Here is a 922,746-nt window from a genome sequence, read left to right as displayed (position 1 = left end):
ATCCCCATAACCTACAACATCTGCAACACCTTGCTCAGGCTCATCAGCCGGAGGATCAAACATTGCCAACCTCTTTTCCATCGCGTCCCACGGCTGTACACGATGGTATACACTTTGAGGTGAAGCATGGACCAGACGGATGGTGCGACCGCTCAGTTGAAAATGATGACTGAAGGGTAGGCCCGCCAAGTACGCCAATCGTTCCTCACCCAGCCGTTCTGCTTGCCACGTGAAATTTTCGTTGTCTTGGTTAACCGCAACCAGTTCATCCCAATTGCCACGGATGACAAGTTCGCACGTTGCTCTCACCTGATCCACAACCTTTACCGGTTCTGGCCCCTTGCCCACGAGGTCACCAAGACAAAAGATTCGCTCCACGCCACGACTTCGGATATCTTCTAACACTGCTTCCCAGGCAGTCATGTTGCCATGAATGTCGGATACAATCGCAATTCTTTCCATCTGGATAACCTCCATTCATGTTGAATCCTTTATGTTTTTATATTCATCTTATATTCTTTTATGTGGTTGATCCTTTAAGCTCAAACACCGTTAATTCTGGTCTGCACAGAAAACGAATGGGCAGTTGAGTCATGCCAAAACCACGATTCACATACACAGGCATCTGAGTCTGGGTGGTGTAATATACCCCCTGGACATCCGTGTAATACAATCCTTGAACATACTTGTGTGAACCTCGCGGAGTTGTCAGTGCCCCGATCCAGGGAAAACGTACCTGTCCACCATGGCTATGACCGGAAAGTTGTAATCCGAAACCATAGGGAGTGGCAATGTCGGCATAATCCGGTTCATGCATAAGTAACAATTTCCACACATCATGATCCAATCCCTTAATGGCTTGGGCAGGATCAGGCCTGCCAGTAAGTGCGTCATCCAGACCAGCTATGGCCAGACGTTCGCCCCCTTGTTCAATCACCACATGTTCGTTCCGTAACAAAGTGAATCCAGCTTCACGGAACATGGTTGTCACTTCATTCTGCTGTCCGCCCCGATAATCATGATTCCCCAAAACCGCAAATTTGCCATACTTCGCTTGCATGGAGGCGAGTACCGGAATACATTCACGCATCGGCTCTGCTTCCCTCTCGACGATGTCTCCGGTAAAACAAATCAAGTCCGGTTGCTGCTCCTCAATCGTTGCTGCCAGCTTCTTCAGCTCTTTCACCCCGGTATGAAAACCAAGATGGGCATCGCTGAACTGAACGACACGCAAGCCGTCAAATGCCTTTGGAAACTTCGGAAGTTTCAGCTCCACTTGCTTGATCTCCAGACGACGCGGCTCCCAAAGCCAGGCATAACCTCCTGTGAGCAAACTGGCACCCGCTGTCATCAAAACCATGCGCAATAAGAAACTTCGGCGAGAGGGATCATGATCCTTTTCTTCCCCAGGAAACACAGACTCTTCTGCACCTGGTGCTTTGTGCGAGCGCTGGGACGGCGAGTTGTTGCTGCCCTGACGCGGTGTCTCTGCCATATCTCCCCCTCCTTCTACGCTCTTAATCCATCCCCTTAGTATATCATATTCTGCATGGGTAGCCCGGTTCCTCTGCTTCATTACAAAAAGAAGCCGGGATCTCCGGCATGTTGCTGCACGGGATCACGACTTCTTCTAAGTTGCAGATTACCTTCTGCACATGTTATGACGAGATTATACACCCAACCAGCGTTTGAACATATGCTTGGTCGTTTGTTTGTTCATTTCGGCAATGGAGGTTGTCAGTGGAATGCCTTTTGGACAGGATTGCACGCAGTTCTGTGAGTTACCACAGCCCTCAATGCCTCCATCTTCCATCAACGCTTCCAGGCGATCGTCGGCGTTCATCTCCCCTGTTGGGTGAGCGTTAAACAGGCGCACTTGGGACAGTGCTGCTGGACCGATAAAGTCTGTTTTCTCATTGACGTTCGGGCATGCCTCCAGACATACACCACATGTCATACATTTGGACAGCTCATATGCCCACTGACGCTTCTTCTCAGGCATCCGTGGACCTGGACCGAGGTCATAGGTACCATCGATCGGAATCCATGCTTTTACGCGTTTCAGGGCGCTAAACATCCGGCTACGGTCGATGACCAGGTCACGCACCACCGGGAATGTCTTCATCGGTTCGATGCGAACGGGCTGTTCGAGCTTGTCGATCAGGGCTGCACATGCTTGACGTGGCTTGCCGTTGATGACCATGGAGCAGGCACCGCAGACTTCTTCGAGACAGTTGGAATCCCAGCACACGGGAGCAATGGATTTGCCATCTGTATTGACCGGGTTCCGCTGAATCTCCATCAGGGCGCTGATCACATTCATGTTGGGACGGTACGGAAGCTCAAATTCTTCGTTGTACGAAGATGACTCCGGGCTATCCTGACGGGTGATGATAAACTTGACGGTTTTGTTGGCTGTAGCTTGTTCCGCCATATCGTTGTCCCCTCCTCTGGTGACGATGATTGTATTGCTGATACGCAAAGTTACTCTTTTGGTGCACGGGTGGCGCTTCGTCAGTGGAATGACCCTCTGATCGCTGTTATCCCCGGATTTTTTTGATCAACCCTTCTCAGGGTTAAAATCCGGTGATAAAGGCGAGCGCTTCGCTTCTTCTGGGCATTTCCGCTTCCTCCGCTACGTCGTGCACTGGGTCACTTTGCTGGAAACTGCACTCCATTCATGCTGGATGGGCAGTATTAAAGTGCTGAAGCATCGCTAGGCGCTTGCTTCTTCTGGGCATTTCCCTAACGTTGATGGCAGTAACTTTGAAGAAGCTCTGCTTCTCCAAAGTTGTCCTGCCTCTCCGTTCAGGTGCTTAATATTTAACCTTATAAATAAATCCGTGATATTTAATCCTTGGAGTAGTCCCGGATACGTGGTGGGATCAAGGATACGTCTACTGGCTCGTACGAGATTTTCGGACCTTCTTTAGACCAGCTTGCGATAGTCGTTTTCAGGAACTCTTCGTCATTACGTTCCGTGAATTCCGGTTTGTAATGGGCGCCACGGCTTTCGTTACGCAGCAGTGCGCCGAGAGTCATTGCTTCTGCCAATTCAATCATGTTCCACAGTTGACGGGTAAACGCTGCACCCGGATTGTTCCAACCGGAGCTATCGTACATGTTGATTTTGCCATAACGCTCTTTCAATTCCTTGATCTTGCCAATCGTGGCTTCAAGCTTGTCGTTGTAGCGCACAACCGTCATGTTGGCTGTCATCCACTCGCCAAGCTCTTTATGAATGACATAGGCATTTTCCGTGCCCTGCATTTTCAAGATACCTTCGTATTTGTCGCTTTGTTGTTTGGTGTGTTTCTCGAATACGGAAGATGGGATATCAGCAGACGATTTTTTAAGTCCTTTGATATATTCAGCCGCTTTTGGTCCAGCCACCATACCACCATAGATCGCAGATACCAATGAGTTTGCACCCAGACGGTTCGCACCATGGTATTGATATTCACATTCACCAGCTGCGAACAGCCCCGGAATGTTAGTCATTTGGTTATAATCTACCCACATGCCGCCCATGGAATAATGGACTGCCGGGAAGATTTTCATTGGGATTTTACGCGGGTCATCGCCCATGAACTTCTCATAGATCTCAATGATTCCGCCGAGTTTAACATCCAGTTCCTTTGGATCTTTATGAGACAGGTCGAGATAAACCATGTTCTCGCCGTTCACACCCAGACCCATATCTACGCAGACGCTGAAGATTTCACGAGTCGCGATATCACGTGGAACCAAGTTTCCGTAAGAAGGATATTTTTCTTCAAGGAAGTACCAGGGTTTTCCGTCTTTGTACGTCCAGATCCGTCCACCTTCACCACGCGCGGATTCAGACATGAGACGCAGCTTGTCATCCCCTGGAATGGCTGTTGGGTGAATCTGAATGAACTCCCCGTTTGCGTAATTTACACCTTGCTGATACACCGCACTTGCCGCTGTACCTGTGTTAATTACAGAGTTGGTCGTTTTACCGAAGATGATCCCCGGACCACCACTCGCCAGAATAACCGCTTCTGCCGGGAAGGTCTGTACCTTCATCGTTTTCAGATCCTGAGCCACGATCCCGCGACATACGCCTTCATCATCCAAAACTGCCTGCAGGAACTCCCAGTTCTCATATTTCGTAACCAGGCCCGCTGCTTCCCAGCGACGTACCTGCTCGTCTAATGCATAGAGCAATTGTTGTCCTGTTGTTGCTCCGGCAAACGCCGTACGGTGATGCTTTGTTCCCCCAAAACGTCGGAAATCAAGCAAACCTTCCGGTGTCCGGTTGAACATGACACCCATACGGTCCATCAGGTGAATGATGCCAGGTGCTGCTTCGCACATCGCTTTAACAGGAGGTTGGTTCGCGAGGAAGTCACCGCCATATACCGTATCGTCAAAGTGTACCCATGGGGAGTCGCCCTCACCCTTGGTATTCACCGCTCCGTTAATGCCGCCTTGTGCGCATACAGAGTGGGATCGTTTAACAGGAACCAGTGAAAATAAATGAACATGGACTCCGGCTTCAGCCGATTTGATCGCCGCCATCAATCCTGCGAGACCGCCGCCCACAATAATTACATTCGATGATGCCATTGCTGTTCACTCCCTTATAAGTCAGCATTTATACACTAAATGCTTAAATTAAAACTGTTTTTACTGCGTCAATCATTGAAGTTGCTACCTGGAAATCAATGCTCCGGAAAGCAAATAGTGAAGCAATAAACATGATGGAAACAATTGCGAACAAGCTCATACATACGTAAGAGGATACACGCTGCGCACGCGGACCAACTGTAATTCCCCAGCTAACGAGGAACGACCATAGACCATTGGCAAAGTGATATGACGCCGCAACCACACTGATCATATATATCGCAAAGGTTATCGGATTCGTCACCGCATCATGTATGACGCCACCAATCTCTTCATGGGATACATTTCCAAGCGCAATCTGTACACGCGTTTCCCATACGTGCCAGATGACGAATACAAACGTAATGATACCGCTTATCCTCTGCAACGTGTAACGCCAGTTGCGCTCATTGCCAAAACGGCCCACGTTAGGCTTGGCCTGATAGGCAATATAAAGACCATAAACACCGTGATAGAACAACGGCAGCCAGATAAGTAACGCCTCGATCACAATAACAAGAGGCAAACCGTTCAGAAATGCAACGGCACCGTAAAAAGCTTCTTTGCCGCCTTCAACTGCTGTGAAGTTTGTCACCAAATGCTCGGCAAAGAACAGACTGAGCGGAATGACGCCAAGCAAGGAGTGCAGCTTTCTGGAGTAAAACCCTTTCATAAAATGTCGATCCCCTTTCGCTAAATACAACGTTTTCATAAATGTTTTCACTTATCATGACACGAATCCTTTTCCATGAAAAGGTTCGACAAATTGTTCCGTTTTCCCCAGGTGTGAACAACTTGTGTCACGATTCATGTTACTCCTTTTTTTCTTATAAGGGAATTGCAATATAATTATTAAATGTTATACCCTATAGGTATAAGCAGTGAAACATTGGGTTTACAGGCCATACAACATGGAAAACGATTAAGCAAGGGCAAGAATCACATTCATGGAAAAGAGGTTATTGTTCATGTTTGAGGAGTTAGATGCATTTGCAGCGGTCGTGGAGCAGTCCAGCCTGAACCGTGCATCCAAGTTACTGAACTTGTCCCAACCCGCACTCTCACGGAAAATTGCCAAATTGGAGGATGAACTCGGGGTTGCCCTGTTCCACCGCCGTGGCAAACGGCTGGAGTTAACCAGTGTGGGCCAGTTCGCCTATACCTACGCTGTAGAACAGAAGCAGCAGCAACAGAAGTTCCTCACCATGCTGGCCCAGTATAAAGACGAAGAACAAAGCACCATTACACTCGGAGCCAGTCTGACGACGCTTCAAACTACGTTACCACCTCTCGTCAATGCCTTTATGGAGAAACATCCAAATGCCGAACTGAAACTGTTGACGGGTAAAACACATGAGATTGTCTCGTTTGTGCGTGACAAAAAAGCCGATGTGGGCATTGTCGCCTCCTCCATCAGCGAAGTGGGGCTTAACTGTGTGCCGCTCTTTGACGATCACCTGGAGCTGGTTGTGCCGCTCACACACCCCTTGTCCGGTAAGGAAGCCGGGATGGAGCATTTGCAGGATCTGCCGATGATCACGTTCTCCAAAGGCACCTGGTACCGCAAATTAACGGACGACCTCTTCCAGCGCTGTGCCGTGATGCCGGATATTCGCATGGAGATTGATTCCTTTGAAGCGATCATCCGACTTCTGCCTTCTGCCAAAGCTGCTGCTCTATTGCCCAAGTCATATCTTCGTCCACAATTGCTCGCGGACAATGATCTTGTTTCTGTTCATTTGCCTCAATTACAGCAGACCCGCAGAACAACTTGCATGATTTATGGGGAAAAAGAGGACCTCAGCGAGACCTCCAGACAATGGGTCAAGGAGACAGCTGCACTCTTTACAGCAAAGGCGCCATTGCCCTCACGGAGGACTACGACGCCTTAGCTTTGATCTGATCAGCCAGGCTCTGACGCCTGGCTTCCATATTTAACTCATCTTAATTATCAGCTCTCTTGGCTGATAACCTCTTCTTCAAATCGGTCGATATCTGCATTATTACCAATAATGACCATGATATCCCCCATTTGAAGCGAATCCAGTGCCGTCGGAGCGATAATGACCCCGGCTTCTTTCTGTAACGCTACAATGCTGCAACCAAAACGTACGCGTGCATTCAGGGTTGAAAGTGTTTTGTTGTGCAGACAGGCGGGAACCTTCATCTCGACAATACTGTAATCATTGGATAATTCAATGTAATCCAGCAAGTTCGGGGTAACCAGCTGGTGGGCAACCCGAATGCCCATATCCCGCTCAGGATAAACGACACGATCAATCCCCAGTTTATCCAATGCTCGTCCGTGAAGGACGGATATGGCCTTGGCCACGACCGTCTTGACGCCCAGCTCTTTTAACAGAATCGCGGTGAGAATGCTCGTCTGAATATCATCTCCGATGGCTACGATACCACAATCAAAATTGCGAATACCCAGAGAGCGCAACACTTCCTCATCTGTGGCATCCGCTACAACGGCATGGGTGACCAATTCACTCATGTCTTCGACGACTTCTTCATTTTTATCGATTCCAAGCACCTCGTAGCCGAGTTCCATTAATTCCTGTGCCAGACTGGAGCCAAACCGCCCAAGCCCAATCACCGCAAACTGCTGTGTTTTCATTGTTCTTCACGAACCCCTTATCCAAATCAATTTCATAACTCACTAAAATAGATTTATCCAATAATCATTTTGCCTTCCGGATACCTGTATAACTCTTTACCCTTTTTCTGCCCAAGTGCATACGCTAATGTGATCGGTCCAAGCCTTCCTGCAAACATCGTAAAACAGATCAGGAGTTTGCCCAATGTAGTCAGCTTCAGCGTCAGTCCGAGCGATAATCCCACGGTTCCAAAGGCTGATGTCGTTTCAAATAAGATCATCATAAAACTGGCGTCTTCTGTGGTACTCAGTGCCATCGTTACAGCTATGATGAATAAAAGCGCCAGCAATGTAATGGTAAGCGCCTTGAAAATCCGTTCCTGTACAAGCCGGTAGCGGAAAAACACGATATCTTCACGTCCACGCATCATGGCGATGACCGCGCCAGCCATAATCATAAATGTCGTTGTTTTGATCCCGCCTCCGGTAGAGCCCGGTGAAGCACCAATAAACATCAGAATGATCATAAAGAACTGTGTTGCCTGTCTGAGTCCGGCAATATCTACCGTATTGGCTCCTGCTGTTCGCGGCGTAATGGACTGGAAGAATGAACCGAGAATTTTGCCACCCCAGTTCAGGCCACCCAGTGTCCGCGGATTGCTGAATTCAAATACGAAAATGACAAGTGCACCAAACACAATCAACAATCCAGTCGTTAACAGTACAACTTTGGAGTGCAAAGACAGCTTCCGCGTTTTGCGGTAATCCACCAGGTCTGACAACACCACAAAACCGATACCGCCAGAGACAATCAGGAACATCGCTGTAAAATTAACCAATGGGTCATACACATAACCGGTCAGACTGCGGAAATCGCCAAACATATCAAAGCCCGCATTGTTGAACATGGAGATCGCATGCCAATAGCCATAATAAATCGCCTGTCCGACTGGCATGTCGAACGACCAGCGGATGGCAAACAGTGTGCCACATATGCCTTCGATAATGAGTGAGTAGATCACAACTTTACGAATCAGCCGGACGATCCCCTCCATCGTGCTCTGGTTCATCGCTTCCTGTAGAATCAACCGCTCTCTAAGCGAAATCCGCCGTTTGAACGCAATGGCAACCAATGTGGACATTGTCATGAAGCCCAGTCCGCCAATCTGAATCAGAATCGCGATCACAACCTGACCCAGCACCGAGAAATGAGTCCCTGTATCGACCACAACCAAACCAGTGACACAAACAGCCGAAGTCGCTGTAAAGAGCGCATCAATAAATGCAAGACTGTCACCGTTACGGTTGGATGCCGGAAGCATTAACAACAGTGTGCCTACCAATATGATGCCAGCAAACCCTAACACAAGAATACGGGGTGGCGATAAACGCATCCATTGAACATTCAGTTTCACTTGAGTATCTTCCACCTATTCTAAAATGAAAATAACTCCACACCCGTGGAGCTTTCTTCATTTGAAATGCTGTTGCCAAACGTTAAACAAGTATGATTCAGATTAAAACGACATATATAATGAAGTTGGAATATATTCTATTCGTTCCCTTGTTGGGCAAAAGACATGCGAATCATTGCACATTTGCTTCAAAATTATAAGCGCTGCGACGTTTGTAGACAAAACGTTTTTTGTGTAAATAGCATCGAATTCAGCCAAAAAGGGAAGAACTCAGATATGGCGACGGATGGATCAGATTCTTTCGGTCCTTTTCATTCATTTTCAAGGATTTACACCTGTTTTCGTTGCATCATTGGCATTCGGTGCTTGGCCTGTGCTATGTTAACTTTAATATCCATATTAGTGCGTGTTCAAAAAGGGCGGTTTTCAGTATCAAGAAGATGGGATAAAGTTAGAAATGGAGTAGCGGAGCGTAGATAGAGCTACGTGAGCAACCGCAATGTTTCCGAAGGAAACATACTTCGTAAGCCTCTACTTATTTCGGCTGAATTCCATATTCGATGCTGATGATGCCGTTAGGCACCCTTCGTAATCAAAAGCGGACTTTTTGAACAACCTCTATTAAATAAGGAGGAACAACATTACATGAATCCCTTAGGGCAGCCTTTGCAACTCAAGGCTAACTTCAAGCGGCTGGGGTTGCTTGCGGCGATTGGCCTGATTCTATTTTTTGTATTTCAGATCTTTCCTGCTACCTCATCACAAACGACAGAAATTCCGTCCACGTCCTTCATAACCAAGGAGCAGGCGACGCAATCCGCACGATCATTCGCAGCTTCTGTGAATGACTATTCACTGCCAAATGATGATGAAAAAACTCTGGTAACCTACCAGACACATTCCGATATCTATGGGTATATGGCCAAAACCAAACAACTTGATACCTATAACCAGAAATGGGAAACAAGCTATCCTTACGATGTATTCCGCGTTCGTTTGCCTGATCAGGACAAAGGCGGATATCTTAATGTTGACGTACATATGAAAACAGGAAAAGTGGTCGGCTTCAAACGGGAACTGCCTTCTTCCCTCTATACCGCCATTGAGGCGGAGCAGGTTAGTGGACGAGTGACCACATCGCAAGTACTTGCTGAAGGCAATATATCTCTGGACGAGAAACAACAGCTCGCTGCTGGCGTTCTGACCGAATTCGGTTATGAAGTACCGGCACTTCAACTGGATACTCGCGATGGTGAAGCGGGACTGAAGTATGTGGACTCTGAAAAAGCCATTGGAGACTCCAAGCTTGAACTGAATTTTACCTTTGAAGAGGGTGCGGTACGCTCGTTCGATCCTGGCTTCTCGGTTCCTGAATCCCATACTGATTATGTGAAAGATCAAACGCGTCAAGCCAATTGGATGACTTATGGTGGCTATGCATTCCTGACCTTTGTACTGGGCGTGCTGGCAATCATCTATAGCATTCTGACCCGAGCACATACATCTTTCAAACGCGGAATCATTCTCTCACTGGTGTATTTCGCAGCTTCGGTAATTGGTACGCTGAACATGATTCCACTCTTTCAGGCACAAGGGCTCTCCAGCTTCATGTTAGCGTTCCTGATGTTAATGCAGACGGGTATTACACTGGTCATGAGTGCAACCATCTATCTGTCCCTTGTTGCCGGTGACGGCATGTGGCGTAAAATAGGTCTGAACCCGTGGCCTCGTGCCAAAGAACCGGGATACGGAAAATATGTACTTCACAGCATGTACGCTGGTTACCTGTGGGCATTCATTCTACTGGGTGTGCAATCCATCCTGTTCTTCATTCTGGAACGAAGCATCGGCACATGGTCAACGACGTCAGCAGATCAATCTACATTTAATATGACCTATGCCTGGCTCTTCCCAATCATGGCCTGGATGGCCGGTATTGGTGAAGAAACTGTTTATCGACTGTTTGGCATTCGCATGATGCAAAAGATTGTGCGTAACACGTTTATTGCCTGTCTGATCCCAACCATCATTTGGGCACTTGGACACACTTTGTATCCGATCTATCCAGTAATCACCCGTCCCATTGAGCTGATGGTGATTGGATTGCTGTTCAGTCTGATCATGCTGCGTCACGGCTTCATTGCCGTTGTATTCGCCCATGTGATCTTCGACAGCTTGTTGATGGGACTCAGCTTGGTCTTTATGGGCGATGCCCTGAATATGACTGCCGGACTCTTCTGGATTGTACTCCCGGCCATCGTTGGATATGTGGTCTACAAATTTAATCCAAAACAAAAAGAGAAGCCGTATGTTACGACTCCTCATCACGAAGTGCTGCAATAATCTGATTTGCCAGTTTGTCACCAATAGATAGAGGCCGGAAGTCTTCGACGCTGGCCTCTTTTATTTTGCGCAAAGAGCCAAAGTGTTTCAACAACAACTTACGCCGCTTCTCTCCGATCCCTGGAATGGCATCCAAACGTGATGTTACCATCGACTTGCCACGCTGTTCCCGGTGGAACGAGATCGCAAAACGGTGGACCTCTTCCTGTATCCGCTGCAACAGGTAGAATTCCTGACTATCCCGAGGCAGGGAGATGACTTCCGGTGGATTGCCGATCATCAACTGTGAAGTCTTATGCTTCGCATCCTTCACCAGTCCGCATACCGGAATAAACAGCCCCAGCTCATTTTCCAAAATATCAACCGCAGCCGAGATCTGTCCTTTACCACCATCGACCACAATCAGGTCAGGCTGGGGCAGATTTTCTTTTAATACCCGCTCGTAACGGCGACGGATGACTTCTCTCATCGTTTCATAATCATCCGGTCCTTCAACCGAACGGACCTTGTATTTCCGATATTCCTTCTTATCCGGTTTACCATCGGTAAATACGATCATGGCAGATACCGGGTTTGTACCCTGGATGTTCGAGTTATCAAACGCTTCAATACGGTGAAGCTGATCCAATCCAATAAAACGTCCCAGTCCTTCGGCAGCTTTGGATGTACGTTCTTCATTTCGCTCAATCAAACGGAACTTCTCTTCCAATGCCACACGTGCGTTATCCACGGCCATGGTGATCATCTGGCGTTTCAATCCACGTTGCGGGATGAGCACTTTGATCTCCAACCACTCTTGTAAAGCAGCGGCAACCTGAGTTGGGTCTTCCAGACCTGCTGGGAGCTTTTCAGTTGAATCAGTTGAGTCCATTGTTGGAGCATCCTCTTGCATACTGTCAGGTTGTTCACCCTCTGCCTCAGTGGAACCTCCGTAAGCTGCACGAGTCTCAGCAACCAGTGGCTGGGAAGCGTTACTGTGCTCCACTTGTCCCGCCTGCTCAAACTCTACCGTAACTGCGGCAGGTACCGATCCATCATCAACAGATACCATATCCAAACTGTCGTTATCCGTTGCAAGATCCTTGGGCATTTCCGGCAACAAAATTTCTTGTGGCAATGCCGGATTCTCGCTGTAATATTGCGTTACATAGGACATGAAGTCACTGTACGCCTCACCGTAAAACGGGAAGGTAGATACGTGACGTTCAATCATTTTACCCTGACGCATATATAGTATCTGGACACACATCCAGCCTTTATCAATGGCAAAACCAAATACATCACGGTCTCTGGCATCGGCCATCGTAATTTTCTGTTTTTCCATCATCGCATCGATGGCGATTACCTGGTCGCGCAGCTCCTTGGCACGTTCAAAATAAAGATCCTCCGCAGCCTCTTGCATCTTACGCTGCAAATCCTTCTTGATCTCTTCGTGACCACCGCTCAGAAATGAACCAATCTCTTGGGAAATCTGGTCATATTGCTCCTTCTCCACTTCCTTCACACAAGGGGCGAGACACTGTCCCATGTGATAGTACAGGCACACTTCTTTGGGCATTACACCACATTTGCGCAGTGGATACATGCGGTCGAGCAGTTTTTTCGTTTGATGTGCCGCATATGAGTTCGGATAAGGTCCGAAATATTTGGCTTTATCTTTCAGCACACGCCGGGTTACTTCCAACCGGGGGTGCTTTTCATTTGTAATTTTAAGATATGGGAATGTCTTGTCATCCTTGAGCAACACGTTATACCGCGGCATATGTTTCTTGATCAGGTTACACTCCAGAATGAGTGCTTCCATGTTACTTCCTGTCACGATATATTCAAAATCACGAATTTCAGACACCAGTCGCTGAGTCTTTCCGTTATGACTGCCGATAAAATAAGAGCGTACGCGGTTTTTCAGCACTTTAGCCTTACCTACATAGATAATGGTGCCTTCACTGTTCTTCATCAGGTAACATCCAGACATATCTGGCAACAAAGCGAGCTTGTGACGAATCTGCTCCAATGCCTTCTCCTGATCCTGCAAATCATTCATAAATTGATCCATAATTCGTTGAATCCTCCTTCCCGAAAAAGCTGAAATCCTCACCCTACAAATAATTCACACGAACACTACGATAACAGAACAACCTTCCAATCGCTGTTATCCCCAGATTTTTTTGATCCCCCTTTTTAAGGGGAAAATCCGGTGATAAAGGCGAGCGCTTTGCTTTTTCAGGTTTTTTCTGTTCTCTCCGCTATTGTGTGAGTAATTAGTCCAATACATATTAAAAGTGAAACTCGGATAAAACTTGCAATGGCTATGCTTCTACAGTTCATTTCTGTCTTCTTCGTTAAACATGTAAATTTCCAGTTTCATTTTATAAAAAATATATACTTTATATTGTCCTATATAAAGGTATTCGACGCAAAACGCCCCCGGCATGTAAACCGGAGGCGTATGTGTAAACCTGTAAATTATTGGTGTTTTGCGATAATTCCTTTGAGCGCATCTTTCGAGTTCAGACCAACCACTTTATCTACCGGTTGACCGTCTTTGAAGAAGATCAAAGTTGGAATGCTCATTACGCCAAAGCGGGAAGCAGATTCCGGATTTTCATCCACGTTAACTTTAGCAATTTTCACTGCATCGCCAACTTCTGTGGACAGCTCTTCCAGGATTGGAGCGAGCATTTTACAAGGACCACACCAAGGCGCCCAGAAATCAACAAGAACCGTTCCTTCGCCTTCTACTTCAGCGTTGAAGGATTGATCGGATACGTTAACAATAGCCATGAAATTGTCCTCCTTATATATACTTACGGTTTTATTTTAACCTGTAACGTCGTGAACGACACTTCCAGTATAACACAGGTACATCAAACTTGTGAATTGAACGCTGCAATGTTCATCTTCCCAACATCAAATCTTCACAATTACAGGATGTGGCATACCAACTTCAAAATCTTTACAAACGCTTTCTTTTCCAAGTATACTAAAATTACTCCGGGTTCAGCTCCCATACGGGCAAGCTGTATTCCCCATAAGGAGGCAATAACATGGATGCAAATGTGCGGATCAGCGACCCGCGTGAACATGTGAACGAGGAACCCCGCAACGATCTATTTGATCTGATCGCGGGTGTTGCGGGCATGGCCGGCCTGATGACAGTGATCTTTTTCGGTATGGTTATCTTCAAATTCCTCACCGAATAGGACACTCACAGGTCTCACGCAGGACCAGAAAAGCCCGGTTTTCGCGACAATGCGAAAGCCAGGCTTTTTTTGGGACTATTTATTGTATAAAAAGTATAATTTGTAGATCAGACCAAAAGACTAAACAATTAACGTTTACCGCGCTGATTCTCACCCCGAACGGAGATGACATCCACAAATGGACGAATTCGGTCCATGAGACGCTGGCCTTTATTCATTTCCTCGCCGTCCCGATTGGTGAAACTAAGATGTTTTTCAAGCCCATCCAGATTGTAATTGGACGTATAGAACGTAGGTTTACGATTCATCCGATAGTTCAAAATGGACCCCATCACATGATCTCGAACCCAGGGGTTCAGATTCTCTGCCCCGATATCATCAAAGATGAGCAGATCACAACTTTTCAAAATATCCGTCATTTCCTTCAGCTTCTGCCCTTCACTGATCATGGATTTCAGATCCTCCACAAAGTCAGGCATATAGATAATGACACCCGTGTGACCTGCAACAGCCAGTTCATGCAGCAGGTAACACATCAGAAACGTCTTGCCTGTCCCGAATGTTCCTTCCAGAAACAGTCCTTGCGGAGATAATCCATTCTCCTTGGTCTCCCTAATATAACGAAGCACCTGATTCACTGCCGGAGCACGCATCCGATCCTTGCCCATAATCTCAACGTCGTTGTACCCAGCACTGAGCGCTCGCTCGTCCACATAGAAACTGCGAATGCGTTGCTTAATGATATGTTCATTTTGCCGAGCGATATGTTTGGAACAAGGCGCTTTTATATCTATGATTTCGGGTTTACCGTTAAAATGTTCTACTTCCAGTTTGCAAAAGTGGCCCTGAAAATCGTTAGGACAGTTGTCGAGTCCCGGACAATTCGCACAGTTCTTAGAGTCTTTGGCGTACTGAAACAGCTTGCTCAGATCGGTCATGAGCTGTGCATCTTGCAGTTCAGGATGACCTGCGCGGAATTCGCGTACGTACGGATTTTCCATCAATTCCGCCGCAATCCGCCGCGATTGCTCACGAAAGGCAGGGTTCAGCTGCTGAAGCAGTCCTCCCAAGGATTCCATGGCTTCAAGCCCCCTTAATGTTTCAATATAGAATGAACAATTGAAGTGTACCCTGACCATCTTGATGGCATAGGAACTTTCGATCATTTGCAATTCTACTGTTCATTCTATAGAAAAACAACCAATAACTCAACAGATACATCTGGTAAATAGCGTAACCCTTTCACCACCGTACGTAATGCCTCGTTTAGAGCACACTTGCAGTCCTGTACCTTTTAGTTTGTGTTCAAAAGTCTGTTTTTCGGCTCTTTAAACAACTTTTATCAGCGGCGCAAGCCGACAGTAACGATCTCGCATGAACCTGTCTGTATGTTCCATTCCTTGCTGGCAAATGATAATATCAACGCCTCTTCTATGTTGTGGGAATGAAGCATTTCGCCCTCTTCCTCCAGGATGTTGCTTTTGTATGCCGTTTCGAATGGCTGTGGAATCACTTGTGATGTTGCAAGCTTCAACGTGGCAGAGTCGGTGGTCATATTGAACCAGCGGAGCATCACATCACCGGAATCCTCATTTACCTTGAGTGAAGAAAATGCTAAACCGTCTCCTTGCCATGCAAACGGTGTGTTGCTAGGTGTCAGATAACCCGGGTGTACTTCAGTCTGTGCCAGCGTCCAAGGAACCTGGAACTGATACGCCTCAATAAATGCACCTGACGCTGCACCATTGCCATCATGCGGAATGATCTCGATTTTAAACGTATGTTCACCAAGGCATTGTGCTTCAGGTGTCGGGAACAAACCCCAGTCTCCGAGTTCGCCCACCGCACGAAGCAGCGTTACGGCGATGGTGTTGCGCCCATCCTGAAGGACTTCATATTCATTCAGACCCAGATTGGCAACGACCAATCCGGCGTCCTTTTCACTCACATCCACAAAATTCTGTTGATGCTGTGTATTGCTTGGATTTTGCCACTCCGGTGCAGGCTTGTTATCACGCGTTGCAATTTCGAACATGGAATCCACATGATGAACAGCAGATACAAGATCCGTTGGGAAAAGAGCACGTACCCGATGATCCTTCGCCTGATTGTTGAAGGTTGTTTCCATTTGTACTCCTTTTCCATTACGACTAAGTGATATAACCGTGCGAATCTGGAGCGGAACCATTTTAGTTGAACGCTGGGCTTTGCGATGTGGATAATAAATCAGTTCCCGCTGTTCCTGATCGAGCATCTCATCTGCTGACTCTGGTATTTCCCAATGATGAATCACTTCGAACGAGGCCAAGTATGATGTATCCTCAAGAACCCGAATCTCGGCCTGAAGTGCTTGTGTTGTCAATGCAACTTCATTCTCTGGTTGCTTGAACATGTATTCATTACCGATATCACCCACATTTTCGTACACGCCAAGGTCCTTATAAGTCCGGCCTGTTCGTTTATCCGTGAGTGTGAATGAACCGTTGTCTGCAATCGTGACAATCATATGTTGATTTTCCATGCCACGTTCACCACGCAACAGCGTGGTCGTTTTCGACGGAGTACCACTCTTAGCATCATCCGCAAAGTTGACCAATGCATAGGTTTTCAGGCCAAATGCAGCTACATTCTCTGTTTCAAAACGAATACGAACGCCCCGACAGCTATACGGCTGGCGGAAACGGTCATCCGGCAGATCATAGCCGAATTGCAGACCCAGATCCTCCACCGTACATGGAATGTGGTTACCATCTTCATCTACAAGTATGCGGTCTGACAGTTCAACGGCTTTCATCTGTGCCGCCATCTCTTCCAATGTATATCCATCCCGGAAATACAACCGAGCCGCGTCCAGTTCCATCTGAACCACACCGCTGCGTTCCCAACCCGTTGTATTAAACACCACAACAGGTCGAGCCTGCTCGCCATAACGTGCAAATATGGAGGTATCCACGGCTGTGGCAATCTGGCTGGTGCTCTCCTCAATCAATGCCTCTGCTACATGACGGCTCTTATCAAACCGTGTCACCATCTCACGGTGCACCTCATCCACACTGCATCCACAGATGCTGTCATGCGGGTGATTTTGCATCAGCGTTTTCCAGGCATACGTCAGTTGATCATGTGGATAGGCGTGTCCAAGCAGATAGGCGTAGGATGCCAGGGGTTCAGTCACTTTTTCCAGCATGGTCTGGCCCAGTTGGTTCATCTGTTTCAGATACACACGAGCCGAGGCCGTGTTCACCAGAGTTCCCCAGCCATCGGTACGCTGGCTGCGCAGTTCGCCTTTGACCGTGGACAGTTCATGTTCAGACGATGCTCTCAAAGCTTCCAGATAATCTGGAAAATTCGAGTGAACAAACTCGATATCGGGATATAATTGTTCAGCCATGCGAATCGCTTCTGGCAGGTCTCGTTGAATCGGTTGGTGATCACATCCGTTCATGTACAACAACTCATTGGTCGATGCATATTTCTCGGCATCTGCAAGCTTGGTTTCCCAGAACTTGCGGGCAGATTCCTCGTCTACTGGAACTTCATTTCCGTTGGAGTACCAGTTGGCAAACAATACGCCGAGCACTTTCGATCCGTCTGGTCCTTCCCACATCAGCTCCGAGAAGCTTGATTCATATCCGGCATCCGAAACCGTATTATTAAATCCCGTAGGCTTCACACCACGTCCAAAGAACACATTATCAATGCCTGATTGCTGCATCAGCTGCGGGGTCTGTCCGACCAATCCAAATGTATCGGGAAAGTAACCAATTTTCGAAGGGGTGCCGTAACGTTTGGCATCCTTATGTCCAACCTGCATGTTGCGCACATTGGCTTCTCCACTTGTTAGAAACGCATCCTGTAAAATGTACCATGGTCCAATCACAATCCGTCCATTGCGGATATGTTTCTCCAGTCGTTCCTTCTGCTCCGGTCGAACCTGAAGATAATCTTCGATGATAATCGTTTGTCCATCTAAATAAAAGCTTTTGTAGTCCGATCCCTCATCAAGCTGATCCAACAGTGAATCGACGAGCTTAATAAGCCGCATATGATGCTTCTCATACGGCAAGTACCATTCCCGATCCCAGTGGGTATGCGAAATAATATGTGCTCTCTTCTTCTTGGTCATCGTGTGATCCCACCTCTTTCATCTTGTTGTACAATCTCAACCTCATCAGGGCGATACACCGCAGTCAGCTTTCCGGAAGCATCTGTCGCAAACAGCACCGAACGATTTTTCTCCAATTGGAACGAGTACGATACACCTGTACGTTGATCTCTCACATGAACTTCATGGTTCAAGGCAAACTCCGATACAAATACATACAGATTCCCTTTTGGAAAACTCAGCTTCCGGCCGTAGATCCCTGCGATATCTCCGCCAGATATCCATTCCAACTCCTGTTCGATGCCCGAAATCTCGGTTGCATAACGATACAATTCAGCAAGTGGCTCGTCCCGTCCATTTAACTCGAGCGGCAGTGGAGTCCAGATTAATTTCCCTTTGCCCAAAGGCAGAACGTGTACTTCATCTGGTGTAACATTATCCCTGTGAAGCAAAGTCTCCTTCGCCACCTCGGCGATACGACGCCGTCCATAGGTCACCCGGTGATTCACGCCATTAATATTCAGCAGTTCTTCCCGCTGCACGTTACCCAGACTGCGTTTGCCTACGATATGATCTGCCCGGTCAGTTGCCTTCCAGTATGCATCCAGCCCCAGTGGTCCAGTGATGAGCAGACTTGTACCTTCCTTCTCCGCAAACGTGAGCAATTGTTGAAGTGCATCGCTGTCCATATTGTGCGGACTCGGCACGATAATCAGTTTCGGTAGCTGCTGCTCCAGTGCTTCCAGATGATATTCGGATAACGCACGGAATGGTAGTTTCAGATCATAGGACATCACGCGAGTAAGCTTCGTTGTGGCATCATAGGCCAGGGCACGGTTGGAGAAGTCATTGGAATACGGGAACACCACTGCAATATCCTCCAGCTCACGGTCTTCAAAGAGATCACGAATGCCATGCATGAATCGGCCGAAATCATAAGATACACCCGCCCTCCGGTTTCTCCGTACCATCTGCACGCAAGGCTCCGATATGAGACTCATTGGCATTATCCATATAAAAGTTGGTGTTCCATATCCATTGCACCGCTCCTGCGCCGCCTGTCGAGAAAGCATAGGCGTACTTGCGTTCGAGAATGCCACGAAGCTCTTCTTCCGTACGTTTGGCTCGCCCATCCGGGGTTTCCACATACATGATGCCCGTCTCCTGGATGAGATTTGGCTTATGTGGCGTTTTAGCGAAAATGCCATCCCAGATCAGATCATCATTCAACCACCAGGAATGCACGGTTGTATAATCCACTTCTCGTTCATAGAAGAATGGCGAAGGACGCTGTGCACCAAGGGCTTCGTCCTGTCCCACAGTGACCAGATGATCCGGTACCAGATCCTTGATCGTACCTACAAGCTCTCTTGCCCAAACATTGTGCATTTCCATGGAGAAAAGACAGTAATCGAGCCAGCGTGTTCCTTTTTTGGCCTTGTGCATGTCCTGTACATCAAAGTTAATCTCTTCTGCCTCCGGGATCACCGCGGCTGCAAAATTGGGGAGCTGCTTCGGTGACATGTTCCATGCCTCCTGCAACGCTTCAATCGTCTGATGCCGCTGCTGAAGCCATTCGACAAAGGCTTGCTGTTCATATGAATCCCTCGCCGAGCGTGGACCAGCTGAGAAGATGCGCACCGGATCAAACATGGATGGCTCATTAATCAGATCCCAGTCCACATGTGTTGTATGCGTGTGACGACTGACGATACTGCGGATGAAACGTTTCTGTGCTTCGACACTCTGCGGGTCCAAATACGGATTCGTTCCTTCCCATGTCTCCGGTGTAAAGGAGAAGAAAGTGAACGTGACCTGCAAGCCGTGGCGCTTCGCCGTTAAAATAAATGCATCAATGGCACGAAGCACATCCTCTGTCATATGTCCGTCCACCTGCATCATGTTGCGATAGGCGGTCCAAATTCCCGTCCGAATCCAGTTGATTCCTGCTTTTGCCATCTGGGCCATGTCTCGATCCCAAACATCCGCATTCGGCAGAAACAGAAATTTCCGTGCCACATCGGAGGTCATGTAGGTCATGCCCACAACGGGCAGAGGACGTCCGTCTTTTACAAAATAGTCCCTGCTGCGGGTAATCACTTCCCCTTCTGCCAGCAATGCTGCATCTTGTCCCCAGAAGCCTTGACGCAAGGCCCGAACTTCCCCGTCAGGTGCCTGCGCGTGGCATACGATCCGATACAGCCCACTTTCAATGGAAACCGGGAGAAGTATACGTTCGAAACGCTGCTCACCGGAAAGTTCCATCTCCAGTTGATGGCTCCATACCTTCTCCGTCGTTCCACTTATGCGATCCTCATGCTCGACCGTTATGTCAAACGTCCACAGTTCGGACTCGGTAAGTCTATTGCCTGCACGCTGTAAAATCTGGCCTTGAAGTGTGAGTACAGCCCGTTCATCTGGCTCATACGAAGCATAATTCGTTTTCAGGGATAACTCAGTTACACCTTGCGCACAGAATTGCGCCCACTTCACAATCTCGTCAGCGCCATCCTGCGTCCAGAATGAGGTGGTCAGCGGCAGATGCACAAATATCCATCGTGAACCAACGAAAGTCCCGCGCGAGTTTTCCCACAGAACGACCGGAGCGGCGACACTGCGCCCGTCCTTACTCATGCCACGAAGTAATGGGTAAATCTGCGTACTCATCGGTCCTGATGAACCCATCTGGTGGGGCAGATCACTTGTTTTGGTTGTATGTGGAACCAGATTCCATGTATCTGCCTTCTCGAACAGCCCCTCTTTCCCAGTGAGAAGCGGGATCTGTTCGGATGAAGTGTACGATTGCACATTGGCAGAAGATACGTTCAGTGCCTCATGAATATAGAGTTCCTGATGATACGCGGTCTGCTCGGACTCTACGACCCATGCCCCATTCTCATATCGAATCGGACGTTTAAAGGGTGCGCCCCCCACACTGATCAGGCTTCCGCCTTGGTGCAGGTAAGCTGCAATCTCCGTCCAGGCGGACTTGGGAAAATAGGGTGCATGCAGATTGACCAGACATCCTTCACCTGCTGTAGTCTTCAAAGACTCTGCGAGTTCTTCGGCGTTTACAACGGTGATCTCTTTGACTGCTTTCCATGTATTCAGAGCCTGCTCAGTTGGAAAAGCACCTTCCATTGGAAACGCAGGATCAGCGAAGATAATCAGCTTTTTATCATTAGGTTGGATACTCATAACAGGCCATCCTTCATGGATTTATAGACCAACTGGGAGAACAAACTATTGGACCATGCAAACCATTTTCGTGTAAAAATCGTTGGATCATCAGCGTGGAAGCCTTCATGCATATAACCTGTATCCGCATCTGTCGCTTCGAGCATGCGAATAATCTCCAGTTTCTCCTCGGCAGACTGCGCAGTCAGACCTTGCATGGACAATCCCATATGCCAGATGTAATCTGGTGGTGTGTGCGGGCTACCGATTCCTTTGGCAACCTTGCCCTCATAATAGAACGGGTTCTCTTTGCTCAGAGCGAAGCGGCGGGTATTCTGGTAGATCGGATCATCCGCTGTGACGTAACCCAGATATGGAATGGACATGAGTCCCGGGGTACCCGCATCGTCCATGAGACAGTGGTTGCCATAACCGTCCGTCTCGTACGCATAGATCGGTCCAAATTCCGGATGACGATAAATACCGTACAACTGAATGCCGTGATCCACGTCCTGCTCCAGATCCCTCAATTCCTGCAAAAGTTCCATATCCCGGAACACCCACTCGGCAAACTCCTGCATTTGGCGCAGAGCTACCACCGCGAACATGTTGCCAGGGATATTGTAGTGGAAATCACACGCATCATCACTGGAACGGAAACCGGACCAGATCATACCCGTGTAATTGACTGGCATGCCCTTTCCGTGATTGCGCAGGGAATCTGTTGGGATACCGTTATTGCGTGTGAAGCGATATGGGGATTGTTCCATGTGATGCTGTTCGACTTTGAACAAATCCACGATTTTACGCATCGCTGCCTTGAAACTGGAATCGAAAATGTCAGTCAGCTCGGTTTCCTTCCAATATAAATAGGCCAGGCGCACAACGAAACATAATGAATCAATCTCAAATTTGCGTTCCCACACCCAAGGTGACATCTCGGTCTCGTCCGTAGTGTTCCAATGCCAGTCGTTAGCAGTCTCATTGAAGGCATTGGCATATGGATCGATGTGAACATACTGGATATGACGTTTGATCAGCCCGCCAATGATGCGTTGCAGGTCCTCGTCTTCTTTTGCAAACGGAATGTAATGTACCACCTGCTCCACGGAATCACGCAGCCAGGAAGCCGGAATATCTCCCGTGATAATAAAAGTCGTACCGTCCTCCATCAACTTGGTTGTTGTATCGATAGTGTTGGGGAAGCAGTTTTTGAATAATTGAAGCAGTTTTGGTCGGTGAGCCAGTTTCTGTTCTGCTTCTTCGAGCACGGCCTGAATGGATTGTGGCAAAGCAACAGGTGGCATGGGTATTTTGGGTAATCTGAACTGTTCCATGGATGAGTGCAACTCCTTAAACATATTGAATGGTGTAGCTATAAAAGATAAACCCATTAACTGTACACTGGGACACTACGATTGCAGTACCATCTTCCGATCGCTGTTATCCCCAGTTTTTTTGATTCCCTTCTCTAAAGGGAAAATCCGGTGATAAAGGCGAACGCTTCGCTTCTCCATCTGGTTCTGCACTCTCCGTTATGTGTACATGTTTAAGTTCATCTTATATAGCTCAGAAATATTTCAAAAAGGTTTACCGCAGTAGCACGGTTTGTATTTGGTAAGGGACGAAGGTCAATGTAATCTGACCATTCGTAATATCCAAAGACTCGCCCGGTTCTTCCAGGGCGTTGGAGTGATAGGCTTGCTCAAAGGCATGTGGCCATTGCAATGTGATGCGTTCGCGTTTGCCTGACGATTCATAGAAACGGAGGACGGTGCCTTGTCCATCCTCTGCCATTTTGACGGTATCCAGAATGACATGGTTGCTGTTGAAGTTAATCCAGGAGCCTGTTGCTGGACGTTCAGGTGCCGCATTTGCAGTTGCATCTGCAATTGGATCGACTCCAGTCCCTGTGCTTTGCTGTACTTCTTCCCTCTGCTCTATCTGCTGCTCTTGTTGTATCTGACCCTTTTGTTGTACTTGTTTCACTTGCTGTACCGTCACCTCATGATTCAGTTCGGCGGCCTGACGTACCGTGTGTGCAGTTCGCCAGTCACCGTCATGTGGATATAACGAATAGGTGAATTCATGTTCTCCCAGATCGGCTGTGCGATCAGGCCATTTTGGTGCACGAAGCAAGGACAAACGAATGGTACTTCCCTGCACGTCGTACCCGTACTTGCAATCATTGAGCAGGCTCACACCGTATCCATATTCGGATACATCCGCGAAGCGATGTCCACAGACTTCATACTGGGCTTGTTCCCAGCTTGTGTTGCGATGTGTTGGACGTTCCAGTGCGCCAAATGGAATTTCAAATGTGGCCTTGGAGGTTACCACATCAATCGGGAAGCCAACTTTCAGAAGTTTGTGATTTTCGTTCCAGTTCACCTGTGTCTGGAAGTCAATTCGTCGTGAGTCATGATAAAAGACAATATCCTGTGTGATTTCCGATTGATGTAGCTTCCAGCGGAAGCGCAGGACATCCTTTGTTGTACCCGCCAGCACCAGCTTTTTCTCCAACAGTTCCACTTCGCCAGCAATCTGCTCTTCATAACGACTGTCGATATCCCATGCATCCCAGAGCGTTGGACGATCGTGGAAGAAGTGAAGTTGATTGCCACGTTCACCCGGCTTCAGCATCTCACGCTCCGCGGTTTTATCCCACAGACGGGTGATCTCTCCACGTTCATTGAACTGCACATGATAAAAGGTGGTACCCCATGTATCATTAAAGGTTGGTTGTGCGGCAAGGGTGGTCATTTCCCGTACATTCGTTTCCCTTGTATTTTCCGGTACCAGCCAAATCGTCTTATATCCAAACGCCGGAATGTCTGTCACGAGAATAGACATGCTGCCATCCTCCCGATCCATCCGCAAGCGCTGGCCTTTTTCATCGATGCCGTAGCGATCCAAGCTATCCTGCACAACCAATTGAACAACTGCACTGCGTTTCCAGCCCAGGCTGTTGAATACAACATAGGCTAATGAACCTTCCGGTCCCTCTGTGTTGATACCCGTAGTCAATGCTGCAATGCCTTGATCCAGTCCGGTTCTGCCCAATTCAAATACCTGTACATATTCTTCATTCGAAGTGACGTAGGATTCCGTAATCGCCGATCCCGGTATAATATCGTGGAATTGATTCAGCAAAATCAGCTTCCAGCCGTCATGCAGTGCTGAACGCACTTCAGCTTCTGCATCCGCCTCCATATCTGGCAGAGCGAGTGTATTCCACAATTCAGCTTCTCGATATAGAACTTCCGCTTTCCGGTTGTTGCGCTTATTGCGCGCATGGGTCGTGTAGGTTCCCCGATGTAACTCCAGATACAGATCGCCATGCCACTTCGGAAGTACAGGTTGCTCCTTTTCAATTCCGGCAAAGAAAGCTCCAGCTGTGCTATAACGGCTCGCAGGCTGACCTACCATCAGGTCTGCGCGATCCACATACTCCAGCATCTCGCGTGTTACGCCACCGCCGCCATCTCCGTGTCCGTATAGAAGCATATGCTCCGGATGCGCTGCTTTCTCACGGTAGGACTGCCAGTGATCATGAATGTCCTTCGGCAACGTATGCTCGTTAACACCATGATTGAGGTAAGACAGAATGGGTGTTCCATCAATGCCCACCCAGTGGAAGAGATCATATGGAAACACATTTGTGTCATTCCATCCGAGCTTTGTTGTCATGAAATACTCCACATTGCCATGCTTCAAAATCTGCGGCAGGGAGGCACAGTACCCGAACGTATCCGGCAGCCATTCAATCTGTGATGTCTTGCCAAACTCCTCCATATAGAAACGCTGACCATATAACATCTGGCGAATCAGGGACTCCCCGCTTGGGATGTTCAGATCAGGCTCAACCCACATGCCGCCCACCAGCTCCCAGCGACCTTCTACAATCCGCTGCTTCACCCGCGCGTACAGCTCAGGGTCATGCTCTTTCAAAAATGCATATAACAAGGGTTGGCTCTGCGAATACACATAGTCAGGATATTCATTCATGAGTGCATCCACGGTGGAGAAGGTACGGCTAGTCTTACGTACGGTCTCGCGCACAGGCCACAGCCAGGCAATATCAATATGGGATTGTCCCACCATATGCTCCAGACCTTCCGCGTTTCCGCCAATCTCACGCACATGATGCTTCAGATTATTCTCAATCTGACGAATCCCCTCTCCCTGCTCAATCTCTTCTGCTGACATGCCTACAAATTGATCCATCGCACGATACACCAGTTCTAACAGGCGAACCCGCCGAAAGTCACTTTCCGGTAGCAACACAGCCGAATCACGCACAATAATGACGGTATACATCAGACTACGAACCGCTTCATTTGGTCTCACCAGCAGGCTCGTAATTGATGTGATCGGCGGCTGAATAACCGCCTGTTGATTCAAGGGGTCCACAGGTTCAGGTACCGGGTCAAACATCTCAATCTCAAGTTCCGGAGCGTTTCCGACTTTGGATGGATCAAGCGTGACGTAGGTATGATTGCGGTCAAGGCCCTGATAAGAGTGCCCATTTATCCGAAGCAAACCTTCTCCGCCTGTCTCAAATACAAGCCCATAAGGTGCTTGCTGCCATGTAGCAGGGATCTCCAAACGTGTTCTAAAAAAATAAGTCGTTCCCTGTTTGCTCGGAAAACGCTCAAAATCTTGCCCTTCGGGGTACTCACCATGATCCTCATACTGTCCTGGCACATTATAATAAGCGCGGGTAATGTCCCAGCTACGCAGCTGTAATTGCTCCAGCCACTGATGTTCGGACAACTCGCGAATAAATCGTCTGATACGTTCCAACGTCTTACGCCTCCCTTACGGTCAGTTCGGCCATTTGCGTATCGTTAACGCAGCTGCCGATATGGATATGGAATTGTCCCGGTTCAACGACAGGTTTCAAATCACGACCAATATACTGCAGTTGCTCGGCTCCGATTCGGAATTCCACGGTCTGTGTCTCTCCAGGCTCCAAGATAACTTTTGCAAACCCCTTCAGTTCCTTGGCGGGACGAGTCAGTGAGCTGACCACGTCGGATATATACATCTGCACAATCTCCGCACCTGCATAAGGGCCAGTGTTGGTCACATTCACCGATACCTTAACTGAATCATCAGTTGTCATGGACGAAGAACTCAGCTTCGGTTCGCTGTACTCATATGTGGTATAACTCAGTCCGTATCCAAATGCATAACGTGGCTCCAGATCCTCTTCGAGGTAACGCTTGCCTCGGGAACGTTTGCCGTTATAATAGATCGGTAATTGTCCGACATGCTTTGGAATGGAGATCGTCAATTTGCCTGACGGATTCACATCACCGAATAGAATATCTGCAATGGCACGACCGCCCTCTTGACCCGGATACCACGCCTCCAGAATTGCATCGGCATGTTCATCTACCCAAGGTTCAGTGATCGGACGACCATTAATGTAAACAACGACAAGCTTCTTGCCGAGCTTGTGAATTTCCTGAATGAGTTCCAGCTGTACTCCGGCAAGACCCAACGTCATCCGGTCGATCCCTTCGCCACACTCCATATCGTTCCATGAGTTATCCGAGACATTGGAAGCGCCTGTTTTCAGATCGATCGTTCCTTCTCCAAAGTCACGCGCACTGGAGCCACCAACCACCATAATGACTGTATCTGCCTGGCTGGCAACTTCAAGGGCACGCTCGAATCCTTCTTTCGAATCACCTTTGATCCGGCAGCCTGGTGCATATAACACCTGATCTGTACTGCTGTCACCAGTCAAAGGACCAACAAAACTCTTCTCCGTTTGCCCATCCACATGATTAGCAAGCTTACTGCGAATCCCATCCAGTACCGTCGCCACTTTCGACTTCGGTTGCGGAGATGTGTAATCGCCCAGTTGATTGTAAGCCTGATCCGCATTGGGACCAATGACGGCAATCCGGCCCATATTAGCTATCGATAGAGGTAGCGTGTCAGCCTCATTTTTGAGAAGCACAACCCCTTCCGCCGCCAACTGGCGTGCCAGCTGAACATGCGCTTCACTGCCAATTACTTCCGCTGCGCGATCGGCATCCACGTAAGGCTGTTCGAATAAGCCCAGTCTGAACTTCAACGCCAACACACGAGAGACAGCCTGATCCAGAACCTGCACATCAAGCTTACCTTCTGTCACCGCCTGCACCAGATATTGCCCAAACATCTCACCGGACATTTCCATATCGATGCCTGCCTCAATCGCCTGTACGGAAGCTTCCATTCCATCTGCCGCGACATCATGCCCACTTGCCAGCATGTTGATCGCACCACAATCCGTAATAACCAGACCGTCAAAGCCCCAATCCTTACGCAAAACATCTTCCAGCAATTCCGTATTCACGGTGCAAGGCGTGCCATCAATTTCGTTGTACGCTGGCATGATCGACGCCGCGCCAGCTTCCACCGCCTTGCGGAATGGATACAGATCCACTTCCAGCAGTTCACGCCAGCCCATATGTACAGGCCCTGCATTACGTCCACCTTCCGAGCTGCCATAACCAACAAAATGTTTCAGGGTTGCCGCTACTGTATCTCCACGGTCAAGACTTTCACCCTGCAGTCCTTCCACGGAAGCAACTGCCAGCTCTCCAATGAGAAACGGATCTTCACCGAAACATTCCTCGGTACGTCCCCAACGCGGATCACGCACAACATCCAGTACCGGAGAATAGGTGACCGCGCCACCTTGAGCACGTGTCTCCCTTGCTACTGCCTGGCACATCTCCCGGTACAGATCCACATTCCAGGTGCTCCCCAATAAAAGAGGAACTGGATAGACCGTTCCGTCAATGGCCATATGACCATGCGAGCACTCCTCCCCAATCAGAATGGGAATCCCCAGTCTGGAATGCTCTACCGCATAACGTTGAATCAGATTAACTGCCTCAGCGCCTTCTCTGGCAGATAGTCCATTTTCCAGCGTAACGCCAGTCCACGGATCTGCCCGAAGCGCACCGTAAAGGGAACCGATGCCCCCATTTTCCACTTGCTGTTTAAAGGATTCATTTAACGTGATGTTCCCTTGATCATTCGTATAGGTCTGCCAGCCAAATGGCTGCGTAAGTTGGCCTACCTTTTCTTCCGTAGTCATCAGGCTAAGCAGGTGTTGTACCCGTTCCTCTACGGATTTGCTTTGGTCCTTGTAAGTCATCATTCTGCATCTCTCCAATCCTATAACGTGATCCGGTTATTCTTTGACCGCGCCCACCGTCAGACCCTGTACAAAATAACGCTGGAAGAACGGATAAGCGAATATAATCGGCAACGTAGCAAGCACAACCATCGCCATTCGGGATGTATCCTGCGGAATGGACTGCATGGCTGCCAGACTCATTGAACTGTTAGCAGAGTTCTGCTGGATAAACTGGATGCTCGACTCAATCCGCATCAGCATGGATTGCAGCGGTACCAGATTCGGATTATCGATGTATAACAGCGCATTGAACCAATCATTCCAGTAACCGAGTGTACTGAACAACCCGATGGTTGCCAGTCCCGGCAAGGAGAGTGGAATCACGATTTTCATAAAGGTATAGAACTCACCGGCACCATCAATTTTCGCAGATTCAATGACTGCATCCGGCACACTGGTGGAGTAGAATGTACGCAGGATCATAATATAGAAGGCATTCATCGCCAGCGGCAGAATCAGTGCCCATAACGTATCTTTCAATCCAAGCAGCTGGGATACAACCATATAGGTTGGAATCATCCCGCCGTTGAACAACATGGTCAGAATCGCAAAGATGGAGAAAAATCTCCGATATCTGAAGCTCTTGCGGGAAATCGCATACGCATACAGCGACATGAGAATCAAACTGATAATGGTACCGAGTACCGTCACCAGAATGGTAACTCCATACGCACGCAGCAGCGTGTCCCCACTCTGCCAGACAAACTGATATGCCGCGAGACTCCATTCTGCCGGAATCAGACGATACCCATCACGGGCCAGTGCTTTCTCGTCTGTAAACGAGATAATAACTACAAATATAAAAGGAAATACACAGATCAGAGCGAATAGACCAGCGATGATGTTCATGATCACGTTCCAGCCGCTGGATACGTGGTGGAAGTCGCGTTTTTTAACAAGCCCTGCTTGAGCCATAGTGGTTCACTCCTTTCCCTTGTCCTAGAATAGGCTACTGTCTTTATCGATTTTGCGGACCACATAGTTGGAGATAATAACAAGCACAAAACCCACGACGGATTGATACAATCCGGCAGCCGTACTCATCCCAATCTCACCACTAGTTTTCAAACCACGATATACATACGTATCAATAACATTTGTCACGGAATAGAGCGTACCCGAATCCCTTGGCACCTGATAGAACAGTCCAAAGTCGGCATAGAAAATGCGGCCTACGGCCAGCAAAGTCATAATCGTGATGATGGGCGACAGCAACGGAATCGTAATGTTACGAATCTGCTGCCACTTGCTTGCTCCATCAATCATGGCTGCTTCATACAGCGATTTATCAATCCCCAGAATCGAAGCCAGATAGACAACGCTGCTATAACCGATGGTTTTCCATAACGCTACGAATACCAGAATATACGGCCAATATTTCGCCTCGGAGTACCACTGAATTGGTTCCATCCCAAACCAGCCGATAATCTGATTCAACATCCCGCGGTCCATGCTCAAGAAGCTGAATGCGAAGTAACCAACAATAACCCAGGATAGAAAATACGGCAGAAACATGCCGGTTTGATACAGTTTGGCGAGTCGTTTATTCACTAGTTCCGAGAGCAGGATTGCCAATGCCACAGCAAATACCAGTCCCAGGAAGATAATGGCGATGTTATAAAAGAGGGTGTTGCGTGTAATGAGCCATGCGTCACTTGTGCTGAACAGGAATTTGAAATTGTCCCAGCCAACCCATTCACTCTTCATCAGACTTGCCCAGAACCCTTCACGGCTGAACCGATATTCCTTAAAGGCAGCCACTGTACCCACAAGAGGCAAGTAGGAGAAGAAGAAGAACCAGATGGCGCCTGGCAGCACCATGAACAGCATGACCCGGTTTCTAATCAGGTTTTTCAAAAATGTAGTCATTGTGGAGTTCCTCCTTCAGGCTTGAATGAAAAAGGACCGGACGCGATAAGCAGCCGCCCGATCCTTACGATGTACTGTTACTTGTTTTCCGCTCTCCAGGCATCCAGCTGGCTTTGGGCTTCAGCCATTACTTTCTCCAGTCCGGCTTGATTGAACTTCTCAATCACTTGATCCAGATTGGCTGCCGGGTCCAGTGTACCTGTCATCAGTGCTGCCCAATACTGCTCTTTCACGTTCTGTACCGCCGTCAGTTCGGCAGATACATTGCTTGAATCAAAGTTAAAGCTGAGGATCGGGGAATTGGTACCTTCAGCGTTAAACTTCTTGAACTCATCCCATTTGTTGTCCGGGTCATTGCTGTTCAGATAGAGCAGCATGTTATTCCCAAGGGAGTATGAAGGCATATCGTAGTTTTTCGATTCAGGCAGATTTTCCATATGCGTGTCATCCACTTTTTTGTAGTGTGTGCCCTCGATACCGGAGTCCACCATATTACGCAGCACAGGATCTGTATTCAGCAGGTTCAGGAATTCCATCGCTTTCTCTGGATATTCCGAGTTAGCCGAGATGGCCATGATGGAACCTTGTACAGATGTATTCGTTATAATCGGTTCACTTGCAGGTGTTGAAACGACTTGATAACCGTAACTTGCAGACCATTGATTGTCCGCGAGTGGCTGAGTCTGTGCACGATCCAGGAACCAGTTGCCCGATGTTGTCAGGTCGTTCGTGGAACCTGTTGTTGCCGCTTCTGCCGATACATACCCAGCCTTGTAGTATTTGTGCATCGTAGTAAGTGCTTCTTTCATTTCAGGTGTTTCCAGTATGTTTACAAGCTTATAGTCTGTTGTATCCAACTTGATTGCCATTGGCAGATTCTGAATGACATAGTCATAAGGCACGTAAGGAACATAGTTTTTATCCATGGCAAAAGGTGTTACACTTGCCTCGTTTTCCTTGATCGTTTTCAGTAAAGGCTCCAGACTGTCTAACGTACGGACACCAGAGGTGTCCAGCTTGTATTTATCAACCAGCATTTGGTTAAAGCGCCATACCTCTTGTTGAGGCAGCTCTTTGTTGGCCGGAATTCCGTAATTGTGTCCATCTACCTTGGAACCGCTTAGGAATGCAGGATCGATGGTCTTGGTAAGATCCTGACCGTATTCAGCAAGCAGGTCATCCAGTTCAAGGAATGCACCTTTTCTGGCATTTTGTACATAATCAAATCCACCAGAAGAAGTGAACAGAATGTCCATTGGCTCACCGGATGCTACGTTAACCTGCATCTTCTGCGGGTAGTCACCCCAGTCAACCATCTTCATCGTTACCGTGGCATTAATTTTCTCTTTGGTATACTTGCTCACTTCTTCCATCACTTTATTGACGTCTTTCTGAGGGGTACCGATGGTATACCAGATCAACTCTACCGCGTCATCTCCAGCTCCCCCGGATTCTGAAGCATCTTTGCTTCCTCCACAGGCACTAAGAACAAGTGTAACGGCCATTAACAATGCAAGAACGAGTGAGAAGCGTTTTCTTTGTTTACTCATTTCTTTGATCCTCCCTTTTCGTGTTCCCTTAGGCTCTACTTACTAACTGCTTTAACCTTATCGAATAAAAGCATTTACAAAAAGAAGATAAACTTAAGTTTTCGAGGTACAAATTAAAGAGAAATTGTCCATGGGCATCTATTTTGAACCTATTTAAATAAATCGCTTACATGAAAGAGACATGCCGGGTAACGTATGCCATGATTTTCTACCATGCCATTCCTGTTCCCGATATGTCTCTTGGCTCTCTGTCCCATGGTTGGATCTACCCGTCACCGAATTAACCAAACACCTTGAAATCAGTCGGTGAAATCCCCACATATTTGCGGAACTGTTTATAGAAATACCCCGTCTCCCAATACCCCACATTTCGGGCGATCTCATGTACCTTCAGATTGGAATTGCGTAGTTGCTCCTTCGCACGTTCAATCCGGTATTTGTTGATATATTCGGCAAACGTCTCCCCGGTCTCCTTATGAAACAATTGTCCCAAATACACCGGATGCAGATGATAGTGGGCACCCAGCAGCTTCAGGGAAAGTTCTTCTGCGTAGTGTTTGTCGATATGCTGAAGCACTTGGTTCACAATTGGATTCTTCAGATCCTGCAATAGGGATTGGATCGTCTGCGCCGCAACTTGCTGAAGCGCCCGCACGAGTTCATCAAAAGTGCCACTGTCCAGGACAAGTTGAAGCCCTTGTTGGTATATGGCAGACTCATCCGAGTATTTGATGCTCTCCAGTTCCATTTTGAAGCGAATCACCACTTCCAATGCGGTATTCTGTAGCTCCCCAGGCGTAAGTCCATTGCGATGCTGTTCAAAATCCATACGAATCCGTTCCGCAAGTTGTTCTGTATTCCGGGACAGAATGAGTTTGGCATACTCCCTCCATTCAATGAAAAAGGTCGCGTTTGAATTTCCGCACCTTTCCAGCATGGCATGGTCGATGACTTTAAGGTCGGGATAAATCATCACATACTGGAGTGCTTTTTTGGCATCCGAATAACTGGTCGGCGCATGGTACAGTCCCTTCATCAATCTGCCTGCTCCAATGCGTGCCCCCGGATGGGTTACGGTTATCTCATCAGATAATGCCTGCAAGCCATCCATCAACTTCTGTTCCTCATCCTCGTTACCGTCGACATTGGCAACAATGACGAGATCACCATCGATGTCATGAAAGACATTCAGATGGGACTTGTCCTTCAGCATCTCCTCCACACGTTCAAACATGCCGAATGTTTGCCCTTTGTCTTTGTCACGCAATATAGCGACAGCAACGTCCGGTGCATCCAAAGAAAGGTTCATAAACTGGGCACGTTCTTCAAATTCGGTAGCTGCAATCTGTCCCGTAAGCCATCGATGAAGAATGTTATCTTTCAGAATCTGAATGCCATACGCATCATCGGCTTGAGGTGATACTGTATGATCCAGCTTGGATGCTGTGTTGCTCAGCGTGGATTCCAGTTCCTCCACATTAATCGGTTTAAGCAGATAATTTTCGATCCCCAGCTGCATGCCTTCCTTCAGATATTCGAACTCATTGAAACCACTGAGGATAATGACCTTAAGCTCAGGTTGCACTCGCCTTGCTTCCCGAATCAGATCGAGACCATTCATGAGTGGCATGGATATATCCGTAATCAGAATGTCCACAGGCTGAGAAGAGAGCGCTTGTAACGCTGCTTGCCCATTACCTGCATGGCTCACAATTTCCATTCCAAATGAAGACCAATCCACAATATCGTATAACCCTTCAATGATGAATGGCTCATCGTCCACAATAAACACCTTGTACATATTACACACCTGTCCCTTCTGTATGTGGATAACGCACCCTGATCCGTGTTCCTTCTCCGAGGGTACTCTCTATGGTGATACCGAACTCTGGCCCATACAGGAAGCGCAATCGACTATGGACACTGCGCAGCCCGAACATCTGACCAGACTCTTCAGGACGTTCCAGTTCTTCAAGGATTTCCGTCAGGCGTGCAGGATCAATACCTTTGCCATTATCTTTGACTTCCACCTGCACCACATTATCCGTCTCTTCCACAATAATCGATAATCGGTTATCCGAACGTTCCGTCTGAATGCCGTGCACGACATAATTCTCAATAATGGGTTGCAGCGAAAGTTTCACCACAGGGTGTTGATAATAAGCAGCATCGATCTGGATCGTATATATGAAAATATCCTTGTAGCGGATTCGGAATAACTCCAGATACAAGCGGCAAGCTTCCATCTCATCCTTCAGCGTATAATTCTTCTTCTGCTGTACCAGGCTCTTGAACAATACGGATAGGCTATAGATCATCTCGCCGACATCTCTCGCCCCTTGGGATATCGCCCTCATCCGAATCACTTCAAGCGTATTGTAGAGAAAATGAGGGTTGATGCGCGCCTGTAATGCGACCAGCTCGGTCTCCTTCTGTTTGATCTCGGCTTTGTAGACTCGTTCAATATACAGATTCAGCTCGTCGAGCATGTCGTTGAAGCTATGTGAGATCTGCCCCAGTTCATCATCACGTGGATCGTCGATGCGAGCCGTCAAATTGCCATATTTCACTTTTTGGGTGAAACGAATAATTCGACGGGTTCGTTTGGCAAAGTTAATAATGAAAAACGCCGGAACCAGCACGGCAAACAGAATACACACGATACTGATCGAGATGATGGTATTGCGAATGCCCGCATAGGTTTCAGCCATCTCTTCTACCGGAACGGTGCCAATGACCACATAACCCTGATCCGCGGAGACAAACTTGTTCACATACATGTTCTGCTCCTTTTTCATTGAATCCATATCCGTCTGATCAAACAGCGAATCGGCCACATTCACGTAGGGATACTTCTTCCCGTAATAATGATTGTTGGAGTCAAATAACACTGTCCCTTTCGCCGATAATACCACGATTTCTCCCTTGAGATTACTCTCGTAGTTATCCAGTGCATTTCCGATTCCCTCCGAGTCAAAGAAGACAAGAAATTGGCCCAGATTCCGAAGAGTCTGTGTATTGTTAATCGGTACGCGGATGGAGTAGAGCGCAGGGTCCCATTGATTAATCTCTTTGCGAATCCAGTAGTTGGGTGCACTGATATTGGGCGTTTCCATCGCCATCACGTCCGGAATATAGGAATGAGCCACATTGGCGTCCAGCTTGCGGAACTGCTTGTGTTGATTAAACGTAGACAGATCCTGCTGCTCGGCGCTATACAACATGAGTTGGTTAATCTGCGAATTGCGATCCATGATGTTCTGAAAATGTTTCAACACATCGGCCGAATAGTCATCCTGATTGGCGTAATATCCATTCGTCATGTGCTGAACATATTCAGCGTACGAATGATTCATCAGGTAAGTAATGTTGGCCGAGAGTGCCTCATTCTGATGCATATCCCTCACCATATTCTGTACCGACTCATACTGCTGATGAATGTACCGATCCACATGTTCCATCGCCGCTTTCTGGATCGCCAGTTCCCGGCGAATCGTGGAGTCGGACACCGACAGGAAGATGATATAAGACAGCGTAATGATCGTAACAATCGATATCATCGAGAAGATCAGGAGCATTTTCATAAACATATTATTTTTAAAGAAATTATTGTAAACGCTAACAATTTTCAAGTCGCATGTTCCCTCCGATGCTGTTTTCCTGACTATATAAGTTGAACTAAAGATTACTTACACTGACACTACGATGACAGAATAACCTTCCAATTGCTGTTATCCCCAGATTTTTCAATTCCCTTTTTCTAAGGGGAAAATCCGGTGATAAATGCGAACGCTTCGCTTTTTCAGGTTTTTTCTGTCCTCTTCGTTATCGTGTAAAAAATTAGTTCAACTTATATAGAATTATATCATTAGGCTTCTGACATTAACTTGTCACCTGCAACTTTTCTTTAGTTTATATCTGTGTTTCTTTAATTTCACCCTATTTAAAAACGCTTTCATCCACTATCGTTAACCATAAGTTTAGCTTTGTGTAAAAGAATACCTTACATTCATTCCACTTGAAGGAGGAACAGCATGACACGCAAACTCAAACCAAAAGGCCTCATTCCCAAGGTCACTGCCATGGTCCTGACTACGGCTCTGCTTGGACAAGTTGTTGCATCATCCGTTTATGCCGGAGATACGCTCACCTTACACCGGTGAAAGTGCCAAAGGGGTGAATCAGCCCTATCAACACGGGTACACCTCGGCCCAGATTCTGAACTGGACACCGGAAAGTGATATCCATGGTGACCTGCTTCGTGCCCATGTTCCCTTGCAGCCCCGTAATGAAGCGTTCGCTGCCACACAGGCTTATCCTGAGCTTAGTCCAGATACCCAGCTATTCACGATGAGCGGCGATTACGGCAATGCATTCTTCGATAGCACACCTTACACCAATGAATTCAGCCAGTACCTCTTCAATTATTGGCAGTATACAGACTACTACAGCTATTGGCATGGCATGGCTTCTGCCGGAGTACCGGAGGAGCTGTATGACCCAAGTAAGGAATGGACGGAGAAATACTTCGAGTTTGGCATTTTGAACATTCCGAATCCGGCCTATACCAACGCAGCCCACAAAAATGGCGTCAAATCCATTGCCAACATTTTTTTCTCGGACAATGACCGTGGGCCACAAACCTATAAACAAATGCTGATCCAGGATGAAAACGGTAATTTCCCTGTGGCCGAGAAACTGGCCGAGATGGCAGAATACTACAACTACGATGGATATTTCTTCAATCAGGAAGAAGTTGCCCGGGGTGTAGCCCCTGAGGATATCGCTTCCTACAAGAAATTCATGAAATATCTAAGAGATAAAGGCCTGTACGTTCAGTGGTATGATTCCACCATCAATACAACAGGCAAGATTCAATACCAGAACCAATTCAATGGGCTTAACAGCCCCTTTGTACAAGATTCCGTTCTCGGCAGAGTCTCGGATTCCATCTTCCTGAACTATGTGTGGAACCACAAGATGCTCCGCGATTCCCGTGATCATGCCCTTAGTCTGGGACTGGATCCATTGGAAACCGTATTTGCTGGTGTCGAAGGTGGACATGACAAATTCGGCCGCTGGAAGCAATCCTATGACCTGCGCCATAACCTGGATGAGAACGGTCAACCGATGAACAGCATCGCGACACTGGGTGCCGACTTCACCCACAACGCCCTGGATGAAGAGATGGGCGATGGCAGTACCAATCACCGAGCTGAGGATGAGTACCAGTGGATGACCTTTGTACGTGATCGTGCCTGGTGGTCTGGTCCAAATCAAGACCCGACAGATGCACGTCGTAATGCGTCTGCCGATCTGTCGGATGTGTATGCTTCCGGTGCGAATTGGGATGGGATTGCCGCTTATCTGACCGAGCGTTCCGTCATCAACGGCTCTAATTTTGCGACCAGCTTCAATACAGGTCATGGTCTGAAATATTATGAAGACGGCGCTGTCTCGAACGACAAGGAATGGTCCAATATCAACATTCAGGACATCCCTGTTACCTGGCAATGGTGGATGGATAGCGAAGGCGACAAGCTGAGTGTCGATTTTGATTATGGCCCATCTTATGAGAAAGGCGCAAGGTACAACTACGAATCCATTGGCGCATTCCAAGGCGGCAGCTCACTCGTGGTGAACGGTACACTGAACGCGGAGAACTTCCTGCGCCTGTACAAGACCGACCTGTCCGTCAACGGACAATCCAAACTGGAGCTGACGTATAACAAACCGTCCACCAGCGATGCTTCTTCCCTGCATGTTGGGCTGATCTTCGAAGATGATCCATCCAACGTAGTCAACGTACAGGTGCCTAATTCAGGCCAGCATACGGAAGGCTGGAAGACAGCTACATTGGATCTGAGTGCATATCAAGGCAAGACCATTGCCGCTATAGGATTATCCTTTGACCCGAATGGCAAAGCGATTGAGAATTACCAGATGAATATTGGCGAGATCCGCATTTCCGACGGTTCAGCGGCTGTACCGGATGCACCGACCGGGTTCCATCTTGTCAAAACACTGACCAACACCGACGAACTGGTTGTCGCCTGGGACATGAAAGAATATTCAGAGGTCAAGCAATACAATTTATATGAAAATGGCGCCTATGTTGGCGGCGTGTATGATTCCACTTTTTATATCAAATCGCTAAAACAGCCTTCTGGTGAACTGTCCATTCGTGCTGTTGGTGCAGATGGTACCGAAAGTGAAGCAACCGTCTTGCCTTATGATCTGAATGCATCCGTTCAGAATATTGATGTGAAATTCAAAAAGAATGGCGATGCTATTGTAAGCTGGAAAAACCCGAAAAAGGCAAAAGATACAGGCAAGAATAAAGATAAGAATACGGATAAGGATAAAAATAAAGACAAGGGTAACGGCAACGAGTCCATTCAGCTCACCCTAGAAACCGAATATACGAAAGAACCCTTCACCAAGTCGCTTCAGGTCAAAAAAGGAAAATCATCCGCCGTTCTGACGGAACTTCCGACCAATGGTGAACATTACGTGCTGAACATCGCCATTGGCGGGCAGAATCCGGTTACCCATACCGGACAACTCGCAGATCTTCAGATTACACCATACGCCAAGGATAAGGTTACGGTAAAAGATGGGAAATATACGCTTGCCCTGCCGGATCTGGAGGATTGGTACAAGATCTATGTATATGAAAATGGGGTAGCACGCGAGTTCGGCGTCACTTACGTTTCGCAGAAATTCCCGTATATCATTCGGGGAAGAACAAAGCTGAGTGAACTGACCTTCACACCAGCGTCCAGCAACAGCTCTTTGAAGCTGGTCATTGAGGATTATTCAGGCAATCAAGCCACGACAATTTTGAGGTAATATTACAAAGTATTTTTATGTACGCCAGCATAACAGTAATGAAAACATACAGCCCTTCATTTCCAAAAGGAAGATTGAAGGGCTGTATTTGTTGATTTCGTAATAAATATTCTACCCAACAGCTATTAACACAGCATTTTCCTTTAGTGTAGTCCTCCGGATAACATTGAGGATAGATAATTCCGTAACTGCTTTTTGTCTATTTTATCCACGGCCGTTCTGGGAAGAGTATCCACAATGAACAGTTGAGTCGGCCATTTGTACGGAGCAAGGTGTGGCTCACAGAACGCCCTCAATTGTGTCAGATCCAAACTGTCCCCGTCCCGTAACACGACGAAGGCGACGAGTTCCTCGCCTTCGTCGGGAAGAGGAGGTCCGATTACGGCCGCGTCGATTACCGCCTCATGGGTCACAATAACATGCTCCACTTCGGCACAGAACACATTGGAACCGCCCACAATAACCATATCCTTCAAGCGATCAAACACATAAAGGTAGCCTTCGTCATCCAGGCAACCGACATCCCCGGTTCGGATCCAGCCATCATGCATGATCTCGGCAGTAGCCTCCAACTGGCGCCAATACCCAAGCATGGTCTGTTCACCTCGAACAACGATTTCTCCAGCCTCGCCCGTAACTGTCTCACTTCCGTCCGTATTTAAGATCCGAACTTCGAAGGCCTGCTCACCCTGGGCAGCCAGGTCGGCGGGACGGCCTACGGATCGAAGGCGAAGAGGATCGCCCATATGCTGAGCAGGAAAAAGGCGGCTTATGGACATTCCACATTCCGCTTGTGAGTAGTTGTTAACAATTAAAGCTTCAGGGAATTGCGATACGACATCCTGAAGTGTATCCGGGGAAATAATGGACCCTCCGCAGCCAATAAGCGTTAGGCTCTTCAAGTTTCTACCCCCGTGGGATGCCTCACGGGTAAGATCACGAAGCAGTTGGCCTACTGTGCTGAGCTGCGTAATCTGATCACGTTCAACGGCGTCTATAATGCGTTGTACATCCGCCGGGTATTCGTCTAGGAATACAAGACAGCCTCCGGCAGCCATGGTCGCCCACAACTGGAACTGACCAACCAGATGGGATAGGTTGAGCACTAACACACGACGCCTGAGATCATGACCGAAGCCTGCAGAAGGCGTAAGTTGATTCCAAGCAGCCATACCTCGATGCGAATGCATTACCCCTTTTGGCCGACCGGTTGTCCCGCCCGTATAAATCAGGACTGCCGTATCGTCTACACTTGGTTTGAGATGGTCTTTTGGAGAGAACGCAGGTTCATGCTGTAAAAGAGTTGCGAGCGATATGGCATTCGGCCCTTCTTCGTCTATCGTGAATAGTTTTGGACAATACCCAAGAAGCTTTACCGTGGCGATAGCTGCGTTAGCATGTTGGTCATCATGAATAACCATATGCGGTTCTGCATCCTGTAATATGGCAGCGAGTTCAGGCACTGTTTGTAAAGGTGACGGCACGATTGGTATAGCTCCGATCCCAACTGCTGCATAAAACGCAACAACGAGCTGGGGATCTGGATCACCTAAAAGGGCAAACCGATCGCCTGCTCGGAGACCTTCAACATACAGAGCATGACTCAGTCTTTCAACTAGAGCGTTAAGCTCCCCATAACTCATCGTTTGCCCATGTCTCATTAACGCAGGTTCCTCAGGGTACAGACTTGCTGCAATTGGCAATCGTTCGGATAGAAGCAAGCAATTACCCCCAACTTTTAAATTTCCATTTTTTCCGTTAAGAAAACTATGGAATAAAAAGAGAGTAGCATATATCTGGAATAATAAGTAATCATTATCCCCTATTAAAATCATAAATTCTTCTGATATTACAGTTCTGCCAACAGACGATTCTTGCCGTTAACCTACTCGCTAGCTTAATTAGGTATCATGATTCTCGTCCTTAAAGGTACAAAAAAGGATCGTTATCATTTCTGCAACGATCCCTATTGTCAGTCCGCTAGTTGAAATCAGCAGCTGATCACTTTGATGCCCTGCGACAGTATTCCAATCATAGCGAGGAGCCCTGAGATGATTCGTTGTAAGCCTTGATTTTTATACGTGACGAATTGTTAATTGTGTTGTTAAATGTAAAAGGAGTGCAATTTCACAACAAGTTAAGTTAAGTTATTTTACTTTCTATAAAACTTAGATAAAACCTTTTCCAACAAAACTAAACTGCCCGTTACTTGAACAAAAGCAGCCGATCACTATGGTCGGCTGCTTCTTTGGTTTTATTGAACTATTGTTTCCCGTTAGAATCCCTATAAAACGATCGAAACCGAGGTAATATATCGAAGTAAGCTGCGAAGCCTTGCAGATTTGGAGCAAGCTAACCAAGAATACGTCTCGTTTATAACCACGAAAGTTTTCAAAAGAAATTAAACGACCGCTCGGAAACGGCCACAGCTTAAGGCGTCTTTTTTGTGTCTATTTGACGGAGTTATGACTAATATGGCGACTTCTTATGCGTGCATGTTCGGGTCCCCTGACATCCTCCTCTAAAAAAAACAAACCACTGACAGTTTTAGGCTGTCAGTGGTTGTTTAAATAAACTTACTTACTTGTCAATTAAATTGGTCATCTTCAGCATTCTTGCAATTAATGCCGTCACTTCCGCACGCTTCATCGGCGCTTTCGGGTTGAGATGAGTACCCTCGCCCTGAATGATACCTGCTTCGATTAGTTGCGCTACATCCGCTTTCGCCCAGTTGGCTACTTTTGCCCCATCTGGATATTGAGCCAAGGCAGAAGTATTACCAGCAGCCGCAGCGGGTTGAATCAGGCGATACGCACGGGCTACCATAGCGAAGCCTTGCTCTCTCGTAATTTGTTTGTCGCCGTAGAAGTAGCCATCGTCATAACCACGAACGATATCAAATTCATCTGCAATGGCGATAGCATTTTTATTCCAGACGGAAGCCGACACATCCGGGAAGTTAACCAGCGATGCTTCCTGACGCATCAGACCCAGACCGAGGACCACGATCTCCGCAAACTCGGAACGTGTTACACTGCGTTCCGGCGAGAACGTGTTATCCCCATTCCCCTTCAGATCCAGTCGTGCTGCGATGTTATTCACATCCGCTTGACCCCAATGGGTTCTCACGTCGGTGAAATCCTCCGGATTCCAGATCACTGAGTAAGTACCACTGCTACGCAGGTCATTAATTTGTGCATAATAACGATTATTGATCTTCGTTACAACGGTAGGCAGGTGATACACGCTGCCATCTTGATTCACTACAACGCCTGTCGTAATCCGGTTTGGATCGATGCCTTCCGGCAGAGCGATGTATTTGGCTGCATAGCCATTCAATTGACTGGATTCTACGGTCTTCCCGCCATGGCTAAACGTCAGGTTCAGATCAACCGGATTAACCAGCAGTTCATAACCTCCCGCAGTTGCTTTGTTCTTCGCAGATGCGATCAATCCTTCCGCAGAAGGCTTGATGTCGATGCGAACCCCGATATCTCTAAGCGCTGCATTGCCCAATTGACCAGCGACAGAATTCAGGTTCATTTTTCCGGCAGGTACCGGATAAATGGCCAGCGGGTTGCTGATTTTCAGGCTTGCTCCCTTATCGCCCAACTTCTTCAAGGTGTCCGCTGTCAATCCGTCAACCGTCAGATCTCCTTCATTTGGCGAGTGAACCGTCAGATCCTGGCCTGAACCTTCCGATACAGCTTCACCCAGCTTGTCCGGATCTACCTTAACTGAAGTTGTCGTACGGCCGTCTGAAGTTGAGGTTGTGCCTGTTGCAAACGGATTGTCTTTGCCATCGACAGTTATGTCAAGATTGCCCTTTGGAGCTTCAGGAGTACTTGGCGTTGTTGTTGGAGTTGTGCTTCCGCCACCCCCGCCTCCGTTGCTGCCATTATTTCCACTATTGAATGTACGGAAAATGTTCAGCGTATACAGGGTCTCCCTTCCGTTAACCGTAACCTTAACAACAATTGTGTTGGGGCCTTCATTCAAAGGCAAATGATCACTTGCTGTACCGCTAGTCGCGTCTGTCCAGGCACCATTATTGAGCGAGAACTCAATCTTGGCATTCGGATCCAGACCTGCAACGGAGTCCAGTGTTGGTTTGAAATATACGCTGTACGTTGCAGTAGTAGCAGTGTAATTATGCGTATTTTCGGAAAAAGTTGGAGACAATGGAATCGAAGTTCCATCTTGAGCGCTCAGCTCTAGACCGATGAGATGCGATTTTTGAGCAGACTCTACTACGAGCGTCTTGGATTCTTTGGCCACTTTACCATTTCTAACTGCCGTTACATCAACAGTATATGTTCCATCCGGCAATTCTGCCGACGGGGTAAAGCTCCAATTTCCATCTTTATCTGCTTCTACTTCTCTTCTTTCAAGCACATTTCCGTTCTCATCCTTCAATTCAACGGTGATTTTCGAATCTTGGTCTGCGACACCTTTGAGCTCAGGCTTGGATACGTTGACCAGACCACCACTCGGCTCGGTGATCAGCATGGGCTTAAGCTGCTCTTGCGCTATTTTTAATTGCTCAAGTGCTTTATTTACTTCTTCTTGTGTTTTGTTTTTGTTATCAAGCACTGCTTTGGCGTCTTCCAGCGCTTTTTTATATGCTGTCCATTCCGAAGCCTTATAATCTTCTTCGTTCAGTTGATTCCCTTCCTCAACGGCTTCTTTAAGATCGGTAATATTGACAATAGAAACGGTTTTCTCGGCGATGATTCCAAAATCCTCGTCACCCTCCATGCCGCCGTATTCAATGACATACCCTACAACATTGTTGCTCAAAGGGTAATCGTTCCATTGTCCTGCATTGGCGCCAGGCCCAAAAATATGCGCTACGTATTCCAGACCACTATAATCATTAGGCTCGCTGGCAGCCCAGTTGGCATACCCAATTTTCGTACCGCCTAGATAGCCTTGGTAGAATTTCAGACCATTCCCGTTGTCCTCCAGACCCTCCGGCCCGGTTACCCAGCGCCAGTCACCATTGACTTTAGCACCGCCGTTTTTGCGCTCGATATCTTGTGCACCAATCCAGCCTACACCCTCTGTCTTTTCTTTGACAAATGCATTCTCTTGAGCATCTGTGATCGTGACCAGATATCCTTCGCGTCCGAAATAGTCGTCGGCTGCAGCTTCATTTTTTGCATCAGTCCAGGAAATATTGCTTCCCTTATTGATATATTTATAAAAATGACCGTTGGCATCATAAGGAAGGGCATCACCCAAGGTAAACCTAACGGTTCTGGCTGACGTATTGTTGGAGGTTGTCGAAAATGCAACAGTTGACAATGTCTGCATATAAGCTTCAGCTGACGCAGTTCCTTTGAACGTTAATACACCATTTGCAGTATTATATGTTCCTGTAATTCCTGGGGTTGCGGTAAATGAAAGTTGATCCCCTGCTTGAAAATTTTCAAGCAGCACGGTGGCAGCGTCCAAATTGGTTGTATAAGCGGAATCTTGAATTACAATTCCAGGATCAATAACTGCTCCAGACGATTGCTGTCCATCCACAAAATCGTAACCGGATGTGCCGCCTGACGTGGTAATTAATGCCTGATCTGCATCAGCTGCGCTGACAGCCGTCGGAACCACCGGTAAACCACCTACGGTCAGAGCAGCTGCGAGGAATAACGCTCCATGCTTTTTCTTAAGAAACTTGTTGCTTTGTTTAAACACGTTCTTTTCCCCCAATCAATTTTTTAGACAAACTCTTTTCTTGTCACTTTTACATAAGAGCAAATGTTTGCCCTTTTTAAGCAACCTCCTTAGAAATCTAAGTATCGCTATGTGGTTGTCGGCAAATCCCACATTTCCTATAAATCATATTTTAACAATCGAATCTCTACAAAAACTGTACAAATCATATGGCCGGTTTGTAACTCTTGTTTACCAATCAAGCACTTGGGAATTTAAAAAGGGTGACCCCTTTAGAATACAGAGATCACCCTTTTGAAGCCATGTAGGTCTTTTTTTGAAATGTCCGTTATATAGTGAACAGTTCACCCGGGAAGGTCCTGCTTTTTGTTTGTGCAGTATTTGGTCAGATAAGGCCCCATCTGTTGTCGGAGAAATTAAACGGCGAATGGATATCCTTCAGCCACATATTGCCTTTAATAATTAGAACATATCGGCAATCACAAAATACACGGATCCAATGATCCAGTCCGTCATGCTGCCAGATGGTGCGTCACGATGTAGTACAGATACCATCCTCCGTCGGAAAATGGAAAACCAGCACAGCGAACAGGCCGGGAATTTGCGCAAGCAGCAAGAAAAAGGTATCGATCTCATTCAAGTCAACGATTTCAGTTATTACGATCAAATCTTGGATACAGCCGTCATGTTTGGGGATGAAGACTTGATAGCATAAATCTCAATGATGTCATCCCTTTTCAATTTAAAGATTATGCTTTTTTCTGTTTCAACAAATAGGTAGCCCTCATTTAGTTTCTTTAGAAACACCACGGAAGAATTCATCTTGATTATTAACTTTAAATACTACAGAACGTTGTTCTTTAACAGTCATCTCAATAAATTGTCTCTTATTCATCCTATTATGCAATGTGTTCCCCTCCCTTTTAGAGATAAAGTATTCTATATGAGGTATGTTGTTTCCTTTTGTCCTTAAACTAACCTGCCCGTTAGTTGAATCAGCATGATCTGACCGTTATAATTTTCACCGACTATCTGGATGCAAATCTTTTTGCGAATGTTACGCATAATACAACACCAATGTTTACAACATAGATGGGCCATCCAACTGACTCATTCAGAATAAGAGCTGAGAGTAACAAGCCAAAGAATGGCTGGAGAAGTTGCAACTGTCCAACTCCTACTATTCCCCCTTGCGCGAGGCCTCGATACCAAAATACAAAGCCAATATACATACTAAAAAGCGATACATATCCAAGACTTATATATGAAGAAACGTGGATATCTCCCCAAGATTGCGGCATATAGAAAAATGAGAGTATCAGCATGACTGGGAGCGATATGATTAATGCCCAGGAGATGACTTGCCAACCCCCTAAACTCCTAGAAAGACGTGCGCCTTCCGCATAACCATAACCACACACAATAATGGATGCCAGCATAAGTCCATCCCCTACTGGAGAAGAGGCTTCCCCGCCTAATAAGGCAAACCCTATTACCAAACAACTACCCAAAGCTGATAACACCCAAAAAATTGGCCGCGGATGTTCTCCCCCTCGTAATACTCCAAAAATAGCTGTGGAGAGAGGCAATAGACCGACATAGATAATGGCATGAGCGGATGTGACATATTGTAGAGCTAGTCCTGTCAGTAGTGGGAACCCCACTACCACACAAAGAGCTACAAGAATGAGTGGGAGTATGTCTCCTCGAGCAGGAACTTTTTGCTTGAATAAGAGAAGGCATATAGCAGCCAAAATTCCAGCAATTGCTGCACGAGAAACGGTGAGAAATAAAGGATCAAAATCCATAACGGCTAAACGTGTTGCCGGTAGAGAACCACTGAATATCAGTACACCTAAGAATCCATTGATCCATCCACTTGTTGTTTGTTTCATTCTATTCACCTCGAATTGACTTTTGTACGATATTTTGAATTATAATAGGTACAAAACAAGGTGTATATTAAGATAATCTATATCTGTAAGGGTACAGATTTTCAAACAAAGAGAGGTACAGATATGACAACAAAAAAGGATATTATTAAACAAGATATACGATCAAATATCGTCAATGGGTTAATAATACCTGGTCAGCGATTACCTTCTATTCGGAAACAGAGCGAAAAATATGAATGCAGCCTTAATACCATAATCAGTGTGTACCAAGAACTTGAAAGGGAATTCCTGATTTATTCACGACCTAAGAGTGGTTACTTTGTTGTCGCAAAGGAAGCGCTACTACCCTTAATAGATAAAAAGAGAATAGATTTCTCTGCTGCAGCACCTGACCCTACATCTGTACCTCAAATGAACCTTCGACAATGTTTAAACAAAGCCATGGAACTATTCGAAGCATCCATTTTTACTTATACCGATCCGCAGGGACTGCTTTCTCTTCGTCAAGAAATTGTGAGACTGTTTCAACAGCAACAAGTCTTTACTTCGGAACAGCATTTATTTGTATTTTCTGGAGCTCAACAAGCGCTTCATCTTCTGGCTGGGATGGCTTTCCCTAACGGGAAGGCAAACATTTTGGTTGAACAACCAACCTACTGGGGAATGCTCTCTGCATTAAAGGCACAAAACCAAACCGTAATCGGTATTGAAAGAACGCCTGAGGGAATTGATTGGGCAGCTTTGGAACGTCATTTTCAAAGCAATACGATCAAGTTTTTTTACACCATTCCACGTTTCCATAATCCTTTAGGTACATCATATACAGCCGAAGAGAAGCAGCGACTAGCGGAACTCGCGAAAGCTTATGACGTCTATATCGTGGAAGATGACTATCTTGCTGATTTGGAAACCAACACAAAAGAAGATCCCATTTGGTCGTATGGTTGTGCGAGTCATGTTATCTACCTTCGGAGTTTTTCCAAAGTCATGCTGCCTGGATTACGACTTGCTGCCGCAACAGTACCACATGCTTTAATTCCACTGCTTCGTTTGCACAAGCAAACGGCTGATCTAAGTACCTCTGTACTTTCTCAAGGTGTACTTGAGATTTATATCAAGTCTGGTATGTATGACCACCACGCCAAGCAAATGAGAGTACTATATAATCAACGAATGAATCAGTTAAGAGGTGCTGTACGAAGTTTACTCCCTCTAGAATCTCGCTATTCAATTGAATGTTCTGGAGGTGTGTTTGCGGCAATACATCTCTTGGACATCAATACAAGGGAATTAATTCAGCGATTAGCAAGTCGTGGAGTTGATCTTTTCTCGACAGAAGAACAATTCTTATCCCATTTCCCTAAAAAAAACCTTTTGCGCCTAAGTATCATGCGTACATCGGAACATGATATTGAAGAAGGTATTGGAATTATAGCCGAAGAATTAGAACATGCTAAACAACAAGCAAATAGTGCTCCTACACCGTTCATTTGGGTTTAAAACATTGGTACAATTCTGTTGGTGAAAATCTTTAATATTAAGGACTGAAGATCTTGAAAAATCTGTTACAAAGTCTGTATTTCTAGCGCAGAACAACTACCTTTGTCCGAGGGTGGAAACACGACTCCTATTCCATATGTATCCATTTACCGATATACACAAAAAGACATTATACTTCCTGAGACGACGAACCCATTTGTATTCCTCATTCTGAGCGGTACAATGCGGCTTCATTTTTCATCAGGGTTTAAAGAATACTCACCCGGACATTTTATGATTTCAGCTATTGATAGCCCATTAACCGGTCAAGCTTTGTCTGTATCTGAGGATTCACCGTTTCTTGCTATATCCATCAATTTTTTTATAGAGATGTCATTTCAGTCATGTTAGATATTGATGGAGACTTGCCTGAAAAGCTTTTTGAAGCCGAAAATATCACCGTTAACGACCTACAACAAAACAATATTAAACTGTTGAAGACGATTTCACGCCTCATGAAAATGATTGGAAGTATAGAGGAGTTATCTTTTATGTCCAAACATTTGAAACGAGAAATTATCTCTACCAATAGTTGGATCAAGCAAAATTACAAAACGACATTCACAGTTGACGAATTAGCGAATCAAATCAGCATGAGTTTATCAAGCTTTCACCAAAAATTTAAAATGGCCGTGGGAATGGGCCCATTACAATGTCAAAAAAAGCTTCGATTATTAGAGTCAAGATCACTCATGCTTGAGCATACAAACAAAATAAGAGCACCGAATAGTGCCCTTATTTACATAACGATTATTTAGATATACGCAATACAGCACGGAAATTCGTTTTAGCAGCCATCATCTTTTCAAACGCTTCGCGAGCTTGTTCCAAAGGTAATACCTCAATCATAGGCCGCACATTAGTTAGCAAACTAAACTTTACGGTTGCTTCCATTTCGTTTATATCTCTTTGCCAATACCTGTACAGCTTTCATTGTTTTCACCTATATTCCTCCTTATTTGTCTGTAATACTGAATTGGTCTGTTACAGTATCGCAAATAATACAAATAAGGACTTGCTTGTTTCTGCGAAAAAATTGCACGATCCTTTCTCATAAGTAACTAAACTTAGCTGCCCGTTAGCATTTTTGCAACGATCCCTATTGTCAGTCCGATAGTTGAAATCAGCACTGATCACTTTGATACCCTGCCGACTATAAGTCCTAGAGATATTAAGATTACATCTGTTTACAAACAGTATTCCAATCATAGAAAGGAGACCTGTATTGATTTTATACAATCAAAAGGAATTACTTATGTAACTTACAGCACTTACCCTAATTACAGTGTCTCAACCAATTTCTGAATCTTTGAGTGGGAAATTAAATATACAGGTCCCATTATTTCTATTTTGCCGTCCTTTACACGTATAGCGCTCTCCTGTTCTGCCGCATAAATATCAATCTCTTCAGACAAGGGGAAGATGTAGCCTTGAACAAACGTTGCGTAATCGTGTTGAGAATGAGATTCGTAGGCAAAATGATCAAAGCCAATACCATCATAAATAGTACTTGTTTCAACTTCATCAGTGTTATTCAAGCTTAACCATTTTGCAGCATGTTTAACGCACCGGCGCTGGCACCCATGATAACGGCATTGCTATTCTTAATAACATCCGATAATTCATATTCCGCCAAAAAATCGTTCTGCAAAACAGGATATCCACCACATAAAAAAATGACAGAAGCGTTCTGAATGAATCGCTGAGCATCTTCTTTCTGCATGCGGTAATCAATGAAATGATATTCATCAAAAATAATATTAGCCTGATTCAACCATGTCCATTCAGAAATATCATCAAAGTTAACTTGCTCATCTTTATAACCAGACGGATCAGCACTAATCATAACAAGCGATTTTCTGTCTTCGATATCCTTCTGCAAACAATGGACCAGCTTCTCAGGAAAAAAATGATTAAACCAACTGAAATAGTAGTGCGTTTTCAAACTTAATTACCTCCATAATGTATTATTTACATTCATCCATAGGATTCATAGACAACCTCTTTTTATATGCATTATACAAAATAACCCAATTTATTGATAGTACATTTACCATAGCTATAACCACGTTAAAAAAAGCCCGGTTCATCTCCCGGGCAACATACACTTTTGTATGGGTTACTTACTTATAAATTCTACCATCTTCTGATGTAATTCCTTCTCGGAACATTGAAAGATACCATTAAAATCCTGGGGGTTACGGATCAATTTGTTTAACTGGTCTATTCCATATTGTTGAACAACAAACTCTACGAATAGGAACGAAAACTGAAAACCCTTCATCGTTTCGAAATCCCAGGTATCATTATCTAATTGTTCGAACGTTGGGATCTCTAAATTGTGAATAGCTTCTTCTGTCGTACCTTCAATAAAGTCCTGAGTCATCCCCTTGGCTTCATATCCACCAATCCCTTGCCTTATCCATTTCGGAGCCTTCGGATTGATTTCACTTATAAGCCACATGGTGAACAAATGAACCGTACCTTTAAGAATCGATTGATAGGTATGCTCCGGTCCTGGATTTAATGGAGATACAATTTTAAGAATACTCCCTTCATAGGTACCCATGAACCAATTCGGAGCATCTGCTTCTCCGACCGCTTGGTGAAACGATGGCATATCAGGATATACTTCAATCGTTACTTTTCGCGTTGGATGATAATTGTACTTTAGCGAGATTCGTTCAATATGATCACTTAGTTCATTGAACAAATCATAGTGTACTTTATTGGGATGATTGTTCAATCCCTCACTTTCACCTTTATTAACAATTGAAATCAAGTCTTCAATAGACATGATCGTAACGCCTCCCCATTCTTTCATTTCCTGTTTAAGTTTTTCCAAAGCTCTGTAGAGTCTGTTCTTTACCGCACTTTCACGCATCCCTACGATCTTAGAAATTTCAAGCAATGTGCAGTCCACAAAAAAGCGTAATGCAATGATTTCTTGGTCGGTCTCATTTAACTTTTTCAGCGCAACTCCGATATCAATTCGAAAATCAACATATTTCGTAAATTCAAGGGAGATCGATTGTGATTCATATCCCGTAAAATCAAATGGCGTTTCTTTTTTACGCGATAACCTTCGATATTCGTTTTTCACTGTATTCTGAGCAATCTTGAATATCCACGTAAATAAATTTGATCTGCCTTGGAATCGGTGAAAATTCTCGACAGCTTTTAAAAACACCTGTTGAGTCAAATCATCTGCAACCATCGGATTCAATTTCAGCGAAAAGTACGTGCAAATCCTTTGACGATACAGCTCATAGATGCTTTCAAAGTTAGTGATACTTTCCTGTTTATCCGGATAAACAGGTTTTGTGTCATGAGCTCCTGACATGGTGAGAACCTCCTCTTGATTTACAATGAATTAGACACCAGAGAGAGTCAGAAAGCCACATAAAATAAAAAAATATGTATTCGTCCTTTTAGGCTTGTTATTTACAGGACTAATCAGCCTTTTTGAAATCATCTCTTTAATTTTATATCTTTACAAATGAATAATGATAAGCAAAGATTGGAGTAGTCTACAAGCCACTGCTTTCTGCAACACCTATAAGTTAACTAGTTCTCTGAAATATCACAACGATCTGGAGGGAATCACATCACGTATCCGCCTCCCAACTGAAGGAGTGATAATCATGAAATACACCAATGCTTTATTATCAAGCATCATTGTTTTAGGTAGCTTAGGCACGTTATCCACTGCACCAACTTCGTTTCATACTTCTGATAAAGTAGCACACATTAATGCTGAATCAACTTCTAACAACTTTTCGACGTATCAGAGTATAGCTAAGTTCAGGAAAACAATAGGCTCAGATAAAATTGTCTGGAAAGGTGACAACATCACTGTAACCGCGAACACCTTAAATCTAGATGCTGCTGCCGACTTTGACCACAACATCATTGACACTATCGCGGTTGCTCATGGTAAAGACAAACACATCCTACATACGGAAGACTTTGGAGTGAATTTGGTGGATATCACAAGTGTTGCTGAAGCTCCATCTAATGAATGGATTGCTATCCGAGCAGAAAAAAGTGCCGGTAGCAATCTTATTCTCGTGAACTGTAAAACAGGAAAGTACATCATTTTAAATGAACGTCTTGAAAAAACAGGTAAACACGATGTCGAAACCATTTCATCATATAATTGGTCACCAAAAGAAGACATCATTGCATTTGATTATGGAAATACGGAGAAGAGCATTTTAGCAATATACGATACAAAGAAAGACCGATTTGTTTATCTCCCTCGGGCAACCAACTATATTAGCACCGGTTTAATTTTGTGGCATAAGAGCGGAAGAAATATGGATTACATTAGCGAGTATCCTTCAGATCAATGGATTCTTTTCAGATACAATACCGAAAGCAAAAAAGTTAAACCTGTAAAAAAAAATGACTCGGAAAGAATCTCAGCAGTGGTTTAAATTAGATAAATAACATCATTATTTAACTCCCCTTCCTTTATCCCCTACCTACTGACAACAGTTCTCTTGTCCATATTTTGTAGTAAACCGATTTTCTTTACGACTTTTATGTCGTTTGTAGCGTTCATATTAGTGAACGGAAATTTATAGTAAATTTTGGTTTTCATAAAAGAAACAGGAGGTGATTGGTTTTTCCCCCGTTAGGAGTCTAGTACTACGCAAATTAAAACCGAGGTGTAAAATGAAGAAATCCATAATCCTGTTACTATTCAGTACGCTGCTACTCTTGCTAATTCCCCTGCACACCCATGCAGCTAAGAATCAAACTAAAATTATTTTAGATGGCCATGAGCTAGTTTTACCCCATGATATTGAAGTCGTTAATGTAAGAAACAATATTATGATTCCTATTCGGGTAGTCGCTGAGAATTTAAAATTCAACGTGAAATGGGATCAAAAAACACAAAATGTAAATATCGAACAAGCTTCCAATGCAATTTCCTTGACCGTTGGAAAGGATCAAGCTACAGTTCAGGACATCACCGTCAAACTTAATATCGCTCCACAAATGATCAAGAATACGGTTGTTGTTCCCCTACGTTTTGTTAGTGAAGAGATGGGTCTAAGAGTGGGCTGGAATAACAAAAACAAGATTGTTACGCTAACCAGCAATAATGTATCTCAACCAGCTTCACCTTCTCATGGAAATGATGCAGGCACTAACCTGGTTCATGATATAACGTATGCCAATAATCAACTCGTCGTCTCATTAGACCATGAAGTTGCTCCAGTCATATCTACACTAAAAAATCCCGAACGGATTATTTTGGATTTCCCATCCACCAACTTCGGAAATATGGGACAGGTCCCCTCTGGAGGATCCATGGGAAGATTGGATGTTGACGAATTCCCAAGTGTTACTGAGATACGTTATTCTCTTTTCAAAAATGAACCTCCTCAAGTTCGAATTGTAATCGAATTAAACAATATAAGTTCGGTGAATTACACACAACAGACAATCGCCGGCAAATTTATCCTTGATCTAAGTATGGCAAATGAACCTGCACCTGCCACTCCTGTGAACAGCGGCAAAAAAATAGTCGTTATTGATCCGGGACATGGAGGAAGTGATCCAGGTACAATAAGTTTTACCAAAAGGCAGGAGAAGCATTTTGCCCTTGCTTTAGGGCTAAAAGTGCAGGCTCTTTTAGAAAAGGAACCTGACATAGAACTAATGATGACTCGGGAAACGGACATCTATCCTACAAGACCGGAACGTGTCAAACTTGCCAACGATCTTAATGCAGATGTGTTTGTATCTATACACGGTAACAGTGTAACTGCTGCTCCTCAGATATCGGGAACTGAAACGTATTATTACCAACGTGAGAGTAGTAAAGCACTGGCGACTCTCATCCATAAAAATCTGATCCATGCCTTGGGATTTAATGATCGTGGCGTTAAGAACGGAAACTACCAGGTTATCCGAGAAACCACGATGTCTGCGGTTCTTCTAGAAATCGGATTCTTAAGCAACCAGATGGAGGAGGAGGCTATGATGTTAGAAAGCAATCAAGATAAAGCAGCACAGGCCATTGTTGACGGGATAAAAGAGTATTTGAAGCTATAGGACAGTGAATAATTCAAGAGGATGTGCTTCTATGAAAAAAAGAATCTATGTGGCTATCGCAATATGTGCAATAAGCATACTAGCGGTAGGCTGTGGCAGCAAACCTACTTCTTCTAGTCCAGTGCAGGGTTCCGATCCTGCTAATACGACACCAGCGCCAATAGCTAACCCAAGCGAAGAAAATGAAGAATCTCAAGAAATTGAGGTTTTTTACGCAGATGATCAATTATTACAAGTAGAGCAACGTAAGAAGGAGATTACATTCAAAGATGACTCCGAAAAATACAGTAAGACGTATGCAGCCCTTCAAAGTAGTGATCAAACCGAACTAATTCCATTGTGGAGTAATATTGAACTGCTTTCTGCTACTTTTGATCAAGGGAAATTAACGCTGGATGTGCATATTCCGGATGAAGCAAGATTGGGGTCTGGCGGGGAGCTTTTAGCGATCGATGCTTTGAAAGGAACCTTTTTTCAGTTTGATGAAGTAAACAGTATTGATTTGCTCGTTGATGGAGATGCAACTGACAGTTTAATGGGTCATGCAGAATTAGAACATCCACTAACCCGTGAATAGGTCCATCCGATGGAACATACAAAGCATGATTTAAAAATAAGAGCCATTCGCATCAATACTTTGCGAATGGCTCTTATTTTTTTGGTAAAAGTGGACTTGCACTTCTTTTTGGTCAGGGAGTTATGAAGTTCCTTTTTGTTTACTCGCCTGCATCTGTTGGGCAAATCTCATCATCTCTTCGAACTCTTCCTCAGATACGGCATCCCCATCGTTGCTTATGTCTTGTACAATCGGAATTTCGGGCTTAGCTTTGGTTCCTTTGCCGTATGTACGGGTACGGGTTCCAGCTGCACCAGCAGCCTGTTTACCTTTGACCTTGGCCTGATCACGAATATATTGCACAGCTTTCTCATATGAGTTCACCTGTTTGAGCAACATGTTGGAGGCAATGGCCTCAACGAAGTTACGGTTAATCCGCTGCTCTCCGCCAGATACAAGTAATGCCATCAGATAATGAATCAATACATTGATGACTTCACCAGGCAACTTGTAGCTCAGATCAATTTTCTCAAATATATCAATCAGATTGTCCGGTACTGCACCTGGGAAGAACGTCTGCAACAGCCGGGTATACGGCTCGTTACGCAACATCATATTGTATTGATGAATATCACACTTCGTCATAAATTGCGGGGGTACTTCGACGTAATATTCCATCTGTACCCCATGCTCAACAGGTGGTTCACCGGAGTCTTCTTTCCGCTCTGGCTCCTCCATATGCTGCCTCAGTGCCACGACCTTGGCTGCCTGTACAGTCTGTTGCTCATGGCGCTTCTTCGTCTGTCTGAACTGCATGCTCGCTTTATGCTGAAGATCATCCAGAATCAGCTGGCCCTGTGGAGTGAAGATATCATCTTCATCCAGCAGACGGCATACATCCTGCACACTAAGGTTGAACTTGTTCACCACATAATTCACAATGCCCAGTTGTTCATGATCAAAACGCAACTGTTCTACATGACGGCGATTGACCGACTCGCGCGGAAAACGCAAAATAATGTCGGCATAGTTCAAACTGTTTTCTTCCGCTGCATCGTTCGTGCCTGTCCGCTGAGCCGTAGTTGATACTTCCGACAAAGCCTGCTCCAACTCGTAATCAATCACATGGGTATTCAATTCAAATATATCGTAAAAGGGAACGGAAATATTCTCTTTGTTGGCTGCCGGATAAGGCGCGTCCCCATTTTCCACTGCCGAGAACCCGGAACGCAGGGAAAGGACGGCGAATTTGCCAATCTTGTCACGAAGCAGCAGTGTCAAATGCTGTGTCCGGAAAAACTCTGCCGGAGAGAGCGGCGGTTGCAGCTCATATTCGTAGATGTAATCATCATTTTCCGGTATATATAGCCGTGAAGTCTGAAGTAGCCCCACTGCCTCAAGCTTGGATGTCTGCTCTAACAAATATTTGCGCCCTTTCTCACTTGGCTCTAGCCCAAGTGTCATGAACAGCCTCCGTTGCTGTTCAAGCGGCGAATAACCGACCTGTTCACCGGGAAGATGCTGAAACAACAGCCGATACAAGCCAACCGCAAAAGCACCTACCATGGGCTGATATGCTCCTGTAAGCATACGGTCATCCAGGGCGCTAAGTCCAAACTCCCTGTATACGCAGTAGCGATGATGTTCAGTATAATGGTGCAGATTCTTCATGCGCATAGCCTGATCTCCTTCTCCCCAAAAGTATGTTTATCTATTCTATCATAAATGTCTGATCCTCAAATGTTCAAAAACAGGTAAAAAGATGGCCTGTTCTCGCTCCGTTTCGTCCTAGGTCGACATCATTCACGTTTTCGCCGAATTAAGCAAATTTCTAAAATAAAAATGTCGAGTGCCGCTAGAATACTATAAAAGCTGTAGCCGCAGAATACAAGGGAATATCTAAAGAGAAGGTTCTCCAGATGTATATGAAGTACAAGTGTACAATAAACCTTCTAATATAAATGAACAGCAAAAAAGCCTTCCCTTTGTATTCGTAAGCGTTTACGACAAAGACAAGACTTTTACGCGATTACAGTGGCATGTGTTACCTCGTTCCAACAATCTAAAACATTCTGTACCCACCCAAACGTAACTTCTGGATCGTCCAGCCACTGATTACCGCACCAGCCAGTCCAGCGATGCCCGTCATATAGTCCACAAGCTGGAAAGAACCCAGATGTGACATCAGAGACGACGAATGATCCCATAGAGAGTATACAACAACAGGCAGAATTACAATGATGAACAGATAGGAAGGAAACCAGGTTGTCTTCATCAGCATGTTCAGAATGAAACCGATACCAAACATCATAACGAAAAATAATACCATTAATACCAACACAGGTATAAATTGCATCGGGCGACACTCACCTCTTCTTTCACACTTTCGGGTTTCACTTCTGGATAGTAGTTAGTGTACCGCAAAAAATGTGGCGAAGCAACGAACTTTCTGGACAAATTTCCCTATATTTATACTCTGTTCATTTGCCCTTCTGCTTCATGTTGGGATACAATGTAAACGATAAAGCACTCACCCGTCCCTTATAGTGCGTGTTCAAAAAGACTGGTTTTCAGTGCGGACTTTTTGAACAACCTCTTATAGGGATTTGGAAATATACCTTGCAGGAGGAACACAACCAATGAACGAAGCCGCATCAACACTGGAGGGCTGGTATGCCCTGCATGATTTTCGCTCGATTAACTGGGCCGCCTGGAAAGCAGCAGATGATGAGGAACGTGCTGTAGCGCTGGACGAGCTGGAGGAATTCTGGAAGGAATGGAAAGAAGTCGAGAATTCATCCCAGGGAAGCACGGTCGTTTATACCGTAGTGGGACAAAAGGCTGACCTTTGCATGATGCACCTGCGTGAAACGCTGGAAGATCTGAAGGCTGTTGAAAACGCATTTAACAAAACGATGTTTGCCCAATACACAACGAAGTCGTATTCCTACGTTAGTGTAGTGGAACTGAGCAACTATCTTGGCAAAGAAGGCGAAGACCCGATGCAGAATCCGGAGATTATCGCCCGTCTGAAACCCGTTCTGCCACAACGACAATACATCTGCTTCTATCCGATGAACAAAAAACGTGAGCTGAATGACAACTGGTACATGCTGTCCATGGACGAGCGTCGCACCATGATGCGCAGTCACGGCATGATTGGTCGCAGCTATGCGGGTAAAGTGAAACAGATCATTACCGGCTCTGTCGGTTTCGACGATTGGGAATGGGGCGTTACGCTATTTGCGGATGATGCACTTCAGTTCAAAAAACTTGTCTATGAGATGCGTTTTGATGAAGTGAGTGCCCGTTATGGCGAATTCGGTTCGTTCTATGTGGGAAGCCTCTTGAACGAAGAAACGTTGGAAGACATGCTTAAGCTGTAAACATAATGCAAAGCACAATAAAGCACCGCGACATCTCCTGTAAAGGATATTGTCAGCGGTGCTTTATTGTGTATCAATATTCTACTACCTCAAGCTTGATTTAGATCTATATAGTTTGAACTATTTATTTATACAAAAACGGAAAGGACAGAAAAAACCTGAAAAAGCGAAGCTACAAGCTTTCTGAAAGAAAGCTACATCGGAAGCATAGGTTATTCTGTCATTGAAGTGGATGTGTAAACATCTTTAGTCCAACTTATATAAAGTCTTAATCTTCATCCTCCTCATCTACCGCTTTCAGCGATTCGAGGAATTCGGCAGTGGCCCGGTCACGGTCACGCCCCTTCTCTTTAAGCCGCTCAATCGCAGGCATAATGAGAATATCCACTTCTTTCTGCACAATGTAGGCCAGATCATATTGATCCTGTTCCTCGAGATAACCACCGACCTGCATCAGGGCGTTGTATCGATCCAGCTCTTCACGTGTTAAAAGTCCCCGGACCTGAACACTGCAATGTCTCATCCAAAAAACCGCCCTTTCTTCAGGACTAGCGGAATACCACCAATGATGAACAGATAACGCAGATCAACCAGCTTCTTCAACTGAGCCGCTTTCCAGCCCTTGTATTTCTTGCCGCCTACAACAGCAATGGCTTCACCTTTACCCAATGAAGCAACCGTACCCTTGCTCGTAAATACAAAAGGTTGTGGCTGTTTTTTGCGAATGGATGCCACGACGTTCTTGGCACAGTTCACGCCCTGCTGCATCGCAATCTGTGCTGTTGGCGGATATGGACGCCCTTCCTGGTTGAAGACCAGTGAATTGTCACCGATGACATAGACATGCTCATGTCCAGGCGCACGCAGATACTCATCTACCTTCACACGTCCCCGCATCACTTCAAGGCCTGCCTGTTCAAGCAGTGAGTTACCGCGAATACCGCCGGTCCATACGACTGTAGCCGCATCAAGCTTTTCACCCTCACCCACAATAACCCCGTCCGGGAGACATTGCTTGATCGGAACACCAATTTTGAAAGTAACGCCCTTCTTCTTGAGCACATTCATCGCATGCTCTACCAGTTCCGGATCAAATCCAGGCAAAGCTGAAGGCGCTGCCTCTACATTGTAGATGTGCACATGTTTTGGATTCACGTCGAACTCCTTGCACAGCTGTGGAATACGATCTGCAAGTTCAGCTACGAATTCAACACCACTGAAACCCGCTCCACCTACGACAAACCGAATACGATTTCGTTTGTTATCGTTTTTGTACATCGCAAATTGATATTCGATGTGTTCTCGAATCAGTCTGACCGAGTTAATGCTGCGGATAGTCATCGCGTGATCGAGCATGCCCGGAATACCGAAGGTCTCAGGCTCACCGCCTAGTCCAATAATCAGATAATCATAGGATAACGTGCCGTCCTCCAGAATAATCTTCCGATCCTGCAGACGAATCTCCTTCACGGAAGACTTGACCAGATCAATCTTGAACTCATCAATCAGCTTGGAAATGGGCACTCTTGCATGCTCAATGGTATCCGTGCCGGCTGCCGGCATATGTAGATGTGTAGTAATATAATGATAATCATGCCGGTTCACCAATGTGACGTCGGCCTCGTTATAGTTCAATTCCTTCTGCAGCCGCTGGGCTGTCAGAATCCCGCCATAGCCCGCGCCGAGGATGACGATTTTGGGAATACTGCTCATGTCTATACCCCTTCCGGTTTCACTTGCACCAGCCCGATCTTGGGTGAGATGCAAAATGCACATACTTACAAATATTGATGATGTCTTGCCCATTATGACAACAAATGTTAACTTCGCGAATTTATTTAAACGTTTGCATCAATTTCATAACTCACTAAAAATGGATTTTATGAAACTAGATATCGACGTATCGAACCGTTTTGATCTATATCTAGACTTGATTGAAGCAACTAAAGGTTTATGAAATTGATACGTTTGCACGCAAGTTATCGTTTCAAGTTGTGAAATTAACCACAAGATTCTACAAAACACGGGATCTGTCTTCATATTACATATTGACTCTAAATTAGACAAAAAAACACATAGTACAGGTCAAGGATATCTGTATTTCTAGTAAAGATCAAGGTTTTTTTTGTTATTTTTCATAACCTTTCATTTCCAATTTCATCCTATTCTCATCTGATCTTCATCAATTGTTCCCAGTTTCGTGACGCCGCTAACTTTGCAACCCTGAATACACCGTTTATAATAGGAAAGACAGTTCAGCACCCATGCCGGTTACGATACGTAGCCTGCACATTCTTTCTGTTAACTACCTATTAAAATATGAAAGGTGTTGTTGATTCTTGACTGCACAAAATTCCAGTCATGATATGACTGATTTACTTATTATCGGTGGAGGCCCTGCGGGTCTGTTCGCCGCGTTTTACGGTGGGATGCGTCAGGCATCCGTTACATTGGTTGAAAGTATGCCACAGCTTGGCGGACAGCTTGCCGCTCTTTACCCGGAGAAATACATCTATGATGTAGCCGGATTCCCGAAAGTAACGGCTCAGGAACTGGTGAATAACCTGGTTGAGCAAATGAGTCATTTTAACCCGAACATCCGCCTTGAAGAAAAGGTTGTATCGGTGGAGAAAAAGGATGAACAACATTTCGTCGTGAAGACGGATGAGAATGAATATCATGCCAAAGCCGTCATTATTACAGCTGGTGTAGGTGCATTCGAACCACGTCGCCTGGAGCTTGAAGGTGCTGCCAAGTTCGAGAAGAGCAACCTGCACTACTTCATCAGTGATCTGAATGCCTTCGCTGGCAAAAAGGTATTGATCAGTGGCGGCGGTGACTCCGCGGTAGACTGGGCACTCATGCTGGAGCCTATCGCTGAGCAAGTGACGCTGATCCATCGCCGGGACAAGTTCCGTGCGCATGAGCACAGTGTCGAAAACCTGATGAATTCCAAGGTGAATGTCGTTACACCGACCGAAATCACGGAACTTCATGGGGATGACACGATTACCAAAGTAACCCTTTCCCATGTGAAAACCAAAGAAACTCAGGAAATCGAAGTAGATGACGTGATCGTTAACTTCGGATTTGTCTCTTCTCTCGGACCAATTGCCGAGTGGGGTATCGAAATTGACAGTAACTCCATCGTTGTTGATTCCCGCATGGAAACATCTATTCCAGGAATCTTCGCTGCCGGAGATATCACAACATACCCAGGTAAACTGAAGCTGATCGCTGTCGGATTCGGCGAAGCTCCAACAGCCGTCAACAATGCAAAGGTATACTTCGATCCGGATGCCAAATTGTCCCCAGGACACAGCAGTAACATGAAACGCTAGTTTTGCTGAAATAACATATATTGATACAAAAAAGGGTATCTTACTCCTGAGTGAATCCATATCAGGAGGGATACCCTTGTCTTATATATGCCCGCTGTGTAACGGTCTGGTTGTACCGGAGCAGGCTTGCCCCCACTGCCTTCAGGGACTGTTAGAATGCGGCAAATTGGATGATTACACCGGACCATACAGCCCCTACGTATCCCACCCTTCCTCTGACACGGCAGACGAAGTCGAAAACGTTTGCAATCATGTGATGTACTGTCACCATTGTCAGACGAGCACGCCATGGCCTGTCTCACTATGGGACTTGTCCGGAAACCTGTAACATTGCCTGCAATGAGGATCTCTAGTGAAGAATGGCAGATACGTCGGTACCCAGTTTGCGCTTATGGATTTCTGCCAACAGCAGTGCGATGAAATCTCGTTCGAGATTCAACTCAATCGCTTTATGGTAGGAATCCAACAACATCTCATCGGATAACATAGCCATTTCCCGCCACAACCTTTCCTTTTTTTTCCTCAAAACTATCATATCAGAGATTCATATAGAGAACAAGCGTTCTTGTTATCCACAATCATATGTGGAAATCCTGTGCATAGTTTGTTGATAAATGGAAAAAGTATAGAGTAATCAACATGTATAGTGTGGACAATATTTATGCACAGGAAGTTTGTACTACTGTCAGAACGTTTATCAGCGTATTTTTTTTGGAATAAATTCATAGTTTCAAGACTTGTTGCGAGTAAATTACCCAGTAATGTAAAATTTCAAACGGTTTTCATAACGTTTTCTTCTATATATTATCGGTTTTTCTTGAATTTTCTTGAGTTTTCCCATTCATTTTCTATTGAGGTCTGGTATTCACTTCCAAAATCCAAATCTTGCCTGAATAATCCAGTCCATAATCAAATCCAAGCTGACCTACACCAGGGAACTGACTTTCCATAATGTACGTACATGTCAGTGTAAGTGAACGCATCTCCCGGCGTTTGTGCCGACCGGATATATGTGGCAGGGATAAACCAAGAGCTCGCCTTCCTGATAACATGGTGCCACCCTTGCTCAGATTTGTCACACAGAGTCCGGGACGAGCGAGTCGCCCTACTAAAGAGCGGAATACCCAGCCTCGTTCGGTTTTGACAACTTTGACTCTGTAATCAACAGGTCTCCCTTGAATCGTTGCCAGATGAATGCCTTGCTGGATCAAGTACCTGCGTCTAGCCTTTACACGCACCAGAGAGCGATACATCTGGCTGAAACTGGCGAAAGAACGGGTCGTTTTCATATGGGTGTATCGATAAGCCCCACCGCTCGCCGATACCCGAATGACACCGTAACCACCGCCTCCTACAATAGGTTTGACATACACCATTCCATAACGACTGAGCATTTGCAGCAGATTACCCGAGTTGAATGCCTTGGTCTGTGGGATATGGACAGCCGCTACCGGGTATTTCATCAGAGCCGCTGTCTTCCGCCATTTGCTTGCAAGTTGTCTCGACATGGGTTGATCTCCCTCCTTGAAACAATAGTCCTTCCTTATACATACTCAACAGAAGCCTTGCTTTCTTGGATGTCTGTCCACGGCAAAGGCCCCTTTTCCATGTAACCTGTCCCAGGGGTGATGGCGGAAACGGGAACAAGCGCCCGGTTTGCTTTTCAAACAAGTCAATCTGTCGTATGCTACTAAGGAATGGCTTGGAAGGGCTTAAATATGAGGATCTAAGGAGCGTTCAGAACAAATGGAAGCATTTTTCAAATCACTTTATGGCGTAGCCTATTTTGCAATGTCGATCGTTCTGGTAGCTGTTACGGTACTTCTCTTTGTCACAGGTATTCGACTGTTTATGCAAAAGCGTAATCGCGGCTTTGCCGTGAGTTGTCTTATATTTGCCTGTTTCATCGTCTTTATCATTGTTGTTATGCTAACTACGCCCTTCTCTGCCACACCGCCGGGTTCACCGGAAGCCATGGCTGCCCTTCTTCACTTCGGGTAGTTGAACCTCTGTAGAAGGAGATGCTTATGAAACATACTAATGAAACCTTAGGAATTATTGATATCGGCTCGAACTCCATTCGTCTGGTTATATATGAACTGGATCAGGACGCAGCCTATCGCATCATTCATGAAGACAAATACGCTGCTCGTCTGAGCAGCGTTGTTGAGCCAGATGGTACCATCCTTCGCCATTCTTTGGATAAAGCCATCACCATCTTGCGTCAATTCAAAGCGACCTGTGAAGCGTATCAGACCAAACTGATTCGCGCAGCAGCTACCGCAGCCATTCGTAATGCAAGCAATGTCCTGCAGATTATCGAATGGCTGGAGACAGAGACGGGGCTTACCATCGAATGTGTATCCGGAGATCGGGAGGCCTATTACGGTTTCCTTGGTGTTACTCAGTCCATTGATCTGGCAGACGGTTTCGTCGTAGATATTGGAGGCGGCAGCACAGAGATCACGGTCTTTCGGGATCGGAAGAGGTTACATAGCATCTCCCTCCCTATTGGTGCAGTGAATTCACATGCCCGTTACGGGGGCGAAGATCAGTGGACCGAGGCGAATGCAAATGCATTATGCAACGAAGTCATTGAGGCTCTCCGTGGACAGGATTGGATTCGTGAGCATCCCGGCCTGCCACTCATCGGACTTGGCGGCACAATGCGTACACTCGCCAAAGTGGAACAGAAGCGTACCCAGTATTCTTTGCCTGTCACCCATCATTATGAGATCAGTGAGGAAGCGATGGAGAACATCGCTCGCTCCTTGCCACATCTCACCTCGGCACAGCGCAAAAAGGTACCTGGGCTCGCCAAAGATCGCGCAGACATCATTGTGCCCGGTGTACTGATCCTGCGAACCGTCTTCAAGTTAATACAGGGAGATCGTTATGTGGTTAGTGGTGCGGGTCTACGAGACGGGTTATTGCGAGATTACATGGCTGGAGGTCAGCCGGTCGTTCCGGACGCGCTGAAGGACAGTATCCGCAACTTTATCCATTTTGGTCCGCCTATTCCAGAGAAACGTCTGCAACGGATTCATCAGGATACGGTTACCCTGTATACGGCATTACAAGGTACCCCTCCTGATCAAGCAGATGCCCGAATCCTGTATGCATCTTCCATGCTGCACATGGCAGGTAAGCAGATTAACTATTTCCGTTATACACAGCACTCGGCCTATTGGATCATGAATTCAAGTATCTATGGACTTTCTCATCGGGAGACCATTCTAAGTGCCAGTGCAGCTGATTATCATCCAAAAAAAAGAACGCCCCAGCTTCTGAATAAGCACCGGGACATTCTGAAAAACTCGGATGAGCGCCATGCTCATCGTATTGGCTCTCTGCTGCGCGTAGCGGAAGCCATCAATCGATCCGAAAGCATCGCTGCGATTGAAGCAACAAAAGAAAACGACTCGCTGCAGGTGCAATTCACCTGTACAGCTGAGCCGTTACTGGAACTTGATGGCCTGGAAGAGGCTGTCAAGGATCTGAAGGAAGCCTGGGGAGTTACGTTAACGCACTCCATTCAGCAGGCTTCCAAGGGATAATACCCATGGCCTCCGTCTGACTTCTCAGCGGGGGCTTTTCATTTTTTACAAATACATAATTGCCACCAGGCATAAGCTCTCTCGCTTTGACATTATCCATAAGGGACAGATTAAGAATATCGACCAGCATCTTCTTCAGCTCTGGATCAAATACGGGACACATCAGTTCAATTCTTCGATTCAGGTTACGTGTCATCCAGTCTGCACTGGAGATGAATACATCCGGGTTGCCGCTATTTTCAAAATAAAACAACCGTGAATGCTCCAGAAAACGATCCACAATGCTAATGACCCGAATATTTTCACTGAGCCCCTCTACTCCTGGACGCAGACAACATACACCACGCACAATCAGATCGATCTGCACGCCGGCTTGAGAAGCCTCGTACAATTCATCAATCATTTCCTGATGGGATAAGGAGTTGATCTTGGCAATGATTCTGGAAGGTTTCCCTTTCAGCGCGTGCTCCGTTTCTCTACGAATCAGTGCAAACAACTCATCCTTCATACCATCCGGAGCTACGCGGAACGCCTGCAATGCCTTCGGACCGGAGTATCCGGTAATCTCATTGAACAATTCGGATGCATCCTCCCCAATAATCGGATTAGAGGTGAACAGTCCCACGTCCGTATACACTTTGGCTGTACTCTCATTATAGTTACCGGTTCCTACATGGACATAACGTCTCAGCCCCTGCTGTTCCCTGCGTACGACAAGAATGATTTTGGCATGGGTCTTCAGTCCAACCAGTCCATATACTACGTGACATCCGGCCTTCTCCAGCTTACGGGCCCAAGCAATGTTGCGCTCTTCATCAAACCGGGCTTTCAGTTCCACCACCACCGTGACCTGCTTACCACTCTCAGCGGCAAGTGCAAGTGCCGGAATAAGGCGTGAATCGCCATTGACCCGATATAAAGTCATCTTGATGGCCAGAACTCTTGGATCTTCCGAAGCCTCCAATATAAAATCAGTGACTGGTTCAAACGATTCGTACGGATGATGCACCAGCACATCGCGTTTGCGCAGCAGCTCAAAATGACTTTCTCTTGGCAGAAACTCAAGTGGGTAGACTGGCTTCACCGGACTGTATTTCAGATGCGAGAAACTTTCCAGACTGTCCACGAATCCCGCCAGAAAACTCAGATCGAGTGGTCCATCAATTTCATATACCGGGTCCTGAATATCAAATTCATCCTGCAATTCCAATAAGGCATCCGGACGAAAATCCTTGCAGACTTCCAGTCGTACAGGAGCCCCGCGGCGTCTGCGTCGCAATTCTTTTTCAATAGCCTCAAGCAGATCTTCCGCTTCTTCTTCATTAATGAACAGATCCGCATTGCGGGTCACTCGGAATTCCTGTGCAGCAAGTGAGATATATCCGCTGAAGAGTGTATGGATATGATGTTTGATAAGGTCTTCAATCAGTATGAATGTTTTCTTTTTGCTATTCGCCCGAATGGGAGCCTGAACTACCCGCGGCAGATTGGAAGGCACCTGAACAATAGCCATAAACGGCTCTCCCTCTTGCTCCCCTTCCTTCTGTAGCATCACGGACAGATAGACAGACTTGTTGTGTACCAGTGGGAACGGGCGACTCTGGTCAATCGCCATCGGTGTGAGTACCGGAAAAATAATTTCATGAAAGTATTGGTCCATTGCGCGCTGCTGTGTCACATTAAGATCTGTATATTCCTGAATGTTCACGCCTTTCTTGGCGAGTAGACGAATGAGTTCACGATACGTTTTATACTGTTCGGCGACCATGGTCCCGGTTCGTTTGATCAATCTGCGGTACAATCCCGAAGGCGTGTATCCTGTAAAATCTTTTTGCGTGAATCCGGCCTTGATCTTCTCTTTTGTCTCTGCCACCCTTACACTGACGAACTCGTCCAGATTACTAGCGACAATGCCGAGAAATCTCATGCGTTCCAGCAGAGGCGTTGTTGGATCCTGGGCCTCCTGAAGTACGCGCCGATTAAATTCAACCCAACTCAAATCACGATTAACGTAGTTACCTGTTTTGACGTCTCTATGCATGTATGGCCTCCGAATGTGTTGCATATCTATTCTTGGTTAGAAGTTCTCATATAATTGTACTATTCGTAATCAACATCAAGCGTCAGCGCAGTGTAAACGCTACGTAAAATTTATGTAAATGATACCTCATGGCCGCAACTTTTTCCATCCCTTTACAAAGGTCAATAGACAGAGTAAAGTGAAGTACAGTGTGATTTGGTCCGGTTGCTTGTTCTCATTCCAAATATATTTGATTAAAGGAGTATATAATGAAATCCAACAAACCTAGAACGTTACAAAAAAATATAGAGTTTTTCACGGCTGCACTATCTCAATGTATGGTAAGCGCGTGGCAGGAAGATCCGGCTGGTGTCTATTGCGAGGTCGGTTGTGGCATTGTGGAGCGGATCAGTGAAGACAGTGTACGCATTCGAAACAATGACGGAACAAAGAGCCATTATGCACGAGATATCACGATGTTCCAGACTGAAAAATAATTTTGCTTAAATACGTAAAAAAGACTAGCTTTCCGAAACAAGGTGTTGTATACTCTTGCCACAAGGAAAGGAGGTGCGTCAACATTTCTAATGTCATGTTGAACGTGTCCCTTACCCGATCCACTAGCTCAAATTAAAAGAGTCTGGTGGAGGCGCGGGATACGGATCAATGTTTCAAAAAGCGCCACGGGTAGAAAAGCCGTCTTCGGACGGCTTTTTGTTTTCTCATTTTCTGTAGAGAGGTTGAGAAAACACCCAAAATATTGGAAATGGACCCTTTAGTAGAGCAAACCAGGATGGCTATAATTAGGATGCAACTCAACCTAAATCCGAGGAGGCATCTTGTAATGTTTAGAAATGTAAGGGGTTTCAAGACATCCATCATGTTGGCTTTTGTTTTGTTATTCACCTCCATCCTGTTGCCCGCAGGTCAGCATGCCAGCGCAGCACCAAGTTTCGCCAAAGGAGCCGACATCAGTTGGGTTCCCGGAATGGAAGCCCAAGGCTACAAATGGAAAGATAAAAACGGGGTACAGCGTGACATCATTGATATTTTGAAAAAAGACTATCAAATCAACTCCGTTCGCATTCGGGTATTCGTTAATCCTTCGAATGATTATGGGAACGGTTACATGAATAAGGATCGTGCGGCTGCACTCGCACAACGTGCCAAGAATGCTGGCATGAGTGTGATGCTTACCCTGCACTATAGCGATTCCTGGGCAGACCCTGGTCAACAGACCAAACCTGCTGCCTGGAAAAACTATACGTTCCAACAGCTCATGGATGCGGTATGGAACCACACTCGTGAAGTTATGACGGCGATGCAAAGCAAAGGCGTTACCCCTGACTGGGTACAGATCGGTAATGAAACAAGCAACGGCATGTTATGGGAAGATGGCAAAGCATCCACCAACATGAAAAACTATGCGTGGCTGGTGAACACAGGCCATAATGCAGTGAAGTCCCTGAGCAGCGGCACCAAAACCATTGTGCATCTGGCAGGTGGAGATGATAACGCCCTCTATGTATGGAACATTGGTGGTCTGATTAATAACGGAGCTAACTTTGACATGATTGCCATGTCCCTCTATCCTTCAGCTTCCGGCTGGAACACCGCTGTGACAAATACGGTAAACAACGCCAAGGATATGATCAACCGTTATGGCAAAGAGATCATCATCTCTGAAATTGGCATGGACAATAACCAGGCTGCAGCTGGAAAAAGTTTTGTTGCCGCGATGAAAAACCAAATCCGCAATTTGCCAAATGGCAAAGGTAAAGGTGTATTCTACTGGGAGCCTCAGGCTACACCAGGATACAACGGCGGCTACGGCAAAGGCGCATGGCAGTCTAATATGATGCCGACGGCTGTCATGGAAGGATTTATTGACTAGAACACGGAGAGGTTAGAAGATTGGATGGGAGCAGTGGTGGGCGTTCCGGTGGCGGATCGTTCTTATGATCGCTGTTATCCCCAGATTTTAATGAATTCCCTTATTAGGGGAAAATCCGGGGATAAAGGCGAACGCTCCGCTTCTTCAGAATCGATTCCGCCCCCTCCACTACGTTGCTGCTTCTGTGTGAGGCACTTCTAAAACCGTGTGTAGTCAAATGGGATTAAGTAGTAAGGTAAAACAAGGGCTGAAGGCGCTATTCCGGTGGGAGTGGCGCCTTTTTGTGATGAAGTGCATTAAGGATGCAGCGTGGTGGGCGTTCCGGGGGCGGATCAGGCACTTCTCAAGCGTGTCGCGATCAATCGAGGAGGGGTGCGCCACTCGGGCTGGAGACTGATGTTCTTTTGGCATACATATGAATATAATAAGTTTATTGAGATAACACATAGGATCAACTTCTTATTGGAGCGGGGGAAAATGGATGAGTTTTTTAAAAGGGATAGGTCAATTGGCTGGGGAAGTTACCGGAAAAGTATTGGGCGGTAGTGTGCGGGTTGTGGGTGAACTTGCAGGAAGTCCTTTTATCAAAGAAATCGGGAACGGCGTAGAGAAAGCCACGATCAATACAGGCAAAACCGTTGGACAACTGGCTAGCGGGACATATGATCTTGCCAGTGGTGCAATTCGAAAAGATGATACCGCCATAGACGCGGGGCTTGCCGATATTGGAGGTGCTGTAACCAATACTGCAAAAGGTGTAGCGATATCAGCCAAGTATGTATATAACAGCGGTAAAGATGTTGTTGTAGGCATGAAAGAGGAAGATAAGGACAGAGTCAAGCTGGGTGCCAAGAATCTTTTAGCAGCCGCTGCGGTAACAACACTCGCTGTCGGTGTCATTGATGCAGTTGATGGGGCTGAAGGTTTAGATACGTAGGATTTGGTTTAGATCACCAATAACACAACAACTGAAGAAATACAGCCTAGCAGGGCAATAAAAATATGGAGACAACTAAATGAGATTTTTTCAAGTAAAATCCGTTGTCTCTTCTGAATAAAACATGAGTAGATGAACACCGTTATCACAACGGGCAGATATAAATGAAGATCCGGACCATCCGTGCTTGGTAATAGTTTATTAATATATCCACCTAACGTCTCGTTGACCATCATGAACCCATATATACTACCGATTATTGCTGAAATAGAAAACTGAAATAGCGTCTGAACTACATCATTCTTTAAAAAGAACCAACCACGTTTACGGTACAGGTCACTAACCATAATATATCTGTCGCCTCCTCGTTTTTATATTACTCTTTTTGGTTATTACTCCTGTATTTTACCATAACGTTGATCAGCTGCCTTCTTAGTTTTTTCATTCCATCGTTTCCCCACAAACGAAAATTGCCCTGTCCACCTTATTGGCAGACAGAGCAATGATGGCGATACCAGAATACCTCTACGTTCCGTTGACCTTAGCAAGTCTCGTGGCACGCATCGATGCGGCAGCGTATACGATAAGCGCTGTCCAGATCAGCGCGAAACCAACGAGCAGAACTGGCGAGACCGTTTCCTTGAACACGAACACACTCAGGATCAGCATGATTGTCGGCCCGATATATTGCACAAAGCCGAGTGTGGACAACGACATTCGAGCAGCCGCCCTTGCAAAGAACAGCAGCGGCAGCGCCGTCACCACGCCGGCTAGAAGTAATTCGATGAACATGGGTGCAGGCAGCGTCCATGCCGTTGCTTTTCCTACTATGGCTAAGTAGATCCAGTAGCCCAGTGCGACGGGTAGAACTACAGCGGTCTCCGAAAATAAACCCACAGAAGCGTCTTGCTTAATCTTCTTCTTCGCCAGACCGTACAAGCCAAATGACACGGCCAGTGAGATCGCAACCCATGGGAAACGTCCGTAGTCGATAGCGATGATAAGCACCGCGACACCAGCAATGGCAATCGCGAGCCATTGTCCACGGTTTGGCTTTTCATGAAGGAAGACAACCGCCAGTAGCACATTCAGTAACGGGTTCAAATAATAGCCCAGACTTGTCTCAACAACATGACCATTGTTAACTGCCCAGATGAAGATAAGCCAATTAATAGCAATTAGCAGCCCACTCGCGGTAAGGGACAGCAGGGTCGAATGACTGGTCAGAATGCGCTTCATGTCACTCCAACGACGTTGGACGGCAACGAAAATCCCCATAAAGACAAATGACCAGACTACCCGGTGCGATAAAATCTCGCCTGCCGGTACATTTTCAAACAACTTCCAATACAGTGGGAGAACTCCCCACATGATATACGCAATGATCGCGTTGGTTAATCCATTATTCATAACTATATCCCCTCTTATTGCTCTGATATCTCAACGGATTATACGCCTCGATCCTCGTTTAAGTAAAGGGGGTAATAGGTCATACAGGAATCCATTCCTAGTTCAAATGACTTTTCTTTGAGCAAAATTCCCTGTTTAGCGCTACCAAACTATACTTTGCGCTTTTTCTTTTTTACTATCATAAAGAGGATAAAGATCGCCGCTAATACGAATATACCTACGATATACAAATCAATGTCTTGCTCAAACATAAACCACATTTTGTGTTCTACGTTCACTTGTTTTTTTGGTGGATATCCTTCCCCGAATAGTTCAGTTGCTTGATTAAGATTATTCATTTCGATAGTCAAACTGCACGGACTACTACTTAATTCGCCATCCACTTCGCTAAAGTATATTAAGTATTTGTTGCCTTCCTTGAAATCAAACCCCCAAGTATAGTTAGTTCCGATAATTAGTTGAGAGTCAACTTCAGTATTCCAACTCCTCTCAGCTTCCACTAAAATATATCTAATTTTCTCTTTTGTGCCCGTAAACCCCTTTTGCTTTAAGTCCACCTTTATTTGCTTTACTTCTCCATAAACAGCTCCCGTATTTCTTTCTAACTCTTCTTGGGGACTTGCCGATTCGGCACATGACAAAGCGTTAGCATGCTGTGCATTTGAGATAAAGAAAACGGTGGATATAAAAAATATTAACGCGAGTATACGAAGCTTCAGTTCTCCCACCTTCTTCTCATCATGTTAATTCGTACATCTTTATTGACCTGTTTAACAGGAAAAATGTTGCATTTTCCCTGGCAGTTAGGTGAATGAAAAAATGGAGCAACCAACTGATCGGACACAGTTGGTTGCTCCATTTGTCTTTATTAAGTTATTATTCAAGACTAATCTAAAAGAAATAAACTAAGATATTTTTCTTACAGCAAACCATAGCTCAACAAAATTCAGTCCTTCTTTAACTCCAGTAATTTCAAATTCCATTCCGTCGACCTGTTCATATCCTGTCGTAGGAAGCCATTCAGTAAAGAATCGTCTATATAAGGTTTCAATGGTTTCATCGAATTTATCCCATGTAAAGGGATCAGATGAAAAGATCGCCCACGTGTGTGCTGGTATCGTTATATTTGTGTAACCATCGGCTTTACTTGTCTCACCTTTAAATGCACACAACATGTATGGGAAAGTATCCTCCCCAGTTTTTTTGTAGCTACATACGGCATGCACTTTATGATAATTCGAATCCAAAGAGTTCGGTAGATTACCGGCAGTTGTAGCAAGTCTTTCAACCTCACCGTTTTCGTGGCTTTGTTTCCATAGTTCTGCCGGTGTTTCTGCACCATTTAATTGAAACACTTTCTCGATTCCAAATATTTCGAAAGATTCTTTTGTTTCGATACGATAGTTCATCGGCTCTTCCCCTTTAATTGAAATAAGGAAGGAAAGCCGAGGATAGGCTTTGAGGGCAATGCCTTCTTCACGAGCCATCGCTGGATTAACACCATGCAACGATTGAAAAGCTCTTGCGAATGATACCGGTGATTCATACCCATACTTTAAGGCAATATCTACAACTCTCCTATCACTATTCTGCAATTCAATTGCAGCCAGAGTTAGCCTTCTTCTTCGTATATATTCCGCAAGTGAAACGTTGGTAATGAACGAGAACATTCTCTGAAACTGATGTGAAGAACAATAAGCACACTGAGCAATTTCCTTCAATTCGATCTCACCAACTAAGTTCATTTCAATATAATCCAATGCCCGATTCATCCTCATAAGCCAATCCATGTCATCCCTCCTCTCAACAAAAGTATAGTTTCGTTAGGTTTTCGTATCGCAACTATTTGTGCGCAATTAAGTTTCGTATCCGTCGAAAGATATATGTTGAACATTTTGTCCGTTAGCTTTGACTTTTTAAGTACCGTATTTCTTTCTCCATTCTTCACTCCATTTTTGAAAACTTTTTCCCGTTACTTCTTCCAATGTTTTACCATCCAACGAATATGGTGCCCCATCCATTGCTGCATTTGGGAAGGATGTCCCTCCTATAACTTTGCCTTCGCAAAGTAATATTGAAACTTTGGATTTACTATCGTCAAACGTTCCCAGAGGATGGTTTGTTACTGTAAAGCTATATACCGATATTTCCATTCCGAAATACTGTTCGGGTTCTACTTTTTGAACCGCCCAGGTCTGTCTATATGGTATCGTTTCCGTTATCCCGTAGAGTAGTTTGTCTTTGTTTAGAGTGTATTTCTGAACTTGACCATCGTACGAAGAAATTTTATAACCTTTTGCCTTAACATATTCTGTGGCAGTCTTTTGATCACCTGTGATCGTGAGTTCATCTATACCCAACATCGTGACCTCGTTATTGCACCCAGCAATGATAAAAAAAACTAGCCCTAATACAATACGGATAGGTTTAAAATACATCAAGTTCTCCCCCCGCAACGTGAAGTAGTTTATTCATTTTTTTGACGATTAGTTTATTAAAATGGTTTCACTATTCTGCCGTTACATTAACAAAAAAGCTGCCGACCCTTTTGATCAACTGCCGAATGGTGTTCATTTCTTTAATGTTTCATGGTAGCGTCACATTAGATCTATTTTGGTTACCTTCACTTTCCTCCAACATGAAACACACCAATTACGGTTTCACCATCCTTGTCATACAGTGGAATATCCCACCCGTCTGGTGATCTGCTGTTCTGTATCGCAATAGCTTCTTCAGGTGTTTTTGGTTGCTCGCCATCCATATCTTTTTTCAGCAGATATCCTTCTGTACCATCCACACCAGTAGCCAAGATTAAATCAGGTTCGGTTTCTGGAGAAGTCGCATATGCGGCAGAACCATATGTCTGTCCATTCTTATTTTTCGGATAGAGAGAAGTGATGTGAATTTGATTCATCGCATTTTTAACGTTTGGATATTGGGATAACCCCGAACCACTCGATTCACTAATCATTAAAACCACAAAGATCAATAGTATAATTCCTTTAGAATACATCTTCACAACTGTTCACTCCCTTATACTTTTAGGCTCGCAGAACATCCGATTAAGAAAAGTAATCCTCCATATAAACATATTTACATCCCATATTTAGAATAATATAACATAGATTCAAAAGCATAGTTGGAAGTTGAACGATAATAATCTAACCTGTCTAACTTTATTGCAGAACCTCCCTCTTCGATAACATAAAAAAACGGACACCGATCTGTGAAGATCAGCGTCCGTTTGTATTTTCCATATTATCATTTAAAAGTGTTACTTCACTTCGCCAACAACGGTAAAACGCTCGTTTTTGTGTTGTGGGTTCTCAATCTCATCAACCAAAGCAATCGCATAGTCAGCATAGCTGATGTAGCTGTTGCCCTCGCTATTCACGAGAATAACATCGTTGCCTGCTTGATATTTGCCGGTGCGTACGCCTTCTGGATTAAAGAATCCAGCCGGGCTCAAGAATGTCCATTGAATACCTGAAGATGCTTGCAGATCCTGCAAGTTTTGGCCTTGGTTCGTTGCAGTTGCTTTGTATGCATCAGGGAATCCTGGGGATTCAAAGAGACGCAATGTCTTGGACTCGTCTGTGAACAGGCTTCCTGCTCCACCCACAACGATCAGACGAGTGTTTGGTGCATCTTTCAGGATGTTGATCAACGCTTGTCCTACTTCCACATGCAGGTTTTCTTTACCCGCCGGTGCACCAAATGCATTTACAACCACATCGAACGCTTTAACATCTTCAGCTGTAAGATCAAATACATCTTTCTCCAGCGTATCCAAGCTTTTATCTTCCAATTTGGATGCATTACGAACGATTGCCGTTACTTTATGCCCTCTGTCTGCCGCTTCTTTCAAAATTACACTTCCTGCTTTGCCTGTTGCACCAATGATTGCAATATTCATCATGATCTCTCCTTTAAATTATCGATATGGTTTATGTTTAAACTTTATATTGTAACTATAGTTGTTACAACTAAGTTTGTCAACCATGATACTTTCAGTACACGCAAAAAAGCCCCTGATATCATGCCCGTGCAAAACGGATACAATTCAGAGGCTATCTATTAAAGAGATTGCAAACTGCTTATTTCAAAACAGAATTGGGAAACCGCTGTACAACTCAGTTTCTTAACAATCCTTATCAGGCACACCCGCATCTTCCTTCGTACGGAAAGAAGATCCACAACCACAAGTGGCTACCGCGTTCGGATTATGGATGGTGAATCCACCCGTCATACCGGACTCTTCAAAATCAATTTCAAGTCCATTCAGATATTTCAGGTTTTCCTTCTCGACTACAACCTTCATGTTCTGAATATCCATATACAGGTCCTCATCGGACTCTTTATCATCAAAGCCCATGGCGTACGAAAATCCGGTGCAACCGCCCGGTGCTACGCCAAGACGCAGGAACATACCAGGTGTCTCTTGCTGTGCAAGCATCTCTTTCAATCTGTCAGCAGCCGTTTCGCTGATGTTAATCATGCCAGGTCACTCTCCTTTTTCATATAAAATCATGTTCAAAAAGGGCGCTTTTCAGTACCAAGAAGATGGGATGAAGATAGAAATGGAGTAGCGGAGCGTAGGCAAAACTACGTGAGCAACGGACATTTCGGCTGAATCCCATATTCGATGCTGAGATGCCGCTAGGCATCCTTCGTAATCAAAAGCGTACTTTTTGAACAACCTTTCATTAACTCTTCTTTAAATTATACTCCACCCCGTCAAGGGTCTCAAGTCATGTTTGCCTCTTTCCGCGTTCCCCCTGTACTCCTTTTTCTTCCCAGTGTATTGAACCCCCGGGACACGAGGTTTATAATGAATAGGTGGTCGCACTGAAATGTCGTTATTTTGTCATGACTTATTCAGACGATGGTCATAATTGGAGTTGTAATTTTTTTCACATTTCGAGACTGTAACACAGTCCCCAATGCATATATGAGTCAACAGACTCCATTTTTTGAAAAAATTTAGCTTTCATATGCAGCACACGCTGCACCGGGTAAATAAGAGTTAGTCCAACTAAGAAGGCGGCAGTTGACCGCATTTTTTCTATGTAGTTCTGTATGCAGATCCTACACACAACTCAAATCCGGTTAAGAACAGGAGGAAACAATATGTCTACATTGGTAACACCGTTCACAGACAAAAGAATGGCTGAAATCGTTGAGAAAGTGCAGAACGGCGTAAGGCTGAGCGTAGAAGACGGCGTATATCTGTATGAAACAGATGATCTGCTGACTTTGGGCCAGCTGGCCAATGAGGCCAACCTGCGGAAGAATGGTAAGAAAGTATATTTCATCGAGAACATGAGTCTTTACTTTACGAACGTATGCGAAGCCCACTGCGCTTTTTGTAATTTCCGCAAAGACCAGGGTGAAGAAGGCTCTTATACATTATCCGGTCAGGAAATGATCGATTATGTGGAACAGCATATTCATCCGGGCGTACGTGAGTTCCATATCGTAGGCGGACATAACAACCATGTTCCTTTTCAATATTATGTCGATTCCCTGCGTGCTTTAAACGAGAAATATCCGGATGTTACACTGAAAGCTTACACGGCAGCCGAGATTGATTTCTTCACACGGATTAGCGGACTCAGCATCAGAGAAGTTCTGCAAGAGCTGCAAAAAGCAGGTCTGAAAACATTGACTGGTGGCGGCGCTGAGATTCTGTCGGATGAATATCGCAAAAAAATGCGTGTAGACAAAGCCAACGTGGATCGTTATCTTGAGGTGCACCGTACAGCTCATGATCTCGGCATGCGTACACATACTACGATGTTGTATGGATCGATCGAATCCTATGAGGACCGCGTCAACCATATGGTGCAGATCCGTGAATTGCAAGACGAGACCAACGGATTTATGGTCTTCATCCCGCTTTCCATGCAGCCAAAAAGTAAAAACGCGAGCATTATGCGTCGTAACTCGGCTTATGAGGATCTCAAAACAATTGCGATCAGCCGTCTGATGCTGGATAACATCGATCATATCAAAGCATACTTCATTAACATCGGTCCACAGCTAGCTCAAGTTGCTCTTGGATTTGGTGCTTCGGATGCACACGGCACGATCGTTCGCGAACGGATTAGTCATGCGGCAGGTGCACTCACACCTGAAGGCCTTACACGTAAAGAGCTCATTTGGCTCATTAAAGGTGCAGGACGTATTCCGGTAGAACGTGATACGTTCTACAATGAAATTCAAGTATACGAATAGGACATAACTCCATCCACAACCAATATTGCACCAGCACCACTCCAAAACGCAGCTTTCATTATAGGGAGACGTTTGAATTCGAGTGGTGCAAACTGCTGAATAATATCTTCAATTTTCAACGTCTACTTTTTAATTATTCAAAACCAAACAAAAGGAGCAGCTATGTTATTGCATAGCTGCTCCACAGTTTACAGCCCCATTTCAGTGGGACTGATGCAGAAAGGAAGCCGAGTCATGAAAAATTTCGTCATTCTTGGAGGCGGCTATGGCGGCCTCACCATCATCAAGGAACTTCTGGAGGGTAAAATTCCATCCGATACACAAATTATTTTGGTGGACCGCAGCCCCTTTCAGGGATTAAAGACAGAATATTACGCACTCGCAGCAGGAACCGTATCTGATTATGACCTGCGTATCCAATTCCCAGTGAGCGATAAAGTCACTTACCGTTATGGAGAAGTTACTTCGATTGACCTGGAACAGCGTCAGATTGAATTTGAAGGTCAAGATCCACTCGTGTACGACAAGCTTGTTATTGGACTTGGTTGTACAGACCGTTTCCACAATACACCAGGCGCCGAAGACTACAGCTGTACCATTCAGAGCTTTAGCAAAACACGCGAGACCTACCTGCGCCTTAATGAAGTCAAAGCCTATGGTAATGTGCATATCGTAGGCGGGGGATTAAGTGGTGTCGAGATGGCAGCCGAACTTCGTGAGAGCAGACCGGATCTAAACATCAGCATTCTGGATCGTGGTGAACGTGTATTATCAGCCTTCCCGCAGCGTCTATCCGTGTATGTGCATGAATGGTTCAACGAACATCAGGTAGAGACACGCGGGCATATCGCCATTTCACGTGTTGAACCTAATGCCATCTATAACCGGGATGAACAGATTCTAACGGATGCTGTCGTGTGGACTGCAGGCATTCAGCCGGTAAAAGTGGTACAGGATCTGGACGTGACCAAAGACCCTCAAGGACGTGTCGTCCTGAATGAATACTACCAAATCCCGGAATATACCGATGTGTATGTCGTTGGTGACTGTGCCAGTGTACCATATGCACCTAGCGGTCAAGCTGCGGAAGTACAGGGTGAGCAGATCGCCCATATTCAGCATGCCCTCTGGAAAGGCGAAAAGCCCAATCCACATCCACTCAAGCTTCGTGGCACACTCGGTGCACTCGGCAAGAAGTCTGGGTTTGGGCTGATGGGCAAAACATCCATGATGGGACGTGTACCTCGTATTTTGAAAAGTGGTGTGCTCTGGATGTCCAAGCGCCATCTCGGTTAGTCGAGATCGAGATCGTCCCATGCATCGGCTTCGGCAACTTTGGCCAGAATGGCGTTATATAGGTCTTCCACTTTGTCCGTGATGACAACTTCGCCATTCACCAGTGCAAATGGAGTCATAGAACATTGGCCGCAGTTGGTGAGGCAGCCGTATTCAATCACGTCATAGTCTGGATTTTCTTCCAGTTGATCCATGACTTCATCTGTGCCAAAATGCATATTATTGGCACAAAATTCAATAATCGGTCTCATTTAAGTTCACCTGCTTTGTTTGACCATTTTAATTTGTGGCCATTTGTAATATAATATAGGAAGGAAAGGAGTTGAACAATATGAGCGAAAACGCACAAAGCACCATGTATGATGAGGTATCTGATGTGCTTGATAAACTTCGTCCGTTCCTGCAGCGCGATGGCGGTGACGTGGAACTGGTCGACGTGGAGGACGGCATCATTAAGCTGAAACTGGTCGGTGCCTGCGGCAGTTGCCCAAGCTCCACCATTACCTTAAAAGCCGGGATTGAACGTGCCCTTCTCGAAGAAGTTGAGGGTGTACAAGAAGTCGTACAAGTATTCTAATCAATCCTTCACGAAATAAACCTCAAGAGCCTTTCGCTTCGCATGAAGCGGAGGGCTCTTTTTTTGTGTGCATATGCAGAGAGTCCATGTTCACAGTCACCTTGACCCGTTTCCACGTACAATCCTTCAATTCACCTTTTAAGTATCCTCGCGCTGTATGGTTGGACGAATCGGATCAAGTCCTCCAGATACATCCATAATGTTACCCGTTATAAAATCAGAATGATCAAGGCACAGATACGTAATCACTCGTGCAATATCTTCACCGCTACCTGGTCGCCCTCTTGGCGTTTCCTCGTCGGTGATGCCTGCCATTTCATCAATCGTTTTCTCTTTGTTCGCACCACGAATGTCACCTGGACATACCATGTTAACCGTAATTCCATACGGAGCTTCTTCAACCGCGAGTGTCTTTGTAAAAGATACCAGACCCACCTTGGCAGCCGCATATACGGCGCGATGAGGCCAAGATCTCGCTTCTCCAGCATGACTGAAGCCAAAATGGATAATGCGCCCCCATTGCTTGCGTCTCATCTCTGGCAATACACGCTGATCCAGTAACATCGGTCCCAACAGATTTCCCTGCACAAGCATCTGGACCTCAGCTTCAGAATAATCCGCAAATAATCGTCGTTCACGGACAAATGGACCTGCGTTATTCACCAAAATATCAATGCTGCCCAGGTTGCCTTCCACCTGCTCAACCAATGAAGAGATATCTTCCACCTTGGATATATCAGCCTGGATGGCAATGCACCGCACACCCTTGGCTATAATCTGAGCCTTTAAAGCCTCAGCTTCTGTTCTGCTGTGTACATAGTTGAGGGCAATATGACACCCTTGATCTGCCAGACTGAGGGCCGTCATTTTACCAAGACCTTTGGCACTTCCCGTTATGAGGGCAACCTTTCCCTTCACGTTCATCCCCCTCTTCAAAGAGCAGTCACTATCCAGTATAAAAGATTTATCGTCCTCCTACAACTCGCTTATCCACAAGGGATTATCCACCTTAAATTCCAAATATATCTTGATTGAAATCAAACACCTATGGTACTGTCGAGGATATAACTCGAAAGGACTTCTACATGAATATGAAGAACAAAAGATGGATATCATTTCTTACGCTTTTAATGTTGAGTTTATTAACAGTTTCTAGTGCCATACAGGTATCAGCGGCAAGTGAGAGCGAGCAAGCGCCTGATGAGTACGATTGGATTACTGGACCAGCATCTGTCTCTCTGGACGGTAAGGCCACCCTGGAAGTCCCTGAAAGCCATTCCTATCTGGATAAGGCCAATACCCAACGCTCGATACTTAACAGTGACGGGAAGCCTAACGGGAATGAAATCGGCAGCCTAACCAGCAATAGTGAATTCGGCTCGTGGTATGTTGTGTTTGAATACGTGAAAACAGGTCATATCCATGATGACGATCAAAATTTGAGTGCCGAAGAACTGTTAAGCAGTTATATCCGAGGCACAGAAGAAGATAACAGAGAACTTGATCCTGAATACAGAACGTACATAACGGGGTGGGAAATCGAACCGGCATATGACAGTACCAAACATCAGTTAGTCTACTCCCTTGGTTTTAAGAATGCTGATCAGCAAGCCATGGTCAATTACAATGTAAAACTCCTGACACGCGAAGGGTACATCACAGCCATTCTGGTTACAGATACGGCTAACTTTCAACAGAGCCGCCAGGCATTCGAGGAAACTGTCCTTAATCGACTTAGCATCAATGCAGGATATACCTACGAGGAGTACAATGCTTCGACTGACAAAACATCCACTATAGGGCTCAACAGTCTTCTGATGGGCGGGATCGGGTATACGGCTTCCCAGAAATTCAGTGCTCTTCTTTTGCTCAAAAAAGGATGGGCCTTGATCCTGATTGTCGTCCTTGGGTTAATCGGTTGGATCAGATACAAGATCAAAAGCTCACACGGAGAAGAAGAAACACTCTCTCCCTCCGAGAGAACGTACCTGCAAGAAGCAGATGAGCAGCAGTATGCTGATCAGAATGAATTATCATACTACCGCCAATCCGGGCATCCATCCAACGCGGAGAAACAAGATAAGCCCTAACCCTTCCCTTATTAATCCCCACGTCAGCACAGATTAAGAAACATAAAATAAGCCGTATATCTCTTCAGAAGAGATATACGGCTTATTCTTAATAGCTTCACATCATATCATACATATCGTGAATTATTCAGTTGCAGGTTCAACTGCACCTTTATAACGTTCTTTGATGAATGCTTTTACTTCTTCGGAGTGCAAGGCAGCAGCCAGTTTCTGAATTGCATCTGCATCCTTGTTATCCTCACGGGAAACGAGGATGTTCGCGTATGGGTTACCTTGCAGATCTTCGATCAACAAAGCATCATTCGCTGGATTCAGGTTTGCTTCAAGCGCATAGTTAGCGTTGATGAATACCAGATCCGCTTCATCCAATTGACGAGGCATCATAGCTGCATCCAGCTCGATGATATCCAGGTTCTTCGGATTGGCTGTGATATCTTGAATCGTAGATGTAATATTTGTGTTGTCTTTCAGCGTAATGATACCTTCCTTCGCGAGCAACAACAGAGCACGTCCCCCATTGGATGGGTCATTTGGAATTGCTACTTTTGCGCCGTCAGCCAATTCATCCAAAGACTTAATCTTTTTGGAGTATCCACCAAAAGGTTCAACATGAACAGGTGTTACAGAAACGAGGTTGAATCCACGTTCTTTATTCTCTGTGTCCAGATAAGGTTGGTGCTGGAAGAAGTTTGCATCCAATTTTTTATCAGCAAGTTGCTGGTTGGGTTGTACATAGTCATTGAACGTAACGACTTGCAAACGAATACCTTGTGCTTCCAGTTCAGGCTTGATGCTTTCCAGAATCTCTGCATGTGGTGTAGGTGAAGCTCCAACTTTCAATTCAACCGTACGTGGTGCACCTGCTGAATTATCTGCGCCGCTATCAGCGTCCTTATTGTTTCCGCAAGCTGCGAGAACCGCAATTAACATAAGACTAAGTAGAGCAAAAGACCATTTTTTCATGTGTAAAACCCCTTCTCTAATCATTTTTTTCATGTGGCGTCCGCATGAATGCATATCCATCATGTTATCTATGTGTTATTTCCTGGTGAAAAATGTAACCAAGCGATCTCCAGCCATCTGGAGAATTTGCACGAGAATAATCATCGACACCACGGATATAATCATGATTTCATTTTGATAACGGAAATATCCGTAGTTAATAGCCAGTGTTCCCAGACCTCCACCACCAACCATGCCCGCCATCGCCGTATAGGAGACTAGCGTAACGATGGTGATCGTTATCCCAGCGAGCAGGCCAGGCAGTGCCTCAGGCAACAACACCCGTCTTACAATCTGTCCGGTCGATGCACCCATCGACTGTGCTGCTTCAATTACCCCCCGGTCAACTTCTCGCAACGTTGTCTCCACCAATCGAGCAAAATAAGGAGCTGCTGAAATAACCAAAGGAGGTATGACGCCAAGAACCCCCGTAGCTGTACCGACAAGTATACGAGTGAATGGAATAAGAGCAACAATCAATATGATAAATGGGACCGAGCGCAAAATATTAACAATCAGGGATAGTATAGTGTAGACTGTCCGTGACTTCATTGAAGCAGATCGGGCTGTCATGAACAGCAGAACTCCGAGCGGTAAACCCAAGATAACGGTGAACAGGCCTGATACACCCAAAATCTGCAGTGTCTCTATGGAAGCTTTACCAACCTCTTCCCAACGAACTGTTGAAAAATCCATCTAACGAAGCACCTCCACATCAAGTCCCTCAGCGGTCAATTCGGATATCGTCCGATCAATCGCATTGGAATCACCTTCGAACCGAACGGTCAGTTGTCCATACGGAACCTGTTTGATCGTAGAGATCGTTCCTTGCAGGATGGCAAAATCCACACCCGTCTTACGAACCGTTCTGGACAAAATCGCTTCATATGTTTTGTTCCCCAGAAAGGATATCTTCACAAGTTTCGAAGCAACACCTGCCTGCAATTCAATGCCTGCATTCGCCAGAGCGGTCTCTTCCAGAGCCAGTCCAGCTTCATGGTCACGCATCATGAAGTCTCGTGTAATCGCATGCTGCGGCTTCAGGAACACCTCGGTTACAGGTCCCTGTTCCACAATACCACCTTGATGAATGACAGCCACCTTGTCACAGATGTTCTGGATGACATGCATCTCATGTGTAATCAGCACAATGGTAAGGTTGTACTTTTCGTTAATGTCGAGCAATAACTTCAGAATTGAATTTGTCGTCTGTGGATCAAGTGCTGAAGTAGCCTCATCACAAAGAAGTACATTCGGATCACTCGCAAGTGCTCTCGCAATCCCCACACGTTGTTTCTGTCCACCTGATAATTGAGCTGGATATTTGTTGCTATGGTTCTCCAGACCAACGAGATTGAGCATTTCCTTCACTTTGCGATCAATGGCATCCTTGGGTGTATTCACAAGCTTTAGTGGAAAAGCCACATTATCATATACCGTTGCCGAAGATAACAGATTAAAGTGTTGAAAAATCATCCCGATCTTGCGTCTCTGTTGCTGCAGTTCGGTTTTGCTCAGTTCAGTCAGGTTGATCCCATCAACCCATACTTCACCCTCCGTAGGCCGTTCCAGCAAATTAATGCAGCGAATCAATGTACTTTTGCCCGCTCCAGAATGGCCAATCACGCCGTAGATTTCGCCCTTTTGGATGCTCAAATTCAGCTCGGATAACGCTGTTGTAGATTTTGCCCCTTTGCCGTACATTTTCGTTAAACCTTTTAATTCAATCAATCGCACTTGCCCCTTTCCAACCACCTACATGTATCTTTACCCGATCTAAAGGAAAACTCCCCTTAAAGTACAAAAAAAAGCCCTTTGCAGATACAAAGAGGGCTCTTCACGTGAAAGAATATACCTTCTCATCTGCCAAAATCGTGTCTTGCACCATTTTGTAGGAATTAGCACCTAACATCTATAACGAATGATACATGTATCATGTCGTTACAAATCGGTTGCCGGGCTTCATCGGGCCTGTCCCTCCGCCGCTCTCGATAAGAAATATGTTGTTGTAGGATTTTATAAGTTCATGTAGTTTATGCTTTATAATGTGAACGTAACTTCCGAAATATCAATTATATCCGCGTAACATTCGATTGAAATTCAGTATATTCCAAGTATTCCGATTTGTCAAAGGGAATTATTTCTTTTCCATATTCTGTTGATATAACGATAAGAGGCTGTTAATGTTTCACAGACCATATCCACGCCCTGACGCATTTCCTGCACATGCTGATTCAGATCCTCCAACTTTACTTTACCTTGCAAGGTCTGATGTAACTGCCACAGGTCATCGTGCATTTCTGAGTTCATGTAGTGAATTTCCATATTACGTCGTTTGCGCAGCTTGCTCATCGGCTCACGATAAGAGTCCTTGATCTGTATTAATTGCAACGCAAGATCATGATGCTCCCTCGCATAATCGAACTGCCTTAACACTGTAAAATAAGAAAAATGCGCTTTGGTATTTGAAGTATTCAACTGGAATATTTCATTTAATACCGTGCCCACCTTATCCAGGATGGCAAAGCAGCGGATAAAGCCATCTTTGTAGAAATACACATACCGTGCATACTCGGCTTTTTCAGTCGCCGTCATATCTTCCGTTGAGCCTGCAACGACCTTATTGCGAAAATGAGCAGCAGCGAAACAGCTTTGCTCCAGTTCATCCAGTGAGGAGATGAGTCCCTGAGTCCACACATACAGTTTCCGATAGTCATGCGTGGGATCATGGTCCACATGCATTTGTCGTTGAAATAACTCAAGCGTATGCGCCATTGCGTCCATCGCTGCCTTCAATTTACCTTCGTTTATACGTGGCTTTTCCCCCAACAACGTTCGCAGCATATCTAACCTCCTCTTTTCCAAATCAACAAGAATTCATCACCGTAAACGTAACACATCATCCATTCCGTGTAATTGCTGCTTGCCATAGGTTGCCCTGATCCCCCTGACATCAAACAAAGTCCACCTGTCCAATGATGTACATCAATGGATGGTGGACTTTCATATTTAGCCCAAGTACCTTTGGATAAAGAATGGATCTATATCTTAGAAACGATTAGCCGGGCGATGCAGCTTGTACACCAGGAAACTCATATACGTTAAAACTCCGAATAATATGGCGATATCCAGCATATGAGCGAGAGCTACAAACATGTATACTTCCGGACGGTTCATTGTCACCATCATGAAAATACCAATGACTACTTGCATCAGGATGAGAACAACGGATACCACGCCAAGGGTACGCATTTCCTTGTTGTCCGGATGATTACGGTAAGCGAAATGACCCAGAATTGCAATAACAATGACGAGCGACGCTGCTGCTGCACGGTGAGCAAAAGCAACCGCTACCCCACCCGAAAGCTCAGGAATAATCTGCCCGTTACAGAGCGGAAATCCGGAACATCCGCCGGCAGAATCCGTGTGGCTCACAAATGCACCCGTGTATACCACGAGATATGTGTATATGGTGGAGAACCAGACCAAATTCCTGAATTTTTTGCTAACCCGAGGGTATTTATTCAGGCGCTCCAATCCGCCATCTTTGGCCTCCTGCCTTATGCCCAGCGCCATCATTAGGGAACTGGCAAAAGCAATCAGTGCAAAGCCGAAATGAAGTGCCATGACTGCTGAAGATTGGGAGAAGACAACGGCAAAAGCCCCCATGATTCCCTGGACGATAACAAATACCAGAGTTAAGAAAGAAAACAATTGCAGGTCACGGCGTGACTTGCCGAACTGCAGAAAAGCAACAAACGAGGCAATGGACAACAATCCAGCCAGTGCGCTTACAGCGCGATGGGAATATTCAATAAGTGAAGCCACGGTATGTGCCGGAACGAGTTTTCCGTTACATAAAGGCCATTCTGTTCCGCAGCCAAGGCCTGATTCCGTTTTGGTTACGATGCCTCCACCAAAAGTGGCCAGAAACATGACAAGACAGGTTAATACGGTTAACCATTTAAACAAAGTTAAGTGTTTCAATTTTTTCTCACCCGCTGTTGGTTTAAGATGGCGAAGAATATTCTCCGCTTGTTTCGGTACTTTGACACTTATTTCACAACTAAATTCATTATACCGGATAAAATGTTCATTGACGTCGCGCTTTGTGACAAAATGTTAACGTCTGGTGAATTAATGACCCACAGGTCATTGGAGTTATGTAATTGAGGGATATGCCAGTTGAATTGGGTCTTAAACAGAATCCTGAACACACAAACGCCATTTCCCTATTTCAAGAGAAATGGCGTTTCATCTAGTATACCCTTTAACAACATGAACCTGTCATACATTTATATAAGTTCAATGAAACATTTACACAATAACGGAGAGGACAGAAATAGCCTGAAGAAGCGAAGCGTTCGCCTTTATCCCCGGATTTCCCCCTAATAAAAGGGATCAAAGAAATCTGGGGATAACAGCGATCAAAAGGTTATTCTGTCATCGGAGTGTCTGTGTGAATATTCATCATTTGAACTTGTATAACATCATTTATGGATCGTGTTGTACACCTCAACTGAGCGATCCAGGAACTGCTCAATCTCTTCTCTTGACTTGCGAAGCTTGTTCACATACCGTATGAGTTCGCGGCCATCTGAATACGCCACAAAGCTTGGAATGCCAAGAATATTCTGCTCTTCACTAACAGTTCCAACCTGATCCACGTCGACCTCAATCAAAGTCAGTTCACGTGCATATTTCTCTTCAACCTCAGGCATAAACGGATCGATGTATTTGCAGTCGCCACACCAGTCTGCCTTGAATACGGCAATCGTCAAACGTGGGGATTGGATAGCTACATCAAAAGCCGGTTTGGAAGTAATCTGTTCCATTCGGTTCATCTCCCTTTCTGTACCTTGTCTTACCCTAAGTGAAGCAAATTGGCGAGTGGAAGTCAAATAATCAGCGCATACTTAGAATAAACCACATGGTCTGTGAATTTAAACCCAGAACATCATGAAAGGATGTCACATCATGACTTCCACCAGAACCGATTCTTCCAGCGAACAGCATCACGGATCCCTTCTGCAGATTGTCCGTTCCATTCCGGGTGCTGCCCGTGAAATCTGGCGTGGCAAACAAGCGGCATGGCAAGCTTCAGCACAGCTTCGTCACCCATTGCGTGACATTGAGTGGGATACCGATACGGCAGCTGCCTTACAGTCTGAGGTGGAGCGTTTGTTACCTGCCAGCGGCAAATCTTTTGCACGCACGGACCAGGTTCAAAGCGCACTCGTCTGCGAAGAAGATTGCATCATTCTGGAAGAGATTAAGACACTGACCCAGGAGCATAATCGGAGTAATATCACCCGCACGGCAGCCTATCTGGAATGTTATGAGCAATATCCCGAACTGCATTGGGCACTGCTGGCCCATATGGTCTCTCGCAACGGCGGATATCACATGACAGATCTTCAAAGTGACTTAATGCATAATCTACAGAATCAAAGCGCTCGCGAGCATATGTATCGGCTGCTGGAGCGATGCAATGCACTCATTTTCCAAGATGCATATCCCCAGCTTTTGCTGTATATGAACAGTCGCCGGATCGGACGAAGCTGTTTCCATCTCTTATCGCACTTTCACGTATCGGCGTTTATGACGCCGTTTTGGGAACGCTTTTGGCTGGAACGGTGCAGTTCACTGCTTAGTGTGGCATTAATTATTAATGAGCAGAACTATATCGAGAGCCGGGTGGTGCAGCACCCTTATTTTCAAAAAGAAGTACTTTCCAAACCCGCATTCCATCTGCATAATCTGGCCGGTCTGAATCATATCGTCTTTCCTCTTGGACGGGGAGCAGGACTCGCAGGACGCGTCATTGAACATTTTGGCAAGTTGGATGAGCGAATTATGTTTGGCAAAGGCCTATATGCCTTGTTGTTTGGCGTGGAGCAAGTACACACACAAGTGTTGGAGTTCGCACGTTTGGTTCCCCATCGTGGCTCGCGCGCTGAATATTGGCCTGGCCTGTTTACCAATCATGAAGACGAGGCGGATGAACATACATTATACGCTCAGGCGTTACTGGATGAGGAATGGCTTCCAGAAGGGCAGCGATTATATAGTCCGGAGCTGCTCTCCGTATGGGGGGACACCCCTTATGAACCGATCACCAGACAGGACTGGCTTCAGACTCGGGATAGTCTCGGTTATCTGACGGCACCCCGCCGCCCATGGCTGTTTGAGATGAGTCACGAACACCGGTATGGCATGCTGAAAACAGCACTGGCTCATGATGCTAAAGCAATCACGCACTAATGCTAAAGATCATATAGAGCAGTCAAAGACGGATGATGTGGATACCCCGATATACCGCTAATCCTTGCTTACGGGGCTAATCTCGAGCTCATTCAATCAGCTCGCTTTATCTATACAAAAAGCCCTGTCCGCTTAACAGCAGACAGAGCTTTTATCCATGAGCTTATATCCTATTTTCACAAAATATTAATGCTTGAATAATGCACTTTGTATTTTTAACCTCTTTGCCCAGCTCCACGTTGAAGACGCATAAGTGGACGAAGAATTTTTTGCAGAATACGGGGGTAACTGCCCAGCTCGTCCTTGCGCAGTACACGCAGCACAACCATGAGAACCAGATACACCACCACCACAAGCACACCAACCACAAGGCAGGTAAACAAGAAGGATACACGCGCTGGCAGGAACAGTCCAAAGATCGTATTCCCAATCCAGTTCGTTGCAAATCCTACACCTGCTGCAAGCAACACTGTAATGATAAACCCTTTCCAACGATCTCCCATGATGGAGAAATCAACGATTTTGCGAAGGACCCGCAGATTCAGGTACGTGATGACCAGGAAACAAAGGGCCGTTGCAATAATAATGCCGTAAATGCCAAAGATCGGCGCAAGGATCAGACTTGCAATCAGTTTGATCACAACACCTGCTGCGACACTGATCATTGTAATCCGTGGTTTCCCTACCCCGAGTAAAATGGAGTTGGTGGTCATCATCGTAATCTGGAAAATGGTACCGAATGTTAACAAGGCAATGATCGGCGTTCCATCCAGATTGGTAAACAGCAATCCGTTGACCGAATACGCAGCTGCACAAAGTGCAATGACAATCGGCATACCTGTCAGAATTGAAATACGCAACGCAAGTGTAACCTGACTCTTCAGATGCGCTTCATCCTTGCGGGCAAATGCTGCCGATATGACAGGCACCAACGATTGACTCAAAGCGATAGCCAGAATCGGAGGAATACCCGCAATACTTTGGGCTTTCGCACCCAGAATCGCAAGTACACCAGTCGCTTCTTCGAGTCCGATCTGGCCACTAAGCAGTGGTACCACAAGGGATGAATCGATGAAGTTAATGGCTGGAACTGCAAGTGAGGACAACACAATTGGAATAGACAGCTTGAAGATATCACTGTAGATGCCTCGCATCGGTAACTGCTCTGCACGTTCGTAATTCAATTGGGCCGCGCGGTCGCTACGACGCAACTTCAAGGTGAAGTACAGCATGACACCAAAGGCACCCACACTTCCTAATACCCCACCAAATGAGGCACCCGCAGCAATTGTTTGGTCATCATAATTCCATTGCAGCATGACATAAGCCACGATAATGGCTGTACCTACACGGGCGAACTGTTCCACAATCTGTGAAATGCCACCCGCTGTCATGTTGCCGCGTCCTTGGAAATATCCACGCATCATCGCAATGGCCGGGAAGAGCAACAAGGCTGGAGCCAAGGCGCGAATGGCGCTGACCGATGCAGGTACTTTGGAGACATACGTGGCATAATAAGGTGCCGCGAACCATAATAAAGCAGACATGACTACCCCGGCAACAGCCGCAAAGATCAGGGCTGCACGGTAGATCTGTTGAGCTTCACCCGCGCGTCCGAGCGCATAGCGTTCCGATACCATTTTACTAAGTGTACTCGGTATGCCCGCCGTTGCTACAGTTAACAACATTAAATATACCGTATTGGAGATCGTAAACGATGCGTTACCGACATCTCCAAGGATATGCTCCAGCGGCACCCGTTGAACCAATCCGAGTACCCTCGCGATCAGCGCAGCTGCCGCCAGAATGAGCGTACCCCTAATGAATGTTTCTTTCTTAGACAAACCAATTCCCCTTCTTTCCTCCACACCGGACGTGCATCCCGTTGAAGCTAATCCTGAACGTTTAGGCGAATCTTACCACCCAGATAATAAAGAGAACAATCATGACGATTTGCAAAATAATTTTCATCACAGTACTCGTAAATAACCCCACGACCGAACCAAATCCAACTTTCGACGCTTTGGAAGGTGAAGACCCTCCGATCAGTTCCCCGATAAAAGCACCGATAAATGGTCCCAATACCAGTCCGAATGCCGGAATGACAAATGGGCCAATGATAACACCAATGGTACTCAGCGTGGTCGATAATTTGGAGCCACCGAACTTTTTCACACCCCATGCGCTGACGACATAATCAGCCACAAACAACACAACAACAATCAGAATCTGGATGATCCAGAACCACACACCAAACGGATCAAAGCTGAAGAACCAGCCGTAGACCAGAAACGCGAAGAAAATCGCTACAGCACCAGGCAGTATGGGATATACCGTTCCAGCCATCCCCACTGCAAACAGCAGCACAATTAAAATCCAGGCAATGGTTGCGAGCAAAGGTTTACTCCCCCTTCAAAATATGTTCACGGATCACTTCGACGATGCCGTCTTCATTGTTACTCGCTACGATCAGATCAGCCGCTTCCTTCACCTGCTCTTGCGCATTGCCCATTGCTACACCCAGACCCACGGCCTCAATGACAGCCAGATCATTCAGACTGTCTCCGACAGCAACAACTTCGGACATCTCGATACCCAGCAGTTTGCAGACTTCCGCTACACCACTAGCTTTGGATACGCCAGCAGGGTTGATCTCAATATTAACGGGTGAGGAATTTGTCATTTGCAGACCACCCATTTGTTGCAGTTCCATCATAATCTGGTGACGCACTTCATCCACTTCGGTATTAAAGCCGAATTTCAACCATTCCAGACCTTCAATATTGTCCGTCCAGCGATCACGGTTGAACAGCTCTTCCACGGAGTATGCCCAGTACCAGCTGTTATATTTCTCACCAATTTCCTGCATTTTGCGAATCAATGCCGGGTCCATCAGATGACGCATATGCAGATCATGCGGAGCTTTCCAGACCTCACTACCGTTAACGGTAACCATTGGTGTCTCCAGTCCAAGTTGAACCGCATAAGGCATCGCGTGGAATACGGCTCTTCCCGTTGAAAGGCACACATGTACACCCCGACGAATGGCAATCTGAATCCACTTGGCGGTCTCCTGTGTAATTTCATGATTATCGTTAAGCAATGTTCCATCCATATCCAATGCAAGCAATTTGTATTTCAGTTCACTCATACAGTAGTTCCTCCTAGGTTGTCTCTCTCTCCAAGTTGAACTCATGGATATCCATCAGGGGCATTACGCGGGCAGAAAACCTTTCGAGTGGTAGTATCTTTGTTTTAGAATTACCTTTTTCTTTAGTGTATTGAGATTATACGAGGTAACCGTTACGTGTACGGATCATCTTCCGATCGCTGTTGTCTCCGAATTCTCTAGATTCTCTCTTCTTAAAGGTTAGAAATTCGGAGACAGCGTATGCTTTCGAAGCAGCTTTCTTGCAGAAAGCTTTCAGGCGAATGCTATCGCTTCTTCAGATCGATTCCGCCCCCTTCACTACATCACCTTTGTATCTAAAGCTCATAACACCTAACATCAAGAAGTAAATTCATAAACAAATATCCCTTCTCTAGGTCCTTTCTGCCCTCTCCGTACCCAATGTATCTCCAGTTCAACTTAAAGGTTCTCTTTATCTATTTTAAACATTCTTTCACAACAAGATCGCCCGGCATCCGTAAAAACGGACGCTCCGGACGTCACAGCTAACGACATTTTACCACAGATCATCTGTATGCAACAAAATAACCCGCTCAGGATTACACTTCGAAGTTATTACATTTTATGTAATGTATAATTTCCTAAATAAAAAAACGATCCACCTCCTACAGGATGAACCGCTTTTAGCTTAACCTTTGTCACTCTGCCTGTTTTCCAGCCTAACCCGTAGCCAAGATTAAATATAATTATCCCCTGTCCGCTCCTCTGTCTGGTTTGGATACTGCAAACAAGGATTGGGACATCAAATTCATAGCTTGTTTATATACGTTATGGGCTGCCTTTACATCACCAAGGAACCCGCCCATATGCAGGTGGATTACACCGTGCAGCGATGCCCATATAGTACTGACAAGAGTTTCGGTCTCTTCCTGGTCCGAAATCTGTCCTTGCTTCTGGGCAGTGCTAATTAGAATCAGCAAGCGGTGTATGGCAGTCATCGTTCCCTGCATACTCTCTGCATCCGGCTTAAACTCGGCAAAAGCCCCTCCGAACATCAGCTTGTAGTAGCTGGTATAATTCTGCGCAAACTGCCAGAAGGCTTCCCCCAAATCCAGTAAATGATGCAAGAAGTCAGAGGACGGCGGCACTTCTTCCAAACACTTGGCGAGCAATTTGCAGCCCTCCAGATACAACTGCTGGGCCAGACCCTCTTTATTAACAAACAAACTGTAAATGATCTTGGTAGAGCAGCCCATCTTTTGCGATACTCTGCGTACAGTAACAGCCTCCGGCCCTTCTTCCTGCAAAAGGGCTGCTGCCGCATCAACCACAAGCTTACGGAGATTTTCCGTGTTTTGGAGGCGAGCTTGCTGATATGTTTTTAATGCCCGCCCCTTGGATGGTGAGGGCTTGTCTTCGTTACTGATAAGGATCACCTTCATTTAGTTATCACGTTTCTGACCGGAAACAAAGTTTCCGACTTCTAACAGGCATTCTAACCATTTGCAGAAAAGTTGTCAATGAAGTCATCCTGATAAAAAAATAATTTGACACAATTGTTTTCTTTTGGTTACTATGATTCTTATAAGAAACAGTGTTACCAAAAATGGTCTCATGCTCATTTTTTAAATTTTCATTATTTTTTTGGAGTTTAAGGTAACATTGTTTCTTTAAAAAAACGACGTATTATTTAATGCTCTTTGGGTGGAAGAATCGTAACCGTCGCGTGCAATTTCTATTTCTGTGCCAGGCTCGACGGAGATAACTCTCTCAACGTGAGTAGTACAGGGGGATAACGCCTCTGTCGGTACGAAGGACACACCGGAACATGTAGTGGCAGTTAACTGCACGCTATGAAAAACGACAACAGAAACATTATTAGGAGGATTAATATGTCAACAGAACAAAAACAACGCAAACGATCCACTGGTCAACAAATTCGTAGATGGAGCCTGACCCTGCTAGGGGTAATTGTGCTGGGAATCATTGTATTCCTGCTAATGCCCGCCCCGGTAGAACCCGCTGTTTGGTCTGCACCTACTGCTCCTTCTTTTGAGAAGGAGGGTCCCTGGAAAGAGAACAACAAACTTAGCTCCGCTGAATTGGTTACAGACCGCGCGAAGTTCCCGGAATTTATCACTTTTGATAAAGAAGGGCGACTGTATGCGGGTGACTCCGACGGCAAAATCTACAGAGTAACCTTTGACGCCGAGGACAAGGCACAGCCAGCAGAGGTATTCGCCGATACCCACGGAACACCTAACGGCCTGAAATTTGATGCTGCCGGAAATTTGATTGTGGCGGATATTCAGAAAGGGCTCCTGTCCATTGACCCGAACGGAAACATCGAAGTACTAACCACTGAAGTAGATGGGGGGCCGATCTACCTGGCGAACGAACTGGACATCGCGCAAGACGGATCGATTTATTTCTCCGATACCTCTAACTATGGCAAAGTCATGTTCAAAGAAATTGCCGAGAATAAACCGCATGGACGATTGTTGAAATATGATCCACTGACCAAGCAGACGACCGTTCTGCTTAAGGATTTATATTTTGCCAATGGGGTCGTACTGTCTGCCGAAGAAGACTTCGTGCTAGTCGCAGAATCGTATCATTATCAGTTGACCCGGTACTGGTTAAAAGGCCCCAAACAAGGCACCTCTGATATTTTTGCGGAGAATCTGGCTGGGTTTCCGGACAATATCACCCGTGACGCACAGGGACACTTCTGGGTAGGGGTATTCACAACCCGTCTGTCTTTTGCCGATTACATGCATAGTCACCCTTGGTTAGCAGCGACGATGTCCAAAGTTCCACAGTCCTTGTTAAATGGAGCCAGTGCCCCGGTGAAACACGGACTTGTTGCAGAATATGGACCAGAAGGAGAGCTTATTAGTAGTTGGCATGATCCGGAAGGAACATTGTATGGCATCACCACGGCCGAAAGCCAAGGGAAATATTTATATCTCGGAACCGCACCGGGAGGAAGCCAAGGGGTTCATCGGGTGCCTTTGAAACCGTAAGGATTGTTATATTCTTCTACCTCATTTCAACTTTAGGCATCCCAATAGCAGCTCACTCCAGCAGGAGGGGCTGCTATTGAATTTTTCTTCGTTTACAGTCCAATCAAAAAAACCGCCTGCAAAGCAGGCGGCTAACAATCTCTATGAATTAACGTGCCGCGAATTTGCGACGAGCGTATCGGAATATGATGCCGTGTTTCGGTGACAGCAGCAGTGCAAGAACAAATAAAATTCCAGCAACAGCTACCATGCAGCCCGCGATGGAAGCATCCAGGGCGTATGCCATGATGTAACCTCCAACCGAGGATGCTGCTCCGATCAGGACGGCATACAGAATCATTTTTCCCAGACGATCTGTGAGCAGATAAGCCGTCGCCGCAGGTACAATCAGCATACCCACCACGAGAATCGAACCAACACTTTCAAATGAAGCTACGGACGTCATCGAAACGAGTCCCATGAGCAGATAGTGGAACAGCACTACTGGAATGCCGCAAGCCGCAGCCAGCGCCGGATCGAAGGCACACAGCTTAAACTGTTTGTAAAACAGCCCAATGACGACAAGGATGACTAGCAAAGTAATACCCAGCATCCAGACCGCCCTCGGCCCGACATCCGTACCTCCAAGGGTTAGTGTATCCCACTGTACATAAGCGATCTCACCGAACAAAACACAGTCCAGATCCAGATCAATATGCTGGGCGTTCAGACTAATCAGAATGACACCTACTGCGAAGAGTGCAGTAAACACAATTCCGATTGAGGCATCAGACGAGAGTCCTCCCGCCTGCAAACTCTGTATGAAGAACACCGTCAGTAGTCCAAACACCGTTGCACCAAGTAGCATCCACAATGAATCCCTGGAACCGCTCCACAGGAAAGCAATCGCAATACCGGGGAGAACCGCATGGCTGATCGCATCACCGACCAGAGCCATTCGCCGCAGAATCAGAAAACAACCGAGGATGGCGCAGGCGGAAGATACCAATACGGCCGTCAAGATAATCCAAAACGTTGCCATTACACCTCCCTCCGTTCCTGCTGATTTCGCTGTACAGCGAGAGTGTGAAGTGTAGCTCGCTCTTCACGCATATATGCGGACTTCGCCTGAATACTACGCAACCGTCGAGCTAATAATCCACGACGCGGAGCAAGCAAGGCTGACCCGGCAAACAACACTGTAGCCGCAAGAACGGTTACAGGTCCTGTCGGCAGATTAGGTACAAGCGTACTGAAGATCGTGCCTGTTGCACCACTCAGTGCACCAAATATGCCTGCCAATACCACCATCAGTGCAAGTGAGTCGGTCCAGCAACGTGCCGCTGCTGCTGGGGTTACCAGCAAGGCCGCAACAAGCACGACACCAACGGCTTGTATTCCGGCCACCACCGCGATTACCGTCAAGAGCAGGATGAGCTGCTCTAACATGGCAACTGGCAGACCCATACCACGTGCAAATCCCGGGTCAAAACTCACCAGTTTGAATTCCTTGAACCAGGCAAGACAGGCAATCAGTAATACAAGACATACGCCACCCATAACATACACATCCGTCATGACCATGGATGCCGCCTGCCCAAACAAATATTTATCGAGTCCGCTTTGACTTCCGCTCGCCCCATGCTGGATGCGCGTCAGCATCACTACACCAATCCCGAAAAATACAGTCAGCACAATTCCCATCGCCGCATCCTGCTTGATTCGGGAGTAGCGTGTAATCCACGAGATTCCGAAGGTAGCGACAATACCGGCCACCAGAGCACCGAACAGGAATAAGCCTACAGACTTCGTTTCCGTCAACATAAATGCAATACAGATCCCAGGCAGAGCAGCATGAGCAAGTGTGTCTCCCATTAGGCTCTGTTTACGAAGAAAGGTGAAGGAGCCAATAATTCCACTACTGAATCCTAATAACAGACAGCCAAGCAATATCCAACGTGTATTGGGGTCAGATAAGATGGCAACGATCCAGTTCCACATGTACTACACCTGGCCTTTCTCCGTCCGGCTTCCGATCATCGCAATCCGGCCTCCGTACGTCTCTTGCAGTGTATCCGGTACAAATACTTCACTTGTTGGTCCACCTGCCACCAGTCGTCCATTGAGCAGCAGCACATGGTCGAAGTATTCCTCGACTGTCGCCAGATCATGGTGAACAACCAGTACCGTCTTGCCTTGTTTCTTCAACTGTTCCAAAAGCGAAATGATCGCTTTCTCTGTGGTGGCATCGACACCTGCAAATGGCTCATCCATGAAATACAGATCTGCGTCTTGCACGAGTGCCCGCGCCAGAAAGACACGTTGCTGCTGTCCACCGGACAGCTGACTGATCTGGCGGTACATGTAATCGCCCATGCCAACTTGCTCCAGGCAGTGTGCCGCCAGGTCCCGCTCCTTTTTCCCCGGACGACGGAACCAGCCCAGATGACCATACCGTCCCATCATCACCACATCAAGCGCATGCGTAGGGAAATCCCAGTCCACCGATTCCCGTTGTGGCACATAACCGATGCGGCGACGTTGTTCCCGGTACGATTGTCCGAAGATCCGTACCTCTCCATGCATCTTCGGTACCAGTCCCAGAACAGCTTTGATCAGTGTTGATTTCCCTGCGCCATTTGGGCCAAGAATACCGATGAGCTGTCCTTCCGGAATATCGAAGGATACGCTGCTAAGCACCGGCTTTTTGTGATACGCAACAGCCAGATCCCTCACACTAAGAGGAGCCGATGTTGGCTGCGTTCCCTGCAAGTGACTATTGTTCAGTTTCGTAGGAGTTTGTTCCAATAAAGTTGTATCTTCCATAATCCTGTAACTCCTCTCTTCATGGTCATTATTTCAGAGCTTCTACAATCGTCTCAACATTGTGGCGAATCATACCGATGTATGTGCCTTCTTCCGTTCCCTCAGCCCCCATGGCATCCGAGAACAGTTCTCCACCAATGCTGACCGTATGTCCTTTTTGAGCTGCTCCGGCAATGATGGCTTCCATCGCTTTTGCAGGCACACTCGATTCAACAAATACTGCTTTGATATGGTTATCTACGAGATAATCCCGCAGTTCGCTAACATCTTTTGCACCATATTCAGCTGCTGTACTGATCCCCTGAAGCCCCATCACTTTCATGCCATAAGCCTGACCGAAATATCCAAATGCATCATGCGCCGTAACCAATACCCGGCTTGCTTCCGGAATCTCCAGAATCTTCTCACGGACCTCGGCATCCAGTGCTTCGAGCTTCGCCAGATACGCCTCTGCCTGAGCTTTGTATTCTTCCGCATGGTCCGGGTCCGCCTCCACGAGCGTATCGCGTACGGCTTCTGCCGCATGCATCCAGTGGCTGACGTTAAACCAGACGTGTGGGTCATATTCGGTACCGCCTGTATCTTTGCCTGAGTGTAACTCCTCGACTGGAATAGTCTCTGTAACAGCAGTAACCAGCTTGCTTGAGGACATTTTCTCCAAAATGTCTGTCATTTTGCCTTCGAGATGCAGTCCATTATAGAAAATGACTTTTGCTTGTTCCAGTTTGCGAATATCACCTTGGGATGCCTTGTACAAATGGGGGTCAACTCCCGGGCCCATTAGCCCGGTAACATCAACATATGCCCCGCCTACCTCACGTGCTACGTCAGCGATCATTCCCGTTGTAGCGGTTACTTGTAGCTTGCCACCACTGCTCGTCTCTGCACCACTGGAACATGCCGTAAGTACAATAACCAGAACCAGAGCCGCTAGCGTAATGAACCCCCTCTGGATACTCCTCATTTTCACCATTAACAATTCAACCGTCCCCTTTCCCTCTCCTAAAATACTTGTCTACATCTAATTTTGTTGTACAAGGTATTAAGTTTTAATCAAGACTAATAATGTTTCCCTTGTGCAAATTTTATCCGAAGCCAAAAAAAAAGGCAAGGGCTTATTTCCCCTTGCCTGTCCAAATTCATATGTTGTTCACATCATTAACCTGTTAGATATGATGTTAAACGAGCTACACCTGCCGCATTTCTTATACATTACTGGTTGTCTTTTCCTTCGTCTTTCTTACCTTTCGGCGTTCCATCTAGACCATACACTTCATCGTATGCATCGAAAATTTTCCGTGCAATCGGCGAGGCACTGACTGACCCGAACCCACCTTCCGGTACAACGACAGCGACAGCAAGCTTCGGATTGTCCCGTGGTGCAAAGGCTATAAATACACCATTCTCTTTCTTGTTCGGTCCGGTCCCCTGCTCTGATGTTCCTGTTTTCCGAGCATAATCGTATGGGAAACCGTCAAATGAACTTACTTTGGTAACCATTCCTTTATGAACTTCATTCCAGTACGCATCGGCAAAATCAACTTCATTGAGCACCTTAGGTTTGATCTCTTTCACCACATTGCCGTCCGCATCACGGATTTCCTTCACCAGATGTGGTTCCATCCGCTTGCCCTTATTGGCAAGCATGGTCGTGTATTGGGCGAGTTGCATGGTGGTGTACTTGGCTTGTTGTCCAAATGAGGCAAACGCCAAACGTGTTAGAGCTGATTCGTCTTTATTTTTATATTCTAGCCTACCCAGAAATTCATTAGGCAGATCTACACCAGTGGACACACCCAAGCCAAATTCCTGCATGTGTTTGTGCCAGACATCGATGCCTTTCTCTGAGCCATAATTACGTAACAAACGTTTACCCACCATATCAATCATGAAGGCATTGGAGGATTTCTCAATCGCTCTTCTCGCCGTAATAGAACCATTATAAGCAGAATGCGAGTTCTTCACTTGTCGTCCGTCTTTCCCCAAAACCGCATATCCCTGATCGTGATAGGTCTCTCCTGGTGTAAATAATCCCTCTTTTAATCCAATAAGCACACTTAGCGGCTTGATTACTGATCCAAGAAGTACAACGGATTCCGCCCGACTAGGCTTGTCATCATTCGGTGGGAACGACTCGGTGGTTCCATTCCGGAACACATATTTGATTTTGTCATAATCCCAATCGTTCGGATCATAATCCGGCATACTCGCCATAGCCACCACATTCCCCGTATCCACTTCCATGGCTACTGCGTATCCGGTAATTGCCTTAGGGAGTCTTCGCAATTCGTCCGTTATTGCTTCTTGTGTGGCCATCTGAATTTCCTTGTTAATGGTGGAAACCAGACTGTAGCCTTTCTCCGGTGGTGTTTGTAACATCGTTCCATCTGGCAGATTACGTGCGTCAATATCAATGGACTGATATCCGCTTCGTCCACGGAGTTCTTCCTGGTATTGCAGCTCAAGCCCATCGAACCCAACCTTCTCTTCTTCATGATAGACAAGCCCTGGATCACGCTGGGTACTTGCCCCTTCACGGATGGCCTTATATTTGGCAATGGAATCTGGTGCACGTTTGAACTCTCTGGTGTAACCCACAACCTGAACCGCTACGCCATCCGGGTCATATTTTCTTATGTTTTCTTCCAGCACCATAACGCCCGGATAATCCGCTTTTTTCTCCATGAAAAAGGCAATTTCTTTGGTCGATAGATCCGACTTCACCAGCCGCGGCACATATCCAAACGTTTTCTGGTAATCCAGATCCAATCGTTTGATGATCTCTTCCGCATCCGGCTGCTCTTTGTCCCCTGGATTAAACTGCTTAAACACAGCCGCCAGATCATGAGCCAGTTCCTCTGCTTCCTGTCTACGTTCATCGTTCCGATAATCCTCATATAACAGCACATACAGGGACTGTACAGGTTCGGAATAAGCCAGCGCGACTTCCCCTGTCGCATCATAGATGGGACCACGAACAGGTGCGAGTGGAATGTCTTTGGTATTACGACTCGTTTCCATATACGTCAGTTCAGGACCTTCTACAAACTGCACAAAGGCCAACCTGAAAATAAGGATACTGAATATGACAAATGCCGCGAAAAAAAACAGATTCAGCCTTGCGGTGGAAGGCTTGTTGACGGGTGTATCTTCCTCAGTCATGGGTTTCTTCCTCAATCGGTTAAACATGTTTTAAGCCTCTCCCGTTCCTCTATAAAAATAAAATATGTAATCCGTATTGTGAACGTGTTCAATCCAATATTTAATCCTTTCTCATACAAGTCTACCAAAGGTTAGCTGTCACGTCTTTCAATTTTTGGTTACATTTTCGTAAACAGAAACGTTGCACTACCCCATCTACCGATTTCAATGTAAACACTGACATATCAACGTTGTCCCGTTCTCCAGATCGCGTTTACCCTTCCCTTATATAAACGTGATACAGCTCATATGGTTACATATTAATGCAACTAATTAGTTCACTCTTACGATCATTCTCCACGTAAAACAAAAAAGAGGACCCACGAAGGGTCCCCTCTGTAACCAATGCCTCACATCACTGTGTGCCTGATTCCGAATCTGAATCTTTATTTTTGTCTTTCTTCGGTACACCGTCGAGACCGAATTCCTCGTCATAGGCATCGAAGATCGCACGTGCAACCGGAGCCGCACTGCTCGAACCAAAGCCCCCTTCGGGAATAACCACAGCGACAGCAAGCTTTGGATTATTACGTGGAGCATAGGCGATAAATACCCCGTTATCAACGGGTTTTCCACCTACTACCTGTGTCGATGTTCCTGTTTTTCTGGCAAAGTCATAAGGGAATCCACTAAATGCCGAAACTTCGGTGGCCATGCCTCGTTGCACTTCATTCCAGTAGGCGTCGTTAAACTCTACCGTGCTGAGTACCTTCGGTTTTACCTTCTCGACCACATTGCCTTCCGAATCACGGAACTCCCTAACCAGTTGTGGCTCCATACGTTTACCTTTATTCGCCAGCATCGTCGTGTACTGAGCAAGCTGCATCGCTGTATATTTCCCTTGCTGACCAAAGGAGGCATACACCAGCTTGGTCAAAGAACTCTCGATACTGTCCGGACCATATTCTTTGCGCCCAAGATATTCATTAGGCAGGTCAACACCTGTGGAGATACCTAACCCAAATTTCTCCATGTATTCGTCCCACACGTCGACACCCTTTGCACCATACTTGGAATAAAGCTTTTTACCAATTTCGTCAATCATGAACACGTTCGAGGAATGACGAATCGCATCACGAGGATACATTGCACCATACACATGCCCTGATGAGTTCTGCACTCTGCGATTGTCTCCACCAAAGGTCGTTGAACCTCTATCCGAATATACGGTATTTGTAGTGAAGAAACCTTCTTTCAAACCGATCAATACACTGAGCGGTTTAATTGTGGAACCAAGCAATACAACAGATTCCGCCCGTTTACCTGAATCGTCTGGCGGGAATCCACGAATAGTACCATTTTGATAGATATATTTTATTTTATCGTAATCTTCCGTGCTTATACCGCCAGTTCTCCATACGTTAGTATCATAATCCGGCATACTGGCCGCAGAAACAATTTTCCCAGTATCCACTTCCATAGCAACCGCAAAGCCTGTTTTGGCGTTCGAGTGTAATTTACCCGACACTGGGTTCCGATGAAGCCAACTCAACTGATCCAGAATGGCCTGTTCTGTTTTCATCTGAACGTTCTTGTTAATGCTGGAAATCAGGTCGTAACCTTTCTGCGGCGGGGTAGAACCTGCTACACCTTCAGGCAAATTACGCAAATCAACATCAACGGATGTATATCCGCTTTTGCCGCGGAGAGCATCCTGATATTGCAGTTCCAGTCCATCAAAGCCTACAAATTCATTCTCCGTATACACCAGGCCCGGATCCGTTTGCGTTTTATTGGCCTCGTCCACCTCTTTGTATTTATCCAAGGACTTCGAACTTCTGAACTTCTTCAGATAACCGATGGTCTGAACCGCTACCGTATCCGGATCGTAGAATCGTACACTCTCCTCGACGATCTGAATACCTTTGAACTCATCCTTATGTTGCAGGAAATAAGCGACTTCTCCCTCGGACAGATCACTCTTGATCAGACGCGGCATAAAACCGTTCGCTTTGCGGGAGTTCAAGTCCATCTCTTCAATAATTTTCTCCACTGTAAGTGACTCTGAATCCTTCAGCTTGTACTGTTCAAATACATCATGCAACCGGGTTGCAATATCCTGCACTTCCCCTATGTTAGGATTTGGTTTCCCATCAACATCCCCATAGTTTTTATACAGCGTCAAGTATAGCGACTGAATGGGCTTGGAATAAGCCAGCTTCACTTCACCTGTGGAATCATAGATCGTGCCTCTCACAGGAGGAAGTGGTACATCCTTGGTAATGTTACTGGCTTCTTCCTGACTAAGCTCCGGCCCTTCCACGAATTGCAAAAAGGCCAAGCGTACAATAATAACGCTAAAAATAACAAAGGAAGCGAAGAAAAATACGTTCATTCGGTAACTGAAGCGCCGTTTGTCCGTAAGTTCATCCTTCTCATTGGAATGTTTTTTCATCCATCCTACCTCTTTCATGACTTGATGCATACCGCTCAAACTGATTCTTCACGGCATGATAACCTGGCAACGTCGTCATATTCCGGACCCTTGTCCGTTGTATTGCTAAGCTGATTGATCCTTTAGATGGGTGTCGGCAAAATTCGGAGGATTAAACCAGTCTCCACTGATCGCCCATGTCGGGTCAAGCGGAACCCAGCTCTCGGAATCACTCAAATACACCTCATTCCACGCATGCGGACCGTACCCTCCCTGGCCGTTATAACCAAGCCCTGTAACAACTTTGACTTCAAGTCCTTGTGAACGGGCCATTACGGCGTAAAGACGGGCATAATCAATACATACGCCTTTGCGTGTATCAAATGTATTCTGTGGATTCTGTTCATGCCATATGCCCTTTTGCTCATAGTCATCCACTTTACCATAGTCATACTGAATACGTGAACCTACCCAGTCGTATAGCGCTCTTGCTTTGGCTTCATCTGTCGATTGGCCTTTGACAATCTCAATCGCGGCTGATTCAATATCCGTCGGAATATTATGGTCAATGACTTCATATTTGCGTTGCAGGATGCCGCCCAATTCCTTCTGCACAGCCTGCGTAAATACGGGTAGCTTGTCCTTGATAAACGTGCCAGACAACGGTTCGATAACCGATTTGGCCCCTTGCATATAGATCGGAGATGCTTCCACATATCGGCTGAACATGCTCCCGGGGTAAAGACTGACAATCATGAACAAGACCGCAATGACAATCATACCGCGGACGGAGCCTATGATCGTGCCAATGAATGCACCCGTCAACCGACTAAACATACCTTTAGGCGCACTTTCCTCGGCTGACCCCTGCCTGCTGCTAAAAATAAATGAAGAGAGAAACCCGAGAATCAGTCGGATGAGTCCATAGCTTAATACAAATAACACAGCGAACCGCATTAGTGGAAAATCTGCAATCGCCGTAACCAACGTATAATACATCTGTTCCCACCGGTTCAACTCACGATTAGGCATGGCAGAAGCATACTCAGACAGCCACTGCTGTACATATGGTGCAAGCCACAATGTTAAACCGATCGACAACAGAATACCAATGACCGCCATAATGCCATCCATCAGGAACCCAAAGAGTCTGCCTGCTGAACGCGAAGCCCCTCTGGACCAACCCTGCAATAATGAAGCAGCCACAATCAGCAACAGCATAATCGTGATGCCATTCAATTCCTTCAGGCTGTCCAGCCAATTCTGCAGCACGTACCGATTCCCCCTTTACTACGATGCTGGTGCTGTTTTGTTCTCCTGTGCCTGTTCGACAAACGTACGTATAGTTTCATTGTCGAGTTTCCATTCGCCAAGTGAAATTCCGCGGAAGGTCACATCAACTTTATCCGATTGAGTTCTGCCCTTAATCTCCACATTGGGACTTGTGATGGTGAACGCTCCATCCTGTCCTTTGACGTATTTCGCTTTGGAAGCCTCTTTAAGCATCATGCTGGTTGCTTCCTTCTTCAATGTGTCCATCGTGCTGGATTGTACGTCTGTCACTGTCTGTTTGATCTGATCAATGGAGATGCCGCTGTATATCAGTAGAGCCGCAATAATGATGATGGCAATCGCCCATTTCAATACGGTTTTGACCACATTCAGAACAAAGAACAATATGATCAATGCAACCACGATCACCAGCCAGTTCTGCATCACAAACTCTTTGATTACTTCTATGTTCATGACTACACCTTCCGTATTAGAATTCATTCGTAACACTCCCGAATATTATACATGATTTCCGAAGCTGCTGTCAGCTAAGCCCTCTCCCTTAAAAATAAACGGTCTAAGTTCGTCCCGCCGGGCGTACAAGTAGTACCATGAGGTTCTGCCGGGCGAACGGGGAACACGTTCAAGACCTGTAGTTTGAACAAGCATCGCTTAACAAGGAGGGGCTTATGTGAAAACGGCCATCTGGCTATACCTGTTTTTGTTCCTTGCTGTATTTGATCTGCACGCCCAGTATCCCATTCTGACCCCTTTTGCCATCTCGCTGGGAGCCGCCCCTACCTTCATTGGCTGGATGATGGGCATCTATTCCTTAACGCATCTTCCTGGCAATCTGATTGCTGGAACACAAATCGATAAACATGGCAGTCGCCGCTACATTGTATTCAGTCTGCTCGGTGCAGGATTCATCCTGCTCCTGCAAGCCTATGTCCAGACACCATGGCAACTGCTGGCGCTGCGTTCCATCAGCGGGTTTGTGCTGGCCTTCCTGTCTCCTGCATGTCTCGCCCTGCTTGCACAGTTATCCAGCGATCCGGTGAAACAGGGGAAGTATATGTCAGGTCATGGGGTAGTACATACCCTCGCATCTGTGGTATCGCCAGCAGCCGGTGCGATCATTGTGGGTTCCATGGGATTCTCTGCTACATTCTCAGGATTGGGCTATCTGCTTATTCTCACAGGTGTCATTGCTTTTATGACCATGCCCCGCGGCATCATCAAGCAGCATGAGAAAGTAACGGTACCTGCCAAACCTGACGTTTTACCAGCAGATGCCACAAGTGCATTCCTGCCGGTGTCCTGGCGATACTTTGCCTTGCCTCTGGTGATTGCCTGTGCTCAAGGGATTCTCTTCTTCGAATTACCCCTGCGGGGAGGAGGACAATCGTCCATCATGTCTACCGGACTGCTGTTCTCTATAATCAGTATTGGGGCACTCTTCACACTCAGCATGTTATTCCTCAACCGGTATTCCCCCAAGCTGCGTCTGGTTGCGGGCGTGCTGTTAATGTCCTTGTGTTTTTTTGTGATGGCAGCCATTCCGCAGGTTCCGTTGTCCACCGTATTATTTGTACTTGGGATGTCCAAAGGCATCATCTTTCCAGCTATGGCAACCCTATTTATCCGTCTGAGCGGAGGAAGCAAGTTGGGCCGCATTTTCTCGCTGCAATCCATTGCCACCTCCATCGGCTCTTTCATCGGCCCCATCACAGCCGGGCAACTTCGTGTCGGGTTATCACCCTATTTCATCGCCTTTGTTTTATTAATGATTGGTATGCTACTGCTTCCATACTATACATCCAGACGCGAAGCCTCCCTCGCTGATCCAAAAAGTATATTGAATTAGGCCTGTATCAAGCTCTTCTTCCCTACCGTTATGATAGCAATTAGGCCAGTATTTTCATTAGCTTTGCATCATTCCCCCATTTACAGCTAAACTATATAAAATGGACTAACGTTTTACACACGAACGGAACGACCTAGGGGGCATAAGCGCTGTCTTCAAGATTTCAACTTTTTCTTAAATATCATCATTAGATATGCACGATCATTGGAAGTAGTGAAGGGGACGGAATCGATTTTGAAGAAGCGGTAGCGTTCGCCTTTGTCTCCATATTTCAACCTATAAAAAATAAAATCAATCAGAAATTTGGAGACAACAGCGATCGAAGGAACGATCCGTAACCGTAACGACCACTACTGATCAGAATTAATTCCTGATGTATGTGAAGAAGAATTTAGAAATCAGACGTGCTCCTGTCCGCGTGGTGAACAGTGTAAAGAAAGGAGTCCATTTTATATAATCAGTCGATTTTCGCTGCAACATTTCCCGGGGAATGTCGACATAAGCTCTCGAACAAGAGGTGAATATCATGCCTATTCATGTCATTGTGGAAGGTAAGAATGACCGAAGCAAACTGAAACGTTTGGTTGGACCCGAAATCAACATTCTATGTACGTTTGGAACACTTAATTCCCTCAAGTTGGAGACCCTGCGCAAGCAAGTCGGTTATGATGAAGTCTTTTTATTTATGGATAATGACAGTTCCGGCAAAAAAATTAGAGGTGTACTTCGGGATGCTTTCCCGGATGCAGTACAGATGTATACTAGACGAGGATATGCGGGTGTGGAAGGAACACCTGATGAGTATATCATTGCCCAACTGGAAAAGGCCGGGTTAGAGACATACATCCAATACCCTGAACATCCTTCCTTTTAAAATGAAATACCAAAAGGCTGCCTTTGGGTTGATATCCAACCTGAAGGCAGCCTTTTCAGTATGATGATCAGATGATTATTCCTTGATCAGATTACGAATATCCTCTGCAATGACAGCTGGCACAACGTCCTCTGTATTAAATGCGTTATATACCTTGCGCAGCTGGTTGTTCTCATCCACCAACCCGATCATGTTCATATGGGCAAAATCGTCCTTATTCTCTCCTTCGATCAGGATCTGGAATGAATCCCTGGCCAACTGTTTGGTTTTGTCCATATCCCCTCGCAAGAAGTACCATCCGGAATAATCCGCGTGGAAGCGGTCCGCAAACGTCTTAATCTTCTCTCTTGTATCGACTTTCGGGTCGAATGAAATGGAGACAAATGAGACATCTTTACCGAAGGTGTCGTCCTCTTTCAACAGATCCTGCACCTGGGATAATGTAAACGTCGTAATCGGGCAGACATCCGGACAACTGGTGAAATAAAAGTAGAACAATCGGACTTTCCCTTGAGTATCCTCCAGTGATACCGTACTGCCATCTACATTTTCCATGGAAAAGGATTGGATTTCACGAATCTCGGGTAATTTTTCCTTACTGGCAAATACGGTGCCCCACATCAGATACACAGCCATTATCAGTGCGAGCCCGAGCAGCATCCATGTCCATTTGTACTTTTTCAGCATCTTCCTCGTCCCTTCTATATCTTCTCTTATGAATACGCATACATATGTGAACCCAAAATCACGTTTGTTTCGCTTTATCCATACTACTGTGACATATGTATTCAAAGAAACCTACTTATTATGAGATTCTATATTATTGTAACGGTTAAAAGGAACAATGCCCATAAATTATTTTAGTGTTGTATATCATTCGAATAGTATCGTACGTTCTCTGGCGCTTTTTCTCACTGTATCCGATATAAAGTTTATCATAGGAACTGCCAAAATAGTTTGACAAACTACGTACATTTATTGGGTATGTCACAGGAAATTGTCATAACTTCGAAATTAGGGATGTTTTGCATCCTGACAGACGGATATTATACACTATATATGGGTATCACCTAGATAGAGAAGTAATATGCCTTAGAACGATACACCACACAAAGGAGACGTTTATGGATACCTCTACACATTTTGTCATGGGGATTGGTTTAGCCGGTCTGGCTTATGTCGACCCTGTTGTCGCGGCTAGTCCCATGCTTGCAGCTGCGGTAATGGTTGGCACGATCGCCGGTTCCCAGGCCCCTGACATCGATACTGCGTTACGTCTCAAAAGCAATTCGCTTTACATTCGGAATCATCGGGGCTTGTCACACTCTCTGCCATTTCTCCTGTTATGGGTTTTGCTCATCACCGGCGTCATTGCACTGATATTCCCTGGTGTCCCTATGGGTCACGTTGCCACCTGGACCGCTGTGGCCGTAGGCTTTCACGTATTCACCGATCTGTTTAACACCTATGGAACCCAAGCCGCCCGGCCTTTTACGGAACGCTGGATCGCCTGGAACATCATTCATATTTTTGATCCGTTTCTATTCACTACACATGTCATAGCTATCTTGTTATGGGCCTTTGATCTGATCGCCCCTGCGCCACTCTTCGTTACGTTGTATAGTTTGACCGGTTTATATTATATATGGCGAACGATTGCTCGTGCACAAGCAGTCAGAAAAGTTAGACGTCTCGACAACAGCCCAGAGCAGGCAAGATACATCGTCATTCCAACGATATCCTGGAACCGCTGGCATGTGGTTAAACGAGTTGAGGACGGCAGTTATGTGATCGGTAAAATGGATGGTTCTAATCTGGTATGGAGTCTGCACGCCTCGTCTTCTACTCATGCCGCCGTTGCTGCTTCACGCAAATCACCGGAAGTCAGCGCCTTCCTCTATTTCACCTCCTATGCGGTGGCAGAGGTAGAAGAACTGCCTGCCGGTTACAAGGTCCGCTGGGCAGATGTACGTTATCGACACCGAAAACAATATCCATTTGTCGCTGTAATTGTGATGGATCGGAATTTTGAGACGATTGATACTTATGTAGGCTGGTTAAGCGATGAGAAAATGGATAAAAAACTTTTATCTGCTCGCCCTTGACGAAGTGAGCATGGCAAGGCAAAATCAGACATAGGAACTGATACGCGAGAAAGCCCGGAGCGTTTCCGCTCCGGGCTTTCTGTTTATCCTGTTTTGTTGCTGTTGGTTAAGATAAATTATTTGCCAGACCCAGCCAGAGACTGCTCAGCGATTTGTACCAGACGTTTGGTGATATATCCACCCAAAGATCCTGTTTCACGGGAAGTGTAGTTACCATAGTAACCGTCTTGTGGGATAGTTACACCCAGTTCCTGTGCAGCCTCCATTTTCAATTGTTGCAGTGCTGCAGTCGCTTGAGGTACCACCAAGTTGTTTGAAGAACGAGATCCTTGAGCCATAATTTATAATCTCCTTTCAATCTGTGTCTGTAATGTATTGCAAGCTTGCAAGATTATTATGGCTCGTACGCTTCAGGTTATACGGAATTTTACTAAATTTGTAGATGGAGGTTTTTCCCAATGAGTAAAGGCTTATCCTTATGGTTCGCATTCTCTTCGATTATTTTGTTAACGGTTTCAGCAATTATGATCTCCTACTCCGGTTGGTTTGCTGCACTGATATTTGTCCTGTCCATTGCCAACATTGGCTGGGGATTCGTGATTCGTGCCACAAAAGAACGTCAGGAAGTTCGCTCGGCTGCTTCAGAGCCCACTTCTTGAGCAGGTCATTTGATAGTTCAATAATGAACGCACAAATAAAGAGGAGTCCTTCAATAGGGCTCCTCTTTATTCATGTTAACTATTCAATGCGTGAAATATGAAGATCTTGTTCAGCACTACTGTTTACGTCTCGGAACAAATCCCATACGTTCTTTCACTGCATCCAACGTTTGAGCAGCAACTTCTTCTGCACGGCGGGCTGACGTATCCAAGACTTCAGCCAATTCGCCAGACTCACGAATCTCATTATACCGTTGTTGCAGCGGTTCAATCACAGATACAACCACTTCAGCCAGTTCCTTTTTGAACGGACCGTACATCTTGCCTTCATAACGCTCAGCTACTTCTTTAAGCGTCATACCTGCACATTCAGCGTAGATACTCATCAGATTGCTAACTTCCGGTTTGTTTGCCGGATCATATACGACTTCACGTCCCGAATCTGTAGTGGCACGGCTGATTTTTTTGCGAATCACATCCGGCGGATCCAGCAGGGCAATATAGCTGCCAGCGTTAGGGTTACTTTTACTCATTTTCGAAGAGGCATCATCAAGTGACATTACCCGTGCACCTACCTGTGGGATATACGGATCTGGAATGGTGAAGTACTCCCCATAGCGGTGGTTAAAACGTCCTGCCAGATCACGTGTCAGCTCCAAATGCTGCTTCTGATCCTCACCTACCGGTACAAGGTCAGCATTGTATAACAAAATATCAGCCGCCATTAATGATGGATACACAAACAGTCCGGCACCAACGGAATCTTTACCGGATGATTTATCCTTAAATTGAGTCATACGCTCAAGCTCACCCATGGAGGTCAGCGTAGTCATCAACCAGCCCAGTTCCGCGTGCTGCGGTACATGGGATTGCAGAAATACGTTGGATTTCGACGGATCAATGCCTGCTGCAATAAACAGCGCAGCTACAGCTTCTGACTGTTCACGCAATGCTGCCGGCTCTTGAGCCACGGTGATGGCATGAAGATCAACCACCATAAAATGACACTGATAGTCATGCTGAAGTTTCACAAAATTTTTGATTGCACCAATATAATTACCTAATGTGAGCTTGCCGCTCGGTTGAATACCTGAAAGTACTGTTTTCATTACACATAACGCCTCCCTGATTGTATATAAAAAAAACTCCTGCCATTCTCTGCGAACGCAAAAAGGCCCCACATCCGCAAGGGACGTGAGACCGTGGTGCCACCCTTATTCGCTTTTCTTCCATTGCTCCTGACCCTGAATCAAGTCAAGCCGAAGAAATGCCTTCATTGTTCCGTAACGTGGATTATACGGCAGACTCTAGTGGGGCAAGCCTATCGTTGGCTACGCCTGTTCAAATCCACACTCAAGGGTCCATTCGGTAAAAAGCTCACACCGGTTTGCATCAACCACCGGCTTTCTGAAGAGAGTTCTCTTGGCCTACTTATCCCTGTCATCGATTTCATGTCATTCAATTCTAATAAATGCTTTCAGAGTTCCATCTTAATGCGCACAGGCGCGAATGTCAAAATGAGTTGAACTTTTTTACCCGAGACATCAAAATCTGTTATGATGGAATTGCTTATCCTGTTGCCTTCTTCACACGAAATAGCGCAGGAAATAGCTGGCATGTACACAACGACACGCCTGCAGCAGTAGCTTCAACACAACTGCTTGCAGACAGATTTCAAGTGGGAAAAGGAGCATCGATATGAAACAAGTGACCAAAGGCCAATGGAATGGTTACGACACGTATATCCTACATAGCCGTGAATTGGAAATCACCCTGCTGCCGCGTCTTGGAAATAATATCATTTCTATTCGCGATTTGGTGCAGGACAGAGATGTCGTCCGCCGTCCGGATGAAGACGATCTTGCCTTTTATTTGCAGAAGCCGTACCATTTTGGCGTTCCTCTCCTGATTCCACCAGGGCGCATTCATCGTGGACAATTCGAATATGAAGGTGTTCGTTACCAGTTCGATCAAAACACGGCGAATGACAACCATATTCACGGTCTCCACCGTACCCAATCCTGGTGTGTCAGTGACATTGAGGAAGATGAAGACGGCTGTGCAATTACGACTGAATTACTGACCGAAAATGAAGAGCATTGGATGGCTCAATTCCCGATTCCCCTGAAACTTGAGATGACGTTCAGTCTGCAAAACGCTGTATTTAGCCAGCGTCTGCGAGTCACCAATCTGAGCTCAACACCTGCTCCTTTTGGGATGGGATATCATACATGGTTTTTGTTAGACGGCAAACCTGCCGACTGGACACTGCAACTGCCTGTTTCCGGAATATACGGACAGAATGAAGAACAATTACCGACAGGTGAACTGGAATCCCTGGGTGAATGGTCTGCTCTTAACGAAGGCATCAATTTGCAGGGACGTAACTGGGATACCCTGTTGAAAGCTACCGAAGGTGAACCGGCTACGGCTTACTTACGCAGGCAAGATGGATATACATTGAAATATTCAGCAGATGAAACATTTTTCAAACATTGGGTTCTCTTTACCAAAGGTGAATCCGATCAGTTTTTGTGCATTGAACCGTACACTTGGCTCCCGGATGCACCTAATTTGGCTTTATCGGATGAACAAACCGGGTTGATTCGCTTGGAACCGGAACAGCCTGTTGAGTTATTTACACGTATTGAGGTTATACCTCCTACAGACTAAACGAGCTGATCATCCTCTATTTTGCTTTTACGCTTATCACCCTATATTTTGATATCCATATACAACTTGTCGACCCGCATTGGGTCGGCTTTTTTATGTGTCCTGTGCACTGATAGTTATCCATATTTTCCCTTACGCCATATCATGTATATTTCCTTATTCTCTAACCATACTAACATCACCAACCCATAAGGAGGTGACACATATGTACGGAAGTCAAAACCAAGGTAGCGGTAGCCGCTCCAACAACCTGGTCGTTCCCCAAGCAACTGCTGCATTGCAACAATTGAAAATGGAAGCTGCACAAGAGCTGGGTGTAACGATTCCACAAGATGGTTACTACGGTAACTATACTTCCCGTGAGACAGGTTCTCTGGGTGGATACATCACTAAACGTCTGGTACAAATCGCTGAGCAGCAATTATCGGGTCGTTCGTAAGCTCGTAATTTTTGCTTAAGTAGCGTTAAAAAAACAAAAGCGGCCTTCTTCGGAAGTGCCGCTTTCTCTTGTGCAATGAATTATGAGGTCGACTCCATACCTGAATCCTTGTTGTATGTATTGGTTCTAGGGTAACGAATCATAAGGCTGGCCATATTGTAATTGGATTCCATCGTTGCATCTACCAAAATCATACCTTGTCTTACTGTGAAGTCATACGCTATTTCTCCATGTGTCCAATTACGCTTGAATTTCAACGTTTCCAGAGCCATAGCTCGGAAAGAAGTTCTTTGGGTATCGTTTAATCCTCCATCCTCGATTTCCATCTGTCCATCGCGTCCGGTTATCGGATTATGTCGAATCCCAAATTTCCCAATTACGTTGTTTCGTATTTGCACAAAAACTACCCCTGAATCTAAACCTGATAATTCATGATCAAGCTCTTTGAATACCAAATCTAACTGTCGTGCTAATGAAAGCTGTTCAATTTTCATAATAACACTCCTCCTATAAGCTTATAGTCCTATATGACAAGGACTTACGACTCATTATATGACATCATATATGCTCATTCAACAAAGAATGATAAAATTGGGTAATTATGACTATAATTTGCGCAATTAATTGCCATTTCAATTCCTTAAACCGAGTTTTTTCACTTATTTGCGACAAAATATTCGAGAACTAAAAATCGGGATCTCGAACAAAAAAGCTGCAATCCCGTGTCTGTTAACACGGGATTGCAGCCATTTCATATATATTCATCCTATTTTTCAGTTGCTGTCATCTGCAGAAACTGCTCAATATCGGCAATAACCAAGTCCGCAGCATTTTGCCAGAATTCCGGTTGTGTCAGGTCTGTACCCAGATGTTTCTGAGCAAGTTCTTCGACTGTCATACGCCCTGTATCCCGTAACAAATCATCGTATTTATCTGCAAATGCTGTTCCTTCTTGCTGTGCTCTCGCATAGATTCCCGCACTGAACATGTACCCAAACGTGTATGGGAAGTTATAGAATGGCACACCTGTCAGATAGAAATGCAGTTTGGATGCCCAGAAATGCGGATGATCTGATGCAAGTGCACCACAGAACGCTTCCTGTTGCGCCTCCACCATTAATTTGGATAATTCATCCGCGTTGACCAGCCCTTTTTTGCGTTGTTCATAGAAACGATTCTCAAACAGGAACCGGGCATGGATGTTCATAAAGAAAGCCACACTTCGCTGTATCTTGTCTTCCAACAAAGCCAGCTTCTCTTGCTCATCTGTTGCCGCCTGCACCAGGGCATCTGCTACAATCAGTTCAGCAAACGTGGACGCTGTCTCAGCCACATTCATCGCATAACGTTGATTCAATGCAGGCAACTCTTCCATAATGTGTTGATGATATCCATGACCAAGTTCATGCGCAAGAGTCGACACATTAGATGGCGTCCCGGAGAAGGTCATGAAAATCCGGGTTGCTTTGCTAAGTGGCAAAGACGTACAGAATCCGCCTGGACGTTTGCCAGGACGGTCTTCTGCTTCGATCCAGCGTTTCTCAAAAGCCATCTCTGCAAACGAGGAAAGTTTAGGACTGAACTTGGCAAACTGTTCAACAATATTGATGGCTGCCTCATCGTAAGTGATTTTGCCACTCGATTTACCTACAGGTGCATCTACATCACTCCAGCTGAGCTTGTCTACCCCCAGCAGTTCTGCCTTGCGCTCCAGATATTGAACAAGCGCAGGTTTGGCACCGTTAATCACATCCCACATCGTATCCAGTGTCTGACGTGACATCCGGTTGATGGCCAGGGGTTCTTTGAGGATATCATCCCAGCCACGTTTCTCATATAACTTCAGACGGAATCCTGCGAGGTGGTTCAGTGTATCTGCACAGAAATCTTCGACATCGGTCCAAGCCTGCTCCCAGTTTGCGAATACCGTCTCACGTACATTCCGATCGCTATCGCTCAGCTTGTTGGCAGCCTGTCCTGCGGAGAGCATCACCGTTTCCCCATCTTGCTCAAATGGAATGTTCACCTTGCTGACAATCGTGTTGTAGAATTTGCCCCAACCATGGTAACCATCCACACCCAGATCCAGAGCAAGACCTTCCAGTTCCGGCGACAGCTTCTCACGTGCCAGCGTGCGACTCTCGTTCAGTACAAATGCCAGCGGCTGAATATCTTCCCGAGCAATCCAAGCGTCCCACACCGAATCTGATGTCTGACTGAGTGTATTATCGAACTTCGACTTACTGCCGTTCAACATCGCACCAAGGGAACTGATTGCCCCCTGAAGCTGCGTTGCCTTCTTGTCCTTCTGGTTTTGTGATGAGAGGCAAGATACAAACGCAGAACCTTCCGATATGCGGACATAGCAGCTTTGCAGCAGTTCCAAAATGGGATCAAATGCAGCCGTCTCTTTTAATGAAGTCGGTGCAGGTGTTTCGTTCAACAGATGTTGCAGTTTACGTACATCCTCTTCCAATTCAATCAGATACGCAGCGAATGTCTCGGAGGAAGAACCTCCACTAAAAATGGACTCCAGATCCCATACGGGGTGTAATGGCGTTTTCATTTAATAAGGCACCTCTCTCTATAAATTGGATGATTAGGATTGAATTAAAAACTGGTTTTCTGTGAGTCATATCTCTATACTAGAGAAATACTTATAGCAACTTTCAGGAGGTAAACGTATGAAACCTTTACAAGTATCGGCTGATACAGCCGTCAAATTAGCAGAATCCTTAGGTGTACCTTTGGAGCACCTGATGCACATGCCCCAACATATCCTGATGCAGAAGATTGCGGAACTCGCCAAACAAGAAGCCTCCAAACCTTCCGCACCAGAAGGCGAACAAGAATGATTCCGTTTGAGAACAGCTGGCCTTACGATATTGTGATGGGAGACATCTATGTACAGCAATGTCCCTACTGTCATGCAAGCAACGTGCTGCTCCCCCTCAAACCAAAAGAGCTTGTGCTCATTCGCGAAGGCAAAAAGAAACTACTGGTCTTTCCCTGTTGTAATACAAGTATGACCGTGATCGACAACGACAGTGACTATTTGTTATCCAGCCGTCCAGTCCGTAACTAATGTAAGATCAACTTAGAGGGGGCTGCGCTTCGCAGCCTCTTTGTCTGTTTCCAGCATCTCTTCTGGGAGTTCCAATTTACTTGAAATCATCTGCTCACGCAGCACGGCCCACTGTTCCCTTGAAGCACGAATCATGGCCGCATCTGTGATCCGCTTGTCATGAATGACCTTACTGAACCATTGCACTGCTTCATTAAACCGTCCTACCCTGCGGTTCAATTCCCCGAGCAAATACAACAGTTTAGCTTCATTGCCACCCGTTCCTTCACGTTCGAACACCTTCACATAGGCTTCAAGGCTAAATTCAAGAAAACGATGTTCCTGTGCATGGTCCTCCATATAACGATACAACCAAGCTATGTGATGCAACAGACCAGCGACGACACGATCTTTCTCCTGGATAACCTGTGCGCACAGCAAGGCAAGTTTGTACGTAGCCAGCGCCTGTTCCAGTGTTCGTGCTCCGCTATAATCACGTTTAACCCAGCGGTTACCGATCTGTTCCTTAAAAGCCTTGCGCTGAGCATCATTCAAATGCTCCGTTGCGTTCTCCGTGGAGGCAAACCCGCACTGCGGACAGATGCGAACCACATAAAAATCTGGATTCTCCAGTTTGTAGTACGCACAAAAATCCGAATCCGTCCGGTAGGGCCTTTTCAAACTCGGTCTTACCCGTGAGGTTTCATACTCGGTTTCGCAATAATGGCAGGTCACTTTCACCTTATACAGCGGCTCTAATTCCAATCTCTTCCATCCCTCTCCCGTACGCTTATAATCATATTCGGAACTACGGTGTATTCACAAAGTGATGTGCAGGCCCGGATAAACGCTGCAGGATAAACGAATGCAAGGGCTCCTCCACACCAATCTGTGTTAAGGCTTGATCCATACATGCAAGCCAAGCCTCAGCCCGTTCAACCGTCACTTCAAAATGCATATGACGGGCACGCATCATTGGATGTCCAAACGCCTCGGAAAACAGCCCTGGTCCTCCAAAAAACTGAGACAAAAACATATACTGCTTGTCGATGACCGGCTGAATATCTTCCGGGAAAAGCGGAGCCAGCTGCTCATTCTGCTGAACGATCGGATAGAAAGCCTCGACCAGTGCGCGAACACCTTTCTCACCACCAAGATTGTCATAAATACTCAAACTGGGATTCATTCATCTGATTCCCCTTTCTGATGTCGAATTTTGCCATATATTACACGTTCCATGAACATTGTGAAAACAGTAACAATATCCAGGCCCCAAAAGCCTTTATCTCCATTCTATCAAAAAAAACCAAAAAGTCCTATATAACATGAAATCATCAGGACATGTAACCTGCCATCTGTATATAGGACCTTATTCAAAACATAACAAAAAAAAGCGCCAACCGCATAGGTTGGCGCACTAGATATTCCATTAATAACTCCGCCAGTCCTCTTCCTCAGAGCGTACCAGCGAGGCACGTATCACATATACAAAAGCACAGACCAGGATTCCGGTGACAAGACTCATGATCATCACTCCATCCGAATTGAATTCCACCTTGGAGACAATTAGGTGACGTTCAGGCGTTTTTCTCATTTTAGCACACATCACTCAAAAACACAGCCACTTTTGCAAGCGCTTTCTACGCATAATTTTGTACTGTTTGTCCACTTTTTTTCATATATTGATGGCAATAACATCACAGACTTCCGCACATCGACCATTCCAAAAATAAAGGAGAAGAATTCATGGCTGCTTCACAACGACTCACCCATGTCCTGGTCACACTCGCTCTCCTGATCCTTTGTGTATTAATGGTCTTGTATCCAGCGGAAACCTGGCATGCAGGTGTACGCGGACTGTCCATCTGGTGGGACGTATTGTTTCCCTCCCTTTTTCCTTTTTTGGTGCTGTCCGAGCTGTTGCTCGGCTTTGGCATTGTTCATTTTCTAGGCACATTGCTGAATCCACTGATGCGTCCATTGTTTCGTGTTCCCGGAAGCGGTGGTTTTGTATTTGCCGTGAGCTGTGCATCCGGTTATCCTACAGGGGCGAAACTGACCGCCCAGTTATGGGAACAAAAGCTGGTTACCCGGGAAGAAGGAGAACGGCTTGTTGCCTTCACTACATCATCCGATCCGATCTTCATGATTGGAGCCGTATCGGTTGGGTTCTTCCATAATGTCGCCATTGCTCCAGTATTGGTTGCGAGCCATTACGCTGCAGCTTTTCTCGTGGGTATGCTCATGCGTTTTCACGGGGGTACAGCAAAAGGCTCACAGCCAGACATCTCTTCTGGATCTCCATCGGAGGAAATACCTAGAAACAGACTGGTCCGGGCCATCTATGCGATGCATGAAGCAAGAAAGGCTGACGGACGGGCATTTGGTGAACTGCTGCGCCAGGCAGTCTCCTCATCCCTTCGCCTTATTATTATCGTAGGAGGGCTGGTTGTATTCTTCTCGGTCATGATGGAGCTGCTTGTACAGACCGGTTGGCTTGGCGGATTATACGGGATAACCGAGCAATTGTTACGACATAGCGGACTGCCTCCATCTTTATCTCCTAGCTTGGTCGGTGGGCTGTTTGAAGTAACGCTGGGGAACAAAGAGGCTGGGAGTGCCGGGGCATCCATCCCACTCGTCTATAAAGTAGCAGCAGCAGCCTTTGTTCTCTCCTGGGGCGGATTATCCGTCCATGCACAGATTATGAGTGTTCTTAGCAACACACCCATGAGATACGGTCCATTTCTATTTGCCAGAGCGATTCATGCGCTAATCGCACCTGTTCTGGTCCTACTGTTGTGGACTCCCATGATGGGACACTCCTCTTCACCCGTTCTCATGGAGCCCGGTTTCATCCCATCGTTATCAACGTATACACCGGAATGGGGACTGATTTTCTTGTCAGGAATGATTGTTTTTGTAAGCCTCATCGTGTTGTTGTTATTCCTAGCGATATTAAGTTCCATTTTCAAGCCTAGACGACATGCCAAAAAATAAGTCAACGATTCATCTATATTTAACTGAATATGCGCCCAAACGTTGTGTTCTTCCGCGGAATTGATTATCATCGGTAGTATAATGACCACAAAGGAGCTTTCATCTTGAGATACTATGTTCAAGACCGCGGAGACCAGTTATCGATTGATCTCAGTCAGCAGTTTCATGCGCTGGCGAAGGAAGAAGGGTTCAAGCTGGATGCAGAATCGCCGGAGATTGTTATCTCCATCGGGGGCGATGGTACGATGCTGCAGGCATTTCACAATTTCATCGACCGTATTCCGGATATTGCTTTTGTTGGGGTTCATACAGGCCATCTCGGCTTTTACGCCGATTGGAAGAAGGAAGAATTACGGGAGTTAGTCAGGCTGATGAGTGGCAAAGGAGATCCGGAGCGTCTCAAACCACGCATTGTACAATACCCGCTATTGGAGCTTGAGATCCGGAAAAAGTCGGGGAATTCCTCTTACATCGCCCTTAATGAATTTACATTAAAAGGTGTAGACGGTACCGTCGTGGCCCAGGTCGATATTAACGATGTGACATTTGAGATGTTCCGTGGTGGGGATGGAATCTGTGTATCCACGCCATCAGGCAGCACGGCATACAACAAGGCCCTTGGCGGTGCCATGGTTCATCCAACCATCGAGGCCATTCAGATTGCGGAGATTGCATCGATTAATAACCGGGTCTATCGGACACTTGGTTCACCGGTTATTTTGCCCAAGCATCATCATTGTGATATTTTCTCCCGCAAGGATCAGCGGTTACTGATGACCATTGATCATGTGAATGTGATGGTGGAGGATCTGATCTCCGTCCGTTGTCAGGTATCCAGTCACAAGGTCAGTTTCGCACGTTTCCGCCCTTATCCATTCTGGAACCGGGTTCGCACGGCATTTCTTGACTAAAATAAACACACCAAAAAAGCGGTCCTTCTCAGGAACCGCTTTTTGCTTTGGCTTGAGGTTGATCTTTGCTCTTCTGAAGCACAAAGTACGCACAGCCAAAGTTACAATATTCATTGATATAATCCACCATACTGGCGATTGTGGAATCCTTCGTCGCTTTTGGATGGTTATCACGGTAAAAACCTTTTAACCTTAACTGGCTATAACCCCAGTCTCCGATAATATAATCATAACGCTCCAGCACTTCACTGTAACGATCACGGAAAACCTCTGGATTCCAGCCTTCTTTGTGGTTCTGGACGATTTCATAATTTTTGCCGCCGATCTGTACAATGACCGGTTCTTTGGGCTTTTCTTCAACTGACTCAACAACCGATTCCTGAACCGGCTCCTGGATCTGTTCCTGAAGTTGCTCCTGAATCTGTTCTGTGTTTTTTTCTTCTTCCAATCCGGTATCCTCCATCACGCGTGTGTTGCCGCCTGTTCAGCATGTTTGGTAGCCGATTTCACCTGTTCATGCGCATGGTAGGAGCTGCGTACCATCGGGCCAGATTCGACGTGGCTGAATCCACGTTTTAATCCTTCCTGTTTCAATGCAGCAAACTCCTCTGGCGGATAATACTTTTCAACATACAGATGTTTCTCCGATGGCTGCAAATATTGACCAATCGTCATAATATCACAGTTCACCGCACGAAGATCATCCATTGTTGATAAAATTTCATTATATTCCTCACCTACACCAAGCATAATGCTTGATTTCGTAGGGATGTTAGGTTGCATTTCTTTGGCACGAGCAAGCAATTCCAGTGAACGTTTATATTTCGCCTTGGCACGCACTTTGTCTGACAACCGCTCAACCGTCTCAATATTGTGATTCAGGATGTCCGGTTTGGCATCCATTACAATCTGCAAAGATTCCCGATCGCCCAGAAAGTCTGGAATGAGTACTTCAACGCTGCACAATGGCAACCGCCGCCGTACGGCCTTTACCGTCTCTGCAAAGATCGTAGCTCCCCCGTCTTTCAGATCGTCACGGGCTACACTTGTAATTACGCAATGTTGCAGATTCATCTGCTCTGCTGCTTCCGCCACACGTTCTGGTTCCTGCAAATCAAGCTCCGTTGGCAAGCCTGTATTCACCGCGCAAAAACGGCATGCCCTTGTGCAAATGTCGCCCAAAATCATAAAAGTGGCCGTTCGATTGGCCCAGCATTCATAAATATTCGGACACCGCGCTTCCTCACATACCGTATGCAGCGTTTTGGAACGCATCATCGTTTTCATTTCCTGATAGTTATCGCCGGTTGTCAATTTGATCCGAATCCAATCCGGCTTCGGTTCTTTAACACGTTTAGCCAATGCATAAACCTTCTTTCTACTGAAGTTAGGCTGTTGCTCGGAACATATTATACCATGAAAGCGCTGGAAAAACCCCCATTTGTCACATCTTGTGCATTCATGCCCGATATGGACAATTTGTATAATTCGATTCCCCCCAAGAGCTTACATGGATAAAATGAGAACTTTTGAAGAACGCTAACCTTTAGCTTGGTTCATCGGGTACCTTGTATTATTCTAATGGAAAGGGGCTGTTTCCCAGTGCAACAACGCTTGACCTTCAGGCACACGTACCGCTTTTGGATCAAAACATTACTTGCAGGTACTCTGCTTCTCCCATTCTTGCCTGTTGAAGTTTACAGTGAACCCGCCCAGGCCGCTCCCAAACCACAGGCTGCCGAGTTAAAACCCGCAGAAATTTTCGCTGCACGTCGCCATTTATATGAAACCATCGGTCAGATGACCCAGATTCCCTGGTACAGGCTTGCTGCCATTGATCAGTATGAACGAACGATTACTCGTGCACATCCAAAGGATCGCAAGCATCCGGAGCGGCTTACGGGTATCTTCATGACCCCTCCGGCCTGGAGAGGATGGCTAAATCCCGATGAGACGGATCAACATCCGGAATCCATTCTTTTTTTCAAAGGATATGGACGTGATGGCTCAGGAGACGGTATAGCGGATGCCAACAATGATCAGGATGTGCTGTACAGCATAGCTTCTGTTATTCAAGGTTACGGGAACAAGCAAGAGGACTTCAACATTGCCTTGTGGGAATATTATCACAACTCCCGTGCTGTGCAACGGATACAGCAATTCGCGAAGTTATATGAGCATTTTGACAATCTGGATCTATTCGGACATGCCTTTCCGGTCCCACTCGGAACCAACTACTCCTATCGCAGTACCTGGGGGACAAAAAGAAGCTGGGGCGGTTATCGCATTCATGAGGGAACGGATATCTTCGCTCCGCATGGCCTGCCTGTGCGCAGTACCTGTTACGGGGTCGTGGAAATCAAAGGCTGGAATCCGTTTGGCGGCTGGCGCATCGGAATTCGGGATTTGAACAACCATTATCATTATTACGCCCACCTCTCGGGTTTTGACAAAAGTGCACGCATCGGTGAAGTTGTGATCCCCGGTCAGGTCGTAGGTTGGGTTGGCAGTTCGGGTTACGGGAAACCTGGGACACAGGGCAAATTCCCTCCACATCTACACTATGGAATCTATCGGGACAGCGGACTGCACGAATGGTCGTTCGATCCTTATCCACAGCTGAAACATTGGGAACAGGATGAACGCAAACAAAAGAGCAAGAAAAGCAAGTGAGACGAGTATATGCACGATCAGCAAAGCGAAAAAGGGACCTCTTTAATAGAGGCCCCTTTCTTTGCTTTACAATTCAAATTTGTGTGTATCATGGGTGCGCGTCCTTATTGAGCTGCAATCCCCCATTCACATCAGGCAGATCATCCGGCTCAATTTCAAGTTCATTCCCTTGCAAATGGTCTGACGGCGTCTGTTGTTGGTTCTGGCTAGGGGGATTCGTAGTTACCCCATTACCGCTTGATACACCCGTATGGCCTGATGGCAGCGCAATAGCTGGGGCATTACTGCCGTTACTGCCCACTGGCTTGCCCTGATTATCGTAATAATACATTGGCACATCCCCGACAACCAGAAGGTAGGAAATCGGGATTTCCGTATCGACCGTTTCGGGCTCCATGTCGAATGGCACCACGACCGCCACCTCAGCAATGATGTGAATGTACACTTCCACCAAAATCATGTTAATACCCGCATTTTGCTGACGGGTATTCAGGTCCACTTTGACAGCGCCTTGTGGCTCAATACGAACCGGTATACTCGGGCCAAATGAAGCCAACACCGGACTGCCAAGTGCCTGCCCCAGCGGGATTTTTTCTTTTAACATGTGTACATTTTGCAGCGTGGATTGCACAATATTCATCGTACTTGCGGTGATTCGCATATGCTCATTGTAGTTCAGCATGAAACCGGACACTTTCCCGGCGGTATCCGTTTTCCAGTCAATCAGTCCTTCGTTGGTTTTGCCATCTGCAACCTGTGCTGTAATCGCCTTGTTGATCGCTTCAGTCGCTATCTGCTTCACTCTAATCTTGGCCAAGTGCATGATGGGGGGCTTCATCTTTTTATCCACATAAGCAAAGCCCTGCATCAAACAAAACGCGGTGACCAATAAAATGATCAACCACATTTTGCGTTTGCCACTTGGCGGCTTACGGCGTCTCCGGCTTCGCCATTTTCTTCTCATCATCGAAGTGTCCCTCCCCTACGGGATGAGCTATAGGCTATATGTTAACCTTATGCACCGTTGTCCCGAAAAAGAAGGACAGTACGTGGACACTCTATAGAAAGTAACAACAACATATTAAAGGGACAAGTACTCCTCATTGGCTAAACTAACCGGAAATTGGAAACTACATAAACAGAGATAAAAAAAACCTTTCGCCCGCAGATTACTGTGCAAGACGAAAGGCTTTATGTTCAGACCACCCAAAGATTCAGGCATGTCTATCCTTTTATTTTGGAACAGATTCCCAGTCTTTCAGGAAACGTTCAATCCCGCTGTCCGTCAGTGGGTGTTTCCAAAGTGTCGGCAGAAGCGAACCCGGAATGGTGGCAATATGCGCACCGGAAAGGGCTGCATCCTCTACATGTTTAATATTGCGAATGCTTGCTGCGATAATCTCGGAAGGCAGATCATACATGTCCAGAATAAGACGCAGATCACGAATCAATTTCATACCATCCACCGCAATATCATCCAAGCGACCAACGAATGGACTGATGTAGGTTGCACCGGCTTTCGCCGCCATCAGGCCCTGTGCTGCGGAGAAAATCAGCGTAACATTGGTTTTGATCCCTTTTTGCGTCAACTCATGACAAGCGTACAGCCCATCTTCAGTCATCGGCAATTTAATGACTACATTCGGTGCCCATTCTGCAATTTCATAAGCTTCCTTCAACATATCCTCGGCTTTGAGACCGATGACTTCAGCACTGACCGGGCCTTTAACAACGCCACAGATCTCCTGAATAACTTCTTTAAATACGCGACCTTCTTTGGCAATCAAAGACGGGTTAGTCGTGACTCCATCCACCAGACCCAGACGTTCGATCCGTTTGATTTCTTCCACATTCCCTGTATCCAAGAAAAATTTCATGATATGTTACCTCCACTTGATGAATTCGTAAACACGATATAAGTCATTACCCGATTCTCATCATATGTTAACAGTTATATATAAAATTAATTTTTCTCTACAGCGTGACCGCCAAATTCATTACGCAATGCTGCTACCACTTTACCTGTGAATGTGTCTGTCTCCAGGGAACGATAACGCATCAGCAAGGACAACGCGATAACCGGTGTAGCGGTTTGAAGGTCAAATGCCGTTTCTACTGTCCAGCGTCCCTCGCCGGAAGAGTGCATTACACCTTTAATCTCATCGAGGTTTGCATCTTTGGAGAAGGCACGTTCTGTCAGCTCCATCAACCAAGAGCGGATAACGGAACCGTTGTTCCATACGCGAGCCACTTGTTCGAAGTCGAAATCAAATCCACTTTTCTCCAATACGTCAAAACCTTCACCGATGGATGCCATCATACCGTACTCGATACCATTGTGAACCATTTTGAGGAAGTGACCGCTGCCCGCTTTACCAGCATACAGGTAGCCATTCTCCACGGAAGTATCTTTGAATGCCGGTTCAACGATTGCCCAAGCTTCCGGGTCTCCACCGATCATATAACATGCTCCATTACGAGCGCCTTCCATACCGCCAGATGTACCTGCATCCATGTAGTGAATGCCTTTAGTTTTCATCTCTTCGTAGCGACGGATGGATTCTTTGTAGTGGGAGTTACCCGCTTCAATAATGATGTCGCCTTTGGACAACAATGGGCTAACTTCAGCCAATACAGCGTCTACTACGTTGTGGGGAACCATGATCCACAATACACGTGGGGATTCGAGCGAAGCCACCATCTCTGCGTAAGAAGACACGCCTTCAGCGCCGTATTCTTTCATTTCATTTACTGCTTCAGCGTTCAGGTCAAAAGCAACCACTTCGTGTTTGTGATCAATCAGGTTTCTACCCAGGTTCAATCCCATTTTTCCTAATCCGACTAGTCCAAGTTTCATTTTAAAATCCTCCTGTTATGAACAATGTTTAAATTTCATTTTGTTGCAGAGCACCAGACTACATTCCCGTTTCGCAGCAACCGTTCCGGTTACGGCTCGTTCTTTCGATCGCTGTTGTATCCAAATTTCTTTTCATCAACCTTTAAATTGATGAAATTGGATACAAAGGCGAACGCTTTGCTTCTACAGAATCGATTCCGTCCCCTACAACGTCGCTACTTAGGCAAAAAACTCAGTGCGTCCGCTAATCTATATTCAAAAATTTTCACGGCCTTCCGGCCACATAACCGGAAGGACTTATGCAAAATTGGAACGGTATGATTAATAATAGTTACTTTGTTATATCAGCGATTTGCTTCCATCCAACTCGCTTCTGAGTACAAGCTCTAGGGGAATAAAACATTTCGTTCTATATCCTGTTGACTTGGGAAGGTTTGTTTGGATCTATGCAAATGATTATTTGTGAGCAGAACGGATTGTCCTGTTGTTTTTACTATTGTGTTCTTTTATGCTCACTCTTTCGTTTCACTTACCACCAACGGTAGCCGTCTGCTGCGGTCAGGCGATCTGCTGAATCTGGTCCTTGCGAACCTGCACTGTACGTATCCAGTGGCACGCTGCCTGCTTCGAATGCTTCCTGAATCGGTTGCACCCATTGCCATGCCAGCTCCACTTCGTTCCAGTGAGCAAAGAAGGTGGAATCTCCACGCATTGCATCAAAGATCAGATTCTCGTAAGCTTCAGGGATGTTACGTTTACCTGAGTTGAAGGTCATGTGCATTGGTTCCACTTCACCATGGTTCAATGGATTTTTCGCATTTAATTGAAGCGAGATGCTTTCTCCCGGACCAATTTCAATCGTCAACAGGTTAGGTTCGGTTGTATTTTCGGATTCATGACCGGTCTTCAGTGGAGCCTTGAACTCAACAACGATTCGAGTGGATTTCTCAGCCAGGCGTTTACCTGTACGGATATAAAATGGAACCTCACTCCAGAATGGATCATCGATCCAAAGTCTTGCGGCAACATAGGTCTCGTTCTGAGATCCGGCTGGAATGCCAGGCTCGTCCAAATATCCAACAACCGAGGAACCTTGCAATTCACCTGCTGCATATTGCGCACGAACAACTTCAGAAGCGATATTTCCTTTTGTCAACGGACGAAGTGCTTCAGCAATTTTTTGCTTTTTGAATTGAATTTCTTCGGGTGTGCAACGTTTTGGTAAATGCAAACCAATCATCATCAGCAACTGAAGCATATGGTTTTGGAACATGTCACGAAGGGCACCACTTTGGTCGTAATACGCGGCACGTTCTTCAACACCTACCGTCTCACTTGCCGTAATCTGTACATTGGCAATATAACGGTTAGACCACAACGCCTGAATCACCGGATTTGCGTAGGTGAGCGTCTCAATATTTTGTACCATCGGTTTGCCGAGGAAATGGTCAATGCGATAGATCTCTTCTTCCGCAAAGGTATTGCTCAGTTTTTCGTTCAGATCACGAGCCGATTGCAGGTCGTGTCCGAATGGTTTTTCGATAATCAGTTTTTTCCAGCCTTTAGTGTTACCCAAGCCACTTTCTTGAATGTTTAATGCGATTGGCTCAAAGAATTCTGGTGCCACCGACATGTAGAACATGCGGTTTTCGGGAATGTTGAGCTCTTGTTCTCGCTGTTGAACCAACTCCAACAGTTTGGTGTAATCTTCAAGCTTCGTATTATTTAAAGAACAATAACGGAAAGCTCCAATGAAATCACGAACTTGAGATGCTTCTTCCGGCGTCTGACGTGAGAATTCATGTAGTGACTTTTCAACATTCGCCTGGAAGTCCGTATCCGACAATTCACGTCGTCCCAATCCGATAACGGAGAAGGATTTCGGCATTTTCTGATCCATGTACAAGTTATATAATGCAGGGTAAATCTTGCGTTTGGCTAAATCGCCTGTTGCCCCGAACAGGACAAATGTCATTGCATCCATTGGAGTGCCTCCTGTGATCTGTGCAGTATAGTATATGATGTTGCAAAATGTTCAAATCCAAGCATGACAAAAGACGGAATAAGTGGGTGTGTTCCCCGCCTTGCCTCCGTTTATATAACGCGCCTGAATTCAACCATGGAACATTCCTTCTCTCCACAACCTGTGTTTAGGTTATAAATTGTAACCATTTGAATTAACGTTACCCATATTACACCTGTCGTCACAATTCGTCAATAATCGTGTCGAACCTGTGAACTCCAGTGTTTATAGGGTTTTTATTTGATGATAACGCTTTATGTGGTAACATTAAGAACAATTGGTATGTGACATTTTACACATATGGCCTGTGGACAAGTAGGTTACAATAAGTATACTAATGATATTACAGGCAATACTAAATCAAAGGAGTACAATCATGAGCGATGATGAGAATGCCAAGCAAATATGCACAAAAGTGGAACAATCTTATCAGATCATTGGCCGAAAATGGGTAGCCCTCATTATCCATGCGTTGATGGAGGAGCCCAAACGCTTCAGTGAGATTCACGCTTATATCCCTGACTTGAGCAAACGTGTGTTAAATGAGCGAATGAAGGAATTGGAGGAAGAAGGACTTGTGGTTCGCCATGTAGTCACGGAACGTCCAGTTCGAACTGAATATATGTTGTCACGAAAAGGAACGGAACTGGGGAGAGCGCTAAGCGCCGTGGAACGTTGGGCTGATAAGTGGTTGTAACAGCTTGAGGAATCCTTAATATTTATTTAGCTTAAAGGTTACCGATGTGCATCCCGGAGGTGGAGTATCCCATTTAGCAACTGGCTAGTGCAATCCGCATCCGGGATTTATTTACTTCAAACGGTAAATACTAATTGTATATAGAGACGTAATAACGCTATTTTTTATAATTCATAATAATGCTTATTGCTCCATTCAAATTGTTGTCATACTGCAGCAGGGTCGTCCCGGCAGATTTGCGATATAACTGGCTAAAATACGATCCATTTGGAAACCGGCGCGTACGCCAATATATTCCACTTAATGTGTTGTTGTCTCAAGGAGAAAATAGGCTTGCTGCAACCTTCAAGCTGTGACGTAGTCCGTTATGTTGCTATCTTTCTCTTGATGAGAATGCGGTAAGTATACGATTTAGACAGATGAACATCTGCACCATCTGCTCCTAAACTGATCTCATATTTGAAATGCTCTTCAATCCATTGCATCATCTTCTCCGAGTGTATCAGATGACGTGAATCCGCTAGCTGCGAAAGCGTTTCATCTACTCCCTCTTTTTATTGATCCAATCCATGACTATGGAGATTATTATCTTGAAGCGAGTGCGAGTTAAATGGATGGAAAAACCGAGTGTATTGATTTTTTATGGTGATGTAGGTGAAATGAACCTAGTACAAAAAAAGATGCCGATCTCACTGTGATGTGAGGGGGCATCTTTTTCACGTAAAATACTACGAATCCAACTTCCTCCCGAGTGTAATACTCGAATCCTCGAAGTTCTCCACCGTCGTCTTTTTTTCATAAAAGTGTACGGCATGTTGCATAATTCCTTCTCTTGTGTAAAATGGATCTTCCGCCCCTAGTGGAAAAACAACCTTTTCCCCCGTGCTTGCAGATTTGTAGATGCCTACAATTAGTTCAAGCGTATTCCGACCACTTTGGCCATCCACCAGAAGGGGAGATCCTGTCTCAATAGCATTTAACACATTCTCAACTTGCCCAGCGTGACCGACATGAGTAACATCCGGTAATTCATCAGCGAGCTTCTGAATCTGGTGTTCCAACTCTCGATTCGGTTCCGGAAACCCGTTATTCCTCGCGGTAGAAGCAACCACTTTCCAAGGTGCAGATACCCGGGCTTCTTTGCCCTGAAAAATTAACTGCTGCTCCTCTCCGTGATGTACGACGGAACTGGTAATCATGCCAAGCGCCCCTCCCTGAAAGCGAAGCATCGCCATGGATAGATCCTCAACTTCGGCATTATCATGTGCCGTATTTGACATCATGGCCTGCAATTCCACTGGAGGTCCCATCATCCAAAGCATCGCATCAATATGATGCACCGCATGATTAAGGGTACAACCTCCGCCTTCTTTTTCCCATGTCCCGCGCCACCACAGATCATAATAATTGTGGCCCCGCCACCAGAATGAATCAACCTGCACATGTACAATCGGTCCCATCCGTTTACTGTCCAGCACACCTTTTAGCTTCATCATCGGTGTCGTAAATCGATTCTGTGCTACTACAGATAGTAACTTGCCACTTTCTTGCGCTACTTTCAACATCAGATCCGCTTCCTTCAGGGAAGAAGCCATCGGTTTTTCAACCAACACATGTGCACCTGCTTGCATGAAATCACACGCAATTGGAGCATGCGTATAGGGCGGCGTACAGACGGATACCAGATCAGTATTTTGGGCAAGCAGCTCTGTGTAATCCGTAAAGGCTTGTGCACCTTCCAGTCCATATTCGTTAATTCGATTCTGTGCTTTTTCCACGTACATATCGACCACAGCAACAATCTGACATCGCTCTGGGAATGCCAAGTATGCTGAGATATGCGCTCCACTAATTGCACCTGCTCCGATAATCGCCACTCTTAACATCGTTACAACCTCCCTTGTTTCCTTCACAATACACAATAATAAAGCGCTTTTATGCGTTCATCTTGTGGTAAAATATAACTATCTTGCGCATGATAAGGGAGGTATTCATAATGTCCATCATCCTGGGAGAACAATTTAATCTGGCCTGTCGTCGTACATCCAACACTACGTTTCGCGAAGTGTTTCATGCTCATTCCCAGATGGAGATAACCTATATCCACGAAGGATACGGGCAGTTGATAACCGAAGGTCAGGTCTTCTCCCTTGAACCCGGTATGCTCATGATTTTTCGACCTTTTCAATTGCACCACGTCCAGATTCAGGTCTCCAGACAGCAGCCCTTCATCCGAACTGTACTCATGGTTGAGCTTGATCTACTGAAGACACATTGGTCGCAATTTATCATTACTCACCACTTCATACAGGATCTGCTGGGAGAGCAATCCCCCATTCAACCGATCCGACTTGTTGCTACTTCCCCACTCATTCAACGAATGGAACAATATGCCGATACATATCCGGGTCTGCCTCCCCACGAAGTAGAGGAGGATACACGCCTCTTTTTATTGGATCTGTTCGCACAACTTCGCTATCTGTGGCAAGACGGGCAGCAAAGCCACTCCCAAGATGTGCTCTCGACCAATGCTAACATTCTTCACCCTCATGCCGAAGCCATCATGCAGTGGATTGAACAGCATTACCAAGAGCCTTTTCGTTTGGAGCATATCGCAGATACTCTTCATCTATCTCCCTATCATCTATCTCATGTATTCAAAAAAGCGACTGGCACCACCATCATTGCTTATGCTCAAGCTACCCGCATTCGTCATGCCTGTGTGCTGCTCACTCGGTCCTCGCTCACCGTTCCCGAAATCGGTCATCGTGTTGGTATGACCAGCCCCTCTTACTTTTGCAAAGTATTCCGTAACGCCACAGGGTCCACACCGCATCAATATCGGCTGAAGGTGCAGGGGAGGAAGTAATTAGATCACAACATATAGAAAGAAGCGAAAGAATTCACCTTCGCCTCTTCTCCTCTTTTCAAAGTTCGCCCGACTCAACGCACATTGAGCTCCAATCGTTTCAAATAGGGAATTAGACGTCTCTCTAGCTGCCTCAAATCATCCTTTTGCTCCGCTGACAAGCGTTCCTCATGGATACTTCCATCCTGGTCCAGTATCATCGCTTCATACTTCTTCATTTGTTCATAGACAGACTTAAACTCACGATATTGTTCCTTGGTAAATGTCTTCTCAGCCCGTTCCAACTGTTCTGTCCAAAATTGCTGCTCGTCCATCAATTTTTTGGAAGACCCTACACTCACAGCTTCCAGCTTATCGAAAAACGGTTCCAGCTCAGTTACAAGAAGGTTATATCGTTCCTGTTCCACTGTACTCCACTGCTCTGGATGCATATTTCCTTGAGAATCGGCATGCTTCACGGCCATTTGCCCCATTTGCTTCAGCAAGTCCATATATTGAACAAATTCTTCTTCGCTGAAATGGGCCTTCGCCGTTTGCAGCTTTGCTTCCAACCTCATGTAATCCTCAGCTGTTCCCCCCATAGCTGTAATGTTTTCCTGTGAACCATATATTCCGTCTGCGAGATAGGTGTACCCTGCGTAAGCTCCGGTGGGAATAATGAGTACAGCAGCCAAGAGCCCCGTGACCAGCCATTTTTTTCGATTTCTTCTGATGTGAGAATCACTTCGAATACCATCCATCATTTTATGTTTAATTCTCGCAGGAACGGACCATTCTTTAGTCTCTTCCTGGTAGGCTGTCCGCAACTGTTCATCGAGTTTCATGCAAATCCTCCACCTTTCCCCGCAACCTTGGATTCAACTTCTCTTTTTGTCTCAACTTCGCCAGCGCCGCATGTATACGCGATTTCACGGTTCCAAGTGGAATCTCCAATATGCCAGCAATCTCCTCTTGCGTGTATTCATTCAAATAATGAAGTGTAACCACCTGCTGCAGCTTGTACGGCAAACGGTGCACCTGTTCCAGCAGAGGACGATTTGCCAGTTTGTTGACCAGATCAGTGGAAAAATCATATTCCATACCAACGTCAGATTTCTCGATCCGCTTGCCAAACCGAAACTGCATCAATCTTTTGCGTCGATAACTCTGAACCTGTCGCATTGTCACCCCCATCAACCAGGGACGAAAAGCACGCTCCGCATCATATCGCGCCAATGATCGATACGCCTGAATGTAAATCTCCTGTACTACATCCTCCGCGTCAGACTTGTCCTTGATGAGAAATCGCACAGTGTGATATATCCTCGTCACTGTTTTCTCATATAATTCTCCATATGCTTCTTCATGCCCCGCCCGTATTAACGTTACAAGTTTTATGTACTCATCTTGCTCACTCATTATCCATCCCCCTCCTCCTTACACTATATATTGGCATGCCAGCATCATATCGTTCGATTTATTTATTGAATGAGTAGGTATGGCTGAATCTGATACAAAAATGTCCTCTGGTGTTTATTATGATATAATATACCTAATTTTGATATAATTGGATGTTCTGCATCTGAGTTATAAGATCCCCTTTGGTCTTTTACTATTATCTATATCGATCGTCGGATTTGTAATCGCCAGAACAAACCTTGAGCTCTACGTCACGGTATATAAACTTATTGGGATCTTGGTTATCTTATCGTCTCTTTTTCTTTCGAAAGCGAATATAAGGGAGTAACTTAGCAGGGGTGGTCACTACTATAATGAAATTTTTCAGCAAATTGTACTCAGAATATCTCCTGATTCCACGACCTTTACGTTTGTTGTTTCTATGGGGATGGATTGTTTTGTTTTTTGTTGCCGGTGCCAAATTCAGATGGTTCTACTTCCTACAATAAACTGATTTCAAAGAAGTCTGATCCCCTGGGACATAAAAAAGAGCTGAGTCGTCATTATGACGTCTCGGCTCTTCTTTGATGCTCATCCTCTTCCTTGCAGATAAAGATATAGGTAATCAACTCGAGCTTGCTTATACGTTCCTTTTTGAGACAAACTTTATTTGATATTCAGAAATTCATATCACTTGATCACCGCTCCTGAATAGTTCTACCTGTTCAAGTCTTGCCATTAAGTTGGCAAGGCTTTTTTCTCTTGCACGTCGTTGTTTGGCTTTACTTATGTATTCTTTAGATTTTCTTCAGATTTATACTCATTAATTCCTTAGTTTTTTTCATTATGCTTGCAATATCAACAAGAGAGGAGGCAAAACAATGATCAGTAATACGATCTTAGAGCTGCTACATCAGTATGGATATCTGATTTTTTATTTTGCCTTCTCATTAGGGCCTTTCGGAATTCCAATTCCAAATGAAATCACGATTATCAGCGGTGCCATTTTGAGCCACACAGGAGTTATCAATTCATGGATCACATATTTCTGTATTTTATCAGGACTATTAACGGCCATTACCTTTGCCTATTTTGCAGGGAAGTTATTTGGAACCAAGATAAAACACAGATTTCAACATCATAAACACTTCGTCAAGGCTGAACTCATCCTGAATAAGAGTGGCAATTGGGCGATGTGCATCGGTTTGTTCATTCCAATCGTGCGGTATGTTCTCCCTTTGGTCATTGGGCTGAGCGGTGTCCAGTATAGAAAATTTGCTATTATCTCCTATTCCAGTGCTTTGTTATGGACCATAACGTATTTTACAGCGGGAATTTACTTCGGCGGCCCCATACTATCGACGCTTCATTTATTACATTTCTAACTGGTTTGGATAACATAACATCACATTATGGAGGAACCCCTATGAATTCCAATGAACCTGTTTTATTTTTGAAAAGCTTTCTGCAAAGCCCTAAACATGTCGGCAGTATCATACCCAGTTCCCGGTTTCTCGCCAGCAAAATGGTGAAGCAAGCCTCTTGGCTAGAGGCAAAAGCAGTCGCCGAGCTTGGATCGGGTACAGGTCCTATCACTCGTTATATTCATCAACAAGTACAGAATTCCACCAAAGTCCTATTGTTTGAGATGAACGAAACGATGAGGAATACTCTTAAGACGGCATACCCGGAGTTCTCTTGTTATCCAGACGCCGCTCGATTGGTAGAATCCATGAATCAAGAGGGCGTTCAGCAATTGGATTACATTTTTAGCGGGTTGCCCTTCTTCAACTTTGAGCCTGAATTAAGAAATGCGTTGGTAGACCAGATCCATAAGGCACTCAAACCTGGAGGGTTATTCATCGCCTTTCAATATTCACTTCAAATGAAAAAATTATTATCGGAGCACTTTATCATCGAAAAAATAGAATTAGTGCCTTTGAATATCCCACCTGCGTTCGTTTATGTCTGTCGCAAAAAGCAAACAACTTAAACATTCCTGGCTATCGTTTACACTGATGTTATCCTAATTTTTAAGGAGTGTTGAATCATGAGTACCATTCTTGTTGTTGATGATGAACCCGATATCCGTGATGTCATTCATGTCTATTTACGTAACGAAGGATATCAGGTCATTGAAGCAGCCAATGGTGAAGAAGCGCTAAATATTATCAATACAACATCGGTCCAACTCGTAATATTGGATGTCATGATGCCAATTATGGACGGCATAAAGGCCTGCTTCAAAATAAGAGAAGTATCAACCACTCCGATCATTATGTTATCCGCCAAGGAAGAAGACATTGATAAAATTACAGGCCTGACTACCGGGGCCGACGATTACATGGTCAAACCCTTTAATCCGTTAGAATTACTGGCTCGCGTTAAAGCTCAGTTACGACGTCAAACACTCATTGGCAAAGCTGAATTTGATTCACTTATCCTGATTAAAGACCTTGTCATTGATACGAGTAAACATTCTGTGAAGCTCAAAGATAATGACATTTCACTTACACCACTGGAGTTTTCCATTCTGGTGCTGCTTGCCAGCCATCCTGGACAAGTATTTAGCTCCGAGAAAATTTACGAAACCGTATGGAAAGAACCTTACGGGTATTCGGATAATACGGTGATGGTTCATATTCGTAACCTGCGAGAGAAATTGGAAGTAAATCCGCGCGAACCTCATTACATTAAAACGGTATGGGGAGTGGGATATAAAATTGATTAAACGATTACCACATTTTAAAAAAAAGATACAGATTAACATCCTATATCAAATGTTGATCAGTTTATTGATTTCGTTTGTTGGCTCTGTGGGTGTAAATAATATGTTGATCATAGCTGCCGCAAAAATTAGTGGAAGATTTAATTGGCCTTCGCTTCTCTACATTTTTCCTTACGTTTTAACACCAATCTTCATCGTAATTTTCACGTTAATTTTTTTGTTTTCCACACGAAAAATTGTGAGAGATCTCATTACATTAGAGAAAGAGCTTCATTTTATATCCGAAGGAAATCTGAATTACAGGGTGCCCGTTAATCGACAAGATGAACTTGGGCGAGTCGCTTCCAACATCAATCACATGACAGAACAGTTAAAGCAACAGATTGCTAAAGAACGTGAATTGGAGCAATCCAAGATGGACATGATCACTGGCATCTCACATGACCTACGTACACCGCTTACCAGCATAATTGGCTATATTGAGCTTCTCAAATCAGAATCATTTCAAGACAAAGCAGAGTATGACCGTTTCATCCAAAATACCTATAACAAAGCAACGCATTTGAAGAAGTTACTTGATGATTTATTTGAATATACGCGTCTTAACGCAGTGAACACCCAATTGGATTTGAAAAAGGTTGACCTATGTCAGCTATTGGATCAATTGTTGTTTGAATTCGAACCTTTAGCTCAGGAGAATGGGGTTCGTATTGAGAAAAAACTCGGCGATGCTCCAATCATGATCTCCCTGGATAGTGATAAAATTGCACGAGCCATCGACAATCTTCTCATGAATGCACTGAAGTATTCCTTTAAACCGGGTACAATTCATGTTCGAATGAGTGTGCGGCATAATCACGTTACCATTGAAGTAGAGAATAAAGGCATGCCCCTAACGATAGAACAAAAAAACAGACTGTTTGATCGCTTTTATAAGGTGGATTATTCGAGGAATAGCGAAGGTATTCAATCAGGATCTGGTCTGGGTCTTTCTATTGCGAGGAACATTGCGGAGTTACACCAGGGGACTTTAACACTACAACATACACTTAACGTATTTATCTTCCAACTAAACTTGCCTTCCAACATCAAGTGAACCATCAATGAATTCAACCATGGAGGATACCACAATGAAAACACCCGAACCCTTTCTTTTCCTGCAAGGATTTCTGAGGAATCCCAAACGAGTAGGCAGTGTCCTGCCCAGTTCCAAATTTCTAGCCCATAAAATCGTCCAGTCTGTACGATGGGATGAGGTTAGAACCATTGCTGAGCTGGGGCCAGGAACAGGTGCTGTCACACGTCTCATGAGAGCACATTTACCGAACTCGGCAACCGTGTTTTTATTTGAAAGAGACCCCAAAATGAGAAGTAATCTGAAGAGAACATATCCTGAATTCATGTTCCATTCGAATGCATCCTATCTGTTGAAAAGAATCAATCAAGAACATGTGCAACAGTTGGATAGTATCATTTGCGGACTACCCTTTTTTAATTTTTCCAGAGAAATGAGACAAAACATCCTGTCACAGATCCATACAGCGCTCCGACCTGGAGGCACATTAGTCTTGTACCAGTACTCACTTCATATGAGGAAACAATTAGCTGAGTTATTTGAGATGGAGAAAATTCAATTTGTGCCGTTCAGCTTTCCTCCTGTTTTTGTGTATGTTTGTCGTAAAAGACAAGATGAAGGAGACACTCTATAAATGTTTAATGTCCTGTCTTGTCCTGTGAGGATCTAATCATGCGAGTCATCATCTTACGCGGCAACAACCGCGGCATAAACGCGATGAATCGGTTTCGAGCACCAGGCATAATTAATGTCTTGCCACGCAAAAAGCCTCGATACCCTTCTTCAGCCACCTGTCCCGCTTCCATGATTGGGCCCTGCAACATCTTCGAGACACCCATACCCGAACGATCAACAAATCCAGTAGATGTCAGACCTGGACACAGTGCCGTTACCGTAACACCCGTTCCGCTTACTTCATTCTCCAAAGCCTCAGTGAACGATAGCACGTATGCCTTTGTTGCATAATATACCGACATCATCGGTCCAGGGAAAAAACCTACCAACGAAGCCACATTCATCACACCGCCGTGTCCACGTTGGATCATATCCGGCAAGAATAGCTTGGTCATGACGGTTAAAACCTTGATATTCACGTCAATCATATTAACTTCTTGTTCCATATCCGTTTCCATAAACGTCCCGAACAGACCGAAACCTGCATTGTTGACAAGATAGTCAACAACAATGCCCTTTTCCTTCAGCTCATTATAAATCTCCTGTGGTACCCCTGGTGCCGCTACATCTTTGGCAATAACCGTCGCCTGAATGCCATACTTTTTCTGATACTCCTGAGCTAGTTCCTGTATTTTACCCTCGCTTCGTGCTACCAGCACAATATGATGTCCACCTTTGGCAAACCGATCTGCTAACTCTTTACCAATCCCACCCGATACCCCTGTGATTAGAACTGTCTTTCTCATATCGTTACCTGCCTCTCTTTTCTATAAATATATTTCATCTGGAACACCCATATTAGAACGAACATTCTTTTAAAGTAAAAAAAATAAACTACTTTATTATAAGATCCATGGATAGCGTCGCTATACGAAGAAGTTTTTCCTTGGTCATCGAAGTCTTGGCCATCACCCTTAACCCAACGCCTACATTATGCAGATATTCCGCCAATACTTCGGCGTTGTACTCGGTTGTGAATTCACCTTCCTGCTGTCCCCACACCATAATGTCCTTGATTAGTTTCTCCGTATTTGCAAACATCTCCGTTGATCGGTTGTTCATGTCTTCATCGCGTGCCGCCAATTCTACCGTCGAATTAACAATGAAGCAGCCTGATGCTGGAGATGCTTCTCCATGAATTAAAGAAAGAAATATAAACTGAAGTGCTTCCGTTGCCGTTTGAGAACGCTTTACGCCTGCTGCAAGGGCGGAGCTGATTTTGTGATCATACAGATCTACTGACTTTAGAAATAAGGTGTGTTTGTCACCAAATGTGTCATACAAGCTTTTACGATGAATTCCCATATGATTAACCAGATCCGTCATCGACGTCTTCTCATAGCCTTGTTCCCAAAAAAGTCTCATCGCTTTATCCAGTACAACAGACTCTTCGAACTCTTTGCTTCTCGCCATTGCCTTCCCTCCTGTTCAGAAAACGAACATTGAATAACATGCTCTCGTTGGACCTTTAAAAGGTAAGAATGACTTTGCCCTGGGAGTGACCCGTTGATACTTTAATCAATGCCTTTTCAATGTCCTCAAACGTATACGTAGAATCGATCGAAGGTTTAATGTCTTCTTTTTCTACAAGAGCTGTGATTTCTTGCAATTGAATCCCACTGGAGTGTACAAATAAAAAACGGTATTCAGTATCAGTCTTACGTGCCATTGAATCCAAGCGTGCACCTACGAGACCAAACAATGCTCTTTTCCACAACGGGAATTGACTGTCCACTGCAAAGCGATAATTGGGTCCTGCCTTCAAAGAGACTAATTTCCCCTGTGGTTTCAAAATGCTCAGTTCAGCTTTGATCTCATCCGCACCCAAGGTATCAATGACATAATCGATATCGGACAGAATATCAGCATACTGCTCGGTCTTATAATCAATGAATTGATCTGCTCCAATGGATAAACTACGTTCTCTGCCCCTTTCACTGCCACTAGTGATAACCGTTAATCCCATGGACTTGGCAATCGGGATGGCCATTGCACCAAATCCACCGGTTCCGCCAGGAATAAACAACTTTTTATTCGGTTCAGCTCGGAGTACATCATGCAATGCTTGATAGGCGGTCAGGGCAGTAAGGGGTACCGCCGCAGCTTCGATAAAAGATAGATTTTCAGGCATAATGGATAAGGCATCCTCATGTACAGCTGCATATTCAGCAAAAGCACCAATTTTATTCAGTGGCAACCTGGTATACACCTTATCACCCACTTTAAAATTCAAAACATCATCACCAACGGCTTCAATGACACCCGATAGTTCATTCCCTAGAGTTAAAGGTAACTTATAGTCGGCAATCATTCGAACACTGCCATTCATATTCAAGATATCCAGTGGATTTACACCCGCAGCTTTCACTTTGACAAGGACCTCACGGCTCTGGATCTGAGGTATCTCAATATTATTAAGTTCCACTTGGATTTTTTTGGAGTATTTCTGTATTTGAACTGCTCTCATCATTTATCCTCTTCCTTTGCTTATTTTCTCTCCCAAGAATTGATTGATCAAGTATCCGTTGGCCCCATGAATCTCAACGCCATCCGCCCCTGCTTCGATCGCTGCGGCAGCTGCTTTTCGGAAATCGGAGATGGTCGTTTGAATATCCTCCTGACTCAATTCACGGGGAACGGGGATATCATGCATCCCTGTAGCCGTAAACATTTCTACACCCCGGTGCGATTGCTGATGGAGCAACCGGTTGACGATGATGCGGGGTATTGTCCGGATGTGACATGCGACCCGCATGCATTAATTGGATGTACACATATCCGCCAGCTTCATGCACCCTATCCGTTACCTTTTTCCATCCATTAATATGCTTGTCGGTATAAATGCCCGGTGACCATAAGTAACCCTGTCCATCGTCGGAAGGTTGTGTTCCTTCCGTAATCAGAAGTCCCATCGTTGCACGCTGAGCATAATAAAGTGCCGCCAACTCTCCAGGTGTACCATCTTCTTGTGCTCGACTGCGTGTCATAGGGGCCATCGCAAGTCGATGAGGCAATTCCATGTTGCCAACCTTTGTTTTACTCCATATCTTTTTCAATTGGATGTACTCCTCTTCTTATTTGAGATTTTGTAAATGTATCCTCTGGATTCTTGTGTATTAATTCAATTCTGAAATCACCGGGTAGATCGCACCTGTCAACTGAAAATCATAGTTCTGATCTACAATCCCTACAACCACTTCGTTGTGGTCATACAGATCGATCATGAAGCCTGCCATTTCTTTAGCAGTATGATATTTGGACATATTCGCTTTGTAATCAAATCCTTCAGCATCTATTGATTTTTGTACAAATTCTGTTTCCGTGATCGCTGGTGCAAGCACCTTCGCTTTTAGTTTTGCACCCTTCAGTTCCAGTTCTTTTGCAAGACCTTCTGTGAAGGCACTAACGTAGTATTTCGATGCAGAATAAGCTACACTGCCTACAGCAATGGCATATCCAAGTGCGGATGAGACGTTAATCAATTGAGTACCCTCGACATTCGCATAATCTCGCACATACAGTGTAGATAGAATGGTCAAGGATTCAATGTTTACACGCAGCATGGTCTCCACTTTATCCAAATTCTGATCAGCAATGAACGAGCCTTCTCCAAGCCCGGCATTATTAATCCAAGTCTCAATCTCATATTCTTTCAAATCGTTATACAGTTCGTAAGCCTCTGCGGTAACAGACAGGTCACTTGTGTGAACGATAACATTTACTTTAGGATCGATACCCTGAATAGTCGATTTAAGCTCTTCAAGCTTATCTAATCTTCTAGCTACCAAAATCAAGTGTTTGCTCCGTGCTGCAAATGCCAATGCCGTTTCATATCCAATCCCTGAACTTGCTCCCGTAATCACTGTGTATTTCATCTCATTCTCTCCCTCTTATTCTTTAGATTAGTGTAATTTCAGTTTCGAGAACGATCGTTCTTTATTATGCAAAAAAAACAGTTAGAACTAACTTGCTGTTAGCATATCATTTCTAGAACGAACAGTAAAGAATTATTTTATATGTAGCAAATGTGCTTGAAACATACTTAAATGAGAATAAAATCACGCTATATAAACCATTTTTATATCATAAGTTAAGAATTCCTATATCGTTTCATAAGTTCTTTCATTGAACAATCTAATGTCAAACCGCTGGCCACAAGTATAACCATCAGGGCAATCAGCATTAGGCGAACACGCCTTACCCCGGCCTCGTTTACGAAAGTGATGACTTCACATATTTTCCTTCCACCACTAAACATCAACCTTTCCTAGCTACGCTAATCTGAATTCGACATCATCCATGCCAGAAATTCTCCAAACGAATCGGATACCTTTTCAACCTCTTCAAATTCAGGCTCACATCCACGGACAATAGCCCCATTGTCGGTTGTTAAGTCAATGGCATAGAAGGAATATCCATCTTCCACAGACATTACAATCGGCAAGTGATGATCCCACCAAGCCGTTATCTCCGACTGCCAAATAGAATCGCTCTCTGCTGCCTCCAAACTAAGCATTTCAAATTCATTCCATTGGAATGCGGTCTCCGTGCTATTGTTGAACTCAGCCTCACAAATAAACCAAGTTTGCTCATCCGGTGCAACGCATTTTTCAACTACATTTAGAAATTCTAAATATTCATCTGGAAGTCCTTTATATCTTGAAGTAATGCCGCTGTTTAAATGTGACTGCGAACCGGATTTACTCATTATGTCCCAGCCCTTTTCCCCAGCCCAAGTCATAAATTCCCTAAAGTGAGTGTTTCCTTTTCCATTATTCATTTCCAAAATGAACACCTGCCCATCAGCTTAAGAAATAGAAACTATATCACCTATTCGGGATTTGAATGGAAAATCCCTGCTGTGGTGCTTCAAAGAGAAAGACAAAAAGACTGGAAAAATGGTTGGGAAAAGCGGCAACCAGGTTCCAGCCTTTGGTGGTTTGGGGAAAGTTAATTTTAGTTAGGGTCAGTTAATTTGAAATTGGACAGGAATTATTAGTTAGTTAAATATCCGCTGTCTCATCGCCTCAAACAGCAAAATCGTTGCCGCCATTGCCGCGTTAAGCGACTCTGCCTGTCCCTGCATCGGGATCGTAATTGCATCATCCACCAAACGTGCCGTAGCATCCGAGATGCCTTTGCCTTCGTTACCAATCACAAGCCATACCGACTGCGTAAAATCATAACTATAACATGAATGCTCTGCCTGCAAAGAAGTACTAACCAGCTTCACGCCCGCAGCCTTCGCTTCGGAAAGCACCGATTCCAACTGCCCCTCCACAATGGGCAAATGAAACAATGACCCCATCGTCGAGCGAATCGTCTTCGGGTTATATACATCAGCACTGCCCGCGCCAAGTACAACCCCAGCGGCCCCAGCGGCATCCGCACTACGGATGATTGTCCCCACATTACCCGGGTCTTGCACTCCGTCCAGCACCACAACAAGCCCCCGTGCTCCGGTAATTAGGCTTTCCAGTGGCTCACTGCCTTTACGCACAATCGCGAATACAGGCTGTGGCGTCATCGTATCCGTACATTTGGCGATAACCGCAGGAGATACACTAACCCACTCCACACGCTTTAGCGGATTCTCAAGCCCGGCCAGTTCGCTAGGTACGCCTTGCTCTCCGTCGTACACAATACAATCCAGATCCGCTCCAGCGCGCAATGCTTCCTGGACCAGATGAATGCCCTCAATGATATATTTATGTTGACGGGTACGATGCTTTTTCTCCAGCAACTGTGCCCATTCTTTTACACGTGTATTTTGCGGTGATACAATATCCATCTTTCCATCCTTCCCATCTGCATCCATCACTTCGGATACGCAAGCTCCATTTTCGTCAAATGATCCTTGTGACCTACAATGATCAGCACATCTCCAGCTTCGATCCGGTCCTCCGCGTACGGCGAGATGTTCATCGAATTCCCACTGCGGATCGCCATCACGTTACAACCAAAACGTGCACGGATGTTTAATTCCATCAGGTTTTTGCCGATCATTTGCTCGGAGGCTCTCATCTCCAAAATGCTGTAATCCTCAGATAACTCGATGTAATCCAGTATATTAGGCGAGGTCAGATGATGGGCTACGCGCAGTCCCATATCCCGCTCAGGATAGATGACTTTATCCGCCCCAATCTTCTGCAATACCTTACCATGAAGCTCATTTTGAGCTTTTACGATCAGAACGGGTACACCCATATCTTTCAATATCAGGGTTGTCAGAATGCTCGCCTGTATATCTTCACCAATCGCCACAACGACAACGTCGAAATTCCGTATGCCAAGCGCACGCAGCGCTTCTTCATCTGTTGAATCTGCCGATACCGCATGGGTCACCACATTGGACATTTCCTGAGTCCTCTGCTCGTCCGCATCAATTGCCAGCACGTCGAATCCCATACCGCTCAATGCATTGGCAACACTTGATCCGAACCGTCCCATGCCAATTACAGCATATTGTTTCTTGGCCATTAGAGTCTTAACCTCCCGCTGCACTTCAGCATGACGCATCATTAGGAATACCCATGCTAACGTAAATAATCCTTCGTAGTATACCACAAAGCCTGATAAACTTGAATGCGCTAGCGCTTCCCAGGGAACAGTATTAGAGCAGCCGAATATACGAGGAGGGAATTGCGATGCCCATTACATTAAGCCTGCGTGAAGCGATTGATTCATAAAGTTCATGACAAGAGTGATGATCAGCTCCGGGAGATGATTGAAGGTTCAGTAGATGGACCGGAAGCTGCTTTGCCTGGACTTGGCGCCATTTTCGAGATGATCTGGAAGAACACAGAACCTGCCAAGCAGGAAGAACTCATTCAAATCGCGCAGGAGCATCTGCACACCATTCCCGTTCAACCGCTTCGCTAATCGAAGCATTGGAGGGCAAGGTAACCATCAAACCGTTTGTTCTGTCTGCAAAAGAAAGCTTTCCCTTATTCGGCTGGATCATACCCGCCTCCAGGTAAGGTGTATAGCAATAGATCCCTCCGCCACAATTGGCGGAGGGATCTTATTTTTAACAAGCTCTATCTCATCACATGAACTTGTCGCGTTTAACTAACCTTTTAACAATTCCCACGAAATACTTCTGTCTTAACTTAAGGCGCAGTCTCCAGGAATTGAGCTGTTGGATTTTTATCCATAGCCGTTCTCATTGCGTACTCATTTTCGAAGAGCACCACATAATTCCCTTTTTTATCTTTTACAAGTGCAGAGTTAATCCGAAATTTGCTTGGGTCCAGATTCTCGTCCACGATCCAGCGAGCGAACTGATAAGGCATGCGCTGCAATTGCACGTCTACCCCATACTCGCCTTTCATCCGGTATTCAAATACCTCGAATTGAAGTTGACCAATTACGCCGAGAATCGTCTCGTCGAAACTTGCCGTCTGGAACACCTGAATGGTTCCTTCCTCCGTCAACTGGTCAATGCCTTTTTGGTACTGTTTATGTTTCAATGCATTTTTTACGGTAACTTTGGCGAAAATCTCTGGCGAGAACGTTGGCAACTCCTCAAAGACAACCTCGCTGCCTTGGCTCAGTGAATCGCCAATCCGGAAGATTCCCGGATCGAACAAACCGATAATATCACCGGCATATGCCTCTTCAACAATATCCCGGTCTTGTGCCAGGAATTGCTGTGGCTGTGACAACTTGATCTCTTTACCTACACGGGTATGCTTCACACTCATTCCACGTTGGAATTTGCCTGACACAATACGCAGGAACGCAATACGATCCCGGTGTGCCGGGTTCATGTTCGCTTGAATCTTGAACACATACCCACTGAATTTCTCATTCGTTGGCTGGATTTCTCCTGCCGTACTGCGACGTGGTTCAGGCTTCGGTGCCAGTTCCAGGAAGTTCTCCAGGAAGGTCTGCACACCAAAATTGTTAATCGCACTACCGAAGAAAATAGGCGTCAATTCGCCGCGTTGAACTTTCTCCATATCAAACGGATCTCCCGCAACGTCCAAAAGCTCCAGATCCTGAATTAACTGATCATGCAGATATTCTCCTGCCATCTCACGGATAATTGGATCTGTATAACCGTTTACTTTCTGAACTTTAATTATCGAGTGATCGTCCCCTTGGAACAACTCCACCTGATTTTTCATCCGGTCATATACACCGCATAGTTCGCGACCTGTACCAATAGGCCAGTTCAGTATCGGAACGGAACGAATACCCAGTACATTTTCAAGTTCTTCCATCAGGTCAAATGGACTTTTACCCTCACGGTCGAGTTTGTTGATAAACGTAAAGATTGGAATACCACGTTTCGCACAAACCTGGAACAACTTAATCGTCTGTGCCTCGACACCCTTCGCTACGTCAATCAACATCACCGCGCTGTCGGCAGCCGTCAGTGTACGATACGTATCTTCACTGAAATCCTGGTGACCCGGTGTATCCAGAATGTTAACGCGATGGTTCAGGTAATCAAATTGCATTACGGAAGAGGTAACCGAGATCCCCCGTTGTTTCTCAATTTCCATCCAGTCACTTGTTGCGTGTTTGCTGGCTTTCCGAGCTTTTACCGTTCCCGCAAGGCGAATTGCGCCCCCGAACAGCAACAGTTTCTCGGTTAATGTAGTTTTACCCGCATCCGGGTGAGAGATAATGGCAAACGTCCGGCGTTTGTCCACTTCCTGTTGAAGAATATCATTTGCAGCTTTGCTCATAGGTTTAATCCCTTTCGTCCGTTCATTCACGTTAATCCGGCATAGCCGGTCCATCATTCAATCTTTATGCAATCCGGCGAGGCCGGTTGATTGTACACTGGTCATTTTGCATTGAGGTATTCATACACTAGATTAATTTTACACATTTACAATGGAGTTCATCCTCCTCAAAATCTGTGCTTTCATCCATACCGTGAACTGCTTCTTAACCCAACTCTCCTATTGTACCATAATCTGTACCGAAAATAACCGATTACTACCGCAGATTCTTCTCTTTTCACTTGCAAAAAAAAGCACCCTTCTGCCATAATCATGGCATCCAGGCACTCCTCATTTATTTCATGTTATTGTGTTTTAGAAAATTAATGCATCCAGCGCGTATTGTCCGCCACCTGTCAGGGCTAGCGCTACACCAATCACCAGAATCGCGAGATTATATTCAAATCCGTTCTGTGTGGACCAGTATCCGTTTGCTCCATGGACTTTCACAATGGCAATGACCATCGTCAATGCAATCAGAATGCCACCTACCGGTGTAAGCAGACCCAGAGCCAGTAACAGACCGCCACCGAATTCCGCGAGTCCAGCCAGTAGAGCCACCAATGCACCTGGCTTCATGCCCATCGACTCAAACCAGCCGCCTGTACCCTTGATTCCGTAACCTCCGAACCAACCAAACAGCTTTTGAGCCCCGTGCGCCATGAACGACAATCCAATCACCAAACGAATCAACAACAACCCTACATCCAACATCATTTTCTTTTTCCTCCATTCAATATATACAAAATAGTATTCTCAGATTAAAGATATTATGCACATTTTTTTCATGATTCTCTGTGACGCAAACCCCTTCAACTGGTTTACATTTTATCTCATGAATGATAACTTATCCGAAACGTTTGCCCGAATGAAGTTTGTCATTTGCGTAACTCTTTAACTCATGTGTTGAGTATAAGTTACATACTTACTTTTTGTCAACAACTTAATTTAAATTACTTATTTCCTTATGATGGATACCTCCCTTTTACCCGCTAAAAAGCCTGGGGACACCGCAAAATTGCGAAGTCCCCAGGCTCAGTCATGTTGTTTATGTTGTTAGTTCCCTTAACTTAACCGTTCACTTGCCAGATCACGCTGTCCTCGTCCTGACCATTCACCGGCCACCAGTGGAATCCGTCCTGCTCCAGCAGCTTATCTGTCGCTTCTGGCCCCCATGTTCCAGCAGGGTACGTATGAAGTTCCCCCTGATTCTGTCCCCAGGCTGCTGCGATCCGATCCACAAAAGACCAGGCTGTTGCCACTTCATCCCAACGGGTAAAGTACGTAGAATCCCCCTCTGCTGCATCGTGCAGCAGACGTTCATACGCTTCAGGCGAGTTGATTCCAATCATGCAGCTCTGACAGAAATCCATCGCGAGCGGCTGAATCTCGGAATCCGATCCTGGTTTCTTGGCATTAATTTTGATATATATGCCTTCCATCGGATTCACCCGAATAACCAGCAGGTTCGGTTCGAGCTTATACTTTTTCCCAAGGTACACGTTGTTTGGCATCGACTTGAACTCAACTACGATCTCGGTCGTTTTTACCGGTAGACGCTTGCCAGTCCGAATGTAGAATGGCACCCCTGCCCAGCGGAAATTATCCACGAATACACGTGCTGCAAAATAAGTTTCCGTATTCGACTGCGGATCAACCTTGTCTTCCTGGCGGTAACCGGGAAGCTGCTTGCCACGGTACTCTCCTTCAGCATACTGCCCTCGCACAACGTTGTTGCTGACTTCTTCGTCTGAAGTGAATGCCCGCAATGAACGTAATACCTTCACCTTCTCATCCCGAATGTCTTCCGGGAATAGGCGACTTGGCGGTTCCATCGCAATCATCGTCAGCATCTGAAGCATATGGTTTTGCCCCATATCACGGAGTGCTCCGGAGTGATCATAATAACCGCCACGTTCTTCCACTCCTACCGTTTCACCAAGCGTAATCTGAACGTTGGCAATATGTTTGTTGTTCCAGAGCGGTTCAAAAAAAGCATTTCCGAAGCGGATCACTTCGATATTTTGCACCATTTCCTTACCCAGATAATGATCAATCCGATAGATTTCCTCTTCACGGAATACTTCACGAATCTGCTCATTCAGTTGTTCGGCCGATTGCAGATCATAACCAAATGGTTTTTCGATAACCAAACGGTTCCACCCCTGACTTTCCAACATACCACCGTCCCGCAAACTGTACGAGACACTGCCAAACAGCTCAGGTGCCAGTGCCAGATAGAACAGCCGATTCCCCGGCGTGTTAAACTTTGATTCCAGATGCTCCGTCTGCGCACGCAGCTCTTTGAATCCTTCCACATTATTGATATCCAGTGCTTTGTATTCAAAATGATCGACAAAAGCGTTCCACTCATCAGGTTCCCCCGCTGGATAACGGCAGAACTCTTTAATGGATTCATAGATGTCTTCCCGGAATTCTTCTGGGGACCTCGGACGACGTGCTACGCCAATAACCGCAAAGTCTTTGGCAAGCTTGCCTTCACGGTAAAGACTGTAGATAGCCGGAAACAACTTCCGGCGGGCCAAATCACCCGTTGCTCCAAAAATGAAAAATACTGCACCTGGTGTCTGTACTTCATCTTGCAATTGTTTTTCAACCATGGGCTCCTCTTTCTTCCGGGAAGATAACCTTCACGCTCTCCCCGAGCTATGTAATGGTGTTATATATGCACGACATACAACTGTCAATTACCAGCAAGTTCCTTCTTGGATGTGATGCCATTTTAGCATATCAACTGAATGGATGCACTATTTCAAACTCATTTTTCTGATAAAGATTCTCAACATTTGGTCCCAATTCATGAAAAATTCATTCCTTAATATTCAATCGTAATCACCGGAAATCCCACTGTAATTCGATTATCGACCTCGTCTCCAACCTGGTGAACTGCGAGTTGCATATTCAACATATGCGAGCCACTCTTGATCGACAGGGGCAGCTCAGCCGCCTCATAAGAGACACTTGCGCTGGCTACATCCGTATAACGTTCAACGGAGGCGATATCCACATTACCAGACAAGTGTTTCTCGATCAGTGCCAACTGCTGACTCGCATCACGTCTAATAGCAGTAGCTGCCGTACCTTGCACAGACATATTCCAGCTTGCCTTCATCCCTGAGTCTACAAGCAGTTGATCCACCTGTTCATGTACTGTCATTATTGCCTTCCGATCCGTGTGTGCATCCCCTGAAATTTGTACGATGGCGTAGTAGCCGTTGTCTTCTGTCTCAACGACATTGACCAACATACCTGCTTCTCCAGCAGCCTCATTGACAACCATCTCACTGCGATACACATCATGGCCCGTCTGGCGTGCCCGTACTGGTTGTTCCAGCCCCAAGTGACTAGCCAGTAATACGGCCTGCGCTTGTGCATCTCCCCGGCCTTCTCCTTGCCATTTGATAACTAGACGATCCACATTATCAATCACGCTGTCAGCCGTATCGATTAACTGTTCCAGTTGGGCTGCTTTGGGTTCGTTCTTCTCTGCGTATACCTGTGTTACACCGATAAGAATAATGATAGCCATTGCTAGCATACCTGCTGTCATCCAACGATTTAACATTTGAATCCCCCGTTCATTCTTGTATTCTATGAATCTATCAACAGCATGCCCCATTCCCACATTAGCCATACTTCTTCTGAACACAGCAAAAAAAGCCCCACCCGCCACTTGCATGGCAGATCAGAGCTTTCCATTCATACTTTTCTATATAAATTGAACTCTTATCTATAACTTCCGCACATTAAAAGTACGGTTCTTTTGCTTGATTATGATACATAATAATTTTGCTTACTCTGCAAGTCCGTTTTTATAAGCATAGATGGCGGCCTGTGTACGGTCGTCTACGCCCAATTTGGCCAGTAAATTGGTGACATGGAACTTGACTGTTTTGATACCGATGATCAGATCATCAGCGATGTCCTGATTCGATTTGCCTTTAGCCAGCAACCGGAGCACATCCATTTCACGGTCCGTCAATTCATCATGCAAAGGAGCTGCTGCCTGTGGCTGTCGGAATCGATTCATCATTTTGGAAGCCACCTGTGACTCCAGAACGGATTGCCCGCGAGCTGCTGCGCGAATCGCATCTGCCACTTCATTGGCTCTTGATGTTTTCAACAGATAACTGAATGCGCCTGCTTCAATGACAGGATACATTTTTTCATCATCCAGGTAACTGGTCAATACGATGACTTTGCACTCCGGATACATTTTAAGTACCTGACGAGTAGCCTCAATGCCATCCATGCCTTCCATAACCAGGTCCATCAGAACAACATCAGGCTTATACTCCTGTGCAAGCCGAATGCCTTCCTCTCCACTACCAGCTTCACCAACAACTTCAATTCCATCTTCGGTATCCAGTACCGCTGCAAGACCAATACGTACCATCTCATGATCATCCACGAGCAATACTTTGATCGACGTTTCCGTCTCCGTTTCGACTTCCGGTTCCATTGACATGTTCTTCCTCACTTTCATCGTTCATCAAAGGTATCGTAATCTCAATCCGCGTTCCCTTACCAGGCGCTGTTACAAATTGTATGGCTCCACCAATCTCCGTAACACGTTCACGCATGTTAGCCAGACCGTAGGAAGCCTGTTTGTTCTCATCCAGATCGAAGCCTTGCCCATCATCACGAATCAATACCCGGATCGCATCAGTACGTCGCTGGATCCGTATCTCCATTTTTTCCGCTTTTGCATGTCGTAACGTATTGGACATAGCCTCCTGAACGATTCGAAACAGATGATTCTCGATGCCTTTGATCAGTTCAATGTCTTCGTCCATTTCGAGCACAATGTCCATAGGTACTTTTGTTTTCAGTTCCATCACCAGATCACGCAGACCCTGTTCGAGATGTTTACCCTCCAGATAAACTGGCCGCAGATGTAACAGTAACGCACGCATCTCGGACTGAGCTACCGAAGCCATTTCCTCAATCAAAGCCACCTGCCGCTGAGCACGTTCAAAATCCTTCTCCATCTTCCGTCCAACGGCTGTTGCTGTCATGGATATCGCGAACAATTGCTGCGATACCGCATCATGCAGTTCCCGTGCCAAACGTTGCCGCTCTTCCACAATAGCCGTAATTCTGGATTGTTCAGCAAGCTGTGCATTATGAGTAGACAATCGCTGGAGCGAAGATACCTGATCTTCCCACTTTTTGCCGATTCGTCCGAGTTGCTCACTTAGACGACCCACATCATCATCGCCCAGATCAGGTACAGTGCGTGATAGAGAGCCCTTCTCCCACAGTAGAAGCGTTTCCCGCAGCAGTTCGAGCCGGCGTTTAACCCGGTAACTCTGATAGAACCCAAAGACCGCACCAATCCCAATGAGAAGTAGCAATAGAGCCAGACCCGATTGAATCAGATGCCGCCAGCCTGCAAACGGAGCAAGATAACCATATGTAAACAATACATACAAAATAACAGCGAGCACAATGAAAACCAGGAGGATCCCTTCACCCATACTTCGGGTTACCATGTCGGTATGTCGTTTTGTCTTCATCGGGGTCTCCTCCTTCTCTTCATCTATTTTACTACGGATTACTGATGCTTAGGTCGCCAACAATATAAGAAATGACAAATTTTGCTTTATGTTCACTGGATTCATATCCAGGCGTTCTCCATACTAATTTGTTCATCATGCCGCTATCTTGTTCTCCAAGAAGATTAATCCGGCCAAAAAGAACCGATGCTTCAATCTCCACACCATAATCTTCTGGTAGCGTAAGGCGAACATTACCCATAACTCCTTGCAGCAGCACAATCGTTTGTTTCTCCTCCGGAATCGAAAGAGATAGATCGGCGTTAACCTCACCTATGGCATGCCACAGACTCATACTACGTAACGTCCAGGATGATTGATCCCAGTAGTAACGAGCCATGAAATTCTGTTTCTTCATAACGCCTTCGTCCAGATGAATCTTTTTGTTTTTCGAATAAAAGTAAGCTAAAGAAGCAAGTACAATCAAAAATACAATCATTAAATTATCCAGCAATAACAGTGCCGCACCAATGCCAAGATACCGATGACCTTTGCGGGTATCCCCATTGCGGACTTGAAGCATTCCAACCGTTAACAGAATCAGTGCGGCAGCGGTCAGGAAGTTAATATTGTCATTCAATAACATCATTGTGCCAATAATCATAATGACAACTGCAAGCCATTTACTCTTTTGATTCATCCCCGCCGCACCTCCTCTGTAAGTTAATCTCTCTTTATTCAACGGAAAAGCCATATCAGGCACTGAAGTCCTGTATGGCTTAACTTTTGTTCTACCAACCGTACATTATACACGATTTATAGAATATCATATTGTCCACTAAGCGAACAGTTATTCTTTTGAAGTTCCGTTCGCTTCATTCTTGGAACCATTGCCCATTTTGTTTTTGAGGGCTTGTAATTGCTGATCCACTTTGAATTGTTTTTCCACATCTACAGGATTCGTGTACGTGGATGATGTGTTGCGATAAGGTGCACGAGCTACGTCAGCTTCAGCTTCCAGCTGCATGATTTTCTCTTCCATGCGGTGGAATCCAAGGGATGCGCCGCCACTTTCGATCGAATGCAAGCTGTTGATGGAAGACATTTGCTTTTTAGCTTTTGCCATTTGTGCACGGGATACAAGTTCATTACGTTTGTTACGCATTTTGTAGAACTCATCTTTCATATCATGCAACTGTTGCAACAGATCTTTTGCTTGTGCTTCGGACTGTGCATGCAGTTCGCTGTACTCCGTAATTTTTTGATCAAAGTAGATTTTCTCTTCCAGCAATTTGCGTGCTACTTCTTCCTGACCGTTGGCCAGAGCAGCTTCTGCTTGGGACTCACGTTGTACCGAAGTACGCTCTGCTTCATCCAAACGTTGTTTCATACGACGTTCATTCGCCATTTGTTTGGCAACTGTTACCTCTGCCTCATGAATCTCAGCCTCCATATCACGCAAGTACTGGTTCAACATTACAATCGGGTCCTCTACTTTATCCAACATATCATTTACCGATGCTTTCGTCATATCCTTAATCCGTTTAAATACTCCCATTTTACTTTTCTCCCTTCTCGTAACGAGATAATTTTTGGCGAAGCTCTTCAACTTCTTTTTTCAGTGCTTTTTTCTCGATATCTTTCATCATGGAGTCAAGTTCACTTTCTTGTGGTGCACCTGCTCCGTAGGCGTTGTTGTCATAAGAACGGGGACCAGATTGAGGTCTGCCGTTGAATCCAGGGCCGGGACCGAAGTTACCAGGACCTTGTTGGTTGTGATTATTTTGAAAAGGACCTCTTGGTGGCTGATGATCATAGTTGTTGTATCCTCTGCCAGGACCAGGGCCTGGGCCCGGACCGTAGCCATATGGATCATAAGGCGGATACGGTTCTTTTGGTACCACCAGTGCTGCAATAAAGTATATTAACAACGACGTGCCGCCAGTTACGAAGATACTGATAACAAAGATGATACGCAGCAGGGTGGAATCCATTCCGATGGTTTCGGAAATTCCGCCGCACAAGCCGGTTAACATCCGGTCACGTGTTGAGCGGTATAATTTGCTCATGTGCTTGCTCCTTTCGTTTACTTGTATCCTCTTACGTTGGAATCATAAGCATATGGATCAACGTGATTGGATTCCTTGGGTACCACCAATGCAGCGATGAAGTAGATCAACAATGATGTACCTCCCGTAGCGAAAATACTGATGAAGAAAATGATACGTAGCAGCGTGGTACTCAATCCGAGATTTTCAGAAATGCCGCCGATCAAACCTGTTAGCATTCGATTACGCGCCGAGCGGTATAATTTACTCATGTGACTACTCCTTTCTGTCATTGTTCAATTTCTGTCTTAAGCGTTCCAGTTCCTTATCCAGCGTAGAGGATGACATGCTGCCAGTCACTCCTGAACCATCTTGACTCATCCGCCGGATATCGCGGAGACTTTGTGCTTCATATTCGAGATCAGAGACTTGATCATCCAGTCGGTTAAACATACGGGGTACATTCTGACCGTTGTGATTGCCTCTCTGGTTCATACGTTGTTGTAACTGAATCGTCTGCATACGAGCGTAGTAATATTGGCGTTTGCTATATACATTCTGATATTCAACCTTCAGCTGGTCGATCTGTTCATCCAGCTCCTGTAATGCCGCATAACTTTGTGCATACAATTCATTGTACTGTTCCATTTTTTCCTCGTGGAGGATTTTCTCCTGCAAGGCCAGCTTAGCGAGATGTTCTTCCCCTGCTTTCAGAGCCATGGAAGCCTGTTCTTCCCGTTTGTTCACCATACCTGCTGCCTGATCGGCTTGTTGTTTCATTTGTCTGGTATGGCTTGCATATTGATGACGAAGTTTCTCGGCTTCACCGATGTCTTGGCGGGTCGAGACCAGGAACTGATCAATCAGTTTGACTGGGTCCTGACTTTGCTCCAAATGTTCGTTCAGATTGGCTACGGTAATATCCCGCATTCGACGAAATACACTCATTATGTTCTGTCCCTCCTTTTCATAATCGTGAAAGCTTAGTACCGACCACGACGACTGCGGTTATTGCTTAGCATTGAGATACCAAAGATGATTAACCCGATCGCGATGATCGGTCCGATCAACCATGCCAGTTTACCCATCAGTGAGATGATACCGATGATGAGAACAATCCAGCCAAGCATCACATTCCCTCGTTTAACTCCGTAGTATCCCAGTGCAATCATCAGGACCGGAATCAGATAACCCATTAAGTGTCCAAGAAGTGGAGTTAACTTTCCGAAGAGGAGTAGTGCACCCAGCGCAATCAATACAATCGCCCAGCCATTTCCCTTATTCAATCTCATAATTGTTGTTCACCGCCCTTTCCATTCGTTCGTTTTAATGTGTTGAGTCATTTGTTCGTTTGTTTCTTGTTTTTTTGTTTCCGTGTTTCTTGTTTAACCTTATGTCCTTATTCTAGGGGATTCCGCGACTTTTCAAAACAGACCGTGGACGGTTTTTCATCCTAGACTCAGGTCGGGGATCTAGTTGGACCTTTGACTGTCCCTATATAAGACCAACGTTCCACCTAAGCTGAATATCACTCCAGATACCTTCTAATACCCGTATTCAGGCTACCCTTTAGCCGATACCGACCTGTAGAGAGAATGATGTCCATGTCTCTATTTACGTTCACACTGCAATTTCGTTTCTCATGATTCCGTATTGGATAGTCAGTCCAAGCCGCTTCTCTAGCCTTTTCTGCAAGATCATCTATCAGCAATCCCTTATCTCTGCTCCTATACCCTCTCATAAAATTACTTATTTATCCAAATAAACAAAATTTAGATTGTTCTATATGTAAGCGTTTACTAAAATAGAAGGTGTTACTATTTCTAATGTCAGGGGTGGAACTGAAACTGTGCGACCAATCAGCTATCTCCATAAAATGATCATCTTCGGAATCCTGTTAAGCACCCTGCCCATTTTGTTAACGGGAATTGCCGCATTTATCTATTCATCGAACCAAACTGAGCTGCATCGTACACAGGCCAACAGACAGTTGCTGGAACAAATGCAATCCAACGTAGAGCACAAACTCGCTACAGTCAGTTATATGCTTGATCAGGCCGTTCGCTCTCCAGTAACCCTCCGTTCTCTGTCTGCTTCTTCTTCACTAGAAGGGAAAGGGCCTTTGCTTGCCGACAAGCTACAGAGTGAATTTAAGAATATGAGGTCATGGGAACCTTTGCTGGATATTACCCTGGTGAATCAATCACAGAATTGGCTTATTGATCATGCCGGATTATATCGTAATACGGATTTTCCACTGGCTCTTCCCATGAAGGAATTGATTTCCGATACGCTAACCTCTGGATGGCAGCTCTCCCCTTCATCGGTGTTCAGTAATGATGAGCGTTCACCCGGTACAGGCTGTATTTATCATATTGCCCCTTGCGAGGTCTATTCCGAATCTGAATACGTCTTCCGATGTTGCCCTGATTGCGGGAATCCCTGCATGTTCTTTGCAAAATACACTAGGAGAAGCCTCCTTAGGCAATGCTGCCTCAGGACTGATCATTTTGAATCGGGAACAACGTATCCTGGTCCATCCCGATCCTGTATACATTGGACAACCGTTATCTGCCATTGGTTTACAGGATCGGGATACGGAAGCCGACATAACCAAACTATCACCCATCACATTTTCAACAGGTTTTGAAAACCGAGAAGTTAAGATCGCCGATACACATTATTCCCTGACGTATAGCCCTTCTACCTTAAAAGGATGGACTTATGTTCTAATCTCACCTACCAATATTCTGACACAAGAATATATCGATATCGGATTACACACCTTGTATATCAGTATCTTCTTACTTTTACTTTCATTATTACTCGCCTGGCTCGGCTCCAAGCGAATGCATGTCCCGATTCGTAAACTTTTAACCCAACTTGGTGACAACCACCTGTCCAAAGAAGGAAACACATTAGCTCAGCAATCACCACCATTTTCTGATGAGTTCGAACAGATCAGAGCAGGGGTCTCACAACTATCTGCCTCTCGCTCCCAATTAGAGAACACGCTTAATATGCATCTGTTGCAGATTCGCACTCATTTTATGATGAATCTGTTCCAGGGCAAGATCCCTGTTCTTACTCTTTATGACACCCTGAATGAATATGGCTACACGCATCAGGTTCGGGGATGGCAACAAATTGCTGTTATTACATTACAGGCCGATCTCGTTAATCATACAAAATATAGTGCTAGTGATCGTGACCTCTTATTATTTGCTATTCAAAATATATTGGAGGAAACGGTTGTGCATAACCAACAATTGCTTCCCATTGTGCTGGAACATACGGTAGTCACGGTGATTGGCACCGTGGAACAGGATCATTTTATTTTTTCACAGCAACTATATGTATTAACAGACCAGTTACAACAACAGATTGATATGATTCTAGCTCTTCAAGTCAGTATAGGATTCAGCCAGCCGCACAGCTCTCTATATCACATCCCTCAAGCTTACACAGAAGCCATGGAGGCATTGAGGCATCGGATGAAGCTGGGAACAGGCATTATTTTTCAATATGAGAACATAGATCATTACGCTCCCACTTGGCCCATGACCTACCCGGAATCATTGGAATATTCATTGATCCAAGCTATTCAAAATGCGGACGAAGTCCAGGCCTCTGCTCTTCTGAAACAACTGCTTGAAGTGATCTTTGGTATGGAGGTTACACCCGAGGAGTATGAGGTGGCTCTTACGAGGCTACTCACACATATTTTGCAAATGACTCAGGAATCCGGCATACGACTCGGACAGATATCCCAAGGTCGTGGCTCGATGTTTCATGAACTTCATGGTTTGCAGTACGCTGCTGAAGTTGAGGAATGGTTTAATCATCAAGTCATCTTGCCCGTCATCCAGGTTTTTAAAGCAAGACAGTATGCCCAGTATCAGCATATATCAGAGAAGATGATTGCCATGATTCATCAAGATTATGATAAGGATCTGTCGCTTGAGGAATGTGCCATGAAGCTTCACTACAATGCAAACTACTTAAGTAGTGTTTTCCGCAAAGAGACAGGCTGTGCATTTAGTGAATATCTGACCAAGTACCGATTTAATATCGCTAAAAAATGGCTGGACGAAAGTGATCTAACCGTTAAAGATATCGCAGCACGACTGCGGTACAACAATCCGCAAAATTTCATCCGATCATTTCGTAAATGGGAAGGAATTACCCCCGGCCAGTACCGGGAGCTAAGCAAAAAGCAGACGTGTCGAACCGAAATTAGAAAAGGAGCACGATTGTAAGTCGTACTCCTTCGGCCAGCTTGGACAACTCCATATAGCTCCCCGAACAGGGTTCGGATCTGTGACTACTCGATTAACCGTCGCGTGCTTTACCGACAGAAATATCAGGGAATATGCTTCAGAGATCATTCTCTGAAAACGAGGTCTGTGTTTTGTTTTTCGTTGTCTCGAATATCTAAATAAACGAGGGCTGGTTCAAAGCGGTCGATGAATTAGTGGCTTCAAAAAAGAGGGAGCACATAACCTGCACCCTTCACTTACAACTTTACTTCTACAATCTTAACATCATATGTTTCAACCGTTCATCTTTTGGCACAGCGTTGTGATGCTTCCTAGTGTCATCTTAGACGTTAGACTACATTGTCCGTCTCAATTCCTGATTATCAGTACACGTGCCAAGCTTATGCGATTTATCGCTTATCCTTAGTGCGAACTGTTTTCATATTTGGCTGTTCAAGTTGGATTAGAATTTTACCAAACCTTGCTCCCCGTGAGAAGGTCACCGTGCTACCCTTGTACGTATCCCTAATGTACTTCTCAGCCAATCTGAGGGAATCTTCATCCGATGGTAACTCATACGTATTAAGCCATTCTGGCAGCTTCTCGATAATCTCTTCCACCGGTACTTCAAATGAGTTAACTTCTCTCGTAATAATCATCGTATAAGAATACCCCTTCAAATACAGCAACTGTTGGATATACCCCATATCACCGGCCTTGTATGAAGAAGTTACTCCCAGTACATCCTTAAGTTCATCCATTAGTGTGTGTTCATTCTGTCCCGCCATAGTACTTATATATACATACTTCCGGGCACAATTGATCGCCTGCTCAATCGTTTCCCAATCCGACATTGCCGGACACATGGATGCAAATGCAAAGTCATATTTCTTCTCCCAACCCTTATCCTTAATGGAGATTTCTTCATATCGTTCGTTTACGATTTCTATTTTGGATTCCAGAGCTGAAGGTATCGTCTCTTTCATAAGGGAGACAAGCAACTCAGAAGGCTCAACTGCGGTCACACTTGCCCCCTTTTCCGCAAAAGGAATGGTAAATATGCCTGAGGCGGCTCCAATGTCCAAAATAGATAACCCTGCAAACTCCATACCCTGGTTCTCGATCCAGCCCATGATGCGCTCAGAACGCTGCTTTCCTTCTTCAGTGAACGACTGTACATGATAATCCCTTGCCCACCGCTCAAAAGCTTCTTCTGTATTAAAGGAGGCGCTTTTTTTCTTATATTTTGAACTTCTCGGACGATTCTTCCATGCCTCATCCCATACAGAAAGATCAAATAACAGATCGGTATCCGATACATTTTTTCCATTAGTCACTCTACTTCACTCCTCCATATTAAAGACTTTACTTATCCACAATATACTTAATATAATCATACGTCAATCTTTATTAACGTCCATCTTTTCTTATTCTACATTTTCTTACTGCGCATAAATCGTTTCACATAAAATAAAAATAGCCCTACACATTGCATAAGCAACATGTAGGGCTATTCAATATACCGGCGAGAGGACTCGAACCTCCACGGTTTCCCACTCGATTTTGAGTCGAGCGCGTCTGCCATTCCGCCACGCCGGCATATGCTGGAGGCGCCACCCAGATTCGAACTGGGGATAAAGCTTTTGCAGAGCTGTGCCTTACCACTTGGCTATGGCGCCATATTTTGGAGCGGACGACGGGAATCGAACCCGCGACCCTCGCCTTGGCAAGGCGATGCTCTACCGCTGAGCCACGTCCGCATAATGGCTGGGGATATAGGATTTGAACCTATGCATGACGGAGTCAAAGTCCGTTGCCTTACCGCTTGGCTAATCCCCAATAAAAAATAAAAAAAACAAAGGGGCGATCGAGGGGAATTGAACCCCCGAATGCCGGATCCACAAACCGGTGCGTTAACCACTTCGCCACGATCGCCACAAAAGGTTAATTTCTAAAAAGTTAATTGGCAGGGGCAGCAGGAATTGAACCCACACCAACGGTTTTGGAGACCGTTGTTCTACCTTTAAACTATGCCCCTAAAAACTGGTGGAGGATGATGGATTCGAACCACCGAACCCGTACGGGAGCAGATTTACAGTCTGATGCGTTTGGCCACTTCGCTAATCCTCCAGGATTACATGGTGCCGGCGAGAGGACTTGAACCCCCAACCTACTGATTACAAGTCAGTTGCTCTACCAGTTGAGCTACACCGGCATATTAAATTGTTTTAAAAATGGTGGCTCGGGACGGAATCGAACCGCCGACACGAGGATTTTCAGTCCTCTGCTCTACCGACTGAGCTACCGAGCCATAATAAAGTCTAATCTTAATTCCTTACACTTTATATAGGGCATCAGTGCCATACAGCAGATGTAGTGAACAGTTTGCCTCATGTAAAGATTAAATGGCGGAACCGACGGGATTCGAACCCGCGATCTCCTGCGTGACAGGCAGGCATGTTAGGCCAACTACACCACGGTTCCAGATCACTTTCTCAAAGGAAAGTATAATTGCGGGGGCAGGATTTGAACCTGCGGCCTTCGGGTTATGAGCCCGACGAGCTACCGGGCTGCTCCACCCCGCGTCGTTATAAAGTTTATATGGTGGAGGCTGAGGGGATCGAACCCCCGACCCTCTGCTTGTAAGGCAGATGCTCTCCCAGCTGAGCTAAGCCTCCGAACAACACATTTATGATCATATCATAATCTTGTTGTAAAAATCAACTTCTTTTTTTGAAGTTAATATGACCCGTAGGGGATTCGAACCCCTGTTACCTCCGTGAAAGGGAGGTGTCTTAACCCCTTGACCAACGGGCCTTATTATTATGGCGGAGAGAGAGGGATTCGAACCCTCGAGACGCTTGTGACGCCTACACGATTTCCAATCGTGCTCCTTCGGCCAGCTCGGACACCTCTCCATATGGCTCCCCGAACAGGGCTCGAACCTGTGACAACTCGATTAACAGTCGAGTGCTCTACCAACTGAGCTATCAGGGAATATGCTTCAGAGATCGTTCTCTGAAAACTAGATTCGAAACGAAACATGCGAATTACAACTTGCTATTGGATAAGCCCTCGACCGATTAGTACTGGTCAGCTCCATGCATTGCTGCACTTCCACCCCCAGCCTATCTACCTCGTCGTCTTCAAGGGGTCTTACATACTGGGAAATCTCATCTTGAGGGGGGCTTCACGCTTAGATGCTTTCAGCGTTTATCCCGTCCGTACATAGCTACCCAGCGGTGCTCCTGGCGGAACAACTGGTACACCAGCGGTACGTCCATCCCGGTCCTCTCGTACTAAGGACAGCTCCTCTCAAATTTCCTACGCCCACGACAGATAGGGACCGAACTGTCTCACGACGTTCTGAACCCAGCTCGCGTACCGCTTTAATGGGCGAACAGCCCAACCCTTGGGACCTACTTCAGCCCCAGGATGCGATGAGCCGACATCGAGGTGCCAAACCTCCCCGTCGATGTGGACTCTTGGGGGAGATAAGCCTGTTATCCCCAGGGTAGCTTTTATCCGTTGAGCGATGGCCCTTCCATGCGGTACCACCGGATCACTAAGCCCGACTTTCGTCCCTGCTCGACTTGTAGGTCTCGCAGTCAAGCTCCCTTATGCCTTTGCACTCTTCGAATGATTTCCAACCATTCTGAGGGAACCTTTGGGCGCCTCCGTTACTCTTTAGGAGGCGACCGCCCCAGTCAAACTGCCCACCTGACACTGTCCCCGCACCGGATTACGGTACCAGGTTAGAACCTAGATACGATCAGGGTGGTATCCCAACGTTGCCTCCACGCAAGCTGGCGCTCACGTTTCAAAGGCTCCCACCTATCCTGTACAGATCGTACCCAAATTCAATATCAAGCTGCAGTAAAGCTCCATGGGGTCTTTCCGTCTTGTCGCGGGTAACCTGCATCTTCACAGGTATTAAAATTTCACCGGATCTCTCGTTGAGACAGCGCCCAAGTCGTTACGCCATTCGTGCGGGTCAGAATTTACCTGACAAGGAATTTCGCTACCTTAGGACCGTTATAGTTACGGCCGCCGTTTACTGGGGCTTCGGTTCACAGCTTCGGGATTGCTCCCTAACCACTCCCCTTAACCTTCCAGCACCGGGCAGGCGTCAGCCCGTATACTTCGCCTTACGGCTTCGCACAGACCTGTGTTTTTGCTAAACAGTCGCTTGGGCCTTTTCACTGCGGCCCCCTCGTGCTATTCACACTACCGGGGCACCCCTTCTCCCGAAGTTACGGGGTCATTTTGCCGAGTTCCTTAACGAGAGTTCTTCCGCGCGCCTTAGAATACTCTTCTCGCCTACCTGTGTCGGTTTGCGGTACGGGCACCATCACCTGGCTAGAGGCTTTTCTTGGCAGTGTGAGATCATGACCTTCGCTACTATAATTTTCGCTCCCCATCACAGCTCAGCCTTACGATGTGCGGATTTGCCTACACATCAGCCTTACTGCTTAGACGGACATCCATCAGTCCGCGTCACTACCCTACTGCGTCCCCCCATTGCTCATAACGGCTTACGGTGGTACAGGAATTTCGACCTGTTGTCCTTCGACTACGCCTTTCGGCCTCGCCTTAGGTCCCGACTTACCCTGAGCGGACGAGCCTTCCTCAGGAACCCTTAGGCTTTCGGCGGATCAGATTCTCACTGATCTTTTCGTTACTCATACCGGCATTCTCACTTGTATAATGTCCAGCGCTCCTTACGGTACACCTTCAACCCTTATACAACGCTCCCCTACCCCTGATGCAAAGCATCAAGCCATAGCTTCGGTGGTGTGTTTAGCCCCGTTACATTTTCGGCGCAGAGTCACTCGACCAGTGAGCTATTACGCACTCTTTCAATGGTGGCTGCTTCTAAGCCAACATCCTGGTTGTCTGTGCAACTCCACATCCTTTCCCACTTAACACACACTTGGGGACCTTAGCTGATGGTCTGGGCTGTTTCCCTTTTGACAATGGATCTTAGCACTCACTGTCTGACTCCCGGAAGTAAGTCTATGGCATTCGGAGTTTGACTGAGCTTGGTAACCCTTGCGGGCCCCGCACCCAATCAGTGCTCTACCTCCACGACTCTGTTTTCCGAGGCTAGCCCTAAAGCTATTTCGGGGAGAACCAGCTATCTCCGAGTTCGATTGGAATTTCTCCGCTACCCCCACCTCATCCCCGCATTTTTCAACATGCGTGGGTTCGGGCCTCCAGTGCGTGTTACCGCACCTTCACCCTGGACAGGGGTAGATCACCCGGTTTCGGGTCTACGTCCACGTACTATGTCGCCCTATTCAGACTCGCTTTCGCTGCGGCTCCGGCTCTTCACCTTAACCTTGCACGGGAACGTAACTCGCCGGTTCATTCTACAAAAGGCACGCCATCACCCCTAAAACGGGCTCTGACTTTTTGTAAGCACACGGTTTCAGGTTCTATTTCACTCCCCTTCCGGGGTGCTTTTCACCTTTCCCTCACGGTACTGCTTCACTATCGGTCGCTAGGAAGTATTTAGCCTTGGCAGATGGTCCTGCCGGATTCATACGGGGTTTCACGTGCCCCGCACTACTCGGGATCCGTCTCGGAGGGAACCAACTTTCAACTACAGGGCTTTTACCTTCTTTGGCGGGCCTTTCCAGACCTCTTCGCTTAACCGGTTCCTTTGTAACTCCATGTGAGACGTCCCACAACCCCAAAGAGCAAGCTCTCTGGTTTGGGCTTCTCCGCGTTCGCTCGCCGCTACTGACGGAATCACTATTGTTTTCTCTTCCTCAGGGTACTTAGATGTTTCAGTTCCCCTGGTATGCCTCTACATAACCTATGTATTCAGTTATGAGTAACTGGAAATTACCCCAGCTGGGTTTCCCCATTCGGACACCCCCGGATCAAAGCTTGCTTACAGCTCCCCGAGGCAGTTTCGTTGTTCGCCACGTCCTTCATCGGCTCCTAGCGCCTAGGCATCCTCCGTGTGCTCTTAGTAGCTTAACCATTTTGTTCCGGTTTCGGTCGCTCGCTTCCCTTGGTTTGGACTGCGTCCAAATCCAAAAGTCGCTCTCACCCGATACCATCACAAAAGCAATTTAACTACCTTTATACACTTGACTTGTTTGCACAAGTTCAGCTTAAAGGAATGTTCTAATTCGCGTTTGTTTCGTTTCGATATCTAGTTTTCAAAGAACAAGCTCCATGCAAAAGCAAGCTGTTTGAGAGTTTGAGCTCTCAAAACCGAACAACGAGTGAGTGTTTTGCAGCTAAGCTGCATATTTGAATGTTTCCGTTGCAGGAAACGATTCTCCATAGAAAGGAGGTGATCCAGCCGCACCTTCCGATACGGCTACCTTGTTACGACTTCACCCCAATCATCTATCCCACCTTCGGCGGCTGGCTCCTTGCGGTTACCCCACCGACTTCGGGTGTTATAAACTCTCGTGGTGTGACGGGCGGTGTGTACAAGACCCGGGAACGTATTCACCGCGGCATGCTGATCCGCGATTACTAGCAATTCCGACTTCATGCAGGCGAGTTGCAGCCTGCAATCCGAACTGAGACCGGCTTTGTTGGGATTGGCTCCATCTCGCGATTTCGCAGCCCGTTGTACCGGCCATTGTAGTACGTGTGTAGCCCAGGTCATAAGGGGCATGATGATTTGACGTCATCCCCACCTTCCTCCGGTTTGTCACCGGCAGTCTATCTAGAGTGCCCACCCGAAGTGCTGGCAACTAAATATAAGGGTTGCGCTCGTTGCGGGACTTAACCCAACATCTCACGACACGAGCTGACGACAACCATGCACCACCTGTCTCCTCTGTCCCGAAGGAAAGATACATCTCTGCATCGATCAGAGGGATGTCAAGACCTGGTAAGGTTCTTCGCGTTGCTTCGAATTAAACCACATACTCCACTGCTTGTGCGGGTCCCCGTCAATTCCTTTGAGTTTCAGTCTTGCGACCGTACTCCCCAGGCGGAGTGCTTAATGTGTTAACTTCGGCACCAAGGGTATCGAAACCCCTAACACCTAGCACTCATCGTTTACGGCGTGGACTACCAGGGTATCTAATCCTGTTTGCTCCCCACGCTTTCGCGCCTCAGCGTCAGTTACAGCCCAGAGAGTCGCCTTCGCCACTGGTGTTCCTCCACATATCTACGCATTTCACCGCTACACGTGGAATTCCACTCTCCTCTTCTGCACTCAAGTCACCCAGTTTCCAGTGCGATCCGGGGTTGAGCCCCGGGATTAAACACCAGACTTAAATGACCGCCTGCGCGCGCTTTACGCCCAATAATTCCGGACAACGCTTGCCCCCTACGTATTACCGCGGCTGCTGGCACGTAGTTAGCCGGGGCTTTCTTCTCAGGTACCGTCACCTTGAGAGCAGTTACTCTCCCAAGCGTTCTTCCCTGGCAACAGAGCTTTACGATCCGAAAACCTTCATCACTCACGCGGCATTGCTCCGTCAGGCTTTCGCCCATTGCGGAAGATTCCCTACTGCTGCCTCCCGTAGGAGTCTGGGCCGTGTCTCAGTCCCAGTGTGGCCGATCACCCTCTCAGGTCGGCTACGCATCGTCGCCTTGGTGAGCCGTTACCCCACCAACTAGCTAATGCGCCGCAGGCCCATCCCCAAGTGACAGATTGCTCCGTCTTTCCAGTTTCCTTCAGGCGAAGAAAACAACTATTCGGTATTAGCTACCGTTTCCGGTAGTTGTCCCAAACTTGAGGGCAGGTTGCCTACGTGTTACTCACCCGTCCGCCGCTAAGTATCAAGGAAGCAAGCTTCCTATCAACTCCGCTCGACTTGCATGTATTAGGCATGCCGCCAGCGTTCGTCCTGAGCCAGGATCAAACTCTCCAATAAAGTATTGAAAAGAGCGATAAGCTCATTTTGAATCTGACGAGATTAAATATCTCATTTTGTGCTCCAGTCGATCCAAGCCAAGGCTTGTTTCAAACTTTCGCGTTCATTCTGCAAGCAGAATGTTCACTCACTCGTTGTTCAGTTTTCAAAGATCAAACACGAATTTGTTTCACTTCTTTTTCGTCTCAACCAAGTTTCGGCGGCGACTTAAATAATGTAACACATTTCGTTTGTTTTCGTCAAGAACTTTTTTTGATTTCTTTTTTGGAAGCTTTAGTTCTTCACTTTTCCTCTGAAGAATTTATCGTTTGATTGACGATAATCTCGTTTGAGGAACGAAATATAATGTATCATATATCGTGAATGAGAGTCAACATCTTTTTATAAATTATTAAACAAACAAAAAAGGAAGGTTTCCCCTCCCTTATGTGATCAATATAGCGTCGGGCTTCGGGAGGAGGTTATGCCTCTATCCAATACCGAATCTCCCGGCCCTCTCCTCCGATCGATGGCCATCCTGCCGATTCTTTTACAATAGAACGAAAGACCAGCTTACGTATAACCAAAGGCAGATCTTCTCGAACAAATCTTAACTGCGGATGATGAACAAGTTCATTCATGCTCCACGGCTCCTTGCGACTTCTTAACACACGCAGCAGCAGTTCTGAGCATTCACTCATTTTGGACATTACGGAAAACTCACAGGCAAGCAGGACAAGCTCTACTCGCTGCTCTAGCGTCTCCGAGCTTACGGTAAGCTCTTGATATAGTTTCCATAAAGCGCGATCCAGATTCTGCACATGTGTCCAGACGGCATGATCCGGGTATATCCCCTGTTCAATCAATACAATTCTTGCCCAGTTCCCCAGAGCCTCTAATACATTGTAGTAGGCGTCAACAACATGACCTTCCTGAATATGACGTTTGGCCTCCACATACATTCTCAAGAAACTGGTGAATTCATGCAGCAGCTTCTGCTCACGCAATTCTGCCCCAAAGGTAGACAGTTCTTCTCGCAAATCACTTAAGGCGCTGTCCGCTTCCCAGATAATCTCACCTTCAATCAGACACTGGGTGAGATTATTATGATTCCCGGTAACTACACTACTCTTTAATTCATGACGGCTTGTATAGATCATCTGATAACGAAGATCACCATATCTGTAATGTCCCACTGCCGACTTCAATTGATCATCATTATGAACAACAAGTACTAATAATTCGAAATCTTGAATTAGGGAGCCGTGGAATCGCTCTCCCGGGTGGGAATAAGCGATAGCCCCAACTGCCCCTGTCTCTTCCGACTGTTCGGACAAAAAAGCAAGGTTCTTTAATTCCACGATTCCCTCCATACATTTCATGGCAGATAAGCGCCAAGTCAGTTATAATGTAATTCTACATCCAGACTGAAGTTTCCTTCTTTTCCAGATCCAATACTACTCATACGATAGGAGCATTTTTCATGATTTTTAAATCAGCAAAAATTAATGCTTTTCGCACTTGGGGATTACTACTGACCATGCTAGGTATGGGCCTAATGATACTGGGAACAGCCGGGATTGTTTTCTGGGGACATGCAGGCAAGGTATTCGCAGCTGTTGGGCTCGTCATCGGACTGATTGCCATGATGGCCAGTCTAGGAATTTATTTCTGGGCGGGTATGCTCTCCACCAGCGCAGTACAAGTCGACTGTCCGGAATGCGGGAAGTTAACCAAAATACTTGGCAAAACGGATCGGTGTATGTTCTGTCATACCATCCTCACCCTGGACCCTACTAAGGCCAACATGACCAGTCAACAACTGAAAGCGCCTTCTACAACAGTTCCCCCCACCGATGGTTAGCACGATATGATCTCCAACCGCTAAATGTCTTTTACCTTAATTTCATTGAAGAACAAAAAAAGGCCCGGTATGTTTACCGGACCTTTTTTGGACTTGGCTTATAAGTGAGCCCTTGCTAAAATATGAAGTTAAGTTATAAGTCCTACGACCAATAAAACGGTAGACTGTACGTAAGATGGTATCCAAGGAGAAACTTTGAACTTAGTGAAAATAAATTGGAGCAAGCAGACACTCTGAGTTCGAGTAAATTATTTCTGGTAACCAACCTGCTTTAATACCTCCCATGCAGAAGCATTAGCAAAACTTCGATTCCATGCTGCTACTCCGCCCAGCTTCAGCGAAGCAATCAAATCCACACGCGCCTGAAGGGACACGGCATCTTCGATCCATATTTTCTTGGTAGCTCCGTCTTCCTTATATTCCACATAGTTCTGTCCACTTGCCTGATCCAGTTCAGGTTTGAGTTTCTTCTCTTCGATCAGCTCCACAATGGCATTCATGCCCACCGCTTTGGAAGACACTTTAACCTCACCCTGATCATTCGTCTCTTCCGTCCATATCCGGGTATAGAGTGGAACCGCCATGATCAACTTGTTTGAAGGGACTTCATCCTCCTCAAGTATACGTCTCATGGAAGCCTCGGTCCAAGGCAGAGATGCTACCGAACCTGCCTTGGGACTGGCCGCCCAATGTTCATCATAAGCCATCACAATAACATAGTCTGCAAAAGAACCTAATGCACGGCGATCCAGAAAGGCAGACCACATCTCACTGTTCGATTTTGGTGTTACATCGATTGATAACATCAATCCATGTATACGAGCCATCGCCTTGATCTCGCGCACAAACTGCGTAATATTCGGCCCGTCATCTGTATACACGTTCTCAAAGTCGATGTTGATACCATCCAGTTGATACGTCTGTGCATACTCCAACATCTGCTCAATAATATGAGTGCGTGTCTCGTAAGAAGCTACAGCTTCTTTTGTAACGTCCGGATCAAAGCTGTTATCCATGAGTCCCCATACTTCCATACCCGAACGGTGAGCCCAGTTCACATAAGCTTGGTTTCCCTTGCTTTTCACAGTGCCCTGTCCATCCGTAATATGAAACCATGTAGGGCTGACCACATTCACACCAGGCATTTTACCGATAGAGCCCACATCAGGCTGACGATTGTACACGGCTTCCCAAACCAGATTTACCGGTTTATCCTGCCACTTCTTCTCTGCTGCAGTCAGCGTATATTTAGGCAAGTCCACCTTCTTTTTCTCGGTGAGGACAATATAATCATTATCTACATATCCGGCATAACCATTATCGAGTTGAACAAAACTCTGTTCATCCCCCGTCTGCCATACACGTACCCTTGCGTCCTTTTCCATATCGGCAATGATTGGTGAGGATTCTCCCCCACGTTTATACAACGGCACCGTTTTGTCCGCTTTGGATGATAATGTATCAATCTCTGCATACTGAATCATGTCTCCTCCACGCATCAGCAGCACAGCACCTGTTACTGAATCTTCCTGTACGGTTATGCCATATACTTCTTTCAAAGGTTTGAGCGGAATATAGGCTTCTCCGTCCTTAACATCCGGCTTAACCGTCATAGGATAATCCTTATGGTTAAGTTCCGCCTGTGTGCTATCTTCTTTCATATGAAGGACTCGCTGAGGAGAGGCAATAATGATATCTCCTGACTCTGGTTCATAACGTATGCCCGCATCAACTGCTTCTTGGAGCACCTTTACAGGCAACTTGAGTTGATCTCCTGTACCCAGAGCGTCTCCATCCATCAGTTGCCCATCTACAAAAATAGGCTGGCTTCTTCCTACCCAATCGGGGTCTTCATGGGTCTGGTTCAACCATACATTTGTTATAAGCCAGTAAGCCCCCCCGGCGATCAGACAAGCCCCGAGAAAACCAGGCCAAAACGAACGTCGCTTCTGACGTGTATATCTGCTTTTTCTACCCAAACGTCTACCTCCGTTAATTATGCTGATCATAAGGATGTGCGCATAAGTTGTTATAAAAATGAGTGTTTTACATAAATGCTAAAAAAAAACGTGAAGAATCCATACTGAATTCTGCACGTTAATATTGTAATTCAACTCTCTTAATCCCTGCAACTTTTGCAAACGCCATATACTTCCAATCGGTGACCGTGTACTTCGAATCCTGTACTAGACTCCGCTTGAAGCTCTACACTTTTGAGTGAAGGATAGCTGAAGTCTTCAATCTTGCCACATTGATCACAGATAACATGATAATGATCCGTCACATTGGCATCGAAGCGACTTGAATTATCTCCGTATGTCAATTCCCGGACCATGCCAGCTTCCAGAAACATCTTCAAATTATTATATACCGTTGCCACGCTCATACTGGGAAATTGGGGTTCAAGGGCTCGGTAAATTTCATCGGCTGTCGGATGCCCCATGGATTCCATCAGATAGTTCAATATGGCATGACGCTGGGGCGTAATACGGACACCGGTCGTTTTCAGATGCTCCAACGCATGTTGGACACGTGTTGCCATAAAACCCACCGCCTTACCTTTCATTCTCTGGTGAAGAGTAAGTTACTGTCTCCTAGCTCAGAGTTGATTCCCGGCCATGAAGAACGACAATCCATCTTTCATGCCGTGTAATCTTGCCAGTGTACATTTATTGTACGGCGATTACAAGTTTATTGTCAACGCGGCAGTCAAGGAACCTCTGTAGAATCCTCCTGGGAATTTGGTCCATCCTCGGTAGTCTGTTCCAGATTCTCAGCCGTATCTTCAGAATCAGGTTTAACTGTTTCAGGTGTAGATACAGCGGGGTTGCTCTGAATGGTGAGATCACTGTTGCCTTCAATTTTCACCCTGTACTCGCCCTCACCGAGCTGGCCTTCTATGGTTTTATTCTGTACTTTGAACGGCAGATCCGTACTTAGATCTCCATAACTACTGGAACCCGCAAGACTGTAGTCTCCACGATCTGGAAGTAATACGTTAATGGCTCCCACCGCACTGTACACATCCCAGTCCCCTCCGACTTTGGCAGATACGATGTTAATACTGCCATTAAGCGATTGGGCTTTGATTCCCAGATTGGCTCCATCCAGCGTAATATTGCCGTTGCGTGTCTCTGCGGTGAATTCACCAACGGAGTCCACAATACTGATACTTCCCACTTGTGTAGCAAGATCTACATCGCCGGAAATACCGCGAGCCTTCATGTCGCCACGGTTACTGTCCAGATCCACATTACCAATGGCATTGGCTACAATGACATCCCCGTTCAATGTTTTCCCTGAGATATCTCCAACAGCATTGGTAATCCGGATACGTCCGTTACCCGTTTCGGCCAGTATGGTACTAATGGCTTCCGGACGGTTTAATAATATGGCTCCATTGGAAGTTCGAATATCCAGATTAAAACGACGATCATCCGGGATCGTAATGGTAAGATTCATACGTGGCTGCGTTTTTTCATTGTCTCCATACGTCTTGCCTGTAGCTTTGATATAAATTACTTTTGTACCATCGGCCTCTACAAAAGAGGCTGCTGCAACGGCCTTTGCCTGTACTTCCGTCGTCTGATCTACCCAGATCACCGTCCGTACTTCAATCTCATCCGTATCTCCGCGTTGTACCGAGATATCTCCGTTGACACCTTCGACCACAAGATCCGACGTATCCATGCGAACAGGTACACGAATCGTGCCCTTATCCTCCATATATCCTGCCGCTTGACTGTAGTCCATGGATGCCGCTCCGAGATTTAGACTCACTCTATTCCATAAGTGCATGTAGTGATCCTGCTCGGTGACGATAAATACGGAAGCCGCCAAAATCAATGAGGTTAGAATGCCTTTGGCATCGGGTCTGAAACGTACTTTGATTTGCTCATCAGGATTGCTCGGGTTATCCGATTGCACCTTGTTTCTTCTGCGTGTCCACAGGAACAGCACAATATATTCAACACCTAAAACAACGAGCAAAAATGGCCACCAGTCCACCATCTCATATACGTAGTCAGTTCCCCACCGTTTATCCAAAATCAACAGCACACCGACCGCTATGATTAAGGCGGCAGCCGTATAGCGGCCAACCCGGACTTTACGGTTCATCACGTTCCCTCCTTGTATCGTTTCCACTACATTTTTTTCTTGTTCAACATCACCCAGAATTCACGACCAAACAGAAGCAAACCGCCTACGATCATGAGAACCGCAAATGAATATCCACCGTACATGGCGAGAATCTCTTGAAACCAACGTGGTTTGCGGAAAAACAGCACCATCAAAGACCCTCCCACAATCAGAAGTAATCCAAACGATATGCCTCTCTCCCAGACCATCATTGCATCTCGTGTAGAACGTTCATTAGTTATCGGCTTGTCCGAAGTTGCCTGGGTCACTGCTCTACGCCTGCGCATCATGACCCAATCTGCAGATTGCAACACATCATATACATTGTAAAAGTAAATAACCGGGATACACAAAGCCAGTAAGATGAGCAATGGCACATTGATCTGTATACCAATAGATGAGAAGTACAACACTGCTGACAGATCAAGCAAAACAAGCAGCATAAAGGTCAAACCTCTCATGTACAATCTCAGATAAATATGACCCAGACCAGGAATAATGGCACTCAGTAATCCCGCAATAAACTTGTGAGTCCGATTCCTGACCGGTTTGGCCTGGACTGTACGGGTCTTTTTGTTCGATTGACGTCTACGTTTCATAACATACTCCTCTCTTCTGATCTGACCTTCCGCTCTTCATGCATTTGGTTAGATAGTACCCTAAAGAGCAAGGAGAGTAACTGGAAGAAATATGGATATGACCAAAAACCCTCCGGCACTACTGGCCTGGGGAGGGTTGTAATTCATTTATTCAATCGACACCTTGGTAACGTGTTCCCATTGTCTTAACTTGGATACCAAGCCTACCGTTTGGAAATCATGCGGTACCTGGACATGTAATACAATCTCAATTTTACGTTCAACTGACACCATCTCTGCATAAGCCAGGTCTTGTTCATTCACGGTAATTTTACGAATTTTGATCTTCTCCTGCTCCATACATGAAGACAGTTGTTCAAGAAAACCGGGTTCTGACAAGGTATGAAGTGTAACAACATGCAGTTTGTTCCCTCGTAGATACCTTAGCTCTAATTTGTTAAAGACCCAGAGATTAAGCAATACCAGGACGGTGGATACGATAGAGGCAAAGAAAAATCCCGCACCTGCTGCGAGCCCAATGGCTGCAACAACCCAGATTGAAGCTGCTGTAGTCAGTCCGGTAATGGATTTTCCCGTGAAGAGAATTGTCCCTGCTCCCAGGAATCCGACACCAGTAATTACAGCAGTAGCCAGACGCGCTGGATCGATCCTTACATTTAATTCATTAGCAAAATCTTTAAAGCCATAAACAGACAACATCATAATCAGTGCGGAACCAAGACATACCAGGATATGGGTACGCAAACCGGCAGCATGATTGGACCGTTCCCGCTCCAGGCCTACGAGCCCTCCAAGCAGCATAGCCAGCAATAATCGTAATAAAATGTGCCACTCATCAATGAACCAGGGATCGCCCAAAGTCGGTATTCCTCCTCCAAGTTGTTAACGTTATTAAAGTTTATTCTTGTGAAAAGTCGTTAATTCCACTCCAGGTACAATCTGTGTGACTTCCACGGGCTTAAAACCAAATTTGGTGTACAGTTTCACAGCGGGTTGATTCAGCGTTCCTGTGGAGACGATGTAACGCGGAAGATCCGCATGCTGTTCCAACACATGCGTCATTAAAGATGCAGCGATTCCCTTGCGAAAGTGATCCGGGTGCACCATCATTCGTGTAATGGTCAGTGTGTTTTCCTCTTCCTCTGCTACAGCGACAGCCCCGATAAGTTCTCCGTCATCATGGACACCATAAAAGTGCTCACCGCAATCCCGAAGTGTCTCCATCGTATCCATCAAAGGAGGAATCTCCTGAAATCCGATGATTTCAGCTTCCAATTGATAGGCCACATGTTGAAGTCTCCATAACTGTCCCAACGTCTCCAGATCACTTAGTGACAATGATTGAATGTTCATATCCGTTCCCCCGTCTAAATTACTTTCGTCTATATTTCATAACAAAAAAAGGCTGTCACAGGGACGAGCCTCTTTCTGTCCGGCCTCACCGGAAGGATTAGCGGTTCAGTACATCTGTAAGCAGTTGGTTGGCGAGGGCGGGATTCGCCTTGCCTTTGCTTTCTTTCATAACCTGACCAACGAGGAAGCCAATAGCTTTCTGTTTACCAGCCTTATAATCTTCCACAGATTGAGGATTGTTCGCCACAACCTGCTCAACGATGGCAAGAATGGCGCCTTCATCACTAATCTGGACAAGACCCTTCTCTTCAACGATCTGCTGAGGAAGCTTACCGCTCTCGAGCATTTCCTTGAATACCGTTTTGGCGATTTTGCTGTTAATGGTGCCCTTCTCCAGCAGTCCGATCATCTCACCCAAACCTTGACCTGTTAGTGGAACCTGAGTCACCTCGAGGTTGCTCGTATTCAGGTAACCCAGCAAGTCGCCCATGATCCAGTTGGATACGGATTTGGCATCCTGAGTGAATTTCAGACTATCCTCAAAAAGATCAGCTATAGCCTTGGATGAAGTAATAACCTCTGCATCATAACTAGGCAACCCATAATCAGCCGTATAACGAGCCTTACGTTCATCCGGAAGCTCAGGTATGGTAGCCTTAATCCGCTCTTTCCAGTCTGCATCAATATGCAGCTTCACCAGATCCGGGTCCGGGAAATAACGGTAGTCATGCGCCTGTTCCTTGCCACGCATCGACAGTGTTTTTCCTTGAGCTTCGTCCCAGCGACGCGTCTCCTGAACCACTTCACCGCCATCATCCAGAATTTCAGCCTGACGATACTGTTCATATTCCAGACCACGCTGCACACCACGGAAGGAGTTCATGTTTTTCAGTTCGGCTCTCGTTCCCAGCTTCTCCTGTCCATGTGGGCGCAAACTGATGTTGGCGTCACAGCGCAGTGAACCTTCTTCCATCTTCACGTCCGACACATCACAGTACTGCATGATCGCACGCAATTTTTCGAGATACGCACGTGCCTCTTCCGGAGAAGAAATCTCAGGCTCGGATACAATCTCCACGAGTGGGGTACCGACACGGTTGAAGTCAACCAAAGACGCGTACCCACCATCGATATGCGTAAGCTTTCCTGCATCTTCTTCCAAGTGAAGACGCGTGATGCCGATTCGTTTCGTTTCACCATTCACTTCGATATCAATCCAGCCGTTCTCACCGATTGGTTGATCAAATTGCGAGATCTGATAGGCTTTTGGTGAGTCGGGGTAAAAGTAGTTTTTACGGTCAAACTTGCTGACATCAGCAATCGTACAATTCAGGGCCATCGCGGCCTTCATGGCGTAGTCTACCGCCTGACGATTCAGAACAGGCAGTACGCCCGGATGTCCGAGACAGACCGGGCAGGTATGCGTATTCGGCGGAGCTCCAAAAGCTGTGGAGCAGCCGCAGAAGATTTTGGAGTTGGTATGCAACTCCACGTGGACTTCAAGTCCAACGACCGTTTCATATTTAGATGCGGACATTTCTATATTCCTCCGTTCCGGGCAGTCTACAGCTGCGGACGCTGCTTGTGGAATTCTGTATTTTGTTCAAACGCATGCGCTACACGCAATACGGTTGTTTCATCAAAGGCTTTTCCGATAATCTGCAGGCCAACAGGCAATCCATCCGAGAATCCACATGGAATACTAACAGCAGGTACACCAGCCAGATTGACTGGAATAGTCAAAATATCATTCAGATACATCGTAAGTGGATCATCCACCTGTGAACCTAGTTTGAACGCCGTAGTTGGCGCAGTTGGTCCGATAATCACATCATATTTGGCAAATACATTGTCGAAATCCTGTTTGATCAAAGTACGTACCTTCTGTGCTTTAAGATAATAGGCATCATAGTAACCCGAGCTGAGTGCATACGTTCCGAGCATGATACGTCGTTTCACTTCCGGACCAAAGCCTTGACTGCGGGACTGATGATACAGATCCAGCAAGTTATCCGGATTGTCAGCACGTACGCCATAACGCACGCCATCAAATCTAGCCAAGTTGGAAGAAGCCTCTGAAGATGCCAGCAGGTAATACGTAGCCACCGCATATTCGGTATGCGGAAGGGATACTTCTTCCCATGTTGCCCCGAGTCCTTCAAGAACTTTCAATGCAGACAAAACCGTTTCTTTCACTTGTGGATCGACGCCTTCACCGATATATTCCTTCGGAACAGCAATGCGAAGCCCTTTGACATCACCTGTCAGTCCGCTCAAATAATCCGGTATCTCTACTTTTGCAGATGTCGAATCTTTGGCGTCATAACCAGCAATGGCTTGCAATACATAAGCAGAATCTTCAACATTTTTCGTCAAAGGTCCAATCTGATCCAGGGATGATGCAAATGCAACCAATCCAAAGCGGGAAACAAGTCCGTACGTTGGCTTCAATCCAACAACACCGCAATACGAAGCAGGTTGTCTGATGGAGCCACCTGTATCTGATCCAAGCGTGAAGTACGCTTCTCCCGCAGCCACAGCTGCTGCAGAACCACCACTGGAGCCTCCTGGAACACGATCAAGTGCCCATGGATTACGTACAGGGGAGAAACTTGAATTCTCATTGGAGCCGCCCATGGCGAATTCGTCCATGTTGAGTTTACCAATAGTTACGGTGTCCGCAGCTTTCAATTTCTCGACAACTGTCGCATCATACACCGGGTCGAAATTACGAAGAAACTGGCTACCACACGTCGTGCGCAGTCCGTTCGTAACGATGTTATCCTTAATACCTACAGGCAGACCAAAAAGCAAACCTTTCTCCTCGCCGCTAACCAGACGGTCATCCAATTGACGTGCACGAGCGCGTGCTTGTTCTTCATCCAGTGCCAAATATGCCTTAACTTTATCATCATGCGCGCCAATGTTCTGATACGCCTGATCCACCAGATCGCTGACCGACAGTTCTTTGGCATGCAGCTTGTTATGTAACTCAGGCAAAGATTGTTCAAATAAACTCACAGTTTTTGTCCTCCTTCCGGTTATCCGTTATTCCATTACAGCTGGCACTTTAAACTGTCCATCTTCTTCTTCCGGTGCATTGCGCATCACCTGTTCAATCGACAGGCTTTCTTTGGTCTCATCATCACGCATGACATTGCTTACGTGCAGAACGTGAGTGGTGGGTTCGATGTCTTCCGTATCCAGCTCATTCAGCTTTTCTGCATATTTTAAAATCGCGTTCAGCTGACCTGTCAGGGTCTGTTCTTCTTCAGCAGTCAAGTTGAGCCGGGCCAGCTTGGCCACATGCTGAACGTCATTATTCGAAATACTCATTAGCGGATGCCTCCTTCATTCATTCTGATTCCCGAAACGACCTGAAACGAATCGCTCGTTTAACGGGCTAAAGTCTCAAGATAACTTTTTTCATTATAGGTGAGATAGTTCGACAATTCAATGCAAATGACCTGACAGGCTTCCGGGAAGCTAAAAACAAACTGATAAAATAAAAAAGAGCCGGCATCAGCCGACTCTTAAAATTCTAAATCCATGCACGCAGATTAACCTGCTTTATAAAATCCGCCTGTGACATAACATCGTTCGCGGGTTCTTCTTCCTCTTCCACAACTTGAAAATCTCCATTCATCAGATGATGAAACAGTTTCTCATTGTGTGTCGCAAGGGCGTAATCTATCAACGCTTCTCGCTCGACCCGCTCAGCTTCCTGCTTCAGCAGAACCTCTTCCAGATCGATGTCGCCGGATGGAACAAAAAAGTTCCGGTTTACCTGCGGCACTCGAAGCACGTAATCGAACGCATTGTCCGGATTCCGGTCATAAGCGATGACGAAACCATATTCCCCTACAGGAAGATTCTGCTCAAACGAATCCGCGACGATGACAACCTTCTCTCCTAATCGCAGCATCGTCTAACCTCCTGGTAGTCTATCTTTTTATTATTTGTATAGTCTACTAGAAAAGAATAACGATGTCTAGGAATACTAGAATTAAACAACATATTTGTGCAAAATCTTTTTTCTCTGCATTAGTACGTGTCTAAAAAGAACGATATTCGGTACCGAGAAGATGGAATGAAGTTAGAAATGGAGTAACGGACTTTTTTAAACAACCTCTATTAAAACAATCATATTTTCTTGTTTTGTGTACCTGGCTTGCGTTGTGATCGAATCACGACGAACCAGTATATGATGAGCGGCGTGGGAAATCCCGTGATACCCCATAATCCCCATAACCAAGGGAAACGTCCACGTCTGCGTGCGTCCTGAAAGATCCATGTGCCCTGAACCAGGAGAAAAATGCCAAGCAATATAAGCCATAGTGGAGAAATTTCATCCAATGAATAATGCATTTTATTCATGACGAACCTCCTTCCGGCGCCGTCCGGCCCAGATCACAGCCAAAATCACCGCAACAGCTGTACCAAGAGCCTGGATACCTAAATATAGAGCTGGAGCAGATACGAACAATAATGTACCGAACACAATGGCAAGCAATCCAACCAACCAGAAACATATCATCTCAATCCAATTGGCTCGACGTCTAATCTGTCTCCGTTCCCTGACTTGGGCTTCAAGTGCACCCAAAGAAGGAATACTTGTCGGCTCAAATGCATCATCCAGCACTTTCATGTGTTGCTGCAAACGTTCTACAACTTCTTGTTCTTGTGCATCATCTGATCTGCTCATCCTTATTCCAGCTCCTTTCTTAACTGACGGAGACCATAAGCTGTGCGTGACTTCACCGTTCCCGCAGGAATACCCAGCATTTCCCCGATCTCTTCATACCCGTATCCATAATAATGCTTCAGTAGCACTGCAACACGATGTTCGGGTGTCAGTCTTGTCATCGCATCCATGACATCTGTCCATTCTTCATTCCGAGTCTCAAGCTGCCAGCGGAATCGACGTACAGCCTGATCCCGGATGAGAGCAAGCCAGTTCTGTTCTCTCTTCTTACGTCTTGTCTTATCGATATAGATCCGGGTCGCAATGGTGATCATCCATGATGAAAAGGCAGACGTGCCGTCATATCGATGGATATTTTCCATACAACGAATCATCGTATCCTGCACCGTCTCTTCTGCGAGGTTAGCGTCCATTGTCACTTTGACAAGATACTTATACACAAACGTGTAGTGACGTTGCAACAACGCTGCGAGTGCGCTATCGTCTCCCGATACTGCTCTGCGTACTTCTTCGAGTTCAGCTGCCTTTATCATGAAAATCACCTGCTTTCCGTTCAATCTGGAGTTAATACGACTGACTCTGCAAAAACGTTCAATGAAATTAAAAAAAATTAAAACCCGACAATTTCCCGGGCAATCAGACTTGATTCCGGTAATCTTGCAGCTTGTCGAACCACGGTTGGTTACGGGCTCCGTTTCTTAAAACACGGCTTGTCCATATATTCTGCTGAGACTTCATCATTTCATTGGCCACGCTAGGGTTATGTATTAAAGCTTGCTCAGTACCCGTTTCTCTTTTCCCACTTTCCAATATGCGACGGTTTTCTTCAATGATCGAATAATCGACACGCTGTCCCAACGGAATAACTCTTGGTTTCTCCACTTTGATATTCCCCACTCTCTCATGATCTACTATTTCTTAAATTCATCGTTCTAAACAATCTGTACTTGCTGCTAACTTGCTATTGGTATCAAACTGGCTTGTGATAAAGCGCATCTTGCATCTCTATGTAGCATAAAAAAGGCTAATTCTGTGTTAAAAAGGGGCTGAAAACAAAAAAAGAACGCAAACCGGGTATAGACCACAGTCTGCGTGCTTCGCGAGGTTGGGTGTTTCTTGGTAATGCTTTAGTTAGATGATGCCTTAACGCTTGTAACAACTAATTGCTATTCTAATGAAAAAGTTGTCACTTGTCCAGACTTTCTTCACATATCATGTCGGATTATCTTGCGGACACGTAAGGATTGTTCTGTTTCTCATAACCAATGGTCGTTTTGGGACCATGACCTGGATATACTTTAACCTCATCAGCAAAGGTGTAAAGCTTGTTCTGGATTGAATCAATCAGATCCCGTTCACGCCCTCCTGTCAGGTCCGTTCTGCCCACACCCATGCGGAACAGCACATCACCGGCAAACAGGTCGTTATCACAAAGCAAACTTACACTGCCTGGTGAATGTCCAGGTGTATGGAACACTTTAAACGTATGACCAATCAGATTCAGCTTCTGCCCTTCGTCCATGGCATATTCAGCAGGATCTGTCGAAAGCGGTGGTGTCGCCTGCGGCCAATTCAAAGATCCATTTAATTTCGGGGTGGTGAGCCAGTCACTCTCCAAGTCATGAAGATAAACGGGACATCCCTTCAATTTACGGATCTCATCTACCCCGCCCATATGATCAAAGTGAGCATGAGTGAGGAGAATGGCTTCAATTTCCAAGTCTTGGATCGCCTTAAGCAGCGGCCCTGGATTCATGCCTGGATCGATAATGACGGCTTTGCCCGGATCATCTCCTTGTAGAAGATACGCATTGGTCTGAAGCGGGCCTAGTGTAAACGTACGAATGTTAAGCATATCGGCTTAGTAACCCGAAATCAGTTCACGCAGCTCACGGATAATGGCCGCATGTGACTCCGTTCCTTCCCCATAACGTTTGCCTATCTCTTGACGTGCTACAGCCAAATTTTCTTGATAATCTGCTGCTTCACGATCTGGATTAAGGCGTTTGAATTCAATCATGACTTCCTGTACATGCTGCGGACGAGGTCCCCACTGACCTAACACATGACCACCTGTATCTGCAAAAATAACGACTGGCACGGAACGACCACCCATCGTCAGGAACTCATCCATCACTTCCGGATGGTTCTCCATGATCAGAACTTCTGTTGGGATTCCTGAAATTTCAAGCGCCTGGAACACAACCGGAATATTACGGACAACATCCCCGCACCAGTCAGCAGCCAGAATTAACACACGCAGATCATCGCGATGGTTCAGACTCTCAAAAAACTCACGATCCTCTTCGTTCGACCAAGTAAAGCTATCATAATTGGCTTGGAATTCACTTTGGTTCTTGGTCATACTCTCGATAAAATCCTTCGGTGGCAGACCTTTACCGAATTTGTGAGACAAGTTGGGTTTACCCATGACTAGACACTTCCTTTCTTTTTACGAGCATTCATCCATTTAATAAGTACATAAACGATCATAAGGGCGAGAGCGACAAGCAAAATAGGCATAACATATGGCGCCGCTTTCTCATCAATATGCTTCCATTGATCTCCAAGAATCATCCCTAAATATATAAACAATGCAGTCCAAGGTATAACAGCGAGTGTAGTAAGCAAGATGAATTTGCCTGTGTGCATTTTCGTGATGCCAGCCGGGATGGAGATTGCATGTCTTACCACCGGAACAAAACGCGCCGTGAAAATGACACCTGTACCATACTTGCGGAACCACTCCTCGGAATGGTCGATGTGTTTTTTCTGGATGAGTATGTATTTACCGTAGCGTTCAAGTACAGGTCTGCCGCCATAACGGCCAATCCAGTAAATAAATAACTGGGCAATCACACCGCCCACCGTACCAAAAATCATAGCACCGAAGAAGTTGATATTACCTTGTGAAACGAGAAAACCTCCATACGCCAGCACAATTTCGCTTGGGATAACTTCCAACATTAATCCAAGCATGATTCCAAAGTACCCAAGACTTTGAATCCAATCGAACAATTGGCCAACAAGGTTATGAATAAAGTCCATCTCAACCCTCTTTCTCCATCCTGATTGGCGGTGCCCGTCCGCACCATGGATGTTCGTCCCTATTTTATCACAGGGCTGTGGACGTTGCTACTTCACGAGGTTGGGATAGTGTCCCGTTCGCAGCAGTCCGCATATGGTATGGGGAGAGGAGCGTGAGAAGATGTCACACAAGTCAATACCCGGTTCTCCGCCGGTCAAACATACGCAATCCGGTCAAAACCTTCCTTCCGCTAGAGGAATTCGCAGAGCATGCAGCAAGGAATTGTACCGGACAGCCAAAAGGCTAAAAGTATATGTCTCTCCCGAACGGATGAAGCAGGCGGAAGAATATTATTACGGTAAGGTGATCACAAATCTGCTCTGGATTGGGGAAAATCGCGACAACCGCAAGAAATTATGTGAGTGGTGGAACACGGATGTCAGTGCAGAGATTGCCGCGATGTGGGAAGTAGATGTTGAACCATTAAAAGATGCGTTTCAGCACGCATTTGGCGGGTATCGTCTGTAGGAATGGAGGAATGAAAAGCTTCGTTCCAGGTGGAATTCAGGGTTGTCCTCTGGCTTGCGGTTGGAGCAGAGCATGGAGCCGACCACCACGGGAAGCATGAACATAAGCTGGGATTATGAACATAAACACCGAGTAATTTTTCATGCTCAAGCCCACGAGTGGTAACGAATCTGAGGTGTCTTATTCAAGGATTTGAAGCACTCTTAGAAATCTAAGGAATCTGAGACACGTTATATCGGAATTTTTGGACTTTTATAGGGTTTATGTTAGAGAATTTCCGGAAATAACGTGTCTGATGTTCCTTACAATTTAAAGGAGGAGGTAAAGGACAAATAAGACGCCCTGTGTTCCTTAGAAAATGGTATACCCATCCGCAAGGAGCACCAGCTTGGACCCCCAGACTTTTTAGACGCTGACATCCATCATCATATAGCTTGGGTAAACGTCAAGATCCATCAGTCATTCAAGGGCTCCGCTTGGTCAACTCTGGAGTAAACGGAGGAGAAAAAGCTGAAGCAAGCCTGCGCAGGTTCTCTCCATAGCCTGGAGCATGTTCTTCCAGTACAAAACGACGATCATTGCGAACGTTTCCTGCTTCCACTTCCTCAGCCAGCAGTTGATACCGTTCATACATCTGTACACCAGCGGCGGCAGTCTGTCGGGCTTGATCTCTATATCCTCCCTTCCATTCCCGCCGCGCTGCCTGCTCCATCCAATACAAAGCCGTGGATTGGCCAATGCCATCATACCGATTCAATGCGATCGCTTGTTCAAAATATTCTCCAGCCTGCTGTCCTTCGCCGAATTGGGCTGCCAATCGTCCCAGTTCGATGTAAATCTGAGGATGCATCGGGGAATGGGACAAGCTGTTCAAAAGGAGTGATTCTGCTTCTCGTCCCGGGAGGGATCGTGCAAGGGATATCACGATATCGGGTCGATTCGGATTCGATTGAAAAGCAGCCATAAGATGCACCTTCTGTGCTGGAGTGCCATCCAGTTCAGACATCGCCTGACGGTACTGCACTTCTGCTACGGCATATCGGGAGGTCAGCCAGACTGTTCCACCAATCCAGAAAAGGATGATCATCACTGTCGATACCCTTATTAGCCGAGCAGTTACTCGCTGAAGAATATGAAAGAAGGAACGCCACATCGGGACATATAATAAACGGGTGTGGATTGATAGAGATCGCAAGAAAAGAAATCTGGATCTGGATTTAGATCTCAATTTAGATCCCGATTTGGATCTGATGGGAGTGTATTTCACTGTTACGCCGGATCGCTGGACCCCCTCTGTTTCCGTCTTCAATGCAGTTGCCCAAGCACCAAGCCAGATGAAAAGCATCCAAAATAATGTAAAGCTCCAGTCAAAGTCCATCGCCCCATGCAGGCCAAAAACAAGCACGGATGGAAAGAGCTGCGGTGCAAAATGAAAGATGCTTCGCAGAGTGAGGAGAAACCACCCTGCGACAAGCACGATGCCGATCATGCCTGTGTCCAGGGCGAGATCGAGCAAGCCGTTGTGGACCTCGCCTCCGACATAAGGCGAGGATTGAATGGCGCGGAACATGTTGCGCCATGTGTCCCCCCCGTGGCCGAGCCATGCGGCCTCGGTCCACAGCTGGAGGGCGTCCCTCCACATCTGCAGGCGGGACACCCCAGTGCCGACACCCGCCGCGAGGCGATCGGCGGTGGAGGCCACGGCCATCAGTGCGGCGGCGGCTCCCGCCAGCACGATGGCCGTCAGGGCAGCGGCGCGCGGAGCCTTGGCGGCGCCGCTGTGCCATAGACGGCACAGCAGCAGCGTGCCGAGCAGCGCAGCTGCCCATGCCCCGGCCAGTGCCAGCAGGCCGGGCACGGGTGCAGGCGCCAGCTGGGCAGCAGCCAGCTGGCGGTACAGCCAGGCCGCGCACGCCAGTGGCGCGGCCGTGGCCAGCAGCAGCGGCAGGCGGGCACCGCGCCGCTGCAAAGCAAAGGCGGCGACCGCGGCGCAGCCGGTCGCCAGCCAAGCGCCGCGCGACTCGCTCAGCAGGAGCGCGGCTTGCGCGGGCATGAGCGGCAGCACTGCCGCGATGAGTCGGCCGGCCGGCACAGGCCGGGCTATGACTCGCGCGGCGGCTGTCAGCCGCTCCAATGCGTACATGCCAACAACGGCACCGTACGCATTAGGGTACTGCAATAATCCGCCGAGCCTTGCTCCGGCGGAACTGATCTCGGGGTCAGCAGTCCGCATCACCCCGAAGGGCAGCGGCAATATCCCGCACACGGCAAGGATGCCGCTTAGCACAAGCAAGCCGCCTGCCATCTGCCAACCGCAGGCTAACCAACGTGCACCATTCGTGCGCGCAGCCAGTATTGCGGTGAGCAGAGTAAACATCCCAAGCAGGCACCACCGCAGCATTTCATCCATGCTGCCCTGTTTACTCACCGAGCCTGCCCATGCATGTAGCCCAAAAAATGTCATCATCCCCAGCGGCCACAATACCCGCCACATCCCCGGAAATCGAAATATTTTCTCAACGATTCGTTCGATGTTCCTCTGACCCTGTACCCATGACACGGGTATTCGTTCACTCGCCTTCTGTGGACGAATACCGACAAAAAAAAGAAAAAACAGGATCAATATACTTCCTGCTGCGATCAGAATGACCGGATACAGATCAGCCGAATAGTACAGTCCCCGACTCAGACATCCTGCAAGCAGCAAGACAATGGAGAGTATGCCCAACCCAACAGTCCACCCAGATCCTGAATAACGTTTACACCTCAAACTTTGAGAAAAACTCCCTGACGCATCGGTCTGAATAGCTCCATTTGGATTATTTTTATCATCTTTTTTATACGTATCATCTTTGTTGTATGTATCTTCCCTATTATATGTACTGACTTTACTACCCTTACTGTCCACATTACATAAGTCCCTGTTATCTACATAATCTGTACCCTCTGCATGGCGAGACCCGTCAAACGCCTGTTCCATCACATTCACCGCATACCCTCGTCTATCCCTTACAGCTCCCTTATCCATTGTCCTATTCTTCATCCTTATCCACCCTCCTTCCACCGCTCCATATGCATAATCAGGACCACCCGTCCAACGGGTGGTTTGCTCTTGGGGTATAACCCCCTGTTGCCAAACTGCGCCTAAAGACGCTAGCCTGACAGCAGGGCTGTTCAGGCTCAGTGTTATTTGTCACTTTCACTTACCAGTTAAACTGGTCTTACTTCTTTTTGCTCCGATTACTGCTGAATGGATCTTCGTATTCTTTTACACTCAGCTTATCTAACGCTTGATCATGTGCTTCTTGCTCACGAATATACTTTCTTACCGTTGCTTCATTTAGACCCACTGTACTCACATAGTACCCTTCTGCCCAAAACTTTCGATTGCCGTATTTATACTTGAGCTGGGCATGCTTCTCGAAGATCATGAGCGAACTTTTTCCCTTTAGATATCCCATGAACGTTGAGACAGCTATTTTCGGTGGAATCGCTACCAACATGTGAACATGATCGGGCATCATATGACCTTCTATAATTTCTACTCCCTTGTACTTACATAGACGTCTAAAAATTTCGATTAAGTCTTTTCTCACTTGATTATAGATTTCTTTCCGTCTATACTTCGGGGTGAATACAATGTGGTATTTGCACATCCACTTTGTGTGAGCTAGGCTGTAGCTCTTGTTTGCCATTGAAGACCATTCCTTTCTTTGAGCCTGAACATCTCAATTTTATCGGAATGGTCTTGGTGGTCAAACCTCAGGTCCCTCCACCCGCATAGCGGGTGGTTTTTTGTTTCGCGCGTTACACGCACTCAACTGGCTAAAGCCATAAACAAAAAGACAGAAGATCCCGATAACGGGTCCTTCTGCCTGATATACATCTGACAGTTATGATGTTGCTTGCTACGAAGTATGTGCATTGAATATCATTTTACATCCAGGGACCCTAATTGCAGTATGTCCCTTGGTTGTCATTGGCACACTCAGCAAAGGTCGCAATTTGCGGAATCTTGAACGGTTTCTTTGCTCGATTTTGATCTCCCGCCGGCCTGCTTGCCATCGCCAGGGAGCAAATCGGCACAAGCCCGCTCCAAATATGGATCGGCATGAATGAAATCACGGAAAGCTGTGTATTCATTCCACATCTCCGTCACTTCGCCGGCCTGACCGCGAACAGCACGAATCAATATGTTTTTAGGCGTATTCTCCATATCGATGAATTCAAGCAATTGTGTCTTGTATCCCATCAGATCAAGCAACTTGGCACGAATCCCATCCGTAGCCAGTGCGGAAAAACGTTCCTTGAGGATGCCATGGGACAACAACGGATTCATCACGGAAGCCTCTACTTGATCAAACAGTTCATGCTGACAGCAAGGAACAGACAGAATCACAGAAGCCCCCCAACGAACTGCTTTCTCCAAAGCAGCATCGGTAGCTGTGTCACAGGCATGAAGCGTGACAACCATATCCACTTCATTCAATTCATCGTAGTCCGCGATGTCTCCAACCAGAAACTTCAGATCGCCATAATGCAATCGATTAGCCAGATCATTACAGTGTTCAATTACATCTGCCTTCAAGTCCAACCCAATAATCTTGAGTGAACGCCGTTGTTGTACAGACAGATAATGATATAACGCAAATGTCAGATAAGACTTCCCGCAACCAAAGTCAACGATGGTCAGTGGACGTCCTTCCGGCAGATGTGGAATGACATCCTGCACCATTTCGAGGAAACGGTTGATCTGTCTGAACTTGTCATATTTGCGGGCCAGCACACGACCTTCTTCGTTCATAATACCAAGTTCAACGAGGAACGATACGGGTACTCCCTCTTCCAATACATATTGTTTCTTGCGATTATGCGACAGATCCACCGCAGTTTTGGAAGCAGATTTGGTCAGGATGGATACTTTATATTTTTTGCTGATCAAAATTTGATAGTCTGCCTCGGTCGTACAGAGCAGCCCTTGACGAAACGTCTCTTCGCATAACAAAGTCATGCGCTCTGCCGCTTCAGCCGGAGTCAAATTCTCGTGCAGCACTTTGTTGTTATAATGGAATGCAAATTGATAATGCAGCTGATTCTTCAGTGTCACCGGCTTGACTTGCACTTTGGTATACGAGACATTGTCCCGTCTGCGCAGCTGGCTCCAGGTCGCTGTAATCAGCGAATTCTGTTCAAAGATGTCTTGTATAAGCTTTCGCAATGAATCCACGGGGTACATCTCACTTTCGGTTTGGTTTGGTCAACCGTTACCATACCACAATTCCGTTCCCTCTCCAAGTAAAGGCATGTAACAGGCCTTGATCCAATCCATATTTAGGAGCTCATCTCTTGACGACTTAGTTCAGCTAACCCCTCTTCAACTTCGTTACGTGGCAAACCGCCCTGCTCCAGCTGTTCATCCGTGAGGTGGCTCAACCTTTCGTAGAATGCCTGTACATCATCTCGGTAGCTCACCGGGAATTCATCACCAAGCTGGAGCAGTCTGTACCAACTGTTCTCTGCCTGGTCATAACGCCCTTGTTGTTCACGATACAGGGCAAGCTGTCTTTCGGTTCGAGCAGGGAGTTCATATTCTTTCGTAATCCCCAACACACCCTCAACCCGTTCCGGTGCGTCTAATAACTTGGGATTAGCGCCATGATTCAATGCATACAGGTAAAAATGAAGTGACCTCATCAATCGAATGACAGCCTCATCCTCTGCTTCCATTCTCTCCTGATCATCGATGCCTTCCACTTTGGCCTTCTCTTGATAAATGTAAGCCTCTTCTTCAATCAGCCTTGCGGCTTGCTGCAGATTGTCTACCTCAATCATTCCGCGAAAACGGAACATTTCAATAACATCCTCTGCTGGCAATGAGTTCAGTAGAGATAAGTTCAACCCAAACTGCCTGCGCATCAGCTCATCCAGTTCAGACAATGCCTCGGTGTGCTTACGTTGCTGTTTGAGCGTGAACACTTTGCCAATTGCTTCAGTCATTTCCTCCATCATGCGGAGCAGATAATCTTTTCTGAACATGCTGTATGCCCCCTCATCATTCGACCCTATACATTCAATCGCCCTAATATCGTTCCTTTATATTTATTTTAATTCATGCCATGACAAAAAGCCAAAAACAAGACACGCGTGTCTTTGCTCTGGCCATGAACACAATAAACCCCTGCCTATCCCAAAGGGACGTGGCAGGGGTTCGGTTGAAATGGAACTGGATACCCCTCCTCCACAAGAGGTTGAATCATCCAGAAACCAAACTATATTTTAATAAAATCAACATAAATCACTTCATCAATTACTTCGATAATCCAGCCATAAATTGTTTAATGACCTGAATTAACTCTTCAGGAGCTTCATACATGCTCATATGACCTGCACCCGCAATTACGGCTTGCACGATATGTGGCTTGTCACTTGTAAATGTACGTTCTGGCGGGATAACAGCATCCTTTTCTCCCGCAACCAGCAATACAGGTAAAGGTGTAGCCGATAACACATCGCGGCGATCCGGACGTTCTCGCATAGCAAGTGCAGCACCAACAGCACCTTGAGGAGCAGTCTGGTAACCAATTTCCTTCACACGTGTTACATGCTTAGATAGCGATTCCACATGTTCTGGTGCAAACAGTCCGGGAACCAGTCCATCTACAAAATTCACGATACCTTCGGTCTGAATGGTGGATACAGCACGAAGGCGTTTTTCCTTGGCTTCTTCACTGTCCGGATAGGCTGTCGAATGAATCAGACCAAATGCATTCAAACGCTCAGGGTGACGTTGCGCAATCGAGAGCGCAATGTATCCACCCATCGAGTGTCCCAAAAGGACCGCTTTTTCCACATTCAACTCATCCATCAACTGTAATACATCGTTGCCCATCTGTTCGATGGTATAACTTCCTACAGGTGCATCTGTTTTTCCGTGTCCACGCAGATCAGGTACGATACAGCGATAGCTGCGTGCCAGTTCAGGTACGACCTCATCCCAATACGATGAACTGCCACAGTATCCGTGGAGCAAAATGAGTGCTTCTCCCTTACCTTGTTCGGCATAACAAATCGTCGTTCCATCACACATCACTTTTTCCATATGAATCCCTCTCTCTGCGCGAATTAAATAATTCAGGTTGTATATTATTAAGCCTACATATCATGAATGAAACGTTTGTCTCCATTTCCATGCTTCAATTGCGGCGTCTGCAATCGTTCGGGACATCCCCATGACGAAGTGAAGCGAGGTCATCTGCAAAATGGAATAGGGCCTTGGTCCATTGGCATTAACCACAGCCGCTACACTGTATTGTCCAACAGGGGGTAGCTTGCCTCCGACCGATTGGGCCGGAATGAGTGGGTTATTCGAGAGATAGTATGTACCTACCGCATGCTTTGGACCCAGACATGCATCAATCGCTATGATGGCATGGTGTGCAGGAATAAGTGCCAATTTCTTTTCCAGCGTATCTGCATCACAAGGGGAAGACAGCGTGCCAATCACGTTCTCCATTCCGCTCTCTTGCAGTAAACTTCCTGTCAGTGGACCCAGAGCATCCCCGGTGGAACGATCCGTACCGATGCAGACAAACGTGATCTCAGCTGGAGAATGAAGTTGAACGATGTTTTTGAAAAATAAGACCAGATTCTCTGCAGGCACGCCTTTGCGGACTTCCCTTCCTTGATGACGAACCATTTCTCGCTTATAGGCTGCCAAGCTGTATTCCCTCCAGTACAATCAGGTTTCCGTTTAAATCCTGTTGTTGTATCCATCATTGTAACCGATGCTTGGTTTCCTCGCAAAAGCATTAGCCTGAGCGCTTCCAATCATGATACAATAACAAGAGTTTCCGATACGGAAGGGATGAACTTAACGATGGATTTAACACAAGCAACAGCAGCCAATATGGAATATATGATTGAAGCGATCAAAACCAAACTTCGTATGGCAAGCGGTGCCGCCATGCAAGCTTCTTCATTCCCACTTGAGAAATATGAAGATCTGTTTGACCTGTATGAAATGATTTTGAGCAAGGAACATCTCAGTATCTCTGAAGTGGAAGCTGTCGCTTCGGAACTGGGTAATCTTCGTAAATCTTAGCAAAGTGTTGCTTTTGATCATTTGCGACTTCTATGAAGTCCTATTCAAAAGCAAGCCTAAAAAGGACCTGTTTCCACATCACCGTGGGAACAGGTCCTTTTTCACATATTTATATTTCCAGACTATCTTTTAAGGAATACATCCCATCCTTAAGGCAGGTCAACCAAAACAAATTCGGCAGGTTCACTGTCTGTGCTCGTGATTTGCAGATCACAGCTTTTGCGAATTCGTGCGGCATCGCCCGGCTTGAGGTTGAAGTTACCATCCGAACAATGAATCTCTACATGCCCACTGATCAGGAAAAGATGTGTCCGTCGATCTTCGTGTTGCGGGTACATCAACTTTTTCCCGGACTCCAAATGGGAGAGGTAACAGGTTACATCCTGGGAAATAGGCAATGCGCCTTCGCTTCCCTCTCCCCCTTGCCCGGATACAATCGGACATAGACGATTCAAGTGCTCCTGCGGCTCTATTCTCCGATTCGTATAGGAAGGTTTCAGCATACGCTCCGATGGCAAAAACCACATCTGGAGGAAACGTACCGGTTCATCCGCTGACGGATTGGTCTCGGAGTGTTCCACTCCCGTCCCCGCACTCATCACCTGGACCGTACCCGGTTCAAGCAATTGTTCTGTTCCCATACTATCCGTATGTTTGAGTGTACCTGATATGACATAACTGACAAGTTCAAGATCATGATGTGGATGTTTCTTAAAGCCTTCTTGCGGCATCAGCGTGTTTTCATTATGAGCCAACAGACAGCCAAAATGGGCGTTGCTTGGATCATCATAATCCGCAAAGGAAAAGCTGAATTCACTGTGTATCCAACCTCGATCCGACGTGTGCCTTTCTTCCGATGTCACCACTTTAATCATGTTCATCCACCTCCAAGGGTTTAGAGCTGCCACATTACCGCGGCAGTCCATGCGTGTATATGAATTGTATAGATGAATACCAGTTGGTATGTCATCTTTACCCGGGGTCCGGCAACTCTAATCACGCCCCTTCTTAAGGTTATACGCTATCTTCAAGTGAGTGGAGAATGAACTCACTATCTGCATGACCTACAAGGGTACCCGCATCATTTCGGATGTCCGAAGGGAACACTTCAGCCAAGCGTGCAATGGTTCTCTCATTGGAATAACCAATCTGTCTTAGGATGGATTGGGTGATGAAAGCCCACTCTTCCTCGGAACCATCAAGCACCTTGAAGGTGATTCCCAGTCTTTCTTTTTTCAGACCAAAACCGAATACCCCCTTGAATCCACCCTTCGCTACAATGTTATCGTCTTCCAGCAGCACTGAATCTACACGCTCCGTGCCACCTACCATCAACGGATGTTCATTCATAGCTGATGTTATGGTCTCTACAGCTGTTCTTGTGGAAGGATCAGCGATAAGATCTGGACAAGCGAGCTTCAGATAAGCGTTCGACAATGCCGACAACGGCAAAGAAAATACCGGAAAGCCGCAGCCATCCGTCCCAAGCTCAATCTCTTTTTCTTCAATACCTGCCAGGTCGGCAAAAGTTTCAAGAATTTCTCGTTGCACCGGATGATCCGGTTCAGCGTAACTGCCCAGATCAACCTGCTTCATCTGACTGTACCCCAGAATTCCCAGATGTTTTCCGGAGCAGTTGTGCAAGATGCGCCGTTTCTCTCCTTGTCCACGTAACCATTGATTACGGCTTTCTTCATTAAGCGGATAGCTTGGTGCACAGATCAGGCATTCTTCTCCCAATCCAATTTTACCGGATAACTGCTCCAGCACCCGAATGTGTTCCGGTTCCGAACGATGCGAAGAGGACATAATGGCAATCTCCTGTGCTGATAGGCCATAGTGTCTGGCAATTCCTGCCCGAATACCTGGAATTGCTTGAAAAGGTTTGGCAGATGAGCGAGTGAACGCTCTAAAATGAGGGTCACCAGCCGAGTATACGATTCGGCCATACTCATCCGTAATACTTATGTGTCCGTAATGGGCGCATTCCATAACGCCTGCACGGTATTCTTTAATTAACAAGGCACTCTCCATGCGAGTTCTCTCCTTTGTGCTCCCGATTTCATCTCTGCTTTGCGTCACGACGCCGCATGGGATATCTTAAATAGTATAGTACAAAAGCGACGTTTTTACAGTTTTTTCGACAGGCGTTTCGGGTATAGCTTTATCATCTATGTTCATCTACTACAATAACTGAAGGAGAAACTCATTATGCCGCGCAAAACGTATTCACCAGCCTCATTCAGTTCAAAATCCGGTACGTTATTACGTCCACTTCTCAACTGGAGTCTGGCTGGTCTGGCCCTCAGCGCATCGGTTGTATTCATCCTGGCAGGTCTGGGTGCCTGGTTGGGTGCTGATGTTATTATTCGTCTGGATGATCAAATTCAGCAATTATTTTATCTGAATTCAGATTCACGTCTTCATCTATTCCCTTACACTGCATTCATAACCGCACTGGGTTCTTTCAAAATCTCTGCTGTGGCTGCAGGAGGTTTTGCTCTTCTTTTCTTCATTCAACGCAGTCCAAGGTTTGTTGTATATGGATATGCGCTCACGGGAAGTTTTGCCATGATGTGGATTCTGAACACGTTATTGAAGGAATTTTTCAGACGAAGCAGACCTGAACTGGATCATCTGTTGGTCGTTCACGGGTACAGCTTTCCCAGCGGACATGCCATGATCTCCATGGGCTTCTACGGCATGCTCTTTGTAATCTGGGCCATTGAACGACAGCGACATAACTCTTCCGGTGTGTGGCTTCCTGTTCTATGTGGTATTAGTTTTATTTTCTTGATTGGCCTCAGCCGGATCATGCTGGGCGTTCATTATCCTACGGATGTATTTACTGGATTAACTGCTGGATTGGCATGGATCTTCTGCATGGTTAAGGGCATTAAACAAAGCCGCTAAAGAATGAATTCCTCTGATTCCCAGTTCATTCATCCTCATCTTTATTGTTTCACAGGGTTGCACGGGGTTTATATACGAAGTAAGCAAACGCGAACAGACAACATCCTACATCAAGTTTAAAGGAGGCGGTTGTTATGTGGGGCATCATTATCAGCATTGTGATGGCTGTCATCATCGGTTTGATCGGAGATGCACTTGCCGGTCACAACATGCCTGGAGGCATAATCGGTGCAATGATTGCCGGATTTGCCGGAGCCTGGCTGGGAGCACTTTTGCTTGGTAACTGGGGACCAGTTATCGGTAACTTTGCCATCATCCCTGCCATCATTGGTACAGCGCTCTTTGTTTTCTTGCTGGGGCTTGTGTCCAGACTGCTAAGACAGACTGCCTGATTCGGGCAACAAGGTGTTCGTTGTTTCGTATTTGTTTCTTAAATTGAAGAAGGAGTGATTAGACATGAATAAAGCAGAAGAGCAATATCCTGTACAGACGGGTTCAACTTTCGCAAAAGGTATTTTCATCGGGGGGTTGCTGGGAGCAGCTGCAGCACTACTCTTTGCCCCTAAACCGGGACGTGAATTGCGTGGTGACCTTTCCGAGAAAGTGGGCATCGTTACTGACCGCACCAAAGAAGTGGCATCTGTTGTAAGTGACAAAGCCACTGAACTGGCTAAAACGGTCTCTTCCAAAACTTCCGACATTGCAAAAACGGTAAATCAAGGCCGCAATGATGTAATGGACTCTGTGAGAAAAGCGTCCGCAGATGTGGCTAACGAAGCATCCCGTGCATCTGATGAAGTGGCTGCCGCTTCGGTTGAAGCGAAGGAAGATGCACGTAAAGAACTTAACTCGACTAACCTGTAAGGCGATACAGATCGAGTGACTAATAGCCAGCTGCACTCCAGCTGGCTATTTTTTATCCAATGCGAGTTGAGGAGGACGAATAATATGAGCAAAGTTACAATCAACGGCAATACTCCAATTACGGGAGCAACACCGACACAGCAGTATGATACGAGTGAGCATCCTTTTGAATTACGTCATGAGGTAAAGCGATTGAACACCCGTTTGGACCAGATTGCGGACAGTCTGGAGAGAGCACAAATCAAGGATATTATTGAGAATTACAGCAGTCCCAAAAAGCGGATTATTACCAATTTTACAGCGGGCATGGCACGAGGTCTCGGTCTGACTGTGGGTACCTTTGTTGTTCTCGGTTTGCTGGCATTCATTCTCAGCCAATTCGTGAATATGCCGATTGTGGGCCAATATATCGCTGACTTGCTTGGTTATATTGAAGATTACAAAAACTAAGAGGACTAACCAACAGTAGGTTATCTCCTACGTTTTTCCGTTGCTCCTTTTTTCTCTGTCTCTTCAGCTGAAGGCTGTGAGGATTTCACTTTGAGCAGATCTCCTGTCCAGCCTTTCATCATCAGCCATACATACATGCTGATCATGCTTAAGATAATGACAACAAGGACTAGTACAACTCCCCATGATTTGTTGATAAAGGGCAGATTCTCAAAGTTCATCCCCCATATCGCACCAGCTGCCGTGGCAGGTATGAACACAGCAGTGACAATGGTCAACGTCTTCATGATCTCATTGCCACGTACACCGGAGATCGCATTATCAATGGAGATTAACGTATCGATCTCTTTCTCGTAGTGACTAAACAAACGTTCCATTCGCTCTACTCGATGTTGGAGCTGCTGGAAATATCGATTTTCATTTATTTCATCAAGGTAAGCCTCATGTGAAGCAGCCATCAGTTCCGAGTAAGGGATGAACAGATTACTCCAATACAATAATTCAAATCGAGCGGCGAGAATCTGGTCCATCAAGGTGCGTGCATTGCGAGATTCCATCTTCCGTTCCAGATCACGCAGGTTCTTCTCAAAATGATCCATTCCCACATGGTAGTAATGCAGTATAGCTCGAAAAAGTACAAACATCCCGTCCCTGGCCTCACTACATTGCTGTAACATATGGGCACGTTCATCCGTCTTCATAATACCTCGTGTATTGTCATCCATATTCAAGGTAACCAAGTTATTGCGATCGATATAGAAAAACATCTGATTATCTTTTCTTTTGTCATCTCTCTCATTCTTGATCGCATACAACAATGAACCAAATATGACTGGTTCTTTACCATTCACGAAACGGACGGACAAATAATTCGATTCGACTTCCGGAATCTTATAAAGCCAATACCGCATATTCGGAAACGCCTCTGTCAGCTCCTCCAAAGCATCGTTCATGCTATCGGTGTCAGGTGCAACCCAATCCCACCATTGCCAATGGTCCGAGTAAAATAACTTGTCACGGCGAGCTTCCAACTTGATTTGGTTCACAATCACTTTATCCACTCCTGCACTCATGTTCTTCATTACATACCCATCTTTTTGATCCCAAAAAGGACACGTATGCATTTCAGCGCAATGACGTGTCCTTCTTTATGCCGTACTCAACAACATTAGGGTTCCATTTTTCATAACATTGAAGCGTTAGACATGATCTGTTTCAATTTCTCTGTAGCTCGCTTCTGAATACGAGATACACTCATCTGTGAAACACCAAGCTTCTGGGCAATTGCCCGCTGAGATTGGCCATCCTGGAATGCTAGAATAAGTACCTGCTGCTCTTGTTCCTTCAATTGTCCCAATGCCTGTTGCAAGTCCATCCGTTTTTCGACCGAATCATAGTCATTAACATCTGCACTGATCAGTTCACCCAATGTTGCTGCACTGTCATCCTGAGATAAAGGAGAATCCAGTGATACATAGTGGTAACATTCCCGACCAGCCAGAACTTCAATCGTCTCTTCTGCAGTCAAATCAAGGTATTCAGCAATTTCGTTCACACCGGGTGAGCGCTCCAGCTTAACGGTTAACTCATCAATGGCATGTTGCACAAGGGCTCCCTTTTCCTTAATCCTCCGGGGCACCTGAATATACCAGGATTTGTCGCGCAAGTAGTTCTTCATATGACCGATCATGCTCTTCATGGCATAAGGTTCAAACGGAATACCTAGGTTGATATCGTATTGCTTAAGCAAACGAATCAAAGCCATCTGCCCGGTCTGATACAAGTCTTCGTATAGATCGGGGCGATTCCGAGCGATTTTACCTGCTGCCATCTTGACCATTGGTTCATACTTACGGATGAGAACTGTTGCAATTTCATTATCTTGGGTCTGCTGGTATTCCCAGATCAAACCTATAGCTTCAGACATGGACTCTGGGGGAGTCACTTTTTCATTCATACTTTCTCCTCACTTCTTGCAAGACGTTTTACGAGTACTACTTTCGTACCTTTGCCCGTCTCACTTTCCACACTGACATCGTCCATCAAGGCTTGCATCAGGTAGAACCCAAGTCCGCCAATCTGTGCTTCTGTCAGTTCTTTGTCGTGTAGACCGGCACGTGACACAGCAGGGTTCATGTTCTCGAAGCTGGCACCTTCGTCCTTGACAATAATGGACAATGTTTCGCCATCCACTTCGAATACAACTTCAACCATGCCGCCTTCGTGTGAGTAGGCATACAATACAGAGTTGTTACAGGCCTCGGATACAGCAACTTTCATATCCTCAATGTCTTCATAAGAAAATCCCATTTTGGATGCTACTCCATAGAGATTGAGTCTTACAATATCAACGTAATCAGCTGTCGCAGGTAAATTAAGGGTGACTCTTTGAACTTCTGCATTCATTCCTTTTTCGATCCTTTCCTATTGGGAATTCTTCTGTGTGACAAAGAATTTGGCGATGCCCGTCATGTCAAAAAGTTTCTGGATCTGCGCAGGAACTTCCTGTACTTCAAAGCGAGCTTCCATTCCATGTCTTGCCTTCAGAACAGATAACAGGATACCAATCCCTGTACTATCGATATACTTCAATTCTTTCATGTTGATCACAAGATCCTGTTCCTTGTTATCCACGAGCGGCTCCATCACCAAGCGGAAGTCAGGAGCAACCGACAAATCCAGTTCGCCAGTCAGATACACCGTGCATACACCGTCCTGTGTTTCAGTTCTTGCATTGAATTTTTCGTTTTTGTTTGTATTCATTAGACATCTCTCTCCTGATCAATGGTTTCCTTACCTAATAACCCAACTTCAGCACGAGTGAAACAGAAAGAAGTTTGGAAAATGTTTCAATTGGCCTGATTCATGGCTGAAGGGCCTGGGTCTAACATTTGTCTTTGTTTTTGAAACTGGGCTATTTTCTGTTTCACATTGCCCATTTTCACCGGTTTACTAATATAATCATCCATGCCTGCAGCAGTACAGCGTTGCTGAATACCTTCCATCACGTTAGCAGTCATAGCTATAATGACTGGCTGATCGGACTGGGACAGGCTCTCCCGAATCCGCCGTGTACATTCCAAACCGTCCATCACAGGCATCTGCAGATCCATGAACACATAGTCATAGGGATAACGGCTATTATTTACCATATCGAGTGCGCTCTGCCCATCCTCAGCAATATCTGAGAGCAACCCAAGTTTACCGAGCATAATCGCCATTAACTTCTGGTTAATCGGATGATCATCCACAATTAATACTGTCGGGTGTTTATTCTCATTCTTCACATCTGTCAGCTTCTCTTCCCCATTCATCTGGACCAGTTCAGTTTCTACATACCGTTTTGCCTGAATTGTAAATACAAACGTCGCTCCAAGTTGCTCTGTTGTATCCAGGTAGATCTGTCCACCCATCATTTCAACCAGAGTCTTGCATATTGCCAGTCCTAAGCCAGTTCCACCGTATTTACGTGTCATTGATGTATCCAGCTGGGAAAACGGCTGAAACAGGCGATCAACTTTGTCTGGAGCGATACCTATCCCGGTGTCTTTAACAGCAAACTCCAATGCCATTTGTCCGTCCTGTTCTTCCTTAACTGACACGATCAGATATACTCCACCTTGATCGGTAAATTTGATCGCATTTGCAATAAGATTCAAGAGAACCTGACGTAACCTTGCCATATCTCCATAAATTAAATCAGGGACAGAATCTTCCAGGAAATAATCCAGTTCCAGGTTCTTTTTCCCTGCTTCTGCAGCAAACAATCCCAACACTTCCCGAATACATGACACAATCTCAAAAGGATGCTCTTCAAGTTCCATTTTGCCTGATTCCATCTTGGTGAAGTCAAGAATGTCGTTGATGACCGTGACAAGTGCATCCGCGCTGCGACGAACGATGTCTGCATATTCCTTCTGATCTTCCTTCAGTTCCGTCTCCATTAGCAGATCCACCATGCCGATAACTCCATTCATCGGTGTACGAATCTCATGACTCATCATCGCCAGAAACTCGGTCTTTGCATTGGCTGCAATTTCTGCTTCTTCCTTGGCCTGAATGAGTTGTTGGTTCATCTTCTCCAGTTCCTGTGTCTTCTGGTGAAGAAGCATGGTCTGTGTCTTCAAACGTTTATTGGTGATAAACATCTCCACAAAGCCCTCGATTTTGGATTTCAAAATCTGAGGAATAAATGGTTTAACCATGTAATCAATGGCCCCGGCTGAATATCCGGCAAACAAGTGCTCCGCTTCTCTACTGTTCGCAGAGATGAAAATAATCGGCACATCCTTGGACTTGTCCCGTGCCTTAATTAACTTTGCTGTCTCAATTCCGTCCATTCCAGGCATCTGCACATCGAGAACGATAACCGCAAATTCGTCTTTTAGCAGACAACGGAGTGCCTCTTCTCCGGAAGTTGCCTTAACGAGTTTATATTGTTCCGATTCCAGAACTGCTTCAAGAGCAAGCAAGTTCTCAGGGCGGTCATCTACCAATAATATGTGGATTGGTTCATTGAGCCCCATGGCTAACCCTAACCCCCTATTTGATCTTCCGGTATATTTTTTCGGTCCGGTCTAACGGCTCATAGGTATCACTGAACTCTGTAAAATGTATCGATTCTTTCGACCCCAGAACCAGAATACCAAAGTGACTCAAGCTCTCATGAAACAGCCCATGCACATGGTTCCGCAGTTCATCATTAAAATAAATCATGACATTACGGCAAAAGATAACATTAAACTCGTTAAATGACCGATCTGTTGCCAGGTTGTGCTCGGCGAAAATGATGTTCTTCCTTAGAAAAGGATGAAATATCACCGAATTATATTTCGCTGTATAGTACTCGGAGAAGGCTCTGGTACCCCCTGCCTCCAAATAATTTGTAGTAAATAGTTTCATTTTCTCAATACCATATACGCCTTCTTTGGCTTGTTGCAAAGAGCGATCATTCATATCCGTTGCGTAGATCCTTGCCTTGTCATACAGTCCTTCCTCATGCAACATGATGGCCATGGAATAAACTTCCTCTCCCGTAGAACATCCCGCATGCCATATTCGGATATACGGGTAGGTTCTCAGGATAGGAATAATCTGTTCCCGAAACATTCGGAAAAGCGAAGGATCTCGAAACATTTCCGTTACAGGGATGGATAAGTTCTGTACAAAACGGTCAAACGCGGAACGGTCATGAAGCACACGCTCCTGCAAGCCGGATATGCTCTTAACACCTTCAGCATGTGCATGATGCCAGATTCTTCGTTTCAGGGATGGCAATGCATAGTTTCTAAAATCATATCCATATAAACGGTGCATGCCTTCCAACAGCAACTCAATCTCGATCAGCTCGCGTTCTTCATCTTGCGGCATACGGACCAAATCTGCCCCCGTCTCGGTAGGTTCCCACGGTGTCATAAGTTCTCTCCACTTCTTCATTTGTTACTTGCATATTCGTCGTATTGTCTTTCATTACCCAAACAATGAACATACGAATAATGAACTTACGAATACAGCCATACGCGCATTAAGGATAACAATTGATCTGTCTGGATTGGTTTTTTCACATAATCAGATGCTCCGGCCTCAATACATTTGCCGCGATCCTCTTTCATCGCTTTGGCCGTGAGCGCAATAATCGGCAACTTTTCAAACTGCGGGATCTGTCTGATTCGTGTCATTGCTTCATAACCGTCCATCTCTGGCATCATCATATCCATCAGTACCAAATCAATTTCCGGATTTTTGTCCAAAATCTCCAAAGCCTCTCGGCCGTTCTCCGCAAACGTTACATCCATACGATAACCTTCAAGGACACTTGAAAGGGCAAATACATTACGAATATCGTCATCTACAAGCAATATTTTCTTGCCTTCAAACAACGTTTCTTTGTTGTGTAATTTCTGTAAAATCCGACGCTTGTCTTCCGGCAAATTGGCTTCTACCCGATGCAGGAACAAAGTGGTCTCATCCAATAGACGTTCCGGTGACTTCACATCTTTGATAATGATGGATTCCGCATATTTGCGCAGCTTCATTTCTTCCTTGGAATCCAGTTCTTTGCCTGTATAAATTATAATCGGCAGATCGTTCAGATATTCATCATCGCGAATCTGGTCGAGCAACTCGAACCCGGTCATATCCGTTAACATCAGATCCAGTACCATGCAGTCATAACGCTGGCTGTGTAATTCATTCAAAGCCTCACTACCTGTCGATACAGCGGTGATTGCAACATCATCATGACCAATCAATTCAATAATGGCTTTACGCTGAATTTCATCATCTTCGACGATCAACAGTCGTTTTAATTGATTCTCAGTATATGATTTGATATGCGAGAATGCTTTATCCAGTGAATCCTTGCTCGAAGGTTTTTTCAGATACGCAATGGCGCCCATCATCAGACCTTGCTTCATATCATCAATGACTGAAATCACATGAACCGGAATATGACGTGTTGCCGAACTGCTCTTCAACTCGCCCAGAATGGTCCAACCATCCATCACCGGCAATTGAATATCCAGTATAATGGCATCCGGCAGATATTGACGTGCCATTTCAAGTCCTTTATCACCTTGAAGGGCAACAAGTGCTTTGAATCCTCTTCCTCTCGCCATATCCATCAAAATATGTGCAAAGTTCACATCGTCCTCAATGATGAGAAGGATTTTGTCACCTTCCATAAGATTCTCCCGATCATCTTCGATCTGCGTGACATCTGGAGTATGGGTAGGAGACAGATCTGTACCCACGCTACGCTCCGGATCAGGAGAGAGAATGGACTGATTACTTGAAAGCATGGTCCGTGCTTCGATGGACTGTTCATAAAGATCCTCTGAGGATACAGCTGCTTCTCTTGAAGCACCTTCTTCTGCCAAGGCTTCCTCTTCATGATTATCCGGCAGGTATAAGGTAAAGCAGCTACCTTCCCCTTCGGATGATTCCACCTGTATTGCGCCACCAAGCAAACGTGCCAATTCCCTGCTAATGGACAATCCCAGACCAGTTCCGCCGTATTTCCGACTTGTGGTCCCGTCTACTTGCTGGAATGCTTCAAAGATCAGATCCGTTTTATCCGATGGAATACCAATACCCGTATCTTTCACACTGAATCCGAGATATTCCTGATTGGTGTTCATATAACCCGGCAGCTCTTCCGGTTTCATCCGTCGTCCAATCAGACTAACCGAACCTCGATTGGTGAACTTAAATGCGTTCGACAACAAATTCCGTAAAATCTGTTTGACGCGATGACTGTCGGTGTACACCCATTCCGGTAGATCGCTGTCGAAATCGATATTCAAGTTCAGTTCCTTTTTATTCGCCATCGGTCCAAAGTTCTGCTGAACAAAGCTGGTCAGCTCTTCCATTCGAACTGTCTCATAATTGATATCCATCTTACCTGCGTCCACCTTGGACAGATCCAGAATCTCATCAATCATCTTCAGCAGATCCGCGCCTGACATGTAGATGGTTTGCGCATATTCCTGCTGTTTGTCAGTCAGATTTCCACCTTTGTTCTCCGACAATAACTGGGACAAAATGAGCAGACTGTTCAATGGTGTACGGAGTTCATGTGACATATTCGCTAAAAATTCGGACTTGTACTTGCTGGTCATCGACAGTTGTGTAGCTTGCTGTTCCAATTGTGTCTTCGTTTTCTCAATTTCGTCATTTTTCTCTTCAACTTCACGCACCTGCTCTTCAAGCGCCCGCGTCTTGGCAATGAGCTCCGTATTAAAATGTTCCAGTTCTTCCTGCTGACGCTGCAGCAATTCCTCAGATCGTTTAAGCGCCTCTGTCTGCTCCTCCAGATTCTCATTGGAACGGCGAAGTTCTTCTTGCTGTGTCTGCAATTCTTCCGATTGAACCTGCAGTTCCTCAGTCAGTGCCTGGGATTCGCGTAGCAGCTCCTCCACACGCAAACGACGTCGAACGTTGTTCAAAATAACGCCCAGGTTCATAATCAGTTGTGTGAACAACTGCTTGTGAAGTTCATTGAAACCTTCAAAGGAAGCCACTTCAACTACACCAATCAGTTCATCTTCAAACACGACAGGATAGATCATGATACCCGCAGCACGTGTTGAGCCTGATGCTGAACCAATATGCACATAATCTTCAGGCGTATTTTCCAGAATAATCGGTGTCATATCCAGCGCGGCTTGACCAATCAGGCCTTCACCGATGCGATACATTTCTTTACCAACGTCTTCGTTCTCTTCAAATGCGTATGCACCGTAACGTCTCAGTTCGTCGGGATGTTTCTCCTCATCGACCAGATAGACAACACCCAACTGAGCACCAAGCACAGGTGTGAACTCACTGATAAACATCTGTGAAATTTGGCGAATGGATCCAATTCCACGGAGCAACTCCGGAACTCTTGCAATATTCGAACTCATCCAGTTTTGATCCTGCTGAGCCTGTACATAAGCCCTCTCGATCTCCAGTTTTTCTTCCAGATCGCTAGATACATCCTTAAACACCGTCGCAATCTGACCGATCTCGTCCGTCGACTTGACCTGAATGCGCCGGATGGTCCGGTAACGGCCTTTACCAAAACTGTTAATCATCATAGATACGGTGTTCAGCCCCCGTGTAATGCTCGGTAGCACCCACATAATGACGCCCAGTGCAAGTAACAGCCCCGCAATCATAATACTTATCGTGATCTGCACTGCTCTTGTATACGCTGCGTTAGCGCTCTTGATCTCGGCATCAATCTCTTGGTCCTGGTACCGGGAAAGAGCATTCAAACTATCCACAGCTTCTTTTTGTACTGCGAGTCCTGTTGCATTGCGGTAGCTATTCGCATCTTCCACCCGGTTTTGGGACACCAGGCTAACCTGCCTGGTTGCATAGTTGTTATAAGCCTCCCATGCCGTGTTGACACGATCTACCAGCTGATGTTCAGGTGCACTGTCTGCCCTTTTTCTCACTTCCTCGAGGTTACGATCGCCACGCTCTTTCATCGCTTTCAAATCCCCATCTGCTGCCCCAATGGAGTTGGTTGGGTTTAATAACAAGTTAGCCAGCACTTTGGCAATGTCATTGACCTCTCCGCGAGCAGCTGAGGTGAACCTTACTTTGAGATAACGTTCTTGATACATCTGATCAATCTGCTTATTGCTACTGTTCAGGCGTTCATAACTCACAAAGGTGAGTACGATCAAAATAGCCATCAGAGCGGTAAAACCAATCAGCAGTTTATTCCTGATCTTCATTCATCCCCCGCCCCTTTATCTAAAGTAATCCAGACCAGACATTTATCATCATCCCGCTCCTGGGGAATTTCGTCGTCAAAAAACATGGCCTGCATGGCAGCTTCATTCCACTGATGTGAGCCAGTCAGTTTTTCGATCAGGAATTCATGTTGTTCCTCCTGCCCGCCCTGAACAGCTTCCAATAATCCATCCGTATAGAGTGCAATATGCCCGTCACCTTCGTAATGGATGGTTTGTGGTTCAATATCCATTTTGTCAAATAGCCCAACAGGACAGCAGACACTGTCAAACGTGGTGACACTGCCGTCGTTTCGGAAAAATAAAGCAGGTGGGTGTCCTGCGTTAACATAATCAATGCGCTTCATCCGTGTATCAACGACCAGATAAATTGCCGTGAAATAATACTGTACCAATTGTTTCTCCAGATGGAGCTGGTTAAAACGACGGTTCAACTCCTGAATGACCTTCTCTGGATCCACATAAGTGGTAACCGTATCTTTCAATACAGAAGCGATAAACATGGTAAACAGGGATGAAGATATCCCATGTCCCATCATGTCGAGTAGCAGTACTCCGTAACGGCCTTCCCCAAGGTGGTACCAAGAATACAGATCACCCGCAAGCTCAAAGGATGGTTTATAGATGGCATGCACTTGGAACAGCGGGTCCCTAATTGCCGGACTTAATACAGCATTTTGGACCATCGCTGCCAACTTGAGCTCATCCTGAATACGTTGATCACGCTCTTTATGCCAATCCTTCTCCTGTTTCAAACGAAGTGCGAGTCGAATTCTGGCCATCAGTTCGACTTTATTAATCGGTTTGGTCACATAGTCAGATGCACCTGCATCCAATGCTTCGGCAAGTTTCTTGGAATCTCCGATGGCAGTCACCATAATAATCGGTATATCCTTCAGATTCTCAAATTTCTGCACAATACTGCAGGCTTCGATACCGTCCATCTCGGGCATCATCATATCTAGCAAAATCAGGTCAATATCCGACGGTCTTGGACGAAGTTCGTTGCTTTCCTCCCCAATTCCCAACACTTCAAACATTTCCATGGCGGAACTCGCCGTTACAATGTCACGATAGTTTTCTTTTTTCAGAATTTCTCGAATGATAATGACATTCGTCGGATTGTCGTCAACAATAAGTATTCTCATTGATATCTCCTTATCTGTGGCGTCCGGGTTTGTCGATTCTTATTAGGTAAAAACGAACGTTGGTTATACAAATTTTGCATACAAAACGGCAGTAGACATAATAATTCCTAGTATAACTATAATCGTAAAACCATAAAAACTCTATCAGTAAATGGCACCATCACGGGTAATGTTCACCGCTTTTTCGCCCTGTTTTTGCAGCGGCCTGATCCCGCTTCCAAACTTGCAAAAACATAGATAAGGAATGGGGAAGGCCCCATTCCTTATCTATGTTTTTGATTAAGCATTTTACCTAAGTGATGCAGAAGCTTGTCCATGTTCAGCAAACTTCAACTTGCAAGTATATCGGGTTAATCTTTCTTTTTGGCAATAACGAGTACTTTACCTTTGTCGAGTTCACTCTCGTAGAAGTCCGCTTCGGCTTCGGTAAAGCCCATCGAAACAATTTTGGCCCGGAGTTCATCACCACGTGAGCGGAACAGATTCGCCAAGGAATCAAATACGCCTTCTTCCTTTATGCCAATTTCTTTGGCATCTGCTGTATCGGCAATTCGATCTGTACGATCCTTCTCATGGGCGAGAACAAAGATTTGATCAGCAAGGTATCCGGTAATCTGCAATTCTTTCACCGCTTCTACCGCCTGGACTCCGTTTTCTACCACTTTTGCATAAGCTTGCTCATTGGTTGAATTCATGGTTTCCACTCTCCTCTGATTTAATCTTCTGTATCCAGCTACTTAATATATAACCATACTATATGGGGTTGAAACGATTCGGTAATAACCAATCCTAGGAAACTGTGTCATCAAAAAGATCAATGCCTTCAATCTGCTGATAACCTGACTTCATATATACCTTCAGAGCCTGGTCTCCACGGAGAAACACTTCTCCGTCCTCTGCCACATAATAAGGTTTCCCTAGAGCAAGGTGGATCGCTTCAATATTCATCTCAATTCTCTTTCCGTTTAACATGATGTGATTCTCAGATGCATCGATATGCACATATTGAATGACACCCGTATCTTCACACAAACCAACCTTTACATCATGAAAGTGATATTCAGGACACCCCAGATAAGGATCTTCCTGCCTATGCCCCGGCTGGCCCTTCTTGGCCAACAAATCATCCATGGTGTCATCCAGAGAAATGCCATTCAGAGTCCGAAAATGCTGGAAAGTCTCGGATCGATCAACAGCCAGAGTTACCTCTGACGCCTTCTCTTCCATTGCCGTCCATTGCATATCGTGAGCAGCGGGTACCGCTGCCGGTTGAACGGAAAAGGGAGAAATTACGCTAAATATCACAAGCAGTAGTTTCATCATCATTCTCACCCTTTCATCAGGTTCATCACCGCTCTGAAGGCTTCTTCATGGGTTACAAAGCGGTCATGTTACTTGCGCATCCGTTGCCATACATTCGCTGCAACATCAATATACTTCATCCAGTTTTTCCCGCCCTTAGCTTCACCATTATATGTAGCTTCATAGGATTGCAGGGTACGATCCGTTGATGTAGCAGGCGGTGCAGTTACATGAACCGATTCAGCATGCTTTGTCTGTTCAGCGTTGTTACGTTTAGTCTGAAATTTCGCCATCAGCGTTGTGGAGACTTGTTTGGCTGCTGCCGTCACTTCATTCAACACTTCTCCCAGATTCTCAACAGATTCCATAACAGGATCAATTTTTTTCATTTTGTGCTGTACATCCACCGTAATATCATTGGCATGTCTTACCGTCTGCTTCACTTCATAACTAAGTTCATCAATGGTTTTCTGTACCTCCTGCAATGTCTGTGAGACATTGTCCAAAGAACCCTGAGCGGATTTCAAGGTACGAATTAAAAAGAAAACCAGTACTGCAAATGCCACTGCAATCAGGGCCACGCTAATTTGATAGATCATAGAAGAACCTCTCTTTCCTTATGTGCATCAGTTTGTTATTGCTATAGTTACCCGGCGATTTCCCGGACGAAACAATATTATATATCCCTTCATATATGCCTTCGCTTGGAAAAAAAACCAATGTTTCAAGCGGTTAGCACTCGGTTAAAGTTAGACTACACAAGGCGGTGAGGTGAACACAACTCACTGCACAATCAATTATACGAAAGGATGAATACTTATGTTGAAATGGTCTGTATTATTTCTAATTATTGCACTGGTAGCAGGTATTTTTGGATTCTTCGGTATTGTTGAAGCAGCTGCTTCAATCGCGAAAGTACTCTTCTTCATCTTTGTTGTACTGTTCGTAATCTCCCTGATTACGGGACGCAGCCGAATGCGATAACCTCAGGCTCTGATATGACTGAGTGTTACTAAACGAATACATACAAAAGCCGATCGTGCTACCAAGCCGATTGGCTTTTGTGCGTTCAGGCATAGTTCAACTTTTCTATACTATGTATTGCACTCCCTTCTGCTTTATTCCAATCCGCTCTCGTATGAATCCCAAAAAAACAGGACCTTTTTGAGATAGCCAACCCGGTTTTATCCCACTGAAGTATGATATTTACAGGCTTGCTGTATACCCACATATGAGCCAGTTGACACTGGAGAATGCAAGAAAATATTGTTATAATTTGTGATTCATAAGGGTGCTTGCTTGGTTACTTGTAATCAGGACAACATTTTACATACCTACCGAGGAGGAAAAACAAAATGAAAAAAATCGTAAGTTTTGCCGCTGCTTTAACGTTGATGGGTTCGATGGCTGCCGCTGCGGGTGCTGAGGAAGCGGTTACTGGAACGGTCACTCCAGAAACGGGAACTAACGCAACAACTACAACTGCTCCGGCTATTGAAGTGAACAAACCTGCTGTGAATACAGTAGAAGGTAAAGCTGAGACGGTAACCGGGGCAACCTACGGCACTGATGACAAAATGTTTGAAGAGCCACTCGTAAAACCAGGCGATGAAGTACTGGTACCTACAATGTTGCTGAACCTTCTGGAGCGCACTTGGTTCTATGATGCACCTAACGGTAAACCAATCGGTGCATTGAGCTCCCAAGTCATCGATACAACAGGTGAAGTGGTTGACGGATTCGACGGCGGCGAGTGGGTGCAAGTGTACACTTGGAAAGGCAAAGCGTGGATCCACGTTGCCATTAAGTAACATCGTATAATCGTTCTAATGATAAGTAAAGAGGACAGCACGCACAATCGCGGCTGTCCTCTTTTGATTTTCCAAGATGTTCACTCCCTGTTCAAGGGTTCCTTGTGACTTCTTCCGTCTTTGGTTCCACATGTACATGTACATGCATGATGTTATGCGATCGCTTCAACCGCTCTTCAACACGGTCACAGATCTGATGGCCTTCAATCAAGCTTAGGCCTCCGTCCACTTCAATGACTACATCCACAAGTACATGACTGCCATGCACACGTGCCTTCACATCCTTGATCATCTCAACACCGGGAACGCGTGCTACTGAGGATCTGAGATCCGTCAGTTCCTTCTGGTCAAATCCATCGGTAAGACGATGTGTAGAATCCCGGAAAATCTCCCAAGCCGTTTTGCAGATCAACAGACCTACAGCAATGGCAGCTACTTTATCCAGCCATGGAAGTCCAAACTGCGCACCTATAATTCCAATTGCAGCGCCTATGCTGACCCAGGCATCCGAACGATTATCTTTCGCCGCAGCCATCAGAGCCTGACTATTAATTTGTTTAGCCAGACGGTGATTGTAACGATACACGCCTAACATCACCACAGAACAGACTACAGCCACCGCTGCCGCCCACAGGTTTGGAGCAACAAAGGCTCCTTCATACCAGGAACGAACGGCTTCAACCAATACTTGCAGCCCAACCATAGCCATAATAAATGAAGCCACCAAGGCAGCAACCGTCTCCGCTCTAAAATGACCATAAGCATGATCCGAATCAGGTGGTTTCTGGGAGATTCGAAGCCCGATCAATACAGCAACGGATGCCACAATATCCGTAAGGTTATTAAAACCATCGGCCAGCAAGGCGCTGGAAGCAAATAAATATCCACAGATCAGCTTAAAGGCGGATAAGACGAGATAGGCTGCGATACTAACCCAAGCCCCTCGCTCCCCTTTTCGAATTTCTTCATAAGCGTTCAAACCGGGCGACACCCCTTTAACGTTTCGTATTACGGTTTTTCCATGTTAACAAATGCGGAGCGTGTGGGTCTACAGAAACAGTGTTGCCAGGCTGCATTGCTGTAGGCAAGCCGAAACAAAGTTGCTAGACGGCAGGGCTGTAGTTAATGAGAAAAAATGTTGGCCTGGGTAAAACCAAAGGTTTTGAGCATTTTATCAGGTTGCCCTTGTAGGGCTTTTGTAAAACGTATAAAATAGGTACATCCCGTCCAATCTGGACGGCTCACTGTAAGACCGGGAGGGAAATAACGATGAGCGAAAATAACGAACCGAAAAAGGTCAGTTTGCAGGATGCTATACGCCAAAAGCTGGCGCAAAAGAAAGAACAAGCAAATTCCGGTAACCAATCCAGCGCCTACTTTGAAGGCGGACCTAAAGCGATGAAGAGTCAAAACAACAAGAAGCCTAACAACCAGCGTCGCCGTACTGGTGGATCTTAGGTCTTAAAGCCGCAGAGAAACCCATTGAATTACAAAAAGAACCGCAAGCCCTCTTAACAGAGGCTTGCGGTTCTTTGGTGTTCCTATAATAATGTACCGCAGATGATGCTTGGTTTAAGCTTCTACCGGATACATTTTATTGCGCAGTTCTTTGATTTCATCACTTTCCAGATATTCGTCATAGCTCATTTGGCGATCAATGATGCCATTCGGCGTAATTTCGATAATCCGGTTAGCAATGGTTTGAATGAACTGATGGTCATGGGATGTGAACAGCATGGTGCCGTCAAAATCAATCATACCATTGTTCAGCGCTGTAATGGATTCGAGATCCAAGTGGTTCGTAGGCTCATCCAGAATCAATGCGTTAGCACCAGTCTGCATCATTTTCGCCAGCATACAGCGAACTTTCTCGCCCCCGGAGAGTACACTTGCCTTTTTCAAGGATTCCTCACCTGAGAACAACATACGTCCCAAGAATCCACGCAGATACGTTTCATCCTGATCTTTGGAATATTGACGGAGCCAATCCACAAGAGTCATGTCTACACCGTCAAAATATTTGGAGTTGTCTTTCGGGAAATAAGCTTGAGTTGTAGTTACACCCCAAGTATATTCGCCGCTATCCAATTCAGTTTCACCCATAAGAATATCAAACAAGAGTGACTTTGCATTTCCGTTCGGGCCAACAAATGCAATTTTATCCCCTTTGTTCACGACAAAGCTGATATCATTCAGCATTTTTACACCATCAATGGATTTGCTGACACGATCTACGGTCAACAATTGTTTACCGGCTTCACGCTCAGGTTTGAAGTTGATAAACGGATATTTACGGTTCGATGGACGAAGGTCATCCAGCGTGATTTTGTCGAGTTGTTTCTTCCGGGAAGTTGCCTGTTTCGATTTCGAGGCGTTCGCAGAGAAACGTTGAATAAAGGCTTGAAGCTCTTTAATCTTCTCTTCTTTTTTCTTGTTGGCATCACGTTGCAACGCAAGTGCCAATTGGCTGGATTCATACCAGAAGTCATAGTTACCTACGTACAACTGGATTTTACCAAAGTCGATATCCGCAATGTGCGTACATACTTTGTTCAGGAAGTGACGGTCATGGGATACCACAATAACAGTACCTTCATAGTCCATCAAGAAGTTCTCAAGCCATTGAATGGATTCGAGATCCAAGTGGTTGGTAGGCTCATCGAGCAACAGGTTGTTTGGACGACCAAACAATGCTTGTGCAAGCAAGACACGAACTTTTTCGTTACCACTTAGTTCATTCATTTTCTTATCGTGCATGTCACGGTCAATACCCAGACCGATCAGGAGTGCCGCTGCATCCGGCTCAGCATCCCAGCCATTCAACTCGGCAAATTCACCTTCAAGCTCACCTGCACGCAGGCCGTCTTCTTCTGTGAAGTCCGCTTTGGCATACAGCGTATCTTTTTCTTTCATAATGGCATAGAGACGACTATGACCCATAATTACCGTTTCGAGAACCGGATACTCATCATATTCAAAGTGGTTTTGCTTCAAAACGGCCATACGTTCGCCCGGGGTGATGTGCACCTCTCCCGAGTTTGATTCAATTTCACCGGACAAAATTTTCAAGAATGTTGATTTACCGGCTCCATTGGCGCCGATGAGGCCGTAACAGTTTCCTGGTGTGAATTTGATATTTACATCTTCAAAAAGTGCACGTTTTCCGTAGCGGAGCGTGATGCCGCTTGTACTGATCATTAAGCATACCATCCTTTATTGGTTAATCTGCATACTGCATGAATAGCAAGTTGCGTAAATCATGGATTCAATATCCCGATGCCTATTCTGGCACCATATTATAACACAAAAAAGCGGCAAATTCGAAAATTGGCCGCTTTTTACTTATTAAAGATTTGGTAAAAATACTGTTCATGCAGGCATACCCCTACATTAACATATTTGGCTCACTTTTGTTAGTCCCGTTTACCTTCCTCGTGGTGAATGCGGAGCGTCTCGCCATGACCAAGCACCCGAATCCGCTCTTTACCAATGCCTAGCCGTTCACGTTCGACTTCCAACCGATCCAGCGCTTCCTTGGGCGTATCATCCGCCAGCTTGAATGTGCCGTAATGCATTGGCACCATGAGCTGTGAACCGGATTCAACGAACCCCTGCAGCGCTTCTTCAGGTGTCACATGCTGAGAAGTCATGAACCACTCCGGATCGTAGGCACCTATAGGCATCAGGGTAACACCAATGTCAAAGCGTTCTCCAATCGTTTTGAAACCCTGGAAGTAACCTGTATCACCCACAAAATACAACACAGGCGGGCCACCAGATGCTTTGGATGTTTCGTTCTTCCCTGATTCCGTGGATGATTCATCCTGATTGTTCGTTGTTGCAGCACTTTCCGCTGCTGAAGTCGTTGCCTGATGATTCTGTTCCAACACATAACCGCCCCAGTGGGACGTATTGGTATCAAACAGCGTTCGGCGCGTCCAGTGCTGTGCAGGCACAAAAGTTATTTTGACTCCGCCAAGTGTCATATGATCCCACCATTTCATCTCCTGGCATCGATGGAATCCTTTGCGAATCATCTTGCGCTTGAGACCATCGGGTACGATCAGCAACGTCTTGGCTGTAATCAGCTTACGCAAGGAAGCCAGATGCAGATGATCATAGTGGGAATGGGATATCAGAATGACATCCAACGGTGGAATATCCTGAATCGGAATGCCGGGGGCACCGAGCCTTCGTTGAAATCCCATTTTTTCGGCCCACACCGGGTCAGTCACGATGTTCAATCCATAATATTGAATGAAAAACGTGGAGTGACCAATCCAGGTAATACTTGTGTCATCCCGGTTGGCATGCAGATAATCCAGTTCAGGCGGGTGTTTGGGCACGGTGTAGGAGTAGTCCTTCACTTTGCTCCGCCGTTGCTCCCTCCATTGCTTAAATTCCTTCAGCGTTTTGTCCGTACTTACATTATCGATATTGTTATAACGGATTTTCGGCATGAAAGGGCCCTCCTCCCTTCCTCATTTCTTAACAAGAGATTACCCCAAACGGGAATGGACGTACCAACCAATCAATCCTTTGGGTTCTTACATACGGCCAGATATACAAACAGAAAGACAATAGCAGCCGCAATGATCAGTGGAGGGGCGTACATAATGGTAAATGTCTCAAAAAAGCTCAATCCGGTTATACCGGGTATCCCCGTGACTCCCTCAGTAGATAGTGGATCCAGCAAGGAAGTCATGAGTAAGAACATGTTTGGGTGCATGAACAGACTCATCCTTTCTTTTTACCAGAATTACCGCGCACATAATTGGCATCAAACAGGAACAGCTTCATAATCAGCACAAGCGAAGGAATGAGCACGAGTAGCCCCAGACTAAACGCTGAAATGAGCGCAATCCCCATCGTACGATTTGTAAAGCTGTCGTAAATATTGATGTAAGGATACAGAATGTACGGAAGGTGGGATCGCCCATAACCATACCAGGCAAAGGCAAACTGAAGCATGACAGCGACAAAACACCAACCTAGATGTTTACTTTTCCACACCAGCGACACGGCAATGACAAAACAAATAAACGAAGCGATGAACATCCACGAAATATTCACCATCTGCTCAAAGTGTGCGGGATTCTGTTTGTTAATCTGCAGAAAAGCCAGAAAGCTTGCAAAAATGGTAGGCAAACTCCAGAGCAGTGCGTACTCTCGAAGCACCTCATATGCCGGCTCATCCCCCGCCCGTTTTGCATAATAAGATAGAAACATCGCCGAGATGTAGAGCACACTAACCAATGCAAGCAAAACAACCGACCAAGTATAGGGATTCGTCAAAAATTCACGCCAGCGAAAAAACACCTGATCGCCCACCTGCTCAATGATCCCGCCTTCGGATATCGCCAAAATGGTGGAAAATACAGCTGGAATCAGCAATCCCGTCGCCCCGTACAATGCCATATAGATCCGGCTGTTCTGCCCATGGTTGCCATAGGTATTGTAGGCGTAATACACGCCCCGGATCGCAAGCAGTACAATGGCCAGGGAACCCGGCACCAGCAAAGCTGTCCCGTAATAAAAGGCGCTGTCCGGATAAAATCCAACCAGTCCGACCACAAAAAAGATCAGGAACACATTCGTCACTTCCCACACGGGAGACAGATAGCGCTGAATGATGTTATGAATTTTGTTCTCGTGCCCAGTCAATATGCTATAGAAGCTGAAGAACCCGGCGCCAAAATCAATCGAAGCGACGATCAGGTAACCGAACAAAAATGTCCACAATATCGCGATGCCTGCAATTTCGAAACTCAATGCACGATCCCTCCTTCAAGCCCCAGAGACTCCAGTTCCTTCTCTGCTTCCTTGTTGCGAAACAGCTTGCTGAGTACCCGAATGCACGAGAAACACAGGATCAGATACAGCAAGATGAACAACACCAGCATCCATCCTACCGAAGTTGACGTCGTAGCCGCTTCCGCCACCTTCATATACCCACGTAAGATCCAAGGCTGTCTGCCAACTTCAGCGAACATCCACCCCAGCTCGATGGCAATCATGGCCAGAGGCCCCAGCAAGACAATGCCAAGCAGCAGCCATTTGGGATATGGCTTGCGCCCTGGTAACCACCGCCGCAGTACATATAACACAGGAATCATCAGGATGATCACTCCGGTTGTGACCTTAAGGTCGAACATATAGTGAATAGACAATGGTGGCCTCAGATCCGCAGGATACTCTTCGAGACCTTTCACTTCCGTATCTGGACGATTACCCGCCCAAAATGCTAAGGGCATACGGAATCTCAATCGCATATTTCACCTCATTGTTCTCATCCAAAATCCCCCCATAGACGAGTGGTGCCTCTTTCATCGTCTTGAAATGCCATTCTGCGGCAGCCAGCTTCTCCGGCTGATATTTCGCGAGAAATTTACCGGAGGAATCTCCGATCATGACGGTGCTAATCGCAAATACGAGTGCAGATACCGTCGTGAGTTTCAGTGCTTTTTTGTAATACACATGATCCCGTCCCCGAAGCAAACTGAAGGCGGCTATCCCCGCCAGAATACCTGCACTCAAGGTGTAGGATGAGGCGAGTACATGGGACACTTTGGTTGGCGTTGCTGGATTCAACATGGCAGCAATCGGATGAATGTCCTTCATAATGCCATTAATCAGGGTGAATCCCTGAGGCTGGTTCATGAAGGAGTTCACCGTTGTAATAAAAATCGCAGATGCGGATGAGCCGAGAGCTACCGGAATCAACAGCAGCATATGCGTATATTTCTTTTTGAAACGATCCCACGTATAGAGGTAAATTCCAAGAAATATCGCCTCTATAAAAAAGGCAAACGTCTCCATGAACAGCGGAAGGGCGATTGCCTGACCCGCTACCCGCATAAACATCGGCCACAGCAGGCTGAGCTGTAATCCGATCGAGGTGCCTGTAACGACGCCAACGGCAACGGTGATGACAAACCCTCGTGCCCACCGCCGTGCCAGCAAGGTGTAATGCATATCATTGGTTCGTAGTCCTCGCCACTCGGCCAAGGCAATCATAAGGGGAACACCTACACCGATAGAGGCAAAAATAATGTGCACAAACAAGGTAAGACCGGTTAGTATCCGGCTGAGCAAAACAGGGTCCAGGGATGACATGGTTACACTCCTCTTTCACATAATCGTTATGTACGACAGCAGTTACTCTTCTTGAACGTGTATCTCAATAACTCATAATTCGGATGATGCTTTTCACAACGGCATACAGCACAACCACAGCTGCAACCAGACAGACGATAATGAGTGTTTTCTCTTGTTTACGGAACATATACCTGCCGTCCTCCTTTTGCATGGGATGCAAATTATGGCTCTATAGACAGTTTGCAAAAGAAGTTGTTTTTTTATCCGGAAATTGAAAAACAAAAAAAGCCTTTCCCCTTATCATGCTCACGCGCTGAAGGGCAAAGGCTCTATTCGTAGGTCTCGTACATAATTATTAATCATAAAAAAGTGAAATACATCTCTTAATCCATCATTAAAATTACACCAGTACGTCCTGCTTGGGCAGTCGAACCTTGAACGTACTTCCTTTGTCCGGTGCAGATATAAAAGTCAGCGTACCCTTGTGATCCTCTACAATTTTACGGGAAATGTACAACCCAATTCCTGTTCCACCAATCTGCCGATGATCCGAATTATCGACCCGATAGAATTTGTTGAACAGCATGTCCTTCTCTTGCTCCGCAATACCTATTCCGTAATCACGCACATCAAGACATAACCATTCCTCTTCTTCCCATAACGTAACATCAATACGATCGGCTCCCGGCGAGTACTTAACTGCATTGCCCACCAGATTATGCAGAACCTGAACCATCCTGTTCTGGTCCGCATAAGCAAAAAAGTCTCCATTAAACGTATGCACGTAGATACGTTGGGCAGACTTCATATTCCACTGTTCGGCAACCCCTTCTACCAACTCAACCAGCGGTACATACGTCATGTGGTAAGTCATACCTTCGTTGTCGAGGCGCTGAATATCGAGTACATCATCGAGCAAACTGCTCAGCCGCTTGCCCTCCGAAGAGATGGTCTGCATGAATTCCCGCTGTTGAGCTGCCGGAAGGTCATACATCATCATTAATTCCACATATCCCATAATGGTGGCTACAGGCGTTCGAAGTTCATGTGATACCACACTGATCAGCTCATTTTTCATCCGATCCAGCCGTTCTTCTCCTGTCCGGTCACGGAACACCAGCAGAAACCCATGGTTTTTACCCGGGACATCCATCTGCTTCATGTACAAGGAAAATACACTTTTATCCACATTATTGAATATAAATTCGGTCTCGATAAACGCTGTTTCTCCATTCAGAAATGCTCTCGTCTGTTCCATCAGATTGAAGTTGTCCGTTAATACCATCGTATCAATCGCCTGCGCCAAATCTTCAATGGATCTGCCCATAAAATCACCCAAACCAAACATCTCTTCTATCCTTCGGTTGACGATGGTTATGGTCCCTGATCGATCAGACATCACGAGCCCTTCTCGTACAGATTCAATAAATTGCTCACTGATATCTCGCTGTTCCTGAATGGCTATCTTCTCATTGAACAACTCCGAGTTCAGCTTCTCCAGCGCAAGGGCATGACGTACACGATCTTCTTCTGCTCTGGTCCGCTCTGTAATATCCTTAATAAACAGGTTATATAATGTCTCATTTTTGCCCAACTGGATCTCAACAATTTTGTACTCGATCGGAAATACGGAACCATCCCGTCGGATACCTGAAATTTCTTCAACGATGGTGTATCTTTTACCTTCAACATATTCAAATCGCTCCAGCAAATTCTTGATCTCCTTGCAGCTGGCCCCTTGAAAAAGAGATGGTGCTTCCTTGTGCAGGATCACTTCTTCCCGACGCAATCCAAACATTCTTTCAGCCTCCGGATTAAACTCAACGATCAGCCCATTGGAGTCCACAGCGATAATCGCATCAATAGAAGATTCAATAATGGCACGTTTGACCTCTTCACTATTCTTGAGTTCCTTGGTACGCTCAATAACCCTGTCCTCAAGCGTTAACTTGTCGTGACGAATCTGTTCGAATTGTTCCAGCAGCACATCGGCCATTTTGCGCAAATTACCAATCAGGATCTGTACTTCGGTTACATGGCTGGTTGGCCACTCCATCTTCCCATTTCGAAACAGCAGTCTCGGAAGAGAGCCTGTCATCCTGGTCAGTCTTAAAAGCGGGCTAACAACCTTACTGCTGAGAGGAGCCGCTACGATCATGGAAGCCACGATGATGATGAACAGGGATTGCAGTGTGGTCAGATAAATGGATTCGATTCGGGGGTAATACTCGGACGAGTCGGTCACAATGAATACCCGATAAGGTGTTAACCTTGTCATTTCTGCTTCATAGATAAAAGAGGCTTGTTTCCAGTGATTCAATACATCGCTGTAATGGATATTTGCCGAACTTAACAGAAAGAGATTATCCCTTGATTTCAGAAGACGGAATCTGTCCATGTCCAGGTAATCGCCCGCCTGAAGTGTATTCAATCCAGAAGCGACGACCGTATCATTCCGATCCAGCAGAATCACATTCACACCCAGTAGATGATGATAACGCGCCATATTCTGATCCATATTCTCAGAGGTAACATACTCTTCATCAATATCCTGAACAACCGCAGTTGCTGCATATTTCATATCACGTAATATGGCATCATTCATTTGACCCAATTGTCTGCGGCTATCTGCGGATAACAGTACGAGAGAAACAAATACCACAAAGGCGACTACGTATTTAAACGCAATTCTTGTTAGTGGAATGGTTCCCGTCCGCTTTGATTTGTGTTCACCCGTGGTGATCCAAAAATCAACTACAATTCCCGCAATCAGCGCATTCACCATACCAATCACAGCAATATACATATACTCATACTTCAAATCGTCTATATCTAAACCCAACATAAAATGCCCGGCATAGATAACAGGAAGTAACATCACTACCCAAAAGACAGCATTAGCCTTGATTAGGCTGCCATTCTTCCAACGGATCTGCCAAACGAGCATCCAGATTAATTCCAAGAAGTGGGCAAGCATTACAGTTAGATTGTGCGGCACAAAGCCGACAAAGACAGTATTCAGCAGATGGATGACTGTAAGGGTGACAAATCCATAGATGGCCCCATGCAAACGAAGAGCAACGAGTGCTGCCGCGCTACCAATCATAAACTGTACACCATAGAATAAAGTAAACGGAAAAATAGTGCTTAGTGAGCCCAGAATGATCAGAATGCTGGTCCCAATCCAGGGTATTCTCAGCCTCAACACGACCCAATCTAGCATATGTCTTGCCTTTATACGATCCATAAGCAATTGCCCTCATGGATCATTTTTTCTTCTGTTTTCAACAACAACGTTGGTTCCCCCTATAAACTTAAGCGGATACAATATTACTTTTTTCCCCTTAACTCGTTCTGATCCATTATACTGTAATTAGTACTTGGTGTAGATTTGGGAAATTCTGATTGATCGGCAACCAAACTGCATTCATGCTAGAATATTGAAGTTCATTCAAAAAGCTTATTCTTTCTCTACATATACATCCTATATTTTGGGATAGAAACATTAAAAAATTTGCGGCATTTATTCGCAATTCACCTTGTTTTTTTAGCATTTTCTTAACATATTATTTTCACCAGGAGTGTGACCCTATGACTATCAAAGTACTTCTTATAGAAGATGAGAAAAATCTGGCCGACATGATTGCTTTCTTTCTTGAGGAGGAAGGATACATCACTGAACGGGTTCATCATGCCCGCGAGGCACTTCAACTGTTTCCACAATTCCAGCCGGATATTGTTGTTACGGATCTCATGCTTCCTGAAATGGATGGAAATGATCTCGTAGAAGCCTTTCGCCAGCACTCCACTGTGCCCATTCTGATGATCTCGGCAAGCACCATGCTGAATGATCGACTTCGCGCATTGCATAATGGTGCGGATGACTTTCTGTGCAAACCATTTAGTTTGAAAGAGTTGGATGCCCGGATTAAAGCACTGCTGCGAAGATCAATCATCTCCTATAAGGATAAACCGGTAAAAGAAGATAAGCAGGCAGAGGTTACTGGACATGTGAATGTGAATGAGTACAGAAGAACTCTGTTTGTGGATGGTGTTGAAATCGAGGTCACTCATATTGAGTTTGAGATTATGAAGGAATTGTACCGCAATCCGGGTAAAGTGTTCACCCGCAATGAGCTGATGGATCGGATCAAAGGCTCCGAACGCGCCTATCTGGATCGTACCATTGATGTTCATATCTCAAGTCTGCGTAAAAAAATTGAGCCTGATCCCAAGAACCCACGTTATATTAAGACGGTTTGGGGAACAGGCTATAAATATGTGATCTAATACGATCGTAACGATTAAAAAGTTAAACATCTTTGGCCATATCTCTCTTTTATCTCATGGATAAGATGGGTGGTATGGCTATTTCTGATTTATGGATAGACGAAGAATGAAACCAATTTTCCATATCCTTGATTAGTTGATTCGGGTCTTGCTCATTCCAAAGAATCATCTTCATCTCACCTGTACCTGTAATCTGTTGCAGGTGACGCTTCCGAATAAGGGATTTGAAATCCGTAATGACCAGTAACGGGAGTTGTGGCATAAAAGCCCGAATGGCATTTGCTGCTGACACCGCTTCTTCGGCAACCTGATAATCAACAATACAATAACGGGCATTTTCCCAACTTCCCCGATGTGTTTCTATCGCAGAACCAGATGCTGAGTCCTCAATCCAGTTCCTGAACAATTGAATAATATTCTCATATGCAATACGACGTTTTCCATCCGAGAGCACGGTAATGGGTTCCATAGGTATAACCTCCAGTTGATTCTTATCTTTATTGTGCCAATTTTCGTTTAAAAATGTTTGTGCGTGAACATGAAAGAAGTGTTAACAAATTTCGTACTTCTTCACATTAAGTGTTAGAAACGTCCACTTCACTTCTGGATGATTTCGCAGATTCCACACATTGATGTAAAATAGAGAAATACCCGTGTGATTTAATTTACGGGAAGTTAAAGATGAATCTGGTACTATAGGAGGTTACATTGATGAATATTGTTTCCATTGAACCAACACCGAGTCCAAATACGATGATGCTACATCTCGATGAACGTCTGGAGGACGGAATTCGCAAAACATATACACTGGACAACGAACGATCTGCTCCGGCGTTCATTCGCCAGATGCTTCATATTCCCGGTGTAAAGAGTGTGTTCCACACAACAGACTTTGTGGCACTTGATCGTAAAGGGAATGCCGACTGGTCCGTTATCTTGGGTGAAGTCCAAAATCGCCTTGGACAGCAAGGCATTGATCTGGACTGGATTGAATCCGAAGATGGTTCAGGCGAGCACTTCGGAGAAGCACAGGTATTTGTCCAATTCTTCCGAGGCGTACCGATGCAAATTAGGGTCAAGGCCGGGGTCAAGGAAGAACGAATCTCGTTGTCCGATCGCTTTGTCAAAGCCGTGACAGAAGTCGCCAGTGCAACAATGATCAAAGAACGCAAACTGAGTGATTACGGTGTTCGATATGGTGAATTGCCGGATATTGCACGTGAAGTTGAGCAGGAATTGGAAGCCGCTTACCCCCCGGAACGGCTGGAGCAGGTCATCAAACAGGCCATTGAACATGGTACCAAATCCGAAGAGTTCGTCGAGCGCCGCCGTGAATTGGATGGAGCCGAACTTGAAGAGGCTCTGCGAAACGAGGACTGGAACGTTCGCTATGCGGCATTTGACGGCATGGAGCCTACGGCAGAAAGACTGCCCCTCGTAGCCCATGCCCTGCATGACAACAAAATGCAGATTCGCCGCTTGGCTGTCGTATACCTGGGTGACATTCGTACACCGGAAGCGATGGAATTGCTGTATGAAGCGCTCCAGGACAGTTCTCCTGCGGTACGCCGGACTGCCGGGGATACCTTGTCGGATATCGGCGATCCTGCCGCTACTCCAGCCATGACAGCAACATTATCCGATAAAAGTAAACTTGTACGCTGGCGTGCAGCACGTTTTCTCTATGAGGTCGGAACTGAAGAAGCAGAACAAGCGTTGCGAGTTGCAGCCGATGATCCCGAATTTGAAGTCAGCCTGCAGGCCAAGATGGCTCTGGAGCGGATCGAATCGGGGGAACAGGCTGCTGGAACGGTATGGCAGCAGATGGCTGGCCGTAACAAAAAAGAGGAATAGTCGTCTCTCAGACCTCACATTCCAACAATTGTTATTGCACTGGAGAACCATGCGCGTTATACTGATTGTCTGTTTACTAAACAGGACACACGATGTTAAGTTGTGTTGTTCATAATTTCATAGACAATAGATACACCTCATCCATTGATGGTGAGGTAGAGGTCGCGGGTGCGATCAGTACGCTGATGGAGGCGCTAAGGAGCCGCTTATGAGATCAGCCGAAAGGTGTACCCGCCGAAGCTCGCTGGACGTTCCTTATACGGTCCGGTGAGCTGGGGCTGCTGTCGAAAGGCGCAGAACTGTCACGGAAGTACATTTCCTTTATATAAAGGTATGAATTCTTCTGTGTTGAGCTATCTTAATCATCTGGGACATGGTGCGGACATTGAAATATTAAAGACCGCAGGCTGATGCCTGTGGTCTTTTTGTTTTTATGAGTTCAAGATCGCAAACATCAGTATATCGAATGAAGGAGTGTTTCCATGCAAGACCGCAGTAACCAAACAACAACTGGACCTTCCCTGAAAAAAGGATTACGCGCACGCCATATGACGATGATCGCCCTCGGTGGCTCGATTGGTACCGGGCTGTTTCTCGCAAGTGGTACCGCCATCTCAACCGCAGGCCCTGGTGGAGCATTAATTGCCTATGTGGCCGTTGGCATCATGGTTTATTTCCTAATGACCAGCCTTGGTGAGCTTGCTACTTTTATGCCGGACTCCGGTTCATTTAATACGTATGCCGCACGTTTTGTCGATCCTGCTCTCGGGTTCGCCATGGGCTGGAACTTCTGGTACAACTGGGCGGTAACCATTGCAGCAGAGCTTGCTGCCGCTACAGTACTCATTAAATACTGGTTCCCCGACAGTTCGTCCATGTTATGGAGCTTATTGTTTCTCGTGCTGATCTTTTCCTTGAACGTGTTGTCTGTTAAAGGCTATGGTGAGTCCGAGTACTGGTTCGCCATTATCAAAGTCGCTACCGTGATCATCTTCCTAGCCGTTGGTGTGCTCATGATCTTTGGTATTATGGGCGGAGAAGCGGTTGGTTTCAGTAACTTCACCATCGGTGATGCGCCCATCCATGGCGGATTCTTCGCTGTGTTAGGCGTATTCATGGCTGCTGGATTCTCATTCCAAGGTACCGAGCTTATCGGGGTAGCCGCCGGTGAAAGTGAAAACCCGCGCGAAAATGTACCTCGTGCAATTCGTCAGGTATTTTGGCGCATTCTGATTTTTTACATTTTGGCGATTACCGTGATCAGTCTGATCATCCCGTATACGCATCCGAATCTGCTCAAAGGTGATCTGGAAAATATCGGTGTCAGCCCGTTCACACTGGTATTTGAGAAAGCTGGCCTCGCCATTGCAGCTTCCGTCATGAATGCCGTTATTTTAACCTCTGTACTCTCTGCCGGTAACTCAGGCATGTACGCTTCAAGTCGGGTTCTCTATGCCCTTGCCCGTGATGGTAAAGCCCCTCGTTTCCTGGGCAAGCTGAATAAAAAAGGCATTCCAATGAATGCACTTTTGCTTACAACAGCTGTTGGTATGTTGGCATTCCTTGCCTCCCTGTTCGGCGATGGGATTGTGTACACCTGGTTGTTGAATGCATCCGGGATGTGCGGATTTATCACTTGGCTGGGTATCGCTATCAGTCATTATCGCTTCCGTCGTGCATACGTTGCACAAGGCAGGGATCTGAGCGATCTGCCTTACCGTGCACGCTGGTTCCCGTTTGGGCCGATCTTTGCTTTTGTCCTGTGTATCATCGTGATCATTGGACAGAACTATCAGGCATTCACGGGTGATCAGATCGACTGGAGTGGAGCCATCGTTGCCTACTTGAGCGTACCCCTGTTCCTGGTGTTGTGGCTCGGTTACAAATGGATCAAAAAGACCAAAGTGGTGCCGCTGCAGGAATGTGATTTCACACCTACCGATTCACCAAGTGATAAGCACTAACGAGGTAATTTTTACACTTGACACTTCGATGACAGAATAACCTTCCGATCGCTGTTATCCCCAGATTTTTTGACTCACTTTTACAAAGGTGAAAATCTGGGGATAAAGGCGAACGCTTCGCTTCTTCACGCTATTTCTGTCCTCTACGTTCTCATGTAAATGGTTAGTTTAACTTATACAGCTGATACAATTTACTCCATATAATAAAACCTCCCCGGGGCGTTGCAGTCTTCCTACTGTAGTGAAACGGGGAGGTTTTGTTTTGGGTCGGCTTCCCCCCTGATCAATTCCTGTACGTCCTCTCATCCCTGTCCATATTTTGTATAGATCCGTAAGTAGAATAGAGAAAGGTATACTATTTTTCTTGGACAACGGGAGTTGATGTATAATGAAAAAATTCTCTATTCTGCTCGTTCTATTGGGCATCCTGATCATCAGCTTTCCTTTCCTGCGGGAAACGTATTATGACTGGCAGCAAACCCGTGTCATGAACGATCTGGAGCAATTGCAAAACGGCTTGTCTAAGCTTAATCACTCCTTCAAACAAGGCATACAGGATGCAGCTTCTGCCGAGCCGACTACTGACAATACAGGTTCAGTACAAGAGGCCTCCTCGGATACGTTGGGGGTACTATCGATTGGCAAGATTGATGTCCGCTTACCGATTCTGGAGGGTGCAACGGAGGACAATATGAAGGTAGCTGCAACCCATCTTGTCGAAACCACCAGTATCGGGAACAAAGGTAATGCTGCCATAGCCGCTCATCGCGCCCACAAAAAAGGACGGCTGTTCAATCGTCTGGGAGAACTCCAGATTGGTGATTCAATGGAAGTCACCCTGGCAGATCGAACGATTATCCAATACAAGGTAGATCAGATATCCGTTGTGGAGCCAACTGACTTATCTGTGCTGGAAGATCCCGGGCTTGGACAGGTCCTTACCTTGATTACCTGTGATCCACTCGTCAATCCAACACATCGCCTAATTGTAAGAGCTATTGCAGTGAAACCAAATGTTACGAGGACCTGATCCTTCCTAAATATCACCAAAAAATACCCTCTAGCATATTCACACGTCGACGCTAAGCCTTCGTAGTGATTGCTAGAGGGTATTTCTATCTACACACGATGAATCCTTAGATACTGCGTGTTTCGATCTAGCGTTGAAGCTGTTGTCTGCGGCGGAAGTACATGAATCCCGCGCTACCTAACGCCATCAGCATCATGCCCACAGCAGTGTAAGCCATTGTGCTCTCTTCACCTGTTTGTGGCAGCATTCCCTGAGATCCCGAATTTCCGTTTGGCTGTGATGCAGAATTTCCATTGCCCTGTGACCCATCTGTATCCGTTCCAGTAGGAGGTGCAAATGCACCATCCCCATCCGGTGCATCTGTATCCCCAACTGGAGGTGCAGTCGTCACCGTTGGAATCGCCTTATCGCCCTTGAGTTCTAGCTCTGCTGGGAACGTGTCTGCAAGAACAGCATTTTTCATAACCTTCTCGCCTTGGTTAAAATCTACGGTCCATATAATTTCATCCGAGTTGAAGTTATTTTTGTTTGCACTTCCCGATTTCTTCAACTTATCTACGGCTGTGTTGGCAAAATGCACATCAATGATGCCCTGCCCTACGGAACTAAAGTCTATCTGTTGTTAAAGGTAAAGATGATTGTCCCATCTGGATTCACCACATACTCCCCAACACCACCATCCAGATTACCCTTAAGCTGCGATCCGATGATGAATTTATCGGGCAAGTTAAAGGTGAAGGTAGAGCCATCGCTGTAGTTGTGCTTATCATCTGCAAGTCCCCATGTAAAGACTACAGCCACCTCATCCTGAATGCGTGGTCGAATATCCCCGATTTTATCTCCTTTGACTTCAATCGTGCCATTCCCGTTGTCTTCTGGTGCCTGATTGTACATCTGCACACTGGTAATCAATTGATCTGTAATTACCGGAGTGGCAGCAACGTCAACGTTGTTCACCTCTTCCGAACTTGCCAAAGTGTTGGCATACGCCGAAGATTAGAATAGCAAAGCGACATATACAAAAAATAGACAACACTAAAATCCTCGTTTTTGAACACAAAATTGAACGCAAAAAAGGATACTCCTCAAGCGGAGCATCCTATTCAAACGGTTGTTATAGTGTCCAGTTAATTTTGACGCGCAGATCCGTAGTACCTTCCATTTTGGACACATAATAAGATATCGATTTCATGCCAAGCTGGTACAAATCCTGCAAATCTTCAATCAGTCCAGCCTCCGTACCCTTGTACCTGAACGTGAGCGAGTTTCCGCCTTCCTTCAGTGTACTTTGAACCTTGGTCTTCAGCGCAGCATGGCCTTTGACGGCATCCTGTTCATCATACAGGGAATAGTCCAGAGCGTGGTACAGCTTCTGATATGCGGCTTTTTTGCTATCTCCGGCCTTCACCAGCTTTAATAAAGCTTCTCGATATGGGGCTGGCGCAGCGGGGTACTTGCTTTTGCCTGTCCAGATATGGTCACGTGCCATCTCATCATCACTCAGCAAATAATAGCTGTGGCTTACCTTACCTTTCCGGTCAGGGGTAGGATCATCCCAGGTGGTGTCCATGTGATACCACTTGCCGTCCAGGTTCACGATATTCCAGGCATGAAGCTGCCCGCCCGCTGTACCTTCCACAATCCGGTTATCGATACCTACTCGCTCCAACATCCGATAGGCCAACAGTGAATATCCCTGACATACGGTACTGCCTGTAACAAGCCCGTCGTAGGCCGTATATTTCTTGAGCGAAGTATCGTAGGAAAGGTTAAGCACAATCCAGTCATGGATGACCTTGACCTTCTCATGATCCGTCATGCCTGGTTTGATGATTTCTTTCAACACGTTTGTGACTTTACGATTCACATAATCGGTCTGCTCCTTGGTCTCCCGATAGGAGAGAGTCACATGGACCTCGGCGGACACATTGGAGCCTTTATAATTAAATGCATAACTTTTAACGGTATATTGGATATAGGGGTCACTCTTCATTGCCTCATCGATGGAGGTTTGTAATTGTTTTTTGAGGCCTTTCACATTGCCTTTGTATGTAAAAACAAGTTCCTCCGTTCGCTGTGACATTGCGGTAAGCAAGGTCTGGCGCAAATCTGTTGCCGTGGATATATCTGATGTCCCTGATGCAGCGTATAGTTGATCCAGATCAACCGTACGTGGTAACGCTACAGCAATCAGACAGCCTGCCAGCAGTATGGTGATAATTCGTTTCCCGTTCTTACCCATGAAAGGAACCCACCCTTCTTTGCAAAGTTCTCACGCCCTATTGTATCACAAAAGGCTCTGTCGTCATTCTTCTATATCATCAACTAAAGAATATTTACACTAACACTCCGATGTCAGAACAACTTTCCGATCGCTGTTATCCCCAGATTTTTTTGATCCTTTATTCAAAAGGAAAAATCCGGTGATAAAGGCGCACGCTTCGCTTCCTCAAGTTATTTCTGACCTCTCCGTTATCGTGTAAATGTTAGTTGAAATTATATAATTTTTGTAAAAATTAAATCAAAAGAGACCTTCTATGGAAGGTCCCTTTGATCTTCAGTTCAATCAATCACGATTACCCGTTATCTTCATCCTATGATTCGCTTGGGCATGATATGAGTGATTCCTCGTCTAATACAGGCGATTACCACTCATAAACGTATCTGTTTTACCTTGAAGCTTCGCCAGCCGTTCCAATACCTGTGACGCTTCAGCTACCGTCACTTTGCGTGCAGGCATGAACCGTCCTTCAATCGAAGGAAGCAATCCCAGCTTCAGACTCAGGGAAACCGCTCCCTTACTTGTAATGGCACTGGCATCCGCAATATTGGGAAGATCCGATGGCAACGTATAGAATCCGGCCAGCTTCTCATAACGTAAAATACGTACGAGCAGCACCGCCAATTCTTCACGGGTCATCTCTTCTTGCGGGTTCAGATTCTGTTCTGGGTCCGCTCCGGCAAGCCAGCGTTGATCGATTAATGCCCGAACTGCCTTATAATACGGGCTGTCAGGTGTCACATCAGCGTATAACTTGTCATCTCCGTCCCCACTGTAGTACAGATCCATATTTGGATTAATCGCTCTTGCCAGATAGTTAAACCAATCTCCTCGGGTGATCACACGATCCGGGAATACGCGTCCCTGCTCATCAGCAAGCAATACGCCATGCTGTGTCATATTGCGTAGAGCTGCTTCGGCCACATGACCCAAGATGTCCGTAGGTTCAGCCTTGGTTGCAGAGCTTGTGTCCCCGTATAAAAGCTTCCACTCTCCTGTGTTCGCATCCAGCGCTTCATAGTTGCCATAGATCGAATTCTCATCACGTGTAGGCATATAAGCAAGGTTCACCCCCGCTGGGATGACTTGACCACCGTTCGTACCATATCCGCCATAACGGGAATATGCTAGGATCAGCTTGAACTCCTCCAGATAGAGTGCCTTAGCCTCTTCATAACTGATGGCTGGCTTAACATCTGCCGGCAGTTGTTCAAGCGTTGCCGCAATACGCGTATAGAACTCGTTAATCGTCCCGTTGTTCAACACCTGTACTTGTGCCGTATCTTCCTTAACCGGAATTCCGTTCAGATAACGCTGGAACAAAAATGTGCGAGCATCATCCACCTCAATCACATTAGCCAGTCGGAACTGCTCCGTTGCGTCTGGAACTAGCGCAATTACCGTGTCCATCGCCAGTTTCTCAGCCTGCTTCCGGGTTAACAATTTGCCTGCCTCCACCTCAGCTGGCTTCTCCTGTTCTATCTCCGGTCCCATTCGTTGCATCATCGTATAACTGTAGATCTGCCCGGTAACTGCATCTACCTGTGCTGAGATATCCCGCATGAACATATAGGACATATTCGCACTTCGATCGCTCCAGCTCAGACTCCATACCTGACTGTTCGGACTTGAGTAATATCCCTTGCCTAACTGGCTATGTTCCAGCTTATAACCCTTGGGAATGTCAAAGTTCGTTGCGACCCGATTGGCGGCCTGCTGAACATTTAACCTCGTACCATTGGCCGGCACAAAAGGAGTTACATCACCTTTCAACTTCGTATCCTGCTGCAAAGAATCTTCATCCACAGCTTTACCTGTTAATGTATTAATCCGTTCCAACGTATTGGCTTCAATCGGAACGATACTGATATTTTTCGGTGTATATGCAAGGTAATACTGCTGACCCTGTTTGGAAGATAAACGATCTTTGGCGATATAAGCCAGTTCCACATCGAACTGTTCTTCAAACTGCTGTCTGGCCTTCTCTTCTGAAGCTGCCGGTTTCGATGAGGGATACTTGGCTTCGATAGTACCTCGTGAGTAACCTGTCACCAAACCACTTTCATCCACATTAATGTAGACTGTCTCTGCGTCAGATAACAATCCATCATGTTTTAACTGGTACCCGTATCGATACTCTGTTCTGCCAAACAATGACTCTTGTTCGATGGAAGAATACAGATCTCCAAGCGGAGCATATTCACTTTCCTTAAGACCTGGAATCGCTTGGTACAACAGTGCTACGGCCTTTTCTTCAGCTTGAGCTTTGGTTAGCTTCACATCTGATTGCGAGACATGTTTATCCAGGATATCCGACGGCAAATGTACACTTAACACTTCCCCTGTGCCTGCATGTACAGTTCCACTGAATCCCGACGTATGATTGCCTTGTGTAATCTGGAACCCGATCTCCCATGCCTTGTAGTCTGGCGGTGGATAGGAATTAGGTGAATCGAATCGTGCAGATGAGATCGTTGCTTTTTTTAACAATGGAAATAATTTCATTATATTTTCACTGGCTTGCCTGGATGAGATTTTTGCTCCCTCAGGCACGTCATTGCTCGTTGCGTCTAGTTGTTCATTTTCCCCCGTTGTCGCTTCGGTCAACTGTTCTGCTTGCGCGGCTGATGCACTGCCTGCAAAACCTGGTGTTTGCGAAGCAAGCAGCAGTGTTGCCATCGCTGCGGTTGTTGCTTTGGTTGCGAACATTTTCAAACGTAAATTAAACTTCCAATTCAAACTCAAATCTCGACCTCTCCCTTCAATTTCATACAAAGAAGCATAACAAATAACCTCGCATGAATATTGCCAGTCTATTCTATGATACCATAAGCTTCCTTTTTAATCGTCGTTTTCCGGGCAATTTAACAAATGTGAATTTCTGCATATTGCTAATAACAGCAAAAAAACGCCAACCACGTTGGCGTTTTCTCTGTTAGCCTGCACTCTTATGTAGGCTGATTCTACCTTTTTAACTACTCGCTATAGACGAATCGTTCGGCTTCGCCTGACCTTGAACATGGGTTTTCAAAAAGGGAATAACGGTATCCCAGAAGGCGGGATCTTCCTCGGAACAACTGTGTCCTCCGCTGTTGACCCATAGATGTTCAACAGGCGGATCAGCTTTGGACATAAAATATTCAAGCTCACTCGGGGGAATGAAATTATCTCCCTTGGAGTGCACCATCAGCATCGGCAGTTGCATCCCCCTGCGCCGTTCATTCAGCATCATCACCGGATCACGCTGACGATAGGATTTCAGAGATTCACCCAGTCGCCAGAACCAGATTCTCGGAATTAACTGGGCCAGTGGAAACAAGGGCAGACGCCGGCGTCTCAGCTCTGAACTGACGATTACCTCAAATTGCGAAGGCATCGAGTCCGTAATCACTGCTGATACAGGAATCCCCTCCGTCACTGCAAGAATCGTACCCAGTCCCCCCAAAGAATGTCCAAGTACTCCGATGGCATCCGCATCAATCTCTGGTCGTGCAGTCGTATACTGCAACGCCGCGAGCAGATCATCCCGGAACAGGTAGGCAGATGCAGCACGAACCGGATCACTGGCCCCATGACTACGCACATCATACATAAATAAGGCATATCCAGCTTCCCAGATCGGACGTGCGTAACGAAGAACACGGGAGCGATTGGAGCCCCAGCCATGTGCAATAATAACGAGCGGCCATGGCTTCGGAATGTCGGCTCTGGCCGGGATGAACCAGCCATGCACCCGACCTCCCCCACTGTCAAAGGTCACATCCTCAAATGGCATTGGGGGTGTGAGTGTGATTGGAATCTTTTTGGGCGTCTGGCTCTTCACCGCTGCCTTCCATAATCCACCTGCCGTTACTGCGGCCACGGCGAGCATGCCGCCTATCATTGTTTTAGCTTTCACAGGGCATCTCTCCTCTCCGAATTCTGGCATACATCCATCATAAAACAATAGAGTGAACGGCACGTTAAACGACATGGGTTTTTATGATAACGATTGATCCAACCACTAATTTAAAGGAACCATCATATATATACCCAAATATACATATCCCTCATCTGACGCTGGAATCTTAGGCTTCGGCTGCTTCCACAAATCTCCGTGCACATGCTGCAATCTGCTCATGGTCTCCTGCTACAAGGGCTTCTCGTGGTAAAAGTGCACTTCCCAGACCTACGGCAGCAGCACCTGCTGCATAGTAGTCAGCAATATTCTCCAGTGTGGCGCCGCCTGTTGCCAACAACGGGATATGGTTCAGCGGAGCTTTAATCTCCCGCAGATACGGTATGCCCAGGCTCGCCATCGGAAACAACTTCACAACTCGTGCTCCCGCTTCATGGGCAGCGACAATCTCCGTGGGTGTCATGGCTCCAGGCCAGATCTCGACACCATGTTCTACAGCATATTCAATGACAGACAGATCGACATTGGGAGACACCAGAAATTGTGCTCCTGCAGCGACTGCTTCCTTCGCCATCTGCACGTTCAGTACCGTACCCGCTCCAACAAAAGCCTTTCCTTCATGCCGCTCACGCCAGTCTGCAATAATATCATGTGCTCCAGGTGTGTTCAGCGTGACTTCCATCAGTCGAATTCCACCACTCGTCATGCCTTGTCCAGCTGTTACTGCCGCTTCACGGCTAATACCACGCACAATCGCGACCAGCCTCGACTCCAATAGAACATCTGTTAGATTCATATCCAGTTCCCCTTGCTTCATCAATTCGGCAGCCGTAGACAGGCAATCATGGTCACCGCTTTTCCGTTATTCATTATTGTAAAGCATATCCTCCCCTGGATGAAATACATTAATCCATTTAATGTCACCAACTTTATGATGTACTTTTATCACAATGCAAAAAACCTCTCCATGGAACATGGGCTGATTCACCCACTTAATTCCACGAAGGAGGCCGAATTTCGACTGAAAATGTTAAGCATTTTCCAATACGTTATCCTTCTCCAGATCTTTAAAGTAACGATCGTTATATAACATGCTCGGATGTGTTGGATGATAGGCGAGTGCGATATCATTATGTTCCCGGGCCTTGGCACGGTTACCCATCCGGTCATAACACACACATAGTTGCAGATGCGGCATCCAGGTCCAGGCTGCTTCATTCAGCACTACCATAGGATCATCAGGACGTACAGCACGAGTCGCCTGTTCATACCAGAACAAGGCCTTGCGATAATCTTCACGGTCGGCAAAATAACCACCCAATCGACAGCAAATCTCGGCTCTTGGCAAATCATAGGCAAATGATCGGAACAACGCCGTGACTTCCTGTTCCGGATGTTCAAGTGCAGCTTCACAATCCGCAATTTTCTGGCAAGCAGCGATCTGATCTTCCACCCAGCCCAGCCCGGTATCCAGAAACTTCTCATAGTACTTCACCGCATCCTCATGCTGTCCATGGTCTTTCAGCTCATTACCGAAATAGTACAAGTCACGCGGCCCGAATTCCTCTCCGGCCTGTTCCCTTTTGCGATAGATCCGCAGATTCCGATCGGTATACTCCTTATCTTTCTTGTGGGTAACCGCTATATCACTATGCAGCAGATTGCCCGCTACAGCGAGGTATTCGTGCACCGCGCCAATCCAGCGAAATTGCCGATCCCGACGCACCAGACGATTCCGGCGCAGGCTGTAGGCTACCTTGCCATCTGCTGTGAATGACAGATTGTAATCCATCGTGACACTATCAACATCCGGGTCCAGAGAACGTTTCAAGGCGATCAGTTTCGCCCGATCTTCCGGTTCAAACACATCGTCGGCATCCAGCCACAGAATATATTCACTCTTCGCCTGATCGAAAGCATAGTTGCGTGCTGCTGCAAAGTCATCCACCCATTCAAAATCAACAATACGATCCGTATATCTGGAAGCAATCTGACGGGTACGATCCGTTGAACCGGTATCGACGATCACAATCTCATCGGCAATGCCGTTGACCGAGTCCAGACATCTGGCGAGCGAAGCTTCTTCATTTTTCACAATCATACACAGGGTAATACTGATTGTCTCTTCGCCTCGTCTAGCCCTGCGATTAAAGGCAGATACCCCCGGCAGTTCGGACAATCGATAGATGTGGTACGCGGGGAGATGAGTATCAACGAACAAACGAAAACCCAGTGCCTGAGCACGGATGCAGAAATGGCGATCTTCGCCCCAGAAGGATACATTCGGAATCTGGTCATATGAAACTCCTGCTGCCAGAACATTTTTGCGAATAAGGGTACACGCCCCTAGCCCTCCAACTTCATAACAACCCGGAATCCGTAGCTGATTCAGAAAAGCAGTCGTTTGCGTGCCCTCGTCCTCCGCCTCGGTTCCGTCTACTGTTTTGCCACCGCGGCGATACAAGGCATACTCATCTTGCAGCCATACCTGTGGCATTTCCCTGGCATCCGGCTGCCAGCGGGTCCAAAAGATATTGGATACAATGTCTTTGCCACTCGATACAAGTTGCTCCAGCGTCCGCGGATGCAGCACCAAGTCAGAATCAATCAGGAAAACCGCATCGTAGTGATTGTCGCGTGCATATTGCAATATGCGATTTTTCAAACCAGCTACACGCCAAATCTGCTCATCCTGCCAATAGTGTCCTCCCTCATCCTTGGTGTACACCCCTTTGTTGTCAGAACTACCGCTGCCACGTTCATCTGCTTGAATAACCTTCCCTTCATGCTGAAGCACAAATTCACCCAATATATTCGATGCGGCTTCTTCCACGTTATCGTCAACAAACAGATAATCCGTCTTCACCGTTGTTCGTTCCAGTGCATGCAAAGAATCCAGAAATTCACGGAGCACCGGAGTTGTCTGGCGAACCGGGCTGGCGATCAGTATTCGCTCCTCTTTTTGATTCTCTTTCTCATGTGAATTCAGCTCTATTTGAGGTTGGGATTCTTCTTGCGATTTGCGTAACGGGTCTTTCTTCAACGTGCTCACCCCCCTCTCCTTATTCGAACCATGCCAACAGTCGTGGCTCTTGATCCAATATCGATTCGTACTGTTCTTTCCAACCGTATCTTGCTTCAGGGTCCAGTGCTTGATAGCGTTCATATTTGCGGATGCGGTCTTCTTCCCGCGCCCAACCATAGTGCTTCACCCGGGGAGCATGACATCCATAGGACCAATGCTGGATCGTTAACGGAAAACGACCGCAATGCTGGGGTGTCTCCTTCCATTCATAGCTCATCCCCGGGTGATAACGAATCAGAAATGGCCGATAATAGGCATGCGCCTGCCAGAACTCATCTTCCCGGTAATGCGTCTCACTCCACATATCAAACAATCTGAAGTAGATCGCATCTTCATTGCCACTGAGCAGCAGATCCCGTACCACCCCAAAGTCATTGGTTAGAATCTCATCCGCATCCAGATTCAAGATCCACTCCGGATCGGTCGCCACGGTCTCTTTCCATTGTTGTTTTCTCAGGCTTACCTCATCTGCAAAACGTGAAGCAGCGTTCTCCACTAATACGAGTGGAATACCGTCCAGAAGTTCCCTGCACAGCGCGACCGTTCCATCTGTACTTCCGTCATCAATGATTACCGCGCGATCAATCCAGGGACGATGTCTCTCCAGTGCCTGTCTGAGATAGCGATTCTCTTCATTACGAACGATCATCGACAAGGTAATATGTGGTCTTCCATGTTCCTCATGTCCATCCAAAGCTTCACCCCCATGCTCAAGCTTCTACCTATTAAAATGTCGGACACACAATGCCTGGACGAATCACAATCCTCTATTTCCAATCTATGCAAAGCCGGAATGCGGATATGCAGGCCAAATAAACCTTTCATGGGGTTAATCTTAATGAACGACAAAAAAGCACCCGCCTTCGCGGATGCTTTTAAATATAATCACAAGATTAATGTAGTGAAGTAAATGAATTAACGGTATTCAGCCAAACGATCATTGAGACTACGTGTCTGTCCATAGACTTCCTGGTACAGTGCAAACAGTCCATCATAGACGGCAACCGTTTCCGGTTTCGGCTCATAGGACTTCGCTGGACGAATAAACGCTGTTGCACATTCCTGCAAGGACGGGAACCAGCCACAACCATAGGCAGCCAGCATTGCTGCACCCATCGCAGGACCCTGTTCGCTCTCCAGCTTCACAATCGTGGCGTTAAAGACATCCGCCTGCATTTGCAACCAAGCTTCGTTCTTGGCACCGCCACCAATGGAAATGACTTCATTAACGGTTTTGCCTGCACCACGCAGAATATCAATGGACTCGCGCAACGAGAAGGTAATGCCCTCCATCACCGCACGTCCAAAGTGCTCCAGCTTGTGTCCTGCATCCATACCGATGAAGCTGCCACGGATATTCGCATCCGGATGAGGTGTACGCTCCCCAACGATATATGGTGTGAACAACAATCCGTTGCTGCCCGCCGGAACCTGATCAATGCCCTGCAAGAGCACATCAAACGATTTGTCCGCTGCAAACGTATCCTTGAACCAGGACAAGCTATATCCTGCGGCAAGCGTTACACCCATAATATAGAAGGCATCTTTCTCCCCGTGATTGAAAAAGTGTACTTTCCCTTCGAAGTCGAGATCTTTACGCTCTTCGTAGGAAAGCACAACCCCGGACGTTCCGATGCTGCACATCGTCTGTCCTTCACTCAAAATGCCTGCGCCAATGGCACCGCATGCATTGTCCGCACCACCTGCATATACTTTCGTCGCAGCTGCCAGACCCGTTTGATCCGCAATCTCAGGCAGCAACGTGCCTACTTCCTCAAACGATTCCACAAGACGTGGACAAAGGGAGATCGGCAGCTCGAATGCTTCTGCAATCTCGTTGCTCCACTGCTTGCCTGCAACGTCCAGCAGCAAAGTTCCCGCTGCATCGGAATAATCCATAGCGTAATCCCCGGTCAGGCGATAACGGACATAGTCTTTTGGCAACAGGAACAAGGATGCTTGCTGTAACAATTCAGGCTCGTTCTCCTGAACCCACAGAATTTTCGGCAAGGTAAAGCCTTCCAGTGCACGGTTCCGGGCAATGCTTAACAGCTTGCCATCCAGCACTTTTTCGATGCGACGGCACTGAGCCGTAGTACGTGTATCGTTCCACAGGATTGCGTTACGCAGCGGTTTACCTTCTACATCCACCAAGACCAGTCCGTGCATCTGACCGGAGAAGCTCAATCCCTCGATTTCCGAAGGCTGCACGCCAGACACTTCCAGCAACTTGCGCAAGGAAACAATGGTCTGCTCTACCCAATCTTCGGGATTTTGTTCGCTGTATCCAGCCTTGGGCTGGTACAACGGATATGCTTCGGATGCTTCAAATGCCACTTTTCCTTCACGATTGACCAACACGGTTTTAACCGCACTGGTTCCCAGATCGACACCAATTACGTAGCTCATAGGTTAACTCCTCTCGTTTGTAACAGGATTGTATAAATGAAACCCCTGATGCTCATGTGGTCACTTCGTGATCAGAAAACCCTCGGATCGCGTTACCCCCAGATTTCCTTTATACCCTTTTGCAAGGGAGAAATCCGGGGATAAATGCGACCGCTTCGCTTCCTCGGGTCCTTTCTGCTCACTTCGTTCTGCATGCACCATCTTAGACAAACATTTATATCAAAACAGTAAAAACATACTCGTTTTTATTAGCAGAAAGATTGATCCAATGACCTTGATTTGTCATTGGTTATAAATGAAACCTCGATGCTCATGTAGTCACTCCGTGATCAGAAAACCCTCGGATCGCCGTTACCCCCAGATTTCCTTTATACCCTTTGGCAAGGGAGAAATCCGGGGATAAATGCGACCGCTTTGCTTCCTCGGGTCCTTTCTGCTCACTTCGTTCTGCATGCACCATCTTAGACAAACATTTATATCAAAACATTAAAAACATACTCGCTTTTATTAGCAGAAACATTGATCCAATGACCTTGATTTGTCATTGGTTATAAATGAAACCTCGATGCTCATGTAGTCACTCCTTGATCAGAAAACCCTTGGATCGCCGTTACCCCCGGATTTCCTTTAATCCCTTTGGCAAGGGAGAAATCCGGGGATAAATGCGACCGCTTTGCTTCCTCGGGTCCTTTCTGCTCACTTCGTTCTGCATGTACCATCTTAGACAAACATTTATATCAAAAATTTAAAAACCGCGTTGTTTGTTTAACCAAAAAACCGCCCCCGTCTTCCCAAGGGAAAGTCGGGGACGGTCCGAATGTCATGCTTGTTCAGGCGTTCCATGGTACAAGCTAATCTTGTGCATAGGCTAGTTTGGACACGGATGTCCAACACATATGAGTTGAATAACCATCGGTGGTCGACGTGACCAACCCTGCCTAATCCACTATTAGTCAGCCAGAATGTACTGGTTGAGTTGTGCTCTCAGCAATTCCTGACGTCCGGATTGGTTTTTGCGTGGGCTTTCGTTGTTCAGTGCGTACTCAGCAAGGGAAGCAAGTGTTGCTTTACCTGCAACCACATCTGCGCCAATACCTTCGCTGAAGCTGCTGTAACGTTTTTCGATGAAGTCATCGAACACGCGATCTTCAATCAACTTCGCTGCTACTTTCAGACCTTTTGCATACGTGTCCATACCTGCGATGTGTGCCAGGAACAGATCGTCAGCTTCGAAGGAACCACGACGTACTTTTGCGTCAAAGTTCACACCGCCACGGCCGATACCGCCGTTTTTCAATACTTCATACATGGTCAACGTAGCATCGTACATATCAACCGGGAACTCATCCGTATCCCAACCGATCAACATATCGCCTTGGTTCGCATCGAGGGAACCGAGCATGCCGTTTGTACGAGCAACACGGATTTCGTGATCAAATGTATGACCAGCCAGTGTAGCATGGTTTGCTTCCAGGTTAAGTTTGAAGTGTTTGTCCAAACCGTATTTTTGCAAGAAAGCAATGGAAGTTGCTGCATCATAATCATATTGGTGTTTTGTTGGCTCTTTTGGTTTAGGCTCGATCAGGAATTGTGCATCAAAACCAATTTCCTTCGCGTAGTCTACAGCCATGTGGAACATACGAGCAATGTTGTCTTGCTCCAGTTGCATATCTGTGTTCAGCAATGTGTCGTAACCTTCACGACCGCCCCAGAAGACATAGTTTTCAGCTCCCAGACGTTTACCCACTTCCAGACCTTTTTTGATCTGTGCTGCAGCGTGAGCATACACGTCTGCGTTGCAAGTGGATGCTGCACCAAACATGAAGCGTGGGTTCGAGAACATGTTTGCCGTGTTCCAGAGCAGTTTTTTGCCGCTGGATTTCATATGATCTTCAATCAGATCAACAATGGTATCAATGTTGCTGTAGAACTCGCGCAGGTTGTTGCCTTCTGGTGCAATGTCCACATCGTGGAAACAGAAGAACGGGAGATTCATTTTTTCCAAAAATTCAAATGCCGCTTCCACGCGTACTTTCGCGAGGTCCAGACCCGAGTATTTATCCCACGAACGAACAGCTGTCTCCGCACCGAACGGATCACTGCCGCCTGCAGTTAATGTATGCCAGTAAGCCATACCGAAACGGAAATGTTCTTCCATCGATTTGCCGGCTACCACTTCTTCCGGATTATAATGTTTAAAAGCAAAAGGATTCTTGGAATCTTTACCTTCGAATGAAATTTTATTAACGGATTCAAAATAGGCCATGTGTAAAATGCCTCCTCAATAGTTTTAAGAAATCGTTTACACCGTTATCCTATCACATCGAATTTACTTTGTCTATTGGTTAAACAAAGTAAAAATAAAATTGTTTTTTACACGCTTGTTTACGCTATAATAGTCGAATAACTTGTTTCGGATGTGGGTCAGAACCCTTTTATCAGAAGAATAGGAGTGCCTTAACGATATGAAAATAACCGGAGACCAGATGCTGGTCAAAAAAATAAACAAGTCGATCGTGCTCGATACGATCCGGCGTCACGCTCCCCTCTCTCGGGCGCGGGTATCTGAGGTTACAGGACTGAACAAAGCGACGGTCTCCAACCTCGTTGCTGATCTGATCAGTGATGACCTGGTACAGGAGATTGGCCCTGGTGAATCCAGCGGCGGACGTAAACCACTCATGCTGCTGTTTCGAGGGACATCAGGCTATGCAGTCGGTCTGGAACTCAGTGTGACCCATTTGAAAGGCGTGCTTACAGATCTGGAAGGACACATCATTACAGAGTACGCAGTGACCTTGGAACATCATGACGTGTCCTCTGTACTGGAGCAATTGAAATTGGCGGCAAAACAGCTCATTGAAGCAGCTCCTCCTTCCCCTCACGGTGTAATTGGTATTGGCATCGGCGTGCCGGGCATGGTGGATGAGGCAGGAACGGTCCTGTTTGCACCCAACTTGGGGTGGGAGAAAGTAGCTCTGCGCTCGATGCTTGAAGAAGAATTTGAACTGCCTGTAACGATCGATAATGAAGCCAATGCTGGTGCCCATGGAGAGCTGAATTTTGGGGCAGGTATCGGTGTCCGTCACATGATCTACATCAGTGCAGGCGTGGGGATTGGTTCAGGCATCATGGTGGATGGTGAATTATACAAAGGTGCGTGGGGTTACGCAGGGGAAACAGGCCATATGTCCATTGAAGCAGAAGGTCTTCCCTGTTCCTGTGGTAATCGTGGTTGCTGGGAGTTATACGCATCGGAAAAAGCCTACGAGCACCCGGATCATCAGCTAAAATTACCTGCTCATACCACACGCGAGCTTATTCATCATGCGGAGCAAGGCCACGATGCTGTTCAAGAATTATACAATACGATTGGACGCAAACTGGGGATTGGCATTACCAATATCGTTAACAGTTTCAACCCGGAACGTATTATCATTGGCGGTCCGCTCTCTGAAGCAGGTCCCTGGATTGAAACAGCGTTAAAACAAGTTGTCGAGGAACGTACATTACCTTATCACCGTCGAAGTTTGCAGATTGAATGGGCAGCTCTGGGCAGCCGTTCCACCCGCGTTGGTGCCGCTTACTCTGCGATATCCCAGTTTTTAGGAAAAATTAGGGTGTCTGTCTAATAACAGATGAAAATTGACATCATTTCGCCCCATTTCCTCCCTTTTTGTTAAAGAAATCCAGATGTATAATGGGGTTATGTGATTTTTGTCATGGCTGTGTGAATCAAGCTGTGTTAATTCCGATAACGAAACGGAGTGAAAAAAAGCGTGACCTACGTGGATACTTCAGATATCTCGGCGCAAATGTTTGTCACCGTACTCCTGTTCTTGATTGTGCTTGCGCCCCTGTTCAGCCTTGGCATACTCCGATTGTTCCAGAGCAAAAAGAAGGCTGGTTTCATGTACATGCTGTCAGGAGTGCTGGTATATGTTGTGTTTCAGACTTTCATGAGCATTTTTTTCTAAATTATATGCTGCCTTATGCACAAAAAACCGTACCCTTCCGGGTACGGTTCTTTCTATATCCTAACGGCTCGCGAAAACCGGAATTGCATATGAATCGAAAATTTCTTTCAATACATGATGATTCAGGTAATTAGCCTGATTTAAGCGTCCAATGCTTTGGCAAATTGAGTTTTGTTCATACCCAGAATCCGGTGTTCACCAATTACTGTCAATGGCACGGCACGTACACCCATGTCCCATACTTGTTGTGCAAATTCATCGCTAGTTTCGATGTTGCGCTCTTCATAAGAGATACCTTTGTCAGCCAGGAATGTTTTTACAGATTTGCAGTTCGGGCAGTTCGTTGATGTATATACAATTACGTTTTCCATGTTTAATTCACCTCATATGGTTTTATATTAATCTATAGTTTGGTTGGAATCAGCTCATTCTATTACAGAACAACTGCGCTGTGCTCCAAGCTTTCAATGTATTTCTCTGTGTCCATGGCAGCCATACATCCGCTACCTGCAGCTGTAATCGCTTGTTTGTAACGTGTATCCTGAACGTCACCACATGCAAATACGCCTGGGATGTTTGTCTCGGATGTACCTGGTGTAGTCAGGATATATCCATGTTCGTCCGTAGTGATCTGTCCGCCAAGGAAACCAGTGTTTGGTGTATGACCGATAGCTACGAATACGCCGCTTGCCGGAATCACTTCTTCTTCACCTGTTTCGTTGTTCAACACTTTCAGTCCGGTTACGCCGTTGTCGCCAGCAAGTACTTCGAGTGGTGTACGGTTCAAAGCCATCTCTACTTTTTCGTTGCTGCGTGCACGATCCTGCATGATTTTGGAGCCACGCAGTTCTTCACGACGGTGTACCAGCGTTACTTTGGAACCGAAACGGGACAGGAAGCTTGCTTCCTCAAGAGCAGAGTCACCACCGCCGATAACGATGATTTCTTTGTTACGGAAGAAGAATCCATCACATGTTGCACATGTGCTGACACCGCGCCCTACATTTGTTTCTTCACCAGGAATACCCAGGTATTTAGCAGATGCGCCTGTAGACAGGATCAATGTTTCAGATACGAGTTCACCCATACCTTCAACTTGAATCTTGAATGGACGCTCGCTCATGTCGATGTTGTTCACCCAGCCTGTGCGGAATTCAGCACCGAAGCGCTCCGCTTGTTTACGCATGTTGTCCATTAGTTCAGGACCCATAATACCATCAGGGAAACCTGGGAAGTTCTCCACTTCAGTCGTTGTTGTTAGTTGGCCACCAGGTTGTGGTCCTTCAATAACAAGTGGGTTCAAGTTGGCACGTGCCAGATAGATTGCTGCTGTCAGCCCTGCAGGGCCTGTTCCAATAATAATTGATTTATACATGTATAGTTCCTCCCCCGGGTTCTGCAAAAAGGTTAGACCCTCCGGCATCAAAAGCTTAGGCTTTTGCATACACTAGAACGAAAAGCCTACATCATGTCCACAAGTCCTGCCTGTGAAATGACAATGGCCCTATGCAGAAACGGAATTCTAATTTATAATCATTCTAATCTGTTGTTCATTATGATCTCTTTTATGTACGGTGTCAATGCTCGGCAGCGATTATGAAGAAGTCTTCATCAGGAGGGAAAATGGAAGCATGAACGATGCACTCATTGGCAGTTTTATATCAGCCATGTCTACCGGCCTAGGGGCCGTACCAATTCTATTTATGCGCAAAATATCGCACCGTCTGCGTGATATCTTGCTGGCATACGCCGCAGGCATTATGACCTCGGCCTCGGTGTATAATCTCATTCCGGAAGCGCTTGGCCAATCGAATCTCTTTGTACTCGCATTTGGTATTATGCTTGGTAGCCTGGTTCTACTGGTGCTGGAGATGAAGATTCCACACGTCGATCTGGAGAATCCCGAGAAAATGCCTTTTAAAATTGAAACCAAAGCCTTCATGATTATTGCAGCCATCACCATGCATAACCTGCCAGAAGGGTTATCCGTAGGAGTTAGCTATGCAAGCTCGGATGAGAACCTGGGCAATCTCATTGCCTTTTCCATCGGATTGCAGAATGCACCGGAAGGATTCCTGGTAGCCCTCTTTCTTGTGAACCAGAACATTGGCCGCTTCAAAGCGCTGGGTATTGCTACATTGACCGGAGCGGTAGAGATTATTACAGCTATGATTGGTTACACATTAAGCAGTCTCGTAGCTGGTCTTGTGCCTTATGGTCTGGCCTTTGCAGCCGGTGCGATGATGTTCATTGTTTATAAGGAACTTATTCCCGAGAGTCACGGCGATGGCAATGCACGTGTGGCGACGATGTCCTTTTTGCTCGGGCTCATCACAATGATTGGTCTGACCGAGCTGTTTTAATTGAAGACTAAAGAACCCGAGCGAACAGTCCAAGACTGTCGACCGGGTTCTTCGTTTTGCCACAAATGAAGATTCCATGAAATTACTGGGACCGTCTGTCAGAGGCATTATGCCCTCTCCTGATCAGGATTGGATGAAACGAATCAATTCCGAATTGAATTTTTCCAATTCATCATAGAATGCACCATGACCGCTCTCTTCAAAAGCAATCAGTTGAGACGAAGCGATGCCTTGGTGCATCTGCTCGGCGAACTCAAACGGACAGATCTCATCTTTTTTCCCGTGCAAAATGGCTGTTGGCACCTGAATCGAACTCAGGTCACCTCGCAAGTCCTCATCCCGCAACGCAATTGCACTGCGAATGGTACCATAAGATGAAGCTTCCATGCCGAGAGCGTGGAACCAATCCATGAATGGCTGGCTGTGTTTCTTCGCGAAGAACATGCCGCCAAACGTCTCCAGCAACTTCGGACGATCTGCAAAGATCGGCTCAATGATCTGCTCGTTCAGCTGCTCTGGAGTCAATCCATACGGATAACCTTCACGCTGTGTGAACACAGGTGCTGCCGCAGATAACAAGGCCAGCTTGGAGACACCATGTCCCTTATGGCGAGCCATGTAATGTACTGCGATCGCTCCACCCATGGAGAACCCTGCGAGTACCGCTTCTTTCAACTCCAGATCATCAATAACGGCACGAACATCATCCGCCATGCGATCATAATCATATCCTGTGGAAGGCTTATCCGATAAGCCATATCCTCTAAAATCTATCGCAATGGCACGAATGCCATGGTTCGGCAGTACATTCAACTGATATTCAAACATTTTATAATTAACAGGCCAGCCGTTCAACCAGCCGCATACTACCAGCGAAACCAATTAACCATCTTCCTCTCAAATCTGATTACCGTAGCAGCCTAAGCCCATTCAGAATAACCAGAATTGTACTGCCTTCATGACCTACCACACCCAAAGGCAATGCGACGTCTTGGAGGAAGTTACCAGCAATTAAGGCCAGAATAACGGTGATGGCAAAAAACATATTTTGTTTCACCGTACGCTGAGCTCGACGAGCCTGCCCAATGACCCAAGCGATCTCTTCAATGTTATCGTTCATCAGTACCGCATCAGCGACCTCCAGTGCAGTTCCGCTGCCGGACAATCCCATCCCCATACCCACAGTAGCTGCTGCAAGTGCTGGTGCATCATTTACGCCATCCCCTACCATCAGCACAGGACCATACTGTTTGCGGAGCACTTGGACCTTCTTCACTTTATCTTCTGGCAGCAAGTCTGCATAGACCATGCTTACCCCCGTTTCACGCGCAATCACAGAAGCTGATCTGGCCCGATCTCCTGTTAACATCGCAACTTTTACACCCATGGCTTCCAGCTTTTTCACTGCAGCTGCTGCCTGTGGCCGTACGGTGTCCCGCATGGCGATCAGCCCAACTAATTCACCATCAGCCATAACAACGGATACGGTTTTCCCCTCCCCCTCAAGACGGGAGCATACATCGCCCCACTCAGAAGATACCTTCACATGGTTAACACCATGTTCATCTGGATCACCAACGTTGCTATCTTTCATCTCCTCTGACTGCATTGATCCCAGTACATCTGTTTTGCCAATGCTCCAGACCACACCATTTATAGTTCCTTCGATACCCCAGCCTGTTAGAGCCTGGACGTGCTCCGCTTCCTGAAGTGTAATGTTCTCCATGTTCGCCTGATCTACGATGGCACGAGCCAAAGGATGCATGGAGAGGTTCTCAATTGCCGCTACCGCAGCTAAGAGCTGGGCGCGATCTACATTTTCAGACGTAATAATATCAGTGACTTGTGGGTTGCCCATGGTTAATGTACCTGTTTTGTCAAAAGCCACAACCCGCGTGCGAGCCATATTCTCCATATGGGCACCACCCTTGAAGAGAATGCCACGGCGCGCACTGCTGGACATCGCGGACAACATGACAGGCATGATGGAAGACACCAACGCACAGGGTGAAGCAACAACCAGAAATACCATCGCTTTATAAAATGCCTCATTCCATGTCCAGCCAAGCAGCAGGGGAGTTCCTGCAATCACAAGTAAGGTCACCCCTACAACAATGCGCGCGTAAATCCCTTCAAACCGCTCCATAAAACGCTGGGAATCCGGCACTTCTGCCTGCGCTTCTTCCACCATTTTAATGATTTTGCCAAACAGTGACCCTTCAGCCGATTTTGTAACCTCTACGTATAAGGCACCCTCCCCGTTTACCGTACCTGCATAGACTTCATCCCCCGCAACTTTGTCCACAGGCAGGGATTCTCCGGTGATGGACGACTGATTGATAAAAGAACTCCCCCGGTACACGACACCATCTGCTGGGATGAGTTCTCCCGGTTTCACCAACAGCAGATCACCCGGCTGGAGATCATCAATAGCCACAAGGTTCATCTGTCCATCCTCAATACGCAGTGCTGTCTCCGGCTTCAGCGCGAGCAATGATGAGATATCCTTATGACTGCGCTCTGTCGCATAACTTTCCAACGCACCACTGAGTGCAAAAATAAAGATCAGCATCGCGCCTTCATTCCAGTAACCAATGGCTGCTGCCCCAAGGGATGCGGCAATCATCAGCAGGTTTACATCCAGATCGCGGTCCTTCACCAGTGTCTCGATGCCTTCCTTCGCTTTGGTCCAACCGCCAACGGCGTACGCCACAATGTAGAGCATGATGGATAAGGTACCAAAATACGGTGCAGTTCCCCAAGCAATCAGCATCAACAGCCCGCTGCCCAATGCTGATTGCATCTCTTTATTCTGCACCATGGCTCGAAAATCAGGCTTCTTGCCCCGATTGGGGCCGGGTGTTTGGGATGAGAGTTGTTCTGCTTGTTTCTGTCTGTGTAGAGGTTGATGTATCACTTGCATATGAATCACGATCCTTTCGAATGTTAGATTTGCGGATGAGAGGCTGCCCCTTTCCGCTCCCAGAAATGAAGTTGTATTGAGAATGAGAGCCATTGTTAATGCCCTAAAAATGACACATGCTGCTGCGGGAATCCCGCAGCAGCATGGTTTTGTGAATGATTTTACAATAATCTCGAATGAGAATGATAATCATTTTTGTGCTTATGCAATTATTTTTACCCAATACAACTTTTAATCAGTATATGCCTGTGATCCTCATTTGTAAATGGCCTTTTTTCAATGGTTACTCATAAATGCGTGTTCAAAAAGACAAAAGCCGCTGTCCCGGAGGACAACGGCTTTAACCATCTATTGATATTCATTTGACCTGTTTATGGCATATCGCTTAAGAGATTGTTTACACATCCACCCCATGCCATCTATGCGCCTACACTTGCTCCCTGACTTGCTTTGATGGCTTGCTCCAGATCATAGATAATGTCTTGAATGTTCTCTGTGCCAATAGACAGACGAATCAACTCCGGATTAACCCCTGCGGCAGTTTGTTCATCTTCGGTCAATTGCGCATGAGTCGTACTTGCCGGGTGAATGATCAGTGACTTGGAATCGCCCACGTTTGCAAGGTGAGAGAACAGTTTAACATTTTCAATCAATTTACGACCGGCGTCCGCACCACCTTTGATTCCAAAGGTCAGAATCGCACCCTGCCCTCTTGGCAGATACTTCTGTGCAAGCTCGTAAGAACCGTGACTCGGCAGGCCTGCATAACTTACCCAAGCCACATCCTCATGTTTCTCAAGGAATTCCGCAACCGCAAGGGCGTTGCTACTATGACGCTCTACGCGAAGATGTAATGTCTCCAGTCCTTGCAGCAACAACCATGAATTGAATGGAGAGATCGTCGCACCCAAGTCACGTAGAAGTTGTACACGAGCTTTGATAATATAAGCAATCGGTCCAACCGCTTCCGTATATACAACACCGTTATAACTGGAGTCCGGCTCCGTCAATCCAGGGAACTTGCCACTTGCTTTCCAGTCAAATTTTCCGCTATCCACGATAACGCCACCAATGGATGTACCATGACCCCCAATAAATTTCGTTGCAGAGTGAACAACAATATCTGCGCCATGTTCGATTGGACGAAGCAGGTACGGACTTGGGAACGTATTATCCACGATCAAAGGAATTCCATGTTCATGAGCGATGGCTGCTACCGCTTCAATATCAAGTACATTCCCCTTCGGATTACCGATCGTTTCGGCATACAATGCTTTCGTTTTCTCCGTAATCGCTGCCCGGAAATTCTCAGGATCACTGGAATCCACAAATTTGACGTCCAGACCCAGTTTCGGCAAAGTTGTCGAGAACAGATTGTATGTACCTCCATACAAACTCGCCGAAGACACGATCTCATCGCCTGCACCAGCAATATTCAGAAGTGAAAACGTAATGGCTGCCTGACCAGAAGCTGTAGCCAGCGCTCCAGCTCCGCCTTCCAACGCCGCAATCCGTTGCTCAAACACGTCGGTTGTTGGATTCATCAGACGGGTATAGATGTTGCCAAACTCTTTCAAACCAAACAAGTTAGCTGCATGCTCGGTGTCCTTGAATCCATAGGATGTTGTCTGATACAAGGGTACAGCTCGCGCGTTGGTGGTTGGATCAATCTCCTGGCCTGCATGAATTGCCAATGTTTCAAATGAAAGCTCACGTTCGTTTGACATAAATCTGAATCCTCCCTCGATATATACGTTCTTTAAGTTCCTGATGTCTTCGCATGGTGGCGTATGTTTTCCATATTCTCTCACAAGATGTCGCATTTGAAAAGACTTATTTCCGATTGTTCCGATAAGAAAAATTAAATATGTATACTATTTATTTCTGTACTAAAAAAACCTTTGCCCTCGCAAAGGTTTTTCAGCTACTTTGGCTTAGGTATGCAATACCGAAGCCAGGGTTTTGTTAGACCCGAACTGCACTCCATACTTCACGCAAATGTTTGGCCGCAGGTACAGCTTCCTCCGCAGTTACGCCTTCAAGTGAAATGTCGATATGTGGCTTATATGTTTTTAGCAATTCAAAAAATAATGGGTAATCCAGTATCCCTGCCCCAGGTACCGGATTAAACTTCTCTCCCTGTGCATCAAAGGCTACATCTTTGGCATGGATCACAATCATGCGCTGATACAGCGATTCCATCACCTCGCGCAAGAAAGCCCCTTGATCTGCAGCATGTGGTTGCTTGATCAGATTACACGGGTCGAACAGCATCCCCAGATTCGATGAAGGAATCTCTTCAAACAAACGTGTCATATGTTCATGGGTATGAAGAGTATGTGTCGACACAGGTTCAATCGCCGCATGCACGCCCCATTTCTCCGCTTCCTCAGCCAACTCCTCAACCGTTTCTTTCAGCACACTCCACGCCTTCTCTTCATATCCATCCGGATGCGTATCCTGATAGGTGTCCAAGCCGCCGGTCTCCGTTGCTACCATGCTGCAACCAAAATCCCGGGCATAACGAAGATGCTCCTTGAATCGATCAATGTCCGCACGCCTTGTTACCGGATCAGGGTCAATCGGATTAATATAACAGCCCAATACCGCAATCTTCACCCCGCGCTGTGCAAATTGATCTCCGATCTCATTTGCCAGTCCAGGGCTGAGCTTGCCATTCGATGAGTCCACATCTGATAATGCTTTGGCCAGCGCCAGCTGTACGGAATTAAATCCGTTATCCGCAATCGTCTGCGCAAGCTGTGCTGTAGGCTGTTTGCCAAATGTATGCGCCAGAATACCAAGTTTCATCTCACTGCCTCCTTATGCTAATCCGATGATCAAACGATTAACGTGCCATCCAGCCGCCATCGACATTCAGCACATGACCATTCAGATAATCCGAAGCGGCAGATGCCAGAAAGACAACCGGCCCTTTCAGATCTTCAGGTGTTCCCCAACGCCCAGCAGGAATACGGGCTGTAATATCCCGGTACCGATTCTCGTCCGCACGGATCTGGGTAGTATTATCGGTTTCCATATAACCAGGTGCGATACCGTTAATCTGAATTCCCTTCCCTGCCCATTCATTGGCGAGTGCTTTGGTTAAACCGGCAACGCCATGTTTACTGGCTGTATATCCTGGCACATTGATCCCACCTTGATAGGACAACATGGATGCAATATTAATGATTTTGCCACTTCCGCGTTCAATCATATGTCTGCCTGCCAATTGGCTTAGGAAAAATACAGTGTTCAAGTTCAGACCAATGACATCATGCCAGTCCTGCCCTGCATGATCAGCCGCAGGAGTGCGACGAATGATTCCGGCATTGTTGACAAGAATGTCAATTCTGCCCTGGAATCCAAGCGCCTGTTCGAACACAGCTGACAACTCATCTTCACGACTTAAATCCGCTTCAATCACATAGGCTTTGCGTCCGAGTGCTTCAATGGCACTTGCCGTTTTCGCAGGCTTGGAATACGAGACCAGCACCACATCAGCACCTGCTTCTGCCAAACCAATGGCCATCCCTTGTCCAAGTCCTCCTGAGGTACCTGTCACCAGTGCAACTTGTCCGCTTAAATCAAATGGGTTCATGAATGATTCCTCCGCATGGTTTTGATATGCAATTCTTAGAGCCGTCCGTTCTTTAATCCCATGAATAATGAATGAAGTTAACTTTGATAATCCACTGTGACACCGCTCTGCTCGTATAAGGCAGCCGTCTCTTCATCCAAACGCCTATCGCTGATAATGTAGTCCAGTTCCGAACACTGGGCGAAAGTTCGCAGTGCAAATTGTCCGAATTTATAATGATCCACAACGCCGTATACTTGCTGCGAGGCAGATATCATTGCTTTTTTTAAAGGAACCAGATCTCCCGTGTATATGGATAATCCAAATTCTGGATGAAGGGCTGTCGTGGATATAAAGGCTTTATGAATGTTAAGACTGGATATAAATGCAGCCGTGTCATCCCCCACGAGCATATTCCGTACACGAGCCCCGCCAGGCACAACCAGTCGCACTTGCTCCTTTTTGGTCAACTCCGCAATAATGAACAGGTCATTGGTCACCACCGTCAGCGGTTGATTATCGAGACGTTTGGCCATCTCCAGCGTGGTGCTGCCACCATCGAGGGCAACGATATCTCCAGGTCGAATGTAAGCAAGGGCACGTTCAGCAATCTCCGTCTTCTCCGGATGATGTTTCTCGGTAACTCCGCGGCTATTCAAGATGCCATACTGGTCATTCTGAGCCAGCATAGCACCACCATGGACACGTACGAGCAGTCCCATACTCTCCAACTTGTCGAGATCCTCTCGCACTGTTTTCCCAGTCACCTGCAGCAACTCACTCAGATCACTGACGGTTACTTCCTGGCGCTCCAGCAGAGCCTCCATAATTTTTTCATGTCTTTTCAATGGATTCATCACAATCAACTTCCTATACCATCTGAGTCAAATGAATGAGTTTTAGCGTCTACCCTGTCAATTTAACTCAGACATCTGTAATTTATTATTTCAGGTCTTTCATGGCTACGCCGTCCATATCTTCGAACGTCTGGTTCTCACCAGCCATCGCCCAGCAGAAGGTGTAATTGCTTGTACCCACACCACTGTGAATGGACCAGCTTGGGGAAATGATCGCCTGGCGATCACGTACAACCAGATGGCGTGTTTCGTTTGGCTCACCCATCATATGGAATACTACACCGTCTTCAGGCAAGTTCCAGTACAAGTATACTTCGGAACGGCGGTTATGGGTATGTGCAGGCATCGTGTTCCACATGTTACCCTTGTCGAGTTCGGTAATACCCATCACCAACTGACAACTTTGAATTCCACCTTCTCCTTGGTGAATGTAACGATAGATCGTACGCTCATTGGAAGTTTCGATGCTGCCCAGATGATTCGGCTGAGCTTGTTCTTGTGTTGCTTTTACTGTTGGATAGGTGTGGTGAGCCGGTGTGGATACAAAATAGAATTGGGCAGGTTGAGCCTTGTCACTGCTCGTGAACACAACTTCCTTCACACCTCTACCGATGTAGAGACATTCCTTTGCTCCAATCTCATAACCTTGTCCGTCCGCTGTCACTGTTCCGTGTCCACCTACATTAATGATACCGATTTCACGACGCTCCAGGAAAAAGTTCGTTCCGATATCCTTCAGGTTCACTTCAAGGGTAATGTCCTTGCTCTCAGGTACAGCCGTTCCCACAATATAACGATCCACATGAGAATATACCGTTACCAATTCATCGGTTGCAAACAGTTGCTCCATCAAAAATTCCTCACGCAGGCGAGATGTATCATACGTTTTCACTTCATTGGGATGTGCAGCATAACGATTTTCCATTATTAATCCATTCCTTTCGTCATTTAAATTAGTTGAGATTGAGTTTGATAATGTTCATATAAGTTCATTTTAGTTCATTATGTATCTTTTGTGTACCTTTATTTTCGAAAAGTAATTTATGTGATAATGAGATTAAGACTTTTTCCAAGTCTTATGTACTACTGTAATAAGAGAACCTTCCCCTCGATACCCGATTCAGCCGCTGCAATAGCCTGTTGTAAATTCGTTAGTTCATACGTCGCCCCAATGTTTGCCATGACAAGCTTCTCTGCTCTGACCAGCTCCATCACCTCATGAAATACCTGTTCCCAGCGTTCTTGCGAACAGCGTTCCACCCAATGCTTTAACCAGAAAAGTTTCACATGAACTTGTGTTCCCCGGGTTACTTCATGCCATAATGGTGTGATCCCCGAAAGCAATCCTACACTGATGACCGTACCATTTGGCTTAAGGCAACTGACCAACTGTTCCCCGTCTGTCCCTCCAATACAATCCACGGCTGCATCAGCACCGCACCCCTCTGTTAATTCTGCGATTCTATCCTGTAGCAACTCTTTCGTTGTATTGATAACAGAAACTGCTCCAAGACGATACAGTTCAGCAGTATGACGATCATCTCTCGTAAGCGCAAACAATTTAAATCCATAGATTTTTGAGATCTGTGCAAAGATTCGCCCGATTGCAGATCCCCCTGCATTCACAATCAGGGTATCACCATACGTAAGCTTAAGCACCTCTGTACAGATCAACCAAGCCGTAACCGGATTAATATAGAGCTGACTGGCTGATTGATCATCGATATCATTCGGCACAATAATCGTATGTCGCTCCAAGGTCTTCACGACGTCCTGCCAAGTATTCTCACCTTTTAGCGGCAAGACGCGGCGCCCCAACATTTGATTGGATACTTCCGGCCCTACTGCTTCTACTATCCCCACACCTTCAAACCCCGGAACAGCTGGTAATCGGGTACGATGCGGGTAAGCTCCTCGAACAGGAATAATATCAGAGGGATTAATAGGCCGAGCATACATCCTCACTGCTAATTCACCGGGGCCTGGGGGTATCACATCTTTTTCTTCCATACATAACACTTCACTTGGTTCGCCAAAACGATAATAACGGATTACCCTAGCTTTCAATGGTACATCTCCTAAAATAATTTTGCTAAAATAGCTTTAGCTAAAATATTGAATATATTGACAATAGTATCAATGGTAAATTATCTCATCAACGACTTATTATGATATTTACAACTTTTTTTCATAAAAATATGCGATAACTTCTGCTAAAAAAAAAAGAGCCCCACAACCTTGAATTCCAAGGTCGTGAAGCTCTTTCATCATTAAATTAATGTGCAACAGCATTGTTAAGCATGATCCAGATCGAACCAATCACGATGGTCATCATAATTAGTAATCCGAAAATAAGGGCCATCACATTCCAGCGTGGTTTCTCTGTTTCACGGATATGCATGAAGAAGAAGAGTTGAACCACAAACTGAAGTGCTGCTGTACCAAGAATCACAATGAGTGTTCCTGTTTTGCCCATCATGTCATTCAAAACCACCACAAGTGGAATGATTGTCAGTACGACGGACAGAATGAAGCCGATGACATAAGACTTCAGTGAGCCATGTTGTTCATGGCCGTGGGCATCATGTGAGTTGTGCTCTGCCATCTACATCACCCCCATGAGATAGACGATCGACAGGAGGAAGATCCATACGACGTCCAAGAAGTGCCAGTACAAGCTGATGACGTTGATCTTACCGCGAGTAACGTCGGTAATCCCACGTTTTTTCAGTTGGAACATGAGTCCGATCATCCAGATCAGACCAAGCGATACGTGAAGTCCGTGAGTACCCACGAGGGTGAAGAATGCACCAGAAGCTGCACTCGTCGTGTAACTAAAACCTTCGTGAACCATCTCAACAAACTCGTAAACCTCCAGGGCGATAAAGCTCGCACCCAGAACAGCTGTAACAATCAGCCAGTTAATCAATTGTTTCACTTTACCCTGATTCATTGCCAGAACGGCAAGTCCGCTCGTAAATGAACTCGTGAGCAAGATAAATGTCTCGGCGATAACGCCAGGCATTTTGATCAGTTCGGACAAAATCGGTCCGCCCGCCGAATTGTCACGCAACACAATGAAGGTTGCGAACAATACGGAGAACAAGATAACGTCGGAAATCAGGAAGAACCAGAATCCGAGAATTTTCATTTCCTGTGGATCATGGTGGCCATGGTCATGACCATGCGCATGATTCTCACCGTGCTTAGCGGCTGCTTGAGCCATCTATACCGACCCCCTTAACGACGCTTCGGTACGCTTAATTTCGTCGACCGGAATGTAATAATCCGTATCGTAAGAGAATGAACGGGCGATCATACAGATGCCTACGCCAGCAAGTCCGAGAATCGCCATCCACAGCCAACCGAATACGAACCCAAAGCCGGCTACAAACCAGAAGACAGACATGATGAACGGAATGGAAGAATTCTTCGGCATATGAATTGGCTCATATACAGGCTCAGGCGGATGAATGCCTTTCGCACGACGTTCTTTCTCTTCCCACCACTCATCGATATCATCTCCGCGCGGTGTAACAGCGAAGTTATATTCAGGAGCTGGTGAAGGAATCGACCACTCGAGCGTACGACCATCCCATGGATCGCCGGAAGCTTTAAGTGTTTTGTATTTGCGAATACCGTCTGCAATTTGTGCAACTTGGAACAAGAATCCGACACCCATCAGGAATGCCCCGATTGTGGATACGAAGTTCAGTTCCCACCAGCCAGTATCCCAGCCGTATGTGCTCAGACGACGTGTCATACCCATCAGACCGACAGCGTACTGCGGCATGAAGCAGACATAGAAACCAATATTCCAAGTCCAGAATGCCCATTTGCCCAGTTTCTCTTCGAGTTGGAAACCGAACATTTTAGGCCACCAGTAATATAAACCAGCGAAGTATCCGAAGACAACGCCACCGATCAATACTTGGTGGAAGTGGGCAATCAGGAAGTAACTGTTGTGGAACTGGAAGTCAGCAGGAGCAACGGATAACAGAACGCCTGTCATACCCCCGACAATAAAGCACGGGATAAAGGCAAGTGTCCACATCATCGGAGTCGCCATGCGAATCCTTCCTCGATACATGGTAAACAGCCAGTTAAATATCTTAACCCCTGTTGGAATGGCAATCAACATCGTAGTTACGGCGAAGAATGCATTCACGTCCGCTCCTGAACCCATCGTGAAGAAGTGATGCGCCCATGTGAAGAAGGACAGGAAGCTGATAATTAACATTGCAAATACCATTGACTTGTAACCAAACAGTTTTTTCCGAGAAAAGGTACTTACAATCTCGGAGAACACACCAAATGCCGGCAAGACGACAATGTATACCTCAGGGTGACCCCACATCCAGATCAAGTTGATATACATCATTGGGTTACCGCCCAGATCAAGTGTGAAGAAATGCGCCCCGGCAAACCTGTCGAGGAATAACAATGCAAGTGTCACGGTCAAGATCGGGAAAGCAAACAAGATAATGATACAAGTGGAGAATACCGACCATGTGAACATCGGCATTTTCATCCATCTCATGCCTGGCGCACGCATTTTAATGATGGTAACCAGGAAGTTGATACCGGTAGCCAGGGAACCGATACCCGATATCTGTATACCCCATATATAGAAGTTCTGTCCGACCCCCGGACTGTGTGACAGCTCCGATAGAGGTGGATAACTCAGCCACCCCGCATCCGGTGAACCACCGATAACGAAGGACAGGTTAAACAGCATTGCTCCCAGGAAGAATAACCAGAAGCTCAATGCATTCAGAAACGGGAAGGCAACGTCCCTTGCTCCGATCTGTAATGGCACGATAACGTTAAATAAACCAAACATAAATGGCATCGCCATGAACAGGATCATGATCGTGCCGTGAGTTGTAAAGACCTGATTATAATGTTCAGGATGTAAGAAATCCATGTTAGGCATAGCCAGCTGCAGACGCATCATCAATGCATCCACACCACCACGGAACAACATGATAATGGAAGCAATGATATACATAATACCGATCTTTTTATGATCGACGGTAGTTAACCAGTTACGCCAGAGCCAGCCCCATTTTTTGAAATAAGTCAGCACCGTTACGATAGTTATCATCGTAATACCGATGGCCACGTCTGCTCCATAGATCAGCGGGTCGCCGGTTACGAAAAACTCCGATGCAAACTCTTTAAGTCTCTCTAACATTGGGGGCCTCCTTTCGAATCTTTAGTTAGCACTCTTGTCCTCATCTTGATTGGACACATCGGTTGGACTTTGAATGGCTCCAGAAGCTTCACTTGAACTTCCATGCTTACTGTGAGCACTTTGACCATCTACAACATACTTGGTCACAATATTTTGGAACAATCCTTCTGGGAAGGCAGAATAATAAGCAACATTGCTTGTTCCTGGTTCAGCCAGTGCTTTGTAACCTTCTGTAGTCAACGCCTGAGAACTCTGTTTCACTTCAGCTACCCAATTGTCAAAATCTTCGTCCGATGTAGCATTCACATCAAAACGCATTTCTCCAAAATGCTCACCTGTGAAGTTAGCGCCTGAACCCCAGTACTTGCCTTCATGATCTGCCTGCAGATACAAGGTCATCGCCATACCCGACATCGTATAAATCTGTCCTCCAAGTTGCGGAATCCAGAATGAGTTCATCGGTGAATCCGCAGTGAGTTCAAATTTCACGGGCCGGTCTGCCGGAATATTCAGCGTGTTGACCGTTGCAATCCCTTGCTCAGGATACATAAACAACCATTTCCAGTCCAGTGAAGACACTTGGATGGTAATTGGTGCTTTCTCGTGAGCCAACGGCTTCGAAGGCTCCAGATCATACGTGTAACGAACAGTAACAATGGCAAGCAGTCCAATAATGATGATTGGAACCGTCCACCAGATTGCCTCCGCCTTCGTACTATGAGACCAGTTAGGTTCATAAGCAGCTTTGTTATCCGGCTTGTCGCGGTAACGCCATACGATTACGGCAGACAAAATGAGTACTGGCACAATAATGACAGCACACAAAATTGTCGAGATGACAATCAAATCTCTCTGCGAAGCGCCAATTGGCCCCTTCGGATCCAGAACAACGTACTGTCCGCCTGCCAGCATTGGCCAGACAATCAATGCAATTGTAACCAACGTCAGGACAACCGGAATGATAATCCGGATTAGCGACCTAGGTTTCTTGTTCATTTTGATCCCCTCTCCTTAAATTCGCTCATACTGAAAAATCAGTATACTACTCTCTTCCTACTAAAGATATCAGAAATGAACAACTTTTTTGTTCTTGTTAACAAATTTGTCGATTTTACACCTTAAATGTGTGAATTTTTTCTCACAAATCGCTTGCATGGTTGATATTTGCACATTGTAATCTTTACACTTCAAGTCACAAAATAAAACCCTTTGCAGTCCCGTTGAACAGTGTCAACGAATCCGCAAAGGGCTTTATTGACTGGATTCCGGGAACTTATCCAGTCTTATTATGAACGAATTAACGCAGGATTATAATCAATCGGCGCCTTCGTCTTCCCGGCGTGTATGAACAAGGCCAATTGCTTTGGCAATAACGTAAATAAACACACTACCTACAAGGAATCCAATACCAACCATCAAGCCAAGATTACGATCATTAAAGTCGTTCAGATTGATCAGACACATGACCACTCCCGTAATGAGTGCGACCCATGCCAGAACTGTCATCGTCAAGACGGCGCGCCGCATATTTTTGTCTTTGCGCTCCAATTGGCTGACCATTGCTGTCTTCGATGCCATAGTAAACACTTCCTTTTCCCTTTTTGTAAGTGCTTTCCTTATACCAATATACCACATCAGTATGATTTTTAGTCAACAAATGTTCAAATTTTATTCGCAATTTGGACACTTTATTTTGATTTCAACCGTTGACAAAACATTTTTCAATTCACTCATACTTCTTATAACCCAAAAAACGTCTCTTCATAACAGGAACTGCACTTGACCTTATGAAACCTTTATGAACTACTCATTTCCCACGGTAAAAATACAAAAAAAAAGACGGCACATTGGAATACTCCAATGTTACCGTCTTTTTCATCTTCATTAAGGGAACCATATATAATAGGACCTGCTTTTCCCTTAAACCTGCCACCTAAACTATTGGGGATTATGTTCGTTCCGTGTCTCCAACCAATTATTCTTGATGACGTTCTGATACCAGTAATAACTCTCCTTCGGTGTTCTCACGAGTGAACGATAGTCCACATGAACAAGACCAAAACGCATACGGTAGCCTTCTGCCCACTCGAAATTATCCATCAGTGACCATGCCATGTACCCTTTCAGGTTAATGCCGTCATTAATGATGCGGTGAATTTGAGCCAAATGCTGCTCATAATATGAAATCCTGCGATCATCGTTAATTTTTCCGTTCTCCAGGTCATCGTTGATGCAAGCACCATTCTCTGTGATATATACATCCACATTGCCGTATTTTTGCAAGTAATGCATAAATTCATACAAACCACGTGATTCCACGGGCCAGCCAATATCGGTTTTGGTGAGGCCCATATCAACTTCTTCCGATTGCAGAGCACCTGCCTCCGGATTGAAGCGATTAATCCCCATCGTGTAATAGTTAATGCCGAGCAGATCGATTGGTTGCGAGATAATCTCCATATCGCCTTCCTGAATGGGTACGGTAGCCCCCGCTTCTGCAAACCAATCCACCATAAACTGCGGATATGAACCTTTGTAGATTGGATCAAGGAACCAATCGGTATTAAGCGCAATCGATCGGTCACACGCAGCTTGGTCCTCAGGAGATTTGCTGTACGGCTCAGCCCAGCATACGTTTGGAGCAATACCGATCTGTCCGGTTGTACCCAAACGACGGAAGGATTGAACGGCTTTACCGTGAGCGACCAGCAATCCATGAGCAACATTGATTGACGTCTGCAGGTCTTTGTTTCCTGGCGCATGAATCCCGAGAAGGTTTGACAGGAACGCGATGCACCATGGTTCGTTGAATGTCAGCCAGAAGTTGATTTTGCCAGAGAATTCTTTGAAAATCACTTCGGCATATTTCACAAAAGCATCCACAGTTCTGCGGTTGCCCCAGCCTCCGTCATCCTCCAGCGTTTGCGGAAGATCCCAGTGATACAGTGTGAGGAACGGTTCAATTCCAGCCTCGATCAATGCATCCACGAAGCGGTGGTAAAAGTCCAGACCTTCCCGATTGATCTCCCCATCTCCGTCAGGAATAATACGCGGCCAGGCAATGGAGAACCGGTATGTATTAATCCCGAGTTTCTTCATCAGTTCGATGTCTTCCTCATACCGATGGTAACTATCACACGCGACATCTCCATTATCTCCGTTATATACTTTGCCAGGTGTGCGCGCAAACGTATCCCAGATGGATACCCCGCGTCCACCTTCCTGTGCCGCTCCTTCTATTTGATAGGAAGCTGTTGCTGTACCCCAGCGAAAATCTTGCGGAAATTTAAAAATGGTCATGGTTGGCTCCTCCGTCTCATGATGACACGCGGATCGTCTTTCCTGCGGTCATGGTTAAAATAATTACATAATCGCCCTGAGGCGTAAGCTCTGCCTTGGCTTGTTCGTTTCCTTCCAAATGCAGCGGATAAGCACTGCGAAGGGTCAGCGACTCATTTCGATCTGCCTTAATAACCGCTGACACAAGCTTGTTGTCCGTCCACGTTATTGCTACCGTGTAACCACCTCTTGCACGAAGCCCTTCAATACGACCTTGAGTCCAGAGTTCAGGCAGTGCAGGCAGTAAATGTAACTCGTTCAAGTGGCTCTGCAATAACATCTCCGCGATTCCAGCCGTGCCTCCAAAATTACCATCGATCTGGAAAGGTGGATGGTCATCAAACAGATTCGGATGTGTGGACCGGGCCAGCAACGTGCGCACAAACTGATGTGCCTGGCTGCTATCCAGCAGTCGTGCATACAGATTGATCAACCATGCACAGCTCCATCCTGTATGCCCGCCACCTTGTGAGATTCGACGTTCAAGCGATACCCGTGCTGCTTCTACCAATTCCGGTGTGTGCACTCGATTGATCTGCTCCCCTGGATACAGCCCATACAGATGGGAGACGTGACGATGCCCTGGTTCAGATTCAGCAAAATCTTTAAACCACTCCAGCAATTGTCCTTCGCTTCCAATTCGGAATGGATAGAGTTTCTCCAGAGCCTCACCCCACTCGCTCGCCAATGACTCATCTAGATTCAATTGCTTCGCGGCCTCAATACAGCGGCTGAACAGTTCACGAATTAACGTCATATCCATCGTTGAAGCCATGGATATACTGCGTGCCTCCCCAGCATCTGTGAGAAACTTGTTCTCTGGTGAAGTGGATGGAATCGTAACCAGATAACCATCGGGCCCTTCCACCAGCCAATCGAGACAGAACAAGGCAGCCTCTTTCATGATGGGATACGCACGTTCCTCAAGAAAACGCTGATCACTGGTAAATTGGTAATGCTCCCATAGATGCGAGGTCAACCAGATGCCGCCCATCGGCCAGAAAGCCCAGCTTGCATCTCCACCTGTCGGTGTAGAGGTTCTCCAGATATCCACGTTATGATGGGCAGTCCATCCACGGGCTCCATACAGAATCCGCGCCGTTCTGCGTCCTGTATCACTGAGATCGGTCAGCATATCAAACAGCGGCTCATGACATTCACTGAGATTGCAGACTTCTGCTGGCCAGTAATTCATTTCCGTGTTGATATTGATTGTGTAATCACTATGCCATGGCGGCTCTACCTGATGGTTCCATATTCCCTGCAGATTGGCAGGCTGGCTGCCCGGACGTGAACTACCCATTAACAGATATCTTCCATATTGAAAATACAGTGCCTCCAGTCCAGGGTCTTGTTGCCCTGCCTGATAAGCCTGCAACCGCTCATCTGTAGGTAATTCGGCGTTAGCCGATACCCCTAGATCAATAGAGACTCTGTTAAACAACGCGCTATGATCCTGAATATGTCGTTTACGAAGCGCTTCTGCGCCATGTGTGGTCGCTTTGGAGATCATCTCCTTGCATTCCTCTTCCAATACAAGATGATCCTTCACAGGCAAAACATCATAACTTTCAAAGGCCGTAGCTGCTGCCAGATAAAACACAACCTGATCAGCACCCTGAATATGTAACTTGCCTTCCAGATTGGAGACCTTCACCTGATCGCCAGATGCCGTAAACGCTACACGGACAGCATATGCCGTCCCCCGATCCTCTTCATAGAGGACGGATTCCGGGTGATCCCTGAAGTAATTGGACTCCACATGACTTGGGCACCGACTGAACATGGTTAGAGCATCTCCCGAAGTCTCAACGCGATAAGGATGGGGACTGTCTAGCGTAACACTTACACTCACAGCGCCCTTCTGATCAGCAGTCAATGTGCAGACCATTAGATCATCCGAAGCACTGGAATACACTTCACGTACGTATTGAGTTCCTTCCAATGAGTAGGTTGTGGTTGCAATACCCGATTCCAGATCAAGCTCCCGTTCAAATGCATCATATGAAAGATCATCCAAACCCTCATGTTGCAATAGAAAATGACCCATCGGCTGGTAGGCCTCTACATCACGACCAAGCATTTCACGGTTCAACAAATCCTCAGCTTCACCATACTGCCCAGACATGATCAACTCTCGCGTTTGTTTCAAATACCGCTGACTGCTGTATTGAATCGTATCCCGTGGAAACCCTGACCATAATGTATCTTCATTGAGCTGAATTCGTTCATCTGCTGCGCCACCGTACACCATGCCTCCAAGACGGCCGTTTCCGATGGGCAATGCTTCTTCCCAGCGTTTTGCCGGTTGTCGATACCATAGACGATTGATTTTAGTTTGGTTATTGTGTTGAGACATGATTAGCTCCTGTTCCTAAATCAGCTGTATATTTCTTATGACATAAAACGTTTTCGGTAAGTGCTTACAATAATAAAATTATATGTGATTTCAAAATTTGCGTCAATGCAAATCATCACATCATTCCACAAAAAAAGGCCCCATATAGGGCCCTTTCCTTGAGTAACCATGGATCACAGACAATCCATATTATTTTACATCTTTTCCTGTCCACAGAGAGACACGTTCTTTAACCCAAACCGTAAATTGTTTCTCCATTTCAACTGCACCCGCTTTGTCCAAATCAGCCAGTAAAGCATCATAGGTTGCATCAAAGTTTGCTGGTGTAGTCAGAACAGCTTCCGGAATCCGTTTACGGATGATATCCTGCGTTTTCTGGAAAGTTACTTCATAATCTGTACCGGAAGGTACGGACATGTTATACGCTGCGCCCCAATCCTTAACTGGCAGATCTTCTTCAGCCGGATAGAACTCTTTCCAAGTCGTGATACCGTAAGCTTTCAGCGTTTCTTTCTCTGCAGCCGTGTAACCAGCTACAATCTGTTCAGGGAAGTTGGTTGTGTAGTAGTTATCCGTTGAATCTTTTACACCATCACCGTATCTTGCACTAAATACGTTGTACATCCCAATTCCTGTTTCCTTACTGAAATTAGAGTTGTCATTCGTTTTGCGGTCCTGAACGTCATCTGGAATCACGCGTTTACCATCTTCTACGTTGTAATGTTCACCTTCGATACCCCAGTTTCTCAGAACTTGTCCTTCATCGGAAGCAAGCCAATCCATGAATTTGATGATACGTACTGGATCTTTGGCCGAAGTTGTAATCCCGATGCCATAACCGTCAAATCCGGCTGGTTGGAACGTGTGATCCACAATCTCATCGTTAAGTGATACAGAGAAGTGAGCGTATGTGGCATCATCCTTACCCGATGATTTTAGCGCGTTCTCCGCTTCTTGATAGTTCCACTCTTGGTCAATCAGACCGAGGACACGGCCACTGGCAATTTTGGACTTGTATTGGTCATCCTTTTGAACAAATGCATCTTTGTCCAGTAGGCCTTCATTGTACATTTTATTCAACCAGCGGAAATATTCTCTTTCCTCTGGACGTTTGTAGTGCAGTTTTGCTTCATACGTTTCAGGGTCAATGTAATATTCACCATCATCCGGTGCACCTGTTGCCTGGAAAGCTGGATTCGTTACCGTGATCATGATCTTCCAATCATCTGCATTTAATGTCAATGGAATAGTTGGTTGACCATCAATGGTTGGATGTTTTTCATAATAGGCTCTGAGTACATTCTCGTAATCCTCAAGTGTCTTCACTTCAGGGTATCCGAGCTCTTTCAATACTCTTTGCTGAATTTCAAATCCACCTGTAGCGTCAAACGTAACATTATCGACACCCATATTGGTAGGAATCGTATATATCGCCTGATCTTCCAAACTGTATTTCAAACGGTTCATCTGTTCTCCATAGATTTTTTTCAGATTGGGAGCATGCTCCTCAATCAGATCCGTGAGATCCAGCATCGCGCCTGCATCCACAAGCTTAGATAAGTTACCTTTAGGGTAGATCATATCAGGAAAGTCACCACTGGCAGCCATTAGCGCAATCTTCTGGTTACCACCATCGTTTACATCATACTCTGCTTCAATTGTAACGCCTGTTTGCTCCGTGATCTTTTTACCAACAGCATCTTGCATCTTATTCCAGGTTGGACTAGCATCCGCCCCGAAGAATGTGACTGTGATCGGTTCGGTTCCGCTGGACTCCGAAGTCTCTTTGGTTCCCGAATTTCCGCAGCCAGCTGTAACCAACATTGCACTTGCGAGCATCAACATTGCAAACGTCTTGGGTGTATTGCCTTTCATTTTGCCTCTCATTGTCTGGTTCCCCCTATTATTTATGAAGGTTTTATCTGTATAACAGGCTTTATGCCTGAGGATACCACTTTTTTTGAATGCGCTTTCGGTACCGTTCATTCCGATGTGTTTACTAAAGCTGACGTTTCGATTCTGCAAAAAGAAAGATTCTTCTTCTAACAGACGTAAAACGTTTTCGGAAATGGAATAAACCGCTTACTGAAAGTGCTTACATGATAGATTATAGGCTATCCAACACCTTACGTCAACAATAAAAAAAGCCCTTTCTCAAGGGCTTTTTTCTCTATGAAAATCAATAGCTTTCTTGCTTGGTTTTCAAGCTTATTTCACATCTTTTCCAGTCCAGAGAGCTACACGTTCCTTGATCCAAACCGTGTATTGTTTCTCCATCTCTACTGCACCCGCTTTATCAAGTTCAGCCAAGAGACCATCGTATACGCTGTCGAAGTTTTCTGGTTTGGCAAGGATAGCCTCTGGAATACGTTTACGTACGATATCCTGTGTTTTTTGGAACGTTACGTTGTAATCCGTGTCAGAAGGTACAGGCATGTTATATGCTGCGCCCCAATCTTTCAATTTCAGATCATCTTCGGAAGGGTAGAAATCTTTCCAAGTTGTAATTCCATAAGCTTTCAATGTCTCTTTCTCTGCTGCAGTGTATCCAGCCTGAATCTGCTCAGGGAAGTTTGTTGTGTAATAGTTATCCGTAGCATCTTTCACTCCATCACCGTATCTTGCACTGAAGATATTGTACATACCCACGCCAGATTCTTTCGTGAAGGCAGAGTTATCATTGGTTTTGCGATCTTGTACATCTGCTGGAATAGTGCGTTTGCCATTCTCGACTTGGTAGTGTTGGCCTTCAACACCCCAGTTTCTCAGAACCTGACCTTCATCAGATGCAAGCCAATCCATGAATTTGATGATACGTACCGGATCTTTGGCCGAAGTCGTGATTCCGATACCATAACCGTCAAATCCGGTTGGTTGGAACGTATGATCCACAATATCCTTATTCAGGGACACGGAGAAGTGGGCATATGTTTTATCGCCACCGTTAGACGATTTCAAAGCATTCTCGGCCTCACCGTAGTTCCACTCCTGGTCGATTAGACCAAGTACACGGCCACTGGCGATTTTGGACTTGTATTGGTCATCCTTTTGAACAAATGTATCTTTGTCCAGCAGTCCTTCATTGTACATTTTGTTCAACCAACGGAAATATTCTTTTTCTTCAGGACGTTTGTAGTGGAGAACCGCTTCATAGGTCTCAGGATTGATATAATACTCACCATCATCCGGTCCACCCGTAGCTTGGAACGCCGGGTTCGTTACCGTGATCATGATTTTCCAGTCATCTGCATTCAATGTTAACGGGATAGTCGGTTGACCATCAATCGTTGGATGTTTTTCATAATACGTTCTCAGTACGTTCTCATAGTCCTCAAGCGTTTTTACTTCAGGGTAGCCGAGTTCTTTCAATACTCTTTGTTGAATTTCGAATCCGCCCCTAGCGTCAAACTCAACGTGATCTACACCCATATTCGTCGGGATCGTGTAAATGGCTTGATCTTCCAAACTGTATTTCAGACGGTTCATCTGATCACCATAGATTTTTTTCAAGTTGGGAGCATGCTCCTCAATCAGATCGGTCAGGTCCAGCATCGCGCCTGCATCCACAAGCTTCGACAAGTTGCCTTTAGGATAGATAATATCAGGGTAATCACCACTGGCAGCCATCAAAGGAATCTTTTGGTCGCCACCATTATTCACATCATACTCAGCTTCAATTGTAACTCCCGTTGCCTTGGTAATCTCTTGACCGACAGCATCCTTCATGTTATTCCAGTTTGGACTCGCGTCTGCACCAAAGAATGTAAAGGTTACTGGACTGGTTGTGTCTCCGGAATCAACCGGCTTTTCTGAAGCGTTACTTCCTCCTCCATTGCTGCTGCATCCTGCTGTAATTGCAAGAGCACTGGCTAACAGAAGCATTGCGAATGTTTTTGGTGTTTTGCCCTTCATGTGTAATCCCCCTTATGGATATAATGAAGCTGTATATTTGTATAACAGGCTGACCTGCACATACCGTGACCAGATGAAACAAATGTAATTTTCTTGTTTTTATAACATTAGAAGCGTTTTCTTAAAATAAAAAATGTTCTTCTCTTACCTTTTTCCTCTTCATTCCCGCAAGTATTTACTTTGAGAATCAGGTATCTGTCACGTGATGCACAAGAAAATGTAAGTGCTTTCATACTTGAATAATAATCGCTCCTATATCCCTTGTCAATAGTGAATTTATAAAATTGAAAACGTTTTTTAGAAAACGTTTTAGATAAAAAAAGAACCCAGATATTCTGGGTTCTTTTTCGTTTTAGATTTGAATTGCTAATCATTTATTTAGCCTCTTCACCGCTCCACAATTGAACACGGTTTTGAACGAGTTCTGTATATTGTTTCTCCATATCCTCTGCTCCTGCTTGGTTCACTTCTGCAATCATGCCGTCATAGATCGCATCAAACTGTTCAGGAGTACTCAGAATGGCTTCCGGGATACGTTTCCGGATGATATCCTGTGTTTTCTTGAAGATAACGTTGTAGTTGGAGTCACCTGGTGTTGGCAGATTGTATGCTGCTCCCCATGGTTTGATTGGGAACTCGTCTTCACTCGGGAACAGATCTTTCCACGTCGTAGCACCGTAAGCTTTGAGTGTTTCTTTCTCTGCATCGGAATATGCTGCCACGATCTGTTCAGGGAAATTCGTAGTGTAGTAGTTATCCGTTGAATCCTTCACACCGTCTCCATAGTGACCAGACATATTGGTGTACAGTCCAATACCCGTTTCTTTCTGGAATACGGCTGCATTATTGGTTTTCTGATCCAGAATGTCGGCAGGAATGACACGTTTGCCGTCCTTCACTTCGTACTGTTTGCCCTCAATTCCCCAGTTCATCAGCACTTGCCCTTCTTCAGAAGCCAGATAATCGAAGAATTTGATCGTACGAACCGGGTCAGGATTCGATGTTGTAATCCCTACACCCCAACCGGATACAAAACCAGGGTCTTGGTAGGCATGATCCTTGATATCCTCGGACAGGGTTACCGGGAAGTGTGAATACGTTGCTTCATCCTTGCCCGCAGATTTCAGTGCATTTTCTGCATCGGAATAACCCCAATCCTGGTCAATGACACCCAGAACACGTCCACTTGCAATTTTGGATTTGTATTGGTCTGTTTTCTGGATGAAGCTGTCCTGATCAAGCAGTCCCTCATTGTACATATGGTTCAACCAGCGGAAGTACTCTTTTTCCTCTGGACGTTTGTAATGCAGACTTGCTTCATATGTCTCTGGATCGATGTAGTATTCACCGTCATCCGGAGCTCCTGTTGCCTGGAAGGCAGGGTTCGTTACGGTAATCATGATTCTCCAATCATCCGCGTCCAGTGTTAACGGGATCGTTGGCTGACCATCAATTGTTGGGTGTTTCTCTTTGTACGCCTTCAATACATTCTCGTAATCCTCAAGTGTACGCACTTCCGGGTATCCGAGTTCTTTCAGTACACGGTGCTGAATGCCAAATCCACCACCTGCATCAAAGTATTTTTGGTCTACCGCATAATACGTTGGCAGCACATAAATAGCCTGATCCTCATTACTGTATTTCAACCGGTCCATGTAATTACCATACAGCTTCTTCAGATTGGGAGCATATTGGTCGATCAGATCTGTCAGATCGAGCATTGCTCCGGCATCCACCAGTTTGCTGAGTTCTCCTTTGGGGGAGACGATATCCGGATAGTCTCCACTCGCCGCCATTAAGGATATTTTATCCTGACCACCACTAACGGCAAATTCACCGTTAAGGGTTATCCCTGTTTTTTCCGTAAGGACTTTACCTACTTCATCCTTCATGCCATTCCAGTTCGGACTGGGGTCAACGCTGAAGAATTCAAAAGTAAGTGGAGTTGTCTCTGCGCTTGTATCCTTGAACGACGTATCACTGCCGCTTCCTCCACCGCAACCTGCGAGTAAAGACATTGCAAGCACTGGTGCCAGTGCAATCTTCATTTTGGAACTTGCCATAATGGTAATCCTCCCTGTTTCATATGTCTGTTTGTCCGGGACTTTTTTGTCCCTGTCTATAGCTTCATGAATACCACACCGCAGCCCTATACGGTGAAGCGCAGACCAAATGGCTGCGCTTCGGGTATCCTGATGCTTCATTTGTAGATGTACGGCCGCTCTATTTGGCAGCCTGTACCCAATTGTTTAACCTTTTACTGCGCCCAGTGTCATACCACCAACAAAGTACTTCTGAAGGAATGGATATACAATGAGGATTGGAACCGTTACAACGATTGTAATCGCCATTTTGATCGATTCCGGTGAAATCTGTGTCATTTGCTGCGCCATATCATTGGCATTTCGTCCAGCACCTGAGCCCTGCTGTGTACTTTGCAATACTTTCATCAGCTCATATTGGAGCGTGGTCAAATGTGCCTTTGAACCATTATACAGGTACGTATCGAACCACGCATTCCATTGACCTACAGCCAGGAACAATGCGATGGTAGCAAGCACTGGTTTACACAGTGGCAAGATGATTCTGTAATAGATTGTAAAGTCATTCGCTCCGTCCAGCTTCGCGGATTCCTGCAATGAGTATGGCAGGCCATCAATGAATGAACGGATGATGAACACGTTAAATGCACTGATCATGCCAGGCAATACATATACCCAGAATGTACCGATCAGGTTCAAGTCACGCATCAGAATGTACACCGGAATCAGACCACCGGAGAAATACATCGTGAGCGCGAGCGTTGTGGAAACAAATTTTCTAAGTCCAAAATCAGGTCTGCTCAGTGTAAAGGCGATCATGGATGAACTGATCAATCCGAGCACGGTACCTACAAGTGTACGCAGAATGGAGATCTGCAAACCTTGTAACAATCCATCATATTGGAAAATCGTTTTGTAGTTCTGTAAAGTGAATTCGCGAGGCCACAAGTAAATTCCGCCACGTACTGTATCTGTCGAGTTATTGAGTGAGATGGCTAGTACGTTAAGGAATGGATAAAGTGTTACAACCAGCACCATGGTCATCGCGAGGATGTTGAATATATCGAACAGTTTATCGCCCCGAGTAGCATTGAATGCTTTGTTCGCCATAATGTCGTCCCCTCCCTACATGATGCTTTCTTTAGTGAATTTTTTGAACAAGCCGTTCGCAGTAAACAGAAGGATGATACTGACAACGGAGTTGAATATACCTATGGCTGTACCATACGAGAATCGTCCCATATTCAAACCATAATTGAGCGCGTATAGATCAAGTACTTCCGAGTAGTCTGTGACCAGACTGTTGCCAAGCAAGAACTGCTTCTCGAAACCGATACTGATAAGATGTCCAATTGACATGATGAAAAGTACGGAAATCGTGGTCCGTATGCCAGGCAGCGTAATATGCCACATCTGTCTCCAGCGGTTGGCTCCATCTACACGGGAAGCTTCATACAGCTCATTGTCGATACCTGTAATCGCCGCCAGATAGATGATGGCATTCCAACCGGTTTCCTTCCACATATCTGAAGCGGTTACAATGTACCAGAACAAGTTCCCCTTCGCCATGAATTGGATCGGCTGGTCGATAATGTTCAGCCCTACCAATAGATCATTGATAATCCCTCCATCGGTGGAGAGCATCTTCGTAATGATCCCGGCTACAACAACCCAGGATACAAAGTGAGGCAGATATGATACCGTTTGCACGGCACGTTTGAAGAACATGCCTCTCATTTCATTCAGGAGAATAGCGAAGAATATCGGTACGATAAAACCGACAACCAGTCCCATCAAGCTCATTGCAAGCGTATTACGAAGTACCAGATAGAAACGATCATCACTGAACAGCTCTACAAAGTGTTTAAAACCAACCCACTCTTGATCACCAAACGATCTGGCAGGTTTATAATTTTGGAAAGCCATCGTCCATCCCCATAGTGGCAGATAGTTAAATACGAAAACCCAAGCTACGAATGGCAATGACATGAGATAGAGATATTTCTGCTGTTTCATTCTGTCCCAAATTCCGTTCCGCCGATTCTTTAAAGGCGGTTTGGGGTCACTGCTTCTGTTCGCGGAAGCGGATTTTTTTGTTAGCGTTTCCATCTCCGTTCCCCCTCCTCTGTTTTATAAAATAATCATACTCGATAGAGCGTTTTCAAAATACCATCTGGATTTTAGAGAAAATCATATAAAAATTAGATATAGGCATATATAATCAGACATTAATTCGTTAAAATCAGTGATAAATTCAACCTTTAGATGCATTAAAAGCAATATAAAGGTAAATAATATCTAAAGTGGTAAATATCGAAAACGTTTTATGGTAATCGTTTACTTCAATTACATGGCATACAAAAAGGACCCTTTCGGGTCCCTCTGATTACAATGTAAACTGAATGGTTTGCAGTTTAACGATCCTGAGTAATTGCGCTACTGATATGGAGGTTGCTGGACGGAATTGATCTCCATTCAGATACGCAAGTATCTCCTGAAATAAGTAGGCGGCTTCCGGACGCTTCATTAAAGCCAGATTGGCAAACGGAAGTGAGGATATCAAAATCTTGCCCTTCCCTACTTTTGCCTCAAAGGCATACGCGAGTCGTTTGGCCCGATGGAAATGGTCCACCACTTCGATCAGCGGCTCCACCCCGGGCAACGTATCCAAACATATCGCTGGTGTTCCGTTCACCAAGTGATACCAATGCCAGTCCGAAGCCCCATCATGCGGGAAGGAGCCTAGTAGTGCTAGCCGATCTCTCAGATACATGCCCATCGTTGCACCAGGCTGCGTAGCAAACATCAGGTAATTCCAGAATACAGGCAGATACTTGGTCTCCACTGAATCATATAACCCTTCTGCGGTTGGCTGTAGCCAAACACTCCCCCCGTTGACCACATAATCAACGACATTGGGTGTTAACGACTGAACGATAACCAAGTCAATCTCCCGATTTTTCAACAACTGAAATCCATCGATTCGATCTACGCAATCATCATGCGCTTCACCCAGGAATGGCTTCATCTCTGCCACGGTATTCCAGAACCGATTCGAACCCGGATGAGACTGATAAAAAGGAAACGACCAGCCATGCCATACATTCGCTACAGTTCTGTCCAAATCGCCTGATATCAGCTCCGCTTCGATCCGAAAAGCTGCTGCCCCTTCATGAGGAGCGGTAGCGACGATGCTTCCCAGTGACATGACAGACCCACATTGGATATCTCCGGTCTTCCACGCCCCTTCAGTAAGTATCACATCATCGCTTATTAACCTCCACTGAATGACCGCGTCCTCAAGCGGCTCCTTACCGTAGTGAGAGATGCGTACATCGACATGAATGGGTTCTCCGGCGTAAAATGTACGCTCCTTGCAGCTTAACAACAGCACCACATCTGCGTTGAAACGCATGAATTCTTCTGGTGTTGTAATGCCTTTGTCATCCCAAAATATATCCAGAATGCCCGTCGTAGCATGTCCCTGCCCTGGAAAATCGCGAATGTCCAGAAGCTGTACGCCCGCAGCGTCCGGTGTTCGCCGAATCCGCTCCATGGCTTCTTTTAAGGAACGTACCAGATGGGTACCACTGACCTGTTGAAAATGCTCCAGGTCCTCCATCATGCCTTTGTTTGTTAACGATTCTTCGATCGGTTGTAACCAGCTAGGACGCAATACGCCAGTATACTTGGCTCGCTCTTGGGGACGCACATACATCGTGTATTGTGCATGTTCGTGCCCAATGACGGGATGCTCCGCAAGCCGGGTGACTGCATGATAATCCAGCGTGGTATCCGGTACAGCAGAATATGCGGATTCCAACGGGGGATGCCAGTTCAAAGACTGAATATAATAATCACCTTCCCGCCCTAGCGCCGGAAGCTGTCCAAAACCTGTATTGTCCGTATATAACCGGGTAGGGTCCATATCCCTTGCCCTCGATACCCATGCATTAAGTTCAGGATGGCCATTCGGACCAATAAGCTCATTCCCCATGGAGAACATGACGAATGAAGGATGTCTATGCAGCGACTGAAGCAACCCATCCAGTTCTTGTGTCAGATAGGACAATACTTCAGCTGGCGCAGACTGATCCGATTGCTCAAAGAAACGAGACCAATGGGGAAGTTCTGCCTGTACCAGCATGCCCGCTTCATCAGCAGCATCCCAGAAAGGCTCCGGCGCGCTCCACCCATGCAGTCGGACATGATTGAAGCCATACGATCTGGCGACTCGAAACTGCTGAAGATAGTGCTCCTTGTCCCATACGGGATAACCCGTCAGTGGAAAAATACAGCAATCGACGTACCCGCGCAGATACACCGGTGTTCCATTCAACTCAAGCTGCTTCCCGTTTGCTGCAAAGGAGCGTACACCAAATGATTGCTCCAGCCGATCCAGTTCCTGTTCACCGTCATGCAGACGGATCACAGCCTTGTATAATTCAGGGGATTCATCCGACCATCTTGCAATAGACTTCTCTGTTCCAAGTTCCAATCGCCACTGTTCTATTAAAGCGTTGCTTTCAGTTAAACCTGCTGAGCTTATATCCACATGTGCTAGAACACTCAGATTTACATTACAACTATATCGATCAAGCCATGTGCCGTCCGGATGCTGGATATCCACATGTAATTGCATCGATCTAACTGATTCATTTGCGGGAGCGCTTACAGTACAATCAACCAGAATGGTTCCGTTTTCAGCATCTGGTTGAATACGTAACGTCTGTAATCGGCATGGGGGCAGACAGTCCAGATAAACACCACCCGTGATTCCACCCCAGGCTGTGGCCGTATGCAATGAATGAATATGGCTACCCGCCAGCGGAAGTTTCATCGTATTATCCACGCGGATCTCCACACGATTCACTTCTCCCTGCTTCACCAGAGAGGTAACATCCCACTTCTGTTGATTCACCAGACTATCCTGCTGCCCGGCATACTGTCCATTGATCCAGAGATTCGTTGTCCATCGGACACCTTCCAATCTGAATACATAGTGGCATCCGGGATCGTCTGATGGAACATGAACATCCTGAGCATACCAGGCTGAGCCTTCATATTCGCGTACCTTGGTCCAGGTATCGAGCCTTTCGTATTCAGGCTCATCTCCGTATCCTTGCTCTTCCCATGAACCGGGAATCTGAATGGTCTCCCATGATGTATTTTCACACTGTGAAGGCGGTGATATCTCTTGTTCAACGAGTTTATCGGACTCCAGATCCAAACAAAACTGCCATGTTCCATTTAAGTTCAATGTATGACGTACAGCGCCTATATCAGACAATTTCATATCGTATAGCCATCCCTTCATCTGGATTCTTGTAAATCCAGTCTAAAATGTAAAGCATTCCGTGACCATTGCTTATCATGGGAAGTGCATGGACAATATGATGAATCTGGAAATTTCTCAGGAATACCGAAAACGTTTTACACAATAGGCAAGGGCAAGGCCCAGCACTCCAACTTATTCCTCGTTTATATCCGTAGCCGTTCCTTTAATTGATGATTGGGTTCTAGCCTGTTTGTAAGCGGAAGGGGATTCCCCTACATATTTCTTGAACTTACCGTGGAAATAGTCCACATTTGCATACCCCACTCTCGCCGCAACCTGATGGACCTTTAGTCCTTCGTCCAGCAATTCCTTGGCCTTTTCCATACGAACCTTGTCCAGAAATGCATTGAAATATTCTCCAGTATGATTCTTGAACAACTTACCCAAGTAACTGCTGTTATAGTTAAATACCTCAGCAAGTACCTCCAGCTTGAGATTTTCGCCAGGGTTACGTTGGATAAATTCAATCATCTGTTTCAATACAGTATCCTTGCTCCCCCCACCCATACGTTGAATAAGCCTATTAAAATGTTCTGCTGCTATGACTTTGAGATCAGACATCGTAAATTGATGATAGACTTCATTAATCAAAACCGAATGTTCCTGCATAATGGAGTGCATATGTTGATTCGTGGCTGCAAGCTTGTTGAACGCTAGGGAGAACACCTGTGAGAAGGCAGTTTTGATCGCTTGCTCTGTTCGGTGATATGGAACCAATCGCTCTTCCATCTCACCCAGTACTCGCATAACTGACTCACTGCTACGGATGTCTAACGCATAATACAGCTTGTCCGCGAGTTCGTCCTCAACTGGTTCATGTGTTCCGTCCACAGCTTCAGCTCCCGGCTTAACAACGCCTTTGCCTTCGCTATCTTCAGTCCAAAGAATGATGCGTTTCTCCGTGAACAAGAAGCGTTCACCGAGTGTACGATTCGCCTGCGTGTATGACCGCGCAATTTCAGAAGTGGAATGTACGGGTTCACCTGCAGCACCATACATGTGGACCTCCCATTCTCCCAGAAGTCCTTCCAGCTCATCATAAAGAATGCGTGCAGATGACTCGGATGTGATTGTTTCCTTGCTTAACAACCCCAGACCGGAATGGAACGAGAATACGATGCCTCGGTCTTTCTGGTCAAATGCTTCAATCAGTTTGCGTTTCATAACACTTCCCCGTTGCAGATCGGGGGCCGCATGCATCTCAAGCAGCACGATCTGATAGTGAGGCCAGTGCAGACCCAGGCTGTCTTCTTCCATACTGCCTGCACCCTCCAGACTGTCAAAGAGTAAAGCCTCGATCTGGTGCTCCAGATAGACAGTATCTTCACCAGCTTGACGTGCCATTGTCTCCCGTTCACGGGTCAGGATCGTAGCAATCCGCTCCAGTTCACTAATAATCTCATCTTCATCCACCGGTTTGAGCAGATAACCATCTACACCAAAACTGATGGCTTTCTTGGCATAATCAAAATCTGCATAACCGCTCAATATCAAAAAGTGCGAATCCGGATGATTCCGGCGCACTTCTTCAATCACATCCAGCCCGGTCATACCGGGCATGCGAATATCAATAATCGTCAGGTCAGGCTCCAAATCCTCAAACCGGGAGATGGCCTCACGCCCGCTGGCAGCTGTAGCGATGACCTGGAATCCGTATTTTTCCCAATCAATAATGGTTGTCAGTCCCTCACGTATGCTCGGTTCGTCATCCACCAAAAACACTTTATACATGTTGGTCCCCTCCTGCTGGCAAAGTGAAAGAAACCTCTGTTCCTTCCCCATATACACTCTTAATCTGTAATCCATATGGCTCCCCGTACGTCAATGTTAAGCGTTGATGTACATTACGCATGCCGATCCGGCTCTTCTCCTGTTCCTCGGGTCCACAGATAAACTGCATCACCTCAGCCAGTCGTTCTGGCGTTATGCCTGCACCATTGTCATCCACACGAATCCGCACAATGTTCTCTACTAAACGAATACTTATATGAACACGGACTGTACCCTCTTTGTTCTCCAGACCATGGACAATCGCATTCTCAACCAAGGGTTGAATAATGAGAGGCGGAATGTACATCTTCTCCACCTCGGGATCGATATGAATCTGGAATGCAAGGCGGTCGCCGTAACGGAATTTTTGAATTTCCAAATAGGAACGTACCATTTCAAGTTCAGCCCGGAAGGTTGTTTTTCCACTGCCAATCTCCAGACTCTTGCGCATCAGCTTGCCCAGTAGTCTGACGATGTTGGCAATCTCTGCTTCTCCCTTAATATGCGCTTTCATCCGAATGGACTCCAGTGCATTAAACAAGAAATGTGGATTGATCTGGCTCGCCATCATTTTCAGTTTAATCTCTTTTTGGGCGATTTCCAATTGATTGTTCTGTTCTGTCGCTTCTACCACCTGCGTCATGAGTTCATTGATACTTTTCACCATATAGTTGAACTGTCGTGATAGTTGTCCAATCTCATCGTTTCCATCAATCCGCGAAGTCACGTTCAGGTCACCTAATGCCAGCTTGTTGAGATGTTTACTCAGCCGGAGCAATCGGTTCGAAGTGAGGAACGAGATGATATATACAAATAATAGGGCAATGACCAGCACCAGTATAATAAAAATCATGCCGATCAAGCTGACAGTGTTGGCGTCCTTGACTATATTTTTGGTGGCAAAAACCGAAATCACCTTCAGGCTGTTCATACTCGATCCAGGGCCCAACTCATCAATAACAATATTAGATGGTTCCCCCCGGAAATCACCCTCTATGGTGCCTTTTGCCTGATTCTGCAGATCGACACCAAAATCAAGCTCATCCAGCGTTTTACCTACGAGCTCGGTATTCTTGGCTGCAACCACATAACCCTGCTCGTCCGTAATCATCGTCTCAAACTGTTCCTGACGCAACAATCCATTCAGCTCATCCTGATTGATCACAATCATCAACACGCCCTCTGTCCGATACTCGGCAAAAGGTACTTTGCGCACCAGGCTGAGCTTGTGTACAGGATTATCTTCCTTGTCCGGAATGTAGAACCACCCGATGCTGGTTGTTTTCAGTGCCTGTTGGTACCAATAACTCTCTTCAGTCTGCTTGTCTACCGGGATGAATTCGAGGTTGTTTATCAATGTTGGGTTAGTTGAGTAAAAACGAATGCCTGCTATCTCACGGTACAAACGCCTGTACTCCTGAAAGTCTTTGTATGCAAGATACGCTGAGGTTAACTCCACAACGCTCTTGTACCGCTTATTCACGATCTCCTTGAGATCCGCATTAAACATTAAAAGATTGGATATATCGGTTGGTACACGTAACATGGTTGCCGTCTGGCTCTTGATCTTGTCCACATTGATGATCGTCTGTCCTATTGCATTGTCCAGGGCTTGCTGGCGAAAATAACTGGTCACAGCAAGACCAACAATCAGGACCGGAATCATGACAACCAGTACATAGGAAATGAGCAATTTATGCTTTAATTTGAGATTATTGGTGGTTCGTATCAGCCTTTTAAACATGTCTGCACCTTCCGTCATCTGTATAAGCGCTTACATATAAACAGCAGGATCAGGATGTACTGTCCTCAGAATTAATCATACCACATAACCGCCAGAATTCGGATTGTCATTGCAATGGGTACTATATTGCCAGGCAACAAGCCAGCCTAACCTCTAACAAAAGAGGCCGCCACTAACATGGCGACCGGGCTTACGGAATTATTTTCTACTGACAGAAGTTTAGTGACTCCTAGATGGGCGAAATCCCTGTTGATGGGTTAGAAAAGCCAAAAAAGGCACTCCCACGATTGGAAGTGCCTCTCAGTATAGAATCTGCTCGTGTGTTATTAAGGACGAGGTGTACTTACCCCATTGAGGATCAGTTTAGGATGAATATCGGCGTTCAGCGAAGCGGAAACTGCACAATATTTTTCCTCAGCCATCTGGATGGCTTTCCAGATGCGATAATCCGGGATATCCCCATCGACTTTGAAGATCAGATCAATGGATGTGAACCCTTTAGGCATCTCTTCACTGCGTGTGCCTTGCGCTTCAATCTCAATCGACTCAATTTTGTCCAGGAAAGCATCCAGAATCATTGTAATATCGATTCCCATACAGCCCCCGAGACCAGCCAGTAACAATTCCATCGGGGTTGCACCCTTGCTGTCACCTCCATAAGCAGCAGTGGCATCCATGCCAACAGCGTAGCCAGAGGGTCCTTCGGAAGTAAACGCGCGTTTGCCTTTCCATACGGTTGTTACATTCATGATGTTATCCTTCTTTCTCACAATAGTTTAAGTTCAAGCGAAAAAGGTTTGCACTTGCCACTCCGATGACAGAATAACCTTCCGATCGCTGTTATCCCCAGATTTTTTTGATTCCCTTCTTCAAGGGAAAAATCAGGGGATAAAGGCGCACGCTCCGCTTCTTCAGGTTTCTTCTGTCCTCTCCGTTCTTGTGCAAAAAATTTAGTTGAACTGATATCGTTAACGACCTTAAATACCCGCTCAGGGTACGTTCGTTCTTCCGATCGCTGTTATCTTCATCAAAATTCAGTTATCTGCTGCAAGAAACGACGTGTCCGTTCCTGGGTCGGATGTTCAAAAAAAGCTTGTGGACTTGCCTCTTCCACAATTGATCCATCCGCCATAAAGACGATTTTGTTCGCCACATTACGGGCAAACTTCAATTCATGTGTCACGACCAGCATCGTCATGCCTTCCTCTGCCAGCTCCTTCATGACGGAAAGCACCTCTCCGACCAGCTCAGGATCAAGGGCAGAAGTGGGTTCATCAAACAGCATCACTTCCGGCTCCATTGCAAGTGCACGTGCAATGGCTACCCGCTGCTGTTGTCCACCAGACAATCGGGATGGATACGCATCCTGCTTATCCGACAAGCCGACCCGATCCAGAAGAATCCGGCCGCGTTCAGCCGCTTCGTCACGCTTGATTTTTTTTACCGTAACGAGACCTTCCATCACATTACCCAGCACTGTCTTGTGCGGATACAGATTGAATTGCTGGAATACCATGCCGGTCTGGCGACGAATCTCCAGTACCCGGGCACGCTGGACTCGCAGCGGATCTGCACTGTTAACCACAATGCCGTTCACTTCAATCTGTCCTCCAGACAACTCTTCCAGCCCATTCAGACAGCGCAGCAAGGTACTTTTGCCTGAACCACTTGGGCCGAGCAATACAACAATATCTTTGGCATCGACATGAAGATCGATGTTCGTAAGTACTTCATTTTTCTGAAAACGTTTGGTAAGTCCGGTTGTTGTAATCATCGGTTCTCTCCTCCCATCAGTAAGCCCGAGCCAGCCGGCGCTCCACTTGTTCCAGAATGGCCGAGAAGCCGATACTCATAATCCAGTAGATCACACCGATGGCCAGATAAAAAGGCATATTCAATGCATATTGTGATACCAGTAGCTGTGCTGAACGCAACAACTCGGTAACACCGATGGCCGCCACAAGTGATGTTTCCTTCAGCATGCCAATGAAGGTGTTCCCCATCGGCGGAATCGCAATGCGCACAGCCTGCGGGAAGATAATCCGTCTCATCGCTTGAGCCGGAGTCATTCCCGTTGCGTATGCAGCTTCTGTCTGTCCTTTTGGTACAGCCTGAATGGCTCCACGGAAGGTCTCTGAGAGAAACGCACCTGCATTCAGACTCAGTCCCAGACAGGCAGCCGTGAGTGATCCCAAGGTCACTCCATAATCGACCAATCCGTAATAAATAACGAATAATTGCACCAGCAGCGGGGTTCCCCGCATGATGGATACATAAAACCTTGCGATCAACCTAAGCCACATCGGTCCCTTCAGACGAGCAATCGCAACAAGCACCCCGATGATGAACGCAAAAAACATGGAGATCACAGTTACATACAGCGTATAGTAAGCCCCCTTCAGAAAGAAGGGGATATTCTCAAATACCAGTTCCATGGGTCAAATCTTCCCTTCGCCTTGCAGGTTCATTATTGCGCAGGCTCTTCACCAAACCATTTTTTGAAAATGGTATTGTACGTGCCATCATCTTTCATGCCTTTGAGAGCATCATTCAGTGCTGCTACGAGTTCCGGATTGTCTTTGCGAACAGCAATACCTGCCTGGTCACTCTTAATAGCTTCACCTACAGCTTTGATATTAAAGCCATTGGCATCCACAATCGGTTTCAGAGCATACATATTGTTAATTGTTGCGTCAATCCGCCCAGCATTCAGATCTTTGAGTGAAGAGATGACATCGTCATAGGTTTTAATCGTGAAGTCTCCCACTTTTGGCAACACTTCATTACGCAGATATGATTCATCATTTGTACCCAGACCTACGCCAATCGTCTTCCCTTTGAAGTCTTCCAGCTTGGTAATATCGTTATTGTCTTCTTTTACAATAATTTTAACTTGGTTCGTAATATACGGTTCACTGAAATCCAGTACTTTCTTACGATCATCGGTAATCGTCATTTGGCTGATAATGGCATCAAGCTTCTTCGCTTGCAGACTTGGTGTCAGACCGGAGAACTCTTGGGATACAAATTCAACCTCTACACCCAGACGCTTCGCAACTTCACGTGCGATATCGGCATCGTAGCCGTCCATTTCTTTCTTATCGTTCAGGAAGTTGTACGGTGCGTATGTGCCCATCATGCCCACTTTGATAACGCCAGCAGACTTGATCTGCTCCAATTCATTGCTTGCCTGTGCACCATTTGTGCTTCCACCATCTGTTGCTTTACTTCCACAAGCACTAAGTACCAGCACGGTCATCAGCAGAATTGCTGTCAAAGACCAGCCTTTACGAGTTTTCGATCCATATGTTTTGTTCATTACGTTAACTTCCTCTCAGTCGTGTATTAATCTGGGTGTACATTTGGTTACTTTATTGTGACTAAACCGCAGTTGTACCCATTATTCCCTGCTATTTGTTTAATCATGTGAATCTTATGTGCCTAACAGTCCGTAAAACTCAAAGCTTGCTGCCTCAGCTGCCAGCGATGAAGCTGTCATGGCTGAGAATTTGCTGTGCAACTCATCGGAACCGAACAACCAGCGTGATATCATGCCTTCAATCATGCTTACCAATAACGCTGCTCGAAGAGGTACATCCATGCCCTTAGGCAACATGCCGAGTTCAATGGCTCGTTCCATATTGTGACGAAACGCAGTTTCGACAGCATTACGTGTCTCCTCAACCAGGCGTTGTACGGATTCTTCTGTCACGATGCCTTTGAGCAACAGTTCCATAAAATAGCGATTCTGCGCGGCAAACAAGAACAAGTCAGTGAACAGCCTTTCCGATGCTTTCACCATATCTTCTACCGATCCTGCATCCTTGCGGTACCCTTGTCCGATCGCCTCAAGCAACTCCTCCTTGCCCGTTAAGACAATCTCCGAAGCAATGGCTTCTTTACTCTTGAAGTGCCAGTAGAACGTCCCTTGCGCCACACCAGCCTCGCGGACGATATCGGAAATTTTCGTCTGATGGTAACCTTGGGTTGCAAAACGCTCCATCGCTATGCGTATTATTTGGTCCCGGCGTTCTTCACCGGGTTCCAAACCGTTAATTTTGGTCATTCATGTAACCCTCCCGATTGATCAGTCAGTCAGTTAAGTTATATCCTATGGGATAACTAGGTTTTTGTCAATATAGTTTTAAACAAATGGTTACAAGCATAAGTTGAAGTTGAGTGCATTTGTGATCATAATAGGTGATAGCCTTGTTCAAATGAACAGGCATGGTCAAGCAGGACAGCCTGTGCTGTCACCTGCATTTCAAGGAGGAAGAGAATTGGACATTATATCATCCATTATTATGGGCATCATCGAAGGTTTGACTGAGTTTTTGCCCGTGTCCTCTACTGGACACATGATTCTGACTGCCCACTTGCTGGGTTTATCGGAGGACAACGAGTCAGTCAAAACGTTTGAGGTGGTTGTTCAACTCGGGGCTGTACTTGCTGTTGTTGTACTGTATTGGAACAAATTCATTGATATGTTCCGCTTCACCGGAGGGAGCAGACCTTACTCCCGTCGCCTCAATCTGGGACATATCTTCCTGGCGATGGTTCCTGCCGTAGTCATCGGACTTGTATTCCGCGACTGGATCAAAGCACATTTGTTTGGTCCGGAAACAGTGCTGTACAGTCTCGTTATAGGTGGTATATTGATGATCGTGGCCGAACGCTGGAGCCGGAAGAGTGGACGGATTACTACCCATGATGTCGATGATATTTCCTACAAACAGGCATTCGCGGTGGGTATATTTCAGATCTTGGCATTGTGGCCAGGCTTCTCCCGTTCCGGGTCAACGATCTCAGGCGGTCTCTTTGCAGGGGTAAGCCGTGTAGCCGCTGCGGAGTTCACATTCCTCGTGTCTGTGCCAATTATGATTGGTGCTACGGGATATGACCTGTACAAAAGTATCGATCACCTGAACGGCAGTGATTTCCCAATCTTTGCGATTGGATTCATCGCTGCTTTCATCGTCGCCATGCTTGCGATCAAGACGTTCCTGTCCATTTTGAAAAAATTGAGCCTGACCGTCTTTGCTGTGTATCGCTTTGTCTTGGCAGCCGTGTTCTTTATTATTTTGATGTAAGCATTACAATTCAAGTAATTAGACAGGCAAAATCAATGGCGGCCTCACGTTCCCTTGGGAAGCGAGGCCGCCATATTTTATATTCTGAACTATGTTTCTGTTGCTTCACGATTCTGTTGCTGCTCCAAAGACAGGAATATCCGTAATTAGAAGAAGCCTGATTCTTCATTACTTCCTTCTTTAGTGGGTTGGATCATTGGTGATGCCGACTAGGTTTATTATGTATCATGGACAACCATATTTATGTTCACTTCTGAAAGGCAGCCTGTCTAATACCACTCTTTTACTTGAAAGTTCCGGTGTTTCTTTCGATTCTTTAATCTCTCACGCAGATTATATCTATTCTCCTTTTGTTCCTGCAGCAATTGCTTCACCCCGATCATCAACAATCGGTACCTTCGGTCATCATTGTGACTTAATTGGTGCATTTCTTCAAAAATTTCATTCTTCATACGGATCTTGTTCACTCCAAATATTCAGTTTGTTCTCACAGTATACATGGGAGCACTGAACAAATTCTAAACAAGCGTTGTTTCTCAACTTCAGTTATTCAAATGCACATCATGCAGACTGGAATGAAACAGAAAAACCCCTTCCGTCGCAGGACAAGAAGAGGTCTCTTTAGCTAGGTTAATTAAATAAACTGCTGATGCCTTCGTACACTTAAACTTTGGATTCAAGCGTCTCCAGATACTCGGAGATCTGAGCAGGTGTTTTAGCCCATTTGCTATGCAGATGTGCGATTTTCTTGCCGTTCTGGAAGACGAGCAGGCTTGGAATACCGCGTACACCATTCTCTTCAGCAAATGGCTGGAACTTTTCTGCATCCAGGGCATAGAAGGTTTTGTCCGCATGTTGGTCGATAACATCCCCGATAAAACGATCCAGGTTTTTGCAATCCGGACACCAGGTTGTATCAAATTTAATGACGGTAAAACCATCAGAGTTGATTGTATCCAAATATTGCTGTTCACTTTGAATTCTTTCCATATGTCTTCTCTCCCTTATATGTTCCTTTTTTGGCTGATCTTCATTGTACCTCGTATGGTTACAATTGAAAATAGGCTTAATAGAGTTAACGATGCTGCTTGTACAGATTAGCGGGACTGAGTTCTCGTATTTCCTGAATTTCAGCAGCGGTGAGTTCAGGCGAATTCGAAGCAGCAATATTGTGCAGTAACTGTTCTTTTGAACTGGCACCAGGGACAACTGCTGCTACGGCAGGATGGGATAACGCGTAGCGAATAGCTGTCTGAGCCATACTGCGTTGGTCTGTAACAAGACGACTTAGCCCTTGCCGAATGGTATATAGTTGCTCTGGCGTATAGTCCAGATAACCTTTGTCTGCCTTGGCAGATCCGGAATCGGCAAGCACTCCGCTAGCTACGGGCCCACGGGCAATTACGCTGATCCCCTTTTGTTCCAATAAAGGCAGCACTTCTTCTTCCGCTCTGCGGTCAGCAATGCTGTACTGGTTCATCACACTGACGATGGATGCCCTCTTTACATACTCCCGAATGACATTGGGACGAATGGAGGAAATTCCGTAATATCGGATAAGTCCTTCCTTCTTTAGTTCCTCAAACGCTTCGATCGTCTCTTCGATGGGGTCGTCCAAGGTCCCGCCATGCAGTTGATACAGATCGATGTAATCGGTCTGCAACCGCTTCAGACTTTCATGTACAGCCTGCTTAATGTAGGCTTTGGACGGGTCCCATGACCAGCCCTCTTTACCCGGCATACGACGATTACCTACTTTGGTCGCCACAATGACTTGGTCCCGACGCCCCTTAATAGCTTGTCCTACAATCTCTTCATTACGCCCTGCGTCGTACAGATCGGCAGTATCCAGCAGATTGACACCGTGATCCAGAGCCTCATGAATCAGGCCCATAGCGTGCTCCGTTTCAGTTCCAAGTGACATACATCCCAGCCCAATCTCAGACACCATCAGTTCGGATGTACCCAGACGATTTTTCTTCATATGTGCATCTCCCTCCATACGTTCTGCAAGTATCCATTGTATCATTCTTGCTGGCAAAAATCGCATTACACACAAAAGCAAGGGATTGCTTTTGATTGCACAAAAAAACCTGGAACGATTCCATCTCCAGGTTTCTTATGATCGCATTTGAATTCAAGCGATAAACGAGCTATCGCAATCTATTTCACTTCCACGCGTGGTCTGGCTTTACTTGTTCCGTTGGACGAATTGGAGCTTTTCATCATACCCGAGACCGTGCTAAACAGCTTATCTCTTGCTTGTTTGTTCCTCATCAGATAAGTCACACCTGCGCCGATAGCCGTCATGAGTATTCCTCTTCTTTTAGACATGTGCTTCTCCTCCTTCAGGATAAATGTACATCGTGTCTTGTTTGACAATTACCCTGTGGGAGCAAAACGAAACGAAGTGCAGGCTTGATCGCAGAAAAAAAGATGACCTCCGAATTAAAATTCAGCGGTCATCTTTCACTTGCTCTTTTGAGGCATAAACGCTCACACCCGTTAATCAGATGGCGTTGCCACATGGGTCATTTCTTCATGTTTGTAGGTCGAACCATCGGCGGTCAAATAAAAGTGTCCGATGGGATGCAGATCTTCATCCAATTCGTAGACAAGCGGAATGCCTGTCGGGATATTGAGCGCCATCACGTCTGCTTCGGACAATTGGTCCAGATGCATGACGAGTGAACGGAGCGTGTTACCATGCGCAGAGATCAGCACTCTTTTGCCAGCAGACACCATCGGTTTAATCTCCGCATTCCAGTACTCCAGTACACGCTTCGATGTATCCATCAGATTCTCCGTAAAAGGGATGGTGCATCCGAGCCGTTTGTACTTGTCCAGATCCTGCACATATCGGTCATCGGTTTCGTCCAGTGCCGGGGGAGATACGTTCACGGATCGTCTCCATTCCTTTACTTGGTCTTCCCCATACTTCAGAGCAGTCTGCTGTTTGTTCAGTCCTTGCAGCGCACCATAATGGCGTTCATTCAGCTTCCAAGTCTTCGTAATGGGAATCCACATGAGGTCCATTTCATCCAGCGCAATATCGAGTGTTCGGATAGAACGTTTCAGCACGGATGCATAGGCGTAATCAAAATCAAATCCCTGTTCCTTCATGATCTTCCCTGCTTTACGAGCTTCTGCGTAACCATCCGTCGTCAGATCCACATCTGTCCATCCGGTAAAACGATTCTCTACATTCCACATGCTCTGTCCATGGCGAATCAAAACAACTCTGTACATAAACTTGAACCCTCCTTCCATGGAAACATTACCCGCAAGTCAAACTAATTAGCACAGTGAAACGTTCATCACATTAATAATATGGTGCCATCATCAGGTATACTACAACACCTGTAGAACTTACATACAGCCAGATTGGCATAGTCCAACGTGCAATTTTGCGGTGTTTTTTCAATTGATTCGTCCAACCCCATACCAGTGTGAACAACGCCAATGGAACAATGAGGGCTGCCAGTATACTATGGGTAATCAGAATGAAGAAATAGATGGAACGAATGATGCCCTCGCCGCCGTATTTGGACGTCTCTGGTGAGAGGTAATGAAACGTCAGATAGGTCACGAGGAATAAAAGTGTTGTTGAGAATGCAGCAAGAATAAATCGTTTGTGCAGCTTCACATTCCGCTTGATAATAGCAATAAGCGCTGCAAGCAGGAAGATGAAGGTAAAGCTGTTAAACACGGCATTAAACCGCGGCAACACCGTAATATCAAAGGTTACATCACCTTTGTAACCAATGGATGGTGCGAAGAACAATAATAAAATAATGACATTAGCGAGAATGGAAATCGTGATAATGATGCCTGCGAAATTTTTATTGCTCGTCGGGGATGGAATGTTCGGTTCCCCTTTGTTATTTTTGCCCAATGCAAAATCCTCCTCATATCCTAACTTCTATGTTCTATATCATTATATCTCGGCAATTCCGGGCTGTTAAGTGACAACACTCTGAACAAAAACCGTTGCACTTCCCTATAAAATGCCCCTTTGCGGCTATTTTCAATCAAATCCACACCAGCCCCCATTTACCCAAGTCTTTATTTGTGGTATAATTAATGCAATTAATCACATACGCGTTGAAACTGGAGGAGCCTGTCACCAAGGGCCCCTCTTTGTCTTTTTTAGGCACAGAACGGCACTTTTCCTAATGCCTTTCTGTGTCTTTTTGTTTTTTGAAGCTGAGAATGGATAGCCCTTGGGCTGGTAATCCTATAAAACGCAACTGCTGGAGAGGAGCACACTTATGGAATTTGTTTTGGTTCTTGCACTTATTTTGATCTTCACCAAACTTGCGGGTGATTTGTCCGTTAGACTCGGTCAACCTTCTGTTTTAGGGAAACTGATCGTTGGTGTCATCCTCGGACCTGCGCTGCTTGGTTGGGTTCAACAGAGTGATTTCGTCCATTATATGGCCGAGATCGGGGTACTGCTTCTGATGTTTATTGCCGGACTTGAAACTGATCTGGAACAATTGAAGAAAAACTGGAAAGCAGCGTTTGCTGTTGCTGTAGGTGGTATCATTTTACCCTTCATTGGAGGTTATGGTTCTGCCATTGCTTTCGGTATGACACAGACACACGCATTGTTCTTTGGACTGTTATTCTGTGCAACGTCTGTCAGCATTTCGGTTCAAACACTAAAAGACATGGATCAACTCAGCTCTCGTGAGGGGACAACAATCCTTGGTGCAGCTGTCGTCGATGATGTTCTGGTTGTAGTCATTCTTGCCGTTATGATGAGCTTGCTCGGTACAGGCGGTGGAGACACTTCGATCTCTCTGCTCATTGGTAAGAAGTTATTATTCTTTGTTATCATTATCGCTGCCAGCTGGTTCCTTGTTCCACGCATCATGAAGTGGATGGCACCATTGAAGGTAACGGAAACCGTTATTACTGCCGGGCTGATCATTTGTTTCGGATTTTCCTACTTTGCTGAGTGGATGGGTGTTGCAGGTATTATTGGTGCTTTTGCAGCAGGTATTGCTATCTCTCAAACCAACTTCAAACATGAAGTTGAAACCAAACTTGAACCAATCGCCTACGGAATTTTTGTTCCGGTGTTCTTTGTCAGTATCGGCTTAAATGTCACCTTTGACGGTGTGGGTTCACAGATTTGGTTTATTGTTGTCATCAGTATAATCGCCATATTAACCAAACTTCTTGGTGGGGGAGCCGGTGCACGTCTTACCGGATTTGATCGTACGTCATCCTTGGCCATTGGCTCAGGAATGATCTCTAGAGGAGAGGTTGCACTCATTATCGCTTCAACGGGCCTTGCTTCCGGTTTACTTGATCCGGAATACTTTACGAGCGTAGTAATCATGGTCATAATCACTACGCTTGTTACGCCACCTCTGCTCAAAATTACCTTTGCACGCAAAAAGGGTGAAAAGCAAGTCGAAAGAGGAATTGAAGAATCACATTTAAGCGGGTAACTGTAAAAGAATATCTACGTTTAGCTTACCTGATGGCTTTGTGAAATATTTTTAGTTTGGGAGATATTGGCTATATCTTCTTTAGAAGATTCAATACGGTCGTGAAGCACACGCCGCTTTGATCCATTCTTCCCCTTCAACATGAAGGTTAGAGATGGTCAGAGCGGCTTTTTTTTGTATTTTTACAAGTCATACGTATTCGTTACTCACTCAAGTTCGCTATATCGTAGAAAACAAAAAAAGACCACCTTACACTCAAGAGGTCTTCCATCTTTACCCGTTGTTACAACAGGCTGTCCCATTTTAAGTTAACACACCAACATAAAAACCAATTGAGATAAAGACAACACACCAGACGAATGCACCAATGCCCGATACAACTACGTATCTGCCAATTGCCATGCGGCTCATCCCTGAGAAACAACACATCAGATGACGAATGCCCGGAATGAAGTAACCGAGGATGATTGACCAGTATCCATATTTCAGAAACCACGACTCCACCCTGCTAAATCGTTTGGCATTCACGCCAATCCACTTGCCATACTTATCGAACAGCGGCCTGCCTGCCTTCTTGCCAATCATGTAGCTAAGCAGCCCTCCGGTAAATGCGCCACCGAAACTGACGGCGATGGATACGGAGTAATTCAATACCGAGATGGAGGCGAGATAACCGACAAAGGTCATCATCACCTCATCCGGAATCGGCATGCCAATAACGCCAAGAGCCAGTAGTCCGTATATTGCGAAATAACCATATTGACCAATAAATTCTTTTGCAAATTCCATACTGACTCGCTCCTTATTTCGGTTCCACAATATCCTTCTCATGTGAGGCTAGCACTTGTTTTAGAGACGGGAATCGGATTTGGCTCACCATGAGACCGGATAATACAATAATGACAAGATAAGCTACACCATGTGTGAAATAAGGACTCCAGAGCGCGAAAAAGGACATCAGACCTCCGGCAAATGTAATCGGCATCCCGACAAAACCACTGCTTGCTGTCTTCTGACAGTTATAACGGGCCAGACGCAAAGCACCACAAACCGGAAACAATGCAGTCAGGGCCATCCCCAGCACACTCACTTCAAGCATGGAATTCAGGTACAGAATCAGCACGGGTGCTGTTCCGAATGAAACTACATCCGCAAGCGAGTCCAGGGATTTGCCGAACTCACCCTCACAATGCAATTTACGAGCCGCAAATCCGTCAAACAGATCAAAGAACATCGCTACCCATATCATCATCACAGCCAGGGCAAATTCACCATGAATAGCCATAATGACTGCCAGCATGCCTGAACTCAGATTCCCCAAGGTTAAAATCGATGGTAAAGACTTCATAAGAGTTGACTCCCTTTCGTACTAGGCTTTAGGAAAAATAATATAAAAACGGACTCCATCCGGTGTATTCTCCACTCCATAACTGCACCCATGCAGATCAAGAATCTGCTTCGCAATGGCCAGACCGAGCCCGGTCCCCCCCATTTTACGATTACGTGAGCGTTCTACCCGATAGAACCTCTCCCATATATACTGCCGCTCAGCTTCAGCAATGTGCTCGCCCTTGTTTTCAATGGAAATATGGACAAAACCTTCACGCCTGCTGATCTCAATAGTTATATCGGTATGTGGTATTGCATGACGTATAGCATTCATCATGATATTGAAAATAACTTGCTCCAGCTTGCTTCGGTCACCCTCCACCGTCTGTTCTGTTGTGGATACAAGCACCACATCCAATCCTTTGTCCTTCAGTTGCGGACCCAGACGGCCGGCGATATCTTCAATCATGTCAGCCAGTGCAACAGCATCCGTATTCAATTGAACTGCTGAGGATTCCAGTCGCACCAGATCCAGCATCTCTTCAACCATCGTTTCCATTTTGATCGCCTCATCGGCAATGATCTCAATGTAACGTTCCCGTTTGCTCTCACTCACGCCATCCTTCAGCCCTTCAGAATATCCCTTAATAATGCTGATTGGTGTCTTAAGTTCATGTGATGCATCGGCAAAAAACTTGCGCTGACGCTGTTCAATCTCCTGCTTCATTTCCATATCTGTACGCATCTGCGTGTTGGCCTGCCTCAGCTCTTCCAGTGTCTGACCCAAGGTTCCCGATAAGGCATTGAGGCTGTTAGACAGACTGCCGATTTCATCATTACGCCGGATGGGTGATTTCACCGTGAAATCCAGCGTAGACATTTTCTTGGCGACATGGTTCAAGGCCAAGAGCGGCTTCGTTACAATTCGGGACAGGAGTAACGCCAGCAACAGAATCAATATAAATGCCCCTATGCCAAAATACGCATAGAACAAACGTGTTGCCTCATTCGCTTCCCTCATCTCCTGTAGAGAGGTGAGCGAGAAGATTAGTTGTTGCTCGGGTCCGGAACGATGCACTGGAGCAATGGTGATGACATTGCGAACACCGCTCCAGCTATCCATCCATTCTTCATTGAGCATTTTGCCATTCGCCAAGGCCAGTTGGTCTTCGGTGGACAACGGGAACCGGCTATCCAGTGCTTGCACCAGCAGTCCCTGCCTCTGACTCCACGTTGCCAGATTGGGAAGAACTACCTCGGTCAATACACCTGACCATTCCTTTACCGGTTCAATTGATTCCTGAAAGCTTTCAGTTCCCCATGCGGCAGAAGTGGCATCCTGGATTTTGAATGGATAGACCATGGATTCGCTGGCCGGACCTTTCACCGTCAGTACTTGCCCATATTTCAGATGGGATGTAATCCAGCCAGCATTCTCACTATTGATAAACAAGGACAAGGACACTTTCACGTGACTTCCATCCTCTTGAAGCAACGTAATGTGGAACGGGTCATTAACCAATCTTCCGGTATTCGTCAGAATGACCAGATGTGATTGATTCTGACGCATGAACTTCCCGGTCTCCTTAGCCAGCTGTAAATCACTCCAATGTCCATTGGAATATTGCTGTTCGAACTTGGACAGCTTTTTCTTCATACTGCTGACCTTTTGATGCTGATAGAAGTCGGGGAACCAGAACAACTGGGCAAAAACCGTCGTCCCATATAGAAGTACCAGACATCCTGCCATGACCAGGAAAAGCTTCATTGTTACGCCATTTCTTCTCATGCTTCTGCCTCGAAACGATATCCAGTGCCAATCACCGTCCGGATACACTTGGCTTCATCACCCAATTTGCTACGCAACTTCTTGATGTGAGTATCCACAACACGTGAGTCCCCTTCAAAATCAAATCCCCAGATCCGATTCAAAATGGCATCCCGGGACAACACAATGCCTGCATTACGTACCAAATAAAGCAACAGATCATATTCTTTTGGTGCAAGTTCCACTTCAATTCCGTCCTTCTCCAAGCGCCTAGCCCATGGATCAAGGGTTACCTCTCCGAAACGAATCACACCCTGCTCTCGTCCAAATGCACCTTCAACACGCTTCATTAATGTCTCTGCACGTGCAACCAGCACACGTGGGCTAAACGGCTTGGTAACGTAATCGTCTACGCCCAGCTGAAATCCATGAATTTTATCGTCATCCTCGGACCGTGCAGTCAGCATGATAATAGGTACGGTGGATTGGGATCGAATATGCCCACATAACGTCCATCCATCCATTTCAGGCATCAAAACATCCAGAATAACCAAATCCACCTCATGCAGAGCCAACAGTTCCAGTGCCTGTACTCCATGTTCTGCTTCTATGACGTTCCATTGTTCTTTTATGAAATAATCGGCCACAATCTCACGAATGCGGCTTTCATCTTCCACCAGAAGCACTGTTCTGATCATGGCCGACTCTCCTTTTTAGATTTCTGATGATAACATACCTATTCCATGTGTCGTTCATGTGTCCATACATGTTTTGGAATGCTCCCATGATATATACGATTAATATAAGCCAAAAGTTACTAATTTTTATAAAAATTCGCATAAAAAAAGAAGCCATCAACGAGCAAGCTCCTGCTCATTGACAGCTACTTGAATGAAATCGAAGTGTGTTATCCAGAATTGATGCGCTACTGCGCGCTCCCTAGCAACACTTAGCGTTGTTGCTCCAGACGGTGTGCCACATGCAGTGTCGGGCCAACAAAACGGTTCAGCGGGAATCCGCCAGCAATCGCTTTGGTCACGAAGGCTTTACCTTCACGAACAGCCTCTTTCACTGAAAGACCACGAGCCAATCCTGCGGTAATCGCCGCAGACGTTGTGCAGCCCGCACCATGCGTATATCCGGAGCCGACAACATCGGCTTCAAACCATTCGTAGTTGGTTCCATCATAGAGTAGATCCATTGCTTTACCCGGGCTAATGACACCTCTGTCCTTGATCAGAACATGTTTCGAGCCATGGGCATGAATTGCTGCTGCCGCTGCTTCCATCTGTTCCTTGGAACGAATCGGTCCACTCTTCGCCAGTTGGGATGCTTCGAACAGATTAGGTGTAACCAGATCAGCACCTGGCAACAGGAATTCGATCATCGCTTCCGTATTTTCCGGTTGCAGTACTTCGTCTGTACCTTTGCAGACCATTACCGGATCGATAACGATCTGTGGCAGACCGCTGCGGCGAATATGTTTTGCTACCAGTTCAATAATATCTACAGAACCGAGCATACCTGTCTTCATGGCATCAAAACCGATACCGTCCAGAACAGTGCGAAGCTGTGCTTCAACTACATTTAATTCAACAGGAAAGACCTGGTGATCCCATGTTTCGGGCTCCATTGCCACAACCGTAGTCAGTACGGTCATGCCATACACACCCAGCTCCTGAAAAGTTTTCAAATCAGCTTGAATACCTGCTCCGCCGCTCGTGTCCGAACCAGCTATTGTTAATGTTTTTGGAATCGTCATGGTAGTTGCATTCTCCTTCGTGTCTCAGTTGACATTATCCTATCCCTTGTACGAGCGGATGTCAATGGCATCTGAAGCCATACAGAGCATGGTTTTCCGAATGATTCAGTTCACATCTTTTGTCTCCAGACGAACCATGGACATCGAAGCAATCCATATCCCTATTGCTCCAAGGGTCAGAGGGATAATAATAAGTGAATGAATGGAAACTTCCGACCCGTTGAATCCGGAGCAGACAATCAAAACCAACAAAATGGACGAGACCATTGTAGTTGTAACAGAATGCTTACGCATACCGAAGAATAGGGGAATGAGTGCCATACACGCAGCCGATAAAGAACTCATACTGTACTTCACCAGAAGTCCCAATATATCCTGATTTGTCAATGATCCGGGAATGAAGGAGTAGAAATGATTAACAATCAACAGCAGTGAACCCATCAACAGGTCGGTAACCATAATCATCACAAATGTAAAACCAAACACGATAATCAATTTGGCAGCAATGATTTTATGACGCTGGATGGGATAGGTGAACATGACGTTCATCGTTTTATTTCTATACTCACTGATCACCAGCTTAGATAATAAAGCTCCTGCAAATATGATAAAGGTCGCTCTCACAAAAGTATCGATAATCATAAAGGCGGTCTGGTAATCGGCATAGGCATAATCTTCTGCTCCTACATCCACGAATCCAATCATGATCAGGAAAAGAAGAATGGCTATGCTGGCAATACCTGCACCTGCAAAATTACGTGCAAAACGGTGCTTCCGCATCTCAAGTCTGATTAGTTTAAGCAACGTCTTCATCCCCTTTCACAAGCTTCATGAAGTGTTCTTCCAGGGAATGAGCCCGTTTGGATATCGATTCAATCTCAATGCCGTGTTGAATCAGCTTGGTGTTCAGTTCCGATGGAATGATTCCCAGATCATAGATGCGTAACGTTTGGTCATCAACCAGTTTATAATTACTCAAACCAAGCTGGTGTTCAATGACATAGGTCGCTTTGCGGATATCCATCGCCTGTAACTCAATGTACTCATTTTGACTTCCACGAATGCTCTCCATTGATACTTCTTCCACCAAACGACCGCCGCGAATGACACCAACTGTGTCCGCAATCTGCTCTATCTCGCCAAGAATGTGACTGGAGACCAACAGGGTAATGCGATACTCATTACTAAGGCGCTTGAACAAATCTCGCATCTCCCGGATCCCTACAGGGTCCAATCCGTTGATCGGTTCATCCAGAATGAGCAGTTCTGGTGTGGTTATAAGTGCACGAGCCAGTCCCAGCCTCTGCTTCATGCCCAAGGAGAAGTCTTTGACCGGTTTCTTGCCCGTATCCTTCAGCCCTACCATTTCCATCGTGTTGTCGATGATCTTTTTGTTGTAGAATCCCATGTATTCACAGTGAAGTTCCAGATTCTCGCGAGCAGACAGCCTATCGTAGAAAAAAGGATATTCAATAATGCTGCCCATTCGCTTCAGCACTTCATAGGAGGTCGGCGTAAGCTTCTCCCCAAACAGTTCAATCTCCCCTGTGGTTGGTTTGACGAGATTGGTGAGCATCTTCATGATGGTTGTTTTACCAGCACCATTCGGACCGAGGAATCCATAGATCTCACCTTGCTTAATATTCATATTGACGTTGGATACAACCTCCACCCCTTCATATACTTTGGTCACATCTATTGTTCGTGCGATATAATTCATCGTCCTTGTTCTCCTTTACGTCCCCTGTCCGGGTTCCTATATCTATATTGTAAAGAGAAAAGTCTTCTTTTTTATTAATCAAATCTTACAAAAACCTTAAGTCTGACCGGACACGCCAAACTCAGGGTCTACCAAGCCTTTAGGGTAACCGAGAATACAGTCCGTTGATGTGGCACACTATGCAAGTGAATACTTCCACCCATCCGCACAACTAGCCGTTTCGTAATGGTCAGACCCAGGCCGCTGCCTTGATAGAGTCGATTGCGGGAATCCTCCAGTGTATACATTCGTTCAAACACACGACTATGCTCGCTCTCAGGAATCCCTTTTCCCTGGTCCCAGATCTGTAGCGTCACAGGTGCACCGATCGAATGATCCAGTGAAAGCCCCAGTACCTTACCCTCTGCCCCGTATTTCATTCCATTGGTAATGAGATTATCCAGCACACGGTCCAATGCTTCTTCATTCGCTTGCACGAAGATATCACCATCAGGTATCTCTAGCTCCACGTGCAACCCCAGATTCGTCAACATTTCATAAAAGGAAAGCATCTTCAACCGGCATAATTCGCTGATATTCACTCGACTAAGCACTAGCTCCGTGTCTCCAGATTCCAGCTTTGCCAGATCAAAAAAGGAATGGATCAAACGCAGCACTTCCTGCGCCTTATCTTGTATTTTCTCTGTCATAATCTTCCGTTCCTGATCGGTCAATGATGGGCTGTGCAGTAAGGTCTCACTATAACCCAGCACCACCGTGAGTGGCGTTTTCAGATCATGTGAAATGTTGGAGAGCATATTACGCATCTCCTTCTCCTGATTCGCATAACCGGCCTTAGCGCGGTGGGCATAGTCAAGCAGCTGGTTCATGTCTTTCAGAAGCTGACTGACTTGGTCATCACTATTGAATACGAGTAAACGCTCAAAGGTGCCTTGATCCAAAATAGCGGATATTTTCTGATGAATATAGGACAGGTGTTGGTTTCTTTTCCGGAATTTCAACCACAATACAATGAAGGCAATGGCCAGAATAGCTGTTGTACTGGCAAAAATCAGTGTCATCCCTGCTCCGCCTCCAGCTTATATCCGATGCCCCAGAGTGTCTTGATATACTGGGGAGCCGAAGGATCTGCCTCCAGTTTCTCACGCAGACGACGCATATGTACGTTAATGATATTTTCGTCTCCATAATAATGATCGTTCCAGACGGAAGCGTAAATCTGAGCCTTGGTGAACACTTTGCCAGGATGGGTAACCAACAGCTTCAGAATTCCAAATTCCTTGGATGTCAGCTTGACGGGTGTACCTTCTCGCTCCACCTCGTACGTCTCCATGTCAACCACCAGTCCTCCGATGTGAATACGTTGATCTTTAGCCACTTCAGCCACGGGCGGAGTCGTATAATTGGCGCGGCGAATCGCAGCTTTGATGCGGGCAGTCAGTTCGATTAACGAGAACGGTTTGCTCAAGTAATCATCTGCACCGAACCCCAGACCTAACGCTTTGTCCACCTCCCCATCCTTCGCAGACAGAATGAGCACAGGTACCAGACTGACTGCCCGAATGGTTTGCAGCACATCCATCCCACTTTTGCGGGGCAGCATCAGATCCAGAATAACCAGATCATACCCGGGTTGTGACTGGCTGAACTGACGTTCTGCCTCTAAGCCGTCATATGCATACGTGACGTCGTAGCCCTCTTTTTCCAGATAAGGTCCGACCATTTCACTAATTGAACGATCATCTTCAACAAGCAACAAGCGGTGACTAGACACGAGTTCCCCTCCAACATGAACATTTTTTCTTTTATTACCTCACAGTTTGTTTGAATTGGCAATGACATACGAAAAAACCTGACAGGATCACCACTTTGGTATAAAGTGTGTTTCCGGCCAGGTCTATGAGTGTCTGTAGATAAATGCTGGTGCTTCTATTCTCTATATCCGTTCTCACTGTGGATCCAGCACAGTCCAATGGTTCCTGCACCTGCATGAATACTCACCACAGGGATAAACGGCATGATTTCGGTCTTTAATCTAGGCAGCAGAGCTGCAATCTGTTTTTTGATTGTAACGGCTTCTTCCTGATTGTTCGCATGCATAATGCACACATGTTTTACTTTCTCCATATCCAGCTTGAGCATATCCAGCATACGCTCTTTTGTCCGCTTGAATGTGCGAATCTTCTCATTCACAACCACTTTGCCCTCTTCAAATCGAAGCAGCAGATGGATCTTGAGCAGTTGACTGATGATCAGCTGTGTGCCGGACACCCGTCCACTGCGATGAAGATGCTGAAGACTGGCCGGTATGAGGTAAAAGGACATGTTATCAATCATCTGTTCAATATTTACTTTGATCTCGGCAGCTGAACATCCCTGCTTCTGCCATTCCAGTCCTTGCATAATCATCTCACGGTGAGGATAGGCACCTGCCTTTGAATCAATTGCGGTCACCGTCACTCCTGCAATCTCTGCAGCCTGCATGGACGTATGCAGCGTTCCGCTAAGCTCTGTAGAGCAATGAATCGTAATAATCTCATCGTACTTGTCTTTGAGCGACTCATACAGTTCAATGAATTCGCCAATGGGTGGCTGCGAACTGCTCGCACGTGAAGCCTCCGCAAGTTTCTCATAGAACATTTCAGATGTAATGTCATCGGTTTCCCGATAACATTCCTCTCCAAATACGATGCGCAGCGGTACGATGTAGATATGATTTTGCTCCGCAAAAACGGGATCCAGTGTACTGGTACTATCGGTGACCCATGCAATTTTCTTCATGACATCCTTCTCTCTTGCCGGATTGTTCGTTCTGTATCCTCAATCGTCAGTCACAAGCCCGGCGGTTTATTTAAAATTTGAATATTTCACATTGTAAACGTTTGCGATACTACCTCTCAATTATAAATGAACGGACAGACCGTTGTCTTGTGGCGCAATCATGAACAGCCCTGTTAATACCATTATTAGCTAAAAAAATGTCTTGCCTGTGAAGGAATAAATTGGTATGCTGTTGTCCTTCTCTCTTTTTCGCCTTGACTGAAGTGAACGGAAACGCCGTTCAATCCACTTATCGGAGGTGTCACATGCTTTATTTCACTCTGGCTTCCAAAGCCTACTCCCGGAATCTGCAATACCGCGGGGCACACATGGTACATAACTTGGCAAGCGCCATGTTTGGTTACATGTATGCCTGCCTCTGGATCGGCATCGGGGCCGACCATAATCTCGGAGAATACGGGACACAGGGGATGATCAGTTACATTGCGTTCACGCAATCCTCACTCTGGATCTCGGGTTTTCTCACGAATGGATTGGGTATTCCCTTATCCGTCAGGACAGGGCAGATCGCACTGGATCTGATGAGGCCTGTTCATCTGTTCACCCACCTGATGGCACGCGAATGGGGGCAGATTGCCTACCAGTTCGTGTACAAAAGTATTCCGATCTACCTGCTCTTCTCCATTGTCTTTTCCCTACATTGGCCCTCAGACGTTTCAACACTATTCTATGCCGCACTTGGTCTTACCGGCGCCGCATACTTGTCCATCTGCATGAACTACATTATTGGTGCCACGTCGATGTGGACCACGGAGTCCTCTTGGCTTCACTGGGGCAATCACGCGATGATGAATCTGCTGGCTGGTTTTTTCATTCCGCTGGAATGGCTACCGGACTGGCTTGAACAACTTGCCTGGATATCACCCTACCCTTTCCTGCTCTATGTACCTACCCGAATCTATCTTGGTTTCGAAGATGGCTCCTTGTTATGGGGAACCTTGCTTTGGTGTGTCTTCATGACGTTGATCTGTCTTGCGATTACCCAAGTGTTACGTCGTAAAGTGGAGGTACAAGGCGGATGAAGCGAACTTCCTGGTTCAATTTATATAAAATGCTGATTCGAACAAGCATCCGCAGCCGGATGCAATACAGGTTCAATTTCATCATGGCGTCCGTACTGGCCGCTTTAATTCAGATCTCCGAGTTTCTGATGGTTGCTCTGGTGCTGCACAAATTCGGAGCAATTAAAGGCTGGTCCCTCCATGAGATCGGTTATCTCTTCGCCATCATGACGTTATCCAAAACACTGTATCGGACATTCGGAAACGAAGTTCATCATCTGGAAAAATATCTGGTTAATGGTGAGCTTGATCAACTGTTAACACGTCCCATGCCTGTATTGCTGGCACTGCTGCCGCAAAACTTCCGCATCATGGCTGGGGAAGTCCTGCAAGGCGGGTTCATTCTCTGCTGGTCATTGGCAGGTATGATGCATAGCGGACAGATTGGCTGGATCGCCATTCCCTTCTCCCTGCTCATTATCCTGACGGGCGCAGTCATTCTCTTTTCCATCGGACTTGCTACCGCCACACTTGGATTCTGGACCACACGTATCGAGGAATTACAGACGATCACTGAGGATGCAGCACGAACGGCTGCCCAATATCCGCTAACGTTATATCCCAAATGGATGTCTGGCATTCTATTAACGGTGATTCCGGTAGGATTCGTCAACTACATTCCGTCACTTTACCTGCTACGGGGTGAAGGAGGAGCGTGGATTCTTGTTGCTGTTGCTGCGGTTGCCGTACTGAGCTTGGCTGCAAGTCTGCGTTTCTGGCAATTCGGCATGACCAAATATCAAAGTACAGGTAGCTAAGGAGGCGTAACGAATCATGAACATGATCACAGCACGGCATCTGCAAAAGGAATTCAAAACTCCTGTTATTCGCGAAGGACGTTTCTCAGGTCTACGTACGTTATTTTCACGTGAATATGTGTCCAAGGAAGCGGTACGCGATATCAGTTTTGATATCGGCCCAGGTGAGTTTGTGGGTTACATCGGTCCGAACGGGGCTGGCAAGTCTACCACGATCAAAATGCTGACAGGTATCCTGCACCCAACCTCGGGTGAGGTAAGGCTTGACGGTATGAACCCGCATCAGGACAGGCGCAGGACCGTTGGTCGACTGGGCGTTGTGTTTGGACAGCGCAGTCAGCTCTGGTGGGATCTGCCCGTGAAAGATTCATATGATATTCTGGCCGAGATGTACGGCGTCCGTGCCGAGGATAAAAAGAAACGGCTGTCCCAGTTCGCCGAGCTTCTGGACCTTGAATCGTTCTGGGCCACGCCTGTCCGGAAGCTCTCGCTTGGACAACGCATGCGTGCGGATCTCGCAGCTTCCATGCTGCATGATCCCGAGCTGCTTTTTCTCGATGAACCAACGATCGGACTGGATGTGAACGCAAAGCGGAATATTCGTCAATTTCTACGTACACTAAATGAAACGTTTGGCAAAACGATTTTACTGACCACACATGACATGGACGACATTGAGCAGTTATGCAGCCGGGTCATGGTGATTAACCATGGTCAACTGACATATGACGGCACGATCTCGTCACTTCGCGAAACCATCGGACTACCTACGCTGATTCGGGTAACGTTCCGAGGAGCGTTTCACATCCCGGATGTTGTGTCGTCCGCGATACATATTACAGGAGTGGAAGGGCAGATTGTCACCGTCGAAGTGAACCGGAAGGAATGGAGCACAATGGACATTCTGAAACAGTTGGAGCACTGGGGTGAGATTGAAGATGTAGAGATGAAAGAACCCGATTTCGAAGATATCATTCATCGGGTGTATTAGTCGGCCCATTTTGTGAGGAAATAGGATGAAGACCTGTTCTTACGCCGTTACATGAAAGAGGGACATGGCGTACTGTAATAACGGAGGTGAAGCGTCATGCTTGTGACCAAACATGTCCTTCTAACATCCAGCGTACACGCTACTCCCTACTTCATCGTACATGGCATGATGCCGGGACCCGTGATGTTCATTACATCCGGGGTTCACGGGAATGAAACGGCGAGTATGGCCGCTGCGCAAAAACTCGCAGATGATATTGCGACAGGTCGTCACGTCATTCAGCGAGGGCTGTTAATTATCGTGCCACGCGTGAACCAGCAAGCCTACGCAAAGAAAATCAGAGGCAAGCCCGATTTGAATCGTACGTTTCCACGCCGTATGTCAGGCAAGGCCAAGCATCCGCTCGCTGCGGCAGTTTTTCAGCTGGCGCGTGAACATCGGGCCGACTGGTGGCTCGATCTGCATGAAGCCAACGGCCTGTCTCAACTGAGTTCACGAGTGCTTGGACAGACGTTGATCACCAATCCCGGCAGTCGGACGATTCCAGCTTGCAGAAGAGTTATCGAACGGATGAATCGGTCAATTGCCATTCGTGATCGTCATTTTAACCTCAAGCAGCATGAATTGCCGGGATCTGCCCGTACAGCGGCTTCAAGACTATTACAAGCCCGTTCCGTCACGGTGGAGACCTGTTGGAGTCTGAAACGCTCAACCCGTATCAAGTATCAGACGGAGATTGTGCACCATTTTCTGCGTGAAGCGGGTATGTCATGATCAAGACCATTAAGATAGAACTAAAAGAAACCTCGAACAGAGAACGCCCGAAGTACATCCTCAGGTGCTCTCTGTTCGAGGTGTTTTTTTATCTCTGCATCATGGCTTCCAGTATTTTATTACCCATAGGGTCCAGCGGCATGAGTGGATAAAGGTCTTTTTTAGTTATAAACTTGAATATCGCATCCAGATACTCATCCACAATGGAGGCTGACCCAAAACAATAATTGGACAATAATACGATGCCTATACCCTGTTCCTTATTTATAGCCAAATAACTGGAGAAACCAAATGTGCTACCATTATGCCAGAGTATATTCTGATCCGAGATGTTATCACTAAACCAGGCGTAATGATGGGTCGAATCTCCAATCATTACAGGCATGTGACTTCGTTGCATTGCAGAGGCTGGCGGATGATCTTCATTCAGATTGGCCTGTACAAATAAACACATATCGTGAAGAGATGACTTGATCGCCCCTGCCCCTTCATGTACCCCAGTATCCCAATGAGGCATGTTTTTCCCCGTTGACGTATGTCCATCCACAAATCTGCCATTCTGTTCTGCATTCAGCATAACTGCTGTCTCCGTCATGTTTAATGTACCTGTGATATATTTTTTCAGCAGATCGTCATATGTATTGCCTGAGACTTTACATAGGATATAACCCAGTAAGCCCACGCCGGTATTGGAGTACTCAAATGAACCCATCTGATCCGTAAAGTCAGCATCCGATAAAAAAGTAAGTAAATCATCCTCCGTATAATTTGAATACGGATTGTATCGATTTTTCTTCGAGGACAGGTTTGTGGCAACTCCGGGTAATCCAGAGGTATGCGTCGCAAGACTTTTTAAGGTAACCTTATTCAAATAATCGTTTTTGCCGTTGTGTATGTACTTGCCAACAGTGTCATCCGTGGAAAGCTGCTGTTGACGCTCCAATTCTAGTAGAAGGATCGATGTAAAAAGTTTGGTTACAGAGCCGATTTCGAACAACCTATGTTCAGGAGCAGCCACGCTCTTCTTTTTGGGATTGCCCAATGAATGATATTCGATATCTTCCTTCGTAATAACGCCAATCTCAAGATGCAGATGTTTCTTTCCTTTGATGTAATCGGATACAAAACCTTGTAAATCCCTCATGGAAAATGTTACTCCTTTTGTGGTGTGAGTTTCATTATTGAAATTATTGAAATCACGTTAACCACCATTATGTATTGGCAAACTACACTATGTATTCGTTCTAAATCTCCGATTCCCTGCTCGATAGTCCACGAGTGTTTTCTCCTAAACAGGAAAAGAGCCGCGATTACGGCTCTTTCTTTTGCACCCTGAACGATTGAATATAATTGTCGATATCGTCCTCCGGTGTATGCAACAGTCGTGCCAGATGAATCTGCATCTGTTCCAGATGGTCAATATGTGTCTGAATGTCAGCGATGCGTTCGCGTACAAGGGTTTTTAACGTATCCTTTTCCATGTCTTCCTGGCTGAGCAGTTGCAGGGTCTCTTGTATCTCCTTTAAGGAGTAACCCAGCAACTGGGCATCCTTAATGAACTTAATTTTGACAAGATAATCCTCGGTATACACCCGATATCCGTTGGAGGAACGACGGGGAGCAGGCAGAATCCCACTATCCTCGTAGTAACGGAGAGTTGCCATACTCACACCGGTACGCTTGGCCAACATTCCTCTTGTCATGGTTTCCATGCCTACTCCTCCACCCCTTCTGCGAATTTATTGTGTTTGTTTGTTGCGTATCTTGGTATACGTGGCATCATAAGTAACCTCAGAAAACTGAGATGCAGGGCCTTTCAATAACGGCTGCTCCTCTCCTTTGAGATAACGGTCAAAGAATGCGAGCGCATAGGATCTAGTTATATCCACATTATGTTCTGGCGTCATACCTCTGGCAAATAGTTTCGGTGAAATTAATGAAATATCCGTAAAGCTTTGATGGAAGAAATTCTCCACCGTCAGATAATAGGTATCATTAAGACTATTTGACATCACCCGATCCAAATCAGGCTCAAACTCAGAGTAGAACACGTTATCTTTGGATGTAGCATTCGGATCGAAGCTTTTAGCCGTTTCACCAGACATGATGTACATAAAAGGTTGTTTTAATGACGTCTTGGAAACGCTGCCCCAGAAGCCGCCTTCCAAACTGAGTCCTGCACGTAAACGTTCATCCTGTGCGAGTGCTTCGGCTGTTGTAGCCCCGCCATAAGAGTGCCCCATAATGCCTGTATGATTCAGGTCAAGCCTGCCCTCCAGCACCTGATTGGGATCATTCCGGTTCCACTGTTCAAGCGTGTCGAGTACAAAACGTGCATCTGTTGCACGAATGCCTACCCCCTCCACATTATATTGATACAGTTCTTCTGACGTTGCAAATTCAGGCCCGGCTTCATAAGACACTTTACGCCCATCGGGGAAGGTAACGCGAGCTGAGGTATACGGATGATCCATACCTACAACAATATAGCCATGGCTGACCAGCTCCTCGACAGCAGTCATGCTCTGGAAACGGGCAGAACGGACACCGGGAGAGAACAGCACCACCGGATAAGAAGGGCTTGCTTCTGATATGGCTGCGCCTTTAACCACATGTGTCGGAATGGTATCAAGGTAGCTGAACACCTTGGGCGCGATACCAAATACCAGACTGATGGCTTCTCCAAGTTCAGACGGGTAAGACTCAGGAGTTATCCCCTTGGCATCCTCCGGGTTCACTGGATACCATACGTTAATCATCAGTTCCCGTTTGTCCCCGCTTTCGGGTGTAAACGTCTCTTCACGGGTTTCATCCACCAATTGTTGCGAAAATGTACCGATCGCAAACTGCCCCGTAGGATCAGGAATCGTAAATGCCGGAAAATACCAAGTGAGTAGTCCTGAGCCAGCGCCAGAGACCAGCGCCAGCATCGCAACCAGCGTGAGTTGAAGCCAAGAACGCCATTTCGGTTTCTGCTTCTCTGCAAAATGCCCAGTGACTCTGTTACGATACTCTTTCACTAACTTAATGATTAATACGATGAAGATTATGCCTGCAACAAGATACGTTGGCAGCAGCAGCATGCGAAACGAATCTAATATACCGTGAAGCAGCAATGCTAATATCAAGGCAGCCGACATCCCTGCCGCAAGTTTCCGACGCTTTGAGTACATAGGTATACACAACGCTGCGCCAATCGTTACAAGTACCAGTATCCATTCCATTAGTTTCATCATTCATCCTCCAAACATGGTTGATGAAACAAGAATAAACCTTGAAGTATACTTCAAGGTCAAGGCTGAATTTCAGAAACAATTTATCGAGGAATTCGTATATCCCATTTGCTAAGTTCGGTCAACGTACACGTTCCGGACGAAAAAGCCTTAATACCTGTTGAGTTCGGCCCAGGATATATCCGCCCTGTCATTACCTGCTCTCCCTGCTGAATGAACACCTCAACGGAGCTGACATCCATAAAAATATGAAGTTCAAGTTTCCCGTCAAGCAGTTCCACTGTCACAGCTCGTTCTCCGCCCGGCCCTTGTCCCGCCCGCTCGCGATTTAAGCATAAACGACGCTGCTCTACATCATAGGAAATCACGGTTTCTTCATCTTCACCCGTGCGCAGCTTTAACCCCAAGTGTCGTGCCTGTTCCGCTTCGAATACAGCATACAATTCGTAACGGTCCCCGCTGACTCCAAGATCAAAATCATGTTCATCACCATTTAAATGTATACCATACTGCTCGGTGCCTTCCGACCTGTACTCTATAAGTTCGGGAAGCGGCTGGAATATCAATCGGTCTCCCCTACGAATTAGCTGTCTCGGCAAAGTCATCGCTCCAGCCCAGGCATGGGACTGTTGTGTCGGAATTTCCGTTTCCCACGTATCCATCCAGGCCACCATGATTCGTCGCCCCTGTGCATCCTCCATCGTCTGAGGTGCGTAAAAGTCGAAGCCGCAATCCAGCGGAACGTACTGCTCGTACTTCAGTACACCTTGGTCTTCATCCAGCGTTCCCATCATATAAACCGTCGAATGCAAGTTGCGATAGTCATCTCCCTGAGCAGGCATACGCTGCGGAGACATGATCAGCACATCTCGGCCATCCAGTGTGAACAGATCGGGACATTCCCAATTGTCGCCAAGCGTCCCGTCACTCTGGGCCATAATGTTAACATAACTCCAATCCTGCAAGTCCGTTGAACGGTATAACAGAATGACACCTTTGCCCGCAGCATCATTCGATCCAAGGACACAATAGTACACACCGTTTCGTTCAAACACTTTTGGATCACGGAAGTCCTTGGGACTGGTATGCGCTGGGATTTGATCCAGTCGAATGACCGGATTCATCGCGCTTTTGACAAAATCAATTCCATTGTCCGAGACAGCGATATTCTGTGTCTGCAAGTAATCGTTATCCTTGTCGGGTCCAGTCACGACATGCCCCGTGTACATCAGCACCAACTTGCCATCCTGCACGATTGCACTTCCGGAGAAACAGCCTCCACTGTCGTAGCTCTGATCGGGTGCCAGTGCAACAGGCAGATAAGACCACGTAACCAAATCACGGCTCACCGCATGTCCCCAGTGCATCGGCCCCCATACCGGCTCGTAGGGATAATGCTGATAGAACATATGGTACATCCCACCGAAGTATATGAAGCCGTTGGGATCATTCATCCAGCCCACCTCGGGCATCAAATGATAGGCCATTCGATAGGTTGGATCAACCTGATGTCGATGCTCCTTGATATATGTGTTGGCCCGGGCGAGTGTATAACTCTCCTTCGTTTGAGCCGAAGAACTCGTCAGTCCAAGGTCTGTCTCTTGCCTTGTGTCTATTTCCTGTTTCTCGTATCGTTCCTGATTCATATGCCCTTCAACTCCTGTCTCTCTCTATATCACCCAACTGAACTTATTTGATAGCCCCTTGCATGACCCCCTGAATAATGTACTTCTGCGCAAACAGATAAACGATCAGTACAGGCAGTAGTGTCAGCACCAGACCAGCCATCAATGGACCGTAATCCACGGTGTATGTCCCATAAAAATAAAACGTGGACAACGGCAGCGTACGCTGCTCGGATGAAGTCAACACCAGGGAAGGCAGCAGAAAATCATTCCATATCCACAATACATTCAGCACGCTAATTGTCACGGTTGTTGGCAGTAACACCGGCAGTACAATGCGAAAAAAGGTTTGCACTCTGCCGCAGCCATCCATTAGAGCCGCTTCTTCAAGCTCCAGAGGAATACTTTTGATAAAGCCATGATAGATAAATACGGCGAGCGGACTGCCAAAGCCAATATACATGTAGATCAGCGACCACTTGTTATCCAGCAGGCTGAGCGAGCCGTAATATTTTAACCAGCGGAATCATAATAGCCTGAAACGGAATAATCATCGCAGCTACCATCAGGAAAAAGAGATACTGATTCACCTTGCTATTGTGACGAACAAAGTAATGGGCTGTCATCGCCGCAAAAAGAGCAATCAGTAATACACCTGCAATGGTTATGAGCAACGAATTGCTGAAGGCGGATACATATCCCATTTTGTCAAACGCATTGACATAATTATCGAATTGAAAGGAGCTTGGTAACCCTAGCGGATCGGAAGTAATTGCCTGGTTAGCCTTGAACGAATTGACGATGAGAAGCACAAACGGAAATACAAACAAAATCATTACAACGATTAATGCACTAAACTTTATCCAGTTGAGAATGCGCGATTGTCCAGCCATCATGCCTCGACCTCCAGTTTTTTGCTGAAATAAACCTGGAGCAGTGTAATGGCGGCTACAAGGATAAACAGCACAAAGGCTTCTGCCTGCCCCAATCCGTAGTCACGAGCAAGAAAGGCCTGCTCATAGACATGCATGGATACCATCTCGGTGCTCTTGAAGGGCCCGCCACTGGTCAGGGAGACGTTCAGATCATACACCATGAAACCCCGTTGCAGTGACAAAAAGATGCAGACAATAAACGAAGGAACCATCAGTGGCAATACAATGCGCGCTAGCATTTTGCGATTACTTGCCCCATCTATGCTGGCTGCTTCCATAACATCCTTCGGCACATTCATCAGTCCTGCAATGTAGATAACCATCATATAGCCGGCATACTGCCAAACGGTCACCACAATGAGTGCCCAGAACGCTTTGTCCGGGTCAGCCAGCCAGGAGGTGGAAAACAGAGTGAGGTTCATTTTTTGTCCTGCAAAGACGAGTACCTGATTAAAAATAAACTGCCAGATGAAACCAAGCACGATTCCACCCACCAGATTCGGCAGGAAAAATCCGGCCCGAAACCAGCCCTGCGCCTTCATTCCCCGGGTTACAGCGTAAGCGAGCAGGAAAGCAACCGCATTGGTGAGCACAACGGTAATAAATACGTACTCCAGCGTCATCCCGAATGATTTCCAGAACACGGTGTCCTTGAACACACCAATATAATTATCCCAGCCAACAAAGTTTTGATCGATGGCAATGCCATCCCAGTTCGTAAACGTCAAATAAATACCATACAGAAATGGAATAATCATCACTGTAGCAAACGCAAATAATGTCGGGCCAGTAAAGATCAGGCGGGTTCGCAGACGTGTCCATAATCCTTTTTCGGTCAGCATTGTCAACCTCCACTCTATCCAAATAATTAGCCTAACGGTTATGCCGGAAACAAGTCGAACAGACCTCGTGTGGAAGCTGTACATTCATCATCTCCGGCGTACCGCAAGTCTCTCTCTATGTGCTGCTCAGGGCTAAAATTAATTCCTTTATTTCACGTTGCTCCAGTATGCCTGAATTTCGCTGGCAAGTCCGGCACGGTCAATGACGTCAGCCAAGTATTTCTGCATGGATGCACCCAGTTTGGACCAGTGATCCGCAGGAAGTGTACTCATTGATTCCTCGATTTTTCCTGCCTTGATGTATTCACTAATGGACTTGCCAAGCGGATTGGTTGGCTCCAGTGTGATGTTGCTGAATGCCGGAATAATACTGGCTTGATTCACCAGGAAATCCTGACCTTTTTCGTTATAAACAATCCACTCCAAAAATTTCTTCGCAGCTTCCTGCTGCGCTGGTGTGCTCTTTTCCTTATCCAGCAATATTCGTTTGGATACGGCAGCAGAGATTTGCGTATTACCGAAATCATCCGCATTATTGCTTACAGGTACCGGCAGGAAGCCGTATTTTCCATCTGCTGTATCAAAGCTTGAAATTTGCGGCCATGCCCAGTTGCCCTGGAACCAGATGCCAACCTCACCCTTGCCAAGCACCTCAGGTCCACGCTCATAAGTTCCGGACAGGGGAGAAGCCTTGTCAATATTGTAGGTTTTCATCAGATCAAATGTATCTAACAAGCCATTAAACACGGCGTTGGAAGCAAGGTCCACTTGACCTGCCTTCAGATCAGTAATGAATTGATCCACCTTCGCACGGTCCGGCGACTGCCCACCATATGCAAGCCCCAGATAATGCGCACCAAGTGACCAATCCATCGGAGATACAATCAAAGGTGATTTTCCAGTAGCAGCGATCTTTTGGAACAGCTCATCAAGCTGTGCAGTGGTCTGTACAGACTTTGGATCGAATGTCCCACCTACCGCCTGATCCAAAACATTCTGGTTATAGATGAATCCATATCCTTCAATAGAGAACGGGAAGGCATAATTTTTGCCATCAAACGTTGTAGCCGCTGTGCTATTCTCCACAGCGTCCTTCATCCAAGACTCGGATGTGAGATCCAGAACACGATCCTTGAATTTCTCGACATCCCCTGTATCCAGCATCATCATCGTTGTAGGGCTGCCGGAAGCATACAAAGCAGACGCTTTTTCAAACGGAGACTGTCCACTGCCTACAGGTACAATTTCAAGTGTGATATTTGGATTTTCGGCATGGAAGTCTTTAGCCGCTTGCTCCAGCTGATTGTTAATTTCCGACTTGGAATTGAGCATCGTGATTTTGACACTCTCACTGCTGCTCCCCTCTGAGGAGGAGTTGGACTCCGTCGCTGCTTTAGTTCCACATGCCGACAATACAAGCATCATAATCAAAGACAATACCGATAATTTCATCATCCATCTCTGTTCTCTTTTCATCTTGTTATGGCCCCCGATCAGTAGTTTAAAAGGAAACGCTTACAAATCGAATTATAATGTCAAAGGTTTGACATGTCAATCGTTTGACATACCATTTAAAAAAAAATATTGTGCCTTGTTTTTTTCGTGGCAAAAGGACAAACAGGAAAAAACGACCTGTATCAGGTCGTCTCTCTCTCCACTAAGGTAACTGGCAAAATATGCTCCATTCCGATCTTCTCTTCCGCGAGCTGGCGCCGAATCAGATCAATCGCCAGCTTAGCCATGGCCTCCACCGGCTGCCTGATCGTTGTTATGCCAGGCACCGTATACGCTGCCGCACGACTGTCATCATAACCTACAATAGCGATATCGTCAGGTACCTTGCGCCCACCTAACATGATCTGCTTCAGCGCATGCACCGCCATCAGATCACTCGTTACAAAGAGCCCATCCACCTCCGGGTGTTGTGCAAGCAGCTTATCCACCAATTCCGTATACTGATGCTGATCAAACACATTCAGATCGGTTTCATGAATCATGACCGGCTTGACTCCATGAGCCTGCAATGTATCAACGAAACCTGTCGTCCGGCGATTGGACAGCATTTGCAATTCCAAATTACCGCAGATATGTGCCAGATTCCGTCTGTTCTTCGAGAGCAGCAATTCAGCAGCCATAACCCCTCCCTGATAGTTATCAGATGAGATAAAAGGGATGTCTTCACCGATCTTACGATCAAAGGTCACGATTGGGGAATGCAAATTCATATACTCATCGACTTCAAGTGTATGACTTCCCATAATAATGCCATCCACGCGATTACCCTTGAGCATTTCCACATATTCACGCTCTTTGGAAGGGTCCATGTGGGAATTGCATAACATAATTTTAAATCCATTCTGGTATGCATGGTACTCAACATAGTTAGCCAGTTCTCCAAAAAACGGATGGGATACATCGGGAATAATCAAGCCTATAACATTGGATTGTTTACGCAGAAGAGAACGGGCAATTTCGTTGGGTCGATAGTTCAGTTCGTCCATGGTTTGATACACTTTGTCCCGAGTCTTCTGACTGATATATCCCCGGTTGTTTAATACACGCGAGACGGTAGTTACAGAAACTCCTGCCCTGAGTGCAACATCATGAATTGTTGCCATAACAGCCTCTTTTCCTACAACATTCTTCATACAGATATTATTATAAACCTATTGCTAACCCTGAACCAATCCGCGGTATCTGCCCGCTCTTTCATTCCGCTACAATTCTCGCTCTCGGCATGCTATGCATAGCTCCGTGCGTAACATGGACCTGTACCACATACGTGCCTGGTTCTTCAAAGGTATGCTGGATTTCATATAGCCCTTCCTCTGTCTCATTGGCAGTAATAGCCCCCTGATTCTCCAGTTCGTCCGCTGTCATCATACCTTTTTCCGGAGATACAGAAGGTGGATCATCAAGCTCATTCCAGACCTGAAATTGCACGTGGTCGGCATGGCTTAACGGTGTATCTCCCTGTGTAAGCTTCACCTGCAACTGTATTGGTTTATGAAGAGAAGCCTTCTCTGGAACGACAAGTTTCACTTTGATCATCTCTGGCATCTCACCCGATTGTGACTGTTCCTCATAAGAGCATCCCACTGTCAGGAGGACCAGAACAATGAAGGGCATGAACCAACGAGCTTGTCCACTCATCACCATCTGTCCTTTCTTATAAAGAAGATTTTGGTGTTTTGCCGATACCCCACAGCATTACGATGATGATAATAAAGGCAATCAGTGCGAGTAGTGGAATGGTGATGAAACCAAACCAGTTCAAATAGTCGGTATAACACGGAACCTTGCCACAAGCTACGGCATTACCTGTAGCCGAAAAAATACGCTGGATTGTTACATGATATAACGAAATGCCACCACCCACAAAACTAAGTGGGAGTACGTATTTCGTGATGCCCACGTCATCCTTAAAGTAGGCAATGCCCAGCAAGATGGTTAGTGGATACATGAATATACGCTGGTACCAGCATAGATCACACGGAAGATATCCCTTGATCTCACTGAAATAGAGACTCCCCCCTGTTGCAATAACGGAAACGGCCCAAGCCACAAATAACCGGGTATCCACATTTCTCGCTGGACGCTCCGATTTTGATGATGTACTCATTCCTCTGTCCCCCTCTTCATTTTGCTTATACCAAATGATCATACATCATTCTAGACTCCATCGGCTATTCCAGCTGTTATGTAGGTCATTACTCGATGATTATACCAAATATTTGAACTTTTGGGTTCATTCATGGTCACATTGAATATGTCCATCCTGCTCCATACCTTTGGTCCTTGCGTACGTATTGCCCCAGTCGCACATCGTGTTCAAGACCGGAACGAAGGATCTTCCGAGATCAGTTAAACTATATTCTACTTTTGGCGGGACTTCCTTGAATATTTCCCTATGAACGAGGCCATCACTCTCCAACTGTTTCAATTGGTCTGTTAAGACCTTTTGTGTGATTCCAGGTATCAGTTCATAGAATTCCTTGGTTCGCACCGATTGTTGGCTCAGAAAAAAAAGGATAAGACACTTCCACTTCCCCCCAGCGATATCCATGAAAATATTTATTCCGGTATTATATTTAACCAATGTGCCGTCCCTCCTCAATAGATACTTTAAAGTGGCTATACCACCTTTTTGTGCGTTATTTTCGTATTTGTTATTGCCTACTATAATTCAAGGGAGCTCTAAATAACAACGATGGAGATGATTTTGTGAGTGTACAAACCATTTTGGAAAAACGACGTTCCGTTCGTCATTTTGATTCAAATTATACGATAAGCCCAGTGATTCTGACATCGCTTATTGAATCTGCAAGCAAGTCACCGAATGGGAATAATATTCAAGCCACCCGGTACCTAATTATTGATGATCCCGACTTGCGGAGCACATTGCTGCCTATAGCTTTTAATCAACAACAGGTGATGGATGCTTCAGCATTGATAGTCATGTTGGGGGATTATCAGGCATTTGAGCAAGATAACATCATCAACATTCACGAAGAAGGCTTTCAGTCGGGCTATTTTGATGCATCACTCCGAGATTATCTGGCGAATGCGGCAATACAATACTATGCAAATAAATCGGATGAAGAGCTCAAGGTGGAGTTAACCCGAGATGTAAGCCTAGCATCGATGTCATTCATTCTACTCGCTAATGAGGCTGGTTTCGAAACCATCACGATGTCAGGTTATGATTCCGCTCAATTAAAAGCCAGCCTGAATATTTCCGATAGATACTTGGATGTCATGCTGATCGCAGTTGGCAAAGGTATTAAAAATGGACATCAAACGGTACGTCATCCTGTGCATAAAATTATGTATCGCAATACAATAACTTCCTTAGGATAACAAAAAGAAGCTGCCGTATGGGGCAGCTTCTTTTTAATTCATTCGTATTAAACTCTTCTTATTACATGGATTTGGTCAACGTAATGGAACCATCTTTTTGTGCCCATTTCACGTCCCAGTTCAGAAGTTCAGCAATGAAACGCAGAGGTACTTGCGTACGTCCATCTTTGTTTACAAATACCGTTGCACCCACGTTTTTCTTCACGCCGTTCACTTCCATAACGTTGTTGTTCACCCAGAATTCAAGGGTATCATCGCCAGCCATTACCGTTACTTGTTGTGCTTTTTTGTCCCATTTCACTTTTGCGCCAATACCTTCACTCAAGAAACGCAATGGAATGTAGGTTGTGTTTTTCCAAAGTACTGGTGTGGTGTCCATGTTGGTTGTTTTATTGTTAATTTTCAGCATTTTGCTGTTCAGTTGCATCCATACTGTTGTCATTTCTGGTGCAGGTGTTGCTGGCTCTTGGAATTTGTCGTTAAATTGAGTCACAATTGCGTTACCCAAGGCTTGACCTACACCAAACATCACTTTGAAGCCTTCACGATTCGTTGTGTAAGAAGCACCATAATTACCTGCTGCATATTGATTCAATACGTTTTGCACTTGATTTTCATGTGTTGTCAGTGCTTGTTGTCCTGCTGCTTTTGGCAGATTGCCAGCTGTTGCGGAATCCAGGAATGTAGCGAATTCTGTTGTAAATCCGTCAATTCGTTTCTCAACTGCTGCACGAGCCGCAGCATCGTTGTTTTTCACGGCTTTTACATAGTCGCTTTGCGCATTAACGTGATTGGTTACCCAAATTTTCTCGAAAGCATTGGCACCATCGTTACCGTAAACGGAAGCAATCGCTGCTTTGAAGTCAGCTGTGTTTCCAGCTTCAGCTGTAATCAGTGCGTTGGAAGCGGATGTACGACCATCATATTCCTCTTGCATTTGCAGAGCCGAAAGCGCAAAGTGCTCAGAAGCCAAGTGGTTGAGTGCAGATCTCAGATCAGCTGCTTTTGTATCCGCTTTGGTATTTTCAAATTTCTCAGGCATTTGTGTAGTTATTGCTGTGGAAAGCGCCTTACTTACGTCGAACATTTCTTTGAAACCTTCACGATAAGCCTTGTATGCATCAGCGTAATCTCCAGCTACATACTCATCAAATACTTTTTGCACGAGATCTTCATGTACTTTCAGCGCCTGTTTGGCTGCTGCTTTTGGCAATTTGCCTTCGGTAGCTGTGCTCAGGAACGTGGAGAACTCATCCACAAAACCGTTGATGTTGGCCTGTGCTTGTTTGATCCCAGCCTGGTTGCCCATTTTGGTTGCTTTCACCAGATCATCTGTGTATTTGTTATGAGCGCGGAAGATGCGTTCGAATTCTTTGGCACCTGCCTCACCATATAGGGAAGCAATCGCTGGTTGCATATCCAGTGCATTCTGGTCGAGTGCTTTGTAGGCTGCATCTGCATCTTTTGCTCCGTCATATGCTTTTGCCATTGCAGTTACTGCGAGTGCAAAGTGCTCGGACAGCAGGTGGTCCAGGTTTGCTCTCAAGTCAGCCGCAGGTGTATTTACGGATGCTTTCATCATTGTCATTGGTGTCTGTGGGGCGGAAGTTGCTCCAGCGATTCCCGGCATCAACAGTGTCAAGCTAAGTACAGGTGCGATAAACTTCTTCATTTTCATTTTCATTACGTGTTCACTCCTCGATTATGTTTTGTGTATAATTTCTTTCCTTGTCGTCGTCTTCATAGGGTGTAACGCAGGGTTCTCTAATCTGGATCACTCTGTGGGCAAAAAAAATTACAGCCTTCAGTGAAGAAAGCTGCAAATGCCTGATGTATCAAGGTTTTTTTGAATTAAAAAAATATAAAATTATATTGATCTTTCCGATCCAAGACTACATACATACTGTAAGACAGATACTTCATTTACCTTATTTTCTCAACTAAAGCTTACATCAAAGGTTATCCTGAAGTACAATAAGGACATATCATATTATTCGCGAAGGAGGTCCATTCATGACCTGGTTGCCTTATGTTTTAATTGTAGGTATCGCCTTGTTTGGAGGTATTGCTACCATGATTATCGGAAATTCCAAAGCCAATCAGACCAGCAACCCCGAATATGACCGCCGCACAAAGCAAAACCTCAGTAAACTTTCCTATGTATATGTTGGTGCGATTGTACTTGGTTTTGGCGGACTAGTCCTCTATCTCTTCAATTAAAGTTATTCAATTCGGCACGTTCGAACACGCCTAGCAGCTTCCGTTTTCATTCAACATTCTCCTGTATATACACACATGTTTACAAGTTGGAGATAATTCAGAATTATTCTGGATATGTTCGGGGTTTAATATAAAGCCATAAGGGACAGCGAGCCCATTAAACAAAACCAAACCCCAACTTGAAGGAGAGATATATGATGAAAAAAAACATGAAGAAATCCGTAGCAACGATGATGGTACTGGGCATGGCATTAACAGGAGCGACTGGCGTATTTGCCGGAACGCAGCTGGAGAAGATCTCGGCATACCTTAACCATGGAATCAGCTTCAATGTTGAAGGCGCGGCTTACTCACCAACCGATGGCAATGGCAAAAAACTGGCTCCAATTACCTATAACAACTCTACTTATCTGCCTGTACGTGCGCTTGCCGATGCCCTGCATGTACCTGTATCCTATGACAGCAAAAAAGGACAGGTCATTATTGGCCAAGCAACAACCAATCCATCAGCCCTGACGAATGTAACGTATAGCGCTGCACAAAAAGCGGCAATTCAAAAAGCTTTTGCACAATTCGATGGGTTCGAGACAGCTTATGCCCCTCAGCAGATGATCGCAGGTGACACGTTTAAAAGTATAGGTGCAGGTGGCGACGGCGTCAGCTTTGTTTTCAACCATATGAAAGTGGATGTATCTCCAAGAGATTATTCGGACGGTTATATGAGCAAAGACGTTAAACTGTCCAATGGCGTTATCGCCAAGTGGTACACACCCGATCAAACGGGCATGCTCACCTTCCAACTGGATGATCGCTACGTTACCCTTAGCTCCCCGGATCATAAGCTGAGCCAAACTCAGTTGCAACAAGTCGCTGTCTCTGTTCAAAAGGCAACTGGCAGCAACGATCAAGGGACCACTGCATTCGCTGATGTGAACTATAGCAAACAACAATTGGATAACATGCGTAAGGCATTTGCGAAGTTTGACGGATTCACCACTGCTTATGCCCCACAACATATGGTTGCTGGAGATACGTTCAAAAGCGTAGGTGCAGGCGGTGATGGTGTAAACTTTGTTTTCAATCGTATGAATGTAACGGTATCCCCTAAAGACTACTCGTTCAGCTATGATGGCAAAACGGTAAAACTGCCTAATGGCGTATCAGCCAAATGGTATACACCAGACCAAACGGATATGCTCACGTTCAAGCTGGATGATCGTTATGTAACCATCAGCTCACCGAATAACCAATTGACTCACACTCAACTGGAGCAAATGGCGGTATCCGTACAAAAAGTGAAATAAACAAAAATAAACACACATCATTTCGGTCCCGCTCTATGAGCTGGGGCTGATTTGGTGTGTGTTACGTATGCTCAAGCTCTGCTGCAAAGACCTCTTCCTGTTCGTCTGTCCCTATCCTGCAATTAACTCTCTGCCTTGTTCATGACTTGGCGAAGCCAGTAATACCGATGCAAGTCCATGATAAAGTGAAACACGACAAAAGCCAGCATAATGTATATACACATTAGCACAACAGCCACAGTCTGCTGTGTAACAAAGGCCAGTGAAATATTGGCCAGAAGATATGCTCCGCCCGTAATCATCGTTAATGTGGCAACAGGTACATCCGTGCTCTTATCCCCTTTTTTACGCTGAGGGGGGTGCTGCAGCTTACGCAAACGAAACTTCACGTACTGGAACAAGGCAAAACCATATACGGCAAATGATCCAATGGCGTACCAAGGTGTCGACAGACCAAGTGTCCCGTAGGCAAACTTCTGTATAATCACCATAAATCCCACAGAACAAACGATGCCAAATACGCCTCGGAACAATACATAATTTAGTTGGAGTCTGCGTGGGGCAGCAATCAGGGCAATCGCCCATATATTCATAAAGGCTAGCGGTGGCACGAGAATATACGCATACAGCGATTGGAACGGGACACTGAACACGGGAATAAGCAGAAATACGTTAAGAAAAAACAGGACAAGTATGCCTGCACTCAGCCGAATACCATCTACCGCATAGATAACATAAGGTGAATCATCATACGGTTTTGAACGTTTATTGTTCGCCATTATAGATCTTCCTTGATAGATACGTTTCGTCATGACTACAATGCCAGTTCAGCCAAACGAACAACCCTGCGATAGACCATCGCATCCATCAAATCCTCCCAATCGAGTTCACTGGCATTAACGTCTCGATAATAGACCGCAGCAGCAGGCAAGAAACCAACAAGCGGTCCTGTACCACCACATATCAGGCTACCGCCGTCTCCGCCTTTGGGCATCACATCCCCAGCCGAATCACGTGTAAGCTCAACCTTGTAGGGATCACCGGCAAATTGCACCCCGAAAAAATTCGGCAGTTCAAGATCATACGCACGATCAGTTTCTTTAACCCGTGAAGAGTCCGGTTCTAGCGAAGCATCCACAATCTCATCTACGTCTTCCGGAATTCCAAAGTGCTTCAATTTCATCGTATAGTCGAAGCTATCTCCCCAGGGAAATAATGTGCGACAACCGCCGCCATAGATGTACTCCCATTCGTCTTCGGTCAGCAAACCAAAACCCGCCGCAGCTTCCTCCCTCACAACGTCTTCCAACTCTATTCCTTCGTTGAACCACAGGATTCGGACTTCATTTTCACTGTGGCGAATCAGACGAAATTGTTGATGCAATTCATATTCACGTATTTCCGATTGCTTAAACTGCTCCAGTGCTGACGGGAAATCAGGATTTTCCTGTGCAAATGCTTCCTCCTCGGACACTTCAATCCAGCCAAGCGAGATCAGTTCGCATTCAACAAGCATCGGCGCAATAGTAACTTCTCTCACAGGTGACATTTGACTCGCCAGAAACGAATCCACGTCCTCCACACCATACTCACTGACCGTTTCATGCAGGTCGGCTGACGTCTCTTCGTTCATACCATGCTGCCAACGTTCCCAGCCGAGTGTTACCTGATCCCCAGGCACAAACACAAATCTCAGCCCCTCCTCCGTAAATACACCTGTCTCCATCCGCTGACCGAATCGTTCAAATGTCTCGAGACCCTCATATACCATACCAACTGGTAACTGACGAACAAGCTTATGCATCCATGCCTCTTTGTCCTGAGTATTCAACGCCTGCCACATGTCTCGTCTCAATGTTTCCATAACTCCCCCCACCTTCCCTTATACACTTTCACTTCTCTAAAATGCTTTACTGGCTGGCACAGCACAATCTCACTTGTCTTGTTTACATTTTTATTTCCCTGCGGCCTGCAACAGTTCCAGCAATAATTCCTTCCGTCTTCCCTCCGCTTTGCGAGCGAGCGTTGAGAGCTTCTCCACCTTGCCAAAGATCGGATAGAGTACACGTTCCGCTTCATAATACTCAAGTTCTTGAATCTGTCTAACCAACAGTTCGAGTATTTCCTCATTCTCCAGCTCGGGCTGAATCTTGAGCTTCAGACTATCGGTCGAACGACGCAAGCCGGTGACTAACGCAGGTATGGATTGAGCCGTTACACCCTGTTTTTCCACAAATGCCGCAATGAACTTATCCTGAATTAACTGATGCTCATCATCCACTTCACCCATGTAATATTCAACCAGCGGGAAATACCGCTCATCCACGAGCCCCAGCCCAAAGGTTGCATAACTGCCTGGCATACAGCTTTTCTCTCCCTCGGTATCCTCATAAAACTCGAACTCCTGGATAGCCTCACGCGCATACTCTTCCAGAAGTGGATGCAACTCCGGGTACTCCAGTGCATTGGCAAAGAATCGGTGCGTATCCGACTTCGCGAGTCCCTTGATCGGCAAATACTGTTTTACGCTGGACTTGAGCTTGATCTTATAACTTTTCGGAAAGCCCTGTTTCAATAAATGAGTGATAAAGGTAAGTGCCTGTTGATAGGCACCCGGCACTTCCTTACGAATGTGAATGGTCATCAGAGCAAATACATCATTTGCTTTGCATTCTACTTCTTCCGTTTTCACATGTATATCGTCCTTCGCATACGTTCCGCTACCTTCTGTCATCATACGTACCGCACGTTTGCTACCAAGCTGCTTCGCGAGTTCCAGAAAAATCACACCTTTGGGTTTGCTATAACTCGGCTCAAAACGTAGAATCATGACCGCCGCGTATAACAGCAGATCGATTGGTTGAGTCCCGGATGTTTGCTGCTCCCCATGCTCGTCCAAATGTTGACCTGTCTGTGTTTCAATATTCGATTGAAGCGTTACTCCGGGCTTAAGTGAATATTCATTGGTACGATAAGGCGAAGACTGTACATCATAATACTGTGGCAAAAACTGATTCTCCGCCCATGACGTCACTGCACGAGTAATCTCACCACGATGTTCCGCAAGTGCATCCGGACGACCCTGATTCAACTCTTGAATCCGGTCATACTGCCTGATGGTCCATGCTACATCCAACTCCAGGAACAGCTTTGGATCGAGCAGATGACTCGTCAAAAAAAAGGATTCCAATGGCTTCGTTGGATATGTACTGTTCTCCAGCTTCTTGTCTACATAGGTATGAATACGCTCAAGGAGCAGCTGTCTTTTCTCTTCGTTTATCCATTCAAATAAAGTCAGTTGCAACTTGCCTTCGGTTGTTGGGAATTTCCCGCGGAAGGTAAAGCAGTAGTCAATCAAAGGGGAATTTGCCAGCTTGTCCAATCTTCCCTGCACTACCTCTGCAAGCTTAGGCCCAATCTCGTTCCGTACCTGTTCCTCGGTAAAGGCTCCTGCCTGCTTTGATTTCACATCATCATCCAAACCCAGATCCAGGCTGTCTACCGTGGTCCGTCCAGGTTTGTAATCCAGTACAATATCATTAAAAATACCCATTTGCAGTGTAGTTCGCTTCACAACACTTTCCAAGTCATCCCGTTTTTCCTGTTCATCAAACCATTCATGAATCGTCGTCATCATCTCTTCCATCGCCTGGTCATAAAGTGTGCTCATCTAATCTCCTGCCTTCCCATGCATCTTATGTGTTCATCAACCACACTTGAACCGACTTGAACCTCTATGAATCCCGGTCAATCCGGGACATCTATGTTATAAATACGTATTGATGTTCGTATATTACCTATTATTTTACTCTCTCAAGTACAATCGGAACAATAAGGCTTACGCACGGTTGTTCGCTAGTAAGAGAGATCTACGGATTCCTTTTTTTTCATATCTATGTATGCTTTCGGCATGCCCTCGCTATCGTCATCCCCACGTTGTATAATCATTGTATTCCTTTTCAGGAGGTCCGACTAAATGAGCTACAGCAAATACTTCCCCTTGGAAAACTATTTGAATCAAGTTTCAATCACCCTTACATATGCAGAGCTTGAGGAGATTCTCGGATTTACGTTACCCCCTACAGCGTATAATCGCGAACAATGGTGGGTGAATAATTCCATGAATCATACACAGGCACTATCCTGGTTAAATGCCGGATGGAAGGTGGAGAATGTGATTTTAGGAAAACAAGTAACTTTTGTGCGCTGCGAGTCATAATCGATCATGTATGATATAGATTGAACTAAAGGTTATTCACACTTACCACTCCAATGACAGAACAACCTTCCGATCACTGTTATCCCCAGATTTTTTTTCATTCACTCTTACAAAGGTAACAATCTATGGATAAAGGCGAGACTATGCTTCCGATGCAGCTTTCTTTCAGAAAGCTTTTAGCTTCGCTTCTTCAGGTTATTTCTGCCCTCTCCGTTCTCGTGTAAATGTTTAGTTCAATTTATATGGATTATTGGTATCCATTTCAAGCTCTATTTTTCTTATCCTTGTTGTTTTTATAATATGGAAGATGCCTACTAAAAAAGCAGGGTAGACTGATGAATTCATCAGTTCTCCCCTGCTTTGTAAATTAATTTACTGTCTTATACCACTCGTTCACTTCGGCGGTAATATCATCCCCGCCCATGGACTTCCACTTCGTCACAAACGCATCAAATTCCTCAATGCCCACCTGACCATAGATGATCTTGCTGAACGTATCCTTCTCCAGTTTGTCGATTGCGTCCTTCTTCATTTTCATCGTCTCGGTCGGTGCCCCGGTGAACTTGTTCTTGATCGCATTATCTTTATTCGCAACGACCACCTCAGCGGCTACAAACACTTCCGGTTTGTTGGCAATTTTCGTATTTTTCTCAAAAGGAGTTTCCGGTTCCTTGCCCTTCGCAAGTTCCGCCAGTGTATCCATCATCAGATTCGGAATTCGGGCACCATCATACGTAATTGTATATTTGAGTGGTGATACGCCGTCCTTCACTTCGGCTTCACCAACAACTTTGCCATCCACGATGTCATAGTCATATCCTTGCGCGAAGCCATGTTCGAACTCGCTGCCCACTTCCGGATTAGCAAAGTTGTCGAACAGATAATTCTGATATGTGAAGAAAATCTCCGGGTTCGCCATGTCTTTGTTAATCAGCACCACCCCATTGCTTGCACCAGAACCATGTTGGTGGCTCTCACCTGTTGGTCCTGTAGGTAAGGCAATGGCCTTGTACGTGGCACCATCCACATTTTTCTTCACATCATCAATCGGCCAGTTTGGCATCCAGTGTGGTCCCACGATAATGCCTGCTTTACCTGCGGTGAACAGTTCTGCTGCCTTGATCTCGTCATAGACACCCGCTTCTTTGGGCAGGTAACCTTTGGACAACCAATCTTTCATCGTTGCAAGACCTTCCTTCACGCCTGGCTGAATGGAGCCATATTGCAGTGTTCCGTCCCCGGCATCATTCCACTGTCCAGGCATCGTGTTGTACATGCCGAAGATCCAGCCGGATTCCGTCATCCAGGTATTGAGCGCATTTTTCATGCCCACCGTCAGACCATACGTATCTTTCTTGCCGTTCCCATCCGGGTCCTGATTTGTAAAAGCATCCATGACCGTAACCAGCTCATCCATGGTTTTTGGTTCTTCCAGTCCCAGCTTCTTCAGCCAGTCTTCCCGAATGAACATGACCGAATCGCCGTTGTACGCATAATCGAAGATCGGAATCCCATAACGCTCGCCCTCATACATGTACGGATACCATTCCTCCGGCGCCGATTCAGATGCCTGTTTCCATGTGTCCGAAGCATACTTGTCAAACAGCTCGCCTGCATTCGCAAATTTGCCGGACTCAATTAATTCCCGGACCAGATTGTAGTCCCCCCGAATGGAGACAATATCAGGCAGTTCTTCGTTAGCAGACAGAGACAAGCGTAATTTCGTATAAAATGCATCATTGGTCACCGATACAGCCCATGGCGTGGTCAGATCGATGCCAAGTCGTTCCTTGGCCCATTTCGTATGCACATTGTTCTGTGCCGTTTCCCCATTCTTGAACTTCGTGTCATCATTCCAGGCCCGCAAATAACTCATCTGTACCGCCGGTTCATATTTCCCGTCTTGCAGAGCAAGTGGTGCAGCGGCTTCCTTCGCCGGTTCTTCCTTGGCCCCCGAACTACATGCCGTTACGGCAACCATCGTGATCGCGAGCAATGCCGTCATCATTTTTCTATACATGAACTAACCCCTCCTCAGGTAACTTGGATACCCTTATGTGCCAAATGCACCTTACATGAAAAGGATAGTGCAGCCGGGGAGGCAAACATATATCACAATTTCAATGTTCATATCGATTTGTTAACCGTTCCGAAAATCCTGCGGGGTCAGTCCATAATGTTTGCGGAACACCTGAATGAAATAAGGCGTGTTATTGTACCCCACTTCCTGACCGACTTCATAGATCTTCATCGCCGTATGTTTCAGCAAATGAACTGCACGTTCCATTCTGGAACGGATAATGTAATCACTAATGCCTTCCCCTGTGGATTGTTTATACATTTTCGACAGATATACCGGGTGCAGATGCACCTCTCCGGCAATGACCTGCAACGATAAATCCTCCCCCAAATGATGGTCAATCCATTGCTGCACCTGCCTGATCAGCGTTGATCCGGCACCCTGTCCCGCATCGCTTGTGCTCTCTTCCCACTGCTGCATCACACTTCTGGTCCACGTTTCCAGACTACGCAGCGAGATGCCATAACCATCCTTGAGCAGCTGCTGGTACTGCTCGCCAAGCACTTCGGCTAACTGTCTTCCTTCCCGGTGAGCCATATATGAGAATGCCGCCGCCAAATAATGAAAAGCCACATACACATGTTCCGGAAACACACTGTTCGAAAGTTCGGCAAAGATCTGATCAATCTTACGGTGTGCATCCTCCATGCGTCCGGCTTCCAGTAACGTCGTCAGACCCGGCGGTTCATACAGCGCCGCAAGTGACTTTAACGTGGCCCCATTGGTTCCCGCTGCCGCATTCAGATGTAGTCCTTTGCCTGCATCGGCTTGCTTGCGAAGCGCACTGACGGCTTGATGATATAGCTGAGGCACCTGATCTGGGAAACGCCCCATACGACTAACGGATAGGGAAATGGTCGCGTTCAGATACTGCCTCACACTGTGGATCAACCGTTCTCCAAGTCGGCCCATTAACATTTCAGGTTCGGCCTGAGTTTGTTTGGGACTGGCCATGAAAACCAGATCATCATAGGCGTCATCCGTATGGCAGAGATGATAGGTACTGCCGTAGATCTCTTCCACCACATTTGAGATGGCGTACTTCATCAGTCGAAATGCTCTATGTGTGGGTTGATGGTCATCATAACGAATGAGCAGCAGTTGCATTTTATCCTGTGGGCGGAACCCGATCTCCAATTGCTCCAACTTGCCTTCGAGTTCAGCATCCGCAAATTTATGCCCTAACAGCACATCCTTCATGAGCTCCGCCCGCTTCTCGGGCAGATGCTCTCTTACCGAATACATGGCCCGCTGGTGCAGCAACTGTTTCTCTCCCTCCAGCCGAATCTGCACAGCGGCCTGCTGCACGGATTCGATCAGTTCCTCATCCCGAACCGGTTTGAGCAGATAACTGACTGTCCCATGTTTGAGCGCCTGCTTCGCATAATCGAAGGAAGCATGCCCCGATAAAATAATACATTTGGTCTGTTCCCACTTTTGCCGGATGTGACTGACCAGATCCAGACCGGACAGACCCGGCATGCGGATATCCGTGATAATAATATGGACCTGGTGTGTTGCCATATGTTCCAGGGCTTCTTTGACTGAATAGGCCTTGAATACCTGGCCAATCCCGTGTTCTCTCCACGGTATCGAGACAGCAATCGACTCTACTGCGGAATGTTCATCATCCACGACCATCAGATTCATCATACATTTGTTCCTCCTCAAACCATCGAATTTCTACACTAAGTCCACCATAAGGAATCGCTCCAAAATGAAGCCCGGACGACAGCCCATATCGCGTAACGAGACGCTGGTGCACATTCCACGTCCCCGTTCCAATCTCTTCGCCCATCGGTTCATTGATCTCCCGTTCCAATTCCGCAATCTCTTCCGCTGTTAGCGTGACACCGTCATTGTCAACAAACAGGCTATATCTTGTATATTTGCGACCCTCTATATGTTCGGGTACCGCCATCCCCGTTACGACGACATGCCCACTGCCTTCCATCGGCTCAATGCCGTGGATCACCGCATTCTCTACGATTGGTTGAATGAGCAGTCGCGGAATGTGAAGCTGCATCAGTTGCTGAGGTACGGCGATCTCGTAGGTCAACCGATTGGTCCGCATCTGTTGAATGGACAGATAATGGTCCAGCAGCCGAATCTCTTCTTCCACTGTTGTCATGTCATTCTCGCCCCGCGTAATGTAGCGATAGTAGTCTCCCAGACTTAGCGACATGGCAATAACCGCTTCACGGTTGCCAAGCTGGGTCATATTTTTGATATAAAACAGGCAGTTATACAGGAAATGCGGGTTGATCTGTGATTGCAGATGCTTCAATGTCGCTTCCCGTGAGCGAATACGTTCCTCGTATACCTTCTCGATCAGTTCCTGAATCTGCTCCGCCATATGGTTGAAACTCTGGGTCAGGTACGCGAATTCATCACGGGAGTGATCGACCGGAATCCGAGTGGACAACTGGCCTTTGCGAATCTGTTGCAACCCTCTCATCAAACGATGGATTGGCACCTGGACTTTTCGATACAAAAGCAGTGCAGCCCCGATACTGAGCACGAGCAGCAACAGAATTGATGTAATAAACATATTTCGGCTCTTGTCCATCGGGGTTAACAAATCATCCAACACCACCGGGTTCACGTATACTGCTTGCAGTTGTTTGGAGTGCACGTAACTGACCAGATACTGTTTGTCGCCCACCTCCAGCTGATGATTACCTTCCCTCTCCGGTCCGTTAAAGGGGATATCTCGCATAATCGCTTCGACCAGTTCGGGGTCCGCCGTACGGTTCAGCAACGGATCATTGCCCGGTACGAGCAAGAAAGGATCTCCGCCCTGCGTTTCTTTGAAATCATCCAGCATGGCAACCACGTTCATCGGGTCAAAATTAATCTCCATTACCGTTCGCACACCTGTGTTCACCGGTTTTTCATTCCATTCGTAGTTATCCGTGAAAAAGTAGGTGAAGATTCCCTGCTCCAGCTGCCAGTGGCCAGGTTGCGGAAACGTCAACATCTTTTCATCGTAGACCGTCCGGCTGGACATGGTGGACAACACAAGTTCCGCTTGTGGCAGCACAATGGTAATATCGTTCTTCCAACGGCTGGTGGACTGGTACAATGATAATTTGTCGAGAATATCCAGATAGATGCTGTTTTTCTCATATTGGCTGGTGGAGTCCGTCATGTAACGGTAGTGCAGGATACTCGGATCTCGCAGCAATGTCAGGCCATACAGAGAGAGCTGCTCGATATTTTTATCCACCTGGGAACTGAAATAATTAAACTGGTTCAGACTCGACTGTTGTTTCTCTTCAACGACCATGTCCACATTTGCCTGGTTCGCATACGTATAGAGCAGCAGAATGGGTACGAGCAGGCAGATTAAGAGAATGACCGTTTTCGCAAATACTGTGAATTTCATCGTTTCACCCTGTCCCTGAATTTGAAGTCGTTCTACACCGAAGTCCTATTTTATATTGAAAACCCTTACATTTCTATATGATTTTATATTCGCCCGCTTTCCTGCAACTTGTAATTCTCTGTTTCCATCAACAAGTTAATATTTCAACATCCGCATTGAAATGTTGTTCTATAGTCCACCCTTTTCCGTTGCTATAATTCAGTTGCTCCACTCTGCGCAGAGGCTTACTCGCCTCATCATGCCGGAGCTGGACGAGATAAAGGAGGGACCCTGATGGCTATGGAACAACCGTTAACAACCAATACGCCGGTGCGAAAAATGACACCCCATCCACGCAAACGTACCCGCTGGAATTTCAAACGTACATGGCCGCTGCATCTGATGCTGCTGCCTGCTGTACTGCTCACTTTACTGTTCGCCTATGTGCCTATGGGCGGCATTATTATTGCTTTTCAAGACTTCAAACCGTGGCTGGGGTTCACTGGCTCCAAATGGGTGGGCTGGGACAACTTCCGGTTCATGTTCGAATATCCCGACAGCGTTCAGGTCATCTGGAACACGGTGCTAATTGCTTCGATGAAAATTGTGGCCGGACTTGTGGCCCCCGTGGTGTTCGCCATTTTGCTAAACGAGGTTCGGAACTCTACGTTCAAACGTTTCTCACAGACCTTGGTGTACCTGCCCCATTTCCTGTCCTGGGTTGTACTAGGCGGCATTCTGCTCGATATGTTATCACCGGAAGGTGGGCTGGTAAACCAGGTGTTAGCGGCGGCTGGCGTTGAACCGATCTTCTTTCTGGGAGATGGCGACTGGTTCCGTGTAACGGTAGTTGTCAGTGATGTGTGGAAGGAGTTTGGATTCGGAACGATTGTATTTCTGGCAGCACTTGCGGGCATTAACCCGGCACTGTACGAGGCTTCGGAGGTAGATGGAGCAACACGGCTCAGACAGACATTACACATTACCCTGCCTGCGCTTGTACCGATGATTATCGTGGTAGGTACGTTATCGCTGGGCAATATCCTGAATGCAGGCTTTGACCAGATCTTTAACCTGTACAATCCGCTGGTATATGAGAAAGGCGATATTATCGATACCTTTGTCTACCGGATGGGAATTCTGAATGGCAAAATGAGCTTTGCGACCGCTGTTGGACTATTCAAATCATTTGTCGCGATGTTCCTGGTCATCTCTGCGTACCGGATGGCGTACAAAATCGCCAATTATCGTATTTTCTAAAAGGGTTAGCATAATGCATTAAGGAGGAATCAAGGTGTATCACAAAACAACCGGGTACCGTATATTCAATGGTTTCAACCTGATATTCATCGCGGCCGTCTCCATCCTGTGCATCCTGCCGCTGGTCCATATTCTGGCGGTTTCCTTCAGTGGTAAGGCGGCAGCATCCGCCAATCTGGTGACACTTTGGCCGATTGATTTTACGGTGGACGCCTATACCAAAACATTTGGTAACAGTAACTTTCTCAGTGCACTCTGGATTTCAGTCCAGCGTACGGTTCTGGGCACACTGCTCAGTATGACACTTGTCTTCCTGACGGCTTATCCATTATCCAAGGAAAGTCTGCACTTCAAGGGACGTTCATTATATGCGTGGTTTTTCATCTTCACGATGCTGTTCAGCGGGGGATTAATTCCGTCTTATATCTTGATCCAGAAGCTTGGACTGATTAATACGATGTGGGCTCTCATTTTGCCGGGGGCGGTGGCTGTCTGGAACCTGATTCTCATGATGAACTTTTTCCGCAACGTACCGAAAGAGCTGGAAGAAGCTGCATTCATTGATGGGGCCAATCATATCACAACTCTGTTCAAAATTTATCTGCCTGTATCCATGCCCGCTATTGCGACGATTTCTTTATTCACGATGGTAGGTCAGTGGAATTCCTGGTTCGACGGGCTAATCTATATGAATGATGCTTCCAAATATCCACTCGCCACGTTAATGCAGACCATAATCGTACAGCAGGATTTCTCCAACATGAACGTGGACGCGACGCAGCTCCAGAACATGTCTCAACGTACGGTGAACGCGGCTCAGATCTTTATTGGCGCTCTGCCGATTCTGCTCGTATATCCATTCTTGCAACGTTTCTTCGTAAAGGGAATTGTGCTCGGGGCGGTAAAAGAGTAAGGCAAACACACGGAATCCCGTTATGGGATTCTTTTTCCTTCTATAAGTGCATTCTATAGCTCATGATTTCAGTTGTTTTGAAATTTTTCTGCCGCGAATAGCGTTGTTATATTCATTAATCAATTCATCCAGCACCATGGATTGGCGAATAACCTCCGGATGCCATAGTTCCGCATATTGATCAGCAATCTGGTAGAGCCTTTGCCGTGCATGTTCGATACATTCCTGAATGGTTTCCGGATTATGTACCATACTCCCGCCCCCTGTTATCCTTGAATATCATCATCCAAAAAAGACCATCTAATATAATATTCGGAACAATAGGGGGTTTGGATTACCCCAAAATTAAAATTTTGGTTATTTTTTCTTGTAAAATTTATTTTTAGCATGGATCACATGAGTTGATGTGCAAATATGTTCAATACAAATAAACCGAATCGGCTGTAGCCTGTCCGGTTTATTAGCGTTTATATCTTTTCCAGAACAACTTCACATGCCGAGATGAATATGAGCAGACTCAACAGCTTACTTACGCTAATCCTTATATTCCGTAAAGAAAACGTCCTCAAGAACGGCCTTGGCCTTCTTCAGATCACGGGAATTCAGCGTATGAAGCATCCCCATAATTTCATTCATTTCCTCGTTAATGGTCACTGCTTCCGCATTCTCATTATCATTATCGTTTGAAGCTTCATCGGGATATGGTCCCCCTTCACTAGTAACCATGGATGGACTGTCTTTTTCCGAATGGAACCAGGAGGTATGCGCGGTGTCACGGAGAGCATGCACTAAGAACTGCAATTCATCTTCGGTATATCGTTGCAAAAAACGATTTGCCCCTAGATCAATTTGTTGATGCATGGCTTGATGCAAACGATAAATACCTTGACCAAGTTCTGTCATGCGAAACAATACTTCTTTTTTATTATCCGGAAGGTATTCAGGCAGAATGATATTTTTCTGCACCAGCCTTTTGGTGATTTTGGAAACTGTGCCTTTGGAAAAGCCGAATTGCTTTGAGATGGTTATACCATTTACAGGTTCAAGTGTTCCGATCGCATCCAGCACATGCAGCATGGTAACCGTCATTTCTTGGACTAACTCTTGAACTTCCGAATTAGGGCTGTTCTTAAGCAGCCATTCCTTCTCTTCGTCATCTTCCGCTTGGAATTTAATCTGTATGTCTCTCACAGCTTCCAGCACTTCATTGATCAAGTGCTCTTTATTGTGATTGTTTGATGGCTTGATCATCCTTTTTCCCCCAACACTAATGAACTTCATCCCAGTATATCAAGGAAAGGTCCGCAATTAAAGTTTCCAAGGAAACAATGTTGACAAAAGAACAGAATTTAAACTAATATTGTTGCAATGAAACTTATTGTTTCTTAGAAACAATAAGTTTGTGAGCGTCATAGTCCGTTAGTCATGAGAATCAAAAATTATTTTAGACCCAATTTAGAGAGGAACATTACAAATGACAGATATACGATTCAAGCCATCGCAAGAGAAGGGACAACCGGGTATGAGTCCATTAAGGGAGAATTACGATATCGACGTATTGGTTGCAGGTGCTGGTCCGACAGGATCTACATTAGCAGCAGATCTGTTGCGCCGCGGCCTTCGTGTACGGCTCGTTGACAAGGCTCCTCACGCCTTTAAGGGCTCTCGTGCCAAGGGAGTACAGCCGCGAACCCAGGAGTTGTTGGAGGACCTTGACGTGCTGAGTGATGCTCTTACAGAGGGAAGTTCCTACCCTCTCGCGGGTATTCATCTCGGGCCGATCATCGTGCCATGGCGCATGCAACAACGGAATAAACCAACACCAGATGTACCCTATCCGAATATTCTTCTGCTGGCTCAGCACCGCACGGATGCCATCCTGCACCGCTTGCTCGAACGTCTGGGACTGAATATTGAATTTAACAACGCGGTGGATTCTTTTGAACAGGATGCCGATGGGGTGACAGTAACGCTCTCTTCAGGGGAGAAGATTCGCAGCAGATATCTGGTGGGGGCAGACGGTGGTTCCAGCACCGTTCGTAAAGGTGTTGGGATTCAATTTGTCGGAGAGACCCACGAATCGGATCGGATGCTTATTATTGACGGTACAATCGATGGTTTGTCCCGCAGTCGTTGGCATATGTGGCCACGCACACAAGGTAAATTTGTCGGAGCATGTCCATTGCCACACTCCCAACAGTTCCAAGTCATGATCAGGTTGGGAGCAGACGAGAATCCAGACTTGAATGAGGCTGTACTGGCCGCTCAGTTCCACAAGCTTACTGGTTTCCGCCTCTACGACATTACCTGGAGTTCCGTATTCCGTCCCAACGTGCGACTGGCTGAGCACTATCGGTCAGATCGTGTCTTCCTTGCAGGCGATGCCGCCCACGTCCATACCCCAGCCGGTGCACAAGGACTCAATACCGGTGTACAAGACGCTTACAACCTCGGCTGGAAAATAGGTCAGGTTATTGCCGGCGCACCTGATCGCCTGCTTGACAGTTACGAAGCGGAACGTCAACCCATAGCCGCACGCGTTCTTGGAAAATCCAGCGAGTTGTACGCCAAGCTAGATAATAAACGTCTCGCCAGTCTCAAACGTGGTGACGAAGAACGACAGCTCTCGCTATCGTATCATGGTGGACCACTTAGCTCTCAGAATGCATCAGCGACCAAGTCGCTTCAGGTCGGAGATCGAGCGCCCGATGCTCCATGCATCGGCCCAGGCGGTGTAAGACGACTATTTGAGATCCTTCGTGGACCGCAATTCACATTGCTTGCCTTTGGAGCCAATGCCTCTAATATTCTCCCAGAGCTGATCTGGCCAACCAGCGGTGCCAAATTACACAGATACATCGTTAGTCTCGGCAATGAAGCCGAACAGAATGTTATCAACGATACCACTCAAAAACTGACCGAAATCTATGGCATCAGCGATGATACGCTAGTACTGATTCGACCCGATGGTTACATCGGCAGCATCATCAAGGGCGACTGGCAGGCGGAATTTGAGAATGCGGTCAGCATGGTTACCCCACCACGTTAAGTGAGAAATATTTAAACTGCGCTTTAAGCATCAAATGCAGACTCCGGGCCGGGGTGCCACATCAGAGGAACTGCATGCTCCATTCATCTTAATCCAACATCCTTAAAACGATTTCCTATCGTCTCTGGAAAGGCACGTTTAATGGCATCAATGGCACGTTGTTCCGTAGCCCCTGCCTTCCGGATAAGCTCAATTACCCTTTGCACACAGTCTGGTTCTCTCGAATCCCAAGAGATGGAGTCATCTATCACCTCAACGATCATTGTATACAGGTTTGCGAGTAGCTCATACTCGTTTATTACCTGATCCATTTGAATAGACAGATGCTTAAGCCCTGCAACATAAGAGGCAATGTCCAGTCTTGATCTGGCATAATAGCGCAGTACAGTTACCGCTTGTTCTGTGTCATATGTTCCAGACTGCAAAGTAGCAGCCATAACCGTATACGCAGCCGCTCCACAGGCATAATCCTGGGACGGCAGCATATAGTCATGGGTTTCCCATTTGTACACGGCCTGGATTAACGATTCCTTGCAGACTTCCCATTGATCTATCGGTGCACAAGCTTCCAGCACCTGATAGTACCAGTAGGGTGTACTGTTTCTCCCTAACGAATCATAGGGCAGACGAATGACTTCATTCCCATTACTTTTACAGATGAACAGCACCCGTTCCACATCATCATAGCCAATAACAATGACAAATTGATCGTGCCAGAGAATTGCACCTATGCCTCGGTCAATGGAAGCTTTAATATCCAGCAGAGCCTGCTTCTGATAGAGCGGAAAAGTCGGTTCAAATGAAAATCCACCATGTTGTCCCGTTGTCACACCAATGAAGTCAGCTGCGACAAAGTTCTCTGCCATCCAGTTGTAAGCCGAAATTGATTCTGACGTCAGACGCCGATCCACCACTAATCGGAATGCACTTGCTGTCATACCTGCAATCATGTGGTGTGGGAAAACCGTCCACTGTTTATGTAATAAAATGCGCAACAACGCATCTGTATACGCGCTTACACCGCTCCATGATCTACATTCATCAGCAGAATTCACAGCTTGCGAGGATCGAATCCAGTCCTGCAATACTACTTTTGTCGCCATCATCCTTCACTCCCTTCCTCTCTCATCCTATCGTGCGGAATGTGCTCCCCACCGTGGTATAGTGGACCTTTTACGGTCAGGATACTTCCTGGATATCACTCGAAAATAATCAATAGCCTGCTCTTCCAATGCTTTCGCCTTCACTAGTACCTGTGCTAGATCTTCTGTGGTGTCTGGTCGCAAGACACGTCTATTCTCGTGCTGAACCATATATCCTTTCATTTGGTCAATTAACGTCCCAAGCTGTTCATAACATGTACAAGCCTGGTCCAGTTCGTTCCATATCCCTCGAACATCCTGCAAATACATTCTTATTTCGGTTCGCGAATGGCAGAAGGATTCCAAGATATAACCTGCACCGGATTCATCGAAATCCCCACTCCGCAGGGCCTGCAACCACACATCATATGCCTTTTTACCTGAAGCAATATTCTGATCAGGTAACAGACGATAGGGAAGATCCCAATCCTCAATCGCCAGTCTCAGGGATTCCAGCAGCATCTGCTGTTCAGGGATGCGGACCTGATCACCAAACACCTGACAATACCAAAATCCGGTAAAGTTTAAGCCAAAATTGTCATACAACAAAATCTGCGGTTCCTTGCTCCATCCGTCCTGCACATAAAAGATGCGGTCACTGTCATCATATCCATGAATAACACCGAACTCAGGAATCCAGTAAATCACACCAGTTCCTTCATCAATACTCCGTCTCACCCAATTCACTGCATCCTGCTGGTAATAACCAAACGTGGAATGACGTGTACGTCCCCCATCCCAGATCGTGAATATCCCCAAGTTATCAACTCCGGGACGATGCGCTTCCCCCCATTGTCCATACGCTGTAACCGACATGGGAAGTAGTCTGCGATGCACCGACAGCTTGAAAGCCATGCCCGTATATCCGGCAAGTACAACCTTGGAACCTTGAAACTGGCCTGTATGGGTTAGTATCGCATGCAGACTATCCACGTACGATTTGGACTCCCGCTTCATAATGAGGTTATTTAACACGACTTCAGCCAAAGAAAAAGCTCCTCTCCATGGTGGTTTTCCTGATGTATTTACGAGAAACAGCAGCTTGCTGTGCATCTGCTCGTTTGTTGCCTGTTTACAGACTCAATCTATGTTCCAAGCCTGTGGATCAACCCTTCTGCTCTTTGCTGAAGCTTGCGTCTAAGCCACCCAGGAGACAAAAGTTCTTCCCATTCGCTAATAAACAAATGCTGCAAGAAAGCGTCCGTGTCATAAAATTCAATCGAATAAATCTGATCGTGCCTAGCCTGGATACGATACCCTTGCCAGAGGTCCATTTGCTGCAATTCCTTCAAGCGAATCTCAGCTACAAACGGTTTACGCACAGGCAGTGGTTCTTCCCATCCACCTAGGAGGGCATCTGACCTGTACTCAAATCTTTCATCCGATATCGATACATGAACAATGCCCTCCAGTCGAATGGCCACTTGCTGCACAGGATCTGCTTCATAACCTACCACGTAATCGGCATTGAACTGGGATATCATCTTTAATGGACACAAGGAAAATTGTCGTTCTCCCTCATGATCCCTGTAATGAATATGTACTCTACGCAAGTCGCTCACAGCATGGGATATTAATTCAAAGAATTGCAGTTGCTTCGGTTGCGCCGAAAACACTGGAAGCTCACCACTCCCCATCTGTTGTTCCTCCAACGTAAAACGCTCCAGTAAATGCGCTACACGTTTCACCGCGTCCGATTGATCATAATCATAATGCCGGTAACGATGTGCCAAATATTTCAGCACACGCTGCTCTTCTTCTGTCATATATAAATGGGGCAATCGAAAGGTCTGATCCTCGTAACAATAGCCCCGATATTTCGCCATATATACCAAGGGGGCGCGCAGGGAGTTTGCCATATATTCAATATCACGCTGAGCCTGACGACGAGAAATCTCAAATTCACGAGCAAGCCAGCTGCTGTTAGGAAAACGTCCACCCCGAATCTGTTCGTCAAACCAGTGAATCCGATGCATATTACTCATCTTCCCGCCCCCGATCTCTTCCGGTCCTAATTCACTTATTATATCAAAAGACATGGCCTGTTCCGAAGAACAGGCCTGATATGTCAGACGTGTGCCATATCCACTCTGGATTGCACAGCTTTGAAGCATTTCTTGCATACCTTCAAACTTGTACCGTCTGTTTTCGTTCGCGTATACAACAATTTAATTCGGGTACTGCTGCATACCGGGCATGTTCCCCGGCCCCTGGAAGGAAGACTCCACAAGATGCGTCCTCTTTTGGTTTTTGCCAATGGTAGTGAACCTCTTTTCGATATGGTTTGTGTGTTCACCGTTATTATAGAGGGCATGGTACGACACAGAATGTCGCAGCAGTATTAGAGGTGTTTCAGAAAATAAAAATGTCCCCTCTTCGACCTGAAGAAAGGACAACATTTAGGAAGGATCTGTGCTCGACTGAGATGCGGCCTGCAATAACGGTTGCAGGAGTCCTGGAAAGCGCGTTTCCAGATCATCGGACCGCAGAGTGAGAAAATGCTGGGTGCCTTGCACTCTGACCCGAATAACTCCGGCTTCCCGCAGGGTTCGAATGTGGTGCGACCTCGTTGACTTCACAACAGGTGCATGAAAATGACTGCACGGCTGTTCCCCGCTTCTCGCTGCTTCCACAACAATCCCAAGACGGGTCGGGTCGCTTAACGCATACAATACGGAGGAAAGTTCAATATCTGACACCTGTGGATGATGTAAAATTTTCATACTGTAGTCCCCTTTTCTCAGACTATCCATTGTATTTTAACACACATCCATGATATATTTCTAATGTTCGATACCAATCGAACTTTAATGATTTCGTTATGTAACCCCTGCTGTCAGGCACGGGATTGACATCATACTACATTTTGCAAATGTTACACACCGTTTCTGAAATGTTGCGAAATACACATCACTTTAGGAGGTTTTTATGAACAACACCGCAACCGCATCATCAGGGGAACGGACCGGAATACAAGAAGGATTAATTGTAAGCTTGCTTGGCTTCACCGTTGTACTCGTTGTTATGAATACAATGATGTTTAATCTGGCCCTGCCCAAAATTGCAGCCGAATTTATGCTTACATCCGTCGCTTCTTCCTGGATTGTTACAGGATATTCCATTGTATTTGCCATCTCCTCGATTACGTTCTCACGTCTATCGGATTTCATACCCATTCGTACATTATTCACGACCGGGCTTACGTTACTTGGTGCAGCATCTGTTCTCGGGTTCTTTAGTAACCACTTCATCATTTTGCTTATTGCACGTCTGATTCAGGCTGCGGGGGCTGCTTCTGTTCCTGGACTTGCCATTGTGCTGATTACCCGTTACATTCCAAATGATCGCCGGGGTAAATCGATGGCTGTCATCATGTCCGCCAGTTCACTGGGGCTTGGACTTGGTCCCGTCATCGGCGGAAGTATTACACAATTTCTGGGATGGCATGATCTGTTTATCGTTACGGGATTAACGTTATTCTTGATTCCTGTATTCTTCAAACTGCTTCCGCGGGAAACACCGCAAAAAGGTTCATTTGACCTGCTGGGTGCCGTGCTTCTCGCCATCGGTACTACAGGTGTGCTGTTATTCCTGACTTCCCGTCAGTGGTACACGCTTGTTATCGGTGCTGCGGCACTGCTTCTGTTCTGGCTCCGAATTCGGCGCGCGGCAGATCCATTTGTTCAACCTGCTTTGTTCAAAGACAAAAAATATATGATGCTCAGCTCGCTGGGGATTGTATCGTACATCAATAACTTCTCGACGTTGTTCCTGTTACCTCAAATTTTGGCGCATCTATATGGACTGACCCCTGCTCAATCCGGGCTCGTCATCTTCCCGGGTGCAGTCGTGTCCATGCTGCTGTCCAACCGGATCGGCCGTATGATTGACCGACATGGCAATACGTTGCTGCTGAAGTTTGCACCATGGTTGCTACTGGCCGCTGCCGGATTGTTCGCCTTATTTGCAGACAATAACATCTACGCCATTATGGCTGTCTATGTCCTGCTCAGCGTTGGCTTCTCTTCCCTAACCACCAGCGTCTCCAATGAATTGTCTGGCAATCTGACCATGGATCAGGTGGGCGCAGGTATGGGACTGTTCCAACTTAGTCAGTTCTTCAGTGGTGCCTTCAGCGTTGCTGTTACTGGCGTAGCATTAACGGCGATGCAAAACATGCCGCTATCCTCAGCGTACACCAATATTTTCTGGGGCATGACTGTGGTCGCAGTCGCATCGGTTATTTTCTCTCAGGTGTATCTAAGAATGCAGTCACGGAAAGTCACGAAAACAAGTAACCGGATCTAACATTATATTTAACCAAAAGAAGTCAGGAAGGGACCCTCGGGTTCTGAACCTGGCTTTTTTCTATCCCATTTTTCTGTGCATGTGTCAGCTGCCCTATCCCACTAACACAAAACAGCCCCAAGGACGCGTTCATCACGCTCCTCGGGGCTATTATTTTACGGTTGATCAACTTCTATATTCTTCTACACTGATTATACTATTCAAACAGGTCCAAACGAAGACGTTTCAGACTTGTATGTTTGATGTACCACTGGCCGTCGATTTTGACAAAAGTCTCGTGGTAGTGCCCAAATCCGTGGAAGGATTTGTTCTCATTGCCCTCCGGGAACGTGACCCAATCTTCCATTGGGGAGATGACCTTTGCTTCGTTCTCAGATACAAATTCAACTTCGGCGCTATGAACATGATGCACGGATACGGCAACATCCACCAGATCACGGAATACTTGTACGATCGTATCACGGCCTGTTAATACCGGAATTGGATTGCCCTCTGTGCTGAAATCGGCCACTGCATCCGGAGCAAACACATCGCCCAAAGTATCCCACTGCTTCGTATCAATATAGCGGCAATAACGCGCCTTGGTGTTCCTAATGTTTTCAAGCGCGAGCAATTGTTCCAGTCCTGTGATCGTTGATTGGCTCATGTGTTGTCCCTCCATAGATGTAAAATGTGATGTAAGATTAGGATCATGTATGTATGCATACTATACCTTCCTTATTGTACCATTCGGGTTCTAGTAGGTACAACGATACAAAAAAATCTTTCCTTACCTCTCGCGAGGTTGGGGAAAGATCACTTCTAGTGCAAGTTACAGGGAATGTGCACCCTTCATCTGGGAAGCCAGTTCTGACATTTTTTTATTGTTCAAAAAACTTTCCATCTCTTCTTCCGCCTGCACCATCACCTGCTGGATCAAGCAGCCTGCGTTATGATTCTGGGAACATTCGAACAGGGACGCCTGACCTTCAATCGCATGAATGATCTCCAAGAAGGAAGGATCCGGATTTTTACGACTAAGCCGGTAGCCACCATTGGCGCCAGAAGTCGATTCGATCATGCCCGCCTTAACCAATTTCGTCAATATTTTGGACAGATAGGTTGGTGATACCTTCTGCAATTCTGCAAGTTGGTGGACACTAACCAGCTGTTCGGGGGCAGTACTTACAAGATGAAGCATGGTATGCAAAGCATAATTTGTTGCTTTTGAATATTTCATGAGGGCACCTCATTATACACGGATTTAATTTATCCATAATAGACTTGATTGAGCTCTCTGTCAAACCACTACACTTCAAGCGCTGGCAACATCGAGAGGATACGGGTTAATTGTGATACAATCCGCGGTAATCCGTAGGTGTCATCCCCTCATGGGCCATGAACTGGCGATTAAAATAACTGGCATTGGGATACCCCGCTTCCTCCGCGATTTGTCCAATGTTGGCCGTAGGCCGTTCGAGTAACCATTGCTTCGCCATCTGTAGTCGTGAACGAGTGATAAACTCCATAGGTGTCATCTCTACAGCACTCTTGAACATTTTGCAAAAGTAATACGAACTCACACCTGCGAGATCCGCCCAATCCTGTAACAGGAAAGGTTGACAGGCCTCTTGTTGCATCTGTGGAAGAAGTGCAAGAACCCGACTCTCCGCCTTACTTGTGGTACGTGTGCTCTTTAAAGGTACTGCATGCTGCACGAACTCGGCGAGTACGGCATAGGTCAGTGTGGATAGTTGAGCCGGACGCAGCATTGTGTTCTGTTCCGCTTCAGTGAGCAAGGCCAGATGAGCCTCTTCCCAAGAGCTGCGTTGCCGCAGTGTCCACAATAGATTGCGGTGTAACCCCCGCTCGATCATATAATCATGCAGACGTTCACCGTAAAAATGAACCCATCGTACATCCCATGGATCATCTTCACTACTATAATAATGCTGCCGCTGCTGCGGGAAATAGAGAAACGCCTGACCTGTGCGAAGCTCATGCACCACTCCGTCCACTTCCACATATCCCTTGCCCGAAGCGACGTAGTGAATATTAAAGTTGTTCAGTGCGCCAGCCTCACGCAACACGGAATGCTGGACGTGGTCCATATAATGTCCAACGGACTCGGGATAACAAAAATATGGAATATCCTGCAGGGTAAGCAATACGGTTTGTCTCATCATAGCCGGTTCTCCTTGATCAACAATATTGTGTTAACTAACCTCAATATATTATCATTTTAATTCATTGGTCTATTCTTTATAATCACAATATACATTCATACACAGGAGGATACAACACATGAATTCAGTTCAAAAATTGCGTTGGGGCATTCTTGGTAGCGCTAGCATTGCTGTGGAATCCGTCATTCCAGGCCTGCAGCAATCCGAGTTGAATGAAGTAATCGCGATTGCCAGTCGAGACGAAGATAAAGCCAAACAGACGGCCGAACAACTTGGGATCGACAAGGCTTATGGCAGTTATGAAGCTTTGCTCGCTGATGATTCCATTGATGCCGTATATATCCCACTGCCGAATCATCTGCATCGGGAATGGACGATCCGGGCTGCTGAAGCAGGCAAACATATTTTATGCGAAAAACCACTGGCTCTGACAGAACAGGAAGCTCAGGAGATGGTTCAAGCTTGTGCAGATGCAGGTGTGCATCTCGCGGAAGCATTCATGTACCGTCATCATCCACGTTATGAGCAGATCAGGGATATCATCGCCAGCGGTGAGATCGGTGAGATCCGTGGTATGCACAGCACATTTTCATTTAATAACTCCAATGCATCCGGCAATGTCCGCTTTCGGAAGGAGTGGGGTGGAGGTGCACTGTATGATATCGGATGTTATTCCATCAGCGTAGCACGTCTGCTACTTGGTCAGGAACCAAGTGCAGTTACCGTTATTGGCATGTTCTCCCCACAGCATGATCAAGTGGATATGATGGCTTCCGGACTGCTGGAATTCGACAATCACGTTGGCGTAACGTTTGACAGCAGCATGTGGGCAGCATTCCGCAACACGCTGGAGGTATTGGGATCCGACGGGATTATTGAAGTCCCTTCGGCATTTATCAGCGGACAGGACCGCAGTTCCAACTTCTATGTAACGGCTGGTGGTGAACGCAGAGAGATTGAAGTCCCGCAAGTGAACCACTACTCTCTACAGGGAGATGATATGGCACGTGCTGTACTTCAGGGCAAGGATCTGCGCTTCGCCCCTTCCGATGCGGTAGCTAATATGAAAGTACTGGAAGCTTGCCTTCGTTCAGCGGAAGAACGTACACGAATTACACTATAATTGAGAGGATGAACTGACTTATGGAATATATCGAAATTGCTGGTGCAGGTAAACGTGTCTCCAGATTGATTAAAGGAACCGATTATTTCGTGCATAATGCCTACGATAAAGCAGCTACGAACATGGATGCTTTTCTGTCGATTGGCGGTAACACTGTAGATACAGCACATATCTATTGTGGTGGACAGAGTGAAGAAGTCCTTGGTCGTTACATGAAGGAACGTGGTAACCGCGACCAGATCGTCATTCTCACCAAAGGCGCGCATCATGACCAGAATGGACCACGTGTGAACGCTGATGCCATCCGCAGTGACTTGATGGAAAGTCTGGAGCGTCTTCAGACAGATCACGTAGAGATGTATGCCTTGCACCGGGATGATCCCAATACCCCTGTCAGTGTCATTCTTGAAGCACTGAACGAACATATTGAATCCGGTAAAATCGGCGCAATTGGCGCCTCCAACTGGACTTGGCAGCGGCTCGAGGAAGCCAATGCGTACGCTGCGGCAAATGGCCTGAAAGGCTTCACCTTCAGTAGTCCAAATCTCAGTCTCGCCAAAGCAAACGAACCGTTCTGGGAAGGCTGTGTGTCAGCAGATGCAGAGACGCTGGCATGGCATGAACAAACCAAACTACCATTGCTATCCTGGTCCTCCCAAGCGCGTGGTTTCTTCACTGGAAGATTCACACCTGAAGTTCGGGATAACGAAGATTTGGTGCGTGTATTCTACAGTGATGACAACTGGGAACGGTTGCATCGGGCTGAACAATTGGCTAATTCGAAGAAAACATCACCCATTCAGATTGCACTCGCTTATGTATTGAATCAAACGTTCCCAACCTGTGCCCTGATCGGTGCCCAGAATCAGGCGGAGCTGCTGTCCTGTGACGAAGGTTCCCGCATCACGCTGACTCCTGCTGAAATAACATGGCTGGATCTGGGCAGTGATGTACCGGCTGGCATCTAAAGAAAGTTAATCATTCTATCATTAATTTTAATGACTCTAAGGGGCTGATATTACGCGATAGCGAAAAATATCAGCCTTTTCTGTTGTGTAAAAGCGATCCACTATTGTAAACCCTATTGCACAATTACCGTATCCCTGTTCACTTTCTCCCACTTGTCTGGGAACAAATAAAGAAGGACTTACCCCAGAACACTTCTCTGAAGATAAGTCCCTTATATCATAGATTAAGCCATATAGAATGTTAGAAATTGCACTATCCTTCGTATGGATTACAGTTTAACGATCTGACCTGTTTTCTCGGATTCGAATGCTGCCAAGATCACTTGCAGGGAACGCAAGCCCTCTTCTCCAGAAATCGCTGGAGGTGTTTGGGTTACAATCGACTCTACAAATGCGTCAATTACACCACTCGGCACTTGTTTCTCGTTGGTAGCCATGGCACCAACTTTGTACGTCTCAACTGTACCATTGGTCAGTTCAACAATAACTTCATCGCCTTCCACTGTTCCGATCTTCATAACACCATTCTCGCACCACAGAACTGTACTGTTGTCTCCAGCTCTGTATTGTGTCCAGCTTGCTACTAGCGTTCCGATCGCTCCGCTCTTCATACGCAGCAAACAAGTTGCGTTATCATCAACTTTAGTACCTTCCTTGTGCAGTGTGCTGATGAAACCAGCCACTTCAGATACTTCATCATTCAGCAGATAACGGATGAAGTCGGATTTGTGCACGCCCAGGTCGCCCATTGCGCCCATAATCGCTTCTTCTTTACGGAAGAACCAGCTTTCAGCTCCGTCCACACTCCAGCCTTCCGGACCCGGGTGACCAAATGATGTACGGAAATTAAGGACTTTACCGAGTTTGCCGGAGTCGAGAATTTCTTTTGCTTTTACGTGAGGAGGCATCAAACGCTGGTTGTGTCCAACCATCAAATACACGCCATTTTTCTTGGCAGCTTCGATCATTTGCTCGCCTTCTTCAGTGGATACTGCCATTGGTTTCTCAACCAACACATGCTTGCCTGCATTTGCAGCAGCAATCGCCATTGGCGCATGCAGATAGTTTGGTGTACACACACTAACGGCATCCACCGTTTCGTTTGCAAGCAATTCTTCGTAACTGGAATACGCTTTACCGCCGTAAGTCTCGGCCATCTTCTCCGCACGCTCCACAATCGGATCGGCAAAAGCGACAAGTTCTACGTTCTCATTGGCAGCGTACTCTGGAATATGTCTGCGCTCGGCAATGGCTCCACAGCCGAATACAGCAACTTTAATTTTACTCATGTACATAAGTCTCCTTTGACAAATAGATTAGCATTTTTCATGGTTCGATGGTCCATTAGAATTGATTCAGGTAGTTTTCTTTCAACCAGTTGTAGCTGTTGGATACGCTCTCAAGCGGAGGGTTCTGACATACGTCTTGTTCCACGATCAGCCATTCCACGCCTGCATTCGTAGCGCCTTCAATAACAGCTGGCAGGTCAACCGAACCTTGTCCCAATTCCAGTGTTTTCATCTGGCCCTGTTCGTCTTTGCTGAAGTCCTTCAGATGAAGCAGCGGCAAGCGACCCGCATATTTATTAATATACTCGATCGGATTTTGTCCCGCAAATTGTACCCAACATACGTCCATTTCCACTTTTACCGCTTCAGGTGATGTTTGAGCGAACATGGCATCAAAGGCATTGGTATCGCCAACCTGGCCGTGGAATTCAAAGTCATGATTATGGTAACCGAAGATCAATCCTTGTTTCGCTGCTTCAGCTCCATATTGTTGTAACTCAGCGAATAGCTTGGTCCAACCTTCTGCATTCTCAGGACGATCTTCTGGCATCAGGTAAGGGCAAATGATATATTGTGCACCAATTGTTTTCAGGTAATCGATTTGTTTTTGCAAGTCTTCGCGCATCGCATGTAGTGAAACGTGGCTGCTGAATCCTTTCAGTCCAAGTTCATCTAGTAGCGCTTTCATTTCCTCAGCTGGAATATCGCCATATCCGGCAAACTCCACACCTTCATATCCAAGGGCCGCTACCTTACGCAACGTACCACGAAAATCTGCTGCAGTTTCATCACGGAGTGTAAACAATTGCAAACCAATATTAAGTTTTTTCATGTAGGATACACCTCTGTTCTCAAATTTGCTTTCATTGCTCTATCTGGTATCATCCTAACGCAAAACAGGCTAGAATGAACATATACAATATAGTCAGAACATGAACTATCTGATCAAATTTTATTTCCATCATTTTGCATCAATTGAATGTAGCCCATTTCAACTGAAGATATTACACTGGCACTCCGATGACAGAACAACCTTCCGATCGCTGTTATCCCCAGATTTTTTTGATTTCCTTTTCAAAAGGATAAAATCCGGAGATAAAGGCGAGTTTATGCTTCCGATGCAGCTTTCTTTCAGAAAGCTTTTAACTTCGTTTCTTCAGGTTCTTTCTGTCCTCTCCGTTTTCGTGTAAATGTTAAGTTAAACTTATGATGTAAAAGGATGTACATATTGGGGGATTTTATTTGGATACGTTAGAGACATCTGTACTGATCTGTGACTACTCATACCACTATAAGGCGTTCACACATAATATGAAGGGCGAGTTGCAAACCTATCTGTTCCGTCTGCAGACTGAAGGCTCGTGCAAGGTGTATGTACAGGATGAAGAATTCAGGATGACGAGCGGGGACTTGCTGCTCTTAAAGCCTGGTGACGACTATCATCTCGTTGTAGATGAACCACATAAGGAAGGACGCTTGTCTAGTGGAGACTATTATCTGTTCTGCGAGGGCAGCTGGATCGAGAACTGGTGGAAACGGCAGCATCGATCAACCGTGAGCCGAATTGGACTTGATGATAAACTCATCAGCCTGTGGAGAAATATGTTACTTGAGAAACGTCGTGGACCTCTTGAGGAAAATGCGGAGCTAAAGGATGCGTTACTGCGCGGATTATGTCTGTATATCGACCGGGCAATTAAAGAGAATATTCAGACCGATCGGGCAGTTTCCTCTGCGCTGAAGTTAAAACGTTTTATTGAGGAGCATGCCACGGTTACGTTCAAGCTTGATGAAGCGGCTCGTTATGCGGGCCTCAGCCTGTCACGTGCCGTCCGTTTATTTAAGGAGCACTACAATCAGACCATGATTCAATATGCGATTGAGATCCGTCTGAATGCGGCGCTGGAACGAATGAAATACAGTGAAATGACACTGGAACATATTGCCGAATCCTGTGGTTTTGCGAGCTACTCCTATTTCCACCGGGTATTCCGGGCGCACTTCGGTGTGTCTCCAGCGGAGTATCTCAAATCCAGACAGCATGAGCCTATCGATGATCTGGAGCATGTATGATGTTCAGTATCAGAAACCCATGACCTTAAGAGGTTCATGGGTTATTTTGATACATTGAACTGTGACCAACTCTCAGTACGACTGGAAGTCAGAACGTTTTTTATATGAATGAAATTCACTTCAATATTTTTTCATGTGACTCCCACAGAACAAGACTGTACAATTATAAAGACTGTCATCTTACCCATTCATACATACCCATTAAATTCACATCTATCATAATGGAGCGATACATATGCTAACCCACCAGCGCAAAGTCCTCATCATCGAGGATGAATCAGATATTTCGCGCATTCTGCGAGATTATTTAACCAAAAATCAATATGAAGCCGCCGTGGCAGCCACTGGACAAGATGGACTTCAGATCATGGAGCTTATTCAACCAGATTACATTATTCTGGACATTATGCTTCCGGACATGGACGGGATCGAGGTCTGTCGAGAGATCAGAAGGCGCAACAATATCCCCATCCTTATTCTAAGTGCCAGAGGCAGTGATACCGATAAGGTACTTGGACTTGGCTTTGGAGCAGACGACTATATGACCAAGCCCTTCTCGCTGAGCGAACTGTTAGCACGGATTAATGCCCACTTCAGGCGTTATGACAGCATGACATCCGTTGGAGACAGAACAGATCTACTGCATCTTGGAAACCTGGTGATTGATAAAAAAGCCTATAAAGTTACATTGAACGGATCGGAAGTTTCTCTGTCAGCCAAGGAATTCGAATTACTTCATTATCTGGCAAGCCATAAGAATCAGGTATTCTCCAAAGCCCAGTTGCTCGACGCCATCTGGGGATATGCAACCTACGGCGATGAAAATACCGTAACGGTATACATTCGCAGACTGCGTGAAAAAATTGAGGCAGATGCCTCGCATCCGACCGTTCTGAAGACGGTATGGGGTGTCGGTTACAAATTCAATTACGAGTAAGTGAGATTGGAGGCACCCACATGTCATTGAACAGCTGGTCCAAACGCTGGTTGTTAACAACACTTGGGCTTCTCATTATTATCGTTTTAAGTATCCTTGCACTGTCGATGATGCTGTTACAAGATCGAAATTCAGGCGAATCCAATCTGTCCCTGAATCAGGTTCGACTCAAGGTCAATCCGATCTTACTCGCTTTGGAGCAAAATCATCAGCATCTTAATGAACAAAATATTCGTGAAATCATACGTTCCACCGCCAGAGAGACCGGGGTTCTACTTACCTATCTAAACTTGGATGGAAAAGTCATTCTGTCCTCCGACCCCACCTCTAAAGGGACGCAAGTTAATCTGCGTTCAGCTCTCCATTATGATCTGCATCATGCCACGCAGGCCGCAGACGGTAACGATACGCTTGATATTGCGTTTCCCGTGATGGACGGACCGATGGGAAGTCAGATCGGCAATGCCATCTTTTCCATCCCCCAAGCGATGGTTACGGTTCAGCAACCGATGACTTTTGCGGTTATATTGCTTAGCGCACTCATGCTCCTGTCACTGGTTCTGAGCTTATTTCTATTCTGGATGAAACGAAAACTGGACAAACACCTGCTCTCTCCCATCCATCAATTGAAGCAACATGCGGAATCCATGCTTAAAGGCAATTATGAAGAAAAAATCCAGTACAACCGGAACGATGAATTGCTCGAAGTATATGCCATGTTTGATCTAATGCGCACGGAGATTAAACATATGAGCGAGCAGCGTATTCAGCAGGAACAAGCACAAAAAGAACTCATCACCAATATATCTCATGATATTAAAACACCAATTACCACGATAAAAGCATACATAGAAGCTATTGAGGAAGGACTATGCAACGATCAGGAGACGCTGATGGAATATATGGGAGTCATGCGGACCCATACGGATAAAACGGCACGCCTTGTGGAGGATCTGCTGGTTCATGCACTTCAGGAATTGGGGCAAATTTCGGTGGAAACCCGTGAAATGTACAGTGGGCCTATACTGGAGACGATGTTGAAACCTATCGAACATGTTGTCCTAACAAAGGGGCTTATCTATAAAGGACCCAACTACATCCCCAATGTGTTAATCGCTATCGACCCCACTCGAATTGAACAGGTGATCTCCAATCTTGCCGCCAATGCCCTCAAGCATACAGCTCCAGGAGACACGATACGTATAGATATGGAACTGGAATCCGGGCATTTGAATGTGACCATCGCCGATTCGGGTCAGGGAATACGTGTACAGGACATGCCGTTTGTTTTCCAGCGTTACTTCAGAGGCCAGGCGAGCCATGCAGAACAACGTGTACAGGAAGGTACAGGGTTGGGCCTTTCCATCTGCCAAAGCATTATTGAAGCACATGGAGGCCATATTTCCTTTACTAGTAAAGAAGGACAAGGTACTACCTTCCGGTTCTATCTGCCGATCTGCTGAGCCCACACTCCACAGCTATTGTGCGGAGCAGCCTTCCATTTCCGAATTAACCCAGGTGGCTGTAATACTTTATTCATAATTTGATAAGGCTTCCTCAACATCCCTCCTCTAGAATGAATCCTATACTGCACTTGGGAGTGATTCGACTTGTCCAAAAAAGTGATTATCCGTGCACAGAATCTGTGCAAAACGTACAACAGCGGAAGTGAACAATATCATGCCATCCGTAATGTTGATCTCGACATCTATGAAGGAGAATTCACGGTCATCATGGGTAACTCTGGCTCTGGCAAATCAACCCTCCTATACCTGCTAAGCGGACTGGATCAGATCACAGCAGGTGAGGTCTATTTTCGTGACCAGCGGATTGACGCTTACAGTGAACAGGAAATGTCCAACTTCCGCACCCGCCGGATCGGTTATATCTATCAGAGCATCAATCTGGTCCCGGACCTTTCCATCAAAGAAAACATTGCTTTACCGGGATATATTGCAGGAAACAAAAAGAAGGACATCCTATCCCGCGTTGCTGAGCTGATGAATGCCATGGATATTGATGGACAACGTAACCGTCTCCCCTCCCAAACTTCCGGAGGACAGCAGCAACGAGCTGCGATTGCACGGGCTTTGATCAACTCGCCGGATATCATTTTTGCGGATGAACCGACCGGAAGCTTAAATATGGAACATGGCACAGCTGTTCTCGATATCCTTACAGATATCCATCGAAAAGGACAGTCGGTAGTTATGGTTACGCATGATATTAAGGCTGCCTGTCGGGCAGATCGCCTGATCTATATTCAAGACGGCAAGATTGGCGGAATCCTTGAATTCGATACCTATGACGAACATCAAATTCAAGATCGTGAAGCGATTATCTTCGCTTTGGTTACGGGGAAGGAATAACGATGGTGGTCATGTTTAAACTTAGCTTGTCGTATCTGGGTAGGAACAAAATACAAAATGCGTTGATTGCGCTGCTCCTGCTACTCTCGACACTTCTTGTATCTACAGCTATTGTCATTCTGGCGAACACAGGCAATCAGTTTTATGAAATGCATACCCGAACCCATGGATCTCATCAGATCCTGACGTTTGAAAAAGGACTGAATGACCCTGACGCTGTGCACAACTGGTGGGCTTCTCAGGATGGAGTTCAGGTGTCCCCTTTGCTAACGTATCGTACATTGTCAGGCATCATTTTGAATGAAACTCACATCCCTAACATCTACCTGTACATGTTTAATACGCCTCCGCCGCCATGGGGTGTGGATGAACTAATTTTCTCAAGCGGGGCGCCCGACACAGTTCCCGAACAAGGCTCCGTCTGGATTCCAACGTCCATGGCAAATGCTTATCATATTTCCGTAGGTGATACCATTGGCTTCAAAACCGGCTCAAGTACACTCGAATTGAATGTATCGGGCATTGTCATCGATGTACCATATGGGGCACCCTTCTCCAATACAGCACGGGTCTGGATGAACCCTACCGATTATCAACATGATCTCGCTACACTTGCTGGCAACGAGAATCGTATGATGGGCATCCATTTTAACGATTACAGCATGAATTCGGTGTATTGGGAGCGATACAATCGTGAGACAGGTATTCCGTTTCTGGAATCCAAAATGGAGTTCGAGGCTATTGCCTCTTTCTATCTGATCATCAATCAGGTTATTGGATTTATCATGATATTCATGGGTGTTGTCATGCTCTCTATTGCCCTGATGACCATCGGGTTTACGATTGCGGATGCCATCCTGGCCAATTACAGAACGATAGGAATCCTCAAATCACTAGGTCTGACTTCCCGAAAAACGATAGGCACCTATGTTATTCAATATGCATTGTTATCCATCGTAGCCATTATCCCAGGACTTGCACTCAGTATGTGGATATCCAAATGGATCATTAATATTTCTGTATCCTCTCTTCGAGTGGGGAATCAGAACATTCCAATCCAAGGATTGGATGCGGCCATACTGGCCGGCGTACTACTATTTACTCTAGTGATTCTGTTCACTGTGTTATATGCCAAAAAGGCACGCAGCATACAGCCCGTGCAGGCTATTCGTTATGGTATGTCGGAGACAGATCACAGCCGGATGGCTGGCAAAATGAATTCGCCATTGGCGCACTGGATCGGGTTCACACGTCTGCCTGTGACCGCCGTGCTTGGATTCCGACATGTGTTCAAAAACACCAAAAGCTCTGTTCTAACAATCCTGCTGACTACCATGGCTTCCTCCGTACTTGTTCTGGGTTATGTTCTGCTGACCAGTATAAACGGAATTGAACAGACCGCAGCTAAATGGGGGTATGACAATGCCAATATCGCAGCAGTCGTAGTGAACAAAAGTAACTTCCCCAAGGCTGAACTAAAGCACGTGTTAGCGCAGGATTCGAGGATCAGCAATGTAGGCTGGCAAGGGAACACAACGGGTGTAATTAGCCCGGAGTCTTTGGCAGCAGTAGAGGGCCAACCCATCAGTCTCAACTTGAGTGTACTGGACGGGAGTTATCAGGAACTTGGATTCGAAACGTTAAAAGGGGTTAACCCACAACATGCGAATGAAATTGCCATTGGTGTAAGTGTAGCCAAAACATCAAATAAAGATCTCGGTGATCTTATCGATATCTATATTGAAGGAGAAAAGCGTACATTCCTCATTACAGGCATCTATCAGGCGATCGCCAACATGTCTGTTTCAGGCAGAATCACCATTGATGCCATGAGAAGTGTGAACCCCGGTTATAGTGAATTTGATGTTATATTCATCAATGTGAACGATATGGCACAAGCGGGTAAGGTTGCCTCGGAATTAAATGAGCAATTTAAAGATTTTGCTTCGGTAGTTACTCAGAAGACATTGCTTGATTCGGTTTACGCAGAAGCCGCTAATATCCTGATCTATCCGATGAGTCTAATTGGATTACTGTTTGTCATTGTGACGTTCATCATTATTTTCAGTACCTGTAGAATCAATATTCGTAAAGAAAGCAGAACGTACGGGATATACAAATCACTGGGAATGACATCTCGCCAAATCCGGTTGTCGCTCACCATGGGAATGTTCATACTGTCCTCCATGGGAGCCATACTGGGTATTTTCGTCGGCGTATATCTGCTGCCTCTTCTACTCGAAATGGTCCTTTCCGGTTATGGTATCGTACAACTTCCACTGATCCTGCATTGGGGTGGAATGGTACTGTTCACCTGTCTAAGCATCATTGCAGCCAGTCTTGGCTCATGGTTCTCTTCGCGAATCATTCGGGAAGCATCGCCACGTATGCTGGTTATCGAATAATGCAATAAGGATGCCTTAACACAATAAAACAAGCCCTTCCATACCTCTATAGGATGTGGAAGGGCTTGTTTTATTGATATGAACTATTTCCGCCACTTCTTCGCAAGTTCGCCAATCTGATGTGGCGTAGTTCGGCAGCAGCCGCCAATAATTTTCGCCCCCGCAGCAACCCACTGCTCCGAAGCATCACGCATGCTGCCACAGGTACCCTGTCCACTCCACGTCTTCGTTGCTGCATCGTATACTTCTCCCGAGTTCGGATACACAATAACAGGTTTATCACTGGTACGGCTCAAAATACCCACTGCTTCCGTCACCACTTCCATCGGAGCACAGTTCAGGCCAATCGCCGCAATCTGCGGCTCGGAGCCAAACGTCTGTGCACATACCTCAAGCGATGTGCCCTCGCTGATGCTTGTCCCGTCTTTTAAAGAAAAAGATAACCAGGCATACGCATGAGGAAACTCCTTAAGTACATCAACCAGCACCTGTGCTTCCTGCAAGGAAGGAATCGTCTCAAACGCCAGAATATCAGCACCCGCATCAATCAGCGCCGACATACGTGGACGGTGAAATGCGGCAAGCGTCTCATCCGACACGCCGTAATGACCCACATACTCTGAACCATCTGCCAGATAGGCGCCGTACGGACCAACGGACCCGGCAATAATTGGACGTGGACGAAGACAGTCTCCTTCGCCATCCCCTGTACGATCTGTTATATGCCCCTCATTCTCCACCGTCTCTTCACGTACCGAAGAAGCTTCTACAAGCTGACCTGTCGAGCTTTCTCTCCCTACTAAACCACCCTGCACTTCTGCCCATACATCATCTCTCGCCTTTGCAGCCAGTTCCACCGTCCTGCGGATCAGCTCCAGTGCTGCCTGTTCACCAATCCCTCTCTTGCGGAAGCCATCCACCGTCGCCTGATAACTGGATGTAATCGCACAGTCGGCTCCTGCTCGAAAATAATCTGCATGGACCTGAACAATAACATCCGGATTCTCAAGCAACACACGAGCAGACCATAGTGGATCATCGAGATCACATCCATGCTGTTCGAGTTCCGTTGCCAGCGCTCCATCCAGAATCATGACCGGATGTTCACGCAGGATCTCTTCTATGGGGTTAGTCTGTTGTGCTTGCGTCATGTACTTGTCCTCTTTTCTTATTCACACGTTCTGTCAGATAATAAGCTGCGTAACACAATGCGATAAATGGAACCCCACAATACAGCGCAATTCGCTGTGTAGGATCAAACGCAATACCTATGCATGAAGCCAGGCATAATATAAATGAAATAATCGGTACCACCGGATACAGTGGTGTGCGGTACACCAGATCTTTGACCGCATGGCCTTCTCGGATATATTGTCTGCGGAACATGTACTGGGAAGCGCTGATGCTCATCCATACCGCAACAACAGCCAGACCCGAAATGGAAACCAGTGTTATATACACGGTACCTGGCGCAATGATACTGGACAGCAGGGCCAGCGCACCACCAACCATACTGATCAGAAGTGCATTCAATGGCACCCCGTGTTTGGTCAATTTGGCAAACCACGGTGAGATCGTTCGTTTATCAGCCAGAGACCAGAGCATCCGTGAAGATGCATATAGGCCTGAATTGGCAGCAGAGAGAATCGCCGTCAGAATAACAAAATTCATAATGTCTGCTGCATAGGGTACACCCACCCGCTCCATTACCGCTACAAACGGACTTTCCAGTACACTGGCATCCGACATGGGCAGCAAGGCCGACAAGATAATAATCGTTCCGATGAAGAAAATAACCAGGCGCCACAGTGTCGTATGAATAGCCTTCGGTATCGTCTTTTCCGGATTCTCCGTCTCACCGGCGGCAATACCGATTAACTCGGTGCCTGAGAAGGCAAAGTTTACAGCAAGCATGGTCATCAATATCGCTGTAGCCCCATGAGGGAACCACCCGGATGCGGTAATATTCGATAGAAATGGAGCCGGTTCAGAATCCGCCATGGGAATGAACCCAAACATGGCTGCTCCACCGATAATAATGAAGATTACGATAGTCACTACTTTTACAGATGAGAACCAGAACTCGGATTCCGCAAATAATTTCACCGTTAATGCATTAAACAGAAAGATCATCAGTGCAAAGAGCGCACTCCATATCCATACGTTCACCGATGGGAACCAGCGCTGCATCAGCAGTCCGGCGGCTGTGAATTCGGAGCCAAGCGCAACAGTCCAGGTTAACCAGTATAACCAAGCCACCGTGTAGCCTGTTGCCGGTCCGATATATTTGGCTGCATAACTATGAAATGCTCCCGTCTCTGGCATATGAACAGACAGTTCACCAAGACAGAGCATCACCAGATATACAACGATAGCTCCGATCAGATAGGACAGAATGGTTCCCAGTGGTCCCGCCTGCTGAATGGTGTAACCTGAGCTGAGGAATAATCCCGTTCCAATGACTCCTCCGAGAGAGAGCATGACCACATGCCGTGCCTGCATTTTCCGCTGAAAATGCCCTTTGTCGTTGTTGTTCTCCATACCCGCTGCTCCCCTACTTCTTCATCCAGAAAAAACAAAAAAGACCCACTCTGCCTAAAGAGTGCGCCGTTACTGACAAATAAAAACAAACGCTCCTATCTATCAGGCTTTCACCCGCTGGAATTAGCACAGTATCCTTCAGATCTGTTGCTGAGGTTTCTAAGGGCCAGTCCCTCCACCTCTCTGGATAAGAAAATGATTTTTTACTAATATAGCGATCTATCATGAATGTGTCAACATTTAAATCATAAATGATAAAACACATCGCTATTCGGTGGAAGATCCCGGATTGGTAATGGTAATCTTCACATCGTACGTGATTGGCACGGTGCTAAAAATTTTATCCCAATCGTCTTTAACTTTTTTCCATGTTTTGGGTTCTTTGATACGCAAGCTATCCCGAAAATCCGCAACATCCACTTTGTAGGTATGCTGCAGCTTGTATAACACCTGGCGAATCTGTTGTTCGGCCAGATCTGAGAATTCTTTTTCTAGTTCTCTAAGATAATCCCCTTTTTCCTCTCTTTCGGGAGAAATCCAATCTTCCATCAACCAGCCTTCGGAATCGACCTTTACATGGAATGAAATGTCATTACCAACCACCTTGGGAATTATTGTTGTTTTCTTCTTCTTCATTTCGTATACAACGGTGAATCCCGCTTTGTTGTAAGTCTTCAAGACGCCTCCTTTTTCTTTAGGCTTGATCCACGATAAACCTTCCAGATCCGTTTGACTCAGTTCTCCAATAAACTTAGTTGTTTTCCCATCGAATATGCTGCCACCTGAGAACTTGCCCTCTCCATTGGAGTACAGTACATTCTGGAGCAAGAAACTGGAACCAGATTGCATTTGGGCATCTAATTTGGAGAGTAAAACAGGGTCCAGGATTTTGTTGGACAAGTACGAATTACCGGTAATACCTGTTAGATAAAATGCTGGAATCCGGGAGGGATCATCTGAAGTCAGGACATCCAAGGCACGATGATGACTTATCAGTACCAGACAATTTGGACGAATATCGTTATCCCGAAGTACAAAGTCCAGTAGCTGGACCAGACTATACTTTTTGGCAATATCCTTGGAGACAACGATAACCTTCAGATGATGTCCGATAAGTGGACGATCTCGCCTTAGTGCAAACTGACGAAAGATTTGCAGCAAGGAATCTCCAGTAAGCTGTTCATTGGAGTAGGAAGTCTTTCCAGAAGCAGGTGAACCAGATTGTCCGCTCTGTTTACTGTTGGAACTGCCCGGGGCAATCTGCACCGTAGCCGTTAAATAATTTTTCTTTGGATACGTTCCTCCCTGAGCAGCGATGTCCTTCTCAAATTCTGTTTCTTTAGCGATATCGATCCCGAGACCAACATAGACACTTAGTTCCTCGATCTCCCTACTGCTCCAGCATCCGGATATTACCAGAAGGATGGACAAAGCAAGGGCTACACGTAAAAGCATAAAAAAACGAATCATGCATGTTTGCCTCCCTTTTTGCGTATCAGACTTATTATCAGCAGCAACAGAGGTAAAGTGGCAAATAAAAGCACGGATGAGTTGCCCAACATATCACCAAGTTTGAAGGTTTCGTCCACAGTTTTCGGCATCAATGCCGTTAGATATATCAACGGCAGAAGGGCGTACATAATGACCTTGATCTTCTTCGCACGAAATAAATCCCGAATACCCACCGAAGCGCAATAGTGTGTGATCGTGAAACTCGAGAAGATCTGCATAATCCAGATGACCAATAGCAGGGATTCGAACCGTTCAAAGATCAAACCTTGAATCTCGAAGCTTCTTACGAGATCCAGCGTGGGCCAAGTACGTGTTTTGATTCCGTCAAGTGACAGACTGCCTACAACCATCACAACGGTAATCAGATAAATCAAAGTCGATATGATGATGCCCCAGCTCATGGCAACATTGCTCTTTTTGGGGTTTTTCATATAAGCAGTCATGACAAACATGACTTCGTACCCCGTGTAAGACAGCAGCGAAGGTTTCAACCCTTTGAGGACTGGCATGATACCCTCTCCGAGTACCGGTCTCAGATTGCCAATCTCAAATAACTGATTACTAAGCAAAATTTCAATCACAAATATAATCAGTGTAATCGGCAAAATGATCTCAAATACGCGCACAATGACAGCAAGTCCGCCAGAGATCAAATATATCCCAATCCACATAAACACCATCACGATAGCCCATTTTGGTGTGCGCTCGAGCAAGTACATTCCTGTCACATCAGCCATGACCCTAATTTCGAATGCGGCAATCACCATAAAATATATAATCATGGCGAATCCCAATATGTAAGCAATCCAGCTCCCCGTAATCTCACGAGTGAACTGGAACACTGTTTTCTCCGGAAATCTGCGACACAGGGTAACCAGAATAATTCCGACACCCGTGATAATCAGTCCAGACAGAATGATGGAGATCCAGACATCCGGCGTTCCGACAGCTTTACTCGTCGTTCGAGGGAGTGTTAGGATCCCAGCGCCAAGCATGTAATTAACAATAACTACGACGGCCTGCCTTGTACTAATATTTCCTTCGGAACCGTTCACTTCATCTCACCTCATACCTCGTGATTTATTTCATTTATTTTTTCGGTCTTTATCTATTGGACTAGACATCTCGGGACGCTTCCTCATCATATTTAGCGGAGCACGGATAATAAAATCCTTCCATTCCCCAAAATGATAAGGTACAGCCGGTGCAACATAAGACACGCCAAAGCTCGAGAGTCTCGCGAGATGGGTACATATGAGGAGAAAGAACATAACCACGCCGAACAATCCGAGCACAGCCGCGCTAAACATGGCAGCAAATCGCAGAATTCGCAGTGTTATGCCTGCACTATAGACGGGTATTGTAAAGGAGGATATGGCGGTAACCGCAACAACGATGACCAGGAATTGGCTTATAATTCCTGCCTGTACGGCCGCCTGGCCGATAATCAGACCTCCAACAATACCCAGCGAGGGTGCAATTGGCTTAGGTAAACGAATGCCAGCCTCCCTCAATATCTCGATCGACAGTTCCATGATCAGTACTTCGATGATTGAAGGAAACGGCACTCCCGTCCGTGTTTCAATAATCGTAAGTACCAGCTTGGTTGGGATAAGTCCCGGATGAAAAGAGATAAACGAAATATATAGCGCAGGTGCCAGCAGTGCCAGCATGGCAGCCATAAAGCGCAGCATTCGCAGGAATGTTCCAGGAATCCAGCGTTCATAGTAATCCTCGGGAGATTGGAGCAACATGCTAAAAGTCACTGGCACAATTAAGACAAATGGCGTCCCATCCAATAAAATAGCCACTCGGCCTTCCAGAAGGGCACCCATTACCCGGTCAGGTCTTTCTGTATTCAGTACCTGCTGAAAAGGACTCAGCGTATTATCTTCGATGAGTTGTTCCACATAACCTGATTCCAACATCGAATCCATATCCATCTCTTCAATTCGCTTGCATACTTCAGCCACGAGATTTGGATCGGCAATATCCTGAATATAGGCTATCGCCAAATCTTTTTTGATCCGTGAACCCACTTCATACTTCTTAATAAACAGGCTCTGATCACTTCCATAACGACGCAAAATGCCTGTATTATCGCTTAATTGCTCTGTAAAACCAATACGAGGTCCACGGAGCAATCCCTCTGACAACGGTTCATTTACACCACGTGTTTTGATCTTATGAGCTCCAATTAATAGAGCTCCCGGCAATCCATCGACCAACAGTGCATTCTTGCCAAAAAGCACGCCAACTGAGACCTTTTGAAGGGACTGGGTCTCCTCAATCAGACTGACAGGTAGTAGCTGATCTTGCAGGTAGGCCGACAGTAAATGTGCATTATCCGGATGGAGGAAACCCTCCCGCTTAAGCTCTGGAACACCCTCCAACATTAATGGTGTAATCAGGTGATCATCGATTAAATCTTGATCTACCAGGCCTTCGGTATATATGACGGCTGCCCGTGTATTCGTTCCCCTAATCGTAAATTCCCGAATATGCACGTCAGCATTTTGACCAAAGCTTTCTCTTACACTGGTCAGATCCGTATTGTACTTGCCGGTTAATTTAATATTGGCATATTGGCCTGTTTCGGTCCCTTCACCCTGCCCTTTGGCTGCTGGCGAGATATCCTTCGAGGATACGGACGATTGCTTCGAACGAGAGAAGCTTCCGCGCTTAATGGCAGCATTGATCCAGCGCGTGCTCAAGGTAATACCAATTGGAATGATGAAGACCAAGAATGCCTGGATCCATATGGACCAATCCGGCACGTAGGATACAATTGTTGACCACATGTTCCCACCCCAACATTTCTCTGCATGACAAAGCTGCAGGTATTCCCAAGTATTGTGTCCCCGTTTGATCACAATAATTCCCGTTTTTTTGTGTAAAGAACAGCAAAAAAAAAGCGGTTCCTGTATTAGGAACCACTATTTGCTCTATAATTATACGATTCTGGTCACATGCTCCGCTTTGGCATCCAACAAGTGAGCTGAAGCAGCAATTGCTGTAAAATCATTCAGAGCGATCTCAATCTGCTTCTGGCTCTGCTCCACATATTCTTCTACTTTTTTGGTACCGCCTGTGATATTACCAATCTCCTTTGTTATTCCGGTAACGCTATCACGAATCTCATTAATCGAACTCTCCACCATTGCGGATAGTTTCTTAACTTCCTTGGCCACGATATCGAATCCTCGTCCAAATTCTCCTGCATGTGCAGCCTCAATGGCAGCATTCAACGCGAGCAGTTGCGTCTGAGACGAAATCTCGCGTATCGTTCGTACCACGCCCTGAATCGATCCGGCTTGTTCCTGCAAATGAGTCAACGTTGCACGGTTAGTAGCCGACACCTCTGAGATATAGGAGATACTGGACATCAATTCCTGACTGCGTTTAATACCTACATCTGCCTGCCCATTTAGTTGATGAGACATCGTTTTCAGCTCATTCACTACGACCGAAATGTTGTTCTGACGGTTGGTAATGTTGGTGGCGATTTTGGAGACACCCAGTATCTTCTGATTCGTCTCATCGTACACCGGCATATATGTCGCCTCAAGCCATACGGAATTCCCCTTTGCATCCTTGCGTTCAACCTTGTCCTGGAAGCTGACACCATTAAATATGCTATTCCAAAAAGCATCATAGTCCGGGGTATTCGCAAAATGACCGAAGCAAAGTTGCTGATGCTTCATGCCGTACATCTCATCTACCGTATATCCCATCGTCTGGGCAAAGACTTCATTCACGTAGGTTACCCGGCGATCCAGATCAAATCGAATGATAGCAAGACTTTTCTCCATCGCCTTGATGACCATTGCATCGGTGACAACATCTTTCTTTTCCATATCTAATATAGACACTTGATAACCCCCACAGTTCATTCCATAATAGACAGCCTTTAACTAGCAAAAAACGATCATAACAACATATGTAATCATCAGGTTCTAGATGGCTCTACTATTGATACCCAATTTGCAGCATTTTGGATCATCTGTTGTCATTTATTTTTTCAAAGAAAATCTGCTCCACCTCATCCGCTGACAAATGGCTTGCTGTAGTAGTATCCCTGCACTTTATTGCAATCCTGTTCAGTCAAAATATATAGTTGTTCCTTCCTTTATCCGTTGAACTTGCCTGTACACAGCGACATCCGTACCCATCTGATTTACACGAAAAGAGGTCCAATATAACCATCGAGCTGTCTCACTTATCCTGATGGTTGTGCAAACGACCTTGTATAGAAACCGATAAAAGAAGAGCGCATGATATCCATGGCTCTTCTTTCTTTGATGTTTTTAAGTTAGTTACAGTTTTACATACCGAGTGCTTAACCGGGGGCCTGAACTCATTTTAAAAATCATGCACAGTTACACATAGCTGAATCGCAATGCCAAATGGGTCCCGTACAATGCCATAACCTGGGCTGAATTCATTTTGTTCATACGGTACCAGTACCTTCACACCCTCATGTTGCATCAGAGAATGATACAGTTGATCGATTGTATCTTTATCCTTGGATTGAATACATAGTGAAGTGCTGTTCCCCAGCTGCCATGCTCTCTCCGTGTCCATTGCTTCTTCCGCAATCATGACTTTGTTAACCCCAATCTCCAGCACCGAATGTGTAATATACTCATCTTGACCGGCAGGGTACTCAAAACCCGGGTTCATCTCCTTCATCTCTTTATAACTTTTCTTGAATATCACCTTGGCGCCCAGAAACTCCTCATAAAAAGCAATGGCTGCCGCCGCATCCCCGTTCATCGACAAAAATGGTATCACTTCAAAATTCATTACATTGCCTCCTTGTTCCTATTGGATTACACTTATCACTATAACAACGAAAGGTGCCAATCCATGGCACCATTAAGAGGGTTTGATATGAAAAAATCAGAACGTATGAACCAGATGCTGCGCTTCATTAATCAAAAGCAACAGTTCACCCTGCAAGATCTCATGCAGGAGTTCCAGATTTCCAAACGAACCGCTTTAAGAGATATCGCCTCATTGGAAGAGTTAGGTGCGCCCATCTATGTCGAATATGGACGCTACGGCGGATATCGACTGCTGCAACAGATGCAGCTGCCTCCCATTTCGTTTAATACGGGTGAGCTTCATGCCCTTTATTTTGCGATGCAGGCTCTCCGCAGCTTCTCCAGCTTACCCTTTCAAGTCTCTTTCCGTACCATTCATGAGAAATTTATGAGCGCGTTATCCGACAAGCAACGACAGGATATTGAGAACATCCAACACCGGGTTTCCTTCCGACATACGGAGCAGATCCGCGATAGTGCACATTTGGAATTTCTGTTGATGGCTGCTGTACAGAATATAGTGATTCAGATTACGTACGCTAATCAACGTAGATCCTCTGATCAAAGGCAATCTTCTGCAAACACCAATATCCGCACTATTCAACCCATCGCGCTCTATGCCAGGAAAGGCTATTGGTATTGCCAGGCCTATGATCTGCATAAACAAGCGTATCGTGTATTCCGCTGCGACCGTATCACTTCAGCCGAAACAACGGAGATTGAACCTTTAACTCATGTAAAGGAACTCTATTCACAGGATGCCCAGTCTCTATGGAAACCATCGGAACAAGCAATTCCATTCAAATGCCTGATTGATGAAGCCGGGATGGAGCTATTCCAGCAAGAACATTTCCCATCTATGCAGATCATCGAGAAGATGGGATACATGTATCTTGTCGGTTCGTATGAACCTCACGAGCTTGATTTCATAGTGAGATATCTTGCGGGCTATGGTAAATCGATTAAGATTATAGAGCCCGTCATCTTAAAGAAAGCATTAAGGCAGTACTATCTGGACTTGTTGGATCATGTATAAAGATCATATTTCTATATCCAGTTTACTTCACATGCCTTTTAGCTCTGCTCCTGGCTAACTTTTAACCTTTTTTTATTGCCAATAGCCAATTGAACGATAATCTGCAACACGATGATGATAGCCAAGCCATAAAATGCTTGCACGAAGCTGCCTGTTAGATCGCGGAGCCAACCAATCGCCAGCGGCCCAAGTGCTCCCAGAATGTAGCCACCAGATTGAGTCATCGCCGACCAGCTGCTAGCTTCCTGAGCATTGTTTGTCTCATCAATTGGCAACATGAGTGCAATCGGGAACAGTCCGCCTGCACCAATACCGAGCGGAATTGCCGCGAGCCACGGACTGACAGAGAGATTCAGCATCAGGACACCTGTTAACTCCAACATCGCACATCCAACAAGCCAGAAGACACGTCTTTGGTACCGGTGTACAAGCATGGGAATGAATAACGTTGAGGGCAGTGATATCAATGTAAATAACGTTTGGATGTTGCCAGCAGTCTCTTGGCTATATCCATGGCTTTGAATGGCTGGCGCAAGCCAGGCGGTTAATGAATAGAAGATCGCGGCCATCAGTCCGAAGAACAGTGTCAGCACCCATGCACGCCTGTTCTTCACCGGAAGTGGTGCATGAATGACAGCCGAGGTTTGTCCGGATTGTCGCTCTGTACGCGCAGACCAAGCTAATTTTAACCAGATCGGCAATGCAATGGCAGCGAGTAATGCCCATGTAGCCAAAGAACCTCTCCAAGATCCCCCCAACGTATGCTGAAGCGGAACCGATAATCCCACACTAATGCTGGCCCCCATCACCATTGCTGTAGAGTAGATGCCGACCATGGCTGCCACTCGGTTCGGGAAATACTGTTTAATGAAGCTGGACAACAGCGGCCCTGCCAATGCAATCCCTACACCTGACAGAAAAGAAGTGAACATCATCAACGGAGTTGCGCCTACGAACAATCGTAATCCCGTACCTATCCCAATAAGGATTAAAGCCAGCACAATGGCACCTTCGTTCCCCCACCTTCTACTTAGTCTTACAGAGAATGGAGCGAATATGCCCATACATAATACCGGTAGTGTAGTTAACAGACTGGCGGTCATGCCGCTCAAACCCAGATCATTCTGTATGGTACTCATCAGAGGTGAAATGGAAGTAATCGGTGGTCTTAAGTTCAGTGAAGCCAGAATAAGCGCCAATACAATATAAAAAAATTTCATTATGGATCACCTCATGGTAGTAGTATCGTTGCCTTCACCAAAGATCCCATTTGTTAATGACAAGATCTTCGGGTGGTGCACGAATTAAGTATAGGATCATTAGAATGATTGAACAATACTATTATTTCTATTAAAATGATTACTAAAACCAATGATTAGAGGTGAACTCATGGAGATTCGTCAAATGGAAAACTTTATTACAGTGTGCGAGGAGCTTCATTTTACGCGGGCAGCTGAGAAACTTGGCATATCTCAACCTACGTTGAGTCAACAGATACGTGGATTGGAGGATGAACTTGGTGTTCCTTTGTTTGACCGTGTCGGCAAAAAAATTGTGATGACCCAGGCAGGCACTCTGTTTCTGGAGCACTGTGTACAGATGATCCGGCATTTACAAAATACCCAAGATGCGTTGGCTGAATTTCGGAATGATCAGCGGGGACGATTGGTTATTGGTGTTCTTCCATCCGATTTGGATTACCGTATCACTCCGCTGCTCGTTGATTTTCATGCCCGATTTCCCAAGGTGCAATTGAAGGTTATCTCTTCGATCTATGTCGTAAATCAAGTGTTGGAAAATGAAGTCGACATCGGCATCGAGATCACGTCTGCCCCTGATAGGCGGCTTGTGCGCATTCCTTTGTGCAGTGAAGAATATGTACTCGTCGTTTCCGAGAATCATGATTGGGCTGAACGAAGCACAATTGAAATTCAAGAGCTACGTGATATCCAAACGGTGATGTTCCCCGAAGGATTTACGGGCAGAGAATTGGTCGATGGCTATTGCCGTAAATATGGATTCACCTTAAATACCATCATGGAGACCAGTTCTGCAACCTCCATCATTAGCCTGGTCAAAGCCAACGTCGGAGGAACACTGCTGCCTTATCCTCTGATCAAAGCCATGAATGAGCCTACGCTACGTTGCATCCGAATTACAGATGATCCGCCATACCGGCACTTTGAGATCATCCATCGGTCCGACCGTTACCTAACGCAATCGGCCAAGGCATTTATTGAGAAAACAATCGAGTATTTCAATCAAAGGTGAGATTAAAAGGAGGATTTTGAAATGAAAGTAAGAGAAGTTGGTTTGTTGACACATCAGGTCGAGGCCATAAAAGAGTTTTACGGTACACTACTGGAACTGGATCTTGTGGAGGATAATGCAACATGTGTTACATTCCGTGCGGGGAACTCGGTCCTATCTTTCAAGAAGGCGCCAGAACAAGAGAAACCCTACTATCATGTAGCATTTACGATTCCAACGAATAAACTTGCTGATGCGAAAAGGTGGGCTCAAGACCGTAACATTTCATTGCTCTCCAAAGATGGACAAGATGAATTTTATTTCCCCTACTGGGATGCAACAGCCTTCTATTTCTATGATCCAAGCGGCAACTTAATGGAATTTATCGCTCACCATTCACTCGATAATGCAGTTGATGAAGCTTTCGAAGCGAAGCATCTGTTATGCATTAGTGAAATCGGTCTGCCCGTCGATGATGTTCCTGAGATGATGAACATATTGAATGGGCATTATCGACTTGAACCATTTGCCGGAGACGGAAAACAATTCTCCCCCACGGGTGATGCAGAAGGCATGTTTATTGTCATTGATAAACAGAAGCCCTGGTTCCCAGACGGGCGTATGCCCGGTGTATTTGCTACGGAGGTGAAGGTGGAAACTGGGCAGCCCGGTAATCTTCATTTACAGGACGATATGTACTCGATTGAATCGATATGATGTAAGAACGTACTGAATGAAAACCTCAAGAGGGACTTCCGGCTTAATACTTACCAAAACCATCCTCACACGTGATATCCGATTTAAGAATTTCGTACAGATTTTGTTTGGAATTCTCTAATTTATTTTGTGTTTCTTCAATTTCTGATATTTTCGCTTGGATAATGCTTGCTTGATCATCACTTGAAAACCCATGTTTAGAGATCATAGATTGGATCTCATGGATCGTAAAACCAACAGCTAAACATTGTTTGACCACTTCCAGATGCTGAATAATGCTCTGCGCATATATTCGATAGTTATTATGATCTCTCAGCATATGTTCATCCGGGATAATACCTATTTTCTCGTAGTAACGAATCGTGGATATCGGAAGGTTTACATGGTTCGCTACTTCACTAATCTTCATATGGATTTCCCCCGTTTCTTCTTCTTGCTATAAAGTATACTTTATAGTTTACAATCCTCATAGTGAGACAGATGGAGATATAACCTATACCCACTCTCACCAATATAGATATGAGGAGAGAAATCGATATGAATACAATTACCGGCCAATTCAACAAAACAAATGATTTTGATACCATCGTCTTGGAGCGCCATTCCGTTAAAGTCTACGACCCTGAAGTGAAAATCAGTCGCGAGGAGATGACCGAAATACTGGCGAAAGCTTCACGTGCCCCTTCGGCCATTAACATGCAACCTTGGCGTTTTCTTGTTATCGACAGTGCTGAAGGCAAAGAGAAACTTGCACCACTGGCCTCTTTTAACCAGACACAGGCACTAACGTCTTCCGCTGTCATTGCCGTATTTTACGATGCTAACAACGTTGAATACATGGAAGAGATCTTCAGAAAATCAGTGGAACTTGGATACATGCCACAAGACATCATGGATACGCAGATGCAGCAGGTACAACCTTTTTATGCGAACATAAATCCATCCGAACTGCGTGATATGAACCTCATTGATTCAGGCCTCATATCCATGCAACTCATGCTCGTTGCCCGTGCTCATGGCTATGATACGAACCCTATGGCTGGTTATGACAAAGGTCAGATCGCCGAAGCGTTCGGCCTGGATAAAGAACGGTTCCAGCCCGTGATGTTGATCTCCATAGGTAAAGCAGCCAAAGATGGCTATCCTTCCTATCGTCTCCCGGTTGAAACGATTACAACTTGGGCATAATCAACAGCTACTCTCAAGAATAAAATGACTATGGATGATGCTATTCTTGAGTATTAGAGACATAATGAAGTAATATCTCTTGTATTAAATAGTTAAGTGAATATAACAACTATAAGTAAATACTAAGTCTGAAAAATAGATGAAAATCACTGTGCATCCCATAATACCAGAGTACTCATCCTATATCAGTTAAAGGCTTTCATTATAATAGCCTCATACTGATTTGGACATAGGAACATTAATTATACGTTCATAAACAAAGGGTCCTGATGACAACTGTCATCAGAACCCTTTGTTACATAACTTAAATACTTTTGTCAGGTGATAAAAAAGTCATGAAACCACCACAAATTTTCATTACCACTTCCTCAATATACCGAATGTCGCATATAACGTGCTTAAATGATCCATTTTCACCCAAGCCGGGTAAGGGATTAGAAAATAATATCAATGGCTTCTAGCATATCTTGCTCCTGTTCGGATTGCCCGTTCAGGGAAATATCCTTGAGCAGCACCGAAGGCTGTTCGCCAATTTGGGTGATGATCACGAGCAGGTCCTGAGCGAAATTGTCGATCAGATTGCGCGTAAACAACTTGGTGGCATATTCAAACTGCCCATTCATACCCTCATCCAGCAACGAAATGATCAAGGTAAGATCAAATTGGGAAACCGTATGCGTTTCCGGATAAGATTCGATCTGGATATCCCCGAAGCTTTGAACGTTATCTTCCTTCGTTTCCACTGCAAACATGACATCAAATACAGGATTGCGGCTTTGATCGCGCGGCACCTGCAGCTTTTTCACAAGTTCTTCAAACGGATAATCCTGGTGGTCGTAGGCCCCCAGCATCGTTTCTTTGACTTCGTTCAAGTAAACAAGGAACGTCTTCTCCCCGGATGGATAATGGCGGATCGCCAACGTGTTGACAAACATTCCGATGAGTGGCTCCAGGTCGGCATGTGTGCGGCCTGAAACCGGTGTGCCTACAATGAAGTCTTCTTGTCCCGAGTACTTGCTGAGCAGGATGGAATAGGCCGCCGATAACACCATATATAGGGTAGCACCGTTCTCATCGGCAATACGCTGCAAGCTGTCGGTCATCTGCTTGTCGATACTGAAAGGCAGCACATCTCCCTCAAAGCTGCGAGCGGCGGGTCTGACAAAGTCCGTAGGCAGCTCAAGCGTTGGCAGTTCACCTTCCAGCATGTCCAGCCAGTAAGCTTCCTGACTTTTCAGCCGTTCTTTTACAGGTTCGGACTGCTGCCAAGCGGCGAATTCCTTGTATTGAATCCGAAGCGGTTCCAGCGTCTCACCGTTATACAGGCGCAGCAGCTCTTCGATGAAGATACCCATCGACATGCCATCCGTGACGATATGATGAATGTCCAGCATAAGCAGATGACGTTCCGCTTCCCATTCAACTAAGCCCACACGCAGCAGCGGCGGCCGCTCCAAATCAAAGACACGTACAAAGGCATCTGCAATGCTTTTTGTTTCACTTTCCGGCGCTTTTGTATACTCGACGGAAAACTCCAAGTCCGAATAAACCCGTTGTACCGGTTCACCGTCGACCATCTCGAAGCCAGTTCGCAAAACTTCGTGACGAGCAATTAATCCTTGGAGCGCCGCCTCGAATTGATTCCGCTCCAAGCGCCCGACGAGAACCGTCATGCCGGACATGTTGTAGCTAAGCTCGGCACCTTCCATCTGCTGCTGGATGTACAGCCGTTTTTGCACAGAGGAAAGCGGATAATACTCCATTTTATCCAGAACCGGAATGGAGAGGAATTCCTGCTGCTCCAATCGGCTAATCACTTCAGCCATCGCTTCAATAGTCGAGTACCGGAATACATCGCGCAGTGGCAGGTCCACGTGCAGCTCCTTGTGCACCTTGCTGACCAGCGTTGTCGCCCGCAGCGAGTGACCGCCGAGGTCGAAGAAGTTGTCTGTCACACCTATCGTAACTGACCCAAGCACGTCCTGCCAGATGGAGACCAGTTTCGTCTCCAGATCGGTGCGCGGCCCCACGTATTCGCGCCCTGCACTTGCTCCCTCTTCCGGCGCCGGCAGCGCTTTCCGGTCGATTTTCCCGTTTGGTGTCAGAGGTAAATGCTCCAACTCCACAAAGTACGACGGGATCATGTAACCCGGCAGCTCGCTGGAGATCGCTCGTTTCAGGTCGGCCGCCGTCAGTTCGATATCCGTTGTGTAGTACGCGCACAGCGCCTTTTGCCCGTTCGCATCACTTCGAACCAGCACCACCGCTTCGCGTATACCTACCACCCGCAGCAGCTGCGATTCAATCTCACCCGTTTCGATCCGGTAGCCCCGGATTTTCGCTTGATTGTCGATCCGGCCGATGAAATCCACGTTGCCGTCCTCCATCCACCGCGCCAAATCTCCTGTGCGGTACAGCCGCTCGCCCGCGGTGAAAGGGCTGTCTACAAACTTCTCTTCCGTCAGCTCTGGACGGTTCAAGTACCCGCGCGCCACACCCACTCCGCCGATAACCAATTCGCCCAGCACGCCGACTGGAACAGGATTCAGATGTGCATCCACGATATAGAACTTCGCATTCAGCCACGCTTTGCCGATTGGCACATGGCCAGTCTGCGGCAGTTTCGCCAACTCCTCGTCATAGAAACTGGAGTCAATTGCCGCTTCCGTCACACCGTAGGCGTTAATAATGCGGAACGATGAGCCAAACCGTTCCTGCAAGGTCCGGTAATCTGCCACACTGCAGCTGTCCGAGCTTGTGATCAACAGCTCCATCCCGCTCAACTCCAGCCCTTGCTCATGCACGTATTCCATAAACGGTACGATCAGCGCCGGCGTTGATTCAAAGATCGTCACTTGCTCCCGCTCTATCCAGTAGTGCAGACGAGACGGATCGATCCGGTCGTCTTTCGGTACAATGACCATGCTGCCTCCGTTGTACAATGTCCGCGCGATATCGCCCACGAACACGTCAAACGAGAAGCTGGCGAGCTGCAACAGCCTTACCGGAAACTGATCCAACCGGTATTCCCGTCGGTAGCCCGCTGCCGTGTTCACCAGGCTGCGGTGCTCAATCATCACACCCTTGGGCTTGCCCGTCGTTCCGGACGTGTAGATCACATACGCCAAATCCTCTGGGCGGGCTTCATGGAAGCTGTCCATACCTACAACATCAACATTATTTGGATGGCTCTCGCCACCACCGTTCACAGCCCCCGTTAGCTTGCCGTTGACTTGATCGGGAGCACTGCTGGAGCCTTGGCCGAAGTCCATTGGCGCATTGCTTCGTTCCTTGTTGTACGACGTTTCATCGTCGAGGTACAGCACCGTCGCCAGTACCAGTTCCTCTTCGCCGAGCCAGGCTTCGGCACGCTCTCGCAGCAGCGTTTGTGTCAGAAGCACCTTTGCTCCGCTGTCTTCCAGCATAAACCGCACGCGGTCGGCCGGATAATCCGGGTCAAGCGGTACATACGCCCCTCCCGCTTTCCAGACGGCCAGCACGGCTACCAGCAGGTCCACCGAACGCTCGGCGAGAATGCCCACAATCTCCTCCCGGCCGACTCCACTTGCGCGCAGCGTGGCTGACAGGCGATTCGCCCTCTCGTTCAACTCCGCATACGTCATCCGATCGTTCTCGTATACGATGGCTTCCGCTTCTGGTGTGTATTCCGCCTGTTCCTCGAACAGGCGATGTAACGCTGCCACAGGAGCCGCTTCCGGCTGCCCCGGGTTAAACGCGCCGACAATTTCTTCTTTTTCCGCCGCCGTTAAAATATCCAACTCGGAAATCGTCGCTGACGGGTTGCAGAGAATGGATTCAAGCAACTGCAAGTAGTGGGCAGCCAACTTCTCCACCGTTTCCGTTTTATATAGAGCCGTGGCGTATTCAAACAGATATTCCAAGCCGTCCTCAATCTCCGTAACGTCCAAGCTGAGATCGAATTTGGAAACAATTTCTTCGCTGGCATACGTCGACAAATGCAGTCCCGGAAGCTGGATTTCGACATTTTCTGTATTCTGCAAAGCAAACATCGTATCAAACAGTGGATGACGGCGTAAATCGCGAGCCACGTTTACCTTATCCACCAGTTCCTCAAACGGATAATTCTGATGTTCAAAAGCACCCAGTGTTGTCTCCTTGATTTCCTTCAAGTAGTCAAGGAACGTCTTACTGGCAGCCGGGTAACTGCGAATGGCCAATGTATTAACGAACATCCCGATCAGCGGTTGAACGTCGCTGTGATTTCTGCCCGCAATCGGCGTACCTACCACCACGTCTTCCTGACCTGAATATTTATGCAGAAGCACGTTATACGCCGCAAGCAGAACCATGTAAAGCGTTGCGCCGTTCTCAGCTGCAAGCCGTTTCAGACCTTCGCTTTTCTCAATATTCATAAACAATTGCAGCGTACGGCCCTCGTAGCTCTGCATAGCCGGGCGCGGATAGTCCGTTGGCATTTCGAGAACTGGCAGTTCTCCGCGGAACATGTCGTGCCAGTAGGCTTCCTGCTTGGCTAGCTGAGCTTTCTGGTTGTCCGATTGCTGCCATACTGCATAATCTTTGTACTGAATGCGGAGTGGCTTGAGCATCCCCCCGCTGTACAAGTGCACAAACTCTTCGATCAGTACGTCCATTGAAACGCCGTCCGATACGATATGATGTGTATCAAACATCAGAATGTGTCGGTCCGGCGCCAGTTCGGCAATGCCCACCCGCAGAAGTGGCGGCTTTGCCAGATCAAACGCACGAACGAATTGGCGCACCGTTTCTTCCGCCTGCTCCCCGCTGATCTGCACATATTCCACCTGGAAGGTGACTTCTTCGTAAATTCGCTGAACCGCTTCGCCTTCAACCATCTCAAAGCCGGTACGCAGCGTTTCATGACGAGCTACAAGCCCGCGGAATGCTTCTTCAAACCGCTGCCGGTCGAGCTGCCCTTCGAGTAACATAGCTCCCGGTATGTTGTAGCTCAGCTCGCCTCCTTCCAGCTGGTTCAAGATGTAGAGACGTTTCTGAGCAGAAGAGAGCGGATAGTACTCGCTAGGTTCCGCAGCCGGAATAGCCGTAAACGAGCCGACCTCTAACCGCTCCATAGCCACAGCCATTTCCTCAACTGTCGAGTAGCGGAATACGTCGCGAAGCGGGAATTCAATGCCCAGCTCCTTATGCATTTTGCTGACAAGTGTTGTCGCCCGCAGGGAGTGTCCACCGAGATCGAAGAAGTTGTCCGTTACGCCTACCGCCTTCTCCCGAGCAAGCACTTCCTGCCAAATGGCGGCCAGTTTTCCCTCCAGTTCGGTGCGGGGCGCCACGTATTCGCGGCCTCCGCCTGCTCCCCCTTCCGGCGCTGGCAGCGCCTTCCGGTCAATTTTCCCATTCGGCGTTAGAGGCAATTGCTCCAGTTCGACGAAATACGACGGAATCATGTATGCCGGTAGCTCGCTGGAGATCGCCCGTTTCAAATCTGCCGCCGTCAAGCCTTTTTCCAATGTATAATAAGCGCACAACGCTTTCTGCCCCTCTTGATCTTCCCTGACAACAACGACCGTTTCCTTCACGCCATCTACACTCAGCAGCTTTGCTTCGACTTCGCCCGTCTCGATCCGGTAACCCCGGATTTTCGCCTGGTTATCGATCCGGCCGATGAAGTCCACGTTTCCGTCCTCCATCCACCGCGCCAAGTCTCCCGTGCGATACAACCGCTCACCTACGATAAACGGACTATCTACAAACTTCTCTTCCGTCAGCTCTGGACGGTTCAAGTACCCGCGCGCCACACCCACTCCGCCGATAACCAATTCGCCCAGCACGCCGACTGGAACAGGATTCAGATGTGCATCCACGATGTAAAACTTCGCATTTAACCACGCTTTTCCAATCGGCACATGGCCTGTCTGCGGCAGTTTCGCCAACTCCTCATCATAGAAACTGGAGTCAATTGCCGCTTCCGTCACACCGTAGGCGTTAATAATGCGGAACGATGGGCCAAACCGTTCCTGCAAGGTACGGTAATCCGCCACACTGCAACTGTCCGAGCTTGTAACCAACAGCTCCATACCGCTTAACTCCAGCCCGTTCTCATGCACGTATTCCATAAACGGCACGATCAACGCCGGCGTTGATTCAAAGATCGTCACTTGCTCCCGCTCCATCCAGTAGTGCAGACGAGACGGATCGATCCGGTCGTCTTTCGGTACAATGACCATGCTGCCTCCGTTGTACAACGTTCGCGCGATATCGCCCACGAACACGTCAAACGAGAAGCTGGCGAGCTGCAACAGCCTTACCGGGAACTGATCCAACCGGTATTCCCGTCGGTAGCCCGCTGCCGTGTTCACCAGGCTGCGGTGCTCGATCATCACGCCTTTTGGCTTGCCCGTCGTTCCCGACGTGTAGATGACGTACGCCAGATCCTCCGGACGGGCTTCATGGAAGCTGCCCATACCGACAACATCATTTGGGTGACTCTCATTACGGTCGTTCACAGCACCCGTCAGCTCGCCGGAGACCAGACCTGAAACCATGCTGGAGCCCATCGGGGCATTTACCCGATCTTCGCTGTATGACGTTTCGTCGTCGAGATACAGCACCGTCTCCAGTGCCAATTCCTCTTCGCTGAGCCAGGATTCGGCACGCTCTCGCAGCAGCGTTTGTGTCAGCAGCACCTTCGCTCCGCTGTCTTCCAGCATGAACCGCACACGGTCCGCCGGATATTCCGGGTCAAGCGGTACATACGCCCCTCCCGCTTTCCAGACGGCCATCACGGCCACCAGCAAATCAACCGAACGCTCGGCGAGAATGCCAACGATGGTCTCCCGGCCAATGCCGCTTCCGCGCAGCGTAGCCGCCAAGCGATTCGCCCGCTCGTTCAGCTCCGCGTACGTCAGCCGATCGTTCTCGTATACGACGGCTTCCGCTGCCGGTGTGCGCTCCACCTGTTGCTCGAACAGGCGATGGAAGGCGGCCACAGGAGCCACTTCCGGCTGCACCGGATTAAACGCGCCGACAATTTCTTCTTTTTCCGCCGCCGTCAAAAGCTCTAACTCATGTACACAAACATTCGGATTAGCCGCAACCTGCTCCAATGCACGGGCAAAATGACCGTGGATCTGCCTGATGTCATGCTCTCTGAATGTCAGTGCATTGTACGTAAACCGCAGCAAAATATGCTCTTCCGGAATGACGGTAATGTCCAGGTCGTAGTTCGTTTGTTCCGGCGATTGGATATTAGCGATTTTCAGCGCTTCTTGTCCTCCGCCGACAACCTGCTCAATCTGTTCTTCCATCGGATAATTTTCAAAGACCATAATATGGTTGATCAAGTCACGCTTTTGCTCGCTCAGCGACTGAATTTCGAACAGCGGGAACGTTTCGTAAGCTCCTGATGCCAGCGCTTGATCCTGGGTTTTTCTCAAAATATCGGCTACCGTCTCCTCGGCTTTACCTTGAATACGGACCGGGATCGTATTAATAAACAGACCAATCATGCTTTCAATGCCCGGAATTTCCGCCGGACGGCCGGATACAACGGAACCGAATACAACATCCTCGCTGTTGTTGTATATCTGTAAGACCAGTCCCCATACAGTCTGCATAAATGTGTTGAGTGTCACCTGCTGCTGGCGTGCCACACGCTCAATCTGCCCAGTCAGTCCTTTGCTGAGTTCCACATCGATTTCAGCCATTTCAAAAGCATGCTGTTTCAGCTGCGTTCTCTCCTGCGGCAGCTTGGTCTGTTGATCGTAACCCGCCAAATACTCAGACCAGTAACCCGAAGCTTTCGCTGCATCTTGAGCTTCCAGCCATTCGATATATCGGGAGTACGAGGTAACCAGAGGGAGCTCTGGCTCTCGCTTCTCCTGAAACGCAAAGTAAGTGTCGAACACTTCCTTGATCATGAAGGACATGCACCAGCCATCCATCAAAATGTGATGATGACTCCAAATCACATGGTAAGACTCGTCGCCTGTGCGCAAAACGGTCACACGCATAAGAGAGTCTTGGGCCAAATCAAACTTGTTCGCTTTATCCGCGCTGACAAAATCGGCTATCGTCTTCTCCGGGTGTTCATCTCTTACCGAACGAATATCTTCGAAATACACTTCACAATTCCGCTCACGGAATACCACTTGAATCGGCTCGTCTCTCCAGCCGGTAATAAAGTTGGTACGCAGCGCCTCATTCCGCTGCACCAGCGTATCCAACCCTCGGGTGAAGGCTTCCACATTCAGACTTCCATACAGATCGAAGGTCACCTGTTCGAAGTAAGCTTCCGAATCGGCATCCAGCAAGCTGTGGAACAACATCCCTTTTTGCAGCGGAGTCAGGGTGTATACATTCTCCAGTTCGCCGAGTGCCGCCGTATGTTCGGACAGCCGCTCCAGTTCCTCCACCGTCACATCTTGAAGCAGTACATCACTAGGCGTAAGCTCCGGCCGCTCTTTCGATACGCAATGGCTGATGACTTCACGCAAACTCGATTGAAGCAGGGTGCCCAAACGCTCAACCGTTTCCCGTTGATACTGGGTTTCCCCATAACGGATCGTGAGTTCCAACACGCCTTCCGACACCATACCATTGATATCTAGGACATAATCCATCACAGCATTTGGGCTTGAATCGGAGCCCGGGCTGAACGGAGACGGCTGGGAGCTACTGCTTTCGTAATCCTGGTCGAACTGGCCCAAATAGTTAAAACTGATCTCCGGCTCCAAAACGAAGCGTTCTCCGTCACGCGGCGCCGACAAATAACGCTGGATGCCGTAGCCGATTCCTTTGTTCGGAATGCGGCGCAAGTTTTCTTTCACCTGTTTCACCTGATGACCGAGTGCCTGAGCATGACCTAGCTCCAGAACAACAGGGAATTGGCTTGTAAACCAGCCTACCGTGCGCGTAATGTCCACATCTGGCAAAAGTTCTTCCCGGCCGTGGCCTTCGAGATTCACCAGCACGCGTTCCTGACCGCTCCAAGCTTGTACTGAGAGGCCCAGCGCAGCAAGCAGCAAATCGTTCATTTCCGTATGGTAAGCACGATGAGCCTGCTTCAGCAACTGTTCGGTTTCGTCCGCTGTCCATCGAACGGTTACGAGCCCGCTGTCCTTCAGTTTGGATCTGCCTTGATCAAAATCTTTTGGAAGCGGCTCATAGGCCAATTGCTCGATAAACTGCCAATACGCTCTCTCGCTTTCCATCGCCGGCCCGTTCGCATAATCAGCGAGCTGTTTCGCCCACGTTTGGAATGAATCCGTTTTGAGCGACAGACGGATCGGCTGCCCTTGCAGCGCCTGCTCATAGGCGGCAGCAAAATCCTCAAGCAGAATCCGCCAGGATACGCCGTCTACGACCAAGTGATGGATTGCGATGAGCAGATGGTCGCCGTCGTCGCAGCGGAACAAGCCAAGTTTCACCAGCGGACCGTTTTCCAGATCAATGCTCGCTTGAATGTCATTTGCCTTAGCCTCTACCGCTTTTTTCACGTCGCGGGCTCCCTTGAAATCGACAACCTCCAGATCGAACAGCACTTCGCTCTCCCCGGCGCCGCGGTTCCATGCGGTATAACCATTCTCGGTTTGACGATAAACCGTACGAAGAGCATCGTGATGCACGATAAGCTGACGCACCGCTTGGCGTAAAGCTTTTTCATCAAAGCCATGCTTGGAGAACTGCATGAATGCCTGATTGCTATGATGCACATCGGCCGGATTTTGTTCAAAGAACCAGCGCTGAATCGGGGTCAGGATAACCTCTCCCGTCACTTCGGCCTGGCTTGCCGTTCTCTCCGCTGTTTGCAACCGCAAACTAAGGGCGGAAATCGTCGGGTAATGGAATAAATCTTTCATGACCAGCTTGTACCCCGACTGCAATAGACGAGAAGATACCTGTAAAGCTTTAATTGAATCCCCACCAAGCGTAAAGAAATTATCCATGGTGCCCACCTGATCCACGCCCAGCACCGACTGCCAGACCGATGCAAGTGCTTGCTCGGCAGGAGTACGAGGCGCCGTGTATGCAGCCTCGGCACGAATGCTTCCTTCTGGCACAGGCAACGCTTTACGGTCGATCTTGCCGTTCGGTGTAAGCGGCAATTGTTCGAGAAGCATGATGCGCGATGGCACCATATGAGAAGGCAGTACGGCGTCCAGATGGACCACAAGCCCTTCCAGATCGAAGCTGGAATCCACTACGACATACCCGCACAAATATTTCTGTCCCCGCTCGTCCGTCCGGTCGATGACAAGCGCTTGACGCACCTCGGCAACATTTTTCATGGCCGCTTCAATCTCACCAAGCTCAATCCGGTAACCGCGAATTTTCACCTGATTGTCGATTCGGCCGATGAAATCTACGTTTCCGTCCGGCATCCAGCGTGCCAGATCACCCGTCCGGTACAACCGCTCCCCAGCGGTGAACGGGCTGTCTACGAATTTCTCCGCCGTTAAATCCGGGCGATTCAAGTAACCGCGGGCCACACCCACTCCACCGATAACCAGCTCGCCGAGCACCCCGATCGGCACCGGCCTCAGATTTGTATCCACGATGTAGAACTTGGCGTTCAGCCACGCTTTCCCGATTGGCACGCTACCCGTTTTCGGCAACTTCTCCAGCGGCTCGTCATAGAAGCTGGAGTCAATCGCTGCTTCCGTTACGCCGTAGCTGTTAATAATACGGAACTGCGAGCCAAAGCGCTCCTGCAAGGTGCGGTAATCCGCTACACTGCAGGCATCCGAGCTTGTGATCAGCAGCTGCATCGAGCTGAGGTCCAGACCCTCGGTATACACATGCTCCATGAACGGCACAACCAGCGCAGGAGTTGATTCGAACACTGTCACGGCGTAGTCGCGAATCCAGCCATAGAGGCGGGTTGGATCAATCCGGTCTTCCTTCGGCACGATGACCATAGTTCCACCGTTGTACAGCGTCCGTGCAATGTCACCAACGAACACGTCAAACGAGAAACTGGCAAGTTGCAGCAGCCGGATCGGGAACTGATCCAGATGATAGTCCCGCCGGTAGCCCGCCGCCGTGTTCACCAAGCTGCCGTGTTCCACTGCCACGCCCTTCGGACGGCCCGTCGTACCGGAGGTGTAGATGACATAAGCCAGATCGCCCGGCTTGTTTACATTTGCCGGATTTGATGCGAGATCCGCCGCTTGTACGTTCTGCTCAGCTTCTGCCGTGACGGACGTTTCGGCTGCAGCCGTTGCCTCTTGCGCCAAAGCCTCCGCCTCCGCGCCCGCTTCACCCAAAGCTTGTACGCCTACAGCCGTTTCCGCCGCTCCGAGGCTGTACGCCGCGGCGTCATCAAGTGCAAGCACCGTTTGCAGCGTTAAAGCTCCGTTGCAGCGCCAAGTTTCCGCCTGCTCCAACAGGCAGGTCTGGGTAAGTAGCACCGACGCCCCGCTATCCGCGAGCATATATTCTATCCGCTCCGCTGGATAGTCGGGGTCAAGCGGTACATAAGCACCGCCAGCTTTCCATACGGCGAGCACCCCGATCAACAGCTCGGCTGAACGGCCGGCCAGAATGCCGACCACCTGTTCCGGCTTCACCCCACGTGCTCGCAGTACATACGCCAGACGATTCGCTTTGGCATTCAGCTCCGCATATGTCAGCTTGCTGTCTTCGTATACAACCGCTAGCGCTCCCGGAGCGCGTTTCGCCTGCTCCTCGAACAGCTCGTGGAACGTTCTCTCTCTCCATGACTCATCCGCTTCCAGACCTGTACCCTCTGCGGCGGGTTGCTTCACAAGAGCCGAAGACGACACGTCAAACCCGACCAATAAATTATCCTTTTCGCTGTCCGTCAATATATCCAAATCCAAAATCCGCGCACCCGGCTGAGCCAGGATCGACGCCAAAAGCTGCTCGTAATGACCCGCCAGCCGTACCATCGTGTCCTGTCTAAACAACGAGGTAGCGTACTCGATCTTGCAAACCAACTCGTTACCCTCTTCCACGATATCCAAGCTAAGATCAAACTTTGCCGTCTTTTCCTCGATGTCAAACAGTGACCATTGCAAGCCTTCAAGAATTAAATCCAGGCTTTCGTGCTTTTGCAAAGAAAACATGGTGTCAAACAGCGGATTCCGGCTTAAATCCCGGCTCACCTGAAGAGCTTCTACCAGTTCCTCAAACGGATAATCCTGGTGCTCGTAGGCTCCAAGTGTCGTTTCCTTCACTTCCTGCAAGTAATCCATGAACGTCCGCTCTGCCGTCGGACCCAAGCGAAGGGCCAGCGTATTGACAAACATGCCGATAATCGGCTGCAAGTCGGCGTGAGAACGAGCGGCAATCGGAGTGCCGACTACTATATCTTCCTGTCCCACGTATTTATGAAGCAATACGGAGTACGCAGCCAGCAGAAGCATGTACAACGTTGCCCCCGAATCGCTGGCAAGCTGTTTGAGAGCTTCGCCTTTCTCCGCATCTAGCGTAAACGTGAGCGTTTGACCGTCAAACTGCTGAACGGCTGGACGGGAGTAGTCAAGAGGCAGCTCAAGAACCGGAAGCTCGGAGCTGAATACCCCGCGCCAGTATTCCTCCTGTCGTTTGATGCGTTGACGCTGTTCCTCGGATTGCTGCCAAACGGCGTAATCCTTGTATTGAATCCGCAGCTCCGGCAGCTCTTCCCCATTGTATAGCCGCACGAATTCACGCAGCAGCACATCCATGGAAAGGCCGTCGGAAGCAATGTGATGCATATCCAGCGCGAGCAGGAATTTTTCTTTCTCCAATTCAATCAACAGGGCGCGCAGCAAAGGCGGCTGGGTCAAGTCAAAAGGCTGAATGAAGCCTTCAAGAATGGCTGCAACCTGATTTTCGCTTGCTTGAATCTTCTCGACCTTGAGAGCGACGAGCGGATGAATACGCTGAATCGGCTCCCCATTTACGATTTCAAAACCGGTGCGCAGCATATCGTGCCGGGCCATCAAAGTAGTCAGCACATCTTCTACTTTGGCCTCGTTCAAAGCCCCTTCCAATTGCAAGGCGCTTGGAAGGTTATAATTCAGCTCCAAGCTATCCAGCTGATGCAGGACGTACAGCCTTTTTTGTGCAGAGGAAACCGGATAGAACGCTCTCTCTTCCGCTTTTGGAATCGAGCTGTGCTCTGATTCTTCCAAGCTGGCAATAGCCCCAGCCATCGATTCTACCGTCATATAGCGGAACACATCGCGTAGCGGAAGTTCAACGTTCATTTCCTTCCGAATCTTGCTGACAAGGTTTGTTGCCCGCAAGGAATGTCCTCCGAGCTCGAAGAAATTGTCCAGAATTCCAATGCCGGAGTAACCCAGCACTTCCTCCCAGATTTTCACAAGCTGGGACTCCGTAAAGTTACGAGGGGCTACGTATTCGACACCCGTTTGCAGGCCGCCTTGCGGCTCCGGCAGTGCTTTGCGGTCCACTTTGCCGTTGGACGTCAGCGGCATGCGTTCCAGCTGCACGAAGTACGACGGGATCATATATCCCGGCATTCCCTGGGCCAGCGAGGTTCTCATTTCGCTAACCGTCAGCGTCCGGTCCGCCACAAAGTAGGCAACAAGCGCCTTCTCGCCCCCACTGTCCTGACGGGCGAGCACCACCGCTTCTTCCACACCCTCCACGTTCAGAAGCTGCGTCTCAATTTCGTCCAGCTCGATCCGGTACCCGCGGATTTTGACCTGATGATCGATCCGGCCGAGGTATTCAATGTTGCCGTCCGGCAGCCAGGCCGCCAAGTCGCCTGAGCGATACAGTTTTTCCCCCTCCGCAAACGGGGAATCAACGAACTTTTCCGCCGTCAAATCCGGGCGATTCAGGTATCCCCTCGCCAGGCCCTCTCCGGCTACGTACATTTCGCCTGCTACGCCGATCGGAACAGGACGACGGTTTTCATCCAGGACGTACACGCTCAGCGTCGGGATCGGCTTGCCGATATTACTCTTCGCCGCCTCCATCTCGATCCATGTAATTTCCTTATACGTCACGTGAACCGTCGTTTCGGTAATACCGTACATATTGATCAGCTTTGTCTCCGGGTACTTTGTCTTGAAACCCTTGAGCAACAGCGGGCTGAGCGCTTCGCCGCCGAAGATGACGTTGCGAATCCGCAGATCGTACGGATGGTCCGCTAAAACCTCACGCAGCAGTTGATAGAAATATGTTGGCGTCTGGTTCAAAATCGTGACCCGTTCGCGGCTCAACAGTGCCAGGAACTCGGCCGGATTTTTCGCCGTAAGCGGCGGTACGATAACCAGCCTTCCTCCATTCAGAAGTGCTCCGTACATCTCCCAGACGGAGAAATCGAAGCAGAACGAGTGGAATAACGTCCACGTGTCGGACGGCCCAAAGTCAAACAGGTTCTTGTCGTTGAACAAAAGGCGCACGACGTTTTTATGCTCAATCAACGTGCCTTTGGGTTTGCCAGTCGTTCCCGATGTGTAGATGACATAAGCCAAGTTACCCGGCCCGGAAATCGGCTCTAGATTCGAAGCGTCCAGCTCACCAGCGGAGTCCGCCCCTTTGTTGCCCCAAACGAAATCGTCCAATTCAAGGCGCGTTCCTGCGAAGTTGGTCTTCTCATGCAAGTGCTTCTGAATCAGCAATAACGGTGCGCCCGAATCTTCGATCATGAAGCGGATGCGCTCCTCCGGGTAGTCGGGATCGACAGGCACGTAGGCTCCACCCGCTTTGAGAATCGCCAGAATGCCGACGACCATATCAAGCGAACGTTCGGCCAGAATCGCTACCAACTGATCCCCTTCGACTCCTGTCTCCCGCAGCTTACGTGCAAGGCGGTTGGATCGCTCGTTCAGTTCGCGGTAAGTCAATTGCCACTCATTCATGACGGCGGCCACGTTATCCGGGTAAAGCTTCGCCTGCTCTTCGAACAAGCCATGAATCGTCTGCTGCGGGTAGTCTGCCTCCGAATCATTGAAACCGCACACCAGTTCACGGATTTCCTGCTCCGTTAGCATTTCCAGCGAAGCAATATCCCCTTCCGGCGCTGTTGCGATAGTTTCGAGCAGCTTGTCATAATGTCTGGCGAACCGCTCCGCGGTCTCCTGTTTATACAAAGCCGTAGCGTATTCCAACCGGCATTCGAGCTGACCATCCAGCTCCGAAATATCCAGAGAGCAGCTCGAACTTGGACGTTCGATTTTCCAACGGATAAAACGATTGCTCCAGCCCCTCGATGACAATTTGCTCATTCTCCGTATTTTGCAGAGAGAAGAACGTATCAAAGAGCGGATTCCGGCCGGTCGCGCGCGGAATGTGAAGACTTTCCACCAAATCTTCGAACAAATAATTTTGGTGTTCAAAAGCCCCGAGCGTGATGTCCTTGATTTCTTCCAGATACGAAAGGTACGGCTTGGAACGCTCCGGACGGCTACGAATAGCCAGCGTGTTGATAAACATCCCTACGATCGGCTGCACTTCTTCCTGCGTTCTTCCGGCAATCGGCGTTCCCACGATCAGATCTTCCTGACCCGAATATTTATGCATAAGGATGGAGTAAGCAGAGAACAGCACCATGTACAGGGTCGTACCCGTCCGTGCGGCCAGTTCTTTCAGCTTCTCCTTCCTCTCTTTCCCAATATCAAACTTCACGGTCCGGCCATCAAAACTTTGCACTGCAGGCCGCGGGAAGTCCGTTGGCAGTTCTAATACAGGCAGCTCGCCCGACAGCTGTTCCAGCCAGTACTCCTTCTGCGGCTGGATCAACTGCCCGTAGGCTTCGGAATGCTGCCAAACGGCATAATCTTTGTATTGAATATGCAACGGAGCCAGCTCCTCACCCCGATACAGGCGGCTGAACTCGTCGAAAAGCAATGCTGTCGAGATACCATCCGAGACGATATGGTGCATATCGAACAGCAGAATGTGGCGATCCTTGGCGACTTCGATCAGACCAATGCGAAGAAGTGGCGGCTTGGTCAGATCAAACGGGTGATAGTATGCTTCGACCACTTGGTCCACTTCTCGCTCGCTCACCTGGAAATAATCTACAGCAAACTCCACCTCGTCATAGATGTGCTGAACAAGCTCGCCTTGAACCTGCTCAATCCCGGTACGCAGCGTCTCATGGCGCTGAATCAGCATCTGGAACGCATACTCTACGCGCGTGCGGTCCAGCTTGCCTTCGAGAAGAAGCGCCGCCGACATATTGTAGCTACGCTCGGCCGCGTCAAGCTGGCGCAGGACGTACAGACGCTTTTGCTCGGATGAAACCGGATAATACTCGGCCTCTGCCGCCTTTGTAATCTCATACGTCTCCTGCTGCTTTAAACCGCTGATTCTTTGGGCGAGCTGTTCGATCGTGGTGTAGCGGAAAACGTCCCGCAGCGGAACCTCGACTTGCAGCTCTTTTCGAATCTTGGAAACAAGCGCGGAGGCCCGCAAGGAATGACCACCCAGGTCAAAGAAATCGTCATGGACTCCTACTCGCGCAATACCCAGCACCTGCTGCCAAATAAGAGCAAGTCTTGTTTCCAGTGTTGTGCGAGGAGCCATATACTCACGGCCCGCTTCTACCTCTCCGGTCGGTTCAGGCAGCGCTTTACGGTCAATCTTGCCGTTCGGTGTGAGCGGAAGCTGATCAAGAGACACCAGCCGGGCCGGAACCATATGTGCCGGCAGCTCTTGCTTCAATTGGGACAGCAGATCACTCAGCTGCAGGGAAGCATCCCCTGCCACGTAGCCGCACAGATACTTTTGCCCCTGCTCATCCGTACGGTCGGTCACCACAGCCTGCTTGACGTCCGGAAGACGCAGCAGGGCCGTTTCAATTTCGCCGAGTTCGATCCGGAACCCGCGAATTTTCACCTGATAGTCGATCCGGCCAATGAAGTCAACGTTGCCGTCTTCCAGCCAGCGGGCCAAATCTCCTGTCCGATACAGACGTTCGCCAGACACAAACGGGCTGTCTGCAAACTTATCGGCGGTCAGGTCCGGACGGTTCCAATACCCGCGCGCTACCCCGGCGCCGCCGATGACAAGTTCACCCGGGACCCCTATAGGAACCGGCTTTAACGCAGCATCGACAATGTAAAACCGGGCGTTCAGCCAAGCTTTGCCGATCGGCACATGACCCGACGATGGCAGCTTGTCCAGCGGCTCATCGTAAAAGCTGCTGTCAATCGCCGCTTCGGTAACGCCATAGCTGTTGATGATGCGGAATTGTCCGCTGAATCTTTCCTGCAGCAATCGGTAATCGGTGACACTGCAAGCATCCGAGCTGGTAATCAGCAATTGCATGGAGCTGACGTCCAGCCCTTCTTCATAAATATGCTGCATGAACGGTAGGATGAGCGCAGGTGTCGATTCAAATACCGTAATGTTTTGCTGCCGAATCCAGCCGTATAAGCGGTTCGGATCAATCCGGTCATCCTTTGGCACAATTACCATCGTTCCTCCGTTATATAGCGTCCGCGCGATGTCTCCAACGAACACGTCAAACGAGAAGCTTGCCAGTTGCAGCAGACGCACCGGGAACTGATCCAACCGGTATTCACGGCGGTACGCATCCGCCGTATTCATGAGACTACCATGCTCAATCATGACGCCTTTTGGGCGTCCCGTCGTACCCGAAGTGTAAATCACATAAGCCAAGTCTTGTGGAGCACTGTCAGCAGATTCAAATTCCATGGCTGAGGTATCCCCGTTATACATCTGCTCATCGTCCATCGCATAGACAGCTTGAAGCTTCAGCCGGTCATCGGCCAACCAACCTCCGGCCCCCTCCAACAGATGACGCTGCGTAAGCAGCACCGATGCTTCGCTATCGCTGAGCATGTACTCAATCCGCTCCGCCGGATAATCGGGGTCCAGCGGTACATAAGCTCCGCCGGCTTTCCATACGGCGAGCACACCGACCAGCAGTTCCACCGAGCGCTCCGCCCAGATCCCCGTAATCGTCTCCCTTCCCACGCCCTGTTCACGAAGGAGCGAAGCCAGCCGCTCGGCGCGTTTGTTCAATTCGCCGTAGGTCAGCTTTTTGTCCATGTAAACAACTGCCGGGTGATCCGGAATGTCTCGGGCAAACTTTTCGACATACCGGTGAAACGCTATTCCCTCGCTCAGTGCTGCCACCGGCGGGTTAAACACGTCCAGAATTCGGCGTCTCTCCTCATCGCCCAGTAGAGAAATCTCGCGTACCCGCAGTTCGGGAGTCTCAAGAAACTGGTCCAAAACGGTTACATACTGTTCCATAATGCGATCAATCTCGGTCGTCTCGAACAGGCCGGTACGATAGGAAGCATGGAGAATGACATGACCTTCATTCAGCATATGGTCGAAGCGCAGCAGTAAATCGTCCATCTCGTGCCTAGCAAAGTGAGCCTCCAGACGTACCTTGATTTCTTCGTACTCCACGATTTTCAAAGGCAGATATTCTAGAGACGTGCGGAACAGCTCCGAAAGATCGTTGCGGCCGTGTTGTTCGCGTAAATCCTGGATCAATTGGTTATAAGGATATTTCTGATGCCGCAGATCCGCAGTATTTTCCTTGGAAACCGTTTGGATCAAGGAAAGCACGGACCCATTTGGATTCAGACTAATCCGCGTAGCCACGGTGCTGACGAACATACCAATCGTTTCTTTTTCCTTCTTGCTAGTGCGATTGGCAAAAACCGTTCCAACCGGCACATCGGTGCTGTCGGTCAGCTTGTACAATAAGACGTACATGGCGGACAAAAATAACGTATATAAACTGACCTGATATTGTTCGCTAAAAGCCAGAATACGGTCATACCGGGAACCATCCAAAGTGATGGAACGTTTATTCGATTCGCTGCCAATCGAGAATGGCGGAACCGATTTGATGCCACTCGTTTCAGGCAAAGTGTTGTACTTGGTCAGCCAGTATTCCTTGCCTTTTTGATAACGCTGCGATTGCTCATATTCATGCTCAGTTGAAATATAATCCAGATAGGAAGGGGCCTGACAACTGTTGAAGATACCTTTGCGCAGTTCCAGGTATTTTTCCATCACCGCATGCAGCAAAGCAGTGACGGACAAGCCATCGGCAATGATATGATTTACAGTCAAATTAAGCCATACTTGGCCGTTCGCAAAATGGATCATCGTAAATTGGTAGAGGTGTTCGTCGAACACGCTGGCCGGTTTTTCGGTTACTTCTTTCACCCAAGCATAGAATTGTTCCGTCGTGCCTATTTCGAGGTGGCTTATCCTGGTTTGGACATTCTCCGGCTCTTCGAACCACTGCGTTGGATTTTGCAAATCCCCGCTAATGCGGATTCGGAAAGCGTCATAGGTTTTGACAATCTCTGCCGCCGCTTGCTCCAGCAGCTTGGTGTCGATCTCGCCCGTAATCTGGTAGGTCGCGGAAAGCATCGTGATGGATGTGCCCGGATTCATAATTTCCATGAACCATATCCGGCGCTGGGCTTGCGTTAATCCATATTGCTTGTTCGTATTCTCTCTCACATCGACACACTCCCGTATTAGAGATTGTTTGTAGATAGGCTTTATACCTGGATATCAGCAGGAAGCCGCCCGCCGTAAAGCGGGTCTATCCGTACAGCCGTGCGTAATAACCTCCGAGCGCCAGCAGGTCCTGATGGCGGCCCCGTTCCACGACCGTTCCTTGATTCATGACCGTAATCAAATCCGCATTTTCCACAGTGCTGAGACGGTGGGCAATCAGAATGGTGGTCCGCCCCTTCATCAATACGTTCAGGGCTTGCTGTACCCAGTGCTGGGATTCGTTATCCAATGCAGAAGTCGCTTCGTCCAGCAGCAGAATTGGGGCGTTTTTGAGAATCGCCCGGGCGATCGCAATTCGCTGCCTTTGTCCGCCTGACAACGACGCTCCTCTCTCTCCCACAGGCGTTTTATACTGTTCTGGAAGTTCCTGAATGAAATGGTGAGCGTACGCCGCTTTGGCCGCTTCAACCACTTCTTCATCCGTTGCATCCGGGTTGCCGTAGCGGATATTTTCCTCAATCGTGCCGGTAAACAAAAACGGCTCCTGCGGAACGTATGCAATCAGCCTGCGGATTTCTTCCAGCGTGTAATGGCCGAAAGGTTTGCCCTGGAGCAGGATATCTCCGCTGTCCACAGGATAAAAGCCGAGCAGCAGCTTGATCAGTGTACTTTTGCCGCTGCCGCTGGCTCCTACGATCGCAGCGACCTGACCAGGAAACACTTGCATGGACATATCAACAAGTACCTTTTTATCCGACTGATAGGAAAATTCCACATCGCGAAACTCCACCGCAGCCTCCGATACAAGCTCGCTACGAGAAGATCCCAGACGCTCCGGTTCCTCTTCCTCGCTTAGTACCTCTTGAATCCGGTGAGCGCCCGCGAGCGAATTTTGGGTCATCGACAGAACCATCCCCAAGTTCAACAAAGCGTGCGTCAGATTCACTTGCAAAACTGCCAGAGCGGCGACACTTCCCATTCCCATCAATCCGTAGGCATAAAGAAGACTGCCGATGACGATGATGCCGCAGAACGTGACGTAGCTGATAAAATGGTTCACCGCAGCCTGCATACCGTTCTTTTTCGCCGTTTGCCGAAGCGTTTGCGTCATTTGTTCGTTCAACGCCTCGTACTGGCCGTAAATCGTGCGGATGCGGAACAGCTTCACAATTTGAATGCCGCCCATAAAATCTTTGAATTTTTCGGTCATTTTACCGAGCGTTTGCAAGCCTTGTTCGGACAAAGCGCGGATATCCCGTGCAAATTTCAAGCTGACCAGAGAGGACAGCAGCAGAATGACGAAGGATACGCCAGCAAACCGCCAATCGATCACCACCATGGAGACAATGGAGCCGATGCAAAAGACAACTTGAAGCAGCAAAACGAAGTAAACCTGCGAGAAAGTAAACTCAACGGTCGTTACGTCGTTATTCACCCGCGACAGCAAGTCCCCATGGTGCGTCTGCTCCAGGAATCTCGGCCGCACCCGGCACAGCTTGTCATAAAGACGTTTGCGGATATTCAGCACAGTCAGCTCGACACTCCGCTGGTATAAGTAAATGAACCAGGGAGAAATTATATTTTCCAGGAATAAGGCCGCGCCCAAAATAATAAAGGCTTCCACCATCAGGGACGTATCTCGGGACACGGCGAAATCAACCAAGTTATGTACGACCAAGCTGAAGGCGATCAGAAACAATGTCTGGGTGAGCGCCGTTACAGCAAGGCCAATCGCGTACTGGGTTTTGCGCTTGCGGTTCATAAACGTCAGCAAGTAGCCGAGTTCTTTCACTTGCGATAGCCTTCCGCCCTTTTTCATGTGTACGACACCTCCCTGCGTTCGGCAGACTCGGTAAATTCCTGGTAGTACGACTGGGCGTACAGTCCCTTCCTCTCGAGCAATTGTTCATGAGTGCCCTTTTCGACAATATTTCCTTGTTCCATAACCCAGATTTCATCGGCGTTTTGTACCGTAGAAAGCCGGTGGGCAATAACCATGGTCGTTCTCTGCTTCATCAATACGCCCAGCGCTTCCTGAACCGCGCTTTCCGACTCCGGATCAAGAGCCGATGTGGGCTCGTCCAGCAGCAGAACTGGAGCATCTTTCAGAAAAGCCCGGGCCATTGCAATGCGCTGGCGTTGCCCACCGGACAAAAAGCCGCCGCGCTCTCCGACATACGTCTGGTAGCCACCCTCAAGCTGCATAATGAAAGAATGAGCCTGAGCGGCTTTGGCGGCTTCGATAATCTCGTCCATCGACGCTTCTTCCCGCCCATAGCCGATATTTTCGGCGATTGTACCGCTAAACAAATATGAATCCTGGGTTACCACGGAAAAATGCGACCGAAGCTGCTCCGGATCTGCACCGTGGATCAGGCTTCCAAACACGCGGATCTCGCCCTGATCCTCCGGAAGTGGATAAAAGCCGCATACCAGCTTAAACACCGTGCTCTTCCCTCCGCCGCTCGCTCCGACAAGCGCAATCGTCTTGCCTTCCGGCACCGAGAAACTAACATTCCGCAGAATCGGGGAACTCTCTTCATACCCGAAGGTTACGTTCTGAAAATGGATGGGGGCGGCGCTTGCTTTTGGAAGCAAACGGCCATTTTCCGTTTCGGTCGGCTGCTCGACGATTTCGGAGATCCTTCTCAGGGCACCAGTCATTTCGAACGTGCGCGTGATGAGTTCGGGAATATGCTCCAGCGGCTCCAGACATAGATTAAGCAAGTACAGGAACGCAATCAGTTCTCCCGCGCCTAACTGCCCGTTGTAGATCAAATAGCTACCGTAACTGACGGCGAAAATGATCGGGCTGATCATCAGCGTAGAAAGCAGCGGGTTAACCCAGGCTTCCCGCTTTTTCACGGCCAGCTTTTTTTGAGCCGTCAATTGCAGCATCACTTGGTAGGAGCGAGATAACATACCAGATAGCAGATAGCTTTTTACAATAGGCATCCCTCCAAGCGTATCCTGGAGGTTGACGTTCATTCGGCCCATGTTCGCCTGAGCTTCCTCCGTCAACTGTTCCAACTGCTTGCCGATCCATTGGGAAACCAGCAGTGCTACGGGAAATAACAGCAGGCTGTACAGCATCAGCTCCCATTGGAGATACATCAAATAAGCGAAACAGCCGATAAACAATAACGGATGATAAAACCACTGGGCGAGGTCCCGAATCATAAATTGCTGGATGAGCTGCAGATCGTTGTTGATCCGCGACAATACGTCGCCGGAGTGCTGCTTTTCCAAATAGGGGACCGGAAGTTTACCGATATGACGCATGACATGGTTGCGGATATCCTGCACCGCAGAGGCGCTGCTTCGCTCCACACCGAAGCTCATGAAAAACTTCGCCGGCACACCGATCAAGATGACCACAAAGACCGTGTACACGATTTGCAGAACGATTGGCCCCGCCCCATTCTCGGCTTGTGTGGTCAGCTGCTCGACCAAACGTCCCGTCCATATCTCAATAACCGCGGCGGCAATTGCGGACAGGATACCGACGATCATCCAGCCTTTGTGACGGCTTACATAGGACATCAGCCAGCGGAACGCTTCCCAGGTGGCATAAGCGGTTCGGCGCTTGGAAGGCGCCGCTGTGCCTTGTTCTTGAACAGAATTCTGCCGGTCAGCTCCCATGCAGGACCCCGGCCTCCGCTTTGATCTGCCGCTCGATTTGCACTAAGATGTCACGGATGACAACGGCCGTTTCGTCCACGCGCGCGAGTTCCAGTAACTCCTCGTGTGCGCCCTCCAGCCGATAATCGGCGTAAGCTTGCGTCGTTGCCCTCTGCCAGGACGGCAACTGGTGCTCCAGGCGGAACGCTTTGCTGTCCTTCGCAATCAGTTCGTAAATCCGGGAAGTTATCGTGCCTGAATTAATAAGCTGCGCTTCGTACGTCAAGGTGGCTTTAATCTTCCGATGAACACGCTCCCGCACGAGCGGATTGCTCATTAATTCCTTCTCTTCTTCGTCGAAATCCGCAAACATTTCTTCAAGCTCTTTCTCAGTCGTTTCATAAGGCGTGAGTGTGTCCTTAATCCATGAGTCCACCATGAGCACGTCCGTTACGGAATACCCTCTTCTTTCCATCGTTTTGGCTACCTCAAACGTCAGGTTGCCTCCGAAGCAGTAGCCCAGCAGCACGTAAGGTCCTTCAGGCTGGATGCGAACAATCTCATCCACATAACGGTTCAGCATGGCCTCGTAATCGATGACATCGTCGATAAAATCAATGCCGTAAAGCACGAATCGGCCGTCTAGCCTGCTTGCAAGCTCTCGGTAACCAATGCCGAAGCCGCTGCCTGGAGGGAAGCAGAACACGTTTAGATCCCCTGTTTTATTCAGCTTAATGAAGGAGTCTCCCCCTTTATAGAGACCCAGATCCTCCTCTCCAAAAGCCATCGCTTCAACGGTTACACTATGGAATTGGCGATTCAGCGGTATCTCGATGCCCGTTTCATCGTAAACGGCTTGAACAAGCCTCATCAGACTTAAGGAATTGCCGCCCAGCTCAAAAAAATTATCCTTTACGCCGACCTGTGGAATGCCAAGTGTATCCTGCCAGACACGGGCGATCTTCATCTCGAGCAGCGTTCTCGGCGCAACATATTTCGCTCCTCTGGCCGCAGCTTCCTCCGGCACTGGCAGCGCTTTGCGGTCGATTTTTCCGTTCGCGGTCAGCGGCATCTGCGAAAGCTGCACAAGATGCGCAGGAATCATATACCCCGGAAGCTGCTTGGCGAGCTGCTCCTTGAGTTCATTCGCCGCCAGCTTTGTTTCCGCGACGTAATAAGCAACAAGTTGCTTATGGCCGTTCGCGTCGTCCCGGGCGAGTACAACCGCTTCTTCCACACCCCGGGCGTTCAGAAGCTGCGTCTCGATTTCGTCCAGCTCGATCCGGTACCCGCGAATTTTGACCTGATGGTCGATTCGGCCCAGGTATTCGATGTTGCCGTCCGGCAACCAGGCCGCCAAGTCGCCTGAGCGGTACAGTTTCTCCCCCTCCGCAAACGGGGAATCAACGAACTTCTCCGCCGTCAGATCCGGATGGTTCAGGTATCCTCTCGCCAGCCCTTCCCCGGCTACGTACATTTCGCCCGCTACGCCAATCGGCACTGGGCGACGGTTTTCATCCAGGACGTACACCCTCAACGTTGGGATCGGCTTGCCGATATTGCTCTTCGCCGCCTCCATTTCGACCCACGTTATTTCCTTATACGTCACGTGAACCGTCGTTTCGGTAATGCCGTACATATTGATCAGCTTTATCTCCGGGTACTTCGTCTTGAAACCCTTGAGCAAAAGTGGACTGAGCGCTTCGCCGCCAAAAATGACGTTGCGAATCCGCAGATCATATGGATGATCCGCCAAGACCTTACGCAGCAGCTGATAGAAGTACGTTGGCGTCTGGTTCAAAATCGTGACCTGTTCGCGGCCTAGCAGTGCCAGGAAATCGGTCGGATTTTTCGCCGTGAGCGGCGGTACGATAACCAGCTTTCCTCCATACAGCAGTGCTCCGTACATTTCCCAGACGGAGAAATCGAAGCAGAACGAGTGGAACAGCGTCCACGTGTCGAACCGTCCGAAGTCGAACAAGTTCTTGTCGTTGAACAGGAGGCGCACAACGTTTTTATGCTCGATCAACGTGCCTTTTGGTTTGCCGGTCGTTCCCGACGTGTAGATGACATATGCCAGGTTCTCCGGCCCGGAAATTGGCTCCAGATTCGAAGCGTCCAGCGCACCTTCCGAGTCCGCCCCGCTGTCGCCCCAAACGAAATCATCTATTTCAAGGCGCGTTCCTGCGAAGTCGGTCTTCTCATGCAGATGCTTTTGAATCAGCAATAACGGTGCACCCGAATCCTCGATCATGAAGCGGATGCGCTCCTCCGGGTAGTCGGGATCGACAGGCACGTAGGCTCCGCCCGCTTTGAGAATCGCCAGTATGCCGACAACCATATCGAGTGAGCGTTCGGCCAGAATCGCTACCAGCTGGTCCGCTTCAACTCCCGTCTCCCTCAGCTTGCGCGCAAGATGGTTGGATCGCTCGTTCAGCTCGCGGTAGGTCAGCTGCCGTTCGTTCATGACAACGGCCACGTTGTCCGGGTAAAGCTCCGCCTGTTCTTCAAACAAACCGTGAATCGTTTTCCCCCGCTCAAACCCGGTTTCGGTATCATTAAATCGATTCAGCAACGCCTCCCTCTCGTCCGGGGAAAGCACATCGGCTTGTCCAAGCTCCAGATCCGGCTGAAATACAAGCATGGACAGAAGCCGAACAAGGTGGTCGGCCGCCTGTTCCACAAATGCCCGCTCGTATCGATTCCCGTCAAAGCTTATTTCCAGCCCGATAGAGTCGTTTTGGCGGTCGAATCGAAAAACCGTATCGGCCGCCACCCGGTTACCCAGCGGTTCAGGATGAATCGGGACGAAGGATGCGACGGTGTTGACGACTGGGACTCCTTCCCCTGTATAGTCCAGATGGAGCGGCTCCACCATTTTTCGAAAAGGCAGATGCTGATGCTCCAGCGCCTCTCCGATGGAAGCTTTGATACCCCCGAGCAGCGTTTTCAGCGTAGTCTGGCTGCTTATGAACGTTTTGATCACCAGGATGTCATGCGGCGGCTGAGTCACGTCCGGGTCCCCGCTATAAGAAGGCATGCCGACCAGTACTTGATCCTGCCCGGTATATTTGAACAGCAGGCTTTTTACTCCTGCCAAAACAATCATGTACAAAGCCAGATCCGAACCATTGGCGAGGCGAATAATTCTCTCCGAGAGCTCACTCGGCAGGGTACGGTGAAGCAAGGCCGGCTCTGCCGCAGCTTCGCCACCCGCAGATAATTTGGAGGATTGACTGTAGGGAAGAAAGCTCAGGCTGTCATCGTTGTCAAACTTGCTGCTCCAGTATCGTTCTTCCTTTTCAAATAAAGATTTCATTCGTACCTCCCCTAAAAATGAAGTGACCGCATGCCCCGGCGCAGATCCGAAAAAACTTGCTTTCGACCTGCGCGTTTACGGGCTTGATTTACGGACGTGCAAGTTGTTCGCCGTCTTCCATGGGATGCGCACCACTTTCGCTTGACAGCGGAGGCGCGCTTGTAATATTAGAAAGCGAATTCGATCGTATCGACGGCACTCTTTGCGCCTGCCGCCGGTTTATGACATTCAATCCGACTTAGCTCAAGTTGTGGATTTTCCACAATTTGAGAAAGCACCCGCAGGTAATCCTCAGTTAAGGTGCGGATCATCGTTTCTTTGAACAGCTTGGTAGCGTAGAAAAAGCCCCCGCTCAGCGCCCCTTCGTTTTCATACATAAACAGGGTCAGATCAAACTTCGCTTCCTCCAAATGGTCAAGCTCGTAATTCTTCAGACTGACCCCTTCCAGTTCGGCGTCTCGTTCTTCAATATTTTGCAAGTCGAAAACGGCATCGAACAGTGGGAAGCGGCCCGGCTCCCGCTTCACATTCAAACGCTCCACGAGCTCTTCGAATGGATAATCCTGATTCTCAAAAGCTCCCAGAGCCGTTTCCTTGACTTCTTCCAGGTAGGACAGGAACGTTTTGTTGCCCGACGGGCGATTGCGGAGCGCCAGTGTATTAACAAACATGCCGATGACCGGCTCCAAATCAGCGTTAGTTCTTCCCGCCACCGGGGTGCCCACAATTAAGTCTTCCTGCCCGCTGTACTTGGACAGCAGCACAGTATATGCCGCAAGCAGTACCATGTACAGCGTGCTTTCACGCTCGGCCGCCAATTCACGCAGCCTCGCAGAGAGAGAAGCTTCGACGTCGAAATCCAGATGCGCGCCTTCGTAGTTGCGAACTGTAGAACGTTCGTAGTCCATCGGCAGATCCCCCGTCGGCAGATCGCCTTCGAAGGTTTGCAGCCAGTACGCTTCCTGCCGCGCGATCCGCTCTCGGTGAACCTCCGACTGCTGCCAAACGGCATAATCCTTATATTGAATGCGTAGTGGCGGCAGTTCTTCCCCGGCGTATAAACTCGAGAACTCATCCATTACAATCGCCATCGATACACCGTCCGACACAATATGGTGCATATCGAAAAGGAGAATATACCGGTTCGGCTCCAGTTCGATGACTCCGGCGCGCAGCAGCGGCGGCTTGCCGAGATCAAACGGACAAACGAAGTTGCGGACGATCTGCTCGATTTGAGCTGCATCCTCTGTATTCGCTTGATGATGCTCAATAGCAAAATCGACCTGCGGGTAAATCCGCTGAACCGCTTCGCCCTTCACCATTTCAAAACCGGTGCGCAGCGATTCATGCCTTGTTATCAGTTTCCGCAATGCGGCTTCCAAGCGGTCTAAATCAAACTTGCCTTCCACCTGCATCAGTTCCGGCATGTTGTAAAGCTGATCCGCTCCATCCAGCGTATGCTGAATAAACAGCCGTTTCTGCGCGGAGGACAGGGGGTAGTACTCTCTCTCTTCCGCTTGAGGAATAGCCTCATGCTCCCGCCGTTCCATCCGGGCGATTACATCGGCCATCGCCGCAATCGTCGAGTGATGGAATACGTCGCGCAGCGGGAGGTTGACGTTTAGTTCCTTAAATACCTTGCCCGCTAGTGTCGTCGCTCGCAGGGAATGGCCGCCGATGTCGAAGAAGTTGTCGTAAACGCCAATCTCCTTCGTAAGCCCCAGCACCTCCTGCCAAATCACCGCCAGCTTCATTTCCAGCTCATTGCGCGGTGCGACATACTCCGTTCCACTTCCCGCTTCCCCTTCCGGCGCTGGCAGCGCCTTCCGGTCTATTTTCCCGTTCGGCGTCAGAGGCAGGCGTTCCAGCTCCACGAAGTACGACGGGATCATGTAACCTGGCAGCTCCTGCGCCAGCGCACTGCGCAGATCGTTCACTAACAGCTCCGCGCCGGTATCCGGCGTGTAGTATGCGCACAGCGCCTTTTGCCCGTTCGCATCACTTCGAACCAGCACCACCGCTTCGCGCAAGCCTTCCACCCGCAGCAGCTGCGACTCAATCTCACCCGTCTCGATCCGGTAACCCCGGATTTTTGCCTGGTTGTCGATCCGGCCGATGAAATCCACGTTGCCGTCCTCCATCCACCGCGCCAAATCTCCCGTGCGATACAGTCGCTCACCCGCAGTGAAAGGGCTGTCTACAAACTTCTCTTCCGTCAGCTCTGGGCGGTTCAAGTACCCACGTGCTACCCCAACGCCGCCGATGACCAGCTCGCCCAGCACCCCGACCGGCACCGGGTTCAAGTGCGCATCCACAATGTAGAATTTCGCATTTAGCCACGTTTTGCCAATCGGCACATGGCCTGTCTGCGGCAGCTTCGCCAACTCCTCATCATAGAAACTGGAGTCGATCGCCGCTTCCGTCACGCCGTAGGCGTTGATGATGCGGAACAACGAGCCGAACCGTTCCTGTAAGGTTCGGTAATCCGCCACACTGCAACTGTCCGAGCTTGTAATCAACAGCTCCATACCGCTTAACTCCAGCCCCTGCTCATGCACATGCTCCATGAACGGCACGATCAGTGCTGGTGTTGATTCAAAGATTGACACTTGCTCCCGCTCTATCCAGTAGTGCAGACGAGACGGATCGATCCGGTCGTCCTTCGGTACAATGACCATGGTCCCTCCGTTATACAACGTGCGTGCGATATCACCCACGAACACGTCAAACGAGAAGCTGGCGAGCTGCAACAGTCTTACCGGGAACTGATCCAATCGGTATTCCCGTCGGTAACCCGCTGCCGTGTTCACCAGACTGCGATGCTCGATCATTACACCCTTTGGCTTGCCCGTCGTTCCCGACGTATAGATCACGTAGGCCAAATCCTCTAGACGAGCTTCATGGAAGCTGCCCATACCGACAACATCAACATCATTTGGATGACTCTCGCCACCACCGTTCACAGCCCCCGTTAGCTTGCCGTTGACTGGATTGGGAGCACTGCTGGAGCCTTGGCCGAAGTCCATTGGTGCATTCGCTCGGTCTTCGCTGTATGACGTTTCGTCATCGAGATACAGCACCGTCTCCAGTGCCAGTTCCTCTTCGCCGAGCCAGGCTTCGGCACGCTCTCGCAGCGGCGTTTGTGTCAACAGCACCTTCGCTCCGCTGTCTTCCAGCATGAACCGCACGCGGTCCGCCGGATAATCCGGGTCAAGCGGTATATATGCCCCGCCCGCTTTCCAGACGGCCAGCACGGCCACCAGCAAATCGACCGAACGCTCGGCGAGAATGCCAACGATTGACTCCCGGCCGATGCCACTTGTGCGCAGTGTAGCCGCCAAGCGGTTAGCTCGCTCGTTCAGCTCCACATACGTTAGGCGGTTATTTTCATACACGACGGCTTCCGCTTCCGGCGTGTGTTCCACCTGTTCCTCGAACAGTCGGTGGAACGCCGCCACAGGAGCCTCTTCCGGCTGCGCCGGGTTAAACGCGCAGACAATTTCTTCTTTTTCTGCTGCCGTCAGCAAATTCAGCTCGGCAATCTTCGCATCTGGACGGTTTACAATTGTCACGAGCAACTGCTCGTAATGTTTTGCCAACCGTTCAATCGTCTCCCTTTTATAAAGAGCCGTCGCATATTCGAAGCTGTAATCCAACCCGCCGTTCTCCTCGCCCACATCCAAGCTGATATCAAACTTCGCAGTATCCAGTACGCTCGGATAAGGAATCAGGCGAAGCCCTTCCAGCTCAAATTGCTCATTCTCCGTATTTTGCATCGTAAACATCGTGTCGAAGAGTGGATTACGGCTTAAATCACGGGTGACTTGCACCTTGTCCACCAATTGTTCAAACGGATAGTTTTGATGCTCAAAGGCGTGCAGAGTTGTTTCTTTGACTTCGTTCAGGTATGACAGGAATGTTTTCTCCGAAGCCGGAAAACTACGGATCGCCAACGTGTTTAGGAAAATCCCGATCAACGGCTGCACATCTCCATGATTCCTTCCGGCAATCGGCGTTCCAACGATCACGTCTGTCTGACCTGAATATTTGTGCAAAAGCACGTTATACGCCGCAAGCAGAACCATAAACAATGTCGTGCCCGTTTCCGAAGCCAGCTGTTTCAGGCCGTCGGTTTTTGAAGCGTCGAAGAAAAACTCCAGCGTTTGACCTTCATAGCTCTGTACAGCCGGACGTGGATAGTCAGTCGGCATTTCCAGCACCGGAAGCTCGCCCTGGAACATGTCCAGCCAATACGCCCCCTGATGCTGAAGCCGTTCCTGCTGCTCCTGCGAATGCTGCCAAACGGTGTAGTCTTTGTACTGAATGCGCAGCGGCTCCAATTGCTCTCCACCATACAAACGCACGAATTCTTCAACAAAGATTTCCATCGAAACGCCGTCAGAAATAATATGATGCATGTCGTACATCAGAATATGGCGTTCCGGAGCCAGCTCAACAAGGCCTACTCTCAACAGCGGTGGCTTAGCCAAGTCAAACGGACGGACGAAACCGTGAACCACCGCTTCGACCTCTTGCTCATCAGCTTGATAGAACTCCACCGCAAAATTCACATCCTGGTAAACCCGCTGTGATGCTTCGCCATCCAGCATTTCAAACCCGGTGCGCAACATTTCATGCCGCGCCACGAGCTTACGGAACGTTTCTTCGAACCTTGTCCGGTCCAAAGCACCCTCCAGCAGCATCGCTTCCGGCATGTTGTAGCTAAGCTCCGCACCTTCCAGCTGATTCAAGATAAAGAGACGTTTTTGAGCAAAAGATTGCGGGTACACCTCTCGGTCATCCGCCACCGAAATAGCAACGAATGTCTGCTCATCCAGCCGGGAAATGGCCGCCGCCATGCTCTCAATCGTGGAATGCCGGAACACGTCTCGCAGCGGCAGATCCACGTTCAACTCTTTATGAATCTTGCTGACCAACGTTGTCGCGCGCAAGGAGTGGCCACCGATGTCGAAGAAGTTGTCGTGAACACCAATCTCCTTCGTAAGCCCAAGCACTTCCTGCCAAATAACCACCATCTTCATTTCCAGCTCATTGCGCGGTGCGACGTACTGCGTTCCACTTCCCGCTTCTCCTTCCGGCGCTGGCAGCGCCTTCCGGTCTATTTTCCCGTTCGGTGTCAGAGGCAGACGCTCCAGCTGTACGAAGTACGACGGGATCATGTAACCTGGCAGCTCCTGCGCCAGCGCACTGCGCAGATCGTTCACTAACAGCTCCGCGCCGGTCTCCGGCGTATAATACGCACACAACGCCTTCTGCCCGTTCGCATCACTTCGAACCAGCACCACCGCTTCGCGCACACCTTTCACCCGCAGCAGTTGCGACTCGATCTCACCCGTCTCGATCCGGTAGCCCCGAATTTTCGCCTGGTTGTCGATTCGGCCGATGAAGTCCACGTTGCCGTCTCCCATCCACCGCGCCAAGTCTCCTGTGCGGTACAGCCGCTCGCCCGCGACAAACGGACTATCTACGAACTTCTCTTCCGTCAGCTCCGGACGGTTCAAGTACCCACGTGCTACGCCAACGCCGCCGATGACCAGCTCGCCCAGCACCCCGACCGGCACCGGGTTCAGGTGCGCATCCACAATGTAGAATTTCGCATTCAGCCACGCTTTGCCAATCGGCACATGACCTGTCTGCGGCAGCTTCGCCAACTCCTCGTCATAGAAACTGGAGTCAATTGCCGCTTCCGTCACGCCGTAGGCGTTGATGATGCGGAACAACGAGCCGAACCGTTCCTGTAAGGTTCGGTAATCCGCCACACTGCAGCTGTCCGAGCTTGTGATCAACAGCTCCATACCGCTTAACTCCAGCCCCTGCTCATGCACATGCTCCATGAACGGCACGATCAGTGCCGGTGTTGATTCAAAGATCGTCACTTGCTCCCGCTCTATCCAGTAGTGCAGACGAGACGGATCAATCCGGTCGTCCTTCGGTACAATGACCATGGTGCCTCCGTTATACAACGTACGTGCGATATCACCCACGAACACGTCAAACGAGAAGCTGGCGAGTTGCAACAGCCTTACCGGGAACTGATCCAACCGGTATTCCCGCCGGTAGCCCGCCGCAGTGTTCACCAGGCTGCGGTGCTCAATCATTACACCCTTTGGCTTGCCCGTCGTTCCCGACGTATAGATCACGTACGCCAAGTCCTCCGGACAGGCTTCATAGCAGCTGTCCATGCCCACAACCTTCGAATGGCTCTCATCTCCATCGTTCACAGCACCCGACAGTTCGCCGGAGACTTTACCGGAAACCATGCTGGAGCCAAGCGGTGCATTCTCCCGGTCTTCGCTGTATGACGTTTCGTCGTCGAGGTATAGTACCTTCGCCAGTGCCAGTTCCTCTTCGCTGAACCAGGCTTCAGCACGCTCTCGCAGCGGCGTTTGTGTCAGCAGCACCTTCGCTCGGCTGTCTTCAAGCATGAACCGCACGCGGTCTGCCGGATAATCCGGGTCGAGGGGTACATACGCCCCGCCCGCTTTCCAGACGGCCAGCACGGCCACCAGCAGGTCCACCGAACGCTCGGCGAGAATGCCAACAATCTCCTCCCGGCCGATTCCACTTGCGCGCAGAGTTGCCGCCAATCGATTGGCCCGCTCGTTCAGCTCCGCATACGTCAGCCGATCGTTTTCGTACACGACAGCTTCTGCTTCCGGTGTGCGTTCCGCCTGTTCCTCGAACAGTCGGTGGAACGCGGCCACAGGAGCCACTTCCGATTGCGCCGGGTGAAACGCGCCGAGAATTTTCTCTTTTTCATCTTCCGTCAACATGTTCAGCTCAGCGATCTTTGCATTCGGATGGCTTACAATCGCCGCAAGCAAATGTCCAAAATGAATCGACAGCCGCCGGATCGTGCTTTCTTTATAAAGAGCCGTTGCGAATTCAAAGTTGCACTCCAGTCCGCCATTTTCTTCCGTAACATCCACACTCAGGTCGAACTTGGCCATACCATATTCGCTAGGGTACGGGGACAATTTTAGCCCTTCCAGCTCAAACTCTGACTCCTCCAGGTTTTGCAGGGAGAACATCGTGTCAAACAGCGGGTTGCGACTCAAATCCCGGCTAACCTGCACTTTATCGACGAGTTCTTCGAACGGATAATTCTGATGCTCGTAAGCGCCTAAGGTCGTTTCTTTCACTTCTTCCAAATACGACAGGAAGGTCTTCTCCGAAGCCGGATAATTGCGGATCGCCAGCGTGTTGACGAACATTCCGATCAAAGGCTGCATGTCGCCGTGCGTTCTGCCTGCAATCGACGTTCCAACGATCAAATCATCCTGACCTGTGTATTTATGCAAAAGCACGGTATATGCGGCAAGCAACACCATATATAGCGTCGTTCCTCTTTGAGCGGCCAGCTGTTTCAAACCTTCGTTCGTTGCCTCGTCCACAAAGGACGTCAGCGTATGTCCCTCATAGCTCTGTACAGCAGGACGCGGATAGTCTGTCGGCATTTCCAGAACCGGCAACTCGCCCCGGTAACGGTCCAGCCAGTAAGCTTCCTCGCGTTTCAATTGCACTTTTTGCTCGTCCGATTGCTGCCATACCGCATAGTCCTTGTACTGAATGTGCAAAGGCTCTAATGACTCACTGCCATACAGACGAACGAGTTCCTCAACGAACACGTCCATCGAAACCCCGTCGGAGATGATATGGTGCATGTCAAACATCAGTAAATAACGTCCGTTTGCCAGCTCTACGAGCTCGGCACGCAGCAACGGTGGCTTCGCCAAGTCGAAAGGCCGGATAAATGCCTGCACGACTGCAGGCGCTTCTTCCTCGTTCGCATGACGGCACTCGACGGCAAAATTAACGCTCTCATAAATACGTTGTACCGCTTCGCCTTGTACGATCTCAAATCCGGTTCGCAGCGTTTCATGTCGTTTGATAAGTCCGCAGAAAGCTTGCTCCAGCAAGCTATGGTCAATCGATCCTTCGAGCAGCAGCACACCCGGCATGTTGTAGCTCTGATCGGCTCCTTCCAGCTGATTTAGGATAAACAGCCGCTTCTGAGCTGAGGAAAGTGGATAATACACTCTTTCATCTGCCAGCGGAATCGACGAGAACAACTGCTCTTCAATCCGGGAGAGGGCGAGAGCCATCTCTTCGATCGTTGAGTAGCGGAATACGTCGCGCAGAGGCAACTCGACGTTCAACTCCTGATGAACCTTGCTCACCAATGTCGTTGCCCGCAGGGAATGACCGCCCAAGTCAAAGAAGTTGTCATGAACCCCGATGTGCTCCAATCCAAGCACGCTTTTCCATATTTCAGCCAAGCTGGCTTCCAACGGAGTCCGAGGCGGAGTATGTCCTTCACCCGGTTGCAAGCTCTCCTCAGGTGCCGGGAGGGAGCGGCGGTCAACCTTGCCGTTGGTTGTCAGTGGAAGCCGTTCCAACTGGATCAGGTACGCCGGGATCATATAGGCAGGAAGTTCCTGGGAAAGAACGCTCTTCAACTCGGCCGCCGGAAGCTCACGGTCCGCTTCATAATAGGCGCAAAGTTGCTTCTCGCCGGAGGCGTTTTCCCGTGCGAATACCGTCGTTTTCCGAATTCCCTCCACTTTCTGAAGCTGAGCTTCGATCTCGCCCAACTCAATACGGAAGCCGCGGATTTTCACTTGGTCATCCGTACGCCCCACGTATTCAATCGTGCCGTCCGGTAGCCATTTCGCCAAATCCCCTGTCCGGTACATGCGCTCTCCCGGCACAAACGGATGGTCCACAAATTTCTCCGCCGTCAGCTCCGGTCGGTTATTGTAGCCCCGTACCAATCCTTCTCCGCCGACGCAAAGCTCCCCGGCCACGCCGATCGGCAGAAGTTTATTCTGGCTGTCGACGATATACACCGTCGTATTGCTGATCGGCCGTCCGATGGGTACGGTAACCGCGGACTCATCGACAAAGTCGACTGGAAGGTACGTGGTATAAACCGTGCTTTCCGATGGGCCGTACAGGTGGTTGAGCCTGCCCGGTCCGATATGAGCGAGCGCTTTACGCACATGGCCGACCGACACGCGCTCTCCTCCGAACAAAATCGCCCGGACATCCCGTAGGCAGTCGACGTTCACATCCACAAGGACGTTGAAGAAAGCCGTCGTAATCAGCATGACCGAAATTCGCTCGCGCTGGATGAGATCCGCCAGCTGGCCGATCTCCAGCAAAGTCTCGTGGGGAACCAGCACCAGCCGTGCCCCGTTGGTCAAAGCGCCGAAAATATCAAAAATCGCTCCGTCGAACGAATAGCTCGAAAGCTGGAGGACATGATCCCGCTCAGTGATGTCGATATAATTCGTATTTCGCACGATCCGCACGATATTGCGGTGTGAAACAAGGTTGCCTTTGGGCTTGCCCGTCGTGCCTGACGTATAGATGATGCAAGCCAGATCTGTCGCTTCGTTGCTCGGATTTAGATTTGTGCGGTCCTCGTGATAGAAGGACTCGTCATCCAGTAAAATCACGGAGTAAGAACCCGCCAGGCGCTCGCGCAATCGACTTTGCGTCAGCATGACCTGCGCACCCGAATCCTCGATCAAGAAACGGATACGCTCCTCGGGATATTCCGGGTCAATCGGTACGTAAGCGGAACCGGCTTTGTGTGCCGCCAGCATTCCCACCACCATTTCGATGGAACGCTCAGCCATAATGGCGACCAGACGGTCTTTGGATATCCCGTGGCTACGCAAGGTACGAGCAAGGCGGTTAACGCGTTCGTTCAGCTCGCGGTAGGTCAGCTCTTGCCCATTCAAGGAGATGGCAGCTGCATCCGGGATGCGCTCCGCCTGCTCTTCGAACAATTGAATGAGCGTTTTCCCGCGCGGAAATTCCGTTTTGGTGTCGTTAAAACGTCCGAGAAGGTCAGCCTTTTCCGCCTCCGTCACAAGTTCCAGCTCTCCCACGGTAATTTCCGGGTTATCCGCCACCTGCTCCAGCAAATGAACGAGATGCCCCTTGAGCCGCTCAATACTATCTTTATCAAACACTTCGGCGTTAAAGTCGAACCGAATTTCAATCTCGTCTCCCGGCACCACGGTGACGTTGAAGTTATAGTTTGTCTGCTCCTCCATCTGAACATCGGCAATCGTCAGGTCGCCGTGCTGCTGGTCCCCCGCCTGCTCCATCTGCTCATCCACCGGATAGTTCTCAAAAGCGATGATATGGTTGATCAGGTTCTGCTTTTGCACGCTGCGGGCCTGAATTTCATACAGCGGATAGTAATCATAACGCCCGGACTCCAGCGCCCGCTCTTGAAGCTTCGCCATCAGGTCGGCGAACACGGTGTCCGCTTCACTCGTGACCCGGACCGGCACCGTATTGATGAACAGCCCGATCATGGACTCAATACCCGGGATTTCCGCCGGTCTTCCGGCCACGACGCTGCCGAATACGGCATCGTTTGTTCCGTTATATTTTTGCAGCATCACGCCCCAAATAGCTTGCAGCAGTGTATTGACCGTAACCAGGCGCTGTTTCGCCACCCGGTCCATCCGCTCGCTCAAGTCCTTGCCCAGCTCGGCGGTGACGTGATCAGCCGTAAATCTGCCGTTGGGCGCCAGTTCCTTTTGTCCGGGGAGTACGGTTTGCCCTTCATAACCTGCCAGGAATGCCATCCAATAGGCTGATGCCGCCTGATCGTCCTGTTTCTCCAACCATTCGATATAGGCGCCATAATCCGATCCCTTATCTCCCGCTGACTGCTCGCCGGATGCCAAGGCCGAGTATGCGTCAAACAACTCCTGCGTCAGCTGAGCCAGGCACCAGCCGTCCATCAAGATATGTTGAAAACTCCACAGTACATGATAGCTTTGCTCTTCGGTACGCAGGATCGTGAACCGAACGAGCGCGTCATGTTCCATGTCGAAGCCGCGAAGCTTGTCCTCCTCGGCCTTTTTATCCAAGTAAGCTTGTTTCTCGTCCGCCTGCAAATGAAGCAGCTCTTCATATTCAAAACCGACCGGCTTGTCGCGGTATATGATTTGCAGCGGCTCGCCCGCCGGTACTTTCACAAAATTCGCCCGCAGCACCAGATGACGTTTCGCAAGTTCCATCCAACTCCTCTCAAAAAGCTGGACGTCGAGTGCTCCCCGCATCGTAAACCGCGTCTGTTCAAAATAAGCTGCCGTTTGCCGGTCAAGCGCGCTGTGGAACCACATACCCTTCTGCATCGGCGTAAGTGAGTAAATATTTTCGATTTCCCCGAGATGGCCCGAGCGCTGGGCGATGTGCTCCAATTCTGCAATGGTCAAGCCTTTGAATTGCACGTCGCTCGGCGTCAATTCAATGTTTTCTTTGCCTGCACAGTGGATAATGAGGTCTCGGAGACTTTGCTCAAGCCGCTGAGCGAGGGCTTCCATCGTTTTCTTGCGATACTGCTTCCGGCTGTAGCTCAGATCGAGCGATAAAGCGCCGTCCAGCACCATACCGTTGATATCCAGCACAAAGCTGCGGGCCTGCCGGTCGCTAGCCGGGCTGCCGCTGGAATAAGAAGATATGCCGATCTCGTCCTGGTTGACATCATCGTCGAACTGGCCGAGGTAGTTAAAATTAATTTCCGGCTCTGCGCCCCAAACCAAGCCATCCTCCGATTTCGAGAGATAGCGGCATATGCCGTACCCTAGCCCCTTGTTCGGAATACGGCGCAAGTTTTCCTTGACCTGTTTAATCTGATATGCCAAATTTCGGTCGGTTTCCGGCTCCAGGACGACTGGAAACTTGGTCGTAAACCAGCCAACTGTACGCGTGATGTCGATATCCGTTCCGATCGATTCACGTCCGTGTCCTTCGAGATTGATCCGCACCCGTTCGTGCCCCGTCCATTTGCGTAAGGCTATTCCGAGCGCCGTTACCAAAATATCATTCATTTCGGTGTTGTAGGCACGGTGAACCCGCTTCAGTAGCAGCTCCGTTTCTTCGGGAGTCAAACGGACAAACAGCGATTCGCTGTCCTGCTGCGTCGTAACGTCCGGCTCCATATCCTTCGGCACGGCCAGAACCTCCATTTGTTCCACGGCCTGCCAATAGGCCCGTTCCTTTGCCATCTCCGGGCTTTGCGCGTAAGTAACCAGCTGCTCGGACCAAGTGCGGTACGCATCTGTTTTCGCCGGGAAACGAATTTCCTCGCTTTTGCCAGTCTGCTCGTAACCTAGAGCGAAATCCTCCATCAAAATGCGCCAAGACACGCCGTCTACCACGGCATGATGAATCGCGAGCAGCAAATGATCACCGTCCTCGCACTGGAACAGTCCCGCCTTCATGAGGGGACCTTTCTCCAAATCGATGCCCGCTTGAATGTCCGTTGCCTTCGCTTCCACAGCCTGCGTGGGATTCTCCGCATCCTTAAAGTCGAACACGTCCAGCGTGAACAGCCCACCATCCTGAATCGCTCGGGTTAACGCACTAAACCCTTGTTCCGTCTTGCAGAACACCATTCGCAAGGCGTCATGATGCTCGGCCAGCTTTTGCAGCACCTTATACACTGTCTCTTCGTTGAACCGTTCCTTCCGATAAAACATCACCGACTGGTTGAAATGATGCGGGTCCGCAAAGGAACTCTCGAAAAACCAATGCTGAATCGGCGTCAACGCCGTTTCACCCGTTATTTCGCCTTGATCGATGGTACGTCTGATCGGTTTCACATGCAGGCTGAGCTGTGAAATCGTCGGATATTTGAACAAATCCCGGATTTCCAGCTTGTACCCGGCTTGATGAAGCCGCGAAGATACTTGAATGGACTTGATCGAGTCTCCGCCCAGCTCAAAGAAATGATCCGTTACCCCAACACGATCGGCGTTCAACACCGCCTGCCACACATCAGCAAGCGTTCGCTCAGCTTCATTGCGGGGAGCTACGTACACGCCGCCGGTCAGTGCGTTTCCTTCCGGGGCAGGCAAAGCCTTACGATCGATTTTATCGTTCGGCGTGAGCGGCATCCGCTGAAGCTGAACAAAATGCGCCGGAATCATGTAATTCGGCAATTTTTGCGCCAGCGCGCTTCTCAACTCGCCGAGCGTAAGAGGGAGACTCGCGACCAGGTAAGCGCACAGTTCTTGCCCACTTTTGCCTTCCCGCGCGATTACAATCGTCTCCTGCACGGAGTCGATCTTCAGAAGTTGCTCTTCAATCTCACCGACCTCGATTCGGAATCCACGGATTTTCACCTGATGGTCGATCCGGCCCAAGTACTCCATATTTCCGTCCGGCAGCCAGCGGGCGAGATCTCCTGTCCGGTAAAGGCGTTCTCCCGGCGCAAACGGATGTTCCACAAACTTCTCTGCCGTCAGCTCCGGTTGGTTCAGGTAACCTCTCGCAAGCCCCACGCCTGCCACGCACAGCTCGCCGTCCACTCCCGGAGGCACAAGTTGCAGGTGGGCATCCAAAATAAAAATTTGATGATTAGCCAGCGGGCGCCCAATCGGAATGACTCTGCGTTCCGGCTGTTGCTCATCCGCATCCCAAAGCGTCGTAACAATCGAAGCTTCGGTAGGGCCGTAAGCATTGAAATAATGGACCTTCGCTTTCCACTGCTGCACGAATTCGGCCGATACCGCCGAACCTCCCGTTACAAGCTTTGTTAAGCTGGGAAGACGATCCGGGTTCAAATGAGCGCTATACGTCGGAGGCAGAATCGCCGCCGTAATCGCATGCTCGTTCATATAACTCTCGAACAGACGAGTGTCGAGAATTGTCTCGGCCGTCGGGATGTACAAAGCCGCGCCAAAATAGAGTGCTTTGAACACTTCCCAGCAGGATGCGTCGAAGGACAAGCTCGCAAATTGAACGATCCGGTCTTGCTCCGTGATGCCCAGCCTGTCTGCGAACATCAGCTTCAAGCTGACCAAACCACGATGCTCCAGCATGACCCCTTTGGGTTTCCCCGTTGTACCTGACGTATAAATGACATAAGCAAGATCGTTTGGACCACTGGCCGCCTCCAGGTTCGAGCCATCGTCGCTATAGGCTTGTTTATCATCTAGCGCCAATACGGTCCCTTCGAACGGGACTTGCTGTAACAGCTCTCTTTGAGTCAGCAGCAGCTGCGCGTTCGAGTTCTCCAGAATGTAGCGGATACGTTCTTCCGGGTACTCCGGGTCGATCGGCACGTAGGCACCGCCAGCTTTCAGAACCGCCAGAATGCCAATGACCGTCTCCAGCGATCTCCTGACCATCAAGCCTACCAACTGATTGGGCAGCAAACCGACCGATCGTAGCGTACGCGCCAGCTGGTTCGCCCGTTCGTTCAGCTCTGCATATGAAAGCCGCTGCCCCTCAAAGACAACCGCCGTCGCCTCGGGCACACGCTTCGCTTGCTCCTCCACAAGCTGATGAATCGTCTGATCACGAGGATAGTCCTTCTCGGTATCGTTAAAGCTTTGCAGTAATTGAAATTTTTCGTCCTCCGACAGCATGTCCACTCGCACGATGTTCAGCTCCAGCTCATGAAGCCCCACGGACAGCAGGCGATTCAGATGGCCGACGACCCGATTCATGAACTCGGAGTCATATAAGTGCTCGTTATATGACAGCGCTAGCTGTATCGTCCCGCCGGCTAAACTGAATTCAAACGAACAGTCTGTGACCACGTTTTGCCCAATTTCGTCTAGATGCAGCTCCTTAAGGGATACTAGCGTATGGACGAAGGGTATCCCTTCTGCATATTGCAGATCCAGCTTCTCCGTCATTTTCAAGAACGGAATATGTTGATGCTGAATCGCTTCCGGCAAGGAAGTCCTCAGTTCGCTCAGAAGCGTTTTAAAAGTTGCCCCCACCGAAAGCGAGTTTTTCAAAATGACCGTATGATTAACGGATCGACGCGTCTCCCCCTTTTTCGGCACAACCGGCATGCCGACCAGAATGTCTGAAGCTCCTGTATATTTATGCAAGAGTGTCTGAACACCGGCGAGCAAAATCATATAAGCAGCTAGCGGAGCACCCTTGCTCATTTGAAGGACGCGCTGCGCCGCTTCCTCCGAAAGCGAACCGCCAACGGTTTTCACATTGGGCACCAGGGAGTTTGGAGCTTTGCTGTAAGGCAGCCGCGTCAAGGTATAATCGTCACTACCGAATTTTTCGTTCCAAAACAACGTTTCTTTTTCAAAAGCCATCTGGATCGTTCCCCTCTCTTCATCGGTAAAAGCAATCCGGCAGAGCATATGCCGGAGCAACGCTCCCCTCCTTTTCAAACATCTGACACAACATCAATGGCTTGCGCAATGTCACCGCTTCAATTGCCCGGTTGATCGCATACGGCAATCCTCTGCCTACCAGCTGTCCCGCTCGGCTCCCATGCGTAAAGGACAACAACAAGCATCGTTCTACGCAAGAGATGCGGTTACTTCGGACTCCTCTGCTTCAATAAGATTGCTGCGGACGAGCCACCCGAAGACGGGATTTGGTTTAACATGGGATTCGGAATTGGATTTGGGGATAGACGACAAGGAATGTTCCTCCTGTCGATGTAAGGCTTGCCGCAGGGTTCTCTAGCCGCCCAGCAGGAAGTCGGCCGTACCTCCTGATTTGGCACCCGAGCTGCCTTTGACGAAGCCTATGTTTAAGGGGTATTGATACACTCTATGTACGATTTGCTTATTCCCCCACAGCCCTGGTGTGGATAAGTAAAGATTCGACTGCGGGGTAGTGAGCTTTTCCTGACGATTAAATTGAACGAGGGTACTGCATGAGACTCAAGGAATGCTCCGTATGGCACGAACGGTACTGCCCTTGGATTGCCGGAGAATTCCTCCATGCTGATTGACGTTACCGCAGGTAGCATGAGGAGAAAGCGCTACCTTTAACATCAAGTCCGCACGCCCTCCGGAAGGCACTTTCATGCCTCTTGCCGGGGGCGGCCCATCGGCTTGGCCAAGCTTAGGTCGTTACTAACAAATCCTTGGTCTCCTGAGAGATCACCTGCTGCATACTGGACTTGATAATGGCGCAGCCGGCGGTCAGATGCTCCATCGAGACGGTCAGCGGAGGCATGATCTTCAGTACACAGTCTCCTCTGCCGGCTCTTTCAATGATGAGCCCGTTCTCGAAGCTGATATCCGTCACCCGCTTCGCCCCGGCTTCATCCATGAACCCCGAGACGTCAATGCCCCAGATCAGGCCGAGTCCGCGGATGGCGATGGACGGATGCAGAGGCTTGATTTCTTGATCAAGGAACGAGCGCACAAACTCTTCCTTCTGTTTCACCTGAGCTTCCAGTTCGGTTCTGTCCCGGTACTCGAGAGCAGCCTTCGCGGCCACAAAAGCCAGCTGGTTGCCGCGGAAGGTGCCGTTGTGCTCGCCCGGCGTCCATATATCCAGTTCGGGCTTCAGCAGCAGCAGGGACATTGGCAGGCCGTACCCGCTGATCGACTTCGACAGGGTAATGAGATCCGGCTCGATCCCCGCACGTTCGAAGGAGAAGAATTCGCCTGTCCGGCCGCACCCTACTTGAATCTCGTCTGTAATGAGCAGAATATCGTGCCTGCGGCAAAGTTGCTGCAACTCGCGTAGCCACTGCGCGTCGACAACGTGAATTCCGCCCTCAGCTTGTACCGTTTCAAGCAGGATCGCGGCCGGCTTGTCGATTCCGGAGTGCGAATCAGTCAGGATATTCTCGATATAGCCGAGCGTATCCATTTCTGCGAAAGCCCCGCTTGGGTGCGGCATGAACGTAACTCCGTCCAGAGGAAGCCCCGCCCCTTCTCTCATGGACTTGGAGCTTGTCGCCGACAGACTGCCGAGCGACATGCCGTGGAAGCCACCCATGAATGCGAATATTCCACTTCTCTTCTTCGCCTTGCGTGCGAGCTTCAGGGCCGCTTCCACCGCATTCGTCCCTGTTGGACCGCAGAATTGAAGCTTGTAATTCAGCTTCTTCGGCTCCAAGATCCGCTCAGAGAAGCTCTGAATGAATTCACGCTTGGCCATTGTATACATATCCAGACCGTGCATAATCCGGTCGGAGGTCAAGTAATCGAGAACCCGGTCTTTAATATAATCGTTGTTATGGCCGTAATTGAGCGCCCCGGCACCTGCAAAGAAATCAATATATGCTCTTCCGTCCTCAGAATATAAAAGGTCTCCCTTGGCCCGGTCGAATACCACCGGAAAGCTTCTGCAGTAAGATCTTACGTTGGATTCCAGCTTTTCAAAAATGCTCACTCACTTCATCCTCCATCGGAATTGGGATAAGGTTGGCTCCATCTTTCTGAACCTTCCTTTCTGAACCTTCTGACGTCATGGAGCAACATATTCTAGGCTGTCATTTTCCACAATTGTTGGTCCCCGCATGCCGGCTTGTTGGTTAGCCAGTATACTGGTCTCTCGCACACAGCTTGGATGGGTATAAAAAACCCTACAATTCCATTTATTAGAATAATAGGGAATAAGACCTAGGTTGAATTATATCAAAATTTACAAGAATGTATAGTGATTTTTTTGTTAAATATAGTCATTATATTGTTAAATTTGGTTCATGAAACATAATGTGTTAACATTTTTCGTTAAAAAGAGTGAATGGAGAAGAAGCATTAGGAATGATTTGACATCAATCGAGGAATTCAACGAGTGTTGACATTCAGCCATTCAACAGGTAAATTTGGTATATATTCCCTTTAAATATTCTTTACCGGTGTTCCGATTCCTTGCACTTTGTAATAACTTAACATGATTACCTGACCATTTCTGAAAGCCTGGCTGGAAACTGGCCACAGTGTCCGCACGGATGGCAGCCGACATAGTTTTGTATCACGCCTTCTTCTCTGCGTCTCTGTTAGAGTAAAGGGTAAATATATTCTGCTCCTCATCATTAAACCGTACGGGAGGTTTTCCCCTATTACCTTTCAGATGTCTTCACTCATTTACATGAAGATTACACTAGCGTTCTGAATCCAAGTTGAACGGACAATGATTTCACTTCGCGCAATAAGCTCCTTCATCGTGCGCATTGTTGCTGCTTGGCATACCATTTTGTGAGTCGCAGAAGGATGTACCAGTCACGTTTAATCACCTTCCTTTATTGTTCAAATGATCTCATATCCCCGATCTGCATCCTTCTTGAGGATATATTGGCACTTACGAGTTGCGATTGTTAATGACTCTCTTTAAGAAGTTGATTACATTCGTGCACGAAGAATATTTCAAATGTGAGAATCAAAAAAAGTTACTCTTCCTAAGTTACTCTATAATCTGGGTGGATTTTCGTTAATGAATGACCGCAATTTACAATGCACAAACACAAATAAGATGGTTCTAATATTCAGAACCACCCTCCTGAAACATCAAAAAAGTCCTGATGACTTAGAGTCATCAGGACCATTATTTTGTTCATACTTTATTAGTTTACTGAATCTATTGATCAACCCGTTGTCCATGGCATCAGACAACAGTTCGTATAGTTCCATGCTTTTGTTAATGGTTCTACACTTATTTATCATTGGACAATAAACTAATTTTTATAGAATACCTTACTCAACCGTTACACTTTTCGCCAGGTTACGTGGTTTATCCACATCATGACCCAGTGCCAGGGAAGCATAGTATGCCAGCAATTGCAGCGCAACTACAGACAAAGCAGGGCTAAGCAGTGGCAGCGTCTTAGGAATCGCAAACGCTTGGTCTACGGATTTCAGCAATGGTGCTACGTGCTCTTCGTACGTAATTGCCAATACATCTGCGCCACGTGCTTTTACTTCCTTAATGTTGCTCACTGTTTTCTCAAGTACGTTCTCCTGCGTTGCCAGGGCAATAACAGGGATACCGTCTTCGATCAAGGCAAGCGTACCATGTTTCAACTCACCCGCAGCATACGCCTCAGAGTGAATATAAGAGATCTCTTTCAGTTTCAACGATCCTTCTTGAGCTACTGCATAGTCAAGACCACGACCGATGAAGAAGAGATGTTCATGTTTGGAGATTTGCTCTGCATATCCTTTGATTGCTTCCGCTTGCTCCAACATGGATTCCACTTGTTCAGGCAATGCTTGCATCGCTGCCAGCGTGTGTGCAATCTCTTCTGCAGATTGAGTACCACGAACTTGTGCAAGGTACAGACCAAGCAAGTTGAAAGCAATCAACTGCGAAGTATACGCTTTGGTAGAAGCTACTGCAATTTCAGGACCTGCCAATGTTGCGATAACATCATCTGCATCACGTGCAATGGAGCTGCCCACTACGTTTGTGATTGCCAGTACATGTGCACCATTGGATTGTGCTTCACGCAATGCAGCAAGCGTATCGGCAGTTTCACCGGATTGGCTCACTACGATTACAAGTGTATCTTTGTGCACAATTGGGGAACGGTAACGGTACTCGGAAGCCACATCTGTTTCAACCGGAATACGTACCAATTGCTCAATCACTGTACGTCCAACCAGACCTGCATGGTACGCTGTACCACATGCAATAATTTGAACGTTACGGATATTTTTAATTTGTTCTTCAGTCATTTTCAACTCAGGAAGTTGAACTTTTTTGCCTTCATTATCGATGCGACCCAGCATAGTATCACGATATGCTTTTGGTTGCTCATGAATTTCTTTCAGCATGAAGTGCTCGAATCCGCCTTTTTCTGCGGTTACAGCATCCCAATCGACACGAATCATTTCCCGAGAAATAAAGTTGCCTTCAATCGTCATCAATTCGACAGCATCATGTGTCAATACAGCCATTTCACCATCATTCAGAATGTACACGTTACGTGTATGTTCCAGAATTGCAGGGATGTCGGAACCAATGAAGTTCTCGCCTTCACCAATACCAATAATCAATGGGCTTGCTTGACGCACAGCTACGAGTTTCTCAGGCTCATGCTCTGTCAATACACCCAGTGCAAATGCGCCACGCAACAACGTGATCACTTTTTGTACTGTTTTGACGATATCACCATTGTATTCACGTGCGATCAGGTGAGAGATAACCTCAGTATCTGTCTCGGAAGTGAACGTGTGACCTTGAGCCATCAATTCGTCCTTCAGATCCAGGTAGTTCTCAATAATACCGTTATGCACAACAGAGAACTTCTGGCTTCCATCCGTGTGTGGATGAGAGTTCTCATCCGATGGTTTACCATGAGTTGCCCAACGTGTGTGTCCGATTCCGGCATTACCTACCAGTGGTGCACCATCCAGCTTGGCTTCAAGATTCGCAAGACGACCAAGAGCTTTCGTGATTTGCAGACCTTCCGGTGTAAATACCGCGATACCTGCAGAATCATAACCACGATACTCAAGTTTCTTCAATCCTTCGACCAATACCGATTGAGTGTTCTTATTACCAATATATCCAACAATACCGCACATAGTTTATTTCCTCCGTTTGTATATGAATACTGTGTCACGAAGAGAAACAGGCAGAGGCGGCATATCGGAAAAATGAGTGATTGCCTAGCGTTTCATGAATACTTGGTACTTATTCAATTATCAATGATCAGAGCGACCTCGTGTCGCCCCGCTGTCATCATAAGCTGTTATGAATGCAATCATGAATGTACATCATTTTCCCGTCCGCGTACTGTTTACGCTCTTCACGCACATTCATTTGAATTTTAGTTTAACTCTTGCACCTGCACCGGCGCGTTGTGTGGACAGTCACCTATCCATTTTCCGCAATCCGGTTTACGGCTCTGGTGCTTCACCGGGAGGTCCCCGCCGAACAATCCGAACACCTCCACCTCGTCAGCTTGATTGCCGTTGATCTTAATCAGCCGTTCTTCAACCTAGAAGAAATCCTGATCAACATCATCCCGCGCAACTCCAAGCTCTGGCGCTTGTGTAACTGTAACCTTACGTTCCTCACTTTCTGTGTCTGAATGACGACTCCACTCATTATATGCACGTCAGGTCCATTTTGCAATGGAGCAAAGTACCTGTGACAATTTTAGCATATTTACCTACAATCCCGACCGGATAAACGGACCTATGGTCTCATCAGGCCGGGACGCAGGAATATCCATGCATAAGTCCTAAATCTTGTTATATTAAGCCTCGTTCCACACAACAATTCCCTTAAAAAAACCGTATGCAGAAGGTATCTCTTACATCTTCCAGTCCTATACCAGTTCTTTTTGCACTACATCTGCGATTTGAGACACAAATTGTTCAAGTTCGTCTTTATCTGGTCCTTCCGCCATAACACGGATCAGAGATTCAGTACCTGAAGCACGAACGAGTACACGTCCATTATCGCCGAGTTGCTGTTCTACTGTAGCGATAGCTTGCTCGATTGCAGCATTGCCCTCGTATTTGCTCTTATCTTCAACACGCACATTCACCAATACTTGTGGGTACTGGGTCATTAGCGCTTTGAGCTCACTCAGTTTTTTACCGGAAGCCTTGAGCGTATCCACGAGTTGAATCGCAGTCAGCATACCATCTCCCGTTGTATTGTAATCCAGAAAAATAACATGGCCAGATTGCTCTCCACCCAAGTTGTAACCGCCGCGACGCATTTCCTCCATCACATAACGGTCACCTACTGCAGTTTTAGCTGTTTTCAGTGCAAGTTTCTCCGTTGCTTTGTAGAATCCGATGTTACTCATAACAGTTGATACAACAGTACTGTCCTTCAACTTCCCTGCACGATTCATAGCATCACCGCAGATACACAGAATGAAGTCTCCATCCACCTCAGCGCCTGTCTCATCAATAGCAATCAGACGATCTGCATCCCCGTCAAAAGCAAGACCCAGATCTGCTTTATGTTTGAGTACTTCTTGTTTCAGGTTCTCTGGATGAGTTGATCCACATTGCTCATTAATATTCAGGCCGTTAGGCTCAGCGCCAATGGCAATGACTTCTGCACCTAGCTCACTGAACAATTTAGGTGCCAGTTCATAAGCTGCTCCGTTTGCACAGTCCAAAACAATTTTAAGTCCAGAGAACGACTCATTTACAGTCGTTTTCAGGAAGTCGAGGTAACGATAACGAGACTCTTCATCTGTCGTTACAGTACCCAACCCGCCACCAACTGGCCGTGGCAATTGATCTGTCTCCGCATCCATCAGTTCTTCAATCCGGTTCTCTGTTTCATCAGACAGCTTGAAGCCATCTCCACCAAAAAACTTGATTCCGTTATCTTCAACCGGATTGTGGGAAGCCGAGATCATCACGCCCGCGTCAGCTTTCAACAAACGTGCAATATACGCCACTCCCGGAGTGGATACAACGCCCAGACGGATCACATCAGCGCCAATGGACAACAGACCTGCAACCAGTGCGGATTCCAACATCAATCCCGAGATACGAGTATCCATGCCGATAACCACTTTTGGTCTTTCCACACCACCTGCAAGCACGTAACCACCACAACGTCCAATGCTGTAAGCCAGCTCTGCCGTTAACTCTTTATTGGCAACCCCTCTTACACCGTCTGTACCAAAATATTTCCCCATGATTTAACTCCTTCTATTCGCATCATATACGAGCACTATTATTATTTTTTGAGAATTTTAAAATTAGAACGTTTACGGATTCGCGCCACTTTTACTGCCAGTACCGCTGTTATTATTATTTAAATTACCTCGACTGCTTGTGCTCTCCTGTTGGCCCTGATCCTGAGTATCCGTATTCGATTCCGTTTCTTCTTCATCAGGAACAGGCTCCGTTTCCCCGTTTTCGACCTCGGCTGGTGAAGGGTCAGGTGCTACCGTTCCCTCGTCAGTCGGATCTTCGCTAGGAGTAGTTGTGGTGTCTTCAGCCTTTTCACTAATTTTGACCGTCGCACTCAATGCAGTGGATGATTCATCCAGTTTGGCATAACGGGGCAGGTCGGCTTCAAGCTTGATCTCATGCGTTCCGACCGCAAGTCCAGTGAGATCCCCGGTCAACGTGAGATCATCACTACTTAGACCCTCAAGCATACTAGCTGAGCCTGTGAGTGTGAGGTTCAGACCTCTGCTTTTAGGCGTAACCAGCGTCCCTTCCAGTCCATTCCCCGCACCGGTAAGTGTGATGGGGACGTTCGGAAAGACTTTGGTTGTCTCCTCTGCCTCGTCAAATGGTGATATGGCTACCTTGATCTGAATCGAACTAGGCTCGATTTTCTCAAAACCGGAAGGCGGCGTCAAGTCCACGTTAACTGTCGATGTACCCGACTGATCAAACTGTGTAAGATCAAGGGTTACTTGGTCGTAGGACTGTATACCCGCAAGCGCATCCTCTGATCCATAAACCGAGACTTCTTTCACGCTTGGCTCTACCGTGGAGAGTACCAGGCCTTCCGGAAGCTGTCCCGAATATTTGATTCTTAAGGGTACAGATGTATAGGGCTGATTGACCGGAACTCGGACTTCAACCGTTTGAGGTGTTATAATCGCATTTTCAAGGACCTTACCTTCAGCATCGTATGCTTGAAGTTTCACTTTTTTCTGTATGACATCTTCCTTGGCATCTTTCACGCTCACACTGCCCTGGACCTTCGCTACGGCCTCGAGTTGCCCTTCGGGCAGAGTTACCTTAACCGGCGTCGAAGGTTCAATTACGGGCGTTCCAGCGCTGTATCCGGCGGATGGCTCCCCTTCGGGTACAATATTCACATTGAAGGATTTGGTGCCCAATTTTTCTACATTCACCGTAACCATGGAAGGTTCCATGCTGACTACTTCTACCCCGGAAGGCAAATCAGGTACAAGTGGCAGTGTATTGGACCCATCTTTCACCTGACTCAGATCGACCAGTACCTTGTAATCATCATTCGTAAAAATCGATGTTAACATCGAGCGCTGTCCTTTGATCTCCAGCCGGACCTCATCCGTACTTAATGAAGTAAGCACATAGCTGTTGCTGTCTAATCCATAAGGTTGAACAGGCACCGTACGTTCCACAACCTTGTTGGTTGTCCCTGTTGTAATCGTAGGGGTGGTTGGTACTTCATCCAGATGAATCATGAACCAGAGCAGCAGGCTCACCGCAAGCGCAAGTATTTTGGCAAAGTTATTATTGTTAAACCACTTATCCATTGTTACGTCCTCCCTTCCGTTTCCAGAAGGTTGTCCAGCCATTCTTTTTCAGATTGGATGTAGGGCGCAACTCCTCATACAGTTTGGCAATCAGCGATTCTTCCTTAATATCACGAACGACCTGTCCATTCATTGCCAGTGACACTTGTCCTGTCTCCTCGGAGACAACCAAACAGATCGCATCTGCAACTTCGGTAATCCCGATTGCTGCACGGTGACGTGTTCCCAATTCCTTACTGATAAAAGGATTCTCTGATAATGGCAAATAACAAGCTGCTGCCGAAATCTGTTTTCCCTGTATAATAACGGCTCCATCATGAAGCGGTGTATTTGGAATAAAGATGTTAATCATCAGCTCCGAGCTGACCAGAGAGTGCATCTTAATGCCCGATTCCGTGTAATCGTTCAGACCCGTTTCACGTTCAAATACGACCAAAGCGCCAATTTTACGCCGTGACAAATAATTAACTGACTTAATAATCTCACCAATTAACACGGTTAATTCTTCATCACTCGCTGCCGCTGAACGTCCAAACAGCTTACCGCGTCCCAATTGCTCCAGGCCACGACGCAGTTCAGGCTGAAAGATAATGAACACCGCAACAACACCAAACGTAAACATCTGGTTCATTAACCATTTGAGCGTATACAGGTTTAGCCACGTACTTAATGCCCAGATCAGCACAAGGAACAGAATCCCTTTCAGGAGCTGAACCGCACGTGTCCCCCGCACAAGCAAAATCAGTTTGTACATAATATAGGTAACAATCAATATATCGATAACGTCCTTAATGGACTCTGTCCACGTTAAGTCAGCAAAATAATTCATAAGCCAGCCCCCGCTATCCCCATTGATGAGTAAACCCTGATCTCATATTAACCCATTAGGATTTTATATAATCCTTTGTCTCCGCGTTTCTGCATCATTCGATTTGTGCAAAATGCGTATCTATATGTAGTAGTATGTTCTCTTTAGTATCTAGGTTATAACGTTAACGTTCAGGTTGCAAGTTACGGCAGTCTCAAACTGCACATAAACATCACATTTACCATGAATTACAAAGTTTGCGTATAAAAAAAGAGTACCCCATGCAATCTGGAGGTACCCTGCTTGGTATATACCATTGAAGATTTTACCCTGTTCTAGCGATAAGCCACTTCATTTACCATATTGGTTATTTTGTACCAGAACCAGTCCAGCGCCTGATCAATACTTTTCACCTGACCTGAAATATGCGCTGTTGAAGCCTGAAACAGTTGTCCGTCGATAACCGTCAGATTGCCGTTCACATCACCATATACTTGTGCAGTTCCATTTTCTATCGTAAGATCGCCAGCAATTGACTTACCTTCAGGAACAATAACCGTGTTACCCTGAATCACGATCTGGTCCAGATTATTTCCCTTAACAACCATTTCGTTATTCTGATTCCAGAAATTCAAGGCGCTAAAGAGCATCACGACCAAAAAGAAGGCTGCCGCCGTCAGCGCGGGATGTCCTTTGACCCATTTGAGCCATGCTTGCTGTCTCTTGGGCTGGGGCAGAGCATTCATAATTCGATTGGTCAGCTCATCAGAGGCAGACGGTGAATAGTGTTTCATGGCAAAGAGTAACATTTCCGTCTGTTCCAACTCTTTAAAGCGCATGCGACAATCCGGACAGATCACAAGGTGACTTTTCAGTTCAACCTTCTGGGCCGGGGACAACGACTCATCCAAACATTCATGCATTAAAGAGACGGCCGAGTTGCAATCCATATGAGAGCCAATCCTTTCTTAAATCACTTAGTCCATGTGCCATTAAAAAGCACGCATAAGACTTGCATACATTACATACGCATCCGTTTCGGATATGTTTCAAATAATTTCGCCCATATTTAAAGGCGTTTAACATTTATAACTTATACTCCAATTTTTTACGTAGAAAATCACGGCCCCGATGAACGCGTGTCTTGATCGTTGTTACGGGCATACCTGTCACGTCACTGATTTCCTGTAGGGACAAGTCCTGTAAATATCTCAGAATCATAACGGACTTATACTTGGCTGGCAAACTGTCAATGGCCTCACGAATGAGTGTCTGCGTTTCTGACAGGAGTGCTTCACTCTCCGGTGTACGATCATCACTCGGGAGCATCGCATAACCATCAGATCCTTCCTGGTCATTCAGTTCAGCATCCAAAGAGTATGAAGGTTTCTTTCTGCGCAGTCGGTCAATACACAGATTCGTAGCGATCCGGTAGATCCAGGTTGAGAACTTCTGGTTCGGATCGTACTTCTCCATATTACGAAACACACGCAAAAACGTCTCCTGCACAACGTCTTCAGCTTCATGACGATTGTTCAGCATCCGGTATGCCAAATGAAATAGCTTGTCCTTATATAGTTCAACGATTTCTGCGAAGGCTCTCTGGTCGCCCTTGAGCACCAGTTTCACAAGCCTGTTCTCCAAATTGTCCACCCTTATTCCCCCAGACATGCTGATGGGTCTTCCGTCTTCTGATACCCGTCCACACTTGTAATTCACCAATCAAATCGTAAATCAACTTTGGTCAAAAATCAAGACTGTATGACAAATATCCGCCAAAAACAGTAAAAACGGGAACTCCCGCAGGAGTCCCGTTTCATCTCTCACTCCGTAGAGCAGAGAATGGAGCTATTATTCAACAACGTAATGGGTACTTTGTTACATATAATCATTCATATGCATCAATTCAATAATCAACCTGTATTACGCAGCCCTGCAGCGATGCCATTGATTGTCAGCAGCACTTCTCTGAGCAGTTCCGTATCATCCTCACCACGTTCACGCATATCTCTAAGCTCGCTCAAAAGTTGAACTTGCATGTAGGATAACGGATCCACATAAGGGTTACGAAGACGAATGGATTCTTGAATAACCGGTACATCATCCAGAATTTCAGCTTCTCCGGTAATTTTCAGAATCAGCTCTTTTGTGAGCTTGAATTCGGCTTCGATCTGACCGTATATGCGATCACGGGCTTCCTTGTTTGAAGTCATTGCTGAATATTCTTTGGCAATTACTAGGTCCGCCTTAGCAACGGCCATCTGAACCGTATCAATCAGCGTGCGGAAGAATGGGAAGCTTGCATACATTTCTTTTAGGACAACCAGATTTTCCTCTTTATCCTGATAGAAACTTTGTAGCCCTGTTCCTGCCGCATACCATGCCGGAAGCAGATAACGACTTTGCGTCCATGCAAATACCCAAGGAATTGCTCTCAGATCTTCGAACTTGTCGCTACCTTTCCGCTTGGACGGACGTGAACCAATATTCAGTTCACCCACCTCTGGAAGCGGTGTGGATTCCTTGAAGAAGGTAAAGAAGTCCGGATCACGGAAAATCAGATCCTGATATTTCGTCAGGGATACTTCCGAAATCTCTTTGATGATGCTGTCCCAATGACGCTCGGATTCTGATTCTTGCGGCTCAAGACCATTCAGTGCTGCTGTAATCAAAGCAGAAGTTGCCTGCTCCAGACTGCGGTATGCGATCCCTTGAAGGGAATAACGAGAAGAAATAACCTCTCCCTGCTCTGTAATCTTGATGCCTCCGCCAATGGTATGTGGTGGTTGAGCAAGAATACTGCGATTGAGTGGCATGCCGCCACGTCCAAGAGCTCCGCCACGTCCATGGAAGAACTTCAGCTTAACGCCATGTTCATTACCTACAGCCGTGATCGCATTCATTGCTACACGCAGTTCCCAGTTGGCTGTAACCACTCCGCCATCCTTGTTACTGTCGGAATAACCTAGCATGATTTCATGCAGTTCATTCCGTCCTTTTACGCTTGCGCGGTATACAGAAAGGTTGAACAGCTTCTGCATAATGTCCGAAGCCGCATGAAGATCATCAATCGTTTCAAACAGCGGTACCGCTTGAAGTGTAGCTACAACCTCACCATTGTTTCCTTTGGTGAATAACCCTACTTCCTTGGCAAATACCATAACCTCCAGCAAGTCACTTGCGCCCTGCGTCATACTGATCAGGTAACTTGTGATACAGCCGGTCCCAAATTCGTTCTGGGCACGCTTAATGGTACGGAAGACATCCAGACACTCTTTGGTTCCCTCCGTGTATTGGTGATAAGGAGAAGTAAGAGGACGCGGATCATCCAGCAAACGAGCAAGCAGATCGATTTTACCGTCTTCAGTTAGACGCGCATAATCTTCTACAATGTTCATTTTCGCCAAAATCTCCGACATCGCATTTTCATGTTCCTGACTGTGCTGACGCACATCCAATGCTGCGGTATGGAAACCAAACAACTCGACTTGACGAATCATTTTGCGAATAGTTGTATCCGCTACGTAATCGGCAAAATGATGGCGCAGACTTCGATCAATAATCATCAGATCATCAATCAAATCCTGAGCGCTATGATAACGGTCAGCCTGACCTAATTTGTTCTCATCCAGTACATTGTTCAACTTGGCAATCATATAGGCCAATTTGATGCGATATGGCTCTTTTTCATTCCGCCACATATCCACTTTTTTCAACGTTACACAACTACGGTCCTGCTCAATAGACTGCACCAGCTCATCCGATACGTGGATGATGTTCGTGCTGAAGCTGAGATGGCCCATAAGTTCAATCATAATCCGTTGGTATTCACGCAAAGCGAGCTTGCGTTGCATCAACAACGTCTGCCATGTTACATCTGAAGTTACCGAAGGATTTCCATCCCGGTCTCCACCGATCCAGGAACCGAACCGCAAATACGTCGGCACATGCCAGTCATGGTCAGGATAAAATTTGTTCAGGCAGCGTTCCAGCTCCTGATATACATCCGGAAGTACGTGGAACAACGTTTCATGAAAGTAATACATCCCGTTCCGCACTTCATCGAGTACAGTCGGTTTGCGGTCGCGAAGTTCATCTGTCTGCCAAAGTGTAATAACCTCATTCAGCAGTTTCTCACGCAACTGTTCACGTTCACGCAACGTCAGCGTAGGATTATCAAGTAGCATGACATCTTCGGATATCCGTTTATGGATGTCCAGAATAACCCGGCGCATGGCTTCGGTTGGGTGAGCTGTCATAACGAGTTCCAACGACAAATCGTCGAGAATCTCTTCCACCTCTGTATGAGACAGTCCACGTTCCTTAAGATCCTGTACTGCTTTCTCAATCGATCCTGGCTGCACAGCGTCCCCTGCAGAACGTTCATAATCCCGTTTACGCCGGATCCGATGGTTTTGTTCAGCAATATTAACTAATTGAAAATAAATAGCGAAAGCCCGAATAACCTGGTGACGATTGTCCGAGTCTAATTCCTGGATCATCGTTTTGAACTCTGCATAGAGTTCTGGCAGAAATTCTGCACGCAACGATTTGCTCGTTTCCCGAATCTTCTCAACGATATCTAGAAGCTCCGTGCCGCCTTGATGGACAAGAACTTCTCCGAGTATATTGCCCAGGAACCGCACGTCTCGCCGAAGCAGGTTGTTGGATTGGCTTTTGCTGGCGGTTACCATAGTTTCAGTCATGCTTATCCTCCCATCTGATCGTTCCATTCGTACACGTAAATTTGACACCTTCATAACATCATACAATAAAATGGTACGAAAATCTTTATTTTTCTACTAGAAAAAATGGGGATTATCCCCGATTTACAGCACAAAAACACGCTTTTTTATTCATTTTCTTGTTCTGCTTCAATTAATGGTCATATGCTGTCGCATGATACCTTTTTCACGTACTTTAGATAAATCAAATGTCTCATACCTATGCTTAAAAATTTATAAATATACAGTTACTTTAGATATGATTCCATGGTACCTGATCGTAAGGTTAAACCGCATAATTTCATTATTTGAGAACAGATGATATACAAAGAAACATGACCGGCAAAGCAAGCTTTTGTATACTTTACCACAGTGACGCAATAAATTAAAGATGTAATTATAAATTTCTTCCCACTACAAGTCTGCTTATTAGGGGAGGTTCTTATGTATGTTCCTAACCTACTGTAAACGTAGGGATATCTTAACAGTTCATTTCTACATAATGTCCTTAGCTTTTTGGGCAGATTAATCTATAGCTCTTACTAAAAAGGAGGAATCCAAATGATGAAGAAAGGTACAACAATTATTGCTTCCGTGCTTCTGGTGGCCGCGATGGCTGGCCCTGCTGCTGCTGATGGTCAAATGTCCAAAGGAATGGATACCAACACTAACGGATCACGTGTCCGGTCTTATCAGGACACCAACTACATGGATCGCACAAACACCAACCTGAACATGGATGGAAACTACCGCAACAATGGTGACTATCGTACCAACAGTGTTCGTGCAAACGCCACAACAACCGACCGTGACAACGGCATGGATTGGGGCTGGCTCGGTTTGCTGGGATTGCTTGGATTAGCTGGCATGCGTAGAAGAGTGACGGATCACAACGAGCGTTAAATTGTACTCACGTCACGTTACAATAGCTGCTACGTCTTAGAAGCAGCTCATCCACAGAGATAAACAGAAGAGCCAAGACCTCCCAATTTGGATTGCAAAGGGTCTTGGCTCTTTTTTAATTAAACCTGTACTGTACCTTACATAAAATATTATATAAAATAACTGCTAATTATTACGTTAATAAAAATAAAAAAGCCTCTGCATCTGCAAAGGCTCTTTCATTATATCCTGTAAGCGGGTGATGGGAATCGAACCCACGCTATTAGCTTGGAAGGCTAAAGTTCTACCATTGAACTACACCCGCATAAACAAAAATCGGGATGACACGATTTGAACATGCGACCCCCTGGTCCCAAACCAGGTGCTCTACCAAGCTGAGCTACATCCCGATACTAAAAAAAATAATGGCGCGCCCTGAGAGATTCGAACTCCCGGCCTTTTGATTCGTAGTCAAACGCTCTATCCAGCTGAGCTAAGGGCGCAAAATATTGGAGCGGAAGACGGGAATCGAACCCGCGACCCTCGCCTTGGCAAGGCGATGCTCTACCGCTGAGCCACTTCCGCAAATAAAGGATGCGCGTGGAGGGACTTGAACCCCCACGTCAAAGACGCTAGATCCTAAGTCTAGTGCGTCTGCCAATTCCGCCACACGCGCATATGATGGTGAGTCATGAAGGGCTCGAACCTTCGACACCCTGATTAAAAGTCAGGTGCTCTACCAACTGAGCTAATGACTCATACTAAAATGGCTGGGGATATAGGATTTGAACCTATGCATGACGGAGTCAAAGTCCGTTGCCTTACCGCTTGGCTAATCCCCAATAAAAATATGGTGGAGGCTGAGGGGATCGAACCCCCGACCCTCTGCTTGTAAGGCAGATGCTCTCCCAGCTGAGCTAAGCCTCCAACTATATGACCCGTAGGGGATTCGAACCCCTGTTACCTCCGTGAAAGGGAGGTGTCTTAACCCCTTGACCAACGGGCCCCATTTCCAAAGCTCTCAACCGGGATCGAACCGGTGACCTCATCCTTACCATGGATGCACTCTACCTACTGAGCTATGAGAGCAAATGGCTCCCCGAACAGGGCTCGAACCTGTGACAACTCGATTAACAGTCGAGTGCTCTACCAACTGAGCTATCAGGGAATAATATGCATTTGCATGGCAAATGCAATTCATCGTACAACGTCCACATGCAGAGCCTGTTTTCTATGTATGATGAAAGAGTTCGCTTGGCGGCGTCCTACTCTCCCAGGACCCTGCGGTCCAAGTACCATCGGCGCTAGAGGGCTTAACGGTCGTGTTCGGGATGGGTACGTGTGGAACCCCTCCGCCATCGCCACCAAACGCGTAGCTTACATTTCAGAGTGTTGTTCTCTGAAAACTAGATTCGAAACGAAACATGCGAATTACAACTTGCTATTGGATAAGCCCTCGACCGATTAGTACTGGTCAGCTCCATGCATTGCTGCACTTCCACCCCCAGCCTATCTACCTCGTCGTCTTCAAGGGGTCTTACATACTGGGAAATCTCATCTTGAGGGGGGCTTCACGCTTAGATGCTTTCAGCGTTTATCCCGTCCGTACATAGCTACCCAGCGGTGCTCCTGGCGGAACAACTGGTACACCAGCGGTACGTCCATCCCGGTCCTCTCGTACTAAGGACAGCTCCTCTCAAATTTCCTACGCCCACGACAGATAGGGACCGAACTGTCTCACGACGTTCTGAACCCAGCTCGCGTACCGCTTTAATGGGCGAACAGCCCAACCCTTGGGACCTACTTCAGCCCCAGGATGCGATGAGCCGACATCGAGGTGCCAAACCTCCCCGTCGATGTGGACTCTTGGGGGAGATAAGCCTGTTATCCCCAGGGTAGCTTTTATCCGTTGAGCGATGGCCCTTCCATGCGGTACCACCGGATCACTAAGCCCGACTTTCGTCCCTGCTCGACTTGTAGGTCTCGCAGTCAAGCTCCCTTATGCCTTTGCACTCTTCGAATGATTTCCAACCATTCTGAGGGAACCTTTGGGCGCCTCCGTTACTCTTTAGGAGGCGACCGCCCCAGTCAAACTGCCCACCTGACACTGTCCCCGCACCGGATTACGGTACCAGGTTAGAACCTAGATACGATCAGGGTGGTATCCCAACGTTGCCTCCACGCAAGCTGGCGCTCACGTTTCAAAGGCTCCCACCTATCCTGTACAGATCGTACCCAAATTCAATATCAAGCTGCAGTAAAGCTCCATGGGGTCTTTCCGTCTTGTCGCGGGTAACCTGCATCTTCACAGGTATTAAAATTTCACCGGATCTCTCGTTGAGACAGCGCCCAAGTCGTTACGCCATTCGTGCGGGTCAGAATTTACCTGACAAGGAATTTCGCTACCTTAGGACCGTTATAGTTACGGCCGCCGTTTACTGGGGCTTCGGTTCACAGCTTCGGGATTGCTCCCTAACCACTCCCCTTAACCTTCCAGCACCGGGCAGGCGTCAGCCCGTATACTTCGCCTTACGGCTTCGCACAGACCTGTGTTTTTGCTAAACAGTCGCTTGGGCCTTTTCACTGCGGCCCCCTCGTGCTATTCACACTACCGGGGCACCCCTTCTCCCGAAGTTACGGGGTCATTTTGCCGAGTTCCTTAACGAGAGTTCTTCCGCGCGCCTTAGAATACTCTTCTCGCCTACCTGTGTCGGTTTGCGGTACGGGCACCTTCACCTGGCTAGAGGCTTTTCTTGGCAGTGTGAGATCATGACCTTCGCTACTCTAATTTTCGCTCCCCATCACAGCTCAGCCTTACAATGTGCGGATTTGCCTACACATCAGCCTCACTGCTTAGACGGACATCCATCAGTCCGCGTCACTACCCTACTGCGTCCCCCCATTGCTCATAACGGCTTACGGTGGTACAGGAATTTCGACCTGTTGTCCTTCGACTACGCCTTTCGGCCTCGCCTTAGGTCCCGACTTACCCTGAGCGGACGAGCCTTCCTCAGGAACCCTTAGGCTTTCGGCGGATCAGATTCTCACTGATCTTTTCGTTACTCATACCGGCATTCTCACTTGTATAATGTCCAGCGCTCCTTACGGTACACCTTCAACCCTTATACAACGCTCCCCTACCCCTGATGCAAAGCATCAAGCCATAGCTTCGGTGGTGTGTTTAGCCCCGTTACATTTTCGGCGCAGAGTCACTCGACCAGTGAGCTATTACGCACTCTTTCAATGGTGGCTGCTTCTAAGCCAACATCCTGGTTGTCTGTGCAACTCCACATCCTTTCCCACTTAACACACACTTGGGGACCTTAGCTGATGGTCTGGGCTGTTTCCCTTTTGACAATGGATCTTAGCACTCACTGTCTGACTCCCGGAAGTAAGTCTATGGCATTCGGAGTTTGACTGAGCTTGGTAACCCTTGCGGGCCCCGCACCCAATCAGTGCTCTACCTCCACGACTCTGTTTTCCGAGGCTAGCCCTAAAGCTATTTCGGGGAGAACCAGCTATCTCCGAGTTCGATTGGAATTTCTCCGCTACCCCCACCTCATCCCCGCATTTTTCAACATGCGTGGGTTCGGGCCTCCAGTGCGTGTTACCGCACCTTCACCCTGGACAGGGGTAGATCACCCAGTTTCGGGTCTACGTCCACGTACTATGTCGCCCTATTCAGACTCGCTTTCGCTGCGGCTCCGGCTCTTCACCTTAACCTTGCACGGGAACGTAACTCGCCGGTTCATTCTACAAAAGGCACGCCATCACCCCTAAAACGGGCTCTGACTTTTTGTAAGCACACGGTTTCAGGTTCTATTTCACTCCCCTTCCGGGGTGCTTTTCACCTTTCCCTCACGGTACTGCTTCACTATCGGTCGCTAGGAAGTATTTAGCCTTGGCAGATGGTCCTGCCGGATTCATACGGGGTTTCACGTGCCCCGCACTACTCGGGATCCGTCTCGGAGGGAACAGACTTTCAACTACAGGGCTTTTACCTTCTTTGGCGGGCCTTTCCAGACCTCTTCGCTTAACCGGTTCCTTTGTAACTCCATGTGAGACGTCCCACAACCCCAAAGAGCAAGCTCTCTGGTTTGGGCTTCTCCGCGTTCGCTCGCCGCTACTGACGGAATCACTATTGTTTTCTCTTCCTCAGGGTACTTAGATGTTTCAGTTCCCCTGGTATGCCTCTACACAACCTATGTATTCAGTTGTGAGTAACTGGAAATTACCCCAGCTGGGTTTCCCCATTCGGACACCCCCGGATCAAAGCTTGCTTACAGCTCCCCGAGGCAGTTTCGTTGTTCGCCACGTCCTTCATCGGCTCCTAGCGCCTAGGCATCCTCCGTGTGCTCTTAGTAGCTTAACCATTGCGCTCGTGTTCGAGCTGTCGCTCCGCTTGGTTTGGACTACGTCCAAATCCAAAAGTCGCTCCATCTCGATCACTCGCTCCAGCAATCTACCGTTTTTATTGAAACTTGTTTAACACAAGTTCAGCTAAAAAGGAATGTTCTAATTCGCGTTTGTTTCGTTTCGATATCTAGTTTTCAAAGAACAAACTTGTAAAACATTTTTTTGGTGGAGCCAAGCGGGATCGAACCGCTGACCTCCTGCTTGCAAGGCAGGCGCTCTCCCAGCTGAGCTATGGCCCCATATAAAGTTTAAAGGTATAGATGGTGGGCCCTGGTGGACTCGAACCACCGGCCTCACCCTTATCAGAGGTGCGCTCTAACCAACTGAGCTAAGGGCCCACATTATATATACTATTTGAACCCAAAATGGGTTACGCTTGGCGGCGTTCTACTCTCCCAGGACCCTGCGGTCCAAGTACCATTGACGCTGAAGGGCTTAACGGTCGTGTTCGGGATGGGAACGTGTGGAACCCCTTCGCTATCGCCACCAAACGTTTGAGAGTTTGAGCTCTCAAAACTGAGCAACGAGTGAGTTGCTTGTGCTCTTCATTTCATCCACACCGAAGTGATAGACCAAAATGAATCGCTGTCGCAGGTTCTAAGAACCTGCTTATTTGAATGTTTCCGTTGCAGGAAACGATTCTCCATAGAAAGGAGGTGATCCAGCCGCACCTTCCGATACGGCTACCTTGTTACGACTTCACCCCAATCATCTATCCCACCTTCGGCGGCTGGCTCCTTGCGGTTACCCCACCGACTTCGGGTGTTATAAACTCTCGTGGTGTGACGGGCGGTGTGTACAAGACCCGGGAACGTATTCACCGCGGCATGCTGATCCGCGATTACTAGCAATTCCGACTTCATGCAGGCGAGTTGCAGCCTGCAATCCGAACTGAGACCGGCTTTGTTGGGATTGGCTCCATCTCGCGATTTCGCAGCCCGTTGTACCGGCCATTGTAGTACGTGTGTAGCCCAGGTCATAAGGGGCATGATGATTTGACGTCATCCCCACCTTCCTCCGGTTTGTCACCGGCAGTCTATCTAGAGTGCCCACCCGAAGTGCTGGCAACTAAATATAAGGGTTGCGCTCGTTGCGGGACTTAACCCAACATCTCACGACACGAGCTGACGACAACCATGCACCACCTGTCTCCTCTGTCCCGAAGGAAAGGTACATCTCTGTACCGGTCAGAGGGATGTCAAGACCTGGTAAGGTTCTTCGCGTTGCTTCGAATTAAACCACATACTCCACTGCTTGTGCGGGTCCCCGTCAATTCCTTTGAGTTTCAGTCTTGCGACCGTACTCCCCAGGCGGAGTGCTTAATGTGTTAACTTCGGCACCAAGGGTATCGAAACCCCTAACACCTAGCACTCATCGTTTACGGCGTGGACTACCAGGGTATCTAATCCTGTTTGCTCCCCACGCTTTCGCGCCTCAGCGTCAGTTACAGCCCAGAGAGTCGCCTTCGCCACTGGTGTTCCTCCACATATCTACGCATTTCACCGCTACACGTGGAATTCCACTCTCCTCTTCTGCACTCAAGTCACCCAGTTTCCAGTGCGATCCGGGGTTGAGCCCCGGGATTAAACACCAGACTTAAATGACCGCCTGCGCGCGCTTTACGCCCAATAATTCCGGACAACGCTTGCCCCCTACGTATTACCGCGGCTGCTGGCACGTAGTTAGCCGGGGCTTTCTTCTCAGGTACCGTCACCTTGAGAGCAGTTACTCTCCCAAGCGTTCTTCCCTGGCAACAGAGCTTTACGATCCGAAAACCTTCATCACTCACGCGGCATTGCTCCGTCAGGCTTTCGCCCATTGCGGAAGATTCCCTACTGCTGCCTCCCGTAGGAGTCTGGGCCGTGTCTCAGTCCCAGTGTGGCCGATCACCCTCTCAGGTCGGCTACGCATCGTCGCCTTGGTGAGCCGTTACCCCACCAACTAGCTAATGCGCCGCAGGCCCATCCCCAAGTGACAGATTGCTCCGTCTTTCCAGTTTCCTTCAGGCGAAGAAAACAACTATTCGGTATTAGCTACCGTTTCCGGTAGTTGTCCCAAACTTGAGGGCAGGTTGCCTACGTGTTACTCACCCGTCCGCCGCTAAGTATCAAGGAAGCAAGCTTCCTATCAACTCCGCTCGACTTGCATGTATTAGGCATGCCGCCAGCGTTCGTCCTGAGCCAGGATCAAACTCTCCAATAAAGTATTGAAAAGAGCGATAAGCTCATTTTGAATCTGACGAGATTAAAATCTCATTTGTGCTCCAGTCGATTCAAGCCAAGGCTTGTCTCAAACTTTTGCATTCATTCTGCAAGCAGAATGTTTACTCACTCGTTGTTCAGTTTTCAAAGATCAAACATTCAATTTAGTGCTGTTTTTCATGTTGTCGTCGTTTGAGCGGCGACTTTTATAATATATCATGTTGAAGTTCTCTTTGCAAGCATTATTTTTTCGATTATTTTCAATCGCTTTATTTTCATGCTTGTTTCGGTGAACCGCTCCTAAAAAAGGAACGAAAATTAATTTACCATATGAAATTAGAAAGGTCAACCCTTTTTCGACAAAAAGTATGAACCCTTAACAATTTCACATTCTCATGTTTCAGAGGTACAGCACTCGCTATTAAGAGCCGCACCTCACTTCCACTACTGTAAATCGAATATATGACCAGCTTCAGCATTATGGCTTCGACTTTTTCAGCTTCCCACCTCTTGCATACTTGGACAACTCTTTTGGCGGGGCAAAGCGTGCATACATGCGGAACACAGTCTTATATCGGCTCGCGATAGCATATTTGATCTCTTGGTCAAGACGATTATCACTCAGATCGAACAGCATTTCATCTAATTCTTTACGCAGCACATAGTCTAGTTCCTTGCATTCCTTCTCGTTAAACAACATACCCAGCATTAGAGTTCTCCTTTTTGTGCATAGCCTCTTTATCACACTTACACAAGTTTCATGCATCACCCCGTGCATTCGCTTTTGTGGGTGCTGCTGGAACCCGTTTTATTGTTATGGTCAACTTTCTGAAAATTTATGAATGCCAACCAGCACAAAATTTTATCCTCTCACCAGAGTATACGTAAGTGTGCTTTCGATGATTGCTGCAACAAGAAGCAAGATGACAACCCAGAAGGATGCCGTTAACGTCCTATTCATGAATGCTCTCCACCGGGTACCCATCGTATTTCGCTTGTCACTTCCAAGTTGCGTAAGGCTTTTGATAACCAAACCACCAAATTTCAGTCCGAAGGCGCAAGCAATGATAATGACCGGAATCTCAATAATGCCATGCGGAAGTAAACCCTTAACCACAATATCATAGAAGCTTGCTCCATAATTCATCGTGGTGTGCACCACAAATCCAAGGACCATCCCATTGATCAGCAGGAAGATGAGAGGCAGAATTCCGAAGAATATACCGGCATAGATGACAAGTACACTTTTGATGGCATTATTGAAAAAGATAAACAGGAAGAAGTTCCATTGCACATTGCCCCCCTGCTCCAGCCGTTCACTGACTTCACGTAATCCTCCGATTTGGTTCAATAATAGTTCTTCCAGTGGCCCTGTACTCACCCATCCTGCCCCTATACCAACAGCAAATAAAACTACGGACCAGATTAATGCACTGCGGATGGAACCAAGATCTCTAAGAAATGTACTGAATTTTAACATAATAACCTCCTGTAGAATCTAAAATGATGGACAAACAAGGTTTCGTTACGAATAACTGGGGAGTACGAGCATACATTGGAGAGTAAACAAGCATTTCTTATGGGAGAGGGGCGCTTATTGAAATGAACTCGTTCTATGTATTTAGCGGCAAAAAGATTAAACGGTACCTGATTGTCCTCGTTGCTGCCATCTTTGCGATCGGTATTATTTATCTGGAGAGTGGCAATGTCTCCGTATTCTCGGAGGAAGCACCATCAGCCGTCTACAGCGTTCCAACCGAGAAGAAGGTAATTGCACTTACCTTTGACATTAGCTGGGGAGATAAACGGACAGAGCCGATTCTGAAAGTTCTTCAGGAGAATAAAGTGCAGAAGGCAACCTTTTTCCTTTCCTCCCCCTGGAGCAAGACACACCCCGAAATTGTTACTGCCATCAAAGAGGCAGGATATGAAATTGGCAGCCATGGTCACAGACATGAAAACTACAGCAGCCTGACCGAAGAAGAAATACGCAAAGAAATTTCGACAGCTCATAGCATTTTAACCGATTTAACGGGAAAAGAACCGAAATTAATACGTCTGCCCAACGGGGACTTTGACAAGCGTGTGCTTCAGGTAGCCAATAGTCTGAATTATCAGGTTGTGCAGTGGGATACCGACTCCTTGGATTGGAAAAACCCGGGTGTACAGACGATTGTTGATCGCGTAGTAAGCAAGGCACATCCAGGGGACATCGTACTGCTGCATGCAAGCGATTCTTCTAAACAAACGCATGAGGCACTCCCTGTCATTATCGACAAATTAAAAAACCAGGGCTATGAATTCGTAACCGTGTCTGAGTTGCTTAACCATTCCAGTGTAGAAGGTAAGGAAGTTCGTGATCAAGCCAGCGGTCAATAATTGGTAGATTGCTTGGGCTACAGCTCAAATACGAGTGTAAAAGTTGAAAAGAGCTAACCAGGTTAGCTCTTTTTGGTATGTTTTTTTATGCAAAATGAATTCTATGCTCGGCTTTCTTTCAACTGTTCTGCCTTTCCACTTACACTCCGGTTCGTAGATACATCCACCAGCCTGTGCAATATCAGCATTTGGTATGCATTACATAAGAGCAAGGGAACCACAATAAATATGGTTGCAGCATTCACATCAATACGTAATACGCCGATCGTCTCCACTATGGTGACCGCAATCATGAAAAAGAGTGTGGGTACAAGCGCGGAGATATGAGTTAGCTTTACTTTAACGTAAGCGGTAACAATTGCAGCTGCCAAAATAATGATACCTAACACAATATCCGATATGCGCTCCCGGTCTCCCCCAACAAACAGACGTAAAAACATCACGTCAAGCAGGGCTAACACCGTTAGTACAATCTGCACGATCTGCCAACCGCGCTTTGGAAATACACCTTTACCCATATAATTCAATATCAGATATGCAAAGAAACCCATTTGTGAATACACGCTGATCATAACCCCTGATCCAAATAGGATCAAAAGATACAGAAGAAAATCATTCAATCCATTTGTTTTCTCCCCGTTCACCAGCATCATAATCAATCCTGTACCCAATGCTCCCGCGGCCCCAATAAGCAAGGCTGTCCAAAACAGGAAAAACCATCTACGTAAATTCAAAAGTTTTCCACCCCCGAGTGTTTATTTTACCAACCTTCTCAGCAAAAAACCATCATTGCTCAACATATTTCCCCCTTTCCCATCACATACTACATCCAGTATCTAATCAAGGAGGGATTGTACACATGAAACGGCCTTTGTGGCAGCTATGCTGTGTCGTACTGGGGCTATCCGTCATGCTTGCCGGCTGCGGTTCAGATCAGAGTTCTTCGCCTCCTCAGGGCAGTTATAAAGAGATGAAAACAATGGTTGTAGATATTTTGAAAAGTGACGAAGGCAAGAAAGCGGTGGAGGAAGCTCTTACAGGTCAAAGCTCATCCAGCGGAAGCAGCGGTTCTGAAGAAGGCGGCGGTTCGGGTGGCGCTTCGGGATCCATTGGTATGAAAATGTTAATGCCTGTGCAATCTTCGGAACAAATACGTATTGCAGTAAAAGATACCATTACAGCTCCCGAATACAAAAAGGAATTCGAAAAGATCATGACCGATCCGCAGTTTGCGGGTGAATTTGCCAAAGTGATCAACGCACAAAGTAAACAACTTCATATGCAATTGATTAAAGATCCCACATATCAAAAGTCTGTTGAAGACATCATGAAGTCACCTGAGGTATCCAAGATGTTCATGGATATGACGAAGACTCCGGATTATCGTAAACAAACGATGACTGTCATGCAAGAAGTGATGCAAAACCCGTTGTTCCGCATGGAAGTACTCACTTTGCTCAAGAAGGTAGTACAGGACGAATTGCAACCGAAAGTGGAAAGTGGCGGAAAACAAGGGGAAGAGCAAGGCGGACAGCAAGACGGTCAGGGCGAAGGTGGTAGTGATGGCGGAGATGGTGGAAGTGGAGATTCTGGCGGCGGTGGAGGTTCATAAACAGTAGATGTTGGTATATTACAGAAACTGAAAAGCCTGCATCCGAATGGACGCAGGCTTTATTTGTATTTATAACACTCATACCATTAGAATTTGGATTCAATGGAGCGGGCAACTTCATCGTAGATAGCCCCTATACGGGAATCTGCTTTGTAAACCGAAGGTGAGAAATCAGGCTCGGAAGGATGATTATCCGGCGTGCCTAATGGAATCTGGGCAAGCAAGCTTGTATGCAGACTTTCCGCAAGTCTTCCCCCGCCTCCACGACCAAAGACATAATCCTTCTCTCCGCAACTGCCACATTCATAGTAAGCCATATTCTCAACCACACCAAGTAACTCATGATCGGTCTGAATGGCCATCGCACCCGCACGTGCTGCGACAAAAGCTGCTGTTGCATGCGGAGTGGTAACGATGATTTCCTTGCTCTGTGGCAACATCTGATGCACATCCAAAGCAACATCTCCCGTACCTGGCGGCAAATCCAGTAATATATAATCCAATTCGCCCCACTGGACATCCGTAAAGAATTGACGCAGCATCCGACCTAGCATGGGTCCACGCCAGATTACCGGATTATTCTCCCGAATAAAGAAGCCCATCGACATGACTTTGACGCCAAAACGTTCAACCGGTTGAATAACGCCATCTTCAACGACCGGATATTCTTCAATCCCCATCATGTCGGGTACACTGAAACCATAGATATCCGCATCAATCAAGCCCACTTTCTTGCCTTGACGTGCCAATGCTGCAGCGAGATTAACGGTTACCGTTGATTTACCAACGCCACCTTTACCACTGGCCACAGCAATAAAACGAACACCCGACTCTGGACTTAACAACTCATGTCCATCTAAACCCGCTGCGTGACCTTTTACGAGCACTTCGTCCCGATCTGGCTCATCATCGGGTTGTCCCATATTCAGGCTCTCACGATCATGCTCAGAAGCTGCACGCACACGAATATGTACATCCTTCAGTCCGTGCTGGGACAACAGATTACGCGCTGCATCACTCAAGGCTGTTGTATCCTCAGGTCGATTTTCCAGTGTCACTATGGTCAGAGCCACATGATTTTCTTTCACCATAATATCTCGAACCCATTCCAGTTCGGTCAGACTTACTCCCAATTGCGGTTCTTGTAATGGCTGTAATAGTTCAAGTATCTGTTCTTTTGATAACATCAGACAGCACCTCAGCTTTATCTATTGGCATGTAATTAGGTATGCTGATCCAATTATATCATTACCTTTCTTGTTCTGACTAACTTTTAGGCCGTTCTCCTGAAGAATATCTGAGAATTCCATTATAGATTGAAGCAGCTACCTTGCGCTGATAAGCTTCGTCGGCAAGCATACGTGCCTCTTCCGGATGAGAAAGGAAACCCACTTCTACCAGCGCTGAAGGGATCTTCAGAGCCTGTAACAGATAAACCGTATTCACCGTTTTGGCGATTCGATCTGTATTCTCCAGATTACGAACCATCTCTTGTTGAAGCAGATTAGCCAAACCTTCGTTATCCGGATGGTTAGTTGTATAGAAAACCTGAGCTCCACTCCATCGGTTGGAAGGGACACTGTTCATGTGAATGCTAATAAAGAGATCTGCTTGCTTATCCTCTATCCGCCGTACTCTTTGTTTCAGATCTTCTGTCTTGCGTTTGGAGTACCCCTTGGTGTCCGATTCCGCCAAATCAGTGTCTATTTCTCGTGTCATCACCACTAAGGCCCCTGCCTGTTGCAAATAATCTCTCACATACAGGGCGATAGACAGATTGATATCTTTTTCAATAACCCCCTGTTTACTTACCGCTCCTCCATCTGGACCTCCGTGTCCTGCATCAATGGCAATGACTTTACCCGCCATCGGCAAACTCCAATAACCTGAAGTCTTAGCGGACGGCAGTTCATAGGACATTACCGCCACTAACATGGCCAGCAGACAGAGACTCAGCATGACCCTTTTGATTGTTTTTAGCCTAACCCAGACTACAAAGTGTTTCCCCATATTTTTACGCATAAAAAAACCACCTCGTCCCTATAAATGACTCTAATCATCTATATGGGACAAGATGGACAAATATACCGCTAGGACCGGACTTGCTCCGCCATTCCTTCAATCAGCACCTCAGCTACCTCAGGACGTGTAAATTCAGGTGGAGGGCACTGGCCTTCACGGAGCAACCCGCGTACTTTGGTGCCGGAAAGCGCCATATGATGTTCTTTATCATGTGGGCAAGTTTTGCTGGATGCCATGTTTCCACATTTGGTACAGAAGAAACTATGTTCGAAGAACAACGGAGTGATCCCCAGTTCCTCTGCTGTAAAGTTAGTAAAGATCTCCTGTGCTTCATATGTTCCATAATAATCACCAACACCCGCATGGTCACGACCAACAATAAAGTGGGTACACCCGTAATTTTTGCGAACCATCGCATGAAAAATAGCTTCACGTGGACCGGCATACCGCATGGCTGCGGGGAACACACCAAGAAACGCACGATCAGCCGGGTAATAGTTCTCCAGTAATACCAAATAACTCTTCATCCGAACATCTGCGGGAACATCGTCCGACTTCGTCTCTCCAACAAGCGGATTCAGGAAGAGTGCGTCTACAATCTCCATAGCGCTCTTCTGAATGTATTCATGAGCCCGATGGACCGGATTACGTGTTTGAAAACCAACTACGGTCTTCCAACCCTTCTCCTGAAAGATTTTCCGGGTATCGGCAGGATCATAATAGAATTCTTCGAATTTCGAAGGTTTTGGACGGTTCAACACTTGGATTGGACCTCCTACGTATGTTGCAGGACGCTCCAACAGTTTTTTAACACCCGGATGCTCGGGATCATCTGTTTTGAATACACGCCGGGCTTCTTCACCCTGATCCACCTGGTATATACTTTGGACTTCGAGCAATCCATATGTGACTCCATCTTGATCACCAACAAGTTTCACACGTTCACCAATCTGGAGGGATGCGGCTTGTTTATCATCAACAGCAAGTGTAATCGGTATACTCCAGACTGTTCCATCAGCAAGACGCATGCGAGACACCACCGAAAGGTAATCTTCCTCATTCAAGAAACCTTGAAGTGGTGAGAAAGCACCTACACCAATCAGATCCAAATCTGATATCGTCCAGGTATTAATAAGCAAAGAGGATAAGTTTTTACTGTCTTGCAACAACTGCTCCCGTTCTTCTCCTTGTACGATACGCTGAACCAGCGTACCTCCATGAGGCAGAATCGATGTCATCTTGTCAGCTCCTTGTATATCTATTATTTATGAAGACCACATTCCGTTTTATCATTACCAGACCAGCGTCCAGCACGAGGGTCCTCACCAGGCATAACCTGACGTGTGCAATGCTCACAACCAATACTTGGGTAGTTCTGATCATGAAGAGGGTTATATACAACGTTATTGTCACGAATATATTGCCATACATCCTCAGTCGTCCAGTGCGCAATCGGATTAAACTTCATCAGGCCAAATTTGGAATCATATTCAACCTTCTTTGAGTTTGCACGAGTTGGTGCTTGATCTCTACGGATACCTGTAATCCATGCATCATACTGAGAAAGAATACGTGTTAACGGTTCGACTTTGCGAATGTTACAGCACCCATTGGGATCAGACTTCCACAACTCTTCACCGTGTTGAGCTGCCTGCTCTTCCGGAGTAATCTTAGGTGACACGCGTACAAATTCAAGGTTGTAGTTCTCCTGCATCTTATCACGTGTTTCGTATGTTTCTTTAAAGTGAAAATCTGTATCCAGATAAAAAATATCTGTGGATGGGCTAATCTTCTGCAACATATCTACAAGTACAACATCTTCTGCACCAAAGCTACATGCAAAAGTGATATTTGGGAATGTTTCAATAGCGTAACGAATAATATCCTCCGGACTAGCATGTTCCAGTTCCTCTGCCTTCGTCCGTGCCAATTCTTCTTTCTCCAACAAGTTCATCTGTGAATTTCCCCCATTCTGCATTTCAATACTCCCTAAAGCCGACTAATCAAATATGAATTATGTTTAGTATAAATCTTTCATTGGGGATGTCAATGCCTGCCATATGGTAAAATAAATCAGTTTTTGACCATTTTTAATCGTCGCTCTCACACAATATTTTCGTTCAATTTATCCATTTCTCTGTTAACGAGATAAAAACAATGCTATTGGCTCAGGTCATTAAGCAGGTATAAGTACATCTCTTGGCCTGTGAAACCTTTGCTGCTGCTGGGTTTGGATAGTTCATGTCGCAAAGAGCAACATCAAAAATTCACTGGGCGATTGAAGATGAAGGACGAAAAGCAGAAGTTTTAAGGGGAGTCGCGTTGCGACATTTAACGGTTGATATGTAAGGGACTTTTATCGTTTCCATAAGAAATACTGATAAGGTTTGCACTAAAGAATTAGTGCAAAAACAATAAGCCGAGGCATTCGAGAAATCAGGAGTGAGTTCTAACAGATGATTTTATAAGGAGTTGTTATAAAATTTGTGGTGAGCGATGGGTAAGAGCATAAGAACAAATCCAATGAGCTAAAACGATTGGAGAGGTTCAGTAAGATGAGATGTATTAACGTACATATTATAGGACTGTACTGAGGGACATTATGAGGGCTTAAAAAAGGCAGTAATAGTCATGAATATATAAAAAAGCCTTTGACCGAGGCCAAAGGCTTTTAATATTAACGTTTGGAGAACTGAGGTGCGCGACGAGCCGCTTTAAGACCGTATTTTTTACGCTCTTTCATACGTGGGTCACGAGTCAGGAATCCTGCTTTTTTAAGGGATGCACGGTATTCCGGATCTGCTTTGAGCAGAGCGCGGGAGATACCATGACGGATTGCGCCGGCTTGACCAGAGATTCCGCCACCATGAGCAATAACAAGAACGTCATAGTTGTTGAGCGTTTCTGTCAAGTTCAGTGGTTGTTTTACGATCAGTTTGAGTGTTTCCAAACCGAAGTATTCATTAATATCACGTTTATTGATGACAATGCGTCCTTCACCCGGTACAAGGCGAACACGTGCTACCGAATGTTTACGACGACCTGTCCCATAGTATTGTACTTGTGCCATGAAACTGTCCTCCTTTTAATTAACCGCGAAGTTCGTAAACTTCTGGTTTTTGTGCTGCATGTGGATGCTCAGTGCCTCTGTACGCTTTAAGTCTCAACTTCATTTTCTCGCCCATGCGAGTTTTAGGAAGCATACCGCGAACAGCCAATTCCAACATACGCTCAGGTTTGTTTTTAACCATCTCTTCAGCTGTAGTTACTTTCAAACCACCTGGGTGCATGGAGTGACGGTAGTATTTTTTACCTTGCATTTTCTTACCAGTCAATACGATTTTCTCAGCATTGATGATAACAACGAAATCGCCAGTGTCCACATGTGGAGTGAATTGTGGCTTGTGTTTGCCGCGAATCAAAGCTGCTGCTTCGCTCGCCAAACGTCCGAGGGTTTTGCCTTCAGCATCAATGATGTGCCATTGGCGCTCAACTTCGTTAGGCTTCGCCATGTACGTAGTACGCATGAAAAGTTCCTCCTTAAAATGTTCAAAATCATCATTTTCATTTATCTTCGTTCGTTAAATTATAACTTTAGGTGTTGATGGATTGTAAATTTGATGTGAACCTCTTAATTGGGGCTGTGGGAAAGCCATTAAGAAAACACAACTTTTATATTACATGATAGGCGGTTAAATCGCAAGTGTTAATTAAGCTTTTCACTCACCAAATTCAATCTTTTTTGTATTCAAGATCCCAGAGCATTAAACCGCAGCTAACTGCAGTAGGTCCTGCAGCAGATCGATTACATGCAGCAATCATATTTGGTACATCAGAGGCTTTCCGTTTGCCCTCTCCGATCTCCAGCAGTGTCCCTACAATGATACGAACCATATGCTGCAAAAAGCCGTTACCACTCACATAAATGTGAATGACACCCTGATCGCGCGGATGGTCTCTGCACATTGATCGGTCCACTTCCATCCATGCTTCGTATACCGAACGGACATGATTCTCTTTCTGAGACTTGCGTGAAGCAAAAGAGGTAAAATCATACGTCCCTATGAAATGTCGTAAGCCCTCCTGCATTGCCATAATATCAAGCTTCGCATGATGATGATACTGCAGTCTTCTGTTGAATACATCCGGAAATTGATTCGCATTGACTGTATAACGATACGTTTTCTTTTTCGCTGCATAGCGAGAATGAAAATCAGCCGAAACTTCAATCGCATCAATAACGACAATATCGGATGGCAGTCTGGAGTTGAGCGCAATACACCAACGTTCAATCGGGATCTGGGACTCCGTAGGAAAATTGAAGATCTGTCTGCGAGCGTGAACACCTGCATCTGTTCGGCCTGAACCTGTAATTTTAACCTTCTCACCGGTTAAAGCACGAATCGCATCTTCAAGATAATCCTGAATGGTATTCCCACCCGGCTGTACTTGGAAGCCGTAATAGGCAGTGCCATCATAAGTTAACGTCATACATAAGTTCCGCATTAATACCACACCTTTGTTCCATACTATACATATCCCTATCCCGAACAGCAAAAGAAGCCCCTTACGGAGCTTCTATTACAGCACGAATTCCGAAATGAAGAGAAAAAAAGGGTTAATCCAGAATCGTTGATTCTGTCCCCTTTCCTCATCTCATCTGTTTTACGCGCGGTCTACCAGTTCCAAGTAAACCATTGGCGCTGCGTCACCACGACGAGGTCCCAGTTTCAAGATACGAGTGTATCCACCTGGACGCTCAGCGTAACGACCGGACAATTCGCTAAACAGTTTTTGGATTGCATCTTGCTCACCATCGATAGTTTCGCGGCGAACATAAGCTGCCACTTGGCGACGGGCATGAAGATCTCCCTTTTTCGCTTTAGTGATCAGTTTTTCAGCAATAGAGCGAACCTCTTTTGCTTTCGCTTCAGTTGTCTGAATGCGTTCGTATAAGAACAGGTCGGTTACCAGGTCACGGAACAAAGCTTTACGTGCGCTGGAATTACGGCCCAACTTTTGGTATGCCATTGTTTTCCCTCCTTCACTTCAAGCACTCGGCTGTCTATTCTTCTGTACGGAGTCCCAAACCAAGTTCCTCAAGCTTCTCTTGAACTTCTTCCAAAGACTTGCGTCCGAGGTTACGGACTTTCATCATGTCTTCTTCCGTTTTCGTAGTCAGCTCTTGCACGGTATTAATACCGGCACGTTTGAGGCAGTTGTAGGAACGAACAGAGAGATCCAGCTCTTCGATCGTCATTTCGAGTACTTTTTCTTTTTTGTCTTCTTCTTTTTCGACCATGATTTCTGCATCTTTCGCTTCGTCTGTAAGACCCACGAAGAGCATCAAATGCTCAGTCAAAATTTTAGCGCCGAGGCTTACAGCCTCTTCAGGACGAATACTTCCATCAGTCCAAACTTCCAACGTGAGCTTGTCATAGTTGGTCACTTGACCGACACGCGTATTTTCCACAGCGTAGTTAACGCGACTGATCGGGGTGAAGATGGAATCGACTGGGATGACGCCGATCGGCTGGTCATCGCGTTTATTCCGATCTGCCTGGACGTAGCCGCGACCGCGATTGGCAAAAATACGCATGTGAAGTCTCGAACCTGGTCCGAGCGTAGCAATGTGCAAATCCGGGTTAAGGATTTCCACATCGGAGTCAGCACGGATATCTCCAGCCGTAATTGCTCCTTCGCCTTCAGCATCAATCTCGAGCACTTTCTCCTCATCCGAATGAATCTTAAGCGACAAAGCTTTCAGGTTAAGAATAACCTCCGTTACATCTTCCATTACGCCAGGAACTGTAGCAAATTCATGCAGAACGCCATCGATTTGAACCGAAGACACTGCCGCACCCGGCAGTGACGAGAGCAAGATTCGGCGAAGCGAGTTTCCAAGCGTCGTACCGTATCCGCGCTCAAGCGGTTCTACTACGAATTTCCCATAGGTGCCATCATCGTTGACGTCTACCGTCTCAATTTTCGGCTTTTCGATTTCAATCACTGCAATACCCCTCCTTCAAAACGTCGGTCCTCTATGAAACATTTACCTTCTCTTGCGAAAACATGTAGTAGTATGCCTAAACAACCATTATTAGCAGATTGTGCCGGAAATATACCACACGCAGGGGCAAATCTCATTAGACACGACGACGTTTTGGAGGACGGCATCCGTTATGCGGGACTGGAGTTACGTCTTTGATCAGGTTAACTTCAAGACCAGCAGCTTGCAAAGAGCGGATCGCTGCTTCACGGCCTGCGCCTGGTCCTTTAACCATAACCTCAACGGCTTTCATCCCATGTTCCATTGCAGCTTTGGCAGCAGTCTCAGCAGCCATTTGTGCAGCAAACGGAGTCGATTTACGGGAACCTCTGAATCCGAGGCCGCCGGAGCTTGCCCACGAAATTGCATTTCCGTGAGGATCCGTAATAGTAACGATAGTGTTATTGAAAGTGGAACGGATATGCGCCACGCCAGATTCAATATTCTTACGGTCACGACGTTTAGTACGTACGACTTTTTTCGGTTTAGCCATTTTCTCTTATCCCCCCTTATTATTTCTTCTTGTTCGCTACTGTACGACGAGGACCTTTACGAGTACGAGCATTCGTTTTCGTACGTTGTCCACGAACAGGCAGACCACGACGATGACGAACTCCACGGTAACAACCGATCTCCGTCAAACGTTTAATATTCAAAGAGATTTCTCGACGCAGGTCACCTTCTACTTTGACCTCTTTATCGATACTTTCACGCAATTTGCTGACTTCATCTTCCGTCAAATCACGAACACGAGTGTCCGGATTGATGCCTGTTGTGCTCAGAATTTTCTGGGAAGTCGTTTTACCGATTCCGAAAATATAAGTCAAGGCGATCTCAACGCGCTTATCACGTGGCAAATCCACACCAGCTATACGTGCCATTTTACGCTACACCCCCTTCTTTAACCTTGTTTTTGTTTGTGTTTCGGATTTTCACAGATAACCATAACATTCCCTTTGCGGCGAATGACTTTGCATTTTTCGCAAATCGGCTTGACCGAAGGTCTTACCTTCATGTGAATTACCTCCTCAAAGTTTTGCTAAGCAAAACCCTCTTCGTAAGCATTGACCTTGTTCTACTATTGTAAAACCGGCTTCGAAGCTTTCGCAAGTTTTGCCGGGCAAAACCCGCTACATAAGCTTCACAGTTCATTGCAACTGTCTACTACTATTTACGGTAAGTTATGCGACCTTTTGTTAAATCATAAGGCGACAACTGAACAACTACTTTGTCTCCAGTCAGGATACGGATAAAGTGCATCCGCAGTTTTCCGGAAACGTGAGCGAGAATTTGATGACCGTTCTCAAGCTCAACCTTGAATGTTGCATTCGGTAGCGGTTCGAGAACCGTACCTTCCACTTCAATGACATCTTCCTTAGCCATTAGTCAGTCTCCTTTCTCTTCAGCTTGAATGTTGGTGGATTCCAGAAATGAATGAACCGCGTAACGGAGCTTTCCATTTGTCACCCGACCACTCTCGTTTAAACTGTTCACAACCTCGCTGCTAATCATGGGCTGGAGTTCAAGATGAAGAAGATTCTTCTTCTTTGGTTGATCAAACTTACGTTTGTCTCCATCCGCAATATATACGAACTTACTGTCCGCTATAGCAACAATTACTGCGGCTTGGTCCGCATTGCGGCCTTTACGGATCTTCACAAGTTGACCGAGCTGCGGATTAGACTGACTGTTCATGCCTCATCACCTACGCATTCAGTTTCGTGAAAATTTCCATACCATCTGGTGTAACTGCTACGGTGTGTTCAAAGTGGGCACATAACTTGCCATCAACCGTGACGACAGTCCAGTTATCTTCCAACGTTTTCACATACCGTCTACCTACGTTAACCATCGGCTCTATGGCCAGCACCATGCCCGCTTTAAGCCGTGGCCCCCGATCGGGAAGACCATAGTTCGGAATCTGTGGTTCTTCGTGCAGATCTGCTCCTATGCCGTGACCGACATATTCACGAACTACGGAGAACCCTTCATCTTCAATATATTTCTGAATCGCATGAGATATTGTAAACAAGCGAACGTCCGGTTTTACCAGCGCCAGACCTGCGTATAACGAAGCCTCGGTAACGTCCAGAAGACGACGGGCTTCTTCGGAAATACGGCCGACCGGATAAGTCCAGGCGGAATCTCCATGATACCCCTGGTACTGCGCGCCAATGTCAAACGTAACGATATCGCCCTCGTTCAACTTGCGTTTGCCGGGAAATCCATGTACCAACTCTTCATTGACTGAAGCGCACACACTGGCAGGGAAACCGTTATAACCTTTGAAAGACGGCACAGCTCCTTGACTGCGGATATATTGATCGGCCATATGGTCAAGTTCTCCAGTCGTAATACCGGGAGCGATATGCTCTGCCAAGAGACGATGCGTTTCCGCAACAATTCTCCCTGCTTCCCTCATCAAGCCCAGTTCCGTTTCGGACTTACCAATGATCATCAATTAACCTCTCAGTAAGGACACGATTTCTTGAGAAACTTGATCGATATCCTGTTCTCCGTTCATTTGACGAAGAAGACCTTTAGTCTCATAGAACGTGAGGAGTGGTGCTGTTTTGTTGATATACTCGTCCAGTCGTGTACCTACACTCTCTTCATTATCATCAGAGCGTTGATACAACTCACCAGCGCATTTATCACAAATACCTTCCTGCTTAGGCGGATTGAATACCACATGATAAGTGGAACCACAGTTTTTACAAATTCGACGCCCCGTCAAACGAGCCAGCAATTTGTTGCGATCCACTTTCAGGTTGATTACATGATCGAGACCTGAGTTCAATCGATCCAGAATGCCATCGAGCGCTTCTGCTTGCGAAAGGGTTCTTGGAAATCCGTCCAAGAGGAAACCTTCTCTGCAGTCAGGCTGCTGCAAACGTTCTTCAACGATGCCAATGGTTACATCATCTGGTACAAGCAATCCTTGATCCATATATTCCTTGGCTTTCATGCCAATGGGAGTTCCCTGTTTGATCGCGAGACGAAATGCATCGCCTGTTGAAATATGGGGAATACCGAACTCTTTCACGATGACGTCTGCTTGCGTTCCTTTTCCTGCCCCCGGAGGGCCCATGAATAGGATGTTCACGTTATGTCACTCCCTCCAAGACTACCCTACATCAACAAACAGCACAATAGGTGCCGGCAAGTAAATCTTCACTCAACCGGTACCTATTGCCTATTTATTGATAAAACCTTTGTAGTGGCGTTTGATCAATTGGCTTTCGATTTGCTTCATCGTATCCAGCGCAACACCGATAACGATCAGGAGGGATGTTCCTCCAATTTGCGCAGATTGAGGCAAACCAGAAAGTGCCCCTAAGAATACAGGCAGAACGGAAATGACTGCCAAGAAGATGGCTCCGGCCATTGTCAAACGAGTCATGACACGGGTCAGATATTTCTCGGTTGCTTTACCCGGGCGAATGCCTGGGATGTAACCGCCGTTCTTTTTCATATTATCAGCCATCTGCTGTGGATTCATCTGTACGAAAGTATAGAAGAATGTGAAACCGAAGATCATCACGACATACAGCAGCATACCCAGAGGTTTGTGTGTAGTCAGGTTCTGTCCGATCCACTGTGCCCAGAGGCGATCTGCCCAGAAGTTGGCGATGATCGTTGGGAACATCAACAGCGATGATGCAAAGATGACAGGGATAACACCTGCTGCATTAATTTTCAGCGGGATATGTGTATTCTGTCCACCGTACATTTTGTTACCTACGACACGTTTAGCGTACTGTACCGGAATTTTCCGAATCGCCTGCTGAATGTAAATGACCCCTATGATGATCAACACAATAACAATTGCGATGATAACACCTTTAAGAATATTCATAAACAGTTGGTCAGGTTGAATGAAGTCAGATTCGATCGTTTGTTTGATAATGTTAGGCACCGTAGATAGGATACCCGCAAAGATCAAGATCGAAATCCCGTTTCCTATGCCCTTCTCGGTGATCTGCTCACCAAGCCACATCAGGAATGAAGTACCAGCCGTAAGTACAATCGCGATCAAGATATAATCTGCAAATGTAGCGTTAGGCACCATCTCTGTATTGTACAAGCGGTTGAATCCGATCGACGTACCAAACGCTTGAATCAATGCCAGCCCGATGGTTAAATAACGGGTCAACTGTGCAGATTTCTTCTTACCTTGTTCACCTTGCTTTGCCCACTCCGCTAATTTAGGAATAACGTCCATGGAAAGCAACTGTACTATGATAGACGCAGTGATGTAAGGCACGATCCCGAGCGCAAATATCGAGAACTGGAAGAGCGCTCCACCCGAGAACGTATTGAGAAGTCCAAAAACTTCTTTACCCGCAGAATTTGTCGCTTCGAACACATCTTTGTTAACTCCCGGCACGGGGACAAAGGAGCCGATGCGGTAAATGATCAGTACAAAAAGGGTAAATAATACCCTTTTGCGCAGATCTTCAACCCGCCAGATATTCTTTAGGGTCTTGAACATTAAATCACCTCAGTTGTACCGCCGGCAGCTTCAATTTTCTCAATAGCAGATTGAGAAAACTTGTTAGCTTTAACAGTCAGCTTCACAGTGACATCACCGTTACCCAGGATTTTGATTCCGGATTTAGCGTTTTTAACTACGCCATTCGTCATCAAGAATTCTGGAGTTACTTCAGTACCCGCAGCAAAACTGTTCAGGTCTTCAGTATTCACAACTGCATATTCTTTGCGAGTTGGGTTTACAAAACCACGTTTTGGCAAGCGACGATACAATGGATTTTGTCCACCTTCGAAGCCTGGACGAACTCCACCGCCAGAACGAGAATTTTGTCCTTTGTGACCGCGACCTGATGTTTTACCTGTACCACTACTTGGACCGCGACCAAGACGTTTACGTTCTTTGCGGGATCCAGGAGATGGTGAAAGCTCATGTAACTTCATCGTTCGTTGCACCTCCTTAAAGATTTGTGGGATTAACCCGTTATTAAGCTTCTACTTCTTTAACAGCAACCAAGTGGCTTACTTTGTTAATCATACCACGAATGGCAGGATTATCGTTTTGTACCACTTTGCTATTGATTTTGCGCAAACCCAATGTTTTCACAGTTGTTCTTTGCGTCTCCGGACGTCCGATCAAGCTGCGGACGAGGGTAATTTCTAATTTAGCCATGAGAATTCCCTCCTTAACCCAGAAGCTCTTCGACGGATTTTCCGCGCAGTTTAGCCACGTCTTCAGCACGCTTCAAACGGGACAAACCTTCCAAAGTCGCATTGACCATGTTCATGGAATTCGAAGAACCCAGAGATTTTGTCAAAATGTCACCTACACCAGCAAGTTCGAGAACCGCACGTACAGGACCACCAGCGATAACACCAGTACCTTCAGATGCTGGTTTCAACAGCACGCGTCCTGCGCCGAACTTACCTGTTACCAAGTGAGGAATCGATGTTCCTACGAGTGGAACGTGTACAAGGTTTTTCTTAGCGTCTTCAATACCTTTGCGAATTGCATCAGGTACTTCGCCCGCTTTACCGATACCAGCTCCAACCCAGCCGTTGCCGTCGCCGACTACAACCAGTGCGCTAAAGCTGAAACGGCGTCCGCCTTTTACTACTTTAGCTACGCGATTAATATTTACAACTCTTTCAGTCAGTTCCAAAGTATTCGGATCTACACGCAAGTCGTTAACCTCCTTTTGAAAAATATCTTAAAACTCAAGTCCTGCTTCACGAGCCGCTTCAGCCAATGCTGCGATACGACCATGGTACAGATAACCGCTACGATCAAATACGATGTTGGAAACACCTTTATCTTTAGCACGTTTAGCAACGAGTTCGCCAACTTTACGAGCTGATTCAACGGATGCACCATTTTTGATGTCAGTGCTCAATTCTTTGTCTACAGTAGACGCAGAAGCGATTGTTACACCAGCAACATCATCGATGATTTGAGCATACATATGTTTACCAGAACGGAATACGTTCAAACGAGGACGTGCTGCCGTTCCTTGGATTTTCTTACGAACACGAAGGTGTCTTTTCAGACGAGCCTTATTTTTATCTGGTTTCGTAATCATCTCAAAGATTCACTCCTTTCAGGTTACCTCGCTGGCTTCAAAGCAGAAGCCACGGGGTATATTAGAAACACACGAAGCAAGCAAGCCGAAAGCCGCGCAAAGGCGGTAAGAGAAATCTTATTTCTTCTTACCGGCTTTACCTTCCTTACGGATGATACGCTCGCCTTCATATTTAATACCTTTACCTTTGTACGGCTCAGGTTCACGTACGGAACGGATTTTAGCAGCGTAAGCACCTACACGCTCTTTGTCAATTCCGCGAACGATGATTTTTGTATTCGAAGGTACTTCGAATTCAATTCCCGCTTCCGGTGTAATTTCAACCGGGTGAGAGTAACCAACGTTTAGAACGATTTTATCTCCGGATTTGCTTGCACGATATCCGACCCCAACCAATTCCAGAGATTTCGCGAATCCTTCAGTAACGCCGCTCACCATATTGTTTACAACGCTACGCGTTGTGCCGTGCAAAGAACGGTGAGTTTTGTTATCGGAAGGACGCACAACTGTGATTTCGTTATTTTCAACTGTAACCTTCATGTCTTTATGAAGCTCACGAGTCAAAGTTCCTTTTGGTCCTTTTACCGTAATAACGGTGTTGTCCAGGGTGATGTCTACACCACTTGGTACTGTGATTGGTTTGCGACCAATACGAGACATATGTTGCACCTCCTATCTTGTGACGTTATATTACCAAACGTAGCAAACGACTTCTCCGCCGGATTTCGATTGACGAGCTTCTTTGTCCGTCATGATACCTTTAGATGTCGAGATGATCGCGATTCCCAGGCCACCAAGTACACGAGGTACTTCGTTGCTTTTCGTGTAAACACGAAGACCAGGTTTACTGATTCTTTTCAGACCAGTGATAACGCGCTCGTTATTTTGACCGTATTTCAGGAAAACACGGATAATCCCTTGTTTGTTATCATCGATAACTTCAGCGTCACGGATGAAACCTTCACGCTTCAGGATATCGGCGATTTGTTTTTTCATTGTCGAAGCAGGCATTTCTACCGTTTCGTGACGAACAGTGTTCGCGTTACGAATACGAGTAAGCATATCTGCAATTGGATCAGACATAGTCATTGTGAGTTAACCTCCTTCCCGTTCAGGACTTTTTACCAGCTTGCTTTTTTCACGCCAGGGATCTGGCCTTTATAAGCTAATTCACGGAAACAAATTCTGCAAATTTTGAACTTTTGCAGGACCGAATGTGGACGTCCGCAACGCTCACAGCGTGTATATGCACGTACTTTAAACTTAGGTGTACGTTGTTGTTTAACTTTCATCGAAGTTTTTGCCACTTAGCCTGACACCTCCTAAATAATTTCGGAGAAAAGGGAGTCTTTCCAGACACCCGGAAACGTTATGCCAACATTACTTAACGAAAGGCATTCCCATTTGCGTGAGCAATTCGCGGGACTCTTCGTCTGTTTTCGCCGTTGTTACGATGACAATATCCATACCGCGGACTTTATCAACTTTATCATACTCGATCTCTGGGAAGATCAGTTGTTCTTTCAGACCCAGTGTGTAGTTACCACGTCCGTCGAAAGCTTTGCTCGATACACCGCGGAAGTCGCGGACACGAGGAAGCGTAACGTTGAACAGTTTATCGAGGAAGAAGTACATACGCTCGCCGCGCAATGTTACTTTAACACCGATAGGCATATTCTCACGCAGTTTGAATCCTGCGATAGATTTTTTAGCACGAGTGATTACAGGTTTTTGACCTGCGATCAGTTGTAAATCGCTTACTGCGGAATCCAACACTTTGGAGTTTTGGACAGCGTCGCCCACACCCATGTTGATAACGATTTTCTCGATTTTCGGCACTTGCATTACCGTTGTATAGTTAAACTTCTGCATCAAAGCAGGAGCGATTTCTTGCAGGTAACGTTCTTTCATTCTTGATGCCATGAATCATAGCCCTCCTTTCTCATTCGGTTCAATTAGTCGATAATTTCTCCGGAACGTTTAGCAACGCGCACTTTCTTTCCGTTATCCAAAACTTTGTAACCTACACGGGTTACTTTTCCGCTCTTCGGATCGATGTGCATTACGTTGGAAACGTGAATCGGAGCTTCCTTCTCGATAATGCCGCCTTGCGGATTTTGCTGGTTAGGCTTCTGGTGTTTTTTCACCATGTTAACACCTTCCACAAGGACGCGGTTCTCACGAGGATAAGCAGCGATGACACGGCCTTTTTTACCTTTGTCTTTACCGCTGATCACCATAACCGTATCTTCCTTCTTAACGTGAAGTTTGTTGTTATGGGATTCCAGAACTTTTTTCACTCTTGGCATTTCGTACACCTCCTGTTTCTAACATCACGAGATTAAGCTTTAGATAACTTCTGGAGCCAAGGAAACGATTTTCATGAAGTCTTTATCGCGAAGTTCGCGAGCAACTGGTCCGAAAATACGTGTTCCACGTGGGCTTCTGTCGTCTTTTACAACAACCGCTGCATTTTCATCAAAACCGATGTAGGAACCGTCTTTACGACGTACAGAACGTTTCGTACGAACGACAACCGCTCTAACTACATCACCTTTTTTGACAACGCCGCCTGGTGTTGCTTGTTTAACAGAACAAACGATCAGATCACCGATTTGAGCTGTACGACGTCCCGTACCGCCGAGTACGCGGATACACATCAGTTCCTTCGCACCGGAGTTGTCAGCCACAGTCAAACGTGTAAATGGTTGAATCATTTAGTATTCCTCCTTTCAGCAGTGCTGCTGAGCATTAGATGATAACCGCTTTTTCTACGATTTCAGTAAGTCTCCAGCGTTTATCTTTCGAAAGCGGACGAGTCTCCATGATTTTCACCGTGTCACCGATTTTCGCAGTGTTTTCTTCGTCATGTGCTTTGAATTTTTTAGTAACCTTAATGCGTTTATGGTACAAGTTGTGTTTTTTGTAAGTTTCTACAGCAACAACAATTGTTTTGTCCATTTTATCGCTGACCACTTTACCAGTTTGCACTTTACGTGCGTTACGTTCTTCGCTCATTGTTGGCCTCCTTCCTGATTACGGACGGATTGTCCATCCTATCCCTAATTAACCGATTCCCAATTCTCTCTCACGGATAATGGTTTTAGCACGAGCTATTTCTTTCCGCACATCACGGATGCGAGTCGGGTTATCCAGCTGACCGGTAGCTAATTGAAAGCGGAGGTTAAAGAGTTCTTCTTTAAATCCGGCAATCTTTTGCTCGATTTCAGCAGAGGTTAGGTTGCGAAATTCACTAGCTTTCATTTGCTTCACCACCCAATTCTTCACGTTTCACGAACTTCGTTTTGATTGGCAGTTTGTGAGCGGCAAGACGCATTGCTTCGCGTGCAATTTCCTCCGGTACACCAGCAAGTTCAAACATGATCTTACCTGGTTTCACTACTGCAACCCATTTTTCTACGTTACCTTTACCGCTACCCATCCGAACCTCGAGAGGCTTTTGAGTGATTGGTTTGTCTGGGAAAATTTTGATCCAAACTTTACCACCACGTTTGATGTAACGAGTCATCGCAATACGAGCCGCTTCGATCTGACGGTTCGTAATCCAAGCCGGTTCCGTAGCTTGCAGACCGTATTCGCCAAAGTTCAGAGTCGTTCCGCCTTTAGCTTGGCCTTTCATATGTCCACGTTGTTGCTTACGGTGTTTTACACGTTTTGGTACCAACATGATTAGTTGCCTCCTTCCTTAGCAGCTTGTTTCTTAGCCGTAGGAAGAACCTCTCCACGATAGATCCATACTTTTACGCCGATACGTCCGTAAGTAGTATGAGCCTCTGCTGTACCATAGTCAATGTCAGCACGCAGTGTGTGCAGTGGAACAGTTCCTTCGCTGTAGCCTTCAGAACGTGCGATCTCAGCACCGCCAAGACGTCCGCCTACTTGAGTTTTGATACCTTTAGCACCGGAGCGCATAGTTCTTTGAATTGCTTGTTTCAGAGCACGACGGAAAGAAACACGACGTTCCAATTGTTGTGCAATGCTTTCAGCTACAAGAACAGCGTCCAAGTCTTGGTTCTTAATTTCAGAAATGTTGATGTGTACTTTTTTACCGCCAGCAATTTTCGTAATTTGGTTACGAAGATTTTCAACTTCCGAACCACCCTTACCAATAACCATACCTGGTTTAGCAGTGTGAATCGTTACGTTTACGCGGTTAGCCGCTCTCTCAATTTCTACACGAGATAAAGCGGAGTCTTTCAATTTATTTTTCAGGAATTCACGAATTCTCACGTCTTCCATCAAAAGATCACCGAAGTCTTTGCCTGCATACCACTTAGATTCCCAGTCACGGATAATTCCGACACGGAGTCCGACTGGATTTACCTTTTGGCCCACACATTTCCCCTCCTTCTACTTCTCAGATACCACCAAAGTAATGTGGCTAGTACGTTTGTTAATACGACTTGCACGTCCCATTGCACGAGGGCGGAAACGTTTCATTGTCGGTCCTTGGTTCACGTAAGCTTGCGAGATAACCAAGTTGTTAACATCCAAAGAATAGTTATGTTCCGCATTCGCAATAGCGGAGTTAAGCAACTTCTCAACGATTGGAGAAGCGGATTTCGGAGTGTGACGGAGAATGGCAACCGCCTCACCTACTTGCTTGCCGCGAATCAAGTCAACAACGAGTTGAACTTTACGAGGAGCAATCCGGATAAACTTAGCATGTGCTTTTGCTTCCATTGTGTAACCTCCTCTCAAACATTAAAGATGTTCATTTATCTTCTTGTTTTCTTATCATCATCAGTATGGCCTTTGTACGTACGGGTTGGAGCGAACTCACCCAGTTTGTGTCCGACCATGTCCTCAGTTACATACACTGGCACGTGTTTACGACCATCGTAAACGCCAAATGTGTGTCCGATGAATTGTGGGAAAATTGTAGAACGACGGGACCAGGTTTTGATTACGTTCTTCTTACCTGAAGCTTCCATCTCTTCTACCTTTTTGAGCATGTAGCCATCAATAAATGGCCCTTTTTTCAAACTGCGACCCATGTGGAGATCCTCCCTTCAAACGTAGCTATTATGCATCCGCAGATGCCTCACGAAGTTATGCACAATGTGTATTACTTCGTGCGGCGGCGAATGATGTATTTATCAGAAGCTTTATTTTTCTTACGCGTTTTGTAACCAAGAGTAGGTTTACCCCATGGTGACATTGGCGATTTACGTCCGATTGGAGCACGACCTTCACCACCACCGTGTGGGTGATCGTTAGGGTTCATTACTACACCACGAACCTCAGGACGTTTACCCAACCAACGGCTACGACCGGCTTTACCGATTTTGATGAGCTCGTGGTCTTGGTTACCAACAGATCCGATTGTCGCGCGGCAAACTTTCAAAATACGACGAACTTCTCCGGAAGAGAGACGAACGGAAACGTATTTTTCTTCTTTACCAAGCAATTGAGCTTCTGTACCAGCAGCACGAACCAATTGTCCGCCTTTACCTGGTTTCAACTCGATGTTGTGGATAACGGTACCTACTGGAATGTTTTCGAGTGGCAGTGCGTTACCGATTTTGATATCTGATTCAGGTCCGGAGAATACTTGATCTCCAACTTTCAAACCTTTAGGAGCGATGATATAACGTTTTTCACCATCAGCATAGTGAATCAGAGCGATGTTGGATGTACGGTTCGGGTCATACTCAATCGTAGCAACGCGGCCCGGTATTCCATCTTTAGTACGTTTGAAGTCAATGATACGGTATTTACGTTTGTGTCCACCACCATGGTGACGAACTGTAATTTTACCTTGGTTGTTGCGGCCTGCTTGTTTGCTCAACGGGGCCAACAACGATTTCTCCGGCTGATTTGTGGTGATTTCCTCAAATGTAGAAACGGACATGTTCCGTCTTGCCGGGGATGTTGGTTTATACTTTTTGATTGGCACTGGGTTTCCCTCCTTACTTCAAAAATTCAATTATACAGTTTCAAAGAACTCAAGCGTTTTGCTGTCTTTTGTCAGCGTTACAAACGCTTTTTTCCATTCGCTAGTATATCCGGAATAACGTCCGTACCGTTTCGGCTTAGCTGGAACACGAAGCGTGTTCACGTTTTTCACTTTTACATTGAAAATAGCTTCTACTGCCTTTTTGATCTCGGTTTTGTTTGCACGGATATCGACTTCAAATACATATTTCAAGTCGTTCATCATGTCAGCAGTACGTTCCGTAATAATCGGACGTTTTACAATATCACGAGGATCCTTCATTACGCGAGCACCTCCTCTACCTTCTGAACTGCTTCTTTCGTAATGATCAATTTGTCGTGCGAAAGCACGTCAAGAACATTAATGCCGTCAGCAGCTACGAATTTCACGCCTGGAATATTCCGTGCGGAAAGAGCTACATTATCATCATAGCTAGGAGCTACGATCAAAGCTTTACGTCCCACTTTGAGGTTACTCAAGATGGCTGCGAATTCTTTAGTTTTAGGTGTGCTCAATGTGAGAGCGTCCAAAACGATAATGTCATTGTCAAGCACTTTGGATGAAAGGGCTGATTTGATCGCCAAGCGGCGAACTTTCTTAGGCAGTTTGTACGCATAGCTCCGTGGTGTTGGACCAAATACGATACCGCCGCCTTTCCATTGTGGTGAACGAATTGAACCTTGACGAGCGCGACCTGTACCTTTTTGTTTCCAAGGCTTACGTCCACCGCCACGTACTTCAGAACGTCCTTTTACTTTGTGGGTACCTTGACGAAGGGAAGCGCGTTGCATAAGAACTGCATCGTACAGAACGTGTTGGTTCGGCTCAATTCCGAAAACCGCATCGTTCAATTCAACTTCGCCTACCTGGCTACCATCTACATTGTAAACTGATACTTTTGGCATTTTGTGTTCCTCCTTTCTTCAGTGGTTATTTTTTCACCGTTTCTTTAACTTTAATGAGACTGTTTTTCGGTCCAGGAATGGAACCTTTCACGAGCAACACGTTACGCTCAGCGTCCACTTTAACTACTTCAAGACGTTGGATTGTAACAGTATCATGTCCCATGTGTCCTGGCAGGCGTTTGCCTTTAGGAACGCGGTTAGCTTGGATCGAACCCATTGAACCAGGGCCACGGTGGTAACGCGAACCGTGTGACATAGGTCCAGTGCTTTGTCCCCAACGTTTGATAACGCCGGCAAAACCTTTACCTTTAGATACACCCGTTACGTCAACGAATTCGCCTTCAGCGAAAATGTCAGCTTTCAGTTCTTGGCCAACTTCATATTCTGCGATGTTGATACCGCGAACTTCACGAACGTAGCGCTTAGGGGCAGTGTTCGCTTTTTTAGCGTGACCTGCTTCTGGCTTGTTAGCATTTTTCTCTTTCTTATCGGAGTAACCGATTTGAATTGCTTCGTAGCCATCGTTCTCAATGTCTTTCTTTTGCAAAACAACACAAGGGCCTGCTTCGATAACCGTTACTGGAACTACGTTACCTTCAGGAGTAAATACTTGAGTCATTCCGAGTTTTTTTCCTAAGATTGCTTTCATGTTGACACCTCTTTTCCTCTATACATGGTCTTTGTTGTAGCTATATTACAATTTAATTTCGATATCTACACCGGACGGCAGATCCAAGCGCATCAAGGCATCCACAGTTTGTGGAGTCGGGTTAACGATGTCGATCAAACGTTTATGTGTACGTTGTTCGAATTGTTCCCGAGAATCCTTGTACTTGTGCACCGCACGAAGAATAGTAATGATTTGTTTTTCAGTAGGAAGCGGAATCGGACCGGATACACCAGCACCCGAACGTTTTGCTGTTTCAACAATTTTCTCCGCGGATTGATCAAGAATTCTGTGGTCGTAAGCTTTCAAACGAATACGAATTTTTTGCTTTGCCATTTTAGTCCCTCCTTCTATCGCCCAATTTTTTATCGGACATACTCCGTGAAAATTTTCTAGCCACTCTCCCATGGCAAAGGGGCCGGGTGTGCCAGTAACCTCTCACATCATCGCAACGTCACAGAACAACATTCATTATTATATAGAAAAGATAGGCGTATTGCAAGCATATTTAAGAAAAACATTTAAACTTATCTTTTCTGATGAAATGACTTCGTTTATTGCAGTGTTATTCTTCAATATCCAGGCTGCCTTGCCAATCCTTCTAAACTCGTAAATGATGTTCATTTCGTATGACGCAGGTTCCGAAACTTTAAACATAATAAAAGAGTTCTCTATCCGATGTCGGATAAAGAACTCTTCCGAAGCTTCGTTACAATACAATGTTACTCGTTCCAGTACACTGTTGCATATGCTTTATTCAGCGTTAAGCCGAATTATTTTTGGATAGATGCTACGGAACCGGCACCTACTGTACGTCCGCCTTCACGAATGGAGAATTTAGTTCCTTCTTCAATCGCGATTGGGGAGATCAGGGAAACAGTAACAGTGATGTTATCACCAGGCATTACCATTTCAGTACCTTCAGGCAAGTTGATGATGCCTGTTACGTCAGTTGTACGGAAGTAGAACTGTGGACGGTAACCAGTGAAGAATGGTTTGTGACGTCCGCCCTCTTCTTTAGTCAGAACGTAGATTTGAGCTGTGAATTCTGTGTGAGGCTTAACAGAACCCGGTTTAGCCAAAACTTGGCCACGCTCGATGTTGTTACGGTCAACACCACGAAGAAGTGCTCCGATGTTGTCACCAGCTTGAGCGGAATCCAGCAATTTGCGGAACATCTCAACGCCTGTTACAACAGATTTTTTAGTTTCTTCAGTGATACCAACGATTTCGATCTCTTCGCCGACTTTAACAGTACCACGCTCTACACGGCCAGTAGCAACAGTACCACGACCAGTGATGGAGAATACGTCCTCGACAGGCATCAAGAAAGGCTTGTCAGTTTGACGCTCAGGCAGTGGGATGTAAGTGTCGATCTCTTTGAACATCTCAACGATTTTTTGAGCCCATTCGCCATCTGGGTTTGCCAGTGCTTCACGAGCGGATCCACGAGTGATTGGAGTATCGTCACCTGGGAACTCATATTCGTTAAGAAGGTCGCGAACTTCCATCTCAACCAATTCCAACAACTCTTCGTCTTCAACCATGTCACATTTGTTCAAGAATACAACAATGTAAGGTACGCCTACTTGACGGGAGAGCAAGATGTGCTCACGAGTTTGTGGCATTGGACCGTCAGCTGCGGATACTACCAAGATAGCTCCGTCCATTTGTGCCGCGCCAGTGATCATGTTTTTAACATAGTCGGCGTGACCTGGGCAGTCTACGTGAGCGTAGTGACGAGTGTCAGTTTCGTACTCAACGTGTGCTGTGGAGATAGTGATACCGCGCTCGCGCTCTTCTGGCGCTTTGTCGATTTGGTCGAATGCTACAGCAGCACCACCGTAAGTTTTGGACAATACAGTTGTGATTGCAGCAGTCAGAGTTGTTTTACCGTGATCGACGTGACCGATAGTACCGATGTTAACGTGGGGTTTATTACGTTCGTATTTAGCCTTTGCCATTTGAACGTGGCCTCCTTAAAATTATAATTTTATGTTTTCACTGAATGAAGTGCTCCGAATTGAATTCTTATGCACTTGCATCCAGTGTGAGAAAACTACTCGGTGCCTTTTGTTTTGGCAACGATTTCTTCAGCGATGCTCTTAGGAACTTCTTCATAGTGAGAGAGTTCCATGGAGAATACGCCGCGTCCTTGAGTACCGGAACGAAGAGTTGTAGAGTAACCAAACATTTCAGACAGAGGTACCTTAGCACGGATGATTTGAGCTCCACTACGGGAATCCATACCTTCGATGCGGCCACGACGGGAGTTCAACATACCCATTACGTCACCCATGTACTCTTCTGGAACAGTTACTTCTACTTTCATGATAGGCTCAAGCAGAACTGGTTTACACTTGTCTTTAGCCGCTTTAAGCGCCATAGATCCGGCAATTTTAAATGCCATCTCATTGGAATCGACATCATGGTAAGATCCGTCTACGATTGTAGCCTTAACGTCAACAAGCGGGAAGCCTGCAATAACGCCGTTTTTCATTTGCTCTTCAATCCCTGACAGTGCAGGTTGAATGTATTCTCTTGGTACGGAACCACCGACAACCTTACTTTCGAACTGGCTGCCTGTACCCGGCTCGAGAGGTTCGAATTCAACCCATACGTGACCGTATTGACCACGACCACCGGATTGACGTACGAATTTACCTTCAACGCGCGCTGGAGCACGGAATGTTTCACGGTAAGCTACTTGTGGTTTACCCACAGTAGTTTCAACCTTGAACTCACGACGCATACGGTCGATGATGATATCAAGGTGAAGCTCACCCATACCTGCCAAGATTGTTTGACCTGTTTCTTCGTCAGTATGAGCACGAAGAGTTGGATCCTCTTCAGTCAACTTACCGAGAGCAACACCCATTTTATCTTGGTCAGCTTTGGTTTTAGGTTCAACGGCGATTTCGATAACCGGATCAGGGAAGTTCATTGACTCCAGGATAACCGGATTTTTCTCATCACATAGTGTATCACCTGTACCCGTATCTTTCAAACCTACGGCAGCTGCAATATCACCGGAGTAAACTTCAGTGATCTCTTGACGGCTGTTCGCATGCATTTGAAGGATACGACCGATACGCTCACGTTTGTTTTTAGTGGCATTCAATACATATGAACCGGATTGAAGAACACCGGAGTATACGCGGAAGAATGTCAATTTACCTACGTAAGGGTCAGTCATGATTTTGAATGCCAATGCGGAGAATGGCTCTTCATCAGAGGACTTACGAACTGCTTCAGTTCCATCTTCAAGATGACCAGTAATTGATGGTACATCTGTTGGAGCTGGCAAGTAGTCGATAACAGCATCCAACATCAGTTGAACACCTTTGTTACGGTATGAGGATCCACAGATAACTGGGAAGATCTTAACATCTACAACACCTTTACGGAGTACGGATTTGATCTCATCAATTGTGATCTCTTCGCCTTCCAGGTATTTCATTGTCAAATCTTCGTCCAGTTCAGCAACGCGCTCAATCAACTCGTTGCGAAGTTCTTCAACTTGATCTGCAAATTCTGCAGGAATGTCGGTTTCTTCGATATCTTGACCAAGATCATCTTTGTACATATGAGCTCTTTGTGCAACGATATCGATGATACCTTTGAAATCATTTTCAGCGCCGATTGGAAGTTGAATCGCAACAGCGTTCGCTTGAAGGCGATCACGCATGTCAGATACAACGTTCAGGAAGTCAGCACCGATGATATCCATTTTGTTTACATATGCGATACGAGGTACGCCGTACTTGTCAGCCTGTCTCCATACGGTTTCGGACTGAGGCTCAACGCCTTCTTTCGCACTGAATACACCAACTGCTCCGTCCAATACACGAAGGGAACGTTCAACTTCAACAGTGAAGTCAACGTGTCCCGGGGTATCAATAATATTAACGCGGTGGCCTTTCCAAGCAGCGGTAGTCGCAGCGGAAGTAATCGTAATTCCGCGCTCCTGTTCCTGTTCCATCCAGTCCATAGTCGCAGCGCCTTCGTGTACTTCACCGATTTTGTGCGTACGTCCTGTGTAGAACAAGATCCGCTCAGTTGTCGTGGTTTTACCCGCATCAATATGAGCCATGATCCCGATATTACGTGTATTTTTCAAGGAGAACTCTCTAGCCATGAAATGGGTCTCCCTTCAAAATTGAAGTTTTTTATTGTGAACTGAATCCTACCAACGGTAGTGAGCAAACGCTTTGTTCGCTTCAGCCATTTTGTGCGTATCTTCACGTTTTTTAACGGAAGCGCCTGTGTTGTTGGAAGCGTCGATGATCTCAGCCGCCAAACGCTCTTCCATTGTTTTCTCACCGCGGTTGCGGGAGTAGTTCACGAGCCAACGTAGTCCCAGAGCAGTACGTCTCTCTGGTTTTACCTCGATTGGTACTTGGTAGTTGGCACCGCCGACACGGCGAGCTTTAACTTCCAGGACTGGCATGATATTCTTGATTGCTGCTTCAAATACTTCCATCGGGTCATTACCCGTACGTTCTTGAATCAACTTGAACGCATTATACAGAATGCTTTGAGCAACACCGCGTTTTCCGTCGAGCATGATGCGATTGATCAAACGAGTAACCAACTTGCTGTTGTATACCGGATCTGGCAACACGTCTCTTTTCGTAACTGGACCTTTGCGTGGCATGGATATCCCCCTTTCTTTCTTGTTCAGCAGACCCTGTACCTTCCAGACCTAAGCCAGAAGGCTTTCAGGTTCTCTGCTTATAATGGTTTAGGCTTTTTTAGCTTTTGGACGTTTTGCACCGTATTTCGAACGAGCTTGCATACGGTTGTTTACGCCTGCAGTATCGAGAGCTCCACGAACGATGTGATAACGAACTCCTGCAAGGTCTTTAACTTTACCTCCGCGGATCAATACCACACTGTGCTCTTGAAGGTTATGTCCGATTCCCGGGATATAAGCAGTTACCTCGAGACGGTTCGTCAAACGAACACGAGCATACTTACGAAGTGCAGAGTTTGGTTTACGTGGAGTCATTGTACCTACACGAGTGCAGACACCACGTTTTTGTGGGGCACTGATGTTAGTAGATTCACGTTTCAAAGCGTTGAATCCTTTTTGCAAAGCTGGAGATTTTGACTTCTCAACTTTTGCTTGACGTCCTTTACGAACCAGTTGATTAATAGTTGGCATGTGATTGCCACCCCCTTCCTCAAATATTCATGTTTCTTTATAAACCTCTTTTCGCTAAGTCCACAGACCCAGGCGGTTCATAAAAAGACAAATGAAAAGTTTTTGCCTTAGAGAATCCCTAAAAGTTCTCGGACAAAAACGTTCCTTACACTATCATTTTACGACAGCAGCCATAGCTGCTCCCACTCCAATCCCGCAAGCTTTGCCGAGATTTTTCATTGTATCCACTTTCGTGTACTTCACATTGTGTTGTTCACACAAAGCAATGATTTTGGAAGTGAGCTGCGGATCACTATCTTCTGCGACATAGACTTCAGAAGCCATACCTGTCTGCACCATCCGCATGGTCTGTTTGGTACCTATTTTGACATGAGCATCTTGCAAGGCTTTTTCATTAGACATTGTGCATTCCTCCGAATAGAACCATGTACAATCAGCTGCCCACGCACCTTTGATATATTAGCATCTAGCGCAAGCATTGTCAATGCTAATCCTAAAACATTTTTTAAAAGTTTACGCACATCAGGATTCGTCCGCCTGCATTATACAAGCGTCCGCCCCCTGACGTACAAAACTTTCATTCCCCTCTAAATGAGGAGGGATCTATTTAATCAACCGAAACTGGCTCAAGTTCTTCTACTGAAGATTGGCCATCTTCTGGCTCAGCAAATTTGATGCTGCGGTAACGGTGCATACCTGTACCTGCAGGAATCAATTTACCGATGATTACATTTTCCTTCAGACCGAGCAACTGATCGACTTTACCTTTGATCGCTGCATCTGTCAGTACACGTGTAGTTTCTTGGAACGAAGCCGCCGAGAGGAAGGAGTCTGTTTCCAGGGATGCTTTCGTAATACCAAGCAGGATTGGTTTAGCAACCGCTGGCTCTTTATCACTAAGAATCGCAATTTTGTTAGCTCTTTCGTACTCATGCGTATCTACGAACGATCCTGGCAACAGCGTTGTATCACCTGCATCTACGATGCGGATTTTACGCAGCATTTGACGGATCATAACTTCAACGTGCTTGTCATTGATTTCTACGCCTTGGTTACGGTATACGCGCTGTACTTCCTGCAAAATGTAGTTTTGTACGCCACGTACGCCTTTAATGCGCAGCATTTCTTTCGGATCGATGGAACCGTCTGTCAACTCGTCACCCGCTTCAATTTCCATGCCTTCGCTTACGCGCACACGGGAACCGTAGGTAACAGAGTATACTTTGGACTCCGCTTCACCTTGAATTTCGATTTCACGACGATCTTTCGCTTCGCGAATCTCTTTAACCACACCATCAATCTCACTGATCGTTGCTTGACCCTTAGGATTACGAGCTTCAAACAACTCTTGGATACGCGGCAAACCTTGCGTAATATCGTCTCCGGCTACACCGCCGGTGTGGAACGTACGCATTGTAAGCTGTGTTCCTGGCTCACCAATGGATTGTGCTGCAATAATACCAACTGCTTCACCAATCTCCACGTGTTTACCTGTCGCAAGGTTACGACCATAACACTTCTTGCAGACACCGTGACTTGCACGGCAGCTGAGTACGGAGCGGATTTGCAATTTGGTGATTCCCGCTTTGATGATCGCTTCTGCTTTATCGGAGTCAATCAATTCATTGCGACCTGCAATGATTTCTTTTGTTTCCGGATGACGAACTGTCTCGAAGCAGTATCTGCCTTCAATACGGTCGTAGAGATCTTCGATAACCTCTTTACCATCCTGGATACGACTTACCGTAAAGCCTTTATCTGTACCACAATCATCATCACGCACGATTACGTCTTGGGCTACGTCTACGAGACGACGAGTCAGGTAACCTGAATCGGCTGTACGCAGGGCTGTATCCGCCAAACCTTTACGCGCTCCGTGAGTGGAGATAAAGTACTCGAGTACCGTCAGACCTTCACGGAAGTTCGATTTGATTGGGAGTTCGATAATTCGACCGGATGGGTTGGCCATCAGACCACGCATACCGCCCAATTGGGTGATTTGCGATTTGTTACCCCGTGCTTTGGAGTCTACCATCATCATGATCGAGTTGTAACGATCCATGGACTTCATCAGAATCTCAGTGATGTCATCTTTGGATTTTGACCAGATATCAATGATACGGTCATAGCGCTCTTCATTCGTAATCAGACCACGACGGTATTGATTCGTAACGATTTGTGCTTTTTCCTCAGACTGTCTAAGAATTTCAAACTTCTCAGGCGGAACGATAACATCAGATACCGCAACCGTAATACCGGCACGTGTAGAGTATGTGAATCCAAGTTGTTTGATTTTATCCAAAATAACGGCTGTTTCCGTTGTGTGATAAATTTCAAAACAACGTGCAATGATGGAGCCGAGGTATTCTTTACCGACACCGCCAGCCAGAGGAGCATTCATAATAGCTTCTCTGAGATCAGCACCTTTTTCATATACAAATGAGTGATCTGCAGTACCTTGGTATAGGTTAGCACGAGTCGCATCATTGATATAAGGGAAGCTTGCCGGGAAAATTTCATTGAAGATAATTTTACCGATAGTTGTCAGCAACATTCCTTCTTGCTGTTCTTCCGTGAAGCTTGTTTTACCAAGCGCCTTAACCGGAATAGCTACACGCGCATGCAGACCAGCAGTACCACGTTGGTATGCTGATACAGCTTCGTTAACTGTACGCAAGATCATACCTGTTCCCTTTTCTTCCTTGTTGTCCATAGTGAGGTAATAAGAACCAAGCACCATATCCTGGGAAGGAGTAACAACCGGTTTACCGTCTTTCGGGTTCAAAATGTTACCAGATGCAAGCATCAGGATGCGTGCTTCCGCTTGAGCTTCAGCTGACAACGGAACGTGCACGGCCATTTGGTCACCGTCAAAGTCGGCATTGTATGCCGTACATACGAGCGGGTGAAGACGAATTGCTTTACCTTCAACGAGAATCGGCTCAAATGCTTGAATACCGAGTCTGTGAAGCGTAGGGGCACGGTTCAACAGAACCGGATGCTCCTTGATTACTTCTTCAAGAACATCCCATACTTCAGGACTTACACGCTCAACTTTACGTTTCGCGCTCTTGATGTTGTGGGCAAGCCCTTTATTTACAAGCTCTTTCATAACAAAAGGCTTGAACAATTCAAGTGCCATATCTTTTGGCAGACCACACTGATACATTTTCAGGTAAGGTCCAACAACGATAACGGAACGACCAGAATAGTCAACCCGTTTACCGAGCAAGTTCTGACGGAAACGTCCTTGTTTACCTTTCAGCATGTGGCTGAGAGATTTCAATGGACGGTTACCAGGACCCGTTACCGGGCGTCCACGACGACCATTATCGATCAATGCGTCAACAGCTTCCTGCAACATCCGTTTTTCATTTTGCACGATAATATCTGGCGCGCCCAGATCAAGCAGACGTTTCAGACGGTTGTTCCGGTTGATTACACGGCGATACAAGTCATTCAGGTCAGACGTTGCAAAACGTCCACCATCCAACTGTACCATTGGACGAAGTTCCGGTGGGATAACAGGAAGCACATCCATGATCATCCACTCTGGTTTGTTGCCGGAGTTACGGAATGCTTCGATAACTTCCAGACGTTTGATTGCACGATTACGACGTTGTCCTTGCGCAGTCCGGAGCTCTTCTTTCAGGAACTCGAGCTCTTTGTCTATGTCAAGGTCTTGAAGCAATTTTTTAACCGCTTCTGCGCCCATGCCAGCCTGGAAACCATAGCCGTATTTTTCACGGTAGCTGCGGTATTCCTTCTCGGACAACAGCTGTTTTTTCTCCAGTGGAGTTTCTCCTGGATCAGTTACAACATATGATGCAAAATAAATAATCTCTTCAAGAGATCTTGGAGACATATCCAGAGCAAGACCCATACGGCTCGGAATACCTTTGAAGTACCAGATATGCGATACCGGAGCAGCGAGCTCAATATGGCCCATCCGTTCGCGGCGTACTTTCGCACGTGTTACTTCAACGCCACAACGATCACAGACAACGCCTTTATAACGGACGCGTTTGTATTTACCGCAATGACATTCCCAGTCTTTTGTAGGGCCAAAAATCTTTTCGCAGAACAGCCCTTCTTTTTCCGGTTTCAACGTACGATAGTTGATCGTTTCCGGTTTTTTCACTTCTCCGCGGGACCAAGAACGAATTTTCTCTGGGGAAGCAAGCCCGATCTTCATGTATTCGAAATTGTTGACGTCCAACAAGGAGCAACCCTCCTTAACCAATTCCTGTATTCTAGGTTACGCCCACTCCGGCCGAAGCCGGAGCAAGACGCGAGCCTGATGAAAAACGCCGGTCATCATGCGCTCGAAGCGGTTTATTCCGCTCCGACCTCTGTACCCTCAAGGTTGAGGCTGAGCTTATCGCTCGCAGCGTCATCTTCATCGTCCATTTCTCTCATTTCAATCTCTTGCTCATCTTCGCTCAAAATCTTAACGTCCATACCCAAGCTTTGCAGCTCTTTGATCAATACTTTAAATGATTCAGGAACGCCTGGTTCCGGAACATTCTCACCTTTGACGATGGATTCATACGTTTTAACCCGACCAACAACATCATCGGATTTAACAGTCAAGATTTCTTGCAGTGTATAAGCTGCACCGTAAGCCTCAAGCGCCCATACTTCCATCTCCCCGAAACGCTGTCCACCAAATTGGGCTTTACCACCCAATGGCTGTTGCGTAACAAGTGAGTAAGGACCCGTGGAACGGGCATGGATTTTATCATCAACCATATGTGCCAATTTGATCATGTGCATGACACCTACGGTAACTTCACGTTCAAACTCTTCACCTGTACGACCATCATACAGGACAGTTTTACCATTACGTTGCATACCTGCTTCTTCCATCGTATCGAAGACGTCATACTCCTTCGCTCCGTCGAATACAGGAGTTGCTACGTGAATACCCAGTTGCATCGCGGCCATACCCAAGTGAACCTCGAGCACTTGACCGATGTTCATCCGGGAAGGTACGCCCAGTGGGTTAAGAACGATCTGAACCGGTGTACCGTCTGGCAGGAAAGGCATATCTTCTTCCGGCAAGATGCGGGCCACGACCCCTTTGTTACCGTGACGTCCGGCCATTTTATCACCCTCGGAAATTTTCCGTTTTTGAGCGATATATACACGAACGAGCTGGTTAACACCTGGAGGCAGCTCATCACCGTTTTCACGGGTAAATACTTTCACGTCTACTACGATACCGTCAGTACCATGTGGTACACGCAAGGAAGTATCACGTACTTCACGTGCTTTCTCACCAAAGATCGCATGCAAGAGACGTTCTTCTGCTGTCAGCTCTGTTACACCCTTAGGTGTTACTTTACCAACCAGAATGTCGCCAGCACTAATCTCAGCACCGATGCGGATAATACCGCGCTCATCCAAGTTACGCAACGCTTCTTCCCCAACGTTAGGGATGTCACGTGTGATCTCTTCAGGTCCGAGCTTGGTATCACGCGCTTCTGACTCATACTCCTCGATATGGATGGATGTGTATACATCTTCCTTAACGAGTTTTTCACTGAGCAAGATCGCATCCTCGTAGTTGTAACCTTCCCAAGTCATGAAGGCAACAACAACGTTACGTCCCAGAGCCAATTCACCCATTTCCGTTGAAGGACCATCAGCGAGGATATCGCCAGCTTTGACAGCAGCACCTCTTTTGACAATCGGACGCTGGTTAATGCATGTTCCTTGGTTCGAACGCATAAATTTGTGTAATTTATATTTAACGATATCGCCTTTAACTTCCTGACCGTCCACTTCTTCAACACGCCGGAGCCAAATTTCGTTCGCAGAAGAACGTTCAATAATTCCGTCATAATCGGAGACAATACATACACCAGAGTCTTTTGCAGCTTTGTGCTCCATACCTGTTCCTACAAGTGGTGCTTTAGGAATCAAGAGTGGAACTGCCTGCCGCTGCATGTTGGATCCCATGAGTGCACGGTTGGAGTCATCGTTCTCAAGGAACGGGATAAGCGCTGTAGCGACGGATACAACCTGTTTAGGAGATACGTCCATGTAGTCAACTCGCTCACTCGGCATCGTAAGGATGTTATCCGACTGTTTGTTGTAACGTACAATGATCGCTTCTTCTTCAAAAGTACCGTCTTCGTTCAACTTCGCATTCGCTTGCGCGATGACATAGTTGTCCTCTTCGTCCGCTGTCAGGTAATCAATTTGCTCAGTTACAATACCTGTCTTCGGATCAACCCAACGATATGGAGCTTCAATGAAGCCATATTCATTCACACGGGCGAACGTAGACAAGGAGTTGATCAAACCGATGTTTGGTCCCTCTGGAGTCTCGATTGGACACATACGGCCATAGTGGGATGGATGGACGTCACGCACTTCCATACCTGCGCGCTCACGCGTCAAACCACCGGGTCCGAGTGCGGACAAACGACGTTTATGTGTCAACTCACCCAGCGGGTTCGTTTGATCCATAAACTGTGACAACTGAGAGCTACCAAAGAACTCTTTAATCGATGCAATAACAGGACGTATGTTAATCAAAGCCTGTGGTGTAATTACGTTAGCATCCTGAATGGACATTCTCTCACGAACTACACGCTCCATACGGGACAAACCGATACGGAACTGGTTCTGCAGAAGTTCACCCACCGAACGCAAACGACGGTTACCCAGATGATCGATATCATCCGTGCTACCAATTCCCTGCAGAAGGTTAAGGAAATAACTGATGGACGAAATGATATCCGCCGGTGTCACGTTTTTAACGGACTTGTCAATGTTTGCATTGGCAATCAGTTTGACCACTTTACCATCTTCAGTTGGTGAGAACACATCAATCGTTTGCATAGGGATATCATTGGCATCCAAAACGCCGTTACCCACGTGATACGTGCGGAATCCAACGCTCTTCTCCAGATACGGCATGATTTCATCCAACAAACGACGATCAACCATTTGACCTGCTTCAGCAATGATTTCACCTGTCTCAGCGTCAACAAGTGACTCAGCCAAGCGCTGGTTAAACAAACGGTTTTTGATGTGAAGTTTTTTATTCATTTTGTAACGACCTACATTAGCCAGGTCATAACGTTTTGGATCAAAGAAACGTGCTACGAGCAAGCTTTTCGCATTATCCAGCGTTGGAGGCTCGCCCGGACGAAGACGCTCATAGATCTCAATGAGTGCTTTCTCCGTAGAATCCGTGTTGTCTTTGTCCAGTGTGTTGCGGATATATTCGTCATTACCGAGCAGATCCAGAATCTCAGCATCTGTGCCAAAACCAAGTGAACGCAGGAGAACCGTAACCGGTATTTTACGTGTACGGTCGATCCGGACGTAAACAACATCCTTCGCGTCCATCTCCAGTTCCAACCAAGCGCCGCGGTTAGGAATAACTGTAGCGGTATACGTTTTTTTGGCGTTTTTATCTACTTTGGTACTGAAGTAAACGCTAGGAGAGCGAACCAACTGGCTGACAATAACCCGTTCCGCACCATTAATAATAAATGTGCCCGTGTTGGTCATCAGCGGGAAATCTCCCATGAATACTTCCTGCTCTTTGACTTCGCCGGTTTCCTTATTAATGAGCCGGACTTTGACCCGAAGCGGTGCTGCATAAGTAACGTCACGCTCTTTCGCGTCGTCTACTGTATACTTCGGTTCACCGAGACTGTAATCGATAAATTCCAAAATCAAGTTACCTGTAAAATCCTGGATCGGCGAGATATCCTGGAACATTTCGCGCAACCCTTCCTCCAAAAACCAATCATAGGATTTTTGTTGGATTTCAATCAGGTTTGGAACTTCGAGTATCTCGTTAATTCGTGCATAACTGCGCCGAGTGCGTCGACCATATTGAACAAGATGTCCTGCCAACTTAAACTCACCCCTCAATGTCTACTCACTTTAAAAATTTCGTTGCGAACCTCTGTTTGTAACCTTATAATGGTACACATACAGAGCAAAGCAATGCATCCACAAATAAAGAAAAGCCCTTACTCGAAATGTCGTTCGAAAAAAGAGCAACTTTGATCGGCGGATGTCTTTCCAAATCATTCTTATCCCCAGTTTGCCCAAAATGTACATATTATACGCCAAAGGTAGGCATAATAAGCCCGTTCGGCGTAAAAAAAGGTTGACATTTTTAGTTAGCTAAAGCCAAGTAGGGCATCTTAATACTGACATTTTACAATAATACCACGGCCTGAATTTCAAGTCAATAGTCCTATTGCAAAAAAAATGATCCCCTGCTTACTTTACAAACTCGGATTCAGCTTTTAGTAGATACCTCTTCCGATTTCATCGCTTTGAAAATCCGATAGCCTTTATCCTTCGTCACTTCTTCCACTCTTCCAAACAAAGATTCCAATTTTGCTTTCGCTGACGGGGCCCCTTGTTTCTTCTGAATGACAATCCACAACGAACCGCCTACCTTCAGATGGCGATGTGCCTGTTCGAAAATAGTATGAACCGTCTCTTTCCCAGCCCGTATAGGCGGATTGGTTAGGATAACGTCAAAATCTTGCTTTTTTACTTCAGCCAGTAGATTACTTTGTAATACCGTAACATTGTTAATTCCGTTCGCTTTTGCATTCTCCCTGGAAAGTTCAACGGCTCTCTCGTTGATATCGATCATGGTGACATGCCCATCCGGTACAAGCTTGGCTGCTGTAAGACCCATTGGCCCGTATCCACAGCCCACATCGAGAACATGAGCCCCTGATGGCAACTCTATCGCATCAATCAATACTCTGCTGCCATAATCGATTCCGTTTTTGGAAAACACACCGGCGTCCGTCACGAATCGCAGACTGAATCCGCGAAGAACCGCTTCAGTTGCTCTGCGATCATGCGCTACTTGCGGTTTGTCCGAATAATAATGATTGGACATGCCCTCACTCACTTTCCATTTACAATTACAGCAACAAACCCCTTGATATAAGTCAAGGGGTTTGTTGTTTTGTTCATCTAGCTTATAAAAGCTAAATTATTTAACTTCGATTGTAGCGCCAGCTTCTTCAAGCTTAGCTTTAACCGCTTCTGCTTCTTCTTTAGCAACTTTTTCTTTCAATGCTTTTGGAGCGTTGTCAACCAGTTCTTTTGCTTCTTTCAGGCCAAGACCTGTGATTTCGCGAACTGCTTTGATAACGTTGATTTTGGAAGCACCAGCGTTAGTCAAGATTACGTCGAACTCGGATTGCTCAGCTTCAGCAGAAGCTACTGCACCTGCAGCAGCTACTGGAGCTGCAGCAGTTACGCCGAATTCTTCTTCGATTGCTTTAACAAGATCGTTCAATTCCAGTACAGTCATGCCTTTGATTGCTTCCAAGATTTGCTCTTTACTCATGAGTGAACCTCCATATATAATATTATTTTTTTTAATTCATTTGCCGCCTAAGCAGCATTCAGATCAAGTTGCTTACGCGCCTTGTTCTTCTTTTTCTGCAACTGCTTTAACCGCAAGCGCGAAGTTGCGCACTGGCGCTTGAAGCACGCTGAGGAGCATGGAGAGGAGTCCATCGCGGGATGGCAGTTCTGCCAATGCCTTAACTTCTTCTACTCCGATTACGCGACCTTCTACGACTGCACCTTTCAATTCCAGTGCATCGTTCTTTTTCGCGAAGTCGTTCAGAATTTTAGCTGGAGCCACAACGTCATCTACGCTGAATGCAATTGCAGTAGGACCTGTAAGAACACTATCGAGTTCTGTCAGTTCTGCTGCTGCAGCTGCACGGCGAAGCAACGAGTTTTTCAGCACTTGGAATTCGATCCCTGCTTCACGAAGTTGCTTACGCAACTCAGTTACTTGGGCAACGTTCAATCCGCGATAGTCAACAACAACAGTTGTAACGCTCTCGCGCAATTTTGCTGTTACTGCATCAACGGACTCTTGTTTTGCTTGAATCACTTTTGCGTTTGCCAATCTGTACACCTCCTGATCAAATTTATCCCATTAAGAAAAGCCTCCGTAGAATCACGAAGGCTTGATATATACTCATCATCGATTTGCATCGTTCTAAGTTCTATAATCACACCTCGGCAGGAAATTAAGCCAAATGGCACCTACTGTCTACGGCAAGCATATTCAAATGTCAACGGTCAGTCACTCGGACTCACAACTTTTATATCTTATCAAAAACAGGACAAGCCTGTCAAGAGATATTATCTAAAAGCTGCTGCGTTCACGCGTGCGCCAGGGCCCATCGTGGAAGAAAGACTAACATTCTTCAGATAAACACCTTTTGCTGCCGCTGGTTTAGCACGATTCAGAGCTTCCATGAGAGCTTTGAAGTTCTCATTAAGTTGCTCAGAAGAGAAAGAAGCTTTACCAATCGGTGCATGAATTTGACCTGCACGATCCAGACGATATTCGATTTTACCGGCTTTAATTTCTTGAACAGCCTTAGTTACATCGAAAGTTACCGTTCCGGCTTTAGGGTTAGGCATCAGACCTTTACCGCCGAGCAGTCGGCCCAATTTACCTACTTCACTCATCATATCTGGTGTCGCTACGCAGACGTCGAATTCGAACCAGCCTTGTTGGATTTTGTTGATCATGTCTGCATCACCAACATAGTCCGCGCCAGCCGCTTCCGCTTCTTTCGCTTTGTCACCTTTTGCAAATACCAATACGCGTTGTGTTTTACCTGTGCCGTGTGGCAAGACAACAACACCACGTACAGCCTGGTCTTGCTTACGAGGGTCTACACCCAAACGAACTGCTGCTTCGATTGTTTCATCGAATTTTGCAGTAGCTGCCTTTTTCACAAGCTCTACAGCTTCTGAAGGCTCGTAAGTTGCTTCGCTGTCAATCAGCTTAGCAGCTTCCAGGTATTTTTTACCGTGTTTAGCCATGTTTTATTCCTCCTTTGTGGTGTTAGCGGATATACCTCCCACATCAACCGGTCGCGAATCGACCGGTTTTACGAAGCCATGTTTCTTATGAAAATTAGTCTTCGATGGTGATACCCATGCTGCGGGCAGTACCTTCGACCATACGCATAGCGGACTCAACGTCTGCTGCATTCAGGTCAGGCATTTTTGTTTCTGCGATTTGACGTACCGCATCACGTTTAACAGTAGCAACTTTTTTCTTGTTCGGTTCGCCGGATCCTTTTTCAACTTTAGCTGCCACTTTCAACAGAACTGCTGCTGGTGGAGTTTTAGTGATGAAAGTAAAGGAACGGTCCTCGAATACAGAAATTTCAACTGGAATAATCAATCCCGCTTGATCAGCTGTACGAGCGTTGAATTCTTTACAGAATGCCATGATGTTGACACCTGCTTGACCCAAAGCCGGACCTACTGGTGGTGCTGGGTTTGCTTTACCTGCTGGAATCTGCAGTTTTACCATTTTAATAACTTTTTTCGCCATGATTGACACCTCCTTGCAAAATAGTGGTTAACGGGTTTTTTTCAACCCTCCCACAAGAAACTTGAAGAGACTATATCTTCTCCACTTGCGTGTATTCCAACTCAAGCGGCGTTTCCCGTCCAAACATGTTCACGTGCACTTTCAACTTGCTTTTGTCTACCAAAATTTCTTCCACGGAGCCTACGAAATTCGCAAAAGGGCCGACTTTAATACGTACGGATTCCTTAATATCGAACTCAATTTTCGGCTTAGGTTCAACCATACCCATGTGCTTCAGAATTTGTTCCACTTCTTCAGGCAACAATGCAGTTGGTTTGGACCCAGAACCTGTCGAACCGACAAATCCTGTAACACCTGGTGTGTTGCGAACAACATACCAAGAATCATCCGTCTGTACCATTTCCACCAAGACATAACCAGGGTAAACTTTACGCATAACGGTTTTTTTCTTACCGTCCTTGTTTACCACTTCTTCTTCCATAGGAACAAGAACGCGGAATATCTTGTCTTCCATGCCCATAGACTCTACGCGTTTTTCCAAATTGGCTTTGACCTTGTTCTCATACCCTGAATAGGTATGAACGACGTACCATCTTTTTTCCATATCAAGCCACCGGAACCCTTCTTAAATAATCGCTTCGATCACAAAGGAGATGCCAATGTCAATGACCCAAAAAAACAGCGTCATAACCACAACAGTACCAAGTACGATCAATGTGTAGTTGGTCAGCTCTTTACGATTAGGCCAGCGAACTTTTTTAAGTTCAGCCCAGCTTTCTGAGAAAAAGGAAATCAGAGATTTGAAACTTCGTTTCACGCCGACACCTCCAAAAACTATCTGGTTTCGCGATGAGAAGTCTGCTCGTTACAAAACTTGCAAAATTTCTTCATCTCCATGCGGTCGGGGTGATTACGCTTGTTTTTTGTCGTAGTGTAATTTCTTTGTTTGCAGTTTGTACAAGCCAAAGTAATAATTACCCGCATGATGTACACCTCCCGAAGACTTCCACATTCAAGCAGAGTCTCTAAATTGATCCTGAAAAAAAGCCATAAATTTAGGCCTACCTAAAACACTTTATCACAAGGGTATAACCATGTCAATGAAAGAATAGCCTTTCATTCATTGGGTATTACTTCCGTACAACGTACATTCGTTTCTCATCTCTGTTTTTCTCTTCTCCTGCATGGACCGAGCGATTACTAGTATGAACATTCTTAGATTTTATAAACTTGAGACACTAAAAAAAGACTCAAACACCGAGCCTTTTCCGTCAACGACAACATGTGTTTAATTATCTCGAACTTCCAGGTACTTTTCAAGTTTGCGCTTGACGCGCTGAAGTGCATTATCAATGGACTTCACATGTCTGTCCAAATCTACTGCAATCTCTTGATAAGATCTCCCGTCCAGATACAACATCAATACTTTACGTTCCAGATCACTCAGAATCTCGGACATTTTATCTTCCAGGCCCACAAACTCTTCCTGATTGATGATAAGTTCTTCCGGATCACTGACCTGGGTTCCACAAATCACATCGAGTAACGTACGATCAGACTCTTCGTCATAAATAGGCTTGTCCAGAGATACATAAGAATTAAGCGGAATATGCTTCTGACGTGTTGCTGTCTTAATCGCCGTGATGATCTGTCTTGTAATACACAGTTCGGCAAAAGCCTTGAACGAAGCCAGCTTGTCCCCTTTGAAATCTCGAATGGATTTGTAGAGGCCAATCATTCCTTCTTGAATAATATCTTCCCGGTCTGCCCCAATCAGAAAATAAGATCTTGCCTTGGCGCGTACAAAGTTACGATATTTGTTAATTAGAAACTCTAACGCTTCGCTTTCGCCTTCACGGAAAGCTTCGACAATGTCTTCGTCACTTTGGTAATCATACTTGGATAACATGATATCTTTGAGGTCGACACTCACAGACAATCCCTCCGGCTGCAACGCAAGGTACCCCGTTACTCTACTCTATGAAATATAGGATCAGTATATATGATGGTACCTCACACCGTCAACCACGCTCTGCCTAAAAAAGAACATCAATAACATAAATGTCAAGAGTTTCAATATTCTAAATTTTGTAAAAACGTGCTGTTATTCCCGGCGCCATCGCTCAAACTCTTTCAATACATCGGGACTTAACTTACCCCCGAGTGTGTTACGCGTGGTCTTCGCCTGATCTTCTTCCAGTCGTTTTTTTAATTCTTTTTCGTTCTGCTCAACTTCAATTAGCAACTCCCTCGCAGATACACGTAGCGCTCCCTGTCCAAATATAACATGTTGCTCTACCATATCGCTCGTAGCCACATAAATTTGGCGTCTTCGCATGCTTAGTTCCCGAACGAGTCTCTCAATGCATTCGTCTGCCGTCTCTTTTTCCTTTGTAAAATAGATCTGCACTTTGCTCTGAGTAAAGGATTTACCGAGTCCAGGCACGAGGTAGGCGTCAAACACAACAATGACTCGCCGGCCGGAGAAAGCCTGGTAATCTGCAAGACGAAAGAGAAGCCTGTTGCGCGCCTCTTCCAGCCCACTTTCCGCCAGTTTGGTTAATTCCGGCCAGTCACCAATCATGTTGTACCCGTCTACAAGAAGCACATCACGGGAATCAGCCATACCTTCTATTCCTGCGCTTGACGCGAGCGGAGCACTTCATACATGACGACCCCAGCTGCCACGGAAGCATTCAGGGAATTAATCTGACCTTGCATTGGTAATTTGATCAGCACATCGCATTTCTCACGAATAAGTCGTCCCATTCCCTTGTTCTCATTTCCGATTACCAATGCCACAGGGCCAGTAAAGACTCCATTACCAAAGACACCTTCATGAGCCGTGACATCTGTCCCTACAACCCATACACCTTCCTCTTTGAGGCGATCGATGGTCTGGCCAAGATTACTTACACGAGCCACTGGCACGTACTCCACAGCGCCTGCTGATGTTTTGGATACGGTCACGGTTACCGCTGCCGAACGACGTTTGGGTACAATGACGCCATGCGCACCCGTGCAATCTGCTGTCCGCAAAATTGACCCCAGGTTATGAGGATCTTCAATCTCATCCAGCAGAATCAGGAAAGGATGCTCATTCTTCGCTTTTGCTGCGGCAAGAATGTCTTCTACCTCCACATAAGCGTAAGGTGCCGCTTGAGCAACTACCCCCTGATGCTGAATGCCTGGTACCGTTTGATCCAGCTTACGCTTGTCCACGTGTTGAATGACAATACCTAGTTTTTTAGCCTCCGAGATAATAGGTTGAGTCAGATGTTTCTGTGCTGTATCGGCAATCCATATTTTATTAATGGTCCGGCCTGAACGCAGCGCCTCCGTCACGGAGTGTTTACCGGCGATCCATTCTTCTTCCATCGTTGTTCGATCCTCTCTGTAATGCGTTGTTTTGTTGAAATTTCTATTTTTTTGTCGGCGATGGCGATTGTTGTTCCGCGTGCTCAATGCCATGCCCGATCAGTTCAATCATGCGATCATGATGACCACTGCTATAGAGGTAACCAATGAGACATTCAAAAGCAGTGGCATGTCTGTACTCCAACACATCTGCATTTTTGGGTACACTACCCGACTTGGCATTCCGCCCTTGCCGGACGATATCCCGTTCTTCCTCTGTCAGTTCAGCCTCAATCGTTGTAAGTATGCGGCTCTGCGCCTTCGCTGATACCAACCCGGTTGCACTACGGTGCAAATGATTGGGACGCATGTTGGCCTTCGACAACAGATATTGACGAACAGCTACCTCATATACCGCATCACCAATATAGGCCAGTGCAATAGGTGGAATCAACCTCGCAGGTCTGGAAGGAGGATACGGGAACCATCCTCCCTCTGTGACCTGCTCCTGTTGTTTTGGTGTATTTGGATGTCCTTCGCTCATTTGCGCCGCCATCTCATGCCCTGCGCCGTATCTTCAAGCAGAATGCCACGTGCAGACAATTCATCGCGAATTTCATCCGCTCTTGCCCAGTTTTTCGACTTGCGCGCTTCTACACGCTCCTCAATCAGACGTTCTACTTCCTCATCCAGAAGTTCTGGCTCTGCGTCAGTATAAATGCGCAGTACAGCATTCAATTCACTGAACAACTCGAGGAGTGCGCGAATGTCTGCCGCATTAACTACTTCTTGCTGCAACAGTTGGTTGGCTTCCCCTGCCCACTCAAACATCGCAGTAATCGCATCAGGAGTATTGAAATCATCCTGCATCTTCTCGTGATACTGCTGACGAATTTGGTCGAGTCTTGCCGCAAACTCTGCTGTGATATCCTGATCAACAGTTACTGCATTTAGACGATGGTTCAGGTTACCTACCGCATTCGCAATCCGGTCCACACTGTTCTGTGCCTGCTCCATCGTATCATCCGTGAAGTTCAATGGGTTGCGATAGTGGGTAGACAACATGAAATAACGAATCGCTTCGCGTTTATATTGATTCCGCAAGTCTTTAACAAGAACACCATTACCGAGTGATTTTGACATCTTCTCGTTATCAATTCGGATGAATCCATTATGCATCCAGTAGTTCGCAAGTGGTTTACCTGTTAATACCTCGGATTGGGCGCATTCGCACTCATGGTGCGGGAACTGCAAATCCTGTCCACCCCCGTGAATGTCCAGTGTATCCCCAAGGTACTCCCGAGCCATGGCGGAGCATTCAATATGCCAGCCTGGTCGACCATCGCCCCAAGGACTGGACCAATAGATCTCACCTGGTTTGGCAGCCTTCCAGAGCACAAAATCTTCGGGATGCTCTTTGCGCTCGTCTACACCCACACGGATTCCGAACTGCAGCTCCTGCAGGTTTTGTTTTGAAAGTTTGCCATATTCGCTGAATTTGCCTGTACGATAATAGACGTCACCGCCATTTTCATACGCAAATCCTTTTTCAACGAGCTCACGGATAAAATCAATAATCAGCGGCATGTTTTCCGTTACTCTCGGATTGCTGCTTGCCTTGGGAATACCCAATCCCTCAAGGTCTTCATAATAGGCAGCAATAAATTTCTCAGCCACGTGAGGAACGTCTGTTCCAAGTTGTTCTGCTTTGCGAATCAGCTTATCGTCCACATCCGTGAAGTTCACCACATAGTTCACATCATGTCCTGTCTGTTCCAGGTATCCACGAACTGTGTCGAAAAAGATAACCGGGCGTGCATTCCCGATATGAATGTAGTCATATACCGTTGGTCCGCAAACATACATTTTCACTTTCCCTGGCTCTTGGGGAACAAATTCCTCTTTGGTACGACTCATCGTATTATAAATCTGAAGCGTCATGGTCACTTATCCTTTCATCCTATACTGCCTTTATTTATTGTATCACGTATCACGCACAGTCTCATTTTCACGGGCATTCTGCAGTGTACGTACTTCTTTCTGCAATCGTTCGAGTTCTTTTTGCATGCTGCGCAAGGAGTCGACGACCGGATCGGGCAGTTGTTGACTGAGGCGATCTACCCGTCGGCCATCCTGTTTAACAATTCTTCCCGGTATACCTACCACGGTACTATTGGAAGGAACCTCCTTAAGCACAACGGAGTTCGCACCAATGTTACATTGATCCCCCACGCTAAATGAACCTAGCACCTTGGCTCCGGATGAGATAACCACATTATTACCAATGGTCGGATGTCTCTTTCCTTTTTCTTTCCCTGTTCCGCCCAGGGTAACCCCCTGATAGATAACGACATCATCGCCAATCTCACATGTTTCTCCAATAACAACGCCCATTCCGTGGTCAATAAACAACCGATTTCCGATCGTAGCTCCAGGATGTATCTCGATTCCTGTCATAAAACGGCTAACCTGCGAAATGAACCGGGCAACCGAGAACCATCTTCGCTTGTATAAAAAATGAGCGATCCGGTGTGCCCATATCGCATGCAGCCCTGAGTAGGTGAATACCACCTCAAACCAACCTCGGGCCGCCGGATCGTTTTCAAACACCGCCTGGATATCTGATCTGATCTTCTTGAACATGCTCGTTCCCCTCTTGTTCAGGTTCCCGTCCTCCGGCTTACCGGACGGCGCGTTCCTTGGTAGTGTACTGCACACTCGCCTAAATCAGGACCACCCGTCCAACGGGTGGTTTGCTCTTGGGGTATAACCCCCTGTTGCCAAACTGCGCCTAAAGACGCTAGCCTGACAGCAGGGCTGTTCAGGCTCAGTGTTATTTGTCACTTTCACTTACCAGTTAAACTGGTCTTACTTCTTTTTGCTCCGATTACTGCTGAATGGATCTTCGTATTCTTTTACACTCAGCTTATCTAACGCTTGATCATGTGCTTCTTGCTCACGAATATACTTTCTTACCGTTGCTTCATTTAGACCCACTGTACTCACATAGTACCCTTCTGCCCAAAACTTTCGATTGCCGTATTTATACTTGAGCTGGGCATGCTTCTCGAAGATCATGAGCGAACTTTTTCCCTTTAGATATCCCATGAACGTTGAGACAGCTATTTTCGGTGGAATCGCTACCAACATGTGAACATGATCGGGCATCATATGACCTTCTATAATTTCTACTCCCTTGTACTTACATAGACGTCTAAAAATTTCGATTAAGTCTTTTCTCACTTGATTATAGATTTCTTTCCGTCTATACTTCGGGGTGAATACAATGTGGTATTTGCACATCCACTTTGTGTGAGCTAGGCTGTAGCTCTTGTTTGCCATTGAAGACCATTCCTTTCTTTGAGCCTGAACATCTCAATTTTATCGGAATGGTCTTGGTGGTCAAACCTCAGGTCCCTCCACCCGCATAGCGGGTGGTTTTTTGTTTCGCGCGTTACACGCACTCAACTGGCTAAAGCCATAAACAAAAAAACGCCCCTGCAGCATTTAGCTGCAGAGGCGTTTATCGCGGTCCCACTCTGCTCGGTCCATTCTTAAATAGAATGAGCCCTCAAGCGGTTTGGTAACGGAAACCAATCGTCACAACCTATCCTAACGTTTTCCCTTGTCATGATCGACAAAGGCGGGGCTGGATTCGGCTGTGCAGCTCACGGGCGCATTTCGACTGATGGACAGTGGATGGTTCACAGCCACCGCATCCAAAGAAATCTCTCTTTGCTGCGGGACCATCCTCTCTGAATCTGTCCGGGTCAGTCTACTCCTCCCGATCTTTGCTGTTCTATTAGATAAATCATATCAATTATTCGTTGTGTTGTTATTATAGCGAAAAGGCCTCAGACTGACAACAGCCTCCTACGTAATCCATACTTCATAGGATTGCGTTCAGATTCCAAATAAACGGAATGTCCTCGACTAAGATTATTTTACTTGTGCAAGCAAACGTTCGATCACCGTATCCCGACCCAGAAGTACGATCGTTTGGTTCAGATCCCGTCCATGCGTCTGTCCAGTCAAGGCTACACGAATTGGCATAAAGAGCTGTTTGCCCTTAAAGCCGGTTTCTTTCTGTACTTCCTTGATCAATGCAGCCATTTTGCTTGGTGTGAACTCTTCACTTGCCTGCACTTTATCCGCAAATGCCTTCAGCACGGTTGGTACTTGCTCTTCAGCGAGAACTGCGGCACCTTCAGTTTCCAGCTCAATCTCCGAACGGAAGAACACTTCCGACAATTCTACGATATCGGATGCGGCATTCATCTGTTCCTGATAGAGATGTACGAGGGTATGCGCCCACTCTTTTTGCTCAGCGGATAGATCCCCAGGAAGACGTCCTGCTTTTTGCAGATGCGGAATGGCCATTTCGGCAATCCGTTCCGGGTCAGCATGTTTGATATAGTGGTTGTTCAAGTGAGCCAGCTTGTGGGTATCAAATACCGCCGGGCTCTTGGACAGACGTTTCGTATCAAAAATGGAGATCAGTTGCTCTTGCGAGAAGATCTCTTCTTCCCCTTCCGGCGACCAGCCAAGCAGGGAAATGAAGTTAAACATCGCTTCAGGCAAATAGCCGAGCTGATCATACTGCTCAATAAACTGAATAACGGATTCATCCCGTTTACTCAGCTTCTTGTGATTTTCATTCACGATCAGCGTCATATGGCCGAATTGCGGCGGCTCCCAGCCGAGCGCTTCATAGATCATCAATTGACGCGGCGTGTTCGAGATGTGATCTTCCCCGCGCAAGACGTGGGAGATCTTCATCAAGTGATCATCCACAGCAACGGCATAGTTGTATGTGGGAATGCCGTCTTTTTTCACAATGACGAAGTCACCGGATTCCTTGCTGTTGAACGAGATTGTGCCCTTAACCATATCATCAAACGTATATGTGCGCTCTTCCGGCACACGGAAACGAATACTCGCTACGCGGCCTTCCGCTTCAAACGCACTAATTTGCTCTGGAGTCAGGTCACGGTGTTTGCCAGAATAACGCGGTGTTTCTCCACGTGCTGACTGTTCCTCGCGCTCTTGCTCCAATTCTTCTTCCGTGCAGAAGCAACGGTAAGCCAGACCTTTATCCAGCAATTCCTGCGTATATTTACGATAGAGGTCCAGACGTTCCGTTTGACGGTATGGTCCGTATTCTCCGCCCACGTCAATACTTTCGTCCCACTCAATTCCGAGCCATTTCAGGTATTTCAGTTGGCTTTCTTCACCACCGGCAATATTCCGTTTTACGTCTGTATCTTCAATACGAATAATGAATTTACCGTTATTATGTTTGGCATATAGATAGTTAAACAACGCCGTACGGGCATTCCCGATATGCAGATGTCCCGTTGGGCTCGGCGCGTAACGCACACGAATTTCCGTGCTCATATGATCCCCTCCGTCACTAATTGATTGATGATATCACACACGTACAAGGCAAACAACGGATTGAGCGGCAATGCCCTCTCCCCGTCCCGGGAACCCCAGTTGCTCTGTCGTTGTTGCTTTCACGTTCACTTGCGTTACATCCGCTTCCAGTGCCTTGGCAATAACCTCAGCCATCTGTGGGATGTAAGGAGCCATCTTTGGCTTCTGGGCAATAATCGTTGAATCGATATTCCCGAGCTTATACCCGCGATCCTTAACAAGCTGCCATACATGCTCCAGCAATTTCAGGCTGTCGGCATCTTTGAATTCCGGATCGGTATCCGGGAAGTGCTTGCCAATATCCCCAAGTGCCAGCGCACCCAAAATGGCATCACTAATCGCGTGCAACAGCACGTCTGCGTCCGAGTGACCCAGCAGTCCTTTTTCATAAGGAATCGTTACTCCGCCAATAATACACGGGCGTCCCTCTACCAGCTGATGTACATCAAATCCCTGTCCTACACGTATCATCGCTTCTTCTCTCCCCCCAGCAAAAACGCAGCGTATTGCAAATCTTCCGGCGTTGTTAATTTGATATTGGTATAATTGCCTTCCACAACCTTGACCGACATTCCCTGACGTTCAGCCAGCATGGCATCATCTGTTCCCAGAAATCCGTCCTGCTCGGCTGATTCGTAGGCGGAGAGCAGGGAAGAAAGACGAAAAGCCTGCGGGGTTTGAATGCTCCACAGACTGCTGCGGTCTGGCGTCGCCGTAACGACTCCTTCCGCATTCACTTGTTTAATCGTATCCTTCACGGGAACCGCCAGTACAGCTGCTCCACCACCAGATGTGGCAGCCGCCATGCATCCCTTGATCTGCTCATGGTTCACAAAAGGACGTACCCCGTCGTGAACGAGAACCCAATCCGTCCCAAGTGCCTCAAGGCCTTTATGGACAGAATGTTGTCTCTCTTTCCCTCCGGGGATAACACGGACACGTGAATCCAGTTGGTATTCTTTTACCCAATCCTGGCAGCGTTCAACATCTGCGGCTCCTGTGACCAGCACCATCTCGCGGATCTCGTCCAGCGCAGCAAATACCTCAAGCGTATGTATGAAAACGGGCTTGTCCTGCAGCAACAGAAACTGTTTGCTCTCGGTCGTCCCCATCCGGGTTCCGCGACCTGCTGCCACAATGACAACGCCCCACCCTTTATCCATGCCGCAATCCCTGCCTTGTCTGTCAGTTTATCGTCCAAAGATATACAATATCATTCAACGATACACTACCCATCATACCGCTTTATTGGGCTTTTTCCAACAGTTTCGGCTTGGCAAAAATCATTCGTCCCGCTGAAGTCTGTAACACACTGGTCACCAGTACTTCCATCATCATGCCGATATACTCGCGTCCGCCCTCCACAACGATCATTGTGCCATCATCCAGATAGGCTACACCTTGACCATGCTCCTTGCCATCTTTGATGATCTGCACCATGATCTCCTCACCTGGCAGAACAACCGGCTTAACCGCATTGGCGAGATCATTAATGTTCAACACAGATACACCCTGGAGTTCGCACACTTTGTTCAGGTTAAAGTCATTGGTGACCACTTTGCCCTGAAGCACTTTAGCCAGTTTAACCAGTTTGCTGTCCACCTCGGAGATTTCCTCGAAATCCCCCTCGTAGATTAGGACTTTTACATCAAGTTCCTTCTGGATTTTGTTCAAAATATCCAGTCCACGCCGTCCTCTGTTCCGCTTGAGCAGATCCGATGAATCAGCAATATGCTGTAACTCCTCCAGAACAAATTCCGGAATTACGATCGTGCCTTCAATAAATCCGGTTTTGCATATATCAGCAATACGCCCATCGATAATAACACTGGTATCCAAAATTTTATGTTCTTCCATCCGTCTATCCTCGTCCACCTCGGGATGACCCCATCGTCCAGACATCCAGAAGGCCCCCAGATCGTCTTTCTTCGCCATGGCAAGGGCATAACCGGAATAAGCACTAATCACCGTCAGCGCCACTTGCAGCACTTCTCCTGCCGTCCCCATCCATCTCACAACAGGGTAGAGCAACAAGGCCACCAGCAACCCAGCAACGGTACCTGCGGCACCTGCAGCCAATTCGTTCATAGGTACTTTTGCCAATGAATTGATCCCACTATGCAGCCTGTCTGCCATCAATGTTCCACCAATATTACATACAGCCATAAACATTACAGCTCCCAGCAGCGTCGATATACCAGCTCCCAGTAATCCTGCGGACTGAATCCACTCCGCCATCCATGGGACCGATTTTCCTGCCAGATGATATGCCGTGTAGCCGAACCATGCACCGCACAATCCTGTAAAAGTTAAAATGCCTTTTTTCCACATTAGTCCCTGCACCTCCTTCAATGTATCTTGATCTTTATATCCAGTATGATCCAATTCCTGAATTGCTAATCCCATCCGGAAGAACTTTTTGGAAATGTTGCAATCGTCAGTTGAAAGTAGGTAAATTATTGGCATATAATGAATTCAATTCATATCCCGAGGTGAGTGGCAAAATGAGTACGCTAAGTTTACAGGCTTTCCAGGATCAAGTTTCTGAACTGTTGCTGCGTCATCGCAGCCTGATTGATGTACTGTCCAAAACGGGACAAGCCGGAGCGTCTGTTAACCGTGCCGTGTCCAAAGCCATTACCGAATGCGGCTGCATCGAGCTGCACGCCACCAAGCAGAAATATGCCCCGGAGAGCGATATCGCTCAAACCAAGGGCCTTCTGGAAACGCATGTGGAAGGTGAGTTGTGTGAGAACTGCAGAGAGGTCATCAGCTCTGAGCTAGGGCGGAACCTGTTCTACATGTCGGCTCTCTGCAATCTGCTGGACATTAACATGGAAGAGGTCGTAAATCACGAATCACAGAAGTGTTCAACGTTAGGGATGTTTAATCTGTCGTAAGAAGATATGTATGTCGTTCGCAAGGGTTTCTTTTACTGTAAATAGATCTGAATAAACAAAAAGCACGCATTCTCCAGTTCAGGAGAGTACGTGCTTTCTTTGTATAGTGTCTGTCCCCGAGGCGACTTAACGATCGGAAGGACGGGAAGATTTCTCATCCTTGCGCTTTTTCGCCCGACTACGCGAGGCCGCTGTTCGCACATTATGCTTCATTCCATACAAGGCGTATAACACCAGCGGAATAAAGATCAATTTGGATAACTGCTCCGGGAAAATAACGGCTACAGCTATGGCAAATAACACAACCCACGGTGCAATCCAAATTGCCTTGCGTGGCAAACCGACCTTTTTGAAATTGGGATATTTAAGCGAACTCACCATCAGATACGATAACAGCAATGTAGCAATCATCATGCTAACCGGGCCAATATCCTTATTGAACAAGGACAGTGTAGCCAGTACCCCGCCGGCTGCCGGAATCGGCAGACCTGTGAAGTATCCGGGAATACCCGGACGAACGTTAAACCGTGCAAGACGAATGGCTCCACAGATTGGAAAAGCCGCTGTTGCGATCCAGGCGAGGATGGGCATTGAATCTTGAAACGACACCATAAATATGATCAGGGCTGGTGCTGCACCAAAGGAAACCATGTCAGACAAGGAATCCAGTTCCTTGCCGAATTCACTTTGGGCATTAAGTGCCCGTGCCACTCGGCCATCCAGACCATCCAGCAGCATCGCTACAATGACCATAATGGCAGCCAAACTGTAATTTCCATCAATCGCAAGCAAAATTGCCATCATTCCAAGAAACAGATTACCCAGGGTAAAGAGATTCGGAATGAATCTGGTTAGCATCGTTGTTTCACCTCATCCATTTCAAGCCTTTATATAGGCAAACCCTTACATCTGTCTGTCGATAAACATCTGCTCCTGCAAACGTTTGAGGCCTTCCTTAATGGTCCGGGCACGAACTTCACCAATACCGTCCACTTCGTCCAGTTCTTCAATTGTAGCCATAATAACATGAGGCAATTGTTCGAATTGATCCACCAGGTTATGGATAATGACATTGGGCAGGCGGGGGATCTTATTTAATACCCGGAATCCACGAGGTGCAACCGAATCCTCAGAAGTAGCGGCTGATGAAGGATAGCCGAGAAGACGGACAATATGATGTGCATCCAGCAACTCATCGTCCGACAATCTTTTCAGTCCCACGATAATTTCACGGATTTTGTCATCACTGTCGTCACGGGCATAGTCCTTATACAATAACCAGGCTTCTTCTTCCGTTGTACCCACGAGTTCTTCCATTTGCATGGAAATGAGTCGTCCCTCATTCCCAAGTTCATGAATGTATCGTTTGATTTCCGTTTTGATCCGCATCACCATTTCGGTACGCTGAATCACATTGACCACTTCAGGAATCGTCACCAATTCCTCAAACTCAGAGGCACTCAGATTCGTAAGGGACTGTGTTAATACAGCTTTGTATTTCTCCAGGGTTTGAATCGCTTGATTCGCTTTGGTCAAAATAACCCCGATTTCCTTGAGGGAATAACGAAGTGTTCCCTGATACAAGGTAATGATATTCCGGCGCTGTGATATGGATACGACCAATTTACCCGTTTGCTTTGCTACACGCTCTGCCGTCCGGTGACGAATCCCCGTCTCTGATGAAGAGATCGAAGAGTCCGGGATTAACTGGGTATTGGCGTAAAGAATACGCTTCAAATCCTCGCTAAGAATAATGGCTCCATCCATCTTGGCGAGTTCGTACAGGTAGTTCGGGGAGAAATCACAGTTAATCGAGAATCCCCCGTCCACCACTTCCATTACTTCAGGGCTGTATCCTACAACAAGCAGTGCGCCCGTCTTGGCGCGCAGCACATTTTCCAGACCTTCGCGGAAAGGTGTACCTGGTGCGATCAGCCTTAACAACTCATTCATATTATCCAGTTGGCTCGAATCTTTCATCTTGTTATGCCCCCTAATCTAAAGCAACCGCTAGTGCATCTGCCACGGTATTCACACCGATCAGTTGTATCCCGCGAGGATGTTTCCAGCCCTTTAAGCTTTTTTCCGGTAAAATGACTCGTTTGAAGCCCAGCTTCGCGGCTTCCTTCACTCGTTGTTCGGCCCGTGATACGGCTCGAACCTCACCTGTCAGACCAATCTCGCCAAAGACGACGTCATCCGGCTTGGTCGGTACATCCCTCAAACTGGATGCAATGCTGACAGCAACCGCCAAATCTACAGCGGGCTCATCCAACCGTACTCCACCAGCCACGTTCAGATACGCATCCTGGGTCTGTAAAAACATGCCCATCCGTTTCTCCAGCACTGCAATGATCAGATTTAATCGATGCAGATCTACCCCTGTTGCCATACGGCGGGGAGAAGGGAAATGGGTAGTGGAGATCAACGCCTGTAATTCCACGAGCAGAGGACGCGTCCCCTCCATACTGGCAACTACTGTTGAACCTGCTACACCCAGTGGACGTTCTGACAAAAAGAGTTCGGACGGATTGCCCACCTCACGAAGTCCATCCTCGCCCATTTCAAAAATGCCAATCTCATTGGTGGAACCAAAACGGTTCTTCACCGCACGCAGCAGGCGATACGTATGATGCCGTTCTCCTTCAAAATAAAGCACGCAATCCACCATATGTTCTAACATACGTGGACCGGCAATGGCACCTTCTTTGGTAACATGCCCCACAAGAACCGTTGCAATGCCTCTGCCTTTGGCAATTCGCATGAACCTTGACGTACATTCCCTTACCTGTGCTACACTACCCGGCGCACTGGTAACTTCGGGAAGATACACCGTCTGAATGGAGTCGATGACAAGAAAATGCGGCTGGATCTGATCCACCGCTTCCTCTACACGTTCCATATTGGTTTCACACAGTACATACAACTCGGCAGAGAGTGCCCCGAGGCGGTCTGCCCGCAATTTGGTTTGCTTGACTGATTCCTCACCGGAAACATATAACACACGCAAACCCGAATGCGTTAAAGCATGAGACGTCTGCAACATCAACGTTGATTTACCAATACCCGGATCTCCACCCACCAGAACGAGCGAACCCGGAACGATTCCACCACCCAATACCCGGTTCAACTCTCCGATTCCAGTCTGTACACGCGGTTCCTGACCGCTATCTATATCTATGATAGGAAGCGGTTTATCTTTACTGTCAAACAGAGGAGAATTTCTCCCTTGTGTTTTGACCACCGTCTCTGTTTCTTCCACCATTGAATTCCATGACTGACAACCCGGACACTTACCGTACCACTTGGGGGCTTCATAGCCGCATTCCGTACATTGAAACTTGGTTTTAACTTTGGCCACTTCAGCACTCCTATAATTTAGTTTTATAACAGCATTTTGCATTATTCGACGAATTTCACCCAAACTCCCTGACGTGCAGGGTTACTAAAAGTTTACCATTGTTTGAGATTTTTCGTAAAGGATTATCGCAAACTTTACACATGTTCCTGACATAATCATGTCCGTCTTCTGTCCAAAGTGCAAAAAATCCTCCCCGGCCGAAGCCGAGAAGGATTAAGGATTATTACAAACTGAAGTTTAACTCCAGTGCTTGCTACATATTATTTAGTTTCGATTTCCTCGTTAGAAGGAACAATCACGTCTTTTTTAGTTACAGACAGCGCACCGTTCTCTTCGTCAATGAGTAATGAATCGCCTTTGGTTACGTTACCTGTAAGCAACTCTTCAGACAATTTGTCCTCGATATGCTTCTGTATTGCCCGACGAAGCGGACGCGCACCGTAAGCTGGATCAAAGCCGGCTTTGGCAAGGAAGTCCTTGGCATTGTCGGTGAGTTCGAAGTCAACTTCGTATTCACGCAGCCGTTTGCGAAGTTCCTCACTCATGAGGGTAACAATCTCTGCAATGTGTTTCTGTTCCAGAGAGTGGAATACGATAATTTCATCAATCCGGTTAAGGAACTCTGGACGGAAGCTTTTCTTCAGCTCATCCATAACTTTACCCTTCATGTTATCATAATCCGCGCCTGCATCCACAACCGCTGTGAAACCAAGTGTAGAGTTACGTTTGATCGCTTCGGCACCCACGTTGGATGTCAGGATAATCAGCGTATTCCGGAAGTCAACAACGCGACCTTTGGAATCCGTCAGACGACCATCTTCAAGCACTTGCAGCAAGATATTGAATACTTCTGGATGTGCTTTCTCGATCTCATCAAGCAGGACTACGGAGTATGGTTTGCGACGAACTTTCTCTGTCAGCTGACCACCTTCTTCGTATCCAACATATCCTGGAGGCGCTCCGACGAGTCGGGAAGTCGAATGTTTCTCACCATACTCGGACATATCAATCCGGATTACTGCATTTTCATCACCAAACATTGCTTCAGCCAGAGCACGAGCAAGTTCTGTTTTACCTACCCCAGTAGGACCGAGGAAGATGAATGAACCCATCGGACGTTTTGGATCTTTCAATCCAGCACGAGCACGACGAACCGCACGACTGACCGATTTCACAGCCTCATCCTGGCCAATGACACGTTCATGCAAAATCGATTCCAGATTCATCAGGCGTTGTGTCTCTTCTTCTTTCAGCTTGTTCACCGGAATTCCTGTCCAGTTGGCTACCACTTGTGCGATATCCTCAGGTGTTACTTCGGAATCCGTGCGACCTTGTTTTTCTTTCCATTGATTCTTCGTTACATCCAGCTCTTCACGGATTTTTTGTTCCGTATCACGAAGCGCTGCGGCTTTTTCGAACTCCTGACTTTGAACTGCTGCGTCTTTTTCCTTACGGATATCTTCCAGACGGCTTTCCAGTTGTTTCAGGTTTGGTGGGATCGTGTAAGAGTTCAATCTTACTTTGGAGCCCGCTTCATCAATCAGGTCAATCGCTTTGTCTGGCAAAAAACGGTCTGTAATGTAACGGTCAGACAGTTTAACCGCCTGCACAATCGCTTCGTCCGTAATTTTCACACGGTGATGCGCCTCATAACGGTCACGCAAGCCGTGCAAGATTTGAATCGCTTCTTCCGGAGAAGGCTGATCTACAGTAATCGGTTGGAAACGACGCTCAAGCGCTGCATCCTTCTCGATGTATTTGCGATATTCATCCAGTGTTGTCGCACCGATACATTGCAATTCTCCACGGGCCAAAGCCGGTTTCAAAATGTTAGAAGCATCGATGGCACCTTCAGCTCCGCCTGCACCAATCAAGGTATGCAATTCGTCGATAAACAGGACAATGTTACCTGCTTGGCGAATCTCATCCATGATTTTTTTCAGACGATCTTCGAACTCACCACGATATTTGGTTCCAGCGACTACTGAACCCATATCCAAGGTCATTACACGTTTGTCGCGCAATGTTTCCGGAATCTCATTTGCAATGATTTTTTGTGCAAGGCCTTCAGCAATCGCTGTTTTACCTACACCTGGCTCACCGATCAATACCGGGTTGTTCTTGGTACGACGGCTGAGCACCTGAATGACACGCTCAATTTCTTTGCTACGTCCAATAACCGGGTCCAGGTTGTTCTCTCTGGCATAAGCCGTGAGGTCACGTGCCAGACTATCCAGCGTTGGTGTGCTTACATTGGCAGGTGTTCCATTATGACTGGATACAGCTTCACTGCTGCCAAGCAATTGCAGCACTTGTTGACGTGCTTTGTTCAGGCTAATTCCCAGGTTATTGAGCACACGTGCTGCAACACCCTCGCCTTCACGAATCAATCCGAGCAGGATATGCTCTGTGCCTACATAGGTGTGGCCCAATTTACGAGCTTCATCCATAGACAGTTCAATTACTTTTTTCGCACGTGGCGTATATGCAATGTTGGTAGGTTGCTCTTGGCCACGGCCAATCAGCGTTTCTACTTCATCCTGAATTTTTTCCAATCCGAGTCCCAGGCCGATCAGTGCTTTGGCTGCGATGCCTTCGCCTTCACGAATGAGGCCGAGCAAAATATGCTCAGTACCGATGTTATTATGACCGAGACGGACAGCTTCTTCCTGCGCGAGTGCGAGCACCTTTTGGGCCCGTTCCGTAAATCTTCCAAACATCATATCTCCTGCACCTCCATGGTTTTGGATAAAACGAGGGTCATTTAATGAAATAACCTTCGTATTCTTCATATCATTTTTGTTTGCAGCCGTGCTGCGAATAAAGTCATTCGGCATTTGTACATGCCTTATTATATAAAAGCCGCAATGCGGCATGAAACCATAATTCAATACAATATCAGGCTAAACTAGGACTGCTTCGCTGCATTGATCGTATCACGAATCAACTGAGCACGGTATATGTCACGCTCATCTGTACGCATATCTTCCCCGAATGTTTTCTGCAAAAATCCCGGCTGTGTCATCACATTCAACTCATTCATTACCGTAATGGACAGTCCATCCAACAAGCCGAGATCCACGCCAAGGCGTACATCCGATAAGCGCTGTGCAGCTTCCTTGGAATCAACAATAGCTGCATGAGACAATATGCCGTAAGAACGCATGACACGATCCGTAATCCGAAGTCTGGAGTCGGTAATTAACCGTTCTCTGGCTGTACGCTCATGACCTATCATCTGTAATACAACACCATGCAGGTTCTCGATGACTTCCTGTTCGGTCTGTCCCAAAGTAATCTGGTTCGAGATCTGGAACAGGTTCCCCATCGCCTCGCTACCTTCACCGTATATTCCTCTTACCGTCAATCCCACTTGGGAAACTGCGGTTAGAATACGGCCTATCTGTTGCGTCATCACCAGGGCAGGCAAGTGCATCATAACCGATGCTCTGACACCTGTACCTACATTGGTAGGACAGCTGGTTAAGTATCCTCTGCGATCATCAAAAGCATAATCCACATGCGCTTCAAAAGCATCATCTATTGCGGAAGCTTTCTCCCAGGCTTCTTTCACCTGGAACCCCGGATAGAGGCACTGGATACGAAGATGATCCTCTTCGTTAATCATAATACTGACCGACTCATCCTCACTGAGAATAACCGCACCATTCCTGGATTCATTCGCAAGACTTGGACTGATGAGATGTTTCTCCACCAGCACCCGTTTGTCGAGTTCGTCAATATCGATCAGATCCAAAGTATGAAAATCCCCAAAGGCATGAACGTCATCGTATTGAAGTACTTCGCTCAGCTTATTCAGCACCTCTTCCGATTGCTCATTGGAAGCCAGCATCGGAAACGGAACATGCTGAAGGTTGCGTGCAATCCGGACACGGCTGCTAATGACAATTTCGGAATCAGCCGCATCACTGCGCATCCAGTCGCTGAGCGCCTTCTCTGTAAAGCGCAGATTAGGCATTACGCATCCCTCCTACTCATGACAAACTTTACTCCTGAGCTATCCCTTTTTCAAGTCCTCTGATCTGGTCACGGATCTGAGCCGCCTCTTCAAATTCCTCTTGCGCGATGCTCTCCTGGAGCTCACGCTTCAGATCAGCGATTTGCCGTTTCACCTTGATGCGACCACCAGCTCGTGCAGGCACTTTGCCTACATGGGACGTATTACCATGAACCCGCTTGAACAAAGGATCCAGTCGGCTGTCAAAATATTTATAACATGAACTGCAGCCGAACCGGCCTATCTTACTAAATTGTGCGTACGTCATACCACACTCTTCACATTGAAGTGCTTTTGCAGGTGGTGTTCCTGCCGATCCACTTTTGCTGGCTGGATCAAAATCAAGCAATCCGGACAACAAGTTGTGAATGGAAAACCCACCTGCTGTTCCAGGGATCATTTCCCCTTTTTCACGGGCACATGACTCACAAATATGGAATTCCGTCTTCTCTCCATTTACGATCTTCGTAAAATGAAGTGTCGCCGGACGTTTATTGCATTCTTGGCACAACATATTGATGTACCTCCTTTGACCCCGATAGTTTTCATTTACCGAGCAAAGATATTAACATCGCCTTCAACATTCTGGCACGAATTTGATCCCGGTAAGGAAGTTTGACTAATATAACCTCTCTAGATACAGCAGCTCGCATCAACCCGGCTTCCCGCTTGCTCAAGAAGCGCGCTTCTTCCAATTGATAGATCAGACCTTCGGCAGCTGTCTGCCCGATCTCTTCACCAATACTATGGTGCAAATGATTATGCAGAGCTGATTGGGCCGGTAATTCAATGCGCTGTATGCGAACATAACCACCACCGCCGCGTTTACTCTCTACCAGGTATCCCTTCTCGAGTGTAAAACGTGTGCTGATGACATAATTGATCTGGGAAGGTACACATGAGAATTGATCTGCCAGATCATTACGCTGAATTTCAACCATTCCTTCGGGACTTTCATGCAAAATACTCTTCAGATATCGTTCGATAATATCAGAGATATTACGCATCCAATCATCCTCCACTGTCTGAAACGTTAAGTCAATAAGGACCCACACGCCCCCACAGAGTACACCTTCTCTACCCATTTAACCAATCAGGAAAACAACGAATCTTGCTTCCACAGGTATCAACAGGAGAGCGAAGGAAGCACGAAGGTCCTTTAATATTCCCTTGATCCTCCGATGAAATGAATCCCGTATATTGGCGATCATGCATCAGATTGTTGAAAGAAAGCTACTTAAGTATTAAACCTTTAGTTGACTTTGACTTTCTTTGACTTTATAACCATTATAGCATATTTTGTGGTTTTGCCAAGTGGGGTCACTATTCATTTTTTACGATTTTACACGAAATATTCCCCAGACACAAAAAAACCTCCCCAAAATTGCTGGAGAAGTCCATTTGTCTTTCGATCACGCCGTATTTCTATATAAGCTAATCAAGTTAAATGGAGCAGTGGCAATAGTCATCAGAAGAAATCGAGCAAATAGGTTTCCCGTTCAGGAATCGCTTGTTCCAAAGCCTTGATTGCTGCTTCTGGTCCGTGAATTCTTCCGATCCGTGCCATTTCCGTTGGTCTGCGATACCCCATCAGCACTGCGGTAAGGGATTGAATATCCACCTTAATGGTCTGATCATCAGTAATTGGCTCCGATGTTTTCCATATGGACGCCGTTCCGTTCATTGCCACATTTAATTGCCATACCCCTTCATTCCATGGAGCGTGGGCATCTTCTACCTGAAGTACAATCTGCACCGGTGAGTCCTGGCTTGCAAATGGATACTGGGATATAAACTGCTCTACACTAACGATACGCGCCATAAAATAAGGTACAATCTCCTGTTGAATCCGTGGATTATCCAATTGGAAAGCAAGCGTATCACTGGCAGGCGCCTGCAACGTAACTTCCTGGATCATGGAATCATGATTAGCAATGAAGGTCCACAGCCCTTGCCTAGCCTCTTCATTCAGATAAATGATCTCTTTAATGGTAAACTTATTTTCCTTAACCTCATATAAAAGATAACCTTGTGCTGCATCAGCTTCATCGTAATATACAGCCTTCTGGCTGCTTCCATTAACAAGAACTGAATTCTCCCACCTTGCATCATCCCGAACCAGAGTTCCGTTATAGCGCTCAGCATAAGCACTGTATACTTCCTTTAATATGCTGAGGCCCGGATCCCCACGCCGAATTGTTCCAGGTGTCGCTTTTTTCAGAGGCAAATGAGCTGTAGGTACTTTATAACGTTTAAATTCAACATACGTCTCCCATCCATACTTTCGATAGAAACCAAAAGAGAATGGATGCAAGAATGATATACTTTGTTTGTTACGATTCATTTCTTCCAACGCATGCTTCAGTAGACCCGCTACCCAGCCTTTGCGTCTATACTCTGGCCAGGTGGCTACACCCGCAATACCGCCCATCTCGAACGCTCTGCCATGAATATAGGTTTGAAAAGGAATGATGTGAAGTTTGGCTCCTAGCTGCCCGTCCTCATATACACCCCATATATCTTGTGACGAAAACTGACTCCGCCGCTTTTCTTTTTGTTCATCATTCATTACCATCTGAAAAGCATATTCGGAGAGTGCCATCGCTGGTTCAAAATCATCTACCGTCAATTTCTGAATTTCCATGTCGTCCTACACCCCATTCACTAGAGTTATTATCAATCCAAATCATGGCCTGATATGTGATATATGTACCCCTTAGAGTGTGTCAGAGGATTCTTACAAAGTCAAATAAGAGATGCTTTCGCATCCCCTTAAATAAACAAATAAAAACCACCACCGAATAACATCGGCAGTGGTTCTTCGCTTGGCGGCGTCCTACTCTCCCAGGACCCTGCGGTCCAAGTACCATCGGCGCTAGAGGGCTTAACGGTCGTGTTCGGGATGGGTACGTGTGGAACCCCTCCGCCATCGCCACCAAACGCGTAGCTTACATTTCAGAGTGTTGTTCTCTGAAAACTAGATTCGAAACGAAACATGCGAATTACAACTTGCTATTGGATAAGCCCTCGACCGATTAGTACTGGTCAGCTCCATGCATTGCTGCACTTCCACCCCCAGCCTATCTACCTCGTCGTCTTCAAGGGGTCTTACATACTGGGAAATCTCATCTTGAGGGGGGCTTCACGCTTAGATGCTTTCAGCGTTTATCCCGTCCGTACATAGCTACCCAGCGGTGCTCCTGGCGGAACAACTGGTACACCAGCGGTACGTCCATCCCGGTCCTCTCGTACTAAGGACAGCTCCTCTCAAATTTCCTACGCCCACGACAGATAGGGACCGAACTGTCTCACGACGTTCTGAACCCAGCTCGCGTACCGCTTTAATGGGCGAACAGCCCAACCCTTGGGACCTACTTCAGCCCCAGGATGCGATGAGCCGACATCGAGGTGCCAAACCTCCCCGTCGATGTGGACTCTTGGGGGAGATAAGCCTGTTATCCCCAGGGTAGCTTTTATCCGTTGAGCGATGGCCCTTCCATGCGGTACCACCGGATCACTAAGCCCGACTTTCGTCCCTGCTCGACTTGTAGGTCTCGCAGTCAAGCTCCCTTATGCCTTTGCACTCTTCGAATGATTTCCAACCATTCTGAGGGAACCTTTGGGCGCCTCCGTTACTCTTTAGGAGGCGACCGCCCCAGTCAAACTGCCCACCTGACACTGTCCCCGCACCGGATTACGGTACCAGGTTAGAACCTAGATACGATCAGGGTGGTATCCCAACGTTGCCTCCACGCAAGCTGGCGCTCACGTTTCAAAGGCTCCCACCTATCCTGTACAGATCGTACCCAAATTCAATATCAAGCTGCAGTAAAGCTCCATGGGGTCTTTCCGTCTTGTCGCGGGTAACCTGCATCTTCACAGGTATTAAAATTTCACCGGATCTCTCGTTGAGACAGCGCCCAAGTCGTTACGCCATTCGTGCGGGTCAGAATTTACCTGACAAGGAATTTCGCTACCTTAGGACCGTTATAGTTACGGCCGCCGTTTACTGGGGCTTCGGTTCACAGCTTCGGGATTGCTCCCTAACCACTCCCCTTAACCTTCCAGCACCGGGCAGGCGTCAGCCCGTATACTTCGCCTTACGGCTTCGCACAGACCTGTGTTTTTGCTAAACAGTCGCTTGGGCCTTTTCACTGCGGCCCCCTCGTGCTATTCACACTACCGGGGCACCCCTTCTCCCGAAGTTACGGGGTCATTTTGCCGAGTTCCTTAACGAGAGTTCTTCCGCGCGCCTTAGAATACTCTTCTCGCCTACCTGTGTCGGTTTGCGGTACGGGCACCTTCACCTGGCTAGAGGCTTTTCTTGGCAGTGTGAGATCATGACCTTCGCTACTATAATTTTCGCTCCCCATCACAGCTCAGCCTTACAATGTGCGGATTTGCCTACACATCAGCCTTACTGCTTAGACGGACATCCATCAGTCCGCGTCACTACCCTACTGCGTCCCCCCATTGCTCATAACGGCTTACGGTGGTACAGGAATTTCGACCTGTTGTCCTTCGACTACGCCTTTCGGCCTCGCCTTAGGTCCCGACTTACCCTGAGCGGACGAGCCTTCCTCAGGAACCCTTAGGCTTTCGGCGGATCAGATTCTCACTGATCTTTTCGTTACTCATACCGGCATTCTCACTTGTATAATGTCCAGCGCTCCTTACGGTACACCTTCAACCCTTATACAACGCTCCCCTACCCCTGATGCAAAGCATCAAGCCATAGCTTCGGTGGTGTGTTTAGCCCCGTTACATTTTCGGCGCAGAGTCACTCGACCAGTGAGCTATTACGCACTCTTTCAATGGTGGCTGCTTCTAAGCCAACATCCTGGTTGTCTGTGCAACTCCACATCCTTTCCCACTTAACACACACTTGGGGACCTTAGCTGATGGTCTGGGCTGTTTCCCTTTTGACAATGGATCTTAGCACTCACTGTCTGACTCCCGGAAGTAAGTCTATGGCATTCGGAGTTTGACTGAGCTTGGTAACCCTTGCGGGCCCCGCACCCAATCAGTGCTCTACCTCCACGACTCTGTTTTCCGAGGCTAGCCCTAAAGCTATTTCGGGGAGAACCAGCTATCTCCGAGTTCGATTGGAATTTCTCCGCTACCCCCACCTCATCCCCGCATTTTTCAACATGCGTGGGTTCGGGCCTCCAGTGCGTGTTACCGCACCTTCACCCTGGACAGGGGTAGATCACCCGGTTTCGGGTCTACGTCCACGTACTATGTCGCCCTATTCAGACTCGCTTTCGCTGCGGCTCCGGCTCTTCACCTTAACCTTGCACGGGAACGTAACTCGCCGGTTCATTCTACAAAAGGCACGCCATCACCCCTAAAACGGGCTCTGACTTTTTGTAAGCACACGGTTTCAGGTTCTATTTCACTCCCCTTCCGGGGTGCTTTTCACCTTTCCCTCACGGTACTGCTTCACTATCGGTCGCTAGGAAGTATTTAGCCTTGGCAGATGGTCCTGCCGGATTCATACGGGGTTTCACGTGCCCCGCACTACTCGGGATCCGTCTCGGAGGGAACAGACTTTCAATTACAGGGCTTTTACCTTCTTTGGCGGGCCTTTCCAGACCTCTTCGCTTAACCGGTTCCTTTGTAACTCCATGTGAGACGTCCCACAACCCCAAAGAGCAAGCTCTCTGGTTTGGGCTTCTCCGCGTTCGCTCGCCGCTACTGACGGAATCACTATTGTTTTCTCTTCCTCAGGGTACTTAGATGTTTCAGTTCCCCTGGTATGCCTCTACATAACCTATGTATTCAGTTATGAGTAACTGGAAATTACCCCAGCTGGGTTTCCCCATTCGGACACCCCCGGATCAAAGCTTGCTTACAGCTCCCCGAGGCAGTTTCGTTGTTCGCCACGTCCTTCATCGGCTCCTAGCGCCTAGGCATCCTCCGTGTGCTCTTAGTAGCTTAACCATTTTGTTCCGGTTTCGGTCGCTCGCTTCCCTTGGTTTGGACTGCGTCCAAATCCAAAAGTCGCTCTCACCCGATACCATCACAAAAGCAATTTAACTACCTTTATACACTTGACTTGTTTAACACAAGTTCAGCTAAAAAGGAATGTTCTAATTCGCGTTTGTTTCGTTTCGATATCTAGTTTTCAAAGAACAAGCCAAATAGATGAAATTGTTTGGTGGAGCCAAGCGGGATCGAACCGCTGACCTCCTGCTTGCAAGGCAGGCGCTCTCCCAGCTGAGCTATGGCCCCTCAAATTCCATCAAAACTGAACAAATGGATAAGTAACTGTGTTGCTGTTGCAGGTTCTAAGAACCTGCTTATTTGAATGTTTCCGCTACGGGAAACGATTCTCCATAGAAAGGAGGTGATCCAGCCGCACCTTCCGATACGGCTACCTTGTTACGACTTCACCCCAATCATCTATCCCACCTTCGGCGGCTGGCTCCTTGCGGTTACCCCACCGACTTCGGGTGTTATAAACTCTCGTGGTGTGACGGGCGGTGTGTACAAGACCCGGGAACGTATTCACCGCGGCATGCTGATCCGCGATTACTAGCAATTCCGACTTCATGCAGGCGAGTTGCAGCCTGCAATCCGAACTGAGACCGGCTTTGTTGGGATTGGCTCCATCTCGCGATTTCGCAGCCCGTTGTACCGGCCATTGTAGTACGTGTGTAGCCCAGGTCATAAGGGGCATGATGATTTGACGTCATCCCCACCTTCCTCCGGTTTGTCACCGGCAGTCTATCTAGAGTGCCCACCCGAAGTGCTGGCAACTAAATATAAGGGTTGCGCTCGTTGCGGGACTTAACCCAACATCTCACGACACGAGCTGACGACAACCATGCACCACCTGTCTCCTCTGTCCCGAAGGAAAGATACATCTCTGCATCGATCAGAGGGATGTCAAGACCTGGTAAGGTTCTTCGCGTTGCTTCGAATTAAACCACATACTCCACTGCTTGTGCGGGTCCCCGTCAATTCCTTTGAGTTTCAGTCTTGCGACCGTACTCCCCAGGCGGAGTGCTTAATGTGTTAACTTCGGCACCAAGGGTATCGAAACCCCTAACACCTAGCACTCATCGTTTACGGCGTGGACTACCAGGGTATCTAATCCTGTTTGCTCCCCACGCTTTCGCGCCTCAGCGTCAGTTACAGCCCAGAGAGTCGCCTTCGCCACTGGTGTTCCTCCACATATCTACGCATTTCACCGCTACACGTGGAATTCCACTCTCCTCTTCTGCACTCAAGTCACCCAGTTTCCAGTGCGATCCGGGGTTGAGCCCCGGGATTAAACACCAGACTTAAATGACCGCCTGCGCGCGCTTTACGCCCAATAATTCCGGACAACGCTTGCCCCCTACGTATTACCGCGGCTGCTGGCACGTAGTTAGCCGGGGCTTTCTTCTCAGGTACCGTCACCTTGAGAGCAGTTACTCTCCCAAGCGTTCTTCCCTGGCAACAGAGCTTTACGATCCGAAAACCTTCATCACTCACGCGGCATTGCTCCGTCAGGCTTTCGCCCATTGCGGAAGATTCCCTACTGCTGCCTCCCGTAGGAGTCTGGGCCGTGTCTCAGTCCCAGTGTGGCCGATCACCCTCTCAGGTCGGCTACGCATCGTCGCCTTGGTGAGCCGTTACCCCACCAACTAGCTAATGCGCCGCAGGCCCATCCCCAAGTGACAGATTGCTCCGTCTTTCCAGTTTCCTTCAGGCGAAGAAAACAATTATTCGGTATTAGCTACCGTTTCCGGTAGTTGTCCCAAACTTGAGGGTAGGTTGCCTACGTGTTACTCACCCGTCCGCCGCTAAGTATCAAGGAAGCAAGCTTCCTATCAACTCCGCTCGACTTGCATGTATTAGGCATGCCGCCAGCGTTCGTCCTGAGCCAGGATCAAACTCTCCAATAAAGTATTGAAAAGAGCGATAAGCTCATTTTGAATCTGACGATTCATTGTGAATCAAAAGTTACTATCCATTTGTTCAGTTTTCAAGGAACTTGTATGTCCGTTTATGTTGACGTTTGTCAACCGGACAGGAATCTTATCGTATCATGTTAACTAACTTACTGTCAACACTTTTTTTTCGTCACCTTTCAAATGATTATGACAATCATTCGTTTGAAGCGACAAGAAATAATATATCACGTAGTGATTTATTTAGCAAGCATTTTTAATCAACCTTCTAATATCATGATATCTTCATCTACGGTGTCTTGTCTCCAACCTGTATTCGACAGATTAGCACATTCTCTGAACCCAAGATGGGATAACGATCCCCGCCCTTCTGTTCGTTTGAAGAAAGTGATCCAAAAACTCTATAATAAGGTATATAGGATATAGAGATAAGGTTAAGCAGTCAAGTGTACTACTTTCATAAGTAGCCTATTAACAATCGTATATTCATCTCGCATTGCACCTTTACTCAGATCACGTACTCCATTCACAGCTAGCTATTACATATCAAAGTTCTGAATAAACTCATTACTAACCTAATATGGGGTGATCGCGCTTGAAAGAATGGTTAAAGAATGTACGCAAAGGTTACGGCAAGAAACTGGTTTCCATCCACGCTTGGAATGCCTGGATCGTTGTGATCCTTGCAATCTCAGGGCTTATGCTGGTTGGCGGCTTTTGGCGCGAGATTCTCGGAATTGGACGTGTCTGGTTAAAATGGCTACATATCATCGTTGGGCTAGCTATGCTGGCACCCGTAGTATATTACTTGATTTTGGCCGGAAAGCACTGGAAACAGCTTCGAAATAGGCCTTGGCAAAGGGTGAACACCATCTTAGTTCTTGCGCTGCTGGTAGGCTGGCTCCTCTCGGGTATTGTATTATGGCAGTTCAAGCTAGCTGGACCTCGATGGTCGAATGCTGCACTTTTGATCCATGACCTGCTGACTTGGGTGGGCCTACCTTATATTATCTATCACTCCATCACTCGGACCAAATGGTTAAAGGACCCTGCACGTCGTGCGGTTAAAAACTACTACAACTTCAACACGAACTCAAAATACAGCTGATCCATCTGATTCAATATCGGATGAAAAAGAAACTCCGGCTGCTATATCTTCTTCCCAGTTTGATCGCAGTTCCGAGAGAGATCCCCTCAAATCAGAGCAGCGACCTCAACCGTTGTATACACGACGAGCTTTCATCCGTTCTGCTGTGGGGGTTGGTCTCGCCGTGACTCTTGGTCCTACTTTTATATCCTGGGTAGGACGAAATCTCAAGATCGATAATAGTATTGATAGCATGCTGGAGAACGATCCTAACCGTATGGTTCCTCTGCCACAACCGCTATCTGCCTCTTCTCCTCCCATTGGAGGCGGAGCTGACGGTCATTTCCGCGTATATACGGTTACGCCTATACCGTCCTTCTCCAATGCTAACTGGTCTTTTCGAATTGATGGGTTGGTTGAACGGGCACAGGTATGGAACTGGGAACAATTCGTGAAGCTCGCTCGTACCGTACAGGTTAGTGATTTCCACTGTGTAACGGGCTGGTCTGTATATAAAAATACCTGGGAAGGCATTTCTCTTGCACAGCTTTTGAAACAAGCCGGGGTCAAACCGGAAGCTCATAGTGTGAAGTTTTATTCCGGTGATGGTGTATACACAGATGCGATTACGATGGATCAAGCACAAATGGAAGATATTATGGTCGCTGTCATGCATGATGGCAAACCCATCCCGGCTGATCTTGGCGGTCCGGTACGGCTCGTCATTCCTCAGATGTATGCCTATAAATCAGTAAAATGGTTAAATCGCATTGAACTCATCGACAGCGAACATATTGGTTACTGGGAAGAGCGAGGATATGATAAGGATGCATGGCTTACAGGGGCATCTCAGCGCATCCCTAACAATTTAAGTGGATCATGATCAGATAAGATTGATGAGCGTTCATTCGTTGTATCAAATAATTCAATAAACAGCAAAAGCCCCCGATCACATATTCGTGTCTTCGGGGGCTTTCTTATATGAACTCTTTTGTTAATTCATCCTCTAACCCTGTGGGTTCAAAAGACGTACAAGTTCGTCCTCATCCTCAATCGTTGGAATACCGAGATCATGGGCTTTGGTTAGTTTACTTCCTGCCTTCTCTCCGGCAATAACCAGATCTGTCTTTTTCGACACACTGCCAGTCACCTTCGCTCCGAGCGCTTCCAGTCTTTGCGTCGCCTCTTCCCGCGTCAATTGGTGCAGCGTTCCGGTCAAGACGACCGTTTTACCACTGAAGAAGGAATCTTCCACAACAGCAACGGCTGGCGCCTCAGGTGCCTGAGCTTTCACGCCCAAGTTAAGCATTTTCTCAATCGCAGCCTGTGTAAACGGATCTGCAAAAAAGTTTACGATGCTCTCAGCCACGATACCACCCACGTCGGGTAGTTCAACCAGTTCTTCCACGGTTGCATTCATAATGGCGTGCAGATCTCGATAATGATCAGCCAGCATGCGCGTTGTCGATTTACCTGTGTTCGGAATACCCAGTGAGTATAAGAAGGAAGCCAAGTCTCTATCTTTACTAAGCTCAAGCGCAGCGATAAGGTTGTTCGCTTTCTTTTCCCCAAACCGCTCCAGCTTCACCAGATCATCAAACTGTAACGTATACAGGTCAGCAGGCTCGCGTACGTTCAATTCATCATACAACTGAATCGCCGTTTTCTCACTGAACGTCTCGATGTCCATGGCATCACGGGAAGCAAAATGAGAAATACGTGCCACCGTTTGCGGTTTACACGCAAGTCTATTGTTGCAGAACAGATGCGCTCCGCGTTGCTCCAGTGGGAATCCGCATGCCGGACACTGCTCAGGGAAGACGATCTCCTCTCCATCACTCTCCTCCGTCACTTTACCCAGAATCTCAGGAATAACGTCGTTGGAGCGACGGATAAAGACCCGTGTGCCCAGAGCAAACTTCAGATTTTTGCGCTCAATGTCGCCAACATTGTTCAGAGTACAGTTCTGTACCGTTACCCCGGCAAGTTCAACCGGTTCTACGCGTGCCAGCGGAGTTACTTTGCCAGTACGGCCCACATTCCATACCACAGCGTTAAGAACCGTCGTGGTCTCTTCAGCCTCGAATTTATATGCCACCGCCCAGCGAGGGAATTTATCGGTATAACCCAATACCTCGCGGGTGCGCATGTCCGTAATTTTAATAACAGCTCCATCGATCAGATAGTCCAATTGACCCCGGTTCTCCTGAATCGCAGCCAATTGTTCCATCACATCATCAAACTCGTGGAAATAAGTAATCGATGGATTCACCTTGAAACGGTTCTCACGCAAGAAGTCCATCATCTGCTGATGATTGGCAAACTGAATGTCATCCGAATAACCCACGTTATAAAAATAAGCATTCAACCGACGCTCAGCCGTCGCTTTTGGATTCAGGTTGCGGAGCGCTCCTGCTGCAGCATTACGCGCATTCTTGAGTGGCTCTGCCGCCGTCTCATTATATCGGTCCAAGACAGACAGATTCATGATACCTTCACCCTGTACTTCAATCGTACCACTGGTGTAAGGAATTTTGAGCGGAACGGATCGGATCGTTCTTACCTGTGCCAAAATACCTTCACCTACGGTACCGTTACCACGCGTAGAGGCTTGTACCAACTCACCGTTGGTGTAGGTCAGGTTCAACGTCAATCCGTCAAACTTCAACTCAATGACATAACCTGGTTCCGGTAAAGGCGTATCGGGATTTTTGCTGTTATAGTCATTAATCAGTTTCAGTACACGGGTATTCCAGCTCCGAAGCTGCTCAATATTCTGCGCTTTGTCCAGACTCCATAATGAGGATAAATGGCGATGTGGGGTAAACCCCTTGAGCAGTTCGCCACCCACACGCTGTGTTGGAGAATCCGGCAGAACCATGCCGCTTTCCTGTTCCAGCGTAACCAGTTCATCGTACAGAAGATCATACTCCTTATCGCTGATCTGTGGCTGATCCATCGTGTAGTACTGATAATTATGCTGGTTCAGCTCGGTAACGAGTTGCTCCATCCGGTGCATCGGGTCCATACAGGGCCATCCCTCCGTTAATTTGATCTATATATGTAGAACGAACACTCCTACTGCACTTGAACGACGATAACAGAATAACTTTCCGATCGATGTTATCCCCGGATTTCTTTTAATCCATTTTAAAAGGTGGAAATCCGGGGATAAAGGCGAACGCTATGCTTCTTCAAGTTATTTCTGCTCTCTCCGTTATCGTGTGGATGTTAGATTGAACTTATATAGATTTCTATTCATATCAATCTGGTTTAGAAATCCCGTGAAAAAAACGAGAGAAAAAGCAATTTTCCTTATGGAAGTTATTTCTGTTCTCTCTGTTATCGTGCAAAAGGAGGTTTCGTTCTTATTCTACTTTCGTAATAGGGGCAAAGCCGGCAAGCAAACGTTTAACACCCACCGGAGCCGGGAAGGCAATCTGCAGTTCGGTATCATTCCCTGTCCCTTTGACCGCAACAATGGTGCCTGTCCCCCATTTGCCATGCTGCACTTTATCGCCTGCCTTGAACCCTGCTTCACCATTAGAAGCTACCGGCTTGGAAGCAGATGATGGCGTAGAGTATGTTGGGCGAGAGGTACTCGTAGTCACACGTGAAGTCGGCGTGGATGAGGTAGCAGATGAACCACTCTTGCTTTGGTGATCAAAGAGCTTGGTGCCACCACCGAAGTTACTTCCTCCACTGGAACCTAGTCCACGTCCACCATATGAGCCGCCTCCGCTACTGCCACGACGGTAACGATCACGAGCCATGGAGGTGTCTTCCTTCAGCTCATCCGGAATTTCGTCCAGGAAGCGGGAAGGTGGATTCGCTGTGGTACGTCCAAACAAGGTACGCATCTGGGCACACGACAGGAAGAGTTGCTCTTCCGCACGAGTAATTCCCACATAAGCAAGTCGGCGTTCTTCCTCCAACTCTTCATTATCCATAAAGGCACGGCTATGCGGGAAGACCCCCTCCTCCATACCCACGATAAAGACAACCGGGAACTCCAGACCTTTGGCACTATGCATAGTCATCAGGGTAACAGCGTCGCTCTGATCCTCTTCATCATCGTTCATGCTGTCGATATCAGCAATCAATGCAAGATCGGTGAGGAACGACACGAGCGTTTTGTCTTCATTATTTTTCTCAAATTCCATCGTTACAGACAGGAACTCATCAATGTTCTCGAGCCGTGCACGAGATTCGAGTGTATTTTCATTTTGCATCTCAAGACGGTATTGGCTCATCTCAAGAATCTTCTCGGTCAGTTCAGTTACAGACAGATATTCTACCATCTGATGCAACGCAGCGATCATGTCATAGAACTCCACCAGCGCATTACGCGTACGCCCAGCAAAACCAAGATCATCCACGACCTGAAGTACTCGGAAAATGGAAATACCACGCTCTCCTGCCGCAGCCGCCAGCTTCGCAACTGTTGTATCCCCGATGCTACGCTTCGGTACATTAATGATCCGGGTAAGGCTGATATCATCGTCGGGGTTGGATAACAGGCGCAGATACGCCAGAATGTCCTTGATTTCTTTACGATCATAGAACTTGATGCCGCCGACAATCTGATACGGAATATCAGACTTGATCAGAATTTCCTCTATAACCCGGGACTGGGCATTGGTACGGTATAAAATCGCATGGTTCTGATAGGATTTGCCGTTCTTCACATTTTTACTAATCTCGGAGGTAACAAAATACCCCTCATCATGCTCGGAATCCGCACGGTACACCTTGATCTTCGAACCACCCTCTTTGTCCGTCCACAGTTTCTTCGGTTTACGCCCTGTATTCAGGCCGATCACTTCATTCGCTGCATTCAGGATATTGGAAGTAGAACGATAGTTCTGTTCCAGCAAAATCGTATTTGCTTCAGGGTAATCTTTCTCAAAGTTCAGGATATTACTGATATCTGCCCCGCGCCAGCGATAGATCGACTGGTCACTATCCCCTACAACGCAGATGCGGTGGTGGCTGTCAGCGAGCATGCGGCACAGCATGTACTGCGCACGGTTCGTATCCTGATATTCATCCACGTGAATGTACTGGAATTTCTTTTGATAAAAGTCGAGGACTTCCGGCACTTCCTTGAACAGTTGAATGGTCTGCATAATGAGATCGTCGAAATCAAGCGAGTTGTTGGCTCTTAACCGTTTCTGGTACATCTTATATATCTTCGCTACAATACCCTCGAAATAGTCTCCTGCCTGCTTCTCATATTGCTCCGGACTGATCAGTTCATTCTTGGCCGTGCTCATCATCGATTGAACTGCTTTGGGCTCGAATTTCTTGGTATCAATATTCTGATCTTTCATACAGCTGCGAATTACAGATAATTGGTCCGATGAGTCCAAAATACTGAAGTTGGAAGTAAAACCGATACGTTCAATATCTCGGCGCAAAATACGCACACACATGGAGTGGAATGTGGATACCCAAATGTCACGGCCCTGGGAGCCACCTACGAGTTGGGAAACCCGGTCTTGCATCTCACGGGCGGCTTTGTTCGTAAATGTAATCGCTAAAATGCCCCACGGGGGTGCTTTCCGTGTTGCAATGAGGTAGGCAATCCGGTGTGTCAGCACCCGGGTCTTGCCTGAGCCCGCTCCGGCCATAATCAGCAGCGGGCCATCCGTCGCCTCGACGGCTTGCCGTTGAGGGGTGTTAAGCCGTGCAACGGCATCATGTATATTTACAGGTTGCATGCATGCATGCTCCTTTCATTGGTTGGTCGGTATAAGTGAGCTATCGGTTACACTTGGACTTCGATTGCAGCAGCATCTTCCGATCGTCCTTATCCCCAGATTTTTTGATCCCTTTATCAAAGGGAAAATCCGGTGATAAATACGAACACTTCGTTTCTTCAGATTGCTTCTGCACTCTCCGTTTTTGTGTAAACATAGTTCCTGTATACAAATTGTTGGTAAGAGGTAAAAATCGGTAATAAAGGCGAACGCTCCGTTTCTCGAAATTAATTCGATCCTATTCGTACTTGTGTAAACAACATTACGCTCATATAACTTCTTTAATTAGTAAGGGCAAAGTTCTATTTTAACAGATCATAAGGGGAAAATGGGGGAATGGTAAACTAAACCGATTAAATGGTTCCTTTTACAGCCAGCACCGTCTCAAGTGCCTTATTCAAATCGCTGTACACAATGTTGCCTACCACGATGGTATCTGCAACCTGGGCAGCTTGCGTGGCTTTCTCCAGATCATCAATTCCGCCGCCGTAGATGAGGTGTGCCCGCTCCATTTGTCTGTGTGTCTCACCAACAAGCTCCATATCTCCGAACATTCCGCTGTACTCCATGTATACAATGGGAAGATTGAGCAGACGCTCCGCAGCCTGGGCATATGCCACCGCAGCTCCTGTCGTCAGATCCGTATCTGCCCCAGTCAACCGCGCTACCGTGGAGTTTGCATTAAGCACAATATAACCCTCGGCAATCAGCAGATCCCAAGGGATAAGATAACCGTAACGCTCTATGGCTTGCTGGTGGTGCCCTATCATCCATTTGCTGTCCGTTGCATTCAGGACCATTGGGATCAGATATCCATCAAAGCCGGGAACAACAGCCTCCAGATCGGATACTTCAAGCACACATGGCAACTCATAACGACGCACACGGGACATCAGGTCTACCGTGTTATCATAGGTAATTCCGGAAGATCCACCGACGATAATTGCATCGGTCCCCGACATGCAGACCAGATCGAGTTTTTCGTCTGTAATCTCCCGGTCCGGGTCAAGCTTAAACACATGTCTCCACTGCTTAATCATGTCTATCAACGAACATTCCTCCAGAGGTTCTTCTGCATCCTAGAAAGCTTGTAAACTAAGTCTAAGTCAGCAGACAGTGAGTGTCAATGTTCGTATAAAAAGGGGAACAGAAAATCACAGACATTTAGAGGTCCTGGTTAGGGAAAAGCCTGTGGTTTGGATTTTGTAATAATTATAATTACGACATTTTACGGTTTCCAGGCAAACCGTGTATTCATCTCATCCAGCTCCTGCTCCGTCAGCACGTCCGAGTACACCCCGTACACGCCCCACTTCTCATAGTTAGCCACCTGTTCAGTGTCGTTGATGGTATGCACATAGGTAACTGAGCCTGCACTATTCAGCTTGGCGACGAAGTTCTGGTTTACTTTATATTCCGGCATAGTCACGGCATCAATATCATTCTTTTGCACAAAATCAACAACCTGAGCTTCTGTATCCTGTGTTGCATATAACGTATAGATAATGGAAGGGAATGCATAGACTTCTTTCACCGTATCAAGCATCGGTTCGTTATAGATCTGTACCACCACCCGATCCAGCACGAAGGGATCATGTTCTTTGGCTGCACCCACGAGGGATCTTAACACCTGCTGTATATCTTCATCCTTCTGTTCCTTAGTGTCGGTTACGATATACATATCCGGGTATTTAGCCAGCACATCTATAATGCCATCGGCATCCATAGGTTGATACATGCCCAAGATTGGCGTATCCATGAATTCATCATGTGTCAGCGCCCCAGCCTGTTTATCCTCCGGAAGCTCTTCGTCTTGTCCTAGCATTTTGCTCATATTAGCAGTCCATTCATGTCTAGCTACGGCTTTGCGATCCGAGGTCAGCATAAAGTCGATCTCAAATACACGTGTGCCTTTCTCGTAATTGGCAATCATCGCTTCATAGGCGTTGGTATATGGTTGATCACGAATGCTCCCCATGGCATGGGCTATTAATCTATAAGCGGTAAATCCGTCCCGTTGTTCTTCACTCTGGCTTTCATAGGCAAAAAAGAGTGTACCTACGGTAACGATTAATAATGTTAAAACCGCGGCAATGCGTTTCATATAGCATTCACATCCTCAGTACCTTTTTGATAGCTAACTACCCGAATTGAGGATGTGCAAAACAAAATAGCCGCCCGGAGGCGGCTGTTAAATGGTGGGATGAAAGATTGTAAATCAATACCGTTAGGTAATCCTAATATGCATTCTTGAGACCATTTCGAATGGTTTCCCATATGATTTTGATATCGAATAATAAAGACCAGTTTTCAATATAAAAGATATCTTGTTCAATTCGATCCTCGATTGAGGTATCTCCTCGTAATCCCTTGCTCTGTGCCAATCCTGTGATTCCTGGGCGGACATGGTGTTTGATCATATATTTCGGTATTTCATCTCGGAATTGATTCACGTAGTAAGGACGTTCTGGCCTTGGGCCAACTACACTCATATGACCAAGCAAAACGTTGAAAAATTGAGGTAACTCATCCAGGCTTGTGCGTCGAATAAAAGTACCAAAAGCGGTTCGACGAGGATCATTTTGGGTAGACCAACCGGTATCTACCACACCCTCAGGAATGACTTTCATCGAGCGGAATTTGAACATCATAAAGTTGCGTCGGTTAAGTCCTACTCGCTCTTGTTTGAAGATGACGGGCCCAGAAGAAGTAAGTCGTACTCCTACCGCGACAACGAGCATTACCGGAGAAGTTAAGAGGATCGCAGTGAGAGAGAAAAGAATATCGAAAGTTCTCTTCATCAATCGGTTCACCGCAATATCCAGTGGAATGTCGCGAACGTTAATCATCGGCATACCCGCAAAGTTATCGAAATGCGGCCGTGCCGGCAAGTAATCAAAGAAATCAGGAATGATTAGTGTCCGAACTCCTGCCTTCTCACACACATTGATAATATGTGAATACTTATCGTGAGCATCCAGAGGTAATGCCAGAATGACTTCATCAACAAGATGCGTAGACAAGAACTCTTCCAGTTCGTCTATTCGGCCGAGAATAGGTTTGTATCTTTTCTGTTCACTCTGATCCCAGTGACGGTAATCATCTAGGAATCCAGTCACTTCATATCCAAGTTCAGGATAATTTCTTAGGTTGTCATAGAAACGCTTGCCCAGTGATCCAGCACCAAGGATGAGCACAAACTGACGGTTGAAGCCTTTTTTACGCAATCGTTTCAGTTGTAGTTTCACTATATAACGATAGAAGAGTGTGAATGCTACATTGCCAATCATATACATGGCGAGATATGCACGAGAGATGTTTACTTCCTTGAAAAAGAACATCAGGCTCAGCAGCATGAAGAAGGCTATGCCATGAGATTGGAGAATTTTCCAAAGTTCGTCTACAAACCGTTTTTTCCGCTTGCCTATATAAAGAGAGGACATCAGTCCTGTGATGATGGCAAGAACTGCGTAAACCAAGCTCCACATCATATATTTCTCTATAGGTAGTGGATTTTGATTCGTTAACAGGTCACTCTCAAATTTCAGCCACCAGGCCAACAAAAATGAAAGCTGGATTACGCCAAAATCAGTCGCAATATACAATTGGGTTAGAAATCGTTGATTACGTCGAATCATGGGTTCACCTCGGAAGATGCTTCATTCTCCGCTCTCATGCGGGTTGCAGTCTGCCCTTGTCGAGAAGGAAGGGACAATTTGCTGCGTAGTAAAGATAGCGTGAACTTGAGTGAAATCCCCATCCACACAGCCTTATTCGTGAGTAGATTGTACTTCTTCGCGTAGTGCTTGCGGTGGAACACCCACATCGCTCTATGAAACTCATACGTTATTTTCAAAGGTTTACGACGAGCACTGCCGCCCTTGTAGTGCACAATATATGTACGCGGATAATAAAAAATGCCCCATCCCGCTTCTTTGATGCGATAACACCAATCAATATCTTCTCCATACATAAAGAACGTCTCATCCAACCCGCCCACCTGGTCAATTGTCTCTCGACGTACAAGCATGAATGCACCGACTAGACAGTCTACGGGATATTCATCATCAGGACTAAGATGTCCCAGTTGGTATTGATTGAATTTTGGCCGATCCGGGAAAAGACGAGAAATACCGAATGCATAATAAAATGAAGCCGATGGTGTAGGAAATCCACGCTTGCAAGCCTTATCCAAGGAGCCATCCGGGAGAATGACTTTGCAGCCAGAAGCACCCATCTCTGGATGACGGTCCATGAAATAGATCATGGTGTGGAGCGTATCCAGCTGAACGACCGTGTCCGAATTGAGGAGCAGGATGTAGCGTCCTTTGGCAATTTTCATGCCTTGGTTGCTGGCAACGGCGAAGCCTGTATTGTCATTATTGGAAATTAATCGGACCTGTGGGTATGCCTCACGGATTGCCTCTACTGAGCCATCATGCGAGGCGTTGTCCACGACGATGACCTCGTAGCTGTATGAGGTACTGGAGGCATAGACAGAGTCCAGACAGTCCAGTGTAAGTTGACGGGTGTTGTAGTTGACGATGACGATACTAGCGTCGACCATTTGAGATGTTTCTGTTGATTGTAAACCAACCGAATGAACGGCTTCTGATACTTGGCTCATTTGTAAAACTCCTGACTTGTAGTGCGTTATATAATAAATCGATCTTGTGAATAAAATTTTTTATGATGATAAACTCAGTACTCGCAAGGCTATTACCCACTTAACGTGAGTATAGCATATTTTGAATAAAGGAAGCAGAAAGCAATACATACATTTATTAAAGTTTGCCTGCAATAATAACCAATTTCAGAACAATATTATCCAGAAAAGACTGTCTGTAAAAAGGTGTCTTAAACGCGTACCAAGTTCTATCAATAACATTTTTTTCTAAGCAGTGAAGCAAGTTTCTTATTTCTTCAATTTGTGCATGGGTTAGGGAATCTTTATACATATCAAGAAATAATTTGGCCTGTTTGCTTAAAACATAATGGTTGTTCCCGTTCACAAATCGATTCACACGCTTGCGCCATTTCTGAACCCATCCATCACGCCCCCCACCAAGTACATTACCTTCATGCTGCCGATACTGTATACTGGGTTGCTCATCAAAAATCACTTCCCCGAAAGTAGTGACGTACAGAAAAATCCACCAATCGTGCATAATCACTTCACTTAATTCAGAAGGGAGGTTGCTTCTAACTTGATTAAATGTAATATCATTCATAACCATCGTGCACCCGACACACGAATTTTCCACTAATGCATTGTGTAGTTCAAGTGACTTTTGGGGAACCTTGGGCCATACACCAAGAGCATTTAAGTGCTGATCTACCATCTGAGTTGAAGAACAATAGAGCAAAGGAATTGCTGTGCTCCTGGTCTGAAGCAATGTAACTGCTTGAATAAGCTTATCTTGTTCCCATACATCATCCTGATCACAAAAAGCATAGTAGTCAAACGTAGGTGGAGAAAATCTCATTAACTCGAAGAAACTACGAATAACCCCTAGATTGTCCTCTGAACGAAAATGAATCCGATCCGGATATGCTTCAACATATGGTCTCAACTTCTCTATTGTATTGTCTGTAGATCCGTCGTCTCTTATATAGATTTGAGTCTCCACATTTATTTGGGCCATCAGGCTATCCATCTGTTCATTGATATAGCGCTCACCATTGTAGGTGGACATCATAATTAATACCTTGGGTTGTTTCACATCGCACCTCATTATCAGATAACGTTAGACATTTCTCCTGTAGAGATTACTCTATTATAAACGAAATCTCCCGCTCATAAGTTACTGGGCGGGAGGTTTAAATTACTCAATTTTGCTCTATGTGTATTTCTTTCAAAAAATCGCGTAGTCCTTCACGCCAAGGTCTAAGATCATTAAAACCATTGGTACGGATCGATAGATGCTCCATCACCGAGTTTCGCGGGCGCGGGGCAGGACGAGGAAACTGCTCTGTACCACAAGGATAAACTTCAGCTTGAATGTGGAAACCAGATAATAACTGAGCCTCCTCAAAAATTGCTTGAGTGAATTCGTACCATGTACATGCCCCACTGTTGGAAGCGTGGTAGACGCCGTATTTTTCAGTACTCATTAAATCATGCAAGAAGTAGGCCAGATCAACCGTATACGTGGGTGATCCCTTTTGGTCGTGTACGACTTGAAGCTTTGGCTTCTCCTGACCAAGTTTCAATATAGTTTTCACAAAATTATTCCCATACACACCATACACCCACGAAGTGCGGACAATATACCATCGGGAAGATAAAGATTGCACCAACAGTTCTCCCGCACGCTTGGACTTACCGTAGACGCTCTGGGGATTCGTGTTATCATATTCTTGGTAAGGCGCATCGGAGGTACCGTCGAATACATAATCCGTACTGATATAAATGAGCTTTGCTCCAATTTGCTCAGCAGCTACAGCAATATTTCGGGTTCCTGTGGCGTTGACTAGGTAGGCTCCATCTACATCCGTCTCAGCGGCATCCACCGCAGTATAAGCAGCACAATGGATGACCACCTCTGGATGATAAGTCGATATAACATCGTTGCTTTGAAGCTGATCTGTAATATCCAATTGTTCGCGATCACAAGCCAGAACGTCATGCCCCTCTTTTTCCAAAAGAAGCACCATATCACGTCCCAATTGTCCGTTGGCTCCAGTCACAAGCACCTTCATGCCTTGGCGTCTCCCAAACGAGAACCGTATTGCTTCGCATAGTAATCCTGATAGGCACCAGACTGAATACGCGTCCACCATTCCTTATTATCGAGGTACCACTGGATGGTTTCTTTAATTCCCGTCTCGAAGTTATATTTAGGCTTCCAGCCGAGTTCATTCATCGTTTTGGTCGGGTCAATACCATATCTGCGATCATGTCCAAGACGGTCTTGTACGTATTGGATCAGCGATTCGGGTTTACCGAGCTGCTCCAAGATCGTTTCGACAATGTGTACATTGGTTCTCTCGTTATTGCCACCAATATTGTACACCTCACCATTGCGTCCCTGGTGAATAACCAGATCAATCGCACTGCAATGATCCTCTACATATAGCCAATCCCGAATGTTCAGCCCGTCTCCATATACAGGCAGAGCTTCATCATTCAACGCACGCGAGATCATGAGTGGAATGAGTTTTTCCGGGAACTGAAACGGACCATAGTTGTTGGAACAGCGTGTAATATTCACAGGAAGACCAAAGGTTTCGTGATAAGCGCGTACCAATAAATCTCCTCCAGCCTTGGAGGCAGAGTAAGGGCTATTCGGCTGAAGTGGGGTCTCTTCCGTAAACAATCCTGTAGGTCCGAGAGAGCCGTACACTTCATCTGTTGAAACTTGAACAAACTTAGTAATATTGTGCTTTTTGGCAACATCCAGTAATACCTGAGTACCGTTGACGTTCGTTTTCACAAACACATCCGGTTCCAGGATACTTCGATCCACATGAGATTCGGCTGCAAAGTTAACTACCACATCCACACCCTGACCGATCAGGCGGTCCATTTCCTTGGCGTCAGTGATATCTGCTTTAACAAAGGTATGCTGCTTGTTGCCTTCAAGTGATTTCAAGTTCTCTAAATTGCCAGCATATGTGAGTGCATCTACATTGATAATCTCATAGTCCGGATACTGCTCAAGCATATATATGACAAAGTTACTTCCAATAAATCCGGCACCGCCGGTAACGAGCAATTTCATGTGATCGAAACCTCCCAATTACTTCACTTCGAAATCGAAGTTAATCTCCGCATCTTGAAGCAAAGGATGCTTCTGGTCTTTCTCTGACAAAATCGGATTAGATGTAGGCCAATCAATTCCAAGTGCCGGGTCACTCCATAATATGCCTCGATCGTTCTCCGGGGAATAGTATTCGTCTACTTTGTACAAGACTTGGGTGTTTGAAACCAACGTACAGAAACCATGAGCGAATCCTTTGGGTACCAGCAACTGACGGTGATTATGCTCGCTAAGGATGAAACCCTCCCATTGCCCAAACGTTGGTGAGCCTTGGCGAATGTCCACGATGACGTCGTAGATTGCACCAGCAATAACACGGATTAACTTGGTCTGTGCTTTCGGATTAAGTTGATAGTGCAGGCCACGAAGTACGCCAGGCTGTGCGGATAGAGATTGATTATCTTGTATGAACTGATGGTTGAGTCCATGCTGCTTCATAAGCTGGTCGTTGTAGCTTTCCATAAAAAAACCCCGGTGATCTCCGTGAACCACCGGTTCGAGCAGAACAGCCTCCTGTAACTTTGAGGAAGTCACTTTCATCACTGAGCTCCCCTTTATTATAGTTTTAATTTTCCAAACTCTTCTCCAAAAACAATTTCTTGAGAAAGCTCGCTTGCTCTGGCAAGTGAAGCATGAGTCCCTGCATCTGTCCACCAGCCTTGCAATATATCAAAAGTCAGTTGCTCATTTTGAATATATGCATTGTTCACATCTGTTATTTCAAGTTCTCCTCGTGCCGATGGTCTCAATGTTTTAATAATATCAAATACCTGACTATCAAACATATATATGCCAGTTACTGCATAGTTGCTTTTAGGCTGTTGCGGCTTCTCGTCGATAGATATAATACGTGTACCTTCGATCTCGGGAACTCCAAAACGTTGAGGATCGGACACTTTTTGAATTAGTATTTTGGCTCCTGTATCTTGAATTCGGAAATTCTCAACATAGGGGGCAATATCATCAGAAAATACGTTATCCCCCAAAATAACTACCATTTGATCGTCACCTACAAAATGTTCAGCAAGATCAAGAGCTTGTGCGATCCCACCCGCCTCGTCCTGCACCTTATATGTAAAAGTGACACCCATGTCACTTCCACTTCCAAGTAAGTTGACTACATCTCCCATGTGATCCTTACCTGTAACGATTAAAATATCTTGAATATTTGCTTGCTTAAGCTTATGTACCGAATGAAAAATCATAGGATACTTGCCAACAGGCAATAGATGCTTATTCGTAACTTTAGTCAGCGGATAAAGACGGGAACCAGTTCCTCCTGCCAAGATAATGCCTTTCATTATATGACCCCCTGTCATTTTTCGAATGCTATAACTATTACGCCTATTATAACAATAATAGCACCGATCCATTTTGTTAGTGATACGGATTCATGGAACATTAATGAGGCTAAAAGTAGCCCCAGTACATAAGCTAAACTTTGAATCGGATACGCTATAGATAATGGCAGCCTTGATAAAACTACAAACCATATCAAAGTAGCAATTACGTATAAGATTAAACCTACTATAATTGTAGGTGAAAACAATGCTCTCCAGGCATTGTTAATAGTTACTCCCCCCATTTTATCTAAACCCAACTTAAAAAAAGCTTGGCCACTAACCAGCATTACTATATTTAGCAAAAGCAACGAATAACTAAATATTGTATCTATTTTCATTATTCACAAACCTTTCTTAAATCAAAGATTCCTATCTCTCAATTTCTCAAAGTCATTTTTTAAAATTCCAAGTTCTTGTGATAACTCTTTAATTTTTGTAGTTGATTTAGAAACTTCCAAGGTTAAAGAGAACATAATTATTATAATTCCTAATAAAGTTAGCAAAAACAAAGCATTAACAGGTAATTCAATACCCATCATTTCGGCTAAGAATACAACCGATTTAGGGAAGATAGATAAAATCAAAACAACGACCGAGGTCAATAGCCATAATATGGAGTATTTTAGCTCGAGTTTATATCTTTTTATTAAATTTATTACAAGAAAAAGAGAAATAATAGCTCCTACAAATAAAATAATTTGCAATTTAAACGAGATCATAGTTTAGTTTCCCCTATACCGTTTCTCGGCGCAATTTGTCAATCATTATGGCCATAGAAACTTTTAGCATATAGTACATAGATTTAAATGGAGTAATGGAAGAAGTTCCACTCCCTCTACTTTTCATAACAACTGGAATTTCTTCTATTACATACATGTTCCTTTTTAAGTACATAATAGACTCAGGTTCTGGATAATCTACGGGATATCGTTTGGAAAAAATCTCGATTACTCTTTTGTTACAAGCTCTGAATCCTGACGTAGGGTCAGTTATAAGTTGGCCTGTCAGAGTAAATAGAAGCTTAGAAAAATAATTTATTCCGACTCTCCTTAGAAAAGTAGATTGAAATCCCTCTTTTTTAATATATCTCGACCCAATAACTAAATCTACATTTCTTTCTATTATAGGCTGTAACAATTTTTCAATATACTCTGGTCTATGCTGACCGTCTCCATCGACTTGAATAGCGATATCATAATCATTATTATGTGCAAACTTATAACCAGTTTGCACTGCTCCTCCTATTCCCAAGTTACAAGGTAGATTAATGATATCCACCCTTAGTTCACTGCACATTAATTGTGTTTTGTCTGAGGAGCAATCATTAACAACTAATATATCAAGATTTTCAATTCCAATTTTTTTAATGTTATTTATTAACTCTACTATATTATCCTGTTCATTATAAGCTGGTATAACAAGTAATATTTTCAAAAAAAATACACATCCTATCGTTTTTCTTATACCATAATTATAATTTTATAGCTTAATGTTTCTTATCAATTAACTAATTAATTTAACACCTGCAATTGATAAACTTGATCGTGGATGATGATTACATCATCCACGGAAACACCTTGTTTTATCAGGCAACATCTTGGGTTGCCCCTTACGCGTAACACTCACCCATAAACCCCAAGTTCGTTTACTAAGACAGAACTGTCTCATCCTATTGCCAACCAGCATTTCAACGGCAATCGCGATCAGGCTGACTGGGAAGCGAAGTAACATATTCATGAAATTAATAAAGGTCATTCTTATGGGAAGAGCCCTCTCAATTCAAACGTTAATTAACACGATAGATAGACCATGGGTCGATTTCATCCTTATAAAGTAAAGTAATTTCACCATCTTCTATAATAGATCTGGGTATAGGCACCATAGTGAATATATATTTAATATTCAATTCTTTTACAGTTTTTATAGGGATATATATAATGCGATTTGTTCCATCAACTTTTTCGCTTTTTTCGCGATCAAAAATTGCGAATTCTAATTTCCCGTCGGTAAGACGCATGTCAATATGTGCAAACTGGTTCCACAAATTTACAAATTGATGATCTTTGTCTATTATATTCATCATTGTCCAGTCTGGATAATAATAAGTCCCCGTAGTACGTGCGACGCCTTGAGCTGTAACCAAATTGGAAATCGTCGGACTACCACTGACCATCCATCGCCCTTCATCTCGACTATTAATCTCACGTATTTTATTCATTGTAGTCTTTTCAAACATTGAATCCAAACCATGAGTAACAGGATTTACCATGAGGGTCGAAAATAAAGATAAAATTATAAACAAAGAGGAAAATTTTCTAATTTCCCTTTTTCCACCTTTTAGTAATAAAAAACCCATGTAAGACATCAATATTACTATGAGTATCATTAAGAATGTTCCTACTTTAAAAGATTTAAAGTAATTAAATATGTTTTCACTATTACTCAAAACGCATACAGTAATAAACCCAATTAATCCACTGATAATTCCAGCTAATTTTTGAAAAGGAGCATTTACTGCTTTAATCTCTAACGAAGGTAGCAAAGATATTATTAGTAGTGTTATTCCGAATCCATAAGCATACGTAATTCTTACAGGGTAAGTATAACTAAGTAAAGTCAATTTATTTAATACAGTGTTTTGTGGTAGCCAAGCTACTAATATTAATAGTGTACATGCACACATCAACAAAATCTGCAAAAGAAACTCACTACGTTTCTTAGAAAGAATTACTAAGCACAATAAAAAAACAAAAGGAATAAAAGTATAAAATTGGCTTATCTCACTCGCATTTAAAAAGTCAGGATGCTTTATAATTGCCATAAATGTATTGACGAATTGATATAGGTCATAATCCCAGGGCAATTTAATCCATGGCCTACTTGAGCCCGGATATATTGTATTAGTTATAGTATTAATAGCAGGTTTTGAATTCAAATAAAAATGATAAAGTATTAAAAAGAATGGTAAAGAAGCTACAACATAGTGAAGTATTCTTTTAATAGAAAAAGGTTTTTCATTTCTATTCTTTACTAGTAAATAAATAAATATGGCCAGAAAAACATAACCTAAGGGGACTTGAGTTGCAGGATACATAGTAAGTATATAAATAAGACCAAAGAATCCAACACCCAATATTGTAATAACTTTAAGATACCATTTTTTAGAGTTCAAGTACTGATGGAATAAGACTAATGCAAACTGACCACTCATTAACATTAACATTAACGCTTGCGAGAGCCACCATTGAACTGGTGAACCAAAAGTTATGACTACAGCTGCCATTAAAGCATAGCGATATCTTTTAGATAAAAGAAGCCCCATTTCAAAAGATGCCATGAACAAAAGTACAAGGCGAGAAAACCAATAAAAAGAAAAAGCATAATCCATAGGCAGAAATAGAAAACCCCATAAATCTGGTCGCGCTACTATAACAACATCTTTAACTGGAGAAAATGCAGAAATAACCATATCATTTCCATCGAAATTTAAATTCCCATTAAAGTACTTAAGTTTATCATTTCCCATTACTTGTGCAAAATAATAAGGTTTTTCAGTGGCCCATTCGTCTCCACGTATACCTTGAGGAATTCCCAAAATAGTACTTTCCTCATAGTTTAGAAGTGTTACTAACAAGCATCCCATCATAAAAACCTATGGAGGATCCTGTAAACTTCCCACATACAATGAGTACAAGGAACAATAACGCTATTAAATAACGATATTTAATAGCTCTACGTATTCCTAAATAAATAACAAAACCGATAACAAAGAAAAAAATAAAGAAGAAATAAATCCGTTCTATAGAAAAATGATTTGTGTATTCAAAATATCTATTTACTGTATTCCAATTAAAAAATCCGGCTAAATTACTTAAGGTATTCAAAATAAGACGATCAAAAATTATAGAAAGTGCTAATGCATATAATACAACTAAAATGAAACCAAAAAAATTAAGTTTTTTAGTCGAACTTGTTCTAATTATTTTCATACTTTCAATCGATGTAATTTTGCAAAACCTAAGAACCCTATAACTTATTAAAACTACTTTTTTAAAAAAGACTACAATTAATGATAATAGAATAAAGAATATTTCTTTTATGATTAAATCAATTCTAAAAAAAGTAGTTCCATTATCTAAAAGGCTTCTGGTAGATATAAATCCATCTTCCCCATTTGTTTTTACAATAAAACTCTGATTTTGGACAAATAAATCTCCTATATCATTTTTCTCGGTGAATGTTTGTATTATTTCACTATTTGAAACATTAGTTTTATAAAATAAAGAAGTTTCAATAGTTAAATTTGAAATTTCAAACACTCCTGGGTTAAGACCGAAATCAATCCTCAATTTATTCAATCTATTAGATGGAATTGTAAAACTTACTTTCTGAGGCTGATCTTTCAAAAGGATTATTGAGGATGTCGCATGAGCATCGTCAAAAGGATAATTTTCTGTAAGATTATCATAGTAAGCATTTAAGTCTGCATCCACAGTTTTACTAGTTATTTGCATTTGAATTGTAGGTTTAAATAACACAAATAAAGCAACATTACATATCAAAAATAATAGTATAAAAAATATAACACGATTAATTTTTATCATTTTCCACTCCCGTATATTCTCTCAATTCAAATTCAGATTATTTATGCACAAATAACTTACTTTTAACTTTTCGCATAAAAGATTTGAATCCTTGTTTTCGAATGACATCCTTTGATTTACTAAAGTACCCACTGAGTTGATTCAGTAAAGAAGGTTTTAGTTTACTCATAAAATAACGGTTACTTAGTACAAAAGGATTTTCCACACTAAACATTAAGTCATAATCCTTCCGATACAACGTTCTAATATTGTTGTCCACTCGCTCACCCGATGTATAGTTACCGTACGACCAGGACAGCTTGGATAAATTATTTTTATTATTTTCATCGTGAATTTCCGCATATTCTGCATACAGCTTTTTAAAAATATGATCCCCTTCAGGCAGCCAATCTCGCATGCATTTTTCTGCCGATTCTCCATAGCCGGAATAATGAATAAAGCGAAGTTGATCATTTTTCACGAATACCTGACCATTCTGTTCACTCATCTCACAGTTCAATAAAGACCAAGGGGCGAAATCATATCCACGGTGTTTAAATACTTCGACATCAAAAAAACAAGGCGCAAGATCGATCCACTTCTGATCAGTAAAAATCCCTCTGCCAATATCGTCATAACAGAACAAATACAGCCGTTCGGCCCACCAATCGATAAATTTCTGCGCTTCTGAACTTCGGTTCACACCCAGAAAGCCCAAGTTATAAACACCATGGGCAGTACTGGACAATTCCATATCTATATTTCCCGGTTCCAACAAATGTGGACACAGTACGATTGGACGCGTATCCAGCAAAGAACGAAGTTCTACTAGATCACTGTAAACATAAATATCCGGATCCAGATAAATAAACTTCTGCTCTTCCGGATAAGCACGATATAAATATCTGAAAAATTGTCCTTTTACCGAGGTTGAAGCTTCTACAATACTATGTTTGAATATAAAACGGTCAAAATTACCTTCCCATGCATCTTTTGAGAGCACAATCTCATCGAAATATTCATACTCCAACTGCAATGGAATTTCTCGTTCAGTCAGACAAATTACAAATTTCGCATCCGGAATTTTATCTTTCACAGATTTAGCCAATGTTCTTGCTTTATGTGCATAATTCGCACATATGGAAGTGAATATTATCATAGTATCCCCTTTATTTCATAATGAATTTTTTGATAATTGTTTTTAACAGAGGAATCTTTTTGATTTTATCCAAAATTAAGATACTCTCCTGTAGCGCTTTATTTATGAAAATTTGCTCAATCAAAGCTTCTCTCAATACATAAGCATATTTGTCTTTATACTTCTCATAAAGTTTAGGATGATGTGAATAAATATCCCGATATGTCCTTTGAACAGAATCACTATTAATCATAAATTCGGTTGTCCGTGAAGTAGGCTTGATCCGGTAATGAAACAACACTTCCGGGATCTGATAAATTTCTCGATCCAGTTCCAAGATCGACAACCAAAAATCATAATCTTCCATACCATGATGCATATCGGTATGAAATCCCCCTACCTTCTCCCAATCTTCTTTTAAAAACATAGCAGTCACAAATACTATATTGTCCAGTAGCATTTTATCGAGTGAATAGTTTGGCAGTTCCCATCTGCCGCTCTTCTCACCAAATAGGTTAGCATAACAATAAACTATACCAATTGATTCATTATTTTCTAAAATGCTTACAGATTTTTCTACATAACTAGGCTCAATTATATCATCTGAATCCAGCGGCAAAATGTACTTTCCTTCCGCCTGTTGAATACCAAAGTTTCTCGCACCTGATGGACGAAGTCTAGGCGTCTTCAGCAACTTTATACGGTCGGACTGCTCAACAAGTCGATCTAGTTTTTTTAAAGTGTTGAGGTCATCCGAACCGTCGTCAATAACAATTATTTCTATATTTTGGTATGTTTGCTTGTTAACAGAGTCAATAGCTTCCTCAATATACGCTCCGTCGTTATAACAAGGCATAATTATACTAACTTTTTCCACCCTTTTTCCCCCTATGAACACTTCCAAACAATAGCACTTTTAAAGCAGTTTTAAAACGGTGATTTCTTGCCTGCTCATGAATATTAGTTAATTCTCCTTGTGCATGATGGAAATGCGCTGTAGCTTCAATCAGTTCACTTGCCACTTTGTTCAGTTTCGTCTGGCTTTCATTGACCAGCTGTTGAGTATAATCCAATTCACCCGTCAATTCCTCTATCCGTGTTTCACTCTCTATGGTAAGCTCCCGGCTATGGGTTAACTGCTGCTGAGTATTGTTCAACTCCTGCCGAGCATAAACTAACTCATTATTTATGTCAGCCAATTGTTTATCATTAACCTGAACCTTCTGCTCCAGTTCGAAATATGCTTCCGTCCAGTCTATAATCTTACATGCAAATCGTATTTTTACAAAGGTCGCCTCCGTAAAATCTCCTCGAATAATAAATTGTGGATCATAGGTGAGAAAACGATGCCCCATCTCATCCGTATAACCCAGAGCATTAACTGGTGCAATATCATAAACAGTTCCGTCTGTATCTATATTACTTATCTGAATGTGGCATGGTTGTCCTTCAAGCGGATCCCAACGAAGCACATTCGACTGTGACAAATGCTCTTCCACAAATGTTACTTCGAACCCTTCTGCCACATAAATTGCTGTTTTACGTTCATAGTATTCTTCACTAAATCCACTGCCAAGATCGTAAAATAATGTACTATCCAGTTTGCTTTCATTTATCAGCTCTTCAGCGATTTTGTCCAGACTTACAGGCAATGTTGCCTGGGCAAGATGTGACAAATCTTGAATGCCTACATAATTTTGGGCAAAGTTAAGTTCCCACTCCATAAAACAGTTTTCTGTATGTTCATTAATACCAAGAAGTTTTTGTATAACATCATCTGGAAAAAACGACTGGACTGCATGGTTATTTACAAATTGTTTTAACATTCTCCATAAAGGGAATTGCATCGGAATCATACACTCTTTGAAATGCCATTCATAATCAATAACACTATATTGCTCTTCTTGGACAAAAATATTGGAAGCAACCAAATCCACATTTGTATTGTATGCCCAGTGGAGCGGCTGCTGCGGCTGTGTGAAGCCAAATATTTTGTGAAACTCCGCCGTTGTCGACTGTATTTCCGACTTAATGCCAAATAGCATTTTACGTTTAAACTTGTCAAACTGTTTATAAAAACTTGCAGGACCTTCGTTATGGAGTGAATTCAGCAAGTTTTTTTCTAATGTATATTCTGTAATATAAGGAAAAAAGACACTTTCCTCTTCCTCATACGAATGAATGTTACGTATATCTGGCTGACAATTGTATTCATTTTGATTGTATTCCAACATATGCTGCAAATGCGCTTTTCCTTCTTCATACAATGCCTTTTTATGCACCCTGCTTTGTTTAGAATCAACGCCAGTAAATATAGCGAACTTCTTTGACCTATTGCTGCTAATCTTCACATAACTTAGATTGGTCTCAGGTAGCGCGGGGTGGGACGCAATTTCCACCAAAAAGGAATTGGATAATCGATCCATTAATTGCATATTCATAAAGGATTGATAGACCGAGGATTCATCAAAAAGCTTTAATCTTGGCATATCCATAGGATGATTCAAAACGGCAGGTTTCATCATGTTAATGGTTGTATCTGTGAATATTTCAAACGGAAATTTATAATCCGGATATGGATAATAAAATTTTAAAGCATGCAATCCAGTACTGCTTAACAGATCGGTCAGTTCCCCTTTAGAAAAGGTCTTAACTTTTTCTCCGGCAGTGTAATTGTTCAATCCAGAAAAAAACTTGCCCGTATGGTCTTCCTTATATCCTGAAAAATACTTAAGTCCCAGCCGATTCTCAATCGCCAACAGCATCCTACCGTTCGGATTCAAATGGTTGGATGCGTTGCGTAAAAAAGCCTGATAAGGGTCAGCGCTATCAAACATAAAAGCTGCATATTCTAGCACTCCATTAACTACTACATAATCAAATTTTAAATTTTTCGGAATTTTCTGAAAATCAGAAACCAAAATTTCCAGATTATCATAATGGCGATGGCGCTCAAAGTTAATCTCTGCTCTTCTTTTGGTCAACTCGACTGATACGACACGTTTTGCACGCTCACATAATAGCCCAGTTAACGCACCACACCCTGCACCAATCTCCAGAATGGTGCTTCCTACCTCAAAAGGAAACCAGTTTAAAATATTATGTCTAAGTGGGGATAAATGATATACAATTGGCCATCTCTTGTCACTATACCAGTTATAACTTGATTGTTTAGCGTATTCTAATAATTCATTTTCAATGTCTCCATCAGAATACATTTCATCAGCACTAGAGTCATAATAACTCAGATTCAAAATTGCCAATTTCAATACCTCCAGACATTATGTCTAAAAAGATTCTTTTTTTTAATGCGACCTCTTTCGTAATAATGAGGCTTCCCTTGGCGGACCAATATCAAAATGAACTCGCATATCGTTCAATTCGTCATCGACGAGTTTGAAAGATACTATCGAAGAATAGGAATCGATTTGTGTTAAGAATATCCTTTCATCAATAAATGAAAAGTAATACGGAACGCCTTTTTGCCCTAATTTTTCCTGTAATTGTTCATAACCGCCGGCAACCAGCTTGTCCAAATCCTTGATTCGGATAAGTTTAGGTGCAATTTCACCGACGCTGTTCTGATATACAGTGATATAATAATAAGAACCGATTTTAACGATATCATTCATCCCGATCAGTTCTGAAGGAACATCATACTGCTCCAGCACATTAAAGGACAGATCCTCAATCTTTGCAGCAATGATCTTGGCTGGACCTGAAACGAAATAAAGTTTATTATTTATCAGGTTAATGGCTCTAACGTAAGAGCTACCTAAATAGTCTAACTCTACTACTTTTTCTACTTTAACTTCGTCGCCTCCATTTTTTAGAACAAATACTTGCTGAGAAGAGGAGGAGATACCATAGAATAGGTTATTATGACTATCGTATACCAGTTTATGCGGCTGACGCCCAATATCACCAATGCTTTGTTTACGAACAAATTGCCCATTCTCTCTACGGTACACGATAATTGCGTCATTTTCAGTATCTTCCACCAGATACACTTTACCATCACTGACGATGGATTGCGGATTGCGCAAATTGTTTGCAAGCACCTTCCAGTTTTCAACGGGGGCATCCAAATTCTCATTGTATAACACACGGTGATGCCAACAATCTACGATAAAATACGTATCATGATATTTTTGAATAAATGTGGGGGAATACAGTGTGCTTTTGTATTCCATCAAATCTACAGCACGTTTGGTTTCATCTTCCTCCCAACCTTCTCGCATATAGCTGTTATAAGCGCCGCACACTTCCTCAGTAGTCCCGATCATTTTGATTTTGCCGCGATCAAGCCAAACAACGCGAGAACACATTTCACGAATTTGTTCAATACTATGAGAAACAAGAATAACCGTAGCTCCTCCATTAATAAGCTGATGCATCCTTTGCGAACTTTTCTTTTGAAAATGTGCATCCCCTACCGACAAAATCTCATCCACAATCAATATATCCGGTTGAACTAGAGTTGCTATAGAAAAAGCCAATCGCATCGTCATGCCAGAAGAAAAATTACGTACTGGAACATCCATAAATTCATCCAATTCAGAGAATTTTACGATATCATCATATTTTTCGGTCAAATACTGTTTGGAATAGCCCAGTACTGCACCGTTCAAAAAAACATTCTCACGAGCTGTCAAATCTATATCAAATCCAGCACCCAGCTCCAGCATAGGTGCTATATTTCCTTGCACCTTAACAGAGCCTTCACTCGGAGTCAAAATACCTGAAATAATTTTCAATAGCGTACTTTTCCCGGCACCATTGCCTCCTATCAATCCGATAACTTCTCCTTGTTTAATGGAAAAGTTCACGTTGCTTAAGGCTTCAAATTCTTTATATACAATCTTTCCAGACAGTTTCTTGACGATGAATTCCTTTAAACTGTTAATTTGATCATTAGCCCTGCGAAACCTCATTGAGACATTATTTAGTTCAATCAAATTGATCCTACTCCTTACAGATTTAAAATAAATTTATTTTGAGTTCGGTTAAAGGTAAATGCACCAATTATCAGTGAAATTAGCGCAAATAATGCACAATAGAGCCATGCTTTTGGATCAGGAAAGCCTCCTTGAAGTATAATGAAGCGGATAAACCTAATAAAATGATACATTGGATTAAACTTCAGTACTGTCATCATGAAAGATGGCAGAATGTTTTCTGGGTAAAAGATAGGGGTCATGTAAGTCCAAATCGTCAAAACAATACCGTACAAAAATTGTGTGTCTCTAAAGAAAACCATTATTGAAGATAAGAACAAGGATACCCCTAGTATGAAAATAAACATGCAAACAATTGCATATAGCATAGCAATATGAGCAAAATTAATACTCATCCCAGTTACTATAATAACGATATATAGAGCCAACAAGGACAACAGAAAGTTAACCCCGGTAGACAATACGCGGGAAAGTGGGTAAATATATTTAGGAATATATACTTTATTAATTAATGAAGCATTCTGAATAATACATGTCATAGATTGATTAGTTGCTTCAGACATATAATTAAACATAATAATTCCACTTAACAAATACACAGCATAATTGGGAATATCAAAGCGAAACAAAGTAGAAAACACCAAGTATTGCACTACCATAATAAGCAAGGGATTTAACAAACTCCAAAAAATGCCCAGAATGCTTCTTCTGTACTTGGTCTTAAAATCTCTCACTACAAGCTGCGAAAGTAGGAAACCATACTTCTGGTATAGATTTATTACTTTAGTAATCATGAACTTACCCCACTATCATTTAATTTAAAAGTATATAAATTCACTTAGGATTTTAGTAGTACCCTAGAATGGATACAACTCCAAGTATATAGGTAATTTTTTTGTATAAATTCATCGGTATACTTAATAGCTTAAAGTTTAATGATGGAAATTGTCCCAACTCATCTCACTATGCTAAAATAATGTCGTATCTACAAGCAAAGGAGACTCATATCTTGTCGAATCCAGTATACGGGAAACAAAAGAAGACGTCGAGCAAAGCAGGTGGTGGCTCAACTTCACCACTATTATGGACCCTAACCATAGGACTCATTTTATTTTTACTCTGGTCCTCTTTCCAAGTTGCGTTATTTAACGGACAAACACTTCAATTTGAAGAACCCATTTATTGGGCCGTTGCCATTACAACCCTCTTGTTTGTGGCGTGGGTTGCTGTCTACTTCAAACAGATGAAGTTAGAAACTCAGCAAGATTGGCTTAAGATCGCGGTGATATTGCTGCCACTTACCTATGTCCTGTCACTCATCAGTGCAGCATCTGAATATTTGGCAGTCAACATGATCCTTATCCAGTGCATTTACGCCATGATCTTTGTAATGGCTATGTACCTGCTGCAAAACAACAAAATCAATCATATCATACAATCCTCCTTGATAGGAATTGCATATGTTATTGTTGGATTTGGTTTTTTGAATTGGCTGGGGGCATTCAGTTTCGCGGGTAAGCTTGTGGGGTGGTTTTCGGCCGGTGTCGTGAATGGAGTTTATAACCAAGCGATTTGGAATGATTCCAACGGTCCACGGCTTGCATCGGTGTTTCAGTATCCCAATACATACGCCGCATTCCTGATGGCATTTCTGTTTATTTCCATTTTCAGCATGATCCGTTCCAAAAGAGTATACACACAGCTACTGCATGGATTTATGCTTGTGCCGATCATCCTGTCACTGTTGCTGACGCTCTCCCGGACGGGACTTGTCATGCTGCCCATTGTATTTGTCATCCTGTTATTGCTATTGAAACCCGCCAAGCAAATTCTATGGTTCATCTATAGTGGAGTTGCAGCGATAGGTACACTGATTGTTCTGAATCCCATAAATACAGCTGGGCTTGAATTGCAAAAGCAATTTTCAGGTTCTCTTGCAGCCAAGGGTTGGATGGTTCTGGTTGCAGCATCTATCGTTGTCGCACTGTTATGTTGGGTTATCCAGCGCTGGGTTGCGCCTCGCCTTGAAGGCAAACTTCAGTCCTGGTCCGCTCGAAAAGGATCAAGTTTGTGGATTCCATTAGGTTCTGTTGTTCTTACCGTCATTGTTGCCGTGCTTCTGCTCGGAACGAGTGTACGAAACATTTTGCCGGATAGCATCAGCACACGGCTTGAAAATATCAATTTCCAACAGCACAGTGTGCTGGAGCGGATTACATTTTATAAAGATGCTACAAAGTTATTTGCAGACTACCCAGTCATTGGTGCGGGCGGTGGCGCTTGGACCGCCTTGTATGAGAAGTACCAGAACAATCCTTATATTAGCGCCCAGGCTCACAACTTCTTCATGCAATATCTGGTTGAGGTCGGGATCATAGGCTTTGTTGTTTTTATGGCATTTATTCTCTTTGTATTCTATCAATATGTGCGTGCTTATATAAAACGGAGTGAGGAAGAACGCGAATCACATTTTGTGTACTTCATTCTATCGATGTCCATTCTGGTATTGAGCCTTCTCGATTTCAATATGAGTTATGTCTTTATTGGAATCTTGGTATTCCTTGGACTCGGCGGTATGGCTGCTGCCATGGACCCCAAGCCGATGCGTCGATTGAAGATGAGCGACTCCACCGCACGCGGAATTTACAGTTCGATTTCGGGAGTAGCTGTAATCGTTCTGCTCATTATGTCTATTCGTTACCTGCAAGCGAATCAATATGCCTATGAGGCTAAAGAAGTAGCTCAAACGAGCCAAGACTTCCAGATGATCAAAGCTCCACTGGAGAAAGATCTTTCAATTCGTAGCACACATTCAGATTCATTACTAATGCTGGCTTCCCTGTATCAGCAAGGCTACGAGCAAACAAAAGATGATCAGTTCTATGCGGCCTCTGCACAGTTACTCCAGCGTGGTCTTGAAGCAGAACCATTCAACAAAAGTATGGTTAAGCAACTCATAAGTCTAGACGAATTGAAGGGTGAGTTTGACCAAGCGTATGCACTCCAAAAAAAATATGCCGCCAATTATGTCTGGGATATGGCTTGGTATGAGACACTGATCGGTCGTTCATTCGATCTTGGGTACCAAGCAATTGGTCAAGGTGATACTTCTAAGAAAGAATCTTACTTCAATTCAGGTCTGGATGCTTACCAGCACGTTGTTGATGGAGTAGAACATCTAAAGACTCTTCCTGAAGGACAGCTTCAAGGACAGCCTTTCGAGCTCACTCCAACAATGATTCTGAATGCAGGAAAAATGAAATATATGTTAAACGATTCAGCTGGAGCTGCTTCTATCCTTAAGGGTGGGATTGCAGAGGATCTGACCGATGCTACCAACCGTGAAATTGCTCGTTGGTACCTTGCCGCTATAACTAAGGATGGGCAACAAGATCAAGCTATATATGATAAGCTTATCACTGTCGCACCTAACGAAGCAGACGAGATAAAGCAGATAGCAGAACTGAATTTCTAATAACAAAATCAAAATGCACTAGTGGCCCTCTATAATTCCACACAAAAAAGGTTTGCCTTCATCAAAGGGCAAACCTTTTTTGTGATCTAATTCGTTAGGGATATGTTTAGTTTGATGCTGTTATCTTCTTTAAATACGCCAACAAATCATCACGTAGATCCGGGCGTTGCAATGCGTAGTGAATCGATGTCTCAATAAATCCCAACTTCTCGCCAACATCATGGCGCAGTCCGTCAAAATGATATGCGAGAATCTGCCGCTGTTCATTCAATCGGGACAAGGCATCCGTGAGCTGGATTTCTCCCCCGACACCAGCAGATTGTTGACCTAGTATCTCAAAAATATCCGGTGTAAGAATATAACGTCCCATAATAGCAAGGTTAGAGGGGGAATCTTCGGTCTTTGGTTTCTCAATTAGGCGGCGGGCACGAAAGACACGATCATCGGTAGGGGTAAGCAACTCTCCGTCCACAATCCCGTAGCGGGATACCTCGCTCCAATCGACAGGTTGTACACCAACGATTGGAGACTGCAGTTCATCGTAGACATCGATCATCTGCTTCAGGCAGGGATGTTCCGCTTCTACAATATCGTCCCCTAACAGGACGGCAAAAGGCTCGTTGCCGATAAACTTGCGGGCACACCAGATGGCGTGACCAAGTCCCTTCGGTTCCTTTTGACGGATATAATGGATATCTGCCATCTCGGAGGGTTTGCGTACTTCGTTAAGCAAGTCCCACTTCTGTTTGTCCGCCAGATTCTGCTCCAGCTCAAAAGAATAATCGAAGTGATCTTCAATGGCCCGCTTCCCTTTACCTGTCACAATAATGATATCTTCAATGCCTGAAGCTACGGCTTCTTCAATAATGTACTGGATCGTTGGCTTGTCCACGATGGGCAGCATTTCCTTAGGCATCGCCTTGGTGGCAGGCAAAAACCGGGTACCCAGCCCTGCAGCTGGAATAATCGCTTTGCGAATACGCATACGAACCCACTCCTTTTGCTAGAAACATATTTTCATATATTTAATGATTCTTATTGCTACGATGCTTGGACTCCATTATACCATCAACAATTCGCGGATATCCTGTTCGGATAAGGTCGTCGACCCGCCATCTCCCGGTTCGATCACTTCGGCAATCAAATCCTTCTTCCGCTGCTGGAGTTCCAAAATCTTCTCTTCGATCGTACCTTCGGTAACTAAGCGGATGACTTGCACCACTTGTTTCTGTCCCATACGATGGGCACGGCCAATCGCCTGTTCTTCCACCGCGGGATTCCACCATAGATCATATAATATAACGGTATCTGCCCCCGTTAAATTTAGTCCGGTCCCGCCAGCTTTCAGGGAGATTAAGAACAGTTCAGCTTCACCTTCGTTAAATCTGTGGCACATCTCGACCCGGCTCTGTGCAGGGGTCTGACCATCGAGGTAAAACAGGTTTCTTCCCTTTGCCGCAAGGGTCTGACGAATCAGGTTCAACATGCTCGCAAATTGGGAGAAGATGAGAATTCGTTTGCCTGCAGCCAAACAATCCTCGACCGTTTCAAGCAACTGTTCCATTTTCCCGGAATCGCCTTGATATCCTTCGACAAAGAGGGCCGGATGACAACACAACTGACGCAAACGGGTGATGCCAGCCAGAATTTTGATACGGTTCTTCTGGAATCCGTTATCCTCCATGTCCTTCGATGCTTCATCCTGAAGCTGGGAAAGGTATGCGGCGTACAGTTTCTTCTGTTCAACCGTAAGCTCTGACCGCTGTACCGTTTCAATTCGATCAGGCAATTCTTCCAGCACATCCTTCTTCAGGCGGCGCAGAATAAACGGACGCACCATCCGCGAGATCCGTTCCGGAGAAAGGTCACGGAATCTTCTGTAACTTGGAAACAGCCCAGGGAATACGGCTTCAAAAATGGACCACAATTCATCCAGCGAGTTCTCTACAGGCGTTCCTGTGAGTGCAAAACGACGCGGGGCCTGAATTTGTTTCACTGCCTGCGCGGTCTGGGAGGAAGCATTCTTGATTGCCTGAGCCTCATCCAGAATGAGCGTATGGAAGGTTCGGCCCAGGTAGGTGTCCAGATCCCGGCGTAACAGAGGATAAGACGTCACAATCACATCTGCCTCATCCATGCCTGAAAGCATGCTGGCTCGTTCTTCTTTCTGACCGGCAGCGATCAGGACTTTCAGATGCGGGGCGAACCGCGCAAACTCATTAGCCCAGTTATAGGTTAGCGAGGCAGGCGCCACGACAAGTACCGGAGGATGAATGACCCTCGTTCGGATCGTCAGTCCATCCTGCTGCAGCGTGGACCATAGGCCGTCCGTATTCTCTGAGGCCATCTTATCCAATGGGAGACCCGTTTCGGGGTCGATGCCGGCAGTAGCCTCCGTTGTACCGCCCCATAATGATCCGCTCTCCCGGTAGTTATCACCGCCCGTATGGTCGTACTCAGGTTTCTCTTGAAGCACTGCTGTGATATAGGCGATACTTTGCAACGTTTTGCCAAGTCCCATATCATCCGCCAGAATGCCGCCAAAACGATAATAAGCGAGAGTACGCAGCCACTGGTATCCGCTGTTCTGATAATCCCGCAGGATGGGGGTCAATGCTTTTGGTAATGCAAAATCCATCCGTTCAGGATCTCGGAGATCGTCGAGGAAACGTTTCAGAGAACCTCCCCACTTCACATGACCGGAGACTTCATCCCTGCTCGGTAACTGTAACGCCCGAACAGCTGGCAGCCGGATATGGCTGCTCTTGATGTCATCTGCTCCAAGTCCCAGTGAATCGGCCATATGAGCGAAACTGTCTGCACCTTCATTTTCAAGTGAGAGAAAGACACCGCTCTTGAGACGGAAATATGGTTTCTTTTCCACAATGCGGCGCATGAGTTCCTGAAGTTCCTGTTCGTCCACACCTTCCATCTCGAATGAAATCTCCAGCCAGTCCAAACCCCTTCCCAAATCTGCTCGTACTTTCGGCGGTGTGGGATAGGATTGCACCATCGCCTTCACAGCGTTGGGCATGTAGATGTCTACCTGTTTCTCAAGCTCAGGCAACAGATGATACATGACATCATAGATCGCATCTTCCCGTTCACTCGCCCAGACACTACCATCTCTTTCGAGAAAGGATCGATCGAGCCGTTCAATCAGATTCCGCTCCTTGTACCGATCACGCACCAAAATAACCTTTTTCTCTTCTTCATCTATCAAGTACTCTGCCAGCGGATTAATAACCATGACCTCATAGTCGAATTCCAGACGCGCTGTAATACGTTCACGATAGAAGTCGATGTACAACTTCGGTGAAAGTTCCGGTTCCGCGATCTGTTCACGTACCTGTGAATCGATGGACAGATGGCCGAGCGTACGCAATTCTGGCACGACATGCTGTACAAACTCATCCACCTGCTGGGTCGAAATATCAATGCTTTCCTTGATCCCATACGATGTGAGCGCCCCACTCAAGTCCTCCAGACTTCGCATCTGCATCGGCTCCAACATGTGCAACTGCCCTTCCACCACAGCGGCATCATAAGCAGGAAGAAGAATCAGCTCACGCAGTCCCGAAATTTCAAGCTGATATCCTTCATTCGCTCCCTGGGCAATCCGGTAAAATAAAGGAAGTACCCCCTCACCCAGTGTGAGTGGTCCATTGGCGAATCCCGTGCCCTCCATCCGGCTGTCAGCCTGTAGCAGCAATTCCAGCAATGGCTTCCATACGAGCGGAGCAATCAATATATCCCGTCCATCCGAAGCTCCCAGATAACCGGAGATGGATTGGCGATAGGCCTCCTCACTCTGTCTCATTCGAATAAGCATCGAGAGAATAGCCTGATCCTGCGGAGTGAAAACATGCATTAATGGATCATAGTGGAACAGCTTGGTAAATGACATTGGCTCGCCCTTTTCGATGCAGTTGAGAAATTGCTTCACTTTCTGCACCACATACAGACGTTTGTTACCCACTTTCAATTCAAGAGCGAGTTTCCCACCACCCTTGTGAACCTGTGTCAGCTTGCATATAAACTGAACCTGTAACTCCTCCCGAAGAGAGGATCGGCTAACAGGGGCAGTGTATTTTCGGTCATTTCCATGCAGCGGTCTCCGATCCTTGGCAAACATGGACAGAATCTGATCCGCAGTACGATATGAAGGTTTATCTGCCGAGCGGCCCCAACCCGAAGCTGAGCTTGGGCGACCTGCCTGGGCAAAGTGAACGGGTAGATGTTCTGGTGCATCATTGAAGTGCTCTGGTTGTGAAGGAGACTGTGGTCGCTCCCACATGCTCTCTTCGACCAGCGTTCCGACCCTTGACTTGGAACCTGTGCTAGAACTGGGATTGGTTCCTTGGCCTGTAGAAGACGGAGAGGGCTTCCCCAAAGCAATAGCTGCATTACGCTCCTGCTGCTCACCCCATTCGTGAATAGCCAACAGGACGGCAGCCACATGTTTGCAATGGTCATAATGTCTACCGTCACCCGGACAACTGCAGCCTGCCACGATCTCTCCCGCTCCATCCACATCCACCGTCACCTGGTAGCGCTCCGTTCCACGTACCTGTGCTTCATAATGAAGCTGATCCTCACTGACCACCAGATTGGTCACCCGGCCAGACTGGTTATAATCTTCTCCACGCTTGAATGCCGTGACTCCGCACAGCAATTTGATATCCATGATTGTGAATGGCGCCACGCTTCTTCGCCTCCTGTGCCCATGATGTAAAAAAACCCCAAGAGCTCCTTAAAGCAGAGTTTGGGGTTGCTGTTTATTTCACCAATTGACCACGTGTAACGCCCAGTTGGTTCGTTGCCTTTAGAGTTTTCCACACTTGTGTACCACTGATCTCGCCGCGCAGTGCACGGTTGTACAGATCAATAACCTCGCGTACCTGCTCCGGTGTCTCTTCCAGGAATTCCACACGGTAACGGGATACACCCAGATCCATAAAGTTCGTCAGATACTCGGCACCTGACTGCTCCACTGCATTGTATACCGTATTACGACAGCCTTCATCCACACGTACCGGGTGAGACATACCGATCCGGTCTTGCAATGATGCACGCTGTTCCTCACAAGGACGTCCACAGTTCGTAAAGTCTGTTCCTTCACTCATGAACGTACAGTATACACAGTGCTCGGTGTGGAACATCGGCAGATGCTGATGGATAACCACTTCCGTCTGACTTGTACGGGAGTGGCCCAGCAAATCAACCATTTGTTGAATGTTCAGGTCATAGGATGGCGTAATCCAGTCACAGCCTGCTTCCAGGAACAATTCAACTGCTTTGTGATTGGCGATATTCAATGAGAAGTCGCCGATCAGTTCAGGGTGCTTCGCATCCGGGTTTTCCATCCGGTGGCGCAGGTAGAAGTACAGTGCACCTGTATTACGTACCAATACCGCATCTGGCTTCAGACGCAGGATGTTGTTATGATATCCGTTCTCCCCAGGCATGTGAATACGCGGCGTTGCCAGCGCGATCTTGCGACCAGCGGCATGCACGGCTTCCACGGCTGCCGGGAACTGTTTGATAAACTCGAAGTCGGCATAGATCATGCCGATACCCGCTGCAATCGCTGCCTCCACTTGTGGCAGACTGCGGCAGAGCGCGGTCAGCTCTGCTTGACCGCGAGCGACTGGCGATGCCGGTTTAACCGAATCACCGTACACATCTACCGCCCGTTTCACGTAGACGGGTGGTTTAGGACGCTCGCCCGCAAGTTGTTCTACTGCCTGACGGCGAATGTTATTCAACTCGCGCATCGGGATGATGACGTCACAGTGCAGGTTGACGTCCATTCCTTCCAACTGGAACACGGTGCCTCCCAGACGTCCGAACTGCTCTTCGAGCAATTCATGCGTCATTGGACGCTTCTGGGCGATGTCCAGTTCCATCTCAGAATCAATGCGGACGGTTGTGCCTTTCTGCACGTCAGTCCACCACGTGCTAAGCGGCTGCCCCGGGCTACCGATGACCTTCACCTTCACCGGGAATACACGGTACGGCTTCTCGGTTTCGAAGCTTTGACGCAGACGTTTGTCCAGCGCCGGGTCATTCGTTTTCCACACTTTGTCGCCAACTTTCACGCGTCGCAGATCCACATCACTGCGGCCTGGCACGACATCAACGATCCAACCCTCTTCGGCTTCGCCTTCGAGTTTTACGCCTTTGCGACGTACATCGTATACACGTCCGCCCTCTTCCTTCTGAGTCGGGTCTCCGGCGTCAAATACAATTCCGTCTCCACGTTTCACGGGTGCATCCAGCTTCAGGACCACACCATCGCGCAACACTTGATCCACACGACCAAGGTAGACACCACGGCTTTTCGGGAATGTTCCATCCACTAGTTCTTTGTTGTTTGTACCGCACAGGAAACCATGCGTGAAGCCACGAGAGAAGCTTTGCTGCAATTCGCGAACTTCTTCCTTGCTTGGCGGTGTGTTATCTCCATCAAAATAACGGTCAATCGCTTTACGATATTTGCTTACTACGTTTGCTACGTATTCCGGCGTTTTGAGACGTCCTTCAATTTTGAAAGAAGTCACTCCTGCTTCGATCAGTTCCGGCATCAGATCAATCGCTGCCAGATCCTTCGGAGACAACAGATAGGCTACATCACCCATCGGCTTGTGCACTCCATCCACCATCAGGTCATATGGAAGACGACAAGCTTGTGCGCACTCCCCGCGGTTCGCCGAACGTCCTCCCCACATTTCGGAAGTCAGACATTGCCCCGAGTAGGATACACACAACGCACCGTGAACAAATACTTCCATTGGAAGCTTCGCCTGCTCCCCGATCTTCTGGATTTGCTTCAGGTTGTTCTCCCGTCCCAGAACGACACGTTCCATATCAAACGGCTTCGTAAACTCGACCGCTTCCGGTGACGTAATTGTCATCTGTGTTGAACCGTGAATCGGGAAATCCGGCGAGATCTCGCGGATCATCTTCACCAAACCCAAATCCTGAACAATTACAGCATCCACACCTGCATCGACACATGCATCAATCAGTTCTTTGGCATCCGTCAATTCATTTTCAAAAATCAATATATTAAAGGTCAAAAAACCTTTTACGCCATAACTGTGCAAAAACGCCATAATCTCCGGCAGCTCGTCCATGCGGAAATTGTTTGCCCGTGCCCGTGCATTAAACTTTTCGACTCCGAAGAAAATTGCATCTGCGCCATTGGCTACCGCCGAACGCATACAATCCCAGTCACCAGCAGGTGCCAGAAGTTCAACGTCTTCTCTTCGTATTGTTGCTGTTTTCATGTAGATCCTCCCCATAACCGGCTATCCGCCGGATTTCATCCCTATATCCTTAAGCGCCTGAACATACCAAGCTTAAAACTGCACCTTATCGGGTACACCTACATTGTCACGGTATTACAATATCTATCTATTATGTCTGTATTGCCTGAACTCCAAGCTTACAGTCATTTATATTCATCAGATCAGCAGTCATAACTCCTGAACTAGTATAGTGTACCACTTCTGCACCGACTCTTCTACGTTTTCCTGAAAAAACCGTTTACCATTTTCATTTCCATTAAGATTTACACTAGACACTTCGATTGCAGTACCATCTTCCGATCGCTCGATAAAGCGTAGCCTATGCTTCCGATGCAGCTTTCCTTCAGAAAGCTTGTAGCTTCGCTTCTTCAGATCGGTTCTGCACTCTTCGTACCAGTGGTAAATATTTAATTTATCTTATACAGAAAACAAACAAGCCGGAAGGTCGTCTGACCCTCCGGCTTAACTACAATTTTATTTAATAAAAGTAAATGAGTTCACTGCTTTTTCCAAAGCAGCCGCCTGAACTTCTGTCTTGTTGGCATCATTCAGACCACTTGTGATCGTATAGGTTGTTCCGTCCTTTTCAAACACGATCTGGCGACCCGCATATGGCACGCCTTTGTCCAGTTCATGATACGTAAAGGAAAATGCAGGCACACCCGCAAACGTTAGCTCCTCACTGCCAAGCAACTTGAAGTTCTTACGGGTTTTGGTGGCTTCGGCATAAGCTTCTCTCAGTTGACTGACCGTCATCTCGATCGACTTGTCTTCGCTCGCCGCAATGGAGAATTCTCCGCCCGTGAAGGTGTACACCACAGGTGAATATTCGAATCGATCACTGTAAGGTGTCCAGTAACGCGGAATATCTACACTATAATGATAACGTTTGGACGTACGTGTAAGTGTCTTCGTTTTGTCTGTCAAATAAGGATCTTCATCCAGCTGACCGAAATTATCGGCAACCGTATCAAAATCAATCTCCACACTTTTCATGATCCGTTCAAACCATGCCCGATCTGCAACCTGCTCCTCAGGGAACGTATACTCTGCATAATACCGATACCCATTCTTCTGCAAAAGAACATCGAACTCGGTCTGCCAGCCCCCGCCAAAGTTATAACGGAATTCATTCACCTCGGCAGTCTCTCCCGAGATATCCATCGTATATGAGCCAATTGGCTCGTAACTCTCTGGTGTAAATGTCTCGCGCATCCACTTATCCAGTTGGCCGCTCCAGTCTTTTACCGTTGTACCTGCCTTCGCCGAAGTGACACGCCATTGCAGATATGCACCATCCTTGGCTTCATAGATCATCTGATTGTTGTCGATCGACCAGCCGGCAGGAATCTTTAATTCAATACCATAGTCATCATTCCACGCGGAGCGCATGCCATTATCTACGGTGGACAGATCCTTGATCGTTCGATCCGCTTCCGCATAGGTTGGCTGGAATGAATTGAGCAGCGCTACACGTTTGCCCAGATCTTTATAATTCAGGGCTTCGTAATCCGCGAGGTACACATCATATTGACGACCTTCGCTCAGATACTGACGCATCTCCCATAACATGCCGTCTACATCTTTCACGATAATCCGTGCATAAGGCGTTTTGCCTTTCGACACCGCTTCACGATCCAGCACCGTATCTCCCGATTGTTTGGCCTCCTGGACGAGTTGCTGCAACAAATCATCTGCATCCAGAGCCACATCCTGATCGCTGACATACACTTCAAGATAATAACTGTTGTCGGCAGCGCCAAAAGTCATCATGCGCTCCTGCTCACCGGTCTGGAAAACCATAAGGTCTGCCGGGTAGTTAATGGACCAACCGTAAAAACTGTTGCCAATTCTGGTTTTGCCTTCATCCGGATGAATGCCATCCTCGTCATCCACCGAATCATCGGTTTGCAACAGACGAATGACTATTTCTCCGGAGCTGGTTGGAGCTAGCGTCGCTCCGATACCGGCAGCAACCGGACGAAGTGGAACCATAAGTACGCCATTCACCATCTTGGGAGCAACACCCATCTCATGTTTCACACCATCCACCCAGGCAATTGAACTGCCAATCGTTAGGGTGACCGTGTGCGGACCTTCCTTGATTTTGACGACATCATTTTTCTCCAGCCGGATTTCACTGCCAAATGCTTTCTTGAACACACCTACAGGCACCATTGTTACACCCTTGAACTTGTAAGGTTTGGCTATCGCCTGCTTATCGCCGTTAATATAAGCGCTCGTGCTGCCCGCTTTGAGCTGTAGTTCACTTGTCGTCAAATCAGATGCCCATACAGGTAATGCCGCGCCAATGGTCAGCATCCCGGTTAATACACCTGTGCTTAGCACACGTATCCATGACTTTTTCATTCCGTTCTTTCGTCCTCTCTCCATCCAGGCTGATCGCCGGGCTTTATTGTTCTTCATCTGCGAGGAACGCTTCATCTTCCTCGTCTACGATGTCTGCGCGATCAGCAAGCACCAACGTGCGGGTGACGATATCGCCATCCGATTGCATCAACAGCTTTACCTTTTGCCCAGGCAGATACTTTTTGAGCAACTCATTGATATCCACTACTGAAGAGACACGTTTGCCCGCGACACTGTAAAGGACATCGCCCTCTTTGATTTTGGCTTTCATTGCTTCAGGAGACAGTACGCCCGTAATCGTTAAGGGATCATCTGTAGGCAGGCCCACAATCGCAGACCAGCTTTCTTCCAGCTGTAGTCCCAGACTTGCACGTTTTATTTTGCCATATTGAAAAAACTGATCGATGATATATTGAACGGTATCCACTGGAATCGAAAATCCCAAACTCTCTACGCCTACCGCAGAGAATTTCATCGAGTTGATACCAACCACTTCACCCTTCAGGTTGACCAGCGGTCCTCCGCTATTTCCTGGGTTAATGGCCGTGTCGGTCTGAATCAACCGATAGGTCGCCTCAACACCACGATTCAAGCCGCTAATTACCCCTACCGTTGCCGAGTTGCGCAAAGAAAAGGAAATCGGCGTACCCAAGGCAATCACCGTTTCTCCAACAGTGGTTTGTGAAGCTTTGACAAAGCTCGCTGGTTTGAGTGATTTGGCATTGATTTTGATTAGAGCCAGATCACTTAGTGCATCACTGTATGTTTTCGTAATTTTGTATGTATTGCCATCCGTCGTTACGACAACCGGATTCGTTAATCCGTCGACCACATGTGCATTCGTTACGATCCATCCGTTGGACCGGATAATGACACCTGTACCATGTGCAAGATTATAACGGTCGTCTGATGTTGCACCGTCCTGCACTTCGGTAGATTTCCCAATAATGCCTACGACCGAAGGAGATACCTTTTCGATCACTTTGGGAATGGCTTCACTTCCCTTGTACGTGTACGTTCCGGATTTGGCATCATATTGTCCACTTCCACCAACTGCCTTGAGCAGATCCTTGGTGTTCACATAGACTTGACCGTCTACCACTTTCGCTTGCATCGCCGCTTTGGATTCAGCTGCACCGGCCGTTGCCGCTACACTAATCGAGAGTACAGCAGCCATCAGTATGGCTATCCCCTTTTTACCCAACACGCTCATATTCTCACCTGACCCTCTCTATACATCCTTCTTGCGCGACTCGACATCGGATTCATCGCTGAATCTATTCTCTCTTTCTCTCATCTGCAATTCCGGTATCCCTCAATGTATCATACAGAATCTGGATATACAATTGTTTTAAGTCCTATTTTAGTAGAGAAGGTAGAATCTTGTTCAATCGTTTCAGTATAAATGAAAAAAACACCCTCCATGTCTCTCTGGAGAGTGTTCGTCTGTACCTCTTTTGGCTTAAATTCCATTCACTTCCATGGCATTCCTACTGAGCAAACCAACCCGTTATCATCGCATAGTCTGTCATCAGAAATACCAGTAGGCTGACTACTGCAAATCCGATCGCAAACAGATTCTTCTTCGGTGCCCGAAGAAGCCGAACAACTCCGATGAAAATCAGGATCGTAAATAAGATGACAAAAATATCAAATGCATTAAAATTCGATGTACTCGCCGTGGCAGCTTCTGCAAACAGCATGGATAGACAGACCTCCTTACCATAGTTGAACAGCTAACGCATACCCTAATATCTTCCTCTATGTTATCTGTACCCTGCTTGTAATGCAAGCCCTATCATCCATAAAAATGAAAAAAAGCCAATTTGGCTGAATATTCCTGTAATGCTCGTCATCATGCATATGTAAACACTTTCACGAAATAACCTTAGTCCGACGGAAACACTGTGCATAATTCATAATGAAAAGCCCTTCTTCTCGGAAGCAGAGCACATCAGATCGTAATCCAACGTCTCAACCTTTTCGAAAAGAAGGGCCACTACTGCCACTTCATATTGATATAACTACTGGTTAGAGGGCCTTAGTCTACTAATTGTAGTGCCTTGCTCCGCTCGGTATCCCGCTCCAGAACCGGCTTCAAGTACTTGCCGGTATAGGAAGCTTCCACTTTGATGATATCCTCAGGTGTTCCAGTTGCAACAATGGTTCCTCCACCGCTACCACCTTCCGGACCCAGGTCAACAACATAGTCTGCCGTTTTGATCACATCCAGGTTATGCTCAATCACCAACACCGATTCCCCGGAATCAACCAGACGGTGCAATACGTTCAGCAAACGGTCGATATCATCGACATGCAAACCCGTAGTCGGCTCATCGAGGATGTAGATGGTTTTCCCCGTACTGCGGCGATACAGCTCGGAAGCAAGCTTCACACGCTGGGCTTCACCACCAGACAATGTGGTTGCAGGTTGTCCCAGATTGATATAACCCAGACCCACATCCATCAGCGTCTGCATTTTACGATGGATTTTCGGAATGTTCTCGAAGAATTGGGTTGCATCTTCAACCGTCATTTCCAGCACATCGGAAATATTTCTGTTTTTATATTTCACTTCAAGCGTTTCCCGGTTGTATCGTTTGCCTTTGCAGACTTCACAAGGGACATAAACGTCCGGTAAGAAGTGCATCTCGATTTTGATAATGCCGTCTCCACGGCAGGCTTCACAACGTCCACCTTTGATATTAAAGCTGAACCGGCCTTTCTTGTATCCACGTACTTTGGCTTCGTTCGTCTGAGCAAACAGATCCCGGATATCATCAAAGACTCCTGTATACGTAGCAGGGTTGGAACGTGGTGTCCGTCCGATCGGTGATTGGTCAATATCGATAACTTTATCGATATGCTCCAAACCACGAATCTCTTTATGTTGACCCGGACGAACCCGAGCACGGTTCAGATCACGAGCCAGCGTTTTGTAGAGGATCTCATTAATCAATGTGGATTTACCTGATCCGGACACGCCCGTTACCGCAGTAAATACGCCCACTGGAATCTTCACGTTCAGATTCTTCAGGTTATTTTCTTTGGCTCCACGTACTTCCAACCAACGGTCTCCCACACTTCTACGTTCTGTACGAATCGGAATGAACTTGCGTCCACTCAGATATTGACCGGTTAAGGAGTTCTCATCGTTCATGATCTCTTCCGGTGTACCCTGTGACATGATGGTACCTCCGTGGATACCTGCACCTGGGCCAATATCAATAATATAGTCGGCAGCCATCATCGTATCTTCATCATGTTCAACCACGATCAAGGTGTTACCAATGTCTCGCATATGCGCAAGTGTTGAGATCAGACGGTCATTATCCCGTTGATGCAAGCCAATACTTGGCTCATCGAGAATATACAGCACACCCATCAGGCTGGAACCAATCTGTGTGGCCAGTCTGATCCGCTGGGCTTCCCCACCAGACAATGTTCCGGCAGCACGACTCAGTGTAAGGTAATCCAGACCAACATTCACCAAGAAGCCGAGACGGCTGTTGATTTCTTTCAAAATCAGTTTGGCAATCGTCTGCTCCTTCTCCGTCAATTCCAATGTATCGAAGAATCGGCCAGCTTCACCAATGGACAAACTAGTCACATAGGCCATGTTGTGATCATTAATCGTAACCGCAAGACTCTCGCGTTTCAGACGCTGACCTTTACATGTACCACAAGGCTTCGCACTCATGTAACCTTCAATAAATTCACGGATACCTTCAGATGCTGTGTCACGATAACGACGCTCCAGGTTATTCACGATACCTTCAAAGGTAACCAGTGCTTCCTTCCGTTGTCCAAAATCATTCTCATAGCGGAAACGGATTTTCTCCGTACCTGTACCCTGCAACAACTTGTTCATCTGCTCAGCTGGCAGATCTTCGACAGGTACATTTTGCGGAATGTTGAAGTGTTCACATACTGACTTCAGGAACTGCGGATAATAGGTAGATGTGCCACCTGTCCAAGCATCAAAAGCTCCATCTTCGATGGTCTTAGTCCGATCCGGTACGAGCAGATCAGGGTCGACGATCATTTTGACACCTAACCCATCACAATCCGGGCAAGCGCCAAAAGGACTGTTAAATGAGAACATCCGTGGTGCAAGCTCTTCAATACTGAATCCACACACCGGGCAGGCAAAGTTGGAACTGAATCGCAGCTCTTCTTCACCCATAATGTCCACCAGGAGTTGTCCACCGGACAAATTAAGTGCTGTTTCAATAGAGTCGGCCAGACGCGCCTGTACATCATCCTTAACAACGATCCGGTCAACAACGACTTCAATCGTATGCTTTTTATTTTTCTCCAATTGAATATCTTCTGACAGGTCACGAAGTTCCCCGTTCACCCGTACACGGACAAAGCCCTGCTTGGACACATCAGCAAACACACTCTTGTGCTCACCCTTACGACCCGAGATAATGGGTGCCAAAATCTGCAACCGGGTACGCTCTGGATATTGCATAATGCGGTCAACCATTTGTTCCACAGTCTGGGAACTGATCTCCACGCCATGGTCCGGACAATGTGGATGGCCCACACGTGCAAATAACAGACGCAGATAATCATAGATTTCGGTCACGGTTCCTACTGTGGAACGCGGGTTACGGCTTGTTGTTTTCTGATCTATTGAAATCGCAGGAGATAATCCTTCGATGGAATCCACATCCGGTTTCTCCATCTGTCCCAGAAACTGCCGTGCGTAAGCTGACAATGATTCTACATAACGCCGCTGTCCTTCGGCATAGATCGTGTCAAAAGCCAGCGAGGACTTGCCTGAGCCACTCAGACCGGTCAATACAACAAAGCGGTCACGCGGGATGGTAATGTCGATATTTTTCAGGTTATGCGCTCGTGCGCCTTTAATGACAATGTTATCGCTCGCCAATAGTATTCATCCTCTCAAATTTACTAATCCAAACCTTTTAAAGGCTTTTCGATCCCTCCCAAACCCTCCCTTCCAAGGGAGGGCCCCAGAGGGCGCAGCCCTCTGGACACCCGAAACAAGCGGTGCAACGGTGAGGGGTCGGGTCTTGCTATGTGAAGGGTGGTCGTGTGCCCGCGGCTCCGTATAAAGTTCCGGCTCATTGCCGGAACCTTATACGGCCGCTCTACTGCGAGATGACGCTCTCGGCTTCGCCTTGGTCGCGACAAGGTCGCCATTGCCTTCGGCTCGGCTCCAAGGTCAACATCGGGACGCTCTCGGCTTCGCCTTGATCGCGTCAGGTCGCCATTGCCTTTGGCTCGGCTCCAAGGTCAACACCGGGGACGCTCTCAGCTTCGCCTTGGTCGCGACAAGGTCGCCATTGCCTTCGGCTCGGCTCCAAGTTCAACACCGGGACGCTCTCGGCTCCGCCTTGATCGCGTCAGGTCGCCATTGCCTTTGGCTCGGCTCCAAGTTCAACACCGGGACGCTCTCAGCTTCGCCTTGGTCGCGACAGGTCGCCATTGCCTTTGGCTCGGCTCCAAGGTCAACACCAGGGCGCTCTCGGCTTCGCATTGATCGCGTCAGGTCGCCATTGCCTTTGGCTCGGCTCCGAGGTCAACACCATGGCGTTCTCGACTCCCAGAGGGACACGACTCCCGATTGCTTTCCTATAAACCTTTTAACCAATTTCAACATTTCTATCAGTATAGACCTGATTTCAAGATTTCAACATCTCTTATTATCGGTAGATATCAACGATTTCCTTACTCAACAAGAGAACGGCCAATTGGCCGTTCTCTTGTTACAGATCCATCTTTATTGGAGCATATGAATAAGCTGTATCTTATTCAGCGCGAAGTTCCAGCAACGCATCGCGAAGCTCGGCAGCACGCTCAAACTGCAGGTTTTTGGCTGCATCTTTCATCTCTACCTCTAGGCGCTGAATAAGCGCCTGGCGATCTTTCTTCGACATCTTCTCGGCTGCGCCTGTGAGATAGTCTTTCTTGGATTCGGCAACTTTGGTTGCCTCAATCACATCACGCACTTTTTTGCGAATGGTCTGTGGTGTAATTCCATGCTTCTCGTTGTACTCGATCTGAATTGCACGGCGACGCTCGGTTTCCTTTATCGCCTTATCCATTGAATCGGTCACTTTGTCACCATATAGAATAACGCGACCCTCGCTGTTCCGTGCTGCACGACCAATCGTTTGGATCAGTGAGCGTTCGGAACGCAGGAATCCTTCCTTATCAGCATCCAATATAGCGACGAGGGAAACTTCGGGCAGATCGAGACCTTCCCGGAGCAAGTTGATTCCGATCAGGACATGGAAAACGCCCAACCTTAAATCACGTAAAATCGCCATCCGTTCCAATGTTTTGATCTCGGAGTGCAGATAACGAACCTTGATTCCAACTTCCTTCAGATAATCCGTCAGGTCCTCGGACATCTTCTTCGTTAATGTTGTAATCAACACACGCTCATCTTTGGCAATCCGGTCATTAATCTCACCGATCAAGTCATCAATCTGCCCCTTGGTTGGACGCAGTTCAATGATTGGATCAAGCAATCCGGTTGGACGGATAATCTGTTGCACCATCGTATCGGTATGCTCGATCTCATACGGGCCTGGTGTTGCTGATACATAAATAATCTGATCCATCTTGCCTTCAAACTCTTCGAATTTGAGCGGACGATTATCCAGCGCTGACGGTAGACGGAAACCATGTTCAACCAATACCGTCTTCCGCGCTTGGTCACCATTATACATCGCACGGATCTGTGGCAGAGTCACGTGAGACTCATCAACCACGATCAACATGTCATCCGGGAAGTAATCCATAAGTGTATATGGGGTATCGCCGCGTTCGCGAAAAGTCAGTGGACCGGAATAGTTCTCAATCCCCGAACAGAATCCAACTTCCTTCATCATCTCGATATCATACCGTGTGCGCTGTTCTAGTCGCTGAGCCTCCAGCAGTTTCCCCTGTTCACGCAACACTTCAAGACGCTCCTCCAGTTCACGCTCAATGTTCACCAGCGCAACCTTCATCGTCTCTTCTTGCGTTACAAAGTGAGACGCCGGGAAGATGGCAATATGTTCACGTTCGCCAATCAATTCTCCGGTTAAAACATCAATCTCCGTAATTTTCTCGATCTCATCACCGAACAATTCAACCCGAATTGCATGTTCACCCTTGGAGGCAGGGAAAATCTCAACAACATCCCCACGAACACGGAACGTACCCCGCACAAAGTTAATATCGTTCCGCTGATACTGGATCTCTACCAGACGGGACAAAATCTGATTCCGCGGTTTCTCCATGCCTACCCGAAGTGACAGCAACATGCTTGAATACGAGTGGGGTGAACCCAAACCATAAATGCAGGAAACACTCGCTACAATGATGACGTCCCTGCGCTCAAACAACGAACTTGTCGCTGCGTGCCGCAGTTTGTCGATCTCTTCATTAATACTTGAATCCTTCTCGATATACGTATCGGAGGACGGGATATATGCTTCTGGCTGAAAATAATCGTAATAACTAACGAAATACTCAACCATGTTATTAGGAAAAAAATCTTTGAACTCACTTGCAAGCTGCGCTGCCAACGTTTTGTTGTGTGCAATAATCAACGTCGGACGTTGCAGTTGGGCTATCGTCTGGGCTATCGTAAACGTCTTACCCGTACCCGTTGCACCCAGCAGTGTCTGGTACCTCTTCCCCTCCTGAACACCCTTCACCAATTCTTTAATGGCTGCAGGCTGATCACCTTGGGGAGAAAACTCTGACTCGATTTCGAACGTTTTGTCGCTCATTATAATATCGCTCATTGCCGTATCTCACCCTATCGTCTAAAATAATAGTCACTATATATTGTCGAAGTTCCCCGAATTTTCATATGGGAAAACTTATAGTAATAGGAATATTTGTTCCCGTTTAATTATACCTCGTTCGTTTTAGTGATGCAAACGTGAAATGAAGATAGGAGTGGGTTAATTTATGGATATTGCGACACTTATCGGTATTATTGCCGGAATTGCCGCAGTCATTAGCGGTTTTTTGTGGGAAGGCGGCCAATTGTCTGGTCTCCTGCAAAAAACGGCTGCTTTAATTGTATTCGGTGGAACGATTGCTGCTGTGGTTGCCAGTTTCCCGGCGCATCGCCTTCGTACGATTCCAGCTGCCCTGCGTATGGCTTTTGGACGTAACAATAATGATTCAGGCTTGTGGGTTGAAGAACTGGTGGAGATGTCTTCAATCGCGCGCCGCTCAGGTGTACTTGCATTGGAACGCAAGGTTATGGATCATCCGCATCCATTTTTGCAAGATGGTATTCAGATGGTTGTTGATGGTACCGATCAGGATGTGGTTCGCCAGATCCTGGAGATGGAGATCGACTCGATTGAACAAAAACATGAGGGCTACGCCAAAATATTCGAATCTGCTGGTGGTTACGCCCCAACCATGGGGATCATCGGAACCGTGATGGGACTTATTCAGGTCCTTGGCAGTTTGACCGATCCAACCGGACTCGGACCTGCCATTGCTGTTGCCTTTACCGCAACCCTGTATGGGGTCGCCAGTGCCAATCTTATCTTTTTGCCCATTGCCTCCAAGATCAAATCCAGAGGTGCCGATGAAGTGCAGACCATGGAAATGCTTCTCGAAGGTGTACTTGCCATTCAGAACGGTGAGAATCCCCAGCTTGTACGCAAAAGACTGGAGTCCTTCACCCTTACGCATCGTCAGCATATACGCCCCCTAGCAAAGGAGGGATTGGATGAGTCGGCGCAGTAAACGGCGCGGAAAACGTGAAACAATCGATCATCGGGATCGCTGGATGATTACTTATGCCGATCTCATAACGCTGCTTTTGATCTTTTTTGTCATCATGTACGCCATGAGCAATCTGGATTCCGGTAAATATGATGTCGTTACTCAATCGTTACAAAATACATTCAATGCGTCCGACTCTGTCCTTGAGCTTGGTGAGGGACTCGGTGAGAAACCCGGACAGACGATTACAGAGACTCCACCATCCGGAATTCAAGGTGAAGATTCTTCAAAAGGTGAAGGAAACCCTTCCGACTCCGGGACTGTAACACCAGATGATGATGACAAGCCCCTCACAGAACGGGAAGAACAGTTCAGATCGCAGGAGCAGGAATTGCAAAATCTGTTCAATGTGATTACCCAATATATCGAGGATAATAAACTGGAAAATCAGATTTTTGTTGCGGACAAGCCACAGGGCCTATCCATTACACTTAGTGACCGCTTCCTGTTTGACCAGGGACAGGCCGCTCTAAAGGACGGTGCAGCGCCGACGCTCAGTAAACTTGCTAGCCTGTTCCGTGATCTAAATACCGTTGTCAGCATTGAGGGTCATACCGATAACATTCCTGTGGGAGCAAACTCCGCCTATACCGATAACTGGCAGCTTTCCGGGGAACGCGCACTGTCTGTATTACGATTTTTTCTGGATACAGAGAAGCTTAACCCGGACGGCTTCCAGTATGCCGGATATGCAGATACTCGCCCAACGGGTGACAACACCACAGCGGCCGGAAGACAAAAGAACCGTAGGGTTGAAATAACTGTCCTGCGTCAACTCCAACCTTAATCATCAATATCTCACATAATGCATCATTACTTATGCAAAGAAAGCACGCTCTAACTGAATTCAATTCAGCAGAGCGTACTTTTTTTATGTCGTATAACCTTATGCCTCTACTCCTGGCTGGCTAGGACGTAGAATCGCAGAGCCTACAGTCAGCAAAATGGCAGCCATGCCAAACAAAATCAATAGCGGCAATGTGATATCCGACAATGTACCGCCAGCAGAGATCGTTTCCACCGCCTGAATCGCCCATTTCTGTGGAACAAAGTTGGCGAGCTTTTGCATATAATCCGGCATCAACGAGATCGGCCAGAAACAACCACCTATCATGCAAGTTGGCATAATGACAAGTGAATTCAGCATGTTGGCATTTTTGGGATTACGGATTAATCCTGCCACGGTACTTACGATTCCCATGGAGACCAGCATGAATGCCGCCAATATCATGAAATGAATGCCAAAAGGAATACCGGCATCATAATGCAGCAGCCATCTGCTGACTCCCAGAACCATCACAATCTGAATCATACCAATGACAAAGCTACCCAGGAAATTACCAAGCGCAATCTCATATGCACGGACGGGTGCCGTATATACTCTGGCCATCGTACGTTTCCTGCGATCTTCCATGATCACAGCCACTGCACTGGTCAGCAGCCCCATCATAAACATGATTGTAAATCCAGTCACATTGTTCAGGCCTGGCTTGGGATAGATCTGCAGAGCGGTGACTTCACCAGCAACCTGATGCTTTCCTATCTCCTGTAAAAGCTCTTCAAACGGCTTCCGTGTGCTCTCTAGTATGTCAGTCTCACTTGAGACAGGACCTGCCGCCACCTTAACAGCTGAAGCAGATTGTTGCAATCCGCTCGTCAAACCTTCAACTGCTGCTCGTAGGGTATAGGAACTTTCACTAATACGCAGTTCCACCAATTGAATTTCGGTTGGCTTTCCTTGTAACAGATCCTCCGTATAATGTGCCGGAATGATGATGCCAGAACTTCCTTTTTGCTGAGCGATAGCTTCCTTCACTTCTGCCTGGTTGTTCATCGGCTTGAGCAGATACTCCTCTTTGCCAGCAAGTTCATGAATCATCCATGTCCCTGCCACCCCTCCATCCTCATTGACATAGGGAATAACAGTACGTGCACTCTGCTCGCTTCCAAAAAGAGCAACCGCTCCTGTAACCACCAGGCAAGGCAGAAGCAGAAACGTAATGAAGCCCATTTTACGGCCAAGTGTACGTCTAATCATCAACCAGGCGATGTGTAGACTATTCATATCGATATCCTGCCTTTCTATAGATCAATCCTGAGATGAACAGTAATACAGCGCATACCACGCCTAACATCAGAATGCTATATACAATCTCTCGTACAGGTGCATCCAGCATCATTCTCAGAAAACTTTGGAGCGCCCAGTGGTTGACCGTAAATTCGCTAATCCGTTGTACAAAATCAATCGGAATGGGCGTGAACCCACCGCTAATGAATGTCATTGTAACGATGATACCTTGGATGGTTGCGCTGGCTGATGCCGAGCTTTTGCATACCAATGCCACGATCACACCAAGGGTCATGGATGCCAATGTGATACATAGACAAGTGAGCACAATATACCAAGGATGCGTTCCCCAATCTACACCGTAGAACCAATACGTCATAAGTATAATCGTTGTTGCTTGCAAAAAAGCGAGCAGACTATTACCTGCTATTTTGCCAGCGAAAATAACTCCATTACCTATCGGCGCTGCCTGAAGGCGGATCAACGTTCGGTTATCCCGCTCTCCAAAAAGGCTGGTACTGGTTGTCATACCCGAGTACAACATGAACATTGCCAGCATGGATGCTGCATAGTATTGGGAGGCACTGTAGGCCGTGCCTGTTTTTCCGGGATTGATAACAGTAATGGAAGTGGAACTCACCGCACTAGACTCCGAATAAGAAGCCATGGCAGCTATCACTTCCGGACCTAACACTTTGGTAATTGCCATCTGTCGGTTCCATTCATCCGTAAAACGTGTGAACAAGGTTTCACCCAAGATATTGAGCTTGCTGTCCTTTCCACGTATCCACTGTAACCTGGCCTCTTTCCCCATCATCACGTTTTGCTCAAAATCCGAAGGAATCATTACAGCAAAGTCCAGCTTGCCGGTACGCAGCGAATGAACGGCCTCTTCTTCAGTCGTAAAGTTCTGCACCTTGACCATCTCAGCCACTTCCGGGGATTCAACGAATGTATCCAGCGCTTGATTAACCGTACTTGATCCTCCGCCCGAATCAGTGCTCAAATGGATGATTCCCACACGTACAGTATCCGGAATAACATCCTCCGCCGTACCCATCGTACTGGAAAGGGCCGTGCCCAATATGAAAATAAGTAACAACGGCAGAATGAACAGGTTTAACACTACAGATCGAATCTTAAGAATACGCCTTAATTCAAAGATGCAAATATGCCATATATTCATCTCTTGTTCCCCCTAGTCCCGAAGCGTACGCCCGGTCAGATTGAGGAACAACGTTTCCAGATCCGGCTCTTCGACCTTGAGCGACTGAATGGATACTTCATGTTTGCTGCAAATGAAGAGCAGATCCTGGAGATCCTGCTGTGCCGAAGGCAGCGTAATGGTCAGTGTATTCTCTGAAACGTCTACCATCCGCACGCGGGGGTGAAGTTTCAGTTCTTCCACGACGTCGGGACCGATACCGGAAGTGGAGAGCACTACTTTTTCCTCCGATGCTACCCGTTCTCTCAGCTCTGCTTCAGTCCCACAGGCAATAATTCGCCCCTGATCCATAATCGCAACCCGGTGACTAATCGCAGCCACTTCCTCCATGTAATGACTTGTATATATGATCGTTGAACCCATCTTGTTGAGTGTCCGTACCGATTCAAGAATATGATTCCGAGATTGCGGATCAATGCCAACTGTCGGTTCATCCATGATAATTAAATCCGGGCGATGTGTAATCGCACATGCGATGTTTAACCTGCGCTTCATACCGCCAGAGAAGGTCGAGGGGGCATCCTTTGCTTTATCCTGCAACCCTACAAATTCAAGAGACTCCTGCACTCTTTCCTTAAGCAATTTTCCACGCAGTCCATACAGTCTGGCAAAAAAGGTCACATTCTCCGCAGCAGACATGGTTTCGTATAAAGCCAGATCCTGCGGAACGAGTCCGATCTTGCGCTTTACTTCAAGCGGGCGCTCCTTGACCGATATACCATCTAATCTGATTTCACCCTGATCCATATTCAGGAGCCCTGCAATCATGCTGATGGTGGTACTTTTTCCTGCTCCATTGGGACCAAGCAATCCAAAAATTTCGCCTTTGCCAACACTAAGGTTCAAATGATCCACGGACAGCTTGCTGCCGTATCGTTTTACTACATGATCCACTTCAAGTATACCCATCCCTTTTACGCCCCTCTTCCGTTTCGGCTTCCGCCGCTGGATTTCATAATTTTATTGTAACGGATCGCAATCTGTCGCGAAGGTACGAAAAGTCATGAATCGAAGGTGACTTAAGTCATCTCCTGATTCGAATGCTGCTTATGGTATAATCAAGGGCGCATTACCGAGAGATTTTCTACTCCACTTTTTATATAAAGGATGTCACTTACATATGCCGATGCGGTTTCTGCAATATGGATTAATTATCGTTCCAGCAGTACTGTACATGTTGATGTTGCCCTTGGAAAACGAAGCCGTCTACACCCTGCATATCATCATCGCGCTTGGACTCTCCGTTTGGAAAGATTTCAACCGTTCAAGTACACAGCAATGGCTGTTGCTTCTGGCCGAAATACTCTGGAGCTGCTGGCTGATTGCTTCGTATGGACCGTTTCTGCTATTCCTCTCTTTATCCGTGCTCTACGTGTATATATACAGACTGGAGGGAAGTCGGAGATGGTTGATGTTTGCAATTCAGCTTGTCGCTAACAATGTCGCTTTGCATTGGCATTATGCTGTCCCACAGGCATCACAGCTAGGGTTATCCACACTAAATGCAACCGCCACTACATTACTCTCCACAGAGACAATTGCGATGGTTCTTGGCAACCTGCTTCTGCTCATCACAGCGGCTCTGTCCTGGCAGGGATCAAGAACGGCGAACAGCCGCGGACAACTGGAACAAGTCTATGACGAACTTCGCAGCAAACATTACGAGCTACAAGAAGCGCGTGCGCAGCTCCTGTTATTTACAAAGCAACTTGAAGGAGCGGCTCAGGCAGAGGAACGTACCCGTATCTCAAGACAGCTTCATGACGATATCGGGCATCGACTGATTCGCACCAAAATGATGGCGGAAGCCGCCCTGGTGACCCTTCCCCTGAATATGGAACAAGGAACGGAAATGGTGAGACAGATTCGCGATCAATTGGCCGATAGTATGGATGATATGCGCAGCACACTGCACAAACTGCAACCTAATTCCTATGTATCCGAAGCTTACGCCCTGGATCGTCTCCTAGAGGAAGTGGGTAGAGATACTGGCGTGAAGACAAATTATGAAGTTCATGGCCCATCCCATGTGCTGTATCCCAGCATACAAATCGTTCTGTTCAAAAATGCCAAAGAAGCCTTGACCAATGCCCTGCGACACGGAAATGCTTCTTCGATCACTGTGGAGTTGGTATTCGGGGATCAGGAAGTCTGTATGAGTGTAAGTAATGATGGCAAAATCAATCCCCATTCTTCCAAGCGAAATGGCATAGGACAGGAAGGCATGCTTCTGCGCACACAAATGGTGGGAGGAGTCCTGGAGATTCAATCTGCTTATCCGTATACAGTGATTACACGCATTCCATTAACGAACCAGATGGATATACTCTGAAAAAAGGAAGTGAATGTTCTCATGTCCGAACGTAATGATGTGAACAACAAGAATGATTCAGGCCAGCTCTCACTTATCCGGCTGATTCTCGCAGACGATGATTACTTCATTCGTGAGAGCCTGAAAGTGCTGCTCGGACTGGACTCCGGCATTCGCGTTACAGGTACAGCCTCAAATGGACAGGAAGCGTTGGAATTGCTTGAAGCAGGGACGCCTGCGGACGTGGTTTTAATGGATATTCGGATGCCGGAATGTGATGGAGTTGAAGGTACCAAACGCATCAAGTCACGTTTTCCTGAAATCCAGGTGCTCATGCTGACTACGTTTGACGACGATGAGTATATTATTCAGGCATTACAGGATGGAGCAAGCGGTTATTTGCTCAAAAATGTTCCACCCGAGCGGATCATTCAAGGCATCAAGACCGTACATAACGGCGATATGTTAATTCATCCGGATATAGCCCGCAAATTGGCAGGCCTTCTTCGTCCTGCTGCGATTCCCCTGACACAGAACCCAATCGAAGCCTATGGACTGACACGTATGGAGCTGGCGGTTGCCGAGGCCATATCGGAGGGTTTATCCAATAAGGAAATTGCCGCCAAATTGTTCCTCAGTGAAGGCACGGTCAAAAACTACGTCACAGATATTCTCGGCAAGCTGAGCTTGCGTGATCGGACTCAAATCGCCATCTTTATGTTAAAACAATAACAAAAAAGGTATTTCCCTTGCCTGTGACGGCGTTAGGAAATACCTTTTTCATTGCTTGATTTATGGAACATACTTCATCATGTATGCTTAGTTACATCTCAATAGACCCTTTGTCACTGGTAACTGGGGCTGGCGGTAACGCCAATGGAGCTTCGTCCCTTTGTGGTTTTTTCAGACGGGCAAACAATTTGAGATTAATGACATGGAACAGCGTCAGTGGACGTAACCGAATCGCCCAAACCTCGTGATTGTCCGGTGCCATAATGACCCCAAGCTGATGATGCTCCCCTTCATAGATCGCTCGTTGCATGAACTTGCTTTCTCCCTGATGATTGCGAACCTCAAGTTTGCAAAAAGCCGGGTTCATCCGCAGAGCACGATGTAACTCTTCCGGCGAATGAACCAACTTACCATTCACCTTGTACAATGTCTCTCCTGCTTCAATCCCCAAATCTGCAGCAGGGCTCTCCGGAATAACAGCCAATACCTTCAGCCCATGCTGCGGATGGACAAATACCGGACTCCGGTTTTGCTCTTCAAACGCGCTGTACCATACCAGAAATTCATGTCCAATAAAAGCGATCAGCGCAGCAACCACCATGAGTGGAGACCACCATGCAGCAAGCAAACTGAACACGAGCAAAGTTGCCCCGTATATCATCAACCGCTTTGATGAGATCTGCACCTTTTGTCCCGGAAGCATACTCTGCGTTATCTCACCAAATCCGAGCATAATCGGCAATGCAACCAGCATATAACTATGACCTGCATTCATCAGTGGATTCCAAGCCAGTTCCGCGCCACTGCCTGTGACAGGGACAAGAATCAGTAGAGGAATGGCCCAGAACTGTTGCAGTTGATATCCACCAACCAGTTTCCCGCGTTTTCCCTCGAAGAGAAGTGGTGATGCCATCGATACCCCCTGCATGCGTACCAACAGGGCTTCACCCATATGTAGAAGCGCCGCCAGGACAAGCAGTGCAGGCATATCCAGGGTACGTAGTGCCTCCGTGATACTGCCCATCCAACCCGATGGCTGCCAGCCTGAAGCCAGATTTAAACCAAATTGCAGCACACCCAGTAACCCGGCTGCATAAGCAAAACACAGATACCGGATGCGGAACAAAGATAGAACTAGCGTTGCAGCCCATATGCATATCAGACTTCCCAGTGTAAGATGTGCACCGAGGAATAGGGACACAATCGAGACGATGGTACCAATGAGTATGCCTCCGAGCACGGCACGAATCGTCTGTGTTATCGAGCTTTGCAAACGAACATGAAACAATTTACGCTCCTGCAGTAACTGACGATGATAGATCAGCGCAATCAGGATCACCGCAATATAATAAAACGGCTGAATAAACAACTGCAACAAAGCTTCCCCTAATGTAGTTAACCACGGCCATACCCATTCCATTGTGGTCGGTCACCCCTCTCTTTCAGCCGGTTCAGAAAAAAAGAAGGCTGAGAATCAGCCTTCTTTATGGCTTCGACACAGCGGACGAAATATCCTTTGAGACATTTTCGATCGCGCGTTTCAGCTGTGCATCATATTGAGGATTGGCAATACGTTCAATCAGAGCCGCTTCCAGTGATTCAGCGGTTTTCTCATCAATCTGGCCTGTGGCCTGAATGCCTTTTTGCTTCTGGAATGCCTTGACCGCTTCTTCCGTCTTCTGGTCGTAGTATCCATCCACACGATCCGGTTTGAAATCGAGTCCTCTCAGCATCGTCTGCGCACTTTTCACATCCGTGCTATTGCTGTCATATTTCAGTGGTAACTTCTCTTTGTTAATCGGTGCCACCGAGAAATAATCCGGCTGGTCTACCGCAATATCCGGTTTGATTCCTTTTTCATGAATCCAGTCTCCGTTCGGAGTGAGCCACTTGGCAATGGTGATCTTCAGCAAGCTGCCGTCACCCATCTGCTTGTCATAACTCGTCTGTACGGTTCCTTTACCAAAGGAGTTTTCACCAATCAACTTCGCACCTGCTGACTGTTGTAATGCACCGGCCAAAATCTCCGACGCACTCGCACTGCCTTTGTTCATCAGGACTGTGACTGGATAAGCTTTGGCTGATCCATTGGACTTGCTTTGTTCCTTTTTGCCGTTCTTGTCTTCGACTTGCACAATAACCTTGCCTTTAGGAACAAACTGTTCAGCAATATCAATAACGACTTGCAATACACCGCCTGGGTCATTCCGTACGTCGATGACCAGACCTTTCATGTTCTGCTTCTCAAGCTTCGCCAACTCTTCCTTGAAGCGATCGCCTGTATTCAAAGAGAATTGAGTAATGGCAATGACGCCAATTCCGCCATCCTCCATGTGAGCATATACGGTCTCCAGATCAATGTCATCCCGTACAATAACAAACTCAATCAGTTCGGAAGATCCGGCACGTTTGACCTGTACCTTCGCTTCACTGCCCTTGGGACCTCTGATTTTGTTAACAGCCTTGTTCAGTTCCAACCCTTGCAGGGATTCGCCGTTGACTGACATAATCATGTCCTTCGCACGAATACCCGCTTTTTCGGCAGGTGATCCTTTGATCGGGGAAACAACAACAACGTTTCCATCCTGTGAGGATACCTCTGCGCCAATACCGGTAAATGAACCTTCGATCGACTCTTCAAACTGAGCAGCCGTTTCCTGCCCCATATAGTTGGAGTACGGATCACCAAGCGATTCCATCATGCCGTTGATCGCACCGTCAATCAATTTGGTCTGATCCACGTCTTTATAATAGTTGCTTGAGATCAAATCCATCGCAGTTTCAATCTTTTTCAAATCGTTCTTCTGCTGTGTATTGCCGGTTACACTAGCCAGCAAACCTTCGCCAGCTGTGGTTTGGTTTGCTATTCCCGGGTAAGTCATTAGTACCAGGGTTAGCAAACTACCACCCAGGAGACCCACAATGACAAGCAGTAGCGCCGATCTTTTCTTCATCATCCGTTTGTCACCGCCTTTAGTTTTGAAGCGTGTCCGATTCCATTGTTGCCAGAATCCATTCCCTGAACATGCCAGCTTATTATATGTCTAGCTTGTACGGAATATGTTTTTTCCATTCGAACGATGGAGCAATAATTACAAATAGTTCATCGGATTTACAGCGGTACCGTTATCTCTCACTTCAAAGTGCAAGTGAGGTCCAGTAGAGTTCCCTGTGTTTCCTGACTCAGCAATGGTATCACCTTTGCTCACGGTGTCCCCCTTGCTGACTTTGAATCCACCTTCGCGCAAGTGACCATATAACGTCCATAGTCCGCCACCATGGTCCACAATAACCGTATAGCCATAACCGCTATACCATTCAGCCATAATTACGATCCCGCCAGAAGCAGCATAAACAGAGGTTCCCACAGGAACAGCGAAATCAACACCATTATGCATCTTACCTACTACACCCGTAATTGGATGGGTACGGGGACCGAATGGAGAAGAAATACGTCCGCCAGATACCGGTCTTGAGAAAATACCATTCCCCGATGAATACGTGACCTCACTGCTGCTATCCGAGCTGACTCTGGTTGGCGTCTTGGCTGCAGCTTTCGCCCGAGCGGCGGCTGCGGCTTTTGCTTTGGCTGCGGCTGCAGCCTGTTGTTCACGCAATTTATTTTTCTCTTGAAGAAGTGCCGAACGTTTGCTGGCAATCTGCATCAATACATCTTCCTGCTCTTGTGTCAGCTCTTCTGATTCTTCAATCTTAGCATCATATGAAGCGAGAAGCACTTGCTTTTCCGCTTCTTTTTCATTCAATTGGGACTTGCGCTGTTTCTTCTGTGCATACAGGCTCTTGGCTTCCGCATATTGCACATCCAATTCTGCCTTTTTGTCCACGACCAGTTGCTTGTCCGCTTTGTGCTCATCCAGCAGATGCTGATCCTGATCCACAATCGTTTTGAGTGAATCCGCACGGGTCAGGAAGTCAGTGAAGCTAGTAGAGGACAACAATACATCCAGATAGGATACAGCACCGTCCGTATACATCAGGCGCACGCGTGACTCCAACAATTTTTCCCTTGCAACAATGCGTTCTTCTGCCGCTTGCAGATCTTTTTTCGTTGTACGGAGATCTTCCTCCGTGTTCTCGATCTGCAAGGATACACTCGCCAGTTCATCACTAACGACATTGATCTGTTCCATGACAACCTTCAGATAAGCGTTGGTTTTGTTCTTGTAATGCTGTGCTTCCTTTTTGTTGGAAGCCGCTTTTTTTTGCTCCTGCTTGGCAGAAGCCGCCTTGCTCTCCAGTTGCTGAATCTGTTGGTCAATATCGCTGATGCTACTCTTGGCATATCCGTCAGAAGGTTGAAGCGTCAAACTGGCCAATAACGTAAAGGCCAGCAGCGAAGCGGTTTTTTTCAAAATGATGATCCCCCATCCTATGATTTCACAAGAAAGCAACCTGCACAGGTGGTGAACAGCATGTTCTTTGCTTTCTTCAATCTTAAAAGACTCCGTCTTTCCTACATATCGTCAAACAGCGTCCATTAATGAACCTGCTTTACCATTCTTTTCGACATATTCTGCAATTCGATCGTTGAAAACAAAATTAAACGTTGAGTGATTTCCGAATGGAAAGTGTACTTCCCAAAATACCTACCAGCACACCGAGTCCAATCAACAGTGTTCCAAACAGCAACCAGATTTCGCCGAGCGGAATCAAGTTAAGCATCTGCATGAAGACATCCTGACCAATCGTCTTCATCAACTGGCTGTATCCAACAAACAGCACACCAACCGTAATGACCGAGCCAATAAATCCAATGAGTGCACCTTCAATAAAGAAAGGCCAGCGAATAAAGGTATTGGTTGCGCCAACCAGCTTCATAATTCCGATCTCCCGGCGACGTGCCAGAATCGTTACGCGAATCGTATTAGAGATCAGGAACATGGACATGAGACCCAGTCCCCCGACAAAAATAAATCCGATGTTACGAACAAGTTTCGTGAATTTAAACAACACTTCCACCGTTTCCTTGCCGTAGTTCACTTTCATGATCGGCTTCTCCGGGTGTTTTTCGTTCAAAGCTTCGATTTTTTGCGCCACAAAAGTGACGGTTTCCGGTTCAATGACCTCAACTTCAATGGTCTCCGGCAGTGGGTTGTTGTCCACATCGAAACCGCTAAGCACGTTATCTGCACTCTCTCCAAGACGCTCACGGAACTCCTTGAGTCCTTCTTCCTTGGAAACAAAACGAATCTCACTTACTTCAGGCATCGCGCTGATTTCTTGCTCCAGTGTGTTACGCAGGTTCTCGTCCACATTCAGTTCGAGGAACGTGCTGATCTCCACCTGGCTATCAACCTGATTCGCCATGGAGTTCACATTGAGCACCAGCAACATAAACACACCAAGAATCAGCAGCGACACAATAATGGACATGATGGAGGCCACAGACATCCAGCCGTTGCGGAATACGTTTTTGAATCCCTCCCGCAGATGGCGCAAGAGAGTACTAAAATTCATAACCGTATTCCCCTCTCATCTGATCCCGTACAATCTGTCCACGTTCAATGGCGATTACCCGTTTACGCATCGTGTTTACGATATCTTTGTTGTGGGTCGCCATAACAATGGTTGTCCCCCGGAAATTAATCTCATCCAGCAGTTGCATAATCCCCCATGACGTCTCCGGATCGAGGTTCCCTGTAGGCTCGTCCGCGATAATAACCGACGGGTTATTGACGATAGCCCGTGCAATGGCAATACGTTGCTGTTCTCCACCCGAGAGCTGTGAAGGTTCGCGATTTGCCTTACTCCGCAGTCCCACCAAGTCGAGCACTTCCATCACCCGTTTTTTGATATGACGCTTCGGCGCTTCAATAACTTCCATCGCAAATGCCACATTCTCAAATGCTGTCATTCGTGGCAGCAGACGAAAATCCTGGAACACAACGCCGATGTTACGACGTACATAAGGAATCTTTCTTGGCTTCAACTTACCAATATTAAATCCGTTAATGGATATTTGTCCTTTGGTCGGAACTTCTTCTCTGTACATCAATTTCATAAATGTCGATTTACCTGCGCCGGACGGACCGACGATATAGACAAATTCATTGCGGTCGATCTTCACCGACACCCCTTGTAATGCGTGGGTCCCATTGGCGTAGGTCTTCCACACGTCCTGCATTTCTATCACATCATCACTTCCTGCTCGCATAGTTAGCCATTATCATTTCGACACAATCCCGGCATTTCCTTTAAAAAGACCTGAATTTCATCAGGGAAAAATCCACTTCGTTCCTGTTTCAATGGTGAAGCATGGATTCATATGAAGTTTATTGTAACAAATTTGTTACCTATTGAGTACCCGAAAGTTTTCCTGCATTGGATCATATATATAGAAAGTGTTACAAAGTCGGGAACAACAGAAGTATAAAGGAGCGTACGGTTATGAAAAAAATACATTTAACGGTCATTGTTCTATTCTCTATCCTCTTGATCGGCTCCGCGTCTTATGGATTGCTGTATATGTATGTGAATCAACCTGCCCTGCCCAAAGATGTTCATGTTGGCGGCATGCTGTTGGAGGGGAAGAATCGCAAGAACGTATTGCATGAATTGCATGAACAGATCCAAAAGCTGGAGGACTGGCCTGTCACCTTTGAAGTGACTGAACCCAACCCCCAGACGATGTCGTATACCGCAGCTCAGGTGGGGGTGAGCTACAACGTTAACAGCTTGAAAACCGCGATACAGCAGCTGGAGGAAGGTAACCTGTGGGAACGCGCTTATGCACGTTATCATTTTCCGAAAGAGTTCTCTCTCGATATGAGTTACGACTTACAACCACTTCACGAACATCTCAGCCCTGCCTGGGAAAAAGAAACCTTCGGTACACCCGCCAACGCTGTTCGACGCATTACCGCAAGTGACAAAGTGCAGTATATCCCGGAAAAGGGTGTCCGCCGTATTGATTGGGATACACTCGCAAATCTCATTCAGACGAAGTTGCACAGGGACCTCAGTGTACTGAGCCCGGATGAGAAACCCACCCCATTGCTAATTCAGGTACCACTGTATACGCTGAAGCCTGAAGTAACCCTTGATTCGCTACGCCAGGAAGGCATTGACCGAAAGATCATCCAGTTCTCCACGGGTCTGGGCAATAGTAGTGAAGGCCGGATACATAATGTCAGCGCAGCGGCGGAAGCGATTAACGGCATGATTTTACCACCGGATGCCACATTCGATTATGAGAAGGTCGTCCGTAAAGCTGAAAAGGAGTATGGGTTTCGTGAAGCTCCGGTCATTGTCAATGGAAGACTAACCCCCGGAATTGGCGGGGGGATCTGCCAAGTATCTAGTACAGTGTATAACGCAGCGCTATTGACGGGTCTTGATATTATTGAGCGTCGCAACCACTCCCTACCGGTCAAGTATTTACCGAAAGGACTGGATGCCACCTTTGCCTCTGGAGCCATCAACTTTCGTTTCAAGAACAATACTGGAAAATCCTTACTCATTCATGCAGAGGTAAAGAACCACCAATTGATGGTGAAATTTTTCGGCACATTCCCGGAGAATGTCAGCTATGCACTTGAATCTCGCACCATTGAAACATTAAGTGTTCCGGTAAAATATGTATCCAGTACGGTACTGCCTGATGGTGCACAGCAGGTGCTGCAAGACGGACAGCCTGGATATATTGTGGAGACGGTAAGAACCAAGAGGCTGGACGGCAAAGTGGTCGAATCCAAAACGATTACACGGGACACGTACAAAGCTCAAAATCGTCTAATTGCCCGCTCCGGTCATAGCAGCCTGCCCGATCCACAAGAACCTTCTGTGGTTGAGGACGGGATCAGCGATACGAAACAGCCTTAATTTTTTTCAAAGCAACCGACAACTTACAGATCACGGAATGGCACAAAAAAGGTCCTTCCGTAATTCATGGATAAGCATAAGCTGATCACACGAAAACAAAAAGACACACTTCACGTCCCTTTTGAGGATAGGCGAGAAGTGTGTCTCTACATTTTCAAGATAAGTTATTCGAGTTTTACCAAGCTAAGATTAGCTTTACTACTGTAACTTACGGTTTACTGCATAACGGCTTAGTGACCGCCAGTGTATTCGCCTTGCTCTTCGCCTACAACCATCTTCTCTTTTCCCATGAAGAAGGAAGCGACCAACGCGAGTGCAGCCGGAATCACAGCCCAGGCAAATAACTGCACGATGGAAGAAGACAGGGCATGTGTGATGCTATCCAGCACCTGAGGCGGAATCGCCTGTCTGAGTTCTGGTGAGAGCAACGCATGTGGATCGGTCAGATCCACTCCCTGAGGCACGCCACCCGCTGAAGCACCGCCTGCTTCCGCAGCTGAACCAGCGAGAGCATCGTTCATTTTACGCGTAAATACCTGGCTCTGTACGATACCAAAGATCGTAATGCCCATCGTCATGCCGAGGGACCGCAAAAAGTTAAGTGTGGAACTCGCCGCACCGCGTCTTTGCGGTTCAAACGCATTCATGGCTGCATTGCTAAGTACGGAGAACGAAGCACCGACACCCAGACCAACCATCACCATGTAGATACGTATCGTCCAAAGGGATGAATTCTCATCCAACGTAGTCAGCAATCCAAGTCCAATGACAAGTAAGGCCAACGTAGGGATCATGATATTGCGATACTTGATTTTGGTCATCAACACCCCGCCCAGGGACGCCGTCACAACGGACCCAAGCATCATGGGCAGTAGCACAAGACCGGAGTTGGTCGCTTTGCCACCAAGTACCCCCTGTATGAAGATCGGAATGTACACGGATGCTGTAATGAACGCTGCACCACTGAACATCCCAATAACGTTACTGGACCAGTAGACCCGGTTGCGGAACATGCCGAAGGAGATGATTGGTTCTTTGGCTTTTGTTTCTGCAAAAAGGAAAAGTAGCGCTAGTGCTACAAATCCGGCAAACAAGCCAAGAATCTGCCACGAACCCCAGGCAAACGTTTTGCCGCCCAGTTCCAGACCAAAGATCAAACACACTACAGCGCCGATCAGCGTTACTGCACCCAGCCAGTCGATCTGTTGGGATTGATGCTGATGAGACTCTTTGTAGAAGAATGCAATAAACACAAATGCAATCAAGCCGAGTGGCAGGTTGATATAGAATACCCATTCCCATGTCGCATACTGAGTAATATAAGCACCAAGCAGTGGTCCAAAGACGCTGGACAGACCGAAGACCGCTCCAAACAATCCACCCAATTTACCACGAGATTCTGGTGCTACGACATCAAACATGATCGTAAAGGCAATCGGCACCAAGGCACCCGCACCAATACCCTGAATCGCTCTGTACATCGTCAATTCCACAATAGACGTTGCCGTTCCGCACAGCGCTGATCCAAGCATAAACACAATAATACCAAATACAAAAAACTTCTTCCGTCCATACATATCGGATAACTTACCAAAGATCGGCATCCCTGCCATCTCAGCCACCATGTACGCGGAGGTAACCCAGACGAACTTGTCGAGCCCACCCAGCTTCCCGACAATGTCCCCCATAGCTGTTGCCACGATGGTGTTATCCATTGAAGCCATTAGTATGCTGAGCAGTAACCCTGCCAGCACCAATCCAATACTGTTTTTACGTGCAACCATTGTACTCAATCTCTCCATTCACGCTCTATTCATATGACTGCATTAGTATATCCGAAAAGAAGTTTTCGTTAATCAGTCCAAGGACCGATTGCTTTGCAGCAAAACTTCCGATTGCGGATGAATTTGCAGAGATGAACGGTATTCCACTGTACCGACCCGGCAGCCAGGACCGATTTTTATTTTATCGCCACGTACAATCTCGGCCTCGGTATTTTCTAATTCAATATTGTCACCTTCGATAATCTGTGCCTTGAGAATTGATTTATTCCCCGTAAACAAGTCATTTAACCTGCCACTCTTCACCGAGATGATGGAACCGCCCATTTCCTTGACCTCGGATGGACCCATGATTTTGAGTGTCATGTGTTCAGCGCTGAGCATCCCGGCTATTGTCAACCGTCCGTTCAGCTTGATATTTTCCGCCTGACAATCCCCTGACAGATGAAGCTCACCGACCACTTTGATATGCTCAGCTTTGGCATGCATGCCAGGTGCCTGGATTCCATCCTCAACATCGTTGCTGGCCTCTCGCTCTGTCAGAGTAAGGGTTCCCGTAATTTTAATATCTGTGGATTCAAGCGATCCGTATATGACCGATGTACCCGTACATTTGAATCGATCACAAGATAAATTGTCGTTGAAGGATGCGTCCCCTACGACCTTGACCTTGCCGTACACGCCCCCAGCAGAACTGCCGTCACCAACGATACTGATATCCACTTTTTTGTCCAAAGAACGCCCAGGATTGTTATTCATGTCGATCCCATCCCTTTCTCTCCATATCCAAAATTTAAATTCGCTGACTGCTGCCCACCTTGGCATCCTGATCTACCTCAAGTTCACCTGAATACTCGACCAGCCTGATGTTACAGCCGCGACCGATAAAAATGTTACTCCCCCGAACAATATCAGCTTCGGTATCTTCCAGCACAATCTCATCGCCCTCAATTAAGGATGTCTTAAATGATGGAGTCCCGCCCAGGCCAATACTTTTCCAGAACCCGTTTTGTTGCTCCTTGCGACGAATATCAATACGCTCTCCGCCAATCTCTTTAGCCGAAGAAGAGGTATGAAGCCTGATCTCCACTGTTCCCGCATTCAGGAAGCCGCTGATCTTGATATTTCCCTGTACGTTCAGGGACTCACATTGCACATCACCTTCAATATCGATCACACCGCCAATATCAATTCGTTCCCCATCCACTCTTCCACGTACGGTACACTTTCCGTTCACTTCAAGCTCAGGGCTATGGAGATCTCCGTTAATTGTAGTTAAGCCATCCACCCGAACACGAGAACTGGTCAAAGGCCCATTCAACGTGCACATGCCGTTAATCGTTGCACTCTCGGAGCTTAAAGCGCCGTGCATCTTCAATGTTCCATTCACTTCCATAGAGGTGCAGTCCAGGTTACCGTTCACCTTAGCCATGCCATCAATAGATACACGGTGAAAATTCCCGCCTGCCGTTTGACTTATGCCCGCCACATTCAGATCATTCCGCTTATTCCGCTCTTCCATAGATGATCCTCTCCTTATCCCAATTTGAGTTTTAATTCTTCCATAAATGTTCCCATCGGCTGCCTAAGAACCACTTTCACACCATTGTCAAAATAAAACTCCGTTCCTGCTGTTACCAGCATGAATGAAGGAACACCCATCTTACGAATAAGCACGAGTTCGCTGGGTTTGCCTGTAAAACGATAATAATGTTCGGACATCACTTCGATCAGCAACGCACCCTCTTGCCGAGTAATATCTCCGCTCATTAACAGCTTATCAAGGACGTAGAGCATCATGATCTGCTCCAAAGCATATAGCGGTTGTTCCCGACCTGCTTCTTTCAACAGATCCAGCGAGATTTGTGAAACAATGTTTCGCTCTAACAGTTGTTGTGCAGACATCTCTACTTCACCCAACGTAGGTGAGAACACGTCTGCCAGCTCATCCAGCGATAATCCGTCTTTCATATTGAGAATCTTGTCAATGCGCAGTAAAATCTGTTGTTTTGGAAAAAAGGTCTCTTGTCCGGTGTAGGACGACTTTCGAATAAACCATTCTTCCGGAATGAGATTTTTCCGCTTCCAGCGGTATAACTGGCCATATGAGATTCCTGTCAGGTCCAACAATTCTTTCTTGGAGATCAAATCATCCGTCATATATGGTCCCCCTTTATATTGAAATCAGTGTAACATAACATTGTTACGTTGTAAACAACGTCGTGACAATGTTGATTTTCCCTCTATGCCACTCACCCGTCTTAGCCTGATGTTACCTTACAATTTAGAGATACTCCTGCATGATTTCTTAAAGTGCATCTTGTTATTGCATTGCACGCGCAATGCGTATAACCTGTTAAATATGGACACTTAAAAGCTATTAGGGAGCAATCCCGGCTCATCCTCTCAAGTCAAAAACACTTGGTTAACGAACTTATGAAAGGGGTTTCTTATACTCATGGCACTTATTAAATGTGATTTTTACTCCGATACGCTTGGGCTGAGTACCAGCATGCATGTCATTCTCCCGCAACAAACCCACAATCAGATCGGTATGGAGAACGTGACAGGCAAAGGTCTTCACCCAACCCTGTACCTGTTACACGGTCTATCGGATGATGATTCCATCTGGCTGCGCCGCACATCAATTGAACGTTATGTAGCAAATCTGGGAATCGCCGTTGTTATGCCGCAGGTACATCGCAGCTTCTATACAGATATGGTCGAAGGCGGAAAATACTGGACGTTTATCAGCGAAGAACTGCCCTCACTTGCTCGTTCTTTCTTCCCTCTGTCACCAAAGCGTGAGGATAACTTCGTTGCTGGATTATCCATGGGTGGTTATGGCGCGTTTAAGCTGGCCCTTCGTAAACCAGAGCAATATGCGGCAGCTGCCAGTTTGTCTGGAGCACTCGATATGTCTGCACATATGGATAGAAATGCATCCTCAGCATTGCAACAGGCTGAGTTACAACGGATTTTTGGACCACAGGTGGCAGGCACTGAGAATGATCTGATTCATCTTTTAAAAGAGAGCCAACCTCAGCGGCCTCTGCTCTACCAATGCTGCGGAACGGAAGATTTTTTGTATGAGGATAATCAAACCTTCCGTCAAGCCTGTGAACAGACGGACTTCGAACTGACATACCAGGAAGGGCCTGGTGAACATGAATGGGGCTACTGGGATACCAAGATCCAGGATGTATTGAAATGGTTGCCTTTGCCCAAGCGCGATTAGTGGAGAATTGCAATGGAGCTACCACGAGTAACTAAACTGGTACTCCGATAGTAGAACAACCTACCTTCCGTTCGCGGTTGAGTTCAATATATCTAGAGCATATCGCTGTAAAACACAAAAAAGCAGGCCGTTGAGAACAAAGTTCTCTGGCCTGCTTCTTTATTGTACTGTCGTATCTGTACAAATACCTATAGTAACCGTGGTATTAACCGCGGTTCTTAATCCATTGCTCGGTAATTTCCAGTACCTTCTCACTGCGTCCGATGGCTTCGGCGACTTGACCCGAAGCTGTTCCGCCGTAAACATTACGAGCGTTCACAACAGCTTCTGGTTGCAGTACGTCATAGATGCGTTCATCGAACAGCGGTGAGAATTGACGGAATTCATCAATCGTCAGATCCAGCAAATACTTACTGTTCTGGATGCAGTACAGCACTGTTTTACCAATGACTTCATGCGCCTGACGGAAAGGCAAGCCTTCGCCTACAAGGAAATCGGCAATATCAGTAGCGTTCGAGAAATCCTGGTTGACCGCTTGACGCATACGATCCTTGTTCACGGTCATTGTCGCGATCATTGGAGCGAACAGTTGCAGTGCACCCTCCAACGTTGCTACCGTGTCGAACATGCCTTCTTTGTCTTCCTGCATGTCTTTGTTGTATGCCAGCGGAAGAGATTTTAGTACCGTCAGCAAACCGATCAGGTTGCCGTACACACGTCCTGTTTTACCACGAACCAGTTCAGGAACGTCCGGGTTTTTCTTCTGAGGCATAATGCTACTGCCTGTGCAGAACGCATCGTCCAGTTCAACAAAACCAAACTCCGTGCTGCTCCACAGTACCAACTCTTCGCTCAAACGGGACAAGTGAGTCATGATGAGGGAAGCTGCTGCCAGGAACTCAACAATAAAGTCACGGTCGCTTACTGCGTCCAGACTGTTCTCGTACACGCCATCAAAGCCCAGTTGTTCCGCGACAAAATGACGGTCAATCGGGAATGTTGTGCCCGCGAGCGCACCTGCACCTAGTGGCAGGATATTAATGCGTTTGTAGCTGTCCATCAGACGCTCCGCATCCCGTTGGAACATGGAGACATACGCCATCAGATGATGGGCGAACAGAATCGGCTGTGCCCGTTGAAGATGCGTATAACCCGGTACGATGGTATCGAGGTTATCTTTCGCTTGTCCAATCAGTGCTTCCTGCAAGGAGTGCAGCATACCTACAAAGCCAACCACGCGCTCACGCAGATACAAGTGCATATCCGTTGCAACCTGGTCGTTCCGGCTACGGCCTGTATGTAATTTACCGCCTACAGGGCCAATCGTTTCGATCAGGTTTTTCTCAATGTTCATGTGGATGTCTTCGTCCGATACGGAGAATTCCACTTCACCCGCACGAATTTTGTGCAGAACAGTGATCAATCCTTCTTTGATGGTCTCTACATCTTCCGCCGGAAGAATACCACATTTGCCCAGCATCGTCACATGGGCCAGACTGCCCTGAATATCTTCCTCAGCCAAAGCTTTGTCAAAATTGATCGATGCCGTATATTCCTCAACCAAATGATTGGTTTGTTTTGTAAAACGTCCTCCCCACAGCTTGCTCACAGTGAGTACTCCCCTTTCGCTCATGGACAAAGCCGCTCCTGCCAGATGTGCAAGAACGGCCTGCCTTGTCATTTATATTGGTGTAGCTTTATTGTGCAGGTTGAAATTAGTTTTTGTTTTGCTCCACGCCGGAGTTTACTTTCAAACGCAGTGCATTCAGGCGGATAAAGCCTGTTGCATCGCCTTGATCGTAGGCTTGCGTTGGATCAGCTTCCATCGTTGCAATGTCCGGATTGTAGAGGCTGACAGGACTTTTCACGCCTGCGCCGATGATGTTGCCTTTGTACAGTTTCACACGAACGGTACCTGTAACGTTCTTCTGGCTTTCAGTCACCAGCGCTTGCAGCGCCAGACGTTCCGGTGCGAACCAGAAACCGTTGTAAACGAGTGTGCTGTAACGTGTGATCAGGCTATCACGCAGGTTCATCACTTCACGGTCCATCGTGATGGATTCCATTTTGCGATGTGCGGTGAACAAGATTGTTCCACCCGGTGTTTCGTACACGCCACGGCTCTTCATACCAACAAAACGGTTCTCAACCATATCTACACGGCCAATACCATGTTTGCCACCCAGCTCGTTCAGTTGCTCCATCACTTGCAGTGGGCTCAGACGCTCACCGTTCAGCGCAACACAGTCACCTTGTTCGAATTCCAGTTCCACATATTCCGCTTGATCTGGTGCATCCTCAGGCGCACTGCTCAGCAGGAACATGTCTTTGTTCTCGTCCGCGCTTGGATCGAACCAAGGATCTTCAAGCACACCGCTCTCATAGCTGATATGCAGCAAGTTACGGTCTGTCGAATACGGTTTAGCCGCAGATGCGGTTACCGGAATGCCATGTTTCTCAGCGTAAGCGATCATCTCGGCACGTCCCGGGAATTGGTTACGGAATTCTTCCAGACGCCAAGGTGCAATTACGTTAATGTCTGGTGTCAATGCAGCCGCGTTCAGCTCAAAACGAACTTGGTCATTTCCTTTACCTGTAGCGCCGTGAGCGATGGCTGTAGCACCTTCTGCACGAGCGATATCCACCATACGTTTAGCGATCAGTGGACGAGCGATACTTGTACCAAGCAGGTATTGTCCTTCATAGAGGGCCCCAGCCTGGAACATCGGATAGATGAAATCTTTTGCGAACTCATCGCGCAGATCGTCAATGTATACTTTGGAAGCGCCTGTTGCCAGTGCTTTTTCCTCCAAGCCATCCAATTCATCCTTTTGTCCGATATCCGCAGTGAATGCAATAATCTCTGCATCATACGTTTCTTTCAACCATTTCAAAATTACAGATGTGTCCAACCCGCCTGAATACGCGAGTACAATTTTTTCCTTAGCCATGTGTGATGGTCCTCCCCAAGATCAGTTAAGTTAAACAGAGCCTTCATACACTGAACCCTACGAGCTTCTTATTTAATTAACTTTTTAAAGTACATTATAGATGAATCTATCATCGCGAAATCTGCGCCTAAAATCAACCCATAAAGGTAAACAGCATCTATTCGCTCATTAACGCAGCCATTAATGCCTTCTGTGCATGCAAGCGATTCTCCGCCTGATCAAAGATCAGGGAGTTTGGCCCGTCAATTACACCGGCACTCACTTCTTCGCCGCGGTGTGCTGGCAGACAATGCAAGAACATGTAGTCCGGCTTCGCGCCTTTCATCAGTTCCTCGTCCACTTGATATGCCGCAAATGCCTGCTCACGAATCTTCTGCTCTTCCTCAAAGCCCATGCTCGCCCATACATCCGTATACACGATATCTGCATCTTTCGCAGCTTCCTGTGCACTGTACGTTACAGTTACTTCAGAACCGCTCTCCTGTGCGATAATGCGCGCCTGCTCCACAACTGCGCTATCCGGCTCATAGCCTTCTGGCGTTGCTACAGCAACATGCATACCCATCTTCGCTGCACCGAGCATCAGGGAGTGCGCCATATTGTTGCCATCTCCGATGTAGGCCATTTTCAGACCTGCGAGCTTGCCTTTGTGCTCCAGCACCGTTTGGAAGTCTGCCAGTACCTGACAAGGATGCGCTGCATCGCTCAGGCCGTTAATGACTGGAACATCGGCATGCTCTGCCAGTTCAGTTACATTATGGTGTCCAAAGGTACGGATCATGATGCCGTCCAGATAGCGGGACAATACTTTGGCTGTATCATGTGTTGTTTCCCCGCGACCCAGCTGGGATATCATTTTTGCTCAGAAAAAGTGCGTGTCCACCCAATTGAAACATGCCCACTTCAAAGGATACACGCGTACGTGTGGATGATTTTTCAAAAATAAGTCCGATCGTTTTGCCTTTCAACGGTTGAAAAGGTACACCGCTTTTTTGCTTGCCTTTAATCTCAATCGCGAGATCAAGCAGATAACGAATCTCCTCGGCCGTATAGTCCGTGAATTCGATAAAATCCCGGCCTCTCAGATCAATCTTCTGAATCTTTTCCGTCTGTTGTGCTGTCATCTATAATGTCCTCCTTATTTCCGGTTCCCTGCACCCGCATGGGCAGAAGAGAGAGCAACGTTGACACTTTGTCTGGGTGCTTCTCAAGTTGTTTAATCATTTCCATCTTCTGCAAGTTCACCACGCGGCTACAGGGATTCATCATCTCGTTCTGCTTCGAGGCCAGTAGTGGCCCCGAGACAGAAAGGTTCTCATTTTTATGTTAGACTTTCGCCGCTACGTGCTCTTCGATCAATGTGGCTACCAAGGATACCGCCTCGTCGATCTCTTCTTTGCTCACATACAGGTTCGGAAGCAAACGAATCACATTCGGTCCTGCAGAGACAAACAAGATACCTCGTTTTTGTCCAGCAAGCACAATATCACCTATCGGCTCAGCGCATTCAATACCGACGAGCAATCCCATGCCACGTACTTCCTTCACAAAGGAATTGCCGGCCAAACGATTCCGCAGGGAGCTCATCAGGTATTCGCCCATCTCCGCTGCACGCTCTGGCAAGCGATCTTCAAGCATCGTTTCAATTGTTGCGATTACAACGGATGAAGCGAGCGGTGTTCCGCCAAAGGTCGTCGCATGGCTTCCTGGCGTGAAAGCATCCCGCAAGAAACCTTTACCCAACATCGCGCCAACAGGGAAACCACTACCGATACCTTTGGCAACCGTGAACACGTCTGGCTCAATGCCATAATGTTCGTGTGCAAACAGTTTCCCCGTACGTCCCATTCCTGTTTGTACTTCATCAACTATCAACAGCAACCCATGCTCGTCACACATTTTCCGTACATGTTTGACGAATTCCGGTTCAACCGGATATACACCACCTTCGGCCTGAACCATTTCCAGCATAATAGCTGCTGTGTTGGGTCCAATTGCCGCTTCAAGTGCAGGGATATCATGCAAAGGTACGGTTACAAATCCGGCTGGCAATGGCAAAAATCCTTCTTTCACCTTATCCTGTCCGGTTGCTGTCAGTGTAGCGAGTGTCCGTCCATGGAAGGACTGGGCAAATGTGATCACTTCATACCGATCTGTACCCTTCACCTTCTGGTGATAACGACGGGCTACTTTAATAGCCGCTTCGTTCGCTTCGGCACCACTGTTACAGAAGAACACTGCATCAGCGCATGTATTGGCTGTCAGCAATGCTGCTGCTTTCTCCTGGCCCGGAATCTGGAACAGGTTGGACACATGCCACAACTCATCAATCTGAGCTTTCAGCTTGGCTCCAACTTTCTCCGGTGCATGGCCCAGGCTAGTTACAGCGAGGCCGCACATGAAATCGAGATAGCGGTTGCCCTGATCATCCCACAACCAGCTGCCTTTACCTTTAACCAGACTGATTGGATAACGTGCATACGTTTGGAAAAGCGAGCTTTCCGTCTGTACCGCTGCACCTGTTGCTGTTGCGCCCGCTACCGCTGTGCCAGAACCTGGCTGTTCGTTGCCTTTTGCCATGACCATATCACTCCTATTGGTTGGTGCAACGGCAATCATATAAGAGCCCTGACTTACACTAGACCACTCCGATTGCAGAACCATCTTTTGAACGCCTGCATATCCACTTCGATGACAGAACAACCTTCCGATCGCTGTTATCCCCGGATTTTTTTGATTAATTGTTTAAAGGTCGAAATCCGGGGATAAAGGCGCACGCTTCGCTTCTTCAGGTTATTTCTGTCCTCTACGTTATGCATTTTTATTCTTCAGTTTGGTTCTGCACCCTACGTTATTGTGTGTGTAATATTAGATTTCTTATATAAAAAAGCCGTGCACATATTTTTTATTTACTATCAGATCATGAAGACCCTAGCGCACTGAGAATAATTATTGCATACGGATAATTTTTGTTCCGATGATTTCTCCGCCGAGCACTCGGCTCAGGATCTGTGGTTCGCTTCCGTCTACGATGATGACCTCACGTACTTGGCCATGGATACATGCGATTGCTGCACGCACTTTGGGAATCATGCCGCCATAGATTTCTCCGGTTTGGATCATATCCTCGATCTCCTGTACAGATACGGATGGCAGTACTTTTTTCTCGCCGCCTACGTTCTTCATGATGCCAGGAACGTCGGTCACGACAATCATCCGACTTACGCCAAGATGAGACGCCACAGCACCCGCAGCTGTATCTGCGTTGATGTTGTAGCGTTGTCCAGTGGCATCCACACCAACTGGCGCGATAACCGGCATGTAACCCATGTTCACGATGCCTTGGATAATCTCTGCGTTCACACCCGTGACATCGCCTACCCAGCCGATCTCTGCGTGATTTGTAACAGGTTTAGCCTGGATCAAGCCACCATCCACGCCAGACAAGCCTAGTGCACGACCGCCCACACGTTGAATCAGACGCACGATCTGTTTGTTGATACTGCCCGCAAGCACCATCTCCACTACATCCAGCACAGGTTCAGTTGTTTTGCGCAGGCCATTAACGAATTCGGTTTCGATACCAAGCTTCGCCAGGTTATCCGAGATGGCAGGACCTCCACCATGCACGATTACCGGCTGCGTGCCCTGAGATTGCAAATCACGCAGATCCGCAAAGAAAGACTCTGGCAATGCCGCCAGTGTGCTGCCTCCACATTTCATGACAAACATCTGTTTCTCTGTGCTCGCTTCCGTTGCGGTACTCTTGTTTGGCATTGTTGAATTCATGAGGGCAAGCTCCTTTCGTTCAAATATTCTAAAAGGCTTAACACTTAATTGATGCGATATTCGTTGGCTGACCGTTCCGAATCCGGATCGTTCTTTTGATCGCTGTTGTCTCCAGGTTTTTTGATTCCCTTTATAAAGGGGAAACCCGGAGACAAAGGCGAACGCTTCGCTTCTACAGAATCGATTCCGTCTTCTCCACTGCCTTCGCCAGTTATCTCAAAGACCAAATAAAGTTCAATCCTTATAGATTTTCTATATATTTACGAAACAGCTTCTCATAGGGAAGCTGTTAGCTTCAATAGAATAAATGCTAAGGCGTATTACGTTCGGTATGCGGCGTTAATTCGGACGTAGTCATACGTCAGGTCACAGCCCCAGGCTATAGCCGTTCCTTCGCCGTGGTGCAGATCCACCACAATGCGAACTGTATCGGTCTGCAAATAGGCCAGTGCCACTTCTTCGTCAAACACGACTGGGCGTGACTGCGCAAGTACCGAGATATCTCCCAAACGAATATCCACCGTATCCGGGTTAACCGGTTGTCCTGCACGCCCCACGGCTGCAATAATCCGTCCCCAGTTGGCGTCCGCGCCAAACATGGCGGATTTCACCAGACTGGACCCGATGACCGTTTTGGCAATCGCTTGCGCAGATTCATCACTTACGGCACCTGTAACTTCTACCTCAACCAGTTTGGTTGCTCCTTCGCCATCGCGAGCAATTGCTTTGGCCAGCACTTGGCATACGTAGGTGAAGCCGGCTGCAAAAGCGTCCCAATCCGGGTGCTCCATCGTCAGCTCTTCATTACCTGCATATCCACTGGACATAGCTACCAGCATGTCGTTTGTACTTGTATCCCCATCAACTGTAATCATGTTAAATGTATGATTGGTTGCCTGGCGCAGCAGGCGCTGCAACGCTTCTGCACCAATGACCGCGTCAGAGGTCATGAAAGCGAGCATTGTCGCCATATTTGGATGAATCATACCCGAGCCTTTGGCGGCTCCCGCAATCGTAACCGTCTTGCCGTTAACCAGAACGGAGACGCAAGCTTCCTTTTTCACCAAATCCGTTGTCAGAATCGCTTGTGAAAATTGTTCCGCCTCATTAGACTCCTTGCCCATATGCGCTGGAAGTCCGGTGATGCCTGAATGTACAGCATCCATTTTGAGCAATTCCCCAATGACACCTGTGGATGCCACAGCCACGTCCTCTTCCGCTACACCCAACTCACGAGCAGCAGCCGAACGCATCGCATAAGCATCTTCTTCCCCTTGTTGCCCTGTACATGCATTGGCATTACCACTGTTAACGATAACAGCCTGAAGGCGTCCATTACTCAAGCTTTCGCGCGTTACTTTAAGTGGTGCGGCCTGAAACACGTTCGTTGTGTACACAGCAGCAGCTGTAGCTGGTACATCACATCGAATCGCTCCGATGTCATTCCGAGATGTCTTTTTCAATCCGCAGTGAAGTCCACCAGCAGTGAATCCCCCAGGGGTTACAATTGTTCCGTTCTCAATCACGGTAAAAGTATGTTGCTCCACATTCGTTCCCATATCATATCCCCCGTATGCGTTCAGCTATATGCTGATGATCGCCTGCTTAACCTGATCCGTTCTCCCTAAGTTCACTCCAAGAAAGCACTCTACACCGAATGTTCCAGTGCTCTTCTTGAATTCCATCTCTTATGGATATACCGGTGTCATGTTCAGCCCGAGGTTCTCCTCCCATCCCATCATCAGGTTCATATTTTGAATCGCTTGCCCGGAAGCACCCTTCACCAGGTTGTCGATGACCGAAATAATCGTCAAACGCCCTGTGCGAGGATCCACCGCAAATCCGATGTCACAATAGTTGGATCCGTACACTTCTTTGGTAGAAGGCCAGATACCCGGTTCACGTACACGTACAAAAGGTCTGTTCTCATAATACTTGCGATACAAATCCACGATCTCCCGGTCACTGTGTTCCCCAACGAGTTTTGCATACATCGTACTCATGATTCCACGTGTCATTGGCACCAGATGTGTTGTGAAGGTAACCGTAACAGGCGTTCCCGTTATACTGCCAAGCACTTGTTCGATCTCGGGAATATGTTGATGTTTATTCAGTTTATAGGCTTTTAAATTCTCATTCATCTCTGCATAATGGTTTGTCAGACTTGTTCCGCGTCCTGCTCCAGATACGCCTGATTTGGCATCAATTATAATAGTAGAAGGATCAATCCAGCCTGCCTCTACTGCAGGGATCAGTCCAAGAAGTGTAGCTGTTGGATAACAGCCCGGGTTCGATATAAAATTCTGTCCCTTCACTTCTTCGCCATACACCTCAGCCATGCCATATACTGCCTGTTCCAGCAAATCAGCTGGAGGCGCCGGATGTTTATACCACTCTTCGTACACCGTTCCATCCTTGAGTCTGAAATCGCCAGACAGGTCAATGACCTTAAGCCCTGCTGCCAGCAGGCTTGGTACGAGCTTTGCACTTACGCCGGACGGGGTCGCTGTGAATACCAGATCCGCACGACTCGCAATTTCAGCCGGATCTACACCGTCGAGTGGCCTGTGAATCACGTCCGTCAAATGCGGAAATCCATCTGCGATGGACTCACCACTGCTCGATGATGAGATCACCGATGTGATTTCTACCAGCGGATGGTTCTGGAAAAAACGAATCAGCTCCACCCCGCCGTAGCCGGTGGAACCGACGATTGCTACTTTTAATTTGTTATTCACTCTCGCTCCCCCAATCTCGATGTATGCGCTACTTGTGCTATGTCCTTGCCTGAAGGATACTTGAACACAGCAATTCCGTCGCTTATATGCATATTTGTGTATTATTATACGACTCTGGTTATATAAATACAACACTCTATCATCAATTTCACATGGATTTCCATCCAATCCGAACATATCTTTTTTGACATCCGGGACGAATAGGTATACATCTGTTAAAATACGTATTAGTAGGAAACATTACAATCAGGGTCTCATTCATAACTAACCTGCTAATCAAGGACATATGAATAGATTCATGATGGTCATTTTGAGACGTGGGGGACTATAGTGCATATCGAATCCATTTTACTTATTGTACTCCTGGGCCTGAATATTATTTTTGCGGCAGCAGTCGTTTTCTTCGAACGGAAGGATGCCAGCGCTTCCTGGGCTTGGCTGCTCGTCTTGAACTTTATTCCGGTGTTTGGGTTTGTACTTTATCTTTTAACCGGTCAGAATCTGACCCGATACCGGCTTTTCCAGTGGAAAGAACGTAAGAAGCTTGGGCTAGAGGAACGTATTGAAGCCCAGCTCACGCAGTTGCACGATAACCGCACCCCTTTCCGCAACCAAGCAACCGAGAGTAGCCAGGACATGATCTATATGAATCTGAAGCAGAACGGTGCTCTGTTAACGGAGGATAATGCGGTTGAGATCATTACGGACGGAACAGACAAGTTCCAACGGCTCTTGGATGACATCGAAGCGGCTCAGGATCACGTGCATGTACAATACTACATTTATAGAGGCGACCGTCTAGGCAAAAGAATTCGGGATGCACTTATCCGCAAAGCGCGAGAAGGCATCAAAGTTCGTTTGCTGTATGACGCGCTCGGATCACGGCGGGTATCCAAACGCTTTTTCAAAGAATTGCGCGAAGCAGGCGGTTTGGTTGAAGTCTTTTTCCCATCCAAATTCAGTCTGATCAACTTGCGTATGAACTACCGGAACCACCGGAAGATTGTCATCATCGATGGTAACCTTGGGTACACGGGCGGGTTTAATGTCGGAGATGAGTATCTCGGCTTGAACTCGAAATTCGGTTACTGGCGTGACACACATCTGCGTATTCAAGGGAACGCCGTCCATGCGCTGCAGACCCGTTTTCTCCTAGATTGGAATGAAGCGTCCAAGCAACACGATACACCTTACGTTCCGGCGCATTTCCCTCATATCGAGGGCACAGGAAAGATTGCCATGCAGATTGTCTCCAGTGGACCGGATGCAGAGACTGAACATATTAAGAACAGTTATCTCAAGATGATTAATGGGGCCAAACATTCGATTCTGATTCAAACGCCTTATTTTATCCCGGATGCCAGTGTATTCGAAGCGATTCGTCTGGCGTGTCTGTCTGGTATTGATGTACGCATTATGATCCCCAATAAACCCGACCATGCTTTCGTATATTGGGCTACGTTATCTTATATTGGTGAGTTGCTGAAGGTTGGCGCCAAAGTATTTATATATGATAATGGCTTCATTCATGCCAAAACACTTATCATTGACAGTTTGGTTGCATCCGTGGGAACCGCCAATATTGACTACCGCAGTTTCCGGTTGAACTTTGAGGTTAATGCTTTTATGTATGATGAAACGATTGCGACAGCACTTGTACAAACCTTTGAGCACGACCTGCATGTATCGCGGGAAATGACGCTCGATGAATACCAAAAACGCAGTCTAATCATTCGCTTCAAAGAAGCCATTTCCCGTCTGTTGTCTCCGATTCTGTAGTGAGATTACTCCGATGACAGAATCGCCTTCCGAAGTAACTTTCTTCAGAAAGATTTTAGCGAACGAATCGCTTCTTCAGGCTATTTCTGTCCTCTCCGTGATCGTGTTTAGTTGAAATTATAGTAATAGTAAAAAAACAGGCACATCCTCTCCCGTCATTTCGGAGAAGGATGTGCCTGTTTTTTTCTTGTCTTGAACTTCCAAACTCATGAGCCCACACGGCTCACTAGCTAGTTTTCACACCCGTTCACACATGTTCTCCCCGCTTAAAACCTTCGCCGAGCACTTCGTGTGCGTTACTGATAATGACAAAAGCCCCGGGGTCCACGGAGCGGATCAACGTTTTGAGTCTCGGCACCTCATTTTGCCCAACCACTACCATCAGTACGGTTCGTTGATCATCGGTGTAACCGCCTTTGGCTTCCAGCTTCGTTAATCCGCGATCCAGATCATCCAGAATCACTTTGCTAATCGCTTCAGTCTGGTTGGAGATAATATATGCCACCTTGGAGAAGCCTAGCCCCATCTCAACGGCATCGATCACTTTACCAGTAACATACAACCCAATTAGTGCATAGAGGGACTGTTCCAATGACAATACAAAAGCAGCCATAATAATAACAGTGGCATCCATAATTACGACACACAGAGAATAACTCAGTCCGCTGTATTTTTGTACGATTCTGGCAAGAATGCTCATGCCACCTGTTGATCCTCTACCACGATATACAATGCCGATCCCTAGACCAACGCCTATTCCACCATACAGTGAACCAAGTAACGGATTCGTTGTTGGGATGGCCCAATCCTTTGTGAGATAGACTAAGAGCGGCAGGACAATACTGCCCAGGACTGAACGAATACCATACTGCTTACCAATAAGCAGAAAACCCGCGATTAGAAGTGGGATGTTAATCGCCCATTGGGTATATGCCGGCTCCCAATTAAGCCATTCCTTGCCCAGGATCGATAACCCGGATACCCCACCTGAAGCGATCTGATTCGGTAATAAAAATAAATTAAAGGCCACTGCAATTAAAAACGAACCTAAAATGATAGATACCGTGTCCACGACGTTTCTCCATGGACCATTGAGTGGAATGAGGCTAGTTATCCTCTTTTTGCGATTATTGTGAAGTTGTGATCGTTGTTGCATGTTCTCGTGCTCTCCTTTGTTGTGACTGATCAGTTGTTTGTTCATGTTCTCTATATCTTATAAAATGATTCAAAAAAAAGCTCCTGTATACACCAGCATACGCCTACACGTATGGGTCCATACAGGAACTTATATTAATCCGTTTCTACTTTAATCTGGCTGCGCAAATAACCATCGATGAATGCATCGAGGTCGCCGTCCATTACTGCCCCTGTATTTCCAGTCTCTACGCTTGTACGGTGATCCTTTACCATACTATAGGGATGGAACACATAGGAGCGAATCTGGCTACCCCATGAAATATCCGACTGATCTCCTCGGATTTCATCCAGCTGTTGTTTTTGCTCTTCAATTTTACGCTCATACAATTTCGAACGAAGCATCGTCATCGCTCGCTCACGGTTCTTGATCTGTGAACGTTCATTCTGACACGTTACAACTACACCTGTCGGAAGGTGAGTAATCCGTACGGCAGAGTCGGTGGTATTGATATGCTGTCCACCCGCGCCACTTGCCCGGTACGTATCGATCTTGAGATCCTCTGTCCGAATATCCAATTCAATCGTGTCATCAATCTCCGGTACCACATCACAGGATACGAAGGACGTATGTCTACGGCCCGATGAGTCAAAAGGAGAGATTCGCACCAGTCGGTGTACACCCTTCTCGGCTTTCAGATAACCATAAGCGTTATGTCCCTTAATCGACAACGTTACACTCTTGATCCCAGCCTCATCACCTGGCAGATAATCCAATACCTCAACCTTGAAGCCACGCTTCTCGGACCAACGTGTGTACATCCGGAGCAGCATCTGTCCCCAATCCTGGGACTCGGTACCACCCGCACCCGGGTGAAGCTCCAGAATCGCATTCATCTTGTCGTATGGTTGATTCAGGAGAAGCTGAAGTTCAAACTCTGCGACTTTATTCACGATTGCTGTAATACTGTTACCAATCTCGGTAGCGAGGTCTTCGTCGCCTTCTTCATCCGCCAGCTCTATCATCATCACTGCGTCATCATAATCCTGCTGAAGTTTGGTGTATTGATCCACAGATCCCTTCACTGCGTTTAGCTCAGCGATTACGGACTGTGCCTTGTCACTATCGTCCCAGAAATCCGGGGCAGACATCTTCACTTCGAAGTTGCCAATCATCTCTTGCTTCAGATCTAAGTCAAAGAGACCCCCTAAGGTTTGTTAGTTTCTTGCCTATTTCACGCAGGTCATGCTTCACGTTTGGATCGATCATGTGCAATTCCTCTTTTCATTAAGATAAGCTCCCCGCATCCAGGGCATTCCTCCAGATCAAGTAAGTGATGCGCCACCCTGGTGTTGAGACTACTGTTATATCAGTATATCTCTTCCCGTGATCATGGTCATATTATTATAACTATGCACCATTAACCGGTTTTGCATCCTTCACTTCATCCTATGGAATGCCCGGCTGCAAGGAGCCGTTCATGTCATGCTATATAAGTTGACCTAGTTAATGTTACACCTGTCACTCCGATTACAGTAGCATCTTACGATCGCCTACTCTTGACCGTGGCAGTGTTTGAACTTCTTGCCACTACCGCATGGACATGGATCGTTACGTCCGATTTGGTCAGAAACCTTTACTGGACGTTTCTCAGCAGGTTCACCACTTGTCGAGATCTGACTTTCCTCAACAACCGCTTGACGCTCCTGATTGCTCTCGATCTGTGCTCTCATCACATAAGTTGCTACTTCTTCTTGAATCGAAGCAATCATCTGATGGAACATCTCGAAGCCTTCAAACTGGTACTCACGCAGGGGATCTGTACCACCGTAAGCACGAAGGTGGATACCTTGACGCAATTGATCCATCGCATCAATATGATCCATCCACTTGCTGTCTACTGCACGGAGCACAACCACTTTCTCGAACTCACGAACCATCTCTTCGCCAATTCGCTCTTCACGTGCATTGTACTTGTTCTGAACTTTCTCAAACAGGTACTCGATAATCTCTTCTGCTTCCTTGCCCCACAGATCATCTTTCGTTACCGAATTGTCATCCAGCAATTTGCTGTTCATGTAATCGGCAACTTCCTGCAGCTCCCAGTTCTCCGGAATATCGTCACTGCAATGTGCTTCAACGATACGTTCAATGGAAGGTTTGATCATATCCATAACGATCTGTTTGATATTCTCGGATTCCAGTACCTCACGGCGCTGTTTATATATAATTTCACGTTGTTGGTTCATCACATCATCATACTGGAGAACGACTTTACGCACGTCAAAGTTATTACCTTCAACACGTTTCTGCGCCGATTCTACTGCACGGGTAATCATCCGGCTCTCAATCGGTTGGTCTTCTTCAAAACCAAGGCGCTCCATCATGTTCAGTACATTGTCTGCACCGAAACGTCTCATCAATTCATCACCCAGTGACAGGTAGAATTGTGTTGAACCCGGGTCACCTTGACGTCCCGCACGACCACGCAGCTGATTATCAATCCGCCGTGATTCGTGACGCTCTGTACCGATGATATGAAGGCCGCCTACTTCAGCAACACCTTCACCCAAGATAATATCCGTACCCCGTCCAGCCATGTTGGTTGCAATTGTCACTGCACCCGCTTGGCCGGCTCCTGAGATGATCTCTGCTTCTTCCGCATGGTACTTGGCGTTCAGTACCTGGTGTTTTACACCACGGCGTTTGAGCATGTCAGACAGGCGCTCCGAGTTCTCGATGGATACTGTACCTACCAGAACCGGCTGGTTCTTGCTGTGGCGTGCCACGATCTCTTCTACAACGGCATTGAACTTGCCATCGATGCTCTTATACACGACATCTGCCATGTCATCCCGCTTGTTTGGACGGTTGGTTGGAATCTGCAGTACTTCGAGACCGTAGATTTTTTTGAACTCTTCTTCCTCGGTTTTCGCTGTACCCGTCATACCCGCAAGTTTACGGTACATCCGGAAATAGTTCTGGAAGGTAATCGTAGCAAGCGTCATGCTCTCGTTTTGTACTTCAATGCCTTCTTTGGCTTCAATCGCCTGGTGCAATCCATCACTGTAACGACGTCCAGACATCAGACGACCTGTGAATTCATCGACGATCATAACTTCCTCATCACTGACCACATAATCCACGTCACGACGCATGATTACATTAGCTTTCAAACCCTGTACGATGTGATGGTTGAGAGTTACATTGGCATGATCATACAAGTTTTCGATACCAAATGCTTTCTCTGCTTTTGCCACGCCCGCCTCAGTCAACGCTACGGATTTCACCTTGATGTCTACCGTAAAGTCTTCTTCCGGCACCAGACGTTTCACAAAGCGATCTGCTGAATAGTACATATCCGTCGACTTCTGAGCTTGTCCGGAGATAATGAGTGGCGTACGCGCCTCATCGACCAAGATGGAGTCTACTTCATCAATGATACAGAAGAACAATGGACGTTGTACCATTTGCTCTTTATACAGCACCATGTTGTCACGCAGATAGTCAAAACCAAACTCATTGTTCGTTCCGTACGTAATATCACATGCATACGCATGTTGTTTCAAAGCATGGTCCATACCGCTCAGGTTAACCCCTACCGTCATGCCCATGAATTCATAGATTTGTCCCATTTCCTGGCTATCCCGCTGTGCCAAATAGTCATTGACCGTGACCACGTGTACACCTTTGGACATCAACGCGTTCAGATATACCGGAAGTGTTCCTACCAGCGTTTTACCTTCACCCGTTTTCATCTCGGAAATACGGCCTTCATGCAGAGCGATACCGCCCAGCATCTGTACATCGTAGTGACGTTTGCCCAGTACACGGCGTGATGCCTCACGTACGGTTGCAAATGCCTCTGGAAGAAGCTCATCTGTTGTTTCTCCCTTTTCAATACGAGCACGGTATTCGTCCGTTTTACCTTTCAGTTGTTCATCAGACAACGCCTGAAATTGTGGTTCCAGTTTATTGATCACATCGACCGTCTTCATCAGACGTTTAACATCACGTTCGTTCATGTCGCCGAAGATCTTTTTGACAAGTCCTAGCATGGTATACCCCTTTCGCGCAAAACAGAATAGACCCCCTTGTTGCCGCCACGCGACACCATCGGATGGATGTTGTATCCACTTACCCGGGGGTGACAAACAATATAAAAAGTAATATGGATGAATCAACTCCAGGCTTGCCAAGGGTTCCTCATGAAGCTGATTCGGTGTTCAAACGGATTCGGTTATTAAAAACTAGCCGAAGCCCGAGCCTTGCGAATCATGTTCATGGTGCTGTGCCTGTCATTGATTATGATTAGCGATCATTCGTTGACAATTCTCCATCAGGACAATGATTCTCTTTGCATAAATTGTAACAGTTTGTAAGGGCCGCCGCAACACGCCACGGCACACTTCTTTGAACTTCTGAGACATATCAAATGGAGTTGAAGTGCAAAAAATCATAGTCGTTAGCGGAAGCGTTCGATTGTCATGTTTCGTTTTGCAGGATAGACGGCCCTGTCAACGAATTTTGATGGTAAATTTGGTTATAAATTCAATATAAAGTTCTAGAATGCATGTGGTACGAATGTTTTCGTACCGTCCTAATCTGGCGGATAAACTGTACAGTTTATGATTCTTCTTACTATCTATTAGACGCAGCTACATAGGGAATAGTTTCACCATTTTATTTCCAAAGGTCATTTCCCAGCCCCTCTACGCACAAAAGAGCCCCATCCCCTAAGGGATGGAAGCTCTTGTTAAGTCTAATCCAGGAAACTACAGTTCCTATCTTCATTATTATTAGATATTATACCCAAATCCGATCCAATGATCCTGTACGTTAAGATTAACCTTGTTCAATCAATCCGTACTTACCATCGTTCCGTTTGTAAACAACGCTAACTTCTTCACTGTCAATGTTGGAGAATACGAAGAAGTTGTGACCAACCATGTTCATTTGGAGGATTGCCTCTTCCACGTCCATTGGTTTCAACATAAAGCGTTTCGTCCGTACAACTTCCAGATCATCTTCATCCGTGTCCGCATCCAGTTCAGCTGTAGCTACAGTGCCTGTTGGATCTTCAACGAAGAGTGTTTTCAGGCTGCCTTCCTGGCGGAACTTACGGTTAATTTTTGTTTTATGTTTGCGGATCTGACGTTCCAGCTTGTCTACCACGGAGTCAATGGATGCGTACATATCGTCGCTCTCATCCTCAGCGCGGAGCACAATGCCTTTCAAAGGAATCGTCACTTCCACCGTATGCAAGCCTCTCGTCGTGCTCAATGTAACAGCACCGTCAGAGTTAAGGGGTGCATCGAAATACTTCTCGAGTCTACTCAACTTTTTGTCGACATAATCCTTCAAAGCATCAGTAACCTCGATTTGTTGACCTCGAATACTTAAATTCATAGGGCACTCCTCCTTTTTCCTTTGCCACTTCATTATAACACGAATGTAAGCGCCATGTAAAAACTCCCGGTGACCGAATAATGACATCTGTTCAAGCCACATCTGCCAACGTAGGCATAACGCCATATTTCGCGATATTCCATCATATTCAGCCATAATCGCAAATTTACATGCTATGTCTTATTAGGCGCTTGATGATGTATTTAACCGTTTTTGATCCTGCTCAATCTATTATGTAAAATGAACTTCAATCTATCTCTTGAATCTATTAAATTTAATAGAATAATGTTCCTCGGATGATTCTCAAAATCTCTAATCTATTGAAACAAAAAAAGACCCCGGAACGTACCGGAGTCTGATGCTAGCGATAATTCAATTTGGTAACCATCTAACCATATATGTAGGTCGGATTGTCCGGATGATTATAATTTGATTACGTTAGCTGCTTGCGGTCCACGCGCGCCTTCGACGATGTCGAATTCTACGGATTGACCTTCTTCCAAAGTTTTGAATCCTTCGGATTGAATTGCGGAGAAATGTACGAATACGTCGCCGCCGTCTTCAGTTTCAATGAAACCGTAACCTTTTTCTGCGTTGAACCATTTTACTTTACCTTGCATGCACTAACATTCCCTTCGTCATCAAATGAAGTGAAGCTTTCGGCCTTAACCTCTGCCCACAATTCAGATAATACCATCCAAAGTTATCCATTGTCAATTGGAAAAGTAAATGTTTTCTTGGAATTTTTTGTAGATTAATTGGGGATTGTGTTGAAAGGTGGGATAACTTGAATATATCAGGTAATTGGAGGGTTGGTAAGTCTATTTTTTATGTATTAATAATAGAAACTCGGATGAGAGTTTACTATTCAGATAACGAGTGAATAACAAAATATACGAAAGTTAAACATTTTATAATTTTACTATTATAGTTAATTAGTATAAGGGGTTATTTTAGGATAAGCAGAAAATTGACCTGTACTAAAAAGTAGTAGATCACTAAAAACATGGCACTGTTTGCTTAAATCTATTAACTCATATTTATATGAACAATCAAATTATTTATTAAAACAATCTTCATTTTCATAGATAAGACGAGTTAACAGACTACGTTTAAAATAAAACAGAGCAAATCTTAGGTGATCTGCCCTGTTCTTTATATGTTATTTTCTTCTATCCATAAGCATACTATCCGGCGCATAGGTTGTCTCATATACATTTCGCTGCATTTTTGCTTGATTACGCTTATGCAACCAATCTTGAGCCTCAACCCGAAGTGCGTTCATACGATTAAGTAAAGTTTTATCATAGGCCAAAATCCGATGAACTTCCCCTTTTTGTTTCACATCCAGAGGACAATTCTCACTCTCTTTAATTATAGCATCCACAATATGTTGGCGATCTTCTATGAAGGACTCCAGTTCCTCATATGAGATCTCCTCAATCCGTTCAATGACTTCCTGAGTCATTATAGACAATTGCTCAATAAGCTTATCCATGAGCACTTTCAGTCTGAGCAGAGGCAAGTTTAGAAGCCTGCACCCAAGTTTCCCGCAAATCCGTCAAATATCCAATGGCCTCTTCTGCTTTTTCTGGACTTTTACGAATATTAGCCTCGATTAGAAGATAGTTCGTGTACTCATATAGAGCGAACAAGTTTTTGGATACATCGAATGACTGGTCCAGCGTAGACATAAGTTCACTAATAATCGTCTGAGCTTTACCCAGATTCAAATTCGCCTTTTCAATATCCTGGTTATTCAGGCCCTCAAGTCCAACTTTTACAAATCGGATTGCCCCATCATACAGCATAATTACCAGTTGAGCTGGCGTTGATGTCTGAACGGAAGATTGACGATATTTTTCATAAGGAGATTTAATCAATTAGGTCACCCTCTATTATAAAATTTCTCTTAGCTAGTGGTAGAGAATAGACTGGACGACTGTGAACTGAGTTTGTTCATTGCTGTTTCCATCGCAGTGAACTGTTTATAATAACGAGTCTCTGTGTTTTCCAAAATGGTAAGCATATTCGTAATTCGACTATTGTACTCTTTGAGTTTTCTACCCATAGCACTTTCTTCTTTGTAACTGACTGTGAGATCAGCTGAGAATTTACTGGTTCCGACACGTGTAACGAGGCTATCCAACGAACCTGATATTTTGTCTGCCAACTTGTCAAAAATACCATTATTCGCCTCACTACCTGTCCCCTGGAACAGATCAACTGCTTTTTGAGGATTCTCAGTCAACGCTTTTTTCAAGACGACTTCATCCAGAACAATTTTGCCTCCTGAGTTGTAGGATCCCATTGTAATCCCCATCTCAGACAAAGCGACGACTTGACCCGATATAATTCCTCTCATGTTAGAAAGCGCTGATCTTAAAATGTCATCATTTTTCAATAGACCACTCTTAGCTTTGTCAGTCCAGTTGGTAATATCCGTATCTTTCATCGCTGTCTTTTGTTCGTCGGTCAACGGTTTGAAGTCACGATATTTGTTCTCGTCTAACTTGGTATTTAACAACGTTATTAACGAGTTATAGTCCTCTACGAAGCTTTTAATGGTTTGCAAAGCAGTTTCAGTATCACTCGATGTCGTAATGCTAACAGGTATGTCCTTAGAAGGGTCTGCCGGATCTGCTGTCGTCTTCTGAAGAGTTAACTGCACACCGTTAATGGTAACAGTATTGCTCTTGTCCGTATAATCTCTGCCGTTAACACTGAATTTGGCATCTTGAGCATTTGTTGTTTTGTACTTGTCCGGCCCATCATTAACTGGGTTATATTTCTGATTAAAAAGCTCAAGTAAACTGTCATCATCCGTTGCTACAAGATCTGCTTTACCGTCTGTACCACTCGTTTTAGAGTTGATAATTAATTTACCACTTATCTCATCATACTTGGCAGTAACGTTAGCTTTGGCATTACCATTAATCGTAGCGACCATCGTAGCGATGGATGTAGATCCGGTAAATAATGACTTACCATTACTATCGGTAAAACTCACACCGTTAATCGTGAATTTAAATTCTTCAGCATTGAGCGCAGTTCGATCTGCCTCTGTGAGTGTAGCTGGATCTTTTCCTTCTTTCATAATCTGCAAATCAGCTAACGTCTTGGTGCTGGCTACAGGTACATCAAGACCGAAGGTTTCAACTGTTTTCTTGGTTGCTAATTGCGTAATACTGACTTTCATATCGATCCCGTTGGCAGTAGCTGAAGCTTCTGCTTTAAGGGCATCTGTGTTCCCGCTCACTACAGCTTTTTGTGTATTTAATGCTGCACTTTTACCATACTTATCAATGAGTTTATTTGTACGAAAGTCCACGAGCTTACTATTAATTTCTCTATAGCTGTCTCGTTTCCATTCTAGGATTTGCTTTTCCTGATTTAGTTTATCCAGCGGAATTCGTTTCGCAACCATCATACTTTTAACCATGCTATCGACGTCCATACCGGAGAAGCCGTTAATACGTGTAACCATTCAATCCCTCCTATAATTATATTTTCTCGTCTACCAATATACCTGCGATTTCCATCATCTTGGCAACCAAGTCCAACGTTTTCTCTGGTGGAATCTCACGAATAAGTTCCCCAGTATCTTTATTCATCACTTTGACCATAATGTCATGGGTCTTCTCATGGACACTGATCTCCAGCGTAGTCTCAGGGCCTTGCAAAGATTGCACTGCACGTTCAATCGTTTTAATCAATTGCTCATCTGCAACCGAAATTTTAGCACCTTGGCTTTCTTTCGTGCTCAGATCTTTATAATTCTTAATAGCTGACGCTGAAGATATTGATTCACTTGCACTTTGAACAGGAGCTACTTCTGGTCGGGGCTGTCCGTTAGCTGCGCCGGATGCCGAGAAGGAAAACTGTACATTCATGTGCTCTATCCTCCAAGAACGCTTGATTTATTATATATATCGGTCATTGGTCTTCGTTATTTTAGGGAATTCCTAGCAAAACAAAAAAAAGCCCCGGAGTAATCCGGAGCTTTCGGTATTGAAGTGAACCTTAACGAAGCAATTGCAGAACGCCTTGTGGTTGTTGGTTAGCTTGAGCCAACATTGCTTGTGCAGCTTGTGCAAGGATGTTGTTCTTCGTTTGTTCCATCATTTCTTTAGCCATGTCTACGTCACGTACACGGGACTCAGCTGCAGTCAGGTTCTCGGAAGATGTGTTCAAGTTGTTGATTGTGTGTTCCAGACGGTTCTGAACCGCACCCAATTTAGCGCGCTCGCTAGAAACGGAGCTGATTGCTTTATCCAAAGAAGTGATTGCGTTAGAAGCACCAGCTGTAGTAGAGATGTCTACACCAGCTACGCCCAGAGCAGCGGAACGCATGTCATTTACACCGAAAGTGATGCTTTGACCTTTGTTAGCACCGATTTGGAAAGTAACGCCACCATTGCCGGAAGCATCGGTTTGTGCTTGAGTCAGACCCAAATCTTTAACCGTAGTTTTGCCCGCAAGATCTTCAAGGTTAATGGAACCACTTTCGCTAACAATTTCAAGACGTCCGTCTGCCAAAGCATTAACTTTTACGTCCTTGATATAACCAAAGTCACCATCAGCTGTCGCACCAGATGCAGTGTTAGCTTTAGCAATTGCGGCGTTGATAGCTGTTTCCAATTTAGTTGCAACGGAATCCATGGTATCTCCATTAGCTACAACACCCATTTGTCCTTGAAGTTTAGTGTCACCAATAGTAAAGTTGAATGGATCATTGGCTGTAATAGCCGTACCGTTATAATTGCTAGTCCCTGCAGCTGCTGTACCACCAGCTGCTACCTTAGCGAACACCCCTGCACCAGCAACGTTTTCAACAGTTGAAGCAGTTCCTGTAGAACCACTTTCAATTGTAACAAGACCAGCAGCTTGATATCCTTTTACATGTGCTACATTTTTACCAGAAGCATCAATTGCTTCATTGATTTTGCTTACAATTAAGTCAACTGCTTTTTGTCTAGAAGCAGGATCGGCAGTTACACCAGTTAAGACACTCTTTTCATCTGCACTAAGGTTCTGCCAGTTTACATCAATTTCAGTTCCATCGATGTTCAACGTTTCTTTTACAAAGTCAGCAGTATCTGGTTTGTTAGCAACTACATCAATAGCTGCTGTGCCAGCAATTTTACCCGCAGACAACTTAGCAACAGAAGTTCCTGTAGTAGAATCCAGACCTACAGAAGCACCTGAAGTTTTCAAAGCGCCGTTCAACAATTTCTTCGTATTGAACTCAGTAGTATCACCGATACGGTCGATTTCTGATTTCAATTGGGAAACTTCGCTTTGCAATGCTTTACGATCTTCTTCAGTGTTCGTACCGTTAGCGGATTGAACGGAAAGTTCACGTACACGTTGCAGGATGCTGTGAGTTTCGCTCAATGCGCCCTCAGCTGTTTGGATCAAAGAGATACCATCTTGAGCATTTTTGGAAGCCATATCCAAACCGCGGATTTGACCGCGCATTTTTTCGGAGATTGCCAAGCCTGCAGCATCGTCACCAGCACGGTTGATACGAAGACCAGAAGACAATTTCTCGATGTTTTTGCTAGTTGCAGCAGAGTTAGTGGACAGTTGGCGGTGAGTGTTCAACGCCGTAATATTATGGTTGATAATCATTTGATATTTCCTCCCTGAAGATAAATTAGTTCCACATCCTTGTGGTAAACGCCGCGACATTAAGGTCGGCCGCCCTGCCGAAGCAGCGTCTAAATTATATATCGACGGAAGGTGAGCAACTGTTTATAGCAAATTGGAATATTTTTAATCTTTTTTGATATCTGTATTTCGCAGACGTTCCATAAAGGCTTCAATATTGGCTGCCAGCGGCGTGGCAGACTCCCGATTAGCCTCTTGGATCGAAGCATAGATCTCCTGCCGGAATATATCAATATGCTTGGGTGCGGAGATTCCAATACGTACGGTATCTCCCTCTACGGCGAGCACAGTCACCTCAATCTGATCCTGAATGATAATGGACTCGCCTTTTTTACGTGATAATACCAGCATTTACACTCCACCTTTCACTGATTTGGCATCGTCTTCTGCCCAGATTAGATGACGTGTATCGTAAGAAGATTGATGGAGCACGACTTGCTTACCTAAATGTTGCTCGGGGTTAAGAACTACGGGTGCAAGCAGGTTCATTGTTGATTTATTCGCCTGTGAATGAATGGTTACCATAGAGTACACGGACACTTGCTCTGCAATCTCCAATTCTTCCTTATCTAGCTCTCCCAATTCAAAACTATAATCTGGTACGAAAGTAAACGGACTTACCAAGAGGAATGCCAGTCCCGGCTCTCTTGTAGATTGCAAATAACTGAAAGGTGTATCTTCCCAAGGAACCAAAGCAAACTCAGTTTCTTCTTCAAATCCGGGTAAACCTTTAGGAAATTGATATACATCTTCTGTTTTAACCTCTAATGATCCCCACATGCTTGTCTGAATATGAATAATAAACGCCTCCCTGGCGAAAGTTTTATGCAAAAAGAGCCATAGATGTCTACGATCAAGACCGTCTATAGCTCTACTTTATAATAACTAGAATCCTATATCTATGGCAGGTGGCGTGTACTGAATCGATGCATACTGCTTCACATAGACATCAAGCTTGCCCCGATTATACTCAATCTCCGGTCTATTCACAATGACATTCATTTCCGAGACAGCTGGAGTAAAGTTGATATCCGGCGCCTGAGTATAGACACGAGTCTCTACATTCCCAGAAGAAGCGGGTGTCCGCGTTTCCGGAAACGGCCTCCCCTGCCAGTCTGAGCCAATAATATTCGCAATGGTATTTCCAGGCTTATGAATTGCGGCCAATTCATTACCCTGCTGAACTCGTTCAGCCATATTCTGCAGAAATATCTGTTGAATGCCTGAATAGATCCGTGCATTCATATCAATCATATTGCCGCCCGTGTAAGCAGAGAATGCCTTGCTCTGATCTACACTCAATCTCATCGGATGACTCTCCACCGTTAGCTTGGCAGGTCTCGTGTTCAACTGTACCTCAGCTTTGGGTTGACGAATGGAGAACTGTCCTGGATCTGCATCAATACTTAATAGAGTCGGCGTTGTCCTAATCTGAAGAACGGGAAGAGTACTCAAACGTTAACTCCTCCTTTTTATCTTAAGAAGTCCACCAAAGATGGAGAGATAATTTTGGCACCGGCAGACAAGGAAGCGTTATAGATGTTTTCCTGGATTTTGGATTGCATCGCCAGTTCGGCATAATCCGCATCCTCGACTTTGGATTGCAGATCTGTCAGGTTAATGCCGAGATCATCCAAACGTCCCATCATCAGATCCACCCGGTTCGTTTTGGCACCAATCTCAGAACGGATCGCAAGCATCTTGTCCGTACGGCTATCAATATGATCCAACTGATTGGATAGCTCTTTTTGATTTCCCTCTGTGAGAGCTTTCATGATGTTGTTCACGATGTTAAACAAGTTATCTTCTTCCGTCTCTGTGCCAAACACTTCATTACCACTCACATTAATAGGCAATTGAACACTTTCACCTACAATGAAGTTAATCTTCCCTTTATCCGTCACAACAGAAGTAGCATTCGTTGTATCTAGAGTACCGTCTGGATTAGACGGGAAATCATACGGTTTGATGTCATATGTCTCGCCATTAAAAATATATTTTCCGTTAAGCTTACTGTTTGAGATATCAATCAGCTGTTCTTTCAACTGTTTGACCTCTTCATTAATACTGTCCAGCGCGGACTGCGGATTCGTCCCTGTCGAAGCTTGTACCGTCAACTCGCGCAGACGCTGTACGGCATTACCCGCCTGATTCATAACCGTATCATTAAACTCAAGCCAGGATATAGCACTGTCTACGTTTTTCTGATACTGATCATTCGATGAAAGTTCTGCACGATAACGAAGGGAGTATGTGATCCCTACCGGATCATCCGAAGGTTTGTTAATTTTACGGCCTGTTGCCAGTTGGGTCTGGGTATTGTTCATCTGCTGTGCATTCCGGTTCAAGTTCAAAAGCAACTGTGAACTAAGCATGTTATTCGTTATTCTCATGGTCTGTTATGTCACTCCCTTCTATTATCTGCCTACTGTTCCAGTAGAGTTGATCAACTTATCAAGTAATTCATCATATGTGGTCATAAATCGAGCAGAAGCGTTATAGGCATGCTGGAACTTGATCATATTGGACATCTCTTCATCCAAAGATACGCCACTCACGGATTGGCGACGAGTATCCACTTGCTCTACCAGGAACTCCGAGTTGGATGTCTGACGAGCCGCTTCCTGAGATTGTACCCCCAGTTGTCCCACAATGGCACTGAATTGCGCACCGATTGTTGCATTACGTAAACCATCTGCTGATTTCATCGGTGTATCTTTCAGATTCGCAAGCAAGATGGCAAGTGTATTATTACCTTTGATTACAGTCTCTGTACCAGAAGCATCCGATGTACGAAGCGAAGTCGCAATCTTATTCGGATCAGCCAGGATCTCGGCATTCAACGAAATATTGCCAGCTGTGATGGCTGTTCCACCACCGGCTGCTGTAAAGAAGGGAACGCCTGGCGAATTGGTTCCGTCCATACTATATCCAAGTTGGTGCAATCCATTAAGCCCTTTTACTGTAACTTTCAAATCTGTAGCGAGTGTGCGTGCTGCACCCGTGTATGTAACACCATCCAGTACAGTGTTATCTGGTAAAACAGAACCCGCAGGAAGAGTTATCTCGATATCTCCATTAGCAAGGGTATTAGCCAAGTCGTCCATTTGTTTCCGGTAATCACTTACCAAGGTATCTCTGGACTTAATCATACCATGAACTTCACCATTGGTGAGTGTACCAGCAGTATATGCATCATTCAGAAAAGCAGGATCTACCGCGACTTGTACTGCCCCGCCTGTAACGAGTGCCTGTCCATTCATCTGGATAGCATATCCTTGCGGGGAATCCGTTACGGTAACATTCATGATTTTAGACAGCTTGTCCGTCATTAAATCCCTTTGGTCACGTAAATCGTTGGCATTGTCGCCAAGAGACTCAATTTTCACGATTGCACTATTGAGGTTTGCAATGTTACCCAGGTAACCCTGGATCTCATTACTTTTCACTGCAATGTTACTATCCAAATCCTGACTAAGCGCATCCAATTGGTGGCTAATCTGATTCATCGCATCCGTAAGAGCGAGTGTAGTTTCCTTGACAATCCGGCGTGCCGTAACGTCCTCAGGGTTTTTACTCAGATCTGACCATGATTTGTAGAAGTTATCCATAACCGTCCGAAATCCGGTGTCAGAAGGTTCGTTGACAATAGCTTCAAGTTTCTCAAGTGTATCTCGTTGAATGGACCAACTCCCGAAGTTGGTGTTTTCATTGCGATATTGGTCATCCAAGAATTTCTCGCGCACACGGGTAATGGAGTCGAACTCTACCCCTGTACCAAGCTGTCCTGGTGTTGTGCTATGCAGAAATGCAAATGGCTCCATTGGAATGGATGCCTGCATGTTTACCTTTTGACGTGAATAGCCTTCCGTGTTGGCATTGGCTACGTTATGGCCTGTTGTGCTAAGAGCTGTCGTCTGTGTGAACAAACTGCGTTTAGCCGTTTCGATTGAATGAAATGTAGATGTCACCTGGTTTCCCCCTAATTAATCAGGCACGCGTGTCAAACAGACCGATTCGCCCTGGATTACCGTTCTTATCAGCAGGATGCTGATATGTGGCATCCTGTTCTGGCCGAGAAGCAAAGATGTCCATGGAAAGATCAATAAACATCAACGATTGCTCGATCAGCATTTGGTTCAGTTGATTAATTTCTTTTAACTCCTGCAGTGTTCCCGCCAGCTTCTTCTGGACTTCGAGCAATCGCTGTTTGTCAGCCGGATCAAAAATCAGTTTGGAGATCTCTGTAATGTTCAGGTTCAGCATGGACTTGATGCCTCGCTCCTGTAGCAGTTCGTGAACTGCACTCTGCCGCTCGATCTCCAATGGCTCCTGTTGTTTCATGAAACGAGATTCTTTGTTGAGGAGGGCAATGAGTTCATCCACATCGTTTTTGACAATGACCTGTCTCTTGACCTCACTGAGTGCCAGCATATCACGGTGACTTTGTTCCATTTGCTGTAAAACTGCAATCAATCTGTCCAGTGCTGCCATTACGTAATCACCTATTCCTTATCAAAAGACTTAAAATACGGCAGTAGCTTGTCAGCAAGCTTACTACTGTCTACCTGATACGTTCCCGAACTCACCTGTTCTTTCAGTTCCTGTATCCGTTGTATGCGTCCTGCATCCTGTGTACGACTTTGTTCCTCAAGCATCTTCATCGCCTCCGGAGAAATGGATACTTCGTCCTTACGGCGGCTCTTCTTGGCATCAGCCTGCTGATTGGATTCAACGTTCCTTTGATATGAATTGATGGCGCCAATTCTACTCGGTTCATTGATTTTCATTTAACTTACACTTCCTTCCAAATAAGGTTTTTAACGACGATATACGTTTTTCTTACTTTATCTTTATGTTATCAAAATGATTAGGATAATAAAAAAAACCGATAATCTTTAATAAGTTTATCGGTACGTTTCAAAACATTTGTTATAGCAAGATCTGTATTTAAGACCTCGTTCCTATGAATTGCGCAGTTTGTCGACAGCATTGTAGGTTCGTCCGCCTATATTGCCGTTATCCTTCTGACCTACTTCACGAGCTGCCCCTGCCAAGTCTTTCGTCAAACGATGACGACAAGAGTCACACATATGACCATCACGAATCAATGTTCCGCATACTTCACAAGGATACATCATATTCGGGGCGTTTTCGATGGAAATCCGTCCCTCTCGGATGAACTTGGTAATGGTTTTGATCGAAACTTCTGTTGCATCCGATAGTTCCTGTATGTTGGTGCCCTTGTTTTCACGCAAATAATCTACACAGATCTGATATTCCTGTTCCATTTCCTTAATACAGTTCGAGCATACATCTCGAAAATTCAACGCATATAATTTACCACAGCGAGGACAATTACCTAGATTCATCGCTAAAACGCCCCTCTCAAACTTCCATTTCCGAATAGATAATAACTATACATTACCTTATTTTCTCTGATGAAGCCATAGTCTATTTACAAAACAAAAAGGGGGAACAGGATGCACATATATGCAACCCCGTTCCCCATTATACATCACTAATTCAATGTTCTAATACTTAGTACAGAAGACCATACACTTGTGTTCTGATCATTGAATGCCCGAATGCGATATTTATGCAAACTGGACGGTAACAGTTCAGGATGAATAAACGTTGCATCACTGACAGTTGCCACAACTTGCCCATCAGCTTCAATTTCGTAAGACGAAGCTCCCACAACCGCGTCCCACGTCAGAATAACGTTGGTTCTGTCCGAAGTTCCCTTCAGCACAGGTGTGGTCATTTGAGTCATTCCCGTTATAACCTCACTCCACGCTCCCGTACCGGAAGCATTTTTGGCACGAATACGGAATGTATGCTCTGTATTCGGCGCAAGTCCACTTTTCGTATAAGCAACTCCACTCACGGCGACCACTGTACCATCAACTTCAAGATCGTATCCGGTAGCTCCGGTAACAGCACTCCATCTCAGCGCGATAGCCGCTGTTGTTGCAGAGTTAATACTTAAACCTGAGACACTGGCAGGTAACGTAGTTTGCGACACTATTGCTGTCCATGCACTCACATTAGTGTCGGTCAGGGCACGAATACGGTACTTATGAATCGTGCCACCAAGCACTCCATTGTGGACATACAAGAGATCACTCACCGTAGCAACTACTATGCCATCGGCCTCAATCTCATATTTTGTTGCACCAATAACTTCATTCCAAGTCAGCGTAACAGCCGTTTCTTCAGGTACAGCTTTCAGCGTTGTGGGTACATTTAATTGGGTCGAAGCAGTTACGATCTCACTCCAGCTGCCAATGCCGGCAGCATTTTTTGCACGAATGCGGAAGGTATGCTCTGTATTTGCCAGAAGACCACTTTTCGTATAAGCAGCTCCACTCACAGAAATCACAACACCATCAATTTCCAAATCATAAGCGGTAGCGCCTGTAACTGGGCTCCACTTCATTGAGATAGCAACAGGTGTAGCGGTATTTAACATGAGCCCGTTGACTGCAGCAGGGATGGTACTTTGGGTCAGTACTGCCGTCCATGCACTTGTGTTGGTACCCGTCATCGCACGAATGCGATACTTATGTGCCGTTCCTGGCGCCTGTCCTGTGTGACTATATCCTGGCTCTTCCACCGTTGCCACTTCTACTCCATCTGCTTCAATCTCATACTTGGTCGCATCCGCAATAGCTACCCATGTCAGGTTAATTGCAGTTTCTTCCGATGATGCTTTTAGTACAGGTGTGTTTAGGAGTGTCGTTCCATTGATGAGTTCACTCCATGCCCCTACACCAGCTGCATTTTTCGAACGAATACGGAAGGTATGGTCTGTGTTCGCTGCAAGACCACTCTTCGTATAGGCTACTCCTGTTACGGGGACAACCGTTCCATCGATTTCCAGATCGTATCCCGTTGCACCCGTTACTGCTGTCCATTTCAATGCAATGGCTACATTCGTAGCCGAGCTAACAGTTAATCCTGTAACTGTAGCAGGGATAGTGCTTTGCGTCAGGATTGCTGTCCACGCACTCGTATTGGTATCCGTCAACGCACGAACGCGATACTTGTGCGCCGTTCCTGGCAGCAATGATGTATGGCTGTAGTTAAGTTCTTCTAACGTTGCCACTACTGCTCCGTCCGCTTCAATCTCATACTTCGTTGCGTCTGCTACTTCAGCCCACGTGAGGTTGACTTTAGTTTCTTCCGATGCTGCTTTTAGAACCGGTGTATTTAGAAGTGTATTACCATTGATGAGTTCGCTCCACACTCCTACACCAGCGGCATTCTTCGAACGAATACGGAAGGTATGATCTGTGTTGGCTGCAAGACCACTCTTCGTATAGGCTACTCCCGTTACGGGGACAACCGTTCCATCGATCTCTAGATCATATCCCGTTGCACCCGTTACTGCTGTCCATTTCAATGCAATGGCTACGTTCGTCGCAGAGCTAATATTCAACCCTGTAACCGAAGCCGGTATTGTACTTTGCGTCAACATCGTTGTCCATGCACTCGTATTGATATCCGTAAGAGCACGAATTCGATACTTATGCGCAGTCCCTGGTAACAGATCAACATGTTCATACGCTGGATCACTAATTGTTGCAATTACTGCACCATCGGCTTCAATCTCATAGGTAGTAGCGTCTGCAACAGCTGCCCAAGTTAGGTTAATTGCCGTTTCTTCTGATGTTGCTTTTAATACGGGTGTATTCAATAATGTTGTTCCACTAATCAGATCGCTCCAGGCACCTACTCCTGCGGCGTTCTTCGAACGGATACGGAAGGTATGGTCTGTGTTTGCTGCAAGACCGCTCTTCGTATAGGCCACTCCCGTTACTGGGACAACGATACCGTCGATTTCCAGGTCATACCCCGTCGCTCCAGTTACTGCTGTCCATTTCAAGGCAATCGCCACGTTCGTCGCAGAGCTAATATTCAACCCTGTAACCGAAGCCGGTATTGTGTTTTGCGTCAGAATTGCTGTCCATGCACTTGTATTGGTCTCGGCTAACGTACGAATGCGATATTTATGGGCTGTTCCTGGAAGCAGTGTTGTATGGGTGAAGCTAGGTTCCCCTACTGTTGCTACTACTGCTCCATCGGCTTCAATTTCATACTTCGTTGCATCAGTAATGGCTGCCCATGTCAAATTGATTGCAGTTTCTTCTGATGTTGCTTTTAATACCGGTGTATTTAGAAGTGTTGTTCCACTGATCAACTCACTCCATGCCCCTACACCTGCGGCGTTCTTCGAACGGATTCGGAAGGTATGATCTGTGTTGGCTGCAAGACCACTCTTTGTATAAGCTACTCCCGTTACTGGGACAACGGTACCGTCGATCTCCAAATCATATCCTGTCGCCCCTGTCACTGCTGCCCATTTCAGACCAATAGCTGCATTAGTGACCGAGTTTATAGTGAGATTCGAAACAGGACCAGGGAGTGTGCTTTGGGACAAGATCGCAGTCCATGCACTTGTATTGGTATCATTCAAAGCTCGTACACGATATTTATGAAGTGTCCCTGGTAATAGATCAGTGTGTGTATAAGCCGGATCTACAACAATTCCTACGTTAACTCCATCAGCTTCAACCTCATAAGAGGTAGCCCCCTCAATTGCAGGCCATACCAAAATCATCTCTTCTTGCGATGAAATTGCTTTAAGAACAGGTGTACTTAAAAGTGTCGAAACAGTTAGCATATCAGTCCACTTACCTACGCCGCCTGCATTTTTAGATCTCAATCGAAATGTGTGCTCGGTATTGGGCGTAAGAGCCGTCTTGCTGTATGTTGTACCAGAGACCGGAACGACGACCCCATCAACCTCCAGGTCATATCCACTAGAACCTTTAATTGCAGTCCAACTTAAAGAGATTTTATTGAATGTATTTTCTGTAATTTTCAAACCACTTGCTGAGTCTGGCACAACAAGTTGCGTAACCGTTCTGCTCCAGTTGCTCTCATTATCTGAAGATACTGCTTTTAATGCATAGGTATGACTGGAGTTTGCCTCCAAATCAACGTGTTCGTAATTTGTTACATTACCTAGATCAATCGGGGCTTCACCATCAATCTGGAGTTGATAACCATCGGCATGATTAATTGCAGCCCACTCTATTATATTTTTCCCTTGCTCAGAGCTCGTGGAGATAACAGGTTCGTTAAGCAGTGTTTTGATATTAAAGACACTACTCCATTCACTTTTTCCTATAGAATTTATAGCACGTATTTTGTAAGAGTAATTTTTGTTAGGAATGAGTACGGCATCATCCAAGCTCGTACCATAATAAGGCCCCATTAAAATACCATCACGCTCAATTTCATATTGTACAGCTTCCTGTGCATGATCCCAGCGAATATGAGTCGTGTTTTCACTGGAGTTACCCGTTATATTCGAAGGCACAGATGGTACGTTATTAATCGGTAACGGATTTACCTCCTGCTTGGTAAAAGAAGCGGGTTCAGCTTTACGTGTATAGTACGGATTAAGTTCAGAGTAAAAATCTACAACTTCTCCCGTATCTGCGTTTACAACCAAACTCAACTGTCTGACATCATAATCATATACATCAATCGGCGTCAGTTGACCTAGCACATTATAGTGTGTGATCTCCCATTGTCCGACTTGGTTATAGGGTTGTCTGTACGTCATCTCAGTAGCAATTTCACGCACTTTGCTCAGATCAATTAGAAAAGCATTATCGATCTGTCCGGCATATTTGGATGTAAACGATCCAAAGCTTATGTTGGTAATATCACTTGTGAAACCCAGGATAGACTGCATTCTGGTGAACGAATATCCTGTTGATGAAATATTGTAGGATCTCGCCCAACTCAGTTTAACTGATTTTTGGTTCACCTCTAATTGGCCGTTATTGTTGGTCATTACATATTGATAATCATTGCTTGATGAGACTATCCCGCTTCCTACCGCTGCATGTGCCCGGTTTCCCCCGTACACGCCAAACTGTCCGAATACCAGCATGAATACTAGTAGACGGACAGTCCATAAGTAAAATCCGTTTTTTCTTTTTCCTGCGACCACTTTTGTTCTCCCCTTCAAAAGATATGTTGTGCCACTCCCTATGCTGTCACCTGTGGTGAACGGCAAAACTATCTATTCTGCGCGAGAAAATCAATTCCTCTTTTTTACATGTAAAAAATTTCTTATTGCGCTTTCATTTATAATTTCATCAAACAACTATATTTCAAATGGTATAAATAGTGTAGAGACACGTATTAACATACCTAGGATTAATAAAAGAACATATTTTCCTGTCTCTGTCTACTATTAATCAAAAGCACAGATCACCCACCTAAAGTGGCCGTAGAATACTGGGCAGTCATTCATTAATTTGGAGGTGCTGCTTAGGATCTCGCCAGTGTCAGTGTGTAAATCTCGACCGGAATTTCCATGGAGAAGCCAGCATTCAAGATGGCCTGTCCACAAGCGTCCAAGGTGCTCCCTGTTGTGTATATATCATCGATTAGAAGGATCTGTATGGGCTTCGCTTGTGACATGCCCTTTTGTGTTGGCAGATAAGATTCTCTGTATAGCTCTTTAACTAGATGCATGCCATCCGGGTTGATGGAGAAGGCATTCTTCATCGTTTCGATACGCTCACCGCGTGATTTGAAGCTTTGTTTGGTGGTGTTGATCTGGCGCTGCAACAGATCAACGATGGGCAGGCGGCAAGCGGTGGCAAGCCCAGCAGCCAGCCGCTCCGCCTGATTGAAGCCGCGCTCGGCCAGGCGCTCGCTGCTCACGGGAACATAGGTGACCGCGGCAGGCCGCCATTGCGGCTTCGTTTGTTGAGCAGGCGTGGCTAGATGAGCCACGGGGGCTGGGGGTTCTTTTGCCAAAGCAGAATTCTGTTCCTCGCTCATCGCTTGAAAGGCTTGAATCAACAGCGCGGTTAAGAGCGGCGCGTATCGTTCATGGCCTCTGAATTTGTACATGCCAATCCATTCTTTCATAAGAGCGTTGTATTGTACGGCGCTGCGGTTGAGGATAAAAGAACGGTTTTGCTTATGTGGACGAGCACAGTCCGGGCATCCGACACCCCGACCACAACGCAGACAGCGGATGGAACGAATCCATGGAATCTGCTTCACACAACGTGGGCATATACCTGGATAGAGCGAGGAAAGGATCGCCCGAGTGCCGCATGTCAGACAAGTCGCTCCCGGTGGGGCGAGCAGATGATGAAGGCGTTCAGTAAGGTGTTGCGCGTGATCGGCGATGTTGCTGAGCCAGTTAAACATAATCGTGTAAACCTCCAATCTGGTCTGGAGAATCTAATGGTATGTACGGAAATATACGCTGTGTGTACTTTGAAATATGGATGCTAATTCATATATTTAGGCAGATGAAAATTATGTCTGGGATGGCGGATGTAGGTAGCCTTTGCGACGAGCGATGGTGTTCATTCTCCGAATCTGTGCAACGGCCTTCACCTGTGAACGTGTCCGACGAGATGATGCAAAAACCACTCTTCCCGCCGGGTCATCCATCGAACGCCCTGCTCTACCTGCCATCTGAACCAGTGAAGCTTCATCAAAGAGACCATTGTCTGCATCCAATATAAAAACATCGCTGCGCGGAATGGTCACGCCACGCTCCAGAATTGTGGTGGTTACGAGCAGACGAATTGTGCGTTCACGAAAAGCTGTAACTTTGCTAGCCCGATCGGGGTCCTGAGATGAAGTTCCTTCGATATGGATTCCGGGAAAAGTATGACGCATCAGATTCAAAAACGCCTCAATCTGGGCAATGCGTGTCACAAACACAAATACCTGGGCGTCACGCTTCAATGAAATTTGGATGTTAGTTTTCAAAGCAGAAGGAAGATTTCGTTTCCTAATACATTCAGCAACGGTAACCATCTTGATCAATCTTGGCACAGGCAAAGGATGACGGTGGAAACGTACTGGCACTTTGGCATGAGTGAGTTTTCCCTGCGCTGCTTCCCTCTGTAGCCGAGCTGGTGGTGTAGCAGACAAATAGACGAAATTGCCATCCGGTTTACATGAAGATGCAGCCGCGTGAGCGAGCATGGGATCGTTGTGATACGGAAAAGCATCTAGTTCATCAATGATGACGAGATTGAATCCCTGGTAAAAACGCATCAGTTGATGTGTGGTCGCGAGCGTCAGTTGAGCGTCTTTCCAACGTTCGTCACTGCCTCCGTAAAGGGTAGCGAGCGAGGTGTCCGGAAAGGCTTTGGCCAGACGCGGAGCAAGTTCCAGTACCACATCCCTGCGCGGCGTAGCGACCAGCGCTCGTCCACCGCGATCCAATGTATGTTGGAGCAAGGGGAAAATCATCTCGGTCTTGCCGGCACCGGTCACGGCCCACAGCAAGAACCGCCCCGGCCCAACCCCTGCGGGTGGCCGGGCCAAAAACGCAAGCGCCGCGGCTGCTGCCGCGCTCTGCGCTACGCTAAGCCCCCACCGGGCGAGCCCGCCGCCGGTGGGGGTCAAGGCCGTGCCACGCGGTGCTTCGCCGCGTCGTGGCACGCCCCCTTGCGCTGCACTGCGTAGCAGCAGCGCACAGGCACGGCTGCGCCCCAGCGCGAGGCAAGCCTCGCAGTAGGCGCACGCCGCCAGGCCGCAGGCAGCGCAGGGCACGCGCTGCCTGGCTTCGCTGCCACAGCGGTGGCAGCGGGGCGCGCTCCGCGCGCGTCCAAGCCACGCGTGCCGACGGCGCGTGGCAGGCCCTTGGAGGGCGGCGGTGATACTCAGCCGCCCGTGCAAGCACGCGAGCTGCGCAGCCGCGCGCCACTCCTCAGGCGGCTGGGCGGTATCCGCCAGCAACGCCTCCACCTCGGCCGCCAGCAATTGGCGGCCGCTGATCCGCTCAGCCAGCAGGGCTGCGTCCCGCTCCAGCTGAGCCCACTGCCCGGCGGGATACGGCTCGGGCATCCCGCCTACCAAAGCACCACGCACAGCGGCACTCTTCGCTTTGCCCGCTATGCCTTTTCTGGCCTCTGTTTCCCCCGAGGCCAGTTCATACACATCCAGCTTCCGCGCAAGATAACTCTGCCATTCGCGCTCCCCCCACTGATCCATGCCCCGCTCCATCTCAAAATGTTCAACCAACCAGGATGCCTGACTTAACGGCATCCCCGTGTCTAACAGCAACCAGCGCAGCACAGGTCTCCCACTTCCTCCTTCGAGCCACCAGGTCACATCCACTCGAATGTCAAGTGAAAACACCATGCTCCACCCTTCCCCTACACGGCACGCATATAAGGCAACCTTCATTTACTCTCCTCCCCCAACGTAATTTTTCCGAAAGCAAAAAAAGCACATGCCAACCCGGCTGTTCGCCGGAGCATGTGCTTCATGTCCATATTCCATCTTCTTATGATCAATCTACTTATTACTATACCAATTGAGTCTTTACATCACAAGGTTACTCACTCACACCAATTCTTCTAATAACCAGAATCTTTCTTTCAAATTGCGAAACTTTTTCCAATCTCTATCGTCTATACTTTTAAATTAAGAGTTCTGACTTCGAAAAGCTTATTTCTGTGATCAAGAACTCTTCATATCCAGGCAATAACCATAGATTGCATAAAAACCCATTTTTAATTTAAAAGCAGACTTGGCTACAATTACAAAAAAAGACTACAGCTTCTGCTGTAATCTTTTCTCTGTAGATCTGTGAAATGTTAATCCCATTTCCGTTCACATGATGATTTATTGCTTTGACTCACGCAAATCAATCAGTCGAAAAGTGTGATCGGTCTGTGCTACCCTTTCAATATCAGCAGGGACAGCAGGCAGATAAGATGTCTCCATTCCTTGCCTTTGCATAAGCTTTTCAATAATCGTAATCGTTTCCGCTTCTGTACGATCAGCAACAACGGTTAATCTGAAGCTCTTACCACGGTATAACAATTCCCGGCAAAGTTCTCTGACAATGCCTTCGATCCGCCCTGCCTGATTGGAAGGGATGAGCAGGATCTGCTCGAAACCTTCAGATTCCGGACGGGAAAGATGGCGCTGGTGCATGGCATGAACGGCCATTGCCGCCAGGAAGTATATGAGCAGAATCATAGTCAGATGAGCAACCATGGCAACTGCACCTCCTCGGAAGGTCATGCTCACCCATGGCGAACATCCCTGTATACAACAAGTATATGCTGTACTTCCTGAAGGGTTACACTTGCATTTCCTATCACTCATATTCCACGCTGATCGACACCGGACGAAGAAAGACAGGCCAGGTCATTCATTCACGCCTAAGCTTGAACATATGTTCCGCACAACCTTACACTTTGCTCATTTGCAGTGATAAAGTCCATTAACCCGCAGACCAATCCAACATTCTGGAAAGGGCGCGAGTGAACACCAATCTATACTTCGTCTAGGTTGAATCAACCAATGGACTAACTTACCGTAAGAATACTGCTTTACGAAAAACATAAGGTATTAGAGCGTAACCCAACCATATTTGATCGAATTGATAACAGCTTGCGTACGGTCGTCCACTTCCATCTTCTGCAGAATACTGCTGACATGGTTTTTTACTGTTTTTTCACTGATGAACAGGAATTCACCAATCATTTTGTTGCTCTTACCTTCTGCCATCAAACGCAATACTTCAGCCTCACGACGTGTGAGCGGGTTATTGTCGCCAGCGACAAATTTAACGCCTGCTTCCTTCGAAGCTCCTTCACTCATTGCCCCTGTTTCATTAAGATACGTCATACGACGCAGCTGCATGATCAGTTTGCCCGTTACTTTCGGATGAATGAACGCATGTCCTTCATGCACGGAACGAATCGCATTGATCAGAGACTCGGCCTCCATATCCTTCAGCAAGTATCCGTTAGCCCCTTTACGAAGCGTCTCAAATACATAACTTTCATCATCATGAATGGACAAGATAATCACTTTTACATCAGGGAACAGTTCACGCAATTTCTCCGTTGCTTCAACCCCATTTTCGATCGGCATGTTAATATCCATCAATACGATATCAGGTTTATCCTGATTGCAGAATTCGAGCACTTGAATACCATCGCCACATTCGCCGATGACCTCAATGTCGTCCTCCATATTTAAAATGCGTTTCAGTCCCTCACGGAACAGCTGATGATCATCAGCCAAAAGAACTTTAATTTGTGCTCTACCCGTATCACGGTTTTCCATCATCCTACTACTCCTTTCCCTTATCCACGTTTGTCGGGATATGAATTACTATTTTGGTTCCTTGATTTTCTCCGGATTCAATCTCTATTCTTCCTTCTAACAGTTCAACCCGTTCTCTCATCCCAATCAGACCGAAGTGGGTATGATCCTTGCTTTTCTTTGCAAGAAGCTCCGGTTTGAACCCAAGCCCATTGTCCTGAACGACAATCTTGACGAGCTGAGCCTGATATGTAATTTCCACTACAACATATGTGGGATAAGCATGCTTTGCAGCATTCGACAGACCTTCCTGCACGAGACGATAGATCGCTGCCTCCATCGCGGAAGATAAACGGTGTTCTTTACCTCTTGTTTCAAAAAGCGACCGGATTTTCGTTTTTACCTCAAAATCCTGCACGTACTTCCGAAGCGTTGGAATCAGTCCCAGATCATCCAGTGCCATAGGACGCAGATTGAAAATAACTTTTCTCATTTCTTCAAGACTGGAACGAACCTGGCCTTTCAAATCTACTATTTCGGCCTGGACCATCTTAAAATCCTGCTTAATGAGCATTCTTTCTACAATTTCCGTCCTAAGCACTAGATTGGCGAGCATCTGCGCAGGCCCGTCATGAATCTCACGAGCAATACGTTTCCGCTCTTCTTCCTGGGCCAAAATTATTTTCAAACCAATCATTTGTCGATTTTTGGCAGATTCGATGATCCGGGTCACTTGACCCAGTTCACCTGACAGGTACTCGAGTACAACACCCATCTGCGAACCGATGGTCTCGGCACGCTCCACAGAAGCTTCCACATTTTTGGCACGCTTCTGCAGATCATCCCGACGGGCCTTCAGATACATTTCCTTCTCCCGATAAATCATCAGGTCCAGCTGCAGCTGTGTTGCTTTCTCATACGCCTGCTTGATATCATGCTCGGAATAACGGACAAAGTCACGACTAACCTCCGTCAGCCGGATCCGGGAACGGCGGTAGTTCAGCTCCAATTGATCTACTTTCTCGATCGTTTCCGCCGTCTCCTTCAACACCGACTTTAATTCCTCGTTGAGTGTTTTCAGCTCATCGCGAGTCGAGTCCATAATTTCGAACATTTGATATTTGCTGTTTTCCATGACTTGTATGGCGTTTTTAATGACGCGGTCTATGGCATCGGCTTGTAAATCCACGTTTGTTCGACTCCATTTCTATCGTTTCCGGTATATATCATACCATATCACGATGAGATGGTAACGGTCTTCGTTTTCTGTTCCCATTTTACAGTCAAACCAAGTTGCTCGGAAACGAGTCTAAGAGGGACTAAAGTCCTACCACCCGTTACGTATGGTGCAACAGTTGCGCTCTGTCTTTTACCATTCAGAATGAATTCTTTCTGCCCTACAACCAGATCAATCAGCTTGCCCCCACGTAATACCGTGATCCGCTGATTTTTGCTATCCCAGCTTGCCTGACCACCAAAAGCGTCCAAAACATGTTTGATTGGCACATACGTTGTACCATTTTTCAGGACCGGTGCTGCATCAATTGCTATTTTCGTTCCATTCACCGTCATCGACTTCTGTCCAAGTACAAGAGAGGCTGTACCCGTAGGCAATCCGACTTCACTGGATTTGGAAGGCATCGTGAATGCGATGTTGTCAAAGGCAACCGTACCTGATTTCGCACGCTCATCCTGACCTTCTTCCACGTTCACCACATAGACCCGCTTCAGCTTCGCCGGATAGGCGATGTTCAGGCCATTCAGGTCCACGCTCAGCTTCTTCCACCCGTTCCAGTCAATCGCCTTGGCGAGATCGGCATATACCGTTTTGCCATTGGCATCCGTGAATTCGGCACGCAGCCAGTTCAGGCTCTTATCTCCCATAACATCCATCGACATTGATGTAGCTGCAGCTGATACCTCTCTGCCGGTAGAGCCGTTCAGTTGTGCATAAGCGTACATTTTGCCTGTTCCAGCAGTCATATCATAACCGAGTTGCAGTACATTGGAGCCGGCTTTCTCACCCGTTCCTGCTGTAACGGTTGCCGTACCCGTTACACCCGCTGCGTTCGTCGTGAAGTTGATCGGATAATTCACATTTTCGAAGTTCTCCCAGATCGTTTCGCTTGCAGAAGCCGAGAGTACTACGACTGTGCTGTACCCATCATAACGACCAATCGCATATCCCACTTGTGCACCAGAATTGACGGAAGATACCGTTAATTGGTCAGCCGTAACTTTACCTTTGAACCCGATAAATTCCCATGTCAGCGAGTCTGCCGGAACCGTTACACTTTGTCCATTCTTCGTCGTTGCCGTCACCGGAATCGATATCGTTGTGCCCGCTTTGAGCGAACCAAGACCCGATCCTGCTGTCAGAGAAGACAATTCACTTCCACCCAGTACCGATACTTTAATGGACGATGAAGCTCCATTGCTCGTAGCTGTCAGGGTGGCTGTACCCGGCTTCACGCCTTTGATCGTTCCGTTGCTGACACTCACGATACTGTTGTTGCTGGACTTCCAGGACATGCTGATATCGCCTGTTGCGATCGGGTTGTAGTAGGTGTCGTATCCTTTGGCTGTGTACTTGCCCTCTTGTCCCACCAGCAACGTTTGGCTGCCACTCACGGCAAAGCCCTTCAGTTTACCTGCAGGGGCCGTAGAGAACACCCCCAGCGTGTTTACAACCTGACGTTGCTCAGTGCCGTACTCTGTGTTGAACGTCAGACCAGCGGTTTGCTCCCCCAACGGACGTGTTACCATGGTTGTGGAGCCGCCTCCGTCCAGGTTCATGCCTTTCCATACACCCACACTGGTCATAAAGGATTGCAGTTCCGTCAGCGACATCCCGCTGCTGTTACTGTTTTTCTCCGCTGCAATGATGTAGACATACCGACCATCCTGGGAGTATCCTACTGCCGTTCTTGCACGAATGCCACCGATGCCGGAAGATGCGATATCACGGGAAAAGGATGCTGCCTTTCCACCGTTTACCAAAATGGTGTGACCGCCAATCATCATCTCCAGGTTACTTGGATCGACCGATTGCCCGGTTGTTTTAGCTTTCAGTTTGTAATCCGCATCCAAGGTTTGCCCAACAGATAGATGGCTCATGATCCATGTCGCCGCTGTTCCATGCGCACGCAAAATGTACCCATCCTTCGGTACCGTCATGTTTAACGCTTTTTTATCCGAGATTTGGGTAATTACTCCGTTCTGCACGAGAACCTCTGTCGGCGTTGTGGAAGGGTCATTCGGACGTTTGGCGGAGGTCCATACAGGTGTATAAATATACATCGAGTTGGCATGACTATACTTCACCGCGCCCGACTCTACTGTATAATCCTCTTTATTTATCCCACGCAAAGCAAAGGTTGAACCATCCTGTGCCTTCACAGTTCCGTCAAAGGAATACTCATCGATCATCGGCTTGCCATCCTTGGTCACCGTGAGGGCATACATGCCCGACAGTTCGGAAGGTGTGGAGACCAGTACGCCATCGGAGACCTGTCCACCAATTGGTGCGAGCTCGCCGGATACATTGAAGTAATCGCCATTCACAGCAGCTACTGCACCATTTTCCTTAGCCATGGCACCCGTGCTCTGTTTACTGTTCAGATTACCGCCCTTGCCTGTCATCACATCCAGCTTCACATACGGGTTCTGCAGATCCACCTGAATTACATCCGCCAGTACGTTGACCTTGGAACCGGAACGTGTTGTTGTATATCTGTATTTCATGAGCTTCGCACCCGAAGTCAGAATTTCTTCACTCAACTTGCTTGTATTCGTAGATGCCGCTGCGGCCACCGATTGCCATGAAGTGCCTGACCACATCTGCCCGCCTGCGCTCATCACCGGTGCTATCCAGATCACACCCGCCAGCGTCACAATCGCCCATTTCTTCACCTTACTGCCCTTAACGTCTTCCAGCTGTTTCCCATGTTTCCCCAGCATGTCTGAAACGTCTCTCCCATCTTGTATATCAATCTTAGACATCACGAACACTGCCAAGTAGGCAGCAGATAGCGAGATCTCTAGTATACTCTTCTATTAATAGACTGCTTTTTGTGGAAAAAGTTACGCCCCCAGCCAAGATTGAGGTATATATTGGTTAATCAATTCCATACGTTTCTGCTATGTAGTTAAACTAATCAAAAAATAGACTTCGTCTGTGCACGAGTCAGCACAACAGAAGTCCATTTATGATTCATATATTTCCTTCCCAAGGATTGGATGAAGAATCTTGATAAACGAATGATAATTCTCGAATTCGTTCATATAATACTTTTTTGATTATCTTAGTAATGTTCAAAAAAGTCACCCTTTCTATATATAACCACCTCTTTTTTGTCCTTTTTCTAATTAGAAGGATCTATTAAGAGAGAGCTTGTTAGATTTGTACACATCTCAATAAAAAGAACACCTCAAGAAATGAGCTTCCTTGAAGTGTCCCTATTAATTTATAGATATCCTAATTTGTCCAAAACCCGTTTCAACATCACTGCTGCCTGAGCGCGAGTCGCGTTCCCTTGGGGTTCGAATGTTCTGGCTGTCATGCCTTGAATGATTCCCTCCTGCACCGCTTTGGCGACAGAATCTTTGGACTGGATTTTGTTGTTGTCCTTGAACTTGGATAGAGTGGTAGCAGCCGAAGATTGAAGAGAGACTGTTTTCCCACCGTAGTTCATCGCACGAACCATCATGAGCGCCATCTGCTCACGCGTAATAGGGCGATCCGGCTTAAACGTACCATCGGTATTTCCCGTAATGATTCCCGCTTCAGCCGCAGCCCCGATATAGGCACTTGTCACACTACCGCTACGAACATCCTGGAAACGACTTGCTGCGGTTGGTTCTCCATTCAGTCCTAGACCTCTAGCGACCAATTCAGCAAATTCCGCACGTGAAATGTTCTCATTTGGTCGGTAGAAGGAACCACCCGGTGTGCTAATAATCCATTTGGCTGAGAGTTCTTTAATGACCTCACTAGCCCAGTGTGACGCCGTATCCGGATAACTAACGATGTTGTTAACAGGGACTACCGACTGATTGCCATTCAGCTGTCCTCGAACAACTACACCACCTGTCGTATTTTTAAAGGAACTAGGTACATTCGATAACCTAAACGTAACTGGATCGATATACGTAAATCCGGATGTTACACTTGGGGTATTGGCAGCCAATTGCATGGCCAGTTGGCTTTTGACATTCTGATCTACACGTTGATCGCTTGTTCCATTACCGGCATACAAATATACGTCCGTATAGTTGCCAAGCTTCTGCGCTCCTGCACCTGCAATCAAACCTTCCATCGTCCCCGATGAAGACACAGGTACCGTCTCTAACTGAACGTATAAGGATGGAACTGCTGCTCCTGTTATTGTACTTGTGTTTGGCGTTCCTACACTTCGACTCATAGCTGCCAAATCTAAATTAGACAGTGGCACCGTCCAAAGACGATCTCCATACTTCACACCAATGGTACCGGTGCGATAACTTGCAGCAATCTGAGTCAGTGCATTTAATGGGAGTCCAACATACGCAGCCGCTTCACTATCCGGAATCTCGAATACCACCGGCTGATTCAATTTCCCCACCGTCGAAGCATATTCAAAGGACTGGATCAATTTGTTTGTATCCACGTTGAATTGACGAGTCGGGCGGTTAAAATGTGACATCGCAGATACAGCAGATGCCGTAGTATTATTCATCACAAGCAATGATTGACCGTAGCTTGATTCATCCAATTCCGACAACCAGGAAGGAAGGCTTCCCGACTGATTATTGTTCGAACTATTATTCGTCTGTTGCAACGTAAGTGGACCAAATGCTGTTATCGTGACATTCGACGCATCCCGTAACGGCACTGCCCCAGGAACATAACTCACCGTTCCCGTCTGAGTAGCTGTCGATGTTACTGCTGAAGTATCCACTTTCAACGTCACCACAGAGCCAGAAGCTGAAGCAGACAATACAGTCGTGGTTGAATTACCAATCACTACACTGAACTGAGATGCTGTTAGTGCAGCCTGGGACTGTATTGAATCACGGAAATTAATCTGAACCGTGTCTCCTTGAAGCGTAGCCGACAGGATTTTCCCATTTCCATATGTGTATGTTACTGGAGTCAGATTGAGATATCCTGCTGGGTTATTGTTCAAATCCGTTAATCGCAATGCTCCGGGTACATATGATAGCGATATATTTTGTGTATCCTTCACGGCTGAAGCCAGTGTTAACGTGACCAGATCATTTTCGATCTCGGAATCATTAACGAAGACTGGCTTGCCATCGACCAGAACTGAATATTGGCTGTTGAGCGGTTTATTCGTCGTGCTTAGTGGTTCATTGTAACGCATCCATAACTTGTTACCACTCACCTCAGCACTCTTTAACTCAGGTGGTTTGGTATCAATTGAATTGCGGACATAGAAGCCGCTGAATCCAGCAAGAGCCTGTCCACGTGTATCTTTTACAGGCCATGAACCTGGCGTGTATGCGACTCGCACGACTTCACCATCCGTAACGGATCGACTGAGATTCAACGTCACAACCGAGCTATTGTTAACCGAGATGCTATTAATGCCTACAGCCGACTGATCCGCAGTTACACTGAATTGTCTTGCTGCATCACTTGAAGTGATATATACCGTCTCAGGGTAGTACAACGTAATTGTACTGTAATACACGTTACCTTCTCGCGGCTTGGACATGACAGAATCTAAACCGTTCTCCACATCTCTTGCGCCAAAAGCAGCCGCAGCATTGGAAGATTGATCTGTAAGACGATTGCCTGTAGTACCGGGTGCATATGCGATCCGCACAACCTGTCCTACCGCTACACCTGTATCCAAGACAACATACACACTGTCACCCGAAATATAAGTGGAGCTGACATTCCTCTTTTCCCCATTTACAGTTACAGCATAAGTACTACTCAGCGAATTAGTGCTGTACAGCCACTCATCATAAGTCAGGCGAATGGTGTTATTGCTATGCATCTTAGCATTCTTCAACACAGGTGCAGTTGTATCTGCACTTAATGTTTTAAATGCCCATGATGTAGACCCATTAAGACCTGTAAATGTATTTCCTGCTTTATCACGAAACGTATTGGCTGGAATGTCTACCACATAATTTGTGTTGCTATCCAATGCGTTCGTAGGTGTAATCAGCAATTGTCTATTGTTTGCACTATTAATGACTGTCTTGGATGCAACCGTTGCTCCATTTGATTTTTTGAGCGTTACATTCTGAATGTAATTCGGATCAAGTTCTTTGTTGAACGTAACTGTTAAATTTCCCGTTAAGGGTGCATTGGTAGTACCGTTTGCGGGAGATACAGTAGATACCATGAGGGACGTCGGATCGGATATGATATTGAATCCCCAAACATTCCCACTAATTGCACTGATATCATTCTCATTGCTATCTCGCAAATAACCTTCTGGCATTACGATGTAATATGTAGTGTTGTTGTTCCAGTTATTCGTGGGAACGATCGTAATCGTATTGGTTCCAAAACCTGTAATTCGAGGTGCTCCTGCGTTTACTGGAATCTGCTCAAATACTGTACCACCAACTCTTCCCTGATAAATAATGAGATTCCCTCTACCTGCGGTTACCGGCTTATCGAACGTCATCACTACCTTAGTTGAAAGGGATACCATTGCTGCATTATCAGGAACTCTACTCACAAGGGAAGTTGAGCCTAGCCCCAGCGTACTGAAAGTCCACTCTTTGTTAGTCAGTCCCGGAAATGGAGTATTGTCCGCGTAAACAAATGATTTATTATCTATCTCTACGTAGTATGTTGCTCCCGGTAGATCTTTGCCCAGTGTAATTGTCACTCGTAGGCCAGTAGCTGGTACAGGTGTGCTGTCTCCCGCATCCGGTGTCGTAGGATCTGTAATCGGTGGTGTGGGATCAATCACAACTTGGTCACTGGATACCAGCACCGAACCCATCGTTGTATTATCATCCAAACGCTTAATCAAGATTGAACTTTGTGTACCAGGTGCCTTCTGAACAGGTTTATCAAAATCAATAACGAATGGTACTGAACTATCCACATTCGTTCCTTTCACAGCAGGAACAGTATTCGTTATTCCATTTGCACTTAATGCGTGTGCCGCATATGCTTCCCGCTCAACTCCACTCCAACCCGTAAGCCAGCCTTGAGCCGTTAGCATGACGATCAAGAGTCCAAGTATGCCTTTTCTGGCGATTCTCTTCAATTTCACTGATCTTCCCCCTTATCTGAATTTCTTCTCTTGTCTGATGTACAGACCTCATTATGTATTTCGGTTAGAGAAGGGATTTCATTTAGTTAATTGGGGATATATTCCATAATTTTCATTTTGTCTATGACAAGCAATGTAATAAGAATAAGCGTCGTGATTTCAGGAAAAGGGATAGGTGCGGGAACAATCGCTGAAAAAGATAATCAAGGCAGTGATATCGATAGAAGCACAAAAAAACCCTTAATTCCTTATCGGAACCAAGGGCCTCATTGGATGATCCACATAAAGTTAGCTAATTACAGACCTGCTTGAGTTTTCAAAAGGTCTACTTTGTCCACTTGTTCCCAAGGCACATCCAGGTCTGTACGGCCGAAGTGGCCGTATGCTGCTGTTTGTTTGTAGATTGGGCGACGCAGATCCAGCATACGGATGATGCCAGCCGGACGAAGATCGAAGTTGTTGCGCACAAGCTCAACCAATTTCTCTTCGCTGACTTTGCCAGTTCCGTATGTATCCACGTTGATCGATACCGGGTTGGCTACACCAATTGCGTAAGCGAGCTGGATTTCAACCTTGTCTGCAAGACCTGCAGCTACAAGGTTTTTAGCTACGTATCGAGCCGCATATGCTGCGGAGCGGTCTACTTTAGTTGGATCTTTACCAGAGAACGCACCACCACCATGACGTGCATAACCGCCGTAGGTATCTACGATGATTTTACGTCCAGTAAGGCCTGCATCTCCCTGAGGTCCGCCAATAACGAAACGTCCTGTTGGGTTGATGAAATATTTAGTCTGCTCATCCAGCAATTCAGCTGGAACAACAGGCAAGATGACATGTTCTTTGATGTCTTTTTGGATCTGTTCCAATGTAGTCTCTTCAGCGTGCTGAGTAGACACAACGATGGTATCCACACGTACCGGCTTGTCACCGTCGTATTCAATCGTTACTTGCGTTTTACCATCTGGACGAAGATATTCCAATGTACCATTCTTACGCACTTCCGCCAGACGGCGTGCGATACGGTGGGACAATGCGATTGGCAATGGCATAAGTTCCGGTGTCTCGTTCGTTGCAAAACCGAACATCAGACCTTGGTCACCTGCACCAATGTTTTCCGTTTCACGAGCGACTTGTTCCGGGTCACGGTTCTCAAGCGCTGCGTTAACACCTTGGGCAATATCAGCGGACTGCTCATTCAGAGAAGTCAGAACTGCACAAGTGTTATAATCAAAACCGAACTTGGCACGTGTGTAGCCAATATCCTTAATTGTATTACGAACGATGGACGGAATGTCCACGTATTCAGAAGCTGAACTGATTTCACCGATGACAAGCACTAAGCCTGTGGCTACGGAAACTTCGCAAGCTACGCGAGCATTGGGATCGTTCGCCAGGAACGCGTCCAATACGGCGTCTGAGATCTGATCGCAGATTTTATCCGGATGTCCTTCGGTTACAGACTCCGATGTAAATAGATGCCGGCCTTTAACAGACATGAAGTTTCAACCTCCCATAACTAGTAGTATGGCGATTGCCCGAACAAAACATGACAGCGATTCGTTCACTGTACCCTCGAAGCTTTCCAAAATGGAATAAGGACGCAGGGTCCGCAGTACCGAAGATAAGGATTTTTCAGGTAATTGCCTCAAACGAAAATCAACCTTTCCCTAGTGGAAAAGGTTGCATACCTCAAGTGCCATCTTAACGTATTTGTCAAGACGTGTCAAACGAAATGGGGTAAGGAAAATGCCCTATAAGTGCTGCTCTGCCTGGCGAATTAGCCTTTTGGTGATCTCTCCACCAACCGATCCATTCTCGCGGGAAGTTAGATGTCCCCACCCTTTATATTGCCCATATGAGTGGTCACTCACTTCACCCAGTTCAGATCCAAATTCTGTATCCGCACCAGCCAAACCTCTGCCACCATAACCCACATTGAGACCAAACTCTGCAGCAATCTCATACTTCATCTGATCCAGCATTTGACGACTTTCGGGTACCACTTTGCGATTGCTTCTAGCCATAGTTCCTGCACCTCCATTAATTGATTGTCAACAGTTATAGAGTGAGCAGGAACAAGGCTCGCTAGCCGTATTAATGTTTGTTAGAACTGGGTAATCTGAGCAAATGAAATGCATCATCAATGTATAATTCCTTTAACAGCTACAAATCTTATTTCAGAGTATATCCACCACGAACCATTACGGTTAAGCTGTATTTGTTTCCTTCCAATACCGTGATCCCCCGTCCATCCCTTGGAAAAGAGAGCAGGTGATTGGTCGGCGCTGCCTGTCCATTCGTCAGGTCAATTCCGTCCGTCAGATCAGCTACACCATTCGTACCTTCACTGACGATCACAGCTTTGCCGCTACGTACAATTAACTCCGCGCCAGACTTGCCGATCAGCTGTTGACCCGGCTTCACGGTTACGATCTCAACGGCCTCAGAAGCGCCTGAGACCAGTGGAGGAAGTGACGTGTCTCCACCTGTGCTACCTGAGTTCCCGGTTCCTGTAGAGCCTGTATTGTTACCATTTCCTGCATTACTGTCTGTTCCCGTATTGGTATTACCTCCTCCAGTCGGGATCTTACCACCCAAAGCCTGTTGGATCTGCTGATCTACATAACTCTTGGTCACGACTGGATCATCCGCTGTACCTGGTTGGCTGGTGCCTGCTCCAATGGCTGTATTGCTGTATACCGACCCAACCCACACGCCAACACCAATGGCGAACGCAGCGAGGGATACTTTCATATATGGTTTCATGTGAATCATTTTCCTCCTCTGGTAATCTATTAACTTTAACTATAGAGAAAAAATAGGGATGCGACAAGCAAAACCTCGTTTCCATGACGGTGGAAACGAGGTATGTGACTAATTATAGTGCTGCCTGTTCTTGATCAAAACCCATCCGTCGGGAACGTAGGGAACTCCGGTTCTTCTTTTGGAAGCTTAGAAATGTCGTATCCATAATTTTGCTCTGCAAGACGGATACGTTGTCCTTGAAATTGATCATATACTGTCAAACGATAAGAACCACCACGCAACTTCTCGAAGAAGCTGTCTTCTACGCTCCAGCTCAGTGTCTGGTTGGTTCCTACTTTCAGATCGGTTCCCAAGGTCAGCTCTTTTTCATATGATTTACCTGCTTGATCGGTCAGCGTGAGGATTAATTTGTGTTCGTTCTCACCCGTCTCGATCTCTTCATTGCGAGTCAAGCTATAGTTCATCTCTACTTGTACAGACGTACTGCCTGCAAGATATGCCCGTACACTATTGGCAGTCCAAGAGTAAGGATAGAGATCAATATTGGTCAGAGAGCCTTGAACACTGATAGAGGTTGGCGGCACTTCGAATGCCAAAGCATTTACATAAGCACTCGCTTCTCCTTCACCGGTAACAAACTTGCTATCTGCAATGCCTTCACCCACAATCAGGCGCAGGTCTGAGAACGTAACAGACTTTGGAATCTTAGCCCAGAACGTGACAATTGACTTCTGACCCGGACCAGGCAAACGCTCTGCTTGCTTCGCAGTTGCTCTATAATACTGGCCATCCGCTGTTTTGAAGTAACCTACCAGTTTGCCAAGCCCACTCTGACGAAGTGATTTGTTCGTCATCTCAAATTCGGTATATACGATGTCTGACGACGTACCCGGATAACGAATCGTTCTCCGCACACCCATTTCGGTCTCTTTATCAGCTGTGCCCGAAGTGTATGTCTTGCCACTTCCGACATAAGATAACGGTGGAATTAATCCAGATGTATTTAACGTGATCCATTCATTCGTTTCTTCTTCACTAACTTTCTCATTCAAACTAAGTTCCAGACGAGATATACGTAATTCAGAAGGAATCTTGGTCAACAGATAAGCCTCGGTTGTCATGCCCGCTCCAAGTAGCTTGCCACTTTGTGTGTAGATTAGCTTCTTGTCTCCTTCAATCTCAGCAGAATCAATCATAAACATCGCTTCAAGCTCTGGAAGTTGAACTGTTTTGTTACCTGCATTACGAATGGTTACTTTTGCAGCAATGATATCACTATCGAGCCATGGCAACCGCTGTAACGATCCAAAAGACACACCAAATGTACCTTTGTTATTTTTAATAACCGTTTCGGTCGTCAATCCATCTCCACTGGATACCGATTCAGGAATCGCATAGACACCTACAGGATAGGAGAAGACAAAGTCATTCGTTGGAGAAGACGTTGTGGATTCTGTGCCTTCACTTTTTTCTACCGGACTCATTACATACAACTTGATTTTGCTCGTATCACCATCACCCTGAAGAGTTGCACTGAGCTTAATTGTCTTGATATCACCCGGGTTCAACTTCAATGTATCCAATGCTTTGGTTTCAATCGGATAGGCTGTTCCGTCTGTATTCCGTACTTCGAAGGTATACGTCGGCACCTTAATGGCTTTCTTGCCTTCATTCTTGAGCTTCATTTGAAGGTTAAGACTATACTCACCATCATCGATTCGGACTTTAGCGGATTCAAGCAACGTGGACAGGCGTTGTCCTTCAACAGAAATGATATTCGGTTGATTGGCAGCGACTTCTACATTCGTTTTGCTCGCTTCAGGCAATTGTAACGCAGCAACAGGGAGAACACTCTTCTCTTCCCCCTGTTCCTCTACAAGCAACAACTCAGACTTTTGCAGCTTCACTGATGTAGGAAGAGATGCCATCAGACTGAGGGCCTTATTAGCTTGAGCCTGGATGTTGACATTTGTACTGTCCTTATCCGGAGTTAACGGATAGTTCGTACCACTTGGCGTACGCAAGATCCATTTGATATTCGGATTTTCAAGTAACTTATAACTGATATTGTTTAAATTCACGCCAATTTTCACATACTGATTCTTATCTTCACCTGGAAACACTTTAATCCCAGATACTTTTACCTTCACCGCAGAGTCGCTTAGACGAACTGTCTTTGGTTTGCCTATAGGTGTGGTAATGCTATAGGATGCGGGCACGTTAAACTTACCCAGCGTGCGTTCATAGTTAGCTTGACTGAAATCCCATTTCACAATAAGGAAGTTCAGATCACTCAGTTTCACCTCGCGACCTACTTTCATGACATAGGTCAACTCAACCGTTGATCCAGGCGCGACCGTTTTCTTTTCCTGATCCTTTGCAATCAGTTTAGGTGAGAACGATGTTCCACCCTTGGTTTTCACTTTGCTCCAGTAATCGAGCATCATCATTGGAGTGCTGTCATTGTTTTTATAGGACAACGTATATGTAACCACATTGCCATCGTCCTGAGACAGGATATTAACATCTGTTAATCTTACGGAACTTCGTGCAGTCACTTTAACAGGTGACAGATTACCAAGTGTATGTACAACCTGTTTCGTAGTTGTAGTCGTTTTCTTCGATGTACTGCTATTTGAACTGGTGGCAGACGTTTTATTAGTTGTGCTCGCTGCCATGGCAATGCCAGCTGTTGAACTGATCAACATTGCACTCGCGAGCAAACTCACAAACATTTTCTTTTGATCCAATTCCAAACCTCCCATAAGTTGCTTGTTACTTTATATTATAAACGTTTAAGAACGGGAGAAAGTTACGATGTTGTTGTGTATCAACAATTTAAAAGTTCTCTAAATTTTAAATAAAATCGAGTAGGAGGACTCTCATTAATTGAGTAGCCTATCTCTCACACCTCGTACGTAGCATTCGGCATACGGCGGTTCAACCATTTGAGCGCAATCGACAGTACCTCAAGCGGGTGTTTTTCCTACTGTTAGACTATTTCCGACTTAACCGCCAAGTTATTACCCCTGCCGGGCGAAAAAAAAACAGCCTTGCATCTATAAAGATGCAAGGCTGTTTTAGTAAGATATAAATTACAGCTCTTTACCGAATGAGAACTCATCCAATGCATTGCCGTGTTCGTCGTTAATAGCTTTTGCTGCTTTGTTTTTAGCACCGTCAAATTTGACAGTTGCTACTTTTCCATCTGTATTACCAACTACATTCGCAGTAACAGTGATTGTTCTCTTATCTGTAGCGTCGATAGTAGCACCTGTAACTGTTGCAGTCACACCGCTACCTGCATCAACGCTGAACAATCCTTGGATGTAAGCAGGACCGTAGTTGCCATCTGTTGCAAGAGCCTCAGATGCGTATACAGTAAATGTAACAGTGTTACCCGTTTTAACGATAGATTTCAAAGTTACCGTTGGAGTAATACCGTCGAGTACATTTGCAGTGAACGCTTGAAGTTTGTTACCGAAGCTATCTTGAGTGCTAGGGTTAGTAGCTTTCAAAGTATAACCGTCAACATCATTAGAGATTGTGTTGTCAGCAAACTTCAGAATTACAGTTTTGTTAGAATCAGCCATTGTGTAGCTTGTAGGGCGAATTCCGTTCAGGTCGAAATCTCCCAAGTTAACATTCGACAACGCTGTGTTGAATTTAACTTTAACTTCGTTACGGCTTGTAGCATATACATCGTTAGTTGTCGCAAGTACTTCGGAAGAACCAACGTTAGATCCTACAGTGTAGTTACCACTGTTGAAGTATTTACCTTCGGAATCTTTAATGTAGCTCGCGGATACTTTAACGCCTTTAGTCCAGTCAATGTTAGAATTATTTGTAACAGCGATTCTAACAGTGTTTGTTGAAATCAATGTGATGTCATTGTTTTCTTTAGCAATTTGTTGAGCTGTTCCAGTAACAACACCGTTAGCATCAACGTTCACTGCCATATATTTAGCTGCATCCAGAGCGTTACCGTCACCGGAAGTAGCCAAAGTTTTGTTGAATTGAACATACACGTAACGAACACCGTTAGTCACATCGGACCACACACGTGTAACACTACCGTTTTGGGCTGTGTTAGCGTTCAATGTTGCAGTGTAAGGCAACAATACATTTCCGATATAAGCAGTATCAATAACACCAGATACAGTCAAAGTATAAGTTGCATCAGATTTCAAGCTGCTTCCCAGGTTAACTTTAACAGTTTTGTTGTTATCAGTATAAACTGGTTTGATTACTGGGTAACCTTTGGAAGTCAAACCAGAATCAGTTACGACTTTACCTTCTGCATTTTTCAGTACATAGTTTTCTGCATTTTCTGCAGAATCTACTTTCAACGATTTGCTGAATTGGATTTCAGCAATATAGTTGCCGTTTTCCATTTTGAACTTAGTATCTACAACTGTTGGACGAACTGTATCCAGTGTTGGAGTTACTTTCGCATCAACGGAAGCAGAGTTATTGCTGTAGTCGGATACTGCAGTCAGGTAAACTGTGTTTTCCGATACATTCAACGGATTGTTGAATTTCAATGTAACTTTGTTGTCGTTGATCTCAATGGATTGAGCGTTGTTGCCTGTAGTGTTAGCATAAGCACTTGCAACGCTTTTCACTGTTTCGTCGAACTCAACAGTTACTTCTTTCAGGTCGTTGGATTTAACACCAACTACTTTAGGAGCAGCTGTATCTTCAGTTGCTGTGAATTTGCTTTCCACTGGAACGATGGACAGACCAGAGTAGTCCTGTACGCCGCTCACACGCAATGTGTGCTCACCAGCAGTCAGATCTGTAGTTACAATTGCAGTGTTAGGATAAACGTATTTTACAGAAGCTGCAATTACGTTGTTATCTACACGGAAAGAAGTTGCGTTTACAGATTCTGGTTTAACTGGCTCGCTGAATACTACTTTGAAAGCTTTTGTTCCCAAAGCTTTAACTTCTTTTACTTCTGGAACTGCAACATCAAGTGGAGTAAACTCTACTTTTTGTGTAAATGTTTTAGTTGCATCAGCATTTTTAACGTTGTTGATTTGAAGACTAGTGGATCTTTGGTTAGTCAAAGAAGTGTTACCTTCAGATACCAACAAAGTTACAGTAGTTTTGTCATCAGACAATGTAGCGCTTTTGAAAGTCAATCCGCTAACAACATAGTTATTAGTGCTTTCAGCAGAGTTTGGATCTACAGTACCATCAAACTTAACAGTGATTTCTTTCAAGTTTGTAGCAGATACGGAAGATACCGCTTGAGCTACTGTAGTTACATAAGTAACTTTTTCAGTGAACTCTTTATCTTTGTAAGTAAATTTCACTTCAGTTTCTTTGTTAGCTTCGAGAGCTTTATCCAAAGTTACTTTTACTGTTTCGCCGTCGCTGATTTTGAACTCAACAACTTTACCAGCTTCAGTTACTGTGTAAGAAGATACTTTCAAGCTTTGAGCTTGATCGATTGCGAAAGCTGCACCTACCAACAATTCGCGGGAAGCGTTAGCTGTGAAGTTAGTGTTTGCATCAACCAAACCAGCGTTGATTGCTGCTTGAACATAACCTTTAGCCCAAGCTGGAGCAGTGTTGTTTGTTTCAGTTGGGATTTCAAGATCCAATGCACGAGTCAGGATTGTAGCCATCTCGGACACAGTCACTTTACCGTTGAAGTCGAAAATTTTCTTCTCAACGTTTTTACCTTCCATGATACCCGCAGCAGTTACTGCTTCGATGTAAGGTACAGCCCAGTTTTTAGCTGTGTAGTTTTTGTCAGTGTAAGAAAGAGTTCCAGTGATCTCTTTCAGACCCAGCAATTTAGTGATAACCTTTGCAAACTCAGCGCGAGTCATGTCTTTGTCAAGACCTGCTGTACCATCCGGATAACCGTTGAAGATACCTTTTGCTTTCAATGCATCAAACTGTTGTTGCGGGGAAACTGCTGTGTCACCGAATGCTACAGATGCAAACATTGAGAATGCCATTGCTGTAGACAATGCTACGGATAAAATTTTCTTCATAACCTTTTTTTCTCCTCCTTGGGCGTTCATAACATTTGAATTTTCTTTAATAGGGTCGCTCGTATTCCTCATATATTGTTGCACCCCCTTTCCAGAGTTGTGAGCAAGTTAATATAAATGATGTCTGTGAGCATATCACAGAAACTTGTAAACTAGTTTGTAAAGCAGAATCACACGTAAATAGAGTAGTTTCCTAATCCTACCTTACGTATTATACAATGGGTCTCTCGTGGCGTAAAGCAATTTTTTCTAAAAAATAGACAAGATTCTTCACGAGGTCATTCTTGGTAACAGGCCCAATGTTTTCGACTCTACACTTTAAACGCAGTAGATTTCAAAAAGTTGCGGATTACACAAAAAAAGTTTTGATTTTTTTTATGTATAGGTACAGTGCGGGTATTGAAGCCATTCAAAACCTTTTCAAACCGTTGATACAGCAATGGATCTGGAATTGTGATCTCTGGTTTGTCTGTGCTACCAACGTTTATTTATACCCGCAACTTAAACCTATGAAGCGACAAAATTCACAAAATAAAAAGCACCCCTACTGGGATGCTTTTGGTGCAATTCTGGAAATATAAGTTATTTAATCTTCATCGCGAGTTCAATAATTTGAGCACGCATATTTGGATCACTATTCAATCTCAGATACATATCGTCAATTGGTTGTCTGTTCTCACGGTACGTTTTCTCATGCTTCATCGTTGTGTGAGACCATTCAATCAACTCATTCTCAGCCAGCACCAGACTGTTATACGCATCATGGAAGCCCGTGGACTGTACAAGTCCTTCCATCACTTCCTGAGAGATCTCCTCAGTCTTACGTGTATCTTCCAACTTTTTCTCCAGAATGACTGCCTGCTTCTCAAACTGTGTCTTTGCCTTCATGTAGCCCAGCTGGGCTTTCGAATAAATCGGTTTCATTAGCTAACTTCACCCTCTAGATCATTGTGTATTTACCGTTATTGTATCTTATACTCTAGCAAATTACAAAAATAGTTATTGGTAAAAACAGTTTCCTTCTATTATAAAAGTATTCTATGTCCATTCGTTGATGATCATAAAAAGAACCTGCCCCTTTAGAGTAAGGGACAGGTCCTTCCTAAATTGCATTAATGTATCAAATGAATTAACTCAAGGTTTTAGGGAATAATCCTGTGCTCTTTTTGAGCAATTCCACAGCAATCTTCGCTGCTTCTGCGCGAGTCATGTTCCCTTTTGGATTGAATTGGTATTGTGGTTTGGTTGATCCTGCTACAGTCACAGGACTACCATCCATGATCTTAGCCTTTGTTACAGCTTGTACAGCCGGACGAGCATAATACTCAATTGAAGATGAATCCAGGAACGACTTGCCTAGGGCTGAAGACAACTTGCTATCATTGGCTGCAAGCTTCGCGTTCATCGCACGCGCAATCATAACGGCTGCATCTTCTCTGGATATTGGCAATTGCGGCTGGAAGAATCCATCGCTACGTCCCGTTATAATCCCTACACGCGCTGCTGTCTCAATGGCTTCATAACTCCAGATCTCAGCTCCAGTACCTTTTCCTACATCACTGAATGTTTGCTGCGTCGGAGTAGTAATTGGAATATCCATACCTTTAACCAACAGTGTTGCGAACTCCCCACGTGTTACTCGATCATCTGCACCAAACGAATTACTCTTCAATGGCTTCATCAGACCTTTGGCATACATGGCATTAAGGTAGTTTCTTGCCCATGGATGGTTCGTAATATCCGCGTAACTTCTGCTTTGTTTCATTACTTTATAATATCCGAACTCATCAAATGGCACTGTGATCGTATGTTTCTTCGTATCTACTTTACCACCAATCGGCACCCAGGTACCCGCCTGCGTTTTGTCCGAAAGACGGAATACGGTGATTGTTGAACCCACATCATCTACAATTGACGGATCGTAGTTCAAGATTAATGATCCACGATTGGATGGAGTAAGGATACGTTCAGCGGCAAACGTAGTGAAAATTCCGTCCATGCTGTATGGTGTGACTCCGTCTGTAGCTGACTTATAACTGCTATCATTTCGATTACCTTGTTCTCCAATACCTCCACTGATCCAATAAATATCGGAAATCAACGCAAAGTCACTTGTATCCAATGCAGATGAGAAATTACCCGAAACGGACAGTGGAATTTCAATCTTCGGCTTATATTCGCCTCCAACTTCAGTATCATAACCGTAATCATTTATCTTTTCTACAATTCCTTTTCTCGGTTCTGCAATTCCAAACAACACTTTGTTAGTTGGATAGAATTTTGTAATACCTATTGAATTTTGGGATTGCAAAACTGTTCCTTTCGGGAAAGAAAGCTGTAGATTCTTATTAAAAGCTGTATATTTGTTAGCTACTTTAGGAGCCATATACTGTGAATTCGTTGTCACTGCACTAGTGTAGTACACAGATACTGTATCACTAATTGTCCCACCAGCACGAGTGATCTCAATCTTGATTTTATTATCCTTATCAGGCTTCAATCCCACATAATCAAGCACAAAACGATTATTGTAATCCGTACGCTTCTCAGCAGGTTCCTTTCCAATCAGAACTTGAGTTGCACCCTCTGCTTCGATATCAAAACGTACATAGTTCTTGTTAACAACAATCTGATCACCCACCGTTGGCTGAGGAGCCAAAATTCGGTATGGAGCAGGCTCACGTACAACCTCAATTCGTTGTGTAGAACGAGCGCCTGTACTATTGATCAACTCAAGCGTATACACTTGTGTTCCTGGCGCATCGAACTTCAACCCACGAATCCGTCCGATGAATGAATCTTCATTACCGGCAAAGTCAGAGCCAGTGATATCTCCAACTGTTGCACCGTTATCTGTACTTTCCAAAACCTCTGTATTATTAACAGTTTTACTGAAAATCACTTTTGAACCGAAACTCAAGTTGATATTTTGCGCTCCACTCCCTCGGAACACGAGGTCGAACTCTTTCTCACTTGTTACATACTTGCCGTCTTTAAGAATAAAGTCAGGAGTCACCGCAAAAATTCTACTTAATTTCTCTTCCGTGTAGTTCGCGACTGTTTTATTATCAAATAATTCTCTACTTGTAGGGATACGTGTTGGCATAAAAGAAGCAATGGTTGAGTTGTACGAATCCACTACATTAATTTTCAGAACCGATGTTATCGTTTTAGGTCTTCCACCCGCATCGTCAACAATGGCGCGAATATCAATGGTGTTCTCTCCATAATAGATTGGACCATTTTTCTTAATTGGCAAACTAAATTTGAACTTCTGTGTTTTCGGGAATGCAATGACCGGAACCTTTGTAGATCCTGCAGGGACTACCAAATCTGTAGCATTCACTAAACTTTCTACCGTTGTTGCTATCAACTGACCATTAACAAGCATTTCTGCCTTCAAGTCATTTAGGTCTTTGAAACCTAGCAGCTCACCTTCTACGTTCAGGTATTGTTCTCCTTTGGATGAATCAAACGTATACGTTTCTCCTGTCTGGATACTTCCTACGTAGATTGAGCTAATCGTCGCATAGGTAACCTCAACTACCTTAGCCAGATCTGGTTCAGGATTATCACTGAATGAGAAACGAAGTTGCTGTTTACCACTTGCAAGGCTGGTAATCTCATATATCTGCTCGTTATCCTTTAGACCTGTTGCACCAAGATATTGTTTTAGTTCAACCGGTTTAAGTCCTGATGGTAAGTAAACACCTTTAAGTGTTGGAACTGGTACCTTGTCAAGAGAGCTTCCTGACTCTACCAGGATATATAATTTATCATCTTGCAATGTTGCGCCATTAAGTGGTCTCTTAGAGTCAACTGCTCCTCCCTTATAGTTAGGCAGGTAATATAGGTTCGTAATATCTTGTGCACCTGATGAATACACGTAACTAGCTGTATATTCCGCACTGAACGCACCTTGGGCTATTTTCACTACAAGTGTCTGATCCTTGGCAGCCTTCGTACTGTCAGTGCTACTAGGAGTTAGATCAAACTCCTCAGTGGATGTAAAGCTTACCATTCGATACTTGACAGATTTTCCATCTGGGCCTGTGATCAACTTTTCATCTTGGGCCTGTACTATAATACTGTAACTTTTACCTTGGACGGTTACAGTACCCTCATCTGCGAATTTGCCACTACCCTCCACATAAGGAACCAGGATCTGACCAGCTAATGTCCCTTTTGTTTTATCTGGGTCCGTGAAAGTTGCCAAATCCGTTTTACTCACTACAGATTTAGTCTCATTTCCAATCGTTACTTTGAGATCTACGAAAGGTTTTGTTTTATCAAAATAATAAACAACACGTTCCGTTTCAATCCCATTAGGCTGACCTTCAATGTTGAACTTCAGAATATTTTTACCGGGTAATAGCTTTATTTGAGATGCAAAGAAACTACCATCCGTTGTTACAGGGGGGTCCATTGGTTCTCCACCATTGACTGAAATGGAGACCTGAGTTGCATTCTTAACTGTACCCTGGAAATCTACACGCTCTGTATCCACAACGGTCTCGGTACCTTCATTTAGGTTATACGCTACACCGCCACCTGGGATGGTACGGTCTGTATAAAGTATGAAGTTTTCAATATATGGAGCAGGATCATACATTACATAGAATGAATCAGAACTTTCTACAGAACTATTTCCTTGTGTTCCAATAAACGTAATTCTGTTGAATCCTGAAAATAAGCCTACGTTACTAGCGGTAAAACGGTTACTGCCACTATTCGTGATAGCTGTAGTTACAGTACGTGTTTCATCCGGAACCCATGTACGCAAGTTTCCTTCTTCAACAAGCTTTAACTGCTCAACTTTCACTTTTAGACTCGAACCGTTAACCATTGAAAATGTGCCCGTAATATCAAGGGACGAAGTAGGGCTTTTATACACAAGTTCCCTTGTCAGAAAGTTGGAGTTATCCTTGCCTGGAGTAGAATCATAGACAAGCGAAAGTCTTGAGCTTTCTCGGATTGTTCTATCAGATGGCGTAAAATACGTTGAAAATGCATCTGCAGCCGAAGCAACGGACCCACCGAATAGACCTTGTGGGAACAATGAGAACACCATGGTGACCAACATGATCCAGACCAACGGCCGTTTCTTTTGTTGCATTAAATATCATCTCTCCTCTTTTTAAGTCAGTTACCTTTATATATCGGCAAAAGGTTCCAATTATTTAGTAAAAATCTCAAAATAAACAAAAAACCTTATCCACAAGGGATAAGGTTGGGTCTGGAATAATATTCAAGAATAGCTGTAACCATTACATTTATCTATTTATGATTTCGAACGAGTCTCTGGATTCAACTTGACGCGCATGCGCATCAGGAAGTTAATAACCGGTCTTCTCGTTTTGCTAACAAGTCCGATGACTTCTGCTCCCACCTGGAGGAAGAACATCATAATACAGATGACCACAAATGTTACCCAGTTGGCTTCGAACATAGCAGCGGACGATTGGATAATCGCCAGAACTCCGAAGAACGCGGCAATTCCATAGATGATCAGTACCGTCTGACGGTGACTGAATCCAAGTTCACGCAAGCAGTGATGCAGGTGACCTTTATCCGGTGCGAAAATCGGTTTCCGTTGTACCGCACGACGGATAATCGCGAAGAAGGTATCCGAGAGCGGCACACCGATAATGATCAGCGGGGTAATGAAGGACACGATAGCAATTTGTTTGAATCCGAGCATAGACAGCATCGCCAGAGAGAAACCAAGGAATAGTGATCCGGTATCCCCCATGAAGATCTTAGCCGGGTGGAAGTTGAAGAACAGGAATCCGATGATACTACCCAGCAACACAAGGCACATCAAGGCGATCATCATGTTACCCATCAGGAAGGACATCACGGCAATGGTACCAATTGCAATACCAGATACACCGGCAGCCAGACCATCCAGACCATCTATCAGATTAATCGCATTGGTTACACCAACAATCCATAAGATCGTCAGCGGAATGGATACCCAAGCTTCGAGTGAAGAATAGGAATCCTGAAAAGGAATGTTAACGAAATCTACCCGGATATTAAATCCGAATACAACGACAGAAGCAGCAACGATCTGACCAAGCAACTTCACTTTGGCCGACAGTTCAAACCGATCATCGAGTGCTCCAATCAGCACGATAATTGTTCCACCAATCAGAAACGCACTGACAAAACTCATGTCCCGAGTTGTGAACCATGCCGATACAAAAGGAAGCAATGCAGCAACTGTAATAATAAAGGCCAGAAATATCCCTAGACCACCAAGACGTGGCATGATCCGTGTGTGAACTTTACGTGCATTCGGCGTATCCATTGCGCCAATGCGGACTGCGAACTTTTTGACAAGTGGTGTCAGGGCAAGAGCCAGTCCCATTGACACGATAAATCCAATGATAAAGATCGCTACCATTTGAACATTCGACCCCCAATTATAATACCTGTACGAAATTATAAATCCCCTGATCTCTTTTTATATATAAAAAAATTATTTGTTAGTCACTTTAGATGAAAAATTTTGTTACACGATAACGGAGAGTGCAAGGAAAACCTAGAGAAGTGTAACGTTCGCATTTATCACCGGATTTCATCCTTTGAAAAAGGATAAAAGGAAATCTGGGGATAAGGGCGATCGACAGGTTGCCTTGCAATCGTAGTGCCAAGTGTAACGCTTCTGTTTTCATGGAGTGGCACACATGTAATCCGGAATGAATTATACGCTCATCACACCCGAAAAGCCATCCTCAATTTCTAGCAAAAACACGCATTTATCTCGCAATTACCTGTTTTTAACGGACTTTCGTCACGTTTTCTTTGTCACGCATCACCTTAACAGCGAATTTCGGAAGCGCAAGCATCCGGCCTGCCCGGCTTGGTTCACGCAATAAGCGATAAAACCACTCCAGTCTTAACTTTTGAAACAGCATAGGCGCACGTTTGGTTTTGCCCGAAATCACATCAAAGCTGCCACCAACGCCCATGGTTACGGGAACCTGTAATGCATCTTTGTGCTTGTGAATCCACGGTTCTTGGGTGTCGGCCCCACGTGCTACAAACAACAGATCAGGTGCCGCTTCCCGAATGGAAGCGATGACCTGTTCATCCTCAGCCGGACCAAAATAACCGTCGCGATAACCCACAATTCGAATCGCCGGATACTGCTGTTGTAACCGAACTGCCGTTTCTTGAATCACCTCAGGGGTCGAACCAAGCAGATACACGCCCCATCGATAGTTTTCTCCAACACGCAGCAATTCATGTAAAAGCTCAAATCCCGGCACTCGCTCAGCTACAGGATCTCCACAATAGTTTGCAGCCCATACAACACCTGTTCCATCAGGAACAATCAATTCCGCAGCTTGCATGACTTCCATGATTGCGGGATTTTCCAATGCAGCCATGACCATAATTGGATTGGCTGTAATGACTTGATGTGGTTGCTTGGACAGCACAGCTTCCTGGAGAACCTTTACCGTTTCTTTCATCGTCAGTTTGGAAAAAGGAATGCCGTAGATCGAAACGGTAGGTATTGATCCGGTCTGACTCATCTTTATCTCATCCTTTGCGGCCTAAATAGTTAATAATCTGCTGTGCAGGCACTCTAGCTTCCTGCTTCAGTTCGGTGATGCCTTCTTCATGTTCCTTCAACCACTGTGAACGTTGATCCAGCAATCCAACAACAGTCTTGGCGAGTTTGTCGCCATCGAGTGAGCTCGTATCCCCTGCTGGTTCACTATCCAGACGAAGCAGGAATTGATCGATTTTCGGATCATACGAAATACCCACCGGAGGCACATATTGCGAAGCTGCATAGATCAGACTGTGCAGACGCATACCGATGACGAGATCACAGTTGCTGACTTCCTCCAGCATAAGCTGAGGGTCGGTCAGGTCCTGTGTGATGCTAATCTCACTCCCTTTGCTGGTCACATCACCGAGCATTTCCATAAGGAATCGTGATGCCTGTTCATCAACCGGCAAATGAAATGGCAGAAAACGCAAGTGCACCGCTCTTTTGGAGCACAGCTTTTTCAATCCTGCTGCAATAGCCGTAAGTTCCTTCCGGTCTGACTCCCAAAAACGTACCGATACGCCGATCACAGGAAGCTTGGTATGTCCTCCAGTTGAAGGTTCCACTCGATTAGCTTGAGTAGCAGCATTTGCTGAGACAGCCCCCGCCCCACTCTTAACTTTTGTTTCAGGTAATGGCAAGCCCATTACTGGGTCGGGTACAACATGGATCTGATTCCACTGCAGCCCGAGCCCACGCAGATAGTCCGCAGATTGTTCATCCCTAACGGACACATAGGTGCAAGCTTTAAAGACTGATTTGATCATCGGATTGAAAATTTTACGATTCACAGGACCAATCCCCTGTGCATAGATAAACGTTGGTTTTTTCAGCCACTGGGCCAGCTTGATTACACCTAGATAATAAGGAATGGATTTCAGTCCAGTTGCATCCTGCAATAGACTTCCTCCACCACTGATTAACCCGTCGCTCTCCTTGAGTGCTTCACGGACTTCCTTCAATTTCATACGATGCACGGAGCGCACACCGTACATGGCGGTTGTCGACTCGGGATCACCCGAGAGAACAATAGGTTCAATGGTTATGTTCGACCTTTGGCTTTCCTCTTCCAGCGCTGTCAAAATCGACTTCAGCACCGCTTCGTCTCCGCTGTTGCGGAATCCGTAATACCCCGAGATGACTAACTTTTGAGAAGTGGTGACCATTTTTTCCAACATCCTTCCGCTACTTGCCACACACCCACAGCAATGATACCGAAGATTAAGCCAAGTCCCAATCCCATCACTCCACGAATTAGTGACAATACAGCCGGCGTATGGATATGCGCAAACGTATCCACCATGGACAACTGTCCAATCGCTGCAATAATGAGTACAAAGATGACTTTACGATATTTTAAAGCGGCGAACACGCCAACGATAAACAGCGGGTGTCCCAGCATAAATTCTTTGAATCTCGGCCGCACACCGAACGTATCTTCCAACGTGGTACGAAGGAACATCTCGAATGGTGTTACTGAACCCGAGTTGCCTGTACGGCTCAAGTAATAGTACCCAACAACGGCAGCAACAAGCGCCAAAACAACCATTAACACATTAATTGGCATACGAAGCATTTCTTTAATTTTCTTAATAGAGAACGAACCCGAGCCACGATAAAACACAATATATATCGCTACCAGTGCCATAGGTGCAAAGTGCAACAGACTCACGCCGCGGAACTGGTTAATCACCAGACTGTACGTAATACTGTTAAGCAATGCGATGACAAAAGGTACCGCCAGGAATGACAGAATCGAAGTTCTTACATATAACACTAACGTTTGCTTCAAACGGCGACCCGCTGATGCGTCTGGTTGACGCTGTTGCTGATAGTTCACTGTACGAACAGCCAGCACCATCGCTATGGTCGGCGCAGCTATCGCCACAAGCAAGGCAATTCCTTGCTCCAGCAGTGTTGGTTTCAAAAGGAACAATCCGGCACTGCCCACCAGAGCAACTACAAATGTGATCAATGTCAGTAGTGGGATAAAATAAGAAACCATAAGTGCAATCATGGCAATTGCACCAACGAGAGCAACCAGCTTGGCATAACGCTGAATCGAAGAATCCTTAACTGTGAATGCTTCAGCTTGTCCAAGTTCAAATCCATGCTTCGCCATGCGTTCTACCGCATGACCCGGTTCACCCAGGCTGTTGATCAGATTCTCAATTGGATCTGTAATCATGGCCTTGGCTGTATTCCGGCTTGGCGATGCATTCATATAGAGCATACGAATGTTGCGATCCTTGGTTGCCAGAACAAAACGGTCAGCAATGACATCGACGTCCAAGTTGGCATCACCGTCACTAAGCGAGTACAGACGCGTAACGTTGTAATCCGTTTTATACGCAAGAGTCTGGAATCCAGACTGTGGTTTCTTCAAATTCTCGATGGCTGCAAGACCAATATTGTGCTTGTTCAGCAACTGTGCGAACTGGTCGAGACTTTTCATCTCTTCATTATCATTGTACCCTTTCACAGCATCACCATCAAACAAGATACGCTTCACGCCATTCTCTTCGAAGAAAGTAAGCAAGCGCTCCATCGATTCCTGGCTGTAAGGCACACTGTCTGAAATCCGTGGCAAAATGTAGAAACCTTTATCACGCAGCATCTTCACGGCTACCGGATCAGGCTGCAATGGTTGCATGTTGGCATTCTCCGGAGGAGTCTGCAATATTAAGCCGCTACGACCTTCATATTCCCATGGAACCACTGGGATCTGCCGATCAGCGAACGTTTGTTCAATAATAGGGGTGTACGTCTGTGCGTTTTCCTCCGATGTAAATAACACATACGTGTAATTTGCATTAGAAGGAATCACATCTTTAGTCAGGTTTGCGAGATCCTGGCCGTTATACACCATTAGTCGGCGTGTCTTTCTCAACTCGTCCAATGTACTTTCGAACACAGCCATAGTCGTTACGCCTGCGTCTTTCAGACGAGTCAATTGTTCATTCATGAAATCTTGCGGATGTGCCTGATAAGCGGAAATATCCAGCAGACCCCGATAGTTGAAGACAAGCTCCACCTTTTTGGCAGAAGATTCTGTCTGCACCCGATCACTGATTACAGGGATGGACGCAACCAGACCGATAATAACGACGAGCCACAACCACTTCCGAGAAGCGTTATTCCAATAAAGCCATTTTTGACGCACTACATGTACCTCCTCAAGTGTTGGAACCAAATGCACGTTCAGCTCAAGTAATTCGTTCATTTAACATTCATACAATAGGTTACAAACAGCTTGTGTCAACAAGCCTTCTTATATGCTAGATCCATCTATACTATTATTTCAAAGAAAAACCCCTCCGCCAACCAACCTTACGGTGCGGAGAGGCCTTCTCATGTTCTTGCTCATTGTTGCATTCGTATTATTGTGCATCTACACGCGACATTACGTTGGTCACCAGACGCTTGATCCGGCTTTCTGCATCTTCCAAACTCTCTCCACGAACGGCGAAGTATACTTTGATCTTCGGTTCTGTTCCTGAAGGACGCAAGCAGAACCATGAACCGTCTGCCAAAATAAACTTCAGTACGTTCTCCTTCGGAAGACCGTCCAGACCAAGGGAGTAGTCCAGTACATCTTGTACAGCAATTCCCGCTACTTCTTGTGGCGGATTGGAACGCCAGTCCGTCATTTTGGCTTGAATCTGAGCTACGCCGTCTTTGCCTTTCAGCGTACGGGACTCCAGCTTCTCCAAGAAGTATCCGAATTGGTTGTACAGCTCTTGCAAGACATCATACAGCGTTTTGCCTTGACTCTTATAATACGCAGCTGCTTCAGCAATCAGCATCGAGGCAAGGACAGCATCCTTGTCACGGGCATAGTTACCCGAAAGGTAGCCATAACTCTCTTCATATCCGAACAAGAATGTATGACTGCCTGTTGTTTCGAACTGATTCATTTTTTCACCGATATATTTGAAGCCCGTCAGTGTGTTCATCACTTCTGCACCGTAATGTTCAGCAATGACAGCACCCATCTCACTTGTTACGATCGTTTTGACAACTGCACCGTTACTTGGCAATGTTCCTGTCTCTTGGAGGCGACTGAGCAGGTAATGTACCATAATGGCACCAGACTGGTTTCCAGACAAGACGAAATATTTGCCATCGTTGTCTTTCACGACAGCACCCATACGGTCTGCATCTGGATCTGTTCCAATCAGAATGTCGGCGCCCACGGATTCCCCCAACTTCATTGCAAGCGTAAACGCTTCGCGTTCTTCCGGGTTAGGGGATTTCACGGTAGAGAACTCAGCATCCGGCTGTTCTTGTTCAGCCACAATGTGCACTTGCTCGAATCCGATCTGCTCCAGTACGCGACGTACAGGGATGTTGCCTGTTCCGTGCAGCGGTGTGTAAACGATTTTGAAATCACGACCTATGCCAGATTGGATCAGTTCGCGGCTCAGACTGCGGCTTGCTACGGTATCCACAAACGCTTGATCTTGGTCTTCATCCAACCAGATCAGGAGCCCCTGCGCTTCTGCTTCTTCTTGCGTCAGCTTCTTCACGTCAGCAAGGGAAGGTACTTCCTGGATGTACTGAATGACTTTTTCCGCTTCAGCCGGTACCAATTGACCGCCCTCATGATTGTAGACTTTGTATCCGTTGTATTCCGGTGGGTTATGACTCGCTGTTACAACGATTCCGCCAGTTGCCTTCTGATGACGCACCGCGAATGACAACTCAGGAGTTGAACGCAGGGATGGGAACAGCTTGGCTACAATGCCGTTTCCAGCCAGTACAAGCGCAGCATCCAGTGTGAATTCAGGTGAGAAATGACGGGAATCATGAGCAATGACAACAGAAGGTTTGCCTTCTTGATCCCCATGTTGCTCAAGCAAATAACGCGCAAATCCTTGCGTTGCCCGACCTACGGTGTAACGGTTCATCCGGTTGCTTCCCGCACCAATGACCCCGCGCAATCCCCCTGTACCGAACTCCAGGTTTCTGTATAAACGTTCCTCCAGCTCTTTCGGCTGATCCTGCAAGTCACGAAGCTCCTGTTTCGTTACTTCATCAATCGAAGCATCCTCCAACCATTGCTGCAACGTCTCTGCTGCTGCTGTGCTTAACTGTTCCATTCCGATAAACCCCTTCCGTCTATATAAATTCAGGTGTGCTGAGTTACTTCAGCATCTTGCATCATTCGGTCCGTCTACTTCCCTGCATGATGTAGATGCTCACGTAAGTAATCAGCTTGGGTCAGACAGTGCAAACATAATCTCGCCTTCAGCGACCACTTTGTCGTTCACTCGGGCAGTTGCTTTACCTTTACCAATAGAACCCTTCAGACGTGTAATCTCCACTTCCAGAATCAACGTATCTCCGGGCACAACTTGTCCACGGAATCGGAAGTTGTCCAGTCCCGCCAAAAAGCCGATCTTGCCTTTATTCGCTTCCAGGTTCAACATTGCCGCTGCACCAACCTGTGCCAATGCTTCGGTGATCAAAACACCCGGCATTACCGGATACTCAGGGAAATGACCGATAAAGAATGGTTCATTAATCGTTACATTTTTCAAACCAACAGCACGTTTGCCATCTTCCATCTCCAAAATTCTGTCCACCAACAGGAACGGCGGACGATGCGGGATAATTTCTTGAATCTGTTTGATATCGAGCACAGTGTAATCTCCTCTCAGGATGTTTATATGAGCGTTCTTCATCATGGGTTTTTCATGTGCGCATAGGTGACCGTTACGGTTACGGATCGTTCTTTCGATCGCTGTTGTTTCCTAATGTTTCTGAATTATTTTCAGATGGATAACATTAGGAAACAGCTTATGCTTTCGAAGCAGCTTTCTTTACAGAAAGCTTTTTAGGCGAGCGCTTCGCTTCTTTCGAACGATTCCGTTCCCTCCACTTACTTCGTGCTGCAAGGTCAACCCTCACATGACAAAGTCGAAGCTCATATAAATGGGTTTTAATTTTAAATTTTGTATGGAAAGCATATTTTCGGTTAACACTAGTTATATCCTTCATGACTGCAGTAGTGAAGGTTAAGATAAGGGGTCTCTCTTCGCGATGACGAATGTCTTTCGCAGGGGAGGCCTCTTTTGTGACGTCAAACGTCATCCATCATTATACTGTTTTCAACGTCAAAAAGAAAACTCCTGCCTGCGCAGGAGTTTTCGCTTAACTCGTTACATTATGGAGCGAACACCAGATTATATACATGTTCCCATGTACTCCATTGCCATACGGAACCGATATCCTGTTTGCCCAGTACCACATATCCAGCTACCATTCCGCCAGCAAGGGCAAGAACAAGCAGGACCGGAACCAGGAACCATCTTGCGATGCGCCATCCACTCTTCTTCTTCTTGACTTCCTTTTTCTCTGGCTTACTGTTCTGCTGCTGTGTTTCTGTCATCACATTCACCTTTTACGCTCTCATATTGTTGGCAAGACCCAACATGGAATCACTTGAAGTTAGCGCCTTCGCCGCCAGCTGATATGTCCGCTGTCCTTGCATAAGCAAAGACATCTCCTGTGCCATATCCACATTGGATTGCTCCAGATATCCTGGACGGATCAAGGCAGCTGCTTGACGTGTAGCTGCATTCGCGCCAAATACATCATCCTCGGTTAATCCCGCATCCAAGCCAAAGAGGTTATCCGCATATTGTACCAGACCTTCAGGGCGTTCAATGTCTACCACTTGCAGTTGTGCCCCAATGGTTGCGTTCGCCTCATTACCGCGTCGGATTAACAGGTTGCCATTTTCATCAAAAGCAACTTTGCTATTGTTCGGTGCCGTAATACGGTTTCCTAGACGATCCAGGGCAAAGTGACCTTCGCCGTTAACCATGACCATCATATCTGGTGAATTCGGAGTAGGCTTCGGTCTTGTATCGGGCACAAAATGAAATGCACCCTGACGTGTCCACATTTTTTCCCCATTCGCTTCAACCGCAAACATGGCATTTCCCTCAATGGCCAAATCGGTCGGAAGGCCAGTCTCGTTCAAGGTGCCTTGAGACATATCCTTCGTCACATCCGCCAAACGAGCACCAAACCCAAGATTATACCCCATTGGTGTGGAACGTCCGTCGAGTTTGTACTTGTCGTGTTGTTGTTGCACCCGTGTGAGCACATCCTCGAAAGCCGCTTGCTTACTCTTATAGCCTGCCGTATTCACGTTGGCAATATTATCGGCAATGACATCCAGACGTTGCTGTATGGCAGTCATGGAAACTTTGGCACTAATCATGGAATTATTCATCAGTGGTTTACCCTCCCGCTGCGCGGTTATATTTAAACGTCGGCGTTATACACGCCCGACTTCATTGACGGCTTTATCCAGACTGCGGTCGTAGAATTGTACGATCTTCTGGTTTGCTTCATACGCACGGAATGCTGCGTTCATATCAACCGTTGCCTGTGAGGCATCGACATTCGAGCCTTCCAGGTAACCCTGACGGATCTGCACATTATCACCGGCAGCCATCATCCGTGACGTTGCCCCGTTTGCATCGCTGAGACTGAAATTGCCATTACCTTGACGAACCAGTTGATTCGGCTGGTCAATGACACTAATGCCGAGAGTAACCCCTGTTGGTGCACCCGTTGCTGCATCCACGAGACGACCTTGCTCATCCACTTTAAATTGCTCTACGGAACCTGTCAACACTATAGGTTGTCCATTATTATCCAACACTTGTGAACCTGTTGAACTCAGCAATTGTCCGGTTCCTGTAATCTCGAAGTGACCATCGCGTGTATATCCGGTGTTACCTTCTGCATCCTGAACTGTAAAATACGCCTGAGGCTGGTAAGTCACCGTGCCGTCGGCCCGTACAAATTTGCCTGATGCGTCAAACGGGACAGGTTGTCCAGTCTGTGGATCATTGACCGTCATATTGGATGAAATGGAAAAATCATTTTTCTGCCCAGTCTCCATAATGGTCCCCTGCAAATTCATGGACAAACTCTCTTCCGCGAACACCCCCGTGTTCAGCTTGCCCAGCCGCTTTGTCGGGAGATTTGCATCTCCGCCTACCAAGGTAATGAGCATTTCCGGGAAGGAACGGCTTACGCTGTTGACCTGTTTGTATCCCGTGGTGTTCATATTTACGATATTCTGTGTTGCTGTGTCATGGCGGCGTTGTTGCGTAATCATTCCCGCAGTAGCGGTGTACAGACCTCTTAACATGTATTAACCCCTCTCCTCAAGCGCTTGCACTGCATCGCAGGTTGGCTGCTTGTCCGTTCTGCTTTCCGAGCATGGCGAACCTTTGCTTTTTATATCGGCAGATTAGAACTTTTTCTTAACCACCTGATCCAAATTATTAAGCATAATACCTGTCCCCTTCACGACACAGTGCATTGGATCTTCCGCAACCCATACCGGTACATGCAATTCATTGGACAAAAGCTCGTCCAGTCCGTTCAGCAATGCACCTCCGCCAGTCAATACAACACCACGGTCGATAATGTCCGCTGACAATTCAGGCGGTGTACGTTCCAATACTGACTTCGCTGCTACGATGATAGATTGCACAGAATCCCAGAGTGCTTCCTGTACTTCTTTTCCCGATACCGTTACGGTAACTGGCAGACCGGATACCATATCGCGTCCGCGAATATCCATCTCCGTTTGGCCTCCATCCGGATGCACGGAACCAATCGCAATTTTGAGATCTTCAGCGGTCCGTTCTCCGATCATGAGCTTGTACTTGGCTTTGATAAACTTGATAATGGCTTCGTCGAACTTGTCCCCTGCGACTTTAATAGAAGAGGCGGTGACCACGTCGCCCATAGACAGGACTGCAACGTCAGTCGTACCGCCGCCGATATCCACGACCATATTGCCGCTCGGCTGAAAAATATCCATTCCCGCACCGATCGCTGCCGCTTTCGGCTCTTCTTCCAGAAACACTTCTTTGGCACCGCTGCGTTCTGCCGCCTCACGGATGGCCTTCTGCTCCACGGAAGTTATGTTCGTTGGTGCACAAATCAAAATTCGAGGGTGGCTGTACCAGCTTCTTGCACCCACACGATTAATGAAATGTCTGAGCATCGCTTCTGTAATCTCGAAGTCCGCAATAACGCCGTCACGCAGCGGTCTAATGGCAACAATGTTACCTGGAGTACGCCCCACCATACGACGCGCTTCTTCCCCAACAGCAAGGACACGCTTCGTATCTCTTTCAATGGTCACGACGGAAGGTTCATCGAGGACAACCCCACTTCCTTTCACGTGAATAAGCACGTTGGCCGTGCCAAGATCAATACCGATATCCTTGCTAAACATAAAAGAGCCCCCAAAGTGATATTATTTGGTCAGCGTATCCTGTGAAAAAGAGTCCCTTATCACGTCACCGCTCGTTCGACAAAGTGCAACATATATATGTAAAAATCGGGCTGATAAGATGTCATAATTCGATCCTGTACCAGCTTTTAACATATCATACTTCAGGGGAGGGATTCAATGCATGTGTGAGCTTTTTGGCCTACGTCTTTGTGAAGATGCTTACGATTTGGCGGAAGCCAACACCTCACGTTTCTTGCCACTCGTTTTTTTGTATTTAATTTTGGTCGCTTCACCGCCCCGCAAATGGCGGATGGACTTGTGATACTCCAAAATGTGTTTCACCTGGTCAGCAAGATCAGGGTTGATTTCCGGCAGACGCTCCGTCAGATCCTTATGCACAGTACTCTTTGACACGCCGAATTCTTTGGCTATGGTACGGACCGTATTCCTCGTCTCAACAATGCAGCGACCAATTTTGATGGTCCGTTCCTTGATGTAATCGTGCACGCTCCCGCCTCCCTACTGTGTGGATAGTTTGGTACATTATATGAGGAGCATGCCTATATATTCGCGGTTTAGAGGTCTGACAAGCTTCGAAGGTCCCATTATTTTCTGAAAAGCACAAAAAGAGCAGAGGTTCAACCCTCTGCCCATCATGTTGCTGCGGTAAAATTCATTTATTTTTCCGGAAGATATCCTTGCGGGTTAACCGGCTGTCCGTCTTCGTACACTTCAAAGTGAAGGTGATTGCCAAGCGTTTTGCCCAATTCATTGACGCCAGCGGATGCAATCGCATCTCCCTGTTTTACTTCGTCGTCCTGTTTCACTTTGACGTCTGCCAAGCTTTGGTATACCGTCTTCAGGTTATCGCTGTGTGTGATTTCCACAACCTGACCTGTGAGCGGATTTTGCTCAACCCGGGTAACTTTACCGGCAAGCGCTGCTTTGACTTCAAACGTTTTATTATCCCCACGTGCCAGATCCACACCCGTGTTCGGGATGAATGTATCATTGTACTGCACCATTGCCGCTTCATGTTCCTCGGTTGAAGCTTCGCTATCATAGAAAGGTTTTACTACCGAAATTTCGGACGGTACCGCTACCGGCCATACAAAATTCTCCGACTTTGCAACAACTTCCACACTTTCTTCTTCTCCGCCTACCGCTGTTCCTTCTGTACCCGCCGATGCGCCTGTTTCTACTACCCCGCTAGCAGGGTCCGAGTTCAGCGTTTTGTCGCCTGTGCCCTGATAGACCCACACTAAGGTTAGTATAATGCCTGCTGCTGCGATGTAGGCTGCCGGGAAGACCCAGCGTTTGGACATTGCTCTTTTCCATGAAGAGGGCTGACTAGCCGGTACTCCTTGAGTTGTTTTAGGAGTTTCTTCTTGGATTGTTTTTTTGTTTTGTTCATTCATGTTAATCACCTCAGTAACAAGTGTTACCGGGTGCAACTCTTTTATACACGCGCGACTCTAATTATTTTCAAGGAGGTTTCAGAGAGTGCTATATATGTTGGGGATGAGTGTTGGTACGTGCGCCGCTTCGGGGCCAGAAAACCTTTCGACCGCTGGTTACTACCAGATTTCTTCTATCACCTTCTTCAAAGGTGAAATCCGGTAGTAAAGGCGGACGCTTTGCTTTTACAGGTCTTTTCTGTCCCCTGCGCTCTGCATACGCTAGCACTCTCCGCATATATAGCCGAGTCTCGAAAGCTCCGGAATGGGTGGTTGGTAGAGAAACCGAAAATGATATAGGATGTGACTGAGAAACCACGCGTCTGAGATTCGTTAGCGTATCCGTTCGAATTTATTTGCCATTCCTGTTCATCTCGCCTACTTCGATGCAAGCATCTTGGATGCCTGTCCGAATGAAATGCCGGTATAGTAGTGTTTGAGAATCTGGGTGGCCGTGTGTCCCTCCTGCGCCATGCCGTTTGCTCCCCATTGGCTCATGCCAACCCCATGCCCGTACCCGTACGTTGTAATCTGGACCTCGTCACCTGTGGTCTTCCAACTGAATTGGCTGGATCTTAATCCAAGCAGCTTGCGAACTTCAGGACCATTGAATGTTTCACCTGCGATCTGCATTTCCTTAATTCGATGCCCTTTGGTTGTAGACAATACTTCCATCCACGATCCATCCTTCTGAGCAGTAACCGTAATGGCATCCAGATTCAATTTCTGCAGAATCTCGCTACGTTTCATCGTAACGGTCTGTTTGAAGCCCGGAGCCAGACTTTTATCCCATGGACTGTCCACACTTTGCAGATACGGCACAGCGTTCCCCCATACATCCTCGGCATTCTCGGTATACCCATTACTTGTGGAAAAAAAGGATGCGGTGATTGCTTTACCCTGATATGTCATCACCGTATCTCGACTTTCGCGGACAGCCTGTTGCAGCTTCTCCCATTCCTTCGCCTTCCCTAGACGCGTCCAATCCGCCTTCACCTGGTCTGGCGGAATAAACACCTGATGGCTGACCGTATCCGTCACATCCGCCGCACCTGATGGAACACCGCTTGTATCACTCGCAGCTAACCTACGCACGATAAATGTACGAGCTGCTATTGCCTGCGCCTTTAACGCCTCCAGTCTGAATTCCGCCGGCATCTCTGCTGCCACTACCCCTGTAACATAGTCTTCCAATGGCAGATTCATCGTTGTCCCTGTTGCAGACAGGTATACGCGTACTTTGGGTTCAGGGTAGGTAACAGGGACTGCTGGCGTAGGAGCTGGGGTTCGTGTAATGTTGGCATCTGCTCGAACAGGGGTTGACTTAACCGATTCGCTCTCCCGCGGCCATACCAGAATTACCGGAATCAGCAACGCCATTGCCAATAAGGTAGATACAGCGGCAGCAGGTTGCCATCGTGTCGAGTTGCGTCCCCATCGGGGCTTTCGTCCAAATGTCCGCATTCGGCGACGCTTCACTCGGCGGAACTGGTCCAGCTCAATAACAGGTATATGAATATGCTCGGTTGTCTTCCGGTTCAGTTCATCTGTCGACACCCGTCCTGGATTGGATAATCTTGCAGGCTGTGATGGAACAGTCCTCAGGTTCGATGGGGCAGGCTTGTCTTTTTCCACTCCAGAAACGGTATTTCCCTCCGGCTCTTGCATACCTGGACGAGGGACAAGGGGTACCTTTACCTGTACACGAGCTTCTTTCATTCGAATATAACCCTCCGTTATCTATGGCCGGTCATGTGCCGGTCGTGTTGTTCAAATCCATAGTTTAGGTTATGAGCTGGCTTGATCTGATAGAACCTGATTTAAGAGAAACGAGACCCTTTTTGTTCTGTTCAATTTCCTATTTTCTTTTGCTATGTACATCTTAGAAACGTTGATCTGTCGCTGAATACCGGTGTTTAGCTGGACCCGACACCCTATATAAAGTACGCTCTTTCATCTGGTTCAAGATGGATACAGAATACGATGTTATGCTATACAAGTTAGGACCAGCTATTAATAGAATCAGGTATCAAATATCTCGTTGTCTTCTTAAAAGTAAACACAAAAAAAGCCAAGCCAGATGGCTTAGCTTTATCATTTTTTACAATATACGTTCCATCGCATTCATAATCCACACAACCGTGTGACTCATAATAGGGGGACCATATTTTTTCTATTCAATCCAGTGTTAAGCCAAAGTTGGTTGTACCTTAAACATCGGTACTTCTTTCTCCACTTTTTCACTAGGTGCTTTGGTTGCTTCCAGCTTAGGCTCATCAACCGAGATCCGATAGATGTCAGCGCCAAGTCCGTTAAGCTTCTCAGCGAGATGTACATAGCCACGGTCGATGTGATGAACACCTCCCACTTCCGTTGTACCTTCAGCAACAAGACCTGCAATAATGAGTGCGGCACCCGCACGCAAATCGGTAGCCGTTACTTTGGCACCCTTCAGTTTGGCATTACCTGTGATGATGGACGAACGTCCTTCAACTTTGATCTCCGCATTCATCAATTGGAACTCATCCACATGCATGAATCGGTTTTCAAAAACAGTCTCTGTCACGACACTTGTTCCTTCAGATGCGAGCAAGAGTGCCATCATCTGGGATTGCATATCTGTCGGGAATCCTGGGTATGGTAATGTTTTCACATCCACAGCCTTAAGAGGACGATCTGCGATTACACGCACGCCATTCTCATCCGGTTGGATTGTAACACCCATCTCTTCAAGCTTCGCAATAACGGAGCCTAAATGATCAGAGATTGCACCTTCAATGTACACGTCACCACCAGAAATTGCAGCAGCAGCCATATACGTACCAGCTTCTACCCGATCCGGAATAACGGTGTGTGTAACACCTGTCAGTTTCTCCACACCTTCAATGCGGATCACTCCAGTACCAGCACCACGTACGATGGCACCCATTCCATTCAGGAAGTTGGCAAGATCCACAATCTCAGGTTCTTTCGCCGCGTTCTCCAGAACAGTTACACCTTCGGCTAATGTTGCAGCCATCATAATATTTTGAGTGGCACCTACGGAAGCCACATCCAGATAAATTTTCGCGCCACGCAACCGTCCTTGGCTACGAGCTTCGATATAACCTTGGCCCAAGCTGATCTCTGCGCCCATGGCTTCAAAACCTTTCAAATGCTGATCAATAGGCCGTGTACCGATGGCACATCCACCAGGAAGTGAGATTCTTGTATGACCCATTCGAGTCAACAAAGGCCCCATGACCAGGAAAGACGCCCGCATTTTACTTACCCATTCATACGGGGCTTCACAGGAAGTAAGTTTCTCCGCATTTACGGTAATCACTTCGTCCCGGTATGTAACTCCCGCTCCCAGCGATTCCAACACCTTGTTAATCGTCATCACATCGTCTAGAGGAGGCGCGTCAATAATAACGCTTTGTCCTTCTTCCCCTAAGAGAGAGGCAGCGATGATCGGAAGAACAGAATTTTTAGCGCCGCTAACTTTGACACTTCCGGTCAACCTTTTGCCACCGCGGACGATAAATTTGCTCATCATGGTTCCCTCCGCGCTTTTATTCCCTTTTCTTCATTCCGGAATACGTAAGCCCCACTATGCTAGAAAGGACTGTTGCTGTGTGTGGAATTTCGACATATTCTGGCATGTTGCCACAGATGTCTGTTCAGAAAAGAATTGGTTTTTATAATCCATATCAATGATACCATGTGCCGTGCATCTTGCTATTCAGCATGTAAAATGATTGTCTTACAAGCCAGCAGAGCATCAGAACAGACAGAGTGGGATGGTTATTAGCCGGCATGAACCGGATATCCCGTTTATAACTACAAAATAAGTGAACAATTGTGAATTCCCTAACTTCCATCATAACATTGTTGAATTGTACGATACAAGCATTTTTACATAAAACATCTCAAATTCATCCAATTTTACGTCACATTTTTTTCTTAATTTCTTTACCGACAACTCATACTCTAATTGTTAACACAATTAATCGATGTTATTCGACAATGAGCAGCTTGAAGAACCTAACAGATGATTAACCAACCATCTCAACATTAAAACAAATTACGCAACATTTGAGTCCAGGACAAGTAGTCAATGACAAAGCCAGCAACGGCATGCCCCAAAATGATGGCGAGCAACAAATGCAACAGTCTTCCCTGAGCACCTCGTGGTTGCCTGATGATTAAATCCAGTTTGAGATTTGTCAAAGCCCACCAAGACAACGCTATACATAACAGGGAGACGATGATTGAGACCAAGCCGTTGGTGCTTAACGCCTGGTTCACCTGATTCGTCAGATCAGTATCCATATATTCTTTACCTCCACATTTGTTGCAGCGATCAGCATATCATATGCCCGGCACCCATAACTTGTTAGTATACTGGAATGTCCTAAGCACAACATACTGAGCGTACTGTCAGATTTACTCCTGCTAGGCAGGAATCTCCTGATGCCCAATCACCGAGCAGCAACAATGCGGCTGTGACTATGGAATCTACTACGCAGCTTCCTGCTTCTGCTGACTCTATGGAATATAGGCTCTTTCATCATACATTGTCAATTACATTGATTTCCACTTCTCAAATATTTTAATTTTAAAATGCCGGGATTTTGTGACTAAAACGACATAAAAGAGCGCTATTTCGATATCGATTCTGTCATTTCCTCGGAAATAATTTAAATTTATTCATGAAAAAAAAATGGTTCTCTTAGTGGTAAATGCGCCCACTACTTTAGTCCTACATTCTATTCAAACCCTCATAATCGGTGAATATTTTGCTTAAAATACTTCTGTTTACTGGAGGGATTTGATGGAATGTGGTCAGCCATTTTGATATGTTCGATAAAACAATTCTATCAAACAAACTCAAAAAAGCCCGGCAGACTAAGCCGCCGGGCTTCCAAGAATCGTTTATTTGCCGAACACATTAATCCGGTTAACCGCTTTTTGCAGCGCAATCTCTGCACGACGGTGATCAAAGTGGTCCTGATTGCTTTGGCTTGCAAGCCGACGTTCTGCCCGCTCTTTCGCCGCACGCGCACGATCCACATCAATGTTTTCCGGGAATTCAGCACTCTCTGCGAGTACAACAACCTTATCTTTACGTACTTCAATAAACCCGCCACCGATAGCAACTCGTTTATTTTCTTTTCCGTTATGGATATAGATCGGTGCAATCTGCAAAGGTGTAACCATAGGAATATGACCTGGCAGAATGCCCAGTTCCCCTTCAATACCACGAGCCGTAATGCTATTCACCTGTTCTGAATAGACCAAACGCTCAGGTGTTACGATTTCCAACAAAAAGGTGCTCAATTCCATCCCTCCTGAAATATCCGAAGGATAGCCCGCTTCATAAGGACAATCCTGGATTCAGACTAAACCAGTGTTTTGGCTTTCTCCACTGCCTCTTCAATTGTACCAACAAAGAGGAAAGCTGCTTCCGGAAGATCATCATACTTACCTTCGAGAATCTCTTTAAAGCTGCGCACCGTTTCTTTAACTGGAACGTATTTACCCGGAATACCGTTAAATGCTTCAGCAACGTGGAAAGGCTGGGACAAGAAACGTTGGATTTTACGAGCACGGTATACAAGCGCTCTGTCTTCTTCACTCAACTCGTCCATACCCAGGATTGCAATGATATCTTGCAATTCATTGTAACGTGCCAAGATACGTTTAACGCCTTGAGCTACGCTATAGTGTTCTTCACCTACAACTTCAGGGGACAAGATCCGGGAGCTGGAAGCCAGTGGATCTACCGCAGGGTAGATACCCATCTCGGAAATTTTACGCTCCAAGTTCGTCGTTGCATCCAAGTGAGCAAACGTCGTTGCAGGAGCCGGGTCAGTGTAGTCATCCGCAGGCACGTAGATGGCCTGGATGGATGTTACAGAACCTTTTTTCGTTGATGTGATACGTTCTTGCAGTTGACCCATTTCTGTTGCCAGTGTAGGTTGGTAACCTACCGCAGAAGGCATACGTCCAAGCAAGGCAGATACTTCTGAACCCGCTTGGGTGAAACGGAAGATATTATCGATAAAGAGCAACACGTCACGGCCTTCTTCATCACGGAAGTATTCCGCCATCGTCAGACCTGTGAGGGCTACACGAAGACGTGCGCCTGGAGGCTCGTTCATTTGTCCGAAGACCATTGCTGTTTTGTTGATAACGCCGGAATCACTCATCTCGTGATACAAGTCATTACCTTCACGTGTACGCTCACCAACACCCGCAAATACGGAGATACCACCGTGCTCTTGTGCGATGTTGTTGATCAATTCCTGAATGGTTACCGTCTTACCTACACCGGCACCACCGAAGAGACCGATTTTACCACCTTTAGCGTAAGGAGCGAGCAAGTCGATAACTTTGATTCCTGTCTCCAGCATCTCTGCTTGGGTAGTCAGTTCATCAAATGCAGGTGCTGAACGGTGAATCGGGTTCTTGTGCTCAGCAGCCACGGCACCGCCAGTATCAATTGCTTCGCCGAGTACGTTAAATACACGACCCAGTGTTGCTTCTCCGACGGGTACAGAGATTGGTGCTCCTGTATCTAAAGCTTCCATACCACGAACAAGTCCATCCGTGGAGGACATCGCAATACAACGTACTCGGTTGTCACCCAGATGTTTCGAAGCTTCGAGTGTAAGGTTTACACTTACGCCGCTCTCACTTACTGTAGTGATCGTAATGGCATTGAGGATTTCCGGCAGACCGCCGCGATCAAACTCGACGTCAACAACCGGACCCATGATGCTCACAACGCGTCCTTTGTTCATCTTAACGTTCCCCTCCTACAAGCCTGCTACTTTTGCAAAAATAATGAACCGTTCGTTTATCTTTGCTCTGCAAGCCTTCATTAATAAAAAAACGGTTAGCCTTGTGCTGCGTTGGCACCTGCCACAATTTCCGTAATCTCCTGCGTAATCGCCGCTTGACGGGCACGGTTGTATGTCAATGACAAGTCGTTAATGAGTTTGGATGCATTTTTGGTTGCATTACCCATTGCCGTCATTTTCGCACCGAGCTCACTTGCCTTACCGTTCAGAAGTGCACCATAGATCAGCGTTTCCGCGTAACGCGGAAGCAGAACCTCCAGTACAGCCTCAGCAGACGGCTCGTATTCGTAGCTTGCCGTTGGTCCTTCCGCAGCAGTTACCTCAGGTGTTTCCATCGGAAGAAGTTTTTCTACCGTAGGAATCTGGGTCAACGCATTCACAAAGCGGTTATAACAAATGTACAATTCATCAAATTCAGCCAGTTCAAACCCATGAACAGCTTCGTGTGCGATGGATTTGATATCTGCAAATGAAGGCGAATCCGACAGATCCGTTGTTGTGGATGCCATCGCCATTTCACGACGTCTGAAGTAATCGCGTCCTTTACGTCCAATGACGAACAATTCGTAGTCATCCTGGGAGTTGTGGCGCTCTTTGAGCGTCTGGTTAACCTGACGCAAAACGTTCGCATTGTATCCACCTGCAAGACCACGGTCCGATGTAATGATCAGGTAAGCCGTCTTTTTGACCGGACGGCTCTCCAGCATCGGATGCTGTATACCTTGCGTGCTTGATGCAATACTAGCTACAACTTCTTTCAGCTTCTCCGAATAAGGACGGGCTGCTTCCGCTTTTTCCTGCGCTTTACGCAGTTTTGCAGCAGCTACCATCTCCATTGCTTTGGTGATCTGCTTGGTGCTTTGTACGCTTTTAATTTGCCGCTTAATTTCGCGCATGCCTTTTGCCATGATTTCACCACCTCAAAACTTTGACGGAGTCAAAGTTACTTCGTAAGCATCACCACTAGTTTTGACAAAGTCAAAACTACATCGTAAGCATCATCTTTTTTGACAGAGTCAAAGTATCACATGCAGACATGCGGAATCGGTTAGACAACTCCGCACCTGCAATCATTTATTTAGACAGAGACAGCAAAGCTCTTTCTGAACTTCTCAATTGCACCTTTCAGTGCATTTTCGTTGTCTGCAGTCAATTCTTTAGTATCACGGATGGATGCAAGAATCTCCGGATGGCTGCTCTCCATGAACGCGAGGAACTCACGCTCGAAACGAGTAACATCACCTGTTGGAATCTCATCCAGGAATCCTTTAACCGCAGTGTACAAGCTGACAACCTGTTGTTCTACAGGCAGAGGCTGGTTAACACCTTGCTTCAGGATTTCCATCATACGCGCACCACGATTCAGGCGGGCCTGAGTCGCTTTATCCAGATCGGAACCAAACTGGGAGAACGCTTGAAGCTCACGATATTGAGCGAGGTCGAGACGCAGGGAACCTGCAACCTTTTTCATCGCTTTGATCTGAGCAGAACCACCGACACGGGATACGGAAATACCTACGTTGATCGCCGGGCGTTGTCCGGCATTGAACAAGTCAGCTTCCAGGAAGATCTGTCCGTCCGTGATGGAGATTACGTTCGTTGGGATGTATGCAGATACGTCGGAAGCTTGTGTTTCAATAAACGGCAGTGCGGTTAAAGAACCACCACCAAGTTCATCATTCAGCTTCGCAGCACGCTCCAGCAAACGGGAGTGCAGGTAGAAGACGTCACCCGGATAAGCCTCACGGCCCGGTGGACGACGAAGCAACAAGGAAAGCTCACGATATGCAGAGGCTTGTTTGGTCAAGTCATCATAGATAACCAGAACGTGCTCGCCTTTGTACATGAAGTACTCACCCATCGAACAACCGGAATACGGTGCGATGTACAAGAGTGGTGATGGATCGGAAGCTGCTGCAGTTACAACGATTGTGTACTCCATTGCGCCTTTACGACGAAGAGTTTCCACAACTTGAGCAACCGTAGACTGTTTCTGACCAATAGCCACATAGATACACTTCATGCCGCTACCTTTTTGGTTCAGGATCGCATCAATCGCGATGGATGTTTTACCTGTTTGACGGTCACCGATGATCAACTCACGTTGTCCGCGACCGATTGGAACCATTGCATCAATGGCTTTGATCCCTGTTTGCATCGGCTCATGAACCGATTTACGATCCATTACGCCTGGTGCTTTACCTTCAACCGGACGGAATTCCGTTGTAGCGATTGGCCCTTTGCCATCTACAGGAATACCGAGCGGGTTCACAACGCGTCCAATCAATGCTTCGCCTACAGGCACTTGCATGATTTGACCAGTACGTTTCACTTGGTCACCTTCACGAATATCGTAGTAAGGTCCCAGGATAACGACACCGACATTGCTTTCTTCAACGTTCATGGCGAGTCCCATAACACCGCTTGGGAATTCAACCAACTCGTTGGACATGACGTTCTCAAGTCCATAAACACGAGCGATACCATCACCAACCTCGATTACCGTTCCGACTTCGACTACATCGATATCGGTCTTGTATTGTTCGATTTGGCTCTTAATTAATGTACTGATTTCTTCTGGTTTGATACTCAAGTGTCCTCACCCCAATCTACTGTACTCGTCTGTTAAAAGACTGCTCAAGACGTTCGAGCTTGCCAGCCAAGCTGCCGTCATAGATCGTATCGCCAATGGCGACTTTCAATCCGCCCAGCAGAGTCGGATCAACAATGTTCTCGATACGAATCTTTTTATTCACACGGCCACCGAATTCACGGGCTACCGCTTCTTTTTCTTCATCATTCAACGCATAAGTCGAGTAAACACGTGCATCAGCGATGCCCAGCGACTCACCTTGGATCTTCCGATAATCATTCAGCAAGTCTCCCAGCAATTCAACGCGTCCGCGCTCAATCAACAACAAGACTGTACGAAGGACTGAATCGGATACCTTGCCATCAAGGCTTGAGTGAATCACGTTCTGCTTGGCTTCATCAGAAATGTTAGGGGATACGATAAATTTCTCGATATCTGCATCTCCGGTCAATGCAATGACTACTGCCACCAGTTCCTGTTCAACCTCAAGCACCTGCTGTTGCTGAAGTGCAACTTCGAACAATGCTTTCGCATAACGCTTGGCAACAATCGTATCGCGGCTCATTGTCGGCCTCCTACCTCATTGAGGTATTGGTTCACAAGCTCTTCTTGTGCAGGACCGTTCTCAACTTCTTTTTTGATCAACTTGGATGCAATCTGAACGGAAGCTGTACCCAGTTCGCTGCGAAGTGCTGCGACTGCTTTGTTCTTCTCGCTCTCGATTTCGCGTACTGCATCATCTTTCAGACGATTAGCTTCAGCTTTTGCATCAGCCAAAATCGATTCAGCTTGTTTGCCACCTGTTTGTTTGGACTGTTCAATGATGTCGTAAGCATCTTGACGTGCTTGCTCAAGAGCTTGTTTTTGTTCCTCCACATAGGCAATGGCCTGTTCCCGAGTCTGTGCAGCCTCATTCATCTGCGTCATCACGAGTTCACGACGTTTTTCCATAATGGAGAACAAAGGCCCGAAGGCATAACGGCTAAGCAGCCAATATAAAATTGCAAATGCAACAATCGCAAGAAGCGTATTTTCCCATATGAAACTCAATCTGTTCACTCCTTCCTGGAGGTATCCTTGAAACGTCATCCGTTAGAACGGACATTACCTAAAAAGAAGGCGCGGATGGCTATGGCCTTCCCCGCCAAACCTTTAAAATTTAATTAAGCCATACCGTAGAACATGAACGCGAGTACCACACCGATGATCGGCAATACCTCGATCAAACCTACACCGATAAACATTGTTGTTTGAAGAGTGGATTTTGCTTCCGGTTGACGGGCAATACCTTCCACCGTTTTGCTGATTACCATACCGTTACCAATACCTGCGCCAAACGCGCCCAGTCCTGCAACAATTGCTGCTGCGATTAATGCCATTGCTCCCATTTGTATATCCTCCTTAAAATGATAAATCGAATTTTTTATTGTTCAGCCTGGTGAAGAAATCTTCGTAGGGCTTGAAACTTAATGCTCGTCGTGCGTCTCGATGCTCTGTGAAATGTACACCATCATCAAGATAACAAACACAAATGCCTGGATCGCGCCGATAAAGATACTGAAGCCTTGCCACACCATTAGTAGCGGAATCGCTGCAATAGCACCAAACACTTTAAATGTGGTCAGTTTCAGGATCGTTGCGATCAGTACCTCACCCGCGAAGATATTCGCGAATAGACGCATACCGTGTGTCAACAGCTTGGATGCCGTCTCAATCAAGTTGATTGGCAAGAACAAAGCGAATGGTTTCAGGTAATGCTGGAGATATCCTTTCGTGTTGCGGAACAATCCCAGTCCATGAGATACAAGGAACGCTACGAGAGCAAGTCCCATCGTTACAGACAAGTCGGCTGTTGGTGATTTCCACCAAGCCAATTCAACGTGTGGGTGTGCTTCAGGGTCCTTGGCATGTGCTTCTTCAAACGCCTCCACCGCTGTAACAATCGGCTTACCGAATACCTGTGCCTGATTAACATCTGTTACCTCAGATACAGCCACGAGCGGAAGGCCGAGCATGTTCCCTACAAAAATGAACATAATCATGGAAAGAGCGAGAGAGATAAAATGTTTACCTTTCTTCATATCCATTGTACTGGAAATCAGATTGCGGACGAATTCTACTGCCCACTCCATAAAATTTTGCAGCTTGCCGGGATTTTCAACGGATAATCTCCGTGTTGCCAGTACAGCAAAAATAAAAACAATTGCACCTGTAACTACCAGCATCAACAGAACCGATAGATCCAATCGAAATCCGCCAAGCATAATAATTGGAGCTTCATGCATATTTTTCTCACCCCTTTCTCGACTTGAAAGCTGCAGCCCTTAACATCATTCTGCTCTGCGGGAATGGACAATCCCTATAATCAGTAAGGAAAATTGTGCAATGACGAGACCGCCTGCAACCGCATATGTATTGAAGTACTGCGGAAAGCGCATCGATATGAATATACCGAGCACAGCGAGTGCCGCCCTTGTCAAAAATCCCAGGTTCACACGCTTCAAGTTACCTTCTGCCGCATCATCAGACATTTTCCTTACTTTGTAGCCCAAGTAAAATGCATTGATCCAGCTAATTCCTGTACCCAGGGCTAGTCCCAAAGCAATTGTCTCCACACGTGGCATAAAGGCCGCTGCGAGAAAACAAATCATAAGAAAGTACATGATGAAAACAGTCATCGATCTGCGGTATCTGGTTAGTTCACTCATCACTTTCCCCCATGAATTTTTTCGCGATAAAGTAGATGCTTACACCGCCTGCCGCAAGAAAAAAGAGAACGCTTACGGCGATCCATATTCCGTTACCTCCGATGGTCTTGTCCAACCAGGAGCCAGCGTAATATCCGGCAACAGCGAGAATGGCAATCTCGATCCCAAAAGCTGTCACGAGCCCCATCGCTTTCCATACATTATCGTCATGGTTACGGGATGAATTTGGTTTGTTCGAATCGGCCATTTTCCACGCCACCCTTGCAATCCCAGTTAATTTTACTGAATGATGAGAGCCTTTGTCAATTGAATGATTTTAGCGTTTTAAAGGGGAAAACGACGGGAATACAGACCCTCAAAGCCCATAAACCCGCGTAAACCGTACAGTTTAACTGTATGCTATGCCCTTTATAAATCCGTCAGAAAAAATGTATTATTTTTTGAATTTTCTGTGAAATGATTCCGGACGCTCACTATTTACACCAAAATGGTGCAAAATCGCATTGACAATTCTTTCCGAAGCATGTCCATCACCGTATGGATTGGCAGCCTGACTCATGCTTGCATACAGGGTTTTGTCTGTAAGCAGAGCTTTGGTCCGTTCATACACACGTTCCTCTTCAGTACCTACCAATTCCAGCGTTCCGGCTTCAATACCTTCCGGGCGTTCTGTTGTATCGCGCAATACGAGCACAGGCACACCATACGAAGGCGCTTCTTCCTGCAAACCGCCGGAATCGGTCAAAATCAAGTGAGTGTGCGGGTAAAAGTTATGCAAATCCACCACGTCTAGTGGATCAATTAATTGAATACGGGGATGATTCCCCAAAATCGCGTGAGCCGGCTCCTTCACAGCAGGACTTGGATGCACCGGGTACACGATGGCAATATCTTCGAATTCGTCGGCAATCCGTTTGACGGCCTGGAAAATGTTGCGGTGAGGCTCGCCCTGAGATTCACGGCGATGAGCTGTCATCAGCACAAGGCGTTTGCCTTGGGCCCAATCAAGTACCGGGTGTGTGTAGTCCTCCCGTACTGTATATTGAAACACATCTGTTACCGTGTTGCCTGTGACGTACGTACTAGACTCTGATTTATTTTCTTTGGCAAGATTGGAAGAAGACCAATCCGTAGGCGCAAAGTGTAGATCCGCCAGTACTCCCGTCAGCTGACGATTCATCTCTTCCGGATATGGAGACAACTTGTTCCACGTCCGCAGCCCCGCTTCCACATGCCCTACCTGAATCTGTTGCAGGAATGCTGCATAGCTCGCTACAAAGGTAGTTAATGTATCCCCGTGAACCAGTACAATATCCGGCTTAGCTTCAGCTAACACCGGCTCCAGACCGCCGAGCACACGAATTGTAATTTCATTCAATGTCTGACGGTCCTTCATCACATCCAGATCATAATCGGGATGAATGTCGAAAACTTCAAGTACCTGATCCAACATCTGGCGATGCTGCGCAGTTACGCAAACAATAGATTCAATAGACTCAGGGTGTTTCTGCAATTCCAAAATAAGCGGAGCCATCTTGATGGCTTCCGGACGCACCCCGAAGATCGTCATGACTTTAATTTTGTTGGACATTCGAGCAAAGCCCCTTTTCTATAAGTTCCGATTACAAGCATGCGATATGCTTATTTAGTGCCGTATAGACGGTCTCCTGCATCTCCAAGCCCTGGAACGATATAACCATGATCATCCAGACGGTCGTCCAATGCTGCTACATAGATGTCCACATCGGGATGTGCATCTTGCACAGCTTTTACGCCTTCCGGTGCTGCAACCAGGTTCATCATTTTGATTTGGGTACAACCACGTTTTTTGAGCACGTCAATAGCTGCAATTGCCGAACCACCAGTTGCCAGCATCGGATCAATTACAATCAATTGACGCTCTGTTACGTCTGTAGGCAGTTTGGTGTAGTATTCTACCGGTTGCAGTGTTTCCGGGTCACGGAACAGACCAACATGTCCAACTTTTGCCGCTGGCAACAATTTCACAACGCCATCCAGCATTCCGAGTCCTGCGCGCAGAATTGGCACCAGTCCGAGCATACGTCCAGAGATGACTTTACCTTGTGTTGCAGCTACAGGTGTCTGTACATCAATCGTTTCCAGTTCAACATCTCTTGTAATCTCATAAGCCATCAACGTTGCTACTTCATCCACCAATTCACGAAAATCTTTCGTATTCGTACGCATGTCGCGTATAAACGTCAGTTTGTGTTGAATCAAAGGGTGATCACATATTACTAATTTTCCCATCTAATTTGTCCCTCCGGTAAGTTCTTCATGTTAAGCATTTCCAAATATACCTAGCCACCATTCATGGGCTCGATAAATCCTGTATATTATATCATCACCAACAACGAATTACACCATCAAAGGGCACCCAATCATTACAGAATACCGAATCCTATAAAAAACAGGACCGGAAAATGATCCATCCGGTCCTGTTTTGCTCATGCTGTTATGTCGTTGAGATAAGGAAAATGATAAATACAATTGCACTCCGCCACCAGAATGCTCCTTCGATCGCTGTTATTCCCGAATTTTATGAATCACCTTATAAAGGTGTAAATTCGGGAATAAATGCGAACGCTTCGCTTCTACGGCCTCATTCTGTCTGCTTCGTTATTTTGTATTCCATTTTAGAGAAACTCAAATACAAACAGCACGAGCAAAGTTTTTTAGTAATCTTAGTATTTAAGGTCGGTATAGAGCGGGAATTGGTCTGTCAGTGCAGTCACTTCTGCACGAGCTTCATCCAGCTTCGCCGTATCTTTTGGATTTTTCAGTGTTTTGGCAATGATCTTACCAATAGCAACCATCGCTTCTTCGTTCATGCCACGGGAAGTTGCAGCAGGTGTACCAATTCGAATACCACTCGTTACAAACGGGCTTGTAGGGTCGAATGGAATGGCATTTTTGTTCACGGTAATACCGATGGAATCGAGCACATGCTCAGCTTCCTTACCTGTGATGTTTACACTCCGTGTGTCGATCAGCATCAAGTGGTTATCTGTACCACCGGATACGATGTTCAATCCTTCAGCGATCAGTGTTTCAGCCAGAACCTGTGCGTTTTTCACGACGTTCTGTGCATATGTTTTGAACTCTGGTTGCAAAGCTTCTCCAAATGCTACCGCTTTGGAAGCAATTACGTGCATCAAAGGACCACCTTGGGAACCCGGGAATACCGCTTTATCAATAGCTGCTGCCCATGCTTTGCGGCACAGAATCATACCACCACGAGGTCCACGCAGCGTTTTGTGTGTAGTTGTTGTTACGAAATGCGCATGTGGAACCGGGTTTGGATGCAAACCAGCAGCAACCAGTCCTGCGATGTGAGCCATGTCTACCATGAACAAAGCGCCTATATCATTGGCGATGGAAGCGAGCTTTTCAAAATCAATGGTACGCGGATATGCACTTGCACCTGCAACGATCAGACGAGGGCGGTGTTTGAAAGCCGCTTTCCGTACTTCATCATAATCAATCAGGAATGTATCTTCCTGTACGCCGTATGCTACAAAGTTGTACAGCAAACCGGATGCGTTAACCGGGCTACCGTGTGTGAGGTGTCCACCATGGGCAAGGTTCATACCGAGTACAGTATCACCAGGTTTCAACGCTGCAAGATATACTGCCATGTTCGCTTGTGCACCGGAGTGAGGTTGAACATTCACGTGTTCTGCTCCGAACAATTCTTTTGCACGATCACGCGCGATGTCTTCAACGATGTCCACATGCTCACAACCGCCATAGTAACGTTTACCTGGATATCCTTCAGCGTACTTGTTGGTCAGAACAGATCCCATTGCTTCGATTACTGCTTCACTTACGATGTTCTCGGATGCAATCAGTTCGATGTTGTTCTGTTGACGTTTCAGTTCAAGATTCATCGCTTCCAGTACTGCCGGGTCATTCTTGCGCAATTGTTCCATGATTAAATTCCTCCCAGTTTATAAGTGAAGTTATAAAGTGAAACTAATGTTTACACGAAAACAGCGAGTGCAACACCAATCTGAAGAAACGAAGTGGTCGCCCAAAAGCTTTCTTTAGAAAGCTACTCCGGAAGCATAGGCTATCACCGGATTTCCCCTTTAAATAGGGAATTAAAAAATCTGGGGATAACAGCGATCGGAAGATGGTGATGCAATCAAAGTCAGGAGTGTAACCCAATTAGTCTCGCTTTATATGTTAGTCACAAAATGTCGAATCTGGTTGTTCTTCCATACGATACACCGCGCGTTCGCCGCCAATCAACTTCGGACGGGTCAACGCTGTGGTTACACGAGCATCTCCAACATAGCGAAGCGCTGTACGATAGGGTACGGCTACATGCCGGAGATGCATCCCAATCATCGTCTCCCCAATGTCCAGGCCCGCATGGGCCTGCACATGTTCAGCCAGGCATGGATCGGTCAGCGAACGATATGCTGCGGATGCCATTGAACCTCCAGCCTTGGGCACGGGTACTGCACCAACCTCGGTCAATCCAAGTCGAGTAAGCACAGAACGTTCCATTACCAGCGCACGGTTCAGATGCTCACAACATTGGAATACCGTGTCAAAACCGAATTCCTCCTGCACCTCGCGTATACCCGCAAGAAGCTGCTGCGCCACTTCAATGGCACCACTCGTACCAATCCGAGCCCCTGCGACTTCACTTGTGCTTGTACCGATCACAACGATCTGTCCAGGTCCAAGCTGTCCGGCAAGCGCCAGTTCATGCAGAATAGACGCGGTCTGTTCCTGCAATCCGGGTTGTTCCGAATCTAACTCTATAGTCATCCTATCATCGCCTCCCGATAAAATCATGCCCGCTGTCTCTTGGCTGTCCTTCGTATTCTTGCACGGCATCTCAGGTACTATTATAGCGAATAATCAGATGAAAGACGAAAAAAAGAGCAGTCTGCGGGTAACGCAGAATTGCTCTTTTGCCCAGGCGACCGGCCGTTTGTTCCGGTGCTCCATCGTGGTTATGCCCACTTCGTCGCCAGTTACACCGGATCCCTGTTTTCCCCTTCATCATAAAACAACCCGCGTCTAAAATCAACGGTTAATTTACATCATGTGTCCTATTTCTATAACCTGCCCCGCAGGATCAGAATTATCCCAGCTTATCCAAAAGCCGGTCCAATGCCGTCCGAATCTCGGCTGCAGCTATATTGTAATCATCACGACTTCCCCCAAACGGATCGGAGATGTCGAAACTTGGAATTCGTTGTCTAATCTCAATGGCTCGCTCACGCTCCGATGCCAAGATCTCTTGCCCAAGGGCACGTTTCATCTCAAGTGTTGCAAACAGGCTGTCCAACTCCTGAACATCACTTAATACCTGTTCATCATCCTCCACATATTCTTTCAATGTATAGGTTTTGTGGACTGAGTCGGGAAAAACCTGCATGACATGCTGCTTATGACTCCGCGTTAATGTAAGAACCAGATCGGCCCAACCTACCAGGTTAGAGCTAAGCTGTGTGGAATGAGGTGGACCTTCAACATTATGATCTCTCAAAACCGCTTCAGCATGACGGGAGATCGGCATCCCCGACGTTGCTGCCACACCTGCGGAGCGAACCTCTACCTGAATGCCGCGCTCCGATGCCAGTTTTCGCAAAAGCCCCTCTGCCATGGGGCTGCGGCACGTATTTCCTGTACATACGAATAAAATATGTTTCATTGTGTTAGCCTCCCCATTTTACATATGATGCGAATGATATGATATCTCAAGTTTTATTCTAAAATATAAACAAAAGTCCAAACGCAAGCAAGATTGCGCCACCAATAGCTTCGCCGTAATCCCCGAGATTCTGGCTCACCCGACGGCCTAATAGCAGACCCATAACCGACATCACCCCGCCACAAACGCCGAAAGCAAGTACGGTTAAGATCAGATCACTGCTAAACATCCCTAAGGAAACGCCAACGGAGAACGAATCCACACTTACGCTGAGGGAGAACAAAACAACGCCGAGCAGGGAACGGTGGTCCACCAGCTTTGTATCGCCTTCACGGAATGCATTCAGAATCATATGAGCACCCAGCAAAACAAGCAATCCACCTGCCGCATACGTCGTAATGTCACCGAGCAGGGAGCTGACGTATTTGCCCATATACATGCCGATGAGCGGCATGATGATATGAAATAGCGCCGTTACAATACTGATTCGCAATACATCCCGCAGCCGAATGCCCTTCATGCCAATTCCGATTCCGAGTGAGAACGCATCGAGGCCAAGCGCAACAGCCATGATCAAAATGGTTACCAACTGCCCTACATGGGCAGACACATCCCACATCCCCATACCCCCAAGTCACGTAAAGGTTCTTGTACACGATATGCGGACAAGGACCTAAACATGACCGATGAAAGGCAAACGGCGACGGATCTCTGGTCAGATGCTGGCTTTATCGAATCTTGATTTTGTTTTGGAAAAAGTTAAGCAACTCTCCTGACTGTGTGATCAGGAAAGGTTAAGAGGGTTGCTGGTTGCCAACTTGGATGAGTTGGTTACCCGCGGCCTTGAGCAGCCGATTCATGACGGCTGCTCCCAGCCCTTCGCGTGAGCAGGCTTCAGCCACAATATATGTGGCGCCTTGCTCATCGCAGCTGCGCAGCGCAGCGTATAGCCGGCGCGCTGCTTCTTCCAGCTCGCTGGCGTCTCCCAGCGAGAACACGGCATCGGCGCGGTACTGCTCCGCGTGCTCGGCGAACGCCAGCACCGCGGTGCGCTCTCCGCGCTGCGCCGCCTCTGCGAGGGCGGCGCTGATCCAGGCCGCCACCGCTGCGGGCGGCCCCTCTACCACGCACAGCGCCCCTGCGGGTGCGTAGTGCGTGTACTTCATGCCCGGCGAGCGTGGCGCCGGGCTACCCACGCCATCGGCCCCCTCCGCGAGTAGCGCAGGGTCCGTGGCGACACGGGCGGCAACGGCGGACAGTTGTTCCGCCGTAATGCCGCCAGGGCGCAGGATGGTGACGGTACCGTCGTCACCGACCTGCACAACCGTGGACTCGACGCCCACCCCGGTGGGGCCGCCGTCCACAATGCCGCCGATGCGGCCATCCAGATCCTCGCGCACATGAGACGCGAGTGTCGGGCTTGGCCGCCCGGAGCGGTTGGCGCTTGGCGCAGCCACAGGGCATGCCGCCGCCGCGATCAACTGCAAGGCCACCGGATGGTCCGGCATGCGCACGGCCACCGTGTCCAGACCGGCGGTGACACGCGGGGACACCGCCCCCGGCCTAACCGGCAGCACCAGCGTCAGTGGTCCCGGCCAGAAGGCCGCCATCAGCGCTTCCGCTGTTTCGTTCACTTCCGTGACCAGAGCATCCAACTGGTCACGGTGCGCGATATGCACAATCAGTGGATTGTCGGAAGGTCGGCCTTTGGCGACAAATACAGCCTCCACAGCTGCTGTGCTACGCGCATCGGCACCCAGGCCATAGACCGTCTCGGTCGGAAAGGCCACCGTCTGACCTTGACGAATGCAGGCTGCGGCAGCCTGCAAGTCGGCGAGCGCCTGTTGATCGGCGCTCCCCTTTTTCACATCCAACAATTCAATATTACCCATTCCATGAGCATTTTCAGCGCTCACCAAGACGCGTACATCCCACATCTCGGTCACCAGTCCTCCCGGAGCTTTCGTATCACGGTCTTCTCTACCATCCCTCATCTCAGAGGTGTGTTGCAATGGTTCGTTTTCTCTGCTCATATATCATCATTCCTAAACTTCAAGTAGGTTAGTTCATATCCATATTCAATATAAGTAATTATAACATACCTGTCCCGCCTCGGATGCCCCTCACCTTCACTCCACGCATGAGTCTCACTATAACCTCGCCACCAATTCATATCAAAAGGGCATCTCCCATAATCGAAGTCGCCCTTTACCATAGTATAAATTCGTTGTTATGCGAACAATCCAGTTACCCAACTCCACAGTTTCACAGCCATATCCCACAGAAAGAATCTCGCCTCCGGTGTATCTCCCTGTACAGATGCCTCGGCATCTCCTGGTTCAGCAGCTGCGGCCGATACCGTTGAAGGTTTCGCCAGTGCATCCCCAGTCCCTGCATCAATGAAGCACAGCGGCGGGAACAACACACACCACCAGTTCTGACCCTTGCCTTCCCCCAGCGTGATCCGAACCGCTTCATAATCTCCGGCAGGATACACAGTGCCACCATATAGTTTGGTCGGGAACGGAACAGAACCCAGCTCCACCTGATACTCATAATTTAAACCGCGACTGGCCAACTCTTCTCCTACTCTATTCTCAATCTCGGACAAATGCTCACGAATAACCTTGCGCGCCTCATCCAGACTTTGCGGATTCTCCAGCTCGGCTACCCACTCGCCCATCTGAGCAACGACAGCATCCCGAATCTCACGTTTTACCAATTGATCTCCCGGTGCATCCGAGTTTGCTAGAATACGCAAGCGAATCGATTGTTCAGGAATCGCTGTGGCCGCCACAGCTGCATCCGTTTTCTGACCTTCCCACATCATGATAATCATCATAAGACATACAATAATAAGTCCAATTTGCTTTACAGTTCTTCTGCTCATTCCGTTCTCCCCCTCGGCTCTCTGATCACGTTGCCTGCAACTCTCTCATGTCTATCAGTATGCCCGGTAGAGACGGAAGTAAACCTAGCATTTGCAATAAATCTACTAAATCGATTCTATGATATACATTCGCTCACCAGCCATATTAAAAAGGCTGATCTACACCTGGTTACAGGGCAAATCAACCTCTTTATTCCTACGAACAGTCACGTTATACGTCTCACTACTTTACTTTTCACCTACACCGACTCAACAGTTACACAGCACTTTTCTCTTTCTTGAGCATATTCCATAAACGTTCCGACAACCGAGGTTGCTGCTCCCCCATCAGAAGTTCATCCTCCTCTTCTTGCCCGTACAACTTAATGCTCATGACCACCCCAATACAAGCCATATTAATGAGCAGAGAGGTGCCACCGTAACTGATGAACGGTAACGTAATGCCTGTGAGTGGCATCAGTCCGAGGAACGCCCCTACGTTCTCAAACACCTGATACAACAACATTCCGATAATACCTACAATGACGACGGGACCAGCGCGATCTCTGCATGCCAAAGCAATCAGCACCATACGTTGAATCAGAATAAAGTACAACAGAATCAGTAGGGATGCACCAACAAAGCCAAACTCCTCTGCGATCACAACAAAAATGGAATCAGAATACGTGTAGGGGACTCGTCCACTTTGAACGGATGTTCCTTGCAAGTAACCTTTGCCGATGATGCCCCCTGAACCAATGGCTAAACCTGCATTTTTCGTATGCCAGGAAGCTTTGGAGGTAGCCTTTTCCGGTACAAGCCAGGGATCAATTCGCTCTGCCCAATGCTCACGTTTTATCTTTTCAAGAAAAGTAAATACTTCATCATGGTAGAAGGTATAGGCTTTGACAAAACCAAAAGACGCCACTCCCACAATCGCCAGTGCAATCAATGCGTGCTTCAGCCTCATATTACCGATCCAGAATACCGCAGCCAGAATTACCACATACCCCAGCGCATTTCCCAAATCATTCTGAGCCATAACAAGGGCAAACGGAATAAACGCCCAGCAGCCAATCGGCACAATATCTCTCCAAAATTTCAACGTGCCTCGTTGTCTCTTCACGATCAAATGGGCGAGAAACAGAATCAGAATCATCTTGAACAGCTCTGCCGGTTGAAAAGAAAAGTTCTCGCCCAGCTTCAGCCAGCCGTTAGCATTATTGATCGAACTGCCCAGGACATTCGCAAGGATCAATAGTATGATCCCCAAGCCATACAAATAAAACGCATATTTCACGTATAACTTGTAATTCACAAGCCCGATCATAAGCACCGCAATGAACCCGGCCACATAGAAATAAATCGTTTTGACATGATGATTCGCCAGTTTGGCATCTGTCTGCGTTCCGCTATAGATCGCAAATACACTAATAATCATGAGCAACAGCATTACAAAAAGAATCACACCGTCCATCTTTTTCAGCATTCTCAACATGACGCCGTCCATCCCCCTGAAATCTAGCATTCTATGATTTCCAATTGTACTCAATATTACCATTGTATATAATTGGATAATAAAATGGAAATCTGGATGCTTCAGGGTGACAATCAAACCATTCAATGGCCTGACTCACACTCTAAAAACAATAAAAACCCCAAAACATCCACCCCAATGTGACTTGGGCTGATCTGTTCCAGGGTTCTATAGTTATCTAGCTTATATACATAAATCTGACGTGTTAGTTCACGGTTTGATTCGAGAACTTATTGCTCCTGCTGGGATGGCTTGCGTCTTAACAATTTCATCACCAAATCGGTAATACTCGGTTGTTCCGCAGAGCCAAGAATATCCTCGTTCTCTTCCGTGTGGACCTTAATACTCATCACAAGACCCATGCTGATCATGTTGATCATAATGGAGGTACCACCCGAACTGATAAACGGCAGCGTAATCCCTGTCAACGGCATCAGACCAATGAATGGACCAATATTAACAAAGATCTGGTAGAGCAGCATCGCTATAATCCCAACAATGAGATAAGGCCCCGCTCGATCCTTACACTCCAGTGCAATCAGCACCAGCCTGTGAATCAGGATAAAGTACAGGAGAAGCAGTACCGAGGCACCGATGAAACCAAATTCCTCCCCAATCTGCACAAAGATGGAGTCAGCATAGGCCAGCGGCACCCGATTCGACTGAATCGTTGTGCCTTCCATATAACCTTTGCCCGTAATCCCGCCAGAACCAATCGCAAGCTTTGCATTATACGTCTGCCAGAGTACATCTCTTGAGGTCAGCTCTGGTACAAGCCAGGGGTCAAAACGATCCGCCCAGTGCGAACGTCCAATGTCATTCAGGAATTTAACAATCTCATCATGATAATGAATATATGCCTGTGTACCACCGATAAAGGTAGCCACAGCAATAATAAAACCAATGAGGGCATGCGTAAATTTAATGTTGCCGATCCATAATAGACCCACAAGAATGACAACATAACTCAACGCATTTCCCAAGTCATTTTGAAGCAATACGAGTAGTAACGGCGGCAGAACACAGAGTGAAATCGGAATAACATCACGTCCAAAATAGAGCGGACGATTCTTCTTTCGGGCCAAAAAGGCTGATAAAAACACAATCAGGCATAGCTTGAACAACTCAGCAGGCTGCAAGCTGACCCCGAAGATGGACAGCCAGCCTTTTGCCCCGTAGTACTCTTTACCAAAGAACATTACGAAAATGAGCAGCAGCATACCCACGCCATAGATATATAAATAATTTTTGATTATGAATTTATAGTTGATCATCGACATCCCAAAAAAGACTACGAATCCCAAAATATAAAAGATCACTGCACTTTTCGGGAGTCCCTCCAGCTTTGGACGACCAAACGTTGTACTGTAAATCGACAAAATACTGATACCCATCAGAATAACGAGTATAAAGACAATAGAATAGTCTATCTTTTTAAATTTGTGCAGCATGTAATTATGTTCCCCCAAGCATTCAGAAATCTTCGGTATATCTCATTGTAGAGGATTTCACGGCAAAAAGAAAACCCGCGGAACCTTACATTTTCGTCACCTGTTCCGAAGTACGAACACCCAGGACATGCCGCTCGATTCCGGCAAGGTCCGGTACAATGATTATTTCCGGCCAATGTCCTGCCGATTCAAGCAGAGCTGCGATGTCGAGAGCCTGCCCCTGGCCCAGCTCAAAACCAATGATCTGCGGCGGTGCAGGCAGCAGCGCCAACTGCTCCAGCATGACACGGTACGGTGCAAGCCCGTCCGGACCGCCGTCCAGTGCCATGCGCGGCTCATGATCGCGCACCTCTTGCTGTAACCCGGCGATATCCGCCGCCGGGATGTATGGCGGGTTGGACACCAGGATGTCCACCCGTGCCCCGGCGAACGGGGCCAGCAGATCGCCTTCACGGAAGTCGATCTGTACCCCGTTCGCGGCCGCGTTACGCGCGGCCACTTGCAGGGCAGCCGCCGAGAGATCTCCGGCGCCGACCTGCCAGCGCGGGCGCAGTGAAGCCATCGTCACCGCGATGGCACCACTGCCCGTGCCAATATCGACGGCGAGCGGAGCGCCGCCAGGAAACACGCGGTCGGCTTCGCGCAGCACAGCCTCGACCAACAGCTCGGTCTCCGGCCGGGGAATCAGCACGGCCGGCGTGACCTCGAACGGCAGCCCATAGAATTCCTGGCTGCCGATAATGTATTGCGCCGGCTCACCCGCAGCCTTGCGCGTGACGGCGTCCTCCCAGCGGCTGCGATGCTCGCTGGGAAAAGGCTCCGGCTGCATCATGTAATACGCGGCGCCATAAACGCCGAGTATATGTTCCAGCAGCAACCGGGCATTGTTTTGCGGCTCGTACACGCCGCACTTCTCCAAAAAAGAGGAAGCCTCCACGAAGGCTTCCCGACAGCTCTGTTCCGGCGTCATGACAAACTGCGCGCGGGTCACAGATTATTCTCCTCTATCCATCAACTCGGTCTGCTGGGCAATCGTCAGTGCAGACAAGATATCTTCAATCTCCCCGTTCATGATCTGATCCAGCTTGTGCATCGTCAGACCGATACGGTGATCCGTCACACGGCTTTGCGGGAAGTTGTACGTACGAATACGCTCACTGCGGTCGCCAGTTCCCACTTTACTTTTCCGCTCAACAGAGATCTTCGCTTCCTCTTCCATACGTTTCATATCGAAGATACGTGTACGCAGAACCTGCAACGCTTTTTCCTTGTTGGAGTTCTGTGATTTCCCATCCTGACATGTCGCCACAATTCCCGTTGGAACGTGCGTTACCCGTACTGCAGATTTCGTGGTATTAACCGATTGTCCACCGGCACCACTGGAACAGAACGTATCAACACGGATGTCTTTATCATGAATTTCAATATCGAAATCTTCGGCTTCAGGCATAACCGCAACCGTTGAAGTTGACGTATGAATACGTCCGCCGGATTCAGTTGTTGGAATACGCTGCACACGGTGTGCGCCGCTTTCGTATTTCATTTTGCTGTATGCGCCACGTCCGTTGATCAGGAAAACAACCTCTTTGAATCCACCAAGATCATTTGTGTTAACGTCCATCAGCTCTACACGCCAGCCTTGTGCATCTGCATAACGTGTGTACATCCGATACAGATCTGCTGCAAACAACGCTGCCTCATCTCCACCAGCTGCTCCGCGAATCTCAACAATAACGTTTTTGTCGTCATTCGGATCTTTTGGCAGCATGAGTACACGAATCAATTCGTCCAGTTCCTTCTGGCGAGTGCTCAGTTCGTCAATTTCCATTTTGACCATTTCACGCATCTCATCATCCAGTTTCTCACCCTGCATTTCCTTCGCAGCTTCGAGATCCTGACTTACCTGTTTATATTCATTGTACGCTTCATAAGTCGGTTGCAGATCGGATTGTTCTTTGGAGTATTCCCGCAACTTTTTGTTGTCACTTGCCACATCCGGGTCACACAAAAGCTCGCTCAACTTGTCATAACGGTCGGCTAACGCCTGTAATTTATCCAACATGTATAGTCACCTCACGCATTATTTTGTCCAAGCACATCACATTTTCAATAATTATTTCAATTCAACATTAATTACATCTATAATCTATATTTCACAACGCACAGGATTCTCAATGAATCCCCTGACCGCAGCATGTATTCACATTCATGTATGATCGACGTATAACATCGCTACAACGTCATCAAATCCTTTACTTTTAAAGTGATATCAAGAAATCGTGTACCCTGTATGAAACCCGCTTCAGCTCATCTGTTACAGCGCGGATTTTAACGTGGTATACGACTCTTAATTATAGCATATTCTTATGGTTCTGAATAGTAACTGTTCCGCATGCGGATGAACTAATTTTTGTATTGCAAAATACAAAATGAAATTGTTGTTCGATGTTGTTCCGAAATGTAAAATAAACAAAAGCCACGATGCGCTAACATCGTGACTTCTCTAACAAAGGCCGGTGGGCGACCACGGCGAATTTCAATCAAACGAATGAAAAACCACCGGATTGCAAGGCGACCAACCTAATCCCGGTGGTTTTTCTTGTTCCGCGCTACTTTCCACGCACTGCATAAGGCTATTAACCCCACTGCAAAACTCTAAGTCAAAGACCCCACGAACTTCACGAGAAAGTCGCAGGGTCATTTTATTAGTCTACATAAATAAACGTGTAACAACCTATACGTTGAAACGGAAGTGCATAACGTCGCCGTCATTTACAACGTACTCTTTACCTTCAAGACGAAGTTGTCCGCGCTCTTTGGCACCGTTCATGGAACCCGCTGCAACCAGATCCTCGTAGGAAACCACCTCTGCACGGATGAATCCGCGCTCGAAGTCCGTGTGAATGACACCCGCTGCGCCTGGCGCTTTGGTGCCTTTACGGATCGTCCACGCACGAACTTCCTGTACACCCGCTGTGAAGTATGTGTACAGACCGAGCAATTTGTAAGCCGCTTTGATCAACAGGTTCAGACCGGAATCCTCGATACCGAGTTCTTCCAGGAACATTTGTTTATCTTCGCCTTCCAGCTCAGAAATTTCTTCTTCAACCTTCGCGCTGATTGGCACTACTTCTGCGTTTTCAGCAGCTGCGAATTCTCTTACTTTTTGCACGTAAGCATTGTTCGCCACGTCGCCAATTTCGTCCTCAGCTACATTGGCTGCGTACAGAACAGGCTTCAGGGTAAGCAAGTGCAGATCGCGTATGATTAGAAGCTCGTCATCCGTAAGTTCCATGCTGCGTGCCGGCTTGTCATCGTACAGAACAGCCTTCACTCTCTCCAACACTTCTACTTCTTGAGAGGCAGTCTTGTTGCCGCCCTTCATGTTTTTCTTGGAGCGATCGATTTTCTTCTCAACACTCTCGATATCGGCCAGGATCAGCTCCAGATTGATTGTCTGGATGTCGCTTACCGGGTCGATTTTGCCATCGACGTGTGTAATGTTCTCATCTACAAAGCAACGTACCACGTGTACAATCGCGTCTACTTCACGGATGTGGGCAAGGAACTTGTTACCAAGACCTTCGCCTTTGCTCGCACCGCGAACCAGACCCGCGATATCTACAAACTCAAACGCCGTTGGTACTGTTTTCTTAGGTACAACGAGTTCTGTCAGTTTGTCCAAACGCTCATCGGGTACTTCAACGATACCCACGTTAGGGTCAATTGTACAGAACGGATAGTTTGCCGATTCGGCACCTGCTTGTGTAATTGCATTAAACAATGTAGATTTACCAACGTTAGGCAAACCCACGATTCCAGCTTTCAAAGCCATGTATATGACAACTCCTCATTGATTACTTGTTCGGTATGGATAATCCTATACATTATATATGACAAACCTCAAGGCATCAAGGAACTTCGCCAATTCGACCAGAGTCCCATCCGCTTCCCCAAATCCCCGGTTACTGCGGATAATTCGTTTTGCATAGATGATAACTTTTAGCCTAGATTATCCGCTTTTAGGTTTACCCTTTGATTTCCTTGTACATGGTCAGATCCGTTATCTCATATCCCATCTTGCGATACAGGCTGCTCGCCCGCACATTATGTCCAAACACATGCAGGCCAATGCGATCCACGCCAAGACTCAAGGCCGTCTGTTCAAGCGCCTCCATCGTCTCTGTTCCATACCCTTTACCGCGGTGTACTTCTTCAACCACAATGTCTAGTAAAAATGCATCTTTGCCACGACGATTATCCGTAATATTAAACCAGACATACCCCACATTACCGTCTACAGGGTGCACCAGATTGTAGAGATACGCTCCAGGCGTGTTCAAGCCCTCAGGCAGATAACGTTCATAAGATTCCTCCGCCAGTTGCTGCGCCTCTTCCTCCGCCCAAGTGCCCGCTTCTACTTTTTCCTGTGCAAAGTCTTTAATCGATCGAATGCGAAAACTCGCATAATCTTCCTGATTCATTGGAGAAAGTTTCAACTTTTTCCCCTCCTTATTTCGAGTGATCAACATTATGTAGTATCCCTGTGCAGTCCTTTTTGCACTGCTAGTATCTTATTGTATCCTGTTCTCCCGCTTGGCGCATGAAGTAATTCTGACGATTTGAACTTCAATTTTCATATGTATCCATTTTATCTATAAAAAACTTTCGATCTCTTACCATCGTTTATACCTCATAGGAAAGGAGTGCATTATATTGTACACACATCGCCGATTCTCCAAAAAGAAAATCATTATCTTGTCCGCCATCGTACTCGTCATAGGCATCATCGCCTTTAAGAGCTTTCTGAATGCAGTCGATCCCTTTCGCCACTTAAGGATCACAATCCATAATCAGTCCGACTATAACCTCACCATTATTCAGGCTAGCCTGGTCCAAGGCGACAACTCGTTAAACAACAATGAGAGTGGCTCCACCTACGTATTCGATAAGGATATTCCCAGCGGAGCAAACGTGAAATTCGCCCCGCAGCTGAAACTTTCCGGGGAGGGGGTCGTCTCCTTGGCGTTCACGGACAGTCGCGGAAAAACCTACAACAAAACGGTTTGCGGTTATACGGAATACTTGTCCGGCAATTCCTACATCACTGTAACCAATGAGAATATCACCGTGAAAGATGAATGTATGTAATCTTTCGGCAACACAATCATATAAGTAATTGGAACATCCTCATTACATACTAAAAGCATAGAGGAGGAAATTACATTGTCATTAAACATAATTTTAGGCGCAGGCTTAGCCTTCTCTTTATTACTTTCTGCACATCCAGCTAGTGCTGTTGGATTAGAGGATAGAGTCAAAGATGCTTTTACTAACCCTCCAATCACTGTGGAGAACTCTAATGATCCGATTGTTACTCCATTGGACATACAACTTATAAGACCATTCAATTACAGTAGTTACAATGCATATGAAAAATCATTCGCATTGGATTCTGACAATGGAGAGACTTCTAATCTTTGGATTAACAACACTAGTACGGATACTATTTATGTCAAGATTACTTTGGGCAATCTTTCTCCAATTGATATTCCAATCAAAAAAGGGACTCAAAAAACAACAAGAATAGGTGTTATAGGCACAACAAACGTCAAAGTTTATATCTATAGTTCAACAGGTCATAAAATGGATATGAATATAAGTGCCCGACAATTTTAATATAATAAATAGTGTAGAGGATATTTCTTAATGAAGTATCCTCTACACTATTTTTGTTGCAGATTATATAGGAAGCAATATGAGTAGACTCAAAATATATAATTAAATAACTCCAATGAAGTTTATATCATTTTCATTTTAACCCTGCGCCTAACGCCGCTCCACCAGACGTGACGTCAATTTCAAATCCTCAATCCGCCCTGAGCCAATGCCAAACATCACGGTACGCAGCTCGAATTCAACCTGTTCCAACCGCTCATTCAGCGCATCATCGGAAGCTACTGCCGATTCGAGCAGAGATCGACCGAAGCCGGCGAGATCCGCACCGAGTGCGAGGGCTTTGGCCGCATCCACGCCAGTGTACAGTCCACCGCTGCCAATCAGGGCCCCCGCTGGATTCAGCCCTCGTACTTCCTGAATACACTCCGCTGTCGGAATGCCCCAGTCGGCAAAAGCTTCCGCAGCTGCCCGACGTACAGGGTTATTGTTGCGGTACTTCTCTACCTGTACCCAGCTTGTACCACCTGCCCCGGCTACATCAATAAACGCGACACCCGCTTCATATAGGCGTTGAGCCGTCACGCCATCAATCCCAAAACCTACTTCTTTAACGCCAACAGGCACGTCTAACTCACGACACAAGTTCTCAATCCGCTGAAATAATCCGCTGAAGTTGGTATTGCCTTCCGGCTGAAAAACTTCCTGCAACGTGTTCAGATGAAGCACGAGCATGTCCGCTCCTGCAATATCTACGGCACGCTGGAAGTCGGCCGTGGTGAACCCATAGTTCAGCTGCACCGCACCCAGGTTGGCAATGACCGGAATGTCCGGTGCCCAGCGACGGACATCGAAGGTACTCGCGAGTTCCGGCTGTTCCACGGCAGCCCGGATCGAACCTACGCCGAGCGCCCAGCCTCTGGCGTTTGCTACTCGGGCGAGACGTTCATTGATGGCGCCTGTTGTTTTGCTTCCACCCGTCATCGAACTGATGAGCAAGGGTGTGCGTACTTTTTTGCCAATAAACGAAGTCTCCAGATGCACCTCTTCAAAATCCAGTTCCGGCAGTGGGTGATGACGAAACGCATACCGCTCCATACCGCTGGTTACCCCTTCTCCTGCCACATTCTCCTCAAGACAGAGGCGCACGTGTTCCAGCTTCCGTTCTCCCGTAGCCACTTCGGGAAGCAGCCGTTCGCCGGCTCGCTCTTGTTCATTCATGATGAGACCTCCTATGTGAGAATCGTGCGGATCGACAGGATAACCTGCCTGTTCCTAGCTTCTATGTATATAAGTCTTTTGTAAAAAAGACAAAACATTTATTAAATAAGCATTACAGCTCAACTCTATCCAGTATAACGTTCCAAACCATCTATTGAAAGGATGCCCCGACACCACATGTCTCACTTAAATCTCGGAGCACCACTATCTTTTATGCCAACTTATCTCAAAATTTCCGATGCCAACTGCTCACCAACAAGCTGCCCGGATAACGTCACAATCGGGGTTCCACCGCCTGGATGCGTTGTTCCGCCCACATACCAGAGTCCTTGTATATCTTTGCTTCGGTTACCCGGTCGCATGAAGGTCTGCTTCACGGAGTTGGATGAAATGCCGTAGATCGAGCCTTGATGCGCCAAAGTATCCCGTTCAATATCTCGCGGCGTATATCGGATCAGCACATCGGATTGGTTCAACCCGGTGATTCCCCGTCCTGCCAACTGTTCCAGCACAAACGCTCCGTAACGTTCCGTCTGCTGATCCCAATTCCATGAATCCGACAAGTAGGGGGCATTGACCAGAATGAACAGGTTACTGGCTCCCGCCGGAGCCATGCCCGCTTCCGAATAACCGGAATAACAGATGTAGATTGTGGGATCGTCTGGCATTTTACGGTCGCGGAAAATATGGTCGAACTCCGGTTCATACCGTTCCGGGAAGAAAACCGTATGATGCAACAGTGCATCATATTGCCTTCGAACACCTGCCAGCGTCACAAATCCCGAAATGGAGGGCTCATATTTCCGTATGCGGGCATCGCTCATCTCTTTCCGATGTTCCGGTGCGAGCAGCAGTCGATTCACGCTAAGCACATCGCCATTGGCAACCACCTGATCGGCTTCCCGGAAGCCTTGATCCGTATCCACGCCTGCCACTTTACCATTTCGAACAACAATCTGCCGGACCTCTGTACCGGTAATGATCTGCACACCTTTTTCCCGTGCCAGACGAGTCATTCCTTCGATCAGTTGATAGGTTCCGCCTTTGATCCCGTAGATGCCGACTTCTGCTTCCACATGACCCATCATGGCAAAGATAGAAGGCGATTGATACGGCGATGATCCCACATAGGTTGCGTACCGTCCGAACATAGCCAGCGTATGTGGATGCTGGAAATACGAACGCAACAGCTTATCCAGCTTCACCGTTGGCCGCACGCGGAGCAGGCTGCGCAGCATTTGGAGATTGTATTTGTCAGAAGGAGACAGCAGCAACTTACCGAGAAAATGACAATTGGCTTCCGCATATAGCGCAGCAGACTCATCCATAAATGCATCATAACGAGCCGCATCCTCCGGACTGTACGCTGCGATCTGCTCCTTCATCCACCCGCGATTACCTGACAAATCTACCACTGTGCCATCTGCGAATATATTACGCGTGCGCGGCTCTAACTCATATAACTGTACGTAATCTTCCATTGCTACTCCCGCATGGTCGAAGACTGAACGAAAGGTGGATGGCATCGTGATTGTGCTCGGTCCCCGGTCAAAATGATACCCGTCCCGCTCAATCTGTTGCAGCTTGCCACCTACGTGTTGCTGCCGTTCCAGAATGGTCACCTGCACACCTTGTGAAGCCAGTCGTATCGCACACGACAGACCTCCGAATCCTGCACCGATTATAATGACGTTACCTCTCAACTGTACCGCCTACCTTTCCATACATACCCCTTGCCGGAGCGGCCTGCCTGCCAAGAAGCGAGTCCGATGGCAATGACACAGGCCATGCTGACCGGTTGCAAAAGGGCAAGCCACCACGGTTGTCCGCCAGCATGATCTGCAACTCTTTTCACAGCCATACCTAATAATGTTCCAATCAATCCATACAGAATGGACATCGAACTGCCCATAAGGAGTCCAATAATCAAGCCCAGCGGAGGCACAATATACATCAGTGTATACATCAACATCGTGCCAAGCAGCAGTACGTCTTTACGCCCCATACCTTCGTACATGTTTTTCTTGTATCCATTCCATACTTCTGCACCGTTCTGATACATGCGGGTATTTGTTACGTCATGCACATCTGTCAGCATCACCGGATGACCTGCACGCTTGACCGCTTTGGCAAGACTCATGTCATCCACCAGATGCGCCTGAATGGCAGCATGACCGCCGGATGCTTCGTAACTGGAGCGGTGAATCAGCAAAAAAGCCCCCGTAGCGGCCACAAACATCGGACTGGATGATCTGCGTATCATGAAAATGGGCAGGTGACTGGTGATGGTGAAGACCATCATGGGTACAACAAGTTTTTCCATCCACGTCTTTGTCACCTGATAAGGAAATCCGGTTACCAGACCCCCACTCTGCTCACACCCTGCCGCAAGAGTCTGTCGAATCGCACTTGGTTCCAGACGCACATCCGCATCCACGAACATAAACCATTCTCCCTTGGCCTCCTGAACCAGCCTGTGACACGCATGGGATTTCCCCATCCAGCCTTCGGGAAGATCGACGCCATGCAGCAGGCGCACACGTGCATCACGATCCGCAATCCCTTGTACCATGGCCGCTGTCTCATCTTCAGAACGATCATCCAGCACCAATACTTCCATCCGGAATCCCGACGTATCACTCGCAAGCACACTTTCCAGACATCCTTCAATATGTAGTCTTTCATTTCTGGCTGGAATCAGTACCGATACCAGCAGGTCTGATGGCTGTATTCGGTCTGCTCGAAATGAACGCACTTTGGGCAGACAGGAGACGTTCCATAGAGCGAACAGCAACTGTATGCCTAATATGCAGGTAAGCACAATCCAGAAGATTTCAGATGCATTCATGCTAACGGTTCCCCCGCTTTCGTGCCGCATTGTATTTTTCACTTGTCGAACGTACATGACGAATCAGCGGAAGCGCATCTGGCAAACTTCCCTGTCCCAACCGTACAAGCTCTGATCTATGATCGTCTAACTGCTGTTCCAGCACATCGCCGAGTCTGGCGGCAATCTCTTCACTCTTGAACGCCTTCCAGTCTTCCATCACAGCCGGGCCCGCCTGCATCGAAATTTCCGGTAAATCATGCTGGACCATCCCGTGGCACAAGGTTACCGGCACGGCGATAGCATTCGGAGAGCGACGAAGCAGCAATCCGATGCCAGGACGGAACCGAATCGGTCTGGCCTCCTGATGCAGAATTTCTCCTTGTGGAAAAACCCAGACCCTTTTACCCGAATCCAGCAGTTCACCGGTGTACTGTAGAGAGGTCCGAATACCGGACGCACTCTCCTTATTGATCGAATACGCACCCAATTTACGAAAAAAGGCATATTGCTGAAGCTGTTGCTCCTCCATCATCACATAATGATCACCCCGCGATGTCTGCCTGGCCGCATGATAGAGCAGCAGACCATCCCACCAGGAACTGTGGTTCATGAAGTAGATCACCGGACGAGTCGGATCAATCGGGGAGTTGTCCCTGATGTCCACCTGCGGGTCCAGTGACCCTGTGAGCGTGAAGGAGCGGAAGCGCCGACGCAGCAGATAATAATGATTGTATAAGGCAAAAATATGATTAAACGGTTTTGATTTTACGGCGCGAATCATAGAGCCAGCTCCCTTCGGCAAGAAGCACACCAGCAATGGCGATGATAAAGCTGCCCGTAATTCCTTCCTTGAGGGCAAGCAGGCCGAACAGAAGAATAAACAGCTGATACAACCATTTCGCACGCAGCAATGAGCTACAGTCATTAGGCATGGCCGGAAGGAAGAGGGACAGGAATGCGCCCATGATAAACCAGCTTATGTAATTGGTCCACGGGACACCGTAGAACCCCCCTGGAGCCTGCCATTCCCAGAATCCTCTCGCATGCGCAACAGGGTCGAGTACCAGGTCGAGTACAATCGCCCAGAACCCGGTCTTCACTGCCCGAAGCAATCTGCCAGTCCAGGTTGAACCGCCGCCACTTAACAGCGCCGAGTTACCCACCACTGCGATCCAGGCGAAACCCAGCGTAACCGGTACACTGAACAGATGAATCCCGAAGAAGTCTGAGTAAGCATACTCACCAAAGGGCCAATGCGTATGCACTCCTACCCACTCTACGCCCATACCTCCAAGCCAGATGATCACAGAGGATATCCAAAGTCCGGGTTTCAGCCAGATGACTGACTGGTCGGACAGGCCTGTCCGATTACGCCCTTGACAGATCAGATCCAGCACATACAATGCGTAGAAGATTAGAAATAAACCATTTGAAAAAGATAATACGTCAGGCACGCCGATCGTTAACATCAAGGTTGCTCCAATGACATACCACGCCCAGTAAAGCCACTGGATCATCAGGATACCGCCGTTCGGGAGGCTTGATAGGCCAGCATCGGGTAACGTTTCGCAATCGCACCCAGCATCTCCAGTTTCAATTCATCGCTAACATATGCCCGTTTGGTATATACGCCATAATCGTTGCGTTCAACGGCGTGTAGAATGGTGGAGTAAAAGGCTGTTGCCAGCTCGATGGAAAACGCACTTTCCGTTGGGTACGTATCCAGACGATCCATGCCAATACGGAACCAGTTCAATGCTGCAGCTTTTAATTCATGAACAATGGCAATAAAGCGTTCGTCCACGATTCCGTCTTCAAAGTCCTGCTCGGTGTAACCATGCTTCTCCATGATCTCCAGCGGAACATACCGGCGCACTCTGGCCCGATCTTCACCAACATCACGAATAATATTAACGATCTGCATCCCTTTACCCAAAGCAATCCCGTTCACGGCTACTTCTGCGCCGTTATCATCCCGCAATACAGGCAACAACATCTCGCCTACGGTCCCGGCCACCAGATAACAATAATGCTCCAGTTCCTGCATCGTTGCATAATGCGTTACGTTAAGATCTGTGAGCTGCCCTTCCATCTGACGGAAAAATGGGCCCTTATCCAGATGAGGAAAACTGCTGAACAACCATCTCAGTGCTGGCCAGATAAAGTGTCCTTCCGCGTCGTCTAGTCGATCAAACAAATCATGGATCTCGTGAATCGTATATGGCGAATATTCCGGCTCGTCTACACTGTCATCAATCATGCGGCAGAAGGCATAAATGACATATATCGCTTCCCGACGTGGACTTGGCAGCCCTCTAAAGGCCTGATAAAAAGAGGAAGAACCCTTTTGCATCAACTCTTCACACCTGCTCAAAATCGCTTCATTCATGTTCCCATCTCCTTCATGAGTTGATTGACGGCCATACGTGCACTCTGCATTACAATCGGCACTCCGCCACCTGGATGTACAGATGCTCCTGCGGCATATAATCCCTTTATATTAGGGAATGGTTTGGGTTGCGGTCGGTATACACCGGACTGGAACAATACAGGTGCTATACCGAAGCTTCCGCCACCATAGAGACCGTCTCGCTCTGCGTCAGCGGGTGTACGCACCTTTTTCCACTTGATCGCTGCACGAAGTCCCGGGAATCCACGTTGCTCCGCTTCTTCCAGTACACGTTCTGCCAATGCTTCGCTCTCTTGATCCCAGTCGACACCTTCGGCATCAGGCACCGGAATGAGGAAATATAATACACTCTGTCCTTGAGGTGCTGCAGTTTCATCCAATGCGACCGGATTAAATACGTAAAATGAGGACTTTGCCGGAATGCGTCGCTGATTGAACACTTCCTGCAAACTGCCTTCAAGACTCGGTGGCAGGAAGAACTGGTGCGTCGTTGTATCTTCCCAGGTTTTGTCCACGCCAACGTAGAGCAATACACATCCGGAAGATGGGCGATACGGTTTTCTTTTCCGCGGAGCCTTAGGCAACTGACCAAGCAATCCCGAGAGATGGGGAAAATCACCATTATAGATAACTGCATCCACATGTTCTGCGCCTTCTGCCGTTTCTATACCTTCACATACACCATTTTCAATCGTGAGGCCTGTAACTTCCGCATTCAGCACAACACGTCCACCACGTGAGATCAGTTCCTGTTCCAGAATGGCCGGCAATGCTGCATACCCGCCCTTCACCATCCAGATCCCATATTCATGCTCTGCATAGGGAAGCAGGGAGTAGATGCCTGGCGTCCCAAATGGTGATCCACCGATGTATAGACTTTGTAGCGAGTAAGCGTCTAGCAATTCCTCATGCTGAAAATAATCACCTACCGCTTTCCGGACACTTTTGTGTGCACGCAATCTGCCCATGAGTGACATGAGAGATGGTGTGAAGAAATCCCTTTTGCGCGGAAAGGCCCGTTCCAGAAACGCTGCCCGTCCTGCAGGAAATAACGTGTCCATGTCTTTCATGAATCGTGTGAATCCCCGGCTCTCTCCCGGGAACAAACGTTCAATCTCAGCCGTCTGCTCCTCACGTGACGTCATCTTGGTCATGACACGACCACTGTGATAGTGCACTCTGTATAGCGGATCACAGCGAAGCAACTCAATCTTCGAACGATCTACGCCTGCTTCCTCCAGTATGCCAAGTAACATCTCCGGCAGAAGCACGATGGTCGGCCCCTGATCGATCCGGTACTCTCCTTCCTGCTCATATCCAATGCGTCCGCCAACGCGGGAACCCCGTTCATACACGGTGACATCCCATCCCTGACGGTTCAACAACAACGCAGAAGTAAGTCCGCCAATTCCTGCCCCTACAATGGCGGCCCGCTTCATGAATGCCCTCCGGCTTCTGCAGTCTTCACATAAGAGGATGGTTTCAAGCGCGTGCGAGCGTCCTCTTCCTGGATCAGTCTGACACTGATCCGTGCCGATTCGAAGATCGTGGGCAACCCGCTACCCGGATGTGTTCCGCCGCCTACCAGCCATACACTTTTCAACTCTTCAAACTGGTTATGAGGACGCAGGTACATCATCTGACCCAAATTATGTGCCATATTAAACGTTGCTCCCCGATACACATCCAGTTCAGTCTCCCAATCGAGTGGAGTGAACAGCATACATTCTTCAATACGGCTGCGTATGTCTGCCAGCTCAGGAATGCCTTCCATGCGTTTCATCATGGCCTCTTGCACATTCTCCCGTTCTGCCTCCCAATCAATGTCTGCGGTAAGGTTAGGCGTAGGCATAAGAACATATAAAGCAGATTTCCCTTCCGGTGCCAGCGTCGAATCAAGTCTGGAAGGGTTATGAATATATAGAGATGGATCGGCTGATAACATTTTGTGCTTTGTAATCTCATCAACGTTCAACCGGTAGTCCTCGGGAAAATAGATCGAGTGATGCGGCAGGTCCACCTCACCATCCACACCCAGATACAGCATTGCTGTAGAGCAGGAATACTTTTTGCGTTTCATTTTCTCCGGGGTATATTTCTTAAGCACGCCTGGTTCGAAAAGATGATTCACCGCATGTGCAAAGTCGGCGTTCACCACCACATGGTCCGCATCGATGCGTTCACCGTTCTCAAGCAACACACCTTCTGCACGACCATTGCGAACGATGACCTGTTTCACCGGGGTGGAAGTATGTATTCGTCCTCCGTATTCTTCCACGACATCAGCCATGGCTTGGAAGATCCGATTCACGCCGCCAATGGGGTGGAACAATCCGTAGTGATGCTCAATAAACGATAAGATGGTAAAGGTACCCGGACAATCCCAGGCAGACATGCCAAGATATTTGGATTGGAATGTAAATGCCCAGCGTAGACGCTCATCTGTAAAATAGCGGGACAAGATTCCATAGACTGTATTGTGGACATCAAGCTTGGGTAGAGCTGTTACCGCATCCTTGCGTAAATAGTCAGTCAGCTTGCCAAAAGGACGACGGAGCAAAGGCATGACTTTGCCAAACTTCACTTCTTCTTCTTGCATGAACCGAAGGTAATTGTCTTCATTGCCCGGAAACAATTCCTTAATCTGTGCAGCTGTATCTTCCCGATTACGAGAAGGCGTGAACACCTTATCACCAAAGTTCAGTGCGTACAGTGGGGTTAACTCTTTCATATGCACATAATCGGATAACTTACGTCCCACCACGTCGAACATCTCTTCAATCAGCTGAGGCATCATCAAAAATGTAGCACCCCGGTCGAATAGATATTCACCCAGTTCCAATCTGGCAGAACGCCCCCCGATGACTGGCTGTTTCTCATACACATCTACCTCGTACCCCTGACCGGACAATAACATCGCTGCTGCAAGTCCACCCGGACCTGCGCCAATAACAGCTGCACGTTTGCGTTGTTGATTCGGTATCATGCCACTCACCTTTCTATGTAGGGAATTCCTATAGTTCTCTAGCCCCTAATCTATTATTAAACCGCCCAAGAACACTTTAAGCGGTAACTAGCAAAAACATTATACAAATATAATACAAATATTATACGACCTTGTAAACCAAAAAATGACCCGTCGGTCAAAACACGAGGATACTCCATTTATAAACACAAAAAACACCCCTTGATCACTTTCGTCAAAGGATGTCCTGTATTCACTAACCTATTCATATCATTTGAGATTATGTTTAGTTATTTGCCTGTCCAAACCTCGCACCAGTTGGTCGATTTGCGAGATATTCACGTTCTATCCATGATTGCCAATCCGCTGAATCCTCTGGCATAATCCATTGCGGGTAACGAGCATGTTCTGCACGCTCATAGCCCTTTCCACCAAGTACAAAGCGAATATGTGGAAACTCGTTTTTAATTCGCTCTATAAGCTGATCACACCGTTCAAGAAGCCCTGGACTTGTGATCGAAAGGCAGACCAACTTGATCTTTTGCTCCCGAATAATCGGGAAGATGCCTTCTTCTGGCGTGTTCGCACCGAGATACAGTACTTCCGCTCCATTTTTACGCATAAAAAGAGAGAACAGCAGCAATCCAACCTGATGGTGCTCCCCCTCCGGACACAACGCCAGAACTTTGGGCAGATGCGGATAGATCGGGAACAGATGGAAAAACTGATAAAACCGCTGTGAAATCAGCTGTGTCATAAAGTGTTCCTGCGCTACCGAAGCCCTGCCTTGCTCCCATGCATCTCCAACCCGAACCAGAATGGGCACCAACACATGATAGAACATCGAGTCATACCCATACATGGTGAAACCAAAATCAATCAAACCATTGGCACGTTCACCCTGAAAGTTGTAGAGCGAGTCATAGATCTGATCTGCCATGCGTGCGTAGGCTTCTTCCATCGTAGGCACCGGAGCCATGATCGGCGTGGGCACAGCCTCGGGCGGATTTAATTTGTTTACTTTCAACATCCGTACCGCTTCCGAAATATTGGTCTGATGTAGCTCAACCTGTTCTTTTAACCAGCGCAGATCCGCAACATTCTCTTCGGTATACATTCGATAACCCGATTCCGTCCGCTCAGGGGTGACCGCACTGTACCGATTCTCCCAAGCCCGGAGCGTTACCGTCGGGATACCGAGCATGGCTGCGACTTGTTTGATGGAATACACCTTATTACCCACTTTCTTTCCTAAATGTCCAGATTTCAAAGGTTATATCATTGGTTCCCCGTCCTTGTCAGGCATATGAAAACCCTGACATTCTACAAAAATAATACACTCATTATACACAACGCTCAGACACCTGTCGATTGCATAATGCCAATTTTGCCATATGCATTTTACCGCTACATCAGTTATTCTACCGGGTTTTCCTGCGTCAACATTATCATCCGTGTGGTAATAGAAGTCAGCAAGTACAGAAGGGGGAGTCCACCGTTGGTCTCATTACGCCGCCATACATCAGACCGCAAGTCTTCACGCGGCAAATTTCCATACATACGAACAGGACTTGTCCTATTGGTCCTATGGCTCATCGCAGTCATGCTCTATCAGACCTACAAACCATTACCACCGGGTATTTCCTACGAAAGTCCGGAGTATCGTGTGGATCAAGTCGATTTCCTTCATGACCTCACATATCCTTCCTCCGATGGACAGATGCAGCACGAACAGCAGATTTTCCAGCGCATGATGCAGATTGTGCAGGAAGCAGAGCAGTTTGTCCTGGTGGATATGTTCCTGTTCAATAATTATCAGCACAAGGGACAGAACTTTCCTCCCGTGAGTACTGAATTCACCGAAGCGCTGGTCGCCAAAAAAAATCAGCATCCTGATATGGACATCTGGTTTATTACAGATGAAGTAAATACCAACTATAACTCAGCACCCAATCCGTTGCTGGAACAAATGAAACAAGCAGGCATTCATGTGGTCATCACGGATCTGGACCCTTTGCGTGATTCAACTCCAGTATACTCTGCGGTCTGGCGGACCTTCTTCCAATGGTTCGGCCAATCTGGAGATGGCTGGATCAAAAACCTTATGGCCACGGATGGTCCGGATGTAACGGTCCGTTCCTATCTCAAGCTGCTCAATGTGAAAGCAAATCATCGCAAAGTTGTCGTTAGTGAGAAGACGGCGATTGTCTCTTCTGGCAATATTCATGATGCGAGTGCCTACCACTCGAACATTGCATTTGAAGTAACAGGTCCAATCATTGGCGATATTCTTCAGTCAGAGCAAGCTATTCTCGACATCTCAGGTGGAGGCCAGGTTCCTGCCTACACAGCTCCTTCCCCGGATTCAAACACGGGAGATTTGCGAATACGCTATTTAACTGAAGGCAAAGTGAATGACGCTGTACTCCATGAGATCAATCAGGCTGGCAAAGGTGACACCTTATGGATGGGCATGTTCTATGTGGCCTCTCCGAAAGTATTGGAAGCCCTGCTGGAAGCCGCAAAACGAGGAACCGAGATCCGGCTTGTACTTGATCCAAATGAAAATGCCTTTGGTCAGGAAAAGATCGGTATTCCGAACCGTCCTGTCGCTGCTGAATTGCATGATAAATCCGACGGTAAAATTCAGATCCGCTGGTATAACACCACCAAGGAGCAATACCACACCAAGATGATCTATATTGCCAAAGCAACCGGTGATCATATTGTCCTCGGGGGTTCAACCAACTTCACACCTCGAAACCTGAATGACTACAATCTGGAGAATGATCTATGGGTTGCTGCTCCTCCAGACAATAAGTTCACGCTTGATATCGCGAATTATTTCGAGCGTATTTGGAATAATAATGATGCCGAATTCACGTTAGACCTGGATGAGTTCCAGGAGAAGACTACGTTTTTGAAAGGTATCCTATATAAGCTGCAACTGATTCTGGGTTTTACAACCTTTTGATTAAAAACCACATTCATACCTAGTTATGTCCGTCTGTACTCTACTGTGCAGACGGATATTTTCATCTTGACAGGCGATGTGAAGTGTGAAAATATAATTACCTAACGACCGTTAGGAAGGTGATTGAATGACTGCACAATCCATTCGGGATGCAGCCCTGTTCCATTTTGCCAGAGATGGCTATGAGGGAGCTTCTCTGAGAGCTATTGCTGATGAAGTCGGGATTAAAAAACCGTCCATATATGCGCATTTTAGCTGCAAGGATGACTTGTTTTTACACACACTTGCCTTTGCTTTTCACGAGGTAAAACGGCACACACTGGAATATTTCCGCGATCATGCGGATCTGCCATTGGAGCAGAGGCTGAAAGGCTTGCTGATCTGGTTCGAACAAGAATACAACGCCCATGCTTCGGCTCGTTTGATGCTGCGTAATTGTTTTTACCCACCCCTTTCTCTGTATGGCGAAGTGATGGATCAGGTGTATCCGTTTATCGATGGCATGGAACGAGCACTGACTCGTCTGCTGCAAAGGGCAATGCGTAATGGAGATATACCGCCCCTTCCCGCGGAACAAGCCGCCATTGCATTTATGACGTTCCTCGACGGTATTACCGTGGAGATTATCTATGGAAGTTCCCGTCGGTACAAGAGACGGTTGGAAGCATCCTGGCCTGTCTTTTGGCATGGCATTCATCATTTGAACGAAGAGGCACAAAGCGTTGTGCCGGAAGGAGATTTAACAACATGAACCGCAACTGGTTATATGTATTTATCGGTGGAATTATTGAGATTGTCTGGGTAAGCGGGCTGAAACATGCCTCGAATGCCTGGGAGTGGACTTTGACGGGGATTGCCATCGTGATCAGTTTTGGACTGATCATTGCCGCTTCCAAAAGGCTGCCTGTGGGTACGGTATATGCCGTCTTTACGGGAATTGGTACGGCGGGCACCGTCCTTACGGAGATGGTACTGTTCGGTGAGCCGTTCCGCTTGGCCAAAGTATTGCTCATCGGGCTGCTGCTCTGCGGCGTAATCGGACTGAAGCTGGTTACGGATCAGCAAGAAGCCAAAGGAGGTGCAGTATAATGGCTTGGATGGCAATTGTAGGTGCAGGGATATGTGAAATTTTCGGCGTAATCGGTATTAATGGTGCTTCCACCAAGAAAGGATGGCCATACATTGTACTTATGCTGGTGTCGTTTGTGTTCAGCTTCTCGTTGTTGTCCTACGCCATGACGTCCATTCCCATGGGCACAGCGTATGCCGTGTGGACGGGGATCGGGACGGTCGGCAGTACGTTAACAGGCATGTTCCTGTTCGGTGAACGGAAAGAAGCGAAGCGTATCCTGTTTATCGCAATGATTTTGGTTGCAGCCGTTGGTCTGAAACTGATCACATAACGGAACGAAATGAAGTTACACTTTATATCTCCGGTGATAGCATATGCTTCCGAAGAAGCTTTCTTACAGAAAGCTTTAAGGCGAACACTTCGTTTCTTCAAGTCGGTTCTGCAATCTCCGTTATCGTGTAATTCTTAGCTTCCATTATGATATCTATTAAATTCTGTAATATAAAAAAGACGACTTCGATCAGGAAGTCGTCTTTTTTGGGATATGATATAAATAGGGAACCTCTTTATACTCTGCCACGTAAGAAAGGATGTCGTAATCATGAGAAAATTATTGGCACGCATGGGCTCTTATACAGGGTATACCCTTCTGATCGGGATGGCCATCTTCTATCTCATCGCTCTAGTCGCCATTATTATACTCGCCTTGTACGCCTTCACTGGAGGAGCCTAACTTAAACGTTCTTGATAGCAACACCCAATCGTACATACAGGCTACACTTTGTTACATGTTGTTCTTTTTCCCTTTGATCATCCTCTTTCCTCAATATTAGTTTTCCAATTTACTCCCATTTGAATTCCTTCAACCAGATCGTTTATACTTGGTTTGACCTTAAAGTCAATTCAAGAACTCACAAGTTCCCTGATGAGGTGAATGTATCGTTAATGAACCCTATACATGAAATGAATGAGAAGAAAAAACTCATCATTACTACAGCACTCAAGTTATTCTCATCCAAAGGCAGTGCTGCAACATCCATGCAAGAGATTGCCGAACTATGCGGGATGTCCAAAGGCAGCCTTTATATCATGTTCAAATCCAAAGAGGAATTAGAAGCCAGTACGCTGGAGTACTGCATGTACACGCTTATGGACGAGATGACGCAGATTGAGCATGAAACCAGCCTCTCCTCGCGAGAACGCCTGCACAAGCAGATCGAAACACTGCTCATTCATGTAGCCGAATTCAAGGAATTTTTGCGGGTACAGATGCGCAGCATGATGATGGATGATGAGCAACATCGCAAGGAACAATGCAATCCGTTGCAAAGAGACTTGGAGATCCGTACCTTACATTGGTTTAAAGATAAGTTGGAAGAGCAGTATGGACGGGAGATTGAACCTTATACGATTGATCTTATTTTGTTGACACACGGACTGTTCCTCTCCTATGTCAAAATCTGGTTTACAGAGATGCCATCTCTCACTGTTAATAAAATGGCAACAAACTTGCTGCAAATGATGGATTATGCCGCACATGGATTCCTTAACCAGCGACCTGAGCCTTTGATTCCTTTGGAGGAATGGCCTGCCTGGATTACCGAGGCCCATCCAGATTCCACGGTGATGCGACATCCTATCCATATCATCAAACAAATGCAGGATATCGCTGCCTCCGATTTGCCACCAGGGCAACCGAAGAATGATGCACTTGAAACCATTGCCATTCTCAGGCAGGAGATGATGGAATTCACGCCGCGGCGTGCCATTATTCTGGGCATGATGCACAATCTGGAGAACGTAACTGCCATTCAACCCTTGCATTCCGAGCTTCAGCATATTTTGGATGCCATGTATAGCCGGTTCATCCCTGCTGACTCGTCACACACATAAACAGGAGAAACAGAGAGGAGAAGAAACCATCGTATGAAAGGTATTATTAATTTTTCACTGAACAACAAGTTTGCGATCTGGATTCTGACGATTATCATCTCTTTCGCAGGTTTGTACAGCGGATTGACGATGAAACAAGAGACAATCCCGAACATCAACGTACCGTTTCTGAATGTCACTGCCATTGATCCGGGGGCTGCACCGGAGGGAATTGTTGAGGATGTCACGAAGCCGCTGGAAGTAAAACTACGTAATGTAGATGGCGTGAAGACGGTGACCTCCACTTCCATGGAGAACGCAGCATCTATTACACTCGAATTTGATTATGGAACTGATCTGACCAACGCAACTGCAACCGTTCGTGAGGCACTGAATGAAGTTCAATTGCCTGACAGCGTGCAGAAGCCGACCATTTCCAAATTCAGCATTAACTCTTTCCCGGTTGTATCTCTGAGCCTGTCTGACAAGGACGGCGGTGACCTGGAACAATTGACACGACTGGTTGAATCGGATATTCAGCCTGCACTCGAAGATATTGACGGTGTAGCTCAGGTTCAGGTTTCCGGTCAATATGTGAAAGAAGTTCAATTGAAGTTTGACCAAGCTAAAATGGCCGAGCTGGGCCTAACTGAAGATACGGTAAACGGCATCGTTCAAGGTTCATCCATTCGTGTGCCCCTTGGACTGTTTGAACTGGATAAATCCCAGAAAGCCGTTGTCGTAGATGGCAACATCATCGACATCGATGATCTAAAAAACCTTGCCATTCCAGTCGTACCTGGCGGTGCTGGGGCTTCCACAGGCAATGGTGCAAGCGCAGCCCCACAAGGCACTGGAGCACCAACTGGTGAAGCTAGCCAAGGTACCGCTCCTGGCTCTGCACAAGGAACGGACCCGGCTGCAGGGCAAGCTGCTGGCGGTAATGCTAGTGTAGGTAGCCCATCAGGCGCTGCCAACGCGCCTGGCATTCCAACTGTAAAACTAAGTGAAATAGCCAAGATCGACGTCATCGGTCAAGCGGAATCCATTTCCCGGACAGACGGCAAGGAATCGATCGGTATTTCCGTTGTAAAATCCAATGACGCCAACACGGTTGATGTCGTGAATGCAGTCAAAGACAAAGCTGAAGAGTTGCAGAAGCAGTTCAAAAACGCTGATCTGACTGTACTGCTTGACCAAGGTAAACCGATCCAGGACTCGGTGAACACGATGCTGGGCAAAGCCGTTTTTGGTGCTTTGTTTGCTATCCTGATCATCTTGCTGTTCCTGCGTAATATTCGTTCAACCATTATCTCCATAATCTCGATCCCGCTCTCCTTGCTCATGGCATTGACTGCGCTCAATATAATGGATATTACCTTGAACATGATGACACTGGGTGCCATGACGGTTGCCATCGGACGGGTTGTCGATGACTCCATCGTTGTTATCGAGAACATCTACCGCAGATTAACACTCAAAGGTGAGAAACTGAAAGGCCGTGAACTGGTTCGCGAAGCAACGCGCGAGATGTTTGTGCCAATCCTTTCTTCCACAATCGTAACGATTGCGGTATTCCTGCCACTGGCATTGGTAAGCGGTATGGTGGGCGAGCTGTTCCTGCCATTTGCATTGACCATGGTATTTGCCTTGCTGGCATCCCTGATCGTTGCCATTACCATCGTGCCGATGCTTGCGCATTCCCTTTTCCGTAAAGGGCTGAAGAACAAGCAGAATCACGAAGAAAAACCAGGCAAGATGGCGGAAGGTTACAAACGCCTGCTGAACTGGACACTATCACACAAACTCATCACGGTCAGTATTGCAGTGATCCTGCTGGTCGGCAGTTTGTTCCTGTACCCGTTCATCGGTGCAAGCTTCTTGCCAGAACAACAGGATAAATATGTGACTATTACGTACAGCCCGCAAACCGGAGCTTTGCGTGAAGATGTAGAAAAAGAAGCACTTGTTGCCGAGAAGTGGTTGCTGAAACAACCGGGTCTGGAGAAAATGCAATATTCCATCGGCGGAAGCAATCCACTGAGCAGTATGGGTGGCGGTAGCTCAAACTCGGCTCTCTTCTATATTGAATATAACGAAGATACAAAAGACTTTACAAAAGTGAAGGAACAACTAGTAGAAGGTCTGAAAAAAGAAGTTACCGTAGGAACCTGGAATGAGCTCGACATGTCCGGCGGTCTGGGTGGTAGTGGCCTGAGCCTATCCATCTATGGCGATAATGTAGAGCAACTCAAACCTGTATCGGACGAAATTCTGAAACTGGTTGAAGCGGATACGGATAATTTTGAAAAAGCAGATACCACACTCGCTGACACTTACGGGCAGTATACGCTCGTGGCAGATCAGGAGAAACTAAGTTCCTTGGGCCTGACTGCAGGCCAACTGGCCATGGCATTGAGCCCGGCACGGGAACGTCCTGTGCTCACGGAAGTCGATATTGATAACAAAACGTATAAAGTATATGTAGAGACAGACGATAAAACATTCAGCAGCATTAATGAGATTGAGGATGAGACCGTCACTTCACCGCTTGGCATCGAAGTACCGATTAAAGATGTTGCCAAAGTGGAAGAAGGCACATCCCCGAACTCTATCATGCAAATTGACGGTAAGGTGGTTGTACAAGTTACAGCCAACATCCTGGCTTCGGATGTAACGAAAGCTTCGAGTAACTTACAGGCTGAGATCGACAAGTTGGATCTGCCTGATGGCGTTGAAGTGAAGTTCGGCGGTACAACCGAACAGATTAATGATACCTTTACTCAGCTTGGTCTCGCCATGCTGGCAGCCATCGCCATTGTATACTTCGTGCTTGTTGTAACATTCGGCGGCGGTTTGGCACCATTCGCCATCCTGTTCTCCCTGCCATTTACGGTGATTGGTATTATGGTAGGTCTGTTCATCGCTGGTGGTACACTTGACGTCTCCGCCATGATGGGTGGATTGATGCTCATCGGGATCGTGGTCACCAACGCCATCGTGTTGATTGACCGTGTTATTCACAAGGAAAAAGAGGGTATGCCTACCCGTGAAGCCTTGCTGGAAGCCGGTGCAACTCGTCTGCGTCCAATTCTGATGACCGCTCTCGCAACCATCGGTGCCCTGTTGCCACTGGTTACGGGTCTCGAAGAGAGTGCGGGTATCATCTCCAAAGGATTGGGAATTACCGTAATCGGCGGTCTGATCAGTTCCACGCTGCTCACGCTGGTTATCGTACCGATTGTGTATGAGTTCCTGATGAAATTTAAAAAGAAAAGAATCGAAGATTAAGAAGTAGAGAGTCGTTCTCATGTAACGGTTCGAGTCGAACTTAAATACAGACTATAATATTTAGCTTCTCGCCCCTTAGCGCATATTGGAATGGTTATAAATTCCGATATAAAGCTAAGGGGCTTTTTTATGTAAATTCACACGAGACATTGACTGACATAGAAATGCTTCATTTTAATCAAAATCACAAAAAATACAGACCCATTTGTCATTTGAAACAAATGAACGTTAGATTTCAGCCCATCGGCTGTAAATAGAATTATAATATGGATTAATTATGTAAGTTGACGGATTCCAGACTCCAGATAGATCACATGTTATTGGGGAAGGACGGTGGTTGTGTGGGGGAGACAACGCTTCATATTCAAGTCAGAGACATGTTAAAACGTCCCGTGTTTCGCAAGGCGGAAGTTCTGGCAAGTGATCGTGCGCTGGAGCGGTATGTTCGCTGGGTTCATATCATGGAAGTCCCTGAGGTAGGGGACTTACTCAATGGCGGGGAATTGGTGCTGACGACAGGCATTGGCTGGCAGGAAGGTGAGCAGCAAGGCCTGTCTTTTTTGCGTCAGTTAATTGCACGTGGGGCTGCCGGACTCTGTATGGAACTGGGGGATCATACCAAGTCGCAGCTCGGTGCCATGAAGGAAATAGCAGTTGCCGCGGATTTCCCGCTGATCTGGTTCCACGAACAAGTCCGTTATATTGATATTACGCAAGACCTGCATTTCACTCTGATTCGTAGTCATCAGCGGATGATTGCGGAACTCGATAGTCTTACCACCTCCTTTAACCAACTTCTTCTGAATGGAGATGGCGTACAACCTCTGCTTCGATTATTGTCACGAACAACCGGATGTGCCGTGGCATTATATCCTCTCGAAGGGGAAGCGAGTAGCGTTCCCTATTGCTCTCCAGAGCAGCTGGAGACTCGTCGGCAGGATTGGTTTTTGCAGCGGGGACATTCGATGGGAGAAGATATTCCGAATATAATGCGGCTGTCAGATAACACATTGCATGCACTCAGCATGCCTGTTCAGGCGTTAGACTACACCTTTGCCGACCTTGTGCTGATGCATCAAAAGCTGACGGATCAAGATTCAAGCATACCGATCAAACCATCGGATGAATTCGTCATTCAGGCACTGGAACGATGCGCGGCCGCGATTGCCCAGGACTGGATGCGAACCAAATACATGGAAGAGAAACGCCGCTACAAAGAAGATATGTGGGTCATTGACTGGCTTAACGGACATCACTCCACGAAGGAAATCCATGAATATGTATCCACCGTTAATCCCCTTCTCGCAACAAGCAAAGCCACGATTATCTTATTTGACAGCAACCCCGCATACACAGACAGCCTCAAACTTCAGAAATTATTGATCCAACGCAACATCGTTGCCCGTTCCGTGTTCGCTCGGGAGAATTTCACCCTCTACAGCACCGTTCTGAATCACCAGATCATTCTTATCATTCTCGACCCACTACCTGGATCTCAGCGCAAAAGCAGTCTCTGGCGCTGCATCGAACAGCTGCAGCAGCACGAGCAGGAACAAACCCACTGCCTCTTCTCAGGCCTGATCGGTATTGGTCATAACTGCACAGACCTCTCCCGTCTCAAAGATAGTCTGGAATCCGCAAAGGAGACACTGCGAATTCAGAAGGACATCGGCGAGATGCAGCAGCCCTTTTACAGTAATCTTCATTGTTACCGCATCATCGCCAGTATGAAGCAAAGCGGCAATCTGGATGATTTCATTGAAGAATATCTGGGGCCGCTCATCCGTTACGATGTAGAGAAAGGAGGTCAGTTGCTGCGCACGCTCAAACAATATTTGGTCCTGTGCTGCTCTAAGCAAGAGACGGCCACCGCTCTATATATCGTCAGACAGACGCTGTATCACCGTTTGGACAAAATCGAAGCACTTTTGGGAGAAGACTACATCCTCCCCGAGAAAAGGGTCGCGATCGAACTTGCCATCTACGCCTATGAGTACGTTCATGGGCCAATCGCATGAAGAACTCCAGCATCGTCTAAGCTCCCCGCTGCTCCTGAAGCTGGCGAATCAAAATGTGACTGAACCACTTCCGTCCAGACGCCGTGCCCACGTATTGCTCTTGTTTCTCTTCGGGAAGATCCGGGTGCCCCCATATGACGTGAGCACCCTCCAGATGTTCCCGTACCGCATAGATCCGATAACCCTGTGCAACCATTCGCTCTATGGCGATCCTCTCGGCCTCAAACACATCATGATCCGACATCAACTTCCCCCTCCATTCACTGCCGTCACAGGCTGTTTCATCGGTATAGGTGCGCTTGCATCATACTTGTTGCGCTTCACATATTGGCCTGCCCCTGCTGTTCCGGCATACTGCCGATCTCGAATGACATACTCCCCGCGGCACAACACCGTCACCGGACAACCCTGTACCTGCATACCTTCAAATGCACTGTAATCCACATTCATATGATGCGTATCTGCCGAGATCACCCTATTTACAGATGGGTCAAAAATAACGATATCCGCATCTGTCCCTACAGCCAGAGTCCCTTTCTGCGGAAATAATCCAAACAATTTGCTCGCTCTTGTTGAACATAGATCGACCCACTGATTGAGCGTAATCCGCCCCTTGACTACACCTTCCGAATACAGAATACTGAGGCGATCTTCGATGACAGGCCCGCCGTTCGGAATTTTGCTAAAATCATCCTTGCCCAGGTCCTTCTGCCCTTTGAAATTAAACGAACAATGATCAGAGCCAATCGTCTGTAGCTGACCACTTTTCAATGCGTTCCACAGTACTTCCTGATGAGCCGCTTCCCGCAGCGGTGGTGACCAGACGTACTTTGCACCCTCGAAGTCCGGCTGATCCATGATCGACTGATCCAACGTCAAATACTGAGGACAGGTCTCCCCCCAGATTCGATAGCCCATTTCACGTATACGCGCGATCTGCTCCACAGCCTCCGCACAGGTCACATGCACCACATACAGCTGTGAATCCGCTAGTGCAGCCAGACGTGCAGCCCGACCTGTCGCTTCTCCCTCCAGCATGGATGGGCGAGTCAGCGCATGATGAATTGGCTCCGTGCGCCCATCGGCGAGCGCCTGTCGAACCAGCAGGTCAATAACATCTCCGTTCTCGGCATGAACCATGACGAGTGCGCCGTACTCTTTTGCCTTTTGCAGCGTCTGGAATAGAATCCCGTCATCGGCCTGAAACTGGTTTTTATATGCCATGAACACCTTGAAGGATGACACCCCCTCTTCTTCAATGATCTGCGGTAACTCTTCCAGCACCTGATCGTTCATCTCCCCGATCATGAGATGGAAACCGTAGTCGATGGCGGCTTTACCCTCGGCTTTGGCGTGCCACTCTTGGAGGGATTCGATTAATGGACGGCCTTTTTGTGTCAGGCAGAAATCAATAATCGTCGTTGTACCGCCAAAAGCTGCCGCTGTTGTTCCCGTCGCAAAATCATCCGCCGTTACCGTTCCACCGAAGGGCATATCCAGATGCGTATGCGGGTCGATCCCGCCCGGAATGACGTAACAGCCCGCTGCATCCACAACCTCCGTTCGTTCGTCAGGCACCAGTCCGATGCCAATCTGTGTGATTTCACCCTTTTCGATCAAAATATCTGCTTCAAAAGTATCTGACGCTGTGACCAACACACCATTACGAATCAATTTGCGGGTATTCATGATATCGCCTCCTTGGTTGATTGATCTCTAACGGATTGCAGCATGGCAATCGCAGACTGACGTTCATTCCAGGTTACAGGTTCCTGCTCAGGTACAAGCTCAACCATCTCAATCGCCCCATCCACCGGGCAAACGATCGAACACAGATTGCAGCCGACACAATCCTCCTCCACCACTTCCAGATAGGAGCCGGACGGGTCAGTCAACATATCAATACACTGATGCGAGGTGTCCTCACAAGCAATATGGCATTTGTTGCAATTGATGCAGATATCGCGGTTGATGCGGGCGACCACTTTGTAGTTCAGATCAAGATTGCCCCAATCCGAGTAACGTGGAACCGTCTGACCGACCAACTCTGCGACACTGCTCAGACCCTTTTCATCCAGATAATCGTTCAGCCCATCAATCATGTCCTCCACAATACGGAATCCATGATGCATCGCTGCGGTACATACCTGAACCCCTGTAGCGCCCATGAGCAGAAACTCTGCAGTATCCCGCCAGTCCGAGATGCCACCAATACCCGAGATCGGCACGCCCACCTCCGGATTACGTGCGCACTCGGCAACCATGTTCAGTGCAATTGGCTTCACGGCTGGGCCACAGTATCCGCCATGTGCTCCTTTGCCGCCCACATGGGGCACGGTATTCCACGAATCCAGATCCACACCTGCCAGGGAGTTAATGGTATTGATCAGAGAGATCGCATCCGCGCCGCCTCGTACAGCTGCCCGGGCGGTCGCCGTAATATCCGTGATATTCGGCGTGAGCTTTACGATAACGGGTGTGGTCGCCACTTCCTTCACCCACATCGTCTGTAGTTCAACCAAGTCAGGCTGCTGACCGGAGGCAGCTCCCATGCCACGCTCAGCCATGCCATGCGGGCAGCCAAAATTCAGCTCCAGACCGTCAACGCCAACGGCTTCCACCTTTTTGACAATCTCATGCCACTTCTCCCGTGTGGGTTCCACCATCAGTGAAGCGACAACCGCACGATCCGGGAAGCGCTTCTTGGTCTCGGCAATCTCCCGCAGATTCACTTCCAGCGGGCGATCGGATATCAATTCAATATTGTTAAACCCCGCCACCCGCTGTCCACCGAAATGAACCGCCGCAAAACGCGAGGATGTATTGATAATGGGCTCACCCAGTGTCTTCCACACCGCGCCGCCCCAGCCCGCTTCGAACGCACGCTGAACCTGATACCCCGTATTGGTCGGTGGTGCAGAAGCCAACCAGAATGGATTGGGTGATCGAATACCTGCCAGATTAATGGATAAGTCAGCCATAACGATCCCTCCTTGGTGTTGTTTGAACTTTTTAGTTACACTGGACACTCCGATGACAGAACAACCTTCCGATCGCTGTTATCCCCAGATTTTTTTAATTCCTTTTATAAAGGGAAAATCCGGGGATAAAGGCGAACACTCTGTTTCTTCAGGTTCTTTCTGTCCTCTCCGTTTCGTGTAAATGTTTAGTTCAATTTTTATCGTTGTACTGGATATTGGGTCGTGCTCAGGATTTCTGCGTAGTAATGGTGTTTCTGGATAGTACGCACCTAAATTCTAACGAACCGCACACCTCTTATTCGACTCATATGAGGTAAATTCAAAATCTAACGAATCGTAGAAAGCTTATATTACTGTAGTAGCTCATTTCGGCTTCATTTCAACAGGCGTTCGTCAACATAAGACGTGTGAGATTCGTTAGATTTTTCAATCCTCCATAATTGCCACGATAAGATGTGTCGGGTTCGTTAGCGGGTCAGGGACACGAGAATTCGATGCACAACAGAAATCTTGCTCAGATCTACATCATCACTCTTACAGTCCTTGCGCCCTCCCATCCGCATTCTTTCCTTGTACCCTTTCATTGCACACTTTCCGTGCTCTTTACTTTCCCTTGCAGCAATTACTGCTCACGCCGTCTCTTCCACCTGTCCAGGTAACACCTTCATAACTGCGGCGGCGGCCAGCTTACCCTGCTGTGCAGCCGAGACAACCATCGCCTCACCCTGGCCCTGACCAAAAATGACATCTCCTGCCGCATAAATCTGAGGATGCGAGGTATGGTACGTATGCGGTTCGATCTCAACGACGCCCCAGTGGTGACGCAGTCCAAATGCTTCGATTAATGGTAATAAACGATGCTGCCCAATCGCCCGGATGACCGTATCACATTCGATCATGAACTCCGATCCTTCCACAGGCACAGGCAAAGCACGCCCACCGCCAGGCGGGGTAATTAGCTCCATTTTCACACATTCCACAGCTTGAACCCGACCGTTCTCGTCTCCAATAATACGCTGCGGCATCGTAAACCATCGGAACTCCACACCCTCCTGCTTGGCAAACGTATATTCAAACGCATACGCCGTCATCTGGCTTTCCCCGCGCCGATATAACATCTGCACTCGCTCGGCACCAAGACGTACCGAACAGGTCGCTGCATCTACCGCCGTATTGCCCGCGCCAATAACGGCAACCTTCAGACCATTCAGCGCGGGTGGAACACCCTGCTTGGTAGACTCCACCAGTTCAATCGCATCATAGACACCTTCCAGTGTCTCCCCTTCAATGTCCAGCATAGGTACTGAACCCATGCCACAGGCCAGAATGACCGCTTCATGCTGCTCCAGCAACTGCGAAGCAGGGATATCCACACCGATACGCACCCCATAACGAATCTGTACACCAAGTGCCTCCACCTGCTCCACTTCCCATAGCGCAACCGATTCGGGCAAACGGAAGGATACGATGCCGTACGTGTTCAGCCCGCCGCCTTTGGGTTTGGCTTCATAGATTGTCACCTCATACCCTGCACGCCCCAGTTCACGCGCCGCCGATAATCCCGCAGGCCCGGCTCCTACAACAGCAACATTCCTCCCATTGGCAGGTGCTGCCTGGAATAACGGCTCATTCTTCGCCCGCGCCCAGTCGGTGGCATAACGCTGCAAGTCACCAATCCGAATCGGCTTCGACGATTCGTTCAGGACACATGCGCCTTCACACAGTTCCTCTGTGGGACAGACACGTGCGCAGCTAGCTCCAACCGGATTCGCATCCATGATGGTGCGGGCCGATCCTTTCAGGTGCCCTGTTGATATTTTGCTAATAAAAGAAGGGATATTAATGTCGGTCGGACAGGCCTTGATACAAGGTGCATCGTAACAGTACAGACAGCGGTTTGACTCCTCCATCGCTTCCTTACCTGTCATGGCGGGTTTCATCTCGGCAAAACGACTCTCCCACCCATAATCGGATAACGTTGTTCCTGAGCTGTTCATCAAGGTCATGCACCTCCTGAAGTTTGATCCGCGCAGCTTCCGGCTGCTTTTACAGACTAACGAGATGTTCGTACGTTTCCGGTCTGCGATCCCGGTAGAACTGCCATACATTACGCACCTCACGAATCATCTCCGTATCCATCTCGCCAATAACGACCTCATCCTGATCCCGACTGCCGATCGCTACCATTCTGCCTCGCGGGTCAACCAAGTACGACTGTCCATAAAATTCACCCATATTCCATGGCGCTTCCACGCCAACCCGGTTGATGGCTGCAACATAATAGCCGTTAGCTACCGCGTGAGCAGGCTGTTCCAGTTTCCACAGATATTCCGATGTACCCGCAACCGTAGCGGACGGATTGAACACAATCTCTGCCCCCGCCAGCCCTAGCAGTCGTGCGCCTTCCGGAAAATGACGATCATAACAGATGTACACGCCAACTCTGGCGTAGGCCGTATCAAAAACCGGAAACCCGAGGTTGCCTGGTTTGAAATAATACTTTTCCCAGAACCCATTTGTACCCTCACCTGCTTCCACATGCGGGATATGATGTTTGCGATATTTGCCCAGATATGAACCATCTGCATCAATGACAGCTGCCGTATTGTAATACGAAGCAATGCCCTCCACCTCGTACACAGGTAAAATAATCACCACCGCAAGCTCCTTCGCCAGTTCCTGAAAACGTCTGGTCGTTGGCCCTTCCGGCACCGGTTCAGCGGATGCATACCATTTTGGATTCTGCTCTGTGCAAAAGTACGGTCCATAGAATACTTCCTGCAATCCGATGATCTTGGCCCCTCGTGCAGCAGCTTCACGGACCAGCGCAATGTGCTTCTGAACAGCAGCTTCTTTGTGCACCTCAACGGGAGCCGAACCTTCAATCTCATGAGAAGCCTGGATTAATCCGATGCTGATTTTGCTCATATCGTCACAACGCCTCCTCAGGTAAAATGGTTGGTTGGTTCACTCCACCGCACATCCTTCGAATGGTTCGATACAGCACTTCCGTGCCGAGTCCAATATCCTCCGGAGAGGAATATTCGCTGGGATGATGACTGATGCCGTCCTTGCTGCGGACAAAGATCATGCCATAATCACACACACGCGAAAGGGCCAACGCATCATGGAACGGACCACTCATCAGTTCTGGCAAAGTAACCCCGACCTCTTCCGCAGATGAACGAATCACCGATTGGATTGACTCTGCACAATACCTTGGCTCACTGTTCGTATCCTCGGTCAGCGAATACGTTAGACCATATCGGGAACTCACGTCATCCAAAATGTTCATCAATCGGGCTTCCAGCCGGTTCCTGCGTTCCATCTCCATGTCTCGTAAATCAACCGTGAAGCTGACTTCCTCCGGGATGATATTACGCGAATCCGGAAACACTCTCAGACTACCCACGGTACCTACGGTTGGAGCTTCCGGGTCTTCTCTCACCATATCGTCAAAAGCCGCAATGACTCTGGCGCTGCCTGCCAAAGCATCATGCCGCATCCCCATCGGAACAGAACCAGCATGACCCGCCATTCCTTTCATCGTCACCGTAAGCCACAGCGGGCCCGAGATGCCCGTCACCAGACCTACTGGTGCATTCAACGCTTCCAGCACCGGCCCCTGCTCAATGTGCAGCTCCAGATAACTGCCTATGGAACCTGGTGGGTAGATCGCTTCTTCAAAATCCGAAGGAGAACAGCCGAAGGCTTCCAACGCCTCCCGGCGGGTCACTCCGTTTTTATCCTGCCGCTCCAGTTCGCCTTCTTCCAACTGACCAGTTATACCACGTGAGCCGAACAGGCCTTTGTTAAAACGGGAACCCTCTTCATCGCAAAAAGCAATCACCTCAATCGGCATACGGGGCTGAATGCCATTTTCGATCAGGCATTGCACGGCTTCGAGTGCGCCGAGCACACCAATCGCACCATCATATCGACCGCCGTAAGGCTGAGAGTCGATATGGGAACCAATCATAAGGATCGGCAGCGTCTGATCCGCACCTTCCAGACGACCAATCAGATTGCCGAAGGGATCAAGTCGCGTCGTCAAACCGGCATTTTCCATCCAGAGACGAACCTGTATGATGCCGTCCATATCCTCCGGGGTCAGGGCAAGTCGGCAGACACCCGTCTCCGCGATTCGGCCAATCTGTGACAACTGCTCAATTCGCTCATTCAGCCGAAGCTGATTAATGACTTTGCCTGTTGTGGTCTGCATCCTACCTCGCCTCCTTGTGTTATCCATCTATGGCAACTAACCTGCGTCCAGACTACGCAGCGCAACGAGCAAACTTCCAGCGATCAGATCCAGCTCTTCCTCGGTGGTAACAAACGGCGGAGAGATCGTCAAAATGTTTGCAAACCCCGGCACGGTATCGCCGTTCTTGCCAATCAGAATGCCATCCCTTTTACAACTGGCGAGTACCTTCATTACTTTGTCCGCCTCCGCAGGTGAACCGTCTGCTTCAATCAATTCAATGCCACAGGCGAATCCGAATGAACGGATATCCCCCACAATGGATAGCTCCAGCAGTGGCTCCAGCTTCTCACGAAGCAGGTATCCCAGTTCTTCCGCCCGGCTGACCAGATTCTCTCGTTCCAGAATCTCCAGATTCGCCAGTGCCACCCGGCAGGATACCGGATTCCCGCCAAAGGTATTCACATGGCGAAAATGGGCATGCGGTCCGGGTTCCCGGAACGTCTCATACAGATCGGCTCGCACCGCCGTTGCCGATAGCGGCGAATAGGCACTGGTCATGCCTTTTGCCATCGTCACAATATCTGGTTGTACACCATAGTTCTGATGACCAAACTTCTGCCCGGAGCGGCCAAAACCGCAGATTACCTCATCTACAATGAGCAGCACGCCATAACGCTGACAGATCTCTTGCACAGTGCGCATATAATCCGGTGGGGGTACAATCATGCCGCCCCCTGTGATTACCGGCTCCATAATTACTGCCGCAACCGTCTCTGGACCTTCCCAACGAATCACCTCTTCATAGATGGTTGCACATTCGAGTCCGCATCCATCCTTGTTTCGTCCAAACGGACATCGGTAACAATATGGTGGTGGAACATGAGAGAAACCTACGCCGAGCGGCTCGTATTTGATCTTGCGGGCGGCTTGCCCGGTGGCGCCCAGTGCGCCCATGGAGTTGCCGTGATACGCACGGTGACGGGAGATGAATTTGTGCCGAGTAGGCTCACCATTCTGATGGTGGTATTGACGGGCTATTTTGAAAGCCACCTCATTTGCATCTGAACCTGAGTTGGAGAAGAATATTCGATACTCCCCTTCCAGCCATTCATTCAGCTTCTCCGCCAGCAAAATCGCCGGTTCGTGACTCTGCGTCATCGGTACATAAGCGAGTGCTTTCATCTGTTCGTAGGCACTTCTTGCAATCTCCTCACGGCCATGCCCTACATTCACACACCATAGTCCCGACATCGCATCCAGATAACGCGTACCATCCTGATCGGTAATCCAACTGCCCTCCCCGCTTACCGCAATCATCGGATGATCGTTATGAGGCGAGATGTGATGCCACACGTATTTGCGATCTTTCTCCAGCCATTCTTCCTTCGTACCGCCAAGCGGCTGAGGCTGCTGATCCACAGAACTCATTCGTCATCCTCCTCCACACGCTTATTTCACCGCTTCTTCATAGATGCTTTTCTCCAGCGCTTCATCCAGGTTGGCGGCTTTTTTGATCAGGCCATAGTTCAGTGCAATATCCGCAGTTCGGGTAAATGACTCATCCACAAAGCTACCGACTTGCTGTTCCGTAAATCCTTCCGGGCGAATCAGCTTTGCAATCTCTTCCAGCATCGTGACCTGATGGTCGCGGGTGGTGCTGCCATCCGTCACATTACTCATCACGATATCCACTGTCTCATTTTGATTGTCGATGGCATAATTCCAGCCTTTCAGAATGGCACGGGTTACTTTGATCGCAAGCTCACGGTTGTTGTCTACCCAATCTTTCTTGGCAATCAGCGTATCCTCCAGCATGCCAACACCGGCATCTTCAATGTTGAACACATCCAGATCGGATTCTTTCATTCCACTTTCCATTACCACGTGATATTCGTTATAGATCGTCGCCGTAGCCACATCCACCTGATCATTGAAAAACTGATCCATTGTGAACCCTTGCTTCACCAGTTCAATGTCTTTCTTCGGGTCGAGTCCATTCTTCTCCATGAACGCGAGCACCTGAAACTGCTGACTGCCAAACCAGGTACTTACCTTCTTGCCTTTCATCTGAGCAGGATCGGTAATGCCCAAGGACTTCTTGGCAATCAAACGATAGCTACTCTTCTGTGAGATCTGGGCGAGTGAGACGAGCGGCAGACCGTTATCCCGGCTGACCAGCAGACTGTCCACTCCGGTGATCCCTACATCGGCAGCGCCATTGACCACCTGCTGCTCAATCACGATATCCGGCCCACCCGGAATAATCTCGGCATCAATGCCTTCATCTGTGAAAAAACCTTTTTCCTTCGCTGCATAGATCCCGGCAAACTGCGCCTGCGGCACCCATTTCAGCTGAATTTTCACTTTGGTTAAGGGTTGATCTGCTTCTCCCGTCCCTCCTGAACTCGCAGCAACAGGTTCAGCCGCCGGCTCGGACTTCGTAGAACACGCGCCCAGCATCGTAACAACCAACAGGACCAATACCAGCAAACCCGGCTTCAACGTTTTGTACATGTACAGAACAACCCCCTGTTTATATACGATTTTTCTATCAGGTATTACGATCTATCATCAATGCCCTGTTAAACGTTATTGATCTGTGCGTGCACGGTTCCACGGAATGAGTCGTTTTTCTGCCAGGACAACTGCTTCATACAGCACAATACCGAGCGCGGCTGCGATGACAATGCAGGACCAGGCCAAGGGCATGTTCGCCAATCGAATCTGATCCGAGAGCAAGTATCCGAGCCCTTGTGAGGCAATGAAAAACTCACCCACAATGGCTCCGATAATACTGGTCGACATGTTGATCTTCAGACCGGCGAAGAGGGAAGGCATGGCGTGAGGCAGTCTCAGCTTCCAAAAAAACTGCATCCTGCTCGCAGCAAGGCCACTCAGCAGATCACTGTACTGCGGTTGAATGGAAGTCAGTCCTTTGAACAGGCTGACGGCCATGGCGGCCATCGTAATCACCGTGACAACAGCAATACGGGACCAGATCCCATCACCAAACCAATTGTTCATAATTGGGGCAAGAGCCACGATCGGAACAGCATTAAGTGCAGACAGAACCGTAACCGCCGCCCTGCCGCTTGTTGGAAAGAACGATGCACCTGCCGCTGCCAGAGCACCCAACAATGAACCGAGCAAAAAGCCTCCCAGCATTTCGGTTCCGCTGTACATCGCATATCGAAAGAGCATATTGGCATTTTCCTGAATGGATGCCGCAATCGCCGAAGGCACAGGCAGTTGGTAGCTTTCCAGCGAGAATATCCAATGAAACAACCTGAGCTGCCAGAGGGCGAGAAATAACACACCCGCACCCCAAGGAAGCATGTTCAGTACAATTGAGCGCCCGCGAACGCCAGAGCCTAATCTGGTCTTTCTGGCTTGTCCCTGTTGTCCATGAATTTCCGAACCTGGAACAGTCGTCATCTGTGAACCCGTGAGGTTCGTAGCCGCGCCAGTTACAGCAGCAATCGCCACACCTTCATCACGCTTCCGTTGCAAAACTCTACCTTCACTCATGTGGCATCACCTCCTTTGGTCCTGAATTCAGGCTGCCAGGGGGTTAGCCAACGTTCAGCCAGACTGATGGCCAGATACGAGATCAGGCCAATGCCAATGCTAAGCATGATGGTGGCCCAGAACATGCCAACTTGGGCATGGCCGTAATATAACGAACTGACCATCAGGACGCCGAGTCCGTCGGGAGCTCCCATCAATTCCACAACGATGGAGGAGGTCACCGCGAGCGGAGCAGCTATTTTCATACCAGAAAATAGTCCCGGCAGTGCTGAGGGCAGCAGGCATTTGATATATCGTGCAGTCAGTGAAGCTCCACAGGAACGCATCAGTTCCAGGTGCTCTGGTGCTGCACTTTTCAATCCTTTTAACGTATGGATGATGATCGGGAAGAAAGTGACATACGCCGCCATAACAATTCGGGCCCACTCCGCGTTGTGGATGATGCCGTACACGATTGGTGCGAGACCAATAACCGGAACCATCTGTGAGGAGACAACATATGGCGATAACGTGCGCTCCAGCCAGACAGCCGCGCTCATGAGCAGTGCCAAACCCAGACCCAGCAACGTTCCCCCTGCAAAACCAATGGCTGCATTGCCAAACGTGACAGCCCCCTGCTCTGCGAGCGTACCCGAATACCGAAACAAGGCTGCAAGGACTTCGTGCAGATAAGGAAGGCGAGAAGCCGCCTGCTGGGGTGACAAGAACAGTTGGAGTATCCAGGCGATTCCTTCCCACAGCACCAATATGGCCATAACCCAGATGACGACCCAGGATCGATATCCCGGTTTAAAGAACCGCGGAGACATGAGATTCATCACGCTCCTCGTAGAAGCAGTTGCGAATGGTCATGATCATGTGGTAGAAGGCTTCCGTTTCTCTCAGTTCACTATGACGTTCAGAAGGCAGATTGACGGAATGAATGGAATGTACTTGCCCCGGATGTGCCGAGAGCACGATGATCCGGTCGGACAGAAATACGGCTTCGGGGATGCTGTGTGTGACAAAGAGGAAGGTCTTGCCTGTTGAGCGCTTGATCTCAAGCAACTCCAATTGAAGTTTTTCTTTGGTGAATTCGTCCAAGGCCGAAAAGGGTTCATCCATGAGCAGCAATGGTGGATCAAGTGCAAGTGCACGTGCAATGGATACACGTTGCTGCATCCCGCCACTGAGCTGCCATGGATAATGGTCTGCGAAGCGGGTTAACCCTACCATTTCAAGCAGTTCACCGCTAATGCGGCGGCACTCCTTCCGGCGGGTACCGAGCAGCTCCAAGGGCAATTCCACATTGTGACGAACGGTGCGCCAATCGAACAGGGCTGGTGTCTGGAAAACGATGCCGAACTGTCGCTGTAGACGAGCACGCTCAGGTTCCTGACCTGCAATGCGTACGGTGCCTGAGGTGGGCTGAAGCAGATCACCTACCAGCCGGAGCAAGGTCGACTTGCCACAGCCGGAAGGGCCCAGCAGAGAGACAAACTCATTGGAATGGATCTGGAATGTAACATCCGACAAGGCAGTCACTTGTTGTGTACCCGTACCAAAAACAACGGACACATGATCTACATCAATATGGCAGGCTTCGGGGACTGTGGCTGAGGATATGGAGGACATGGGCATTCTCCTTTGTGGGAAGTTGTTTTCATTGCACACCAAGGCTGAATGGGAGGTTTATATACACAAACGTAACAGGTTTTGCTTGTTAGATAATACTATATCGCTTTGGGCGGGGATTACATTATACAGTGTGTTTTGAGTATGGGCCTGTTCATGTTACACAATGTAAAATGAGACGGATTCTCAGATACATACATGTGAGTTTTCCTCGTAGATAGCTAACATTCATTTCACCTAACAACAAGCGCACGATCATTTGTATTTATTGATTAAATATTCGGAAAATATGACATATCCCCTCGTATTCTTGTTCGTTTTCTTGTATAAAGATTGAATAGACAGGTTGGATTCCTTTGTCACATATCACTTTGAAAACCACATATATATAGGTCTATCCAAAGATCAGTAGAACGAAGCTTTCAAATCCAGAAATCGGGGTGGTCATGATGTTTGATTGGCTGGGATGGAGAAAAGGATTGCCGCTCTGGCGATCGTATCGGTTGAACGCACATATGAAGGAAGATGTGGAACAGATTTTTGAGGGGATTGCCGAAACGAGACGACAGCTTATGATGGACTGGGCAGATGAACAATGGAATCACCTGGACCGTTTGCTCCAACAGATACAGTCGGTCCAATTACAGGATGTATTACAAGGTTCACAGCAACGAAGCAAACTAGATACATGGTTTCAATCCAGTTATATTCGAGCCATAGACAGTACGGAGCTATTCATGTTGAACGAACAGAATCAGGTGGTATTCTCTACATATAAGAAACATATTGGACAGATCTATGAAGATTACGAAGCTTTAATTGGACCAGGATTGAAATACTCCAGAGCAGATCGTCATGGCAAAAAATGCTTGTATGGTCCATATTCTGATCCACTGACGTTGGATATTGGTCCACGCTCGTCCGCTTTTCACGATGATGTCACCTTGCTGTTTATCTCCCCAATCCTGCAGGAAGGTCGATATGTCGGTTCATTATGCAGCCGTGTACCCGGGGATGTACTCGGTGACCTGATCCAACGAGAATCAGGTCATATCTATCCCGATTCTGGTGACAATTACCTCTTTATGGCTGAGTCGATATTACGGCCTCATCTGCAACCTGGCACCGCCTTATCCCGAAGCCGCTTTGAAGACCGTACCTTTACGCATGGGGAAAACCTCAAAGATGGTGTCACCACCGAATGGGGTATCGTTTCCGTCAAGGAGCATACCGAACTGGAACTCATGTTCACTGATCCATCGACCGGAGAACTACACCCTGGAGTAGCAAACACCATTCAGAATGGTTCCAATCTGTTCGTAGCCTTCCCCGGCTACTCGGATTACCGCCATATTTCTGTGATCGGCAAAGGCATCACCTTCCAGCTGCCACACTGTCCTGATCGCTGGGGCATGATGTGTGAAGGGGATCTGGAGGAAGTGTATCGGATACGAAGCATCGGCTGGCGCCAGTTCAAGCAGCACAGTCTCTTCACGCTTTTGTCAGGCGTTGCAGGAGCAGCTCTTGTCTATGCCTTCACTGGAAGTGGTTGGAGCGCCGCAGCAATAGCAGCTTTTAATGTGTTATTTGGATTCTTCACTGCATTACAGCTGCATCGTAGCCAATATCGGCGGGTTCATGAAGACTTGCGTCGCATCAGCCGATTTATTCGAATTAACGCGGAAGGCAGGGGTGATCTGACCCAGCGTCTGGACACGTCTGCTTTTGCCCAAGATGAATCAGGTGAACTGGCGAAGTGGATCAACAACATGATTGATTCTCTGGAAGGCATTATGCTGAAGGTACAACTTGCTACGGTAGACGTTATGGATAATCAGTATCAGATGCGAACTTCAACAGAGACAACCCAAGGCACGACTGAGCGTGTGAACTACAAGCTTGGTTCGATGATTCAGGCCATTCGCACCCAACTGGAAGATCTCGATCAGGCCAAGATTGCTGCCGATCACATGCGCATAACATTGCAACAACTGGAGACCTCTGCAACCGAACAGATCAGCGTGGCTCAGCAAGAAGTGGAACGAATCGGCGACAAAATGACCCAAATCTCAGGAGCGGTATCCGATACCAACCGTACCATCCTGTCCTTCATGGATACCATGAAAGAGATTTACCGTGCACTGGCTGTCATTGATGAAATTTCAGCTCAGACCAATCTGCTGGCTCTGAATGCTACCATTGAAGCTGCACGTGTGGGCGAACATGGCCAAGGTTTCTCGGTTGTGGCAGGGGAGATTCGCAAGCTGGCCGAGTTATCCCGCTCTTCTACAGAAAATATTCATCAGATTCTGGACCGAATCTCAACTGCAGCAGGAGCTGCGTCCCAATTAATCACAGAGGGTGATCAGGTACTGGCTGAAGGAACGACACTGGTTCAGGCCGCTTCGCAACTTCTGCAAAATGCTACCGCTGAAGAACCTGAGCGCACACAAGTCGTGGATCAAGTGGTCATGCTGATGGAGAATATTGCTGCGATCAGCCATCAAAATCGGGCGACTTCTGCTGAGGTAGAAGCAGAGATGTTGGAGCTGATCCGTGATATGTTGCAGGTTCAGCATTCTTCGCATAACGTGGAAGCCATTACGGTCTTTCTGCAACAACTCGTGGGACAATTCCATCTGAACCACCCCGCCAAAAATGCTATCATCTGACGTCATCGTTGACGCGGATTGGAGAAATAGCTAAAATTTGATGCAACTGTTCCTTTTGAAATTGTCGTATCATTTATAATAGAAGATTTCCAATCTGAACCGATGAAAGGGTGGTCTGCATGGAACTGCTTCAGGATTCATTTGGCCGGATACATGACTACATCCGTATTTCTGTTACGGACCGCTGTAATTTACGCTGTGTGTACTGCATGCCTGCAGAGGGCATGGAGTTTGCTCCACATGATGAGATTATGAGCTACGAAGAGATCGCACAGGTGCTGAAGGTGCTTGCTCCGATGGGCATGCGTAAAGTTCGGCTCACCGGGGGCGAACCGCTGGTGCGTAAGGATCTGCACAAGCTCGTCAGCATGATCTCGGCGATTGACGGTATTGACGATATTGCACTGACGACCAACGCTCTTCTACTGGACAAACAAGCTCAGGCATTGAAAGACGCTGGATTGAACCGGATTAACATCAGTCTGGATTCCCTGCGCGCTGATCGCTTCTCCATGATTACCCGCGGCGGAGATGTGAACAAGGTACTGAAAGGCATTGAAGCTGCAACAGCTGCTGGGCTTGCTCCGATCAAGCTAAATGTTGTGCTGATGAAGGGTATCAACGATGATGAGATCAAGGATTTTATTGCAATGACGATGGATCAACCTCTTCATGTGCGTTTTATTGAATATATGCCGATTGGACACGCTTCGGATTCATGGCGCAAATCTTATTTGCCGCTGGAAGCCGTGACAGATGTATGTGCTGAGGCAGGTTGGGCGGTTGAAAATACAGCAGGCCCAGCGGGCAATGGCCCATCACGTAATATGAAAATTGCGGGCTCCGAAGGCACATTTGGATTGATTCATCCCGTGAGCGATCACTTCTGTGACAATTGCAACCGACTTCGGCTGACCGCTGACGGACATATCAAAGCCTGCCTCTACTGGTCAGATGAGTATAATGTTCGCCGCTTCGTGGATGATCCGGATGCCATGGCGGCGCTTTTCCTCAAAGCGCTGGGCACGAAACCCAAGAATCACGAGATGGCCCTGGCTCTGGAACAAAAAATGCAATCGCACACGCCGACGGTACGGCGCATGTCCCAGATTGGCGGATAACACGTTATATTACGATGACGTGTGTATAGCTCAAATGTATATCCATAACGTCACGACCTCTGCATAACCGACGCTCTTATACAAAAGCAGACCAGAACTCAAAGTTCTCGTCTGCTTTTTCGTCGTGTTTTCATAGATTGATGAGTTTTTTTATTTTAACAAGATGGGCCCGCTACATCACGGTCCATCTATGAATAGATGAGCTTCCACAGCATCATAACCGCCAGCACAACCATGACCACAGCGGACAACCGATTAAACACCAGACTGATGCGTCCAGTTCGATCCGTTCTGCCAATCACCCTGCCCGCGCCTGCAAGTCCCAAGAACCATACCCAAGATACTGCCGCGGCTGTCAGGGCAAAATACATGCGCTCCACCCCTTCATACTGAAGTGAACTGGTGCCAATCACGGCAACCGTGTCCAGCAGAGCATGGGGATTGAGTAAAGATACTGATGCGGCGAACGCAATCTGTCGACCAGCTGACATGACCGTCTGCGAACCTTCCACAGATTCGGACGACCTCCAGATACTCCAAGCCATATACAGCAAAAACAAACTTCCTGCGCCATACAACACATTCGCCAGTACTGGCCATTGCAGCAAAATGAGCGACACCCCTCCAACAGCTGCCCCGATCAACAACGTATCACTGACCCCTGCCGTTATTACAGCAGGCAGGGCATGTACATAACGCCTCTGGCTCATGCCTTGGTTAAAAATAAATACATTCTGCACACCCAGTGGCAAGATCAGGCCAAACGCCAGAACCACTGCATGAATAACAACCTCCATTGTTCTTCCCCCTTATCTCTGTCCTCCATATTAGGGCAGATGATAACTGACGTAACCAACCACTTGGATGGCATTAGACCCAACCAAATGATATAGTGTTCGTTACAAAGAAAAACGGAGGTGATTCTGCCAGTTATGGAACGTTCTGATTCTCGGCTAAACATCGGGTGGAAACCCACCCCCTCTCTCGACCTGCCCCTCTACCGTCAGATTGAAGCCTATATTCGGCAGAAAATCACAACGGGAGAATGGTCAGCAGGATATCGCCTCCCCTCACAGCGAATATGGGCTGAGTCCATGGGGGTGAACCGCAGTACATTGGTCACTGCCTTGGATAACCTGGCCGCCGCTGGTCTGATTGAAGGCAGACATGGCGGGGGAACCTATATCTCTGGCTCTGGCTGGCATGGTATGGCTCACGGAGCCCTGCCCAACTGGAACGAAGCCATTGAAGAAGGCTGGTATTATCCCAACTTGCCCGAGATCCAGCAGATTAATCAGGCTGAATTCCGGCCTGGCATCATACGTCTTGGTACAGGGGAGCTTGCCCCGGAACTGATGCCTCAGGATGCTTTTAACGATATTCTGTACTCCCTGTCCCAGCGTTCTCGTACACTCAACTACCTGGAACCTCAGGGAAGCCTGGAGCTTCGTGAGGCTTTATCCGCCCATTTGCAGACGACTGGCATTCAGGCCTCTCCAGATTCCATACTGATCGTATCCGGCTCACTTCAGGCGCTACACTTGATTTCGGTCGGACTGCTCCCTCGCGGCTCAGCAGTTCTGCTGGAAAAACCGTTGTATCTCTATTCCATTCACGCCTTTCAGTCGGCAGGTTTGAAAATGAGTGGTATCCCGATGGATGACGAAGGATTGCATATTGCACGTCTGGAGGACGCGGCGCAGCATGTCAAAGATCATGACCACATCTCGCTTCTCTACACGATCCCGAGCTTTCATAATCCCACCGGCTCTGTGATGAGTGATCACCGCCGGGAAGAACTGATGACCACCGTTCGAACACTAGGCATCTCCATACTGGAGGATGCCGCCTATAGTGATCTTTGGCTGGAAACTCCTCCTCCGCCATCGCTGAAGGCGCGTGACCAGGAAGGACGGGTGCTGCATATGGGTACCCTATCAAAGGCAGTTAGCCCCGGTCTGCGCCTCGGATGGCTAGTTGGGCCAGAGCCGGTCATTCGCCGTCTCGCAGATATCAAGATGCAGACTGATTATGGTACCAGTTCGCTTGCCCAAGAAGCCGCTGCCCTGTGGTTCGCCGAAGGACATCATGCAGGACATATGGAACGCCTTCGCCCTGAACTACGCAGACGCAGAGACTTCATGCTGGATCTGTTACGACATCACTTTCATGGCATTGCGGAATGGGAAATACCCGCTGGTGGGTTTTACATCTGGCTGCAATTCACTGTCTCCCCTCTCTCTATTCGCCAATTGTTCCATACCTGTCTGGAGCAAAATGTACTTATCCACCCGGGCTATCTGTATGACAGGCTGGACGCGAGTCACATTCGGCTGTCTTACGCTTATGCTTCCCCCGATGAGATGGAACATGGGTTAAAATGCCTCGCAGAGGCCGTCCACAGACTTATAGACTCTGGCTCCTGACTTAGAAGAATGCTGTTTCCTGATTTCACAACCAATAAATAGCCTTGACCTGGAAGGACCATGTCCTTCAGATCAAGGCTATTTGCGTAAGTTTCCTAAGTGTGTTCGAATACCAAAAGCGCGTAGCTACCGGTGAAGTTACGGGATTCACTCGAATGTTTTACCCCTTTACAGCACCCTCAGCAATTCCCTCCATGATGAACTTCTGGAAGAACGCATAGATCAGAATAACCGGAATCGCAGTCAGTACCAGGGAGGACAGAATTAACGGCCATTCCTTGTTGTATTCCCCAAACAGCATGTTTGTGGACAGAATAAGCGTATAACGATTCACATCGGTCAGCATAAGCAGTGGCAACAAGAAGTCATTCCAGATCCACAGGAAGTCCAGAATCGCGATGGTGACTGTGATCGGAAGCAAGAGTGGAAAGATAATCTGGAAGAACGTCTGGAACTCATTACATCCGTCAATCTGAGCCGACTCCTCCAATTCACGCGGAATGGACTTCACAAACCCGTGATAGAGGAAGATCGCCATGTTCACACCAAGCCCGATATAGATCAGGGCCAATCCGTACGTGCTTCCCTGTACGCCCATGCCTTTGGCTACCCGTGTCAGCGGAATCATGATCGAGTGGAACGGTACCAGCATGGAAGCAACAAACAGGAAGAAGATCAGGTTGCTCAAAAGGCCTGAGGTACGTGACAACTTGTATCCCGCAAGTGAGGCACAGAAGACAATTCCCCCGATCCCCAGAAAGGATACAATGGCCGAGTTCATCGAACTGCCCAACAGATTGATTTTGTTAAACGCGTCCGAATAATTCTCCCAGTGAAGCGTTGTCGGCAGCGCGATAAAAGATTGGAACATCTCACCCTGCGTTTTGAAAGAGTTCACCACCGCCATGTAGATCGGCAGCATGGCGACGAGAGAGCCCAGAATCAGCAGCAGTCGAATCAGATAACTGTTCAGTCGTTGCATCCTCATGCTTCCACCTCTTTCTTCTTCATGACGGTGATCTGGATGAGTGTAAAGATGAGTACGATGATGAACAGCACAACCGATTTGGCACTCGCATAGCCGTATCTGAAGTTATTGGAGAACGCTTCTTCATAGATGTTCATCGTGATAACCTGCGTGGCCCGGCCCGGTCCACCACCAGTCAGTCCATACACCACTTCAAACACTTTGAATGCTCCGTTCAATGTCAGGAAGAAACAGATGGTCACGGCATGAGTAATCATCGGCAACACCACATTGCGCAGTACCTGGAATGCGTTGGCTCCATCAATAACAGCCGCTTCCTTGAGGCTTTTCGGCACACCCTGGAGAGCAGCCAGATAGATGATCATCATATACCCTACTCCGTTCCAGAGCGATACCATCAGAATGGAGTAAAATGAAAACTTCGGATCACCCAACCATTGCTGGTCGAGGAACGAAAAAGCCAGTTTCTCTGCGAGCTGTGGTAGCACCTGAGAGAAGATGAAGGTCCACATGAAAGCACTGATGATTGTACTGATCATGTTAGGCATGAAGAACAGCGTCCGGAAAAGCCCTTTGCTGCGCGTCCGTGACTCAATGAACACGGCGAGCAGCAAAGCAATTCCATTTTGCAGAATCAGCATAAATATTACATATTTCATCGTGAACCACAGGGAGTTCAGAAAGTCGGGATCTTCTTTGAACAATTCCACAAAGTTGCCCAGACCGATAAAGCTGTAATCCCGATTGAGTCCGTTCCAATCCGTCAGACTATAGAACAGGCCACTAAACGTGGGATACAGCAGGAAAATCGCATAGATGACAAAGGCAGGCGCAGTGAACGCGAGCAGTGACAGATACTTCTTGAACACATTCGTAGCCATAGGTTCTCCCCCTTTTCACTCGAAGCGGATAATCGATTGTAAACGGGGGAACGAAGAACGTTCTGCCAGCCGTTTCATCTGCTTGGAGATTGCGACGAAATAAATACCACTAATTTGCTGGCAAAACCCCACCCAAAACCGTGGAGATTTTGCCAACAAAAGCGGGTACTACATGCCTCGCAGCTCCTTACTTGTTGACTTTGTTGTAGGATTTCCATGCCTTGTCGAGCGCATCGATAACCTGCTGTTGATTTAATTGCCCAGAGTAGTAGCCTTGCAACGCTTTGCCTGACTCGTCTTTCACCGCTTGAGGGAGGGATGGGTCCTCATAAGCTTTACCTTCACTCACATATTTCTGGGCATCGTCTACCCACGGGAAGCTCTTGAAGTCATGGATCTTGGCAACCGGATTGAATTTGAGTGCTTCATAGAATGCACTTGAATCCTTGTCATCGAGAATGTAGTTCACGAAGTCGAGTGCAACCTCCTTGTTCTTGCTAGATGACGATACCGCCAGTGAAGTGGACGTGCTCAGATTGATTTTGGTATCATCCGGATTATCATTGATCGGCATTGGTGCTACACCAAAGTTCAAGTCCGGGTTGGACTTCAGAATGGTTTCGGCAAACCATGGTCCCTGAATCCACATCGCGGCGCTTCCTGAAGCGAAGGCTGCTGAACCATCATCTCCGCCCACTTCCAGCGCTTTGTCCGTTCCATTGGCATTGACCAGATCGAAGATATCAAACAATGCTTTCATATCGGAGAAGGAGCCCTGATCCTGATTCATCTTCTCCACGAAGTCTTTATGCTCAGACTGAGTTAATGCACCCACGGTAAGTGGCAGGAATAATTGCGGAATCCATGCTTCTTTGTAGGACAGTTCAAACGGTGTAATGTTGGCTGCTTTGAGTTTCTCCACGACCGCTTTCATTTCCGTTAACGTCGTTGGCACTTCCAGCCCTTGCTCTTTGAAAATATCTTTATTGTACAAATAGCCCCATGATACTGTTTCCAGTGGAACAGCTACGACTTTGCCCTCCGCATCCGTTATGGAAGGTTTAACCGAATCCAGTAGCTTATCGACAAAAGGTTGGCCCGACAGGTCTTCCAGATAACCAGCTTTGCTGAATGGTGGAATTTCATTGACTGCATGCAGGGCGAACACATCCGGTGCATCATTGGAGGCGAGTCGTGTCTTCAGTATCTGAGGGGCATTGTCCGCTGGCGGCATCTCCAGTTGCACGTTCACCTCAATGTTTTTCTCTGCTTTCTCCTTGGCTTTGAACTGTTCTATATATTTATCGTAATGTTCTTTCAGCCGAGGTTGTGCAACGAATACTTTGAGTGATACCGTGCTGCCTGATGCCAATTCCTCCTGCCCATTGTCCGTTCCTGCATTGGAACCGCAACCTGCGAGCAGAACACTGACCAGTACCGCACTTGCTACGCTTTTCCATACTTTCATCTCTTATGACCTCCCGGTGTGTGACTGGTTTGTCTTTCATAGGCTCATTATATATCAGAGAATGAAAGCGCTTCATTGGACAAAATTAGACTTGTGTATTGGATTATTTTAAACCTTAATCCAGCCCAAAGGACATTCTTGAACAGCTCATTCCGTGCCACTGCCTGAATTGCCTGGCATACGTGCTAGTCCCTTACGCATCTCCCCCGGTGATACTCCGAAATGTTTCTTGAAAACACGATAGAAGTAGGACACATCTTCATAACCCGCCATCTCGGCAACATGTTTGAACGGAATCTGTTCATCCATCACCCATTCTTTCGCTCTCGTCATACGTAATTGGACAACATAGTCGGTCACATTCACCTCGTACTCTTTCTTGAATACCTTGCTGAGATATTCCTTGCTGACAAAAAAGATCTGGGCGAGCTGCTCCAGGGTAATCATCTCCATACAGTGCAGCTCCATATATTGCTTCACTTCCTCCAGGTTCAGCTTGTTCTTGAATTTACGCTGCGCAATCAGCTGCTCCAAAGCCTGGTAGTATGGAGTCGAAATCCATGCGATCGTGAATTCAATGGAAGCCAGTGCAGCCGTAGGAGGTAGTGCCGTTGCTTCGGGCCGCTCGTACAAGCCATTGGAGACGCACAGTTCATCCAGCAAAGCCTGTAATTCATGAGCCACCCTTCCAAGCTGCCGAGGTTTGTTAATCTCGCATCGTTCCAGCTTCTGTTGCAATTGCTGGAACCACTCCCGCAGACTCTGAACGTTCAGGTCATTAAACCGCAAGCGAGCCTGCTGCTGAAACAGGGAGAACTCACCTGCGAACGAAGATGGGTACGATTCCCATGATTCAGGCGCAGATTCAACCTTTTCCAACTCCTTTGCACATTTAGCAAGTACACCATTCAGTTCATCCGGATTCACCGGTTTGAGCAGATAATCTGCAGCCCGATGGCGGATCGCATGTTTTGCATAATTGAAGTCGTCATATCCGCTCACCACGATCACCTTGATCTGTGGGTACTGTCCGCTCAGCGTCTGTAACAGTTCCACACCGTCTGTACCGGGCATGCGCATGTCCGTAATGATAATGTGAGGCTGATGCTGCTTGACCAGTTGTATGGCCTGCTCACCATCCTCTGCCTCACCTGCAACGATCATACCGAGTTCATTCCAATCTCCGAGGTTGCGTAAAATATCCCGGTTCCACGGTTCATCGTCCACCAGCAGCACTCTGTACAGTTCCTTGTTCACAAGGCTTCGCCTCCTGTATTGCAGGGGATTCGTACCGTAACGCTTGTCCCCTGTCCGTATTCACTTTCTATGCTCATCCCATATTCAGGTCCAAAATGCATTACCATTCGTGAGGCCGCATTGACCAGTCCAATACTTGTACCTGAATTCCACACCCGATCAGCCTGCCGGGTAAGCCGCTCCAGTCTGGACTGCATCTCCGTTAGTTTCTCAGCATCCATACCCACGCCGTTATCACGAATTCGAATCGTTACATCTGTAGGTTCACAGACGACCTCAATGCCCAGTTTCCACTCACCCTGCTTCTTCTCCAGACCATGTAAAAATGCGTTCTCCACAATCGGTTGCAGAGACAACTTGGGAATATAACACGCCCGAAGTTCCCCAGTGATCTCCAGGGTATATTCAAGCCTGCCGGCAAAACGCTGCTTCTGAATCAGCATATAATGCTCCAGCTGGTCCAGTTCAGCCTGTAGAGGGACAAGTCCATCCGGCGCTCGCACAATATAACGAAACATCTCGCTCAAGGCTCGAATGACCTTGTAACTGTCTGCCGGTTTTTGCGAGTAGACCATGCCGCCAATCATCTGCAGTGTGTTTTGCAGGAAATGCGGATGGATCTGGGATTGCAGTGCTTTGAGCTCCGCCGTCTGTTTCTCCAGATTCATCAGGTAGTTGTCGCGAATGTGTTCCCGGATACGGCTTGACATGCCATGCAGATTTTTCTCCAACAGACCAATCTCATCCACCCGGCCGCTTCGTACCACTTCTCTGTCCTTAATCAATTGAATACCCTTCATGGAATTGGCCAGTCGGACGATGGGCTTTGATGTGCGCCAGGCCACGAGCGCAGCTATTCCCACAGAAATGACGGTTGCCAGGCCACCTACAACCAGTCCGTATTTCATCGTTTCCAAGGCACTCTCGTTAATCACATGGGCAGGTACAATCTTGATCACACGCAGTCCTGACGGTTCGATGGAATGATAGAATACGTATTCCTTGGCTGTACGGATGAAACCGGAACTTTCTTTGCTGCCTGCCAATCTCTCCAATGCTTCAGCGGACGGCTGGATGTCTTGATTCGGCTGATAGACCGGGCTGCCCGCACTGTCCGCGATGTATACTGCATAATCCCCCCTGCTATCCAACAGCTCCAAGGTCTGATTGAACTCAGCCCACTTGACCTCCAGACTGATGGCGCCGATCTGTGCCTGATCCTCGAAGCGATTCATGCTGCGGGTCATGTGAAACTTTTGCGAATCGTCCGGATCATTGATAATTGTAAAATCTTTATGTTGTGCAAAAAGCTCATGATACCCTTCCGGTATTTCCGATACCGCTTTGATGCGGGAATCCATGGAGTTGAAGGTGAACAGGGTGTCCAGTTCCTTCAGATACAGTTCAACGCCAAATACATAATTGCCAGCGGAATAATATACACTGTTCAGCATATTGAACATGGCCTTCTGTTCGTCAAATCGGCTGGCTGCCGGCGCTTCCTGGTTTAACGCCAGATACTGATGCAATTCGTCACTGATCTGAATCGAATAGATAATATTGTTCATGCGAGCGAACTGTTCACCCAGATAGATGGAGGCCCAGTTCATATTGGCGCGGTTGGTCTCCATAATCTCCTCTTCCATGGAAGAGCGGGTATTCTCGGCTGCCATAGCGGTCATGGCAATGACGGGCAGAACGGCCAGCAGCGTCATGGTAAGAATCAATTTATTGCGAATGCTGCGTTTGAAAGGATCTATCAGCTTCCGATAACATTCGGTAAACACAGCGCATCCACTCCTGAGCTAAAATAGACAAACGCCCCAGCATGGAAGCCGAGGGCGCTTTGGTCTTTATATTCGTTTGGAAATGTTAATTTCAAATTATATACCTATATCTATTATTTCCTATTATTGTTCGATAATCCGTACGCCCCATGGCTCCAGTTCGATCTTCTCTCCCGCAGCAATCGGGGTTCCTGCCAGAAGTTCAGTCCCTTCTCCATAAGCATTCACGAAGGATGTTGCCTCATCCGCATAATTGAAATAGTAGCGAATCGTGTTCCCCTGATCGTTCACACCCGTCTTCACAATGATAGGAAAAGCCAGTTCCTGATCAGCTCCCCAAACTCCTGCTTCTTTCATAACACGCTCCAACACCTTACGGATCACCGCAGAACTGGTATAACAGCCGACATAGGTTGCTTTGCCTTTTCCATAGGCATTCTGGGTAATTGCCGCATATTCACCCCAATGTGGATGATCATACCAAGCGAGTACTTCAGCGGTTGTCGGTGTAATCAGTTCCATCCAGGTGTGAATCTGGTTCTGCTCCTGACCAACCTCGAATGGATCGTCCCGCAGCGAGACATGTTTTGGCTCTACAAAAAGGTTATAGCTGATCCCGCATGCCTCACTGATCAGGCCGGGCTGGCGGGTAGAGCGTACCTTGATATGCTCATTTGCAAATCCGCTTTTGAACGAGTAGACGATATGTCCGCCATCCTGTACGAATTGATTCAATTTTTCCAGCAATGCATCCGAAGCAGCATACAGAGCAGGTACAACGAGCACGTCATACTCCGCATAACTCTCAACCGATGGGTCGATGAGGTCACAGCCAATGTTCATTTTATACAATTCATCGTACATCCAGCGCACCACGTCATTGTAGTTCTTGTCGCTGGTGAAGTTAAAACCAAACCACTTGATGGACGTCAGGGCCTCATTGCTGAACAGCACCGCCACCCGATTTTTTTTCTTCAGATTAACAAGCTTAGGACTCAGTCTTGCAAAATCCCTGCCAATGGTCTTCGCTTCGTTGTACACCGGATTCGGTTCGAAATCATGACTGAGCAATCCTTTCCAATACGTCTCAAACGAATTATGCAACGAATGCCAGTGCCAGTAGGCCACCATGTTCGCTCCTGATGCCAGATGACTGAATGCCTGCAAACGCAGTTGTCCGGGATAGGGAACCCAATGCCAGAACGCCTGCGCTTCGGTCTCCAGCACCAGATAGTTCGATTGTTTGGTGGAACGCGCCACATCCCCGCCGAATGAAATTTCAATGCCGGTCAGATCATCCTGGGAAGGATGGTAGATGTCCACACTGGTGATATCAAAAGGTTTCGATGCGGCAAAATGGTCCACATCCCCTTGAATGCCGTAGGAATACCCACGCCAATCGAAGTCAAAGTTCTGGGTAACAAACTGTCCTTCCTGTTTGTATTCATTCACGATCCCCACTTGCCAAGCCAAAAAGTTGGTTACCAGCTGCCGCTGGAACTTGGCAAATTCAGCACCAAGACTGCCGTTAATCGTTCCTACCACAGACGGGAAGTCTTCCCAGCTATTGATCCGATTACTCCAGTAGTCGAGGCCAAATTCCTTGTTAAGCTCATCCAGGGAGCTGAACTTGTTCCGCATATATTTGACGAATTGCAGTTGGACATTATCTCCGGCTGTATTGTAATGCTTCGTCTCGTTATCTGTCTGATAACCGATGACCGCCGGATGTGTGCTTACCCGAGAGATCAGCTTGCGGATGATCCGCTCGGCATAAAATAGATAGGTTGGATGGGTAATGTCCATGATCTGTCTTGCGCCATATTTGCCAGGTCCCTGTGAGGTAGTAGCCAGCACGTCCGGATGCTCCTTGACCATCCACGTTGGAACAGCATACGTTGGTGTTCCTACGATAACCTGAATCCCCGCCTCATGCATGGCATCCAGCACACGGTCTACGGAAGAGAAGTCAAATACACCATTCTGCGGTTCATGGGTGCTCCAGGTTGATTCTGCAATGCGGACCACGTTGATCCCTGCATCCTTCATCATCTGAATGTCCTTGTCCAATCTTTCGTAAGGCATATATTCATCATAGTAAGCTACGCCATATAATAATTTCTCCATGATTTAATCTCCTTTTTAGGTGGAAAATATAATGATCTTGACGTGTGCAAGAGTTGACATATTCCAATCCATAATGGTAGCGTTTACATTATTATCGGTTGAAGAACTTCGATTGTTCAGCAACCACTTCAAACGCTGATGTGTTCCATGGATTATCCATGCTTGCGTTAAACTGATTATAATGAAGTATACTACGGGTGCCGATTGTACAAGGCAAGTTGTTTTTACCCTTTTCCGAGGTGAATATGATGGATATCCGATCACAGCTCCGAGAAATGCCTCACCATACGCTGGCCAACTGGCTACCTATTATCGACTGTAACATCAAATTCTATGGTGCGCACAGCCAACAAGTACCCTATGGATGGGCGATGCCGGAGGAATCACATCCAGGCTTTGAGATTATGTTGATCATCGAAGGTACGCAGGAGAGTGTGATTCATGGTTATACCTATACCGTGGAGGAAGGTTCCATTCTTCTCATTCCTCCCGGGTTCAAACATACGAATCAATGTGTATCCACAGAAGGCATGACTTATTTTAGCGCTCACTTTAATGTGGATGATCCAGTCTTCACCCTGAAGCTGATGTCACAGCATAGCCAAATCTACGCAACAGGTACGGCTGATAATAGGAAAATGCGCGTTGTGCTGGAGAGTTGGATAGGGATGATTAACGTATCTGAAGCCTACACGTCCACTGATAAAATGATCATGCAGGCACGCATGTTTGAACTGTTCGCCCTGTTGTCCCAAGCCGCTGACAATGAACCGGAGTCCACCACTTCCGTTGCTGTTTCACATGCACCAGCTCCAACAGCCATGCATTATGCGGGAGCTATAGCGGAGGCAATCAAGCAGGCATTCCATGCCCAGCTTCGAACCAAGGAAAGCAGTGTATCCACGGTCAAAGTAGAGCAGATTATATCCTCGTTTGGCATCAGCCCGGGATATGGTCTACAGGTCTTTCGCAAGGTGTACGGGCGATCGCCCAGGGCTTACCTGTCCAGTTTGAAGTTGCAGGAGGCCAAAGTGCTGATCGAACAGCCAGAGCTGTCGCTCGGGGAAATTGCGTGGAAGCTCGGCTACACCCATCTGTCCCATTTCAGCAGACAATTCAAACGTTGGACAGGCCAAAGCCCGCTTCAATATCGCAATCATCATGCAGATGCATCAGGTGATCCTGTATCTTACAGATCGGAATCGAGTCCAGAATCTTGATTACGGATACGCTCGTACTCTTCCGGCGTGTTCATATTACTCATTTGCATTGCTACTTGATGAACGCCCACTCTCTCAAGCTCTTCCGTTTCGACATAGAGGCAACCGATCTCTTCAAGCCATCGCATAACTCGAAGATGATCCTGGTTCAGACGCTGCTCCAGATCAGGGAGCACTCGTTTGTGGTAAGCCCCTGCAAGAGGGTGGACATGTCCATCCACGCGTGGAACGATAGCAGCATAAGAGTTATGTGATTCGACCAGTTTTTTTATTCCATCAAAGAAAGACGTTTGCAGGAGCGGCATATCGCAGGCGCATACCAGATTCCAGTCTGTATCGGAAGCTTCCAGCGCCGCGTGAAGACCGGCGAGTGGCCCCTTCCCCGGATAGTGATCCTGAACGCAGTCGTAGCCCATTGCACCGTAGGTTGTCACATTGGGTCCGGCAGCCACGATGATACGGGATACGGCGGATCTCATGGCCTTCGTGACATGTTGCAGTACAAGGGAACCGTTTAGTTCCAGCATGGCCTTGTTGGTCCCCATACGGCTGGATAAACCTCCTGCCAATATGATGCCTGTCCATTCCCTCGTGTTCATGTTGTTATCCTCCTTCAGATCACGATATGTGTTTGACTGCATCAATTTCAAAACGTTCGCTATGCATTGAATCCCCTTTCAACAAATGATACATTGAACAATATGCATTTGAAAGGAATGGCTTAATTGGACAGACCTGCACCTTCAAGAGGCAATCCCTCATTGGTTTCTCTGAAACTATATAACTTTTTCATATATGGAGCCATCTCGGTCTTCGCCGGATTCCTGCAGCTTTACCTGCAAGAGATTGGCATGACCAAACTGGAGATTGGCAGTCTCATGGCGATTGGACCCTTTGTATCCTTGTTTGCTAACCCGTTCTGGGGTTTCTGGAGCGATAAATCTCGCAACATTCGCATCATTCTGATGATTATGATGGGAGGCACATTTGTGCTCGCCCAGGGTGTGTTCTATGCGCCCACTTATACATGGATCTATGTAGCCATGATTTTCTTTTATTTTTTTCAAAGTCCATTATTTGCTCAAACCAATAGCCTGATTCTCGGATATATCGATGGTACAAACCAAAAATTTGGGTCATTCCGGCTCTGGGGTTCACTCGGTTGGGCGCTGACTGCTGTCGCTGCCGGACCGCTCATTGACCGTTTTGGCATCGGCAGTGTATCCATTATATTTGCATGCATGATTGCCACAGCCTTTGTATTATCCGTATTTCTACCCAGACAACCAATCGCTTCGGATACACCCGTGGTTACTTTTCGGCGGTTTGGCAAAGTCATGTTCAATCCGTATTTTATGGCATTTATCGGCCTGGGTGTACTCGTATCAGTGCCTAATGCGATGAACAGTACTTTTATGTCACTATATATTGTAGAAATGGGTGGCGACAAACAAATGGTTGGCTGGGCCATCTTCACCTCATCCATTCTCGAAGTCGGCGTATTCCTGCTGCTCGACCGCTTGCTCAAACGCAAAATGAGCATGCTCCTGGCATCTCTCATTCTGATCAGTGTGCTGTTTGCACTGCGCTGGCAGCTCATGGCACTGGCTAACAACCCGCTGGAGATTGTATTCATTCAGTTGATGCATTCCATTACGTTCGGTGGGTACTTCTATGTGGGTACGCAGCTGACTATGCTGTTTATCCCAAGACCTTATCGTTCTTCCGGTCAAGCGGTCTACACGATGGCCTGGGGCGGTCTCTCCGGCGTGATTGCCGGTCTGTTCGGCGGCTGGTTGTTCCAGAGCTTCGGTGCGGAAATCATGTATAGCATTGGTGTATTCTTCTCGCTCATTGGCGCTGTTGGATTTGGCATCATGTGGTTATCGAATCGACGTAACGGCTATCAGCCAGTTGTATTGACGGAGATGGGTAATATGGATGAGGACAGATAATCATTTGTTTGAAAAGTTGAAAAATTTCCCGCTGGAGCACTACGATGACAGAACAATCTTTCGATCGCTGTTATCACCGGATTTTTTTGATTCCCTTTTCAAAGGGTAAAATCCGGGGATAAAGGCGAACGCTTCGCTTCTCTAGCTTTGTTCTGTCCTCTTCGTTGGAGTGTAAATAAAACGTTCAAACATTCAAAACAAAAGATTAAGCATAGGTGGAGTAAAGAGAAAGGCGTCTTCAGGGGTTGTTGCCCTGGAGACGCCTTTTACATTTATAAATTTAAGTCTACAAGTTAGGCTTATATCTCTAACTTGTAGCATTGATCCTGCGCCTTGACTTTACCTTACGCCTTCGGCAGTTGGAATGAGCTTTTCAGGGATACGACCCGGTTAAATACCGGACGTCCTGGCTCGGAATGTTTCGGATCTACACTGAAGTAACCGTGACGGAAGAATTGGAATTTATCCTGAGCGTTCGCTTCCTTCATCTCTTGCTCCACATACCCATTAACAATCTCAAGAGAGTTCGGGTTCAGTTGATCCAGGAACGTTTTCTCCGGTTGCTCTTCCACAACCTCAGTTTCAGCTCCAGCTACTGCCACTTCGATCTCTGCTTCCGGTGCTTCATCCAGGATCAACGGCTCATACAGACGGAATTCAGCAGGTACCGCTTGAGTCGCTTCTACCCAGTGGATTGTTCCTTTGACTTTACGGCCAGTGAAGCCACTGCCGCTCTTTGTCTCCACATCATAGGTACAATGAATCTCAGTCACATTGCCTTCTGCATCTTTGATCACATCGTTACATTTGATGAAGTATGCATGTTTCAGACGAACTTCGTTGCCAGGGAACAAACGGAAATATTTGTTCGGCGGATTCTCCATGAAATCGTCTTGTTCAATATAAATCTCACGGGAGAACGGAATTTGGCGATTACCCATCTCCGGGTTCTCCACATTGTTCTCTGCTTCAAGCCATTCCACTTGTCCTTCAGGATAGTTGGTGATGACCACTTTGAGTGGGTGCAGGACAGCCATCGTGCGTGGAGCTTTCAGTTTCAAATCTTCACGTACAAAGTGCTCCAGCGTTTGCAGGTCGATAACTCCATAGTTTTTGGAAATGCCTGTCTCATATACAAAATCACGAATAGCTTCCGGTGTATAACCCCGGCGGCGCAGACCCGAGATCGTTGGCATGCGCGGATCATCCCATCCATCCACATGTCCTTCATCTACAAGCAGTTTCAGCTTCCGCTTGCTTGTTACCATCTGGGACAGATTCAGGCGACCAAATTCATATTGATGCGGTTTGTTCTCCATCTCACACTCGGCAATAACCCAATCGTAGAATGGACGTTGATCCTCAAACTCCAAGGAACAGAGGGAATGCGTTACACCTTCAATCGCATCTTCAAGCGGGTGAGCAAAGGCGTACATCGGATAGATACACCATTTGTCGCCCGTGTTATGATGGTGTGCATGTGAAATCCGGTAGATCACCGGATCGCGAAGGTTGATATTCGGTGCAGACATATCGATCTTGGCACGCAGCACTTTCTCTCCGTTCTTGAATTCGCCTGCACGCATACGTGTGAACAGGTCGAGGTTCTCTTCCACCGAACGATCACGGTACGGGCTGTTCTTACCCGGCTCCGTCAGCGTTCCGCGCATTGCACGGATTTCGTCGGCGCTTTGGTCGTCGATGTAAGCTTTACCTTTTTTAATTAACAAGATCGCACGGTTGTACATCTCATCAAAATAATCCGAGGCAAAACGTTTCTCGTTCCACTCGTATCCGAGCCATTTCACGTCTTCCTGAATGGATTGAACGTACTCTACATCTTCCTTGACCGGATTCGTGTCATCAAAGCGCAGATTCGTTTTGCCGCCAAATTCGCCGCCCAGCGTAAAGTTAATCCAGATCGCCTTGGCATGGCCGATATGCAGATAACCGTTCGGTTCCGGAGGAAAACGGGTAATAACTTCCTGGACTTTCCCAGACCGGAGATCTTCGGTAATAATATTTTTGATAAAGTTAGGTGGGGTTGTACGATTGTCCACAGGTATCAAACCTTTCATGAATTGATTGGAACTTTCAGTAATTGCAACGCGTTTCATTTAAATATACCTTTAACGGGGGAGGAGTTCAATAAAGAAGGCACCAAAGTCAGGTACAGCCGTGCATAAATAGGCCCAAAACCATTTTGACGGGTTCGCTCGAATCATGTAGCATGATAGTAAAATCAAATTAAAGGGAGGGTTTCCCATTCCATTGAACTCGCTTAAACTGACCAAAGAACAGCAGGATGAAGCCATTCGCACCATTCAGTCGTATTTCGAAGAGGAACGTGGCGAAGAACTCGGCGATCTGGCCGCTTGGGGTGTCCTCGACCTGTTCATGACACAGCTGGCTCCCTACATATATAATCAGGCACTCCGTGACGCGCGCACAACGGTTAATCAACGCATGGCCTCAATGGAAGAAGACCTGTTTGCACTGGAGCAAAAGTTACCCAAGACTTCCCGTTAATCCACTACAAAATAAACCCATACTATACAAAGAAAGAAGGTTGCATTCATGTTTACCTATTCATTGGATGAATATACCGAACTTCGGCCACTGGCCATGGAACATACCAAACCGCTGTTTGAACTGACGGATCGCTCGCGGGATCAACTGAGACATTGGTTGCCGTGGGTGGATCATGTGACAGAAGTGGAACACACCTCAAACTTCATTACTAACGCATTAAAACAAGGTGCTGAAAATGGCGGCTTCACCGCAGGCGTGTGGTTAAAAGGCGATCTCGCAGGCGTCATCGGATTCCACGAAATTAACTGGACTAACCGCTCGGTAAGCATAGGATATTGGCTTGGCAAAGGTTTTGAGGGTCAGGGCTTGATGACAAGTGCTTGTCGCGTTCTGGTTGATTATGCACTAGTCACACTGGATCTAAATCGCGTCGAGATTCGCTCGGCAACAAACAACAAACGGAGTCGCGCCATCCCTGAAAGACTCGGATTTGTTCTCGAAGGTGTCATTCGTCAGGCAGAAAAGCTGCCTAAAGGTTACGTTAATCATGCAGTGTACGGCATGCTTCAGCATGAATGGGAACTCTTGCGCTAATTCGCCTACATAATGAATCGGAGTGATCTCTCCCAACATATCGGAATAAAATAAATACCCTCTATCTCCACGGAATGTGGTGACAGAGGGTATTTTATTGTATTCATGACTTTTATAGGGCTCGGACCATGCCACCATCCACGATCAATGAGGTTCCGGTAATATACGTATTGGCCCCGGATAACAGGAAGACCACCGCTTTGGCAAACTCCTCCGGTTGACCGTAACGTCCTAGTGGAATCTCTTTACGGAATTGGTCAGATACCTCTTCCTCACTAATTCCGTTCTGCTCTGCCCGTGCTGCATCCAGCTCACGAATGCGGTCTGTTGCAATACGCCCCGGCGCTACCGTGTTGATCAAAATTCCGTATGGAGCCAGCTCTTGAGACAAGGTCTTCGCCAATCCAAACACGCCGGTACGGAACGTATTGGACAACACCAGACCCGGAATGGGCTGTTTCACCGAAGTTGAAGCGATATTGACAATGTGTCCTCCGCGTTCTTTCATATAAGGAAGTGCACCACGAATCAGCCTTACATAGCTGAGCACATTTAATTCAAATGCCCGTTCCCAATCTTCATCCGTCAGTGATTCAAATGAACCCGATGGCGGGCCACCCGAATTGTTCACCAGAATATCAATCTGCCCAAACAGCTCCGCTGTCTTGTGAATTAGAGCCTCAATATCTTCCTTGCGTGTTACATCGGTTGCACAATACTCCACACGTCCGCCACCACCAAGCGCCAGAAGCTCCTGCTTCACTGCTGCGAGCTTTTCTTCGCTCCGGCTGGCGAGCATGACGTCAGCACCTTCTGCTGCCAATTGAGCGGCTACCGCTTTGCCCAGCCCTCGACTGGAAGCCAGCACCAGTGCTTTTTTACCTTGAAGTCCCATGTCCATCGTTGTTCCTCCTCCTCAGCTACGTTTCTATTTGGTCTGGATAAAATAACCCATAAGAATATCGTCCACATACTTGCCGCCGATATAAAACTCGGATACCAACCTGCCTTCCGTCACAAATCCACACTGTGTATAAAACGTAATCGCTCTCGGATTGCTGGAGAGCACACGCAGCCTGAGCTTACGAACGCCTTGTTGGGCCGCATGCTGCTTGATGGCATCCATCAATGCTGTAGCAATGCCACAACGCCGATCATGAGGGTGAACTGCAATATGAATTTCGTAGACATGACGGTTGACCGGCATACCTGTGGCTGGCTGAAAGCCAACATAACCACATACCCGCTCTCCCTGCACTGCAATCAATTGACTGCCTGGCGGGCAATGCTGCAGATAGTGCTGTCTGGAACGCCAATGCATCGGTGCAGGAGAGGTGTATTTGTCCCATACCAGGGCATCCAACTCCATTAGCTGGGCCGCATCTTTAATCTCGGATGGACGAATCGTAAATGTATGGCTGGTAAGCATAATGATTCAACCTTTCGTGCTATAGTCGACAACGCTGTACGTTACAACGTCGGGAAAGTTAAGAGAGTTAAGAACGTTGAGAAACTTAGGAATAGGAAGACATTGTTCGTTTACTTCACTATTTAAGTTTTTTGTTCTATATATTGTAGCATAGCCTCAGCTTTGACTAAAATTCCGCTCGATATTGAACCTTTTAGCAAAATGAAATAATCACTTAACCTTGCCCTAACGTCATAGTTTATACTGGTTCGATAAGGAGGGGATGCATGATGAATATCAAAGAGGCAGCAAGCAGGCTTGGTATATCGGCGAGAGCCATTCGTTTTTATGAAGAAAAAGGGTTAATTCTACCCGCCAAACAGTCCAGTAACGGGTATCGTACATACACTGAGAATGATATCTGGCGGCTTCAGACCATTGCTGCGCTACGTGAGATTGGCATGTCGCTACAGGATATTACACATGCGCTCGGAGAGATTGATCAGGGAAACCAGCAGCGGCTGGAAGAATACCTTGAGCTGCAACAGGCCGTCATGTATGCCCAGTGGATTGAGTTGAAACGTATGATGGATACAACCCAGCGTATGATTGACCTGAATCGTCAGGACGGACCGCTGGATGTCAGCCATCTGCACGACCTTGCGGACAGTGCGCGGCGTCTGCGTGAAGCACGGCAGAACTGGCATGATCGGTGGAATTATGACACCCAGGCAGCCATCCATGATCAGCGAGTGCAGGCAGAAGGCAGAGTCAGTACTGAACATTCCAATTCAGAGGGCAGGCATCATTCGGCCAATGCCTCGCCTATAAGCGATGAGAATGAAGTTTCACATCCACACCAGGATACAGATCATTCCACGCCGAGCGACTCCAATGATACGGTACAGTCTTCCTTTTATCTGTATCACAACTATGACGAAGCGCTCGAACAGACAGCTCATTGGATCTCTCCCGCTCTTGGTGAGAAAGGACTCGATATTGGTACAGGCACAGGTAATCTGGCTGGGAAACTGCTACAACACGGCGCAGACATGACTGCAATCGACCAATCCCGGGAGATGCTGCGCAGATGCCGCACCAAATATCCCGAGATGCATGTGAAACTTGGTAATTTTCTGGCGCTGCCTTTTACCGATCATTCCTTCGACTTTGTTGTATCCAGCTTTGCTTTCCATCATCTGAGTCCAGACCAGCAACTACTGGCCTTACAGGAGATGCAGCGGGTATTAACCTCGCGCGGACGTATCGGTCTAACGGATCTGATGTTTGTTGATGCGACTCACCGTGAAAACTGTATTCGCCAGGCTGAAACGACAGGACACGAGGAACAGCTGCGTGCCTTGCGCGAGCGTCACTTCCCTCTGCTGGATGAGCTATGTCGCTGGCTGGAAAAACAGGGCTACGTCACAAAACATGTACGGCATAATGAGCTGTTACATACGTTGCTGGCGGTTCCGCTGCGGTGAGCAATCATGAGTATATGCCAAAAAGGCCATCCCGCCTTGAATAAAGGAGGATGACCTTGGTGTACATCATGTTATGAAATTACATATAAATATCAACAACCGTACGCTCAGTTGCACTGCGTGCTTGTCTGAACTCATCCAGCGAGATGCTTACACCGCCCTGACGGTAACGGTTCGCTGTACGCTCGGTACGAATGTCCTTGCCGTTCACCGTTACACGGCTCACAGCACCTTCGTTCAAGTGATAGATAAACGTCACCGGCTCACCCGCATACTCGAATTCGAATTGCATGCCGTTCAGCTCAGCTGGCAATACCGGGTCAATGACCAGATCGCCGCCCTCTTGACGAATGCCAAGCGCATTGGAGATCAGCTGGTTCATGTAGATTCCAGGGCCGCTGGAGTAGATTCTCCATCCGCCTTTCACTTGTACAGTCCCTTTACGAAGCTGGTCAAAATGCTCCTGAGCCTCGTAACGTGTATTAAACTTGCCGTCTGAACTACTGAAGTACGAGTTTGCTTGGCGAATCTCCGCGTTAGGTACCACCTCACCGATACCAACCGGGTTGATCATCGCGAGACCATTCCACACCTGATCTGTCTTGCCCAGCTTCGCCATCGCTTCTACGTAACGGATATGGGCGTGTACATATTGCAAACCAATCTCACGTCCAAAGTTGGATGCTTGCTCTGCACGTTTGAAGTGTGTGCTTACACCGCCAGCATATTGAGCCGGACGATTCATCAGACGTACGCCATCCGGGCACAGGAACTGTTCACGGATCAATGCGTAATGTGATTCTGCTTGCTCCGCATTCAGCAATTCACCGATCATGCTGCGCGTCATTGGCAACAGGCGATATTGAATGCCTGTCTCTGTGTCCGTTGGATGAAGCATCAGCTTCGCTTGGTTGGCTTCTTCCATGTACACAAAGCCTGGAATCACGTCTGTGCCCAGCATGTAACGGTTAAAGTCCTCACGAATGCCTTGAGCCAGCACGTCAAGCTCCTGTGCAAAGTCTGCATCCTTGAATTTCAGCGCTTGCGAGAGCACATTCACGGACTGATACGTCAATGCCACCGTCCAACTGCTCACCATGTATTGCTTCAGCTGTGCATTGGCTGGTTGGAGCGTATCATCCCAGTCGCCATCTCCGTAGGAAGACAGGAACGTATCGTGCAGGAAGTGCGAACGGATATATTCGATCTCTTTTTTCGCGTGATCCAGTACCGTTGCCGTCTCTTCCGTGAACCCGAAGCTATGCTTGACGGTATAAGGTACTTTCTCATCCAGAATCGCATAATCGCGAGTCGCTGTCAGGTAATCCGCCAGCACTTTCAGCGGCCATACGATGATGTCGCCATGACTCTCTTCCTGTTGAATTGCAAAGTATTTATCAAACATGAACCATTGCGGCCAGTTGCCATCATCTTCATATTGGTGGGTATAAACCATTTTGATGATATCGCGAACTTGCTCATATTTTTGCGTTGCCATAAAGTACTCCACCGGACCTTGGCACACATCCCGTGTACCCCAAGCCGCGCCGCCATACTGCTCCAAACCGTGAGGCACAGAGTAGTGAACCAGCATGTTGTGGGTGTACCACCAAGCCAGCGCATTTACTTTGAACAGATCCTCTGCACTCTGACCTTCGCCACGGGACAAACGGAATCCGTTCATCACACCTGCGAAGAACTCGCGATATAACTGCACTTCCTCTTCAAACGTCAGACTTGAACCTGCTACCACTCCGCTGTCCGCTTGACCTTCCAATACCCCTTGTACCTTCAGCGTCCATTCAGCACTTGCTTCCAGACTAAGCGTTACCATAGATGCGGAACCACTGCGGATACCACTTGCCAGCAACGTTTCGTCCCCTACATTCACAGCTGCTCCATCCACGGACATGCGGTATTGCAGATCCGGATATGTTCCTGCACTAATCGCTTGTGGATCGGCCTTGAAGATCAATGTATCGCCATCCTGCGTCATATGCAGTGGATACTCGTATTCATTCACATTCATCGTAATCTGGTTTGTTACCAAGTAACGGTATGCTGTGCCACTTGTGGAGCGTACGTTCATGCTCACTTCGGTGGTGTGTGCCCCTGTATAGTTCGTCACGATGATCGTATCGGATGCCGTTTTGTAGATCCAACGTACATAGTTGAAGCCAATTTCGAACAGGGAAGGCATCGTCAGCAGGCGATATTGTCCGTCCATTTCCACATAGATGCGTTGTCCCGCCGTTTTCGGCACGTTTAATGCATTGCGGGCATTACTGATCATTTTATTAAAATTGGTATTACCAATAACGAGCTGTGAGTTGAAAATACCGTACATATACGATGTCGTCGTAATAACCTGTGCTCCAAGTTGCACGTTGCCACCACTCATCAGAATGTGACCGTGCGGACGCTCTACGAGCAATTCTTTTGCTTTCAGAACGATATGCTCATAGCTGCCTGTGAAGAAGGATAACAGTTTCTCACCACTGTGTTCTTCCTGATGACGATCAGGGAACAGATCATGAATCTCATCTTGTGTCAGATCGAGTGTAACCAGCGGTTCACCCAGGAAGGAGGACAGTTTCACCTGTTCCAACGTATCGCCATTCTCCACAGTCAGAGCCTGTACTTCATTCCATGCTGCGGTAACTTCATCTCCGAATTCCAGTGCAGAGATTCCTTCGGCATGATTAGGCTTCGCCAGTCCATAGAAGACCACCTGAGCTTCTCCGTTCAGATTCAACATCTCAGATTGCAATGCCGTGTAGGCAAATTCATACTGATAGGTCTCATTTGCCAACGTTGGGCGATTCAGGCTCTCTGGTTGATTGGTTTCCTTGTACGACAAACCGAAGAATTGGAATCCGTCTGTGGAATAACCAACTGCTTTGGTCAGGGAACCTTGTTGCATATATGGAAATGCGCCGCCCTGAGGCTGGTTTTGACGGGAACAAACGACATAACCTTTCGCTTCATCTTCAAACACCGTATGGTCAATGTATTGTGACAGATAAGCTTCATTACTGCGTACCGCACCTGGATCAGCAAGACCTACATCCTGTCCGTACACCACGTCTACGTTATGTTGTTGTCCTGTGAGCTTCACATCCCAGAACCAGACACCTTGCGTTGTAGCCGTAAATACAACCTGGTAGCCAATGCCCTGTTCACTGCTTTCGAGCTGGACTGTACCCTCCCAGATCAACTGGTTGCTGGACTGTGCTTTGCTTGTAATCACCTTGCTGTTCGAACGTACACCGAGCAACGGGAACGAGCTGATTTTCTCTCCCTCATGCACACGCAGGTACAGGTTGTTCAAAGATCCATCAATCTGGTTGCTGAGCAACTGGTTCAACATCGTTGTACCGGATGTAGCTTGGTACAGGTCTCCACTGTTCAAAAAAGTAAAGGATAACTCTCCGGCACTTAACCGGATCGGTTCATTAATCATCGTTGTCATAAGGTTCACTCCTTGAATTAGTTAAAATCGAAACGTTTCGATGAATCTGAAAAAGAATAGGGGCCTCTTCAAACCGGCTTTTTACAGCCCGTCCGGACGATAACCCCATCATTAAACTTTTACTTCAGCATGCGGGCAGTTCTTTGTTGTTCAGATTCGGTCTAAACTGAACGTACAGAGCTGCGCTCGATCATATTAATCGTTAACGTATATGAAGAGTCAACCGCTTCGCCATTGAGCATCTGGAATAACAGATGTCCGGCGAGCGACCCGGCTTCATGCTTCGGCTGGCGTATCGTTGTCAGCGGTGGATGCACATATTCGGACAACTGAATATCGTCAAAACCGATCACGGAAATGTCATTCGGCACCGATACACCGCGCTCTTCCAATGCCTTCAGGCCGCCAATCGCCATCTCATCGTTACCGTAAAATACCGCTGAGGGAAGCTCGCCCTGCATGATCATCATCTTGGTTGCACTGTATCCGCCCTCACGCACAAAGTTACCGTTCAGTCGCCATTTGGACTTTTCTTCAAGTCCCGCTTCCCGCATCGCTCGCAGATACCCTTGGTAACGGAGCGCGTTGTCATACGAGTTGGATGGGCCACTGATATAAGCAATCTTCTGATGTCCTGCCTGAATCAGGTGGCGGGTTGCAAGGTAACCGCCCTGCTCTCCATCCACCAGCACGTTGACCAAATGGTCACTCGACAGCTGACGATCCATCACAATGATCGGAAAACGATGACCGGCAGATTCTACCAGAATATCATCATGAATGTTATGCGCCAGGATGATGGCTCCATCTACTCTTTTTTCACGCAAAAATCGTACTGCCGTTGAATCCCGTCCACCCATGGAGCTGCACGCAATCAGGTCATACCCATTCGCGAGGGCTACATCCTGTACACTACGGATCAACTCCGAGTAATATGGGCCCGACAGATCGGTCAGGATCAAAGCGATCGTGTTTGTCCGGCTCCGTTTCAGGTCCATGGCAAAGCCGTTCTTGCGGTAATTCAGTTCTCGTGCTGCCTCAAGCACTTTAGCCTTGGTCTTGGCACTAACCTTGCTATCCCCGCTCAGCGCATAGGAAGCAGTCGAGAGTGCTACACCTGCGAGCTTTGCCACATCCTTAATCGTTGCCATTCCACGTTCGCTCCTTCTAAACTAGAACAAATTCTAAGGTTATCTACATTTTATACGGTACATGGTCTTAACAACCACTACATCCTATACAATCGTTCATTAATCATTTTACATAGCAATGGTATAGCTATCAATCGAAACGTTTCGAGGTATTCTCAAAAAAAATCCTTGTCTCCATCCTTAGGGTACCACTGTTAATGTTCCTCATTCCAATGTATACAAATAATGATGGTTATGACGCGTCTTTCAATCTGGCGTCCTATGAACCGTTATTGCCTAACACAATGAAACGGGTAGCAAACGTCAGATTGAAACGTTTCGACATTTTCATTATAGTCGGTGTTGATAGCGATTTCAACCACTTTATCCATTTTCCACAGAAAAATATAAAATGCTCAATCTGTCCATCCCCGTCACTTCGTTTATAGTATATACTGCATAATAGTTCAGATTCGAGAATTCCGCCAGTATACGAAGGGCATAAGAGGAATGATGCCCTTGCTACCTATGTAAGGAGACGGTTATTTAATGCATACATCCAAACCAACTTATCCTAAAAAATCGCTGTCGCACCCAGTTCCCTTGCAGAAAGTTCAGTCCATCCCTGATGTCCTGTTCAAGCTGCGCCATCTGGTGCAGATTCACGACCGCGAGGCATTCTCCCGCATAGATGAGATGTGGAGCACTCTTCATGTGCTATATGTCATTACTGCTGGCCAGGCCAGGCTGATCAGTGCAGAGGGTAAACTGACATTAAATGCAGGCTGTGCAGTCGTTCGACAAGCTGGAAGCCTGCTTCAGCACGAGAACAAGCGCGGCTCCCTGTCGCCAGTACAGGGCATTGCTATTGCTTTTGATTCCACTGAAAATGAACAGCTTTTCTGGCCTTTCGGGATACCAGCTCCCATTGCGAGTCGTACTCTCACCGATAGGGCAGTAGAGCTGGTTCAAGCAAGTTCGAAAGGCCATGATTTCAGTCCATTCAGGCCACATATGCTTTTCTATGACTTACTGGATATTTTGCGGGATCATGTGGCTCATTCTGCTCATGAAGATCACTCCTGGCTCGATGCCGTGCTCAGACATATCCATCAGATGTATACCCATCCGTTAACCCGAGAACAATTGGCACGGGATGCAAATGTGAGTCCTGAGCATTTTTCACGGGAGTTCAAGAAACACACAGGTCTTACGTTTGTTGAATATGTGACTCGTCTCAGAATCAGGATGGCTCAGGAGCATCTGTTGTTCGCGAACCCTACGCTACAGGAGATTGCACAACTGACAGGCTACAGGGACACCTTTTATCTGAGCCGCAAATTCAAACAGATGGTTGGATCAGCACCAACACACTACCGGAAAATGCCCAAAAAGATTGTATCTTTGACTTACAACTATACGGCCTCACTTCTGGCACTGGGCCACACTCCCCACATGGGCGCCGTAGCCAGCTGGATGGAAGAAAAACGTGGTGAACCTGGTCATGAACAATTTGAGCAACATTCCGAATATGAGCTGGTTAAACATCCAGAGCTGATTGCGAATGCTCATCCTGATGTCATTATCGGTTATGCACCACATCCCGCTTCTGATGAACTACGTCTGATCGCACCGACCATTCTGATGCCCTTTGAGGAACTTGATTGGCAGGAGCAGCTTCTTCATCTCGGCCGAATTACTGGGCTTGAGTCCAATGCACAAGCGTTGTTAGATAAATATCATCAACTTGAGCAAGAAGCCAATCATACGTTGGACCAACAGATAGAAGGAACACGAGGGTCCGCCGTTTGCATGTTTATGATTGGAGAAGACGGGGCTTATATCTACGGTCATGGCTGGGGCAGAGCTTCTCATGTGCTGTATCAATCACTCGGCTTCACTCCACCGTCACGGATGGAACAGGATGGACAGTTACTTACGGGGTACGTTCATGTTCCGTTGTCCGAGATTCACTTATATGCAGCAGATCACATGTTTGTTGCCTACCCTGAGGAACCTGCCGAACGAGAAATGCTGGATAACCTGCTGAATCAGGAATCTTGGGGCACTCTCTCCGCCGTTCGTGAAGGACGTGTATACGAGATTGATGCCGACATGTTCTATGGATTCGATCCCTTGTCTGTTATGGAGCAGTTGCAGCATATCATGCGTCACCTCACATCATAATTGTCCATGCAGTATTGATCATAGTTGTCCATGTACAAATATCACGTCTTCCTCTATGTTATTAATGAGAATAATAATCATTATTGATTAAACACAGGGGGAACAAGAATATGTTTGCTGCAAAAAAACGCTTTTCCGGCTTGCTGCTTATGCTCGCCATCATTATGATCCTGGCTGCTTGCAGCAGCGGAACAGGCTCGACTGCCACTGAACAGACATCGGCAGCGGGAACTGAAACGACAACAGGCTCTACCGAGACTAACACAGACACGTCGTCCGGTTCGGATAATTCAAATGCTACGCGAATCTACAAGTCATTAAGCGGGGATGTTGAAATTCCGGCTGAACCGAAACGGATCGTTACCGATATGTACGTAAGTGATCTGCTTGCACTGGGTGTGAAACCCGTTGGGGCTGTTCAATATTATTTGGAGAACCCGTTCTATGCCGAGCAGGTGGCGGGCATAGAGAGTATTGGTGATCGGGCGGCGGTATCCATGGAGAAGGTTGTTGCCTTGAACCCGGATCTGATCATTACCTACTCTGATCAAGCCGAAGAGATTGAAAGTTATAAAAAAATCGCACCTACCGTGGTCATCCCGTATGGTACATTCACCAATGTGCATGACGAAATCCGGGGATTCGGAGAACTGATGAACAAATCCGAAGCAGCCGAAGCTTGGCTGAAAACGTACGATGAACGGATTGAAGCTGCTCGCGCTAAGGTGAAAACCGTCATTAAACCGGAGGAAACCTTCTCCATCCTTGAAGTATCCGACAAAAGTTATTATGGATATGGAGACAATTTTGGTCGAGGCGGACAAGCGGTCTACAGTGCTTTGCAACTTGCCCCACTCGAAATCACCAAAAAGGAACTGATGGGTGATACCCAATGGAAAGAGATTTCGCGTGAAGTTGTTGGTGATTATGCAGGGGATCATATCTTCTTAACCGTTGGAGAGAACAATAAAAATTACCAAGGCGACTCCATCTGGCAATCCCTGCCGGCTGTGAAAAACAATCAGGTGTACGAATTGCTGGAAGACCGTTACTGGTACTTCGACCCGATTGCGATTCAAGGTCAGGCTGAGGAATTCGCCGATATGATCGTAGAACGTGCCGAGCAAAACCGCAAATAACATAAGCATGAATTCAGGTGTCCGGACAGGCTGATCAGCCTGCTCGGGCATTTGTGTCATATCGAGGAGGACTTACATATGCTTCGCCGTTTCATGTCTTATTATCGCCCTTACAAAAGGCTCTTTATATTGGACTTTTCCTGTGCCATCGCCGCCGCGCTGCTGGAGCTGGCCTTTCCACTCGCCGTTAACCGGGTTGTCGATCAACTGCTTCCGGCTGGCAATTGGTCCATGATCTTAGCGGCATGTGTCGGACTACTCGGTATCTACCTGCTCAGTTCCTTTTTCCATTATGCAGTCACCTATTGGGGCCACAAGCTTGGTATTAACATCGAATCCGATATGCGGCGTGAACTGTTCCAGCGTGTACAGAAGCAGTCCTTCCGCTTCTTCGATAACAATAAGACCGGGCATCTGGTCTCCCGCATGACCAACGATCTGATGGATATTGGTGAGATCGCGCATCACGGACCCGAGGATCTGTTCATTGCCCTCATGACACTGGCCGGAGCTTTTGGTATTATGCTGGGGATCAACTGGCAGCTCGCTGTGATGACGTTTATCATCGTTCCGCTGATGATCTACCTGTCACTGTATTTCAGTCGCAAAATGTCCAAGGCGTTCAAGCGCATGTTTGCGGATATCGCCGATTATAATGCACGGGTTGAGAACAATGTGAGCGGCATCCGTGTGGTACAAGCTTTTGCCAATGAAAAACACGAAGTAGGACGTTTCGTTGAGAACAACGAACGTTTCCGGCTTACAAAACTAATCACCTACCGTATTATGGCCTGGAACTCTTCACTCAGTTTTATCCTGATGAAATTTGTATCGCTGTTTGTATTGGTGTGCGGAACCTGGTTTGTTATTCAAGGCAGTATGACTTACGGAGAATTCATCGCTTTTGTGATGTTATCCAATGTATTCCTCGGACCGATCGAGAAGATTAACTCCGTCATCGAGACGTACCCCAAAGGCATCGCCGGATTCAGACGTTACCTGGAGCTTCTTGAAGCTGTACCGGATGTAGAAGATACACCACAGGCTAAACCCATTCCGGATGTGAAAGGCGATATTGCCTTCCATAACGTTACCTTTTCTTATGGAGAACACAAACCTACGCTGTCTCAGGTCAATCTGGATATTCAGGCAGGCCAGACGGTTGCTCTGGTTGGACCTTCGGGCGGAGGTAAAACGACGTTATGCAGTCTGATCCCACGTTTCTACGATGTCGATGCGGGACATATCTCCATCGATGGCATTCTGGTGAAGGATATGACGCTGGAATCACTGCGCTCCCATATCGGGATTGTACAGCAGGATATTTTCCTGTTTGACGGAACGATTCGTGAAAATATTGCATACGGCAAACTGAATGCTTCCGATGAAGAAATCTGGCAAGCCATTCGCCGGGCCCAATTGGAAGAGCTGGTACAGTCCCAGCCAGATGGACTCGATACCATGATCGGTGAACGTGGCGTGAAGTTGTCCGGCGGACAGAAGCAACGTCTATCCATCGCAAGAATGATCCTGAAAAATCCGCCTATTCTCATTTTGGATGAAGCCACTTCCGCACTCGATACCGAGACGGAAGCTGCTATTCAGCTGGCCTTATCCGAGCTGGCACAGGGACGTACAACATTGGTGATCGCCCATCGACTGGCGACCATCAGACACGCCGATCGCATCGTGGTCGTGGAGAACGGCACCGTCGCTGAACAAGGAAGTCATGAAGAACTGCTCGCGCGTAAAGGCTCGTACAGCCGACTGCATCAAGCCCAGTTTGGGTAAGGTAAGACTCAAAAACTATAAGTTCAATATATAAGTTGTACAAATAAGTCACTACAACAGCAAAACAACCTTCCTTCTGTACTAGAGGGAAGGTTGTTCTTGTATTTACTACTCGTTATAACTGCCCACCCAGTATTCCGTTCGCCCGTTCACGGAAATCCTTCGCCGCCTGCTCAGGCGTAATTTTGCCAAACAACAGCAGATCATACAACTCACGCAGCACCGCAGTGACCTCGGGTGCACCTACAGGATCAGGTGGGTCCATCTGGCTGCTGTGATCGGCAACCCAATCAATATAGTCAAACACCTGCGCCAGCTCTGGTTCAACCACCAGCTTCATCCGCTCTTTGACACTGGATGAGACAGGCACACCCCGCTCCCCTTTGAGCAGCAGATTGGCATCCAAATCATTCACAAAAAAGTTGATAAACTTGGCAGCTTCTTCCTTATGTCTGGAATTGCCCGCCATGGAGAAAAACATACCTGGCTTCAAAAACAATCCATCCTGGCTGTTTGGCCCAGGCATCGGGGATATGGTTAAGGGTTTGCCATAACGCTGAGTGGTACTGATAAATTGGTTGGAATACCCCCAGCTAAACAAAGCCTCTCCCAGATAAAACGGGTCGTTATCAGGCTGGCCAATATCTGATGTCCAGATATCCGGTGCAAAAATAAGCTTCTTCTCTGCGAGCTGCTGCATCCTGCCAAAGTACTCAATAAACAGCCCATCATCCTCATAACCCAACCTCTTGCCATCCTCCGCGTACAGCTTGGAACCATACTGTCTCAAGTAATACGCGAAAAACTGTTCCGGCGTGAAATAGGTTCCCAGATAGATGCCTTTCCCGAGCAATTGCTCGCCCATCCGGTCAAAATCCGCCCATGTCCACGTATCCGTTGGCAATTCAATATCATTGGCCTTTAACACTTCCGGATCATAGATGCTGAGCATGGCGTTAACCCCCAAACTGAGACCATAGGTTTTTCCATTCAGGCTACCACTCTCCAGCTGTTCCTTCTCAATATCTGTCGTGTCAATCAGTCCGCTCTGCATGTACGGCGTCATATCCTCCAACAGTTGCAACGAACTGTACTGGGACAGATAGGAGATGTCCATCTGGATAATGTCGGGCAACGCATTGCCTGCTGCATGAGGGGCAAGTTTTCTCCAGTATTCATTGAAACTGCTATATTCGTATTCAATGTTCACATGTGGATTCAACTTCTCATACAGGTCGATAACGGCTATCGTTGCATTGTTGCGAAACTCCCCACCCCACCAAGCGATTCGCAGCGTTATCGGCTCTTCTTCCACAATCATGCCTGGCCTTTGATCCAACTGGTTCACGCAGCCAGGAAGAGTCAGCATAAGGCAGAGCGTGCCTATCATTCGCATCCATCTTCCCATAGCTTCTCCTCCTTACCTGGTGATGGGGGTGGCAGCAGCACCGTTACTCTCGTTCCACTCCCCGGCTTGCTCTCCAGCAGAACATCATATTCTTCGCCGAAAGCCAGACGTACCCGCTCCCTGATATTCAGCAGACCAATACCTGTGCCTCTGGTTTTCACTTCACCGCGCAGCACCTGTTCCACATATTCGGGTTCCATGCCGGGACCGTGATCCTCCACGATCAGGGCCAGCTTGCCACCTGATATCTCTGCATACACTCGAATCAGACATGATCCAACCTGTGGTTCCAAACCGTATTGAATGGCATTCTCCAGTAGTGGCTGTAGGGTCAACTTGGGAATGGCACAACCCAGGTAAGAAGCAGGCACATCCATACGGAAATCCAGCCGCTGCCGGAAACGGTAGGTCTGAATGGTGATGTAATGATTGACGATCTCCAGTTCTTCGGCAATGGTAATGATATTTTGCTTGAAGCTGATGGAGGAACGCAGCAAATAACCAAGTGACAGCACCATACTGGAGATTTGCTCCTGCCTGTTCTTTTTGGCGAGCCAATGGATCGAGTCCAGCGCATTATACAGAAAGTGAGGATTGATCTGCGCCTGTAGCGCCTTGAACTCCGTTTCTTTAATGACCAGCTGGCTTGCATAATTTTCTTTGATCAATGTATTAATATGTGTAATCATCAGTCGGTACGTACGTTGTAACAATCCCAGTTCATCCATGTGCTGGTGCGTTGGAATGGACAGATTGGCATCCATATTCTCCAGATCCCCATACTGAACCTCCTTCATCTGACTGATGAGCTGCCTGATCGGCCTTGTCAGACTTCGTGCGAACACCATACCAAGCGCGAGAACAACCAGAATGGCGATAAGATAAACGACGATCAGTATATTTTTCAACCATATAATACGTTCAAAAATTTCATCATAAGAGGCCATATTATAATACACCCAGCCGGTGTATGCGGATTTCTTCTGGGAAAGAAATATTTCCCTCCCATCCAGATTTTTGATCTCATATCCCCCACTGCCTGGAAGTGGATTCAGCCCCTCGGACACCGCTTCTGGAAGCTGGCGATAAGGATACACCACATCACTGCCTGCTTTTAAAATAATGTCACTGTCCTGGCTATCGATGCCCGCATACTCCTCAACGAGTCGCTCGATATTAATACGCAGAAACAGTATGCCTACTGGTTCCAGGGTCATCGGTTCATAGGCTCGCACTTGACGCACCATAACCAGCATCGGGTCATCGTCATCCGGGTATAGCCAGCGCACTGCACCATTGGCCTGCTCCGCAGCCGCAATCATCCGATCATATTTTTCCTGAGATACGGTTAGCGTTTCACCATATTTATTCACTCTTCCCCTGGAATCAATCAGATGAACGGACTGCACATAACGTGCAGCCCCACTAATATGCTCCCATAGCCGATCCGTGATCTTCTTTCGTTCAATAAAACTCGAATATGCGCTATCGTCATCCAGCAACGACTTCAAGGCTCTTTGAATCTGCGTATCGGAGATCATGTTTAATGATAACGCTTCCAACTTCTGAAGTTCAACATCCACTGTAGACGAAGAAAGGTTCAGAAGACGAGACGACTTATCAAACAGCTGTTTGTCATACACCGAATACGTGTAGTACAAGGACCCAAACGCCAAGATGATGATAAACGCCATCATGAACATAATCATCAGAAACATTTTCATTTTGATGCTGAGTTTGCGGTAGGCTGTCATGACCAAAGCGCTCCTTTGAACCACGTGATACTACTAGGTATATCACATGCAGGAAGGTTTTCCCAAAGTTTTAGCGCTCGATTTCTCACGTATTATTTGGACTGATATCGGTCATAGGCCGCCTGATGAACCTCAATCGCCCGGTCAATGCCCATGCTCTTGATTGTTTCGGCCATCGTGTCAAATTCGGTGATCGGCTTCTGTCCGCTAATGATGGCAGTCATCGTCTCATTTAAATACGTATTCACCTGGCTCATGATGGACGTACTTGTAGTTACCTCATCTGTTGACAAACGAATTGGGGGAATCGTTAATGCTGAGCTTGCTTTCATCCATTCCGCATTTGCCGCACGCTGTCCATCGTCAAATAATAATGCATCCAGATAACGGCTATCCTGATTGATTGGACCGTCCATAATGGATAAGGCATAGGAGGCCAGTGCCTGGTCATACGTCAGACCGTTCGGATTATTAATGATGGTATCTGTGAATTTGACACCTTCCCCATCACGAACGTAGCTGTCATTTTCGATACCAAAGTTGAACAAATCACTACCCTCTTCGCTATAGTTGTAGTCCATCCACTGTACAATATATTTCAGTTTTTCTTCGTCTGCGGAAGCTGTAATGGCCTCACCATAACTTAGTACCTTATTCTCCAGATTGAAGGTAGCATAAGAAGTGCCATCCGGAGATACAGGCCACGGTACCCCAGTTACATTAAAGTTCGGATCGGTATCTCTCATCAGATTGAAGTATTTCCCCATACCACTGAACACACCACCCTGATATGCGCCTGCCAGATTGCTGGTAACCTTATAGTCGAATGCTTTACCGTCATTGGTCATGATCTCGGGATCAATCAGCCCTTCCTTGTACCACTTGGCCATGGTCTCCAAGAAATCACGGTAGCCCGGCTGAATCGGTCCGAATTCCACCTTGTCCCCATTCATCTGGAAGCCACCAATTACACCAAAGGCCGCGGCAAAATCATGGAGCTTAGTCAGGTTACCCGGTCCCCAGTTTCCAGTGAATGGCAGCTCATCTGGCTTGCCGTTGCCGTTGGGGTCCTGTTCCTTGAATGCCTTAAGCACCTTATACCACTCATCGATGTTGGTAGGTACCTTAAGGTTCAATGCATCAAGCCAGTCCTGGCGCATAATTAAACCGGAAGTGGCATTCAGCTTCAATGCATCCAACTTCAGCAGCGGGAACATATAGATCGTGCCATCGTCGAGTGCAATCTGTTTCTTCACATCCGGATCGGATTCAATAATCCGCTTTAAGTTCGGTGCATAACTGTCGATCAATTCATTCAGCCGGATGATGCGACCGTCTTTGATCATTTTTTCCGGTCCGCCAACGGCATCCGCCCAGTTATAATAGATGACGTCCGGAAGCTCCTTTGTGGAGATCAGCAGATTGAACTGGTCACGCTGTTGTCCAAGCGGAGGATGTGTGAACTTCACTTGGATACCCGTCAACTTCTCCTTTTCCTTATAAGCTGCCATATCGCCAAAATTGTTCAAGGAAGCCGTCAATTTGGCATCATTGGCGCGCCAGTAGTCAATGGTAAAAGGCTCACTTGTAATCGGTAGCGGAATCTCGGTCAACGCCTGAACCGCAGGTTCTGTTCCTTCTGCTGGCTCTGCGTTACCTGGTTCATTATCACCCGTACAGCCCGCCAGTAAAGACATGGTAAGTAGCGATGACAACAAGATGGACCCCATTCTTTTTTTCACGTAATTCGCCTCCATAGGATACATTTTTTATTGTTTCACAGCACCGATTAGAGCGCCCTGAACAAAATAACGTTGGATGAACGGATATACCAGCATAATAGGCAGCGTGGAGATAATAATGGTTGCATATTTGATGTTCTCCCCAATGGCAAAGCCGGTATCAGCGCCAGCGCCCATGGCCTCCGTACTGCTGCTGATGAGAATATCACGCATAATAATCTGGATCGGATACAACTCCTGACTGCGTAGATAGAGCATCGGTCCGACATAATCATTCCAATGGTCAACCGCATAATACAGCATCATGACCGCTAGGATTGGCTTTGACAAAGGCAGTACAATTCGGAACAAAATCAGAAAGTCATTGGCGCCATCAAGCTTTGCCGATTCAATCAGACTGATCGGAATGCCCTCAAAGTTTGTTTTCATAATGAGGAAATAGAATGTGCTGATGGCACCCGGAATAATAAGCGCAAAACGGGTATCCACCATCCCCAGATTTTGAATCAGCAGAAAAGTTGGGATCATGCCCCCGCCGAAAAACATCGTGAACGTAATCAACTTCATCAACGTTTTTCTGCCCATCAGATCACCGCGTGACAGCCCATATGCAGCCAGTGAAGTCATGAGCAGATTGATGGCGGTACCCACCACAACATAGAACAAGGTGTTCATGTAGCCCGTATAGATGCGAGTATCCTGAAATACCGACTTGTACGCTCCCAGCTGAAAACCTTCAGGAATGAGCATCAGTGAACGGGAACGCAGCATCTGATCCGGGTCGCTGATTGAAGAATTGAACACGTACAGCATCGGGTAAAAGCATAAAACCATGATCACCAAGAGCAGCAGTGTATTAAATACATCAAAAAGTCGTTCCCCTATAGACTGTTTCATCGCTTCACCTTCCGATTACCATAGACTGGTTGAGTTAAGCTTTCTGCTGATCGCATTTGCGATAATGAGCAGCGCGAAATTAATGACGCCGTTAAATAGTCCAATGGCGGTTGAATACGTATAGTTCCCCTCCAAAATACCGGATCGATAGACAAAGGTGGATATGACATCCGATGTCTCATAGGTCGGTGCCGTTTGCATCAGCAATATTTTCTGAAAATCCGCGTTCATGACTGCCCCCATGCGCAGAATTAACATGATTACAATCGTTGGCATAATGCCCGGCAGTGTAATATGTAACAGCTGTCTCCAGCGGCCTGCGCCGTCAATTTTGGAAGCCTCATACAACTGAGGATCAATACCACTTAGTGCTGCCAAAAAGATAATCGAGGCCCAGCCTGCTCCCTGCCATATGTTGGACAGGATGTACATCGGACGGAACATATCTTTTTCCGCCAAAAACATAATTGGCTGCAGATCAAAAAAGTCACGAATGACGTTAAATAACCCACCGTCCAGAGATGAGAACGTTTTCAACATTCCAACCACGACGACAACCGAGATGAAATGCGGCATATAACTAATGGTCTGTACTGCGCCTCTGAACCACTTCTTCCGGACTTCATTCAGCAGCAGTGCTAGTAGAATCGGAGCCGGGAAACCAAACACAATACTGTAAAAACTCAAAATCAGTGTGTTCTTAATCAGTCGCCAGAAATAATAACTTTCAAAAAACATGGTGAAGTTGTCAAATCCAACCCATTCGCCTGCCAAGATTCCTTTGATTGGGTTGTAGGATTCCTGAAATGCCATCAGTAGCCCGTACATTGGCCCATAGCTGAAAATCAGATAGTAGGCTACCACAGGAACGAGCATCAGATAAACGTATCTGTTGCGGACAAGTTCCTTTTTCACCGAACTCCATTTGCCAGCTGGCTTCAAACGCCCAGGTTCAATCCCCCGGCTTCGATTCAGCTCCATCCACTCAACCTCCACTCCCGATGTTCATTCACTAACATGACACTTCTAATGATAGAATCGAGCGCCTTTTCTTCCCATGCTCATTTCCGATAAATGGATGTTCAAAACCGAGTTCCGTCCGACAAAAAAAGACCCTGCTGCCGATGGATGGCGTACAGGGCCCGATCACAGATTAGATGTAGATCGGATATACAGGTAAGCTATGCAGAAGCCGGTAGCAACGCTGTTCTAGGGTACTTTTTTATACTCGGAAGGGGAGAATCCCGTGTATTTCTTGAACATTTTGCTGAAATACGGCCAGTTGGCACCAAAGCCTGTCTGTTCGGCAAGCGAGGATACAGTGCAGTTCCCGTCCTGATCCAGAAGCTCCAACGCTTTACGGATGCGGTAGCTTAACACATAGTTCGTAAATTTCTCACCAGTTTCTTTTTTGAACATTTTGCCGATGTAGTCTGGATTCATATATATTTCCCCAGCGATGGACTGGAGTGTCAGTGTCTCGTCCCTGTAGCGTTTCTCTACCAACTGTTTCACACTACCTACCATCTGCGATTGTCTGGAGCGATATTGTTCATAGCGGCGCAGGGTGATTTCCTTGCCGACAGCAAGCAGAAACTGTTGAAAAGAATGCAGGGTGCTGGATTCAATCATGCCTGGCAACTGGTCCATATACCTTTTCATCTCGGCAGAGCCACTGAGTCGAATCATCTCCATAAACATCTGAATAAGATAGGACTTTGTTTGGGATATATCGTATCGCAAGCTGGCAAGCATCTGAAACATCCGGTTCAGCTCTGATCCAACTTCCTGCCAGTGTCCCGCCTTGATTGCAGTAACCATCCGCTCCGGATCGTATTCGAATTCAGGAAGAATGCGCTCTCCGGGAGAGTAAATATCCCGCTCCATAATGAGACTGCCCTCACCGAGGTAAAAGCGGTAATTGAGATACACTAGCGTCTGCATGTACAAATGGCGTGCCTGCGAAAGGTCTCCTGGCTCGCTCAGTGCAATCGTGAGATCGTCATGATAATATCGGGTAAATGTGGCGCGAATCTCATCGATATTATGGAACAACTGCGTTTCAGACAACTTGTCCTCCATAATTAGTAACACATGCCTTCCAACCGTGGCACTTAAGATGGGATTGTGAAAAATATCCTCGGCAATGTTCTTGACCGCGAACAAGTGCAAATACTCATGATCCCCCTCGATCTCTACCAGCAGCAACCGCACACGTTGATCCTGAAACTGTACATCGAATAATTCCTCGAAATACTTCCATTCCTTGACCCCGTATGTTCTGTTCGTGACCAGCTCTTTCAGAAAATATTCCTTGGCATGTGGCAGTACACGCTCCAGATTATATTGGATCGACTGCACAAAACGCTCCTGATCGGTTAACTCCCTCTTCTCACTGACCAGTTCACTAATAGCCTGTACGAGATGCTCTTCACTGCAGGGCTTGAGCAAGTAGTGCTTCACCCCATACTGCATGGCGGTCTTCGCATATTCAAACTCCGTAAAACCCGTGAGCATGATAAACGAGATATGCTGATACTTCTCTGCCACAGCTTCAACCAGCTGCAACCCATCCATTCCCGGCATGCGGATGTCCGAGATGATGATATCCGGGCGTTGCCGCTCAATTGAAGCAAGCGCTTCCAATCCATCTTGAGCAATGCCGATCAGTTCTGTTCCTAATCGGGACCAGTTCACCACACTGGAGATCCCGTCCGAGATCATAAATTCATCATCAACCAGCAAAACCTTGTACATCGTATGCATCCTCCTGCCTTTAACCAGTTCCATTCTATTATATGGGCATTATGCACAAATAGAGGGGAGGACATTGAATGACATGGAATTGCACCCTAACAAGTCTGATTTCTGAACATTTGTATCACGTGTGAAGTTATTGGCTACCGGATCATGGTTTATGCTGGCCCTTTGTTCAAACCAAACAACCTTCACCCTGCCACAAGGTGAAGGTTTGCCGTTGCTATGCAAATGCGGGCTATATAGGTGACCATACATGCCCGGATCGATTTATTTTTTTACCGCGTGAATAAAATGTATCGTTTCAAATGCCCTTAGATGATCGATTCGATCCTGGAAAAACTGTTCCTGAATCGCCTCCGGAGTCAGATGCTCATAGATAAGCAACCCCGCTTCATCAAGCAAGGCCTCTATCTCCGTGTATGCGTACCCGGATTGCATCGGCTCACCACCCATTGCAGCCAATTTAACCATATTTTCAACCCGATTAAACATTCCTTTTTCCTCAAAAAGGTGCTCATCTGCATAATCCAGAACTATAGAGCTTCCGATTGGCAGGTTTGCAAACACATGACGAATCACGTTAAACAGATCATTTTTGGGCAAATAATACGAAACACCCAAGAGGCTAGCCAACGTCTTCCGTTTCTTCAACCATTCAAGAGTCAAGTTGTCATTCGAAAGCTCACGCGTAAAATCCATGGGTACAAAGTGAAGATTGTCCGGAATAGTCAGCTTGGCCTGATTCAGCCGCTCCTTCTTGAAGTGCTGTGTAGCCGGATAATCCACTTCAATGATATCCAGCGTGTTCTCCAATTCCGGATGCCTCAAAGCAAACGTATCCATCCCGGCGCCAAGAATGACTACCTGCTTCAATCCCAACGCAACTTCATGCAAAAGTACATGCTCACAGTAAGCGGCCCGAGCCAGAGTTATTGGAGATAACTGTACCTGGGTAATCCATTTTAGAACCTCTTCCGGGTCGTCCTTGAGCTGTTTAGCCATATCCGGGTTGAAAAAATGAATGCCTCTAACCATGTTATTGCTGATATCTGAAAACTCTTGAGGAGAGATCAGCAATCTCGCCATAAAATCATCAAAAATGAGGGGTGTGTCATGTTGGCTGTGATAGGCTCGGCCAAAAGTCGAAATCAATGATGTGATACTGGATTCATTTTGCTTCATACTTATTCCTCCCGTACAAACAAAAATAAGATTCCCCTGGCCAGGAGAATCTTATTATATACGGAATATTTTTATATGTAAATTATAGCATAAATATATTTTTTTGTCAACTATAATTTACGAATGAGCAGACAGATTACAGTGGATTTACCGTCCACTTCAACTCGTTCTTCCTTCCGCATCCTATCCAACACGATGAGATCTGTTAGGCGTCCATCCCATACTCCTTCACTTCACGATTACGGTTCAACACTGCGTGCAGCACAAAACCAAGTACCGCAATCGCCGCTGTGCCTGTTGCCAGCCACGCTACAGGAATAAGTCCCTGTTTGTCATACATGACCCCCATCGCATATGGCCCGATAACCCGTCCAACTGCACCGATTCCACCCGATATCCCGATGTAAAAAGGTGCCGCCCTGCCAGCATGCTCCGAGATAAACGCAGGTGTTGCAGGGGAGATTAACATCTCCCCAAACGTGGCCAGTACCATTGCTAGCACCATGCCCGGATAGCTGTACATGGTAATCATGACGATATAGGCCATGCCATAGAACACGGCACTCGCTGTCATCTGGGCCGTAGAGGTACGGGCCATGGTCCGTTTTACCCAACTGGTGAAAGGTTGGCCTACAAAGATCAGCACCCCGTTCAGGGTCCAGAGCAGACCGTACATTCTTTTTTCCATACCCTCAGAAATGATATACGGGGACACGCCTGTGTTCCAGATGGAATTGCCGAATAACAGGAACAGCACGCCCAAGCTCATAAACAGATATAATCGGGTATTGCCCAGCAGTGCCCAGACGCCCGGACCATCGGGAACGGTTTTGCGTTTCGTCAGATGTACCTCCCCCTGATCCGGTTCAACGCGGGACAGATAATACCAGAAGAACATCGCAAATCCGGCTGAGGTTACCCCGTTCAACACAAAGCTGAGGTGATAGGAAAAGTCAGCCAGAAAACCACTCAGCGCCGTTCCAATCGCCACCCCGATATTGTTCGCTACATAGATGATATTGAATAATTCACCGCGTCGCTCCGCAAACCGGAAGCCAATAAAGGCTTGAATCGCTGGCAGCGACAATGAACTGAACAAGCCAATCCAGCCCATGGCACATATAAATACGACCCAGTACGCGCTAATCCAGGGCAGCGCAAACAAACCTAACGCATTCAGCGCCAGTGAGCCAATAATCAGCTTCTTCACACCCACCCGATGGTACAACGAACCTCCAAGCAATTGTCCAAAGATGCCACCCAAGGATTGAATCAGGATTACAAAACCCGCGTTAGCCATCGTCCGTCCTAGCTCATCAAACACATACATGGTGGTCAGCGGCCACATCAGTGCACTGCCTGTTGCGTTAACCAGACTTGCCAGCAAAAATATTCTCACTTCTTTTGGATAGTTATCCAGCCATCTCATCATCGTTAATTCATTCTCCTTAGTACCTCTGCACAAACAAATAGCCATAAAAAATAAACCTTTGCCCTGACGGCATAACCATAACCAGCCAGAGCGAAGGCCTTTGGAAGTGTTACATCTATTGCACTTTAATCCTGCTCAAATTCTAGCCTTTGTTCATCTTACCTCAAAAAAATCATGCTGCAAGCACACTCATTGACGCTTCACTTCAACAGTGGCCGAGAAGAAGGTGGCCCCGTTCCCCATGTCCGACAAGCGATTGGAAGTGAGTGAATTCGCTCGCTGCTTCTTGCCTTCACCATCCCACCATAAGCCTTGACTGATGACGGTTCCTGGCAACATGGCCTCACTCACCTTGGCGGTAAGTTCGATGCGCCCACGATCATTCCATACGACCAGCGCATCTCCATCCTCAACGTTTCTGCGGGTAGCGTCCTCAGGGTGTATCTGCAATAGAGGCATCTTTTCCAAACGCTGATGTTTGGCTGAATTGCCAAAGGTGGAGTTCAGAAAATTATGGTTTGGCGGCGACAGGAACATCAATGGATACGTATCGGCAGGTCCAGCCGGATTCTCCCCATCATATCCTTCAACCAGAGCACTATAGGTAGGGAGCGGCGGAAGCCCTCTCTGTTCCATTGTCTCCGAATACAATTCGATTTTGCCTGAAGGCGTGGGCAACTGATCCAGAAATACAGCATGTGTCGTCATATCCAGCTTCACGAATCGGTGTTCCTTCAGTCCCTCCAACGTGACTCCATTCATGTAGGGGTTGCCTGTGCCCTGAAGTGCGTCCTCAATCATCTGTTCTGGCGTTTCTCCGAAGATTGCAGGATCGTACCCCATAGCCTGCCCAAGCAGTGAGAACAGTTCCACATTGCTCTTGCTCTCCCCAATCGGTGCAATTACCGGCTCTTGCAGATGAACGTACTGATGCCAATAAGAGGTGTACAGGTCCGTCGCTTCAAATGAAGATGTGGCTGGCAATACGATATCTGCATATTTTGCCGTATCCGTTATGAACAGATCATGCACAACCGTAAATAAATCTTCCCGTGCAAAACCTCGCTCCACCCGCTCGGTATCCGGTGCCACCACCAGTGGATTGCTGCAGTAAACCATCATTGCCCGGATTGGCTGCTCTGCTTCCAGCAACGCTTCACCAATCCGGTTCATGTTCACCACTCGCGGCTCCGGATTCTGCCGCAGCTCCGGACGTTCGAGCGCGTCGCTATTCGTGCTCGCGTAGCTGTTGGTGCGAACGGCACCGCCGCCTTGCTTCAGCCATTGCCCTGTAATGGCAGGCAGACATGCAACGCTACGCACGTTCATGCCCCCATTATCATGGTGCTGGAGGCCATTGCCGATGTGAATATGGGCTGCCTGTGCGTTGCCGTATAGTTCGGCCAGCTGCACAATCGTCTCCTCCGGCACGCCCGTAATACGTGCAACGCGGTCAGGGGTGTAACTGCGGACATGATCACGCAGTGCCTCATGACCCACCGTATACTTTTGCATAAACGCTTCATCCGTTAGTCCCCGTTCGAACAACACATGCATCAAGCCCAACGCCAGTGCGCTATCCGTGCCCGGGTACAGCGGAATAAACCAGTCACCCCACTGTGCGGTACGATTGCGATGAACGTCGATTACGACGATCTTGGCGCCTTTCTTGCGGGCTTTCTCCGCCAGAACGACTTGGTGCATATTTGTACTGACGATATTGCCGCCCCACACCAGGATGAGATCCGCATGCTCCGTATCTTCCGGCACAGTTCCCCGGTTGGCGCCCATCGTATATTTCCAGCCGGTATTTCCAGCGGAGTTACAGATCGTCTGCTCCAGTACACTCGCACCAAGCGCATTGAAGAAACGCCGATCCATACCGTCTACGCCGAGAATGCCCATGTTACCGTAAAAGCTGTAGGGCAGGATGCTCTCCGGGCCGTAGGTTTCGGACAATGCAGTGAATTTGGTCGTAATCTCCCTAATTGCTTCATCCCAACTGATTCGTTCGAACTTGCCTTCACCTTTGGCTCCTACACGTTTCATCGGATATTGTAGACGCTCGGGGTGATACACCCGCTCAGTCATATTTCTAACTTTATTACAGATGGCACCCTTGGTTATGGGATGATCCGGATTGCCTGCCACCTTCACAATTTTGCCGTTCTCTTTATGTAATAACAGACCACAAGTATCCGGACAGTCGAGCGGGCACACCGCCGCAAATATACCATTCTCCTGATCGATCATCGTAAGGCTCCCCTCTTTAAAAGCTATCCCTATATCATATCTTCTTCGAGGTTATCGCGTAAAGAGAACAGTATGTTTTTGCTTCATTACCGCCGCTATAGCGACTTCAAAATATTTTCAAAAAAATGTTTTGCCAATTGATTCAACTTCAGAATACAGGGGTAAATTAAAAATAAGGCATTAGGCTAGTGTTTCCCCACTTCCTCCTCATGCCATATCATGGACCACTCCCGAAATTCGCCATGAACAGGTTTCGTTCCCCCGAACCTTGTCATGGCGAATTTATTTTGCGTTGAATTCCAACAAGGTCCCCATACATAAAAACGATCCCGCCCTGCTCTATCACAGCATATTCGCCATGAACCGAGCAAGACAGAATCGTATTTACTTCTACATGAATATTTCATTACACGTGTATGCATGCCTCGCTATGCCTGCTTGCTCCACATCGCTCTGGCCTCCGTCTCCACAGCTTCGATCAACGTTGCTGCCTCCGGTTTCACTTTCGGCTCAGCTTGGCGCAGGTACACCACCCAGTAGGCTGCAGCTACAAACAGAGCACCTCCAGTCAGATTGCCGAGCCACACTGGAATGAAATTTATCACATATTGGCCCCACGAATAATGCCCTTCGAAGATTGCCGCCGGGATGAGGAACATATTGGCCACAACGTGCTGGAATCCAATAGCTACAAATGCCATCGTTGGAAACCAAATGCCCAGTACCTTGCCACTCATCGTATCGGATGCATAAGATAACCACACGGCCAGTGCCACCAGCCAGTTACAGCCGATGCCAGAGATGAAAGCTTGCAGGAAGCCGTCATGCAGCTTATGCCCAGCCATATCCACCACTTTCGCCAGATATACACCCTCTCCGGTCAGACCCAGCACATGTCCAAACGCGTACGCGACAAACAAAGCTCCAACAAAATTACCAATCGTCACTAAGGATAGATTTTTCAACATGCTACCCACGGATAATTTTCGTGCAATCGTAGCAAGCGGAACTGCCATCATGTTACCTGTCAGCAGCTCTCCACCACCGATGAGTACCAAGATTAATCCAACCGGGAACACTGCTGCACCAATCAGATTAACCAGACTTCCCCACTCTGCCGGCGCGGATGCAATCACCCGGATATCCAGTAGAAAACCCAGCGCAATAAAAGCCCCTGCCAGAAAACTAAGCACCAATACAGAAGACACCGGATATTGAGCCTTCTTCATGCCTGTTTGCGCCGTATATTGTGCAACCTCAAGAGGTGTTTTTGCTGCCATATCATTCATCCTCTCCTTCATTGTTCATCGTTTGGAAAAACGACCTGAATTTCATTGTTTATGCGTTGAATACCATATCTCAATTGTATCTTGGTACTGCGTGAAACTTTGTGTAAATTATCACAATGTTGTTTAAAAAGATACTTTAAGACCGTCTTGGAATAGTTAAGTCAGCAAGCGTATAGTAAGGCCTTTTGTAGCTAAAAAATCACAAAAAGACTGACGATATACTCGCCAGTCTTCTTTTTCCTTTATAATCGCCCGCCTTGTTTCATAATCTTGGCAGTTATTGTACACCTCATATTTACGGATAAACATGACTTATCTTCGTATGGCGTTTATCATGCTCGCTGTTCAACCATCTATTCTGCTTCCTTACACCATTGCTGGTGCTTTTACTTCTATTGGAGGCAATGCTTGCAGACCCGCCGTGTTCAGGAAGTTCCATGGTTTGTTATAATGTGGCTGGAAGAAAAAGTCGATGAAGGCCAGCTCATCTACGGTCATGTTGTTTTGGATGCAGACCGAGATCGTATTAATCGATTGGGTCAGATCAACCTGAGACATCACCTGTGCTCCGACGATCCGACGAGTAGCCTGCTCATATACTACTTTGAGCAACAGTTTCTCAGCCGTTGGCATAAACTCCGGACGGTAGCTGTCTTCCAGTACGACAGATTCAACAATCAGACCTTCATCAGCAGCAGACATTTCCGTCATCCCGGTACCCGCGATATTTTGCTCATATATTTTGATACCCGATGTTCCTTGCGTACCCATATACGGTGTAGTAGGACGAACCAGGTTACGGGCTACGAGTGTACCCATCCGCACCGCGTTGGTTGCCAGTGGAATGTAAGATGCTTTGCCTGTTGGGTTGTAATGAATAGCACAGCTGTCACCCGCAGCAAAGACGTCTTTTTGACTCGTTTGCATGTATTTATCCACGATGATTGCGCCGTTTGGCAGCATATCCACTTGGCCTTTGAGCAGTTCGGTATTTGGACGGAAACCAATGCACAGAATAACCAGATCGGTTTCAAACTCTCCTTTGGACGTAATCACCTTAGTCACTTTGCCATTTTCACCAGTAAACTTCTGTACCGTTTGACCAAGAGCCAGCTTGATGCCGCGTCCAGTCAACGTATCTTCGATCGCATCCGTGAATTCAGGGTCCAAATATTTGTTCAAAATCCGGTCCACACTGTCGATTAGAGTAACTTCCTTGCCATTCATTTGGAAAGCTTCCACCAGCTCTACGCCGATATATCCTGCACCTACAACAGTAACACGTTTGGCATCTTTGGCTTTTTCAATAATTGTGTTGGAATGATTGTAGTTTTTACAAAGTAAGATGTTATCCATCTCGATGCCTTCAAGCTTTGGAACGACAGGCCATGACCCGGTTGTCACGATCAGTTTGTCAAACGTATCTTCAAATTCTTCCCCGGTTTGCAGGTTTTTAGCCTGAAGGGTATGACCCTTGGCATCGACTGCTGTAACTTCATGAAGCATCTTGGTCTCAACACCAAGCTCTGCCAGTTGATTAGGCGAAGAATAGAACAAACCGTCAGGGTCTTTCACAACCCCACCTACGTAGAGCGCAATGCCACAAGATAGGAAGGAGATATTGTCATTGCGCTCATACACGGTGATGGTAGCATCCGGGTACAATTTGGCGGTATTTACGATGGCTGCGGTCCCTGCGTGTGTACATCCGATAACTGCGATTTTCATTAAAAGTTCCTCCTCGAAATATATAGATGAGTTTGAATATAATGTTATTGTGGTTGTGAAATATTTCACTTCTTATTCGAAACTGTTTATGTGATTTATTTCACTTTATACACTCATTATAATGTGATCTTTTTCACATTTCAATAGGTTGTGCAAAAAAAGTTTGTCGAAGAGGTCATTTCCCAGTATTTAAGCCTTTCTTCCCTTCATTGTATTGATTTCATTGTCCCCGGATTTGGGTGGGTTTATGCTATGTAATGGCTTCCGTAATCCCTGTATCGACGCATAAAGTTAGAGGTGTCTATGGAGCCAACTCCTACCTGTGAAGAGAATATAGCCACGTATTTAAAATAATCAAAGAAGCCTATCCTTGCAGATACAAGGACAGGCTTCTCAAAAGTTCATGTATTAACCGAGCAATTTCTCGATATCTGCAATCATTGTCTCCGGAGATTCTTTCGGTTCAACACGACCTACCACTTCACCTTCACGGTTAACAAGGAACTTGGTGAAGTTCCATTGGATGTCGCTTGTTTCGCCTACGCCAGGTTGTTGCTCCTTCAGGTATTGGAACAGGGGATGAGTGTCCTCACCATTCACATCTACCTTGGCAAACACCGGGAAATTCACACCATAGTTAATCTGGCAAAATGATTCCGCTTCCTCACTTGTACCTGGCTCCTGCCCTCCAAACTGGTTACAAGGGAAACCCAGTACAACCAAGCCTTGATCGCGATAACGATCATAAAGCTTTTGCAATTCACCGTATTGCGGGGTCAGCCCACACTTGCTGGCTGTATTGGCAATGACCAATACCTTACCTTGATACAGATCCAGTGAGACTTCCTGGTTCGCGGTGGTTACCGCCTGATATGAATATACGGACATGACTGATTCCTCCCATGACATATGTTGGTTTGGGCTGTTGCGAGCACGTTGGCATAACCAATGAACTCACAGCCTGTCCTATTATTATAGACCTGATCCAATGCGATTACCAAATCCCGGGTCTATACGTTCCCTTTGCTCCCATGCGTTGCAAATTCCCCATGAATGCAAAAGAGCCGCCTGCGATAGCGCACAGCGGCTTCATTCTATAATGTAAGGACCACATATGGCCCAATTTATTAACTTCCTGTCGCTTGAACACGTGGTTCTGTCCGTCCTCCAGCATGAACCATCGCACTGGTCATGACCATCTGCTCTGGCGTCTTCGATTGCTGGCGTTCGCCTGCAAGAGCGTAAGGCAAGCAGAGCGGTACACCGGAACGCGGATCAATCACGATATCTGCTTCAATGTTGAATACTTCACGAAGCACATCCGAGTTCATGACTTCCACAGGTGAACCATGAGCAATGGCTTTACCTTTTTTGATACCAATCATGTGATGTGCGTAGCGGGAAGCATGATTCAAGTCATGCACAACCATAACAATGGTACGGTTGGCTGTGGCATTCAGTTGCTCCAGTAATTGCAATACTTCGAGCTGGTGAGCCATATCGAGGAACGTAGTCGGCTCGTCCAGGAAAAGGATATCTGTTTCTTGTGCAAGTGCCATGGCAATCCAGGCACGTTGACGCTGTCCACCGGACAGTTGATCAATCGGACGATCATGGAATTCAGTCATGGCTGTCACTTCTATAGCCCATTCAATCATACGTTTGTCTTCCGCACGCATGGAGCCAAATCCTTTTTGATAAGGAAAGCGACCATACGATACCAGTTCAGTAACGGTAAGACCTTCAGGGGCTGTTGGATTCTGTGGCAAAATCGCAAGCTGCTTGGCAACTTCACGCGTGGACTGTTTATGGATGGACTTCCCGTCGAGCAATACATTACCTGCTTTTGGAGCCATAATACGTGCCATCGTTTTCAGGATGGTTGACTTCCCTGAACCATTGGCTCCAACAAGTGCTGTAATTTTTCCTTGGGGAATCTGAATATTCAGATCCTCTACAATTAGTCTTTCCTCATAAGCGATATCCAGCTTGGTCGTCTCCAGACGAAACATGCGATCATCCCTCTCTCATTTATCCCGGTTATTTAATCCGGCTATGACAACAAAAACGAAATTGTAATTCTGTGTATTTCCGACGCAAATATCTTCTACACTAAAGATACTGATAATCATTATCATTTGTCAACATAAAAAACCAAATTTTCTTCTCTTTTCGTGCTTTATTTGGTCTTTCTGTAGCAGAAATCCCGCTCTTTTCCCAAGTACACATGAGATCTTTTCTCATTCATTCCGCGCACTTTATCACTTCTGACTGTCTTTCAAACTCTTGAATCGCAAATTTTGTGTCTGAATTGTGAATGTGTGAGTTTTTTTATGTGTTTGCTATATCCGCCATATCAAATAAAAAAAGATGACCTTGAAATTCAAGTTCAAGGTCATCTACATACGCTCGTTTAATAAGGTATGAAGTCAGCATTTTTCCTTATTGGATCAAAAGACACTTAATGAATCTATGCAACACGCTCAAATAATATGATTTACAGCTTCGGCTGTGGCATCAATTGGATCACTGTCATATTGCCCTGCGTACTCTTCACACTGACAATGCTCTCGGCATCCATATTCGCTGGAAGATCGATCTGCAATCCATACGGATAGAGACGATCTACCTCTCCAATAGACATCTGTGAAGAAGTGGTCGCATCCGCATCCTTTTCATTGGACACTGATGTGTCAGGCGATGTGGAACCAGTAGCTTGATCGGCATCCTTACCTTGATCCGTGTCTCCACTCGCAGCATTAGACGATGCATTCGTCCCTGTATCCGTTGTTGCATCAGTAGTAGAATCTGAAGTGGCATCACCCGATGTTGCTGAATCTGCCTGCTGATCGCCAACCACCGTCTGCTCTGTGTTCCCCGCGTTTCCCGCTGATGAACCATCCGTGCTTCCTTCGGAAGTACTTCCTGAACCACCATCGGAGGTATCTTGGGTATCAGGCTCTTCATTCCGATTAAAGCTCTCCCACTTGTCTGTAGTATCCAACTCCTGAGTACTATCATCCTTCATCGTCAATTGAAGTTTGCCTTGCTCAAACTCAGTGCTTCCCGTATCATTTCTGAAACGGATCACCAGTTGAGCAGGTGATTGCGTACCCTCTTGTTCACTCGCAGGAATGATATAAGCAATCTGCTCCGCGAGCTGCACCTCAGGTTCAGCCGGTATGACAGGCTCCTGGGTAGATGGAGGGGATGCCGCTGGCGGCTCTACAGAATCTTTCATCCATGCATATGTACCGCCCGCAATACCAAGAACCAGGATCAAGAGGATTAATCCGAATAGATTTTTCCTTTTACCTGTTAGCATCCGCACCAGTGGAGAGGACAATTCCGTCTTCGCACGGTCATAGACCGGCTTCAGTGTCTTGCTGGCTCTCGCATAATACGGTTTGAAAGCCGACTTCGACTTAAAAGCTTCACGGTCATGGGCTTTGAAATACGCCACGATCGCATCCGCATATCCTTTATGCACATTGGAACCCCGGACAAACATCCGATGATCTCCTGACCATTCGAAGAATGGATACAGTCCTTCAGCACGACTTGCATTGGTGCGGATGAATTCAATCAGGCCAGGATAATCCAACCGATTGCTGCCGCTTCCTCCCCGATAAAAAGCCATCGGCAAAGCTTCATATGCTGCGATCCCCGGATGAGCCTGCAGCTCTCCGGCAAGCCAGCGACGCGTCCAGCGTTGAAGTTCATTGCGTTCTGCCAGGGAAAGTGCCTCCAATGCCTCTTCTTCATTCCCCTCGCCACTAAGCCACACTCTCGCAGCCAGCATCATGTTCGTTCGAGCAGATACATCAGAGCCCTGACGTGCCGCCCAATCCCGAACCTCATTGCCATGCTGCAAAATATCAATGCTTAATAGCTGTTCACGGTTAACCCGTTCCAGATCCAGATCCTGAATCATAAACAGGTTAATGACATAAGCGAGCTTGTCTGCAAGTCGGGTTAACTCCTCCTGATATGCCGGATCTTGACTGGCAGACGGAGATCCCCCTTTGCGATTAGGGCGGGCTGTAGCTTCAGATTGACCAATTCGTGCCGTAATGCCTGTATCATAGGTGACATCAGCGGATACCCGATCCAGTATACTAACCCGCTGGAGCGCTTCATTCGCAGATTGTACCGGATTAGGTGCAGAACATAACCGTTCACGCAGCTCATTGGCTGTCCGCTCCTGCAAGAAGCTGTAGTGGATCGCAGATGGATGGGACGTAACCCATCTTCGGATCACTTCAACCACGTTCGCTGCCGATTCCGTGCGTTTCAGCTGATTGTCCAGATAAGGCTCGAACAACAGCTTGGTAAGCGATTCATTGGCCAGCACTTTATCAAAGAAAGCTTGATTCAGCTGCGGATCCCGATCCAGCACAGCATACAATTCCTGCACAGCACGCATACGCTTCTGGGCGCGGGCATTATTCACACCGTAGATGAAATAGTCCACAATCCGGGATTGCACCACAGGCGCGGCAACACTGAAATATTCTCCAATGCGAGCTGCGACGTCTTCTTCGGGTACGTTCTCACGCTTCACGCTGTCCAGTTCCCTGCTGAGCAAGGTCAGGAACAGCTCGTTCAAACGGGAACGTTGCTGTAATCCACCATCCGGCTTCAAATAGGTCAGCAAGCCACTCAGGACATGACTTTTGTTATCCAAATACAGGTCTTCCATACCTTGTTCAAGACCATAGAACACCGCAAGTTCGCCATATGCTTCAATGGAAAGTTCCCGCCCAGGCTCCATGCCGGACAGCATCTCATCCGCAAACGTATAGAACGCATCCGCCGCACTAGGTTCCTGCAATAAGGCCCAGGCGAATTCCGCATAAGGTAACTTCGCCACAGATGCATCCGCATGTGTCACTCTGCCGGATACCAGATCAAAGGTGAAATCCTTCTCCGTATTCCGGTCTTTCGGACGTAACGTCCCCCGCTCTACAAACTGGACGTGAATGCCCTTCTTGGCCTGTGGCTCCTTGGCAAACGTCATGAATCCCAGCTGCCGCCGGAATGCGTATGGTAAAGCAGTGTACAGCAAACGTAGCAATCCTTTGGCCCCTGCGGTCACTTCTTCTGCGGGAAGGTCCAGCGCAATGTATACTTTTCTGCGTGTTGCTACAGACTGCATTACCGCATAGAGCAGGCGCTTGAACAGCACTTCGTTCATCTTCAAGGCGCTCAGCACTTGGATTGGTGATCCTACGCCAGCATCTGTCGCCCCACCCTGTCCGCTCCTAGGTGATATAGGCAATTCAGCAAGTGCTGGCAGAACTATACCTTGTTCGATGTCATATGACGTGGCGAACACGGCATCCAGCCAGCCGCCTTGTTTCATCTGCTCTTCCGAGCGTTCGGGAGACAAGACGTAATTATGTGCAAAAAAGGCACTGCGCAACCCGGTGAAATCTGCAGACTGGTAGACATTTTGACCAAGAATCGTCTCTCCACTCTCCAGATGAAGCAGGTGAATGGAAGCCGGAAACTTCGTCTCGTCCTTCTCGCTACGGCCTGTTAGCTCCGCTGGAGCGTCATAGACACAGTAGGGGTGAAGCACTTTTTTGATAAAAGAAGGGTCCAGTCCGGGCGATGCCGCAACCGTGTCAAACCCCTCTGTTGTGCGAAACACCCCGCGCCGCTCTCGGGTATACAGCTGTTGTTCAATGGGCGGGGTTACGGAAGAACGCATCATCCCACTCTCCCCTCAATGTACTTCAGCTTGTACAGCAGCCACAGGAAGGGTTCATCCACGCGGATCGGGCTAACCACACCCTGCAATTTCATATCCACCGGATTGCTACCCAGCGCAGATACTGCGAAATAGGCTGTATCCTTGAAGTACACATCCATCGTGCCCTTGAACGGACGATCCACTTTCTCGATAAAACGCCGGATCTCCCCGTCGATATTCTCGAACTCGGTTAAGTCGAACCAATCGCGGTGCACCATGTTGCGGAAGACATTACTGTTGGATTTGATATAATCGCCCTCTTCATCCTTGAGGGAATGCAGCATGTCGCTTTTCGTGAGCACAACGGCCGTTGGAATATTGGTCTTGGCTTTGTCCTGATAGGCGATAAAATCTCCAAACATCGTCAGCACCACGTCGCGTGGCTCATCGTATCTTGGTGTCCACTCTCCAGGCTCATTGCCGAGGTTAATGCGGATTTTGTCCCGAATCGAACGAATCTGAAGCGGGTCCACCATAAACAGAATACCTGCCGAGTTCTTGATATGCTGCCCGTGAAGTCCGAGATAATCCTGCTCGACCATACCTTCACCTGCGACGTCAAAAAACACCAGTGTCAGCGGTGCTTTATCTTCGTCCTTGAATACAAACTGGAAGATAAACGGCTCCTGCAACTTCTCCTTTTGCGTGGAATCCAGCAGATCGCCACGTTCAAACAACGGTTCTTCATAATCCGCACGGAACCGGCGGCTGATCTCCGCATTCAATGGCATGCAAGCGGCGTCAAAATGATCGGCCGTGTAATGCTGCAATGTATGAATTAATGAAGTCATGTAGACGGATTTACCCACCTGGGATGCACCGATGATAGAAATGATGTTGCTCGGTGCTTTACCTGCCGTAACAGGTAGCTCGTTATGACATTGCGGACACAACCGGCGGCGTGTAACGACACCGTACCGATCGTTCAGACCCATCACGATGTTATCGGAATAAATCCGATGTTCCTCCGGTACATCATGCGGAGCCAATACCGCCTCCATATCAAATACCGTGTCAAGTCCGAATCTTTCACGATACCGATTCAACTTTGCATCTTCCCCGAGTGCGTAGTCCTCATCATCATCGCGGTGATGGGCGGCGCGGAACACCACCTCTTCCGGTGAAAACTTGCTGAAACAATAAGGGCATACAATATCATAAAACAGCGGACGTTCCTCCGGCTGTTGTCTCTTCAAAAACCGACTAAAAAAGCTCATAGCCACTCCCCTCCCCTGATCAGTCAGACTAAGGTGATTTACACTTGCACTACGATGACAGAGTAACCTTCCAATCGCTAGTCCAACTATCTAGTCTGATATAAGCCGATAGGCGGCTCCATATTTCGGTCCGTCCGTGAAGAATAATCGCACATAATCATCCTTGGCAACTTCAACGGACGGCATCTCATTTCTTCCGGGAGCAAAATCACTCACAAAAGGATACACCGTACCATCTTCCTTATTCAACGGAACCCCGCCCTGCTTGCGAACATAACAGAGTGCTTCCTTTGGAACAGGTACTTCCGCTGTGACGGTGATCAACACACTTTTTCGTTTCTGAAAAAAACCGCTCTTGTAGCGAATGGAAAAGCGGATATCCGCCTTCCCTGCGCTTGCAATCACCATGTTGTCCTCGTCTCGTTGACGAATCAGCACAGGCCCATCGTCCTGCATCTGACACACATACACCGTGTACTTGATGGCACCAAAACCCGTGATCCGATCCGTGTAACCATTGCTCGCCTTGTATTCCTCTCTCGTGTACAACTTCAGCTTGCCCTGTGCAGGCTCTTCCCCAGTACGATCATCGCTCATCATATCCAGCTCTAGCCGTTCCACATACACAGCTTCTACCCGTTCCGGCCAGAGCCAGCGAAGTGTACAACGTCCTTCGTCCACCGCAAGTGTCAGTTTTCGAATCAAGGGTGTCGAAGGGTCTGCATCCGTAAACCGCATTTCCATTGACCTCCCGACGTTAGAATCCTTTGCTGCGTGTATCTCTTGCTCTCTGGCCAAACCCTTCGGCTGAAGAAGTTCCGCCGCCAGCTTCACGCCGACCCCTGCTCTTCCGCGGCGTGTTCTCTTTGATCGGAACAATCCAGGAGAAGAGGGTCAGTACACCAGACAAGATGAGCATCGCACCGAGTCGTACAAATGTATCACCCACGTTCGAACCGTCGAGGCCCCATTCCAGCAGAAGCCCTGCCAGTAGACCAGACACCGCACCACCAATGCCGAAGCTGAGCGCGAGATGACGATTATCAAACACGAGTCCGAGTGACACACCCAGCGCCACGCCGATTAGTAACACGGCTGCTACACGGAAAATCGCCAGATAAATGCTCTGTTCCATCACGCCTGTACGCTCCGTTACCAGCGTCCGTTCATCAATCGTATCGTAGATCTGCTGAAATGCCAGATTCAGACCACCGGAATCCGGTACATCATAGTACATGCCACCCGTTTGCTGGGCAATATTACGCAGCAAATCCGTTCCTGATGGGTCCACCAGACTGAGGCCGACTGTATTAATGGAAATCTGTTCGTTGTTATATTGGGACAAAATATCGGTCGTGTCCGCTTCACTGAAGCCATCGGATAACAAGATGACAACTGTACCGCGTTTCGGGTCCTGTTTGCCCTGAATCTGTTCCATGCCTTCCCGCAGCACGGCATCAAAATTGGTGCCGCCCGAAGTCGTGACAATGCCATCGATTTTGCCATAAACCTCATTCTTGGCCGCTTCACTATCCAGCGCAATAAACGGCTGCAACAACTGCGGTTGGTCATCAAACGTGATGACAGCTACCTGTTTGTCGCTCTCCATTTGGCTGATCAGAGTCTTGGCTGCTTCAAAGCGTCCGTTATCCGGATCTGTCTCGCTCATGCTGCCCGAGTTATCAATCATCAGTATAATGTCTTTCACTTGCTTCACACCGCCTGGATTGATCTGGTACAACAATTGAAGGGCGAGTCCAACAACAAACAATAGAGCCAGTGTTGCCGGAACAAGCAATTTCCACGATAGTCCCAGATACCGTAGCTTCCATGAAGCGCCATTCAGCTTGGGTGAGATCATCTCTGCGATCAAACAGAACAATCCAACGCTCAACGCCAGTACGCCAAAGTACAATCCCATCAGCAACAGACGTGGCATCTCCCCAAGCCATTGACGCAGCATGATTTCTCCTGCCGCAAAGCCCACTGCTCCGCCAATCAGGCTGAACAGGACCAGGAGAAGATTGATTTTTCGCTGCATGTCCACATGCATCCTTTCCATATCAGCCGTAAGCAGGCTGAGTTAATACAAGATTGTAGCAGGGTGTCATGACACAGCCAGACGGCTTAACGAATGGGTGACAACCTTTCCGCCAGACCTGCGGGGTGAAGTTCATATCCATTCTCCGTGTACGAGTCATAATATACCTTGCCGTTCCGATACACCATAAGATCCTCCAGATGGAAACCTCCCATCAGATTCAGCTTCTCCACACCACTGCTGCGTTCTTCGTACACCACACCCAGCTTGTAGATGCGTGACGTCTCTTCGGCATGTGCCGCGTAGTCCATAAAAGCACTATGATGGTCACCAAAGAAATACTTCTCTTCATACCGATGTTCCTGCGTATAATCGAATACCCGTACCCGAACAACCGCCTGATCCTCCAGCGTGTGGTACAACCTGCGGAACAGATCATCCCGGGTTAATACGTCTTTATCTCCGTAAGCAATCGTAACGTTGGCCCGCTGCAACAGCTCTTCTTCAAATGGTAACCGCAACGGCTCGGCTGTAAGCAGCAACGAGTGACATACCTCCATCAGCCGTTTCAGCAGACGATCATCGCCTTCTGTGGCAAGCCGGTTCATGTCTCCCATGTAACGGTCCTCAAACCATACATCCCGTCCGCGCTTGGCTTCCAGGTCGGTGATTAGCTCTTCCGTCACTTTGCCGTAGTATTCCATCACGTTCTGGCCGATGTATTCATCCGCAGCGGCGATACTTTGGGCAGCCGTTTCTCGCAGTGTACGTTCCAACACTTCAAGGGCTGCTGTGACGTGGCGACTATATCGGTGAAGTTCTTCCATCTCCGTATCGTAGATGCGCAGCAGATGTAATTCATTTTCCAGTCGCAGCAAGTCTACCTTGGGTACATACACTCGTTCCAGCATACAGTCAATCAGATTGCGTACATTCTGCTTATCACGGAACAACGCACGTTTGAACGACTGATCTTCCACCCGCTCTTGCTGACGTTGCTCCAGCAGAGCACGTGCCGATTCAAGCTGCATCGATTTATCCCGAATCAGTCCAAGCAGCGCTTCACGTACACTGCCAGGCTCACTGTCACTCCAGGCAGCCCACTGGAAGTAACCAACCTCTGGATGCTCCGCGCGGGATTGTTCGGCCTGACGGCGCAGAGAGCCCCCAGAGCTGCGCTCACGCACACGCTCTTCGACAAGACGGACAACGTTATCGCGGAAGTACGCTTCAGCTCCTTGTCCAAACAACGCTCTCTCCGCTTCACGAAGTGAGAGCGGCTTCAGATCAGAGAAACTGACGTTATGCGTCATGATGCCACTCATGCCACTAACCAGATCTTCATCGGGCAGCAGGCCTTCGACTTTGTGTTCCACCGAGGCCGCGTCCAGTCCAAAGAAAGCGAGTTTGTCCTTAATGCTCCAATCCGGCTCTTGCCGCATGCGTGCGAGCAGATACCGATACAAGTGATATAACACCGCCAGTGCAATCGGCTTGTTTGGCCGCCTGATCTCGGCAAAACCCGCACTTGCATAACCATGCTGATCAGAGGTGGTACGAATATTGTTTTTAAAGGATGTATTGTTGTACGTGTTCGCTCCCGTGCTTGAAACGGTACCCAAGCGATTCCCATCCTGCTTCCTGTTCTTCAACAGGCAGATCCGGCAGATAATCTCGGCATTTTCGATCCAGCCACCGGGAACGCCGGTTCCACGCTCATTTTTGTCGGACAACAGATATACCAGATCAAACAACGGTGACGCGGGATGTGTAACGGGAATGGAAATCCCATCCTCCGTCACCAACAGATTACCGCTGTACGTGTAGTCCAGCGACTGCATATAATCCAGTTCCCGCAGAAAAGCGAGGCCTGCTGCGCTGGCATAACCAAAGGAATCCACCTGTTCCATCTCGCTGACCAATACATGCAGATCCGTCTGCACGGACTTGAAGGCTTGGGACAGAATGGTCTCCGTCAGCTTGGTGAGCTCTGGCAACAATACATTCAGCGGATCATCCGCCCTGGTTACCACCGTAACGTAAATCCGATCAAATGACGAGTACAGCCGTCCATATTCGGCAATTCGGTTACTGACCCGACGAAGCGTACGATTCAGGTCAAAGAGCGCCTGATCCGATTCGTGGAAACTGCAGTGTACATCCTTACGCCGTGTTTTGGATGGTCGCTCTGTCTGCCCAGCGGACAGAGGCAAGCGGTGAAGAGTCACCTGACCGTCATCGGACGAGCCACCATTCCTCGTTTCACCCGAACCCGCTTCCTGATCTTCTGTCCCAATCTGAACGTAGACCACACCGTCTCCGTTATCCCATTTCAGCCGATTGATCTCCTGCACAGCAGACACGGCAGGTGCAACCAGATCACCCACGAAAAGGAACAAAGCTGGGTAATGGATACTGCTGCGTCCATCACCCAGGCTGCCTTGACGCTCCTGCTCTATTGCATACTGTGCTGCATACTTCTCCAGATCACGCTTCAGGGTATTGTTCGAATTGAACTCCATCCCGGTCACCATCTTACTTCAGCCTTCTGCGAATGTCGTTCAGCTTGGACGACATCGTTCTGTAAAACTGATAGATGTCTTCTCCGTTAGCCAGTTCTACCCGCTCATATTCCAGACGATCACGTGATTCCATGAACAGCGCAGCCAGATCATCCAGCTTTGTCAGCAGTGGGGTGATATCTTCTGAAGCCGTCAGATCATTATCCCGACGGGAGGCTTTACGCAGCAGTGTACTGCGATCCTTCTCCGACAGGCCGCGGAAGTTGCCAAACACTTCATACTCGGCAAAGTTACGGCTCTTCATCAGGTTTGCGAACGGCTCCCATGCGTCTTCTTCCGGGTCACGGTCATAGACGTAGAGCGCACCTTTTTTGACGATGGTGTCGGTATATAACGCTTCGATGAAGCGGTCATACCACTGCTCTTCATCCTGGTACTGGGCAAGAATGCCTTCGAGTTCGGCGACTTTGGCCGAGATGGCATTCATCTTTGCCAGTTCCTCACGTACACGTGCGATCAGCTGCGGGGAGCGTACCAGGTTTTCTTTGGCCATATCTTCATTAATACTTCCGAAAATATCCTTAACTCCTACACGTGGCAACCCTTCGGATTGCAGACGTTTCAACTCAATCACCGCCCGCTTCACTTCGCCGAGGTTCGGCGTGGTGGACGTCAGACGCATGTCGTAGGCTCCCAGTTTGGCAGACAAATCAAACGCTTCTGTTGTCACAATCGCATACCGGTTACTTGTATTCTCATCAATGGATTTGGCTGTCACGATGTTGTATCCAAGCGCCTGCTCGAATTCGCTACGCACACGGGCGTTATACTGCTTGACGCGAGCGTTCTCGTACACATCTCCCCATGATTTCTCCGGAATCGGAGACGGCAGATAGGTCCAGTTGTTTTTCTCCGTTTGCACCAAGTGACGACCAATGCCTTCTTTGTCCAAAATGGTACGTTCATAACTTTCCTCATATACTTTGAGTGGTGTATACACAAAGAGTGGTACCCCGTTGCGGGTGTTCAGCCAGAAAATCCGGTTACGCACTTCACTTTCCTTGACGGTAAAATGAGACTTGCCTACCGCATTGTTCTGATAATTACGAATCCCTTTCAGAATGCCTGGCGCCTGTGCTGGTACCGAAACAAATCCCCATGAAGGGAAATGCAGACTGCCTGTACTGTTGCTCAGATTGAACACCGGAACGGCCTCGTCATCCAGCTTGCCAGCAATGAAACGCTCCACGAATTTTTCGACCGACTCATCCTGACCGTATTTGATCACCAGGAAATCTTCCATGGAACGAGTAATCAGATCACCGAATTTCTCACTTAGGAAGTCGGAGATGGAGCTGACAATATCAATCTCGTTTTCCTTCACCCACTGGCTGGAGTTTTCCAGCAATTCACGGGAGAAGTCACGGATTAGATCATCTGTATCACGCTTATCCAACAGCCCGTCCACCACACTGACGATATCCGGTACACTTACGACGTTCCAGTAATATGTTTTGTTGCCTTTGTGATCAGCTTGTTCTTCGCCGCGTGTCAGCAGGTCACCGTTCTTCGCAAAGATCGAGCTAAGGGCGTTCAGCGTTTCGGTAAATACGTTATAAATGCGGCTGTTCTCCTGGTTCAGCAACTCATACAGGTCTTCATAGAACTCGATCATCTGATCGTTGCGTTCCACGTCGGCGTGCAGCCAGTACTCATGAATTTTTGCTTCAATATAAGCATTCTTTTTCTTCTCTTTGGAGACAAAAGCACTCTTCGCATCGCCCAGTTTCTCTTCGGACTGCTCCTGAGCCGCTTCAATATCACGCGGAATGCGGAAGGCATTCTCACGCAGGGTTTCGATGTATGACTGAATCATCTTCAGTACACAGAATCCTTTTTCCGTATAAATCAGACGGGAGACATAGAACGGACCTTGTTCGGGATGCAAAAACATACGCCGGATCTGTTCGGTGAACTGACCGGCAATCTCACCCGGCAGCTGTTTCTTCGCCTTGATATATTCCTCGCGGGCACGCGCCAGGAAGTTCTGTTCCAGTTCGGTGTCCATATTCACAACCTGTGATTTCACCACGTTGCCATAGGATAGGCGTTCACTGTTCTGATAACCAGGCAGCGGCTCAGGCACACGGGCTTCAAAGGACTTGACCACACTTTCGAGATCAATGCCCAGCTTGCGGGCAAACTTCTCGGTATCCTCCTGGTTTGGCGCTTTGGAGAACATAGTGTTCATTTTGTCGAACATGCGATACGCCAGATACGTGGTCATCTCTTCAATCGGCAGGACAGCCGAAGATGCACCGATGATGTTGTAATCATAGTTTGCCGGGTACACCTTGTTCATCTGTGCAATGTTGGTCCGGATGTTGCTGATATAGTCATGGATTGCAAACTCCTCACCAGACTGCTTCTCCTCACTTGCCATGAAGTTGGTAATGTTCTCGGCCGTGACGTTCATGCAGTAATCGTAGGCGTTCTCCAGCAATTTGCCCTCGGTATTCGTCGCTGAGATCAGGTGACACAGGTTAAATGGTGGCAGTGGTGAGTTAACGGTTAAAATATTGCCGTACTTCTGTGTAAACCGCTCACCGCGGCTATCCACGTTCATCCAATAATCCAGCTCTTTGAGCGCAGCATATCCGTTCTTGCGAATGTATTCGCGTGTGTGTTCGCTCAAGCTTTTGTTGGACAGGTTCACGTCTGGCGTGAACAGGTAGCCCAGCGTATTCACGCGGTCAATCCCGGCAGAGCCGTGATCCCGTTCGATAATGCCGCGCACGATATAGGAAATATCGAGGAAACAACCGCTGCCTGTACCGCCGGACAGACCTGTCAGCAGGAATACCATCAGTTTTTTGTTGGTGCCTACGGATAAGGTTTTGATCTTTTTGTCTATGGCCTGCACGACCTGATTAATCTTCGTGAACAGGAGCAAACGTCCAGCCTGACGTACACCTGCGGCGCCGTTCATACCGTCCGTGATGCTCAGTTCGGGAGACAGCCAGTCCGTAATGTACGGCTCCAGCACGCTACGGTTCTGTAGAAGTCCGCCAATCTCAGCATTGGATAGCAATACGAATTCATTGATCGGATCAAGTCCGATTCCTTTATACTTTTTGGCACGATCCTGTTCGTTTGTCTCAAAAGCCAGAAACTCCACATTGTCCGGCTTATCCATTTTTTTCTTGGATACCGGGTCCTGTGGCAGCTTGAAACGACGGTTGATCTGATATTTGAGGCGCAACAGTGCGTCAATTCCCGTCCCCCCCAGACCAATAATCAGAATGGGGTTATCAATTGTATCAACTCTGATCTTCTCACTGACAATACCTCCGCCAAGTGATACATCCAGTTGCTGAATATGTTCTCTAACAATCGGTTTCATTCCATGTCCTCCTTTGATTAACCAAGTTGGAACTACAACTTAATTACACTTGCCACTCCGATGACAGAATAACCTTCCGATCGCTGTTATCCCCAGATTTTTTCGATTCACTTTTACAAAGTGAAAATCCGGGGATAGCGTATGCTTCCGATGTAGCTTTCTTTCAGAAAGCTTTTAGGCGAACGCTTCCGCTTCTTCACGTTATTTCTGTCCTCTGCGTTCTCGTGTAAACAGTTGGTCCCAAATTTTATTGGCATTCCTTTTAGACTAAATACTCGATCAAAATCGTTTTGTCCGCCTGTTGCAGCGGGATGCTCAGTCGGTCACCGTTCTTCAGTTCAACGCCTGAGCTTGCATCAACTGCACGACCGGATTTCTCCAGCGTACCGCCTGCGGTGTTACGGATTATAATTCGATCCCCATTGCTGGGCGTAAATACATATTTTTCGGTTTCCTTCAGCTCAGGGTCCAGCTGCAATAACTGATGCAGATGGAATCGGCCCCGGAAGGATACCAACTTTTTATATTGTGGATACGACTTGTCGCCCGTGTTCTCATCACGAATCTCAACGATCATCTGACCGACAAAGCCCCGGTTTTTGCGTTTCAGCCAACCCATCAGGAACCAGGCACCAACACCGACCACAATCAGGGCTATAACACCCAGGATGACAGGCAACCAAGGAAACGGCTTGTCCTGTTCACCGCCAGACGTTGTTGGTTGAGATGCACTTCCGGCTGCTCCGCTCGCGTTGATCGTGATTGGCTCACTTTCACGGTAGAAGCTGTCTTCTTCCGCACGGATGACTAATTCATAGTTATGATTGTCTGGTACTTCAAACGTTCCGGCAAAACCAGAACCTGTGTTTTCCAGCGGTTGTTCTTCACTTTTGCCTGTATCCACATCTTTCACAACCAGCGTGGCCTTCATATCTGTATACAGATCATTATCCTGAAGCGGCTGACCGCCATTCTCCCAGTTTGGCTGCAAGATCAACCTTGTCTCCTTTGGTATAGGACTTGGTCTTAATTGGGTCCACAACGAGCTGAAGATCATAGTTGAACAACAGGTTGATATCGATGCTGTCTTTCGGAGCCCCTTTTACCCGAAGTTTCCAGTCTCCTTCTTGGGGTTTCAACAGCTTCACGAGTGAATAACTCTTCGACGTTGAGAGCTTGGCTGCATCCGAATTCAGGTCCACGGCTTGTCCGGAAGGGTCTGTCAATTGTACTTCCACCGGCTTCGAGGACATGATCGAAATGTTTGCTTCCAGCACACTGTCGTTTGGCACGTTCACGGTAACTTCCTGATAACTGCCGTTTCCCGTTACAGAGGGCAGTTTCACCACATTCAGTTTGGCATGATCGGCGAAGATCTCACTCAGGATCTGTGGCAGATCATCCGGTGTATCGGTAATGAATGACTTGCCTCCGGTCTGCTGGGCCAGATCTGCGAGTGCATTCTTGTTCAACTTGCCATCCGCGTTCAGTCCAATCGTATACACCGGGATACCCTGATCCTGTGCTTCCTTCACGGATTTCGCCAGATCAGCGTCGGATTGTGCCTGTGTACGGCCTTTGGTTTTGTTAAAGTCATTGTTGCCATCCGCCAGCAACACGATCATTGGCGAGTGGGATGGGTCTGCACCATGATTCAGTATGTTCACGGCTTCGGCGACACCAACCGAGACATCGGTATATGGCCCCCGGCCGAGCTGATCAATAAAATCCTTCAGGCTGCTCTTGTCCGCATCGGACTGAATCTCCAGCATAGCCTTTTCCCGCTCCACCTGATCGGTATAAGCGACAATCCCTACCTTGTCCCCCTGGACTGGCAGCATATCAATAAACATTTTCATGGCTTCATTACTGATCTTGTCACGGTCACTTGTATTCATCGAGTTACTTACATCGGCTACAAGTACCGCATCAATTCCGCTTGTCTGTGCCTGAGCCGCTGCAGCTTGTGGCAGCAACGCTTGAGGTAACAGTAGCGTTAGAATTGCCAGCAGAACCATCGTTCCGCTAAGCCAGCGTATTTTGCGTGTCCGCAGCATTGGGTGTACTCCTTCACGTTTGAGATTAAAATGGGAATAGTTTATTATAGGCGTCAAGCCTTAAGGAAATCTTAACAGTCTACTAATAAATTCTGAAAAGCACCCCTATCTTGAGTTACAGTTTTGTAATGACTGACAAAAATCGACGATTTCATGCCTTGAACTGGCACAAAAGTACCAACTATGGAAATATGATATAGTTATTGCCAGCAAACTGCAATATAACAGCGCTTGTTCACCAAGCCATAGAAGGGAACGGATTATGGTTACATACGGATGCCTCGCCATATTGTTTCTTTTTGTCATCATAAAGGTAATTGCACTCCAGCTTCATCGGCGGAAACCGGTCTCCCGCGAAGACACGGATCGTACCCTCTACACTATTCTGAATGGTGAGCGTGATTGAGCATGAGTACTAAACTAGTTGTATCCATACGACCATTTCAACGAACGACCTATGCCTATGAAAAGTTGCAAGTCTGCACCCGTTGTGGACAGTATACCTGCCTGTGGGAAGAGGAGTGCACGGCCTGTGGCCGGGGTACCCTGAATTCCGTTCAAGCGAAGGCAACTTCCCGTGTGAAACGTCGAATTGCACGCGACCTGTTCATTACCATATTGTTCGGTGCAGCTGCCACCTATTTTGGTGAGACCATAGATCAGACCATGGCGGCAGCCAGTGTTTCCCTGCTGCTTCTGGCCTTACTGATCTTCATACAGAAACGTTCGTTCGAGGTAGAGCAGCAGCGCGAGTTGAAGCGCACGTTGCAACAGGATGAGGAACTCATCCGCCAGGGCATTAACCGCAACTGGGCTCTGGTCGCCGAAGCTCGAAAGCAGGATGAAGCACTTGCCTATGAGATGCTCCGCGAGATCGGCTCACTCGTCTACAATGACCGGATTCGACTGCAGCAGGTTGCGCTGTTACAATCCTTTGTCCTGCGCAGTGATATGGATCTGCAGCTCAAGCCCTTGCTGTTACGCAGCTTCGAGCGGCTGCTGGCTGAATATATCGGTGAGATTGCTCGGCTTAAGCCGGATTTGATCCGTGAAGATGCGATTCGTTATATCGCAACCTATGAAGTGAACATTTTACAGCTCCACAATGGAATTCAGATACTTACAGCCGTAGCTGCTGCTGCCGTGCGCAAGAGCAAATATATTGAGTTATTCCCTAGTCTTATTACCCGCTACGCCCGCTTTATGCCCAAAGATCGATTCATGAGACTTTATCACACGATTGAACGCTATCCGAGCAAGGCACGCGGAGGACTGGCAGAGTCGGTGGGCCGGGTGTATAACGAGAAATATCGGGATCAGTACGCAGATGTTCAGCTGTAGGCATGGTATGTTGAGAAAGAAAAACGTAGTTTAGTGCAAACTCACTCCCTGTATATAGACGAATGCAATTTCATCCATCCCTGCATGCGCGTCAGCACCACAGATCGAAGGTTATGCTTCTAATGATATAAGAATTAATCCAAAAACACCCCATCCTTAGGTCTAGGATGAGGTGTTTTGAATTTTATGGCAGTCTGCCACGTGCTATACGCAGTACACGAAAAAAAAGACAAACTAGATGGGGAATACCTAAATGGCATTTCCCATGGATCAAACAGGCGCGCGAACAGGCACTCGCAGATGACAAAAAGAATAAGCGGAAATGATCATCTGTCCTGGTGAAAAAGGGCCGCGACGTGGTTTCGTCGCGACCCTTGATCTGAGGGTTCGATACATCTGTACCCGAACCCTCTCATATGCGCCATGCCAAACGCTGTGGCAAGGCATGGTTCCTGCGCAATTGCGGCTATATTGCCGCTTGCGCCAAGGCTTTACCGTCCGCGACGAGAATCGCGACGGTCGCCCTTCGCCGGTCCGCGTCCTGCGGATTCCGGACGGCGAGAGCCTTCACTGCTGCGCCCGGAGCTGCGCTTGTCGGCGCTACGGCCAGCCCAGCCGCTGCTAGCTGCACCGCGTCCGCCTTGGCCCGCTGCACTGCGACTGCTGTCGCTGCTGCGCGCGGAACCACGACCTGCGCTGCGCTCGTCGCCACTGCGACCCGCACCGCGTCCACCTTGACCTACTGCTCCGCGACTGCTGTCGCTGCTGCGGCCACCGCTACGACCACCACTGCGTCCGCCTTCACTGCGTCCACCTTCGCCGCCACGGGAACCACGACCCCCACGTCCGCCATCTCTGCGATCGTTACGGCCTGCACCACGACGGGCACTACCAGTTCCAGAAGAGCGTCCGCCTGAACGTTCGTCATCCCCTTGACTGTTAATGGAACGTCTAGCTGCTCCAGTTGAAGCAATTGGACCTTCGCTCGTCCACTGGATACGGGACAACTTCTGGTCGATACCTTGTTCAATACGTGCAAGCTCTGGTCTGTCGTGCTCTGTTGCAAACGTTACAGCAAGACCCGTACCGCCTGCACGGCCCGTACGACCGATCCGGTGAATATAACTTTCCGCATCATGCGGCATATCGTAGTTAAATACATGCGTAACGCCTTCAACATCAAGTCCACGTGCAGCTACATCTGTAGCAACCAGCACTTGCAGTTTGGCATCGCGGAACGCTTTCATTACGTTCTCACGCTTGGATTGGGACAGGTCTCCATGAAGTTCATCACTTGCATAACCTGCTTCACGCAGATCTTGGTTCAGCTTGGATGCACGACGCTTGGTCCGGCAGAAAATAATCGCCAAGTATGGGCGATACGTATCAATCATACCGCGAAGCGCTTCAAGCTTACCGCGATCCGTACATTCCAGCACTTGCTGGCGAATTTGTTTGATCGGGATAACTGATTGGGAAGATACCTTCACATCTTCCGGATCTTTCATGTAGGTCTTCGCCAGGTTGCGAATGCCTTTAGGCATCGTTGCTGAGAACAGCATTGTCTGACGTTTATGCGGAAGCTCGCTAAGAATCGTCTCCACATCGTCCAGGAAGCCCATGTGCAGCATTTGGTCGGCTTCATCCAGCACCAGTTTTTTCACATTATCAAGCTTCAACGTGCCACGGCGCAGGTGATCCAGCAGACGACCCGGTGTACCAATAACGATCTGGGTACCGTTCTGCAATTTACGCAGTTGCTTGTCCACATCCTGCCCGCCGTATACGGCAAGCACGTGCAGTTTATCGTCGTTAGCAGTAAGCTTCTTCGCTTCTTCCGTAATTTGCAGCGCAAGCTCACGCGTAGGCGCAATAATCAGCGCTTGTGGCGAACGGTCGGATACGTTAATTTTCTGAATAATCGGCAGCAAAAATGCCAGCGTTTTCCCTGTGCCTGTCTGTGCCTCGGCGATAATATCGCGTCCACCCAACAGTACCGGAATCGAACGCTCCTGTACCGGAGTCGGCACGGCGATGCCCTGATGTTTCAGGATCTCGCACCATTCCGGGCGAATGCCCAGTTGTTCAAAGTTTGCCAATCGTTACACCTCTGTATATTCATTTAGATAAGTCCATTTCATAAAGACTTCAGTATCTGCAATCAAGACTAGCTTTCCTTATATCAATCATGATTATGAAATGAATTTTTAAAAAGCAATCCACTCGTTGCTCTTCTTCTCCATACCCTGTAGTTTACACGTTAGTCAAGCAAAACAAAAGGGGATACAGCGTTACCCCCTAACTTGTAGCACAAAATTCCAAGATCAGCGTGACTTGTATCGACCAAGTGACTTTAAGTCGGGTAGTAAGAGACTCTAGATCTGCCTTCAGGTTGCTGATCTGTGGATATGACCTAGCATGCCTCAGGCTATAATAAAAAACAGCGACGCCCTCTCCCGATTTCCGGAAAAAGTGCGCCGCTGATTATAAATTATCTTTTTATGTTATCTATTCGTTGTTTACTTCGTTCCAACCAAGTTACGAACCGTGCCCGCCTGCTGTAGCAAATCCACTCCGTTCAAGAATACGAGAGCTTTCCTCGTTTAACCCGCGTAGGTGCACGGTTTTGCCCAGCTTCGCGTATTTGAACTTCACTTTGCCGATAGCCACAACCGCGGTATTATCCCAGATATGTGACCCTCCGAAATCAATCGTGATTTCCTTCGGATCGGCCTCTGCATCGAACTCATCCACAAAGCGGGACGAAGAACCAAAGAAGAATGGTCCCTGAACCCGATATACTTTCTGCCCTTGCTCTTGGCTCGCCTGTACGCGGATCTTGGTCTGTTTCCAGCCAAAATGCAGCACACTGAGCACAACGCCGACCATAACCCCGATCGACAGATCGTGGGTATAGACCACAATCGCCACCGTCACGATCATGACAAAGGCTTCCGCGCGCGGCACGCGAGTTATATTTTTGATAGAACTCCAGTCGAATGTCCCGATACACACCATAAACATTACACCGACGAGCGCCCCCATCGGTACCTGTTTCACCACACCGCTAAACAGCAGCAACAGGATCGCGAGAAACGCACCCGCAGTAAACGTAGACAATCTTCCACGTCCGCCAGACTTCACATTAATGACCGACTGCCCAATCATGGCACAGCCAGCCATACCACCGAACAAACCGTTAATGAAGTTGGCAATCCCCTGACCACGCACTTCGCGGTTTTTACTGCTCTTGGTCTCCGTCATCTCATCCACAATGGTAGCGGTCAGTAGAGATTCCAGCAAACCGACGAGTGCCATGGTGAATGAGTATGGCAGCAGAATCATCAGCGTGTCCCAAGTCCACGCAATATTCGGCAAGTGGAACATCGGCAGAGTGCTCGTTATATTTCCCATGTCGCCGACCGTTCTTACGTCCAGATGAAACACCAGGGTGATAATCGTCATCACGATGATTGCAATCAGTGGAGCTGGAACGCCTTTGAAAAACCGTGGCAAAATATAAACGATCGCCAGCGTGCCCGCTACCATCGCATACATAATCCAGTTTGTTCCTGTGAAATGGGTTAACTGCGCCATAAAGATGAGTATAGCCAGCGCGTTCACAAATCCCGTCAGAACCGAATGAGGCACAAACGTAATAAACCGCCCAACCTTAAATATGCCCAGTAGAAACTGGATAATGCCCGTTAAAATCGTCGCTGCAAAAAGATATTCCACGCCATAATCCTTGACGAGTCCAACCATCAGTACCGCCATTGCACCCGTTGCCGCCGAGATCATACCGGGTCTTCCACCAGCAATCGAGATCACAATCGCAATCGTAATCGAAGCGTATAATCCGACCATCGGATCAACACCTGCAATGATGGAGAAAGCAATGGCTTCCGGAATTAACGCCAGCGCTACCGTAATGCCTGCCAGCACGTCTCCGCGAATGTTGCCAAACCATTGTTGTTTTAAAGTATTCATATGTTCTTGCCGTTCCTCCTACGTGTATCAACTCAATTTGTCTTATCACCTGATGGGTAACGATACGGTTCATCACTGACCCATTACAACAGACAGCACCAAATAGCAGAATGCTGTTCGCAAAATTCATCTAATCGTGGTTAAATAATATCCTTTCTACAGTATAATCAATTCCGCGCACTTCACTGTTCCCAAGCTTGATCTTGGCCTGTACCTCAAATTGCGAATCCGGAATCTTTTAGCATGAGAGTTAGGCTATCCAACATTATTTCTGAACATGCCCCATCCGTTCCTATGTGTTTCGCTTGCTTCCGTCCAAATCCGTTTTCTTTTCCTTGCCTTCAGGGCGTCATGAACAGAGCATGACACCTATAGTTTTCCCCTCTCAGAAAAACTGGGTCCGTTAATGTACTGACCTATTATTATAACTATAGGATGTAATATGTACTAACACTATTAAGCTAAAAAAATAATATCATACCTCTTTAATTCTAAATTTTTCGTTAATTTACTCAAAAATACTCTATTTTGAACAAAATAATACCAAGCAGTTCCCATTGCAGGATATATCAGCGAGGATGTTAGTTATTCACCCTTGTAGATCCCATAAACAAAAAAACCTCGCTTGTTTGGTAACACGGAAGAGTCACCAACCATGCCAACAAGAAAGGTATGAAGAAGCTCTCCCGCTTTATCGCTGATTATGTGCTGATGTACAGTGGTTTCACACAGGCTCCATTGCTTGCATCGTCATTCATGCTTCGTTGCTTCCTTAACTTCAGTTGCATATAACAACGTTCACTTTTTGTTTGGAGTATTTTGGGGCCGACGTGACAACAATGTCGAGTATTCAGTAATAAAAGCCTTATAGCTCGAGCTGAATTCCAGTTTTCGGTACATATTGACCTTTTCCGTAAAGCGATAGACATCCTTACTCGGAAAATAAATGCTCATTCCTTCTCCCTTGGGGTGTTCAGGAGACTTCATGTTATAAACAACCGCTTTTTGAATTGTTTTTTTGACGCGGTCCGCCTCGGTCTCAGCTTTCATTCTTTTGCCGATCAAGGTAAACAAATCAGCAAGATCCACCAAATCGGCTTCGTCCGCATAATCCTCGGCTTGATCCCGGGCTTTTCTCAAATGACTTATTCCCTTTGTCATAGCTTGGGGCTTTAACAATCTTTTGCTGAATGACTCGACTGCCCTCATAACCTCTTCCATCCGATCCAGTCGAATGATCGATTGCTGAAGGTCCTCCTCTTCGCCGTTTTCCTTCGACTGTTCCAGATATCCTTGAGCAATAGTTCTGCCCAACTCAAGGGTGGAAATCCCGGGCTTTTCTTGAACTGCCTTCAGCATTTTTGTATAATCCCACCCATTCTGATTCGTGTAATCGACAGAGGCAAGCATATATTCCCCATAGTTCCTAAGTGCATAGGCCACCTCCACACTTGCCATTTTGCAATTATCGAAGCCAATGAGTTCAAATTTAATTCCCGTTTCGTTATAGGCGCGTCCAATTCCTTTTTGAAGCTCGGTCAAGCTCATTTTTTTATTTCCATAGTGCTCGTCGCCGCCGTATCCATCGATCGGTCCAAGACCGTGCCCCCAGAACATAAGCACATGCTTCCGAGCTGGATATTCACGGGTTCCCCAGCGAATGAAATCTGTAAGGGAATCGGATGTATCCATATTTTGCGAGCCTGCGTTATCCAGAAGGGCCAACCTCCCCTTTTCAACACGCCATCGTTGATTCAGACCGGACTCAATGGACGAATTGTCCCAGCTTCGAGCCCCTCCTGTCTGAACAACAACATTTACATTGCTGGAAGAGCCTACACTCATCATTTCCTTCAAGTCATCGCTTGCCATATGAAAATCACTTTCCATATCTGAACCAATCATATAGATGAGAAAGGTGTAATCGGCCTGCCGATCGGATGCTTTTAGTTCAGATATAGGAAGAAACGAGACAAGCAGAATGAACACAAACAGCTGTATTGTTCTTTTCATTGCCATCCCTCCTTGTTTCCGCTCTACACTTTAATATTAGCGATATGCCATAAAGAAAAATAACCGTCTTCATCGGGAGCTTCGTTCTCCAGTACAAAACCAGTAGACTGAAAACACTTCAAACAAGCAGCGTTGTCGGCTTCAATTCCGGCGTACCATTTATGGATCGTTTCCAGTTTGGGAAGCTGCATAGCTTTTCCAACCACTGCTCTGCCGTAGCCCCTGCCTCGAACCGACGGATCGACAACGATGGCAATGCTTCCCGTATTCTGCTCCTCCTGCTCAATCATAATTACACCTACGGCTTTACCCTCCGAGAACGCTACCCACACGTCATAACCAGGATGCTGCTCCACGTGTTGATGCCACTCGTCTAAAGGAAGCATTCCCTCCAAGCGCCGATGAACCTCTGCATCCTTAAACCACTCCTCCAGCATCGCCAGATCTCTTACCGTAAACGGTCGCAAATTGTCAATCACGCTCATTTCATCTCACCTCTTTATCTGTATTTTTGAGCCTGCATATTGTACAGTTCGGCATACCCTGCCCCATTCACCAGCAATTGATTATGAGTTCCCGTCTCCATGATTCTGCCCTGTTCCATATAGACTACATAATCTGCGTGTCGTGCAGTGCTCAACCGATGCGAGACGATGACCACCGTCTTGTTCTTCATTAAATCCCGCATTCGTTGGAACACGTCTTCCTCCATGAACACATCAAGCGCAGAAGATGGTTCGTCCATGATCAGCAATCCGGCAATATCCTTTCTCATAAAAGCACGGGATAATGCAATCCGCTGCCATTCTCCTCCTGAAAGGCTTCTGCCTCCGAATAGCCTGCCTAGCTGTGTATCATATTTTTGCCCCAGCTTGTGGATAAATTCGTCTACTCCGCCCAGCTTGGCAGCTCTTTCGATTATCCTTTGCTCGTTAACAGCCGCAAGATTACCTAGTCCAATATTGTCCCGAAGATTCATTTCATAGCGCACAAAATCCTGGAATACGGCTGTAGCCTGTGTCCGATAGGCAGCGATATCATACTCGCACAGCGGAATACCGTTGTAAAACACCACTCCTTCATTGGGATCAAAGAAGCGCAGGAGCAGTTTGACAAGCGTGCTTTTACCTGACCCGTTTTCACCGACCAACACGGTCACTTTTCCAGCAGGGATGATAAGCTCTGGGATATCCAGAACAACCTTGGTTTCATCATACCGGAAACGGACCCCTTCCAGCCGGAAGCCCTCTTTGACGGACACCGCCGGAGGGCATGGGCCTGACTTCATTTCATTCTCGCTATAGAGAAAAGAACGAATCTTCTCCAGATGTCTGGCTTCTCTAGGACCGATCGCAAAAGCTGCAAACAATTCATTCATTCCCTCATTCAACTGAATAGTGGCGCCAATAAATAAAAAGATGTCCCCTGCTGTGAAGTGGCCGGAAAGCGCATGTCCAACTAGATATATAATGATGAGACCGGCGGCCAGCGACTGGAGCACAGACCACAATAATTGATGGAGAGCCAGTTTCCGTTGGTCGGCTGAAAGTGTAAGCAGAAGCTCTCGTGATGTGTTCAGATATCTCTCCTTAAAAAAAGGAACAAGACCAAATACCTTCAGCTCTCCGGCTGTTTCAGGCCTGAGCGGCGTACCAGCGTAATACTCAGCACGCCGCCTTAATTCCTGGACCTCCTCACGTCCTTCAAAGGTAGCATTGTTGAGCTTCGCTTCCCAATACAGCTTGGGAACGACCAACGCCAGCAAGACAATCGGGGCCCAGGGAGCGATCGTTCCAATCATTATACTCCCGGCTGCAATCACGACCAGTCCTCCGATGGTCTGAGAAATAATCGTTAACCACATTGTAACGAAGTATTCGTTATATTGAATAACCCGAGTTTTTGTATGGAACCCTGCCTTTTCAAAAGGAGCAATATCCGGAATCGACATTGCTTTGCTGATCAACAACTCATCAATATGTGCTTGAAGTTTTGCAGTCAACAGGCGTTTGTGCATCTCTGATACGGGTTGGAGGGCATCCACAGCTAATGTTAGCCCAATATACAACAGCACCATCCAAGCCAGCGCATCCCATGATGCAAGAACAAACGGCTGCTCAGCCAATCTGTCAATGATCTGGGCACTCAGCCACACAAGCAGCGGACCAAGCAATGCCTCAAGCACTTTAATGGCAAAAACGGTACATACTTTTACTGGCGAGCATGTCCATAACAAGGACAGTCCAAACAAAACGGAGGAAGCCATATGTCGTCGCCTGGCTGTGATTCGTTGCAATGCTATCACTGGATATGCTCCTCCCCTTGAAAAGATTTTCCCTGCAAACGGAACATGGTGGCATACTCCCCATTTTTGCACATTAAGGCCTCATGGCTACCTTCTTCCACAATACAACCATTTTTCAGGACAAGTATTCGATCTGCTAGTTTAACCGTGCTGAACCGATGAGAAATCATGATCACCGTTTTACCTTTTGTCATTTTTTGAAACTGATTGAAAATCTCATATTCAGCCCGAATGTCAAGGGACGCAGCCGGTTCATCCAGAATGACCAGACCTGCTTGACGAACCATCGCTCTGGCTAACGCCACGCGTTGCCATTGTCCACCTGAGAAATCAGTACCTCCCCATTCGGGGCCCAAGAGGGTTTCGGTTCCATGAGGCAGCGCCGAAACGATCTGGTCCAGCCTTGAATCTTGAAGTGCCTGATTTATCTCCCTGTCGCTCAGTTGTGTGTTCGGGCTGCCGATCATAATGTTCTCGCGCAGGGATAACTCGTATTTTCCGAATTCCTGAAAAACAACCGAGATATGCTCTCTCAGCTCCCTGACATCAAACGAGCGAATATCCACACCGTTGATTTTAATCTCGCCTTCGCAAAACTCATAGAAGCGGCACAACAGCTTGACAAGTGTCGTTTTACCCGACCCATTGGCGCCAACAATCGCGATGCGCTCCCCGGGCGATATGCTGAAACTGATATGGTCAAGAACCCAGGGGGAACGTTTATCTTCACTCTCATTAACATCCTCAGCATAGTCGTGGACTTCGTCCTCGTTTTCGTCATCAATTTCCTCACTGTCCAGGTCCAGGTCGAAATCATCAGCTGCTTCCTCGGAAGCAGCACTCTCCTGTTCCTGGTAAGGATACTTGAAGCTTACTCCCTTGAATTCTATAGATAGGGGGCCAGCATTCACTGGAATGGGATGTGAAGGCTTCTGGATATCTTCCTCTGCATTCATAAATAAGACGAAATCATTTCCCATTCTCCAGATATCAATCGTGTCTGCCCCTTCCTTGGCAATCTCTCTTAAGGAAACAGACAATTGAAACACAGCCCCTAAATACAGAGCAATATCCCCCAGCGAAATCGAGCCCGATCCAGATTGACTTACTACCCAAAAGTATGCTCCTCCTGCCACCATACCCGAAAAAAGACCGGTAAAAACCGTTCCTTTGGCGCTTTTGGCCTGGATCATTCGAAATTGTTCATACAGCAGAGCAAACGTGTGTTGATAGATGTTATGGAAATGGCTGCCCAAACCAAACAGGCGAATTTCCTTGGCGGCACGTCGACTAATCACTAGGCTTCGAGTATAATCCAATCTTCTTCTTATAACTGCATATTCTTTGGCATATTGCCATTCCATCTCGTTGTAACGGTTCTGCATGAACGCAAAAGGAGCGGTTGACAGCACCAGAATGATGGACAGCATCGGAGAGAGCACGGCAATCAGCATAATAATACCAATAGCTGAGAACACAGACGTGCACATACTTGCGCTGAAGTTCAAGAGCTGTGCAGGCAACCAATTGGAGCGATCTCGCAGTGCTTCCAGCCGGTTTCGGTGTTTCTCCTCTTCAAAAAAGCGCATGCCGGGAATACGTTCGAAGGCATCCAACAAAACACTGTTCACGGTAATGACGGATCGCTCCGATAGCAGCATTTTAAGCCAGGTTTGTGCGGCGTTCACGATGCTAAGCAAGACCAGGCTACAAGCATAGACAATAGACCACCGTGCCGCGTATGATTCTAATCCGTTTGGCGCAATTCCATCGATGATTTGTTTAGAGGCATAGAGCTGAAGTGCTGGAACAGCCCCCTCAATGAATATGAACAAAATGATTAGCAAGGTTAACACCGGACCAGATTGCCATAACATTCGCACAAGCAAATAGGTCGTTTGCCGTGTTCGTTGTGCTCTGCTGCACCGTTCTTCATGATCAAACATGTGTTTCTCCATTCTTCTGCACCTTTATCATCGAAATGTCCTTGAATCAGGCATGAAAATACAAGCGTTTCTTCTCATTCATATTGACCTCCTCAATGTCTCCGAGCATCCTTGGCGGAGAAGGTCTGGAGCGGTTGAGCACATGTTCTTTGCCACGACTCATCTCCTGCAGCCAGATCTCCAAGTCGATAACAGAGCGCATATATTGGTAACCCATACCCAAATCATTATTCGGGTCCTCCGAACGGATCGCCATAGCGACTAGATGTTTCCACCACGATCTCTGGTCAATAATCCCCAGTTCCGTAACATACACACGCTTTCCGCTCGCGAACAATTGCAAAATATGCTGGCGGTCATTCAAAAAGCTTTTCCTGGCCATATGGGCATAGGTTGTTTTGGAAGACCTGTTATAGACATACGAAGGCAAGATATCTGTGAATGCTTTTCGAAGCAACAGCTTGGAACCGGCATAGCTTTCTTGCTCCCCCTTGAGGAGATCAAAGTGCTGCTCTGGCGGAACCGAGAACGAAAACTCGATTATGCGCCTGTCCAGAAACGGATGATACGCAGGCAAGGTCACACCTACAGCATCCATGTATCTTGCACGAGGCCACAGAAAGTCGTAATGATAACGCTTCCCCCAGTAGTTTAGCGGCCTGCTTTTGCGATATCGGTGAACCTCCTCCGCATTCATCTGCCGTTCTCTCTGGAGATGTTCATTGGTAAAGAATTCGGGCAAGTCATATTCTGTATCCGACCATAACAGCTTGTAGTACCATTTTTCACCAAGATATGGCAAGAATGGAGCCAAACCATATTGAAATCCCTTTTTCAGCATAGGTCCTACTCGATTGCCAGCCCATTCCCGAAGTTCACGAATACCTTCCCGATAACGCTTTTGCCGGAAATAGGAATCAATGACAGCAACTTCGCCGCTATATACAAAGTCTCCGCCTTCACCTGTCAAAACGGCGGCAGTCCGAAATTGCCGAGCCAGCACCGTAAATGTCTCATTCACAAGCGAATTGGCTCGAGGGTCTGGACCATCCACGAACCATAGCGGGTCCCTGCCAATTTCGGCATTGGGTATTCTGGCCGTTTCGTCCGCATGAATGATCAAGCCGGGAATGCGCAGATCCCTCATCATTTTTTTGACGAGATCCTTATCATGGCTTGGCATCATATCCGGTTCCGCAAAAGAAATGTTAACAGCCAGAATCTGCTCTTGGTTCCCGCTGGCAATGGCGGCAGCTACAACCGCGGCTGAGTCGAGCCCTCCGCTCAATTCAACCATTCGTTTGTTGCCATTAAAGCGTTCCTGGGTCACCTGCTCCAGCAATTGACGAAATTGGGGGACAGCATCTTCCGTGAGCTGTGGCTTGCTTGTCAGTTCCCGCATTCCCCAGTAGCTTTGAACTTTCACCTGGTGATTGTTCCACCAAGCAATGGAGGCTGTGGGAAGCTTGCGAATGCCTTTAAAAAAAGTCCGCTCTTCCAGTCCGTTCTCCCCTACAGCAAAGCCAGAAGTCGGATACATTCGGCACACGTCTTCATCGACCTCAAAAGGAATATCCTGAAGCAACAAAAGCACGCGTAGATCATTGGCAACAAACCATTCATTTCTTGGGCTAATCCAGTAATAAACGGGTCGGGTTGCATAGCTATCCGTAGCAACAATTAAACTGCTTCGTTTCTGGTCCCAGTACACCAGTGTAAATTCCCCTTGGGACTTGCATAGTTGATATTCAGGTTTCTCTTGCAGCAAACGATACGCCTGCTCCTGCTGATCAGATGAAAGGGACGGGAAATCATCGGCATGGGCTTGCAGCTCGCCGCTGGCCCAGCCATCCAGAATGATGGGAAAATCAAGACGGATATCCGCCGAAGTACTGGAAGCCTGTGCTCCATAACCGTAGGAGAGCGTTGCTAAATGGAACGTATCTTCCGTATAACCATTCACACCGGTAACCCTTGCCCACCTTTTAATTGAATCCATCCAATCCAACCAAATACTTTGATTTTGGCCTTGCATAGCGATCCATATCTTCATCCCAGAGATAGCACCCACCTCTCGGCATATTCGCTCATATTATATATTTTCAATACCTTCAAATCATTTCCTTTATGATTGGGGTCAATGGTCCGACCGTCTTCCAGACGCACCCATGCGTGAGAGAACAGTTTTTCATCTATCTTTTTCACACCGATCAACAAGTCACTTTCATAGCCAGCACTGAACAATATGGCCTGAACTGTCATAGCTATGGATACACATGAGGTGATGAGATGATCATTTTCATCCATTTCATACATCATCTGCCCCAGTCTGCACAATTCGTCCGTCTCAATCCGATTCGCTTCCCTTCGGCCTGCGCTTACATGAAGAGGGTACATATGTATTGCAATTTTTTCATAAGCATCCACAAAATCCGTCTCCAGTAGTAACAGGCGGACAAAAGCATGAACCGTTGTGAAATACACCTTGTTATGGATAGGAATGGCCTTACTCATGAGACATCGACCTTGACCAGTTTTTTAGCCGAGAGTTCCTGAATTGCATTTTGCAAAATAACGGTTAATTCCGCTTCGGATTGATCAAATTCGCTTTTCCATTTACTCAGAATTTGGTTGAACTCCCTTGTTCCAGTCTCCAGTTCCAGCCACAGCTCCATCAACGCGCCCTCGAGTCCAAAATATTCACCGTTATTGATGTCCAGCACGATACATTCCTCACTTAATGACGTGGTGGCAGTTTCCTCGCTTCGGGCAATTTTCATGCCTGCAACCCCTCTCTGCAAGGTAATATGTAGTATATGGAAATGACTAGAGAGAGCCGCAAGGCCCTCTCTGGTGAACTTATAATGCCTTTGAAATTAACCACGTTTTACTCCACGACCGAATTTTCCATCTCCCGGCTTACTTTTCTTGGAGAGAGTTACTGTTAGGAAAGCACCATAACTCTTCAAAGGAGCCACTTGAACTTTACGCATATACTTCACCACCCCTCTACTTGAAATATATTACATTTTTAATATATCATAGAAATAATGGGTTTTGTCCGAAAACAATCCCCAATAACCGCCAAGATTCCACAAACCTGCTTTTTACGGTTATTTTACGGTCCGAAAAGAAAATAATACATACGAGGTGCATATCATGCTGAACGTAATTCTGGTAGACGATCATAAAGCATTCACCTGTGGAATGAAGCTCATTTTGGAACAAAACCATATGAAGGTAACCGTACTTCATTCAGCCCTTGAAACGCTGGACTTCATAAAAGAGCAGGCCAATGCAATAGACCTTTACCTGTTTGACTTGTCTATGCCGGACCTCAACGGGATTGAACTGGCAACTAAAACGATGGAGATCATTCCTGATGCAAGAATCATGCTTTTCTATTCCCAAGAGGATATGATTCAGCTGTTTCAAATGTCCGTCCAAGCAGGCATCCGCGGATTTATCGACAAGTCTTTTTCAGCACAGCAGGTGCTCACAAGCATTTCCATGTGCATGGAAGATGCGGTTGTCTTTTCTCTGGATTTCTTTAAATCGATTCTCACTCCGACAGCTTCCTTTAACGCGCCTGAAACTATGCTGACCGAGTTCGAAATTAAATTGCTACAACAGGTGGCCAAAGGAGAAACCAATAAACAAATTGCGGAATCTCTTTTTATGTCTACTCGAAATGTCGAATATCATCTGGGGCGTGTTTATCGAAAGTTGAGGGTCAGCTCCAGAAGTTATGCCGTTCATAAATGCAAGATTCTTAAATTGATATAAGTCCCACGAGAGGTGCCTAATCCGTACCCATTTTGGAAGCATGCATGGATTCAGCCGGAATTATATTAGCTTTCATCGCTCACGTATTGTTAAATACTGTCCTGAATATGGCATTCTCCAATAAACGGGTAAAAATAAAGCAAGACCCGCAAAAAGATTCTTTACCAGGATCTTTTTGCGGGTCTTGCTTTTATGCTAGAATCTTCCTGATTTGAATATCGAATAGAGCAGGAAAGCCACCATCAGAATCGCCACCAGGAAACCAATCTCAATGACCGGAATATCCCATAGCATTGTGGATTGATGACTGATCGACGAACCGATAATCAATCCCACCATGATGATACAAAAGGCGAGTAACACGATACTGAAAGACAGCCGATTACTAATCTGGTCCATTCTACGCATGAGTGCATCGAGTTCAGGGACACTGATCTCCAGCCTCAGCTTTCCTTTGCTAATGATGGATGATAACTGCCTTAACTGCCCTGGCAGACCGATGACACTCTCGGCCATATCGGCCGCACTGCGGAACAAGCGATTCTTGATTCTTCCGGCGCTAAAACGTTCCTTGATCAGCTTACGGCCAAAGGGCTCGGCCATATCTACGATGCTCAGGGAAGGATCGAGATGTTCGATTACACCTTCCATCGTCAACAACGATTTACCGAGCAGCAGAATATCCGCAGGCATCACAACCCGGTGCCTCTGGGCTACGCCGAATAAATCATTCAACGCCTGACCCACACTAATCTTGGAAAAGGGAATATCGTAATATTTGGTACGCAACTTGTCCAAATCCACATGAAGACCACGCAGATCCATGTCATCTGGCATCATGCCGAGTTTCTCAATCGCCCGGATCATACTGTCCGTATCTTTGCGCATTAACCCAATAATAAGCGAAGCGAGCTGTTGTTTCATCTCATCACTCAGACTGCCCACCATACCGAAGTCTATAAAGGCAAGACGACCATCCTTCAATACCATCAGATTGCCCGGATGTGGGTCAGCGTGAAAGAAACCCTGAATAAAAATCTGATTTAATAATGAATCCACCAGCCGCTCGGCAATGTTATTCAGATCATGACCGCGTCTGACCAGTTCTTCACGATCATTAAGTTTGATACCTTCGATATACTCCATAGTGAGCACACGGGACGAAGTCTGATCCCAGTAAATTGCCGGGATTTTCACCTTGTTGTCCTGTTGGTATTGCTGTGCGATCTTTTCCGTATTGCGGCCTTCGACCGTATAATCCAGCTCGGCCATCAGTGCCTGAGCATATTCTTCGACCATTTGCGGAATCTGATATTGCTTCACCCAGTCCCAGCGCTTCTCGGCCATGGCTGTCAGTTCACGCAAGATATCCAGGTCACGCTGCACAATACGCGATATACCCGGCCGCTGAATCTTGATGGCTACCGATTCACCGCTTCGAAGTTTGCCGAGATGCACCTGTCCAATGCTGGCCGCAGCTACAGGGGTATCCTCGAACCGGGAAAAGATCTCCTCCAGCGGTGTATCCAATTCCTGTTCCAAAATACCCCGTGCCGTCTCGGAAGAGAACGGCGGGACCTGATCCTGCAACTTCACTAGCTCGCGAATGACAGACTCAGGCAATAGATCTGCCCTTGTGCTTGCGAGTTGCCCCAGCTTAACGAAAGCTGGCCCCAGCTCCTGCAGCACAAGCCTGATGCGTTCACTCAGCGTTTTGGTGGTGTGTGCTTCACGCGACATCCACCGTCTGGGCAGAGCCAGCAGCTGGAACAAACCCAGCTCCTCGACCATATAACCGAAGCCATGACGCACTAGCGCCATGGCAATTTCACGGTATCTGCCGACATGTTTGATTCGCACTGCCATCTACTCGATCTCGTTTCCTTTGAGAGGAGGAGGAACTTCAAGTGGAGCTGGGGATTCATCAGGTTGAAGCTGTGGTGATTGGCCCAGTTCGGCAAGTTTTTTCTCCAGTACAGCAACGCGCTGTTCCAGACTGGTTACATCACTTTCGGATGCCACACCAGCTTCCTGAAGCACTCGCTTGACCTGTTCCTGAATCATTCTCTTGAACTGACCCTGTTCTTCATCGCCCCGTTCCAGCAGACGTTCAACCAAAGCTTTGGATTCACCGGGCGCAAGTTCCCCGCGCTTGACCAAATCATCCACGGTTTTCTCAATTTTTTCTTTGCTTACAACAGTAAGACCAAGCCCTAACGAGATCGCCTTTTTGAACAAATCGCTCATTTTTGTCATCCTCCTCTTCGTTGATCTCTATATTATACCCCTTATACTCTGCATGCAAAGATGTCTGTCCGATCAGACGTAACGTGCAGCCCATTTGCCTGCTTGCAGCAGTAACTTCCGGTACGTTTCGTGTGCAAAAGACGGCACATGGTGACCCGGCATCAGATAAACAATACGCCCAACACCATATCGATGAGCCCAAACCGCAGGCTTTGGTCCATCTTCGGATTGATATTCCAGCAATATCTTCGTTTCGGCAAAAGAACCAAATTCGAACTGATACGGCTCTTCTTCCATTGTGAAATTCGAAATGCCCTCCGTCACGGGATGGCTTTCCGCCGTTACAGTGAATTCAAGCGGTGCATACGCCGGATGATGCAGGAATTTGGCACCGATCATCTGTTTGAGTTCATAACGATTTTGGAGCGAAATGCCGTTATGTATAATGACCAGTCCACCTCCATTACTCACATAGGACAACAAACCTGCTGTCTGCTGAGGAGAGACTTTCCCTTTCCAATCGTCCATGTATGAGATACATACATCAAACCCGGTTATATTTTCTTGCAGCAGCATATTCCGATTCTCACTGCACTGCACAGTCATAGTATCATGGAAAATTCGGCTAATCTCCGCATCCACACCTTGAAGCGGGTGCCAATCTGGATGTGTATAATCGCCAAGTAGTAATGCTTTTTTACGATGATCCATTCAATCAATCTCCTTCCTTGTTCACCTCACTGTATCAATCAACTACCAGGGGAGCTTCTCGCCCTTGTAGTCCACATATGCGGGCTGATCTCCTTTAAACTGTTCATGGCGGTCGATAAGTACTGCGATATGTTGTGCAGATTGCTCGGGCGTGAGATCCGCAGAAACATCCAATTCGCCCCTCATATAACTCTGTACCCAACCGGGATGCACAAGCATCACTTGTCCGCCTTCATCCTTCAGACCATTGTGCACAAGACGGGCCTGCATGTTCAAAGCAGCTTTGGACATACAATAGGCAAACCACCCATCCCGACTGCATTGCTCTATACTTCCAGCCTCGGAAGAGATATCAACAATCAGCTTGACCCGTCCTTGAAGAAGGAGGGGCAACAGGGAATGAGTCACACGCAGTGTACCTAAGGTGTTCACATTAAATACTTCAGCCATCTCCGCCATATTCAACGGCCCGCGGATATGATCCGTAATACTCCCTAGTATAGCCGCATTATTGATCAGCATATCCAAATGATTCGTATCCAGCTTCAATGTCTCCGTGAACAGAGCTACCGAAAGGTCGTCCGCGATATCCAGTTCGATGGCGCGCAGATGGTCAGGATATCCTTCTGCAAGCATACGAATCCCCTCGGAATCTTCCACGTCCAGACCGGCCGCATACACGAGATACCCTCTCTTCAGCATCTGTGCCGTCAAAGCCAATCCCAATCCCCGAGCAGCTCCCGTTACACATACGGTTCTCATCATGATGTCCCTCCCTCGCCTAATGATTCTGTCTTTTATTCATTCCACATATTCATCTGAAAACCTTTAATTCAGAATGGGATCGCCAACTTCACGACCAAAGACTCATTAGGCAAAAGCAAGATTAGAGCCATTTTGCTTATTGAATTCAGCTATCTATTTGAGCTATAAATAGCTGCTATTATCCCTGCATATATCACTCCTGCCGATAGGCTAAACAATGTTCCACCCATCTTCGAGCGGCTGCCGGGTAAGAGCCCAGATTGAACGTGCGTATACCCCGCCACGATGTTGCCTGCCGCATACCCTTCTTGCTTCAGGCCGCGCAACCCCTTGGTCTCATACGCATAAGGGATCGTTTCTTCATCACGATAAGTCATCGTGGAATAATGAAATTCATGACCCCGAAGCACTTCACCCTTTTTCAGCAAAAAGGAATCCTGAACGCTACTCGCTTCACGGTAGCCAAGCGCAGCGCGCTCCTTCTGCATCTGCACCTGCGCAGGGATAATACCCGCCATGTCGAAACTAATTCCCTCACGGTTGGTCAACGTTTCCCCAAGCACCATGTAACCACCACATTCTGCGAATAAAGGCATGTTGGATTGTGCTGCCTGTCGAAGTCCTTCCAAGAACCCTTGGTTACCGGCAATCTCTGCTGCAAACTCCTCTGGAAACCCGCCACCCAAATAGATGCCATCCACATCCGTTGGAATACCTTCACCAGCGAGCGGACTGAAATATTGTAATCGGGCCCCGGCTGCTTCGAGCAATTCCAGATTATCGGGATAATAGAAATTAAATGCGGCATCGCGCGCAAACGGCAATGACAGGCTGCACCGCATATGATAGATGTCGATTATTAACGTGGATCACTGAATCGAATTGTGAATCGGAATTCGAGCCTGCTTCAGTATTAGCTAAATCCGTGTGGGCAGTCGTGGCCGGACTCCTTTCTTCTGCATTTAACGGCGGGGCGCTTGATGCCAGCTCCAGCAGAAGATCCAGATCAGTGCCTTCCATCAGCACATCGGCAGCCCGTTGGAATAATGGCTCCAGTTCACCGCGCTCAATGGCAGGCACCAGTCCCAGATGTCTCTCAGGGATGGACATGTCCTCGTCCCGCTTCAGCCAGCCAACCACCGGAATGCCGCACATCTGCTCAATGGCTTTTTTCACAATGGTATAATGACCCGCACTTCCACAACGGTTGACAATCACTCCGGCAATATGTAATTCAGGCTCCAACTGTTGAAAACCTAGTACAATCGCAGCTGCACTGCGAGCCATGCTGCGTACATCCACGACCAGGATCACAGGGGTTTGCGTGACCAGAGCAATCTCTGCAGTTGAGCCTGTATTGCTGAGCGGATCTTTGCCATCATAGAGGCCCATAACGCCTTCTATAATGGAAATATCATGTCCTGCCGATGCTTTCTCGAACGTATGCCTCACGTACTCGGGCGATGTCATCCATGCATCCAGATTGCGTGACGGTCTGCCCGTAACAGCGGTATGGTATGTCGGATCAATATAGTCCGGGCCACATTTGAACCCTTGTACACTCAAACCACGCTGAGCGATTGCTCTCATTAGCCCCAAGGTTACTGTCGTTTTCCCTGCACCACTTCCGGTGCCTGCAATGATCAGTCGGGGTCTGGCATTACGATCTGAAATGCTCATCGTCATATCCACCTTTTCTTCGAGATAACAAAAGCTTCTGATCGAAGCACTATCAAGGATGTACATTCGTGTTTTAGTTGTAACGTATAAATTCTATAATCTAAACAAAACCGCATCATATAGCGATGCGGTTAAGCTTAATGCACACTTTTTATTCATGAAGCGACGCCAAAAGCTTTTTGTCGAACTGATCTAAAAGCAGGCCACTAATCTCTAATCTTGGCCGCACGCCCTGCTGCAAAGTAACGTCCAAGCTCAACGATGAGTGCTCCCATCTTCTCTTCCTCCGGAATGACCAGTGCCTCAATGCCTTCTTCACGCATAGAGTTTGCTGTTACTTTACCTACAGACGCAGGGATTACGCCTTGTCTGAAGGCTGCCAGCATCGGCTCAAGCTTGTCCTGGGAGGCCGCATATTGCGTCAGAAATCTGACCTGCGGTCCACTTGTGAACGCAACAGCATCTACCTCGAACTTTATAATTTCATTCAATAACTGTTCCAGCTCTGCCTCTTCTGGCGGTACATGGCGGTAAGGAAGCACTTGTCTGACGAGTGCGCCTTGTTCTTCCAACCATGCGACAAGTTTGGGAGCTGTCTCCCCATGAAGCTGCAACATGACCTTTTTCCCTGCGAGATCATGTGGGGCGAATTCTCGAATGAGCCCGTCCGTGCTACCGTCATCATCTCGTACCAGCGGTGTTAACTTGCGCTTTTTGAGCGCATTCACCGTCTTGTATCCCCTTGCCGCAATTGAGGATTCCGATAATACATCCAACAATTGGCCTGCCACGTCCATATCCTCAGCCATTTCAAACAATGCATCCAATCCCATACCCGTAGTTAACACCGCCCAGTCTGGCGGGTCTGAGATCCAGGATACCAGCCCATCCCTGATACTCCGGTCATCCAGAAATACGGTCCCCTGTGCTGGTCGCACAAGCGGGATTCCACCCATTTTTTCAACCAGTACGGACATTTCTTTTGATTTTCGTGGTCCTGTCAATGCTACACGCACACCTGCCAAATGTTGAGCCATTCATGTTCCCCCCGTTAGTTCAGCCGAATGTTCATCAGTCTGACTACAGTATACAGGGTACTTCTGTGAAGGGAAACTGTGCTTTCCCTCTTTTTGCCCGTTCATCTATAAGGATTTTTGATGGAATGCATCAGGAAGGCTGGAGTTCCCCACCATGAGAATCTTTCCGTCTTTTCTCTCCGTCCTTCTCCGAATCAGAGGATTCATGTCCCTGTTCATGCTTCTCTTTCTTTGACTGGTCTCCCGATCTCTGTTGGGTAGATTTTTTTTTATTTTTGCGAGGACGAAGGAAAAGAAACAGCACAATGGGGAACAATGCTTCAAAAATAATGGCAATCCATGTCCATTCCCGAGTAAAACGATTGAGCTGAATGGCATTTCGGAAGAACCAGAATGCACAGACAAATCCGACGAGTGCAATCGGGCCTGTCAATACCTTTCCCGATACGTTCGGAATCATTCGCTTCAATCCCCAGCAGACAAAGTACAGGTCAAATGCAATCTTCGTGATCATGGTAGGCAAGGTTGCCGCTGCCAGCGCAAGGTCAAACCGATCCAAGAAATCACTGATTTGCAATTGTCTTGCCAGTTCATAGGAGGGATACACCAACCTTGAAGCGATAGGGACTCCAATGGAGGTAATGGTCTCAACAAGGATTAGCATCATCAACAAGGCTGACAATAAAATGCCTGACACAACCGACTTAAATCGAAAATCACTGCCCTTGATAACAAAAGGCAATGCGATCATCTCTCCGTAAAACGAAAATATGTACCAACTCCCCTTGCCCACTCCCGCAACATCAACGTGAAAATACGGCATCAAGTTATCCATATTGATCTGTTGAATGAGCATGAAAGGCACAATCACGGAGTTTAACAGAAACAATGTCACATACAACTCCGACATACCGATCAAGGAGCCGAGCCCACCTCTGACGATAAAAACTCCCATAATGATCAGTGATAACACAATGATGGAAATGGGGGTGGTCTCTAACAACGTTATGCTGATATAATCACCCGTTAACCGGATATCCCTAGCAAACACAAAGAAAAAAAACAAAATGTACATCAATCCTGCGAGCCTTCCCAAAAAGGGGGAATCGTCCAGCAAGGGCTTGAAATAGATCCTGATCCGGAAATCTCCGCTGAACCCGACTTAACATCCACATCGATGCAAGCATCACTACGACTACAGGGATATACGAGAGATAAGCGTGTTGTTCCGCATAGTAGATAGCTTGCGCGTGAGGCTGAATTAACGTTCCTGAAATACTGAGTAGCAGTACGAGCAGGATCGTCTGACGGTGTGTCACTCTCTGATTCATAATATACCTCCTTTCCCTCTCGCGAATTCGCAAACCGAATGCCTGCTGTCCATAGCTTATGGCAGTGGCAGTAAGCGCTGTATAACGTGGCTTATCCATACCGACACAAAAACTGTTTTGCTTAGATTTGTCACATAGAACCAAATGCCCGTAGCCACTGCTATCAAACTATAGGATAGCCAGCGATTAATGGCAGCTGCCTGTTTCAAATGTCTGAAATCCATCAAGATGACCACAATTGCCATGGCCAGGTAGGTAAATAAGAGTGGTTTAATCATGTACAACTTCATCCTCTCCGACGCCAATTGGTTTATTGCTCACCCCAACGTTTTCAATAATGACATGGGGAGTAACCGTCACCTCGACTTCAGGATATATGTCATCCCAGCGATCCTTCATCGTGTCCCACTTGGCTGGCAGATGTTGATGAATGGATCTTCCGATCCCAAGAATGTCCGCATGGTATTTTCCCTGTACCAACCGGACACCTTCCTCGATATCCAATTTTATTTTCTCGTGAATGGCTTCATGTAACTTCAGAATCTCATTCTCACGCCGATCACCATAATTGGATTCGTTATCTACGAGAACTCCCTTGGCATATAATTCAATATTCACGGTGACCTTGTCAGCCTTGATACTGGGATGCAGTGAAGCGTTGTTCTCGTTCAACTTGATGAACATATCTCCATCTCCGCCAGGAGCTTTAACCATAATCTCCGGCGCATTGGCCTCGCCCATAGCAAGAATGAGCGCATCAGCCGGAGCTTTGTCGATCATGCCAACCAGCTTATCTTTCTTGAAAATGGCCAATCCATCAAGCTTGATGTTTGTTTTGGCGTCCTTCCACCCTTTTGGAACATTGCTCACTTTAGAAGCGACAGGCAGGAATGGATCCACACCTTCACTAAGAATGGCATCTATAAACGTTTTAAGTGAACGTGGATTACGCATATTGAGGAAGCACAGTTCCCGCACCATCTCGGATGGAAACTTCTCTATAGGTGCATCCGTATCCATGACCTCATATGCTGAACCTTTTGTGACCACTGGCAATGCAGAGAATCGGTTCAGCGGATACCGCGTAAACAGATCAAGCATGGGGGCCACTCCATCCTTGGCAAGCTCCTCACCAATAAGCATCGTACGGCGATGCGCATAATAGATTGTTCGTGAGAGTTCCTTTTGACCTTCAATAGACGTACCATGCAATGATTTGGCTGTATTGGATAACATGAACCAGGATTTGTCCCCACTTGTACCCCCGCCGCCTCCCGAACTGCCAGTAGAACCGGATTGACCGGGAAGTGCAATCTGCAGGCTGGATCTGTAGTTGTCTCCTTCCTTATCAACAGCTATGCCAATCACAAAAGCAATATCATTAATCTCCTTACGATCCCAGCAACCTGAAATAAAAGTGGTACATAACAACAGCGCTATCACTGCCCGGTACTTATATATGAACTGCATGGGTTCACCACCCTTCCTCAGCTTCAGGGGAACCGTTGATCTTTTCGGTCATCCGTTTCTGATCCCGATGTACCGTAGAAGGACGATTGATCATTTTCCACCATGGCACACGAATGAGAATGTCTTTGGTATCTGTTTTACTGTAAGGGCTAAGACCGGAGAGATATGGGACACCGAACGAAGTCATCTGTGTCAGATGCACAGAGATCAGGACCAAGCCGATGACGATGCCATATAATCCAAGCATACCTGCCAGTAACATGATCGGAAATCGGAGCAGACGCACCGTAATCGCAAAGTTAAATCGCGGGATCGTGAAGGAAGCTATACCTGTCATGGATACGATAATTACCATCGGGGCGGACACAATCCCGGCCTGAACCGCAGCCTGCCCAATCACAAGTGCGCCGAGAATACTGACGGCCTGCCCCACTGTTTTGGGTAACCTGACCCCGGCTTCCCGAAGGGCTTCGAACGATAGCTCCATAATGAGCGCCTCAACCAAAGCCGGAAAAGGAATGGCTTCCCGGGCACCTGCGATACTTAGAATCAGCGTAGTTGGCAGCATGTCCTGATGAAATGTTGTAATAGAGATATACAAGGCTGGCAGGAACAGAGCGATGGCTACGAACAGGAAGCGAATCCAGCGCACCAGATTACTGATGAAGAATCGCTCGTAATAATCCTCACTGGCTTGCAGCATCTGCCACATCGTGACTGGAGCAATCAGCGCGAATGGGGTTCCATCTACCATAATGGCAAAGCGTCCTTCCAACAGATTGCCTGCAACGGTATCCGGCCGCTCCGAGTAGTGCATCTGAGGGAAAGGCGAATACGGATGATCTTCAATCAATTCCTCAATATAACCCGTCTCCAGAATGCCATCGATCTTTATTTTTTCCAGACGTTTCTTCACGTCCCGTATCAACTTCGGATCAGCAATATCGTCCAGATAGGTCAGAACAATATCGGTTTTGGTTTCTGTGCCTAGTGTCATACTTACCATCTTGAGAGAGGGAGTTTTCAGCTTGAACCGCAGTAAAGCCGTATTCACGCGCAGTGTTTCGGTAAATCCCTCCCGTGGTCCCCGAATTACGGATTCTGTCTGCGGTTCCTCCACACCACGTCTGACGCCGCCTTTGACATTGAACATCCAGGCTTCGCTACTTCCATCGACCACCAGAAGCGCGGAGGATGCCAGCACCCCTTCTGTCGCAGCAGCCCAGCTTTCAACGCGCTTCACCTGGGTCAGCTCAACGGTTGTATCGTCCAGCGGAACATCGGGTTCATCTGTGCGTTGCTGCACCAGACCTCGAATAATCGGACGCAGCATGTGTTCCTGGATATCAGCCGAATTAACAATGCCTTCGATGTAGACCAGAAGTCCTTTCACTTCAGGTGTAATCATGACGTTGCGAAAAACCACATCCGAGCAATCGGAGAATATCTCCTTTACCGCCTGAATCTGAGTTTCATGTACTGCACTAATCGGCTGCCGAAGAAAAGGCGGGGATGGCAGTCCCAAAGGGGTATGTTTTTTCTCTTCTGAAGCTCGTCCCGGTTGTCGGGACTTGTCTTTCCCAGATGTTTTGTCCGCCATATGCCGCCCCTCCGTTCTTGTTTTTATACAAGGTAGCTTGTGCCAGACAGCTGGGAATTATGTGGTCTTTTTTGCAAAAAAGAGAATGAATTCTCTGCATCCGGACAGCAAAAAGGCCTCTGTATTTAACAGAGACCTCTGGGATGTTCCAAGTTCTATAGTTACTTATAAGTTAATCCGCAAAATAATCTTCAGGCACATAACGAATCTCCGACTTCGCATAGATGCTTAGCGTGTGACTCTCCCTGTCGTACACAACCCGCTCACCTTCTACGTAGTACCAGTGTTTCAAAAGAGGCTGGTCCTTGCGTTGGACGAAACGAAATACGTTCAGTTCCTGTCTAAGCTCCATAATCTGTTCCACAATCTGCTCGGCCAGGCCCGTAACAGTAAATATGAAGCCTGTACCCTCCTGTTGGAACCGATAGGACAGTGTATCATCTGTTTTGCTATTTGCCAATCCTCGTCCAGTCACCGCATGTTTAACCATAAACCATTCCTGCTGCGCCATACGTATAATCCTCCTCTGTTCTTGGAGTTTATTCCAACACCCATCTACGGCAAATCAATAATCATATAGAACGTATCTTCGTTTGCTTGCAGTTCTATTGAGTCCCGCTGTTCCACACGAGCCGTATCGCCTTCGTTCAACAGGTACTCTCCATCCAATCCCAGCTTGCCTTCGATGGAGAAAATGTACATCCGGCGGCCCGGATCCTGATTGTAGGTTAATGTTTCATCTTTGGCTAATCGGCCAAGATAAATCGTCATATCCTGATGAATGGTCGCAACTCTTGGGCCCCCATCTGGAGATACAATCGGCACGATTGCTCCTGCCAGTGCCGCAGGATCAAATGATGTGGTCTCATACGAGGGTTGCAACCCTCTCGTATGCGGCATGAACCAGAGCTGTAGCAGACGCACTTCATCGGTATCGGATGCATTATGCTCAGTATGAATCATGCCACTGCCTGCTGACATTCGCTGAATACCGCCAAAACCTGTAACGGCCACATTGCCCAAGTTGTCTTCATGCCGTAGCTTGCCGTTCAGCACGATGGATACAATCTCCATGTCACTATGTGGGTGAGCCCCAAAACCGCGACCAGGAGCAATCACATCATCGTTAGCTACCCGCATCGGTCCAAACGCCGTATTCTCCGGGTCCTGGTATTCTCCAAAGGAAAAGCTGTGACTGCCACGAAGCCAGCCTCGATCGAAGCTGGAGCGGGAATCGGATGGAATGACGTTAATCATAAGATGCACCCTCCTTATTTTTTCTTAGTAGCATACTTATTCTCATTGTATCAAAACACAGGCATGTCGTCCAAACGAAAAAAGCTCTCTACCGATCAGCCCGGTTCGCAAATCAATTCCCGAACCGGCCTGGCCAATAAAGAACCTCGTTACAGGACTAATCCTGCACTTCATTATTTTTTAGCAATCGTTAGTCAATTCAAGCACTCACATTCTGGCGAGCGTTCCCTTGTCTGGAGAACAGATAATCCACGGCCAGGAAGCGGCTTCCTGTGAAGAGCAGTGTCAGGGAACCCGCCAGCAGCAGGTAATCTAACTCGGTACCACTCAGGAACGGCTCACCCATTTTGGCTGTAAACAGAACGCCAACCATCACGATGGCAAACAGGGCAGCAAACACACGTGTTCCCAGACCCAGAATCATCGCTGCACCACCTACCAACTCAATGATGGCTACAACGGATGCAAGAAATCCGGGAATACCGATACTTTCGAAGAAACCTACTGTACCGCTGATTCCACCTTCGAATTTACTCCAGCCATGCAATACAAAGATCAAACCGATCATAATCCTTGAGAAAAGTAATCCAATCTCTACACTTTTATTATTCATGTTCATCTTCCTTCCTCGTTATATTCGACTTCACATTTAGCCCAATTAATCTATCCAATGGACCAAACAAACAAGATAGACAGCAACAGGAAAACGGTAGCCGACATCAGAACGGCGTAGCGTGGCAATCTCAGCGTGACGTCCTGTTCCGGGTCCAGCAGACGTGAAATTCGGACATTCACCGATGTATCTGCAAATGAGGATTGAACGGTCAGTTCTTTTGCCCCCCAAGGTTCAGGACAAGCACGGAGCAGCTTGAGCAAAGCACTGCCAATGCCGGCCACATTGCCTGTACGCTCAATAGCCTCGTTGTCTGCCAGAATTTCTCTAACGATATTGTAATGTTTCGAAGTATGCTTCAATACGGGAATATATGGCATCATGATTGCAAATATCGATAACAGTGTCGTCTTCAGTGGGTCACGGTGCCACAGATGATGGACTTCGTGGTACACAACTGCCGTCTCCTCTTCTGCATCCAGCATCGTCAGAAGCCCCGTGGAGAGTACGATGCAAGGCCTCCATAAACCAATTGTAAATGCAACCGGAGAATGCTTGTCCACCACAATGAATCCCGGCTGTCCGAGATGGTGATACTTGGACTCCAGTTCGCGGGACAATGCACGCACTTCCATGGAGCGGAGTTTACGTACGGCTGCTCTGGTTTTCATCATACGCACCATTAGCAACCAACCTGTACCCGCAAATGTTAGCAATACCAGTGCCAGCAGGAAATGTCCCACGGATAACCAACCGAGTCGACTCATCCAATGATTGCAGAGCCAGAGCAGGTTAAACGGGATATCCCAGCCAAAAATTTTGTACATCGCGTACATGAACATCTGCATGAACACGAGTAACGGAATGCCAAACCCGACGGTAAACAACAGCTTCGAGCGGGCCTTCCACATCTTAATCGCTATCCTTTTTCCACTGCTTGATCTTCTGTTCCAGGCGTTCAATCAGACCTGCATCTGCTTCGTCCAGCGCATCCAGCATATGATTCAATGCCAGAGCTCCGAATTCATCCACCAACTCATGTGACAGTTCCTTGGATTGGTCGTTCATAAACTCCTCCTTGCTCTGTACCGGTTGGTACAAAGATGTTCTGCCCTTTTGTGACTTTCCGAGAAGTCCCTTGTCCACGAGCCGGTTCATCACTGTCATGACTGTATTAAAATTGACGTCTTTGTCTTGTTCAAGTGCGGTCTGCACTTCACGGATGCTGCTGCCAGGACGAGCCCATAAAATGTCCATGATCTTGGCTTCCAGTGGACCAAAAAATCGGTTGAGCCCACGCTCACCCACTTTGAAATTGTGTATTCTCATTTTCTGACACCCCTCACACTACCCATTGTAGTGCCAACAAATGAGAAGTCAACCTCTATGTCAGCTATTTTATGTAAATGATTTGTAAATTTGTTTTCCATTTCAGTGAAAAAGGCCAAAGACCGGGAAATTCCGCACGTTCGCGGTTTTCCCGGTCTTCCCCAAATATTAGTCCGTATGATGTTGCGAGTACAGGGTCAAACTGCACTTTATTTTCCATCCTGTGACGGCATATGTGCAGAAATATCCACGCCGAGTCCATGAGCCAAACGTCCGCCAAGCTGTCCATCCGCTCGGAAGAAGTGGCACAGGGCACGCATTTGAATATCGACAGATACTCCCTTGAGGTCATTGATCAGATTATCCAGCAAATGCTGCTGCTCTACAGGAGTAAATGAACGGAAAAGCTCACCTGACTGGGTGTAATCATCCGTCTTCTCGATTTTCTCTCTTGTAACATGCCCTTGCAACGGAACCTGACTGTCCCGGTATGCCGGATCTTCCTGTGGGCTGTTTCCTGAACTGTTGGGTTCATAGTTCACCGGAGATGGGTCCTGATTCACATTCATGAGTCCATCACGCTGATGATTACGAACAGGTGCGTATGGGCAATTCACTGGAATTTGCAAATAGTTCGGTCCAAGCCGGTGACGCTGTGTGTCTGGATATGAGAATAAGCGTCCTTGCAACAATTTGTCTTCAGAAGGCTCAATTCCAGGTACAAGCGCACTCGGGGAAAAGGCCGCCTGCTCCACTTCAGCAAAGAAGTTTTGCGGATTCCGATTGAGGGTCATGGTGCCCACCGTAAGGAATGGCAACACATCTTCAGGCCAGGTTTTGGTTGGGTCGAGCGGATCAAAAGCAAAATCATCCATCTGCTCCGGCTTCAAGAGCTGTACCTGTAACTTCCACTGCGGGTATTGCCCGTTCTTGATATGTTCATGCAGGTCCCGGGTAGCATGATTAAAGTCCTGTCCTTGTACCTCGGCAGCTTCCTGACGAGAGAAGCCTCGCACGCCTTGTGCAGACTCCCACTTATATTTCACATAATGGACCTGCCCCTGTGCATTAATCCATTTGAAAGCATGTACGCCGAAACCATCCATCTCACGATAACTTGCCGGTGTGCCCAGATCTGAGAACAACCAGGTCATCATATGCGTTGATTCTGGTGAGAGAGTCATGAAGTCCCAATATCGAGCTGGTTCCTGAATATTCGTATCGGGAGCTGGCTTAAGGGAGTGAACCATGTCGGGGAACTTCATGGCATCACGAATGAAGAACACAGGCAGATGGTTGCCGACGAGATCATAGTTGCCTTCACGCGTGTAGAATTTGACGGCAAATCCACGCGGATCTCGTGCAGTCTCTGGTGATCCCGTACCGTGAATAACGGTTGAGAAACGAACCAGTACATCTGTCTCCGTACCCGGATCTTGCAGGAAGTCCGCTGTTGTATACTCCTTCATACTCTGCTCTAGCGTGAATACACCATGAGCGCCTGCTCCTCTTGCATGTACAACTCTTTCGGGAATACGTTCACGGTCAAAGTGGGCTATTTTCTCAATGAGATGGTAGTCTTCAAGCAGTGTTGGTCCTCTTCTGCCTGCTGTGCGGGAATTCTGGTTGTCACCTACAGGTGCTCCCTGATTCGTTGTCATACGTTCTGTCATCATGTCGTCCTCCTCTAATGGGTCTCACGGCTGCTATATGTCTACTATTAAAATCATATTCGGCTTCAGTTTAAATATACATTTAGACTTGATCTAACTGTTAAATTGATTCTAACATGTCCCACTCTGCTCTTGCATGAGGTTCACATGAGATTAAGATGAGGTTCTTCAACACTTCATGAATGAACTATGAACATGTTTTTAAGGAAGTGATCCGGATTTACTATATCTATTAGGTTTTACCCGAAAATACATGAGGTCAACGATAACATTAGGCAAAAAAAAAGCGGACTAATCCGCCAGGCGGTAGCCCACTCCTCTTACAGTGACAATATATTGCGGCGAAGATGCGTTATCGCCCAATTTTTTGCGCAAGCTTTTGATATGAACATCGACCACATTACTTCCACCCGTAAAGTCCGTCTCCCAGATATCGCTGAGCATCTCCTCACGGGAAATGACTGCACCTTTGGCATCAATCAGCTTGAGTAACAGATCATATTCGGTCTTGGTTAGATGAATCCGGTTATTATCGCGCTGTACACTCATTCGTTCACGATCGAGCCACAAATCCTTAAATCCGATACGGTGCCCTTCCTCAGGCAAAAACCCACGATTGGGCAAAGCAGGACTATTGCCAATCATGCGCTGCACCCGGTAAAGTGCTTCCTGCGGGCGTGCAGGCCACACCAGCAATTCCTCCTGAAGCATCGGTCCACTCGCGCTGCCAATCATCTTCTCACCGACCAGATACAGACAAGGGGTTGTATGCTCAGCCTCACGATTCAATCGGCTGCTAATTCCAGCAAAAGCATCGATAGTTCCGGCCACAGACAGGTCATAGATCAACAGATCAAAGACAAGACGCTCATGCAGATCCGGTTCCCAGCGATGGAAGACCAGTACATCAAAGCAGCTATCCGTTAAGGCTTTTACCAGTTCATGAACCTGACCCGGCATCGGGCTGATCAGAATAACACGCCGTGTAACAGGGCAATTGTCCACAAGCGGTGCTGCATCGGACAAAGCTGGTTTAACCCTAAGGGGTAAACGGCGGCCAGGCAGTTTTATTTTTACTTGATCCGTTTGTTTCTGCATTCCCCGCAGACACCTCCAAAGACCACATGAGCATGATCGATTGCATATCCGGTTTCTTCAGCTACCTGTTTCATCCATTGTGGAGGAACCTCCGTCATCACCTCGTCCACTTTGCCGCACACTTCACACATAATATGCTGATGATCATCCATACGGGCATCGTACCGGCTTGCTGTCTCTCCGAGTTTAAGTTCCCGTATCAATTCTTTGTCCGTCAGATAACGAAGAGAATTATACACCGTACCATAGGCCAGATTATACCCTTGTTCCACGAGTCGATTCATGACATCAGCAGCTGTTGGGTGATCCTCCGAATGACGCACCACATCATATACCGCTTGCCGTTGTATCGTCAGATTTAAAGTTCTCACAACCATTCTCCTTTATTATTGATCCATTTTATATGAAATCAGACACTGATCTTCTACTTATGATGGTCTTCCCAAAAAGAAAGAATAAACTTTGATTTAGATTAAGTATAAATCTTATTGTATATTGAAGTCAATATCGCTCTAACATCCTGTATATGCAAATAAAACACCTTTCCCAGCAATCCCCTCATAAATTTGGGATAATATGGTTCGCTACAGCATCACTTTTCAGATAAAATATAGGGATGTGCGTATAAAGGGGGAATGTCGGTTGTTTAGCACTTTTTTCATTAATATCTGTGTCATGATTACGTTTATGTATGTGTCCGGGATCATCGCAAAGTTCTATAGTATCCGATTGCCTTTTCCCTCGTTACGTGTTCAGTTGATCGGCGGCTTATCGTTCGGTATATATGGCACAGTACTCATGAACTATTCTTTCCCTCTGAACGAAACTACGATTGTAGACCTACGTCATCTGGCCATCGTTACCGCAGCGGTATATATGGGAGGATTGGCTTCGGTCGTTACGGGACTCATGATCTCGGTCCTTCGTATTCTGATGTTCGGCTTATCATCCTCTGCCATAGATGCAGGATTCGTCATGACTCTGATCGGACTGTCCGGTGTATACTTCGCCTATGCTCCCTGGTCCAGACTGACCAAAATAATTACAATGAATCTGCTTGGCATGACATTAATCTTTATCATCCTTATGTTGAATACAGACAGCATGAATTCATTAATGAAGATATATCCGTTACAAATGACCATTTCCTTTGCCGGTGGATTATTTATCTATTTCATCGCAGAATTCATTAATAAATCCAATGAAATGTTATTTCTATTGGAAAAAAGAGCATCTACCGATCATCTTACCAACCTTAGCAATCGACGACAGTTCGAAAAATCACTTCAACTGGAACTCCAGCGTGCGCGGGATTACCAACAGAAGCTTTCCTTGCTTGCCATTGATATTGACCGATTCAAAAAGGTAAACGACACCTATGGTCATTCCGCTGGCGATGCAGTCCTGAAGCAACTTGGACAACTGCTCGTTGAACATGCACGTTCTGCTGATATCGTGTCACGAAACGGTGGGGAAGAATTCGCCATTCTCTTGCTCGACTGTGGACACCGTCAGGCCGTGGCTACCGCCGAATCTATCCGGCAGGCTGTAGAGAAATACCATTTTGCTCTGCCCGACGGGCACACGACACGTCTAACCATCTCCATTGGTGTAGCCGTGTATCCCGATCATTGTGATGATCATGACGATGACGACTTCTTCGAACAGGCCGACCGTGCTTTATATGAAGCCAAGAATACAGGGCGTAATCGCGTGTGTGCCTTACCACTTCGCTCTCTGCCTCTTACGCTTTAAAGCAAGATCCAACCTTTCAATGAATCTAACCTTTCAACGTTCTCCAAAAAAGGGATGTCTCGTTCGCCTATTCAGGCGCACAGGACATCCCTTGCTTTATGGATTATTATATATCATCTCAGCTTGTGTGCTGACAGGAGATCAAGCAAGGATGCTCTCAATCTCCTCGATAATGGCAGCATCCAGCTTCACGCCAGATGCAGCCGCGTTCTCTTTTACCTGCTCCGGACGACTCGCCCCTACAAGTGCACTGGATACATTGTTCTGGCGCAGAATCCAGGCAAGGGCCAATTGACCCACCTTCAGATCCAGCTTGTCCGCCACTTCAATCAGCTGACGAACTTTCCCGATGCGATCCGCATTGATCTTTCCTTCGTCCCATCCTAGCTTGGCAGCACGGCTATTCTCTGGGATATCGGAAACGGACGTATATTTCCCGGTTAATAGACCTTGAGCAAGCGGAGAGTATACAACTTGTCCGATGCCTTTACGCTCGCCGAGCGGGATAATTTCATTTTCGATATAACGGTCAAACATGTTGTACACCGGCTGATTGACCACGATACGATCCAGGAGCAGACGGTCTGCTGTACCCAACGCAGCTTCCATCTGAGCAGCAGTCCACTGGCTGACGCCTACATATAACACTTTGCCTTGCCGTACCAGATCATCGAGCGCGCGGAGTGTTTCTTCAATTGGTGTTTCGGTATGATAACGATGGCAGTAATAGATATCCACATATTCAACGCCCAGGCGCTTCAAGCTGGCTTCACATTGCTCCTTGATATGTTTGCGAGACAACCCCTGGTCATTCGGACCATCACCCATTTTGCCAAATACTTTGGTTGCGAGTACATAAGAGTCACGGGAGTACGCTTTGAGCGTCTGCCCAAGCAGTTCTTCTGCTGCACCCCGTTCGTATACATTGGCTGTATCAAAAAAGTTGATGCCTTCATCAAATGCAGTTTCAATTGATTTCACCGCATTCTCACGTTCCACATACCCTCCGTACGTCAGCCAGCTTCCCAGGCTGATCTCGCTAACTTTCAGTCCGCTTCCACCTAATCTGCGATAATCCATTGATTGCATATCCTCCTCTGTTGGTTATAAAGATGAAGTTCACTTTCTATTGTAACGTAACCAGCTCGGAATAAAAGGGCTTTGGCTCAGAAAATGGAAAATGAAAAAAAGCGCACCTATAAGGTGCGCCGAATAAAGATTTGTCTTCTGATCATGATTTAAGGCAAAGTAATACTCAATGCATTCAACAGATCAGCCTGTCTGACTGGCTTCGTCAGGACAGCATCAAAGGCTTCTGCTTCATGCAATTCAATGTGCATACCATATGGAACAAGAACAATGACAGGCAGATTCTCCAGTCGCTGTTTCAGTTCATGTACAAAATCGACCGCGCCGCCTTCCAGTAATCCCATATCCACAACGGCTACATCAGGCATAAATCCTTCCTTGATCCAATCATGCGCTAATGTCAAACCCGAGGTCATGTGTACATCCATCTCCCACCTACGCATCAGGGAAGAGACGCCTTGCAATATGTCAGGGTCCTTGGCAAGTAACACCTTTTTCCCTTTTAACCGCTGCTGAACACTTGCGAGTTGAGGTAACTCCCAGTATCTGCGTAACGGAAGTGAAATGTTGAATTCCGTCTCATTTTCCTGCACACTGCTCACCTGAATACGGCCATGCATGAGAATGGCAAGATTCTGGCTTACAGCTAAACCCAGATTGCTTCCAATCAGTTTTTGGATATTCAAATTTTCATCTTGGCTGTTAAAGGTTTGTGTCTTCTTGTCCGATAACATCTGACCCGTGTACTTCACCTTGAGCAGAAGTGTACCGGTCTCCTCCAATTCTTCTCCGTTCACTACTGCTGTGATTAGAACCGAACCTTCACGCGTTGAATCGAGAGCATATTGAATGACGTGTGCAAGCAACTGTCCAATCTTGACTTCATCACCAACAAACACTTGAGATACATTCAGTTCAAGATTTAATCCCAGCTCAATGTTCTTGCCCGTCGCAATACCGGCATAAAGATACACGGTATTCTCAATGGTACCTACCAGATCAAACGGGTCATCATGTATAACCGTTTTACCCGCTTCATTAATGTTGAAATTCATCATATTATTCAGCAAGGAAAGCAGAATATTACCGCTTGTCTCAATCATGTTCACATATTCGGACTGCTCCTCGGGCATATCCGGTGTGCGCATCAGATCTGTCAGTCCCAAAATACCGTTCAAGGGATTGCGAATCTCGTGACTCATCAACTTCAACATCTGTGTTTTGGTCAAGGCCTCAGATTCGGCACGTTCTTTCTCTGCCTGGAGCTGTTCTTGCATTTGTTCCGAATCACTTAATTTCCGCTCCTGAACATGCAACGTGCTTTCCAGATCAACAACATAGCCCAGGAATACAGCCATCGCCTTCAGTGTCTTCATATCGGTTTCGCTGATCACATAACCAGGATCATCCATCAGACAGATGGTGCCATATGTTTCGCCCGATCTTCTCATAATAGGCACGCCCACGAAGAAGCGATTGCCAAGTCCGCTCGTAACGCTCATGGATCGAGTCATCGGATGTTCACATGTATCCGGGATCATAAGGACACTACCGTTGTCCCTTAATACCAGGCTGCAATATGAATCCGTAAATGGAAGTGCACTGCCTTTAACAACTAACTCTTCCGTACGATTAAAGGCCCCCAAAATGACATTGGTCACCCCGTCATTTGTGGCAACAAAGATGGTATTGACCTTCAATATACCGCTTAATACGTCTACGATATGGGCCGCAGCTTCCTTTATATCTTCATAGAAGCCTCTCGTAATGCCTTCTGCCGTCCCCATGATCCACCCCTTTTGTCTTAGCTGCACTTTCTAATCTGTATATCAGAATGTTTAATCACGTACAAGGGTTCATCAAGAATCCGAATAGCTGTCACAATCTATACTTATATGATTAACACCGTAGAAGTAAAAGAGAATCATTCTGCCTGCCGATAGCCCGTTGTCGGACAAAAGCAGGTCTTGAACTGATAGTTTAAAAACGGAAAATGTATTGCAAATTGCCTTTTCAGATTGATTAAAGTCCATCTTGTCCGACTTCGTATAATTATCCTTGCAGGATAACTAGCAATTATACGCTTCTACTCAGACTTTGGGAACCTTTATCCGCAGCAATTAAAGGAAAGTCCACTTTGCCCACTACGTTGTGTGACCATTATCACACCCAAAAAACCACATATAGTTTATAAATGGATAATACGAATCTACATATAGTATTTATCGTGAATTGAATGATACCCAAAATCATTTTAGGAGGAACCTTACATGAACATGCTTGAGTATGCCACTCCACCGGCATCCGATCTATTATCCGACCTGGGAAGACGAATTATTGGCGCAGAAGACGCCGATACGCTGAGGGAAAATGCGAATCTGAACGGTGACTCCTTCAGCGGTAAGATGAGCAGGCTCGGTTCGGAGACAGCCAAGTGGCATGCTCTGCGTCATGTGTTGCCAGAAGAGCTTGCCCAAGCTGTGGAGAATGGGGATCTGTATGTACACGATCTGGATCAGTATGCACTTGGAACGACCAACTGCATCTTTATTCCGTTTGACCGTCTCCTTGCTGCGGGCTTCAATACAGGCAACGGATCGGTTCGCACACCTCAGACGATCATGTCTGCAATGGCACTGGTTGCGATCATCTTCCAATCCCAGCAGAACAGTCAATATGGCGGTGTATCGGCCAATAAGATTGACTGGGATTTGGCCCCTTACGTACAGCGATCGTTCCGCAAACATTATCGCAAAGGGCAACGCCTTTTTGGTGAGCATACCCTGCTCGAGGATGAACAACTTCATCTGGACAGCATCGAAGCGAAGAATCAGTGCCCGCGCGCATATGCCTTCGCCTATGAAGAGACTGAACTGGAGACAGGACAAGCTGCTGAATCACTGATTCACAACCTGAATACGATGAGCAGCCGGGCAGGTGGTCAGATTCCATTTACTTCACTGAACTATGGATTATGTACATCAGCAGAAGGTCGGTTGGTATCACGCTCATTGTTGGAAGCAACCATTCGTGGCCTGGGCAACGGGGAGACTCCCGTGTTCCCTCAACATATTTTCCAGTGCAAACAAGGGATCAATCAGGCTCAAGGTGAGCCGAACTATGATTTGTTCCGGCTCGCAGTCACCTGTTCATCCCGGCGGATGTATCCTAACTTTGTCAATGTGGATGCCTCTTTTAATCTGCCTTTCTATCATCCGGAAGATCCGGATACGATCATCGCAACTATGGGATGCCGCACACGTACACTGGCTGACCGGTTTGGTCGCAATCGTCAAAGTGGTAAAGGTAATCTGTCCTTCAACACCATTAACCTCGTCAAGCTCGGCATCCGATTTGGCATCTGCCAAGGTGCCAGAGCTGTCGCTGACCGGGCCGGATTCTATACTGCTTTGGAGTCGGTTATGCATAATGCCGCTTCCGGCCTGCTGCACCGCTACCGAATTCAGACAGCACAGCCTGCCAAGGCATCGGACTTCATGATGCGGGAAGGTGTATGGGAAGGTGGAGAACAGCTTGGTCCAAACGAGCCGGTTGCCGATCTATTAAAGCATGGAACGTTATCTCTTGGTTTTATCGGTCTCGCGGAATGTATGACAGCTCTCTATGGGCGCCATCATGGGCAGGACCCTCATGTACACCGCGAAGCGCTCAACATTATTCGGACCATGAGAGAGTTCTGTGACCGGATGAGCGAGCAGCATAACTTGAATATCACACTGTTTGCCACACCTGCTGAAGGGTTGTCCGGCAAATTCACGAAGATCGACAGAGAGCGATACGGCCTCATTGCTGGGGTTAATGATCGTGAGTATTATACGAACTCATTCCATATCCCGGTATATCACACTCTTCCAGCTTATCGGAAGATTGAACTGGAGGCCCCGTTCCATACTTTATGTAACGCGGGTGCAATCTCCTATGTGGAGCTTGATGGAAACGTTCGGGCCAACACCGCAGCTTTCCTGCGAATTGTGCAGTATGCACTGGCGCAGGATATCGGTTATTTCTCCATTAATCATCCGATTGATCGCTGCCCTGCATGTGGTTATGAAGGGGTCATTGGGGATGTGTGCCCAGGCTGTGAAGCCCACGAGAACCATGTACACTTCCAGCGATTACGCCGCGTAACTGGCTATCTGACCGGAGATTACAAAGTACGCTTCAATGCTGCGAAGCAGGCCGAAGTGCGGGATCGGGTGAAGCACCGGTGAATCTATATGGTTACATTCCGGAATCGGTGAATGAAGGGACAGGCCTGCGTGCCGTGTTGTTCATCAGCGGATGTCGTCACGCCTGTCCGGGCTGCTTCAGTCCGGATTCATGGAGCTTTCGAGCGGGTGAGCCCTTTACAGAGGAGCGGCAGCAGCAGATTCTGCATGAAGTGACGACCCATCCATTGCTGGATGGCGTTACGTTGTGTGGTGGTGATCCCTTTTTCTCGGCAGCAGAATGTACGTCCTGGGTCCAGCAGCTCCGCGCTGCACGTCCTGATCTGACGGTATGGGCCTACACGGGATTTGAATATGAAGAACTGATTACCGACCCTGCGAGAGCAGAGCTTGCCCGGTTATGCGATGTGATTATTGACGGTCGATACGTTGAAGCGGAGCGAGATGTCTCCCTGCCCTTCCGCGGCAGTCGAAATCAACGTTTGATTGATGTCAGTGCAACACTAGCCACTCGAACCATCGTTACAATGCAGCTCAGTATGCTGTAAACATTGGTTTTATTCCCCTCACCAACTAACAAGGCACGGGCCCCAGCGGACTCGTGTCTTTTTGGCGTATAGCGGTCTTCTTTAAGAAATAGGTTTTATCCATTCTCTCTATTTTCTTCTCTATTGCATGACGATATATAATATAGGTAGTTATTAATTTAGCATTTAAAATTTAACCGTTTACATAAGGTAACCAGGGAGGAATCATCTTTTATATGGATATTGTTCAAGCATTAATTACATGTATGCCTTTCTTTCGAGATACGATTCGTCAGGATGTAACCCTCTCCGTTATTGATCATGAGAAATTCCTATATTTTTCAGCAGGGGAATCGTTAAAGCAACTGAATTATCAACCCGGCGACCCTCTATTGGATGGAAATCGAAATTTTGCTGATCTCAACGGCGGTACAGTCAAACGATTCGATCACTACCCTAAAGATTTATTCGGCATTCCTTTTGACGTGGCTTTCATTCCTATTAAAAATGAACAAGGTGAAGTCATCGCCCTGTTTAACCTGCTCTACAGTATGGATGATCAGGAGCAACTGCAACAACTTATGGATGCTACCGAAAATCTGACTAACCAGTTAATTGACAGTGTACAGCACGTAGCCGCGCACTCCGAAGAACTAAGTGCCACAACCGAAGAGATCCGGAACAACTCCAAACAAGCCGTACAGAAATCAGGAAATGTAACTCAAGTTGCCAGCTTTATTCGAGAAATCTCCGAACAAACCAATCTGCTCGGCTTGAATGCAGCCATTGAAGCTGCTCGTGTAGGTGAAGCAGGTGCAGGTTTTGGCGTTGTTGCCAAAGAAATTCGCAAACTGTCTGTGGATACCAAAGAAGCAACGGCCCGTATTGAAGATTCTCTTCTCTCGGTTCGGCAATCCATTCAAGGCATGGAAAATGAACTTGGTGAGATCACTGCAAGCTCCCAAGAGCAGGCTGAACTCGTAAACAATTTCATGAGCACAATTGAGCAACTGAATGAAACCAACAAACAATTGAAGCAATTTGTGCAAAAAATGATTACGTTTGACGGAAAATAAAAATACGTTTAATGGACAATACAAGCACGGCTCATAGTAAACAACCAAACAAAAGCCTCCGAATACATTCGGAGGCTTTTTCATGAGTTATTTGACTTAACGAATCTCGAAGTGACTGATGCGCACGCCTGCAGACAACACAATGTATACATCCTGCGCACCTGATGCACCTGTGAGTTCCGCCTTCACGGTAGACCACTGCTGGGCTTCACCTTGCGCCAGTTCCACACGTCCTGCGAGCGTACCGTCTGGTGAACCGAGTCGAACTTCTAACACAGCACCTGCTTGTTCTGCGGAGACACGCGCTTCAATTGCTGCTGCCCCACTACCCAGATCGGCATCCTTGAAAGCAATCCATCCTTGCTCTCCAACTACACGGACAGCACTTCCGCCCTCTTTGCTCTCATCCAGATCAACACCCAGGTAAGCATCATAATTCTCAGCACGAGTAGCCACACCCAGATTACGGGCAGGGATCGTCTCTCCTTCTACCGTCAGGTCTGCAACCAGCTGAACATCAGAGGATGACTTGGCAACCATGATGGAGTAAGTTCCACTTTCCACGACATACCGATCACGAGTTACATCCCAGATTGCCAGTTCCTGAACAGGCAAGGTGAAGCTGACTTTAGCTGTACCTCCCGCTTCGATATGAAGACGACGGAATCCTTTTAACGTTTTGAGTGGACGTTTCACCCGGGATTTGCCTGCACGAACGTACAACTGTACAACCTCGTCACTGGCAATTGAACCGGTATTGGTTACATCTACAGTTACCGTAACGCTGCCCTCTGTACCCACTTGATTTGGGCTAAGTTCCAAATTGCTGTATTTAAACGTTGCATACGTCAGACCATGTCCAAACGGATACAATACATTACCTTCAAAATATTGATATGTCCGACCGGATTGAATGATATCGTAATCCTTGATGTCGGTCAGTTGATCTGCTGATTGTACCCATGTCATGTTCAAACGGCCTGCTGGCGCATAGTCGCCATAGAGTACGTCTGCTACTGCATTACCCAGTTCCTGTCCTGCGTGTGAAGTGTACAATACCGCCGGGATGTTCTCCTGAACCCAATTCGATGTGAATGGATAACTGCCCACGATAACGACTACCGTGTTCGGGTTCGCGGCATAGACCGCCTCAACCAGACGTTGCTGGGATTCGGCGAGATCCAGACTTGGACGGTCAATCTCTTCTTTCCCGTTTACAAGCGGATTATTACCAACAAAGACAATCGCCGTTTCCGCAACCTTGGCAGCTGCTACCGCTTCCTCCAGTCCATTCACAACCACATCCTGTTTGAACGTCTCTGTGGCACCGAAGGTTTTCAGTTCTTCGGACACCGCAAATGCATCGTTTCCACCATTAGGTGCAGTCACCGTTTTGCCATTCCAAGTGGTCAGACCTACACTGCCGTCCTCTTGTGGCAACAGGTGAAATACTTCCTTCACGAACCAGCCGTACACTTCATCAGCGGAAGCCGTTACGGTCTCTTCATCTGTGGTCAGATATTTGCCGTTGCTTTCGGCCTGCAAGGTATAACTTCCGAAGCCCCAGTCGGACACCATAAACGTCTCCGCTTCTCCCGAAGCAACAACAGGTGATTTCTCACCATCTGCCAGTCCAATCTTCTTCCCATTGGCTACGGAAGTTAACGTAATGCGATCATTTCCATCCTTGAACGATACTTTATCGCTGCCTACTTTGCCTCGGATCGCCTCAAGTGGGGATACGTTATACGGCATGGTGCCTGCATACCAGTCACGATAGACCGTTCCGCCCAATTGACCAATCACAGCCACTTTACCAGCTTTTGTTTTGTCCAGCGGGAGCATGCCTTTGTCGTTTTTGAGTAATACCACTTGTTCTCTTGCGGCTCTGAGCGACAGTTCTTTTGCTTTATCTGTCATCATGGACTCTTCACCAATAGCAGCGTACGGGTTGCCTTCTTCCGGATCGAACTCGCCAAGACGGAAACGCACACGGAACGTATTAAACAACGCTTTGTCGATGTCATCCATCGTGAGTGTACCTTGTTCCAATCCTTCACGCAGTGCCTGTTTGGATAGCTCAGCATCATCGGTGATGCTATCAATTCCTGCCTTCACAGACTCTACCGTACCTGGTGTGTGTGAATCATAGTATTTATGATCGTTCTTGATGCCCATTACGTCTCCTGCATCACTGACAATGAAACCATCCATGCCCCATTCGCCTTTGACAACCTCGTTCACAAATGGATGCAACAACGCTGGCGTACCATTAATGGAGTTGTACGCCGTCATCATGGACTGTGCGCCGCCTTCCTTAAATGGCTTCTCGAACGCCTTCAGATAATATTCACGCATGTTACGTGGATCAATGCTGGACGAACCGCTTCCACGATCTACTTCGTTATTATTGGCGAGGAAATGCTTCAAGGTAGCGACCGCTTTGTAATACTTTGGATGGTCGCCCTGAATTCCTTTGACCAATGCTGTTGTCAGCTCGGCTGTCAGTTCCGGATCTTCACCATAAGCCTCTTCATTCCGTCCCCAGCGCGGGTCACGTTCCATATCCACTGTAGGTGCCCATAACGTAAGACCGTTCACTGCCGGATTTCGTTTATAAAATACACGCGCCTCGTCTCCGAGCACGGAGCCAATCTCCTTCATCAGATCCGCATCCCATGTGCATGCTAGCCCCACCGGTTGTGGGAAGGATGTTGCTTCTCCAAGCCAGGCCAGGCCGTGTGCCGCTTCTGTTCCGTGTTTGTATGCAGGTACACCCAAGCGATCTACTGCTGGCTGATATTGCAGCATGGATTCAATTTTTTCATCCTCAGTCAAGCGGGATACAAGATCTTTCACGCGTAAGTCTAACTCTAGTGCTGTATCTTGAAACGGATATTTCGTTTGGTTGGTCGTCATATAGAATCTCCTTTGGTTATCGGTAGTTAGGACGTTTCTCAAAACTCGCTAAATTCAAAATGATAGCGAATACATACCTCAAGAAAAATCGAGGGTTAATTCGGATGGATTTGTTCTTCCAATGGATAGATTAATCCTTTTATAATCAACGTTTACAGGTGTATAACTCTATCATTCTTTTCAAAACCTAAAACGATTTCGGTAATCTAATCATATAGTATGTTTAGCAAAAAAAACAGAGGTGCTCCGCAGGAAATTGCGAACAGCTCTCTGCAAAATCTAAACAGCACCGTTTTTTCCTGGCATAGTCTGGCAATCATGGATAAGAGTACAACGATGTGCACTGAACGATAAGCGAATCAACCGAATGAAGATAAACAAGGAGGAAGAAAAATGAGCGACAATCAGCAGTCCAAGACGGGTCTGCCCCCCGTCCCCGAATCATTTTGGCGTGCTACGCATGAATTCGATGCCTATCCAAAACTGACCGAAGATATCACCGCCGATGTAGCGATTATCGGTGCCGGTATTGCAGGGATTACCACCGCTTATCTGCTGGCGCAGACGGGTATGCGTGTGGTCGTACTAGAGGCTGGAAAAGTGTTGGATGGCACGACCGGTCACACCACGGCCAAGGTATCTGTACAACACGGCGTCATATTTGATGAGATTATGCATCACTTCGGACAAGAACAGGCTCGGATGTACTATGAAGGCAATGCCGATGCCGCGAAGTGGATGCGCAATTTGGTGAAGGAAAAACAGATTGATTGCCAGTGGGTAGAGGAAGATGCCTACGTCTACATTCAATCGGAGGAAAACATCAAAAAACTGGAGATCGAGCTGACCGCCTATGACAAACTCAATATCCCTGGTGAGTGGGTAGACCCACTCCCTATTCCAGTTCCCGCTAGGGCAGGTATTCGCATGCCAGGTCAGGCACGCTTTGATCCGTTGGCCTATCTGCACTACTTGCTCGATTCCGCTGTGAAACAAGGGGTACGTATCTATGAGCACACCACCGTAACCGATGTGGAGGAGGATGCTTCCCTGCATGTACGAACTTATGGCGATGGCCCATCCGTAACAGCGGAACATGTTGTCGTGGCTTCTCATTTCCCTGTCTATGATCCTGGATTCTATTTCACGCGGTTACATGCGGAACGATCCTACGCCGTATTAGTCGAACCGGAGAAACCCTATGCGGGCGGTATGTACATCTCAGACGATAAACCGTCCCGTTCCTTGCGTACTGTCTTACATGACGGAAAAGAACATATCCTCTTTGGCGGTGAAAATCACAAAACCGGACAAGGCATCTGCACCTTCGGTCATTATGAACGCCTGGAGCAGTTCGCAGCGGAGACATTTGGCATTCGCAACATTCCATATCGCTGGTCAGCCCAGGATCTGATCTCCATTGACAAGGTGCCTTACATTGGACCGATTACCGGAAGACATGAACGTGTATATGTGGCGACCGGGTTTGCCAAATGGGGTATGACAACGGGTACCATGGCTGGTCACATCCTCGCAGATCGCATCACCGGACGTGATAATCCGCATGCTGAAGTATTTGATCCAGCAAGATTCAAAGCAGATCCTGGCATGAAGAACTTTATTGTGGAGAACGCCAATGTAGCCAAGGAATTAATCTCTGGTAAAGTAGGCATTGTGCACAAAAATGTTAGCGATATTGGTGAAGACGAAGGAGCTGTCGTTCGACATAACGGCAAACGGGCTGGCGCCTACAAGGACAACAGTGGAAAGCTGTTTCTGGTGGATACCACCTGCACCCATCTGGGGTGCGAAGTCGAATGGAACGAGGGCGAGCGTTCATGGGATTGCCCATGCCATGGTTCCCGCTTCAATTATGCAGGTCATGTCATTGAGGGCCCTGCTGTGGAAGACCTCAAAGTTCTGGATGCACAAGAATAACCGACATTTAGCGATTAACCTGTAAACCAAAGAAACAAAAGTTCATCTCACAGACCGGATCGGAATCCGCCTCCAGACGGAAGTAACCGATCCGGTTTTTGCGTATGCTGAATTATAGCTAAACAGACAGCTTCAGCTAAGCATCAGTATTAAACGAACTCATTATCGATCAATCGTGATACGGAACTATTTTAAAATCACTACCTTGCATTAAACAGTACTGGATGCTATGATGACTTCACCACTACTGAACAATATACACTAGCTATAAATGAAGCTACGAAGGAGGAACCTGTGTGAATGTGAACATCCAGTTCAAAAAAGGAGTATTGGAGCTGTGCGTCCTGGTATTAATTAACCGCCAGGATCGGTATGGCTACGAACTGGCTCAGGCGGTCTCCAAACATATCGAAGTTGCTGAAGGTGCACTGTATCCCTTGCTTCGCCGGCTTGTGAATGACGGTTACTGCACCACCTACCTGCAAGAATCAACTGAAGGCCCGCCGCGCAAGTATTACCGACTGTCCGATACAGGTCGCGACTACATGACGGCACTGACGACAGAATGGAATGAATTTGTGCGCAATGTCGCAAATCTGATTGAGGAAGGAACCCCTAATGAATAGACAACAATTTATGAAAGCCATGGAAATTCATCTACGGCCGATGGACCCATTCGAACGGGCTGAGTTGCTCGCCGACTATGATCAACATTTCGAGCTTGGACTACGAGAAGGCAGGCTGGAAGAAGAGATCGCTCGGGAACTCGGACAGCCGGAAGAAATCGCCAAGGAAGCACTCGGTGATCGTTATGACATTCATACGCCGGGTTCAGATGCGTTCTATGCACCGACGTATCGCGAGATGCGGTCACCCAGAAACAACACCAGAGCCACTCGCAAATTTTTCACTGCCATCGGCCTGTTATTCCTGAATCTGATCCTTGGCATTCCTCTTGGTCTCATGATGTGGTCGGTATGGCTTGTTATTGCCAGCCTTTCCTTGCTGGTAGTGGCTCCTGTAGCAGCAGTTGTGGACTTTGTATTCCTGGGCCAACTCGATAAACCGGAGATTTTCGTTGCGATTGGCGCTTTCGGTGTCGGCATTTTGTTTGCCATCGCATCGAAGTATGTCTTTAGAACCTTCAAAATCGTTACTCTTCAATATATTAGATGGAATAAAAACACGATGAAAGGAGATGTTTCCGCATGAGCACTAAAAAATGGCTTGCGCTCGCCGTGATATGTATCGGAATAGGTTTACTCGGGACATCTATCTATGGCGTTCAGTTCGGGGATGAACGGGAGCATTACTCCAAACGATGGGATTTCAAAGCAGATGAATTGCAGAACATTATCATGAATGCTAATTTCAGTGCAGATATTGAATTTGTTGTAAGCCCGGATTTGAATGGTTATATCGAAGTGGATGGCAAATGGGACCCTGCTGTAGTCAAAAGCTTCGAACAGGCCACCTTATCCAACGGCACATTCCAACTGGCGCAGACAGAACGTGAACGATTGCAATTTTTCACCTTGTACTGGAATGATCAAGACTCCACAATAACCGTTGCCTTGCCTGAAGGACACCAGTTAAATGAGGTTAAGCTGGACTCCTCTTCAAGTGACTGGGATCTGACAGGTCTAAATGCCAATCAGCTTGAGCTGAATAATACCTCAGGTTCCATACGTCTGGAAAACATCAAGGCGCCCAATATTGAATTGTTTCTAACTTCTGGTGACATTAACGCTTCCATGATTGATGGAGACATGACCGTGAAACAGACATCCGGAAGCTTCACGGCAGATCAGATTGCCGGTCATGTAAACAGTAAGATTAAATCAGGAGATATTGAGATCACTGAATTAAACGGCGCAGCTGATGTTCAATTCACTTCGGGTAGCATTCATATTGAACAGTCCCATTCCGCCCCGATTAATGCGTCTGGAACATCAGGAGATATTTTCATTCAAGCTGCACCTGATTTTGACGGAATCTACGACGCTAAGGCTACTTCCGGAAGTGTCGATGTACCTGAATCGCCAATGGTAAGCCGGGAAGTGATCAAGGCCCGTACCTCCTCTGGTAGCATCGAGATTACCAAATAGTGATGAAGCAAATTTCCGAACTGTGGGTAATATAGTATAATCAAATGCCAGTCCAATTCTAAGGAGGAATTATCCACATGGAACTTAAAAATAAAACAGCTATCATTACAGGTGCCGGTAAAGGCATCGGTCGTGCCATCGCTGAAGCACTTGCCAAAGAAGGAGTACACCTCGGCCTTATCGCTCGCACCGCTTCCGATCTTCAGGCTCTGCAGCAGTCTCTTAGTCAAGAATACGGTGTGAAAGTAACCAGTGCTGTGGCAGATATCTCGGATCGCACACAGGCGGAAGCCGCTGTAGCAGCCATTGAGATGGAACTCGGCGCGGTGGATATTCTCATCAATAATGCGGGGATCGGAAAGTTCGGGACGTTCATGGAGATGGAGCCCGAAGAGTGGGAGCGCATCCTGCATGTTAACGTTATGGGTACATATTACGTTACACGCGCTGTCCTTCCAAGCATGATCAAGGAAAGTAGCGGCAGCATTATCAATATTGCTTCCACTGCAGGTGAACGCGGATTCGCTACAGGTTCGGCATACTGTGCATCCAAGTTTGCGCTACTCGGCATGACCGAATCTCTGATGCAGGAAGTGCGCAAGTCCAACATTCGTGTGACAGCACTGACTCCAAGCACCGTTAATACGGAGCTTGCGACCAATGCCGGACTGAAAATTGGCGACGAAGATCGCATGATGCAAGCGGAAGATGTAGCTGAACTTGCACTCGCAACACTCAAGCTGTCCGACCGTGTCTTTGTTAAAGCAGCAGGCATCTGGACGACTAATCCACAATAGACAGTGTGCTTCTGATCTTTTCAGTTCGTTAGAAATATAAAAGGACGTTTCCCATTGTACATGTATGCAGGTTCGCATGTTCATGACTTGGGAGCCGTCCTTTTTATTTTATAAATGATCCAAACCCAATTCTTTGGACACCGCAATGAGCACCACCGCAGGCTCCTCACCGATATTGGTCACTTCATGGGGCACTATTGCATTCCAGGTAAACGAATCACCCACTTCAAGAACTTCCACATCTTCGCATTGCTCCGCACGAATCTTCCCCTGCAACACCAGATGGCTTTCCTCCCCGGCATGTTTGCTAACCCCGGTTGAAGCACCTGGCGGTAACTCCACAATGGACATACGCATCGCACCTTTGGCTGTAAGCTGCTGCACTTTGATCTGTCCGCTTCCCGCCGTTGTTTCCTTGCGCTCGTTCTTACGTACCACATTCATCCGTTGCTCTGGTGTCAGCAGCAAATAAGGAAGTGGCACTTCCAGATAATCCGCAATACTTTCAAGCGTAGCAATGGAAGGTGACGTTTTGTTATTTTCTACGTTGCTGATAAAACCTTTGGACAACCCCGTGCCCTCGCACATCTGCATGATCGTAATCTGTTTCTGTTTGCGGATCGTACGAATAGCCAAGCCAATATCCATATTGCGTCCCTCCCCTTCTATTGATCTATATAAGACACCAGACGTAAGCTTCACTACTTCAGGTTATCTATTCAGCGCTTGCCTCAACAAATATAATCCGATTGCCAAACGGATCCGTCACGGTCATCTCCCTTGAATTCCAAGGGGCCTCCTCGATACCGGGTCTCGCATTTTTGTACTCTTTATGACGAAGTGCATTATGTAATGCCTCCAAGTTATCCGTTTCCACACGTAAGGCAGCTCCAGGTGTACAATCTCCATGATGTTCGGACAGATGAATCAAGATGGAATCGAGTGAGACCTGCATATATAAGGGCATATCCGGTTCAAAGCGATGTTCCCAATCCAATTGAAACCCTAGATATTCAAGGTAGAACTCTCTAGCTTTATTTTCATCAAATATTCTCAAAATAGGCACGATACGCTTTAACATCCTGATCACGTCCTTGGGAATAAAATATGAACCATGCGCAGCGGCTTATCTATTAACTGTTTTTAACTTTTTTTATAAACAACATATATTCATCATACAAAAAAAGTATTGACCCTACAATGAAACCATGATAAATTTTGTTCATAAATAAGAATATTTATTTCATATTAGTGAACTTTATCATCAAAGCGATATATTAACTCATTCCTCATCAGGTGGTGTTTTCAATGAATTCTCCTTATATACATGACGTCCGATTACCGTCTCATTACAATCCAGATCAACGTTATCCTGTGATTTTCGCCTTACATGGCATGGGATCAGATGAGCAAGATATGCTTCGTTTAATGGAGCCTATGCAGTCTGATTTTATTATTGTTGCCATCCGTGGGCCTATCGTTCAGGGTAGTGGTTATGCTTATTTTCAGATCAAAAGCATTGGCAACCCCATCCGTGAATTGTATGATGCCTCCGTGTTGGGACTGCAACAGTTGATTGTTGAGCTGTCCGCCCAATATACTATTGATCCCACGCGGCGTTATATCGCCGGATTCAGCCAGGGCGCCATTATGGCAATGACCCTATCGCTGATCATGGGAGATGCCATTAAAGGCATAGTAGCGATGAGTGGGTACATCCCGCAATTTGTGAAAGACGAGTACAAGCTGCAACCCGATTCGGAGCTGTCTGTGTTCATCTCACATGGGGATCAGGATCATCTATTCCCGCTGCAACTGGGCGAAGATAACGCCAATTTCTTCCGTCAACATACGAATCACGTCACATATGTACCTTACAACGGTGGGCATCAAGTGACCCCCGATCTATATCAACAATTCCAACAATGGCTTCGGACGGATGCAAATCTGACTACCGAAGACCCGAAAGGACTGAATTCAAAATGATGCCATCTCTGTTTATTGCTCACGGTGCCCCGTCACTTGCACTGGAGGAGAATGTGTACACTGAATTTCTGCAAAAACTAGGACAGGAACTGCCAAAACCCAAAGCAATTGTATTGTTCTCTGCTCATTGGGAATCTACCACTCAGCTTGTATCCTCGGTAGCCAATTACGAAACCATCTATGATTTCGGCGGTTTCCAGCCCGAGCTGTACCAGATCAAGTATCCGGCTCAAGGACAGGCAGAGACCACAGCCGAGGTGGAGCGTTTATTTGCAGAAGCCGGGATTCCGGTACAGACAGATGACGTCCGTGGCCTGGATCACGGCGCTTGGGTCGTTCTACGCCTACTCTACCCGGATGCGGATATTCCTGTAATTGCCTTGTCCGTGAATCGCTATCTGACAGGTGAGCAGCAATATCAGGTCGGACAAGCGCTCGCTTCCTTACGTGAGCAAGACATTCTTGTCATCGGCAGCGGAGGAACCGTCCACAATCTACGTCGATTGAACTGGGAAAGTAACGGCATTGACCCGTGGGCATCGGAGTTCGACAACTGGCTGCATGACAAGCTGGTGAGTTGGGATACGGAGTCTCTCTTCTCCTATGATAAACTGGCACCTTCAGCTCAAGCCGCCGTGCCTACGCCGGAGCATTTTGTACCGCTGTTACTCGCCATGGGTGCGGGAGATCAGAACAAGCGTGCATCGCTCCTGTTCAAAGCCTATCAGTATGGTAACCTGAGCTTGTCCTGCTGGAAGTTTGATTAAAGAGGACGATATAAAAGATTATTTTCATTTATATAGTAGATAAATAATAAGCTAGGGATACAGGGATTGCCCCTGTATCCCTAGCTTTATTTGTTGTTAGGAGCGACTTTCATGAAGGTTGTAGATGTTGATTGGGATGGAGCCGGGTGTGCTGATTATGCAACCACCACCTTTAAATAATGAGACCATTGTAGTATGTAAAGCAAGGACTCCGGTTTCTTGTGTGCTTTTTCGGATTATAACTATAATATGAGGTGAAATCAGGCACAGTTTGCTCGCATAACACTCACCATATTATCTGAATAGTTCATAGGGAGGGAATTGGATGCCAGAACAGCGTATATATGAATTGATGGATGAACTGGATATATTGCTGGAGGAGAAGGTACAAGATGAGGAAAACCGGGAGTTGCTCAACGAATACCGCCAGTTTGAAGGGGTGACGGATGAGCAGCTTGACGCATTCGAGCGGGAACATGGCATTCGTTTGCCTGCTGATTTTCGTGCGTTTTATAAACGTAAAGATGGGAGCGGTTATGGCTTTCACGTCTTGTATCCAAGCCTTGAGGACGGACGGGAAACTGAGCCATTTTATCTATTGTCCCTGGAAAGGATTCAAAAGGGGCAATCCACGCTGGTGGAGAACCGCATGGATGATTATTTTACCGAAGAAGAGATCGGAGAACTTGATCCCCGAATCAAACCCTACCTTTTTCAGAAAAAATGGGTTACGTTTGGCATGCTCGGAGGTGGATCACTGTATCTGATGTTCGACTTTGATCCGACAGAAGGAGGTTCGTACGGGCAGATTATTATGTACATACATGATCCGGATTTTGTATATTACGTGGCTGGGACATTTACGGAACTGTTGGAACAGTCCAATCGGAATCTACGTGCCTTGGAGGCCATTGAATACTGAAGGAAGTGTAAATTACTCCAGCTGTAATCTCTTACTTCCTATGGATCACATGAATCCATGATGATATGACCTTTTTTGCATAATGCTGGGATATGTCAAAGCAGTTATAATAACATTTAGTGGAAATGCACATGCTGTATAGATAAACTGGCTTTTCTACACCTAATACATTGATCTGGGAGGAACATACGAAGTGGCTGAACAACCGAAGTCTGAGAGCTTTATGTCTCTCGTCAAAAAAGGAAACACATCCTCCGCCGTAGCGATGGCTGGTAATGCCGTTCTTGCTGTGTGCAAAGGGGGGGCCTTCCTATTCAGTGGCAGTGGTGCCATGTTCGCTTCGGCGATGCACTCATTAGCCGATGCCATTAACCAAGGGTTTGTCTTTGTCGGAAGTGTGTTGTCCGAGAAAAAACCTACACGCCGCTTCCCGACCGGATTCGGACGGGTCATTAACATTTTCTGCATGATCGCCGTGATTGTCGTGACGATTATGGCGTATGAAACGATCCATGAAGGCATCCATCTGTTGCAGCATCCTGTTGGTCATACCGGCGGTCTCTGGATTAATATCGGAGTGCTTGTTCTGAACATTGTCATTGACGGGGCCATTCTGATCAAAGCGATGAAGGAAATTCTCAAAGAAGCACGCGCACCCAAAGCCGCCGGATTTGCCTTGGTCCCTGCTGCCATCAAAAATGTAGGCCGTGCTGCGCCACCAACCCGTCTCGTATTCTACGAAGATGTTGTCGCTGTACTTGGCGCCACGCTCGCATTGATCTCTGTCGTGGTCATTGCCTTGACCAATTTTGCACTGCTTGATGGTATTGTGACGACGATTATTGGATGCTTGATGATCGCTGTAGCCTTCCGTGTCGGTTACGATAATATGATCGGATTGATCGGTGTTGCGGCTCCCCAGGATATTGAGGACAAAGTGTCCCAGACTATTCTCGCAGACACACACGTTGCCGATATTCAGATGATGCGTATCATTCAGGAAGGCCGTTATTATCATGTCGAAGGTCTGATTGAGTTGACCAAAGGACTCAGTCTTGCCGATGCGGATGACATCAAGTTCCGTATTCAGGAGAAACTGATGACAAACCCCGATATCGCGGATGCAGCCATCTCCATCATTGAGGATGACGGTGTGAACAGCTGGGGCAAGAAACATTCGGATGTGGTGAAATAACAAGCTTCGCTTTTGATAAAAAGAATGACAGAACCCACTCTCAACAGAGTGGGTTTTTAGCATGTTCAACTACACCCTCATCTAGGGAGTATAGTTTCTCAAATTTACGTACCTAGACTTTGGTCTAGGTCCACTTTAACTCCAAAGACGGAGGATAGACTTTTCTATTTCATGCTATGCTGTGAATAACGAAAGTAATTGCTCTACATACAACTGTTCGGAAAATTGATTTTGTATTGAGAAGGAGAGATATTATGGCTAAACGTACGATCCTTGCGCCTGTTCTCATTTTGCTGGGCGTGTACCTGATTCTGAACCAGGGAGGTTCACTCGGTCCGGGTACGATCTTTGCGACTTTCTGGCCCACGTTATTCGTGATCCCACTAGGACTGTTCTTCCACTGGCTCTACTTCTCCATGATTGGCAGAGGGGTTGGACTGCTGGTTCCCGGTGGGTTGTTGCTCACGGTTGGTATTGTCTGTCAGATCGCCATGCTGTTTAACAACTGGGGTACGATGTGGCCGGGCTTCATTCTGGCTGTAGCTGTTGGTTTGTTCGAATTGTATTGGTTCGGTGGTCGGAACAAATGGTTGCTGATCCCCATCAACATTCTAACGGTGATATCGTTGCTGTTCTTCGCTGTGATGTCGATTGGCACGATGCTGAGCAGCTTGAGCTTTATTCAGCCTTTTGTAGCGATTGTGCTGATTATGGGTGGAGCGTGGATCATGGTGGGTCGCAAAAAGCGCATGTAGTGCCATTCATATAAGATGAATAGGGTGCGGGGTCACACTGAGCCACTCCGCGTGCAGAATAATCTTTCGATCGCTGTTATCCCCGGATTTTTTTGATTCCCCCTTTACAATGGGAAAATCCGGTGATAAAGGCGAACGCTCCGCTTCTATAGCTTATTTCTGCCCGCTCCGTTAACGTGTGACCTTTAATGTTCATCTTTTATGGCACTTCAAGCGCTATTGCTCTGAAGCAGGTAATAAAAAAGGGTTGCTGCTCGTCATTCAATTGAAATGACGAGCAGCAACCCTTTTTGTCTTTTTTGCAAATCTAACAAACTGTGCACACGTTATTGACGGTTATTTGCTATGCATTTTAAACTCCAGGAACAGGTCGTTATAATGCGAGAGCATTTTTTTGCCCAGATTATCGTAGACCTCCAGCTTGCCTGTCAGTGCCTCGTCTGGATAGAAACGCTCATCCTCCGAGATGTCCTCTGGCAGCAGCTTAAGGGCCTCAGCGTTCGGAGTGGAATACCCGACATACTCCGCATTACGAGCGGCATGATCCGGGTCCAGCATGAAGTTGATAAACTGGTGTGCCCCTTCAATATTACTCGCTGTTTTGGGAATAACCATGTTATCGAACCAGAGGTTTGAGCCTTCTTCCGGCACCATATAATCCAGCTTGTCGTTCTCATCCATAATCTCGGATGCATCCCCGGACCATACCAGTCCAACCGCCGCTTCCTCGTTCGCAAGTAACATCTTGATCTCGTCTCCGACAATTGCTCTGACGTTTGGTGTCAATGTAGACAGCTTCTTCAGCGCTTCTTGCAGATGATCTTCGTTGGTATCGTTCAGGGAATACCCGAGACTGTTTAAACCCATCCCAATGACTTCGCGTGCGCCATCAAGGAGTAGGATTTGATTTTTCAGACGCGGGTCCCACAGGTCATTCCAGCTATCAAATGTCAATCCATCCACCAGCTCAGGATTGTACACAACCCCCACCGTGCCCCAGAAATACGGGATGGAATACTTGTTGCCTTCGTCAAAGGACAAGTCCAAGAACCGCGGATCGATGTTGCTCAGGTTAGTCAATTTGCTGTGATCAATTGGAACGAGCAGGTCTTCCTCTTTCATTTTGCTAATCGCATATTCGGAAGGAATCGCCACATCGAACGTAGTACCGCCCTGCTCAATCTTGGTCAGCATCGCTTCATTGGAATCAAACGTCTGATAGATAACCTTAATGCCAGTCTCGTCCTCAAACTCCTTAAGCAGATCCGGGTCGATATAATCGCCCCAGTTATAGATGGTCAGTGTGTTGCCGCCAGAATACCCCTGACTCTTGTTCAGATACGAAGCCAGGATCATCAGGGCAAACGCGGCCACAAAAACAAGCGCAAATGTCCGTACCAGTTGCTTCATGGACGCAGCCCCTTTCCTCCGGGTGGTATCCGTGTTGCACGGCGATTAATGAAGTAATATCCAACTACCAGCAGCACCGTGAGCAGGAATAACAGGGTAGACAAAGCGTTGATGGACAACGAAACGCCCTGCCTTGCTCTGGAGTATATCTCTACCGAGAGTGTCGAGTATCCATTACCCGTGACAAAGAATGTTACTGCAAAATCATCGAGCGAGTACGTCAACGCCATGAAGAATCCGGCAAAAATACCCGGTTTCACGTATGGCAGCACCACACGCGTCAGAATCTGCCATGAACCAGCGCCCAGATCGCGCGCCGCATCCATCAGTGTTGGACTCATCTCCTGCAGCTTCGGCAGTACCATGATCACAACGATCGGTACACTGAATGCGATATGAGACAGCAGGACCGAAGTGAAGCCCAATTTGATGCCAATCATGGTAAACAGGATCAGGAACGATGCACCAATGATGACATCGGGACTCACGATGAGCACGTTATTGAGTGACAGCAGCGTGTTCTTGGTCCTTTTGCGACGCACATGGTAGATCGCCAGTGCTCCTGCTACACCGAGGATCGTTGAGATCGCTGATGACAGGAGCGCAATGATAAATGTATTCAGCACAATGATGAGCAGCCGAGTATCAGCGAACACCTCTCTGTACCATTCAAGCGTGAATCCTTCGAAGCTGCGCATATGGCCGCCGCTGTTGAAGGAATAGAAGATCAGATACGCAATCGGTGCGTACAGAATGGCGAATACAACGGCCAGATAGACGTTAGACAGCTTTCCGTTTCTTCCCATTACGCACCTCCTTCTTGCCTGATCCAGTCAGGAACATAATAATCGCCATCGCAATAATCAAAAAGACGGCAATCGTTGAACCCATCCCCCAGTCCTGGGTGACGAGAAAATGCTGTTCAATCGCTGTTCCCAGCGTAATTACACGGTTCCCCGCAATAAGGCGGGTAATCATGAACAGAGACAGCGCAGGAATAAATACAGCCTGACAGCCTGATTTCACACCGCTAATCGTCAGCGGAAAGATAACCCGGCGGAATGTCAGCCAAGATGAGGCTCCCAGATCCCGCGCCGCGTAGATCAACGACGGATTCATCTCTTCCAGCGCATTGAAGATCGGCAGAATCATGAATGGAATGAAGATGTACACAGAGACAAAGATAAAACTAAAGTCGGTGAACAAGATCTGCTGTGTACCAATACCCACCACTTCAAGCAGGGAGTTGGTCAGACCGTACGTTCCAAACAGACCGATGAAGGCGTACGCTTTTAACAAAAGATTGATCCAGCTTGGCAGAATGATCAGCAGCAACCACAGCTGCTTGTGCTTCGTACGGGTCAGCATATATGCCGTTGGATACGAGATCAGCAGTGAGAACGCCGTAATCAGAAATGCATACCAGAACGAACTGAGCGTCATCTGCAAGTACACCGGCGTGAAGAACCGGGCGTAGTTGCCAAACGTGAAGTTACCCTCCACATCGAAGAATGAATAATAGATAACCAGCAGAACCGGCGCCACAACAAACAACACCATCCATAATACATATGGAATCAGATACGCATTGCGTGTGCTGGCCTTAGTCTGCATGAGCGGCCTCTTGGTAGGCTTCGAGTCGTTTGTCGAACTCTTCTTCGGTCTCGTTAAAGCGCATGACGTGTACAGCTTCCGGGTCAAAATACAGTCCAATCCGTGCGCCTACAACGGCTTTCTTCGTGGAATGAACAAGCCACTCATTGCCCGCATCGTCGTACGTGGATATCTCGTAATGCACCCCGCGGAATAACTGGGAGTCCACATTAACTTTGAGCTTGCCTTGTTCTTCGGTTGTAATCTCCAGATCCTCTGGGCGGATAACAATCTCTACCGGCTCGTCCGGCTGGAGACCCTGATCGACACACTCGTGCTGTGCGCCAGCGAATTCCACCACAAAGTCCTGCTTCATTCTGCCCGATACAATATTTGATTCCCCTATAAAGTCCGCCACAAAGCGGTTAATCGGCTCATCATAGATATCATTCGGTGTACCGCTCTGTTGAATCACGCCGCCATTCAGGACAAAGATCTCATCCGACATTGCCAAGGCCTCTTCCTGATCATGTGTAACAAAAATAAACGTAATGCCCAGTCGCTGTTGCAGCTCCCGCAGCTCGTACTGCATCTCAGTCCGTAGCTTCAAATCGAGTGCGGATAAAGGCTCGTCCAGCAGCAGAATTTCAGGTTCGTTCACAATTGCGCGTGCAATCGCAACACGCTGCCGCTGTCCGCCGGACATTTCGCCAATCTCGCGGTTCTCATAACCGGACAGATTGACGAACTTGAGGGCTTCCAACACTTTGCTGCGAATTTCAGCCGTTTTCATCTTTTTGATCCGCAAACCAAAGGCTACGTTCTCAAATACATTCAAATGTGGAAATAACGCATAATCCTGAAATACGGTATTCACCTGCCGCTGATGGGCAGGCACTCGGTTGATGAGCGCACCGTTAAAATAGATACTGCCCTGTGTCGGCTCCGCAAAACCGGCAATCAGCCGCAATATCGTTGTTTTCCCGCACCCTGATGGGCCAAGAAGCGTATAAAATTTACCCCGCTCAATCTCAAAGCTGACTGCCTTCAATACGGCTTCATCCTGATCGTATTGCTGAGTCACCGCTTCGAAGCGGATAATCGGTTGTTGTTCTGACATGCTTCACATCGCCCCCTTATACTTGAGGTAACTCTTAAATCTGTACACTTTCGTTCATGCATCCTTATAGATAACCCATCTATTATATATGATTCAGGTATATCCGCAATGGTTTTGATGTAAACGCCACGTGTCATTTCTTCTTATTTTCAAAAATCCTGCATACATTACGGGTATATGTCGATATCTATGCATTCCTTTGGGAAGTGAAGCACGTTTGGGATTCCATTTTATGTGTGAAAGGAGTCTTGGCTCTTGGATATTCGTCGTAACCTGCCTTTGCTGATGACCATTTGTTTCCTAAGTCAGATGGGCGGATTCATGATCCTGCCCCTATTTCCTTTGTTTATTGAGGAATTCGGCCTGTCCGGCTGGATGATGGGGGTTATTTTTGCGCTTTTTTATGTCGGGAAAGTGATTGGTGGCGTTCCTGCAGCGGTAATTTATAAGAAACTCGGGGGTAAACGTGCTCTCATCTTCATGCTGGTACTGCTCGCTGTCTGCATGGGTGGCTTCGCGGCGTCTTCTGCTGCGGTGTTATTCGGCCTGCTTCGACTGCTGCAAGGGCTGGCTTCCACCGGGCTTACCGTGGTCGTGCGTTCCATCATCGGAGATGGGGGCAATGTAGACAACCGCGGCCTGTATAATGGATATATCAGCAGCAGTGAGGGTGGCGGAATGGTGCTCGGTCCGGTTATAAGTGGCTGGCTCGCGCTGCACTGGCCTCTGTCGGTTCCTTTTCTACTTGTTACGTTATGTTGTCTGATGGCTGTGGTCACTGCGATGGGGATGAAGACGACGGCACCAGCTAGAGCTAGTCATGAATCTGAGGATACGTTGAACGATCCTCCATTAGAAGAGCCTTACGCTGTCGTCAAGCAAGAACCTCTGGACAACTCAACACACTCGGTGCTGCACACGGATGAAGTTGAAGAATTCACTACAAGTGACTCCCATCCGCATACTACTATGACTGCTACCCCTTTACCTTCAACAACATCTGATGCACTGCATACGCAAGGTACGGATATCTCCCAATCCGATCAAGCTCCCGACTCAACAACGATTGGTCCAACTACAGGGATTACCCAGCGTCAACAGCTTCTCGGCTACAGTACAGTACATTTTCTGGAGATGAGCGCCTATGCGGTATTCCTCACCTATTTTGCACTGTATGCAGCTCACATCATGCATTGGGACCCCTTTGCAACCAGTCTCGCCTTCACCGTATCCGGGATTTCTACACTTGCCGCTGCTCCCTTTGTCGGTTATCTCTCTGACCGGTTAGGCGATCGTCTGTTGCTTTGCATGCTCGGCATGTTCCTGATTGGAATCGAAGTTGTTGTATTTCTAAGCACGTCCTCCCATCTATGGGTCTACGTTGGCATGTTGATTGGCGGGGTTGGCGGTGCATGTTACATGGATTCGTTCTTTGCCCATATTGGTGATCATATCCCGGACGAGAGTCGAAGTTCTGTCATAGGCAAAATTGTCTCTGCGGCCGAGATCGGCTCCATCGTATCTCCACTGGTTGCTGCGTTGCTTATGGAAGTTGGATCGCTTTACTCCGTGTTTGTGTTCAATCTGGTGCTGATTGCTGCTGCCATTGTAGTTCAGGCCGCGATGCGGAGTCGGTATCGTTTGAAGCAGGGGTGATTTTTCTTTTGCTAAAATAAAATAACAAAAAATAACCCGTCTGCACAATTCAATGTGCAAACGGGCATTTCATCGATGCATCCCCGGCCTGTGGCTGGGGACGCTCTACCTGTGCATTCTGCTGCTCGCTGCTTCGCGGCTCTGCAGCAGATGCCACGCCATCTTTCAGGGTATACGCCTGATCCTGATGGAAAAAGTTCGGCTTCACGATCTCATTACGATAAGAGCTGTGGAAAATATGCGTTGTCGCCGGAGATACCGGCGGAATCAGCCACACCCAATCTCCGGTCAGCTCACGTCCAGCCTTCTCTTCCCGCTGTTCAAACATAGCAAATTGCGCTGCCGCCGTGTGGTGATCCACAATGCTCACGCCTGATTTTTTGAACGAATGCAGCACAGCCACGTTCAGCTCCACTAACGCACGGTCCTTCCACAATGTCGTTTCACTCGACGTATTCAACCCAAATGCTGCCGCCACCACAGGCAACTTGTTATACCGGAACGTGTCCGCCAGATTACGGGCGCCAATCTCAGTACCCATATACCAACCATTAAACGGCGCTGCCGGGTAGGATATACCACCAATCTCCAGTCGCATATCGGCGATCATCGGCACACCATACCAACGCATACCCAGCTCACCAATCTCCTTCTGCTCCGGGTGTTCAATCATCACTTCCACAATCTCTTCTGCGGGTACAACATACCATTCCGGAGCTTGTCCTTGCGCCTGAATAATGAGCGGTAACACATCATAAGGGCTACCTGCCCCTTGCCAGCCAAGTGACATCGCCGCCTTGGTCAGTTCCACCGAAGCAGGGTCTCCAATAATGCCTTGCTCTGTCTCATATCCCGCATAACGAATGAGCTGATGATTCCAGAGCCGTATCGGAGTTCCTTCCGGTCCATCCGGTGGAAGGATCGTAATCATCGGAATGACCTTGCCTCCGTTGGATGCCAAATGAATATGATTCAGCACAGCATCCGCTGCCGTTCCTGCCGTATCGGCATGACGGGCATCCACGATCCGCAATTTATCCCAGAACAGCCGCCCGATGCAGCGGTTGCTGTTCCGCCATGCCATTTTGCAACCTTGCTCCAATTCTTCTGTGGTATGCACATAGGTACCCGTTACTTCGATCTCGCCCATAACGGCAACAAGCCGGGCCTGCGCGTCTTCACGCGAATGGCCCAGCTCTTCATAACATGTATATATAAACCGTTCAGCTTCTTCCTGCATTTGTTCCAGGTCTGACCGCATCATTCATTCCACCATTCTGTACATCATGAATGCCATCATTATACGGCAAGCGCACCGGTTTTGTAAGCGAACGGACACTTTGTTCACGGACTCTACATATCGTTGTCAGGATGTAGAGTGACTTTGCTTATTTGCCCAGAAATGCGTTTAACATCCAGACCTCTTTATCCAGGGCAGCGGTGAATCCAATCAGCATATCTTCCGTTGCGTTATCCTCTGCTTCTCCCGCTTCGTGAATGCCTTGATGAATCACTTCCACCATCGTACGCAGATCAGCAACCACCGACTCTACCATACGCTCAGCAGACAACTGTCCTTGTGCCTCTTCAATCGGAGACAGACGCAGCTGTTCACCCATCGTAGCCACTGGACGTCCACCAATAGCAAGCAAACGTTCTGCAACTTCATCCATATTTGCCGTAGTCAAGTTGTACAGCTCTTCGAATTTGGCATGTAGTGTGAAGAAATGAGGCCCTTGGACATACCAGTGGAAGTTATGCAGTTTCGTGTACAGTACGGACCAACCTGCGATCTGACGGTTCAGGACCTCTTGAAGTGCTGTGGCGTTGTTAGCAAAAGTGTTGTTTCTAGTTTGGATTGTGCTCATGGAATTTATCCCCTCTCGAATATAAAAATAGAATTTGAATGATTGTAATGGACTACTTTGATTCGTTTATTTTAATTTAGACTTAATCTAAATCTTGTTTTAATTATAACACCGCATATACGGTTTGGGAAGGGTTTTGCCCTGTCTTGTACATGAAGATTCCATGAAGCTGAGCTTCATCCTATATCATTATAAAAAGGGGAGTTACACTGGCCACATGGCTGATTAATGAGGGTGTGTAGTACTGCCTGCACCAGGCTTTTTATTTATACCTTTAATTACGCTCACATACTGCGAATATTCTCACAGTGCAAATAACGCAAAAACAGCCCCTCATCTCCGCGGATGATAGGACTGCATGAACCCACCTGTACAATTTTATTGCTTAACAAACTCAAAAGTCAGAATACGACTGATCTCCTCATAGCTCGATGCTACAAAATGAGGTTGATGATCGGACTCCGGCAGCGCCTCCCGATGGTTAAACCAGATGACTGTCCAGCCTGCATCCACTGCACCTACCACATCATTACGCCACGAGTCTCCGATGTAATAGCTGGAACGGGCATCTGTCCCGGACTGCTGACTCACATATTCAAACAACCTGCGATCCGGTTTCGCATAACCTGTCGTACCGGAGATGAAGATCAGATGCTCATCCACGAAACTGAGCACATCCAGTGCTTCAAGCTTGCGTCGCTGATGCTCTCCTTCTCCGTTGGTGATTAAACCGACGGTATGACCTTCTTCCTGAAGCCTTCTGATTAACTCATACGCTCCTTCAAAAGGCACAATCTCGAACTGTCTGCTCAAATACTGTGCTTGCAGTTCTTCAGCCTGTCCCGAGTGTAGGGGGAGTCCGAACTCTTCCATTGTCAACTCAAACCTCCGACGGCGCATTCGCTCTACTGCATCCGGTTCTGGTACAGCGGACAAATCTTCTTGTGCAGACAGCCAGTCACTATAATAGCGAAAACGGTGATATGCCTCAGCATAAGGAAAATCATCCGGCAGGCCGAGAACGTCCTGCAAAGCGCCACGAAGCGGCTGCAAGTGATCATATAAAGTATCATCCACGTCGAAAAATATGGTTTTAGCATCATTTATTTTATCCATAATGGTTGTCTATCCTCCTGCTTTTGAGTCCAAACATTCTCTTCTTACTATATATGTATTCATTTGTCCCGTCCAAAGGAGGATTTCTGGCTGTGTATTTTCAAAGGGACGATTAAGACTCAAATCAGAATAAGACATTGGGAAGGCAAGTTGTAATTATGTTAAAATTAGGATTAATAACGTCAGAGGTGATGCTTATGTTCAATCCAAAAGTCTTCTTCTATTAGTTGTGTCTAAGGCCATGGCTCTCGAAGCCAAAATCTAACCCGGCACAACGGGGATGAAGATGTTTCCACACAAAGAGATTCCAATCTGGGAAAATGAACAATGGCTTGAACTGAAAAACAGTAAAAAGTTCATTGATCCAAGAAAAGAGAAACTCAAGGAGATTCGTAAAGGAATCAAGAGTGTCCATTATAACAAAGAAATTAAAACAGCTCGAAAACACGATTATCGTCAGTATAGAACCAAAATGAAACGACTTATATACCATGAGAGGTATGATCTCCTGCACAATTATAAACGTACGGGTGGTTGGCTTACTTGGTAAGCTAGATTTAGAAATGGTAGTCTGCATAACTCTCCCTATTGTTATTTGGTAGCCAGTTATAGGGCAAGCTATGGGGGGCTACCTTCTTTTCATTGAACCATAAGAAGAGATATTTCATACGAAGTATATGATTACATTGTATAATGCCGGGAGGACGCCTTCATGTGGAAAGAATATTTCAGGGGAATTTCAGAAGAGTATGCATTCAGTTCTCCTGCATCTGGAGATGAAATTGCAAAGGTTGAGAGCTTGTTCCATGTCACTCTGCCTCAAGAACTAAAGGAAATACTGCTGGAAACCAATGGGGTAAGAGCCATTTATGATTTAGGATTAATCTGGTCAGTAGATCGAATCAAGAATGAAAACAAACACTATCGTGATGACCACTTTCAAGAGTATTATATGCCATTTGATAACCTGATTTTCTTCGGGGAAAGTGGCATTGGTGATTTATTCGCGTTTCCAGTGACGGGAGAAGGAATCTGCAGAGTTGACGTATTTGTGTGGAATCATGAGAATGATAGCCGAAAGTGGGTTGCACCGTCGGTGTCCAAATATGTGGAGTGGTCATTACAAGGGAAGATTAAAATCTAGTTTAAGTTTCTCTTGTAAGATTCAGTGTATAGAAAGATTATTCGAATCCTTTTTTTGAACAATAAGACCCCGTCACACCACTTTCCATGGCGAAACGGGGTATAGGTCTTCTTATACTACATTTTAATCCACTATCAAACATTTAATTCAAGGCACATCACAGAATGTGTGTATTCTAATTAGATTACTAACGATACAACCTTACCTGCATTCACATCAATCAGACCGTGATCCGTAATCTTCAGCGCGGGACTTACTGCAAGGGAATGAGTACTGATCGACATGATCGGGTTGTAATGTACATATCCAAGAGACAACATGGCTGCCCTCAGCTCCTTCACTTGATGGGACACCACTGCCAGTGGTTCTTCCGTCAAAATGCCACCTACGGGAAGTTCCAGATGGGACAGCACCTTGCCGTCTTCCACCACACAGAAGCCGCCTTGGCTCGAAATTACCGTGTTAGCTGCCAATATCATATCTTCACGATTACGTCCCACAACCAACAGGTTGTGATTGTCGTGTGAGTATGTCGTTGCAATGGCCCCGCGTTTGATGGTGTCTCCACCGATCAGACCATGTGCACGATTGCCGTTCACGCCATAACGTTCAAAGGTCGCGATCTGTGCATATCCGCTGTCTTCCCACTGCAATTCGCCATCCGAAGACTGAACCGGTGCAATATGCTCTTCCACAAAAGTAGAACCATCCTTGACCATCATGACACGGCATTGGTGCTCACCTTCACTAGCGAGATCAACCCCTGATCCACTGACTTTTGGGTCTGACAACTGAATTGCAAAATCAGCTATGCCCAGCTTCTCCAACTGTACACTCTTATAGAAGTGAGGTGGGAACTGTCCTGTGCTCCGTTCCTGCTTATACGGTTCGTAATCGTCATAAGCTTTGCGGCCTTTTTTATACACCTGATCAATCGACAGTTTCCCCAGGTTGGACAGTAACACGTAATCCGCCACTTTGCCTGGTGCGATGCTGCCACGGTCAGTCATTTTCATACGGAGTGCAGGGGTAGATGTTGCTGCGTAGATCGCATCTTCCGGACGCATGCCCATCTGAATTGCCTTACGTACGATATGATCCAGATGACCACGCTCCACCAGTGAATCCGGCATCACATCATCCGTAACAAAGCAGAAATGCTGCGCCACATCATGTTGAATCAGGTACTCCATGACTTCCGGTGTCATCGATTTCTCCTGAATTTCAATAAACATACCTGCCGCAATCCGCGCCTGTAATCCCTCAATGCTCTGATGGGTATGATCGGAATCAATACCTGCATAGATCAGTCGGTGCAGATCGAGTCCAAGCAGTTTCGGTGTGTGACCTTCGATCACAAGATCCGGATAGTTTTTGCGGATATGCTGTAAAATCTGGTTTGTCTTACACTCCGGATCACGGATGACATCGACATAGTTCATGATCTCGCCCAGACAGATCATCTCGCCAGTGGCGAGCAACACGTCCATATCTTCGATTTCAATCGAACCGCCTGTTGTCTCCATCGGGGTTGCCGGAACGGAGCTTGGGATCGCATAGAACATGTCGACCGTCGTCTCCCGACTCGCAGCCATCATCTCCTGCACACCCTCCAGCCCAAATACATTCGCCATCTCATGCGGTTCCGCTACAATGGATGTTACCCCGCAGCCAATCAGACCATGAGAAAAGGTTTCCGGTGTCACCATCGTACTTTCGATATGCAGATGGATATCAATCAAGCCAGGAATCATGTATCTTCCCCGCGCATCAATGACTTCGTCTGCCTGAATCATCCCAGGTCCACCGGGTCCAACATACAGGAATCTGCCGTCGAGTACAGCAACGTTGTTCATTTCAAACCGTTTATAATAACTGTTATACACATGTACATTCACAATTAGTTGATCTGCACGCATGGGGCATAATCTCCTTCTTCACAAACATTTCACCACGATCCGGACTGGGCAATGAACCTGTACTTTAATCAGATATTCTGTACTTGATTGCGTACCACTGCCTCGTCCGGAATCATCGCATGAAATGCTTTCTTTACTGCTCTTATTTCTTAATACTGTTCCTTACATTCATGACTACTCCACCAGTACAAGCTTGTCCTGTGGGAAGATCAGGCTAACACGCTGACCACTAAGGTATGGTGTTTCCATCTCCTGATTTGCTGTAAAGTCACCCAGCTCCGTCTCAATTACATACTGATAACTGCGTCCCAGATACGTGCTGACCTTGATAATGCCCGGCAAAGCATTCACCACATCCGCAGAGGTATCTCCACTAACGATCAGATCATCCGGGCGAATTGCACCTTTACGTGCACCGGATCGTGCTGTTCCGGGATGCGCGGTTGCTGTAAACGTGCGTCCACCTGCGGTCAGTGTGATCACTTCACCTGCATCCGTACGCTCAGCGAATTCAATGAAATTATGGAAACCGATGAATCGTGCTACAAACTCCGTGGCCGGATATTTGAAAATCGTTTCCGGGCGGTCGAGCTGCTCGACCACACCTTTGTTCATAATCGCTACCTGATCCGAGATCGAGAAACATTCTTCCTGGTCATGAGAGACATACAACGTTGTAATGCCCAGCTCTTGCTGAATCCGGCGAATCTCCACCCGCATGTTGAGGCGCAAGTTGGCATCCAGGTTACTGAGTGGTTCGTCGAACAAGAGCAGGTCAGGTTCAATGACCAATGCACGAGCAATTGCTACACGCTGACGCTGTCCACCGGACAGTTCTTGTGGAAAACGTTTCTCAAATCCATTCAGGTTAACGACTTCCAGAATTCGCATCACACGGGAAGAGATATCCTTGTCTTTCACCTTGCGCATCCGTAGGCCAAAGGCCACGTTGTCATAGACAGACAGATGCGGGAATAACGCATAACTCTGAAATACAAATCCGAAGTTCCGCTTGTTCGCCGGAACCTTCGTATAATCCTTGCCGCCGAACATAAACTTGCCCTGTGATGCTTCCAGAAATCCGGCGATGAGGCGCAGCGTAGTTGTTTTGCCGCAACCGCTCGGTCCGAGCAGGGAGAGCAGTTTACCTTTTTCCAGCTCCAACTGAAAATCCTTCAGGATTGTCTGCTTATCGTATGCCACGGATACGTGGTCTAATGTCAGCAATGCCATAGCGTTCTGCGCCTCCAATTAACGTTTAGTAAAGTATGAAAATCCGCCCATGATCCGTTCGATCACGAACATTAAGAGTCCGGTCAGTACCATCAATAGCATGGAAATCGCTGCAATCGTTGGGTCAAAGTAGTTCTCCACATACGTCAGCATCTGAATTGGCAATGTACTTACCCCTGGTCCGGTCATGAACACCGAGATGTCCACGTTGTTGAACGACTCCAGGAAGGCAATCAGCACTGCCGCGATAATTCCTGATCGGATGTTGGGAAGCACGATCGTGAAGAACGTTCTTACCCGTCCCGCACCAAGACTCAGCGCTGCTTCTTCCACGGCGAAGTCAAAGCTCGACAGACTCGACGCGATAACCCGAATGATGAATGGAAGCATGATAATCGTATGACCAATCAACAATCCGAGATACATCGGCAGATGGTAGATTACGATCAGGTATTTCATCAATGTAAAACCAAGCACGATTCCCGGGATCAGTACCGGGGAAAGGAACAGTGCGTTCAGCACGGACTTGCCTTTGAAATCGTAACGACTAAGCGCATAAGCAGCCGGAACTCCGAGTACCAGTGCCAACAGGTTCCCCAGCAGGGAAATGATGATGGACGTCTGGAATGTGCGGAGGAAACCGCCTGTGTTGAAAATATTCTCATACCAGCGGAAGGAGAACCCTTCCGGTGGAAATTTGAGTACCGTTCCCGGTTCAAACGAAGTGACCGATATGATCAGAAGCGGGCCCAGCAGAAAGATAAAGACCAGCAGACTGAACAGGCCCAGCCCGATATGTTTCTCCCGCATATGTCTACCCCTTCGGATTTAAAGTTTTGGCCATTTTGTTCATGACACCGACCACGACAAATGTAATTACAATCATAATCGCGGCAACAACCGAGGCCAGATACCAGTCGTTGAGGGTCATGGCGTTCTGATACAGGAACGTAGCAATCACGCGCTGCTTGCCTCCAAGGAGGGCAGGTGTGGTATACGCCGTCAGGCTTCCGACAAAGACAAGCACGGCTCCGATCACAAGTCCTGGCACAGCCAGCGGGAACACAACCCGGCGGAATGCCGTAATGCGCGATGCGCCCAGACTTTGTGCCGCTTTGAGCAGATCACCGTCAATATTCTCGAGCACACCCACCAGAGAGATAATCATCAGTGGCAGGAACAAATGCGTCAGACCGATCATCATCGCTGCCGGCGTGTACAAAATGTCCAGCGGCTTGTCCACGATACCCAGACCAACAAGGGTGTTATTAATCAGCCCTTTTCGTCCAAGAATGATCATCCAGCTAAACGAGCGCACCACCGGACTCGTCAGCAGCGGGAAGATCGCCAGTGCCAGCAAAATGCCTTTGCGGCGTGGCGCTTTCTGCGAAATATAATAAGCTGTCGGGAATCCGAGCACCACACAGACGATAGTGGTGACCACGCTGACTTGCAGCGTCGTAAGCAATATTTTCAAAAAGTATGGGTCTCTGAAAAAATGCATGTATCCTTCAAACGTGAAGGAGTTTTCTTGGAAAAACGTCGACCCGATCGTCAGGACAATCGGAATGATCATAAATGCCGCCAAAAACACGAATCCCGGCAGCAATAGCCAGTAGATTACTGATTTTTTCATCGCGATACTCCTGACTTGTAAAATGGTTTTATTCACACGTTAAAAGCACAACTTTACACTAGCTCACTCCGTGCCAGAAGAATCTTTCGATCGCTGTTATCCCCAGATTTTTTGATCCTTATTGAAAAGGTTAAATCCGGAGATAAAGGCGAACGCTTCGCTTCTCCAGCTTTCTTCTGTCACTACGTTATTGTGTAAAACATGAATTTAACTATCATAGCTACGCGTTTAACGCGTTGATAAACAGTTCAAGGAAGCTTTCCGCGTCTACGGTTTCGCAGACGAGGGTGTTGGGCTGCTCGCCCAAACGGTTTTGGAAGTCACATACCATCTGGCCATCGCACAGGCGGCTGGCGGTTTCGACATCCACGTAATACGATTTGCGTCCTACCAGTTCAGGGGCAAGGGCTACGCCCACGGCTAGTGGATCATGTAAAGCGCAAGCGCGGACGCCGTTCATTTGTTCGTAACGGTTGATATAAATCTCTGTGCTTTGAGCAACGTACGCGCGCAGTGCAGGATCAGTGAGACGCTCAATCGTTGCTTCATTCAGCAATGTTTGACGCGTTACATCCAATCCGACTTGGGTAAGCTTCTCGATGCCTGCATGCAGTACAATGCGTGCGGCCTCTGGATCAGCGTATGTGTTGTACTCGGCGGTCGGTGTAATATTGCCATGTCCGCGAACAACACCACCCATGAAGATGACTTCCTTCAATAAAGAAGGCAATTCAGGACATTTCATCAGCGCGAGGGCCAAGTTCGTTAATGGTGCGGTCATGATTAATGTCAGTTCGCCCGGATACTGCTTGGCTTGTTCCACGATAAAGTCTGGCGCAAAACCTTCCTCGGCTTTCTTGGACACGGCCGGATCAGGCAGCGCACCGCCCAATCCATCCTGTCCATGTACCCGGTGTTCATAATGAGACTTGCGAGTGAGCGGTCCAGCTGCTCCGGCAATGACCGGAATTTCAGGTGCACCCGCGAGTTCAAGAATTTTGCACGTATTCTCTGTTGCCTGCTGGAGTGATACGTTCCCACAGACTGTGGTGATGCCGAGGATGTTCAGCTTCCGGCTTTTGACGGCCAGCAAAATCGCCAGTGCATCGTCAATCCCCGTGTCCACGTCTAGAATGATGCGATTTTGCGCTTCACTCATCCGTTCTCAACTCCTATACGGTAATTGGTTGCTTGCTGCAAATGATAAGTTGAACTAAAGAATATTTACACTTACCACTCCGATGACAGAATAACCTTCCGATCGCTGTTATCCCCAGATTTTTTTGAATCCCTTCTTCAAAGGGAAAATCCGGGGATAAAGGCGAACGCTTCGCTTCTTCACGTTATTTCTGCCCTCTCCGTTCTCGTGTAAAAAGTTTAGTTAAACTATATAGATCAAAGATAACTATTTAGTCGGTTACTTGTTTTTATTGTGCAATCTCGCGGTTCCAGCGATCTGTCCAGCCTTTAACCTGTTGATTCACAAATTCCATATCCAGCTTGTTCAGCTTCTCAACAACTTCTGCGCCATATGTTACGCCTTCTGCTTCTTCAGCAGTCAGTTCAATCTTGGTGTTCACTGGAGAATCGACTTTGGCTTTAGCAGATTTCGCTTGTACATCTTGACTGAGCTGCCAGTTGATGAACTCTTCAGCGAGCTCTTTGTTTTTGCTGCCCTTCACGATATTGATCGTGTTCATCACGGCATATGCACCTTCGCTAGGTGTAACAAACTTTGCATTAGGCACGGCTGCTTTCAGATCTTTGAAATACATTTCCATGATCGGTCCGCCCGCAATTTCTTCTTGGGAGAACATGTTCACGAACTCGGAAGTTTGGCTGTAGAATTTCACCACATTGCCACTCAGTTTTTTCAGTTCAGCAAATGCCGCATCTTCATTAAACGTATCGTTTCCGGCTACACGGGAAGCTGCATCCACAACCATTGGGCCTGCCGTTGCCGTAATATTCGGGATGGTCAGGTTACCCTCGAACGCCGGGTCCCACAGGTCACTCCATGATGTCACTTCTTTGGATACGAGATCCGGGTTATAAGCGATACCGAGCTGTCCAACCGTGTAGGCCGGGCCATAATCTTCACCAAGTGGTGCTTTGGCAATATCATAAATGTCATTTACATTTGGAATTTTGGAGCGGTCGATTTTCTCAAACAGACCTTCATCGATACCCTGTTGTGCATAATAGTCAGACAGGTAGATAACATCGACATTTGATGTACCTTGACGAATTTTATTCAGACGTTCAGCGTTATTGCCGACTTCGAGCACGATGTCTACATTATGTTCTTTTTCGAATGGACCAAATACTTCTTCATTAAAGAAATCTTCGGAGAAGCCCCAAGTGGAGATAACCAATTTGTTAGCTGCGGTTCCTCCACTGCCTGATCCGCCTGTTGCATCATCCGTGCTGCTGCCACAACCTGCAAGTAATACTGATGTCATTGCCACTGCTGCCAAACCGCTAATCCACTTTTTCATCATGATCCTGATTCCCCCTGATATATGTGATGTGTATGAAAAAACAAAAAGAAAAGCATTCTTGTATAAACAAGAACACTTTTCTTCGTAAACAAAGGAAAGCGACACCCGCTGCCGGTACATCATCGGTTTCTGCTTCAGAATCAATCCAAAGACAGACGCCATCATATGAAATTGTACGGAACCTGATCATGAATCCGGGCCATAACCTCCGTATACATCAACAAGAATCAATCCTGCCGATCCATCCTTAGGCTTGTTCCAGAATCACATTCGTGATTGCCCACTGAGTGGACGCATCATAATCCCGCAATATAGCTTCAATTGGCAAACCCATGTGCTGCTCGAGCTTCTCCCGGAATTTCTTCTTATATAAGACAGACATGCGGAAGTCCACTTCCAGCTTTAAGCCGGGGGCCTCCCCTTCCAGGGCGTCAGAGCGCGGTGAACGTCGGTGCTTCGCGTAGAAGGTCACAATGTTCTGGTCAATGGTCACTCTCAGGAGAGTGGTGCCAAATCCGAACAGTTCCTTCGATATTTCGTTATAATACTGGCACATCTTCTTCTTGCTCTCATTGCTGTCCAGTAGTTCCATGAACTCACCCACATCTCTTACTACCGTACATTCGACGTGTTAACACGATTGATTATACATAAATCTTCTGAAATGAGCAACCCAAAAGATATACTTAACATGTAAATCACACACAGAAGCGAACGATGAGACATTTGCCTCCAAAAACAATTCGTCTTAAACCACAGTAAATTTACATTAATATGCCTGCATGTCAGTCCTATACTATTGTTACTTCTACACTCCGTTTTAATACACCGTATTCGAGGCTTTGTTTCTACTTTCCCTAAATGGGTACTAATTCCTGCGAAACATAGACAAACTTCGTCAACAACCGTTAAAATGAGACACAATGTTGACATGTTTTTATTTTCTAGAAATTGGAGGCTTATACCATGCAATGTCCAGTATGTAATCATGAAAATGGAGATGCCCAGTTTTGCGAGAGGTGCGGAACTAATCTAACGCAAACAACCTCATCACCAACTCCTGTACCGAACCCGGAATCTGCTGCTGCTTCCGAACCCGAATATACCCGTTGGTCCAGCACGCAGGCTACCTCTTCCCAAGCATCCGCTCCATCCAACACACCATCCGTCTCCATTCACAAGGAACAGGCGAGAGAATCAACTGGTACTAGTGACCATGCTTCTGCAGGAGACAATAGCTCCAATCAGTGGAATAATATTGTGCAGAATGAGAAAGTTCAGCAAGCCAAAGAAGTAAGCAAACAGTATCTATCCTATTTCCTCAGTGTATTGGCCCGTCCTTATCAGATGATGAAAACCGTTGGCGACCAGCATTCACTAAACGGATGGCTAACGATGGCGCTAATTGCAGTTCTATCTTCTACATACTTCTTAATTACCTTTAGTCGCATAGGCATGGATGGCTTGTTCATTGGTGGATTTATCCGGCCGCTATTGTTCACCGTCATTATCCTGATTGCCTCTATTGCACTGATGTACGCTATTCTGAAGATTGAAAAAATAACCTTCCGTCCCAAAACACTGGTTGCCCAGTTCGGTACATTGCTTGTTCCTGCTGTAGTATCCCTTGTTCTGGCGAATCTGTTTATTATCATCTCGTATTCCATCGCGATTGCCTTGCTTGTGGTCTCGTATATCATCATATTTGTCGCTCTGAACTCGGTGCTATTCCAGTATCCACTGAATCGTACCAAAGCAGCCATCGACAGTATGTACAGCGTACTGATCGCCAATGTGGTTGTATTCTTTATTCTGTATCGATTGTTGGGTGAGATTATTATTGGACTGATCCGGCTGATGCTTTCGCCGTTTGGCCGTCTGTAAACTATATCCGTTGGAATAAAGCTATTTACACTTGTTACTTCGATGACAGAACAACCTTCCGATCGCTGTTATCCCATTAGATTTGTACTAGGCGCTCCCTGCTCACGTGGGGAGCGCCTTTTTTTGTTTTCCAAGGCAGCATTGCACTGTGCATGTATCATACACTATAATGTGTAGTGCAACAGGTATGTTCTTATTGACGTAACAAACCAATCCAGCAACTCCCGTTACGTAATAAGAGGATTCATCTTTGCCATTAACACTACATCACGTAGTGTTATGTTCACTCATTTTACAAAGAAAGCAGAGGAACTCTCTATGGACATGACTCATATGAATCATATGCAAATGGAGCATGAGGCAGGTACATCCTACCTGTGGCTCATCGTAGGTGCAATCGTGTTACTGTTCTCCATCGCCGCCTATATCTGGGCATCACGCACACAGGGAAAAATCCTGGGCCACATGAAAAAGAAAGAACGGGCGGACATCCAGAAAAAAAGTCGATCCCTTCGGCTGGTTGCACATGTAATGATGGCTGTGTCGATTATTACGTTTGGCCTGTTCTTCATGCAAGGAGCAGGTAAAACATATAATGTAGCCGATCTGGAATCCAACGCGACAATCGACGTGACGGACGATAAATACTATGGAGCAGACCATACAGAGGACCCCATTCAGTATGAGATGACAATTCCAACATCGGGGCCGCATAATCCGCATGATATCAAGTTTGGATTTTACACCGACTTCCCGGGATATAATTACCTGGTACACAATCTGGAGCACGGGGATATCATCATCTATTATCGGGAGAACACAAGCGAGGATTTGAAGGAACATCTGAAATACCTCGCTAAATTCCGCGAAGCCAGAGCAGGTATTCTGGCTGTACCAAACAAGGATATTCCCGAAGGCAGTGAAGTCGTGGTGACCGCATGGACCAAAACGATGAAACTCGACCAATTCGACGATGCCAAAGTGGGTACTTTTATCAATAAATATATTAATCAGGGACCTGAAAAGATTCCTGCCTCTGTTCGCCAGGGCGGCGGAACAATGTAATGACTTAATCCCTCAGTCATAGGAAGTCCCTCTAAGGAGTAACAATGAGGTTTCTTCCAATGATGGTCATGGTCAATATAGGATTGAAACGTAATTAGCTCCCGGATCAAATTGACTCGGGGGCTAATTCTTTATAGACCAGATGCCGATATTTCAAGTAGAAAACGGTATATTTGATATACAATACATACGAACCAAAGAAGAACGACAAACACCAAGTAAAGAGACAAAGAGACGATTGATTCAACAGATCAAGGGGGAACACTTTACCAATGAACAGTTTGTTTATGAGGATCTTTTTATTTTTTTCCTGTCTGATGCTGGCCGCGGGTGCGGTTCTTGGCATTACCATGTACCGTTCATCGGCCCAACTGGTCGAGCAATCCATGGGGATGCAGGCACAGGCTGTGGCTGAACGGGCAGCTGCATTAATTGACACCTCTTTATATGCACCACTCAGTACCGGACAGGACGAGACAGCGTATTACAGCACATTGCGTGAGCAGCTTAGTCAGCTGCGCGAGGCCAATGGACTCAAGTATCTGTACACCCTTGGTACACGTGAAGAAAATGGAACCAATACATACTTCTATGTTGTGGATGGGGCTGCTGCGGATGTAGCAAAGGATGACTTCTCCCCTTACGGCTCCGCAGAAGAGACCCATTATGAAGGAATGCTGCAAGCTTTTGAACAGAATGAACCTATTCGGGGTGAACTCACACAGGATGAATATGGCGCTACCATTACAGCGTATGTGCCAATCCATGGGGCTGACGGGAAAGTACTGGGGCTGGTCGGTGCGGATCTGGACTCCACTGCGGTCTATGAACTGATGTCCCGCAACCGTATGACCATGATCTGGACAGCCTTGGCTATTGTTCTGCTGAGTGTCTTGTTGGTGTATGGATTCGCCCATTACTTGACCCGACCATTGGTGAAGTTGAAGAAGTTAATTACCCAGGTAGGAAAAGGCGACCTGACCGTCAACGTTGAACTTAATCGCAAGGACGAGGTGGGACAGCTCGCTTCCGAGTTCAAACATCTGGTTACAGGTACCCGTGATGTCATGACGGGCATCCGTCAAAGCTCCGATTCTCTGCTACAGGCTGCAGAAGGTGTATCGAAACATTCACAGGCGACTGCAGAAGCCAGTCAGCGTATTGCCGAGCATACTAATCATACGGCCAGTGGAGCTGCCGAACAGGTGGCACGAGCAGGCGAAGTCACAGTAGCCATGGAAGAGATTACACGCAGCATGCAGCATATTGCGAATTCTTCTTCTATGGTCGCGGATGTCTCGCAGGAAACGACCAATAACGCGGTGCAAGGTCAAGCCAACATCAACACGGCGATTGACAGCATGGACAAAATTCATCAAGCAAATGTGCAGATGGTGGCCTCCACCTCTCAGCTGGAGCAGTACTCAGGTAAAATTGAGTCGGTGGCACATCTGATGAAAGGCATCGCTTCACAGACCAATCTGCTGGCACTTAATGCAAGTATTGAAGCGGCTCGGGCAGGAGAGTATGGCAGCGGGTTTGCGGTGGTTGCCTCAGAGGTTCGCAAGCTTGCGGGGGAATCAGAGCAATCGTCCCAGCATGTAACCGAACTGATCGCCGAGATGACACGCCAGACTGCCCTGTTGTCAGAACATATGTCTGCCAGCACATCAGCAGTCCAATCCGGTCTCGCTGTTTTTCAGGAGGCAGGCCGTTCATTCACATCCATTCATACCGGGATTGAGACGATGAATGAACGTCTGCACGAAGTATCCGCAGCATCCGAGCAGCTGTCTGCCAGTGCAGAAGAAGTATCCGCTTCTGTGGAGGATATGGAACATATCTCACGCGAATCCTCTTCGAGCATACAGAAGGTGTCTCATGCTACCGGAAGCCAACTGCAATCCATGGATGAGATGAGTGCATCCGCTGAATCTCTGCGGGTATTGTCCAGTGAGTTGAACGGATTGATTGGTCGATTTAAAATATAGCGCGCAGCTTAGATTGCTATATAGATCGGCTATATAGTTGGACTAAATAATATTCACACTTGCCACTTCGATGACAGAACAACCTTCCGCTCGCTGTTATCAATCTATATAAATCAGCCCAAAACAAAAAGCCGCACGGCAGGGACGGGATCATGGGGTTCAACCCCATACCCAGACCACTGCCTGCGGCTTTATTTTTGTTGTACCTTTAATGTTGGCAAGCCCTGAGGCTGCCTGAATTAGTAGCGCTGCGGAGCAGCTTTTTTACCCAAATCCGTCATGTACGTAAAGAACGCTTCCGGATCGGTATCATACACCAGTTGTACTGGACGTCCGTCTGCTTGCTCCACCGTGCGGCCCTGGCTAGGACCATCGGGGATAACAATACAGTTTACGGTTTTCTTCTTCACGATGTCCTCGCGTCCAACGGAAGCCGTTGTCAGCACATCCCACAGATAGTATGTGGAATTTGTCTCACTGTACACCAGTGGCGGACAACCTGCGTAACAGTTACCCAGGAAATCAACGCCTTCGAAGCGACGCTCTGCTGCCCAGCGGTTACGAACGGCTCTGGAGTCAGAGGTACTTTGTTCGTGCTTTCCAGTGCAACCAGATCGATCTGGATACCACTTTGCCATACACGGTAAGCCGCTTCCGGGTCCCAGAATACGTTCCACTCTGCTGTACCGTCATGCTCAGGCTCTTCTACGTTACCACGCTCGAATGTACCACCCATCCATACCAGCTTTTCGATTTTCTCTTCAATGTCTGGTGCTTCGTCCAGTGCACGCGCAAGGTCAGTCAGTGGGCCTGTGAACAGGAGCAACGTTTTGCCTTCGGTATTGCGCACTTTCTCGATTAGATGCTGGTGTGCAGGAACTGCAGAAAGTGGTGCTTCCATTTTGCCGGACTCGTTCAGTACAGGAAGTGCATCTACATAGAAGGAATGCAGTCTCCACGCCGCAGGAAATGGATTTTTCCCTCTGGAGTTGGATTTGGATACCTCTACGGAATATGTACCGAAACGATCGATAATTTTGCGGCTGGCATCTGTTGCTGGCTCCAGATATCCGTCTGCCGGAATAACCGAAACGCCGGTTACATGTACATTGTCCATTTGCAGAAGCATGAACAGCGATACGAGGTCATCCACGCCGCCGTCATGGTTAAAATACACATTAAGTTGGTTCGTCATGCTTGCTTTCATCCTTCCCCTGGTTGTCCCATTGATGTTGATCATCCGTCTGCCCAAGGCCGACGCTCTCTCTATTATGTCCCATAACCCTTGGCTACGTAAACCTTCCCCATGCAAAGAAGACAAGGATCACGCCTCGTCCTGCGGATATTTTACAGTTCCACCATTCCATCTCAGGAGGACAACTGGTAGAGGTCATTTATCGTTCGGAAAATAAAAAAATGGACAGCTGGCTTGAAGCCCCGCCGTCCATCTCGCCCAATCCATGTATTACATGGACTGGTTCTGTTTCTCCTCATTCTTCTCTGCAATCGGCACATACTTGCCTGGCCAGAAGGCCCATTTGCCCAGCAATGCGGTGATCGCCGGTACCATGAACGGACGAACCAGGAAGGTATCCAACATCACACCAACAGCTGTGATAATACCAAACTGCACCAACACCTGAATTGGTAATGTAGCAAGTACCGCAAACGTTCCTGCCAAGATCAGACCTGCAGATGTAATAACAGAGCTTGTCTCGCCAACACCTTCTCTGATCGCTTGACGAAGTGGCATCGTTTTGCGTTTCTGCCAGATGCTAGAGATCATGAAGATGTTGTAGTCTTCACCCAGTGCCACGAGGAATACGAAGGAATACAGCGGAATCGCTCCCTGAATGGCATCTGCGCCAAGTCCGTAGTGAATGATGATCCAACCCAGACCCAGTGCAGAGAAATACGACAGAACAACCGTTGCAATCAGATATGCCGTAGCTACAACTGAACGCAGGTATAATAGTAATAACAATGTAATCATGCCGATGACCACTGGAATAATGATCTTGGCATCCCGTTCTCCGGTCACTTCAATGTCATACTGTTCAGCCGTCTGACCATCGATCCAGACCTGACTGTCTACATTGCTTACTCCAGCATCTTGAAGCGCCTTTTCCGCAGTAGCCCGCAGATCCGGAATATGCTGCATTGCCTCCATGGAATATGGATTCAGATTGAATTCCACATCAAAGGCGGTAATGTTGGCATTCTCGGCACCCTGCTGAGCATCGCCTACTTTGCTAATGTAATCCAGCGATTCGAGACGTTGCTTCAGATCAGTTTCTTTGCCTTCGGCATCAACGATCACTTTGACTGGAGCCAGCTCACCTTGGGAGAATTGTTCGCCGATGACGGTGAAACCTTCGCGGGAAGGCACATCCTCCGGGAAGGAAGACAACAGATCATACGTGAATTTAACCTGAGTAGAGAATGCCGCCAGTCCTCCCAGCAATACCAACGTAATTGCAAGAACGGTCCATGGCTTCGTTACTACAACACGGCCAATCCAGCTTTCCTTCACTTTGCGCGGGGCAGGAGCCGGTTTGCCTTTTTTCTTCGCACGTTCCACTTCCATCTCATGTGTACGTGGTACGAATGGATAGAATGAACCACGACCGAAGATCGCCAAGAGCGCTGGAACCAGCGTCAGACTTGCAATAAACATAATAAAGATGGACAGACTGAATGGTACGGCAAAGCGATGATATGCACCGTATTCAGCCAGCAACAGCACGAGCAGTGCTGCAACGACCGTGAATCCACTCATGGCAATGGCGCCAGATGATCCGGTAATTGCCTGGAAGATGGCTTTCTTTTTGTCCGGCTCATGATAGAGAATCTGGCGGTATCTGGAGATCATGAACAGACAGTAATCCGTTCCTGCTCCAAATAACAACACGGTCATGATCGAGATCGACTGTGCATCCACCGTGATCCAACCTTGATCTGCCATGAATCCGAGAATGGGGCTTGTCACCATATACGCGAATCCAACCGCAATAATCGGGATAATCGCCAGTACTGGCGAGCGGTAGATCAATAACAGCAGCACTAATACCAGTACAACTGTAGCGATAAGCAAGGATACATCGGCGGAGGAGAATAGCCCGCTCGCATCAATGGATATTCCTACAGGCCCTGTTACACGGGCAATCAGTGTATTGGTATCATCTATGGCTACATCGAACGGGTTTGCCCCGAAGATGTCTTGTGTTTTTTGCTCAAGTGCTTCAATAGCTGCCTTCAATTGTTCCGAATCGGCACCTTCATTGAAGAAAAGTGGCATAACCAAGGTACTTCCGTCTTCCGAAAGCTGGCCTTTCAATGCCTGTGGTGGTAATTGATAGAGTGGCACAACGGACTGCTGTTGTTCTACCGGATCTTGATCCAGTCGCTCCGTTAATGCCTGAATGTTCTGAATCTGCTCATCCGTCAGACCGCCGGCTTGACGCCATACGATCAGCGCGGGCAATCCTTCACCGCCAGGGAATTCCTTCTCGGCAAGTGCTGCTGCCTGAACCGATGGTTTGGATTCACTCAGATCCTGTGCGTTATTGGTTTCACGATCACCTACAGCAGGCCATACCATGCCAAGCACAACGGCGATAATGATCCATACCAACAGCGTAATCCATTTGCTTCGTTTGCCGGCAACCCAGCGGCCGTAACCCGAACCTTCCTGCATTGTCTCTTCATCTCCCTATTCTGTTTCTATGAAGCCCTAATATATATGATGGTGTAGTAATGAACCACGGGTCATAGTATAATCGAGTTAATTATATATACCGGAAGGTTAATTTTGCAATGCCTAATTTGTGAACTTCCTAAACTAGCGATTAAATACGTAAAGAGGTCAGTGATTATGAACAAAAAAACAAACATTCCCCGGTCACCGGGCAGACCAAAAACGGGCGTCGATCAAGCATCTGTCCAAACCAACATATTGATGACAGCTTCACGTCTGTTTATGGAATATGGGTATGAACCCGTCTCTCTCCAGCAGATTGCTTCACTATGCAATGTAACCAAAGCATCGATCTATTATCACTTCACCAGCAAAGCCGATCTGTTCACCGTTGCCATTACCCGCATAATGACGATGAGCATGCAGCAGACTTCACTCCGCCTGGATGAACCTGGCACACTACAAGAGCGGCTGATCAAGGTTGCGCAAGCGAAGATGCAGCACTCCCATATTGAGACGGAGAGCATGATGCGAGAAGCCGAGAAACATCTGAATACGGAGCAACTCAGCCAGATTCGAGAAGCTGAGGTTCAGATCTTCGAAGTGCTTGCGACCCACTTCAAGCAGGAGATGGACAATGGTTATTTGCGTGTTGCCAGTCCCATGCTGCTTGCCCATGCATTTACGTCACTGCTCATGCTCGCGAACCGCGAAGATGTGCGCAACATGAATGGCGGCAGCATTGAGGAACTTGCACGGGAACTTGTTGCCCTGTTTCTGGATGGAGCGGTTAAGCGGAACTAAAGATCGCCCCAGATTTGGGCCAATGCGGCAATACCCGGGTCAATGCGTTCCGGCTCTATTCCGGCAAAACCGATAATGAACTCTCTTTTGCCGTCTGCTGGTACGCTCCCGTTCGCCCACAAATATTCCGTTGAACTGATTTGTATCCCTGCCTCTATCGCTATGGTTACCAATTCTGTGGGTGACTGTTTGGCCGCCATTCGCAATACCAGATGGAATCCAGAATGTTGACCCCTTATTTCAACCCGATCTCCAAAATGCAGCTGGATGGCCTGAACGATCAGGTCATGCTTTCGTTTGTAGACATTACGCATTTTACGAATATGTTTGCCCAGTTCCCCTTCACGCATGAACATCTCCAATGTTCGCTGATGGAGCCGTGAAGCTGATTGTTCGAATAGGATGGACTTGTACATTTCACGAAAATCATCCATTAATTCTCTGGGAAGTACCATGTAATGGATACAAAGAGCAGGTGCGAGGACCTGTGAGAACCCACCCATGTAGATCACGCGGCTTCCTTCACGCAGCCCCTGCATGGAAGGGATTGGTCTTCCATGATACCGGAACTCCCCATCGTAATCATCCTCGATGATATATGCCTTTGTTCGTTCCGCCCAATCCAGCAACGCCAATCTGCGATTGATCGGCATGGTCATACCTAGTGGAAATTGGTGAGAGGGCGACACACCCGCCAATTTCACCTCGGCCTGTTCCAGCTCCCTCAAGTTTATGCCATCAGGGTCCAGAGAGATCGGGACAACCTGATAACCATAATTGCGGAATGTGCCAGGTAACAGCCGGTATCCAGGATTCTCTACACCGATGGAATGCGTTGATTCTCCCTTGTGAAGCAAGGTCTGTGCTAATAGGGACATTAGCAGATGCTGTTCAGCACCCACAACAATCTGCTCTGGAGAACAGCTGACTCCCCTGAACTGCGCAAGATAGACAGCAATTTCACATCTTAGTCCCCATTCTCCCTGGGGGTCTCCATAGAACAATAACTCCCCTGCTTCTTCCCGCCAGATTCGATTAACATATTGGTGCCACTTGGCAATTGGAAACAGGCTGAAATCATTGCGTGACATATGAAAATCATATTGAACTGCTCGGGCAGGGCGTATTGCCTGATGATCTGACCACGTCGTTCTGGCCACGGGAGCTTGTCCGGCTGTCTGTTTATCTGTTTGCCCAATCTGCATGGCAAGATCGCTGTCCACCATGGCACGAACACGATAGCCACGACGTGGCTGACTGTATATATATCCTTCGGCGATCAATTGTTGATAGGCCCACTCCACAGGAGTGGTGCTTATCCCAAGCATCTCGGCAAGCTTTCGCACTGAAGGCAGTCGGCTATGCTCAGCCCAATCCCCGTGAATGATTTCCCTTTTGATATGATCCGAGAGCTGTACATAGATTGGCGCACTATCGTTCTCGTCCAGCTTCGGTAATTTAATCATAATGTTGCACCTCATCTGTCCTGTAAAATTAATTAAAACTGTATATTTGGAAGTATACAGTATTGGGATATACTCATGTCATCATCAATATGTAACGCCGACTTTAAGAGGCAGGGCGATCTCAATCTGTCCAGCCTTGAACCCATAGGAGGAACAACTTATGTCACATTCAAAACCTTCCCCACGCATACCCCGTCTGCTGGAAACGTCGCGCATATACCTGCGTCCTTTCGAGATTACAGATGTGGATGCTTATTTTCCTGGACTGTTTGACGCCGAGATGCGCAGGCTGACAGGAACACAGAACAGTTTCACACGCGCTCAGGTTGAACGTTATGTTGAGAGCGCTGCACAAGATGACACCAGACTCATGCTACTTATTGCTTTACAGGAAAATGACCAGATCATCGGAGATGTCGTCCTGATGGACATGCATGCCAAGAATCGCAGTGCACATATTCGGGTTGCCATCGATCGGGCGGAGCATCAAGGAAAAGGTTACGGTACCGAGGCGTTACTGCTTATGCTGGACTACGGCTTTGGCATCTGTAACTTGCATCGAATCGAGCTTGAGGTGTACGCCTTCAACGAGCGAGCCATTCGCACGTATGAGAAACTCGGATTCCAGCGCGAGGGTGTGAAGCGGGATGTCTTGTTCTACAATCATCAATACCATGATGCCATACAGATGAGCATGCTGGAGGCTGAGTTTAGACAACGTCATACGAAAGATCAGGTAGGGAATGTTTAAGTTTTCGATCAGCCAAAATCAAACCAAAAAACCGGGGATTTAATAACCCTCCCCGGTTAGAAACTTCAGATGACCCGTCAGCACCGAAAGCTCGGCGGGTGTCTTCATATACAATTCGCCGTCCGTGTCAGCTGACATCGGCGCATCGGTCTTCACTTTTAGCGTAGATGCCTTGAAGTATGAAATGCTCTCACTCTGAGGTTGCCAATCTCCCTCCGGCTTGTGCGACAGAACCTCTCGCAGCAGCGGAATGCCTGTCTCATGAATAATGAGCACGTCCAGTTCGCCATCCTGCAACGCATCCGGTGCAAAGGGCAGGGCATTCGTTCCCAGAAAACGGCCATTGGCTGCGTAGATCATCACCGCTTCGCCTTCCATCTCTTTCCCATCCGCCTCCAGTTGGTATCGAAACGGCTCTGTATGACTAATTGTCTGTAAGGTGCTGATGAAGTAACTGAGCTTACCCAGCGCGCCTTTCAGATTCTCGTTAATATTCTGCGATGCATCACTGATCAAGCCAATACCGAAAAAGTTCGTGAACACCCGATCATTGGCTCGTCCAACATCAATGGATACTACCCGACCTGCCAGCAATTCTTCTGCCGCAGTCTCTGCATCCGGTGAAATCCCGAGCGAACGCGCAAAGTCATTACACGTGCCTCCAGGCAATATACCAATCAACGGAGGATGTTGCAGATCAGCCAGTCCATTCACGCATTCATGCACCGTGCCATCCCCACCCAGAATAAACACCACATCGAATTGTTCACCGCGCTCACGACACAGCTTCTCTCCTTCACCAGCTTCATCCGTACGCACAATGACGAGTTCATGGACAGCGGGAGCCAGCACACCAGCCACAAGGCCCACTGTACTCTCACGATTGGCCTTGCCCGAATGATGATGATGAATTAACAACGCTTTGTTAAATTCCATCCCTCTTCCTCCATTCCAATGCTTGTTACCCTTTACCCACAAAGGTTGAAGTCGTAAACAAGCCCTTCGCTAAGCACTCATCATGATTCCGAATAGGTTTCCCAATCAGGTATGCATCCTAATCCTCATTCAATTCGTAATAGCTAGATGGCCCGTTTATCCATAATCCAATTCCTTTTTTAACCAGATTTATGCATGAGAATGAGGGTTTCTCCGCACCTTAATGTCATAAGGCTGCAAATTTTGCTGGTGAGAACCCATTCAAATCGAGTCAAAACGGTTATATCTATACCATATACGAATGGAGGGATTCCCTATGATTCCGGCAACGTTGGAACAATTGGAGCAAGTACGCAAGGAATGCCGTACCATGGTTCGCAAAAGAGCTACCGCTTCCGCCGGTACAACACTCGTTCCGCTGCCCGGTACAGACGTACTGGCTGATGTGGGGATGCTGATGCAGTTGCTGCCTGCCATTAACAATAAATTCGGATTATCACAAAAACAGCTGGACGGCATGGACCCCGAGACCAAATCCATGATCTATGGATTCGTCATGTCCATCGGAAGCAAAGTCATCGGTCGTATGATCACCAAGGAATTGGTGGTACAGGTTCTGAAAAGAGTCGGCGTACGCGTAGCCACCAAATCGGTCGCCAAATTTGTCCCCTTTGCAGGACAGGGATTGGCTGCTGCACTCAGCTTCACAGCCATGCGCTATGTTGGTAACAAACATGTGGATGACTGTTATGAGGTTGTGAAACGTATGATTGAGCAGCGCGAATTAATTCCGGGTGAACCGGCTCCGTCTGCGCTGGAGGAAGCTAACAGCGACGACGTAAAAATAGAAGCGAAGTCGGTCTCTAGCAACGACACTGATGAACCTGTGAAGGAGTCTAAGGATCAGTAAATAAACAATCCATATCCTAATGTCAATCCTCTGGATATACGCCAAATAGCCGGGAGCACCCCTAGGGATGCTCTCGGCTATTCTTGTTAGTTACATCTGTAATCAGATCGCCTGCGGTTGTTGCTCCGCAAACTGACTATTGTACAGATCCGCGTAGAAACCTTGACTCGCCATCAATTCATCATGATTGCCCTGTTCAATCACGTTACCATGATCCATAACCAGGATCAGATCAGCGCCGCGAATGGTAGACAAACGGTGTGCAATGACAAAGCTTGTGCGATCCTTCATCAGATCATTCATTGCTTTCTGGATAAATACTTCAGTCCGTGTATCCACGCTACTCGTCGCTTCATCCAGAATGAGGATGGCCGGGTTCGCCAGAATCGCTCTTGCAATGGTCAGCAACTGTTTCTGCCCTTGAGAGATGTTCGACGCCTCTTCATTCAGCACCGTATCATAACCATCAGGCAGTGTACGGATAAAGTGATCCGCATGTGCCGCAACGGCTGCCTTGATTACATCCTCTTCCGTAGAACCTTCTCGACCATAGGCGATGTTGTCCCGAATCGTTCCGTTGAACAACCAGGTATCCTGAAGCACCATGCCGAACAGACTGCGCAGCTTGCCACGCTCCATGTCCTTAATGTCGGCACCGTCAATCGTAATCTGACCATCCTGAATTTCGTAGAAACGCATTAACAGGTTGATCAGGGTTGTTTTACCGGCTCCCGTTGGTCCAACAATGGCTACCGTCTGTCCCGGTTTTACATCAATATTCATGTTATGAATGAGCAGTTCATTTTCTTTATATCCAAAATTAACACCTTGGAATGTAACCGCACCTTTAGGCTGCTGTAGTTGCACGGGTTGTTTGGACTCCGGAACTTCTTCCTCTTCATCCAGCAACTCGAATACCCGTTCTGCTGAAGCAATCGTTGATTGAATGATATTGGAGATATTTGCAATCTGGTTAATCGGTTGTGTGAATTGACGGGAGTACTGTGTGAAGGCCAGAATATCCCCGATAGAGATCGATCCGCGTGTAACGAAAATCCCACCAACCACACAGATCAGCACATAACCCAGGTTACCAACAAAACTCATGAGCGGCATAATAATACCGGAGATAAACTGGGCTTTCCAGCCGGATTCATACAGTTCTTCATTGACCTTCTCAAATTGCTGTACGGATTGTTCTTCACGTCCAAATGCTTTGACGACCTTGTGGCCCGTATACATCTCTTCGACATGACCATTCAGTTCCCCAAGGGATTTCTGTTGACCCGCAAAGTGTTTTTGCGAACGGGAAGCGACCAGCATGACAACAACCACACTAAGTGGCAGCGTCAAAATTGTGATCAGCGTCATCCATGGACTAATCGTCAGCATCATGATAATTACGCCGACAATCGTTACGATGGACGTAATGAACTGTGCCAAACTTTGCTGAAGTGTATTACTGATATTGTCCACGTCATTCGTGGCACGGCTGAGTGTCTCCCCAGTTGTGCGGGAGTCAAAATATTTCAAAGGAAGGCGTCCAACCTTCGCACTGATCTGCTCACGCATGTCATAGACAACACGCTGGGCTACACCAGCCATCAGGTATTGCTGAACATACATAAATGCAGCACTGAACAGATAGAGCCCGCCAAGCAGGTATAGTACTTTCATCAATGCAGGAAAATCAATCCCGGCTCCCTGCACACCCTGAAGGATAGCAATGGCGCCTTTACTGAGAATATCCGTTCCTTCGGCCATAATTTTTGGACTGATGATGCTGAATACGGTACTCAAAATGGCTGCAACCAGCACACCTAACAGACGAGAACTATGGGGCTGGAGATAACGAATCAAGCGACGCAGTGTGCCTTTGAAATCTTTTGCTTTCTCAGCGGGAGGTCGCATGCCCATTCCGGGACCTGGACCCGGCCCACCATGGGGACGAGGCGACTTGCGTTCTGTACGTTCACTCATGCGATCTCCTCCTCTGTCAGCTGGGAGGATACAATCTCGCGATACACTTCATTGTGCTCCAGCAGCTCTTTATGTGTTCCTGAACCGACAATTCGGCCCTCATCCATAACCAAAATGCGATCGGCATCCATTACTGTGCTTACGCGTTGCGCAACAATTAGCACAGCCGCTTCTGTCGTTTCGGACTTCAGCGCGGCACGAAGTTTAGCATCCGTTTTGAAATCGAGAGCAGAGAAACTGTCATCAAAGATATAGACTTCCGGACGGCGAACAAGTGCGCGAGCGATGGACAGACGTTGCTTTTGTCCACCAGATACGTTGTTACCGCCTTGCGCGATAAGACTGTCATATCCCTCTTTCATCTCGGTAATGAAGTTCTCAGCCTGAGCCGTACGTGCCGCATGCACAACTTCATCCATTGTGGCATCGTCTTTCCCGTGACGAATATTCTCCGTAATCGTACCCGTGAAGAGAACTGCTTTTTGTGGTACAAAGCCAATTTTGGCACGTAAATCTTCCTGCCGAAGCTCACGCACATCCGTACCATTTACCCGAACACTGCCCTCGGTCACATCATAGAATCGTGGAATAAGACTGAGCAATGTCGATTTCCCAGAACCCGTACCGCCAATGATGGCTGTTGTCTCACCTGAGCGAGCTGTGAAGGAGATATCGGACAAAGCTGGATTCTCTGCACCCGGATAACGGAAAGTTACATTATCAAACTCAATCATACCCTGCATGGATTTCATACCACGAGGCTGCTCGGGATTGCTAAGATCCGGCTGCATATCAAGCACTTCGTTGATCCGTTCTGCCGATGCTGAAGCTCTTGGAATCATGACAAAGATCATCGAAACCATAATCAGTGAGAACATGATTTGCATTGCATATTGGATGAAGGCAATCAATGCACCGATATTCATATTGCCGCTGTCGATCCGCATTCCACCAAAATAAAGGATGGCAATCATCGAAAAGTTCATAACCAGCATCATCACAGGCATGATGGTCGCCATGAGCACATTAACTTTGATCGATGAATCTCTCAGTTCTGTGTTGGCCCCGTTAAAGCGCACTTTCTCATGCTCCCCACGGTTGAATGAACGAACAACCCGAATCCCTGTTAACTGCTCACGCAGCACCAGGTTGAGACGGTCCAGCTTTTTCTGAATGGTTTTGAACAAAGGTAAACCCTTGGCACCAATCAGCGCAATAGCTCCACCCAGTACCGGAAGCACGACCAGGAAAATCGTAGACAATTTGGCGTCCTGAGATACCGCCATGAAGATACCCCCGATACACATGAGCGGAGCCATAATCATCATTCGCAGCATCATTGTAAGTACATTCTGTACCTGCGTGATGTCATTCGTCGTACGCGTAATCAGTGAAGCAGTACCCATCTTATCGAACTCCTGGAGAGAGAAGTTCTCCACATGGCGAAATACTCTGCTCCGCAGTTGTTTGGCAAATCCACCCGCTGTTCGAGATGAGAGATAACTGGCAATCACCGAACACGCTGTTCCGCCAATCGCAATGACCAACATCCATCCACCAATCTGCCAGATATACGGGATATCCCCTTTAATGATGCCGTCATTCACAATATCTGCCATTAACGTAGGCAGGTACAATTCAGCAAGCGACTGAAACAGTACCAACACCAGAATGAAAATAATCGGAATTCGGTATGGCTTCAGCATGCTAAACAGTTTCATCATGGCGTATCATCTCCTCTTGTCGAATCATCCTTTTGCAAGGAAGTTAATGTATCAAAAAAGGTGTATACCTTTGTCAACAACTCAGCCAGCTGAGTACTGTCTTGCTCACCCAAATGCTCAACTAACTTATTGAATATTTCCATACGCTCTTGGTGAGCAGCCCGAATAATTTCACGACCTGCTTCAGTAATCGTGATGCGGACAGCACGGCGATCCTCCGGGTCCATCGTCCGTTTGACCAGCCCCTCATCTTCAAGGCCACGAATAACAGGTGTAATGGTCGGTGACTTCACTCGTAGCAATGCGCTGATTTCCGAGACTTTCATCCCGGGATGATTGGATTCGATCGTGTCATTGAAATCAGGCGGGTTGTCCTGCCAGTTCAATTGTTCTCCCGGATGCATCCCGTGGAGCAAACAACCCAGCACCATAATTTCATTGTGATTGCGCCCATGAGGTTTATGTTGCCTCCATTTGCCTTTATTAAACTGCATAATGGAGTACAAAAGCTTCTGAGCGACCGGATCTATACCAGTCATAATGGGTCCCTCCTTCTTTCTTTATCAATCCATAGACATCCAACATCATAGGACATCTATTAAATAGTAGTACAATTAAATAGATGCACAATTAATTAGGTGTACTAAGTATATTATCACAAGAAGCCATTGTCAAACATCTATAAATAACCAATATAAACCCATAATCAAGAGCATACACGCGCTTGATTATGGGTTTTGTCATTTGGCATTCATTGGAGCCCGCTATACTTATTATGTGCAATTCCATGAATTCAACTTACAAAGAAGCTCCCATTCCTTACTCCGGTGGAAGATGACCCGGGAGTAAGAAATGGGAGCACTTTTATTACGATTGAAAATTAGAAACTAGAGAATCTCCTATTGCATAACGTGCAGGTTAGATACGCTTGTTATTCATCAGGACTGTGAAGCAGATACTGTTTTAAGCACTGAGGCAAACGGGAAATATTCTTTTGCATTGTTGTAGGCGATGCCCTGTACGATCTGACCAAGCAGCTCCAGATCCTGCGGTGCCTCCCCTTGTTCGGCCCATTCACCGATGAGGTTGCAGACCAGACGACGGAAATACTCATGCCGGGTGTAGGACAGGAAGCTGCGTGAATCGGTCAGCATGCCAACAAAACGGCTGAGCAGACCAACATTCGCCAGGGCTTTCATCTGAGCAAGCATGCCGTCCTTCGTATCATTGAACCACCAGGCTGCACCAAGCTGGATTTTGCCCGGAATGCCCCCGCCCTGGAAGCTGCCGATGATCGCCGCTAGCACTTCGTTGTCCCTTGGATTCAGAGAATACAGAATCGTTTTGGGCAGTGCTTGCTGCTGTTCCAACGCGTCGAGCAATCCAATCATCGCTGCGGAAAGCGGCGTATCATTCACGGCATCGTAACCAGTATCCGGCCCCAGTTTGGCAAACATCCGCGTGTTATTATTACGGGCTGCATTAATATGGAACTGCATCACCCAGCCCCGCTCTGCATACAGTTTGCCGAGGAACGTCAGTGTTACCGTCTTGTACTTGTCCTCTTCCTCACGAGTTACCTTCTGACCCGCAAGTGCCTTGGCAAAGATGGCACCCGCCTCTTCGCGTGTAGCCACGCCGTAAGGAACATAATCGAGCGCATGGTCAGAGACTCTGCCACCGACGGAATGGAAAAATTCCACCCGGGACTCAAGCGCAGTAAGGAAGGATTCATAATCTGAAATGGCAGTGCCAGATGCCTGCGACAGCTTGCCCACCCATTCCATGAAGGTATCCCGGTTCAATTCCAAGCCTTTATCCGGGCGGAAAGAAGGTAATACCGCCGTGTCAAAGCCTTCGATTTCCTGAATCTTCAGATGATACTCCAGAGAATCCGTTGGATCATCGGTTGTGCACACAACAGTGACATTAGATTTGGTAATCAGATCACGTGCACCGAATCCGTCACTGTTCAGTTTGGCATTTACTTTTTCCCAGATGGCCGGTGCACTTGTCTCATTCAATACTTCGTAAACGCCGAAATATCGCTGTAACTCTAGATGAGACCAGGCGTACAGCGGATTACCAATCATCATAGGGACCGTTTTGGCATAAGCCAGGAAACGATCGTAATCGGTCACTCCCTCGCCGCCGGTCACATATTTCTCTTCAATTCCGTTTGCGCGCATGAGCCGCCACTTATAGTGATCACCGTATAACCAAGCCTCTGTAAGATTGCCAAAGGTTTTGTTGTCGTAGATCTCCTGAGGACTGAGGTGGCAATGATAATCAATAATCGGCATGTCTTTGGCATAATCCTCATATAACTTGATCGCCGTTTCATTGTGCAGCAAAAATTGTTCATCCAGAAAAGATTTCATTCGCCTCGCACGCTCCCTTTAGGTGAGTTTACGTTCATATGGGTTCACTTCCCATCTTTACGCTACACTGTTTATCATCAAAGTTCAATATAAAATGATAGCGTTATCAAAAAAGGTTGATTTAGGCATATATTCGGGAACAAGGTATACTGGATTTAACGCAAGGATGCTGATCTGAAGATTACACAAGGAGATGAAATGAATTGAAAATTACTTTTCTGGGCACAGGAGATATGTTCAGCGTGGAGCAGCACCACAATAGTATGTTGGCTGAATTCGGAGACACGCATCTGGTCATTGATTTCCCAGAATCAAATGCTAAAGCACTCAAGGAATATGGATTCGCCATGACCGATATCCACAATGTGTTCATTACCCATTTGCATGAAGATCATATTAATGGTGTACAGATGCTGGGTTATTACGCACAGATCGTAGGCGACCGCAAACCCCGTCTGTTCATCCACGAACAATTGGTAGATCCGCTCTGGAACATTCTATCCCCCGGCATGCGCTACACAACGGATGGTGAACGTACCATGAGCGATTACTACGATGTCGTTCCTCTGCCAGATGGAGGCACATTCGAACTGGGCGGCGTGACGTTTGAGACGTTTCGGACCCAACATGTTCCCGGTATGGTCAGCAATGGGCTTCTCGCCAAGCCTTACTTCTATTACAGTGCAGACAGTACACTCGACCAGGAACGGGTGGAGCAAGTTGCCGCTGATGTGCAGCTGATTTTCCATGAATGTCATATGCATGATCTGGTGATCAAATCCCATACCTCATTGAAGGATCTGGAGCAGTTACCCGCGGAAGTGAGACAGAAAACCGTACTGATGCATTATCATGACGAGTTCGCTGATGCGGACAAACGGGAACAGTTCAACCGCGCGCATGATCTACGAATGGTTGGCACGTTGGAATCATTTGAGTTGGAGTAGGTAAACGGAAAGAGGACATCAGATATTATCGTATTCGATCTATATTCTAATGGAGGTCATTGCTATGGAATATCGAATTGAACAAGGTTACTTTCTGATATATTCTCCTGCAAGAAGCACCAGTAGTGGAGACATCATGGTGGTTAAATTACTGGAAAGACCCTTTAAGAATAGAGTTGAATTCCTTATTAACAGCAAGAACTATGAGTGTACCACACACCATGAATACTTAAACTTTGAGCCAACTTCTCATCATAAACCTGAGAAGCCTGGAGCATTTTCAATGGAACGTAGTGAGTTCAATCAAATGTGGGATACGATGAATCAGTATTTTGAAGAGTAATAACCTTATCCTGCTGTTAAATCTAAGCTGATTCCTTTCTCATTTCATGTTTTTACTTGCAGCAGTGATTCGTTTGCCTATGGCGGCGAGCCTTAACTCAGTTAAGCTAACTAATCTGAGAGGCCTTATTCGGCTGAAATCCGAGTTACCAGTATTCTAACGAATCTCAGACGCGTTAATCTGGTGATGTTGCTCCAATTGGCGCTATTTCAATCGTTTTTGAGAGTAATAAGGTTACTGAGATTCGTTAGAATTCCAATAACGCTAATTCAGTGCAAATAAGGTGCCCTCTGTTCGTTAGGATGGAGTTTTAGTTGTACCTAGAAAAATGCAAAAAACCACCTGGACACAGGTATACTCGCTCTCCTGTTCAGATGGTTTAACGATCAATCTATATACTGTTTTCATATCAATCGGTGTACCTTTTCTTATCCTGTCTGGCACATGCCGTTACTCAGCGTCAGTGCAGTCCTCATTCTGTTCAGGAAGGGCCCATACCGACACGCCCCCACCGCACACATGGAAGGTGGCCCAGCCGTCTTTCTCAATGGTAATCTGATCCTCACAGCTCTTCGTCAGATCCACCCAGACTTCACCAGCACGATGCTCGCCGATGAACATTCTCTTCTCACCGTCATCCCCGTTGGAGATGACCACTGCACAACCGGAACCTTCGATTTCCTCTACGCCACGACGTACCCAGCCAATCGTATTTGCGTGATCGAAGTAATCTTCCTGCTCTCCATATGCCTTGTTGCAACGGGCAGACAGCAGAATGTCCAGAATTTCTTTTTTGCCATCCACAGGTTCAGGTCCACCAATGCCATAATAATCCCCGTAAAATACAACCGGATAACCATCGCGACGTAATAACGTCAACGCATAAGCGCTCGGCTTAAACCAATCACCAATCCATGATTCCAACGCTTCATGAGGTTGGGAGTCATGGTTATCTACAAAAGTTACCGCATGGGTAGGATGTGTCTGCACCAAGGTATCATCAAAAATTTTGGAGAGATCAAAGTCTCTACCTGCAAGCGAAGCCTCATGCAACTTGTAGTGAAGAGACACGTCAAACAGGTCGATCTGATAGTCTACCGTATCAAGGAATTCACGACATGCATCCAGGTTCGAATTCCAGAACTCACCTACGATGTAGAAATCCTGACCGCGTTTGCGGATCATCTCTGCTGCGAACTCCTTGATGAATTCGTGGTTGATATGCTTAATCGCATCCAGCCGGAACCCACCACACTGGAGGGTATCGATCAGCCATTTTCCCCAATCAATCATCTCGCGCCGAACATCCGGGTGGTTATAATCTATATTGGCGAACATCAGATAGTCATAGTTGCCAAACTCATCATCGACATTCTCATTCCATTTTTTATTCTCTCCTGCGATGCGGAAAACACCTGTTCGTTCTCCCTTGGCGTCAAAGTCTGTACCGTTGAAATGTTCAGAGCTCCACTTAAAGGAGGAGTATTGATCTCCGCGACCCGGAAATGTGAATTTGGTCCATCCCTCAATTTCGAACGGCTCGGAAATTTCCTTCGTTCGATCATTGGGATCAACCTCGATCACTTTGAACACTTCCGTCTCATCTGCTCCGGCCTTGTGATTCATAACCAGATCCACATAGACGGCAATGCCGTTCTTCTGACACTCAGCAATGGCCTCCACCAGTTCCTGCTTGGTGCCATATTTGGTCCGTACGGTACCCTTTTGATCAAATTCGCCCAGATCGTACAGATCATATACCCCATAACCTGTATCTTCTGCTGACACTGCCTTGGTTACGGGTGGTACCCATACCGAGTCAATGCCTTTGGCTTTCAGTTCCGGGGCCATTTCAGCCAGTCGCTTCCAATGATCTCCGTCTGCAGCCAGGTGCCATTCAAAAAACTGCATCATGGTATGATTTCTCTTCATTATAACCGACCTCCTTGATTGCTTTCGAAGCGGACCGCGGAACGGATAGGGTAATCGCCGTTGTTCGTTCGTTGCTAACCAAGTTATAACCCTTTCACCCTACCCTTCAATCATATAAAGGAAAGAAATCTGAGAAAAATGTTAAACTTCTTGGTTCAGCATTTGCCTGATTCCATTGAAATTGCTGTGGAGATGCATCATATTCAAATTCGTTTATAGTCCCGCCACTCCTCGGGCAACAGGGAACGATACGGTTCTTGGATAAAACGATCATCGACCAGCACCAGCACACCCCTGTCTTCCTCCGTCCGAATCAGCCGTCCACCCGCCTGCAGCACCTTGTTCATACCCGGGAAAATATAGGCGTAATTGAATCCGTTGCGTCCTGTCCGATCATAGTAATCACGTAATACGTTGTTCTCCAGACCAATCTGCGGCAGCCCCGCACCTACCACAACGACGCCATTCAAACGGTCTCCCGGCAGATCGACCCCCTCCGAGAATACGCCACCCATGACGGCAAAAACCAAGCGTGTTCGTTCAGGATTCGGCTGAAATCCATCCAAAAACTGCTCCCGTTCCAGTTCGTTCATGCCTTGCTTTTGTATGACCGTATCCGCTTCACTTGGAAGCTGTGCATAGGTCTCATATATCTCGCGCATATAAGGGTAGGAAGGGAAGAAGACCATTAAATTACTGCGCGGCCACTCACTTACCAGCTGTTGCAGCATCTCCGCAATGGGTCGCCGGGATTGCTCCCGATCCTTATAACGCACGGATAAGGGCAGGAGTCTCACATCCAATTGTTCGCGCTGAAATGGAGATGGAATCTGCAATGTATAATCCTCTTCCTCTGCACCCAGCATATCCCGATAATAGCGAAGAGGTGACAAGGTAGCCGAAAAATGAATGAGGGAGCGGAATCCTTTGGCCGTCTGACGAAGCAGTACCGAAGGATCGAGACAAAATAACTTCACTCTCACTTCACTTCGAACACACTCTGCATACGTAATAAAACGTTCATCATACAGTTTGGCAATGCGCAGGAAATTCTGTGCCGTGAAGTAGGCATCCAACAGCAGTTGATCCGTCTCGGCATTCCCCGAACCACCTTCAACAAGGCATTGCTCCGCAACCATGACAAAAGGTTCCAGTCGTTCAATCAGTTCCTCCGGTGCTTCCTGCTGGATGATCTTTCCTTCTTCTCCACCGTTTTTCCGAAGGGTAATCAGATACTTATCAATGGCCCCGGTGTAGTCAACAATGGCTTTGGCAGCAGGCACACTGCTGTCCAGCGACTGGAACTCTCTTTTCACATCCAGAAATACTGCCTTCTCCAGCTCAGCGGAAAACATCATTCGGCCACGATCGACCAGATTATGTGCCTCGTCCACCAGTAACACCGTCTTGCGTTTCTGCTCCTCCAACATTCTTTTCAGAGAGATCCTCGGATCGAAAATATAGTTATAATCGCAGATCACCGCATCGGCTGCATACGCCGCATCCAGTGAAAACTCAAACGGACACACCCGATGTTTGCGCGCATACTGCTCGATGACCGGACGTGTCATCAACGTCTCATGTTCCAGCATGTCCAGCACGGCCCCGTTAATACGGTCATAATATCCTTCACACATGCCGCACTGCCCCGTATCACAAGCTTCCTCTTCCTTAAAACAAATCTTGTCCTTCGCGGTCAGACTGATCACATGCATCTTCAATCCTTCCGATTGCATCCGGGCAAAAGCTTCTTCTGCCGCCACCCGTGTCGTCGTCCTCGCGGTCAGATAGAACAATCGGCTCGCTTCGCCTTCGCCAATCGCTTTGACCGTGGGGAATAGCACGGACATCGTTTTACCAATGCCTGTTGGTGCTTTGGCCATCAATCCCTGACCCTCGCGGATCGTTTTGTATACGGCACCTGCCAGCTTCCGCTGTCCCTCCCGGTATTTGCGAAAAGGAAACGGCAGCTCTTTCACACTGATATCTCGCTCTTCTTCATATGCAGCGATCATCTCTGCATATGGCGCATAACCGGCAATCACTTCTGCCGCAAACTGCTCCAGTTCCTGCCGTTCTGCCATTCGGCGAAACCGTCTTTCTTCATGGGTTACCGAATGCACATACGTCAACTGCACTTGCATACGTGGTTCATCTTGCTGAACGGCGTACATATAGGCATACATCATGGCCTGCGCCCAGTGCACGGGAAGTCCTTCTCCCAGATCATCCAGATTGCCCGCAGTTGATTTGATCTCATCCACTGTCAACTGACCGTCCAGACGAATTAGCCCGTCACATCGCCCCTCCACCACATAGGTCAGATCCCCATGTTGAATCTCAGCTTCGAGCACAATCTCTTTTAAATCCTCTTCCGTGTACTCCTTCTGTACCCGCTGGTGAATTCGAGTCCCCTCTTGCATCGAGGCATTGGTCCGGAACCCTGGACGTATGCTGCCACTCCGGTACACATACTCCACCAAAGGTCTAACCGATATCCGAATTGTTGTTGTCATACGATCACCCGTTCTGTTTGTAGTGATTATACTTTATCATGAAATATGCTTTTGGACACAGCACCACCTCGAAGAAGTGGAAAATATTATAAAGAGAGATTGACATCACATCGTCGCATAAGTAAAGTTAACTTTACGTAAAGCGAACTTTACTTATGGGAGGATATACTTGCAAAATCTAATCAGAGACAAACGAATACATATGCACATCACACAGGAAGAACTGTCTCAACGACTTAAGGTCTCCAGGCAGACCATCATATCGTTGGAATCCGGAAAGTACAAACCTTCTCTTGTGCTTGCTCACAAGCTTGCCCAATTATTTGGCTGTCAGATCGAGGAATTATTTATTTTTGAAGGAGATGAGAATATTGAGTTCTGAATTACTGAATCGGATGATCGGGATCGGTGGAATTGTAGCTGGTTTGTTATTTGCAATACTCATTATTTTTTTCACAAGGTTGATTGCAAAAAAGCACAACGGACTGGATGAGCGGTACCTTTATTGTATCACGAGAGCAAAAGCCTTCTCCTGGAATGCGACAACCATCAGTCTTGTTCTGGCTTGGATCCTCGTAGTTATGCTAGACGGGATATCGCTTTCCTTTTTCATTATTACTGCAGTGTTTGTCATTCATTGTTTATCTTCTATTGCGGCAAACCTATACTACTCAGCTCGGAATTAGCCCACCTGTCCGATACATGTGAACCGATTGGACTCGCACAATCCCATATGCTATCTTGAAATAGAATGTACTTAATGAGGAGGCAGCTTCTATGTATATCTATTTGGTTCCTTCACCGATTCCGGATGCACTTGCTGCGTACCCGCATCTAACTTTGCGAAGCGAAGAGCATGTGCGTCTGGCTATTGAATCCGCAGAACGCCTGATGAATATCGAGTCTGATGATAAAATAGCCGCATATGAAGCTTTTGATGCCGCAGGCTCCTGGACTGGCGGAGGTTTTGCTGTTTTGAATAATATCCCTGTCACAGAGGATGGTCGTAACGATTTCGAAGAACGGTTTAAGAACCGTGCCCGCAAGGTAGAAGACGAGCCTGGCTTTGTCGGTATTCGTGTGCTTCGTCCTCTAAAGGATGACACATATGTGGTACTTACACTCTGGCAGTCGGAGGAATATTTCAAAGGCTGGCAGGAATCCCAAGCTTATAGTCACGCTCACCGTAACCGCAGTACAAGCGAAGGGCTGACTGCACAGAAACCCACCATGTTCCCCAGACCTTCTTACGTCACAACGTACACTATAGAATAACGGATTGGGTCACGCCTGGCTTTTATCGCAGTAGCCCATGTTTTTTCAAACCTCTTCCTGCATGGAAGAGGTTTTTTGCCGTCAATTATAGAAGGCTCTCATTTTTTGACACAGCCATGCTGAGATAGGATAATACTTGTTAAATGAAACTTCGGAAGGGAAGGCGGTACCTTGTCACGCAGTTCACTCACCCGATTTCTAAGCGGACCTTTTATATTCTTTACCATTATTATGATGATCAAAAGCTTACTTGCCTGGATTGTTATCTTCGATGACATCCCTGTCTGGAAACCACTGCTGACCGAATTGCCGCTCATCTGGATCGGCTTCTGTCTAATTGAGTGGTTTGCTGCCAAGCGACGGATGTGGATGTACCTTGCCGTGGATCTGCTGCTTTCAGGGATTTTCTTTGCAGCCATCATGTACTACAAATACTATGGCGTAATCGTTAACTATCACGCGCTGGCACAGGTGAATCAGGTGACCTCGGTCAAGAGCAGTATGTTCTCTTTACTTGACCCCTATTATTTGTTTATTTTTGCAGACGTTCTGATCATTGGGGGGATACTCACTCGTCGTCGGATCAAGCTCGGGAGTACAGAACGCCCAAACCGTATTCCACTTGAACGACGTGCCAGAAGACGGGTTGCTTCGGTCATTCTTACCCTGTCCCTGATCCTGTGCATGCTTAACATCTATCCCAATCGGGCCAGCATGAGTGAGCTTACACAAGCAGAACAGATGGGCATCCTCGGTTACGAGGCGTATACCATCCTGGATCGACCTGATAAACCTGTGCCCATTGCTCAGATTGATCAGACTGACATCGACCAACTGAAGCAAACGACCGAACTTCCTGCAATTTTGGAGAAGGGTGCCGCGAGCGGACGCAATGTGATTATGCTCCAGTTGGAATCGTTTCAGAACTTTCTGATTGGATTAGAGGTAGATGGACAGGAGATCACGCCCAACCTGAATCAATTGGCTAGAAAGAGCCTGTATTTTCCGAACTTCTATCAGCAAGTGGGACAGGGAAATACATCGGATGCAGAATTTGTTGTGAACACATCGTTCTACACCCCACCGAACGGGGCAGCAACAACTGTATATGCGGATAAAGCTCTGCCGAGTCTACCCAAGTTGATGTCAGCAAACGGATATCAGACAGCCACATTCCATACAAATGATGTTCGTTTCTGGAATCGGGATCAGTTATACAAGGCACTAGGATTCGACCAGTATTATGATATTGATTATTTCGGCACACAGGACTCTATCGCCTTTTCGGCCTCGGATGAAGTACTGTATTCCAAGACACTGGATAAGCTGGAATCCATGCAGTCTTCGGGCAATCCCTTCTATGCCCATATCATTTCCATGTCAGCCCACCACCCGTACACTTTGCCTAAAAACAAGGTAAAGCTGACGCTGCCAGAACGTTACAAGGATACGTTGCCCGGTGATTATTTGATATCACAGCATTATGCGGATGAGGCAGTTGGACAGTTGATTGCTGGATTGAAAGAACGGGGATTATGGGAAAATAGCTTGTTCGTCTTGTACGGGGATCACCTGGGGCTTCCCATCTACTCACTGGATCGGGATGACAAAGTCCTTATGAAAGAGTTGTATGGTCGGGAATACACATCAGCAGATATGATTAATATCCCACTCATTATCTCTGCCCCGGGCGTTACCCCGGGTGTACAACTGGAACAGATCGGAGGCCAGGTGGACATTCTGCCAACGATTGCGGGACTCACCGGAGTATCGCTGAAGGACCAATTACACTTCGGACAGGATTTGTTACACGAAGGTGGAAATCTCTTACCCGAACGCTATTACCTTCCTTCCGGTTCGGTGCTAAACGATGCTTCTCTCTTCATTCCGGCGAAAGGATACGGGGATGGGACGCATTATTCCCTAGCTGATGCGGGAAGACAGGATGCTGGGCAACAACGGACAGGTGTTCCGTCAGACGAGACACCGCAGATTTCGGGAGAAGAGGAATCTCCAACTATAGCCACACCCAATAACAGTGGGCTGTCTTCTTCACGGTTTATAACGAAGGATCAATATGATCGAGCATTGGATCTTGCACACTTGTCCAACAGTTATTTGAGCCAGCTACCGGACCGAAAGACTACACAATAATTAAATCTTTCCACTAGAACTCATCCATGCGGCGACCTTCCTCTTTATCATAGAGAGAACGGTCGCTATTTATATTACGGAACCAGACTAGTGGCCTATCCATTCGTGAGCAGACCATCAAAGAGCCAATCTCCTTTCTCGGAACGAATAAAATAGAAATCCAATGCACTGTTTCCATCAGACCATACTGTAGCCATATGTAAAATGACACGATCTGAATCCAGAGGATTAAATCCACGGTACTCCAAATTATTCAGGCTAACGTTTTGCAGAAAAGGTACTTCGTAATCCCCTGTTCCAGTTTCGAAATAATGATATTGTTCTGCTGCGATATTTCTATGTTCGGAGAAGACACCGATTCAAGATATGTATAGTTATTGGATTGCATCGCCGCCATCAGTTTAAACGTTATGTTCAGTGTTTCTCTTAAACTTTCTACATCTTCCTGCTCTTTTGCATCTTTTTCATCTTTTCTCTTCTGGTTGTTCCCTACCCGCTCCTTCAGCAGTTCATTTTCCTTCCGCATTTGTTCGGTATTTATGGCATCCTCGCGTTCCCTCTCCTGTACATTTGGTAGTGAAGCATCGTCACTCGAACTGCAGGCTGTTAAAAATAAAGCGAGCATCCATATCAATAAGATTCTGCTTTTTCTCATCTAATCCCCTCCTTAATAAAAAGTGAATAATAGAAACACATATCTTCCATATTTATGGTAACATATACCAAATAAAAGAAAATACTATCTTGTTTATTCTGAAAAATAAACAAAAAAGACCCGAACCCTGTTAGTCCAGGCTCCGGTCTTTCATATGATTACAACGGCAGTAGCGCAACCGACTTGCGAGCAGTCAATTGTTCTACCATGGCAAGCCATTCCTGTGGTTTGTTAGGAAGCACTGCATAATATCGATTCAGGAAATCAGCCACTAGGCTTGCTGGCAGTTCACCAAGCGACTCATCACCTGGCATGAAGCACAGGTCCAATCCACCAACCGCTTCACCATCCCCTTGCCAGGATGGATGAACATACGGGAAGTCCAGACGCTGATATCCCAGATGGGACAATACTTCACGACGTACATACGGGTCCATCGGCTTGATACCGCCAAACTCGTGATCCTGACTCAGATAAGGATTATAGATTTCGGCAAACATACCGAACAATTCTTTCCCGTTTGCCGCAGCCAGCTTCTGCAGATCACGCTTGCGGTGATTCGCCAGGAAACTGCCGATTCCCAGTCCTTCGCGCCCAATAATCGTAAAGTCCGTCATGGCCACGTTCCAATCCTCGTAATAACGGTATTCTGTCGCCCCAACAACTTGTCCCTCATGTACAGCCACGAACACCCGTATACCCGGATCTTCCAGCGGTTCTTCCCACAGGGGGAAGTCCAGCACTTCTTCCCGCGGGAAAATCTCCTGCATCAACTTGTGCATTTGGGCAAACAATGGATCTTTAATGGATGTAATACGCGTAAATTCCATGGATAAATACCCCCTTGATTGATGATGTATTTCATTTAATATTTTTTATTTGAACGGGTTCCGCCACTCCATCAGGGCAGCATAATTACAGGATTCCTCATCGTCCAGATAGTCTGCGGTCACACCAACAGGCATGCGGCCACAGCGAAGCAGGAACGATATCACCGGGTCATGCCTCTCTCCCGCTGCTACCTGTTCCAGATATTCCTGCGCAGACAGTTGGTCTGCAACCAGATGATAACCGGGCATTCTACCAGCACCTAGTAACCGGTCCATACCCTGTGCAATCACCAGGTGGTACATCGCCTGCATCATAAGCTGAGCCAGTCCCCACTTGCGGTACTTCGGACGAACGCAGAGATCAACAATATACAGCGTGTTGCCATCCGACTGGTGGTTACGAATATAACCGTCATCCGTTACTTCGGCCCAGGTATGACTCGCCGGATATGCAGGGTCCCACTGCATCCGCAGCGAAGTCATCGATCCGGCCAATTCTCCATCCACTTCAATACAGATGGCACCCTCCGGGTAATGCTGCACATGACTGTTGAGCTGCTCGTGACTCCAGAGCAACTCTTCCGGATAAGGGGGAGGGAAACTCTCCGCCTGAATGCGAATGAGTTCCTCAAAGTCGGCTGCAGCATAATTGCGAACGACTGCCTTTACCCTTTTGCCACTTCGCTCAGGGTCGGTGATCAGCATTTCTTTGGTATACATGTTGCCGGGTCACCCCTTTCCACTGACAAAATGAACTCCATACTCTGTTTCGCTTCGGTTTTAAACGTAGTTGCCTACTCCCAATCGGTATACAGATCAGTACGGCGGTCACGCCAGGTCGTTACCGATCCACGTTCACGCACCTCATACAACAAGTCCAAATCCAGATCGGCGGTCACGATCATATCGTTGTTAATCTCACCCTCGGCCAGAACGCCACGTGGCGGGAATGGAATATCATTCGGCGTAATAATTGCAGCCTGTCCGTAGTTGGCCCGCATGAAATCAACGGTTGGCAAGTTACCCACTGTTCCTGTTAACACAACATACACCTGATTCTCCACCGCGCGGGCATGACTCGTATAACGCACACGGTAGAATCCATGACGATCGTCCGTACAGGAAGGACAGAAAATCACATCAGCGCCTTTGGCTTTGGCCATCCGCACAATTTCCGGGAACTCAATATCATAACAGGTCAGCATGGCAATGCGGCCTTTATCCGTGTCAAACACCTCAAGTCCATCTCCGGGAGCCATATTCCATTCCTGGACTTCGGTTGGTGTAATGTGAATCTTGTCCTGGCGAGCGATGCGACCATCTGGATAGAACATGTGGGCTGTATTATACAACTTCCCTTCACGGCGAATGACGTGGGTTCCCCCGATAACGTGCATGCCATACTTGGCAGCAAGTGACGTGAACAGTTGTTCATATTGTTCCGTAAAGTTTGGCAGATCCTCAATCGTCAGTGCATTGCCTTGTTTGTCCCCAATGGACATTAATTGCGTTGTGAAAAATTCCGGGAACAGCACAAATTCGGTTCCGTATTCACTCGCTGTCCGTATGTAATGCTCAGCATGAGCGGCGAACTGCTCAAACGAGCTGATTGTGTGCAATTGGTATTGTACAGCGGATACCCGCAGTTTCATGTTCGTACACCTCCATCATGATTATGCTTCCATTGTAACAACGATCCTGGGTCAACAAAAGAGTATTTACTCTGGGCACTACAATGACAGAACAACCTTCCCATCACTCCCTTACTCACCCAGCATCGACTGTGTGAATGCAATCCACTCTCTCGTGGCAAATGAAAGATAGCGATCCTTCCGCCAGATCATCCCGAGCTGCCATGGAATCACCGGTTCCACCACGGGTATGATGCGTACACGCATATGATCCACCTCACGACAGATCGTCTCCGGCAGTAAGGCTACACCCAGATTGGCGGCAACCATCGCGCTGAGCAGATCCCACTGAGAGCTCTCATATACCACCCGGGGTTGGAACCCGGCATGCTGACAGGCCACAATAATCCGGTCATGCAATGCAAAATCTTCCCTGAACAGCACAAAGGCGTCGTTTTCCAGTTCATGCAGCGCAACCGACTCTTTCCCCGCAAGTGGATGTGAAGGGTGCACAAGCAGGTTCAGCTTCTCTTTGACAAACACAAAATGATCCAACAGCTCATCCACAGTTGGCAGTACAGCAACGCCAATATCCAGTGCACCGCTGATCACATCGGCCTCCACTTTTTTGGCACCATCCTCAAATAGCTGAATGGTCACCTGCGGGTAGGCTTTGTGAAATTCACCAATGATCATGGGGAAAAAGCTTGATCCTACCATCGGTGGCAAGCCGATCCGCAGATGGCCTTTCTTCAAATTCATCAGGTCATCCAATTCGGACGACAGACTGCGAAACGATTTTTCAATCTCCAGTGCCTGCCGAAAAAACACATGACCTGCATCGGTTAGTTCAACTTTCTTCCCATAACGGTCTAATAACGTGATACCCAATTCCTCTTCAAGACTCTTGACCGTCTTGCTGATCGTGGGCTGGGTGATATACAGAACTTCGGCGGCTTTTGTGAAGCTCTGCTGCCGGGCAACTTCCAGAAAATATTGCAAATGGCGGATATCCATCGGTTGATCCCCACCTCTCATAGATAAATGGAATAGTAAACATTCTTAATATGCATTTTACTCATGAAAGAATGCCATGTAAAATTTGTGATATCAAGTGAAACATTTTCAAAAAAAATTAAACGATTACGTTGATTATATAAGGAGGGATTGAAGTGAAAAAATGGGGCCTTGGTATTGCACAGGTTGCGCTCTTAATGGTTTTTTCACTGCTTATGGACCTGCTGGCCCGTACTCTCCATCTTCCTGTACCCGGTTCAATACTCGGTATGGTTGTGTTATTCATTCTGCTTCAGACTCGTGTCGTGAAGCTGCGTTGGATTGAAGTTGGAGCTGCCTGGCTGCTCGGTGAACTATTGTTATTTTTTATCCCGTCAGCCGTTGGCATCATGAACTATATGCCCATGTTGGAGCATGACGGATTGCAGATTTTATTCATCGTACTGCTTAGTACATTCCTGGTCATGTCCTGCACAGGCCTAGTTGCTACACGAATCGCGAAACGAAAGGGGCGTCACACTGGATGATTGGATTTCTCTGCCTGCTATTAACCGTTGGGATCTATGGGGTCGCCAAACGAATGTATCGTAATCTGCCAAAAGTATATCTGTCTCCACTGCTCATTACGCCGCTGCTGGTTGTTGGCATATTGCTCGCAACGGGAACGGATTATACCACGTATAGCAGTGGAGGCAAATGGCTGAGTCTGCTTCTCCAACCGGCCACCGTGGCTTTTGCCGTTCCGCTTTATACCTTTTTCCATGTACTCAAAAAACATATTTCCGAGATTGTCTTCAGTGTCATGACCGGTTCGGTCGTTGCAGTACTTTCTTCTGCCCTGCTCGCCAAATGGTTGCGCCTGGATTCCGGTCTCATTCATAGTCTGATCCCAAGATCGATTACCACCCCAATTGCCATGAACGTATCCGCCACCATCGGTGGCATACCCGCAGTGACAGCTGTTTTTGTTATTATGACTGGTCTGCTCGGAGTGATTATGGGCCCTTCTATCGTCAAGATGCTGCGCATCGATGGGGAGATTGCACGAGGCACACTATTTGGAACCGGTGCCCATGGCACAGGAACATCCAAGGCGTTTGAACTGAGTTCCCTGACCGGTACCATCTCCAGCATCTCCATGGTGCTCGCTGCATTGTTCACTTTAGCGGTTGCACCCGTCCTTTCCAAACTTATTTTTCCATAATAGATGGCATTATCCCACTTTTTTGAAATATTATTGTTGTATTAAAGCCCTTTCTTCCTTACAATAAGGACAGGTTTTTAATTGTGAATATTGCGGGGGAGATGCGATGAAAAGAACCGGAATGAAGAGATCTCTGGACCGTCTTGGACGAATTGTCCTTCCCAAAGAAATGCGGGATACGATGGAAATCCATATCGGCGATCCGCTTGAGTTTTTCATTGAAGGGAAAGAGTTGATTTTAAGAAAGTACAAATCAACATTATGTATTTTTTGCGGTGATGTAGATACGGAAATGTATTTCAAAGAACAATTCATCTGCCGGACTTGTGCAATTCAATTAAAACACCCGGATGACTCTCCCGACTGGTTCGTACCTCAGAACAAACAGGCTCCTGCACCCGTGGAGCGTCCTGCTTCCAAATCCGCCTCAGTCTCATCTCCCGCTAGGGAAGAAGGGACCACAGCTGACAACCAAGAATACCCGGATCTGCGGCCGAAGACGGCACGTATGCTGCAACAGATGAAAGAAATTGTTGAACAGAATCCCGGTTTGGCTCAACAGCAAATTGCGGAAAAGCTTGGCATCAGCCAAGGACGCGTCTCTCAATTAAAAAAGTTACTATAATCAAAATGGCACTCGATCATTTATAGTCAGAAGACCTTCCGATCAGGAAGTCCCGCTGCAAGAGAACCCGTTGTTTTTCGTGGGTTCTTCTTTTTTTATATTAAATCCATTCAATCCTAAAAAAAGATGACCTATGCTCATCTGCTGCGGCCATCTCATGATATCGTTTCAGATCTTCTATTCATCTTTAACTTACGCCTGAACCGCGTCCATCTGACCTTCTTCTTCCGCTTCCAATCTGCGCATGCCCACAACCAGGACAATAATGTTAGCTACCAACAACACAGCCGGGAACGGAACAGCAGCATATTGTGCATAGATCAGATGACTTCCCACGGCCCCAATCAGAATGAATGTCAGTATGCCTGAAGCCAGGATGCGAGTACGTGGAATCAGCAATCCTACAGCACTAAGCAACTCCGCAGCGCCCAGCAGATACATCGTCCATGTCGGATAAGAGAAACTTTCGAATGTCTGAATCATCATGTCTGCTCCACTAATCTTGTTAAACCCCGTCATGACGAAAACACCTGCTAACACAACCAGAAAAACGTAACCCAAAATCTTGTTCATGTGTATATCCTCCTGTAAGAAATTATATGTTCCTACTATGTAATGATTATTTTTGCTGCACATTGTAAAAAAAGAATCTATGTAAAAGTTCCCAAAGGTCACTCTGTTTTCAACCGTTCTGCCCAGTTCAATTTTCAGAATAGTACGCGTTCATATTATACGTATTATTTATCACCAACTTACTTTTGTGAAGTTAGTATATAATAATAATATAATTTCTTCAAGTAATTTTTCGCTGTATGATGTATAATACATACAAAAGGTATGTTACAGTATATTTTGTAGTAACCCTCATTTACTTGGATGTCCTATATTCTTAAAGCGGCAGAAACCATGTCCTTTCATATACAACCTGCGAAGAAAATAATCATGAATTGAGGTGAACACGTTGAAGCTGAAAAAAGTAAAAGCACCAAGTCCCTGTATGATCACTCAAGCCATAGACATCATAGGCAAGAAGTGGGTACTGTTAATCATGTATCAACTGTTGTCCGGACCCAAGCGGTTTACGGAGCTTGAAGCAGAGATGGCGATCAGTGGACGACTTTTATCGGAGCGATTGAAGGAAATGGAGACAGAAGGTATCGTAACCCGACACATGTTTCCCGAGATACCTCCCCGTGTAGAGTATGAATTAACACCTAAAGGCAGAGCCATTGAACCTGTCATTGATCAGATCTACAGTTGGTCATCCGACTGGTTGAAACAGCAGAAATCCGAGTAGTTGAATTGCTGTTCAATAATCTCTACTCAACACAAATACGCCTGAATCGGGCTGATCTGCGGATCATTCCCTGATTCAGGCGTATTTATGTTACCTTCAACCTTTTAATGAGAGAGATGTTTTGAAGGCTGAAGCTGTACAGGCAGACCGGAATCTGCCGATGCCAGCGCCGCCGTTGTAATCTCCTGTGTACGGCAGGCATCCGCATAATCGGACAGAATTCGTGAACGGTCTCCCGTACGCAGGGCGTGAATGAACGCTTCATTCTCACGCTCGTATGGATTATGTCCTGCCGGAATCTCCAGACCTGCCATCGCATGTTTTGCCGCACTTGGCAGAAGCAAACGTTCTGGCGTCCAATCCCACACACCTGCATCCGTGTAGAACTGGAGCCCTGCGCCGCCCTCTCCGTCTGGCAACAGACATGTATTGGCGATACTGGCAATCGCTCCACTTTCCAGCTTGAGCGTCACATTCGCCACATCGGCTACGGTCACATGCTCATGCTTCTCATGCATGCTTCGCTGAGCTGCTACAGCATATACCTCCGTAACTTCTCCTGCACAATACCGAAGCAAGTCTACAATATGTGTAGTCTGCTCTACGAATTGTCCTCCTGAACCGTCCTGACGCCGCCACCAGGCGACCCCTGGCATTCCGCCCATCCAGCGGCCAAGAGCCATGCCGACCGTCTGTTCTTTCATCGATTGCTGCAGGACCTGCGCGGCCTCCTGATAACGGAAATGGTATCCTACAGAGGTTAACAATCCGCTCTTTTGCACCTGATCCAACACCTGACGCGGAACATCCATTCCGGTGCTCAAAGGTTTCTCCACCAGGAATGGAATACCGCGGCAGATTAATTCGGACTCAATCGATCCGTGAGACATCGGAGGCACACAGATATACACCGCATCCAGCTTCTCACCATCCAGCATATGTTCAAGTTCCCCGTAACCAACTGCATCATAAACGGAGGCCATAGCCTCTGCCTTTTCGAGCGATGTTCCACAGACACTCGCAACACGAACACCTTCCATCCGTGCGAGAATATCCGCGTGTACCTTACTGAACCAGCCTGTTCCAATGATTCCGATCTGTAATGTCATGGATGTAATCCCCTCTCTATGTTACACGCTTACATGTTCCATTCGACTCTTGACCTTGAAATCCTGCCTTAGATTTTGCCGGATGCTTCCAGCAACAGCTGATCCAGTTCCTGTGTATGTTTAACCTCTTCCTCTTCAGACCAGTTCAAACGACCTGCCATATACGAGATAACCGCTGTTTTATAGCGACGAACTTCATCAATACGGAAGAATAAATCACCTGTTCTTCGTACCAAAAAGTCAGACGGGGTTACAGCCATCTCTTCATCAATCGCGTAAAGCAGCATCAGCAATAGCTCCTGTGGCATGCCATGAAGCTCGGACTTGGTGCGTGGATCGGGCATTCGCTCATACAGTGCCTCCACATTGGAACCATACGTGCGAACCAGCCGCTCCGCAGCAGGTCGGGCAAGCCCGAGGGCAACACCGTCCTTGATCTTGCGCTCCGCATACGATACAAATCCAGCCGATCCCCCTACATCACCGCCGGAGATGGGCATCTTCTTCGTTACACAAGGACCTATGGAATGCCCACTCTCCTGCTCCATCTGGCGTGCGACCAGATCAACAACCATCTCGGCCATTTTACGGTATCCGGTTAACTTGCCCCCGGCAATCGTAATCAGATTGGAATCGGATACCCAGACTTCATCTTTACGTGAAATTTCGGAAGGATTCTTGCCTTCCTCATGAATTAGTGGACGTACACCCGCCCATCCGGATTCCACGTCCTCGGTACCAATGTGTACATCTGGAAACATGCCGTTGACTGCATCGATCACATAATCGCGATCTGAGTCGGAAATTTGCGGGTGTGCAGGATCATCCTGATATACAGTGTCGGTTGTTCCTACATAGGTTTTGCCATCACGTGGGACAGCGAATACCATTCGACCATCTGGTGTATCAAAATAGACAGCCTGCCTCAATGGGAATCGTTCACCATCAAAGACCAAATGAATGCCTTTGGTCATCTGTAGCGTTTTCCCCTTGCGCGAACCATCCAATTCCCGCAGCCCATCCACCCAGGGGCCGGAAGCGTTGATCACCTTGTTTGCTTTTAGCGTATATATCTGCCCATCGATCTGATCCATAGCTTCAATACCTGTAATCTTGCCATTCTCCTTCAGGAAATCTTTCGCCTTGACGTAGTTCACTGCCTGTGCCCCACGTTTGACAGCTTCTTTCATAACTTCTATGGTGAGCCTGGCATCATCAGTCCGGTACTCCACATAGAGTCCACCACCCAACAACCCCTGTTTGCGTAATAAAGGTTCACTGTCTGACACCGCTCCAGCATTCAACATTTGGCGCCGTTCACTGCGCTTCACCCCGGCGAGCCGATCATACACCATCAGTCCAATGGATGTGCTGAAGCGGCCGAACGTGCCAGCCGTATAGATCGGTAACAACATCGGTTCCGGTGTGGTCACATGTGGCCCATTTTCATAAACTACAGCCCGCTCCCGTCCTACCTCAGCAACCATCTTCACTTCATATTGCTTCAAATATCGTAATCCGCCATGGACAAGCTTGGTCGAACGACTGGATGTACCTGCTGCAAAATCCTGCATTTCTACAAGCGCCGTCTTCAATCCACGGGAAGCTGCGTCCAATGCAATCCCTGCGCCTGTAATTCCACCACCAATAATTAATACGTCAAAATGTACATTCGCCATGTTTTGCAAATATTCGGTCCGGTATGCTGACGAGAACGTTTCTGTCATTCTTGAACCTCCTATTGATTTTCTCGATTTTTCCGTAAAAAAAACAAAAAAAGGACCACGTCATTCGCTCAGCAATTGCTGAGCGGCACGTGGTCCCTCCCGATCTCCAGACATCATTTTTTAACTTGTGCCTTTATCCTATCACAGATTTTTGACGGCGTGAAGTCCTGAAATGACACATTATTCAAAAAAAATTCAAAAAGTTGTTCTGCCAAAGGATGGAATTTCAAATGAATCCACTAACCTTGTTTTTTTCCTTATAGTGGGTATATATTTTGCCTTCTCCAGGAAGAATAACCCTGTAAATCATGCATCATTTTCCACCAGTAAATATCATTTATAACATATGTTTAGTTAAAAAGTACAAATACCCACACCAAGAAATATTCATTTCATTCCTTTTATTTAAAAGCCATTGCTGCGTTCACTGCACGCTTCCAGCCTGCATAAAGTTCTCTTCGTTGTTGCTCAGCCATAACAGGCTGGAAGACACGCTCCGTATTTTCATGATCCGTCAATTCATCCGCACTCGTCCAATATCCAACCGCTAATCCTGCCAGATAAGCCGCACCTAATGCAGTCGTTTCATTCACCGTTGGGCGTTCGACAGGAATGCCCAGAATATCACTCTGGAACTGCATGAGGAAATCATTGGCCGCCCGCTCCTCCATCCACACGCAGAGCATGCACGGGAATACCCGAGTCGGATTCCATTGCCTCCAGTACATCTTTGGTCTGATACGCCAACGCCTCAAGCGTAGCACGGATAAAGTGTTCCTTTGTCGTGCCTCGGGTCAGGCCAAACACCGCACCCTTAACCTCACTATCCCAATACGGACTGCCCAGTCCGACAAATGCAGGTACCATATAAACGCCGTCTGTCGAAAGCACGCGTGTGGCGTAATCCTCGCTATCTTTTGAAGAGCGAAGCATTCTTAATCCATCACGCAGCCACTGAACCGCTGAACCTGCAACAAAAATGCTGCCTTCAAGCGCATATTCAACCTTGCCATTCATCCCCCAGGCAATCGTTGTAATCAGTCCATGATTGGATTGCACCGGGTTCTCTCCCGTATTCATAAGCATGAAACAACCGGTACCATATGTATTTTTCATACTACCCTTGGTGTAACAGCCCTGACCAAACATCGCTGCCTGTTGATCACCTGCCGCTCCCGCAATCGGAATCCGATGACCGAAGAAATGATAGTCTGTTGTGTGTGCATATACCTCGGATGAACCTCGCACTTCTGGCAGCATGGCCTTAGGAATGTCGAGGATATCCAACAATTCGTCATCCCATTGCAGATCATAGATGTTATAGATTAGGGTACGTGAGGCATTGGATATATCCGTGACATGTGTACCCCCGCTCAGTTTCCAGATCAGCCAGCTATCAATCGTGCCAAACAGTACTTCACCCTTCTCTGCCCGCTCCCGGGCACCAGGGACATGATCCAGAATCCACTTCACCTTTGTTCCCGAGAAGTAGGGATCGATTAGTAATCCTGTTTTACGGCGGAAAAGGTCCCCGAGACCCTGTGTCTTCAATTCTTCACAGATATCTGCGGTCTGTCTGGATTGCCATACCACTGCATTATAGATGGGTCTGCCAGTTTCTTTGTCCCATACCACAACCGTCTCACGTTGATTCGTAATTCCAATTCCAGCAATCTGAACAGGTTTAATTCCGCTTTCTGCCAGACATGAAGCCATCACGGCAAGAATGGAACTCCAGATTTCGTTGGCATTCTGCTCTACCCAGCCCGGCTTGGGGAAATACTGGGGGAATTCCTGCTGTGCAATGTGCACAATCTCCCCGCCACGGTTAAATAGAATAGCTCGGGAGCTTGTCGTTCCCTGATCCAGAGCCAATATATATTTTTCCATACAGCCAACCTCCTGTTGTGGGTTCTTTTTACGGTGTAAGCGATTTCTCGAAGTGTCGGATCAGATCTGCGTTGGATGTGGTCACTGCCGTAGCCCCGACGCCAAGCGCAAGTTCAACCTCTTCCGGTGAACGGATCAATCCCCCCGCAATAAGGGGTATCCCTGTACGCACAGATACTTCCGCAATAATATGCGGAATGACGCCAGGTAATACTTCAATATAATCCGGTTGGGTTTTGGCCAGCAACAGATAACTTTTCTCCAGCGCATGGGTATCCAGTAGAAAAATACGTTGAATCGCTGTAATGCCTTTCTGCTTTGCCTTCTGAATAACACTCGCTCGCGTAGAGATCAGTCCTGCGGGGCGAATGTGCTGACACAGATACTCTGCCGCATACTCATCGTTTTTTAATCCCTGTACCAGATCTGCATGCAAAAGTATCTTTTTGTCATACCGCCGTGCCTCGTCCATTACACTCTGAAGCTGTGCAATATGAGTTTCCAGCATCACCCCATAGGTATAAGGGCCTTCAATCATCGCCTCAAACTGCTTCATGCTCTTCGCAGCCGGCAATATACGTTGTCCCTCAAATGGCACCTTGGTTCCTCCCGCATTCATCAGATGACTATATTGTATAATCCGAACTGTGGGAACGGCAAGCCATTCCGTGAATCAGGAAAACCTGATCGCTACCCTGTTCTCCATACCAAAAAGCCGCTGCTGTACTTCTCCATAACGGAGAGTACTACAACGACTAATCCACTAATCGTATATGTTCAATGAATAAGGATTAAGCCTGCGCATGCGGAAGCAGCGTTTCTGCCCCAGCCCAGCCATCACTTTCTGCCAAGTGACCGGAACGGTTCACTTTCGTTTGCAGATATTTCTCGTTAAAAGCAGAGCGATCTCCCCATAGTGGAACACGTCCCCCCACATTTAATCCCGCTTCCTGCAAGGCAGCCAGCTTCCGTGGATTGTTGGTGATCAGTGTAACCGGAGCTGAGCGAAGCGCACGCAATACGGCAATCGCATCGTCATAATTACGAGCATCGTCTGTGAATCCGAGCTGTAAGTTTGCATCTACTGTATCCAGACCTTCTTCTTGCAAAATGTACGCCATAGCTTTGCTGAACAGACCAATACCACGTCCCTCATGGTTCGCAAGATAGAACAGTGCACCCGCTCCGTGTGCGGCGATCATTTTCATGGATTGCTCCAATTGGAAGCCGCAATCACAGCGTTTGCTGCCAAAGATGTCGCCTGTATGACAGATGCTATGCATCCGGATCAGCGCTTCTTGTGCTTCAGCAAAGTCACCATACACCAGAACACTGGATTGTTGACGCTCTGCCAGTTCAGCAGCAGCAAGAGATTCGATTAACTCGCCGCTCTCCATCGCTTTGTCCGATTTCATCCAGCTGTACCACTGGAATGTCTTGGTCTCCCCATCGAGGTTAACCGGAAGCTTGATTGGTCCCACCAGGTATATAAACTCTTTTCCACTCGGAAAAGTCTGAATTTTGGGGGCAAGCAGTTGAATAATATGTGAATTGATCATTGTCGTTCCTCCTGTTTAGGCCAACTTGTATGTTGATTGATTCGCATCCAGAGTGAAATTGGATCACTTGGATGTTATATAGTACGTATCTATATTATTCTCATCATCATTAGTTACTTTATGTAAGTTAGTTTAGAATAAAAATTATAATGTGTCAAGTAACTTTTATTTTTAAAGTAACTACCCAATTTATGTTACGCAACCGACACAAATATGTGTTTCATTTTAGGAATATTGGGTATGAGTTTATAAACTGCTCATACACTAATGTTGTAGTCCAAAGCACTTCATGCCTCGAACTTAACGATGAGGGGGTAATACACATGATCCGCCGGAAAAGAACATGCTGGACAGCCATACTGATGGTCTGCGTCCTGCTCATAAGCGGATGCTCCATCTGGCCCGGACAGGACGATTCAGCGAACAACAAAAAGGTAGCGCTTACATTATGGTACTGGAATCGTTCCATCGATGATAAGTTGATTGCCAGAGCTAAGGAAAAGTTCCCCAATATCGAACTGACAGCTCAGAAAATCGGCGGTGATTTCAAAGCAAAGCTCAAAACAACACTCGCTGCACGTTCAGGTGAACCAGACATTGTGGCATTGAACGACTGGATCATGGAGCTATTCCCCAGTGAGGACCGTTTCTATAATCTGTATGATCTAGGTGCAGGAGATATTGAAGACCAATATCTGCCGTGGAAATGGAAGCAAGGCGTTACGCCAAGTGGACAGATGATCGGTTTTCCGATGGATACGGGGCCAACTGCCCTCTTCTACCGAGAAGATCTGTTCAAGGAGGCCGGATTGCCATCTGATCCCGAAGACGTTACACGCCAGATCAACAGCTGGGATGCATATGCCGCTGCCGGAGAACAGATCAAGGAGAAATTCGGAGGAAAGGTATTTCTGACCGATAACATCGGAAGCGTTTACAACCAAGTGCTGTCGCAAGGAGCTGAACGTTATTTCCGTCCAGATGGTTCATTCATCGGCATGGATTCTGCTCTGGTGCGAACAAGCTGGGATACATCCATTGCCTTCAAAGAGAAGGGACTACTTGCCAACGCAGACGGCTGGACTCCAGGCTGGAACGCCGCGATGAATAATGGCGAAATCGCCTCTTTCGTAGGTGCTGTCTGGATGAAACAAGTTCTTCAGGAAGCCGCTCCGGATACATCCGGGAAGTGGCGGGTCGCTCGGGCACCAGGGGGAGATGGCAACAACGGGGGATCATTCCTGTCCATCCTGAAGTCGAGTGAACATCCTCAGGAAGCCTTCGAACTGGTTCGCTGGCTGCAAAGTCCCGAAAATCAGTTGGAGCAATATCAGACATTGAACCTGTTCCCTTCTGCACCAAGTGTATTTGATGATCCTGCCATGAAAGAAAAAGAACCTTTCTTCGGTGGACAGGCGACAGGGCCTATATTTGCCGAATCGGCACAGGAGGTGCCGGATGCTTTCTTTGGTGAACGATACCCTTCCGTACACAACATTATCACCCGGCGGCTGAATGATGTCGCGAAGCAAAATGCCGATCCACAGCAGGTCTGGACAGATACGGTACACCGCGTCGAGCGGGAATTGCAGCGTTAACCTGAAGAACGTGTGGTTTCGTTATCCGCAAAGGAGGAATTCATATGGCTGTAACTGAACCTCGTCTTACTCCCGATCCCGGAAATGCAAGACCTGATCTGGATCGGCAGAAGTCACTATGGGCGAGAATGTGGGAGCATCGTGCACTTTATGTTGCGATATCGCCGTTTTATATTCTGTTTGCGGTATTTGGCCTGTTCCCGATCGGATTCTCACTCTATCTGGCTTTTCATAAATGGGATGGCATCGGTGTCATGACGTACAACGGGTTCAACAACTTCAAATATATGCTGACCGATGCCGAGTTCTGGCAAGCCGTGGGCAACACGTTCATGATCTGGATCTATTCGACGATTCCGATGCTCTTCTTCGCATTGATTATTGCCTTTCTGCTGCATGCACCATTTGTGAAGTTCCGTACATTATTTCGGGTCGGTTATTTCCTGCCAAACGTCACGTCCATCGTAGCGGTAGCCATTATCTTCGGCGCTTTATTTGCCAACAATTATGGCTTTCTCAATTATCTGTTGCAATCGGTCGGGCTACCTGTTGTGGAGTGGCTAAATGCACCATGGGGCATCAAAGTTGCAATCTCCTCCATGGTGGTCTGGCGCTGGACCGGATATAACGCCGTTATCTATCTGGCGGGGCTACAGAGTATCCCGCAGACGTTATACGAAGCAGCCAAGATTGACGGGGCATCCGCGATACAGTCCTTTTTCCGCATCACAATTCCGATGCTGCGTCCAGTGATCCTGTTCACGGTCATTACATCAACGATCGGGGGTATGCAACTGTTCACCGAGCCTCAAGTATTGGTAGGTAACGATGGTGGCGCTGGTGCAGCAGGCATGACGATTGTATTGTACCTCTACCGTGAATCCTTCATTAACAATTACTTCGGATATGGTGCTGCTGTTGGTTGGGGCATGTTCCTCATTATCGCCCTGTTCTCAATTGTGAACTGGAAGCTTGTTCAAGGCAAATCATCCTGATGTGACAAGGGGGAGCGCTTATGGCGTCCAAACACCTCAAATCGCTGGTGTTGTATACCGGTCTTATCGGGGGCATGCTCATATCCATGTTCCCGTTCTATTGGCTGATTGTAATGTCTACCCGGACAACGTCCGATATCTACAAGTTTCCACCGCAGCTCTGGTTCGGGGGCGAATTGTGGAATAATATTACGCGGGTGTTACAGCAGATTGACTTCTGGGGTGCCTTTCTGAATACGTTGTTTGTGTCGGGCCTCGTGACTATTCTTGTACTGTTTTTTGACTCACTGGCGGGGTTTGCGTTTGCGAAGTTTGAATTTCCCGGCAAAAAGTGGCTCTTCATCCTGCTGCTCGCGACCATGATGGTACCTTCCCAGCTATCGCTGGTGCCTTCCTTCGTACTCATGGCTACGTTCGGCTGGGTCGGTTCCTTCAAAGCTCTTATTATTCCGGGCATGGTGAACGCCTTCGGCATTTTCTGGATACGCCAGTATGCCACGGAGTCCATTCCGAACGATCTGCTGGATGCAGGCCGCATCGACGGCTGTAATTTCTTCCGGCTCTATTGGAACGTGGCGTTGCCGATTTTGCGACCTGCCTTTGCTTTCCTTGGCGCGTTCACCTTTATCGGCGTATGGAATGACTACCTGTGGCCTTTGATTGTCCTGACGGATGAACGCAAATACACGTTGCAGATTGCGTTGTCTCAATTGAACGGACTGTATAACACAGACTATGCCATGGTTATCGCAGGTACGCTGCTTGCCGTCATTCCACTGATTGTCATGTTCCTGTTCATCAGCCGCCAGTTCATTTCGGATATTGCCGCAGGAGCGGTGAAGGATTAAGGATGGTGTAATCGAGATCGACGTAATCTGCTCCATTTTGATCCATCCCTCAAGTCTGATATTCTTATCTATAGTTGAAATAACAGATGCCATATAAGTTGGATGAATAGCGCCACGTTCGCGATGGGGACAGAAAGGGCCTGAAGAAATGGAATGTTCGCATTTATAACCAAATTTCTCCCTTTGAAGAGGGGATCAAAGAAATTTGGGGATAACGGCGATCGGAAGGCTTTCTGTACCCGAAGTGTTAACGTGTAACAGCATTCTTTCACTTATATATTTAAGAAAGAGGGATGACAAAATGGCTTCTTCACCCTATATGATCGGCGTAGATATCGGCACGACCTCCACCAAGGCCGTCTTGTTCGAACAGAACGGAACCATTGTGGCTCAAGGCAGTGCCGATTATCCGCTGCACACCCCCACACCTGCGATTGCGGAGCAGGATGCGGAAGATATTTTCAAAGCAGTCATTGAATCCGTTAAACAGGCCACGTCCAAAGCGGGAGTGAAACCAGAGGACATCCTGTTTGTATCGTTCAGCTCGGCCATGCACAGTATTCTGCCAGTCGATCAACACGGCAAACCGTTGATGCGGGCCATGACATGGGCAGATAATCGCAGTGCCGAGTGGACCGAAGTGCTCAAATCGGAGATGAATGGTCACGAAATCTATCTGAGAACAGGTACACCCATTCATCCGATGTCCCCTCTCACCAAGATCATGTGGCTCACCCGGGATCAACCGGAACTGTTCAGACAGACGTACAAATTCATATCCATGAAAGAATATGTCTTCTATAAATTATTTTCTGAATACGTCATTGACCACTCGATGGCCTCCGCCACCGGACTCATGAATCTGGAGAAACTCGACTGGGATGCAGAAGCGCTGCATGTGGCGGGCATTACGCCGGAATACCTTTCCCGATTGGTCCCAACCACACATGTGCTGAAACATGGATTGCACCCGGAGTACGCCAAGGAGATGGGCATTGCGGTCACCACACCGTTTGTCATCGGGGCCAGTGATGGCGTGCTCTCCAATCTGGGCGTGAACGCCATTGATCCAGGCGTCGTGGCCGTGACCATTGGTACCAGTGGAGCGATTCGTACAGTCGTAGATAAACCGGTGACCGATCCAAAAGGACGCTTCTTCTGTTATGCGCTCACGGAGGATGCCTGGGTCATTGGCGGACCAGTGAATAACGGCGGTGTTATTTTCCGCTGGATTCGGGACGAGTTTGCGGCTTCCGAGGTGGAGACCGCGAAGCGACTTGGCATCGATCCATATGAAGTGCTGACTCGTGTAGCTGAAAACGTACCTCCGGGTTCAGAAGGCCTCTTGTTCCATCCGTATATGACGGGTGAGCGGGCTCCACTCTGGAATCCAAATGCACGCGGTTCGTTCTTCGGCCTGACGCTACATCATAAGAAAGAACATATGATTCGCGCTGCCCTCGAAGGTGTGTTGTTTAACCTGTACACGGTCATGCTGGCGATCGAAGAAAAGATTGGCCGTCCGAAAAAAATCCAGGCGACAGGCGGCTTCGCCCGCTCTGAGTTGTGGCGCCAGATGATGGCGGATATTTTCGATCAGGATGTCATCATCCCCGAAAGTATTGAAAGCTCCTGTCTCGGCGCAGCTGTACTGGGCTTGTACGCTCTTGGCCGCATCGATTCCCTAAGTGCCGTCTCCGGCATGATCGGATCAACGCACCGGCACCAACCGGACCCGGACAGTGTCCGTGTCTACCGGGAACTGCTGCCGATCTTCATTCGCATCTCCCGCAAATTCGAAGAAGAGTATGCGGATATCGCTGCTTTTCAGAATAAGACGATGCAAGGGTAGGAAAGGCGTGGGATGTTACACGTCGGAGATTCAAAAAGTCGAACCGGAATAGGCTAACGAATCATAGACACCTTATTTGAAGCTTTTAACATGTTTTCAAAATCTAACGAACCTGAGCCACCTTATATCGGATTACATGGGCAAAAACCTGCACAAAAACTGAAAATGGAGCCTATTAACGTGTTTGTGGTTCGTTAGAAAATTATTTTCTCCAAATACCCTCCAATAGCGTGTGTACAGTTCGTTAGAATTAATACCAGATGCCATAAGTTAAAGAGGCCCATCCCGCCATGGTTATGTCCATATGGGAATGGGCTTTTTTTTCATGCACAGACTATATAAACTCTATTTAGATTGGATCAACTTTATCTCTCATCATACTCGGAGCTTCGCTTTATGTTCTATTAAAGTATCCAGGGGCCCCCACAGCAACCGTCCTAAAATAGAAAAATCTCTTTTCCAGTTCCTGATTCTCTGGCGAAAACTCGGTCAGAAACTCAACTGAATTCAACATTTCTTCGGTCATCACGCCAGGTCTCCACAAAGCCAATTGGATGTCTTTGAAAATAAAAGAAAATCCCAACTCCGCATCGATGTCTCGAGTATATGGTGTCTTACTATCTATTAGCTTAACGAGATCATCAGCCTTTGTTCGAAAAACATCAATATTATCATATGTAAGGACAACATCAGATTCATCAGGTGGATAATCGTGTGGATTACTTACTTCAATGAAATAGAGTTTATGTTCCGAATTATACTCCAATCGGTTATAGAGCTGACTAATCTCCGGGTTGATGCGCTCGATGATCTCTTCTACCTCTGGTTTACTCATTCCCAACTTAAATGGTCCAATGCCGACCATGGGTATGACCTCTAAAGGTTCCATGACGTTTCGGTTCCCAATTTCGTTCATGTAGTTCACTCCTCTTTATTTCAACAACTAAGAATTTATAACGTTCATCCCTATACTCTAATCCTATCCTAAAAAGATTGATTGAGCATGTTGAGTATAACAAAACCCCACAGCATGAAAAAACGGTGGAGTTAAGGTTTCCTATCTTTTTTATTGATTCAGATTTCTAACTACTATAGAACTGAAATCCTGGATTTTAATTACTGATTATACCTGCTGAACGCATTCTGGTCGGCCTGTACATTCTCCAGATACACAATCTGGCCCGCATCATTTACACGCGCGATATCAATGCCTGCTTTGGCATATACCGTTCCGTCTGCCGCTTGTCCGCATACCGCCCAGTTGGTTTGGTAGCTGCCGTCAGGCTGTTCCACCCAACCGTCCCACATATGTTTTACGTCCTTATTGTACTCGTAGAAAGCTTTCATGAAGCCATCGAATCCTGTTCGGCTTGTGCCGTTAAGCACAATCTCTGCGTCCTGTGTGAACAGGGACAATAAGTCCTGCATGGCGCGCTCGTCTGTACGTGAAGCATCAAATAAACGGAAATAGTTGTTCAACAGTGTAGTGGTACTTATAGTACTCATTTATATTCCTCCTAGAATAAAAAGCCATTTTCCAATCTTTCAGTTCGAATATTTTCGAACTAATTGAAAAGAAATGTAACATACTTCTTATACTGCCCGCAAGAAATATATAAGTTGAGACCGACTTTTACACTAACACGGAGAGTGCAGAACCAATCTGAAGAAGCGAAGCGTGCGCATTTATCACCGGATTTTTCCCTTGGACCAAGGGAATAAAGAAAATCTGGGGATAAGAGCGATCGAAAGATGGTACTGCAATCGGAGTAAACAAGTGTAATAGTTACAGTTCAACTTCTATAGTTCGAAATTTTTCAAACATTGAAAGGTGTGGCCGAATATGCTAACGTCATAGATATGAGAACTCCAACGATACCTATGGCTTCGGAACTGAAGTTGACCACGGTCTGCAATGCATTGGGTGATCCGATCCGCATGAAAATTGCACATTGTCTGGCCAGCTCTGGCGAGAAAAACTGTTCCGCCTTCGAAGTAGACCATATTTCCAAATCCACGTTGTCCCATCACATCAAAATTTTACGTGAAGCTGGCGTGATCCAGCCGCGCATTGAAGGTAAACAGCACTTTTATTCCCTACGAAAGGAAGAATTAGAGGTCCGTTTTCCAGGTCTTGTCGAGATGATTCTGAATACAAGCGAGGAATACGCACATTAAAGTAAGCAGGTCAGGGGTCGATTGAAGAACCACATTTATCATGATGGTATATCCATAAAGGAGGCTAGCTATATGGACAAAAAAGCAGCAAAGATACTGCTGAGCAACTTCTGGGGAGGTGGTGGCTGGAAAACAACCTCTCTACCCTTCTCTGGAGATGAATTTGAATATGCCAAAAGCAAAGGTGTTATGTTCGATCCACTCACGATCACGCATGACGAGATCATCCAGCGTCTATACGATATGCATCAGGATGATTCGTTTAAAGAACGGGTAATTTCGGCCTTTTTACATAGTCTGTCCACCAAAAAAGTCTATCTGCGCAGCGCATTATCCAGCTGGGCTTTAACATCGAAGATGCCTTTGCATACCTTTGCGGAACGCTCTGCCCTTCATCCTAACACCAGTGCCTGTGGGGATTGTAACTTCCTGCGTTTGCAGTCAGACAAGGAATATTCCAACGTCGACTTAAACGTCCTGAACTTTGAACGGATCAAGTGGGGCGGCGTGCGTCATGGCTGGCTTATCTATTGCCTGATGGATCTGGAATTACTGCTTCAGGACAACGATGCAAACTATGAAGTAACTCCTGAAGACCAAGCCATCCTGGTCAACCTGCTTGAAGCAGCTCAGACGGAAGACCCCAAGGACAGTGCTCGCTCACTCGAGAAAAAGTGGAAGGATCTCTTCCCTTCCAGCAAACAGGAGCGAGATGCTCTGCTGGAAATCTGGGCGGCAGCCGGCATACTGGTTCCTGGAGATAAACCGAGAAAACGCAAAGGTGGTTCCAGCGATTTTGTTTTTGCAGCAACCTGGCAAGGTGATGATGGATATCATGCAGAAGCCGTAAAACATTATTTCGGCGCCTATCTTCCTCAAAAGCAATAGAATCTGATTTCTGTTCACTATTGCGTACGTCTGGTTACAATAATGACATCGACAGATTTCCTGTTTAACTCGTATAATAAGGGGAAATTGGTAGATGGGAGTGAAACAAGCGAGTTTATGGTATACATACTGGCTTTTATAGTGTCTTTTGCTGTCGTGGTTCTGCTTATTCCGCCGCTTGGTCGACTGGCTCACCGGCTCGATTTTGTGGACAAGCCTCGGGAAGATGTGGAGCGTAAGCTACACAGGCAACCGATCCCGCTCACGGCGAGTTACGCGATATTTACTGGATTTTTCCTGACATACATTGCTCTGACGAAAGAAATCACTTGGGAAACAGCGGCTCTGGTCGCTGGTGGTATGCTTCTGCTAACGATTGGTACCGTCGACGACTGGTACAAAACAAAAGGCAAAGATTTTCCTGCCCTGCCCAAAATGCTCGTACAGGTCTCTGCGGCAGTACTCGTATTTGCTTCTGGCATTGCGTTCACCGGATTTGTGAATCCCTTCAACGCGGAATATGTCATGCTTCCAATCTGGCTGCAATTCATTCTCACGATCCTGTGGATCTTCGGGGTGACAACAGTCATCAACTTCTCGGACGGCATGGACGGACTGGCTGGCGGATTATCGGCCATCTCGGCGATTACCCTGTTCATCGTGGCCCTTGCCAAAGGTCAAAGTGATTCCGCACTCATGTCGATCATTCTGGTCGGTGTGACGATTGGTTATCTGAAGTACAACAAAGCTCCTGCCAAAGTGTTCATGGGTGATGCAGGTGCTACGTTCCTTGGCTTCATTCTGGCTGTTATCGCTCTGGATGGTGCATTCAAACAAGCAACCATGTTGTCCATCTTCATTCCAATTCTGGCGCTGGGTGTACCGATCTTTGATAACATCTTTGTCGTGATCAAACGTTTCATTCAAGGTAAAGCGATCTACCAGGCCGATGCGAGTCAAGCCCATTATCGGTTGCTACGTGCAGGATTGAATCACAAACAGGTTGTTGCTGTCCTCTATCTGGTTAGTACCTGCCTGTGTCTGTCTTCCATTATATTGATGCTGGTAGAGATGTAAGTATCCGCAATATAAGCGGTCATATCGGAATGTAAAAATAGACGAGTCCAAGATTTCTTGGCTCGTCTATTTGTTATGCTTATATGGTTAAGTGCTCATTCCGCACTCATTCGGTGTTATTCGCTAAATTGATAATTCATGTATAGGTTCAGTTCAGCTCAATCATCTGGGCTGGTATGCAACATCCACACGTCTTGAGCCGCAGGCGCTCATAAGCTCACACTTATCTCGAGGCTACCGGTGGCAACGGTTGTTCTTGTTGCTGCCGACCTGTCCACCCCGGCCGATCAAGTTCAATGAGACGGCGGTATCGCTCTTCCCCAGCCAGCAATTGTTCGTGAGAACCCTGCATGGCAATCTTTCCATTTTCCATAAAAATAAGTTCATCCATCTGTTCCGCACCAATCAGGTGATGGGTGACCCAGATCATCGTTTTGCCTTGCAAGCTGTCCAGGATGGTGCGCATCAACTCTCGTTCCGTCACCGGATCAAGCCCTACGGTTGGTTCATCCAATATTATAACAGGTGTCTCCCGGAGCAGTACCCGGGCCAGAGCAATCCGTTGCCTTTCCCCACCGGAGAAACGCAGCCCCGTCTCCAGCATCGGCGTATCATATCCCTGCGGCAAGGATTCGATCAGACCGGATAAACCTACCTGGGCGGCCACCTGACGAATCTCCTCATCCGTTGCATGTGGACGACCAATCCGCAAATTATTCGCTACCGTGGTGTCAAACAGGTGTGGGCTCTGATTCAGCACCGCGATAACATCAGTGACACTATCACCAAGGGTCTGCACAGGCAGATCGTTGATCAGAACTTTCCCCGCAGACGGAAGTAATGCCCCCTGAATCAGCTTCAACAATGTCGATTTGCCGCCGCCGCTTCGTCCAAGAATAGCTAATCGTTTGCCTTGTGGCAGATGAAGGGATACATCATGTACGGCGTAGGAATCATCCGCTGCATAACGGTAACTTACGCGATTAATCTCGATGTCTGCTCTTAGTTTGGGTGGAATGCGAAGACGAATTCGTCTGTCCGGAATATCATTCGCCGCTGGCAAGGACTCGGATGGCTGTCCAGCCATCGCGTTGCCGTTTTTTACTACAGAGATCGATTTGCCTGTTCCATCAACATCATCCACTCCAGTCTGCCCCTGAAGATCCGATTTCCCTTCCAGCTGTTTCAAGCGGTCCAGTGATTCCCGGTACTGAGGCAGATGCTCCACAGCATCCCCTACTGGCAGAAGTGATTCCGTAAGCGGAAATAATACCAGTACAAAAGCAGCGATCATCACGGCAGGTAATTGCCCGACAGAAGCGGCGTTTCCAGCCCATAGCGTCACGGATACGACCATCAGGCCAATGACACACTGGGCCATCAGATCACGCCAGCGTGTCCAGCGCCGCAACTTGCGACGAATCGCATCGACCTGTTCTTCCGCCTCTTCCTGCTGCTGAACAAATTCGGTTGCTCGTCCACTTGCAAGCCAATCTCCCAGTCCAAGCACACCGTCAGTCAGTCGGGTATACAACCTGCTGTTTTCCTTTTTCAGCCGCACACGCCATTTCCCCACGTCACTTTCAGAGAGATTACAGGTAACACGGCAACGAGAAATAACATATACAAGCCCATCCACACCGCAAATCCCAGATCAATACTGCCAAAGGCAATCACAGCCCCACCATACATCACGAGCGCCGTAACCGCAGGGAAGACTGTACGCAGATAAATATCCTGCAGCCGCTCCACATCATCGGCGAGTGCTCCGAGTACATCTCCGGTCTGCATACGAGAGCGCAGGAACAGGGCCTGTGGCTCCAGAATGCGATATAACTTCACCCGTTGATCGGCCAACACACGCAGTACGGCATCATGTCCTGCCAATCGCTCGATATATCGAAAGACAGCGCGGAATATCCCAAATGCACGTACACCAACAATAGGTACATACACCATCAGAATATTCTCAGGACGCAGCGCAGACTTGGAGATCAGAAATCCGGAGGTGAACAGCAACAGTACCGCACACAAGGCAGCGCATGTACCCAGCGCAATGACTGCGATGAATCTCCAGCGGTACTGTGCCACATACGGAGCGATCCAGCTATTTTTTTCTTTTCCGTTACGGACGGTCTCCATATGTTCATATTCGGACTTCATTTTATATCGCCTCCATCTGGGCCTGAATCATCTGATAATATACGCCTTGTCGTGCCAGCAATTCCTGATGTGTTCCCGTCTCTGCCACTGTGCCGCCATCCATGACAATAATCCGATCCATATGTGGCATCCAGTGCAGACGATGGGTAGCCAAAAATACAAGTTTTCCTTCAAACAGCGGCAGCATCGTCTGTTTCAGTTCATACTCTGTTTCCACATCCAGATGAGCTGTCGGTTCATCAAGCAGCAGGATGTTCCGTTGACTAAGCAAGGCTCTTGCCAGAGCCACCCGTTGCTCCTGCCCACCACTAAGCTGTCGGCCGCCAGCCCCAATAGGCTCATGCAACCCAGCGGATAATGAGGTCAGAAGCTTGGTTAATCCAGCTGCGCTAATGGCCTTGGCCACCTCCGCATCCGAAGCCTCCGGCATGTAGTAACGAACGTTATCGGCCAGGCTTCCACTAAAGATATATGGATGCTGCGGGATAGCTGCCGTCTGTCTTCGCCAAGATTCGAGCATATCCGGTGTAACCGGCTGTCCGTTAGCCAGTACTTGACCCGAAGTAGGTAACTGGAAACCAGCCAATACATCAATTAATGTGGACTTGCCTGCTCCGCTGGCGCCAATAACACCGATTTTGCCAAGACCCGTGATCTGAAATGTGACATCCTTTAGCGAATAAGGACCTTCATCATCATGCCGTACCTGTACATCCGTTAGAGCCAATCTGCTATTCTCATTCCAGGAGAACACTGAGGAAGCGGAAGAAACAAGCTCAGGAATAGTAGAAACAGAAGCAGGATCAGGAGCAAGATGTCCCACAGCCGTTTTATCGTTCAACACGACACGTATGGTCGAAATGCCTGCTTTCCTTTTACCCGAAGATAACGATGATGCAGATCCCGTCCCATCCTCTGCCATGTCCGCGTGCGCAACAACGTTTGCATAAGCTTCTTTCTGTTTCCGTTCAGCAACTTTCCCCCGTTCAATCACCTGATTAATGGCCGCTCCGGCTTCCTTACCGTCCAATGTGGCATGATAATCAGCGCCGAGCATACGTACAGGCAGGAAATATTCGGGTGCCAGAATCAGTACCGTCAGCGCAGGGCCGAGCAGCATATGCCCCTCCGTCAGACGTAATCCCAGACCAACTGCTACGGAAGCAACGGACAGCATCGTAAAGAAATCGAGAGCAAACGAAGAAAGAAAGGCCATACGCAGGGTAGACATCGTTGCTTTCCGATACCGCTGACTGACCCGCAGAATGGACTCTTCGTGTGTTTTGCTTTGTCCCAATGTTTTTAGCGTCTCCAACCCACGCAAGGTATCAACAAAATGGTTAGCGAGTGCTTTGTAGGATCTGAATTGTCCGTCTATCTTACGCTGAGCTGCGAGACCAATCAGAATCATGAACACGATCAGGATTGGGAGTGTCAGCATCAGAATAACCCCGGACATCAGATCCAGCTTGAACACATACAGCAGAATGACGATGGGTGTGAATCCTATGCCCAGCATGCGAGGAATGAATAGTTCGAGATACGTCTTGTATTGGGCTGTTCCCTCACGTGCCAGTGTAACCAGATGTCCTGTGCCCTCCGTCTTGGCATAACGCGGTCCAAGTCTGAACCACTGCTCCACCATCTGTCTGCGCAGATCAGTCCCTGTCCTCTCCGCATATCGTGATGTCACGAGTTGTAACCAGAAGGATAGAGCGTATCGGGCGGCAAAAGCAGCCAGGAACAGCAGCAGTACCGGGTACTGCTCCGTTACGGATGAACCTTCAAACAATGCCGTGATGGCCTGTGCCAGCCATTTGGCTTGCATAATGATCGTCATCGCCTGTAACAGTACCAGCGCTGATGCCAGCGCGAGTACTGGCCGGATGCCCGGCAGCTTCAGCAGCCCCCGTCCCATATCAGTACTCCAGGTGGTGCTGCTCGTTCAGGCGTTTGCGGAAGATATAATAACTCCAGATCTGATAACCAAGAACAAATGGCAGCAGTGTACAAGCCACAATCGTCATTACTTTCAATGAATACGCACCAGATGCAGCGTTGTATACGGTCAGGTCAAATGCAGAACCAAACGAACTCACCATGACTCTTGGGAACAGACCGATAAATACAGAAGCAAAGGCAATTGCAATCACAGCCCCTGTCATACCAAAAGCCCAGCCTTCACGCTTCTGACGCACGAAGTAAGCCGCAAGTGCAAGCGCGACTGCGCCAAGTACAACCATTATCCAAAGGGCCCAGCCCCGTACGGTGAATACATCGGTCATAAAATACGTCATTAACGCATAAACAGCGAGCAGTGCAGCCAGCGGCAGCATCAATTTTTGCGCTGTATTCAAGGCACGCTCTCTGAGTTCCCCGACTGTTCGTAGTGAGGCAAACAGCAATCCATGAACCAGACACAGCAGGGTTACACTCAAACCACCAATCACGGTGTACGGATTAACAATATCGAAGAATCCTGCACGCAACTGCATCTCCCCATCAATAGGCAGACCCTTCATGAACGTGGCAAAGACTACGCCGAACAGGAAAGGCAGGAGCGCGCTGGATACCACAATGATGATATCCCATGTTTTGCGCCAGCGCTGCTGTTTCATTTTACTGCGGAATTCGAAGGCAACCCCGCGACCAATCAAGGCGAGCAACACCACCACAAGTGGCAGGTAAAAACCACTGAACAACGTCGCATACCAGTGCGGAAAGGCAGCAAACATCGCGCCCCCTGCTGTAATCAGCCATACTTCATTACCATCCCAGAACGGACCAATCGAGTTGATCAGGGTCCGGCGTTCGCGGTCCGTTTTGGCAATAATGCCTGTAGACATCCCCACACCAAAATCAAAACCTTCCAAAAAGAAGAAACCAACAAACAATACGGCAATCAGCAAAAACCACAACTCACTTAGTGACAACGGAATAACCTCCATCCACGCCGAACGGATCGGCCGATTCATCGTGATCTTCCAGCTTCTCGACCGCAAACGGTCCTGCTTTGATCTCACGTACGAACAGGTATACCATCACGATACCAAGCACGGTATACGCAGCTGTGAACGCAATCGTGGAAAACAAGATCATTCCTGCGGATACGTTCGGTGAGACCCCGGCTTCGGTTGTCATATAGCCAAATACCGTCCATGGCTGTCTTCCGACCTCGGTCATGATCCAACCTGACGTATTGGCGATAAACGGCAAAGATATGGCAAATACCATCAGACGCATAAACCACTTCCCAGCGACCTCCAGCTTCTTGCGCATAGCCAGAAACGTACCGTACAGAGCCAGCACAATCATTAAACCACCCGCTGCGATCATAATGCGGAAACTCCAGAACGTTGTCCGTACCGGCGGGATGTAGTCCCCCGGTCCATATGTCTGCTGATACTCAGCATTCAGTTCCTTCATGCCTTTGACACTACCGGAGAACTTGCTGTAGGACAGGTAACTGAGCAATCCAGGAATTTTGATCTCACCCGTACTCTCCTGTTTATCCGGATCAATAAAAGCGACCACCGTCCATGGTGCTGGATCTTCTGTCGTCGTCCATGTGCCCTCACTGGCTGCCATCTTCATCGGCTGTGTCTCCACCAGATATTGCGCCTGGAAGTGACCCGAGAATGCGACGCCGAATGAAGAAACAAGAGCGATAATGATCGCGATATTAAACGATTTGCGGAAGATCTCCACATCCTGCTTTTTCATCAATTTGTAGGCACTGATCCCGGTTACAACGAAGGCCCCTGTCATCAATGCCCCAAAAATCGTATGTGGGAACTCGACGAGCAACTGACCATTCGTGATGAGTGCAAAGAAATCATTCATCTCGGCTCGGCCGTTGTTAATCTCAAACCCGACCGGATGCTGCATAAATGAATTGGCTGCCAGAATCCACAGCGCGGACAGGAATGTGCCGACAAACACCAGCCAGATGCAGGCCAGATGCACTTTTTTGGACAAACGATCCCATCCAAATATCCACAAACCAATAAATGTAGACTCCATAAAAAACGCCAGTAGCGCTTCAATAGCCAGTGGCGCACCGAACACGTCCCCCACAAACCGAGAGTACTCGGACCAGTTCATGCCAAACTGGAACTCTTGCAAAATACCTGTGACTACACCGACGGCAAAGTTAATCAGGAACAGCTTGCCCCAGAACTTCGCCATCGTTTTGTAGATTTCCTTACCCTTAACAACGTACAACGTCTCCATGATTGCAACCAACAGTACAAGACCGATGGATAGCGGGACAAAAAAGAAATGGAAAATCGTTGTAAGTGCATATTGGATACGCGATAACATAATCGGATCCATACCGTTACCCCTTCTTTCTGTTCACTTCGCAGTATGCGTATCTGGCATTGAAGCTGCACCTTCGCTGTCTGTCCGCCAAATACGTTGATGAACGTATTGTGCCAGATTACCTATTTTATACATGTGAGAATTATCACAATCTTCGTCTCTAGAGCAAAAAAAAGTGATCCTGGTCACACAAAAGATAAAATTCAGCCTATTATCACAGCTTGCCAACTTCATCTATTCATGGAAGATACTCATGTTTGGGACGGAATGCCCATATGTTAGTCTCAGGCATATCATGCGAAGTACCGTGAGGGCTTTACATATGAAGTGAAAGCATGAAGTACATGCAGAACGAATGACGCGCCATATTACAGTCAAGGTGAGGTGAACTATTCATGGAAAAACCTGCACCACTGCTAGGTGAAGACGCCGAAGCTAGGCTGGATAAGGCCAGTACAACACAGCCCCCTGTCCGATTTGTTCTCTTCCCTCGCAAAGGGAGCTGGTCATCCTTTCCCTATCCCGATATTGCTGCACTGCTGTCGATCGAGGGAGAGGTCTACTATGTCAGCAGCCTGACGCAAACAGAAGATGTACCTCCGGTCATTACCGTCATCTCCCTCCCTGAGGCCGAGCAGCTATTGCTGGAACCTCGCACCGTAGCCGTAGTCGCCCATCCCTACTGGCTAATGGCTACGGCTTCGCTGGAGCCTGAGCTATGTATTGCCCTGCTCCCTGAGCCTGCTGGAAACGAAGCAGAATCTCCCCTATGGGAGAGTAGTATTTCCAAACTGGTCGGCATCGCCGATCTGGTAGGCACATCCTCCGAAACACGTTATATGAAGCTGCTTTTCCAAGGTGCACGCGCTATCTGGCTGGGCGGTGAAGACCCTGCACCTGCAGGTACGATGCAAAAAGATGATCTCGAAGTCCCTCTCCGGGACTACGAACTGTTCTTCCTGCATGCGCTGCGGCAGATCCTGTCAGGCACTCCGGATAGCGTCACCCTGCTTCAATGCAGTGTACGTGCCGACTTCTACCGCCAGCTTCGTGCCAAAGCAGGTGCACATGAGACGATATCCTTTTTGCTGGCAGCCTATGAGTACTTGCTTGAAGATCCTCGGGCTATCAATTCACTTCAAGAGGCATTCTCCCATGCGGTCTTGAATGGTCGCAGTGACTGTGTAGTCTCCCACTATAGATTCCTGTCTGCCATTCATGCCCGGGCCGGACAGTTGGAGGACGCCCTGCGGGTGTATGGAATTAGTGCAGCCGATGAACAAGAACGGCATCATTATGAACAGTTATGTCGCTGGCTTGAGGCGGGAGAAGATCAACTTGTACGAGCGGAACTACTGCGTATGAACGAAGATTACGGAAATGCCCTGCGTATCCTTGAAGAACTTGGCGGAGAAACCGCGAGACATTGGAAATTCCGCATCTACCAGGAGACTGGACGTGTGGAAGAGGCACTGGCGCTGGTGCATGCAGTCGATATTCAGGATGATGCCAGTCGCCGGGACTATCAGCAATTATCCGGCAGTGCGCTGGCACTGCGAGGGGAACGACACGGGGCAGTCCGACATTTCCTTGAGACAGCACTGGAGGATGAAGATGCGCTGGCCCGGATTGTGGAGCTGGAGCTGTTGGATCATGCTGTACAGCAATTGCTTGGGGAGGTGCCATGATGCTGGACCCGAAGAAGCGTAGACAACAGTTGAATGGGCCAATGGTGCACAGGGATATCCGAACCGAAACCACTTACACGCCAACGGAAACAGTCGATCGAACACATACAGACGCATTGGGAAATGGCGATCACACCCCGGATCATACACAACCAACACAGGACATCCGAAGCCAAGTGCATCACTGGGGCGACACACAGGGTCAGGAAGAACAGAATGCTGCTATGACACAAGAGGAAACAAGTGTATTCAAAGAGCCCTTCTCCATTCGTCGGGTTCGCAAAAGCAAAGGCAACAAGCTCACCGCCATGCTCCAGGTTCGCAATGAGCGTGGCCGATACCTGGAAGAAGTATTGCATGATCTGAGTGAGTTCGTGGATGAGATCGTGATTGTGGACGATGCCAGCACAGACGGAACCCCGGACATATGCAAAGCCTATCCAAAGGTAGTTCGTCTGGAGGTATTGGAGAAACCGCTGTTCGCCGAGGAATGGCGGCTTCGCAACACCTTATGGCAAGCGGCGGCGGGAACACGTCCCGACTGGTTGCTCTCGGTCGATGCGGATGAGCTGTACAGCACAGAGGCCAAGAAAGCCATACGCACTCTGATTAATCAGGAGTACGCAGACTGGTTTGCATTCCGTTTCTACGACATGTGGGGTGGCCGGACCCACTACCGGGAAGATGATCTCTGGTGTCTGCACAAACGGCATACTGCTTCACTTGTACGGTATATGCCTGGATATCCTTATTTTTATCCACAACAGAATCATCATGTTCCCCGTCTTCCCTTGTCCTGCAGTTTATTGCCTGGAGTCAGCACGGAATTGAAGGTTCAGCATCTCGGCTGGGCAGGCAGTCTGGAGGACCGGGTTCGTAAATATTTGCGTTACAAACGTATTGATCCTAGCGGTGAGTGGGGCAATCTTGCACATTACGAGTCTATTCTCGATCCGGAACCTCGGCTGATTCCCTGGAAGGAGGGACCGTGAGATGGGCGTGGTGAGTATTCTGACGCATAGTTTCACCGACGGGTACAACCGGGAATTCGGTCGTGTATTTGGGGGTGGACTGGAGCGCTATATTCTGGATCTGTGCAGTGTCATCCGTGGACTCGGGCAGATTCCCGAGGTTCATCAGCTCTCTTATTTTGAAGCATTCCAGACTCGGACGGAGCAGATTGACGTATTTGGTTATTCGTACGACATGGATAATGTACCGGAAGCCTTTGACCGGATGGCAGCCGCAGCGCGCGGCCCAGTGATCTATGCCAGCTGTCTGTGGCAACCCATCACCTACAAACCCGGCAGTCTTGGCATCTGTCACGGCATTAACTGGGATCGTCCCGGGCTGCCATTGGAGACCAAACAACAAGTGGCGGAACATATTCAACTGGCTCTGGATGGACTCGTGCGCATTGTATCGGTGGATTCCCATTTCCAGACCTTTTGCCGGGCTGCGTGCACCTATACCGATCCAAGGCAGGTTGTTCTGATTCCCAACGCAGTGGATACGTCCTATTTCACACCAGCCCCGCCAACACGGACCTTCGAGCAGAAACAGGAAGACGAATGGCTTGTCGCATGGAAGAATGATCTGGCGAGTCATGGAGAAAATGTTGGTGCAGTTATATCAGGGGTGCAAGCTGTAGAAGGCAAGGATAGCGATCAAGAACCAGAGGGGAAAGAAACGGTAGATTTCCATATGAATTTATCGAAACTGGAAGAAGTTGAGGCAGATGGCGAAACGTATAGGTTTGCTCATAACCACCGGAATTCAAAGGACTGGGCTACGGAGCTTCTAGTAGAAGATGCTGAGTATCAGGTTAATGCCCCAATTCAGGGACAGGTTGAAAAGAAAACTGTGGATGCCCGGATGACCTATCCCCGCCCAATTCGCATTATCTATCCGCGCCGCATCAGCATGGAACGGGGTATTATTCCAATGATGCTGGCAGCGGATAAACTACTGGGGGCTTTTCCGGATCTGGAGATTGAATTTGCCGGGGAATTGGTCGAAGGCAGTACGGTCGGGAGAGTCTTTCGTTACTGGCATCGTACTCATCCACATGCGGGGCGAATTAACCAGCGCACGTATGATTTCCGGGATATTCGGGAGGCCTACCATCAGGCAGATATCGCCGTAATTCCAACCGTGTTCTCGGAAGGCACCTCCTATGCCTGTCTGGAAGCGATGAGCTGTGGACTCCCGGTAATTGCCTCCAATGTTGGCGGATTGAATGATCTGATTCAGGATGGTTTTAACGGACTGCTGGTACCTCCTGGTGAGCAGGAACTAACCGCTGCACTGGTACGTCTTGTACAGGATCGGGCCGAGCGAGAACGACTGGGAATCTATGCGCGAGAGACTGCACTGTCCTATGATCTTGCCAGGTGGCGGAGCCGGTGGAGCACGGTGTTGGAATCTTTTTTGGCAGAGACAGGATTGAAGGAGGGAATTCGGGGATGATGGATACGCCCAAGGCAACGGAATTCATGGAATCAAGATACATTAGGCAAAGTGACCCTAAAACGGACACGTTAGTCTTCCCCCTGCATCCGGCATGGTGGAGCCGTCCCTACGAATATGAATGGGCCCGGCGGTTTGCACGTTCAGACGATGTGGTCCTTGATGCAGCCTGCGGCATCTCCCATCCATTCAAATTCTGGCTTGCAGAGAACTGCCGCGAGGTTCACGCCTGTGACTGGGATGAACGTATTTTGTCTGAAGAGGCGATAAGACTGGATATTGTTTCTGATTTTGGCGAGCAGGCCGCCCAGGATCTGCCGGAATCAACTCTCGTCCGATTGCACCGCGCAAAGGCTAATCTGGCCCAGCTTCCGTATGAGTCGGGTAAGTTTGATCGGGTGTTCTGTATCTCTGTACTGGAGCATCTGGATACAGGCACGATGCTGCGGGCGTTTCGGGAATTCGCCCGGGTACTGAAGCCAAACGGACAGTTGATCGCTACCTTTGATGTACCCGAGATGCGGCCGGATCTGCTGGAGACAATCATGGCTGTCACCGGATTAACCATTGAAGATAAGCTGAATGTGGAAGAGCCGGACGATGCCATCTGGTCTGATATGTACGGCACGCCAATCCGCTGTTTTCGAGCGGTGATATGCAAAGGTTGAGACGAATTGGGTTGCTTTGAGTTAAGTGCAGAGTGGAAAGGAGCGCGTGAACCGTGCGCTCCGGGGCGGGCACTTCGTCCGCATGGGGCTGCTGTGCGCCGTCCGGCATGCAGCATAGCGCAAGCAGCCCGCAGTGTTCCGCAGAAGGAAGGCGCTGCGGGCAACGCCAGCACGCCACGAGGCGACAGGGCTTGCAGCAGGTCCTTTTCTATCCAATGAATCTGGAAGATACGTCGTTCCTCCAGATCAGGCTATCAATCTGACTGTTAGCGGATCACTTTCAGTTGGAGGACTAATGGCCTCCACTGCTTATTTTGCTTGGTGGGAAGTATAATTCGTTCAACGATGTATAACAAATGCAACGTGCAAACAACCGCCTTCGAATGAATATCGGAAGCGGCTGTTCGTTTTATAGTAGATGCAATGATGATAAAAAATGTTGTCCGGACAAGGCTGTCAGACCGATTCCTGCGGAATGGTCTCTTTTGCTTCAGACACGAGAGGCTGCTTCCCCTCCCACAAGATTCGTTGCAACAGCATGCCGGCAAGACCAATCACCAGCGTAGCGAGACCGATATATTGAAAGGTGGGGCTCGGCCCTGCGGCTCGAATGAGTGCTCCACCTGCAAGTGGAGCTACGACCAGTACAACACTGGATAGTGAATTTTGAATGCCAAAGACGCGCCCTACATAGGCAGGAGGGGTCTCTTTTTGCAACAAATAATTCAGTGTTACCATAAAGAGTCCATTACCCAGCCCAATGCAGAGACCCCAGATAATAACCCAAATTTCAGGTGTTTGTGGGCCGATCCACCCCAGCGCAGCGATTCCGGCACCCACGAACAGATATCCTCCACCCAGTCCCCACCCATACCCAATTCTCGGCAAGTGATTTAACGACAAAATGATGACGACTGCCCCGGCTCCTGCCGACGACCCCAACCAGCCGAGCAGTGATTCATTACCTGGCTTGATCTCCCGAAACAGGGTCGTAAACTGATAATCAATCATGAGAATGGCCATGAGTCCAAAACAGCCGAACAAAATCGTACTCAGCACGGTGCGACTGCTCCGTATAAAACGCCAGCCTTGCTTCCACTGGGAGAACAAAGATTCTGATCCATCCTTTTCACTAGCAGCACTTCCGTCTGATTCAACGGACTCCGACTTCTCCACCAAACGCCGCAAGGGCCATAATACCGCACCTGACAACAGGCGGGTACAGGCATTAATGACAATACAGATTTGTGGTGAAAAGAAGGCCAAAATGACTGCACCCAGAAGTGGTCCCGCCACTTTCGAACACTGGCTCACAAAACCGTTTAGGGACGATGCCTGAAACAGATGCTCCTCTGCCACCACCTGGCGGGTTAACGCCTGCTGAGCTGGAACGTGGAACACTCCCATCATGGCACGCAGAGCGAGCAATGGAAGCAACCATGCCGGGCTTGGTGCGAATAAAATAGCAACGGTTAATCCCACGGTGATTACATCACACAAAATCATGATTTTCACTTTGTGCAGTCGATCAGCCAGAGCACCTGCAAAGGAGCCAAGCAGTATACCCGGGACAGCCATACATACAGGAATAAGTGCAATAATCAGCGGATCAGCACCCCAACGGTAGGCCACCATCACCTGGATGGCAAGTGCATCGAACCAATCTCCAAACGTAGCTAGCGAGTATGCGATAAACATGCGGACAAACCGGAGGTTAGTCCATAAGCTTTTGGAAGATTGCGCAGATGAGGCGGGTGATTCGGTGGATTCATTGGATGTGGATTCATTTGAAATGACGGTCATACATGTACTTCCTCCCTTGGTTACAGCCGTTAGCGGTCTGTATGTTCCTTGGCTGTAATCATAAAGGAGTTATATCAGAGGAAGATCAGAGGATGGGGAGGTAGGAGATAAAAAGTTACGTACTTCATCTACAATTTGTTGTCCATATAAGGGAACACCGTAACTTTTGCCGATCTCAGCATACACTTGACGATATTTACTGCGAAGCCTGCCTTCGATTCGATGATGACCCAGGAATAGGAGAATCTGATATGCTGCATTCAGATACAGCGGTGCGTTCAGCGACATTTTCAATACATCCAGACCGTCATCCATTCTTAACTCTGCCTCACGAATCCGTCCCTGCCGAAGTAACCATAATCCTTCCATCACCTGAAAACGTCCGATCTCTCGCAGATAGGGTGCATCCTTTAATCCTGACCGCAGAACTGCCATCTGGGCCTCAACAGCTTCACCGCTGCCACCCCACAGTTCCACATACAACGCTGCAAGTGCTACAGGCAGTCTGAAATTCTTGAGCTCGTCAGTCTCTATTACACGATACGTTTCCTCCAGTTGTGCTTTGGCCCGTTGATATTGGCCCGCCTCTACATAGACTTCAATGATGTTCAGAATGCGGAGTTCGCGAAGCTGATCGGCAGACAATGCCGATGAATTCAGCGCCTGTTCATACAACTGAATACTATCCGCCGGCTCGATCAGGGGGTGCACGAAAATCAGTAGCCAATATAGTCGCTCCTCAAAGGGAATTTCTTTCGTTGTAATCAGCCATTCCAGATCTCCCTGTATAAAACGGATATACAACTGATAATACGGCACAATCTGAATGCCGAGTGCTTCCTGCTGTTGAACCAGGGTCTGTATGGCGTTTCCCTGCCCAAACAAGTGATATTTACGAAGTAATCCGTGAATGACTTCCTGCATTTCTGGGTCCTGAGCAGAAGGGCTAGCGGGTAGAGCGGACTTGTTCTCATGTACAGCAAGCCGATATCCATAGCCCCTTACTGTATCCAGACGTATCTCATCCCAACGTTTCAGCTTCTTGCGCAGGCGATAGATATGATCGTCCACGGTGCGTTCAACCGGATACTCCAGCGGCCATACCCGATCGAGCAGTTGACTACGGGTGAAGGCTTTTTCCTTGTTTTCATACAGAAAATGCAGCAGTGCAAATTCCTTGGCGAGCAGGCGAATGGATTCCGTTCGCCGGGTTACGGTGTATGTCCCTTCATCCAATTGTAAAGACATGCCTGGTTCCTCCTATGTATTCTTCTCATCGTGTTTTCAACATACCACAAAAACCCTTTGCGAGAACGCAAAAGGTTTCTGTAATAAAGAGCTTGTTATAGTACGAAACGCTTAATTTTGGAACAAGTATTCACTTGTCTTAACCCAGCACGACACGATCATCCGCCATTTTTTTGCCGCTAATCCGTTCGAATTCACCAAGCAACTCAGGTACAGTCAACGTACGCTTGCGCTCTTCGCTGACATCCAGAATAATTCGGCCTTTGTCCATCATAATCAGACGGTTACCCAGACGAATGGCCTGCTCCATATTGTGCGTCACCATCAATGTAGTCAGTCTCATCTCACGCACAAGTGTCTCCGTTAGTTCCGTGATCAGTTCAGCACGTGAAGGGTCAAGTGCGGCCGTATGCTCATCCAGCAGTAGAATCTGCGGTTGGGTAAAGGTCGCCATCAATAGACTAAGTGCCTGCCGCTCCCCACCTGACAAGAGACCGACTTTCGCGTTAGGCCGCTTTTCCAGTCCGATTCCCAGCTTCTCCAATTGCGTGTTGAAAATCTCACGTCTGGCACGGGTAACTCCGAAGCCCAGTCCGCGTCCTTTGCCACGTTTGTATGCCATCGCCATATTTTCTTCAATGGACATATGTGGTGCTGTTCCTGCCATCGGGTCCTGAAACACCCGGCCAATCCAGCTGCTACGCTTATGCTCCGGTAGGTTTTTAATGGAGCGATCATTGATCAGTACATCGCCCATATCCGGCTTCATCACACCCGAAATGATGTTCATCAGCGTGGATTTACCGGCTCCGTTACTGCCAATCACCGTCACAAAGTCTCCCGGATTCATCGTCAGATTCACACCAACCAGCGCGGTCTTCTCATCCGTTGTGCCTGGGTTGAACAGCTTCGTTACTTGCGTAATCTCCAGCATGATCACATACCTCCCTTCGCCTGATGACCCCCGGATCGCATCAACTCTTCCGTTCGTTTGCGAGCCAGACTACGCTGCTTCATGGAGCGCTGCATCGTTGGGAATACAAGAGCAATAATGACGATCACCGCGGTGATCAACTTCAGATCAGATGTATCAAACCATTCGACCTGTAGGGCAAGCGCAACCACAATTCGATAAATGATTGAACCAACGATCGCTGCAAGTGTAGCCCAGAATACCGTTCTTGCTCCAAGAATGGCCTCACCGATAATCACTGAAGCCAGTCCGATGACGATCATACCAATACCCATCGTGATGTCTGCAAAGCCTGATTGCTGTGCAATGAATGCACCAGACAGGGCAACCAATCCATTGGATAAGCTGACCCCTACAATCGTAGTCACATCCGTATTTGCACCAAAGCTGCGAATCATGCGTTTGTTATCACCTGTCGCGCGGAGTGCCAGTCCAACATCTGTTTTCATGAACAGATCGAGCATGATTTTAAACACCAGCACCACGATGATAATTAGTACCATGACATGTTCACCCGAGAATGGATTGTCCATGCCCATAATGGATTTATTCGGTGCGCCAAGAATACGCATATTAATGGAGTAGAGCGCGATCATCATCAAGATCCCGGATAACAATCCATTAATCTTGCCTTTGGTATGAAGCAGGCCCGTACAGGCTCCGGCTACCATACCGCCAGCCATTGCCGCCAGACAGGCGAGCCAAGGAGAAAAGTCATTGGAGATCATCACCGCCGCGATTGCGCCCCCTGTTGTAAAACTTCCGTCTACGGTAAGGTCAGGAAAATCGAGTATGCGGAACGTAATATATACACCAAGTGCCATCAGTGCATATAAAAGCCCCAGCTCGATCGCCCCTTCAATTGAATTCCAGCTTATACTCACACTACTTCCTCCCTGTCTATCGAAAAGAATGAGGCGAACCCGTTGCATGTTCGCCTCGCATCCATACTGCCGGATTACATTCCGGTCAGATTATTGAATAATGTTGTTTTCCTGGTCTTTTACTTCCGCTTTCATCTCATCCGTAACCGTGATACCTTGGGCTTCAGCCGCTTTCAAGTTCAGGATCAGATCCAGTTTGTCTGGAACGGTAACTTTCATATCCCCAGGATTCGTACCATTTTTCAGAATGTCCGCGGCCATCTCACCCACCTGATATCCATGGTCATAATATTTGAAGCCAACCGTTGCAAAAGCTCCTTTTTCAACGGTATCCCGATCACTGGAGAAGAACGGAATTTTATTACTGTTCGCCGTTTGGATGATCGTATCAACCGCACTCACGACAGAATTATCGAGTGTAATGTAGAAGGCGTCTACTTTGCCAACAAGAGAATCCGTTGCCTGTTTTACTTCAGATGTATTCGTAACCGGTGCTTTCACCAGCTTGATATTATGTGTTGCGAGCGCTTTTTCTGCATTATCTGCCATAACCACTGCATTTGGTTCGCCTTCGTTAATGACCAAGCCCACCGTTTTCACATCCGGCAGATTTTTGGCGATAAAGTCAGCCAATTGTACAATAGCCTCCGGATTCGTATCGGATGCACCTGTAACATTGCCGCCCGGCTTGTCCATATCGGTCACCAGTTTGGCACCCAACGGGTCCGTTACCGCTGCGAACAGCAATGGCTTGTCCTTCACTTGTTGAGCCAGCGCCAGCGCAGATGGTGTTGCGATGCCGAGTACAAGATCATTTTTGGAATCACCCGAAATTTTCTGTGCAATGGACAGGTTGTTCGTCGAATCACCTTGCGCGTTATTGTAATCGATTTTGAGGTTCTTGTTCTCTTCAATGCCCGCTTCCTTCAGGGCTGCGATGAATCCTTCACGTGTAGCATCCAGAGATGGATGTTCAACAATCTGCGAGATGGCAATCTGGTATGATTTTTCCTCGCTTCCTCCACCTGTTGTAGTCCCTGATCCTTCGGATTCCGAGCCTGTACCGCTGTTATTTCCGCAACCTGCTGCAACGATCATTGAAGCAACCATCATCAGTGACATCCAAAATTTCTTTTTCATGTGTGAGAACCCCTCTCCATCTTATAAAATGTGGTTACCCTTATCGAGATTCCATTGGCACGATAGGGCGGGACAAAACAAACGCATCAACGCATTGTTGCTTTGATCGACAAAAGCAGACAAATATAGACTTTTCTCATGCGACTGAAGTCCATGACCCGTGTTGGTGTTTTATTGTTCCCCTAATATTAAGGGGCGTCCCGATATCCGTCAATGGTTGAACCGCTTCCAATTTAGTTTCATCGTATGGTTGTGATAGAAAACATTACATAACGAAAAAAAAGCAACCCGCAAGTTATGCGAGTTGCCTATGTCTTATTCAATTAATTCCCCGACGCTTCGCGAATCTCATACTTGCACCTTTTGCCGCCATCGGCGTAACATTCGGTACGCTCTACCTCAGCTTGAAGTAGCGAGCGAAACAGTTCCAGTTCACAGCGGCAAGCTTGCTTGTAGACACTCGCGACTTGCACAATCGGGCAGTTCATTTCCGTAATGACGTAGGTTCCATCTGCATCTCTGGATGCATCCGCCATATATCCGTTGGCATTCTGGATTCGCGCGAGTTCCTCCACTCGTCCAGCCAGATCCTGGCCCTCCATCTGTGGCAATCCGCTACGAAGCAGTTTGTCCCGGCGACTCTCGAACAATGCATCCACCACACCGCTACCGGCAGAGTCAGACAATTCTTCAAGAAGTTCCAGCGTAAGGGACGAATATGATTTTGGAAAAAAGCTGTCCCCGCGTACCGTCAGTTGGTACACCGAGGACGGACGTCCGGCCGTAGCCCGGGCCTCCCGAACCTCGATCCAGCCGTCCTGCTCCAGTGCCGTCAGATGACGGCGAATGGCCATGCCGGTCAGACCCAGATCAGCTGTCATTTCCCTCGCGGTCAATGTACCTTGCTGCTTCAGCATGAACAAAATCCGTTCACGCGTCGTTCGTTCCTCTTCGCGCTTCACGATCAGCACCTGCTCTCCTGCTTATGCGTGTACCGGTGCTGCCTCCCGGCAGGCATCCGAGCAAAAGCGGTTATGCGTCTCTTCGCAATCCTCACAGCTTACGTGCTGCAGGTTGCAGGTTGGACAATTAATATATCGGTCATGTGTCGTTCCACAGTGATAACAGCTGGCAATGACAATATCCTCTTCTGTCCGGTTAATCGGTACAGAGATCCGCTCGTCAAACACGTAACACTTGCCATCGAACAGATGGCCTTGTACTTCAGGGTCTTTACCGTACGTGACAATACCGCCGTCCAGTTGAGCCACGTCCTGGAATCCTTCATTGATCATGAACCCGGTCAGCTTCTCGCAGCGAATGCCGCCAGTGCAGTACGTAATGATCGTTTTGTCCTTCATGTCACCCAGGTTCTCCCGAATCCACTCCGGAAACTCACGGAACGACTCAACATCTGGACGGATGGCCCCGCGGAAATGGCCAATTTCGTATTCGTAATCATTGCGACCATCAATAACGATGACATCATCACGTTGCAGATGTTCATGGAACTCTTTCGGTGAAAGGCGTTTGCCGCTGATCACATTCGGATCAAGATCTTCATCCACGCGGAACGTAACCAGCTCTGCTTTGTGACGAACAAAGATTTTTTTGAACGCATGCTCTTCCACATCATCAATCTTGAACACCATATCGCTGAACAGCGGGTTGGCATGCATGTCTTTCATATACTGTTCCGTCTGTTCAGGAGTTCCGGATACCGTACCGTTAATGCCTTCGGATGCGATCAGAATACGGCCTTTCACACCGAGGTCCTTACAGTATTGCAGATGCTCTTGTGTAAACGTCTCAGGGTCTTCAATCTTCACGAACTTATAATATAAAAGCACGCGGTACGCGCTGTTACACATGTATATCACCTGTTCCTATTCCATGTTGTTATTAGCCGGATCATCCGGCAAGACGACTACGTTGCAACCTTGCTCATTAAAAAGAAAATAAACAGCCGCCCGAAACATCGTCTCGAACTGCTGTCTGACATTCGACTTTTATTCCTGCATTCTAGTTTATCGGAAGCGGAATAGCTTAGTCAATATAAATGTATAGAAAGGGATGAAAGATATGGAACATTTCAACCATAAATGATTTGTCTCTGGAAAATCAAAAAAAATATTTCGAATTTGAACTAAAATCGTATTCATTTTTGCTTTCATATCCATTAAACTATGCTCATCATTATATGACTTCCCCCTGTGAATTAGAAAGATAAGGTGGATCAGGAATAAGCATAACGTAACATATTTAAATGAAAAATGGGGATGAGATCGTGAGTTTAACACTATTCAGGAAAGTAAGCATCATATGGTTGGTATTCCTGATCGGACTAAGTGGTCTATGGAATAATATCAGCATAGTACAACAAGCGCATGCCGCAGCCGCAGATCCCTACCTTGGTGAGATCAGATTATTCCCTTACAGAGCGGTGCCCACAGGATGGATGCCCGCCAGAGGACAGACGCTCTCTTTAACCCAAAATACAGCCCTCTACTCGTTGCTAGGCAATAAATATGGCGGTGACGGAAAATCAACATTTGCCTTACCTAACCTTACCAATGCTGCACCAGAAGGGATGGGCTATTACATAGCTATGAATGGTGTATTCCCTTCCCGAGACCCCGATGTTTTATACACCCGAAATGCTGTGTTAGGCGAGGTTCGCCTATTTCCATATTTCTTCTCTCCCACAGGTTGGTTAACTGCTGAAGGGCAGAGCGTTAATACCTCCGTATATTCGGATCTATATGAAATGATTGGTACAACCTACGGATCAGACACACCGAATGAATTCAAGTTGCCTAACTTCCCAGAGATTAATGGTGTACATTACGCTATATTTACAAACCCAGCTAACCATGCCGAGAATGGTACAGGTAACGAGTACATTGGTGAGATCATTCCCATGTTAGTCAGTCTTTCAACAAAAAACTGGATATTGGCGGATGGTTCCACTCTTGGCACTAACGATAATCAGCCCCTGTTTAGTCTGTTGAGCACCAGGTTTGGGGGCGATGGTCAGGTGAACTTTAAAGTACCTAATTTGAACAGCAGCCAATCCGACTTGGTTTATTATGTTGCTAACGCAGGAGCGTTCCCCAACTTGGACGGTGGGCAGCTTCCGGAAGCAATCGAAGACACCTATACCACGAATCAAAACTCCACTTTGGCTGAGTCTGCACCAGGCGTGCTTTCCAATGATAGCGACGGTTCTACTGCTATTTTGAAAAGTGGGCCGATGAACGGAACATTGGTAATGAATGCTAACGGGGCATTTACTTATACTCCGAACGCCAATTATGTGGGAAGTGACAGCTTTACCTATAGTGCCAGCAATCCATGGGGTACAAGTATTCCGGTGTCAGTGACCATAACGATTGAGCAAACCACTCCTCCTATAGTCAACGGCATATCTGACGGTGGAATATACAATCAAACGGTAACACCTACATTTAATAGTGGTACCGCGTTTCTGAATGGTGCTGCATTCACAAATGGCACTACAGTTACGGCTGACGGGGTTTATACATTGGTGGTAACTAACAGTATTGGCAGTACAACGTTGAATTTTTCCATTGATACAGCAGCTCCTGTTGTACTGGGTGTCACTGATAATGGAAAATACAATGAAAGCCCAACAATCACTTTTAATGAAGGAACAGCCACTCTGAACGGTTCACCCTTCAGCAGCGGAGAAACGGTTCAATCTGAGGGAGAATATGCACTGATTGTTACCGATAGTGCGGGCAATACCACAACCTTACATTTCAGCTTTTATACGCCGCGAACGATCAACTTTAACAGTAACGGCGGTTCTGAAGTAAACGAACAAAAGGTGTCTTACGGTGACAAGGTTATGGTTCCAGCAGTTCCAACGAAAGCAGGATACACCTTTGCTGGATGGTATACCGATTCAGGTCTGAGTCAGGCTTTTGATTTTGACAATACCACCGTTACCGCTGATATCACTCTGTATGCGAAATGGACGGTCAACTCCTATACTGTTAATTTCGATCCTAATGGTGGTTCAGTCGTTGCTGATCAGACGGTCCCATATGGTGATTTGGCGGCTGCACCTGACATTCCAACCAAAGCAGGACACACTTTCGGTGGATGGTTTACCGATTCAGGATTGAGTCAGGCTTTTGATTTCGACACTACCGCCGTAACCAATGATCTCACTTTATATGCGAAATGGACGGTCAACTCCTATACCGTTAACTTCGAAACTAATGGTGGGTCATTCGTTCCTGATCAGACAGTCACGTATGGTGAGTTGGCGGCAGCTCCTGATGATCCAACCAAAGCAGGACACACTTTCGCAGGCTGGTATACTGAGCCTGAATGGAGTACGCCATTTGACCTGAATACTAGATCGATTGTCCAGGACACCACATTGTATGCAAAATGGGCACCAAACACATATAAGGTAACGTTCAATACAATTGGAGGATCAGCAGTATCCGATGCAGCTGTTGAATACGGAAAGAAACTTTCAGCACCTGCTTCGCCAAGCCGTTCCGGCTATACATTTGCAGGCTGGTACGCAGACCCCGAGTTGAAGACTCCATTCAACTTTGCTCAAACAGAGATTACAGCCGATTTGATCTTATATGCCAAATGGAGTGTTAATTCCACGCCACCAGCAGGTGGTAATGATGGTAACAGCAGCGGCGGAGGCTCTGGTAACCAGAATAACAACGGGTCGAGCGTTACCCCTTCGCCGCCTAATACCATAGCCCATTCGTCCACGAATGGACGTTTAACACTTGCTGCGGGGCAGGCTGGGCAAGTGAGTTTGGGTGATGGCATCACTGTAACCATCCCGGCTGGAGCAACTAATCAAGAAATGAAGATCACGATTGACCAGATTACAGATTCTTCGGACTTGCTAACTAATCAGACTATACTAATCAGCCCGGTATATGAGTTACTTAAGAATGTTCAACAGAACTTCACTAAATACGTAACCTTGAATCTGGCATTTGATACATCAAGCTTGCCAACCAATCACCAGGCTGGGCTATTCTACTTTGATGAACAAAACAAGTTGTGGATCTCTGCGGGAGAAGCTTCAATTCATGACAATCAAGTCAACGTAGACGTAGACCATTTCACCAAATTTGCTGTTTTTGCGGTTGAACAACCCAAGGCGCCAGCAGAGATTGCATTTAGCGATGTCAACGGGCACTGGGCGGAAGATTTCATTCAGGAAGCCGTCCGTGAAGGTATCGTAAGTGGATTCTCCGATGGGTCATTCAAGCCTAATGCATCCGTTACGCGTGCTGAATTTACGGTGATGCTAATGAATGCACTGCAAACAGAATACACAGAAGCCGCAATATCTTTTACCGATCATGCAAAAATAGGAGCTTGGGCACAGTCTGCTGTAGCTCGTGCAGTGAAAGCAGGATTTATTCAGGGGGACACTGAGGGGGCTTTCCGCCCAAATGACGCTGTAACCCGTGCCGAGATGGCTGTCATGGTAGCCGATGCGTTTCAATTAAAAGCGATAACTGGCACAAGCTCAACCTTTGCTGACGACGCACAGATTCCGCTTTGGGCCAAAGCAGCTGTCGCTGGCATGCAAAAAGCCGGGATGCTGAACGGTAAAGGGCTGAATACCTTTGCTCCAAGTGATAAAACTACGCGTGCAGAAGCGGTCAAATTACTGTTGAACACAAAGAATTAGTGCATATCTAAAAGCCTGTTCCTTCCCGGGAACAGGCTTTTCTGATTGTTTCATTCGGAGATCGTAATGACTGAGGTTACAAAGTGATACGATTCATTCTCCAATACCGCCTGCGATAACAGGATTTTATTGCCTTCCGGGCTCCAGGCGAGCGGGTCAGAAGCGTTGTCCATATCCGCCGAGATCTGGTACTGTTCTGCCGACTCCGTGTTGGAGACAAACAGCCCTTTCTCATTATCATTCTCGGAATTGATGGTGTATGCAATCTTGGAATCATCACCCGACCAGCTTGTGCCGAAAATCTGTGTGCCTCTGGCGAGCGTAGCCTTCTCATTGCCTTCCAGATCGGTGAGCACCAGCGCCCGTTTGGTATCCGCTGTTCTTTTCACAATCGCAAGCCTTGTTCCATCATTAGAAGGGATGACCCACTCCACACTTTTCAGCACCTGTTTCACGTCACCCGTCTTCGCATCGTATGCATTCAACTGGCCATCTTCGCCCGTAATATAATAGAGCATATTGCCTGACACCTCGATACTCCGCACATTGAAATTACCCGTCTCCACCAGTACCTTTGTTGTACCGTCCACACTTGCCGAGATCAGATCACCCTTCATATTGGGGAAAACGACATGTTCATTATCCAGCCATGCACCCTCTTGGATGAAGCCATCCTCCTTACCAGCAGGAGTTGTCTCCCCATTATGCAGGTTCAGGAAGTAGCCTTTGCCCGTATTTTCCTCCGGCTCCCGATAGAATAAGTACTGACCATCCGGTGACACCAGCGGTGCACCCAGGCTGGCTTCACTTTCCTTGAGCGGCGTGTCTGTGCCTTTCGTCAGATCATACATATATAAGTTGTGCGGGTATCTTTCCTGACCTTCAACCGTGACGGGTTTCAGGGACTTGTTCTCTTTGTCGGATACAATCCAATCATCACTAAGCCATGCGATCCCGCGCATATTTGGAAGTTTATCGATTTTCTCCAGCTTAAAGCTCTGGTACACGGACGTGTTGGTATTATCTTTTACTGTAATGTCGGTGCCCGTTTTCCCACCTTGTGCGTTGCCCCCCGGCTCCGTTGTTCCCCCGCATGCCGCTGTCGTTAACAGGGCAATGGCTCCGCACGTGCCCAAAGCTGCTTGTTTCCAATTCATGATGGTCCCCCCTGGTTTCTCTTGCTATACACCAAGCATACACATCGCATACTTCCAAAGTTATTCAGACTTGTTTCGAACTTGTAAACTTGAATCAGCCAAAGGGAACATGAGCTGGAACGTCACACCTTCCCCAGCTTCTGGATCGCCCGACAGCAGGGTGATTGTACCGCCCTGTTTTTCAACAAACTGCTTCACGAGAGATAGCCCCAGTCCGGTTCCACCGGTTTTTCTGGCTCTGTCTTTGTTTACGGTGTAAAAGGGTTCAAAAATCTTCTCCCGCGCCTCTGCCGGAATCGGCGTACCCGAGTTGTAGATGCGAATGATCGCTTGACGCTCCTGCATCCGTAGTTCGCTCTTCACCCGGATCACACCATCCGGAATGTTATATTTGATGGCATTATCCAGCATGTTGATGAAAATATGCATAAGACTCTCCCGGTCGCTACGGATCACCGCCGGTTCAAGATCCAGTTCCATGTTCAGCGCAAACTTCTCCGCTTTCCCACGCATCCGGCCACAGGCATCCTCCAGTAGAGCACTGACCTCTACATCTTCGGCCTGGTTCTCGAAGTCATACTTCTCCAGAGCAGATAAATGTAGTACTTTCTCCACCATCTCGTACAGCCGCTCCGTTTCTTTGCCAATGTTACTCGTGGCATCATCAAGAAGTTGCGGATCATCCTTGTACATGTCGAGTAGCTCCACATAAGCTTTGATCGATGTCAGCGGTGTCTTGAACTCATGGCTGATGTTACCGATATATTGTTTCTGCTGCTTTTCCAGCGCCTGAAGTTTCTCAATCGCTAGTTGCAGCTTCTGCTGCTCCGCATGCATGGCTGTGATATTTTGCTGAATGGATGTACTCATATAATAGATGCCCTGCCCCAGTTCGCCCAACTCATCCTTGCGCTTTAAAGGAGACTCCGTAATGTAGTTCCCTTCGCGAATGGAATCTGCAGACTTTTTCAGCCGGGTAATCGCGACAGCAAACCGATTGTAGAACAGATACCCCAGAATGAAGCTCAGCGCCACAACCGCAATCCCTGCCCACATAAATAGTTGAAGGATACGGGCATAAAAATCTTGGTAACTCTGGACCGGATACTGTATCCACACGGCACCCATCTGCCCATCCGGACCGTCCAATGGTGCAGCGTAGAGCAGGGTGTCCCCTTGTTCATGATAGGCAATTTTATTTTGCAGCGCATAGTCTAACGTTTCCTGAACGAGTTCACTCTCACCGGAGGCGAAGGATGCTCCCACCTGCTGACCTGTCATGTTATAGAGTGCTATTGGCAATCCGGTAGAGTTGGCCAGTTCCTGTGCCAGCCTGCGGCCATTTCGCTGTAAAAAAACGTCCTGATCGAGATGAACGGACTCGGTGTAGTAGGACTGTCGCACATTCAGATTCACCAGCCGTGTCTGCTGTGATAGAATACCTTCAATCTGTGACTGCTGATTGCGTTCAATACCGCGCAGGACCAGTGAACTAAGCACCACCACGGTCAGGATAAGCAAGGCTGCCAGAAAAACACTGAACTTCAGCTTGATGCTGACTCTCATACAACCCCGCCTCTATCAGGTGCAGATGCTTTGTAGCCAATCCCATATACGGTCTGCAATTTTTGCTGATCCGTATCTCCGATTTTTTTGCGCAAACGCTGAATGTGAATGTCCACGGTCCGTGTGCCACCTGCATATTCCATGCCCCAGACCCGATCCAGCAGATCATCTCGTGTGTACACACGCTCGGGATTGGACATGAGAATGGTCAGCAGGTCGAACTCTTTTGGTGTCAGATCCAGCTTTTCCTCATTCACGGTCACCGTGCGGTGAGCAACATGAATACGCAGTGTGCCATTCAAGATGGCCTGATTCTTCGAATCGTCAGGCGGTGGACTGCTTTTCTCAACACGGCGCATGAGTGCTTTTACCCTTGCGAGCAGTTCACGGATCTCGAATGGTTTGGTCATGTAATCATCGGCACCCATTTCAAGGCCAACGATTTTGTCCACGATATCATTTTTGACGGTCAGCAAAATAATGCCGATATCCTCGCGGTCCTCCAGCCTGCGGCATACCCCGTATCCATCAAGCCTTGGCATCATCACGTCCAGAATCATGACCTGTGGGTGAAACGATGCGACCTTGACCAAGGCCTCTTCGCCGTCACTCGCAGTCTCTACTTCATATCCTTCGCGCCGCAGCGCGTAAGCAATGGCACTGACGATGCTTGATTCGTCATCTACCACGAGCACTTTTTTATTCATGGGATTCATCCTCTACGTTACACGAGATACCTTCAAGTGCAGTACCGTCTTCTGATCGCTGTTATCCCCGGATTTTTTGAATCAATTCTCCTAAGAGAAAATCCGGGGATAAAGGGCGTAGCATATGCTTCCGAAGTAGCTTTTTACAGAAAGCTTTGAACTTCGTTTCTTCAGACTGGCTCTGCACTCTTCGTTTTCGTGTAAAAATTCAGTTCTTTTTTATTTATGTTAGCAAGGTCTATGTTAATTAGCTATGGATGAGTTGTAATTTGTATGAAAGGTGCATATCCTCTCAGCTTGGACTTCACTTTACTTTCTTTATACCCCAAAGGCAACAAAAAGAGCCAACCCGTGATTGGATCAGCCCTGGTCTATAGATTCCCAATTCATGTTACTGATTTTTAGGCAACAACTTCTTGATCACCTCAGCATTTACTCCTCAAATGACAGATTGAGCGGCTCGTCCGACATCTCGTACTCTGTCTCCATATGCGTCAGCGGTGTGTTCAGATCAACCTCCTCGAAGCGGAAGCTGTCGACCCACGCTTTTCCTTTACCGTTCAAAATAACCCCGAATGAAATGACCGCACTGCCCTCCGGCACATCAAGCACAATACTATACTGATTCCATGGCTGCGTACCCGTAATTGGCCGATCATGCATGTTATCAAATTGAAGTACATCATGGACGTTATTATCCACACGCATCCATAATCCGCAGAACGCGTCCACATGCTCGGTCTTCACGAATCCCGATAACTTCATCCGCTTACCCACATACTTGTCCGCTCTGAACTGTTGCATCATTGTTGCGAACTCGTTAGGCTCCATCGGCGTAACGGCCTTCAAATATCCTGATGCTTTTCCCTGATGCACTTCGGCCGGATCAATGCCCATCTCATAATTCTGCGGATGACTTCCCGTTAACATCCAACCTGTAATTGTTGACGTCTGATTCATCTGTAATTCTCCTCCTCTGGTTCTTCCTTCGAATAATTTCAGATCGAACAATTTGCGAAAACGTCCTGGTGGCATGCCATATAATTTGCGGAATGCGCGGGTGAAGGCTTCCTGACTCTCAAAACCACATGCCAGCGCGATGTCCAAAATGCCCGCATCCGTCGATCGGAGGGTCGTGGACGCCAGACTCATCCGGCGATTGCGGATATAATCCACGATGGTCATGCCCACCTCATTACGGAAAATTCGATGGTAGTGATACGGCGACAACAACGCCTCGGATGCCACTTCTTCCAGCCCAATCTGCTCATGCAGATGAGTCTCAATATAAAACAAACTTTGCTGAATCATTGCACGATAACGGCTCAACTGAGGTAAAGCCCCCTTCCATATCCTTACTATACGTGAATGGTGTAACCGCCGTTTTGATCATTTTTGCTATCTTCACTTCGGTTGGCCTCTATCTCGGAACGCAAAAAAGAGCCAATCACGGATAGAATCCTGCCCGTAATTGACTCTTCTTTTAGTTATTTGCATAACATTCTTTGTCAGACAGCCGGTACCGGCTGTGCACCAACCTCTTCGTCATCATGCTCCACCAGTTCATGTTTCTCCCAAGCTCTGCTCTTCCAGCGGAAGAACATAATGACCGCACGGGTCCACTCATCCGCCGCAATGGCAAGCCACACACCAGCAAGCCCCAGATGAAGCTGGAATATGAGCAGGTACCCCAGTGGCAGACTCATGCAGACCATGGAGATCAGACCCATGTATACCGGGAACTTTGCATCCCCTGCCGCACGCAGGGAACCAATGATTACAATATTGCAGGTACGTCCGGTTTCGAGCAACAGACTGAGCAGAATCACCTGAGCACCCAGCTTGATAATTTCCGGATTATCCGTAAATATGCTCATCAGAGGCACACGGAACAGAATGATGATTACATCAATGATAACCGTGGCCAGAAGGGCCCATTTCACACTGTCAAAAACACGTTTGTACGCATCGTCTTTGCGGCGCGCACCGACAAGCCGGCCTACAATGATCGATGTCCCCATACCAATCGCCATGCTGAACAAGTAGATATAGCTAGAGATATTACCCGCATACTGCTTGGTTGCCATGGCTTCTGCGCCCAGATAGGTCACATATAGCGTGAACACGAGCTGGCAGGAATGATATACCATGGACTCCATCGCAGACGGAATGCCAATCCGCAGAATTTTGCCAATGAAATTCTTGGACAACTTAATGTAGTATTCGAAATCCACCCGTACCTCGCTCACACGATACAACAACCAGAAGAAGATCAGCAGGCAGATAAAACGGCTTCCCACCGTGGAGATCGCTGCCCCTTCCACCCCAAGCTTCGGCAGGCCGAAGTGACCAAAGATCAATGCATAGTTACCAACAACGTGAATCACGTTCATGAATACAGCAACATACATCGTTTCTTTGGTGTAACCATGTGTACGGATCGTCGCAGCCAGCGCATTAATGAGTGCCTGGAGGAAGATCCCGCCACCGACGATATTTATATACGAACGGGCAAAATCATAAATTTCGCCTTGAATATTCAGAAGTGTTAGCAATTGTCCTCCGAACAGAAGGAAGATTCCGCTCAGGAACAGACCTACGATAAGATTCAGTGTAATCGCATTACCCGTAACTTGGGCTGCTTCACTTAACTTTTTCGATCCGATATATTGTGCTACTACAATCGCAGCACCATGTCCAATGACTTCCAATACAAGGATAGCGATAGAAATAATCTGATTGGCTGCTCCAACGCCGGAGACCGCATTATCGGATACCGAGCTGAGCATGAGCGTATCCACGCTCCCCATCAACATAAATAAGAAGAGTTCCAGGAAAATAGGCCATGTCAGTCGAATCAGATTCAGATCCTTGGCATCAGAACGAAGGGACTCTTTGGTTGAGGATATTGCTGTCATTTTCTCACCTTTCCCATGTTGGGTTTAATTCTTAGGGTATGTTAGCACAGGTGGTTTGAAAATGCAGTAGTTTTGCGAAAATAGTTGAAAGTTTTTTGCAATTCCATAAATAGGTATTTTCACCGCTTTCATCTAGTCCCTTTTCCGTACGACTATCCAAGGTTTTAGAAGACAAAAAAGGCCCCTCCCCACTCGCTTTTAAGCAAGTGATGAAAGGACCTTCGACGCTCAACCTTTTAACCTTTAACAGAACCCGCAGCAATTCCCTCCACGATTCGATTACTCAGGATGAGAAAAGCAATCAGAATCGGCATAATGCTAATCATCAGCGTTGCACCAATGGCTCCCCAATCCGTTGTATATTGACCGATAAAGTTCTGTACCCCCACGGTCAGGGTCTTGTATGAATCGGTACTGATGAACGTATTAACAAAGATGAACTCATTCCAGTTATAGATCATGTTGATGATTGCCGTTGTGGAAATGACCGAAGACGTCATTGGCAGCACAATCCGAAAGAAAATCCGATGCACGGAGCAGCCATCCATCACTGCGGCTTCTTCCACTTCCCGGGGAAGCGCGTAGTAGAATCCGAGTAGAATCATAATGGTAATTGGCATATTAAAGGCAATATAAGACAAGATGACTGACAAAGGATGATCTGTGAGATGAAGCTTCAGGAACAAGCTGAACAGCGGGATCAACGTGGAGTGTACAGGGATCATCAGACCCACCATGAATAGCCCCAGCACCAGCGAACGGCCCTTCCAGCGCATACGTGTAATGGCAAAGGTCACCAGACTGGCAAACAGCACGGTAACCACCACCGAGACCACCGTAATCCATACACTGTTGAAGAAGTACAAGCTGATATTCCCCTCTGTCCATACCTTGACATAGTTTTCCCAACGCGGGGTAGCAGGAAGGGAAAAAGGCGCCATGTCGAATACTTCCTGATTATTTTTAAGCGAGAATAACAGCAGCCATACCAAGGGTAAAATTTGAAGCAAAGCTACCAGGGACAAGAGGAAATACAGTAGAATATATCCGAATCTCCTTAACCATGCCGAACCTCGGCCTGTCCCCGGGTAAGTTGGCAATCTAACGGCCGTATCCGTCTTCACCGGGATGGACCTCCTTTCATTTCACTTACGTCAGGAATACTGGATCGTATCTTTGGATGCCGTCGCTTTACGAAGCAGCCAGGTAACAAACAGACAGATCAAGAGCAGGAAGAACCCTACAGCACTGCCGTAACCAAAGTCGAAGCTACGGAACGCCTGACGATACATATAGGAGGCCATCACTTCGCTGGAGCCATTCGGTCCGCCATCGGTCATCACGTAGATGAGATCAAAATACTTGAGTGAGCCTACCACAGCCAGTACCACAGTCACCTTGATGACTTCAGTAATTAGCGGCAACTTGATTCGAAAAGCGATCTGCCAAGGGCTTGCCCCATCAATCCGGGCTGCTTCCACCAGAGATTCCGGAATATTTTTGAGGGCCGCATAATAGATCAAAATATAGAAGCCTGCATACTGCCATAGAATCGGTACGAACAGTGCATACAGCACCAGTGATGGCTCCGCCAGCCAAGCTGGCGGATTGCTGAAGCCGATCGCTTCCAGAAAGGTGTTCAGCACACCATTGCTGGGATGATAGATCTTCAGCCATAACTGAGCGATCGCGACCGAAGACAGCAGCATCGGGATCAAATATATTTTGCGGAACAGATTGGCACCCTTGATCTTGCCTGACAGCACCAAAGCAATCATCAGATAACCGATCAGACTCAGCGCAGAGAACAAAGCAAGCAAAAAAGTATGGTTTGCACTCTGCCAAAATGTTCCGTCCTGAAGCAGTCTGGCGTAATTATCCAATCCAATAAAGGTCATTGCACCGATCCCGTCCCATTGCATCAACCCATAATACCCGGTGAGCACGATTGGGATGTACACCAAGACCAGCAGCAGAAGCAGTGCAGGAAGCACGTACAACGCAGCAACGAGACGGTTGGACATGACTTTGTCCATCACATTATCCTCCCTTCAAGCGTTCAAACGTGTGTACGTCAATTGCCTTTATCAATCGCAGCCTGATGATTCTTCACAAAGTCCTCCGGTGTAACCGCTTTGCCAAACAACGCCTGAATCATATCCAGATGTGCCTGAGCGGCTGCCGGTTTCATCTGTACGTCTGCAAAGAGTGTGAGACTGCTGGCCTGATTCAATTCGTTCAGCAGGTCGATGTAGAGCTGTGGCAACTGTACTGCAGCCGTATCCACTTTGGTTGCCGGGATGACGCCTGCCTCAGTCACCGAACTCTCACCCCATTTTTCCACAAAGTATTGCACGAACTTCGCCGCTTCTTCCTTCACTTTGGAATTCTGGGCCACGAACAGCCCTACGCCTGGACCACCTACCCAGCTGTTAATATCGCTCTTGCCATCTTCCATCGTTGGGAATTTGAAAAATCCGATCTTGTCTTTGAATTCCTGCGGGATGTCCGGGTTAGTCGTGAAGTTTGGCAGTTCCCACGTACCCATCAGGTACATAGCAGCTTTTTCGTTCATGAATTCGGATTTGCCCTCATCGTTAGACAACCCGTTGAAGCCTTTGTTGAAGGCATTCATATCCACCAGTTTTTGTACCTCGGCAGCAGCTTGAGTCAGAGCCGGATCGTCAAACTTGCCAGAGCCATTGATGGCCTTTTCCAGTGCATCTCCACCTAACCGATTCGCCAGATACATATACCAGAGTGAGCCGGTCCAGCGGTCTTTATTGCCCAGTGCGATCGGAACCTCACCGTTCTCGGTCAGTGTCTTCAGCACACTCAGGAATTCATTGTACGTTGCTGGCGGCTGCAAGTTATATTTCGCAAAAATGGCTTTGTTATAATAAATGGGGGAGATATTCAACTCGATTGGTAGCGCATATGTTTTGCCGTCTATGGCATAAGCTTCTGTTGTTCCGGCTATGAATTTCTCGCCCAGCGAGTCGCTCAGCAGATCATCGACCGGTGCGAACAGGTTCCCCTTCACATAAGGCTCCAGAAATCCAGCAGCCCAAGTTACACCCACATCGGGAAGTTCATTGGATGCAGACAGGATTTTCAATTTGTTCTTGTATTGTTCATTCTCCAGCACTTCCTGCTTAATGGTTACATTCGGATGATCCGTTTGATACTGCTTGATGATATCGTTGACCAATTTGTTTTGCTGTGCGGAGCTGCCTGCTGGCCAGAGGTGCATGAATTTGAGGGTTACTTTCCCATCTGTGCCGTTGCTGCCTGTTTCACCCTCTTCATCCGAACTTGAACTGTTACATCCGGATAAAATTACGGCGAGAACCAGCGTCCATGACAGAAGAATGGCCATCGTCTTTTTGCTCATTATTCCAGACCCCCTTGGTTTTTTCGGTTAATGTAACCGCTTTAACCAAATTGTAGCACGGGCCTATTGCCTCTATAAGACCAGAACAATTTGGAAAAACTCCACTTTTTTGAGGTTATTTGTTATCTCGTTCAGATAGGGAATGCCGATATTTGCTTGGACTAAGCCCCTCAAGACTTTTAAATACCGTGATAAAATACTTATCCGTCTGATAACCCACCTGTTCGGCAATTTCCGAGATTGGCATCGTTGTCTGCACAAGCAACTCCTTCGCGCGCTGAATGCGTTTGCGGGTAAGGTATTCACTAAAATTGATGCCGATCTGTTCCTTAAACAATACGCTGAAATAACTGGAGTTGAGATGGAGCAAATCAGCGATTTCACGCATGGTCACATGTTCACCCAGGTGAGTATCCACATAGGTCAAAGCTTCACTGATCTGGCTATTTAGCCTCTGTTCCCCTCGCTCCTTAACATCTAGCAGCTTGGGGTCAACCATTTCTTGCATCGTTTGAATACGTCGCTGTTGTTCGCTGAACTTTAGGGCTTTTTCGACGGTCTGCAGCAATTGTTCCTTATCAATCGGTTTCAACATATACTCCACAACACCCAACTTAATGGCCTGCTGGGCGTATTGAAAATCGGCATGTCCCGACATAATCAGGACAACAGGCCTGTTCGAGAAATGTTGAATGGCTTCAATCAGAGACAAGCCAGAGAATTCCGGCATGCGAACATCCGTTATTAACAGATCTGCCGGTTTTTTCTTGAGCCATTCGACAGCCTCGACGCCACTTTCTGCAGTCTGAATGTGATTTCGTCCTGCTGACCATCCTTCCAATGTTTTGCGAATACCCTCTCTTGTACGCGGCTCATCATCCACGATAAGAATCGTTTTGTCATGAATCATATGCACCCTCCGTTCCCATGGGAATCTCAAAGCAAATGACGGTCCCTTCCCCAACCTTGCTCGTAATGGATAGCTTGCAACGTTCGCCAAGTTGGCTGCCAAAGTAAAGCTTCAACCGCCGATGTACGTTGATTAGACCTACACCTGTCCCCTTCTTGGACACAGCCGGCCCGCCATGTAAAGCATGAATGACAGATTGAAGCCGTAATTCATCCATACCGGGACCATCATCCCGAACCTCAATGCGAACCAGATTTTTCTCTGTCGAAGCATCCACATGGACGATTATCTTTCCTGGTCCCAGTTTACTTTCAATGCCATGGAGAATCGCATTTTCCACCAAGGGCTGTATAAGCAGTTTCGGAATGGGGACCTTACGAACCGCATCACTCAGCTGAATCTCCCATTCCATTCTCTCTCCCAATCGCATCTGCATAATGCGAAGATAACGCTCTGCGTGTTCCAGCTCGTCAGCAATCGTAACCCATTCATCCTGCTGCGAACTTGAGATAATGTAGCGAAATAATCGGGACATCGCCACAACCATACGTGCCATCTCCTCGTCTCCCTTTTCCTCAAGGGACCAATAGAATGCCTCAAGTGTGTTGAATAGAAAATGGGGATTAATCTGAGACTGCAACGCCTTCAGCTCAGCCCGGGACTGCATGACTTCCTTCTCATGAACCACACGGGTCAATTCGTTCTGCCTGTAGACCATCTGGTTATATACGTTGTTAAGTTCATTGATCTCCATCGTAGAGCTAACCATTAGATTAGGTCTCATTGCTCCCGGCTGTGCACTGCGCATGGCCCGCATCAGGCGTATGAGCGGACGTGTAATCATCGTGGAGAGAAAGAAGGACATGATCAGGAACAGAATAACACCAATGATTCCCGAAACGAGAAGCGCCGTCCTCAGGATGGATACCCCTTCCGTTGTCTCCCGCAGCGGAGTCAGCACAGCAAGTGTCCATCCCGTTAATTCAGACTTTTGCCGGACAACGATATAGGATTCCTCCCCGTTCTGCACGACGGATTCGCTG

General features: G+C 47.0%; 758 protein-coding genes, 29 tRNA genes, 9 rRNA genes, 13 pseudogenes, 4 riboswitches and 2 other annotated features (2 of these 815 running past the window's edge). Of the genes and pseudogenes, 174 read left to right on the top strand and 635 right to left on the bottom strand.

Features of this window, described 5'->3' with window-relative positions; genetic code table 11:
• From QF049_RS28975 to QF049_RS28955, 5 genes are all read right to left on the bottom strand, one after another.
• Positions 1–462, bottom strand: partial view of a metallophosphoesterase family protein gene (locus QF049_RS28975; protein ID WP_307542367.1) — the 5' portion only. Its footprint begins 270 nt before the window's first position; the window shows 462 of its 732 coding nt (coding positions 1–462); its start codon is at positions 460–462; its stop codon lies off the left edge, out of view.
• A gap of 58 nt (positions 463–520) precedes the next feature.
• Complete coding sequence (locus tag QF049_RS28970; protein WP_091037821.1) at positions 521–1,495, bottom strand: metallophosphoesterase; 975 nt, start codon at positions 1,493–1,495, stop codon at positions 521–523.
• A 174-nt stretch (positions 1,496–1,669) separates the two neighbouring features.
• Positions 1,670–2,434, bottom strand: coding sequence for a succinate dehydrogenase iron-sulfur subunit (gene sdhB / locus QF049_RS28965; protein ID WP_036605794.1), 765 nt, complete (start codon positions 2,432–2,434; stop codon positions 1,670–1,672).
• Positions 2,435–2,850: 416 nt separating this feature from the next.
• A complete protein-coding gene (gene sdhA / locus QF049_RS28960; protein WP_307542364.1) occupies positions 2,851–4,593 on the bottom strand; it encodes a succinate dehydrogenase flavoprotein subunit in 1,743 nt (580 codons plus the stop codon).
• A 43-nt stretch (positions 4,594–4,636) separates the two neighbouring features.
• A complete protein-coding gene (locus tag QF049_RS28955; protein ID WP_124117763.1) occupies positions 4,637–5,305 on the bottom strand; it encodes a succinate dehydrogenase cytochrome b558 subunit in 669 nt (222 codons plus the stop codon).
• A 295-nt stretch (positions 5,306–5,600) separates the two neighbouring features.
• Between QF049_RS28955 and QF049_RS28950 the strand changes: the two genes are divergently transcribed.
• Positions 5,601–6,524 (top strand): LysR family transcriptional regulator, encoded by a 924-nt coding sequence (locus QF049_RS28950; protein ID WP_307542361.1) that lies wholly within the window; start codon positions 5,601–5,603, stop codon positions 6,522–6,524.
• Between the two features lie 59 nt (positions 6,525–6,583).
• Here the strand turns inward: QF049_RS28950 and QF049_RS28945 are convergent, their stop codons facing one another.
• Positions 6,584–7,255: a potassium channel family protein gene (locus tag QF049_RS28945; RefSeq protein ID WP_091020848.1), complete on the bottom strand. Its 672-nt coding sequence runs from the start codon at positions 7,253–7,255 to the stop codon at positions 6,584–6,586.
• Between the two features lie 53 nt (positions 7,256–7,308).
• Positions 7,309–8,628, bottom strand: coding sequence for a TrkH family potassium uptake protein (locus tag QF049_RS28940; protein ID WP_373428376.1), 1,320 nt, complete (start codon positions 8,626–8,628; stop codon positions 7,309–7,311).
• Between the two features lie 666 nt (positions 8,629–9,294).
• On the opposite strand from QF049_RS28940, the gene QF049_RS28935 reads away from it, so the two are divergent.
• Positions 9,295–10,992 (top strand): CPBP family intramembrane glutamic endopeptidase, encoded by a 1,698-nt coding sequence (locus QF049_RS28935; protein WP_307542358.1) that lies wholly within the window; start codon positions 9,295–9,297, stop codon positions 10,990–10,992.
• Here QF049_RS28935 and uvrC read toward each other — a convergent pair.
• Both uvrC and trxA read right to left on the bottom strand, forming a co-directional pair.
• The gene (uvrC, locus tag QF049_RS28930; RefSeq protein WP_307542356.1) at positions 10,961–13,048 is read right to left on the bottom strand and encodes an excinuclease ABC subunit UvrC; all 2,088 of its coding nucleotides are present in this window, start codon (positions 13,046–13,048) and stop codon (positions 10,961–10,963) included. The genes QF049_RS28935 and uvrC overlap by 32 nt on opposite strands.
• Before the next feature lie 410 nt (positions 13,049–13,458).
• Positions 13,459–13,776, bottom strand: coding sequence for a thioredoxin (gene trxA, locus QF049_RS28925; protein WP_017692451.1), 318 nt, complete (start codon positions 13,774–13,776; stop codon positions 13,459–13,461).
• Positions 13,777–14,039: 263 nt separating this feature from the next.
• Here trxA and QF049_RS28920 point away from each other — a divergent pair, with 263 nt between their 5' ends.
• Complete coding sequence (locus QF049_RS28920; RefSeq protein ID WP_017692450.1) at positions 14,040–14,195, top strand: hypothetical protein; 156 nt, start codon at positions 14,040–14,042, stop codon at positions 14,193–14,195.
• Between the two features lie 128 nt (positions 14,196–14,323).
• On the opposite strand, the gene dnaI is transcribed toward QF049_RS28920, so the two are convergent.
• From dnaI to QF049_RS28865, 11 genes and pseudogenes are all read right to left on the bottom strand, one after another.
• Positions 14,324–15,274: a primosomal protein DnaI gene (dnaI, locus tag QF049_RS28915; protein WP_076319793.1), complete on the bottom strand. Its 951-nt coding sequence runs from the start codon at positions 15,272–15,274 to the stop codon at positions 14,324–14,326.
• 263 nt (positions 15,275–15,537) lie between these two features.
• Positions 15,538–18,321, bottom strand: coding sequence for an alpha-mannosidase (locus QF049_RS28910; RefSeq protein WP_307542354.1), 2,784 nt, complete (start codon positions 18,319–18,321; stop codon positions 15,538–15,540).
• A pseudogene (locus QF049_RS28905) lies at positions 18,318–21,498 on the bottom strand (beta-galactosidase). Before QF049_RS28905 ends, QF049_RS28910 begins: the two are co-directional and overlap by 4 nt.
• Entirely contained in the window at positions 21,495–22,814 is a 1,320-nt protein-coding gene (locus tag QF049_RS28900) for a glycoside hydrolase family 125 protein (RefSeq protein ID WP_307542352.1), read from the bottom strand. The pseudogene QF049_RS28905 and the gene QF049_RS28900 overlap by 4 nt, the downstream one beginning before the upstream one ends.
• A 253-nt stretch (positions 22,815–23,067) precedes the next feature.
• A complete protein-coding gene (locus QF049_RS28895) occupies positions 23,068–26,283 on the bottom strand; it encodes an alpha-mannosidase (protein ID WP_307542350.1) in 3,216 nt (1,071 codons plus the stop codon).
• Positions 26,284–26,287: 4 nt separating this feature from the next.
• On the bottom strand, positions 26,288–28,645 hold the full coding sequence (locus QF049_RS28890) for a glycoside hydrolase family 3 N-terminal domain-containing protein (protein ID WP_307542347.1): 2,358 nt from the start codon (positions 28,643–28,645) through the stop codon (positions 26,288–26,290).
• Between the two features lie 33 nt (positions 28,646–28,678).
• Positions 28,679–29,599, bottom strand: coding sequence for a carbohydrate ABC transporter permease (locus QF049_RS28885; protein ID WP_062837930.1), 921 nt, complete (start codon positions 29,597–29,599; stop codon positions 28,679–28,681).
• Positions 29,600–29,623: 24 nt separating this feature from the next.
• Positions 29,624–30,553 carry an ABC transporter permease gene (locus QF049_RS28880; RefSeq protein ID WP_307542345.1) on the bottom strand — a complete coding sequence of 310 codons (930 nt, stop codon included), beginning with the start codon at positions 30,551–30,553 and terminating at the stop codon, positions 29,624–29,626.
• A gap of 77 nt (positions 30,554–30,630) precedes the next feature.
• A complete protein-coding gene (locus tag QF049_RS28875) occupies positions 30,631–32,103 on the bottom strand; it encodes an ABC transporter substrate-binding protein (protein ID WP_307542343.1) in 1,473 nt (490 codons plus the stop codon).
• 280 nt (positions 32,104–32,383) lie between these two features.
• Complete coding sequence (locus QF049_RS28870; RefSeq protein ID WP_307542341.1) at positions 32,384–33,904, bottom strand: response regulator transcription factor; 1,521 nt, start codon at positions 33,902–33,904, stop codon at positions 32,384–32,386.
• Between the two features lies 1 nt (position 33,905).
• Positions 33,906–35,735, bottom strand: coding sequence for a sensor histidine kinase (locus QF049_RS28865; protein WP_373428313.1), 1,830 nt, complete (start codon positions 35,733–35,735; stop codon positions 33,906–33,908).
• A 402-nt stretch (positions 35,736–36,137) separates the two neighbouring features.
• Here QF049_RS28865 and QF049_RS28860 point away from each other — a divergent pair, with 402 nt between their 5' ends.
• Both QF049_RS28860 and QF049_RS28855 read left to right on the top strand, forming a co-directional pair.
• Positions 36,138–36,266, top strand: coding sequence for a hypothetical protein (locus QF049_RS28860; RefSeq protein WP_307542339.1), 129 nt, complete (start codon positions 36,138–36,140; stop codon positions 36,264–36,266).
• Positions 36,267–36,279: 13 nt separating this feature from the next.
• A complete protein-coding gene (locus QF049_RS28855) occupies positions 36,280–38,955 on the top strand; it encodes an endo-beta-N-acetylglucosaminidase (protein ID WP_307542337.1) in 2,676 nt (891 codons plus the stop codon).
• Between the two features lie 143 nt (positions 38,956–39,098).
• Here QF049_RS28855 and QF049_RS28850 read toward each other — a convergent pair whose 3' ends face one another.
• Positions 39,099–40,676, bottom strand: a complete 1,578-nt coding sequence (locus tag QF049_RS28850) for a class I adenylate-forming enzyme family protein (RefSeq protein ID WP_307542335.1) — start codon at positions 40,674–40,676, stop codon at positions 39,099–39,101.
• Positions 40,677–41,535: 859 nt separating this feature from the next.
• Positions 41,536–44,652 carry an S-layer homology domain-containing protein gene (locus QF049_RS28845; protein WP_307542333.1) on the bottom strand — a complete coding sequence of 1,039 codons (3,117 nt, stop codon included), beginning with the start codon at positions 44,650–44,652 and terminating at the stop codon, positions 41,536–41,538.
• A 580-nt stretch (positions 44,653–45,232) separates the two neighbouring features.
• Between QF049_RS28845 and QF049_RS31445 the strand changes: the two are divergent.
• Positions 45,233–45,325, top strand: a pseudogene (locus QF049_RS31445) (hypothetical protein); the annotation flags it as partial.
• 334 nt (positions 45,326–45,659) lie between these two features.
• Here QF049_RS31445 and QF049_RS28835 read toward each other — a convergent pair.
• Positions 45,660–46,526, bottom strand: a complete 867-nt coding sequence (locus QF049_RS28835; protein ID WP_307542329.1) for a DMT family transporter — start codon at positions 46,524–46,526, stop codon at positions 45,660–45,662.
• A gap of 123 nt (positions 46,527–46,649) precedes the next feature.
• Here QF049_RS28835 and QF049_RS28830 point away from each other — a divergent pair, with 123 nt between their 5' ends.
• From QF049_RS28830 to QF049_RS28825, 3 genes are all read left to right on the top strand, one after another.
• The gene (locus tag QF049_RS28830) at positions 46,650–48,026 is read left to right on the top strand and encodes an aminotransferase-like domain-containing protein (RefSeq protein WP_307542327.1); all 1,377 of its coding nucleotides are present in this window, start codon (positions 46,650–46,652) and stop codon (positions 48,024–48,026) included.
• A 102-nt stretch (positions 48,027–48,128) separates the two neighbouring features.
• A complete protein-coding gene (locus QF049_RS31440; protein ID WP_373428312.1) occupies positions 48,129–48,416 on the top strand; it encodes an AraC family transcriptional regulator N-terminal domain-containing protein in 288 nt (95 codons plus the stop codon).
• Positions 48,410–48,823: an AraC family transcriptional regulator gene (locus tag QF049_RS28825; protein ID WP_307542326.1), complete on the top strand. Its 414-nt coding sequence runs from the start codon at positions 48,410–48,412 to the stop codon at positions 48,821–48,823. The genes QF049_RS31440 and QF049_RS28825 overlap by 7 nt, the downstream gene beginning before the upstream one ends.
• Here the strand turns inward: QF049_RS28825 and QF049_RS28820 are convergent.
• The 3 genes and pseudogenes from QF049_RS28820 to QF049_RS28810 form a co-directional block, all read right to left on the bottom strand.
• A complete protein-coding gene (locus tag QF049_RS28820) occupies positions 48,816–48,959 on the bottom strand; it encodes a hypothetical protein (RefSeq protein WP_307542324.1) in 144 nt (47 codons plus the stop codon). The genes QF049_RS28825 and QF049_RS28820 overlap by 8 nt on opposite strands.
• 386 nt (positions 48,960–49,345) lie before the next feature.
• Positions 49,346–50,010, bottom strand: a pseudogene (locus QF049_RS28815) (Type 1 glutamine amidotransferase-like domain-containing protein).
• Between the two features lie 174 nt (positions 50,011–50,184).
• Positions 50,185–51,408, bottom strand: coding sequence for an RNA polymerase sigma factor (locus tag QF049_RS28810; RefSeq protein WP_307542322.1), 1,224 nt, complete (start codon positions 51,406–51,408; stop codon positions 50,185–50,187).
• A 301-nt stretch (positions 51,409–51,709) separates the two neighbouring features.
• Between QF049_RS28810 and QF049_RS28805 the strand changes: the two genes are divergently transcribed.
• The 3 genes from QF049_RS28805 (at position 51,710) to QF049_RS28795 (ending at position 54,711) form a co-directional block, all read left to right on the top strand.
• The gene (locus QF049_RS28805) at positions 51,710–52,504 is read left to right on the top strand and encodes a hypothetical protein (protein WP_307542321.1); all 795 of its coding nucleotides are present in this window, start codon (positions 51,710–51,712) and stop codon (positions 52,502–52,504) included.
• A gap of 241 nt (positions 52,505–52,745) precedes the next feature.
• Entirely contained in the window at positions 52,746–54,134 is a 1,389-nt protein-coding gene (locus tag QF049_RS28800; protein ID WP_307542319.1) for an N-acetylmuramoyl-L-alanine amidase family protein, read from the top strand.
• A 31-nt stretch (positions 54,135–54,165) separates the two neighbouring features.
• Positions 54,166–54,711 (top strand): GerMN domain-containing protein, encoded by a 546-nt coding sequence (locus QF049_RS28795; protein WP_307542316.1) that lies wholly within the window; start codon positions 54,166–54,168, stop codon positions 54,709–54,711.
• Positions 54,712–54,831: 120 nt separating this feature from the next.
• Here the strand turns inward: QF049_RS28795 and QF049_RS28790 are convergent, their stop codons facing one another.
• Complete coding sequence (locus QF049_RS28790; RefSeq protein WP_307542314.1) at positions 54,832–56,367, bottom strand: replication initiation and membrane attachment family protein; 1,536 nt, start codon at positions 56,365–56,367, stop codon at positions 54,832–54,834.
• Positions 56,368–56,752: 385 nt separating this feature from the next.
• Complete coding sequence (locus tag QF049_RS28785; RefSeq protein ID WP_017692435.1) at positions 56,753–57,046, bottom strand: YuiB family protein; 294 nt, start codon at positions 57,044–57,046, stop codon at positions 56,753–56,755.
• Positions 57,047–57,329: 283 nt separating this feature from the next.
• Here QF049_RS28785 and hemQ point away from each other — a divergent pair, with 283 nt between their 5' ends.
• A complete protein-coding gene (hemQ, locus tag QF049_RS28780; protein ID WP_149846789.1) occupies positions 57,330–58,076 on the top strand; it encodes a hydrogen peroxide-dependent heme synthase in 747 nt (248 codons plus the stop codon).
• 268 nt (positions 58,077–58,344) lie between these two features.
• Here hemQ and QF049_RS28775 read toward each other — a convergent pair whose 3' ends face one another.
• A complete protein-coding gene (locus QF049_RS28775; protein ID WP_017692433.1) occupies positions 58,345–58,599 on the bottom strand; it encodes a hypothetical protein in 255 nt (84 codons plus the stop codon).
• A complete protein-coding gene (locus QF049_RS28770; protein WP_145325110.1) occupies positions 58,596–59,789 on the bottom strand; it encodes an NAD(P)/FAD-dependent oxidoreductase in 1,194 nt (397 codons plus the stop codon). Before QF049_RS28770 ends, QF049_RS28775 begins: the two co-directional genes overlap by 4 nt.
• Positions 59,790–60,442: 653 nt before the next feature.
• Here QF049_RS28770 and QF049_RS28765 point away from each other — a divergent pair.
• Positions 60,443–61,417 (top strand): NAD(P)/FAD-dependent oxidoreductase, encoded by a 975-nt coding sequence (locus QF049_RS28765; RefSeq protein WP_210437008.1) that lies wholly within the window; start codon positions 60,443–60,445, stop codon positions 61,415–61,417.
• A 76-nt stretch (positions 61,418–61,493) separates the two neighbouring features.
• Complete coding sequence (locus QF049_RS28760; protein ID WP_124117506.1) at positions 61,494–61,745, top strand: hypothetical protein; 252 nt, start codon at positions 61,494–61,496, stop codon at positions 61,743–61,745.
• Between the two features lie 21 nt (positions 61,746–61,766).
• On the opposite strand, the gene sda is transcribed toward QF049_RS28760, so the two are convergent.
• Positions 61,767–61,910, bottom strand: a complete 144-nt coding sequence (gene sda / locus QF049_RS28755; RefSeq protein ID WP_017692430.1) for a sporulation histidine kinase inhibitor Sda — start codon at positions 61,908–61,910, stop codon at positions 61,767–61,769.
• 355 nt (positions 61,911–62,265) lie between these two features.
• Complete coding sequence (locus tag QF049_RS28750; RefSeq protein WP_124117505.1) at positions 62,266–62,925, bottom strand: YheC/YheD family protein; 660 nt, start codon at positions 62,923–62,925, stop codon at positions 62,266–62,268.
• A gap of 238 nt (positions 62,926–63,163) precedes the next feature.
• Here QF049_RS28750 and QF049_RS28745 point away from each other — a divergent pair, with 238 nt between their 5' ends.
• Positions 63,164–63,418, top strand: coding sequence for a hypothetical protein (locus QF049_RS28745; RefSeq protein WP_017692428.1), 255 nt, complete (start codon positions 63,164–63,166; stop codon positions 63,416–63,418).
• A gap of 26 nt (positions 63,419–63,444) precedes the next feature.
• Positions 63,445–64,974, top strand: coding sequence for a Ppx/GppA phosphatase family protein (locus QF049_RS28740; protein ID WP_307542306.1), 1,530 nt, complete (start codon positions 63,445–63,447; stop codon positions 64,972–64,974).
• On the opposite strand, the gene ppk1 is transcribed toward QF049_RS28740, so the two are convergent.
• Positions 64,934–67,015, bottom strand: a complete 2,082-nt coding sequence (ppk1, locus tag QF049_RS28735) for a polyphosphate kinase 1 (protein WP_091020823.1) — start codon at positions 67,013–67,015, stop codon at positions 64,934–64,936. The two genes, QF049_RS28740 and ppk1, sit on opposite strands and share 41 nt — an antisense overlap.
• A gap of 248 nt (positions 67,016–67,263) precedes the next feature.
• On the opposite strand from ppk1, the gene QF049_RS28730 reads away from it, so the two are divergent.
• From QF049_RS28730 to QF049_RS28720, 3 genes are all read left to right on the top strand, one after another.
• Positions 67,264–67,491 carry a hypothetical protein gene (locus tag QF049_RS28730; RefSeq protein WP_017692425.1) on the top strand — a complete coding sequence of 76 codons (228 nt, stop codon included), beginning with the start codon at positions 67,264–67,266 and terminating at the stop codon, positions 67,489–67,491.
• Between the two features lie 347 nt (positions 67,492–67,838).
• Positions 67,839–68,888, top strand: a complete 1,050-nt coding sequence (locus QF049_RS28725) for a glycoside hydrolase family 53 protein (RefSeq protein ID WP_373428311.1) — start codon at positions 67,839–67,841, stop codon at positions 68,886–68,888.
• Between the two features lie 481 nt (positions 68,889–69,369).
• Complete coding sequence (locus QF049_RS28720; RefSeq protein ID WP_307542302.1) at positions 69,370–69,825, top strand: hypothetical protein; 456 nt, start codon at positions 69,370–69,372, stop codon at positions 69,823–69,825.
• 525 nt (positions 69,826–70,350) lie between these two features.
• Here the strand turns inward: QF049_RS28720 and rarD are convergent.
• The 7 genes from rarD to QF049_RS28685 all read right to left on the bottom strand — a co-directional run bounded on the left by rarD (position 70,351) and on the right by QF049_RS28685 (position 75,733).
• Positions 70,351–71,235, bottom strand: a complete 885-nt coding sequence (rarD, locus tag QF049_RS28715; RefSeq protein ID WP_307542301.1) for an EamA family transporter RarD — start codon at positions 71,233–71,235, stop codon at positions 70,351–70,353.
• Positions 71,236–71,384: 149 nt separating this feature from the next.
• The gene (locus QF049_RS28710; protein WP_307542298.1) at positions 71,385–71,963 is read right to left on the bottom strand and encodes a hypothetical protein; all 579 of its coding nucleotides are present in this window, start codon (positions 71,961–71,963) and stop codon (positions 71,385–71,387) included.
• A 177-nt stretch (positions 71,964–72,140) separates the two neighbouring features.
• Positions 72,141–73,025: an AraC family transcriptional regulator gene (locus QF049_RS28705; RefSeq protein ID WP_307542296.1), complete on the bottom strand. Its 885-nt coding sequence runs from the start codon at positions 73,023–73,025 to the stop codon at positions 72,141–72,143.
• A gap of 126 nt (positions 73,026–73,151) precedes the next feature.
• Positions 73,152–73,673: a hypothetical protein gene (locus QF049_RS28700; protein ID WP_307542294.1), complete on the bottom strand. Its 522-nt coding sequence runs from the start codon at positions 73,671–73,673 to the stop codon at positions 73,152–73,154.
• A gap of 185 nt (positions 73,674–73,858) precedes the next feature.
• Positions 73,859–74,254 (bottom strand): hypothetical protein, encoded by a 396-nt coding sequence (locus tag QF049_RS28695; RefSeq protein WP_307542292.1) that lies wholly within the window; start codon positions 74,252–74,254, stop codon positions 73,859–73,861.
• Between the two features lie 255 nt (positions 74,255–74,509).
• The gene (locus QF049_RS28690) at positions 74,510–75,151 is read right to left on the bottom strand and encodes an NAD(P)-dependent oxidoreductase (protein ID WP_307543466.1); all 642 of its coding nucleotides are present in this window, start codon (positions 75,149–75,151) and stop codon (positions 74,510–74,512) included.
• Positions 75,152–75,376: 225 nt separating this feature from the next.
• Complete coding sequence (locus tag QF049_RS28685; RefSeq protein WP_062837974.1) at positions 75,377–75,733, bottom strand: HesB/IscA family protein; 357 nt, start codon at positions 75,731–75,733, stop codon at positions 75,377–75,379.
• Between the two features lie 632 nt (positions 75,734–76,365).
• Here QF049_RS28685 and mqnE point away from each other — a divergent pair.
• Both mqnE and QF049_RS28675 read left to right on the top strand, forming a co-directional pair.
• Positions 76,366–77,472: an aminofutalosine synthase MqnE gene (mqnE, locus tag QF049_RS28680; protein WP_124117482.1), complete on the top strand. Its 1,107-nt coding sequence runs from the start codon at positions 76,366–76,368 to the stop codon at positions 77,470–77,472.
• A gap of 234 nt (positions 77,473–77,706) precedes the next feature.
• The gene (locus tag QF049_RS28675) at positions 77,707–78,768 is read left to right on the top strand and encodes an NAD(P)/FAD-dependent oxidoreductase (RefSeq protein WP_036673332.1); all 1,062 of its coding nucleotides are present in this window, start codon (positions 77,707–77,709) and stop codon (positions 78,766–78,768) included.
• Here the strand turns inward: QF049_RS28675 and QF049_RS28670 are convergent.
• Positions 78,765–79,019: a YuzB family protein gene (locus tag QF049_RS28670; RefSeq protein WP_105601302.1), complete on the bottom strand. Its 255-nt coding sequence runs from the start codon at positions 79,017–79,019 to the stop codon at positions 78,765–78,767. The two genes, QF049_RS28675 and QF049_RS28670, sit on opposite strands and share 4 nt — an antisense overlap.
• Before the next feature lie 80 nt (positions 79,020–79,099).
• Between QF049_RS28670 and QF049_RS28665 the strand changes: the two genes are divergently transcribed.
• On the top strand, positions 79,100–79,345 hold the full coding sequence (locus QF049_RS28665) for a NifU family protein (protein ID WP_053783253.1): 246 nt from the start codon (positions 79,100–79,102) through the stop codon (positions 79,343–79,345).
• Positions 79,346–79,483: 138 nt separating this feature from the next.
• Here the strand turns inward: QF049_RS28665 and QF049_RS28660 are convergent, their stop codons facing one another.
• The gene (locus tag QF049_RS28660; protein WP_076319815.1) at positions 79,484–80,263 is read right to left on the bottom strand and encodes an SDR family oxidoreductase; all 780 of its coding nucleotides are present in this window, start codon (positions 80,261–80,263) and stop codon (positions 79,484–79,486) included.
• A gap of 212 nt (positions 80,264–80,475) precedes the next feature.
• Here QF049_RS28660 and QF049_RS28655 point away from each other — a divergent pair, with 212 nt between their 5' ends.
• Positions 80,476–81,435, top strand: a complete 960-nt coding sequence (locus tag QF049_RS28655) for a DUF2167 domain-containing protein (RefSeq protein ID WP_307542288.1) — start codon at positions 80,476–80,478, stop codon at positions 81,433–81,435.
• Positions 81,436–81,558: 123 nt separating this feature from the next.
• On the opposite strand, the gene QF049_RS28650 is transcribed toward QF049_RS28655, so the two are convergent.
• From QF049_RS28650 to QF049_RS28625, 6 genes are all read right to left on the bottom strand, one after another.
• On the bottom strand, positions 81,559–82,398 hold the full coding sequence (locus QF049_RS28650) for a MetQ/NlpA family ABC transporter substrate-binding protein (protein WP_091037894.1): 840 nt from the start codon (positions 82,396–82,398) through the stop codon (positions 81,559–81,561).
• A gap of 75 nt (positions 82,399–82,473) precedes the next feature.
• Complete coding sequence (locus tag QF049_RS28645; protein WP_307542286.1) at positions 82,474–83,133, bottom strand: methionine ABC transporter permease; 660 nt, start codon at positions 83,131–83,133, stop codon at positions 82,474–82,476.
• On the bottom strand, positions 83,134–84,168 hold the full coding sequence (locus QF049_RS28640) for a methionine ABC transporter ATP-binding protein (protein WP_307542284.1): 1,035 nt from the start codon (positions 84,166–84,168) through the stop codon (positions 83,134–83,136).
• A gap of 125 nt (positions 84,169–84,293) precedes the next feature.
• Positions 84,294–84,435: riboswitch (SAM riboswitch) on the bottom strand.
• Positions 84,436–84,564: 129 nt separating this feature from the next.
• Complete coding sequence (locus QF049_RS28635) at positions 84,565–85,281, bottom strand: Cthe_2314 family HEPN domain-containing protein (RefSeq protein ID WP_307542282.1); 717 nt, start codon at positions 85,279–85,281, stop codon at positions 84,565–84,567.
• A gap of 204 nt (positions 85,282–85,485) precedes the next feature.
• The gene (locus tag QF049_RS28630) at positions 85,486–86,424 is read right to left on the bottom strand and encodes a COX15/CtaA family protein (protein ID WP_091020806.1); all 939 of its coding nucleotides are present in this window, start codon (positions 86,422–86,424) and stop codon (positions 85,486–85,488) included.
• Between the two features lie 503 nt (positions 86,425–86,927).
• Positions 86,928–87,272: a thioredoxin family protein gene (locus QF049_RS28625; protein WP_307542279.1), complete on the bottom strand. Its 345-nt coding sequence runs from the start codon at positions 87,270–87,272 to the stop codon at positions 86,928–86,930.
• Positions 87,273–87,414: 142 nt separating this feature from the next.
• Between QF049_RS28625 and QF049_RS28620 the strand changes: the two genes are divergently transcribed.
• Positions 87,415–88,701, top strand: a complete 1,287-nt coding sequence (locus tag QF049_RS28620) for a DUF2515 family protein (RefSeq protein ID WP_307542278.1) — start codon at positions 87,415–87,417, stop codon at positions 88,699–88,701.
• A gap of 215 nt (positions 88,702–88,916) precedes the next feature.
• On the opposite strand, the gene QF049_RS28615 is transcribed toward QF049_RS28620, so the two are convergent.
• The 4 genes from QF049_RS28615 to QF049_RS28600 form a co-directional block, all read right to left on the bottom strand.
• Positions 88,917–90,545, bottom strand: a complete 1,629-nt coding sequence (locus QF049_RS28615) for a putative polysaccharide biosynthesis protein (protein WP_307542276.1) — start codon at positions 90,543–90,545, stop codon at positions 88,917–88,919.
• A gap of 61 nt (positions 90,546–90,606) precedes the next feature.
• Complete coding sequence (locus QF049_RS28610) at positions 90,607–91,047, bottom strand: DUF456 domain-containing protein (protein WP_047841365.1); 441 nt, start codon at positions 91,045–91,047, stop codon at positions 90,607–90,609.
• 55 nt (positions 91,048–91,102) lie between these two features.
• Entirely contained in the window at positions 91,103–91,852 is a 750-nt protein-coding gene (locus QF049_RS28605; protein WP_047841303.1) for a Cof-type HAD-IIB family hydrolase, read from the bottom strand.
• Between the two features lie 725 nt (positions 91,853–92,577).
• Positions 92,578–93,273 carry a TetR/AcrR family transcriptional regulator gene (locus QF049_RS28600; RefSeq protein ID WP_307542274.1) on the bottom strand — a complete coding sequence of 232 codons (696 nt, stop codon included), beginning with the start codon at positions 93,271–93,273 and terminating at the stop codon, positions 92,578–92,580.
• Between the two features lie 450 nt (positions 93,274–93,723).
• Between QF049_RS28600 and QF049_RS28595 the strand changes: the two genes are divergently transcribed.
• A complete protein-coding gene (locus QF049_RS28595) occupies positions 93,724–94,857 on the top strand; it encodes an SMP-30/gluconolactonase/LRE family protein (RefSeq protein WP_307542272.1) in 1,134 nt (377 codons plus the stop codon).
• A gap of 148 nt (positions 94,858–95,005) precedes the next feature.
• Here the strand turns inward: QF049_RS28595 and QF049_RS28590 are convergent, their stop codons facing one another.
• The 8 genes from QF049_RS28590 to QF049_RS28555 all read right to left on the bottom strand — a co-directional run bounded on the left by QF049_RS28590 (position 95,006) and on the right by QF049_RS28555 (position 105,010).
• Positions 95,006–95,878 (bottom strand): metal ABC transporter permease, encoded by an 873-nt coding sequence (locus tag QF049_RS28590; protein ID WP_036673312.1) that lies wholly within the window; start codon positions 95,876–95,878, stop codon positions 95,006–95,008.
• The gene (locus tag QF049_RS28585) at positions 95,878–96,837 is read right to left on the bottom strand and encodes a metal ABC transporter permease (RefSeq protein ID WP_307542269.1); all 960 of its coding nucleotides are present in this window, start codon (positions 96,835–96,837) and stop codon (positions 95,878–95,880) included. The genes QF049_RS28590 and QF049_RS28585 overlap by 1 nt, the downstream gene beginning before the upstream one ends.
• A 3-nt stretch (positions 96,838–96,840) precedes the next feature.
• Complete coding sequence (locus tag QF049_RS28580; protein ID WP_244898219.1) at positions 96,841–97,662, bottom strand: metal ABC transporter ATP-binding protein; 822 nt, start codon at positions 97,660–97,662, stop codon at positions 96,841–96,843.
• Between the two features lie 28 nt (positions 97,663–97,690).
• Entirely contained in the window at positions 97,691–98,635 is a 945-nt protein-coding gene (locus QF049_RS28575; protein ID WP_307542266.1) for a metal ABC transporter solute-binding protein, Zn/Mn family, read from the bottom strand.
• A 239-nt stretch (positions 98,636–98,874) separates the two neighbouring features.
• The gene (locus QF049_RS28570; protein ID WP_307542264.1) at positions 98,875–100,824 is read right to left on the bottom strand and encodes a peptidoglycan D,D-transpeptidase FtsI family protein; all 1,950 of its coding nucleotides are present in this window, start codon (positions 100,822–100,824) and stop codon (positions 98,875–98,877) included.
• Between the two features lie 394 nt (positions 100,825–101,218).
• A complete protein-coding gene (locus QF049_RS28565) occupies positions 101,219–103,258 on the bottom strand; it encodes a peptidoglycan D,D-transpeptidase FtsI family protein (RefSeq protein WP_307542262.1) in 2,040 nt (679 codons plus the stop codon).
• Positions 103,259–103,363: 105 nt separating this feature from the next.
• On the bottom strand, positions 103,364–104,509 hold the full coding sequence (locus QF049_RS28560) for a transglutaminase domain-containing protein (protein WP_307542260.1): 1,146 nt from the start codon (positions 104,507–104,509) through the stop codon (positions 103,364–103,366).
• Positions 104,510–104,527: 18 nt separating this feature from the next.
• Complete coding sequence (locus QF049_RS28555; RefSeq protein WP_174806458.1) at positions 104,528–105,010, bottom strand: ATPase; 483 nt, start codon at positions 105,008–105,010, stop codon at positions 104,528–104,530.
• A gap of 190 nt (positions 105,011–105,200) precedes the next feature.
• On the opposite strand from QF049_RS28555, the gene QF049_RS28550 reads away from it, so the two are divergent.
• Positions 105,201–106,376 (top strand): MFS transporter, encoded by a 1,176-nt coding sequence (locus QF049_RS28550; protein ID WP_307542258.1) that lies wholly within the window; start codon positions 105,201–105,203, stop codon positions 106,374–106,376.
• Positions 106,377–106,902: 526 nt separating this feature from the next.
• Complete coding sequence (locus QF049_RS28545) at positions 106,903–107,250, top strand: toprim domain-containing protein (RefSeq protein WP_062837991.1); 348 nt, start codon at positions 106,903–106,905, stop codon at positions 107,248–107,250.
• Between the two features lie 75 nt (positions 107,251–107,325).
• Here the strand turns inward: QF049_RS28545 and QF049_RS28540 are convergent, their stop codons facing one another.
• The gene (locus tag QF049_RS28540; protein WP_124117453.1) at positions 107,326–107,937 is read right to left on the bottom strand and encodes an SCO family protein; all 612 of its coding nucleotides are present in this window, start codon (positions 107,935–107,937) and stop codon (positions 107,326–107,328) included.
• 437 nt (positions 107,938–108,374) lie between these two features.
• Here QF049_RS28540 and QF049_RS28535 point away from each other — a divergent pair, with 437 nt between their 5' ends.
• On the top strand, positions 108,375–109,355 hold the full coding sequence (locus QF049_RS28535) for a metal-dependent hydrolase (RefSeq protein WP_307542255.1): 981 nt from the start codon (positions 108,375–108,377) through the stop codon (positions 109,353–109,355).
• Between the two features lie 116 nt (positions 109,356–109,471).
• Here QF049_RS28535 and QF049_RS28530 read toward each other — a convergent pair whose 3' ends face one another.
• The gene (locus tag QF049_RS28530; RefSeq protein WP_056702318.1) at positions 109,472–109,693 is read right to left on the bottom strand and encodes an alpha/beta-type small acid-soluble spore protein; all 222 of its coding nucleotides are present in this window, start codon (positions 109,691–109,693) and stop codon (positions 109,472–109,474) included.
• Positions 109,694–109,813: 120 nt separating this feature from the next.
• Here QF049_RS28530 and QF049_RS28525 point away from each other — a divergent pair, with 120 nt between their 5' ends.
• On the top strand, positions 109,814–110,014 hold the full coding sequence (locus QF049_RS28525) for a hypothetical protein (RefSeq protein ID WP_307542253.1): 201 nt from the start codon (positions 109,814–109,816) through the stop codon (positions 110,012–110,014).
• Between the two features lie 116 nt (positions 110,015–110,130).
• Here the strand turns inward: QF049_RS28525 and trpS are convergent, their stop codons facing one another.
• The gene (gene trpS / locus QF049_RS28520) at positions 110,131–111,123 is read right to left on the bottom strand and encodes a tryptophan--tRNA ligase (RefSeq protein WP_307542251.1); all 993 of its coding nucleotides are present in this window, start codon (positions 111,121–111,123) and stop codon (positions 110,131–110,133) included.
• 76 nt (positions 111,124–111,199) lie between these two features.
• Positions 111,200–111,467 (bottom strand) — a binding site (T-box leader).
• Between the two features lie 245 nt (positions 111,468–111,712).
• Here trpS and QF049_RS28515 point away from each other — a divergent pair.
• Positions 111,713–112,687 (top strand): aldose 1-epimerase, encoded by a 975-nt coding sequence (locus QF049_RS28515; protein WP_307542250.1) that lies wholly within the window; start codon positions 111,713–111,715, stop codon positions 112,685–112,687.
• 205 nt (positions 112,688–112,892) lie between these two features.
• On the top strand, positions 112,893–113,126 hold the full coding sequence (locus tag QF049_RS28510; RefSeq protein WP_111269531.1) for an alpha/beta-type small acid-soluble spore protein: 234 nt from the start codon (positions 112,893–112,895) through the stop codon (positions 113,124–113,126).
• A gap of 80 nt (positions 113,127–113,206) precedes the next feature.
• Here the strand turns inward: QF049_RS28510 and QF049_RS28505 are convergent, their stop codons facing one another.
• Both QF049_RS28505 and QF049_RS28500 read right to left on the bottom strand, forming a co-directional pair.
• Positions 113,207–113,623, bottom strand: coding sequence for an O-methyltransferase (locus QF049_RS28505; RefSeq protein WP_145325063.1), 417 nt, complete (start codon positions 113,621–113,623; stop codon positions 113,207–113,209).
• A 269-nt stretch (positions 113,624–113,892) separates the two neighbouring features.
• Positions 113,893–115,692: a M3 family oligoendopeptidase gene (locus QF049_RS28500; RefSeq protein ID WP_307542247.1), complete on the bottom strand. Its 1,800-nt coding sequence runs from the start codon at positions 115,690–115,692 to the stop codon at positions 113,893–113,895.
• Between the two features lie 118 nt (positions 115,693–115,810).
• Between QF049_RS28500 and QF049_RS28495 the strand changes: the two genes are divergently transcribed.
• Both QF049_RS28495 and QF049_RS28490 read left to right on the top strand, forming a co-directional pair.
• On the top strand, positions 115,811–115,981 hold the full coding sequence (locus tag QF049_RS28495) for a YycC family protein (RefSeq protein ID WP_017692379.1): 171 nt from the start codon (positions 115,811–115,813) through the stop codon (positions 115,979–115,981).
• Positions 115,978–116,211: a hypothetical protein gene (locus tag QF049_RS28490; RefSeq protein ID WP_017692378.1), complete on the top strand. Its 234-nt coding sequence runs from the start codon at positions 115,978–115,980 to the stop codon at positions 116,209–116,211. The genes QF049_RS28495 and QF049_RS28490 overlap by 4 nt, the downstream gene beginning before the upstream one ends.
• A gap of 12 nt (positions 116,212–116,223) precedes the next feature.
• On the opposite strand, the gene QF049_RS28485 is transcribed toward QF049_RS28490, so the two are convergent.
• The 3 genes from QF049_RS28485 to QF049_RS28475 form a co-directional block, all read right to left on the bottom strand.
• Positions 116,224–116,955 (bottom strand): DUF2225 domain-containing protein, encoded by a 732-nt coding sequence (locus QF049_RS28485; RefSeq protein WP_076211011.1) that lies wholly within the window; start codon positions 116,953–116,955, stop codon positions 116,224–116,226.
• Positions 116,956–116,998: 43 nt separating this feature from the next.
• Entirely contained in the window at positions 116,999–117,376 is a 378-nt protein-coding gene (locus QF049_RS28480) for a globin domain-containing protein (protein WP_036605723.1), read from the bottom strand.
• A 243-nt stretch (positions 117,377–117,619) separates the two neighbouring features.
• Positions 117,620–117,784, bottom strand: coding sequence for a hypothetical protein (locus QF049_RS28475; protein WP_155984997.1), 165 nt, complete (start codon positions 117,782–117,784; stop codon positions 117,620–117,622).
• A gap of 152 nt (positions 117,785–117,936) precedes the next feature.
• Between QF049_RS28475 and ylbJ the strand changes: the two genes are divergently transcribed.
• Both ylbJ and QF049_RS28465 read left to right on the top strand, forming a co-directional pair.
• The gene (gene ylbJ, locus QF049_RS28470) at positions 117,937–119,190 is read left to right on the top strand and encodes a sporulation integral membrane protein YlbJ (RefSeq protein ID WP_307542245.1); all 1,254 of its coding nucleotides are present in this window, start codon (positions 117,937–117,939) and stop codon (positions 119,188–119,190) included.
• 104 nt (positions 119,191–119,294) lie between these two features.
• Entirely contained in the window at positions 119,295–120,101 is an 807-nt protein-coding gene (locus QF049_RS28465) for an NAD kinase (RefSeq protein WP_307542242.1), read from the top strand.
• 28 nt (positions 120,102–120,129) lie between these two features.
• On the opposite strand, the gene QF049_RS28460 is transcribed toward QF049_RS28465, so the two are convergent.
• Positions 120,130–120,549: a YutD family protein gene (locus tag QF049_RS28460; protein WP_223199774.1), complete on the bottom strand. Its 420-nt coding sequence runs from the start codon at positions 120,547–120,549 to the stop codon at positions 120,130–120,132.
• Between the two features lie 14 nt (positions 120,550–120,563).
• Positions 120,564–121,463 (bottom strand): lipoyl synthase, encoded by a 900-nt coding sequence (gene lipA, locus QF049_RS28455; protein ID WP_017692371.1) that lies wholly within the window; start codon positions 121,461–121,463, stop codon positions 120,564–120,566.
• 240 nt (positions 121,464–121,703) lie between these two features.
• On the opposite strand from lipA, the gene QF049_RS28450 reads away from it, so the two are divergent.
• Entirely contained in the window at positions 121,704–122,774 is a 1,071-nt protein-coding gene (locus QF049_RS28450) for a M23 family metallopeptidase (protein ID WP_307542239.1), read from the top strand.
• 88 nt (positions 122,775–122,862) lie between these two features.
• On the opposite strand, the gene yunB is transcribed toward QF049_RS28450, so the two are convergent.
• From yunB to zwf (QF049_RS28430), 4 genes are all read right to left on the bottom strand, one after another.
• The gene (yunB, locus tag QF049_RS28445) at positions 122,863–123,741 is read right to left on the bottom strand and encodes a sporulation protein YunB (RefSeq protein ID WP_307542237.1); all 879 of its coding nucleotides are present in this window, start codon (positions 123,739–123,741) and stop codon (positions 122,863–122,865) included.
• 265 nt (positions 123,742–124,006) lie between these two features.
• The gene (gene fsa / locus QF049_RS28440; protein WP_036605718.1) at positions 124,007–124,651 is read right to left on the bottom strand and encodes a fructose-6-phosphate aldolase; all 645 of its coding nucleotides are present in this window, start codon (positions 124,649–124,651) and stop codon (positions 124,007–124,009) included.
• An 86-nt stretch (positions 124,652–124,737) separates the two neighbouring features.
• Positions 124,738–125,631, bottom strand: a complete 894-nt coding sequence (gnd, locus tag QF049_RS28435) for a phosphogluconate dehydrogenase (NAD(+)-dependent, decarboxylating) (protein WP_062838007.1) — start codon at positions 125,629–125,631, stop codon at positions 124,738–124,740.
• Positions 125,632–126,160: 529 nt separating this feature from the next.
• Positions 126,161–127,615 (bottom strand): glucose-6-phosphate dehydrogenase, encoded by a 1,455-nt coding sequence (gene zwf / locus QF049_RS28430; RefSeq protein WP_307542235.1) that lies wholly within the window; start codon positions 127,613–127,615, stop codon positions 126,161–126,163.
• A gap of 415 nt (positions 127,616–128,030) precedes the next feature.
• Here zwf (QF049_RS28430) and QF049_RS28425 point away from each other — a divergent pair, with 415 nt between their 5' ends.
• Positions 128,031–128,351 carry a winged helix-turn-helix transcriptional regulator gene (locus tag QF049_RS28425; RefSeq protein ID WP_036605715.1) on the top strand — a complete coding sequence of 107 codons (321 nt, stop codon included), beginning with the start codon at positions 128,031–128,033 and terminating at the stop codon, positions 128,349–128,351.
• A 728-nt stretch (positions 128,352–129,079) separates the two neighbouring features.
• Here QF049_RS28425 and QF049_RS28420 read toward each other — a convergent pair.
• The gene (locus QF049_RS28420; RefSeq protein WP_307542233.1) at positions 129,080–130,237 is read right to left on the bottom strand and encodes a Gfo/Idh/MocA family protein; all 1,158 of its coding nucleotides are present in this window, start codon (positions 130,235–130,237) and stop codon (positions 129,080–129,082) included.
• Positions 130,238–130,347: 110 nt separating this feature from the next.
• Here QF049_RS28420 and QF049_RS28415 point away from each other — a divergent pair, with 110 nt between their 5' ends.
• Positions 130,348–131,220 carry an AraC family transcriptional regulator gene (locus tag QF049_RS28415; RefSeq protein ID WP_307542232.1) on the top strand — a complete coding sequence of 291 codons (873 nt, stop codon included), beginning with the start codon at positions 130,348–130,350 and terminating at the stop codon, positions 131,218–131,220.
• A gap of 74 nt (positions 131,221–131,294) precedes the next feature.
• On the opposite strand, the gene QF049_RS28410 is transcribed toward QF049_RS28415, so the two are convergent.
• Together QF049_RS28410 and QF049_RS28405 are read right to left on the bottom strand one after the other, a co-directional pair.
• Positions 131,295–132,044: a DUF3600 domain-containing protein gene (locus QF049_RS28410; protein ID WP_307542230.1), complete on the bottom strand. Its 750-nt coding sequence runs from the start codon at positions 132,042–132,044 to the stop codon at positions 131,295–131,297.
• Positions 132,031–132,618 (bottom strand): sigma-70 family RNA polymerase sigma factor, encoded by a 588-nt coding sequence (locus tag QF049_RS28405; protein ID WP_150364179.1) that lies wholly within the window; start codon positions 132,616–132,618, stop codon positions 132,031–132,033. Before QF049_RS28405 ends, QF049_RS28410 begins: the two co-directional genes overlap by 14 nt.
• 860 nt (positions 132,619–133,478) lie before the next feature.
• Between QF049_RS28405 and QF049_RS28400 the strand changes: the two genes are divergently transcribed.
• Genes QF049_RS28400 through QF049_RS28380 form a run of 5 tightly spaced genes read left to right on the top strand, consistent with a single transcriptional unit; the run spans position 133,479 to position 137,034 of the window.
• A complete protein-coding gene (locus QF049_RS28400) occupies positions 133,479–133,982 on the top strand; it encodes a DedA family protein (RefSeq protein WP_091020776.1) in 504 nt (167 codons plus the stop codon).
• A 41-nt stretch (positions 133,983–134,023) separates the two neighbouring features.
• Positions 134,024–134,590 (top strand): class I SAM-dependent methyltransferase, encoded by a 567-nt coding sequence (locus QF049_RS28395; protein WP_307542226.1) that lies wholly within the window; start codon positions 134,024–134,026, stop codon positions 134,588–134,590.
• Positions 134,591–134,647: 57 nt separating this feature from the next.
• Positions 134,648–135,328 (top strand): response regulator transcription factor, encoded by a 681-nt coding sequence (locus QF049_RS28390; RefSeq protein ID WP_307542224.1) that lies wholly within the window; start codon positions 134,648–134,650, stop codon positions 135,326–135,328.
• 49 nt (positions 135,329–135,377) lie between these two features.
• A complete protein-coding gene (locus QF049_RS28385) occupies positions 135,378–136,421 on the top strand; it encodes a sensor histidine kinase (RefSeq protein WP_307543460.1) in 1,044 nt (347 codons plus the stop codon).
• A 34-nt stretch (positions 136,422–136,455) separates the two neighbouring features.
• Entirely contained in the window at positions 136,456–137,034 is a 579-nt protein-coding gene (locus tag QF049_RS28380; RefSeq protein WP_307542223.1) for a class I SAM-dependent methyltransferase, read from the top strand.
• A gap of 4 nt (positions 137,035–137,038) precedes the next feature.
• Here the strand turns inward: QF049_RS28380 and QF049_RS28375 are convergent, their stop codons facing one another.
• The 9 genes from QF049_RS28375 to QF049_RS28335 all read right to left on the bottom strand — a co-directional run bounded on the left by QF049_RS28375 (position 137,039) and on the right by QF049_RS28335 (position 143,594).
• On the bottom strand, positions 137,039–137,821 hold the full coding sequence (locus tag QF049_RS28375; protein WP_307542222.1) for an SDR family NAD(P)-dependent oxidoreductase: 783 nt from the start codon (positions 137,819–137,821) through the stop codon (positions 137,039–137,041).
• An 88-nt stretch (positions 137,822–137,909) separates the two neighbouring features.
• On the bottom strand, positions 137,910–138,488 hold the full coding sequence (locus QF049_RS28370) for a TetR/AcrR family transcriptional regulator (RefSeq protein ID WP_307542220.1): 579 nt from the start codon (positions 138,486–138,488) through the stop codon (positions 137,910–137,912).
• Between the two features lie 55 nt (positions 138,489–138,543).
• Positions 138,544–139,542: an NADP-dependent oxidoreductase gene (locus tag QF049_RS28365; RefSeq protein WP_307543458.1), complete on the bottom strand. Its 999-nt coding sequence runs from the start codon at positions 139,540–139,542 to the stop codon at positions 138,544–138,546.
• Between the two features lie 3 nt (positions 139,543–139,545).
• Positions 139,546–139,746 (bottom strand): oxidoreductase, encoded by a 201-nt coding sequence (locus QF049_RS28360; RefSeq protein WP_307542218.1) that lies wholly within the window; start codon positions 139,744–139,746, stop codon positions 139,546–139,548.
• Positions 139,721–140,131 (bottom strand): oxidoreductase, encoded by a 411-nt coding sequence (locus QF049_RS28355; protein ID WP_307542216.1) that lies wholly within the window; start codon positions 140,129–140,131, stop codon positions 139,721–139,723. The genes QF049_RS28360 and QF049_RS28355 overlap by 26 nt, the downstream gene beginning before the upstream one ends.
• Before the next feature lie 60 nt (positions 140,132–140,191).
• Complete coding sequence (locus QF049_RS28350; RefSeq protein WP_307542215.1) at positions 140,192–140,950, bottom strand: SDR family NAD(P)-dependent oxidoreductase; 759 nt, start codon at positions 140,948–140,950, stop codon at positions 140,192–140,194.
• Between the two features lie 401 nt (positions 140,951–141,351).
• Positions 141,352–141,855, bottom strand: a complete 504-nt coding sequence (locus tag QF049_RS28345; protein ID WP_307543456.1) for an SMI1/KNR4 family protein — start codon at positions 141,853–141,855, stop codon at positions 141,352–141,354.
• Positions 141,856–142,074: 219 nt separating this feature from the next.
• Positions 142,075–142,866: a TrmH family RNA methyltransferase gene (locus QF049_RS28340; protein WP_307542213.1), complete on the bottom strand. Its 792-nt coding sequence runs from the start codon at positions 142,864–142,866 to the stop codon at positions 142,075–142,077.
• A 26-nt stretch (positions 142,867–142,892) separates the two neighbouring features.
• Positions 142,893–143,594, bottom strand: coding sequence for a potassium channel family protein (locus QF049_RS28335; RefSeq protein ID WP_076211287.1), 702 nt, complete (start codon positions 143,592–143,594; stop codon positions 142,893–142,895).
• Positions 143,595–143,722: 128 nt separating this feature from the next.
• On the opposite strand from QF049_RS28335, the pseudogene sspI reads away from it, so the two are divergent.
• A pseudogene (gene sspI / locus QF049_RS28330) lies at positions 143,723–143,957 on the top strand (small acid-soluble spore protein SspI).
• 230 nt (positions 143,958–144,187) lie between these two features.
• Here the strand turns inward: sspI and QF049_RS28325 are convergent.
• From QF049_RS28325 to QF049_RS28270, 12 genes are all read right to left on the bottom strand, one after another.
• Positions 144,188–145,774, bottom strand: a complete 1,587-nt coding sequence (locus tag QF049_RS28325; RefSeq protein ID WP_307542212.1) for a peptide chain release factor 3 — start codon at positions 145,772–145,774, stop codon at positions 144,188–144,190.
• Between the two features lie 354 nt (positions 145,775–146,128).
• Positions 146,129–146,527 carry a DoxX family protein gene (locus QF049_RS28320; RefSeq protein WP_024634146.1) on the bottom strand — a complete coding sequence of 133 codons (399 nt, stop codon included), beginning with the start codon at positions 146,525–146,527 and terminating at the stop codon, positions 146,129–146,131.
• A 356-nt stretch (positions 146,528–146,883) separates the two neighbouring features.
• Positions 146,884–148,434 (bottom strand): glucose-6-phosphate dehydrogenase, encoded by a 1,551-nt coding sequence (gene zwf / locus QF049_RS28315; RefSeq protein ID WP_307542209.1) that lies wholly within the window; start codon positions 148,432–148,434, stop codon positions 146,884–146,886.
• A gap of 215 nt (positions 148,435–148,649) precedes the next feature.
• Positions 148,650–149,399, bottom strand: a complete 750-nt coding sequence (locus QF049_RS28310) for a YwmB family TATA-box binding protein (protein ID WP_307542207.1) — start codon at positions 149,397–149,399, stop codon at positions 148,650–148,652.
• A gap of 228 nt (positions 149,400–149,627) precedes the next feature.
• The gene (locus tag QF049_RS28305) at positions 149,628–150,296 is read right to left on the bottom strand and encodes a response regulator transcription factor (protein ID WP_091020933.1); all 669 of its coding nucleotides are present in this window, start codon (positions 150,294–150,296) and stop codon (positions 149,628–149,630) included.
• Complete coding sequence (locus QF049_RS28300) at positions 150,238–151,353, bottom strand: sensor histidine kinase (protein ID WP_307542206.1); 1,116 nt, start codon at positions 151,351–151,353, stop codon at positions 150,238–150,240. The genes QF049_RS28305 and QF049_RS28300 overlap by 59 nt, the downstream gene beginning before the upstream one ends.
• 31 nt (positions 151,354–151,384) lie before the next feature.
• The gene (gene liaF, locus QF049_RS28295; protein WP_091020935.1) at positions 151,385–152,032 is read right to left on the bottom strand and encodes a cell wall-active antibiotics response protein LiaF; all 648 of its coding nucleotides are present in this window, start codon (positions 152,030–152,032) and stop codon (positions 151,385–151,387) included.
• A 150-nt stretch (positions 152,033–152,182) separates the two neighbouring features.
• Positions 152,183–152,890, bottom strand: a complete 708-nt coding sequence (locus QF049_RS28290; RefSeq protein ID WP_124117409.1) for a PspA/IM30 family protein — start codon at positions 152,888–152,890, stop codon at positions 152,183–152,185.
• A 1-nt stretch (position 152,891) separates the two neighbouring features.
• Positions 152,892–153,401, bottom strand: a complete 510-nt coding sequence (locus QF049_RS28285) for a PspC domain-containing protein (protein WP_264935287.1) — start codon at positions 153,399–153,401, stop codon at positions 152,892–152,894.
• Between the two features lie 17 nt (positions 153,402–153,418).
• Positions 153,419–153,652 (bottom strand): PspC domain-containing protein, encoded by a 234-nt coding sequence (locus QF049_RS28280; RefSeq protein ID WP_017692313.1) that lies wholly within the window; start codon positions 153,650–153,652, stop codon positions 153,419–153,421.
• Positions 153,653–153,656: 4 nt separating this feature from the next.
• Complete coding sequence (locus QF049_RS28275) at positions 153,657–154,328, bottom strand: PspA/IM30 family protein (RefSeq protein WP_091037978.1); 672 nt, start codon at positions 154,326–154,328, stop codon at positions 153,657–153,659.
• Between the two features lie 35 nt (positions 154,329–154,363).
• Complete coding sequence (locus QF049_RS28270) at positions 154,364–154,672, bottom strand: LiaF transmembrane domain-containing protein (protein ID WP_017692311.1); 309 nt, start codon at positions 154,670–154,672, stop codon at positions 154,364–154,366.
• Between the two features lie 1,044 nt (positions 154,673–155,716).
• Between QF049_RS28270 and QF049_RS28265 the strand changes: the two genes are divergently transcribed.
• On the top strand, positions 155,717–157,639 hold the full coding sequence (locus QF049_RS28265; RefSeq protein ID WP_307542199.1) for a helix-turn-helix domain-containing protein: 1,923 nt from the start codon (positions 155,717–155,719) through the stop codon (positions 157,637–157,639).
• 410 nt (positions 157,640–158,049) lie between these two features.
• Here QF049_RS28265 and QF049_RS28260 read toward each other — a convergent pair whose 3' ends face one another.
• The 19 genes from QF049_RS28260 to QF049_RS28170 form a co-directional block, all read right to left on the bottom strand.
• Positions 158,050–158,976: a class I SAM-dependent methyltransferase gene (locus tag QF049_RS28260; protein ID WP_307542198.1), complete on the bottom strand. Its 927-nt coding sequence runs from the start codon at positions 158,974–158,976 to the stop codon at positions 158,050–158,052.
• A gap of 183 nt (positions 158,977–159,159) precedes the next feature.
• Positions 159,160–159,238: transfer RNA gene (locus tag QF049_RS28255), tRNA-Leu, on the bottom strand.
• Between the two features lie 6 nt (positions 159,239–159,244).
• Positions 159,245–159,318 (bottom strand) — tRNA-Cys (locus tag QF049_RS28250).
• Positions 159,319–159,324: 6 nt separating this feature from the next.
• Positions 159,325–159,399 (bottom strand) — tRNA-Gly (locus QF049_RS28245).
• 4 nt (positions 159,400–159,403) lie between these two features.
• Positions 159,404–159,478: transfer RNA gene (locus QF049_RS28240), tRNA-Gln, on the bottom strand.
• Positions 159,479–159,501: 23 nt separating this feature from the next.
• Positions 159,502–159,574, bottom strand: a tRNA-His gene (locus QF049_RS28235).
• A gap of 29 nt (positions 159,575–159,603) precedes the next feature.
• Positions 159,604–159,677: transfer RNA gene (locus QF049_RS28230), tRNA-Trp, on the bottom strand.
• A gap of 6 nt (positions 159,678–159,683) precedes the next feature.
• Positions 159,684–159,769 (bottom strand) — tRNA-Tyr (locus QF049_RS28225).
• 9 nt (positions 159,770–159,778) lie between these two features.
• Positions 159,779–159,854, bottom strand: a tRNA-Thr gene (locus QF049_RS28220).
• 20 nt (positions 159,855–159,874) lie between these two features.
• Positions 159,875–159,950: transfer RNA gene (locus tag QF049_RS28215), tRNA-Phe, on the bottom strand.
• A 95-nt stretch (positions 159,951–160,045) separates the two neighbouring features.
• Positions 160,046–160,123: transfer RNA gene (locus tag QF049_RS28210), tRNA-Asp, on the bottom strand.
• 27 nt (positions 160,124–160,150) lie between these two features.
• Positions 160,151–160,224 (bottom strand) — tRNA-Met (locus QF049_RS28205).
• A 17-nt stretch (positions 160,225–160,241) separates the two neighbouring features.
• A tRNA-Val gene (locus tag QF049_RS28200) sits at positions 160,242–160,317 on the bottom strand.
• Positions 160,318–160,384: 67 nt separating this feature from the next.
• Positions 160,385–160,456: transfer RNA gene (locus QF049_RS28195), tRNA-Glu, on the bottom strand.
• 9 nt (positions 160,457–160,465) lie between these two features.
• Positions 160,466–160,557 (bottom strand) — tRNA-Ser (locus tag QF049_RS28190).
• Positions 160,558–160,560: 3 nt separating this feature from the next.
• A tRNA-Asn gene (locus QF049_RS28185) sits at positions 160,561–160,636 on the bottom strand.
• 66 nt (positions 160,637–160,702) lie between these two features.
• A 23S ribosomal RNA gene (locus QF049_RS28180) occupies positions 160,703–163,630 on the bottom strand.
• A gap of 312 nt (positions 163,631–163,942) precedes the next feature.
• Positions 163,943–165,495: ribosomal RNA gene (locus QF049_RS28175) — 16S ribosomal RNA — on the bottom strand.
• The 16S and 23S rRNA genes sit together here with 15 tRNA genes alongside, the layout of an rRNA operon.
• A 461-nt stretch (positions 165,496–165,956) precedes the next feature.
• The gene (locus QF049_RS28170; protein ID WP_307542196.1) at positions 165,957–166,835 is read right to left on the bottom strand and encodes a nucleotidyltransferase-like protein; all 879 of its coding nucleotides are present in this window, start codon (positions 166,833–166,835) and stop codon (positions 165,957–165,959) included.
• A 122-nt stretch (positions 166,836–166,957) separates the two neighbouring features.
• Between QF049_RS28170 and QF049_RS28165 the strand changes: the two genes are divergently transcribed.
• Positions 166,958–167,338: a DUF2614 family zinc ribbon-containing protein gene (locus tag QF049_RS28165; RefSeq protein ID WP_307542194.1), complete on the top strand. Its 381-nt coding sequence runs from the start codon at positions 166,958–166,960 to the stop codon at positions 167,336–167,338.
• Between the two features lie 248 nt (positions 167,339–167,586).
• Here the strand turns inward: QF049_RS28165 and QF049_RS28160 are convergent, their stop codons facing one another.
• The 17 genes from QF049_RS28160 to uptA all read right to left on the bottom strand — a co-directional run bounded on the left by QF049_RS28160 (position 167,587) and on the right by uptA (position 181,183).
• Complete coding sequence (locus QF049_RS28160; RefSeq protein WP_307542193.1) at positions 167,587–169,317, bottom strand: glycosyl hydrolase family 18 protein; 1,731 nt, start codon at positions 169,315–169,317, stop codon at positions 167,587–167,589.
• 140 nt (positions 169,318–169,457) lie between these two features.
• The gene (gene perR, locus QF049_RS28155; RefSeq protein ID WP_026081471.1) at positions 169,458–169,880 is read right to left on the bottom strand and encodes a peroxide-responsive transcriptional repressor PerR; all 423 of its coding nucleotides are present in this window, start codon (positions 169,878–169,880) and stop codon (positions 169,458–169,460) included.
• A gap of 167 nt (positions 169,881–170,047) precedes the next feature.
• A complete protein-coding gene (locus QF049_RS28150) occupies positions 170,048–171,457 on the bottom strand; it encodes a DUF4097 family beta strand repeat-containing protein (RefSeq protein WP_307542191.1) in 1,410 nt (469 codons plus the stop codon).
• Between the two features lie 26 nt (positions 171,458–171,483).
• Positions 171,484–172,077: a hypothetical protein gene (locus tag QF049_RS28145; RefSeq protein WP_307542189.1), complete on the bottom strand. Its 594-nt coding sequence runs from the start codon at positions 172,075–172,077 to the stop codon at positions 171,484–171,486.
• A 147-nt stretch (positions 172,078–172,224) separates the two neighbouring features.
• Positions 172,225–172,935, bottom strand: a complete 711-nt coding sequence (locus tag QF049_RS28140; protein WP_017692302.1) for an MgtC/SapB family protein — start codon at positions 172,933–172,935, stop codon at positions 172,225–172,227.
• A 33-nt stretch (positions 172,936–172,968) separates the two neighbouring features.
• Positions 172,969–173,430: a GNAT family N-acetyltransferase gene (locus tag QF049_RS28135; RefSeq protein ID WP_307542187.1), complete on the bottom strand. Its 462-nt coding sequence runs from the start codon at positions 173,428–173,430 to the stop codon at positions 172,969–172,971.
• A gap of 97 nt (positions 173,431–173,527) precedes the next feature.
• A complete protein-coding gene (gatB, locus tag QF049_RS28130) occupies positions 173,528–174,967 on the bottom strand; it encodes an Asp-tRNA(Asn)/Glu-tRNA(Gln) amidotransferase subunit GatB (protein ID WP_307542185.1) in 1,440 nt (479 codons plus the stop codon).
• Positions 174,968–174,993: 26 nt separating this feature from the next.
• A complete protein-coding gene (gatA, locus tag QF049_RS28125) occupies positions 174,994–176,451 on the bottom strand; it encodes an Asp-tRNA(Asn)/Glu-tRNA(Gln) amidotransferase subunit GatA (protein WP_036667997.1) in 1,458 nt (485 codons plus the stop codon).
• A gap of 27 nt (positions 176,452–176,478) precedes the next feature.
• Positions 176,479–176,766, bottom strand: coding sequence for an Asp-tRNA(Asn)/Glu-tRNA(Gln) amidotransferase subunit GatC (gene gatC, locus QF049_RS28120; protein ID WP_076333553.1), 288 nt, complete (start codon positions 176,764–176,766; stop codon positions 176,479–176,481).
• A 205-nt stretch (positions 176,767–176,971) separates the two neighbouring features.
• Entirely contained in the window at positions 176,972–177,355 is a 384-nt protein-coding gene (locus tag QF049_RS28115; protein ID WP_017692297.1) for a hypothetical protein, read from the bottom strand.
• Positions 177,356–177,573: 218 nt separating this feature from the next.
• Positions 177,574–177,807, bottom strand: coding sequence for a sigmaY antisigma factor component (locus tag QF049_RS28110; protein WP_307542178.1), 234 nt, complete (start codon positions 177,805–177,807; stop codon positions 177,574–177,576).
• On the bottom strand, positions 177,800–178,135 hold the full coding sequence (locus QF049_RS28105; protein ID WP_124118098.1) for a YxlC family protein: 336 nt from the start codon (positions 178,133–178,135) through the stop codon (positions 177,800–177,802). The genes QF049_RS28110 and QF049_RS28105 overlap by 8 nt, the downstream gene beginning before the upstream one ends.
• A 2-nt stretch (positions 178,136–178,137) precedes the next feature.
• On the bottom strand, positions 178,138–178,668 hold the full coding sequence (sigY, locus tag QF049_RS28100) for an RNA polymerase sigma factor SigY (RefSeq protein WP_149846803.1): 531 nt from the start codon (positions 178,666–178,668) through the stop codon (positions 178,138–178,140).
• Positions 178,669–178,771: 103 nt separating this feature from the next.
• Positions 178,772–179,017, bottom strand: coding sequence for a hypothetical protein (locus QF049_RS28095; protein WP_307542173.1), 246 nt, complete (start codon positions 179,015–179,017; stop codon positions 178,772–178,774).
• A 340-nt stretch (positions 179,018–179,357) separates the two neighbouring features.
• Entirely contained in the window at positions 179,358–179,990 is a 633-nt protein-coding gene (locus tag QF049_RS28090; RefSeq protein ID WP_036607016.1) for an MBL fold metallo-hydrolase, read from the bottom strand.
• 6 nt (positions 179,991–179,996) lie between these two features.
• Positions 179,997–180,566 carry a thioredoxin family protein gene (locus QF049_RS28085; RefSeq protein ID WP_017692292.1) on the bottom strand — a complete coding sequence of 190 codons (570 nt, stop codon included), beginning with the start codon at positions 180,564–180,566 and terminating at the stop codon, positions 179,997–179,999.
• A gap of 2 nt (positions 180,567–180,568) precedes the next feature.
• The gene (gene uptA, locus QF049_RS28080; protein ID WP_091019353.1) at positions 180,569–181,183 is read right to left on the bottom strand and encodes an undecaprenyl phosphate transporter UptA; all 615 of its coding nucleotides are present in this window, start codon (positions 181,181–181,183) and stop codon (positions 180,569–180,571) included.
• 160 nt (positions 181,184–181,343) lie between these two features.
• On the opposite strand from uptA, the gene QF049_RS28075 reads away from it, so the two are divergent.
• Positions 181,344–181,691 carry a dehydrogenase gene (locus QF049_RS28075; RefSeq protein ID WP_074096436.1) on the top strand — a complete coding sequence of 116 codons (348 nt, stop codon included), beginning with the start codon at positions 181,344–181,346 and terminating at the stop codon, positions 181,689–181,691.
• 463 nt (positions 181,692–182,154) lie between these two features.
• Here the strand turns inward: QF049_RS28075 and QF049_RS28070 are convergent, their stop codons facing one another.
• The 6 genes from QF049_RS28070 to yyaC form a co-directional block, all read right to left on the bottom strand.
• On the bottom strand, positions 182,155–184,671 hold the full coding sequence (locus QF049_RS28070) for an O-antigen ligase family protein (protein WP_307543454.1): 2,517 nt from the start codon (positions 184,669–184,671) through the stop codon (positions 182,155–182,157).
• A gap of 241 nt (positions 184,672–184,912) precedes the next feature.
• Complete coding sequence (gene tnpA / locus QF049_RS28065) at positions 184,913–185,386, bottom strand: IS200/IS605 family transposase (protein ID WP_307536646.1); 474 nt, start codon at positions 185,384–185,386, stop codon at positions 184,913–184,915.
• A gap of 293 nt (positions 185,387–185,679) precedes the next feature.
• Positions 185,680–186,927 carry a class I SAM-dependent methyltransferase gene (locus tag QF049_RS28060; RefSeq protein ID WP_307542169.1) on the bottom strand — a complete coding sequence of 416 codons (1,248 nt, stop codon included), beginning with the start codon at positions 186,925–186,927 and terminating at the stop codon, positions 185,680–185,682.
• Positions 186,928–187,022: 95 nt separating this feature from the next.
• Positions 187,023–187,727, bottom strand: coding sequence for a DUF6483 family protein (locus QF049_RS28055; RefSeq protein ID WP_307542167.1), 705 nt, complete (start codon positions 187,725–187,727; stop codon positions 187,023–187,025).
• Positions 187,728–187,998: 271 nt separating this feature from the next.
• Positions 187,999–188,790: an alpha/beta fold hydrolase gene (locus QF049_RS28050; RefSeq protein ID WP_036607004.1), complete on the bottom strand. Its 792-nt coding sequence runs from the start codon at positions 188,788–188,790 to the stop codon at positions 187,999–188,001.
• Positions 188,791–188,850: 60 nt separating this feature from the next.
• Complete coding sequence (yyaC, locus tag QF049_RS28045; protein ID WP_307542165.1) at positions 188,851–189,408, bottom strand: spore protease YyaC; 558 nt, start codon at positions 189,406–189,408, stop codon at positions 188,851–188,853.
• 159 nt (positions 189,409–189,567) lie between these two features.
• Between yyaC and QF049_RS28040 the strand changes: the two genes are divergently transcribed.
• Entirely contained in the window at positions 189,568–189,792 is a 225-nt protein-coding gene (locus tag QF049_RS28040; RefSeq protein ID WP_017692283.1) for a DUF1128 domain-containing protein, read from the top strand.
• A 149-nt stretch (positions 189,793–189,941) separates the two neighbouring features.
• On the opposite strand, the gene QF049_RS28035 is transcribed toward QF049_RS28040, so the two are convergent.
• On the bottom strand, positions 189,942–190,667 hold the full coding sequence (locus tag QF049_RS28035; protein WP_036607001.1) for a pirin family protein: 726 nt from the start codon (positions 190,665–190,667) through the stop codon (positions 189,942–189,944).
• Positions 190,668–190,806: 139 nt separating this feature from the next.
• On the bottom strand, positions 190,807–191,826 hold the full coding sequence (locus tag QF049_RS28030) for an asparaginase (protein WP_150364221.1): 1,020 nt from the start codon (positions 191,824–191,826) through the stop codon (positions 190,807–190,809).
• A gap of 177 nt (positions 191,827–192,003) precedes the next feature.
• On the opposite strand from QF049_RS28030, the gene QF049_RS28025 reads away from it, so the two are divergent.
• From QF049_RS28025 to QF049_RS28010, 4 genes are all read left to right on the top strand, one after another.
• Positions 192,004–192,705, top strand: a complete 702-nt coding sequence (locus QF049_RS28025; protein WP_307542161.1) for a phosphatase PAP2 family protein — start codon at positions 192,004–192,006, stop codon at positions 192,703–192,705.
• 134 nt (positions 192,706–192,839) lie between these two features.
• Positions 192,840–193,097 carry a GlsB/YeaQ/YmgE family stress response membrane protein gene (locus tag QF049_RS28020; protein ID WP_307542159.1) on the top strand — a complete coding sequence of 86 codons (258 nt, stop codon included), beginning with the start codon at positions 192,840–192,842 and terminating at the stop codon, positions 193,095–193,097.
• Positions 193,098–193,161: 64 nt separating this feature from the next.
• Positions 193,162–193,569 carry a YtxH domain-containing protein gene (locus QF049_RS28015; protein WP_307542157.1) on the top strand — a complete coding sequence of 136 codons (408 nt, stop codon included), beginning with the start codon at positions 193,162–193,164 and terminating at the stop codon, positions 193,567–193,569.
• Positions 193,570–193,653: 84 nt separating this feature from the next.
• A complete protein-coding gene (locus QF049_RS28010; RefSeq protein WP_307542155.1) occupies positions 193,654–194,019 on the top strand; it encodes a DUF5665 domain-containing protein in 366 nt (121 codons plus the stop codon).
• Positions 194,020–194,039: 20 nt separating this feature from the next.
• Here QF049_RS28010 and QF049_RS28005 read toward each other — a convergent pair whose 3' ends face one another.
• From QF049_RS28005 to QF049_RS27955, 11 genes are all read right to left on the bottom strand, one after another.
• Positions 194,040–195,092: a magnesium transporter CorA family protein gene (locus QF049_RS28005; protein WP_373428374.1), complete on the bottom strand. Its 1,053-nt coding sequence runs from the start codon at positions 195,090–195,092 to the stop codon at positions 194,040–194,042.
• A 110-nt stretch (positions 195,093–195,202) separates the two neighbouring features.
• Positions 195,203–195,976, bottom strand: coding sequence for a sigma-70 family RNA polymerase sigma factor (locus tag QF049_RS28000; protein WP_047841571.1), 774 nt, complete (start codon positions 195,974–195,976; stop codon positions 195,203–195,205).
• Complete coding sequence (rsbW, locus tag QF049_RS27995; protein ID WP_036606993.1) at positions 195,973–196,425, bottom strand: anti-sigma B factor RsbW; 453 nt, start codon at positions 196,423–196,425, stop codon at positions 195,973–195,975. The genes QF049_RS28000 and rsbW overlap by 4 nt, the downstream gene beginning before the upstream one ends.
• 18 nt (positions 196,426–196,443) lie before the next feature.
• Entirely contained in the window at positions 196,444–196,782 is a 339-nt protein-coding gene (locus tag QF049_RS27990; RefSeq protein WP_036606989.1) for an STAS domain-containing protein, read from the bottom strand.
• Between the two features lie 86 nt (positions 196,783–196,868).
• Positions 196,869–198,545: a response regulator gene (locus QF049_RS27985; RefSeq protein ID WP_307542151.1), complete on the bottom strand. Its 1,677-nt coding sequence runs from the start codon at positions 198,543–198,545 to the stop codon at positions 196,869–196,871.
• Between the two features lie 16 nt (positions 198,546–198,561).
• Complete coding sequence (locus QF049_RS27980; protein WP_074096446.1) at positions 198,562–199,434, bottom strand: CheR family methyltransferase; 873 nt, start codon at positions 199,432–199,434, stop codon at positions 198,562–198,564.
• Between the two features lie 86 nt (positions 199,435–199,520).
• Complete coding sequence (locus tag QF049_RS27975; protein WP_307542149.1) at positions 199,521–203,246, bottom strand: response regulator; 3,726 nt, start codon at positions 203,244–203,246, stop codon at positions 199,521–199,523.
• Positions 203,243–204,412, bottom strand: a complete 1,170-nt coding sequence (locus QF049_RS27970) for a PP2C family protein-serine/threonine phosphatase (protein ID WP_307542147.1) — start codon at positions 204,410–204,412, stop codon at positions 203,243–203,245. The genes QF049_RS27975 and QF049_RS27970 overlap by 4 nt, the downstream gene beginning before the upstream one ends.
• 350 nt (positions 204,413–204,762) lie before the next feature.
• Positions 204,763–205,107, bottom strand: coding sequence for a YflT domain-containing protein (locus tag QF049_RS27965; RefSeq protein WP_017692267.1), 345 nt, complete (start codon positions 205,105–205,107; stop codon positions 204,763–204,765).
• A 94-nt stretch (positions 205,108–205,201) separates the two neighbouring features.
• A complete protein-coding gene (locus tag QF049_RS27960; protein WP_307542146.1) occupies positions 205,202–205,738 on the bottom strand; it encodes a hypothetical protein in 537 nt (178 codons plus the stop codon).
• A gap of 65 nt (positions 205,739–205,803) precedes the next feature.
• The gene (locus tag QF049_RS27955; RefSeq protein ID WP_017692265.1) at positions 205,804–206,313 is read right to left on the bottom strand and encodes a DUF948 domain-containing protein; all 510 of its coding nucleotides are present in this window, start codon (positions 206,311–206,313) and stop codon (positions 205,804–205,806) included.
• Between the two features lie 220 nt (positions 206,314–206,533).
• On the opposite strand from QF049_RS27955, the gene QF049_RS27950 reads away from it, so the two are divergent.
• Complete coding sequence (locus QF049_RS27950) at positions 206,534–206,698, top strand: DUF1328 domain-containing protein (RefSeq protein ID WP_017692264.1); 165 nt, start codon at positions 206,534–206,536, stop codon at positions 206,696–206,698.
• Positions 206,699–207,069: 371 nt separating this feature from the next.
• Positions 207,070–207,525: a hypothetical protein gene (locus QF049_RS27945; protein WP_307542144.1), complete on the top strand. Its 456-nt coding sequence runs from the start codon at positions 207,070–207,072 to the stop codon at positions 207,523–207,525.
• Positions 207,526–207,616: 91 nt separating this feature from the next.
• On the opposite strand, the gene QF049_RS27940 is transcribed toward QF049_RS27945, so the two are convergent.
• Positions 207,617–208,504 carry a cation diffusion facilitator family transporter gene (locus tag QF049_RS27940; RefSeq protein ID WP_307542142.1) on the bottom strand — a complete coding sequence of 296 codons (888 nt, stop codon included), beginning with the start codon at positions 208,502–208,504 and terminating at the stop codon, positions 207,617–207,619.
• A 290-nt stretch (positions 208,505–208,794) separates the two neighbouring features.
• On the opposite strand from QF049_RS27940, the gene QF049_RS27935 reads away from it, so the two are divergent.
• Entirely contained in the window at positions 208,795–208,983 is a 189-nt protein-coding gene (locus QF049_RS27935) for a hypothetical protein (protein ID WP_017692261.1), read from the top strand.
• Positions 208,984–209,097: 114 nt separating this feature from the next.
• On the opposite strand, the gene QF049_RS27930 is transcribed toward QF049_RS27935, so the two are convergent.
• The 6 genes and pseudogenes from QF049_RS27930 to QF049_RS27905 form a co-directional block, all read right to left on the bottom strand.
• Positions 209,098–210,723, bottom strand: coding sequence for an ABC-F family ATP-binding cassette domain-containing protein (locus tag QF049_RS27930; protein WP_307542139.1), 1,626 nt, complete (start codon positions 210,721–210,723; stop codon positions 209,098–209,100).
• Between the two features lie 215 nt (positions 210,724–210,938).
• A complete protein-coding gene (locus QF049_RS27925; protein WP_307542137.1) occupies positions 210,939–211,985 on the bottom strand; it encodes an MBL fold metallo-hydrolase in 1,047 nt (348 codons plus the stop codon).
• A gap of 71 nt (positions 211,986–212,056) precedes the next feature.
• Positions 212,057–212,254, bottom strand: a complete 198-nt coding sequence (cydS, locus tag QF049_RS27920; RefSeq protein WP_148089755.1) for a cytochrome bd oxidase small subunit CydS family protein — start codon at positions 212,252–212,254, stop codon at positions 212,057–212,059.
• An 8-nt stretch (positions 212,255–212,262) separates the two neighbouring features.
• Positions 212,263–213,297: a cytochrome d ubiquinol oxidase subunit II gene (locus QF049_RS27915; RefSeq protein ID WP_307542134.1), complete on the bottom strand. Its 1,035-nt coding sequence runs from the start codon at positions 213,295–213,297 to the stop codon at positions 212,263–212,265.
• A pseudogene (locus tag QF049_RS27910) lies at positions 213,294–214,641 on the bottom strand (cytochrome ubiquinol oxidase subunit I). Before QF049_RS27910 ends, QF049_RS27915 begins: the two are co-directional and overlap by 4 nt.
• A 382-nt stretch (positions 214,642–215,023) precedes the next feature.
• On the bottom strand, positions 215,024–217,870 hold the full coding sequence (locus tag QF049_RS27905) for an ATP-binding protein (RefSeq protein ID WP_307542132.1): 2,847 nt from the start codon (positions 217,868–217,870) through the stop codon (positions 215,024–215,026).
• Between the two features lie 344 nt (positions 217,871–218,214).
• Between QF049_RS27905 and QF049_RS27900 the strand changes: the two genes are divergently transcribed.
• On the top strand, positions 218,215–218,913 hold the full coding sequence (locus QF049_RS27900; protein ID WP_036668013.1) for a response regulator transcription factor: 699 nt from the start codon (positions 218,215–218,217) through the stop codon (positions 218,911–218,913).
• A gap of 49 nt (positions 218,914–218,962) precedes the next feature.
• Here the strand turns inward: QF049_RS27900 and QF049_RS27895 are convergent, their stop codons facing one another.
• Positions 218,963–219,382, bottom strand: coding sequence for a hypothetical protein (locus QF049_RS27895; RefSeq protein WP_307542130.1), 420 nt, complete (start codon positions 219,380–219,382; stop codon positions 218,963–218,965).
• A gap of 242 nt (positions 219,383–219,624) precedes the next feature.
• On the opposite strand from QF049_RS27895, the gene QF049_RS27890 reads away from it, so the two are divergent.
• The 3 genes from QF049_RS27890 to QF049_RS27880 all read left to right on the top strand — a co-directional run bounded on the left by QF049_RS27890 (position 219,625) and on the right by QF049_RS27880 (position 223,761).
• Complete coding sequence (locus tag QF049_RS27890) at positions 219,625–220,767, top strand: virulence factor (RefSeq protein WP_047841582.1); 1,143 nt, start codon at positions 219,625–219,627, stop codon at positions 220,765–220,767.
• A gap of 148 nt (positions 220,768–220,915) precedes the next feature.
• Positions 220,916–221,131, top strand: a riboswitch (Lysine riboswitch).
• A 118-nt stretch (positions 221,132–221,249) separates the two neighbouring features.
• Positions 221,250–222,731 carry an amino acid permease gene (locus QF049_RS27885; protein WP_150364212.1) on the top strand — a complete coding sequence of 494 codons (1,482 nt, stop codon included), beginning with the start codon at positions 221,250–221,252 and terminating at the stop codon, positions 222,729–222,731.
• Between the two features lie 388 nt (positions 222,732–223,119).
• A complete protein-coding gene (locus QF049_RS27880) occupies positions 223,120–223,761 on the top strand; it encodes a class D sortase (RefSeq protein ID WP_307542126.1) in 642 nt (213 codons plus the stop codon).
• Between the two features lie 127 nt (positions 223,762–223,888).
• Here QF049_RS27880 and QF049_RS27875 read toward each other — a convergent pair whose 3' ends face one another.
• From QF049_RS27875 to xylA, 10 genes are all read right to left on the bottom strand, one after another.
• The gene (locus tag QF049_RS27875) at positions 223,889–224,341 is read right to left on the bottom strand and encodes an LPXTG cell wall anchor domain-containing protein (protein ID WP_307542124.1); all 453 of its coding nucleotides are present in this window, start codon (positions 224,339–224,341) and stop codon (positions 223,889–223,891) included.
• A 32-nt stretch (positions 224,342–224,373) separates the two neighbouring features.
• Positions 224,374–224,736, bottom strand: coding sequence for a hypothetical protein (locus QF049_RS27870; RefSeq protein WP_307542121.1), 363 nt, complete (start codon positions 224,734–224,736; stop codon positions 224,374–224,376).
• A 139-nt stretch (positions 224,737–224,875) separates the two neighbouring features.
• Entirely contained in the window at positions 224,876–226,003 is a 1,128-nt protein-coding gene (locus tag QF049_RS27865; RefSeq protein WP_307542120.1) for a transglutaminase domain-containing protein, read from the bottom strand.
• A 390-nt stretch (positions 226,004–226,393) separates the two neighbouring features.
• Positions 226,394–228,787: an S-layer homology domain-containing protein gene (locus QF049_RS27860; protein ID WP_307542117.1), complete on the bottom strand. Its 2,394-nt coding sequence runs from the start codon at positions 228,785–228,787 to the stop codon at positions 226,394–226,396.
• A 226-nt stretch (positions 228,788–229,013) separates the two neighbouring features.
• Entirely contained in the window at positions 229,014–229,940 is a 927-nt protein-coding gene (locus QF049_RS27855; protein WP_307542116.1) for an alpha/beta hydrolase, read from the bottom strand.
• A gap of 169 nt (positions 229,941–230,109) precedes the next feature.
• Positions 230,110–230,736, bottom strand: a complete 627-nt coding sequence (locus QF049_RS27850) for a bifunctional 4-hydroxy-2-oxoglutarate aldolase/2-dehydro-3-deoxy-phosphogluconate aldolase (protein ID WP_307542114.1) — start codon at positions 230,734–230,736, stop codon at positions 230,110–230,112.
• 234 nt (positions 230,737–230,970) lie between these two features.
• Positions 230,971–232,041 (bottom strand): glycosyltransferase, encoded by a 1,071-nt coding sequence (locus QF049_RS31435; RefSeq protein WP_200869389.1) that lies wholly within the window; start codon positions 232,039–232,041, stop codon positions 230,971–230,973.
• Positions 232,042–233,002: 961 nt separating this feature from the next.
• Positions 233,003–233,719, bottom strand: a complete 717-nt coding sequence (locus QF049_RS27840) for a glycosyltransferase family 2 protein (protein WP_307542110.1) — start codon at positions 233,717–233,719, stop codon at positions 233,003–233,005.
• A gap of 221 nt (positions 233,720–233,940) precedes the next feature.
• Positions 233,941–235,434 (bottom strand): xylulokinase, encoded by a 1,494-nt coding sequence (gene xylB, locus QF049_RS27835; protein ID WP_307542108.1) that lies wholly within the window; start codon positions 235,432–235,434, stop codon positions 233,941–233,943.
• A gap of 949 nt (positions 235,435–236,383) precedes the next feature.
• Entirely contained in the window at positions 236,384–237,700 is a 1,317-nt protein-coding gene (xylA, locus tag QF049_RS27830; protein ID WP_091019299.1) for a xylose isomerase, read from the bottom strand.
• Between the two features lie 199 nt (positions 237,701–237,899).
• Between xylA and QF049_RS27825 the strand changes: the two genes are divergently transcribed.
• Entirely contained in the window at positions 237,900–239,066 is a 1,167-nt protein-coding gene (locus QF049_RS27825; protein WP_307542105.1) for an ROK family transcriptional regulator, read from the top strand.
• A gap of 147 nt (positions 239,067–239,213) precedes the next feature.
• Complete coding sequence (locus tag QF049_RS27820) at positions 239,214–239,411, top strand: hypothetical protein (RefSeq protein WP_053779005.1); 198 nt, start codon at positions 239,214–239,216, stop codon at positions 239,409–239,411.
• Positions 239,412–239,551: 140 nt separating this feature from the next.
• Here the strand turns inward: QF049_RS27820 and QF049_RS27815 are convergent, their stop codons facing one another.
• Positions 239,552–239,782: a glutaredoxin family protein gene (locus QF049_RS27815; protein WP_036668031.1), complete on the bottom strand. Its 231-nt coding sequence runs from the start codon at positions 239,780–239,782 to the stop codon at positions 239,552–239,554.
• Between the two features lie 62 nt (positions 239,783–239,844).
• Complete coding sequence (trxB, locus tag QF049_RS27810) at positions 239,845–240,786, bottom strand: thioredoxin-disulfide reductase (RefSeq protein WP_036668032.1); 942 nt, start codon at positions 240,784–240,786, stop codon at positions 239,845–239,847.
• Between the two features lie 256 nt (positions 240,787–241,042).
• On the opposite strand from trxB, the gene QF049_RS27805 reads away from it, so the two are divergent.
• The gene (locus tag QF049_RS27805; protein WP_036606933.1) at positions 241,043–241,774 is read left to right on the top strand and encodes a ZIP family metal transporter; all 732 of its coding nucleotides are present in this window, start codon (positions 241,043–241,045) and stop codon (positions 241,772–241,774) included.
• 123 nt (positions 241,775–241,897) lie between these two features.
• Here QF049_RS27805 and QF049_RS27800 read toward each other — a convergent pair whose 3' ends face one another.
• The 28 genes from QF049_RS27800 to QF049_RS27665 all read right to left on the bottom strand — a co-directional run bounded on the left by QF049_RS27800 (position 241,898) and on the right by QF049_RS27665 (position 278,901).
• Positions 241,898–242,656 carry an alpha/beta fold hydrolase gene (locus tag QF049_RS27800; RefSeq protein WP_307542101.1) on the bottom strand — a complete coding sequence of 253 codons (759 nt, stop codon included), beginning with the start codon at positions 242,654–242,656 and terminating at the stop codon, positions 241,898–241,900.
• A gap of 25 nt (positions 242,657–242,681) precedes the next feature.
• Positions 242,682–244,697 (bottom strand): heavy metal translocating P-type ATPase, encoded by a 2,016-nt coding sequence (locus QF049_RS27795; protein ID WP_307543452.1) that lies wholly within the window; start codon positions 244,695–244,697, stop codon positions 242,682–242,684.
• 419 nt (positions 244,698–245,116) lie between these two features.
• The gene (locus tag QF049_RS27790; protein ID WP_124118132.1) at positions 245,117–246,424 is read right to left on the bottom strand and encodes a homocysteine synthase; all 1,308 of its coding nucleotides are present in this window, start codon (positions 246,422–246,424) and stop codon (positions 245,117–245,119) included.
• Positions 246,425–246,662: 238 nt separating this feature from the next.
• A complete protein-coding gene (locus tag QF049_RS27785; RefSeq protein WP_307542097.1) occupies positions 246,663–247,508 on the bottom strand; it encodes a sugar phosphate isomerase/epimerase family protein in 846 nt (281 codons plus the stop codon).
• Positions 247,509–247,545: 37 nt separating this feature from the next.
• The gene (gene kduD, locus QF049_RS27780) at positions 247,546–248,298 is read right to left on the bottom strand and encodes a 2-dehydro-3-deoxy-D-gluconate 5-dehydrogenase KduD (protein ID WP_307542095.1); all 753 of its coding nucleotides are present in this window, start codon (positions 248,296–248,298) and stop codon (positions 247,546–247,548) included.
• A 77-nt stretch (positions 248,299–248,375) separates the two neighbouring features.
• The gene (locus QF049_RS27775) at positions 248,376–249,134 is read right to left on the bottom strand and encodes a DeoR/GlpR family DNA-binding transcription regulator (RefSeq protein ID WP_124118135.1); all 759 of its coding nucleotides are present in this window, start codon (positions 249,132–249,134) and stop codon (positions 248,376–248,378) included.
• A gap of 85 nt (positions 249,135–249,219) precedes the next feature.
• Positions 249,220–250,059: a 5-dehydro-4-deoxy-D-glucuronate isomerase gene (kduI, locus tag QF049_RS27770; RefSeq protein WP_036606918.1), complete on the bottom strand. Its 840-nt coding sequence runs from the start codon at positions 250,057–250,059 to the stop codon at positions 249,220–249,222.
• 158 nt (positions 250,060–250,217) lie between these two features.
• On the bottom strand, positions 250,218–251,201 hold the full coding sequence (locus QF049_RS27765) for a zinc-dependent alcohol dehydrogenase family protein (RefSeq protein ID WP_307542092.1): 984 nt from the start codon (positions 251,199–251,201) through the stop codon (positions 250,218–250,220).
• A gap of 208 nt (positions 251,202–251,409) precedes the next feature.
• Positions 251,410–251,739, bottom strand: a complete 330-nt coding sequence (cyoD, locus tag QF049_RS27760) for a cytochrome o ubiquinol oxidase subunit IV (protein ID WP_307542090.1) — start codon at positions 251,737–251,739, stop codon at positions 251,410–251,412.
• Positions 251,740–252,360: a cytochrome o ubiquinol oxidase subunit III gene (cyoC, locus tag QF049_RS27755; RefSeq protein ID WP_091038523.1), complete on the bottom strand. Its 621-nt coding sequence runs from the start codon at positions 252,358–252,360 to the stop codon at positions 251,740–251,742.
• On the bottom strand, positions 252,361–254,331 hold the full coding sequence (locus QF049_RS27750) for a cbb3-type cytochrome c oxidase subunit I (protein ID WP_124118137.1): 1,971 nt from the start codon (positions 254,329–254,331) through the stop codon (positions 252,361–252,363).
• A 21-nt stretch (positions 254,332–254,352) separates the two neighbouring features.
• Positions 254,353–255,327: a ubiquinol oxidase subunit II gene (cyoA, locus tag QF049_RS27745; protein ID WP_124118138.1), complete on the bottom strand. Its 975-nt coding sequence runs from the start codon at positions 255,325–255,327 to the stop codon at positions 254,353–254,355.
• Positions 255,328–255,645: 318 nt separating this feature from the next.
• Positions 255,646–255,909 (bottom strand): hypothetical protein, encoded by a 264-nt coding sequence (locus QF049_RS27740; protein ID WP_091038518.1) that lies wholly within the window; start codon positions 255,907–255,909, stop codon positions 255,646–255,648.
• A 360-nt stretch (positions 255,910–256,269) separates the two neighbouring features.
• Positions 256,270–257,631, bottom strand: coding sequence for a GH1 family beta-glucosidase (locus tag QF049_RS27735; RefSeq protein WP_091019252.1), 1,362 nt, complete (start codon positions 257,629–257,631; stop codon positions 256,270–256,272).
• Positions 257,632–257,647: 16 nt separating this feature from the next.
• Positions 257,648–260,029: a glycoside hydrolase family 95 protein gene (locus QF049_RS27730; protein WP_307542085.1), complete on the bottom strand. Its 2,382-nt coding sequence runs from the start codon at positions 260,027–260,029 to the stop codon at positions 257,648–257,650.
• Between the two features lie 189 nt (positions 260,030–260,218).
• A complete protein-coding gene (locus QF049_RS27725; protein ID WP_017692217.1) occupies positions 260,219–261,916 on the bottom strand; it encodes an ABC transporter substrate-binding protein in 1,698 nt (565 codons plus the stop codon).
• A 321-nt stretch (positions 261,917–262,237) separates the two neighbouring features.
• Positions 262,238–263,941 carry an ABC transporter substrate-binding protein gene (locus tag QF049_RS27720; RefSeq protein ID WP_307542083.1) on the bottom strand — a complete coding sequence of 568 codons (1,704 nt, stop codon included), beginning with the start codon at positions 263,939–263,941 and terminating at the stop codon, positions 262,238–262,240.
• 374 nt (positions 263,942–264,315) lie between these two features.
• Positions 264,316–266,004 carry an ABC transporter substrate-binding protein gene (locus QF049_RS27715; RefSeq protein ID WP_307542081.1) on the bottom strand — a complete coding sequence of 563 codons (1,689 nt, stop codon included), beginning with the start codon at positions 266,002–266,004 and terminating at the stop codon, positions 264,316–264,318.
• Positions 266,005–266,190: 186 nt separating this feature from the next.
• Positions 266,191–267,093: a carbohydrate ABC transporter permease gene (locus QF049_RS27710; protein ID WP_036606894.1), complete on the bottom strand. Its 903-nt coding sequence runs from the start codon at positions 267,091–267,093 to the stop codon at positions 266,191–266,193.
• 15 nt (positions 267,094–267,108) lie between these two features.
• A complete protein-coding gene (locus QF049_RS27705; protein ID WP_036606891.1) occupies positions 267,109–268,092 on the bottom strand; it encodes an ABC transporter permease in 984 nt (327 codons plus the stop codon).
• Between the two features lie 277 nt (positions 268,093–268,369).
• Entirely contained in the window at positions 268,370–271,279 is a 2,910-nt protein-coding gene (locus QF049_RS27700; protein WP_307542079.1) for a glycoside hydrolase family 2 protein, read from the bottom strand.
• 174 nt (positions 271,280–271,453) lie between these two features.
• On the bottom strand, positions 271,454–273,052 hold the full coding sequence (locus QF049_RS27695) for a response regulator transcription factor (protein WP_307542076.1): 1,599 nt from the start codon (positions 273,050–273,052) through the stop codon (positions 271,454–271,456).
• Positions 273,045–274,835, bottom strand: coding sequence for a sensor histidine kinase (locus tag QF049_RS27690; RefSeq protein WP_307542074.1), 1,791 nt, complete (start codon positions 274,833–274,835; stop codon positions 273,045–273,047). Before QF049_RS27690 ends, QF049_RS27695 begins: the two co-directional genes overlap by 8 nt.
• Positions 274,836–275,161: 326 nt before the next feature.
• Entirely contained in the window at positions 275,162–275,584 is a 423-nt protein-coding gene (locus QF049_RS27685) for an OsmC family protein (RefSeq protein ID WP_017692209.1), read from the bottom strand.
• Positions 275,585–275,862: 278 nt separating this feature from the next.
• Positions 275,863–276,609 (bottom strand): amino acid ABC transporter ATP-binding protein, encoded by a 747-nt coding sequence (locus tag QF049_RS27680; RefSeq protein WP_100529852.1) that lies wholly within the window; start codon positions 276,607–276,609, stop codon positions 275,863–275,865.
• 16 nt (positions 276,610–276,625) lie between these two features.
• A complete protein-coding gene (locus tag QF049_RS27675) occupies positions 276,626–277,270 on the bottom strand; it encodes an amino acid ABC transporter permease (RefSeq protein ID WP_017692207.1) in 645 nt (214 codons plus the stop codon).
• Positions 277,271–277,302: 32 nt separating this feature from the next.
• Entirely contained in the window at positions 277,303–278,154 is an 852-nt protein-coding gene (locus tag QF049_RS27670) for a substrate-binding periplasmic protein (RefSeq protein WP_307542070.1), read from the bottom strand.
• 114 nt (positions 278,155–278,268) lie between these two features.
• Entirely contained in the window at positions 278,269–278,901 is a 633-nt protein-coding gene (locus QF049_RS27665) for a TetR/AcrR family transcriptional regulator (RefSeq protein WP_124118149.1), read from the bottom strand.
• 214 nt (positions 278,902–279,115) lie between these two features.
• Here QF049_RS27665 and bacA point away from each other — a divergent pair, with 214 nt between their 5' ends.
• Positions 279,116–279,925, top strand: coding sequence for an undecaprenyl-diphosphate phosphatase (gene bacA / locus QF049_RS27660; protein ID WP_017692204.1), 810 nt, complete (start codon positions 279,116–279,118; stop codon positions 279,923–279,925).
• A 269-nt stretch (positions 279,926–280,194) separates the two neighbouring features.
• Here bacA and QF049_RS27655 read toward each other — a convergent pair whose 3' ends face one another.
• The 6 genes from QF049_RS27655 to QF049_RS27630 all read right to left on the bottom strand — a co-directional run bounded on the left by QF049_RS27655 (position 280,195) and on the right by QF049_RS27630 (position 283,820).
• Positions 280,195–280,377 carry a hypothetical protein gene (locus tag QF049_RS27655; protein ID WP_124118151.1) on the bottom strand — a complete coding sequence of 61 codons (183 nt, stop codon included), beginning with the start codon at positions 280,375–280,377 and terminating at the stop codon, positions 280,195–280,197.
• 211 nt (positions 280,378–280,588) lie between these two features.
• Positions 280,589–280,915, bottom strand: coding sequence for a thioredoxin family protein (locus tag QF049_RS27650; protein ID WP_091019235.1), 327 nt, complete (start codon positions 280,913–280,915; stop codon positions 280,589–280,591).
• A gap of 85 nt (positions 280,916–281,000) precedes the next feature.
• Positions 281,001–281,909, bottom strand: coding sequence for an aldo/keto reductase (locus tag QF049_RS27645; protein ID WP_307542066.1), 909 nt, complete (start codon positions 281,907–281,909; stop codon positions 281,001–281,003).
• Between the two features lie 179 nt (positions 281,910–282,088).
• Positions 282,089–282,259, bottom strand: a complete 171-nt coding sequence (locus QF049_RS27640; RefSeq protein WP_190945097.1) for a hypothetical protein — start codon at positions 282,257–282,259, stop codon at positions 282,089–282,091.
• 171 nt (positions 282,260–282,430) lie between these two features.
• Complete coding sequence (gene gpmA / locus QF049_RS27635; protein ID WP_076328872.1) at positions 282,431–283,174, bottom strand: 2,3-diphosphoglycerate-dependent phosphoglycerate mutase; 744 nt, start codon at positions 283,172–283,174, stop codon at positions 282,431–282,433.
• A gap of 73 nt (positions 283,175–283,247) precedes the next feature.
• A complete protein-coding gene (locus QF049_RS27630; protein ID WP_017692198.1) occupies positions 283,248–283,820 on the bottom strand; it encodes a DUF420 domain-containing protein in 573 nt (190 codons plus the stop codon).
• 376 nt (positions 283,821–284,196) lie between these two features.
• On the opposite strand from QF049_RS27630, the gene QF049_RS27625 reads away from it, so the two are divergent.
• A complete protein-coding gene (locus QF049_RS27625) occupies positions 284,197–285,387 on the top strand; it encodes a cation:proton antiporter (protein ID WP_307542063.1) in 1,191 nt (396 codons plus the stop codon).
• A 303-nt stretch (positions 285,388–285,690) separates the two neighbouring features.
• On the opposite strand, the gene QF049_RS27620 is transcribed toward QF049_RS27625, so the two are convergent.
• The 10 genes from QF049_RS27620 to QF049_RS27575 form a co-directional block, all read right to left on the bottom strand.
• A complete protein-coding gene (locus QF049_RS27620; protein ID WP_091019228.1) occupies positions 285,691–286,176 on the bottom strand; it encodes a DedA family protein in 486 nt (161 codons plus the stop codon).
• 13 nt (positions 286,177–286,189) lie between these two features.
• A complete protein-coding gene (gene pssA / locus QF049_RS27615) occupies positions 286,190–286,735 on the bottom strand; it encodes a CDP-diacylglycerol--serine O-phosphatidyltransferase (RefSeq protein WP_124118155.1) in 546 nt (181 codons plus the stop codon).
• A gap of 21 nt (positions 286,736–286,756) precedes the next feature.
• Entirely contained in the window at positions 286,757–288,505 is a 1,749-nt protein-coding gene (locus QF049_RS27610; protein WP_307542060.1) for a sensor histidine kinase, read from the bottom strand.
• On the bottom strand, positions 288,502–289,182 hold the full coding sequence (locus tag QF049_RS27605) for a response regulator transcription factor (protein ID WP_307542058.1): 681 nt from the start codon (positions 289,180–289,182) through the stop codon (positions 288,502–288,504). The genes QF049_RS27610 and QF049_RS27605 overlap by 4 nt, the downstream gene beginning before the upstream one ends.
• 251 nt (positions 289,183–289,433) lie before the next feature.
• A complete protein-coding gene (gene thiD, locus QF049_RS27600; RefSeq protein WP_017692191.1) occupies positions 289,434–290,246 on the bottom strand; it encodes a bifunctional hydroxymethylpyrimidine kinase/phosphomethylpyrimidine kinase in 813 nt (270 codons plus the stop codon).
• 105 nt (positions 290,247–290,351) lie between these two features.
• Entirely contained in the window at positions 290,352–291,050 is a 699-nt protein-coding gene (locus QF049_RS27595; RefSeq protein ID WP_210110102.1) for an ABC transporter permease, read from the bottom strand.
• On the bottom strand, positions 291,043–291,966 hold the full coding sequence (locus tag QF049_RS27590) for an ABC transporter ATP-binding protein (protein WP_307542055.1): 924 nt from the start codon (positions 291,964–291,966) through the stop codon (positions 291,043–291,045). The genes QF049_RS27595 and QF049_RS27590 overlap by 8 nt, the downstream gene beginning before the upstream one ends.
• A gap of 128 nt (positions 291,967–292,094) precedes the next feature.
• Entirely contained in the window at positions 292,095–293,027 is a 933-nt protein-coding gene (locus tag QF049_RS27585) for a sensor histidine kinase (RefSeq protein WP_307542053.1), read from the bottom strand.
• Positions 293,024–293,689 (bottom strand): response regulator transcription factor, encoded by a 666-nt coding sequence (locus tag QF049_RS27580; protein WP_047841679.1) that lies wholly within the window; start codon positions 293,687–293,689, stop codon positions 293,024–293,026. The genes QF049_RS27585 and QF049_RS27580 overlap by 4 nt, the downstream gene beginning before the upstream one ends.
• A 206-nt stretch (positions 293,690–293,895) precedes the next feature.
• Positions 293,896–294,747 carry a DegV family protein gene (locus QF049_RS27575; protein WP_307542048.1) on the bottom strand — a complete coding sequence of 284 codons (852 nt, stop codon included), beginning with the start codon at positions 294,745–294,747 and terminating at the stop codon, positions 293,896–293,898.
• Between the two features lie 305 nt (positions 294,748–295,052).
• Here QF049_RS27575 and QF049_RS27570 point away from each other — a divergent pair, with 305 nt between their 5' ends.
• The 4 genes from QF049_RS27570 to QF049_RS27555 all read left to right on the top strand — a co-directional run bounded on the left by QF049_RS27570 (position 295,053) and on the right by QF049_RS27555 (position 298,391).
• Positions 295,053–295,829, top strand: coding sequence for an ABC transporter permease (locus QF049_RS27570; RefSeq protein ID WP_307542046.1), 777 nt, complete (start codon positions 295,053–295,055; stop codon positions 295,827–295,829).
• Entirely contained in the window at positions 295,826–296,626 is an 801-nt protein-coding gene (locus QF049_RS27565) for an ABC transporter permease (protein WP_307542045.1), read from the top strand. Before QF049_RS27570 ends, QF049_RS27565 begins: the two co-directional genes overlap by 4 nt.
• A 22-nt stretch (positions 296,627–296,648) precedes the next feature.
• Positions 296,649–297,617 carry an ABC transporter ATP-binding protein gene (locus tag QF049_RS27560; protein ID WP_100529915.1) on the top strand — a complete coding sequence of 323 codons (969 nt, stop codon included), beginning with the start codon at positions 296,649–296,651 and terminating at the stop codon, positions 297,615–297,617.
• A gap of 96 nt (positions 297,618–297,713) precedes the next feature.
• Complete coding sequence (locus QF049_RS27555; RefSeq protein ID WP_307542043.1) at positions 297,714–298,391, top strand: succinylglutamate desuccinylase/aspartoacylase family protein; 678 nt, start codon at positions 297,714–297,716, stop codon at positions 298,389–298,391.
• A gap of 88 nt (positions 298,392–298,479) precedes the next feature.
• Here QF049_RS27555 and QF049_RS27550 read toward each other — a convergent pair whose 3' ends face one another.
• The 11 genes and pseudogenes from QF049_RS27550 to QF049_RS27500 all read right to left on the bottom strand — a co-directional run bounded on the left by QF049_RS27550 (position 298,480) and on the right by QF049_RS27500 (position 309,125).
• Positions 298,480–299,535, bottom strand: coding sequence for a serine hydrolase domain-containing protein (locus QF049_RS27550; protein WP_307542041.1), 1,056 nt, complete (start codon positions 299,533–299,535; stop codon positions 298,480–298,482).
• 166 nt (positions 299,536–299,701) lie between these two features.
• Positions 299,702–300,103, bottom strand: a complete 402-nt coding sequence (locus tag QF049_RS27545) for a MerR family transcriptional regulator (protein WP_127546637.1) — start codon at positions 300,101–300,103, stop codon at positions 299,702–299,704.
• A 27-nt stretch (positions 300,104–300,130) separates the two neighbouring features.
• Complete coding sequence (locus tag QF049_RS27540; protein WP_307542038.1) at positions 300,131–301,627, bottom strand: alpha/beta hydrolase family protein; 1,497 nt, start codon at positions 301,625–301,627, stop codon at positions 300,131–300,133.
• 80 nt (positions 301,628–301,707) lie between these two features.
• Positions 301,708–303,270 (bottom strand): glycoside hydrolase family 32 protein, encoded by a 1,563-nt coding sequence (locus tag QF049_RS27535; RefSeq protein ID WP_307542036.1) that lies wholly within the window; start codon positions 303,268–303,270, stop codon positions 301,708–301,710.
• Between the two features lie 43 nt (positions 303,271–303,313).
• Positions 303,314–304,145, bottom strand: a pseudogene (locus QF049_RS27530) (carbohydrate ABC transporter permease).
• Entirely contained in the window at positions 304,142–305,026 is an 885-nt protein-coding gene (locus tag QF049_RS27525) for a carbohydrate ABC transporter permease (protein ID WP_091019202.1), read from the bottom strand. Before QF049_RS27525 ends, QF049_RS27530 begins: the two are co-directional and overlap by 4 nt.
• 147 nt (positions 305,027–305,173) lie before the next feature.
• Complete coding sequence (locus QF049_RS27520) at positions 305,174–306,502, bottom strand: ABC transporter substrate-binding protein (RefSeq protein ID WP_307542033.1); 1,329 nt, start codon at positions 306,500–306,502, stop codon at positions 305,174–305,176.
• A 161-nt stretch (positions 306,503–306,663) separates the two neighbouring features.
• Complete coding sequence (locus tag QF049_RS27515; RefSeq protein ID WP_091019198.1) at positions 306,664–307,644, bottom strand: LacI family DNA-binding transcriptional regulator; 981 nt, start codon at positions 307,642–307,644, stop codon at positions 306,664–306,666.
• Positions 307,645–307,735: 91 nt separating this feature from the next.
• On the bottom strand, positions 307,736–308,179 hold the full coding sequence (locus QF049_RS27510; RefSeq protein ID WP_307542030.1) for a FixH family protein: 444 nt from the start codon (positions 308,177–308,179) through the stop codon (positions 307,736–307,738).
• 16 nt (positions 308,180–308,195) lie between these two features.
• The gene (locus QF049_RS27505; RefSeq protein WP_307542028.1) at positions 308,196–308,648 is read right to left on the bottom strand and encodes a disulfide oxidoreductase; all 453 of its coding nucleotides are present in this window, start codon (positions 308,646–308,648) and stop codon (positions 308,196–308,198) included.
• 126 nt (positions 308,649–308,774) lie between these two features.
• Positions 308,775–309,125 (bottom strand): winged helix-turn-helix transcriptional regulator, encoded by a 351-nt coding sequence (locus QF049_RS27500; RefSeq protein WP_307542026.1) that lies wholly within the window; start codon positions 309,123–309,125, stop codon positions 308,775–308,777.
• 143 nt (positions 309,126–309,268) lie between these two features.
• Between QF049_RS27500 and QF049_RS27495 the strand changes: the two genes are divergently transcribed.
• Positions 309,269–309,886, top strand: coding sequence for a nitroreductase family protein (locus QF049_RS27495; RefSeq protein ID WP_307542024.1), 618 nt, complete (start codon positions 309,269–309,271; stop codon positions 309,884–309,886).
• Between the two features lie 61 nt (positions 309,887–309,947).
• On the opposite strand, the gene QF049_RS27490 is transcribed toward QF049_RS27495, so the two are convergent.
• Positions 309,948–311,564 carry a copper amine oxidase N-terminal domain-containing protein gene (locus QF049_RS27490; RefSeq protein WP_483874762.1) on the bottom strand — a complete coding sequence of 539 codons (1,617 nt, stop codon included), beginning with the start codon at positions 311,562–311,564 and terminating at the stop codon, positions 309,948–309,950.
• 335 nt (positions 311,565–311,899) lie between these two features.
• Between QF049_RS27490 and QF049_RS27485 the strand changes: the two genes are divergently transcribed.
• A complete protein-coding gene (locus QF049_RS27485; protein WP_124118176.1) occupies positions 311,900–312,106 on the top strand; it encodes a hypothetical protein in 207 nt (68 codons plus the stop codon).
• Positions 312,107–312,300: 194 nt separating this feature from the next.
• Positions 312,301–313,410 (top strand): stalk domain-containing protein, encoded by a 1,110-nt coding sequence (locus QF049_RS27480; RefSeq protein ID WP_307542019.1) that lies wholly within the window; start codon positions 312,301–312,303, stop codon positions 313,408–313,410.
• Between the two features lie 122 nt (positions 313,411–313,532).
• Here QF049_RS27480 and QF049_RS27475 read toward each other — a convergent pair whose 3' ends face one another.
• The 3 genes from QF049_RS27475 to QF049_RS27465 all read right to left on the bottom strand — a co-directional run bounded on the left by QF049_RS27475 (position 313,533) and on the right by QF049_RS27465 (position 317,080).
• Positions 313,533–314,192, bottom strand: coding sequence for a hypothetical protein (locus QF049_RS27475; protein WP_373428372.1), 660 nt, complete (start codon positions 314,190–314,192; stop codon positions 313,533–313,535).
• Between the two features lie 32 nt (positions 314,193–314,224).
• Positions 314,225–315,274 (bottom strand): hypothetical protein, encoded by a 1,050-nt coding sequence (locus QF049_RS27470; RefSeq protein ID WP_307542015.1) that lies wholly within the window; start codon positions 315,272–315,274, stop codon positions 314,225–314,227.
• 90 nt (positions 315,275–315,364) lie between these two features.
• The gene (locus QF049_RS27465; protein ID WP_307542013.1) at positions 315,365–317,080 is read right to left on the bottom strand and encodes a DUF6138 family protein; all 1,716 of its coding nucleotides are present in this window, start codon (positions 317,078–317,080) and stop codon (positions 315,365–315,367) included.
• 306 nt (positions 317,081–317,386) lie between these two features.
• Here QF049_RS27465 and QF049_RS27460 point away from each other — a divergent pair, with 306 nt between their 5' ends.
• Positions 317,387–317,629 carry a DUF7662 domain-containing protein gene (locus QF049_RS27460; RefSeq protein ID WP_124118181.1) on the top strand — a complete coding sequence of 81 codons (243 nt, stop codon included), beginning with the start codon at positions 317,387–317,389 and terminating at the stop codon, positions 317,627–317,629.
• Positions 317,630–317,996: 367 nt separating this feature from the next.
• On the opposite strand, the gene QF049_RS27455 is transcribed toward QF049_RS27460, so the two are convergent.
• The 3 genes from QF049_RS27455 to QF049_RS27445 form a co-directional block, all read right to left on the bottom strand.
• Positions 317,997–319,649 carry an extracellular solute-binding protein gene (locus QF049_RS27455; protein WP_036668098.1) on the bottom strand — a complete coding sequence of 551 codons (1,653 nt, stop codon included), beginning with the start codon at positions 319,647–319,649 and terminating at the stop codon, positions 317,997–317,999.
• A gap of 120 nt (positions 319,650–319,769) precedes the next feature.
• On the bottom strand, positions 319,770–321,362 hold the full coding sequence (locus tag QF049_RS27450) for a response regulator transcription factor (protein ID WP_307542011.1): 1,593 nt from the start codon (positions 321,360–321,362) through the stop codon (positions 319,770–319,772).
• Positions 321,337–323,097, bottom strand: coding sequence for a sensor histidine kinase (locus tag QF049_RS27445; RefSeq protein WP_307542009.1), 1,761 nt, complete (start codon positions 323,095–323,097; stop codon positions 321,337–321,339). Before QF049_RS27445 ends, QF049_RS27450 begins: the two co-directional genes overlap by 26 nt.
• Before the next feature lie 318 nt (positions 323,098–323,415).
• Here QF049_RS27445 and QF049_RS27440 point away from each other — a divergent pair, with 318 nt between their 5' ends.
• Positions 323,416–324,336 (top strand): ABC transporter permease, encoded by a 921-nt coding sequence (locus tag QF049_RS27440; protein WP_036668173.1) that lies wholly within the window; start codon positions 323,416–323,418, stop codon positions 324,334–324,336.
• A gap of 34 nt (positions 324,337–324,370) precedes the next feature.
• Entirely contained in the window at positions 324,371–325,249 is an 879-nt protein-coding gene (locus tag QF049_RS27435) for a carbohydrate ABC transporter permease (RefSeq protein ID WP_017692164.1), read from the top strand.
• 60 nt (positions 325,250–325,309) lie between these two features.
• Here QF049_RS27435 and QF049_RS27430 read toward each other — a convergent pair whose 3' ends face one another.
• Positions 325,310–325,501: an aspartyl-phosphate phosphatase Spo0E family protein gene (locus tag QF049_RS27430; RefSeq protein WP_307542007.1), complete on the bottom strand. Its 192-nt coding sequence runs from the start codon at positions 325,499–325,501 to the stop codon at positions 325,310–325,312.
• A gap of 282 nt (positions 325,502–325,783) precedes the next feature.
• Positions 325,784–326,500 carry a MarR family transcriptional regulator gene (locus QF049_RS27425; protein WP_307542006.1) on the bottom strand — a complete coding sequence of 239 codons (717 nt, stop codon included), beginning with the start codon at positions 326,498–326,500 and terminating at the stop codon, positions 325,784–325,786.
• Between the two features lie 223 nt (positions 326,501–326,723).
• Here QF049_RS27425 and QF049_RS27420 point away from each other — a divergent pair, with 223 nt between their 5' ends.
• A complete protein-coding gene (locus tag QF049_RS27420; protein ID WP_307542004.1) occupies positions 326,724–328,298 on the top strand; it encodes an FAD-dependent monooxygenase in 1,575 nt (524 codons plus the stop codon).
• A gap of 83 nt (positions 328,299–328,381) precedes the next feature.
• On the opposite strand, the gene QF049_RS27415 is transcribed toward QF049_RS27420, so the two are convergent.
• The 5 genes from QF049_RS27415 to QF049_RS27395 form a co-directional block, all read right to left on the bottom strand.
• Positions 328,382–329,401: a hypothetical protein gene (locus tag QF049_RS27415; RefSeq protein ID WP_307542002.1), complete on the bottom strand. Its 1,020-nt coding sequence runs from the start codon at positions 329,399–329,401 to the stop codon at positions 328,382–328,384.
• Positions 329,402–329,428: 27 nt separating this feature from the next.
• Positions 329,429–330,427: a cysteine peptidase family C39 domain-containing protein gene (locus tag QF049_RS27410; RefSeq protein WP_307542000.1), complete on the bottom strand. Its 999-nt coding sequence runs from the start codon at positions 330,425–330,427 to the stop codon at positions 329,429–329,431.
• A gap of 98 nt (positions 330,428–330,525) precedes the next feature.
• Positions 330,526–331,563, bottom strand: coding sequence for a helix-turn-helix transcriptional regulator (locus QF049_RS27405; RefSeq protein WP_307541998.1), 1,038 nt, complete (start codon positions 331,561–331,563; stop codon positions 330,526–330,528).
• The gene (locus QF049_RS27400) at positions 331,509–331,697 is read right to left on the bottom strand and encodes a hypothetical protein (RefSeq protein ID WP_307541996.1); all 189 of its coding nucleotides are present in this window, start codon (positions 331,695–331,697) and stop codon (positions 331,509–331,511) included. The genes QF049_RS27405 and QF049_RS27400 overlap by 55 nt, the downstream gene beginning before the upstream one ends.
• Before the next feature lie 142 nt (positions 331,698–331,839).
• Positions 331,840–332,163, bottom strand: a complete 324-nt coding sequence (locus tag QF049_RS27395) for an ArsR/SmtB family transcription factor (RefSeq protein ID WP_307541994.1) — start codon at positions 332,161–332,163, stop codon at positions 331,840–331,842.
• A gap of 205 nt (positions 332,164–332,368) precedes the next feature.
• On the opposite strand from QF049_RS27395, the gene QF049_RS27390 reads away from it, so the two are divergent.
• On the top strand, positions 332,369–333,748 hold the full coding sequence (locus QF049_RS27390; protein ID WP_307541992.1) for an MFS transporter: 1,380 nt from the start codon (positions 332,369–332,371) through the stop codon (positions 333,746–333,748).
• 196 nt (positions 333,749–333,944) lie between these two features.
• Here the strand turns inward: QF049_RS27390 and QF049_RS27385 are convergent, their stop codons facing one another.
• From QF049_RS27385 to QF049_RS27375, 3 genes are all read right to left on the bottom strand, one after another.
• Entirely contained in the window at positions 333,945–334,394 is a 450-nt protein-coding gene (locus tag QF049_RS27385; protein ID WP_307541990.1) for a nuclear transport factor 2 family protein, read from the bottom strand.
• A 165-nt stretch (positions 334,395–334,559) separates the two neighbouring features.
• Complete coding sequence (locus QF049_RS27380) at positions 334,560–334,967, bottom strand: RrF2 family transcriptional regulator (RefSeq protein ID WP_017692155.1); 408 nt, start codon at positions 334,965–334,967, stop codon at positions 334,560–334,562.
• A 106-nt stretch (positions 334,968–335,073) separates the two neighbouring features.
• A complete protein-coding gene (locus tag QF049_RS27375; RefSeq protein ID WP_017692154.1) occupies positions 335,074–335,913 on the bottom strand; it encodes an AraC family transcriptional regulator in 840 nt (279 codons plus the stop codon).
• A gap of 118 nt (positions 335,914–336,031) precedes the next feature.
• Between QF049_RS27375 and QF049_RS27370 the strand changes: the two genes are divergently transcribed.
• Together QF049_RS27370 and QF049_RS27365 are read left to right on the top strand one after the other, a co-directional pair.
• Entirely contained in the window at positions 336,032–337,036 is a 1,005-nt protein-coding gene (locus QF049_RS27370) for a Gfo/Idh/MocA family protein (protein WP_307541987.1), read from the top strand.
• Between the two features lie 20 nt (positions 337,037–337,056).
• Entirely contained in the window at positions 337,057–338,004 is a 948-nt protein-coding gene (locus QF049_RS27365; RefSeq protein WP_307541984.1) for an aldo/keto reductase, read from the top strand.
• A gap of 269 nt (positions 338,005–338,273) precedes the next feature.
• Here QF049_RS27365 and QF049_RS27360 read toward each other — a convergent pair whose 3' ends face one another.
• Together QF049_RS27360 and QF049_RS27355 are read right to left on the bottom strand one after the other, a co-directional pair.
• Positions 338,274–339,293, bottom strand: a complete 1,020-nt coding sequence (locus QF049_RS27360) for a Gfo/Idh/MocA family protein (protein ID WP_124118195.1) — start codon at positions 339,291–339,293, stop codon at positions 338,274–338,276.
• A 55-nt stretch (positions 339,294–339,348) separates the two neighbouring features.
• Positions 339,349–340,125: a sugar phosphate isomerase/epimerase family protein gene (locus QF049_RS27355; protein ID WP_253503427.1), complete on the bottom strand. Its 777-nt coding sequence runs from the start codon at positions 340,123–340,125 to the stop codon at positions 339,349–339,351.
• Positions 340,126–340,535: 410 nt separating this feature from the next.
• Between QF049_RS27355 and QF049_RS27350 the strand changes: the two genes are divergently transcribed.
• The 5 genes from QF049_RS27350 (at position 340,536) to QF049_RS27330 (ending at position 347,077) form a co-directional block, all read left to right on the top strand.
• The gene (locus QF049_RS27350) at positions 340,536–341,366 is read left to right on the top strand and encodes a helix-turn-helix domain-containing protein (protein ID WP_076253526.1); all 831 of its coding nucleotides are present in this window, start codon (positions 340,536–340,538) and stop codon (positions 341,364–341,366) included.
• A gap of 235 nt (positions 341,367–341,601) precedes the next feature.
• Entirely contained in the window at positions 341,602–342,303 is a 702-nt protein-coding gene (locus tag QF049_RS27345; RefSeq protein WP_036668131.1) for a response regulator transcription factor, read from the top strand.
• Between the two features lie 20 nt (positions 342,304–342,323).
• Positions 342,324–343,766: a sensor histidine kinase gene (locus QF049_RS27340; RefSeq protein WP_307541980.1), complete on the top strand. Its 1,443-nt coding sequence runs from the start codon at positions 342,324–342,326 to the stop codon at positions 343,764–343,766.
• A gap of 147 nt (positions 343,767–343,913) precedes the next feature.
• Positions 343,914–344,672: an ABC transporter ATP-binding protein gene (locus QF049_RS27335; protein ID WP_307541978.1), complete on the top strand. Its 759-nt coding sequence runs from the start codon at positions 343,914–343,916 to the stop codon at positions 344,670–344,672.
• Between the two features lie 2 nt (positions 344,673–344,674).
• The gene (locus QF049_RS27330; protein ID WP_307541976.1) at positions 344,675–347,077 is read left to right on the top strand and encodes an ABC transporter permease; all 2,403 of its coding nucleotides are present in this window, start codon (positions 344,675–344,677) and stop codon (positions 347,075–347,077) included.
• A gap of 83 nt (positions 347,078–347,160) precedes the next feature.
• On the opposite strand, the gene mmuM is transcribed toward QF049_RS27330, so the two are convergent.
• The 7 genes from mmuM to QF049_RS27295 form a co-directional block, all read right to left on the bottom strand.
• Positions 347,161–348,228 carry a homocysteine S-methyltransferase gene (gene mmuM / locus QF049_RS27325; protein WP_307541974.1) on the bottom strand — a complete coding sequence of 356 codons (1,068 nt, stop codon included), beginning with the start codon at positions 348,226–348,228 and terminating at the stop codon, positions 347,161–347,163.
• The gene (mmuP, locus tag QF049_RS27320) at positions 348,206–349,618 is read right to left on the bottom strand and encodes an S-methylmethionine permease (protein ID WP_307541972.1); all 1,413 of its coding nucleotides are present in this window, start codon (positions 349,616–349,618) and stop codon (positions 348,206–348,208) included. Before mmuP ends, mmuM begins: the two co-directional genes overlap by 23 nt.
• A 92-nt stretch (positions 349,619–349,710) precedes the next feature.
• Positions 349,711–349,812, bottom strand: a riboswitch (SAM riboswitch).
• Positions 349,813–349,885: 73 nt separating this feature from the next.
• A complete protein-coding gene (locus QF049_RS27315) occupies positions 349,886–351,088 on the bottom strand; it encodes a Ger(x)C family spore germination protein (RefSeq protein ID WP_307541970.1) in 1,203 nt (400 codons plus the stop codon).
• Complete coding sequence (locus tag QF049_RS27310) at positions 351,085–352,185, bottom strand: GerAB/ArcD/ProY family transporter (RefSeq protein WP_307541968.1); 1,101 nt, start codon at positions 352,183–352,185, stop codon at positions 351,085–351,087. Before QF049_RS27310 ends, QF049_RS27315 begins: the two co-directional genes overlap by 4 nt.
• Before the next feature lie 30 nt (positions 352,186–352,215).
• Positions 352,216–353,931 carry a spore germination protein gene (locus QF049_RS27305; protein WP_307541966.1) on the bottom strand — a complete coding sequence of 572 codons (1,716 nt, stop codon included), beginning with the start codon at positions 353,929–353,931 and terminating at the stop codon, positions 352,216–352,218.
• A gap of 150 nt (positions 353,932–354,081) precedes the next feature.
• Positions 354,082–354,987 (bottom strand): methyl-accepting chemotaxis protein, encoded by a 906-nt coding sequence (locus tag QF049_RS27300; protein WP_307541964.1) that lies wholly within the window; start codon positions 354,985–354,987, stop codon positions 354,082–354,084.
• A gap of 505 nt (positions 354,988–355,492) precedes the next feature.
• Positions 355,493–355,936 carry a VOC family protein gene (locus QF049_RS27295; protein ID WP_076253518.1) on the bottom strand — a complete coding sequence of 148 codons (444 nt, stop codon included), beginning with the start codon at positions 355,934–355,936 and terminating at the stop codon, positions 355,493–355,495.
• Between the two features lie 87 nt (positions 355,937–356,023).
• Between QF049_RS27295 and QF049_RS27290 the strand changes: the two genes are divergently transcribed.
• Positions 356,024–356,992: a helix-turn-helix transcriptional regulator gene (locus QF049_RS27290; RefSeq protein WP_307541961.1), complete on the top strand. Its 969-nt coding sequence runs from the start codon at positions 356,024–356,026 to the stop codon at positions 356,990–356,992.
• Between the two features lie 38 nt (positions 356,993–357,030).
• On the opposite strand, the gene QF049_RS27285 is transcribed toward QF049_RS27290, so the two are convergent.
• On the bottom strand, positions 357,031–358,212 hold the full coding sequence (locus tag QF049_RS27285) for an MFS transporter (protein ID WP_307541959.1): 1,182 nt from the start codon (positions 358,210–358,212) through the stop codon (positions 357,031–357,033).
• Positions 358,213–358,381: 169 nt separating this feature from the next.
• Between QF049_RS27285 and QF049_RS27280 the strand changes: the two genes are divergently transcribed.
• Entirely contained in the window at positions 358,382–359,263 is an 882-nt protein-coding gene (locus QF049_RS27280; protein WP_083684888.1) for a LysR family transcriptional regulator, read from the top strand.
• A 21-nt stretch (positions 359,264–359,284) separates the two neighbouring features.
• On the top strand, positions 359,285–359,959 hold the full coding sequence (locus QF049_RS27275; RefSeq protein WP_307541957.1) for a VOC family protein: 675 nt from the start codon (positions 359,285–359,287) through the stop codon (positions 359,957–359,959).
• A gap of 43 nt (positions 359,960–360,002) precedes the next feature.
• Here QF049_RS27275 and QF049_RS27270 read toward each other — a convergent pair whose 3' ends face one another.
• Positions 360,003–360,368, bottom strand: a complete 366-nt coding sequence (locus tag QF049_RS27270) for a MerR family transcriptional regulator (RefSeq protein ID WP_307541955.1) — start codon at positions 360,366–360,368, stop codon at positions 360,003–360,005.
• Between the two features lie 128 nt (positions 360,369–360,496).
• Between QF049_RS27270 and QF049_RS27265 the strand changes: the two genes are divergently transcribed.
• Positions 360,497–361,147 carry a nitroreductase family protein gene (locus tag QF049_RS27265; RefSeq protein ID WP_307541953.1) on the top strand — a complete coding sequence of 217 codons (651 nt, stop codon included), beginning with the start codon at positions 360,497–360,499 and terminating at the stop codon, positions 361,145–361,147.
• 434 nt (positions 361,148–361,581) lie between these two features.
• Here QF049_RS27265 and QF049_RS27260 read toward each other — a convergent pair whose 3' ends face one another.
• The 15 genes and pseudogenes from QF049_RS27260 to ppc all read right to left on the bottom strand — a co-directional run bounded on the left by QF049_RS27260 (position 361,582) and on the right by ppc (position 416,988).
• Positions 361,582–376,335: a non-ribosomal peptide synthetase gene (locus tag QF049_RS27260; protein WP_373428305.1), complete on the bottom strand. Its 14,754-nt coding sequence runs from the start codon at positions 376,333–376,335 to the stop codon at positions 361,582–361,584.
• A gap of 52 nt (positions 376,336–376,387) precedes the next feature.
• Positions 376,388–380,503 (bottom strand): annotated as a pseudogene (locus QF049_RS27255) (amino acid adenylation domain-containing protein); the annotation flags it as partial.
• Between the two features lie 154 nt (positions 380,504–380,657).
• Positions 380,658–382,391 carry an ABC transporter ATP-binding protein gene (locus tag QF049_RS27250; protein WP_307541950.1) on the bottom strand — a complete coding sequence of 578 codons (1,734 nt, stop codon included), beginning with the start codon at positions 382,389–382,391 and terminating at the stop codon, positions 380,658–380,660.
• Positions 382,388–384,214: an ABC transporter ATP-binding protein gene (locus QF049_RS27245; RefSeq protein ID WP_307541948.1), complete on the bottom strand. Its 1,827-nt coding sequence runs from the start codon at positions 384,212–384,214 to the stop codon at positions 382,388–382,390. The genes QF049_RS27250 and QF049_RS27245 overlap by 4 nt, the downstream gene beginning before the upstream one ends.
• Positions 384,204–387,512: a non-ribosomal peptide synthetase gene (locus QF049_RS27240; RefSeq protein WP_307541945.1), complete on the bottom strand. Its 3,309-nt coding sequence runs from the start codon at positions 387,510–387,512 to the stop codon at positions 384,204–384,206. The genes QF049_RS27245 and QF049_RS27240 overlap by 11 nt, the downstream gene beginning before the upstream one ends.
• A gap of 167 nt (positions 387,513–387,679) precedes the next feature.
• Positions 387,680–402,682 carry a non-ribosomal peptide synthetase gene (locus QF049_RS27235; RefSeq protein WP_307543445.1) on the bottom strand — a complete coding sequence of 5,001 codons (15,003 nt, stop codon included), beginning with the start codon at positions 402,680–402,682 and terminating at the stop codon, positions 387,680–387,682.
• A gap of 162 nt (positions 402,683–402,844) precedes the next feature.
• Complete coding sequence (locus QF049_RS27230) at positions 402,845–402,967, bottom strand: hypothetical protein (RefSeq protein ID WP_307541943.1); 123 nt, start codon at positions 402,965–402,967, stop codon at positions 402,845–402,847.
• A gap of 430 nt (positions 402,968–403,397) precedes the next feature.
• Complete coding sequence (ectB, locus tag QF049_RS27225; protein WP_307541941.1) at positions 403,398–404,681, bottom strand: diaminobutyrate--2-oxoglutarate transaminase; 1,284 nt, start codon at positions 404,679–404,681, stop codon at positions 403,398–403,400.
• Positions 404,682–405,985: 1,304 nt separating this feature from the next.
• A complete protein-coding gene (gene glmS / locus QF049_RS27220; protein WP_076217241.1) occupies positions 405,986–407,818 on the bottom strand; it encodes a glutamine--fructose-6-phosphate transaminase (isomerizing) in 1,833 nt (610 codons plus the stop codon).
• A 749-nt stretch (positions 407,819–408,567) separates the two neighbouring features.
• Positions 408,568–409,908, bottom strand: a complete 1,341-nt coding sequence (gene glmM, locus QF049_RS27215; RefSeq protein WP_017692121.1) for a phosphoglucosamine mutase — start codon at positions 409,906–409,908, stop codon at positions 408,568–408,570.
• 72 nt (positions 409,909–409,980) lie between these two features.
• Positions 409,981–411,474, bottom strand: coding sequence for a CdaR family protein (locus tag QF049_RS27210; RefSeq protein WP_307541939.1), 1,494 nt, complete (start codon positions 411,472–411,474; stop codon positions 409,981–409,983).
• Positions 411,467–412,303 (bottom strand): diadenylate cyclase CdaA, encoded by an 837-nt coding sequence (gene cdaA, locus QF049_RS27205; RefSeq protein ID WP_017692119.1) that lies wholly within the window; start codon positions 412,301–412,303, stop codon positions 411,467–411,469. The genes QF049_RS27210 and cdaA overlap by 8 nt, the downstream gene beginning before the upstream one ends.
• Before the next feature lie 314 nt (positions 412,304–412,617).
• Positions 412,618–413,232, bottom strand: a complete 615-nt coding sequence (locus QF049_RS27200) for a zf-HC2 domain-containing protein (RefSeq protein ID WP_036614042.1) — start codon at positions 413,230–413,232, stop codon at positions 412,618–412,620.
• Between the two features lie 136 nt (positions 413,233–413,368).
• Positions 413,369–413,935: an RNA polymerase sigma factor SigW gene (gene sigW, locus QF049_RS27195; RefSeq protein ID WP_017692117.1), complete on the bottom strand. Its 567-nt coding sequence runs from the start codon at positions 413,933–413,935 to the stop codon at positions 413,369–413,371.
• Positions 413,936–414,195: 260 nt separating this feature from the next.
• Entirely contained in the window at positions 414,196–416,988 is a 2,793-nt protein-coding gene (gene ppc, locus QF049_RS27190) for a phosphoenolpyruvate carboxylase (protein WP_307541937.1), read from the bottom strand.
• A gap of 579 nt (positions 416,989–417,567) precedes the next feature.
• Between ppc and QF049_RS27185 the strand changes: the two genes are divergently transcribed.
• Positions 417,568–417,909: a WGxxGxxG family protein gene (locus QF049_RS27185; protein ID WP_091038383.1), complete on the top strand. Its 342-nt coding sequence runs from the start codon at positions 417,568–417,570 to the stop codon at positions 417,907–417,909.
• Between the two features lie 233 nt (positions 417,910–418,142).
• Here QF049_RS27185 and QF049_RS27180 read toward each other — a convergent pair.
• The 19 genes from QF049_RS27180 to QF049_RS27090 form a co-directional block, all read right to left on the bottom strand.
• A tRNA-Gly gene (locus QF049_RS27180) sits at positions 418,143–418,213 on the bottom strand.
• A gap of 11 nt (positions 418,214–418,224) precedes the next feature.
• Positions 418,225–418,298, bottom strand: a tRNA-Pro gene (locus tag QF049_RS27175).
• A gap of 16 nt (positions 418,299–418,314) precedes the next feature.
• Positions 418,315–418,391, bottom strand: a tRNA-Arg gene (locus QF049_RS27170).
• A 7-nt stretch (positions 418,392–418,398) separates the two neighbouring features.
• Positions 418,399–418,473 (bottom strand) — tRNA-Gly (locus QF049_RS27165).
• A 10-nt stretch (positions 418,474–418,483) separates the two neighbouring features.
• Positions 418,484–418,564 (bottom strand) — tRNA-Leu (locus QF049_RS27160).
• A 6-nt stretch (positions 418,565–418,570) separates the two neighbouring features.
• Positions 418,571–418,646 (bottom strand) — tRNA-Lys (locus tag QF049_RS27155).
• A 9-nt stretch (positions 418,647–418,655) separates the two neighbouring features.
• A tRNA-Gln gene (locus tag QF049_RS27150) sits at positions 418,656–418,730 on the bottom strand.
• Between the two features lie 9 nt (positions 418,731–418,739).
• Positions 418,740–418,815: transfer RNA gene (locus tag QF049_RS27145), tRNA-Val, on the bottom strand.
• Positions 418,816–418,822: 7 nt separating this feature from the next.
• A tRNA-Glu gene (locus QF049_RS27140) sits at positions 418,823–418,894 on the bottom strand.
• A gap of 10 nt (positions 418,895–418,904) precedes the next feature.
• Positions 418,905–418,977, bottom strand: a tRNA-Thr gene (locus tag QF049_RS27135).
• 3 nt (positions 418,978–418,980) lie between these two features.
• A tRNA-Asn gene (locus QF049_RS27130) sits at positions 418,981–419,056 on the bottom strand.
• A gap of 84 nt (positions 419,057–419,140) precedes the next feature.
• Positions 419,141–419,257: ribosomal RNA gene (gene rrf, locus QF049_RS27125) — 5S ribosomal RNA — on the bottom strand.
• A 75-nt stretch (positions 419,258–419,332) separates the two neighbouring features.
• A 23S ribosomal RNA gene (locus QF049_RS27120) occupies positions 419,333–422,260 on the bottom strand.
• 207 nt (positions 422,261–422,467) lie between these two features.
• Positions 422,468–422,543 (bottom strand) — tRNA-Ala (locus QF049_RS27115).
• Positions 422,544–422,565: 22 nt separating this feature from the next.
• Positions 422,566–422,642: transfer RNA gene (locus QF049_RS27110), tRNA-Ile, on the bottom strand.
• A gap of 36 nt (positions 422,643–422,678) precedes the next feature.
• Positions 422,679–422,795: ribosomal RNA gene (gene rrf, locus QF049_RS27105) — 5S ribosomal RNA — on the bottom strand.
• Positions 422,796–422,953: 158 nt separating this feature from the next.
• Positions 422,954–424,506: ribosomal RNA gene (locus tag QF049_RS27100) — 16S ribosomal RNA — on the bottom strand.
• 477 nt (positions 424,507–424,983) lie between these two features.
• Positions 424,984–425,214: a hypothetical protein gene (locus QF049_RS27095; protein ID WP_017692114.1), complete on the bottom strand. Its 231-nt coding sequence runs from the start codon at positions 425,212–425,214 to the stop codon at positions 424,984–424,986.
• 153 nt (positions 425,215–425,367) lie between these two features.
• Positions 425,368–425,985 (bottom strand): stage II sporulation protein M, encoded by a 618-nt coding sequence (locus QF049_RS27090; RefSeq protein ID WP_124118830.1) that lies wholly within the window; start codon positions 425,983–425,985, stop codon positions 425,368–425,370.
• A gap of 122 nt (positions 425,986–426,107) precedes the next feature.
• Between QF049_RS27090 and pdaB the strand changes: the two genes are divergently transcribed.
• Entirely contained in the window at positions 426,108–426,884 is a 777-nt protein-coding gene (gene pdaB, locus QF049_RS27085) for a polysaccharide deacetylase family sporulation protein PdaB (protein ID WP_124118831.1), read from the top strand.
• 101 nt (positions 426,885–426,985) lie between these two features.
• Here the strand turns inward: pdaB and QF049_RS27080 are convergent, their stop codons facing one another.
• Positions 426,986–427,618, bottom strand: coding sequence for a KinB-signaling pathway activation protein (locus QF049_RS27080; RefSeq protein ID WP_047841115.1), 633 nt, complete (start codon positions 427,616–427,618; stop codon positions 426,986–426,988).
• A 125-nt stretch (positions 427,619–427,743) separates the two neighbouring features.
• Between QF049_RS27080 and gerD the strand changes: the two genes are divergently transcribed.
• Positions 427,744–428,496 carry a spore germination lipoprotein GerD gene (gerD, locus tag QF049_RS27075; protein WP_124118833.1) on the top strand — a complete coding sequence of 251 codons (753 nt, stop codon included), beginning with the start codon at positions 427,744–427,746 and terminating at the stop codon, positions 428,494–428,496.
• An 86-nt stretch (positions 428,497–428,582) separates the two neighbouring features.
• Here gerD and QF049_RS27070 read toward each other — a convergent pair whose 3' ends face one another.
• From QF049_RS27070 to QF049_RS26755, 64 genes are all read right to left on the bottom strand, one after another.
• The gene (locus QF049_RS27070; protein ID WP_272907843.1) at positions 428,583–429,683 is read right to left on the bottom strand and encodes an Mrp/NBP35 family ATP-binding protein; all 1,101 of its coding nucleotides are present in this window, start codon (positions 429,681–429,683) and stop codon (positions 428,583–428,585) included.
• 79 nt (positions 429,684–429,762) lie between these two features.
• On the bottom strand, positions 429,763–430,518 hold the full coding sequence (gene cwlD / locus QF049_RS27065) for an N-acetylmuramoyl-L-alanine amidase CwlD (RefSeq protein WP_105602464.1): 756 nt from the start codon (positions 430,516–430,518) through the stop codon (positions 429,763–429,765).
• 68 nt (positions 430,519–430,586) lie between these two features.
• Positions 430,587–431,756 carry a sulfate adenylyltransferase gene (gene sat, locus QF049_RS27060; RefSeq protein ID WP_307541928.1) on the bottom strand — a complete coding sequence of 390 codons (1,170 nt, stop codon included), beginning with the start codon at positions 431,754–431,756 and terminating at the stop codon, positions 430,587–430,589.
• Between the two features lie 23 nt (positions 431,757–431,779).
• A complete protein-coding gene (locus tag QF049_RS27055; protein ID WP_124118836.1) occupies positions 431,780–432,472 on the bottom strand; it encodes a phosphoadenylyl-sulfate reductase in 693 nt (230 codons plus the stop codon).
• Between the two features lie 723 nt (positions 432,473–433,195).
• Entirely contained in the window at positions 433,196–433,588 is a 393-nt protein-coding gene (gene rpsI / locus QF049_RS27050; protein ID WP_017692105.1) for a 30S ribosomal protein S9, read from the bottom strand.
• A 19-nt stretch (positions 433,589–433,607) separates the two neighbouring features.
• Complete coding sequence (rplM, locus tag QF049_RS27045) at positions 433,608–434,045, bottom strand: 50S ribosomal protein L13 (RefSeq protein WP_024633564.1); 438 nt, start codon at positions 434,043–434,045, stop codon at positions 433,608–433,610.
• A 205-nt stretch (positions 434,046–434,250) separates the two neighbouring features.
• Positions 434,251–435,024, bottom strand: coding sequence for a tRNA pseudouridine(38-40) synthase TruA (gene truA, locus QF049_RS27040; protein WP_307541926.1), 774 nt, complete (start codon positions 435,022–435,024; stop codon positions 434,251–434,253).
• A gap of 159 nt (positions 435,025–435,183) precedes the next feature.
• On the bottom strand, positions 435,184–435,549 hold the full coding sequence (rplQ, locus tag QF049_RS27035) for a 50S ribosomal protein L17 (protein WP_017692102.1): 366 nt from the start codon (positions 435,547–435,549) through the stop codon (positions 435,184–435,186).
• A 34-nt stretch (positions 435,550–435,583) separates the two neighbouring features.
• A complete protein-coding gene (locus QF049_RS27030) occupies positions 435,584–436,528 on the bottom strand; it encodes a DNA-directed RNA polymerase subunit alpha (RefSeq protein ID WP_017692101.1) in 945 nt (314 codons plus the stop codon).
• Positions 436,529–436,664: 136 nt separating this feature from the next.
• Positions 436,665–437,060, bottom strand: coding sequence for a 30S ribosomal protein S11 (gene rpsK, locus QF049_RS27025; RefSeq protein ID WP_017692100.1), 396 nt, complete (start codon positions 437,058–437,060; stop codon positions 436,665–436,667).
• A 19-nt stretch (positions 437,061–437,079) separates the two neighbouring features.
• Positions 437,080–437,448, bottom strand: a complete 369-nt coding sequence (rpsM, locus tag QF049_RS27020) for a 30S ribosomal protein S13 (protein ID WP_062329455.1) — start codon at positions 437,446–437,448, stop codon at positions 437,080–437,082.
• Positions 437,449–437,468: 20 nt separating this feature from the next.
• Positions 437,469–437,582, bottom strand: coding sequence for a 50S ribosomal protein L36 (gene rpmJ / locus QF049_RS27015; RefSeq protein ID WP_003333770.1), 114 nt, complete (start codon positions 437,580–437,582; stop codon positions 437,469–437,471).
• A 152-nt stretch (positions 437,583–437,734) separates the two neighbouring features.
• The gene (gene infA / locus QF049_RS27010) at positions 437,735–437,950 is read right to left on the bottom strand and encodes a translation initiation factor IF-1 (RefSeq protein WP_017692098.1); all 216 of its coding nucleotides are present in this window, start codon (positions 437,948–437,950) and stop codon (positions 437,735–437,737) included.
• Between the two features lie 3 nt (positions 437,951–437,953).
• Positions 437,954–438,262, bottom strand: a complete 309-nt coding sequence (locus QF049_RS27005) for a KOW domain-containing RNA-binding protein (protein ID WP_091039171.1) — start codon at positions 438,260–438,262, stop codon at positions 437,954–437,956.
• 10 nt (positions 438,263–438,272) lie between these two features.
• A complete protein-coding gene (map, locus tag QF049_RS27000) occupies positions 438,273–439,025 on the bottom strand; it encodes a type I methionyl aminopeptidase (protein ID WP_036607191.1) in 753 nt (250 codons plus the stop codon).
• Positions 439,026–439,028: 3 nt separating this feature from the next.
• A complete protein-coding gene (locus tag QF049_RS26995; protein WP_036607188.1) occupies positions 439,029–439,673 on the bottom strand; it encodes an adenylate kinase in 645 nt (214 codons plus the stop codon).
• Between the two features lie 90 nt (positions 439,674–439,763).
• The gene (gene secY, locus QF049_RS26990) at positions 439,764–441,062 is read right to left on the bottom strand and encodes a preprotein translocase subunit SecY (protein WP_047841120.1); all 1,299 of its coding nucleotides are present in this window, start codon (positions 441,060–441,062) and stop codon (positions 439,764–439,766) included.
• Entirely contained in the window at positions 441,062–441,502 is a 441-nt protein-coding gene (gene rplO, locus QF049_RS26985) for a 50S ribosomal protein L15 (protein ID WP_017692093.1), read from the bottom strand. Before rplO ends, secY begins: the two co-directional genes overlap by 1 nt.
• 43 nt (positions 441,503–441,545) lie before the next feature.
• A complete protein-coding gene (gene rpmD / locus QF049_RS26980) occupies positions 441,546–441,731 on the bottom strand; it encodes a 50S ribosomal protein L30 (protein WP_017692092.1) in 186 nt (61 codons plus the stop codon).
• Positions 441,732–441,744: 13 nt separating this feature from the next.
• Positions 441,745–442,242, bottom strand: a complete 498-nt coding sequence (gene rpsE, locus QF049_RS26975) for a 30S ribosomal protein S5 (RefSeq protein ID WP_017692091.1) — start codon at positions 442,240–442,242, stop codon at positions 441,745–441,747.
• Positions 442,243–442,269: 27 nt separating this feature from the next.
• Positions 442,270–442,638 (bottom strand): 50S ribosomal protein L18, encoded by a 369-nt coding sequence (gene rplR, locus QF049_RS26970; RefSeq protein ID WP_017692090.1) that lies wholly within the window; start codon positions 442,636–442,638, stop codon positions 442,270–442,272.
• A gap of 117 nt (positions 442,639–442,755) precedes the next feature.
• Positions 442,756–443,298, bottom strand: a complete 543-nt coding sequence (rplF, locus tag QF049_RS26965) for a 50S ribosomal protein L6 (protein ID WP_017692089.1) — start codon at positions 443,296–443,298, stop codon at positions 442,756–442,758.
• Positions 443,299–443,328: 30 nt separating this feature from the next.
• Positions 443,329–443,727 (bottom strand): 30S ribosomal protein S8, encoded by a 399-nt coding sequence (gene rpsH / locus QF049_RS26960; RefSeq protein ID WP_017692088.1) that lies wholly within the window; start codon positions 443,725–443,727, stop codon positions 443,329–443,331.
• A 32-nt stretch (positions 443,728–443,759) separates the two neighbouring features.
• Positions 443,760–443,945: a type Z 30S ribosomal protein S14 gene (locus tag QF049_RS26955; protein WP_013312154.1), complete on the bottom strand. Its 186-nt coding sequence runs from the start codon at positions 443,943–443,945 to the stop codon at positions 443,760–443,762.
• Positions 443,946–444,018: 73 nt separating this feature from the next.
• Complete coding sequence (gene rplE, locus QF049_RS26950; protein WP_062836185.1) at positions 444,019–444,561, bottom strand: 50S ribosomal protein L5; 543 nt, start codon at positions 444,559–444,561, stop codon at positions 444,019–444,021.
• 32 nt (positions 444,562–444,593) lie between these two features.
• Entirely contained in the window at positions 444,594–444,947 is a 354-nt protein-coding gene (gene rplX, locus QF049_RS26945; RefSeq protein ID WP_017692086.1) for a 50S ribosomal protein L24, read from the bottom strand.
• Positions 444,948–444,986: 39 nt separating this feature from the next.
• Entirely contained in the window at positions 444,987–445,355 is a 369-nt protein-coding gene (rplN, locus tag QF049_RS26940; RefSeq protein WP_017692085.1) for a 50S ribosomal protein L14, read from the bottom strand.
• Between the two features lie 34 nt (positions 445,356–445,389).
• The gene (gene rpsQ, locus QF049_RS26935) at positions 445,390–445,656 is read right to left on the bottom strand and encodes a 30S ribosomal protein S17 (protein WP_017692084.1); all 267 of its coding nucleotides are present in this window, start codon (positions 445,654–445,656) and stop codon (positions 445,390–445,392) included.
• Between the two features lie 48 nt (positions 445,657–445,704).
• Positions 445,705–445,902, bottom strand: coding sequence for a 50S ribosomal protein L29 (gene rpmC, locus QF049_RS26930; RefSeq protein ID WP_017692083.1), 198 nt, complete (start codon positions 445,900–445,902; stop codon positions 445,705–445,707).
• Entirely contained in the window at positions 445,892–446,326 is a 435-nt protein-coding gene (gene rplP, locus QF049_RS26925; RefSeq protein ID WP_017692082.1) for a 50S ribosomal protein L16, read from the bottom strand. The genes rpmC and rplP overlap by 11 nt, the downstream gene beginning before the upstream one ends.
• A gap of 2 nt (positions 446,327–446,328) precedes the next feature.
• Entirely contained in the window at positions 446,329–446,994 is a 666-nt protein-coding gene (gene rpsC, locus QF049_RS26920) for a 30S ribosomal protein S3 (RefSeq protein ID WP_076216858.1), read from the bottom strand.
• Between the two features lie 15 nt (positions 446,995–447,009).
• On the bottom strand, positions 447,010–447,342 hold the full coding sequence (gene rplV, locus QF049_RS26915; RefSeq protein ID WP_024633583.1) for a 50S ribosomal protein L22: 333 nt from the start codon (positions 447,340–447,342) through the stop codon (positions 447,010–447,012).
• Between the two features lie 35 nt (positions 447,343–447,377).
• The gene (gene rpsS / locus QF049_RS26910) at positions 447,378–447,656 is read right to left on the bottom strand and encodes a 30S ribosomal protein S19 (protein ID WP_062836183.1); all 279 of its coding nucleotides are present in this window, start codon (positions 447,654–447,656) and stop codon (positions 447,378–447,380) included.
• 71 nt (positions 447,657–447,727) lie between these two features.
• The gene (rplB, locus tag QF049_RS26905) at positions 447,728–448,558 is read right to left on the bottom strand and encodes a 50S ribosomal protein L2 (protein WP_017692078.1); all 831 of its coding nucleotides are present in this window, start codon (positions 448,556–448,558) and stop codon (positions 447,728–447,730) included.
• Positions 448,559–448,588: 30 nt separating this feature from the next.
• On the bottom strand, positions 448,589–448,879 hold the full coding sequence (rplW, locus tag QF049_RS26900) for a 50S ribosomal protein L23 (RefSeq protein ID WP_017692077.1): 291 nt from the start codon (positions 448,877–448,879) through the stop codon (positions 448,589–448,591).
• The gene (gene rplD, locus QF049_RS26895; RefSeq protein ID WP_017692076.1) at positions 448,879–449,502 is read right to left on the bottom strand and encodes a 50S ribosomal protein L4; all 624 of its coding nucleotides are present in this window, start codon (positions 449,500–449,502) and stop codon (positions 448,879–448,881) included. Before rplD ends, rplW begins: the two co-directional genes overlap by 1 nt.
• Positions 449,503–449,527: 25 nt before the next feature.
• The gene (rplC, locus tag QF049_RS26890; RefSeq protein ID WP_053779208.1) at positions 449,528–450,151 is read right to left on the bottom strand and encodes a 50S ribosomal protein L3; all 624 of its coding nucleotides are present in this window, start codon (positions 450,149–450,151) and stop codon (positions 449,528–449,530) included.
• A 45-nt stretch (positions 450,152–450,196) separates the two neighbouring features.
• Positions 450,197–450,505, bottom strand: a complete 309-nt coding sequence (gene rpsJ / locus QF049_RS26885; protein ID WP_017692074.1) for a 30S ribosomal protein S10 — start codon at positions 450,503–450,505, stop codon at positions 450,197–450,199.
• Positions 450,506–450,942: 437 nt separating this feature from the next.
• The gene (gene tuf / locus QF049_RS26880; protein ID WP_062836181.1) at positions 450,943–452,133 is read right to left on the bottom strand and encodes an elongation factor Tu; all 1,191 of its coding nucleotides are present in this window, start codon (positions 452,131–452,133) and stop codon (positions 450,943–450,945) included.
• A 95-nt stretch (positions 452,134–452,228) separates the two neighbouring features.
• On the bottom strand, positions 452,229–454,307 hold the full coding sequence (gene fusA, locus QF049_RS26875; RefSeq protein WP_124118838.1) for an elongation factor G: 2,079 nt from the start codon (positions 454,305–454,307) through the stop codon (positions 452,229–452,231).
• A gap of 48 nt (positions 454,308–454,355) precedes the next feature.
• Positions 454,356–454,826 carry a 30S ribosomal protein S7 gene (gene rpsG / locus QF049_RS26870; RefSeq protein WP_018753997.1) on the bottom strand — a complete coding sequence of 157 codons (471 nt, stop codon included), beginning with the start codon at positions 454,824–454,826 and terminating at the stop codon, positions 454,356–454,358.
• A gap of 87 nt (positions 454,827–454,913) precedes the next feature.
• Positions 454,914–455,336 (bottom strand): 30S ribosomal protein S12, encoded by a 423-nt coding sequence (rpsL, locus tag QF049_RS26865; RefSeq protein ID WP_017692070.1) that lies wholly within the window; start codon positions 455,334–455,336, stop codon positions 454,914–454,916.
• Between the two features lie 153 nt (positions 455,337–455,489).
• Positions 455,490–455,738, bottom strand: a complete 249-nt coding sequence (locus QF049_RS26860) for a ribosomal L7Ae/L30e/S12e/Gadd45 family protein (protein ID WP_047841123.1) — start codon at positions 455,736–455,738, stop codon at positions 455,490–455,492.
• Positions 455,739–455,943: 205 nt separating this feature from the next.
• Positions 455,944–459,558 carry a DNA-directed RNA polymerase subunit beta' gene (rpoC, locus tag QF049_RS26855; protein ID WP_091039166.1) on the bottom strand — a complete coding sequence of 1,205 codons (3,615 nt, stop codon included), beginning with the start codon at positions 459,556–459,558 and terminating at the stop codon, positions 455,944–455,946.
• A gap of 113 nt (positions 459,559–459,671) precedes the next feature.
• Positions 459,672–463,217 (bottom strand): DNA-directed RNA polymerase subunit beta, encoded by a 3,546-nt coding sequence (gene rpoB / locus QF049_RS26850; protein ID WP_091039164.1) that lies wholly within the window; start codon positions 463,215–463,217, stop codon positions 459,672–459,674.
• A gap of 394 nt (positions 463,218–463,611) precedes the next feature.
• The gene (locus QF049_RS26845) at positions 463,612–464,232 is read right to left on the bottom strand and encodes a class I SAM-dependent methyltransferase (protein ID WP_307541913.1); all 621 of its coding nucleotides are present in this window, start codon (positions 464,230–464,232) and stop codon (positions 463,612–463,614) included.
• Positions 464,233–464,328: 96 nt separating this feature from the next.
• Positions 464,329–464,688 (bottom strand): 50S ribosomal protein L7/L12, encoded by a 360-nt coding sequence (gene rplL, locus QF049_RS26840; protein ID WP_062836176.1) that lies wholly within the window; start codon positions 464,686–464,688, stop codon positions 464,329–464,331.
• A gap of 72 nt (positions 464,689–464,760) precedes the next feature.
• Complete coding sequence (gene rplJ, locus QF049_RS26835; protein WP_017692064.1) at positions 464,761–465,264, bottom strand: 50S ribosomal protein L10; 504 nt, start codon at positions 465,262–465,264, stop codon at positions 464,761–464,763.
• A gap of 24 nt (positions 465,265–465,288) precedes the next feature.
• Positions 465,289–465,435: a sequence feature (ribosomal protein L10 leader region), on the bottom strand.
• 68 nt (positions 465,436–465,503) lie between these two features.
• Entirely contained in the window at positions 465,504–466,196 is a 693-nt protein-coding gene (gene rplA / locus QF049_RS26830; protein ID WP_017692063.1) for a 50S ribosomal protein L1, read from the bottom strand.
• A 94-nt stretch (positions 466,197–466,290) separates the two neighbouring features.
• A complete protein-coding gene (gene rplK / locus QF049_RS26825) occupies positions 466,291–466,716 on the bottom strand; it encodes a 50S ribosomal protein L11 (protein WP_017692062.1) in 426 nt (141 codons plus the stop codon).
• Positions 466,717–466,786: 70 nt separating this feature from the next.
• On the bottom strand, positions 466,787–467,320 hold the full coding sequence (gene nusG, locus QF049_RS26820; RefSeq protein WP_024633599.1) for a transcription termination/antitermination protein NusG: 534 nt from the start codon (positions 467,318–467,320) through the stop codon (positions 466,787–466,789).
• A 21-nt stretch (positions 467,321–467,341) separates the two neighbouring features.
• Positions 467,342–467,533 (bottom strand): preprotein translocase subunit SecE, encoded by a 192-nt coding sequence (gene secE / locus QF049_RS26815; RefSeq protein ID WP_017692060.1) that lies wholly within the window; start codon positions 467,531–467,533, stop codon positions 467,342–467,344.
• A gap of 17 nt (positions 467,534–467,550) precedes the next feature.
• Entirely contained in the window at positions 467,551–467,700 is a 150-nt protein-coding gene (rpmG, locus tag QF049_RS26810; protein WP_072735843.1) for a 50S ribosomal protein L33, read from the bottom strand.
• Positions 467,701–468,004: 304 nt separating this feature from the next.
• Positions 468,005–468,649: an RNA polymerase sporulation sigma factor SigH gene (gene sigH, locus QF049_RS26805; RefSeq protein ID WP_017692059.1), complete on the bottom strand. Its 645-nt coding sequence runs from the start codon at positions 468,647–468,649 to the stop codon at positions 468,005–468,007.
• A gap of 171 nt (positions 468,650–468,820) precedes the next feature.
• Entirely contained in the window at positions 468,821–469,342 is a 522-nt protein-coding gene (locus QF049_RS26800; RefSeq protein ID WP_036607162.1) for an NYN domain-containing protein, read from the bottom strand.
• A gap of 5 nt (positions 469,343–469,347) precedes the next feature.
• On the bottom strand, positions 469,348–470,094 hold the full coding sequence (gene rlmB, locus QF049_RS26795) for a 23S rRNA (guanosine(2251)-2'-O)-methyltransferase RlmB (RefSeq protein ID WP_017692057.1): 747 nt from the start codon (positions 470,092–470,094) through the stop codon (positions 469,348–469,350).
• Between the two features lie 43 nt (positions 470,095–470,137).
• Complete coding sequence (locus QF049_RS26790) at positions 470,138–470,617, bottom strand: Mini-ribonuclease 3 (RefSeq protein ID WP_076334124.1); 480 nt, start codon at positions 470,615–470,617, stop codon at positions 470,138–470,140.
• Complete coding sequence (cysS, locus tag QF049_RS26785; protein WP_091020524.1) at positions 470,614–472,014, bottom strand: cysteine--tRNA ligase; 1,401 nt, start codon at positions 472,012–472,014, stop codon at positions 470,614–470,616. Before cysS ends, QF049_RS26790 begins: the two co-directional genes overlap by 4 nt.
• Positions 472,015–472,056: 42 nt before the next feature.
• Complete coding sequence (gene cysE / locus QF049_RS26780) at positions 472,057–472,716, bottom strand: serine O-acetyltransferase (RefSeq protein WP_307541908.1); 660 nt, start codon at positions 472,714–472,716, stop codon at positions 472,057–472,059.
• A gap of 225 nt (positions 472,717–472,941) precedes the next feature.
• Positions 472,942–473,415, bottom strand: a complete 474-nt coding sequence (gene tnpA / locus QF049_RS26775; protein WP_307536646.1) for an IS200/IS605 family transposase — start codon at positions 473,413–473,415, stop codon at positions 472,942–472,944.
• A gap of 597 nt (positions 473,416–474,012) precedes the next feature.
• A complete protein-coding gene (gltX, locus tag QF049_RS26770) occupies positions 474,013–475,470 on the bottom strand; it encodes a glutamate--tRNA ligase (protein ID WP_307541906.1) in 1,458 nt (485 codons plus the stop codon).
• Positions 475,471–475,503: 33 nt separating this feature from the next.
• Positions 475,504–475,980 (bottom strand): 2-C-methyl-D-erythritol 2,4-cyclodiphosphate synthase, encoded by a 477-nt coding sequence (gene ispF, locus QF049_RS26765; RefSeq protein WP_017692052.1) that lies wholly within the window; start codon positions 475,978–475,980, stop codon positions 475,504–475,506.
• Complete coding sequence (gene ispD, locus QF049_RS26760) at positions 475,977–476,672, bottom strand: 2-C-methyl-D-erythritol 4-phosphate cytidylyltransferase (RefSeq protein WP_307541903.1); 696 nt, start codon at positions 476,670–476,672, stop codon at positions 475,977–475,979. Before ispD ends, ispF begins: the two co-directional genes overlap by 4 nt.
• 82 nt (positions 476,673–476,754) lie before the next feature.
• Complete coding sequence (locus QF049_RS26755; RefSeq protein WP_091039184.1) at positions 476,755–477,840, bottom strand: PIN/TRAM domain-containing protein; 1,086 nt, start codon at positions 477,838–477,840, stop codon at positions 476,755–476,757.
• 173 nt (positions 477,841–478,013) lie between these two features.
• Between QF049_RS26755 and QF049_RS26750 the strand changes: the two genes are divergently transcribed.
• A complete protein-coding gene (locus QF049_RS26750) occupies positions 478,014–478,409 on the top strand; it encodes a nucleoside triphosphate pyrophosphohydrolase family protein (protein ID WP_017692049.1) in 396 nt (131 codons plus the stop codon).
• A gap of 126 nt (positions 478,410–478,535) precedes the next feature.
• Here QF049_RS26750 and pssA (QF049_RS26745) read toward each other — a convergent pair whose 3' ends face one another.
• The 12 genes from pssA (QF049_RS26745) to QF049_RS26690 form a co-directional block, all read right to left on the bottom strand.
• Positions 478,536–479,267: a CDP-diacylglycerol--serine O-phosphatidyltransferase gene (gene pssA, locus QF049_RS26745; RefSeq protein WP_017692048.1), complete on the bottom strand. Its 732-nt coding sequence runs from the start codon at positions 479,265–479,267 to the stop codon at positions 478,536–478,538.
• A 45-nt stretch (positions 479,268–479,312) separates the two neighbouring features.
• Positions 479,313–480,389: a DNA integrity scanning diadenylate cyclase DisA gene (gene disA / locus QF049_RS26740; protein ID WP_062836168.1), complete on the bottom strand. Its 1,077-nt coding sequence runs from the start codon at positions 480,387–480,389 to the stop codon at positions 479,313–479,315.
• Positions 480,390–480,402: 13 nt separating this feature from the next.
• Complete coding sequence (gene radA, locus QF049_RS26735) at positions 480,403–481,770, bottom strand: DNA repair protein RadA (RefSeq protein WP_211085401.1); 1,368 nt, start codon at positions 481,768–481,770, stop codon at positions 480,403–480,405.
• A gap of 260 nt (positions 481,771–482,030) precedes the next feature.
• Positions 482,031–484,493, bottom strand: coding sequence for an ATP-dependent Clp protease ATP-binding subunit (locus QF049_RS26730; protein WP_253441187.1), 2,463 nt, complete (start codon positions 484,491–484,493; stop codon positions 482,031–482,033).
• A gap of 185 nt (positions 484,494–484,678) precedes the next feature.
• Positions 484,679–485,749, bottom strand: a complete 1,071-nt coding sequence (gene mcsB, locus QF049_RS26725; RefSeq protein WP_036607140.1) for a protein-arginine kinase McsB — start codon at positions 485,747–485,749, stop codon at positions 484,679–484,681.
• A gap of 28 nt (positions 485,750–485,777) precedes the next feature.
• A complete protein-coding gene (mcsA, locus tag QF049_RS26720) occupies positions 485,778–486,302 on the bottom strand; it encodes a protein-arginine kinase activator protein McsA (protein WP_105602475.1) in 525 nt (174 codons plus the stop codon).
• Between the two features lie 31 nt (positions 486,303–486,333).
• The gene (locus tag QF049_RS26715) at positions 486,334–486,795 is read right to left on the bottom strand and encodes a CtsR family transcriptional regulator (RefSeq protein WP_036607135.1); all 462 of its coding nucleotides are present in this window, start codon (positions 486,793–486,795) and stop codon (positions 486,334–486,336) included.
• Positions 486,796–487,256: 461 nt separating this feature from the next.
• Positions 487,257–488,432 (bottom strand): GNAT family N-acetyltransferase, encoded by a 1,176-nt coding sequence (locus QF049_RS26710; RefSeq protein ID WP_124118843.1) that lies wholly within the window; start codon positions 488,430–488,432, stop codon positions 487,257–487,259.
• A gap of 179 nt (positions 488,433–488,611) precedes the next feature.
• A 5S ribosomal RNA gene (gene rrf / locus QF049_RS26705) occupies positions 488,612–488,728 on the bottom strand.
• A 75-nt stretch (positions 488,729–488,803) separates the two neighbouring features.
• Positions 488,804–491,731, bottom strand: a 23S ribosomal RNA gene (locus QF049_RS26700).
• 215 nt (positions 491,732–491,946) lie between these two features.
• Positions 491,947–492,022: transfer RNA gene (locus QF049_RS26695), tRNA-Ala, on the bottom strand.
• Between the two features lie 108 nt (positions 492,023–492,130).
• A 16S ribosomal RNA gene (locus tag QF049_RS26690) occupies positions 492,131–493,683 on the bottom strand.
• A 601-nt stretch (positions 493,684–494,284) separates the two neighbouring features.
• Between QF049_RS26690 and QF049_RS31515 the strand changes: the two are divergent.
• A pseudogene (locus QF049_RS31515) lies at positions 494,285–495,659 on the top strand (molybdopterin-dependent oxidoreductase).
• 123 nt (positions 495,660–495,782) lie between these two features.
• On the opposite strand, the gene ligA reads toward QF049_RS31515, so the two are convergent.
• The 22 genes from ligA to QF049_RS26570 all read right to left on the bottom strand — a co-directional run bounded on the left by ligA (position 495,783) and on the right by QF049_RS26570 (position 521,117).
• Entirely contained in the window at positions 495,783–497,804 is a 2,022-nt protein-coding gene (ligA, locus tag QF049_RS26675; protein ID WP_047840609.1) for an NAD-dependent DNA ligase LigA, read from the bottom strand.
• 340 nt (positions 497,805–498,144) lie between these two features.
• Positions 498,145–500,499, bottom strand: coding sequence for a DNA helicase PcrA (gene pcrA, locus QF049_RS26670; RefSeq protein WP_124116470.1), 2,355 nt, complete (start codon positions 500,497–500,499; stop codon positions 498,145–498,147).
• A gap of 392 nt (positions 500,500–500,891) precedes the next feature.
• Entirely contained in the window at positions 500,892–501,587 is a 696-nt protein-coding gene (gene pcrB, locus QF049_RS26665) for a heptaprenylglyceryl phosphate synthase (RefSeq protein ID WP_307541892.1), read from the bottom strand.
• A 179-nt stretch (positions 501,588–501,766) separates the two neighbouring features.
• The gene (locus QF049_RS26660) at positions 501,767–502,642 is read right to left on the bottom strand and encodes a phosphatidylinositol-specific phospholipase C/glycerophosphodiester phosphodiesterase family protein (protein WP_307541891.1); all 876 of its coding nucleotides are present in this window, start codon (positions 502,640–502,642) and stop codon (positions 501,767–501,769) included.
• A gap of 133 nt (positions 502,643–502,775) precedes the next feature.
• On the bottom strand, positions 502,776–504,176 hold the full coding sequence (locus QF049_RS26655; RefSeq protein WP_307541889.1) for an undecaprenyl-phosphate glucose phosphotransferase: 1,401 nt from the start codon (positions 504,174–504,176) through the stop codon (positions 502,776–502,778).
• On the bottom strand, positions 504,173–505,105 hold the full coding sequence (locus QF049_RS26650) for a glycosyltransferase family 2 protein (protein ID WP_307543442.1): 933 nt from the start codon (positions 505,103–505,105) through the stop codon (positions 504,173–504,175). The genes QF049_RS26655 and QF049_RS26650 overlap by 4 nt, the downstream gene beginning before the upstream one ends.
• 217 nt (positions 505,106–505,322) lie before the next feature.
• Positions 505,323–506,261: a glycosyltransferase family 2 protein gene (locus QF049_RS26645; protein WP_307541887.1), complete on the bottom strand. Its 939-nt coding sequence runs from the start codon at positions 506,259–506,261 to the stop codon at positions 505,323–505,325.
• A gap of 106 nt (positions 506,262–506,367) precedes the next feature.
• Entirely contained in the window at positions 506,368–507,240 is an 873-nt protein-coding gene (gene rfbD / locus QF049_RS26640) for a dTDP-4-dehydrorhamnose reductase (protein WP_307541886.1), read from the bottom strand.
• Complete coding sequence (gene rfbB / locus QF049_RS26635) at positions 507,237–508,262, bottom strand: dTDP-glucose 4,6-dehydratase (protein WP_307541883.1); 1,026 nt, start codon at positions 508,260–508,262, stop codon at positions 507,237–507,239. The genes rfbD and rfbB overlap by 4 nt, the downstream gene beginning before the upstream one ends.
• A gap of 18 nt (positions 508,263–508,280) precedes the next feature.
• Positions 508,281–508,841 carry a dTDP-4-dehydrorhamnose 3,5-epimerase gene (gene rfbC / locus QF049_RS26630; protein ID WP_307541881.1) on the bottom strand — a complete coding sequence of 187 codons (561 nt, stop codon included), beginning with the start codon at positions 508,839–508,841 and terminating at the stop codon, positions 508,281–508,283.
• A 17-nt stretch (positions 508,842–508,858) separates the two neighbouring features.
• A complete protein-coding gene (locus QF049_RS26625) occupies positions 508,859–509,602 on the bottom strand; it encodes a sugar phosphate nucleotidyltransferase (RefSeq protein ID WP_307541879.1) in 744 nt (247 codons plus the stop codon).
• Between the two features lie 14 nt (positions 509,603–509,616).
• A complete protein-coding gene (locus QF049_RS26620; protein ID WP_307541878.1) occupies positions 509,617–509,982 on the bottom strand; it encodes an EamA family transporter in 366 nt (121 codons plus the stop codon).
• A 21-nt stretch (positions 509,983–510,003) separates the two neighbouring features.
• Complete coding sequence (locus QF049_RS26615) at positions 510,004–510,363, bottom strand: DUF2304 domain-containing protein (RefSeq protein ID WP_307541876.1); 360 nt, start codon at positions 510,361–510,363, stop codon at positions 510,004–510,006.
• Positions 510,364–510,376: 13 nt separating this feature from the next.
• Positions 510,377–511,078: a glycosyltransferase family 2 protein gene (locus QF049_RS26610; RefSeq protein ID WP_307541874.1), complete on the bottom strand. Its 702-nt coding sequence runs from the start codon at positions 511,076–511,078 to the stop codon at positions 510,377–510,379.
• A gap of 126 nt (positions 511,079–511,204) precedes the next feature.
• Positions 511,205–511,381, bottom strand: a complete 177-nt coding sequence (locus tag QF049_RS26605) for a hypothetical protein (RefSeq protein WP_307541871.1) — start codon at positions 511,379–511,381, stop codon at positions 511,205–511,207.
• A 49-nt stretch (positions 511,382–511,430) separates the two neighbouring features.
• The gene (locus tag QF049_RS26600) at positions 511,431–513,287 is read right to left on the bottom strand and encodes a DUF7657 domain-containing protein (RefSeq protein ID WP_483874761.1); all 1,857 of its coding nucleotides are present in this window, start codon (positions 513,285–513,287) and stop codon (positions 511,431–511,433) included.
• Positions 513,253–514,248 (bottom strand): hypothetical protein, encoded by a 996-nt coding sequence (locus tag QF049_RS26595; RefSeq protein ID WP_307541868.1) that lies wholly within the window; start codon positions 514,246–514,248, stop codon positions 513,253–513,255. Before QF049_RS26595 ends, QF049_RS26600 begins: the two co-directional genes overlap by 35 nt.
• 37 nt (positions 514,249–514,285) lie before the next feature.
• The gene (locus tag QF049_RS26590) at positions 514,286–515,323 is read right to left on the bottom strand and encodes a hypothetical protein (RefSeq protein WP_307541865.1); all 1,038 of its coding nucleotides are present in this window, start codon (positions 515,321–515,323) and stop codon (positions 514,286–514,288) included.
• A gap of 73 nt (positions 515,324–515,396) precedes the next feature.
• Positions 515,397–516,242 (bottom strand): glycosyltransferase family A protein, encoded by an 846-nt coding sequence (locus QF049_RS26585; protein ID WP_307541863.1) that lies wholly within the window; start codon positions 516,240–516,242, stop codon positions 515,397–515,399.
• A complete protein-coding gene (locus tag QF049_RS26580; protein WP_307541861.1) occupies positions 516,229–518,628 on the bottom strand; it encodes a class I SAM-dependent methyltransferase in 2,400 nt (799 codons plus the stop codon). Before QF049_RS26580 ends, QF049_RS26585 begins: the two co-directional genes overlap by 14 nt.
• 42 nt (positions 518,629–518,670) lie before the next feature.
• Positions 518,671–520,323, bottom strand: coding sequence for an ATP-binding cassette domain-containing protein (locus QF049_RS26575; RefSeq protein ID WP_307541859.1), 1,653 nt, complete (start codon positions 520,321–520,323; stop codon positions 518,671–518,673).
• A gap of 14 nt (positions 520,324–520,337) precedes the next feature.
• Complete coding sequence (locus QF049_RS26570) at positions 520,338–521,117, bottom strand: ABC transporter permease (protein WP_307541857.1); 780 nt, start codon at positions 521,115–521,117, stop codon at positions 520,338–520,340.
• Between the two features lie 215 nt (positions 521,118–521,332).
• Here QF049_RS26570 and QF049_RS26565 point away from each other — a divergent pair, with 215 nt between their 5' ends.
• On the top strand, positions 521,333–523,798 hold the full coding sequence (locus QF049_RS26565) for an O-antigen ligase family protein (protein WP_307541855.1): 2,466 nt from the start codon (positions 521,333–521,335) through the stop codon (positions 523,796–523,798).
• Between the two features lie 106 nt (positions 523,799–523,904).
• Here QF049_RS26565 and galU read toward each other — a convergent pair whose 3' ends face one another.
• The 8 genes from galU to uvrB all read right to left on the bottom strand — a co-directional run bounded on the left by galU (position 523,905) and on the right by uvrB (position 541,256).
• Positions 523,905–524,783 (bottom strand): UTP--glucose-1-phosphate uridylyltransferase GalU, encoded by an 879-nt coding sequence (gene galU, locus QF049_RS26560; RefSeq protein WP_307541853.1) that lies wholly within the window; start codon positions 524,781–524,783, stop codon positions 523,905–523,907.
• A gap of 75 nt (positions 524,784–524,858) precedes the next feature.
• The gene (locus tag QF049_RS26555) at positions 524,859–528,503 is read right to left on the bottom strand and encodes a DEAD/DEAH box helicase (protein ID WP_307541851.1); all 3,645 of its coding nucleotides are present in this window, start codon (positions 528,501–528,503) and stop codon (positions 524,859–524,861) included.
• A 73-nt stretch (positions 528,504–528,576) separates the two neighbouring features.
• The gene (locus QF049_RS26550; RefSeq protein WP_307541849.1) at positions 528,577–531,090 is read right to left on the bottom strand and encodes a U32 family peptidase; all 2,514 of its coding nucleotides are present in this window, start codon (positions 531,088–531,090) and stop codon (positions 528,577–528,579) included.
• 495 nt (positions 531,091–531,585) lie between these two features.
• A complete protein-coding gene (locus QF049_RS26545; RefSeq protein ID WP_307541847.1) occupies positions 531,586–533,538 on the bottom strand; it encodes a stalk domain-containing protein in 1,953 nt (650 codons plus the stop codon).
• Complete coding sequence (locus tag QF049_RS26540; protein WP_307541845.1) at positions 533,525–534,694, bottom strand: S1C family serine protease; 1,170 nt, start codon at positions 534,692–534,694, stop codon at positions 533,525–533,527. Before QF049_RS26540 ends, QF049_RS26545 begins: the two co-directional genes overlap by 14 nt.
• Before the next feature lie 277 nt (positions 534,695–534,971).
• Positions 534,972–535,184, bottom strand: coding sequence for a hypothetical protein (locus tag QF049_RS26535; protein WP_017692026.1), 213 nt, complete (start codon positions 535,182–535,184; stop codon positions 534,972–534,974).
• A gap of 338 nt (positions 535,185–535,522) precedes the next feature.
• Complete coding sequence (gene uvrA / locus QF049_RS26530) at positions 535,523–538,381, bottom strand: excinuclease ABC subunit UvrA (RefSeq protein ID WP_091036448.1); 2,859 nt, start codon at positions 538,379–538,381, stop codon at positions 535,523–535,525.
• An 883-nt stretch (positions 538,382–539,264) separates the two neighbouring features.
• A complete protein-coding gene (gene uvrB, locus QF049_RS26525; protein ID WP_091013102.1) occupies positions 539,265–541,256 on the bottom strand; it encodes an excinuclease ABC subunit UvrB in 1,992 nt (663 codons plus the stop codon).
• Between the two features lie 169 nt (positions 541,257–541,425).
• On the opposite strand from uvrB, the gene QF049_RS26520 reads away from it, so the two are divergent.
• Together QF049_RS26520 and QF049_RS26515 are read left to right on the top strand one after the other, a co-directional pair.
• Positions 541,426–542,223, top strand: coding sequence for a flagellar motor protein (locus tag QF049_RS26520; protein ID WP_036612388.1), 798 nt, complete (start codon positions 541,426–541,428; stop codon positions 542,221–542,223).
• The gene (locus QF049_RS26515) at positions 542,207–543,049 is read left to right on the top strand and encodes a flagellar motor protein MotB (RefSeq protein ID WP_210109182.1); all 843 of its coding nucleotides are present in this window, start codon (positions 542,207–542,209) and stop codon (positions 543,047–543,049) included. Before QF049_RS26520 ends, QF049_RS26515 begins: the two co-directional genes overlap by 17 nt.
• A gap of 99 nt (positions 543,050–543,148) precedes the next feature.
• Here QF049_RS26515 and QF049_RS26510 read toward each other — a convergent pair whose 3' ends face one another.
• From QF049_RS26510 to QF049_RS26500, 3 genes are read right to left on the bottom strand one after another with little or no spacing between them, the layout of a single operon-like run.
• Positions 543,149–544,327, bottom strand: a complete 1,179-nt coding sequence (locus QF049_RS26510; RefSeq protein ID WP_307541840.1) for an ABC transporter permease — start codon at positions 544,325–544,327, stop codon at positions 543,149–543,151.
• Complete coding sequence (locus QF049_RS26505) at positions 544,320–545,516, bottom strand: ABC transporter permease (RefSeq protein ID WP_307541838.1); 1,197 nt, start codon at positions 545,514–545,516, stop codon at positions 544,320–544,322. The genes QF049_RS26510 and QF049_RS26505 overlap by 8 nt, the downstream gene beginning before the upstream one ends.
• A 12-nt stretch (positions 545,517–545,528) precedes the next feature.
• Positions 545,529–546,464 (bottom strand): ABC transporter ATP-binding protein, encoded by a 936-nt coding sequence (locus tag QF049_RS26500; RefSeq protein ID WP_036667718.1) that lies wholly within the window; start codon positions 546,462–546,464, stop codon positions 545,529–545,531.
• Positions 546,465–546,675: 211 nt separating this feature from the next.
• Between QF049_RS26500 and QF049_RS26495 the strand changes: the two genes are divergently transcribed.
• Together QF049_RS26495 and QF049_RS26490 are read left to right on the top strand one after the other, a co-directional pair.
• Positions 546,676–547,887 carry a sensor histidine kinase gene (locus tag QF049_RS26495; protein WP_307541836.1) on the top strand — a complete coding sequence of 404 codons (1,212 nt, stop codon included), beginning with the start codon at positions 546,676–546,678 and terminating at the stop codon, positions 547,885–547,887.
• A 21-nt stretch (positions 547,888–547,908) separates the two neighbouring features.
• Positions 547,909–548,598 (top strand): response regulator transcription factor, encoded by a 690-nt coding sequence (locus QF049_RS26490; RefSeq protein ID WP_307541834.1) that lies wholly within the window; start codon positions 547,909–547,911, stop codon positions 548,596–548,598.
• Positions 548,599–548,689: 91 nt separating this feature from the next.
• Here QF049_RS26490 and QF049_RS26485 read toward each other — a convergent pair whose 3' ends face one another.
• The 5 genes from QF049_RS26485 to ftsE form a co-directional block, all read right to left on the bottom strand.
• The gene (locus QF049_RS26485) at positions 548,690–550,018 is read right to left on the bottom strand and encodes a PDZ domain-containing protein (RefSeq protein WP_307541832.1); all 1,329 of its coding nucleotides are present in this window, start codon (positions 550,016–550,018) and stop codon (positions 548,690–548,692) included.
• 64 nt (positions 550,019–550,082) lie between these two features.
• Complete coding sequence (locus QF049_RS26480) at positions 550,083–551,555, bottom strand: S41 family peptidase (RefSeq protein ID WP_074096593.1); 1,473 nt, start codon at positions 551,553–551,555, stop codon at positions 550,083–550,085.
• A gap of 135 nt (positions 551,556–551,690) precedes the next feature.
• Complete coding sequence (locus QF049_RS26475; protein ID WP_307541829.1) at positions 551,691–552,971, bottom strand: murein hydrolase activator EnvC family protein; 1,281 nt, start codon at positions 552,969–552,971, stop codon at positions 551,691–551,693.
• Positions 552,972–553,158: 187 nt separating this feature from the next.
• Positions 553,159–554,076 carry a permease-like cell division protein FtsX gene (ftsX, locus tag QF049_RS26470; protein ID WP_091013078.1) on the bottom strand — a complete coding sequence of 306 codons (918 nt, stop codon included), beginning with the start codon at positions 554,074–554,076 and terminating at the stop codon, positions 553,159–553,161.
• Positions 554,066–554,752, bottom strand: coding sequence for a cell division ATP-binding protein FtsE (gene ftsE, locus QF049_RS26465; protein ID WP_024631580.1), 687 nt, complete (start codon positions 554,750–554,752; stop codon positions 554,066–554,068). Before ftsE ends, ftsX begins: the two co-directional genes overlap by 11 nt.
• Before the next feature lie 254 nt (positions 554,753–555,006).
• Here ftsE and QF049_RS26460 point away from each other — a divergent pair, with 254 nt between their 5' ends.
• Entirely contained in the window at positions 555,007–556,440 is a 1,434-nt protein-coding gene (locus tag QF049_RS26460) for a VanW family protein (protein WP_307541827.1), read from the top strand.
• A 230-nt stretch (positions 556,441–556,670) separates the two neighbouring features.
• Here the strand turns inward: QF049_RS26460 and QF049_RS26455 are convergent, their stop codons facing one another.
• From QF049_RS26455 to QF049_RS26440, 4 genes are all read right to left on the bottom strand, one after another.
• On the bottom strand, positions 556,671–558,224 hold the full coding sequence (locus QF049_RS26455; RefSeq protein ID WP_307543440.1) for an MDR family MFS transporter: 1,554 nt from the start codon (positions 558,222–558,224) through the stop codon (positions 556,671–556,673).
• Positions 558,225–558,296: 72 nt separating this feature from the next.
• Complete coding sequence (locus QF049_RS26450; RefSeq protein ID WP_307541825.1) at positions 558,297–558,980, bottom strand: hypothetical protein; 684 nt, start codon at positions 558,978–558,980, stop codon at positions 558,297–558,299.
• 34 nt (positions 558,981–559,014) lie between these two features.
• The gene (locus QF049_RS26445) at positions 559,015–559,743 is read right to left on the bottom strand and encodes a polymer-forming cytoskeletal protein (RefSeq protein WP_307541824.1); all 729 of its coding nucleotides are present in this window, start codon (positions 559,741–559,743) and stop codon (positions 559,015–559,017) included.
• A gap of 14 nt (positions 559,744–559,757) precedes the next feature.
• Complete coding sequence (locus tag QF049_RS26440) at positions 559,758–560,381, bottom strand: YhbD family protein (RefSeq protein WP_036612427.1); 624 nt, start codon at positions 560,379–560,381, stop codon at positions 559,758–559,760.
• A gap of 298 nt (positions 560,382–560,679) precedes the next feature.
• Here QF049_RS26440 and QF049_RS26435 point away from each other — a divergent pair, with 298 nt between their 5' ends.
• The gene (locus tag QF049_RS26435; RefSeq protein ID WP_307541822.1) at positions 560,680–561,459 is read left to right on the top strand and encodes an alpha/beta hydrolase; all 780 of its coding nucleotides are present in this window, start codon (positions 560,680–560,682) and stop codon (positions 561,457–561,459) included.
• A 205-nt stretch (positions 561,460–561,664) separates the two neighbouring features.
• On the opposite strand, the gene argH is transcribed toward QF049_RS26435, so the two are convergent.
• From argH to argC, 8 genes and pseudogenes are all read right to left on the bottom strand, one after another.
• Positions 561,665–563,068, bottom strand: a complete 1,404-nt coding sequence (gene argH, locus QF049_RS26430) for an argininosuccinate lyase (protein WP_307543438.1) — start codon at positions 563,066–563,068, stop codon at positions 561,665–561,667.
• Between the two features lie 106 nt (positions 563,069–563,174).
• Entirely contained in the window at positions 563,175–564,410 is a 1,236-nt protein-coding gene (locus QF049_RS26425; RefSeq protein ID WP_017692004.1) for an argininosuccinate synthase, read from the bottom strand.
• 157 nt (positions 564,411–564,567) lie between these two features.
• Positions 564,568–565,534, bottom strand: a pseudogene (gene argF, locus QF049_RS26420) (ornithine carbamoyltransferase).
• Positions 565,535–565,736: 202 nt separating this feature from the next.
• Entirely contained in the window at positions 565,737–566,990 is a 1,254-nt protein-coding gene (locus QF049_RS26415) for an aspartate aminotransferase family protein (protein WP_307543437.1), read from the bottom strand.
• A gap of 369 nt (positions 566,991–567,359) precedes the next feature.
• The gene (gene argB / locus QF049_RS26410) at positions 567,360–568,199 is read right to left on the bottom strand and encodes an acetylglutamate kinase (RefSeq protein ID WP_091013051.1); all 840 of its coding nucleotides are present in this window, start codon (positions 568,197–568,199) and stop codon (positions 567,360–567,362) included.
• 44 nt (positions 568,200–568,243) lie between these two features.
• On the bottom strand, positions 568,244–568,426 hold the full coding sequence (locus tag QF049_RS26405; protein ID WP_307541820.1) for a hypothetical protein: 183 nt from the start codon (positions 568,424–568,426) through the stop codon (positions 568,244–568,246).
• 93 nt (positions 568,427–568,519) lie between these two features.
• The gene (argJ, locus tag QF049_RS26400) at positions 568,520–569,758 is read right to left on the bottom strand and encodes a bifunctional glutamate N-acetyltransferase/amino-acid acetyltransferase ArgJ (protein WP_373428302.1); all 1,239 of its coding nucleotides are present in this window, start codon (positions 569,756–569,758) and stop codon (positions 568,520–568,522) included.
• A gap of 129 nt (positions 569,759–569,887) precedes the next feature.
• Positions 569,888–570,937: an N-acetyl-gamma-glutamyl-phosphate reductase gene (argC, locus tag QF049_RS26395; RefSeq protein ID WP_307541818.1), complete on the bottom strand. Its 1,050-nt coding sequence runs from the start codon at positions 570,935–570,937 to the stop codon at positions 569,888–569,890.
• A 330-nt stretch (positions 570,938–571,267) separates the two neighbouring features.
• On the opposite strand from argC, the gene cls reads away from it, so the two are divergent.
• Entirely contained in the window at positions 571,268–572,716 is a 1,449-nt protein-coding gene (gene cls, locus QF049_RS26390) for a cardiolipin synthase (protein ID WP_289390479.1), read from the top strand.
• 247 nt (positions 572,717–572,963) lie between these two features.
• Here cls and QF049_RS26385 read toward each other — a convergent pair whose 3' ends face one another.
• The 3 genes from QF049_RS26385 to secA form a co-directional block, all read right to left on the bottom strand.
• Positions 572,964–573,872, bottom strand: coding sequence for a YitT family protein (locus tag QF049_RS26385; RefSeq protein ID WP_307541815.1), 909 nt, complete (start codon positions 573,870–573,872; stop codon positions 572,964–572,966).
• A 134-nt stretch (positions 573,873–574,006) separates the two neighbouring features.
• Positions 574,007–575,120 (bottom strand): peptide chain release factor 2 gene (gene prfB, locus QF049_RS26380; RefSeq protein WP_124116498.1). Its coding sequence is split into 2 segments (ribosomal slippage): positions 574,007–575,047 and positions 575,049–575,120, totalling 1,113 coding nucleotides; the frame shifts between segments, so codons are not numbered across the junction.
• Between the two features lie 284 nt (positions 575,121–575,404).
• Positions 575,405–577,909 carry a preprotein translocase subunit SecA gene (gene secA, locus QF049_RS26375; RefSeq protein WP_307541811.1) on the bottom strand — a complete coding sequence of 835 codons (2,505 nt, stop codon included), beginning with the start codon at positions 577,907–577,909 and terminating at the stop codon, positions 575,405–575,407.
• 89 nt (positions 577,910–577,998) lie between these two features.
• Between secA and QF049_RS26370 the strand changes: the two genes are divergently transcribed.
• The gene (locus QF049_RS26370; RefSeq protein WP_188310506.1) at positions 577,999–578,166 is read left to right on the top strand and encodes a hypothetical protein; all 168 of its coding nucleotides are present in this window, start codon (positions 577,999–578,001) and stop codon (positions 578,164–578,166) included.
• A 530-nt stretch (positions 578,167–578,696) separates the two neighbouring features.
• Here QF049_RS26370 and hpf read toward each other — a convergent pair.
• The 17 genes from hpf to QF049_RS26285 form a co-directional block, all read right to left on the bottom strand.
• Complete coding sequence (gene hpf / locus QF049_RS26365; protein WP_124116500.1) at positions 578,697–579,260, bottom strand: ribosome hibernation-promoting factor, HPF/YfiA family; 564 nt, start codon at positions 579,258–579,260, stop codon at positions 578,697–578,699.
• 422 nt (positions 579,261–579,682) lie between these two features.
• Positions 579,683–579,880 carry a cold shock domain-containing protein gene (locus tag QF049_RS26360; protein WP_024631599.1) on the bottom strand — a complete coding sequence of 66 codons (198 nt, stop codon included), beginning with the start codon at positions 579,878–579,880 and terminating at the stop codon, positions 579,683–579,685.
• A 542-nt stretch (positions 579,881–580,422) separates the two neighbouring features.
• Positions 580,423–580,758 carry a flagellar protein FliT gene (gene fliT / locus QF049_RS26355; RefSeq protein ID WP_307541807.1) on the bottom strand — a complete coding sequence of 112 codons (336 nt, stop codon included), beginning with the start codon at positions 580,756–580,758 and terminating at the stop codon, positions 580,423–580,425.
• Positions 580,751–581,143 carry a flagellar export chaperone FliS gene (gene fliS / locus QF049_RS26350; RefSeq protein WP_253441270.1) on the bottom strand — a complete coding sequence of 131 codons (393 nt, stop codon included), beginning with the start codon at positions 581,141–581,143 and terminating at the stop codon, positions 580,751–580,753. Before fliS ends, fliT begins: the two co-directional genes overlap by 8 nt.
• Before the next feature lie 29 nt (positions 581,144–581,172).
• Positions 581,173–582,747, bottom strand: coding sequence for a flagellar filament capping protein FliD (gene fliD / locus QF049_RS26345; protein WP_307541804.1), 1,575 nt, complete (start codon positions 582,745–582,747; stop codon positions 581,173–581,175).
• Between the two features lie 16 nt (positions 582,748–582,763).
• Positions 582,764–583,153: a flagellar protein FlaG gene (locus tag QF049_RS26340; protein ID WP_307541802.1), complete on the bottom strand. Its 390-nt coding sequence runs from the start codon at positions 583,151–583,153 to the stop codon at positions 582,764–582,766.
• A 130-nt stretch (positions 583,154–583,283) separates the two neighbouring features.
• Positions 583,284–584,894 (bottom strand): flagellin N-terminal helical domain-containing protein, encoded by a 1,611-nt coding sequence (locus QF049_RS26335; RefSeq protein ID WP_307541801.1) that lies wholly within the window; start codon positions 584,892–584,894, stop codon positions 583,284–583,286.
• A gap of 144 nt (positions 584,895–585,038) precedes the next feature.
• Positions 585,039–585,284: a carbon storage regulator CsrA gene (gene csrA / locus QF049_RS26330; protein ID WP_036612471.1), complete on the bottom strand. Its 246-nt coding sequence runs from the start codon at positions 585,282–585,284 to the stop codon at positions 585,039–585,041.
• Positions 585,285–585,713: a flagellar assembly protein FliW gene (gene fliW, locus QF049_RS26325; RefSeq protein WP_307541798.1), complete on the bottom strand. Its 429-nt coding sequence runs from the start codon at positions 585,711–585,713 to the stop codon at positions 585,285–585,287.
• A gap of 105 nt (positions 585,714–585,818) precedes the next feature.
• The gene (locus QF049_RS26320) at positions 585,819–586,388 is read right to left on the bottom strand and encodes a DUF6470 family protein (protein WP_307541796.1); all 570 of its coding nucleotides are present in this window, start codon (positions 586,386–586,388) and stop codon (positions 585,819–585,821) included.
• A 17-nt stretch (positions 586,389–586,405) separates the two neighbouring features.
• A complete protein-coding gene (gene flgL, locus QF049_RS26315; RefSeq protein WP_307541793.1) occupies positions 586,406–587,326 on the bottom strand; it encodes a flagellar hook-associated protein FlgL in 921 nt (306 codons plus the stop codon).
• 24 nt (positions 587,327–587,350) lie between these two features.
• A complete protein-coding gene (gene flgK, locus QF049_RS26310; RefSeq protein WP_307541791.1) occupies positions 587,351–588,904 on the bottom strand; it encodes a flagellar hook-associated protein FlgK in 1,554 nt (517 codons plus the stop codon).
• A 19-nt stretch (positions 588,905–588,923) separates the two neighbouring features.
• Positions 588,924–589,427, bottom strand: coding sequence for a flagellar protein FlgN (locus QF049_RS26305; RefSeq protein ID WP_307541789.1), 504 nt, complete (start codon positions 589,425–589,427; stop codon positions 588,924–588,926).
• 11 nt (positions 589,428–589,438) lie between these two features.
• Positions 589,439–589,723, bottom strand: a complete 285-nt coding sequence (gene flgM, locus QF049_RS26300) for a flagellar biosynthesis anti-sigma factor FlgM (protein WP_047840678.1) — start codon at positions 589,721–589,723, stop codon at positions 589,439–589,441.
• Positions 589,724–589,897: 174 nt separating this feature from the next.
• Positions 589,898–590,305 (bottom strand): TIGR03826 family flagellar region protein, encoded by a 408-nt coding sequence (locus QF049_RS26295; RefSeq protein ID WP_307541787.1) that lies wholly within the window; start codon positions 590,303–590,305, stop codon positions 589,898–589,900.
• A 149-nt stretch (positions 590,306–590,454) separates the two neighbouring features.
• The gene (locus QF049_RS26290) at positions 590,455–594,966 is read right to left on the bottom strand and encodes a fibronectin type III domain-containing protein (RefSeq protein ID WP_307541785.1); all 4,512 of its coding nucleotides are present in this window, start codon (positions 594,964–594,966) and stop codon (positions 590,455–590,457) included.
• A 323-nt stretch (positions 594,967–595,289) separates the two neighbouring features.
• Positions 595,290–595,760 carry a ComF family protein gene (locus QF049_RS26285; RefSeq protein ID WP_307541783.1) on the bottom strand — a complete coding sequence of 157 codons (471 nt, stop codon included), beginning with the start codon at positions 595,758–595,760 and terminating at the stop codon, positions 595,290–595,292.
• A 99-nt stretch (positions 595,761–595,859) separates the two neighbouring features.
• Between QF049_RS26285 and QF049_RS26280 the strand changes: the two genes are divergently transcribed.
• Positions 595,860–596,273 (top strand): hypothetical protein, encoded by a 414-nt coding sequence (locus tag QF049_RS26280; RefSeq protein WP_307541781.1) that lies wholly within the window; start codon positions 595,860–595,862, stop codon positions 596,271–596,273.
• 24 nt (positions 596,274–596,297) lie between these two features.
• Here the strand turns inward: QF049_RS26280 and QF049_RS26275 are convergent, their stop codons facing one another.
• The 52 genes from QF049_RS26275 to QF049_RS26020 all read right to left on the bottom strand — a co-directional run bounded on the left by QF049_RS26275 (position 596,298) and on the right by QF049_RS26020 (position 663,595).
• Positions 596,298–598,187 (bottom strand): helicase-related protein, encoded by a 1,890-nt coding sequence (locus QF049_RS26275; protein ID WP_483874755.1) that lies wholly within the window; start codon positions 598,185–598,187, stop codon positions 596,298–596,300.
• Positions 598,188–598,628: 441 nt separating this feature from the next.
• The gene (locus QF049_RS26270) at positions 598,629–599,033 is read right to left on the bottom strand and encodes a hypothetical protein (protein ID WP_307541776.1); all 405 of its coding nucleotides are present in this window, start codon (positions 599,031–599,033) and stop codon (positions 598,629–598,631) included.
• Between the two features lie 330 nt (positions 599,034–599,363).
• The gene (locus QF049_RS26265) at positions 599,364–600,086 is read right to left on the bottom strand and encodes a response regulator transcription factor (RefSeq protein ID WP_307543433.1); all 723 of its coding nucleotides are present in this window, start codon (positions 600,084–600,086) and stop codon (positions 599,364–599,366) included.
• A 7-nt stretch (positions 600,087–600,093) separates the two neighbouring features.
• Positions 600,094–601,254: a sensor histidine kinase gene (locus tag QF049_RS26260; protein WP_307541774.1), complete on the bottom strand. Its 1,161-nt coding sequence runs from the start codon at positions 601,252–601,254 to the stop codon at positions 600,094–600,096.
• A gap of 47 nt (positions 601,255–601,301) precedes the next feature.
• Positions 601,302–604,025 (bottom strand): stalk domain-containing protein, encoded by a 2,724-nt coding sequence (locus QF049_RS26255; RefSeq protein ID WP_307541772.1) that lies wholly within the window; start codon positions 604,023–604,025, stop codon positions 601,302–601,304.
• Positions 604,026–604,531: 506 nt separating this feature from the next.
• The gene (locus tag QF049_RS26250) at positions 604,532–608,314 is read right to left on the bottom strand and encodes an S-layer homology domain-containing protein (protein ID WP_307541770.1); all 3,783 of its coding nucleotides are present in this window, start codon (positions 608,312–608,314) and stop codon (positions 604,532–604,534) included.
• 296 nt (positions 608,315–608,610) lie between these two features.
• Positions 608,611–609,813 (bottom strand): methionine adenosyltransferase, encoded by a 1,203-nt coding sequence (gene metK, locus QF049_RS26245; RefSeq protein WP_105600112.1) that lies wholly within the window; start codon positions 609,811–609,813, stop codon positions 608,611–608,613.
• A gap of 255 nt (positions 609,814–610,068) precedes the next feature.
• Positions 610,069–610,341 carry an alpha/beta-type small acid-soluble spore protein gene (locus QF049_RS26240; RefSeq protein ID WP_017691962.1) on the bottom strand — a complete coding sequence of 91 codons (273 nt, stop codon included), beginning with the start codon at positions 610,339–610,341 and terminating at the stop codon, positions 610,069–610,071.
• A 148-nt stretch (positions 610,342–610,489) separates the two neighbouring features.
• Positions 610,490–611,083, bottom strand: a complete 594-nt coding sequence (locus QF049_RS26235; protein WP_307541767.1) for a hypothetical protein — start codon at positions 611,081–611,083, stop codon at positions 610,490–610,492.
• A gap of 134 nt (positions 611,084–611,217) precedes the next feature.
• Positions 611,218–613,833 (bottom strand): hypothetical protein, encoded by a 2,616-nt coding sequence (locus QF049_RS26230; RefSeq protein WP_307541765.1) that lies wholly within the window; start codon positions 613,831–613,833, stop codon positions 611,218–611,220.
• Between the two features lie 345 nt (positions 613,834–614,178).
• Positions 614,179–617,166 (bottom strand): S-layer homology domain-containing protein, encoded by a 2,988-nt coding sequence (locus QF049_RS26225; protein WP_307541763.1) that lies wholly within the window; start codon positions 617,164–617,166, stop codon positions 614,179–614,181.
• 510 nt (positions 617,167–617,676) lie between these two features.
• A complete protein-coding gene (locus QF049_RS26220) occupies positions 617,677–618,018 on the bottom strand; it encodes a hypothetical protein (RefSeq protein ID WP_307541761.1) in 342 nt (113 codons plus the stop codon).
• Between the two features lie 205 nt (positions 618,019–618,223).
• Positions 618,224–622,210 (bottom strand): S-layer homology domain-containing protein, encoded by a 3,987-nt coding sequence (locus QF049_RS26215; protein WP_307541759.1) that lies wholly within the window; start codon positions 622,208–622,210, stop codon positions 618,224–618,226.
• A 165-nt stretch (positions 622,211–622,375) separates the two neighbouring features.
• Positions 622,376–623,503, bottom strand: coding sequence for a glycosyltransferase family 4 protein (locus QF049_RS26210; protein ID WP_036612523.1), 1,128 nt, complete (start codon positions 623,501–623,503; stop codon positions 622,376–622,378).
• Positions 623,504–623,879: 376 nt separating this feature from the next.
• Positions 623,880–624,638, bottom strand: a complete 759-nt coding sequence (locus tag QF049_RS26205; protein ID WP_307541757.1) for a WecB/TagA/CpsF family glycosyltransferase — start codon at positions 624,636–624,638, stop codon at positions 623,880–623,882.
• Between the two features lie 7 nt (positions 624,639–624,645).
• On the bottom strand, positions 624,646–625,827 hold the full coding sequence (gene csaB, locus QF049_RS26200; RefSeq protein ID WP_307541755.1) for a polysaccharide pyruvyl transferase CsaB: 1,182 nt from the start codon (positions 625,825–625,827) through the stop codon (positions 624,646–624,648).
• Positions 625,803–627,824 carry a DUF5693 family protein gene (locus QF049_RS26195; protein WP_307541753.1) on the bottom strand — a complete coding sequence of 674 codons (2,022 nt, stop codon included), beginning with the start codon at positions 627,822–627,824 and terminating at the stop codon, positions 625,803–625,805. Before QF049_RS26195 ends, csaB begins: the two co-directional genes overlap by 25 nt.
• A 217-nt stretch (positions 627,825–628,041) precedes the next feature.
• Positions 628,042–629,763: a phospho-sugar mutase gene (locus QF049_RS26190; RefSeq protein WP_307541751.1), complete on the bottom strand. Its 1,722-nt coding sequence runs from the start codon at positions 629,761–629,763 to the stop codon at positions 628,042–628,044.
• 111 nt (positions 629,764–629,874) lie between these two features.
• Complete coding sequence (gene fabZ / locus QF049_RS26185) at positions 629,875–630,306, bottom strand: 3-hydroxyacyl-ACP dehydratase FabZ (RefSeq protein ID WP_062836974.1); 432 nt, start codon at positions 630,304–630,306, stop codon at positions 629,875–629,877.
• 524 nt (positions 630,307–630,830) lie between these two features.
• Positions 630,831–631,055, bottom strand: coding sequence for a DNA-directed RNA polymerase subunit beta (locus tag QF049_RS26180; protein WP_017691949.1), 225 nt, complete (start codon positions 631,053–631,055; stop codon positions 630,831–630,833).
• A gap of 12 nt (positions 631,056–631,067) precedes the next feature.
• Positions 631,068–631,907: a flagellar hook-basal body protein gene (locus QF049_RS26175; RefSeq protein ID WP_150365854.1), complete on the bottom strand. Its 840-nt coding sequence runs from the start codon at positions 631,905–631,907 to the stop codon at positions 631,068–631,070.
• A gap of 45 nt (positions 631,908–631,952) precedes the next feature.
• Entirely contained in the window at positions 631,953–632,837 is an 885-nt protein-coding gene (locus tag QF049_RS26170) for a flagellar hook-basal body protein (RefSeq protein ID WP_307541748.1), read from the bottom strand.
• 102 nt (positions 632,838–632,939) lie between these two features.
• Complete coding sequence (gene mreB / locus QF049_RS26165) at positions 632,940–633,938, bottom strand: rod shape-determining protein (protein WP_076209800.1); 999 nt, start codon at positions 633,936–633,938, stop codon at positions 632,940–632,942.
• 219 nt (positions 633,939–634,157) lie between these two features.
• Positions 634,158–634,445, bottom strand: coding sequence for a sporulation transcriptional regulator SpoIIID (spoIIID, locus tag QF049_RS26160; protein WP_024632710.1), 288 nt, complete (start codon positions 634,443–634,445; stop codon positions 634,158–634,160).
• Between the two features lie 170 nt (positions 634,446–634,615).
• Positions 634,616–635,356 (bottom strand): M23 family metallopeptidase, encoded by a 741-nt coding sequence (locus tag QF049_RS26155; RefSeq protein WP_100528404.1) that lies wholly within the window; start codon positions 635,354–635,356, stop codon positions 634,616–634,618.
• 417 nt (positions 635,357–635,773) lie between these two features.
• The gene (gene spoIID, locus QF049_RS26150; protein WP_307541745.1) at positions 635,774–637,114 is read right to left on the bottom strand and encodes a stage II sporulation protein D; all 1,341 of its coding nucleotides are present in this window, start codon (positions 637,112–637,114) and stop codon (positions 635,774–635,776) included.
• Between the two features lie 469 nt (positions 637,115–637,583).
• Complete coding sequence (gene murA / locus QF049_RS26145) at positions 637,584–638,930, bottom strand: UDP-N-acetylglucosamine 1-carboxyvinyltransferase (protein WP_082762960.1); 1,347 nt, start codon at positions 638,928–638,930, stop codon at positions 637,584–637,586.
• A gap of 521 nt (positions 638,931–639,451) precedes the next feature.
• Positions 639,452–639,709, bottom strand: coding sequence for a DUF1146 family protein (locus tag QF049_RS26140; RefSeq protein WP_017691941.1), 258 nt, complete (start codon positions 639,707–639,709; stop codon positions 639,452–639,454).
• 603 nt (positions 639,710–640,312) lie between these two features.
• Positions 640,313–640,717, bottom strand: coding sequence for a F0F1 ATP synthase subunit epsilon (locus tag QF049_RS26135; protein WP_091036299.1), 405 nt, complete (start codon positions 640,715–640,717; stop codon positions 640,313–640,315).
• 62 nt (positions 640,718–640,779) lie between these two features.
• Complete coding sequence (gene atpD / locus QF049_RS26130) at positions 640,780–642,183, bottom strand: F0F1 ATP synthase subunit beta (RefSeq protein ID WP_047840699.1); 1,404 nt, start codon at positions 642,181–642,183, stop codon at positions 640,780–640,782.
• Between the two features lie 95 nt (positions 642,184–642,278).
• Positions 642,279–643,151 (bottom strand): ATP synthase F1 subunit gamma, encoded by an 873-nt coding sequence (gene atpG / locus QF049_RS26125; RefSeq protein ID WP_076209796.1) that lies wholly within the window; start codon positions 643,149–643,151, stop codon positions 642,279–642,281.
• 170 nt (positions 643,152–643,321) lie between these two features.
• Positions 643,322–644,836, bottom strand: coding sequence for a F0F1 ATP synthase subunit alpha (gene atpA, locus QF049_RS26120; protein ID WP_047840700.1), 1,515 nt, complete (start codon positions 644,834–644,836; stop codon positions 643,322–643,324).
• Between the two features lie 16 nt (positions 644,837–644,852).
• Positions 644,853–645,401, bottom strand: a complete 549-nt coding sequence (locus QF049_RS26115; RefSeq protein ID WP_307541743.1) for a F0F1 ATP synthase subunit delta — start codon at positions 645,399–645,401, stop codon at positions 644,853–644,855.
• A complete protein-coding gene (gene atpF / locus QF049_RS26110; protein WP_036612568.1) occupies positions 645,398–645,886 on the bottom strand; it encodes a F0F1 ATP synthase subunit B in 489 nt (162 codons plus the stop codon). The genes QF049_RS26115 and atpF overlap by 4 nt, the downstream gene beginning before the upstream one ends.
• Before the next feature lie 113 nt (positions 645,887–645,999).
• Positions 646,000–646,224: a F0F1 ATP synthase subunit C gene (atpE, locus tag QF049_RS26105; protein WP_017691934.1), complete on the bottom strand. Its 225-nt coding sequence runs from the start codon at positions 646,222–646,224 to the stop codon at positions 646,000–646,002.
• Between the two features lie 78 nt (positions 646,225–646,302).
• Positions 646,303–647,121, bottom strand: coding sequence for a F0F1 ATP synthase subunit A (gene atpB, locus QF049_RS26100; RefSeq protein ID WP_124116536.1), 819 nt, complete (start codon positions 647,119–647,121; stop codon positions 646,303–646,305).
• A gap of 45 nt (positions 647,122–647,166) precedes the next feature.
• Positions 647,167–647,544, bottom strand: coding sequence for an ATP synthase subunit I (locus QF049_RS26095; RefSeq protein ID WP_062836961.1), 378 nt, complete (start codon positions 647,542–647,544; stop codon positions 647,167–647,169).
• The gene (locus tag QF049_RS26090) at positions 647,537–647,791 is read right to left on the bottom strand and encodes an AtpZ/AtpI family protein (RefSeq protein ID WP_024632723.1); all 255 of its coding nucleotides are present in this window, start codon (positions 647,789–647,791) and stop codon (positions 647,537–647,539) included. The genes QF049_RS26095 and QF049_RS26090 overlap by 8 nt, the downstream gene beginning before the upstream one ends.
• A 186-nt stretch (positions 647,792–647,977) precedes the next feature.
• Positions 647,978–649,135 carry a non-hydrolyzing UDP-N-acetylglucosamine 2-epimerase gene (gene wecB, locus QF049_RS26085; protein ID WP_307541739.1) on the bottom strand — a complete coding sequence of 386 codons (1,158 nt, stop codon included), beginning with the start codon at positions 649,133–649,135 and terminating at the stop codon, positions 647,978–647,980.
• Between the two features lie 50 nt (positions 649,136–649,185).
• On the bottom strand, positions 649,186–649,815 hold the full coding sequence (gene upp, locus QF049_RS26080) for a uracil phosphoribosyltransferase (RefSeq protein ID WP_017691929.1): 630 nt from the start codon (positions 649,813–649,815) through the stop codon (positions 649,186–649,188).
• A 434-nt stretch (positions 649,816–650,249) separates the two neighbouring features.
• Positions 650,250–651,497 (bottom strand): serine hydroxymethyltransferase, encoded by a 1,248-nt coding sequence (locus tag QF049_RS26075; protein WP_307541737.1) that lies wholly within the window; start codon positions 651,495–651,497, stop codon positions 650,250–650,252.
• A 256-nt stretch (positions 651,498–651,753) separates the two neighbouring features.
• Positions 651,754–652,347 (bottom strand): TIGR01440 family protein, encoded by a 594-nt coding sequence (locus QF049_RS26070; protein WP_076254013.1) that lies wholly within the window; start codon positions 652,345–652,347, stop codon positions 651,754–651,756.
• A 141-nt stretch (positions 652,348–652,488) separates the two neighbouring features.
• Positions 652,489–652,570: riboswitch (ZMP/ZTP riboswitch) on the bottom strand.
• A 96-nt stretch (positions 652,571–652,666) separates the two neighbouring features.
• The gene (locus QF049_RS26065; protein WP_036612575.1) at positions 652,667–653,239 is read right to left on the bottom strand and encodes a low molecular weight protein arginine phosphatase; all 573 of its coding nucleotides are present in this window, start codon (positions 653,237–653,239) and stop codon (positions 652,667–652,669) included.
• Positions 653,240–653,297: 58 nt separating this feature from the next.
• Positions 653,298–653,858 carry a manganese efflux pump MntP gene (locus QF049_RS26060; protein WP_017691925.1) on the bottom strand — a complete coding sequence of 187 codons (561 nt, stop codon included), beginning with the start codon at positions 653,856–653,858 and terminating at the stop codon, positions 653,298–653,300.
• A 175-nt stretch (positions 653,859–654,033) separates the two neighbouring features.
• Positions 654,034–655,233, bottom strand: a complete 1,200-nt coding sequence (locus QF049_RS26055; RefSeq protein ID WP_373428368.1) for an L-threonylcarbamoyladenylate synthase — start codon at positions 655,231–655,233, stop codon at positions 654,034–654,036.
• A 236-nt stretch (positions 655,234–655,469) separates the two neighbouring features.
• Positions 655,470–656,129: a stage II sporulation protein R gene (spoIIR, locus tag QF049_RS26050; protein WP_307541735.1), complete on the bottom strand. Its 660-nt coding sequence runs from the start codon at positions 656,127–656,129 to the stop codon at positions 655,470–655,472.
• A 256-nt stretch (positions 656,130–656,385) separates the two neighbouring features.
• Positions 656,386–657,606 (bottom strand): FtsW/RodA/SpoVE family cell cycle protein, encoded by a 1,221-nt coding sequence (locus tag QF049_RS26045; protein WP_307541732.1) that lies wholly within the window; start codon positions 657,604–657,606, stop codon positions 656,386–656,388.
• A gap of 269 nt (positions 657,607–657,875) precedes the next feature.
• Complete coding sequence (locus tag QF049_RS26040; RefSeq protein ID WP_124116541.1) at positions 657,876–659,096, bottom strand: FtsW/RodA/SpoVE family cell cycle protein; 1,221 nt, start codon at positions 659,094–659,096, stop codon at positions 657,876–657,878.
• A gap of 85 nt (positions 659,097–659,181) precedes the next feature.
• Positions 659,182–660,066 (bottom strand): peptide chain release factor N(5)-glutamine methyltransferase, encoded by an 885-nt coding sequence (gene prmC / locus QF049_RS26035; RefSeq protein WP_307543426.1) that lies wholly within the window; start codon positions 660,064–660,066, stop codon positions 659,182–659,184.
• 24 nt (positions 660,067–660,090) lie between these two features.
• Complete coding sequence (prfA, locus tag QF049_RS26030; RefSeq protein ID WP_017691918.1) at positions 660,091–661,158, bottom strand: peptide chain release factor 1; 1,068 nt, start codon at positions 661,156–661,158, stop codon at positions 660,091–660,093.
• Positions 661,159–661,830: 672 nt separating this feature from the next.
• Positions 661,831–662,931, bottom strand: coding sequence for a redox-regulated ATPase YchF (gene ychF, locus QF049_RS26025; RefSeq protein WP_307541729.1), 1,101 nt, complete (start codon positions 662,929–662,931; stop codon positions 661,831–661,833).
• Between the two features lie 193 nt (positions 662,932–663,124).
• Positions 663,125–663,595 carry a GNAT family N-acetyltransferase gene (locus QF049_RS26020; protein ID WP_307541727.1) on the bottom strand — a complete coding sequence of 157 codons (471 nt, stop codon included), beginning with the start codon at positions 663,593–663,595 and terminating at the stop codon, positions 663,125–663,127.
• A 217-nt stretch (positions 663,596–663,812) separates the two neighbouring features.
• Between QF049_RS26020 and QF049_RS26015 the strand changes: the two genes are divergently transcribed.
• Both QF049_RS26015 and QF049_RS26010 read left to right on the top strand, forming a co-directional pair.
• Positions 663,813–664,247: a hypothetical protein gene (locus tag QF049_RS26015; RefSeq protein WP_307541725.1), complete on the top strand. Its 435-nt coding sequence runs from the start codon at positions 663,813–663,815 to the stop codon at positions 664,245–664,247.
• Between the two features lie 75 nt (positions 664,248–664,322).
• Positions 664,323–664,775 carry a hypothetical protein gene (locus tag QF049_RS26010; protein ID WP_307541723.1) on the top strand — a complete coding sequence of 151 codons (453 nt, stop codon included), beginning with the start codon at positions 664,323–664,325 and terminating at the stop codon, positions 664,773–664,775.
• Between the two features lie 150 nt (positions 664,776–664,925).
• Here the strand turns inward: QF049_RS26010 and fni are convergent, their stop codons facing one another.
• The 9 genes from fni to QF049_RS25965 all read right to left on the bottom strand — a co-directional run bounded on the left by fni (position 664,926) and on the right by QF049_RS25965 (position 675,429).
• The gene (gene fni, locus QF049_RS26005) at positions 664,926–665,993 is read right to left on the bottom strand and encodes a type 2 isopentenyl-diphosphate Delta-isomerase (protein WP_307541721.1); all 1,068 of its coding nucleotides are present in this window, start codon (positions 665,991–665,993) and stop codon (positions 664,926–664,928) included.
• 221 nt (positions 665,994–666,214) lie between these two features.
• Entirely contained in the window at positions 666,215–667,696 is a 1,482-nt protein-coding gene (locus tag QF049_RS26000) for a phytoene desaturase family protein (RefSeq protein ID WP_307541719.1), read from the bottom strand.
• Positions 667,693–668,841: a glycosyltransferase family 2 protein gene (locus QF049_RS25995; protein WP_307541716.1), complete on the bottom strand. Its 1,149-nt coding sequence runs from the start codon at positions 668,839–668,841 to the stop codon at positions 667,693–667,695. The genes QF049_RS26000 and QF049_RS25995 overlap by 4 nt, the downstream gene beginning before the upstream one ends.
• Position 668,842: 1 nt before the next feature.
• Entirely contained in the window at positions 668,843–669,604 is a 762-nt protein-coding gene (locus QF049_RS25990) for a lysophospholipid acyltransferase family protein (RefSeq protein WP_307541714.1), read from the bottom strand.
• A complete protein-coding gene (locus tag QF049_RS25985; protein WP_307541711.1) occupies positions 669,573–670,340 on the bottom strand; it encodes a carotenoid biosynthesis protein in 768 nt (255 codons plus the stop codon). The genes QF049_RS25990 and QF049_RS25985 overlap by 32 nt, the downstream gene beginning before the upstream one ends.
• The gene (locus tag QF049_RS25980) at positions 670,340–671,212 is read right to left on the bottom strand and encodes a phytoene/squalene synthase family protein (RefSeq protein ID WP_307541709.1); all 873 of its coding nucleotides are present in this window, start codon (positions 671,210–671,212) and stop codon (positions 670,340–670,342) included. The genes QF049_RS25985 and QF049_RS25980 overlap by 1 nt, the downstream gene beginning before the upstream one ends.
• Complete coding sequence (locus tag QF049_RS25975; RefSeq protein ID WP_307541707.1) at positions 671,209–672,672, bottom strand: phytoene desaturase family protein; 1,464 nt, start codon at positions 672,670–672,672, stop codon at positions 671,209–671,211. Before QF049_RS25975 ends, QF049_RS25980 begins: the two co-directional genes overlap by 4 nt.
• Entirely contained in the window at positions 672,669–674,219 is a 1,551-nt protein-coding gene (locus QF049_RS25970) for a phytoene desaturase family protein (protein WP_307541705.1), read from the bottom strand. The genes QF049_RS25975 and QF049_RS25970 overlap by 4 nt, the downstream gene beginning before the upstream one ends.
• A gap of 265 nt (positions 674,220–674,484) precedes the next feature.
• Positions 674,485–675,429 (bottom strand): MerR family transcriptional regulator, encoded by a 945-nt coding sequence (locus tag QF049_RS25965; protein ID WP_091036242.1) that lies wholly within the window; start codon positions 675,427–675,429, stop codon positions 674,485–674,487.
• A 267-nt stretch (positions 675,430–675,696) separates the two neighbouring features.
• Between QF049_RS25965 and QF049_RS25960 the strand changes: the two genes are divergently transcribed.
• From QF049_RS25960 to QF049_RS25925, 8 genes are all read left to right on the top strand, one after another.
• Positions 675,697–677,172 (top strand): phospholipase D family protein, encoded by a 1,476-nt coding sequence (locus QF049_RS25960; protein WP_307541702.1) that lies wholly within the window; start codon positions 675,697–675,699, stop codon positions 677,170–677,172.
• A gap of 127 nt (positions 677,173–677,299) precedes the next feature.
• Positions 677,300–677,923, top strand: coding sequence for a TetR/AcrR family transcriptional regulator (locus tag QF049_RS25955; RefSeq protein ID WP_307541700.1), 624 nt, complete (start codon positions 677,300–677,302; stop codon positions 677,921–677,923).
• The gene (locus tag QF049_RS25950) at positions 677,920–678,261 is read left to right on the top strand and encodes a DMT family transporter (RefSeq protein WP_017691902.1); all 342 of its coding nucleotides are present in this window, start codon (positions 677,920–677,922) and stop codon (positions 678,259–678,261) included. The genes QF049_RS25955 and QF049_RS25950 overlap by 4 nt, the downstream gene beginning before the upstream one ends.
• Entirely contained in the window at positions 678,261–678,575 is a 315-nt protein-coding gene (locus tag QF049_RS25945) for a DMT family transporter (protein WP_017691901.1), read from the top strand. Before QF049_RS25950 ends, QF049_RS25945 begins: the two co-directional genes overlap by 1 nt.
• 270 nt (positions 678,576–678,845) lie before the next feature.
• Positions 678,846–678,977, top strand: a complete 132-nt coding sequence (locus QF049_RS25940; RefSeq protein ID WP_256974927.1) for a hypothetical protein — start codon at positions 678,846–678,848, stop codon at positions 678,975–678,977.
• Between the two features lie 212 nt (positions 678,978–679,189).
• Positions 679,190–680,137 (top strand): TetR/AcrR family transcriptional regulator, encoded by a 948-nt coding sequence (locus QF049_RS25935; protein ID WP_307541696.1) that lies wholly within the window; start codon positions 679,190–679,192, stop codon positions 680,135–680,137.
• A 33-nt stretch (positions 680,138–680,170) separates the two neighbouring features.
• Positions 680,171–683,407 carry an efflux RND transporter permease subunit gene (locus tag QF049_RS25930; RefSeq protein WP_307541694.1) on the top strand — a complete coding sequence of 1,079 codons (3,237 nt, stop codon included), beginning with the start codon at positions 680,171–680,173 and terminating at the stop codon, positions 683,405–683,407.
• A gap of 377 nt (positions 683,408–683,784) precedes the next feature.
• Positions 683,785–685,425 (top strand): PucR family transcriptional regulator, encoded by a 1,641-nt coding sequence (locus QF049_RS25925; RefSeq protein ID WP_307541691.1) that lies wholly within the window; start codon positions 683,785–683,787, stop codon positions 685,423–685,425.
• Positions 685,426–685,441: 16 nt separating this feature from the next.
• Here QF049_RS25925 and QF049_RS25920 read toward each other — a convergent pair whose 3' ends face one another.
• The 11 genes from QF049_RS25920 to QF049_RS25870 all read right to left on the bottom strand — a co-directional run bounded on the left by QF049_RS25920 (position 685,442) and on the right by QF049_RS25870 (position 697,752).
• Positions 685,442–685,669 (bottom strand): hypothetical protein, encoded by a 228-nt coding sequence (locus QF049_RS25920; RefSeq protein ID WP_062836929.1) that lies wholly within the window; start codon positions 685,667–685,669, stop codon positions 685,442–685,444.
• A complete protein-coding gene (gene hydA / locus QF049_RS25915; RefSeq protein ID WP_307541689.1) occupies positions 685,669–687,114 on the bottom strand; it encodes a dihydropyrimidinase in 1,446 nt (481 codons plus the stop codon). The genes QF049_RS25920 and hydA overlap by 1 nt, the downstream gene beginning before the upstream one ends.
• Complete coding sequence (gene preA / locus QF049_RS25910; protein ID WP_192134950.1) at positions 687,111–688,406, bottom strand: NAD-dependent dihydropyrimidine dehydrogenase subunit PreA; 1,296 nt, start codon at positions 688,404–688,406, stop codon at positions 687,111–687,113. The genes hydA and preA overlap by 4 nt, the downstream gene beginning before the upstream one ends.
• A 629-nt stretch (positions 688,407–689,035) precedes the next feature.
• Positions 689,036–690,403 carry an NAD(P)-dependent oxidoreductase gene (locus QF049_RS25905; protein WP_307543424.1) on the bottom strand — a complete coding sequence of 456 codons (1,368 nt, stop codon included), beginning with the start codon at positions 690,401–690,403 and terminating at the stop codon, positions 689,036–689,038.
• Between the two features lie 49 nt (positions 690,404–690,452).
• Positions 690,453–691,334, bottom strand: a complete 882-nt coding sequence (locus QF049_RS25900; RefSeq protein ID WP_307541687.1) for a nitrilase-related carbon-nitrogen hydrolase — start codon at positions 691,332–691,334, stop codon at positions 690,453–690,455.
• Between the two features lie 4 nt (positions 691,335–691,338).
• Entirely contained in the window at positions 691,339–692,628 is a 1,290-nt protein-coding gene (locus tag QF049_RS25895) for a M20 family metallo-hydrolase (RefSeq protein WP_307541685.1), read from the bottom strand.
• Positions 692,629–692,664: 36 nt separating this feature from the next.
• Positions 692,665–694,038 carry an aspartate aminotransferase family protein gene (locus QF049_RS25890; protein WP_307541683.1) on the bottom strand — a complete coding sequence of 458 codons (1,374 nt, stop codon included), beginning with the start codon at positions 694,036–694,038 and terminating at the stop codon, positions 692,665–692,667.
• A gap of 21 nt (positions 694,039–694,059) precedes the next feature.
• On the bottom strand, positions 694,060–695,124 hold the full coding sequence (locus QF049_RS25885) for an ABC transporter substrate-binding protein (RefSeq protein ID WP_307541681.1): 1,065 nt from the start codon (positions 695,122–695,124) through the stop codon (positions 694,060–694,062).
• Between the two features lie 75 nt (positions 695,125–695,199).
• On the bottom strand, positions 695,200–696,138 hold the full coding sequence (locus QF049_RS25880) for an ABC transporter permease (RefSeq protein WP_307541679.1): 939 nt from the start codon (positions 696,136–696,138) through the stop codon (positions 695,200–695,202).
• Positions 696,135–696,947, bottom strand: a complete 813-nt coding sequence (locus QF049_RS25875; protein WP_307541677.1) for an ABC transporter permease — start codon at positions 696,945–696,947, stop codon at positions 696,135–696,137. Before QF049_RS25875 ends, QF049_RS25880 begins: the two co-directional genes overlap by 4 nt.
• Positions 696,928–697,752, bottom strand: coding sequence for an ABC transporter ATP-binding protein (locus QF049_RS25870; RefSeq protein WP_307541675.1), 825 nt, complete (start codon positions 697,750–697,752; stop codon positions 696,928–696,930). The genes QF049_RS25875 and QF049_RS25870 overlap by 20 nt, the downstream gene beginning before the upstream one ends.
• A gap of 446 nt (positions 697,753–698,198) precedes the next feature.
• Between QF049_RS25870 and QF049_RS25865 the strand changes: the two genes are divergently transcribed.
• Together QF049_RS25865 and moaA are read left to right on the top strand one after the other, a co-directional pair.
• Positions 698,199–700,424 (top strand): methyl-accepting chemotaxis protein, encoded by a 2,226-nt coding sequence (locus QF049_RS25865; protein ID WP_307541673.1) that lies wholly within the window; start codon positions 698,199–698,201, stop codon positions 700,422–700,424.
• 119 nt (positions 700,425–700,543) lie between these two features.
• Positions 700,544–701,545 (top strand): GTP 3',8-cyclase MoaA, encoded by a 1,002-nt coding sequence (gene moaA, locus QF049_RS25860; RefSeq protein WP_307541671.1) that lies wholly within the window; start codon positions 700,544–700,546, stop codon positions 701,543–701,545.
• Between the two features lie 188 nt (positions 701,546–701,733).
• On the opposite strand, the gene QF049_RS25855 is transcribed toward moaA, so the two are convergent.
• Positions 701,734–702,342, bottom strand: a complete 609-nt coding sequence (locus QF049_RS25855) for a LysE/ArgO family amino acid transporter (protein WP_307541669.1) — start codon at positions 702,340–702,342, stop codon at positions 701,734–701,736.
• A gap of 135 nt (positions 702,343–702,477) precedes the next feature.
• Between QF049_RS25855 and QF049_RS25850 the strand changes: the two genes are divergently transcribed.
• Positions 702,478–703,971, top strand: coding sequence for an aminotransferase-like domain-containing protein (locus tag QF049_RS25850; RefSeq protein ID WP_307541667.1), 1,494 nt, complete (start codon positions 702,478–702,480; stop codon positions 703,969–703,971).
• 160 nt (positions 703,972–704,131) lie between these two features.
• Here the strand turns inward: QF049_RS25850 and QF049_RS25845 are convergent, their stop codons facing one another.
• From QF049_RS25845 to QF049_RS25820, 6 genes are all read right to left on the bottom strand, one after another.
• Complete coding sequence (locus QF049_RS25845; RefSeq protein ID WP_307541665.1) at positions 704,132–704,959, bottom strand: carbohydrate ABC transporter permease; 828 nt, start codon at positions 704,957–704,959, stop codon at positions 704,132–704,134.
• Positions 704,956–705,840: a carbohydrate ABC transporter permease gene (locus QF049_RS25840; protein ID WP_091012865.1), complete on the bottom strand. Its 885-nt coding sequence runs from the start codon at positions 705,838–705,840 to the stop codon at positions 704,956–704,958. Before QF049_RS25840 ends, QF049_RS25845 begins: the two co-directional genes overlap by 4 nt.
• A 187-nt stretch (positions 705,841–706,027) precedes the next feature.
• Positions 706,028–707,308 (bottom strand): ABC transporter substrate-binding protein, encoded by a 1,281-nt coding sequence (locus QF049_RS25835; RefSeq protein ID WP_307541662.1) that lies wholly within the window; start codon positions 707,306–707,308, stop codon positions 706,028–706,030.
• A gap of 147 nt (positions 707,309–707,455) precedes the next feature.
• Positions 707,456–708,565: a response regulator gene (locus QF049_RS25830; protein WP_307541660.1), complete on the bottom strand. Its 1,110-nt coding sequence runs from the start codon at positions 708,563–708,565 to the stop codon at positions 707,456–707,458.
• Complete coding sequence (locus tag QF049_RS25825) at positions 708,562–710,352, bottom strand: sensor histidine kinase (protein ID WP_307541657.1); 1,791 nt, start codon at positions 710,350–710,352, stop codon at positions 708,562–708,564. The genes QF049_RS25830 and QF049_RS25825 overlap by 4 nt, the downstream gene beginning before the upstream one ends.
• 123 nt (positions 710,353–710,475) lie before the next feature.
• Positions 710,476–712,479: a beta-galactosidase gene (locus QF049_RS25820; protein ID WP_307541655.1), complete on the bottom strand. Its 2,004-nt coding sequence runs from the start codon at positions 712,477–712,479 to the stop codon at positions 710,476–710,478.
• 275 nt (positions 712,480–712,754) lie between these two features.
• Between QF049_RS25820 and QF049_RS25815 the strand changes: the two genes are divergently transcribed.
• Positions 712,755–713,699 (top strand): AraC family transcriptional regulator, encoded by a 945-nt coding sequence (locus QF049_RS25815; protein WP_307541653.1) that lies wholly within the window; start codon positions 712,755–712,757, stop codon positions 713,697–713,699.
• On the opposite strand, the gene mobA is transcribed toward QF049_RS25815, so the two are convergent.
• A complete protein-coding gene (gene mobA, locus QF049_RS25810; RefSeq protein ID WP_307541652.1) occupies positions 713,669–714,298 on the bottom strand; it encodes a molybdenum cofactor guanylyltransferase in 630 nt (209 codons plus the stop codon). The genes QF049_RS25815 and mobA overlap by 31 nt on opposite strands.
• A gap of 162 nt (positions 714,299–714,460) precedes the next feature.
• On the opposite strand from mobA, the gene QF049_RS25805 reads away from it, so the two are divergent.
• Complete coding sequence (locus QF049_RS25805; protein WP_307541650.1) at positions 714,461–715,654, top strand: MFS transporter; 1,194 nt, start codon at positions 714,461–714,463, stop codon at positions 715,652–715,654.
• Positions 715,655–715,998: 344 nt separating this feature from the next.
• On the opposite strand, the gene QF049_RS25800 is transcribed toward QF049_RS25805, so the two are convergent.
• A complete protein-coding gene (locus QF049_RS25800; RefSeq protein ID WP_307541648.1) occupies positions 715,999–717,732 on the bottom strand; it encodes a glutamine--tRNA ligase/YqeY domain fusion protein in 1,734 nt (577 codons plus the stop codon).
• Between the two features lie 193 nt (positions 717,733–717,925).
• On the opposite strand from QF049_RS25800, the gene QF049_RS25795 reads away from it, so the two are divergent.
• Positions 717,926–718,183, top strand: coding sequence for a DUF2164 domain-containing protein (locus QF049_RS25795; RefSeq protein WP_091012850.1), 258 nt, complete (start codon positions 717,926–717,928; stop codon positions 718,181–718,183).
• A 48-nt stretch (positions 718,184–718,231) separates the two neighbouring features.
• The gene (locus QF049_RS25790; RefSeq protein ID WP_124116580.1) at positions 718,232–718,780 is read left to right on the top strand and encodes a GNAT family N-acetyltransferase; all 549 of its coding nucleotides are present in this window, start codon (positions 718,232–718,234) and stop codon (positions 718,778–718,780) included.
• A gap of 112 nt (positions 718,781–718,892) precedes the next feature.
• On the opposite strand, the gene QF049_RS25785 is transcribed toward QF049_RS25790, so the two are convergent.
• Positions 718,893–719,681 (bottom strand): SDR family oxidoreductase, encoded by a 789-nt coding sequence (locus QF049_RS25785; protein ID WP_307541646.1) that lies wholly within the window; start codon positions 719,679–719,681, stop codon positions 718,893–718,895.
• A 27-nt stretch (positions 719,682–719,708) separates the two neighbouring features.
• Positions 719,709–720,209 carry a GNAT family N-acetyltransferase gene (locus QF049_RS25780; protein WP_307541644.1) on the bottom strand — a complete coding sequence of 167 codons (501 nt, stop codon included), beginning with the start codon at positions 720,207–720,209 and terminating at the stop codon, positions 719,709–719,711.
• A 266-nt stretch (positions 720,210–720,475) separates the two neighbouring features.
• Between QF049_RS25780 and QF049_RS25775 the strand changes: the two genes are divergently transcribed.
• Positions 720,476–721,675 carry a methyltransferase domain-containing protein gene (locus tag QF049_RS25775; protein WP_307541642.1) on the top strand — a complete coding sequence of 400 codons (1,200 nt, stop codon included), beginning with the start codon at positions 720,476–720,478 and terminating at the stop codon, positions 721,673–721,675.
• A 79-nt stretch (positions 721,676–721,754) separates the two neighbouring features.
• Here the strand turns inward: QF049_RS25775 and QF049_RS25770 are convergent, their stop codons facing one another.
• Positions 721,755–725,147 (bottom strand): GH36-type glycosyl hydrolase domain-containing protein, encoded by a 3,393-nt coding sequence (locus QF049_RS25770; protein WP_307541640.1) that lies wholly within the window; start codon positions 725,145–725,147, stop codon positions 721,755–721,757.
• Between the two features lie 161 nt (positions 725,148–725,308).
• The gene (locus tag QF049_RS25765) at positions 725,309–726,298 is read right to left on the bottom strand and encodes a LacI family DNA-binding transcriptional regulator (RefSeq protein ID WP_307541638.1); all 990 of its coding nucleotides are present in this window, start codon (positions 726,296–726,298) and stop codon (positions 725,309–725,311) included.
• Between the two features lie 528 nt (positions 726,299–726,826).
• On the opposite strand from QF049_RS25765, the gene QF049_RS25760 reads away from it, so the two are divergent.
• The 3 genes from QF049_RS25760 to QF049_RS25750 all read left to right on the top strand — a co-directional run bounded on the left by QF049_RS25760 (position 726,827) and on the right by QF049_RS25750 (position 731,394).
• Positions 726,827–728,464 carry an AraC family transcriptional regulator gene (locus QF049_RS25760; protein WP_307541636.1) on the top strand — a complete coding sequence of 546 codons (1,638 nt, stop codon included), beginning with the start codon at positions 726,827–726,829 and terminating at the stop codon, positions 728,462–728,464.
• Positions 728,465–728,574: 110 nt separating this feature from the next.
• Entirely contained in the window at positions 728,575–729,603 is a 1,029-nt protein-coding gene (locus tag QF049_RS25755) for an ABC transporter substrate-binding protein (protein ID WP_307541634.1), read from the top strand.
• A gap of 78 nt (positions 729,604–729,681) precedes the next feature.
• On the top strand, positions 729,682–731,394 hold the full coding sequence (locus tag QF049_RS25750; RefSeq protein ID WP_307541632.1) for an ABC transporter ATP-binding protein: 1,713 nt from the start codon (positions 729,682–729,684) through the stop codon (positions 731,392–731,394).
• Between the two features lie 115 nt (positions 731,395–731,509).
• Here QF049_RS25750 and QF049_RS25745 read toward each other — a convergent pair whose 3' ends face one another.
• The 20 genes and pseudogenes from QF049_RS25745 to QF049_RS25650 form a co-directional block, all read right to left on the bottom strand.
• Positions 731,510–732,802, bottom strand: coding sequence for an ABC transporter substrate-binding protein (locus QF049_RS25745; protein WP_307541630.1), 1,293 nt, complete (start codon positions 732,800–732,802; stop codon positions 731,510–731,512).
• A complete protein-coding gene (locus tag QF049_RS25740) occupies positions 732,781–734,556 on the bottom strand; it encodes a sensor histidine kinase (RefSeq protein WP_307541628.1) in 1,776 nt (591 codons plus the stop codon). The genes QF049_RS25745 and QF049_RS25740 overlap by 22 nt, the downstream gene beginning before the upstream one ends.
• 92 nt (positions 734,557–734,648) lie before the next feature.
• Positions 734,649–736,298, bottom strand: a complete 1,650-nt coding sequence (locus QF049_RS25735) for a type 2 periplasmic-binding domain-containing protein (RefSeq protein ID WP_307541626.1) — start codon at positions 736,296–736,298, stop codon at positions 734,649–734,651.
• Between the two features lie 27 nt (positions 736,299–736,325).
• Positions 736,326–737,195 carry a carbohydrate ABC transporter permease gene (locus QF049_RS25730; protein WP_076209737.1) on the bottom strand — a complete coding sequence of 290 codons (870 nt, stop codon included), beginning with the start codon at positions 737,193–737,195 and terminating at the stop codon, positions 736,326–736,328.
• Positions 737,196–737,210: 15 nt separating this feature from the next.
• Positions 737,211–738,071 (bottom strand): ABC transporter permease, encoded by an 861-nt coding sequence (locus QF049_RS25725; protein WP_235193717.1) that lies wholly within the window; start codon positions 738,069–738,071, stop codon positions 737,211–737,213.
• 333 nt (positions 738,072–738,404) lie between these two features.
• Entirely contained in the window at positions 738,405–739,952 is a 1,548-nt protein-coding gene (locus QF049_RS25720) for a response regulator (protein ID WP_307541623.1), read from the bottom strand.
• A 270-nt stretch (positions 739,953–740,222) separates the two neighbouring features.
• On the bottom strand, positions 740,223–741,137 hold the full coding sequence (locus QF049_RS25715; protein ID WP_307541621.1) for a class I SAM-dependent methyltransferase: 915 nt from the start codon (positions 741,135–741,137) through the stop codon (positions 740,223–740,225).
• A gap of 205 nt (positions 741,138–741,342) precedes the next feature.
• Positions 741,343–742,566, bottom strand: a complete 1,224-nt coding sequence (locus QF049_RS25710; RefSeq protein ID WP_249912791.1) for an MFS transporter — start codon at positions 742,564–742,566, stop codon at positions 741,343–741,345.
• A gap of 192 nt (positions 742,567–742,758) precedes the next feature.
• Entirely contained in the window at positions 742,759–744,822 is a 2,064-nt protein-coding gene (locus tag QF049_RS25705) for a molybdopterin-containing oxidoreductase family protein (RefSeq protein WP_307541619.1), read from the bottom strand.
• A gap of 428 nt (positions 744,823–745,250) precedes the next feature.
• Entirely contained in the window at positions 745,251–746,102 is an 852-nt protein-coding gene (locus QF049_RS25700) for a formate/nitrite transporter family protein (RefSeq protein ID WP_307541617.1), read from the bottom strand.
• Between the two features lie 375 nt (positions 746,103–746,477).
• On the bottom strand, positions 746,478–747,839 hold the full coding sequence (locus tag QF049_RS25695; protein ID WP_074092585.1) for an FAD-dependent oxidoreductase: 1,362 nt from the start codon (positions 747,837–747,839) through the stop codon (positions 746,478–746,480).
• Between the two features lie 408 nt (positions 747,840–748,247).
• Positions 748,248–748,727 carry a glutathione peroxidase gene (locus QF049_RS25690; RefSeq protein ID WP_047840764.1) on the bottom strand — a complete coding sequence of 160 codons (480 nt, stop codon included), beginning with the start codon at positions 748,725–748,727 and terminating at the stop codon, positions 748,248–748,250.
• A gap of 239 nt (positions 748,728–748,966) precedes the next feature.
• Entirely contained in the window at positions 748,967–749,851 is an 885-nt protein-coding gene (locus tag QF049_RS25685) for an ABC transporter ATP-binding protein (RefSeq protein WP_307541616.1), read from the bottom strand.
• Positions 749,852–750,336: 485 nt separating this feature from the next.
• On the bottom strand, positions 750,337–753,558 hold the full coding sequence (locus tag QF049_RS25680) for a GAP1-N2 domain-containing protein (RefSeq protein ID WP_307541615.1): 3,222 nt from the start codon (positions 753,556–753,558) through the stop codon (positions 750,337–750,339).
• The gene (locus tag QF049_RS25675) at positions 753,555–754,814 is read right to left on the bottom strand and encodes a TRAFAC clade GTPase domain-containing protein (RefSeq protein WP_024632789.1); all 1,260 of its coding nucleotides are present in this window, start codon (positions 754,812–754,814) and stop codon (positions 753,555–753,557) included. The genes QF049_RS25680 and QF049_RS25675 overlap by 4 nt, the downstream gene beginning before the upstream one ends.
• A 90-nt stretch (positions 754,815–754,904) precedes the next feature.
• Positions 754,905–755,552, bottom strand: coding sequence for a beta-mannanase (locus QF049_RS25670; RefSeq protein WP_307541614.1), 648 nt, complete (start codon positions 755,550–755,552; stop codon positions 754,905–754,907).
• 19 nt (positions 755,553–755,571) lie between these two features.
• The gene (locus QF049_RS25665) at positions 755,572–756,855 is read right to left on the bottom strand and encodes a vWA domain-containing protein (protein WP_307541613.1); all 1,284 of its coding nucleotides are present in this window, start codon (positions 756,853–756,855) and stop codon (positions 755,572–755,574) included.
• A gap of 86 nt (positions 756,856–756,941) precedes the next feature.
• Complete coding sequence (locus tag QF049_RS25660) at positions 756,942–759,389, bottom strand: transcription initiation factor TFIID (protein ID WP_307541611.1); 2,448 nt, start codon at positions 759,387–759,389, stop codon at positions 756,942–756,944.
• A 1-nt stretch (position 759,390) separates the two neighbouring features.
• Positions 759,391–762,780 (bottom strand): tubulin-like doman-containing protein, encoded by a 3,390-nt coding sequence (locus tag QF049_RS25655; RefSeq protein WP_307541609.1) that lies wholly within the window; start codon positions 762,778–762,780, stop codon positions 759,391–759,393.
• A gap of 262 nt (positions 762,781–763,042) precedes the next feature.
• Positions 763,043–764,837, bottom strand: a pseudogene (locus QF049_RS25650) (vWA domain-containing protein).
• A 262-nt stretch (positions 764,838–765,099) separates the two neighbouring features.
• Here QF049_RS25650 and QF049_RS25645 point away from each other — a divergent pair.
• Together QF049_RS25645 and QF049_RS25640 are read left to right on the top strand one after the other, a co-directional pair.
• Positions 765,100–765,243 (top strand): hypothetical protein, encoded by a 144-nt coding sequence (locus tag QF049_RS25645; RefSeq protein ID WP_165980303.1) that lies wholly within the window; start codon positions 765,100–765,102, stop codon positions 765,241–765,243.
• A gap of 2 nt (positions 765,244–765,245) precedes the next feature.
• On the top strand, positions 765,246–766,178 hold the full coding sequence (locus QF049_RS25640) for a hypothetical protein (RefSeq protein WP_307541606.1): 933 nt from the start codon (positions 765,246–765,248) through the stop codon (positions 766,176–766,178).
• 491 nt (positions 766,179–766,669) lie between these two features.
• On the opposite strand, the gene QF049_RS25635 is transcribed toward QF049_RS25640, so the two are convergent.
• The 10 genes from QF049_RS25635 to lrcA all read right to left on the bottom strand — a co-directional run bounded on the left by QF049_RS25635 (position 766,670) and on the right by lrcA (position 779,425).
• Positions 766,670–768,277, bottom strand: a complete 1,608-nt coding sequence (locus QF049_RS25635) for a DEAD/DEAH box helicase (RefSeq protein ID WP_307541605.1) — start codon at positions 768,275–768,277, stop codon at positions 766,670–766,672.
• 439 nt (positions 768,278–768,716) lie between these two features.
• Entirely contained in the window at positions 768,717–770,168 is a 1,452-nt protein-coding gene (locus QF049_RS25630; protein ID WP_307541602.1) for a SulP family inorganic anion transporter, read from the bottom strand.
• A gap of 798 nt (positions 770,169–770,966) precedes the next feature.
• Positions 770,967–772,181, bottom strand: coding sequence for a clostripain-related cysteine peptidase (locus tag QF049_RS25625; protein WP_307541600.1), 1,215 nt, complete (start codon positions 772,179–772,181; stop codon positions 770,967–770,969).
• Positions 772,182–772,204: 23 nt separating this feature from the next.
• Positions 772,205–772,666, bottom strand: coding sequence for a GNAT family N-acetyltransferase (locus QF049_RS25620; protein WP_307541599.1), 462 nt, complete (start codon positions 772,664–772,666; stop codon positions 772,205–772,207).
• A 14-nt stretch (positions 772,667–772,680) separates the two neighbouring features.
• On the bottom strand, positions 772,681–774,486 hold the full coding sequence (locus QF049_RS25615; RefSeq protein ID WP_307541597.1) for an ABC transporter ATP-binding protein: 1,806 nt from the start codon (positions 774,484–774,486) through the stop codon (positions 772,681–772,683).
• A complete protein-coding gene (locus tag QF049_RS25610; protein ID WP_307541594.1) occupies positions 774,483–776,444 on the bottom strand; it encodes an ABC transporter ATP-binding protein in 1,962 nt (653 codons plus the stop codon). Before QF049_RS25610 ends, QF049_RS25615 begins: the two co-directional genes overlap by 4 nt.
• A 34-nt stretch (positions 776,445–776,478) precedes the next feature.
• Entirely contained in the window at positions 776,479–778,485 is a 2,007-nt protein-coding gene (locus tag QF049_RS25605) for an asparagine synthase-related protein (protein WP_307541592.1), read from the bottom strand.
• The gene (locus tag QF049_RS25600; RefSeq protein ID WP_091012794.1) at positions 778,482–778,946 is read right to left on the bottom strand and encodes a lasso peptide biosynthesis B2 protein; all 465 of its coding nucleotides are present in this window, start codon (positions 778,944–778,946) and stop codon (positions 778,482–778,484) included. The genes QF049_RS25605 and QF049_RS25600 overlap by 4 nt, the downstream gene beginning before the upstream one ends.
• The gene (locus QF049_RS25595; protein ID WP_105600223.1) at positions 778,943–779,212 is read right to left on the bottom strand and encodes a PqqD family peptide modification chaperone; all 270 of its coding nucleotides are present in this window, start codon (positions 779,210–779,212) and stop codon (positions 778,943–778,945) included. Before QF049_RS25595 ends, QF049_RS25600 begins: the two co-directional genes overlap by 4 nt.
• A gap of 96 nt (positions 779,213–779,308) precedes the next feature.
• The gene (gene lrcA, locus QF049_RS31510; protein ID WP_422641473.1) at positions 779,309–779,425 is read right to left on the bottom strand and encodes a lasso peptide lariocidin; all 117 of its coding nucleotides are present in this window, start codon (positions 779,423–779,425) and stop codon (positions 779,309–779,311) included.
• A gap of 166 nt (positions 779,426–779,591) precedes the next feature.
• Between lrcA and QF049_RS25590 the strand changes: the two genes are divergently transcribed.
• Complete coding sequence (locus QF049_RS25590) at positions 779,592–780,218, top strand: response regulator transcription factor (RefSeq protein ID WP_307541588.1); 627 nt, start codon at positions 779,592–779,594, stop codon at positions 780,216–780,218.
• Between the two features lie 195 nt (positions 780,219–780,413).
• On the opposite strand, the gene QF049_RS25585 is transcribed toward QF049_RS25590, so the two are convergent.
• The 19 genes and pseudogenes from QF049_RS25585 to QF049_RS25495 all read right to left on the bottom strand — a co-directional run bounded on the left by QF049_RS25585 (position 780,414) and on the right by QF049_RS25495 (position 797,400).
• Positions 780,414–782,084 (bottom strand): ABC1 kinase family protein, encoded by a 1,671-nt coding sequence (locus QF049_RS25585; RefSeq protein ID WP_221825539.1) that lies wholly within the window; start codon positions 782,082–782,084, stop codon positions 780,414–780,416.
• Complete coding sequence (locus tag QF049_RS25580) at positions 782,085–782,465, bottom strand: phasin family protein (protein WP_091036091.1); 381 nt, start codon at positions 782,463–782,465, stop codon at positions 782,085–782,087.
• Between the two features lie 72 nt (positions 782,466–782,537).
• Positions 782,538–783,176: a ThuA domain-containing protein gene (locus QF049_RS25575; RefSeq protein ID WP_074092596.1), complete on the bottom strand. Its 639-nt coding sequence runs from the start codon at positions 783,174–783,176 to the stop codon at positions 782,538–782,540.
• A 42-nt stretch (positions 783,177–783,218) separates the two neighbouring features.
• Positions 783,219–783,941 (bottom strand): SDR family oxidoreductase, encoded by a 723-nt coding sequence (locus tag QF049_RS25570; protein ID WP_307541586.1) that lies wholly within the window; start codon positions 783,939–783,941, stop codon positions 783,219–783,221.
• 193 nt (positions 783,942–784,134) lie between these two features.
• A pseudogene (locus QF049_RS25565) lies at positions 784,135–785,627 on the bottom strand (cobyrinic acid a,c-diamide synthase CobB).
• A 200-nt stretch (positions 785,628–785,827) separates the two neighbouring features.
• Positions 785,828–786,658, bottom strand: a complete 831-nt coding sequence (locus QF049_RS25560) for a uroporphyrinogen-III synthase (protein WP_307541583.1) — start codon at positions 786,656–786,658, stop codon at positions 785,828–785,830.
• Positions 786,659–786,788: 130 nt separating this feature from the next.
• On the bottom strand, positions 786,789–787,733 hold the full coding sequence (locus tag QF049_RS25555; RefSeq protein ID WP_307541581.1) for a GerAB/ArcD/ProY family transporter: 945 nt from the start codon (positions 787,731–787,733) through the stop codon (positions 786,789–786,791).
• A complete protein-coding gene (locus tag QF049_RS25550) occupies positions 787,699–787,989 on the bottom strand; it encodes a hypothetical protein (protein WP_307541579.1) in 291 nt (96 codons plus the stop codon). Before QF049_RS25550 ends, QF049_RS25555 begins: the two co-directional genes overlap by 35 nt.
• A gap of 56 nt (positions 787,990–788,045) precedes the next feature.
• A complete protein-coding gene (locus QF049_RS25545; protein WP_307541578.1) occupies positions 788,046–788,267 on the bottom strand; it encodes a hypothetical protein in 222 nt (73 codons plus the stop codon).
• A complete protein-coding gene (locus QF049_RS25540) occupies positions 788,260–789,459 on the bottom strand; it encodes a Ger(x)C family spore germination protein (protein ID WP_307541576.1) in 1,200 nt (399 codons plus the stop codon). The genes QF049_RS25545 and QF049_RS25540 overlap by 8 nt, the downstream gene beginning before the upstream one ends.
• A gap of 4 nt (positions 789,460–789,463) precedes the next feature.
• A complete protein-coding gene (locus QF049_RS25535) occupies positions 789,464–791,059 on the bottom strand; it encodes a spore germination protein (protein ID WP_307541574.1) in 1,596 nt (531 codons plus the stop codon).
• 172 nt (positions 791,060–791,231) lie between these two features.
• Positions 791,232–791,570, bottom strand: coding sequence for a hypothetical protein (locus QF049_RS25530; protein WP_307541573.1), 339 nt, complete (start codon positions 791,568–791,570; stop codon positions 791,232–791,234).
• Positions 791,571–791,614: 44 nt separating this feature from the next.
• The gene (locus tag QF049_RS25525; RefSeq protein WP_307541572.1) at positions 791,615–792,316 is read right to left on the bottom strand and encodes a pirin family protein; all 702 of its coding nucleotides are present in this window, start codon (positions 792,314–792,316) and stop codon (positions 791,615–791,617) included.
• 199 nt (positions 792,317–792,515) lie between these two features.
• Positions 792,516–792,929, bottom strand: coding sequence for a DoxX family protein (locus tag QF049_RS25520; RefSeq protein WP_307541570.1), 414 nt, complete (start codon positions 792,927–792,929; stop codon positions 792,516–792,518).
• 50 nt (positions 792,930–792,979) lie between these two features.
• Positions 792,980–793,840, bottom strand: a complete 861-nt coding sequence (locus QF049_RS25515) for a M56 family metallopeptidase (RefSeq protein ID WP_307541568.1) — start codon at positions 793,838–793,840, stop codon at positions 792,980–792,982.
• 1 nt (position 793,841) lies between these two features.
• Complete coding sequence (locus tag QF049_RS25510) at positions 793,842–794,258, bottom strand: BlaI/MecI/CopY family transcriptional regulator (RefSeq protein ID WP_017691824.1); 417 nt, start codon at positions 794,256–794,258, stop codon at positions 793,842–793,844.
• Positions 794,259–794,467: 209 nt separating this feature from the next.
• Positions 794,468–795,931 (bottom strand): catalase, encoded by a 1,464-nt coding sequence (locus tag QF049_RS25505; protein ID WP_307543421.1) that lies wholly within the window; start codon positions 795,929–795,931, stop codon positions 794,468–794,470.
• Between the two features lie 291 nt (positions 795,932–796,222).
• Positions 796,223–797,029, bottom strand: coding sequence for a winged helix-turn-helix transcriptional regulator (locus QF049_RS25500; protein WP_091012746.1), 807 nt, complete (start codon positions 797,027–797,029; stop codon positions 796,223–796,225).
• Positions 797,005–797,400 (bottom strand): Fur family transcriptional regulator, encoded by a 396-nt coding sequence (locus QF049_RS25495; RefSeq protein ID WP_036612807.1) that lies wholly within the window; start codon positions 797,398–797,400, stop codon positions 797,005–797,007. The genes QF049_RS25500 and QF049_RS25495 overlap by 25 nt, the downstream gene beginning before the upstream one ends.
• Positions 797,401–797,671: 271 nt before the next feature.
• On the opposite strand from QF049_RS25495, the gene QF049_RS25490 reads away from it, so the two are divergent.
• Positions 797,672–798,784 (top strand): GGDEF domain-containing protein, encoded by a 1,113-nt coding sequence (locus QF049_RS25490; RefSeq protein ID WP_307541566.1) that lies wholly within the window; start codon positions 797,672–797,674, stop codon positions 798,782–798,784.
• Between the two features lie 141 nt (positions 798,785–798,925).
• On the opposite strand, the gene QF049_RS25485 is transcribed toward QF049_RS25490, so the two are convergent.
• Positions 798,926–799,864, bottom strand: coding sequence for an aldo/keto reductase family protein (locus tag QF049_RS25485; RefSeq protein WP_124116619.1), 939 nt, complete (start codon positions 799,862–799,864; stop codon positions 798,926–798,928).
• 158 nt (positions 799,865–800,022) lie between these two features.
• Positions 800,023–801,660, bottom strand: coding sequence for a histidine kinase dimerization/phospho-acceptor domain-containing protein (locus QF049_RS25480; protein ID WP_307541562.1), 1,638 nt, complete (start codon positions 801,658–801,660; stop codon positions 800,023–800,025).
• 483 nt (positions 801,661–802,143) lie between these two features.
• Here QF049_RS25480 and QF049_RS25475 point away from each other — a divergent pair, with 483 nt between their 5' ends.
• The 3 genes from QF049_RS25475 (at position 802,144) to QF049_RS25465 (ending at position 805,666) form a co-directional block, all read left to right on the top strand.
• A complete protein-coding gene (locus QF049_RS25475; RefSeq protein ID WP_307541560.1) occupies positions 802,144–804,105 on the top strand; it encodes an anaerobic ribonucleoside triphosphate reductase in 1,962 nt (653 codons plus the stop codon).
• Positions 804,102–804,611 carry an anaerobic ribonucleoside-triphosphate reductase activating protein gene (nrdG, locus tag QF049_RS25470; protein WP_253503873.1) on the top strand — a complete coding sequence of 170 codons (510 nt, stop codon included), beginning with the start codon at positions 804,102–804,104 and terminating at the stop codon, positions 804,609–804,611. Before QF049_RS25475 ends, nrdG begins: the two co-directional genes overlap by 4 nt.
• A gap of 215 nt (positions 804,612–804,826) precedes the next feature.
• Positions 804,827–805,666 carry a methyl-accepting chemotaxis protein gene (locus QF049_RS25465; RefSeq protein WP_307541556.1) on the top strand — a complete coding sequence of 280 codons (840 nt, stop codon included), beginning with the start codon at positions 804,827–804,829 and terminating at the stop codon, positions 805,664–805,666.
• A gap of 96 nt (positions 805,667–805,762) precedes the next feature.
• On the opposite strand, the gene QF049_RS25460 is transcribed toward QF049_RS25465, so the two are convergent.
• Positions 805,763–808,585: a glycoside hydrolase family 3 C-terminal domain-containing protein gene (locus tag QF049_RS25460; RefSeq protein ID WP_307541554.1), complete on the bottom strand. Its 2,823-nt coding sequence runs from the start codon at positions 808,583–808,585 to the stop codon at positions 805,763–805,765.
• A gap of 393 nt (positions 808,586–808,978) precedes the next feature.
• On the opposite strand from QF049_RS25460, the gene QF049_RS25455 reads away from it, so the two are divergent.
• The 5 genes from QF049_RS25455 to QF049_RS25435 all read left to right on the top strand — a co-directional run bounded on the left by QF049_RS25455 (position 808,979) and on the right by QF049_RS25435 (position 813,428).
• Complete coding sequence (locus tag QF049_RS25455; RefSeq protein ID WP_307541552.1) at positions 808,979–810,523, top strand: FAD-dependent oxidoreductase; 1,545 nt, start codon at positions 808,979–808,981, stop codon at positions 810,521–810,523.
• Between the two features lie 296 nt (positions 810,524–810,819).
• Positions 810,820–811,149, top strand: a complete 330-nt coding sequence (locus tag QF049_RS25450; RefSeq protein ID WP_091036026.1) for a PadR family transcriptional regulator — start codon at positions 810,820–810,822, stop codon at positions 811,147–811,149.
• Complete coding sequence (locus QF049_RS25445) at positions 811,142–811,735, top strand: HAAS signaling domain-containing protein (RefSeq protein WP_091012730.1); 594 nt, start codon at positions 811,142–811,144, stop codon at positions 811,733–811,735. The genes QF049_RS25450 and QF049_RS25445 overlap by 8 nt, the downstream gene beginning before the upstream one ends.
• Positions 811,732–812,631 carry a DUF4097 family beta strand repeat-containing protein gene (locus tag QF049_RS25440; RefSeq protein ID WP_307541549.1) on the top strand — a complete coding sequence of 300 codons (900 nt, stop codon included), beginning with the start codon at positions 811,732–811,734 and terminating at the stop codon, positions 812,629–812,631. Before QF049_RS25445 ends, QF049_RS25440 begins: the two co-directional genes overlap by 4 nt.
• Before the next feature lie 77 nt (positions 812,632–812,708).
• Positions 812,709–813,428 carry a 3-ketoacyl-ACP reductase gene (locus QF049_RS25435; protein ID WP_017691809.1) on the top strand — a complete coding sequence of 240 codons (720 nt, stop codon included), beginning with the start codon at positions 812,709–812,711 and terminating at the stop codon, positions 813,426–813,428.
• Between the two features lie 108 nt (positions 813,429–813,536).
• Here the strand turns inward: QF049_RS25435 and QF049_RS25430 are convergent, their stop codons facing one another.
• Both QF049_RS25430 and QF049_RS25425 read right to left on the bottom strand, forming a co-directional pair.
• Positions 813,537–814,076 (bottom strand): helix-turn-helix domain-containing protein, encoded by a 540-nt coding sequence (locus QF049_RS25430; protein ID WP_017691808.1) that lies wholly within the window; start codon positions 814,074–814,076, stop codon positions 813,537–813,539.
• 67 nt (positions 814,077–814,143) lie between these two features.
• The gene (locus QF049_RS25425) at positions 814,144–814,509 is read right to left on the bottom strand and encodes a glyoxalase superfamily protein (RefSeq protein ID WP_307541548.1); all 366 of its coding nucleotides are present in this window, start codon (positions 814,507–814,509) and stop codon (positions 814,144–814,146) included.
• Between the two features lie 227 nt (positions 814,510–814,736).
• Between QF049_RS25425 and QF049_RS25420 the strand changes: the two genes are divergently transcribed.
• From QF049_RS25420 to QF049_RS25400, 5 genes are all read left to right on the top strand, one after another.
• On the top strand, positions 814,737–815,414 hold the full coding sequence (locus QF049_RS25420; RefSeq protein WP_307541546.1) for an alpha/beta hydrolase: 678 nt from the start codon (positions 814,737–814,739) through the stop codon (positions 815,412–815,414).
• Positions 815,411–816,181: a DODA-type extradiol aromatic ring-opening family dioxygenase gene (locus QF049_RS25415; protein WP_307541544.1), complete on the top strand. Its 771-nt coding sequence runs from the start codon at positions 815,411–815,413 to the stop codon at positions 816,179–816,181. The genes QF049_RS25420 and QF049_RS25415 overlap by 4 nt, the downstream gene beginning before the upstream one ends.
• Positions 816,182–816,506: 325 nt before the next feature.
• Positions 816,507–817,103, top strand: coding sequence for an SMI1/KNR4 family protein (locus QF049_RS25410; protein ID WP_307541542.1), 597 nt, complete (start codon positions 816,507–816,509; stop codon positions 817,101–817,103).
• Positions 817,104–817,296: 193 nt separating this feature from the next.
• Positions 817,297–818,298: a cation diffusion facilitator family transporter gene (locus QF049_RS25405; RefSeq protein ID WP_091036009.1), complete on the top strand. Its 1,002-nt coding sequence runs from the start codon at positions 817,297–817,299 to the stop codon at positions 818,296–818,298.
• A gap of 254 nt (positions 818,299–818,552) precedes the next feature.
• Entirely contained in the window at positions 818,553–819,053 is a 501-nt protein-coding gene (locus tag QF049_RS25400; RefSeq protein WP_017691802.1) for a hypothetical protein, read from the top strand.
• Positions 819,054–819,389: 336 nt separating this feature from the next.
• Here QF049_RS25400 and QF049_RS25395 read toward each other — a convergent pair whose 3' ends face one another.
• The 4 genes from QF049_RS25395 to QF049_RS25380 are packed head-to-tail and all read right to left on the bottom strand — an operon-like array spanning position 819,390 to position 823,176.
• Positions 819,390–820,463 (bottom strand): ABC transporter substrate-binding protein, encoded by a 1,074-nt coding sequence (locus tag QF049_RS25395; RefSeq protein WP_124116632.1) that lies wholly within the window; start codon positions 820,461–820,463, stop codon positions 819,390–819,392.
• Positions 820,460–821,269 carry an ABC transporter permease gene (locus tag QF049_RS25390; RefSeq protein ID WP_062836831.1) on the bottom strand — a complete coding sequence of 270 codons (810 nt, stop codon included), beginning with the start codon at positions 821,267–821,269 and terminating at the stop codon, positions 820,460–820,462. The genes QF049_RS25395 and QF049_RS25390 overlap by 4 nt, the downstream gene beginning before the upstream one ends.
• Positions 821,244–822,077, bottom strand: coding sequence for an ABC transporter permease (locus QF049_RS25385; protein ID WP_017691799.1), 834 nt, complete (start codon positions 822,075–822,077; stop codon positions 821,244–821,246). Before QF049_RS25385 ends, QF049_RS25390 begins: the two co-directional genes overlap by 26 nt.
• Entirely contained in the window at positions 822,067–823,176 is a 1,110-nt protein-coding gene (locus QF049_RS25380; RefSeq protein WP_124116634.1) for an ABC transporter ATP-binding protein, read from the bottom strand. Before QF049_RS25380 ends, QF049_RS25385 begins: the two co-directional genes overlap by 11 nt.
• Positions 823,177–823,431: 255 nt before the next feature.
• Here QF049_RS25380 and QF049_RS25375 point away from each other — a divergent pair, with 255 nt between their 5' ends.
• Positions 823,432–824,832, top strand: a complete 1,401-nt coding sequence (locus tag QF049_RS25375) for an MFS transporter (RefSeq protein ID WP_307541539.1) — start codon at positions 823,432–823,434, stop codon at positions 824,830–824,832.
• 49 nt (positions 824,833–824,881) lie between these two features.
• Here the strand turns inward: QF049_RS25375 and QF049_RS25370 are convergent, their stop codons facing one another.
• The 3 genes from QF049_RS25370 to QF049_RS25360 all read right to left on the bottom strand — a co-directional run bounded on the left by QF049_RS25370 (position 824,882) and on the right by QF049_RS25360 (position 827,816).
• Positions 824,882–826,093, bottom strand: coding sequence for a nitric oxide synthase oxygenase (locus QF049_RS25370; RefSeq protein WP_307543419.1), 1,212 nt, complete (start codon positions 826,091–826,093; stop codon positions 824,882–824,884).
• A 127-nt stretch (positions 826,094–826,220) separates the two neighbouring features.
• Positions 826,221–826,700 (bottom strand): Dps family protein, encoded by a 480-nt coding sequence (locus QF049_RS25365; RefSeq protein WP_307541537.1) that lies wholly within the window; start codon positions 826,698–826,700, stop codon positions 826,221–826,223.
• Positions 826,701–827,078: 378 nt separating this feature from the next.
• Positions 827,079–827,816: an HAD family hydrolase gene (locus QF049_RS25360; RefSeq protein WP_307541534.1), complete on the bottom strand. Its 738-nt coding sequence runs from the start codon at positions 827,814–827,816 to the stop codon at positions 827,079–827,081.
• A 286-nt stretch (positions 827,817–828,102) separates the two neighbouring features.
• Between QF049_RS25360 and QF049_RS25355 the strand changes: the two genes are divergently transcribed.
• Together QF049_RS25355 and QF049_RS25350 are read left to right on the top strand one after the other, a co-directional pair.
• Positions 828,103–828,366, top strand: a complete 264-nt coding sequence (locus QF049_RS25355) for a hypothetical protein (protein WP_307541532.1) — start codon at positions 828,103–828,105, stop codon at positions 828,364–828,366.
• Positions 828,367–828,528: 162 nt separating this feature from the next.
• Positions 828,529–828,960 (top strand): SMI1/KNR4 family protein, encoded by a 432-nt coding sequence (locus QF049_RS25350; RefSeq protein ID WP_307541530.1) that lies wholly within the window; start codon positions 828,529–828,531, stop codon positions 828,958–828,960.
• Positions 828,961–829,139: 179 nt separating this feature from the next.
• On the opposite strand, the gene QF049_RS25345 is transcribed toward QF049_RS25350, so the two are convergent.
• From QF049_RS25345 to QF049_RS25315, 7 genes are all read right to left on the bottom strand, one after another.
• Complete coding sequence (locus tag QF049_RS25345; protein ID WP_307541529.1) at positions 829,140–830,879, bottom strand: adenine deaminase C-terminal domain-containing protein; 1,740 nt, start codon at positions 830,877–830,879, stop codon at positions 829,140–829,142.
• A 174-nt stretch (positions 830,880–831,053) separates the two neighbouring features.
• A complete protein-coding gene (locus QF049_RS25340) occupies positions 831,054–832,112 on the bottom strand; it encodes an ABC transporter ATP-binding protein (protein ID WP_307541527.1) in 1,059 nt (352 codons plus the stop codon).
• Positions 832,113–832,130: 18 nt separating this feature from the next.
• The gene (locus QF049_RS25335) at positions 832,131–832,922 is read right to left on the bottom strand and encodes an ABC transporter permease (protein WP_307541525.1); all 792 of its coding nucleotides are present in this window, start codon (positions 832,920–832,922) and stop codon (positions 832,131–832,133) included.
• Between the two features lie 4 nt (positions 832,923–832,926).
• A complete protein-coding gene (locus QF049_RS25330; protein ID WP_036612869.1) occupies positions 832,927–833,748 on the bottom strand; it encodes an ABC transporter permease in 822 nt (273 codons plus the stop codon).
• A 220-nt stretch (positions 833,749–833,968) separates the two neighbouring features.
• Complete coding sequence (locus QF049_RS25325) at positions 833,969–834,907, bottom strand: nucleoside hydrolase (RefSeq protein WP_307541523.1); 939 nt, start codon at positions 834,905–834,907, stop codon at positions 833,969–833,971.
• A gap of 268 nt (positions 834,908–835,175) precedes the next feature.
• Positions 835,176–836,246: an ABC transporter substrate-binding protein gene (locus QF049_RS25320; RefSeq protein WP_307543417.1), complete on the bottom strand. Its 1,071-nt coding sequence runs from the start codon at positions 836,244–836,246 to the stop codon at positions 835,176–835,178.
• Positions 836,247–836,496: 250 nt separating this feature from the next.
• Positions 836,497–836,841 carry a Na-translocating system protein MpsC family protein gene (locus QF049_RS25315; protein WP_017691786.1) on the bottom strand — a complete coding sequence of 115 codons (345 nt, stop codon included), beginning with the start codon at positions 836,839–836,841 and terminating at the stop codon, positions 836,497–836,499.
• 374 nt (positions 836,842–837,215) lie between these two features.
• On the opposite strand from QF049_RS25315, the gene QF049_RS25310 reads away from it, so the two are divergent.
• The 3 genes from QF049_RS25310 (at position 837,216) to QF049_RS25300 (ending at position 841,189) form a co-directional block, all read left to right on the top strand.
• Positions 837,216–838,133 carry a zinc ribbon domain-containing protein gene (locus QF049_RS25310; RefSeq protein WP_307541521.1) on the top strand — a complete coding sequence of 306 codons (918 nt, stop codon included), beginning with the start codon at positions 837,216–837,218 and terminating at the stop codon, positions 838,131–838,133.
• Between the two features lie 333 nt (positions 838,134–838,466).
• Positions 838,467–839,198, top strand: a complete 732-nt coding sequence (locus tag QF049_RS25305) for a DUF3105 domain-containing protein (protein WP_307541519.1) — start codon at positions 838,467–838,469, stop codon at positions 839,196–839,198.
• 272 nt (positions 839,199–839,470) lie between these two features.
• Entirely contained in the window at positions 839,471–841,189 is a 1,719-nt protein-coding gene (locus tag QF049_RS25300) for a methyl-accepting chemotaxis protein (RefSeq protein WP_307541517.1), read from the top strand.
• A gap of 239 nt (positions 841,190–841,428) precedes the next feature.
• Here the strand turns inward: QF049_RS25300 and QF049_RS25295 are convergent.
• Both QF049_RS25295 and QF049_RS25290 read right to left on the bottom strand, forming a co-directional pair.
• Positions 841,429–842,384, bottom strand: a pseudogene (locus QF049_RS25295) (nucleoside hydrolase).
• Positions 842,385–842,654: 270 nt separating this feature from the next.
• The gene (locus QF049_RS25290; RefSeq protein WP_307541515.1) at positions 842,655–844,886 is read right to left on the bottom strand and encodes an MMPL family transporter; all 2,232 of its coding nucleotides are present in this window, start codon (positions 844,884–844,886) and stop codon (positions 842,655–842,657) included.
• A 177-nt stretch (positions 844,887–845,063) separates the two neighbouring features.
• On the opposite strand from QF049_RS25290, the gene QF049_RS25285 reads away from it, so the two are divergent.
• Complete coding sequence (locus tag QF049_RS25285) at positions 845,064–845,690, top strand: TetR/AcrR family transcriptional regulator (protein WP_307541513.1); 627 nt, start codon at positions 845,064–845,066, stop codon at positions 845,688–845,690.
• On the opposite strand, the gene pdxR is transcribed toward QF049_RS25285, so the two are convergent.
• The gene (gene pdxR / locus QF049_RS25280) at positions 845,687–847,156 is read right to left on the bottom strand and encodes a MocR-like pyridoxine biosynthesis transcription factor PdxR (RefSeq protein ID WP_307541511.1); all 1,470 of its coding nucleotides are present in this window, start codon (positions 847,154–847,156) and stop codon (positions 845,687–845,689) included. The genes QF049_RS25285 and pdxR overlap by 4 nt on opposite strands.
• Before the next feature lie 160 nt (positions 847,157–847,316).
• On the opposite strand from pdxR, the gene QF049_RS25275 reads away from it, so the two are divergent.
• On the top strand, positions 847,317–847,907 hold the full coding sequence (locus QF049_RS25275; protein ID WP_307541510.1) for a GNAT family N-acetyltransferase: 591 nt from the start codon (positions 847,317–847,319) through the stop codon (positions 847,905–847,907).
• A gap of 39 nt (positions 847,908–847,946) precedes the next feature.
• Here QF049_RS25275 and QF049_RS25270 read toward each other — a convergent pair whose 3' ends face one another.
• A complete protein-coding gene (locus tag QF049_RS25270; protein ID WP_307541508.1) occupies positions 847,947–848,843 on the bottom strand; it encodes a diacylglycerol/lipid kinase family protein in 897 nt (298 codons plus the stop codon).
• Positions 848,844–849,159: 316 nt separating this feature from the next.
• Between QF049_RS25270 and QF049_RS25265 the strand changes: the two genes are divergently transcribed.
• Positions 849,160–849,753, top strand: coding sequence for a hypothetical protein (locus tag QF049_RS25265; RefSeq protein ID WP_307541506.1), 594 nt, complete (start codon positions 849,160–849,162; stop codon positions 849,751–849,753).
• A gap of 102 nt (positions 849,754–849,855) precedes the next feature.
• On the opposite strand, the gene QF049_RS25260 is transcribed toward QF049_RS25265, so the two are convergent.
• The 4 genes from QF049_RS25260 to uxaC form a co-directional block, all read right to left on the bottom strand.
• Positions 849,856–851,733: an ABC transporter ATP-binding protein gene (locus tag QF049_RS25260; protein ID WP_307541504.1), complete on the bottom strand. Its 1,878-nt coding sequence runs from the start codon at positions 851,731–851,733 to the stop codon at positions 849,856–849,858.
• A complete protein-coding gene (locus QF049_RS25255; protein ID WP_307541502.1) occupies positions 851,730–853,457 on the bottom strand; it encodes an ABC transporter ATP-binding protein in 1,728 nt (575 codons plus the stop codon). Before QF049_RS25255 ends, QF049_RS25260 begins: the two co-directional genes overlap by 4 nt.
• The gene (locus QF049_RS25250) at positions 853,454–853,996 is read right to left on the bottom strand and encodes a MarR family winged helix-turn-helix transcriptional regulator (RefSeq protein WP_074092645.1); all 543 of its coding nucleotides are present in this window, start codon (positions 853,994–853,996) and stop codon (positions 853,454–853,456) included. Before QF049_RS25250 ends, QF049_RS25255 begins: the two co-directional genes overlap by 4 nt.
• A 399-nt stretch (positions 853,997–854,395) precedes the next feature.
• Positions 854,396–855,838, bottom strand: a complete 1,443-nt coding sequence (uxaC, locus tag QF049_RS25245) for a glucuronate isomerase (RefSeq protein ID WP_307541500.1) — start codon at positions 855,836–855,838, stop codon at positions 854,396–854,398.
• 203 nt (positions 855,839–856,041) lie between these two features.
• Between uxaC and QF049_RS25240 the strand changes: the two genes are divergently transcribed.
• Both QF049_RS25240 and QF049_RS25235 read left to right on the top strand, forming a co-directional pair.
• On the top strand, positions 856,042–856,785 hold the full coding sequence (locus QF049_RS25240; protein ID WP_307541497.1) for an MBL fold metallo-hydrolase: 744 nt from the start codon (positions 856,042–856,044) through the stop codon (positions 856,783–856,785).
• Between the two features lie 64 nt (positions 856,786–856,849).
• Positions 856,850–857,128, top strand: coding sequence for a hypothetical protein (locus QF049_RS25235; RefSeq protein WP_307541495.1), 279 nt, complete (start codon positions 856,850–856,852; stop codon positions 857,126–857,128).
• A gap of 450 nt (positions 857,129–857,578) precedes the next feature.
• Here the strand turns inward: QF049_RS25235 and QF049_RS25230 are convergent, their stop codons facing one another.
• Together QF049_RS25230 and QF049_RS25225 are read right to left on the bottom strand one after the other, a co-directional pair.
• Positions 857,579–859,060, bottom strand: coding sequence for an alpha-amylase (locus QF049_RS25230; RefSeq protein WP_307541493.1), 1,482 nt, complete (start codon positions 859,058–859,060; stop codon positions 857,579–857,581).
• Between the two features lie 203 nt (positions 859,061–859,263).
• On the bottom strand, positions 859,264–861,576 hold the full coding sequence (locus QF049_RS25225; RefSeq protein ID WP_307541491.1) for an ATP-dependent DNA helicase: 2,313 nt from the start codon (positions 861,574–861,576) through the stop codon (positions 859,264–859,266).
• 169 nt (positions 861,577–861,745) lie between these two features.
• On the opposite strand from QF049_RS25225, the gene QF049_RS25220 reads away from it, so the two are divergent.
• The 4 genes from QF049_RS25220 (at position 861,746) to QF049_RS25205 (ending at position 865,005) form a co-directional block, all read left to right on the top strand.
• The gene (locus tag QF049_RS25220) at positions 861,746–861,958 is read left to right on the top strand and encodes a helix-turn-helix transcriptional regulator (protein WP_036612923.1); all 213 of its coding nucleotides are present in this window, start codon (positions 861,746–861,748) and stop codon (positions 861,956–861,958) included.
• Positions 861,948–862,262 (top strand): hypothetical protein, encoded by a 315-nt coding sequence (locus QF049_RS25215; protein WP_150364075.1) that lies wholly within the window; start codon positions 861,948–861,950, stop codon positions 862,260–862,262. The genes QF049_RS25220 and QF049_RS25215 overlap by 11 nt, the downstream gene beginning before the upstream one ends.
• Before the next feature lie 91 nt (positions 862,263–862,353).
• Positions 862,354–862,851, top strand: coding sequence for an antibiotic biosynthesis monooxygenase family protein (locus QF049_RS25210; protein WP_150364074.1), 498 nt, complete (start codon positions 862,354–862,356; stop codon positions 862,849–862,851).
• A 231-nt stretch (positions 862,852–863,082) separates the two neighbouring features.
• Positions 863,083–865,005 (top strand): LTA synthase family protein, encoded by a 1,923-nt coding sequence (locus QF049_RS25205; protein ID WP_307541488.1) that lies wholly within the window; start codon positions 863,083–863,085, stop codon positions 865,003–865,005.
• A gap of 253 nt (positions 865,006–865,258) precedes the next feature.
• Here the strand turns inward: QF049_RS25205 and QF049_RS25200 are convergent, their stop codons facing one another.
• The 5 genes from QF049_RS25200 to cidR all read right to left on the bottom strand — a co-directional run bounded on the left by QF049_RS25200 (position 865,259) and on the right by cidR (position 869,138).
• The gene (locus QF049_RS25200; protein WP_307541486.1) at positions 865,259–865,660 is read right to left on the bottom strand and encodes a hypothetical protein; all 402 of its coding nucleotides are present in this window, start codon (positions 865,658–865,660) and stop codon (positions 865,259–865,261) included.
• 158 nt (positions 865,661–865,818) lie between these two features.
• Positions 865,819–866,490: a hypothetical protein gene (locus QF049_RS25195; protein WP_047840815.1), complete on the bottom strand. Its 672-nt coding sequence runs from the start codon at positions 866,488–866,490 to the stop codon at positions 865,819–865,821.
• Positions 866,491–866,535: 45 nt separating this feature from the next.
• The gene (locus tag QF049_RS25190) at positions 866,536–867,210 is read right to left on the bottom strand and encodes a GNAT family N-acetyltransferase (RefSeq protein WP_307541484.1); all 675 of its coding nucleotides are present in this window, start codon (positions 867,208–867,210) and stop codon (positions 866,536–866,538) included.
• A 74-nt stretch (positions 867,211–867,284) separates the two neighbouring features.
• Positions 867,285–868,142, bottom strand: coding sequence for a carbon-nitrogen hydrolase family protein (locus QF049_RS25185; protein WP_307541482.1), 858 nt, complete (start codon positions 868,140–868,142; stop codon positions 867,285–867,287).
• Between the two features lie 111 nt (positions 868,143–868,253).
• On the bottom strand, positions 868,254–869,138 hold the full coding sequence (gene cidR, locus QF049_RS25180) for a cidABC operon transcriptional activator CidR (protein WP_124116663.1): 885 nt from the start codon (positions 869,136–869,138) through the stop codon (positions 868,254–868,256).
• 155 nt (positions 869,139–869,293) lie between these two features.
• Between cidR and QF049_RS25175 the strand changes: the two genes are divergently transcribed.
• The 3 genes from QF049_RS25175 (at position 869,294) to QF049_RS25165 (ending at position 870,967) form a co-directional block, all read left to right on the top strand.
• Complete coding sequence (locus tag QF049_RS25175; protein WP_307541481.1) at positions 869,294–869,665, top strand: CidA/LrgA family protein; 372 nt, start codon at positions 869,294–869,296, stop codon at positions 869,663–869,665.
• The gene (locus QF049_RS25170) at positions 869,662–870,342 is read left to right on the top strand and encodes an LrgB family protein (RefSeq protein WP_124116664.1); all 681 of its coding nucleotides are present in this window, start codon (positions 869,662–869,664) and stop codon (positions 870,340–870,342) included. The genes QF049_RS25175 and QF049_RS25170 overlap by 4 nt, the downstream gene beginning before the upstream one ends.
• 106 nt (positions 870,343–870,448) lie before the next feature.
• Positions 870,449–870,967 (top strand): AbrB/MazE/SpoVT family DNA-binding domain-containing protein, encoded by a 519-nt coding sequence (locus QF049_RS25165; protein WP_076209663.1) that lies wholly within the window; start codon positions 870,449–870,451, stop codon positions 870,965–870,967.
• Positions 870,968–871,159: 192 nt separating this feature from the next.
• Here the strand turns inward: QF049_RS25165 and QF049_RS25160 are convergent, their stop codons facing one another.
• A complete protein-coding gene (locus tag QF049_RS25160) occupies positions 871,160–871,540 on the bottom strand; it encodes a DoxX family protein (RefSeq protein ID WP_211084645.1) in 381 nt (126 codons plus the stop codon).
• A 424-nt stretch (positions 871,541–871,964) separates the two neighbouring features.
• On the opposite strand from QF049_RS25160, the gene QF049_RS25155 reads away from it, so the two are divergent.
• Positions 871,965–872,264: a winged helix-turn-helix transcriptional regulator gene (locus tag QF049_RS25155; protein ID WP_026081419.1), complete on the top strand. Its 300-nt coding sequence runs from the start codon at positions 871,965–871,967 to the stop codon at positions 872,262–872,264.
• A 104-nt stretch (positions 872,265–872,368) separates the two neighbouring features.
• Here the strand turns inward: QF049_RS25155 and QF049_RS25150 are convergent, their stop codons facing one another.
• From QF049_RS25150 to QF049_RS25135, 4 genes and pseudogenes are all read right to left on the bottom strand, one after another.
• Positions 872,369–873,373, bottom strand: coding sequence for a Gfo/Idh/MocA family protein (locus QF049_RS25150; protein WP_307541474.1), 1,005 nt, complete (start codon positions 873,371–873,373; stop codon positions 872,369–872,371).
• 68 nt (positions 873,374–873,441) lie between these two features.
• Complete coding sequence (locus tag QF049_RS25145) at positions 873,442–875,100, bottom strand: glycerol-3-phosphate dehydrogenase/oxidase (protein WP_307541472.1); 1,659 nt, start codon at positions 875,098–875,100, stop codon at positions 873,442–873,444.
• 401 nt (positions 875,101–875,501) lie between these two features.
• Positions 875,502–876,990: pseudogene (gene glpK, locus QF049_RS25140) on the bottom strand (glycerol kinase GlpK).
• 28 nt (positions 876,991–877,018) lie between these two features.
• Complete coding sequence (locus tag QF049_RS25135; protein ID WP_307541470.1) at positions 877,019–877,588, bottom strand: glycerol-3-phosphate responsive antiterminator; 570 nt, start codon at positions 877,586–877,588, stop codon at positions 877,019–877,021.
• Between the two features lie 24 nt (positions 877,589–877,612).
• Between QF049_RS25135 and QF049_RS25130 the strand changes: the two genes are divergently transcribed.
• A complete protein-coding gene (locus QF049_RS25130) occupies positions 877,613–877,774 on the top strand; it encodes a hypothetical protein (protein ID WP_307541468.1) in 162 nt (53 codons plus the stop codon).
• 7 nt (positions 877,775–877,781) lie between these two features.
• Here the strand turns inward: QF049_RS25130 and QF049_RS25125 are convergent, their stop codons facing one another.
• Positions 877,782–878,549 carry a GTP cyclohydrolase II gene (locus QF049_RS25125; protein WP_124116670.1) on the bottom strand — a complete coding sequence of 256 codons (768 nt, stop codon included), beginning with the start codon at positions 878,547–878,549 and terminating at the stop codon, positions 877,782–877,784.
• A 323-nt stretch (positions 878,550–878,872) separates the two neighbouring features.
• Here QF049_RS25125 and QF049_RS25120 point away from each other — a divergent pair, with 323 nt between their 5' ends.
• The 4 genes from QF049_RS25120 to gntK all read left to right on the top strand — a co-directional run bounded on the left by QF049_RS25120 (position 878,873) and on the right by gntK (position 883,842).
• The gene (locus QF049_RS25120) at positions 878,873–880,147 is read left to right on the top strand and encodes an ABC transporter substrate-binding protein (protein ID WP_373428297.1); all 1,275 of its coding nucleotides are present in this window, start codon (positions 878,873–878,875) and stop codon (positions 880,145–880,147) included.
• Between the two features lie 128 nt (positions 880,148–880,275).
• Positions 880,276–881,142 (top strand): carbohydrate ABC transporter permease, encoded by an 867-nt coding sequence (locus QF049_RS25115; protein WP_091013252.1) that lies wholly within the window; start codon positions 880,276–880,278, stop codon positions 881,140–881,142.
• A gap of 20 nt (positions 881,143–881,162) precedes the next feature.
• Positions 881,163–881,990 carry a carbohydrate ABC transporter permease gene (locus QF049_RS25110; RefSeq protein ID WP_091035913.1) on the top strand — a complete coding sequence of 276 codons (828 nt, stop codon included), beginning with the start codon at positions 881,163–881,165 and terminating at the stop codon, positions 881,988–881,990.
• A gap of 301 nt (positions 881,991–882,291) precedes the next feature.
• Positions 882,292–883,842, top strand: a complete 1,551-nt coding sequence (gene gntK, locus QF049_RS25105; RefSeq protein WP_307541465.1) for a gluconokinase — start codon at positions 882,292–882,294, stop codon at positions 883,840–883,842.
• A gap of 394 nt (positions 883,843–884,236) precedes the next feature.
• On the opposite strand, the gene QF049_RS25100 is transcribed toward gntK, so the two are convergent.
• Complete coding sequence (locus QF049_RS25100; RefSeq protein WP_307541462.1) at positions 884,237–884,758, bottom strand: hypothetical protein; 522 nt, start codon at positions 884,756–884,758, stop codon at positions 884,237–884,239.
• Positions 884,759–884,958: 200 nt separating this feature from the next.
• Positions 884,959–885,348, bottom strand: a complete 390-nt coding sequence (locus QF049_RS25095) for a nuclear transport factor 2 family protein (protein ID WP_307541460.1) — start codon at positions 885,346–885,348, stop codon at positions 884,959–884,961.
• A 354-nt stretch (positions 885,349–885,702) separates the two neighbouring features.
• On the opposite strand from QF049_RS25095, the gene QF049_RS25090 reads away from it, so the two are divergent.
• The 3 genes from QF049_RS25090 (at position 885,703) to QF049_RS25080 (ending at position 887,985) form a co-directional block, all read left to right on the top strand.
• The gene (locus tag QF049_RS25090; RefSeq protein ID WP_307541458.1) at positions 885,703–886,020 is read left to right on the top strand and encodes an ArsR/SmtB family transcription factor; all 318 of its coding nucleotides are present in this window, start codon (positions 885,703–885,705) and stop codon (positions 886,018–886,020) included.
• 72 nt (positions 886,021–886,092) lie between these two features.
• A complete protein-coding gene (locus QF049_RS25085; RefSeq protein WP_307541456.1) occupies positions 886,093–886,908 on the top strand; it encodes a hypothetical protein in 816 nt (271 codons plus the stop codon).
• A 117-nt stretch (positions 886,909–887,025) separates the two neighbouring features.
• On the top strand, positions 887,026–887,985 hold the full coding sequence (locus QF049_RS25080; RefSeq protein WP_145325010.1) for an MraY family glycosyltransferase: 960 nt from the start codon (positions 887,026–887,028) through the stop codon (positions 887,983–887,985).
• Between the two features lie 223 nt (positions 887,986–888,208).
• On the opposite strand, the gene cydC is transcribed toward QF049_RS25080, so the two are convergent.
• The 5 genes from cydC to QF049_RS25055 are packed head-to-tail and all read right to left on the bottom strand — an operon-like array spanning position 888,209 to position 894,483.
• Positions 888,209–889,546: a thiol reductant ABC exporter subunit CydC gene (gene cydC / locus QF049_RS25075; RefSeq protein ID WP_307541454.1), complete on the bottom strand. Its 1,338-nt coding sequence runs from the start codon at positions 889,544–889,546 to the stop codon at positions 888,209–888,211.
• Entirely contained in the window at positions 889,537–890,148 is a 612-nt protein-coding gene (locus QF049_RS25070; protein ID WP_307541452.1) for an ABC transporter domain-containing protein, read from the bottom strand. Before QF049_RS25070 ends, cydC begins: the two co-directional genes overlap by 10 nt.
• Before the next feature lies 1 nt (position 890,149).
• Positions 890,150–892,066 carry a thiol reductant ABC exporter subunit CydD gene (gene cydD, locus QF049_RS25065; RefSeq protein ID WP_307541450.1) on the bottom strand — a complete coding sequence of 639 codons (1,917 nt, stop codon included), beginning with the start codon at positions 892,064–892,066 and terminating at the stop codon, positions 890,150–890,152.
• Position 892,067: 1 nt separating this feature from the next.
• Positions 892,068–893,123, bottom strand: a complete 1,056-nt coding sequence (gene cydB, locus QF049_RS25060) for a cytochrome d ubiquinol oxidase subunit II (protein ID WP_307541447.1) — start codon at positions 893,121–893,123, stop codon at positions 892,068–892,070.
• Positions 893,068–894,483, bottom strand: a complete 1,416-nt coding sequence (locus QF049_RS25055; protein ID WP_307541444.1) for a cytochrome ubiquinol oxidase subunit I — start codon at positions 894,481–894,483, stop codon at positions 893,068–893,070. The genes cydB and QF049_RS25055 overlap by 56 nt, the downstream gene beginning before the upstream one ends.
• A gap of 383 nt (positions 894,484–894,866) precedes the next feature.
• Between QF049_RS25055 and QF049_RS25050 the strand changes: the two genes are divergently transcribed.
• The 5 genes from QF049_RS25050 to QF049_RS25030 all read left to right on the top strand — a co-directional run bounded on the left by QF049_RS25050 (position 894,867) and on the right by QF049_RS25030 (position 899,630).
• Positions 894,867–896,159, top strand: a complete 1,293-nt coding sequence (locus QF049_RS25050) for a tetratricopeptide repeat protein (protein ID WP_307541442.1) — start codon at positions 894,867–894,869, stop codon at positions 896,157–896,159.
• On the top strand, positions 896,156–897,151 hold the full coding sequence (locus tag QF049_RS25045) for a glycosyltransferase (protein WP_307541440.1): 996 nt from the start codon (positions 896,156–896,158) through the stop codon (positions 897,149–897,151). Before QF049_RS25050 ends, QF049_RS25045 begins: the two co-directional genes overlap by 4 nt.
• A gap of 1 nt (position 897,152) precedes the next feature.
• The gene (locus QF049_RS25040; RefSeq protein WP_307541439.1) at positions 897,153–898,628 is read left to right on the top strand and encodes a glycosyltransferase family 4 protein; all 1,476 of its coding nucleotides are present in this window, start codon (positions 897,153–897,155) and stop codon (positions 898,626–898,628) included.
• Positions 898,625–899,296, top strand: coding sequence for a class I SAM-dependent methyltransferase (locus QF049_RS25035; RefSeq protein WP_307541437.1), 672 nt, complete (start codon positions 898,625–898,627; stop codon positions 899,294–899,296). The genes QF049_RS25040 and QF049_RS25035 overlap by 4 nt, the downstream gene beginning before the upstream one ends.
• A 133-nt stretch (positions 899,297–899,429) precedes the next feature.
• Entirely contained in the window at positions 899,430–899,630 is a 201-nt protein-coding gene (locus tag QF049_RS25030) for a hypothetical protein (RefSeq protein ID WP_307541435.1), read from the top strand.
• A gap of 122 nt (positions 899,631–899,752) precedes the next feature.
• On the opposite strand, the gene QF049_RS25025 is transcribed toward QF049_RS25030, so the two are convergent.
• The 7 genes from QF049_RS25025 to trhO form a co-directional block, all read right to left on the bottom strand.
• Positions 899,753–901,099 carry an MFS transporter gene (locus QF049_RS25025; protein ID WP_307541433.1) on the bottom strand — a complete coding sequence of 449 codons (1,347 nt, stop codon included), beginning with the start codon at positions 901,097–901,099 and terminating at the stop codon, positions 899,753–899,755.
• A gap of 69 nt (positions 901,100–901,168) precedes the next feature.
• Positions 901,169–902,347, bottom strand: a complete 1,179-nt coding sequence (locus QF049_RS25020; RefSeq protein WP_307541431.1) for a winged helix-turn-helix domain-containing protein — start codon at positions 902,345–902,347, stop codon at positions 901,169–901,171.
• A 139-nt stretch (positions 902,348–902,486) separates the two neighbouring features.
• The gene (locus QF049_RS25015) at positions 902,487–903,281 is read right to left on the bottom strand and encodes an ABC transporter ATP-binding protein (protein WP_036606660.1); all 795 of its coding nucleotides are present in this window, start codon (positions 903,279–903,281) and stop codon (positions 902,487–902,489) included.
• 2 nt (positions 903,282–903,283) lie between these two features.
• Positions 903,284–904,144: an ABC transporter permease gene (locus QF049_RS25010; RefSeq protein ID WP_051154091.1), complete on the bottom strand. Its 861-nt coding sequence runs from the start codon at positions 904,142–904,144 to the stop codon at positions 903,284–903,286.
• A gap of 150 nt (positions 904,145–904,294) precedes the next feature.
• Positions 904,295–905,344 carry an ABC transporter substrate-binding protein gene (locus QF049_RS25005; protein WP_074092683.1) on the bottom strand — a complete coding sequence of 350 codons (1,050 nt, stop codon included), beginning with the start codon at positions 905,342–905,344 and terminating at the stop codon, positions 904,295–904,297.
• A gap of 323 nt (positions 905,345–905,667) precedes the next feature.
• A complete protein-coding gene (locus tag QF049_RS25000; protein WP_083677519.1) occupies positions 905,668–906,315 on the bottom strand; it encodes a helix-turn-helix transcriptional regulator in 648 nt (215 codons plus the stop codon).
• A 12-nt stretch (positions 906,316–906,327) separates the two neighbouring features.
• On the bottom strand, positions 906,328–907,215 hold the full coding sequence (gene trhO, locus QF049_RS24995) for an oxygen-dependent tRNA uridine(34) hydroxylase TrhO (protein ID WP_124116691.1): 888 nt from the start codon (positions 907,213–907,215) through the stop codon (positions 906,328–906,330).
• A gap of 416 nt (positions 907,216–907,631) precedes the next feature.
• Between trhO and QF049_RS24990 the strand changes: the two genes are divergently transcribed.
• A complete protein-coding gene (locus QF049_RS24990) occupies positions 907,632–911,051 on the top strand; it encodes an InlB B-repeat-containing protein (RefSeq protein WP_307541427.1) in 3,420 nt (1,139 codons plus the stop codon).
• 50 nt (positions 911,052–911,101) lie between these two features.
• Here QF049_RS24990 and QF049_RS24985 read toward each other — a convergent pair whose 3' ends face one another.
• The 10 genes from QF049_RS24985 to QF049_RS24940 all read right to left on the bottom strand — a co-directional run.
• Positions 911,102–912,208, bottom strand: coding sequence for a TolB family protein (locus QF049_RS24985; protein ID WP_307541425.1), 1,107 nt, complete (start codon positions 912,206–912,208; stop codon positions 911,102–911,104).
• Between the two features lie 60 nt (positions 912,209–912,268).
• On the bottom strand, positions 912,269–913,774 hold the full coding sequence (locus QF049_RS24980; RefSeq protein ID WP_307541422.1) for a sensor histidine kinase: 1,506 nt from the start codon (positions 913,772–913,774) through the stop codon (positions 912,269–912,271).
• Positions 913,771–914,481, bottom strand: a complete 711-nt coding sequence (locus QF049_RS24975) for a response regulator transcription factor (RefSeq protein WP_307541420.1) — start codon at positions 914,479–914,481, stop codon at positions 913,771–913,773. The genes QF049_RS24980 and QF049_RS24975 overlap by 4 nt, the downstream gene beginning before the upstream one ends.
• 432 nt (positions 914,482–914,913) lie before the next feature.
• Positions 914,914–915,792 (bottom strand): helix-turn-helix transcriptional regulator, encoded by an 879-nt coding sequence (locus tag QF049_RS24970; RefSeq protein WP_307541418.1) that lies wholly within the window; start codon positions 915,790–915,792, stop codon positions 914,914–914,916.
• Positions 915,793–915,989: 197 nt separating this feature from the next.
• A complete protein-coding gene (locus QF049_RS24965; protein ID WP_307541416.1) occupies positions 915,990–917,399 on the bottom strand; it encodes an MATE family efflux transporter in 1,410 nt (469 codons plus the stop codon).
• Between the two features lie 236 nt (positions 917,400–917,635).
• Complete coding sequence (locus QF049_RS24960; protein WP_051154087.1) at positions 917,636–918,499, bottom strand: carbohydrate ABC transporter permease; 864 nt, start codon at positions 918,497–918,499, stop codon at positions 917,636–917,638.
• 54 nt (positions 918,500–918,553) lie between these two features.
• Entirely contained in the window at positions 918,554–919,435 is an 882-nt protein-coding gene (locus QF049_RS24955) for a carbohydrate ABC transporter permease (RefSeq protein WP_307541414.1), read from the bottom strand.
• 38 nt (positions 919,436–919,473) lie between these two features.
• Complete coding sequence (locus QF049_RS24950) at positions 919,474–920,793, bottom strand: extracellular solute-binding protein (RefSeq protein WP_307541411.1); 1,320 nt, start codon at positions 920,791–920,793, stop codon at positions 919,474–919,476.
• A gap of 115 nt (positions 920,794–920,908) precedes the next feature.
• Positions 920,909–921,703, bottom strand: coding sequence for a response regulator transcription factor (locus QF049_RS24945; RefSeq protein WP_307541409.1), 795 nt, complete (start codon positions 921,701–921,703; stop codon positions 920,909–920,911).
• A protein-coding gene (locus tag QF049_RS24940) for a cache domain-containing sensor histidine kinase (protein ID WP_307541407.1) crosses the window boundary here: on the bottom strand, positions 921,693–922,746 show its 3' portion. Its footprint extends 719 nt past the window's final position; 1,054 of the gene's 1,773 nt are visible here — the last part of the coding sequence; its start codon lies beyond the right edge, outside the window; the stop codon is at positions 921,693–921,695. Before QF049_RS24940 ends, QF049_RS24945 begins: the two co-directional genes overlap by 11 nt.

It is taken from the genome of Paenibacillus sp. W4I10, from assembly GCF_030816325.1.
Taxonomy (GTDB): Bacteria; Bacillota; Bacilli; order Paenibacillales; family Paenibacillaceae; genus Paenibacillus; species Paenibacillus amylolyticus_B.
The sequence above is the reverse complement of the archived record's forward strand: the minus strand, read 5'-3'. Positions and strand labels throughout refer to the sequence as shown.

Bases quoted from the DNA above. Each gene is read 5' to 3' on its own strand.
- QF049_RS26845 (WP_307541913.1), bottom strand. From the start codon at position 464,232: ATGTCCAATCATTATTATTCGGACAAACCGCAAGTAGCGCATGATCGC.
- QF049_RS27570 (WP_307542046.1), top strand. From the start codon at position 295,053: ATGCTTTATTTCACTCTGGCTTCCAAAGCCTACTCCCGGAATCTGCAA.
- QF049_RS26545 (WP_307541847.1), bottom strand. From the start codon at position 533,538: ATGAAGAACAATAAAGCCCGGCGATCAGCCTGGATGGAGAGAGGACGA.
- QF049_RS25185 (WP_307541482.1), bottom strand. From the start codon at position 868,142: ATGAAACTGCGGGTATCCGCTGTACAATACCAATTGCACACAATCAGC.
- QF049_RS25560 (WP_307541583.1), bottom strand. From the start codon at position 786,658: ATGGCTCAACATTTGGCAGGTGTGCGTGTAGCATTGACAGGACCACGA.
- QF049_RS25085 (WP_307541456.1), top strand. From the start codon at position 886,093: ATGGACAAAAAAGCAGCAAAGATACTGCTGAGCAACTTCTGGGGAGGT.
- pcrA (WP_124116470.1), bottom strand. From the start codon at position 500,499: ATGCAACCTGTAAATATACATGATGCCGTTGCACGGCTTAACACCCCT.
- trxB (WP_036668032.1), bottom strand. From the start codon at position 240,786: ATGTATAAATCAATTATTATTGGAACAGGCCCTGCAGGGCTGACAGCA.
- QF049_RS25845 (WP_307541665.1), bottom strand. From the start codon at position 704,959: ATGAGGATGCAACGACTGAACAGTTATCTGATTCGACTGCTGCTGATT.
- fliW (WP_307541798.1), bottom strand. From the start codon at position 585,713: ATGTGGGGATCATTAGAGGTTAAAACAGAAGATGTATATCAATTTCCT.
- QF049_RS27720 (WP_307542083.1), bottom strand. From the start codon at position 263,941: ATGAAGGGCAAAACACCAAAAACATTCGCAATGCTTCTGTTAGCCAGT.
- QF049_RS26190 (WP_307541751.1), bottom strand. From the start codon at position 629,763: ATGGAACAGTTAAGCACAGCAGCAGCAGAGACGTTGCAGCAATGGTTG.
- QF049_RS28810 (WP_307542322.1), bottom strand. From the start codon at position 51,408: ATGTCAGGAGCTCATGACACAAAACCTGTTTATCCGGATAAACAGGAA.
- QF049_RS27445 (WP_307542009.1), bottom strand. From the start codon at position 323,097: ATGAAATTCACAGTATTTGCGAAAACGGTCATTCTCTTAATCTGCCTG.
- rfbD (WP_307541886.1), bottom strand. From the start codon at position 507,240: ATGAAGGTGCTTGTGACTGGAGCCAACGGACAATTGGGACGTGATATG.
- QF049_RS25820 (WP_307541655.1), bottom strand. From the start codon at position 712,479: ATGGAGAAATTATTATATGGCGTAGCTTACTATGATGAATATATGCCT.
- QF049_RS28280 (WP_017692313.1), bottom strand. From the start codon at position 153,652: ATGAGTAAATTATACCGCTCGGCGCGTAATCGAATGCTAACAGGTTTG.
- QF049_RS26385 (WP_307541815.1), bottom strand. From the start codon at position 573,872: ATGCAACAACGATCACAACTTCACAATAATCGCAAAAAGAGGATAACT.
- QF049_RS28685 (WP_062837974.1), bottom strand. From the start codon at position 75,733: ATGATTAACATCAGCGAAACGGCTGCTGACAGATTGAAAGAGATGCTT.
- QF049_RS26155 (WP_100528404.1), bottom strand. From the start codon at position 635,356: ATGAATGAACAAAACAAAAAAACAATCCAAGAAGAAACTCCTAAAACA.
- kduD (WP_307542095.1), bottom strand. From the start codon at position 248,298: ATGAACCCATTTGATTTAAGCGGACAAGTTGCACTGGTGACAGGTACC.
- QF049_RS27725 (WP_017692217.1), bottom strand. From the start codon at position 261,916: ATGAGAGGCAAAATGAAAGGCAATACACCCAAGACGTTTGCAATGTTG.
- rplL (WP_062836176.1), bottom strand. From the start codon at position 464,688: ATGAGTAAAGAGCAAATCTTGGAAGCAATCAAAGGCATGACTGTACTG.
- hydA (WP_307541689.1), bottom strand. From the start codon at position 687,114: ATGAATACCCGCAAATTGATTCGTAATGGTGTGTTGGTCACAGCGTCA.
- QF049_RS26435 (WP_307541822.1), top strand. From the start codon at position 560,680: ATGGCACTTATTAAATGTGATTTTTACTCCGATACGCTTGGGCTGAGT.
- QF049_RS28775 (WP_017692433.1), bottom strand. From the start codon at position 58,599: ATGAGACATTGCAGTGTTCAGGTCCGGGGACTTTTAACACGTGAAGAG.
- ylbJ (WP_307542245.1), top strand. From the start codon at position 117,937: ATGGCTGCTTCACAACGACTCACCCATGTCCTGGTCACACTCGCTCTC.
- QF049_RS28725 (WP_373428311.1), top strand. From the start codon at position 67,839: ATGTTTAGAAATGTAAGGGGTTTCAAGACATCCATCATGTTGGCTTTT.
- QF049_RS27925 (WP_307542137.1), bottom strand. From the start codon at position 211,985: ATGCCGAAAATCCGTTATAACAATATCGATAATGTAAGTACGGACAAA.
- QF049_RS28765 (WP_210437008.1), top strand. From the start codon at position 60,443: ATGACTGATTTACTTATTATCGGTGGAGGCCCTGCGGGTCTGTTCGCC.
- QF049_RS28675 (WP_036673332.1), top strand. From the start codon at position 77,707: ATGAAAAATTTCGTCATTCTTGGAGGCGGCTATGGCGGCCTCACCATC.
- rplO (WP_017692093.1), bottom strand. From the start codon at position 441,502: ATGAAGTTACATGAGCTTTCACCATCTCCTGGATCCCGCAAAGAACGT.
- QF049_RS26140 (WP_017691941.1), bottom strand. From the start codon at position 639,709: ATGGATACTGATCTGACGAATCAGGTGAACCAGGCGTTAAGCACCAAC.
- QF049_RS26800 (WP_036607162.1), bottom strand. From the start codon at position 469,342: ATGGCTGATTCCCGTGATGTGCTTCTTGTAGACGGGTACAACATGATT.
- QF049_RS26270 (WP_307541776.1), bottom strand. From the start codon at position 599,033: ATGACCTTCCGAGGAGGTGCAGTTGCCATGGTTGCTCATCTGACTATG.
- fliT (WP_307541807.1), bottom strand. From the start codon at position 580,758: ATGGATAAGCTTATTGAGCAATTGTCTATAATGACTCAGGAAGTCATT.
- QF049_RS25340 (WP_307541527.1), bottom strand. From the start codon at position 832,112: ATGGCATTGCTGACATTAGACCACGTATCCGTGGCATACGATAAGCAG.
- QF049_RS25530 (WP_307541573.1), bottom strand. From the start codon at position 791,570: ATGGCGCAGCAGGAATGGTTTATGGTTAAACATGCGGTGACTGGACGA.
- QF049_RS25155 (WP_026081419.1), top strand. From the start codon at position 871,965: ATGATCACTCAAGCCATAGACATCATAGGCAAGAAGTGGGTACTGTTA.
- QF049_RS26515 (WP_210109182.1), top strand. From the start codon at position 542,207: ATGAGTCGGCGCAGTAAACGGCGCGGAAAACGTGAAACAATCGATCAT.
- spoIID (WP_307541745.1), bottom strand. From the start codon at position 637,114: ATGAAAGAAGCTCGTGTACAGGTAAAGGTACCCCTTGTCCCTCGTCCA.
- QF049_RS25385 (WP_017691799.1), bottom strand. From the start codon at position 822,077: ATGCAGACTAAGGCCAGCACACGCAATGCGTATCTGATTCCATATGTA.
- QF049_RS26615 (WP_307541876.1), bottom strand. From the start codon at position 510,363: ATGATCTCGTTTAAATTGCAAATTATTTTATTTGTAGGAGCTATTATT.
- QF049_RS26215 (WP_307541759.1), bottom strand. From the start codon at position 622,210: ATGCAACAAAAGAAACGGCCGTTGGTCTGGATCATGTTGGTCACCATG.
- trxA (WP_017692451.1), bottom strand. From the start codon at position 13,776: ATGGCTATTGTTAACGTATCCGATCAATCCTTCAACGCTGAAGTAGAA.
- QF049_RS25920 (WP_062836929.1), bottom strand. From the start codon at position 685,669: ATGTCGGATCATGATGTGTTTGAGGCCGAGAGGATCGCCATAGAGCGA.
- atpB (WP_124116536.1), bottom strand. From the start codon at position 647,121: ATGCATGAAGCTCCAATTATTATGCTTGGCGGATTTCGATTGGATCTA.
- QF049_RS28830 (WP_307542327.1), top strand. From the start codon at position 46,650: ATGACAACAAAAAAGGATATTATTAAACAAGATATACGATCAAATATC.
- QF049_RS28405 (WP_150364179.1), bottom strand. From the start codon at position 132,618: ATGAGTGAGCAAGATGAGTACATAAAACTTGTAACGTTAATACGGGCG.
- gatC (WP_076333553.1), bottom strand. From the start codon at position 176,766: ATGAGTATTTCGAATAATGACGTTCAGCATGTGGCCAAGCTGGCCCGG.
- QF049_RS28945 (WP_091020848.1), bottom strand. From the start codon at position 7,255: ATGAAAACACAGCAGTTTGCGGTGATTGGGCTTGGGCGGTTTGGCTCC.
- QF049_RS25125 (WP_124116670.1), bottom strand. From the start codon at position 878,549: ATGATCAATTCACATATTATTCAACTGCTTGCCCCCAAAATTCAGACT.
- QF049_RS27545 (WP_127546637.1), bottom strand. From the start codon at position 300,103: ATGGAAACCATGACAAGAGGAATGTTGGCCAAGCGTACCGGTGTGAGT.
- QF049_RS26790 (WP_076334124.1), bottom strand. From the start codon at position 470,617: ATGAGCGAAGGACATCCAAATACACCAAAACAACAGGAGCAGGTCACA.
- QF049_RS26180 (WP_017691949.1), bottom strand. From the start codon at position 631,055: ATGACAGAAACACAGCAGCAGAACAGTAAGCCAGAGAAAAAGGAAGTC.
- QF049_RS28555 (WP_174806458.1), bottom strand. From the start codon at position 105,010: ATGAATTCTAATACGGAAGGTGTAGTCATGAACATAGAAGTAATCAAA.
- cydB (WP_307541447.1), bottom strand. From the start codon at position 893,123: ATGAATCGGCCGATCCGTTCGGCGTGGATGGAGGTTATTCCGTTGTCA.
- QF049_RS27395 (WP_307541994.1), bottom strand. From the start codon at position 332,163: ATGAAAATTTTACATCATCCACAGGTGTCAGATATTGAACTTTCCTCC.
- QF049_RS26335 (WP_307541801.1), bottom strand. From the start codon at position 584,894: ATGATTATCAACCATAATATTACGGCGTTGAACACTCACCGCCAACTG.
- QF049_RS25930 (WP_307541694.1), top strand. From the start codon at position 680,171: ATGAAAGGTATTATTAATTTTTCACTGAACAACAAGTTTGCGATCTGG.
- QF049_RS26460 (WP_307541827.1), top strand. From the start codon at position 555,007: ATGAAAAAAATACATTTAACGGTCATTGTTCTATTCTCTATCCTCTTG.
- QF049_RS26505 (WP_307541838.1), bottom strand. From the start codon at position 545,516: ATGAATATATGGCATATTTGCATCTTTGAATTAAGGCGTATTCTTAAG.
- mqnE (WP_124117482.1), top strand. From the start codon at position 76,366: ATGTCTACATTGGTAACACCGTTCACAGACAAAAGAATGGCTGAAATC.
- QF049_RS25880 (WP_307541679.1), bottom strand. From the start codon at position 696,138: ATGAGTGAAGGTAGAGTTTTGCAACGGAAGCGTGATGAAGGTGTGGCG.
- rplM (WP_024633564.1), bottom strand. From the start codon at position 434,045: ATGCGTACTACGTACATGGCGAAGCCTAACGAAGTTGAGCGCCAATGG.
- QF049_RS25485 (WP_124116619.1), bottom strand. From the start codon at position 799,864: ATGGATTATCGCAGATTAGGTGGAAGCGGACTGAAAGTTAGCGAGATC.
- QF049_RS25095 (WP_307541460.1), bottom strand. From the start codon at position 885,348: ATGAGTACTATAAGTACCACTACACTGTTGAACAACTATTTCCGTTTA.
- ppc (WP_307541937.1), bottom strand. From the start codon at position 416,988: ATGACTGAAACTATGGTAACCGCCAGCAAAAGCCAATCCAACAACCTG.
- QF049_RS27360 (WP_124118195.1), bottom strand. From the start codon at position 339,293: ATGAGTAAAATTAAAGTTGCTGTATTCGGCTGTGGAGCCATTGCCGAG.
- QF049_RS26550 (WP_307541849.1), bottom strand. From the start codon at position 531,090: ATGAAAACAGCAACAATACGAAGAGAAGACGTTGAACTTCTGGCACCT.
- disA (WP_062836168.1), bottom strand. From the start codon at position 480,389: ATGAAAGATTCGAGCCAACTGGATAATATGAATGAGTTGTTAAGGCTG.
- QF049_RS28535 (WP_307542255.1), top strand. From the start codon at position 108,375: ATGGATACCTCTACACATTTTGTCATGGGGATTGGTTTAGCCGGTCTG.
- QF049_RS27370 (WP_307541987.1), top strand. From the start codon at position 336,032: ATGAATTCAGTTCAAAAATTGCGTTGGGGCATTCTTGGTAGCGCTAGC.
- QF049_RS27825 (WP_307542105.1), top strand. From the start codon at position 237,900: ATGAAAATAACCGGAGACCAGATGCTGGTCAAAAAAATAAACAAGTCG.
- QF049_RS25865 (WP_307541673.1), top strand. From the start codon at position 698,199: ATGATGTTTGATTGGCTGGGATGGAGAAAAGGATTGCCGCTCTGGCGA.
- preA (WP_192134950.1), bottom strand. From the start codon at position 688,406: ATGGCTGACTTATCCATTAATCTGGCAGGTATTCGATCACCCAATCCA.
- QF049_RS28770 (WP_145325110.1), bottom strand. From the start codon at position 59,789: ATGAGCAGTATTCCCAAAATCGTCATCCTCGGCGCGGGCTATGGCGGG.
- QF049_RS26065 (WP_036612575.1), bottom strand. From the start codon at position 653,239: ATGAAACATATTTTATTCGTATGTACAGGAAATACGTGCCGCAGCCCC.
- rpmJ (WP_003333770.1), bottom strand. From the start codon at position 437,582: ATGAAGGTAAGACCTTCGGTCAAGCCGATTTGCGAAAAATGCAAAGTC.
- QF049_RS28890 (WP_307542347.1), bottom strand. From the start codon at position 28,645: ATGATGACTTACAAGGACCAAAGCAAATCCGTAGAGGAACGGGTACAA.
- fliD (WP_307541804.1), bottom strand. From the start codon at position 582,747: ATGGTTACACGTATTAACGGCTTCTCCGGTATGGACGTCGATAGCATG.
- QF049_RS28750 (WP_124117505.1), bottom strand. From the start codon at position 62,925: ATGTCGAGACAACTTGCAAGCAAATGGCGGAAGACAGCGGCTCTGATG.
- QF049_RS25975 (WP_307541707.1), bottom strand. From the start codon at position 672,672: ATGAAGCGGGCCGCCATTGTAGGGGCAGGAATTGGCGGACTTACTTCT.
- QF049_RS28545 (WP_062837991.1), top strand. From the start codon at position 106,903: ATGCCTATTCATGTCATTGTGGAAGGTAAGAATGACCGAAGCAAACTG.
- csrA (WP_036612471.1), bottom strand. From the start codon at position 585,284: ATGCTGGTATTATCACGTAAAAAAGGCGAGTCCATTATCATTCAGGAT.
- QF049_RS25770 (WP_307541640.1), bottom strand. From the start codon at position 725,147: ATGACAACGATGATTAATGAACCGATCCGGTTAAGTGCCGGAGAGTTA.
- QF049_RS24985 (WP_307541425.1), bottom strand. From the start codon at position 912,208: ATGAATTGGAAACAAGCAGCTTTGGGCACGTGCGGAGCCATTGCCCTG.
- QF049_RS27985 (WP_307542151.1), bottom strand. From the start codon at position 198,545: ATGGGGCTCAATGAACCAATCCACATATTATTGGTAGATGACCGCCCT.
- QF049_RS28060 (WP_307542169.1), bottom strand. From the start codon at position 186,927: ATGTACCCCGTGGATTCATTGCGAAAGCTTATACAAGACATCTTTGAA.
- QF049_RS28270 (WP_017692311.1), bottom strand. From the start codon at position 154,672: ATGAGATTGAATAAGGGAAATGGCTGGGCGATTGTATTGATTGCGCTG.
- QF049_RS25850 (WP_307541667.1), top strand. From the start codon at position 702,478: ATGGAACGTTCTGATTCTCGGCTAAACATCGGGTGGAAACCCACCCCC.
- QF049_RS25225 (WP_307541491.1), bottom strand. From the start codon at position 861,576: ATGACAACAACAATTCGGATATCGGTTAGACCTTTGGTGGAGTATGTG.
- QF049_RS26340 (WP_307541802.1), bottom strand. From the start codon at position 583,153: ATGAATGTACAGTTTTCCTTCTCGGCATCCGGCGCAGCTAACGGACAG.
- QF049_RS25885 (WP_307541681.1), bottom strand. From the start codon at position 695,124: ATGTACAAAACGTTGAAGCCGGGTTTGCTGGTATTGGTCCTGTTGGTT.
- QF049_RS28370 (WP_307542220.1), bottom strand. From the start codon at position 138,488: ATGGCGAGAAGCAAAGAGTTCGAAGAGTCTGTTGTACTGGATAAAGCG.
- QF049_RS25940 (WP_256974927.1), top strand. From the start codon at position 678,846: ATGAGAAAATTATTGGCACGCATGGGCTCTTATACAGGGTATACCCTT.
- QF049_RS25275 (WP_307541510.1), top strand. From the start codon at position 847,317: ATGTCACATTCAAAACCTTCCCCACGCATACCCCGTCTGCTGGAAACG.
- QF049_RS28380 (WP_307542223.1), top strand. From the start codon at position 136,456: ATGAAAACACCCGAACCCTTTCTTTTCCTGCAAGGATTTCTGAGGAAT.
- QF049_RS27460 (WP_124118181.1), top strand. From the start codon at position 317,387: ATGAGCTACAGCAAATACTTCCCCTTGGAAAACTATTTGAATCAAGTT.
- rpmC (WP_017692083.1), bottom strand. From the start codon at position 445,902: ATGAAAGCTAGTGAATTTCGCAACCTAACCTCTGCTGAAATCGAGCAA.
- QF049_RS25815 (WP_307541653.1), top strand. From the start codon at position 712,755: ATGCCTCACCATACGCTGGCCAACTGGCTACCTATTATCGACTGTAAC.
- QF049_RS26055 (WP_373428368.1), bottom strand. From the start codon at position 655,233: ATGAGGGATGGTAGAGAAGACCGTGATACGAAAGCTCCGGGAGGACTG.
- QF049_RS28790 (WP_307542314.1), bottom strand. From the start codon at position 56,367: ATGCGCATGAAGAATCTGCACCATTATACTGAACATCATCGCTACTGC.
- QF049_RS25500 (WP_091012746.1), bottom strand. From the start codon at position 797,029: ATGCAGAAACAAACGGATCAAGTAAAAATAAAACTGCCTGGCCGCCGT.
- QF049_RS27740 (WP_091038518.1), bottom strand. From the start codon at position 255,909: ATGGCATCGAAGACAGCAATGGTCAGCCAATTGGAGCGCAAAGACAAA.
- QF049_RS25415 (WP_307541544.1), top strand. From the start codon at position 815,411: ATGATGCCATCTCTGTTTATTGCTCACGGTGCCCCGTCACTTGCACTG.
- QF049_RS25460 (WP_307541554.1), bottom strand. From the start codon at position 808,585: ATGACGACCAACCAAACGAAATATCCGTTTCAAGATACAGCACTAGAG.
- QF049_RS28325 (WP_307542212.1), bottom strand. From the start codon at position 145,774: ATGAGCAAAGCTGCAAATGATATTCTTCAACAGGAAGTGGACAAACGC.
- QF049_RS28650 (WP_091037894.1), bottom strand. From the start codon at position 82,398: ATGAAAAAATGGTCTTTTGCTCTACTTAGTCTTATGTTAATTGCGGTT.
- QF049_RS28055 (WP_307542167.1), bottom strand. From the start codon at position 187,727: ATGTTCAGAAAAGATTATCTGCTCCGCATGATGGAGGAAATGACTGAA.
- QF049_RS27200 (WP_036614042.1), bottom strand. From the start codon at position 413,232: ATGGATTGCAACTCGGCCGTCTCTTTAATGCATGAATGTTTGGATGAG.
- uxaC (WP_307541500.1), bottom strand. From the start codon at position 855,838: ATGAAATCTTTTCTGGATGAACAATTTTTGCTGCACAATGAAACGGCG.
- QF049_RS28515 (WP_307542250.1), top strand. From the start codon at position 111,713: ATGAAACAAGTGACCAAAGGCCAATGGAATGGTTACGACACGTATATC.
- QF049_RS25365 (WP_307541537.1), bottom strand. From the start codon at position 826,700: ATGAGCACAATCCAAACTAGAAACAACACTTTTGCTAACAACGCCACA.
- QF049_RS28625 (WP_307542279.1), bottom strand. From the start codon at position 87,272: ATGGAACAGATTACTTCCAAACCGGCTTTTGATGTAGCTATCCAATCC.
- QF049_RS28105 (WP_124118098.1), bottom strand. From the start codon at position 178,135: ATGAGCAGATCAGATGATGCACAAGAACAAGAAGTTGTAGAACGTTTG.
- rplQ (WP_017692102.1), bottom strand. From the start codon at position 435,549: ATGGCATACCAAAAGTTGGGCCGTAATTCCAGCGCACGTAAAGCTTTG.
- zwf (WP_307542209.1), bottom strand. From the start codon at position 148,434: ATGGTTGAAAAACAATTGCAAGATGAAGTACAGACACCAGGTGCAGTA.
- QF049_RS25380 (WP_124116634.1), bottom strand. From the start codon at position 823,176: ATGTCAGAACAACAACCGATTATCCGCTTCGAAGCGGTGACTCAGCAA.
- QF049_RS25325 (WP_307541523.1), bottom strand. From the start codon at position 834,907: ATGAGTGAAGCGCAAAATCGCATCATTCTAGACGTGGACACGGGGATT.
- rfbB (WP_307541883.1), bottom strand. From the start codon at position 508,262: ATGAAATTGCTCGTTACCGGCGGTGCCGGATTTATTGGAAGTAACTTT.
- QF049_RS25010 (WP_051154091.1), bottom strand. From the start codon at position 904,144: ATGGCACTTGGTGTATATATTACGTTCCGCATACTCGATTTTCCTGAC.
- QF049_RS25765 (WP_307541638.1), bottom strand. From the start codon at position 726,298: ATGGCAACGATTAAGGATGTGGCAAAGCTCGCAGGTGTAGCACTCTCG.
- QF049_RS24965 (WP_307541416.1), bottom strand. From the start codon at position 917,399: ATGACAGCAATATCCTCAACCAAAGAGTCCCTTCGTTCTGATGCCAAG.
- QF049_RS28940 (WP_373428376.1), bottom strand. From the start codon at position 8,628: ATGCGTTTATCGCCACCCCGTATTCTTGTGTTAGGGTTTGCTGGCATC.
- flgM (WP_047840678.1), bottom strand. From the start codon at position 589,723: ATGAAAATCAATGAACCGAGTAGAATTGGCGCCATCAATTCATATCAA.
- QF049_RS28500 (WP_307542247.1), bottom strand. From the start codon at position 115,692: ATGAAAACGCCATTACACCCCGTATGGGATCTGGAGTCCATTTTTAGT.
- QF049_RS28970 (WP_091037821.1), bottom strand. From the start codon at position 1,495: ATGGCAGAGACACCGCGTCAGGGCAGCAACAACTCGCCGTCCCAGCGC.
- QF049_RS27520 (WP_307542033.1), bottom strand. From the start codon at position 306,502: ATGAAAAGAGAACAGAGATGGATGATGAAATTATCGGTATTGTCTTTG.
- rplE (WP_062836185.1), bottom strand. From the start codon at position 444,561: ATGGCATCAAGAATGAAAGAACGTTACCTGCAAGAAATCGCTCCTGCT.
- QF049_RS27715 (WP_307542081.1), bottom strand. From the start codon at position 266,004: ATGGCAAGTTCCAAAATGAAGATTGCACTGGCACCAGTGCTTGCAATG.
- QF049_RS25350 (WP_307541530.1), top strand. From the start codon at position 828,529: ATGTGGAAAGAATATTTCAGGGGAATTTCAGAAGAGTATGCATTCAGT.
- QF049_RS27785 (WP_307542097.1), bottom strand. From the start codon at position 247,508: ATGAAACTTGGTATTCTGGCGCATACATTTGGCAAACAGCCTACAGCA.
- QF049_RS25625 (WP_307541600.1), bottom strand. From the start codon at position 772,181: ATGAAAAGAACAATACAGCTGTTTGTGTTCATTCTGCTTGTCTCGTTT.
- QF049_RS27485 (WP_124118176.1), top strand. From the start codon at position 311,900: ATGACCTGGTTGCCTTATGTTTTAATTGTAGGTATCGCCTTGTTTGGA.
- QF049_RS26280 (WP_307541781.1), top strand. From the start codon at position 595,860: ATGGCCTCTGAATTTGTACATGCCAATCCATTCTTTCATAAGAGCGTT.
- tuf (WP_062836181.1), bottom strand. From the start codon at position 452,133: ATGGCAAAGGCTAAATACGAACGTAATAAACCCCACGTTAACATCGGT.
- QF049_RS28620 (WP_307542278.1), top strand. From the start codon at position 87,415: ATGACTTCCACCAGAACCGATTCTTCCAGCGAACAGCATCACGGATCC.
- pdxR (WP_307541511.1), bottom strand. From the start codon at position 847,156: ATGATTAAATTACCGAAGCTGGACGAGAACGATAGTGCGCCAATCTAT.
- QF049_RS25025 (WP_307541433.1), bottom strand. From the start codon at position 901,099: ATGACCGTCATTTCAAATGAATCCACATCCAATGAATCCACCGAATCA.
- rsbW (WP_036606993.1), bottom strand. From the start codon at position 196,425: ATGAATGCAGAAGTTCAAAGAGTCACCCTTAATTTACCTGCGACAGCT.
- QF049_RS27965 (WP_017692267.1), bottom strand. From the start codon at position 205,107: ATGAATTCAACCAATGAGCAAGCTTATGCAAAAGTGGTAGAAAACGGA.
- QF049_RS28795 (WP_307542316.1), top strand. From the start codon at position 54,166: ATGAAAAAAAGAATCTATGTGGCTATCGCAATATGTGCAATAAGCATA.
- moaA (WP_307541671.1), top strand. From the start codon at position 700,544: ATGGAACTGCTTCAGGATTCATTTGGCCGGATACATGACTACATCCGT.
- QF049_RS26275 (WP_483874755.1), bottom strand. From the start codon at position 598,187: ATGAAGGTTGCCTTATATGCGTGCCGTGTAGGGGAAGGGTGGAGCATG.
- fusA (WP_124118838.1), bottom strand. From the start codon at position 454,307: ATGGCTAGAGAGTTCTCCTTGAAAAATACACGTAATATCGGGATCATG.
- uvrC (WP_307542356.1), bottom strand. From the start codon at position 13,048: ATGGATCAATTTATGAATGATTTGCAGGATCAGGAGAAGGCATTGGAG.
- QF049_RS27415 (WP_307542002.1), bottom strand. From the start codon at position 329,401: ATGGCGACAAAAGTAGTATTGCAGGACTGGATTCGATCCTCGCAAGCT.
- atpE (WP_017691934.1), bottom strand. From the start codon at position 646,224: ATGGGAGCAATGGCATTAATCGCAGCAGCAATTGTTGCAGGACTGGGC.
- QF049_RS27550 (WP_307542041.1), bottom strand. From the start codon at position 299,535: ATGAGGGATTTACAAGGTTTTGTATCCGATTACATCAAAGGAAAGAAA.
- sigY (WP_149846803.1), bottom strand. From the start codon at position 178,668: ATGATAAAGGCAGCTGAACTCGAAGAAGTACGCAGAGCAGTATCGGGA.
- murA (WP_082762960.1), bottom strand. From the start codon at position 638,930: ATGAGCAAATTTATCGTCCGCGGTGGCAAAAGGTTGACCGGAAGTGTC.
- secA (WP_307541811.1), bottom strand. From the start codon at position 577,909: ATGCTAGGACTTGTCAAAAAGATCTTCGGCGACATGAACGAACGTGAT.
- QF049_RS25355 (WP_307541532.1), top strand. From the start codon at position 828,103: ATGTTTCCACACAAAGAGATTCCAATCTGGGAAAATGAACAATGGCTT.
- QF049_RS26605 (WP_307541871.1), bottom strand. From the start codon at position 511,381: ATGAATATGTTACTTCGCTTCCCAGTCAGCCTGATCGCGATTGCCGTT.
- QF049_RS26295 (WP_307541787.1), bottom strand. From the start codon at position 590,305: ATGAATCTAGGTAATTGTCCTCGCTGTGGTAAATTATATGCGTTGAAT.
- QF049_RS25510 (WP_017691824.1), bottom strand. From the start codon at position 794,258: ATGAGAATACACAATTTCAAAGTGGGTGAGCGTGGGCTCAACCGATTT.
- QF049_RS27260 (WP_373428305.1), bottom strand. From the start codon at position 376,335: ATGAGCAAATTGTCATCGAGGGGCTGGAGCAATCGTTTTATCCGTTGG.
- QF049_RS26535 (WP_017692026.1), bottom strand. From the start codon at position 535,184: ATGCTGTTTGCAGAAGCTGCCACGGCGAGTACATCGAATTTTAATGCA.
- QF049_RS28525 (WP_307542253.1), top strand. From the start codon at position 109,814: ATGAGTAAAGGCTTATCCTTATGGTTCGCATTCTCTTCGATTATTTTG.
- QF049_RS27675 (WP_017692207.1), bottom strand. From the start codon at position 277,270: ATGGAACTGGTATTTGAGAATATCCCCTTCTTTCTGAAGGGGGCTTAC.
- mmuM (WP_307541974.1), bottom strand. From the start codon at position 348,228: ATGACGCAAGCACAACAGACTAACCCCATAGAAGAGATCCTGCGTGAA.
- QF049_RS28135 (WP_307542187.1), bottom strand. From the start codon at position 173,430: ATGAACATTCAATCATTGTCACTAAGTGATCTGGAGACGTTGGGACAG.
- QF049_RS25905 (WP_307543424.1), bottom strand. From the start codon at position 690,403: ATGAACAGCTCAGGAACAACGTTATCCGATTATGGGTGGGAGAGTCGT.
- QF049_RS24980 (WP_307541422.1), bottom strand. From the start codon at position 913,774: ATGAGAGTCAGCATCAAGCTGAAGTTCAGTGTTTTTCTGGCAGCCTTG.
- QF049_RS27700 (WP_307542079.1), bottom strand. From the start codon at position 271,279: ATGAAATTGTCTGATATAGGCGCTGTACGTCATACATTGAACTTAAAT.
- QF049_RS25170 (WP_124116664.1), top strand. From the start codon at position 869,662: ATGATTGGATTTCTCTGCCTGCTATTAACCGTTGGGATCTATGGGGTC.
- QF049_RS28665 (WP_053783253.1), top strand. From the start codon at position 79,100: ATGAGCGAAAACGCACAAAGCACCATGTATGATGAGGTATCTGATGTG.
- QF049_RS25390 (WP_062836831.1), bottom strand. From the start codon at position 821,269: ATGGGAAGAAACGGAAAGCTGTCTAACGTCTATCTGGCCGTTGTATTC.
- QF049_RS26095 (WP_062836961.1), bottom strand. From the start codon at position 647,544: ATGAGTGAACTAACCAGATACCGCAGATCGATGACTGTTTTCATCATG.
- QF049_RS27865 (WP_307542120.1), bottom strand. From the start codon at position 226,003: ATGGGTAAGAACGGGAAACGAATTATCACCATACTGCTGGCAGGCTGT.
- QF049_RS28605 (WP_047841303.1), bottom strand. From the start codon at position 91,852: ATGAGTGAACTGAAATACAAATTGCTTGCATTGGATATGGATGGAACA.
- QF049_RS26170 (WP_307541748.1), bottom strand. From the start codon at position 632,837: ATGTTAAGAGGTCTGTACACCGCTACTGCGGGAATGATTACGCAACAA.
- QF049_RS25255 (WP_307541502.1), bottom strand. From the start codon at position 853,457: ATGATGAAACTGTTTAGCATGCTGAAGCCATACCGAATTCCGATTATT.
- QF049_RS28825 (WP_307542326.1), top strand. From the start codon at position 48,410: ATGTTAGATATTGATGGAGACTTGCCTGAAAAGCTTTTTGAAGCCGAA.
- QF049_RS27990 (WP_036606989.1), bottom strand. From the start codon at position 196,782: ATGAATACAAACAAAAACGAAAAATTCAATGCAAGAACTGAAACACAG.
- QF049_RS28145 (WP_307542189.1), bottom strand. From the start codon at position 172,077: ATGAAACGTAGACGTCAATCGAACAAAAAGACCCGTACAGTCCAGGCC.
- QF049_RS26090 (WP_024632723.1), bottom strand. From the start codon at position 647,791: ATGGCCGATTCGAACAAACCAAATTCATCCCGTAACCATGACGATAAT.
- QF049_RS25200 (WP_307541486.1), bottom strand. From the start codon at position 865,660: ATGAGAAAAAGCAGAATCTTATTGATATGGATGCTCGCTTTATTTTTA.
- dnaI (WP_076319793.1), bottom strand. From the start codon at position 15,274: ATGGAATCCTTGGGAGGACTGCTTCAGCAGCTGAACCCTGCCTTTCGT.
- cydD (WP_307541450.1), bottom strand. From the start codon at position 892,066: ATGGGACGGGGGCTGCTGAAGCTGCCGGGCATCCGGCCAGTACTCGCG.
- QF049_RS27295 (WP_076253518.1), bottom strand. From the start codon at position 355,936: ATGAATTTTGAAGTGATACCATTTTTGTCGATGAACGGGGATGCGGCG.
- QF049_RS31435 (WP_200869389.1), bottom strand. From the start codon at position 232,041: ATGATTGTGAAAAATGAAGAAGCTTCGCTCGCCAGATGTCTGGACTCG.
- argJ (WP_373428302.1), bottom strand. From the start codon at position 569,758: ATGGGAACGAATGTGGAGCAACATACTTTTACCGTGATTGAGAACGGA.
- QF049_RS27525 (WP_091019202.1), bottom strand. From the start codon at position 305,026: ATGCTGACCGAAAAAGGATTATGGACACGTCTGCGAACCCGCCTGATC.
- QF049_RS27950 (WP_017692264.1), top strand. From the start codon at position 206,534: ATGTTGAAATGGTCTGTATTATTTCTAATTATTGCACTGGTAGCAGGT.
- QF049_RS28635 (WP_307542282.1), bottom strand. From the start codon at position 85,281: ATGCTGCGAACGTTGTTGGGGGAAAAGCCACGTATAAACGAAGGTAAA.
- QF049_RS24955 (WP_307541414.1), bottom strand. From the start codon at position 919,435: ATGGACAAAGTCATGTCCAACCGTCTCGTTGCTGCGTTGTACGTGCTT.
- uptA (WP_091019353.1), bottom strand. From the start codon at position 181,183: ATGGACTTTATTCATAACCTTGTTGGCCAATTGTTCGATTGGATTCAA.
- QF049_RS25115 (WP_091013252.1), top strand. From the start codon at position 880,276: ATGTGGGAGCATCGTGCACTTTATGTTGCGATATCGCCGTTTTATATT.
- rplF (WP_017692089.1), bottom strand. From the start codon at position 443,298: ATGTCTCGTATTGGTCGCAAACCAATCACAGTACCAAGTGGTGTAGAC.
- QF049_RS27690 (WP_307542074.1), bottom strand. From the start codon at position 274,835: ATGTTTAAAAGGCTGATACGAACCACCAATAATCTCAAATTAAAGCAT.
- QF049_RS28590 (WP_036673312.1), bottom strand. From the start codon at position 95,878: ATGGCAACGTTTTGGATTATCTTGACGGCCGTATTGGTATCTTCCGCC.
- QF049_RS28390 (WP_307542224.1), top strand. From the start codon at position 134,648: ATGAGTACCATTCTTGTTGTTGATGATGAACCCGATATCCGTGATGTC.
- prmC (WP_307543426.1), bottom strand. From the start codon at position 660,066: ATGACGCCGGAACAGAGCTGTCGGGAAGCCTTCGTGGAGGCTTCCTCT.
- QF049_RS25420 (WP_307541546.1), top strand. From the start codon at position 814,737: ATGAATTCTCCTTATATACATGACGTCCGATTACCGTCTCATTACAAT.
- rpsK (WP_017692100.1), bottom strand. From the start codon at position 437,060: ATGGCTAAACCGAAAAAAGTCGTACGTACTAAACGTCGTGACCGTAAG.
- xylA (WP_091019299.1), bottom strand. From the start codon at position 237,700: ATGGCCTATTTTGAATCCGTTAATAAAATTTCATTCGAAGGTAAAGAT.
- QF049_RS25800 (WP_307541648.1), bottom strand. From the start codon at position 717,732: ATGAAAGGTTTGATACCTGTGGACAATCGTACAACCCCACCTAACTTT.
- QF049_RS25290 (WP_307541515.1), bottom strand. From the start codon at position 844,886: ATGCAGGAAGGTTCGGGTTACGGCCGCTGGGTTGCCGGCAAACGAAGC.
- QF049_RS27670 (WP_307542070.1), bottom strand. From the start codon at position 278,154: ATGAACAAAACATATGGATCGAAAACTCGTAAAGGCTGGTCTTTGACA.
- QF049_RS27270 (WP_307541955.1), bottom strand. From the start codon at position 360,368: ATGAAGATTAGTGAAGTAGCGAACCATGTAAACCTTCCGATATCCACG.
- QF049_RS28365 (WP_307543458.1), bottom strand. From the start codon at position 139,542: ATGAGAGCAGTTCAAATACAGAAATACTCCAAAAAAATCCAAGTGGAA.
- QF049_RS27245 (WP_307541948.1), bottom strand. From the start codon at position 384,214: ATGGGAGCTGACCGGCAGAATTCTGTTCAAGAACAAGGCACAGCGGCG.
- QF049_RS27275 (WP_307541957.1), top strand. From the start codon at position 359,285: ATGAAAGTAAGAGAAGTTGGTTTGTTGACACATCAGGTCGAGGCCATA.
- cwlD (WP_105602464.1), bottom strand. From the start codon at position 430,518: ATGCGTAAAAATATGGGGAAACACTTTGTAGTCTGGGTTAGGCTAAAA.
- QF049_RS25605 (WP_307541592.1), bottom strand. From the start codon at position 778,485: ATGAAGATATGGATCGCTATGCAAGGCCAAAATCAAAGTATTTGGTTG.
- QF049_RS28025 (WP_307542161.1), top strand. From the start codon at position 192,004: ATGCCGCGCAAAACGTATTCACCAGCCTCATTCAGTTCAAAATCCGGT.
- QF049_RS28415 (WP_307542232.1), top strand. From the start codon at position 130,348: ATGTCCATCATCCTGGGAGAACAATTTAATCTGGCCTGTCGTCGTACA.
- QF049_RS27535 (WP_307542036.1), bottom strand. From the start codon at position 303,270: ATGAATCAGGAACGATACGAGAAACAGGAAATAGACACAAGGCAAGAG.
- QF049_RS28475 (WP_155984997.1), bottom strand. From the start codon at position 117,784: ATGAGAAAAACGCCTGAACGTCACCTAATTGTCTCCAAGGTGGAATTC.
- trhO (WP_124116691.1), bottom strand. From the start codon at position 907,215: ATGTGTAACAGCGCGTACCGCGTGCTTTTATATTATAAGTTCGTGAAG.
- QF049_RS25005 (WP_074092683.1), bottom strand. From the start codon at position 905,344: ATGAAAAAGAAATTTTGGATGTCACTGATGATGGTTGCTTCAATGATC.
- QF049_RS25040 (WP_307541439.1), top strand. From the start codon at position 897,153: ATGGGCGTGGTGAGTATTCTGACGCATAGTTTCACCGACGGGTACAAC.
- QF049_RS27655 (WP_124118151.1), bottom strand. From the start codon at position 280,377: ATGAAGAATGAAATTTTTGAAGAAATGCACCAATTAAGTCACAATGAT.
- QF049_RS25535 (WP_307541574.1), bottom strand. From the start codon at position 791,059: ATGGCGGACAAAACATCTGGGAAAGACAAGTCCCGACAACCGGGACGA.
- QF049_RS27330 (WP_307541976.1), top strand. From the start codon at position 344,675: ATGGTGGTCATGTTTAAACTTAGCTTGTCGTATCTGGGTAGGAACAAA.
- QF049_RS27685 (WP_017692209.1), bottom strand. From the start codon at position 275,584: ATGAATGTAACAACCGTATGGAAAGGCAAACGCGCGTTTACTTCCGAA.
- QF049_RS27095 (WP_017692114.1), bottom strand. From the start codon at position 425,214: ATGCTGGGTATGTTGTTTAACGAGAAGGAATGCAAGGAACTAGACTAT.
- QF049_RS27555 (WP_307542043.1), top strand. From the start codon at position 297,714: ATGCTTGTGACCAAACATGTCCTTCTAACATCCAGCGTACACGCTACT.
- QF049_RS25630 (WP_307541602.1), bottom strand. From the start codon at position 770,168: ATGAATACTTTAAAACAACAATGGTTTGGCAACATTCGCGGAGACGTG.
- QF049_RS26620 (WP_307541878.1), bottom strand. From the start codon at position 509,982: ATGAAAATAGATACAATATTTAGTTATTCGTTGCTTTTGCTAAATATA.
- QF049_RS25610 (WP_307541594.1), bottom strand. From the start codon at position 776,444: ATGGAGAAACACATGTTTGATCATGAAGAACGGTGCAGCAGAGCACAA.
- QF049_RS28585 (WP_307542269.1), bottom strand. From the start codon at position 96,837: ATGTGGAACTGGATCGTTGCCATCTTATCTGACCCCAATACACGTTGG.
- QF049_RS26240 (WP_017691962.1), bottom strand. From the start codon at position 610,341: ATGGCTAGAAGCAATCGCAAAGTGGTACCCGAAAGTCGTCAAATGCTG.
- QF049_RS28745 (WP_017692428.1), top strand. From the start codon at position 63,164: ATGGAAGCATTTTTCAAATCACTTTATGGCGTAGCCTATTTTGCAATG.
- QF049_RS25685 (WP_307541616.1), bottom strand. From the start codon at position 749,851: ATGTTTCGTCTGGAGACGACCAAGCTGGATATCGCTTATGAGGAAAGA.
- QF049_RS25260 (WP_307541504.1), bottom strand. From the start codon at position 851,733: ATGAGTGAACGTACAGAACGCAAGTCGCCTCGTCCCCATGGTGGGCCG.
- QF049_RS28075 (WP_074096436.1), top strand. From the start codon at position 181,344: ATGTCACACAAGTCAATACCCGGTTCTCCGCCGGTCAAACATACGCAA.
- QF049_RS27440 (WP_036668173.1), top strand. From the start codon at position 323,416: ATGACACCCCATCCACGCAAACGTACCCGCTGGAATTTCAAACGTACA.
- secY (WP_047841120.1), bottom strand. From the start codon at position 441,062: ATGTTCAAGACCCTAAAGAATATCTGGCGGGTTGAAGATCTGCGCAAA.
- QF049_RS25750 (WP_307541632.1), top strand. From the start codon at position 729,682: ATGCTTCGCCGTTTCATGTCTTATTATCGCCCTTACAAAAGGCTCTTT.
- QF049_RS26730 (WP_253441187.1), bottom strand. From the start codon at position 484,493: ATGATGTTTGGAAGATTTACGGAACGGGCCCAAAAGGTGCTCGCACTC.
- QF049_RS28720 (WP_307542302.1), top strand. From the start codon at position 69,370: ATGAGTTTTTTAAAAGGGATAGGTCAATTGGCTGGGGAAGTTACCGGA.
- QF049_RS27850 (WP_307542114.1), bottom strand. From the start codon at position 230,736: ATGAATCTAACAGATGTTCTATTGGAGTCGAGGCTGGTCGCGATTGTG.
- QF049_RS27695 (WP_307542076.1), bottom strand. From the start codon at position 273,052: ATGTATAAAGTGTTTTTGGTGGATGACGAACCGAGCATACGTGAGGGA.
- QF049_RS25440 (WP_307541549.1), top strand. From the start codon at position 811,732: ATGAGCACTAAAAAATGGCTTGCGCTCGCCGTGATATGTATCGGAATA.
- QF049_RS26455 (WP_307543440.1), bottom strand. From the start codon at position 558,224: ATGGTTGCACGTAAAAACAGTATTGGATTGGTGCTGGCAGGGTTACTG.
- QF049_RS25195 (WP_047840815.1), bottom strand. From the start codon at position 866,490: ATGGAATTTACGCGTATTACATCCATTAAAGATCCATTGTTTGCCCAA.
- QF049_RS28165 (WP_307542194.1), top strand. From the start codon at position 166,958: ATGATTTTTAAATCAGCAAAAATTAATGCTTTTCGCACTTGGGGATTA.
- QF049_RS25190 (WP_307541484.1), bottom strand. From the start codon at position 867,210: ATGTATACCAAAGAAATGCTGATCACCGACCCTGAGCGAAGTGGCAAA.
- QF049_RS25970 (WP_307541705.1), bottom strand. From the start codon at position 674,219: ATGATACCGAATCAACAACGCAAACGTGCAGCTGTTATTGGCGCAGGT.
- mcsB (WP_036607140.1), bottom strand. From the start codon at position 485,749: ATGCCTAATCTGCGCTTTACAGAGAAGGCGCTCAGCGACTGGATGCGC.
- QF049_RS28785 (WP_017692435.1), bottom strand. From the start codon at position 57,046: ATGCAATTTATACCTGTGTTGGTATTAATGGTATTATTTTTCGTTATG.
- QF049_RS26485 (WP_307541832.1), bottom strand. From the start codon at position 550,018: ATGGAATGGGTATGGCCGTGGTTAACTACATTAGGGGAAGCTTTGTTG.
- QF049_RS27425 (WP_307542006.1), bottom strand. From the start codon at position 326,500: ATGATCAAGCCATCAAACAATCACAATAAAGAGCACTTGATCAATGAA.
- QF049_RS26625 (WP_307541879.1), bottom strand. From the start codon at position 509,602: ATGAAAGGCATTATCTTGGCAGGAGGAACTGGTTCCCGTCTTTATCCG.
- QF049_RS28085 (WP_017692292.1), bottom strand. From the start codon at position 180,566: ATGGGTAAACCCAACTTGTCTCACAAATTCGGTAAAGGTCTGCCACCG.
- QF049_RS27930 (WP_307542139.1), bottom strand. From the start codon at position 210,723: ATGATCAGTACAAGCGGCATCACGCTCCGCTACGGAAAACGTGCACTT.
- QF049_RS25435 (WP_017691809.1), top strand. From the start codon at position 812,709: ATGGAACTTAAAAATAAAACAGCTATCATTACAGGTGCCGGTAAAGGC.
- rpmD (WP_017692092.1), bottom strand. From the start codon at position 441,731: ATGGCTAAATTAGAAATTACCCTCGTCCGCAGCTTGATCGGACGTCCG.
- prfA (WP_017691918.1), bottom strand. From the start codon at position 661,158: ATGTTGGATAAATTACAGGCGTTAGCCGACCGTTATGACAAGTTGAGC.
- QF049_RS25370 (WP_307543419.1), bottom strand. From the start codon at position 826,093: ATGCGGTCAGACCTGGAACAAATGCAGGAAGAAGCTGAACGGTTTATA.
- QF049_RS28290 (WP_124117409.1), bottom strand. From the start codon at position 152,890: ATGGGAGTATTTAAACGGATTAAGGATATGACGAAAGCATCGGTAAAT.
- QF049_RS25755 (WP_307541634.1), top strand. From the start codon at position 728,575: ATGTTTGCTGCAAAAAAACGCTTTTCCGGCTTGCTGCTTATGCTCGCC.
- QF049_RS25525 (WP_307541572.1), bottom strand. From the start codon at position 792,316: ATGATTAACGTCATTCCATCCGATTCCCGCTCCAGCTTCGATCGAGGC.
- pssA (WP_124118155.1), bottom strand. From the start codon at position 286,735: ATGAAGTCTTTACCATCGATTTTAACCTTGGGGAATCTGAGTTCAGGC.
- QF049_RS25130 (WP_307541468.1), top strand. From the start codon at position 877,613: ATGACTATATTGTATAATCCGAACTGTGGGAACGGCAAGCCATTCCGT.
- rpsQ (WP_017692084.1), bottom strand. From the start codon at position 445,656: ATGAGCGAAGAACGTAACGCACGTAAAGTGCAAACTGGTAAAGTGGTC.
- QF049_RS27055 (WP_124118836.1), bottom strand. From the start codon at position 432,472: ATGAACTTGTTGGAGAAAGAAGAATTGGCACGGACGAAGGCAGAGGAA.
- QF049_RS27290 (WP_307541961.1), top strand. From the start codon at position 356,024: ATGAAAAAATCAGAACGTATGAACCAGATGCTGCGCTTCATTAATCAA.
- QF049_RS27480 (WP_307542019.1), top strand. From the start codon at position 312,301: ATGATGAAAAAAAACATGAAGAAATCCGTAGCAACGATGATGGTACTG.
- QF049_RS27905 (WP_307542132.1), bottom strand. From the start codon at position 217,870: ATGGATCGTATAAAGGCAAGACATATGCTAGATTGGGTCGTGTTGAGG.
- QF049_RS28730 (WP_017692425.1), top strand. From the start codon at position 67,264: ATGAAATCCAACAAACCTAGAACGTTACAAAAAAATATAGAGTTTTTC.
- QF049_RS25550 (WP_307541579.1), bottom strand. From the start codon at position 787,989: ATGAATCAGAGAGTGACACACCGTCAGACGATCCTGCTCGTACTGCTA.
- QF049_RS28420 (WP_307542233.1), bottom strand. From the start codon at position 130,237: ATGTTAAGAGTGGCGATTATCGGAGCAGGTGCAATTAGTGGAGCGCAT.
- csaB (WP_307541755.1), bottom strand. From the start codon at position 625,827: ATGGTCACCACTTCTCAAAAGTTAGTCATCTCGGGGTATTACGGATTC.
- QF049_RS25455 (WP_307541552.1), top strand. From the start codon at position 808,979: ATGAGCGACAATCAGCAGTCCAAGACGGGTCTGCCCCCCGTCCCCGAA.
- QF049_RS26755 (WP_091039184.1), bottom strand. From the start codon at position 477,840: ATGTGGAAAAAAGGCATTTTAACTTTTACAGGATTGTGCGGTGCATGG.
- QF049_RS28000 (WP_047841571.1), bottom strand. From the start codon at position 195,976: ATGAATGAAAAAGTGACTCCCCCAGAGTCCATGTCTGAAGCTATAGGT.
- QF049_RS27885 (WP_150364212.1), top strand. From the start codon at position 221,250: ATGCAAGACCGCAGTAACCAAACAACAACTGGACCTTCCCTGAAAAAA.
- QF049_RS25145 (WP_307541472.1), bottom strand. From the start codon at position 875,100: ATGACAGAAACGTTCTCGTCAGCATACCGGACCGAATATTTGCAAAAC.
- QF049_RS25300 (WP_307541517.1), top strand. From the start codon at position 839,471: ATGAACAGTTTGTTTATGAGGATCTTTTTATTTTTTTCCTGTCTGATG.
- QF049_RS26425 (WP_017692004.1), bottom strand. From the start codon at position 564,410: ATGGCTAAGGAAAAAATTGTACTCGCGTATTCAGGCGGGTTGGACACA.
- QF049_RS25270 (WP_307541508.1), bottom strand. From the start codon at position 848,843: ATGGAATTTAACAAAGCGTTGTTAATTCATCATCATCATTCGGGCAAG.
- QF049_RS25310 (WP_307541521.1), top strand. From the start codon at position 837,216: ATGCAATGTCCAGTATGTAATCATGAAAATGGAGATGCCCAGTTTTGC.
- truA (WP_307541926.1), bottom strand. From the start codon at position 435,024: ATGCGGAACTTATGTATGACGTTAACTTATGATGGCACTGCCTATTAC.
- QF049_RS28090 (WP_036607016.1), bottom strand. From the start codon at position 179,990: ATGCTTAACATTCGTACGTTTACACTAGGCCCGCTTCAGACCAATGCG.
- QF049_RS27315 (WP_307541970.1), bottom strand. From the start codon at position 351,088: ATGATTCGTTTTTTTATGCTTTTACGTGTAGCCCTTGCTTTGTCCATC.
- cdaA (WP_017692119.1), bottom strand. From the start codon at position 412,303: ATGAATTATTTTGCTGACTTAACGTGGACAGAGTCCATTAAGGACGTT.
- QF049_RS28050 (WP_036607004.1), bottom strand. From the start codon at position 188,790: ATGGAAAAAGTGATGTGTGATGGAACGACGATTTGTTATGCCGAACAA.
- QF049_RS25475 (WP_307541560.1), top strand. From the start codon at position 802,144: ATGAACATGCTTGAGTATGCCACTCCACCGGCATCCGATCTATTATCC.
- QF049_RS25725 (WP_235193717.1), bottom strand. From the start codon at position 738,071: ATGCTCGTTCCTGTGGTAGCCTACTATCTGATTTTCAGCTATGGGCCA.
- QF049_RS25745 (WP_307541630.1), bottom strand. From the start codon at position 732,802: ATGGGAAGATGGATGCGAATGATAGGCACGCTCTGCCTTATGCTGACT.
- QF049_RS27510 (WP_307542030.1), bottom strand. From the start codon at position 308,179: ATGAGTGGACAAGCTCGTTGGTTCATGCCCTTCATTGTTCTGGTCCTC.
- QF049_RS26650 (WP_307543442.1), bottom strand. From the start codon at position 505,105: ATGGTCGACGCTAGTATCGTCATCGTCAACTACAACACCCGTCAACTT.
- gpmA (WP_076328872.1), bottom strand. From the start codon at position 283,174: ATGTACAGAGTTGTTTTGATTCGCCATGGACAGAGCATGTGGAATGTA.
- QF049_RS26175 (WP_150365854.1), bottom strand. From the start codon at position 631,907: ATGAATAATTCCATGATTAGTGCCAAAGTTTCCATGACTGCCATACAG.
- QF049_RS25540 (WP_307541576.1), bottom strand. From the start codon at position 789,459: ATGCAGTTCATATATAAGTACCGGGCAGTGATAGCGCTGTTGTTATGT.
- QF049_RS28580 (WP_244898219.1), bottom strand. From the start codon at position 97,662: ATGGAAGATACAACTTTATTGGAACAAACTCCTACGAAACTGAACAAT.
- QF049_RS28385 (WP_307543460.1), top strand. From the start codon at position 135,378: ATGTTGATCAGTTTATTGATTTCGTTTGTTGGCTCTGTGGGTGTAAAT.
- QF049_RS28670 (WP_105601302.1), bottom strand. From the start codon at position 79,019: ATGAGACCGATTATTGAATTTTGTGCCAATAATATGCATTTTGGCACA.
- QF049_RS25150 (WP_307541474.1), bottom strand. From the start codon at position 873,373: ATGACATTACAGATCGGAATCATTGGAACAGGCTGGTTCAGTAAGGTA.
- QF049_RS25050 (WP_307541442.1), top strand. From the start codon at position 894,867: ATGGAAAAACCTGCACCACTGCTAGGTGAAGACGCCGAAGCTAGGCTG.
- QF049_RS25575 (WP_074092596.1), bottom strand. From the start codon at position 783,176: ATGGATCATCGTAAAAAAGCATTACTACTTGGCGATTATACACATCCA.
- upp (WP_017691929.1), bottom strand. From the start codon at position 649,815: ATGGGAAAATTAGTAATATGTGATCACCCTTTGATTCAACACAAACTG.
- QF049_RS28395 (WP_307542226.1), top strand. From the start codon at position 134,024: ATGAATTCCAATGAACCTGTTTTATTTTTGAAAAGCTTTCTGCAAAGC.
- QF049_RS25925 (WP_307541691.1), top strand. From the start codon at position 683,785: ATGTTAAAACGTCCCGTGTTTCGCAAGGCGGAAGTTCTGGCAAGTGAT.
- QF049_RS25320 (WP_307543417.1), bottom strand. From the start codon at position 836,246: ATGAAAAAGTGGATTAGCGGTTTGGCAGCAGTGGCAATGACATCAGTA.
- sda (WP_017692430.1), bottom strand. From the start codon at position 61,910: ATGGCTATGTTATCCGATGAGATGTTGTTGGATTCCTACCATAAAGCG.
- QF049_RS28425 (WP_036605715.1), top strand. From the start codon at position 128,031: ATGAGCGATGATGAGAATGCCAAGCAAATATGCACAAAAGTGGAACAA.
- QF049_RS27450 (WP_307542011.1), bottom strand. From the start codon at position 321,362: ATGATGAATCTGATGGTCGTGGATGATGAACATTCCGCAGTAGAGTCG.
- QF049_RS27380 (WP_017692155.1), bottom strand. From the start codon at position 334,967: ATGAAATATTCAAAAGCAACAAATTATGCTTTGCATACCATGCTTCAT.
- QF049_RS25100 (WP_307541462.1), bottom strand. From the start codon at position 884,758: ATGAACGAAATTGGGAACCGAAACGTCATGGAACCTTTAGAGGTCATA.
- QF049_RS25655 (WP_307541609.1), bottom strand. From the start codon at position 762,780: ATGAAACCGATTGTTAGAGAACATATTCAGCAACTGGATGTATCACTT.
- spoIIR (WP_307541735.1), bottom strand. From the start codon at position 656,129: ATGAGCAGAAGAACTGTAAAGCAAATTGGACTTATTATTGTATGTCTT.
- QF049_RS25015 (WP_036606660.1), bottom strand. From the start codon at position 903,281: ATGCTGGAGATTACGCAAGTAACGAAGCTGTTCAACCCAGGCACAACG.
- gerD (WP_124118833.1), top strand. From the start codon at position 427,744: ATGAAACGGCCTTTGTGGCAGCTATGCTGTGTCGTACTGGGGCTATCC.
- rpsL (WP_017692070.1), bottom strand. From the start codon at position 455,336: ATGCCAACTATTAATCAACTGGTTCGTAAAGGACGTCAAGCAAAAGTT.
- ftsX (WP_091013078.1), bottom strand. From the start codon at position 554,076: ATGAATTTTAGTACTCTCTTGCGCCATCTGCGGGAGGGATTCAAAAAC.
- QF049_RS26255 (WP_307541772.1), bottom strand. From the start codon at position 604,025: ATGCTGGGGAAACATGGGAAACAGCTGGAAGACGTTAAGGGCAGTAAG.
- QF049_RS26210 (WP_036612523.1), bottom strand. From the start codon at position 623,503: ATGGTAGCGATCTTTATCATTGGATTTATCGTGTCAATGGGACTGGCT.
- QF049_RS25730 (WP_076209737.1), bottom strand. From the start codon at position 737,195: ATGAAACAGTCTATAGGGGAACGACTTTTTGATGTATTTAATACACTG.
- rplD (WP_017692076.1), bottom strand. From the start codon at position 449,502: ATGCCAAAAGTATCAGTTTACAATGTAGATGGTAGCCAGGTAGGCGAA.
- QF049_RS27585 (WP_307542053.1), bottom strand. From the start codon at position 293,027: ATGACACTGATTTTTGCCAGTACAACAGCTATTCTGGCCATTGCCTTC.
- QF049_RS28265 (WP_307542199.1), top strand. From the start codon at position 155,717: ATGATGAGCGTTCACCCGGTACAGGCTGTATTTATCATATTGCCCCTT.
- uvrB (WP_091013102.1), bottom strand. From the start codon at position 541,256: ATGAGCGATATTATAATGAGCGACAAAACGTTCGAAATCGAGTCAGAG.
- gltX (WP_307541906.1), bottom strand. From the start codon at position 475,470: ATGAGCACGGAAATTCGTGTGCGTTACGCGCCGAGCCCAACGGGACAT.
- QF049_RS25695 (WP_074092585.1), bottom strand. From the start codon at position 747,839: ATGAAAATCGCAGTTATCGGATGTACACACGCAGGGACCGCAGCCATC.
- flgL (WP_307541793.1), bottom strand. From the start codon at position 587,326: ATGAGAATAACGAATAACATGCTTAGTTCACAGTTGCTTTTGAACTTG.
- QF049_RS27750 (WP_124118137.1), bottom strand. From the start codon at position 254,331: ATGTTAGAGAGACTTAAAGAGTTTGCATCGGAGTTTTTCGTAACCGGC.
- QF049_RS25545 (WP_307541578.1), bottom strand. From the start codon at position 788,267: ATGATTAAACCACTCTTATTTACCTACCTGGCCATGGCAATTGTGGTC.
- QF049_RS25160 (WP_211084645.1), bottom strand. From the start codon at position 871,540: ATGAACAAGATTTTGGGTTACGTTTTTCTGGTTGTGTTAGCAGGTGTT.
- QF049_RS28150 (WP_307542191.1), bottom strand. From the start codon at position 171,457: ATGAACCGTAAAGTCCGGGTTGGCCGCTATACGGCTGCCGCCTTAATC.
- QF049_RS25790 (WP_124116580.1), top strand. From the start codon at position 718,232: ATGTTTACCTATTCATTGGATGAATATACCGAACTTCGGCCACTGGCC.
- QF049_RS25855 (WP_307541669.1), bottom strand. From the start codon at position 702,342: ATGGAGGTTGTTATTCATGCAGTGGTTCTGGCGTTTGGCCTGATCTTG.
- QF049_RS26060 (WP_017691925.1), bottom strand. From the start codon at position 653,858: ATGTGGGATGTGTCTGCCCATGTAGGGCAGTTGGTAACCATTTTGATC.
- QF049_RS28005 (WP_373428374.1), bottom strand. From the start codon at position 195,092: ATGAGTGCAGGAGTGGATAAAGTGATTGTGAACCAAATCAAGTTGGAA.
- rplP (WP_017692082.1), bottom strand. From the start codon at position 446,326: ATGTTGGTACCAAAACGTGTAAAACACCGTAAGCAACAACGTGGACAT.
- QF049_RS25045 (WP_307541440.1), top strand. From the start codon at position 896,156: ATGATGCTGGACCCGAAGAAGCGTAGACAACAGTTGAATGGGCCAATG.
- rplR (WP_017692090.1), bottom strand. From the start codon at position 442,638: ATGATTACGAAACCAGATAAAAATAAGGCTCGTCTGAAAAGACACCTT.
- QF049_RS25410 (WP_307541542.1), top strand. From the start codon at position 816,507: ATGCCAGAACAGCGTATATATGAATTGATGGATGAACTGGATATATTG.
- wecB (WP_307541739.1), bottom strand. From the start codon at position 649,135: ATGTCCAACAAAATTAAAGTCATGACGATCTTCGGGGTGCGTCCGGAA.
- QF049_RS27665 (WP_124118149.1), bottom strand. From the start codon at position 278,901: ATGACCAAAATTAACGGTTTGGAACCCGGTGAAGAACGCCGGGACCAA.
- QF049_RS27390 (WP_307541992.1), top strand. From the start codon at position 332,369: ATGAACAACACCGCAACCGCATCATCAGGGGAACGGACCGGAATACAA.
- QF049_RS28920 (WP_017692450.1), top strand. From the start codon at position 14,040: ATGGATGCAAATGTGCGGATCAGCGACCCGCGTGAACATGTGAACGAG.
- rpmG (WP_072735843.1), bottom strand. From the start codon at position 467,700: ATGCGGGTAATTATTACTTTGGCTTGTACAAACTGCAAACAAAGAAAT.
- rplV (WP_024633583.1), bottom strand. From the start codon at position 447,342: ATGGAAGCAAAAGCACATGCTAAGTTTATCCGGATTGCTCCTCGTAAA.
- QF049_RS25430 (WP_017691808.1), bottom strand. From the start codon at position 814,076: ATGGATATTGGCTTGGCTATTCGTACGATCCGCAAACAGAAACAGATT.
- QF049_RS25780 (WP_307541644.1), bottom strand. From the start codon at position 720,209: ATGCTTACCAGCCATACATTTACGATTCGTCCATCCGAGATTAAAGAT.
- QF049_RS26225 (WP_307541763.1), bottom strand. From the start codon at position 617,166: ATGAGGAATACGAGCGACCCTATTAAAGAAAATTCAAATGTTATGAAC.
- QF049_RS26045 (WP_307541732.1), bottom strand. From the start codon at position 657,606: ATGTTGAGAATGCTGAAAAAGATGGACGGTGTGATTCTTTTTGTAATG.
- QF049_RS28805 (WP_307542321.1), top strand. From the start codon at position 51,710: ATGAAATACACCAATGCTTTATTATCAAGCATCATTGTTTTAGGTAGC.
- infA (WP_017692098.1), bottom strand. From the start codon at position 437,950: ATGGCTAAGGAAGATGTCATTGAAGTGGAAGGTACGGTTCTCGAACCG.
- QF049_RS28510 (WP_111269531.1), top strand. From the start codon at position 112,893: ATGTACGGAAGTCAAAACCAAGGTAGCGGTAGCCGCTCCAACAACCTG.
- QF049_RS25595 (WP_105600223.1), bottom strand. From the start codon at position 779,212: ATGAAAATTGCCCGAAGCGAGGAAACTGCCACCACGTCATTAAGTGAG.
- QF049_RS25080 (WP_145325010.1), top strand. From the start codon at position 887,026: ATGGTATACATACTGGCTTTTATAGTGTCTTTTGCTGTCGTGGTTCTG.
- QF049_RS28600 (WP_307542274.1), bottom strand. From the start codon at position 93,273: ATGAAGGTGATCCTTATCAGTAACGAAGACAAGCCCTCACCATCCAAG.
- QF049_RS27565 (WP_307542045.1), top strand. From the start codon at position 295,826: ATGAAGCGAACTTCCTGGTTCAATTTATATAAAATGCTGATTCGAACA.
- QF049_RS27185 (WP_091038383.1), top strand. From the start codon at position 417,568: ATGATGAAGAAAGGTACAACAATTATTGCTTCCGTGCTTCTGGTGGCC.
- QF049_RS26070 (WP_076254013.1), bottom strand. From the start codon at position 652,347: ATGACTATAGAGTTAGATTCGGAACAACCCGGATTGCAGGAACAGACC.
- QF049_RS25590 (WP_307541588.1), top strand. From the start codon at position 779,592: ATGCTGAACGTAATTCTGGTAGACGATCATAAAGCATTCACCTGTGGA.
- argB (WP_091013051.1), bottom strand. From the start codon at position 568,199: ATGAATTCAACAATGCCAAACAAGAGTACCGCAACGGAAGCGAGCACA.
- mobA (WP_307541652.1), bottom strand. From the start codon at position 714,298: ATGAACACGAGGGAATGGACAGGCATCATATTGGCAGGAGGTTTATCC.
- QF049_RS27735 (WP_091019252.1), bottom strand. From the start codon at position 257,631: ATGACCATTTTTAAATTTCCGCAAGATTTTCGCTGGGGTACAGCAACA.
- QF049_RS26450 (WP_307541825.1), bottom strand. From the start codon at position 558,980: ATGAATAACAATCCTGGGCGTTCTTTGGACAAAAAAGTGGATATCAGT.
- rplX (WP_017692086.1), bottom strand. From the start codon at position 444,947: ATGCCAAGAGTGAAAAAAGTTCTGGAATCCCATAACAACAAACTTCAC.
- QF049_RS28740 (WP_307542306.1), top strand. From the start codon at position 63,445: ATGAAACATACTAATGAAACCTTAGGAATTATTGATATCGGCTCGAAC.
- QF049_RS26710 (WP_124118843.1), bottom strand. From the start codon at position 488,432: ATGGAAATTCAGAAATTGACGGTAGATGATTTTGAACCAGCGATGGCA.
- QF049_RS25840 (WP_091012865.1), bottom strand. From the start codon at position 705,840: ATGGCTACGAATGTGTTCAAGAAGTATCTGTCACTGCTCGCGTTCACT.
- QF049_RS25875 (WP_307541677.1), bottom strand. From the start codon at position 696,947: ATGTCTCCGCGGTTCTTTAAACCGGGATATCGATCCTGGGTCGTCATC.
- QF049_RS25985 (WP_307541711.1), bottom strand. From the start codon at position 670,340: ATGATCCAGTGGCTTTACTGGGCGTGGTATGTCATTGGAGCAACCTTG.
- QF049_RS28595 (WP_307542272.1), top strand. From the start codon at position 93,724: ATGTCAACAGAACAAAAACAACGCAAACGATCCACTGGTCAACAAATT.
- QF049_RS28700 (WP_307542294.1), bottom strand. From the start codon at position 73,673: ATGTATTTTAAACCTATCCGTATTGTATTAGGGCTAGTTTTTTTTATC.
- QF049_RS27645 (WP_307542066.1), bottom strand. From the start codon at position 281,909: ATGAAGAAAAATCGTCTGGGTACATCCGAACTGATGGTGTCTGAGATT.
- QF049_RS27955 (WP_017692265.1), bottom strand. From the start codon at position 206,313: ATGATCTATCAAATTAGCGTGGCCCTGATTGCAGTGGCATTTGCAGTA.
- QF049_RS28655 (WP_307542288.1), top strand. From the start codon at position 80,476: ATGTTGAGTTTATTAACAGTTTCTAGTGCCATACAGGTATCAGCGGCA.
- QF049_RS27280 (WP_083684888.1), top strand. From the start codon at position 358,382: ATGGAGATTCGTCAAATGGAAAACTTTATTACAGTGTGCGAGGAGCTT.
- QF049_RS28040 (WP_017692283.1), top strand. From the start codon at position 189,568: ATGGATTTAACACAAGCAACAGCAGCCAATATGGAATATATGATTGAA.
- QF049_RS26500 (WP_036667718.1), bottom strand. From the start codon at position 546,464: ATGGGTATACTTGAAGTGGATCATGTAGTAAAACGATACGGCAGCAAG.
- QF049_RS27210 (WP_307541939.1), bottom strand. From the start codon at position 411,474: ATGGATAAGTGGTTTAACAATAATAACTTTGCCAAAATACTTGCGCTT.
- QF049_RS27420 (WP_307542004.1), top strand. From the start codon at position 326,724: ATGACAGATATACGATTCAAGCCATCGCAAGAGAAGGGACAACCGGGT.
- QF049_RS24970 (WP_307541418.1), bottom strand. From the start codon at position 915,792: ATGATTCAGCAAAGTTTGTTTTATATTGAGACTCATCTGCATGAGCAG.
- atpG (WP_076209796.1), bottom strand. From the start codon at position 643,151: ATGGCAAAAGGCATGCGCGAAATTAAGCGGCAAATTAAAAGCGTACAA.
- QF049_RS25955 (WP_307541700.1), top strand. From the start codon at position 677,300: ATGACTGCACAATCCATTCGGGATGCAGCCCTGTTCCATTTTGCCAGA.
- QF049_RS26595 (WP_307541868.1), bottom strand. From the start codon at position 514,248: ATGATAAAAATTAATCGTGTTATATTTTTTATACTATTATTTTTGATA.
- QF049_RS26860 (WP_047841123.1), bottom strand. From the start codon at position 455,738: ATGTCTAATGAAAAAGCCTTGCAAGATGCTCATGTCAAAATAGGTACC.
- QF049_RS27430 (WP_307542007.1), bottom strand. From the start codon at position 325,501: ATGGTACATAATCCGGAAACCATTCAGGAATGTATCGAACATGCACGG.
- QF049_RS25570 (WP_307541586.1), bottom strand. From the start codon at position 783,941: ATGATGAGAACCGTATGTGTAACGGGAGCTGCTCGGGGATTGGGATTG.
- QF049_RS27345 (WP_036668131.1), top strand. From the start codon at position 341,602: ATGCTAACCCACCAGCGCAAAGTCCTCATCATCGAGGATGAATCAGAT.
- QF049_RS28530 (WP_056702318.1), bottom strand. From the start codon at position 109,693: ATGGCTCAAGGATCTCGTTCTTCAAACAACTTGGTGGTACCTCAAGCG.
- QF049_RS25515 (WP_307541568.1), bottom strand. From the start codon at position 793,840: ATGTGGAAGGCCCGCTCGAAGCTGTTGTTTACCGTCGGGTTTGGCATT.
- QF049_RS28335 (WP_076211287.1), bottom strand. From the start codon at position 143,594: ATGCGTCATGCTGAAGTGCAGCGGGAGGTTAAGACTCTAATGGCCAAG.
- QF049_RS25265 (WP_307541506.1), top strand. From the start codon at position 849,160: ATGATTCCGGCAACGTTGGAACAATTGGAGCAAGTACGCAAGGAATGC.
- QF049_RS25555 (WP_307541581.1), bottom strand. From the start codon at position 787,733: ATGTACATTTTGTTTTTTTTCTTTGTGTTTGCTAGGGATATCCGGTTA.
- QF049_RS25760 (WP_307541636.1), top strand. From the start codon at position 726,827: ATGCATACATCCAAACCAACTTATCCTAAAAAATCGCTGTCGCACCCA.
- trpS (WP_307542251.1), bottom strand. From the start codon at position 111,123: ATGAAAACAGTACTTTCAGGTATTCAACCGAGCGGCAAGCTCACATTA.
- QF049_RS28110 (WP_307542178.1), bottom strand. From the start codon at position 177,807: ATGAATAAAATGCATTATTCATTGGATGAAATTTCTCCACTATGGCTT.
- QF049_RS27730 (WP_307542085.1), bottom strand. From the start codon at position 260,029: ATGTCTCAACACAATAACCAAACTAAAATCAATCGTCTATGGTATCGA.
- QF049_RS27960 (WP_307542146.1), bottom strand. From the start codon at position 205,738: ATGATGATGAAACTACTGCTTGTGATATTTAGCGTAATTTCTCCCTTT.
- QF049_RS25480 (WP_307541562.1), bottom strand. From the start codon at position 801,660: ATGGGGACGGCAGAAGGCATTACGAGAGGCTTCTATGAAGATATAAAG.
- QF049_RS28860 (WP_307542339.1), top strand. From the start codon at position 36,138: ATGACACGCAAACTCAAACCAAAAGGCCTCATTCCCAAGGTCACTGCC.
- rpsM (WP_062329455.1), bottom strand. From the start codon at position 437,448: ATGGCACGTATAGCTGGTGTGGATTTGCCACGTGATAAGCGCGTTGAG.
- QF049_RS25070 (WP_307541452.1), bottom strand. From the start codon at position 890,148: ATGAAGTCCGAATATGAACATATGGAGACCGTCCGTAACGGAAAAGAA.
- QF049_RS26305 (WP_307541789.1), bottom strand. From the start codon at position 589,427: ATGGCAGCACTGGACAGATTGATTGCAGTTTTACAGCAAATGGAACAA.
- ispD (WP_307541903.1), bottom strand. From the start codon at position 476,672: ATGGATAAAGGGTGGGGCGTTGTCATTGTGGCAGCAGGTCGCGGAACC.
- QF049_RS28495 (WP_017692379.1), top strand. From the start codon at position 115,811: ATGAAACCTTTACAAGTATCGGCTGATACAGCCGTCAAATTAGCAGAA.
- QF049_RS25360 (WP_307541534.1), bottom strand. From the start codon at position 827,816: ATGGATAAAATAAATGATGCTAAAACCATATTTTTCGACGTGGATGAT.
- QF049_RS26220 (WP_307541761.1), bottom strand. From the start codon at position 618,018: ATGAAACCGATTTATTCGAAAGCCCAGCTGGGCTACATGAAGGCAAAG.
- nusG (WP_024633599.1), bottom strand. From the start codon at position 467,320: ATGGAAAAAAGATGGTACGTCGTTCATACCTATTCAGGGTATGAGAAC.
- gnd (WP_062838007.1), bottom strand. From the start codon at position 125,631: ATGAAACTTGGACTAGTCGGATTAGGAAAAATGGGATTGAACCTGGGT.
- QF049_RS25425 (WP_307541548.1), bottom strand. From the start codon at position 814,509: ATGTTAAAGCGTATCGTGCCTATTTTGAGAATATTTGATGAAAATAAA.
- QF049_RS25950 (WP_017691902.1), top strand. From the start codon at position 677,920: ATGAACCGCAACTGGTTATATGTATTTATCGGTGGAATTATTGAGATT.
- QF049_RS25035 (WP_307541437.1), top strand. From the start codon at position 898,625: ATGATGGATACGCCCAAGGCAACGGAATTCATGGAATCAAGATACATT.
- QF049_RS25680 (WP_307541615.1), bottom strand. From the start codon at position 753,558: ATGATGCGTTCTTCCGTAACCCCGCCCATTGAACAACAGCTGTATACC.
- QF049_RS26520 (WP_036612388.1), top strand. From the start codon at position 541,426: ATGGATATTGCGACACTTATCGGTATTATTGCCGGAATTGCCGCAGTC.
- rarD (WP_307542301.1), bottom strand. From the start codon at position 71,235: ATGAATAATGGATTAACCAACGCGATCATTGCGTATATCATGTGGGGA.
- QF049_RS27250 (WP_307541950.1), bottom strand. From the start codon at position 382,391: ATGAAAAAGGGCGGAAGGCTATCGCAAGTGAAAGAACTCGGCTACTTG.
- QF049_RS25690 (WP_047840764.1), bottom strand. From the start codon at position 748,727: ATGTCCGTATATTCATATCAGGCGGTAACCACCGCGAACCAGGAAGTC.
- QF049_RS28360 (WP_307542218.1), bottom strand. From the start codon at position 139,746: ATGTTTACGGCTACAGGGATGCATGATATCCCCGTTCCCCGTGAATTG.
- rpsS (WP_062836183.1), bottom strand. From the start codon at position 447,656: ATGGGTCGCAGTTTGAAAAAAGGGCCATTTATTGATGGCTACATGCTC.
- rfbC (WP_307541881.1), bottom strand. From the start codon at position 508,841: ATGAAAGTGACTTCCTCAAAGTTACAGGAGGCTGTTCTGCTCGAACCG.
- QF049_RS25835 (WP_307541662.1), bottom strand. From the start codon at position 707,308: ATGAAAGTATGGAAAAGCGTAGCAAGTGCGGTACTGGTCAGTGTTCTG.
- QF049_RS28910 (WP_307542354.1), bottom strand. From the start codon at position 18,321: ATGACCAAGAAGAAGAGAGCACATATTATTTCGCATACCCACTGGGAT.
- QF049_RS27005 (WP_091039171.1), bottom strand. From the start codon at position 438,262: ATGAACAGTCAGTCTAATCCGCAGCTCGGTCAACTTGTGAAGATCCGT.
- QF049_RS27070 (WP_272907843.1), bottom strand. From the start codon at position 429,683: ATGTTATCAAAAGAACAGATACTTGAACTATTACAGCCATTACAAGAA.
- QF049_RS27455 (WP_036668098.1), bottom strand. From the start codon at position 319,649: ATGTATAGAAAAATGATGACGGCATTGCTCGCGATCACGATGGTTGCC.
- QF049_RS27385 (WP_307541990.1), bottom strand. From the start codon at position 334,394: ATGAGCCAATCAACGATCACAGGACTGGAACAATTGCTCGCGCTTGAA.
- rpsH (WP_017692088.1), bottom strand. From the start codon at position 443,727: ATGACTATGTCTGATCCAATTGCAGATATGCTTACTCGTATTCGTAAC.
- QF049_RS25505 (WP_307543421.1), bottom strand. From the start codon at position 795,931: ATGACAGAACGTATGACAACGAATCAGGGAGCACCTGTAGGTGACAAC.
- QF049_RS27540 (WP_307542038.1), bottom strand. From the start codon at position 301,627: ATGATGAAACTAATGGAATGGATACTGGTACTTGTAACGATTGGCGCA.
- QF049_RS28490 (WP_017692378.1), top strand. From the start codon at position 115,978: ATGATTCCGTTTGAGAACAGCTGGCCTTACGATATTGTGATGGGAGAC.
- QF049_RS27935 (WP_017692261.1), top strand. From the start codon at position 208,795: ATGAGCGAAAATAACGAACCGAAAAAGGTCAGTTTGCAGGATGCTATA.
- QF049_RS25980 (WP_307541709.1), bottom strand. From the start codon at position 671,212: ATGAATGAAGCGATTTTGAGCAGGTGTGAAGAGTTGATGCAAAAGGGT.
- glmS (WP_076217241.1), bottom strand. From the start codon at position 407,818: ATGTGCGGTATTGTTGGATATATTGGTAATAAGAACACTCAATCGGTA.
- QF049_RS27405 (WP_307541998.1), bottom strand. From the start codon at position 331,563: ATGCAAGAAATGCTTCAAAGCTGTGCAATCCAGAGTGGATATGGCACA.
- QF049_RS26715 (WP_036607135.1), bottom strand. From the start codon at position 486,795: ATGCGTAATATCTCTGATATTATCGAACGATATCTGAAGAGTATTTTG.
- QF049_RS26360 (WP_024631599.1), bottom strand. From the start codon at position 579,880: ATGCAAGGTAAAGTAAAATGGTTCAACGCAGAAAAAGGTTACGGTTTC.
- QF049_RS25580 (WP_091036091.1), bottom strand. From the start codon at position 782,465: ATGAGCGATTTGTTCAAAAAGGCGATCTCGTTAGGGCTTGGTCTTACT.
- QF049_RS28345 (WP_307543456.1), bottom strand. From the start codon at position 141,855: ATGAATAATGGAAAAGGAAACACTCACTTTAGGGAATTTATGACTTGG.
- QF049_RS25890 (WP_307541683.1), bottom strand. From the start codon at position 694,038: ATGAGTTCTGTGGATCAGCAGCCTCAGCCGCTTGGCGGTACGAAGGAA.
- QF049_RS25330 (WP_036612869.1), bottom strand. From the start codon at position 833,748: ATGAAAAAATCAGTAATCTACTGGCTATTGCTGCCGGGATTCGTGTTT.
- QF049_RS27895 (WP_307542130.1), bottom strand. From the start codon at position 219,382: ATGGAACCCATTACCGTGCTCTCGGATGGAAAACGTCGTATTGCATAT.
- ligA (WP_047840609.1), bottom strand. From the start codon at position 497,804: ATGGACCCGATGCACCGGATGGAGCAACTCGTTACCGAGCTGAACCAG.
- QF049_RS27490 (WP_483874762.1), bottom strand. From the start codon at position 311,564: ATGAAAATGAAGAAGTTTATCGCACCTGTACTTAGCTTGACACTGTTG.
- QF049_RS27605 (WP_307542058.1), bottom strand. From the start codon at position 289,182: ATGATCAGAACAGTGCTTCTGGTGGAAGATGAAAGCCGCATTCGTGAG.
- sat (WP_307541928.1), bottom strand. From the start codon at position 431,756: ATGACATCGATTCTGCCTCATGGAGGTACGCTGGTTCAGCGTATCGTA.
- QF049_RS28950 (WP_307542361.1), top strand. From the start codon at position 5,601: ATGTTTGAGGAGTTAGATGCATTTGCAGCGGTCGTGGAGCAGTCCAGC.
- QF049_RS25205 (WP_307541488.1), top strand. From the start codon at position 863,083: ATGATGATCAAAAGCTTACTTGCCTGGATTGTTATCTTCGATGACATC.
- hpf (WP_124116500.1), bottom strand. From the start codon at position 579,260: ATGAATTTAAGTATTCGAGGTCAACAAATCGAGGTTACTGATGCTTTG.
- QF049_RS28570 (WP_307542264.1), bottom strand. From the start codon at position 100,824: ATGACTGAGGAAGATACACCCGTCAACAAGCCTTCCACCGCAAGGCTG.
- QF049_RS28645 (WP_307542286.1), bottom strand. From the start codon at position 83,133: ATGGATTTTTCAACAGTTCGTTGGGAAGAGGTTGGTAAAGCTTCCATA.
- QF049_RS27340 (WP_307541980.1), top strand. From the start codon at position 342,324: ATGTCATTGAACAGCTGGTCCAAACGCTGGTTGTTAACAACACTTGGG.
- QF049_RS24975 (WP_307541420.1), bottom strand. From the start codon at position 914,481: ATGAATAAAAAAGTGCTCGTGGTAGATGACGAATCAAGCATCGTCAGT.
- QF049_RS27355 (WP_253503427.1), bottom strand. From the start codon at position 340,125: ATGAAAAAACTTAATATTGGTTTGCAATTGTTTACACTCCGTGATGAA.
- QF049_RS27680 (WP_100529852.1), bottom strand. From the start codon at position 276,609: ATGATTACAACAACCGGACTTACCAAACGTTTTCAGAAAAATGAAGTA.
- QF049_RS28880 (WP_307542345.1), bottom strand. From the start codon at position 30,553: ATGACTACATTTTTGAAAAACCTGATTAGAAACCGGGTCATGCTGTTC.
- QF049_RS26570 (WP_307541857.1), bottom strand. From the start codon at position 521,117: ATGATTACTAAAGTAATAAATCTATACCAGAAGTATGGTTTCCTACTT.
- QF049_RS27710 (WP_036606894.1), bottom strand. From the start codon at position 267,093: ATGGCGAACAAAGCATTCAATGCTACTCGGGGCGATAAACTGTTCGAT.
- QF049_RS25710 (WP_249912791.1), bottom strand. From the start codon at position 742,566: ATGAGATGGCTGGATAACTATCCAAAAGAAGTGAGAATATTTTTGCTG.
- zwf (WP_307542235.1), bottom strand. From the start codon at position 127,615: ATGGATGCAATGACATTTGTCCTGTTCGGGGCAACAGGCGATTTAGCC.
- QF049_RS28015 (WP_307542157.1), top strand. From the start codon at position 193,162: ATGAATAAAGCAGAAGAGCAATATCCTGTACAGACGGGTTCAACTTTC.
- QF049_RS27805 (WP_036606933.1), top strand. From the start codon at position 241,043: ATGAACGATGCACTCATTGGCAGTTTTATATCAGCCATGTCTACCGGC.
- QF049_RS25785 (WP_307541646.1), bottom strand. From the start codon at position 719,681: ATGGACATGGGACTTCAAGGTAAAAAAGCACTGGTGCTGGCTTCCAGT.
- QF049_RS25700 (WP_307541617.1), bottom strand. From the start codon at position 746,102: ATGGCAGCAAAAACACCTCTTGAGGTTGCACAATATACGGCGCAAACA.
- QF049_RS26490 (WP_307541834.1), top strand. From the start codon at position 547,909: ATGTCCGAACGTAATGATGTGAACAACAAGAATGATTCAGGCCAGCTC.
- QF049_RS26235 (WP_307541767.1), bottom strand. From the start codon at position 611,083: ATGAAACCATATATGAAAGTATCCCTCGCTGCGTTCGCCATTGGTGTT.
- gntK (WP_307541465.1), top strand. From the start codon at position 882,292: ATGGCTTCTTCACCCTATATGATCGGCGTAGATATCGGCACGACCTCC.
- QF049_RS27975 (WP_307542149.1), bottom strand. From the start codon at position 203,246: ATGAAGATCAGGAATAAACTGCTGATTGGTTTTACCGCTCTGATGGCT.
- QF049_RS25345 (WP_307541529.1), bottom strand. From the start codon at position 830,879: ATGCGTGCAGATCAACTAATTGTGAATGTACATGTGTATAACAGTTAT.
- pssA (WP_017692048.1), bottom strand. From the start codon at position 479,267: ATGCTAACCAGATTCATTCCGAATCTCTTTACCCTGGGTAATCTGTTT.
- QF049_RS26440 (WP_036612427.1), bottom strand. From the start codon at position 560,381: ATGACGGATGATTTGATCTCCAAGAAAGAATTGTTGGACCTGACAGGA.
- QF049_RS28955 (WP_124117763.1), bottom strand. From the start codon at position 5,305: ATGAAAGGGTTTTACTCCAGAAAGCTGCACTCCTTGCTTGGCGTCATT.
- rlmB (WP_017692057.1), bottom strand. From the start codon at position 470,094: ATGGAAGAAGAATGGATCGCCGGTAAACACTCCGTGACGGAGGCGCTG.
- QF049_RS25230 (WP_307541493.1), bottom strand. From the start codon at position 859,060: ATGAAGAGAAATCATACCATGATGCAGTTTTTTGAATGGCACCTGGCT.
- QF049_RS27090 (WP_124118830.1), bottom strand. From the start codon at position 425,985: ATGTTAAAATTCAGTACATTTCTTAGAGATCTTGGTTCCATCCGCAGT.
- QF049_RS27470 (WP_307542015.1), bottom strand. From the start codon at position 315,274: ATGGAAACATTGAGACGAGACATGTGGCAGGCGTTGAATACTCAGGAC.
- QF049_RS25995 (WP_307541716.1), bottom strand. From the start codon at position 668,841: ATGAATGCATCTGAAATCTTCTGGATTGTGCTTACCTGCATATTAGGC.
- yunB (WP_307542237.1), bottom strand. From the start codon at position 123,741: ATGATGAGAAGAAAATGGCGAAGCCGGAGACGCCGTAAGCCGCCAAGT.
- QF049_RS25520 (WP_307541570.1), bottom strand. From the start codon at position 792,929: ATGAATAATAAAAGTGTAGAGATTGGATTACTTTTCTCAAGGATTATG.
- ppk1 (WP_091020823.1), bottom strand. From the start codon at position 67,015: ATGCATAGAGACGTCAAAACAGGTAACTACGTTAATCGTGATTTGAGT.
- fni (WP_307541721.1), bottom strand. From the start codon at position 665,993: ATGAATGAACAAGAGCGAGCCGGCGAACGGCTGCTTCCCGAAGTGGCT.
- cyoD (WP_307542090.1), bottom strand. From the start codon at position 251,739: ATGGCAGAGCACAACTCACATGATGCCCACGGCCATGAACAACATGGC.
- cyoA (WP_124118138.1), bottom strand. From the start codon at position 255,327: ATGAACAAGAAACCTAGGTCGCTAATCCGGATTATCATTCCGGTTGTC.
- rplA (WP_017692063.1), bottom strand. From the start codon at position 466,196: ATGGCTAAACACGGTAAAAAATACCTGGAAGCTGCTAAGCTGATTGAC.
- QF049_RS27900 (WP_036668013.1), top strand. From the start codon at position 218,215: ATGACTATCAAAGTACTTCTTATAGAAGATGAGAAAAATCTGGCCGAC.
- rpsJ (WP_017692074.1), bottom strand. From the start codon at position 450,505: ATGGCAAAGCAAAAAATTCGTATTCGTTTGAAAGCTTACGACCACAGA.
- QF049_RS28480 (WP_036605723.1), bottom strand. From the start codon at position 117,376: ATGAATCCCAGTTTGAGTATTTATGACAATCTTGGTGGTGAGAAAGGT.
- tnpA (WP_307536646.1), bottom strand. From the start codon at position 473,415: ATGGCAAACAAGAGCTACAGCCTAGCTCACACAAAGTGGATGTGCAAA.
- liaF (WP_091020935.1), bottom strand. From the start codon at position 152,032: ATGAATCAAAAGAGTAAATGGCTTGCAGTTGTCATTATGATTATTGGC.
- QF049_RS27795 (WP_307543452.1), bottom strand. From the start codon at position 244,697: ATGCAAGTGATACATCAACCTCTACACAGACAGAAACAAGCAGAACAA.
- QF049_RS27590 (WP_307542055.1), bottom strand. From the start codon at position 291,966: ATGAATTATATCGCACGAACAATAGATGTGACCAAAGTATATGAAGGG.
- QF049_RS27775 (WP_124118135.1), bottom strand. From the start codon at position 249,134: ATGAATCCATTGAAAAGACATGAAAAAATTATGGAGGCTCTGCTGGAG.
- QF049_RS26495 (WP_307541836.1), top strand. From the start codon at position 546,676: ATGCCGATGCGGTTTCTGCAATATGGATTAATTATCGTTCCAGCAGTA.
- rpsI (WP_017692105.1), bottom strand. From the start codon at position 433,588: ATGGCACAAGTACAATACTATGGGACAGGTCGTCGTAAACATTCGGTA.
- QF049_RS25395 (WP_124116632.1), bottom strand. From the start codon at position 820,463: ATGAAGCAACTGGTACGGACATTTGCGCTTGTTTTTGTGGCCGCGTTT.
- sdhA (WP_307542364.1), bottom strand. From the start codon at position 4,593: ATGGCATCATCGAATGTAATTATTGTGGGCGGCGGTCTCGCAGGATTG.
- QF049_RS28575 (WP_307542266.1), bottom strand. From the start codon at position 98,635: ATGGTGAAAATGAGGAGTATCCAGAGGGGGTTCATTACGCTAGCGGCT.
- QF049_RS24950 (WP_307541411.1), bottom strand. From the start codon at position 920,793: ATGAGCAAAAAGACGATGGCCATTCTTCTGTCATGGACGCTGGTTCTC.
- QF049_RS25720 (WP_307541623.1), bottom strand. From the start codon at position 739,952: ATGTACAAGGTTTTGCTGGTTGATGATGAATTTATGATCTCGGACGGG.
- QF049_RS26040 (WP_124116541.1), bottom strand. From the start codon at position 659,096: ATGCTGCACAAATTTAAAAAGATAGACTATTCTATTGTCTTTATACTC.
- QF049_RS27610 (WP_307542060.1), bottom strand. From the start codon at position 288,505: ATGAGAAGAAATGGCGTAACAATGAAGCTTTTCCTGGTCATGGCAGGA.
- QF049_RS28300 (WP_307542206.1), bottom strand. From the start codon at position 151,353: ATGAAGACAAAACGACATACCGACATGGTAACCCGAAGTATGGGTGAA.
- pdaB (WP_124118831.1), top strand. From the start codon at position 426,108: ATGAACTCGTTCTATGTATTTAGCGGCAAAAAGATTAAACGGTACCTG.
- QF049_RS25645 (WP_165980303.1), top strand. From the start codon at position 765,100: ATGGTTACATACGGATGCCTCGCCATATTGTTTCTTTTTGTCATCATA.
- QF049_RS27305 (WP_307541966.1), bottom strand. From the start codon at position 353,931: ATGTGGTCAACAATTGTATCCTACGTGCCGGATTGGTCCATATGGATC.
- QF049_RS28935 (WP_307542358.1), top strand. From the start codon at position 9,295: ATGAATCCCTTAGGGCAGCCTTTGCAACTCAAGGCTAACTTCAAGCGG.
- QF049_RS25335 (WP_307541525.1), bottom strand. From the start codon at position 832,922: ATGCGGGAGAAACATATCGGGCTGGGCCTGTTCAGTCTGCTGGTCTTT.
- QF049_RS27300 (WP_307541964.1), bottom strand. From the start codon at position 354,987: ATGGAAAAGAAAGATGTTGTCACCGATGCAATGGTCATCAAGGCGATG.
- QF049_RS25250 (WP_074092645.1), bottom strand. From the start codon at position 853,996: ATGACTGGTATAGATCCGGTCGCTCAGAAGCTTTTGTACTCCATTATG.
- hemQ (WP_149846789.1), top strand. From the start codon at position 57,330: ATGAACGAAGCCGCATCAACACTGGAGGGCTGGTATGCCCTGCATGAT.
- QF049_RS28305 (WP_091020933.1), bottom strand. From the start codon at position 150,296: ATGGAACCGGAAGTCGAAACGGAGACGGAAACGTCGATCAAAGTATTG.
- QF049_RS25660 (WP_307541611.1), bottom strand. From the start codon at position 759,389: ATGGTGACCGGGATGGAGTTCAATTCGAACAATACCCTGAAGCGTGAT.
- QF049_RS27790 (WP_124118132.1), bottom strand. From the start codon at position 246,424: ATGTCAAACGAACGTGAGCTTTCATTTGAAACATTGGCAATTCATGCA.
- QF049_RS27375 (WP_017692154.1), bottom strand. From the start codon at position 335,913: ATGATGAGACAAACCGTATTGCTTACCCTGCAGGATATTCCATATTTT.
- QF049_RS27815 (WP_036668031.1), bottom strand. From the start codon at position 239,782: ATGGAAAACGTAATTGTATATACATCAACGAACTGCCCGAACTGCAAA.
- QF049_RS28010 (WP_307542155.1), top strand. From the start codon at position 193,654: ATGAGCAAAGTTACAATCAACGGCAATACTCCAATTACGGGAGCAACA.
- QF049_RS25305 (WP_307541519.1), top strand. From the start codon at position 838,467: ATGAATCATATGCAAATGGAGCATGAGGCAGGTACATCCTACCTGTGG.
- QF049_RS28820 (WP_307542324.1), bottom strand. From the start codon at position 48,959: ATGGAAGCAACCGTAAAGTTTAGTTTGCTAACTAATGTGCGGCCTATG.
- perR (WP_026081471.1), bottom strand. From the start codon at position 169,880: ATGGCAACACGTGTCCAACATGCGTTGGAGCATCTGAAAACGACCGGT.
- QF049_RS25315 (WP_017691786.1), bottom strand. From the start codon at position 836,841: ATGGAACTACTGGACAGCAATGAGAGCAAGAAGAAGATGTGCCAGTAT.
- QF049_RS28400 (WP_091020776.1), top strand. From the start codon at position 133,479: ATGATCAGTAATACGATCTTAGAGCTGCTACATCAGTATGGATATCTG.
- lrcA (WP_422641473.1), bottom strand. From the start codon at position 779,425: ATGCGTAAAGTTCAAGTGGCTCCTTTGAAGAGTTATGGTGCTTTCCTA.
- QF049_RS25665 (WP_307541613.1), bottom strand. From the start codon at position 756,855: ATGCAGCGAAAAATCAATCTTCTCCTGGTCCTGTTCAGCCTGATTGGC.
- QF049_RS28115 (WP_017692297.1), bottom strand. From the start codon at position 177,355: ATGCTGCGATTAGGAGAGAAGGTTGTCATCGTCGCGGATTCGTTTGAG.
- QF049_RS27235 (WP_307543445.1), bottom strand. From the start codon at position 402,682: ATGCTCTGCCGGATTGCTTTTACCGATGAAGAGAGGGGAACGATCCAG.
- QF049_RS25945 (WP_017691901.1), top strand. From the start codon at position 678,261: ATGGCTTGGATGGCAATTGTAGGTGCAGGGATATGTGAAATTTTCGGC.
- QF049_RS26445 (WP_307541824.1), bottom strand. From the start codon at position 559,743: ATGGAAGAGCGGAATAAGCGGAATGATCTGAATGTGGCGGGCATAAGT.
- QF049_RS27365 (WP_307541984.1), top strand. From the start codon at position 337,057: ATGGAATATATCGAAATTGCTGGTGCAGGTAAACGTGTCTCCAGATTG.
- cyoC (WP_091038523.1), bottom strand. From the start codon at position 252,360: ATGGCTCAAGCAGCCGCTAAGCACGGTGAGAATCATGCGCATGGTCAT.
- QF049_RS26600 (WP_483874761.1), bottom strand. From the start codon at position 513,287: ATGGGATGCTTGTTAGTAACACTTCTAAACTATGAGGAAAGTACTATT.
- QF049_RS28340 (WP_307542213.1), bottom strand. From the start codon at position 142,866: ATGGATATTGTATCACCGCAAAATACACGTGTAAAAGAATGGGCACAG.
- QF049_RS25670 (WP_307541614.1), bottom strand. From the start codon at position 755,552: ATGCGGTTTACGGATGCAGACCCTTCGACACCCTTGATTCGAAAACTG.
- QF049_RS28020 (WP_307542159.1), top strand. From the start codon at position 192,840: ATGTGGGGCATCATTATCAGCATTGTGATGGCTGTCATCATCGGTTTG.
- fsa (WP_036605718.1), bottom strand. From the start codon at position 124,651: ATGAAATTTTTCTTGGATACAGGGAATGTGGAAGAAATCAAACGGATC.
- QF049_RS25020 (WP_307541431.1), bottom strand. From the start codon at position 902,347: ATGTCTTTACAATTGGATGAAGGGACATACACCGTAACCCGGCGAACG.
- QF049_RS28320 (WP_024634146.1), bottom strand. From the start codon at position 146,527: ATGTTGGATGTAGGGTTGTTGTTGATTCGTTTGGTGATTGGATTGTCG.
- QF049_RS27240 (WP_307541945.1), bottom strand. From the start codon at position 387,512: ATGAAATCTTTATTTGAAAAGGAAGAACGATACTGGAGCAGCAAGTTT.
- QF049_RS28070 (WP_307543454.1), bottom strand. From the start codon at position 184,671: ATGGAACAGGCGTTTGACGGGTCTCGCCATGCAGAGGGTACAGATTAT.
- QF049_RS26115 (WP_307541743.1), bottom strand. From the start codon at position 645,401: ATGAGCCGCGATACGATTGTTGCCAAGCGTTATGCGAAAGCATTGTTC.
- QF049_RS25675 (WP_024632789.1), bottom strand. From the start codon at position 754,814: ATGAGCTTTTTTAGTCGGTTTTTGAAGAGACAACAGCCGGAGGAACGT.
- QF049_RS27625 (WP_307542063.1), top strand. From the start codon at position 284,197: ATGGAATTTGTTTTGGTTCTTGCACTTATTTTGATCTTCACCAAACTT.
- QF049_RS25400 (WP_017691802.1), top strand. From the start codon at position 818,553: ATGGCTAAACGTACGATCCTTGCGCCTGTTCTCATTTTGCTGGGCGTG.
- QF049_RS27285 (WP_307541959.1), bottom strand. From the start codon at position 358,212: ATGAAATTTTTTTATATTGTATTGGCGCTTATTCTGGCTTCACTGAAC.
- atpD (WP_047840699.1), bottom strand. From the start codon at position 642,183: ATGAACAAAGGACGCGTTGTGAGCATCATGGGTCCGGTTGTTGACGTC.
- QF049_RS25600 (WP_091012794.1), bottom strand. From the start codon at position 778,946: ATGAGTAAGGCCATTCCTATCCATAACAAGGTGTATTTCACAACGGTT.
- QF049_RS26510 (WP_307541840.1), bottom strand. From the start codon at position 544,327: ATGAATAGTCTACACATCGCCTGGTTGATGATTAGACGTACACTTGGC.
- QF049_RS28030 (WP_150364221.1), bottom strand. From the start codon at position 191,826: ATGGAGAGTGCCTTGTTAATTAAAGAATACCGTGCAGGCGTTATGGAA.
- QF049_RS27515 (WP_091019198.1), bottom strand. From the start codon at position 307,644: ATGGCAACAATTCATGATGTTGCACTCAGGGCAGGAGTTTCTGTAACT.
- mmuP (WP_307541972.1), bottom strand. From the start codon at position 349,618: ATGGAGAACAACAACGACAAAGGGCATTTTCAGCGGAAAATGCAGGCA.
- QF049_RS27945 (WP_307542144.1), top strand. From the start codon at position 207,070: ATGAAAAAAATCGTAAGTTTTGCCGCTGCTTTAACGTTGATGGGTTCG.
- QF049_RS25640 (WP_307541606.1), top strand. From the start codon at position 765,246: ATGAGTACTAAACTAGTTGTATCCATACGACCATTTCAACGAACGACC.
- glmM (WP_017692121.1), bottom strand. From the start codon at position 409,908: ATGGGGAAATATTTTGGTACAGACGGTGTAAGAGGGGTTGCCAATAAA.
- rplW (WP_017692077.1), bottom strand. From the start codon at position 448,879: ATGAAGGATCCTCGTGATATTGTAAAACGTCCGATTATTACGGAACGT.
- QF049_RS28800 (WP_307542319.1), top strand. From the start codon at position 52,746: ATGAAGAAATCCATAATCCTGTTACTATTCAGTACGCTGCTACTCTTG.
- sdhB (WP_036605794.1), bottom strand. From the start codon at position 2,434: ATGGCGGAACAAGCTACAGCCAACAAAACCGTCAAGTTTATCATCACC.
- xylB (WP_307542108.1), bottom strand. From the start codon at position 235,434: ATGAGCTACGTAATTGGTGTCGATCTGGGAACCAGTGCGGTTAAAACC.
- QF049_RS25705 (WP_307541619.1), bottom strand. From the start codon at position 744,822: ATGATCGATCAGGAGAATGGTATATTTGCGGCGGTGTGCCCGCTCGAC.
- QF049_RS28410 (WP_307542230.1), bottom strand. From the start codon at position 132,044: ATGAAACTCGATGAACAGTTGCGGACAGCCTACCAGGAAGAGACTAAA.
- QF049_RS28350 (WP_307542215.1), bottom strand. From the start codon at position 140,950: ATGAAATACACAGTGATTACGGGAGCAAGTTCAGGGATTGGATATGAA.
- QF049_RS27890 (WP_047841582.1), top strand. From the start codon at position 219,625: ATGAATATTGTTTCCATTGAACCAACACCGAGTCCAAATACGATGATG.
- galU (WP_307541853.1), bottom strand. From the start codon at position 524,783: ATGCGTATTCGCAAAGCGATTATTCCAGCTGCAGGGCTGGGTACCCGG.
- QF049_RS28610 (WP_047841365.1), bottom strand. From the start codon at position 91,047: ATGGCTGGAACGGTATATCCCATACTGCCTGGTGCTGTAGCGATTTTC.
- cysS (WP_091020524.1), bottom strand. From the start codon at position 472,014: ATGACGCTTCAGATTTATAATACGATGAGTCGTACCAAAGAGGAATTT.
- metK (WP_105600112.1), bottom strand. From the start codon at position 609,813: ATGTCTGTTAAAGGCCGGCATCTATTTACATCGGAGTCTGTAACCGAA.
- QF049_RS25935 (WP_307541696.1), top strand. From the start codon at position 679,190: ATGAACCCTATACATGAAATGAATGAGAAGAAAAAACTCATCATTACT.
- ychF (WP_307541729.1), bottom strand. From the start codon at position 662,931: ATGGCTTTGAAAGCTGGAATCGTGGGTTTGCCTAACGTTGGTAAATCT.
- QF049_RS25235 (WP_307541495.1), top strand. From the start codon at position 856,850: ATGGAATATCGAATTGAACAAGGTTACTTTCTGATATATTCTCCTGCA.
- QF049_RS27640 (WP_190945097.1), bottom strand. From the start codon at position 282,259: ATGTCTAAAAGAAGAGGAATACTCATGACGGCTATCGGCGCAGGTGTG.
- QF049_RS28375 (WP_307542222.1), bottom strand. From the start codon at position 137,821: ATGAGAAAGACAGTTCTAATCACAGGGGTATCGGGTGGGATTGGTAAA.
- QF049_RS25110 (WP_091035913.1), top strand. From the start codon at position 881,163: ATGGCGTCCAAACACCTCAAATCGCTGGTGTTGTATACCGGTCTTATC.
- QF049_RS25120 (WP_373428297.1), top strand. From the start codon at position 878,873: ATGATCCGCCGGAAAAGAACATGCTGGACAGCCATACTGATGGTCTGC.
- QF049_RS25715 (WP_307541621.1), bottom strand. From the start codon at position 741,137: ATGAAGCAAAATGAATCCAGTATCACATCATTGATTTCGACTTTTGGC.
- QF049_RS28540 (WP_124117453.1), bottom strand. From the start codon at position 107,937: ATGCTGAAAAAGTACAAATGGACATGGATGCTGCTCGGGCTCGCACTG.
- QF049_RS26660 (WP_307541891.1), bottom strand. From the start codon at position 502,642: ATGAAACGCATTGCCGCGGTTTTAACATTATTAATCGTTACCGTAGGT.
- QF049_RS27650 (WP_091019235.1), bottom strand. From the start codon at position 280,915: ATGGAAAGAATTCAAAGTGAACAGCAATATTTGGATACAATCAACTCT.
- QF049_RS27705 (WP_036606891.1), bottom strand. From the start codon at position 268,092: ATGGAAACGCTAACAAAAAAATCCGCTTCCGCGAACAGAAGCAGTGAC.
- cidR (WP_124116663.1), bottom strand. From the start codon at position 869,138: ATGGATATCCGCCATTTGCAATATTTTCTGGAAGTTGCCCGGCAGCAG.
- QF049_RS27465 (WP_307542013.1), bottom strand. From the start codon at position 317,080: ATGAGCACACTTTATGACCAGGCGATGGAAGAGATGATGACGACGATT.
- cydS (WP_148089755.1), bottom strand. From the start codon at position 212,254: ATGCACCCAAACATGTTCTTACTCATGACTTCCTTGCTGGATCCACTA.
- QF049_RS25740 (WP_307541628.1), bottom strand. From the start codon at position 734,556: ATGACAGCCTACCGCAAACTCAGCATCAAAATGAAAATGTTTCTGATG.
- QF049_RS28310 (WP_307542207.1), bottom strand. From the start codon at position 149,399: ATGTTAAATCGTTGGATGACAGCAGGTATGCTAGCAATGGCTATCATT.
- QF049_RS24945 (WP_307541409.1), bottom strand. From the start codon at position 921,703: ATGATTCATGACAAAACGATTCTTATCGTGGATGATGAGCCGCGTACA.
- QF049_RS26750 (WP_017692049.1), top strand. From the start codon at position 478,014: ATGAGTACGCTAAGTTTACAGGCTTTCCAGGATCAAGTTTCTGAACTG.
- QF049_RS28705 (WP_307542296.1), bottom strand. From the start codon at position 73,025: ATGGATTGGCTTATGAGGATGAATCGGGCATTGGATTATATTGAAATG.
- cysE (WP_307541908.1), bottom strand. From the start codon at position 472,716: ATGTTCAAGAAGATCAGATCAGATATCCAGGCGGTGTTTGAAAACGAT.
- QF049_RS28870 (WP_307542341.1), bottom strand. From the start codon at position 33,904: ATGTACAAGGTGTTTATTGTGGACGATGAGCCATTCATCATTGAAGGG.
- QF049_RS26540 (WP_307541845.1), bottom strand. From the start codon at position 534,694: ATGAGCGTGTTGGGTAAAAAGGGGATAGCCATACTGATGGCTGCTGTA.
- QF049_RS27505 (WP_307542028.1), bottom strand. From the start codon at position 308,648: ATGAGTACATCATCAAAATCGGAGCGTCCAGCGAGAAATGTGGATACC.
- ispF (WP_017692052.1), bottom strand. From the start codon at position 475,980: ATGATACGTGTAGGACAGGGATTTGATGTACATCAGCTGGTAGAGGGA.
- QF049_RS25870 (WP_307541675.1), bottom strand. From the start codon at position 697,752: ATGTCCTCCATATCCTCAGCCACAGTCCCCGAAGCCTGCCATATTGAT.
- QF049_RS26075 (WP_307541737.1), bottom strand. From the start codon at position 651,497: ATGGAACAATTGCGCAAGAATGACCCGGCAGTACTGGAAGCGATGAAT.
- map (WP_036607191.1), bottom strand. From the start codon at position 439,025: ATGATCATTGGTAAGTCCGAAACGGAACTGGGCTTGATGAGGGAAGCA.
- QF049_RS28565 (WP_307542262.1), bottom strand. From the start codon at position 103,258: ATGAAAAAACATTCCAATGAGAAGGATGAACTTACGGACAAACGGCGC.
- QF049_RS26415 (WP_307543437.1), bottom strand. From the start codon at position 566,990: ATGGCAAAAGGCAACGAACAGCCAGGTTCTGGCACAGCGGTAGCGGGC.
- QF049_RS28900 (WP_307542352.1), bottom strand. From the start codon at position 22,814: ATGGAACAGTTCAGATTACCCAAAATACCCATGCCACCTGTTGCTTTG.
- QF049_RS28285 (WP_264935287.1), bottom strand. From the start codon at position 153,401: ATGAGCAAATTATACCGCTCAACACGTGACCGGATGTTAACCGGCTTG.
- gatB (WP_307542185.1), bottom strand. From the start codon at position 174,967: ATGTCCGCATCTAAATATGAAACGGTCGTTGGACTTGAAGTCCACGTG.
- rplK (WP_017692062.1), bottom strand. From the start codon at position 466,716: ATGGCGAAAAAAGTTATTAAAATGGTAAAACTGCAGATTCCAGCAGGT.
- QF049_RS25090 (WP_307541458.1), top strand. From the start codon at position 885,703: ATGAGAACTCCAACGATACCTATGGCTTCGGAACTGAAGTTGACCACG.
- QF049_RS26655 (WP_307541889.1), bottom strand. From the start codon at position 504,176: ATGATTCGACGTAATCAACGATTTCTAACCCAATTGTATATTGCGACT.
- QF049_RS27265 (WP_307541953.1), top strand. From the start codon at position 360,497: ATGAATACAATTACCGGCCAATTCAACAAAACAAATGATTTTGATACC.
- QF049_RS26265 (WP_307543433.1), bottom strand. From the start codon at position 600,086: ATGGAAAACCGTGATACGGGTAGAGCACAAATTAAAGTTCTTTTGGCT.
- QF049_RS25210 (WP_150364074.1), top strand. From the start codon at position 862,354: ATGTATATCTATTTGGTTCCTTCACCGATTCCGGATGCACTTGCTGCG.
- QF049_RS25900 (WP_307541687.1), bottom strand. From the start codon at position 691,334: ATGAGCAAAATCAGCATCGGATTAATCCAGGCTTCTCATGAGATTGAA.
- QF049_RS25585 (WP_221825539.1), bottom strand. From the start codon at position 782,084: ATGGCAGTGCGAATCAAACATGTCGGCAGATACCGTGAAATTGCCATG.
- rplC (WP_053779208.1), bottom strand. From the start codon at position 450,151: ATGAAAGCAATCTTAGGAAAAAAACTCGGAATGACTCAAGTATTTACT.
- QF049_RS26205 (WP_307541757.1), bottom strand. From the start codon at position 624,638: ATGAGTCAGACCGGATCAATACCTACCGTTTCGATCTACGGCATTCCT.
- QF049_RS25620 (WP_307541599.1), bottom strand. From the start codon at position 772,666: ATGAGCGTGATTGACAATTTGCGACCGTTTACGGTAAGAGATCTGGCG.
- QF049_RS27970 (WP_307542147.1), bottom strand. From the start codon at position 204,412: ATGAGAATACTTATTGTTGACGACAATCCGACGAATGTCATTATCATT.
- QF049_RS26480 (WP_074096593.1), bottom strand. From the start codon at position 551,555: ATGATGAAGAAAAGATCGGCGCTACTGCTTGTCATTGTGGGTCTCCTG.
- QF049_RS25465 (WP_307541556.1), top strand. From the start codon at position 804,827: ATGGATATTGTTCAAGCATTAATTACATGTATGCCTTTCTTTCGAGAT.
- kduI (WP_036606918.1), bottom strand. From the start codon at position 250,059: ATGGAAAATCGTTATGCTGCACATCCCAATGAAGTGAAAACGTATGAT.
- QF049_RS28835 (WP_307542329.1), bottom strand. From the start codon at position 46,526: ATGAAACAAACAACAAGTGGATGGATCAATGGATTCTTAGGTGTACTG.
- QF049_RS28875 (WP_307542343.1), bottom strand. From the start codon at position 32,103: ATGAGTAAACAAAGAAAACGCTTCTCACTCGTTCTTGCATTGTTAATG.
- tnpA (WP_307536646.1), bottom strand. From the start codon at position 185,386: ATGGCAAACAAGAGCTACAGCCTAGCTCACACAAAGTGGATGTGCAAA.
- QF049_RS27620 (WP_091019228.1), bottom strand. From the start codon at position 286,176: ATGGAATTTGCAAAAGAATTTATTGGTCAATATGGTTATTTCGCAATA.
- QF049_RS25775 (WP_307541642.1), top strand. From the start codon at position 720,476: ATGATGAATATCAAAGAGGCAGCAAGCAGGCTTGGTATATCGGCGAGA.
- QF049_RS28035 (WP_036607001.1), bottom strand. From the start codon at position 190,667: ATGATTAAAGTGGTGACATCGGAAGAAAGGCACACGTCGGATCGAGGT.
- QF049_RS28690 (WP_307543466.1), bottom strand. From the start codon at position 75,151: ATGAATATTGCAATCATTGGTGCAACAGGCAAAGCAGGAAGTGTAATT.
- QF049_RS25165 (WP_076209663.1), top strand. From the start codon at position 870,449: ATGAAAAGAACCGGAATGAAGAGATCTCTGGACCGTCTTGGACGAATT.
- QF049_RS27880 (WP_307542126.1), top strand. From the start codon at position 223,120: ATGAAAAAATTCTCTATTCTGCTCGTTCTATTGGGCATCCTGATCATC.
- QF049_RS27980 (WP_074096446.1), bottom strand. From the start codon at position 199,434: ATGACACCGTGGGAACCTACCGAGACGGGGGCAGATTTGGTCCGTATG.
- QF049_RS25285 (WP_307541513.1), top strand. From the start codon at position 845,064: ATGAACAAAAAAACAAACATTCCCCGGTCACCGGGCAGACCAAAAACG.
- QF049_RS28275 (WP_091037978.1), bottom strand. From the start codon at position 154,328: ATGAGTGTATTTCGTCGAATGCGGGATATTACCGTAGCCAATCTGAAC.
- mreB (WP_076209800.1), bottom strand. From the start codon at position 633,938: ATGTTTAGCAAGGATATCGGTATTGATCTTGGCACGGCCAACGTGCTT.
- QF049_RS27560 (WP_100529915.1), top strand. From the start codon at position 296,649: ATGATCACAGCACGGCATCTGCAAAAGGAATTCAAAACTCCTGTTATT.
- QF049_RS25055 (WP_307541444.1), bottom strand. From the start codon at position 894,483: ATGGATCCGATTATGTTATCGCGTATCCAATATGCACTTACAACGATT.
- thiD (WP_017692191.1), bottom strand. From the start codon at position 290,246: ATGACGATTCCAAAAACATTAACAATAGCTGGTTCGGACACGAGCGGC.
- QF049_RS25895 (WP_307541685.1), bottom strand. From the start codon at position 692,628: ATGCAGACCACAACAGGCAAAGTCATTAATCAGCTTCGGCTGAATGAG.
- QF049_RS27580 (WP_047841679.1), bottom strand. From the start codon at position 293,689: ATGGTCGGACCTTATCTGGAAAAAGAGGGCTACGACGTCACGTATGCA.
- mcsA (WP_105602475.1), bottom strand. From the start codon at position 486,302: ATGTTGTGCCAAGAATGCAATAAACGTCCGGCGACACTTCATTTTACG.
- QF049_RS28885 (WP_062837930.1), bottom strand. From the start codon at position 29,599: ATGGCTCAAGCAGGGCTTGTTAAAAAACGCGACTTCCACCACGTATCC.
- QF049_RS25445 (WP_091012730.1), top strand. From the start codon at position 811,142: ATGAATAGACAACAATTTATGAAAGCCATGGAAATTCATCTACGGCCG.
- QF049_RS25990 (WP_307541714.1), bottom strand. From the start codon at position 669,604: ATGATTCGCGCCGTAAAATCAAAACCGTTTAATCATATTTTTGCCTTA.
- rplN (WP_017692085.1), bottom strand. From the start codon at position 445,355: ATGATTCAACCATTTACACGTTTGACTGTGGCTGACAACTCCGGTGCG.
- QF049_RS27575 (WP_307542048.1), bottom strand. From the start codon at position 294,747: ATGAAGAAAATTGCATGGGTCACCGATAGTACCAGTACACTGGATCCC.
- rpsG (WP_018753997.1), bottom strand. From the start codon at position 454,826: ATGCCACGCAAAGGTCCAGTTACGAAAAGAGACGTGTTGCCAGATCCG.